Below are 922,746 nucleotides of genomic sequence, written 5' to 3' on the forward strand. Positions count from 1 at the left end.
TCTTCTTTACCGGCTTTGTTCGGTGAGCCAAAGCCAATCACCGTGCGGCAGATAATCAGGGACGGTTTGTCTTTAACGCTCTGAGCTTCTTTAATCGCCTTTTTCAACGCTTCCGGGTCATGGCCGTCTATCTCATGGATGACGTGCCAGTGGTAGGCCTCGAAGCGTTTGGCCGTGTCGTCGGTGAACCAGCCGTCCGTTTCCCCGTCGATGGAGATGCCGTTGTGGTCATAAAAGCCAATCAGCTTGCCAAGCCCCAGCGTTCCGGCGAGGGAAGAGACTTCGTGGGAAATCCCTTCCATCAGGCAGCCGTCGCCCATAAACACGTAGGTGTAGTGGTCAACGATGTCATGGCCGGGTTGGTTAAACTGCGCGGCCAGCGTGCGTTCGGCTATTGCCATGCCCACGGCGTTCGCCAGCCCCTGACCGAGCGGGCCGGTGGTGGTCTCAACGCCGGGCGTATAGCCCACTTCCGGGTGGCCCGGCGTTTTGGAGTGAAGCTGGCGGAAGTTTTTCAACTCATCCAGCGGCAGGTCATAACCGCTCAGGTGCAGCAGGCTGTAAAGCAGCATCGACGCATGGCCGTTCGACAGCACAAAGCGGTCGCGGTTGGCCCAGTGCGGGTTAGACGGGTTGTGGTGGAGAAAATCGTTCCACAAAACTTCGGCGATATCGGCCATGCCCATCGGCGCGCCCGGGTGGCCGGAGTTGGCTTTCTGAACCGCGTCCATACTGAGGGCGCGAATGGCGTTGGCAAGCTCTTTACGTGATGACATGTTTCACTCCAGGTCTTGTTAAAGTTTGGCGGCGATCAGGTCTTCCAGTTTTCGTTGGTCTACGGCGAACAGGCGGATCCCTTCGGCCAGTTTCTCAACCGCCATGGCATCCTGATTATGTTCCCAGCGGAATTCTGCTTCGCTTAGCGGGGCAGGGCGACGGAACCCCTGAGAATGAGGAATAAGCTTGCGCACCACTTCTTCCTCGCTGTCCTGCAACTGCTGGAGAAGATTAGGCGCGATGGTTAGCCTGTCGCATCCGGCCAGGGCGAGGATCTGTTCGGTGCGGCGGAAACTGGCGCCCATTACGATGGTTTCGTAATTGTGCTGTTTAAAATAATCGTAGATGTTGCGTACCGACTTCACGCCCGGATCTTCTTCTACCACATACGGGTCCATCGGCTTACGGGCCTGATACCAGTCATAAATACGGCCCACGAACGGGGAGATAAGGAAAACGCCGGCTTCGGCGCAGGCGCGGGCCTGAGCGAAGGAGAACAGCAGCGTAAGGTTGCAATTAATGCCCTCTTTTTGCAGCTCTTCAGCGGCGCGAATGCTCTCCCAGGTTGAGGCGAGCTTGATCAAAATGCGCGACTTATCGATCCCTTGCTCCGCGTACAGCTCTACCAGACGGCGCGCTTTCTCAATGCTTTTGTGCTTGTCGAACGACAGGCGGGCGTCAACTTCTGTAGATACGCGCCCCGGAATACTTTTCAGAATTTCCGCACCAAAGTTCACCGCCAGTTTGTCGCTGGCTTCGGCCACTATTTGCTCTCTACCGCCGCCGCGTCGTTTGCCATAGGCCAGAGCATCGTCAATAAGCGACTGATATTGCTCGAGCCCTGCGGCCTTTAAGAGCAATGAGGGGTTGGTTGTGGCGTCCTGGGGCTGGTAGTGGCGAATGGATTCGATGTCACCGCTGTCGGCGACCACGGTGGTGTACTGTTTAATACTGTCGAGCTGGTTCATTACTCTCTCCTTGAAAAAAACAATGCCTTACTGGAGCGCTCCGTGTCGCTCGCCGTGAAAAATTACGCTTTGCCTGACCAGAAAGCATAGCAGACGGGCGGCTATTGAGGCTGTGACCGCTAACATTGGTTCTATAGTTAGCTAACAATAATCACGCCTAATGTTAATAGTATGGCTACGTTCAAAGTTTGCGAAACGTGCCCGCGTGATACTACGTGGCTGATGTAACAATAAAGAAGACCGCTAAAGGAACGATGCAATGGATGAACAACTGAAGCAAAGTGCCCTCGATTTCCATGAATTTCCTGTTCCAGGGAAAATCCAGGTTTCTCCTACAAAACCGCTTGCTACTCAACGCGATCTGGCGCTGGCCTACTCGCCGGGCGTGGCTGCCCCCTGCCTTGAAATAGAAAAAGATCCGCTCGCCGCCTACAAATACACAGCGCGCGGCAACCTGGTGGGCGTGGTGTCTAACGGCACTGCGGTATTGGGGCTGGGCAATATCGGCGCTTTAGCCGGTAAACCCGTGATGGAAGGCAAGGGCGTGCTGTTTAAAAAATTCGCCGGGATCGACGTGTTCGATATCGAAATTGATGAGATGGATCCGGACAAGCTTATTGACGTTGTGGCGGCGCTGGAGCCAACTTTCGGCGGCATTAACTTAGAAGATATTAAAGCGCCGGAGTGCTTCTACATTGAGCAGAAGCTGCGCGAGCGTATGAATATTCCGGTGTTCCACGATGACCAGCACGGTACCGCCATTATCTGTACCGCCGCGGTGCTCAACGGCCTGCGCGTAGTAGAGAAAAATATCTCCGACGTGCGGCTGGTGGTTTCCGGGGCAGGCGCTTCGGCAATCGCCTGTATGAACCTGCTGGTGGCGCTTGGGATGCAGAAGCACAACATCGTGGTCTGCGACTCGAAGGGCGTTATCTATAAAGGTCGTGAAGAGAACATGGCGGAAACCAAAGCCGCCTACGCCGTGGAAGACACGGGTAAACGCACTCTCGACGACGTGATTGACGGGGCGGATATTTTCCTCGGCTGCTCCGGCCCGAAAGTGCTGACTCAGGATATGGTGAAAAAGATGGGCAAAGCGCCGCTGATTCTGGCGCTGGCTAACCCGGAACCGGAAATTCTGCCGCCGCTGGCGAAAGAAGTGCGCCCGGAAGCTATTATCTGTACCGGCCGTTCGGACTATCCGAACCAGGTTAACAACGTGCTGTGCTTCCCGTTCATCTTCCGTGGCGCGCTGGACGTTGGCGCAACGGCAATTAACGAAGAGATGAAGCTGGCGGCGGTTCACGCGATTGCCGAACTGGCCCACGCCGAGCAAAGCGACGTGGTGGCCTCTGCATATGGCGACCAGGAGCTGACGTTTGGCCCGGAATATATCATTCCAAAACCGTTCGACCCGCGCCTGATAGTTAAAATCGCCCCGGCCGTAGCGAAGGCGGCGATGGACTCCGGCGTGGCAACGCGGCCAATCAAAGACTTTGATGCTTATGTCGAAAAGCTGGCCGAGTTTGTCTACAAAACCAATCTGTTTATGAAGCCTATCTTCTCTCAGGCTCGCAAAGAGCCGAAGCGCGTGGTGCTGAGCGAAGGGGAGGAAGCCCGCGTTCTGCATGCGACTCAGGAATTGATTACGTTAGGGCTGGCGAAGCCTATCCTGATTGGCCGCCCGAGCGTTATCGAAATGCGTATCAAAAAACTTGGCCTGCAAATTCAGCCGGGCAAAGATTTTGAGATTGTTAACAACGAGTCAGATCCGCGCTTTAAGGAATACTGGAGCGAGTATTACAACATCATGAAGCGCCGCGGCATTACTCAGGAACAGGCGCAGCGTGCGGTGATCAGCAATACCACGGTTATCGGGGCGATAATGGTCCACCGTGGCGAGGCGGACGCGCTGATTTGCGGCACCATCGGTGAATATCACGAGCATTTTGACGTGGTGGAAAAACTGTTTGGCTACCGTGACGGCGTTAAAGCCGCCGGGGCAATGAACGCCCTGCTGCTGCCGAGCGGTAACACCTTTATCGCCGATACTTACGTGAATGATGACCCGACGCCGGAAGAGCTGACTGAAATCACGCTGCTGGCCGCGGAAACGGTACGTCGCTTTGGTATTGAGCCTAAGGTCGCGCTGCTGTCTCACTCCAACTACGGTTCTTCTGACTCGAAAGCCGCCTGCAAAATGCGTAAAACGCTGGAGCTGGTTCGCGAACGTGCGCCGGAGCTGGAAATTGACGGTGAGATGCACGGTGACGCGGCGCTGGTTGAAAGCATTCGCCATGAACGCATGCCGGACAGCCCGCTCAAAGGCTCAGCTAATATCCTGATTATGCCGAACGTAGAGGCCGCTCGCATTAGCTACAACCTGCTGCGCGTCTCCAGTTCTGAAGGGGTGACCGTTGGGCCGGTACTGATGGGCGTGGCGAAGCCGGTTCACGTATTAACGCCGATTGCTTCGGTGCGACGCATTGTGAATATGGTGGCGCTGGCAGTTGTGGAGGCGCAAACCGCCCCGCTTTGACTGGACTTCCCCTCACCCCACAGGGGCGAGGGAGAAAACTGAGTAAAGTGAGCACTAAAGATCCCCTCTCCCTTCAGGGTGTACATACCGGAGACATGGTGAACACTTGTTCGGGGACATGGTAGACACTTACAACTACGGCATAAGAACCCTCTTCCGGAGTCGCTTATGCCCTGGGATGCGAGAGATACCATGTCATTACGTCACGAGTTTGTTCACTTTGCCTCGCAGGACGGGGCTAACATCCGGGCGCTCTGTCGCCACTTCGGCATCGCGCCCGCCACCGGATATAAGTGGCTTTGCCGCTTTCTCGAGGCCGGACTTCCCGGCCTCGCTGACCGCTCACGGGCTCCCCATCATTCTCCCAACGCCACCGCCGCTCAGGTGGCTGACCTGTTACAGCAGGCACACCTGGCCCATCCCCGCTGGGGAGCCCGCAAGATTAAGGCCTGGCTGGAAGCGCAGGGGCACCACCTTCCTGCCGTCAGTACCGTGCACAACCTGATGCACCGTCACGGCCTGCTACCCGGTGTACCGCCGGGTATCCCCTCTGCCGGTCGCTTCGAACACGGCAGGCCGAACGCCCTCTGGCAGATGGATTTTAAGGGACACTTTCCCTTCGCCGGTGGGCGCAGCCATCCCCTCACGCTGCTGGACGACCACTCCCGGTTTTCACTCTGCCTGACGCACTGCGACAACGAGCGGCGTGAGACCGTGCAGTCACATCTGACAAAGGTGTTTGAGCGCTATGGCCTGCCGGAGAGGATGACCATGGATAACGGGGCGCCCTGGGGAGACACCACCGGGACCTGGACCGCGCTGGAGCTGTGGCTGATGCGTCAGGGTATCCGGGTGGGGCACTCGCGGCCTTATCATCCCCAGACGCAGGGCAAGCTCGAGCGTTTTCACCGCAGTCTGAAGGCGGAGGTTCTGCAGGGGAAATGGTTCACGGACAGCGACCAGCTCCAGCGGGTATTTGACCACTGGCGGGAGGTCTATAACTTTGAACGCCCGCATGAGGGACTGAATATGGCGGTCCCGGGTTCGCGCTATCAGCCTTCGGCCAGACAGTACAGAAGCGATGCTCCCGGGCCGGAGTACGATGACGGCGTGGCGGTAAGAAAAGTGGATATCAGTGGAAGCCTGAGCATCAGAGGTATCAGCCTGAAAGCGGGCAAAGCGTTCAGGGGAGAGCGAGTGGGGCTGAAGGAAAGCGGTGAGGACGGTTGTTATGAGGTGTGGTGGTACAGCACGAAAGTGGGAATGATCGACCTGAAGAACCGGTCGATCATCATGGGTAAAAGATGTTAAAAGGTGTTCACTATGTCCCCGAACATCTGTCTACTATGTCCCCGGAACGTACAAGGGAGAGGGTTAGGGTGAGGGTAAAAAAGCTACACCCACTCCTTCACAGGCAGGAAATCTCGATACAGGGCAGCCTCAGGGCTGCCTTCTTCCAGCTGGTAGTCATACTCCCAGCGCACCAGCGGCGGCATCGACATTAAAATCGACTCGGTTCGCCCTCCGGTTTGCAGACCAAACAGCGTGCCTCTGTCCCACACCAGGTTAAATTCCACATAGCGACCGCGGCGGTAAAGCTGGAAGTTGCGCTCGCGCTCGCCGAACGGCAGCTGCCTGCGGCGTTCAACAATCGGCAGGTAAGCGTCCAGATAGCCCTGGCCTACGGCCTGAATAAAGCGGAAACCGTAATCGAAGTCGGGCTGATTCAAATCATCGAAGAACAGGCCGCCAATGCCGCGCTGCTCGTTACGGTGCTTAATAAAGAAATAGTCGTCGCACCATTTTTTATAGCGAGGGTAAACGCCTTCGCCAAACGGCTGGCACAGGTCACGAGCGGTGCGGTGCCAGTGAACGGCATCTTCTTCAAACCCATAATACGGGGTTAAGTCGAACCCGCCGCCAAACCACCATACCGGATCGGCACCGGTTTTTTCCGCGATGAAAAAGCGCACATTCGCGTGACTGGTCGGTACATACGGACTGTTGGGGTGAACCACCAGCGAGACGCCCATGGCCTGAAAACTCCTGCCCGCAAGTTCCGGGCGATGCGCGGTTGCCGAGGCAGGCATGGCGTCGCCGTGGACGTGCGAAAAGTTTACCCCGGCCTGCTCAAACACCGAGCCGCCTCTGAGCACACGGCTACGCCCGCCGCCGCCGCCTTCGCGCTGCCAGTTATCTTCCTGAAAAGCCGTGCCGTCGATGGCGGAAAGCTGCTGGCAGATGGTGTCCTGTAATTTAAGCAGGAACTGTTTTACGGCGTGGATATCGGGCTCAGTCATAAAAATTAACGCTTCTTACCGTGGACTTTGTGGTTATCAAACCAGTTGAAATAGCTCATTACGCCGGAGGCGATAGCGGTGGCAATTTTCTGGCGAAACGCCGTGGTGCCCAGCAGCTTCTCTTCGCCTGGATTAGTAATAAAGGAGGTTTCGACCAGCACCGAAGGGATGGACGGCGACTTCAACACCACAAATGCGGCCTGCTCGGTGTTGCGGCTGTGCAGCTTATGCACCGGCTTTATCTGCTTGAGGATATGCGAGCCGAGGGTCAGGCTGTTTTTGATTGTGTCGGTCTGCACCAGGTCGAACAGCACCTGTTGCAGGTAGTGATCTTTATCTTTTACTTTGCTGCCCGCCACGTCATCCGCGGCGTTCTCACGGTCTGAAAGGTATTTTGCCATGGCGCTACTTGCGCCGCGGTTGGAGAGGGCAAACACCGAAGCACCCGCCGCCGTTGGGCTGGTAAAACCGTCCGCGTGAATAGACATAAACAGGTCTGCGCCGTGCTTGTGGGCTATTTCTACGCGGTCATAAAGCGGGATGAATTCGTCGCTGGTGCGGGTCAGCCTTGCGTCGATGCCGTTATTACGCAGAATGCTGCGCACGTTTTTGGCTATCGCCAGCACCACATGCTTCTCTTTCGAACCGTTATGGCCTATGGCCCCGGTATCGATGCCGCCGTGGCCCGGGTCGAGCATCACAATACGGCGAGAGCCGGACTTTTTGGCCGGTTTGCTGTGCGAATTGGTGGTTTTAAGCGTTTTCGCCTCTTCCTTTGCCAGCGCTTTGTTCATACCGGTTAGCGTTAACGCCGCTAAACCCGTGAGCAGGACCTGGCGGCGCGTCGTAAGTTGCGTTAGCGATTTAATTTTGCTCATGCGGATGAATTATTTATCTTATGGAGTCCGGATAGGGAGTTATAACGTATCGGCACCTGGCAAACGACACTCTGAGGTCAGAAATGTTTTTCCATTCATTTCATTTCATGACTGAGTGGGGATTATGCCATTTTTTTCACGCTTTTGCGGCAGTTATTGGCTTAACGGGCGGTTACCGCCATAATCAACCTTTTACGGCTAAGGTGGCTAAAACCATGGAAATTCGCGTTTTTCGCCAGGAAGATTTCGAAGAGGTCATCACCCTTTGGGAGCGCTGCGACTTACTGCGCCCGTGGAATGACCCGGAAATGGATATTGAACGTAAGCTGCATCACGATGCGGACCTGTTTCTGGTGGCCGAAGTCGGCGGCGAAATTGTCGGCTCGCTAATGGGCGGCTATGACGGCCACCGTGGCTCCGCCTATTACCTGGGCGTGCATCCTGAGTTTCGCGGGCGCGGCATTGCCAACGCGCTGCTGAACCGGCTGGAGAAAAAGCTTATCGCCCGGGGCTGCCCCAAAATCCATATTATGGTGCGCGAAGAGAATGACATGGTTATCGGCCTTTATGAAAAGCTCGATTACGAACATCAGGACACAATTTTGCTCGGCAAGCGGCTGATTGAAGACCAGGAATACTAATTTTCACATGTGTTTATCTTATGTACCCGCCCGCTGATTATGACTCGCAGGGCAACCTGAAGGCACCGCTGCTGTTCTGGGCGGTGTTGTTATTACAGGCCCGCACCTGGGTGCTGCTGGTATTGGCCGGAGCCTCCCGGCAGCAGGGCGATGCGCTGCTGGGGCTGTTTTATCCCGACCGGGATACCTTCTGGCTGGGGCTTATTCCCGGCGTACCGGCCGCTTTCGCATTTCTGTTAAGCGGGCGTCGCCATCTCTGGCCGCGCTTTTGGCGTGCATTTCGCTGGCTGCTGGTGGCGGCACAGGCGGCACTGCTGGTCTGGCAGCTTGCTTTGCTGGCCGGGGGCGAGGAGTTGACCGCTACCACGATTGTACTGCTGGTGGCCGACCTCTTTGCGCTCTGGTGGTTGGTTGTAAACCGCCGCCTGCGGGACTACTTTGCGGTGCAAAGCGAATAACACGGCACTTTTTAGCTTTGTTGCACTCCAAAGGCCGTTACTCTTTTCTGAAAAGGAATCACAAATGAAATCTCTGCGCCTGATGATGTTAGGGCTGCCGCTGGTCTTGAGCGGCTGCTCCACGCTTTCCTCCGTCAACTGGTCTTCGGCGTATCCGTGGAACTGGTTTGGCTCATCCATTGAGGTAAGCGAGCAGGGCGTGGGCAAGTTGACCTCCGCAACATTAATGGACGAGAAGGCCGTTAGCGAAGGCCTGAACGACAACTATCGCCTGCGCAGCGGAATGAAAACCGAGAACGGCGCAATTGTGCGTTATTTCGAAGCCCTGAAAGATAAAGACGTTAAGTTGGTGATTAACGGCGAAAGCGGCAGCGTGAGCAATATTGTCGTCATGGATGAGGATATTAAAACCGCCGGCGGCGTTAAAATCGGCACTCCGTTTAGCGACCTGTATGACAAGGCCTTTGGCGCCTGTGAAAAAGGCAGCGGCGACGATGCCGACGGCGTGATGTGCAAGGCTCCAGGTAGCCAGCATATTAGCTATCTGTTTAAAGGCGTGTGGCACGGTCCGGAAGGGTTAATGCCGTCCGACGACGCGCTGAAGAAATGGACGCTTAACAAAATTATCTGGCGTCGATAAAATCTGCGCCAGGTTTGCGCCGCCGCAAGTCGGCGTTAATGAATCAGGTTAAAATAGCCCGATAAATGCCACCGGTTGGTGGCATCATTATTTGTCACCTTCGGTGGCATTTTTTTTCAGGAGGATTCATGTCTCGGGTTCAAAGCGGCATTCTGCCGGAACATTGTCGTGCTGCTATTTGGCTGGAAGCTTCATTGCAGGGCGACTTCAGCGCGCTGAGCGCGGGGTGCAAAGCCTTTATTGACGCGCTGAGCACCTTCCAGGAAAAATTCCCGGATGCCATGCTGGGGGCAACTATTGGTTTCGGGCATGACCTGTGGCGTGACCTCAGCAAAGGCGAAGGTGCCGCCGAGCTGAAAAACTTTACCCCGCTGGGTAAAGGTCTCGCACCGGCGACGCAGCACGATGTGATGATCCACATTCTTTCCCTGCGCCACGACGTGAATTTCTCCGTTGCCCAGGCCGCCCTGGCGGCATTCGGCGATACGCTGAAGATTGAAGAAGAGATCCACGGCTTCCGCTGGGTGGAAGAGCGTGATTTGAGCGGCTTTGTTGACGGCACCGAGAACCCTAAGGGCGAAGAAAATCGCCGCCAGGTTGCGGTCATCAACGAAGGCGTTGATGCAGGCGGCAGTTACGTGCTGGTTCAGCGCTGGGAACATAATCTCAAGCAGCTTAACCGCCTGAGCGTGCACGACCAGGAGATGATCTTCGGGCGCACCAAACAGGAAAACGAAGAAATCGACGGAGACGCACGCCCTGCGACTTCTCACCTGAGCCGGGTTGATCTTAAAGAAGACGGCAAAGGGCTGAAGATTGTGCGCCAGAGCCTGCCTTATGGCACAGCCAGTGGCGTTCACGGCCTTTACTTTATCGCCTATTGCGCGCGCCTCCATAACATCGAGCAGCAGCTGCTGAGCATGTTCGGCGACACCGACGGCAAGCGCGACGGCATGCTGCGCTTCACTAAACCGGTCACCGGCGGCTACTATTTTGCCCCGTCACTGGATAAGTTACTGAGCCTGTAATCCCTTCCGGCGTAGCGTTTGCTACGCCACTTTCTTATATCCCTTTCTTATTGAAAATCGCCAAACGGTATATAAAAGCGTTACAGCTTTATCGCTCGTTATAAATACACTGACAGTCGGCTAATTATGACTTTCATGACATCTATAAGGGCGAAACATGGCAATCGGTTCAGTTAAAAAAGTATGGAACGCGCTCGCTGTCTCTTTGCTGCTGGCAGGCACTGCCCACGCAACAGAGCTGCTGAATAGCTCTTATGATGTGTCACGCGAGTTGTTTGCCGCGCTGAATCCACCGTTTGAAAAACAGTGGGCGCAGGAGAATAACGGCGACAAGCTGACGATTAAACAATCTCATGCCGGGTCATCAAAACAGGCGCTGGCTATTCTCCAGGGCTTAAAAGCTGACGTTGTAACTTATAACCAGGTGTCAGATGTGCAGATCCTGCACGATAAAGGCAACCTGATCCCGGCCGACTGGCAGAGCCGTCTCGGGAATAATAGCTCGCCGTTTTATTCCACCATGGCTTTCCTGGTGCGCAAGGGCAACCCGAAAAATATCCACGACTGGAGCGACCTGGTACGCCCGGACGTGAAGTTGATTTTCCCGAATCCAAAAACCTCCGGCAATGCACGTTACACTTATCTGGCAGCCTGGGGCGCGGCGGATAAAGCCGACGGCGGCGATAAAGCTAAAACCGAAAAGTTTATGACGCAGTTCCTGAAAAACGTCGAAGTGTTTGATACCGGCGGCCGCGGCGCAACCACCTCGTTCGTGGAGCGTGGGCTGGGCGACGTGCTTATCTCTTTTGAATCTGAAGTGAACAACATCAGCAATCAGTACGCAAAAGACGGCTACGAGGTTGTGGTGCCTAAGGTGAATATTCTTGCCGAATTCCCGGTCGCCTGGGTGGATAAAAACGTGAAGGCTAACGGCACCGAGAAGGCGGCTAAGGACTATCTTACCTATCTCTACAGCCCTCAGGCTCAGACCATCATTACCGACTACTACTACCGCGTGAATAACCCGCAGGTAATGGACAAGTTGAAGGATAAATTCCCGCAGACCGAGCTGTTCCGCGTTGAAGATGCATTTGGCGGCTGGCCGGAAGTGATGAAAACTCATTTCGCCACCGGCGGGGAGCTGGACAAACTGTTAGCTGCGGGGCGTAGTTGATGTTTGTCAGTCGCTCAAAACGCGTACTGCCGGGGTTTACCCTTAGCCTCGGCACCAGCCTGCTGTTTGTTTGCCTGATCCTGCTGCTGCCCCTGAGCGCGCTGGTGATGCAGCTCGCACAAATGTCTTTGTCTCAGTATTGGGAAGTTATCACCAACCCGCAGGTGGTGGCGGCGTATAAAGTCACGCTGCTTTCCGCCGGGCTGGCTTCGATATTTAACGGCGTGTTTGGCCTGCTGATGGCGTGGATTCTTACCCGCTATCAGTTTCCGGGCCGCAGCCTGCTTGACGCGTTGATGGATTTGCCTTTTGCATTGCCGACTGCCGTAGCGGGCTTAACGCTGGCCGGGTTGTTTTCGGTTAACGGCTGGTACGGCGAGTGGCTGGCGCAGTTTGGTATCAAAGTGACCTACACCTGGCTCGGTATAGCGGTGGCGATGGCGTTTACCAGCATTCCTTTCGTGGTGCGTACCGTACAGCCGGTGCTTGAGGAGCTTGGCCCCGAATACGAAGAAGCCGCGGAAACGCTGGGCGCAACGCGCTGGCAGAGCTTCCGCCGCGTGGTGCTGCCGGAGCTTTCCCCGGCGCTGATGGCGGGCGTTGCGCTGTCGTTCACCCGCAGCCTCGGTGAGTTTGGCGCGGTTATCTTCATCGCCGGTAATATCGCGTGGAAAACGGAAGTCACCTCGCTGATGATTTTTGTTCGCCTGCAGGAGTTTGACTACCCGGCGGCAAGCGCTATTGCCTCGGTAATCCTGGCGGCTTCTTTACTGCTGCTGTTCAGCATTAACACGTTGCAGAGCCGCTTTGGTCGGCGCGTGGTGGGCCACTGATGACGGATGTAACCGCTTTGAAAACCTATAATCGCCCCCGCATTAACTGGGGGAAATGGACGCTTATTGCCATCGGCGTGCTGGTCTCTTTTTTGATTCTGGTGGTGCCGGTTGCCTCAATTTTTGTTGAAGCCTTCTCCAAAGGGCTGATGCCTGCCCTGCAAAATATCGCCAACCCGGACATGCTGCATGCCATCTGGCTGACGGTGATGATTGCCCTGATAACCGTGCCGGTTAACCTGGTGTTCGGCACGCTGCTGGCCTGGCTGGTGACGCGCTTTAACTTCCCGGGGCGCCAGCTGCTGCTTACGCTGCTGGATATCCCGTTCGCCGTTTCGCCGGTGGTGGCGGGCCTGGTTTACCTGCTGTTTTACGGCTCCAACGGCCCGCTGGCCGGTTTCCTTGATGCCCATAACCTGCAAATAATGTTTGCCTGGCCGGGCATGGTGCTGGTGACCATCTTCGTGACCTGCCCGTTTGTGGTGCGCGAGCTGGTGCCGGTGATGCTCAGCCAGGGCAGCCAGGAAGACGAGGCCGCTATTTTGCTTGGTGCCTCCGGCTGGCAGATGTTCCGCCGCGTTACCTTGCCGAATATTCGCTGGGCGCTGCTCTATGGCGTGGTGCTGACCAACGCCCGCGCCATCGGCGAGTTTGGCGCGGTGTCGGTGGTTTCCGGCTCGATTCGCGGCGAGACGTTCTCGCTGCCGCTACAAATTGAATTGCTGCAACAGGACTACAACACCGTCGGCTCGTTTACCGCCGCGGCACTGTTAACCCTGATGGCGGTTTTAACCTTGTTCTTAAAGAGTGCAGTGCAGTGGCGCCTGAATAATCAGGAAAAACGCCTCAAGCAGGAGGAAAATCATGAGCATTGATATTGCCAATATTAAGAAGTCTTTTGGTCGCACCCAGGTGCTGAACGATATCTCGCTGGATATCCCTTCTGGTCAGATGGTGGCGCTGCTCGGGCCTTCAGGCTCCGGTAAAACCACGCTGCTGCGCATTATCGCCGGCCTGGAACATCAGAACAGCGGCCGCATTAGCTTCAACGGCACCGACGTCAGCCGTATGCACGCCCGCGACCGCAAAGTGGGTTTTGTGTTTCAACACTATGCCCTGTTCCGCCATATGTCGGTGTTCGACAATATCGCCTTCGGCCTGACCGTGCTGCCGCGCCGCGAACGTCCTTCCTCTGCGGAAATTAAGCGCAAGGTGACAAAGCTGCTGGAAATGGTGCAGCTGTCCCATCTGGCGGACCGCTACCCGGCCCAGCTTTCCGGTGGGCAAAAGCAGCGCGTGGCGCTGGCCCGCGCTCTGGCGGTAGAGCCTCAGATTTTGCTGCTGGATGAGCCTTTTGGCGCCCTGGATGCCCAGGTGCGTAAAGAGCTGCGCCGCTGGCTGCGTGAATTGCATGAAGAGCTGAAATTTACCAGCGTCTTTGTGACTCACGACCAGGAGGAAGCGATGGAAGTCGCCGACCGCGTGGTGGTTATGAGCCAGGGGAATATCGAGCAGGTGGATACGCCTGAGTCGGTATGGCGTGAACCGGCAACGCGCTTCGTGCTGGAGTTCCTCGGCGAAGTTAACCGCCTGAAAGGCGTCGTGCGCGGCAGCCAGTTCCACGTCGGTGCGCACCGCTGGCCACTCGGTTTTACCCCGGCTTATCAGGGGGAAGTCGACTTGTTCCTGCGTCCGTGGGAAGTGGACGTGAGCCGACGCACCAATCTTGACTCGCCGTTGCCGGTGCAGGTGCTGGAAGTCAGTCCGCGCGGCCATTATATGCAGCTGGTTGTGCAGCCGTTAGGTTGGTACGACGAGCCGTTAACCGTGGTGCTGAAAGAGCAGCAAATCCCACAGCGCGGCGAACGCCTGTTTGTTGGGCTGCAAAATGCGCGCCTGTACGACGGCGGCAACCGTATTCAGGGTGTAGACCTGGCGCAATCCGCCTGATAATTTACCCCAACAGGACACGCATAAGCGGCCCCATGTGGCCGCTTTTTTTATTCTATTCCGGGCAGGCAAGTGATCACTTTAGAAAGCACCATCGGCAATACTCCACTGGTTCGGCTGCAGCGCAGCGGGCTTGATAACGGCAGCGAAATTTGGGTCAAGCTGGAAGGCAACAACCCTGCGGGATCGGTTAAAGATCGCGCGGCGCTGTCGATGATTGTTCAGGCGGAAAAACGCGGCGACATTAAACCCGGCGACACGTTAATCGAGGCGACCAGCGGCAACACCGGAATCGCGCTAGCAATGATAGCCGCCCTGAAAGGCTATCGCATGAAGCTGCTGATGCCGGACAACATGAGTATGGAGCGCAAAGCGGCGATGCAGGCCTACGGCGCGGAGCTGATTCTGGTGAGCAAAGCGCAGGGAATGGAAGGCGCACGCGAGCTGGCGCAGCAAATGGCCGATGGCGGCGAGGGCAAAGTTCTCGACCAGTTTAATAACCCGGACAATCCGCTGGCGCACTATACCTCCACCGGGCCGGAGATCTGGCGTCAGACCGAAGGGCGCATCACCCACTTTGTTTCCAGCATGGGCACCACCGGAACCATTACCGGCGTGGGGCGTTTTATGCGTGAGCAAAATAAGCCCGTGAAGATTGTTGGGCTACAGCCGGAAGAGGGGAGCAGCATTCCGGGGATCCGCCGCTGGCCAGAAGAGTGGTTGCCGAAGATTTATACCCCGTCGCTGGTGGATGAAGTGATTGATATGTCTCAGGTCGAAGCCGAGCAAACCATGCGCCGCATGGCGATGGAAGAAGGGATCTTCTGCGGCGTAAGTTCCGGTGGCGCGGTGGCCGGAGCATTGCGGGTGGCGAAGGCAAATCCGGGAGCGGTTGTGGTGGCAATTATTTGCGACAGGGGCGACCGTTATCTTTCAACAGGCGTATTTGGCGAAGAGAGCTACGTTCAGGGCGCGGGTATCTAACCCGTAAAGGAGAGGGAAGATGGCTCAGGATAACGATATACAGTCGGTATTGTTTCATAACGCGGGCAGGTCGCTGCAGGCGGATATTGTCGCGGTGCAGTCTCAGGTGGTGTATGGCAGCGTGGGCAACAGCATAGCAATACCGGCTATCGCGCAGCACGGCTGGCGAGCAATGGCGGTGCCGACGGTGCTGTTTAGCAACACGCCGCATTACGACACCTTCTACGGCGGCGTTATCCCGGCTGAATGGTTTAGCGGCTACCTGCGGGCGCTTGAAGAGCGGGATGCCCTGCGTAATCTTAAGGCGGTTACGACAGGTTATATGGGCAGTGCGGAGCAAATCCATCTGCTTGCCGGGTGGCTGCGTGAACGACGTATGAGCCACCCTGAACTGCTTATTCTTGTCGATCCGGTGATGGGTGATACCGACAGCGGCATCTACGTGAAGGCGGGGATCCCCGAGGCTTACCGCAGCGAGCTTTTGCCGCTGGCTCAGGGCTTAACGCCGAATCTGTTTGAGCTGCAAATACTGACCGGTATGCCGTGCGGCACGCTTGAGCAGGCGGTGGAGGCGGCAAAAAGTCTGCTTTCAGAAACGCTTCGTTGGGTGGTGATTACCAGCGCTCCGGCGAAAGATCCGCGGGCAATTTCCGTAGTAACCGTAACGGCTGAGGCGGTAGAGGTTATGAGCCACGAGCGCGTGGTGACCGACCTTAAAGGCACTGGCGACCTGTTCTGCGCCGAGCTGGTGAGCCGGCTGCTTGAAGGGAAAAAGGTTGCAGAGGCGGCAGGAGAGGCGGCGCATCGGGTGTTTGAGGTCATGGCCTGGACTGAGCAAAATCAGCTTGATGAGTTGGTGCTACCGCGCTAAACGCAGCCCAATAAAAAAGGCACCCTGAAGGTGCCTTTTTCGATGCAATCAAATTTACTTTTTGATGCGGATAACCGGCGTTTCGCCTACGGTCACGCTACCAGTCAGTTTGATCAGCTCTTTGATTTCGTCCATGTTGGAGATAACAACCGGAGTCAGGGTAGACTTGGCTTTCTCTTCCAGCAGTGCCAGATCGAACTCAATGACTACGTCGCCTTTCTTGACGCGCTGGCCTTCTTCGGCGATGCGTTTGAAACCTTCACCTTTCAGTTCAACGGTGTCGATACCGAAGTGAACGAACAGCTCGATCCCGCTATCGGACTCGATAGAGAAAGCGTGGTTAGTTTCGAAGATTTTACCGATAGTACCGTCAACCGGAGCAACCATTTTGTTGCCGGTTGGTTTGATAGCAATACCGTCACCAACGATTTTTTCAGCAAACACTACATCCGGCACATCTTCAATATTAACAATTTCGCCAGACAGTGGAGCAACGATCTCAATGGTCCCGGTGTCGCTATTGCTTTTGTCACCGAACAGTTTACTAAATAACCCCATTAGCCTTCTCTCCTAAGCAGTAATTTGGGCCGCATCTCGTGAATTAGCAGATTGTTTTTTCTTCAATGAACTTGTTAACCAGCGTCATTAACTCGTCCGTTGTCGGTTGAGCAAGAGCCTGCTCTGCTAACACTTTCGCATCTTCGAAGTTCGTGTTACGGATGATCTTCTTGATACGAGGGATAGAAATGGCGCTCATACTGAATTCGTCCAGGCCCATCCCAAGCAACAGAAGTGTAGCACGTTCGTCGCCCGCAAGCTCACCACACATACCGGTCCATTTACCTTCTGCATGAGAAGCATCAATAACTTGCTTAATCAGAGTCAGTACGGACGGTGACATTGGCTGGTAAAGATGTGAAATCATATCATTACCGCGGTCAACTGCCAGGGTGTACTGAGTTAAATCGTTGGTGCCGATGCTGAAGAAGTCAACTTCTTTGGCCAGATGACGAGCAATCGTCGCTGCCGCAGGGGTTTCAACCATTACGCCGATTTCGATGGTTTCATCGAACGCTTTCCCTTCTTCGCGCAGCTGCGCTTTCAGAAGCTCAATCTCTGCTTTAAGCGCACGCACTTCTTCAACGGAGATGATCATCGGGAACATAATGCGCAGCTTGCCGAAGGCGGAAGCACGCAGAATGGCGCGAACCTGAGCGTGAAGGATCTCTTTGCGATCCATGGCGATACGAATTGCACGCCAGCCGAGGAACGGGTTCTCTTCTTTCGGGAAGTTCATGTACGGCAGCTCTTTGTCGCCGCCGATGTCCATGGTACGAACGATGACCGCCTGAGAGCCGCAGGCTTCAGCAACGGCTTTATACGCGGCAAACTGCTCTTCTTCAGTTGGCAGCGAGTCGCGGTCCATGAACAGGAATTCGGTACGATACAGACCCACACCTTCCGCACCGTTGCGCTCTGCACCGTCGATATCACGAACGGTACCGATGTTGGCGCAAACTTCTACCTGATGGCCGTCGAGGGTGATAGCAGGCAGGTCTTTCAGCTTAGCCAGTTCGGCTTTCTCAGAAGCAACCTGTTGCTGAACCGCACGCAGCTCTTCGATCTGCTCGTTGGTCGGGTTAACGTAAACTTTGTTGTTAACCGCATCGAGGATCAGATAGTCGTCGTTTTTCACATCAGAGGTAACGCTACCGGTGCCCACAATCGCAGGCAGTTCCAGAGAACGCGCCATGATGGAGGTATGGGAGGTACGGCCGCCGATATCGGTGATGAAACCCAGCACCTTTTTCAGGTTCAGCTGTGCGGTTTCTGACGGGGTCAAATCTTTAGCAACCAGGATAACTTCATCCTTGATTGCGCTTAAATCGATAATGTTCAGGCCGAGAATGTTCTGCAGCAGGCGCTTACCGATGTCGCGCACGTCAGCAGCACGCTCTTTCAGGTATTCGTCGTCCAGCTCTTCAAGAGCCGTCGCCTGGCCTTCAATCACTTCGTACGCCGCAGCGTCCGCGGTGACCAGCTTATCTTTGATGAGGGCTATGATTTCCTGCTCGAGCTCTTCGTCTTCCAGCAACATAATGTGGCCTTCGAAGATAGCTTCCTTTTCTTCACCGAAGGTCTCGCCAGCTTTAATTTTGATCGCTTCTAACTGCTCGGATGCTTTGGCGCGCCCGCTGAGAAAACGTTCAACTTCCTGCTCAACTTTGTCGGCAGAAATTTTCTTCCGGTCGATGACAATTTCATCTTCCTTCAGCAAAAGTGCTTTGCCGAAAGCGATACCCGGGGATGCTAAAATGCCTGAAATCATAACCCTACCTTACTTGTGACTGATATTTACGAAGAACCCAGAACTTACTCGAGTTCAGCCATCAGTTTTACTAAATGCTCAACGGCTTTCTGCTCATCTTCGCCTTCAGCGGAGAGAGTCACTACGGTACCCTGAGTCAGGCCCAGAGTTTGCAGTTTGAACAGGCTCTTAGCGCTGGCGCTTTTGCCGTTAGACGTCACGGTGATTTCTGAAGTGAAGCCTTTCGCTTCTTTAACAAACTGAGCAGCAGGGCGGGTATGCAGACCGTTCGGAGCGGTAATAGTTACTTCTTGCTGGAACATTGTATTTCCCCAACTTATAGGTTTAGTGTTGTGGAACTAAAGTCTAGCCTGGCGGCCAAACTTTAGCCTGTATCGTTAGCGCCAACGTTGATGGAACGAGGCACCGGATGCCTGGGAACCGCGAAAAAGACGCCAGAAGCGTTTCGCCGATCCGTATCCATTATGCCGTGAAAAGCGAATATCCACCAAATCGTTAAATCGATTCAGCAGGCCCATCTCACAGCTTGATTAATTTCGCGCATCAAAATAATTGCTGGTTAAATACCAGACCTGCGGGGGTGAAAGCAATGCCGATGAGGGTGAAACTTTGATGTGCGCCACAAAAAAGCACCCTCTCGGGTGCTTTTTTAAGCATATATCAAATACTGGCATTACTGTTGCAGTTCTTTCTCAGTGAACAGATCGGCAAACAGTGCAGTACTCAAATAGCGCTCCCCGGAGGACGGAAGGATAACCACAATATTCTTGTTGGTAAAGGCTTCGTCTTCCTGAAGCTTCAACGCAGCCGCAACGGCCGCGCCAGAGGAGATCCCGGCCAGAATACCTTCTTCGTCCATCAGGCGACGGGCGGTAGAAATCGCTTCTTCGTTGGTGATAGTCACCACTTTATCGATAAGCTTAAGATCCAGGTTGCCCGGAATAAAACCGGCACCGATGCCCTGAATTTTGTGCGGACCAGGCTTGAGCTCTTCGCCTGCCAGCGCCTGCTGAATAACCGGAGAGTCGGTTGGCTCAACCGCCACGCTAATCAGCGAGGTTTTGCCTTTGGTGTTCTTGATATAGCGGCTGACGCCGGTCAGCGTGCCGCCGGTACCCACGCCCGCAATAAAGACGTCTACTTCACCGTCGGTATCTTCCCAGATTTCCGAGCCGGTGGTTTTTTCGTGGATTTCCGGGTTAGCCGGGTTGCTGAACTGCTGCAACAGCAGGTATTTAGCCGGATCGCTGGCAACAATTTCTTCTGCCTTCTGAATCGCGCCCTTCATGCCTTTAGCGCCTTCGGTCAGCACCAGGTTCGCGCCCAGCGCTTTCAGCAGTTTGCGGCGCTCGATGCTCATGGTTTCCGGCATGGTCAGCGTCAGCTTGTAGCCGCGAGCCGCCGCCACGTAAGCCAGAGCAATCCCCGTATTACCGCTGGTCGGTTCAACCAGCTCAACGCCAGGCTTGAGCACGCCGCGTTTTTCGGCATCCCAAATCATGTTGGCACCAATACGGCATTTGACGCTAAAGCTTGGGTTGCGGGACTCCACCTTCGCCAGAATGCGTCCATTACCGATACGGTTCAGGCGAACCAGCGGCGTATGGCCGATTGTCAGGGAGTTGTCTTCATAAATTTTACTCATGGCTCGTCCTTAACTGTCTGAATTTTGGGATACCGGTTCAGCATACCCGCTCAGGAAATATGCGGAAGTAAGGAAATAGCATATCTATATGTGGAAGGGAAATAAGCCAATGCAACCTGGAATAAGCAATGGCATAAGCTTTCTCCCTTCCGGGGCGTTACTTCCACAGAGCATGTTTGCCGCGGTAACAGTCCACCCACATCGCGGTTGCGCCGCAAACGGCGACCGGCAGGATGAAAAGATTGAGCACGGGGATCAGAGTAAACAGGCTCACCAGCGCGCCAAACTGCATGTTGACGACCTTTTTCTCCCGCAGCGCAATACGCATTTGCTTAAACGGTACCTTGTGGTTATCGAACGGGTAGTCGCAATACTGGATGGCCAGCATCCACGCGCTGAACAGGAACCACAGTACCGGCGCGACCGTCTGGCCGATACCGGGGATGAAGTACAGCAGCAGCAGAACCACGGCGCGCGGCAGATACCAGGCGAGTTTCTGCCATTCACGTTTCATAATGCGCGGCAGGTCTTTCATGATACCGACAACGCCGGTATCCGGCGGGGTAGCGCCGGTTAACCTCGCTTCCAGATGCTCGGCCAGCAGCCCGCTAAACGGGGCGGCGATCAGGTTGGCTATGGTCGAGAAGAAATAGCCGAACACCAGCAGCACGGAAACGGTCACCAGCGGCCAGAGGAGATAGTTAAGCCACTGTAGCCAGTCCGGAACGTGGCTCATCATCGCCGGTATCCAGATATCAAGGCGGGTAAACAGCCACCAGAAGGCTCCACCAAGCAATAAAATATTCACCAGCAGCGGCAGCACGACAAAGCGCTTAATGCCCGGCTCGCGTACCAGTTTCCAGCCCTGAGAAAAATAGTAAACGCCACTACGCGGCGCGGCTCCGGAAGATGAAACCATATCTGAACAGACTCCTTTTAGGTCAATGCTGTAAGCTGCGGGGCTATCATAACCGACTGTATTGAGAAAAACCCGCCAGGATTTGGTCGAAAAAACAGCGAAAAGGTGCCCTTAAGCTATCTTTATGATGAGAAAACCGTGCTCGCACTTGCACTTGAGCAGATGGGCAAATACTCTTAGTGAGTAAATGTTTGCCTCGGTGGCAAGGTGTTAGAACAACAGAGAATATAATGATGCAGGATTTGCGTCTGATATTAATCATTGTTGGCGCGATCGCCATAATAGCCTTACTGGTACACGGCCTGTGGACCAGCCGTAAGGAACGTTCTTCCGTGTTCCGCGATCGCCCGCTGAAACGTATGAAGTCGAAACGTGACGAATACGAAGAAGAGGACGAGGAAGAAGAGGAAGGTGTCGGTGAAGTGCGCGTCCGTCGGGTGACTCCTGCGCAGGAGCCAGCCTCCCGCGATACAGGTGCGCCGCGTCAGCCGCAGGCACCTCAGCACAACTACGAGCCGCCGTATGCGTCCGCAGAGCCTCGCCCTGCCGCGCAGCCTCGTCAGCCGGAACCTGTTGCTCAGCCTCCTCGCCACGCCGAGCCTGTTCAGCAGCCCGCTGAACTCGTGCACCCTGCTGCGCCTCAGCCTCCGGTACATGTCGCTCCGGCTCAGCCAGCCGCGCCGGTACAGCCAGTGTCTCAGCCCTTCAGCGCAGAGCCTGCTCCGCAGCCTGAACCAGAACCTGTTGCCGCAGAGCCTGCACCGCAGCCTGTTGCGCAGAGAAAAGAGACGGTTATCGTGATGAACGTGGCCGCCCACGCGGGCAGCATGCTGAACGGCGAATTGCTGTTAAGCAGCATCGAGCAGGCCGGTTTCAAATTCGGTGAAATGAATATTTTCCATCGCCATCTTAGCCCGGACGGCAGCGGCCCTGTGCTGTTCAGCCTCGCTAATATGGTGAAGCCAGGCTCCTTTGACCCGGAAAGCATGGATGATTTTGCTACCCCTGGCATTACCATCTTTATGCAGGTGCCGTCTTACGGCGATCCGGCACAAAACTTTAAGTTGATGTTGCAGTCTGCCCAGCACATTGCCGACGAAGTTGGCGGCGTTGTGCTCGACGATCAGCGTCGCATGATGACTCCGCAGAAGCTGCGCGAGTACCAGGACAGAATTCGCGAGGTTGTTGAAGCTAACGCCTGAATCCTGGCCTGAACGTTTCCCCTGAACCCCCGCCTGTCGGGGGTTTTTTATCATTGATGGTGCGATATGGACTCAATCGAACAACAACTCACTCAGCTGCGAACCACGCTTCGCCATCATGAACACCTTTATCACGTGCTCGACAATCCTGAAATTCCCGACGCGGAATACGACCGCCTGATGCGTGAGCTGCGGGAGCTGGAAGAGGCTCATCCGGAGCTGATTACTCAGGATTCGCCGACCCAGCGCGTTGGCGCTGCACCGCTTAGCGAATTCACCCAGGTGCGCCATGAAGTGCCGATGCTGTCGCTCGACAACGTCTTCGATGAGGCGAGCTACCTGGCTTTTAATAAGCGCGTGCAGGACAGGCTAAAAAGCACCGATGCGCTGACTTTCTGCTGTGAGCTGAAACTGGATGGCCTGGCCGTAAGCCTGCTGTATGAAGACGGCGTTCTGGTTCGGGCGGCAACACGCGGCGACGGGACAACCGGCGAAAACATTACCGCTAACGTGCGTACGATCCGTGCGATCCCTCTGAAATTGACCGGCGAAAATATACCGCGCCGCGTTGAGGTTCGCGGGGAAGTCTTCCTCCCGCAGGCCGGCTTCGAGAAGATCAACGAAGACGCCCGGCGCACCGGTGGGAAAGTCTTTGCTAACCCGCGTAATGCGGCGGCAGGTTCGCTTCGTCAGCTCGATCCTCGCGTTACCGCTAAGCGCCCGCTGACCTTCTTCTGTTACGGCGTTGGCCTGCTGGAAGGCGGTGAACTGCCGGCCAGCCATATGGAACGCCTCCAGCAGTTCAAGGCCTGGGGACTGCCGGTCAGCGACCGCATCCGCCTGTGCAATACGCCTGAGGAAGTGCTGGCATTTTATCATCAGGTTGAGGCCGACCGCCCGACGCTGGGCTTCGACATAGACGGCGTGGTTATCAAGGTAGACTCTCTCGCGCTCCAGGAAACGCTGGGCTTTGTAGCCCGTGCGCCGCGCTGGGCCGTGGCTTTTAAATTCCCGGCGCAGGAGCAGATGACCACAGTTCGCGACGTGGAATTCCAGGTCGGGCGCACCGGCGCTATCACTCCCGTTGCTCGTCTGGAGCCTGTTCAGGTCGCCGGTGTGCTGGTGAGCAACGCTACGCTGCACAATGCCGATGAAATTGAACGTCTTGGTCTGCGTATCGGCGACCGGGTCGTGATCCGTCGTGCCGGGGACGTTATCCCTCAAGTTGTCGGCGTGGTTGAATCTGAGCGCCCGGAAGTGACTCAGGAAATTGTCTTCCCGAGCCATTGCCCGGTGTGCGGTTCGGACGTTGAGCGAGTAGAAGGTGAGGCGGTTGCCCGCTGCACCGGCGGTCTTATCTGCGGCGCGCAGCGCAAAGAGGCGCTGAAGCACTTTGTTTCCCGCCGCGCGCTGGATGTAGACGGCATGGGCGACAAGATAATCGATCAACTGGTAGAAAAAGAGTACGTCCACACCCCGGCAGATTTGTTTAAGCTGACCGCGGGTAAGCTCACCGGGCTGGATCGCATGGGGCCTAAGTCGGCGCAGAACGTTGTCGATGCTCTGGAAAAAGCGAAAGAAACTACCTTTGCACGCTTCCTGTACGCGCTGGGTATTCGTGAAGTAGGCGAAGCGACGGCGGCGGGCCTGGCGGCTCACTTTGGCTCGCTGGAGGCGCTGATTGCGGCCAGTATAGAAGATCTGCAAAAAGTGCCGGACGTTGGCATCGTCGTGGCGACGCATACCTTCAACTTTTTTGCCGAAGAGAGCAACCGGGAAGTGATTCGCCAGCTAACGGAAGAGGCGGGCGTTAACTGGCCTGCTCCGGTGGTTATTAAGGCCGAAGAAATCGACAGCCCGTTTGCCGGGAAAACCGTGGTGCTCACCGGCTCACTCAGCATTATGTCCCGGGACGATGCTAAGGCTCGCCTGGTGGAGCTGGGGGCAAAAGTGGCCGGAAGCGTGTCGAAGAAAACTGACCTGGTGATTGCCGGTGAGGCCGCCGGTTCCAAGCTTGCTAAAGCGCAGGAGCTGGGCATCGAGGTTATCGACGAGGCGGAAATGATCCGCTTGCTGGGTAACTAAATGGACAAAGAGCAGCTTATCGAGATAGCCAATACGGCGATGCCGTTTGGTAAATACAAAGGCCGGATGCTGATTGATTTACCGGAAGAGTATTTGCTGTGGTTCTCCAGAAAGGGAGAGTTTCCGCAGGGCCATCTCGGCGAGCTGATGGCCCTGACGCTGCTGATTAAGGTTGAGGGACTGGATAACCTGGTTCGCCCCTTAAAACGCCATTAAGCTTTGGCTGCTGCGGCTGGTTTTTCACCGGCCTCTGCGGCTTTTCTCTGGTAGCGCCGGGCCATTCCTGCACACACCATTAGCTGGATCTGGTGGAAAATCATCAGCGGCAGCACCATCATACCTACAGCCGCCACCGGGAACAGAATATTCGCCATCGGAATGCCGTTGGCGAGACTCTTTTTCGACCTGCAGAAAACAATCGTGATTTCGTCGGCTTTGCTGAAGCCAAAGCGCCGGGCGACCACAATATTTACCGTCATCACAATCGCCAGTAGTACGATGCTTGAGACGACGATAAACAGCAGCGAACCCGCGCCAACTTTATGCCAGATGCCGTGCGTAACCGCCTCGCTAAAGGCCGAGTAAACCACCAGCAAAATTGAGGTCTGGTCGGTTTTTCCTATCCACTTTTTATTCCTTGCTACCCAGGCGCCAATCCACGGCCGCATTAAATGCCCGGCCACAAACGGTACCAGCAGCTGCAACATGATGCTGCCGACCTGATGCAGGCTGCCGCTTGCGCCCTGGACGTGCATCACCAGGCCAACCAGCAAAGGCGAGAGGAAAATCCCCAGCAGGCTGGAAGCTGAGGCCGAGCAAATAGCCGCTGCCACATTGCCTCCGGCGATAGACGTGAAAGCGATGGCGGACTGCACGGTAGCCGGAAGAATGCAGAGGTAAAGAAAGCCGCTGTATAACTCGGGGCTGACGTCAACCGGCTTCCACCAGCTAAACAGCACCCCGAGCACCGGGAATAACACGAAAGTGCTGCACATCACCCACAAATGCAGCCGCCAGTGGCTGCTGCCGGAAATGACCGCCTCACGCGAAAGTTTTGCCCCGTGCATAAAAAACAGCAGCGCGATAGCGGCGGTCGTCAGCCCTTCAAAGAAGCCGACAAAACTGCCCTCGGCCGGGAAAAAGGAGGCCAGCAGCACGGTGCAAACCAGCGTCAGGGTGAAAGGGTCGAGAATTCGTAGCAATTTCATAGCCATTCCTTAAAGGTGAATAGCGCTATTGTGTTTGTGCTGATTTCAGAAATAAAATTGATTTATTACATGCATTGATGAAGAAAATAGATGAATTACTCGCTGCGCCAGCTTCGCGTTTTTGTCGCCGTCGCCCATGCCGGGAGCTTCAGTCGGGCAGGGGAGAGCATTGGCCTGAGCCAGTCGGCCGTCAGCCATAGTCTGAAGGAGCTTGAGGTTGAGCTGGGGGTGAAATTACTCGATCGCACCACTCGCGAAGTTGTGTTAACTCCGGCAGGAGAGCAGCTGGCTCCTCGCCTGGAATGCCTGCTGGAGGAGCTAACCACTACGCTGCTGGATGCGCGCGTTGTCGGCGACCGGCTTAGCGGCACGGTGCGCGTCGCCGCCAGCCAGACCCTTTCCGCACACTTAATGCCACAGTCGATTGCCGCCGCTACGCAAGCTTATCCGAATATTCGTTTTGTGCTGCATGACGCCTCGCAGCAGTGGGTTTTACAAAGCATTCGCCAGGGTGAAGTGGATTTCGGCGTAGTTATCGATCCGGTTCAGGCGGGTGACCTGGAGTGCGAAACGGTGCTGGCGGAACCTTTTCTACTGTTGTGCCGCAGCGACCATTTTTTTGCAGGTCAGGAACAGGTTGCCTGGCAGTCCTTGCAGGGGCAGAAGCTGGTTTTACAGGACTACGCTTCCGGCAGCCGCCCGCTGATTGATGAAGCGTTTCATACGCAGGGAATTGAGGTTGAGGTCGCACAGCAAATTGGTCACCCGACAACGCTCTACCCGATGGTTGAAGCGGGAATTGGTTTGAGCGTTATTCCGGCGCTGGCTTTACCGCTGCCGCAGGGCAGGCCGCTGGTAGTGAAGCGCTTAACGCCGGTGGTAAACCGACAGCTGATGCTGGTGAGGCGAAAGAATCGTTCGCTTTCCAGGGCGGCAGAGGCAATCTGGCAGGTAGTACGCGAGCAGGCCAGGCTGTTAACCCTGGCCCGTAAAGGCGATCCTCTATTTATTGACGACTAGATATAAATATCAATCTGGTGGTCGTCGGAAGGTTTATTCACTCCGGTCGCTTTTATTTGCTGCTGTTCTTGTTTCTGCTGGGCTTCTTCAGCCTGTTTGCGCTGGAGCTGGGCCAGCTGGGCCTGCAGCATTTTGATCTCGGCCTGAAGGATCTCGACTTGTTTTTTCTTCTCTGCGGCAGGGCGGTCTGGCGTGCTCGAAACTTCTTTTAGCTTCTGGGTTACCTCACTAATTTTTTTAGTGATCTGGGCAATCTGCGCTGCCGTACTGTTATCCGAACCGCCGGATGCAGAGGAAGATCCGGTTGCGGTGCTGGTCGTCAATTGACCGCCCTGCAAAGCACTGCTGGATATTGTAGTCATCATAACTCCTTTGATGGAATGGTAAGGGAGTTATCGGCCGGGCGGTGGGGAAGTTGATGCTTTTTTGTTGGGGGGAAGGTTGGCGAATCTCAGATAGCAAAAAGGCGCCTTTAGGGCGCCTTTCTACATTGGTGGGAGGATTGTGCAGGATGCACTCGTCTCATCCTGAGACTCGCCCTGCGGGTCACCGCAAGCGGTGATGCAAAATTGTTCCCGACAATTTTGTCGAACCTGCGGCAGGTTCGAACCCAACACGAATTGCAAATAGCAAAAAGGCGCCTTTAGGGCGCCTTTCTACATTGGTGAGAGGATTGTGCAGGATGCACTCGTCTCATCCTGAGACTCGCCCTGCGGGTCACCGCAAGCGGTGATGCAAAATTGTTCCCGACAATTTTGTCGAACCTGCGGCAGGTTCGAACCCAACACGAATTACAAATAGCAAAAAGGCGCCTTTAGGGCGCCTTTCTACATTGGTGGGTCGTGCAGGATTCGAACCTGCGACCAATTGATTAAAAGTCAACTGCTCTACCAACTGAGCTAACGACCCGAATGGTGGGTGATGACGGGCTCGAACCGCCGACCCCCTCCGTGTAAAGGAGGTGCTCTACCAACTGAGCTAATCACCCAAACTTCGGTACTGCTAATTCTTGCAAGAGGAGATGGTGGGTGATGACGGGCTCGAACCGCCGACCCCCTCCGTGTAAAGGAGATGCTCTACCAACTGAGCTAATCACCCATCTCTAAATCTCTTACTACATTCCGGGTCATCCTGAAGGATGGTGGGTGATGACGGGCTCGAACCGCCGACCCCCTCCGTGTAAAGGAGATGCTCTACCAACTGAGCTAATCACCCCCGGTTTGTGGAGTCGCATTATAGGGACAGTTGAAAATGAGTCAACGCCTTTTCTAAAGTTTTTATTCGTTCGTCTTAAAATTAAACGATGCGATCAAGAAACGTGTATTGGCGTTTGATTTATCATCAGATTATCAGCTTTCCTGCTATCTACAGGCATCATCATTGAGGAATTAGCGCACAGTGATAGAATGACGCCTGTTAATTTTTCCCTGGCAATTGCCGCAATGTCGGCATTTCTGCGTAATTAAGGCCGTTTAATGAAAATCAAAACTCGCTTTGCGCCAAGCCCAACAGGCTATCTGCACGTTGGCGGTGCTCGTACTGCTCTCTATTCCTGGCTTTTCGCTCACCATAACAAGGGCGAGTTCGTGCTGCGTATAGAAGACACCGACCTCGAACGTTCAACCCCGGAAGCTATCGAAGCGATTATGGACGGGATGAACTGGCTGAGCCTGCAGTGGGATGAGGGCCCGTACTATCAGACTAAGCGTTTTGATCGTTACAACCAGGCTATCGACGAGATGCTGGCTGCGGGTACGGCCTATAAGTGCTACTGCTCTAAAGAGCGCCTTGAAGCACTGCGCGAACAGCAGATGGCGAATAATGAGAAACCTCGTTATGACGGCCGCTGCCGCCATGGGCATGAACATCACGCGGATGACGAGCCTTGCGTAGTTCGCTTTGCTAACCCGCAGGAAGGTTCTGTTATCTTTGAAGACCAGATCCGTGGCCCGATCGAGTTCAGCAACCAGGAGCTGGATGACTTGATTATCCGTCGTACCGACGGTTCACCGACCTACAACTTCTGCGTAGTGGTAGATGACTGGGATATGGAAATCACGCACGTTATCCGCGGTGAAGACCATATCAACAACACTCCGCGCCAGATTAACATTCTGAAAGCGCTGAATGCTCCGGTTCCGCTGTATGCTCACGTTTCTATGATCAACGGTGACGACGGTAAAAAACTGTCCAAACGCCACGGTGCGGTAAGCGTGATGCAGTACCGCGATGACGGCTACCTGCCGGAAGCGCTGCTGAACTATCTGGTGCGTCTGGGCTGGTCCCACGGCGATCAGGAGATCTTTACTCGTGACGAAATGATCGAAATGTTCACCCTTAACGCGGTGAGCAAATCGGCCAGCGCCTTCAACACCGAGAAATTGCAGTGGCTGAACCATCACTACATCAATACCCTGGAGCCGGAGTACGTTGCGACCCACCTGCAATGGCACATCGAGCAGGAAAATATTGATACCCGCAACGGCCCGCAGCTCTCCGAGCTGGTCAAACTGCTGGGCGAGCGCTGCAAAACCCTGAAAGAGATGGCGCAAACCTGCCGCTACTTCTATGAAGACTTCAGCGAGTTTGACGCCGACGCGGCTAAAAAACACCTGCGCCCGGTTGCCCGCCAGCCGCTGGAAGTGGTTCGCGACAAGCTGGCCGCCCTGAGCGACTGGACGGCTGAAAACGTACATCATGCGATTCAGGCAACCGCCGATGAGCTGGAAGTGGGCATGGGTAAAGTCGGGATGCCGCTGCGCGTTGCGGTAACCGGTGCAGGCCAGTCCCCTGGCCTGGATGTGACCGTACACGCTATCGGCAAGCAGCGTTCCGTTGCGCGCATCAATAAAGCGCTGGACTTCATCAGCGAGCGCGAAGCGCAGCAATAAGCTTCGTAGAATATAAAAAGCCGGTGCTGAGTCACCGGCTTTTTTATGCTTAATTTCGGATACCGAGGCGTCTTAGTATGCCGTCGAGGCCTTCGCGCTCCAGCAAGGAGGACATTTGTCGCTGTTCTGTTTCTGACAAATCGCGCAGGGCATTTAGCATAAGCTGTTCCAGCGGAGACTGGTTGGCTTTATAGAGAGCCACTTTGTCGTTCATGCGGCGGGTGTTGTAGATAAACGTGAGTATCGGTTCGGACATATAAATAAATCGTGCCCTGCCGCCCTGGACGCCCTCTTTTTTGCAGGTTTCCCAGTTTTTTTCCCTGACCCATTTGTTGACGGTCTGACGGCTGTAGCCCGTCATCTCCGCCAGCTCATTGGGGGTCATTTTATCCTTAAACATTTGCAATCCTTTATTTTCCCTGACTCCAGCGGGAAACGGTTGGGAGATTACTCGTTATCCCGGATACCAAGACGCTTAAGCAGGCCAGCAATCCCGTCGCGCAGCAGCATGGCGGACATTTTGTGCTGCTCGCTTTCCGACATTTGCTGCACCGAGTTAAGCAGCAGATTTTCCAGAGAGGCATCGTTCACGCTGTAGCGAACATTGGTGTCCGTGACCCGGCGTGCGCTGTTGATAAACTCCCGAACCTGCTCGTTGATGTGGATAAGCCGGGCTTTACCGCCCTGAACGCCAGGTTTTGGCGAGGTGGTCCACTTTTCTTTGCGAACCCATTTATTGATGGTCTGGCGGCTGTAGCCGGTCATATCGGCTAATTCTTCGGGTGTCATTCTTTCCTTGAGCACAGTGATTCCTTTTCATTGTGGCCGTGCGGGTAGCAAGTCATTCGAGGTTCATTTTATTGAACTGACTTACCGGAAACTGTGACAGAATTAACTACAACGGGATGATATGCAACCGGGATTTGCCTGAGGCGCTGGCTTTTTAGGCGATTGATCGCAGAAGAACAATTTGGCGTTGACACCTTATGTTGGGTTTCATATTATGCCGCCCGTCAACACGACAAGGTCTTTACGGTTCGGGGCTATAGCTCAGCTGGGAGAGCGCTTGCATGGCATGCAAGAGGTCAGCGGTTCGATCCCGCTTAGCTCCACCAAATCTTCCTCCAGCAAGATTTGTACCGTAAAAACAAAGCCTGTCCGTGGGGCTATAGCTCAGCTGGGAGAGCGCTTGCATGGCATGCAAGAGGTCAGCGGTTCGATCCCGCTTAGCTCCACCAAAATTTAAAACCCTCGCTTCGGCGGGGGTTTTTGCATTTAAGCTTCGGCTCAATCTGTTTTTCGCCCCGCCAGACCCGCTCCGGGTAAAAACTCCTCCCTTTACACCCGATTGTTCTATTATTTATGCGGGACTATTAGATTTCGCTTATGGCATTTTGTGAACTTGATTCGCTTAATAAATAAACGTATTCTTTCCGCCCAAAATTAATAATTCAGCGATTACATAAACTTAACACTGCGGCCTATGGTTATTCACAAGATGATAAGAAAAATAGCGATTGCTCTGGCTCTGTGTTTCCTGTTTATTCCTTTCTCGCGCTATATTTCTCCCACTACCCTGGTGGACGGACATAAAACCTATCTGGCCTATCTCCCGTTAAGTTTCATCACCGCAATGATTATTATTTATGGCCGGGCGGTGATTTTCCCTTTAGCCGTCGGAACGTTGATAATTTATTCATTGCTGCTTGATTTACCCTTTGTCCCGCTGGCCGCCTTTGTTTTTTGTCTGTTATTCCCGCTGTTGTTAACCAGCCTGATTAGCTGGCGTTATATCGGCTCGCGCTGGCGCTTTGGTTTGCCCAATAAGAACACCGGTGCGCGCTTTTTTTGGCTGGGGTTTATCGCACCTTTTACCATTAAACTGCTGATGTACATGATGGGGAGGGTGATAGCGTACCCGCCTGAACTTGCGCCTTTCTTCGGCAGTGGTTCGGCAATCTATATGATTGTCGACGTGCTCAACCTGGTGGTGGCGTCGCTTATCTTCACTCCGCTGTTCTATTTCCCGCTGCGCATGCTGCTTAACCCGCGTTTTGCGGTGGGGTTCTGGCGGCGCTGCGTCCGGCACTATCGGCAGGATAAGCACCGCCTCTTTACGCCATGCTGGCTGGCGGCATGGGTGATTTACCTGTTGATGATGTGTTCTCCGTGGCACAGCGAACTGATTTCCGGTTACCTGGTGCCGCTGGTCTTTGTGTTATTCACGCTCGGCATCCGCCGCCTTGGCTCGCGGCTGGTTTCCCTGCTGTGGGGGATTTCTGCCTGGGTGTTGCTGACCTACAACACCAGTTTTTTACAGGGCGTAAATACGCAATATGCTCTGTCGTTTATCCTTTCGGTATTTATCTCCTTTACCGTTTGTCTGCTCTATATGGCTATTTCGTATCATAAAAACGAGCTGATGAAGCGTATTTATCACCAGCAGGCGCTGACTGACCCTTTAACACAATTGCCTAACCTGCGAGCACTCGAACAGCATATCAGGCGTTATCCTTTAGGGGCTTTATGCTGCCTGAGAATGGCCAATTTTGAATTTCTCAGCCGCCATTACGGCATGATGATGCGTATATATTGCAAGAAAACCATCGCCAGAGAATTACAGCCGTGGCTGCTGGAAGGTGAGGAAATATTTCAGCTGCCGGGAAGCGAACTGCTGATTTTTTTGCGAGGCGATGAATCTGAAGCGCGTTTAACCTATTTTGTTGAGCAGCTAAATAATAAGAAAATCCAGTGGCATAACGCCGCGCTGGAAATTGAATATGGTGCCGCCTGGGGCGTTGTCGATACGCCAGCAGAACTGCAACGCACGCTTGGGCAACTGAGTTATCTGGCAGAGAAGGCCAGCGGCGCACACCGCGTTTTGGGGCTGGACTCCAGGCAGGCGGCTGTTTCGGGGCAGACCACCGAGCGCGTGCTGCTGTTGCAGAAGGTAAAACGCGCGCTGGATGAAGAAGCATTTGAGCTTTACGCCCAGCCGATTGTTAACCATCAGGGGCAGGGCTACCACGAAATTCTCAGCCGCCTGATAGTGGACGGCCAGACCATCGGGCCGGATAAGTTTATCCCGATTATTGCCGAATTTAACCTCAGCACCCGCTTTGACCTGATGGTTCTTAAAAAGCTGCTGGCTTGGCTGGCAAAGCATCCCGGTGACGCCCGGCAGCCTCGTTTTTCGGTCAATCTAATGCCCCTGACGCTGATGCAGAAGGATATTGCCCGGCAGGTTATGGCGCTGTTTAGCTCATTCAAAGTACCGACCAGCGCGGTGGTGATTGAGGTTACGGAAGAGCAGGCATTTTCCCACTCCGAAACGTCAAACCATAATATTGCCCTGCTGCGCGAGAATGGCTTCAGGATTGCTATCGATGATTTCGGAACAGGCTACGCTAACTATGAGCGCCTTAAAAACCTGCAGGCCGATATCATCAAAATTGACGGTTGCTTTGTCCGCGATATCACCAGCGACGTTATGGATAAGCTGATTGTGAAATCCATCTGTGAGCTGGCGGCAGCCAAACCGCTGACCGTGGTGGCCGAGTATGTCGAAACGGAAGAGCAGCGCGAAATTCTGCTGCAGCTTGGTGTCCAGTTCCTGCAAGGTTATCTGGTGGGGCGGCCTGAACCGCTGCACCTGCTGGAAAGTCGATCGCTATCCTTTGCGCCGTAAAAAGGAATCACCGTGAGCACCTCGTTGATGAGCCACTTTCACCAGCCGATGGAAAAGACATTGCGCATTACCCATGTCTGCTTTCTGTCGCTTTTCTTGCTGATTACTTTCCTGTTCTGGCAGCAGGGCGAGCTGTTTAATCACGGCTATCGCACCAGCCAGCTTAGCCACCTTGAAAGCGTGATAGCCCGGCTGGAAACCAAATCTCAGTATCAAATCGACAACCTGCGCTACCTGCGGCGCATGTTTATTGAGACCCTGGACGAGCCTCTGTTCACGCCGCTGTCCCGGCTTTCTATGCTGGCTGGTGACAAAAAAGGGATGGCGCATCTTTGGATCCGCAACTTGCCTATTCCTGACAGCGTCGCTGAGCCGGAAAAAAATGATCAAAAAGAACTGCTGACGCGCAGAGAGTACCAGGCGCTGCGTGAGATTCAGGATCTCTTCCCCCTGGCGGGCGGTGGGAACCATCTCTCTTCCAATATCTACTATATGTCCCGCTCCGGGGCGTTTATCGCTTCGCTCTCGCAGGAGGTGAATCAGCTGCTTATCGAGAGCGCTAACCCTCTGCACCAGCAGGGATCTTTTGTGCTGGGTTCGCCGCTGCTAAATCCCTCGCGCGGCTCATTCTGGACGAGGCAGAACATCCCCGGCACCAATCAAACGCTGATTAACGGCTCGCTGCCGGTGGATTTTGACAACCAGTGGATCGGGTTATTCGGCATCGCGGTGACCACCGAAACGCTGCAAATGTTTCTCTCCAGCTCGCTGCCGGAAGGCACGCAAAGCGCCTATCTGTTATTTGACGAGCAGCTCAACCCGCTGACCCAGGCGGTTGGCTCGCAAAATGGCTACCGGCTCAGCGAACCTCAGCGCCAGGCCATTCTCGAAAGTCTGTCTCATGCCTCGCGGGGAACCCTGCGCTTTAGCCACGCCTATGTCACCTTCGGGAAAGTGATGGGCACCGGAGCCGTCCTCGTCAGCATTCAGACTATCGGCCAGGGCCTGCATGAAGACTTTGGCCGTTTTAGCGTGCTGCTGGTGGTGATGTGGCTGATTGTCATGTTCATCTTGCTGGGGTCGCACCGCATGATTTGCCGCCTGGTTCGCAATATGGGCTCTTTGCAACAAGAGATGCACCGGCATGCGCTCCACGACCATTTAACCGAGGTGCTTAACCGCCGCGGGTTCTTTGAAACGACCGCCAGGATTAGCCCCCACTACGTTGACTACTCGCTCATTCAGTTGGATCTCGATCACTTTAAGAGGGTTAATGACCGCTTTGGTCATCAGGTAGGTGACCAGGTGCTAAGCCACGCCTCGCGCTGTATTCAGCAGGCGATCCGCAGCCAGGATATTGTTGGGCGCATCGGCGGAGAGGAGTTCTGTATCTATCTGCCCAATACCGACCTGCACGCGGCGGTTGCCGTGGCGCAGCGGGTACGCAAAATGCTGGTCAATACGCCGCTGAAGCTTGCCGATGGCGAGAGTCTGCTGGTGAGCGCTTCGCTGGGTGTTGCTTCCCACGAAGAGGAGCCGGAGGGCACGCTGGAGCAGATACAGAGCCTGGCGGACATCCGGCTATATTACGCCAAGCAGCAGGGGAGAAACCGGGTATGCTGGCGTGAAGACGGCGAATTGCAGGCATAAAAAAAGCCGGGGAGATGCCCCGGCTTCTTCATCAGGCTAAATCAGATAACCAGCGCCGCGATGGAAGCGGAGAGGATACTGACCAGAGTGGAGCCGTAGACCAGCTTCAGGCCGAAGCGGGAAACCACGTTACCCTGTTCTTCGTTCAGGCCTTTAATCGCGCCGGCGATAATCCCGATAGAAGAGAAGTTAGCGAAGGAGACCAGGAACACGGACAGGATGCCTTCCGCACGCGGAGACAGGCTGCTGGCAATCTTCTGCAGGTCCATCATGGCAACGAATTCGTTGGAAACCAGTTTGGTCGCCATGATACTGCCCACCTGTAATGCTTCGCCGGACGGTACGCCCATCACCCATGCAACCGGGTAGAAGATGTAGCCCAGAATGCCCTGGAAGGAGATACCCAGCACGGCGGCGAACAGCGCGTTCAGGCCGGAGATCAGGGCGATGAAGCCAATCAGCATCGCGGCAACGATAATCGCAACTTTGAAACCTGCCAGAATGTACTCGCCGAGCATTTCGAAGAAGCTTTGGCCTTCGTGCAGGTTAGACATCTGCAGGTCTTCTTCTTTCTCGTCCACGCGGTACGGGTTGATAAGCGACAGCACGATAAAGGTACTGAACATGTTCAGCACCAGCGCGGCAACCACGTATTTTGGCTGCAACATGGTCATGTAGGCACCCACAATCGACATCGACACGGTAGACATAGCGGTTGCCGCCATGGTGTACATGCGGTTGCGCGACATCTTGCCGAGAATATCCTTATAGGCAATAAAGTTTTCTGACTGTCCCAGAATCAGCGAGCTTACGGCGTTAAAGGATTCCAGCTTACCCATACCGTTGACTTTAGAAAGCACGGTACCGATAGCGCGGATAACAATCGGCAGAATGCGAATGTGCTGCAAAATACCGATCAGCGCAGAAATAAACACGATAGGACACAGCACTTTCAGGAAGAAGAATGCCAGACCTTCGTCGTTCATTTTGCCGAACACAAAGTTTGTCCCTTCGTTGGCGAAGCCAAGCAACTTCTCGAACATCTCGGAGAAGCCTCTTACAAAGCCCAGGCCGACATCAGAGGTCAGGAAGAACCAGGCCAGTAAAACTTCGATAACCAACAGTTGAATGACAAAGCGAATACGAATTTGCTTGCGGTTAGGGCTAACCAGCAGAGCCAGCAGCGCGACCACAGCAAGCGCTAAAACAAAGTGCAAAACGCGGGACATATTTGCTCCAAATATGAGGCAGGTTTAATTTCGTTGCACATTCTATGTAACAAGCAATAAGAAAACGAGATCAATTCCACACTATAGTGATGAGCTGTGACGGAACGCAAAAATAGTGATCCACCATACATTTCTGCTATGTTAAGTAAAGAAGCTAAAAGTTACGTTAGGACTTGCGGTAAACAGTTTACATGTTGTTCAAATGTTAATCCGTTAACCGGCATCCAGAATCGCCATCTCACGCCTCCTGCTCATCGTTTTCAGCTATCAGAGAAATCAATTTCCCGGCACTAAATGAACTTGATAATCATTCTCACTTTGATAGCATAAAACATAGCAAAGGCTATATCTCAGAGGCAGAAGATGACAAACAGTCGCATTGACAGCAGCACCGGGCGAACCGCGCGCAAACTACGCCTGGCGTTAATGGGGCCTGCGTTTATCGCCGCTATCGGCTACATCGACCCCGGTAACTTCGCGACCAATATTCAGGCCGGGGCCAGCTATGGCTACCAGCTGCTGTGGGTGGTGGTTTGGGCTAACCTGATGGCCGCCATGATTCAGGTGCTTTCGGCCAAGCTAGGGATAGCCACCGGCAAAAACCTTGCCGAGCAAATTCGTGACCATTACCCGCGCCCGCTGGTTTGGATCTACTGGGTGCAGGCAGAGATTATTGCCATGGCGACGGATCTGGCTGAGTTTATCGGCGCGGCCATCGGCTTTAAGCTTATTCTCGGCGTCTCGCTGTTACAGGGCGCGGTGCTGACCGGGATTGCCACTTTCCTGATCCTGATGCTGCAAAGCCGGGGGCAAAAGCCGCTGGAAAAAGTCATCGGCGGGCTGCTGCTGTTCGTTGCGGCGGCATATATTGTCGAGCTTATCTTCTCTCAGCCAAAATTTGCCGAGTTAGGGAAGGGGATGCTAATCCCGAGTCTGCCAACCTCGGAGGCGGTATTCCTTGCCGCTGGCGTACTGGGCGCAACCATTATGCCGCACGTTATTTACCTGCACTCTTCGCTGACCCAGCATCTGCATGCCGGTAACCGGGCGGAGCGTTATTCCGCGACAAAATGGGACGTGGGCATCGCGATGACTATCGCGGGCTTTGTGAACCTGGCGATGATGGCGACCGCGGCGGCGGCATTCCACTTTACCGGGCATACCGGCATTGCCGAACTGGAAGATGCGTACAAAACGCTGGAACCGCTGCTGAGCCACGGCGCGGCGACCATTTTTGGTCTTAGCCTGGTGGCGGCCGGCCTCTCTTCAACGGTTGTCGGCACGCTGGCCGGGCAGGTGGTGATGCAGGGCTTCGTACGCTTCTACATTCCGCTTTGGGTGCGCCGGGCTATTACCATGGCGCCGTCTTTTGTCGTGATTCTGATGGGATTAGATCCCACCAGAATTCTGGTGATGAGCCAGGTGTTGCTGAGCTTTGGTATCGCGCTGGCGCTGGTGCCGCTGCTTATCTTTACCAGCGATAAAAAACTGATGGGCGACCTGGTTAACGTCCGCTGGGTGAAACTGGTGGGCTGGGCGATTGTGGCCCTGGTGGTGACGCTCAACCTGTGGCTTATTTTCGGTACGCTGTTTGGCAACTAAGTTTGCCGGGTAAAGTAAAAAGGGCCGGTTAAACCGGCCCTTTATCTATCTTAGTGATGATGCCCGTGACCCCGGCCACGCCCACGATGGTCATCGCGGTCATTCCAGCCTTCGCGGTAGCCGCGCTCGTAGCTGCTTGGGCCCCGTTTCCAGTTGCGATCCCAGCCACGGTGGTGGTGCCAGCCGCGATCGCGCCATTCATAGTTACGGTGCCAGTAGTCCCTGTCGCGCCATTTGCCGCCGTCCCAGTAATTACCGCGATAATCCCTATCGCCAATCTGCAATTTTACCGATGGCAGCAAGGTGATTTCCCCCGCATTGGCAACCAGCGGTGCCGCTACCAGTAAGGCAATGGCAAGCATCAGTGACCTGAACATACTTTCTCTCCTTGGTTCCCGTAGCCGCACCGGCGGCCTGTTAACACAATATTACAAACCGGCTAGCGGGACGATGAACTACACAACTCCTAAATCAGCGGCGGCAGCACTTTTTGTTAAAGATAATCGTCTTCTCTGGGCAGAAGGGTAAGCGGTTACACCAGAATGGCTTCGATGGCCTCACGCTCCTGCTGGCTAAACTGGCGTCGGGCGAGCATGCCGACGGCATCCTCAATCTGGCTGATTTTACTGGCGCCAATTAACACCGAAGTGACTTTATCATCTCGCAGCACCCAGGCCAGCGCCATCTGGGAAAGCTTCTGCCCGCGCCCGAGCGCAATGTCGTTAAGCCTGCGTACTTTATCGAGCTTTTCGGGAGTGATTTGCTCCGGGTTGAGGAAGCGGCTGCCGCTGGCGGCGCGCGAGTCCGCCGGAATGCCTGCCAGATAACGGTCGGTTAATTGGCCGCCCGCGAGGGGTGAAAACGCAATACTGCCGACGCCTTTAGCCTGGAGTAGATCCAGCAGCCCGCCTTCAACCCAGCGTTCAAACATTGAATAGCGCGGCTGATGGATTAGGCACGGTGTGCCAAGCTGGTTGAGGATCTCAATTGCCTTTTCCGCCAGCTCCGCCGGGTAATTCGAGAGCCCGACGTACAGCGCCTTGCCCTGGCGTACGACATGGTCGAGGGCGCGCATTGTCTCCTCGAGCGGCGTTTCCGGGTCCGGGCGGTGGTGATAGAAAATATCCACGTATTCCAGGTCCATCCGGCGCAGGCTTTGGTCCAGACTGGCGAGTAGATATTTACGCGAACCCCAGTCGCCGTAAGGCCCGTCCCACATGGTGTAGCCCGCTTTGGTAGAGATAATCAGCTCGTCGCGCAGGGCGGGGAAATCTTCCCGCAGGATGCGGCCAAAATTGGCCTCAGCCGACCCCGGCGGCGGCCCGTAATTATTGGCGAGATCGAAATGGGTGATGCCTGAATCAAAAGCCTTTCTCAGCAGCTGGCGGCTGGTTTCCAGCAGCGTTTCGTCGCCAAAATTGTGCCAGAGGCCAAGTGAGATAGCGGGCAATTTCAGGCCGCTGCGGCCGCAGCGACGGTACTCCATAGAAGCGTAGCGGTCGGGATTGGGCTGCCAGGTCATTATCGTTATCCTTATCGGGAACAGAGGATTTAGTGTATACGTTTTCACAAGGGCGGTGGCTATCAGAATCACGCTCATTCCTCTGTAAACGTCGGTTTCCACCTGCTAAATAGGATATATTCTCGACACCGATCCCGATTCTCCAATACTCACAGCAAGCACCCATAGAAGGAAAACCCTATGCGCTACTGTGTGGCAGACTATCTGGTCGACCGGCTAAATGAATGTGGGATCCGCCATCTTTTTGGCGTGCCGGGGGACTACAACCTGGTTTTTCTCGACCATGTTATTGCCCACCCTGAACTCGCCTGGGTGGGCTGTGCCAACGAGCTTAATGCGGCCTACGCCGCCGATGGTTACGCCCGCTGCAAAGGTGCGGCGGCGTTGTTAACTACTTTTGGCGTGGGTGAGTTAAGCGCGCTTAACGGCGTGGCCGGTAGCTACGCCGAACACCTCCCGGTTATTCACATCGTGGGCGCGCCAAATAGCCATGCCCAGCAGCGCGGCGAATTGCTGCACCACACGCTGGGCGACGGCGACTTCCGGCATTTTCTGCGTATTGCCGAAGAGGTTTCTGTCGCGCAGGCCACGCTTACCCCCGCCAACGCCTGTACTGAAATAGACCGCGTTATCCTGGAAGCGTTAAAACAGCAGCGCCCCGGCTACCTGCTGCTGCCGAGCGACGTGGCAGAAGCCCCTGCAACCAGGCCGACAAAACGGCTGGATGTTGCCGCCGCCGCTGCTGAGCCCGCCACGCTGGAAGCGTTCCGCCACTGCGCCCAGGCAAAAATTGCCGAAAGCCGCAGCGCTTCTCTGCTGGCGGACTTCCTTGCCTTGCGTTATGGGCTGCAGGAGGCGCTCCAGCAATGGATGGACGGCACGCCAATGCCTCACGCCTCATTGCTGATGGGCAAAGGCCTGTTTGATGAGAGTAAACCGGGCTTTCTCGGCACCTACAGCGGGGCCGCCAGCGAGCCGCAGGTACGGCAGGGCATTGAAAGCGCCGGGGTGGTCATTTGCGTGGGCGTAAGATTTACCGACACCATAACCGCAGGCTTCAGCCAGAAGCTAAGCCAGCAGCAGACGATAGACGTTCAGCCCAATGCGGTTCGCGTGGGTGAGCGCTGGTTTAGCGGCATCTCTATGGCGCAGGCGGTAGACGTTCTGCATCAGCTCTGCAAACGGCAGGCCTCCGCGTGGCCAGCGGCGACGCAAAGGCCATCGGAGCTACAGCCCGGCAATGGCGACAAGCTCGACCAGCATGCGCTCTGGCACACTCTGCAAAATGCGCTTCAGCCGGGAGATATCGTGCTGGCTGACCAGGGGACGGCTGCTTTCGGTGCCGCGGCGCTGACGCTTCCTGAGGGAGTCACTTTTATTGCTCAGCCGCTTTGGGGATCTATCGGCTATACGCTGCCCGCCGCATTTGGGGCGCAAACCGCCCACCCGAACAGGCGCGTATTGCTGCTAATTGGCGACGGCTCAGCGCAGCTCACTATTCAGGAACTGGGAAGCATGCTGCGGGACGGGCAGAAACCTGTCGTGCTGCTGTTGAACAACGACGGTTATACGGTTGAACGCGCCATTCACGGCCCTGAACAGCGCTACAACGATATAGCCGCCTGGGACTGGACGCGGCTGCCGCAGGCGCTGAGCGTGGACGGGCAAGCGGAGTGCTGGCGAGTGACAGAAACGGCGCAGCTTGCGGCGGTGATGGAAAAACTGGCCAGCCCGGAAAGGCTGGCGCTGATAGAGATTATGCTGCCGAAGCAGGACATTCCAGAGCTGCTGCGGGCGGTAACCAGCTCGCTCGGCAAGCGCAACTCGGAAATGGAACACTAGCGGTTCGGTCGCCCGGCCATCATCAGGGGTTTACCCGCCAGCAGCAGCCAGGCGGGTAACATCACGATGCATAACAGCGGCAGCAGTTTGACGTCGGGTACGACAGCCATCGCCATAAACAGGCTGAGCCAGCCGTCACGCGTGACAACCAGCACCAGGCCCAGCACCGCGCAGGAAAGCGTAATGGCCGCCGGAACGGCGTCCACGTGCTGATGCAGCATCATGCCCAGCGCCACGCCGACAAACACCGCCGGGGAAATACGCCCGCCCCTGAACCCGCTGGCGGCGGCAATAACCAGCGCCGCCAGCTTCACCACTGCAAACAGCAGCAGCGAAGAGACTGAAAAGTCGGAAATCGCCAGCTGGCGCATTTCATCCAGCCCTTTAAACATCGTAATCTCCCCGCCGATAACCCCCAGCAGACCAAGCATAAAGCCGCCAACGCCAAGGATAAGCACCGGGTGTTTTAGCTGATGCATCAGGCGGTGCAGGCGCGGCAGGCACCAGACGCCAACCATACCCATCGCAACGGCGATGGCCGTGACCACTGCGCCGCTAAAGATGTCTTCAATATGCATTTCCGGGTAGCTGGCAACCGGCAACGCGAAGTGAGGGTGGTAAAAGATGCTGGTGGTTAGCGCCCCGGCGGAGGCGGCCATCAGCGGGGCAAACAGCCTGTCCCAAAGCGGGACTTCGTTATTGCCACCGAGCGTTTGAGAAAAGATAAGCGCGGCGGCAACCGGGGTTCCAAATAGCGCGCCGATGGTGCCTGCCGCAGCAAGGATAGTCCAGTCCAGCGGGCTAACCTTCGGCAGCACACGAGCGCCAAGGGCTACCGCGAGCGCAATATTCACCGCCATAATCGGGTGCTCCGGACCAAGGCTAACGCCCCCGGCCAGCCCAATCACCAGCGCCAGAATCAGGCCGGGGACGGCCATCGCCGGAACCGGAGCCCCAATCAGCGGCTCGGTTGCCGGGTCGGGGCCGCCGTGCCCCGGCAAAAAACGCAGCACCAGCCCAACGGCTATGCCGGTTAACGTCAGGATCGTGATTATCCAGAACGGCGAATGCGGACTGTAACCCTGCCCGGCGGGCAGCGTGACCCACAAAAAGCCCTGGAGCGCAGCGGCAACCTTCATCACGACTATCAACACCAGGCTGGAAAAGACGCCGATAATCAGAGCCGGAATGGAAAGAACCAGCATGGTTCTGGCTCGCGGATGGAGCATAGTCAGTCCTTAAAATAGGGGGGCCGAACGGCTCCGCGCCCGAAAGCCAGAAGCCGCATTGCAAACAGGGCTGAAACGGTAAAGCCAGAATGTGACCTGGTTCAACAATCAAGCCGCAGCAGGATGATGGTCGTTGTTGTTTCGGCTGGCTACTTTTACAGTGTTGCCAGAACTTATTCTGACTTTAGCGGAGCTGTTTGAGAATGACAAAATATGCTTTGGTGGGAGATGTCGGCGGCACCAATGCACGTCTGGCTCTATGCGATTTGAGTAATGGTGATATTTCACAAGCGAAGACTTACTCCGGGCTGGACTTTCCGAGCCTCGAAGCAGTTATCCAGCATTATCTCAAAGAGCATGACATCAGCGTGCAGTCCGGCTGCGTGGCTATCGCCTGCCCGGTAACCGGTGACTGGGTGGCAATGACCAACCACACATGGGCGTTTTCCACGTCCGAAATGAAGAAAAATCTTGGCTTCAGCCATCTGGAAATTATTAACGACTTTACCGCTGTTTCAATGGCCATTCCGATGATGAAACCGGAACACCTGATCCAGTTTGGCGGAGACAAGCCGGTCGAGGGTAAACCGGTCGTGGTTTACGGGGCCGGAACCGGGCTGGGCGTGTCGCATCTGGTGCACGTCGATAAGCGCTGGATAAGCCTGCCGGGCGAGGGTGGCCACTCGGACTTTGCGCCGAACAGCGAAGAAGAGGGGATTATTCTTCACCAGCTGCGCCAGGAGATAGGCCACGTCTCTAACGAGCGTATACTCTCAGGCCCGGGCCTGGTGAATTTGTACCGCGCTATCGTTAAAGCCGACGGCCGCGAGCCGGAAAACTACCAGCCGAAGGATATTACCGAACGTGCGGTAGATGACAGCTGCACCGACTGCCGCCGCGCATTGTCTCTGTTCTGCGTTATTCTGGGGCGCTTTGGCGGTAACCTGGCGCTGAATATGAGCACCTTTGGCGGGGTTTATATTGCGGGCGGGATTGTGCCTCGTTTCCTCGAATTCTTTAAAGCTTCCGGCTTCCGCGGCGGTTTTGAAGATAAAGGCCGCTTTAAAGAGTACGTGAAAGACATCCCTGTTTACCTGATTGTTCACGACCAGCCGGGGCTGGTGGGCGCCGGGGCGCATCTTCGCCAGACGCTGGGGCAGGTTCTGTAATATTGCGCGGGCGTAGCTACTGCGCCCGCCATCTCTCCCTCTAAAGGCGCATCAGCTGCCTGAACTCTTTCACCTTGCTGCGGCTCACCGGCACCTGAAAATCCAGGTCGCGCAGGCGCAATATGTAGGTGTTATTGAACCACGGCTCTATCTCGCGAATTTTGCTCAGGTTAACCACGTAAGAACGGTGGCAGCGGAAGAAATGACTCTCCGGCAGGCGGCTGCAAAATTCAGTAATGTTCATCGGCATCACGTAAGACTCGCGGCGCGTATACACGAAGGTCATTTTTTCGTGGGCTTCGGCGTAGTAAATATCGTTGATGTCGGTAACGATAATCCGCTCGTCCTTCATCAGATTTATCGTGGTGGCTTCGCGGTTTTCATGGCTGGCCGCTGGCTGGGACACCTGCTGATAAGCGGCCTCCAGCTTTTGCAGCATGCCGATGATGCGCGACTCCTGGTAGGGCTTCAGAATGTAGTCAAAAGCCTCCAGCTCGAAAGCCTCAACCGCGTGCTCTTTCCAGGCGGTAATAAACACGATAAACGGCTTATGGGCGAACTTGCTGATGTTCTGAGCCAGCAGCACGCCGTCCAGCGACGGAATATTGATGTCGAGAAAGATGGCGTCCACTTCGTGATGCTGTAAATATTTGAGCACGTCCATCCCGTCGTCAAAAGAGGCGACAATCTCCATCTCGCTGTGATTTTTAATCAGCCAGCTAAGCTCCTGCTGGGCGAGAAATTCGTCTTCTACAATGATGACCTTCATGCTTCTTTCCCTTCCTGTGGGCGAACGGCGGCGGCTGGGACGGCGCGCGGTACATAAAACGCAATCTCGGTTCCCGGCTCCAGGCGACGAATGATCAGCCCTTCGCCGTACAGCAGCTGAACGCGGTGATGCACGTTCAGCAGGCCGATTTTATTGCCCGGCATTTCGTTATTCTCCACGCGCTCAATCACCTTCGGATCGATACCGTTGCCGGTATCCCGAACCGCAATGCGCACCCGGTTGCCGCTCTCTTCAATACTTATCGTCACCACGCCTTTACCTTTGCAGGGCTGAATGCCGTGCACGATGGCGTTTTCAACCAGCGGCTGGATAAGCAGGCTCGGAATGCGGCAGTTTACCTCTTCATCGATGTTATAAATCACCGTCAGCTTGTCGCCGAAGCGCGCCTGCTCAATGGCGATATAATCCTTTATCTGGTAAAGCTCTTTGCGGATGTCGATAAGCTCGTCGTCATTCAGCTCGATGTTATAGCGCAGATAGCGTGACAGATTGACGATAAGCTGCCGCGCGGTGTCCGGATTCAGGCGAATGGAGGAGGAGATAGCATTGAGCGCGTTAAACAGGAAGTGCGGGTTTATCTTACTTTGCAGCGCCCGCAGTTCGGCTTTGTTCGCCATCTCTCTTAATTGCTCTGCCCGCGAAACCTCCAGCTGAGTGGAGATAATCTGCGACAGGCCAACGGCCATTTCCTGTAGCGTCGAGGTTATCTGGTGGGCATGGCGATAATAAATTTTCAGCGTGCCGGTTACGACGCCCTTTTCCCAAAGCGGAATAATGATAAGCGAGTGAATCTCCGGCGTGCGCCAGGCTTCGTCATCGTTGCGGATGATAATACGGCCTTCTTTTAGCGCTTTACGGGTGCGCGGGCTGAACGCCTGGTCGTTCTCATGATAATTACTTTCCCCCAGCCCGACGTAGGCCAGCACCTTTTCGGTATCGGTTATCGCCACCGCGTCAGCATCAATATCTTCGCGGATAATCTTACAGACTTGGCGCAGCGACTCGCTGTTGACCTTGCGGAAAAGCGGCAGCGTTTTATTGGCAATATCCAGCGCCAGCTTGGCCTGGCGAGCGGCGCTGGCTTCTTTTTCGCCCTCCACGCTGCGCACCAGCAGAATAATAAAACCTATCGATACCGAGCCGAGAATCATCGGCACGCCGATTTTTGACACGATATCGAGGCCCAGTGCGGTCGAAGGTGCCCAGGCCACGACCAGAATCATGGTCATGGTCTCGCATAACATGCCGCCGATTATCCCCACGCGCCAGTGCCGGTCTTTGGGCACTTTGCGGTTGATCCAACCGGCGATAACCCCGGCCAGAATGCTGGTGATAAAACAGGGAATAGCGGTGATACCGCCGATGTCTATGAGATAGCGGTGGGTTCCGGCGATAAGCCCGGTAATAATCCCGACCCACGGCCCGAACAAAATCCCCCCCGACATCACGGCAATAATTCGCACATTCACCAGCGAGCCTTCTACCGGCACGCCGGACCAGGTGCTGAACAGCGCGAACATGGAAAAGATGGCGGTAACGGCCAGCAGCTCTTTTGGCGTGTGGGCATTTTTGTGCAGCAGCTCGCGGAACAACCTGATGCGGATCAGGAAGAACAGGCAAATAAGCATCAGCGCCGCGCGATCGAACACCGCCAGCAGCATATTAAGGATTTCGTGCACGGGATACTCGCGTGGCTCAGAGGGGAAGGGGTAATGATAAGGAAATTTGCAGGGGGTTTCCAGTTAAGGGCTGCCCCTCAGCCCGCCCGCACCCCGAAGGGGTGTACATACCGGAGACATGGTGAACACTTGTTCGGGGACATGGTAGACACTTACAACTACGGCATAAGAACCCTCTTCCGGAGTCGCTTATGCCCTGGGATGCGAGAGATACCATGTCATTACGTCACGAGTTTGTTCACTTTGCCTCGCAGGACGGGGCTAACATCCGGGCGCTCTGTCGCCACTTCGGCATCGCGCCCGCCACCGGATATAAGTGGCTTTGCCGCTTTCTCGAGGCCGGACTTCCCGGCCTCGCTGACCGCTCACGGGCTCCCCATCATTCTCCCAACGCCACCGCCGCTCAGGTGGCTGACCTGTTACAGCAGGCACACCTGGCCCATCCCCGCTGGGGAGCCCGCAAGATTAAGGCCTGGCTGGAAGCGCAGGGGCACCACCTTCCTGCCGTCAGTACCGTGCACAACCTGATGCACCGTCACGGCCTGCTACCCGGTGTACCGCCGGGTATCCCCTCTGCCGGTCGCTTCGAACACGGCAGGCCGAACGCCCTCTGGCAGATGGATTTTAAGGGACACTTTCCCTTCGCCGGTGGGCGCAGCCATCCCCTCACGCTGCTGGACGACCACTCCCGGTTTTCACTCTGCCTGACGCACTGCGACAACGAGCGGCGTGAGACCGTGCAGTCACATCTGACAAAGGTGTTTGAGCGCTATGGCCTGCCGGAGAGGATGACCATGGATAACGGGGCGCCCTGGGGAGACACCACCGGGACCTGGACCGCGCTGGAGCTGTGGCTGATGCGTCAGGGTATCCGGGTGGGGCACTCGCGGCCTTATCATCCCCAGACGCAGGGCAAGCTCGAGCGTTTTCACCGCAGTCTGAAGGCGGAGGTTCTGCAGGGGAAATGGTTCACGGACAGCGACCAGCTCCAGCGGGTATTTGACCACTGGCGGGAGGTCTATAACTTTGAACGCCCGCATGAGGGACTGAATATGGCGGTCCCGGGTTCGCGCTATCAGCCTTCGGCCAGACAGTACAGAAGCGATGCTCCCGGGCCGGAGTACGATGACGGCGTGGCGGTAAGAAAAGTGGATATCAGTGGAAGCCTGAGCATCAGAGGTATCAGCCTGAAAGCGGGCAAAGCGTTCAGGGGAGAGCGAGTGGGGCTGAAGGAAAGCGGTGAGGACGGTTGTTATGAGGTGTGGTGGTACAGCACGAAAGTGGGAATGATCGACCTGAAGAACCGGTCGATCATCATGGGTAAAAGATGTTAAAAGGTGTTCACTATGTCCCCGAACATCTGTCTACTATGTCCCCGGAACGTACAAGGGGCGAGGGGGAAGGACAAATGCGTGCCCTGGAAATAATATCTCGCCTCCCCGAAGGGGCAGAGGGAAAGATAAATGCGTGCTCAGGACAGAATATTCCCTCTCCCTTCCAGGGAGAGGGTGAGGGTCAGTTACTTCCCGCCCAGCTGTTCCCGCCCGGCAGCCGTTAAATCCTGCTCCGTCGCCCGGCCTTCAAAATCAACTTCGAAATCATCGGCGGCAAAGTCAGGGGGAGATTTCCCCTCCACAAACGCAGCCCACTGGCGCGGCAGGTATTCGGCGTTCTTCTCGCACCACGGCGCGGCGGCAATATACATCACGTTGCTGTCGAACTCGCCGAGGTGCTCGTTCTCCACCGAGTGGATAACGTCGCAGTGCCAGAATACGGTGTCGCCCGGCTCCATATCTGGAATTGAGGAAATCCCAGTCAATAAAAGGGGATGCCACTCTTTGTTAATGGATAACGCTCTGCCAGGCTTCGCCTCGCACAGAGAGTCTTCCGGTACGTCATCCTGCAAAGCTCGCAGTAAAATATAGGCCATTGCATTGGCCACCGGCAGCAGATTCAGCGTGCCGCCGTGCTTGCGCTGCGGCGTCAGGGCCGTCCAGCCCTGGAAGGTGCGGAACATTGAGCACACCGCGGGCGATGGGAATTCGCGCACTTCCGTCCTGCCTTCGGCGGCAAAAGGGCTGTACTCCCGCCACTGGCCGGAGAAGACGTGACGGTAAACGTGACGGAAGTTTTCGTCCAGCCAGCGCTCTACCGAACCGCCGTCCACATGCGGCGAAAGGCCAAGAGAGCTTGAGCGTGGCGGGCGGCGGCGGGTGCGGTCGGCATAAGAGACAACGCGATCGGGATCAAAATGCTGCCTGCCGTTGCTCTGCGTTTCCCAGAGATTATTCAGGAAAACCTGCACCGCTTTCATACGTTCGTGCTGGCGAGCCTCGACCTGCGGCCTGGACCAGTAGATGCCGTAAATTTGCGGCTTACTGTCGGCAAGTGTGCCGAAATAGTTATCCTCTGCGGCATTTTTCAGCTTTTCTACAAAATTATTACGCTCAAGATAATTTCCTATCTCCTGGTTCCAGCCATTAGCCGTGGCCTGAGGGAATACGCCTTTGATGGTGCAGCAGCCGCGCTGGCGAATGAGCGCTTTTTGCTGCTCGCTGACGCGATTATGAATAATGTCATCGGCATTGATTTGTGGAACAGGATTCTCACCGCGCGCCATCTCGCCGCGGATCTCTTCGATCTGCTGGCTAATGTTGGCTTCAAGTTCGGCGAATACCGCCTGATAGTTTGGCAAGTCCTGGCGAAGCTTTTGTTTTATCTCGCGGATAGCTTTTGGCAGATCGTTAATTTCCAGGTGCATAGGGGACTCCATCTCATCAGAGAGTAAGTTGCTGGGTTGTTGCTACCTGGTTAATCTAAGCTTAATTGATTAAATGAAATAGAGATGACTTTCGAATGAAGCTTCCCGTTTTAGGGGAAAAGAAATATTTTTTCGTTACCCCCTCGACAGGGGATTTTTATTCGGGCTATTTTCAAAAAAGGCCACATACGTGGCAGCGTCGCTCGGACGGTCCGGGCGCTAACGTGACTCTGAGGAATTTATGGCTGACTCCAGTCCAAAACGTCGTTTTTCGCGTATCGATCGCCTTCCCCCGTATGTTTTTAACATCACCGCTGAACTGAAGATGGCTGCGCGTCGGCGCGGCGAAGACATTATTGACTTCAGCATGGGCAACCCTGACGGGGCCACGCCGCCGCACATAGTCGAGAAACTTTGCACCGTTGCGCAGCGTGAAGATACACATGGCTACTCAACCTCACGCGGTATTCCCCGCCTGCGTCGTGCTATTTCGCGCTGGTACAAAGACCGCTACGACGTGGATATCGACCCGGAAAGCGAAGCCATCGTGACCATCGGCTCCAAAGAGGGGCTGGCGCACCTGATGCTGGCAACGTTGGATCACGGCGATACCGTGCTGGTGCCAAACCCGAGCTACCCCATTCATATTTACGGGGCGGTCATTGCCGGGGCGCAGGTTCGTTCCGTGCCGCTGGTGGAAGGCGTGGACTTCTTTGCCGAGCTGGAGCGTGCGATTCGTGAAAGCTATCCGAAACCGAAAATGATGATTCTCGGCTTCCCGTCTAACCCAACCGCGCAGTGCGTGGAGCTGGAGTTTTTCGAAAAAGTTGTTGCTCTGGCGAAGCAGTACGACGTGCTGGTTATCCACGATCTTGCCTACGCAGACATTGTTTATGATGGCTGGAAAGCACCGTCCATTATGGAAGTTCCCGGCGCGCGTGACGTGGCGGTAGAATTCTTTACGCTCTCCAAGAGCTATAACATGGCGGGCTGGCGCATTGGCTTTATGGTCGGCAACCAGGAGCTGGTTAGCGCTCTGGCACGAATTAAGAGCTACCACGACTATGGCACCTTTACGCCGCTACAGGTGGCGGCAATCGCTGCTCTGGAAGGGGACCAGCAGTGCGTTCGTGATATCGCCGAGCAGTACAAACGCCGCCGTGACGTGCTGGTGAAAGGGCTGCATGAAGCGGGCTGGATGGTTGAATGCCCGAAAGCATCAATGTACGTGTGGGCAAAAATTCCCGAACAATACGCGGCAATGGGCTCCCTGGAGTTTGCTAAAAAACTGCTTCAGGAAGCGAAAGTCTGCGTTTCGCCGGGGATTGGCTTCGGTGACTACGGCGATACTCACGTTCGCTTCGCGCTGATTGAAAACCGGGATCGCATTCGCCAGGCCGTGCGCGGCATTAAATCGATGTTCCGTGCCGACGGCCTGCTGCCGCCGGTGCCTAAAAACGCCGCTGAGAGTGCTGAATAATAAAACGAAAACAGGAGCCATCTGGCTCCTGTTCTTTTGACTTGTTGCCCGCTGCCGGTTACTCAACCATCAGGAAGAAGGTGCCAGCCCACAACACAACAATCACGGAAATACCCATCAGAAAATATTTCACTTCACATAGCTCCGCGCTGACGCGCATCTCAACAGGTACATAATAAGGTGAAGCCGCAGATTTTTATGGCCGCTCCGCCTGGCATTCGGGGGTAAAACCTTACCCGGACGGCGGTAATGTACTCTCAAATCTAAATTGAAAACAAGTGTCTCAAAATTGTGACAGTTGTCTATTTTTTGAACTTTGATGGTGTGGCTATGAAAGGGTTTAAAAGCGATAAAAATCATTGTGTTAATCTGAATAATTAATGATTATTTTTGACGTGAAATAAGTATTTTTACTGACAATATATTTTGTGAATTTTTCACGAAGATAAGAAAAATCGGGTATTTTTTCTGAATAAGAGGAACACAAATGCTGGCGGGCATTTGGGCAGGTCGCCAACGTTTAAAGTGGTGTTTCAGAGTTTTGATACAGTCCGGGCGCTAAGCCTGAGTGTATGCTCAGTTATTCCATAAAATATTCCGGGTGAATCCGCTTCCCCTTTTAGTGAGCAGGCAATGACAACCTCCGAAACCGCATCAACCGGCTCGCCGCAGACCACTTCCGTTCGCCTGCTTTTTGGCACGCTTATGCTGGTGATGCTTTTAGCCGCGCTTGACCAGACTATTGTTTCCACGGCGCTGCCGACCATCGTCAGCGAGTTGGGTGGGCTGGACCGCCTTTCCTGGGTCGTCACGTCCTACCTGCTGGCTTCAACAATTGTTGTGCCTTTGTACGGAAAATTTGGCGATCTGCTGGGGCGCAAGGTGGTGCTGCAAACGGCTATCGCACTGTTTCTTCTTGGCTCCGCGCTGTGTGGCCTCGCCCAGAATATGACGCAGCTTATTCTGATGCGTGCTCTGCAGGGACTGGGCGGCGGCGGGCTGCTGGTGGTCACAATGGCGGCGGTGGGCGATGTTATTCCGCCTTCGGAGCGCGGTAAATATCAGGGGCTGTTTGGTGGCGTATTTGGCCTGGCAACGGTAATTGGCCCGCTGATCGGCGGCTTTCTGGTGGAGCATTTCTCCTGGCGCTGGATTTTTTACATTAACCTGCCGCTGGGGATTTTTGCCCTGCTGGTCATCGGCACGGTGCTGAGGTCCCAGACCGCGCGCATTCGCCACCAGATAGACTTCCTTGGCGCGGGCTACCTCACGCTTTCTCTGACCAGCCTGATCCTCTTTACCAGCGAAGGCGGAACGGTACTGGCCTGGTCGGACCCGCAGCTTTGGTGTATTTTCGCCTTTTTTGCGGTCACGCTTGGCGGCTTTATCTATGAAGAACGGCTGGCGGTGGAGCCGATTATCCCGCTGCATCTGTTTCGCAATCGCACCTTTTTAATCAGCTGCCTGGTGGGCTTTATCATCGGCATGTCGTTGTTCGGCTCGATGACCTTTTTGCCGCTCTATTTGCAGGTGGTGAAATTTTCCACGCCTTCTCAGGCCGGGATGCAGATGCTGCCGCTGATGGGTGGCCTGCTCCTGACTTCGATTATCAGCGGGCGTATCATCAGCAAAATTGGCCGCTACCGTATTTTCCCGATACTCGGCACGCTATTGAGCTTTATCGCGATGGCGCTGCTGGGCACGCTGAAACTGGATACGCCGCTGCACACGCTTTATCTGTATGTTGCGCTGCTGGGGCTTGGCCTCGGCATGGTGATGCAGGTGTTGGTGCTGGCGGTGCAAAACAGCGTGGAGCTGAAGCTTATCGGCGTGGCGACCTCAAGCGCGACGCTGTTCCGCTCTATCGGCGGTTCTATCGGCGTCGCTGCATTCGGCGCGGTGTTTACCTCGGTTCTGCGCAGCAATCTTGAAACCCTGATCCCCGAAGGCACTCAGCTTCCTCGCCAGCTGGGAGCAGAAGCGGTGCACCACTTGCCGGAGGCCATCCGTAACGATTATCTTCAGGCCTTCGGGTCGGCTATTCACTCGGTGTTTATTATTGCGGCGAGTGTGATCGTGCTGGGGTTCGTGCTGGCGCTATTTATGAAAAATGAACCACTGCGTAAGGGATAACGATGAAAAAAAGAGTCGATTTAAACAGTGATTTAGGCGAAAGCTTCGGCCAGTGGGCGATGGGTGACGATGCCGCCATTTTACAAATTGTCAGCAGCGCGAACGTGGCCTGCGGGTTTCATGCCGGGTCGCCTGCGGGCATTCTGGAAACGCTCCGTGCGGCAAAAGAGCGGGGCGTAACCGTGGGTGCTCATGTGGCTTATCCGGATCTCGTTGGATTTGGGCGGCGCAATATGGACATCGCCAGTGATGAACTGACGGCAGATGTTATTTACCAAATTGGGGCGTTGCAGGGGCTGGCGCGTGCGGCGGGAACAAGCGTGCGTTATGTGAAGCCGCACGGCGCGCTGTATAACACTATTGCCGACAACAAACGCCAGGCCGATGCGGTGCTTGATGCCATGCTGGCTGTTGACCCGGCTCTTCCGCTGGTGGTGCTGGCAGGCTCGCCGCTGCTGGAATGGGCGCAGCAAAAAGGGGTGAAAACCATCGCCGAGGCCTTTGCCGACAGGGCTTATCACTCCAATGGTTCACTGGTTTCAAGGCGCGAGCCGGGAGCCGTTTTACACGATGCCGGGCAGGTTGCAGCGCGTATGCTCCGGCTGATTACCGAAGGCGGCATCGAGTCAATCGAAGGGCAATTTACGCCCATTGAAGCCGAGTCTATCTGCGTCCACGGAGACAGCGCCGGAGCCATCGCTATGGCGGGCGAAATCCGCAGAGTGTTTGAGTCCCGGGGCATAGCTATTCAGCCTTTCGCCTGATAACGACCGTGGAATGTCGGAGAAAATGTCGGAGTAAATGTCGGAGTAAATGTCGGAGTAAATGTCGGTATAAATGTCGGAGAAACATTCCCGGTGAGTAAATATTCGGGCTTACCGGGTTAACTACCCGCACCGTCGAACGTAATTTAAAAACGCTCCAGCACAAAGGCCGCCTTTCGCGGATTGGCGCGGCCCGCAGCGGATTCTGGCAGCTGAAATAGCCCCTTATTCTCCCTCCATACAATCCATTCCATTTTCTTTTGTCTTTTTCGGTTAACAATAAAATAACATTATATTTAACAACTTTGTGACAAGGCGCAATATACATATAACTTATTATGTTTTATAAAATGTAGCCATTGCCTGCAACTATGCCCCCTAAAGAGAAAGACATATGGAACAGACATCTGCTACAAAAAGTACCGTACCGCCGCCGGAGAAGGGCCAGCAGTTCAACCGCTCCATCGGGCTGGTCTCCAACTTTGCGCTAGGGTTTACCTATCTCTCGCCGCTGACCGCCGTTTATTCCCTGTTTGCGCTGGCGATCACCCTCGCCGGGCCACCCGCCATCTGGTGGATACTGATTGCCGCCTGCGGCCAGCTGCTGGTGGCGCTGGTGTTCGGCGAAGTCGCTTCGCAGTACCCGATAACCGGCGGATTATATCCGTGGGCCAGAAGGCTCTGGGGCAAGAAATACGCCTGGATTGCGGCGTGGATTTACCTTTGGGCGCTGGTGGTGACGATTACCTCAATCGTCGAATACACCTCCACCTTCGTGGCTTCGCTGTTCCACTACGGCGATACGCCCATTGCCATGTTGCTTACTTCGGTCGTGCTGCTGGCAATCATGATGGGCGTGAATATGTCCGGGACTAAAAACCTCGCAAGAGTGGCCCGCTTCGGCTTCTGGTGCGAAATCATCAGCGTGATTGCGCTGGGTATTTACCTGCTTATTTTCCACCGCAGCCAGCCGTTTTCGGTGGTGTTTGACGCAATGGGTGCGCTGGCGAAAGACGGCAGCTACGGCACCGCTTTTATGTCCGCTTCGCTGATGGGCCTGTTTATGTTTTTTGGCTTTGAGGCCTGCGGCAACGTGGCTGAAGAGGTGCAAAACCCAGGGCGTAAAATCCCGGTAGCGATGATCCTCAGCATCGTGTTCGGGGCTATTTCGGCGGTGATATCGATCCTCGGCTATCTGCTGTCTTCCCCGGACTTGATGAACATCGTAAACGGCAAAATAGCCGATCCGATCCCGGCGATTCTTAATGATGCCCTGGGCGAGAAGGGCGCAACTCTCTTCATCGTGATTGCCGTCGTGGCGATGCTGTCCTGTATTTTGTCGCTTCAGGCCGCGCTAAGCCGCCTGATCTTCTCCTTCTCTCGCGACAAAATGCTGCCGGGTAGCGAATGGCTGGCGAAGATCTCAAAGCACAGCGTGCCGGATAATGCGATGCTGGTGAGCTGCCTGCTGCCGATGGTGATTTGCGTCTGGGTCTACTTCCAGCCGGATAATCTTTCCCGCATTACCGCCTTCGCGGTTATCGGGATCTACATTTCCTTCCAGATGGTGATTCTGGCCGCGCTGCGCCAGCGCCTGAAGGGCTGGAAACCGGCCGGGGAATGGACGCTGGGCTCGTGGGGAATGCCGGTGAACGTGCTGGCGCTGGCCTACGGCATAGGCGGTATCTGGCTGCTGGCTCAGCCTGCGGACAGCACAAACTTTATCGACCGCTGGACGGTACTGGTCGGGCTGGCGCTGATTGTCGGCTCCGGGCTGGCGTATATGGCGCTGGCCAGGCCGTTCGGTCATTCAGATGCCCCGGAAAATGATGCGATTGAATATGCGGATAAGCTAAAACTTTCGCGGGAGTATTAGGAAAAGGGCCTGATGGCCCTTTTTTTACACCTCGTACAGCGTGCAATAATCGCTTTGATACACCGGTTGTACATCGCCGGTGTTGAACAGATCGCCCACCCGGTATTTCGGCCAGGAAGAGAAAATAATTCGCTTATCAATATTAGTCAGGACAACTTTATGGTTATTGAATAGCGGGAGTAACTCTTCTTCCACCTGGCTAACTAAAAGATCAATCGCAGCAACGCCAACAAAGCGCTGATTAAAATAAACCGGCATCGCTGAAGTTAGCGTGTACGAGGTATTACAGACGTAATCAACATACGGGCCGTGAATATAGGCTTTACCGTGCTCCGGCGCGCGTTTAAACCATTCAAAGGTTCTGAAATCCAGCCGCTGCTGGGTAGCCTGATCCAGGTCGAGATTGACCTTGTTAACCCCGTCTGCTTTTTTATACCACCACTCCAGAAGCCAGAATTCTTTATTATCCGGGCTGGCTTCAATATGGCTGGCAAACCCGGAGCCGGAACAGTAAACGGTATTATTCAGCGTCTCTTTGATGTGCTCCTGAATCATCTTTTTAACCGCCGGGTCAAGCAGCAGCTTCAGGTCGTGGCCGCGAAACTCGCCGAGGGCGGACTCTATGTCGTGCGCAAGGCTAACGGTGGCTTCGATGGTGGAGTTAATGATGTCGTCAATTTTACGGGTAAAGGGTAGCAGCGATGAGGGTAAGATCATATTTATGCCCGCGTTTGTTGTTGTCAGCTGAATTTATATTTTAATTTATTTTCAATAAGATAAAGGGTGAAGGTGTCGATTAGCTGCGTGGCTAATCTCACGGCTTCGTGCTCATCATGGTTTTCCAGAGCGTTAATCAGCTCGGTATAAAGATCGATAACTTCGCGATGAATAGCCTCAGAACGGTAAAGAATGGCGACCAGCGAAGCCCACTCGGCCTGTAGCAGCAACTCCTGGTTGGCGAGCCTGGCGGACTGGGAACTGGCGGCAAGCGCCAGCAGGCAGCGCATATCGGCCTGGGTCTTCATCTCCGGTGTGGTGGCCGTTTTTAGCTCCTCAATAAAGTCACGCAGCCGGTTAATATCGGCGGGCGTCATTCTGCGGGAAGCCAGTTTGGCGCTATGGCTTATTATGGCGCAATGCATTTCACCCAGGTCGGAAATATAGTCGGAGCTGATGGCCTTAAAAGGGTGCAGGGTGGTATTAAATTCACCGCTGTTTTCGCAAACAAAGCTGCCGCCGTTACGGCCACGAATAGTATGGATTAAATTATTTGCCCGCAGGGTATTTAAGGCTTCACGGATAGTAATGTGTGAAACGCCCATCATTTTGGCAAGATCGGCCTCATTCGGAAGCTGCTCATTGGCCTCAAGCAAACCAGTAATAATTGCATTTGAAAGTCGCTGCACAATCTGATCGGAGCGACTTGCCTGTCCTATAGGTGCGAATATTACTGCATGAGTAATCATATTAATCTCTGATTTAAAGTCCCTGAATCAACGGTTATTGATAGCACAGGACGACCTTTTAAGAAAGGCGCTGGCCGCCCTGCCAGAACCAGGAGCTTTACGCTTTCATACGCGGGTAAGCCGGGTTTGAACGGCGGAAGCTGCGGATGTTTGTGTGAAAATATTGTTAAATTGAGATGCCAATCATGTTGCTAAAACAAGCGGATTGAAAGATTGCTCATAAAAAGATATTACATAATATTGTTTATGTTTAATCTGAGGAGAAGGCGATGCAAATCCTGAAGCATTTCATCAACGGGCGCTACGTGGCGGGCGAGCAGAATGCGTTATTCGACCTGGTCAGCCCGGTTAACGGCGAGGTTTATGCTCAGTCGCCCGACGGCGGGGCGGCGGAAGTGGACCAGGCCTACGCGGCGGCGAAAGCAGCTTTCGCGGTGTGGAAACACTCTTTGCCGTCTGAAAGGCAGCGCGCTTTGCTGAAACTGGCAGACGAGATTGAGCGCAACGTTGAGCGCCTGGTGGACGTGCAAAGCCAGGAGACGGGGCAGCTAAAACACTTTATCGAAAGGGATGAAATCGCCGCCTCCTGCGATGCCATCCGCTTCTTTGCCGGAGCGGCACGCTGCCTTGAAGGCAAAGCTTCCGGGGAATATACCGCCGGGTTTACCTCCACCCTTCGCCGTGAACCGCTGGGTATTGTCGGCCAGGTTACGCCGTGGAACTACCCGTTTATGATGGCGGTATGGAAAATCGCCCCGGCGCTTGCGGCCGGTAATACCGTGGTGCTCAAGCCCAGCGACACCACGCCAATCAGTACCCTGATGCTGGCCGAAATCGCCGCACCGATTTTCCCGCAGGGCGCGTTCAACGTGGTGCTGGGCAAAGCCGGAACCGGGTCGCTGGTCGTTTCAAATCCCGAGGCCTCGCTGGTGTCGATAACCGGTTCGGTGCGCGCAGGGCTACAGGTTGCTGCCTCTGCGGCGGCTAACCTGACCAAAGCGCACTTAGAGCTGGGCGGCAAAGCGCCGGTGGTGGTTTTTGCCGATGCGGACATGAGCAAAGCCGTGGAGGTTATTACCGCCGCAGGATTCTCCAACTCGGGGCAGGACTGCACGGCGGCTACGCGCATAATCGTTGAAGAGTCAGCGTATGACGCCTTCCTTGAGAAGCTCATTGAGAAAACCAAAACGATAACATTTGGTCAGCCCGACGACCGCGATGCGCTGTACGGAGCGCTGAACAGCAGCAACCAGCTGAAGCAGGTCACGGGATTTATCGAGCGGCTGCCGGCGCACGCTAAAATAGAAACCGGCGGCAAAAAGGGCGCGGGGCCGGGCTTCTATTTTGAGCCAACAATCATCTCCGGGCTTAAGCAGCATGATGAGGCCATTCAGCATGAGGTCTTTGGCCCGGTGATGACCATCCAGTCGTTTTCCGGTGAGGAAGAAGCCCTTAGCCAGGCCAATGATGTGGAATATGGCCTGGCTGCCAGCGTCTGGACCAGCAGCCACAGCCGGGCGCAGCGGTTCAGCACCCGTCTCGACTTCGGTACGGTGTGGATCAACAACCATATTCCGCTGTGCGCCGAAATGCCTCACGGAGGATTTAAAAAATCCGGCTACGGCAAAGATCTCTCTTCCTACTCGCTCGACGAATACACCCGCATCAAACACATCATGTGCGACATCACCGAATAAGGTTTGGGGAAGTTAGCGCTGGGCTAAAGAGCTTAATAAAGCGCCAACCCCCGGTTCAGGCGGGGGATTGGCCGCGGGTGCTATCGCAGCGGCGGAAATCATTTGTTATCATTTCGTAAAGATATATCTATAAGACTGATAAAAAAGGCTCTCTATGTCTATTACCCGACGTGATTTTCTTAACGGGATGGCAATTGCAATTGTCTCTGGCTTAACGCCTCTGGAACTGGTGAGGGCTACCGGCAAAGTGCCGGGCAGCGCCGCCCTTAATGCAGATTACTATCCTCCGCTATTAACCGGGCTACGCGGCAACCACCCCGGCTCGTTCGAAATGGCGCACGCCCTTGGCCGCGAGCACGAAAAATTCGACTTCAGCAAACTGCCGCCAGAAGAAGAGTATGACCTGGTGATTGTCGGCGGCGGTATCAGTGGCCTGGCGGCTGCCTGCTTCTGGCGCGAGAAAATGGGCAAGGATGCAAAAATCCTGGTGCTCGATAACCACGACGACTTCGGTGGGCATGCCAAACGTAACGAATTCAACGTCGGCGGCAAAACCCTGCTCGGCTACGGCGGCAGCGAGTCTTTCCAGTCGCCGAACAGTAACTTCAGCCCGGTGGTTCACGGCCTGATGGATTCCCTCGGCGTCAGCATCACGCGCATGAAAAGCAGTTTTGATGCTAACTTTTACCCGGATAACAACCTGAGCCGTGGCGTGTTTTTTGATAAAAAGAACTTTGGCGAAACCAAAATCGTCAGCGGCGATCCTGGCCGCGCGGTTTCCGACGATATTCCGCCGGACAGGCTAAATGGCCGCAGCATCGAAGCCTTTATCAATGACTTCCCGCTTAGCGAGGCAGATCGCAAGGCGTTGCTGGACCTGCACGTTAACCCGTCTGATTACCTCGCAGGGATGAGCGTAGAGCAGAAAACCGAGTGGCTGGACGCCCACAGCTACCACGAATTCCTCGAGAAGAAAGTCGGCTTAAGCAAAATGGCGCTGATGTACTTCCAGCAGCGTACCAACGACTTCTTCGCCATCGGGATTGAAGGCGTGAGCTGTAGCGATGCCCGCGCCTGCGCGCTGCCGGGTATGGAGGCGATGGGCCTCCCGCCGCTGGACGGCGAAGCGTTGGCCGATCTCGAACAGCCGTACACATATCACTTCCCGGACGGTAATGCCGGGCTGACTCGCCTGATGGTGAGAAAGCTTATTCCGCAAGCATTGCCGGGTAGCACGATGGAAGACTCCGTCACCGCAAGGCTGCACTACGAGCTGCTGGATACCCCGGAAAACGGCACGCGGATCCGCCTGAACAGCAGCGTTATCAACGCGGCCAATACCGATAGCGGCGTGATGGTGAGCTACATCAATAACCAAAGCGGGAAGCTGCACCGGGTGAAGAGCCGCAACGCCGTTATGGCGGGCTACAACATGATGATCCCGTACCTCGTGCCGGAGATGCCGGAGCAGCAGAAAGAAGATCTGCGCCTTAACGTGAAAGCGCCGCTGGTTTATACCAACGTGGTGGTCAATAACTGGCGTGCGTTTAAAAATACCGGGGTGCATGAATTCTATTCCCCGGCCGCTCCGTACAGCCGCGTAAAACTCGATTACCCGGTGAGCATGGGCGACTACCATCATCCGAAAACGCCGGACGACCCGATGTGCATTCATATGGTGTATGTCCCGACCTATCCAGGCAGCAATATGTCGCCGCGCGAGCAGTTCCGCCGGGGCCGCGCCTTCCTGTTAGGATCTACTTTTGAAGCCCACGAAGAGATGATTCGTTCCCAGCTACAGGAAATGTTGGGCCATACCGGGTTTGATAGTCAGCGTGATATAGCGGCCATTACGGTGAACCGCTGGGCGCACGGTTACGCCTATTACGCTAACTCATTAAGCGATGATATGGAGAAAATGCCCGAGATTATCAGCCGCGCCCGCCAGCCGATTGGCCGAATCACGATAGCGAACTCCGACTCGGACTGGAGCGCTTACGCCCACGCGGCAATTGACCAGGCGTGGCGCGCGGTTAATGAACTTGTGGCGATGGGGTAACCAGACATGAAACAGATTTTAGCGGCTATCTCACTGATTTTTTCCGCCAGCGGTTTTGCCGCTGTCTCGCACGGTGAATACGTGGCGCGCGCTTCGGACTGCGTAGCCTGCCATACGGTAGACGGCGGGACGGCAATGGCCGGAGGCAAAAAGTTCTCCACGCCGGTGGGGGATATTTATTCCACTAACATCACGCCGGATAAAACCAACGGTATCGGCAACTACAGCTACAAAGATTTTGATAAAGCGGTTCGCCAGGGCATAGCCAAAGACGGCCACGCGCTCTACCCGGCGATGCCTTATCCTTCCTACGCCAAAATGACCGACGAGGATATAAAGGCGCTGTACGACTACTTTATGAAAGAAGTTACACCGGCGGCGACCGCCAATAAACAGAACGACATTCCGCTGCTGCTTTCGGCGCGCTGGCCACTGCGCGTGTGGAATGGCCTTTTTGTGGATGAAGTAAAGTCCGGCGGAGTAGTCGTTGAGGCAAGCGGCGATAACGCGGAGAAAATCAAACGTGGAGCCTATCTGGTGCAGGGGCCAGGCCACTGTGGCGCCTGCCACACGCCGCGCGGATTAGCCATGCAGGAAAAAGGTTACGATGATTCCAGCCCGGAGTTCCTGAGCGGGGCGATGATCGATGGCTGGTATGCTCCTTCTCTGCGCGGCATGAATATGTCCACTCAGGAGGTGAAAGACCTGCTGGGCAAGGGCAGAAGCCAGCACCATGCTATTGCCGGGCCGATGGGCGAAGTCGTTACCCAGAGTACACAATATCTGACCGATTCTGACCTGGAAGCTATTGCGCTCTATATCGCTAATTTTAAACCGCAAAAAGCAGAGGCTGCTCCGGTTAACGCCGCCGTGTTTTCTCAGCCGTCCGACGGTAAAACGTTGTATATGCGCTATTGCTCTACCTGCCACAGCCCGGACGGGAAGGGCACCGATTACAACGTCCCGTCGCTGGTGGGCAACTCTGCGGTAATGGCGAAAGATCCGTCCTCGCTGATCCGCGTAATCGCTGACGGGGCGCACACCCCGCAAACCCAGGGCACTATCCCGTTTATGATGCCGGGCTACAAAGGCCTGCTGTCGGACAAAGAGATGGCTGACGTAGTGAACTACGTGCGCGGCTCCTGGGGCAATGGCGCTCCGGCAGCTACCGAGGCTGAAGTGCAGAAGATTGTCGGCGAAGAGAAAGCTAAATAACTTCGCTAATTTATCTGTGACCGAATGGGGCCGTTATGGCCCCTTTGCTTTTGGCTGCCGGCAAATAACGTCGCCTTGCCTGTTAACGTGATTCATCAGGGCTTTCAGGCTGCATCGTATGGGCGACATGTTGCATCGCCGTGCCCCGCCAGCAGCCCCTCCACCGAAATATCTTCGTTGAGTGCGTCCCAGTGAATGCCGTGGGTGCTTAACTCGTATTCGCTACGCTGTTGATGGCTGGCATTAAGTAGCTTTGGAAACCAATCCAGCGGGATGCCGAGAGTGCGCCTATCGCTCAGTTCAACCCACATTTTTTGCTCATCAAATCTCAGGTGTTTAGCTGAAATAGCCATACCAGGCCTCTATAAATAATTTGCGATACTGTTTAACGTAATTTTCTAATTCATTTCGTTCCCTGGGGCTGAAACCAGCATTACGTGCGAGGGTAACAAAAGGAATTAACCAGAATTTGGCTTCAGCATCAGTATTCCGAACATGAATGTGTTTGGGTTCCCGTGGTGTTCCTTCATTGGAATAGAAGAAGAAAATATACCCTTTGATCCGTAGTATGACAGGCATAAAAAAGTGCTCCATGCTTTGAGTTCACATTTCATCATTTCTTTGCAGGCAATCAGATTTGTGAAATTAGAGGCTGACGGACATCCGGCTCGCTGCACAGATATGATTCTCTCTTTTAACCTCGAAAATCGGGTTGAAATAAAGTTTCCGAATGCCAGGTCGGAATATTAACTGCTGTGGATGTGAAGCAATTATCCTCCTGTAAATTACTGGATCAATCACCAGATGATGTGGGTTTGAGTAATTGCGCGATGCCTCGATAAATTATGTCGCAGTCATGGGGGTAAAATCTGGCTGCAGCTGTACCAACCGGATTCGCCTGTCGGCTGAAAATTCGTTATCATCCGCACCCACTCTCCAGCCGGGCAGCCTGATGTCTACCATTGTTGATACTTTTATTGCCCCACCGTGCCGCGAAGAGATAGAGATCCTTTATCAGGACGAGCACCTGCTACTTATCAACAAGCCCGCAGGGCTGCTGAGCCTCTCCGGGAAAAACCCACAAAATCTCGACTCAGTGCATTATCGACTGGTGAAGTTATTCCCCGGCTGCACTTTGGTTCACCGGCTTGATTTCGGGACTTCCGGGCTGATGGTGGTTGCGCTCAATAAGGCTATTAATGCCGCGCTGTGCCAGCAGTTCAGCCAGCGTTCGGTGAATAAAGTGTACAGCGCGCTGCTCTGCGGGCATCTGAATGATGACGAAGGGGTAATAGATGGGGCGATTGCCAAAGACCCGGCGCTGTTTCCGCTGATGTCGATTTGCGCTATCAATGGCAAGCCTGCGCGTTCCCGCTATCGGGTTGTTGAGCGGTTTTCTCGAGAGTCAGGGGAGGGAACCTTATTGCCGTTGACGCGGGTACAGCTCACGCCGGAGACCGGGCGAACTCATCAGCTCCGCATTCACTGCCAGCAACTGGGCCACCCGATATTAGGCTGCGACCTGTACGGCGGTCTTTTGCAGCCCGGCACGGAACACACGCCACGGCTAATGCTGCACGCCAGCGAACTTCATTTTGTGCATCCCGTTAGCGGGGAAGAGATCAAAGCTCGTCACGCCAGCCCGTTCTGAAGACGGCAGCATCAAGTGCCGTCGCCAGATAATAGGCGGCGCTACGGAAATAGCCTCAGGGGAGGCTACTCGTTGCCCCACTGGTTCAGGAATTCTGCAATCTCATCGATGCGCTGCTCGTCGATACCGGCTTCAGCCGCCATCTCTTTCTGCGCTTCTTCGCTGATTTCCTCGTTGTTCATCAGGCGGGTAATCAGCAACTGGAAATAGTGCGCCAGGCGATCGCGTTCTTCCTCGCTAACCGGTTTTGCGGTTTCGGTCGAATACTCATCCGCGATGTCATAGAATTTCAGCGGTACTTCATTATTCATAAGTCGTCTCTAAGTTAATGTCCGGGGCTGCTGCTAAGTCATTGAAGGCCGGTAAAACCCGCTTACCACATCAAATCGTCAGGCACGACAAAGTCAGCGTACGGGTCGTCTTCGTCTTTTGCATCCTGGGTGAGTTCGCTGCTTAATACGATAAAGCTGGCATCACGCTGTTTGATTTTATCCGCGACAATGGCGGGAATAATTGCGTATTCGCCTTCAGGATTCTTGTCCGAAACCAGGCGAGCAATGGCCAGGCGGCCGTTGGTTAGCTGAGCCTGAGTTGTCTTATCGACGTAAACTTTTTTAATTAAGTTATTGTCCGTGAAGTTATAGCCAATATCGCCCCTCGAAATAACAATTCTGTTCATTTCAATCAGCTGTTTAATCTGAGCTTTATACTCTTTTGCGATAGCGGCCTGCTTCTGCTGCTCGCTCAGCTCTTTATCACGCTCAACCTGAGCCTGTTTATTGGCTTCAACGGCCTCTCTCGCCTCACGAGCCTGAACGCGTGATTTTTTAGCTGTTCTCTGCACCTTAGCCATCTTTTTACTGCTGACTAATCCAGCTTTAAGCATCTGCTCTTGTAGTGTGAGTTTTGTCATGATTTTCTTCAGGGCTGATTAAATAATTCCCGGGATTATACCCTTAACAGCCTTAACTGTGCCAGGTTACCTCCGCCTGCGTTTGAGACAAAGAGAACCCGCACCGTCGCCCTGCTCAACCCACAGGTTCTGCTCATCACATCTCAGGTAAATAGCCATACAGTTCACTCCGTGAACCCCTTCAGGCAAAAGAGGCGGGCTGTTTGCCCGCCAATAAAGGGATTAGTGCTTTTTACCTTCATCAAGCGTCTGGTTCAGGTAGATCTCAAAAAGATACTGAGTCAGAACCTGAGTCACCTGGGCGGTACTCTCGACAAACTCTCCGACGTTGAAGGCCTCTCCCTGATCGAGCGCATACTCTTCCGTTTCGCTCAGGTCGTACACCCGGTTGCCGGTAAACTCTAAGCCACCGAGCAGCCCATCTATATATTTGCGCAGCCGCCAAATAGCCTGGCCAGCAGCTTGTTCATCGAGCATGGACGGCGGGACAAGCAGATCGCTAAGGGAATTGACTGCGGTGATGGTGGGTGGGGATATGTGATTTTCCATAATCTTTGTTACCTTTGGTGTAAGTAAGGACTAATCGCCACCAAAAGACGCCAAGCTAATGGTGGTGAGCTGATCACAGATTGGCGTACCGGTCAAAGGTTAAACCCGGCGTTCCCCGAAGAGAACTCCACAATCAGCCCACCATTATTTGGGGGGACCGATCTCGACAATACTTACATCAAGTCGTGTATTATCGTCTTTAGTTGACCGAACGCCAATCCGGAACATCCAGTTTTGTGGATGTGAAGCAATTATCCTCCCCAAAAACTACTGGATCAATAACCATGTTTTGCTAGTTTCTTGAATTGCGAGGTGCCTCGGATAATCGTGAAATAAAGATGTAATTGAATACTATAATAAATTGATATGCATAATGATTTTTTCTTAGTCGTGTTTTTCGTGAATAATAATGCGCTTGTCAACAATGATGTTTATAAATGCATCTTTTTATTTATATGTTTCATCTATTTTAGATAATAGCATTGATATTTCAACACTCTGTTTTTTGAGAAATTCATCGCATTCATTTTTTTTAGATGAAAGATAATATTGCTTTGATGCATATTCAATGATCTCATCCTTTAAATTATCTATTATAATAAAAACAATGTCCCTTAGTTTTTTTATTTCTCTTATATTAAGGATGAACTCATCCTCTTCCTTGTCCTGATATCTCCCACCATGACCAATTAAATTTCTATTGGCTAAAAGATGTTTGTTGATATGCCCTTCCTTCGACTCAAACTCCGGTTTATAGTTAAGGCCTATGATGGATATAATGTTTTTGAATATCCTGGGGGATAGGTTGTGCTTTGTATCTATTACACATTTTTGTAAATCATTATCAACATCTATATCAAGCTTAAAGCGCATGTTATCTAGATTGCCCATTTTATTCATTATGGTCAACTCATTATGAAGGCTTAGAGACTCCGAATTTTCAATACATTGGAATATAATTGATTTTAGAGCCACCGCTTTGAAGTTTTCAGTTAATTCACCCACAGAGGATTTAAGCTCTGCTATGTATTTAAGATAAGTTTTACTGCTTTTTTTAACATATCCTTCCCAGTGGGCGTATAAAAGAAGTATTACTGATTTTAGCAATACTGGGTTGTCATTATTTTCTGCAATAAGAATCAATGATGATATCTCTTTTTTTCGCCAAGCCAAATCATCTTCTAAATATGTTTCTAACTGTGGTGTTTTCATCTTGAAAAATACTCATTTGAAAATGATATAATTCCTTTTATTCTTGATAACGCTTTAGTCCCTCTTTTTGAGTAATCTAAAAAGGCAGGCTCTTTATAAATATTAGCGATTAACTCTTCAAATTCCTTAGAGTCCATTTTCTCTAACTTATCAATGTTTTTTGCAACGCCTGGTGTTATTGCTTCAAAACTTGTACTATTAAACGCCCCTTCAAATTGATTTTTTTCTGTATTTAATTTCTTAAATGCATTGTCACCCATATGAGCATATAATAAGTCAAAAGTTCTTTTGAATATTGATATTTCATTGTCAATATCGAAGTTTTTATCAGAAATTAATTCTAATGTTTCGTTATCAATGAAATCACTTAGGAGAGCGTTCTGGATTTTGTATTTATCAAATGAAATGGAATTGTGTTTTAAGATAAAGTAACGAAGGATTAACTCCATAGGATATTCAATGTTTACTTTGTTATCTTTGAGAGATAATGATTTATCAAAAGATGGATGACTTTTAAGGTTGTTTATTTTTTTATAGAAATCATTATCAGTCATAATAATTAAACAATTTCTAATTTCTTGAGGTTCAAGGTGTGAACCACCGGTGTTAAGTCTTTGGAATAATTCATATTGAGCTTGAATGCTATTTTCAGTTAGAATTATATTTATATTTAACTTCGATCTTTTAATTAATCTTTTAATATCGTCGGTTAAATCATCCCAAGTCAAACCTTCTAAAGAAGGAAGCTTTTTTGTTGTAGTTAATTTTAACTTTTTTACATTGTCATATTGACCAAATTCGTTCTTTTCTTTAAGTACACCGGTGAGCTGAAGTATAGTTGATAAGCGTTGTAAACCATCAACAACACTCCAAGTTCCATCCTCTTTTTGAGCCACAAAAATAGGTGGTAAGGGTATTCCTAAAATTATAGACTCTATGAAACGTGATTTTTGATCATCTTTCCAACGAAATAGTCGTTGGTAAGCTGGGGCTAATTCAATATCTTTTTCATAATATAAATTTATTATTTCACCTATTGACATGCTTAGGCTATCTGTTTTTATTTCATTACGGCCATTTGATATTTCAGTATTAAGTTGTTCTATGATGTTCATACAATTATCCCGAGATTAATTTAGTTTTGATATAATGAGTTCATCATTTAAAATATTGTCTAATTGTTCCTGAGTAATATCTAAGGTTTGCATTTTTGCTCCCATTCTTTTCAATGATTCAATTGAAGGGAAAGGTAAATGACGGATATCTGTTGCATTTACCTGAGTATTTCCACCAAATAGTCTATAGTAATCATCTAAGACACTGCTGTTAAGATATACATATAATCCTTTGGCTATTAATTCATCAATCCCAGTTTTGTCGTAATGAATAATATTTAATTTGTTATCAAAGCCAATTAACTCTCCAGGCAATGAGCCATCATAGTAAGTTGCAACCAATCTACGTTTTTCTTCTTTTGGAGAAAATCTGCGTAATATTATATAACTCCCATTATTTTTCCACAGACTATTGATTGACGATTTTGATATTTTTATTGCATTAGGTTTTTTGGCCTTTAAAGGCCAGTGTATTGTTTTCTTTAGATGTGTTGAATATATTAAAGCACATGAATCATCACAAGTCTCATTTGTTAAATCGTCTTTTACTCTAAAGTCGACAACTGCACCTGTACTAATTTTTAAACCTAAACTAAGCAAATTTTCTTTGAAGAAAGATATTTTTTTAATTGCATTTTGCTCTTTCTCATTTGCCGCTATTTTAATAAAGCTCTCTCTGTCACATGAGTCAACAATATTATGAAAATCAGTTTCATAAACTGTCATGTCTTTTGTCTTATACTGATTGTGATTAATATCAAAATAAAAATCAGAAGTTTGACTTGAACTGATTTTTATTTTGCTTTGAGTTTGTCCTTTGACTAAATGAATAATAATGTTTTCCTGAAGTATTTTCTCTCCAGAAAAAATATCTTTCCTGTCATTAAATATATGAATTTGTTTTATGCAGGTATTTTCGATGAGATATTTTCTAAATTCTCTATGGTATACACCATTGCAAAAGGAACGGGGGATAATAGCAACTAGCTCACCGTTAACTTTTAGTTTTTTAAGGGATAAAAGAATGAATGCTGAATATAAATTAGTTGATTTTATACCCATATCAACTAAAGCCTTCCAATGAAGACTCTTGGAATTTATCTTTTTATACGGAGGGTTTATTATTACATGTGAGTAATGGTTGTCATTTTCTAATGCATCGAGAATGAAATCACTGTTCTTGTGATAATGATTAAATTTAATATTTTTATCGTCGCAAATGCTGTGGCATATTTTTATACTTTCAGATAAGTATGGGGCGATTTTATTTTCAATGTCGATGGTAGTTGATTCTATTTTATTTATTGAACCTGATTCAACACACTTACTAATAAATGCTAGTGTGAGTGAACCTGAGCCTGAGCCTGGTTCAAGAATGGATACATTAGTATTAAAATTTTCAAATAATGAGGACATGAACAGGCATACGCTTGCAGGTGTATAATATTGGCCTAGAGTGCTTTTCAAATTAATATCCAATGCAGAGCTTGCTGCGATTCTGATTGTATCTATCTGTTCTTTAAGCACTTTTTTCTCTGGTTTCATGAGGGTAGGTTTTCAAATATTTGAATAGTAACACTTTTGATTCATAAATTCATCGATTTATGCACATGGAAAAATGAAAGTCACTTGGGGAATATCTTTTAAATCATAATGATAAAACAATCTCTTCCACCAGATATTGCTTGAGAAGTTGAATTGTGGAAACGGTTTGCGTCAGCTGGATTGAACTGGAATTATTTAGATAGATATCCATCCATCCATCCATCAATGAATGTAAATTAATACTGAAAGGCTTATAAATTCCTAACCTTTTGAATGTATAAAATTTATCTAAAAGTATAGTCAACTTCAAATGGCGTTCCCTGCAGGAATCGAACCTGCAACTAGCCCTTAGGAGGGGCTCGTTATATCCATTTAACTAAGGGAACGCAGCGGGCGTAGTATACCCGCTTTTGTCGCCAGGTTAAGGGGTTACAGTGCTGTTTGCCTGATTCCTGTACAATTTACCCGCCATACTTCGAGCCGCAACACTTTTATCTTTCCGATTCCTGCTTCCGCTTAGCCTCGGCTTTCTTCTTATTGCTCATATCGTTGCGGATCTGAGCGTGGCTAATGAGCGCGAAGATAAAGGTGCCGCCGCAGATATTGCCTGCCAGAGTCGGCAGGGCGAACGGCCAGAAGAACTCGCTCCAGTGCAGCGTGCCGTTGAACACCAGGTAGAGGATTTCTACCGAGCCAACCACGATGTGGGTTAAATCGCCCAGGGCTACCAGCCACGTCATCAACACGATGACGAAGATTTTTGCCGAGCCTGCGGCGGGGAACATCCACACCATAGTGGCGATAATCCAGCCCGAGATAATGGCGTTGGCGAACATCTCGCCCGGCGGGTTTTCCATCACTTTCATGCCGATATCATCGAACGCCTGGCGGGTGGCTTCGTCAAAGATTGGCATGTATTCAAAAGCCAGCGCCGCCAGCGCGGTGCCGACGATGTTGCCGAGCAGCACAATGCCCCACAGCCGCATCAGCAGCCAGAAATTACTGGCCGTTGGGTGCTGCATTACCGGCAGCACGGCGGTAACGGTGTTTTCGGTAAACAGCTGCTGGCGCGCCATAATCACGATAATAAAGCCGAACGTGTAGCCGAGGTTTTCCAGCAAAAAGCTGCCCGGCACGCCGACCAGGTTAACGTGAAAAATGCCCTTAGCCAGAAATGAAGCGCCGATGGAAAGCCCCGCCGCTACGGCGGACCAGAACAGCGCCATGCCGTCCCGCTCCAGCTCTTTCTGCCCGTCGTGGCGAATATGCTCGTGGATAGCCATCGCGCCGGAGGGCAGGCGGTCTTCATCCAGCTCAATTTGTTTCCCGCTGGTGTTCTCTTCGCTGTCCACTTCCAGCTCGTCGGTTTTACTTAGCTTGTCGTTTGCAATCTTGTCCATTGGGCGGTTCCGCGTCAGAAAACGGTCTTTTAAGCGTAGCGGTTTTTGCCTCCTGCTCGTGATTAATGGGAAAAATCGTCCCTGCTTTGATCTGAGTAACAGGAATAACTCTAATGGAGTAGGCCGTAGCGCGGGCGCGGACTGAAGAAAATGGGGCAATATGATATGCTTGGCGCCACCTGAGACAAGGAGCGCCTCCCGATGTTAGAAGCCCGACAACTGACCTGCCAGCGTGATGAACGCACGCTGTTCAATGCGCTGTCATTTCGCGTTGAGCCGGGCGAAATGGTGCAGGTGGCGGGCCAAAACGGCGCAGGAAAAACCACGCTTCTGCGTATTCTTGCCGGTCTGGCTCAGGCCGATGAGGGGGATGTATTCTGGCAGGCGCAGCCGCTGCGCCGCCAGCGGGATTTATTCCATAGTGACCTGCTGTGGATTGGCCACCAGCCTGGCATCAAAACCGTTCTCACGCCGTTTGAAAACCTTACCTTTTTCCATGCCGATGTTGCCGAAGCGCAGCGCTGGGACGCGCTGGAGCAAATTGGGCTGCTCGGGTTTGAAGATTTACCCGTTAACCAACTTTCCGCCGGGCAGCAGCGCCGCGCCGCGCTCGCTCGCCTGTGGCTCTCCACGGCAAAGCTGTGGCTTCTTGATGAACCCTTTACCGCGCTGGATGCGACCGGCATCGAAAAATTAACTCAGCGCCTGCGCCAGCATGCCGATGCGGGCGGAATGGTTGTTCTTACCAGCCATCAGCCGCTCGGCTGTGCGGTTCGCCAGATCCATTTGCAGGGCAGCGTCCAATGATGCGGCGTATTTTCTGGCGCGAGCTGCGGGTAGTGTTTCGTCGCGGGGCGGAAATCGCCAACCCGCTGTGGTTCTTCCTGATTGTCATTACTTTGTTCCCGCTGGGCATTGGCCCGGAACCTCAACTGCTGGCGCGTATTGCTCCGGGCATTATCTGGGTTGCGGCGCTGCTGGCCTCGCTGATGGCAATGGACAGGTTATTCCGGGACGACTTTCAGGACGGCTCGCTGGAACAGCTGATGCTGATGCCGGTGCCTTTACCGCTGGTGGTGCTGGCGAAAGTGACCGCTCACTGGGTAGTGACCGGGCTGCCGCTGTTATTGCTTTCGCCGCTGGCCGCGCTGCTGCTGGGGCTGGACTTTTACGGCTGGCAGGTGATGGCGGCCACTTTACTGCTGGGGACGCCAACCTTGAGCTTCCTTGGCGCGCCCGGAGTGGGGTTAACGGTCGGCCTGAAGCGGGGCGGCGTGCTGCTCAGCCTGCTGGTACTGCCGCTGACAATCCCGCTACTAATCTTTGCTACCGCCGCGATGGATGCCGCCTCGATGCATCTGCCGGTGGAGGGCTATATGGCTATTCTTGGCGCGTTACTGGCCGGGAGCGCCACGCTTAGCCCGTTTGCCACCGCAGCGGCACTGCGGGTAAGCGTGCAATAACTTTATTCTTTGTTTTGTGAGCAAAAACTATGTGGAAAACATTACATCAGCTTGCTAAACCTGAGCGGCTGTATCACTTCTGCGGCCGGCTTCTGCCGTGGCTGGCTGCCGCCAGCGCGATACTGCTGGTGGTGGGCTGCGTCTGGGGCTTCGGTATTGCTCCGGCGGACTATCAGCAGGGGCAGAGCTACCGGATTATGTACCTGCACGTGCCGGCGGCCATGTGGTCGATGGGCATTTACGCCAGCATGGCGATTGCCGCTTTTATCGGCCTGGTGTGGCAGATAAAAACCGCCGATCTCGCGGTTATGGCAATGGCACCGGTGGGTGCGGCATTTACTTTTATCGCGCTGGTAACCGGCTCTGCCTGGGGCAAGCCGATGTGGGGAACCTGGTGGATCTGGGATGCACGGCTCACCTCCGAGCTGGTGCTGCTGTTCCTGTATGTGGGCGCGATTGCGCTTTACAGCGTCTTCGATGACCGCCGTCAGGCGGGGCGTGCCGCAGGTATCCTGGTGCTGGTGGGCGTGGTGAACCTGCCGATTATTCATTTCTCCGTGGAGTGGTGGAACACGCTGCATCAAGGCTCCACCAATATGCAGCAATCCATCGACCCTTCAATGCGCACGCCGCTGCGCTGGACTATTTTTGGCTTCCTGGCGCTGTTTATTACCCTGACGCTAATGCGCATGCGCAACCTGCTGCTGTTGCAGGAGAGCCGTCGTCCGTGGGTGTTAGCGCTTGCTAACGGCAAAGGAGCAAAATCATGACGTGGGCGTTTACTCACTGGAGCGAATTCTTCGCGATGGGCGGCTACGCCTTTTACGTCTGGCTGGCGGTGGCCTTCACGCTGCTGCCTCTGCTGGGGCTGTTTTTCCACAGCCGCTATCAGCACCGCGCCATTCTGCGGGCGGTGGCTCGCCAGCAGGCAAGAGAGCAGCGGGTCAATGCCGCACGTCAGCGTCAGGAGAGTGCATAAGTGAATCCTCGTCGTAAAAACCGGCTCTATCTGGCCGTGGCGGTGCTGGCCGGGCTGGGGCTGACTATCACCCTTGTGCTGTACGCCCTGCGCAGCAATATCGATCTGTTTTATACCCCCGGCGAAATTATCTATGGCAAAGCCGAAAGCCAATTAATGCCGGAAACCGGGCAGCGTCTGCGAATCGGCGGCATGGTAATGCCGGGAAGCGTAAAGCGGGACAGCAAAAGCCTGAAGGTAAGCTTTAAGCTGTACGACGCGCGCGGCGTGGTGGATGTCACCTATGAAGGCATCCTGCCGGATCTGTTCCGCGAGGGGCAGGGCGTGGTAGCCCAGGGCGTAATGGAAGGCGCGACGCTAATCCATGCCAAAGAAGTGCTGGCGAAGCACGATGAAAACTACACCCCACCGGAGGTTAAAGCGGCAATGGAGCAGAATCATCAGCAGCCGCCGGAAGTGTATAAGGACAACGCCCCATGATGCCGGAAATCGGAAATGTTCTGCTTTGCCTGGCGCTTGGCTGGTCGCTGCTGCTGGGCGTTTACCCGCTGTGGGGCGTGGCTCGCGGCGATAAGCGGCTGATGGCCTCCGGCAGGCCGTTTAGCTGGGCGCTGTTTATCACTTTATGCGCTTCGTTCCTGATTCTGGTGAACGCTTTTGTGGTCAACGACTTCAGCGTGTTGTACGTCGCCAACAATTCCAATACCGAACTGCCGGTATGGTATCGAGTGGCGGCTACCTGGGGCGCGCACGAAGGTTCATTGATGTTGTGGGTGCTGATGATGAGCGGCTGGACGTTTGCCGTTTCGCTTACGGCCCGGCGCATGCCCCAGGAGGACCATGCCCGCGTGCTGGCGGTAATGGGCATGATCAATTTTGGCTTCCTGCTGTTTATTATTTTCACCTCCAACCCGTTTATCCGCACGCTGCCGGACTACCCGCTTGAAGGGCGGGATCTTAACCCGCTGCTCCAGGACATCGGGCTTATCCTGCACCCGCCGCTGCTGTATATGGGCTATGTCGGCTTCTCGGTGGCGTTTGCTTTTGCTATCGCCGCGCTGCTGGGCGGCAGGCTGGATAGCGCCTGGGCACGCTGGACCCGCCCGTGGACGCTGGCGGCCTGGGCTTTCCTGACCGTCGGTATTGTGCTCGGCTCGGCGTGGGCCTATTACGAACTGGGCTGGGGCGGCTGGTGGTTCTGGGACCCGGTAGAAAATGCCTCCTTTATGCCGTGGCTGGCGGGGACGGCGCTTATCCACTCGCTCTCCGTCACCGAAAAACGCGGCAGCTTTAAGGCCTGGACGGTGCTGCTGGCGATTAGCGCCTTCTCGCTGTGCCTGCTTGGCACGTTCCTGGTTCGTTCCGGCGTGCTGGTATCGGTGCACTCCTTTGCCTCCGATCCGGCGCGCGGCATGTTTATCCTCGCCTTCCTGGTGATAGTCATCGGCGGTTCGCTGCTGCTGTACGCGGTGAAGGGCAGCAAGGTTCGCTCCCGCGTCAGCAACGATCTCTGGTCGCGTGAATCCTTCCTGCTCGGCAACAACGTGCTGCTGATTGCCGCCATGCTGGTCGTGCTGTTAGGGACTCTGCTGCCGCTGGTACATAAGCAGCTCGGGCTGGGCAGTATTTCCATCGGCGAGCCGTTCTTCAATACCATGTTTACCGCGCTGATGGCGCCGTTTGCCCTGATGCTGGGGATTGGGCCGCTGGTTCGCTGGCGGCGCGACGAGCCGGGCAAGCTGCGTAAGCATCTGCTGCTGGCGGTGGTGATGACTCTTGCATTGTCGCTGCTGTTACCCTGGCTGATGCAGGACCGCATCGAAGCGATGACGGTTGTCGGCCTGCTGATGGCCGTCTGGGTGTTTGTGCTGGCGCTGGTGGAGGTTTATCAGCGGGCGACGCATCGCCACGGTTTGTGGGATGGGTTACGCAAAATTCCGGCCAGCCACTGGGGCATGGTCTCCGCACATCTTGGCCTGGCTGTGACCGTAGTCGGCATCGCTTTTAGCCAGAGCTACAGCGTAGAGCGTGATGTACGCATGAAGTCCGGGGACAGCATCAACATTCACCAGTATCACTTTGTGTTCCGCGAAGTGCGCGAGATAACCGGCCCTAATTATCGCGGCGGTGTTGGCGTTATCGACGTAACGCGTGAGGGTAAATCGGAAGCCACGCTGCACGCCGAGAAACGCTTCTATAACAGCAGCCGGGCGATGATGACCGAGGCCGCCATAGACGGCGGTTTTACCCGCGACCTGTACGCCGCGCTGGGGGAAGAGCTGGAGGACGGAAGCTGGGCGGTGCGCCTCTACTATAAGCCGTTCGTACGCTGGATCTGGGCCGGCGGGCTGCTGATGGCGCTTGGCGGTGTGTTCTGCCTGTTCGACCCTCGCTACCGTAGCCGTAAATTTAAGCCGGAGGCCGCAGCATGAAGCGCCGTTATCTTTATATTCCGCTGGCGCTTTTCCTGGTGCTGGCCGGGCTGCTGCTCTGGCAGCTAGCGCGTAACGCACAGGGCGAAGCGCCGACCGATCTAGAATCCGCGCTGATTGGCAAACCTGTGCCGGTGTTCCGCCTTGAATCTCTCGAGCAGCCCGGCAAAGTCTGGGGCAGTGAAGTGCTGGCGGACGGCAAGCCGCTGCTGCTTAACGTCTGGGCGACCTGGTGCCCAACCTGCCGTGCCGAGCATAAATTCCTCAACGGGCTTTCCGCCCGGGGCATCCGCGTGGTGGGCATGAATTATAAAGACGACCGTAACAAGGCCATTGGCTGGCTGCGCGATCTCGGCAATCCGTACATGCTGAGCCTGTTTGACGGCAACGGCATGCTGGGGCTGGATCTGGGCGTCTACGGCGCGCCGGAAACGTTCCTGATCGACGGTAAAGGGATCATTCGTTACCGCCACGCGGGCGATCTTAACGATCGTGTCTGGCGGGAGGAGTTGAAGCCGCTGTGGGATAAATACAGCCAGGAGGCAGGCTCATGATGCGCACATTGCTCTTTTTCATTGCCGTGTCATTTAGCTGCCATGCGGCTGCCGCCATCGACACTTATACCTTTAAAGATGAGGTGCAGGAGCAGCAGTTCCGCCAGCTTACCGAGCAGCTGCGCTGCCCGAAGTGCCAGAACAACAGCATCGCCGACTCCAACTCGATGATTGCCTCTGACATGAAGCTCAAGGTCTACGAGCTGATGCAGCAGGGCAAAAGCAGCCAGCAAATCATCGATTATATGGTTGAGCGCTACGGCCACTTTGTGACCTATGAGCCGCCTTTAACCCCGGCAACCCTCGTGCTGTGGGCGCTTCCCGCGCTGTTTGTTTTCGGCGGTATCGGGGTGATTGTGCTGCGAAGTCGCCGTCGGCAAAAGATTTCACTCGCGGGTGACGATGAAGCTCATCCGGGCCAACAGGCCGGCGGGAAAATCTCGCTGTGGGTGTTTTTACCCGGAGCGCTGGCGCTGGTGGCGGTAAGCGCTGGCAGTTATCTGAAAACCTCCGGGCTGGGCCAGGTCAGAGCCTGGCAGCAGGCGACCGCCGAGACGCCTGCGTTGTTAAAACGTGTTCTGGACCAGCAGGCAGCGCCCCTGACTATGGAAGAGATGGCGCGACTTGGGTTAGGATTACGCACGCGATTACAGCTCCAGCCTGATAATCTTGAGGGCTGGATGATGCTTGGGCGCATCGGCATGGTGTTAAATAACGCAACTACGGCCACACAAGCCTTTGCTCGTGCTTATAAACTTGCGCCCGCAAACGCCGAAGCAAAGCTGGGCTATGCTGAAGTATTGACCCGCTCCGCCGACGCGCATGACAACCAGCTGGGTGGTCTCCTGCTCCGCGAAATGCTAAAAGATGACCACACGAATATTCGCGTGCTCAGCCTGCTGGCGTTCAATGCTTTTGAGCGCCAGAGCTACCGTGAAGCGGTTGGGGCGTGGCAAACAATGCTGAAAATTTTACCGGCGGGCGATCGGCGTCGCGCCGTGATTGAGCGCAGCATCGAGCAGGCGGGGGCCCAAAGCGAAACGGGCACCACTGAAAGCGCAGACAAACAATAATAGGGAGACGCTAATGAATTTCCGCCTGACAGGGCTTGCCCTGGCGACCACGGTTTTAGTGGGGTGCGCCAGCTCCGGCAGCCAGCAGCCTCAGGGGCGTTCGGACCCGCTTGAAGGGTTCAACCGTTCAATGTTCAACTTTAACTACAACGTGTTGGACCCGTATGTGCTGCGCCCGGTGGCCGTTGCATGGCGAGATTACGTGCCGGTTCCGGCGCGTAACGGCCTGAGCAACTTCACCAGCAACCTTGAAGAACCTGCGACGATGGTGAACTACTTCGTACAGGGCGACCCGTACCAGGGGATGGTGCACTTTACGCGCTTCTTCCTTAATACCCTGCTGGGGATGGGCGGCTTTATTGACGTCGCCGGTATGGCGAACCCCAAATTGCAGCGTGTTGAACCGCACCGCTTCGGCAGTACGCTCGGCCACTACGGCGCGGGCTATGGCCCTTATGTGATGCTGCCGGGTTACGGAAGCTTTACCGTGCGTGAAGACGGCGGCGACTTCGCCGATACGCTTTACCCGGTGCTCTCCTGGCTGACCTGGCCGATGTCTATCGGTAAATGGACGGTGGAAGGTATCGAAACCCGCGCCCAGTTGCTGGACTCCGACGGCCTGCTGCGCCAGTCTTCCGACCCGTACATTACGGTGCGAGAAGCTTACTTCCAGCGCCACGATTTCCTGGCGAACGGCGGCCAGCTTAAGCCGGAAGCCAACCCGAACGCGGCGGCAATTCAGGACGACCTGAAAGACATCGACTCCCAGTAAGCGGGGTGATGGTTAAGAGAAAGCGAGCACCGGTTGCTCGCTTTTTTATTGTCATCAGAATGACATAAATTGACACATCTTTACCCATCAGCATTTTGTGTTGGTATGTTATAAGGTAACAACCTGAAAATGCTGCACAACTCTTGTGCACCTTATTCCTTTTAAGACCATGTCGCCTTCCCAGTTACCTGAAGCTGAATTGCTGCCGCCTGCGCTTCCCGCGCGCTATTCGCTGGCGTCCGGGCAAGCCCGACTCCTTGCGCGGGTCGTGTTCGTGCTGGCTATTCCGCTGTTTATGATGCTTATGCTGGCGCTGACCATCAGCCTGCTGGAACCCGCCTCGCGCTGGGTTCCTCTGCTGTGCAGCAACGCCGCCGCGCTATTGTTGCTGGTTATTTCGCTGCATGCGGCCCAGCGTATTTGCCTGTGGCGCAGCGCAAAATTTTCGCCGCCGCCCGTGCCACAACAAACCCCGGAAGCGGAGCCGCCGCCGGGAGCCTTAGCCCGCTGGTTTACCGCCTCCGTGCCGCTGAACTTCCGCCGCATCGAAAACTTTTTCAAGGCCGAGGGGATCTGGTCCGGCTCGCTTGCCGCGCTGACGATTTATATCGCGCTGTGCGGCTGGAGCAGCAGCTACGTTCCTCTTGCGGCCGATAATAACCGCTGGATAGCCGTTGGCTGCCTGGCTGCGGCTATCTTCACCGCGCTGGTTGCCGAGCGGCACCTCAGCGCTATAGCAAAAGAGGCTTCGCCGGAGGCCGGGCAGATTGCGCCGGTACTGCGCCTGGTCATGGCGGTACAACTCCTGACGTTGCCCGCGTTTATCTGGCCGCAGCTCAACAGCTCGCTGGTGATAAACCTGCCCGCGCTGCTGGTTGGCCTGGTGGCGCTCGAGTTTATGCTGCGGGGTCTGTTTTCCCTGTTTGCACCGCCGGGGGATGGTTCCGCCGAACCAAAGCTTATTCCCAAAAGCCAGCTTGCTGCACAGCTTAGCTGGCCGCCGCGCCCGCTGCGTTTTTTGCAGCAGGAACTTCACCAGCGCTTCGGCATCGACCTGCGTCAGGTGTGGGCGTTTACCGTTTTACGGCGCGCCTTTTTCCCGATGCTGGCGCTGATGCTGCTCTGTGGCTGGCTGCTGACCGGGCTACAGCAAATCTCCGCTACCCAGCGCGGGGTCTATGAACGCTTTGGCCGGTCGGTCGCAGTGCTGGAACCGGGCCTGCACGTCGGCATGCCGTGGCCGTTTGGCCGGGTGCTGCTGACCGAAAATGGTCAGGTGCACGAGCTGGCAGCCGGGGAAGACCCTGCGACTCAGAAAGCCTCTCCGCTGGTGGACGCCGAAGGGCCGGCTCCGGCCAGCGCAGACCGCCTGTGGGATGCGACCCACAATTTCGATAAGGCGCAGATAATCGCCAGCCAGAGCGGTGACCAGCAAAGCCTGCAAATCGTTAACAGCGACGTGCGCTTTATGTGGCGCATCGGCCTGACGGATAAAGCCGCTCTGGCGGCAACCTACCGCTCGGCCAATCTTGCCGAACTGGTGCGCAGCACCGCCAATCAGGTGCTGGTGCATCAGTTTTCTTCGCTCACGCTTGACGATGTGCTGAGCGAGCGTCGTGACGATTTAGCCGCGCAGATAAATCGCGCCGTCCAGCAGCAGCTTGATAGCCTGGGCAGCGGCGTCGAAATTCTTTCCACGGTTGTTGAAGCTATTCATCCACCGGCGGGCGCGGCGGACGCGTTCCACGGCGTACAGGCCGCGCAAATTGCCGCCCAGTCGCTGATCCTCCGGGAGCAGGGCAGTGCCGCAGAAAAAGCCGCGCTTGCCGCAACCAACGCCGCCGTGCGCCAGGATACGGCGAAAATTAACGCCACTGAGGCGCTCAGCCTTGCCAGGGCGACAGCGGTGCGCTTTGCCGCCGAGAAAAATGCTTATCAGCAGGCCGGGCAGGTCTTTATCGACGAGCTGTGGTTTAAACAACTCCAGCTCACGCTTAGCGGCCGCCCGCTGCTGGTTATCGACCAGCGGATCGGCGCAGGTTCGTCGCCAACGCTCGACCTTCGTGAATTTCCTTCCCTGAATGACGCAGCCCGGCGCGATGCGCCAGTAAAACCCGCACAGGAGCCTTCCCGGTGAGCCACTCACATTCTCATGGACATCATCATTCTCACGGTAGTGGCTGCGGCCATAACCACTCTTCCGCCCCGGAAGGCGGCAAAAAAGGGATGGGGAAACGCATTGCCGCCGCCGCGTTGCTGGTGCTTATTCTGCTCACCGCTGCCAGCCTGGTGCAGGTACGCTCCGGCGAGTCACTGGTGATTACCCGCTTCGGCAAGCCGGTGCGCGTGCTGCTTGAGCCGGGGCTTGCCTGGCGCTTGCCTGCACCTTTTGAAACCGCCACGGTGGTTGATTTGCGCCTGCGTACCACCTCGAGCGGCCTGCAGGACGTAGGCACGCGAGACGGGCTGCGGATAATCGTCCAGTCTTATGCGGTTTGGGAGGTGGATAATACCCCCGAGCACGTTCAGCGCTTTATGCGTGCGGTGCAAAACCAGCCTGATGAAGCCGCCCGCCAGATCCGTACCTACCTCGGTTCGGCGCTGGAAACCACGGCCAGCGGTTTTACCCTCTCGCAGCTGGTTAATACCGACGGCAAGCAGGTCCAGCTGGCGGCGTTTGAATCGCACTTGCAGCAGCAAATCAGCCAGCCGCTGCTGCAAAGCTACGGCATCCGGCTGGTGCAGATGGGTACAGAGCGCCTGACATTACCCGCGGTAACGCTGAATGCCACCGTCGACCGGATGCGCGCCGAGCGTGAAACTATTGCTATAGAAAGAACGGCGGAAGGGAAGCGTGCTGCGGCTGAGATCCGTTCTGCTGCCGATCGCGATGCACGTGTTACCGAAGCCGAGGCCTCGGTGAAGGCTGCGGATATTGAGGCTCAGGCTCAGGTACAAACGGCGGCTATTTACGGCAAGGCTTATGAAAGCGCGCCGCAGCTTTATAGCCTGCTGCGCCAGATTGACGCCCTCAGCGGCATGGTGAATGCACAAACCCGGCTGGTTCTGCGCACCGATGCGAAACCGTTCAGCCTGCTGGTAGAAGGCCCACAGCTGGATAAAGCGGCGGACAAGAAGCCATGACGGAACGGCAAAAACTCCCGCCGAACGGGCCATGGACGCAGTCGATCCGGCTGGCGTTTATCGCGATATTTGTTTTGACGTTGTTCGCCGCCGCGGCATGGCTGTTTTCCAACGTGCGTGAAATTCCCCCTGGAAGCAGGGCGGTGGTGCTGCGTTTCGGTGCCGAACAGCGGGTGGCCGAGCCGGGCCTGCTGCTGGCCTGGCCTTCGCCGATTAACGACGTGGTGATGGTTCCGGGGGCCGACCGGGTGATTGAGCATCGGGTTACCGCGCTGCTGCGCTCATCGGACGCGCAAAGCCTCGATATTAACGGCGGCCCGGCCAGCGATGCGATTGCCGGTTCCGGCTTCTTGCTGACCGGAGATGCGGGCGTGGTGCAGTTGGATATCAGCGTGTTTTACCGGGTCAGAACGCCGATGGCGTATGTGCTCCAGGGGAAACACGTTCTGCCGCTGCTCGACAGGCTGGTAGAGCGCGCGGCGGTTGCCGTTTGTGCCTCACGCGATCTGGACACCATTCTGGTCGCTCGCCCGGAAATGCCCGGTAATGATATGAACGTTGCCCAACAGCGCGAACAATTGCGCAGCGACGTGCAGCATAATATTGAGCAAAATCTGCTGCGCCTTCAGCAGTCCGGTAGTGATGCAGGTATCACGCTTGAACGGGTCACGGTTCAGTCGGCGCTGCCGGTTGCCACGGTTGCCGCCTTCAATGCGGTTTTGACCGCCAGCCAGCAGGCCTCTAAAGCTATCGCCACCGCTCAGAGCGACGCCTCGCTCACCCGGCAGAAAGCCGTGCAACAGGCGGATCAGCTCCGGCAGACCGCCCAGGCTAAGGCTCAGGAAAGCGTGGCAAAAGCGCAGTCGGATACCGCGACAATTACCCATCTGGCTAATAACCGTGACGATCCGGATTTAATGGGCAGGATTTATCGTCAGCGGATCGCTGAGATCCTGTCTAAAGCGGGATCGGTGGTCACCGTGTCGCCGCAGGATGATGCCCACCTGATCCTGCAGGGCGTTGAGCAAAAGGATAATTCCACACCATGAGCACCTCATCTGCACAGCCGGGCGGCGCGCTGACGCGCCAGGAGCAGCGGCATATTACCCGCCAGTTATTGCTGGCACTGATAGCCAGCGGGGCGCTGATCCTCGGGCTCCTCTGGCGCTGGCTGGCCCCGGAGCAGGTTGCGGTGGCCGATTTGCTGCTGGGAGCCGCATCGCTGGTGGTTGCCGTGCCGGTGCTGCGCCACGCCTGGCACAGCCTGCGTTACCCCAGCCTGCACGGCCTGACCGACCAGCTTATTGCCCTGGCTTTGCTCGGGGCGTGGGCAACCGGCGACCTGCTCACCGCCGCGCTGCTGCCGCTGATTATGATTGTTGGCCATATTCTTGAAGAGCGCAGCGTGATTGGTTCTCAGGAGGCTATAGAAGCGCTGAGCAAGCTGACCCGAAGCCGGGCGCGGCGCGTTGATGGCAAAGGCAATCTGCACGATATCGACAACCACGATTTACAGCCCGGCGACGTAGTAGAAGTCCGGGCCGGAGACCATATTCCCGCGGACGGGCTGGTGCTGGAGGGCAAAGCCAGCTTGGATACCGCTCCGATTACCGGCGAGTCGGTGCCGCAGGAGGTTGAACCGGGCAGCGAAGTGTACGGCGGGGCCATTAACCTTGACGGGCTGCTGCGCGTGCGGGTAACGCGTACCGGTGAAACCTCCACGCTCGGAAGAGTCATTGCCCTGATGCAAAGCGCCGAGCAGGCAAGCCCGCCGATTACCCGGCTGCTGGAGCGACATGCTGCCCGTTATTTACTGCTGGTTTTGATGATTGCCGCCAGCACCTGGTTTCTGACCCAGGATGCTCAGGCGATGCTGGCCGTGCTGGTCGCCGCCTGCCCGTGCGCTTTGGTGCTTTCCGCCCCGGCTTCTTCTATTGCAGGGTTAACGGTGGCCGCCCGCCACGGCATTCTAATCCGTGGCGCGGCATTCCTTGAGGAGCTGGCGGAAGTTAACGCCGTGGTGGTCGATAAGACCGGCACCCTGACCCATGGCAAACTACAGCTGGAGGCGCTGGCTCCGGCAGACGGCGTGACTCAGCAGCAGCTGAAGGCGCTTGCCGCCAGCCTGGGCGCAACCAGCAACCACCCGGTAAGCCGTGCCCTGAGCGACATCGCCCCGCGTGAAGAGTGGCTGCCGCTGGAAAACGTGCGTGAGCTTCAGGGGTTGGGCATCTCTGCCGCAACGCCGCAGGGCGAAGCCGTGCTCGGCAGGCCAGAACTGTTGACAACGAGCGTGGCAGACCTGCCGGAAGTGCCGGAACACGATGGGCCGGTAGTTGGCCTGGCGCTGGAAGGCCGTTTTCTTGGCTGGCTGCTGCTGGCCGATAGCCTGCGCGGTGAGGCCGCAACGGCAATGGCCGAGCTGCGGGAGCTTGGCCTGAACCGGCAACTGCTGCTGACCGGCGACCGTCAGTCCGTTGCAGGCCGCATCGCCCACAGCGTGGGGATAACGGATGTGATTGCCGGGGCGCTGCCTGCGGACAAGCTCAACCAGGTGAAACAGCAAATTGATAGCGGTTACCGGCCAATGGTTATCGGCGACGGCATCAACGATTCGCTGGCGCTCAAGGCAGGAGTGGTCGGCGTGGCGATGGGAGCGGGCGGGTCAGACATTGCTATGTCATCGGCGGATATCGTGCTCATCGGCAGTGATTTACGTCGGCTCGGCACCTGCGTTCGTTTAAGCCGCCGCTGCCGCCGCACTTTGCAGGTAAACGTGTTTATCGGGCTGGGCTGGACGCTGGCTATTGTGGCAATGGCCGCTTTCGGCTGGCTGGGGGCATCGGGCGCGGTGGTTGCCGCGCTTCTGCATAATCTCAGCACGCTGCTGGTACTGGGTAACGCGGGAAGGTTATTGCGGTTTGAAGAGAAGTTGAGCGAGCAGGTATAAAAAAACCGCCTTCATGATGAAGGCGGTTTTGTTTGCAGGGCGGTAACTTAGAACGCGTAGTTGAAGTTAGCGCCGTACAGCCAGGCTTTACCTTCAGATTTGAAGGTGTATGGGCCTTCTTCGATAGTCACTTTCTGGCCGTGCATGTAGGAAACGCCCACATCCACGGATGCGTCTTTGTTAAACGCATAAGTCGTACCGGCGCTCAGCCACAGACGGTCCTGGTCCGGGATGGAGATGGAACGTTTGTCGGCCGGAACCGGGCTGTCATCGAAGGCGATACCGGTGCGGAAGGTCCAGTTATCGTCCATATAGTAGGTGGTGCCCAGCGCGATGCGGTAAGCATCTTTGAAACCTTCGTCTTTCAAGAACAGCGTCTGACCGTTGCTGCCGGTTGCTTTCAACTGCTGGAACTGGCTCCAACTGGTGTAGGTCAGGCTGTAGTGAACGGCCCATTTCGGCGCCACTTTATTGTAACCAGACAGCTCCCACATTTCCGGCAGGTGCAGGCTCAAAGAACCCGGTACGGTTGCTCCGCCGGTGCCCGCAGGGATATGGTTGGCAGCAAGGGCGCCAGCAACCAGAGGTGGCAGCGCGCTTGAAGGCGGCAGGCTGCTCTTATAGTCGCCGTCGAAGTCCACTTTCACTTCTGAGCGATAGGTGAAGCCGTAGCGGTTGTCTTTATCAATTTCATAAAGGATACCGGCGTTCCAGCCGAAGCCCCATTCATCGCCCTTCAGATGAGCAATCTGAGTATCTGCCGGAATAGAGCCGACCAGTCCTTTATATTGAGCAGGAAGCTTGCTTGCCAGAAGTTGAGGCAAGTCACCTGCGTAACGCTCAATCTTCGCTTTAGCGTATACCGCGTCGAAACCGAGGCCGAAGCTCCAGTTACTGTTCAGGCGGTAAGCGCCGCTCAGGTTCAGGTTGAGGGTGGTCAGGTCGGTAGTACCGCCCATTGAACCAGCCGCGTAGTTGTCGTTGTATTCTGTTGCCAGGCCGTAGTTAGAGGTGACGGAAGCACCCCAGCCGAACTGGTCGTTAATCGGTGCAACAAAGTGCAGGTTCGGTACCCATGCGGTCGGCGCGATGTTTTTTGCATCAGTGCTTTTACCGGATGGTGAAGTGCCGGAGATATTCACGTCCGGGTCAACGAAGATGGCGCCAGCGGAGAAAGACGGGCGGTCAAACATCATAATTGTTGCAGGGTTGCGGCTTGCTGAACCCGCATTATCCGCCACTGCACCTTCCCCCGAATACGCTCGGCCAAGGCCAGAGGAAGAGAACTCGTTTAATTGAAAGCCGGCTGCGTAAGCCTGGGAAGAGACTATTGCCACTGCAACCGCGAGGGCTGACTTTGTAAACAGGTTTTTCTGGCTCATGACCAAAACCTCATTGATTTATTTTTATGCAAACATTGTTACGTACCGTAACAGGAGCGCGAATAGTAGGGACTGATCGGGTACAGAGAAATCAGACCAGTGGCGAGAGTATAGGTCTGACCAGAGAGGATGTTGCAAGTTTGTTTCTAAAGTTTTTCAAGTTTGATCTTAAAAACGAGATCTGGTTGGCAAAACCGCGGGGAACTTCCCCCCTGATGGGGGATGTAATTTGTTTTAGATCATTTTTAAGTGTGATTTCCGTCACTTGTAGACTTTGTGAGAATTATCAACTGGAGCAGAGACAACCGCGGGCGTAAAATAACGACAATTATTTTAACTATTCTCCATTTTAAGCTGCACTACAGAGGAAAGCGTGATGAGTAAAAATACCGCCGATGAAACCCCAGTTTGCTGCTGCATTGATGTCGGTTCCATTATCGACAACACCGATTGCATCGCTACCTACAGCCGCGTATTCGCTGACAAAAAGCAGGCTGACGAAGTGCTGGCGGCGTTAACCGCCAAAGCCCGCGAAGTGGAATCGGAACCTTGCCAGATCACCCCGCGTTATATCGAAGTGGCGGACGGCGTGCAGCTGGATATCGACTTCGTGTTCAGCTGCCAGGCTGAAACTATGATCTTCCAGCTCGGCCTGCGTTAATCCTTCCTTCTGCGCCCTCGATTTTCGAGGGCGTTCTCTTACGTTGTGTAATAATTCGTGTCGCCTCTCCCAATTTTTTAGCCAGCCAGTTGGCTGGATGTGAATTTTTAGTTAAGACTGTGATCAGGTCAGACCACTTTTTTGTCTGTATTCACTTTTTTTAGCAGGGGAGCGTTATGAGTCAGGCACTGCCGTTGATTACCCGCCAGGGCGATCGTATTGCCATTGTTAGCGGTTTACGTACGCCGTTTGCCCGCCAGGCCACGGCTTTTCACGGCATACCCGCCGTCGATCTCGGCAATATGGTGGTCAGCGAGTTGATGGCCCGCAGCGAAATCCCGCCGGAAGTCATTGAGCAACTGGTATTTGGCCAGGTTGTTCAGATGCCCGAAGCCCCGAACATTGCCCGTGAAATCGTCCTCGGAACGGGGATGAGCGTGCATACCGACGCCTACAGCGTTAGCCGCGCCTGCGCGACCAGCTTCCAGGCAGTGGCAAACGTGGCTGAAAGCCTGATGGCCGGAACCATTCGCGCCGGGATTGCCGGAGGCGCAGACTCCTCATCCGTGCTGCCTATCGGGGTGAGTAAAAAGCTGGGCCGTACTTTAGTGGATGCCAATAAAGCGCGTACCCTCGGCCAGCGCCTGAAACTATTTTCCAAATTACGCCCGCGTGACCTGCTCCCGGTTCCTCCGGCTGTTGCCGAGTATTCAACCGGCCTGCGAATGGGCGATACCGCCGAGCAGATGGCGAAAACCCACGGCATTACCCGCGAACAACAGGACGCGCTGGCTCACCGTTCCCACGAACGTGCCGCTCAGGCCTGGCAGGAAGGTAAGCTCTCCGAAGAGGTGATGACCGCGTTTATTCCGCCTTATCGTCAGCCGTTTGCCGAAGATAATAATGTGCGTAAAGGCTCGAGCCTCGCCGATTATGCGAAGTTGCGCCCGGCCTTTGACCGCAAGCACGGCACGGTAACCGCAGCAAACAGTACACCGCTTACCGACGGTGCGGCGGCAGTCATCCTGATGACTGAATCCCGCGCAAAAGAGCTCGGCCTTAAACCGCTGGGCTACCTGCGCAGCTACGCTTTTACCGCTATTGATGTCTGGCAGGACATGCTGCTTGGCCCTGCGTGGGCTACGCCGCTGGCGCTGGAGCGCGCCGGGATCACGCTAAACGATCTCACCTTGTTTGATATGCATGAAGCCTTTGCCGCTCAGACGCTGGCTAATTTGAAAATGCTTTCCAGCGAAAACTTTGCCCGCAACGTGCTTGGGCGCGCCCACGCCACGGGCGAGGTGGACGATGCCAAATTCAACGTGCTGGGCGGGTCTATTGCCTATGGTCATCCGTTTGCTGCCACCGGGGCGCGAATGATCACTCAAACTCTGCACGAGCTGCGCCGTCGCGGCGGCGGCTTTGGCCTGGTTACCGCCTGTGCGGCGGGCGGGCTGGGGGCAGCTATGGTTCTGGAGGCCGAATAATGGAGCACAAAGGCGCATTCGATTTACACATTCGGCTGGATAACGTTGCGGTTGTCACTATCGACGTTCCCGGCGAGAAAATGAATACCCTGAAGGCCGAGTTTGGCTCTCAGGTGCACGGTATAATCAAAAAACTGCGCGACAATCCGAGCGTGCAGGGCCTGGTGTTTATCTCCGGCAAGCCGGATAACTTTATCGCCGGGGCGGATATCAACATGATAGCCGGCTGCAAAACCGCTCAGGAAGCGCAGGAACTGGCGCGTCAGGGGCAGCAAATTATGGCGGAAATTGCCGCGCTGCCGATCCCGGTCATCGCCGCTATTCACGGAGCCTGCCTTGGCGGCGGGCTGGAGATGGCGCTGGCCTGCCATTCGCGTATCTGTACTGATTCACCGAAAACCCAGCTCGGGTTGCCGGAAGTGCAGCTCGGCCTGCTGCCGGGTTCCGGAGGAACCCAGCGTCTGCCGCGCCTGATTGGCGTCAGCAATGCGCTGGATATGATCCTGACCGGCAAACAGCTGCGCCCGCGCCAGGCGCTGAAGCTGGGGCTGGTGGATGATGTGGTGCCGGAATCTATTCTGCTGGAAACCGCGGTTGAGCTGGCGCTTAAAGGGCGTAAACCTTCCCGTGAGCTGCCGGTGAAAGAGCGTATTCTTGCCGGTCCTCTCGGCCGTTCGCTGCTGTTCAGCCTCGTCAGTAAAAAGACGGAGGAAAAGACTCAGGGCAACTATCCGGCGACCAGCCGCATTATTGATGTCATCCGCATCGGGCTGGAGCAGGGGAGTAAAAGCGGCTACGAGGCGGAGGCGAAAGCTTTCGGCATACTCGCTATGTCACCGGAATCTGCCGCGCTGCGGGGCTTGTTCTTCGCCAGTACCGAATTGAAAAAAGAGTACGGCGGCGAAGCTAAACCTCGGTCGCTGAACGCCGTGGGCGTGCTGGGCGGCGGGATGATGGGCGGCGGTATCGCCTATGTGACCGCCACTAAAGGCAAGCTGCCTGTGCGCATCAAAGACATTAACAATGAAGGCATCAACCACGCGCTGAAGTACAGCTGGGATCTGCTGGATAAAAAGATGCGCCGCCGCCATATGAAACCCGCGGAGCGGCAGCGTGAGCTGGCTCGTATCTCCGGCGGAACTGACTACCACGGCTTCCATCAGCGCGATATCGTCGTTGAGGCGGTGTTTGAAGACCTGGCTCTGAAGCAGAAAATGGTAGCCGAAGTGGAGCAAAATGCTGCCCCGCATACCATTTTTGCCTCGAATACCTCGTCGCTGCCGATAGCGGATATTGCGGCGCAGGCCGCCCGCCCGCAGCAGGTCATCGGCCTGCATTACTTCAGCCCGGTAGATAAAATGCCGCTGGTGGAAGTTATCCCGCACGCCGGAACCAGCGCGGAAACGATTTCCACAACCGTTCAACTGGCCAAAAAACAGGGCAAAACGCCGATTGTGGTCGGCGACAGCGCCGGGTTCTACGTTAACCGAATTCTTGCTCCCTACATCAATGAAGCAATGCGCTGCCTGGTGGAAGGCGAGCCGGTGGAACGCATCGACGAGGCGCTGGTTAAGTTTGGTTTCCCGGTCGGGCCGATTCAACTGCTGGACGAAGTGGGCATTGACGTTGGGACTAAAATTATTCCGATTTTGCACCAGGCCTTCGGCGAGCGCTTTGCCGCCCCGGGCAGCGTGGATGCGATTCTTAAGGACGACCGCAAAGGAAGAAAAAATGGTCGCGGTTTCTATCTTTATCCAGCGAAAGGGCGTAAAAGCAAGAAACAGGCCGACCCTGCGATTTATAAGCTCATCGGCGTGTCGCCACACGGACGCCAGGCACCGGAACAGATAGCCGAGCGCTGCGTGATGATGATGCTGAACGAAGCCGCCCGCTGCCTGGATGAAGGCGTAGTGCGAAGCGCAAGAGATGGCGACATCGGCGGCGTTTTCGGGATTGGTTTCCCGCCGTTCCTGGGCGGGCCGTTCAGGTATATGGACAGCCAGGGTGCGGCCGATATTGTGGCAAGATTACGGCGTCTGGCGGGGCAGTACGGGGAGCGTTTCGAACCCTGCGAAAGATTGATAATTATGGCGGAACAACACCTTAGTTTCTGGCCCGCGCTAAACCCGCAGGCGGCAACCGGGGTTGACGAAACGGCGCTCTGAAAACCGTCAAATGTACGCTGCAAGGTCATTTTGTAAACAGATATTGACTATACTTGCAGCATTGAGGTAAAAGACAGCGTTTCATTCGATGTACGGATAAGGCACAATGCCCGGCTGCCGGGAACCCCCACTTTTTTAGCGTGCGGGTTCTGGCGTTCCTGGTTAACAAAAGCGGTGCAATATGCAAGTTTTTATCATGCGTCACGGCGACGCAGCACTCGATGCTGCCAGCGACTCGGTTCGTCCCTTAACCCAATGTGGGTGCGATGAATCCCGTCTGATGGCGACCTGGTTAACGGGTCAGGTGGCGAGTATCGAACGTGTTCTGGTGAGCCCTTACCTGCGAGCTGAACAGACCCTGGACGTGGTGCGGGAAGCGCTGAACCTCCCGGAGAAAGAAGACATCCTGCCGGAGCTGCGGCCCTGCGGCGATGTGGGCCTGGTAGGTGACTACCTGCAAGCTCTGGCAAATGAAGGCGTAGAATCTGCGCTGGTGGTTTCCCACCTGCCGCTGGTTGGCTACCTTGTCTCCGAGCTTTGCCCGGAAGAGGCCCCGCCGATGTTTACCACTTCGGCAATTGCCAACGTCACGCTGGATCCGGAAACCGGAAAAGGGGTGTTTAACTGGCAGATGAGCCCCTGCAACTTTAAGGTGGCGAAGGCTATCTGATTGCTGTGAGCATGAAAAAAGAGTCGCGAAAGCGGCTCTTTTGCTTTTCAGGTGCTCGGGATTTTTCCCCTCATCCTAACCCTCTCCCCAAAGGGGCGAGGGAACAGCTCGTTGCGCTATTTCTGCCGAGGCGAGAGGCATCCCCGACGCAGATCCTACGGAAGCTCAGGCGGTTGCCATTCCTCAACCTCAATCAGCACCAGCAGCGCGGCGTCGCCGCCGTATTCCTTCGGTGCCTGATGAAAAGCCATAATGTGTGGATGCTGGGCAAGCCACAGCGGCGTTTGCTGCTTGAGAACGTGCTTGCCGTGGCCGTGCATCACGCAGGCGCAAAACACATGCTCGCGGCGGCAGGCGGCTATCAACGCGCCAAGCTCCTGTTTTGCCTGTAGCTGGGTCAGGCCGTGTAGGTCAAGAAACAGTTCCGGGGAGTAGTCGCCGCGGCGGATCTTCTTGAGTTCAAAATGGCTGACGTCTTCCCGCACGTAGCTCATCGGGCCTTCGGTGGCGAGGCGCGGCTGGAATTCATCGGAAAAATAGTGGCTGGCGTCCGCCTGCTCCTGCAGCAGCCGCTTTACCGGCACTTCCGCAACTTTTTTACGCACCGGGCGGTGAACAATAGTGTCCTGCGCCAGTTTCTTTGTGCCGCTCATCAGGCCGCGGAATAGCGCCTCATCTTCAGAACTGAGCGGTGATTTCTTTTTCATGTGCTTCCCATCTCGCATTCGCTTTCGCGCCAGTTTACCTGCTTTCTCCTCCGGCAATAAAGAAAACGCAATTTTCCCTGCCCCGGAGAGTGGATGGATGCTGATTTGTCGCGGCCTTCATGGCAAACTAGCCGACTATTATTGAACTAGCGTGAGTCGCCTGCGGAGGGCAACGTGGATAAAATTTTCGTCGATGAGGCAGTGAACGAGCTGCATACCATTCAGGACATGCTGCGCTGGGCAGTCAGCCGCTTTAGCGCCGCCAACATTTGGTATGGTCACGGCACCGATAATCCGTGGGATGAAGCCGTTCAGCTGGTTCTGCCGAGCCTTTATCTGCCGCTGGATATTCCTGAAGACATGCGCACCGCCCGCCTGACGCCAAGCGAGCGCCACCGCATCGTTGAGCGCGTGATTCGCCGCGTCAACGAGCGTGTTCCGGTTGCCTACCTGACCAACAAAGCGTGGTTCTGCGGGCATGAGTTTTACGTGGACGAGCGCGTGCTGGTGCCGCGTTCGCCGATTGGTGAGCTAATCAATAACCGCTTTGCCGGGCTGATTGAGCACGAACCGCAGCATATTCTCGATATGTGTACCGGCAGCGGCTGCATCGGCATCGCCTGCGCCTACGAATTCCCGAACGCGGAAGTAGACATTGTTGATATCTCGCTGGACGCGATTGCGGTTGCCGAGCAGAACATTTCCGAGCACGGCATGGACCATAACGTCACGCCGATTCGCTCTGACCTGTTCCGCGACCTGCCAAAAGTGCAGTACGACGTCATCGTCACCAACCCGCCGTATGTTGATGAAGAAGACATGGCCGACCTGCCGGGCGAGTATCATTTTGAGCCTGAGCTTGGCCTCGCCGCAGGCAGCGACGGCCTGAAGCTGGCACGCCGTATCCTTGGCTGTGCGCCGGATTATCTGGCCGACGGCGGGATTCTGATTTGTGAAGTCGGTAACAGCATGGTACATCTGATGGAGCAATACCCGGAGGTGCCGTTTACCTGGCTTGAGTTCGACAACGGCGGCGACGGCGTATTTATGCTGACCAAAGCGCAGCTGATTGCGGCGCACGAACATTTCAGCATCTACAAAGATTAATTGCCGAACGTAGACGAGCCCTGTGGCTCGTTTTACTTCCCGCGCACAACACAACAACGACAACGGTAATAAGGAGCCGTGATGGCAGGTAACAGTATTGGACAGGTTTTTCGCGTAACGACATTTGGTGAATCTCACGGCATCGCGCTGGGCTGTATTGTTGACGGCGTACCGCCGGGCATTCCGCTTACCGAAGCTGACCTGCAACACGATCTCGATCGCCGCCGCCCGGGGACTTCACGCTATACCACCCAGCGCCGCGAGCCGGACCAGGTCAAAATTCTTTCCGGCGTATTTGAAGGCGTGACTACCGGAACCAGCATCGGCCTGCTTATCGAAAACACCGACCAGCGCTCACAGGATTACAGCGCCATCAAAGACGTGTTCCGTCCCGGGCATGCAGATTACACCTACGAGCAGAAATACGGCCTGCGCGACTATCGCGGCGGCGGTCGTTCTTCCGCCCGTGAAACCGCAATGCGCGTAGCCGCAGGGGCGATTGCCAAGAAATATCTTGAGCAGAAATTCGGCATCATAATCCGTGGCTGCCTGACGCAAATGGGCGACGTGCCGCTGGAAATCAAAGACTGGGAACAGGTTGAACAGAACCCGTTCTTCTGCCCGGACCCGGATAAAATTGAAGCACTCGACGAGCTGATGCGCGGCCTCAAAAAAGAGGGTGATTCCATCGGCGCTAAAGTTACCGTCGTGGCTGATAACGTCCCGCCGGGCCTCGGCGAGCCGGTATTTGACCGCCTGGACGCAGATATTGCCCACGCGCTGATGAGCATCAACGCGGTGAAAGGGGTGGAGATTGGTGAAGGCTTTGGCGTTGTAAACCTGCGCGGCAGCCAGAACCGTGACGAAATCACTAAACAGGGCTTCCAGAGCAATCACGCCGGCGGCATCCTGGGCGGCATCAGCAGCGGCCAGCAGATTGTGGCCAATATGGCGCTGAAGCCGACTTCGAGCATTACGGTGCCGGGTAAAACCATTAATCGCGAAGGCGAAGAAGTGGAGATGATCACCCGCGGCCGTCACGATCCTTGCGTAGGCATTCGCGCGGTACCAATTGCCGAAGCGATGCTGGCTATCGTGCTGATGGATCACCTGCTGCGCCAGCGCGCTCAGAACGCTGACGTTTCTTCCCCGCTTCCTCGCTGGTAAGACGATGAAAAAACTCCTGGTAGGGTTGCTGGCGCTGGCCGCCAGCGCTCAGGCTTTAGCGGCAACGCCGTGGCAAAAAATCGACCATCCTATTGGCGGTAGCGCGCAGTCCATCGGCGCTTTCTCCAATGGCTGCATCGTCGGCGCTAACGCGCTGCCGCTCGAAGACGCTCGCTATCAGGTGATGCGCCCGGATCAGCGCCGCTATTTCGGGCACCCCGATTTAGTGATGTTTATTCAGCGCCTGAGTAACCAGGTCAATCAGCTGGACCTCGGCACGGTGCTGATTGGCGATATGGGCATGGCGGCAGGCGGGCGCTTCAGCTCCGGCCACGCCAGCCACCAGACCGGATTAGATGTCGATATTTTCCTGCAACTGCCCAAAACCCGCTGGAGTTCGGCGCAGCTGCTGCGTCCGCAGGCGCTGGATTTGGTCGCCGCCGACGGGAAGCGTGTTGTGCCTGCTCTGTGGAAGCCGGAAATCGACAGCCTGATTAAGCTCGCCGCCAAAGATAATGACGTGACGCGTATTTTCGTGAACCCGGCCATCAAGCAGAAGCTTTGCGAAGATGCCGGGGCAGATAGAGACTGGCTGCGTAAGGTGCGCCCGTGGTTTGCCCACCGCGCGCATATGCACGTTCGCCTGCGTTGCCCGGCCAACAGCCTTGAGTGTGAAGACCAGCCTCTGCCGCCTCCGGGCGACGGCTGCGGCGCCGAGCTGCAAAGCTGGTTTGCGCCGCCTGCGCCGGGCAGTACGCCACCGAAAAAAACAACGCCACCGCCGCTGCCTGCTTCCTGTCAGGCATTACTGGATGAGCACGTTCTCTAACATCAGGCATGAGGTTTTTCGTCGGATAATGGAATGGTTTATGGTTTCCCCGCTGATGCTGGCGGCGCTTTTCTTCGTCGCTATGCTGGCGGGGTTTATTGATGCCCTGGCGGGCGGCGGCGGGTTGCTAACCGTTCCCGCGCTGCTGGCGGTGGGCATGTCACCGGCTCAGGCGCTTGCGACCAACAAGCTACAGGCCTGCGGCGGTTCGGTCTCGGCCTCGCTCTATTTTATCCGCCGCAAGGTGGTTAACCTTGCGGACCAGAAGCTCAATATCCTGATGACTTTTATCGGCTCGACCTGCGGCGCCCTGCTGGTGCAGCACGTTAAGTCCGATATCCTGCACCAGATCTTGCCCTTGCTGATTATCGGCATCGGTCTTTACTTCCTGCTGATGCCAAAACTTGGGGAAGAAGACCGGCAGCGCCGCCTGTACGGCCTGCCGTTTGCCCTGATCGCAGGCGGCTGCGTCGGTTTCTATGACGGCTTTTTTGGCCCCGGCGCGGGGTCGTTTTACGCTCTGGCGTTCGTGACGCTCTGCGGCTTTAACCTCGCTAAATCCACCGCCCATGCCAAAGTGCTTAACGCCACCTCAAATCTCGGCGGATTACTGCTGTTTATCATCGGCGGCAAAGTGATTTGGGGAACCGGCTTCGTGATGATGGCCGGGCAGTTTATAGGCGCGAGAATGGGTTCTCGCCTGGTACTAAGCAAAGGGCAGCAGCTGATTCGGCCGATGATTGTCGCGGTCTCGGCGGTGATGAGCGCTAAACTTTTGTATGACAGCCACGGACCGGAAATCCTCCACTGGTTAGGGATAGCCTGAAAATGAATAACGTAACAATGAGCAAACAGCACCACTATCAGGAGCTGATCGATATTTTCGACGGCTGCTTTAAAGATGATTTTAATACTCGCCTGATCAAAGGCGACGACGAGCCTATTTACCTGCCCGCCGACGACGAAGCACCGTATAACCGCATCGTTTTCGCTCACGGCTATTACGCCAGCGGGATGCACGAAATTTCCCACTGGTGCGTGGCCGGTAAAGCGCGGCGCGAGCTGGTGGACTTTGGCTACTGGTACTGCCCGGACGGGCGCGATGCCGAAACCCAGGGCAAGTTTGAAGATGTGGAAGTGAAGCCGCAGGCGCTGGAGTGGATGCTCAGCACCGCCGCTAATTTCCCGTTCAACGTGAGCTGCGACAACCTGAGCGGCGATTTCGAGCCGGACCGCATTGCGTTCCAGCGCAGGGTGCATGCTCAGGTTATGACTTATCTGAAAGAGGGCATCCCGGCTCGTCCGGCACGCCTTATTGAAGCGCTGAGGGCGTATTATGAAACCCCTCCGCTGGCCGCTGAGCAGTTTCCGTGGCCGGAAGACCTAAACTAAAAATCACCTGTAGAAGAGGAAGTACGATGATCGCGGAATTTGAGTCACGCATTTTGGCGCTGATTGACGGGATGGTGGAACACGCCAGTGATGACGAGCTGTTCGCCAGCGGCTATCTGCGTGGCCATCTCACTCTGGCGGTAGCCGAAGTGGAAAATGGTGATGACCATTCATCCCAGGCGCTGCATGCCGTCGTGACCGACAGCCTGCATAAAGCCATTCAGGCTGGTGAGCTTTCGCCGCGGGATCAGGCTCTGGTGCTGGGTATGTGGGATAACCTGTACCAACAGGCTCAGGCCTAAGTTTTACCCTCGCCCTGTGCCTGACCCTCGCCCCAAAGGGGTGAGGGAATAAATAGTTTTCTCCCTCGACCCTTTGGGGAGAGGGGAAATTACTTCACTGCTTTCCCTTTCAATAGCTTCCTCACCCAAAGCCGATTCGGGTTCAGCGCCGCCAGCGTAGCGGAGTCCAGCGGTATTGGTTCATCGCTCATCTGAGCCGCCAGAATTTCCGACGCCAGCGGCGCGCTACACAGCCCGCGTGACCCCAGCGCGCCCAGCATATAAAGATTACGATACACCGGAGCCGGGGCGGCATTTTCTCGCTCGTCGGCAAGCGTGGCGTATTGCTCAAGCGTCGCTTCGTAATCCGGCACGCTGCCCACCATCGGCAGATGATCGCGTGAGGCGCAGCGCACCCCGCAGCGGGCCTCGTTGGCCGAAACATTCACTTCCTTTGCCCATTCGGCCTCCGGCAGGCAGTCAATCAGGCGCTGGCGATTATGCTGCTGGTCGGCTTCGTTGAACGCCATTTCTCTCTGACCACGGTGGTAGCTTGCGCCGATACAGTGCTGCTGATTCTGCGGGTTGACCGGCGTCAGGTAGCCGTCGTAGCACAACACCTGGCGCAGTTCGCCGAGGGCAGGAGTGGTTGGGATATGGCTAACCTGACCGCCAACGGCATAAACCGGCAGTTTTTCCGTTTGTGGGAAGTCGCTGATTTGATGGCCGTTTGCCAGAACCACGGCTTCATGGTGTCGTGTATCCTGCCCGGAGAAAGTCAATTCCCAACCGCCTTGCTGGCCGTTTAGCCCGGTTATGCGGTGGCCGTAAAACACCTTCAGCCCCTGGCGTTTAGCAAGCTCCAGCGCGCCTGCGGTCAGCTGAGCCGGGTAGAGCCAGCCACCGAGCGGATAACTGATGCCGCCGCAGCCCGTTTCCACGCCGCAGCTTTCTGCCACCGCTTCGGCATCAACCGCCGCTGCCAGCGCGGTAGGAAGATTAAGGCCGAGCATTTGCTCTATTTTCTGCGAGCTTTTCTCGTCCCAGGCCAGCTGGGTGACGCCGCACCATTGATGATCAAACTCTACCGGCAGCGAGTCGTACAGCCGCCGGGCGAAGGTGAAAGCCGCCGGGAAAAAGGTCGTTAACGCGGCGTCGTGCGCGGTTAGCAGCGGATAAAGCGCACCCTGACGGTTGCCGGAAGCGCCCTGTGCCGGAGCGTCATCTTCGCAATAGAGCGTCACCTGCCAGCCACGGCGCAGCAGTGCCAGAGAGAGCAGCGCGCTGGCGATACCGCCGCCGATAATCGCAGTTTCTTTCCCCATAGCCGCGGGGCGGGAGTACCATGGCGCGCGGGCAGGGGAGTCAATGGCCTGCTCCAGGAATCCGGTCAGCATTTCGCGCTTGCGGCCAAAGCCTTTGCTTTTGGTCATGGTGAAACCAGCTTCCTGCAGGCCGCGCCGCACAAAACCTGCCGAGGTAAAGGTGGCCAGCGTGCCGCCGGGGCGAGCCAGCTTAGCCATGGTCTGAAACAGCTGCGGCGTCCACATATCCGGATTTTTAGCCGGGGCAAAGCCGTCGAGGAACCAGGCGTCTACCTGCTGGTTAAGCGTGTCGTCCAGTTCAGGAATAAGCTCGTTGATATCGCCAAACCACAAATCCAGCGTGACGCGGCCATTACCGAGCAGCAGGCGATGGCAACCGGCAAACGGCTGCGGCCACTGCTGCTGAAGCTCGGCGGCAAACTGGCTTAGCTCCGGCCAGTGCTGGTGGGTCAGCGCCAGGTCCGCAGAGGTCAGAGGGAATTTTTCAAAACTGATAAAATGCAGCCGCTTTAGCGCCGCATCCTCATGTTTCACGCAAAATTCATCAAACGCCTGCCATAAAGTCAAAAAGTTAAGTCCGGTGCCGAACCCACTTTCCGCGACCACAAATAGCGGTCTTTCGTGGCTTGCGAAGCGTTCAGGAAGATGATTTCCCCCAAGGAACACGTAACGCGTCTCTTCCAGCCCATTATCGTTAGAGAAGTACACATCATCGAAGTCTCGGGCTACAGGTGTACCTTCTTCGTTGAAACCAAGGTTGGCGGATTGTATAGGAGAATGTTTCACGTAAGTGGCTCGTATGCGGGCAGTGCGTCGATCATAACGGCGTGAGCGGAGCGGCGCAAATTTCCGCATAATTTGTCTGATCGGACTTGTTCGGCGTACAAGTGTACGCTATTGTGCCACACGAAATCCTACATAGAGCAGTGAACGAGGTATTTGAATGAAACGTGCAGTGATTACTGGCCTGGGCATCGTTTCCAGTATTGGTAATAACCAGCAGGAAGTCCTGGCATCTCTGCGTGAAGGACGCTCCGGGATCACTTTCTCTGAAGAGTTTAAAGATTCGGGAATGCGTAGCCACGTATGGGGTAACGTCAAACTGGACACCACCGGTTTGATTGACCGTAAAGTAGTTCGTTTCATGAACGATGCCTCAATCTATGCCTATCTTTCCATGCGGGAAGCGATTGCTGATGCAGGCCTGAGCGAAGAGGTTTACCAGAATAACCCGCGCGTTGGCCTGATTGCAGGTTCCGGCGGTTCTTCAAAAGCGCAGGTATTCGGTGCTGACGCAATGCGCAGCCCGCGTGGTCTGAAAGCGGTTGGTCCTTATGTTGTGACCAAAGCAATGGGCTCCGCGGTTTCCGCCTGCCTTGCTACGCCGTTCAAAATCCACGGCGTGAACTACTCTATCAGCTCCGCGTGTGCGACTTCTGCACACTGTATCGGTAATGCGGTAGAGCAGATTCAGTTGGGTAAACAGGACATCGTGTTTGCCGGTGGCGGCGAAGAACTGGGCTGGGAAATGGCCTGTGAGTTCGATGCAATGGGCGCGCTGTCTACCAAATACAACGAAACGCCGGATAAAGCATCCCGCACTTATGATACGCACCGCGATGGCTTCGTTATCGCCGGCGGTGGCGGTATGGTTGTGGTTGAAGAACTGGAACACGCTCTGGCTCGTGGCGCGCACATCTACGCTGAAATCGTTGGCTACGGCGCAACTTCAGACGGCGCAGATATGGTTGCTCCATCTGGCGAAGGCGCGGTGCGCTGCATGAAGATGGCGATGCACGGCGTCGACACGCCAATCGACTACCTGAACTCCCACGGGACTTCTACTCCGGTAGGCGACATGAAAGAGCTGGGCGCTATCCGTGAAGTGTTCGCCAATAACAGCCCGGCTATTTCCGCGACCAAAGCGATGACCGGCCACTCTCTGGGTGCTGCAGGCGTTCAGGAAGCTATCTACAGCCTGTTGATGCTGGAACACGGCTTCATCGCCCCAAGCATCAATATCGAAGAGCTGGACGAGCAGGCGGCTGACCTGAATATCGTCACTAAGCCTACTGATGCGACGCTGAAAACCGTTATGTCCAACAGCTTCGGCTTCGGCGGGACTAACGCAACGCTTGTTATGCGCAAGCTTGACGTTTAATCATTACGGCTGATGCGAAATGGGGTGCCTGAGGGTGCCCTATTTTTTTGCCCGTTTCCCGGCATTGACAGTCGGTTGGCCTGAAGGCACTATTCATTTCCCTCCATTATCATTTTGATAATGCGTAAGCGTTCAACGTTAACCAACGCACCCTGTAATCTGAATCATCAGAGGAAAGGGCGCAGGTTGAGTTGCGCCTTGCTCTGAATTTATGGAGTAAGCAGTATGTCCGCAGTACCTGAATCTACGCTTAAATCGTCGAAATCAGCTAATACATCGCTATTCAGAATCACGTTTGCCGTTTTTCTCACTTATATGACCGTCGGCCTGCCGCTGCCTGTCATTCCGCTTTTCGTTCATCAGCAGCTTGGCTACGGCAATATGATGGTCGGTCTTGCCGTCGGCATTCAGTTCCTTGCCACGGTATTAACCCGCGGCTACGCCGGGCGTCTCGCCGACCAGATGGGCGCAAAGCGCTCGGTGTTGCAGGGGATGTTCGCCTGCGGACTTGCCGGGCTGGCCTATCTGCTTGCCGCGCTGCTGCCGGTTGATCCTGGGATAAAGTTCACTCTGCTGATTGTAGGCCGCCTGATCCTCGGCTTTGGTGAAAGCCAGCTGCTGACCGGCAACCTGACCTGGGGGCTGGGGCTGGTTGGCCCTGGGCGCTCGGGAAAAGTGATGTCCTGGAACGGAATGGCGATTTACGGCGCGCTGGCCGCCGGTGCGCCGCTTGGCCTGATGCTCAACAGCCAGTGGGGCTTTGTGGCGCTGGGCGTCACCACCATTGCTCTGCCGCTCATCGGCCTGCTGTTCAACGCCACCGTAGCCTCCGTTCCCGCCCATAAAGGCGAACGCCCTTCGCTGCTGGCGGTTGTGGGGCTCATCTGGCAGCCGGGCCTTGGGCTGGCGCTACAGGGGGTGGGTTTTGCGGTTATCGGCACTTTTGTATCGCTCTACTTTGCGGCTAACGGCTGGGCGCATGCGGGCTTTACCCTGACCGCTTTTGGCGGCGCGTTTGTGCTGGTGCGCGTGCTGTTTGGCTGGATGCCGGACCGCTACGGCGGCGTGCGCGTAGCGCTGTTCTCGTTAGCTGTTGAAACCGTTGGTTTACTGCTCCTGTGGCACGCGCCGGACGCGTGGACCGCACTGCTGGGCGCGGCGTTAACCGGCTGCGGGTGCTCGCTTATCTTCCCGGCCCTGGGTGTGGAAGTGGTGAAGCGCGTTCCGCCTCAGGTACGCGGTACCGCGCTTGGGGGCTATGCCGCTTTCCAGGATATCTCGTACGGCGTAACCGGGCCGTTAACCGGCATTCTGGCTACGTCGATGGGGTATTCGTCGGTGTTTATGGCGGGAGCCGTTTCGGCGGTGCTGGGGATTGTAGTGACGCTGGCGGCCTTCAGAAAGTAGTGCTGTCACCCTGGCTGAGGGTTTTGTCCCTCTCCTTTTGGGAGAGGGACAGGCGAGGGAACTAGATAACCAGCCAGAGCAAAACCATCACAACTACCAAAGCAACCAGAGCCAGCCCTGGCCTGGCGCTTAGCGCCTTAATCGGTTCGATTATCGAGCTGAAAAGCGGATTGTAGATCGGCTGAATATCCCGCACTTCGGTATTGCCCGGCAGCCGCTCGGCGCGTTTCAAAAATACCTGATTAAGAATATCCTGCACCTGGGCCGTGGTCAGCACGGTTTGCGGCGTGGCCTGAAAACGCTGCTGGCTATAATCAACAACCTCTTTCCACTCCGTTGCGTCAAGCGGCTGTTTCAGTGCGGCCTGAAGGCTGTGCAGATTAGGCGCGGGCTGCTGGCTCAGCGTTTGGCGAGCCTGAAGCCAGGTGCTTAGCAGCGTAAAATGCCGGGCCGGGATAAGCTCCCCGGTCTTCACGCCGGACAGCTCAAGCATCGACTGCCAAATTTGCTTACCCGACTCACCCGTAGCGGCCGCCAGTTTAGTGACCAGCTGGTTCAGGCTATTGTGCTCTGCGGGCAGCAGCGGCCTGTCCGTTGCCGGGCGCTGCTGCGGCTGCGGAATGGCCAACTGGTTATTTTGCAGCAGCGTCAGCACGGTTTTGAGCTGGTCCGGCGTCAGTTGGCTGAGCGCCGTCTGGCCGAACTGCTGGCGAATAAAGTCGCTCACCGCCTGGCGATTGTTCCCCTGCGGCAGCAAATCCGTTAGCTGCTGAATTATCTGGCGCGTGGCGAGCGTGGTTTGTGCGCTTACGAGGCGCTGGCTCAGGTTCTGTTCGGCGGCCGGAAAATGGCGAGAAAGCAGGGGGGCGTCATTCTTCATCCCCAGGTCGTGCTTTAATCCGGCCCATACCTCGGCGCTTTGCTGCTGGCTAAGCGCAATGATCCGGGTGATCAGGCGCTCCAGCACGGTGCGTTGCTGGGTAGAGAGCGGTTGTTCGCCGACGGCAGACGGCGTGGAGGGAGGTTCCCCCGGAGGACGCGGCGTGGCGCCCTGAATGGGTTGCATTATAGAGTAATCCTTAAGATCGCCTTAAAAACGACAAAACATTAACAAGTAGTTCGTTATGCCCGGACGCCAGATTATGGCACACTATCCGGCCTTATCTCGACGATTAACAGACAGGTACTCAGGTGAAAATCCTCGTTGATGAAAATATGCCCTATGCCCGCGAACTTTTCAGCCGCCTGGGCGAGGTTACCGCCGTGCCGGGGCGCCCTGTTCCGGTGGATGCGTTAACGGATGCGGACGCGCTGATGGTGCGTTCGGTCACGAAAGTGAATGCCGAACTGCTGGACGGTAAAGGGATCAAATTTGTCGGGACCGCGACGGCCGGAACCGACCACGTTGATGAAGCGTATCTGCAAAGCGCCGGAGTGGCATTTTCGGCGGCTCCGGGCTGCAACGCGATTGCGGTTGTTGAGTATGTATTCTCTTCTTTATTGATGCTGGCCGAGCGCGATGGCTTTGAGCTGAAAGACCGCACCGTCGGCATCGTTGGCGTCGGTAACGTGGGAGCGCGGTTACAGGCGCGACTGGAAGCCTGGGGCGTGCGCACCTTATTGTGCGATCCCCCGCGTGCCGTACGCGGCGACGAGGGTGATTTCCAGCCGCTGGAAACCCTGGTGCAGGAAGCCGATGTTATTACCTTCCACACTCCGCTGTTTAAGTCAGGCGAGTACAAAACGCTGCACCTGGCCGACGAGGCGCTGATTAGCCGCCTGAAGCCTGGCACTATTCTGATAAATGCCTGCCGCGGGCCGGTGGTGGATAACGTCGCGCTGTTGAAATGCCTTAATCAGGGGCAAAAACTCAGCGTGGTGCTGGACGTCTGGGAGCCGGAACCGGATCTCAACGTCGGGCTGCTGGAAAAAGTTGATATTGGCACTCCGCATATCGCCGGTTATACCCTGGAAGGCAAAGCGCGGGGCACCACGCAGGTATTTGAAGCTTTTAGCAAGTTTATCGGCCAGCCTCATCAGGTTGCGCTGGACACGCTGCTGCCTGCCCCGGAATTTGGCCGCATTACGCTTGCGGGTCCGCTCGACCAGCCAACGCTCAAAAGACTGGCGCATCTGGTGTATGATGTGCGCCGCGACGATGCCCCGCTGCGTAAAGTGGCCGGGCAGCCGGGTGAATTCGACAAGCTGCGTAAAAACTATCTGGAGCGTCGCGAGTGGTCATCGCTCTATGTGCAGTGCGATGACGCCGATGCGGCAACCATGCTGCAAAAACTGGGCTTTAGCGCGGTTCATCACCCGCTTCGCTAAGTTTAATCTTCTGGCTTCCCGAGGCCCGGCTTCGGGGAGCATCTGTTTTATTTTCTGGAGTAAACCAACATGTCCGAAGGCTGGAATATTGCCATCCTGGGCGCCACCGGTGCCGTAGGCTCAGCTTTGCTTGAACTGCTTGCTGAACGTCAGTTCCCGGTTGGTGAATTACATGCCCTGGCGCGTAGCGAGAGCGCCGGTGAGAATCTGCGTTATGAGGGGAAAACCGTCATGGTGCAGGACGCGGCCGAGTTCGACTGGACTCAGGTGCAGCTTGCGTTCTTCGTGGCCGGCGTTGAGGCGAGCGCCCGCTATGTAGAAGAAGCAACCAACGCGGGCTGCCTGGTTATTGATTCCAGCGGCCTGTTTGCCATGGAGCCGGACGTGCCGCTGGTGGTGCCGGATGTTAACCCTTATGTGCTGAGCGATTACCGCAACCGCAACCTGGTGGCCGTTGCCGACAGCCTGACCAGCCAACTGCTCAGCGCGTTAAAACCGCTGATTGAGCAGGGCGGTTTATCACGTATTCAGGTGACCAACCTGCTGTCCGCTTCCGCTCGCGGCAAGGTCGCCGTGGACGCGCTGGCCGGGCAGAGCGCTCGCCTGCTTAACGGGATCCCGATTGATGAAGAAGACCTGTTTGGCCGCCAGCTTGCGTTTAACATGCTGCCGCTGGTGCCGGATGCCGAAGGCAGCGTGCGCGAAGAACGCCGTCTGGTAAATGAAGCGCGTAAGATTTTGCAGGATGACGGCCTGATGATTTCCGCCAGCATCGTGCAGTCGCCGGTGTTTTACGGCCACGCGCAGATTGTGAGTTTTGAAGCCCTGCGCCCGCTGGCTGCCGAAGAAGCGCGCGATGCGTTTTCTCAGGCTGAAGACATCGAACTGTCTGAAGAGGGCGATTTCCCGACTCAGGTGGCGGATGCCTCCGGCAGCGGCCATCTTTCTATCGGCTGCGTGCATAACGATTACGGCATGCCGGAGCAAATTCAGTTCTGGTCGGTTGCCGACAACGTCCGCTTTGGCGGCGCGCTGATGGCGGTGAAAACCGCAGAGAAGCTGGTGCAGGAGTATATGTACTAATGTCCGAAGTGCTTGGCGAAAATCCGCTCCACAAAATCGCGCTCGGCATTGAGTACGACGGCAGTAAATATTACGGCTGGCAGCGCCAGAACGAAGTCCGCAGCGTGCAGGAAAAGCTGGAAAAAGCGCTTTCTCAGGTCGCAAACGAGCCGATCGGCGTTTTTTGCGCAGGCCGCACCGACGCAGGCGTTCACGCTACCGGGCAGGTGGTACATTTTGAGACCCGCGCCACGCGCAAAGATGCCGCCTGGACGCTGGGGGTAAATGCGAATTTGCCTGGTGACATTGCGGTGCGCTGGGTTAAAGATGTGCCGGAAGATTTTCACGCCCGTTTTAGCGCCACGGCTCGCCGTTATCGCTACGTGATTTATAATCACCGGCTGCGCCCGGCGGTATTGCAGCAGGGGGTGACCCATTTCCACCTGCCGCTGGATGCCGACCGCATGCACCGCGCTGCGCAGAGCCTGCTCGGGGAAAACGATTTCACCTCGTTCCGCGCGGTTCAGTGCCAGTCGCGTACTCCGTGGCGCAATATGATGCACATTACGGTGAGCCGCTTTGGCGCCTATATCGTGGTGGATATCAAGGCCAACGCTTTTGTGCATCATATGGTGCGCAATATCGTCGGCAGCCTGATGGAAGTGGGCTGCGGTAATCAGGATGAAACCTGGATGGCCGACCTGCTGGCAATGAAGGACCGTACTAAGGCCGCCGCCACCGCGAAAGCGGAAGGCCTCTATCTGGTGTCGGTGGATTATCCCGACCGTTTTGCTCTGCCGCGTCTCCCTATGGGGCCGCTGTTCTTAGCCGACTGATTGTTGCTTAAAAGGATACTTTGATGGATTTCATCCGCTTTATCATTGACTTCATTTTGCACATCGACGTGCATCTGGCCGAGCTGGTGCGGGATTATGGCGTCTGGGTTTATGCCATTTTATTCCTGATCTTGTTCTGCGAAACTGGCCTGGTGGTCACGCCGTTCCTGCCGGGTGATTCGCTGCTGTTTGTGGCCGGAGCGCTGGCCTCGCTGGAAACCAACGACCTGAACGTGCATTACATGGTCATTTTGATGGTGATTGCCGCCATCATCGGCGACGCGGTGAACTACACTATCGGGCGGCTATTTGGCGATAAGTTGTTCAGCAACCCGAATTCGAAGATCTTCCGCCGCAGTTATCTTGATAAAACTCACGCTTTTTACGAGCGTCACGGCGGAAAAACGATTATCCTCGCGCGCTTCGTGCCGATTGTGCGAACCTTCGCACCGTTTGTCGCAGGGATGGGGCGTATGTCCTATCGCCATTTTGCGATTTATAACGTTGTCGGCGCGCTGCTGTGGGTGTTGCTGTTTACCTATGCGGGCTACCTGTTTGGTAATCTGCCGGTAGTACAGGAAAACCTGAAACTGCTGATTGTGGCAATTATCCTGGTGTCGATTCTGCCCGGCGTGGTGGAAGTCATCCGCCACAAACGCGCTGCGGCGCGGCAGTCGAAATAATACGCGGCAGCGGTTCGACCACTTTTTTATCCAAAGTCGCGGGCCGTTGTGTTTTAATGAGCACCATTTATGGTCTGGGGCAGGAATATCTGCCGCAGAAAAACTGGCATCGACCAGGTTCAAGCAGAAAGGTCATCAATGAGCTGGATTGAACGAATTCTCAATAAGAGCAATATTACTCCCACCCGCAAGGCGAGCATCCCTGAAGGGGTGTGGACCAAGTGCGATAGCTGCGGCCAGGTCCTGTACCGCGCCGAGCTGGAACGCAACCTTGGCGTTTGCCCTAAGTGCGACCACCACATGCGTATGGCAGCGCGCGATCGCCTGCACAGCCTGTTAGACGAAGGCTCCATGGTGGAACTGGGTAGTGAGCTTGAGCCAAAAGATGTGCTGAAGTTCCGTGACTCCAAAAAATACAAAGATCGTCTGGCCTCCGCGCAGAAAGAGACCGGTGAGAAAGACGCTCTGGTGGTAATGAAAGGTACGCTGCACGGCCAGCCTGTTGTGGCCGCGGCCTTCGAGTTCGCCTTTATGGGCGGCTCTATGGGTTCCGTGGTTGGCGCTCGCTTCGTGCGTGCCGTTGAACAGGCGCTGGAAGACAACTGCCCGATGATTTGCTTCTCCGCCTCCGGCGGCGCGCGTATGCAGGAAGCGCTGATGTCGCTGATGCAGATGGCGAAAACCAGCGCAGCGCTGGCTAAGATGCAGGAGCGTGGTCTGCCGTACATTTCCGTGCTGACCGACCCAACTATGGGCGGCGTTTCCGCGAGCTTTGCGATGCTGGGTGACCTGAACATCGCCGAGCCGAAGGCGCTGATCGGCTTTGCCGGCCCGCGTGTTATCGAGCAGACCGTTCGTGAAAAACTGCCGCCGGGCTTCCAGCGCAGCGAGTTCCTGATCGAGAAAGGAGCGATCGACATGATCGTTCGTCGCCCGGAACTGCGCCTGAAGCTGGCAAGCGTGCTGGCTAAGTTTATGAATCAACCGGCACCAAATCCGGAAGCACCGGGCGAGCCAATTGTGGTTCCGCCAGCTCCGGAACAGGGTCAAGAGGCCTGATTCGCAATTAAGGGCAGGCCAGCAGGCTCTGCCCTTTTCTTTATGTGCATGTTAAGTGGGCATCATGGAAAAAGACCTTATTCCTCAAGCCACGTCGCCCCTGGCAACGTGGCTTTGCTATCTTGAAAACCTTCACTCCACCACTATCGATATGGGCCTCGAGCGCATCAGCAAAGTTGCTGCTACGCTGGACGTGCTCAAACCCGCGCCGACGGTCTTTACGGTAGCCGGGACCAACGGCAAGGGAACGACTTGCCGCACCCTTGAAACCGCGCTGATGGCCGATGGCTACCGGGTTGGCGTTTATAGTTCTCCTCACCTGGTGCGTTATACCGAACGCGTTCGCATTCAGGGCGAAGAGCTGCCGGAAGCGCTGCATACCGCCTCCTTTGCGGAAATTGAGGCCGCGCGCGGTGATATTTCATTAACCTATTTCGAATACGGAACGCTGTCCGCATTGCTATTGTTTAAGCAGCAGGCGGTGGACGTGGTTATTCTCGAAGTAGGCCTTGGCGGCCGCCTCGATGCGACTAATATTGTTGATTCTGACGTTGCCGTGGTGACCAGCATCGCGCTGGATCACACCGACTGGCTGGGCCCGGATCGCGAAAGCATTGGCCGTGAAAAAGCCGGCGTCTTCCGCACCGGAAACCCGGCGGTGGTTGGCGAGCCTGATATGCCGCACACTATTGCCGATGTGGCGCAAGAGAAAGGCGCGGTATTGCTGCGCCGTGGCGTAGACTGGGATTATGAAGTTAACGCAAACGGCTGGTCGTTCCGTGATGCTCAGGGCGAGTTAACTCATTTACCGCTGCCGCTGGTGCCGCAGCCTAATGCGGCGACCGCGCTGGCCGCGCTGCGGGCAAGCAAGCTAAACGTGAGCGAAAAAGCTATTCGCTACGGCATTGAGCACGCCACGCTGCCGGGCCGGTTCCAGATAGTCTCGCAGGCACCGCGTGTGATTCTTGATGTGGCACACAATCCGCATGCGGCGGCTTACCTTGCCGGGCGTCTGGCGGCCTTGCCGAAACAGGGGCGAGTGCTGGCGGTGATTGGCATGCTGCATGATAAAGATATCGCCGGAACGCTCGCCTGTTTGTCGCCTCAGGTAGATAGCTGGTATTGTGCTCCGCTGGAGGGGCCTCGCGGCGCAAGCGCCGGGCAGCTTATTGAGCACCTCGGCCACGGCAAAACCTTTGCAAGCGTTGCGGATGCCTGGCACGCGGCGATGGCGGAAGCTACGGCAGAAGATACCGTGCTGGTGTGTGGTTCGTTCCACACGGTGGCCCATGTAATGGAAGTACTGGACGCGGGGAGAGCAGGTGGCGAGTAAGTTTCAAAACCGATTAGTCGGAACCATTATTCTGGTGGCGCTGGGCGTGATTGTGCTGCCGGGGCTGCTGGACGGGCAGAAAAAACACTATCAGGACGAGTTTGCGGCCATTCCTCTGGTGCCAAAACCAGGGGACAGCGACGAGCCGGATATGCTGCCGGGTGCCAGCCAGGCGCTGCCTTCTCAGCCGCCTGAGGGGGCTGCTGAAGAGGTGAGGGCGGGAACCGCCGCGCCGCCGGGGCTGAATAACGGCACTATCCCCAATGACGGTTCTGCCGGTATAGATGAAGTGCCTGTTACCCGCGAGCAGCCTAAGCCGCAGCCGGTGCAGGAAAAACCAAAACCGAAGCCGGTTGAAAAACCTCAGACTAAGCCTGCGACCACAGACCAGACGGAACAACGCCTGGCGATGACCGCCGAGCAGCCGCCAAAAGCAGAAAAACCGGCCGAGAAAGCCCCGACCGGTCAGGCGTATGTTGTGCAGCTTGGCGCGCTGAAAAATGCCGACAAAGTTAATGAAATTGTTGGTAAGCTGCGCGGTGCCGGGTTCAAGGTTTACACATCGCCAGGGACGCCGGTGCAGGGGAAAATTACCCGCATTCTGGTGGGCCCGGATGCTTCTAAAGACAAGCTTAAATCGTCGCTTGGCGAGCTGAATTCGCTCTCTGGTTTGAACGGCGTGGTGATGAATTACTCGCCACGGTAGCGACGTGTGACCCTCACCCCGACCCTCTCCCTGGAAGGGAGAGGGGAAGGTCGCCACCATACTATCCCCTCTCCCCTATGGGGAGAGGGTTAGGGTGAGGGGAAAAACGACGCTATATCCCCCCTTAGCCCCTGCCGGGTGAGGGGAAAAAAGGGCAATTTTTAATGGCGTTGATGCTTTTTTCAGCGCCATTATTTATTTACGCGGGGGAAGGAAATCCCTACGCAAACGTTTTCTTTTTCTGTTAGAATGCGCCCCGAACTGGACGTCAGGGCGATTTATCACGAGATTTTTTCATGGTCTGGATAGATTACGCCATCATTGCGGTTATCGGTTTTTCTTGTCTGGTAAGCGTAATTCGTGGGTTTGTGAAGGAAGCTTTATCGCTTGTGACCTGGGGATGTGCATTCTTTGTCGCCAGTCATTACTACACTTATCTGTCAGTCTGGTTCACTGGCTTTGAAGACGAACTGGTACGCAATGGGATAGCTATCGCGGTGCTGTTTATCGCGACGCTTATCGTCGGTGCAATAGTCAATTATGTGATTAGCGCGCTGGTACAAAAAACCGGCCTGTCGGGTACAGACAGGGTGTTGGGGATCTGCTTTGGCGCACTTCGTGGCGTACTGATAGTCTCCGCCATTCTGTTCTTCCTGGATACCTTTACCGGTTTTTCAAAAAGCGATGACTGGCATAAGTCGCAGCTTATCCCGCAATTCAGTTTCATCATCAGATGGTTCTTTGACTATCTGCAAAGCTCGTCAAGTTTCTTGCCCCGTTAATCGTAGCGGGGTTGTGGCTTAATGAGGAAAAGACAACATGTGCGGTATTGTCGGAATCGCCGGTTTTATGCCGGTCAACCAGTCGATTTATGATGCGTTAACGGTGCTTCAGCACCGTGGCCAGGATGCCGCAGGCATCGTCACCATCGACGCTTTAAATTGCTTCCGTCTGCGTAAAGCGAATGGCCTGGTGAGCGATGTGTTTGAAGCCCGCCACATGCAGCGCCTGCAGGGCAATATGGGGATTGGGCACGTTCGTTACCCAACCGCCGGCAGTTCCAGCGCTTCTGAAGCTCAGCCTTTCTACGTTAACTCTCCTTACGGCATTACGCTGGCGCATAATGGTAACCTGACCAATGCCCACGAACTGCGTAAGAAGCTGTTCGAAGAAAAACGCCGCCACATCAACACCACCTCAGACTCTGAAATCCTGCTCAATATCTTTGCCAGCGAGCTGGATAACTTCCGCCACTACCCGCTGGAAGCAGACAACATTTTTGCCGCCATCGCCGCCACTAACCGCCAGATCCGCGGCGCTTACGCCTGCGTGGCGATGATTATTGGCCACGGCATGGTTGCCTTCCGTGACCCTAACGGCATCCGCCCGCTGGTTATCGGCAAGCGTGATTTGGGCGACGGACGCACCGAATACATGGTGGCTTCCGAAAGCGTGGCTCTGGATACCCTCGGCTTTGAGTTCCTGCGCGACATCGCGCCGGGCGAAGCGGTGTACATTACCGAAAAAGGCCAGCTGTTCACCCGCCAGTGCGCGGATAACCCGGTCAGCAACCCATGCCTGTTCGAATACGTTTACTTTGCGCGCCCGGACTCGTTTATCGACAAGATTTCCGTCTACAGCGCTCGCGTTGAGATGGGCAAAAAGCTTGGCGAAAAAATTGCCCGCGAGTGGGAAGACCTGGATATCGACGTGGTTATCCCGATCCCGGAAACTTCCTGCGACATCGCGCTGGAAATCGCCCGTATTCTTGATAAGCCGTACCGACAGGGATTTGTGAAAAACCGCTACGTTGGCCGTACCTTTATCATGCCGGGCCAGCAGTTGCGCCGTAAGTCCGTGCGCCGCAAGCTGAACGCCAACCGCGCTGAGTTCCGCGACAAGAACGTGCTGCTGGTGGATGACTCCATCGTGCGCGGCACCACTTCAGAGCAGATTATTGAGATGGCGCGCGAAGCCGGAGCCAAAAAGGTTTACCTCGCTTCCGCCGCACCGGAAATTCGCTTCCCGAACGTTTACGGCATCGATATGCCGAGCGCCAACGAGCTGATTGCTCACGGCCGCGAAGTGGATGAGATCCGCCAGATAATCGGCGCTGACGGCCTGATTTTCCAGGATCTCGACGATCTGATTGAAGCCGTTCGTGTTGAAAACCCGGACATCGCCCAGTTTGAATGCTCGGTGTTTAACGGTATTTACGTCACTAAAGACGTTGATCATAAATACCTCGAGTATCTCGAATCTCTGCGTAACGACGACTCCAAAGCGCTGGCTCGCCAAAACGAAGTGGAAAACTTAGAGATGCACAACGAAGGCTGATTTTCCTCCTGCCTTACGCCCTCGCCCTTACCGGGTGAGGGCCATCCCTTGCATCGCACCTCATCTTACGGCAAAGTCAGCCCAGATATTCTTGACGGGCAAATTCAATGAAACGACTAATTGTCGGTATTTCCGGGGCCAGCGGAGCCGTTTACGGCGTGCGTCTGCTGCAAATTCTGCAACAGCTGCCGGAAGTAGAAAGCCACCTGGTGATGAGCAATGCCGCACGCCAGACGCTGGCGCTGGAAACGGACTACTCCCTGCGTGACGTTCAGGCGCTGGCGGATGTGGTCCACGACGCCCGCGATATTGCCGCCAGCATCTCCTCCGGCTCGTTTAAGACCATGGGGATGGCGGTACTGCCTTGCTCAATCAAAACGCTTTCCGGCATTGTACACAGCTATACCGACGGGCTGCTGACCCGCGCGGCGGACGTAGTGTTAAAAGAGCGCCGCCCGCTGGTGCTTTGCATTCGCGAAACGCCGCTGCACCTTGGCCACCTGCGCCTGATGACCCAGGCCGCCGAGCTTGGCGCGGTGATTATGCCTCCGGTTCCGGCTTTTTATCACCGCCCGCAGACGATACAGGACATCGTCGATCAGACGGTCAACCGGGTGCTGGATCAGTTCGACCTTGAGCTGCCGGAAGACCTGTTTAGCCGCTGGAACGGTGCATAGCCTGCACTAACGCGGTGCATCACAAAATGATTGCCTCATATTGGGGCAATTCTGTAACGCCGATCGCTTTTAGAAGATTTAATCCGCTAAATTCCCTTTCCCCTCTATTCCGGCTCCTCAGACCTGCTATCTTTCAAGCTAGCAGCAGAGTTGCAACGTTTTATTAACATAACGCAGCCGCTTTTTTCCACGCAGGGAAAAGTGGCATGAGAACTGCAACTCTCAGTTTGCCAACGCATTACCACACAACAAGACATCACAAATAAGAAAGCCAAACTTGAGGGTATCGTATGAAGAAGTCGGTTCTTGCTCTTTCTTTACTGCTCGGTCTGTCCAGCGCAGCCAGCGTTTTTGCAGCGATTCCGCAAAACGTCCGTATCGGTACCGATGCGACCTACGCCCCGTTCTCTTCGAAGGACGCAAAAGGGGATTTCGTCGGGTTTGATATCGATCTCGGTAACGAGCTGTGCAAGCGCATTCAGACCAAATGCACCTGGGTAGGCAGCGACTTCGACTCGCTTATCCCGTCGCTGAAGGCCAAGAAAATCGACGCCATCATCTCTTCGCTGTCGATTACCGAAAAGCGCCAGCAGGAAATCCTGTTCTCCGACAAACTGTACGCCGCTGACTCTCGCCTGATTGCCAGCAAAGGCTCCCCGATTGTTCCGACTATCGATTCGCTCAAAGGCAAGCACGTTGGCGTGCTGCAGGGTTCAATCCAGGAAACCTATGGCAACGCCGAATGGCGTCCAAAAGGGGTGGATGTGGTGGCTTATGCCAACCAGGATCTGATCTACTCCGACCTGGCCGCAGGCCGTCTGGACGCTGCATTCCAGGATGAGGTCGCCGCCAGCGAAGGCTTCCTGAAACAGCCTGCCGGGAAGGCGTTCGCGTTTGCCGGCCCTTCGGTGAAAGATAAGAAATACTTTGGCGACGGAACGGGCATCGGCCTGCGTAAAGATGACACCGAGCTGAAGGCCGCGTTTGACAAAGCGCTGGGCGAAATGCGTAAAGACGGGACTTACGACAAACTGGCGAAAAAGTACTTCGACTTTAATGTTTACGGCGAATAAGTTTATCCCTTAGTCTGTAGCCCGGTTTTGAATATATTCTTAACCGGGCAGGATAACTATGCAGGGTGCGGTCCCGTTCCGACTGCACCTTTATGGTGCGAAAACGTTGTCTTCGCAGCGCTATGCGTGAGTTTTCCTTGTCAACGTAGTGGGTGTGAGCCTTAAGTAACGGACAGTCTATTGAGGATAATTATGAAAAAGCTGGTTTTGTCTCTTTCTCTGGTGCTGGCGTTTTCCAGCGCAACCGCAGCGTTCGCCGCTATTCCAAAAAATCTGAGGATTGGCACCGATCCTACCTATGCGCCGTTTGAGTCTAAAAATGCCCAGGGGCAGCTGATCGGTTTTGATATCGACCTGGCCAAAGAGCTTTGCAAGCGCCTTGAGACTCAATGTACCTTTGTTGAAAACCCATTAGATGCGCTGATCCCGTCGCTGAAAGCGAAGAAGATCGACGCCATCATGTCTTCCCTGTCGATTACCGAAAAGCGCCAGCAGGAAATCGCCTTCACCGACAAGCTGTACGCCGCCGACTCGCGCCTGGTTGTTGCCAAAGGCTCGCCGATTCAGCCAACCCTGGAGTCGCTTAAAGGTAAACGCGTTGGCGTGCTGCAGGGCACCACTCAGGAAACCTACGGCAACGAACACTGGGCGCCTAAAGGCATCGAGATTGTCTCTTACCAGGGGCAGGACTCTATTTATGCTGACCTGGCTGCCGGGCGTATCGACGCCGCATTCCAGGATGAAGTTGCCGCCAGCGAAGGCTTCCTGAAGCAGCCGGTTGGCAAAGACTACCAGTTTGGCGGCCCGTCGATTAAAGACGACAAGCTGTTTGGCGTTGGCACCGGCATGGGGCTGCGCAAAGAAGATAACGAACTGCGCGTGGCGCTGAATAAAGCCTTCGCCCAGATGCGTGAAGACGGCACGTACGACAAGTTAGCGAAGAAATACTTCGACTTTAATGTGTATGGTGATTAACCGTTACCGGTGATAAAGGCCCCGCGTCAGACGGGGCCAGTAAGCAGCAAACACTGACGACAGGATACGCACCATGTTGTATGGCTTTTCTGAAGTAATTTTTAAAGGGGCGTTGGTCACGCTTGAGCTGGCGCTCGCCTCGGTTGTGCTTTCGGTGCTTATCGGGCTTGCCGGAGCAGGGGCAAAACTCTCCAAAAAACGCCCGCTGGCGATGCTGTTCGAAGGCTATACCACGCTTATTCGCGGGGTGCCGGACCTGGTGCTGATGCTGCTGATTTTCTACGGGCTGCAAATGGTGCTCAACAGCATTACCGACGCTCTCGGGGTGGCCCAGTTCGACATCGATCCGATGATCGCCGGTATTATTACCCTCGGTTTTATCTACGGCGCATATTTTACCGAAACCTTCCGCGGCGCGTTTCTTGCCGTTCCTAAAGGGCATATTGAAGCCGCCACCGCATTTGGTTTTACCGGCTCTCAAACCTTCCGCCGCATTTTATTCCCGGCCATGATGCGTTATGCGCTGCCGGGGATCGGCAATAACTGGCAGGTTATCCTCAAGGCGACCGCGCTGGTTTCGCTGCTCGGCCTTGAAGACGTGGTGAAGGCTACCCAGCTGGCGGGGAAAAGTACCTGGCAGCCGTTCTACTTCGCCATCGTGGCCGGGATTATCTACCTGGTGTTTACTACGGTTTCAAACGGGGTACTGCTCTGGCTTGAACGCCGCTATTCCGTTGGCGTGAAGAGGGCGGAGCTATGATTGATATCATCCATGATTACTGGCAGTCGCTGCTGTGGACCGACGGCTACCGTTTTACCGGCGTGGCGATTACCCTGTGGCTGCTGATCACCTCTGTGGTGATGGGCGGTATTCTGGCGCTGTTCCTCGCCATCGGGCGCGTATCCAGCAACAAATTTGTCGCGTTTCCTATCTGGCTGTTTACCTATATTTTTCGCGGTACGCCGCTCTACGTGCAGCTGCTGGTGTTTTACTCCGGCATGTACACCCTGGAAGTCGTTAAAGGCACCGAACTGCTGAACGCGTTCTTCCGCAGCGGTCTCAACTGCACCGTGCTGGCGCTTACGCTTAATACCTGCGCCTACACTACGGAAATTTTTGCCGGGGCGATTCGTTCGGTTCCGCATGGTGATATTGAAGCGGCGCGCGCCTATGGCTTCTCGCGGGTGAAAATGTACCGCTGTATTATCCTGCCTTCCGCGCTGCGTATTGCGCTGCCCGCGTACAGCAACGAAGTTATTCTGATGCTGCACTCTACGGCTCTGGCGTTTACCGCCACGGTGCCGGACCTGCTGAAGATTGCCCGGGATATCAACTCCGCTACTTATCAGCCGTTCACCGCGTTTGGCATTGCCGCGGTGCTGTATCTGATTATTTCCTATGTGCTGATTAGCCTGTTCCGCAAGGCGGAAAAACGCTGGCTACAGCACGTTAAACCCGCTTCGCACTGAGTGACTTCTGATGGCTGAAATTAAATTAAACGTAACGGATCTGCACAAACGCTACGGCGAACATGAAGTGCTGAAAGGGGTGTCACTCAAGGCCAACGCCGGGGATGTTATCAGCATCATTGGCTCTTCCGGCTCGGGTAAAAGTACCTTCTTGCGCTGTATTAACTTTCTTGAAAAACCGAGCGAAGGCACGATTGTGGTCAGCAACCAGAATATCAATCTGGTGCGGGATAAAGACGGCCAGCTCAAGGTGGCCGATAAAAACCAGCTGCGCCTGCTGCGCACCCGGCTGACGATGGTGTTCCAGCACTTCAACCTGTGGAGCCACATGACGGTGCTGGAAAACGTGATGGAAGCGCCGATTCAGGTGCTGGGCCTCAGCAAGCAGGAGGCGAAAGAGCGGGCGATTAAATATCTGGCAAAAGTCGGCATCGACGAACGTCAGCATATTAAATACCCGGTGCATCTGTCCGGCGGCCAGCAGCAGCGTGTTTCTATTGCCCGAGCGCTGGCGATGGAACCGGAAGTGTTGCTGTTTGACGAGCCTACCTCTGCGCTGGACCCGGAGCTGGTGGGCGAAGTGTTACGCATCATGCAGAAGCTGGCCGAAGAGGGTAAAACCATGGTCGTTGTAACCCATGAGATGGACTTTGCCCGCCACGTTTCCAGCCACGTTATTTTCCTGCATCAAGGCCGCATTGAGGAAGAAGGGCCGCCGGGGGAGCTGTTCGGTAGCCCGAAAAGCGCTCGCCTTCAGCAGTTCCTTTCTGGTTCTTTGAAATAGCCCCTCACCCTAACCCTCTCCCAAAGGAGAGGGAACTCTTGGTTCCTCCTTCTCCCTCCGGGAGAGGGAGCTCATGATTTGCTCGTGTTTCCCCTTCTCCCTCCGGTAGAGGGCCGGGGTGAGGGTAAATAGAGACTTTACTCTTCTCCCAGAAGCCGTACCGCCGTACTCTCATCCGTCACCAGGCCAGAAACCCAGCGGCCGGTGAGCGCGGCTTTAATCGCGCCAAATTTCTTTTCCCCGCCGGAAAAGGCGATTATCTTGCGCGGGTTATCGCTTTGCAGCGGCACGCTGGTCAGCAGCCCGTCGAGTTCGCTGTAGACCCGCTCGCCCTTGTGGTCGAAGAAGTGGCCGAGCATTTCGCCCGCCACGCCCCGGGCATGCAGCATCCTGACCTGCTCGTCGGTAATAAAACCTTCGGCGTTTAGAGGGCAGCCAATATCGACTTCGCCAATACCCAGAAACGCCACGTTAGCCCCCAGCGCCCGGTCGGCTACGCGCTGGTAAACGCGGTGACGGCACCACATTTCGCGGTCTTCTTCATCGTCTGCATACAGAGGAGCGGGAATGAAGAAATATTTCCCCTGCATTTTCTCCGCCATTTTCAGCGGCATGTCGTAGCGCGTTCCCGAATCGTCGCGGGCTATCGCGCCAATCATCGATACGCAGTGGTGCTGAGGACGTTCAACCCAGGGCAGAACGTCGATAATCGAGCGTAGCGTTTTGCCGGAGCCAATGCCGAATACCTGCGGCTGCTCTTCGGCGATAAACTGCGACATTACCTCCGCACCCTCTACCGCCAGCATCTGCTGGATGGCTTCATTGTCCAGCCCCTCCGAGGGGACGATGCGGCAAATCTCAAGCCCAAAGCGCTCCCGCACCTGCTGCGCCAGCTTCAGGCAGCGGGCAACCGGGTGGGCAATCTTGACCGTCACCATTCCCTGCTCGCGCGCCGAAGACACCAGACGCTGTGCGACCTGGCGCGAAATCCCCAGTTCGCGGGCAATATCCTGCTGTGTCATCCCCGCCACGTAATACATCCAGGCGACGCGCGCGGCCTGCTCTTGTTTTTTCTCTTCTCTGCTCATTCCGGCACCTCGTTAATCTCTGGAACGCATTCTACCCTCAGGGTTCTGCATTGGTCATTGGGCAAAAGTCATTTTTATGGGCAAATGTTGCAGCTGTGAGTTTGATCTCAGAAAGCTCGGCCTCGACGCAACTAGACTATAACAAACGGGCAAATGCCCTTGATAATGACAAATGTTTAAATACGAGGTGGAAGATGACGACGAAATCGGTATGGATGCATATTGGCGCAGGTTCTTTCCATCGTGCGCATCAGGCGTGGTATCTCAACGAGCTGCTGAAGCAGGGCGACGAAAGCTGGAGTATTTCGCTCGGCAATATTCGCAACGATGCCAACGAGCTGCTGGCACAGCTTGCGGCGCAGGGCGGCGAATATGTACTGGAAACGGTGACTCCGGAAGGCGAGCGGGCTTACGAAAAAATTTCCTCTATCCGCAAAGTCTTGCCGTGGGATAAAGAGATCTCTGCCCTGGTTGAAGAGGGTGCCAGGGCATCAACCCGCGTGATTGCATTTACCGTTACCGAAGCCGGTTATTACCTGACCCCGCAGCATGAACTGGACGTTAATCAGCCGGATGTTAAGGGCGACCTTGCGGGCGGGATTTCCACGCTGTACGGCGCGCTAAGCCGTATCCTTCACCGGCGTATGAGCGAAGGCGGTGAGCCGGTTACCCTGCTGAATTGCGATAACCTTCGGCACAATGGTGAGCGCTTTCGCCACGGCTTCCTGTCGTTTCTGAAGGCGAAGGGCGACCATGCGCTCTTTGATTGGGTTAGCACCCATACCGTGTCGCCAAATACCATGGTGGACCGCATTACCCCGCGCCCGACCGCCGACATCGCGCCGCGCGTGAAGGCTGCTACCGGTTTTGACGATAAAGTGCCGGTGATGGGAGAGTCCTTTATCCAGTGGGTTATTGAGGATAATTTTATTCATGGCCGCCCGGCGCTGGAAAAGGTTGGCGTCGAAATGGTGGATTCGGTGCTGCCGTACGAAGAGGCAAAAATCCGCATTCTCAACGCCAGCCACAGCTGCATCGCCTGGGCTGGAACGCTTACCGGCCTGAGCTACATTGATGAAAGCACCGTCCAGCAGCCGATTAAGCAGATGGCCTGGGATTATGTCACCGAAGACGTGATCCCTTCGCTGTCGCCATGCCCGCTGGATCTCGAACAATATCGCGACGTGGTGCTGGCCCGCTTTAGCAATCCGTATATCAAGGATACCAACCAGCGCGTTGCCGCTGACGGGCTGTCTAAAATCCCCGGTTTTATCACCCCGACGCTGGTTGAGTGTTATCAGCGGGGCCAGCAGCCTGCGGCCACCGCCGTGCTGCCCGCGCTGTTCTTCTTGTTCCTGCAACGCTGGGCGCAGGGAAGCCTTCCTTATCCCTATCAGGACGGCGTAATGCGGGAAGAGGCCGTTCGCGCGCTGTTTGCTTCCTCCTCGCCGCTGGAAGCCTTCGTCAACGACGAGACGCTGTTTGCCGGGCTTTCCCGCTCAGACGATTTCCATCAGCTAATGCAGCGCACGGTTGCCCGGCTGGAAAGCTGGATTAAAGCACCGCAGCAGCCGCTGGCCGCGGTTTAAGGAGGCGCTATGTATCTCGGGATTGATATTGGAACCTCCGAGCTAAAAGCTCTGATTATTGATGAGCAGGGCGAGATTCTGGCCTCGGGCCATGCCGCATTGACCGTACAGCGTCCGCATCAGCACTGGGCCGAGCAGGAACCGGAAGCCTGGTGGCAGGCTACTCAGCAAGTGGTTTCTGATTTACGCCAGCAGGTGCCGGACGCCTGGGCAAAAATCCGTGCTATTGGGCTTTCAGGCCAGATGCACGGGGCGGTATTGCTCGACAACCAGGGCAATGTGTTGCGCCCCTGCATCCTCTGGAACGACACGCGAAGCGCGGAACAATGCGCCGCGCTGACGGAGCAGCATCCTGAATTTCTCACCATCGGCGGCAATCTGGTGATGCCCGGATTTACCGCGCCGAAGCTGCGCTGGGTAGCGGAGCACGAGCCGGAAATCTTTGCCCGCGTGGATAAGGTGCTGCTGCCCAAGGACTATCTGCGCTGGCGGCTCAGCGGCGAATTTGTCTCCGATCCTTCGGACGCGGCAGGCACGTTGTGGCTGGACGTGGCAAAGCGTGACTGGTCAGACAAACTTCTGGCCGCCACCGGCCTTAACCGCGGGCAGATGCCTCGCCTGGTAGAGGGCAGCGAAGTCAGCGCCACTCTGCGCCCGGCGCTGGCAACCGAATGGGGGCTGAGTTCTGGAGTGAAAATTGCCGGAGGAGGCGGGGACAATGCCACCTCGGCGGTTGGGGTTGGTGCGGTAAATAACGGCGATGCGTTTATCTCGCTCGGTACTTCCGGGGTCATTTTCGTGGTGAACGATGAGCTGCAAACCCGCCCTGAGTCCGGGGTGCATGCCTTCTGCCACGCGCTGCCGGGCCGCTGGCACCAGATGAGCGTCATGCTAAGCGCCGCCAGCTGCCTGCGCTGGGTATGTAATCTGCTGTCGGTGACCGAAAGCCAGCTGATGGAGGAGATGGCGACGCTCAGTGAAGCGCAGAAAAAGCGCGCGCCGATTTTCCTGCCGTATCTCTCCGGAGAGCGCACTCCGCACAACGACGCCCATGCGATGGGCAGCTTCTTCGCGCTAAATCATGAAACCAACCGGGCGCTGCTGGGCTATGCGGTCATTGAAGGCGTGACCTTTGGCCTGGCCGACGGCATGGCGGTGCTGGAAACCTCCCGCAGCCGAATCAGCCAGTGCAGTCTGACCGGAGGCGGCGCCCGCAGTGCTATCTGGGCGCAGCTAATTGCCGACGTGCTGGATGTGCCGATTGTCACCCATCCGGCAAGCTCTTCCGGTGCGCTTGGCGCGGCCCGCCTCGGCTGGCTGGCCGACGGCGGCGTGGAAGAGGTGGTGTGCCGTAAGCCGCCGGTTCAGCAGCGCTTTACTCCGCGCAAGGCGTCACAATGCGTTCTGCAACAGCGTTTGTGCGCGTTCCGCCTGCTTTACCAACAACAAAAAGCCGCTCGTAAGCTGCTGCCTTGATTTGCCCACCCGGCGGGCGGTTTCGCCGCCGGGAACTCCTGTACCCGTCAACGAGGAAGATTGTTATGCAATCTAAACATTACTGGTTTGGCTTACCCAAACACCTGCTCTGGGGCTTTATCGCGATTGCGATTTTTATGAGCGGCGATGGTTTCGAGATGGCATTTTTGTCGAAACACATTACCGATATGGGCTTTACGCCCGCGCAGTCGGCGATGGTGTTTACTATGTACGGCCTCGCGGCGGGGCTGGCAGCCTGGGCCTCTGGCGTAGTCGCGGAGCTAATCACTCCGCAAAAAGCGATGCTGATCGGTTTTGTCACCTGGGTGGTGATGCACGCCCTGTTTATGTCGCTTGGGCTTGGGCTGCGTAACTATCCGCTGATGCTGCTGTTTTACGGCATTCGTGGCCTGGCTTATCCGCTGTTTATTTACTCCTTTATGCTGATGCTGGTGCAGGTTGTTCCGCGCGAGCGGCTGGCGGCGGCAACCGGCTGGTTCTGGGCTATGTACTCTATTGGCATCGGCGTAATCGGCAGCTACCTGCCAAGCCTGACTATTCCGGCGATGGGGGAAACGGGCACGCTGTGGCTGGCGATTGCCTGGGTCATGTGCGGGGGGCTGATTGCCTTCTTCAGCCTGCGAAATGTGCCGGTTGACCGCTCACGCGTGAACCTGCCGATGCGCGATAAAATGACCGAAATGTCCCGCGCGGTAACTATTCTTTTCAGCAACCGCGATGTGTTCTACGCCTGCTTGATCCGCATCATCAATACGCTGTCGCTATTTGGCTTTGCTATCGTGATGCCGCTGCTGTTTGTCGATCGCCTCGGCTTTACTATTTCCGAGTGGCTACAGGTCTGGGCGGTGTTCTTCTTCGTTACCATTTTCACCAATATCTTCTGGGGAATTATGGGCGAATACATCGGCTGGATACGTCAGGTGCGCTGGTTTGGCTGTCTCGGCATGGCTATCTCCAGCCTGACGTTTTACTACTTGCCGGTGTGGGCGGGCCATAACTTCTGGGTGGCGCTCATTCCTGCTGTGATGCTGGGGACGTTTGTGGCGGCGTTTGTGCCGATGACGGCGGTATTCCCGACTCTGGAGCCGCATCATCGCGGGGCGGCTATTTCCATCTATAACCTGTCGGCGGGGATGAGCAATTTTGTCGCTCCGGCAATTGCCTCGTTAATTCTGCCGTTCTTCGACATTGTGGGCGTAGTCTGGGCCTATACCGGGCTGTATCTGTTTGCCGGGGTGCTGACGTTTATTATTAAGGTACCGCAGCCTAAGCGGGAGAAGGGCAATGCCAGCGCGGGGAAAATGAGTACCGTGGAGCAGTAGAAAAAAGCCGGGCGATAAACCCGGCTTGTTTTTAACGAATAACGTCCTGCAATGCCTCTTCTAAGTCGAACCAGCGGAAGCCAAAGCCCGCCTCCTCAAGCCGTTTGGGCAGAGCGCGCTGCCCGCCGAGCACCAGCACGGAAGACTCGCCCATCAGCAGGCGAATAGCCGTTGCCGGAGCGCGCAGTATGGCAGGGCGCTTTAGCGCGTGGCCCAGGGCGTGAGAAAATTGCTCGTTGCGGACGGGGTAAGGGGAAACCATATTAAACGGCCCGCGCAGATCGTTATCCAGCAGCCAGAGAATACCGTTCACCATGTCGTCGACGTGGATCCACGCCAGATACTGGCGGCCATTGCCGATGGGGCCGCCAAGCCCGAGGCGAAACAGCGGCAGCATTTTTGCCAGAATGCCGCCTTTGGGGGCCAGCACGACGCCGGTACGCAGCAGGCAAACTCGGGTTGCTTCGCTTTGCGCCCCGCAGGCAATTTGCTCCCAGCGGGCGCAAAGTTTGTGGGTGAATTCATTGTGCGGCGGCTCGTCCTCGGTCACCACCACTTCCCCGAGATCGCCGTAATAGCCGGTAGCAGAGCCGGAAATAAAGACTTCAGGAGGCCGAGCGCTGGCCTTAAACAGCTCGACCAGCCGCTCCGTTATTTGCCAGCGGCTCTGGCACAAGCGCTGTTTTTGCTGTTCGCTCCAGCGCTTATCGGCAATCGGCTCCCCGGCGAGATTGATTACCGCATCAAAAGCATCGAGATTTTGCAGCTCGCCCAGCCCGTTGAGCAGCGAGACTCTGGCATCAAGCTGCCGGCGAGTTTTTTCAGGCGAGCGGGTGACGACCGTAACCTTATGGCCGAGTTCAAGCAGGCGGGGTATCAGGTGGCGGCCAATTAATCCGCTGCCGCCGGTAACCAGAATCTCCATGCGTACCTCCCGGTGAGGAGCGCTTAACGCCGCCAACTCAGGGTCATGGAAACCGAGTCGGCGTAGCGAAGCGCGTGAAGTTTATCAATCTCTACTTCAGCATAAGACACCCACGGATGGGCACATGCGATATTCAGCACATCCTGAGTTAATTTTTCCAGCAGCGAGAAGCGGTTATTTTCTACCAGCTGGATGATGTCTTTGGTCACGGTGCGGTAGTTAAGCGCATCGTTGATGTCTTCGCTGCCGCGCGCTTTGTCCGCGGGGTAGTGAATAGCGACGTTGATTACGATGTCCTGACGGTTGGCGATTTCTTCTTCTTTTATGCCGATAAAAGTGCGCAGGCGCAGGTTTTTTATACGGATGACGGCGTCTGGCTGAACGGGTGACATTGCAGGCTCCTTATTCGTTTTTTCCCGCAACAGAATACACCAGCGCGGGAAAAAACTTGAACCGGAGGTTACGGCTTTTCCGACTACTTATAAGCTTTTACGGTCGCAGGGCGGGTGCGTATCCGTTCGAACCAGTTACGCACCGCCGGGAAATTGGCCAGTATGACACGCTGGCGCTCGTGGGAAACTACCCAGGGGTAAGTGGCAATATCCGCAATACTGTAATCATGCCCACCGAGCCACGGCGCTTTCTCGAGCTGTTTATTGAGCACGCCGTACAGCCGCTGGGTTTCGACCTGGTAACGCTCTATAGCGTAAGGCACCGGCTGAGGGGCAAAGTGGTTGAAATGGTGGTTCTGGCCCAGCATTGGCCCAAAGCCGCCAACCTGCCAGAAGAGCCACTGGAGCGTGGCGGTGCGGGCGCGCAGATCTTTGCTCAGCAGTTGGCCGGTTTTATCCGCCAGATAAAGCAGGATCTCGCCGGACTCAAACAGGCTCAGCGGTTCACCGCCGTCCGCCGGTTTGTTATCGACAATTGCCGGAATTTTATTATTCGGTGAAATAGCCAGGAACTCGGGGCGAAACTGTTCACCCTTACCGATATCCACCCGGTGGATTTTGTAGTCCAGGCCTGCTTCCTCAAGAAATAGCGTGATTTTATGGCCGTTTGGGGTAGGCGCATAATAAAGATCGATCATGGTCACTCCAGGGGTTAGCTTATTTTTTGGCAAACTTTTCGAGTATAGGAGCTTTTGTCAGCCTTGCACCGGGATGGTGCATTTTCAGCGGATGACAAAACGTTTTTTTCGCTCTATGTTCAATAACCTGACGCGCTAATAAGTGAGATTACGATGAGCCAGCCTGCCGTTACCCTGTGGTCTGACAGCCACTATTTTAGCCCTTATGCGCTTTCCGTTTATGTAGCGCTGAAAGAGAAGGGACTTGCCTTCTCGCTGCAAACCGTGGACCTCGCCAGCGGCCAAAATTTAAAGCCGGGCTGGAAGGGATATGACCTGACGCGGCGCGTGCCGGTGCTGGCGGTTGGGGATTTTGTATTGAGCGAATCTTCCGCTATTGATGAGTATCTTGAAGAGCGTTTTTCGCCACCAACCTGGGAGCGAATTTACCCGCACGACATAGAAAAACGCGCCCGCGCCCGCCAGATTCAGGCGTGGCTGCGCAGCGACCTGATGCCCATCAGAGAAGAGCGTTCTACGGCGGTTGTGTTTGCCGGAGCGAAAATGCCTCCGTTAAGCGCCGCCGGACAGCAGGCCGCGAACAAGCTGATTGAGACCGCCATGGGCCTGCTGCCGCAGGGGCAGCAAAACCTGTTTGGCGAGTGGTCGATTGCCGATACCGACCTGGCGCTGATGCTCAACCGTTTGATTCTTAATGGTGATGACGTACCAGAGCGCCTGAAGGAGTACGCGGCGTTCCAGTGGCAGCGCGCCTCCGTGCAGCTTTGGGTGGCGCTTTCGGCTAAAACCACGGGCTGATAGCGAGCCGGGAATTGGTTATCATTGGCCCATTATCACTACAGGAGCCAGGGATATATGAAACTGATGTTTGCTTCGGACCTGCACGGTTCGTTACCCGCAACGGAAAAAATGCTTGAGCGTTTCGCCCAAAGCGATGCGCAATGGCTGGTGATGCTTGGCGATATTCTGAATCACGGCCCGCGTAATGCTTTGCCGGACGGCTATAATCCTCCGGCGGTAGCAGAAGCGCTCAACCAGGTTGCTAATAAAATCATCGCGGTACGTGGAAACTGCGACAGCGAAGTTGACCAGATGCTGCTGCACTTCCCGATAACCGCGCCGTGGCAGCAGGTTTTGCTGGCGCAGCAGCGCCTTTTCCTCACTCACGGGCACCTTTATAATCCTGACCACAGGCCGCCTCTGGCCGCTAACGATGTGCTGGTATTCGGCCATACTCATCTTCCGGTTGCACAAAAGCACGAACAGATCTATTTGTTTAATCCAGGTTCTGTCAGCATTCCGAAGGGCGGTTTTGAGGCCAGCTTCGGCATGCTGGATGATGGCGTTCTGAGCGTTCGCACGCTGAAGAGCAATGGGGTTATTGCGCAGGTGAGCATTACCCCGTAACGTTGGCAGGTTAATCCAATAACGCGCCGTAAGAGCGCCCCTGAATAAGGTTTTCCCGATGGTGGATCAGAGTCATTTTGTCGGCACGGAATGGGTAGACATTGTCAATGAAGACAATGAGGTCATCGCACAGGCCAGCCGCGAGCAAATGCGCGCGCAGCGTCTACGTCACCGTGCAACCTATATTGTCGTCACCGACGGTATGGGCAAAATTCTGGTGCAGCGTCGTACCGAGACAAAAGATTTTATGCCGGGCATGCTGGACGCCACCGCAGGCGGCGTGGTTCAGGCCGACGAACAGATGCTGGAGTCCGCCCGCCGCGAAGCGGAAGAGGAATTGGGCATCGCCGGTGTTCCGTTCGCCGAGCACGGCCAGTTCTATTTTGAAGACGAAAACTGCCGCGTCTGGGGCGGGCTGTTCAGCTGCGTTTCCCACGGGCCGTTCGCCCTGCAGGAAGAAGAAGTCAGCGAAGTGAGCTGGATGTCTCCAGAAGAGATAACCGCCCGCTGCGATGAATTCACCCCTGACTCGCTGAAGGCGCTGGCGCTGTGGATGACCCGCAACGCCAAGAATGAGTCTCAGAGCGAAGATAGCGAGTAGTCAGACCTGGCCCTCTCCTTCTCAGGGAGAGGGTGAAAGAAGGTTGCCCTTTCCCTTAACGGAAAAGGGCAAAGCATCAAGCCGCCTTAAAGTTAAAACCGCTATAGGCGTTAAGCGCCGGGAAGCGGGTTCCACGCATGCGCAGCATCAGGTTGATAAGCGCGTGGTTAAACATATAAAGCCTGCCGTCCGTCCCGTCCCCAATCTGGGCAAGATTGCCTATCATCCAGCTGGTTGCCGACTGATTATCGTAGCGCGGTGAAGGCTCAAACAGCTTATCCACATGGCCCGCTTCGGCAAGCATTGTCAGGGCATAGGCGAAAGGATAAGGGCGGTTGATTTCATCCTCGAATCGCTTGTCCATGGTGGAGAAACTGTCGGCGAGCGTGTTGAGCAGGCGGTCGGTAATCAGGTGCTGTTTGCCGGTTATCATCGCGGTTTCGATAACATAAGAGCAGGCGATGCCGTGCAGGAAATAGTTCTCTGACGGGTCGATAACTTCGGCCGTCTGCCCCAGCTGTTCTACCAGCGCGTTGACGCGGTGTTTTTCCTGGTCGATCAGGCCGAGGTTGTACACCGCCGTAATGTAGTACAGCCCCATGTGGGTTCTTTCTACCGGCGTCAGCGCTTCCAGCAGTTCGCTCGCCTGGCGCACGCGGTCCTGACGATAGTTAAGCGCCTGATGATGCCCGGTTGCCGCGATAGAGTTTAGCAGCGTAAGCAGCGGGTAAACTTTCACAAACTCGGGCGACATGCTCTGCGGGAATGACGGATTGATGCCGAGGGTATCCGCGCTGTCGAGGTAGTCCAGCATTTCGATAATGTAGTCGCGGCCGTGTTTATACAGCACTTCGGAATAGCCGAGCAGGCTAATAGCGCTGAATAACATACTGCCGCCGCGCCCGCGGAAGAACGGTGAAGGAATGTTCTCTAAGGTTTTCAGCGCATCCGCAATGTGATTACGGCTGCGGGTGACAGCAAGATCTGCCTTATCGCAGGCCGCCAGCGCAAAGAATACTGAGGTATAGGCGGAGAGTTTTTCATAGTCGCCGTGCCTGCCGCTGTTCTCATCTTTGATGCCGTTCGACTGGATCTCGTTAATGCTGCGGAACAGCAGCCCGGGAAGGTCGATGGTGTTTTCCAGCAAATCAAACAGGTTGATATTCAATTTTGCCAGCGCATCAATGGTGATGCTGTATTGCATGATTCGGCGGTACGGGTCTAACTCATAATTGATTAAAAACAGGATGTTAAAGATATAGACCTGTTTGTCGTGCTCGCTCAGCGTCTGACCCGGCTTAACCAGGAGGCAGATAAAGTCGCAAAGCAGCGACGAAAAGTTAACATAGTTGTTTTTAGACTCGGTTTTATCCTTCAGCTCATCAAAGGCATTCTGGATCCACAGAGAAATAGTCTCGTTGTAGGACACCGGATACTGACCCAGGCCCAGTCCTCTGACTATTCTGCTCCACGGCGTGGCGATAAGTCGGCTTTCGTTATCCAGGTGTGCCATGGCATTGTTCAGGTTGTGTTCGAGTACCTGTTGGTTAAATCGCTGCATAGTTACATTGCCTCTTTGGCGAACTGTTCAACATAAGGCACGCTGACGCCAAGGAACTGGTCGCGCTTGCCCTGTAAAATTTCTAAGGCCCAATTGAGCCACTTAATCCCTTCGCAGTAGATTGCTACCGGCCTGCGCTGGGTACGGATGCTGTCTTTAATCGTGCCGTCCAGCTCGGAGCTGAAGTGGAACGGCGGCATGGCGGTAAAGTGCGTGCCCATCATGAACACGAAGCGCACCAGCCAGTGCGGATCTTCCCGCAGGAAAACCGAGTCCGGGTTAGCGGTGTCATAGACTGTGCTCATCACCTGGGCGAAATATCGCTCCATACCCACAACTTCATGCTGGCTAAGCGGGTTGATATTTTTTTCGGCGCAGTCGGTTATCCGGTAGGTCCGCTGGTAGTCATTGCTTTCGGCGAACTGGATGGTAACCACCGGGTTTTTGGCCGCGTTCAGGCTCATGGTGAGGTTAAACAGCTCGTTATGAATCTCGTCATAGTGGCCGAGGGAGTTGTGCCACGGCTTGTTGTCGTACATGTAGTCGTCGCGGCAGTCCGCACCTTCGCTTTGGTAGCCGATGGCCCGCGGATCGAGGAACCGGAGCTGAATATCTTCGGCGCTGATGGTCGCCAGAGCCCGGGCTATCTCATCTTCGCTTCTGTGCTGATTAATCAGCACCTGAGCGGCCAACAGCGGGGCGGTGTTGCCCATCTTGATGTTCTCGGTGTTGGTATCGCCCATCACCAGAGAGTGCCAAACCGGCTCAAGCATGCGCTGGTACTCAGGGCGCGAGCGGAAGGCGCTCAGCAGAGCCTTGCTGTTAAGGTATTCGCGGCCGTTGATAACGATCTTCTCGCTGTCCAGCAGTTCAGGGCTGAAGCAGCCCGGCGCGGTCTGGCGGCACAGTGCGAGGCGATCTTCAATTTTGCGGAAATAGGACGACTCCAGCGTGTTGCCGCTGGCCGCCACCCGGTTTTCGCGATGGATGTTGTCTCGCAGGAAGATGAAGATGATTTCGTACAGCCGGGCAATCAGGCGCGGAGAAAGGTCGTTGCGCTCGATAAACTGGCTGACTTCCTCGCCTTCCACCAGGCTCATTTCATAGATGACTTCTTTGCAGGTCGCTTTCCCCACGCGTGACTGGCTGGCGGGGGTCAGGATCTCGCGTTCCGTCACGGCATAAACCTGCGGGAACCACGGTTTAACGCTGTCCGGCAGGGCGCGCAAATAGTCTACCTGGCGTGCCGCTTTGGCGAACGGAGGCAGCATCACACCCGTGCCGCCCGCGTGCCATTTGGCGGCGGTTAGCGCCTCGCTTAATATTTTGCGAACCACCACCGGCTCATGCGGCGCACGCTGAATAAACATGGTCATCGATTCACTGCCGCCGTTGCAGAATTGCAGCGGGACTTCGTCCGCCTCAATGTAGGCATTAACGGTGCTGCAAAGCAGATTACGACGGCTGGCGTAGTCGGAAACCTGGCGATGTTCTTCGGTCAGCCAGGTCTGCGCTTCACGTTCGCGCTGCTCCAGCGCCAGCTCCGGCTTACGCAGCCAGATTTCCGGGGCGGAGGCGATAAGAATGATGTCTGATTGATAAGGCTCGGTTTCCAGCGAGTTATCGACCAGGCTGCCGTCGAGGGTTATCACCGACAGATGGCAGTCGAGAGCCGCCTGTACGCGCTCATTGGGGAAATCACCCAATAAGATTTTGAACGTGTTGACCTCAAGATCGCGGTGCCCCAGCAGCGGCAGTCCGTTGACGGAAAGCACGGGAACGCGGGCGTCGCCAAGCTCGGCGGCAAATTTTTTAACGCCGCCCCACGGGAGCATTTTACGGCTGTGTGAAGAGTAGTAATCGCGGCATAGCTGCACCGTGCTGTCGAACGATGCAGCCCCGACGGCGACGAGGCAGGCGAGCCAGCCGATAAAATCTCGGGTCGCCAGGCAGGTATTGGCCTGCTGAACCAGCGCCGGACGATGAACCTGCATTAACTCGAAAGCGAGCGTTTGCAGGATGATACGTCGGATAACCTGAGTTTCAGGCGGCGCCTCGGCGGTATGCAGCTGCAACAACCCGTCCAGCGGCTCTCCATGATTGCGCTCCGCCGCTATACGGCTGCAAACTTCAGCGTAATTTGGGGCGGAGGCTAAATCCTGCAGGTAGTTAAACACCGCAATATTGCTGAGTTCATCGAGGCTGGAGAAGTAGAACAGCGTTTTTTCCGCATGGATGATAAACGGCGTTTTCAGATAACGAATTGCGCCATCCTTGCGCTGAATTTTGAGGTCGGCGTAGGTCTGGTTTTTATCGAGTTCCGTGCCGTGAATATTGCGTCTCAGGCGGGACATCAATACCCGCTCGCCCGGCTGCAAATAGTCGAGATAGCGCCAGCTATTTTTGTAGATGCTGTCCACGCTAACCGGGGCGCAGCCGCTAACTTCCAGCCTGAGCGGCGCAACCTGCTGGATAGCTTCCACGATTTTGGTTGAAAAACGGCTGGTGAACTCGGCGTTTTGGCGGGCTACGTTCAACCAGCTGTCGATACCTGAACAGATATCGGCGGCTTCTTTGCCGTCACGAATGCGGCTTAAAGCACCCAGCGCCTGTACCATCAGCGCGGCTTCGCCGGGAGCGCCGGTGAAGGATAAAGCCGGAGTGTGAATATCGTTGTCGCGCAGCAGCTGGACGGATTTATTTCCCAGACCCAATTCAACAATCGCGTCAGCGCCCAGAGCATCTGCCATGCTGGCCGTGGTAGCCGAGAGCATAATGCAATCAATGATTGCCAGCACCGCCGCGCGTATCTCTTCTTTGCTGGTCAGCAACTGCTCGCTGTGGTTGGCAATCACCGGCGTATGCGGGTCGCAAAAGACAATCTGGCGCTCAATGAAGAACTGCTCCAGCCCCTGTTTAAGCGGAGTAAGCTGCGCCGAATGGGTGAGAAACGTGGTCGGCTCTTTGAGCTTGTTCACCTCAACCGCCGGGTAGTTCTTCATAAAAATATCGAAGCATGACTTGATGCTGGTCTTCACATAGAGATTGATTTGGCACGGACTATAGGCTTTATGTTGTTCAATCTCGGTGCTGAGAAATTCTTCCTGTAGCGCGGCGTATGCCTCTGCCAGCTGTTTTTCTTTGCCGCGCAGGGCGACGACATAATAGGGTTCGGGGATTAAGTTTTGCGCTTGCAGCGCCGCCGGATACCAGGCGGCAATAGACTGGCTGAATGCATCGTCCTGCTTATCGGAGGCCAGTAGAATATACGGGGTAAAGAAATTGGCGATTTTTACGCCGTCGCTGACGCTGAGCGCCCCGCTGGCTACCGCCGAGTTAATGATGCCGAAGCTTTCCCCGCTGTAAGCGAGAAAATGAAGATCCTGATTTTGCCGGTGAGCCTCTGCGCGCAAAAGGGCGGCCAGAGCTAAATTATGAATAAGGAAACTGGCGCCGATAAAACCTTGCTGTTCCATTTTCCCGGAAGGAAGCGTTGCCGGAGTAATCAGCATTTTTTCTGGTTGATTTCCGTACCCCATAGCAGCAGCCGCTTCACAATATATTTGTTCGACTTCTTTATTTCCTGAACGTAACAGGCAATCACCAATATCCTTATACATAACCCGGCTGCCTAAGCCCGGGAAAAATCCCACTATATTATTTCTGCCAGCCACACTCTCTTTTGCTATGTTGGAATTTTTCATCTGTTTATCTCATTAATATTGACATATTTATAAAGCAGCCGTGCCCGTTCCTGTTTTATAAAAAACAGAAAAGGCTCTTGTGGAGAAAGAGTTTTATAACCGGGTACGGCTGCTATCTTATTTATGTTAATCAGTAATTATGGTGAGAACGGATGTTTAGTTCTCACCGGCGTTTATTCTGATGGTATTAATAAGCACTGATATAACAGAATTATTGAGTTGTTGTGTTAAGGCTTATCCCTGCACGCGGCTGGTTTTCAGGCCACCGTTTACGCTGCCAAGGATAACCACAGCCAGCGCGGCCAGGCTCAGTGCAGCCCCGACCCACAGCGGAGAGACAAAGCCGAAGCCTTTATCCAGCGCCATGCCGCCAAGCCATGCCCCCAAAGCGTTACCGATGTTAAACGCGGCAATATTGGTACCGGAGGCCACGGTAGGCGCGTCGCTGGCGTATTTCATCATACGCAGCTGCAGGCCTGGCGCGGTAGCCAGCCCAACGGTGCCCATCAGCAGCATCAGAATGACCGTCATGATTTGGCTCTGGGCGAACATCGCGAAGGAGGCCATCACCAGGGTGAGCAGCAGCAGAATGGCACCGAGAGATTTATTCAGCGATTTATCCGCAGCTTTGCCGCCGTAGATATTGCCGATGAAAGTTCCCACACCGAACAGCACCAGCAGCCATGGTACGGTCTGCGTGGCAAAGCCGGAAACCTGAGTCAGGGTGAAGGCGATGTAAGTAAAGCCGCCGATCACGCCGCCGAAGGAGAGCACGCTAAGCAGAGCGGAAACCCAGACCTGTGGACGATTGAAAACGGCAAACTCGCGGCCAAGGTTCGTGTCTTTATGAGCGGGCATCGGCGGAACCAGGGTTTTGATCCCGACTATGGTAACCAGGCCGATAATAGACAGTGCCCAGAAGGTGGTGCGCCAGCCCAGTTCGAGGCCAACGAAGGTGCCAAGAGGAACGCCGACGATATTGGAGACGGTAAGACCGGCAAACATCAGAGAGATAGCGGCACCTTTTTTATCGCCCGCAACCATATCAGAGGCAACGACCGCGCCCACGCTGAAGAATGCGCCGTGGCACAGGGCCGCAACGATACGCCCAAACAGCAGGGTTTCGTAGCTAGTGGACATGGCGGAAATAAGGTTGCCAACAATAAATAATGCGGTCAGCAGTAATAGCGTTAAGCGACGTTCCATGCGGATCATAATTGAGGTTAAGGCAATTGCGCCTACCGCCACGCTGATTGCATAACCGGAAACCAGATAGCCAGCCACCTGTTCGCTAATATTAAATTCGGCAACGATTTGCGGAAGCAGGCCGACGATGCCAAATTCCGTCAGACCAATTCCGAACGCCCCAAGTGCTAAGGCAAAAAGACCCGTTGGCATTTTAATCTCCTGTTTTATTATTTTGCTATTCAGGTTTTGAATAACAATTAAAAAGGTGGGTAATTATTCATATTTTGGGTCATGAATAATTTTTTCTTCAGCACTGGAAATAATTGTACTGGCGCTTATAGTAATATTAAGAAATATCGCTGAGGGCTGAGCGTATCGCGCTCTCCGTCAGGACTTCATCAGGGATGAATGTTATTGTGTTGTTCGGTATAGTAGAAATGAATTTCCCTGATACCAGGTATTGCAATGGATAATCTCAGAAAGTTGGATCTCAACCTTCTTCTCACTCTGGAAGCGTTACTAAAGGATCCTAATGTGACGCGTGCCGCCCGCGCGCTGAACCTTTCGCAGCCTACCGTCAGCGTGCAGCTGGCGAAATTGCGCAAAAGCCTGAACGATCCGCTATTTTTGCCCGGCCCGCGTGGCATGCGGCCTACCGCCCGTGCGGAGCTGCTGCGAGCCTCGCTGAGCGAGGCGCTGGGAATGCTCGATAAAGCTATTTCTCCTCCCGGGCCGTTTATTCCCGGCGAGTCGTCCCACACCTGGCAGGTGGTTGCGGCGGATTACTGCGAGAATACGGTTTTGCTGCCGGTGCTACAAATGCTGCGGCGTGATGCGCCCGGAACCCGTCTGGCTATTCTCAGCGGCGCTAATTCTTATATGGCGAAATCGGCAGGTCAGGACAAGGTTGATCTGTTCTTTCATATTCCCGAGGAGTCGCCACAGGGGCTGCGTAGCCGCACGCTTTTCAGAGAAGAGTATGTCCTGGCAAGCCGCGTTGGCCACCCGTTGCTGAAAACCGCGCCAAAGCTCAGGCAGTTTCTTGAACTGGACTACGTAATGATATCGCCGGACGGCGGTGGGTTCTGGGGCAATACCGATAAGGTTTTGTCTGAAATGGGGCTAAGCCGGAAAGTGGTGCTTTCTGTACCGCATTTTATGTTTGCCGTCTTCACCATCGCCACGACAGATATGGTCGGCATGTTGCCGCTGCGCCTGGTTAAGAATAACCCGCAGTTGCAGTATTTCCCGCCGCCGATAGATATTCCCGGCTTCGATATGAATATGCTCTGGCATGAGCACCTGCACCGCGAACCGGCTCATAAATGGCTGAGGGATTTGATAGTACGCTCGGTGGAAGGCGAGGGAACGTCTCAGATCCCTTCGCCTCTTTGGGGGGAGAGGTAGAATGGCGGGAGAAATCAGCAACTGTCCCGCATACACAGCGATGAAGCAATTGTCGGGCTGCGGTTCCACTCTTCATCGTTGAGCCTCGCCAGCAGCGCCCGCCCGGCTTCAATTCCAATTTTGCGATGTGGGACCGAGATGGTGGTCAGCGCGGGCTGGCAAACCCGGCTTACGTCGCTATCGCCAAACCCCACTACGGCTAAATCGTCCGGCACCTTGATGCGCCGGCGCTGGCATTCGTACAGCGCACCGCAGGCCAGCTCGTCCGAAACGCATACCAGGGCATCCAGTTCCGGCCAGGCCAGCAAAAACTCCGGCAGTTGGGCAGCTCCGGTGGAGAAGTTCGGCGGGGCGGCGGCGTTAATGACCCTGTTGGGAGACATATGGTGGCGCAGCATGGCTTTGTACCAGCCGTGCAGGTGCTGCTGGAAAATCCACTGCTCCTGGTTAGCGCACAGCAGGCCGATATTCTGGTAGCCGCGCTGGATGAGCATTTCGGTCAGTTCAAACATTGCCGCGACGTTATCAATCCCGATATTCATATCCAGCGGATCTGAGCGGGTAGCGCCAATTTCGAGCACCGGAATGCTGGCGTGGTTTAGCCAGCCCCGCACGGTATCGCTATGTTCGACGCTGAGTAGGATCGCCGCCGCAATATTCGAGGCCAGCAGCGTCTCCAGCAGCTTCTCTTCCTGCTCCAGCCGATGCTGGGACTCGGCCAGCACAATCTGAAACCCCGCGGGCTGCAGGACTTGCTGCAATCCGGCAAACATTTCGCTGCAGCCGGATTCTGCCAGGCTCGGCACCACCATCGCAATGGTGTACGAAGACGCTGAAGCCAGCGCGCTGGCGGCCAGGTTTGGCATGTAGCCGAGTTCGGAAACTGCGGCCTCAATTTTCTCGCGTAATTTGTCGGAAACCTGCTCCGGAGTTCGTAGCGCTCGCGATACCGTCATCGTACCGACGCCCGCGAGCTGAGCCACATCTGCAAGCGTCACCTTACCGGTACTACGCCGCTTTCGGGTTATGGACATTGTGATTCCTGATTCTGATCCTGTAAAACGCCAGGCTGACGTTGGCCCCTGAAAAGGAAGGGGAAATATCGCTCAAGTATACGCCTGAAATCGTGGTGCTTAATGCGATTTAACGCAATGATTGCATTTTGATAGCGCTATCACAAAACCGAATGATAGTCATTGGTAGCGCTATCTTTGTGATATCAATCACAGTTAAACCCGAGGCCGTTGAATAAAGTTTGCCCATCATCAACGTCTAATTCGAGAGGTTTTCGTGCTTAACCAATGGCTGCATCAGCAGACTATTTTGCTTCAGGATGGCGTGGAAAACTGGCAGCAGGCGCTGGAGCTTAGCGCCAGGCCGCTGCTGGAGGCGGGCGTGATTGCTCCGTGCTATCTGACGGCCATCATGCAGCAGCATCAAAAGCTTGGGCCTTACTATGTACTGGCGCCGGGGTTGGCGATGCCGCATGCTCGCCCTGAAGAAGGGGCAAGCGGGCTGGGACTTTCGCTGCTTAAGCTGAGGCAGGGAGTGAGCTTCGGTTCGCAAGATAACGACCCGGTAGACGTTATTATTATGCTGGCCGCGCCCGATAGCCACAGCCATATTGAAATGATCTCAGCGCTCGCTGAATTATTTTCCAGCGAGCATGACATGGCATTACTTCATCAGGCAACGAACCTGGAGGAAATAACAGAAATCATTAATCGATTCTGATTTTTTAAACTTAACACCAAGGTATTTTACGTTGCATTGAAAAATGCGATGTGTTTGTACTCTACTTAAAACAATAAGGTAATAATCATGAAGATAATGGCAATCTGCGGTTCCGGTCTCGGCAGCAGCTTTATGGTCGAGATGAATATTAAAAAAGTACTCAAAAAACTCAATATTGAAGCCGAGGTGGAGCATTCAGATTTATCCTCCGCGACGCCGGGCGCGGCAGATGTGTTTGTGATGGCGAAGGACATTGCCGCCAGCGCCAGCCTGCCGGATAGCCAACTGGTTGTTATCAATAACATCATAGATATCAACGAACTGGAAAATAAGCTTAGTGCTTATTTTGCCAGCCGTTAATCATAAAAATAAGCGGAGGCGGATATGTTTATCCTTGGCACGCTGAATTTTATAGTCGATATACTCAAAGTCCCGGCGATTCTCGTAGGGCTTATCGCACTTATTGGCCTGGTGGCGCAAAAGAAGTCCTTTTCTGATGTCGTCAAAGGCTCCATTAAAACGGTTTTAGGTTTTATTGTTCTGGGCGGCGGCGCAACCGTATTAGTCGGTTCTTTAAATCCGCTGGGCGGGATGTTTGAACACGCTTTCAATATTCAGGGGATTATTCCAAATAACGAGGCGATTGTTTCTATTGCGCTGGAAAAATATGGCGCATCCACCGCATTAATTATGGCTTTTGGGATGGTGGCAAACATTATTGTCGCCCGCTTTACGCGCCTGAAATACATATTCCTGACCGGGCATCACACCTTCTATATGGCCTGTATGATTGGCGTGATCCTGACGGTGGCGGGCTTTGAGGGCGTGGGGCTGGTGTTTACCGGGTCTCTGATCCTCGGCCTGATCATGGCCTTCTTCCCGGCAATCGCTCAGCGCTATATGCGCCGCATTACCGGCACGGATGATATCGGCTTTGGTCACTTTGGTACGCTGGGTTACGTGCTCTCCGGCTGGATAGGCAGCAAGTGCGGGAAAGGCTCACGTTCAACGGAAGAGATGAACCTGCCGAAGAACCTTAGCTTCCTGCGCGACAGCTCCATCTCTATCTCGCTGACCATGATAATTATCTACATGATCCTCGCGATTTGCGCCGGCCAGTCGTATGTAGAAGAGAAGCTCAGCGGCGGTCAAAACTTCCTGGTTTACTCAATTATTCAGGCAATTACCTTCGCGGCCGGGGTGTTCATCATCCTGCAGGGCGTGCGCCTGATCCTGGCTGAGATAGTCCCGGCGTTTACCGGCTTCTCCGAAAAGCTGGTGCCAAACGCCCGCCCGGCGCTGGACTGCCCGGTGGTTTATCCTTACGCGCCAAATGCCGTACTGATTGGCTTCCTGTTCAGCTTCCTTGGCGGCCTGGTCGGCTTGTTCCTGCTCGGGCAGATGAAGCTGGTGCTTATCCTGCCCGGCGTGGTGCCGCACTTCTTCACCGGCGCTACTGCTGGCGTGTTTGGTAACGCTACCGGAGGCCGCCGTGGGGCAATGGTCGGCGCTTTCGCCAACGGCTTGCTGATCACCTTCCTGCCGGTCCTGCTGCTGCCTGTGCTCGGCGCGCTCGGCTTCGCTAACACCACCTTCTCGGATGCCGATTTCGGCGTGGTGGGCATCGTGCTGGGTAACCTGGCGCGCTTCCTGTCGCCAACGGCGATTACCGCGCTGGTGGTTGCCATCTTTGCGCTGCTGGTCGGCTTTAACTACCTGGGTAAGGGAAAAGGCGCGGCTGCCGCGCAAACTGAAGACAATACGGGGGCTAAATGATAAGTGAACTGGCTGACGTTACGCGGTTTGCGCGTGATATTCGGGTGGAGACGCTAAAGGCGCTCACCCAGTTGGGATTCGGCCACTACGGCGGCAGTATGTCGGTGGTCGAAACGCTGGCGGTGCTATACGGCGAGGTGATGAACGTTGACCCGGGCGACCCGGACTGGCCGGAGCGCGATTACTTCGTGCTCTCAAAAGGGCACGCTGGCCCGGCGCTGTACAGCACGCTGGCGCTGAAAGGCTACTTCCCCGTTGAGCAACTGGCGACGCTGAACCAGAACGGCACCACGCTGCCTAGCCATCCTGACAGGCTGAAGACGCGAGGGGTGGATGCGACGACCGGTTCGCTGGGGCAGGGGATTTCAATTGCCGCCGGTATCGCGCTGTCGCACAAACTTGCTCAGCGCCGCAACCGCGTGTTCTGCATCGTGGGAGACGGGGAGCTGAATGAGGGGCAGTGCTGGGAGGCTTTCCAGTTTATCGCTCATCACCGGCTTAATAACCTGACGGTGTTCGTGGACTGGAACAAGCAGCAGCTGGACGGCGAGCTGGATGAAATCATCTGCGCTTTCAGTCTGGAAGAGAAGTTCAGCGCCTTTGGCTTCGACGTCGTGAAGGTGAAAGGCGATGACGTCGCCGGGCTGCTGGCGGCGGTTAAACCCGCCCGCGGCGGCGAGCAGCGTCCTCTTCTGGTTGTCCTCGACAGCATTAAAGGACAGGGCGTTCCATACCTTGAGCAACTGGGCAATTCACACCACCTGCGCCTGACGGAGCAGTCAAAACAGGCGCTTGAGCAGGCCATTGAGCAACTGGAGGCGAGACATGATTAAGGTAAGCCAGTCGGGCGCTCAGGACGCCGTAGAGATGCGTAAGATTTACGCCGGTTTTGTGCAGCAGCAGATAAATGCCGACAGCGGCATTATCGCCCTGGAAGCCGACCTGATGAGTTCTATGGCAATGGATGGCGTACAGCGCGACAACCCGCAGCACGTTATCAACTGCGGCATTATGGAAGCCAATGTTATCGGCGTGTCGGCGGGCCTGTCTCTGACCGGACGTAAACCGTTCGTTCATACCTTTACCGCCTTCGCCAGCCGTCGCTGCTTCGATCAGCTCTTTATGTCGCTGGATTACCAGCGCAACAACGTTAAGGTTATCGCCTCGGATGCCGGGGTGACCGCCTGCCACAACGGCGGCACTCATATGTCTTTTGAAGATATGGGTATCGTGCGCGGGCTGGTCCACTCGGTGGTGCTGGAGGTGACCGATGCGGTGATGTTTAAAGACATTCTGCGTCAGCTTATCGAACTGGAAGGTTTCTACTGGGTGCGCACCATCCGCAAGCAGGCCGCGACGGTTTATGAGGAAGGTTCGACATTTACCATCGGCAAGGGCAACGTGCTGCGCGAGGGCACGGATATCACGCTGATTGCCAACGGCATTATGGTTACAGAGGCGCTTAAAGCGGCTCAGGAACTGGAGAAAGAGGGCGTAAGTGCGGCGGTTATTGATATGTTCACCCTCAAGCCCATCGACCGCATGCTGGTGAAGAACTATGCGGAAAAAACCGGGCGTATCGTGACCTGCGAAAACCACAGCATCCATAACGGGCTGGGTTCAGCAGTAGCGGAAGTGCTGGTCGAAACCTGCCCGGTGCCGATGCGCAGGGTGGGCGTGAAGGAACGTTATGGCCAGGTGGGAACTCAGGAGTTCTTGCAGCAGGAATATGGCCTGACGGCGCGGGAGATTGTGAAAGCGGCTAAAGAGCTGCTGTAGCGGGCAATAGCAATAAAAAGGGCAGCCAGGCGGCTGCCCTTTTTTATCTCAACGAGATTACTCTTGCTGAGCGGACTGAATCGCGGTCAGAGCGATGGTGTAGACGATATCGTCAACCAGCGCGCCACGGGACAGGTCGTTAACCGGCTTGCGCATCCCCTGCAGCATCGGCCCGATGGAGATCAGGTCGGCAGAACGCTGTACCGCTTTATAAGTGGTGTTACCGGTGTTCAGGTCAGGGAAGATGAACACGGTAGCACGCCCGGCAACAGGAGAGTTTGGCGCTTTAGACTTGGCAACGTCAGCCATAACTGCTGCGTCGTACTGCAGCGGGCCGTCGATAACCAGGTCAGGGCGTTTTTCCTGAGCGATACGGGTTGCTTCACGCACTTTCTCAACGTCGCTACCCGCGCCGGAGTTGCCGGTGGAGTAAGACAGCATTGCAACGCGTGGGTCAATACCGAATGCGGCAGCGGAGTCAGCGGACTGAATCGCGATTTCTGCCAGCTGCTCAGCGGTTGGGTCCGGGTTAATCGCACAGTCGCCGTAAACGTAAACCTGTTCAGGCAGCAGCATGAAGAACACGGAAGAAACCAGGGAGCTGCCCGGTGCAGTTTTGATCAGCTGCAGAGGCGGACGAATGGTGTTCGCGGTGGTGTGAACCGCACCGGAAACCAGGCCGTCAACTTCGTCCTGCTCCAGCATCAGCGTACCCAGAACCACGTTGTCTTCCAGCTGTTCGCGGGCAACGGCTTCGGTCATGCCTTTGCTCTTACGCAGCTCAACCAGGCGAGCAACGTAGCTTTCGCGAACCACTTCAGGATCAACGATTTCAATGCCGGCGCCCAGTTCTACGCCCTGAGCGGCAGCAACGCGGGTGATTTCATCCGGGTTACCCAGCAGCACGCAGGTCGCGATGCCGCGCTCTGCACAGATTGCAGCGGCTTTAACGGTACGCGGCTCGTCACCTTCCGGCAGCACAACGCGTTTACCGGCTTTACGGGCCAGTTCGGTCAGCTGGTAGCGGAACGCAGGAGGAGACAGGCGGCGGCTACGCTCGGAGGTCGCGGTCAGGGATTCGATCCAGTTGGCATCGATGTGGCTTGCCACATATTCCTGCACTTTTTCGATACGCTGATGGTCGTCGGTTGGGACTTCCAGGTTGAAGCTCTGCAGGCTCAGAGAAGTCTGCCAGGTGTTGGTGTCAACCATGAACAGCGGCAGGCCGGTCGCGAATGCACGCTCGCACAGCTTGCTGATGCGCGGGTCCATTTCGTACCCGCCGGTCAGCAGGATTGCGCCGATTTCAACGCCGTTCATTGCGGCCAGACAGGCGGCAACCAGCACGTCCGGGCGGTCTGCTGAGGTAACCAGCAGGGAGCCAGGGCGGAAGTGTTCCAGCATGTGTGGGATGCTGCGCGCGCAGAAGGTTACGGACTTCACGCGGCGAGTATTGATGTCACCTTCGTTGATCACGGTCGCATTCAGGTGGCGAGCCATGTCGATAGCGCGGGTGGCGATAAGCTCGAAGCTCCACGGCACGCAGCCCAGAACCGGCAGCGGGCTGTCGGCAAACAGCTGCTTAGGATCGATATTCGCGATGCTGGCTTTGCTGGAGTCGTCGAAGATTTCAGACAGGTCAGGACGGGTGCGGCCCTGCTCATCAACCGGGGCGTTCAGCTTGTTGATAATCACGCCGGTGATGTTGGTGTTTTTGCTGCCGCCGAAGCTGCTGCTGGTCAGTTCGATACGCTCTTTAAGCTGCTCCGGAGAGTCGTTGCCCAGAGACATAACGAAGACGATTTCGGCATTCAGGGTTTTGGCAATTTCGTAGTTCAGCGCCTGGGCAAACTGATGTTTGCGGGTCGGCACCAGGCCTTCAACCAGCACCACTTCAGCATCTTTGCTGCTGGCGTGGTAGTTGGCGATAATCTCTTCCATCAGCACGTCCTGCTGATTGCTGGACAGCAGGGACTCAACGTGGCCCATGTTCAGCGGCTCAGCGGCCGGGATGGTGGAGTTAGCGCGGATGATGCTGGTGGTCTGGTCCGGGCTATCGCCACCGGTACGCGGCTGGGCGATAGGTTTGAAGACGCTCAGGCGAACGCCTTTTTGTTCCATAGCACGGATAACGCCTAGGCTTACGCTGGTAAGGCCGACGCTGGTTCCGGTAGGGATCAGCATAATAGTACGGGACACGGTATAACCTCTTTCGTTTTCGCGAGCACTCAGGCTCACTCGACTCAGAAAACAACACCGCCAGCTAAGGCTGGCGGCGAGGGAATCAGGCGGTCAGGCGGGATGCGTCTTGCGCAATGACCAGCTCTTCGTTGGTGGTGATGACCACCGCCGGGCGAGTGCCTTCTTTGTTGATGAAGCCAGACTTGCCAAAACGTGCGGCCAGGTTGCGCTCGTGGTCAACGTCGAAGCCCAGTACGCCCAGTTTGCCCAGAGACAGCTCACGTACCATTGCGGCGTTTTCACCGATACCGCCGGTGAAGACTACTGCGTCCAGACGGCCTTCCATCAGCGCGGTGTAGGAGCCGATGTACTTCGCCAGACGGTGGCAGTAAACGTCCATTGCACGTTTAGCGTCTTCTTTAGTGGTGTAGTTGTCTTCAACATAGCGGCAGTCGCTGGTGACTTCGGTCAGACCCAGCAGGCCGGACTCTTTGGTCAGCATTTTGTTGATGTCTTCCACGCTCATGCCCAGAGTGTCGTGCAGGTGGAAGATGATTGCCGGGTCGATGTCGCCGGAACGGGTGCCCATGACCAGGCCTTCCAGCGGGGTCAGACCCATGGAGGTGTCAACGCATTTGCCGTTACGGATAGCGGAAACGGAACCGCCGTTGCCCAGGTGGCAGGTGATGATGTTCAGTTCATCAACCGGCTTGTTCAGCATTTTTGCTGCTTCCTGAGTCACGTAGAAGTGGCTGGTGCCGTGTGCGCCATAGCGACGAACGCCGTGCTCTTTGTACAGTTTGTACGGCAAGGCATAGAGGTAAGACTCTTCCGGCATGGTCTGATGGAACGCGGTGTCGAACACGGCAACGTTTTTATCAGCCAGATTAGGGAAGGATTTCAGCGCTTCAGCGATGCCAATCAGGTGTGCCGGGTTATGCAGCGGTGCAAAAGAGGCAGAATCTTTGATACCCTGAATAACAGAATCGTCAATCACTACTGAGCTGGTGTATTTTTCGCCGCCGTGTACGATACGGTGACCAATAGCGGTCAGCTGAGCAGACAATTCTGGTTTTTCTGCCAGAATCTTATTAACGATGAAGTTAAGAGCTTCGCTGTGAGCGGCACCTGCACCCAGAGCCGCTTCTTGTTTAGCGCCTTCCAGTTTCCATTTGATGCGGGCTTCAGGAAGGTGGAAACATTCTGCTAAACCAGAAAGGTACTCTTCACCGTTTACAGCATCGATAATTGCGAATTTCAGTGATGAGCTACCGCAGTTCAGAACCAGTACTAGCTTACTCGACATGGAAGTACCTATTTTTGATACGTGGCTAAAAAAACGTCAGTTAGTCTATCAGCGTAGCGCATGATGACGCGGACATTTATGATTAACGTCATGCCAGAAGCGTTTTTTGGCATGGCGAATAAAATTACTCAGAGTTTACGCCATATTACCGAACCTGCAGGTCACGGCGATGTAAAAGAATGTTTGACAGCGTGTTGTTTCCCAACTACGGCCATCAAAGGCCGGCACAGGGTAGCAGATAGAGGCTCGTAAAGACAAAATTTTTTGAACGATGTCATTTAGAGTTGCTGTGTTGCAAAATTATTTTATTTTTTATATGTAGAGTTGAGGTATGAGCCATGTCGACACCCCAGAATAGCCATGTAAGCTGGTTTAGCCTGTTCGGACGTGGGCAACATTACTCGAAGACCTGGCCGCTGGATAAGCGCCTGGCGCCGGTTTTTATCGAAAACCGTGTGATTCGTGCCACCCGCTACGCCATTCGCTTTATGCCGCCGCTGGCGGTATTCACCCTGAGCTGGCAGATTGCCCTTGGCGGCCAGCTTGGCCCGGCGGTGGCTACAGCTCTTTTTGCCTGTAGCCTGCCGATGCAGGGCTTATGGTGGCTGGGCAAGCGCTCGGTTACGCCGCTCCCGCCAACGACCTTACAATGGTTTTATGAAGTTCGTGTGAAACTTCAGGAAGCGGGCCAGGCGCTGGCACCGGTAGAAGGCAAGCCGGACTATCAGGCGCTGGCGGACGTGCTTAAGCGCGCTTTCAAGCAGCTGGATAAAACTTTCCTGGATGATTTGTAATTACCCCTCGGTTGCGCATATAAAGGAAGGCATACTTTCTTACAGGTTATACCCGCCATATTTCGGGCGCGCAGAGGCGCTGTCGCCTTTCTGCAACCCGAATTATTTAAGGTAATTCACCTGAATTTTCCATGCACTAAAGGAGTCAGGAAATGGAAATGACTAACGCGCAACGTCTGATTTTATCCAACCAGTACAAGATGATGACGATGATGGACCCGGATAACGCCGAGCGCTATCGTCGTCTGCAAACCATTATCGAACGCGGCTATGGCCTGCAAATGCGCGAGCTGGATCGTGAATTTGGCGAGCTGAAAGAAGAGACCTGCCGCATCGTCATCGACATCATGGAGATGTACCACGCGCTGCACGTTTCCTGGACCAACCTGAAAGATAGCCAGGACATCGACGAACGCCGCGTCACCTTTATGGGCTTTGATGTCGCGACCGAAGCCCGCTTCCTCGGTTATGTTCGCTTTATGGTGAATATCGAAGGGCGTTACACCCATTTCGACGCGGGAACGCACGGCTTCAACGCGCAAACCCCAATGTGGGACAAATACCAACGAATGCTGAAAGTGTGGCACGCCTGCCCGCGCCAGTATCATTTAAGCGCCAACGAGATTGCGCAGATTACCAATGCCTGAGGAGAGAGCGTAGTGAAGTGTAAAGGTTTCTTGTTTGATTTGGATGGTACGCTGGTCGATTCCCTGCCTGCCGTTGAGCGCGCGTGGGTTAACTGGGCGAAGCGTTTTGATATTTCCCCGGAAGAGGTATTAGGCTTCATCCACGGCAAGCAGGCGATTACTTCATTGCGCCACTTTATGGCCGGTGCCGCTGAAGAGGAGATCCAGCAGGAGTTTCTGCGCCTTGAGAAGCTGGAGTCTGAAGACACCGACGGCATCGTTGCGCTGCCGGGTGCCGCAGAGCTGCTGGCTCATCTGAACGAGGCCGGTATTCCGTGGGCTATCGTTACCTCCGGCTCCGTGCCGGTTGCATCCGCTCGCCGTAAAGCGGGTGGCCTGCCGGAGCCGGAAGTTTTTGTTACCGCAGAGCGCGTTGCGCGTGGCAAACCGGAGCCGGACGCTTACCTGCTGGGTGCTCAGCTGCTGGGCCTTGAGCCGGAAGAGTGCGTAGTTGTTGAAGATGCGCCCGCTGGCGTGCTGTCTGGTCTTGCGGCCGGTTGCCACGTTATCGCGGTTAATGCCCCGGCGGATACGCCGCGGCTGGAGCACGTGGATTATGTCCTTTCCTCGCTCACCGAATTGCTGATTCAAAAATCTCCCGACGGCAGCGTCGAAGTGTTAAGAAAACACTAATCCCATGATTTGACCCCGCATTTGCGGGGTTTTTTTATGGCATTCTCGTCTACATTCAATTCATCTACTTTCTGCCATACAGGGACTCGTTTTGAATTCGGAACTCATTTGGGTATTGTCATTATTGGGCATTGCCGTGCTGCTGTTCGCTACCGGGAAGATGCGAATGGATGCGGTGGCCCTGTTGGTGATCGTCGCTTTTGTTCTCAGCGGCACCTTGAGCCTCAGTGAAGCGTTTTCCGGGTTCAGCGATCCTAATGTCATCCTGATAGCCGCGCTGTTTATCATCGGCGACGGGCTGGTCCGCACCGGCGTGGCAACCAAAATGGGCAGCTGGCTGGTTGAGGTTGCAGGCAGCAGCGAAACCAAAATGCTGGTTTTGTTAATGGTCACCGTGGCCGGCCTTGGAGCGTTTATGAGCTCAACAGGCGTGGTGGCTATCTTTATCCCGGTGGTTCTTAGCGTTTCCATGCGAATGAAAATCCCGCCTTCCAGACTGATGATGCCGCTAAGCTTTGCCGGGCTAATTAGCGGCATGATGACGCTGGTCGCGACCCCGCCGAACCTGGTGATTAACAGCGAATTGCTGCGTGAAGGGCTGGAGGGCTTCCAGTTTTTCAGCGTGACGCCAATCGGCCTGGCGGTTCTGGTGCTGGGTGTTCTCTATATGCTGGTGGTGCGCTTTGCGCTTAAAGGGCAGGGCGAAGAGCCTGGGAAAGAGAGCTGGAAGCGCCGTTCCTTTCGAGATCTGATCAAAGATTATCGCCTTACCGGGCGGGCGCGTCGGCTGGCGATTCGCTCCGGCTCGCCCATGGTTGGCCGCAGGCTTGATGACCTGAAGCTGCGCGAGCGTTACGGGGCCAACGTTATCGGTATTGAACGCTGGCGCAGGTTCCGCCGGGTCATCGTCAACGTTACCGGCATTACCGAGTTCCGTTCCGGTGATGTTCTTCTGATAGACATGTCTGCTTCTGAAGTGGATTTGCGGGAGTTTTGCGGCGAGCAAATGCTGGAGCCGCTCATCCTGCGTGGCGAATATTTTTCTGACCAGGCCCTCGACGTCGGCATGGCCGAAGTGTCGCTGGTGCCGGAGTCAGAGCTGACCGGGCAAACGCTGAGAGAGATGGCGTTCCGAACCCGCTACGGGCTTAACGTTGTTGGGCTGCGGCGCAGCGGAGAGGCCATTGAAGGCGCGCTGGTTAATGAACCCATTGAGCTTGGCGATATCATGCTGGTGGTCGGCGACTGGAAGTTAATCAAGGAGCTTTCGCAGCAGAGCCGTGACTTCCTGGTGCTGAACTTGCCGGTGGAAGAGAGGGACGCGTCTCCCGCCCATAGCCAGGCTCCGCACGCTATTTTCTGCCTGGCGCTGATGGTTGCGCTGATGCTGACCGATGAAATTCCTAACCCGATTGCCGCTATTATCGCCTGTATGCTGATGGGCAAATTCCGCTGTATTGATATGGAGAGCGCCTACAAGGCGATTCACTGGCCGAGCATTATCCTTATCGTCGGCATGATGCCTTTTGCCCTGGCGCTGCAAAAAACCGGCGGGGTGGATTTAATTGTACGCGGGCTGATGGAGTTTGGCGGCGGCTACGGGCCTTACATTATGCTGGTTTGCCTGTTTGTGATGTGCGCGACAATCGGGCTGTTTATCTCTAATACCGCTACTGCGGTATTGATGGCGCCAATTGCGCTGGCCGCGGCGAAGTCGATGGGCGTTTCGCCTTATCCTTTCGCGATGATTGTAGCCCTGGCCGCGTCCGCGGCGTTTATGACGCCGGTCTCATCGCCGGTCAATACGCTGGTTATGGCTCCGGGGAACTACAAGTTTAGCGACTTTGTGAAGCTGGGCGTGCCGTTTACTATCATTGTGATGATCGTCAGCGTGGTCATGGTGCCGATGTTATTCCCGTTCTGATACTTCCCCTCATCCCTGTCTCCTCTTTGGGGAAAGGAGAAAACTGCTCTGAGTATATGGGGTGTGTTTTTAGTCCCCTCGCCCTTTTGGGGTGAGGGGCAGTGTTTAAAGCGGTGAGTCCTGGCTAATCTCATCCAGGGAAAGCTGGAAACTCGGGACGAAGACACGCATAAAATAGTCCATCTCTTCGCTATGGCGCTCGGCAAGCGTCTTTTCCAGCCGTCCTTTTGCCAGTAAAAACTCGTTATTACCCGCCGACAGCTCTTCCAGACACTTCAGATAGGCACAGAGCGCGTCAGCCTGCTTGACCAGCGCTTTCTCATCTTCGCTGTAGCTGTGCTCGTCGATCAGCGGTTCCCAGATGTCGCGCAGCTCTTCCGGCACCATCTCAATCAGCTTCTGCTGGGCAATTTTCTCAATCGCTTTGTACTCATGGGCAATCTGCGAATTGAAGTATTTCACCGGCGTGGGCAGATCCCCGGTCAGCACTTCGCTGGCATCGTGGTACATCGCCAGCAGCGCAATACGCTCGGCATTCACATTGCCGCTGAACTTTCGGTTTTTTATGACCGCCAGAGCGTGGGCAACCATCGCGACCTGCAGGCTGTGTTCCGACACGTTTTCGGTGCGAACATTGCGCATTAGCGGCCAGCGGTTGATTAATTTCAGGCGGGAGAGGTGGGCAAAGAAGTGGCTCTGACTCATGACGTTCTCGCGGTTACAACTCGGTGAAGTCATTGTGCGGCGAAAAAGGGGGACATTGCAAATCCCCCTTAGCCACGGGTTTACTGGTGATAATGGCCGAGGAAGCGGCCAAGCTTGGCGATAGACATTTCCAGGTCGTCAACGCGCGGCAGCGTAACGATACGCACATGGTCCGGCCACGGCCAGTTGAAGGCGGTGCCCTGAACCAGCAGCACTTTTTCCTGTAACAGGAAGTCCAGCACCATTTTTTGGTCGTCGTGGATATTAAAGCGCTTAGCGTCAATTTTCGGGAACATATACAGCGCACCGCGAGGCTTCACGCAGGAAACGCCCGGGATTTCGTTGATTAGCTCCCATGCCCGGTTGCGTTGCTCGTACAGGCGGCCGCCGGGAACGATGAATTCGCTAATGCTCTGGTAGCCGCCGAGCGCGGTCTGAATAGCATGCTGGGCCGGTACGTTGGCGCACAGGCGCATCGAGGCCAGCATTTCCAGACCTTCTATATAGCCTTTGGCGTGTTTTTTCGGCCCGTTCAGTACCATCCAGCCCTGGCGGAAGCCCGCAACACGGTAGGTTTTTGACAGACCGTTAAAGGTGATGGTCAGCAGGTCCGGCGCCAGCGCGGCGATGGAATGATGCACCGCTTCGTCATAAAGGATCTTGTCGTAAATCTCATCGGCAAAGATTATCAGGTTATGCTGGCGCGCGATTTCAACAATTTCTAACAGCAGCTCTTTTGAATATACAGCGCCGGTAGGGTTGTTCGGGTTGATAATCACGATGCCGCGAGTGCGTGGGGTAATTTTGGCGCGGATATCATCGAGGTCGGGGAACCAGTCTGAGCTTTCGTCGCACAGGTAATGTACCGCTTTGCCGCTGGACAAGGAAACGGCCGCCGTCCACAGCGGGTAGTCTGGTGCCGGAACCAGCATTTCATCGCCGCTATTCAGCAGCGCCTGCATTGACTGAACGATGAGTTCGGAAACGCCGTTACCAATATAGATATCTTCGGTGGTGACATCCCGCATCCCGCGCGCCTGATAATGCTGCATGATGGCCTTGCGGGCGGAGAACAGCCCTTTTGAGTCGCAGTATCCCTGAGCGGTTGGGAGATTGCGGATCACGTCAACAAGGATCTCGTCCGGCGCTTCAAAACCAAAAGGCGCAGGGTTGCCGATGTTGAGCTTAAGCACTTTATTGCCTTCTTCTTCAAGGCGTTTAGCCTCTTTCAGAACCGGGCCGCGGATGTCATAACAGACATTATCAAGTTTGCTGGATTTTTCGATGGGGGACATGAAGCTTCGACCTTTGTTGTTAATTTCGCGTCCTGCCGTGGAAGCGCACCGCAACAATGTACTCCTGCCGCGTCGAGATTTGAAGGCAGGGGCGGTTAGAAATGTAATTTATCTGTCCAGCACAATGTAAAGGCAGTGGCGGTTTAAATAAATTTTGCCAGTCAAATATTCTTTTAATATATCTTATGTTGGGTTTTAAATCTGGTCATTGGCTTTTTGTATGACGCGATGCTCTGCAAATGTGGCGCTGGCCAAGTGAGAGGTGCTGCTCCAGTCATAAAACAGGGGCTAAACATAAGGAAAAATTAATATTTACGCTAAAATCATTAAGAGATTAATGACAGAAGGGGGTAAAGAGATGTATATCAAAAGGCGGGGCTGGTGAAGCGTTAAATACCCCGGCAATAATTAAGAGCCTTTTATTATAGAGCGCTTTACGCTTCAAAAAACGTTGTGAATAATCAACTGTGATGAAATTGTGGCAAGAGAATGCGGGCAGATAATTCGCAATATGTGTTATAAAACATATAGTTTTGAGGTAAGATAAGCGGCGAAAAACGGCGTGTGCTCTGGTGTCGCCTCCAAAGCGTTGCCTGAACTTAGTTAGCGTTGCTTAATATTACTATTATTATTCAACTGGTTGTGGAGTTGGCACGGGATATGCTCTGGATAGTCATTCAACCCGTTAAATAATCATATAAGAGCTTATTAAAAGTCGTTTTGTCGCTGATTGACCGTTATTACCCGGTTTTAAAATAGCCGACTGGTCAGATGAGATAGGGGTTTGTATCTTATTCGACCTGAGTTATATCCCCGAAGGAGAGCGTTTCGGGTAATTGCTTCACGCCGGGGAATACAAAAAAATAACAAACAGAAGCGCCGCTAACGTATCACGGCTAACACTACCGGAGACATTCGGTAAAAAGGAATTGCTTTATCTCTTTGATAAATCATAGCAATACAACCAGGGCAGACTCGAAAGAGCAACCTATTAGTGAAAAAATTATGATTAACGCAAATCGTCCGATACTGAATCTCGACCTCGATCTGCTGAGGACATTCGTTGCGGTCGCCGATCTCAATACCTTTGCCGCAGCAGCAGCAGCGGTGTGCCGAACTCAATCCGCCGTCAGCCAGCAGATGCAGCGCCTTGAGCAATTAGTCGGGAAAGAGCTTTTTGCGCGACATGGTCGTAATAAACTCCTGACCGAGCACGGCATTCAACTCCTTGGCTACGCGCGTAAAATCCTTCGTTTCAATGACGAAGCCTGCTCCTCGTTAATGTTTAATAACCTGCAGGGTTCGTTGACGCTCGGCGCTTCTGATGAAACGGCAGACACTATTCTGCCTTTCCTGCTAAACCGCATTAGCTCGGTGTACCCGAAGCTGGCGCTGGATGTCAGGGTTAAGCGCAACCCGTTTATGATTGAAATGCTCAGCCAGCATGAAGTCGACCTGGTCGTAACCACGTCTAATCCATCGCATTTTGATGCCGTGGTGCTGCGTACCTCGCCGACGCTTTGGTACTGCGCGGCGGATTACGTTTTCCAGAACGGAGAGGCGCTACCGCTGGTGATGTTGGATGAACCCAGCCCGTACCGCGATATGATGATTGAGCACCTTGACGCCAATCAGATCCCATGGCGAATTTCTTACGTGGCCTCTACGCTCGCTGCCGTGCGTGCGGCGGTTAAAGCCGGGCTGGGCGTTACCGCCCGGCCGGTTGAGATGATGAGCCCGGAACTGCGGGTTCTGGGCGGTTCCGAAGGGCTACCGATTCTGCCTGAGACGGAATATCTGCTGTGCAAGAACCCGGAAACCAGCAATGAGCTGGCCCAGGCCATTTTCAGCGCCCTGGGAACGCCGTCTAATCCTTACCAGTATTCAGCCGCTGATAACGAAGGTGGCGATACTTTGCTGGTAGAAGGGGATTTTGAATAACCGGCGGGCAGTCTAGTTAGTAACAAAATATTAAATGTAAAAATGGGCCGTTGGAGATGCTTTTTGCACCAACGGCCCATTTTTTACGCTCAATTTAGGGTAAGTGCCGGTCTTCCTGATAATTTCCAATAAATTCAAATAATTGCGATATTTTTGTGATTTGGGCGTTTTGTGTACAAAAACCTGAGGTTGTTGCCGGTTAATGTCAAAAAAAGCATAACAATGTTGCTTCTTTTTGAAGTGGATTAACAAAAGCGTGTCTCAGATCAAGAAAATACTCCCAATTGGGGGGAGGAATAGTTGGGATTTCCTGCCAAAATATAGGGGCTGTTTCTTTTTTCACACGGAACGGACACGATTCACCCTCATTTAAATCTGGGCATTTTGCCGGCTTTGATGAGTTTTAACGCATTAAATGTTAATGAATTGCTGTCGGTGTAAATTAATGTGTGGATACTTTTGTTAAAGTTGACAAAAGGTTATAGAAAGGAGTAAAAAACCCCATCAATGGGCTGCCTAAGCATTATTTCCGGCAGTTATTGTACGGTTGATTGTTCCTCCCCATGAATCGATGTGGCGTTCATCTGCCAGTAAGAGCAGAGACTTTGGCGCCACTTTTGATGAGTAAGCAATGAGTATGTCAACATCCACTGAAGTTATCGCTCATCACTGGGCGTTCGCTGTCTTTCTTATTGTCGCCGTTGGCTTGTGCTGTCTGATGCTTGTCGGGGGCTGGTTCCTCGGCGGAAGAGCAAAGGCAAGACACAAAAACATCCCCTTCGAGTCGGGCATCGACTCCGTTGGCACGGCACGGTTACGTCTCTCCGCCAAGTTTTACCTGGTTGCCATGTTTTTCGTCATCTTTGACGTGGAAGCCCTGTATCTCTACGCGTGGTCAACTTCTATTCGCGAAAGCGGCTGGATTGGCTTCGTCGAGGCCGCAATTTTCATTTTAGTACTACTGGCTGGTCTGGTGTATCTGGTGCGCATTGGTGCGCTGGATTGGACTCCCGCGCGTTCACGCCGCGAGAAAATCAACCCGGAAACAGACAGTCGCACTAACCGTCATACGCAGTAACAGCGAGGCAATAAGATGGACTATACGCTCACCCGCATAGACCCCAACGGTGAGAATGACCGTTACCCCCTGCAAAAGCAGGAGATCGTAACCGATCCCCTCGAGCAAGAGATTAACCGCAGCGTGTACATGGGCAAGCTCGAGCATGCCATGCACGATATGGTGAACTGGGGTCGTAAAAACTCAATCTGGCCTTATAACTTTGGCCTTTCCTGCTGTTATGTAGAGATGGTGACGTCGTTTACCGCTGTACATGACGTGGCTCGTTTCGGTGCAGAAGTTCTACGTGCTTCCCCTCGTCAGGCTGACCTGATGGTGGTGGCAGGGACATGCTTCACCAAAATGGCTCCGGTTATACAGCGTCTTTACGATCAGATGCTGGAACCTAAATGGGTCATTTCCATGGGTGCCTGCGCTAACTCTGGCGGTATGTATGACATTTATTCCGTTGTGCAGGGCGTAGATAAATTCCTGCCGGTGGATGTGTACATCCCAGGCTGCCCACCGCGCCCGGAAGCCTACATGCAGGCGCTGATGCTGCTGCAGGAGTCGATTGGTAAAGAACGCCGCCCGCTGTCGTGGGTTGTTGGCGATCAGGGTGTTTACCGCGCCAACATGCAATCGGAACGCGAGCGTAAGCGCGGCGAACGTATTGCGGTAACCAATCTGCGGACACCGGACGAAATTTAATTTGCGCCTGCGGTCAGTGAAAGTCTTTGTATATCAATAATATTAAAGCAAGGACACTGAGCGCAGTCACCACAGAACCATTTGCAATGGTGAGAAATATGACCGATTTAACCGCGCAAGAAGCCGCCATGCCAGCCTGGCAGACAAGGGATCATCTGGATGATCCGGTCATTGGCGAATTGCGTAACCGTTTTGGGCCGGATGCCTTTACCGTTCAGCCAACCCGCACCGGGGTGCCCGTAGTCTGGGTTAAGCGTGAACAGTTACTGGAAATTGTCGATTTCCTGAAGAAATCACCGAAGCCTTACGTCATGTTGTTCGACCTGCACGGCATGGACGAGCGTCTACGCACACACCGCAACGGTTTACCGGCTGCGGATTTTTCCGTTTTCTACCACCTGATTTCCATTGAACGCAATCGCGATATCATGCTCAAGGTGGCATTGTCTGAAAACGATCTGAACCTGCCGACGCTGACCAAGCTCTTCCCCAACGCCAACTGGTATGAGCGTGAAACCTGGGAAATGTTTGGTATTACCTTCAATGGTCACCCGCACCTGACGCGCATCATGATGCCGCCAACGTGGGAAGGCCATCCGCTGCGTAAAGACTACCCGGCGCGCGCCACAGAATTCGATCCGTTTATCCTGACTAAACAGAAAGAAGATCTGGAAATGGAAGCGCTGACCTTCAAGCCTGAAGAGTGGGGCATGAAGCGCAGCAGCGAGCATGAAGACTTCATGTTCCTGAACCTTGGTCCGAACCACCCGTCCGCGCACGGTGCGTTCCGTATTGTCCTGCAGCTGGACGGCGAAGAAATCGTCGACTGCGTGCCGGACATCGGTTACCACCACCGTGGCGCAGAGAAAATGGGCGAGCGTCAGTCCTGGCACAGCTACATTCCGTACACCGACCGTATCGAGTACCTCGGCGGCTGCGTGAACGAAATGCCTTACGTGCTGGCGGTTGAAAAACTGGCCGGTATTGTGGTGCCGGAGCGCGTTGAAGTTATCCGCGTGATGCTGTCCGAGCTGTTCCGCATTAACAGCCACCTGCTTTACATCTCCACCTTTATTCAGGACGTGGGCGCGATGACCCCGGTGTTCTTCGCCTTTACCGATCGTCAGAAAATCTACGATCTGGTTGAAGCGATTACCGGTTTCCGTATGCACCCGGCCTGGTTCCGCATCGGCGGCGTAGCGCATGACCTGCCAAAAGGCTGGGAGCGCCTGCTGAAAGAGTTCCTCGAGTGGATGCCAAAACGCCTCGACTCGTATGAAAAAGCCGCGCTGCGTAACACCATTCTGAAAGGCCGCTCCCAGGGCGTTGCCGCTTATAACGCGAAAGAAGCGTTGGAGTGGGGCACCACTGGCGCTGGCCTGCGTGCTACCGGCATCGACTTCGACATCCGTAAAGCTCGCCCTTACTCTGGCTACCAGAACTTCGACTTCGAAGTGCCGGTTGGCGGCGGTATCAGCGACTGCTACACCCGCGTGATGCTGAAGGTTGAAGAGCTTCGCCAGAGCCTGCGCATTCTTGAGCAGTGCCTGAAAAATATGCCAGCCGGCCCGTTCAAAGCGGATCATCCGCTGACTACGCCGCCGCCGAAAGAGCGCACGCTGCAGCATATCGAAACCCTGATCACTCACTTCCTGCAGGTATCGTGGGGCCCGGTTATGCCGGCCAACGAATCCTTCCAGATGATTGAGGCTACGAAAGGGATTAACAGTTACTACCTGACCAGCGACGCTAGCACCATGAGCTACCGTACGCGTATTCGTACTCCGAGCTTTGCGCACCTGCAGCAAATTCCGGCGGCGATCCGCGGCAGCCTGGTCTCTGACCTGATTGTCTATCTGGGTAGTATCGATTTTGTAATGTCTGATGTGGATCGCTAACTATGCACGATAACCAACAAAACCAGGCTGAGGCTTTTGAGCTGAGTGCGGCAGAGCGTGAGGCGATTGAGCACGAGAAGCACCATTACGAAGACGCACGCGCGGCTTCTATCGAAGCGCTGAAAATCGTTCAGAAACAGCGCGGCTGGGTGCCGGACGGCGCCATCTACGCTATCGCTGACGTGCTGGGCATCCCGGCGAGCGACGTAGAAGGTGTGGCCACTTTCTATAGCCAAATCTTCCGCCAGCCGGTGGGCCGCCACGTCATTCGCTACTGCGACAGCGTGGTTTGCCATATCACCGGCTACCAGGGCATTCAGTCCGCTATTGAAGCAAAACTGAACATCAAACCGGGCCAGACCACGTTTGATGGTCGCTTTACCCTGCTGCCAACCTGCTGCCTGGGCAACTGCGACAAAGGGCCGACCATGATGATTGATGAGGATACTCACAGCCATCTGACGCCGGAAGCAATCCCTGATTTGCTGGAGCAGTATAAATGAAGACGATTATTCGTACTGCCGAAACTCATCCGCTGACCTGGCGTCTGCGCGATGATAAACAGCCGGTCTGGCTGGATGAATACCGCAGTAAAAACGGTTATGAAGGTGCGCGTAAAGCGCTGACCAGCATGGCGTCGGATGAAATCGTTAATGCGGTAAAAGACGCTGGCCTGAAAGGGCGCGGCGGCGCGGGCTTTTCCACCGGTTTGAAGTGGAGCCTGATGCCGAAAGACGAGTCCATGAACATCCGTTACCTGCTGTGTAACGCCGATGAGATGGAGCCGGGTACCTATAAAGACCGCCTGCTGATGGAGCAGCTGCCGCACCTGCTGGTGGAAGGCATGCTGATTTCCGCCTTCGCGCTGAAAGCCTACCGCGGTTACATCTTCCTGCGTGGCGAGTACATCGAGGCTGCGGTTCATCTGCGCCGTGCGATTGCCGAAGCGACCGAAGCCGGCCTGTTGGGCAAAAACATTCTTGGCTCCGGTTTTGATTTTGAGCTGATCGTGCATACCGGCGCGGGCCGTTATATCTGCGGGGAAGAAACCGCGCTGATTAACTCCCTCGAAGGTCGCCGCGCGAACCCTCGCTCTAAGCCACCTTTCCCGGCCTCAAGCGGCGTATGGGGTAAACCGACCTGTGTAAACAACGTCGAAACCCTGTGCAACGTGCCTGCCATCCTCGCAAACGGCGTTGAGTGGTATCAGGGGATTGGCGGCGGCATGAGTAAAGATGCCGGTACCAAGCTGATGGGCTTCTCCGGGCGCGTGAAAAATCCTGGCGTCTGGGAACTGCCGTTCGGCACGACCGCGCGTGAGATCCTTGAAGAATATGCCGGCGGCATGCGTGATGGCCTGAAGTTTAAAGCCTGGCAGCCGGGCGGGGCGGGGACGGACTTCCTGACGGAAGCGCACCTCGACCTGCCGATGGAATTTGAAAGTATTGGTAAAGCAGGCAGCCGTCTCGGTACGGCGCTGGCAATGGCGGTTGACCATGAAATTGGCATGGTGCCGCTGGTGCGTAACCTGGAAGAGTTCTTTGCCCGTGAATCCTGTGGCTGGTGTACGCCGTGCCGCGATGGTCTGCCGTGGAGCGTAAAAATCCTGCGCGCGCTTGAGCGTGGCGAAGGGCAGCCGGGGGATATCGAAACCCTGGAGCAGCTGTGCCGCCACCTCGGACCGGGTAAAACCTTCTGTGCCCACGCGCCGGGTGCGGTTGAGCCATTGCAGAGTGCGATTAAATATTTCCGCGACGAATTCGAAGCAGGCATTGCCAAACAGGACTTCGGTAATCTGCGTGCCATCAGTGGCATTCAGCCGAACCTGTTAAAAACGCGCTGGTGATATCGCCCCTCACCCCGGCCCTCTCCCCTAAGGGGCGAGGGAGAAAGCGAAAACGGGTGAGGGTGCATTGCACAAGAATTTTTGATTAACGCCTGAAGTTATTCAGGCCAACTGGAAGCATGCTGACTATGGCTACGATTCATGTAGACGGCAAAGAATACGAGGTTAACGGGGCGGACAACCTGCTTGAAGCTTGTCTCTCCCTCGGCCTTGATATTCCTTATTTTTGCTGGCATCCGGCGCTGGGCAGCGTCGGAGCTTGCCGCCAGTGCGCGGTGAAGCAATATCAGAACGCTGAAGACACCCGCGGTCGCCTGGTGATGTCCTGTATGACACCGGCCTCTGACGGCACCTTCATCTCTATTGATGACGGCGAAGCGAAACAGTTCCGCGAAAGCGTTGTGGAATGGTTAATGACTAACCACCCGCACGATTGTCCGGTCTGTGAAGAGGGCGGCAACTGCCACCTGCAGGATATGACCGTTATGACCGGTCATAGTTTCCGCCGCTATCGCTTTACCAAACGTACCCACCGCAATCAGGATCTCGGCCCGTTCATCTCTCACGAAATGAACCGCTGTATCGCCTGCTACCGCTGCGTGCGTTACTACAAAGACTATGCGGACGGCAAAGATCTGGGCGTTTATGGCGCACACGACAACGTCTACTTCGGTCGCCCGGAAGACGGCACGCTGGAAAGCGAGTTCTCCGGTAACCTGGTAGAAATTTGCCCGACCGGCGTATTCACGGACAAGACCCACTCCGAGCGCTACAACCGTAAGTGGGATATGCAGTTTGCGCCAAGCATCTGCCAGCAATGCTCTCTGGGCTGTAACACCAGCCCGGGCGAACGTTATGGCGAACTGCGTCGCATCGAAAACCGCTATAACGGCACCGTGAACCACTATTTCCTGTGCGACCGTGGTCGTTTCGGTTACGGCTACGTTAACCTGAAAGACCGTCCACGCCAGCCCATTCAGCGCCGCGGGGACGACTTCATCACCCTCAACGCCGAGCAGGCGATGCAGGGCGCGGCGGATATCCTGCGCCAGTCTAAGAAAGTTATCGGTATCGGTTCACCTCGTGCCAGCGTGGAAAGCAACTTTGCGCTGCGTGAGCTGGTCGGGGCAGATAACTTCTACACCGGCATTGCTGCTGGTGAGCAGGCTCGCCTGCAGCTGATGCTGAAAGTGCTGCGTGAAAGCGGGATCCATACTCCTGCTCTGCGTGAAATCGAATCCTACGATGCGGTACTGATTCTGGGCGAAGACGTTACCCAGACCGGCGCCCGTGCCGCGCTGGCGATTCGCCAGGCGGTGAAAGGGAAGGCTCGCGAAATGGCGGCGGCTCAGAAAGTAGCCGACTGGCAGATTGCTGCAATCCTGAACATCGGCCAGCACGCCAAACATCCGCTGTTCGTGACCAACGTAGACAGCACCCGTCTGGATGATATCGCCGCGTGGACCTACCGCGCTCCGGTAGAAGACCAGGCGCGTCTCGGCTTTGCGATTGCCAATGCGCTGGACAACAACTCTCCGGCGGTTGAACTCGATCGTGACCTGAAAAATAAAGTCGACGTCATCGTACAGGCGCTGGCCGGTGCGAAGAGGCCGCTGATTGTTTCCGGCACCAACGCCGGGAGCGAAGCCGTTATTCAGGCTGCCGCTAACGTGGCTAAAGCCCTGAAAGGCCGCGGCGCAGACGTTGGCGTGACGATGATTGCCCGCGCGGTTAACAGCGTTGGCCTGGGGATCATCGGCGGTGGCTCTCTGGAAGAGGCGTTAAGCGAGCTGGAAAGCGGTGCTGCCGATGCGGTAGTGGTGCTGGAAAACGACCTGCACCGCCACGCTTCCGCCGCCCGTGTCGATGCAGCCCTGAGCAAAGCGCCGCTGGTGATGGTTATCGACCATCAGCGCACGGACATCATGGATAAAGCCCATCTGGTGCTTTCCGCTGCAAGCTTCGCCGAAAGCGACGGTACGGTAATCAACAACGAAGGCCGCGCACAGCGCTTCTTCCAGGTATACGACCCGGCATACTACGACACCAGCGTAACCATGCTGGAAAGCTGGCGCTGGCTGCACTCGCTGCACAGCACCGTGCAGAGCCGCGAAGTTGACTGGACGCAGCTTGATGACGTTATCGACGCCTGCGTGAAGGCTCTGCCTCAACTGGCCGGTATCAAAGATGCCGCGCCGGATGCGTCGTTCCGCATTAAAGGCCAGAAGCTGTCCCGTTCTCCTATCCGCTCCAGCGGACGTACCGCAATGCGCGCCAATATCAGCGTGCACGAGCCGCGTCAGCCGCAGGATAAAGACACGATGTTTGCCTTCTCTATGGAAGGGAACAACAGCCCGCTGGCCGACCGTCAGCAGATCCCGTTTGCCTGGGCTCCGGGCTGGAACTCCCCGCAGGCATGGAACAAATTCCAGGCCGAAGTGGGCGGTCACCTGCGCCACGGCGACCCGGGCGTTCGCCTGATTGAAGCTTCTGAAAACGGTCTGGGCTATTTCACTTCCGTTCCGGAAACCTTCCATGCGGAAGAGGGCAAATGGCTCATCGCTCCTTACTACCATCTGTTCGGTAGCGACGAGCTGTCCCAGCGTTCTCCGGTGTTCCAGAAGCGTATGGTTGAGCCGTACATCAAGCTGAACCCGGCCGATGCCGCGAAGCTTGGCGTCAACGCCGGTAGCCTGGTCTCCTTCAGCTACGAAGGCCAGACGCTGAGCCTGCCGCTGCAACTGTCCGAAGGGCTGGTTGCCGGTCAGGTTGGTTTACCGATGGGGATGCCGGGAATCGCGCCTGTGCTTGCGGGTGCTCGTCTTGAAAATCTGCAGGAGGCTGCGCAATGAGCTGGCTGACACCGGAAGTTATCGACATTCTGCTGAGCATCCTCAAAGCGGTTGTCATTCTGCTGGTCGTGGTGACCTGTGGGGCATTCATGAGCTTCGGCGAACGCCGCCTGCTCGGTCTGTTCCAGAACCGCTACGGACCGAACCGCGTAGGCTGGGGTGGTTCACTCCAGCTGGTTGCGGACATGATCAAGATGTTCTTCAAAGAGGACTGGGTTCCGCGCTTCTCTGACCGCGTAATCTTTACTCTGGCACCGATGATTGCCTTTACCTCGCTGCTGCTGGCCTTCGCCATTGTGCCGGTCAGCCCGAGCTGGGTGGTCGCGGACCTGAACATCGGCATTCTGTTCTTCCTGATGCTGGCAGGCCTGGCGGTATACGCCGTGCTGTTTGCCGGCTGGTCCAGCAACAACAAATACTCCCTGCTTGGTGCGATGCGTGCTTCCGCGCAGACCCTGAGTTACGAAGTGTTCCTGGGGCTTTCCCTGATGGGCGTGGTGGCGCAGGCCGGTTCCTTTAATATGGCCGACATCGTCAACAACCAGGCAAATCTGTGGAACGTTATCCCGCAGTTCTTCGGCTTCGTGACCTTCGCGATTGCCGGGGTTGCGGTGTGCCACCGTCACCCGTTTGACCAACCGGAAGCCGAGCAGGAACTGGCCGATGGTTATCACATCGAATATTCCGGCATGAAGTTCGGCCTGTTCTTCGTCGGGGAATACATCGGCATCGTCACCGTCTCTGCGCTGATCGTGACGCTGTTCTTTGGTGGCTGGCATGGCCCGTGGTTACCGCCGTTCATCTGGTTCGCGCTGAAAACCGCGTTCTTCATGATGATGTTCATTTTGATTCGCGCCGCATTACCTCGTCCGCGTTATGACCAGGTGATGTCCTTCGGCTGGAAGGTTTGCCTTCCGCTGACGCTTGTCAACTTGCTGGTGACCGCTGCGGTCATTCTTTACCAGGCACCATAAGGGGTGAAAAAACCATGACATTGAAAGAGTTAGTGGTTGGTTTCGGCACCCAGGTACGCAGTATCTGGATGATTGGCATGCACGCTTTCGCCAAACGCGAAACCCGCATGTATCCGGAAGAACCAGTGTATCTGCCGCCGCGCTACCGTGGCCGTATCGTGCTGACGCGCGACCCGGACGGGGAAGAGCGCTGCGTTGCCTGTAACCTTTGTGCGGTAGCCTGCCCGGTAGGCTGTATCTCACTGCAAAAAGCCGAGATGCAGGACGGCCGTTGGTATCCGGAATTCTTCCGCATCAACTTCTCACGCTGCATTTTCTGCGGCCTGTGTGAAGAAGCCTGCCCGACCACCGCGATCCAGCTTACCCCGGACTTCGAGCTGGGCGAGTACAAGCGCCAGGATCTGGTGTACGAAAAAGAGGATCTGCTGATCTCCGGTCCGGGCAAATACCCGGAATATAACTTCTACCGGATGGCAGGTATGGCAATCGACGGCAAAGATAAGGGCGAAGCGGAAAACGAAGCCAAGCCTATCGACGTCAAAGGCCTGTTACCTTAAGGAGCAAGGCAATGGAATTCGCTTTTTATATCTGCGCCATTGTGGCCGTCCTGACTACCTTGCGGACGATCACGCACACCAATCCGGTGCACGCGCTGCTGTATTTGATTATCTCTCTGCTGGCTATCTCCGGGGTATTCTTCTCCCTGGGGGCCTATTTCGCCGGTGCGCTGGAGATTATCGTTTACGCCGGGGCCATCATGGTGCTGTTTGTCTTCGTGGTGATGATGCTTAACCTCGGCAACGCGGTGCAGCAGCAGGAACGTGAGTGGCTGAAGCCGCAGCTGTGGATTGGGCCTGGCGTCCTTTCTGCGGTGCTGCTGGTCGTGCTGATTTACGCTATCCGTACCGTGAACGACCAGGGCATTGATGGCACGTCCATCGATGCTAAACAGGTCGGTATCGCGCTGTTCGGGCCTTACGTGCTTGCGGTGGAGCTGGCCTCCATGCTGCTGCTGGCGGGCCTGGTGGTCGCGTTCCATCTGGGGCGTGAAGATCGTGCCGGTGAAGTGCTGAGCAACCGCCAGTCCGACATGGCCGTGAGAAGAAAAACGGAGGAGAACGTATGATCCCGCTGCAACATGGACTGATCCTCGCCGCCATTCTGTTCGTGCTGGGACTGACCGGTTTGGTTATCCGTCGCAACCTGCTGTTTATGCTGATAAGCCTGGAAGTGATGATCAACGCCGCCGCGCTGGCCTTCGTGGTCGCCGGTAGCTACTGGGGCCAGGCTGACGGTCAGGTGATGTATATACTCGCGATTAGCTTAGCTGCCGCCGAAGCCAGTATTGGCCTCGCGCTGTTACTGCAGCTCCATCGTCGTCGCCAGAATCTGAATATCGATTCAGTAAGTGAGATGCGTGGATGAACCTTCTCTGGTTAACCATTGTTCTGCCATTTATTGGCTTTGTACTGTTGGCATTTTCCCGCGGGCGCTGGTCAGAAAACCTGTCCGCTACCGTCGGGATGGGATCTGTTGGTCTGGCCGCGGTAGTGACCGCAATTGCCGGTGTTGATTTCTTCAGCAACGGCCAGCAGGCGTTTACCCAGCCGCTGTGGACCTGGATGTCGGTCGGTGATTTCAATATCGGCTTCAATCTGGTGCTGGACGGCCTCTCCCTGACCATGCTTTCCGTGGTCACCGGCGTTGGCTTCCTGATCCACATGTTCGCTTCCTGGTATATGCGCGGTGAAGAGGGTTACTCCCGCTTCTTCGCCTACACCAACCTGTTCATCGCCAGCATGGTGGTTCTGGTTCTTGCCGATAACCTGCTGCTGATGTACCTCGGCTGGGAAGGCGTGGGTCTCTGTTCTTACCTGCTGATCGGCTTCTATTACACCGATCCGAAGAACAACGCTGCGGCAATGAAAGCGTTCGTGGTGACTCGCGTAGGCGACGTGTTCCTGGCCTTCGGCCTGTTCATTCTCTACAACGAGCTGGGCACGCTGAACTTCCGCGAAATGGTTGAGCTGGCGCCGCAGCACTTTGCTGCCGGTAACCAGATGCTGACCTGGGCAACCCTGATGCTGTTAGGCGGTGCGGTGGGTAAATCCGCTCAGCTGCCGTTGCAGACCTGGCTTGCCGACGCGATGGCTGGCCCGACGCCGGTTTCTGCGCTTATCCACGCGGCTACCATGGTTACCGCAGGTGTCTATCTGATAGCCCGTACCCACGGTCTGTTCCTGATGACCCCGGAAATTCTGCATCTGGTCGGCATTATTGGTGCGGTCACTCTGGTGCTGGCAGGCTTTGCCGCGCTGGTTCAGACCGACATCAAACGCGTGCTGGCTTACTCCACCATGAGCCAGATTGGCTACATGTTCCTGGCGCTGGGCGTTCAGGCGTGGGATGCGGCAATTTTCCACCTGATGACCCATGCGTTCTTTAAAGCATTGCTGTTCCTCTCTTCCGGTTCAGTTATCCTGGCGTGTCACCACGAGCAAAACATCTTCAAGATGGGCGGGCTGCGCAAGTCTATCCCGCTGGTGTATGTCTGCTTCCTGGTGGGCGGTGCGGCGCTGTCTGCTCTGCCGCTGATCACCGCAGGCTTCTTCAGTAAGGACGAAATTCTTGCCGGTGCAATGGCGAACGGCCACCTCAACCTGATGGTTGCGGGCCTGGTCGGGGCATTCATGACCTCGCTGTATACCTTCCGCATGATTTTCATCGTCTTCCACGGCGAAGAGAAAATCCACGCTCACGCGGGCAAAGGCATTACTCACCACCTGCCGCTGATTGTGCTGCTGGTGCTGTCAACCTTCGTTGGCGCTATGATTGTTCCACCGCTGCGCGGCGTACTGCCGGAAACGACGGAGCTTGCCCACGGCAGCGTGCTGACCCTGGAAATCATCTCGGGCGTAGTGGCTATCGCCGGTATCCTGATTGCCGCCTTCCTGTGGCTGGGTAAACGCACGCTTGTTACCTCCATCGCTAATAGCGCGCCGGGCCGCTTCTTCGGCACCTGGTGGTTCCATGCATGGGGCTTCGACTGGCTGTACGACAAAGTATTCGTCAAGCCGTTCCTCGGCATTACCTGGCTGCTGCGTCGTGACCCGCTGAACGCGCTGATGAACATTCCGGCAATTCTTTCCCGCTTCGCAGGCCGCGGCCTGCTGGTAAGCGAGAACGGTTACCTGCGCTGGTATGTTGCGTCAATGAGCATCGGGGCCGTTGTGGTACTTGGCCTGCTGCTGGTTCTGCGTTAACAGGATTTCTTCGTCCCCCTCTCCCTTACGGGGGAGGGCCGGAGTGAGGGCTAAACCCGTCACCCGGCACCGGGAAGTGAGCGATGTTTAAGAATTATTTTGACTTAGGGACACAAACGCCATGCTATTACCCTGGCTAATACTAATCCCCTTTATCGGCGGCTTCTTCTGCTGGCAGACCGAACGCTTTGGCGTGAAAGTGCCTCGCTGGATAGCGCTAATAACCATGGGGCTGACACTGGCGCTCTCGCTGCAACTTTGGCTGCAGGGCGGCTACTCTCTGATTCAGTCGGCAGGTTTGCCGCAGTGGCAGTCTGAGTTTGTTCTGCCGTGGATCCCGCGTTTTGGCATTGAAATCCACCTCGCGCTCGACGGTCTGTCGCTGCTGATGGTGGTGCTGACCGGCCTGCTTGGCGTGCTGGCGGTGCTCTGTTCCTGGAATGAAATTGAAAAGTATCAGGGCTTCTTCCACCTCAACCTGATGTGGATCCTCGGCGGCGTCATCGGCGTGTTCCTTGCCATCGACATGTTCCTGTTCTTCTTCTTCTGGGAAATGATGCTGGTGCCGATGTACTTCCTGATTGCGCTGTGGGGCCACAAAGCCTCCGACGGGAAGACGCGTATTACCGCGGCAACGAAGTTCTTCATCTATACCCAGGCGAGTGGCCTGGTGATGCTGATTGCCATTCTCGGCCTGGTGTTTGTGCACTACAACGCTACCGGCGTGTGGACCTTCAACTATGAGCTGCTGCTGAAAACGCCGATGTCCCACGGCGTGCAATGGCTGCTGATGCTGGGCTTCTTTATCGCCTTCGCGGTAAAAATGCCGGTGGTTCCGCTGCACGGCTGGCTCCCGGACGCGCACTCTCAGGCACCAACCGCGGGTTCCGTTGACCTTGCCGGTATCTTGCTGAAAACCGCTGCTTACGGCCTGCTGCGCTTCTCGCTGCCGCTGTTCCCGGAAGCTTCTGCCGAGTTCGCGCCAATCGCCATGTGGCTGGGCGTCATCGGTATCTTCTACGGCGCATGGATGGCGTTTGCTCAGACCGATATCAAACGTTTGATTGCCTACACCTCCGTTTCCCATATGGGCTTTGTACTGATTGCTATCTACACCGGCAACCAGCTGGCCTACCAGGGCGCGGTGATTCAGATGATTGCGCACGGCCTGTCCGCTGCCGGTATGTTCATCATCTGCGGCCAGCTGTACGAGCGTCTGCATACCCGCGATATGCGTATGATGGGCGGCCTGTGGAACAAAATTAAATGGCTGCCTGCGCTGTCGATGTTCTTTGCGGTGGCAACCCTCGGGATGCCGGGCACCGGTAACTTTGTCGGCGAATTTATGATCCTGTTCGGCAGCTTCCACGTTGTGCCGGTCATTACCGTGATTTCTACCTTCGGCCTGGTGTTTGCTTCGGTTTACTCGCTGGCAATGCTGCACCGCGCGTACTTTGGTAAAGCGAAAAGTGAAATCAGCGATAAGCAACTGCCGGGCATGTCGATGCGCGAGTTCTTTATCATTCTGTTGCTGGTGGTGCTGTTAGTTCTGCTGGGCTTCTACCCGCAGCCGATTCTGGATACCTCTCATTCTGCGATGAGTAATATTCAGCAGTGGTTTACCAGTTCACTTTCTACTACAAGGCCGTAATTCGCTCATGACTTTAACTCCTCAACACTTGATCGCGCTGCTACCGCTGTTGATCGTCGGATTGACGGTGGTGGTTGTGATGCTCTCCATTGCGTGGCGCCGCGATCATTTCCTGAATGCTACGCTATCGGTTATCGGCCTTAACGCCGCGCTTATCTCACTCTGGTTTGTGGGGCAGGCCGGGGCGATGGACGTGACTCCGCTGATGCGCGTTGACGGCTACGCCATGCTCTATACCGGGCTGGTGCTGCTGGCTAGCCTGGCAACCTGTACTTTCGCTTACCCGTGGTTACAGGGCTATACTGACAACCGCGAAGAGTTCTACCTGCTGGTGCTGATTGCCTCCCTCGGCGGCATTCTGCTGGCTAACGCTAACCATCTGGCGGCGCTGTTCCTCGGCATTGAACTTATCTCTCTCCCGCTGTTCGGCCTGGTGGGCTATGCCTTCCGCCAGAAGCGTTCTCTGGAAGCGAGCATCAAGTACACCATCCTGTCGGCGGCGGCTTCGTCCTTCCTGCTGTTCGGTATGGCGCTGGTTTACGCCGAGTCCGGCAGCCTGTCCTTTGTCAGCCTCGGTAAGAGCCTGGCGGACAACATGCTGCACGAGCCTCTGCTGCTGGCGGGTCTGGGCCTGATGATCGTCGGCCTTGGCTTCAAGCTTTCTCTGGTGCCGTTCCACCTGTGGACGCCGGACGTATACCAGGGCGCACCTGCTCCGGTTTCCACCTTCCTGGCAACCGCCAGCAAGATTGCCATTTTTGGCGTGGTGATGCGTCTGTTCCTCTACGCGCCGGTGGGCAACAGCGAAGCGGTTCGTGTGGTGCTGGGCATTATCGCCTTCGCCTCCATCCTCTTCGGTAACCTGATGGCGCTGAACCAGTCCAACATCAAGCGTCTGCTGGGCTATTCCTCCATCGCTCACCTCGGCTACCTGCTGGTGGCGCTGATTGCGCTGCAAACCGGCAATATGTCGATGGAAGCGGTAGGCGTTTATCTGGCCGCTTACCTGTTCAGCAGCCTGGGTGCTTTCGGCGTGGTTAGCCTGATGTCCAGCCCGTACCGTGGCCCGGATGCCGATTCACTGTTCTCCTACCGCGGTCTGTTCTGGCACAAGCCGGTGCTGTCTGCGGTGATGACCGTGATGATGCTCTCCCTGGCCGGTATCCCGATGACCCTCGGCTTTATCGGTAAGTTCTACATCATTGCAGTAGGCGTTCAGGCGCATCTGTGGTGGCTGACCGGCGCCGTGGTGCTGGGTAGCGCCATCGGCCTCTACTACTACCTGCGTGTCACCGTGAGCCTGTACCTGAGCGCGCCTCAGCAGCTTAACCGCGATACCCCATCCAACTGGGCGCTGACCGCGGGCGGCGTAGTTGTGCTTATCTCTGCTCTGCTGGTTCTGCTGCTGGGTGTTTACCCGCAGCCGCTTATCAGCCTGGTGCAGTTAGCGCAGCCTCTGATGTAATCGGGTTTACGAAACCGTTCAAAACCGCCACTTGTTGGCGGTTTTTTTATGGGCTCAGGCTTTGGCCAGCCCGAGGATAAAATCGAGGAAACAGCGCGTTCTGGCCGCCGGATTGATACGGGAAGGGTAGTAAGCGTAGAGCGGAAAGCGTTCGTCGGGCCAGTCCGGGAATAAATCAACCAGTAAGCCTTTTTTCACCAGGTCCTCCGAGCCAAATGTCATCATCTGCGCGATGCCGTGGCCGCTGAGGCACGCTTCGTGCAGGGTGCGGGCATCGTTCAGGGTCAGCCTCCCGTTGACCGGCACTTTGACTACCTGACCTTTACGGTGAAACTCCCACTCAAACGGCCTGCCCGTTTCCGGATCGCGAAAATGGATACAGGTGTGTTCCATCAGCGCCTCGGGGGTTGTGGGGCGACCAAAACGCTCAAGATAGGCTGGCGTTGCCACGGTCATGATGCGCGTTTCCAGCAGCTTTCTGGCTACCAGGCTGCTGTTGCGAGGGACGCCGAACCTGACCGCCAGGTCAAAGCCGTCGGAAACCATATCGCCCAGCCTGTCGCGGGTGACCAGATCCAGCTCAAGCTCGGGGTAGCGTGACATAAAGCTTTCAATTTGCGGGCCAAACACCAGGCTGGAAAAGAAAGGATCGATATTGACCCTGAGCCTGCCCACGACCGCTTTACTGGATAATGACGCGCCGCTGGTGACGTCTTCCAGCGCCGCCAGAAGCGGCAGCACCTGGCGGTAAAACTCCTTGCCTTCGACGGTGAGCGAAACCGCCCGCGTGGTGCGGTCGAACAGGCGGATGCCGAGCCTTTTTTCAAGCCTTGCAATCGCGCGGCTGACGCCCGGCGGAGACATATTGATGACCTCGGCCGCGGCGGCAAAAGTGCCGCTTTCCACCACAGCGGTGAAGACCGCCAGGCCATCAAAAGTGCGATCGTTAAAAATCATATTGGTGCCCCGGAGTCATCAGTGAATTGTCTATGATGTTATCGATGCACCTTAGCCGTTTCAACATAATGCTCCCCACGCCGCAAGGTGAAATCTGACAATGGAGAAGCATGATGTTCGCAATTACTGGTATTACCGGGCAGGTTGGCGGCGCGCTGGCTAAAACGCTGATAGCCGCCGGGCATGACGTTCGCGCCGTGGTGCGCAATGAACCCAAAGGGCAGCCCTGGGTTGAGCAGGGGGCCGAGCTGGCGCTTGCGGCAATGAACGATGCCGAAGGGCTGACTAAGGCATTCCGCGGCGCTGAGGCGGTATTTATTTTGCTGCCGCCGGTCTTTGACCCTGCCGGAGATATGGCCGAGCCGCGCGCCAATATTGCCGCAATTAAGCAGGCGCTGCTGGCCAGCCGCCCGCAGCACGTTGTCTGCCTCTCGACGATAGGCGCTCAGGCTACCCGGCCAAACCTGCTCAATGCTTTGGGGCTGATGGAGAAGGAGCTTGCGGATATCTGCGATTCAACCGTGTTTCTGCGGGCGGGCTGGTTTATGGAAAACTATTTGTGGGATATTAATAGCGCGAAGGAGACCGGCGTTATTTACAGCCATCTCCAGCCGCTGGAACGCGCCATTCCTATGGTTGCAACCGCTGATATTGGCGCTCTTGCCGCGCAGCTGTTAACCCAGCCGCAAACCGGGACCCGGGTCATCGAACTGGAGGGCCCGCAGCGCTATAGTCCACAGCTGGCGGCGCAGGCGTTCTCTCAGGTACTTGGTCGCCCGGTCACGGTGAAGGCGGTTCCGCGTGAAAACTGGGAGGCGGATTTCCTCGCCCAGGGGATGAAAAATCCTCTGCCACGCATGCAAATGCTTGATGGTTTTAACGAGGGATGGATTGACTTCGAAGGCGAGACGCTCAGGGGTGCCACTCCGCTGGAAACCGTGCTAAAACACTTAATGCAGCGTCACCGCTAAACCCGGTCGGCGACGCTTGAATTATAAGGAATTTTCAATGCTGAAATGGCAGGATTTACACCATTCTGAACTGAGCGTCGCCGCTCTCTATTCTCTGCTGGCGCTGCGTTGCGCGGTATTTGTTGTTGAGCAAAATTGCCCGTATCTCGACATTGACGGTGAAGATCTGGTGGGCGAGAACCGCCATATCCTTGGCTGGAAGGAGGGTAAACTTGTCGCCTATGCCCGAATATTGAAGAGTGAGAATGACCTGGAACCGGTTGTTATTGGGCGCGTCATCGTGGACGCCTCCGTTCGCGGAGAAAGGCTTGGTAATCAGCTTATGGAACAGTCCCTTGCCGCCTGCGAGCGCCAGTGGCCAGGCAAACCCATCTACCTCGGCGCGCAGGCACATTTGCAGGCGTTTTATGCCCGCTTCGGTTTTAAGCCGGTAACGGATGTGTACGACGAAGACGGCATCCCGCATATCGGCATGGCCAACGGCTAACGCAGGCGAAATCAGCCCCGGTTGTCTATAGTTAGCGGACGAGAAATTTTTTTAACACGGAGAACAGGTATGCAACCGTATGAATCTCGTCTTGATGATGACCTGGCGCTGCTGAGCGAAACCCTGGAAGAAGTGCTGCGTTCATCCGGCGACCCGGCCGACCAAAAATATATTGAGCTGAAGGCCAAAGCGGAACAGGCGCTGCACGAAGTGAAAGAACGTATCAGCAATGCTTCCGATAACTATTACTATCGCGCCAAAAAAGCGGTTTACCGTGCCGATGATTATGTGCACGAAAATCCCTGGAGAGGCATTGGTGCCGGTGCGGCCATTGGGCTGGTCGTAGGGCTACTTCTGCGTCGTTAGCGTTAGCCTGGCGCCCGCCGTGAATGACGGGCGCAGCAAATAAAGATCTTACCCCCAGGGTAGGATTTTTTTTTGCGGCAACGACCACGTATAATCAGGGGTTTTTACGCAAGGGTGAGGTAGTCGTGAATTCAGTAGCCGTAGCACTGCAGCAGATGCAGCAGGAATTAGCAGGAGAATTTGCCGACGAGCCGGGCCTGCAGCGCCTGTGTGTTGCGGTCACCCTCAGCGATGCCTCCGACCCGCTGGCGTGGTTAACCGCCCAGCCGCTCTTTCCTCAGTTTTACTGGCAGCAGCGTAACGGTAACGAAGAAGTTGCGGCCCTGGGAGCCTTGCTCCAGTTTTCCGCCCTGGAGCAGGCGCAGAGTTTCCTGCAATCTCACCCCGGGCAGCCTTTCCTGCGCGTCTGGGGGCTTAACGCTTTCGATCCGGCTCAGGGGTTCCTGTTCCTCTCTCGTCTGGAATGGCGGCGCGTGGGCGGCGAGGCGCATCTCTGGCTCCATCTGTACAGCGAAACCTCGCTAAAGCAGGATGCTCAGGCCGCTGCGGCTTTTATTGAGCAACTGCTCCCCGCCAAACCGCTGCCTCAGTTAAACCTGAAGTGCCTCGGCGCAACCCATCTGCCAGAGCAGCCGGAGTGGCACCGGCTTATCGACCTTGCTACCGGCGCTATTAGCCAGGGCAAGCTGGATAAAGTGGTGCTGGCGCGGGCAACGGACCTGGCCTTTTCGTCCCCTGTTTCAGCCGCCGGATTTATGGCCGCCAGCCGCCGGGTTAACCTCAACTGCTATCATTTCTTAATGGCGTTCGACCCGCAAAATGCTTTCCTGGGTTCAAGCCCGGAGCGGCTGTGGCGGCGTATCGATGATGCGCTGCGTACCGAAGCGCTGGCGGGCACCGTTGCTAACCACCCGGACGACAGGCAGGCCGAAAAGCTCGGGCAGTGGCTATTGAAAGACGACAAAAATCAGCGTGAAAACATGCTGGTTGTGGAAGATATCTGCCAGCGGCTTCAGGGCGCCGTCGGCGCGCTCGACGTGCTGCCGCCTCAGGTGATGAGGCTGCGAAAAGTGCAGCATCTGCGGCGTTGCATCTGGACGCTGCTTAAGCGCCAGGATGACGCGCTTTGCCTGAAACAGCTACAGCCAACCGCCGCAGTGGCGGGGCTGCCGCGCGAACTGGCGCGGGCGTTTATCGCCGCCCATGAACCTTTTGAACGTGAATGGTATGCCGGGTCGGCGGGTTATTTGTCTCGCCACCAGACGGAGTTTTGCGTTGCTTTACGCTCCGCACGCGTCAGCGGGAGTGCGGTAAGGCTTTATGCCGGAGCGGGAATTGTTGCCGGCTCAGTCGCTTCAGAAGAGTGGCAAGAGATTGAAAATAAAGCGGCCGGGCTGAAAACATTGCTTATCGACGGCGGCAACTGAATAAGCTATTCACGACGCAAATCAATTTAACTTTTTCTACGGTATTTATAATCAATGGTCGAAATTGACTGCGGACAATATTATGTCGATAAGCTCATTTAACCGCCGCTGGGCGGGCGTTATCCTCGAAGCATTGACCCGGCACGGCGTGCGCCACGTCTGCATTGCACCCGGCTCTCGCTCCACGCCCCTGACCCTGAGCGCGGCGGAAAACCGTAGTTTTATTTGCCACACCCATTTCGACGAGCGCGGCCTTGGGCATCTGGCGCTCGGGCTTGCCAAAGCCAGCGGCGAACCGGTTGCTATTATCGTGACGTCCGGCACCGCCGTCGCCAATCTTTATCCCGCCGTCATTGAGGCCGGGCTAACCGGCGAAAAACTTATTTTGCTGACGGCCGACCGTCCGCCGGAGCTTATCGACTGCGGCGCAAATCAGGCTATCCGCCAGCCGGGCCTGTTTAGCTCTCATCCCTCCAACTCCCTGAACCTTCCGCGCCCAACGCACGACATCCCCGCCAGCTGGGTTGTCTCCGCCGTTGATAGCGCTGTTGGTCAGTTGAGAGGCGGCGCGTTGCATATTAACTGCCCGTTTGCCGAGCCGCTTTACGGCGCGCCCGACGATACCGGCCTGGACTGGCAGGGCGAGCTTGAAGGCTGGTGGGAAGGCGACAAGCCCTGGCTGCGGGAAGTGACCGGCAGTCATGACGTGCTTAAGCAGCGCGACTGGTTCTTCTGGCGACAAAAGCGCGGCGTAGTGGTTGCCGGACGGCTTTCCGCCAGCGAAGGTGAGCAGGTGGCGGCCTGGGCGCAAATGCTTGGCTGGCCGCTGATTGGCGATGTGTTGTCGCAAACCGGGCAGCCGCTGCCGTGCGCCGACCTCTGGCTCAGCAACAGCCAGGCCGTGACCTGCCTGCAACAGGCGCAAATCGTTATTCAGTTTGGCAGCAGCCTGACCGGAAAACGGGTGCTGCAATGGCAGTCTTCCTGCCGGCCGGAGGAGTACTGGCTGGTGGATAAATTACCCGGCCGCCTCGACCCGGCAAACCACCGTGGCCGCCGGCTGACTGCCGACATAACATCCTGGCTGGACAAACACCCGGCGGAAAAACGCGTCCCGTGGGCCGACGAGCTTACCTCGCTTGCCTGGCGGACGCTGGAGAAAGTGGAGGCCGGTACGGCGAACTTTGGCGAGGCCCAGGTCGCCCAGCGTTTACCTAAGCTGCTGCCGGAAGGCGGCCAACTGTTTGTGGGCAATAGCTTAATTGTCCGGCTGATTGACGCCTTCGCACAATTGCCGGAAGGCTACCCGGTTTACAGCAACCGTGGCGCGAGCGGTATTGACGGCCTGCTGTCTACCGCAGCGGGCGTGCAGCGGGCAACGGCGCGTTCCACGCTTGCTATCGTTGGGGATATTTCCGCGCTCTACGACCTCAACGCCCTGGCGCTGCTTCGCCACGCGTCCGCCCCGTTTGTGCTGCTGGTGGTAAATAACAACGGCGGCCAGATTTTCTCACTGCTGCCCACGCCTGCCGAAGAGCGCGAGCGCTTTTACTGCATGCCGCAGAACGTCAATTTCTCCCACGCCGCCGCCATGTTTGAACTCGGGTATCAAAACCCTGCGAGCTGGCAGGCGCTGGAAGAGGCGATTAAGCGAGCCTGGCTGCGCCCCGGCGCCACGATAGTTGAAATCACCGTGCCGGAAACCGAAGGGGCGCAAACGCTACAGCACCTTCTGGCCCAGGTCAGTCAGGCATGACCCTTCATGCCGTAACGTGTTCAGCAGATAAGCCGAATAAACCGTGGATTGTCTGGCTACACGGCTTTCTCGGCAGCCATCAGGAATGGCTGGAGATTAGCCCGCATTTTAGCGACTGGCCTCAATTGCTGGTGGATTTACCCGGCCACGGCGGCTCGGCGGGCATAAAGGCGAAGGACTTTGCGGACGTGGATAACCGGCTGCGGGCCACGTTAAATAGTTACAACATACTTAATTACTGGCTGGTGGGTTACTCCCTCGGCGGCCGCATGGCGATGTATCACGCCTGCCAGCCTGAGTCTCACGGACTGCGCGGGCTGGTGGTTGAAGGCAGCCATCCGGGCCTGCAAAGCGAAAATGAGCGGGAAGCCAGAGCGCTCGGCGACGCCCGCTGGGCGGCTCGGCTGCATGACGAGGATTTGCCCGCCGTGCTCAACGACTGGTATCGGCAGCTGGTGTTTCGCTCCCTTAATGCTCAACAGCGCAAACATCTGGTGGCGCTGCGTAGCCAGAACGATTCACGCTCTCTGGCGCAGATGCTTGAAGCCACATCGCTTGCCCGCCAGCCTGATTTACGCGAGCCGCTTAGCCAGCTCGCTGCGCCTTTCCATTATCTGTGCGGAGAACGGGACGAAAAATTTCGCGCCGTTTCCAAAGAGCTGGCATGCCCGGTCACGCTAATTCCTGGCGTCGGGCACAACGCTCACCGCGACGCGCCTGCCGCGTTTAGCTCCGCCCTGTTAACCCTCTTTCGTCACTATGACCTGTAAGGATCTCTCATGATTTATCCTGATGAACAAATGCTTTACGCCCCGATTGAATGGCAGGACTGCTCCGAAGGCTACACCGATATTCGCTACCATAAATCCGCCGACGGCATTGCCAAAATCACCATTAATCGCCCGGAAGTCCGCAATGCGTTTCGCCCGCTGACGGTTAAAGAGATGATTGATGCTCTGGCAGATGCCCGCTATGACGACAATATCGGCACCATCATCCTGACCGGCGAAGGGGAAAAAGCCTTCTGCGCGGGCGGCGACCAGAAAGTACGCGGCGACTACGGCGGCTATCAGGATGCAAGCGGCGTTCATCACCTCAACGTTCTGGACTTCCAGCGCCAGATCCGTACCTGCCCTAAACCTGTCGTGGCGATGGTTGCCGGGTTCTCCATCGGCGGCGGCCACGTTCTGCATATGATGTGTGACCTGACTATCGCCGCTGAGAACGCCGTGTTCGGGCAGACTGGCCCAAAAGTCGGCTCCTTTGACGGCGGCTGGGGCGCATCCTATATGGCGCGCATCGTAGGCCAGAAAAAGGCTCGTGAGATCTGGTTCCTGTGCCGCCAGTACGACGCGAAAGAAGCGCTGGATATGGGCCTGGTAAACACCGTGGTGCCGGTTGCCGAGCTGGAAAAAGAGACCGTGCGCTGGTGCCGCGAAATGCTGCAAAACAGCCCGATGGCGCTGCGCTGCCTGAAAGCGGCGCTCAACGCCGACTGCGACGGCCAGGCGGGGCTGCAGGAGCTGGCGGGCAACGCCACCATGCTGTTCTATATGACCGAGGAAGGGCAGGAAGGCCGCAACGCGTTTAACCAGAAGCGCCAGCCGGACTTCAGTAAATTCAAACGGAATCCGTAATGCGTAGCGCGGCGCTGTGGCGCTTTCAAATTCCGATGGAGGCTGGCGTAGTGCTGCGCGACCAGCGCCTGAAGCAGCGTGAGGGGCTGGTGGTGCGGCTGACGCAAGGCGATGCTATCGGCTGGGGAGAAATTTCTCCGCTGCCGGGCTTCAGTCGCGAAGCCCTGCCTGAAGCGCAGGAGCAGGCGCAGGGCTGGCTTGAGCACTGGCTTGCCGGGGGCGATGTTGCATTGCCTGGGCTGGCGTCCGTTGCGTTTGGCCTGAGCTGCGCCCTTGCGGAGCTGAAAGGCGAGCTGCCGCAGGCCGCCAATTATCGCGCGGCCCCGTTATGCACCGGCGATCCGGACGAACTGATTATCGCCCTGGCGGATATGCCCGGCGAAAAAGTAGCGAAGGTGAAGGTTGGGCTGTACGAAGCGGTACGAGACGGCATGGTGGTTAACCTGCTGCTGGAGGCCGTTCCTGACCTTCAGCTGCGCCTTGACGCCAACCGCAGCTGGACGCCGCTGAAAGCGCAGCAGTTTGCCAAATACGTTAACCCGGCTCATCGCTCGCGCATCGAATTTATCGAAGAGCCGTGCAAAACGCGCGATCAGTCACGGGAATTTAGCCGGGAAACGGGGATTGCTATCGCCTGGGACGAGAGCCTGCGCGAGGACGATTTTATTTTCGCCGCTGAACCTGGCGTGGTGGCCGTAGTCATCAAGCCGACGCTGACCGGCAGCCTGGAGAAGGTTCGCCGGCAGGTGGCCGCCGCGCATCGGCTTGGGCAGAAAGTGGTGATCAGTTCTTCCATTGAGTCGAGCCTGGGTCTGACCCAGCTTGCACGTATTGCCGCCTGGCTCACGCCGGACGCCATTCCGGGGCTTGATACGCTGTCGCTGATGCAGGCCCAGCTTGAGCGCCGCTGGCCGGGCAGCCCGCTTCCCTGCCTGAACGCAGAACATCTCGAGCGCATACGATGAAGTTTGGCATCTGGCCCTGGCAGCACTGGGCGCAGGAGAGGGGAGTGCAAATCGCTCTGCGCCTTGAAGACCAGGCGCTGAACTGGCAGGCGTTGTGCAGCCGCGTTGATGCCCTGGCCGGTGGATTCCATCAGCAGGGCTTAAAGGCCGGAGATGGCGTGGCGCTGAGGGCTAAAAATAGTTCGCAGGCGCTGCTAGCCTGGCTGGCTTTGCTGCAATGCGGAGCCAGAATTCTGCCGCTTAATCCCCAGCTTCCAGACGCTCTGCTCGGGCAATTACTGCCGAGTTTGACGCTGAGTTACGGCTTAGCTTTAAACAGTGGCCAGCCGCCGGTTCCGGGCCTGCCCGAGCTAAAGCTGGCCGAGTCCCAGCCATGGGGCGAAGAGTGGCAACCTTCCCGGCTTGCTTCGATGACGCTCACTTCAGGCTCGACCGGCTTACCCAAAGCGGCTGTTCATACTGCCTCTGCTCATCTTGCCAGCGCCGCAGGCGTGCTGGCGGTGATGGATTATCGCGCCGGGGACAGCTGGCTGCTTTCTCTTCCAATGTTTCACGTCTCCGGGCAGGGCATATTCTGGCGCTGGCTGTATGCCGGAGGAGAGCTGGTGGTGCGGCCTTCGCATCCTCTGGCGGAAGCCTTGCGAAGCTGTACCCATGCCTCACTGGTGCCGACCCAGCTATGGCGGCTACTGGAGCAGCCCGGCACGCTGGACTTGCGGGAGGTGTTGTTGGGCGGAGCCGCTATTCCTGTTGAGTTAACACAGCAGGCGGAGTCTCGCGGTATTCGCTGCTGGTGCGGCTACGGTTTAACCGAGCTGGCCTCCACGGTTTGCGCTAAACGTGCCGACGGCCAGCCGGATGTCGGCGAACCCTTGCCGGGGCGGGAAGTAAAGATTGTTGATGAGGAAGTGTGGCTGCGGGCAGAAAGTCTGGCGAGCGGCTATTGGCGCAGCGGCGAGCTTGTTCCGCTGGTCAACGATAAGGGCTGGTTCGCCACCCGCGATCGGGGCGTCTTGCTTGATGGGCGGCTCGCCATTGTGGGGCGTCTCGACAACCTGTTTTTCAGCGGCGGGGAAGGCATTCAGCCGGAAGAAGTTGAGCGAGTTATTGCCGGTCACGCAGCCGTTCAGCAGGTATTTGTGGTGCCGGTTGATGATGTCGAATTTGGCCAAAGGCCGGTAGCGGTGGTTGAGCTGGCCGGAGAAGGAACCTTCGATGATATTGCCGCATGGCTTGACGGTAAGCTGCCGCGTTTTCAACTGCCGGTGCGCTGGCTTGCGCTGCCGCTGGAGCTGAAACAGGGCGGGATAAAAATCTCCCGCCGCAAATTGACAGAATGGGTTGCAGGGGAGTAACCCCTGCGGCCGGTTATTTACTCGTTTTCAATGCCTTCAGCGCATTCGCTACGCCAGCGCCGTACTCAGGGTGAACCTGGTTGAACAGCGCAATCTGGCGTGTCTGAATACTCTCCGGCACGTCCTTCATCTCACCGGCAATACGCGCGAACATACGTTGATGCTCCTCCTCGCTCAGCAGGTTGTACAGCGCGCGCGGTTGGCTGAAGTAGTCGGTGTCTTCGCGATGATTCCAGTGGTCTGCCGCGCCTTCAAGGCTGAGCGGCGGCTCGCTGAAATCCGGTTGTTCCTGGAAAACGTTGAAGCTGTTTGGCTCGTAGGTCGCGCCGTTGCCACTGTTGCCGTCCACCCGCATCGCGCCGTCGCGATGATAGTTATGGAACGGGCATTTCGGCGCGTTAACCGGGATCTGGTGATGGTTAACGCCCAGGCGGTAGCGGTGAGCATCGCCGTAGGAGAACAGGCGGCCCTGCAACATGCGGTCAGGAGAGAAACCAATGCCCGGTACGATGTTGGCCGGCGACATGGCTGCCTGCTCGACGTCGGAGAAATAGTTTTCCGGATTGCGGTTAAGTTCCAGCACGCCAACCTCGATTAAAGGGTAATCGCCGTGCGGCCAAACTTTGGTCAGGTCAAACGGGTTGTAAGGCGTTTTTGACGCTTCGGCTTCCGGCATAATCTGAATGAATAGAGTCCAGCGTGGGAAGTCACCGGCCTCAATGGATTCATAGAGATCGCGCTGCGAGCTTTCCCTGTCTTCCGCGATGATTTTTCCCGCTTCATCGTCCATCAGGTTTTCAATACCCTGCTGGGATTTTAGATGGAATTTCACCCAGAAGCGCTGGTTGTCTTTGTTGATAAAGCTGAAGGTATGGCTGCCAAAGCCGTGGATATGGCGGTAGGAGCGCGGCAGGCCGCGGTCGCTGAAGTCGATGGTCAACTGATGCAGCGCTTCCGGCAGATGCGAGAAGAAGTCCCATTTATAAGTCGGGTTACGCAGGTTAGTGCGCGGGTCGCGCTTCACAATATGGTTCAGGTCAGGGAATTTCAGAGGATCGCGCAGGTAGAACACCGGCGTATTGTTGCCGACCAGATCCCAGTTGCCTTCTTCGGTATAAAACTTCATGGAAAAACCACGAATATCACGCTCGGCGTCTGCCGCACCGCGCTCACCGGCCACGGTCGAGAAACGCAGGAACAGCTCGGTCTTTTTACCAATTTCCGAGAACAGCTTTGCCCGGGTGTAGCGGGTGATGTCGTGGGTCACGGTGAAATGGCCGAAGGCGCCGGATCCTTTGGCGTGCATGCGGCGCTCTGGGATCACTTCGCGGTCAAAGTGGGCCAGTTTTTCAAGGAACCAAACATCCTGAAGCAGCATCGGGCCACGCGGGCCTGCGGTAGCAACGTTGTTGTTATCAGCAACGGGTGCGCCAGCGGCGGTAGTTAATCCTTTCTTGCTCATCAATGCCTCCTTGGGACCGGATACGGTCGTTACAAAAAGCTTTAAATATAGACCACTTTTAAAATGCGTCTTTTAAAATTGCTAAAACACTTTGTCACTACCGGGGCCAGGTGTTCATTGATCTTGTAACGGGATAGCCGTTCTTTTCATTTTCTTACAATCAAGGAATTATTGGCATTTTCCGGCGTGTTGAATAGATAATGCGTCGCGCTACAATTTGGCGTTTTTCAGGGGCTACCCTTTCTCTATTTTCAGGAACCAAGGAATGAACAAATTACTTTTAGCCGGCGGCGCGGGTCTGTTGCTGGTCTCTGCTGGTGCAAGCGCGATTGGCGTCAGCGCCGAAGTCGGCAAGGAATACACTAATATTGGCGTGGGTTTCGGCACCGAAAGCAGCGGCATTGCGGTAACCGGCAACTATGCGCACAACGACGATAACGGCGACGCCGTCGGGCTTGGCCTTGGTTTCAACATCCCGCTGGGGCCGATGATGGCGACCGTGGGCGGCAGAGGCGTTTACCTGAACCCGAAAAAACGTGAAGAAGGCTATGCCCTTGCGGCCGGCGGCGGCCTGAGATGGCCAATCACTCCCGATATCGCGGTATTTGGCGATTACTACTACTCCCCGGACTCGCTCTCCAGCGGCGTGAAGGATTATAAAGAAGCCAGCGCGGGCGCAAGCTGGAACTTTATGCGTCCGTTCTCGGTGCAGGCGGGTTACCGCTACATCAGCCTTGGCGGCAAAGACGGCGATCGCACCGATACGGTTGCCGACGGCCCGTATGTCGGCGTGAGCGCCAGCTTCTAATTCCCCCAACGCGGCTTTTAGCCGCGTTTTTTGTGCCTGTCGGCCCCCGCAGTCTGCGCTATAGTGGGGCGTTTCCCTGCCGCGGAGTAGAAGATGTTAAAAGTAGAAATGCTGTCAACCGGCGACGAAGTGCTGTACGGGCAAATTATTGACACCAACGCAGCCTGGCTTGCCGATTATTTCTTTAATCAGGGCTTACCGATGTCGCGCCGCAACACGGTGGGCGACAGTCTTGCTGACCTGGTTTCGGTGCTGAAAGAGCGCAGTTTTGAAGCCGATATTCTGATTGTTAACGGCGGCCTCGGGCCCACCAGCGATGATTTAAGCGCGCTGGCGGCGGCAACTGCCGCGGGCGTGGCGCTGGTTGAACATGAGGAATGGCTGGCCCATATGGAACAATTCTTCGCCGAGCGCGGGCGGGTGATGGCCCCCAGCAACCGCAAACAGGCGCAGATCCCGGCCGGAAGCGAGATGATCGATAATCCTGTCGGCACCGCCTGCGGTTTTGCCCTGAAACTGAACCGCTGCGTGATGTATTTCACCCCCGGCGTGCCGTCCGAATTTAAAGCTATGGTAGACCAGCAGATAATGCCGAGCCTGCGTGAGCGCTTTACGCTGCCGGAGCCGCCGGTTTGCCTGCGTCTGACTACTTTCGGGCGTTCTGAAAGCGAACTGGCGCAGAGCCTTGATCCGCTGGTTCTGCCCGAAGGCGTGGTGATGGGCTACCGCTCGTCAATGCCTATTATTGAACTCAAGCTCACCGGCCCCGCCGGCCAGCGTGCGGCAATGGAAGCGGTGTGGCCGGAGGTGAGGCGCGTTGCCGGTGAAAGCCTGATTTTTGAAGGCACTGAAGGGCTGGCGGCGCAAATTTCCCGTCGGCTTGCTGAAAAAAATCTGACGATTACCCTGAGCGAGCAGTTTACCGGCGGCTTACTGGCGCTGCAGCTTTCCCGCGAGCAGGCCGCTTTGCAGGCCAGCGAAGTTCTGCCCGCTCAGGCAGATACGCTAAATGCGGCGCTGGAGTACAGCATTGCGCAACGCCTGCATAAACAGGCTGATATCGCTCTGGTCGTCGCCGGAGCCGAGGCACAGCAGATTAATTTTGCCCTCGCAACGCCGCACGGCGCATACGGGCTTGGGGTGAAGTTTGGCGTCAGCCGCCATGCTTTATCCACCCGGCAGGAAGTTTGCGCCATGATGGCCCTCAACATACTGCGCCGCTGGCTTAACGGCCAGCCGCTTGAGAGCGATCATGGCTGGATTAACGTAGTGGAGTCCGTTAGCCGCTAAGCGTCAGGCGAGCGCCCGGGCCAGCAGGGTTATCGGGTGCTCGCAGCGTTTACTGGTGGACATCTCTATTTGCCATTTACAGGTTTCACAGTCGGTTACCACCAGGTCCACGCCGCTCTCTTCTATTTGCTGAAACAGCGGCGCGCCGATGAGCTGGGAGGCCGGGTAGTTCTCTTTTTTAAAACCATAAGTCCCGGCAATACCGCAGCATTGCGAGTCAAGAATCACCAGCTCCACGCCGGGAATACGGCGCAGCAGCTCCAGTGAATAAAGGGGCCAGCCCATTTTTTCCATATGGCAGGGCGTGTGATAAGCGATACGCAGCGGCGTGCTTTTTAGCATTAGCCTGCTGCTATTCTCCTCCAGTAATTTCCAGATATAACGCGTTGCCAGTTCGATTTGATTGCGGATTGGGCCGGTATCCACGCCCAGTAAGTGCGGATACTCATCGCGCAGCGTGAAAGTACAGGTTGATGACGTGGCAACGACCGGTAAACCACGCTGTTCCACCGCCTCGCGTAGCGAAGCCGCATTTACCGTCGCCTGTTTCTTCGCTTTATCAATAAAACCGTTGGCAATAAGCGGTACGCCGCAGCATTTTTCCTTTTTCAATAACTGTACGCCGATGCCCATCGCGTTGAAGACGCTTACCAAATCTTTACCAAGCTGCGGGTGGTTGTAGTTAACAAAGCAGCCGTGGAAGAAGGCAACCTGCTGCCCGAAGCTGGCCTGGTGGGCCGCCTGGCCGCGATACCACTGGCGGAAAGTGCCGAAAGAGTATTTAGGCAGCTCCCGATGCGAATCAATTTTTAGCGCCTTATCCAGCAGCTTGCGCACCGGCTTCAGGCCGGTTGTGGCGTTAACCAGCGGGGCGAAAGGCGTGGAGAGCGTGCCCATTAAATCGGTATGGCTGAGAATGGCGTCACGCAGGGAAGGTTTGTGTTCGCCATATTTGGCGCGCGCGCGCTGAATAATATCGCCGATTTTAACTTCAGAAGGGCAGGCGACTTCGCAGCGTTTGCAGTTGGTGCAGTATTTCAGCGCGTCGTCGTACAGAGAAGGATCTTTGAGACGCAACCGCTCGCCATCCGGCCCGGCCTGTTTTGGCCCCGGATATTCCGGGCGAACCCGGCTAACCGGGCAGGCGGTAGTGCAGACCGTACACTTAATACAGCTTTCAAAGCTGGTTTCATCAAGCAGATTCATGGCTTTCCTCCGCGGTAGCGAGAATTTGCCGGGCGGCACTCAGGGCGGTTAGCAGCGAAACGCCTGCGCCACATCCCTGTGCGATGGGGTCAAAGCCGCCGAGTACGGCACCAATTGCGTACAAATTTTCCATCCGTGTGGCCTGGTGGAAGGGGTGAAAGTGTTCATCGACTTTTAGCCCAAATTGCAGCCAGGGCTGCGGCGAAAAGAAGTCTTCGTTGCTCCATTCGGCTCGAGCCATCGGGGAGTCGATATCCAGGCCGAAAATTGACTCAAAGATACGCTCTCTGTCCGCCTGTAGCCCGCCGCTAAAGAAGCTGCCGCTGGCGAGAATAACGTTGTCGGTACGCAGCGGCACTTCGCTATGGTTTTTGGTGAACAGGGCACGAATATAGCCCTGCTCGAGCCGTGCGCCGGTGACGGCATCGCCCGGCATCAGCAGCCCGCCAAGCGACTGAAAGCGGCGGCGCAGGGCCTCATGAAGACGCATGCCGAGAACCGAAGGCGGCAGCGTTGGCAGCAGTTTAATCGGGATGCCGAGGGCTTTTTGCAGGGAAGAGACGGTATCGCCTTCCAGACCGATGCAGGCGGGCAGGATCATCGCTTCCCCGCTGCCCAGCAGCATTTTAAGCTCTTCCGTCAGCGCCTGGCGGTTCTGAGGCTGGTCGAGCAGGCGAGCGATGTTGACCGCCCGGAACTCGCTGGGGTTATTACGCAGGACGTCCAGCGCGGGCAGGGTGAGTTCGGCAACGTGCGCCGCGCAGCCCGAGTCCGACAGCGAACCGGCAATCAGCTCGGCCTGAAAATCCAGAAAGCCCGCGATATTAATTACCGTCACTTTTTGCCACGGCAGCGGAGCCTGCGGAACTTCAGGAGGGCTTAACCAGCTGGCTCTCTGCTTGCCGAGCGGCGTTATTCGCCGGTGGTTTTGCAGGTAGCTACCTTCAAGTTCGACCCCGGCTCTGGCCAGCAGCCGCTCGCTTTCTGCGGCAAGTTCCAGCACGGTTTTTTTGCCCATCAGGCTATAAGGATGATGCGGAGCCTGCTGCGCAAGGCTATCTAATGCCGTCTCCAGGCCAGCAACCTGGCCGCCGTCAGGCAGAGTGGAGAGCAGGTCCAGCGAGCCGGAGGAGAAATGCAGGGCGCTTTGCCCGCGGCTGATCATGGCGCAGCGCTGGCCGCTCTCTGCCAGCCGTATTCCGGCGGTCAGCCCCGCCAGCCCGCTGCCGATAATAATGGTGTCGAATTTCATCCTTGTTCTCCGTTATCCAGGCCGCAAAGCCCCTGGTAAACCCAGGCGGTAAATTCGCTTTCTCGCAGGGCGTTGCCCCAGGCTATGGGGCGCACGCCTTTCCAGCGCTCGTTAAGAAAATGGGAAAGCTGTTCCAGCGACTGGGCTGGCGTGGTCTGCTGAAAGCGCTGCAAAAGCCCGGCCGCACGGCAGGCGCACAGCTCACCTTGACAGGTGCCCATGCCCACGCGGGTTCTGCGCCGCAGGTCGCCCAGGCTTTTTACCCCCAGAGCGTCGATTGCGTAGCGCACCTCGCCAGTGGTGACGGCCTCGCATTCGCACACCAGGCTGTTGCTCAACCGGCTGTTATTCAGCATGCGGGTTGCGCGGTCGCCGTGGCGCCAGACCGCCGAGCCGCGAATGGTTGGGGGAAGAGAAATGACTTTGCCCAGCGTTTGCTCCGTGGTCTGCTCGGAGCCGGGAAGTGGAGTCGTGGCGGTAGTGCAGGGTGCGGTATTGCCGAGACGACGGCAAACCAGGTCGGTAGCCCACTCTGCCATCAGGCGATAGGTCATCAGTTTGCCGCCGGTAATGGTTATAAACCCGTCCATGCCGTCGCGTGCGGCATGGTCGAGCAGCACTATTCCGCGGCTGACGCTGCGCCCCGTTGGGTCGTCATCGCTGGCAACGAGAGGACGCACGCCGGCATAGGCGCGTAAAATGCGGGTTTGCCCAAGGATCGGCGCCAGTTTTTCTCCTTCGCGCAGCAGAATATCCACTTCGTCGGCGGTCACGCGCATATTGTCGATTTGGTCGTAATCAATATGGGTGGAGGTGGTGCCGATAAGCGAGATGGTGTCGCCCGGCACCAGAATGTCGGCATCCGCAGGCTTGCGGCAGCGGTTGATGACCATATTGTTAATGCGATGCCCGAGGATCAGCAGCGCACCCCTGGCCGGGAACATTTTCACCTTCAGATCGGCATACTCGGCGATATGCTGCCCCCAAATCCCGGCGGCGTTGACCACCATGGCGGCGCGCAATTCATCGGGCTGGCGGGTCAAATGGTTGAAGACTTTGACGCCGCAAACTCTGGCCCCTTCGCGAATCAGGCCGGTAACTTCGCAGCCGGTGAGCACTTCTGCGCCATGCTCTCTGGCATCCAGCATGTTGGCAGCGGTGAGCCTGAAGGGATCGACCGTTCCGTCCGGGACGCGTACCGCGCCGATAAGCGCTGGATTAGCCGACGGCTCGAGGCGCAGAGCCTCTTTTACCTCCAGCGCTTCGGCATTGATTCCCGCCCGGCGGCAGGCGGCGATAAACCCGCCCTGAAAAGCTAAATCATCTTCCGGAAGGGTGATAAACAGGCCGTCGGTGGGCTCAATGCAGTGGCGGGCGATACGGCGCAGGATGCGGTTTTCCTCAATGCACTCTTTAGCGGACTCGCCGTCGGTCACCGCATAGCGCGCGCCGCTGTGCAGCAGGCCGTGGTTGCGCCCGGTAGCGCCGGTGGCAATGTCGTGGCGTTCCAGCAGCAGCACGCTAAGCCCGCGGCGGGCGCAGTCGCGCGCTATTCCGGCTCCGGTAGCCCCTCCGCCAATGATAATTACGTCCGTTTCTCTGCTCACCTGGCGCTCCCTTTATCCCTGCTTTATTTACAGGTATTCAGCCATAAATAAAGAACGAAATGTTTGATTGCGAGCAAATTCGAGCAAAAAACGAAAATAAAGCGTCGTTCAATGCACGCTTTCGCCTCTTTGTAATAAAAATGTAACATTGTGTGCGATGTTTCACAGTAAATACGCGCATTGATAACTAAGATGCGCTCGCAAAAGAACATTTGGCAGGAGCCGTTTGCTCCCGCTGCAAATCCAGGCCACGGAGGCACGTATGTTAAGTATCTTCAAACCCGCAGCGCATAAAGCGCGTATGCCAGAGGAGCAGATAGACCCGCACTATCGCCGCCTGCGCTGGCAGATCTTCATGGGCATCTTTTTCGGTTACGCCGCTTACTATCTGGTAAGAAAAAACTTCACGCTGGCGATGCCTTATTTAATTGATCAGGGCTTCTCGCGCGGCGACCTCGGTTTTGCTCTATCCGGGATTTCCATCGCCTACGGGTTTTCGAAATTCATCATGGGGTCGGTCTCTGACCGCTCGAATCCGCGCGTTTTCCTGCCTGCCGGTTTAATACTCGCTGCGGCGGTGATGCTGTTTATGGGCTTTGTGCCGTGGGCAACGTCAAGCATCGCGGGCATGTTCGTGCTGCTGTTCCTGTGCGGATGGTTCCAGGGGATGGGTTGGCCGCCGTGCGGGCGTACCATGGTTCACTGGTGGTCGCAGAAGGAGCGCGGCGGGATTGTTTCGGTCTGGAACTGCGCCCATAACGTCGGCGGCGGTATTCCTCCGCTGTTGTTTATGCTGGGCATGGCGTGGTTTAACGACTGGCATGCGGCGCTTTATATGCCTGCTTTTGCCGCCATTTTTGTGGCCATTGTTGCGTTTGGCTTGATGCGTGATACTCCGCAATCCTGCGGCCTGCCGCCGATTGAAGAGTACAAAAACGACTACCCAACGGATTACAACGATAAAGCGGAAGAAGAGTTAACCGCGAAGCAGATCTTCATGCAGTACGTGTTCCCGAACCGCCTGCTGTGGTACATCGCCATTGCTAACGTGTTTGTCTATCTGCTGCGTTACGGCATTCTGGACTGGTCACCGACCTACCTGAAAGAAGTGAAGCATTTTGCGCTGGATAAATCCTCCTGGGCCTATTTCCTGTACGAATATGCGGGCATTCCGGGCACGCTGCTGTGCGGCTGGATGTCGGACAAAGTCTTTAAGGGCAACCGCGGCGCAACCGGCGTTTTCTTCATGATTCTGGTGACCATCGCCACCGTGGTTTACTGGCTTAATCCTGCGGGTAATCCGGGCGTGGATATGGCCTGTATGATAATCATCGGCTTCCTGATTTATGGCCCGGTGATGCTTATCGGCCTGCATGCGCTTGAGCTGGCACCTAAAAAGGCTGCCGGTACGGCGGCGGGCTTTACCGGCCTGTTCGGCTATCTTGGCGGGTCGGTAGCGGCCAGCGCCATTGTGGGTTATACCGTTGACTTCTTCGGCTGGGACGGCGGGTTCATCGTCATGATTGGCGGTAGCGTGCTGGCGGTGCTGTTGCTGATTGTGGTGATGATTGGCGAACGTAAACAGCATGATGAAAAACTGCTGAAGAACGGCTAAGGAGAGCGAAATGAAACTGATTGCAAAATCCCTGCTGGCGGGCGTAGTGCTGGTGGCAACCAGCGCCGCATTTGCCCAGACGGCGGACAAAATCGTTATTGCCCACCGGGGAGCCAGCGGCTACCTGCCGGAGCATACCTTACCGGCAAAAGCCATGGCCTACGCTCAGGGGGCGGACTACCTTGAGCAAGACCTGGTGATGACCAAAGACGACCGGCTGGTGGTGCTGCATGACCACTATCTGGACAGGGTCACCGACGTGGCCCGGCGCTTCCCCGACAGGGCGCGTAAAGACGGGCGTTACTACGCCATCGACTTTACGCTTGCCGAAATCAAGTCGCTGAAGTTTACCGAAGGCTTCGATATCGTTAACGGCAAGCAGGTGCAGACTTACCCTGGCCGCTTCCCGATGGGCAAGTCCGACTTCCGCGTGCATACCTTTGAGGAAGAGATTGAGTTTATCCAGGGGCTGAACCACTCCACCGGGCACAATATCGGGATTTACCCTGAAATTAAGGCCCCGTGGTTCCATCATCAGGAAGGCAAGGACATCGCGGCTAAAACGCTGGAGGTGCTCAAGCAGTACGGCTACACCGGCAAGCAGGACAAGGTTTACCTGCAATGCTTTGACGCCGCCGAGCTGAAGCGCATTAAGAACCAGCTTGAGCCGAAGATGGGCATGGACCTGAAGCTGGTACAGCTGATTGCCTATACCGACTGGAATGAAACCCAGGAGAAGCAGGCGGACGGGAAGTGGGCCAACTACAGCTATGACTGGATGTTCAAGCCGGGCGCCATGAAGCAGATTGCGCAGTATGCCGACGGTATCGGCCCCGACTATCACATGCTGGTGGAAAAGGACTCGAAGAAAGGCCACGTCAGGCTGACCGATATGGTTACCGAGGCGCACGCCAGCAAGCTGACGGTACATCCTTATACGGTAAGGGCGGACGCGCTGCCGGATTACGTGAGCGACGTAAATCAGCTGTATGACGTGCTTTATAACAAAGCGGGCGTGGACGGGTTATTTACCGACTTCCCCGACAAGGGCGTGCAGTTCCTTAAAAAACAGCAGTAGTAAATAAAAAGGCCGCTTAGCGGCCTTTTTCACATCTTCACATCTCGAGTTCGATATCTCCCCGCGCTTTGCAGCAGCAGGGGAGGATCTCGCCGGGCTGAATAAAGGCCAGCGGCTCGGTCAGCCATTGCACTTCACCTGCCAGCAGCTTAGTCCGGCATGAGCCGCAATAACCTTCCCGGCACTGATACTCAACGCAGACTTTGTGTGACTCCAGCGCGGCCAGTAGCGAAGGGTGTTCCTCTTCGCTAATGAGATGTGCGCCGGTAATGCTTAGCGTAATACGGCCCATAACTTACAGCTGGAAGTCGCTCAGATCGTCGGTATTGACCTCGGAATCTATCTGACCAACCAGATAGGAACTGACCTCAACTTCCTGCGGTGCAACCTGCACGTTGTCGGAAACCAGCCAGGCGTTGATCCAGGGAATTGGGTTTGAGCGGGTCTGGAACGGTAAATCAAGGCCAACGGCCTGCATGCGGATGTTGGTGATGTACTCAACATACTGGCAGAGAATGTCTTTGTTCAGGCCGATCATCGAGCCGTCGCGGAACAGGTAGTCCGCCCACTCTTTTTCCTGCTGGGCGGCCAGCACGAACAGGTCATAACACTGCTGGCGGCATTCTATGGCGATCTCGGCCATTTCCGGGTCGTCTTCGCCGCTGCGCATCAGGTTCAGCATGTGCTGAGTGCCGGTCAGGTGCAGGGCTTCGTCGCGGGCGATAAGCTTGATGATTTTGGCATTGCCTTCCATCAGCTCGCGCTCTGCAAAAGCGAAGGAGCAGGCAAAGCTGACATAGAAGCGAATGGCTTCCAGGGCGTTAACGCTCATCAGGCAGATATAGAGCTGTTTTTTCAGGGCGCGCAGGTTAACGGTGACGGTTTTACCGTTCACGGTATGGGTGCCTTCGCCCAGCAGATGCCAGTAGCTGGTCATCTCGATCAGATCGTCATAGTAGCCGGAGATATCTTTGGCACGCTTGAGGATCTCCTGATTGGTGACGATATCGTCAAACACAATCGCCGGATCGTTAACGATGTTACGGATGATGTGGGTGTAAGAGCGGGAGTGAATGGTCTCGCTAAACGCCCAGGTTTCCACCCAGGTTTCCAGTTCAGGAATAGAGATCAGCGGCAGCAGCGCCACGTTCGGGCTGCGGCCCTGGATGGAGTCCAGCAGCGTCTGATACTTCAGGTTGCTGATAAAGATGTGCTTCTCGTGCTCCGGCAGCGCCTGGAAGTCGATGCGGTCGCGGGAGACGTCGACTTCTTCCGGGCGCCAGAAGAAGGAGAGCTGCTTCTCAATCAGTTTTTCAAAGATGTCATATTTTTGCTGATCGTAGCGCGCGACGTTAACCGACTGGCCAAAGAACATCGGTTCGGCGAGCTGATCGTTTTTTGTCTGTGAAAAAGTGGTATAGGCCATGAGGTCAAATCCTATGATGCGTCGAAAAAATCCCCTCTTGCGAGGGGATTAAGCGTTAGATTTTGCAAGCGCCGCTTTCGCAGCCATCGTCCTGGATAGAAGGTGCCAGGTCATCCTGGGTATCTTCGGCCCCGTCGCGCGTGTTTTGATAGTAAAGGGTCTTCACGCCAAATTTATAGGCGGTGAGCAAGTCCTTCAGCAGCTGCTGCATCGGTACTTTACCAGACGGGAAGCGCGTCGGGTCATAGTTGGTGTTGGCGGAGATCGACTGGTCGATAAACTTCTGCATCAGGCCAACCAGCTGGAGGTAACCGTCGTTATTCGGCATTTCCCACAGCAGCTCGTAGTTATCTTTCAGACGCTCGTAATCAGGCACCACCTGGCGCAGGATACCGTCTTTCGAGGCTTTAATGCTGATATGGCCGCGCGGTGGCTCGATGCCGTTGGTGGCGTTAGAGATCTGCGAAGAGGTCTCAGACGGCATCAGGGCGGAGAGCGTGGAGTTACGCAGGCCGTGAGTTTTGATGGACTCACGCAGCGCTTCCCAGTCCAGGTGCAGCGGCTCGTTGCTGATCGCATCCAAATCTTTCTTGTAGGTGTCGATCGGCAGGATGCCTTTGGCGTAGGTGGTTTCGTTGAACCACGGGCAGGCACCTTGCTCTTTTGCCAGCTCGTTAGAGGCTTTCAGCAGATAATACTGAATGGCTTCGAAGGTCTTGTGCGTCAGGTTATTGGCGCTGCCGTCGGAATAACGTACGCCATGTTTTGCCAGGTAATAGGCGAAGTTGATCACGCCAATACCCAGCGTACGGCGGCCCATTGCGCCGCGTTTAGCCGCCAGAATTGGGTAATCCTGGTAGTCGAGCAGGGCGTCCAGAGCGCGAACTGCCAGCACGGCCATCTCTTCCAGATCGTCCAGGCTGTTGATAACGCCCAGGTTGAATGCGGAGAGGGTGCAGAGCGCAATTTCGCCGTTTTCGTCGTTCACATCGTCCAGCGGCTTGGTTGGCAGGGCGATTTCCAGGCACAGGTTGGACTGGCGAACCGGAGCAATTGCCGGGTCGAACGGGCTGTGGGTGTTACAGTGGTCAACGTTCTGGATGTAGATACGGCCGGTAGAGGCGCGTTCCTGCATCATCAGGGAGAACAGCTCGACCGCCTTCACGCGCTGTTTGCGGATGCTGTCGTCTTTCTCATATTTAGTGTACAGGCTCTCGAACTTCTCCTGGTCGGCGAAGAACGCGTCGTACAGCCCCGGGACGTCGGACGGGCTGAACAGAGTGATGTCCTCGCCCTTAAGCAGGCGGGTGTACATCAGTTTGTTAATCTGCACGCCATAGTCCATATGACGCACGCGGTTGCCTTCAACGCCGCGGTTGTTTTTCAGTACCAGCAGGCTTTCGACTTCCAGGTGCCACATTGGGTAGAACAGAGTCGCAGCCCCGCCGCGCACGCCGCCCTGAGAGCAGGACTTAACCGCGGTCTGGAAGTGCTTGTAGAACGGGATACAGCCGGTGTGGAACGCTTCACCGCCGCGGATAGGGCTACCCAGAGCACGGATGCGGCCGGCGTTAATACCGATGCCTGCACGCTGGGAAACGTATTTCACAATAGCGCTGGACGTCGCGTTAATGGAGTCCAGGCTGTCGCCGCACTCGATCAGTACGCAGGAGCTGAACTGGCGAGTCGGGGTGCGCACGCCGGACATGATCGGCGTAGGCAGGGAAATTTTGAAAGTGGAAACCGCGTCATAGAAACGCTTGACGTAGCTGAGGCGGGTTTCACGCGGGTAGCCGGAGAACAGGCAGGCGGCTACCAGGATGTAAAGGAACTGCGCGCTCTCGTAGATTTCGCCGGAGACGCGGTTCTGCACCAGATATTTGCCTTCCAGCTGCTTAACGGCCGCGTAGGAGAAGTTCATGTCACGCCAGTGATCGATGAAATCGTCCATCTGCTTGAACTCTTCTTCCGTGTAGTCTTCCAGCAGATGTTGATCGTATTTGCCCAGCTCAACCATTTTAACCACCTGATCGTAAAGCTTCGGCGGCTCGAACTGGCCGTAGGCTTTTTTACGCAGGTGGAAAATCGCCAGACGTGCGGCGAGGTACTGATAGTCCGGCGCGTCGCGGGAAATCAGGTCGGCAGCGGCCTTAATAATGGTTTCATGAATGTCAGAGGTTTTGATGCCGTCATAAAACTGGATGTGGGAACGCAGCTCTACCTGAGAAACGGAAACGTTGTTCAGCCCCTCAGCGGCCCAGTCGAGCACTCGATGGATTTTGTCCAGATTGATGCGCTCTTTGCTGCCATCGCGCTTGGTAACCAGCAGACTCTGATTCATGTGAGTTTTACCTGTCCGTGAGATGAGTTTTCCCCTGATTTATGCACACCCGTCAGCCTGTGACTAACTCTGTGGATAAATACTACATATAGGGGGTGGGTGACAAAATGGTCACTAGATGGTGAGTATTCTAGTAAGGAATCCGTTCAGTACAAGTATTGATTTCGGCAATAAAATGATGTTCAGCGGGGGGCTTTTTTCCTAAGTCCACGTCACGTAAGGCCTGAGGGAATTGTCAATGGGATGCAAAAAAAATGAAAATTTTGATCGGGTGCTGATTTCTTAAACTCTATCGATAATTGCGCAACCGGTCGCGCGCAATTATCGATAATCAATGCTTATACGATATGCCGATTTATGCTTCAGTATGCAGCATATAATTAACATCTACCCCTGGACCCAGCTTGAATTTGTTGGTCAGCGGATTGAAATGTAGCCCGGTAATATGGCGCTCGCGCAGCGGAGTCTGATCGACCCAGCCTAATAGCTCGGCCGGTTTGATGAACTTCTTCACGTCGTGGGTGCCTTTTGGCACCATGCGCATCACGTATTCCGCCCCGACAACCGCCATCAGCCAGGCTTTGCCGTTGCGGTTAATGGTTGAGAAGAAGACGTGGCCGCCGGGCTTTACCAGGCGAGCGCAGGCGCGAACCACCGACTGCGGGTCTGGCACATGTTCCAGCATTTCCATACAGGTCACGACGTCGTACTTTCCCGCGTGTTTGTCCGCATGCTGCTCAACCGTCTCCTGGACATAATCGACTTTGATTCCGCTTTCCAGCGCATGAAGGCGAGCGACCTGAAGCGGTTCAAAGCCCATATCCAGGCCCGTAACATTGGCCCCTTCGCGCGCCATGCTTTCTGCCAGAATACCGCCGCCGCAGCCGACATCCAGCACGGTTTTGCCGAACAGACCGCCGGAGCGCTGATTGATATAGCCCAAACGCAGCGGGTTGATGCGATGCAGCGGCTTAAATTCGCCTTCAAGATCCCACCAGCGCGAAGCAACGGCTTCAAATTTGGCGATTTCATCGTGGTCGACGTTCTGCATAACCGGTTGGTTTTCAGCATTCATTACAGCGGTGACTCCTTGCAGATGTTGAGGCGGGCAGTATATCAGGCTGGCGGTGCGAATAAAGCGTCGACAAATGCGTTCCGGTTTCCCCACAGAGTGCCGCATGTGTTATAATTTGCGACCTTTGAATCCGGGAAAACACTAGAGGGATAGCGGTTACATGAGCGACCTTGCCAGAGAAATTACGCCGGTCAACATTGAGGAAGAGCTGAAGAGCTCCTATCTGGATTATGCGATGTCGGTTATTGTCGGCCGCGCACTGCCAGATGTCCGAGATGGACTTAAGCCGGTACACCGTCGCGTACTTTACGCGATGAACGTATTGGGCAATGACTGGAACAAAGCATATAAAAAATCCGCCCGTGTTGTTGGTGACGTAATCGGTAAATATCACCCTCATGGTGACACCGCGGTTTATGACACCATCGTCCGTATGGCACAGCCATTTTCCCTGCGTTACATGCTGGTTGACGGCCAGGGCAACTTCGGTTCGGTAGACGGCGACTCCGCCGCAGCGATGCGTTATACGGAAATCCGTATGTCGAAAATCGCCCACGAACTGATGGCCGACCTGGAAAAAGATACGGTTGATTTCGTCGATAACTACGACGGCACCGAAAAAATTCCAGACGTTATGCCGACCAAAATTCCTAACCTGCTGGTAAACGGTTCATCCGGTATCGCAGTTGGGATGGCGACCAACATTCCGCCGCACAACATTACCGAAGTCATCAACGGCTGCCTCGCTTATATCGAAGACGAGAACATCAGCGTTGAAGGGCTGATGGAACACATCCCTGGGCCAGACTTCCCGACCGCCGCCATCATTAACGGCCGCCGTGGGATTGAAGAAGCCTACCGCACCGGCCGTGGCAAAATTTATATTCGCGCCCGCGCGGAAGTCGAAGCCGACGCCAAAACCGGCCGCGAAACCATCATCGTTCACGAAATTCCGTACCAGGTTAACAAAGCACGCCTGATCGAGAAAATCGCCGAGCTGGTGAAAGACAAACGCGTTGAAGGCATCAGCGCGCTGCGCGACGAGTCTGATAAAGACGGTATGCGCATCGTCATTGAGATTAAACGCGACGCCGTTGGCGAAGTGGTGCTCAATAACCTTTATTCGCAGACTCAGCTGCAGGTTTCCTTCGGTATCAACATGGTGGCACTGCACCATGGCCAGCCGAAGATAATGAACCTGAAAGATATTCTTTCTGCCTTCGTGCGTCACCGCCGCGAAGTGGTGACCCGTCGTACCATTTTCGAGCTGCGTAAAGCCCGCGATCGCGCCCACATCCTCGAAGGTCTGGCTATCGCGTTGGCGAACATCGACCCGATCATCGAGCTGATTCGCAACTCGCCAAACGCCGCAGAGGCGAAAGCTGGCCTGATTGCTCGTTCGTGGGATCTGGGTAACGTTGCCGCGATGCTGGAACGCGCCGGTGACGACGCTGCACGCCCTGAGTGGCTGGAGCCTGAATTTGGCATCCGCGACGGCAAATACTTCCTCACCGAGCAGCAGGCTCAGGCGATTCTGGATCTGCGTTTGCAGAAACTGACCGGCCTTGAGCACGAAAAACTGCTCGATGAGTATAAAGAGCTGCTGGAGCAAATTGCCGAGCTGCTGCATATTCTTGGCAGCGCCGAGCGCCTGATGGAAGTGATTCGCGAAGAGCTGGAAGCGATGCGCGATCAGTTCGGCGATAATCGTCGCACCGAAATCACCGCCAACACCGCCGATATTAACATTGAAGATCTGATCAACCAGGAAGACGTGGTGGTCACCCTGTCTCACCAGGGCTATGTGAAGTATCAGCCGCTGACCGACTATGAAGCTCAGCGCCGCGGGGGCAAAGGTAAGTCCGCCGCCCGTATTAAAGAAGAAGACTTTATCGACCGCCTGCTGGTGGCCAACACCCACGACACCATTCTGCTGTTCTCCAGCCGTGGTCGTCTGTACTGGATGAAGGTCTATCAGCTGCCGGAAGCGAGCCGTGGCGCGCGTGGCCGTCCAATCGTCAACCTGCTGCCGCTGGAAGCGAATGAACGTATTACGGCTATTCTGCCGGTGCGCGAGTACGCCGAAGGGGTTAACGTCTTTATGGCTACCGCAAGCGGCACCGTGAAGAAAACCGCGCTGACCGATTTCAGCCGTCCGCGTTCTGCCGGTATCATCGCCGTTAACCTTAACGATGGCGATGAACTGATTGGCGTTGACCTGACCAACGGTAGCGACGAAGCCATGCTGTTCTCAGCCGCAGGTAAAGTGGTGCGCTTCAAAGAAGATGCCGTTCGTACCATGGGCCGAACCGCAACAGGCGTTCGCGGCATCAAGCTGGCGGGCGAAGACAAAGTTGTTTCCCTGATTATTCCACGCGGCGAAGGGTCAATCCTGACCGTCACGCAGAATGGTTACGGTAAGCGTACCGCGGCTGCGGAATACCCAACCAAGTCTCGCGCAACTCAGGGCGTTATCTCCATTAAGGTCACCGAGCGTAACGGCAGCGTTGTCGGCGCGGTGCAGGTGGAAGATACCGACCAGATTATGATGATTACCGATGCCGGTACGCTGGTGCGTACTCGCGTTTCGGAAGTCAGCGTAGTTGGGCGTAACACCCAGGGCGTTATCCTCATCCGTACTGCGGAAGATGAGAACGTGGTCGGCCTGCAGCGCGTGGCCGAGCCGGTGGACGACGAAGAGCTGGACAGCATCGACGGTAGCGTAGCTGAAGGTGACGATGAAATCGCCCCGGAAGCGGAAGCCGATGATGATGTAGCGGACGACGCGGAAGAATAATCCGAAATTGTCTGTCAATAAAGGGTCGCTTCGGCGGCCCTTTTTGTTTGCCGTTGCGGGACAAAGGTTTTGCGGCTACCTTAAGCGCATCTCAATTTATTCGCTCTCGCACCGCCCAGGCCAAATTTGAAATATCTCGTCTCTTTTCGCAGCACCCTTAAAATCTCGCGCTACCTTTTCAGGGCGCTGGCGCTTTTGCTCTGGCTGCTGATTGCGCTGTTTTCCGTGTTTTACATCGTCAACGCGCTGCACGATAAAGAGTCGGAAATTCGTCAGGAATTTAATATCAGCTTTGACCAGGCCCAGCGCTATATTCAGCGCACCTCGGATGTGGTGAAAGAGCTGAAGTATATTGCTGAAAACCGTCTCACCGCCCCGAATGGCGTACTGCCGCCGCTAGAGCAAAGCGAAACGAAGCCGGATGCGCCAACGTTTATGCCGCTGTTTCCTGACTCGGACTGCTCGGCGGTCAGCGCGACATGGCGTAGCTCGCTGCAATCCCTGTCCTGGTTCCTGCGCTACTGGCGCGACAACTTCTCCGCCGCTTATGACCTGAACCGCGTATTTCTGATCGGGGGTGACAATCTTTGCATGGCTGATTTTGGCCTGCGCGATATGCCGCTGGAGCGCGAGAACGCGCTGAAAACGCTGCATGAGCGCATTATGAAGTACCGCACCGCACCGCAGGATGAGCGCGCCAACAGCATCTACTGGATTGGCCAGGGGCCGCGCCCCGGAATTGGCTATTTCTATACCCTGACGCCGGTTTACCTGGGCACGCGTCTTCAGGCGCTGCTGGGTATTGAGCAGACGGTGCGCATCGAGAACTTTATTACTCCCGGAACGCTGCCTATCGGCGTGACTATTCTTGATGAAAACGGCCATCCGCTGATTTCTCTGACCGGACCGGAATCTCGCGTGGAACCGGAAAATCGCTGGATCCAGGATCGTTCATGGTTTGGCTACACCTCAGGCTTTAAAGCGCTGGTATTGAAGAAGAACCTGCCGCCTTCATCCCTGAGCGTTATCTATTCGGTGCCGGTTGACCTGGTGCTGGAACGTATCCGTATGCTTATTCTGAATGCGCTGCTGCTTAACGTACTGGTCGGCATTGTGCTGTTCACCCTGGCGAGGATGTACGAGCGACGGATATTTATTCCCGCCGAGAGCGACGCACAGCGGCTGGAAGAGCACGAGCAGTTTAACCGCAAAATTGTTGCCTCCGCGCCGGTGGGCATTTGTATCCTGCGCACCCAGGACGGCACCAATATTCTGAGTAACGAGCTGGCGCATAATTACCTCAATATGCTCACCCACGAAGACAGGCAGCGGCTAACGCAAATTATCTGCGGGCAGCAGGTGAACTTCGTGGACGTGCTGACCAGCAACCATACCAATCTGCAAATTAGCTTTGTTCACTCCCGCTACCGCAATGAAAACGTGGCTATCTGCGTGCTGGTGGACGTAAGCGCGCGCGTGAAGATGGAAGAGTCGTTGCAGGAGATGGCGCAGGCTTCCGAGCAGGCGAGCCAGTCGAAATCGATGTTCCTTGCCACCGTCAGCCACGAGTTACGTACGCCGCTGTACGGCATCATCGGCAACCTTGATTTGCTGCAAACCAAAGAGCTACCGAAGGGCGTGGACAGGCTGGTCACGGCGATGAACAATTCATCGAGCCTGCTGCTGAAAATTATCAGCGATATTCTCGACTTCTCTAAAATTGAGTCCGAGCAGCTGAAAATCGAGCCGCGCGAGTTTTCACCGCGCGAGGTGATGAGCCATATCACCGCTAACTATTTACCGCTGGTGGTGCGTAAACAGCTCGGACTTTACTGCTTTATCGACTCAGATGTACCGCTGACATTGCAGGGCGACCCGATGCGCCTTCAGCAGGTTATTTCCAACCTGCTGAGCAACGCGATTAAGTTCACCGACATCGGCTGCATTATTCTGCACGTCTCGGTAAACGGCGACTATCTGAGCTTCCGCGTGCGTGATACCGGCGTCGGTATTCCGACCAAAGAGGTGACCCGGCTGTTCGATCCCTTCTTCCAGGTGGGAACCGGCGTGCAGCGTAACTTCCAGGGCACCGGGCTGGGTCTGGCGATTTGCGAAAAGCTTATCAGCATGATGGACGGCGATATTTCGGTGGATACCGAATCGGGCATGGGCAGCCAGTTTACGGTGCGTATACCGCTTTATCAGGCGCAGTTTGCGCCGAAAAATAATGTTGAAGGGCTGGCGGGCAAGCGCTGCTGGCTGGCGGTACGCAACGATTATCTGAATAGCTATCTTGAAGCGCTGTTGACCAGCAATGGTCTCATGGCCCAGCGTTGGGCGGGTGAGACGCCGGGCAGCGACGATATCCTGATAACCGATGATACCCTTGATGCGCCGTGGGCCGGGCGGGCGGCGATTGTTTTCTGCCGTCGTCACATTGGTATTCCCGCCGAGTTTGAGCCGGGTCGCTGGGTGCATAGCGTTGCCGCTCCGCACGAGCTGCTGCCGCTGTTAGGCCGGATTTACAGTATTGATGTTGAGGTGCCGGGCAGTTCGCCGGCGCTCGCGGCGGTAAATGAAAGCGACGAGCAAAACGACGACATGATGATTCTGGTCGTGGACGATCACCCGATCAACCGCCGTCTGCTGGCAGATCAGTTGGGTTCTCTGGGGTATCAGTGTAAAACGGCGAACGACGGCGTTGATGCGCTAAATGTCCTGAGCAAAAATCATATCGATATCGTACTTAGCGACGTCAACATGCCGAACATGGACGGCTACCGTTTGACCCAGCGTATACGCCAACTGGGGCTGACGCTGCCGGTGATTGGCGTCACGGCAAACGCCCTGGCGGAGGAGAAGCAGCGCTGCCTCGAGTCGGGCATGGACAGCTGCCTGTCGAAGCCGGTTACGCTGGATGTGATTAAACAAACGCTGGCGGTTTATGCCGCGCGGGTCCGCAGCTCGCGGGATGCGTGAAGTTTTCCTAAGTGATAAAAAAAGCCCCCGTGATTAAACGGGGGCTTTTTCTTTCCGGGCCGGGTAGGGGAGTGCTTACTCCTTGTCCGCCGGGGTCAGGCTCACGGAAGAGAGATAGTTGAGCAGGGCGATATCGTTTTCGACGCCCAGCTTCATCATCGCCGACTTCTTCTGGCTGCTGATGGTTTTAATGCTGCGGTTAAGCTTGCGGGCAATCTCGGTGACGAGGAAGCCTTCGGCGAACAGGCGCAGAACCTCGCTCTCCTTCGGTGACAGGCGTTTGTCCCCGTAGCCGCCAGCGCTGATTTTTTCCAGCAGGCGTGAAACGCTCTCAGGGGTGAATTTCTTGCCTTTCTGCAACGCGGCCAGCGCTTTTGGCAGGTCGGTTGGTGCGCCCTGTTTCAGCACGATACCTTCGATATCCAGGTCCAGCACCGCGCTAAGGATAGCCGGGTTGTTGTTCATGGTCAGAACGATAATCGACAGGCTCGGGAAGTGGCGCTTGATGTATTTAATCAGCGTGATGCCGTCGCCGTATTTATCTCCCGGCATCGAGAGGTCGGTAATAAGGACGTTGGCTTCAAGCTTCGGTAAGTTATTGATAAGTGCTGTGGAATCTTCAAATTCACCAACAACATTCACCCACTCGATCTGCTCGAGGGACTTACGAATGCCGAACAGAACAATCGGATGGTCGTCGGCAATAATTACGTTCATACTGTTCATGTAATAGGCTACCTTGCTACAGCAGACTTTTGACGTAAGCATCAATGTCGCTGATATATTTTTGTATGTTGGGAGCATCGCTCTCGCGAATATGATGCTCTAACGTTTCACATAATTGCTTGCCGGGTACCAAATTAAGCATCGCAAACACGCCCTTCAGGCGGTGAGCCGTCTGGGCCAGCGCGGCAAAGTCGCCCGCTGCAGATTCAGTATACAGTCTGCTTACATCTTCCGGTACCGTATCGACAAACAGCGCGTAATAACCGCTGGCGTGTAGCTGAGCGTTTTCATCGCCGCCCAGAGGCGAGTCAGGTGTTTCTTCCTCCGCCAGTTGGTTTTCAATCAGTTGCAGAACGGCATCCTGCATGGCGTTACTGATATTAAAGTTCACCCTGAACTGGCCGGGAGCGATTTTCCGCATCCCGTTTTCATCATCGCTTAAAAGCAAGCCCGAAGCAGTAAGATTAGGCGGATTATCAGTAAGGAAGATATCAAACTCTTGACTCGATAATCTTTCATCCGGGGAGATGCAGTTGGCCCCCCAGTTTTCCAGCATGCGGGTTACGATACTGCGCACCTCGTTGGAGGTGATGTCGAGCATCGCTACCACGTCATCGAGCAGCTTCTCTTCCTGAGCTTCAGGCTGCGGTTCAGCGGCCATTCTGATGTGTAAATTATAGCGCGTACCAATATCCGGGCGCGTTTTGATATTCAGGTGGCCGCCCAGCTTGCGCGCCAGACGATCGCAAAGATAGAACGCCAGCCCGTTGGCCTGGCCGTAGCGATCTTCGCTGGTCTCGTTGAGGAACGGGAAGTGCAGGTTATCCACTTCACCGCCGCCTATTCCGCTGCCGGTATCCAGCACGCGGAACAGCAGGCGATCCGGTCCCGCTTCTTCTTCGCAGATCTCAAGCGTGATTTTGCCTATCTGCGTGGTGGTGACCGAATAGTGCAGCAGCAGTTCAAGGATCTTCCTCAGAACGTCCCTGTCACCGTGGCGTTTTTCATCGGCAGGCAGGTTGTTGTTTATCAGAAGCTGCAGCCCTTTGCGCTTGATAATAGGCAGCATGGAAAGCGCCACCTCGTCGATAAGCGCCTGAATGGCAAACTCGCCAGGGCTGCTTTTCCAGCTGTCAGCTTCCAGCATATTCAGCAACTGGATTTCATCCACCAGCCTCACGATGGTTTGAGCATCGTTGGCAAGTTGCAGGTGGGGGCTGTCGGCAATGCTGGCAGCATGCTCGGCGAGCTGTTTTGCCGGCAACTGTAGCGCTTCACCAATGTGCTGCATAAAGGCCGCGCGTCCCTGCTGGTTTTTCTCATACAGGCGCTGGGCCTGCTTGAGCTTCTTATTCACCAGAATTTCACGATCCTGATCGCGGATAACAAAAATCTGGGTGCGGGGAGCTATTTGGCTGCGGAACTGGCGAATCTCATACAATTCATTGTTCACCGTCGCCTGGATCACGCCCTGATGTTGATCCGCCATCGAAATAATGTTCTGCAAATTCAGATGCGGCAGCAGGTGGTCGGCAATTTTATTGCTGATAACGGTGCGGTTGGCATCCAGGTCATGAACCAGCAAACCCAGCGGAAGAATGGCGACAATCTCCTCATTCAGCGCGCGCAGGATCTGTAGCTCACCGTTGCCCTGATTACTCTCTGGCTGGCGCTGAGGCTGTTGGCGGAAGGTGGCAAAGCCAAATACGGCCAGCCCAAGCAGGGCAAGATTCAGCAGCAGAGGCATCAGAATATTTTGCAGCGTATCCATCATCAGCGTACCAAAAGGTACCTGCCACACCAGCTGAAGCTGGGTGGTCGCTACCGGAGCGGTAATTTCGATACGAGCGCTGTTAAAGTTGATGCTTACGCTATCCGGATCGTCCTTATCCGCTGCATTTGTTGCCGCGAGCTGGTGGTCGTCCGGCTCAAGCTGGAAGCTGTCCAGCGACATGGCCGGTGGGATAAGGTCATTAATAGGCAAATCAAAAGCGACGACCGTTGCCAGGTGGCCCGGCTGGTTGAAGGTGGTGCGCAGGGTGAAATAGTGGCCGTTCTGCCAGTTAAGCTTGCGCAGCGGCGAGAAGCTTTCCCGCTCATCCAGGGCATTGGCCTGTTGCAGCATCTCCGCGCGGCGCGAGTCAACGATGGTGCCCACGCCGGAATCTTTAAAGCCTGAAGAGAGGTCTTTTAGCGGCAGCGTGGAGACCAGAATCATGCTGTTGTCCTGGCCGTTGAGGTAATACATCGACCACGGGCTATTTTCCGCACCCCAAAGCGTGTCCAGATAGCCGGAGATACGCTGGGTCATTTCCAGGGTGGAACTGTCGTGGGAGCCAAAAATCAGCGCCTCGGTCTTGCTGCGGGGCTTGTCGAGATAATAAACGTCCTGGCGCAGGCGCGTTTCCTGTAGCCCTTCACCGGAAGCGGCGGGTGCGGTGGCGATATTGTCGTAGATTTGCCAGGTAGCGTAGCGGTAGGTCTCTACTCGCTTATGTAACGCATGAGTGATATCGACAATCTGGTAGCTTTTATCTTTTAGCCAGGCGTTAACGGCGCTTTGCACCAGCACGCCCATCGCCACCAGCAGAACGACTATCAGCAGTAAAAAGAAGCGTGTGATGTTGCCGGGAAACAGCGAAAACTTATTTAGCGAAGTAGTCTCAGACTGGCTCATTATATGTATGCAACCCGGCGAAACCTCGCCAATCCAGGATTATAGAACGCCAACCGAAAGGGGAGGCGGTGTAGCCTTTGCGCCTTCACGCATGCCGACATTAAGAATACCTTTATCTGGCGGTGACGTCATCGTTACTGTTGGCAGCCTGACGCAGTATAGGGGGTTCCGGCGAGTTTTTCAGGTGACTGATTATTAGGAAAAATCCTTAAATAAGCTTTCTCGCAAAAATGACGCAGGATATTTGTACAGCTGCTCGGGAAGTGTACAGATAATTTTTCCGTACATCGGCATCACCCTAAAATTGCTACTTTAAGAAAAATCCGTATCCACAATGAAATAGGGAGAAAAAGAGCAGATTGATTGATTAACAGACGTTATAAATTGCGTGGATAGCACACGGATATTAAAGTTGTGTAAAGGAAGGTAAAAAAAAACCGGATGCGGGCATCCGGTACTAATAGGGGTAAACGGACATTCAGATTCGAATGACGGTAATAAATAAAGTTAATGATGATAGCGAGAGTGATTTTATATCCGAATGTGGGAAAAAAATTATCATTCAGTGCTACTTTTTTAATTTGCTCGTAACGTATTGTTTTTAATCGCCTGCTGTTATTTTTTGATTATTCGTGCTTATATTATTAGCTATTCGTGCTGAAAAAAGTTCCCTTGTATTTACATTTTGATACATCTATATGGCTAAATGAAACATCTATATAGTTTTCGTATCATATTCTTGTTGGATTAATCGGTGTTTGTTTTGGACAATGAATTTGCCGACTGATTAGAGGGTTAATCAGTAAGCAGTGGTAAATAAAATAAGGCATATAACAGAGGGTTAATAAGATGAAAGTTAAAGCACTATCCCTTCTGGTACCGGCTCTGCTGGTAGCAGGCGCTGCAAATGCAGCCGAAATTTATAACAAAGACGGCAATAAATTAGACCTCTACGGTAAAGTAGACGGTCTGCATTATTTCTCCAATGACAAAGGCTCTGACGGCGACAAAACCTACGTTCGTTTCGGCTTCAAGGGCGAAACCCAAATCAATGACCAACTGACCGGTTACGGCCAGTGGGAATACAACGTTCAGGCAAACAAAGAAGAAGGCGCAAGCGATCAGGCGTGGACTCGTCTGGCATTTGCTGGTCTGAAATTTGGCGATGCAGGTTCCTTCGACTACGGTCGTAACTACGGCGTTGTTTACGACGTAACTTCCTGGACCGACGTGCTGCCAGAATTCGGTGGCGATACCTACGGTGCGGACAACTTCCTGCAGTCTCGTGCTAACGGCGTTGCAACCTACCGTAACACCGACTTCTTCGGTCTGGTTGATGGCCTGAACTTTGCTCTGCAGTACCAGGGTAAAAACGGTAGCCAGTCTGGCGAAGCTAAACAAGATGGCGGCCGTAGCATTGTAAATCAGAACGGTGACGGCTTCGGCGGCTCCCTGACTTATGCTCTGGGCGAAGGCTTCAGCGTAGGTTCTGCTGTTTCCAGCTCTAAACGTACCAGCGATCAGAACGGCGTTGGCGTACTGGGTCACGGTGATGACGCAACTACCTACACCGGTGGCCTGAAATATGATGCCAACAACATCTATCTGGCTACTCAGTACACTCAGAGCTACAACGCAACCGCAATCAACAAGTCTGGCTTCGCTAACAAAGCTCAGAACTTCGAAGTTGTTGCTCAGTACCAGTTCGACTTCGGCCTGCGTCCATCCATCGCTTACCTGCAGTCTAAAGGTAAGAACATCGAAGGTTACGGCAGCCAGGATATCCTGAAATATGTTGATGTTGGCGCGACTTACTACTTCAACAAAAACATGTCCACCTACGTTGACTATAAAATCAACCTGCTGGACAAAAATGACTTCACTAAAGCAACCGGCATCACTACTGATGACGTTGTGGGTGTAGGCCTGGTTTACCAGTTCTAATCCAAGCGATTGTGAATCTAAGGCGCCGAAAGGCGCCTTTTTTATGTCTGAAACCTCAATGAATAGCCGCCCGGTTCACCTGATTTTTCCTTTTGTTGTACTCTTGCACTCCCGAAACAGGAGAGAAAACACCATGGATTTACGCATTATTCGTCGCGGTTGCTTTGCCGTGGCTCTTTTAGCCCTCGTCGGCTGTGATAACCAGCAAAACGACGCTGCGAACGGGCTGGTGCTGGAAGGTAAAACCATGGGGACTTACTGGCGGGTCAGCCTGGCCGGGGTGGATAAAGCTCAGCAAGCGCAGCTTAAAGACAAAATTCAGGCTCAGCTTGACGGTGATGACTGGCTGATGTCGACCTGGAAAAAAGAGTCGGCGTTGTCGCTTTTTAACCAGTCGGCCAGCACAGAGCCTTACCCGGTGAGCGAGGCGATGAGCGATATCATTACTATGGCGCTGCGTATTGGAGCAAAGACCGATGGCGCGATGGATATTACCGTTGGGCCGCTGGTCAACCTTTGGGGATTCGGGCCGGACAAACAGCCTCCGCATACGCCAAACCAGGCGCAAATAGACGCCGCGAAAGCGCTGACCGGCTTACAGCATCTGAAGGTGATTAACGCTTCCGGGAAGCAATGGTTACAAAAAGATCTTCCCGGCCTGTATGTCGATCTCTCGACCATCGGCGAAGGCTACGCGGCGGATCATCTTGCGCGCCTGATGGAGCAAAACGGCATTAGTCGCTACCTTGTTTCAGTTGGGGGCGCTGTCACCACGCGCGGCACCAACCCGCAGGGGAAAGCATGGCGAGTGGCTATCCAGAAGCCGACGGATCGCGAGAATGCGGTACAGGCGATGGTGGATGTCAACGGTCACGGCATCAGCACATCCGGCAGCTATCGCAACTATTATGAGCTGGACGGGAAACGTATTTCACACATCATCAATCCGCAAACCGGGCGGCCAATCGAACATAAACTGGTGTCGGCAACGGTTATCGCGCCGACAGCAATGGAAGCAGACGGCTGGGATACCGGGCTGATGGTGCTGGGTGAGGAAAAGGCGAAACAGGTTGCTGAGAAAGAAGGGCTTGCGGTCTACCTCATCAGTAAAGAAGGCGACGGGTTCCGCAGCTGGATGTCGCCTCAGTTTAAAACCTTCCTGCTTAGCGAGAAAAATTAAAAAGCAAGAACGCGGGTTTTTCACCCGGCAAGCCAGTCCATGATGGTATCGTTACGATAAGCATGAGGTTACAGCCATGAAACAGCATAACGATTACATCACTCAACAGCAGCGCTGGCAGGCTGTAGAGGCACGCGACGCCGGGGCAGACGGCGAATTTGTTTTCGCCGTCAAAACCACCGGTATATTTTGCCGACCTTCCTGTAGCGCCCGCCGCCCGCTGCGTGAAAATACGGAATTTTTTAGTACCCCGGAGGCCGCACAAAACGCGGGCTTCCGTGCCTGTAAACGCTGCCAGCCGGATAAACTGTCTCCTGAGCTTCAGCGCGTTGCGCGTATCGAGGAAGCCTGCCGTATTATTGAGGCCAGCGTCTCTCCGCTAACGCTGGATGAGCTGGCGGGGCGGGTCGCGATGAGCAGCTTCCATTTTCACCGGCTGTTTAAAAGCGTCACCGGCTTAACGCCAAACGCCTGGCAAAAAGCCCACCGGGCACGCCGCCTGCGCGAGGAGCTTGCCCAGGGCAAAGAGGTGACGCGCGCCATCTATGATGCAGGTTTTCAGTCCGGCAGCGCCTTTTATCACCAGGCCGATTCCGCGCTCGGCATGACCGCCAGCCAGTATCGCCGTGGTGGGGAGAGCGCCAGCATCCAGTTTGTGGTGGGCAGCTGTCGGCTGGGCGAGTTTCTGGTTGCAGAAAGCGAACGTGGAATTTGCGCTATCTTGCTGGGCGAAAGCCCCGAAGCGCTGATCCATGAACTTGAAGCCGAGTTTCCTCGCTCGCTGCTTACCGCTGGCGACGACAAATTTGCCGCCCGCGTGGCTCAGGTAGTGAGCTTTATTGAAGCACCAGAAACCGAATTTAACCTGCCGCTGGATATCCGCGGGACGGCGTTTCAACAGCAAGTCTGGCAGGCTCTGCGGGCTATCCCGCCGGGAGAGACAGTTAGCTATCGTGAATTAGCCGCCCGCATCGGCAGGCCCGGTGCAGTACGAGCGGTGGCCGGAGCCTGTGCGGCCAACACCCTGGCCATTGTCATTCCTTGCCATCGCGTTATTCGTAACGACGGCAGCCTCTCCGGCTACCGCTGGGGCGTGGAGCGTAAACGTCAGCTGCTGGAAAACGAAGCGCAACGACAGGAGGAGTAATGCTGGACTTGTTTGCCGGGGATGAACCGTGGGAAGAGCCGCTGGCCGAGGGGGCGACAATTTTACGCCGTTTTGCGAGGGATGAAGCCGCTGCCCTGATGATGGAAATCCACAGCCTGGCGCAACAGGCACCGTTCCGCCATATGGTCACCCCCGGAGGGCATATTATGTCGGTTGCGATGACCAACTGCGGCAGCGTTGGTTGGAGCACCAATCATCACGGCTACCTGTATTCTCCCCTGGACTCGCAGACCAGCCAGCCCTGGCCGCAGATCCCCGCAGCCTTTCGGGCGCTTTCAGACCGGGCTTCTCTTGCCGCGGGTTATCCCAACTTTGAGCCGGATGCGTGTCTTATTAACCGTTACGCGCCCGGCACTAAACTGTCGCTGCATCAGGACAAGGATGAACCCAATCTCGGCCAGCCGATTGTCTCTATCTCGCTCGGACTGCCTGCGGTATTTCAGTTTGGCGGCCTGCAGCGGAGCGACCCGCTCAAACGCGTCTTGCTGGAGCACGGTGATGTCGTGGTATGGGGCGGTGCTTCCCGGCTTTTTTACCACGGTATTTTGCCCCTCAAACCCGGTTTCCATCCCTTGACGGATGCCTTCCGCTACAACCTGACCTTCCGTAAAGCCTCATAAGACAAATAAAAATAAGAATTATTCTTGATGTGACCGGCGAGCTGTTTAAACTGCTCGCTGTTTTGTTTTGTAGGTGTGGAACGATGGAACTGCTACGTGTGGTCTACCGCCAGTATCGCTGGCCTTTTATGATGGTTATGGCGCTCAGCCTGGTAAGCGCGGCGCTTGGCATCGGTCTTATCGCCTTCATTAATCAGCGTCTGATTGAAACGCCCGATATTTCTTTGTCGGTACTGCCTGAATTTCTTGGCTTACTGCTGCTGTTAATGGCGGTAACGCTCGGCTCGCAGCTGGCTTTAACCACGCTCGGCCACCATTTTGTTTTCCGCCTGCGTAGCGAATTTATAAAACGCCTGATGGACACCGACGTTGAACGCGTTGAGCAACTCGGTAGCTCGGCGCTGCTGGCGGGCTTAACCAGCGACGTGCGCAATATTACTATTGCCTTTGTGCGCCTGCCGGAACTGGTTCAGGGCATTATCCTGGCTATTGGCTCGGCGGCCTATCTTGCCTGGCTGTCGCCTAAAATGCTGGGGGTGACGACCGTCTGGCTGGTGGTCACCATTGTTGGTGGCTACCTGCTGGTATCCCGCGTTTATAAGCACATGGCGCAGCTGCGTGAGATAGAAGACAAGCTATATAACGACTATCAAACCGTGATAGAAGGGCGCAAGGAGCTGGCGCTGAACCGCGAACGCGCCGAGCGGGTCTATGAAGATACCTACACGCCTCATGCGGCAGAATACCGCAGCCATATTATCCGCGCCGATACCTTCCACCTCAGCGCGGTCAACTGGTCAAATATCATGATGCTGGGCGCTATTGGCCTGGTGTTTTACATGGCAAACAGTCTTGGCTGGTCAGACACCAACGTGGCGGCGACTTTCTCTTTAACGCTGCTGTTCCTGCGCACGCCGCTGCTTTCTGCCGTCGGCGCTTTGCCTACGCTACTCAGCGCGCAGGTTGCTTTCAACAAGCTGAATAAATTCCAGCTGGCCCCATACGATGAAGCCTTCCCGCGCTCGAAAGAAGCAGAAAGCTGGCAACAGCTGGAAATGCGTGAAGTGGTTTTCCAGTACGGCGATAATAATTTCAGCGTTGGCCCGCTTAACCTCACGATCAAACGCGGCGAACTGCTGTTCCTTATTGGCGGTAACGGCAGCGGGAAATCTACCCTGGCAATGCTGCTAACCGGCCTCTATCAGCCGGTGAGCGGGGCGATTTATCTCGACGGTAAAAAAATTGATGCGGCGAACCAGAACGACTACCGCAAGCTGTTCTCGGCGGTGTTTACCGACGTATGGCTGTTTGACCGCCTACTGGGGCCGCAGGGCAGCGAGGCAAACCCGGGGCTGATTGCCACCTGGCTTGAACGCCTGAAGATGAATAATAAGCTGGAGCTGGAAAACGGCACCATCCTTAATCTGAAGCTGTCGAAAGGGCAGCGCAAGCGCGTGGCGCTGCTGCTTGCCCTGGCCGAAGAACGAGACATCATCCTGCTGGATGAGTGGGCTGCCGATCAGGACCCGCATTTCCGTCGCGAATTCTATCAGGTGCTGCTGCCGCTGATGCAGCAAATGGGCAAAACCGTGTTCGCCATCAGCCACGATGACCATTACTTTATTCACGCCGACCGCCTGCTGGAGATGCGTCAGGGGCAGCTTAGCGAGCTTACCGGCCATGAGCGTGAGCAAGCCTCGCGGGACGCGGTCGCAAGAACCGGCAATTGATTCAGCGCGGTTAAACAAAATAAAAAAACCAGTCATTCACGGCTGGTTTTTGTTTTCTTCATCTTCTCAGGCTATAAACTAACTCGTCGTTTCAAGGGAATAGTTTATTTATGACATCTACTCAGAAATACAGCACCAAAGAGCGTGACCTGGACCGCGCGCGCATTCTTCAACTCCTGCTAACTAATAAAGCCGTCGCCAGCGGCATTCTGGCTAAAGAACCCTTTGCCGAAACGCAAACCGCCGAACAGGATATCGCCGAGATAGTGACGCTGGTAGGGCGGCTGCCCGCGCCGGATCTCGCCGATGTCCTGGAAGCGCTGCCGACGGAAGAGCGTCAGGCGCTGTGGAGCCTGATAACCGAAGAGAGACGCGGCAGCGTACTGGTGGAGGCCTCGGAGACGCTCTGGGATGACCTGATTGAAGATATGAGCGATAAAGCCCTGCTTAACGCGCTGCGCCCGCTGGATATCGACGATCAGATCTACCTTGCTCAATACCTCCCGCGTGACCTGGTGGGCCGACTGCTGGCAACGTTGCCGCAAAATGAACGCACCCAGGTTCGCCGCATCCTGCACTATGACAAACATAGCGTCGGGGCGATCATGGACTTTGAAGTGATCACCGTGCGCCCCGACGTGACGCTGGAAGTAGTGCAGCGCTACCTGCGTATCCGCGGTAAAGTCCCTCAAAACACCGATAAACTCTTTGTCACCAGCCGGGATAAAACGCTATTAGGCGAGCTGGAATTGACGGCTATCCTGCTGCATCCTCCGCAGACGCCGGTGCTGAAGGTGATGGATGACAATCCGACCTGTTTTGCACCGGAAGACCATGATGAAAAGGCCGCTCGTACCTTTGAACGAGATGACTTGATCAGCGCCGCGGTAATCGACAGCACCGGCAAGCTGATGGGGCGCTTAACGGTCGATGAGATCGTTGACGTGGTTTACGAAGAGACCGACAGCGACCTGCGCCGCATGGGCGGTCTGAGCGCCGAAGAGGATGTTTTTGCCCCGGTGAGCAAGGCCGTCAAAACCCGCTGGGCGTGGCTGGCAATCAACCTGTGTACCGCTTTTGTCGCTTCCCGCGTGATTGGCCTGTTTGAGCATACGATTTCCCAACTGGTGGCGCTGGCCTCCCTGATGCCAATTGTTGCCGGTATCGGCGGAAACACCGGGAACCAAACTATTACGATGATCGTGCGGGCGCTGGCTTTGCAGCATATTCAGGCCGGGAACATCTCCTTCCTGATGCTGCGTGAGCTGGGCGTAGCGCTGATAAACGGCCTGGTTTGGGGCGGGGTAATGGGTTGCGTAACCTGGCTGCTGTATAACGATGCGGCGATGGGCGGCGTAATGACGCTGGCGATGATCCTCAACCTGCTGGTCGCCGCGCTAATGGGCGTGGTTATCCCGATGACGATGGCCAAACTCGGCAAAGATCCGGCGGTGGGTGCAAGCGTCATGATTACGGCAATTACCGACACCGGCGGGTTCTTTATCTTCCTCGGCCTGGCGACGCTGTTCCTGCTGTAATCCCGGTTTTCGGTTTTCAGACACAAAAAAACCAGCCGTAAGAGGCTGGTTTTAAATGTTTATTTGGTCGGCACGAGAGGATTTGAACCTCCGACCCCCGACACCCCATGACGGTGCGCTACCAGGCTGCGCTACGTGCCGACGCAGAAGACCAATACTACATTTTTCCGATTTGATTGCAAGGGAGCCATACGCTAACTGTCTTATAAGTAAACAATTAGTTAGCGATGAAGCGCTTCTCGTCGGTCAGCACCTGCAGCAGTAAATCAAGCTGCGGTTTGGTCTCTTCTATTCTCTGGCCTTTGAGATCGTACATCCGGTAGTTGCCGCTGTTGCTCAGCACCAGCGTCATTTCCGGGGTCGTCACGGCCAGAGTATTGTTGTCCGCACCAATCACCCAGTTATTGCGGCGGGTGGCGGCAAACAGATCTTCACCCTGAGAATACTCATAGGCTGGCGTTTTAACGTGCAGCAGGCGCTGCATCAGGGTGGTCATCACATCCTGGTGGTCGGTAAGCTTGCTGATGCTCTGAGCAGGCGTTCCCGGCCAGTGAATAACCAGCGGAACCTGAATACGCGAACGTGACCAGGCGAAAGAGTCGCGCTCATCGCCAAGCGGAATGCCGTGGCCAGCGGTAATAATGACCACGGTATTTTGCAGTTTTCCGGCTTCCTGTAGCGCATCCAGAACGCGTTTGATTTGGTCGTCAACGCTGCCAGCCGCACGCGAGTAGCGGCGCTCGAAGGCCTGCTGGTTGCCGCTGTTATCAACGTTGGTGCCGTTGAAGGCCACCCATGAGAACCAGCGGTTATCGTCAGAAGCGTACTGATTCAGCCAGTTAATCCACTGGGAGGCGGTCTGGCTGTCGGCCTGGCTTTTCGCCGGTCGCAGAGAAAAATCAGAGAGCAGGGCCTGGCGATACATGGATGAATCGAAACCATCCGAGGCAAACAGGCCGAGCTGGTAGCCCTGCTGATTCAGGCCGGTTATCAGTGCGGCAGGCGTGCGGGAGGAGAGCACGCCGTCCATATAAGCCGGGGAGATGCCGTAGAACAGGCCAAAGATACCGCTGTCGGTACTGTTCCCTGAACTCATATGTTGAGTGAAGCTGATATTGCTCCCGGCAAACTCGCTAAGCGCGGGCATATCTTTCGCTACGCTTTCGGCATTCAGCCCGTCGACGGTAATCAGCAGAACATTATTGCCGATGCCCATATCGCGGAACTGCAAATTACTGAGCGGATACTGCACCGAAAGGGCTTCCGGGCTACCTTGCTCCACCAGGCGACGCTCGTATTCTTTTGCATCGAGCAGGCCGTGTTTTTCAAGAAAACGCCGCGCCGTCATCGGATAGGAGAGCGGCAGGTTCGCCCGCTGCATGGTAATCGGGCGGTAGAAGTTAGCGTCAGCCCAGATATACATCAGGTGGCTGCTAAAGAAGGAGATAAAGAACAGCGTCACGACCGGGCGCACGTATTTACGTCTGCGGCCAAGGCTGCGCAGCTTCTGCCAGCTCCAGGTCGCGAACAGCATCTCAATCAGTAAAATCACCGGCACGCTGATAAACATCAGCTGCCAGTCACGCGCCATCTCGCCCTGGTCGGGGTTTATCACCAACTCCCAGACGGTGGGGTTAAGGTGGAGATGGAAGCGAGTGAAAACTTCGCTGTCTATCAGTAATAGCGTCATCCCCGCCGTGGCAAGGGCCGCGCTGATAAACCGCAGCAGGCGCTGCGACATCACGATAAACGTTAGCGGGAATACCACCAGTAAATAGGTGGCAAAAACCAGAAAGCTAAAGTGCCCAACAACGCTCAGGTACGAGTAAACGCGCCCGGTGAGCGTTGTTGGCCAGTCGGCAATAAACAGATAGCGGCTACCCAGCAGCATGGCCAGCAGGATATTAAACAGGGCGAACCAGTGCCCCCAGCTGACCATCTGGGAAACTTTTTCGCGGTAGCGCTGACGGTTAGTCACCATAACTTGTTACGATAGTTCCTTAGTGGGCTTTATCTTCGCTCACCGAGGCTTGAAGCGCCTCAGCAAAGGAGCGAGCCAGAGGACGACGCTGAGCGGACGCCACGCTGGTATTAATCAGGTTGGTGACCATATTTCCCAGCACCATCAGGGAAAGATCGGTAGGCGCGTGGTGTTTTTCCAGCACGCCGGCCAGTTCGGTCAGCATCGCTTCAACTTGTTCGTCACTATAGCGGGATGTTTGTGGCATAAATTAAAAATCATTCGTCTTCGGGAAAGGGCGTTATCTTACCGTAGCAAGGACTTTTTTTCCGCATTTTTATCACGCTTGCGTCCCGCCATCGGCAGTGGTTGAATACCGCCCGGTCTTAAAGGAGAGTTTAACATGAGTCTGGATATCAACCAGATTGCCCTGCATCAACTGATTAAGCGCGACGAGCAGACGCTGGACGTTGTGCTGCGCGATTCACTGCTGGCAACCGACGGCGCCGTCGAAGATATGATGGCGGAGCTGCACCGCGTATACAGCGCAAAAAACAAAGCTTACGGCCTGTTTAGCGAAGAAAGCGAGCTGGCTGATGCCCTGCGCCTGCAACGTAAAGGCGATGAAGATTTCCTGGCATTTACCCGGGCTGCAACCGGCCGCCTGCGCGACGAGCTGGCGAAGTATCCGTTTGCCGACGGCGGCATCGTACTGTTTTGCCATTACCGCTACCTGGCGGTTGAATACCTGCTGGTTGCGGTGCTGAACAACTTAAGCAGCATGCGCGTTAACGAAGAGCTGGATATCAGCGCTACTCATTATCTCGATATCAACCACGCGGATATCGTGGCGCGTATCGACTTAACCGAATGGGAAACCAATCCGGAATCGACCCGTTACCTGACCTTCCTCAAGGGAAGAGTGGGGCGCAAAGTGGCCGATTTCTTTATGGACTTCCTCGGCGCAAGCGAAGGGCTTAATGCCAAAGCGCAGAACAAAGGCCTGTTGCAGGCGCTGGACGATTTCACCAACGAAGCGCAGCTGGATAAAAGTGAGCGCCAGGCCGCGCGCCAGCAGGTTTACGCCTACTGCAACGAGCAGCTACAGGCGGGAGAGGAGATAGAACTGTCTTCCCTGGCCGACGAGCTGCCGTGGGCGGTGGACGATAAAAACTTCCAGCAGTTTACGGCCGACAAAGGCTATGAGCTGGAAGAGAGTTTCCCGGCCGACCGCAGCACCCTGCGCCAGCTGACAAAATATGCCGGTAGCGGCGGTGGGCTGACGATTAACTTCGACGCCATGCTGCTGGGTGAGCGTATTTTCTGGGATCCGGCGACCGATACCCTGACGATTAAAGGCACGCCGCCGAACCTGCGCGATCAGCTCCAGCGCCGCACTTCAAGTAAATAAACGCCAGAGCCTGTCGTTATGGAGCCACTGAAGGAGACGTATTGGGCGTCAGCGGTGGCTCCGGTTCTTCACGTTCGGGCAGGCGCTGCAAGTTGATGATATCGAGTTTTTGCCCCATCCACACTGCATGCTCGGTATGGTCAGCCCTCGGCTGGCCGCTATTGGGATGAAGCAGCACCGTCAGCCCGCGGCGGTTAAGCATCAACCACGGCACAAAGCGTTCAAACTCATCGGGCGTAAACGCCACCTGGTACATCGGCATGGCATGAGGGCCGACCAGAACGTCGTGCCAGCGGCCAAGCAGAACGGAAAAACGCAGAGCAATTTCTTCGCGCAGCGTTTCTGCCACAAGCCGTTGCTGAGGGCCATCAAAATAGATATGAGCGTGATAGCTTTGTATCGTCTGGAGCGTTTGGATCGCCGCTTTTTCGACGGAAGTGGGGGGAGTTGGTTTCAACATGTCGCTCATCTTTGGGTGCCAGACCTTAATCAAATAATCCGTCACTCAAGATACAAAAAAACCCGCCGAAGCGGGTTTTTTTTCGATCTCAACTCGCGATTAAGCGCGAACGAAGTCGATGTGAGTCAGTTTTGGCTTGAACGGGTGACGCTGAACAGCCTGAACTTTAACTTTAACTTCTTTACCGTCGATAGACAGGGTCAGAACTTCTTCGTAGAAACCAGGCTTAGCCTGTTGGTTCATTACGGAGTCGTGATCCAGTTCGATGGAAACAGGAGCTTCCGCGCCACCATAAACGATAGCCGGGAACTTGTTTGCTGCACGCAGGCGGCGGCTCGCACCCTTGCCCTGCTCTTTACGTTCTACTGCTGGAATAGTAAACATTAACTGTTTCTCTCTTAAATACTCCTGCTACAGGCGACCCAGCAACAGGAAAGTTATCTGCGTTTGCGGATGCAAAAGCGGGCGGCATTATAGCTATATCTCGCTATGTCGGCAATGAAAAGTACCGCTAACCTCGTAATTCATTGGCCCGGCGGAAGCGCCCCTGGTAATCAAAGACCTTTTCACGCACGTTCCAGAACTGCCCCTTCTTCCTGGCGACCACGAAGTCCGGGTGGCGCAGCAATGCCTGCTGGGCCACAACGTCCGCCGCGTTTATCCAGCGTAGCGGCACGCCCGGCGCGCGGGAGTGCGGGCGAATAAACAGCTGCTCAAAGGCCATACGCTGGGCGGGCGTTTGCAGACGGAAGCGCTCGCTAACGTCCGCTCCCTCTTCGTCGTAATAGGTGATTTTTAGCCAGTCGCCTTTGGCATCTCCGCCGTGCTCAAGCGTCATCCCGCCGCAGCGTAGCACCAGCGCGTCTTTTAGCTTCAACGCCGCCTTCAGCATATCATCCGGGTCGACCAACACCTGCTCGCACTGGTGGCAGCGGCGGGCGGCTATATCGTTTTCCGCGTTGCAGTTCGGGCAGTTTTTGAAGCGGAACCGATAATCGCACTGTTCCCTCAGGCCATCGTCGTCCTCAAACCAGCCCTGACAGCGGCGGCCAAAATGTTCGATGAGGGTGCCGTCGGCGGTGGTTTTCCCCCAGAAAGTGTTGGCGAAGCCGCAGGAGGGGCAAAATACCTGCACCGGCACGTTGTCACTTTTACCTTTAGCGTTGCCCACTTCCGGGGTAAACAGGTCGTGAGGGTTTCCGGCATAGTCCAGAATCAGGCAATCAGTCTTGCCCGGCGCAAGACGTAGCCCGCGCCCGACTATCTGTTGGTAAAGGCTAACTGACTCGGTAGGGCGAAGAATAGCTATCAGGTCGACATGCGGGGCGTCAAAGCCGGTGGTCAGCACCGCGACGTTGACCAGAAAGCGGAATTGCTGATTTTTAAACGCTTCAATCAGCGTGTCACGCGCCGGGCCGGGGGTATCTGCGGTAATCAGCGCCGCATCGCTGGAGGGCAGCAGGGCGGTAATCTCTTTAGCGTGCTCAACCGTCGCGGCGAAGATCATCGCTCCTTTACGCTCTGCGGCAAACTCGACAATCTGGCTGATGATATGCGGCGTAATGCGCTTTTGCTGTTTCAGCTCGCGGTTCAGGTCCGCCTCGCTAAACAGCCCGTTCGGCTGCGCCTGTAAGCGGCTGAAATCATACTGCACCACCGGCATGTCCAGCCTTTCCGGCGGCGTAAGGTAGCCGTGTTTGATCATATAGCGCAGCGGCAGCTCGTAGATACAGTCCCGAAACAGCGCTTTCTCGTCGCCGCGCACCATGCCGTGATAATGAAACTGGTAAATCCAGCCCTTACCGAGCCGGTAGGGCGTGGCGGTAAGCCCGAGCAGCCTCAGTTTCGGGTTGTTGGCGCGCAGATGAATGAGGATTTGCTGATACTGACTTTCATCGCTGTCGCCAATTCTGTGGCACTCGTCAACAATCAGCAGCGAAAATTCACCGTGAAACTGTTCGAGATTGCGGGCAACGGACTGAACGCTGCCGAACACCACTTTTCCCTGGCTCTCTTTACGTTGCAGGCCAGCGGCAAAAATATCGGCTTCCAGCCCCAGAGTACAATATTTTGCGTGGTTCTGAGCCACCAGTTCCTTAACGTGAGCAAGTACCAACACGCGCCCGCGAGCCAGCCGGGCCAGTTCGGCAATCACCAGGCTTTTGCCTGCGCCGGTCGGCAGCACGATAACGGCCGGTTCAGGATGTTTGCGGAAGTAGCTAAGGGTGGCGTCCACCGCTTCTTGCTGGTAAGGGCGTAAAGTAAAAGACATGCGGGTTCAGGTTTATCAATATCGTTATTAAATGACTGCAACGATTATGCCATAACGCACGCTTTTACCTTGAGAGAGTTTTTGATGTCGCTATACTGGCAAACTAATTATCAGGCAAACCAATTTTCACCTGAATTTGGGCGTCAGGCCCTGTCGTCAACTTGCTGGCGGCACCTTCTTGAACAGGCAATACATTAATGCGACTCGATAAATTTATCTCTCAGCAGCTCGGCGTCAGCCGCGCTATCGCCGGCCGTGAAATTCGCGCAAGCCGCATCACCATTGACGGTGAAGTAGTACGCGATGCCTCCTTTAAACTGAAGCCGGAGCATCAGGTTGAATTCGACGGCAACCCGCTTATCCAGCAAAATGGTCCGCGCTATTTCATGCTGAATAAGCCGCAGGGTTACGTCTGCTCCACCGATGACCCGGATCATCCGACGGTGCTTTACTTCCTCGACGTGCCGGTTGCCCACAAGCTGCATGCCGCAGGGCGTCTCGATATTGATACCACGGGCCTGGTGTTGATGACTGACGATGGTCAGTGGTCACACCGTATTACCTCCCCGCGCCACCACTGCGAAAAAACCTATCTGGTGATGCTGGAGTCGCCGGTGGAAGAGGGCACTGCGGAGCACTTTGCGAAGGGCGTTCAATTGCATAATGAAGAACACCTGACCAAACCTGCGGTGCTGGAAGTTATCTCCCCGCTGGAAGTGCGCTTGACCATCAGCGAAGGCCGCTATCACCAGGTGAAACGTATGTTCGCCGCGGTCGGTAACCGCGTTGTTGGCCTGCATCGCGAGCGCATCGGCGAGATAGTGCTGGATCCAGAACTGGAGCCAGGCGAATACCGCCCATTGACCGAGCAGGAAATTGCCAGCGTTGGCATGCCCTAAAAATCCCGGAGTCACTCTTGAGTCGTAAACAGAACTCTTCTGTCGGAATCGTGGTTATCCTTGGCCTGCTGGCGATGTTAATGCCGCTGTCCATCGACATGTATTTACCGGCGTTGCCGATGATTGCCCAGGGCTTTGGTGTTCAGGCGGGCAGCGCGCAAATGACCCTCAGCACGTATATTCTGGGCTTTGCTATCGGGCAGATTTTCTATGGGCCAATGGCCGACAGCCTCGGGCGTAAGCCGGTGGTGCTCGGCGGGACGCTGGTGTTTGCCGTGGCGGCAATCGCCTGCGCGCTATCGCAAACCATCGACCAGCTTATCGCCATGCGCTTCCTTCACGGGCTGGCTGCCGCGGCGGCCAGCGTGGTGATTAATGCCCTGATGCGCGATATCTACCCGAAGGAAGAGTTCTCGCGGATGATGTCATTCGTGATGCTGATAACCACCATTGCGCCACTGGTGGCGCCGATGGTCGGCGGCGCGGTGCTGGTGTGGTTCAGCTGGCATGCTATCTTCTGGATACTGGCGGCGGCAGCGCTGCTGGCATCGGCCATGATCTTCTTCTTTATTCACGAAACGCTGGCACCCGAGATGCGGCAGAAATTCCATCTGCGCACTACCATCGGCAACTTTGCTACGCTGTTTCGCCACAAGCGGGTGCTCAGCTATATGCTGGCCAGCGGCTTCAGCTTTGCCGGAATGTTTTCGTTCCTCAGCGCCGGGCCGTTTGTTTATATCGAGCTTAACCACGTTTCACCCCAGCACTTCGGCTACTACTTTGCGCTGAACGTGGTGTTCCTGTTCGTTATGACCATGATTAACAGCCGCTTTGTGCGCCGCATCGGGGCGATAAACATGTTCCGAATCGGGCTGTATATCCAGTTTACGATGGCGGTCTGGCTGGTGGTAAGCAGCCAGCTAAACTTTGGTTTTTGGGCGATGGTGCTGGGCGTGGCGATATTTATCAGCTGCGTTTCGCTGGTTTCCTCAAACGCGATGGCGGTCATTCTTGACGAGTTTCCGCATATGGCGGGCACGGCTTCTTCGCTGGCGGGAACCTTCCGTTTCGGTATCGGTGCCTTGACCGGCGCACTGCTGTCGGTGGCGACCTTTAATACCGCATGGCCGATGATCTGGTCTATTGCCGTCTGCGCCACCTGCTCGGTGCTGTTCTATTTCTACGCCAGCAGGGCGCGCCACTCTCAGGCATAAAACAGGCGAGCATTTCGGATGCGAAATGCTCGCTAACCCCGCAAAATCTCCCGCCAGCCGCCAGAAAAAATAGGATATATGTTTCGCGTATGTAAAAACCTCAACTGTAAAAAGTCACAACTTTGTAGTTAAAAAGGTTGAGTTAGATCTCAGAAAGCGATACATATAGCGCCGAAACGCGTGCCAGAGCACAAAAATAAAGCGTTAGTTATGAAATTACTACGGCGGATGTCGGCCGTTTCCATACTCGTTTAGACGCAATTTATCAACATTGTGTTAACCTTTATGTAAACTGTTTGAGATAAATTGCCGAGTGGAACCTCCGGGGAAATGAAATTGAATAGCATACAACTGTCCATAGTGCACCGTCTGCCGCAGAGCTATCGCTGGTTGGCGGGTTTTGCAGGCTCCAGAGTTGAACCGATTCCGCAAAACGGCCAGCGCGATGAAGACTGCCTGATCGGCCTGAAGCTGTTAAGCCCGGATGGGGAAAAAGCGTGGCCTATTATGGATACGCTCAGCCAGGCATTAAGCGATATCGAAGTGGATAGCTCGGTAGTCGAGTGCGAAGGCGAGCCGTGCCTGTTTGTTAACTTACAGGATGAGCTGGCCGCAACCTGCCGCCTGAAAAACTTTGGCGTAGCCATTGCCGAGTCCTTCTCCAGCAATAATCCTTTCTGAACTCAGGCTAACGCCAGCAGCTGGCGCGTGTAGTCGCTCTGTGGCGCCCGGAATATCTGGCCGCACTCTCCCTGTTCCACTACTTCTCCCTGCCGCAGCACCACCATTTGATGGCAAAGCGCCTTCACTACCTGTAGATCGTGGCTAATAAAAATGTACGCCAGCCGGTGTTTTTCCTGCAGCGACTTTATCAGCGCCAGGATTTGCGCCTGTACCGAGCGGTCAAGTGAAGAGGTTGGCTCGTCCAGCACAATCAGCTGTGGCTGAAGGATGAGCGCCCTGGCGATGGCGATGCGCTGACGCTGGCCGCCGGAAAACTCAACCGGGTAACGGTGCAGCATATCGGCTTCCAGACCCACTTCTTCCAGCACCTGAATCACACGCGCTCTGCGTTCGGCGGCGGTTAATGCACGCTGATGAACGCGCAAGCCTTCCTCAACAATTTGCAGCACATCCAGGCGCGGATTGAGCGAGGAGTTAGGATCCTGAAACACCACCTGAATGCGGTGGCGCAGCGGCAGCAGCTTTTTGCGGTTGAGCTGGTGCAGCGGCTGGCCGTCAAACCAGATATTGCCGCTGGAGTGAATCAGCCGCAGCAGCGCAAGCCCGGTAGTACTTTTGCCGGAGCCGGACTCACCTACCAGGCCGAGGCTTTCACCGGGGCGCAGCTCAAAGCTCAGCTCTTTCAGGCCATAATGCTGGCCAACGGTGCGTTTAAGCAGGCCGCGGCGGATGGGGAAGGCAACTTGCAGGTTTTCGACCTTCAGCAGCGGTTCCTGGCCGGTGTCTAAAGCGACCGGCTGGCCGGAAGGCTCCGCGTTTAACAACTGGCGGGTATAAGGATGCTGAGGGTTGCTGAAAAGCTCAGCCACGGGTTGCTGCTCGATGCATTTTCCGTGGCGCATTACCGCAACATTATCCGCCAGTTTCTTAACGATGCTGAGATTATGGGTGATGAACAGCAGCCCCATGTTCAGCTCCTGCTTCAGCTCTTTCAGCAGTTGTAGAATTTGCGCCTGAACCGAGACATCCAGGGCGGTTGTTGGCTCGTCGGCAATCAGTAATTCCGGGCGCGTCAGCAGCGCCATCGCAATCATTACCCTCTGGCGTTCGCCGCCGGAGAGCAGGTGAGGGAAGTCGTTCAGCCGGGTTAGAGGCTGGCGGATACCGACCCGGTCAAGGCAGCTAAGAATTTCCCCTCGCGCCGCTTCACGCCGCATTCCCCGGTGCAGGGAAAGCACCTCATAGAGCTGTTTCTCGATGGTATGCAGCGGGTTCAGCGACACCATCGGCTCCTGGAAAATCATCGCTATTTTGTTACCACGAACGCCACGCAGGGTTTTTTCCGGGGCATTTAGTAGCTCGATGCCGTTAAACCGGATCTCACCGGAGGGATAAACCGCAGGTGGAGCAGGCAGCAGGCGCAGCACCGACAACGCGGTCACGCTCTTGCCCGAGCCGGACTCGCCGACCAGAGCAAGCGTTTCACCGGCATTAACCTGAAGCGAAACCGAGTCCACCACCTGGCGCAGGGTTTCGCCCTGCTGAAAAGCGACGGAGAGATTGTTGATTGCGAGCAGCGGGGTGGTCATGGTTAGCGCACCTTGCCTGGGTCAAAGGCGTCGCGCACCGCTTCGCCAATGAAAATTAACAGTGAAAGCAGCGTTGCCAGCGACAGAAACGAGATAATGCCCAGCCACGGAGCCTGCATATTATTTTTGCCCTGCAGCAGCAGGTCGCCAAGCGAAGGAGAGCCCAGGGGCAGCCCAAAGCCGAGGAAATCGAGCGAGGTTAACGTAGTGATAGAGGCGCAAAGGATAAACGGCAGGAAGGTGAGGGTGGCCACCATGGCGTTGGGCAACATATGGCGGGTCATTATCGACCAGTCGCTGACGCCCATCGCCTGCGCCGCACGGATATAATCGAAATTGCGGGTACGCAGAAACTCGGCGCGCACCACGCCGACCAGCCCCATCCAGCCGAACAGCACCGTTATGCCCAGCAGCGACCAGAAGCCCGGCTGCACCACGCTTGAAAGCAAGATAATTAAAAACAGCGTCGGCATACCCGACCAGACTTCAATAAAGCGCTGCCCCCAAAGGTCGACCCGGCCACCATAATAGCCCTGAACCGCACCGGCCAGCACGCCAATCAGGCTTGAAAACAGCGTTAGCATCAGTCCAAAAAGCAATGAAATACGCGACCCGTAGAGAATACGTGCCAGCACGTCGCTGCCGTTTGCGTCGGTGCCAAGCCAGTTTTGCGCGTTTGGCGGCGAGGGGAACGGCTGGCTGCTGGCATAGTTAATCGTCTGGCTGCCAAACCGCACCGGCGCCCACAGCACCCAGCCTTTTTCGTCCAGACGTTTTGCCAGCCACGGATCCTGATAATCCGCCGGCGTTGCCAGCGGGCCGCCAAAATCGCTCTCGCTGTAGTTTTTCACAAAGGGAAACCAGAGTTTGCCTTCGTAGCTTACGACCAGCGGTTTGTCGTTAGCTACCAGCTCAGAGCAGAGGCAGAGAGCGAAGAAAACGGCAAAGATCCACAGCGACCAGTAGCCGCGACGGTTCTGGCGAAAGCGCGTCCAGCGCGCCTGGTTTACCGGGCTTAAGCGGCTCATCCTCGTCCCTCAAAATCAATACGCGGATCGACCAGCGTGTAGGTAACATCGCTCAGGATATTCAGCAGCAGGCCAATCAGGGTAAAGATGTAAAGCGTGCCGAACATTACCGGATAGTCGCGCGAAATAGTCGCTTCGTAGCCCAGCAGCCCGAGCCCGTTGAGCGAGAACATCACTTCAATAAGCAGCGAGCCGGTGAAGAACATGCTGATGAAGGTGGCCGGGAATCCGGCAATAACCAGCAGCATCGCATTGCGGAAGACGTGGCGGTAGAGAATTTTCTTCTCGTCCAGCCCTTTGGCCCGGGCGGTGACGACATATTGTTTGCGGATCTCGTCGAGAAATGAGTTTTTGGTCAACATCGTCAGGGTCGCGAAGCCGCCGATGACCGTAGCCAGAACCGGCAGGGTAATATGCCACAGGTAGTCGGTCACCTTGCCGTACCACGGCAGCGCGTCGAAATTGGCCGAAGTCAAACCACGCAGCGGGAACCAGTCCAGATAGCTGCCGCCGGCGAACAGCACAATCAGCATGATGGCGAACAGAAATGCAGGGATGGCGTAGCCGATGATAATAAACAGGCTGCTCCAGACGTCAAAGCGGCTGCCGCTGCTGACCGCTTTACGGATACCGAGCGGAATCGACACCAGGTAAATAATCAACGTGCTCCATAGCCCGAGGCTGATGGACACCGGCAGGCTTTCTTTAATCAGCTTAAGTACCGAAGAGCTGCGGAACAGGCTGTCGCCAAAATCGAAGCGTAAATAGTCGCCGAGCATTTTGAAGTAGCGCTCGTGTAACGGTTTATCGAAGCCGTAACGGTGGGTTATTTCCGCGATAACTTCAGGATCCAGGCCCTGTGCCCCCCGGTACTGGCTGCTGGTGGCGTCGCCCACGCCGGTTTTTGCATGGCCGCTGCCCATCATCTCGTTGCTGACGCCGGGCACGCCGCTGCCGTGGCCAAACTGAATGGCGGCAATCGCCTGATCTACCGGGCCGCCGGGAGCAATTTGCACGATAAAAAAGTTTATCGTGATAATTGCCCACAGCGTGGGAATGATTAGCAGCAAACGCCGCAGAATATAAGCGCCCACGTCTCCTCCCCTTATCGCCTGTCGGCAGGCAGCTTCGCCGCCTTGTTGACGTCGTACCACCAGTTATCAAAACCGTTGTTGTACAGCGGGCGAATCGACGGCCGGGAGAACTTATTCCACCAGGCCAGGCGATCGGCTGACATATACCACATCGGCAGCATGTAGTAGTTCCAGGTTAACACCCGGTCGAGCGCCCGCCCCAGCGGCAGCAGCTTCTTCTGATTGCCCTGGCTGGCAACTATCTGGCTCACCAGGTTGTCCACCTCGGGGCTTTTTACCCCAGGCGCGTTATAGGTCGAGTTAACGTATTCGGAAGCCCAGGAAATTTGCAGTTCGGTGCTGGGGTAGGGCATGGCGCTGTATAACGTCGGCATCATGTCGTAATCACGGCTGCGCAGGCGGTTGGTGAGCTGCGAGTTATCTGCCTGGCGGATGTTCAGGGTGATGCCCAGCCGCTGTAGATTATGCTGGAAGGGTAGCACCCACTGCGTATTGCCGGTGGTGCCAATCAGCAGCTCAAAGCTAAAGGGCTGGCCGGTCTGGACGTTAACCAGTTTTTGGTCTTTTAGCTCCCATCCGGCCTCTTTTAACAAAGCCAGCGCCTTGAGCAGGTTTTCCCTGTCATAGCCGCTGCCGTCTGATTTTGGCGGGTTGTAGATAGAGGTAAACACCTCCGGCGGTAAGTCCTTTTTCATCGGTGCCAGCAGCATCAGCTCGTCGGCATCCGGGTATCCGCGGGCGGCATATTCGGTATTCTGAAAGTAGCTATTAGCCCGGCTGTAGGCCCCGTAAAACAGCGCTTTATTCATCCACTCGAAATCAAACGCCAGGCTGATGGCTTCCCTGACCCGGCGGTCTGCGAAGATGGGGCGCTGAATGTTAAACGCCAGCCAGCGTGCGTCCTGCGCGGATTCATTTTTCAGCTCATCTTTGACGATGTAGTGATTATTAAAGTTTTTCCCGATATAGCGCGTGGCCCAGTTTTTAGCCGAGGGTTCGGCGCGGAAATCAAATGCGCCCGCTTTGAATGCCTCGAAGGCGACGTTGTCGTCGAGATAATAGTCATAGCGGATAGAGTCAAAGTTCCAGCGTCCGCGGTTCACCGGCAGATTAGCCGCCCAGTAATCGCGAACCCTGGAGTAGGTAATGTACTGGCCCATTTTCCAGGCGGTAATTTTATACGGCCCGCTGGCCAGCGGCGGCGAGGAGAGCGGGTCGCTGAGTTTATGGTCCTTCCAGAATTTTTCGGGGAAGACCGGCAGTGAGAACAGGCCCAGCATTCTCTCTTTGCTCGGTTTAGCCAGCTCAATGCGCACCGTCAGCGGCGCGATGGCCTTAACGGTCGCGCCTTTGTAGACCAGGCGAAATTGCGGTACGCCTTCGGTCATAAATTTATTGAAGGTAAAGGCGACGTCTTCGGCGGTAATCGGGCTGCCGTCGTGGAAGCGCGCGCGCGGGTTAATGGATACTTCGGCCCAGGCAAAATTGACCGGATAGCGAGCCATCTCCGCAATCAGCGGATAATAGCTGCCCGGCTCGTCGTCGGAGGTGGTGAATAGCGTGTCGTAAAGCGCATCGGTGCGGACGCCGGGATTACCGCGCAGGGCAAAGCGGTTGAAGTTGTCGAAGGTGCCAATAGAAGAGAGGGTAATATTTCCGCCTTTCGGGGCGGCGGGATTCACGTAGTCAAATTGAGTAAAGTTAACGGCATATTTGGGCTCGCCGAGCACCGAGAAGGAGTAGCTTTCATTGATTTGTGCGGCTCGTGCTGCCAGAGAGGCAGCGCAAAGGCAAAGCAGCATCAGCGCGCGTACAGCTTTCGTCATCTTCATTCCTTGCCGGGTGGTTGCTGCTCTGACAGGTTAGCGAGCAGCCGCTAAGCCCATGATGCTTAATCATAAGTTAGCCGACGAAGATTGCGCAATGATTGTCAGTCTTTTAGCTCATCATAAAGGCTGTGTGACGGGTTCCAGCTTAGCAACTGGCTGAGGGTTAACGGGCGGCTGAAGTAGTAACCTTGCAGGAAATTACAGCCTCTCTCAATCAGCCATTTTGCCTGTTCCGGCGTTTCCACGCCTTCCGCAACGGTGTTCATATTTAGCCGCTGGGCGAGCGTGAGAACCGCGTCAAGCACCGGCGCGGTAACCGTTTCCATGCCGATAGAGTTTACGAAGCCACGGTCTATTTTCAGGTAATCCAGAGTGAAACGCTCAAGGTAAATCAGGGCGCTGTGGCCGGTGCCGAAGTCATCGACCGCAATCTCGTAGCCCTGCTGATGCAGCCAGGCGAAGATGCTCATCGCCTCTTTTTCCTGGAGCATATCGCGCTCGGTAATTTCAAACACCAACTGGAAATAGTCGGGAGGCAAAGAAGCGGAGAAAGCCTGAATATCCTGCTTGAAGGTCGGGGAGTGCAGGTGGCTTGGTGCCAGGTTGACGCCCAGCTTCGCCCCGGCGGGCAGAACTTTTTGCAGCTCAGCCGCATCCCTTGCTATCAGCTCAAACAGGTGGCGCGTCAGCGGGACAATCAGCTGCTGCGCTTCGGCAAAGCCGATAAACGCATCCGGCGGTATCATGCCCGCCGTCGGGTGCTCCCAGCGCATCAGGACTTCTATCCCGCGCATTTGCAGTTCCTGCGAGTCGACGACCGGCTGGTAAACCACAAAGAACTGCTCGCGTTTAATGCCCGTGAGGATCTCTTTCCCGGCGCGTACTTTCACCGAAAGGAAATAGCCGCAAAGCGCGGCGCACAGCAGGCCGGAGAGCAAACCGGCAAGAATCGCTAACTGGATATCTTCTACCGGCCACGGCGTGCCGTAGATGTAGAGCTTAATCGGGTAGCCTTCGAGATTTGCTATGCGCGTGGGCGAGGGCGGGAGCTCGTCGGTATTGACTACGTCAGGGGAGTAGGAGGCCAGCGCCTTGTTGCCCACGACCAACGCCATCGAGCTGATGTCCTGCTGGCGTGAAGTGAACACCAGGTAAGGCGTGAGGTTCACATTTAGGGTAGTAAACACGCCGTGGTCGGCGGAGAGTGGGTTTTGAAACCATACGGCGATAACCGGTTTGCCGGGCATCATGGGCGTGCCGTTCATAATGGCGACATCAACGGGTTTGCTAATATCAAGCTCGGGTTCCAGCTCGCTCATTGAGAGCTTCATATCGCCGGTAGCGGAAGAGCAGTAGGCCACGCCGCTGTGGATAAGCAGGAAAGCACGCACGCTGGAATTAAAGGCCGCCCGGGAGGTTAGCTCCCCGCTTACCCGTTCGCATTCATCCATGCTGAGGGGCTGAATGCCGTCGGCGGTATTGTGCAGGTCTTTAAAGAAGGTATCGAGGTAGCCGCTAATATCGCGGGCTAAAAGATTATAAGCGGACTCGCGTTTTGAATGCAGCGCCAGGCTGGACAGTCCGCCGACTAACAAAGCGCCAAACAATCCCGCCAGAAGGCTGAAGACAGCAATCTGTTTTGGGGTGCTAAAGTAGCGCGAAAAGATGTTCTTATAAGACATTGATGTATGAGTCCCGCAGGGGCAAGCGAATCATCGTTTGTTTTATGATTTTTTCTGACTATAACCCATAACCACAAAATTGTTTAATTTGTTTCATCTGGCAACTATTCTGCGTTTTGCCAACGTTTAAGATAATAATGCTCTGAATTTAAGGCATAAAAAAACGCTGCATGGGCAGCGTCTTTATTGTCACGTTGATTGTTTCAGCGGGCGGCCAAGGGAATAACAGCCCACAAAACTTTTAGCTACGGCTCAGCACGCGACGCGCTTCGTTATACCGCTTCTTCCAGTAGGGTTCGTCCATACTGGAGATCACTACGCCGCTGCTGGTGGAGGCATGTACGAATTGGTTATTACCAATATAGATGCCTACGTGGCGCCCGGTAGAACCTGCGCGGAACAGAACTAAATCGCCGGTACGCAATTTATTGCGCGACACGGACTTACCAGAGTCCTGCTGCTCGGAGGTTGAGCGCGGCAGCGTTAAACCAAACTGCTCCTGGAATGTACGCTGTACAAATGCAGAGCAGTCGATACCGCTTCTGCTGCTGCCACCGAGACGGTAGCGAACGCCTTTCCAGCTTGCATATTGCTCCATAATGCGCGACTTAACGTCAACATTACGAACCATCTCTTCGAATTCATCCTGAGAGGCTTGCAGTAAAAAACCATCTTTTTCACCGACTGCATGCGTCTCAGAATGCATATTAGCTGTGTTAGTCGAACTACAGGCGGAAAGCATAACTGCTACCGCAATCGCGGGGATAGCCCGCAAGATATATCTCAAAATAGGCTGAGATTTGACCATTTTGTTTGTTTTCCCTTGAAGTCCTTAACGAATAATTCGTTATACAAAAATACCAACGTGACGAGACTAAATACGTCTGAGCGTCGAAACAATTATTCATGCACAAAAATGTGGAACAACGCACAATTTTATTCACTGCCTGAGTGCGTTGAGCCGTAGCGCAAACTTTTCCGAGAGTACCCGATCAAACCAGGTGATGCGAGCCTTTTTATTCTTATTTTTATAAGAAATTGTGATGTTCGGTAGTAAAAGGTTATTTTGAGCAAACTCTCGGCAGGAGCGCTGATTTTATCGCCAGGTCATTCAAATCTCAGGGAATTCGAAGTGGGTAAATATTCATCTCGCTGTCATAAAGGCGAAAAAATAAGCAGAGACCGTGGGGGAACTCTGCTTATTTGCAATCGTAATAGCTTATTAGCCATCAGCCCCGGGCTTTATTTTTGCCCGGTATTGTACGGTTCAGTACGGAAATTAACCGGTCGCTTAGCGGGGTTAAAAGCACCCACGGCAGGCCAACCAGGGCAATAGAAAGAGAGCCGACGTAGACATCGGTAAACCAGTGCGCGCCTATCATTATTCTCGGCGCAGAGAAGATAATGAAGATAGAGGCCGCTATCAGGAATGCGCGCAGGCCGAAATAGCGCAGCATAAAGCCGGTAAAGATAAGCAGCATCAATCCGTGGTCGCCGGGGAAGCTGTCGCTCGAGGCATCCTTGGTCGGGAAATGCAGCAGTTCGCTAACGCGGTTGATGTCGGTAAAGAACAGCGTCGGGCTGGAATGGACGACCGGGATCAGGTGGCCCAGCTGGTTTATTACTACCGCGGCAAGCAGCATTACCACACCCATCAGCACCAGCCGACGGCGGCCTGGAGCATCTTCATGCCACCAGAACCAGGAGAACAGCACGCCCATCGCCAGCAGTGAGATCCCGTCGAATGCGCGGTTGTTGGTAATCGCTATCAGGGTTAAAAAAGTATGGCTTTTGACCAGTTCATTATTAAAGAAGTGGAACAGCGTGGAATCAATATTGAACCAGAATCCATGGTTCTCAGGCAGATACCAGCTAAAGAACAGGGCGAGGCCCAGCGCGTTTAGCAGCAGTATCAGAGGGAGGCGATTAGTCATCATGCGGTTTCTAAATCTCATTACGGGGGCGCAAAGGTAGGCTTACTAACTTAAACATAAGCTCAACAGACTGGATTGCAGAGCGTTCCAGTCCGGCTCGTCGGAGTGAATTAATTCGATGCGGCTGTCCGGCGGCGGAGTGGATTGCGTTTCGATATGCAGGTCATTGCCCTGACGGTTGATTCGTACCAGACCTTCGGCAATGCGCAGCACGCCTTTAACCCGGTCAACCGGCGCAAGTCTGGCCCATTCCAGGATGCCTACGGTGTCGAATACGGTTTCTTCATCAAAGATCCAGCCGCAGGCAAAATAGCCCTGGCCGCTGTTTACGCTGCGCCGCCAGCGCTGGTGAGCCGGAAGGCTAAGCGCCGCGAGCCCGCGGGTTGCCGCATGGCCGTGGTTATGCTCCGCGCTGGACGGTAGCTCGCGTTGATTAAGGCGCGGCCTGTCGAGCAGTTCGGGGCTAATTTCCCCTTTTTCAGTGCTGACCAACTGCCGCCCATCGCCTCGGGCCTGCTGCCACAGTTGCAGCGCGGCAAGGCTCTCCGATGTTGCCCGATCCTGTTTATTTGCGACGATAATGTCCGCCGCGGCCAGCTGGTCGCGGAAGTTATCATTATTCAGGGCTTTTTCATCCAGCAGCTGCCGCGAGTCCAGCAGGCACAGGGTTGCCCGTAGATCAATCCACGGCTGATAGACTTCGGCGGTGAGCATATCGAGGATCTGTTTTGGATGGCCGAGGCCGGTTGGCTCGATAAGCAGGCGATCCGGCCTGCCCTGGCGGAGCAGGGTATTGAGGCCAACCTGCATCGGCAGACCGTTGACGCAGCACATACAGCCGCCGGGGATCTCTTTTAACAATGCGCCGCTGTCGGCGAGCAGCGCGCCGTCTATGCCGACTTCGCCAAATTCATTCACCAGCACCGCCCACTTTTCATCGACTGGCTTATTGGCCAGTAAATGAAGAATGGTGGTGGTTTTGCCGCTCCCGAGGAAGCCGGTAATTAAATTCGTTTTTGTCACGGGTACTCCGGGTGGTTACAGCCTGTAAGCCACGCTTATTAGCCAGTTATGTTAATTATTCACGCTGACTATCCTGACTAAAACCCGGACAAAAGAGAAGGCTCAACGCGGTTTGGCCCTGAGGAAACCGCGTTAAACGCATTGATTGCTAACCTGCGGCCAGGTTTTCGACCGCTTTACGTGCGCCAAACTGAGCAAGCTGCCGCCATGCCCGTTGGATCTCGGTGACAAAATGCGGGTTGGCTGGGAGGTCTTCACCGAAAATTTCATGCAGGCTCAGCAGGGCATCCACACGGCTGGTTTCATCGCTCCCGGCAACCAGAGTATGGATCTTTTCTGCCAGCGGATCGCGAATATCAATGGCGCTGCCTTTATCATCCACGCCGCTGACATAACGCATCCAGCCGGCGATACCCAGCGCGAGGCACGGCCAGCTATCTCCGTTTTGCAGGTGCCAGCGCACGCTTTCCAGCCAGCGCTGCGGTAATTTCTGGCTGCCGTCCATCGCGATTTGCCAGGTCCGATGCTTCAGCGCCGGGTTGGCAAAGCGGGCAAGCAGGTTTGTGGCATATTGATGAAGGTCTACGCCGCTGATGCGCAGCGTCGGTGCCTGCTCCTGCATCATCAGGCGGCGGGCGGCGAGGCGGAAGTGCTCATCCGCCATGCAGTCAGAAATATGCTGATATCCGGCAAGGTAGCCCAGATAAGCCAGCAGCGAATGGCTGCCGTTCAGCATGCGCAGCTTCATTTGTTCCCAGGGCATCACGTCGTCTACCATCTCAACGCCCGCAATTTCCCACTCCGGCCGCCCGGCAACAAAGTTATCCTCTATTACCCACTGAATAAATGGCTCGCTGGCTATGGCACAGGGGTCTTCCACCCCGAGGATTTCGGTTATTTCCGCCAGTGATTCAGGCGTTGCCGCCGGAACGATACGGTCTACCATGGTGCTCGGGAAAGTCACCTGCTCCGCAATCCACTCCGCCAGCTCGTCGCTGCGCCGCGCCGCCATACCCAGAACCGCGTTGCGCACCAGATGCCCGTTATCAGGGATGTTGTCGCAGGAGAGCACGGTAAACGGTCGCAGCCCGCGCTCGCGGCGGCGGCTTAGTGCCTCAACCAGAATGCCCGGCACCGAATGCGGCTCTGCCGGATGCTCCAGATCGTGAATAATTCTTTCGTTAGCAACGTCCAGCTTGCCGCTTGCCGGGTCGATGCAATAGCCCTTTTCCGTCACGGTGAGCGAAACGATTGCCACCTGCGGCTCGCAGAATTTCTCAATAATGGCTTCCATTCCGTCGAGCTTTGCGTTCAGGCATTCCTTTACCGCGCCGACGACGATGGCCTGGTTTGCGTCCGCGCCTTTCTCCAGCACGGTATAGAGATGATCCTGGCGACGAAGATCGCTCATTAACTTATCGCCATTAAACAGGCTTATCTCGCAGATCCCCCAGTCGCCGCCCTGAGCGTTTAGCACCCGATCGGTGAGCAGCGCCTGGTGCGCGCGATGAAATGCGCCAAAGCCAAAATGAACGATGCGCGTTTGCAGCGTGCTGCGGTCGTAACGAGGGAACTGGACAGCCGACGGAAGCGTTTCTGAGGCAATAGTGCGCATGGGTTAACGTCCTGCTTAGCGGTAAATGAACCCGGTCAGTCTAAAGCTGTATGACAACAATTGGAATTGGTGTGGGATGTTAATCGGTGAAGTGTGAATTACATCAAAATAATAGAGGGGAAAGCGATATTGGTATAACAACTTTGGCGGGGGAGATAAATAAAAAAACGCTCCCGAAAGAGCGTTTCTGCAAATCAGTCCGCGCGGCCCATAGAGCGCTTTTCAGCGATATGAATACGGATTTTCTCGCCTGCAACCATGTATTCCGGCACCTGAATGACCAGGCCAGTAGAGAGGGTTGCCGGTTTGGTACGGGAGCTGGCAGATGCGCCTTTGATGCCCGGAGCGGTTTCGATAATTTCCAGATCTACCGTCTGCGGCAGCTCCAGAGCTAACAGCTGGCCGTCCCAGGTGAGCACCTGCATATCAGGCATGCCGCCTTCAGGGATAAATTGCAGTTCTTCTTCAATCTGGTCTTTGGTGAAGATGTACGGGGTGTAATCTTCTTTATCCATAAACACATATTCGTTGCCGTCGATATAAGAGAAGTCAACGAAACGGCGGGTCAGGGTGATGGTATCGACGATATCGTCGCCCTTGAAGCGCTCTTCCACTTTCTGCCCGGTACGAACATCGGAGAAACGCATTTTGTACAGCGTTGCCGCGCCGCGCGCGCTCGGAGCCTGGATATCAATATCTTTAACAATCAGCAGCTTGCCGTTGTAATTGAGAACCATGCCTTTTTTGATTTCGTTAGCTCTTGCCATCGATGTGTCCTGTCGAAAATTGAGATGCAAAAATATTGCGTCAAAGTACCCGCGAGGCGCGATTCAGGCAAGTGGATTTAATCAACAAAGCCGCAAGAAAGCAGTTTGTGATGCCGCGCCAGCATATGCCGGCGCGGCGGGAGAGGCATTATCCCCGGCCATCCTTAGGCGCTAAGAAATAGAAGGCAAAAGGAGTCGAGCAAAGAATAGTGAACATAATGGTGTAAATAGCCACCCAGGCTCCCTGCATAATAAACATGTCCAGCGTCCACTGCTCCATCGGCCAGTTGTACTGCTCTTCAACGCCTTCAAATGTCACTTTTGAAATAAGTGAAACGACAATAGTGAAGACAATGGCTACCGCGATAAGGAATTTTTTACCGTCGCGGGTACGAAGTTTTGCAAACATATCAGCCTCCAGGCCGGTTAGTAGTAAAGCGTAAACGCCCCTTGCTCAGGGGCGAGATTAATCAGAACGTGACGTTCACTTTGCCCCAGAAGGTTCTTCCTGGTTCGTTCACCGGCGTATTGGACGAATAGCCAAAGCTGCTATTGCCCGCCAGATTCAGGTGCTCGCTGTAGGTTTTGTTAAACAGGTTATCGACTCCCGCGCTAAGCTTAATGGCCTTGTTGAGGCGGTAAGCGGCATTGGCGGAGAAGATAGCGAACCCGGCGCTTTTATCAAAGTCTTTGCCCACCACGTTACCTTCATTAAGCGCGACTCTTTGCTGGCTACTGACCAGCCGTAGCAGGCCTGTGCTGCTCCAGTCTCCCTGCTCCCAGGTGAGCCCAAAGCGGGTTTCCAGCGGGGCGATTTGCGGCAGAGGCTGATGGTCGCTGGTATTTTCACCTCTGGCATAGGCCAGGCTGGCATCGGTTTTCCAGCTCTCCGTCAGCCGGTAGCTGAAGCCCATCTCGCCGCCCATAATCGTGGCGTCGACGTTATCGGCCTGGCTAATACGGGCGTTATTGGGAGAGTAGCGGAACAGGATAAAGTCATTCACCCGCCCAAGATAAGCCGAGACCCAGCCGTTGAAGCGCTCACCGCCGTACTGCATGCCGATGTCGAGCTGGGTGGTTTTTTCCGTTTTCAGGTTATCGAATACATTTTTAGAGCCGCCAGGGCCATAAGTTGGCGAAAATAGCTCCCAGTAATCCGGGAAGCGCTCGGTATAACCTACTCCGGCGTACAGCATGACCGGCACGTCGGTCAGCGTTCGCTCATAACGCATGAAACCGGCGGGCAGCGTGGCGCTGCGTTCTGCTGAACCATTTCCGGTATCGTTATCCACCCGCGTTCGGTCAAGCCTTGCGCCACCGATGACTTTGCTCTGCTCGCTGGCATGCCAGGTCAGTTCGCTGAATGCCCCGAAGTCCTGGAAGCGGGCATCCTGCCGCCAGCCTTCATCCTGCTTGTTGCGATGGGTGCTTTGCTGAGCATCCACGCCGCTGCGCAGCTCGTAATCGGACCACAGCCAGGTGCCCATCATACGGCCGCCGACGGTACGGCGATCGAGCTGCATCGCCATCGGCATATTCATACTCATCGACCCACCCATATCCATGGGCTGATGCATTTCCATCGAGGAGTGCATGCTGCCGCCAGACCCCGGCATGCTGCCCGGAGAACGCAGCGAATAGTTATCCATAATATGGTTGGCGTAGTTGTAATAGACGCTGGCTTCCAATTTATTAAACACTTCGCCGATATTGGATTCTTCAAAACGCATCCCCAGGCTTTCGCGTTTGAACTGCGAGCCGTCCATGCTGCGCCCCGCATAGCGGGCTTCACCGTTGCCTCTGCCCGCCGTCAGCTCGAGGAGCGTGTCTTTATCCGGCGTCCAGCCCAGCGCGACGTCGGCGTTCCATTTATCCCATTTAGAGGCGACCCGGTCACCGTTGCCGTCCTGATAGTCGCCGGAATGAGATTTGTTGCCGATAAGCCTCAGGTAACCGTCTTCGCTGCCGAGGCTTAAGTCCGCATTGCTGTCCCAGCGTTGATTAGACGCGGTAAGCAGGCTCGCCGTGCCCTGAATGCCAGCTTTCTCAAAGCGCGGCGGTTCGCGCTCGAAGCGTACCGTCCCCGCCGAGTTCCCCGGCCCCCAGAGTACGGTTTCCGGGCCTTTAATCAGCGTCAGCAGGTCAAAGCTTTCCGGAGAAATATAGGAACCTGGCGAGTCCATCCTCGCCGGACATGCGCCCGGCATCTCCGTGTTATTGGTGAGGATGCGCAGGCGTGAGCCGAACATCCCGCGGAACACCGGGTCGCCGTTGGTGCCGCCGTTGCGGATCTGTGAGAAACCGGGAATGGTTTTCAGGTAGTCGGAGCCGTCGCTTGCCGGAACCGGCTGGCGTGGCGTTTTTGGCGAAGTGATGACCTCCAGCGGCGATGAAGCGGGAGAGGCGACGATCATGACCTGATCGTCCTGCATTGTTGTGTGTTCGTGCTGCTCCTGCGCAAGCGCGGCAGGGGAGGCGATGGCCAGCAGTACCAGAGGTACCAGCGGCTTCAGGTGAGTTTTCATAAATGCCTTACTGTTCTTCAGGCGTAACGCGGCGGCTCTTGATTAATAAGAGGCCGGGCGGCATCGCGCCTTAGCGCTGCCGTCTAACATTACGCAGTTAATTTTTAGAGTTTTAAAAGCGATGAAGAACGAAAGCAGGTGGAGCGCGGGCCGGGTGGGCAGACCTCGGGCGAATTATCACCGCGCAGCACAGGGCGGTAACCGGCGCTTTGCGCACCGCTATCAGCAATAACAGCAGCAGTACGATAAGGCAGAACTGGATAAAAGGCAGATGGATAAGCAGCTGGCAGTAGCCGCAGGCAATCTCTTCGCCCGGTGACATGCCCGGGCCGGACATCAGCATGTTATGGGGCAGGCTTGCGTGAGGGCAGGGTTCAGGCATGTCCATATGATGGCTCATGTCAGACATGTCCATTGTCATCATCGTGCTGCCGTGTTCACACGCCGTATGGTGCATCAGCGATTTTGAGATAACCGGTGCAATAAACAGCATCGCAACGGCAAGCAGCGCCAGCCATGAGGCCGTTCGGTGAAAGAGTTTGCGCCCAGACAAAACGTTACCGATCCGTAGTCGTTGTGGCGCGAGTGTATCCTGGAAGGGGGAATGATGTTAAATAAATTGTTCGTTGACGCAGGCACCGGGTCTGCTATTGTCACGCACCCTCTGACGCTGGTGGAAATATAAATGGACTGTCGTCCTGATTGCGGAGCCTGCTGTACCGCACCTTCAATATCCTCTCCGATCCCCGGCATGCCGGAGGGCAAGCCCGCCAACACGCCCTGCGTTCAGCTCGACGAGCGGCTGCGCTGCAAGCTGTTTGGCTCGCCTCTGCGGCCTAAAGTTTGCGGCGGCCTTCAGCCCGCGGCCGAAATGTGCGGCAGCACGCGCGAGCAGGCTATTACCTGGCTGATTGACCTCGAGGCCGCCACCGCGCCTTAAATATCCTTGATGCGCGCCATGCAATAAACGCTAATCGCAATCATCCCCAGCGCGATGAAAAAGACGCTGTGATAGTTCCAGATTTCTGCCACTACGCCTGCCATAGAACCGGCAATTATCCAGCCAACGCGCGTAGTATTGGTGTACAGCGTGGTTGCCGCACCGGCCTGGCCCGGCATCAAATCCTGGAAATAGATCATGCCGATCCCGGCGAGAATACCGATAAAGATAGCGTTCAGCAGCTGTAGCCCAAGCAGCATATATTGGTTATGCAGCGTCAGCATGCCGATGTAAAACAGCAGTCCCGCGCCGATAGCTACCCGCATCAGGAAGCGTTTTCCCAGCCGTTTTGCGTAGTACCCGGCAATCAGCATTGTCGGGATTTCCAGCCCGGCGGCTGTGCCCATCATCACGCCAGCCAGCTTCTCCGGCAGATGCAGTTCGTTAATAATATAGAGCGGCATATTGATGATATACAGGCTGTTACAGCCCCACATCATGGTGCATGCGGTGAACAGCAGCAGCGCATCGCGGCGGTTGCTGCGGGGCGCTTCCAGGGTGGCGGTTGTTTTTACCACCGGCTCTTTACGCATTGACGGCAGAAAAAGCCAGACCATCGCGCTGCAAATCACAAAGGCAAAAGCGGCGCTCAGGTACATCACTTCAAACCCGAACCCCATCGCCAGCGCATAGGCAATTGGCGGCCCGATAACCCAGGCGAGAGAGACCTGAGCGCGCAGGATAGAGCTGAACATGACCGCCTCGCGCCCGGTGTGGTCGGCGTGCTCGCGGGCGAGAGCAAACATCTGCGGGTTGGCCGTGGAGCCAAAGCTGCTCAAAAACACGCCAACGAACAGCAGAACAAAGTAGTTACGGTTCCAGGCAAACAGCACGCAGCCCAGGGCACCCAGCAGGCAGCAGGCAAAAATGAGCTTTTTGCGGTCGCCTTTGCGGTCAGAACGCCCGGCGAGAAATTGGCTGACCAGAATGCCTATCACCGCGCTGCCGGTGAAGAAAAAACCTACCAGCGCGGGGCGGACATGAACTTCATCGGTCAAAAACAGGCTTAAGGTCGGCGTTTGCAGCGCACCGGCGATGCCGGTCAAAAATGCGACTATCAGAAACGCGGATGAAGTGAAATCAAGAGGCTTACGGGCGGCGGTAACGGGAGCGTTTTGCATGCTATCGGGCGGCAGGAAAAAGAATGCGCGGAGTGTACGCCCGTTACCCTTAAATAAACAGATTTACCCTCGCAGGATGTCGGACGGCCAGCACAAATAATTCATCAAACCTCATTAACACCCGTCCGGGTGATCGCTCGTTTGTAAAAGCTGAAGTTTGCTGATGCCGAACCATTACCGTCGGTTCAGGCGCTGAACTTTGTCGTCTGCTAAAATGAAAATGTGCTGAAGCTCTAAATTTAGAAAGCTGAAATGCGAGAAATGTTGCGCAGAAAGCCGATTTAGCGCAACACTCCTTGAAACGTTTCAGCGTCATCTTAGGCATCCCGCCACCCGGAGATGACGTATTTTTTCTCAGAAAAGCTGAATCGTTTCAATTCAGCGAGAGAGGAGATTTATGTTCCAGTTATCTGTGCAGGATATTCATCCCGGTAAATCCGCCGGGAGTAAAGAAGAGGCCATCCGCCTGGTTGCCGCTGCCCTGGTGCAGGCCGGTAATGTCGGTGAAGGCTATGTAAACGGTATGCTGGCCCGCGAGCAGCAAACCTCTACCTACCTTGGCAGCGGGATTGCTATCCCGCACGGCACCACCGACACCCGCGACCTGGTGCTGAAGACCGGCGTTCAGGTGTTCCAGTTTCCTGACGGCGTAGAGTGGGGCGAAGGCCAGACGGCGTACGTCGCCATCGGTATTGCCGCCAGCTCCGACGAGCACCTCGGCCTGCTGCGCCAACTGACCCATGTGCTGAGCGACGATGAAGTTGCTGAACAGCTGAAGTCGGCCACCGGCGCGGAAGAGTTACGCGCGCTGCTAATGGGCGAAAAACAGTCCACGGCCCTGCTGCTGGACAACAGCCTGCTGGCGCTGAACGTTGACGCCAGCGACCTGATAACGCTGCAGGCGCTAAACGCTGGTCGCCTCAAGCAGGCTGGCGCGGCAGATGCAGCCTTTGTCAGCAATGTCATTTCCGGAAAGCCGCTCTACCTCGGGCAGGGCATCTGGCTGAACGACAGCGCAGAAGGCAACCTTGCCAGCGCGGTCGCCGTTAGCCGCCCGGCGGCGACTTTCGAAGCTCAAGGCCAGCCGGTCTCGCTGCTGATGACCGTCGCCGTTGCCGACGAGCAGCCGCTTCAGGTGCTGAACCGCCTGAGCGATATGCTGATTGGCAATCGCGCCGACAAACTGTTAAGCGCCGATGCGCCAACTTTGCTGACGCTGCTGACCAGCGATGAGACTCCGGCCGAAGAGGCGCTGAGCGCTGAATTCACCGTGCGCAATGAACACGGCCTGCACGCCCGCCCGGGTACGGCGCTGGTCAACACCATTAAACAATTTAATAGCGAAATAACCGTGACAAACCTTGATGGAACCGGAAAACCGGCAAATGGACGCAGCCTGATGAAAGTTGTTGCACTCGGCGTTAAGAAGGGCCACCGCCTGCGCTTCACCGCCCAGGGTGAAGATGCTGAACAGGCGCTGAAGGCGATTGGCGATGCCATCGCTGCCGGTCTCGGGGAGGGCGCGTAATGACCAGACGTGTAGCCACTATTACCCTGAACCCGGCCTACGATCTGGTGGGCTTTTGCCCGGAGATTGAGCGCGGCGAAGTTAACCTCGTTCGCACCACCGGCCTGCATGCCGCAGGTAAAGGGATTAACGTTGCCAAAGTCCTGAAAGATCTCGGTATCGACGTCACCGTTGGCGGTTTCCTCGGTAAAGATAACCAGGACGGTTTTCAGCAGCTGTTCAGCGAGCTGGGCATAGCTAACCGCTTCCAGGTGGTACAGGGCCGCACCCGTATTAACGTCAAGCTGACCGAAAAAGATGGCGAAGTGACCGACCTCAACTTCTCCGGGTTTGAAGTGACCGGCGCGGACTGGGAACGCTTTGTGGCGGACTCTCTGAGCTGGCTGGGCCAGTTCGATATGGTTTGTGTTAGCGGCAGCCTGCCGGCAGGCGTTTCCCCTGAGGCGTTCACCGACTGGATGACTCGCCTGCGCAGCCAGTGCCCGTGCATCATCTTCGACAGCAGCCGCGAGGCCTTAGTGGCCGGGCTGAAAGCTGCGCCGTGGCTGGTAAAACCAAACCGTCGCGAGCTGGAAATCTGGGCTGGCCGCAAGTTGCCAGAACTTAAAGATGTTATTGAAGCCGCTCACGCGCTGCGCGAGCAGGGCATTGCCCACGTTGTTATTTCGCTGGGTGCGGAAGGCGCGCTGTGGGTTAACGCCTCCGGGGAATGGATTGCGCGGCCGCCGTCTTGCGAAGTGGTTAGCACCGTGGGCGCGGGCGACTCAATGGTTGGTGGCCTGATTTACGGCCTGCTGATGCGCGAGTCCAGCGAACACACTCTACGTCTTGCCACCGCCGTTGCTGCCCTGGCCGTTAGCCAGAGCAATGTCGGCATTACCGATCGCACACAACTGGCCGCCATGATGGCTCGTGTCGACCTGAAACCTTTCCACTGACAGCAGGAGACAGGCAATGAAAACGCTGTTAATTATTGAGCCGGGGCTGGGCCAGGCGCGCGCATATCTCGCGAAGACGCTGCTCGGTGCCGCTGCGCAAAAAGCGCATCTCGACATTATCGACAACCCGAACGATGCCGAACTGGCTATCGTGGTGGGGAATGCTGTTCCTGCTGACAACGCGCTGAACGGTAAAAAAGTTTTCCTCGGCGACATCGATCGTGCGGTTCAGCATCCTGAGCTGTTCCTGAGCGAAGCCAAAGGTAAAGCCACCCCGTATAGCGCTCCGGCTGTTGCGGCTCCTGCCCAGGCGGTTTCCGCCAGCGGCCCGAAACGTATTGTAGCCGTTACGGCCTGCCCGACCGGCGTAGCGCATACTTTTATGGCTGCAGAAGCGATTGAAACCGAAGCCAAAAAACGCGGCTGGTGGGTGAAGGTTGAAACTCGCGGCTCGGTTGGCGCGGGTAACGCTATCACGCCAGAAGAAGTGGCTGCGGCAGATCTGGTTATCGTTGCGGCGGATATCGAAGTGGATCTGGCGAAGTTTGCCGGTAAGCCGATGTACCGCACCTCTACCGGCCTTGCGCTGAAGAAAACTTCTCAGGAACTGGATAAAGCGCTGGCTGAAGCCAAACCTTATGAAGCTGCGGGCAAGGCGAGCGCGGGCCAGGAGTCCGGCAAGAAAGAGAGCGCCGGGGCTTACCGTCACCTGTTGACCGGGGTTTCTTACATGCTGCCGATGGTGGTGGCGGGCGGCCTGTGTATCGCGCTCTCCTTTGCCTTTGGTATCCAGGCGTTTAAAGAGCCAGGCACCCTTGCCGCGGCGCTGATGCAAATCGGCGGCGGCTCTGCCTTCGCTCTGATGGTGCCGGTGCTTGCAGGCTACATAGCATTTTCCATCGCAGACCGCCCTGGCCTGACGCCGGGTCTTATCGGCGGCATGCTGGCGGTGAGCACCGGTTCCGGCTTTATCGGCGGGATCATCGCCGGTTTCCTGGCGGGCTATATTGCGAAGTTGATTAGCTCAAAGCTGAAGCTGCCGCCAAGCATGGAAGCGCTGAAGCCAATTCTGATCATTCCGCTGTTCTCAAGCCTGGTTGTTGGCCTGGCGATGATCTACCTGATCGGCACCCCGGTTGCCAAAATCCTTGCTGGCCTGACGCACTGGCTGCAAACCATGGGCACCGCTAACGCGGTACTGCTGGGCGCTATTCTTGGCGGGATGATGTGTACCGACATGGGTGGCCCGGTGAACAAAGCGGCTTATGCCTTTGGCGTTGGGCTGTTAAGTACGCAAACCTACGCGCCGATGGCGGCGATTATGGCTGCGGGCATGGTGCCACCTCTGGCGCTGGGCCTGGCGACTCTGGTTGCGCGCCGTAAGTTTGATAAAGCGCAGCAGGAAGGGGGCAAAGCGGCTCTGGTTCTCGGCCTGTGCTTTATTACCGAAGGGGCGATCCCGTTTGCCGCCCGTGACCCGATGCGCGTTCTGCCTTGCTGTATCATCGGCGGCGCGCTGACCGGGGCACTCTCCATGGCGGTAGGCGCGAAGCTGATGGCGCCGCACGGCGGTCTGTTCGTGCTGCTTATTCCTGGCGCAATCACGCCGGTGCTGGGTTATCTGCTGGCGATTATCGCCGGTACGCTGGTGGCGGGCCTGTCTTACGCCTTCCTGAAACGCCCTGAAACCGAGCTGGCTGCTAAAGCCGCATAACCGCTCTGTTTCCCCGCTCTCTCTATGCGTTTGTTAAGGACGCGGAGAGCGCGGGGAATGCCCTCCACCTTCTGTTGTTTTCGCATTTTCTCGAGACTCCTCCCTCCAGAGTGAAAATACTCCCCGCATTTGCATTCATTTGTTTATTCCTTCCAATGCTTTGAACGTTTCAAACTTGTTTGTTCGAAGGTAAAAGCGAAAATTTCGATCGGAAAACAAAATGTTGGTGTACTATGTCACCATTTCGGTGTACTTAGTACCCTCAAGGGAGCGTACACCGGTGACACATGGAATAGAGTTTATTGAAACTACGATGTTTACCCGGCAGATCAAGCTAATCGCTAAAGATAATTTGAGCGATGCCGAGAGATCCGAGCTAAAAAAGCTGACTAAGTTACTGAAGGATGAGGTGTGAAATGACTTTTTTTAATGACCTGAAAAGCGCTCTTGAAGAGGCTGTAGAGATTAAAAACGGGGTGAAGTCTCCGGCGAGGACAACCCGCTATACGGTAGCGGATGTGCGCGCCATAAGGGAACAGCTGAACGTTTCTCAAAGTGAAATGGCGAAGGCGTTGGGGACCAGCGTTGATACAATAAAAAGTTGGGAGTCAAAAAGGCGAAACCCGACCGGGCTGGCGGCAAAAGTGCTGGCGACCATACAGGCCAATCCAGCCTTTTTCTACGAACTGGCCGCCCACTAAGTTATTAAAAACGCTCTTTTTCGGCCTGATAAATAGCGTCAGGAGGCACGTTGGCACCTCCTGAGGAATGTTCTTTGTTACGCCGTTGCCTCTTCATGCTGCTGAGCCTTCAGCCATGCAATTTCTTCCGCCCAGATATCCGGGTTGGTCGTTTCCAGAATCAGCGGAATGCCGTCGAAGCGGGCATCTCGCATTATCCAGCTAAACGGCGTATGGCCGATGTTCCCCGCGCCCAGGCTATTGTGGCGGTCAACACGGCTGCCGAACTCGCTTTTGGCATCGTTGAGGTGCATGCCTCGCAGGTATTTAAAACCGACGATGCGCTCAAATTCGCTGAAGGTCTGCTCGCAGTCTGCCTCGGTACGCAGGTCGTAACCGGCGGCGAAGGCGTGACAGGTATCAATGCAGACGCCGACGCGGGACTTATCTTCCACGCCGTCAATAATGGCCGCCAGGTGTTCGAAGCGGAAGCCAAGGTTGCTGCCCTGGCCTGCGGTGTTTTCAATCACGGCGGTAACGCCCTCGGTCTGCGCGAGCGCGATGTTAATCGACTCGGCGATGCGCTTCAGGCACTCGTCTTCAGGAATTTGCTTCAGGTGGCTGCCGGGGTGGAAGTTGAGCAGCGTCAGCCCCAACTGCTGGCAGCGGGCCAGCTCGTCGATAAAAGCTTCGCGGGATTTTTCCAGCGCGTCTTCAACCGGGTGGCCCAGGTTAATCAGATAGCTGTCGTGGGGAAGGATTTGGCCCGGGCCATAATGGTATTTTTCGCAGGCGGCCTTAAAGCTATCGATAACTTCGCTGGTCAGCGGCGCGGCACGCCACTGGCGTTGATTCTTGGTGAACAGGGCAAAAGCGGTCGCTTCCAGTTCGTGGGCGCGGATGGCGGCATTTTCCAGACCGCCTGAGGCGCTAACGTGCGCTCCAATAAACTTCATCTTTCTTCTCCTGTCAAAACCCGCTATCGGGGAAAAAACAATGATAGCGGGTCAGGGGCATTTTTTCTGCTTCGAATTATGCCATCAGGTGGTGCACCGCGAGGTTAATCGCGCCGCCGCCGATAATCAGCCAGATAAACAGCACCAGCGCCATCAGCAGCGGGCGCGCCCCGGCTTTTTTCAGCGCGCTCATGTGGGTTGTTAACCCCAGTGCGGCCATTGCCATTGCCAGCAGGAAGGTGTCCAGCGTAATCAACGCATTAACCACCGCCTGCGGCAGAAGGTGGAAGGAGTTGAAAATCGCCACCACGATGAACAGCACCGCAAACCACGGAATGGTAATTTTGCTCTCTTGCGCAGCGCCCGCCGGAGCCAGCGCTTTAACGCGTGCAGCAAGGAAAATAAGGAACGGAGCCAGCATCATCACACGCAGCATTTTGGCAATCACCGCAGCATTTTCCGTTTCCGGGCTGATTGCGTGGCCGGCTGCGACGACTTGCGCCACTTCATGCATGGTGGAGCCGGTATAAATCCCGAAAGCTTCCGGCGTGAACCAGTGGCTAACCAGCGGATAAAGCATCGGGTAAATAAAGATAGCCAGTGTACCGAAGATAACCACAGTGGCGACGGCAACCGTTACTTTGCTGGCTTCTGCTTTAACCACCGGCTCGGTAGCCAGAATCGCCGCCGCTCCGCAGATGCTGCTGCCCGCGCCAATCAGCCAACTGGTGTGTTTGTCCAGCCCGAAGACCTTCTGGCCTAACCAGCAGGCGAGGGCGAAGGTGCTGCACAGCGTCAGCACGTCGATAGCCAGGCCGCTAAAGCCGACGTCGGCAATTTGCGAAAACGTCAGCCGGAAGCCATAAAGAATAATGCCGAGGCGCAGAAGATGTTGTTTCGCGAACAGGACGCCGCCGTCGCAGTGCTGCCAGATTCTCGGATACAGCGTATTGCCGATAATCATGCCGCACAGAATGGCCAGCGTCAGCGCACCAAGGCCCAGCCCTGCAACCGAAGGAATATTGCCCAGCCACAAAGCCAGCCCGGTAATGGCGGCAGAAAGCGCAAGTCCCGGCAGGAAGTGGCGCAATGTATGACGATGAGCTTGTACGGGTAGTGCAGTCATAACCTTCTCCTTTGTGATGACGAAAAGGCTACGCCTTGCTGGCATAAAAATAAAATTGATTATATATTTATAATTAATCTTTATAAGTGGTAAGCAATCCGCTGCCATTACCAGGAAAGCCACTATGCATATCACCCTGCGGCAACTTGAAGTGTTTGCTGAAGTCCTTAAAAGCGGCTCCACTACCCAGGCCTCCCAGATGCTGTCGCTCTCGCAGTCGGCGGTTAGTGCGGCGCTTGCCGACCTTGAAGGGCAGCTTGGCGTTCAGATGTTCGACCGGGTTGGAAAAAGGCTGGTGGTCAACGAGCACGGCAGGCTGCTTTACCCCCGCGTTGTGGGGCTGCTGGAGCAGGCTGGCGAAATAGAACAGCTGTTTCGTGAAGACAACGGCGCAATCCGCGTTTACGCCAGCAGCACCATCGGCAACTATATCCTGCCGGAGATGATAGCCCGCTACCGCCGGGACTTCCCGAAGCTGCCGCTGGAGCTTAGCGTCGGCAACAGCCAGGACGTGATTAACGCGGTGGCGGACTTTCGCGTTGATATCGGCCTGATTGAAGGGCCGTGCCATATGTCCGAGCTGGTGGCCGAACCGTGGCTGGAGGATGAGCTGGTGGTGTTTGCCTCGCCGGGCAACTCGCTGGTGCACCAGCCGGTGACCCTGGAAAGCCTCGCTAAGCAGCCGTGGATCTTGCGTGAACGCGGTTCCGGCACCCGTGAAATCGTTGACTACCTGCTGCTTTCGCACCTGCCGATGTTTCAGTTGGGTATGGAACTGGGCAACTCCGAAGCTATCAAACACGCGGTGCGCCACGGGCTGGGCATTAGCTGCCTGTCGCGCCGGGTGATTGCCGAGCAGCTGGAAAGCGGCACGCTGGTTGAAGTCCATGTTCCGCTCCCCCGCCTGGTGCGTACCTTGTACCGTATTCACCATCGGCAGAAGCATATTTCTAACGCGCTGCTGCGTTTCCTGCGCTATTGCGAAGCGTAATGCACCAAAACCTCGCAGTTGCACCCGTCTGGGGTGTAACCGTGAGGCATCGCTCTCCCCGTTAACCCTCATTTCACCGCGATGAAGCAGTAAAACTCACTTATCTTCCTCGTTGGCACATTAGTTGCAGATTTGAACTCAAAGAATCTTTTGTTTCAATCAGGCGACGAGGCTGCACATGACGATGAAAAAATGGTTGTTCTCTTTAGTTGGCGCGACGGTTCTGCTGGCTCAGGCCGGAGCGGTAATGGCCGATCAATTACAAGATATCGAAAAGCGCGGCGTGCTGCGCGTGGCGGTTCCGCAGGACTTCCCGCCGTTCGGCTCGGTGAATGCTGACCTGAAACCTCAGGGTTACGATATTGATATGGCGGCTTACCTGGCGAAAGGGCTGAAGGTGAAGCTCCAGCTAGTGCCGGTCACCAGCGCCAACCGCGTGCCGTATCTGCAAACCGACAAAGTTGACCTGGTTATTTCAAGCCTCGGCAAGAACGCCGAGCGCGAAAAGGTTATCGACTTTAGCCGCGCCTACGCGCCGTTCTTCCTCGGCGTTTTCGGTCCTAAAGATGGCACCGTAGCCGATGCGAAAGCGCTGAGCGGTAAAACCGTCGGCGTAACCCGCGGTGCGGTGGAAGACATGGTGCTTAGCGACCTTGCGCCAAAAGATGCTGAGGTGAAGCGTTACGAAGACAACAACACGACTATATCTGCTTACCTCTCAGGCCAGGTGCAGTACATCGCAACCGGTAACCTTGTGGTCGCGGCCATTGCTCGCCAGAACCCGACTAAAGCGCCGGTAAGCAAATTTATGCTCAAAGATTCGCCTTGTTACATCGGCCTGAAGAAAAACGAGCCAGCGCTGAAAGCGAAGGTGGACGAGTTGATTGGCGAAGCGCTGAAGGACAACACCCTCAACACCCTGTCGCAGAAATGGATGCAGGCGCCTCTGCCTGCGAATCTCGGCGCCTGAGGAGCCGGGAATGACCACGCAACTTGATTTTGCCGGTCTGCTTCCCTATTGGTCGGAGCTGGTCTCCGGCCTGTGGGTGACGCTGGCGCTCACCACCATGGCTACGGTCGGCGGCGTTGCCATCGGCATCGTCGGGGCGGCTATCCGCAGCGGCAGGCCAGGGCTGCTTAGCCTGATTTGGGGCGGCTACGTTGAGCTTATCCGCAACACGCCGTTTGTGGTTCAGCTGTTCTTTATTGTCTTCGGGCTGCCGGGGCTGGGCCTGAAGCTGACCGCCGGAGAAGCGGCGCTAATAGCCATGCTGGTAAACCTGGGAGCCTACAGCACGGAAATTATCCGCGCCGGGATTCAGGTTACGCCAAAAGGGCAGTGGGAAGCGGCTCGTGTCCTCGGTCTGACCCGCAGCCAGACTTTTCTGCGGGTTGTCCTGCCGCCGTCCCTGAAGCGTATTTATCCGTCTCTGGTTAGCCAGTGCATTATCGTAATGCTCGGCTCGTCGGTGGTTTCTCAGGTTTCCTGCGAGGATCTGACGTTTGCCGCGAGCCTTATTCAGTCACGGACTTTCCTCAGCTTTGAGGTCTACCTGGTCACCACGCTGATGTATCTGGTGCTGTCGCTTATCATGCGTCAGCTCCTGCTTGCCGCCGGGCGTAAATGGTTAGGGAGTGATGCCGGATGATGACTTTTACCGACTGGGATATCTTGCGCAATCTACTGCTGGCCGCGCGCTGGACCGTGCTTTTGTCTCTGATTGCCTTTGTCTGCGGCACGCTGGTTACTCTGCCGCTATTGCTGCTGCGCATGGGCCGGTGGACGTGGCCGAAGCGCCTGATAAGCGGCTATGTTGCGCTGTTTCAGGGCACGCCGCTGCTAATGCAACTGTTCCTGGCTTTCTTCGGCCTCGCGCTGTTTGGCATCGACGTCAGCGCCTGGACCGCCGCCACGCTTGCCCTGACCCTGTTTACCAGCGCTTTTCTGCTGGATATCTGGTACGGCAGCATTCGCGCTCTGCCGAAAGGCCAGTGGGAAGCCTGCCGCTGCCTGGGTCTGAGCTTCGGGCAGACGCTGTTCCGGGTGATTGCCCCGCAGGCGCTGCGTATTGCCGTTGCGCCCACCGTTGGTTTTTCCGTGCAGGTGATTAAAGGCACCGCGCTGGCCTCAATTATCGGCTTTGTCGAGCTGACCAAGGCGGGCACGATGCTGAATAACGTCACTTTTGAGCCGTTCAAAGTTTTTGCCCTGGTGGCGCTCGGCTACTTCCTGCTTTGCTATCCGCTGTCGCGCTACAGCCGTTATCTGGAGAAAAAATTCCATGCCGCTCATCACCATTAATGACGTACAGAAATATTACGGCGACAACCACGTGCTGAAGGGCGTCAGCCTTGATATCGATATGGGTGAAGTGGTGTCGATTATCGGGCGCAGCGGCTCCGGCAAAAGCACGTTGCTGCGCTGCATGAACGGGCTGGAAGGTTACCAGGACGGCAGCATCAAGCTTGGCGGCATGACGATAACCGACCGTGAATCCCAGGCGCGCGAAATCAGCCGTTCGGTTGGCATGGTGTTCCAGAACTTTAACCTGTTCCCGCATATGACGGCGCTGGAAAATGTAATGCTGGCACCGCGCCGGGTGCTGAATAAAAGCGCCGCCGAGTGCCGCGAGCTGGCGCTGGAAATGCTGAACAAGGTCGGGCTGGGCGAGCGCGTGGACTATCATCCGTCCAGCTTGTCCGGCGGCCAGCAGCAGCGCGTTGCTATCGCCCGCGCCCTGGCGATGAAGCCTAAAGTGCTGCTGTGCGATGAGATTACCTCGGCGCTGGACCCGGAGCTGGTGGGCGAAGTGCTAAAAGTGCTGGAGCAGCTGGCGGGGGAGGGAATGACCCTGATCCTGGTCACCCATGAAATGAACTTTGCCAGAGAAGTTGGCGACCGCGTGGTGTTTATGCATCAGGGCAAAGTGTGGGAGCAAGGCGAAAGTAAGTCGTTCTTCGCCAACCCTCGTACACCGGAATTGCAACAGTTTATCTCGTCCGTGCGCGGACTCGGTTAACCCCCTCACCGCCGGTTCCTGGTTTCGGATCGGCGGTTTTTTTAATTCCCTCCGGTTCACCTGCCTGATTAGCGCCTTGCTAATAATCGCCGGGCAATCATGAAGCTCTCTTATAACCCGGGATTTCTGCTATATGAATAAAGACGTTTTGTTACAATCTCGCCTCATTTTTTGGATAGGCAACAATTTCCTATGGTTTCACAAGATAAAACCACACAAGCGCCTGGCCTACGCCGCGAATTAAAGGCGCGCCACCTGACGATGATCGCCATTGGCGGATCGATCGGGACCGGGCTTTTTGTCGCCTCCGGGGCGACTATTTCTCAGGCTGGCCCAGGCGGAGCACTGCTCTCTTATATGCTGATTGGCCTGATGGTTTACTTCCTGATGACAAGCCTGGGCGAGCTGGCGGCATTTATGCCGGTTTCCGGCTCCTTTGCCACCTACGGGCAAAAATACGTTGAAGAAGGCTTCGGCTTCGCGCTGGGCTGGAACTACTGGTACAACTGGGCGGTAACCATCGCCGTTGACCTCGTGGCCGCGCAGCTGGTGATGAATTACTGGTTCCCGGACACGCCGGGCTGGATCTGGAGCGCGCTGTTCCTCGGCATTATGTTCCTGCTGAACTGGATCTCGGTGAAAGGCTTTGGTGAAGCGGAATACTGGTTCTCGCTGATTAAAGTCACCACCGTCATTATCTTTATTATCGTCGGCGTGATGATGATTGTCGGCATCTTCAAAGGCGCTCAGCCGGTAGGCTGGAGCAACTGGACGACCGGCGACGCGCCGTTTGCCGGCGGTTTTGCGGCGATGATTGGCGTGGCGATGATAGTCGGCTTCTCCTTCCAGGGCACCGAGCTTATCGGTATTGCCGCCGGTGAGTCCGCTGACCCGGAAAAAAACATTCCGCGTGCGGTGCGTCAGGTATTTTGGCGGATCCTGCTGTTCTATGTGTTCGCCATCCTGATTGTTAGCCTGATTATCCCTTATACCGACCCGAGCCTGCTGCGCAACGACGTTAAAGACATCAGCGTTAGCCCGTTCACCCTGGTCTTCCAGCACGCGGGGCTGCTCTCCGCTGCGGCCGTAATGAATGCGGTTATCCTGACGGCGGTTCTGTCGGCGGGCAACTCCGGTATGTATGCTTCAACGCGTATGCTTTACACCCTGGCCTGCGACGGTAAAGCGCCGCGTATATTTGCGAAGCTGTCTAAAGGCGGCGTGCCGCGTAACGCGCTGTATGCCACTACCGTGATTGCCGGGCTGTGCTTCCTGACCTCGATGTTTGGCAACCAGACCGTTTACCTGTGGCTGCTCAATACCTCCGGGATGACCGGTTTCATCGCCTGGCTGGGCATCGCCATCAGCCATTACCGCTTCCGTCGCGGCTATGTGCTCCAGGGCAATGATATTAAAGACCTGCCGTATCGTTCGGGCTTCTTCCCGATTGGGCCGATTTTTGCCTTCGTACTGTGTCTGATAATCACCCTTGGCCAGAACTACGAAGCGTTCCTCTCCGACACCATCGACTGGGGCGGCGTGGCGGCAACCTATATCGGTATCCCGCTGTTCCTGGCTATCTGGTTCGGCTACAAGATAACGAAAGGCAGCCGTTTCGTACGCTACAGCGAAATGACGTTCCCGAAATTCCGTCAGTAACAAGGCGTTACTCTTTAAAGGGCGTGTTTACCACGCCCTTTTTTCATTTCTCTCGCCAGCAATAATTCCTCCAGGTTATAGTAGAGAACAATTAAATTGATAACCATTATCATTTGCTTTATCGTTAACGCCATTCTTTAAGGAACGAAGGAGAGTTGGCGTGAAGCATATGATTAAATTCAAAAATATCTGTCTGGCACTGGCGTTAACCGCCGGCTGCCTGCAAACGGCGGTTGCGGCTACCGTGACCGATATCGTCGGGCGTGAGGTCACTATTCCTCAGAAGGTTGACCGTATTCTGCTGGGTGAAGGGCGTCTTTTCTATGCTCTGGCGCTGCTGGAAGGGCAAAAGCCTATCGACCGCATCGTTGGCTGGCAGGGCGACTTCCGTAAGCTGGATACCCAGACTTACGCGGAGTACAAAGCAAAATTCCCGAAGATTGACGATATTCCGCTGATTGGCAGCACCACGGCCGACAGCGTTAGCCCGGAGAAAGTGCTGACTCTGCACCCGGATGTGGCAATTTTTGGCCTGTCCGGACATGGTCCTGGCCGCCACAGCGAGCTGGTTTCCCAGCTTGAAAAAGCGGGCGTGCCGGTAGTGTTCGTTGATTTTCGTACTTCGCCGCTCAAAAATACCTTGCCGAGCATGCGTGTGCTGGGCAAAGTGTTGCATCGCGAAAAGCAGGCCGATGACTACATCGCCTTTTATGAAGCGAACCTGAAAAAAATTACCGATGTCACCGGCAAGATGGCGGAAAAAGATAAGCCGTCGGTGTTTATCGAACTGCGCGCTGCCGCGATGGAAGAGTGCTGCGGCTCCGCCGGTAACGGCAACATGGGCGACTTTATCGACCAGGCTGGCGGCATCAATATTGCTAAAAATCTGCTGCCCGGCGCGTTGGGCACGGTAAACCTGGAAAAAGTGATCGCGGCCGATCCTAAGGTTTATATTGCCAGCGGCGGTAAAGCACCTGGCTCCACCGCTCCGGGCGTTGTCCTGGGCGCTCAGGCAACAAAAGCTGAAGCGCAGTCCAGCCTGCAAAAAGTGCTGGAGCGTAAAGGCATTGACCAGTTAACGGCGGTCAAAGAAGGGCGCGCCTATGGCGTATGGCATAATTTCTATAATTCGCCGTACAACATCCTCGCTATTCAGGCGATGGCGACCTGGTTCCACCCGCAGGAGTTTGCCGGGATTAATCCGGAGCAAACTATGCAACAACTTTATAAACAGTTCCTTGCGGTAGAGCCAACGGGAACCTACTGGACCGATCTTAAGAAGTAACGAAGGTAAGACTTGATGAGTGCCACCACCGATCCGATGCCAAACGAGGCGCAACCCGAAACCATCATGGGGCGCTACCAGCAGGTACTGCGTCACCGTTATTTGCTGATGGGAGCGTTGGTCATTGCGATCCTCGCCTCGCTGTTGCTGGACTTTACCCTTGGCCCGTCCGGGCTGCCGCTGGATACGCTGTGGCAGACCCTGATCGATCCGGCCAATGCTAACCCCGGCACCAGGGTCATCGTGTGGGACATTCGTCTGCCTTATGCGCTGATGGCGCTGCTGGTCGGCATGGCGCTTGGCCTGGCGGGGGCGGAGATGCAAACCATCCTCAATAACCCGCTGGCCAGCCCTTTTACCCTCGGTGTTTCTTCCGCCGCGGCCTTTGGTGCGGCGCTTGCCATTATCCTCGGAATTGGTATTCCGGGGGTGCCCGATCAGTGGTTTATCTCGGCTAACGCCTTTGTCTTTGCCCTGTTTGCCGCGTTAATGCTCGACGCCATCACCCGCTGGACGCGCGTTGCCAGTTCCGGCGTGGTGCTGTTTGGTATTGCGCTGGTGTTCACCTTCAATGCCCTGGTGTCGATGCTGCAATTTATTGCCAGCGAAGACACGTTGCAGGGGTTGGTGTTCTGGACGATGGGCAGCCTGGCCCGCGCGTCGTGGGACAAACTGGGCGTGCTGCTGCTGGCCTTTGCCATCATTATGCCTATCTCAATGCTTAGCTCGTGGAAGTTGACCGCGCTACGCCTCGGCGAAGACCGTGCCGTGAGCTTCGGTATCGACGTGAAGCGCCTGCGTTTAGGCACGCTGCTGCGCATCAGCATACTCTCTGCGCTCTCGGTCGCGTTTGTTGGCCCAATTGGTTTTATCGGCCTGGTTGCGCCGCACATCGCCCGCATGCTGTTTGGCGAAGATCACCGTTTCTACCTGCCGGGCAGCGTGCTGGTTGGCGCCCTGGTACTGTCGCTGGCGTCGGTTGCCTCTAAAAACATCATCCCCGGCGTTATTATTCCGGTGGGGATCGTTACCTCGCTGGTGGGCGTGCCGTTCTTCCTGAGTATTATTCTGCGCCATAAGGGGAACGTGTGATGCAGGGTCTAAAGATTGATGCATTCAACGCCGGTTACCCGAAGCGTAAAATTATCGAAAACCTCAACGTGCCTGCGTTGCCGCGCGGCAAAATCACCGTGCTGCTGGGGCCGAACGGCTGCGGTAAGTCTACGCTGCTGCGTTCGCTCGCGGGCCTGAACCGCGCAGAAGGGCAGCTGTATCTGGACGGTGAAGACCTGATGGCGCTGCCATTTGCCAAACGCGCGGAGAAAGTTGTTTACCTGCCGCAGTCGCTGCCGCAGGGCGTGCATCTGCATGTGCTGGAGTCGATTATCGTTGCCCAGCGCGCTTCCGGCGGCCGCCACAGTGCCGAAAGCGAAGAGCAGGTGATGCAGCTGCTTAAACAGCTGGGGATTTCCCATCTCGCCCTCAGCTATCTCGACCAGCTTTCCGGCGGGCAAAAACAGCTGGTTGGCCTGGCGCAATCGCTTATCCGTCGGCCCTCTCTGTTGCTGCTGGATGAGCCGCTGAGCGCCCTGGATTTAAATTACCAGTTCCACGTAATGGACCTGGTTGCCCGTGAAACCCGCGAGCGTAATATCGTCACCGTTGTGGTGGTTCACGATATCAATATTGCCCTGCGCCATAGCGAGCATGTGCTAATGCTGCGCGACGGCAAGCTGGTGGCAAGCGGCGAGCCGGAAGCGGTTATTACTCCGCGCAGCCTGGCTCAGGTTTACGGCGTCAGGGGGCGGATAGAGCGCTGTTCCCATGGCGTCGCCCAGGTGCTTATCGACGGCTTAGTCGAGACGCCCACCGTATAACAAAGCTTTTCAGGAATACTAAGGAACACAATATGCAGCCGGTGGCCAATGTAGCCGCTGGCGCATAGTGCAATGTGAGCGCTAAACGGTTGTTTCGTTTGTAATTCACCTCATGGAGAGAAAAGGAATGTTAAGGTTGAATCCCATTGTCCGGGGAGGACTCTGCGCATCGGTACTCGGTCTGGCTTTTCCCGCTGCCGCCGACGATCGTGAAGAAACGATGGTTGTTACCGCATCCGCTATCGAGCAAAACCTCAAAGATGCTCCCGCCAGTATCAGCGTTATTACTCAGGCCGACCTGCAAAAGAAACCAGTCACTAATCTGAAAGATGTGCTTCAGGAGGTGCCCGGCGTTCAGTTAACCAATGAAGGCGATAACCGCCGCGGCGTCAGCTTGCGCGGCCTGGATAGCAGCTATACCCTGATTCTGGTTGACGGCAAGCGAGTGAACTCCCGCAATGCGGTCTTCCGCCACAACGATTTTGATCTTAACTGGATCCCGGCTGACGCTATCGAGCGCATCGAAGTGGTTCGCGGGCCAATGTCTTCCCTTTACGGGTCAGACGCCCTCGGCGGCGTGGTTAACATTATTACCCGCAAGGTCGGCAAAGCCTGGCACGGCACCTTCACCGTGGACTCAACCGTGCAGGAGCATCGCGATCGCGGCGACACCTATAACGGCAACTTCTTCACCAGCGGCCCAATTATCGACGACGTGCTGGGCGTTAAGGTTTACGGCAGCCTCGGCAAGCGCCAGAAAGATGGCCAGAAGCCGTCCACGGTTAACAACACGGGCCTGACTCCGCAAATTGAAGGGTTTACCGCGCGCAATGCCAGCACCGAATTTTCATGGACCCCGGCCGCGAACCAGGATGTTACATTCGGCTATGGTTTCGACCGCCAGGACAGGGAATCTGACTCGCTGGATAAGAACCGTATCGAACGCCAGGATTACTCCATCGGCCACAACGGGCGCTGGGACTTCGGTAATACCGAGCTGCGTTTCTATGGCGACAAAATCGATAACCTGAACCCGGGTAACAGCTCGCCAATTACCTCCCGCAATAACAGCATTGACGGCAAGCTGGTGCTGCCTCTGGCAGAGATTAACCAGTTCCTGACCTTCGGCGGTGAATGGCGTCACGACAAGCTGACCGATCCGGTCAATATTACCGGCGGCAACGGTTCTGCAACGTCCGCCAGCCAGTACGCGCTGTTTATTGAAGACGAATGGCGTATCTTCGAGCCGCTGGCGCTGACCACCGGTATTCGTATGGACGACCACGAAACCTACGGTGACCACTGGAGCCCGCGTGCTTACCTGGTGTATAGCGCCACCGATACCGTAACGGTAAAAGGCGGCTGGGCAACGGCCTTTAAAGCGCCATCTCTGCTGCAGCTTAGCCCTGACTGGACCAGTAAATCCTGCCGCGGCGCCTGCCAGATTGTCGGTAGCCCTGACCTTAAGCCTGAAACCAGCGAAAGCTTTGAGTTGGGGATTTACTACGCCGGGGATGAAGGCATTCTCGACGGCGTGAGCGGCAGCGTGACTGCTTTCCAGAACAACGTTGAAGATATGATTGATATCCAGCGTACCGCCAACAAAAGCATCGCGCCTTCTTACTCAAACTTCGTCGGTTTTGATAAGAGCGGCAACCCAATCTTCCGCTACTACAACGTCAATAAAGCGCGTATTCGCGGCGTAGAAACCGAGCTGAAAATACCGTTTAACGACCAGTGGAAGCTTTCGCTTAACTATACCTATAACGACGGGCGTGACCTGAGCAACGGCGGCAATAAACCACTGCAACAGCAGTCGTTCCACACTGCTAACGGCACGCTCGACTGGGCACCGTTGGATGACTGGTCGTTCTATGTGTCGGCAAACTACACCGGCAAGCAGCGCGCCGTATCGGCATCGGATAAAACGCCGGGTGGCTATGTAGTCTGGAACACGGGCGCAGCCTGGAAAGCGACCAAAAACGTGAAGGTACGAGCCGGGGTGCAAAACCTGGGCGATAAAGACCTGAATCGCGATGTTTATAGCTATAACGAGGACGGGCGTCGCTACTTTATGGCGCTGGATTACAGCTTCTAATCTATTGTTAATTATTTATAAGTCATTTCAACTACCCGCCATCTGGCGGGTATTTTTTATCCTTTTTTTATTTTCCTGCCAGCTCCGTTTCTTATTCTGAATTTATATAATTGTGACCGGTGTGGTTTGTTTTGTGTTTACAGAGATGTTACCTTGAAAAAATAAAAGGATATTTCAGAGCTTTATCTTCAGGAGTAAATAATTGATTAATGTGGTTCGTTTAATTATTAGATGATGTGAGATATGGCACAGGAAGTGTCTTTTTATCCGGGATTCATAACAAATTATTTTAATTGGTTTTAATCGAGTGCCTGATTCGATGATGTTTCATAGATGCTGATGTTTCTGTGAATATATTTTTATGCGTGTATTAAGGACATTTCATGCCTTGCGTTAACTTGACTATAAATAACCAAAGAAAACCAATGGAAAATGAAAGCTTATCTGTTGTTTCCGAAGATATCACACCGGATACGGAGATACAGCCTGAGATTTCAACTACCGGGCATGAGGATAAGGCTGAGGACGAGCTGGCCGAATTGAGGGCTCATTTACAGGCTATGATCGGCGGCTATCTGCCTGAGTTTTATGAATTCCGGCGAGCGGGCTGTAATATTCTGTATCCCAAACCAGTCGATATCGAGGCATTACAGGCGCGAGTCAACGCAATGCAGGTACCGGCATTTATGCAACCGCATCAGAAACATCTCGAGCAGGCCGCTGGCGCTTTTCTGGACCGGTTTAGATTATTTCGAAAAGAGAAGACGTGGCACAATAACGCGCTTGATTTCATCAAGTTTCGCCTGGCGATAAAAGACGCTGGCTGGGATTCACCGCAAGCTCGGGATGATAATGAAGCACTAAAATATGCTAACCGCATGAGCGGTCATCTCTCGGGTGCTATGCATCTTATTAGCCTGCTCAGCAGCACGGAACAGCAGATATCGTGGGAGTGCGCGCGGCAAACAAGTTACGATGAACTCCTCAGAGCGCTCCTCCCGATAGACACCGAAGATCATCACAATCAGTATTCCGCCCAAACCCGTGGCAACTTGACTAAAAATCATCCGGACAACATAAAATTTAATGCCATCGTGAACTCAGTCACGCTGGATGAAAGAATGGCCCGTGAGGTATTGAGTAGGGAACTGGAGGGGCTATCGGGAATATTACTGAGTGATATTGTTCTCACCAGATGTTATGCGGAAAAGGCAGAGGGGAAAACTGAGACTCAAAGGATCGCTCGTGACATCCTGACGCTCTGTCGAATCCTTCAGGGTATTATCGAAAGCATTCAGTACGAAGGGAAGTATATACGGCCCCCGCCTGGCGGGGCGCTCGTCGGGCATAAATCATCCCGACAGAGGGAAACTCTCACCCTCACTGAAACGATAAAAAAAGAGTTAGTTACGTCCTGGAAAACCGTGCGTATACACGTCCAGGAATATTCATCAACTCTTGGAATGGTGACCGGTAAGATAGATAAGAATGCACAGCGTATACTGCATAAACATATTAACGACTCAAACTCTCTTTATACACCTGCTGCCAGACGTAACATAAACGAAGCTATCTTTCGGGTTGGAATAATACTGCTGGATAAAATTCAGCAAACCACGGCCGATATACATAAAATCAGACAAACCTGTCACCCATTACAGCAGGCCATAACGCATTACGATGGGCTCAGGCGAATGTTATCTGATATGCCGCCCAACGCCATTCTGGATGCCAGGCTGTGTGCGGAGTCTGAGAGATGGCAGAACAAAATAGAAGAGTTAAAAAAATCGCTGCGGCGTAGGTGCCAGGAAATAACAACGCTGGCCGAAGAGAATATAAAACAAAAATTTCTGTCAGCTTTAAGAGATGAATTGAACCAGGCTCCCGGGGTGATGGCATCAGACAGCGTCATCAGTGATTTTGATACGCAGATAAAAGAGGTCGTTGAGATACTGGCCAGCATTGATAAGGAGATGAACCAGGCGCTGTTACCTCTCCTGGAGCGTGGAGAGGCCGGATATAAAGAGCTGCACGAGTACACCGTAAACGGGTTACAACGCCTTAAACTTATAAAAAACAATCTGAAAACCAGCCTCATAAAAGCCACTGGCCGGTCGATTAACAACTTTTCTCGCCAGGGAATGCTGGCCAGGAGGATGGGCGAATGGAGCGAAGCGGAAAAGCAACGTTATCTGAGTCGTTTTTCTGAAGAAGACCGGACTGCCTCTGAAAAAGCCTATGACAGTTTATTTCTTGAGCTCGTTCAGCACTACCTTCCCTTATTATCCGGAGAGTCCGATCCTGAAGGGAATCGGCTTCTTCAGAGGCTGCGGCTCGAAATGGGTAATGCAGCCAAAGGTATCACCTTTTACCCTGCAACGATGGACGAGATCATCGCCGGAATGAAGAGTCGCAATCAGGTAATAAGAGGCTGGGCGGGAAGAAAACTGGTCAGAATGGTCTTTCTGGCTGCCTGTCTGGAGGGGATTAATCTAATACCGAATCTGGCCGCACTACCGCTGCGCATGGGGATTAAATTTGCTATTACGGGGGCAAAAGTAGCGTGGGCTGTCCGCAAAGGGCGGCAGGGAATACGCGGTGGTGAGGGAGATATCAGCGATGGGGTAAGGGAATACGCCAGGCAGAGTTACAAAACGGCGGCCCTCAAAGTCATGCTTTCACTGCCTCCCGGACTGACCACTCTGCTGGGCGTGAGCCTGGTGTGTTTCGATATTTACGAGGGGGGACTGGAAGGGGCAGGGAAAAAAATTGCGAAAAATATTGTAGGAGAAGCGCCGTGGCGTGCCCTGGATGCGGGAAGCAGAACGGCTGTAGTCGCTTATGCCACAGAACTGGTGGACGCCGCTGTGAATGGCGCGGAACCTGTGAGGCGGCCAGCGGCTTTACCGCCACAAAAAGATACTGATTCGTGCTCTGAAAACCGTAACCATAATACTGCTTTAGGCAGGGCCAGAAATAAGAGAGCCCTTGCCGCCGGGGAGCAACATGAGGAGTATGCTGATTTTGAGAAGACCCTGAAGTTTAGCAACTTCTCTGATGATAAGAAAAAAACGACTTATTTGTATGGTATTAAATATGCGTTATTTAAAATAGAAAATGATGAGAGGTTACCGAGGGAAATCAGACGTAATGCCTATCTTGCCCGTATAGGTGCTACACTTTTAGTCCCTGTTGATATATATAAATACAAACTTAATAACACATTTTTACTGCCTGATTCTTCTGGCTCTAAATCCGGAATGCTTATTCGTCTGGATTCGGAAGTGCTTTACTATTATGTCAGGAAAGGAGAGGATCTTTTACCGGATATCAAATGGGCAATGCCATTCGATGCAAATGAGTGGAGAAACAAAGAGATTCCATCTATTGGTGGACATGCTTATAGTCCTTTTTTCAATGGTTTTAGTTTTGTTAATGATATAAGGAATGGGGTAATTAGTTATGATAGGTTTTTTAATTATAATAAATCAGAGGCGATAAGTATTAATGTTCTCGCTACATTACTTGAAAAGACCATAACTGAGGACTATAAAAATAAATCAGCGGTGATTGATAACAAAAAGCTAGTTAATAGGGCGATCCTTGGGGCTCAAATTCCTGATCAAGAAGTAAGTGTGACTGAGGTGAAATACCGCCTTGAATTTGACTGGGGTAATTTAAAACCAGAGGAATATTTAAGATCATTTTCACGCCCTTTTGCGACACTCGGCGGGCAGATGCAGCTAATACTCAGCAATATCGAAGGGGAGACTTTACAGCAGAAAGAACAAAACATAATTCGGGCCGAGTATATAGGCACATGGGTTGACGTCACTTCCGATGTAGTCGCTGCATTTACACCCCTTGGGCTTGCCATTGGTTTGGCTCAAACAGCTGCGGGTATTGGTGCTGATGTTTTGGAACATAACCCCCCTGATATATTAAATATTATGTCTTTAATTTTGGGGGCCATTCCTGATGCAAAAGTTGCAGCTAAATTAGGAAGATTCAGCCACGTTGCAGGCGATTCAGTGAAATATGGTTTGATGGTTGGAAAAAAAGTGGTGGATTTGCTTGTTGTGGGTAAAAGCATTAAGGCCGCGGAAGAGAGCGGAGAACCACTCGCTATTTACCAGGCATTTATAGCCAGTGGCTTAAGTATCAGGAGTTCTTATCATATGGCAAAGCATATATCTTCAGCGCTGAAGTTCTCCAAAAAAATGGAGGAAAGCGGCACGCTGAAAGAACTTGAAGCACTCCAAAGTAATCTGCCAGAATATGCAGTAAGATCGGACATGCCATTCCGTACCGTCATGATCGGAAAGACAGAGGTATTAACAAGAATAAACAAGGGGCAAGTAGAGATATGCAGAAACGGTAGATTTCTCATAGAAAAAGGAAATGAACTCCACCTGGCAGCTTACAGGCTGGAGAATGCCCGCAGGGTGCGCGAATCCGCTAAAAATAAGATGCCTGTGTTTCAGGCTTATTCACCATCAACAGAATATCCGCCGGCACAGGAAGACAATGCCCGGGAAATGCCATATTCAGGTTTCTCCGGTAGCCGAGAATTAACTTTTGAACAAACTACCCATCATCAAATAAGTCTGAATAAAATAACCAAGTTTGTGCTTACCAGAAAATTTAAAAATGCCAGAGCGAGCACTTTTGATAATGTTTCTTTAAAGTTCAAGAAAAATGATGAGTTCACTGTTGCCAGTAATATGTCTTTCGGGAGGAAATTGACTGAGAATATATCTATCGAGTCTATGAGTATATCGATCAATGATATGGAGAAAAAGGCCTTTGACTTAGTAGAAAACATTAATAAGTATACGGGGAAAGATAAGGAAGATGTGATCAATAATCTCGTTGTAATCCAGCGTGGGTTAGTGGATGCAAAACGTATAATCGATTCTCCTGATACTGATTATAATTCCGTGTATGTTTTAACTAAAACAGGGGAATCAAATGAATTGGTAGCAAATCATTACGGGTTGGCAGTTTTTCGATATGATATTAATAATTCCGATCTGCACCTGGATTTCTTAATGGCACATCCCTACGTTGTTATTAATAAATATCCTGCAGTCGCGGATTTTCTCACTAATAATGGATTGATTTCTAAAGAGCAACTGCATAAATATAACATAAAAAATGTAGCTCGGTTTCTTGGTACTAAAGCGATATGCAGTGAGCTTGAGAGTTATGATGCGATTCCAGGAGAGCACGTTAAGACATTTTCATTTAATGGTGTTAATCCAATAACTCAAAGTATCGGCTATCAACTTGACAGTTTTTCTAAATTATTCTCTAAGAAAAGTTCTCATAATATTCTTGATGAACCTGATTACAGCGACGAGTTGGAAAGCCCGGCGACTACCTCATCAGTTATTCACGATTATTATCAGAGCCTGGAAATACTAAAATCTCATGTAAGAGATTCATTCGCATCTGTCAAACCTGTGGAAACAATATCTCCCGAAGCCGCGGAGGCTACTATACAGAAAATCATGCGGGACTACGATGCAGAGATATTGTCTGAAAAAATTACTGATGGCCTGGAACACCCGGATGAAGAGGTAAAAGCGTTTTCTGGGGAAGTTATTACTTCTGTTAATCACGCCTATGAAAAAGTATCTAAAGTTAAAGCACTTTTTGATGAAGCTGAAATCAGTCCTGAAATTAAGGCTGACCTGAAGGGATTGCTTGATGAAGCCACTGGACTGAATGATGATGTACTGGTTAATATTGATAAAAAGGATGTTTCTGCCATATCTGACATGGTTTATGACAGATTTAAAAATAACATCGACAAAATACATTGCTTTCTTTCAGAACAAAAGACATCTAATTATGATGTTTTTGTTTTATATAGATATCGGCAGCCTGATTTATCTAAGGTTCAGGCCATTGCGTTGCCCTATGACAGCAAGAAAAGAATCATGGTAGCTATGTTGCCGCAGGATAAGCGTCGAGGCGGATTAGTTGACACAGTAGTCCATGAGGTTTTACATAATGCTGCTACTACATTGGATCATACTTATATTGGAGATCTGCGTGCTAAAAGAGGTTCATTTCCTTCCTCATTTGAGTTTTCAGCCCGTAAAACAGAGCATTTTATTGAAAATAACCAGTCAAAGATTGATAATATAAGATATGCTTTAGATTTACCCCGAAGTATTATGCCTACCGAAAGACAACAACAGATCGCACGCGCAGTTTTACACAACAGCAAGCTTATTAAAGCCGATACCCTTCTGAATGCTGCGGAATACAATGCATATATGATTCATGTTTTAAGTGGGGCCAGCCTGGAAGGCTTGAATATTAAGTTTGAAGATGAGTTGTTGAGAAGTAAACGCTCTGTTGATGAAAGTGATAGTTTGCTCGACAATATAGTTATGGTGGCTTTATTGAGCGTTAGCCTTCCCAGGCATCATATTGAATTCAATCAGACTATCTTCAATCTTGCATTAGAGTTTTTTTTAAAACAGGATACGGAAACACCACCTGATGTTAATTTTTTGCCTTATCTTTCAGTATTTGAGGCGATGACAAAAAAACATGAGATTACTTTGCAACAGGTGCGTGAGTTAGAAGAAGAAAAGGCAGGAAAACCAGGCGATCTGCTGGCGAAAGCTAAATATCAATATGCCGTTTTGGCATATATATCCAGGCCAGAAGAAATTAAATTGCCGATTGATGTAATGCGAAATAGGCTTGTTCGGTCAAAGGAGGAAATGCTTGATGCTTATCAAAAGGAGCTGCAAAGAAACAAAGATATTAGAAAACAGTTGGCAGAGGCCATTCTGGATAATTATCGAATGAATAGAGATAACTCTTCAACTGTAAGTTCAGAAATACAAACAGCTGCGGAAAGTAAAATCACTGATTTGCGAATTAAAAATAAGGCTAATGTTGATTTGATGTTTCAGCAATCACGCAAGCTGAATTTGCTTTCTGAAAAGCTTTCATTGTGGGATAAAGCTTTCATCTAAATGTTTTTGCTGTGGCCTGAATGAAGCTGGAAGAGATGCCAATCATTATCGCCTGCGCCCGTCGGGATGATTTGGGTGTTGCATATCTGGGGGCTAAACACCTTAACCATCCCGGCAGGAAGAGGAAATAAAGAACTAGCCCAGCAAATGCTCCGCGTGGAACCGCAGATGGTCCTCAACAAAAGTGGCAATAAAATAGTAGCTGTGGTCGCAGCCTGGCTGAATGCGAAGCGTTAGCGGCCAGCCTTTCTCCTGCGCGACCTTTTCAAACTCTTCCGGGCGTAACTGGTCGGCCAGGAACTGGTCGTCATCCCCTTGATCGATAAGTATCGGCAGTTTTGCCGACGCCTCCGCTTTACTCAACAGGCAGCAGCTATCCCATGCCTGCCAGCGCGATTCATCGTTACCGAGATAGGCCCTGAAAGCCTTCTGCCCCCAGGGTACGCGAGTTGGGTTAACAATAGGCGCAAACGCTGAAACCGAGCTGAAACGTCCAGGATTTTTCAGCGCCATTATCAGCGCGCCGTGGCCGCCCATCGAATGGCCGAAAATTGAAGACTTTTCACTGACGCTGAAGTTATCCGCAATCAGCTGCGGCAGCTCGTCGCGCAGGTAGTCGTACATGCGGAAGTTTGCCGCCCATGGCTGCTCGGTGGCGTTGAGGTAAAAACCTGCGCCCTGGCCTAAATCGTACCCGGCATCATTGGGCACGTCTTCGCCACGCGGGCTGGTATCCGGCATCACCAGCACTATACCCAGCTCTGCCGCGACCCGCTGCGCGCCCGCTTTGGTGGTGAAGTTTTCGTCGTTACAGGTCAGGCCGGAGAGCCAGTAAAGCACCGGTGGGGGAGTGTTGCTTGCAGGCGGCGGAAGAAAAATACTGAATGTCATCGGGCAGTTAAGTACGTTGGACGGGTGGCGCCAGCGCTGCTGCCAGCCCTCAAAACATCGGTGTTCTTCCAGTAATTCCATCCAGAGGCTCCTTAAAAGTATTCAATAGGTATGATTGCGGGCAAAAGTGAAAAGTGTGTTTTTCCCTCTCTGTAGCGATCGGCCGAAATTCAATAAACTGATTTCCCTCGTTTATTTTTTATGTTTCCGGACATTTATTCTTTCGCCTGATGTTTTTCAACAGTCTGTTATGAACAACTTTCACTTCACCTGAGTCTAGCCATCCCGCATTATGGCCGCAACGGTATTGTTCCCATCCGAACGGTCGAACAACGGTATTAACGATTTCAATAATTATGCCCGGCACTACTGGATTCTGAGTACGTGCTGCCGCACAATGTGCGGACACTTTGCCCCATGAAGGGCAGAGGTCAGCCACACCTGCAGGAGAAAACAGCATGTCATCACTCTCAAAAGAAGCCGCCCTGGTTCATGAGGCGCTGGTTGCGCGCGGTCTGGAAACGCCGCTGCGTCCACCGTTGCGTGAACTGGATAATGAAACCCGCAAAAGCCAGATTGCCTCACATATGACGGAAATCATGCAGCTGCTTAATCTCGATTTGAGCGATGACAGCCTGATGGAAACTCCACATCGCATCGCTAAAATGTATGTCGATGAGATTTTCTCCGGCCTGGATTACGCTAACTTCCCGAAAATCACCGTCATTGAAAACAAAATGAAGGTTGATGAAATGGTGACCGTGCGTGATATCACCCTGACCAGCACCTGCGAGCATCACTTTGTGACCATCGACGGCAAAGCGACCGTGGCGTATATCCCAAAAGAGACCGTTATCGGCCTCTCTAAAATTAACCGCATTGTGCAGTTCTTTGCCCAGCGTCCGCAGGTTCAGGAGCGTCTGACTCAGCAAATCCTGATTGCCCTGCAAACCCTGCTTGGCACCAATAACGTAGCGGTTTCAATTGATGCAGTGCATTACTGCGTGAAAGCGCGCGGCGTTAAAGACGCAACCAGCGCCACCACCACGACTTCGCTCGGCGGCCTGTTTAAGTCGAGCCAGAATACGCGTCAGGAATTCCTGCGCGCAGTGCGCCACAGCTAACATCTCAGGCAGGTATCCGTGGAGAGAAATGTCACCCTGGACTTCGTCCGCGGAACCGCCATTCTTGGTATCCTGCTGCTTAATATTGTCGCCTTTGGCCTGCCGAAGGCGGCCTATCTCAATCCTGCCTGGTATGGTTCAATCACCTCGCGCGACGCCTGGACCTGGGCGGCGATGGATCTCTTTGCCGAAGTAAAATTCCTGACCTTATTTGCGCTGCTGTTTGGGGCCGGGCTGCAAATGCTGCTGGCTCGCGGTTCGCGGTGGATCCAGTCGCGCCTGACGCTGCTGGTGCTGCTTGGATTTATCCACGCTCTGCTGCTGTGGGACGGCGATATTCTTCTGGCTTACGGCCTGGTGGGGCTGGTGTGCTGGCGTATGATCCGCGACGCGCCCGGGCAAAAACAGCTGTTTAATACCGGCGTCATGCTTTACCTCACCGGGATTGGCGTGCTACTGCTGTTAGGGTTTATCTCCGGCGACGCGGCCAACCGTACCTGGGTGCCGGATGCGGCCAACCTGCAATACGAGCAGTGGTGGAAGCTTGGCGGAGGCAAAGAAGCTATCAGTAACCGCGTTGATTTACTCTCTTCCAACCTGGTTGCGCTTGGCGCGCAGTACGGCTGGCAGCTGGCGGGCATGATGCTGATTGGCGCCGCCTTGATGCGCAGCGGCTGGCTCAAAGGTCAATTTAGCCTGCGTCACTACCGGCGCTGCGGTATTACTCTTATTGCCGTCGGCTTGGGGATTAATCTCCCCGCGGTGGCCGCTCAGTGGTGGCTTGCCTGGGATTACCGCTGGTGTGCGTTGCTGTTACAGGCACCGCGCGAGCTAAGTGCGCCGTTTCAGGCGATTGGCTATGCCGCGCTGGCGTGGGGGTTCTGGCCGCAGCTGTCCCGTTTCAGGCTGGTAGGCTGGATTGCCTGCGTCGGGCGCATGGCGCTGAGCAACTATTTGCTGCAAACCGTCATCTGCACCACGCTGTTTTACCGCTTTGGCCTGTTTATGAAGTTCGACCGCCTGTCGCTGCTGGCTTTTGTCCCCGCAGTCTGGGCGGTGAACCTGCTGCTGTCGGTATTCTGGCTGCGTTATTTCCGCCAGGGGCCGGTTGAATGGCTGTGGCGGCAGCTAACCGCTCGCGCATCAGGGCAGACGCAAAGCGGTACTCAGAGATAATGATATTCGTCACAAAGGTTAACGAATTGTATGTAACCGCTTTCATCCCTGTGATCGACTTCACGCCGCACTGACCCCCGCTCGCCGCAGAATAGCCACCTTGCCTAAAACAGGGTGTACCTATGAGACCGACTCCCCCAACGCCGATAACCATTCGTGACGTTGCCCGTATCGCCGGGGTTTCAGTAGCGACAGTATCCCGAGTATTGAATAACAGCGCGCTGGTCAGCCCGGAAACGCGCGAAAATGTCATGCAGGCGGTAACCGAGCTGGGCTACCGTCCTAACGCCAACGCACAGGCGCTGGCTACTCAGGTCAGCGACACCATCGGCGTGGTGGTGATGGACGTTTCCGATCCTTTCTTTGGCGCACTGGTCAAAGCGGTGGATATGGTTGCCCAGCAGCATAATAAATATTTGCTCATCGGCAACAGCTACCACCAGGAAGAGAAAGAGCGCCACGCCATTGAGGTGCTGATTCGCCAGCGTTGCAGCGCCCTGATCGTACACGCCAAGGCGCTGAGCGACGCAGAACTTGCCTCCTTCCTGGAGCAGGTGCCGGGCATGGTGCTGATTAATCGCCTCGTCCCCGGTTACGCCCACCGCTGTGTCTGCCTCGATAACGTCAGCGGGGCGGTAATGGCTACCCGCATGCTGCTCAATCAGGGGCATTCGCGCGTCGGCTACCTCGCCTCCAGCCACCAAATTGAAGACAACGACCAGCGGCATCAGGGCTGGCTTCAGGCGCTGGCGGAGCAGGGCATAACGCCCCCGGACAGCTGGGTCGGCACCGGCACGCCGGATATGCAGGGCGGAGAAGCGGCAATGGTTGAGCTGCTGGGCCGTAACCTGCAATTGAGCGCTATCTTCTCTTATAACGACAGCATGGCGGCCGGGGCGCTTACCGCCCTGAAAGATAACGGCATTATCGTCCCTCAGCATGTGTCGATCATCGGCTTCGATGATATTCCCATCGCCCGTTACACCGATCCGCAGTTAACGACCGTGCGTTATCCGGTCGTTTCTATGGCGCGGCTGGCGACGGAGCTGGCGTTACAAGGCGCGGCAGGTACGTTGAATCGTGATGTAACGCACTGTTTTATGCCGACTTTAGTTCGCCGCCACTCGGTGGCCGTGAAGCAAAATGTGGCGTCGATCACTCTGCTGCCAAAGAGTTAGATGTAACCGGTTTCAATCTGTGAGTAAATTCACAGTTAATTAACATTGCGCTGACTATTATGTCAGCGTTTTATCAGCTGAAACGCAATGTAACCGTGACTACTCACTTTTAGCAGCGCGATTAGCCAAAAACGACCATAAAAAACGCAGTATTGGATTGTTACCGAACACGGAAGCGCATTTTTTTAGGATAACTTCGGCATTCAGTAACTTTTTATTAACATTACTGTCCTGCCTGGTTTCGAACCCGAACTACCCTGCAAAATAAAAAACCGGAGATACCATGAATAAGAAGGTTTTGACCCTGTCCGCCGTGATGTCCTGCATGCTGTTTGGTGCCGCAGCCCACGCCGCTGATAGCCGTATTGGCGTGACTATTTACAAATACGACGACAACTTCATGTCAGTGGTGCGTAAGGCGATTGAGAAAGACGGTAAAGCCGCACCAGACGTTCAGCTGCTGATGAACGACTCCCAGAACGACCAGTCAAAACAGAACGACCAGATTGACGTTCTGCTGGCTAAAGGCGTTAAAGCGCTGGCTATCAACCTGGTTGACCCGGCCGCTGCCGGCACCGTGATTGAAAAAGCACGCGGGCAAAACGTACCTGTTGTGTTCTTCAACAAAGAACCATCCCGCAAAGCGCTGGACAGCTACGACAAAGCTTACTACGTCGGCACCGACTCTAAAGAGTCCGGCATCATTCAGGGCGACCTGATCGCTAAACACTGGGCGGCTAACCCGGCGTGGGATCTGAACAAAGACGGCCAGGTGCAATTCGTTCTGCTGAAAGGCGAGCCGGGCCACCCGGATGCGGAAGCGCGTACCACTTACGTTATCAAAGAGCTGAACGACAAGGGGCTGAAAACCCAGCAGCTGCAGCTGGATACCGCAATGTGGGATACCGCTCAGGCTAAAGACAAAATGGATGCCTGGCTCTCCGGCCCTAACGCTAACAAAATCGAAGTGGTTATCGCCAACAACGATGCGATGGCAATGGGTGCTGTAGAAGCGCTGAAAGCCCACAACAAAACCTCAATTCCTGTGTTCGGCGTAGATGCCCTGCCGGAAGCTCTGGCCCTGGTTAAGTCTGGCGCAATGGCCGGGACCGTGCTGAACGATGCTAACAACCAGGCTAAAGCCACCTTCGATCTGGCGAAAAACCTTGCCGAAGGTAAGCCAGCGGCAGAAGGCACCAACTGGAAAATTGAGAACAAGATTGTCCGCGTACCTTATGTAGGCGTGGATAAAGATAACTTGGCCCAGTTCGTCGGCAAGTAAGTCATACCGTTTTATCCGGGCGCGGGTCCCTGCGCCCGGTTTCAGACCGGCTACTCAGCGACACAGGTATAACTATGGTCGATAATAATTCAGCTACGTCGTCGGAATTTTTGTTGGAAATGACCAACATTAATAAATCCTTCCCCGGCGTTAAGGCACTGGATAATGTTAATTTAAAAGTTCGTCCACACTCTATTCATGCCCTGATGGGTGAGAACGGTGCGGGGAAATCGACATTATTAAAATGCCTTTTTGGGATCTATAGCAAAGATTCCGGCAGTATCCTTTTTCAGGGAAAAGAAGTTAATTTCAGCAGCACTAAAGAAGCGCTGGAAAACGGTATTTCTATGGTGCATCAGGAACTTAACCTGGTATTACAGCGTACCGTAATGGACAACATGTGGCTCGGGCGTTACCCGACCAAAGGCGTGTTTGTCGATCAGGATAAGATGTACCGCGATACCAAAGAGATTTTTGATGAGCTGGATATTGATATCGATCCGCGAGCCCGCGTCGGGACTTTATCCGTTTCTCAAATGCAGATGATTGAAATTGCCAAAGCTTTCTCCTATAACGCCAAAATCGTTATTATGGATGAGCCAACATCGTCCCTGACGGAAAAAGAAGTTAATCATCTCTTTAAAATTATTCGTAAATTAAAAGATCGCGGCTGCGGGATTGTTTATATCTCCCATAAAATGGAAGAAATATTCCAGCTGTGCGACGAAATTACGATATTGCGTGACGGGCAGTGGATTGCCACCCAGCCGCTGGAAGGGCTGGATATGGACAAAATCATCTCCATGATGGTTGGTCGTTCGCTGAACCAGCGTTTCCCGGACAAGTCCAACGTGCCGGGTGAGGTTATTCTTGAAGTTCGCAACCTGACCTCGCTGCGCCAGCCTTCCATTCGCGATATCTCCTTTGACCTGCACCAGGGCGAAATCCTCGGCATTGCCGGGCTGGTCGGCGCGAAGCGTACCGATATCGTGGAAACGCTGTTTGGTATCCGTGAGAAGTCAGGCGGCACCATTAAGCTGCACGGCAAAAAAATCAATAATCACAACGCGAACGAAGCGATAAACCACGGTTTTGCGCTGGTGACGGAAGAGCGTCGCTCGACCGGGATCTACGCCTATCTGGATATCGGCTTTAACTCACTCATTTCCAATATTCGGAATTACAAAAACAAGGTTGGGCTGCTGGATAACACCCGCATGAAGAGCGATACCCAGTGGGTTATCGACTCGATGCGCGTGAAAACGCCGGGGCACCGTACTTCTATCGGCTCGCTCTCGGGCGGTAACCAGCAGAAGGTCATTATTGGCCGCTGGCTGCTGACCCAGCCGGAGATACTGATGCTCGATGAGCCGACGCGCGGCATTGACGTTGGCGCTAAATTCGAAATTTATCAGCTGATTGCCGAGCTTGCCAAAAAAGGGAAAGGGATCATTATCATTTCGTCCGAGATGCCGGAATTGTTAGGGATTACAGACCGTATCCTGGTAATGAGCAACGGGCTCGTGGCCGGAATTGTAGACACCAAAACAACAACGCAGAACGAAATTTTACGTCTTGCGTCTGTGCACCTGTGATGATTTAGGGGCTATTAAAAATGAGTGTGTTAAATAAAAAGAGTTTTCTAACTTATCTAAAAGAGGGCGGCATCTATGTGGTGCTGCTGGTGCTGCTGGCAATTATTATTTTCCAGGACCCGACATTCTTAAGCCTGCTGAACCTGAGTAACATCCTTACCCAGTCCTCGGTGCGTATTATTATCGCGCTGGGCGTAGCGGGGCTGATTGTAACCCAGGGTACGGACCTTTCCGCCGGGCGCCAGGTTGGCCTTGCGGCGGTTGTTGCGGCGACGCTGTTGCAGTCTATGGATAACGTGAACAAAGTGTTCCCGGATATGCACACTATGCCTATCCCGCTGGTGCTGCTTATCGTCTGTGCGGTTGGCGCGGTCATCGGCCTGGTGAACGGGATTATCATCGCTTACCTGAACGTGACGCCGTTTATCACCACTTTGGGCACGATGATTATCGTCTACGGTATTAACTCCCTGTATTACGATTTCGTGGGCGCTTCACCGATTTCCGGCTTTGATTCTCACTTCTCTACCTTTACCCAGGGGTTTATAGCGCTGGGCAGTTTCCGCCTCTCCTACATAACGTTCTACGCCCTGTTTGCGGTGTTCTTCGTTTGGGTGCTGTGGAACAAAACCCGCTTTGGTAAAAATATTTTTGCCATCGGCGGTAACCCGGAAGCGGCGAAAGTGTCCGGCGTAAATGTCGCGCTGAACCTGATAATGATTTATGCCCTGTCCGGCGTGTTCTATGCCTTTGGCGGGATGCTGGAAGCGGGGCGTATCGGCTCGGCTACCAACAACCTGGGCTTTATGTATGAGCTGGATGCGATTGCGGCGTGCGTGGTGGGCGGCGTGTCGTTTAGCGGCGGCGTGGGTACGGTTGTGGGGGTGGTAACAGGCGTAATCATCTTTACGGTTATCAACTACGGCCTGACCTATATCGGCGTGAACCCGTACTGGCAGTACATCATCAAGGGCGGGATCATTATCTTCGCCGTTGCGCTGGACTCCCTGAAGTACGCGCGCAAGAAGTAATAGTTCCCCGCAGGCTAATCCTCTCCCGGAAAGGGAGAGGATTTTTTTATTTCTTCTTCTGTAATTCCAGCAACTGCTCCGGCGTCACCGCCGGGTAGCCCTGCGCATCTTCCGGCACTTCCTGCTGCGACGGAATCGGCACCAGCGGGCCCAGGAAACGAGGCTCCCGCTTGAACAGATACAAATCCGCCAGCGCGCCGAGGCGTGCGCCAAACTCGCGAACGCGCACCGTCAGCATGTTTTTCGGCGAAGGCACGGCATAACACTGCGCCTGAATCCCCATATGCTGGGCGATAAATAGCGCACGCTCGCAGTGAAAGCGCTGGGTAATGATGATGAAATCGTTGGTATCAAAAACTTTGCGGGTGCGAACGATAGAGTCCAGCGTGCGGAAGCCGGCATAATCAAGCACGATATCCGCCGGATCAACGCCGCCGGCAATCAGGTCTTTACGCATCGTCATCGGCTCGTTGTAACTTTGCTGGGCGTTATCCCCGCTCAGCAGCAGATAGTTAACTTTCCCGCTGTTGTACGCGTTCAGCGCGCCCTGAATGCGGAACAGGTAATACTGATTAATCACGCCGGTGCGGTAATACTTGGCTGTGCCCAGCACAACGCCGACCTGGCGGTAGGGCAGGTCCTGGAGTTCATCATAAACGTAGGGGGCGGTTTTCCAGCTAATCCAGCGATCCAGCCCGAGCGCAGCCACCAGCGTTAAGCCAATAAGCACCAGCAGGCCGTAAAACACTCGCTTCAACATTAACTTGCAGACTCTTTCGCGGGGGGAAATTTCATCCAAGGCTACTTTACCAGGCCCTCAAGAGCAAGAAACGCGGGTTCGGTTGGGGCAAATTTCAACAATGCGGGTGTGGGTACACCCGCAGAGGAGGATTATTGGCCGAGCAGGAAGCGCTCAATGTTGTTGCAGCCCAGCGCTTTCAGGGTTGCGGAAGTGGCGTCCCATTGCAGCAGAGGGGCATCGGCTTTCTCAGCCAGAACGGCGCGCTGAATGTCCGGGTAGTCGTAACCGTTAAGCGAAAGCAGGTTCAAAGCGGCCTGTAGCGGCGGTAAAGACGGGTTGAATGCGGCGTTTTCGGCATAGCTGCCGGTAAAGATTTTACCATCGCGCATTTGCAGCGCTACGCCAGCCGGAGCCTTGCTATAAGGCGCGTGGCTGCGGTTTGCTGCGGTAATTGCGGCCTGCTCAAGCGCGTCACCCTTAAGCGCAAAGCCGTGGTTTTCTTCGTCCAGCAGCAGGGTTTTAATCTCAAGGTCACGCGGGCCGAAGGCGTCCGGCAGATAGTCGCCAAGGGTTGAAGCCTGGCGGCCCGGGAGATGAATGCGTAGCGCAACGCCGCTGTTCAGCTCGTTCATAAACTGGCGGCAGTGGCCGCACGGCGTGTAGTTGACGGTGATATCAACCAGGCCTTTTTCACCGCGCATCCAGGCGTGGGTGATGGCGCTTTGCTCTGCGTGCACGGTTTGCTGCATGGTGGCACCAAGGAATTCCATGTTGCCGCCGAAATAGAGATTACCGCTAACGCCGCGCGCAACGGCACCAACGTTAAAATGCGAGAGGTCAGCGCGGGCACAGGCTGCGGCCAGCGGGAGTAAAGCAAACGCCAAATCGTCATCGCCAAGCCCGGATTGATGTTTCAGCGCTTCCACTTCTGCTGCCGTAAACATCGCCGGAAAGTGTTCATCGGCAAGCAGCGGTTGCAAAGCGGATTGCAGCGCAGCAGGGAGCTGCGCAAAAGCAGCATCAAAACGTGAACGCATGTTTAAGCCTCATAACAGGTAACGGGAACCTAGTTTACGGAACTGATAGGGCTTAATATGTGATCTGAATCTCATTAACAATGCAACATATGCAATGAAAAATACAATTTCGCGATCTGTTGCAGGTTTTAGCCAAAGAGTTTCAACAATACCGGGAATAAAAACGGTGCGATAAGGGAGGTTATTACCCCGCAAATCACCAGCGCCAGCGAGCTAAAAGCGCCTTCCTGGAAGTCGAGTTCGGCGCAGCGAGCCGTACCCAGCGCATGTGAAGCGGCCCCCATAGACAGCCCGCGAGAAGCTTTAGTCTTGATGTGCATCAGGTTCAGCAGCGTGTGGCCGAACACCGCACCCAGAATGCCGACGAAGATAACGCAGACTGCGCTAATCGCAGGAATACCGCCGATGCCGCCGCCAACGGCCATGGCAATTGGCGTGGTTACTGACTTAGGCAGCACCGAAGCGGCGATTTCCGGCGAAGCGCCCATCAGCAGCGCGATTGAAGTCCCTGTGGTCATCGCCACCATGCTGCCGATAAAGCAGATGGTAATAATTGATTTCCAGCGGGCGCGGATCTGGTGGATTTGCTCATAAAGCGGAAAGGCGAGCGCCACAACGGCGGGCTGTAGCAGGTCGTTAAGCACCTCGCTGCCTTTAAAATAATGGTCGTAGGGAATGCCGGTTACCAGCAGCAGCGGAATAATCACCACCATACAAACCAGCAGCGGGTTCAGCAGGGGAGACTGCACGCGGGCGGCAAGCTTGCGGGCGGCAAAGAAGACGATAAGCGTCAGCGGCAAGGACCACCATATATAATGCATCATTTGTTATCTGCCTCGCTTTCGCCAACCACTTTTCTTTCGCCGTGAACCAGGTGCGAACTCCAGCTCACAATCACCAGCACCACCAGAGTGCTGATTAAACAGGAAATGACCACCGGACCGAACTGCGCCTTCAGCACGTCGTAATACTGCATAACGCCCACGCCGATGGGCACAAACAGCAGCGCCATATAGCGAATCATCAGGTGGCAGCTGGGTTTTACCCATTTCGCCGGTAGGATTTGCAGCGACAGCAGCACAAACAGAATTAGCATGCCGATAATGCTGCCGGGAATGACGATGGGCAGCAGCGAGGCGACAAAAATGCCTGCATATAAGCATAAGTAAATTAAGACAAAAGAACGAAGATACTGCCAGATTACCGTGAACGAGTTACGCATAGAGGTTACCCTTTAAGAAACGCATTCATCATACAATTAAACCCAAATATGTGCTATCCATCACATCATGAATTATCAGCATAACAAATATTCCCTGCGTGAAGGTTTGCTGTTCTTTATTACGGCAATAAAAAAAGGCGACCCGGAGGCCGCCTTATCGAACAATCGTGAGGCAAATTAGTTCAGACGAACCGGCATCCCGGAACGGTTCTGAATCGCCTGATCTACCACGCTGGTATCCACGTCAGACTGAGCGGTGACTTTCTGTACGCTGCTGGTCAGAGTGATTGGCACGATTTCACCGGAGTTAAACTGCGCTTCTGTTGTAGACAGCGGGTTGTGAACTTCGATGTAGCGGCTGCCGTCAGGCTCGGTGGTGGCTTTAACCGGTTCGTCGATAAACTGAACGCGGGTGCCAACCGGCACGTTGTCGAACAGGAACTTGATGTCTTCGTTACGCAGACGCACGCAGCCGTGGCTTACGCGCAGGCCGATACCGAAGTTGGCATTGGTGCCGTGAATCGCGTACAGGTTACCGATGTACAGCGCGTACAGGCCCATTGGGTTGTCCGGGCCAGCCGGAACCACTGCCGGAAGTGGAGTGCCTGCTGCCGCGTATTCAGCGTGCATTTTGGCGGTTGGCGTCCAGGTTGGGCCGTTTTTCTTGCGCTCTACCTTAGTCGTCCAGTTAATCGGGGTATCTTTACCCAACTGGCCGATACCGATTGGCAGCACGATAACGGTGTTGGTGCCTTTCGGGTAATAGTAGAGGCGCATTTCGGCGCTGTTAATAACAATCCCTTCGTGCACGGTGTCCGGTAGGATCAATTGCTGAGGAATATTCAAAATCGTACCCGCTTTCGGCAGATACGGGTCAATACCCGGGTTAGCTTCCAGCATGTTGGAAAGCCCCATCTGGTACTGCGCGGCATACTCTTCCAGCGGCGCGGTGCTGCCTTCCGGAATAGTGATAACCTGATTTTGACCAACCACACGGCTGCCGTTAGTCGGCAATGGATAGGTCACTGCGGAGGCTGTTTTACAGAAAGACGCGACAGCCACAAAAGCCAGTAAAAGCGAGCGTAATTTCATATTCATGTTGTGCGAGTGTTATGCCAGACGGGCCAGCTAGTGAGTGTTCATGGACGATTTAGCCGCGCATTATATGTGCATTACCTTCATCTGGGAAATCAGATGTGGATGAAATCACATTTTTTTCACATTGCTTAACTATTGTACGGTTAAGATGCGGGGCGACCCTTTATCATAGTTATGGCATAATGTGGCCGAAATCACATTCCAAAATCTCGACAACTTATTTCTCCAGGACATACCAGTGCTTGTATCCAGCAACGTTACCATGCAGTTTGGCAGCAAACCGCTGTTCGAAAATATCTCCGTTAAATTTGGCGGCGGCAACCGTTATGGCCTGATCGGCGCTAACGGTAGCGGCAAATCCACTTTCATGAAAATCCTCGGCGGAGACCTTGAGCCGACTCTGGGCAACGTTTCTCTCGACCCGAACGAGCGCATCGGTAAGCTGCGTCAGGATCAGTTCGCCTTCGAAAAATTTACCGTGCTTGACACCGTTATCATGGGCCACGGCGAGCTGTGGGAAGTGAAGCAGGAGCGTGACCGCATTTATGCTCTGCCGGAAATGAGCGAAGAAGACGGTTACAAAGTTGCCGACCTCGAAGTGAAATACGGCGAGATGGACGGCTACACCGCAGAAGCGCGCGCCGGTGAACTGCTGCTCGGCGTGGGCATTCCGCTGGAACAGCATTACGGCCCGATGAGCGAAGTGGCCCCGGGCTGGAAGCTGCGCGTACTGCTGGCGCAGGCGCTGTTCTCTAACCCGGACATCCTGCTGCTCGACGAACCAACGAACAACCTGGACATCGATACCATTCGCTGGCTGGAAACCGTGCTTAACGAACGTAACAGCACGATGATTATTATTTCGCACGACCGTCACTTCCTGAATATGGTCTGCACCCACATGGCCGACTTGGACTACGGCGAGCTGCGCGTTTACCCGGGCAACTACGACGAATACATGACCGCGGCCACCCAGGCTCGCGAGCGCCTGCTGTCTGACAACGCCAAGAAAAAAGCGCAGATTGCCGACCTGCAATCTTTCGTCAGCCGCTTCAGCGCCAACGCTTCTAAATCTCGTCAGGCAACCTCTCGCGCCCGCCAGATTGATAAAATCAAGCTGGACGAAGTGAAAGCCTCAAGCCGCCAGAACCCGTTCATTCGCTTCGAGCAGGACAAGAAACTGTTCCGTAACGCGCTGGAAGTGGAAGCCCTGACCAAAGGCTTTGAAAGCGGCCCGCTGTTTAAAGGCGTTAACCTGCTGCTGGAAGTCGGCGAGAAGCTGGCAATCCTGGGCGCTAACGGCATCGGTAAAACCACGCTGCTGAAAACCCTGGTAGGCGAACTTACTCCGGAATCCGGCGGCGTTAAATGGTCTGAAAACGCTCAAATCGGCTACTACGCTCAGGATCACGAATACGAGTTCGAAAACGATCTCACCGTGTTCGACTGGATGAGCCAGTGGAAGCAGGAAGGCGATGACGAGCAGGCGGTGCGCAGCATCCTTGGTCGCCTGCTGTTCAGCCAGGACGACATCAAAAAGCCGGCCAAAGTGCTGTCCGGTGGTGAGAAGGGCCGTATGCTGTTCGGCAAGTTGATGATGGAAAAACCAAACATCCTGATCATGGACGAACCGACAAACCACCTGGATATGGAATCCATCGAGTCGCTGAACATGGCGCTGGAGATGTACCAGGGGACGCTTATCTTCGTATCCCACGACCGTGAATTCGTTAGCTCCCTGGCGACTCGCGTGCTGGAAATTACGCCAGAACGCGTGATTGACTTCACCGGCGGCTACGAAGATTACCTGCGCAGTAAAGGGATCGACGGGTAATTTTTCCCTCACCCGAACCCTCTCCCTGAAAAGGGAGAGGGGACAGATCGAATTATAGGTATTGCTCCCACCTGTTTTCCCCCTCGCCCCTTTGGGGAGAGGGCCGGGGTGAGGGGCAATTACAACGCCCACACCTCGCGTTCCACTCCGTTCACCAGCAGACGCCGTTTTTCCCCCGCAGGCAGAGATAAGTTAATCTCGCGCCAGGCCGGCTGGTAATCGCCTTTCCGGCTAAAGACCACGTTAATCTCTTGAGCAGAGCAGCTAATTTCCCAACTTAGCCACAGCGCATTGCCCGTTTTATATCCCCAGGATTCACCGTCGTCTTCAAACAACGAGCCATGAGAAACCCCGGTGCCGGGTAGCGGATAAATCTTCAGTTCGCGAAGGTCATCAGCCTTAATATCGACATAGCTAATGCGGCTGCTGTGCGGCAACGCTGCCCCGGCACGCACCAGCAGCGGCAGATGTTCCAGCGGAGCCTGAACGGTGATGTGCTGCCCGCCGCTATACCACTGTCCGGTGTAATAGTCATACCAGCCGTGTTCGTTTTGCGGCAGCCACAAAGTACGTTCGCGCTGGCCTGGCTCCACAACGCTTGCAACCAGCACATCGCGGCCCAGCATAAATTCATCGCACTCTTCGAAAGTTTTTTCATCGTGTTCGTGGTCGAGGAATGTCGGCCTCAGCATCGGCTCATCGTCGGCGTGAGCCTGCCACAGTAGCGTGTAGAACCAGGGCAGCAGGCGGTATCGCAGTTCGATGGCGGCGCGAATGGCGGGAGTGACGGCCGGGTACATCCACGGTTCGTTTACCGTGGCATCGTCATTCCATGAATGAATGGTGAAGCGGGGATGCATCACGCCGTTTTGCACCCAGCGAACAAACAGCTCTGCGTCCGGTTTGTCGCCCGAGAAGCCGCCGACGTCATGGCCGACGTTAAACAGCCCGGACAAACTCATGCCCACGCCCATGCGGATGTTGTAGCGCAGTGTTTCCCAACTGGTGCGGTTATCGCCGCTCCAGGTCTGAACATAGCGCTGCATCCCGGCGCAGCCCGAACGGGAAATAAGATACGGGCGTTTTTCCGGGGCAAAGGCCTGCTGGGCTTCCATTGAGGCGCGCATCATCAGCAGCGGCATAACAGGGCGAATATGTTTTATGGCAACAGGCTGCCCGAAGCCGTGGCAGCGCGCCTCACCGTCCCAGACTTCATATTCGTTGTTGTCGTTCCAGGTCGAGCCGATCCCCATTTCCAGCAATTGGGTGGTGACGCCGGTTTGCCACCATTTCACCGTGGCCGGATTGGTAAAGTCGAGATGCGAGCCTTCGTCGTCCCAGAAGCTTGAGCGCTCCGGCGAGTCGCTTTCCGAGTCCCGAATAAACAGGCCGCTCGCCGCCGCTTCCTGGTAGCGGGGATGATCTTGTAGCAGGCAGGGCTTGATATTCGCCGCCAGCCTGATGCCCGCATCGGCAAAGGCCTGGCTCATCAGCTTCGGCTGCGGCACCTTGTCGTAATTCCAGTTGAAGACATAGCGCTTGTTGTCGATCGAAGTATACCCGGACGACAGCTGGAATGAGTCGCACGGAATAGCGTGTTCCTCGCAAAGCCGGATAAAGTTCATCAGCTGATTCTGGGCATCCGGCGCGTCGGTGTAATGCATTGTCGAGCCGCTGTAGCCCAGGCTCCATTTCGGGCCGAAGAAGGTTTTACCGGTCAGGCGCACAAAGGCTTTGGTGACGTCCAGCACGCGCGGGCCGAGGAACATGTAGTAATCCACATCGCCCGCCTCTGCCTGCCAGCGGCGGTAGGCAACGTGGTAGTTGTCTATCTCATTCCCGAGATCCAGCCAGCAGCTGCTGAGGTTGTCGTAAAACAGGCCAAAGCTGACGTCGTCGCGGCGTGTGATGGTAAAAGGGATGTGCTTATAAAGCGGGTCGGTGGAGGCTGCGTTGTAACCCATTGCGTCCAGATTACGCATTTCATAACGCTTGCCGCTGCGGTTCAGCGGGCCAGCTTTTTCCCCCAGTCCGTAAAAGCGCTCGTCTTTGAAGCGGCGCTGGTAGTGTGCCACGCCGTCGCCGTGGGCATTGAGCTGGTAGGCGCTGGTGGGGCGGTCGCTGGCTAAAGGGTGCCATTCATCCTTCGCGTTTTTATATTCCCACTCCAGCCACAGAGGCTGGTGAACGGTGACGCGCATTTTTGAGGTACTGATTAACAGAACATCGTCGAGCTGTTCAAGGCGGAAGCCGGGGAGGGTGAAACCTTCCAGACTTTCACGCTCGCGCCCCTCCCAGGGCACATCCTGCTGCGGCGCAATGCTCCAGGTTCTGTTGAGCGCCAGTCCGGTCTGGCGTTTGATAAGCACGCGGAACATGCCTTCTTCCAGCACATAAAGGTGCAGTTCATGCTTGCCGTCCAGGGTTAACACCGCCCGGTTGGCATCGTGATTTTTCAGCGTCCAGTTTTTCAGCGTTTTCATCGTGTTCTGTCCATTCAGGTACGTTTTGCGCGGCGTTCGGCGATAAAGGCGACCAGGAATACCGCGCCTATCAGGTCAAAGAAGCCCATGGCGACAAACAGCGGGTTGAAGCCAATTTTGTCGGCGGTGACGCCGATAATCAGCGAGAAAATAAAGCTGGCTATCCAGGCGCAAGAGCCGCGCATTCCGTTGACGGTGGCCATCTGGCCCTTGTCAAACGAGTCCACCACCAGGGCGCTCAGCATGCAGGAGATAATCTGGTGTCCGAACCCGCCGACGGAGATAAGGGCGATGGCGACCCAGGGATCTTTTGTGAGCGCAACCAGCGCGAGGGAGAGCATCAGAAAAGCGCCGGTGACCGAACTGGCAACTACCGAGTTGGTTCGGCTACAGCCAAAGAATCGGGCGTAAATTTTGGTTAAGTAGCCGCTGGCGATGCTGCCGAGATCGGCGGCCAGGAACGGGAGCCAGGCGAACATGGCAATCTGTTTCAGATCCATTCCCCGCTCATTCGCGAGATACAGAGGCACCCAGAAACTCAGCACCGCCCAGGCCGGTTCGGCCATAAATGCCGGAATGGCGATGCCGTAAAAGCGCTTGTTTTTAGACACGGTTTTCAGGGCAGTGAAAAACGGCAGCTTCACCGCTGGCGGTTCGTTGTCCTGTTTAATAAACGCCAGCTCGCTTTTACCGAGATTGGGATGCTGTTCCGGGTTGTGATAGAACAGCCACCACAGCACGACCCAAACCAGACCCAGCGCGCCGCTAAACATAAAGGCACCCTGCCAGCCAAAAGAGGCGTGGGCGAAGTAAATAATCGGCGGAGCCAGCATCGCGCCGATTGAGAAGCCGACGCCCGCCCATCCTGCGGCGATCGGGCGTTCCTTTTTCGGGAACCATTCGCCCAGAGTTTTGGCGTTAGCCGGAGTAGCCGCCGCCTCCGCACCACCCATCATAAAGCGCAGGATTGCCAGCTGGAGCCAGCTACCGGCTCCGGCGTGCAGCATGCACATCACCGCCCAAATAGTGGCGCAAATCAGAAAGCCAATCTTCAGGCCGATTACGTCTATCAGCCAGCCACACAAGGGCTGGAACAGGGTGTAAGCCAGCTGAAATGCGCCCACTATCCAGGAATATTGCTCGGTCGTTATTCCCAGGGAGGTTTTCAGTTCAGGCGCGAGGATGCCCAGCGCGTTGCGGGTGATGTAGTTGACGGTTACGCCCAGTAAAAACAGCACCAGCACCCACCAGCGCAAATTGCGGAAAATACGCCTGGTTTTGACTGCGGTCACCGGTTGATTGATGCCATGACTCATAGTTGTGCTCCACCTTGTAGGGGTAATTAGTGGAATTGGTATGCCAACACACGGCATACTTTGTTTTTTTAACTAATTGATTTTTATTTGTTTAAATTTATTTTCATCAAAGCTAAGCGCTTTGTTTAGTCGACAATGGCAGCGTAGATGAGTTATAAGCCAACCAATAGCGTATTTTTTGCAAAAGTTTTCATATCCAGCATCTGGTGAGCGTTTAATGCTCTTTTTTCACGCAGAATCTGCAATTGCCGGGTATGAAAATTTTTTCATTTCATAAATGGGCATCGATCACAAAATGAGTAAAACGCTAAAAATCACCGAAATTGCTGCCCATACGGGGCTATCGATAAGCACGGTTTCGCGAGTCTTAGCCGGTAAAGCCAATACCAGCGAAACGGCGCGCCAGCGGGTGCTGGAGTGCGCCCGGCAGAAGGGCGTATTGCAGGGAATAGCGGCGGGACGGCTGCTGCTGAATAGCCTGGTGATTTTTGCTCCGCAGCGGGCGTTTGATGAACGGTTGGACGTATTTTACTACCGGGTTATTCAGGGCGTTGGCAGGGCGCTGGAACCCCATGACGTGCGGCTGCGGTTCTGCGCGCTGGAGGAAAACGACAGCGATGCCAACCTCTTTTTAAGCAAGATGAACCAGCCGGACAGCGAAGCGGCTATCTTGTTGGGAATAGATGACCCCCACATTCACGATCTGGCGGCAGATCTCGGTAAACCGTGCGTGCTGATCAACTGCCGAGACCGCAAAATGCGGCTGCCCGGCATCGCGCCGGATCATCAGCTTATCGGCCAGTATGCCGCCAGCTACCTGTTCGATATGGGGCATAAAGGCGTACTGACGCTGCTGTGCCTGCGCCGCTATACCATGGAGCTGCGCCTGGAGGGCATTCGCGATGCCTGGGACAGCCGAAACCTCTCGTTCGATGAAACCCGCCACCTGATTACCGCCCAAAGCTTTAGCGCTAAAGAAAGTGAGGCGTTGGTAAGCGACTATCTGGCAAATACACCACGCCCCGCCTGGCCCAGCGCGCTGCTGGTGGGCGGCGATTTTATGGCGGCGGGGGCGGTTAGCGCCCTGCAAAAGGCCGGGCTGCGCGTGCCGCAGGATATGTCGGTGATGAGTATCGACGGTTTCAATCTGGCGGAAATTCACGATGTGCCCCTGACGTCGGTCCATGTTCCACGGGACGAGCTGGGGGAAGAGGCGGTGCAGCTTTTACAGCAGCGCCTGATGCGGCCTGACGCTCCGGTGGTGAATATCCTGCTGGCAGGATCGCTTAAGGCCCGTGAGTCGGTGCGGCGTATACGCTACGGAAAGGGGCACTCGGCGGTAAATAGCGACGGGCTGTATGACTGAAGCGGCACAGGAAAGCATAAATAAACCCTAAACAAAGCAGGCTCTTTGACTTGCGCCCCGGGCTGAGATCCCTACTATAGGCCGCGGAAGACTTGCAGTATCTCGTTAGGCGAGGCTCCTGTACAAACACAGGTTACTGATCTGACGACGTCGAGAGACGCCCAAGATTAGGACAGGTTATATCGAGTCAAGGTATAACCCCAGGTAACTTCCCCCGCATTTGGGGATACGTTGTACAGTGCTAAAACCGAGACATGGAGATAGCGTCAGCACTCTCATATCTTGCTTCGCCCCAGGATGAGGACTGTTTATTTTTTAAAACAGTAACCGGGGAAAAATCATGACCTTTTCAACCAATACTTCTGCGCACTCTCGCGCATCTATACTCCTGCCTGCTAAACAGCCCTGCTCAGAAGCGCATAGCACCGTTCTGGGTTATCTGAGCCAGGATTTTATCGCTCTGCCGCCGGGAACAACGGTCGGCCAGGCGCGGGAATACTTCTGTTCGGAAATTAAAAACGAGCAAATTCCTTCTCAAATCTTTGTTGTGGATGATGAGGACCATCTGTACGGCCTGGTGCCGGTAAAAACCCTGCTTCAGGCAGATAAAGAGCTGTTGCTGAGCGAATTGATGAGAACGGTTCATTTCTCGCTGCCGCCTGAGAAAACGCGGCATGAAGCCTGCATGGAGATTAAAAAATCCGCCTCAAACTACATTCCGGTACTCAGCTATGGAAAACTGAAAGGGGTGCTTGGCCCGCAGGAAATCGCGCAGCTGCTGGAAGATGAAAACACCCTCGACAGCCAGCTACAGGGGGCTTCATCCCCGCTGGAAACACCCTATCTGCAAAGCAGCGTCTTCACGCTGTGGCGCAAACGGTCGGTGTGGCTTCTGCTGCTGTTCGTTGCCGAGGCTTACACCAGCTCGGTGATTAAATCCTTTGAGGATCAGCTGGAAGCGGCGATTGCGCTGGCCTTCTTTATCCCGCTCTTAATCGGCACCGGCGGCAATACCGGGACGCAAATTACCTCGACCCTGGTCAGGGCGATGGCGCTGGGAGAAGTCGGGCTGAAGGATCTTGGCGCGATATTAAGAAAAGAGATTTCCGCTTCGGTATTAATTGCCATCACCATCGGCACCGCCGGATTTATCCGGGCGTGGATGCTGGGCGTGGGGATGGAAGTGATGATGGTCGTGAGCCTGACGCTGATAGCGATTACCGTGTGGAGCGCTATCGTATCTTCGATTATTCCGATGCTGCTGCGTAAAGTAAATATCGACCCGGCGGTGGTTTCCGCCCCGTTTATTACCACTTTAATCGACGGCACAGGGCTGCTTATTTACTTTAAAATTGCCGAACTCATGCTGACCGATCTCGCCATCTAAGATAAGAAACGGGGATAATATTATCCCCGTTTATTTATTCGCAGCCGCAAATCTCACATTGAGGATTACGCGCCAGCTTCATCTCTCTGAACTGGCAGGTCATCGCATCGTAGAGCACGATTTTCCCGCTGGCTGGCGTGCCGTAATTTGCCAGCAGTTTGATGGCCTCCATCGCTTCCAGCGAGCCAATAATTCCCACCAGCGGCGACATCACGCCAGCCTCCACGCAGCTTAGCGTGCCTTCGCCAAACAGGCGGCTCAGGCAGCGGTAGCAGGGCTCATTGGCCTGATAAGTAAACACGCTTATCTGACCTTCCATGCGAATCGCCGCCCCCGATACCAGCGGTCGCTTATGCAGGAAGCAACTGCGGTTAAGCTGGTTGCGGATCTCCACGTTATCGGTGCAGTCCAGAATCACCTCATGCTGCGCCACCAGCCCGGCAAGCTGCTGCTCGTCCAGCAGGGCGTTCACCGTCTCCAGCCGGATATGCGGGTTAATGGCGGCCAGCATCTCCCGGGCCGAGTCAACTTTGGGCCGGCCGATAGCGGCGTCGCGGTGCAGCGTCTGGCGCTGGAGGTTAGAGAGCGAGACGGTGTCGAAGTCCAGCAGGGTGAGATGCCCGACGCCCGCGGCAGCAAGGTATTGAGCCGCCGCGCAGCCCAGCCCGCCAAGCCCGACAATAAGCACCCGCGAGGCCTTCAGCTTTTCCTGGCCGTCAAAGTCAAAGCCGCGCAGGACTATCTGGCGGTTGTAGCGCAGCATTTCTGCATCGCTAAGCTCGACCACGTTAGCCTCCGAACAGCGAGTTAAACGGCTCGACTTCTACCCATTCCCCGGCTTCGACATTGCCGCGCTCGCGCTCGAGCACCACAAAGCAGTTGGCCTGGCTGAAGGAGCTGAAAATATGTGAGCCCTGATGGCCGGTACTCAGCACTTCCAGGTCGCCCTGCTCGTTGCGGCGTAAAATACCGCGCTGGAAGTCGAGGCGGCCAGGCGATTTTTTCAACCTGCCGACGGTGCGCACCCGCATCCGCGGCGGAAGAGGGTTGCCCTGTTGGCCGCCCATCGTCGTCAACAGCGGCTGTACGAGTTGATAGAAGGTCAGCGCCGCGGAAACCGGGTTGCCCGGCAGGCCGCAGAACCAGCTGTTTTCCAGGCGGCCAAAGGCGAAGGGTTTGCCAGGTTTAATCGCCAGCTTCCAGAAGCCCACTTCGCCCAGTTCCTCGAGGATTTGTTTGGTGTAATCCGCCTCGCCAACCGACACGCCGCCGCTGCTGATAACCACGTCCGCACGGCTGTCTGCCTCTTTAAATGCGGCGCGCAGAGCGTCCTGGTCATCGCGAATAATCCCGAGGTCGATAACTTCCGAGCCCAGCTCTTTCAGCATGAGATGCACCGCCAGGCGGTTGGTATCGTAGATTTGGCCTTCGGCCAGCGGCTGGCCCGGCAGCTGTAATTCATCCCCGGTGGAGAACACGGCGACGCGAACCTTGCGGTAAACGGTGACTTCGGGAATGCCCAGCGAAGCAATCAGCGGCAGTTCGGCCGCGGTGAGTTTTGTTCCTGCGGCTAACACGCTTGCGCCCTGGCGGATGTCTTCCCCACGGCGGCGAATATTCTGGCCGTTTTGTACCGTGGCGTTAAAGCGTACGCCGGACTCGGTAGATTTGGTTTCTTCCTGCATCACGACGGCTTCGGCACCCTGCGGTATTGGCGCACCGGTCATGATGCGCACGCAGGTGCCTTCCGGCCATTCGCCGCTAAACGGCTGCCCGGCGAAGGCTTTACCCGCTATCGGCAATGCGCCCCCGGCTTTGATATCCGCCATGCGCACCGCATAACCGTCCATTGCCGAATTATCAAACCCCGGAACATCCAGCGGAGAAATCACCGGTTCGGCGGTAACCCTACCGGCTGCCTGTAGCAGCGGCAATGTTTCCGTTTCGGTAAGCGGTTTAATGCGGGAAAGCATTTGTCCAAGTGCGGTTTCAAGCGGGATCAGCCCGGCGGTAAATTCCATGCATAACTCCTGGGGCAGGGGCAAAATAAGGGCTTAGTATGGCAGAAAATGGCCGTGGGCTGCATGTCCCGGATCAGCAAAATCATTTCCCCCTCTACTCCCTATGCGTTACATCACGTTGTCACGTTTCTTGCTTACTCTCGGCCTGCACGCAAACGGCTATTGGCTATAGTCATTGTGGCTACTCAAAACCTCTGCAAGGAAGAACTGATGACAGACATAAAAAAAGCATTTCAATTCAGTACGCTAGCCGTGGCAATAGGACTCACTTCATCTGCATTCGCCTTTGACTCGCTGACCGTATTCGGCGACAGCCTCAGCGATACCGGTAATAACGGCCGCTGGACGTGGAACAGCAGCCAAAACAAACTTTATGACGAGCAGCTGGCCGACCGCTACGGGCTGACGTTAACCCCTTCACGCACCGGCGGGAGTAACTATGCGGCAGGCGGCGGGACCGCCGTGCCGGGGCTTAACCCGGCTGATAATACCCAAAGCCAGGTGCAGCAATATCTGAGCCAGACCGGAGGCAGGGCGGACGGCAACGGCTTATATATTCACTGGATTGGCGGGAATGATTTGGCCGCCGCCGCAACGCAACCGGCGCTGGCGCAGGGCATTGCCGCGAACAGCGCTGCAAATGCCGCAGCCCAGGTTGGTGCATTACTGGATGCTGGAGCCGGGCTGGTGGTCGTCCCGAATGTGCCGGACATCAGCGCGACGCCAACGCTGATGGAGATGGTGCTGAGCGTGGGGCTGGGCGCGGCGGCAACGCCCGCGATTCAGGCCGCTTACGCCTCGCTTGATGCCGCAAAAACGCCGGATCTCGCCAGCCGCCAGCAGGCTATTCACGATGCGCTTCGCGCCGCGGCCTCGGTGGTCAGCGTTAATCCGCTCGTCCAGCAAGCTGCTGCCGCTCAGCTTATTGCCGCCTATGACGCGGCGGCACAGCAGGCTTCTGCCTTAACCGATTTTTACAACGGTGCTGAGGATAAAGCCCTGTCGCAGCGCGGCGGAAATATTGCCCGCGCGGACATCAACGGCGTGTTCCAGGAAATCCTTGTTAATCCGCAGGCGTTTGGCCTCACCAATACCGCCGGCATGGCGTGCCCGGCTGGCGTGTCTGCCAGCGATTGCACCAGCTCAACGCCGGGCTTCAACCCGTCTCAGGATTACCTGTTTGCCGATCACTTCCACCCCAGCCCGCAGGTTCACAGCATCATCGCCCAGTATATTGAGTCAATTATTGCCGCTCCGGTGCAGGTCACTCGCCTTAATCAGGGCACGCTGGCGATGGTGCGTGGCAGCAGGGCAACGCTCGACGGCCGCTACCAGCAACTGCGCCATAACGATAACGCTGTAGGTTCGCTGGGCGTGTTCGGCGGCTACGGCGGGGGCTATCAGCGTTACAGCGGTGAAGGAAAAGGAAATACCAACAACCTCACCGTCGGGGTCGATTACCAGCTTAACGACAGCCTGCTGGTGGGCGGGCTGATTGCCGGTTCGCTGGATAACCAGCGCCCGGACGATAACTACCGCTACGACACCCGAGGCGTTCAGGCGGCGCTGTTCAGCCAGCTGCGCGTGGGCCAGGCGTGGCTTAACGGCGACGTTCACTACCTCTCTGCGGACTTCACTAACATCCAGCGCGATATCACTCTCGGGCAGCTAACGCGCACTGAAAAAGGTGATACCGACGGAAGGCTCTATGGTGCGAGGCTCACCGCGGGCTATGACTTTGCGCTGACCTCCTGGATGACCACGGGGCCGACGCTGCAATATGCGTGGGATTACAGTCACGTCAATGGCTACGGTGAAAACGGCAGCAGCAGCACGGCGATGCGTTTTGGCGACCAGAACGGGCATTCGCAGATTGGCAGCGCGGGCTGGCGGGTTGATGCCCACCCCGGCGTCATTAATCCGTGGGCGCAGGCAAGCTACCGCCACCAGTTTGGCGACCGCGAGTACAGCGTGAACGGCGGGCTGAAATCCACCGCGCTAACTTTCAGCCGTACCGGCGAAGAGCAGGATAAAAACTGGGCCGAGCTTTCTGTCGGCGCGGACATGCCGCTTTCCGCTACGGTTTCCGCTTTTGCCGCCGTATCACAAACGGCCGGCCTGAGCGACGGTAATCAGACCAGTTACAACCTTGGCATTAGCGCGAAGTTCTAACTTTTTCTTATCCCTTAGTAAGTTGGCCTCTTTGCTGCGGCGAAGGGGCCTGCACGCTGCCTGCCGCGTCCCGAAGACTAAAGTCAATTTTCTTTACAACACATTTACGTCTTTCTATATTCAAAAATCGTATCAATGTTTGGCAACTATTCTGATATTTATAGAAAAAACGCTGCCGGATACCACTCTTTGCAGGCAATGCCGAATGACTAAAGCCGTTATCGCTATTCACGGTGGGGCCGGGGCTATAACCCGCGCCCGACTGACGCAGGAAAAAGAGCTGCAGTTTATCGCTGCGCTATCAGACATTGTTGTTGCCGGGCAGCAGATCCTTGAACAAGGGGGAAGTGCTCTTGACGCCGTTACCGAAGCGGTGCGCCTGCTCGAAGAGTGCCCGCTGTTTAACGCCGGTATTGGCGCGGTTTATACCAGCGAGGGCAAGCACGAGCTGGATGCCTGCATAATGGACGGCAACACGCTTGAGGCCGGAGCGGTAGCGGGCGTCAGCCATATCCGCAACCCTATTCTGGCCGCCAGGAAGGTGCTGGAGAACAGTCCACACGTCCTGTTGATTGGCGTGGGGGCAGAGCATTTTGCCGCCGGGCAGGGGCTTGAGCCGGTAGCGGCGGATATCTTTTCAACCGAAGAGCGCTATCAGCAGCTGCTCCGCGCCCGTGAAAGTCAGCAAACCGTGCTGGATCACGACGGTGCCGAGCCGATAGACGCTGATAAAAAATTTGGCACCGTTGGCGCAGTAGCGCTGGATAAGTTCGGCAATCTTGCGGCGGCAACCTCAACCGGCGGGATGACTAACAAACTGCCGGGCCGCGTGGGCGACTCGCCGATAGTTGGCGCGGGCTGCTATGCCAATAACGCCAACGTCGCCGTTTCATGCACCGGCACGGGTGAAGTCTTTATGCGCACGCTGGCGGCTTACGATATCGCCGCCCTGGTGGAATACGCTGGCCTGAGCCTTCAGCAGGCTGTAGACCGCGTGGTGCTGGAAAAACTGCCCGCACTCGGCGGCAGCGGCGGCATGATAGCGATTGATAATCAGGGCAACGTGGCGCTGCCTTTTAACAGCGAAGGAATGTATCGCGGCTTTGGCTTCGTGAATGATGCCCCGAACGTAGGAATCTATCGTGACCAGGAGAGTTAATGTCGCAAGGCCATGAACTACCGGACGAGCAGGTACTGGCTGTCAGCGACCTGAATATTCGCTTTCGTCAGCAGCAGCAGGTCACCGACGCGGTGCGCCACCTCTCGCTTACCCTGAACCGCGGTGAAACGCTGGCCATTGTCGGCGAGTCCGGTTCCGGTAAGTCGGTCACCGCAATGGCGTTAATGCGCCTGCTGGAGCAGGGTGGCGGTGAGGTTAACTGCGAAAAGCTGCTGCTGCGCCGCCGAAATAAAGAAGTACTCAGCCTGCCGGAACTCAGCAATTCGCAGATGCGCCGCGTGCGCGGTGCGGATGTGGCGATGATTTTCCAGGAGCCGATGACCTCGTTAAACCCGGTGTTTACCGTGGGCGAGCAGATAGCAGAGTCTATTCGTCTGCATCAAAAACTTGATGGACGGGCCGCACTGGCGGAGGCGAAACGCATGCTTGAGCGCGTAAGGATCCCGGAGGCGCAGTCGATCCTCAGCCGCTATCCTCATCAGCTTTCCGGCGGTATGCGCCAGCGGGTCATGATTGCGATGGCGCTTTCATGTCGCCCAGCGGTATTGATTGCAGATGAGCCCACTACCGCGCTGGACGTCACCATTCAGGCGCAGATCCTGCAATTGATCCGCGTATTGCAAGACGAAATGCAAATGGGGGTGATTTTTATCACTCACGATATGGGCGTGGTTGCAGATATTGCCGACCGGGTGCTGGTGATGTACCGCGGCGAGGCGGTAGAAACCGGCCCCGTGGATCAAATATTCAATCACCCGCAGCACGCTTATACCCGGGCGCTGCTGGCCGCCGTTCCGCGTTTAGGCGCGATGAACGGCAGTGATTTACCGCGAAAATTCCCGCTGGTGGTAGCGGGCGAGCCGAACCAGCAGGAACCGGAAATCGAGCAGGACACCATCCCGCCCGGCGCGAAGCCGGTGCTTGAAGTGCGGGACCTGGTCACCCGCTTCCCGCTGCGCAGCGGTATTTTTAACCGCGTTACGCGCCAGGTTCATGCCGTAGAAAAAGTGAGTTTCGACCTGCTGCCCGGTGAAACGCTGGCGCTGGTGGGCGAGTCCGGCTGCGGGAAATCGACAACCGGGCGTTCGCTGCTGCGGCTGGTGGAAACTCAGGGCGGGACTATTACCTTTAACGGCCAGCGCATTGATAACCTGCCCAACGGCGAGTTACAGCACGTTCGCAAAGATATTCAGTTTATTTTCCAGGATCCTTATGCTTCGCTGGATCCGCGCCAGACCGTCGGCTATTCGATTATGGAGCCGCTGCTGGTGCATAACGCAATGCCGAAGGAAGAAGCCCAGCAGCGCGTAGCCTGGCTGCTTGAGCGCGTAGGATTGCAGCCCGAACACGCCTGGCGCTATCCGCATGAGTTTTCCGGCGGCCAGCGGCAGAGGGTCTGCATTGCCCGCGCGCTGGCGCTGAACCCGAAAGTAGTGATTGCCGATGAATCCGTTTCGGCGCTGGATGTCTCTATCCGCGCGCAAATAGTGAACCTGCTGCTCGACTTACAGCGCGAGTTCGGCATCGCTTTTCTATTTATCTCCCACGACATGGCCGTTGTGGAACGCATCAGCCACCGCGTGGCGGTCATGTACCTCGGCCAGATTGTCGAGATTGGCCCGCGCCGCGCGGTGTTTGAAAACCCCCAGCATCCGTATACCCGCAAGCTTATGGCGGCGGTGCCGGTTGCAGACCCATCCCGCAAGGGACGTAAGCCTGTTTTAGTCTCTGACGAGATCCCCAGCGCCACGCGCAGCCTGGGGGATGAACCGCATGTAGCACCGCTGGTTGCCGTGGGGCCGGGGCATTTTGTCGCCCGTCACGCCATCGGCAGCAGTGAAAATCGACTATAAGGAAAACAATAATGACAGCTAACACAACGCAAAAATGGCTGCTGGCGGCGGGGCTTGCCTCCACCGTTATAGCCGCGCCCGCCTTCGCTGCTAAAGATGTCGTCGTAGCGGTTGCTTCCAACTTCACCACGCTCGACCCGTATGACGCCAACGACACGCTGTCGCAGGCGGTGGCCAAGTCTTTCTATCAGGGGCTGTTCGGGCTTGATAAAGATATGAAGCTGCAAAACGTGCTGGCGGAAAGCTATAAAGTTTCTGATGACGGCCTGGTGTACACCATCAAGCTGCGCTCCGGGGTGAAGTTCCAGGACGGTACCGACTTTAACGCCGAAGCGGTAAAAGCCAACCTCGACCGCGCCAGCAACCCTGACAATCACCTCAAACGCTATAACCTGTATAAAGCCATCGCGAAGACCGAAGCGGTTGACCCGACCACGGTAAAAATCACCCTGAAGGAGCCGTTCTCGGCGTTTATCAACATTCTTGCCCACCCTGCAACGGCGATGATTTCCCCGACCGCATTGCAAAAATACGGCAAAGAGATTGGCTTCCACCCGGTTGGTACCGGCCCGTATCAGCTTGATACCTGGAACCAGACCGACTTCGTGAAGGTGAAGAAATTCGGCGGCTACTGGCAGCAGGGCCTGCCTAAGCTCGACAGCATTACCTGGCGCCCGGTGGTGGACAACAACACCCGTGCGGCGATGTTGCAAACCGGTGAGGCGCAGTTCGCCTTCCCAATTCCTTACGAGCAGGCAGGCGTGCTGGAGAAAAACAGCAAGCTGGAGCTGGTGGCTTCTCCCTCCATCATGCAGCGCTACATCAGCATGAACGTCACCCAGAAGCCGTTCGATAACCCGAAAGTGCGCGAAGCTATTAACTACGCCATTAACCGCCAGGCGCTGGTGAAAGTGGCCTTCTCCGGTTTTGCAACGCCGGCCGAAGGCGTGGTGCCACCGTCTATCGCCTACGCGGAAAAATTCAAACCCTGGCCTTACGATCCAGCCAAAGCAAAAGCGTTGCTGAAAGAAGCCGGTTTCCCGAACGGATTTGAAACAACGCTCTGGTCTTCCCATAATCACAGCACCGCGCAGAAAGTGCTGCAATTTACCCAGCAGCAGCTGGCGCAGGTGGGGATCAAAGTTAAAGTGACGGCGATGGACGCCGGGCAGCGCGCGGCTGAAGTGGAAGCTAAAGGGCAGAAAGAGAGCGGCGTAAGAATGTTCTACACCGGCTGGTCCGCCTCTACCGGTGAAGCTGACTGGGCATTGTCTCCGCTGTTTGCCTCCCAGAACTGGCCGCCAACGCTGTTCAACACCGCTTTCTACAGCAACCCTCAGGTAGACAAAGACCTGACCGGGGCGCTGCAAACCACCAATCCACAGGAGAAAGCGAAGCTGTATAAAGACGCCCAGGACACCATCTGGAAAGAGTCTCCGTGGGTGCCGCTGGTGGTAGAAAAATTGGTTTCCGCCCACAGCAAAAACCTCACCGGGTTCTATGTGATGCCGGATACCGGATTCAGCTTTGATAATGCGGACCTGAAGTAGAGTGGCTTTTACCCTCACCCCATCCCTCTCCCTTAAAGGGAGAGGGGGAAAACGAGGTCGGTCTCTGCTCCCTCTCCCTTTGTACATACCGGAGACATGGTGAACACTTGTTCGGGGACATGGTAGACACTTACAACTACGGCATAAGAACCCTCTTCCGGAGTCGCTTATGCCCTGGGATGCGAGAGATACCATGTCATTACGTCACGAGTTTGTTCACTTTGCCTCGCAGGACGGGGCTAACATCCGGGCGCTCTGTCGCCACTTCGGCATCGCGCCCGCCACCGGATATAAGTGGCTTTGCCGCTTTCTCGAGGCCGGACTTCCCGGCCTCGCTGACCGCTCACGGGCTCCCCATCATTCTCCCAACGCCACCGCCGCTCAGGTGGCTGACCTGTTACAGCAGGCACACCTGGCCCATCCCCGCTGGGGAGCCCGCAAGATTAAGGCCTGGCTGGAAGCGCAGGGGCACCACCTTCCTGCCGTCAGTACCGTGCACAACCTGATGCACCGTCACGGCCTGCTACCCGGTGTACCGCCGGGTATCCCCTCTGCCGGTCGCTTCGAACACGGCAGGCCGAACGCCCTCTGGCAGATGGATTTTAAGGGACACTTTCCCTTCGCCGGTGGGCGCAGCCATCCCCTCACGCTGCTGGACGACCACTCCCGGTTTTCACTCTGCCTGACGCACTGCGACAACGAGCGGCGTGAGACCGTGCAGTCACATCTGACAAAGGTGTTTGAGCGCTATGGCCTGCCGGAGAGGATGACCATGGATAACGGGGCGCCCTGGGGAGACACCACCGGGACCTGGACCGCGCTGGAGCTGTGGCTGATGCGTCAGGGTATCCGGGTGGGGCACTCGCGGCCTTATCATCCCCAGACGCAGGGCAAGCTCGAGCGTTTTCACCGCAGTCTGAAGGCGGAGGTTCTGCAGGGGAAATGGTTCACGGACAGCGACCAGCTCCAGCGGGTATTTGACCACTGGCGGGAGGTCTATAACTTTGAACGCCCGCATGAGGGACTGAATATGGCGGTCCCGGGTTCGCGCTATCAGCCTTCGGCCAGACAGTACAGAAGCGATGCTCCCGGGCCGGAGTACGATGACGGCGTGGCGGTAAGAAAAGTGGATATCAGTGGAAGCCTGAGCATCAGAGGTATCAGCCTGAAAGCGGGCAAAGCGTTCAGGGGAGAGCGAGTGGGGCTGAAGGAAAGCGGTGAGGACGGTTGTTATGAGGTGTGGTGGTACAGCACGAAAGTGGGAATGATCGACCTGAAGAACCGGTCGATCATCATGGGTAAAAGATGTTAAAAGGTGTTCACTATGTCCCCGAACATCTGTCTACTATGTCCCCGGAACGTACACCCTTTAAGGGAGAGGGGGGCCATGCTCTGCCTTTCGTCCCCTCGCCGTTTATGGGAGAAGGATTCCATACTCTGCCTTTCGTCCCCTCTCCCCTCTGGGGAGAGGGTTAGGGTGAGGGGTCTCGATGTTTAACTATTTCCTCAAACGCCTCTTCGGCCTGATCCCAACGCTGCTTATTGTGGCGGTGCTGGTATTCCTGTTTGTGCACCTCCTGCCGGGCGACCCGGCGAGGCTGATTGCCGGGCCGGAAGCCGACGCCACCGTCATCGAACTGGTGCGTAAACAGCTGGGGCTGGATCAGCCGCTGTGGCGGCAGTTCCTGCACTACATCACCCACGTTGTGCAGGGCGACTTTGGTACCTCGCTGGTTTCTCGCCGCCCGGTTTCTGAAGAGATTGCCAGCCGCTTTATGCCAACGCTATGGCTGACGATAACCAGCATGGCCTGGGCGACGCTGTTTGGCCTGGTGACCGGCATTGTGGCCGCCGTCTGGCGCAACCGCTGGCCGGACCGCCTGAGTATGACGCTTGCCGTTTCCGGGATCTCGTTCCCGGCTTTTGCGCTTGGCATGCTCTTGATGCAGGTTTTCTCGGTCGAACTGGGCTGGTTGCCGACGGTAGGCGCCGACAGCTGGCAACACTATATTCTGCCGTCGATAACCCTTGGTGCTGCCGTCGCGGCGGTGATGGCTCGTTTTACCCGCGCCTCGTTTGTCGATGTGCTGCATGAGGACTATATGCGCACCGCGCGCGCTAAAGGCGTGAGCGAGACGCTTATCGTGGTTAAGCACGGCCTGCGTAATGCGATGATCCCGGTTATCACCATGATGGGACTACAGTTTGGTTTCCTGCTTGGCGGCTCGATTGTGGTCGAGAAAGTGTTTAACTGGCCGGGGTTAGGGCGCCTGCTGGTGGATTCGGTAGAGATGCGCGACTACCCGGTGATTCAGGCGGAAGTGCTGCTGTTTTCGCTGGAGTTTATTGTTATCAACTTAGTGGTGGACCTGCTTTACGCCGCCATTAACCCGGCCATCAGGTACAAATAAGGATGCGACTTTTAAACTGGCGACGCCAGGCCATAGTAAACGCGATGCCCACCGTTCGCAGCGGCCAAATTCGCACTCCGTGGAGCGAGTTCTTACGCCGCTTCCGCCAGCAGCCGGTGGCCATGACCGCCGGATTGTTTGTGCTGCTGCTGATTGTGGTTGCTTTGATTGCCCCCTGGATTGCGCCTTTTGATGCTGAAAACTATTTCGACTATGACCGGCTGAACGAAGGGCCTTCGATGTTGCACTGGTTTGGCGTTGACTCTCTCGGGCGCGACATCTTTAGCCGCGTGCTGGTGGGGGCGCAAATTTCCCTGGCCGCCGGGGTCTTTTCGGTGCTGATTGGCGCGTTGATAGGCACCTTCTTCGGCCTGCTGGCGGGGTATTACGAAGGCTGGTGGGACCGCATTGTGATGCGCATTTGCGACGTTCTGTTTGCCTTCCCCGGTATTCTGTTGGCTATTGCCGTGGTGGCGATAATGGGCAGCGGCATGACCAATGTCATCATTGCCGTCGCCATTTTCAGTATTCCTGCGTTCGCTCGCCTGGTGCGCGGCAATACACTGGTGCTTAAACAGCAAACTTTTATCGAGTCTGCTCGTAGTATTGGCGCTCCGGATGCGATTATTATCTTCCGGCATATCCTGCCGGGGACCGTCTCATCTATCGTGGTTTACTTTACGATGCGCATCGGAACTTCTATTATCTCCGCCGCCAGCCTGTCGTTTCTCGGGCTTGGTGCTCAGCCGCCAACCCCTGAATGGGGCGCGATGCTGAACGAGGCGAGGGCGGATATGGTTATTGCCCCGCACGTTGCTATTTTCCCGAGTCTTGCCATTTTTCTTACCGTGCTGGCGTTCAACCTGCTGGGGGACGGACTGCGGGATGCGTTGGATCCGAAGATTAAAGGGTAGCGATACGCCGTAAAGCCGTCGCCCCGGAGTGAACAAATGCGAAAAATTACCGGGGCTCTGCTGTTAAGCCCGCTCCTTGTTGCCACCTCCAGCCCTGCCGCTAACTGGTCCGCCGGGGTGCAGGGCGGCCTGTATCAGTTACCCTACCAGACCCGCCATCAGGAACGCTGGGCGCTGCCCTATATCGGCTACGACGGAAAAACCTGGTATATCGACGGCACCGAGGCTGGCTACAACTTCATCAATACCGACACGCTCCTGCTGCGCGCCAAAGTCTATTACTACGACACACAATACCGCGCCTCAATGGGACAAACGCCTGCGCTGCGTGGGCTGAATAATCGTAACAGCACCATGATGGGTGGCATGCAGCTGCTATACACCACGCCGCTGGGTGCATTGAGCGCCACGCTGGCGGCGGATACCCTGGGGGTCAGTAATGGCGTGGTTGCTAACGCCGGCTGGATAGCGATGGCGCAGTGGGGCGGGTTTACCCTGGTGCCGGAAGTGGGCGTGGATTTCTCTAACGCGCAGAATACTCGCTACTACTACGGTATCTCTGATAAAGAATCGGCGAAGACCGGGTTAGCGACCTGGCGGCCGCAGGCAAGCTTCCTGCCTTATGCCCGGCTTGCCATGAACTATGCCTGGACGCCGCAGTGGAATACCTGGGCGCAGCTTACCCAGCGCTTTTACCCGGATACGATAAGCGACAGCCCGATGGTGAATAAGAATAATTTGCGTGAGCTTACAGTGGGGATGAGCTATACGTTCTGAGTAGAATTGTCCTCCTCCGGGTGGAGGAGGACAGAAAGGATTAAACGACTGAACCCCAGAGATCGTATTCGTCCGCGTTTTCAACTTTCACGCGTACTACGTCGCCCGGCTTCAGCTTAGTTTCACCGTTCAGGTAAACCGCGCCGTCGATTTCCGGGGCGTCTGCCATACTGCGGCCAATCGCACCTTCTTCATCAACTTCGTCGATCATCACCAGAATTTCACGACCCACTTTTTCCTGCAGGCGTTCGGCGGAGATCTTCTGCTGGAGCTGCATAAAGCGATTCCAGCGCTCTTCCTTCACTTCTTCCGGTACCTGGTCCGGCAGCTCATTGGCCGTTGCGCCGTCAACCGGGCTGTACTTGAAGCAGCCAACGCGATCCAGGCGAGCTTCTTTCAGGAACTCGAGCAGCATCTCGAAATCTTCTTCGGTCTCACCCGGGAAGCCGACGATAAAGGTCGAACGCAGGGTCAGATCCGGGCAGATTTCGCGCCACTGCTTAATGCGTTGCAACTGGCGGTCAGCAGAACCCGGGCGCTTCATCAGCTTCAGAATACGCGGGCTGGCGTGCTGTAACGGGATGTCCAGATACGGCAGGATTTTGCCTTCGGCCATCAGCGGAATTACGTCGTCAACGTGCGGGTAAGGGTAGACATAATGCAGGCGCGTCCACACGCCAAGCTTAGCCAGCTGTTCGCACAGGCTCACCATACTGGTTTTGACCGGCGCGCCGTTCCAGAAACCGGTGCGGTGCTTAACGTCCACGCCGTAGGCTGAGGTATCCTGGGAGATAACCAGCAGCTCTTTGACGCCGGCTTCTACCAGGCGCTTAGCTTCTGCCAGCACGTCGCCAATCGGACGGCTATCCAGATCGCCACGCATAGACGGGATAATACAGAAGGTGCAGCGATGGTTGCAGCCTTCGGAGATTTTCAGGTATGCGTAGTGGCGCGGAGTCAGCTTCACGCCCTGTTCCGGCACCAGGCTCAGGAACGGGTTGTGCTGAGGTTTTGGCACATAGTGGTGAACGTGCTCCAGAACCTGCTCATAGCTGTGTGGGCCGGTGATTTCCAGCACTTTAGGATGCACTTCACGGATCTGATCTACCTTTGCACCCAGGCAGCCGGTGACGATCACTTTTCCGTTTTCGTTCAGGGCTTCGCCAATCGCTTCCAGCGATTCCTGCACGGCGCTGTCGATAAAACCGCAGGTGTTGACGATAACCATATCGGCGTCGTCATAGCTTGGCACCACGTCGTAGCCTTCGGTACGCAGTTCGGTCAGGATACGTTCGGAGTCCACGAGGTTTTTCGGGCAGCCGAGGGAGACAAAGCCGATACGCGGCTGGTGGGTTACATTGCTCATAGCTTAAAAAGTGTTCAATTATTAGAAATATTAAGGCAGCGATTCTACAGAGGTTGGGCCGGAATTTGTACTGGATAATTGCAGTTCGTTTTTTGAGCGTGCACCCCTGCGTTCAACAGGTGTTGCTTTAACCCTCAGTCCTGGGCGCTGATTGAGCGGTGAAAAATGCTGGATATCGACTGCGATTAATCTCATTGTAGATTTTAATCTTTCCTTAAATCAACCAGATGGATATACCACTAAAATTGGTAGGTTTTGCGATAACGATCAATTTTATTTGATTGATTGGTAAAAGCGATCAATTATCAGTGGGTTACGATAATAAGGGAATATTAATGAACATGCAGCATTGGGCGCTGCCAATCTCCTCTCCGGATGGGCAATTATTAGGCGTTGAACTGGAAACCCGTGTTGAGGTTAACGGGTGTCGGGTGTTAACAAATTACGCTATGCAGGACGAAAGTATCGGCGGGCGTATTTTTGAGGAGGAGGCCGGGTGGCTGGATAGAAAAGCCGGCTGGTTTATCGATAACGGGTTGTTCTGCATTGTCAGCAGCGAGGCAAAATCCCTGGCGCAGGGGCTGCCGTTTATTAAATTTTTCAGTAATCACTCCCGCGAGCGGCCAGAGACTGGATTCTGGATTGATGAGATGGGAGCCTTCAATAGCAGCGCGATCCCCTTATTCACTCAGGGTTGTGAAGTTGTCCGCTTTAATAAGCATTACGCCACTTTGAACATCAGCAGGCCCATTTTCCCGGTCCTGATTAGTAACATCAGGCGCTACTGCAATAAGGTTATCGTGCCGGTTCACAACGGGCGTCACTTCGCTATGCTTGGCCAGGCAGGCGTCTGGGCGGTACAGCAGGAATCTAGCCTGGTTCACTTCAGCCACTGCGAGTCATTGCTGGACGGCAGTGAGTTTCCACATTGTTCCCGGTAACAATTTTTCTGCTCTCAGTCACAGATTCACAAACTGTTGATTGTTAGCCACGAGGGAGTTTTATATAACGAAACCTGATTAAGGACGTTATCGGGTAAAGCCCGAGCGAAACCTGACCAGCAGCATGTTGCCCTGTGCCGACATGCTGCTGGTCAGGTTTTTTTTTGGCCCATGGATAACAAAAGCGCGCTAAGCGAAAGGTAAATAATATGAATATCAAATGGTTGGCTGAAAATGTTTTGCGCCTTGTTGGCGGAGAAGATAACGTCGTGACGGTGGTGCACTGCGCTACACGACTGCGTTTTTCTCTGCGTGATATCAATAAAGTGGATGTGGCTGGCCTCGAACAGCTCGAAGGCGTGATTGCCACAATGAAGGCTTCTGGCCAGTTTCAGGTGGTTATTGGCAACCGGGTTTCGGAGGTATATCGCCAGATTGGAGAGATCTCATCCCTGCTGGATGACTCTCACGCTAGCCAGCAGGGCAGCCGGTCCAATAACACCAACGTGTTTAGCAAAATGATCGACATTATCTCATCGATCTTTACCCCGCTGCTGGGGGCGATGGCCGCATCCGGCGTGCTGAAAGGGCTTTTGAGCATTGCCCTGGCAGAAGGCTGGATGAGCAAAACCGAAAGCACCTATGTGATTTTGGCGGCGGCGGCGGACAGCCTGTTTTACTTCCTGCCGATCATGCTGGCAATTACCACGGCGCGGAAATTCCAGGGCAATATTTTTGTTGCGGTGTCGATAGCCGGGGCGCTGATTTACCCCTCCATTATCGAGCTTTTCAATACCAAAGCGGACGTTAGCTTTGCCGGTATTCCGGTAGTGCTGATGAAATACACCTCAACCGTCATTCCGATTATTTTATCCATTTGGGTGATGTGCCAGCTGGAACGACTGTTCAACAAATTCATCCATGAAACGGTGCGCAGCATTGTCACTCCGTTTTTGCTGTTAGTGATTATGGTGCCGTTGACGCTGATAACCATCGGGCCAATCGGTATTTATACCAGCGAACTGGCGGCCAGCTTCTTCGTCACCATCTTCGGTTTTAACTCGATTCTGGCCGGCGCGCTGATTGCCGCGGTTTGGCAGATTCTGGTTATCTTTGGGATGCACTGGGCGTTTACGCCGGTGATCATCAACGACATCACGACTATCGGGCGCAGCACCCTCAAGGCTGCCACCGTACCGGCGGTATTTGCCCAGGCCGGGGCGGTGCTGGCGGTTATGCTGAAAACCAAAAATAAGAAAATGAAGGCCCTGGCAGGAAGTACCTTTATTACGGCTCTGTTTGGCATCACCGAGCCCGCCGTGTATGGCGTGACCTTAAAGCTGAAAAAACCGTTCGTTTGCGCCGTTATTGCGGCGGCGGTCGGGGGCGGCATCGTTGGGTATTCTAACAGCGCGGCGATTTCTACCGGTATCCCCAGCCTGCTGACGCTGCCGATTTTCTATGGTGAAGGTTTCGGCGGGCTGATCCTTGGGATTTGTGTCTCCTTTGTGCTTGCTGCCGTTCTCACTTATATCGTCGGTTTCGAGGATATTCCCGAAGAAGGCAGCGCCGGGGCGACGGCAGATAATAAGCCTGCGGCGACCCAGACTGCTGCCGTGAGTGCCGAAAAAATTGTGGCACCGATGAGCGGCACTATCGTTCCGCTGGAGCAGGTTAACGACAAGGTCTTTTCCAGCGGCGTCGTCGGCGACGGCCTGGCCATCCGGCCTGACGGAAACAAAGTTTTTTCCCCGGTCGACGGCACGGTTTCGGCCACTTTTGACTCAGGCCACGCGCTGCAAATTCTCTCCCAACACGGGGCTGAAATCCTGATCCACGTTGGCCTCGATACCGTGCAGCTCAACGGCGAGCACTATCAAATCCACGTAGCAGAAAACCAGCAGGTTAAGCGCGGCGATCTGCTGCTCGAGTTTGACAGAGAAGCGATAGAGCAGGCGGGATACGACACCATTACGCCGGTCATCATTGCCAATGCCGACAGCTATCAACAGCTGCAAAAACAGACCCAGCCGCAGGCTCGCGTTGGCGACACGCTGCTCTCTTTATCATGATTCATTAAGGAGTTAACTATGAGATATCGGGAACTCAAACCCTTTCCAAAAAACTTTCTCTGGGGAGCCTCAACCTCGGCCTATCAGGTTGAGGGCGCATGGAACGAAGACGGTAAAGGGCCGTCGGTAATTGATGCCCGTGAAAGCTACCCCGAGGGAACAACCGACTTCAAAGTCGCCAGCGACCATTACCACCGCTACCGCGAAGATATCGCCCTGTTTGCCGAACTGGGGTTTAAAACCTACCGTTTCTCAATTGCCTGGACACGAATAATCCCGGACGGAGAAGGGGACGTTAACAAAGCCGGGGTAGATTTTTACCGCAACCTGATAGACGAACTGCTGGCGCATAATATTGTGCCGATTGTAACGATGTATCACTTCGATCTTCCTCAGGCGCTTCAGGAAAAAGGCGGCTGGCATAACCGCGCGAGCGTCGATGCTTTTGCCCGCTACGCCAACGTTCTGTTTGATGAATTTGGCGATAAGGTGAAGTACTGGCTGACGATCAACGAGCAGAACTTAATGATCCTTCAGGGCGAGGCGCTGGGAACGCTTGATCCTAAACTCTCGACCCAGGCCGATAAAAAGAAAAACCTGTACCAGCAAAACCACCATATGATGGTGGCGCAGGCGATGGCGATGCGGGATCTGCATACTAAATATCCTGATTCAAAAATTGGCCCCGCGCCCAATATTGCGGTGATTTACCCCGCCAGCAGCAAGCCGGAAGATATTCAGGCGGCCTTTAACTACAACGCTATCCGCAACTGGCTGTATCTGGATGTGGCGGCGAGAGGCGAGTACAACACTCTCGCCTGGCGCTATATGGAAGAGAAGGGCTACACCCCGGAGATGCTGCCTGGGGATGCCGAAGTACTAAAAAGCGGCCGCCCAGATTTTATCGCGTTTAACTACTACACCACGCAGGCGGTTGAGGCCAGCCGCGGCGACGGCAACGATGAAGTGGTGCGCGGCGGCAATAAGCTGCTGAAGTCGGGGGAAGATGGCGTACACCGTGGGGCGGCGAACCCGCATCTACCGCGTACGCAGTTTGGTACGGAAATCGATCCGGTGGGCTTCCGTAATACGCTGCGTGAAATCTGGGACCGCTACCATCTGCCGCTGTTGATAACCGAAAACGGGCTGGGCGCATTTGATAAACTCGATGAGAATGGCGAGATTAACGATGATTACCGTATCGACTTCCTGCGCCTGCACATTGAACAGATGCAGCTGGCTATCACCGATGGGGTTGAGGTCTTTGGTTATACGCCGTGGTCGGCGCTGGATCTGATTTCCACCCACCAGGGCTGCGCCAAACGCTACGGTCTTATCTATGTTAATCGCGACGAATTTGACCTGAAGGATCTGCGTCGAATCCCGAAAAAAAGCGCTGGCTGGTATGCTGACGTTATGAAAAATAACGCGTTATAACAACCAGCCAGCGACGAGCGGCAGCGCCGGAGTGCTGCCGCCGTCAATCAGTAACGGATAGGGGTTTCAGTGATTACAGTCCTGAAAGTTTTGAGCAATAACGCGGTAATTGCCGTTGATGACAAACACTGCGAGATTGTGGCGGTTGGCCGTGGGATCGGGTTTGGTAAACGCGAAGGCGACTCGCTTGCGGCACAGGAAATAGAGAGCCAGTTTATTAAAAAAAGCGGCGGCATCAGCGAGGTGCTCAGCGAGCTGGTGAACTCTATTCCGCTGGAACACTTGCTTATCACTCAGGCCATTTTGCAGCTGGCGCAGCAGCGTCTGGCTATTGAAGTACAGGAGTCGCTTATTTTTGCTCTTAGCGACCATATTAACTTTGCCGTGCAGCGCCATAAAAAAGGGCTGGCGATAAAGAATATGCTGCTTTGGGATATTAAAAAGTTTTACGCACCAGAGTTCGAGCTGGCGTGCGAGGCCGTCGCGTTAATCAACCGCAAGCTTGAGGTGGAACTGCCGGAAGACGAGGCCGGATTTATTGCATTGCACCTGGCTAATGCCAAAGTGAACGATATGCAAAGCACGATGCAGAGCGCCAATATCATCAAAGATGTTCTTTCGATTATTAAGTATGAATTAAAAATTAAATACGATGAGAGTTCTTTGAACTACCAGCGCATTATTACCCACCTGAAGTTTTTCACCCTGCGAATGATGAATAACCAGGCGGTCAGCCATGAGGATCAAAGCCTGTACGAAGGCATTAAAGAGGCGATGACGCAGGCCTGGCAATGCGCTCATAAAATTAACGCTTATCTCAGCAAAAACTATAACTACAGCCTGAGCCACGATGAAATCATGTTTTTAACCATTCATATCAACCGGCTGCGCGATTAAACCTTCTAAAAGGCGGCATCGGGCATCGCCGGGTGTTGTTATTGAAACATTAAGATTTCACTCATTCCTCAACGTGAAAATATCACGTCTAAAGATAATGGCTTAAACTCTGTGAAAAAATATCCCTTCAGGCTGAAAGGTTCTGGAAATTATTACTTTACTTTTTATTTCGAGGTTTTCGCATGAAAGTTAATGAATTATCATCTCAGCATATTGTTACTGATGGGCGCGCCTATAATGATTCAAAAGGTAGGCCTGTCGGCGTTGCGGGTATAGTTAACAGAGTTACAAATGCCGTTGATGTACCGAAAGTATATCCGTTACAGACGCCCGAAGATAAAAGGCAGATTGATATGCTTTTTAATAAGTGCTTCAGTAATACAGGGAAGTATCTATAATCGAAAAAATAGATTGCTTATTCAATCAATGGTTAATTCACCCTTTATGCAGTCAGGAGCATTTGAGACTGTGCTATTTTTTGAAGCTTGTTCTTAATTATTCGGGATTAGTCGCCGTGCGTTTGACGGCAAAGGCCATTTATTTATCGCGCAGGGAGAAAACAGCGCATTCGCGATGTAAGAGTCGGCCCGGACGGCTATCTGTATGTCCTGACCGACGAAACTCACGGCGAGCTGTTAAAGCTGAGCCCGTCAGCTTAGCGGGATCATAATGACTTTCTGGAATGCCGGGCGCTGGGTCAACTGCTGATACCAGCGCTGTAGATTTGGCACCGCGTCCCACGGAATGTCGAGGTTAAGCAGGCTGTAAATCTGCGGGCCGAAGGCGATATCGCCGGTGCCGAATGCATCGCCGCCGAGCCACGGTTGTCTGGCGAGTTCCGCATCCGCAATGGCGAACAGCTTATTGCAGGCGATGATGCCGCGCTCAATTTGCTCCTGGCTGCGCTGCTCGGGCGGCAGGCGCACCATATTGAAGAAGACGTCGCGGTAAGGGCCGGAAACGGCCGTTGCCGACCAGTCCATCCATTTTTCCCCTTTCGCTCTTCGGGCGGGTTCATTCACCCATAATTTATCGCGGCCATATTCAGCGGCGAGATAGCGCACGATGGTATTCGACTCCCAGAGCGTCAGCCCGTACGCGTCGTCATGCAGGCAAGGTACCAGCCCGTTCGGGTTCATCGCCAGGTATTCTGCATCGTGCGTCAGGCCAAACTTCCCTCCGGCGGGAATAGAACGGTACGGCAGGTTCAGCTCTTCCAGACACCACAACACTTTTTTAACATTAGTGGAATTATCTCTGCCCCAAACGGTAATCATGATGGTTCCTTTTTTTGCTGGTGGAGGTTGAGTATCGCGCAGCTTGATGACGAAAACACCACAACAACTCAACCAAAGCTAAAAAAATAAGCGCAACGGCGGCAAGTCGGCCAGATATCGAATAAACTTAACAAACTTTACCAACTCTATGTTTCTTTAAGTGGATTCGTGCGTTATTACTCACATCCTGACATATGGGTGGCGGCGCGCGCCGTGATTTTTAAGAATGGATACTCAGGTGGTTTTATGAAGAGCTTGCAAATGCCTGCAACGTTACGTGCTTTAGCGGCGGGAACGACCCTGCTGTTGGTGGCGGCTCCTGCGCTGAGCGCTGAGCAGACCGCAGATGCTCCCCAGGTAGACGCCAAAGCCTGGATTTTGATGGACTACGCCAGCGGGAAAGTGCTGGCCGAAGGGAATGCTGACTCGCAGCTGGATCCGGCAAGCCTGACCAAATTGATGACCAGCTACGTGGTGGGGCAGGCGCTCAAGGCCGGCAAAATTCACCTTACGGATATGGTGACCATCGGTAAAGATGCCTGGGCTACCGGCAACCCGGTGCTGCGCGGCTCGTCGCTGATGTTCCTGAAGCCGGGCGATAAAGTCTCGGTTGAGGATTTAAACAAAGGCGTGATTATTCAGTCCGGCAACGATGCCAGCATCGCCATTGCCGATTATGTGGCGGGTAGCCAGGACTCGTTCGTCAGCTTGATGAACAACTACGCGCAAAAGCTGAAGCTCACCAATACCACCTTCAAAACCGTGCACGGCCTCGATGCGCCTGGCCAGTTCAGCACCGCGCGCGACATGGCGCTGCTGGGGCAGGCGCTGATTCATGATGTGCCGGACGAATATGCGGTACATAAAGAGAAAGAGTTCACCTTCAACAACATCAAGCAGCCGAACCGTAACCGCCTGCTGTGGAGCTCTAACCTGAACGTGGACGGTATGAAAACCGGCACCACCGAAGGGGCGGGCTACAACCTGGTCGCTTCTGCAACTTCCGGGGATATGCGCCTTATCTCCGTGGTGCTCGGGGCTAAAACCGACCGCATCCGCTTTAACGAAAGCGAAAAGCTGCTGACGTGGGGCTTCCGCTTCTATGAAACCGTAACCCCGATTAAGCCGGATGCCACTTTTGTGACCCAGCGCGTGTGGTTCGGTGATAAGAGCGAAGTGAATCTTGGTGCGGGCGAGGGCGGCTCGGTCACTATTCCTCGCGGCCAGCTTAAAAACCTGAAAGCCAGCTTTACGCTGAATCAGCCGCAGCTTACCGCTCCGCTGAAGCAGGGGCAGGTTGTCGGCACTATCGACTTCCAGCTGAACGGCAAATCTATCGAGCAGCGCCCGCTGATGGTGATGCAGCCGGTAGAAGAGGGCGGCTTCTTCAGCCGCATGTGGGACTTTGTGCTGATGAAATTCCACAGCTGGTTCGGCAGCTGGTTCTCGTAAGGCTTACCACTCGAGAGTAATGCTTTCCGCCGCGGCGTAGTCCACAAACTCTGCGGCGGGAGGCTGATTGCTGATTATTGTATCAAACGCCGTCAGCGGTCCCATGCAGGCGGCGCGCACCTTGCCAAACTTGGTATCATCCACCACCAGAATGCTCTGCTGAGCCATGCTCAGCGCCCAGTGTTTAACCGGTAATTCATCGAGATTAAAACAGGTCGCGCCGTGGCGAAGGTGAACCCCTGCCGCGGAAAGAAACGCGATATCCGGGCAGATATTGCCGAGGCATTCCTGAAAGTTTATCGGCTTAAAAATCGCATTACTGGCGTGAAACTCGCCGCCGCTTAAAATCACCCGGCAGTTGGGTTTGTCCTGCAAGGCCAGAAAAGTGTTCAGCGAGTAACAAACGCCGGTGAAGACCAGCTCGTCGTCCAGCGCATCGATGATATAGGGCGTGGTGGTGCCGCAGTCGAAGAACACCGTCTGGTGAGCAACAACGTGGCGGGCAGCAAGCTGCGCGGCGTGGCGTTTCTCATCAATCTGGCGTGTTTTCTGGTCGCTTAACAGGTAATGGCTGGCACCCGCGCTTCTTGGCTCAAGCACCACATAGCCGCCAAGCAGCACGACCTGGCCCGGCTCGCTGTTCAGGTCGCGGCGGATGGTCATTTCCGACACGCCAAGCAGCTGCGCCGCTTCTTTAAGATGCATTTTATCGCTGCGCTTTAGCGCCTGTACCAGGCGGTTAATGCGCTCGTCACGGCGGGTTTCCATAGCGGCCTCTGAACATTAAAAAGCCCCGCTAAGGCAGGGCTTTAGTTAACGTATTTTACCTGCCGCAAGAGGCTTAGTCACGCACCCAACCTTTACGGATAGGCAGCGCAAAGCAAAAACGGTAGATCAGGTGCAGGCGTCGGTGGATTTGCGGCCCGCGCAGGTTCCAGACCAGCTGCGATAGCAGGCAGGCGCTCATGCCGACCAGCAGGCCGCCCAGCATATCCAGCGGCCAGTGGACGCCGAGATACACGCGGGACCATGCAATCGCGCAGCCGATAACAAACAGTAAAATACCGGACCAGACGCGGTGCCAGCACAGGAAGGCCAGCGCGAAGGTGAAAATCACCGTGCCGTGGTCGCTCGGGAAGGAGTCGTCCGGCGCATGATGCAGGAAGTTATAGCCCAGCCCGGTAACAAACGGGCGGTCGTGCGGGAACAGTTGCCCAATGACCCATGAGAGGATCACGCTGATAATCAGCGCCATCGCCGTCTTGATAACCACCTGGCGCTGGGCGTTCATTTGCTTACGTTGCCCCCAAAGCCAGAGAATGGCTATCAGCAGCGGGACGATGCTTATCAGGTCTTTGGCGAAGAAAATAGCCAGCTTGATTATCCATTCCGGGGAGGCCGGAGTGGCATTAATCAGCAAAAACAGATTCTGGTTGAGACTTTCCATCATAACGTTTCCTGTTCCTTTACAAGCCAGGTGGACAGCAGGCCATAAATCGCCACCTGGGTTAACCATACCCACCAACCCGCCCACAGGTTGTGGCTGAAAAAGTGCGCGCCGCGCATCACCTGGCCGTAGCCCATCATCTGGCCGAGAAAGACACCGGCAAACAGGCAAAACCACGCCAGGCGCGGGCGTTCGCGATAAAACAAGAAGAACAATGCCATCACCCCAAAGCCGCTGGACGCGTGGCCGCCGGGAAAACATCTCCCTGGCCCGCTGCCTGCCGGAACGGCGCCAAACAGCGGGTAAGAAACGGCATTACCGCCGTATTCGGCCAGGCTCCACGGGCAGGAGTGGTGGCTAAAATCCTTCAGGATGCCGACGGTTAAGGCCCCGAGGCCGATTAAGAGCGCCACGACCACCAGCCGTGGCTGGCGGCGCCAGAGGCCCCAAATCAGGGACAGCGCTCCCCCGACTATCACCAAATCCTTTAACAGGCGGTGGTTCAGCAAATCCAGCAGCCGGTTGTTCTGTAGCGGGAACTGCCGGGTGGCGGCATCAAACCAGTACCCGGTTATCCAGCGATCCAGCCCTTCATCTCTGGCAAGCCAGCTAAAAATGACAGCCAGCATTATCAGGATGAAAAGCTGGAAAAGATAGAAGCGTGGCGGCAGTCGGTAAAGCAGTTTTGTCTTATTTACCGTTGGTTTAGGAAAACTTTGCATTATGTAAACGGCGAGTGCTGCGCGGGTAGGAAAATGATGAGGAGAGAATATTCATCACAGATTAAGAAATCCTTAATACAATTGGGTTATCATATGCGCGCTTTTACAACCCGTGCTTTTCATCTGCAACAAACTGTTATCCGCGCGGGCAATTGAATACACTCTGCGCGTTTTTTTATCTTCTGAGTTCCTAATGCAAAATAATACGATAGCTAACAAATCGTTAGGCCGTCAGGCGTTGCTGTTTCCGCTCTGCCTGGTGCTCTACGAATTCTCAACTTATATCGCCAACGATATGATCCAGCCGGGAATGCTGGCCGTGGTGGATCAATACCAGGCCGGCATTGAATGGGTGCCGACCTCGATGACCGCCTACCTGGCGGGCGGCATGTTCCTGCAATGGTTGCTGGGGCCGCTGTCCGACCGTATCGGCCGCCGTCCGGTAATGCTGACCGGCGTGGTGTGGTTCATCGTCACCTGCCTGGCGACGCTGCTGGCACAAAATATTGAGCAATTTACTTTCCTGCGCTTCCTGCAGGGCATCAGCCTTTGCTTTATTGGCGCGGTGGGGTACGCCGCAATTCAGGAATCGTTTGAAGAGGCGGTGTGCATTAAAATCACCGCCCTGATGGCAAACGTAGCGCTGATAGCGCCGCTGCTCGGCCCGCTGGTAGGGGCTGCCTGGATCCACGTTGCGCCGTGGGAAACGATGTTTGTGCTGTTTGCCGTGCTGGCCGCTGTTTCCTTCTTTGGCCTGCACAAAGCGATGCCTGAAACTGCGACCCGCCTCGGCGAAAAGCTCTCTTTGCCCGAGCTTGGCCGTGATTACAAGCTGGTGCTGAAGAACATCCGCTTTGTGGCGGGCGCGCTGGCTACCGGCTTCGTAAGCCTGCCGCTGCTGGCGTGGATTGCCCAGTCACCGGTTATCATCATTAGCGGCGAAAACCTCAGCAGCTACGAATATGGCCTGTTGCAGGTGCCGATTTTTGGCGCACTGATCCTCGGTAACCTGGTGCTGGCAAAACTGACCGCACGCCGCAGCGTCCGCAGCCTGATTATTATGGGCGGCTGGTGGATTGTGCCTGGTCTGATTGTGGCCGCTGTCGCGACGGTGGTTTCGTCCCACGCTTATCTGTGGATGACCGCCGGTCTTAGCCTGTATGCATTCGGGATTGGCCTTGCAAACGCCGGCCTGGTCCGCCTGACGCTGTTCGCCAGCGACATGAGTAAAGGCACGGTGTCTGCGGCGATGGGAATGCTGCAAATGCTGATCTTTACCGTGGGTATTGAGCTGAGCAAGCACGCTTATCAACTTGGCGGTAACGGGCTGTTCAGCCTGTTTAACCTGCTGGGTGGCCTGGTGTGGTTGGGGCTGATGTTCTTGTTCCTGAAGGACAAAACGGTAGGGCAGGCCAGAGACGCCTGACAAAAGAAAAACCCCGGATATCCGGGGTTTTGTTTTTTATTTAACCGCCATACCAGGCTGAGCACCGCTGTCCGGGCTGAGCAGGAAGATGTCTTTCCCGCCAGGGCCTGCGGCCATCACCATGCCTTCGGAAATACCAAAGCGCATTTTACGCGGCGCAAGGTTCGCCACCATCACGGTTAAACGGCCTTCCAGCTTCGCCGGGTCCGGGTAAGCGGAGCGAATACCGGAGAACACGTTGCGCTTCTCGCCGCCTAAATCCAGCGTCAGGCGCAGCAGCTTGTCAGAGCCTTCCACAAATTCTGCTTTTTCGATCAGCGCAATACGCATATCGACTTTGGCGAAATCGTCGAAGGTGATGGTTTCCTGAATCGGATCGTCGGCCAGCGGGCCGGTGACCGGAGCAGACAGCGCCTTAACTTCTTCTTTAGACGCTTCTACCAGGGCTTCCACCTGCTTCATCTCAATACGGTTATACAGCGCCTTGAAGCTGTTCACTTTGTGATTCAGCAGCGGCTCCTGAATGCTGTCCCAACTCAGCTCGGCGTTGAGGAAAGCTTCAGCTCGCTCGGTCAGGGTTGGCAGCACCGGCTTCAGGTAAGTCATCAGCACGCGGAACAGGTTAATGCCCATGGAGCAGATGGCCTGCAGGTCGGCATCGCGGCCTTCCTGTTTTGCCACCACCCATGGAGCCTGCTCGTCCACATAGCGGTTAGCGATATCGGCCAGCGCCATGATTTCGCGGACCGCACGGCCAAACTCGCGGCTGTCCCACGCTTCACCGATGCTTGCTGCCGCGTCGGTAAAGGTTTTGTACAGGTCGGCATCGGCAATTTCCGCCGCCAGCTGGCCGTCAAAGCGCTTGGCGATAAAGCCAGCGTTACGGGAGGCCAGGTTAACCACTTTGTTCACGATGTCGCTGTTCACGCGCTGTACGAAGTCTTCCAGGTTAAGGTCGATATCGTCGATGCGTGAGGAGAGCTTGGCGGTGTAGTAGTAGCGCAGGCTGTCGGCATCAAAATGCTTAAGCCAGGTGCTGGCCTTGATAAAGGTGCCGCGAGATTTGGACATCTTCGCGCCGTTTACCGTCACATAGCCGTGCACAAACAGGTTGGTCGGCTTGCGGAAGTTGCTGCCTTCCAGCATGGCTGGCCAGAACAGGCTGTGGAAGTAAACGATGTCTTTGCCGATGAAGTGATACAGCTCGGTAGAGGAATCTTTCTTCCAGTATTCTTCAAAGCTGGTGGTGTCGCCGCGCTTGTCGCACAGGTTCTTGAAGGAGCCCATGTAGCCGATTGGCGCATCCAGCCAGACGTAGAAATATTTACCCGGCGCGTTTGGAATTTCAAAGCCGAAGTAAGGCGCATCGCGGGAGATGTCCCACTGTTGAAGGCCGGACTCGAACCACTCCTGCATTTTGTTCGCAACCTGCTCCTGCAGCGCGCCGCTGCGGGTCCACGCTTGCAGCATTTCGCTGAAGGAAGGCAAGTCAAAGAAGAAGTGCTCGGAATCACGCATCTCGGGCGTTGCCCCGGAGACCACGGATTTAGGGTCGATAAGCTCGGTTGGGCTGTAGGTTGAGCCACAGACTTCGCAGTTATCGCCGTACTGGTCCGGCGCTTTGCATTTCGGGCAGGTGCCTTTTACGAAACGATCCGGCAGGAACATGCCTTTTTCCGGATCGTAAAGCTGAGAGATGGTGCGGTTCTTGATAAAACCGTTTTCTTTCAGGCGGCCGTAAATCAGCTCCGACAGCTCGCGGTTTTCGTCGCTGTGGGTGGAGTGATAGTTGTCATAGCTGATGTTGAAGCCGGCAAAATCGGTCTGATGCTCCTGGCTCATTTCGGCAATCATCTGTTCCGGGGTAATGCCCAACTGCTGAGCTTTCAGCATGATAGGCGTGCCGTGAGCGTCATCGGCGCAGATGAAGTTGACCTCGTTGCCGCGCATTCGTTGGTAACGGACCCAGACATCAGCCTGAATATGCTCCAGCATGTGACCGAGGTGGATTGAGCCGTTTGCGTACGGCAGGGCGCACGTTACCAATATTTTCTTCGCGGTTTGAGCCATAGTGGGAATTGCATCTTCTGATTTAAAAAAGGGGTTTTGATATTACCGGATTGGCAATTGATTAGTAACCCCAAAGCCCGCAATAACCGGATATGAATAGCTGTTCGCCTTTCTGGTATGCTTAGCACACTGCAATGTCCGATAAAAACATAAGGAGCCGGGATGAACTCTCAATCCCCGTCCAGCAAGTCCCCGGAACAGCTACGCGCGATGGTCGCCGGGACCCTGGCAAATTTTCAGCACCCTACCCTGAAACACAATCTCACCGCCCTGAAAGCGCTGCACCATGTTGCGATGCTGGACGACACGCTGCACGTTGAACTGCAAATGCCGTTTGCCTGGTTAAGCGGGTTTGAAGCGCTAAAAGAGAGTTGCAGTTCGGATCTGCTGCGCATCACCGGCGCGAAGGCGGTGGACTGGAAGCTGACTCACCAGATTGCCACCCTTAAGCGGGTGAAAAACCAGCCCGGCGTGAACGGCGTGAAAAACATTATCGCCGTCAGCTCCGGCAAAGGCGGGGTAGGTAAGTCCACCACGGCGGTCAATATGGCGCTGGCGCTGGCTGCCGAAGGGGCGAAAGTGGGCATTCTGGATGCCGATATTTATGGCCCGTCTATTCCGAACATGCTGGGCGCGGAGCACGAGCGCCCAACCTCGCCGGACGGCAAACATATGGCACCGATTGTCGCTCATGGGCTGGCAACCAACTCCATTGGCTACCTGGTGACCGACGAAAATGCCATGGTCTGGCGCGGGCCGATGGCGAGCAAAGCGTTAATGCAGATGCTGCAGGAAACCCTGTGGCCGGATCTGGATTATCTGGTTATCGATATGCCGCCCGGCACCGGCGATATTCAGCTGACGCTGGCGCAAAATATCCCGGTAACCGGCGCGATGGTGGTCACCACGCCGCAGGACATCGCGCTTATCGATGCCCGCAAAGGCATTGTGATGTTCGAGAAAGTCGAAGTGCCCGTGGTCGGCATCGTCGAGAACATGAGCATCCACATTTGCAGCAACTGCGGCCACCACGAGCCTATTTTCGGCACCGGCGGCGCGGAGAAGCTGGCGCAGCAGTACCACACAATCCTGCTAGGCCAGCTGCCGCTGCATATTTCGCTGCGTGAAGACCTGGACGCCGGTAAACCAACGGTGGTTAACCGCCCGGAAAGCGATATCACCACGCTTTACCGCGAACTGGCGGGGAGCGTTGCGGCTCAGCTTTACTGGAATGGGGAAGTTATCCCGGCTGAAATCGCTTTCAGAGCGGTATAATACGGCGGACTTCGCTATAAACCTCTCCCGCTAAGGGGGAGGTTTAGCATCAGCGGCCCAACACAAAATGCATTAAATAATACTCGCCGTCCGGGCTGTCCCCGGTGGCTTCAATATGCCAGCCGTTACGCTGATAAAACTCGGCGGCATGCTGGTTTTTCACCAGGCATTTCAGCGAGCCGGTGCTGGTGAATTCACTTTGTACTTTCTGCAATAACGCCTTGCCCGCGCCCTTACCGTGGTAGTCCGGGCTAACAAACAGGTTATGTAAAAAGTTATCCGGCTCCCATACCGAAGCAAAGCCGATGCGATGCCCATCATCTTCGGCTACCCAGATTTTTTCATCCTGAGTCACGCTATCAAAATCTTCGAGGTGCCAGCTGCTGCTATCGAGCCAGGGCCAGGCTTCGCGGCGGGAATGGAGGTAAAGGGTGCGTAAGAAAGGGCGGTCGGATTCTTGCCAGAGTCTTAAGATCAAATGTCTACCTTTTAGCGTGAAAATGTTTATCAGCCTGAGCCTGACTTTACGCCATCAAGCTTCCAATAAATAGCCACTAATTTAGGCTCTGGCGGGTAAATACGCTCGGTTTTTATTACAATGGGCTCGCTTATCTATATACTGCCCGCTTTTAGACCCTGAGATTGCCCCATGTTGAATAATGACGTATTGCTAAGCGTTCGCTATATGCTGAACCTGAATAACGATGGAATCGTTAAGATCCTTGCCCTGACCGGCACCGACGTCCCCGCGGAACAAATCGTTCCGTGGCTGAAGAAAGAGGACGAAGAAGGCTTTAAGGCCTGCCCGGATCTTATCATGGCAAACTTTCTCAACGGGCTTATCTACTTCAAACGCGGCAAAGATGAGAGCAAGCCGGAGCCGAAGATCGAGCGCCGGATGACCAATAACATCATCCTGAAAAAACTGCGTATCGCTTTTGAGCTGAAGTCCGACGACGTGCTCGAGATCCTGACTGCCCAGGAGTTCCGCATTTCTATGCCGGAAATCACCGCGATGATGCGTAACCCGGATCATAAAAACTATCGCGAATGTGGCGATCAGTTCCTGCGCTACTTCCTGCGTGGCCTGACCCAGCGCGTTAAGCCGGCTAAAGCGGAATAAACGGTGCAGCGGGTGAGGCAAACTCACCCGCCTGAAAGCGTGGTTATTTTTGGACTGGCGCAATCATCCCGTTCGCCCGGCGTTTGCCGTTCCAGCTCACCGAGGCCGTCCCGTCCGGCATGATAGCGATAGACAGAACCACGCCCTGACCACGCGCTTCATAGAAGTTATCGTTCACCTTCTTCAAAACCATCTCTTTATCGTTAAGGTATACCGGCCCGCCGTTGTCGATATGCACATCGCCCGGCGCACCGTGCCCGTTAAACAGCGGCAGCGCGGCGTTTGCCATACCGCTGGCCAGACCCAGCGCCAGCACCAGTAATTTCAGCTTACTCATCATTCACTCATCGACCCTGTTAGATTATTTGTTTCGTTACGGGATAATAAGATATCTATTATTTCCGCCGCTGCATCTTGCGCTTACGGGGGCTTTTCGCGTTGACCGAAATCAAACGGGTCGTACCCGCCAGATGAAATATTCACATGTTTCAGGAGTCGCGCTCGGTGCAGAAGGATATACCTCTGATGTTATCCCGGTCAGTACAGCGTAACTTCGCGCATCATCTCAATTAACTTTCTCAAACCCGGATGCAGCTGCCTGCGGCTGGGGTAATACATCACCATCGGTTCGTCTTCGCACACCCATTCCGGGATAACCTGCACCAGCTTGCCGCTCTCCAGCAGCGGGCGCACGCGCACGTCCAGGCAGTAGGCAAGCCCGAAGCCGTTTAAGGCAGTATCAATAATCATCTCGCTCTCGTTGAGGATAAGCGAGCCGGGCACATCCAGCGCCAGCGCCTCTCCCGCATGATTCAGCTCCCATTTATAAAGCGTTCCGTTGCCGAGCCGCATGCGGATGCATTGGTGCGCCAGCAGATCGTTGGGATGTGATAAGGGCAGGTGAGCGCTATTCTTCAGATAGCCGGGCGAGGCGACGACAATCCATTTCAGCTTGCGCGTCACCGGCATGGCAATCATGTCCCGGGGAACGCTTTCGCCGTAGCGAATGCCCGCGTCATAACCGCTGCCGATAATGTCTACCAGCGTATTGTCGACGGTGATTTCCAGCTGGAGCCGCGGGTACATGGTCATGAATCGCGCCAGCACCGGAGTGAACAGTAGCTGAGCCGCGTCGCGCGGGATGTTAATGCGCAGCCGGCCGACGGGGGATTCGCGGTAATGATCCAGCTCGTCCAGCGCCATGCGGATATGGGAAAAGCCGGTTTCCAGGTGGCCCAGCAGCGCCTCTCCGGCGTCGGTGGGCACTACCGAGCGGCTGGTGCGGTTGAGGAGGCGGACGCCAAGGCGCTCCTCCAGCCCGCGCATGGTATGGCTCAGCGCCGAAGTGGAAACCCCCAGTTCAGAGGCCGCCAGGCGAAAGCTTTTGCGGCGGCAGATAGCAAGAAAAACGTTCAGATCGGCGAGCTCGCCGCGTACCGGAACCGGCATAAAAGTGGCCTCAATCATCAAGGGTTCGTTGAAATTAATTCAACCTGACATGAGTTATTATAGATTCACAGAACAGACGGGAGTCAATAATGGCAGTCGAAACGATTCACATCGCAGGCATTTCTAAACCGGTCAGCCGCGTCGGGCTGGGCACCTGGGCAATTGGCGGCAGCATGTGGGGCGGGAGCAACGACGACGAGTCGATTGCCACACTGCACGCCGCGCTTGAGCGAGGCATCAACCTGATTGATACCGCCCCGGTTTATGGTTTTGGCCATTCTGAAGAGGTGGTGGGCAAGGCTCTGCTTGGCCGTCGTGACGGGGCAATTATTGCCACCAAAGTGGCGCTGGACTGGGACGATGCCGGGCGCGTTACCCGTAATTCCACCCCGGAACGCATTCGTAAAGAGATAGAAGACTCGCTGCGCCGCCTGCAAACCGACTATATCGACCTGTACCAGGTTCACTGGCCGGATAAGCTGGTGGCGATAGAAGAAACCGCCCGTACGCTTGAAGACCTGCACCGCGAAGGCAAGTTCCTGGCGCTTGGCGTCAGCAACTATTCTCCGGCTCAGATGGATAAGTTCCGCAGCGTGGCCCCGCTGGCAACGCTTCAGCCGCCGCTTAACCTGTTCGAACGTGGCGCAACCGAAACCGAACTGCTGCCCTATGCGAAATATCATCAACTGGTGGTGTTGGCTTACGGCGCTATCTGCCGCGGCCTGCTGTCCGGGCGTATGGATCCGCAAACCACCTTTGGCGAAGGCGACCTGCGAAGCTTCGATCCTAAGTTCCAGCCGCCGCGCTTTGGGCAGTATCTGGCTGCGGTTGAAGAGCTGAAAGCCTTTGCTCACCAGCGCTACGGCAAAAGCGTCATGGCCCTGGCGCTGCGCTGGGTGCTGGACTCCGGCCCAACTATCGCACTGTGGGGCGCACGCCGCCCTCAGCAGCTTGAAGGTGTTGAGGAAGTGTATGGCTGGCAGCTTAGCGCTGACGACATGCGCGATATCGACGCTATCCTGAATAAGCATATCCCGGAGCCGCTTGGCGCCGAATTTATGGCACCACCGCACCGCGCATAACCTGGCGTAAAAGAGTCCCGCGCCTCATGCAGACCGCTGCCTGAGGCGCATTTTTTTGTTCACCTGCATAAGTAAAAAACGCTATGTCATCACTCAATGAACAGACCGCAAGCGCGGAAGCGGGGTCATCCTCTCTGTCGCGTGCCGGGCTGCTGAAAGCGCTGTTCGCCCTTGGTATGGGCGGCTTTGCTATCGGCACCGGCGAATTCGTCATCATGGGCTTATTGCCCGATGCGGCCAACGGGCTGCACGTTTCTATTCCGTCAGCCGGTCACCTGATTAGCATTTATGCGCTCGGCGTGGTTATTGGTGCACCTCTGCTGGCCGTGCTCGGCGCACGCATGGCGCGCCGTGATTTTCTGATTGTCCTGATGGCGATGTTTGCCGTCGGCAACCTGCTGAGCGCCTTTGCGCCGGGTTATTACTCGATGATGCTGGCGCGTTTTCTCGCCGGTTTCCCGCATGGCACCTTCTTCGGCGTTGCCGCGCTGCTGGCGGCAAGTCTGGTTGACCGGGCGAAACGCGCCCAGGCGGTGTCGATGGTGTTGCTCGGCCTGACGATTGCCAACCTGCTGGGCGTGCCCGCGGTTGCCGCTATCGGGCAGCTGTTTGGCTGGCGCAGCGCGTTCGCCATCGTCGGCGGGCTTGCAGTGCTGACGCTTATTCTGGTTCGCGCCTGGGTGCCGTGGAGTGAAGGCGACAAAGACGCCAGTCCGCTGCGGGAACTGACGGCGCTTACCCGCAAACAGGTGTTGTTGACGCTGGCTATCGGGGCCATCGGCAGCGGCGGTATGTTCTCGGTATTCAGCTACGTTAAGCCAACCATGCTGGAACTGGCTCATCAATCCGTGGGCATGATCCCGGTGATTCTGTCGATGTTTGGCCTCGGGATGATCGTCGGTAATATCGTGGGCGGCCGCCTGGCGGACAGAGGGCTGGAGAAAACCGTTCGCCTGCTGCTGATATGGGCCATTCTGGTGCTCAGCGCCTACGTCTATACCTCGCATTATCCGTGGCTTGGGGCGGTAACCGTGATGCTGGTCGGCACTATGGTTTCGCTCTCTTCGGTGCTGCAAATTCGCCTGATGGACGTGGCGGGAGATGCGCAAACCATGGCGGCGGCGATGAACCATTCTGCGTTCAATATTGCAAACGCGCTCGGCGCATGGCTTGGCGGGGTGACTATTTCTGCGGGCTTTGGCTGGCAGTCCACCGGCTGGGTTGGCGCGATTCTGGCGGCCTTCGGCCTGATTATCCACACCTGGGCGGTTATTGACGCCAAAAAACAGGCTCCTTTAACCCATTAAGGTTTCCCCGTGATGTTAACTCTTACTCTCGCAGAAGCGCTTCTCGACGGCGTTAAAACCGTGGTGAAATCCCATGATTTGCCGCCCGTGTCGGCGGTGGTGCTGGACGCTGGCGGCCACCTGACCGCGTTTGCCCGCATGGACGGGACTTTCCTGGCAACCATCGATATTGCGATGCAAAAAGCGCGAACAGCGGTGCTATTTCAGGCAAACAGCGGTGATGTCGGGGCGAATTTACATCCCAACGGACCGGCTTATTCGCTGGAAAACAGCAACGGGGGGCTGGTGGGTATCGACGGCGGCGTTCCGCTGCGCAATGCTCAAGGCGTAGTGATTGGCGCGCTCGGTATTTCCGGGGCAACTAAAGAGCAGGACGGGCAGATTGCCGCTCTTACGGTTGAAGCGGTGATGGGCGCTCCGGCATAAAAAAACCGGCAAAAGAGCGGGGTGAGTCTCCTTTGCCGGTTTTACTGAGTAAGGTTATTTCGCCATAAAATGCGGACCTTTCGCCACCGAATCCCGCACGATCAGGTCAGAAGCGTAAAGGTTATCTTTGGAGAAATAGCCCCCGTCCAGCATCGCCGTCAGGCGGTTTATCACTTCATGAATCATGTCGCTTACCGGCTCTTTCACGCTGGACAGCGCCGGGCTGAGAAATGCGCCGGTGGGTACGTTATCAAAGCCGATAATCGAAACATCGTCGGGAACCCTAAGCCCGGCGTTGCTCAACTGCTTGATGGCGCCAATGGCCATGTCGTCGTTGCTGGCAACCAGAGCGCTAAACTTTTCCCCGCGGGCAAGCAGGTTTTCAACACCCGCAGCGCCGCTTGCTGGCGTCCATTTTCCGGCAACAATCAGCTCGTCACGCGGGGTTAAACCCGCCTGCTCAAGCGCCTCTTTGTAACCCGCCAGACGCTCCCGCGCGGTAGGGGAGTCCAGCACCCCGCTGATAAAGGCGATTTCACGGTGCCCGTTATCAATTAAATGGCGCGTGGCGTTGTAGCTGGAGCCTTTGTGATCGCAGCAAATACAGTGGCTCTGGTGCTTACGAAGTTTGCGGTTCATCACCATTATCGGCTGCTTGTGCTGCCCGATAAGCAAGTCCATTTCATCCACGCTCAAAAAACGCGGATAGATAATCACCGCATCGCAGTGGAGGTCGAGCAGAAACTGCACCGCTTCCTGCTCCTCCCTGGCGCTGTGTTTTCCGTCTACCAGAATGAGCTGTCGCCCGCTGGCCTCAAGTTTAAGCGCCGCCTGCGACAGCAGCTCGCTGAAGTAATTGCCGCTATACAGGGTGTTGGTTACCACCAGGCCGATATAGCCTGATTTGCTGGTTGCCAGGTTACGGGCCATCAAATTTGGCCGGTAACCCGTTTCTTCAATGGCTTGATAAACCAGCGTTTTAGTGGCTTCACTGACGTAGCCTTTTCCGGTCAGCACGCGCGAAACGGTCGCCTTCGAGACGCCTGCTTTTTTCGCCACTTCCTGCATTGTTGACATAAAGGCTTCCCGTAGCTTGTTCATTTTCCGCCATTTTACACTTTTCGCCTCACGGACGCAGTGTGCGTTATCGGGCGATCTGAATCACAAATTTAGATCAATATAAAAATAATTATTGTGATCTAATTTTCAACTTAACATGATTGTGTGGAACCGGTTACCTACGAAATCATAACAAGAGAACCCTACTTCATGGCGAACAAATATGTGGATGTATCCCGGCAGATTGTTGAGGCTTTAGGCGGGCCAGGAAACGTAGTGGCGGTGACCCACTGTATGACCCGTTTGCGCTTCGTATTGCGGGATGACGCCGCAATTGACGGCGCAAGGCTGAAATCTATTAGCGGCGTGCTGGGCGTGGTGAAAAGCGACCAGCAGTGCCAGGTTATTATCGGCAATACCGTTTCTCAGGCTTATGCCGAAGTGCTGAAACATCTGCCCGAAGGCTCGCGGCCCGCGACAGTGCCTGCCGGAAAAAATAAGCTGACCTTAAAGCGAATTGGCGCGGGAATACTCGATGCGTTGATAGGCACCATGTCGCCGCTTATTCCGGCCATTATCGGCGGCTCGATGGTTAAGCTGCTGGCGATGATCCTTGATATGGCGGGCCTGTTCGAAAAAACCTCCTCCACGCTGATTATCCTGAATCTTATCGGCGACGGAGCATTCTTCTTCTTGCCGGTGATGGTGGCGGCCTCCGCTGCGGTGAAATTTAAAACCAATATGTCGCTGTCGATTGCTATTGCCGGGGTGCTGGTTCATCCGGCGTTTATAGACCTGATGGCAAAAGCGGCTCAGGGCCAGCATGTTGATTTTATGGGCGTACCGGTTACGGCGGTGAAATATACCTACACCGTTATTCCGGCGCTGGTGATGACCTGGCTGCTGTCTTATATCGAAAGAGCCATTGACCGTATCACGCCAGCGGTAACAAAAAACTTCCTTAAGCCGATGCTTATCGTGCTGGTGTCCGCTCCGATAGCAATTCTGCTGATTGGCCCGCTGGGTATCTGGATTGGCAGCGGTATTTCCTCGCTGGTTTATACCGTTCACGGCTATCTGGGCTGGCTGTCCGTTGCCATTATGGGGGCGATTTGGCCGCTGCTGGTGATGACCGGGATGCACCGCGTATTCACTCCAACCATTATTCAGACCATAGCCGAAACTGGAAAAGAGGGCATGGTTATGCCGTCGGAAATCGGTGCCAACTTATCTCTGGGCGGTTCTTCGCTGGCCGTTGCCTGGAAAACGAAAAACCCTGAACTGCGCCAGACGGCTCTGGCCGCTGCGGCTTCGGCGATTGTTGCAGGTATTTCAGAACCCGCGTTGTACGGCGTGGCGGTGCGGCTCAAACGCCCGTTGATTGCCTGTCTGATTAGCGGGTTTATTTGCGGTGCTGTTGCCGGTATCGGCGGGCTGGCAAGCCATTCGATGGCCTCGCCGGGTTTGTTCACCAGCGTGCAGTTTTTTGACCCGGCTAACCCAATGAGCATTGTCTGGGTCGCCGCTGTAATGATTCTGGCCGTGGTGCTCTCATTTATCACTACGCTTATTCTTGGCTTCGAAGATATCCCGGTTGAGGAAGCGAAAACGGTAGAGCAGGGCAGCGCCACGGCGTTTGCAGCACCAGATAATGCAGTAAAAACACTTTAAGCAGAGGTAAACATGGCAGAGACAGCATTTCCAAAAGGATTTTTGTGGGGCGGAGCAATAGCGGCTAACCAGGCGGAAGGCGCTTATCAGGAAGGCGGAAAGGGGCTGAGCACCGTGGATATGATCCCTCATGGTGAAAACCGCCTTGGGGTAAAGCTCGGCGTGGAGAAACGCTTTGAGCTGCGCGATGATGAATTTTATCCGAGCCACCAGGCGATTGATTTTTACCATCGCTATAAAGAAGACATCGCCCTGATGGCCGAAATGGGTTTCACCGTGTTCCGCACCTCTATCGCGTGGAGCCGTCTCTACCCGAATGGCGATGAAGCTACGCCAAATGAACAAGGGATCGCTTTCTACCGCGAGCTGTTTGCCGAGTGTAAAAAGTACAATATTGAGCCGCTGGTTACCCTGTGTCACTTCGACGTACCGATGCATCTGGTGCGTGAATACGGCTCATGGCGCAATCGTAAAATGGTGGATTTCTTCAGCCGCTACGCCCGCACCTGCTTTGAGGCTTTTAACGGCCAGGTGAAATACTGGCTGACCTTTAACGAAATCAACATCATGCTCCACAGCCCGTTTTCCGGGGCCGGGCTGGTGTTTGAGAAAGGCGATAACAAAGAGCAGGTGATGTACCAGGCCGCGCACCACGAACTGGTCGCCAGCGCCCTGGTGACCAAAATCGCCCACGAAGTTAATCCGGAAAACCAGGTCGGCTGCATGCTGGCGGGCGGCAACTTCTACCCTTACAGCTGCAAGCCGGAGGATGTTTGGGCTGCGCTGGAAAAAGATCGTGAAAACCTGTTCTTTATTGATGTTCAGGCTCGTGGGGCTTACCCGGCCTATGCCGGACGCATGTTCCGTGAGAAAGGTATTGAGATTGTGATCGAGCCGGGCGACGCGGAGATCCTGAAAAATACCGTAGACTTCGTCTCCTTCAGCTATTACGCCTCGCGCTGTGCTTCAGCAGACATGAACGAGGGGAATACTAATCCGGCTAATATCATTAAGTCGCTCAAGAACCCGCATATTACTTTCAGCGAATGGGGCTGGGGCATCGACCCGCTTGGCCTGCGCATTACCATGAATATGATGTATGACCGTTACCAGAAGCCGCTGTTCCTGGTGGAAAACGGGCTGGGCGCGAAGGACGAGCTAAATGCGAAGGGGGAAGTTGACGACGAATACCGCATTAGCTATCTGCGTGAGCATATTAAGGCGATGGGCGAGGCAATTGAGGATGGCATCCCGGTGATGGGCTATACCTCCTGGGGCTGTATTGACCTGGTTTCCGCTTCTACCGGCGAGATGAGCAAGCGCTACGGCTTCGTCTACGTTGACCGCGATGATGCAGGAAAAGGCACGCTTGCGCGTACGCCGAAGAAGTCATTCCACTGGTATAAGAAGGTGATTGCCAGCAACGGCGGAGATCTGGAGTAAATCTCCTTTGTTTCCCCCTCCAGGCGGATGGGGGAAAACCCTCTCCGTCAGGAGAGGGTGAGGATGTTTATCAGAACGCGATAGAACCCTGTACGAAGAAGGTTCGCGGCTCACCAACGTATTTGCCCGAGTTGTTGTCGCTTGAGCGGGTGTAATAACGCTGATCGAACAGGTTTTTAATCCCTGCGCCCAGTTTCAGGTGAGACAGAGACGGGCCGAAGTCATATTCGCCGCGCATATTCCACACCATATAACCCGCGATATTGCCGTACTGGCCGTCCGCGCTTTCGTCGGTGATGTAGGTATCGCCGGTACCCGGAGAGCGTTGCTTAGACTGGGCAAAGCTGTCCAGATTCCACACCCAGTCTCCGGTCGCATAGCGGGTGCCCACGGTGTAAACCTGGCGCGAGTAATACGGCAGGTCTTTATCCGCAAAGGCGCCGTTGTCGCTGGTGGCTTTGGTGTAGGTATAAGTCGTGTAAAGGCTCACGCCGTCCAGCGCGCGGTTCAGCTCGCTCAGATCGTAGTTAAGCGCCAGCTCAATCCCCTGGTGTTTGGTTGCGCCAAGGTTAGTCCAGCCCACGGTGTTGCTGATGTATTGCAGCTGATCGTCAAAGTCGATGTAGAACAGCGTTGCTTCGGCTTTGATTACCGTATCGTCGTAGCGGGTACCCACTTCGTAGGTATGCGCTTTCTCCGGCGTCAGGCCCGGTGCAGGCTGGCTGCCGTTGCCGCCTTTGGTCAGCTGGAAGTATTGCATGCTGCCAAACGAGGTGCTGGCGTTGGTGAAGACATTCCAGGAATCCGTCAGGTGGTACATCACGCTGATAGAAGGCAGCGGCTGGCTGTAGTTCTTCTCGCGGCTAATGTTGTTAAAGTCGTCGCTTATGTGGGTCTTGATGCTTTCATAGCGCATGCCCGGCGTAATGGTCCAGTTGCCGACGTTGATGGCATCATCAATATAAAATGCGTTTGCCGCCGTGCCGCCGTAAGTGTGCTGATAATAGGTCGATGCATCAGGCTGTTGCCAGGTTTTGTCCGGGTTGTAGCTGGTCGAGCGGAAGGCTTTTTCATCCGCAGTTTCGTTCAGGTAACGATAACCGACGGTGACTTCATGAGACATATCCCAGAAGCGGAACAGCTGTGAATAAGAAGGTTCGAAAGCCCAGGTGGTGTAATGGCGCGGGAAGGAGCCCATCTGGAACAGGCCTTTGTTACCCACCTTTTGCGCGATATCGCTGCCGCGATAGCTGTCGGTGAAGTAGGTCAGGACTTCGAGCTGCTTGTCATCTTCGCTGTGCTTATATTTGAAGGACATATCCTTGCGGCGGCCTTCAAACTGATCCCACGCGCGGGTGGACTGGAACGGATTAGCCGCATATTGCGCGCTGGTCAGGCCGCCCGGCATGCCTGCTTTAGCATCGTAATAGTGGAAGTTAGCCTGGAGTTCATCGCGTTCGGTGAAGGCGTACTTCGTCTTCAGCATAAAGTCGTCGATGTCGGTATTGTCGTTGCTGTCGCGGTAGCCCTGGCCGTGCAGGCCGGAGTACAGCAGCTCGGCACCCAGACCGTTATCGGACGTGCCGCCGACGGAGGCGCTGGTCAGCGTTTTCAGGCCGCCGTGGCTTGCGCCCTGGGTCTGAGCGCTAACGGTGCCGCCAAAATCTTTTGGAATGTCGCGGGTGACGAAGTTAATCACGCCGCCGACGTTTTGCGGCCCGTAACGCACCGCACCGCCGCCGCGAACCACGTCAACGGACTGAATATTGCCGATGCCCAGCGGAGCCATAGAAAGCTGAGGCTGGCCGTAAGGGGCGACTGCCAACGGCACGCCGTCCATCAAAATGGTGGAGCGTGGAGACAGGCGCGAAGTCAGGCCGCGCACGCCAACGTTGAGGGAAATATCGCTGCCGCCGGTGCCGTTGCTGTCGCGAACCTGAACGCCAGGAATGCCCTTCAGCGCATCGGCGACGGTTTCGGAACCCTGCTCGCGCAGCTGCTGCTCGGTTACGATCGAGCGGGCACCCGGGTGGTTAAGCAGTACGGTGCTGTTGTCCGGGTTATCCAGCCAGTTACCGACGACGGTAATGTCATCAGCCGGTTTCTCGGTTTTGGTTTTATCAGTTTGAGTTTGTTCTGCGGCAAGCGTCGGTAACGCAAAGGCTATCGCACTGGCCAAGAGAGAGACACGAAAGAGGGGGCGCATCATCATTCCTTTACAACGTGGGTTTGCTGTTATGTTATTTTTTTGGAAATGACAATCTTAATGATAATTATTTTCAAGTAAATAGTTTTGTTGCGGAATAATTCGGGATAAGGCGAAAAGTAAGCAAAGAAAGCCGAGTCTTTATTTCAGACCCGGCTCGGGTTGGATTAAGGCGTTACCCAGAACACGCCGCAGTAGTCCAGGGCGGTGAACTGTTTATGCACCTGTTCGATGTCGGCCTGCGGGTCGATATCTTTAAACAAATCCGGGTGCAGGAATTTGGCGATGGTTTCCACGGCGATATAGTTCAGCGGTGAGTCGTAGAACTGGTGGTAAATCGCCATAACACGCTTCTCTTTTACCGCCGTAAGCACGTTGATTCCGGTGCGGTTCATCAGCGCTTTGAGCTTCTGCTCTGCAACTGCTTTATCGGCAACGTAGCCCAGCGGCACGGCCTGAGGCGAACGGTTGCCGCGGTTCCAGTCGGCACCGGTCATCAGGTAGAAGTCCGGATTGCTGGTGATAACCTGCTCGGTGTTCACCTGGCCGCTCATTTCAGGGAACAACTTGCTGCCGATGTTATTCCCGCCGGCGGTATCAATAAACTGCCCATAGCTACCTTTGCCGAAGGTCTGGCAGCATTCGTCGCCGCGAATGCCTGCCGCACGTTCAATAAACACGCTCGGGCGCTGCTCCGGCTTCAGAGTGGCAACGCGCTCGCGCACCAGGTTCATGCGCTGCTGGTAATACTGAATAAAAGCATCGGCGTTTTTCTGCTCATCAAACACTTTACCCAGCAGTTCGATGCTTGGCAGGGTATTGGTCAGCGGCTGCTGGCGGAAATCGATAATCAGTACCGGAATACCTACCTTTTCCAGTTGGCCCAGCACGCCGCTGTTCTTAAGTTTTGGCAGGACGCCAATATCAAAAATGATTAAATCCGGCTGCAGGCTCACCGCTTTTTCTACGCTGAAGTCGGTGTAGTAGGGGTTTTCAAACATGGTGATTTTGCTGACCTGCGGGAATTTTCTCGCGTAGGCCTCCGCCAGATCCGGCGCTTTGGTTTTTAGCGAGTTATCCCAGGCGATAACGTCCTGGAGAGGATCTTTCGGGTGGATGATATTCAACGCCAGCAGGGCGCGGGCATCGGCCAGCATCACGCGTTTTGCCGGGCCTGGCAGGGTAACTTCGCGCCCGGCGACGTCGGTAACTACAATCGGTGCAGCCTGGGCCGCGCAGCTCAGTAATGCAACGGCGGCAAGCAGCCAGCGAGCTTTGGCGGTAAACACTGTGAACATGGATGACCTTCAGAACGGGGAACATTTCGAAAGGGAATGATAATCGATCTCATACCGTTTGGAACGGGGCTGCGGGAATTTTTCTGAGCGCCAGGATGCGGCCGCGTGTGGAACCTCAGGATTTAGTGCTGGTGATTAACGGACTCAGTGAGCAATAAAGCGCCGTCCTCCAGACCGGAGCTTTATCTATTCACACGCGCTTTGTTTACTGGCTATCAGTACAGCGTAGCCAGTTTGCGCCTCACGCTGGCGGGCGATATATCGCCATTGTTGTTGTACTGAAAGTCAATCTCGCCCAGGAGTTGATCATAGGTAATACCGTTGGTGCTGGAGAAACTCAAAATCGGCAAAGGGATTGTTGATTTTTTTAGCAGCAACGAACTGACCCGGCGAAATTCTAGTTTTTTTAATCGATAGGATCTTTTCCCATCAGCACTGTGTATCGCTCCTTCCGGGGATTTGACGTTGATTGAATCATGTAAGGCTGGGGGTGTGCCGGGAATAAGCTCGTAGTGAGACACAACATTGATCACGCAAGCCTTATTTTGGCTATCTCTCTCCTGGGAGAGTAAAGTTTTTCTCAAATGATCGATTGTTTCATTCACCAGACTTATTCTTTTATCCACCATCGCCATTTTTTTCAGAGAAAGAACTTTCTTGAGATTTTTCTTACCATCAAGAGTGATGAATATTGGGGTTTTTTCTACGCTGCTAATGTTTTTTGTGTTGTGAAAAACATTATCTAATGCCATTTTTTTATTATTGGTTTGTTGGGTGTCAACCAGAGTCAGACCATCCTTGCTGTAGACTTTACCTAATGCCTTATTTTCCTCCAGTAAGGGTAATGGCTGGCACAGATGCATTCCATTCTCTGTCTCGTACATGGCAACGGGCATGATTTTCCATTCAGCAAACAAATTGGCATTCTGAGAGAGTGTTGTGATCTTTACGTTGCTCTTCTTAGCCGAGAATTCATTCTCTTTACCCACTACTGATTTTGATGTTTTACTCTTTATATTTAATAACTCTAAAGCGAGTCGGGCACCAACGGCGGTACGCGGCATAACCATATACGTGCTGGCATTGGCCATTCCACCTGCCTGTAGTCTGAGTTCACTTTTCGCTTCTATTTTAATAACAAATTCTTTTTCCTTTATTTTTTCAGCCTCAGATTTATTAATAATTATATTCTTAATCTCTGATTTTTTTTGCGGGTTGGAAAATTGCGTGGCAAACTTATAGAAGTTATCTTCCGACAGATCAAATGAAAAATCATTTCCAGAAATACATTTCGCCGCCATTATAGCATTGGCCTCGAAAGGCATTATCGTCATGAAATCTAGACCGGTTGCACTAAGCATAGTTTTTTCTAAGCCCTGCCCACCCCCTGCCAGACCAGTGACAGCAGACTTACGCCTGTTGCTAAATGATAACTTAATATTACCCATGTCTGTTTTTGAAATCGTCAAGTTATGGCTGTTTGATAGCTCACCGACCACACCAGCAAACCACCCGGGAGCGAAAGGTATGCCGCCGGAGGATATACCGAAAAATGCAGCGATTCTGTCAGTTCTGGTCAGATGAATCGCCTCTTTGGGCTTTATTTGTTTTGCCAGATGAAGTAACGACTCTGACGTTTCCGTCCTGGATTCAATACCCAGAGCGTTATCAACCGCTCTGGATAAAGGGTGATTCGGTGACCCTAATATATTGATATTGCGGTCGTATAATTCACCTTTACGAGTGACTTTGCTTCCTTGCAGCCCGGAGGCCGCCCTGATTTTTGCCGAGACGGTAGCGCAAATGCCGCTTACGCCCGGATCAATAGCTTTTGCTGCATGGATCAGGGTTCGTTTCTTTAGACCTTCCGCAGAACAGGACCTGGAACGCTTTATATGAGTTCTAAAATTATCGACGATTGAAGAAAAGAGAGGGATCGTCGTGCTGCTGAAGTTGGCTTTGCGGTCTGAAGTAAACGGGAGACCGGCGTGGTACTTTTCATGTGGGTCATTGCCCAAACGTGATGAGAAATTCTGTGGCGGTTTATGGCTTATTCTACTTACTGAAAGCCTCCTGTTTGATATGTGTTTGGGGTTAATGAAAAATACTCTTCCCTTTTTCCCATTGCTGGTGTTTATTTGCAGGAAGCCCATGGATTTTTTTATACTTATTACGCTAAATCCGAACGGAAGAGGGATTTTTATTTCATATTGCATAAAAGAGTAGTCCTTTATGCTGTTTTCTTTCTTAATAGACTTCAGGTAAAGCTTTCCATTTTTGCAAAAATAAGAAGAGGAAGTGTTTTCGTCAGTTTTAAATGCCAGTTCATCAATTTTATTGTTTTTTCTATGTTCTGAAAAGTTGAGGTTAACAAATTGTTCGCTGGTGTTAATGTTGGTTTCAGGGGCGGATATTTCAATGGAATAGCTTTTTTCAGTTTTTTTGTCAACGCCGATTAATAGCCCATCATCATTTATATAAAGCTCTTTAAAACGTATGTCACACTTGTCATTTATAAGCTGTGCTGTTTTGTATTTATAACCAGAAGTGTTTTTTACGACTAAGCCTTTAAATAAATCATATTGCTTTCCCTTGATTAATACAAGGTGACCCTCATCGTCAATAGACATGCCTAAACTATTTATGGGTAGCATTTTTGCCATGCCACAATATACATAGTTTTTTGAGCTGATATTTTTAGCTAAGGTTTCGTTGTATTTTATTTTCGCCATATGCCGAGTGGATTTGTTATTGCTGGTAAGTGTTAGGCCCTCCTTTAATTTTTCGTGCATCGGTGTTGTCGATGAGTTTTGTATCTCTTTTATCTTGTCGGTGAATGTAACTGCATCGCCTACAGAAAAGGAATGGCGTCGGATTAAATAGTCATTTTTTGCAAGTGTGTTTGCGCTGTAAATATTAGGGGTTAGGTTTAGCATTTATCCTCCGGTTGGGGTTATTCCCTCAGTGATAATGAAGGAGAGGGTAATTGCAAATTACTTTGAAATAATGATTGAGTTATAAACGCGTGAACTTGATCATAGAGTTTTAAGAGCAAATAAGATCTCAATCAATATTGAGTGGCTAATATGTTGGCTATTTTTTATTGTCTTTAATGAAATTCTATTAAAATGAATGATAAATGTTGTGGGGATGTATATAGAGAATAAGCCGCTCCCCTCTGATATAAATAATACCGCTGACTACCGGCTAAATTATAGCTATCAGCGGCTAGCTCCTGCTCTGCCTGGCGGCCAGCTTCGCCGGGCATAAATTTTTCAGCCGCTCTATCAGCCAACGTCCTGCGGGGCCTGGAGGTGAAGCGATGGGGTAAACGCCAAACATTGGCAGCGCCAGCCCGCCCGGCGGAACATCCTCAATAGACAGCTCAACCAGCCGACCTTCCTGAATATCTCGCTGCACCACGTGCGACGGCATACTGCCCCAGCCCAGGCCGTCCAGCAAAAATGCATGCTTGGCTAAAAGGTCGCCCAGCCGCCAGGTGGAAGGCGACATCACGCCAAACTCTTTTCCTTTGGAAAGTTCGGAGCGGTCTGTCAGCACCAGTTGAACGTGTTTACTCAGTTCTGCTTTTGGCACCATGCCTTTGATCTGCGCCAGCGGGTGCTCGGGCGCGGCAACCATCACCAGTGAAACGCCGGTCAGACGTTCGCCGGTTAATGAGTCGGGCATATCCGGCAGCGAGCCGAGAATACCAATGCCCGCGCTGCCGTTAAGTACCGGCTTATAGCCGCCGCCCAGGGCTTCGACAAGCAGTCGCAGCGGCGTGCCCGGAAACTGTTCCCTGAAGGCTTTTGCCGCCGAGGTGATAGCTTCCAGCGGGAAGAAAACATCCACGACTACCGAAAGCTCGGACTCCAGCCCGGAAGACATGCCGCGCGCCCGGGCTTTCATAAAATCAACGCGTGAGACAATGCCCCGGGCATCGGCCAGCAGCACGGTCCCTTCTGCGGTTAACTTCGGATAACGGCCCGAACGGTCGAACAACTGCACGCCAATTTGCGCCTCAAGTCCTCTAATCAGATCGCTTATAACCGACTGCGCCCGATACATTTTGCGGGCTGCGGCAGAAAAGCTGCCCTCATCTACGGCGGCAATGAAAGTTCTGAGTTGATCGAGCGAAATACCGTCCAGCATGGTTGCGCCTTGTTAGCTGTGGCAGGGGGAGAAGCGGAATATAGCCCTAACGCCTGACTTTGTCATCGCGGACATTGGTAAATTCATCCATCGGCTGAGGCGATGGATTGCATCGAAATATAACGGCTATTCGGGTGAAAAAGGCGGTGGCATAGTGGCAGCCATGTTCAGCGAATGCCAAAGAATTGAGCGCGCCTATGTTCACTGCCCTGAAAAAGCTCTTTACCCGTTCATCCACTACTCAGAGTTCCAGCCCGGAGGCTAAAACCATGTCGACCATTCTGCATATTGATACCAGTATCCTTGGCGGTTACTCCGTCAGCCGCCAGCTGTCGGCCGAGATTGTTGCTCGCCAGAAAACCTTGCATCCCAACGCGACAGTTATCTATCGTGACCTGGTCGAAGCGCCAGCGCTGCATCTTTCCGATAAACACATCGCCGCCTTCCAGGGCGCAGAAGTAACCGATGCCGCACTGGGTGCCGACCTGGCCGTTGGCGGCGCTTACATCGACGACTTGTTTGCCGCTGACGTTATTGTTCTCGGCGTGCCGATGTACAACTTCTCCATTCCTTCACAGCTGAAAGCGTGGATCGACCGCGTTTGTGTGGCGGGCCGCACCTTCCAGTACGGCGCTAACGGCCCGGAAGGTCTGCTGCCAAAAGGCAAGAAGGTATTTATCGCTTCCTCGCGAGGCGGCCAGTACACAGGCGACAGCCCGGCGGCATTCCTCGAACACCAGGAAACCTATCTTAAAGCGGTGCTTGGTTTTATTGGCCTGACCGATGTGACCGTGATCCGTGCCGAGGGCGTAAGCCGCGGTGATGAAGTTAAAAACGCGGCGCTTGCCGAGGCAAAAGAGCAGATTGCCGCGCTGTCCTGATAACTGACCTCGCGCCTTAAATCAATTTAACGAGAAACCCGAATGGACAGATACGCTACTAACTTCGCGACCGTGGGTCGTATTGTGATTGCCGCGATTTTTATCGTCAGCGGTCTTGGGAAGATTGCCGCGCCTGAGGCGACGCAGGGCTATATTGCCTCGGTAGGGCTGCCGTTCCCGTTGCTCGGGTACATTATCGCCCTGGCGGCTGAAGTGGGAGGCGGCGTGTTGCTGCTGGTGGGCTATCGCACTCGTTTGATTGCTGCGTTACTGGCAATCTTCACCGTGGCGACGGCGGTATTCTTCCACCACAACTTTGCCGACCAGAACACCGTGCTGCACTTCCTGAAGAACCTGATGATCGCGTCAGGGCTGCTGCAAATCTCCGCGCTGGGGGCAACTTCACTGAGCTTTGATACGCGCCGCCTGCGCCGTCAGCTGCGGTAATTCGCTTTATCAGAGGCCTCTTCAACAGAGGCCTCAATCCGTATTAAAACGCCCGCCAGATAAGTACCGCGATACCGCCAAACAAAATCCATTTGACGATGTAATAAACCGTCTTATTCCAGCTTTTCAGCTTCTTGCCAACGATGCGAATCTGGTAGATATAGCGGAAAGCCCGGTTAATTCCCCCGATCCGATCGTTTTCATCATTAGGCGCAGAGGCGGCGCTCATCAGATTACGCCCCAGCCAGTGGTTGACCCACTGCGCCCAGCGGTAGCGCATCGGTCTTTCGACATCGCAAAACAGGATCAGGCGGTTCTCGCCGCTGGTATTTTCCGCGTAGTGAATATAGGTTTCATCAAACAGCACGCCTTCGCCGTCCCGCCAGCTGTAGCGTTTGCCGTCCACTTCGATAAAGCAGCGGTCATCATTTGGCGTTGCCAGACCCAGATGAAAACGCAGAGATCCTGCGTAAGGATCGCGGTGGCGAGGCAGTCGGCTGCCGTCCGGGAGGGTGGCAAACATCGCCGCCTTGACCGAAGGAATGGCGCGCAGCAGCTCGGTTGTTTTCGGGCAAAGCTGGCTTGCGGATGGGTGGGCGTTTTCATACCACTTCAGATAGAAGCGCTTCCAGCCGGTTTTAAAAAATGAGTTAAACCCGGCATCGCTGAATTTCTCTGCGGCTTTAATTTGCTCCAGCCTTTGCAGGTTTATCCCTTCCTCGCGAATAACATCCCAATTCTGCTGCAAAATTGCCAGCTCGGGGAAAGTCTGCACGTTTAAATAAGGCGTATTGGGCACCCTGGAAAACAGATACATAAAGCCGTTGAGCGGGGCGGTAAAAGTTGAATGATCGGAGAGCTGCCGCCAGAAGCGGAAGCGAACCCGGCCGCGATAATGCACGTAGACCACTGAAATAACGAGAATAAGCAAAATGATATATTTCATATTCTATTATCTGACCGCTGTGTGTTTTTTATCGTTCCCAGCCGAACCTTTATAAAGGTTCAGAGTACCCTGAACACTAAATTCGCATCTGTTGCAGGAATACAGCTTAGCAGTGGTTTTAGCGAAGTAAATAATCGCCGGACAGGTTTGGCGCTTGTCTAAATGCTTGCCCGCTGGCATTATTCTGAACGCGATTAACACAATGTATTAATCACAACATTTTGATTTTAAATGACTCGGGGTGCCCTTCTTTGTGAAGGCTGAGAAATACCCGTACCACCTGATCTGGATAATGCCAGCGTAGGGAAGTCAGATGCCTGTCCGGCGTCCCTTCTTTCACGCCGGACAGGAGCCTTAACCTTATGCAACCTGACCTGCTACCCGGCGCCAGCGCCGCGTCCGTTTTACTTCATCTTCGCCATCATTCCCCGCTGGTTCACTGTATGACCAACGATGTTGTGCAAACTTTTACCGCCAATGTACTGCTGGCGTTGGGGGCCGCGCCTGCGATGGTCATTGAGGCCGAAGAGGCCGCTCAGTTCAGCCCGCTGGCAAGCGCATTACTGATTAACATCGGTACGCTGACCTCTGAGCGGCAGGGCGCGATGCTGGCGGCTATCCAGGCCGCGAACCAGGCGGGTACGCCCTGGGTGCTCGATCCCGTTGCGGTAGGCGGATTAGCATTCCGCACCCGTTTTGCCCATGAAGTTATCGCCCTGAAACCCGCAGCAATACGCGGTAATGCCTCTGAAATCCTCGCGCTGGCGGGTGAGCAGGCCGGCGGGCGCGGCGTGGATAGCACGGACGATGCCCTTTCCGCGCTGCCTGCGGCGCAGAAACTAGCGCGGCAAACCGGGGCGGTGGTCGCCGTAACCGGGGAGACAGACTACGTCACCGACGGCGAAAGGATTATTGCGGTGAGCGGTGGCGGGGAGCTGATGACGCGCGTGGTAGGCACCGGCTGTGCGCTGTCGGCGGTAGTGGCAGCCTGCTGCGCTTTGCCCGGCTCAATGCTTGAAAACGTTGCCAGCGCATGTCGGTTTATGTCACTGGCGGGGGAGCAGGCTATCGCCGTCAGCCGTGGCCCGGGTAGTTTTACGCCCGCGTTTCTCGATGCGCTCTACCAACTGAATGCGGAGGTGCTGGCATGAAACGAATCAACGCCTTAACCATCGCAGGCACCGACCCAAGCGGCGGGGCGGGTATTCAGGCCGACCTTAAAACCTTCTCGGCGCTCGGCGCCTATGGCACCAGCGTGATTACGGCACTGGTGGCACAAAACACTCGCGGCGTGCAGTCGGTCTACCGTATCGAGCCAGAATTTGTTGCCGCCCAGCTGGATTCGGTTTTAAGCGACGTGCGCATAGATACAACCAAGATAGGCATGCTTGCAGAGGCCGACATCGTTGAGGCGGTGGCGGAGCGGCTGGCATTTTATCAGGCGCAAAATGTGGTGCTGGATACGGTTATGCTGGCGAAAAGCGGAGACGCGCTGCTGGCGCCTTCGGCGGTGGAAAGCCTGCGCCGTAGGCTGCTGCCCCGCGTAGCTTTAATTACGCCAAATCTTCCTGAGGCTGCCGCGCTGCTTGACGCTCCCCACGCCCGAACTGAAAAAGAGATGCGTGAGCAGGGCGAAGCGCTGCTGGGTATGGGCTGCGAGGCGGTACTGATGAAAGGCGGCCACCTTGACGATGAGGAAAGCCCGGACTGGTTGTTTACCCGGGGCGACGCTCAGCGTTTTACCGCGCCACGCGTTCAGACCAAAAATACCCACGGCACCGGCTGCACTTTATCTGCCGCGTTAGCCGCGCTGCGTCCGCGCCATGATGATTGGGGGCAGACCGTGGCTGCGGCAAAAATATGGCTATCGAAAGCGTTGGCGCAGGCGGATTCGCTGGAAGTCGGGCACGGCATTGGGCCGGTGCATCACTTCCATGAGTGGTGGTAACCGGTGTCATGCTGGCTTTACTCCTGGAAAGGGTGCAAAAGTGCGCTTTAACTGGCGAATCTGCGCTGCGGGTACCAGGATTAGGGCTGCCCACATTTTTTGACTGCGTGGGCCGGGATTTTTCTTGCGCGGAGGGCAGGGTGCCCGCCGCCGTTACGGGAGCGTATTATGACTGATATTGCGCAGTTGCTTGGCAAAGACGCCGACGGCTTGTTACAGCATCGTTGTATGACTATTCCGGCAGATCAGCTTTACCTGCCCGGTGCGGACTACGTTGACAGAGTCATGGTCGACAATAATCGCCCGCCAGCGGTGCTGCGAAACATGCAGACGCTGTACAACACCGGGCGTCTTGCCGGAACGGGTTACCTTTCTATTCTTCCTGTCGATCAGGGTGTTGAGCACTCCGCCGGTGCTTCTTTCGCCGCGAACCCACTCTATTTTGATCCGAAAAACATTGTTGAGCTGGCCATTGAGGCCGGGTGTAACTGCGTGGCTTCAACTTATGGCGTGCTGGCCTCGGTTTCACGCCGCTACGCGCACCGCATCCCCTTCCTTGTGAAGCTTAATCACAACGAAACCCTTAGCTACCCAACGACTTATGACCAAACGCTGTATGCCAGCGTTGAGCAGGCGTTCAATATGGGTGCCGTAGCGGTTGGGGCGACGATTTACTTTGGTTCACCCGAGTCTCGCCGGCAGATAGAAGAGATTTCTGCCGCCTTTGAGCGCGCGCATGAACTGGGGCTGGTTACCGTACTGTGGGCCTACCTGCGCAACCCGGACTTTAAAAAAGACGGAGTGGATTACCACGTAAGCGCCGACTTAACCGGGCAGGCTAACCACCTTGCGGCAACCATCGGGGCCGACATCGTGAAGCAGAAAATGGCCGAGAACAACGGCGGCTATAAAGCGGTGAACTTTGGTTATACTGACGAGAAAGTCTACAGCAAACTGACCACCGATAACCCAATCGACCTGGTTCGTTATCAACTGGCAAACTGCTATATGGGGCGCGCGGGGCTGATTAACTCCGGCGGTGCGGCGGGCGGTGAAACCGATCTCGCGGATGCGGTTCGCACGGCGGTTATCAATAAACGAGCGGGCGGCATGGGTCTGATTCTGGGGCGTAAAGCATTCAAGAAATCAATGGCCGACGGCGTGAAGCTGATCAATGCGGTGCAGGATGTCTATCTGAGCGGCAAAGTGACGATAGCGTAAGAATGAACAGCCGTACCTTCGCGGTACGGCTGAGTTTTCTTTATCCCAATAGCGCGCAGTTTGGCGGTAACCGGCAGGCCAGAGCGCCGGGATGTACTTCGATTCGGAAGCGCTTGCCGCTCAGCGGCTCTCCGTCCAGATTAAAAGTAATATCGTGCGGAGCAGAAATTTCAAACCACGCCGATTTTGCTTCTACCACATTGGGTTTTTCTTCCGGCCGCGTTAACGTCGTCAGCAGCGCCGGGAGTAAATCTTCCCCGGTAAAAATTCGCAGTTCAAGCAAACCGTCGTTGATCAGCGCCTCGGGGCAAAGCTGCTGGCCGCCGCCAGCCTGACGCCCGTTGCCGATGCCGATCACCAGCGCGTCGCCCTGCCAGCTAAAATTGTCTCCACGAATATCACAGCGATCGGGCTTTAGCATATCCATACGCATGAGTCCGTGAATGAAGTAGGAGACGCCGCCGAGTGCCGCTTTCAGCTTTTCAGGCGTTTCAGTGGTGATGCGGGTGCCAAATCCACCGGTCGCCATGTTGATGAAAAAGGCGTGGTCATTGACCTGTACCAGATCAATATCCGCCGCTTTGCCAGCTATTGCCAGGCGCAGCGCTTTTTCAAGATCTTCCGGGATACCCGCGCTGGTGGCGAAGTCGTTGGCCGTCCCGAGCGGTAAAATACCCAGAGCCGGGCGCCTGTCAGGGGCGAGTTTTGCGAGGCAGGTAGCGACTTCGTTGATGGTGCCGTCGCCGCCTCCGGCCACCACGGTATCCACGCCGAGCTCCAGCCCTTCTTCGATATAACGTTCCGCGTCGCCCTTCTCCCAGGTCACTCTGATATGCAGCGTGTAACCTTCCTCGCGCAGTGTTTTCACCGCTTCACGCAGCAGCGGGTCACCGGCACCCTTGCCGTTTAATACCAAAAGTGAAAGTGGAAATGTCTCCATGACTTACCTCAGAAAAATGAGCATTATCAAAGTGTAGAGCAAACCGGAGCCGGAGGAGTAAGAACTGGCTGAATCAGCAGAAAAAAGCGTGTGTTTAAGAGGAACGCGAAGGCTTTCAGTATCGTTGCGGTAGTGCGATATATGTACAATTAATTGCTATTGAAGTCGGTTGGAGATAAAATAACAGCAGTTAGTGGAAGCAGTACGCGTTCTTACTGAGGCGACCAACCAAAGTGGAGCGATAAAAACCCAACCTTACCCGTTGGGTTTTTTTATGTCTGCAAGCGGGCTTAATTGTTTGAATTTTAATCTCCCACCCCTATAATCCATTTTGTTAGTGTGGTTAATCTCTGGTGTAGCTTGTTCGCGTTTATGGCCATTGAAATGGATTTCTGCGCTTATGCAAGGTTTGCGGAAATGTGTTCAAGTCCTGGCTGGGTTACGAGTGGTGTCGGTTCAGAGCCTCAACCAGAGTGCGTACTGTTTCCACTAACAATGAAGCGACGCCGTTAATCAGGCGATTCAAAGGCTTTAACAGCGATATCGCGCTCCTGTTACTGGAGCAGACGGATGAAAGCATTCCTTGAAGTAGCTGTCATCGTTCTGAAAGCACTTGTTGCTTTTATCGAGCTGATTCTGGCTTGCTTGCCATAAGCAGCCTGGAAACGTAACTAAGGCCACCGGTTTACCGCCGGTGGCCTTTAATATTTATGCTCACAAAAAAGAAAGCCTGCGCAAGGGAGATTGCGCAGGCCAAGGAGGTGGTTCCTGGTACAGCTAGCATTTATCGGTTATGTTTTTCAGCTCGCGGATAATAACGTCATCTTGTGTAACGGTATGTGATCGGTTTCTAAGAATGATCTTAGCGCGAAAAAATAACCTTAATTAACTAGTTAGCGTGCGGTTTACGGGTTGTCTGACCAGCCAGATTGCGCATCAGCAGCGCATAATCCAGCGCGATGTCCTGGGGTACAGGTATCCATACGGTATGACCGTCGCCCGGGGCCACTTCAATCGGTTCCGCCTTGCCGTTTTCCATTTTATCCAGCTGGAAGGTGATGTTGCCCTGCGGGGTCATCATTTCCAGGCTGTCGCCAAACAGGAATTTGTTTTTTACCGCCACCGCAGCAAGCTCGCCGCGGCGCTCGCCGGTGAATTCTCCGACGAACTGCTGGCGCTCAGAAATAGAATGGCCGTATTCGTAGTTCTGGTGGCTGTCGTGGGTGTGGCGACGCAGGAAGCCTTCGGTATAACCGCGGTGGGCCAGGCCTTCCAGCGTTTGCAGCAGCGTCGGGTCGAACGGCTTGCCCGCGGCGGCATCGTCAATGGCGCGGCGATAAACCTGAGCGGTACGTGCGCAGTAGTAGTAAGACTTGGTGCGCCCTTCGATTTTCAGCGAGTGTACGCCCATTTTGGTCAGGCGCTCTACGTGCTCGATGGCGCGCAGGTCCTTCGAGTTCATGATGTAAGTGCCGTGCTCGTCCTCAAAGGCGGTCATGTATTCGCCAGGGCGCTGGGCTTCTTCCACCATAAACACTTTATCCGTCGGCGCGCCGACGCCGAGCGTAGGCTCTACGGTTTGTACCGGAATCGGCTCGTGAACGTGAACGATATTGCCGATATCGTCCTCTTTGCCTTCCTGAACTTTATATTCCCAGCGGCAGGCGTTGGTGCAGGTGCCCTGATTAGGGTCGCGCTTGTTGATATAGCCGGAGAGCAGGCAGCGGCCAGAGTAGGCCATACACAGCGCGCCGTGAACAAAAATTTCCAGCTCCATCTCAGGAACCTGCTCGCGGATTTCGGCAATTTCGTCGAGCGACAGCTCGCGGGAGAGGATGACGCGCGTCAGGCCCATCTGTTTCCAGAATTTCACTGTGGCCCAGTTGACGGCGTTGGCCTGCACCGAGAGGTGAACGTCCATCTCCGGGAACGCTTCACGCACCATCATTATCAGCCCAGGATCGGACATAATCAGGGCGTCTGGCCCCATGTCGATGACCGGCTTGAGATCGCGAATAAAGGTTTTCAGTTTGGCGTTATGCGGGGCGATGTTAACCACCACGTAGAATTTTTTACCCAGCGCGTGGGCTTCATTAATGCCCAGCTGCAGGTTCTCGTGGTTGAATTCGTTGTTGCGCACGCGCAGCGAGTAGCGAGGCTGGCCAGCGTACACGGCATCTGCGCCATAGGCGAAAGCGTAACGCATATTTTTCAGCGTTCCCGCCGGGGATAGGAGTTCCGGTTTAAACATGAATTTCTCGTTCTGATATCAGGTCAGAACCGCCCCACCAGGTGGAACGGCTAAAGTCGAGTGGATTACCACAATTTAAGGGCGGGAATTGTAGCGCCGTGGGGCGGGGGAGTAAACCTTCTTGCTAAGTCAGGCTATCAGCGGGATGCCGACAAAAAGCAGCGACGCGAAGGCAATGTTCTCCGTGTATTCTTTTAACGCCTCGGTATTTTCTTTGAAGTGAGCGATGAAGTTTTCCAGCGCCTCGGCTTCATCCGCCGCCCGAGTTTCGAAACCGATTTTTTGAAACCCGTCGGCGGCCAGCTGCTTTTTCTCTTCTGCACCGAGAGATGTTTTCGGGTAGATATTGAAGGCAATATCTTTGCTATAGAAAACATACTTTTCCACGATGAACTCCTTGAAGGGAAGTGCCGGTCAACAAGGCCGGCTAATAACCCATCGTAGAGTGTTTTTGACGTGCAGGGCAGTTACTAAAAGTAGTAGTCGCCCATAACGTTAGATAACCCGCCCCGCGTCGGCTTCCCAACGGTAGCCAACCCCGTAAACTGCACGAATAAACGATTGATCGGCATCCAGCGCCTCAAGCTTGCGCCTCAGGTTTTTGATGTGGCTGTCGATGGTGCGGTCGGTGACCACGCGGTAATCGTCGTAAAGGTGATTCAGCAGCATTTCGCGTGAGAACACTTTTCCCGGTTCGTGGGAGAGCGTTTTTAGCAGTCGAAATTCGGCTGGCGTGAGGTCTAACAGCTTGTCGCGCCATATGGCCTGGAAACGGCCTTCGTCGATGATCAGCGGGCTTTCTTCGGAGCCGGGAATATTGGCGGCCTGGCGCTTGCAGCGGCGCAGAATGGTTTTTACCCTGGCGACGACTTCGCGTGGGCTGTAGGGTTTGCAAATATAGTCATCCGCGCCAATTTCCAGCCCCAGCAGGCGGTCGATCTCTTCGATTTTAGCCGTCACCATTACGATGGGCACCTCGGAGAAGCGGCGGATTTCCCGGCACAGCGTCAGGCCGTCTACGCCGGGGAGCATCAGATCCAGCAGGATCAGATCCGGCGGGGTCTGGCGCACATAAGGCAGCACCTGGTCGCCGTGGGTCAGTAGAGTGGGCGCATAGCTGGCCGCGCGCAGGTAATCAATCAGCAGCTGCCCGAGCTTTGGCTCATCTTCTACTATCAAAATGCGCGGCGTGTTTTCATCAATCGGTAGCTCGGTCATAGTGTTCTCGACGTTTCGGCTTCCAGAGGAAGTTCTACTGTAATGCTAACCCCGCCCAAACGCGAATGGTCGGCGCTTAGCGTACCGCCGTGGGCGGTAACGATGTTCTGGCAGATAGACAGGCCAAGGCCGGAGCCTCCGCTGGCCCGGTTTCGCGACCCTTCGGCGCGGTAAAAACGGTCAAAAAGTTGCTTCAGCTGCTCGTCGGAAACGCCCGGCGCGCTGTCGTCGAAGTTCATCACAAACTGCTGGTTCACCACTTTGCCGCTAATCACAAGTTGGCCGCCTGCGTCCGTGTAGCGCAGGCTGTTTTCCAGCAGATTATTAAACAGCTGCATCAGGCGGTCGCCGTCGCCAAAGATCATCGCGCTGTCCGGCAGCGCCAGGCGTATGGTCAGGCCTCGTGAATCAAAGCGGGAGCGGAACGCCCCGGCAACCACTTCGATAAGCGTAATGATATCGAGGGATTTCTTCTGGTACGCCAGTGCGCCTTCGTCGGACATCGAGAGCTGGTGCAGGTCATCCACCAGCTTGGTTAGCGTGGCAACTTCCATTTGCAGCGAGGTCACCGACTCAGGGGTAAATTTGCGCACGCCGTCCTGAATAGCCTCCAGCTCTCCGCGCAATACCGCCAGAGGCGTTCGCAGTTCGTGGGAAATATCCGCCATGTAGGCGCGGCGCATGGTGTGGTTTTTCTCCAGCGTGCTGGCTAACTGGTTAAAGTCCTGGGCCAGACGCCCCAGTTCGTCGCCGCTGCTGACGTCTACGCGAGCGGTAAAGTCCCCGGCGGCGAGTTTATGGGTTCCCTCAACCAGCCGTTTTACCGGGGCAAGCAGCCCGCGGGCGAGCAGGAAGGTAGCCGCCGCCGCAAGCAGACTCGAGAGCGCGACGATTATCCAGCTGGTTCGCCGCTGCTGGCGATCAAAATTGATATCCGTGCTGCGCGTCAGGCGCTCAACCGGGGAGGCGATAACCCAGCCCACGTCTTTGGCATCGACGTTGATTGCTTTACGCATGCCGTCCATCGGCGGCTTTTCTCGCGGGCCGACCAGCACGCGATAATTCTGGTCAACGACCCAAAACTGGGTGCGCCAGCCGTGAGGCGGCAGGCCACGTCCTTCGTCGCCGTCACGCTCAAAAGAACGCAAAATCTGAAACACAAAGCGGTCATTGTGGCGTAAAAATTTCCAGTCTCCGTGAAGCGCGTACTGCTCGCCGAGAGCGTCGCTTAACATCTCAAGCCGCTGGGCGTTGCCGCGTTTGATGTAGTCGATAAAACCGTGTTCAAAGCTGAGCCGGACCCCCCAATGCATGATGGCCAGCAGCAGCAGGCAGGTGGAGAAAATCGCCAGGAATAACTTGCTGGTAATACCAGAGCGCCAGAGTTTCATGTTTCGCTCCTTTTACGGCGGGCGATAACGGCATTTTGAGAGCCGTCTTTCGGCACGCGGGTAAACAGCAGGGCGGGCAGGGCAATGACCAGCGCCATGCAGAAGTAGGTGTACATAAAGATGCTGTGGGCCTGAGCGCCGTCGGCGGGCAGTTGCTGGTGGCCGAACATGCCGAGCAGCAGCCCGGCCACGGTCACGCCGATACTCATTGAAAGCTGCATCACCATCGACAGCATGCTGTTGCCGCCGCTGGCCAGGTCGTCCGGTAAATCTTTAAGCGTCAGGGTATTCATCGAGGAGAAGCGCATCGAGTTGACCATGCCCTGCACGAACAGCACCACCGGCAGCAGGTAGTACCAGCCCATCAGCGCGACGGCCATAAACATCAGGGTTATCAGCGCCAGCCCGAGCGTGGCCGCCACCAGCACATTGCGGTAGCCAAAGCGGTTTACCACCTGCACCACAATACGCTTCATTCCCATACTGCCGAGCACCATTGGCACCATCATCAGTCCGGCGTGGAAAGGCGAAAACCCGAGGCCAATTTGCAGGAATACCGGCGTCATAAACGGCAGCATCCCGCTGCCGATGCGCCCGCACAGGCTGCCAAACAGGCCGATTGAGAAAGTTTTGGTTTTAAACAGATTCAGATCGAATAGCGCGTTGGGGTTGCCGCGCGCATGCCACAGGTAAAGCACAATCGCTATTATTCCGCCTGCCACCAGCAGGGACAGGGTCTGGCTGGAGATACCAAGGCCTTTTTGCCCGTCGAGGGCGATGGTCAGCGCCGCCATGCCGAACGCCAGCAGCAGGAAACCAGAAATATCAAAGCGGCGGGTCTGCATGGTGTAGTTCGGCATCAGCCAAAGGGTAGCGATGGCCCCGACGATGCCAACCGGAATATTAATCAGGAAGATCCAGTGCCAGGAGGCATATTCTACCAGCACGCCGCCGAGTGCAGGCCCCAGCAGCGGGCCAACCTGGCCGGGAATGGTGACGAAGGTCATCGCCGCCATATACTGAGTGCGCGGTACGATTTTCATCACCGTTAAGCGCCCGACGGGCACCATCATCGCGCCGCCGATGCCCTGAACCACGCGCGCCAGCACCAGCTCATTGAGGGTGCTGGCGTTGGCGCAAAACAGGGAGCCAAGGGTGAACAGGATAATGGCGGTGAAAAAAATATTACGCACGCCCACTCTGTCCGCCAGCCAGCCGCTGGCGGGTAACATCACCGCAACCGTCAGTACATAGGCCACCACCACCGAGTGCATATGCAGCGGGCTGACGCCCAGACTGTGTGCCATAGAGGGCAGGGCGGTGTTAACAATCGTGGTATCCAGCGCCTGCATAAAGAAGCCAAAGGCGACAATCCATAGCTGCCAGCGAACGGCGGGGGGCAAATCAATCATATGGACAGAGCCTTACTTTCACGGGGCTTGCGGCTAAAGCGCAATCTCAGTCGATCAAAGAACAGGTAAACCACCGGCGTGGTGTAAAGCGTAAGCAACTGGCTGACAACAAGGCCACCCACGATGGTTATCCCCAGCGGCTGACGCAGCTCCGCGCCGTCTCCGCTGGTCAACACCAGCGGCAATGCGCCAAATAGCGCGGCGAGGGTGGTCATCATAATCGGGCGGAAGCGCAGCAGGCAGGCCTGGAAAATAGCCTCTTCCGGGGTCAGGTCGCCCTTGCGCTGAGCTTCAATCGCGAAGTCCACCATCATAATGGCGTTTTTCTTCACGATACCGATCAGCAACATGATACCGATTAGCGCTATCAGGCTGAAGGGGGCGCCGAAAAGTTCCAGCGCCAGCAGCGCGCCGACGCCCGCGGAAGGCAGCGTGGAGAGAATAGTCAGGGGATGCACATAGCTCTCGTAGAGCATACCCAGCACGATATACACCGTGGCGATCGCCGCCAGAATCAGGATCACCTGCGAATTCATCGTCTGCTGGAAGACCTGTGCCGTACCGGCGTAGCTGCCGCGCACGGTGGGGGGCACGCCAAGCGAGGTCATGGTGCGGTCGATGGCGTCGCTTGCTTCTGACAGCGAAACGCCATCCGGCAGGTTAAACGAAATGGTCGACGCGGCGGACAGGCCCTGGTGGTTTACCGCCAGCGGGGCGTTCGCAGGCTGCCATTTTGCGAAGTACGAAAGCGGAATCGACTTGCCCTCGCTATTAATCACAAACATCTGGTTCAGCGAGCTGATGTCCTGGGTGTAGCGCGGGTCAACCTCCATCACGACTTTGTACTGGTTCAGCGGCTGGTAGATGGTCGAAACCTGGCGCTGGCCGAAGGCGTTGTTAAGCAGGTTGTTGGCGTCAGAAACGCTGATCCCCAGCCGTGACATGGTCTCGCGGTCGTAAATAAGATCCATCTCCGAGCCGTTATCCTGCTGGTCTGAGTTAACATCGGCCAACTCCGGCAGCGCCGCCAGCGCTTTACGGATTTTTGGCTCCCACTCTCGCAGCGCGCTTAGATCGTCGGACAGCAGCGTGTACTGATAGCTGGCGTTGGCCTGCCTGCCGCCAACGCGGATGTCCTGCACCGCCATTAAATACAGATTGGCTCCCGGCTCTTTGGCCAGCTTCCCGCGCAGCCGATCGATGACCTGCTGGGCGGTTTCGGTACGCTCGCTCAGCGGCTTGAGGGAGATAAACATCATGCCGCTGTTAACTCTTGAACCGCCGGTAAAGCCGGTCACGTTGTCTACCGCAGGATCTTCACGAATGATTTTCATAAAGTCCTGTAGCTTACCGCGCATCGCCTGGAAGGAGATACTCTGGTCGGCCTGAATATTGCCCATCAGCCTGCCGGTATCCTGCTCCGGGAAGAACGTCTTCGGAATGGCGATATACAGCCAGACGTTAAGCGCGATGGTAGCAAGCAGCACCACGCCTACCAGGCGCGTATGGTTCAAGACCCATTTCAGCGAGCGGGCATAGCCGCCCTGCATGGCAATCAGCAGGCGGCCAAAGCCGCGATTTTTGTTTCGTTTTTCCGGCGGGCGGCTCTTCAGCAGCCAGCCGCACATCATTGGGGTTAGCGTCAGGGAAACCACCAGCGAGATGCCTATCGCCACCGAAAGCGTCACCGCAAACTCCCGGAACAGCCGCCCCGGCAGGCCACCCATCAGCAGCAGCGGCAGAAAGACCGCAACCAGCGACAGGCTCATGGAAAGTACGGTAAAGCCGACTTCACGCACCCCTTGCAGCGCCGCCTGCATCGGCTTCACGCCCGCTTCCAGATGGCGCGAAATGTTCTCCAGCACCACGATGGCGTCATCCACCACAAAGCCGGTGGCGATGGTTAATGCCATCAGCGAAAGGTTGTTCAGGCTAAAGCCGCATAAATACATGGCGGCAAAGGTGCCAATCAGCGAAACGGGCACCGCGATCGCCGGGATAAAAGTCGCGCGCCCCGAACGCAAGAACAGGAACACCACCAGAATGACCAGCGAAACGGAAATTACCAGCGACTGCTCGACTTCCTCCAGCGAGGCGCGAATGGTGGGGGAGCGATCCTGTGCCACCTGTAAATCAATCGAGGCCGGAATCGTTTCCCTTAGCTCAGGGATTTTGGCGCGAATGCGGTCCACGGTTTCGATGATGTTGGCTTCCTGCGACTTGCGGATCATCAGCAAAATCGCCGGTTTGGCGTTGGTCATGCCCGCGTTGCGCACGTCCTGTACGCTGTCGGTAACGTTAGCGACGTCTTTAAGCCGCACCGCGGAACCGTTGTTGTAGTGGACTATCAGCGGCATATATTCTGCCGCTTTCTTCAGTTCGTCATTGGTCTGGATCTGCCAGCGATTTGTGCCGTCTTCAACCGCACCCTGCGGGCGGCGAACGTTGGCATTGGTAATGGCGGTGCGTACCGCATCCAGCGAAACGCCCTGGTTGAACAGCGCCTGCGGGTTGAGATCCACGCGTACGGCCGGAAGCGAGCTACCGCCCACGTCAACATCGCCCACGCCGTCGATTTGCGACACGGTTTGCGCCAGCTGCGTGGAGGCAAAATCATACAGCTCGCCCTGCGACAGCGTGTCGGAGGTGAGCGTCAGGATCATTATCGGCGCGTCCGACGGGTTGGCTTTGCGATAAGTCGGGCGGCCCGGCATGCCGCTCGGCAACAGGCTTTGGGCGGCGTTAATTGCCGCCTGCACGTCTCGCGCCGCGCCGTTGATGTCGCGGTCGAAATTAAACTCCAGAATAATGCGGGTGCTGCCGAGCGAGCTGGAGGAGGTCATCTCGGTCACGCCTGCGATGCGGCTCAGCGACCGTTCAAGCGGCGTTGCCACCGAAGAGGCCATGGTTTCCGGAGAAGCGCCGGGCAGCGAGGCGCTGACCATAATCACCGGATAATCTACCTGCGGCAGCGGGGCGACGGGCAGCAGCCTGAAGCCAAGCACGCCACAAAGCGTAATGGCGACGGTCAGCAGTATCGTCGCCACCGGGCGGTAAATGAAGAGGGCAAAAAACTTCACTTACGCCTCCTCATGCTGTCGGCCGAAGCGCCGACGAGTGTAGTGCGACAGACGGTCAAACAGCAGGTAAATCACCGGCGTGGTGAACAGCGTCAGCACCTGACTCACCAGCAGGCCGCCCACCATGCCAATACCCAGAGGGCGGCGCAGTTCAGCCCCAACCCCGGTTGATAACATCAGCGGCAGAGCGCCAAGCAGAGCGGCGAGGGTGGTCATCAGGATCGGACGGAAGCGCAGCAGGCAGGCCTGGTAAATGGCCTCATAAGGCGCCATACCCTGTTCACGCTCGGCCGCCAGGGCGAAGTCGATCATCATGATGGCGTTTTTCTTCACGATACCAATCAGCAAAATGATGCCGATGATGGCGATAACGTCCAGTTCCGCACCCGCCAGCATCAGCGCCAGCAGCGCACCCACGCCCGCCGTTGGCAGAGTGGAAAGGATAGTGACCGGGTGAATAAAGCTCTCATACAGCACGCCCAGCACGATATACATCGCCACTACTGAGGCGACAATCAGCCAGATAGTGCTGCCCAGAGCGGCCTGGAAGGCAAGAGTGCTGCCCTGGAACTGGGTGGTAATGTCCGACGGCATGGAGAGATCTTTTTCCGCAGCGGTAATCGCGTTAACCGCATCGCCCAGGGACTGGCCCTCAGGCACGTTGAACGAGAACGTGGTCGACGGGAACTGGTCAAGGTGGTTGATGGAAAGCGGGGCAAACCGCTGTTCCACTTTGGCGATTGCGCTGAGCGGGATATTGCCGCCGTCGCTGCTGGTCAGGCGAATATTGTCCAGCGCGCTCAGGCCCGGCGTAGTGCTGGTATCGTGCTCCAGAACCACGCGGTACTGGTTGGCCTGGGTATAAATCGTCGAGATAAGCCGCTGGCCGAAGGCGTTATACAGAGCGCTGTCCACGGCGGACATGGTAATGCCGAGGCGGCTGGCGCTGTCGCGGTCAACATTCACGTACGCCATCAGCCCTTTGTCCTGCCAGTCGCTGCTGACGTCGGAGAGCTGAGGCAGCTCTTTGAGCTTATCTTCTAATTGCGGAACCCAGGTGCTCAACTCATCCAGAGAGGTGGCCTGCAAGGTGAACTGGTACTGCGTGCGGCTCACCGTGGTGTCGATGGTCAGGTCCTGAATTGGCTGCAAGAACAGCTGCACGCCCGGTACGCTGGCAACATTCTGCTGGAGCCTGTCGATAACCACAGGAATGCGGTCATCTCGCTCGCTCAGCGGCTTAAGGTTTATTTGCAGGCGAGCGCTGTTCAGCGCCGGGTTGGTGCCGTCAACGCCGATAAAGGACGTCAGGCTTTCAACCGCCGGATCTTTCAGAATGACGTCTGCAACCTGCTGCTGGCGCTGCGCCATACTGGCAAAGGAGACGGACTGCGGTGCCTGAAGCGTGCCCTGGATAATGCCGTTGTCCTGGATGGGGAAGAAGCCTTTAGGAATGAACACCCACAGCACGACGGTAAGCGCCAGGGTGCCAAATGCCACGCCAAGCGTCAGCCACGGGTGGTTTAACACCTTGCTTAGCAGACGGCCATAGGCGGCAATAATATTGTCGAACATTTTCTCGCTGGCGCGGGAGAAGCGGTTCTGTTTGCGCAGCGATTCGTGGCTCAGCATTCTGGCGCACATCATCGGCGTCAGCGTCAGCGAGACCACGGCGGAGATTAATATTGAAATCGCCAGCGTGACCGCAAACTCGCGGAACAGGCGGCCAACGATATCGCCCATAAACAGCAGCGGAATAAGCACCGCAATCAGCGAGAAGGTGAGAGAGATAATGGTAAAGCCAATCTCGCCCGCGCCTTTGAGGGCCGCGGCCATCGGCTTCTCGCCTTTCTCTATATAGCGCGAGATGTTCTCGATAACGACGATGGCATCGTCCACCACAAAGCCGGTGGCAATAGTCAGCGCCATCAGCGTCAGGTTGTTGATAGAGAAGTCGAGGAACACCATCACCGCGAAGGTGCCAACCAGCGACAGCGGCACGGCGACGGCGGGAATGATGGTGGCCGGAACGTTGCGCAGGAACAGGTAAATAATCATCACCACCAGAGCAATAGCCAGCATCAGCTCGTGCTGAGTGTCGGTTACCGAAGCACGAATGTTGGTGGTGCGGTCGCTAAGCAGTTTTACTTCAACCGACTTCGGCAGGCTTTGGGTCAGCGTCGGCAGCATCTGACGGATGCTGTCTGCGGTATCAATAATATTGGCGCCCGGCTGGCGCTGCACGTTCATTACGATGGCGGGTTGCTTATTTGCCCACGCGCCGAGCCAGCTATTTTCCGCCCCTTGTTCAACGGTTGCGACATCGCCAAGGCGAATAGGCGCGCCATTTTGATAAGCAATGATGAGGTTTCGGTATTCCTGCGCGGACTTCATCTGGTCATTGGCGGAGAGCGTGACCGCGCGCTCCGGGCCGTCGAGGCTACCTTTAGCCGAATTGACGTTTGCGCTGGTAATAGCCGTGCGAATGGTTTCGCTGGTCAGGCCCAGGGCGGCAATCGCCGGAGCATTAAGCTTAACCCGCACCGCAGGGCGCTGGCCGCCCGAGAGCGTAACCAGCCCGACGCCGGAAACCTGCGAAATTTTCTGCGCAACGCGGGTCTCAACCATGTCTTCAACCTGAGTCATCGGCAGAGCGCTTGAGGTAACGGCGAGGCTCATAATCGGCGGGTCAGCCGGGTTAACCTTGCTGTAAACCGGCGGATTTGGCAGGTCGGTCGGCAGCAGGTTAGTCGCCGCATTGATAGCCGCCTGTACTTCCTGCTCGGCGACATCCAGCGGCAGGGTTAGCTGGAACTGGAGCGTGACGACCGATGCGCCCCCCGCGCTTTGGGAAGACATTTGCTTGAGGCCGGACATCTGGCCGAACTGCCGCTCCAGCGGCGCGGTTATCGCCGAGGTCACGACGTCCGGGCTGGCGCCAGGGTAAAGCGTTACTACCTGAATGGTCGGGTAGTCAACTTCCGGCAGCGCCGAAACGGGCAGGAAGCGGTAACCGATAATCCCCGCCAGCAGAATGGCCACCATCAACAGCGTGGTGGCTACCGGGCGCAGGATAAACAGGCGGGAAGGGCCGCCCGTAGCCCCTGGAGGTAACACCTGCATCAGGAACCCGCTCCGTTATGTTTACGGCCGGTTTTTGTTTCAGCGGCCGGTTTGGCGGCGGTATCCGCATCCGCGCTGTGCGGCGCAACAACTTCAACCTGAGCGCCTTCCGTCAGGCGGTCTATGCCGTCCGTCACGACCCGGTCACCGGCAGAAAGCCCGGCGCTGACCACCACTTTTTGGCTGTCCTGAATCCCCGGCGTGACCAGATGCTTGCTGACTTTATTGTCGCTGTTCAGCACCCAGACAAAGTGGCCTTCATTGCCCATTTGCAGCGCCCCGGCAGGAATAACCACCGCATTTTCCTGAGTGTCTACCAGCATGCGGGCGTTGACGAACTGGTTCGGGAACAGGGCATCGTCCTGGTTATCAAAACGTGCTTTGAGCTTGATGGTGCCGGTGGTGGCATCTATCTGGTTATCCAGGCTTAACAGCTTGCCGCTGCTGAGCTTGATAGAATTAGTACGGTCCCACGCTTCTACGCTGAGCGTCTGGCCTGCTTTCTGCGCTTTAATGACAGTAGCGATGTCGCTTTCGGGCAAGGTAAACACCAGGTCAATCGGGTGTGTCTGGGTCAGAACCACGATGCCGTTGGTGTCGCTGGTGGAAATCTGGTTGCCGATATCGACCTGTTTCAGGCCAACCCGGCCGTCTATCGGAGCGGTTACGCGGCTCCAGGTGAGCTGTAATTGAGCGCTGGCTACGGCGGCTTCATCCGCTTTGACCGTTCCGGCGCTGGAGTCAACCAGCGACTGCTGCGTGTCCAGTTCCTGGCGGGAAACTAGATTGGTTTTCACCAACTGCTGGTAGCGGGCTAAATCGCGGCGGGCGTTTGCCAGTGTAGCCCGATCTTTTGCCAGCTGGCCCTGGGCCTGAGCGAGGGCGACTTTAAACTGGCTTGGGTCAATCTCTGCCAGCAAATCTCCGGCTTTAACCTGCTGACCTTCCCGGAAGTGGATAGCCAGAAGTTGCCCGTCAACGCGGCTGCGAACCGTAACGGTATTGGCGGCGGTGATGGTGCCGAGGCCCGTCAGGTAATGAGGCACGGCTTCACTGGTTGCCGCTGCCGCCTGAACGGGTGCCAGCGCACCGCGCATGCCGCGACGCCCGCCCTGGGAATGTGATTGCCCGGCCTTAGCCTGGGGTTGAGCATCGGACGAAGCCGTATGGCTGTGCCAGAACCAGGCCGCAGCAATAGCAACGAGAATGAGTCCTGCAATCCATAACCAGCGAGGTGTGTGCGTGCCTTTCATAATGTGGCGAGTTCTCTTCCTGAAACGATTATTCGTTGATGATACTAGTTTAGTAATCGATAGCCCCTCAATGATGGAGGAAATATGAAATACTGTCAGATTAGTAAGATATCGCCGAAGCACGGCGTTTTGATGAGCGTATTCGTGCTCTAAAACAACCTTCTTCCGAGCCCGTTCCCAATCATGTGATTAACCGATAGCCATGTCACGACTTGAAAAATAAACTGTAGTTTATCTTTTATTTATAAACTATAGTTTATGGAGTTGGTTATGATATGGACTGTTATTTTTACCGATTACTTTTATTTCTGGTATCAGGCCCAGCCGCTGGCCTTGCGTAAAAGACTGGCGGCAGCCTTCGGCAACATAGGTTTCTGGGGGCCGGAATTAAGCAGGCCGCTGGCGGATACGCAGTTCGCGCTCCATCTTGCGGAGCAGGAGAAAATAAAATGAAAACGTTAACGGAAGTGATTGCCGAATTTTCGCCAGAAGATCAGGCCGAAATTCATAAACTGACCGAGGCGCTGATTCTGGAAACGGGTTTACAGCTGGTACGCGAAGATCTGGGGCTTTCCCAGAAGCAGGTGGCGCAAAAAATGGGCGTGTCCCAACCGGCAATAGCGGCGATAGAGCAGCGCGGCAATGATTTAAAAGTATTGACCCTGAAGCGCTATGTTGAGGCGCTGGGCGGCAGGCTTTCGCTACAACTTGAGTTCCCGGAAGGGATGAAGCAGTTTCGGATATAAAAAACCGCAGGAAGCCTACGGTTGATGTTTTAGAACATAGATTAGCGGAAGACAACGTCCGACCAGCGGGCCAGCCCCTGGGTTACGGAGCCGAAGTCATCGCCGCCCGCAATTGGGATGCCGGGAAGCTGCTGCGCAAGCGCATGTTTAAGCAGCGGTGAGCGAGCGCTGCCGCCGGTGAGGTAAATCACCTCTGGCTTCGCGCTGCTGTTTTCCATCGCCAGCGTAACCTGCTCCAGAATGCGCTGCAGCGGCTGGCTGATGGCGGTTTCCAGCGCCTGCTGGCTGATATCACAGCCCACCTCTTTGGCGATAAACGGCAGCAGAGTGGCAACCTGCTGGCTGTCGGAAAGGGCTATTTTGCTCTCTTCCGCCGCACGTACCAGCCGGTAGCTCAGGCGCTGACGCCAGACTTTTTGCAGGTAGGCCACTTTCTCCGGCTCACGCGAGTCGCGCACCATCTCATTGAGCGAGCGGCCATTAGCTGCGCTGTAAAAGTCGTTTTGCGCCGGAACGTCGTTTATTGCTACCGCGTTCCACCACGGCAGAACCGGGAGCGCGATGCCTTTTTCCGTCTGGCCGCCCATGCCGAGCAGGGGAGCCAGCTGCTTGAAGGCCAGCATAATATCGAGGTCGTTACCGCCAACGCGGCAGCCGCTGTGGCCCAGCAGACTTTGCTCGCGGTCGCGACGACGGTGCCACTCAGGCCCCATCAGCAATACCGAGCAGTCGGTGGTGCCGCCGCCGATATCGACTACCAGCACCTGTTTTTCCTGCTGCAAAGTGGCTTCATAATCCAGCCCGGCCGCTACCGGCTCGAACTGAAACACCACATCGCGGAAGCCTGCCCGGTGCGCTGCGCGTTCCAGAATCCCCTGGGCCTGCCGGTTAGCGTCTTCGCCGCCCAGCCCCTGGAAGTTAATCGGCCTGCCGATAACCGCCTGGTTGATGCTTTCGGTCAGCTGGCTTTCGGCCTGCTTGCGGATATGCAGCATCATGGCGCAAACCAGGTCTTCAAACAGCGCAACCTGCTGCGGTTTCAGGCCGGTAGCGCCGAGGAATGACTTCGGTGATTTAACGAAGTAAACCTCTTCCGGGTCTTCCATATACTGGCGCAGCGAGTCCAGGCCAAACTTCACGCTGCCCGGCAGCACTTCTATGTCTTCTTCGCGGTTGTAGCTTACCGCCCGGCGCAATAGCGCCTGGGTTTCATCCCCGTTAGCCGGGACTTCGTGATGGCGATAAAGCCATTCGCTCACCGCTTCACGAGTCGGGGCGCAAAGCATGGAGGGAAGCAGCGACGAGCCGTTTTCCATCTCCAGTAATTGTGGCTTGCCGTCGCGCATAATTGCGACCGAGCAGTTCGCCGTTCCGTAGTCAAAACCAATATTCATTTTTGTTTATTTATCCCCATGCCGGTGAGAAGGGGGGCGACTTTAGCCGAATGGCGGGCCGCGGGCAACTGAATATCAAAGCAAGGCAGAAATCGCCGTTTAGCAGTATGATAAATAGTCGATGTATTCTGGCTAATGCCATCATTCTATTCAGGATTATTTATGTACACCCTTAGCTATCAACCTCCATACGACTGGTCCTGGATCCTCGGTTTTCTGCAAGGGCGTGCCGTAGAGGGCATTGAAGTTGTGACCGCGAGCCGCTACCAGCGGAGTTTTGCCCTGCACGGACATGCCGGGCTGGTCACGCTCGAACCCGACGAGGCTAACCATTGCCTCAGGGTGACGCTGAGCGAGGGTCTGATTGCGGTAGCCGATGAGGTATCAGGACACGTAAAACGGCTGCTGGATCTCGACCGAGATCCGCATCAGGTGCTTCACAGCCTCGGTGAGCTTGCGGCGGCTCGCCCTGGCCTGCGCCTGCCCGGCTGCATGGACCCTTTTGAGCAGGCCATACGGGCTATTCTTGGGCAGTTAGTCAGCGTGGCGATGGCATCGAAGCTTACCGGGAAAGTCGCCCGGGCTTACGGTAAACGGCTTGCAGGGCATGAGGACTGGTATCTTTTCCCGGAGGCATCAACGCTGGCGCGTTGCGATGTGCAACAGCTCAAATCTCTGGGAATGTCGCTGAAGCGGGCGGAGGCCATCGTGCATCTTGCCGGTCTGGTCGAGCAGGGGCTGTTCCCGCTGCTGCTGCCCGATGATGTGGAGCGGGGCGTAAAATCGCTGATGGCTCTGCCGGGCATTGGCCGCTGGACCGCAAGCTACTTTGCCCTGCGCGGCTGGCAGGCCAGCGATGTTTTTCTGCCGGATGATTATTTGATTAAGCAGCGCTTTCCATACATGACGCCAGCGCAAATCCGGCGCTATGCCGAGCGCTGGCAGCCGTGGCGCTCGTACGCTTTGCTGCATATCTGGTATAGCGACGGCTGGTCGCCGGTCAGTTAATCCCGAAGTAGCTATTGCTCAGCAGAAGCTCAAGCGGCTGCGGCTGAACAATCGTTTCCCCGTAGATTAAATCGACTCCGATCCCGGATAACGTATCCATTACCAGCGGCATATCCGCCGGCCCGGCAATAGTTTGCAGCGCCAGGCGCTGGGCGTGGCCGTGCACGATGGTTATCATCATTTCGTCCATTAAATTGCAGTGAACGTTGAGGATAAGTTCCGGATCAATCATCACATAATCAAACAGCTGGTGGCTGAGGGTATTAAACAGTTCCAGGTCGCGCCCGACGTGGCTCAGTATTGTACGGCAGCCCGCCGCACGTAGCTTTTTCAGGTTGGCGTGAACGGGCTCAGGGTTTTCGAGCAGGTCGGCGCTGTTTATCGTTAAATGCAGCAGGCGCGCGGGCGTGCGGGTTTCCCTGAGCCGATCCAGCAGCTCATCAACAAAGCTATTGCTGGCGAGGCCGGCGCCGGATAGCGGCAGCGCGATGCCAAATCCTTTCATCGTTACCTGCGCGGCAAATTTAACAAAGAACTCGTTAAATACCCGGCGATCCAGGGCGAGATGAAGCGCCGGATCGGCAAGCCCCGCCCGGAAAGCGGGTTCATCGATGACATCACCTTCGCTGCCCCAGAAGCGCAGGGAAAGCAGATAGAAGCAAGTAGACTCCGGGATGCGCGGCGGAGCGACGGCCAGGGCGACCATCAGCAACGGGTTGTCATCAATCACCCGCCACTGCTCATCCAGCGGCATAGTGTCGCGGCCTTGCTCCATATAATGGCGATTCGGTTCATAGACGGTAACCTGCCCGCGGCCGCTGTTTTTCGAGGCGTAGCAGGCGATATCAGCCTGGGAGATCACTTCAGAAGCTATCGCGTTATCGCCGTCGATATGCGTTATCCCGGCGCTGGCGCCGATGCGGTGCAGACGCCCGTCCCACATGAAATGATAGTCGTTGATGCTGCGAATAATACGTTCGGAAATATAGCGGGCGTTTTCCGTTGAGCAGTCCGGCAGCAGCAGGCCGAATTCGTCCCCGCCGAGGCGCGCAAGGAAATCTCCGGTGCGCAGCATACCCAGCATCATCGCCGCCAGCTCCCGCAGCAGAGCATCTCCGGCGGCGTGGCCCGCCGAGTCGTTAACGGCCTTAAAGCGATCGAGATCGATAAAGACCAGCGCATGGCGCTGGCGGTGATCGAGAGCGCCCTGTAGCAACTGCTTGAGATGGTTTTCAAAACTCACCCGGTTGGCCAGGTGAGTCAGGCTATCGTGCGAGGCGCTGTAGCTCAGCTGTTTCAGCATTTTACGGGATTCGGTCACGTCCTGAATAACCAGCACGGAACCAATACTCTGTCCGTCAAGCGTGGTCAGCGGCGTAATGGTGTAATGAATATCGTAGCTGCCGCCGCTGCGGCAATGCAGCACCACATCCTGCTCAATGGCGGTACGAGAGAAATCGCCGCTGTGGATGTTTTCCATCACCGGGCCGTTGTCGCCGAAGGTGATGCGCAGTATCGCCAGAATATGCTGGCCGACGGCGTCTTCCTGCGCCCAGCCGCTGAGCTTCTCGGCAATCGGGTTCATAAAGCTGACGTTCATATCGACATCGGTACAAATCACCGCCTCGCCGATAGAGTCGAGCGTGATGTGCAGGCGCTCTTTTTCCTGGTAAAGCGCTTCATTAAGCTGCTTAACCTCGGTCATATCCATATTGATGCCAAGCAGTCTTTCCACGTCGCCGTTTTTATTCAGCACGCGGTTGGCGAGAGAGCGAATATGGCGAATGCCGCCTTTCACGTTGATGCGGAACTCAAGCTTAAACGGGAGGCGATTTTTCAGTGAGTCGCGGATCACCTGCTCTGAATGGGCAAGATCCTCTTTCACCAGGCGCTCAAGCCAAAGCTGGTAGGTCGGCTTAACGTGCTGCGGAACGTCATAAAGTTCGAACATCCGCTTATCCCAGCTGATCACGTCGCTGGTCAGGTCCCACTCCCAAATACCGATCCCGCCCGCCTCGTTGGCAAGCGTAATGCGTTCCATCAGGCGTTTGTTGATCCACTCGGTATGCTTCAGGTCGTTAATGTCTTCAATCTGTGCAATGTAGTAGAGCGGGGAGCCGTCGGTATTGCGCACCACGGAAACCGTCAGCATCGCCCACACCACGTTGCCCGCGCTGGTGTAATAGCGCTTCTCCATTGAGTAGCTATTGATCTGGCCGGCGGCAAGCTTGCTAAGGTGCTGAAGGTCGAGATTTAAATCTTCGGGCCAGGTAATTTCCTGAAAGGTGAGGTTGCCCAGCTCTTCGCCGGAATAGCCGAGGAACTTGCACAGCGATTTATTCACCTGGATCCATTTACCTTCGGTAGAGACCAGCGCCATGCCGATAGCGGAATATTCCATCGCATTGCGAAAACGAGTTTCGCTCTCGGTGATGTGCTTACGCTCTATGCGCGAAGAGTACATCACCATGGTGATGACGTTTGCCGGTAACAGAATCAGCAAGAACGGCAGCCACGGAGCATACTCCAGCACTTTTGGATGCGGCGTGGAAAGCGGCATTTTTCCGATCGCGATTATCGCGGAAACCATCATCAGTGTGGCAAGGAAGATAATAAAGGCTTCCAGGCGAGGCAGGCGGATAGCGCTCCACATCAGAATGACGATAATAAAAGTGAACGGCCACGGCAGGTAAATAAGCGATAAATAGCTCAGGCCCAGGGTAATGGCGAACGTAGCCAGCGTTTCAAACAGCAGTGAGGTTTTACGGTGGCGCAGCAGGTAGTAAGGCTTGAAAAGCAGGCCCGCAGGCATCAGAGCCAGCGCACCTATTGATTCCGAGAGTACCCAGATAAGGAAGGTTTTCAGGGTTGTGGAGTCAACCGGGGTCGGCAGCAGAACGACCAGCAGCCCGCCAACCAGCGGCGGGATCGCCGCGCTGCAAATTGCCAGCTTGCTCCAGTTATTAAGCGTTTGCAGCGGATTTTTGCGCGGTAAAAAGCGGCGCAGCAGTATGGCCCCGAGCAGCGCCTCAAGCACATTAATAGAGGTGAGGATCAGGTTCAGCCAGCTCGGCGGGTAGAGCAAAAGACTTGCCGCCAGGCTCCCTGCGGCGCAGGCCAGAGCAATAACCGGCCAGCGATGCAGCGGGTTACGGAAGAAGGCGGCCATCATCACCGATGTCGTGAACCAAATAGGAACCAAATCAGTTCCCTTGAGGGTCAGCTCCATCGAGTAAAGGGTAAAAATAAAACTTAAAATCGCCAGGCCGACCAGCAGTATCAGCAAATGGAGGGCGGTATCAGTTTGTCTGTTTTTTATAATCATAACCGCAAATCCGCTTAGACACTGCCGCCAGGAGCAACGCCCGGATGCATATAAATAAAGAATCGGTTTATGCTAGTACAAACGTTTTACAATTCCTATGCTCGGCTGTCAGAATTTACCTACAGAGCGTCAGAAATTGCGTAGTCAAATCACGTAATTAAATAATTCCACTCTAACTGACCGCTTTACGCCTCCATGAGGCGATTACACCGCAACTTTCTGTTGAGCAAGGCGGGTAAATTAGCGAATGCGGCGGGTAAGAGGCTGGTATCAAACGGCGGTTGTCCCTATAATTGCCGCGTTTGACGCCCTCCGCGTCGTCCTTCCATCACTTTTAGTATTCAGGCCGTAAATAATATGACCGATCAGTCTCATCAATGCGTCATCATCGGGATAGCCGGCGCATCGGCTTCAGGGAAAAGCCTCATTGCCAGCACGCTGTATCGTGAACTGCGCGAGCAAGTCGGCGATGAACACATTGGTGTCATTCCGGAAGACAGTTATTACAAAGATCAAAGCCATCTGTCGATGGAAGAACGTGTAAAAACCAACTACGACCACCCCAGCGCAATGGACCATAACCTGCTGTTTCAGCATCTGCAAACGCTGAAGTCAGGCAAGGCTATTGAACTGCCGGTGTACAGCTATGTCGAGCACACCCGTACCGACCAGACGATTCACCTGGTGCCAAAGAAAGTTATTATTCTTGAAGGCATTTTGCTGCTGACAGATGCCCGTCTGCGCCAGGAAATGAACTTCTCTATTTTCGTTGATACTCCGCTGGACATCTGCCTGATGCGCCGCATGAAGCGAGATGTTAACGAGCGCGGTCGTTCAATGGACTCGGTGATGGCGCAGTACCAGAAGACGGTTCGTCCAATGTTCCTGCAGTTTATCGAACCTTCTAAACAGTACGCCGATATCATCGTGCCTCGCGGGGGTAAAAACCGCATTGCTATTGATATTCTGAAAGCCAAAATCAGTCAGTTCTTTGAATGATGACCGTCCGCGAGCGAGCGTAAGCCGCTCGCCTTTATGTTGAACCCCATGCTGAACGCCCGGTGGCTATCGAAGCCGCTCTGTGGCAGTGTGGGTAAAACTGAGATTGATAAGGAGAATTTGCGATGCGTCTTTGCGATCGTGATATCGAAGCCTGGCTGGATGACGGCCGTTTAGCAATTACGCCACGCCCGCCGATTGAACGCATTAATGGCGCAACGGTGGATGTCCGCCTGGGCAATAAATTCCGCACCTTCAGCGGCCACACGGCTGCCTTTATCGATCTCAGTGGCCCAAAAGATGAAGTTAGCGCTGCGCTCGAGCGCGTAATGAGCGACGAGATTGTGCTAAAAGAAGGGGATGCGTTCTTTCTGCATCCCGGCGAACTGGCGCTGGCGGTCACGCTTGAGTCGGTCACCCTGCCGGACGACTTAGTGGGCTGGCTCGATGGACGCTCGTCGTTAGCTCGCCTCGGCCTGATGGTTCACGTAACCGCGCACCGTATCGATCCCGGCTGGCATGGCTGCATCGTGCTCGAATTCTACAATTCAGGCAAACTGCCGCTGGCCTTGCGCCCGGGCATGATGATTGGCGCTCTCAGTTTTGAGCCGCTCTCCGGCCCGGCCGCTCGCCCTTATAACCGCCGCCAGGACGCCAAATATCGCGACCAGCAGGGCGCGGTAGCAAGCCGTATCGATAAAGACTAAATCGCCGTCCTTTACCCGCAAACTGGCGGGTAAAATGGAGAATGTTATGAGACGACTTTTAACCACGTTGATGATTCTGCTGGTCGTGCTGGTGGCAGGCCTGACCTCACTGGTGTTGATGGTTAACCCCAACGACTTTCGTGGTTATATGGTGCGTCAGGTTGAAGCCCGCAGCGGCTACAACCTTCAGCTCGACGGGCCGCTGCGCTGGCACGTCTGGCCGCAGCTCAGTATTTTATCCGGCCGCATGTCGTTAACCGCACCGGGCGCCAGCCAGCCAGTGGTCAGCGCCGACAATATGCGCCTTGACGTGGCGTTAATTCCGCTGCTTTCCCACCAGCTACAGGTGCGCCAGGTGATGCTTAAGGGCGCGGTGATTCAACTGACCCCTGAAGCAGAGGCCCAGCGCGCAAAAAATGCGCCGGTAGTGCCGAAGGGAACCATCAGCGAGCCGGATGCCACGCGCGGCTGGTCGTTTGATGTTTCCAGACTGAAAGTCGTCGACAGCGTTCTGGTATTCCAGCGCGGCAGCGACGAGCAGGTGACCGTTCGCAATATTAACCTGCAAATGGAGCAGGACGATAAGCGGCAGGCGCATGTTGATTTCAGCAGCCGAATCACCCGCGACCAGCGTGATTTGACGCTGTCGCTGACCGCCGATGTTAACGTCAGCGATTACCCGCAACAGATTACCGCCAACCTTAGCCAACTTAACTACCAGTTACAGGGGGCTGCTCTTCCGCCTTCGGGCATTAGCGGCGCGGGTTCGTTGCAGCTGGGATGGCGCAGCGAAAATAACCAGCTTTCCCTGAGTCAGCTCCAGATAACCGCCAACGACAGCGATTTGCAGGGAGATGCCAGCGTTCTGATGCAGGATAAGCCGGAGTGGAAGGTGAATCTGCACTCTCTCCTGCTAAACCTCGACAAGCTGGTAGTAAATTCCTCCTCTGCTGCGGGCAATGGTGCAAATCAACAGGCTCAGCAGGCGGCGGCGCAAAACCGGCCCAGCCCGGTGATTGCCCAGGAAGCGGGGGAATCCGATTACCGCGACCTGCGTGATTTTAATGCCGGGGTGAATATCACGGCTGACGCGGTGCGCTGGCGCGGGCTGGCGTTTAGCGATGTTCATTCGGCGCTGGCTAACCAGGACGGCATACTGACCATTAGCCAGCTCAACGGTAAACTGGGGCAGGGCACGCTCTCGCTGCCCGGCGTGCTTGATGCCAGCGGCGCGCAGCCGAAACTCAGCTTCCAGCCGCAGGTTAAGAACATTGAAATTGCCAGTATTCTGACCGCCTTCGACTATCCGATAGCGTTAAGCGGCCAGTTCTCCATGAGCGGTGAATTCTCCGGCGATCATCTTAACGCCGAAGCTTTCCGCAGCAGCTGGCAGGGCGATGCTCAGCTTGAGCTGGCGCATTCCCGGCTTCAGGGCATGAACTTCCAGCAGCTGATTCAGCAGGCGGTGAGCCGCAGTAATTCAGGTGTGGATGCTCAGCAGAGCAGTGAAAACGTCACCGAGCTTAACCATTTCACCACGCAGGCCTCGCTGGATAACGGTGCACTGGCGCTGAATAACATGGTCGGCGAGTCCAATGTGCTGTCACTAACCGGGCAGGGAACGATGGATCTGGTGAAAGAAACTTGCGACACCAATTTTGCCATCAAAGTAAATGGCGGCTGGCAGGGAAGCGACAGCAAGCTGATTGAAGTCCTGAAAACGACCCCGATTCCTCTACGTGTATACGGCCCGTGGCAGGAGCTGAATTACACCCTGCAGGTCGATCAGGTGCTGCGTAAACAGCTTCAGGATGAAGCCAAACGCCGCCTCAATGACTGGCTGGATAAGCATAAAGATAGCGATAATGCGAAGGATGCGAAGCAGCTGCTTAAAAAGCTTTAGCGTTCTGGCAGATGCAAACAAAACCCGGCAAATCGCCGGGTTTTTTTATACTTCATAATCCAGCGCATCATCCGCTAGCAGCGTTTCTATCTGCACTTTATTGACGCGGTGATTTTTCACCTCCAGCGTTTTTAGCCGATAATTACCGACCTCAACGCTCTCACCCTGAGCAGGAATATGCTGCAGGTGCTCCATCAGCAGCCCAGCGATGGTGTGATATTCACGTTTTTCGTCGAGGGGCAGCGCAATATACTGCACCAGATCTTCGAGCGGCATGTGGCCGTTGGCGGTCCAGCTGCCGTCCGGGTTTTTCTGAATATCGTGGCGGGCATCAATCTCTTCGATTTCGTTTGGCAGGTTCCCGGCAATGGTTTCCATCACGTCGCTAAGCGTCACCACGCCTTCGACCGAACCAAATTCATCCACCACAAAAGCGAAGTGGGTACGTGCGGTGCGGAACTGCTCCAGCGCCTGAAGTAAAGGCAGCGCTTCCGGGAACACCAGCGGCTGGCGAATCAGTGGGGCAATGTCCAGCGTTTCGCCGTGAAGCGACTGGTGCAGCAGGTCAATAACGTGCACAACGCCAAGAATTTCGTCCCCCTCATCGGTGACGACGATGCGCGTATGCTGGTTTTTGTCCAGCAGCTCAAGAAGCTGTTCCTGAGGGGCGGCAATATTCAGATATTCCACGTCATGGCGGGAAGTCATAATGCTGCTGACGCTGCGCTGGTTAAGGTGCAGCACGCGTTCAATCATCCGCGTTTCCTGAGGATTAAACACTTCGTCAAACGGACTGCCGTCGGCTATCAGCGAGGCGGTTTGCGCATCAAGCTCGGCTTCTTCCTTCTTACCGTTTAGCAGCCGCAATACCGCTTCGGCGGTGCGCTCGCGCAATGACTGGTTGGCGGAAAGAAAGCGCCGACGGTTGAATATAGCCAGCTGGTTCAGGGATTCAATCATCACCGAGAAGCCTATCGCTGCGTAGAGATAGCCTTTGGGGATTTGGTAGCCAAAGCCGTCCGCCACGAGGCTAAAACCAATCATCAGCAGGAAGCTGAGGCAGAGGATAACAATAGTCGGGTGGCTGTTAACGAAGCGTGTCAGGGATTTGCTTGCCAGCACCATCAGGCAGATAGCGATAACCACGGCGGCCATCATCACCGCCAGATGATCGACCATGCCCACGGCGGTGACTACGGAATCAAGAGAGAAAACCGCATCAAGAATCACTATCTGGGCGACTACCGGCCAGAATTTAGCCCCGCGCTTTTGCGCGTGGTGCTCTGAGTCCTTACCCTCGAGGCGTTCATTAAGCTCCATCGTCGCTTTAAACAGCAGGAACAGACCGCCCAGCAGCATGATTAAATCCCGGGCGCTAAAGCTGAACGACTGAATGCTGAACAGCGGGCGGGTAAGGGTGACCAGCCACGAAATAGAGGCCAGCAGCAGCAGGCGCATCACCATCGCCAGCAGCAGGCCGGTGACGCGGGCGCGGTCGCGCAGCTTGGCAGGGAGTTTTTCGGCAAGGATGGCAATGAACACTAAATTATCAATGCCAAGAACCAGTTCGAGAACGACCAGGGTAACTAACCCGGCCCAAATTGAAGGGTCGGCAATCCATTCCATACGGGGTTTACAACCTTTTGACCTGTGGCAAATGCCACAGTGAAATGATGGATAATCGTGTGACAAAAAGCAACGCCCGACTGAGATTAATCCGTAATGGCTTATATTTTTTCTCAGACTAATACCAACAACTTCCCGTTAATTAATGTGGGTAATTAATTGGGCTTTGTATTCATTTATTTTAATTGGCGTTGATAGGCTATGAGATATATCTGTATAGGTTAGGGTTGTTTGTCTGATTATTTTATTGTCAATATAAAGAAATTCCTAAAAGGTTATTATTGGGCGGTTCATATTATTCTTAAAAGTCCGGTTGCGGCCTTTTGTCTCCTTGCCTGCACGGATTTAAGCTGCAACAATCTTTATCGATGATTAGCAATAGATGTATTTTTTATACATTGGTTAATGGTTCGCCTCAGCGTTTCTATAAGCTCTGATTGTTAGAATTGAATATCTTTATGGATATTTCAACGCGTCAATCAATTAATATTGTTTAACTTTTCAGTAGGTTGGTGACTGTGAGCCAGGGGCGGTAGCGTGCCCGGATGCGGCCAAATAAAAGCAGGTCATGGAGTCATCGGAGTGCCGGAAAATATACTGACTTTAGGAATAATGCCAGTTATCTCGCTCCTCGAATATGTTCAATTCTGTACTTCATTCTCTCGGCTAATTGCTTGCTTTATTCGCTCAGGATAATTACTCAGCCATAGTGATAAATACTCAATGATAAAATACAAACTTAAGTTGATGCCTTTATTGGTGTCGGTAACCCTGATGAGCGGCTGTACGGTATTTCCGGGCAGCAATATGTCCAGCTCGGGAAAAGACGTCATCAAACAACAGGATGCGGACTTCGATCTTGACCGAATGGTGAATGTTTATCCGCTGACTCCACGCTTGGTTGAACAGCTGAGGACGCGCCCGGCCGTTGCCCAGCCAAATGTAGAGCTGGATAAAGAGATTGCCAATTATCAGTATCGGGTCGGCCCGGGAGACGTGTTAAGCGTCACGGTCTGGGATCACCCGGAATTAACCACCCCCGCCGGTCAGTACCGCAGTTCCAGCGATACCGGCAACTGGGTACAGTCCGACGGCACGATGTTCTATCCGTACGTGGGCAAAATCAGCGTCACCGGAAAAACATTGGCAGAAATTCGCAGCGATATTACCCGCCGCCTTGCGCAGTACATCGCCGAACCTCAGGTAGACGTTAATATTGCCGCCTTCCGCTCCCAAAAAGCCTACGTTTCCGGGCAGGTCAATAAATCAGGGCAGCAACCGATCACCAACGTTCCGCTGACTATTCTTGATGCGATAAATGCCGCCGGTGGCCTGACGGATGCTGCGGACTGGCGCAATGTCGTTCTGACCCATAACGGACAGGAAAAACGTATTTCGCTCCAGGCGCTGATGCAAAACGGCGACCTTAGCCAGAACCATCTGCTCTACCCGAGCGATATTCTGTTTGTGCCGCGCAATGACGACCTGAAAGTGTTCGTGATGGGTGAAGTGAAAAAACAAACCACCTTGAGAATGGACTTCAGCGGCATGACGCTGACCGAGGCGCTGGGCCAGGCCGAAGGTATCGACCTTACCTCCTCAAATGCCAGCGGCGTCTTCGTTATTCGCCCGCTCAAAGGCAAAAACCAGCAAAACGGCAAGATTGCCAGTATCTACCAGCTTGATATGTCCGACGCGACTTCGCTGGTGATGGGTACCGAATTCCAGCTACAGCCTTATGACGTTGTTTATGTCACCACCGCGCCGGTAACCCGCTGGAATCGCCTGATCAACCAGCTTCTGCCAACCATCAGCGGCGTTCGCTACATGACGGATACCGCCAAAGATATTCACACCTGGTAACCCGCTATGTTCAACAAAATACTTGTAGTTTGCGTGGGGAACATTTGCCGTTCCCCTACGGCTGAACGGCTGCTGAAACAGTATCAGCCGGGGCTTAGCGTCAGCTCTGCGGGGCTGGGGGCATTAGTAGGCAAAGGGGCCGATATCGGCGCGGTTGAGGTGGCGGGGCGGCATAACTTGTCGCTGGAAGGGCACCTTGCCCGCCAGGTTAGCGGGCGGCTGTGCCGGGAGCAGGACCTGATTCTGGCGATGGAAAAACGCCATATCACCGCGCTATGTGAAATAGCGCCGGAGATGCGCGGCAAAGTGATGCTCTTTGGTCACTGGGATGCAGAGCGGGAAATTCCCGATCCGTACCGCAAGAGCCGCGATGCTTTCGAAGCGGTCTATAGCATGCTCGACCTTTCTGCCCAGAAGTGGGCTAACGCACTTAAAGCTCATCAGGGATAACAATGACAGACAAAGCACGCCGTTCGAGCGCCCCGACCGAGGGCAATGATGAAATTGATATCGGCCGTTTACTGGGCACCGTGCTGGAGGCTCGCTGGTGGGTTATCGGCATTACCGGCCTTTTTGCCGCGCTGGCGATAGTTTACGCCCTGTTCGCCACCCCGGTTTATAAAGCCGATGCGCTGGTGCAAATTGAACAAAACGCGGGTAATACACTGGTCAACGACATCAGTTCCGCACTCAGCAATAAACCACCTGCCTCGGCTGCGGAAATACAGTTGATTCAGTCCCGCCTGGTCCTTGGCAAGACGGTTGATGACCTGAACCTGGATATTTCGGTGACTAAAAACACCTTCTGGTTGTTTGGGGCCGGCTGGGATCGGCTTCACGGGCATCAGAACGATACGGTCAACGTGACGACCTTCAACCTGCCGTCGGGAATGAATAAAGATACCTTCACCGTCGAAGTTCTTAACGGGAAGCAATATCAGCTCACCAGCGATAATGGTTTTAGCGCCAAAGGTGAAGTGGGGCAGACGCTGAGTAAAAACGGCGTCACCATGAAAGTGGATGGCATCCAGGCTCGCCCGGGCGACAGCTTTACGGTGGTGAAATATTCCACGCTCGGGATGGTAAACCAGCTGCTGGGGAACCTGACGGTAACTGAAAACGGCAAAGATACCGGCGTACTTAGCCTTTCTTACACCGGGGAAGATAAAGACCAGATCCGCGCTATCCTCGACAGCATCACCCGTAATTACCTTGCGCAGAACGTCCAGCGCAAATCGGAAGAAGCGGCGAAAAGCCTGAAGTTCCTCGCTGAACAGCTGCCCGAGGTTCGCCACAATCTGGATGCCGCAGAAAACAAGCTTAATGCTTATCGCCAGCAGCAGGACTCGGTAGATCTTTCTCTGGAAGCGAAGTCGGTACTCGATACCATGGTTAACATCGACTCCCAGTTGAACGAGTTGACCTTCCGGGAAGCAGAAATCTCCAAGCTGTATACCAAAGCGCACCCGGCTTACCGCACCTTGTTGGAAAAACGCAAGACGCTGGAAGACGAGAAAGCCCGCCTGAACAATCGCGTTACCGCGATGCCAAAAACCCAGCAGGAAATTGTGCGCCTGACCCGCGACGTGGAGTCCGGCCAGCAGGTTTACATGCAGCTGCTGAATAAGCAGCAGGAGCTGAAAATTACCGAGGCCAGCACCGTAGGCGATGTACGTATCGTTGACCCGGCGATTACCCAGCCGGGCATTGTTAAGCCACAGAGAGCACTGGTGGTGCTGGGCAGCATTATTCTTGGCCTGATTGTTTCGATTATCGGCGTGCTGCTGCGTTCGCTGTTCAACGGCGGCATCGAAAGCCCGACGACGCTGGAAGAGGCTGGCCTCAGCGTTTACGCCAGCATCCCGCTTTCCGAATGGCAGAAAACTCGTGACCACGCCAATGTGCGCAACGTCAAAGGGGCTAAGCGCCATAAACAGAGTCAACTGCTGGCGGTGGGTAATCCAACCGACCTTGCCATCGAGGCTATCCGTAGCCTGCGAACCAGCCTTCACTTTGCCATGATGCAGGCGCCTAACAACGTCCTGATGCTCACCGGCGTCAGCCCGTCAATCGGTAAAACGTTCGTCTGTGCCAACCTTGCGGCGGTCATCAGCCAGACCAACAAGCGTGTGCTGCTGATGGACTGCGATATGCGTAAAGGCTACACCCATGAACTGCTGGGAACGACAAACGCCAACGGTCTGTCAGACGTGCTTTCCGGGCAGGGCGATATTAGCCGTTGCGCGCAGAAAACCTCGGTGCCGAACTTCGACCTGATCCCGCGTGGGCAGGTGCCCGCTAACCCTTCAGAGCTGCTGATGAACGAACGGTTTGCTCAGCTGGTGAAATGGGCAAGCGAGAACTACGACCTGGTACTGATAGATACCCCGCCAATCCTTGCCGTAACGGACGCAGCAATTATCGGTCGCCACGCGGGCACCACGCTGATGGTGGCTCGTTACGCCGTGAACACGCTCAAAGAGGTTGAGACCAGCGTTGGGCGCTTCGAGCAAAACGGTATTACGGTTCGCGGCGTGATCCTTAACTCGATCTTCCGCAGAGCAACCGGTTACCAGGATTACGGTTACTACGAATATGAATATAAGTCGGACGCTAAATAAGGTGATGACCATGAACAGCAGCGCAGACTGCCCGCTTATCTCTATTTATATGCCTACGTGGAACCGGCAGCAGTTGGCCATTCGCGCCATTAAGTCGGTATTGCGTCAGGATTATACTCACTGGGAAATGATTATCGTCGACGACTGCTCGGCTAATTTTCAACAGCTTCAGCAGTTTGTTGAGGAGCTTGGCGACCCGCGCGTGCGTTACATCCATAACGACGTTAATAGCGGTGCCTGTTCGGTGCGCAACCAGGCTATCGGGCTGGCGCAGGGGCGGTTTGTCACCGGTATTGACGACGACGACGAGTGGACGCCCAACCGGCTGTCTACTTTCCTCTCTCATCAGCATCAGCTGGTCACGCATGCCTTCCTGTATGCCAACGATTATCTGTGTCAGGGGCAGGTTTATTCCCAGCCGGGTAGTTTGCCGCTGTATCCGAAGTCGCCTTACTCTCTGAAGCTGTTTTATAAGCGTAATATTATTGGTAATCAGGTGTTTACCTACGCTGAACGCTTTAAAAACTGCCTGTTCGATACGACGTTAAAGGCGGCTCAGGATTACGATATTTTCCTGCGTATGGTGGTCGAGTACGGCCAGCCGTGGAAGCTGGAAGAGGCCACGCAAATCCTGCATGTGAACCACGGGGAAATGCAGATAACCCAATCGCCGAAGAAGTTTTCCGGTTATTTCCACTTCTACCGCAAGCACAAGGACAAGTTCGACCGCGCCAGTAAGAAATACCAGCTCTACACCCTTTACCAGATTCGTAATAAGCGCATGTCGATGCGTACTTTGCTGGCGCTGCTGACCGTGCGTAATACCAAGCGTCTGGCCGACAGCCTGCGGGGGAAATAAGCGTGCTGGAAGACTTACGAGCTAATAGCTGGAGCCTGCGGCCCTGCTGCATGGTGCTGGCCTATCGCGTCGCCCATTTCTGCTCGGTGTGGCGCAAAAAACACGTCATCAACAACCTGTGGGCTGCGCCAGCGATACTTTTTTATCGCTTCGTTACCGAATGCCTGTTTGGCTACGAGATCCAGGCCGGAGCCACGATTGGCCGCCGTTTTACTATTCATCATGGCTACGCGGTGGTTATCAATAAATTCGTGGTTGCCGGGGATGATTTAACCATCCGTCACGGCGTAACGATTGGCAACCGCGGCAAAAGCCTGGCCTGCCCGGTCATCGGTAACGGCGTTGAGCTGGGTGCCAATGTCGTTATCGTTGGCGATATCACCATTGGTAATAACGTGGCGATAGGGGCGGGCAGCGTGGTGCTGGACAGCGTGCCGGACAATGCGCTGGTAGTCGGTGAAAAAGCACGGGTGAAGGTCATCAAATGAACATTATGCAATTTAACGTGCGGCTGGCCGAAGGCGGAGCTGCTGGCGTAGCGCTGGACTTGCATCAGCGCGCGCGCCTTGCGGGATTATCTTCGCGTTTTATTTATGGCTACGGCAAGGGCGGTAAAAAAAGCGCCAGCCACGATATCTACCCGGATGTGGTGAAGCACACGCCCCGCCTGGTTTCTATCGCCAATATCGCGCTGTTTCGCTTTTTAAATCGCGACCCGTTCGGCAACCTCAATAAGCTTTACCGAAGCGTTATCCGCAGCCAGCAGCCGGTGGTTCTACACTTCCACGTCGTACACAGCTACTGGCTGAATCTCGATGAGATGGTTTCTTTCTGCCAGCGGGTAAAGGCAAACAAGCCGGACGTGACCTTCGTCTGGACGCTGCACGACCACTGGAGTATTACCGGCCGCTGTGCGTTTCTTGACGGCTGCGAAGGTTGGAAAACCGGCTGCACAAAATGCCCGACGCTGAACAACTACCCGCCGGTGAAGGTCGATAAGGCTCACCAGATGGTAGACGGCAAGCGCCAGCTGTTTCGTGAAATGCTGGCGCTTGGCTGCCAGTTTATTTCCCCGAGCCAGCATGTTGCCGAAGCTTTTAACCAGCTGTACGGGGCAGGGTGCTGCAAAATCATCAATAACGGCATCGACGTAGCGACCGAAGCTATTCTGGCGGAATTGCCTGAAAATTCGGCCAGTACCGCGAAACCGCGGGTAGCGATTGTTGCCCATGACCTTCGCTACGACGGCAAAACAGACCAAAAGCTGGTGCAGGAACTGATGGCACTCGGCGATAAAATTGAGCTGCATACCTTCGGCAAGTTCTCTCCGTTTAGCGGCAATAACGTGATTAATCACGGCTATATGACCGACAAACGGGCATTGATGAGCGAGCTGAATACCATGGACAGTCTGGTGTTCAGCTCCAGGGTGGACAACTACCCGCTGATCCTCTGTGAAGCGCTGTCCATCGGCGTGCCGGTAGTGGCAACCCGCAGTGAAGCCGCGGACGAAGTGCTGCGAAAAGTAGGCGGAAAAACCTTTACTTCCGATCGGGTTTCTGCCCTGGTTCAGCTCAAAAAAGCTCAGCTTGCCCGGCAGATATTTGCCACCGATTTAGCCACCTTCCGCGAAGCGAGTCGCCAGGCCTACAGTGGAAAACAGATGCTGGAGGAATATGTCTCGTTCTATCAGGGTCTGTAGCTATCTGCTGCTGCCGTTCATCTATCTGGTGGTGAACATCAAGCTGGCCTCTCTCGGGGAGAGCTTTCCCATCACCATCGTGACGTTTCTGCCCGCTATCCTGTTTTTATACATCGAGCGCATTAATCTGAAGAAGTTAATGATTGCGTTGGGAGTAGGGGCAGGGTTGACGGCGTTTAACTACATCTTTGGTCAGTCGCTTGATGCCGCTAAATACGTGACTTCGATGATGCTGTTTGTCTACATCGTGCTTATCCTCGGCATGACGTGGAGTTGCCGTTTTAAAACCATTTCGCAGCGTAACCACCGAAAAATCCTGCGTTTCTTTTACTGTGTGGTGGGGATTATCGTCACCCTCGCCGCTGCCGAAATGGCGCAGATTATTCTTACCGGCGGCAGCACCCTGATTGAGAAAATCTCGAAGTTTCTTATCTACAGCAACAGCTATGTACTCAACTTTATTAGCTTTGGCGGGCGGCGAACTACCGCTCTCTATTTTGAGCCGGCATTCTTCGCCCTGGCATTAATCTCAATTTGGCTCAGCATCAAACAGTTTGGTATCAAAACGCCGAAAACTGATGTTATGATTCTTTTAGGGATAATCCTTTCAGGATCTTTCTCCGGCGTAATGACTTTTATTCTGTTTTATTTGCTGGAGTGGGCGTTCCAATACCTTAATAAAAGCGCCATTAAAAAGAAGTTGCCGTTAGCAATTATTTCTTTGGCGGTTTTTTTAATCGGGCTGGTGTTTGCATTTCCTTATATCGCGACGCGAGTCGGCGATTTGGGGACCGAAGGATCATCTTCCTATTATCGTATAATAGGTCCGCTGGCGATGGTAGGTTATTCCCTGGCCAACGTTGATGGCGTGGTACGTTTTGGCTCACTTTATGAATATGTCGCATCATTCGGAATATTTAACGGTGCGGACGTGGGTAAAACCGTGGACAATGGTCTTTATCTGCTGATTATTTATTTCTCATGGTTTGCAGTATTGATGACCGCCGGTTATATGTGGCGCGTTTTGAAAATGATGCGTAATGCTTTCGGTAATAATGAGAATTATCGGGTTCAGCTTTGGCTGTTTATGCCTGTATCCTTGTTTTTTACCGGCTCAATTTTTAGTCCGGAATATGCTTTCTTAATTGTTTGCCCATTTATTTTGCGCAAGGCAATTAATTCGACGCTGCCAGGAGGTGCGCAATAATGTTATTAAGTGTTATTACAGTCGCATGGCGTAATTATGACGGCGTGGTGAAAACCTGGCAGTCTCTGGCTCATTTAGCTCAGGCAAAAGGCGTTGAATTTGAGTGGATTGTCGTCGATGGCAATTCGCCGGACGGCACCGCAGAATTTCTTGGCAGCCTGAACGGCCAGTACAACCTGCGCTTTGTTAGCGAAAAAGATAACGGTATTTATGATGCCATGAATAAAGGCATCGCGATGGCGCGCGGGCGTTATGCTTTATTCCTTAATTCCGGAGATGCCTTCCACCCAGAAATCACCGAAGTTATTCAACAGGTTGTGGTGCTTGGTGAGCGAGATAACGCGATGGTCATCGGCGATGCGCTGCTGGACTTCGGCGACGGCAACAAAACTCGCCGCAGCGCCAAGCGCGGCTGGTATATCTACCACAGCCTGCCTGCCAGCCATCAGGCGATATTTTTTCCGCTCTCCGGGCTGCGTAAACATCCTTACGATCTGCAATATAAAGTCTCTTCCGATTACGCTCTGGCAGCAAAAATGTATAAAAGTGGTTATGCATTTAAACGCATTAAAGGGCTGGTGTCTGAGTTTTCAATGGGCGGCGTATCTACCTCCAATAATATTGAGCTGTGTCGTGATGCAAAAAAAGTACAGCGCAAAATATTACGAGTGCCGGGGTTTATTGCGGAGCTTTCTTTTCAACTGCGGTTGAGAACCACCGGTAAAGCCAAGGCGCTTTATAACAAAGCCTGAGCGCACGGGGATCATTATGCAGGAATTAAGCGGCTTCAGCGTGCCGAGGGGGTTTCGCGGCGCTGGTGGCATTAAAGTGCAATTGTGGTGGGCCGTTCAGGCAACATTATTTGCCTGGTCGCCGCAGGTTTTATATCCCTGGCGTGCATTTTTATTACGTCTGTTTGGCGCGAAGGTGGGCAAGAAAGTTGTTATTCGTCCATCGGTTAAAATTACCTATCCGTGGAAATTAACACTTGGCGATCATGCCTGGGTAGGCGATGACGCAGTGCTTTATACCCTCGGCGAAATTGTTGTCGGGGCTAATTCGGTCGTATCGCAGAAGTGTTATTTGTGCACCGGCAGCCACGATTATATGAGTAAGCATTTTGATATTACTCAGGCGCCAATTGTGATTGGGGAAAAATGCTGGCTGGCGACAGATGTATTTGTTTCTCCTGGCGTAACCATCGGTGATGGTTGTGTAGTTGGGGCACGTAGCAGCGTTTATAAATCATTACCGGCGAATGCCATTTGCCGGGGTAACCCGGCAGTAAAAATACGCGAACGCGCGTAATTATTTTCACCCTCGCTCTACTCATTAGCGGTTCTCGCCCTCTCTCCATCGGGGAGGGGGATGGGGTGAGGGGTAAGGGCCAATAAAAATGTTCATAGAGGATAAATTATCATGACTAAAGTAGCTCTCATCACGGGTGTCACCGGACAAGACGGCTCTTACCTGGCGGAATTCCTGCTGGAAAAAGGCTATGAAGTTCACGGTATCAAGCGTCGCGCCTCTTCTTTCAATACCGAGCGTGTTGACCACATTTATCAGGACCCGCATGCGGGCAACCCTAAGTTCCACCTGCACTACGGTGACCTGACCGACACGTCCAACCTGACCCGCATTCTGTCTGAAGTGAAGCCGGATGAAGTGTATAACCTCGGCGCCATGAGTCACGTAGCGGTTTCGTTTGAATCGCCGGAGTATACCGCTGACGTTGATGCGATGGGCACTCTGCGCCTGCTGGAGGCTATCCGCTTCCTTGGCCTGGAAAAGAAAACTCGCTTCTATCAGGCTTCTACCTCCGAGCTGTACGGCCTGGTGCAAGAGATCCCGCAGAAAGAGACCACGCCTTTCTACCCTCGCTCTCCTTACGCGGTTGCCAAACTTTACGCTTACTGGATAACCGTAAACTACCGCGAATCCTACGGTATGTACGCCTGCAACGGCATTCTCTTTAACCACGAGTCCCCGCGCCGCGGCGAAACCTTCGTGACCCGTAAAATCACCCGCGCTATCGCCAACATTGCTCAGGGTCTGGAGAAGTGCCTGTACCTCGGCAACATGGACTCGCTGCGCGACTGGGGCCACGCCAAAGACTACGTGAAAATGCAGTGGATGATGCTGCAACAGGACAAGCCGGAAGATTTCGTTATTGCCACCGGCGTACAGTATTCCGTTCGCCAGTTTGTGGAAATGGCCGCCGCTCAGCTCGGCATTAAGCTGCGCTTTGAAGGCCAGGGCGTGGAAGAGAAAGGCATTGTGGTTTCCGTTACCGGCCACGACGCACCGGGCGTAAAACCTGGCGACGTTATCATCTCCGTTGACCCGCGTTACTTCCGTCCTGCCGAAGTAGAAACCCTGCTGGGCGACCCGACCAAAGCGCACGAAACCCTGGGCTGGAAACCGGAAATTACGCTTCAGGAAATGGTCGGCGAAATGGTAGCCAAAGATCTGGAAGCGGCGAAGAAACACTCTCTGCTGAAGTCCCACGGGTACGAGGTAGCCATCGCGCTGGAGTCCTGAGCATGAATAAAAAACGTATCTTTGTTGCCGGCCACCGGGGAATGGTGGGCTCGGCCATCGAACGCCAGCTTGGGCAGCGTGATGACGTGGAGCTGGTACTGCGCGGGCGTGACGAACTGAACCTGCTGGACAGCGCAGCGGTGAACGCCTTTTTTGCCGGTGAGAAAATCGACCAGGTGTATCTTGCGGCGGCAAAAGTGGGGGGTATTGTTGCCAACAACACTTATCCGGCGGAGTTCATCTACGAGAACATGATGATTGAGAGCAACATTATTCATGCCGCACATACGCACGGCGTGAACAAGCTGTTGTTCCTCGGTTCGTCCTGTATTTATCCGAAGATGGCGCAGCAGCCTATGGCTGAAAGCGAGTTGCTGCAGGGCACGCTTGAGGCGACTAACGAGCCATACGCGATAGCCAAAATTGCCGGGATCAAGCTCTGCGAGTCCTATAACCGTCAGTATGGCCGCGACTATCGCTCGGTGATGCCGACCAATCTGTACGGGCCGAACGACAACTTCCACCCGAGCAACTCGCACGTTATTCCGGCGCTGATGCGCCGCTTCCACGAAGCCACGCAGGATAACGCGCCGGATGTGGTTGTCTGGGGCAGCGGCACGCCGATGCGCGAATTCCTGCACGTTGACGATATGGCGGCGGCAAGTATTCACGTAATGGAGCTGGACCAGGAAGTGTGGCAGGAGAATACCGAACCGATGCTGTCGCACATCAACGTCGGCACCGGCATCGACTGCACCATTCGGGAACTGGCACAGACCATTGCAAAAGTGACCGGCTACCGTGGTCGCGTGGTGTTCGACGCCAGCAAGCCCGACGGCACGCCGCGCAAATTGCTGGATGTTTCCCGCCTGCATCGCCTCGGCTGGTATCACGAGATTTCACTGGAGGCCGGCCTCGCCAGCACTTATCAGTGGTTCCTCGAAAACCAGCAGCGGTTCCGGGGGTAAGCATGTTTCTGAGCGCTGAAGATTTTGCCACCGTAGTCAGCTCTACGCCGCTTATCTCCATCGATCTTATCGTCGAAAACCAGGCCGGAGAATTCCTGCTTGGCCTGCGCACCAATCGCCCTGCAAAGGGCTTTTGGTTCGTGCCCGGCGGACGTGTACAGAAGGATGAAACCCTGGCTAATGCCTTTATTCGCCTGACTGAGGCGGAGCTGGGCACATCCTTCCCGCTTGCGGACGGGGAGTTTTACGGCGTCTGGCAGCACTTCTACGGCGATAACTTTTCCAGCAAGGATTTTTCAACCCACTACATCGTGCTGGGCTTCCGCCTGCGGGTGGATGACAAGCAGCTAAGCCTGCCGGGTGAGCAGCATAAAGCTTACTGCTGGCTGACGCCGGAAGCGTTGCTCAAGCGCGAAGATGTGCACGATAACAGCCGCGCTTACTTCATTAAGCAGGGCAAAGGGAAGGTACCGGGCTTATGAAAATTCTGGTCTACGGCATTAACTATTCACCCGAACTGACCGGCATCGGCAAGTACACCGGTGAAATGGTGGAGTGGATGACCAGCCAGGGCCACGAGGTGCGGGTGATAACCGCGCCTCCCTATTATCCGGAATGGAAAGTTCACCCGGACTACTCGGCATGGAAATACAAAAAAGAGCAGGGCAGAGCGACCGTCTGGCGCTGCCCGCTCTATGTGCCGAAGCAGCCTTCTACGCTGAAGCGCCTTATCCATCTCGGTAGCTTCGCGTTTAGCTCTTTGTTCCCGCTCCTGGCGCAGCGCCGCTGGAAGCCGGACCGCATTATCGGCGTGGTGCCTACGCTGTTTTGCGTACCGGGTATGCGCCTGCTGGCAAAACTCAGCGGCGCACGCACGCTGTTGCATATTCAGGATTATGAAGTGGACGCGATGCTTGGGCTGGGAATGGCGGGCAAAACGCCCGGCAAAATCGCTCGCCTCGCGCAGCGTTTCGAACAGAGCGGCCTGCATAACGTGGATAACGTCTCCACTATCTCCCGCTCGATGATGAACAAAGCCGTCGAAAAGGGTGTCGATCCGCAGCGGGTTATTTTCTTCCCGAACTGGTCGGAAGTTGCGCGTTTTCGCGGCGTGGAGCCAGAACAGCTGCGAGCTTTACGCGCCAGCCTGAATCTGCCGGAAGATAAAAAAATCATTCTCTACTCCGGCAATATCGGCGAGAAGCAGGGGCTGGAAACGCTGATTGAAGTTGCGGGCAAGTTCGCCGAAATGCCGTACCTTTTCGTGATTGTCGGGCAGGGCGGCGGCAAAGAGCGTCTCGAAAAGCTGGTTTATGTGCACGGGCTGAATAACGTGGTGTTCCACCCGCTTCAATCTTATGAGGCGCTACCGGCGCTGCTTGGCCTGGCCGATTGCCATCTGGTTATCCAGCGGCGCGGCGCGGCGGACGCCGTGCTGCCTTCAAAACTGACAAATATTCTGGCGGTTGGCGGCAATGCGGTGATTACCGCTGAACCGGAAACCGAACTGGGGCAGCTCTGCGAAGCCTATCCGGGAATTGCGGTCTGCGTTGAGCCTGAGTCCGCGGACGCGCTGGCAGACGGGATTGAACGCTGCCTGCAGCTTCCTGCAAACAACACGGTGGCGCGTGAATATGCCGAACGCACGATCGAAAAAGAGAACGTGCTGAGTCAATTTGTTGCCGCCATCTCTTCAAAAACAGTCGGGGATAATTTATGAGTACCTCACAACTCTATCCGGTAATTATGGCAGGCGGTAACGGCAGCCGCCTCTGGCCTCTCTCCCGCGTGCTGTACCCGAAACAGTTCCTCTGCCTGAAAGGGGAACTGACCATGCTGCAAACGACCATTAATCGCCTGAACGGGGTGGAATGCGAAAGCCCGGTGGTGATTTGCAATGAGCAGCATCGCTTTATCGTGGCCGAGCAGCTGCGCCAGCTGAACAAGTTAACCGAAAATATCGTGCTGGAGCCTGCCGGGCGCAATACCGCTCCGGCCATCGCGCTGGCGGCTCTTGCCGCTTTGCGTAATCAGCCGCAGCAGGATCCGCTGATGCTGATCCTTGCCGCAGACCACGTTATTCAGAATGAAGATGCGTTTCGCGATGCGGTGCGCAGTGCGATGCCTTACGCCGAAGCGGGGAAGTTGGTGACCTTTGGCATCGTGCCCGATCTGCCGGAAACGGGCTATGGCTACATTCGCCGGGGCGGCGTTGCCAGCCCGGAAAACGGGGCTGATTCGCTGGCCTTTGGCGTGGCCCAGTTTGTTGAAAAACCGGACCTGTGCACCGCACAGGCCTATGTCGCCAGCGGTGAATATTACTGGAACAGCGGCATGTTCCTGTTCCGCGCCGGGCGCTATCTTGAAGAGCTGGCGAAATTCCGCCCGGATATCCTGGCCGCCTGCGAGAAGGCTATGGCAGGCGTTGACCCGGATCTTGATTTTGTGCGCGTTGACGAGCAGGCCTTCCTGGACTGCCCGGATGAGTCCATCGACTATGCGGTTATGGAAAAAACCGCCGATGCGGTCGTGGTTCCGATGGATGCGGGCTGGAGCGACGTCGGCTCCTGGTCATCGCTGTGGGAAATCAGCACCAAAAATTCTGAAGGCAATGTGCATCACGGCGACGTTATCAGCCACGAGACTGAAAACAGCTATATCTATGCCGAGTCCGGCCTGGTGACCACCGTAGGCGTGAAAGATCTGGTGGTGGTGCAGACCAAAGACGCGGTGCTGATAGCCGACCGCGACCACGTTCAAAGCGTGAAGAAAGTGGTCGAGCGAATCAAAGGTGACGGCCGCCATGAACATCACAACCACCGGGAAGTGTATCGCCCGTGGGGCAAATATGACTCTATTGATTCCGGCGAGCGTTATCAGGTGAAACGCATCACCGTTAAGCCGGGAGAAGGGCTGTCGCTCCAGATGCATCACCACCGCGCCGAGCACTGGATTGTGGTGGCGGGCACCGCGAAGGTGACCCTCGGTGATGAAGTGAAATTGTTGGGCGAGAACGAGTCAATCTACATTCCGCTCGGCATGACGCATTGCCTGGAAAACCCCGGGAAAATTCCCCTCGACCTGATTGAGGTCCGCTCCGGCACCTATCTGGAAGAAGACGATATCGTCCGTTTCCAGGACCGCTACGGGCGCATTTAACCCTTAAATCCCCATAATTCTCCGCGGGCCTCAGGCCCGTGGGTTGGGTAACTGTTGCCCGAAGGAGCGAAATGATGCAGCAACTGACCTGTTTTAAAGCCTACGACATCCGTGGCCGCCTGGGCGACGAGCTGAATGAAGATATCGCGTGGCGCATTGGCCGGGCCTATGGCGAATACCTGAAGCCAAAAACCATCGTGCTGGGCGGCGACGTGCGCCTGACGAGTGAATCCCTGAAGCAGGCGCTGGCTCGCGGCCTGCAGGATGCGGGCGTGGACGTGCTGGATATCGGCCTGTCCGGTACCGAAGAAATTTACTTTGCCACCTGGCACCTGAACGTGGACGGCGGGATTGAAGTGACCGCCAGCCACAACCCGATGGACTACAACGGCATGAAGCTGGTACGCCAGGGCGCCCGCCCAATCAGCGGTGATACCGGCCTGCGCGACGTGCAGCGCCTGGCGGAAGCCAACGACTTCCCGCCGGTTAACGAAGCCGTACGCGGCAGCTACCGGAAGGTGTCGGTGGTGGAAGCCTACCTCGACCATCTGTTCTCCTATATCAACGTCGACAACATTAAGCCGCTGAAGCTGGTGGTGAACGCCGGTAACGGCGCGGCAGGCCCGATTGTGGACGCTATCGAAGCGCGTTTTAAGGCACAAAACGTCCCGCTGACCTTCGTGAAGATACACAACACGCCGGACGGCAATTTCCCGAACGGTATTCCTAACCCGCTGCTGCCGGAATGCCGGGCAGACACCCGCAATGCGGTGATTGAGCACGGGGCGGATATGGGCATCGCCTTTGACGGCGACTTTGACCGCTGCTTCCTGTTCGACGAGAAAGGGCAGTTTATCGAGGGGTATTACATCGTTGGCCTGCTGGCGGCGGCCTTCCTTGAGAAACAGCCCGGGGCAAAAATCATTCACGACCCGCGCCTGTCATGGAACACGGTGGACATCGTCGAACGCGCGGGGGGCAGGCCGGTGATGTCGAAAACCGGGCATGCGTTTATCAAAGAGCGCATGCGTGAAGAAGATGCGATTTACGGCGGGGAGATGAGCGCCCATCACTATTTCCGCGACTTTGCCTACTGCGACAGCGGGATGATCCCGTGGCTGCTGGTGACCGAGCTGCTGTGTCTGAAGGGTAAAACGCTGGGCGAGCTGGTCCGTGACCGCATGGCCGCCTGGCCCGCAAGCGGGGAAATCAACAGCAAACTGGATGACCCGAGCGCGGCGATTGAGCGGGTGCGTGCCCATTTTGGGCCACATGCAGAAGAAATCGACCACACGGACGGGATCAGCATGGCGTTTGGCGACTGGCGATTCAACCTGCGCAGCTCCAACACCGAGCCGGTGGTGCGCCTTAACGTGGAGTCGCGAAGCGATGAGCCGCTGATGCATGCGCGAACGCAGGAAATTATGGCTTTGCTGAACCAGTAACTCGTCGCCTCCGGGTGTTTTAACCCTCACCCTGGCCCTCTCCCTGGAAGGGAGAGGGGATAAGGTTCCAGTTATTCCCCTCTCTCCCATGTGGGGAGAAGGAATGGCTAAGTCCTGGTTATTCCTCCCTCTCCCCCGAGGGGAGAGGGCTGGGGTGAGGGGGAAACACCGATGCGACTTCTTTCAAAGGTAAAACGATGACAAATCTAAAAAAGGGCGAGCTGCCAAAAACCAACGCATCGTTGATCTCTATGGTGCAACGTTTTTCCGACATCAGCATTATGTTTGTCGGGTTGTGGACTATCTGCAAAGTCAACGGGTTGCCGTTCCTCTACATGCATTTGCTGATGGCCTTGTTGACCCTCGTTGTGTTCCAGATGATTGGCGGCATTACGGATTTTTACCGCTCATGGCGCGGGGTGAAAATCTCCAGCGAATTGCGCCTGTTGCTGCAAAACTGGACATTAAGCCTGATTTTCAGCGTCGGCCTGCTTTCATTTAATAGCGATTTTGACGGTTCTTTCTGGATTTATCTGGCCTGGTATTTGTTAACCAGTACCGGGCTGGTGGTTTGCCGATCGCTGATTCGCTATGCCGCAGGCTGGGCGCGCAACAAAGGTTACAACACCCGGCGCGTGGCCATCGCCGGTTCGCTGCCGGTGGGGCAGCTTCTCGCGCAGAGCTTCAATAATGAGCCATGGCTCGGTTTCAAAGTGCTTGGCGTTTATGACGATGAACCGCCAGCGGGCGGCCTGATTAACTATGCAGGTAACTTCGATAATCTGGTTATCGATGCCCGCAACGGCGAGATCGATAAAGTCTATATCGCAATGGCGATGAGCCATGAGTCCCGAATTAAACAGCTGGTTCGCGAGCTGGCGGATACCACCTGCTCGGTGTTGCTGATCCCCGACGTTTTCACCTTCAACATCCTTAACGCCAGAACCGAAGAGGTTAACGGCGTGCCGGTTGTGCCGCTGTTTGAAACACCGCTTAGCGGCATCAACAGCGTCATTAAGCGCCTCGAAGATATCGTGTTGTCCTCCTTTATTCTGCTGCTGATTTCGCCGGTGCTTATCTGCATTAGCCTGGCGGTGAAGCTGACTTCGCCGGGGCCGGTTATTTTCCGCCAGACTCGCTACGGCATGGACGGAAAGCCGATTAAGGTCTGGAAGTTCCGCTCCATGAAGGTAATGGAAAACGACGCAGTGGTGGTGCAGGCCACTAAAGGGGACAAGCGCATTACGCCTATCGGCAGTTTCCTGCGCCGCACTTCGCTCGATGAGCTGCCTCAGTTTATCAACGTGCTGTTTGGCGGCATGTCTATCGTCGGTCCGCGCCCGCACGCGGTGGCGCACAACGAACAATATCGCGCGCTAATTGAAGGCTACATGCTGCGCCATAAGGTGAAGCCCGGCATTACCGGCTGGGCGCAAATCAACGGCTGGCGCGGTGAAACCGATACCCTCGACAAGATGGAAAAACGCGTTGAGTACGACCTGGAATACATTCGCGAATGGAGCCTGTGGTTCGATATCAAAATTGTCTTCCTCACCGTGTTCAAAGGTTTTGTGCACAAAGCGGCCTACTGACGGAAATCACCATGAGCCTGAGAGAGAAAACCATCAGCGGAGCCAAATGGTCCGCCATTGCGACGGTGATTATTATTGGTCTGGGTCTGGCGCAGATGACGATTCTTGCCAGAACTATCGATAACCATGAGTTTGGTTTATTGACGGTATCGCTGGTCATTATCGCCCTTGCCGATACGCTGTCCGATTTCGGCATTGCCAACTCGATTATTCAGCGCAAAGAGATTAGCCACCTTGAACTGACCACGCTGTACTGGCTGAACGTGGGGCTGGGCGTGGCGGTGTGCGTGGTGGTCTTTTTGCTGAGCGACGTGATAGCCGGGGTGCTTCACACTCCCGCGCTGTCGCCGCTGATTAAAACGCTGTCGTTTGCCTTTATTATTATTCCTCACGGGCAGCAGTTCCGCGCCCTGATGCAAAAGGAGCTGGAGTTCTCCAAAATCGGCTCGATTGAAACCGTGTCAGTGCTGGCCGGGTTCACCGTTACCGTGACGGCGGCGATGTACTACCCGTTTGCGATGACGGCGATTATTGGTTACCTGGTCAATACTCTGGTACGCACCTCGCTGTTTGGATTCTTCGGGCGCAAAATTTATCGGCCGGGCTTCCATTTTTCCCTGAAGTCGGTGAATTCCAACCTGAAGTTTGGTGCCTGGCTGACGGCGGACAGCGTGATTAACTACGTTAACACTAACCTGTCTACGCTGGTGCTGGCGCGTATTCTCGGGGCGAGCGTGGCGGGCGGCTACAACCTGGCCTATAACGTGGCGGTTGTTCCGCCGATGAAGCTCAACCCGATTATCACCCGCGTGCTGTTCCCGGCCTTCGCAAAAATTCAGGATGACACCGCGAAACTGAGGGTGAACTTCTACAAGCTGCTGTCCATTGTCGGCATTATCAATTTCCCGGCGCTGCTGGGGCTGATGGTGGTGTCGAATAACTTCGTCCTGCTGGCGTTCGGTGAAAAATGGCAATTTATTACGCCTATTCTGCAACTGCTGTGCGTTGTTGGCCTGCTGCGCTCCATCGGAAATCCGATTGGTTCGCTGCTGATGGCGAAGGCGCGAGTGGACATCAGTTTCAAATTCAATGTGTTTAAAACCTGCCTGTTTATTCCGGCGATTATCGTCGGCGGCCAGCTGGGCGGCGCGCTGGGCGTGACGCTTGGTTTTCTGCTAATTCAAGTGGTTAATACCGTTCTCAGCTACTTCATCATGATAAAGCCGGTGCTCGGCTCCAGCTATCGGGAGTACATCCTTAGCATCTGGCTGCCGTTTTATCTCTCGCTACCGACCCTGATTGTAAGCGCGGCCCTGGGCGTTGCCCTCAAAGGGCACCTGCCGCCTGGCGTCCTGCTTTGCACCCAGATTGCCGCGGGAGCCGCCGCCTTTATCGCCATGATTATTTTGTCCCGCAATGCGCTGATCGTCGAAATGAAGCGACAGTTTTGCCGAAATGAACGCCTGAAAGCGCTGCTTCGCGCTGGCTAAGAAACCTAATAAGAGGTCAACATGAAATTACTTATTCTTGGCAACCACACCTGCGGAAACCGGGGTGATAGCGCCATTTTGCGTGGGTTGACCGACGCGATTACTTCGCTTGATGCCGGCGTGCATGTGGATGTAATGAGCCGTTATCCGGTCAGCTCCGCCTGGCTACTGGGGCGCCCGGTGCTGGGGGACGGCCTGTATAAGCAGATGAAGCAGTACAACAACGCCGTTGGCCTGATGGGCAGGGTGAAGAAGGTTTTACGTCGTAAATATCAGCATCAGGTGCTGCTGGCGAAGGCGACCAATTCCGGGCGTCTGCGCAATATTGCTATTCCGCAGGGGTTTATCGACTTTGTGAAGTCGCTACATCAGTACGACGCCATTATCCAGGTTGGCGGCTCGTTTTTTGTCGACCTGTACGGCGTGAGCCAGTTCGAGCATGCGCTTTGTAGTTTTATGGCCCGCAAGCCCGTGTACATGATTGGCCACAGCGTTGGCCCGTTCCAGGATCCGCAGTTTAACCAACTGGCAAACTATGTTTTTGGCCAGGCTCAGTCGCTGATTTTACGTGAAAGCGTGAGCCTGGATCTGATGAAGCAGAGTCAGATAGACACCAGTAAAGTCGAGCAGGGCGTTGATACCGCGTGGCTGGTGGCCCAGCACGAGGATGATTTTGTGCCGAGCTACGCTGTTAAGCACTGGCTTGGCATGGTAGCGGGCAAGAAAACCGTGGCAATTACGCTGCGCGAGCTTGCCCCGTTTGATAAGCGCCTTGGCACCACGCAGCAAGCCTATGAGCAGGCATTTGCCGAAGTGGTTAACCGCACTATAGAGCAGGGCTACCAGGTGCTGGCGCTTTCCACCTGTACCGGTATCGACAGCTATAACAAAGATGACCGTATGGTGGCGCTCAATATCCGCCAGTACATTAAGCAGCCCGATGATTATCACGTCGTCATGGATGAGCTCAACGATCTGGAAATGGGAAAAATCTTTGCCGCCTGCGATCTGACGGTAGGCACGCGCCTGCACTCGGCGATTATTTCCATGAACTTTGGTACGCCCGCTATCGCCATTAACTACGAACACAAATCAGCGGGCATCATGCAGCAGCTTGGTCTGCCGGAAATGGCGATAGATATTCGCCAACTGCTGGACGGCTCGTTGCAGGGCGTAGTAGCGGATGTGTTAGGGCAGTTGCCCGAGGTTAACCAGCGGCTGAGCGCTGCGGTTCGAGCCGAACGTGAAAACGGCATGCGGATGGTTGAGTCGGTTCTGGCGCGAGTTAAGGAGGGAAAATGAAGGTTGGCTTCTTCCTGTTAAAATTTCCGCTGGCTTCGGAAACTTTTGTTCTGAACCAGATAACCGCCTTTATCGACATGGGTTATGAAGTTGAGATTGTCGCTCTGCAAAAAGGCGATTTAACCCATACCCATGCGGCGTTTAAAAGCTACAAACTTTCGGAAAAAACCGTCTGGCTGCTCGACGAGCCTGAAGGTAAATTCGGCAAGCTGAAAAGCCGGGCCCTGAATACTTTGCGGGGAGCATGGCATACAAGAACCTGGAGGGCGCTGAGCCGCGCCCGCTATGGCGATGAGGCAAGGAATTTAATCCTCTCATCGATTTGTGGGCGACAAAAGAAAACGCTGGAGGCCGATGTGTTTATTGCCCACTTCGGCCCGGCAGGCGTAACGGCGGCGAAGCTCAAGGAGCTTGGGCTGCTGAAAGGCAAGATTGCTACCGTTTTCCACGGCATAGACATTTCGCACCGTGATGCTCTGGCCCACTACACGCCGGAGTACCGGCAGCTGTTTGAGCGTGGGGACCTGATGCTGCCGATTAGCGATCTCTGGGCGAGCCGCCTGAAGCAAATGGGCTGCCCGGACGGCAAAATCGCCGTCTCACGGATGGGCGTAGATATGGATAAATTCTCGCTGCGGCCGATGAAAACGCCCGGAACGCCGCTGGAGATAATATCCGTGGCGCGCCTTACCGAGAAGAAAGGGCTGCATATCGCGATTGAGGCCTGCCGCCTGCTGAAAGCCCGCGGCGTGGCGTTCCGCTACAACATTCTCGGCATTGGGCCGTGGGAGCTTCGTCTGAAGACGTTGATTGAGCAGTTACAGCTGGACGACGTGGTATTTATGCCCGGCTTCAAACCCAGTCACGAAGTTAAAGAGATGCTCGACAGCGCCGATTTATTCCTGCTGCCGTCTATCACCGGCGAGGACGGAGATATGGAAGGCATACCCGTTGCGCTAATGGAGGCGATGGCGGTCGGCATTCCCGTTGTCTCTACTATTCACAGCGGTATTCCCGAACTTATCGACGCCGGAGAGTCCGGCTGGCTGGTGCCTGAGAAGGACGCCTTTGCCCTTGCCGACAGGCTACAGGCCTCTGCTGCCGTTTCTGAAAGCGAGCTACAGCTGATGCTTGCCCGGGCAAGAGAGAAGGTTGCGAGCCAGTTCAATCAGCAGGTCATTTATCGGCAGCTCGCCCGTCAGCTTCAGACGCTGTAAATCACGAATCTTATGATGAGGACTTATGTCGAAAAGCATTGAACCGAAGCGCCTTCCGTATTCTCTTTCCCGCCGTAAGTTGCTATTAGCAGGCTCGGCCATCGCCGCCTCCTCTCTGACACCCCGCGCGGTAATGGCGGCGGGACGCGCGAGCGAAGTAAACGTCAAAGACTTCTATCAAAATGACTGGATCGCCGCTTTTAAACAGGCATTTGACGCTTCAGACCGCGTGCTGGTTCCGGCAGAACTGGTTTGCGACAGCATCAATACCGCGATATTTATGCCGCAGGGTAAAACATTACACGTTGCTGGTGGATTGAAGGGCAACGGTAAAGGGCGGTTTGTTTTGCAGGATGGCTGCCAGATTATCGGCGAGCGGGGAGGGCGGTTTAACAATATCACGCTGGATGTGCGCGGCTCCGACTGCGTTATCAAAGGCATTGATATGAGCGGGTTCGTTAACGTCGCGCAGATTTACATCGGCGGTAAAGATAAGCGCACCATGCGCAACCTGACTATCGACGGCATCACGGTACATGATGCCAACTACGCGATTCTGCGGCAGGGTTTCCATAACCGTATGGAAAACGTCCGAATTACTAACGGACATTTTAGCAACCTGCAGGGCGATGCCATCGAGTGGAATGTGGCGATTAACGACCACGATCTGCTGATTTCAGACCACGTTATCGACAACATTAACTGCACCAACGGCAAGATTAACTGGGGGATCGGCATAGGCCTGGCGGGGAGTACATATAATAATAACTATCCTGAAGATCAGGCGGTAAAAAACTTTGTAGTAGCCAATATCACCGGCAGCAATTGTCGCCAGCTGGTCCATGTTGAGAATGGGAAGCATTTTCTTATTCGCAACGTAAAGGCGCGCAATATCAACCCAACTTTCAGCCGCAATGCCGGTATTGATAACGCCAGCGTGGCGATATACGGCTGCGATAATTTTGTGATTGATGATGTTGATATGGTCAATAGCGCTGGGATGCTGATTGGCTATGGCGTGATAAAAGGCAATTACCTGTCAATTCCGCAAAACTTTAAGCTTAGCGATATTAAGCTCGATAATAGCGAACTGAATAATACGTTGCGGGGTATCCAGATCTCCTCCGGCAATGCTACCTCCTTCGTTGCTATGACCAACGTCACCTTAAAGCGGGCAACGCTTGAGTTTCATAACAAACCGCAACATCTTTTTATGCGTAATATCAACGTGATGCAGCTTTCAACCGTCGGCCCTGCGCTGAAGCTGAACTTCGATCTGCGTAAGGATGTGCGCGGTAAGTTTATGGCCAAAGACGATACGCTGCTTTCGCTGGCGAATATTCACGCGGTAAATGAGAAGGGGCAAAGCTCGGTCGATATTGACCGCGTCGATCAGCTTCACGTTAACAGCGAAAATCTCAATTTTGCGTTGCCCCTCGCACGTAAATAATAATGCAAACCCTTTTGCGAGCAATCCGAGCCCGTGGCAGCAGAAATGCGGCCTGTAGCGTATTTCGTTTCGCGAAGGGGAGCGATAACATGAATCATTGGCCTGACGAATTCATGCTGGCATCAGAGCACGAAAAGACTATAATCGGCGGATCCGCTAGTTAAAGTTAGGACTGGGGCGTTGGCAGTTGCGATCCAGGGAAGAATCCAGCTTTATCTCAAGTTTTGTTCAATGCAAACAGACTAAGTGATTTATGAACGAAAAAGTTTTGTTAATCGGCGCATCTGGCTTCGTAGGCACCAGACTTCTGGAGACAACCCTTTCCGACTTTGCTATTCATAACCTGGATAAGCAGCAAAGTCATTTCTACCCGGAAATAACTACTCTGGGTGACGTGCGTGACCAGGAGACCCTCGACAAGGCTCTTAGCGGTTATGACACAGTCGTTCTTTTAGCTGCTGAACACCGTGATGATGTTAGTCCAACATCGCTTTATTACGACGTAAATGTTCAGGGTACGCGCAACGTGCTTGCCGCTATGGAAAAAAACTGCGTCAAAAACATCATTTTTACAAGTTCAGTGGCCGTTTATGGATTGAATAAAACCAACCCTGATGAAACCCATCCCCATGATCCTTTCAACCACTACGGCAAGAGCAAGTGGCAGGCTGAGGAAGTATTGCGTGAATGGCATCAGAACTCTCCAGGCGATCGTTCACTGACTATCATTCGCCCTACCGTTATCTTCGGTGAGCGTAACCGCGGCAATGTATACAACTTGCTCAAACAGATTGCGAGTGGGAAATTTGCGATGGTTGGGGCGGGTAATAATTACAAGTCGATGGCTTATGTTGGTAATATTGTTGAGTTTATTAAGTATAAATTAGCTAACGTGCAGGTTGGCTATGAAGTTTACAACTATGTCGACAAACCCGATCTCAATATGAATCAGTTGGTTTCTGAAGTAGAAAAAAGCCTCAATAAAAAGATCCCTTCTGTACATCTTCCATACAGCCTTGGCATGCTGGGTGGCTTCTGCTTCGATATGTTAAGTAAAGTCACCGGTAAGAAATATCCTATTAGCGCTGTTCGGGTGAAGAAATTCTGTGCAACGACTCAGTTTGATGCTTCGAAAGTGCACAGCTGTGGTTTTGTTGCTCCCTATTCGCTCTCTCAGGGACTGGATCGTACGCTGCAGTACGAATTTGTGCATGATAAGAAAGACGACATTACGTTTGTGACTGAGTAACGCACATTACTGAAGATGGCCTGCAATCTACGAAAATTCGGAATTAGATCAATCAACTAGCACTTATGATTGCTTTCCGATTTTTCTGAGTAAAGCTTCTGGCTGTGGGAGAGTATCTTAGCTAAACAGTGGTCTCAGATTGTTCAACTGCGTTTAAACCATCAAAGACTGTTCAAGTTAAGCGTGAGTATGCATTTTCTCAGTTGTTATGAGGTAGGAGCGAAATGACTAATTTAAAAGCAGTAATCCCGGTAGCTGGTTTAGGCATGCATATGCTGCCCGCTACGAAAGCTATCCCAAAAGAGATGCTGCCTATCGTTGATAAGCCGATGATCCAGTACATCGTCGACGAAATTGTTGCTGCTGGTATCAAAGAAATCGTGCTGGTGACCCATTCTTCCAAGAATGCCGTTGAAAACCACTTCGACACCTCTTATGAGCTGGAAGCGCTGCTTGAGCAGCGCGTGAAGCGTCAGCTGCTGGCTGAAGTTCAGTCTATCTGTCCGCCGGGCGTGACTATCATGAACGTGCGTCAGGCCCAGCCTCTGGGTCTCGGCCACTCTATCCTTTGCGCTCATCCAATTATTGGTAACAATCCGTTTGTGGTGGTTCTGCCAGATGTAGTGCTTGATGATGCCAGTGCTGACCCGCTACGCTACAATCTGGCGGCGATGGTTGCCCGCTTCAATGAAACCGGGCGTACCCAGGTGCTGGCTAAACATATGCCAAACGAAGACCTGGCTGCTTACTCCGTTATCACCACCAAAGAGCCATTGGCTAATGAAGGGCAGGTGAGCCGGGTTGTAGAATTCGTTGAAAAACCGGATCAGCCACAAACTCTGGACTCAGATCTGGCAGCGGTGGGTCGCTATGTATTGTCTGCGGATATCTGGCCGTTGCTGGAGAAAACCGAGCCGGGTGCCTGGGGCCGTATCCAGTTAACCGACGCGATCGCGGTGCTCAACGAGACTCAGCCGGTTGAAGTCATGCAGATGACCGGTGAAAGCTACGACTGCGGCAAAAAAATGGGTTATATGCAGGCCTTTGTGAACTACGGGCTGCGTAACCACAAGGAAGGTCAGAAGTTTCGCGAAAGCATTCAGAAGCTTCTCAGATAGCCTGGTGAGTCTGGAGTGAGAGGTCATCGTCAGGGATGATAACGTGATAAGCGGTGGCATAGCGTTCAGTCTGCGATAAATACTGAACGATTAGCCGCCGTTTTGCTTTATAAACTATCGCTGAAATAGTGTTCTTTCATGGGGTTAACATTTTTTTTGGGCGCTGTATAGACCAAATTTTTCCCTTGAGAATCACGCCATGCCAGATCAGAATTACTGGGATTTATCCTAAATCCTTTTTGAGAGGCCTATCGCCGAGTTGTGCAGTGTACTGGTAGCTGTTGAGCCAGGGGCGGTAGCGTGATTAACATTCAGATATTTATGAAATATATTTTATTTGGGACATTACTTCCTAAATAATAATCACAAGATTATAGAGAGACTGCTCAGTGAAAATTCTTGTTACAGGCGGTGCTGGCTTTATTGGCTCAGCCGTTGCTCGTCATATCATAAACAATACCCAGGACAGCGTAGTTAACGTTGATAAATTGACCTATGCCGGTAATCTGGAATCTCTGGCAGAGGTCGCTGGCGACGAGCGTTATCACTTTGTGCAGGCCGATATTTGCGATGCCGTAGCAGTTGAACAAATTTTCAATGAACAGCAGCCGGATGCCGTTATGCACCTCGCCGCAGAAAGCCACGTCGATCGCTCTATCACTGGCCCTGCGGCCTTTGTTGAAACAAACATCGTCGGCACTTATGTTCTGCTAGAAGCTGCGCGTAACTACTGGTCTGGACTGAACGCAGAGAAGAAAACTGGTTTCCGCTTCCACCACATCTCTACCGATGAAGTCTATGGTGATTTACCTCACCCGGATGAAGTGGAGAGTGGTAGCGTGTTGCCCCTGTTTACTGAAACCACAGCCTATGCGCCAAGCAGCCCATACTCTGCCTCAAAAGCGTCCAGCGACCACCTGGTTCGCGCCTGGTTGCGTACCTACGGTTTGCCAACTCTGGTGACTAATTGCTCCAACAACTATGGTCCATACCATTTCCCGGAAAAACTTATTCCGCTGGTCATTCTGAACGCGCTGGAAGGTAAGCCGCTGCCAATTTATGGTAAAGGCGATCAGATTCGTGATTGGCTGTATGTAGAAGATCATGCACGCGCACTCTACAAGGTCGTGACGGAAGGGAAAGTTGGCGAGACCTATAACATCGGCGGCCATAACGAAAAGAAAAATCTCGAAGTGGTGCAGACTATTTGCGATTTGCTGGATGAGATGGTGCCTAAAGCAACTTCTTATCGCGAGCAGATTACCTATGTGACAGACCGTCCAGGGCACGATCGCCGCTACGCTATTGATGCAGAAAAAATCTCACGTGAACTTGGATGGAAACCTCTGGAAACATTCGAGTCCGGGATTCGTAAAACAATAGATTGGTATTTAAAAAATCAAAAGTGGTGTCAGAGAGTGCAGGACGGCAGCTACCAACGTGAACGCTTAGGACTAGAATAATGAAAGGTATCATTCTGGCTGGAGGATCCGGCACTCGTTTGTATCCAATAACTATGGGTGTCTCTAAGCAGTTACTCCCGATCTATGATAAGCCAATGATTTATTATCCGCTGTCAGTACTTATGCTGGCGGGAATTCGTGACATTCTGATTATCACGACACCGGAAGATCAGGACAGCTTTATTCGGTTATTGGGCGATGGCAGTGCGTTGGGCATTAACCTGACGTATGAAGTCCAGCCAGCCCCGGATGGCTTAGCGCAAGCATTTATTATTGGTGAGAAATTTATCGGCAATGATTCAGTTTGCCTTGTACTCGGCGATAATATTTTCTTTGGGCAGGGTTTTAGCCCTAAATTGAGAGCGGTGGCACAGCGTGAGGCAGGCGCCACTGTTTTCGGTTATCAGGTTATGGATCCTGAGCGTTTTGGCGTGGTCGAATTTGATGAAAATAACAAAGCTATTTCGATAGAAGAAAAGCCGGCTGAGCCGAAATCTCACTGGGCTGTCACCGGACTGTACTTCTACGATAACTCGGTTATCGATATTGCAAAAAATGTAAAACCATCTGAGCGGGGTGAGCTAGAAATAACCTCGATTAACGATGAGTATCTAAAGCGCGGGCAATTGAATGTTGAGCAGCTTGGGCGCGGATTTGCATGGTTAGATACCGGCACGCATGACAGCTTGATTGAAGCTGGCAGTTTTGTTGAAACCGTACAGAAAAGGCAGGGAATGATGGTTGCCTGTCCTGAAGAGATTGCCTGGCGTAATGGTTGGTTAAGCGATGCAGAAATTGAAAGTCGCGGAACGCTGCTTAAGAAAAACCATTACGGCCAGTATTTACTAAAGCTAATTAAATAAGAAAATATGAAAATAGAATTTATTCCGCTTCAAATGCATGGTGATGAGCGTGGTTCATTGGTGGCTTTAGAGGAAACCAAAAATGTACCATTCGAAATTAAACGGGTTTATTACATGTTTAATACGCAAGATGGAATAAGAAGAGGGTTTCATGCACATAAAAACCTAATCCAATTGGCGATACCAGTCAGAGGATCTTGTAAGTTTTTGATGGATAATGGGTATGAGAAACTTGACGTTATTCTTGATAACCCTGCTTCTGGTTTGTTAATTGAGCCAATGATGTGGCATGAAATGTATGATTACTCTGAAGATTGTGTGCTATTAGTCCTTGCCAACGATCATTATGACGAATCTGATTATATTCGTAATTATGATGAATTCATAAAACAGGTAAATCATGGATAATAAATTTTTCAAAAGTAAAACGATACATATTCGCTTAGCAGAGATTTCAGATGCTGCGTTTATTTATTCATTACGAATGAATGAGAAGTTGAATAAACACATATCAAAAGTTGACGGCTCTGTTGAAGACCAGACTGTATGGCTTGAAAAATATAAAGAAAAAGAACTGGCCGGACTAGAATATTATTTTATCATTGCTCGAAATGACAATGGTAGAGCCATAGGCACCGTACGTCTATATGGTATTACTGAAGACAATCGTTTCTGTTGGGGCAGTTGGATCTTAAACAGTGAAAAAACTGTTACTGCTGCGATCGAAAGTGCTTACCTTCTCTATAAGTTTGCTTTTGAATACAAAAAATATAATTCGGCATATTTCCAGGTTGATAATAATAATGCCCAAGTTATTTCATTTCACAAAAAAACAGGCGCAATTTTTGTTGAAAAAGATGAAGTGAATGAGAATTTCATCTATACCAATGATTGTTATGATAAATTCAAAAGCCGTTATATAAAAATCGTGGAAAACAACTAAAATGATAAACTTTTTAAACCTTAAAAAAATAAATGAGCAATATCGTGATGATATCATTGAGGCAATGACCAGGGTCCTTGACTCAGGATGGTATATTGCGGGGAATGAACTTTCTGATTTTGAACTAGCATTTGCAAATTATTGTGGTGTAAAGCATTGTATCGGTGTAGCAAATGGTCTGGATGCGCTTAATTTGGTACTTCGCGCCTGGAAGGAGCTTGGCAAACTTCAAGCTGGCGATGAGGTCATTGTGCAGGCGAATACCTATATTGCTTCAATATTAGCTATTACTGAAAATGATCTTGTGCCAGTATTAGTCGAACCTGACCCTCATACCTATAATCTTTCACCTGAAATCGTACGTCAGGCAATTACAGATAAAACTCGTGCTATTTTGCCAGTGCATCTTTATGGCTGCATTTCACCCATGAAAGAGCTTTGTAATATTGCTGAGCAGTATGGTTTGTTAATGTTGGAGGATTGTGCACAATCGCATGGAGCTAAGTTAGACGGAAAATCAGCGGGTAGCTGGGGAGACGCAGCTGGGTTTAGCTTCTACCCTGGTAAAAACATAGGTGCCCTGGGTGATGCTGGTGCAATTACAACTAATGACGATGAACTTTCTGATGTATTGAAAGCACTCCGTAATTACGGCTCACATAAAAAATATCAGAATATATATCAAGGTGTAAATAGCCGTCTGGATGAACTCCAGGCCGCAGTATTATCCGTGAAATTAAAACATGTTGAGCAGGAAACAGCTCGTCGTAGAGAAATTGCCAATAACTATTTGAAAAATATAACTAATAAATTTGTTCAGCTACCTGTATGTGAAAATGAAGACATGCATGTGTGGCATCTCTTTGTTATTGCTACACCTGAAAGAGAGGCGCTACAAACCTGGCTCTCTGAACGCAGTGTTCAAACCCTCATCCATTATCCAATTCCGCCGCATAAACAACAAGCTTATAAAGAATGGAATCAACGCCAGTATCCATTGACGGAAAAAATTCATCAGCAGGTTATCTCCTTACCCCTGGACCCAACTATGACGGATGACGACGTCAAATATGTCATTGATGTTCTTAATGGGTGGGAAAGGTGAATTTTGCGAAGATAACAATAATGAGTGGCATCTTAACTTTGTTAAGGCTGCTCTGTGGTTTCTTTATTTCTAAAGTGGTCGCTGTTTACACTGGTCCAGTGGGGATGGCGAGCTTAGGTCAACTACAGAACCTTGTAACGTTTGTTAATGGATTTGTTTCTTCGCAAGTATCACAAGGAATCAACCGTTATTCATCAGAATATAAGGGTGAGTACCAACAAGCAAAATACTATTGGCGTGCAGCGATAAAGCTTTCCGCTGTTGCATGCTTTTTTATTATCTCTGTTGGTGTTATTTTTTCTTCTTTTATATCAAATTATTTATTTCACAACAACGCTTTTTTTTGGATAGTTATTGTAGCACTGTCCGTTGTGCCCTTGAATGTAATAAATAATATATTTTTAGGGGTGTTAAACGGTGTAGGTGAACACAATAAATTTTTTCTGGCTAATGCATTAACTATTGTAGCATCGGTCATATCCATGGGGCTGCTTGTATATTTCTTTGGATTGGTTGGTGCATTGGTAGCAACAGCATTAAACAATGCAATATCAGGCATAATATTAATTTTCATCATACGGAAATGTGAATGGTTTAAGTTCACTTATTGGTTTGGCGAGGTCTCACCGAAACATATCAAGGAAATGCGAAACTATTTCTTTATGGGGGTAATAGGAGCGCTTACTGGGCCTATATCACTTATTCTGGTTAGGGGGATTATTAGCAATAGCTTGGGGCAAGATTACGCTGGTTACTGGCAAGCCGTTTTCAAAATATCTGAAGCCTATCTGGCCGTATTAACAACTGCACTAACTGTATACTATTTCCCAAAAACAGCAGCAGCAAAAACCATCGAAGATTATTTATCCACTTTAAAAGTTGGTGCCGCAGTCGTTGTGCCTTGTGCATTAATTCTTTCTGGGATTATATTTTTTAGCAAGGATATAATAATTCATTTGTTATTCACCGCTGAATTTTATAAATCGCGAGAATTGTTTTTATATCAGAATCTAGGTGATTTCTTCCGCATTACAAGCTGGCTATTTGCAACAATCCTTCTTGCTAAAGGATATTTTAAAATAAATGCAATTCTAGAAATTTCATTCTCTTTGTTGTTTCCTGCATTGACCAAGCTGTTGATTATGGAATTAGGTTTCTCAGGCATAAGTCTATCGTATTTTATTACATATTCTCTATATTTTATTACGACAATGTTTATCTATTTGGTACATTTAAAAAGACTGAGAAACGTTAATGAATAAAGAATGCAATTTATTAAAGTATCAGTGTGCGGTTGTTATGCCAGTTTATAATGAAGAAAATAATATATTAGATTCTTTGTTGCGACTCAAATCACAGCTGACAGCTGACATGCAGTTGATTATAGTAGATGATGGTTCAACCGATCGGACTTCTGGCATAATAGAAACATTCATTGCACAAGAAAAAATAAATAATTTTTCTTACATAAAGAAAGGCAATGAAGGTGCAGCACGTGCTCGATTAATGGGGATAAATAATTCCTCAAGTAAATTCATAGCATTCATTGATTGTGATGATCAAATTGATTCGTCTACGCTAACGTGTGCGATGGCTGAGTTTGATAACAATGATGATATTGACTTTGTTTTATTTGATTATTATTCGGTTGATTCCCGAGGAAAACAAAAACGATTTAATTATACTATAAATGAATGGCCAACAACCGGTGCGAATGCTTTTAAGCATACCATCGATGGTTGGGGAATTCATGGCTTTGGTATTTATAGAAAAAATGTGATTTTAGATGGTTATAAAAAAGCTTTCTCTTTCATAGGGAATGAAAATAATGTTAATGATGATGAGTTAATAGCCCGTTGTGCAATTCTCGAATCAAGACGAGTGATTCTCTCTGAGGGGCGATATTATTATAGCAACAATGAATTTTCAACAACGCGGCGAGTAAACAATAATCTCTACCGAATGCTATTTACAGGGCAATCCTTAAAAGAAATAATTCAAAAGAATAATAACATTTCCTATTTATTACCAGCAATCAACCTGTATTTACTGAGAGTATGTACAAATCTTGCAATTAAACAATTTAAATGGAGGGAATCGATTGATAACAATAAACTATGGTCCATGGCGATAAAGCAAGTTTTGGCTGATATATCATTTATATCGATTGGTAGATATACTAATAAAAATTACAAACTGTTTTTGTGGTCAATGTTTAAACTGTGTGCTTTAAAATTACGCTACAGGTTTATGTGAATGAAAAAAGAATTAGAACTTGTATCAATCATCATTGTTACATACAATTCAGCTGAATATGTTATTGAAACGTTGAATAGCTGTATTGAGCAAACTTACGCTAACATTGAAATAATTATTAGTGATGACGGATCCGTTGATGAAACACTCTCACTTTGCAATGCCTGGCTTGTAAATTTATCAGTAGATGTAAATGTCAAAATAATTACACATACAGAACGGCGAGGAATTCCGGCTAACTGCAATCGTGGTGCAAATGTTGCGTCAGGACAATGGCTTAAATTTATCGGCGCCGATGACATTCTCGAGCCTGATGCGATATCTAATTTGATGCGCTGTACCACAAAAGATACCGGAGTTGTCTTTTCCAGGTTTAAAACGTTTGGAAAAAGTATTTTTAAAGAGGATATTTATCCGTATCCACTTACATGGGACCTGGTTAAAAAAAGAGCTTCAGGCTGGAATGAAAGAATGGAGTGGCTATTTTTACTGGGTTTTTCAAATGTGGCACCTGGTGCATTCATTAATAAAGAAGCCTTTTATGAATTGGGTAAATATGATGAATCATACTATTTGTTGGAAGATTTACCTCTATGGTACAAGCTCTTCGAAAGCAAATATAGTGTACGACACTGCGAAAGTATAACTGTTAATTATAGGATTCACCCTAAACAGGCTACAAGTAATGGCATCAGTGATTTACTTAAAAAAGATTTGCTAAAATTCACCAATGAAAAAAGGAATAAGTATATTATTCCTTATTATCATAATATTGCACAAATAAAATTCTTATCCAATAAAAAAGCTGCCAGATTTAGATATTTAAATATTGTTCAAGTAATGATACATATTTACAACAGGCTTGGTAGATAATGTTTAATTTATTGGTGTGCACTCCATTATTTATAATGTTTCCATTTTGGAAACAGTTTACTGCGAGAAGCAAGGCACTGATCTGCTCATTAATTGTCATGTTTTTGACACTTATGTTTTCGTCATTTTACTTGAATGGCCAGGACTGGGTGAATTATTATATGACTTTTTTTGAAGACGTCCATTCATCATGGTTTGAACCGGGTTTTTATCTTTATTTTAAATTACTTTCCTTTGTGACCTTTTATAATTTTGGGCTCACAATAATAGTATTTTATGTAATCGCATTTATTTTGTTAATTAATATACTTCGACGATTAACAAGAGTAAATGTCCCTCTGTTTTTAATTCTTTTGGTACTCTACTTTGGTAATACATTAGTACTTGAACAGTTACGGCAGTTCTATGCTGCAATTTTTTCGCTTTATAGCTTCTATTATTACGTCAATGGCGAAAAAAATAAATTCCTACTATTTGTTTTATTATCAATTTCATTTCATATTTCTGCTATCGTTTTATGCTTGTCTTTTTTGGTCATTTATCATAAAAACACTTTATCTTTTACTGTTACGTCATTAGTTTCTGTAGGACTCATTTTATTGCTTTTTGTTTTTCCGAATATTGTGTTACCGGCTTTGTCTTTCTTCCCTCAGCTTGCTATTAAACTAACACAGTATCTTGAGATTACTGCTTTAGGTTTTCATTTGGGGCCATCTTTTATTTTTGCATTTTTGGCTTTATTCTATTACCTAAGCAACACGAAAAAGATGTCACCATCTTTAAATGCTAACTGGTTTATTCATCGTCAAATATTTATTGGTATATTGGTTTTTATTCTTGGACTATATGTACCATTTGCTACAAGGTTTAGTGTTTACTACATATTATTAATCTTTTTATATACAAGTACGATTCGGTACACAGGTGAAAGAAAACTTAGTTTTATCAAATCAAGACTTCTTTATGTGATGTTGATCTTTGTTTTTGTCTCCTCAAACATTATGTCTTATTACAAAAATGAAATAGCACCAATTAAATTTCGCCAACTTGACATGCACTTACTGTCCTTCATTAGCAATGAGATTGATTACGGACAGCTGGCAAAAGACATATACAGAAGAAGTTATGAGGATTTAAAAGACTATAAAGACTCACAAGGTAAGTGAAATGAAAATTGCTATAATTTTACCCAGTTTGCATAGAAGCGGCCCCGGTATTCAGATAACTAGTTTAATCCGTCCGTTAATGGCTTTAGGGGCTGAAATAGATATTTTTTATATTAAAGACATTAGTGATGATGATGAAAAGCTTACCTTGGGTAATATTCACTATGAAAAGATAAATTTAAAAAAAATAAAAAAACAATTGTCAAATTATAATGTTATTCATTCAAATGGTTTTTATCCTGATCTTATTACTGCATGCGCAAGTTTTTTGTTTAGAAAAACATCAGTAGTGAGCTCAATGCATAACTTTATATTCGAGGATTTCAATAATAGATACGGCTTAATCAAAGGTGCTTGCTTTTCATTACTTTGGGCAACCATTCTGTTACTAATACCAAACAAAATAGTCTTCACAAAAGTTGCTGAGTCCTATTATAAGAGAATTACAAATGGTCATTTTTATATAACCGGTAGCGGTGTTTCTGTTTCAACTATATCTGAGTTAGCAACTCACAAAATGGATTCAATAAACGATTCTCTGCTAATTGAAAATTTCAGGTCTAGAGGCTTTAAAGTAATTGGTTCAACCTCGATTATTTCAAAAGTAAAAAATTTAGATCTTATTGTTAAGGCATTGACCACTCTGGATAATCACATTGCCGTGTTTATTGGTGGTGGACCGACTGAATCTGAATTGCGAAGACTTAGCCAGGAGCTTGGTGTTGCCGACCGCGTATTATTTCTTGGCTTTAAAAAAAATCTATTTTGTTACATGAAATATTTTGATGTTGTTGCGATGCCAAGTGTAAGTGAGTCATTTGGTTTGAGTCTTTTTGAAGCAATAGCATGCAAAGTACCTGTTATCTGTAGACCTCTCCCTATATTTAAAGAACTGCTTAATGAAAATGATGTTCTTTTTTTTGATGGGTCGGTTGAAAGTTTTGTAGAGAAAGTAAACATTGATAATAAAAATGAGTATGCGAATAACGCATACAATACACTTTTAGAAAAGTATGAAATTAATGTTATCAGTAAATGTTATTATAACGTATATGCTCAGTTGATTAAAAAATGAATAAATTTAGTGTATTAATGTCATTATATGCAAAAGAGAATCCTCATTATTTAGACTTGTGTTTGGAAAGTATTTCATTACAGACGCTAATGCCCGATCAAGTCGTCATTGTTTTAGATGGTCCTGTTGGCGTAGAACTTGAAGATGTAATAAAAAAATGGTCAGGCTTTTTTAATATATTACCCGTAAAGCTTGACGAGAACGTGGGTTTAGGAAGGGCATTAAATTATGGATTGAATTTTTGTGATAATGAATTGGTCGCAAGAATGGATACCGACGATATTTGTATGCCAGATAGATTTGAAAAACAACTTGCAGAGTTCAATAGTAATATCACTCTTTCTCTTCTTGGGACAGCAATACAAGAATTTGATGGGGATGTCGAAAATGTGACGAGTGTTAGAAAAGTTCCTGTATCTTCTGAAGAAATATGTAGTTTTTCAAAATATAAAAACCCTTTTAATCACATGACAGTAATGTTTAAGAAGAAGAATATTCTGGATGCGGGGGGCTATCAGCATCATCACTATATGGAAGATTATAATTTATGGTTAAGATTGATCGCGTCTGGTATTGAGGCTCGAAATTTATCTGAAGCCTTAGTTTTAGCGCGAACCGGCGATGCTATGTTGAAAAGACGGAAAGGATTTTCGTATATTTACAGCGAGTATATTTTGGCGAAGCTTAAATATGATTTGAAGTTACAAGGGGCGATCGCTGCTTGCTGCATTTTTTTACTTCGTTCTCTGCCAAGACTTTTACCGACAAAATTGCTGTCACATATTTATAAAATCTCCCGTAAATAGCTTTCATGGTTCATGGTTCATGGACATGATCAGAAAATACACCCGCATTGACAGTCTTACCTCATTGAGATTTTTCGCAGCACTTGGCGTCTTTTTACACCACATGGGCATTTTCAATAGTGTAGAAAACGAAAGCATAAAAAACATGGCAAAATATTTTTTTAATGATTATGTTGGTGTTACTTTCTTTTATATACTGTCTGGGTTTATCATTAATTATAACTACAATAATCACCTTGCGGGGAAGCGCTTTGATATAAAGGATTTCCTTGTTTTCCGTTTTGGTAAAATTGTACCAGTTCATTTGCTTACGCTAATTGTCTTTGTTTTTTTATTTAACAAATTCAGTGAATTACCAGGTTAATTATCAGTGCTTGCGGTAAACGGAATGTTAATTCACTCTCTAATACCATCCTCAACATACTATTTTTCGTTCAATGCCGTAAGTTGGAGTATCTCTTGTGAGCTATTTTTCTATGTTTCATTTTGTTGGCTGACATTGCTTTCAAGTCGGACACTGATAGTATTACTTTCACTCATCATTGCCATTCAAATTATTTTCATTGTATATCCTTTGCCTCTTAAATCAACACGCTGGCTTTTTTATATTAATCCTTTCTTTAGAGTGTCTGATTTTATCATAGGAATGCTTTTCTGCCGTTGGTACTGCTCTAATCAATATACACCAGATAGTAAATCTATCTTCTCTTCTGGAACTCCTGTCTATTGCGCTGTTGGGTGTGACAATATTTATTGCTACTAATGAAATTCAGAAAAAGAATGTCAGATATGATTTATTGTTTATAATTCCATGTTAATAATATTAATTGTATTTTCCTTTAATAATGGTGTTATTTCCAGACTGCTGTCCTGCCGACCATTTGTTTTTCATGGGCAGGCCTCATTTGCTTTCTACATGACACATCTTATGGTTATTAATAAATTGCCCGAGTTTCTTGCAATAACATCTACAAATGTAAATTCTGTGCTAGTGTATGCTTTCGCGGCCTTTATAATTTCTTTAACTCTTGCTCCTTTTGTTTTTATATTTATCGAGAAGCCCATCAATAATTATGCTCGTTCCGTATAGGGTTCTTACCGCAATGGCAAGCTTTCTTGAAACATGGTTAACCAGCCAGAAGTTAATTGTTGCAAAATGCTTACAGCAATTATCCTATAAAAAGAGATTTATCTGAGTTAACATCACAGCCACATTTCAAGCCGCGTGTAGGGCGCGGTGAGCACACCTGACAGGAGTATGTAATGTCCAAACAGCAGATCGGCGTTGTTGGTATGGCCGTGATGGGGCGCAACCTGGCGCTGAACATCGAAAGCCGTGGCTATACCGTTTCCGTATTCAACCGCTCCCGTGAGAAGACTGAAGAAGTCGTCGCAGAGAACCCTGGCAAGAAGCTGGTTCCTTATTACACCGTAAAAGAGTTTGTTGAGTCCCTTGAAACGCCGCGTCGTATCCTGTTGATGGTGCAAGCGGGCGCTGGCACTGATGCTGCCATCGACTCCCTGAAACCGTTCCTTGATAAAGGCGATATCATTATTGATGGCGGGAACACCTTCTACCACGACACCATCCGTCGTAATCGTGATTTGTCTGCGGAAGGCTTCAACTTTATCGGTACCGGTGTTTCCGGCGGTGAAGAAGGCGCGCTGAAAGGGCCATCCATCATGCCTGGCGGCCAGAAAGACGCTTACGAGCTGGTTGCCCCTATCCTGACTAAAATTGCTGCTGTTGCAGAAGACGGTGAGCCATGTGTGACCTATATCGGTCCTGATGGCGCAGGTCACTACGTGAAGATGGTGCATAACGGCATCGAATACGGTGACATGCAGCTGATTGCTGAGGCGTATTCTCTGCTGAAGCACGGCCTGAACCTGTCTAACGAAGAGCTGGCCGAAACCTTTACTGAATGGAACAAAGGCGAGCTGAGCAGCTATCTGATCGACATCACCAAAGACATCTTCACCAAGAAAGATGAAGAAGGGAAATATCTGGTTGATGTGATTCTGGACGAAGCTGCCAACAAAGGTACCGGTAAGTGGACCAGCCAGAGCTCTCTGGATCTCGGTGAGCCGCTGTCTCTGATTACCGAATCCGTATTTGCTCGTTATATCTCTTCCCTGAAAGAGCAGCGTGTTGCGGCATCTAAAGTGTTGAGTGGCCCACAGGCTAAGCCATTCTCTGGTGATAAAGCCGAGTTTAGCGAGAAAGTTCGCCGTGCTCTGTACCTGGGTAAAATCGTTTCTTACGCTCAGGGCTTCTCTCAGTTGCGTGCCGCGTCTGAAGAGAATAACTGGGATCTGAACTACGGTGAGATCGCTAAGATTTTCCGTGCGGGCTGCATTATTCGTGCGCAGTTCCTGCAGAAAATTACTGATGCCTATGAAGAGAACCCGGCTATTGCTAACCTGCTGCTGGCGCCTTACTTCAAGAAGATTGCCGACGATTACCAGCAGGCGCTGCGTGACGTGATTTCCTATGCTGTACAGAATGGTATCCCAACGCCAACCTTCTCGGCTGCTATCGCATACTACGACAGCTACCGCGCAGCGGTTCTGCCAGCTAACTTGATTCAGGCACAGCGTGACTACTTCGGGGCGCACACTTATAAGCGTACCGATAAAGAAGGTGTGTTCCACACCGAATGGTTAGATTAATCTTAAAATCTGGCTACTAACTCTAAAGGGTCCTTCATCAGGGACCCTTTTTATATGATTTCGATGATAATATAGAATTGATGCATAGACTAAAAAATAGTCGTTTTAACGAATTTATTGTCTTTCTGTCTCTTAGCAATAAGCACATGTCTACTGGTCCGCGGTTAGCGCAGATCAACTTATAAATATTAGGGTTATTATGAGCATAAATGATACTAACGTGATGAGGGATCGCGCCGGCAGCCAGGCTGAAGAGTCAATTGATTTAATCGATCTTGTTATACAACTGTGGCGTGGTAAAAAAATAATCATCGCTTTTGCTGTCATTTTTCTTATTGGTGCCGTTGCATATCTTTTTGTTGTCAAAGAAAAATGGACATCAGCAGCGATTGTGACCTATGCAGATGCCGGACAGGTTTCAAACTACAGCAATGCTATGAATATTCTTAGCCTCCAGCATTCAGAAGCAGCACCATCACTTCTTGAAATCCAGCAACGCTATTTTGGCCGATTTAACTCTGCTCTTGCAGCGCTTTCCGATCAGTTAGATAACCAGCAGAAGCCTGAGAAATTAATCATTGAAGCGGCAAGCAAAGATCAGCCGTTACCGCTGAAAATTAGCTACGTTGCTAACTCTGCTCAGCAGGCGCAGCAAACCCTTAACGCATACATTCAGCAAATTAATAAGCGTATTGTTACTGAATTGGATAGCGACCTTAAAACCTCTGTTGATGCAAAAATCAGTGATTTAAAGGACCAGCTATCTACTCAAGAAAAAGTCGCCAAAGAGAAGCAGCAAAAACGCCTTGATGAGTTAAACCAGGCGCTGGTTGTCGCTCAGCAGTCAAACATTACCAAACCTGTGGTTTCGCAGGCGGAAACGTTATCTGAAGACACCCTGTTTGTACTGGGTAGCGAAGCACTCTCTTCGATGATTAAAAATGAAGCTTCTCGCCCGTTACCTTTAGATAACTCTTACTTTAACGCGCGTCAGGCGTTGTTAGCGGTTAGTGAGCTGAAATCCACACCTGAAACGACTTACGCATTTCGCTACATTATGAAACCGACCCTGCCTGTTCACAGGGACAGTCCTAAGAAAGGGTTAACGCTTGTATTAGCTGCTCTGTTAGGCGTCATTGTGGGTTCTGGCTATGTGCTTGGCCGTAACGCATTGCGGAATTATAAACCCGCGGCATAAATGCCCGAAGCAAACAAAAGGCCGCATCAGCGGCCTTTTTTACGTCTACAGCGAGCCGTTATTTATGCCGGGCGCGTAAATTCTCAATCACAGTGCTCAAGTCCAAATCCTGATCCTGGAGCAGTACCAGCAGGTGATACATCAGGTCGGAGGCTTCATTGGTCAGTTCGTGGCGGTCGTTCACGGTGGCTGCCAGTGCGGTTTCCACGCCTTCTTCTCCCACTTTTTGAGCAATACGCTTGGTGCCGCTGGCGTACAGCTTCGCGGTGTAAGAACTTGCCGGGTCCGCGGTTTTACGTGAGGCCAGCAGTTGCTCGAGCTCAAACAGGAAGTGCCAGTCGTGATGAGCTTCGCCAAAGCAGCTTGAGGTGCCAAGGTGGCAGGTTGGGCCGATTGGGTTCACCAGCACCAGCAGCGTATCGTTATCGCAGTCCGGGGCAATACGCACCACGTTCAGGAAGTGGCCAGAGGTTTCTCCCTTGGTCCACAGGCGCTGTTTCGTGCGCGAGAAGAAAGTCACTTTGCCGGTATCGAGCGTTTTCGCCAGCGCATCCTGATTCATATAGCCCAGCATCAGCACTTCGCCGGACACCGCATGCTGAACGATAACCGGCATCAGGCCATCGGTTTTTTCCCAGTCCAACTGGGCAAGCTGTTGTTCTGTTAACACACTCGAATCTCCACGCCTTGCTGAACCAGGAACGCCTTCAGTTCACCAATATTGATAATTTGCTTATGGAACACGGAAGCCGCCAGGGCGCCGTCAACATCCGCATCGCGGAACGCTTCATGGAAGTGCTCCATCGTTCCCGCGCCGCCGGAGGCTATCAGCGGGACGTGGCACACTTCACGCACTTTCCTTAATTGCTCCAGGTCGTAGCCATTACGCACGCCGTCCTGGTTCATCATATTCAACACAATTTCCCCCGCGCCGCGCTTTTGCACTTCCTGCACCCAGTCCAGCGTTTCCCACTGAGTGACGCGAGTGCGGCTTTCGTCGCCGGTATACTGGTTAACGTGGTATTTGCCGGTTTCGGCATCAAACCAGGTATCAATTCCCACCACAATGCACTGCACGCCAAAGCGTTCTGCCAGACGAGTTATCAGCGTCGGGTCGGCCAGGGCAGGGGAGTTGATGGAGATCTTATCTGCGCCGAAGGAGAGGATCTGCGCCGCATCTTCAACGGACTTGATCCCGCCCGCCACGCAGAACGGAATATCAATCACTTCGGCCACGCGAGTGACCCAGCTTTTATCTACTACGCGGCCATCGCTGGAAGCGGTGATATCGTAGAACACAAGCTCATCGGCACCTTCCTGCGCGTAGCGCTGAGCCAGCGGAACGATATCACCGATGATTTCGTGGTTGCGGAACTGCACGCCTTTTACGACCTGGCCGTCTCGCACGTCCAGGCAGGGAATTATCCGTTTTGCCAGCATGAAATGGCCTCCGTTACGTTGAATTTACCTTCCAGCAGCGCGCGCCCGACAATCACGCCCTTCACGCCGCTACCCCGCAAGGCTGCTATATCGTCAATGCCGCCGATACCGCCGGAAGCCTGGAAAGCCACCTGCGGAAAACGAGCGCATACTTCCTGATAAAGCTCCACGTTGGAGCCAGCAAGCGTCCCGTCGCGAGAAATATCCGTACACAGGACATGCTTCAGGCCGAAGGGTAAAAACTGTTCGACGAGCTGCTCAAGCGTGGTGCCGGAGGTTTCCTGCCAGCCGCTGACCGCCACCTGTTTGTTGCCTGCGGCGTCAATGCGCACGTCCAGGGCCAGCACCAGCGCATCGGCGCCAAAGCGTTTAAACCAGCCCTGCACCAGCTCCGGGGATTTAACCGCCGTTGAGCCAACCACTACGCGGGCCGCACCGGCTTCCAGCAGGGCTTCCACATCTTGCTCGGTACGCACACCGCCGCCAACCTGCACCGGCACGGTTACGCCAGCCAGCAGTTTTTGCAGCAGTGGGATCTGGCGGGCGGCCGGATCTTTTGCACCTGTCAGGTCAACCAGGTGCAGCACTTGCGCGCCCTGGGCCTGGTAATCCTGCAAGCGTGGCAGAGGATCGCTGCCGTAGTCACGCTGCTGACCGTAATCGCCCTGGTGGAGACGCACCACTTTGCCGTCGATTAAATCAAGAGCCGGGATAATCATGGCTTACATCTCCAGAAAGTTTTTCAGCAACTGAGCGCCAGCCGCGCCGGAACGCTCCGGGTGGAACTGCACGCCCCAGAAGTTATCTTTTTGTACCGCAGCGGTGAACGGCTCGCCGTAGCTTGCCTGAGCGATGGTGTTTGCGCAGACCGGCATCGCGTAGCTGTGAACAAAGTAAAAATAAGCCCCGTCTTCAATGCCGCGGAACAGGCGATCGCCCGCTTTCGGGTAAACGCGATTCCAGCCCATATGCGGAAGCGGCAGGCCGAAGTCTTTCATCTGCAATACCGGCTGGTCGATGATGCTGAGCATCTCAACGCCGTTGCTTTCGTCGCTGCGGCTGCCCAGCAGCTGCATGCCGAGGCAAATCCCCAGCACCGGCTGGGTACAGGCTTTAATCAGCTCGACCAAATCACGTTCGATAATTTGATCCATTGCCGCCTGTGCGGTGCCCACGCCGGGTAAAAAAAGTTTGTCGGCGCGCAGCACAACGTCAGGGTCGCGGCTCACCTGCGGCTCATAGCCGTGGCGCTGAATCGCCGATTTTACCGAATGAAGGTTGGCGCAGCCGGTATCGAGGATAACCACATTCATCACAGCACTCCTTTAGAGGAGGGGAGCGTATCGCCTTCAACGCGGATCGCCTGGCGCAGGGTACGGCCAAAGACCTTGAACAGGCTTTCTACGCGGTGGTGATCGTTCTTGCCTTTGGTTTTCAGGTGCAGCGTTACGCCCATAGTGTAAGAAAGCGAGCGGAAGAAGTGTTCGACCATTTCGGTGCTCAGGTCGCCAACGCGCTGATAGTTGAACTCGGCTTTATATTCGAGGTGCGGGCGGCCAGAGATGTCCAGCGCGCAGCGTGCCAGGCATTCGTCCATCGGCAGCACAAAGCCAAAGCGGGTGATACCGCGCTTGTCGCCGAGCGCCAGTTTCAGCGCTTCACCGAGCGCCAGGCCGGTGTCTTCCACGGTGTGGTGATCGTCAATGTACAAGTCGCCTTTCACCGCGATCTCCATGCGGAAGCCGCCGTGGGTACAGATCTGATCGAGCATGTGGTCGAAGAAGCCCACGCCGGTGGCAATCTTGCTGCCGCCTTCGCGATCCAGCCAGACCTTCACGTCAATCTGTGTTTCTTTCGTATTGCGCTCAACGTGCGCATAACGGTCGCGTTTTGTCAGCTTCTCGGCTATCTGCTGCCAGTTCAGGGTATCACCGCTATAGCGCAGCCCCTGAATGCCCATATTTTCCGCCAGTTCGATGTCGGTAGCGCGGTCGCCAATCACGTAGCTGTTGGCTTTATCCAGCACGCCTTCCTGCAAATAACCGGTGACCAGCGCCAGCTTAGGCTTGCGGCAGTCGCAGTTGTCGGCCGGAAGGTGCGGGCAAATCAGCACTTCATCAAAGGTGATGCCCTGAGAAGTCAGTACCTGCATCATCAGGTTGTGCGGGCCGTCGAAGTCAACCTGCGGGAAGCTGGCGGTGCCGAGCCCATCCTGATTGGTAATCATCACCAGCCTGAAGCCTGCTTTTTGCAGTTGCAGCAGAGCCGGGATAACCGCCGGTTCAAAAGCGAGCTTATCCATGCGATCGACCTGATAGTCGCTTGGTGGTTCGGAAATCAGAGTTCCGTCGCGGTCGATAAAAAGAACTTTCTGGCTCATTTGCTCTCCGTGGCCTGCAGGCCGGGTTGCTGGCGCAGCGCGTCGATAGCGCGCTGGCACTCTTCGCGTGTGCCGATGCTGATGCGCAGGCAGCCGCTCAAAGTCGGTTGTTTATTTTGATCACGTAAGATAATGCCCTGATCCCACAGCGATTTAAAGACCGCGCTGGAAGCCGTAATTCGCGCCAGAACATAGTTGGTTTCGCTGTCGAAAACTTGCTCGACGCAAGGCGTATTTTTAAGCTCGCTAATCAGGAACTGGCGGTTAAGCAGCACCTGGGCAACACGCTCACGCATGGCGTTTATACCCTGAGGGCTAAGCGCCTGTGCGGCAATGTCGGCCACCGGAGTAGAGAGCGGGTAAGGGGCGATGACTTTCAGCAGCAGGTTAATGACCTCTTCACTCGCCAGGGTAAAGCCGCAGCGCAGGCCAGCCAGCGCGAAGGCTTTTGACAAGGTGCGCAAAATCACCAGATTCGGGTACTCTTCAAGCCAGCCCGCCAGCGTCGCCTGCGGGCAGAATTCGATATAGGCTTCGTCGGCCACAACCAGCGCTTTGCCACGCGTCATTTCCAGCAGCACGCGTAAATCCTGCGGGTTAATCAGCTGGCCGGTTGGGTTGTTTGGGCTGCATACATAAACCACTTTTACGCCGTCGAGCTTTTCGGCAATCGCGGGCAGGTCCAGCTGCCAGTTATCCAGTGTGGCTACCGTGCGGCACTCCACGCCGATAGTTTCGGCGCTGACGGTGTACATTCCGTAGGTCGGCGGGCAGTAAAGAATCGCGTCTTTGCCCGGCTCGCAAAATGCGCGGATCAAGAGTTCTATGCCTTCGTCCGCGCCGCGGCTGACCAGTACCTGCTCAGGCTTGAGGCCTGCGTAGCTGGCGTAATTGGCAATGACCTGCTTAGGCTGGCATTCCGGGTAGCGGTTCAGCGTGTTGGCGCAGAGTTCATACTCAACCGGCGTCGGGTATTCGTTGGCGTTCAGCCACACATCGCCGCTGCCGCCGAGGCGACGGGCAGACTGATAAGGGGTCAGGGCGCGAACGTTGGCGCGGGCTAACTCTTCGATGCTCATGCTTGCTCCTTCAGGGCGGTGACGCGTAAGGTAACGGCGTTTTTGTGGGCGGTAAGCTGCTCGGCAGCGGCCAGAATCTCAATCGTTTTTGCCAGCGAGGCGAAGCCCTGCGGGGAAAGCTCCTGCACGGTCATGCGCTTCTGGAAGTCCGCCAGCCCGAGGCTAGAGCAGGTGGAGGTATAACCGTAAGTCGGCAGCACGTGGTTAGTGCCGGAGGCGTAGTCGCCAGCGGACTCCGGCGACCAGTCGCCCAGGAACACCGACCCGGCGCTGGTAATGCTGTCTACCAGTTCACGGGCGTTACGCGTCTGGATAATCAGGTGCTCCGGACCGTACTGGTTAGAGATTTCGATGCATTGGGCAAGATCGCGGGCAACAATCAGGCGGCTGCTTTCCAGCGCCTTACGGGCCGTTTCGGCACGCGGCAGGGCGGCAAGCTGGCGCTCAACGGCCTGGGCTACGGCTTCGGCCATCGCGGCGTCCGGCGTCAGCAGAATAACCTGCGAGTCCGGGCCGTGCTCCGCCTGAGAAAGCAGGTCGGAGGCCACGAAGTCCGGCGTTGCGCCGCTGTCTGCGATGACCAGCACTTCTGAGGGGCCTGCGGGCATGTCGATTGCCGCGCCGTCAAGACGCTGGCTGACCTGGCGTTTCGCCTCGGTAACAAAGGCGTTGCCCGGACCAAAGATTTTATCCACTTTCGGGATGCTTTCTGTACCCAGCGCCAGAGCGGCAATCGCCTGTGCGCCGCCAACCTGAAACACTTCCTGCACGCCGCACAGCTGAGCGGCATAGAGGATCTCGTCGGCAATCGGCGGAGGTGAGCAAAGCACCACTTTTTTGCAACCGGCAATGCGGGCAGGCGTTGCCAGCATCAGTACCGTGGAGAACAACGGCGCAGAACCGCCGGGAATATACAGGCCCACGGAAGCCACCGGGCGGGTAACCTGCTGGCAGCGCACGCCGGGCATGGTTTCCACATCAACCGGAGCCAGCTGCTGGGCGAGGTGGAACTTTTCGATATTGGCAACTGCAACGGCCATCGCTTCTTTAATATCGACGCCCAGGCGGGCTACCGCCTCGTCGATTTGCTGCGAAGTCACTTTGAGCTGCCGGACTTCGGTTTTATCAAACTTTGCGCTGTATTCACGCAGCGCGACGTCACCGTTGCTTTTTACGTTATCGATAATTTCGGCGACGGTGCGGGTAATGCTGTCAGAGGCGGAAATTGCCGGGCGCATCAGCAGGGCGCTGCGGGCGTTTTCATCGCACTCGTTCCAGTTAATCAGCGTGTTGAAGTTGCTCATCGGGTCACTCCATCATCTTCTCAATCGGCAGCACCAGAATAGAACTGGCGCCCAGCGCTTTCAGCTTCTCCATGGTTTCCCAGAACAGCGTCTCGCTGCTCACCATATGCATGGCTACGCGCTGCTGGTCACCGGCCAGGGGTAGAATTGTCGGACGCTCGGCACCCGGCAGCAGGGCGATAACTTCGTCCAGGCGGGAGCTTGGCGCGTGCAGCATGATGTATTTGGACTCGCGTGCCTGAATCACACCCTGAATACGGGTCAGCAGTTTGTCGATAAGTTGCTGTTTGGCTTCCGGCATTTCGCCGTCGCGCTGAATAAGGCAGGCTTTGGAGCGGTAGATAACTTCAACTTCACGCAGGCCGTTGGCTTCGAGCGTTGCACCGGTGGAAACCAGGTCGCAAATTGCGTCGGCCAGGCCCGCACGCGGAGCCACTTCCACCGAACCGTTAAGCAGGCAGGATTTAAACTGCACGCCTTTCTGGTCGAGGTAGCGCTTGAGCAGGTGCGGGTAAGAGGTGGCGATACGTTTGTTATTCAGGCTTGCCGGGCCGTCCCACGGTTCGTCCACGGCGGTTGCCAGAGACAGGCGGCAGCCGCCGAAGTCGAGCCGACGTAGAGTGAAATAGCGCGGGTCGTCACCCTGGGCGCGGCGGGTCAGCAGCTCTTCTTCAAGTACGTTTTCACCGATAATACCGAGGTCGACAACGCCGTCCATCACCAGGCCCGGGATGTCGTCATCGCGTACGCGCAGAATGTCGATAGGCATATTTTCTGCCAGCGCAATCAGGCGCTGAGTGTGCAGGTTGATTTTTATGCCGCAGCGGGCGAGTAATTCGCGTGAATCATCGCTAAGGCGGCCAGATTTCTGCATAGCTATGCGTAAACGGTTGTTGTCGGTCATCGGTTGTTACCCCTTATTAATTCCTGTCTGACGCCCAAAAAAAAGCCCCCGGAAGAAATCTTCCGGGGGCTTTATCTCGCGTTCTCGCACCACTGGAAGATCTTTTCGTCTCCCAGCACCAATCGCCTGAAAGACTAGTCAGGGTGATGGTGATGATGGTGGTTTTTAAATGGAACGCGTGTCATAAAATTCTCGTATGAATGACTATTCATTATGTGCCAATTAACGTAAACCAGATTACGCGTTGAGCGCAAGGGGTTTTTTCCCCTCTGGTTAATATTCTGTTGGGGAGAGTTAATTGTCAGTTACGCGCCGGTGGCGTAGCCTTAATAGAGAGTCAAATTCACTCGTCAGAAGATAATGCTGTCAGGTCAGGAGACAAGGCATGAAAAGGGTCGCAATAGTCGGATTAGGGTGGTTGGGAATGCCGCTGGGGCTGTCATTAGCAGCGCGCGGTTTTCAGGTCAGCGGAAGCAAAACCACGCTGGATGGCGTAGAAGCGGCGCGTATGTGCGGCATCGAAAGCTATCAGCTGCAATTACAGCCTGAGCTGGTTTGCGAAAGCGAAGATCTGGACGCTTTGCTGAACGTTGATGCTCTGGTGATAACGCTGCCGGCTCGCCGCAGCGGCGAGGGCGATGACTTCTATTTGCAGGCGGTGCAGGAAATCGTTGATAGCGCGCTGGCCCATTCGGTGCCCCGCATCATCTTTACCAGCTCGACTTCCGTATACGGCGAGGGCGAAGGTAACGTTAAAGAAACCGCGCCACTTCGGCCGGTTACCGCCAGCGGGCGAGTGTTAAAAGAGCTGGAGGACTGGCTGCATCGCCTGCCCGGTACTTCGGTTGATATTCTGCGCCTGGCCGGATTGGTCGGGCCGGAGCGCCATCCCGGCCGGTTCCTGGCAGGGAAAAAGGATGTGGCGAACGGGCATCACGGCGTGAACCTGGTGCACCTGGAAGACGTTATCGCCGCCATTACGCTGCTGTTGCAGGCGCCTAAGGGCGGGCACGTTTATAACCTCTGCGCGCCTTCGCACCCAACGCGGGCCGAGTTTTATTCGCACATGGCGCGGCAAATTGGGCTGGAGGCTCCGCAGTTCCGCAGCGAGACGCAAACCGGCCACGGCAAGTTGATTGACGGCAGCCGCATCTGTAATGAGCTAGGCTTCGAGTATCAATACCCCAATCCGCTGATTATGCCGATGCAATAACAGCCGCGCGGCAGGCTCCGCGCACCCGGGAGCGAGTATGAAACCTTTGCTTGAGGTCCTGATCATTCTGGATGCGCTGGATAAAGAAGGGAGTTTTGCTGCTGCGGCGGCAAAACTCTTTAAAACACCGTCTGCGCTGAGCTATAGCGTGCAAAAGCTGGAAAGCGATCTCAATATCCAGATCCTTGACCGCAGCGGTCATCGGTCGCGTTTTACCCGCACCGGCGAGCTGCTGCTGGAAAAAGGGCGGGAGATCCTGCATTCGGTGCGCGAGCTGGAGCAGCAGGCCATCAAGCTACAACAAGGCTGGGAAAACGAGCTGACCATCGGCGTCGATAATGCTTTCCCGTTCTCTCTGCTTACCCCGTTAATCGAAGCCTTCTATCAAAGTTACAGCGTGACGCGCCTTAAATTTATTAACGACGTGTTGGGCGGTTCGTGGGAGGCGCTAACCGAAGGCCGGGCGGATATTATCGTCGGCGCGATGAGCGACCCGCCGTCCCTGAGCGGCTTTGGCTTTACGTTGCTGGGAAGGCTGGAAATAGTCTTTGTGGTGGCCCCCCACCATGCGCTGGCGAAAGCAGAGGAGCCGCTGACAAGGCGCTTAATCAAGCGTTCGCGCGCCGTGGTCGTGGGGGACACTTCCAGAATAGAGTCTGCCCGCGCCATGCATCTGCTGGAAGAACAGGAAGCCATCACGGTGTTTGATTTCAAAACCAAGCTGGAACTGCAAATCAGCGGCATTGGCTGCGGCTACATGCCGCGCTATATGGCCCAGCGTTTTATCGACAGCGGGGCGCTGGTGGAAAAGCAGGTGGTCGGGCAGGTGCCTTTTGTGCCGGTCTGGATAGGCTGGAACGAGCAAACTGCCGGGCTTGCCAGCGAATGGTGGCGGGAGAAAGTTGTCAGCGACGCGCAAATTGCGCAGGTTTATGCCCGCCCGGAAAAATAGCACTTTCTTACCTGGCAACAATCCAATACAAGGACTAAGGTCTATGACGGCGAGCCGGTGAAAAAGAAATTGCCAAAGATGATTCTAACATCTTGTCATTGTGCCCGTTAATGGTGCAAAATACGCGCCAGCAAAAATAGAAGACTAACCGACGTTTAAGAGACGTCGGTTATTTTTTTGCAATCAACTAAGTCAGACAAACGGCATTTGCCAAAAAAACCAAGAGGCCGGGCTTCGTACCGGATAGATACTAGCTTTTAAAAAACGACAGTCGTGTCGCCGAGGAAATTGAGATGGGGCAGATTTTTGCTTTTGCGCAGGCTTTCTCTATTGAGGGAAACAACCATGTCGCTTAACGTCACCGCAGGTGCAAACACCCGCCCAGGTCTGCATAAGACCCTGACGCTGGTTCCGGTAGTTATGATGGGCCTTGCCTACATGCAGCCGATGACCTTGTTTGATACTTTCGGTATTGTTTCCGGGATGACCGATGGCCATGTGCCGACGGCTTATGCCTTTGCTCTGGTGGCGATTCTGTTCACCGCGCTGAGCTATGGCAAGCTGGTGCGTCGTTTCCCGTCTGCGGGTTCCGCTTATACCTACGCTCAGAAATCCATTAACCCTCTGGTCGGTTTTATGGTGGGCTGGTCGTCGCTGCTGGACTATCTGTTCGCGCCGATGATCAACATTCTGCTGGCGAAAATCTATTTTGAAGCTCTGGTACCCGGTGTCCCTTCGTGGATCTTCGTGGTGGTGCTGGTCGGCTTTATGACGGTCTCGAACCTGCGCAGCGTCAAAACCGTTGCCAACTTCAACAGCGTCATCGTGCTGCTGCAAATCGTGCTGATTGCGGTCATTATGGGCATGGTGGTTTACGGTGTTGCCGGTGGTGAAGGCGCGGGTACGCTGACAAGCAGCAAACCGTTCTGGTCTGAAAACGCACACATTGCACCGATGATTACCGGAGCGACTATTCTCTGCTTCTCATTCACCGGCTTTGACGGCATCAGCAACCTGTCTGAAGAGACCAAGGACGCCGAGCGTGTTATTCCGCGGGCTATCTTCCTGACCGCGCTGATTGGCGGCATGATTTTCATCGTCTCGACCTATTTCCTGCAGTTGTACTTCCCGGATATCTCTCGCTTTAAAGATCCGGATGCATCTCAGCCTGAAATCATGCTGTTCGTTGCGGGTAAAGCCTTCCAGGTTGGCGCGCTTATCTTCTCCACCATTACCGTGCTGGCTTCCGGTATGGCGGCGCACACCGGCGTTTCTCGCCTGATGTACGTGATGGGCCGTGACGGCGTGTTCCCGAACCGCTTCTTCGGCTATATTCACCCGAAATGGCGTACCCCGGCGTTTAACGTACTGCTGGTTGGCGCGGTAGCGCTGATGGCTATCGACTTTGACCTGGTAACCGCAACCGCGCTGATTAACTTCGGTGCGCTGGTGGCCTTTACCTTCGTTAACCTGTCGGTTATCTCTCAGTTCTGGATCCGCGAAAAGCGCAACAAGTCCCTTAAGGACCACCTGAACTACCTGGTTCTGCCAACTATTGGCGCGCTGACCGTTGGTGCACTGTGGATTAACCTGGAAGAAAGCTCGATGATCCTCGGCCTGATTTGGGGCGCAATCGGCCTGATTTACGTTGCCTGCGTCACCCGCAGCTTCCGTAACCCGGTGCCTCAGTACAACGAAGACATCGCGTAATAGCATTCAAATATAAAAAAGGCTCCCGTCGATGGGAGCCTTTTTTTTACCTGCCGGAAAAATTAACCCACCAGATATTGAGCGTATTCGAACAGCGCTTTGAGTAACGCCAGCTTCTCTTTGTCGCCTTCATGTTGGTTGTAAAGTGCCTCAAGCTCCTGGGCGTAGGCCTGCAGAGCCTCCTGAGAAAGCACTTCCTGGCGATGCTGTAGCCAGCGGTTCTGCTCGTCTTCGCTCAACGTGCCCGGCCAGTTACGCGCCCGGTAGTTGAAGAGCAGCTTCTCAATACGTTTGTCGGCGAAGGTGATATCTAGCGCCGGAAGGTTTTGTGGGTCGGTTTGCAGCACAATGCGCATTGCAGCGCGGTCTGCATCGCTGAAGAAGCCGTTATACAGCTGGGCGTCTACGTTATCAGAAGGAACAAAAGGCTCTGCCTCGGCAAACAGGGCGACTACCTTCTCGCGTACTTCAGGGTGCTCGCGCAGCACTTTCAAATTATCGAGACACTGCTGGCGGTTGATCCCCAGGCGTTCGGCGTCTTCCGGGCGCAGGGTATTAGCGACCGCAAGCACCGGGCATTTATTCAGATGTACCAGCTTAATGGGCACCGCTGCCGTATCGCCCAGCGCCGCTTTTGGCGTATACAGGCGCTCGCGCAGCGTATCGGCGTCCAGCTCCAGCAGCGGAGAAATATCCCCGGCCAAATCCACCATAATCACCGCATTGCGGTTATCCGGATGCCAGGCCAGCGGCGCAATCCAGCTGGTATTCCCGCGTGCGGCGCCAAACATGCCCGAAACGTGAACCAGGGGCTTCATTTGCGGAATATCAATCAGCGTTTGCAGTTTTTGCTTCGAGCGGTGGCTGTAGAGATAGTCGAACAGACGCGGCTGGCGGGTTTTCACCAGTTGAGCCATAGCAATAGTTGCGTACACATCGGACATCGCGTCGTGGGCGTTGGCGTGTTCAATTCCGTTAGCTTTGGTCAAATGCTCAAGACGGAAGCTCGGTAGCCCGTCTTCGTTTTCCGGCCAGACAATGCCTTCCGGGCGCAGGGCATAACAGGCGCGCATCACGTCCAGCAGGTCCCAGCGCGAGTTATCGTTTTGCCAGCTCCAGGCGTACGGATCGTAGAAGTTACGGTAAAAGATATTGCGGGTAACTTCATCGTCGAAGCGCACATTGTTGTAACCCACCACGCAGGTCTTCGGCACGGTAAAAATAGCGTGAATGCGTTTTGCAAAAGCCGCTTCGTTATCGCCCCGGGCCAGCGCCTGCTGAGGCGTTATCCCGGTTATCATCACGGCTTCCGGCTGGGGCAGGTAGTCATCCGCAGGCTTGCAGTAAAACACTTCGGGCTCGCCAATAACGTTGAATTCGCCATCGGTTCGAATGGCAGCAAACTGCGCCGGCCTGTCCAGGGAGGGGCTTTTGCCGAAGGTCTCGTAATCGTGAAACAGAAATGTAGCAAGCGATGCGGAGTCAGACACTGAGGTTACCATTGAGCTAGTTGTAATCTGACCCAATGGTAAACCATCTGTCTGCTCATCAGAAGGAAAAGCGCGTTTAAGGTGCCGTGCGCCCGGCGGGAAGCCCGGTGCTGACAATCAATCGCTTACCTAACGCAATCCCTCGTTTTTCGACCTTATGGTAGAGCACCAGGGCTATCAACCACACCAGCGGCAGCGTGATGGCGGCAACAATCAGGGCGCGTATCAGCGAGGGTTGATGAGCAAACGCCGTGTAGCGCACCAGCAGGCCGATTAACGGGATGACTATCATCAAGTGCAGTAGATAAACCGAGTAAGAAACATCGCCCAAAAACAGGCTAAACCGGCAGGTTAATAGCCGACGCGGCAGGGCGGTGATGGGGCTCAGCCGCGTTTCTTGCCCGTGCGGCCAAAGCAGCACCGTCATACCGATTATCATCACGCACTCCGCCACCAGCCGCAGATGATTTTCGGCAATATGCATCTGCCATGCAATGACAGGGGCGAGCAGCGCCAGCGCACAATAGCGCAGGTTATTGTGCATTACGGCTCTGGAAATCAGCATTCCGGCAATAAACAGCGGCAGCTTAATCAGGATCATTGACGGCATCGGGAAAGCCTCGAAATAACCCGGCAGCAGCCAGCGGGCGGCGAGGCAAACGATCATCAGCAACACCGAGCTCAGTGCGAACCCGTAGCGCATCACCAGCAGCATAATAAACGGGAACAGCAGGTAATATTGCATCTCCAGGCCGATGCTCCAGTCCGGCAGAACGGTGCGGAAAGAGTAGGCCGGGATAAAACCAAAAATAAACGACAGATGACTGACAATATTGATAAATGAATGGTCGGCATAGCGGCTGCTTGCGGTGGCGGTTGAAGGCCAGGCGCTGGAGATAATATCGCGCATTTCGCCAAACCAGCCGCCAAATAGCAGCGCCACCAGCAGCAATAAATAATAGAGCGGGGCGATGCGGAAGAAGCGTCTCAGCCAGAAGACACGAAATGTTGATAATTTATTCCACGGCTCTCGCTCACGCCGTTCCTGATAATTCTTCGCCATCAAATAACCTGACAGCAAAATAAACAAATCGACGCCCATCCCCGGATCGTAAAGCAGCGGTATTTTGCACTGCACCAGCAGGCAAATGTGGCCTAACAGCACCCAAAGCGACGCCAGGCCGCGCAGCCCTTCAAGCTCTGGAGACCAGGGTTTACTCTCCACCATAAGGTTACCTTCAAAGTGTATTTTCTTTGCTTAGAGTAAAAATGAATCGCCGGGGCGACAATCCCAAACTTGCACAAATTGAGAATCCAGGAATAAACGCAGCACGATAAATGAAGGAATATATTCCGTACAATTATCAGTCATTATTATTACCAAATATGAAATGTCATATTTTCTTGCAATTTAAAGAGGCAAAGTAACAAGAACTCCCGTAAAACGAGCCGCTGTAAATTAAGTCTTTGAGGATATTCCGTTGAAAACCCGCCTGCTTGCCGCTCTGAGCTTTGTCTCCCTTTCCGTCAATACCGCATTTGCTGATGATATTTTTGCCCATCAGCCACAGCCGCCGCAGGTTCAGGCCGGGGCATGGGTATTGATGGATTACACCACCGGGCAGGTTTTAACCGCGGGAAATGAACACGTACAGCGCAACCCGGCGAGCCTCACCAAGCTGATGACCGGCTACGTGGTAGACCGCGCTATCGACAGCAAACGCATCACGCCGGACGATATCGTCACCGTGGGTAAAGACGCCTGGGCGAAAGGTAATCCGGTATTTGACGGTTCATCGCTGATGTTTATCAAACCCGGCGACAGAGTGACCGTGCGCGACCTCAGTCGCGGGCTGATTATCGACTCCGGCAACGACGCCTGCGTGGCGCTGGCGGATTATGTGGCCGGCGGTCAGAAGCAGTTTGTTGCCATGATGAACCACTATGTTGAGCAGCTTGGCCTGCATGACACCCATTTTGAAACCGTTCACGGCCTTGATGCGCCCGGCCAGCATAGTTCGGCTTACGACCTGGCGGTGCTCTCCCGCGCCATCATCCACGGCGAGCCTCAGTTCTACCATATGTACAGCGAGCGCAGCCTCACCTGGAACGGCATTACCCAGCAAAACCGCAACGGCCTGCTGTGGGACAAATCCCTTAACGTCGACGGGCTGAAAACCGGCCATACCGAAAGCGCCGGATTTAACATCATCGCCTCCAGCGTGCTGGGCCAGCGCCGCCTGATAGCAGTGATCATGGGCGGCGAAAGCTCAAAAGGGCGTGAGGAGCAGGCGCGTAAGTTGCTGCACTGGGGGCAGGATAACTTCGACACCGTGCAGGTGCTGCAAAAAGGCAAAGCTATCGGCAGCGAGCACATCTGGTATGGCGATAAAGCAAACTTCAGCGTAGGCCCGGATCAGGATGTTTTCCTGGCGTTGCCAAAATCAGAGCTGCCGAACATTAAGGCGAAATATGTGCTGAATAAACAGGACATGGAAGCCCCGCTCGCCGCCAATGCGCCGGTGGGTGAAATTGAACTCTATGATGGCGACAAGCTTATTTCTCACTGGCCGCTGGTTAACCTGACCCCTATAGATAAAGGCGGCGTTTTCTCTCGCCTGGGCGATTTCATCAGCCGCAAGTTCTAACCGGAACCGGACTTCCTGCTAACGGGCTGCGCTAATCACGCGGCCCGTTTTTTTGGCCTAAGCTGATTGCGAAGCTGCTCCCAAAACTGGCAGCTTGTTTGCTCGCTCCAAAAAATATAGTGTATAAATGTACAGTGTATTTATTCATCAGCGTGGAGGCAGTATGACGTTCAAAGTTCAGCAAGTTCCGGCGCGCAAAGTAGCCGGGTTTCATCTGGTGGGGCCGTGGGAAACAACGGTTCCACAGGGCTTCGGTCAACTGGCTCTGTGGGCGAAATCCCACAGCCTGAACGGCGACTGGCTGGCCGTTTATTATGACGACCCGGACGTTGTCCCGGCAGAAAAACTCCGCGTAGACACGGTAATGGGCGTGGCGGATGACTTCGTCCTCCCGCAAAACAGTGAAGGCGTAATTATCACCTCAATTGCCGCGGATACTTATGCCATCGGCCGTGCCGTCGTTGAAAACGACGCATTCCAGCAGGCCTGGGAAAGCTTCTTCGACCAGATCGAAGCCGACGGCGGTTATCGGTTAACCGGCAAGCCATGCTACGAAATCTATCTTAGCGACGGCTCTGCTTCCGGCGTATGGGAAATAGAGATGTATATCCCGGTGGCTAAAGCCTGAGTGAGGTACTGACCATGGTGGATGCGATTGCCGGGCTGAAGGTTTTATTTGTCGCCGGATATGGCCCAATAACGCGAGACGTGGCGGCAAGCTCTGCTTTTTATCAGCAGGCGCTTGGGTTGCCGCTAAAGGCGATGGACGGCAATGAAGATTATCTGGCTACGGAACACGGCGAGCTGGACGGGGTGAAGCACTTTGCCCTCTGGCCGCTCGCCCAGGCCTCTCAGTCATGCTTTGGCCTGGCGTCGTGGCCTGCTGACCAGGCCACGCCGCAAAGCTGGGTGGAATTTGAAGTTGAAGATGTCGGGCATGCAACGGCGGTGCTTAAGCAGGCGGGGTATCAGCTGTTGATTGAAAACCGCCTGGAGCCGTGGGGGCAAACGGTATCTCGCCTGCTCAGCCCGGAAGGGTTGCTGGTGGGCGTCACGGTAACGCCCTGGCTGCGCTAAAGTTCTATAAGGCGGCGTTATGCCGCCTGATTTCTGATATTCAGCAAGGAAATGTGAAATATCGCTCGTAAAAGGCCTGCGGGCGGCGGCTTTATGATCTCGTTTTTGGAAAAACGAGTACAATCGCGTTTTTGTTTCCGGAGAGCCGGGTGTGCGTCCCGACAAATCACTGACCCCGTTTGAGATCCGCATCTACCGTAACTATCGCATCGTGCACGGTGTGCGTATCGCGCTTGCCTTTGTTCTGACTTTCGTTCTGGTTCGCATGCTGCAAATCCCCGAAGGGACCTGGCCGCTTATCACGCTGGTGGTGGTGATGGGGCCTATCTCGTTCTGGGGCAACGTGGTGCCGCGCGCTTTCCAGCGCATTGGCGGAACCATTTTCGGCGCTGCCGTGGGGCTGATAGCCCTGAAGCTGGAACTTTATTCCCTGCCGCTGATGATTATCTGGTGCGGGCTGGCGATGTTCCTGTGCGGCTATCTGGCATTGGGCAAACGCCCGTATCAGGCGCTGCTGATAGGCATCACGCTGTCGGTTGTGGTCGGTGCGCCAGCCGGGGATATGGAAGTGGCGCTCTGGCGCAGCGGCGACGTCATTTTTGGCTCATTGCTGGCGATGCTGTTCACCAGCGTTTACCCGCAGCGCGCCTTCATCCACTGGCGTATCCAGATGGCGAGCTTCGTGCAGGCGCTCGGTAAAATCTACACCGCCGGGTTCTCGCCCAACCTGGTTGAGCGGCCAAGGCTCGAGAAGCCGCTGCAAAAAGTGCTCAACGACGTGGTAAAAATGCGGGCTTTGATTGGTCCGAGCAGCAAAGAAACGCGCATTCAGAAGTCGGTTTTTGAGGCTATTCAGACCATCAACCGCAATTTGGTTTGCACGCTTGAGCTGCAAATCAACGCTTACTGGGCAACCCGCGCCAGCCATTTCCTGATGATTAATGCCCATACGCTGCGCGATACTCAGCAAATGACCCAGCGCACCTTGGGGGCAATTGCGAAGGTGCTGCATGAGGGGAACCCTTCGCCTATCTCGGCCAATAGCGAAAAGCTTAATGAGATTGTCTCCGAACTGCGCCAGCTGATGGAAGACGGGCAGAACGGCCAGCTACAGGAAACGCCGATCCACGGTTATGTCTGGCTTAGCCTGGAACTGGCTCGCCAGCTTGAGCTGCTGTCGAGTCTGATTTGCCGGGCGCTGCGCAAATAGCGCGCGTAAAGCACAGAAATCATAATGCTTGTTTCGATTCAGCAGAATTTGAGGTTAAGATAGGGCAAGCCCGTTAGTGAGACTGACAAAAAATTGTAATCGTCAACCGCTACTACTAAGGTTATGGCGGTTGTCTTAACGAATCCGAGTACCAATTTAGCAGGGGTGTAAAAATGGAAAATATCAAACCTACCTTCCAGGACGTTCTGGAGTTTGTTCGTCTGTTCCGTCGTAAAAACAAACTGCAGCGTGAAATCCAGGACGTAGAGAAAAAAGTCCGTGACAACCAGAAACGTGTTCTGCTGCTCGACAACCTGAGCGATTACATCAAACCTGGCATGAGCATCGAAGCGGTGCAGGGCATCATCGCCAGCATGAAAACCGACTACGAAGACCGCGTGGATGACTACATCATCAAAAACGCAGAGCTGTCTAAAGAGCGTCGTGAAATCTCTAAAAAGCTCAAAGTGATGGGCGAGCAGAAAGTTACCGACACCAAGTCTGAGTAACCGTTGCTGATTTGAAGAAGCCGCCTGAAGGGCGGCTTTTTTATGCCTCGTCCACCATCACCCGCAGCAGCGTTTCCAGCAGGCCGGGAAAACGCGCATCCAAATCTTCACGCCTTAACGAAATCAAATTCTCTCGCCCCTGAGGGCGCTGCCAGATAACGCCGCTATCGCGCAGTACGCGCCAGTGGTGGGTCATCGTCGATTTAGCCACGTCTTTACGCAATGCCCCGCATGACAGCTCCACGCCGTCTGCCAGCGATTTTACAATCTCCAGCCTGAGGGGATTCCCGAGGGCAAAAAGCACATTTTCAAGGCGGATTTGTTCACGTTCCGGATGGTTGGCGATCATACTGTTCCTGTGTCGGCGGTGGCGGCTCGGCGGCCGGCTACTATAGCAAAACCCGAAGGCTAAGCGAGCATCGGGATAAACTATAACTAAAATAGTTCGAATATACTCGTACAGTTGTACTATGATGATGGCGAACAAACGAACCGGCCATTCCGGCCGCAACTAAACAGTCGATAAGACTAAGGACGCATCATGCCCCGACCCATCCCTCTCGAACGCTATCGCAACATTGGTATTTCAGCCCATATCGATGCCGGTAAAACGACGACTACGGAACGTATTCTGTTTTACACCGGCATGAGCCATAAACTGGGTGAAGTTCACGATGGCGCAGCAACGACAGACTGGATGGCTCAGGAGCAAGAGCGCGGCATAACCATTACTTCCGCCGCGGTGAGCTGCTTCTGGCCGGGTATGGATCGCGGTTTTGAACCGCACCGTATCAACATCATAGACACTCCGGGACACGTAGACTTCACCATCGAGGTAGAACGCTCTATGCGCGTGCTGGACGGTGCCGTGATGGTTTATGACTCCGTTGGCGGCGTACAGCCACAGTCGGAAACCGTCTGGCGGCAGGCCAATAAATATGGCGTGCCGCGCCTGGCTTTCGTCAACAAAATGGACCGACCGGGAGCCGACTTCTTCCGCGTGGTACAAATGATGGTTGACCGACTGAAGGCTAATCCGGTGCCGATCGTTATCCCGATTGGCGCAGAGGATCACTTCACCGGCGTAGTCGATCTCATCAAAATGCGGGCCATTTTATGGGACGATGCGACCCAGGGCATGACCTTTGATTATGCTCCGGTGCCGGACGAGCTGCTGGAAACGGCGCAGCTGTGGCGCGAAAAAATGGTTTCAGCTGCGGCCGAGGCCAACGACGAGCTGATGGACAAATATCTGGAAACTGGCGATCTGGACGAAGCAGATATTATTGCCGGGCTGCGCGCCCGCACGATTGCCGGTGAAATCCAGCCGATGCTGTGCGGCAGTGCTTTTAAAAACAAAGGCGTGCAGCGCATGCTGGATGCGGTGGTTGAACTTATGCCGTCTCCGCTCGATATCCCTTCTATTCAGGGTGTTGATGAAAAAGGCGGCGTGATTGAACGCCACGCTAACGACGACGAACCGTTCTCGGCGCTCGCGTTCAAACTGATGACCGACCCGTATGTCGGCCAGTTGACCTTTATCCGCGTGTATTCCGGGGTGCTGAAAAAAGGCGACTCGGTTTATAACCCGGTGAAAGGGAAGAAGGAGCGCATTGGCCGCATCGTACAGATGCATGCTAACGACAGGCATGAAGTTGACGAGCTGCGTGCCGGTGATATCGCCGCCTGCGTGGGGCTGAAAGATGTGACAACGGGCGACACGCTGAGCGACCCGGATGCCATTATTACTCTGGAACGCATGGAATTCCCGGAGCCGGTTATTTCGCTGGCTATCGAACCGAAGACCAAAGCCGACCAGGAGAGAATGGGCATCGCGCTACAGCGGCTGGCGGCTGAAGATCCGTCTTTCAGGCTACATACGGACGAAGAGTCAGGCCAGACGATTATCTCCGGGATGGGCGAACTGCATCTGGAAATCATCGTTGACCGCATGAAGCGCGAATTTGGCGTGGAGGCTAACATAGGTCGTCCTCAGGTGACTTACCGCGAAACCATCCGCAAAACCGCGAAGGACGTTGAAGGCAAATTTGTTCGCCAGTCCGGCGGTAAAGGCCAGTATGGTCACGTTGTATTGACGCTCGAACCGCTTGAGCCGGGCAAAGGTTTTGTGTTTGAAGATGCCACCAAAGGCGGCGTGGTGCCGCGCGAGTTTATTCCCTCCGTGGAAAAAGGCCTGCGTGAAGCCATGAACACCGGCGTGCTGGCCGGTTACCCGGTGGTGGACATCAAAGCGACGCTGACCTTTGGCTCCTATCATGACGTCGACTCTTCGGAAATGGCGTTCAGGATGGCGGCTATATTTGGCTTCAAGGATGCGGCACGCAAGGCGGACCCGGTTATTCTGGAGCCGGTGATGCACGTCGAGGTGGAAACGCCGGAAGAGTATGCCGGTAACATTATGGGCGATCTCTCTTCCCGCCGCGGCATGGTACAAGGCATGGAAGAGCGGTTTGGCAGCCAGATCATTCGCGCCGATGTTCCCCTGGCAGAAATGTTTGGCTACTCCACCACGCTGCGCTCCATGTCTCAGGGCAGGGCGACTTACAGCATGGAGTTCCATCACTACTCGGAAGCACCGCGTAACGTGGCAGACGCTATTATTGCCAGCCGGAAATCATAATCAGTAACCCGGGGTGGATGAGGTTCTCTCATCCACCCTTCACCCCTGCAAATTTGCGAGCCTCTTCCCTGGAACGCTGCAACCCGCTGAACTTTAATCTTTATTTCTGAATCCCACTCGGCCATTCACTGAATGTCAGATGATTAACCTGGCTGCTGCTCACATAATAGCCGCATAGGCTTGTGCCTATATAGGAATTAACCTATATTGCGGAGGGTGATGTGTGGTCGATTAAAATGACGGATACGTTTGATGCCTGGATTAAAGCATCGGATGACATAACCAAAGCCTGTGTCATGGCGGGGGTGGTGTTGTTGAAAGATAGAGGGCCTTTGTTAGGCAGGCCCTATGCTGACACGGTGAAAGGGTCCCAATACGCAAATATGAAAGAGCTGCGCGTTCAGTGCAGAGGAGAGCCGTTAAGGATTTTTTTCGCTTTTGATATAAGACGTTGCGCCATCCTGCTGTGTGCCGGGAATAAAGTGGGGAACGACAAGCGATTTTATGACGTTATGGTGCCCTTAGCAGACAACGAGTTTCGTGCTCATCTGAACCAGTTAACGGAAAAGGAACAAATAGAATGGGTAGAACACTAGAGGAATGGATTGCTGAAGAAAAACCGGAAGTCGTGGCTGCGGCGCAGGCTATGGCCGATGAAATGCTGCTTAATATCCACCTCGCCGAGCTGCGCGAGCGGGTGAGAAAAACGCAAAACGAAATGGCAAAACAGCTTGGCGTTAAGCAGCCAACCGTGGCCGAAATGGAGAAAAAGGGGCGCGATATTAAGCTTTCCTCGCTCAAACGCTATGTCGAGGCGGCGGGCGGTAAAGTTAAGCTTGATATTGAGCTGCCGGACGGCAGTCACTTCAACATCGCGCTGTAATTCAACGGGGCGGCTTTCACCGCCCGGCCTGCCTTAAATTTGCCCGGTTTCGTGCAGATGGCGCCATAACACGTTGTCGCCCTCGCGGCGGAAAATAACCGTAGACCAGCGCACAGTGCTTGACCCGTTCAGGGTCTGCATTTCACGGTAAAGCACCGCCGCACCCTGCGGCCATTCATCCAGCAAGGTAAGCTCATCCACCTGAATTTGCAGGCCGGAACGGCTGCCACCCTGAGCCTTAAAAAAGCCACACAGGCCAGGATAATCCAGCTTTGCACCGCTTAACGCCACCATTGAGTAATCTGCACTAAAGCGTGCCAGCAGGGCCTCAACGTCGCCTTCTTTGGCGCCAAGCCACTGTTCTATCGCGACGTGGGCGTCGATAACTTCTTTAAACCAGATATTCATTGCTCAGGGCTCCTTTTTGACAAGTTGATTCTTAATTTGCTGGTTATTAAGCCGTAAATGATAAGCCAGCGGAATAATCGTCCCGGCGGCGGCAAAGCTAAACGTGAGCAGATAAGCCTGCTGTGCCGGAAGCTGGCTTTGCAGCACCGTCAACAGCAGGCTCAGCAGCGCAACGCCGAAGCAAAAACTCAGCTGGCGGTTGATGTTCCACAGCGCGCTGGCCTCCGGCATCGCCCGCGCAGGCGTCGAGATAAATGCGGTGCTTTGCGCCGTGCTGCTGGAAAGGCTGCCGCCGAGGCCCATCAGAATATAAGCGGCAATCAGCAGCGCGATTTGCTCCCCGGATGTGACCTGAGTCAGCAGCAGAATGCCAGCCGCCTGGAGTAAGCCGCCCAGCGTAATCAGCGGACGCGGGCCAAGGCGGTTAAACATCCTGCCGGTAAAAGAGATGGCGACGAAGGAAGCCAGCGCCCAGGGAACCATCAGCGCTCCGGTTTGCGTGGCAGTCATCCCCAGCTGTGTTTGCAGATAAATAATGCTCACCAGGCTGGTGCCCATAAACAGCCCCGGTATGCACTGGTAAACCAGCATCGCATAGCGTAATAGCGGGTCTGCCAGCAGCGGGAGGCTGAACAGCGGATGAGGATGTTTACTGTTGTGGCGAACAAATAGCCACAGCATTAGCGCTCCGGCGGCCAACAACAGCAGCGCCGATAAATGAGCGCCAGGACTGCTTGCCTGAGTCAGGCCGAGCAGGATGGCAAAAAGCCCGACTGAGCCAAGTGCCAGCCCTTTTGCGTCCAGCGGCGTGTTGGATTTCTGCACCGGGGAGGGCTTTAGCCACAGGCTCGCCAGCAATAAAGTCAGCAGCGCCAGCGGCAGGCTCGCCAGGAAAATCCACCGCCAGCCCAGCGACTCAACCAGCAGCCCGCCAACGGTGGGTGAAAGCGCCGGAGCCAGCAGGGCCACAATCATAATGACCGAGGAAAGTTTCGCCCGCTCATGCACGGCAAAAAGCTGCCAGGTCAGCGCCTGGCCGACGGGGATCAGCAACCCGCCGCCGATGCCCTGCAAAATACGCGAGGCAACAAGCGCCTCCAGCCCGGGAGACATGCCCGAAGCCAGCGTGCCGAGAGAAAATAGCCCGAGCGAGAGCATAAACAGCCGCTTAGCGCCCAGGCGCTGATTCAGCCAGGCGCTAATCGGGATAACCAGCGTCAACCCGCAAAGATAGCCGTGGCCAATCCACGCCAGCTCGGCGACCGTAGCGTGCAGCTCGCGCCCAATTTGCGGATAGGCGACGTTGGAAATAAACATATTAATTAAGTCGAGAAAGAAGCCGAGCAGATAGACGGCGGCGACCTTATGACGGTAGGGCATGATGGCTCTCGTACAAAGTAAAACGCGATTTCAGCAGGTTCCGCCCGGCGGATAAATCCCGCATCTGCTGATACACTGTCAAAAATATTTTGATAATGCGATGGATTAACATGCTTAACCTACAGCGGGTAGCGATGTTTGTTGCGGTGGTTGAAGCCGGGGGCTTTACGGCGGCGGCGCAGTCTATGCGCCAGACCAAGGCGGTTATCAGCTTTAATGTGCGCCAGCTGGAAACTGAGCTGGGTGTCTCTCTGCTGGTGCGCTCCACGCGGCGCGTGGCCTTAACCCAGGCCGGAGAAGTCTTCTACCAGCGGGCTTTATTGCTGCTGAAAGAAAGTGACGCTCTGGTCGAAGAGGTGCAGACCCACCACGGCGGCTATTCCGGGGAGCTGCGTATTTCGACTACGCCGGAATACGGCCAGGCAAAGGTCATCCCGGCGTTAAGCGCCTTCGGCAAGCTGCACCCCAAATTAACCATTCGGCATGATTCATCCTCCGCGCCGATAAACCTGATCTCCGAACAGTTCGACCTGGCTATCCGCCTCGGTAAGCTGGCGGACTCCTCCTACCGTGCGGCGCTGATCGAGCGCTTTGAAATCGTGCCGGTTGCCGCTCCTGAATGGCTTGCCCGCAATCCAATTAGCAGCCTTGAAGCACTAGCCGAAGCAGAATGGGTTATCCATCGTCGTCTACCAACCCCGCGCGAATGGCAAGTCATTGGCAGCGACAGAGAAACGCGTGATCTGACAATTACCGGGCCGTCCCGCTTTATGACCGATACCGCTGCGGCGTTAATGGCCTTTGTGGTTCAGGGATGCGGCGTGGGGCTACTGCCCGAGTGGCTGGTGAGAGAGGCTATCGAGCGCGGTGAATTACGGCATATTTTGCCGGAGTACCGTTTCCCTTCTCAGGGTATTTACGCGGTTTACCCAAATACGCGGCACGTTCCGGCTAAGGTGCGGGCGCTGATTGATTTCTTGCAGGAGTGGGAAAGCAACAAGCCCGCTTAGGCGCGGCGGGCTTGTTTTTAGTGGTTAAACCGCTTTTTGTGCTTTAGCGGGGCGAGCAGATGCTGCCTGCGCGGAAGAGATCCCCGGCAGTTCAATCTTCAGGCCGAAGGTCAGCAGAGAGTAAATCACGCCGCCCGTCAGCATCGACACAATTACGCCAAGGTTAGCCGTGGCAAAGACGCTGTGGCGGGTTTCGTCCGTCAACAGGAACCCTACGATATGCGCGATGTACGGGTCGCCGGAGGTAATCGAGCCCAGGCCAACCACGGTGGCAATGCCCAGCGCCAGCAGCGCCGTCCAGCGGCCATCTCTGCCGCCGAAACCGGCTTTATTAGCCATTGTCACATCCCAGCCCAGGCGTTTCTGGCGTATGAAGTCGATAAGCTGAATAGCGCCTGCGGAGCCGATAACCACCGAAATAGAGGCCAGGAACGACTGGAACGTTGCCAGGAACGAGTCGGAAATAAACATCAGGTAAAATGCGCCGAAGCCGATGATTGCCGCGTTAAGCGTGGTGGTTGTGGCGCGGCTGGCGGGAATGCCGAGCGCCAGCAAAGCCAGCCCGGAACTGTAAACCCCGGTAATGGCGGCGGCCAGCAGGGAAACGATAATCACGATGGAAAACGGCACGTAGAACCAGAACGGCAGCAGGTTTGTCAGCGAGGCAATAGGCGACTGCGCCGCCGCCGCGCCCAGCTCCGGGTTACTGTCGACCAGGAATGCACCCAGCACCAGCAGCACGCTAACCGGGAGTGAAATCCCCGTCGTGGTCCAGAAAATCACCTTCGAAGCCTGAGTTTTCTTTGGCAGATAGCGGGCGAAGTCGCCGCCGTAGTTAAGGAAGCCCAGGCCGACCATCGTCATCGCCATAACCATGCCGCCAATCCAGGTCAGCAGGTTGCCGTGTACCGCGCTCTGGCCCAGCTTGTCCCAGTGAATATGCGGCAGCATCAGGAAGATAAAAATGATGCTCATAAACCCGGTCAGCCAGGCGATGTATTTTTCCACCTTCATGATCAGCTGGTGGCCATAAATCGCGACCGACATGGTGAGCGCCAGGCTGACGATAAACCAGCCCAGAACACATACCAGCGTCGGTTTACCGTCCGCCAGCGCAAAGGCCGCAGGCCAGAGTTTGGCAAACAGCGCCGCGCCGGTGGAAGAGGCGAGGGTAATAATGGTTATCTTCCAGCCCATATTCGAGATGTAGGCGAACAGAGTCGGGAATTTATTGCCGTGGTAGCCAAAGCTAAAGCGGGTCTGGGTCAGCGTTGGCAGGCCGGTTCTTGGACCGCCGACCGCCAGCACGCCAACCAGCATGCAGGAGAGCAGGTAGCCAACGATCCCGGCGCTAATAGACTGCCAGACGCTAAGGCCGAGGGAGTAAACGTAAATACCGTAAGTCATGCCCAGAATAGAAACGTTCCAGGAAAACCAAATCGGGAACAGGCCCGAAGGTTTGCCGTAACGTTCCGCTTCGGGCACGGCATTAACGCCGTTTGATTCAACTTTCATACCGCCAGAGGCAGGCTGTTGTGTAGAGTTTGTCATCGGAGAACCCTTATGGGAGAAATCAATCGCAGAAAACTGCGGTTTCTAAAGCGAGCTCAATCATGTTGTCTAACGTGCTTTGTAGTTCTTCTGCCGTTGGCTCTTCGCCGCTAACGCTGTTTACACAGGCTGTCAGCAGGCTCAGGGCCTGGGCGCGGTACTGCGCGGCGATAGTAAAAAGCGCCGAGGTCTCCATCTCCACCGCAAGGATGTTCATTTTTTTGAGGGCGGGAAGCATGCCTTCGGGTTTGTCGTACAGCAGGTCGTTGGTAAAGGTGTTGCCGAACTGGGTCGGGATATTGTGTTTTTCGGCTACTGTCCAGCAGCGGCGGAGCAGGTCAAAGTCCGGCACTGCCGCATAGTCGTAGCCGCCGAAACGATCGCGGTTAACGGAAGAGGAGGTGCCTGCCCCGGTGGCGACAATCACGTTGCGCATATCCACGCTTTCGTTGATGGCTCCGCAGGTGCCGATGCGGATAAGGCGTTTAACGCTAAACTCATTGATCAGTTCGTGAGCGTAAATAGAGACCGACGGAATGCCCATGCCGTGCGCCATCACGGAAATACGCTTGCCTTTGTAGTTGCCGGTAAAGCCGAACATATTGCGGGTGTCACACACGCGTATGGCGTCAGTTAAGTAGGTTTGCGCGATGTACTGCGCGCGCAGCGGATCGCCCGGCATGATCACGGTTTCGGCGAAGTCGCCCGGGTTGGCGTTAATATGTGGTGTCATCTGGCGATCTCCTGGTCTGGTTCAGGCCACTACGATAGAAAGACGTTTGCTTGCAGAAAAAGGCAAATGTCCGGCCAGGCTGACGGCGATCACAGTTTTGATTTTTCCCCGCTAAACGGGTGAGCGATAAATCCGGGTGAATAGCGGCAGTGCTGGCCTGGGCGGAGTGAAGAAAAATGCGGAGTATTGACAATACCGCAGAGTGATAGTTAATCTCGTGCGCCTTTTCGCCCCGGATGGCTGGAGAACCAGGCAAGAAAAATCGACTATTTACCCTGGCTGAAAGCCTACATACGGCGCAGCGGAGAGCGACAACACTATGAATATTATTCAGCAATTCGCTCAGCGCGGGCATCAGCTCCTGCGTGATGCCGTGCTCGCCGCGCCGCTAAAGAATAAAGAGATCGGCCCCGGTGAGTTTATTCTGCGCCAGGGCGAAGAGATCAAAGCGCTGTACTGGATAACGCTCGGCGAATACACCATGCACTACAGCGCGGAGAACGGTAAAACCTTCAGCCTGGGGCAGCGCTTCGTTAGCGACACCATCATCGGCGAAATTGAATACCTGACCCACACCCCAAGCCAGTTCTCGGTGGTTGCCCACGACACCATGACGGTAAAAGTCATCCCGCTGGCGATGATGGACACGCTACTCACCGGGCATGCCGAAGTGGGTGTCTGGCTGAGCCAGCTACTTTCTACCAGCTATCAGCGTGGGATGGCAAAAACCATGGAGCGCTTCCTCCAGCCGCTGGTATTGAACATTCTTGCTGACCTTTATGAACGCTATCAGCAGCAAAAACCGTTAGTGGATTTCTCCCAGGTATCCCGCGAAGCGGAGCGCTTTGGCTGCTCGGAAAGAACTTACCGCCGGGTGATTAATCAGCTGATAGAAGAAAAATACATTCAGAAAGTCGCACATGAATATGTGATTTGTGATGTAGAGAAATTCCGCATAGTGCTCGCTAATCCAGGGCGGATTGCTTAGCGGTATTAACATAATTAATCGCTGAATATATCGAATGATTGTTCGATATATGACCGGTTTATTATAGTAAGGTAGTCAGCCATTCTGTATTCAATTCCTTTTCCAGCGAAAACGAGTTAAACCACCATGGATAACAGAATCAACAATATGGCCACGCCCGGTTGTTCTCACTGGGCGCCTTTACCCGTCGCCGAGGCACACCCCGCCTTACCCTCATTGCAGACTTTAAGCGGCGTAAGAAATACCGACCAGGCCATACGGCGCTTGCCGAATCGTATACCTGCCCCAACTGGTGCTCTGGCTCGGACAGGCGGTATTAGTAATAAAGTCCGACAGAAGTTAAGGGACGTGCTTTTGTCTAGTCCGCACGTATTTTCTCAACCGCCCGGTACGCTAAACTCCTGCTTAGTTGATCCGACTCCATCTCTCTCCAGAGATTTGTATCTTCTCTGCTGTAGGGATCTGGCTATAGAAAATAGCCGAGCGATGTTGCAGAACGACAAAGTCCGGGCAGATATACTGCGCAGTAGTTACCCTCGGCTGGAGAGTGAAAATAATACTCGCTACCTCCGCCGTCTTGTATTGCTGAGCAATGACGTCCCGGCTATTGCGATTGTTTGCAGGCGCTCACGGAAGTATGTAGCTGAATTAAGGTATTTGGTTGAGAAAATAAACTATGCTCAAATGGAAAATCTTTGGCAGACTTTTCCCCGCAGCAACCATGAAGGCGATAGCGAATACGCCCGCCGTCTGCTTATGGTAAGCAAAGACCTGGAGTCTATTGCGTTTCTATCCGGAGTGACGATGGGGACGGTTTATCGGCTAAGGCGTACGATAATAGCTGAGCTGGAGGGGCGGGCCGCAAATATCAGCAATACCGTGCCTAAGTTGAGTCATGAAAATGCACAGGAGTATGCGTGCCGCCTTATTCCATTGAGCGAGGATACAGAGGCTATATCAGCCGCGTCCGGCATGTCTCTGGGGCATGTTCAGTTATTAAAACGCAGAGCAACTGAGAACATGTAAGATACACTCCGGCATATTAACCGGTAACCAGGGCATTGAAATGAGCGAGTCTGTAGAAAATCAGAACGAAAACGCGTTTAAGCATGCATTTAATCCTGCTCTTTTGCAGGAGATGGCAAGCGCCGTTGCGCGGCATTATCCGTCATTCAATACGCGCGCCTTTCTGTATAAAAATGCCCAGCTGGATAAGTTAGAAATGAAGGCCAGAGTCCGGGTTATTCGGGATGCGCTGGCTGCGGAACTGCCCCTGGAATACCCGAAGGCGCTGGCCGTGGTTATCTCCGTGCTTAAAGAGAACAATTTGCGTGGGTTTGCCGTCTGGCCCTTTGCCGAATTTATTCAGGTTTACGGCCTTGAGCACCGGGATATTTCTCTGAATGCCCTGAAAGTCGTCACCACCTGTTTTACCTCTGAATGGGCGGTGCGCCCCTTTATCAAAAATAACCCCGCCGAAACAATGCGTTTTCTGCTGCAATGCGCCCAGGATGACAACGTGGATATTCGCCGCTGGGCATCTGAAGGCACACGCCCGCGCGTGCCGTGGGGCGAAAAGCTGCACATGTTTATTACCGACCCCTCAGGGACAAGAGAGATATTAGAGGCGCTGAAATTCGACCCTGAGCTGTTTGTCAGAAAAAGCGTGGCAAACCACCTGAACGACATCACCAAAGACCACCCGGACTACGTTATTGAGCTATTACAAAGCTGGCAGCGGCAGGCCAAAAATGACGATGTGAAAAAGGTGGCCTGGATAACCCGCCACGCGCTGCGTACCTTAATTAAAAACGGCCACCCGGACGCGCTGGCGCTTATTGGCGTGCAGCACGGTGCGGACGTAGCGCTTGATGCGTTTGCCCTGAAACAAAAGCAGATCCTGTTAGGTGAAAGCCTGGAATTTAAAGTCAGCCTCCGCTCGACCAGCTCCGCCCCGCAAAACATTGTGGTGGACTACATCATTCACTTTATGAAAGCCAACAACAAAACCGCGCCAAAAATCTTCAAGCTCCGCGCGTTTGAACTCCCGGCTAGCGGCACGGTAACCATCGAGAAAAAACACGCGGTAAAGAAAATCACCACCCGCCAGTATTACGCGGGCGCGCAGTTTATCGAGATCCAGGTTAACGGCAAGGTGCTTGGGGGAGTGGAGTGGGAGCTGGGGATGTAGGTTTTAGAACCCGCCCCCTGTACAGTATTAAGTTAAAACGCCCTGTTTTTATCTGAGAAGTGCCCGAGTTCGGCCATAAAGGCGTTAACGTCTTTTATGGCCTGTTCGTTTTCCTGTGTCCATTCTTCTGTTGTTCTTGTCGAAGGGTGTGCAAGGACTTCAGAGCAGCCAGTTTCCAGTGGCAGGTTTATACGTTCTTCTTTGGCAGGAATAGACATAGCAATTTCCCTCAGTGAATACTTCCTGTGCAATATACCTTATCCTGGCATCAGCCACCGATAGTGTGATCAAATACCGGTGGCGATGATTTTACAGATCCTTAACCTTACGCTGGCGTGACGGCCAGATTTGCTCAGGCGCAACGCCTATCTCTTCAGCAATCAGTCTTTCCCCTTTTATCTTGTGACGAAGCCGTCAGCCTTATTTTCCACAATAATGATGTGTTCAAAATTTTCAGAGGGCTTTTAGAACACATGTTATGATGTAAATTTATAGGCTTATAATGTATAGCGTTTCCGTATTTGCATCGTGAGCCATGTTGTATGATGGTATTCGTAGGGTTTTAATATGACGCCGCTTACATTTTAACGAAAACTCTATAAAATTTAGATGAATTTTATAGAATAGTATATTAATTAGTTGAATGTATTCAACCTGCTCATAGCTCATAGCTCATAGCTCATAGCTCATAGCTCATAGCTCATAGCTCATAGCTCATAGCTCATAGCTCATAGCTCATAGCTCATAGCTCATAGCTCATAGCTCATAGCTCATAGCTCATAGCTCATAGCTCATAGCTCATAGCAGAAATTAGGGCTGCTCTAGGTTTACAGCATGCATAAAACAGGGAAGGGGGATTCAGAGATAGCTACTTAAAATGCATGAGTGGTATCCCAATGGTTGGGACACTTTGTAATTCCTTCAAAAGAGGCGGTTATAAATGGTTTTTATTCGGTTTCATAATTCGTAATGTATGTCAACTACGTGAAATGGTATTGTGTTTTGCATGTTTAATGCGAAAATGAAACTCTTGTCTGGTTCATATTATGGTTTAGATGGAAACATTCCTATCAACATCATGATAATATATAATATTGAGATTCTAAATGTTTACGAAAATAAATGTTAAAGACTTTAAATCCATTACGATGCTTACTCCAATTGATTTGCATGGGTTATCCATATTATGTGGTTCAAACAGTAGTGGGAAAAGCTCCTTAATTCAAGTTCTTTTAATGCTCAGCCAAAGTTTCTCAGGTAGATACCAGGATGAACCAATTACATTGAATGGCCATCTAACTCAATTAGGATCTTTTAGAGATATTAAAAGCTATGCTACTAAAAATGATGGTATTTCTATATCGTTCACCTTAGAGATGAAAGATGATTATTTTGGAAATGCTAAAAGTACAATGGTAAATTATGATATTACATTTGGTGCGATCAGCAGAGGGAAGCAAGGTCGAGATGATGAATACCATCCATCCATACTGAAAAATAAAATTGTTGTTTATAATTTAAGCGAGGATGGAGAGAAAATAGAAACTGATAGAATTGTTATTGAACTGGATAGTAGCTCCGAAGAAATCATGTATACAGTGACGGAGTTTGAAAGTCCGGAAAATAATAGAATAAAAGTGGAGTATCCTGATTTCAAAATCCTAGGAAGTAAAAGATGTGAACTGGTACCTACAGCCTTTATTCTTGAATATAACTATATAAAAAAAATCAGTTCTCATGTTATTAATTTTGCGACAAATTTTATGGATTCATCTCGTTTCCAAGGTACAGATATTTATCATTTGGATGAGCAATATTTAGTCCTGACAAATAAATTTATGCGTACTATATTATCAATAATAGTTAAAGAGCGCCAAGAGATATATGACTCTATAGTACTTCCTGATAGTTTGATTTCGAGTCAATTTTATAAAGATGATGAAAGTTCGCATAAGAGTGTAGAGTTATTAAATCTAAAAGAAAATATAGTTAATTCTACATATAATCTAAGAACACAGGATATACCCCCTTCTTTTTTACATGCCGAAACAATCTCATTACTCGATTGGCATGGGTTTTTAGGTAAACTTGAAGACAAAACAAAGAAAACACTGCTGGAACTAATTGATAAAAATAGGGCTTTGTTACAAGAGTTATGGTGTGAATCTATGCAACAAGAAACACGGCAGACCTTTTTCAATGTTAGAAGTCTATTTGATGTTGAAAATTTGTTAAATGTCTATTTTTCCCGATCAGTGAAGTACCTAGGGCCATTGAGGATGGAACCCCAGGCTATATATTCTTCACGAGGTCAATATGACCCGAATAGTGTTGGCCTCAAAGGAGAGTTTACAGCCGCAGTATTACATAAAAATAAAGATAGAGTCATTAGTTACTTATCTCCTATTATTACAAATGGGGACTTGGAATTTCATACTAAAGCCAAGCCTCTTAGATTTGCATGTCAAGAATGGTTGTCCTATCTTGGTGTGATCGAAGAGTTTAGTACAAAGGATAGAGGTAAGCTTGGTTATGAATTGTTAGTAAAAACTAATAAAAATGATAAATGGCAGGATCTCACGCATGTAGGCGTCGGTGTCAGTCAGGTTCTACCAATTGTTTTGATGTTTTTGATTTCTGAACAAGATGATGTGTTGATATTTGAGCAACCTGAATTACATCTTCATCCACAAGTACAGTCAAGATTATGTGATTTATTTATTGCTATGGTTCAGTCTAAAAGACAATGTATAATAGAAACGCATAGTGAGTATTTAATTAATAGACTTCGGTTGCGTATAGCTCAAGAAAGAGATGGCAGTTTAAATAAAAATACTGCGATGTTTTTTATAACTAAAAATAATGGTTATTCTGAATTCTCTCAAATAGAAATAAACCGTTTCGGAAGTGTTATTGACTGGCCAACAGACTTCTTTGATCAAACGGATAGGGAAATAGAAAAAATTCTCTACGAAGCAGGTCGCAAAAGAAAGTTAGAAATTGGTGATAAGGGACGATTTTCATTTGAGGTGAAAAAATGAATGGAGTAATTAACTTCGAGTTTATTGTTTCACCCATTCTATTTGAATCTTCAAAAATCGAGAGTTTTGTTGAAGATTTGATTATGTTGAAAAATTTCATAAATACTGGCGTTGTTAATATTAAAAAGGAGAAAGATATAATAGGGGCTATGATCGATTATGATCTTTTCCCAAGTGACAAGATATTCATGGGAAAGATCCCAAAAGATAATTTCCCATACTGCTCAAATGATATTGTACGAATGATTAATAATATTCTCTCAGGCTCAACTTCATATGAGAGTGATTATTTAGTTGAGTGGGAAAAACCAATTGAAGTATCGCCTGATTTTGATGCTATAAATCAGGATCGTAAAAATGAGCTCGTCGATCAATTTAGTCATATGGCAATAAATAATCATTTCAGTGTAAACAAATACTTTCCATTTTTCAGTCATTCTAAAGAATGTTTACAAGAGAATACTATTGAGTTTGAGGGGGAAATTAAGTTAATAATTCCAGATCAAACGCACGTGGTTCCTTTTGATTTTAAGAAACAACTCGACTACTTTACTAATGTAAGTAAGTTTATACTTAATCTAGATGGGATGAATATATACGCAGAAGCGGATACTCCATTAAAAATGAAAATGGCACTGTATATCGGTGCAGTAAAGTTAATAAACATTCATAAGCTAACTACTAGGCTAGAATGGGAGGATTTTAATGTAAGTGATAAATTTATTAGCTCATTGAAAGACAATGAGAGTTTCGGGCGCCAAAAATATGCATCTGCAACTTACAACTCTATAATTAATGTGCTTGCTAATACTGGAAAGTCAGAAATAAATTATTTTTATAAGAGTGACTGTCCCACAGAGGCGAGAACTTATGGCAATTACACTGCATATAGGGTACACATTAATAAACAAGGGCGAGGCTTGCGTTTTTTATTCTGGTCAGATGGTAATGAAATTGTCATATCGAATGTTGGAAATAAAAATGAATTGTTAATATATAACCCATAAAATATAAATGACTGCCAGCGAGTAGACTGTGGTAGTACTTTAAACTCGCTGGTTATTGATTGTTAAGCAGGGAAGCAGAGGGAAAATAATTTAGCATTTTGATAGGTGTAAATATATGAAAGGTGACGCTCAAGAATTGAATAATAGTTGATTTTATTTTTGTAATGCCTTATATGTTGTTTGTTGATGCTTTAATGTTTAGCTAATTTATCTGGATTGTTCGGCTATTTATAAATTGCTCGATATACTTTCATTTTTTTTCCTCTCTGGCATTCAACATCAATAACTAAGAAGAATAAAAGTTGCGATTCGTATAAACTTCAATCTCTTATTAATTTCTGTGTGGTTCTAAACAAAATACTTATTATCCTTAGATAATTCACTTATTATCGAAATAAGATCAAGCGACAATAAATTAGCTATGTGGACAAATTCAACAATGTCTAGCCTTCGCTCACCGTTTTCAAATTTAGCAACAAAGGATTGTGGGCGTTCCAACATACGCGCTAGGCTCTCCTGCGTCAGTCCTTGCGCAAGACGCGCTTCGCGGAGTGTTTTGATCACTAACTGATATTCATCCGAGTATATAGAAGCCATTTCCCTGCCTCATGAAAAAATATTACCGGATGATCAGCTAGTTAATTTTTTATCCCAAAACAGGATTTTTACGATAATGATGAGTTTCAGAGTGGTTTCAGCTTATGAACGACTCGCTCCAGGAGTGGGGCAGGGTTAACTCCCAGCAGCTGTGCCACATGGGCGAACTCGATGACGTCCAGTCTTCTTTCTCCGCTTTCAATCTTCGCAATGAATGACTGATGACGCCCCATCGCCTGTGCCAGCTGTTGCTGTGTGATGCTTCTTTTTACTCTGGCATCACGTAGTTCTTTGATAAATGATTGATATTCTTCTGAATAAATTGATGACATGGCTAAACTCCGATCAATATCCCAAAATCGAATATCAACCACTTGTAAAAATATCCCAAAACGGGATAATTAACAGTGTCAGTTATGCAAAGGAGTAGCAGAATGAAACGAGAAGATTGGCATCCCGCAGATATCGTTGCCGGAATGAGGAAAAAAGGGACATCTTTGGCGGCGGTATCTCGCAAGGCAGGGTTAGCGTCATCCACATTGGCAAATGCGTTAACGCGCCACTGGCCTAAAGGTGAGAGGCTTATTGCAACAGAGTTGGGCATATCACCAGAGCAGATTTGGCCTTCGCGCTATAGTAAAAATGGATGCGAAAACTTGGATCAAATTGAGTTGTAGAGAGAAGAACTAAACGATGATATGGCGGTATAAAGTAAAAAGCCCGCTCAGGTTTCCCTGAGCGGGCTCTCGAATATGGCTCCTCTGACTGGACTCGAACCAGTGACATACGGATTAACAGTCCGCCGTTCTACCGACTGAACTACAGAGGAATCGGTTAGGAGGCATATCTTAGCGATTACGCCCGGCTTGTCAAAGGCAAAATCGCCCGGCGCGGTGCGTTTGCGGAAACTATCAACATCTTGTTGCCTTTTCAGGCAATCCGCGACAAAAAATCCTTTGCAGGATAACGAATTGTCGCCCATTATTTGAAATGCCGTTTTATCTTTCCTTGCAGGTCCTTTCTTGAACTTACATGCAGTCCTTCGCCAGGCCGTGGCGAAAACGCCGTGGTACGCCAAACGTAAGAGTTACCGGGTGCTGTTCTGGCGAGAAATAACGCCCCTGGCCGTGCCAATCTTCCTCGAAAACACCTGCGTATTGTTGATGGGCGTGCTCAGCACCTTCCTCGTCAGCTGGCTCGGCAAAGAAGCCATGGCGGGCGTGGGCCTGGCAGACAGCTTCAATATGGTGATTATGGCGTTCTTCGCCGCCATCGATCTCGGCACCACGGTGGTGGTGGCGTTCAGCTTCGGCAGGCTCGATCCGGAGCGGGCGAGGGCGGCGGCCAGGCAGTCGCTAATTTTAATGACCATCGTCTCGTTCATTATGGCGGCAGGCATTCACCTGGCGGGCACGCACATCATCGATGTTATCGCCGGGAATGCCACGCCAGAAGTAAAAGGCCTCGCGCTTTCTTACCTGCAAACCACGGTCTGGAGCTACCCGGCGGCGGCCATCGCGCTTATCGGCAGCGGCGCGCTGCGCGGGGCAGGGAACACCAAAATCCCGCTGCTGATTAACGGCGGCATGAACATCCTCAATATCATCATCAGTAGTATTTTGATTTACGGCATTTTTGGCTGGGGCGGGCTGGGCTTCGTTGGCGCGGGTCTGGGGCTGACCATCTCGCGCTATATCGGCGCGGCGGGCATTATCTTCGTGCTGATGATTGGCTTTAATCCGGCGCTGCGCATCTCGCTGAAAAGCTACTTTACGCCGCTTAACTGGGGCATTCTCTGGGAAGTGCTCGGTATAGGCATTCCGGCAAGCGTGGAGTCGGTGCTGTTTAACGGCGGTAAGCTGCTCACGCAGATGTTCGTCGCCGGGATGGGCACCAACGTGATTGCCGGTAACTTTATTGCCTTCTCCGTTGCCTCGCTTATCAACCTGCCGGGCAACGCCCTCGGGTCGGCCTCGACCATCATCGTCGGCAGGCGGTTAGGGAAGGGACAAATAGGTCAGGCGGAGCGCCAGCTGCGCCACACCTTCTGGCTGGCAACCTTTGGCTTAACCGTTATCGCGTGGGGAACCGCGCCGTTCGCCGGGCTTTTTGCTTCGTTCTACACCAGCGAAGATGACGTAAAAGAGGTGGTTAAAGTCCTGCTGTGGATGAACGCCGCGTTTATGCCTATCTGGGCCGCTTCCTGGGTGCTGCCCGCCGGGCTGAAGGGCGCGCGAGACGCACGTTTTGCTATGTGGGTGTCAATGGCCGGGATGTGGGGCTGCCGCGTAATCGCCGGTTATACGCTCGGTATTGTGTTGGGAATGGGCGTGGTGGGCGTCTGGCTTGGCATGTTCGGAGACTGGGCGGTGCGCGGGGCGTGCTTCTACTGGCGAATGGTCAGCGGCCGCTGGCTGAAAAAATACCCGCGACCGCCAAAAGAACCGCTTATTGCAGCAGGCGAAAAGCCCGTTTAGCGGCTAAAGGCTCCGGCCAGAGAGCGAATATCGTTCCCGGTCGGCGCCTGGTGAATACGCAGCCCAAACTCTTCTACCACGGCAAAAATATGGTCGAAGATATCGGCCTGAATACTCTCGTACTCCGCCCACGCAACAGTATTGGTGAAGGCGTAAATCTCAATCGGCAGGCCGTCGTTTTCCGGTGCCAGCTGGCGCACCATCAGCGTCATATCTTTGCGAATACGCGGGTGGTTGCGCAGGTATTCATTCAGGTAAGCGCGGAAGGTGCCAACGTTGGTCATCTTGCGCTGGTTCAGCACCAGATCGTCGGCGTGTTGCCGGTTGTACTCTTCAATCTCTTTGCTGCGCTCCGCCATATAAGGCTGCAACAGCTTCGCCTTCAGCAGCTTGTCCTGCTCTTCGTGAGCCAGAAAACGAATGCTGGTGGTGTCGATGTTAACGCTGCGTTTGATCCTGCGCCCGCCGGAAGCAGACATCCCGCTCCAGTTTTTAAACGCGTCAGAAACCAGGGCGTAGGTCGGGATCGTAGTGATGGTGTTATCCCAGTTGCGCACTTTCACCGTGGTCAGGCCGATGTCGATAACTGCCCCGTCAGCGCCGTATTTCGGCATTTCCAGCCAGTCGCCCAGCTTCAGCATGCTGTTAGCCGAAAGTTGAATACCCGCCACCAGGCCGAGGATCGGATCTTTAAACACCAACATCAGTACCGCGGCCATCGCGCCAAGGCCGCTGATGAGAATGGCGGGAGATTTACCAATCAGGAGCGAAACCATCATGATGCCGACAACAATCGCGGCAATCAGCTTCACGCCCTGGAAAATGCCTTTCAGCGGCAGCTGGGAGGCGAAAGTGAATCTCCCGGACAGGCCAAACACCACGTCGAGCAGCGAGAAGAACGACATCAGGGCGTAAAGCATGACCCACAGCTGGGCGCAGGTGGTGAGTATAGTCGCCGCGTCGCTGCCTTTTTGCAGCCACAGCACCGCCTGTACGTTGACGATAATCCCCTGCAATAAAAACGCCAGCCGGTGGAACAGCTTATTCTGGGTAATTATCTGCAAAGACAGGCTGGTACTTGCCTGGGCGCGTTTTTCAAAGGTGCGCAGCACAATGCGATGCAGAATAACGTGAACAATTAGCGCAGTGAGAAAAATGATGCCGAAAATGACGATCAGGGAAGTGGTGTGGTCTGGCTGAAAGCCGTATTGCTTCAGTGCGGATATCAATTCCTGCATAACGTCTCCTTAACAAACAAGAGGACATGATGCCTTGCCGGGGCGGCGGTCGCAACCCGGCCGCCTGGTTAATGAACATATTTCCCCGCAAGGCTTACAGAAAACGCCCACGGCGGTTATGCTTAGCCTAATCACATCATGTTTAATAACAGGGAAATTATGATTCGTTTCTCCAGCCTCGCTTTTGCGCTGGCAGCGGTAACCCAAAGCGCTCTGGCCGTGACTTATCCGCTCCCACCGGAAGGCAGCCGCCTGGTGGGCCAGCCAATTACCATCACCGTGCCGGAGGGTAATACCCAGCCGCTTGAGCACTTTGCCGCCCAGTACGGCCAGGGCTTCAGCAATATGCTGGAGGCTAACCCCGGCGTCGATCCGTTCCTGCCAAAAGTGGGCACGCAGCTGGTTATTCCGCAGCAGGTGATCCTGCCGGATACGGTGCGCGAAGGCCTGGTGGTGAACGTGGCCGAGATGCGTATTTATTACTACCCAAAGGGCAGCAACACGGTTGAGATTTTGCCTATCGGCATCGGCCAGGCCGGGCGTGAAACCCCGCGCAACTGGGTCACCCGCGTGGAGCGTAAACAGGATGCACCGGCCTGGACGCCAACGCCGAACACCCGCCGCGAATACGCCAAAGAGGGCAAAACGCTGCCTGCTTTTGTGCCGCCGGGGCCGGATAACCCAATGGGCCTTTACGCCATTTACATCGGCAAGCTGTACGCCATTCACGGCACCAACGCCAACTTCGGCATTGGCCTGCGCGTTAGCCAGGGCTGCATCCGCCTGCGCAACGACGATATTAAATACCTGTTCGACAACGTGCCGGTCGGCACCCGCGTACAGCTGATAGACCAGCCGGTAAAAGTCACCGTCGAGCCGGACGGCAAACGCTGGTTAGAAGTCCACGAACCGCTGTCCCGCAACCGCGCGGAGTTTGAGTCAGACAAGAAAGTCCCGCTCCCGATGACCACCGTACTGCGTAACGAAACCCAGGCCGCAGGCGTAAATGCCGTAGTAGTCAGCGAGGCGCTAAACCGTCGCTCCGGTATGCCGGTGCAAATTGGTTCTGCTGGTGGGACGCTTTAAGCGGCAAGCCGTAGATAATAGCTAATCGCGAAAAGGCTGAGAGCAGACAATAAAATCCCCGTATAAATATTGTGCGACGGGGGTTTTATTATGTCTTTATCGCAATATTCAGGATGTAACTAGTAATGCTTTTGTAAATTATTCCAGAACGCTAAAAGCGCTGGAGTCTTTCTCCTTTTTATCTCCGCTGCGGCATCCAGCTATTATTCTGACTCTCTTTTTTGGTAGCTTACATTTAATAAATAAAACGTAAAACATACCTAATACATTCCCCCCGGCGGTAGCCGGGCAATGTGTGCTTTAAGGCCATAAAAGAGCTATGGTTGGTGAAAATATAAACATATTTAAGGTGTTCTTTTTATGTGCCGATAAGAATAAATCGAAGGGCTACACAAGGAAGGGCTCCAGCAGCACATATATTGCGTCTTGCCAGCCCAACAGGTTTAACGATTGAGTCCATGATATGCACATAGAGAAATTTTTGACCGAATACGACGACTCGCTGACCGGTGAGTTGAATATAGATCCGCTTGGGCAACTGGTTATTTGGTCATCCTGGGGGCAGAGCATCTTTCACAGCCGCATCACTTCGATCGCCAACGACGTGCGACAGTACACGCTGAACCTGCTGCATCACAGCGTAATGCGGCAGCTCATGGCGGATGAAAAGCTGCAAACTGCGGGCGCGATGAAAAAAGCCTACCCGAAAAAACAGGCACGGGAGTTTACCGCAGCCTGCCTTATTCACTTCGAGAATATCTACATCTATTCGATGATTGGGGCAGAAAAAAAAGGCGTTATGTTGACCGGAGTCCAGGGCATAAACAAAGCCCGGCTAAGGTGGAACACTGCAAATAATAACCCAGTGTTGCCCTTTGGCCATGACGGAGACAGTGAGATACTGACAAATCAGCTGGCTCTCGGGACTAACGGGCGTTACAAGTCGCCGATGATAAACATGCAGTTTTTCAGCACCGAATACCACTACGATCTCCCGGATAATAAACATGTCTGGCAAGCCGCCGAAGCATTTATAAACAACGTGCCTGCACTAAAAAAATTACGTGCGCAGGCGTTAGCGTATTTAACATCGCTGATGCAGGTCTCTTACAAACGCGATCTCGAGCCGGCCTGGGATAAGGTTCCGCCCGCGCTTAAAAACGCTTATGTGAAGGCTTTCCGAGATCCTGAAACAGTAGGAGACTACTCGCAGGAATTCTGGTTGCAAAGAACAGAGCTGAATAAAAACGCCGCGGGGGCGATTTATCAGGTTCTGAAGCAGGAACGGAAGGTCGAGTCGAAACTTTCCGACGCAGAAGTCTTTAGCCGTGCTATCCGGATTGCAGAGAAAATGCCGGAAATAGATGAACATGAGCGAATGGCGCTGCAGCATATTAGCCGGGCTGAGCCGTTCCTGGCGCTTATCGACCTGATGTTCTCTGGCCTGCGCCGTCAAAGCAGCCAGACGCTGGCAGAGTTCAGCCAATTCTGGCATCAGCATAAACTTACTGCGCAGGATCTCCCGCAACTAGCGGCAAAATTGCAGCAGGACAAAGGGCTGTTAGCCTCGCTTACTGGTACGCCTGCCCGGCGTTTTCAGCAACTATTAACCCTTGCCAGCGCGCCAGAGCTTGAAGAACAGGTGCGTGGCCTGCTGGCTTACCACCAGGCGTTGATGGCAACACGCGGCCAGTTCCCGTGGTTGATACTGGAGGGGGATAACATCTCTTTGCAGGTTCCACCGTTGCAGCTGAATGCTGAGCGCACGAAGAGCGATTGGGTTAACCATTACTACCTGCCGCAGTTCCGGCACCTGTTGAGGGGATTGTGGGGGAACGCGGCATGAAGCTATTAGAAGCCTTCAAAAAACAGATTTCACAGATGGGTAAGTTGAAGCGCGTCTGGCTGACGACCTTCAACCTGGATATCGCTTTTGTCGAAACCTGGGTTCTGCCCGCCGTATTGGGGATAGACCCGCCGGTTAGCCGCATGGATTACGAGGCGCTACAGCAGGCGATAAATGAAAGCGGTATCGACTTCCGCATTTACTGCGACCCGCGCATGATGGCAAAAGATAAGCCCAAGCGCACATCCGTAGCCGTGTATCCGGTTTCAGTTCGCGAACTTGCAGGGAGTGGTGCGCCATCTGCTAAGTATCTGGATGAAAATCGCAGCCTGTTCCATCCCAAAGTTTTTTACCTTGAAGACGAGGATAAAAAAATCGTCGTGGGTGCCGGGAGCGCTAACCTGACCCTCAGCGGCTGGGGGCGTAATCAGGAAGCGGTGGATTTCCGCTGTATTGCCAACAACCAGCAATATCAGCAGGTAAAACAATTTTTCATCCATACCGACAGCGACCTGGATCATAAAGAGTTTTTCCCTGTCCGCCGTACATTTATCGGCAAGGATGATGATTGGTCATTTATACATAGTCTGGGGGGGCGCACTCTGCTGGACGAGCTTAAGAAAGGTGGCAAGTTGATGACGCTCAGCGTTTGGTCGCCCTATCTTGCCGAAGACATGGCCAGCTTTATCGATAAGCTTGACGAGCCTGATTTGAGGATTGAGCTGGTGCCCGATCTTGTCCACGGGCGCTATATTCGCACCCGATGGGACGCCCGACTACAGGCGCTTATAGCCGATAACAGACTTGCGCTCTTCCACTCCCCGGTAGCCAAAGATAGCCGCGCCCTTATGACTCACGCCAAGCTTTGGCTGGCGGAAAGCAGCAAGAGTAAAAGGCTGGCCATCGGCTCCTGGAATTTCACCTGGCAGGGCTGTAGTAGCCTGGAGGAGAAGGGCCGGAATATAGAAGCCGGTATTGTGCACAAAGTGCCTCGCAGTACCGAAATCAGTGGCAACGAGTGGGATGTTGATGCCGATGATTTTGCCAGTGAAGAATTGCTGGAAGAAGAGAAACTGGAACCGGAAGTCTTACCTCCATTTGACCTTACCGTGATTTTTAACTGGGCTCGTTGTGAATATGAGATTACCGGAAAATGGTTCGGCGCCAGGAAAGATGAGGTCTATCAGCTGCTGTTGCCGGGTATTAATGGCCCGGTGGAACTGGTATGGAAAGCCAGAGGCAACGAACTTAAGCTCCCGCAAAAGTTGGGTGTACTCAAGAGTGATGCCGTGCTGAACAGTCCGTTTTATTCCTTGCGAACGGCCGGTAAAACGGACTGGCAGGGCATAATAGTTGAAACGGGCACTGAGTACCGACGTGCGTTGAGCTTCGCCTCTCTGGACGATCTTCTGAATAGCTATTTGAGTTCCGCAGATCCTGCGGCAAGTGAACGACTCATGCTGAGAGCCGCTGGCGCACAGGATGAGCTGCAGGGTGAAGGTGAGGCGGAAATTGTCTCTTCGGACGCGATCAGCTACTTCCGGCTTTTCCAGGCGACGCAGCAACGGCGTAACTGGCTTGCGCAGACCCAGGAGGGTGCTCAGCTTTATCGCCGTTTATTCACCGAACCTGGCTGCCTGCAGGAGCTGGCAGAAATGGCCAGGGAGCGTGTTGAACTGGCGAAAAATACGGTCTTCGACTGGTTTCTGGCTCAGGAGGTTAACAGCCTTGCAGCGCTGGCAAAAAAACGAGTCGGTAGCATTCGCCGTCAGTGCGGGGCAGACGCTATCACGGTGACACCGCTCCAGTGGGAGTCTTTGCAAGTTACCGCTCCCCGCCTGGAGGGAGATGCGGAAAGCCTGAGTTACATCACTGCCATCACAAAGGATTGCGGCTATGTCGAATAAGTTAAAAAAAATCATCACGCCGATTGAAGTCTCTGCCGTAATGAACTTCGATGCTTCAAACCCGCATTGGGAATACCAAAGCGAGGCGTCCAGCATGGCGGCTAAGCAGGCCGAAGGCGTGGCCGGGCTCTGGAACCTGCTGAATAAGCGCCGCCTGGCGTTACTTGCCGATGAAGTCGGCATGGGGAAAACCTACCAGGCTATGGGCGTGATGCTGCTGTTATGGCAGGTAAAACCCGATGCGCGTATTTTAGTGATGGCTCCTAACTCGACGCTTTGTAATAACTGGAAAACGGAATTTGCTACCTTTACCCGGCAGCACTATCGGGCAGTAAACAATGCGTTTACTTCTCCACAAGGAGAGGCGAAATATGCTCCGCAAATTCACCCGAGATTAGCGTGTCTGGTAGAGGCTGTAGAGCAAAAAAAACATCACTTTTATCTGACTACCATTCATTCATTAAGCGGGCTTGTGCCCCCGGATGAAAAAGAGAATGCCTCCGACGCTGCCAGGGATTATGCAGAGAATTATCGGCAGCGAATAAAACAGGCTCTGGGGAAAGGCGGGTTTGATCTGCTTATTATCGACGAGGCCCACTACTTCCGTAACCGGGGCGATTCTCAGCGTGCCGCGGCGGGGGAGGCCTTCTTTGGCAACGAGCAGGACAGGCTGGCCAGTAATGTTCTGCTGCTAACTGCAACGCCAAATCACTCTCAACCGCGCAATATCTTCGACATCCTGAGCTATTTCAGCGAGCTCTCTAAAAGCTTTGATAAGGATGATGTTCGGGCACTAATGAAGCATTTTTCCATCCGCCGCCTGCGGAAGATGCAGGGCAAAGAGGGCAATCACTGTAAGTATGAATACCGCCATGAGCACGCAAGCGCAGCGAATTTTAAGGGGCGAATGGATGCCGAGTTGTTCTTCGCCCTTTACCAGAAGCAATTGGTGCTGGAGCTGGACAAGGAGAAAAAGTCTGGGGGTGATAAGCGCATGCTCTACGGTTATCTCGAAGGGTTTGAGTCCACGGGCAGTACCGCCAGCGCAGAGCAAAGTCAGAATGGAAATAGCGATGAAAGTATCCATGAGGATTTTAACCACGCTCGCGACTCGACGCTGTTAAGCAAACTGACCCGGCAGTTTCACGATATCTATCATCGCTTCCCCGATCACCCCAAATACGATGCGTTGGTTAAAGCCTGTATGGCGCACGATTTGTTCGACCACAAAGTCCCGCTGGACAGCAGTAAACATCTGGTGTTTGTTCGCCGGATCCCCTCTGTACGTGAAATTACTCAACGTATAAATGCCCGTTACGACGAAACAATGGCAGAGCGGTTAATGATTGCCTGGCGTCTGTCCGATGAAGAAAAGGCGGAGTGGCGCAGATCATCCTGGTCCCGGGAGGTGCTGGCTAAACTCCAGCCCGGCAAACATGGGGAAAACCAGGATCCGGACGACCCTTTGCCGGAAGAGAGTGCGGATGATGAATCCGACCCCAATAACGATATAAAGCTCTTCAGTAAAATTGCTGACCTGTTTGTCACCAAAAATACCGGCCTGCGCCGCACCGACTGTACTAATGTCAGCCTGCGTTTCCGCCGCCCGGAAAGTCTGTTTTCTCTGTTCCTGGAGCCGGCCCTGGACGGTACAAACGGTGCTTATCACTATTATTATCGTAAAACGTCCGGGGATCGGCATCGTGATAACTACGGAGATGCCGCTCGCGATGCCCGCGCTCAACAATCTGGGCCTCTGCCGGGAGTGAAATATACCCGGCCGTTGCCCACCGCCTGGGGATTGATGTTTGACCTCCTGCCTGAATCGGCAACGCGGCAGCTGGAGCAGTGGCGTGACCGCCCGGACGGGATGGCCATCATTGAAAACTTTGCCAACTATTTGCGTACCGGCTACCTGTTTGCCAGCCCGGTGATGATCGAACTTTATTGTTGGTTTACTGAATTTAACCGCGAGCCACAGCGGGCCGATGTTCAGCAGCGCTACCTGCATTTTATTAAGTGGGTTAAGCCAAAGCTAAAAAATTCGCTGATGCTGCGCTACTTTGTGGATGCCGTTGGAACGTTTGAAACCCTGTGCGTGAAAATTGTTGGGCAGAGGCTGGAAAACAACGGGTACAGCTGGCGTGAATTAACCAGCCTTAATAGCCCGGCCTGGTATGCCAGCGGGCAGTCTGGCAACCGCGAACGCTTGATTCGTGGCTTTAATTCTCCCTTCTTCCCGAATGTTCTGGTGGCGACCTCGGTGATGCAGGAGGGGGTGAATCTTCATCTGCATTGTCATCAGGTGCACCATTATGGTATTGCCTGGACGCCGGGTGACAACGAGCAGCGAAACGGGCGAGTTGACCGCCTCTTTGGCCGCATCAATTCGCTGTTGCAGGAGAGGGGGGAGGCAAGGATGAGCATCAATTATCCTTACCTCGAAGGCAGCTTCGATCAGGATCAGCTGGCCTCATTTATTCGCCATAAACACGGTGTTGAAGAGAAGCTGGATAGTTGCGAATCCCACGATTTTGACCGCGAGATAGACCTACAGTCGGATACGCAGGGCTGGCGGCGCTGGCTACGGCAGCCATCAGATGACCGGCTTATTGAAGATCCCTATCCCGCAAAATTTGATGTGGAGTAGTGCGCAACGCAGAAGGCTGCTGAAAACCGCCTGAAGTCCTGAAGATGTACAGCGGTGATACGGCTCAGGGAAGGTAGAAAAAAACGCACGGAGGAGACCGCTCCGTGCGTCGGGTTTATTTAAACCCCAAGGCGATCGCGGAGGCTGTAATAGGCCGCACCCATAGCGGTAAACGGAATACGGAAAGTACGGCCACCGGGGAACGGGTAGTGCGGCAGATTCGCAAAGGCATCAAACCGTTCAGCATCACCGCGCAGCAGTTCCGAAATCAGGCGGCCCGCCAGGTGGGTGAAAGTGACGCCGTGGCCGCTGCAACCCTGCATGTAATAAATGTTGTTATCCAGACGGCCAAGCTGCGGCAGGCGTGACAGCGTCAGCAGGAAGTTACCGGTCCAGCTGTAGTCAATTTTTACGCCCTTCAACTGCGGGAAGGTTTTCAACAGGTTTGGCATTACCAGGCGCTCAATATCCGCCGGATCACGAGCGCCATACACCACGCCGCCGCCGTACAGCAGACGGTTGTCGCCGGTCAGGCGGTAGTAATCCAGCAGATAGTTACAATCCTCCACGCAGTAATTTTTCGGGATCAGCGAGCGGGCCAGGTCTTCACCCAGCGGCTCGGTGGTCAGCACCTGGGTGCCACACGGCATGCTGCGTTTCGCCAGTTCTGGCTCCAGCTTGTTGCCCAGGTAAGCATTACCGGCAACGATAACGAAGCGTGCGGTAACCTGGCCTTTTGCGGTACTCACCACGGCCGGGCTGGTGTGCTGAATATGGGTGACCGGCGACTGTTCGAACACGCGTCCACCGTTGAGGCGAATCGCGTTAGCCTCCCCAATCGCCAGATTGAGCGGGTGAATATGGCCGCCGCTATGATCGAGCAGGGCGCCCACGTAGCGGTCGCTGTTCACTTCGCGCTTAAGCTCTGCCTCGTCCAGCAGTTCGAGTTGCGTGTTGCCGTAGCGCTCCCAGTTAGCCTTCTGCTCTTCCAGGGTTTCCATCTGCTTGTGGTTCATGGCAACGAACAGGCCGCCAGGGCGATAGTCGCAGTCGATCTGGTAGCGCTTGATGCGCTCGCGAATAATTTGCCCGCCTTCAAACATCATGCCGCCGAGCAATTTGGCCGCTTCAGGACCATAGCGGCGCTCTATTACGTCAATGTCACGGCTGTAGGAATTTACCAGTTGCCCTCCGTTGCGCCCGCTGGCGCCAAAGCCGATGCGCGCGGACTCAAGCAGCACCACGTCATAACCCATTTCAGACAAATGCAGCGCGGAGGATAGGCCGGTATAGCCCCCCCCGACCACGCAGACATCGCAGGTTAAGGATTCGGTTAGCTGCGGAAAGGGTTCATATTTATTGGCGCTAGCTGCGTAATAGCTGGTGGTATGTTCAGTCATGATTAAGGCTCCAGGGCAATCCAGATAGTTTTCAATTCGCTAAATTTTTCGAGGGCATGCAGGGACTTATCGCGTCCGTTGCCGCTCTGTTTGTAGCCGCCGAAGGGCACGGTCATATCGCCGTCGTTGTAGTTGTTGACGAAAACAGAACCCGCTTTAAGGTTGCGGCTCATGCGGTGAGCGCGGGAAAGATCGTTAGTCCAGACGGCAGCGCCAAGCCCGTAATCGCTGTCATTAGCTAATGCCAGCGCTTCGGCTTCGGTTTTAAAGCGGGTGATGACCAGCACCGGCCCAAAAATTTCGTCGCGGCTTACGCGGGCGTCCGGCGCGGTGTCTATAAAGATAGTTGGCCCGATAGCGGCGGGGTGCGTACCGTTGCGGCCATCCAGCGCCAGCCTGCCCTGACTTTCGCCGTCGCGAATAAAGCCGTGTACGTTGTCGGCGTGTGCGCTGTCGATAAGCGTGCCCATGGTGGTTTCAGGGTCGAGAGGGTTACCCGGCAGCCAGTTTTTGGCCTGCGCTTTCAGTTGGGCAATAAAATCATCGGCAATGCTTTCTTCAAGCAGCAGGCGAGTTCCCGCGATGCAGACCTGGCCCTGGTTATAGAAGATCCCCGCTGCGGTGGCTGCGGCTGCTTTTTGCAGGCTCGGGCAGTCGGCAAAAACGACATTCGCACTTTTCCCGCCCGCTTCAAGCCACACGCGCTTCATGTTGCTGTCCCCGGCGTCTTTCAGGAGCTGTTTGCCGGTGCGGGTGGAGCCGGTAAAGGTCATGACATCCACATCGGGATGCTGAGAGAGCGCCTGGCCCGCCTCGTGGCCGAACCCGCTGACGACGTTTAACACACCGTCCGGCAGGCCCGCCTCTTTTGCCAGCGCCGCCATGCGGATCGCTGATAGCGGGGATTTTTCGGAAGGCTTGAGGATAACGCTGTTGCCCGCCGCCAGTGCCGGGCCAAGTTTCCAGCAGGCCAGCAGCAGCGGGAAGTTCCACGGCACGACGGCGGCAATTACGCCAATTGGCTCGCGCACAATCAGTGCTAGTTCGTTGACGCCGGTTGTCGCCACTTCACCATACACTTTATCAATGGCTTCCGCGTACCAGCGAATAGCGCGAGCCGCGCCGGGAATATCGTCGCGCAGGCTGTGGCGAATGGGCTTGCCGGTATCGAGCGTTTCCAGCAGCGCCAGCTCTTCGCGATGTTGCAAGATTAAATCAGCCAGTTTATTGAGAACGGATTTGCGCGTGCCGGGAGATGCCTGCGACCAGTCTCCTCGTTCAAATACGTCTCTGGCGGCGCGTACGGCACGATCAACGTCTGCCTTTTTCCCACGGGCGACCTCTGCCAGCGCGTGCTGTGCAAAAGGATCGGCAGTGGTAAAAGTTCCTCCGTCCTGTGCAGAACAATATTCACCATTAATAAAGAGGCGGGTTTCCGGCGAGGTGTGTTTTGCTTTCTCCTGCCAGTAATTCAGATGCTGAAAGTCCATGTTTACTCCTTTTATTCAATCGGATAAATGGCCTTACTGGGTCTCTTCAGGCAAATTTGGGCTGCAAAAAGCCCCAGGAAATCATTCCTGTTAAAAACGTTGTTTAAATAAGGCCTGAATAATTCAGGCCGTCGGAATATTAGAACGTGGTGGGGGTGTGGGCGCTGATAATGCGGCAGATGCCTGCCGAGGTGTTGCTGAAGCTATGAGGTATGCCGGTGTTGATGGCATAACTTTGCCCTGCAACGAGGTGCCAGGTCTGGCCGTTGACGGTCAGTACCACTTCACCCTCCAGTATCGTGCCCGTTTCCTCACCCTGGTGTTTGATCCTCTCGCCGGTCGTTGTACCTGGCTGATAAGTCTCGATGATCATCGCCAGCGTTCGGTTAGGGTTCCCATTGTGAATCAGTTTCATTGAAACCCCCTGACTGCCTATCTCAATCAAATCTTCTTGATCGATGACTACCTGCGGCTCATCAGGTTTTTCTGGTTCTGCGAAGAACTCGGAGAGCGACAGCCCGTAGACTTTCAGCAGCTTTTGCAGCGTACTGATGGCAGGACTGACTTTGTCCTGTTCTATGGTGCTGATGGCGCTATGCGTTAATCCAGACAGTTCGGCGGCACGACGTTGAGAAAGACCCAGTTGCTGGCGGATCTCTGACAAACGTTTACCCGGCGCCAGGCCGTCATCGCTCATATTGGCATTTCCTTAACAGTAGTGGTCAGAGCCGCTGCTTTTCAGCGAGATAGCTCTGACAGGCGGTGATAAAACCTTCTAGCAACAAACGCGACAGGGCGTATTCGCTACTGTTCCATTCAGGATGCCACTGCACGCCGAGGGCGAACGGGTGGTCGTGAACGCTTGCGGCTTCCACCAGACCATCCTGCGATCGCGCTTCTACGCGCAGCTGCGGCCCCATTGTTTTCGCTCCCTGGCCGTGTAGTGAGTTAACCCAAAACGTGTTGCAACCCGGTATCAAATGCGAAAGCAATCCTCCTTCCTCTACCTGAACTTCGTGGGATGGCGCGTACTGCTGCTCCACCGGTAGCTCAGGATCTTCACGGTGTTCCAGAAGCTGAGGCTGATCGCACAGGCGACGATACAGAGTCCCGCCGGTGGCGACAACCAGTTCCTGTAAACCCCGGCAGATGGCGAAAATGGGAATGCGCCTTTTGAGCCCGGCGGCAATAAGCGCCATGCTCAGCTCATCACGCCCGGGATCGGCGTCAGGCTCATCGCCATTTTCACCATAGAGGCCTGGCTGGACGTTGCTGGGGCTGCCTGGCAGGAAAATGCCGTCAAGTTTGGGCAACAGGGCATTGAGCAGTTCTGGCTCCGCGAGAGCGTGAGGCAGAGCAATCGGTAATCCACCCGCATTCAATACGGCATTCAGGTACTTTTCCTGCAGAGTTTGGGTCTCATGACCCTTAAGTCTGTTCCTGCACATCACAACACCAATAACTGGCTTGTCAAATATATCGACCATGATCACCCTCACATAATGGACTAAATTATTGCCAAACGATTCCTTGTTGCCCGTTTCCGTTCAATATTTTTTCAATCTAGCAGCGGTGTAACGTGTTTGCAAACTTCAATTAACATTTGACAAACATTTTGTTTGGATCAAAATTCAAAGTGGACATTATATTTAACGGTCGAAATCGACGGTCGGCATCCAAAGCAACGGCGGTGAATAATGGAAACCAATATTGTAGAAGTAGAGAATTTTGTTCAGCACAGTGAAGAGAGGCGAAGTAGCGCGTTTGCACGCGAAGTAAAAAACTACCTCGAGCGTTACCCTAATACGCAATATGTTGATGTTCTGCTCACTGACCTTAACGGCAGCTTCCGTGGCAAACGCATTCCGGTTGCCGGGCTGCGTAAAGTAGAGAAAGGCTGCTACTTCCCGGCATCCGTATTTGCGATGGATATTCTGGGTAACGTAGTAGAAGAAGCGGGGTTAGGGCAGGAACTGGGCGAGCCGGACCGCAATTGTGTGCCGGTGCCGGGAACATTGACGCCGTCGGCGGCGGACCCGGAATTTATTGGTCAGATGATGCTGACCATGCTGGATGAAGATGGCGCTCCCTTTGACGTTGAGCCGCGGAACGTGCTTAACCGCCTCTGGCAGCAACTGCGCCAGCGCGGTCTTTTCCCCGTGGTAGCGGTAGAGCTGGAGTTCTATTTAATTGACCGTCAGCGCGATGCTGAAGGCTACCTGCAGCCGCCGTGTGCGCCGGGTACGGATGACCGTAATACCCAAAGCCAGGTCTACTCCGTTGATAACCTCAACCACTTTGCCGACGTCCTGACCGACATTGATAATCTGGCTCATTTGCAGCTGATCCCGGCAGATGGCGCGGTGGCGGAGGCTTCGCCGGGGCAGTTTGAAATCAACCTGCATCACACCGACAACGTGCTGGACGCCTGCGACGATGCGCTGGCGCTGAAGCGTCTGGTCCGCACCGTGGCAGAAAAGCATAAGATGCACGCCACCTTTATGGCTAAGCCGTACGAAGAGCACGCGGGCAGCGGGATGCACATCCACATCAGCATGCTCAATAATAAAGGTGAAAACGTACTCGCAGACGCGGACGGCGAAGATTCAGCCCTCCTCAAGCGTTCGCTGGCGGGGATGATCGACCTTATGCCTTCTTCTATGGCGCTACTGGCGCCGAACGTTAACTCCTGGCGCCGTTTCCAGCCTGGAATGTATGTCCCGACCCAGGCTTCCTGGGGGCACAACAACCGCACCGTTGCGCTGCGTATTCCCTGCGGCGACCGGGATAATCACCGGGTCGAATACCGCGTTGCCGGAGCCGATGCGAATCCGTATCTGGTCATGGCCGCTATTCTCGCGGGGATTTTGCACGGCCTGGATAACGATCTTCCGCTGCAAGAAGAGGTTGAGGGTAATGGCCTGGAGCAGGAAGGGCTGCCGTTCCCGATTCGCCAGAGCGATGCATTGTGGGAGTTCACGGAGAACGACTCGCTGCGCAAGCTGATGGGCGAGCGTTTCAGCCATGTATTCCACGCCTGTAAGAACGATGAGCTGGTTCAGTTTGAGCGTCTTATCACAGAAACAGAAATTGAGTGGATGCTGAAAAACGCCTGATTTTCTCTCCTGCCCGGCGGATAGAAGTAGCCGGGCGAGCCGAAAAGACAAGCAGCATCATTCGGGCTGAGCGGAGCCAGGCCGGACATTTACAGGGCAACCTGTCATTTCCCGAAGTCGCGTAACGGAGCGCAGGCGGCAACGGGTCTCCAGTTAACGACAAAGCGTACGACGAGGAAATGAGATGATGCAGACGCAAATGTTTAAATACCCGCACGGCGAAGGTGAGCGCTGTTGCCACATTGATAACGACGGGCCAGCGGAGCACGCCAGCCAGACCCTCACTCCCCGACAATTACGATTAACCCCCAGGCTAAGCAGACTTGTGCGAACGAAGATATCTTCGCGAACCTGCATCCGCGTGGGGGGAAATCGTCATGGCGATTAATTCTCCGGTCGAACTCTCTTCGCAGGCGGGCAAACCGCAGTTGCGTAAATCGCTAAAACTCTGGCAGGTTGTGGTGATGGGGCTTGCCTATCTCACGCCGATGTCGGTGTTTGACACTTTTGGCATCGTCTCCGGCATCAGTGATGGCCACGTTCCAGCTTCTTATTTGCTGGCGCTGGCGGGCGTACTGTTTACGGCCATCAGCTACGGCAAACTGGTACGGCAGTTCCCGCAGGCCGGGTCCGCTTATACCTACGCCCAAAAAGCTATGAGCCCGCACGTCGGGTTTATGGTGGGCTGGTCATCGCTTCTGGACTACCTGTTCTTGCCGATGATTAACGTTCTGCTGGCGAAGATTTACCTGTCGGCGCTGTTCCCGGAAGTGCCTCCGTGGATTTGGGTGGTTGGCTTTGTCTGCATCCTCACTGCGGCAAATTTAAAAAGCGTGAATCTGGTGGCGAACTTTAACACTCTGTTTGTGCTGGTGCAGGTCGCTATTATGGTGGTGTTTATCTTCCTGGTGGTACAGGGTCTGCATAAAGGGGAGGGGGTGGGCACGGTCTGGTCGCTTCAGCCGTTTATCAGCGAAAATGCGCACCTGATCCCGGTTATTACCGGGGCGACGATAGTCTGCTTCTCTTTCCTGGGTTTTGACGCTGTGACCACACTTTCCGAAGAGACGCCGGACGCCGCCCGCACTATTCCTAAAGCCATTTTCCTGACGGCGGTTTATGGCGGCATTATTTTCATCGCCGCGTCGTTCTTTATGCAGCTGTTCTTCCCGGATATCAGCCGCTTTAAAAATCCGGATGCGGCGCTGCCGGAAATAGCACTCTACGTGGGTGGGAAGCTGTTCCAGTCGATATTCCTTTGCACCACATTTGTGAATACGCTGGCTTCTGGCCTCGCGTCTCATGCCAGCGTGTCGCGCCTTTTATACGTGATGGGGCGTGATAACGTGTTCCCGGAAAAATACTTCGGCTATGTACACCCGAAATGGCGCACTCCGGCGCTGAACGTCATTATGGTGGGCGTGGTTGCGCTGTCGGCACTTTTCTTTGACCTGGTGACGGCAACGGCGCTGATCAACTTTGGCGCGCTGGTGGCCTTTACCTTCGTCAATCTGTCGGTGTTTAACCACTTCTGGCGGCGTGAAGGGCGCAATAAAACCTGGCGGGAAAAACTGCATTATATGATTTTGCCGCTGATTGGCGCGGCTACCGTCGCGGTGCTGTGGGTAAATCTCGAAGCCACCTCACTGACGCTTGGGCTGGTGTGGGCTGCGGTTGGTGTGCTGTATCTCACCTGGCTGACCCGCCGTTTCCGCAGGCCTCCGCCGGTGTTTGACGCCAGCAAGGCCGAACGCGCCTGGGAGTAATACAGGCCGTTTGCCATAGACAAAAGCAAAAAGCCCGCTCGGGTTTCCCTGAGCGGGCTTCTCAAATATGGCTCCTCTGACTGGGATCGAACTCGCCATTAAATGGCTAATAAATAAGCTAAGCTTGAATTTCCCTTCAGTCAAGACCACCAGAATGACCACCAAATAAAACGCTGTTCATACAGCAGATGTGCGACAAGTAAATGAGCATGAGATGAGGTACTTATCAAGCGCTAGTCGATCAACACGCCATGCGACTTAAACGGAAAATCTCTCTAATCGTACCCTCGTCATCAAGTTGTCAGGCTGATACAATTCACTACATCTTTTTGTGCAGCCAAACCATCCGTCTGTAAGTGTCGCATCCCCGGAAACGCCATAAACACAGTGTTTCATATCCTTCCCTGAGGCAGGGCAACGGTCGAACCGAACGTTAAAAACAGCGACCATGATTTTGCTGGCTGCTATGAACAATGGGATCAAAACCTGTCTCATTGCGCTTGTGATCAACTTTCTGATGGGGTTGGGTTAATCCCAGCGACAATCAAATCCGAGGTACAGATTCAACCATGTCGTCTCCAAAACTTACACTCTCCCGCCTTGAAAGCCTGCTGTTGACTGCATGTGATGACCTGCGCGGCAATATGGACGCCAGTGAATACAAGGAATATATCTTTGGTATGCTGTTCCTGAAGCGTGCCAGTGACCTGTTCGATCAGCGTCGTGAAGAAATCAGGAAAGAAGGCAAAGCAGCTGGCCTGTCTGACGCGGACATCGCCCTCAACCTGGAAGATCCGGACCAGTATTTCGGCAAATATTTTTACGTTCCGCCGCGTGCGCGCTGGAACGACCCCTGGGTAAATGCTGCGGGCAAGCCTCAGCCTGCGCTAAAACATGTTAAAGACAACGTTGGATCTGCGCTTACCAAGGCTCTGGAAGAACTGGAAGACTGTAACACTGATGCTCTGCAGGATGTGCTTAAGGGCACCATCAACTTCAACCGCAAGATCGGCCAAAACACACTTGATGACGATACGCTGGTTGATTTCATTCAGAACTTCGAAAAGATTCCGCTGCGCGATGACGATTTTGAATTCCCAGACTTGCTCGGTGCTGCCTATGAATGGCTGATTAAGCACTTCGCCGATTCCGCGGGCAAGAAGGCGGGTGAGTTCTACACCCCTGCAGAGGTGGTGCGCATCTGCGTTGAGATTTGTGACCCGCAAGCTGGCATGAGTGTCTATGATCCAACGGTAGGCTCAGGCGGTATGCTGATTCAGGCGCGTGACTATCTGCGTGAGTGCGGCGCGGATGCCAGCGAACTGTCGCTTAACGGACAGGAAAAAATGGGCACCACATGGTCTATCTGCAAGATGAACATGCTGCTGCACGGGATCTCGCACGCCGATATTCGTAATGCCGATACGCTGGTTGACCCGCGGCATAAAGCTGAAGATAACGAACTCAGGCGCTTCGACCGCGTGCTGGCCAATCCCCCGTTCAGCCAGAACTACGCCCGTAGTCAGTCCAAAGACGACGGCACAGGTACTAAGAAAAAAGTCCCCATCGCTTACCCTGGCCGTTTCCACGTGTGGATGCCGGAAAAAGGGAAAAAAGCCGATCTGATGTTTGTACAGCACATGTTAGCAGTGCTCAAAAGCGATGGCCGCATGGCTACCGTGATGCCGCACGGCGTGCTGTTCCGGGGCGGGGAAGAGCGCGAGGCGCGCCAGTATTTTATTGAGCGTGGCTATCTTGAAGCTGTGATCGGCCTGCCCGGCAATCTGTTCTATGGTACCGGTATCCCGGCCTGCATTCTGGTGCTCAACAAGGCGGGTGCAGCAGAGCGTAAGCATGTGCTGTTTATTAATGCCGATCGCGAATATCGCGAAGGCAAGGCACAGAATCACCTGCGTCCGGAAGATATCGACAAAATCGTGCAGGCTTATCGTGCCGGGCAAGATATCCCGGCCTACGCTAAGCGCGTGTCGGTGGCAGATATCAAGGCCGAGGACTACAACTGTAACATCCGCCGCTATGTCGATAACGCCCCGCCGCCGGAACCGCATGATGTTCGTGCTCATCTGCACGGCGGCGTACCGGTGAGCGAGGTGGATGCTCTCGGCCATTTCTGGCACAACTATGCCGGTCTGCGTGAGAGCTGCTTTGTTCCGCGTGACGCCTGCGCGTCTTTAGACGATGGTGCCGTGGCCTATGCCGATTTCTCTGCAGCGCTGCAAGACAAGCGTGCTATTGCCGAACATATTAATAGCCATCCTGGCGTTTCCGAGCGGCAAGCTCAATTTATGGCCGGGCTGCAAAGCTGGTGGCAGCAATACCTGCCCGTGGTTGAAGCGCTGGCACCCGATGCCGACAACCAACAGGCCAGGACCACCAATGTCTATCAGATGCGTGCCACTCTGCTCGATAGTATTGAACGCACTTTTTCCAGCCAGCATCTGCTCAACAACTATCAGGTGCGCGGTGCCTTCGCCAACTACTTCAAACTGCTTGCCTCTGATTTTAAATCCATCGCCGCCAGCGGCTGGGGACCTGAGCTGATCCCCGATCAGGATATCCTGCAAAGCCAGTTCCCGCAGGTGCTGGTCGAACTGGAGCAACAGCATGCTCGTCTGGCTGAACTGCAGGCCCTGTTTGCTGCCGCTGGCGAAGAAGACTTTGAAGACACTGACGATACCGGCGTTCTGCCTGCCGACGAAGTTAAGGCCCTGAAAGCAAGCCTGAAAGAAGCTAAGAGCACAATGAAACTGGCCAAGCGCGACAGCGCCTTTGGTAACTGGCAAAGCCATCAGCGGGAAGTGGTTCGTATTGAAGCACAACTGGCTCGCCATAAAGCGCTGGAAGATGAAGCAAAAATACTGAAGACAGCAATTAAATCCACCGAGTCGAAAAAATATGAACTGGTTGAGCAGGCGCGTCTGAAGATCGGTAAAGATGACGCGAGGAAGGTGATTGTCGAGCGCTTAGGTAAAGTACTGTTCGACAGCTATCGCCAGTATCTGCGCGCCGATCAACGATCCTGCATTGCGGCGATTGAAAATCTGTGGAGTAAGTACGCGGTCACGGCTAAGCAGATTGAGGCAGAGCGTGATGATGCAGCCAAAGCCTTGCAGGCGTTTTTGATGGAGTTGGGCTATGAGTGAACTGCGTTATTCAGCTTGGAAAAAAGTCAGACTTGGTCAGTTAGTTAAGGGATTTAGAGGGGTTTCATATCACCCTGAGGATCTTCTGGCTCATGAATCAGAAACTTCAATTACTTTGTTAAGGTCAACAAACATCCAGAACGGTAGTTTAGTGTTCGATGATGTGCAGTTTGTACCATCTTGGTTAGTGTCTCCAACACAGATATTGAAAAATGGAGACATTGCCGTTTGTATGTCAAACGGGAGCAAAGCCCTCGTTGGAAAGTCAGCCCAGTATCACGATGAAAACGTCACTGTGTTTACGGTTGGAGCTTTTTGCTCAATTTTTAAACCGATTGAAATAGCTGAGGCTGATTTCATTTTCCATTTGTTTCGTAGTCAAACTTATCAGCATAATGTTGACTTGGTATTAGCCGGAAGTGCAATAAACAATCTCAAAAATTCAAGTATTGAAAACATTATTTTTTCTGTGCCAACATGCGGAACGTTACGCCAAAAAATTGCGACAATTCTCACATCAATCGATAGAACCATAGAAAAAACCGAAGCTTTGATCGCCAAATATCAGCAAATCAAGGCTGGTATGATGCACGACCTGTTCACCCGAGGAGTGTTGCCTGATGGCCAACTTCGTCCTTCTCTCAGTATGGCTCCCGAACTATATCAGGAAACGGCGATTGGTTGGATTCCGAGAGAGTGGAAGGTCCCCACTCTCGAAGAATTGCTTGCACCACTACCGAACAATATCCGCAGCGGACCATTTGGTAGTGCCTTACTTAAACATGAACTGGTTGAGAATGGCATTCCATTATTAGGTATCGATAATGTTCATGTAGAGCGCTTTGAACCTGAGTTTCGTCGGTTTGTAAATGAACGGAAATTTAAAGAGTTAGCCAAGTACAGAGTTCGTCCCCGTGATGTGGTCATCACCATTATGGGAACTGTCGGTAGATGTTGCGTCATACCTGATAATCTTGAACTAGGGCTCTCTTCCAAGCACCTTTGGACGATGACATTTGATCTTGAGAAAGTTATCCCTGAATTGATCTGCTGGCAGCTTAATCATTCAGCTTGGGCTAAAGCGTGGTTTCGCCGTGCTATGCAAGGGGGGATAATGGATGCAATTCAGTCCAGTACATTAAAGACTCTGCATTTGCCTGTTCCCGGTATTAACGAGCAAACATTAATTTATGCTCGATATATCAAGATTTCGGAGCAAATTCAGCATGAAAGTTCGCTACTGAAAAAACTCAGAAAACAAAAACAAGGCCTTATGCAAGATCTGCTCACCGGCAAAGTGCCGGTGCAGATTGAGGAACCTAACATAGAGGTAACGGCATGACGCCAGAGCGCCCGGTTTCGATGACACCAATGCCCAGTGACTACGCCGATTGGCTGGTCGACCTCAAGGGCCGTATCCATAGCGCCCAGCAGCGTGCTGTACTGGCGGTCAACCGGGAACTGGTGGGACTGTATTGGCTGATAGGCCGGGATATCCTGGTTCGTCAGGCTGAACAGGGCTGGGGGGCCAAAGTCATTGAACGGCTGGCGCATGATTTACGCGCAGCCTTTCCTGACATGAAGGGATTTTCACCGCGTAACCTCAAATACATGCGTGCTTTTGCCGAAGCCTGGCCGGATGAGGAATTTGTGCAAGCGGTGCTTGCACAATTGCCCTGGTATCACCAGCTAGCCCTGCTGGACAAACTTAAGCGCCCGGAAGATCGTCGATGGTATGCCACCAAAGCTATCGAACACAGCTGGTCGCGCAACATACTGGTGATGCAAATCGAAACCGGTTTGCTGCAGCGTAGCGGTACAGCAGTAACCAACTTCGATATCAGCCTGCCTCAGGCGCAGTCTGACCTGGCTCGGGAGTCACTGAAAGACCCATACCGTTTCGATTTCCTCGGGCTGACTGAGGAAGCACAGGAACGTGAGGTGGAAAACGCGCTGGTAAAACATGTGACCGAGTTTCTGCTGGAGCTGGGCGCGGGCTTTGCCTTTGTCGGGCGACAGGTGCTGCTGGACGTAGGCGGTGACGAGTTCTTTATCGACCTGCTGTTCTACCATCTCAAGTTACGTTGCTATGTGGTAATTGAACTCAAAGGCGGTAAGTTCAAACCCGAGCATCTTGGGCAATTGGGGTTCTATCTAACGGCGGTGGATCGGCAGGTGAAAGACGAGCAGGACAACCCGACCATTGGTCTCCTGCTCTGTAAGAGCAAAAATAAAGTCGTTGCCGAATATGCCTTAGGGGATAAGTCCCAGCCGATGGGTATTGCTGAATACAAGTTAGTTGAATCGCTGCCGGTGGAGTTGCAAACCAGTTTACCCAGCATAGAACAACTGGAGCGGGAATTGGCTGGGAATGTAGAAGGGGATTCTGTATGAGCGAATACAGCGAAGTCGAAAAGCCGTTTCTGCACCAACTGGCTGAACAGGGCTGGACGGTGATCGACCAGGGCAGCGGCATCCCACAGCAGGCGGGTCTCAGCCTGCGCAGCAACTTCCGTAGTTGGCTTTTGCCGCAGGTGTTCGACAACGCTGTGCGCGCCATCAACCGCACTGATGATGGTCGCGAATGGTTAACGGAAAGACAACTGGAAGACATACGTGGCCAACTTCTTCGCCAGCCTAACCGTACCCTATTGGAGGCCAATGAGGCGGTGCAGGCGCTGCTGTTCAAGGCACAGACCGAAAGCAACGAACTGACCGGTGAAACCGATCCGGTTGTGCGCCTGATAGACTTCCACACCCCAGAGAACAATCAATTCCACGCCATCAACCAGTTCCGCATTGACACGCCGGGCTGTGTGAAGGCATTTATCATTCCCGATATTGTGTTATTCGTGAATGGTATTCCTTTGGCGGTGGTGGAATGTAAGAAAGGGTCGGAAACCTGTGCGAACCCGATGCAGGAAGCCTTTGTGCAGTTACAGCGCTATATGGGTCGACGGAAGGAAACGATAAATGCGGGCCTGAAAGAAGGTGAACCACGGCTTTTCCACAGTAACCTGTTGCTGATTCGCAGTTGTGGCCTGGAAGCGGACTACGGCAGCATTACCTCCGGCGAAGAACATTACTACGCCTGGAAGACGCTCTACCCGCAAGATGATGCCGCCCGCGAGGGAATGAATGCCCAGCAGCAACTGATTGCCGGGATGCTGAATAAAACCAATCTGCTACAGATTTTGCGTACCAGTGCGGTGTTTATGGATACCGACGGTGGTCCGCGCGTCAAAGTGGTGTGCCGCTACCAGCAATTTCGTGCTGCAGGCAAGATTATCGAACGTCTGCGTCAGGGCGATACAGCGCTGGAGCGAAGCGGTGTTGTATGGCATACCCAGGGCTCAGGCAAGTCGTTGACCATGGTGTTTTTAGCCCGAACGATCCGTGCCAGTCTCGACCTGAGCGATTACAAGCTGGTTCTGGTGAATGACCGACAGGACCTGGAAGAACAGTTGTGCAGCACCGCGACCCTGATCGGCGGGCGGGTGAATGTGATTGAAAGCCGGCAGGGCTTGCGTGCACATCTTGCTACTGATAGCTCGGACGTAAGCATGGTGATGGTGCACAAGTTCCAGGAGCAAAAGCAGACGTTGACTAATGCGGTCGCCGAGGCGCTGGGCACCTATCTGGCCATCCCCGCAGGTAAGACCTTTGGCGTGGTGAACAGCTCTGAACGCATCATTTTGATGATTGATGAGGCACACCGTACTCAAAGTTCAGACCTTGGTGATAACCTGTTTGAGGCCTTTCCCAACGCGGCAAGGATTGCATTCACTGGCACACCCTTGATTACCGATCGTCATGGCGAAAAGAAAACCCGCAAGCGTTTTGGTGAGTACATCGATACCTACCGGCTGATGGATGCGGTGAACGATGGCGCTACGCTACAAATCCTCTATGAGGGTAAAACCGCTGACAGTGCGCTGAACGAGAAGCATGCTTTTGATACGGCGTTTGAAGATCTATTCAAAGACCGCAGTGATGAGGAGTTGCTGGCGATCAAGAAAAAATACGGCGCTACCGGTGACATTCTGGAGGCAGAAAACCGTATCAACGCCATTGCTCGTGATTTGGTTGCGCACTATGTGGACAACATCCTGCCAAATGGCTTTAAGGCACAGGTGGTGTGCCATTCTAAGCTGGCCTGTGTGCGTTACCGCAACGGTATCGAAGCGGCATTAGCTGAACGAATAGCCAGGGAAGAAGGGCTGACTTTGCCAGATACAGCGTTGATTGAGCGTCTGCGTTTTCTTAAAACTGCGGTGGTTATTTCCAGCGATGGCACTAACGAAGCAGCCTTTATCACTTCTGCGCGCAAACAGGCACAGCGCATGAATGCAGTGGAGAACTTCTGCCGTAGCTTCGATTTGAATGATCCCGACAAAACAAATACCGGCATTGCCTTTCTGATTGTATGCGACATGCTGCTAACGGGCTTTGATGCGCCAATTGAGCAGGTGATGTATATCGATAAAAAATTACGCGAGCACAGCTTGTTACAGGCTATCGCGCGTACCAACCGTGTGAAAAAGGGCAAACAGCGGGGTTACATCGTTGATTATATCGGCCTGGCCAATCACTTGACAGAGGCGCTGACGTTGTACGCCGCCAGTGATGAGTTGCAGGAACTGCACGACGGAATGCAGAATATCACGTCAGAGTTGCCGGTACTGGAGGAGCGCTATCAGCGGTTACTGCAACATTTCAGCGCCCTGGGGATCAGGAAGATTAGGGCCTTCGTTAATGGTGAGTTGCCTAATCTGGATGCTGAGGCAGGCGTCGTACATGAGGCGGTTAAGGCGCTCAAAGATGAGAAAAAACGTGCGGACTTCGAGGTCTATCTCAAAAAGTTTCTGATGAGCCTGGATATCATCCTGCCGCATCACTCTGCCCAAACCTATCGTGTACCTGCAAAAAGGTTCGGTTACATTTTGCAGGTCGCCAGAGAGCGTTATAAGGACACCAGCCTTGACCTTGGGAGTGCGGGTGAAAAGGTGAAGGCCCTGATTAATGAGCATCTAATCAGTCTTGGAATCAACCCGAAGGTACCACCGGTAGAGCTGTTATCAGAAGACTTTCTTGAGAAGCTGGCCAGTCATGCCGGGCAGAACAGTGAAGCCAAAGCGAGCGAGATGGAACATGCTATTCGCAAGCACTGTACTGTCCACCACGATGAGGATCCTGCCTTCTATAGGAGCCTGTCTGAAAAGGTAAATGCACTGATAGAGAAGCATCACGACGAATGGGAATTTCTGGCTGAAAAACTGACTGAGCTACGCAAGGAGGCTATCGCAGGTCGACAGCAAGGTGAAGGGGGGATGAGTAAGGAAGTGACCACTTTTTACCAGCACATTGCTCAGCTTGGCTTTGTCAGCGGTGCTGTTAATGATGCGGATAAGCCCGCGTTCAAGGCATTGATGGGTACCTCGGTGACAATACTGCAAGAAAGCATCGCCAGCATCGACTTCTGGCTGAATCCTGACAAACAAAAACGCGTGCGTGGTTTGATTAAAACCGAGATCGCCAGGACTGGAATCGAGGAGTTGAAGCTGAATCGTGAGCGAGTGGCCGTGGAAATCATGAAACTGGCTAAAAATCGCCATAATGAACTGATTAACATGGTACGGACGGAGGATGCATGATGCAACGCCGGCAGGTTCGCGATATTGAATATCAATTATTGGCAGGAAGCGATCGTCAGACTACCGACATTGTGATTGAACGCAACGGTGCTATTACCGTGCGGCCTCCCCAGCGAATGACACCTGAGCAGGTAGATGAAACCGTGTTCAGCAAGCGCATGTGGATTTACCGTAATCTGGCTGAGTGGCGCGATCTTAATGCTACACGAGTAGTGCGTGAATGGGTTAACGGTGAGACTTTTCTCTATCTGGGAAGCGGCTACCGACTTCAGTTAATCACCGGACAAATTGACGATCTCAAACTTAAGGATGGCCGCTTCTGCATGCGGCGTGAGATTATCGAAGAGGAGGGCTATTCCGCGGCTCACCAGGCGTTCGTACTTTTTTATCAGATGAAAGGTTTGCCTCGTATCCGCAGTCGAGTGGCGTGGTTTGCAGCCAAAGTAGGTGTGAATCCCGGTACAATACAAATTAAGGATCTGGGTTACCGCTGGGCTTCATGCGGCACGAGCGGCGATCTCTATTTCCACTGGAAATGCCTGATGGCGCCGCTAAGCGTCATTGACTATATCATCGTCCATGAGCTTTGCCATCTGCGTTATCGGGATCACTCAGAAGCGTTCTGGAACGAGGTGGACAAGGTATTGCCGGATTATCGCGAAAGAAAAGAGTGGCTCAAAGGCCGTGGGGCTGGATTAGATTTGTGAGAAATTATTCACCTGTCGTTTTATTTGACAATAAATATCTCTCGTTAAATTAAAGCAAAAAGCCCGCTTAAGTTTCCTTAAGCGGGCTTCTCAAATATGGCTCCTCTGACTGGACTCGAACCAGTGACATACGGATTAACAGTCCGCCGTTCTACCGACTGAACTACAGAGGAATCGTGTGAACGGGGCGCATATTAACGGCGGGGGGGCGGGTTGTCAAAGCCTGTTTTGGCGAAATGCGCTCAACTGCCGATTAATCCAGCAAATCAATGAAAAAGGCCGCATTTCTGCGGCCTTTGAGCGGTTACCGGCTGCGCTGAACGCTGACCGGCTCCGTAGCTGAAGCAAGCCAGTGGCGGGTTTCTTCTCCAACGCGAGGGGAGAGCGTCTCGCGCACCTGCCGATGGTAATCGTCAAGCCAGGCTATCTCCTGGGTACTCAGTAAATCAAAATCTACCGCCGCCAGGTCAATAGGGATGAGCGTCAGCGAGGCAAACTTGCAGAAGCCGGGCTGCGAAGCGACGACTTCCACCTGGTTTTCAATACGAATACCGTAATGGTCCGCCAGATAATAGCCCGGCTCGATGGTAATGATGTTGCCCGGCAGCATCGGCCACGGGTTCACCTTTTTCGCCATGCGGTGCGGGTTTTCATGGATCATCAGGCGGTGGCCCACGCCGTGCCCGGTGCCGTGGTCGTAATCCAGCCCCAGCGCCCAAAGCGGGGCGCGGGCAAACGCATCCAGTTGGTGGCCCTGAGTACCCTGCGGGAATTGCAGGGAGATAAGCGCCAGGAAGCCTTTGAGTACCGCGGTGTAATGCAGGCGGCGGTTCGCGTCCAGCTCGCCAAAGCTCAGGGTGCGCGTGGCGTCGGTGGTGCCGTTGAAATACTGGCCGCCGGAATCATTCAGGTAGAACCGATCGCCGGTAAGCGCGAAGTTGGTTTCCGGGGATGAGTGGTAATGGCACATCGCGGCGTTACTGCCCGCGGCGGAAATAGTGCTAAAACTCTGCTCGGTAAAGTTAGCGCTCTGCTGGCGGAAGCCAAGCTGTTTTTCCTGGGCTTCCAGCTCCGTTACAGGGTTGCCTGCGGCCTCGCGCAGCGGAACTTCCCGGGTCAGCCAGGCCAGGAAATTCACCCAGGCTACGCCGTCATCAACGTGGCTGCTGCGGTAGCCCGCCAGCTCGGTTTCATTTTTATTGGATTTGATAAACGTTAGCGGGTCTGCGGCCCATATCACCTCGCCGCCTCCTTGTTCAACGGCGAAGCGAACCGCCACGGGCGCGTAATCGGCGTCAATAAGGATGCGTTTTCCCGCCGCTACCTGCTGGCAGCGCCCGATAAAAGCCTCCATCGGCTGGTGCGTTATCCCTGCCAGCGCGGCGTTATCCAGCCCGTGCAGTTTGGCCGGATCAACAAACCACTCGATGTCGCCGCTGGCGCTCACCAGGGCGAAGGAGTGCGGGACGGGGTTCATCGCAATATCGGACCCGCGCACGTTCAGCAGCCAGGCGATGTTGTCCGGCAGCGTCAGCGCCAGGTAATCGGCACCGGTTTTATTCAGCGCCTGAGCCACGCGAGAGCGTTTTGAGGCAGAACTTTCACCGCTCAATTCCTCCGGCATGGCGCTAATGGCTCCGCAGGGTGCCGCCGGGCGATCGGGCCAGATAGCATCGAGCGGATCGTCATCCACGGCCACCAGGTCGCAGCCGCTGGTACGCAGATTTTCGTACTGGCTGTTTACCATTAGCAGCGGTTCGAAGGCGATACGTTTTCCTGCGGGGAGATTGTCGCGCAGCCAAAGGTGAAGCGGCTCGTCATGCAGATGGTGAATGTCGAACTCCTGCAAATTCACCTGGTGGCGAGCCTGTACCTGGTAGCGGCCATCAACGAATAACAGGGCGCGGTCGGCGAGGATCAGCGCCAGCCCGGCCGAGCCGGTAAAGCCGCTGATAAAGGCCAGTTTATTGTCGTGTGGGGCGCAGTCTTCGCTCTGGTGAGCATCGGCACGCGGGACGATAATCCCGTCCAGTTCGCGCTCCGTGAGCCGCGCACGCAGTGCGGCGAGTGTGGAGGTGTGTTGCATCCAGTTTCCTTATTATTGTTGTTAGCGGAACGGCGGTTCGTTGAAGGTGCGTAGCTTGCGCGAATGCAGCTTTTCACCTTCGGCGCGCAGGAGATCAATGGCCCGAATGCCGATTTGCAGGTGCTCGGAAATCGCCCCTTCATAGAAGCGGTTTGCCTGGCCCGGCAGTTTTATCTCGCCGTGCAGCGGCTTATCGGATACGCAAAGCAGAGTGCCGTAAGGCACGCGGAAGCGGTAACCCTGGGCGGCAATCGTGGCGCTCTCCATATCGATTGCGACCGCGCGGCTAAGGTTGAAACGCAGCGCCGAGGCGGAATAACGCAGCTCCCAGTTACGGTCATCGGTGGTGACCACCGTCCCGGTACGCAGGCGCTGTTTGACCTCTTCGCCCGGCATGCCGCTGACCTGTTTGGTGGCGTCGTAAAGCGCACGCTGTACTTCGGCGATGCTCGGGATAGGAATATCCGGCGGCAGCACGGCGTCGAGCACGTGGTCGTCACGCAGGTAGGCATGCGCCAGCACGTAATCGCCAATCTGCTGGCTCTCGCGCAGGCCGCCGCAGTGGCCAATCATCAGCCAGGCATCCGGGCGCAGTACCGCAAGGTGGTCGCAGATGGTTTTGGCATTGGACGGGCCAACCCCGATGTTGATAAGCGTGATGCCGCTGCCGTTTTTGTCGATCAGGTGCCAGGCCGGCATCTGGTGTTTCTTCCAGGCGAGGTCGGAAATCGCTTCTTCCGGGGCTTCCGTCTCGGCGGTCAGCCAGGTGCCGCCCGCGCAGGAGAGCGCGATATACGGGCTGTCCGGGTCAAGAATTTGCTGGCAGCCCCAGCGCACAAACTCATCCACGTAGCGGGTGTAGTTGGTGAACAGCACAAAGGGCTGGAAGTGCTCAACCGGCGTGCCGGTGTAGTGGCGCAGGCGAGCCAGCGAGAAGTCAACGCGGCGTGCATCAAAGTGCGAAAGCGGCCAGGCCTCGGTCGGGTGGAACAGCCCGTCCGCCGTTTCGTCGCCAATTTGCGCCAGCTCGGTGGTCGGGAAATGGCGCGTCAGCCCCGCGCTCATGGTGCGGTCGAGGTTCAGGCCGTCCAGCACGTACGGGTAAGGGATTTCGTGCTGCGACGGGCCAACTTCAATGTGGACGCCGTAATCTTCGCACAGCAGGCTTAATTGCTCATTGAGGTAGCTGCGGAACAGCGCCGGGCGCGTTACCGTGGTGGTATAGCTGCCGGAATGGGTAAAACGAGCGTAGGAGCGGGTGTTCTTCGGGCCTCTGGGAACGCCGTCCCAGCTTACGCGTAGCTCCGGGTAAACGAACAGGCCGTCGGAGCGGGCGTCAACGTCCGGCAGCGTGCCCTGTTGGGTATAGAGGGCTATTGCATCGCGCAGCGCGGCGACCGAGTTTTCGTACAATTCTTCCAGCTTTTCCAGAGCCTGCGCAGGCGTCAGCCCCTGATTTGCAACGTTATTATCCATTGATTCTCCTTTACCGGTTCAAACCGGGTTAGACCCTCAGTATGTCATGCCGTGGCGAGAACGGAAGGGGAAGACAGCCCGAGTTGTGTGCCTCATAAAAAAATCATCACAAATAGATGAATACCCGGGCAGGCATTGCCGATAACCAAAGTGATACCCGAGGTAAATGGGATAACGACAATAACGAATTGGGGATACACATGGGAATGTTAAAGAACTTTACCGTACGCCGGGTGATGCTTACCGTTTTGGGGCTGTTTTGCCTGCTGTGGTCTGCCGTGGGCGTGTTTACCGTCTATTCGCTGGCTAAGCTCGGTGACGGCAACGCCGTTGACCGTCAGCTGGTGTCCCAGATGACGATTCTAAGCAAGGGTAACGACCAGTATTTCCGTTTTATTACCCGCCTTTCACGCGTTATGGAGGCGAAAGCCGCCGGAGAAGCCACAGATTTTAAGCCGGTGCAGGAAGCGCTGGATAATATGAAAAAAGAACTTGAGCGGCTGAAAAGCGTTTCGCCAGGGCCAATGGACCCGGCAGTTTCTGCCGACGTTATCGACAAGTGGCAGAAGCTACTGGATAACGGCGTGGCCGTTCAGATGCAGCTCGCGCAGCAGGGTTCGGCTGCGGACTATCGCCAGCAGGCAACGCAGGTGACCCCGCCGTTAAGCCGGGCATTTGGTGCCAGCAGCAGTAAATTCACCTCGGTAGCCGAAGAGCGGCTGGACCGCACCAGGGTCGCGGTAGACGGGCTGACGCGCCTGATGAAGGTGACCGTGGTGGTGGCTATCGTGATTGGGCTGCTGATCCTGCTGTTTACCGACCGCTACCTCGTTAACCTGCTGGTCAAGCCTCTGGATCGCATTCGCGAGCATTTTTCGACAATCGCCAAAGGCGACCTGAGCCACCCGATAGAGGATTTTGGCCGCAACTGCGTGGGTAAACTGTTCCCGCTGCTTGCCGAGATGCAAAGCAGCCTGCGCGAGGCGGTTAGCGCTATCCGCAGCGGCACGGAAAACATCTATCGTGGCTCGGCGGAGATTTCCTCCGGCAATAACGATCTCTCGTCGCGCACCGAGGAGCAGGCGGCGGCGCTGGAAGAGACTGCCGCCAGCATGGAACAGCTGACCGCAACGGTGAAATTCAACGCCGAGAACGCCCGCCAGGCCAGCAGCATTGCCGAGAAGGCTTCTCAAACCGCGAGCCGCAGCGGCAAGCTGGTGGGAGACGTGGTGGTCACAATGGAAGGGATTTCCAACAGCTCCAGAAAAATCAGCGAAATCACCAGCGTCATTAACAGCATTGCCTTCCAGACCAACATTCTGGCGCTGAACGCCGCCGTTGAGGCCGCACGCGCGGGCGAACAGGGACGTGGTTTTGCCGTGGTAGCGGGTGAAGTGCGCAATCTGGCTAGCCGTAGCGCAGGTGCGGCAAAAGAAATCGAAACGCTGATTGCCGATTCGGTCAGCCGCGTCAACAGCGGTTCGGCGCTGGTCAACGAGGCGGGCAACACAATGAAAGAGGTGCTTAAGGCGGTGTCCGACACCACGCAAATCATGAAGCAAATTGCCTCCGCGACCGACGAGCAGAGCAAGGGGATTTCGCAGGTCAGCGTGGCCGTCAGCGAGATGGACAGCGTGACCCAACAAAACGCCGCCCTGGTCGAGCAGATTTCGGCGGCGGCGGCGGCGCTGGAAGGCCAGACGGAAACATTGCAGAAAGCGGTTGCCCGCTTCCGCCTCTCCGGGCGTGATGAAAACTTTGTTCCTGAAGCAAAGGTTAAGCCGTTAGCTAAACCCGCCGCAGCGGGCGCGGCGGCGGATGACTGGGTGGCGTTCTAATCTTTAACGGCGGGAAGGGTGCGCATCTCAATTTCGCAGCGCGCTTTTACCGCCTCATGCAGCAGCCGCACCGTGGCAGAGAGCTGTTTGCGGTGCGGGCAAATCAGGTTCAGCGGAATGCTGTCCCCCTCGTACTGGGGCAGCAGCAGCTTTAAGCGCCCGGCCCGCACATCTTCCGCCACATCCAGCCACGATTTATAAGTAATGCCTTCGCCGTGGAGCGCCAGCCGGTGAATAACCTCCGCGTCGTCGCTCATCATCGTCCCTTTTACCGCTACGTGGTGCTTGTTGCCGTGGCGGGTAAACGTCCAGTTGTCATAAACCCGCCCGCGCAAAACGTAGGTCAGCGCGTTGTGCTGGGCTAAATCACTGATGGTTTTTGGCTCGCCGTGGCGTTCAATATAGTCCGGAGAAGCAACGACCACGCGGCGGTTTTCTGGCGCAACCGGGAGCGAAATAAATGAGGCATCGTCGTTGTTGCCGTAGCGGAATGCCACATCCACCGGATCTTTAAAGACATCGGTTATTTGATCGGAAAAGAGGATTTTCAGGCTCAGGGCAGGGTGGCTGCGGCGAAACGCCTGGAACACCGCCAGCAGCATATTGCGCCCGAGGTCGGACGGCACGGCGATTTGCAAAATGCCCCGAACTTCGTCGCTGGGCGGCTGGATCTGTTCATAGCCCGCCTCAAGCGTTTGCAGCACCTGTACCGCATACGGTAGCCAGGCCTCGCCTTCCGGCGTCAGCCTCAGGCTGCGGGTGGAGCGGGCAAACAGGCGAATATTGAGGCTTTGCTCAAGCCGCTTAATGGCGGTGCTGACCTGGGCGGGCTGTAGCCCGGCCTCTCTGGCGGTATCGCTAAAACTGTTTAACGCCGCGGCCCTGACGAACAGAGTAAGGTCTTCCAGCCTGAGCATTTTCACTCTCCGAGTATAAGTGTTGTTTCCTGGCGCCTGTTTTTCGCGTTTAGCGCTCCTTGTACCATGATTTTACTAAATTGATGAACCCATTACCTCGCTGGAGTCGCTATGAAAGCTATCGCTATTACCCGTGCCGCCGAAAACGGCAGCAATCTCGAAGCGCTACAGGATATTACTTTACCCAGGCCTCAGGCTGGCGGCCACGATATTCTGGTAGAAGTTAACGCTATTTCCGTTAACCCGGTGGACACCAAAGTTCGCGCTGGTTATGCGGGCGGCGAGCCTCGTATACTGGGCTGGGACGCCGTAGGCAAAGTGGTTGAAGTCGGCGAGGCCGTAACCCTGTTCCAGCCGGGAGACGAAGTCTGGTATGCCGGGTCTTTGACTCGCCCAGGCAGCAACAGCGAATATCAGCTGGTGGACGAGCGTATTGCGGCGCTGAAGCCTAAGTCCGTTGATAACGCCGCCGCTGCTGCATTGCCTCTGACGGCCATCACCGCCTGGGAGATGCTGTTCGACCGTCTTGGGATTAAGGAGAACGGCAGCGAAAATGACGTGCTGCTGATTGTTGGCGCGGCTGGCGGCGTGGGGTCAATTCTGACTCAACTGGCGCGTAAGCTGACAAAAGCGATCGTTATCGGTACGGCCTCTCGCCCTGAAAGCCAGAAATGGGCCACCGAACTGGGCGCGCATTACGTTATTGACCACGGCAAGCCGCTGACCGAAGAGCTAAAACGCATCGGCATCAAGCAGGTGACTCACGTTGCCAGCCTGACCAATACCGAGCAGCATTACGGCCAACTGATCGAAGCCCTTATTCCGCAGGGGAAATTCGCCCTGATTGACGACCCAGACGCGCTGGACGTTCGTGCCCTGAAAGCGAAAAGCATTTCGCTGCACTGGGAATTTATGTTTACCCGCTCCATGTTTACCACCAGCAATATCATCGAGCAGCATAACCTCCTGACTCGCGTGGCAAATCTTATCGACCAGGGCGTGCTGCGAACCACTCTCGGCGAACATTACGGTACAATCAGCTCCGCCAACCTCAGGCGTGCCCACGAGCTGCTGGAAACCGGCCGTGCCGTTGGCAAAATCGTGCTGGAGGGGTTTTAACATGGCGAGCACGGAAACGCTGACGATCATCGCCATGTTGAAGGCGAAAGCAGGGCAGAGGGAGAACCTCAAAGCGGCATTAAAAGCGCTGGTGGCGCCGAGTCGGCAAGAGCCGGGCTGCCTGGATTACGCTTTGTTCCAGCTAAAAGACGAACCGGACGCCTTTTACGTTCGCGAGTCCTGGCGCGGGCAACAGGCGCTTGAGCTGCATAACTCGCTGCCGCACTTCCAGGCTTTTGTTAAGCAGATGGACGACCTGCTGGCGGAGCCTCTGAAGCTGGTGCCGCTGGAAGCGATAGACATTTAATTGGCCTGCGGTGGCCCGCCCGCCGCCGCGGAATTAAGAAATCCACAGGGAAAAATGATGAATATTATTGATGCAGCGTCTAAACGCTATGCGACCAAAGCCTTCGATGCTTCTAAAAAAATAGCCGCCGAAGAGATCGAAAAAGTTAAAAATCTGCTGCGCCTCAGCCCGTCGAGCACCAACTCGCAGCCGTGGCATTTCATTCTGGCGAGCAGCGAAGAAGGCAAGGCGCGTATTGCAAAATCCACATCAGGTTTTTACGTGTTTAACGAGCGCAAAGTGCTGGATGCCTCTCACGTTGTGGTGTTCTGCACCAGAACCACCATCGATGAAACGTACCTGAAAGCCCTGCTAGAAAAAGAACAGGCAGACGGGCGTTTTGCCAGCCAGCAGGCGATGGAAGGCCAGCATAAAGGCCGCTCTTATTTTGCCAATATGCACCGCTTTGACCTGAAAGACGCCCAGCACTGGATGGAGAAGCAGGTTTACCTCAATGTGGGCAACTTCTTGCTGGGTGTTTCCACGCTGAACATTGATGCCGTGCCGATTGAAGGCTTTGACGCCCGTATTCTGGATGAAGAATTTAGCCTGCGTGATAAGGGGTTCACCAGTTCGGTTATCGTGCCGATTGGCTACCGCAGCGTGGAAGATTTCAACGCCGGGCTGCCGAAGTCCCGCCTTGAATTCAGCCAAATCCTGACCGAAGTGTAATTATCGTGTTGCAGGCGAACCGTTGCTGGCTCGCCTGCATCATCCACTATTTCAGATAGCGGTAAATAGTTTGCTCGGAGGTTTCAAGCCGCCTTGCAACTTCCGCTACCGCTCCTTTAAGCGAAAACACGCCTTTGTCGTTCAGCTTGCGGACTATCTCTTTCTTTTCCTCCATCACCAGCAGCGCGGGGGAGCGGGGAGACGTTTTCAGCACATCAGAAATCAGCTCGTGCAGCATGTCGGTCATCGAAAGGCTGCTCAACGTTTCCTCATCAACTTTGTTTTCCTGCTCAGTGAACAGTAATCCCTCAATCACCTTCTTCGCCATTGAAAGCGGGGTGAGATCGACATTCATGCACAGCATGGCGATGATCTCGTTTTCTTCATCGCGGATGAAAAACGTTGAGGATCGCAGATTTTCAGACTTCCCGGGGATCCGGCCCTTGTAGTTCGTGATGAAGTCCTTGTCTTCCCACAACCTGTCCTGAATGATTTTCAGCGCAAAATCGGTAATCGTGCCGCCAGGCTGCCGCCCGGAAATAGGGTTCTGGCTGATGGCGACGATGGATTTATCGATATTCCGCAGGTCATGCAAAATCACTTCGCAATGTTCGCCGTAGGTGAGGGCGATAAAATCAACCATCGGAGTCCATGACTTAATAATTTCATCCTGAGTCATATTGGCTACTCTTTCTCCGGCTGGGTAACGGCTTCGCCCCGGCTATTTTCATAGCGGCGGCCCCAACCCACGACGATGGCAAACGACATCACCACAAACAGCGCCAGCGGGTAGAACGAGGTCAGCGACAGAGAGATCGGGTTGACGTCGTTAATAAACGGATAGTCTTTGTGCAGCGAACTGATAATTGCGGTGACGATAAAAATAAACGCGCTCAGGAACGGAAGGATTGCGGCCAGCGTCATTGCGAAGCAGTCCAGCAGCACCGCGCGGCGGTAAGGATGCAGCGACCGGCGAGCGCCAATTTCGCTCGCTACCGGGCCAAAGGCCAGAATAGAGGCGCTGGTCACGCCGCCCACTAAAGCGGTGGCAACAATAGATCCGGCAGCAATGCACCATTCCGCTCCGCGTGAAGACTGAGCCAGACGGCTGCGGCATATCGCGGAAGAAATACGCTCCATGGTGTTGCTGGCTCGCAGAATACCGATAATGCCGAACAGGGAAAGCACGAACAGAATAGTGCTTACCATGCCGCTGAACCCTTTATACAGAAAGCCTCCGGCGTTGCCGTTATCCAGCGTGAAGATGTCCTGGAGGTGAAAAATACCGGCCAGCAGGCCAATCACAATCCCGGCACAGATCCCGGAAGGAATGGCTTTGAAGATGTTTCGCGTCTTCATGGCAACCAGCAGCAGAACCGCCATAGGCACCAGCATCCACAGGCTACGCCAGGAAGCTTGGTCATGATGGGTGACCGGCAGAGAAGGAACCGGGCCGCTGTGAGTACCGAACAGATAGAAAAATACGCAGGCAATCAGAGCGCTGACTATCGCGAACGGGAAACGCGCGGCCACTACGCCTGCTATTTCTGCGCTGCCGCGGCGATGGGTATAGCTTTGGGTTGAGGCAGAGGCTACCGTGGTGTCCGAGATTGGCGCAATGTTATCGCCAAAAATTGCGCCGCACAGGATCGCGCTGGCCAGCACCACCGGGTCAGCGCCCAGCAGAATGCCGGAAGGGTAGAAAACCGGGAAGGCGGTAAAAAGGGTGCCGATGGAGGTGCCGGTCGCCGTTGAGACCACGCACACGGCCACAAAGGTAAACAGGGTAAAGGCTCCGTCATGCAGGCCAAGGTGGCTTGCCAGCAAAGCAAAGCTGTCCGCCACGCCGGACTGGGCAATCATTTTTGCATACATGCCGATGACTAAAAGAATGGTGGCGATAGTCACCGCCATTTCGCTCCCGATACCCTGAGAAACGACTGCCCTCCAGTATTCATTGACGTTGCGGGAAAAAACAGCCCCGATCATAATGGCAATAAAAGCGCACATCGCCAGCGCGGTTAAATCAAAAACGTGGTAAACCGAAAAAAACAGCGAGCATGAAATAATAAAGAGTGCTATCGGCAAGAGTGCAATATTCTTCCCGCCGTGAAAGGTGAGTTCATTTTCAATCATTGCTTATCCCCTGGTGCTGCGCTAATAAAGTGAGTGTATCTTTTATTTTATTGAGGACGGCATACAGCTTGTCGTCATCTTTATAACAGCCGTGAACCAGACGAATAAAACCTTCTCCACCTTCGCCGTACGGCGTGCCGGCATTAACAATAACCCCGGCGTGTTCTAATAAATAATCACAGATAAACGCGGAGCTTCCCAGGCTGGAAATATCTATCCAGGATAAAAATCCGCTTTCCGGCAACGCCATGGAAACACCGGGGATTGAATTAATTATCTCAAATGCCTTTTTTCTGCGTGCATCGAATATCTGAATGTATTCATCCATAAATTGTGGCTTATCCAGCGCGGCCAGCATGCCCGCCTGCGACGACGTGTTGGTGGCGCCAAGCACGTTAACGGTACAGCCAAACAGCACATCCATAATCCGGTCGTCCGCCACCAGGTAGCCCACGCGGAACCCGCTCAGCCCCATGCCTTTGGAAAACGAAAATACGCTAACCGTGCGCTCCCACATACCGGGCAGCGAAGCCACAGAGCAAAAATCAATATCGTCGAAAATGGCGTCTTCAAACGCCTGGTCAACCACCAGCACCAGGTCATGGCGGATAACAAAGTCCGCAATCTGTTCCAGACTTTCGCGGCGGAATACCGTCCCGGTAGGGTTATTGGGGTTGGTGAGCACCACCATTTTGGTTTTTACGCTCAGCTTTTCTTCGAAGGCGGCAATATCTATCTGATAGTTATTTACCGCCTTCAGCTCCACGGAAACCGGCTTGCCGCCGAGCAGCTCCACGTTTAGAAAATTGCTCGGATAAGAGGGCGCATGGATCAGAACCTCATCGCCTTCATTAATAAACGGCATCATCGCGAAGAGCAGCCCGGAGTCAGAACCAGGGGTGATAAGAATATTGCGCTGCGGATCGACATTTAAATGATTATAACGCTTCAGTTTCTCGGCTATTTTCTCTTTTAAATAAGGGTTGCCAATCGGCATTGTATAATGGCTGGCGCTTCCGTTAACCATCGACTGGCTTACGGCATCGGCAATATGCTGGGGTAATACGTGGTCGGGAAAAAAGGGATCCGCCCAGCAAAGCATGTCCACGCCGTTATTCATTAAGTCGAGTATGGCGGTGCCGACATCCGCTTTTTTTACGCTGCTAAAGAGCCCACCCTGCAATACGCTAAAATTCGGGTTCATCTTTTCACGAATATCCTGCATGGCACTTAGCCCTCAATTAATTAAATTGGCGTTAATTGATTTGGACTAAAACACGGTGATAAAAAATTATCAACACGATAAATGTTTATTATAAGAAAACGGAATGCGTGATTTTCAGGGGTATATTTTTAGCTTTCATTAATTAAAACGTAGGTGGGTGGCGTTTGTTTTTCATGCAATGAGCAAGGTGGCGCTCTGGCGGGGAATTGGGTCGGTGGATACGTTGAGCGAGCGGCCAGATTGCACCATATCTAATGCTTATCCGGCGAGCGGCTTTATGCCCTGTAAATCGCTTTGGCTGATGTAGACATTGAACCTGGGGAGCAAACGAAGAAAACATCATATATTCTTATCAAAGGATCGGGCGCACAATGCGCCAGGCATCCCTGCCCGTAAACATCCATCCGTGGCTAATCATTTGGTTTTCTAATCATTATGAAAAGAAACCTGACCCGCCACGCCAACACGTCTGCGGATCAGGTGGTCAACGACCTGAGCAACACCAGGGAAAATGTTTAGATATTATTATACCTTGCTCTGCTTTCAGGATGCAAAAGATTGTGTGCGGTTTAAACGGTGGAGGGCAGTGGGGGAGGGGTGGCGAAGCCAAAAGCAAAAAGCCCGCTTAAGTTTCCTTAAGCGGGCTTCTCAAATATGGCTCCTCTGACTGGACTCGAACCAGTGACATACGGATTAACAGTCCGCCGTTCTACCGACTGAACTACAGAGGAATCGTGTGAACGGGGCGAATATTAGCGAGGCAGGTCAGGCTTGTCAAAGCCTGCAATGCGCCTTTTGAATCGTTTGCCGATAAAACAAGCAAACCGGGCGATAAATCGCGCTCAGACATAACTTTACAGGGCAAAGATTGCCAATATTTCGCCAGCGGTTAAGATAAGCCGGGTTAAACAGTGAGGGCGTAATGGTCAAACAGCAGCGTATAGGGATTTGGTTTCTCTGCCTGGCATGTGTAGTGGTACTGGTGTGTACCGCGCAGCGCATGGCGGGTATGCACGCGCTGCAAATGGAAGCCGCCGCTACTACCCTGGTTGCCCAGCAGGATAACCCGCAGGCTGAAGATGCCGCCCCGGTGACCCCTTGTGAACTCAGCGCCAAGTCGTTGCTGAGCGTGCCGCCGGTACTGTTTGAAGGCGCGCTGCTTGCGCTTTGCCTGCTGCTTTCTCTGCTGGCACCTGTGCGCTCCACGCGCATGCCGTTCTTGACCCCCAGAGCCACTTCATCTCCCACCCTCAGGGTGCATCTACGCTTCTGCGTATTCCGTGAATGACAAACCGGCTGTTACCGACAGTTAGTTAATCATTTACGGAGAAAAAACATGTTTACTCGCTTCAGGCTGGCGCTGCTCAGCTTGCTATTGCTTTGGCTGCCCGTATCCTGGGCGGCGGAAACCGGCTGGCTGACTTCGCCGGACAACGATCACGCCAGCGTCAGGCTGCGCGCGGATACCGCACCTAATAACGAAACTCGCCTGCTGCTGGACGTGAAGCTGGAGAAAGGCTGGAAAACCTACTGGCGCTCGCCGGGCGAGGGCGGCGTTGCGCCGTCTATTGCCTGGCAGGGAGAAATGCCAAAGGTGGAGTGGTTCTGGCCAACGCCGGCGCGCTTTGATGTTGCCGGGATAACGACCCAGGGCTATCACAACCAGGTCACCCTCCCGATGGTTATCAAAGGCACCGCGCCGGAGGCTATAAGCGGCGTGCTGACGCTATCCACCTGTAGCAACGTCTGCCTGCTGACCGATTATCACTTCAGCGTAACGCCTACGCATCAGGACGCTCAGTTTGACCATGACTTCGCCCAGGCAATGGGGCAGGTGCCGGTTGCCAGCGGGCTGACGGACTCTCTGAAAGTGGGCTATCGCCAGGGCGAGCTGGTAGTGGATGCCGTGCGTGCGGGGGGCTGGAATAAGCCCGGTCTTTATCTCGACCCACCGGAAGACGCGGACCTCGGCAAACCGCAGTTCCGTATCGAAGGCGATAGCCTTCAGGCGACGGTGCCGGTCAGCGACAGTTGGGGCGAAGGTGCGCCGGATCTGCGGGGTAAAGCGCTTACTCTGGTGCTGGAAGACGGCGGTATTGCCCAGCAAAGTACGCTGACTATCGGCTCCGCTTCTGCTGGCGCAGGAGGCAACAGCGGCATTCCGCTTTGGCAGGTCGTGTTGATGGCGCTGGTTGGCGGGCTTATCCTCAATCTGATGCCCTGCGTGCTGCCGGTGCTGGGCATGAAGCTCGGCTCGATCCTGCTGGTGCAGGAAAAAGACCGCGGTCTGGTTCGCCGCCAGTTTCTTGCCTCCGTGGCGGGTATTCTCGCCTCCTTTATGGTGCTTGCGCTGCTGATGACGGTTCTGCGCCTGACGAATCAGGCATTGGGCTGGGGTATTCAGTTCCAGAACCCGTGGTTTATCGGGTTTATGGCGGTAGTGATGCTGGTGTTCAGCGCCAGTCTGTTTGGCCTGTTTGAGTTCCGTCTTTCTTCGAATATGAACACCCGCCTGGCAACGCAGGGCGGCAGCGGCATGGCGGGGCATTTCTGGCAGGGCGCATTTGCCACGCTGCTCGCTACGCCTTGCAGCGCTCCGTTCCTGGGGACGGCAGTTGCCGTGGCGCTGACCGCTTCTTATCCGGTGCTGTGGGGGCTGTTCCTGGCCTTAGGGCTGGGTATGAGCCTGCCGTGGCTACTGATAGCTCTGCGCCCCGGGCTTGCCATGCGCTTGCCTCGTCCGGGCAAATGGATGAACTGGCTGCGCCGGATCCTCGGCCTGCTGATGCTCGGCTCCGCTATCTGGCTGGCGAGCCTGCTGCTGGTGCATTTTGGCATTTCCTCCGGCAAGCCTGCGCAGGAGAACATCGCCTGGCAGCCGCTCAGCGAGCAGGCTATTCAGGACGCGCTTGCCCAACACAAGCGGGTATTTATCGACGTCACGGCCGACTGGTGTATCACCTGCAAGGCCAATAAATACAACGTGCTGAATAAAGAAGATGTGCAGGACGCATTGCAGGCCCCGGACGTGGTTGCCCTGCGCGGCGACTGGACGCTGCCTTCCCCGCAAATTACCGATTTCTTAAGAAGCCGCGGCCAGGTTGCCGTGCCTTTCAACCAAATTTATGGCCCGGGGCTGCCGGAAGGCAAAGTGCTGCCGACGCTGCTGTCTCGCGATTCGGTGCTGAGCACCCTGGACGATGCCAAAGGATCTAAACCATGAAATATATCTTCATTCTGTTTTTCGCGCTGTTCTCCGGGCTGACTATGGCCGCTAAAGAACAGGCCGCGCCGTTTTCCGCCGAGCAGCAAAAACAGCTGGAGGTGCTGATTGAGCAGGCGCTGTTTAACGATCCGGCCAGCCCGAGCTTTGGGGCGAAAAAGCCGGTTTTAACCCTGGTCAACTTCACCGATTACAACTGTCCTTACTGCAAGCAGCTGGACCCGATGCTGGAAAAAATCGTCCAGAAGTATCCGCAGGTTGCGGTGATTGTGAAACCGCTGCCGTTTAAAGGAGAAAGTTCGGTGCTCTCCGCGCGTACCGTGTTGACCACCTGGCGGCAGCATCCTGACCAGTTCCTGGCTCTGCATGAAAAACTGATGCAGAAAAAAGGCTACCACGATGCCGCAAGCATCGCCGCTGCGGTTGAGAAGAGCGGCGCAACGCCGGTTACGCCGGATGAAAAAAGCATGGAAACGCTGAGTACTAACCTCCAGCTGGCCCGGATTGTTGGGGTTCAGGGAACGCCTGCCACCATTATTGGCGATGAGATGATCCCCGGCGCGGTGCCGTGGGAAACGCTTGAAGCAGTAGTAAAAGAAAAACTGGCGGCGGCCAATGGTCAGTAAGCTGAGGCGCTGGCTGCGCGAAGGATTGATTTTGCTGATGCTGCTGGCCGCCGTGATGCTGGCGATGGACTGGTGGCGAGCGCCGCACTCGCCGCCGGCTTTTGACAGCACGCCGCTGCACACTCTCGACGGGCAGACCGTCACGCTGGGGGCGCTTAGTGCCGAACGCCCGCTGCTGGTCTATTTTTGGGCCAGCTGGTGCGCGGTTTGCCGCTTTACTACGCCGGATGTGGCAAAGCTGCAAGCTGAAGGGAACAACGTCATGACGATTGCGCTTCGTTCCGGGAATGAAAGCGAAGTTGCCCGCTGGCTGGCGCGTAAAGGCGCGAGCTTCCCGGTGGTTAACGACGCGGACGGCGCTATTTCCCGAAGCTGGCAGATTGGCGTAACGCCAACGCTGGTGGTGGTAGATAAGGGTAAAGTGGTCTCCAGCACCAGCGGCTGGACCAGTTACTGGGGCATGAAACTGCGCCTGTGGTGGGCCGGAGTGTGACCGGGCGTGTCGGAACCTATCCGGCACGCTGTTTTCAGTCTCAGAATGCACCTTCGTGGTGCATTCATACCTCTTATGGGGCATAAGCAAAACCCCAGTTTCATTAATCATCCCCGAAGTCTTTATTAGTTTCTCTTATTATCCAGCCTGTTAACGCGTTTGTGCCATAAACGAGAAATGTGGCAAGCATATTGCAAAACCCATTACGACATCACTGCCATGACTGGCGCTGGCATTCCGTAATAGGGGGCAAAATGAATTTAAGACGACTGAAGTACTTCGTGAAAATTGTTGATATTGGCAGCCTGACCCAGGCCGCAGAAGTACTGCACATCGCACAGCCGGCTTTGAGCCAGCAGGTTGCCACGCTCGAAGGGGAGCTGGACCAACAACTGTTGATCCGCACCAAGCGCGGCGTCACGCCGACCGAAGCAGGCAAAATTCTTTATGCCCACGCGCGCACTATTCTGCGCCAGTGCGAACAGGCCCAATTGGCGGTGAATAACGTCGGCCAGACGATTAACGGGCAGGTTGCTATCGGCCTCGCGCCTGGGATGGCGGCTTCCTCAATTACTATGCCGCTGTTACAGGCGGTTCGCGCCGAGCTGCCGGACGTGCAGGTTTATCTCCACGAGAATAGCGGCTCGCAGCTGAATGATAAATTACTGAGCGGCCAGCTCGATATGGCTGTTCTCTACGATCGCACGCCAACGGCGGGGCTGATTAGCCAGCCGCTGTTGAAAGAAGATTTGTTCCTGGTCGGCACTCGCGATTGCCCCGGAACCACGGTTGATTTATCCGACGTAGCGGCGATGAACCTGTTCCTGCCGCGTGACTATAGCGCGGTGCGCAAGCGCGTGGACGAAGCTTTCTCCCTGCGCCGCCTGACGGCAAAAATCATCGGCGAAATTGAGTCTATTTCGACCTTAACGGCGGCTATCGCCAGCGGAATGGGCGTCACCGTGCTTCCAGAGTCTGCTGCTCGCTCTCTGGCTGATTCCTCAGGCGGCTGGATGGCGCGTATTACCAGTCCGTCGCTTAATTTGCCGCTCTCCCTCAACCTTTCTGCTCGTCTGCCGCTGTCGCCGCAGGCCCAGGCGGTAAAAGATATTCTTATGTCTCTGGTGACCCGTCCGGCGCTGGAAAATCGCGAGCTGATGTTGGTGGGCTAAGCCTGCTTATTACTAAATGGAATAGGTTGCTGGTTTTTATTATTTGTCCCGCCGGGGCTGTGACTTTAACAATGGTGTAAAGAACAGTTACGATCCCGGGGGCGATGTGAATTTCCAGCAACTTAAAATAATCCGCGAGGCGGCGCGACGGGACTACAATCTCACCGAAGTCGCCAATATGCTTTTCACTTCTCAGTCGGGCGTCAGCCGCCATATACGCGAGCTGGAAGAAGAGCTTGGGATTGAAATTTTCATCCGTCGTGGCAAACGGTTATTAGGTATGACCGAACCGGGTAAGGCGCTGCTGGTGATTGCCGAGCGCATATTAAATGAAGCCAGCAACGTGCGACGGCTGGCCGATTTATTTACTAACGACACCAGTGGCGTACTGACCATTGCCACCACCCATACCCAGGCGCGCTATAGCCTGCCGGTTGTTATCAAAGCCTTCCGCGCATTATTCCCCGAAGTTCGCCTTGAACTGATTCAGGGAACGCCCCAGGAAATTGAATCTCTGCTGCACAGCGGCGCGGCGGACATTGGCATTGCCAGCGAACGCCTGAGTACAGATCCGCTGGTGGTCGCCTACCCGTGGTTCCGCTGGTATCACAGCCTGCTGGTTCCGCAGGGCCACCCGCTGATTCATGCCAGCCCGCTGACGCTGGACGACATCAGCCGCTGGCCGCTAATTACCTACAGGCAGGGAATTACCGGGCGTTCACGTATTGATGAGGCTTTTATCCGACGCGGGTTGACGGCGGACGTGGTGCTGAGCGCGCAGGACTCCGACGTGGTGAAAACCTATGTTGAGCTTGGCTTAGGCATCGGGCTTGTTGCCGACCAGGCCAGCGGCGAAGAGGGAAGCAGCCTGGTGCGGCTTGATACCCGCCACCTGTTTGACGCCAACACCGTCTGGCTGGGTATCCGGCGCGGCCAGCTTCAGCGCAATTATGTCTGGCGCTTTATCGAGCTGTGTAATCCCGAGCTGTCGGTGGATGAGATCAAACGCCTGGCGCTGGAGCCGGAAGAACCTGCGATTGATTATCAAATTTAGTAATTCCCTTTCCCCGCTGTGGTATTTCCAGCCATTGTTAATGAAATATTAAGTAATTAAATAAAGCAGCAGCGCAGTGCGTTTATATACACTGTGCTCTTGCTGTATTTGAAAATTTAGTGTGCGAAAAATTCTTCCCTCTGCGAAATATGATTTAAAAATAATCCCTATCGCAAATTATCGATCAATCATTAAGCCATTAATAGTCCAGGGCTATCCATGTGGCCAGGCCATGCGAAAAAACCGATCAAATTCATAAAGTTAATCTGAATGTATCCGATAAGCCTGTACGAGGTGATTCCATCCCTTTGTGTTTATTTCATCTCTGTGGTTTCGGCCACAGGGGATTTTGCACATTCATAAAAATATGCTTCCCAGGGAGAAAAAATGTCACTACATGATGTGAAAATTCGCAGCAAATTAACGCTGGCGATTGCCTTTTTTATTTTATTGATGGTCTTCAGTTCGGTACTTTCTTTGTTAAGCCTGAACCGGGCAAATACCGGTATTCAGACGATTGTTAATAGCGATTACCCCACCACGGTTAAAGCGAATGACCTGGTTGATAGCTTTCAGGAATTCGTTAACACCCAGCAATTGATGCTGCTGGACGATGCCGGTACGTTCCGTGAGAAGTCAGAAAAGCATCTGGGTGAGCTAAGTGCGCACATTACCGCTCTGCTTGCTGACCTGAGCAAATCAAGTACCGACGCGGCTTCGCAGAAAGCGTTGCAGGAATTGGCCGCCATTCGTAAAGAATATCTGGACTCCCGCTTCCGTATTTTGCAGGCCGTGCAGCAAAACAATCGCCCGGCTGCATTACAGGAGATGATGGGAACCACGATTCAGGTACAGGAGAAATACAAGGCTAAAGTTCAGGAACTGATCGCTATTCAGAACCAGAAAATGGACGCCGCCGGGCAGCGTGTGGATAAAGATTACCGTTCCAACCGCCTGATTATGATCCTGCTGACGCTGCTCAGCATCGCGCTGGGTACGGTGATTGGCATCTTTATTGTCCGCTCTATTACCCGCCCTCTGGTGCAGGCGGTCGAGTTTGCCGAGGCGATTGCCGAAGGCGACCTGACGCGCAGCATTACCGTAACCCATAAAGATGAAACCGGAGAACTGCTGCAGGCGCTGATGAGCATGAAAGTGCGCCTGCAAGAGATTGTCCATCAGGTTCAGCAGGGGTCAGAAACCATCTCCTCGGCGGCGGCGCAAATTGTTGCCGGTAACCAGGATCTGGCGGCGCGAACCGAAGAGCAGGCCAGCTCGGTTGAGCAAACGGCGGCTTCAATGGAGCAGATTACCGCGACGGTTAAAAACACCTACGATCACACCAACGAAGCGACCAAACTTTCTTCCGAAGCGGCATCTGTGGTGAAAAACAACGGCCAGATGATGTCCCAGGTCACCAGCAAAATGCGCGTGATTAACGAAACATCTAACCGTATGTCGGACATTATCAATCTTATCGACTCCATCGCCTTCCAGACCAATATTCTGGCCCTGAATGCGGCGGTTGAAGCGGCTCGCGCCGGGGAACATGGGCGTGGTTTTGCGGTGGTTGCCGGTGAAGTTCGTCAGCTGGCGCAGAAAAGTGCCTCTTCTGCGAGCGAGATCAGAAGCCTGATTGAAAACTCCACCACTCAAACCCGCGACGGCATGGGGCTGGTTGAGAAGGCAAACGCCCAGATTGCCGGGATGATCAGCAACGTGCAGGAAATGGACAGTATCCTCGGCGAAATCAAGCAAGCGAGCCAGGAGCAAACCGACGGTATTTCGCAAATCAATAGCGCCATCGGCATGATTGACTCCACTACACAGCAGAACTCAGCGCTGGTGGAAGAGTCCGTTGCCGCCGCCGCGTCGCTCAACGATCAGGCTCAGCAGCTGCGCGACCTGGTTCGCGTCTTCCGCCTGCGGTAATCTCCTCGTCACTTCCGTTAAGCCAGCATCCGCTGGCTTTTTTCATTTCTCCTGCCCGCTTTTTTTAACCTTCGGCATGACAATACAACTCATTGTTGTTATGTTATAACATATCAACAATGACTATGAAGTCAGTAAGGAGTTGCAATGTCATCGTTAACACAGGCGAATAAAGGGGCGAAAAAGCTGCCCGTTACCGTGCTGTCCGGGTTTCTGGGCGCCGGGAAAACCACGCTACTGAACCATATTTTAAATAACCGGGAAGGGCGACGCGTCGCGGTGATTGTCAACGATATGTCCGAAGTGAATATCGACGCTGCGCTGGTGCGCGAAGGTGGCTCAAGCCTGACGCGCACCGATGAGAAACTGGTTGAGATGAGCAACGGCTGCATTTGCTGCACGCTGCGCGAAGACCTGCTGGTGGAAATTAGCCAGCTTGCAAGGGAAGGGCGCTTTGATAACCTGGTGATTGAGTCAACCGGGATTTCCGAACCTCTGCCGGTCGCAGAGACGTTTACCTTTGTGGATGACAAAGGCGAAAGCCTGTCTGATATCGCGCTGCTCGATACCATGGTGACGGTGGTGGACGGTTTTAACTTCCTTCGTGACTATGAGTCTTATGAGAGCATTCAGTCGCGCGGGGAATCGATGGGGGAAGACGACGAACGCACGGTGGTTGACCTGCTTATCGACCAAATTGAATTTTGTGACGTGCTGATCCTCAATAAAACGGATCTTATTGGCGAAGAAGAGAAAAAGCGGCTGATGTCCGTGCTGCATTCCCTCAACCCGAGGGCCAAAATCATCACTTCGGCGTTTAGTCAGGTGAGCCTTGACCAGGTTCTGAATACCGGGCTGTTTGACTTTGACGCCGCCGCACAGGCTCCGGGCTGGCTAAAAGAGCTACGTGGCGAACATACTCCTGAAACGGAAGAGTACGGTATCCGCAATTTTGTTTTTCGCGCTCGTCGCCCCTTCCATCCGGCGCGTTTCCAGATGGTTGCCGATGCTGGGTTAAAAGGCGTTCTTCGCTCTAAAGGTTTCTTCTGGCTGGCGAGCCGCCCGCAGTATGCCGGGTCGTGGTCCCACGCTGGGGGCGTGATGCGCCAGGGGCTGGCGGGGATGTGGTGGGCAAGTATTCCCCGCGAACAGTGGCCGCAGGATCCTGAAAGCCTCCGGCACATCATGAACAACTGGAAGGACGGCATCGGCGATGCGCGCCAGGAAATTGTCTTTATTGGCATTGATATGGATGAAGCTGGCCTGCGCGAGAAGCTGGAATATGCTTTGCTGACCGATACCGAAATGGCGGAAGGTCCGCAAGCCTGGGCGAAATACTACGATCCAGTTGATGCGTGGTTTGAATAGCAGAAGCCTTACCCGGCCCGGCTGCCAAACCTGAAGGCAGCCGGGTTTGTCAGGTTTAATGCAGTTCCAGAGCGTAATCGTCCACCGGCGTGATTTTCTTAATCAGCTTATTATCAAACAGGAACTGCTCGTAGGCCTGATAACGTGCGCGATCGAGCTTTGCCGGGTCTGCGGCAAACAGCGGAAGGCTGGCCTGCCAGGCCAGTTTATTCAGCGGGGTGTTTAGCTCAGGATGTTTTTTGGCGAATGCCAGCCAGGTTTCCTGCGGGTGTGCCTGAAGATACTCATTGCCTTTCTTCAGCGCGGCGAGGAATTTCTTTATCTTCGGCTCTGCCGCCGTTTTACGGTTGGCAACGATAATCAGCTCGTCGTAGGCCGGTACGCCGTAGTCTTCAACGTTGAACACGACCGGATCCTTGCCCTGAAGTTTTAGCTCCTGCGCCTCAATATTACGATAGCCGCCAATTACCGCATCCACCTGGCCCGCCAGCAGGGCGCCGGTCAGCTGGAAGTTCACGTTAATTAGCTTCATATCGTCAGGCGAAATATGCTCATGGGCGGCCATAGTCGCAAGCGTGGCCTGCTCGATGCCGCTAACCGAATAGCCTATTTTTTTGCCTTTCAGGCCCGCCGGGGAAGTGATGCTTTTATCCAGGGTCATCACCGTGTTCAGGGGGGTGTTGATAAGCGTGCCAACGCGAACCAGAGGCAGGCCCTGGTCGGCAAAGAAATGCAGCTGCGGCTGGTAGGTAATAGCTAAATCCGCCTGCCCGGCGGCGACAAGGCGAGGCGGCAGAGCCGGGTCGGAAGGCGGGACAATTTTGACGTCCAACCCTTGTTCTTTAAAAGCTCCAATCTGCTCGGCGACCAGGATTGGCGCGTGATCCGGATTAATGTACCAGTCGAGCACCAGAGTCAGTTTTTCAGTAGCGCCAGCCTGAGCGGCCATCGTCGCGCCGAGCAGCAGCCCGAAGGCGGTTTTCTTCAGCATTTTGTTCCCTTAATAAATAGAGACATCATTCGTTTTCCGGCACCCAGGTAATCAGGTGCCTCAGCAGCGCATCCACCGCCAGCCAAAGCAGGACGGTCATCAGCACCAGAATAAACAGCGCGGCAAAGCAAACGTCGGCCTGCATGCGCGCGTTGGCGTTCAGCATCACGTAACCCAGCCCCTCGGCCGAGCCGACCCATTCCCCGATAATCGCGCCGATTGGCGCAACGGCGGCTGCCATGCGCAGGCCGGAACCGAATGCGGGCAGCGCCGCCATCAGCCGGACATGCCTTAACTGCGCCCGGCGTGAAGCGCCCATGGTTTGGGCGAGATCGAGATAGTCGCCGTTGACCCGGCGCATTCCGTCAAAAAAGGCCGAAACCACCGGGAAAAAGATAACCAACACCGCCATCGCCACCTTGGCGCTCATCCCGAACCCAAACCACAGCACCAGGAGCGGCGCGAGGGCAAACACCGGGATCGCCTGGCTGGTGAGCACCAGCGGCATCAGCCAGCGTTGCAGGCGGGGCGAGAAAATCATCCCCAGCGCCAGCAACGCCCCCAGCAGTATGCCGAGCAGCAGGCCGCTGATAATTTCAGATGCGGTAACCAGCGTGTGCCAGGCAAGATAATCCCGGCCATTCCACAACGCCTGCGCTACGGCAGTGGGAGAGGGCAGCAGAAAAGCAGGAATATCGCCCAGAGTGGCCAGCCACCAAAGCACCACCAGGCCGACAAATACCGCCAGGCCGCGGCGCAGGCGAACCAGGACGTGTTCTTTCTCCCCGGTCATTGCGCGGCCCTCATCAGCTGTTGCAGCAACCCGGCCTGGCTTTTCAGCAGATCGGGATCGTCCGGCGCACGCGGAGGCTGCCCGGCAACAACGTGCGTATCGTCGATACCCGCAGGCCAGCGCGACAGCACCAGGATACGGTGGCTGAGGCGGCAGGCTTCCATCGGGTCGTGGGTTATCAACAGCACGGTATTCTCCGCCAGCAGCTCGGCGGCCAGATCCTGAATTGCGGTGCGGGTGATGGCGTCCAGTGCAGAAAACGGCTCGTCCATCAGCACGATGGGCCTACGTTCATATAGCGTCCGTGCGATGGCGGCGCGCTGGCGCATACCGCCAGAAAGCTCTGCCGGTAAGGCGCGAGCGTGACCGCTCAAACCTACCCGCTCAAGCAGATGAGCCGCCCATTGCTGGTCAACCGTTTCACCCCGCAGGCGTGAGCCAAGCGCCACGTTTTCTTCGATAGTCAGCCACGGATAAAGCAGGTCTTTTTGCCCCATCCAGGCCATTCGCCCGGCAATGGGCTGCCCATCGCTGCCGGTAACGCTCCCGGCGTCAGCCTGCGCAAGCCCGGCGATTATCTTCAGCAGGCTGGTTTTTCCCGCGCCGCTGGCCCCGAGCAGGGCAACAAAACTGCCGCCTGCAATATCGAAGTTCAGCTTCTCGAAAATGACCTGCTTACCAAAGTGCAGGCTGAGATCCCGTACCTGAATGCCGGGTGGGGTTAGCTTGCCGGTCATGAGGCGTTTAGCCCCATCTGCCAAAAGGCCGACTCCAGCCGGGTGGCGGTGGTGAAAATCTCCGCCAGTTCAGGTAAGCGGCTTTCGGCACCGCGCTGGTGGCCGACGGTTTCAAGCAGGTTGATAGAGGCCTGCACTCCGGCCAGATAACCCTCATCACCGTAATTGCGTATCCACGAAGCATAAGGATTGCCTTCCATCACCGTGGCAGGGCTGTGCAGCAGGTTCAGGCCAATTTCAGCGTAACCTGCCACGCAGGGCATCAGGGCTGCCAGCAGATCGAGCGCGTCGCCGGAGTGGCCGATGTCCAGTACGTAGCGGGTGTAGTTTATGGTTTCCGGCGCTTCCTGCTGGGCCACAATTTGCTCTTCGCTTAAGCCCCAGCGGGTGCAATAGGCGACGTGCAGCGGTAGTTCGGCAACGATGGCATTGAGCGACGCGGTGGCGGTGCGCATTTCCGGCAGGGTGCGGAGTTTGCTGACCAGCAGGGCATAGGCTCGGGCAAAGTGGATCAGGAATAGATAATCCTGGGTCAAATAACGGCGAAACGCGGCTTCGGGCAGGGTGCCGACGGCTAATTGCTGGATAAACGGGTGAGCAACGTAGTCCTGCCAGTGGCTACCAGCCTGCTGGCGTAACCGTCCGTAAAGACCCTTTTCGAAAAGTGGGGTGAACATTGGACCTCCTGAATAAGTGGAGATCCGGGCACGCTGGGGGTGAGAACAGGCCATAGGCTAAGCGCTATGGCCGACCGTCCCTTCGCTGGCATGACCCAGATCAGGTTCAAAGGGTTCGGCTTACGCCATCTCAGCCCATAACAGGACACCCCTCGGAGGTGCCTGTTATACGATATTTACTTTTTGATTACAATCGCCGTCGGGGAGCCTGGCGGCTGGCGTAACTGTTTCGTTTAGTGCGGTTTACGGAGATTTCGCTGGCGCAGGAGGCGCAATTTTTGTCACTGTAAGCCTGTGATTTCGAGTCTGAGGATAGTCCCCGATGAAAAAAATTGGTTTTCTGTCGTTCGGCCACTGGTCGCCTTCTCCCCAGTCCGGCACCCGTTCAGCGGCCGACGCGCTGTTGCAGTCCATCGATCTTGCCGTTGCCGCCGAAGAGCTGGGCGCGGACGGCGCTTATTTCCGCGTTCACCACTTCGCCCGGCAGCTTAGCTCCCCGTTTCCCCTGCTGGCGGCCATTGGTGCAAAAACTAAACGTATAGAGATTGGCACCGGCGTTATCGACATGCGCTACGAAAACCCGCTCTATATGGCTGAAGATGCCGGAGCGGCAGACTTGATTTCCGGCAGCCGTTTACAGCTCGGCATCAGCCGCGGCTCGCCCGAGCAGGTGATCGACGGCTGGCGCTACTTCGGCTATGTTCCTGTCGAAGGCGAAACCGAAGCCGATATGGCTCGCCGCCATACCGAAGTCTTTCTTGAAGCGCTGAAGGGGGAAGGCTTCGCGGAGCCTAACCCTCAGCCGATGTTCCCAAACCCGCCGGGCCTGCTGCGCCCGGAACCCTATTCCGCGGGATTGCGGGAGCGTATCTGGTGGGGCGCAAGCTCTAACGCCACCGCCGTGTGGGCCGCGCAGCTGGGCATGCATCTGCAAAGTTCGACGCTGAAAAACGATGAAACCGGCGAGCCGTTCCACATCCAGCAGGCTAAGCAGATCCGCGCCTACCGCGAAGCATGGAAAGCGGCGGGGCATACCCGCGAGCCGAGAGTTTCCGTCAGTCGCAGCATCTTCGCCCTGATGGACCAGCGGGACCGCAGTTACTTTGGCGGCAGCGGCAAAGAGGGTGACCAGGTCGGCTATATCGACCAGCAAACCAGAGCTATCTTCGGGCGCAGCTACGCCGCCGAGCCGGAGCTGCTGATCAAACAGCTGGCGCAGGACGAAGCCATCGCCGAAGCCGATACGCTGCTGTTAACCGTCCCGAACCAGCTGGGCGTGGATTATAACGCGCACGTTATTGAATCTATTCTCAAATACGTCGCGCCTGAATTGGGCTGGCGTTAAGCGAAGGCAGGAACCAGAAGGGCGTCGTGATGCATACGGATTTTTACTGGATTAATGAACCTCAGGTGTGGAAACAGGAAAACGGCTCTCTTGCGGTGATAACCGATGAAAAGACCGATTTTTGGCGAAAAACCTGGTACGATTTTGAAAGATTCTCCGGCCATTTTTATGGACGCGAAGTCGCCGGTGATTTTACTTTCCAGGTGAAAGCAAAAGCAGATTTCAGCGCGCTCTATGACCAGGCTGGCATCATGTTTGTGGCGAATAAAGAGCGTTGGCTAAAGGCCGGGATTGAGTTTAATGATGGCGCACCGGCTATCGGCAGCGTGTTAACGCTTGACCAGTCTGACTGGGCAACCGGGCTTTTCCCCGGTGATGCCCGTCAGTTCTGGATGCGCCTGACCCGTAAAGGTGACAGCCTTCGCCTGCAATATTCGGTAGACGGTAAAACCTGGCCTTTGTTGCGGCTGGCGCATTTCCCGGTGACGGAGAAATGCAGCGTAGGAGTTATGTGCTGTACCCCGGAGCGGGGAGGGCTGGCGGTAACGTTCGAAGATATTGTGCTAAGTGATGCGCTGGATAAAGACCTGCACGATTTAAGCTAATGTCTGGACATTCTAAAGCCTGCCCTGGGAGACATGGCGGGCTGTTTTAGCGCGGCTTTAGCTGGTAAATCCAGGCGGTAACCTTCTGGCCCTCAAGGGTTGTGACCTCGACCTTAACGCGGTCGTAGCCATCTTCAAATTCGTCCAGCATCAGCCAGTGCGCATGGAGATTGCTGGATAAGAACAGGTAGCCCTGAACCTGAGGGCCATCTTTATCCAGCACAATGCCGGGGAAGTCAGCGGCAGCTCCCCAGCCTCTCTCATAAAAGGTACCGGTCACATAGCCCGGCAGCCACTCACCGCCGATGTTTTCCATAATATGAGCATTGGAATGACCGGGGCGCAGCGTACCGTAGACAAATAACGAATCCATATTTCCTCATCATTTAAAGCAATAAGAAGCCAGCAGGGAGCATCGCTCTCAAAATACGGTTTAATGATTTGGCCCGCAACTGAAATGCAAAACAGCAAAAAGCCCGCTTAAGTTTCCTTAAGCGGGCTTCTCAAATATGGCTCCTCTGACTGGGATCGCCTTTGCCATTAAATGGCTGATTGACAAGCTAAACCTAAAAATTGGGGTTGTCAAGACCACAAAAATGACCACTAATTTGGTTCATGAGAGCATTCAATGAGTTAGCTTAATAGTTTCAAAGTTTCTATGTATTCTTAGCATGACGAGACTTGTTCTGGTATCCAGACTGATACTCATCGTAATGACTGTATAAGAAACTACATTTGAGCTTTTTCTGTTTTGTCAGAATGATGTACGATACATAAAGAACACATTTTTAATATGATAAAACACTCTCTGAAGAATAAACTGATTTTTTTAAAAACATACGATTAAAAAAAATAATAGTTCCTTATGAATATTACTGTTGCTATGGGGTATTTATAGCAACAGCGTCGTTATACGAAATAGTAATATCACTATTGAGTTAAATCACGAATATTCCAACCTGCAAGTTCATGTTTTGAAATATGCTCGACCGGAAACCCTGATTTATTCATTGCAATACACAATAAATATTTAGGTCTTGTGAGTGCAACATATATTTGCTTCATGAATTTCTTTTTTCTGGCTTCTGACGGTTGTGTTAGATTTTCTAAAAGAATGTAGTCAATTAAGGTTGTTATATCATTAGTATGATATTTTGTTTCTAGAAGTAAAGTTGCAGCATGCGTCTCTCCTTTTACAGAATGAATTGTTGCAATTTGATTCTCTATAACCCTTCCCTCAATTTCAAAAGGGATAATATTTCTAGTTGGACTATCAAGGGTTTCATTTATTAGATTATGCTCAAAAGATAAAAAATGTGATTTCGATAAGAAACATTAATACCTAAGTAAGCCAATAACAAGGCAACAGAATCCCCCCAGGTTTCTTCGGATATTTCATTTGTTATTAAGGACATCGCTAACAAGTTAAAATCAACAAAAAGTGAAGATAACTTAAGGTGTTTTTTTATGTTTGCAACTGATATATCAGATTTTGAACCATCTTGCATTGTGATCTGAGAATTAGATACTCTCCCAAAATGAATAATTCCATCAAGGATTGTACGGTAAGATTCACTGTTACGATTTTGTTGTCGAGCAACATATATATATTGAATTAATTTAGTGTTTTTGAATCCTACCGTAGAATCAGTTTTTTCAAAATTCTCATAATAACTGTAAATCGTTAAAGAGTTTTCATTTTTTTTACCAACTGCACCAACAGATTTTATTGGATATTCACATTTAATAGGAACTGTTTGCGAGCATAAATTAGCGAAATGCTCAAATACACTAGTGCGAGAACTATCATCAACAAGAAATATTGTATGTAGTGGTTGATTGGGATGAGAGATTTCTGATGTTAAATTTATGCGATTATAACTTAGATTTCTAGCAATTGATGCGATAGAACTATTAAAGCGATGACTATTTTTTATTTTTTCTAACTCTGCTTGATTATAGGTTTGGTTCTCTTCCTCATTAGTCCCATAAATAGCTTGGTCAGGATCGCCAAACCGTTGCATCTTAACTTGATCATTATCATTTCGAAAGATTGTGTTTAAAAATTCATCTTGAAATTTTTGGGTGTCTTGCATTTCGTCGATAAAAACGATAGGAAAACGAGATTGAATTGCTTTTATAATATCAGGGTTATTGTGGATATAGTCTTTTGAAATTTCATACATTTCATGATAAAAGAAATAACCTTCTGCCATAAGTGTATTTTTTACATTTATCAAATCTTGATAACTGTTCGACTGTGATTCTCTACGGAAACCAGGGATGTTAAGGTTAAGGTATCCATCTATAAATTTATATTGCATAGCTTGGATGGATATTATTCTGTTTCTTTCAAGGTAGTTTTTCGTTCCTCTATGAAGCAAACTCCAGCCTCTTGCACAACATATTTCATCATCGATGTGAGTTATTTTAAATCCTTGAGAACGAAGATAAGGTATTGCAAGAAATTTATTAACGAACTCTTGAATAGTGCCGATGAAATGTGGTGAAGTTAACAATTTTCCACCATGTATACTCGTTTGGAGACGGTCTGTAATTTCTTTTTTAGCTACATTAGTATGCGTTAGGACACACACACCTTGATGTAAACTCATCCATTTTTTCGCGATAATTAACAACTTGGCCGCTACCATTGTTGTTTTTCCACTACCAGGACAAGCCTGGACATCATTATATGATTGTATTATCTCGCGTCTGGCATCATCAAATAACAAGTTTAACTCTTGCTCAACATCGTTGATGTCTCTTTCAGTAATTTCAATGTTCATTCGGCATCTCCTCGTCATTAGAGAATTCTTCTGTTACATATTCGATAGCTTCTATAATATAAGGAGGTAGCTTAGACCTTAACTCTGAAGGTCGCTCACTATATTTTGATAAAATCTTTGCAAGAAGATAACTTACTTCGCTCTTTCCATCACCTTTATTTTCGATTTCTCCATATAATTGCACAGACCTTATTTGTGCATCAGTGCTAAGATCTTCATAGCCTATAAGGTTACCATGGAGGGCCTCATATAATTCTTCACTTAGCCCATATTTAGCAAGGCAAAATTCAAATGTCCAGTCATTTGATATAAATGTTTTAACAAGTTCTCCGTCAAACTCGGCTTTACTATTTTTTTTCTGATTTATTTGTTCTGATGTCAACTCATTCAGCCAATGTTGAAGGTTTCCCCCTCGGCCGGTGGTTTCATTAGGCTGTATTTTTTGTTTAAACCCATAACTGTTTGAGGTTGTTGCCTCCGCTTCATCTGGCCATAGGTCTAAATCAGTAACACACCCAACTTTAATTGGGAGATGAGAAGGGGACGTTGAAGCGGTGTTAGAACGATAAACTTTAGCGTACCTCTTTCTGGATAAACCATTGACATTAACCAGTGATACGGCATAATCCTCTAGAGGTCGCCCTAGTAATTCAGCTATTTTAGGTATTAACACCATCTCTGCAATACCCTCAACAATTAATATACCTCTTGCAAAAAACATATTTGCCTTAGTTGAGTCTAAGAATTTCTCAAGAAATATATAGTCATCACCACTTAGAGCGGTGCATTCCTTTCTTAAAGGAAAGGCTTTTCCATCTTGCATTAAAATTAAGCTTTCCAAGGGGGCTTTTGATGAAAGCACAGGACTGTGAGTAGATAGAATACATTGCAGTTTACTATTTTCAGTCCTGAGGTAATTAATGAATTTCAACTGTAGTTGGGGATGAAGATGGGCCTCTGGTTCCTCAACTAGCAAAAGTGAATACTGATCCTCCTCCTGACGAATTAACATTAGTTCCGTAGCCATAAACAATAGACTGTTATAACCTAATCCATGTTTAATTCCTGAGGTGTTGAGTTCAAGTGATAATTTCTCTAAAATAGATTTTAGAGCAAACGTTTTCTCCGGGGCACTCATTTCAGTATATTCTTTACTCCCAAATAAACTTAAGAAAGGTGTAAAGATATTGGATTTGAATGTTAAAGAGTTCAAAAGAGTTGAAATTTTCTCTTGAGTCATTTGAATCGAAGAATCATTTTGAATTGCCTGTGTGGCGCGAATTAGTAATTCAATAATCCGCTGTGTCGCCCTTTCATCTCCAGCTAAACTGACATTACTTCCTAAAATCTGTGAGAGCCTTGAAGTTCGCCCTGCCGATAGTTCAACCTCAGCATCGCGTAGCGGTTTTAAATATGTTGTAGCAAGATATTCTCTGATGTCTCTTTCTATGATGGGACCATCGTTACTCAAACCAGATCGAATTTCCGTCTTGATAAATTGAGTCTTTTTGAATGGATTGATTGTTATGTTTGCTGAGAGATTTATATATAAACAGCTCTTGCTAACATCCGTTGTCACTTCTTCGTTGGTTAAGTATTCTAGAAATAATCCTAGTTCACGGGCTGACAGATCTTCAAATTTTAATTGGATATATAGTTCATTCTTGCCGCTGAGGAAATCGGTACTTTTTATACTCACCCATTCCACAGATGTAGTATCAAGAACAATCCGGACTGCATCAATGACGGAACTCTTCCCTGCATTATTTTCACCAACAAGTAGATTAAGCCCTTTATTTAACGCTAAGGAAAAATCTTCAAATTGTCTGAAATTGTTTATTTTTAGATTTGATAAATACATATTTTCACCAATGTGTTTTAACTGTGTGTAATTTAACTTGCTTTCGGAGTAATCCGTTTTTATATATTGATATATACGAAAAGATAGCACTGAGAACTGAATCATTGCAATGTCGAAGATTCAGTTGAGACCAGTTTATCAGCTTTAGTTCTTCGCCAGTTATTCCAGCCGCAACCTCTCTCTAAGCTCTTTCACCAGTGACACATCATCAAGCTCCGCGCTGATCTCATGACGAATAGCATTACCGAACTGCTCGCTACGCTCACAGCTATCATGATAACCATGTTGCAGCCAGTTCCAGCTCCCGAGAACGATGTAACGGCCATTGATATAAGCACCTTTTTCATGGGAAGCTTCAGTCAGGCTGATAACATTGTCTTTTCCAAGCTGTTCTTTGTACTCAGTAACCAACATCTCATCGTTATCATCCGCACGATCCAAGCGCTGATGATAGTAGCCGTAATAGACTTTAACCCTGATTCTGCGCCGCTGTGTTGCTACCAGTTGCGCCAGTTCTGGTCTTTGATATTGTTTACCCCCCGACGGCTCCAGGGAGTGATAATAACCAGCTCCTGTTCACACTGGCTACCCAGCGCACTGAATGCGGCTATATGTTCACAGTCAAGGTAATAACGTTGTAGGCGCGGTGTCTGGCTCAGACTGTCGAAATTTGGATGCTGGCTACCCTGCCCATAAGGAAATCTTCAGCTACAGTGTCCGCAAGAACTTTCAGGTATCCACCTGCTTGCTGCAACCGGTGGTGGTTACCTACCATGATAAACTGCTGTTTTGCGCGTGAAACCAGGCTGGCCGGTATTTTTCTCTTTTCCGCACCACTAAGTTTCAGATAATCTTGCCATGCGAAAAGAATGTCGTTAGATGAATTTTTCATTATTCTGATAGTGCTATTATTAGCCGATCTCCTTGAAATCAATGATCTCAGGATAACACAGGCATGTACACTTTAACCTAGGCCATATGTCCTTCTCTGTATGAAAATATGTAATTAGTTACAACATACTGAAGAGAGAATTAGTTTGAATGGGTCAGTGCTTTGCCTTGTGTTGTGTCTTTGCAGATAAGAATATCCAAGTCTGAGTAAACCTGTAACTATGTAGAAAGAGAACGGCAGGTTGAGTATGTAGATGTTGTGATCGACATCACTCTGCCCAGTTGGCGATTGATCTAATCGCACTGTCGGGGCTGCATTCCTTCAAAGTGATTTACTATTTGGTGCGGCTATTTAGATAAGAATACTGAGTTTACTGGCTAACAATTGTCTATGGACAGTTATAGGACAGAACAAAACCAACATGAAAGCCATTGCTGTAAAAATGATATTTTTATTATCAATATCAAGAGAAAAGATAGTCAAGAAACATAGCTGTTCTTAATTGATATCGATTTTTTTCAGAAAAATCGTTAGGATAGTCGTTTTGCATACAGGAGCAACGATGCGCGAGAATAAACTTATCTGGGTTGTTGATGGTGATGATTTAAAAACAAAGCACCGACAAGGTGGAATGATTGCATTAAAAGGATTTGGATATCAGGAGGCACATGCATTAAATTATGTTATAAAATTATTAACATGCGATGATGGCTTAGTACAGCTAAGATATGAGGGGGCTCAAGATGTAGATATTATGTTTGGGGATGGAAAACAGCTCTATATACAATATAAAGAAACTGCTGGGACAGAGTACACATTCACTGAAATGCGTGATATTTTGCATGGATTCATGCGTGATACTATAGATGCATGTGGACATCCAGCTAATACTAAGCATCTTGATACTCTACAACTGAGTTTTTTGTTTGTCTCTACGGGAGTCTTTGTCGGTCCCGAGATGATGAAATTAATTAGAAACACATCAACCAATACACTTGCAAACACACTCTCAAAAGGATTTACATACGAGAAAAACCCGCTTTCTACAAAAAATGAGTACAAAGCAGTTGCTGAATATGTTCTTAATCATGTGCAAGTTAGCCTTGATCAAAAACAGGAAATTAAGAAAGATTTAGAGTTGTTAGCAATAGCTAGATTGGCTTTATTTGGCGTCCCAATTGAACGAATCAATGATTCTATTTCAAGAATTAAGGAATTATTTATAAAACCTTGTTCGTTATTTGCATATGATATATCGCAATGCCTAACAGGTCTTGCTCCTTACCACCCATTACATAATGATTCTCCATTTAATCTTCTTCCCGGCGATAATCAATTCACAGCAAAAGAACATGCTGCTGAAGAGTTTAGAGAGAGTGGCAGGGGGTCATGGGAAGTTGTTCATTATGGCATGGATATTATTCGTGACCAATCTGATAAAGTTTATCAAGACTTTAAAAATATGGGTAAATCTTTATCGTTGATCCTAATTTCGGGTGCATCAGGAACCGGTAAATCAACTCTTATCCGTCGTGTTGCTTGGGATATACATCGTTCAGGTCAAGCTCTTGTTTTCGAGATGACAAATCCATCAAAATTAATTGAGCAGGCATGGGATGAAATTGCACGTCTTGCTAAATTAGCTGGCAAACCCGCTCTAATTGTAATTGATGATATCTCAAATCACTCGCAAATTTTTGAAGATCTAAAGCGTCATACCTATAGTAATATAGTCATCATCGCAACTGACAGGTCGGCGAACTGTATCCCCAAAAATTACCCGGCATCCCTATGCATCCATACTCTTGCTGCGGTATCTGAAAATGAAATAGATGAACTAGCTAATGTTCTTGATAGAAAAGTAAGTCCAGGTAATAAAATAAAATTACTATCTTTAATGCAATCAGGGGAGATTTTTCCCCTTTCCTTGCTATTAATGGGATCAAGTCTAACAATAATAGCTAAGCGAACTATACAGAAAGCTAAACAACATGGTAATAAAGCATACGAACTTTTTCTCAGTCTTTGTGTGTGTGGTACTTATGATCAATCAGTACCCAAAAGTCTGCTAATGCGTATGGAACCATCTGTTAGTTTTTGGGCAGAAGCTAAAAAAGAACACTTAGTTTTTGATGAAGTAAATCGTCGGTTTAGATCTGGACATGCGAAACTTGCAACCAGTATTTTAGAATGTGTTGAACCTGACATCATGGCTTTGAAAATATCTTTGTTGAAGAATATTGATGCCAGAGATATTGATGAGCGACGTTTTGGATTGGGATTGTTGCAGAATGGACTGGAAAAACAAGCTCCTGAACTGAAATATTTTACACGTCCTCTTATGGAATTTTCCGAGACTATAGTTGAGGTCGGTGATTATCTGGATATTGTCCGTTGTCAAAAAATTATAGATGCCGCGATAAAAATGGAGGCATATGATCTAAATGTAATTTGTTTACGTTTGCAAAGCGTCCGTACGTCAGAACGCGTACGAACAGGCCATGATGCTGTAGTTTACTTAACTGATACTCAAGAAGATGTAGAAATAACATTTGCCGTAGTTTCAAGAGTTTTTGCTAAAAACGAGATTTTTTTTGGTCGAAGCAAGTTTATGCGCTGGATTAGTGAACATACCCGAGGACGAGAAGTGCTTCAGCAGCAAGCAGTTGTCCTTCATTTTGAATGGCTAAAACTTAATAGATATCCTTTCTCTGAAACCTTAGCACTAATCAACTGTATAACACATGGTAATGCTCAGCTGTCAAATACTACAAATACAGAATTTACCGAAATAATACTAACCATTTTAAATAATCTCGATTTTTCAACAAAGGCTCAGATTGAATTATTAGATAAAATATGTGAATCTAATATAAGTCGATTGCGTGATGAGCGAGCGGTAGGTTGTATTCTGGATAGGGTAAATGAATTTTTAGATAACCTGAAATTGGATGAGAATACTGAGGTTTTACGTAAGTTAGCATCATTGTCGATAAATATTGGAGGAGAAGGTGACAAAAATAAAATGTCAAAATTACTGATTGAATTGTTACCATCCCTTCCTCCAAAATTTATGAGAATAGCTTTTTTTTGGTTGGTAAAATTATCGCCAGGTAATCAAAATTCCATAATGACAGCTTGGACAGCTATTTTCCAAAATGCGGATGAATCTGACTTGCCTGACTTGATAAATAATTTTATCAAAGCGCTATCACCCGGTTTTGATGTTAGTTGATTAAAACAGTTAGCTTGATTTAGTAAAAATGGCACTCATTCCTTCTGGTGAAAATCGGAGTAAGATTGCGTGGGGTAATTACATCCCGGAATCGGGCTAGCATTACAGCCCCCTAAAGGCGTTGTTTGCAAAGGTTCATGTTTGTCTGAGTAACTATATTCCTGAATGTGTTGCTCCGAATTTACGGATTGCCTTGAAGAAAAGGGCTGTTCTGGCGGTGTGCTTTGAAAGGCGTACACCTGAGCAGCACAGAGCCACAGTAAGGACAGTAGGGTGCAGCGGGTGAGTGCATTCATATATTCTCCAGACGGAAGTTACGCTAATTGTATAATATGCGAGATTGACTTAATAAAACATCAACGAAGTACTGAAAATATAAAACCAGGTATAGAACTCTACATGCCGATAGTCGCCGGGAAATATCGTGGCCAGATTTTTCGTTAATGCTCATAGTCAGGCAACAAGGGTCGCTGCAGTAATGACTTCTGAACCTTATAACAAACTTCGGCACGACACTTTTATCGTCTTTTTCATAATAAAACCTCCGTTTTTTGTTTTAATTGTCCTCCGGATGTTTCGGACATTGGATGCCCGTAACATCCGGAGGCTGCGGGGACGGGCGGCAAAGAGCCCGTGAAGATGCCCGTAATGAATGGCAACCCCCCTCAGGAATGAAGAAAATACGTAATCAATGCGGGGTATGCTTTGTTGACCACTTTTACCGAAGTACTTTTCTATCTCAGAAGTAGGTTGTCCAGAAAGAGGAAACTGGCATCGCCAGTACCAATGCAGGAAGCATACTGGCTACCGGGAAGACCTTGATACCGGAAATACGCAGGCCAGTCGCCACCATTAGAACGCCACCCACAGCTGAAAAGTCGGCCTGCATGGCAGGCGTGGTCAGAGGCAATATATATATCGCACTGTAGGCGAGTGCTAACTGAATGACAAGCTGGGGGAAAGCGACTAATGCCACGGCGTAACCCAGGGTTGTGGCAAAAATGAGGGCGGTCAACAAATCTAGGAACGCTTTCGCGATAAGGATGCTCGAGTCCCCGGTCATGCCTTCGTGCATCGCACCAAAAATACCGGTGCCACTGGCACAAAAAAGGACGATGATCGCCACATAGTTTTGTAAAAACTGCGCCTGTGAGTCTTTGTCTCCGGGATCGCTTTTCGCGACGAGCTCCACCAACCCACGGGCTTTTCCGCCCAGGTGGCTTATCCCTTTTTCCAGATAGCAGAGCTCGCCCACCAGTGTACCGAGAAGGACCGAGAGAATCATGACGGGCATATGGCTGACACTTGTCACCAGGACGATCCCCATACACAGGGAGGCTGCACCAAAAATGAGCGGCATTGAAGTACGTAACCTTTCAGGTAGACGTGAGCTAATGATGGCTCCTGCCATCCCGCCGATCACGACGGCAGAGCCGTTGAACCATGGGCCTGTAATCATAGCGATTTACTCCTGTTATTCAGGTTGGGAGTTTCACCCCAGCGCGGCAATGTGTCGCAATCAAGGTCGAGTAAACTCAGCGCCCGCGCAACACTATGAGCGATGATGTTCTCAGTACTCGCAGGGCGTGCATACCAGGCAGGTACGGGCGGAAAAATGATGCCGCCGGTTTCGGTAACCTGAAGCATGTTACGAAGGTGCCCGGTATGCAGCGGCGTTTCCCGGACCATCAGAACCAGCCTCCGGCGCTCTTTCAGGGTCACATCGGCTGCTCGCGCCAGCAAACTGTTGGTAAAGCCCGCCGCAACAGCGGCGAGGGTGTTCATCGAGCAGGGGGCAATCAGCATCCCGGATGCCCTGAACGAACCGCTGGCGATGTCGGCGGCAATATCATCAAAGGGATAAATTACATCAGCCAGCTTATGAACGTCGTCTTCTGACAGAGTGGTTTCCAGACTGCGGGTCAGATGAGCGGCAGGAGAAATCACAACGTGACTTTCCACGTGAAGTTGTCGCAGATAACGCAGGGCCTGCACTCCATATAAAAAACCGGATGCACCACTGATCCCAATGATGACGCGCTTGCGAGGAGAACATTCAGATGTCGACATTATGGCGTCCTCAGTACTTGAAGTTATCCGGGAGGAAACGACTGATCTCGACCTCCATGAATTCGCAGCGGCGAAACTGGCTTTTCATCGTGAACGGAACGGTACAGTCGAAAATAGTTTTACAGGCGATCCCGTGGTCGCGGACGGAGTAGCTAAAAGCCGGGTCAGAGGACGGATCGAGGGGGTGGCACCTTACGCCGGGTATGAACACCGTGCTGATATCGCCCTGATAGCGTGTCGTCATTGCCCATATCACGTCATTGAGATCGAAACTATCCACATCGTCATCAACCAGAATCACATGCTTGAGTTCCGAGAATGCGGAGAAGGCCAGAAGAGCCGCCTGACGCTGACGACCTTCATCGTTTGGCAGACGTTTTTTAACCTGCAATACGGCAAGATATTTTCCGGTCCCGGGTGATGGGCAGTGAACATTTTGCACAAAGCCGGGAAGGGCGCGCTCCACCAGTTGCAGAATACTGGCCTCGGTGGGGATCCCCGCCATATTGGTATGCTCGTCACTTGGACCAATACAGGTCTGCAGAATTGGGTGACGGCGGTGGGTGATGGCTTTCACTTTAATCACTGGCACCATTTGCTGCGCCTGTCCGGTATAGCCGGGGAATTCCGGCATGGCTTTACCACTGTTGGTATTTTGATCTTCCCTGACCCGATAGTTAGGAATGAGTTCCCCCTCGATAACGATTTCTGCGTTCGCAATGGCCCGGGCATTCACGGTCAGACACTGGCATAGCTCGACAGGCTGTTTACGCAAGCTCCCTGCCACTGACAGTTCGTCAAAACCAAGTGGAGTTGTGGGCGGTTCGAAGCAGGCACCGATTTCAATGGCTGGATCGACACCAATGCTGATCGAGATAGGAAGTGGAGCTCCGTCTTCCTCGGCCTTCTGGCGGAACACATCCAGATGCCTGCCGGGAACGAAGTACATGGATATTTCATCCCTGTTTTGCACGCACAGGCGGTGAATAGTGATGTCGTGATCGTCGGTATGTGGATCGGCGGCGTAGCACATCCCGAGAGTGAAGTAAGGACCGGCATCCTCCGGCGTATTCGTGGGGGCAGGCAGGATATTGAGGATACTGAAATCCGGATCGGATGCCAGATGGACTACTTCCTGACAGACGGCATTTTCCTGCGGAATAACGACAGGGCTTATCGGGGTGCTTACCGCGTCTTTCAGTAAAAAGGCCAGCTTATCGGGTGTGGTATCCAGTAGCCGGGCCACGCGTTTTCGCGAGGCGAGAAGGCCTATCAGCACTCGCATATCGGTATAGCCTTTAATCCGGTTAAAGAGCATGGCTGGACCGATACGGGTCGGACGCATGACCGTACCGTGTGCCCCAATGTAGCGGTACACCCCTGACAGTTCTGCACTTGGATCAACGGGTTCATCGGTTTCGATAAGCTCATCATCAAACTTGCGCAGTACGGCCAGCGCACTGCGCAGGTCAGTCACTTTTTGTGTTTGAGACATTACGTTTTCCTCAGTAAGTCGCCGGGAGACAGCATGCCCGGTGTGCTTTCATCTTCATCCTGCAGGCAATCACAGGACGAGCCGTTACATCACTGACAGTATGTGAGGCAACATAAATCCCCGTCTAATCACATTAACGACGTTTTTAATGTGGGATTGTTATCGAAAAATAGTGATTGGAGGAACGTGTGGACTATCGGTATTTGCATGCATTTGTGGTGCTTGCCAGAGAACTGCATTTTGGAAAAGCCGCACTGCGGCTCAACATCACGCAGCCAGCTTTAAGCCGTCAGATTAGAGTGCTGGAAGATCAGCTTGGCATGGTGCTATTTACGCGTGATCGTCGTCATGTGGCGCTGACTGTGGAAGGAACTCAGCTTGCAGCGGAGGCGCGGAGCGCTGTCAGTCATTACGAAAAAATGCTGAGCCGTGCGAGTAGCCTTCGAAAAGGCTATAAAGGACAACTCATACTGGGTTATGTCGGATCTTCCATTCTTGATCCCGCCCTGACACGGTTAATCACCTGTTTTCGCGAGACTAAACCGGATGTTGAGATTGTTATTGAGGAGCACAACGTTGACGAACAGCTCACCCTCCTGCTCGACCATCAACTGGATATGGGGCTGCTCCGATCGCCTGTTCCGCATTTTGCCAACCTGGACTACGTGGATATCGCCACCAGGTCACTCATCGCCGCAGTACCGCACACGCATCCGCAGGCAGGTGCCGGTAAAATAGAGCTGGGGACGTTGTCCGGGGATACATTTATGATCCAGAAAGATCCGCCCGGGGTCGGGCTAGGCTGGTCTGCATTACATGCCTGTGAGATGGCCAGTTTTGTCCCGCCAAAAATCTATTTTACTCGCGATGTTGCGGTGGCTATTGGCATGGTGTCGATGGGAATAGGAGTTACGCTGGTGCCAGAAACCCAGCGTTCTGTAACGTTGCCTAATGTCTGCTATTGCCTGCTGCACGGTCCCGAGGCCACAACGACCCTAACGCTTTGCTGGCCGAAATTCAGGAAAAGCAGGGAGCTGATCGAGTTTGTCCGCTCTTTAACGCTTGGTTGAATCTTAAGAAACACCCTGCCTCATATCTAAATAGCTGCAGTTGAGTCATAGCCAGCGATCAAAATTGAGAAGACAAATCCGGGGAGAGGTGCCCCAGCTTCCATCTTCAGGAAGATGTGTTTCAGGAATGCATTCGTGATGCTGGGGATACCGGCAAGACGATTTTCTCATCGGGTAGCTCTGCGGTATCGGAACAGTTGACGACGGCAGGGTGGTGAATGGGAACCTCGGGATGAAGCGCTCGGGCAAGAGGGATGGACTGTGCTGAAGAGAACACTGACAGAGCGAGCATGATGCTGGCAAAAAGGGGACTCTGGATATTCATTGTTTATCTCCTGATGATATTCATCGCTCCAGAGAATACGCTTGTCACTCTTTTAATTTGTTTTCCTGAATTAAAAATGCCCGGTTTTATGTGGTTCTTCCGTAAACGTTATTACATTAATTAACATCAAGTTTCTATCTCCGAAATGAGGTAAAAAAATAATTGTCGTGGTTTTTATCAAACAAATTTACCGGCAGCTCAGATCCGAACTAATACCTGTAAATTCAAACCCCAAACCCCAAACCCCAAACCCCAAACCCCAAACCCCAAACCCCAAACCCTTTCTCACCGCTGGCGAGTAAGGGGCTCTATATCTGTCTATTCAGGGATAGTTTTTTCTCCCGCGTGATTTCCGTTCATGTATCTGCTTCCGGTTAATCGTTTCCCAGCACAACCCGTCCCGCAAGGGTAAATGGCACGCATGCTGCGCCCTTGCGGGATGGAACGATGCCGGGAAAGCGAACCGTCAGGCGATACGAAGACGAAAATCACACCACTGACGGAGAAAAAACATGACTATTTCCCTTCATACCCAGATAAGTGCCCCTAACACGACAGCGGCGACCAGCGTATCCTCGCTGGATCTGTCAGGCTCCTCAAAAACGAAATGTTCAACGACCAGAACCGACATTTATCAGACTGTTACCGACAGCATAATTGCTGCGCTGGAAACCGGGGTTAAACCTTGGGTATGTCCTTGGCAGCAAACTCCCGGTATGTCCGGCTTACCGTCCAATTACGCCACCGGTACGGCTTACAGCGGAATGAATATCATGTTGCTTTGGTGCAGCGCGTCAAAACAGGGATTCTGTGATTCACGCTGGATGACCTACAAACAGGCAAAAGCGGTCGGTGGGCAGGTGCGCCAGGGAGAACACGGCACTACCGCCATTTTCTATACCACGCTGGAAAAGGAAAATGATAACGGAGAAACTGACTATATTCCGATGCTGAAAACATTCACTGTGTTTAATGTTGAACAAATTGACGGTTTGCCTCTGAGTGCTGAAGCCGTTTTTCCGGCAGAGACCTTTGAGCCATTACCACGTGCAGAAGCACTTTTTCATAGTAGCGGTGCAACCATTATTGAAAAAGGACAGAATGCCTTTTTTACACCTTCAACCGACGAAATCCGCTTACCGGAACGGTATCTTTTTGCCGATGCTGCCAATTTCTACGCAACTGGCCTGCATGAGCTCGTTCACTGGAGTGGGGCAAAAAGTCGGCTGAACCGTGAAATGAAAGGGAAATTTGGCAGCGAGGGATATGCGTTTGAAGAGTTGATCGCTGAGCTGGGGAGCGCATTCCTGATGGCGGATCTGGGGATAGTTGGAGAAGTTCAGCATGAAAGTTATATCGCTTCCTGGCTTAAAGCACTGAGGAACGACAAACGCTATATTTTCAAGGCCGCCAGCGCGGCATCGAAAGCACATTGCTATTTGATGGATAAAAGCTGAGTAGCAAAAAGCCGCAAAGGAATGCGGCTTTGCGAGCTGGGGTGCTAAACCAGTAAAGGTTTAGTTAGTAATATTGGTGAAGCAGAGCGAGCACCGAACAGTCATGTTCCTGTAGTGGAATTAAGACAATCCTAAGAAGGAACTTATGTACGGTTACTGTAACATATCAACGGATATGTTGTATTATTGTTTCCATAGGAAAAATCTGCTTAAAAGCGGTTGCTGATAGTGATTATTCGTATTGGAAGGTAATGGAAATGTGCGAAAGGATGTTTGAAAAAGAACTTTATTCTGAATGGGTTATACGCAACAGCCTATACTGGATGACTCCACTTACTCAATGGAAACTCCGTGAGGATCCATCCTACTGGACAATCTCTTTTGAAAGCGATAGCCCCGAATGCCTCTATGAATTCCAGAGGCTGCTGAATGATTACACTTTGCGAGAAAAACTAGAGCATAAAACAGGGGCGTTGAGAGATTCTATTGTCCATAAAGTGCTTCGCAGTGTCGATGAAAGGCTTTCTTAATGGAATTGATGCCTTTCAATTTTGACAGATTGCCCAATGGACAGGTGTTTTTAAGCAATCTCGCTGGGTTTCATCACTTCATTGATGAGAAAGGCCTGCTTGATCTGGCTGATGAGCAAATAAGTGCGGAACAATCAAACGCCCTAGAAAGTAAGCTTTTCATAACCAATGAAAGCTCATCTGCCACAACCCCCTATGCTTTAAGTGCTGCTTTTGCAAAACGATTGATGAATGAACTGGCAGTCAGGCCAATTTTCATGATTGTGCCCACATTACGTTGCGACCATACTTGCAAGTATTGTCAGGTCAGTAGAGCTTCCGTAAACGCCTCTGGTTATGATCTAAATCCCAATCTCATCCCTGACATCATTTCTACTATCAAAAAACTCTCGACGCCACCTTACAAGATAGAGATACAGGGTGGAGAGCCACTCTTGCGGTTCGATTTAATCCAGTCTATCTATGAGCAATGCGCTGAAACTCTGGGAAGCAACGATTTTGAGATGGTGATAGCATCAAGCCTGTCTGTCTTGAATGAGGATATGCTTGAATGGTCGAGAGACAGGAACATAACGTTCTCTGTTTCGCTTGATGGTGAGGAAGTTGTTCACAACAGTAATCGAATTCTTGGTCATGGGCTTGCTTACAGTAGAACAGTATCAGGAGTAGAGGCTATCAAACGGTCTTTAGGCTCTGGTCGCGTTGCAACGGTTACTACAGTTACTAAAGATCTTATCAGGCATCCTGAATCGATTGTCCAGGCTCACTTGTCTCTTGGCCTCAAGGACATGTTTATCCGACCTGTTAGTCCCTATGGGTTTGCACAAAAAGCATCGTTCACCTTTTCTATGGACGAATACTTAAGTTTCTATGCCTCGTTGATAGATGAAATCCTTAAGATCAACATTGAAGGGATAAGGGTTGTGGAACATTCGGCCTCCATTCATCTGAAAAGGATCTTCAATCCCGGTTTTAGTGGTTATGCGGATTTGAAGTCGCCAAGTGGGGTCGTGCTTAACAGTATTCTTTTCAATTATGACGGTCGAGTATATGGTAGCGATGAGAGCCGTATGTTGCAGAAGGTGAATCCTGAAACGGAGTTCAGTGCGGGTGAGGTTAAGACGCTATCATTTTCCAAGAGTCCTTACTATAACGCAGTATTGAGTTCATCGTTCAATTTTGCTCTGCCAGGTTGTGATACATGCGCGTATCAACCATTTTGCGGTGCAGACCCATGCCAGAACATAAGTGTACAAGGTGAGCCTGTCGGTGATAGGAGTCGGTCAACGTTTTGTCAGTATCACAAGGGGATGTTCAGGTATCTGCTGAACTCCATCTCAGAAGGTGGTCCGAAGGCTGAGATGCTAAAAGGATGGGCATATGTCTGAGGTTATCAGGAACGATATCTTTCATTTTGCTTCAAAAAAGAATGTGCCCACGGGGTTCTATCGGTTATGCAAACAAAAACCAGTGAACCCTTTATTCTTTTTGCCCAATTTACTGGTTGTTGCTGAAGGCAATAATGATGCCATTCAACCATGCTTTGATTACTCTGTTATTAGCACTGAATTATTTGAGTCAATTGAAGATGGAGATATTGGGATAATCAACAATGGCAATATGATACGCGTTATTCTGTCCCGCAGAGCCAATCATAATACTGTCTTAGTTACAGAACGCTGCAATAACCTGTGCCTGTTTTGTTCCCAGCCACCAAAGAAAGCAAATGATGACTGGCTGCTTACCCAATCAGCCCTTGCTATAGCTTCATTTGGTTTGAATGGAGTTGTTGGGGTCAGCGGTGGTGAACCCCTTCTGTATGGAGATGATTTCCTACATTTCATTGATTTTATCATCGAGAACTCACCAGATACTGCTTTGCATGTTTTAACAAACGGACGCAAATTTTCTGATACAAACTTTACTCAGGAAATGGCAAAGCGAAGCAAAAAGATAAAAATCACCTTTGGTATCCCGCTCTACTCATCAAGACCACTTGTGCATGACCATCTTGTAGGGAGTGATGGCGCATTTAATGAAACGGTTAAGGGGGTAATTAATGCAGGAAACTCAGGGATTAATATCGAACTTAGAGTTATTCCGACACTGGCTAACTATACAGAATTGGATGATATTGTAGAGTTCGTTGGCCGTGTGTTCTCCAACATCAATCAGATTTCCCTGATGGGGTTGGAATCTATCGGTTGGGCACGAAAGAACTGGTCAACAATCTTCATTGAGCACAGCAGTTATAGTGAGAAAATAACCTCCGCCATAGACGCTGCACACAGGTCAGGCATACCTCTAACAATTTTTAATTATCCTTTTTGTCATCTTCCTGAAAGAGCTTGGGAGCTTGCTGCTCAGTCGATCTCTGATTGGAAAAATTACTATCCGAAAGAATGTGATGAATGCACTCAGAAGTCTTCCTGTGCTGGTTATTTCAGTTCCTCAAAAGGCCGTTTTCATCAACCACCGAGACCAATTTTATGAAAAAATTTAATTTCGCTGCTTTACTTCCGGGATTTTTGGCACTCAATAATTCTGTATGGGCAAGTGATTCATCTACCGGAGCGAGTGATTTGCCAGGTATGACTCTTAATGAACATGATTTAGTGATAGCCCCACTTAACACCGAAGTTCCATTCTATATTGCAGGGCATCGCAGTCATAGCTCCCATCGGAGCCATAGTTCTCACAGATCATCATCAGGTGGCGGGTACTATGGTGGAAGTACACCCTATTATCCTAAAACATACAGCTCACCAAGCTCATCTGGCTCTTCAAGTTCAGGTACAAGTTCCTCATCGTCCTCTTCCTCTGTGCGTGCACTTCGCTCTAACGACAATAACATAACCACGACCACCAATTCTGTTGGAACTTCAGAAGTTAACCGTGCAAGTAATGGGCTGACTTCTGGTGCAGAGAAACGTAAGCGTTTGATCATGCGTGTTCAATTCGCATTGCTGGACAAGGGATTTTACAACGGGAATATTGACGGCATAATGGGGCCATCTACAAGGCTGTCTGTGAAAAATTACCGCATTGCGAACGGATTACCAATTCCTGCAACTGAAACACTCGACACTCAATTATTGAATTCTTTAAATATTTTGGCTCGTTAAATCTCAGTGGAGCATAAAATGAAAAGTAATAGCTCGGCTTTACCGTTTTTGGCTCGATTCGCTACCGAGAGAATCGAGGGGGAAAACATTCCTGGTTGGTACTCGTATGAGCAAGACCTTTGGGTAGTTGAAGAGGATAGGATAGAAACCCCAATAATATCTAAATATACTCTTACACAGACAGTAACTAAAACTAAAGTAAGGCAAGAAAGTGATGATGATTCATCAATTTCTATGCTTGAGTTAACCACTAAAACAGAGGCGCAGCTTGAAAGGGATGATGCTGATTCAAGTATGAATCACCTATTAGAGTTAATGACGAAAACAGATACAATCCAAGAACGAGACGATGATAACTGGAATAAAGGAAATTTTCTGGAGTTATCTATTAAAACATTTGTTGCAGTAGAAAGAGATGAGGATTTCTCTATGCATACTTATGATCACCAAGGGGAAGGTGTAATTTAATGATATTATTAGTGACTAATAAGCGCGATATAACTATGGATTATATCGTAGTTGAGTTAAAGAAACGAGGTGTCAAGTACTTCCGTCTTAATACAGAAGACTTGCCAAGATCATACAGTTCTATGTCAGATTCATCATTTATGGATTGGAGTATATCTATTAATGGAAACACGATAAAAGGTATCGATGTTAAAGCTGCCTACTTTCGTAGACCTGGGAATCCCGAAGTTCCTGCCTCTATAACTGATCCTAGTATTGCTGATTACATTCAGGGAGAATGGAATAGTTTCCTTAAGAGTCTTTATTCGCGACTTGATTCTTTTTGGTTTTGCTCGCCTGCTAATATAATTTTAGCTGAAGATAAACCAAAGCAACTGGTTGTCGCTAAACGTTTGGGTTTTAATGTTCCTGAGTCGATTGTCACTAATTCATTTGAAGAAATAAAAAGATCTAGCACTAGTTCTCAAATGATCGGCAAACCTTTACGACAAGCTCTATTTATAAGTGATGATACTGAAAGTATAATATTTACCAACAGGTTAGGTCAGCTAGATGAGGCCGATTCGAGTTCACTTTCTTTGGTGCCTATTATAGTTCAGCATGAGATAATAAAAAAGTTTGATGTCAGAGTAACGGTAGTTGGAAAAAGAGTTTTTTCTGTGGCAATTTACTCCCAAAGTCATAAAGAAACTAAGGTAGACTGGCGCAAGGGTTCTCGAATTGACTTAAAACATAAATCTTTAGAGCTACCTCCGTCAGTGAGTTCTAAGTGCATAGATTTAGTCGAATCACTTAATCTTCGATTTGGGGCAATAGATTTGATTTGCGACGAAAATGATGTTTTTTGGTTTTTAGAAATTAATCCTAACGGTCAATGGGCATGGATAGAAAATCAGACGGGTCTTCCTATTGCTAGTTCTATAGTCGATGAACTGATGAGGATCGGTAGATATGAATTTTGAATACATCAGAGAATTCTTTTGGCCAGTTTTAGTTGAACTTAATCTTGAAGAAATAAGACAAGACCAAGAGAAGCTGGATAACGATATCTTAAATATTAAAAATACTGACTGGAATAATGAAAGTGAACTAGCCCTAGATGAGGCAAAAAAACTCAATGAATTAGAAAATCAAAGAAGATTAGGTGCAGAGAGTAAAGCTGCCATATATTTAACAGCAATCACTGCTCTTGCTCCTGTATTGGTCTCGTTAGTTCCCGGTATTATTAGCAGTGATAAAAATAATGCTTTTGTTAATTTTTTGTCATTCGCAATTTTTGTCTATGCACTTGCTAATTTGCTTAGAGCTGCATTATGGGCTTTTAATACCTTAAAAGTTTCTGCTTCCAATAGAATCGACACGGTAGATTTAGTCAAAATTTGGGGGGGGGATGGAGATGAATACAAAAAAGATTTAATTGTTGAAAATCTTTGTGCTGTTAGAAAAAATAGAGACGGGGTTAATCGTAAGGTAACATGTATTAAAATGACGCATGAACTTCTACTTAGAACATTTCTTGCGTTTGTTTTGCTCCTATTTTTACAAACTTCCATGGCTTTTATTCCTAATATTGACATTGCTAATCAGATATCTTCAACTACATGTAATGATAAACATGATATTATTCAATCTCCAGTTAATGTTTATAAAATAGAGTCAATTTGACCGATGCGAATCTAAATGCTGAATTGTATTAGTCGCGTGTCCACTATTGGAGGGTATGATCAAGCAATGTCTGCTTCTGGCACGGAGCGAACAGAAAGCAGGGCCACCAAATCCGCCACGTGCCAAAAAACTAAATTATGATCTGACAGATACATGTATCAATGAAACTGTCGCTGCCAGATCAATTACGCCATTTTCTGTATTTTGCATTCAAATTAACAATATTCAGGAGGCATAAACTGAAAGGAGCTCTTTAGCTGCCAATTGACCAAGCGCATTGGCCGCAAAAGGACTGTCACCTGTCAGTACCTTACGATCCTTGTACACGCTTCCTTTAATATCATCATTAACAATATTCATCCCCATTTGCTTAAGCACCTCCCCAAAATACCATGTGAGATGGCCCGGCATATAACCTATATCGGGCGTCTGCTTATCAGCTGAATCAGGGAAAGCACAAATAGAATATCCTTTTAGAGGGTTTTCACCATTGCGCAGCGAAAGGAATGCTGCTGGGCCATGGCAAATGGATATGACGAAGCGGTCATTGTTCATGAACCAGCGAAGAGTATCGGCTACTGCGCTGCTTTCTGGCAGCCCAATCAGTGCGCCGTGGCCACCAGGAATAAACACGGCAGCATATTCACTTTGCTTGTTCAGGCTATTCAATACATCAGACAATTTTTCAGGATTTTGGAACTTGTCTCTATACCGGCTGAAAAATGGCATAACTTTCTCATCCTTATGCGGCATCGCCCAGTATTCGAACTTGGTCATGTAACCTGAGATTGTCGCAATGTCAAAATCAAAACCAGCGGCATGCAGGTGATACATTGGAATAAGCGTTTCAACAGGATGGTTTCCCGTTGAGAACAGAGCCCCGCTATCAGTCATCAGGTAACGCTCATCCGCAGCAATGACCAGCACCTTCTTCCCTCCCATGCACTTTTGGGGATAGTCATAGTCACTAAGGTCAGATACGGGACTGGTAAACTGACTAAGAGAATAGTCAGAGGGGAAAAATGCGTTTTCTTCAGCATGATCCACTTTCGGATGTTTACTTTTATCATTTGTCATTACGTATTCCTCGTTGATTGGTGTTAACTCTCTTTCTCGGGCCTGAATTCGCGGCTTATAATGGCGACCAGGATAGCCTGAGTAGTGGTAGTCTCTTCCATACGGTTGCGTACGTATCTCAGGTGGTTTGCTACAGCATGCGGAGATATTTCCAGTAAACCAAGAACCACTTTAGCTTTTGATGACTTATACCCCCAAACTTAACGCTCCATTAATACCCATATTTCTGAATACAGGAATCATTTGTCGCGCAAAATGCCACTAACAAAATTATAACAATTTAATGACTTTGAAAGTGGCTTTGTGTTCCAGTTTTATGCCAGGAGAAATCACTCGATATCTTTATTAAATATCAATTTAACTGTAAGTAATTCATGTGTTTTTTTTATAAAAACAACTTAAAATCAGTTCGCTTCAGCCCGGAGTAAGCGTCCAGTGAACGACCTCTTCATGAACGAAACCGAGAAAAATAGGCTACAGTCACAACCACACCGTAGAGCAATTTCTCTCACATGCTGTTTCAGAGAATAGATCTTCTTGCATCTGAAGAATGGTATCCAAAGCTATCCTGATCACCCCTGAATGCAATAGTTCCTTATACTAGGCGCATGACAGAATCATAAAATGAGAGCTGTCGCTTATTATCATGAGTTCAGTAAAATTTAAATTTGTATTGAGGTAGCGATATCGAGACGTTGCAGTTCGTCAATCGTGTAGATGCGGAACACATTCCGGTGGCGGGTTTCCAGTGGGATGTGCTGATGGTTAACGATGACGTACTGGATGCTGTCAAACAGCCGTTCAAGACCGCGTTTTTTTTGCGGGTCTGGCACAATATAAAAAACGTAGATCCAGTCTTTACGCGTTCGGGCCAGTAAATGACTGGCGATGATCGACTGGTAGCGGGCTTTGGTTTTCAGATGGCGCTCGGTCTCGATGGCGATCACCGTGCCGCTGGGGAGGACAATTAGCCCGTCCGGGCGGTGACTGACCTGATAACGGCTCAGGAAAGTTGTGCGATCGCCATGTATCCAGCCGGATGCGCCTTTTTTTTCGAGAATGATCCGCGCCATCTGATTATCAAGGTGATGCTCCAGCGTCCAGCCTGTGAGTTTTGAAGGCTCAAACCGGGCCGGGAAAATTTCATAGTCAGGCTGGATTACAACCGCTAGCCCGTCGTTGGTAATTCCCCACAATGAAATTTTCTTCGTACGTGATACCAGGACGTGTTTTTGTATTAACCCCATTTCATCAACTTTTGAAAGCAGGGAATACAGTGATTTATGATCCCTGAAGCCGAACAGCAGCATCAATGTTTTAAAATCACTATACGTTTCTTCTTTCAGGAAATTCAGCAGTCGTTTTATCTTCTCGCGATGTCGGGTCTGGCGCTCGCGGTATGCGGTGATAAGCATCATCCCCCCTTTTAAAAGTTCAGTGACGAGGGATTATCCTCTTTACCTGCACTCGTTGTTGTTGTGTGTTTCTCGTCCGCCTTATCAAAAGAAAGGTCGGATTGCGCTGTCGTGATAACTGATGTTGATGACGGCCCGGATGACATTTCCTCCTCGTCAAAATTCAGGGAAATGTTGATTCTTGCGGCGGTGGCGGCAACAGCGGGCGATACGGCACAGATCGCCAGTTCCCTTTTTTTTACCCTGATGGGAGAAATCAGTGAAGCAGAGGGGAGGGCTTTGGTGGTAAAGATAAAGCTGACAAAATCAGGCAGGTTCAGCACCATATTACTGTCGATAAAGAAACGCTCGGCCTGCCTGATGGTGCGTTCGCTGTCGATAGTCTCTGTCAGCACCGCATCTGTTTTCGCTTTGCGGACTTCATCATCGACTAATATGGTACCCGACATCCTTGCCACCCACTCAGCGGTATCAGGGTCCATGACACGATAAACCAGCTTGAATTTTGCATTCTCCACGACAGCACCCACTACGGCATCGCTTTTCAAATCCGCCGGGCAATCTTTTAAATCGGCAATGGATTGGTGGTCCATAATAATGTGTACCCCTTTATCCCGTGCCGCACCTAAGCCTTCCAGCGCAGGCTTGGATAAATGGTATTTCAGTTCGGAAAGGTAAATAGCAATAGGGCGGGGTGTGTGGTTTACTCGGTCGCGCCTTTCTGCCAGCTGGTACAGGCGAACCAGCAGCATGCGCTGAGCGGTAATAATTTTGCTGTTGCGCATCGAGCCAATCACATAGCAGCAACCACCGTTATCAAATATTGTATTGAGGGAAAATCCTGTCGGTGCATTGATGGCATTGAGTAAGGCCAGCTCCTCAATTTTCCCGAAAAAGGCTTTTATCTTATCAGCGATACTTTGAACGTATTCCCCGTTATACACATCCCGAATGGTTGAGGTCGTATTACGGGCGACAAATTGTGCAGCTATTCGGGCTGCTTTGCGATCGTCAATGCGATAAAAGTCGGACTCTTGTCCTTTCTCTGCCAGACTGAAACCCGCGACAAAAAGTTCTTCCAGTTCATCAGCGGTGATATCGTTAATCAGGTTTAGCTGGTATGCCTGTTTCCTCAGGTCAATGAGGGCAAAGGATTTCCCTGCATCCTCGCAGGCTTTCCGGTAAAGGTGTGGGGCCCACTCATCATCTTTGGGGTCCATAACAAATACGCCTTCACCGGCCAAAATACTCTGATAAAGTAATATCCCGGTAGCCACCCCTTTACCGGCCCCCGTGGTCCCGATGATATCGGCATGTTGTTTTTGCCAGTCTTTTAACGGCAGGTACATCGGCTGTTTCATTCTGTTCATGCCGATAAAAATACCTTTACTCAGGTTAATATAATCCTCCGGGTTATAGTGCAATGTTTCCGGTAGCAGCGATTTCACCGTTCGGACATCAGTACGTAATTCCCTTTCCAGAGTGGTTTTTCTGACGAACCGATTTTTTACTTTATCGAGTTCAGGTGTTAACACCCTGCGCAGAAGAATATGGAAAACAAAACCGGCTGCGGTAGAGGTAATCAGTATCAGCCAGGAGAGGACGGTATTGCTGGTGGCTATCTTTATTCGGTATATCCATTGAAATAATTCGTTCACCACGGGCGCTATTGTGCCAAACAAAAAGCACAGTATGGAAAAAACTATCACCAGCTTTTTCCATAAAGGGGCTTTGAGTCGTTCATCGCTTTTTATCGACGCGAAGAATGGCATGGTCAGCCCTGAGAATAGCGCCAAAATAGGTTGATGCTGGTGCATAAAAACGAGCAGTCCCAGCATGCCGTCCACTATCGGCGATAGTGAAACGATCAGCTTATTTAACACCATAATGCCTCCTTTATCGGCCATTCGCCCCATGACATCACCCTAGCTCTTCGCCCCACGGTGTTGGGCGAAGAGCTAGGGTGAAAGCAGGGGCAAACAGAGGTGGCTGCGGTGCAGCCATGTGCCGGTAGATAGACATTCCGGCCCGAAACGACGTGCGCCAGTTTATGCGGGCTGGACGCCCTTATTGCCTGGTGCATGGGGGTAATGTCGTGGCTGAACGCCGCGCCAAAACCCCCAGGGTCAACGGCGGCACACCGTCGCCCGCTACGCGCGACCAACCCCTTTAAGACGCACGTTTCGCCTGTTTTTTTCTCGCAAGCTCCAAAAAACGGGAACGCTGCTTTAAAGGGGTTGGTCGCGCCTGATCGGTAATATCCCCGCTGGGGCGGGAAATATTACCTGGCTTGACGGTGTGCGGGGCAAGCCCCCCACAAAAAACGGCACGTGGGCGTGCCTTTTTGCTCGCTGGGGCGGCAAAATTTTTGCGGCTCCCCCGGCCTGCTTAATTCGCTGTGGGCGAATGTTCGCAGGTGGATGCGGTGCCTGAAAATTAACAATTTCTGTCCGCGTTCCACTGGCTTATTTCACGGCTTAACAATTTCTCCAAAATTGAAGCCAGAAATTAGCCAGCCTGAACCCTCGTCTGTCAGTCTGTGGCGCTGTGAAGCATATTGTAATTACTGGTGGTTCACACCTGTTCGCGATATATTTCAGCCCGGCATTCCTGTTCAGCCTTTAATACCTCCCGGTAGGTTTCATCATCGACTTTCGTTCCCTGATTTTCGGCGTATCGTCTGAGTTTGTCAGCATCCTGTTCATTAAGACGCGAAAGATGATGTCGCAATAAACTGATCAGTCTACTTTCATAGATCTCATAGTAAAGGCCGCATCCCTGATTCGCTTCCTCAGAGAACTTTCTGTATATGGCTCCGACCGATATTCTGTCATGATGCATTGAGTGGATGTTGGAAATAAAAAGGTTTTCTTTATCCATATTTATTTCTCCCCAAAAAATGTACTAACATAATGGTCGGGTGGTTATTATCCTCTGAGCCTGCCAAATCTGGAGAGGATTTTATTCACCGCCTTCGGGTCGGCACTGACACATTCTCCGAGGAAAGCTTTTCTGGCATTCAGTGTATGACCGGGTAAAAATCCGTGTTTATTCTTTTTGACGATATTAAAGAAAGTTTTTTCAGCTGAATGGCACTCACTCCCTCCACTGTTTCCGGTCGCTTTCCCGTACATACAAAGCACGACTTCGCATGGGGCCGCGGCGAAGCAATAAACAGGGGGCACAATGGCAATGCACAGTATTACCATCGCAATGGTGGCGTATTTCATGATGAAGTCCTTACCGTAATGTCTGTACAAGGATATCGGTATATTTAATGTGAAAAATAAATATAGGTATCGCTACACGTCAGGCACTGAGTTGCAGGTTGATATTCAATAACACCTTTTGCGCCATGCTGGCGAAGCCAGCTTGTTGCAGTAAAGAATGCTGTACCTGATGGTGCAGCAACAACAATACGCGTCGAATGCGCAACTGCGTAAAATACATCGGGGGTCCAGAGTGTCTCGTTAAACTGCGTTGAGTGAACGGACAATAACCACTTCCCATTAACGACTGGGGAAGGATTAATAACGGGGGTGTCATTCCATTGCGATAAATTGATATTCACTGACTCGCCCGATTTATCCCATTCAACAGATACTGGGGCGGGCGGTGACGAACAGCCGGTAAGCATCATTAAAAATAACAGTATATTGATGGTTTTCATTATGCTTTCATCTCCTCGAAGAAGGCATTACGGTGCAATGGCCGGAAATAGATATCATTCATCCGGCGCACGTTGCCGTCTAAATCAATACTGACAATAACATCCAGACTGTCCAGCACTTTGCGTAACATAAACGTGTAGGGCAGCCGGGCGCATTGTGGGTTTTCATAACAGCGAGTAATAAAACCGTCTACCGCTTCTATTGCTGAACCCGCATGAAGGGAAGTCATACAGCCTTCATGGCCGGAGCCGGTTATTTTGAGAAAATCCCAGGCTTCACCACCGCGCACTTCGGTCAACAATATACGGTCGGGATTCATGCGATAATTCCAGCGCAGAAGACTGGCTGGCGTCACAATCGAGCCTTTTTCATCTGCTGATTCGGACGGATAGAAGAGGTGGACATAGTTTTTATGAACAAAAAAGGTGATTTCCGGATTATCTTCAATGGTCGTAATACGCAAATGGCGAGGAATAAAACCAATCAGCATCTTCATGTAGGTTGTTTTCCCGGTACTGGTTTCCCCGGCCACTGCGATAGTTTTACCGTACTCCACGCACTTCTCCATGAAACGCGGGATATCTTTGGCGGTATACAGGCCCAATAATTCCTGGTCGTGTGTCTGAGTGGTTTCTGCGCCTGTTACCCTGTTATAAAAACCGGCGTCGATGTAGCTCTGGTGGGGAATTTGTACCCGTGACGGCTTTCGGATAGTAATGGAGACGGTGTTGCGCTCACAGGCCGGAGGGACAATAACCTGACAACGTTCACCGGATTCCAGCGTGGCTGACAGCCCCGGTTTGATATCTTCAATATTGTCGCCGTGATGCTTTGCCAGGCATCTGGCGAAGTTGTAGCACCCCTCATAATCCAGCGAAACACTGTGCAGCTCCCAGGCACCATCAATTTTGGTAAATAGCTCGCCCGGGCGGTTGACGGCGATTTCTGTTAGTCCAGGATGAGCAATAAAATCGCCAAAAAATCGCTGTGTATAGCGGTCGAGAGAGATGTTTTTCATGTGATATCCTTGTATCGGATACATTTGTGGAGGGAGTATGTCGAAGACGAAAGTACTGTTCGCTTATTGCCATGAACTCGGGCGCTGTTTGTCCATTGATGAAGCGCGAACGGAATTTTTTTCCAGAAAGCCGGAAGAAAGGAAGCGGTTCACTTTTTCATGTAGCGATCGCAACTGTGATGTCACCATTAGCGGTGTTAACTATCACGTCAAAGCTGAAGATGGTGAGAAATTCAAGGCTGCGCACTTCCGTTCACCTCATCCTCACAAGTTCGGATGTGAATGGCTCGAATTCACCGAGGATGCGGATCAGGAACGGCGTCCAGACGAGTCAGAGGCTGATTTCACAGAACGAAAAGCAAAGCAAAAGCTGACGGACTATATCAACTGCTTTGACCCTTCAATAGATGATCCTGATGGCGAACCATCCGATCCCGTGAAGCTTGTTACGCCTGTTCACACAAGAAAAACGGTCGGGGATGATGATAAAACGGGCACAAATGAAGAGCCCCGCTGGAGTCGCTACACGCGAACCAACCAGCTTCAGCGACTTATCGATACATGGCAGGAAGCGAAAGAAACGCTGCCTCAGGATGAGTTCAGAGCGTTGAGACTCAGGATCATGCACCACGATCAGGTCTATCTACATGAATATATAACGCATATACAGCGTGGATTGGCTAATCCGTATTCGGGCGTCATCTATGGTGGTGGGACCCTCATGCATCGGTATGGTCGGGGTTTTCTGATTAATTTCTTTGATAAACATGAGGGGAAGCCTGTTCGTCTGTATGTCAGTAAAGATCTGATGGCGAAAGGGCGGTTTGGTCATTATATCGATGAGATTCTGGACACTAAAAACGTCAGATATTTCCGTATATTTCTACTCAATCCGGTTGTTTCCGAGCGGGAAAACAGCACAGGAAAAAGCGTTATCAACCTTGAAATATCAAAGCTGCGTCAACTGGCGATTTACTACGAGCTGAACTCCAGCAGGGAAGATGAATCTTCATCGCCGGAGACGGAGGGGGAAAGCCCGGCGTAGCGGGCTAATGTTGTCACAAGAATGAGTATATCGGTGACGTCAGGCAGCGATATCTGCTTATGTGCCAGCCGGATATCTTCCGAGGAAAAAGGCGGTGCATCCAAAGGGCCTTCACTGATGGTGATACAGAAGGGTTGCTCTTCTCCTGAGTCAATACTGAGTTCTATCAATGCGCCCCCGGCACGATAGCATGTCATGACTATTCTTCTGATTCCGGTAAGGTGTGACAGTAAGTCGTTGACGACAGCATTGCTGAAATCGTCCCTTACGATGACGTCTGTCGCCGTAACACCAAACAAAAACTTTCGATTACTCACTCTTCATCCTCAGCGTGTAGATGCCTGAAAAATCAATATCCTGCCCCGTGACCAGGTTGATGATTTCACCCTGATTTTTGTAGAGAGTCGGTGGGATATTAATGCTGTTTTCCAGCGTGGTACGTGCCATATCCGCCATAGCCTGACGGCTGTTTTCTGTATAGTCGGTATTCCGATCTTTCTGACCGGCGCTGTTGGATGCCCATGCGCCAATATCGGGGATCATACCGACCAGCAATGCGCCTCCAAATCGCTCCCTGAAATGCGAGTCGATCCAGCCATCAACGCCAGCCTCGCCAAGCTCTCCGGCAGCACTCGTATCGACCAGCGGAATATCAAGGAAAGGGGGCTGGCGGGTACGAAGTTTAGTGATGATGATGAAGGCGCGTCCCTGTCCATGCGTCATTCCTGTTTCTGCGCCAGTCTGGTACATCCCCGTGGCAGTGGTCCCTTTTTCAATCATCTTTGTATTACCGCTGGCGCTCCAGATGTCTTCGGCTATCGTGCAGCGGATTTTCCCAGCCCGATCTGAGACAAAACGGTAATCCAGTGAGCAGGGAATAGCGGTATTTTCCGGCACGTACAGATCGGGATTATAAGGAATTCGCCGGACCGCTGTCGGGGACGATTCCGGCTGTGGCGACGAGGTGTTTAGCGGCTGACCGGTATCAGAAGATTGTGTCCCTGACGGCTGCCCGGTAGAGGATACCTGCGCCATTTCCTGATGCCGGGTCCGTACCGGATTTCGTACCGCCGAACCTGAACCCTCCCGGCGCACCAGAAAACGGGCTTTATCTAAGTCGGGCAGAGCCTCCGATCCGTTGGGTGTCGTACTACCAGGGTTGTTGTCCACCGGTTCTGGTGTTTTCGCGTCGATATAGTGCGTACCCAGATCGGTACGCTGTCGGGAATCGGTCCGATCTGTCGGGGCCACAGTTTCCTGAGGCTTTTCTTCACCGGGCTGCCAAAGAAGATTGCGGTATATCCAGTTCCCCCCCCACGTCAGTGCAATCAGGACAACGGCAGCGAATGCCAGAAAAGCGGTGGCTTTCCCCCGCCGGCGCTTTTTCAGTTTATTGACAGTCGGCTGTATGGGATCGTTATTGTCATCATCCTGCCAGGTGTGAAGCACAGCTTCACGCTTTGCGCGGGCCTCGCGCTCAAGCGCAGCAATATCATCATCCTTCTGTGTCGGACAGGACCTGGATTCATCTGGCACAGGATGCAGATGCTCGTCGTTCATGTGTACAGTTCCTCAGCTGTTAATGGGTTGGGGTTTTTTCCACTCGCTCAACCTGCGGGGAGACTGTGGCACCATCTGCGACCTGAATCCTGCCGAAACCACGATTTTCCAGGCCGACCACAGCGGCATCGGAACGCAGGACCAGATGGGGCGTGACCTCCTGAATAACCAGTACGGTGAAGTTGCCTTTCCTGCGGACACTGCTGTTAACCACATGCTCCTGGCCGTTTAGCTCTTTCGTCAAAGAGGGAATGGATTTAGCTGGGGAAAAGCCCACGAACGTAAAGCGACCATCGTCATAGGCGAAGTCCGGAACGATACGTGCGCTATTGCTCCCCGGATATTTGAGATAGTCCCAGTTTCGTGGCGTCTGCGCGGCGTTAAGAGCCTGCTGGATATCGGCCTGCTGTTGTTTCTGCTCTCGCTCCCGCGCTTTGGTTGTGACTTCACGGCCCGCTTTTTCGTGTGCTTCATCGGGATAGCGATAACTCACCTGAAAAGCAGGCTGCTGCGATGATTTTTCATCGATGACGTTTAGCTCGACGTTATACAGCCGCCGAGTGGTAACGATTAGCATGTTGGTATGCCAGTCGTGACTGTTGGGAGGAATGACCTCCTGCGCTGTATTACCGTCCACTCCGGGGGCACCCTGAATCAGGGCTACCGGGCGAATACTGACCCGGTTTGCGTCTGTTGTGGCTTCCCATGCGTCCTCAAAACCTGGTTTAGCACTGATAACCGCTTCGTCATTGTCAAAGATGAGCGTGGTTACGAAACCGGGTCGGGTATTGACGACAGTGACGTTAAACGGGTTATAGACAACCTGCTGGAGACGGGCGTCGTAGCGGCTTGCTTGTGGTATTGCAGCACCCCAGGCTATACCGCACATCGCCAGTGCGAAAAGGATGATAATTTTCATTATTCAACTCCTCTGATTTCACGATCTGCCTGCCAACTGGTCACCGTAAAACCGAACGGGTTAACTTCCCGCTCTGTATCGCTCATTTCCTTACTTGGGTCGGAGTGGAATGTCAGGTGGGCATCCCAGTATTCTGTACGCGTACTGCTATCAGCGAGGCGGCGGATAGTTTTTTTGTAACGGAGGGTGGCGACGTTATCGGGGGCAGTGCCTTCGGTGATCTGATTAGACAGGATGTCGATATGTACGGTGTGGGCCTCATTCTGGTACACCTTATCCGGGGCGTCTTTTCCTGCATAAAGTGCCAGATAATCATCATTAACCTGAGGGCTGTTATAAACCTGTACCGTGGAATAATCGTCCTGTAGGGCAGGGTAAATGTAACGTTCACGCACTCTGACGTAACTTGAGGTCATCGCCTTCTGATAAGCTTCTTCCGCTGTCAGACTCGTTTTTGACGCTCGGGTGACGTGCTCCACCCGTCCGGTATGATTATCTACAGCGTACAGCTCAATAACTGTCTGTTTCAGCGGTAATAGCAGCACCATAATTGTGAGTGCCAGTATGGCAATGAGTAAGCCCGCGCCGCCAACCATAAACCCGGCCTTCGTGACGCGTTTGTCCCGCTCAATCATTTTCTGCTCAAAGGTACGGGACTCCGCAATGATTGACTGTTCACTCATGATTGTTTAACTCCGCCATCATCTGAGGCGTGTTTACCGGGATGCCATGCCCACTAAAGGCCAGGGGATGGGGAGACTGCGCACAGCCGTAAAGCGCGCACAGTAAAATCAGCGCAATCAAGCGTTTCATGGGATGTTTCCTCAGTGGGTTGGAGAGAGGGTTGTGTTAGCGTTGTGGGGATTGACGGAAATAGTATGCAAGGGATGACAAGTTTAACGATGGAATTTCTGAACGGTTGTTTCTCTTGATTTTGCCAGACGCCGGGCCTCGTTCCTGGCGATCATTTGCTCAATGGCATACTTACGTGCCTGAGCAGCTCTGTATCCCGGGCCGCTGCCGGGTTTATCTGTACTGGCATCTCTCCATCCCTGAAGATTGTGCTGAATTGCGCGGGTTGTCTGCTTCCCGGCTCCTGCGGCCAATTTCCCTGCACCAAACGCCGCTGCGCCTATACCCACGGCGGCCAGTCCCTGCATGGAGACAGTGGCTCCCGCCCCGGCTAGCGCTCCGGCCAGTTTTGCGGAAAGGTATACCATTATTGCCGCGCAGACCCCGGCGAGACAGACCTGAGCACCTAGCTCCACAATATTAGATTGTGCAGATATTTGTGTGGCAATATCTAAGCGTGAGTTTAAATAATTGACAACCACTCGTAGCGACAATGCAGAAAATAGAACCGTTAATATGGCGGCGAAAATATTTTGCAGCCAGTTGTTAAACATGGGACGTAAAAAGCCATACATGAGACAAAAGATAAATACGGGGGCTGTGATGCTGAGCAGCAAAACCATGACCTCTGCGATCATTGCAACAAAGGCTGTAATAGTCATTAATACGAATATCCCAAGCCATACATAAAATTGAGCTGTGATGCCCTCGTCTTTTATGTACGTTGAATTATCCATGTCATGTAACGTTTTGCCTAATACCTTCGCTTTATCCCATAGGCTATCCAGTAGTTGCCATATATTATCGTTGCCGGAAAAGCCCTCTTTTAAGCCATTGATCGCGTCAATGACCCCGTCGAGATAACCGCTGACATTGGCCACAAAGGACAGGATGATGGCAATCCTTATGATGTCCCACATGATGTCCTCCATGGGTGTGGACAACTTACCTGCCAGGCTCTGGTATCCACGCCACATGATATAAAGTGTCGCTGACGTTGCCGCCAGTCCCAGCATCATGGCGGAGTATGACATCATCAGTCCCTTTGTTGCGTCGGTGACTCCCCCTATCAGGTGTTTTTCAACACCGATAAATACACCACCAGGCATATTAACCTCACTATGAATTCAGGTTGGGAGTGGGGGAATTTAACTGTTGAATCTGAAAATGAGCTTCATTGGCATTTTTACAATTTTCAGAGGCATCGCCGGTTTTCAGGCATTTTTTATACACTGTTTTCAGCTCATCGGGATGATCTTTGTACCACTGGGTCGTTTTGGTTTCGTCTCTGCAGCCGCAAATGATGAGGAATAAAATGGACAGGAACGAAAGGGTTAATAAACGCATGTGAAACTCCTTTAGCGGTTTAAATCGGGGGTTGGTGCAGTTAACTGCTGCTGGTTCCACTGTTTGAGACGCTCATCCTCCAGCACTTTTCCGCGTTTTTCTGCCGCCTTCACACTCATTTCCCACTGATCAGTGAGCGTGTTCAGCATCACTGATTTCAACTGAATACTGTTGGCAAGGTCCTGCGACTCCTTTGAGTCTTTAGAGAGTGCAATACGGTTCGAAAGGTTGTTGATCTCGCCCAGTGCCTGGCTGACCTGATCCTGGATCTCGTCAGTCTGCTCAAATTGAATTGCCTTATTGATGACCTGTTGTTTGCAGATATCGGCATAGCTTCCGGACTGCGCCGCGTTGCACGTATCAAAAACCCGGTACTTTGCGTATAGCGCATCGAACTGCCCGGCGGTGCCGCCAGAAAGTAGCAGGTCGTTGAGTGTCTGGCCCGGCTTACGCAGTTTTTCCAGATCTGATTTAAGACTCTTCGCCTGATCAACGAAATCAACAATATTCCGGACACCGGTGGCCGTTGCTAACTGGTCTTTATATGCCTGAATTTGGCTCTCATAATGCTGCGCTGTTTGTATCCAGCGTTGTGCCTCTTTCAGCCATTCGAGCTCACGTAGTGGGTCAGCATCCACCAGAACAGGGATACCTGCGTGTGCCAGCGGGTTGATGATCACAAACGCAATAATTAATGCATGAAAACGCCGTTTCATCATGAATCTCCTGTGGGTTTTCAGAGTGCCTGAGCCAGGTAGGTATCCAGCCATTCATCGGGCTGCATCCCTTCACGGTAGAGAGAGTCGAAGATTTCCAGGTTGTCGGCGCTGCCGCTCATGACTTTTGTGTACTTGCCGATACCGGAAAGATCGAGCGTCACACGTGCAGCAAAACGCTTTATGTCGCCGCGTCTAAATTGATTTTTTACCACTACATACTGACGGGCCTGCGGATCCAGGGCTTTCACGACGTCGAACACCTCCGGTTCAAACTTCATTCCGTCGACATAGTGTGCCCGGTCGGCACTGGGGTTAGCTGCCAGAATCTGCGTCCCACACTGCTCAATCACGGCGGGCGCAATTTCATCCCTGATGATCTCCGCCGGGGACTGGGTTCCTACAACCAGCATCCCGTTTAGCTTACGGATAGTTTTCAGCCGGTTATAGGCAAAATCCTTAAATACCGGATCACGTAGCCATTTCCAGAACTCATCCATGAAGATAACCAGTCGACGTCCGTCGAGTAGGCTGGTAATGCGGTACAGCAGATAAAAGGAGATCGGTGCGCAGATATTCGCATCGTCAAGGAACTCTGTGCCGTCAATGCCAAAGTTATCGCAGCGATTGATATCGAAGGTGTCTGATGCGTTATCAAACACCCAGCCAAACTCGCCACCCTGCGCCCACTGCGACAGGCGAATACTCAGGCCATTCTCCTGGGCTTCTCGGGTCGCAGGCTCCGGAAGATTCTCCAGTAAACGGGTGATCCCATGAATACGGTACTGTGGTTCATTACCAATCACCGCCAGTATGGCGTCATTTAGACGTCGCTCATTGCGGGGTGTGATAGTCGCACCGTTACGCGTACACAGCAGTTTCATCAACTGACTGATAAAACTGATATTGCGTTTCGTGGGCGACAGCGAAAATGGGTTCCACCCGGTGGGCTCGCCATGTGTAATACGGTAATAACGGCCTTGCAATGCCCGGATATTTATTTCAGCGCCACGATCCTTATCCAGATAAACGGTTGTCAGTCGTTTGGTTTTTGCGTCAGGAGAAAAACTCTCCATACGGCTATATTTCTGCTGCATGTTTTCCAGAAACGTCATGAGCATGGTTTTACCCGAACCGTTGGTACCGAGAATGCAGGTACTGGCTGGATTCTTCTCGTTGAATTCATCCTTGTCAGCCAGCGTATTGTGAAGGTTCAGATAGTAGCCATCCCCTGAGGGGGCACGCAGTATGGCCATCGCATTCCCCCAGGGCGCATTATCGCGCTTGCCGGGATAGAAATTGTGTAGCGAAGCCAGCTCGACAAAATTCTGACTGCTCAGCTCACCCTTGCGGGGCCGCAAATGATAATTGCCGGGCAGTTGTGCCATATACCCGGCTGAAAGCGAAAGCGCGGCGGGAACCGATATAATGCCGAGGTTGTTCAGGGCATTGCTGATTTCGCTGGTATCGGCTACCAGACTATCCAGCGTGTGGGAAAACACCATGATGGAAAAATGGTGTTTTCCATACGCAATTTTTCCCGATGTCAGCAGGTCAAGTGCCACATCCAGATCCAGCCGCTGTGACACCGCATCATCATCTGAACTCATTAACAGACGTCGGGTGCGTTTGATGGCCTTCCGGGCTTCTTCCCGTGACATGCAGGTGTAGGACTGTGTGATGACATAATCGCAGGGGGCATAAAGCAGCGAATCCATCATCCCAGTCGCTGTTTCTTCAGGGAACTCTTTAACTTCCAGACCCCGGAAATACTGGGTGCCGCCGGCATGGTTTATCTGTCCAGACTCCCCGGAGAAAAACAGCGCTGCCGATCCCATGACCGAATATGCAGGAGCACGGGTGACGCGGATTCTACGCCATTGGTGCGTCAAGAGGTACTCGTAAAAAGATAACTGGGAGGAGAATACCGCCTGTTCTTCGCTGAACGTACCAAGAGAGTGTGCGGCGTAGCGTGACAGAGCGGTATCGAGGGTACCTTTAATTTCCAGCATCTCCTGCAACGCACCGTCAAGCTCTTTCAGTTTCTGGCCGTCTTTCATACGCCGGTGTCCGGCTTTTTCCAGACTGGCAAAAGGGCGGTAGCAGGCAGTCAGGAACAAGCGGTTACGGCGAAACGGGTTAGCCTCCAGCGAGGCATAATACAGACGGCTGACTTCATCAGCGTAAGAGTTGCCGGATACCTTATGTAGCGAATCGGTAAATGGCTCCCTTACGTTATGGATATAGAAGGTGATCGGCATCCCCTCGAAAGAGCGGATAAGTCCGTGCAACTGGTTACGGTCAATATTGAGCGTTTCTTCTGATTCACAATCGAACGGAGTGCCCGTCAGTTCCCAGGTACAGTAGAGGTCACTATTGGGTGAGCGGACGACATGTTGATGAATATGCGATGAATACGGAATGTATTTCCTGAGCGTGGCACTCTGATTCAGTTTCATGACGTTGAGAAACTCCGTAATATCAACAGCATCATGCTCAATGGGCATAAATGCTGTTGCGCTAAATAGACGGTTTGCCGCAGGTTTTCCTCTTGCCCTGAGCCAGACGGCTATCAGGCTGAACCGCATGGGTTCATTCCTGGTGAGCGATTTCATCAGCAGAAATTCAATCGGGAGTAGGGCAAGGAAAGCGACGGAGGTCCAGACAGCAATGATGATGGTGATACCCGTGACAGCCAGTAGAGGCACCATCGGCACCCCCCATAGTGCCGCCGGACGTTTCATTGCCTTAAGCAGCTTTGCCATAGATAACCTCTCAGCTCATCAGCAGTGCGCCGATTTCACTGCCTCCACCAATCAGGATGCCGCCAATGATGATGTAGGCGCACTGGGACAGGCTTTCGCCTTTCCAGAGTGTCTTGTAACCTACCCAGATCACGGCCACGGTAATGGTGATGGCTGCCAGACCATTAAGGCCGGTGGCGACTTTTTCCATCACGGTATTTGCGCGTTGAAAGCCGTCGGCAAAAACCGGGGGTACAGAACAGACGATGAGTGCAAATGCGGAAACAGGACTGAAAGCGGCCTTAAGTATGCGGCAAAGTGTCATTATTCTTTCTCCTCACGGGGTGACAGGGAGAGGCTCCGGCGCAATGACGGCGTAGAGATCTTTTCGAGGGCAATTTTCTTCTGGCGGAATTTTGGGGGGACGCCACGAACCACGCCCTTCGGCCAGATCACGCAGGGACGTAACTGGTCACCTACAGGCGTAGGCTTCAGGAACGGCGGGGATGTCAATTTATCCTCGTGGGTTGCGGGTACGGCATAGTGGGGAGCTGCAGCGTAACCAATCCGTTGCACATAGCTGGTTCCGGAAAAAGCCGCTTCCGGCTGTTCTCCGGTACGAAAATTGCCGGAGTAGTAGCAGCTCAGTGCTCTTTTCAGCGAGCCGCCGCGTCGGTAACAGTCGTTGAGGATGTATTCGAAAACAGACAAATTGGTACAGGGATCAAGCAGGTCAGAGGCTGTCACACCGTAATGATGGAAATTGGTGCTGGTAATTTGCATCAGCCCCACAGAGTAACGGCGGCTCTGCGCCACAAGGCGACGTATGATTCGCTCTGCTCTTTCCCGGCTGGTGGGCTGATGAGAAATGATTTTATTGTGACTGAAGGTGCCTGAGCCCCTTGGGATAATTTCTGCGATCGCATAAGGGTTAAAATTGGACTCCACCCTTACGACGTCGAGTGCTGTGGATGGATGAATGCTGGCGGCACACTGCATGGCCACCGCCAGAAAGGCAGATGTGGAAAGCATAGTAGCCTCGGGAATGCGGGCAGCGTACATAGCTAATGTACCATGCATGCTGAGGGAAACTTGAAGGGTTAAATGTGTGGTTTCGAGATTGTGAGCGCTTTGCGCCGGACTGCCGAAACCATAATAAAGAGTGTCATGGAATATTCTTTACAGGAATTTTGATTCGGATAAATGCTGCACTAATGTTTTTGCGGTAGATGTTGTATTTCAGCGTATCAGTTGAAAATTCCAGATCGACAAAAATATGTCACTTGGTTTTATCTGGTTAGTTCTCCAATCAAAATAATAATAAACGGGTCACATCCCAATTCTGCATTCCGATTTCAACGGGTCAGCGAGAACATTCAGCGGCACACTGAATTAAGGTTGTGTGATAGCCTGATATAAATTATTAAAGAACGGTGCTCTACCAAGGCTGAATAAATTCCTTACTGTCAGGTCGATGAGCAGAAACACTATCAGGATGGATTTAATTACTATAAAGCGGAATGATAAAGTGAAAATGAAATGCTAAGAGTTTTTTTTGGGATGAAATTTAGTAGTGTAGGGGGGAGGGAAGATATAATCGGTGATTGTTTTTTTACTAATAGTGAAATATAAAGACGTGCGAGGTGTTAATTCCCTGCACGTCTTGCTGTTAATATTAGCGTTTACGTCGTTCAAGCATTTCCTGGCATTCTCTACACGTTGTTACTCCTGGGAGAGTGCGCCTCCGCTTTTCAGGAATTGGTCTGCCGCAGAACTGACAGTGATACAGGGAAGGCGTTGCTGCTGGTTTGAAACGGCTTTGTTCAATCATTTCCTCCAGACGTTGCTCATTGAATTCCTGGTCGCGATCAACTTCGTCAGGCATATCATGTCCTCCTGTCTGTCCTTCCCTGCTCGCAAAATGTGATTCGGTTACAGACAACAGTGAGTGAGGGGGGATTGGGCTCCGAGGCTAATTCTTCGGTGATCTGCATCATGATATTAAGTGCTTCATTAGCATCAGGGCTTTTTCCTTTTAACGCCTTCCATCGGCACCATATTGTGGCATCCATGGTTTCATCAGGTAGAGGTGTGCGCCCATACGGTACAGATATGCCTTGTAATCTGCGGTTGAGACAGACATCGTTAGAAGTAAGACCGAAATAATGCTTTAGTAATGCTATAGATCCACCTAATCGGATCGCCCGATTAATTTGCTGATGATACTGGGTTTCAGTACGTACTCTTTCCAACCGTTTGCGTAAAATGTCATGGTGAATTTTTACCGCAATAAATGATACGGGAGAGTGGCAGATAGAAAATAATGAATCAAAGGGTAACTGACTGATTTCGTTGATTTCTTCAAGGGTAAATCCAAGTGTTTCAGCGTAAGATAAGTCACCTTCCTTCAATGCATATATTACATCCGTGAGTACGTAATAATTCAGCGAGGGAAACATAAGTTATCTCTCTTGTCTTAGCGGTTAACTAATTTACGATTAATCCATTCGTCAATCTCCGACTCGAGCCAGGCTACGCTGGCTGGGCCGATTTTTATTGAGAGTGGGAAACTCTTGTCTTTCATATACAGATAGATTTGTGAACGTTTAAGACCTGTTTTTTGCTCGACTTGTCTGAGGCGTAATAATTGATGAGATGGCATTTGTTCCTCCAGGGGCTTATGGCATTGCTATCATAAAGGAACACAGAATGATGTTTAGATAAAGACCGTGAACCCGTATCACGAAAATATTGACTCGTAATACGGATCTGAGCGATATATACACTGAGGATGTACTACTTCACTGTAGTTTTATACGATAAAGGGGAGCCACGCTCCAGCGCCGTTTTTAGCGTATCACCGCTGAGATGATCGGTGATGCCATCAGCAATTGCCCATTCCTCAAATATAGACAAGAGTTTGTAAGGTTGTTTCACCAGAGGGCGTATAACCTCATTATGATGACAGGCTAACCAGAAAAGCCGGGATAAGGGCGTAGATATTCTCGTCGGAGATAACGTGGAGTTTTTGTCAATGGTTAGCTTTTCTATTAATCTCTCAATTTCAACACATTTGATAACGAAACAAGCATCTTGTGGCAAGTCATGCATTGGGAAGTAGCATGGAGCCGTATATTCCCGCTTTTCATTCCGCCAGGAAGACTCTTTGATTATAGAGGTGGCCTCATCCGATAAGTATTTTATCTTGCTCTGAATTTGTTCTTCCCATGATATTTTATTGAAAAGCAAAAATAGATGATTTGCATTCGTAACAGTAATGCCAAAATTAATGGCGTCAGGATTGTTAATAGGTGGTGATATTCTGAGTGAGTCTGCTAGATACCTTTGAATGATAATGTATTCAAATCCAAATAGGTTAGTATCAAAAATATTTCTGCGAGATGAAAAGTAATCACCTTCAGTAGATATGATAAGATTCCTATTATTTATGAAACACTGCTTATCAAGAAAGCAGAGTCTCTTTAGTTCTGAATTGTCCAAAATAGATATTTTTACCTTTTCTCCATTTTTAGCTATTTTTCGTAATATTACCGGAGACTGGAAGTAAATGGATAGATTGATTTGCCCATAAAGTGCACATCGATATATGGTACTTTCTGTAATTGAAGTGTCGAATGTCTCATTAATCACTTGCACAGCTTCATGTATTGTTAACCAGTTTTTTGCCATAAGCTTGAGATTGCTATTCCAGGACATGAATAATTTTCCTTTATTTGTTTTTTTTGGGTATTATCTGATGCTATATGTTAATTGATTGCTATCAATGTGAGACATACTCCAGTGTTTATAGGCATGCGAGGTTCAGAAAAATAAATTATCTTATTGATGTTTCTTCTTTATAGCTTGTAAGTGGCTGTCACCAATGGTGCAAGGGAAAGGGTCTTTATCGGTATATATCATATCCGTTAATTTCAGCCATGCTCTGTTGTCCAGAGTCAGAATCCATCTAACTCTGGATACGTTTTCACCAGTGATAACTTATCCCTGTATCAAGTTTATCTGCATAGTCAATCCCGGCAGGGCTATTTCTGATGTTATTAAATTTATAATCTAAAAATATCTGCATATTTTTGTTGAAATAGTAGCTAAAGCCTATTTCTTCATAATCCAGTACTCGGGTTCGTTGGCCAGCGATTGTTTGCGTCAGGTGAGTGTAACCAATGCTGGGCTGAAATTTGTCGGTCAGCATAAATTTACCCAGGGCTTCATAGCTGAAGGCGTTGGTATTATTATTGTGAGGTTGGGGGTTGATGGCATCATTACTCTGCGTGAAAACAGTGGCCAGATAAAGTTTTTTGCTCTGGTACTTAAGCCCCTCTGCGAAAGTCCGAATATTTTTTTTGTAACCGGCATTTTGTTGCTGTGAAAATGTGGTCTCGGAAGATGACGCAGCAAAAAGTGCACTGAGCTTTGGCGTAAAGAACCAGGACAGGGAAGTACCGATACCATTGCCGTTCTGTTGTCTTAAGGCTCGATTTCCGTTGTTACTTTTGAACTGATATTGCATCGCTAATTTCACAGTCTGTTGAAAGACCGATAATTTTTTGCGCCACGTCATAAGATTAAGGGCTCGGCCGCGCATGAAATTGTCAATGTAGTTATAGGACATTTCCCTGAATAAGGGAGAGCGGTCGGTTATTGAGGTTACGTCGTACAGTACCCCCCAGTTCCGGCCGATATCCAGGCTTCCCCAGTACGGGTTGTCTACACCCAGAAACGCTAGCCGGGTTGCATTTCTGCTGGCATCTGATGCACTAACCGTATATTCCCAGTGAGCATAGGTTTGCCAGTTGTGGGTAAGGTCATGCTTCCCAATCAACCCAAAATAGAGATAGCTACGATCGCCATCATCTTTGATGTTATTACTGGTAAAACGTCTCGCAATAATAGTGCCATAAAAATCGAGATTTTTACCGTCCTGGTTAAGAACGTTGACTGCTAAAGAGTAGGGTGAAAAGAGTAGTGTGATTGATATAAAATAATAGCGTAGGTAATGCAATGTCATGATAAACATCCCTAAAGATGGCTCAGCATCTGAATGGTGGCAGGGTGGACAATTTACCGCGACATATGCTCATTGCTTAAATCCAATAGAATGAGATTATTATCGTTATGCTGAAGCGTTTTGTTTGTTGCTAAAATAACTGATGATGCCATTAGAAATGGCGGATGCAATTTTGTTGCGGAATGCCGTTGTGCCTAATAATTTTTCCTCCTGTGGGTTGGTAATAAAAGAGGTTTCAACCAGGACAGATGGGATATAGGGTGATTTAAGTACAGCAAAAGCTGCCTGTTCTGTATGGTTTGAATGCATATGGTGGACAGGAGAAATGTGGTGAACTAAATGTGATCCCAGTAAAAGACTTTCCCTGATGGTTTCAGTCTGTTCCAGATCGAAGATGATTTTGTCGAGATACTTGTCTCTGTGAATGATTTGTTTTCCAGCAATATTATCAGCAGCATTCTCACTTTTGGATAGATACCTTGCCATAGCACTGCTGGCTCCCCGTGTTGAAAGTGCAAAAACGGAAGCTCCATGGGCTGCAGGACTTGCGAAACCATCGGCGTGAATGGACATAAATAGATCGGCTTTGTGTGCATGGGCAATCTGTACGCGATCGTATAGTGGAATAAATGTGTCATCCGATCGCGTCTGTAGTGCATTAATACCGTGGCTATTGAGAATGGCTTTTATCTTAAAGGTTATATCCAGTACTACATGTTTTTCCAGAGATCCTTCACAACCCACTGCGCCGGAATCAATCCCCCCGTGTCCAGGATCTAGCATTATCGTAAATTTCCTGCGCCCATTTGTTGGGAGGGAGGAATGCTTATGACGTAGCTGAGGTCGCATATGTGCGTATGTAAGCGGTATAGCCAGTGTATTGGTTGCGAGGGCCGCTAAACCAGTAAGAATAAGTTTTCGTCGGGTAATGTTGGTGTTCAATGTTGCCGCCTCATACGGATTGATTTGTTATGTTATAACGTTATGAATTATTTGAGGTCGAGGACTTGAATGTTATTTTTTGTTGCTTCGGGTTACTTAATATTAATCACTGGAAAATCACGTGGCTCCCAATGTATTGATAAATTGGATTTTTAGTATCCATCACTACCTCTCATCGCTTGAATCATGATGACATCAGGCCTCCAAGTATGATCGTAATCTGCAAGACCACTGCTGATTAGCCCTTGTCCCATCTGTTTACTTTAAATCCTGAATTATCAAAAAGGACAATGGACTCCTGCTGGAAACATATTGATATAGTTCCTTTCAAAAGATAATTATTCTCATTATCATAAGTTATGTTATAACGTAACAATTAAAGGTGTGCCGACATATAGAATGAGTCTGTCCATTATTTGATGACTTATTCTGGGGAGGAATTATGTCAACTGAACATATCAAAGAAGAGAAACTCAACATTGGTGCCGTGCTGGCTGTATCACTTAGTACAGTGATTGCGATGCTGGACAGCACTATCGCAAATGTTGCCTTACCTGTTATTGGCAAAGATTTTGCCGTCTCAGAAGCTGCATCCATCCTGATAATCAATGCTTACCAGTTTGCTGTGGTCGCTTCATTGCTGGTATTCGCTGCATTAGGAGGCAAAATAGGTAACAAACGTATTTTTATTCTTGGAGTGATTTTTTTTGCGCTTTCCTCGTTAGGATGTGCACTTTCTGAAACACTGATGATGCTGACGGCTTTTCGCGTCATTCAGGGCTTTGGGGCTGCGGCCATTCTAAGTGTGAATGCGGTGTTGATTAAAGAGATCTATCCTGCCCGGTTGTTAGGTCGTGGATTGGGGATTAATGTAATGGTGGTCTCTGTTTCCGCAGCGGCGGGCCCGTCAATTGCTTCAGCTATTATGTCAGTTGCGAACTGGAACTGGTTGTTTTCTATTAATGTACCGATCGCTTGTATTTCATTGCTGCTCTGTATTGTATCGTTCAAATCGACGCAACGTACCGAAAACCGGTTTGATAAAGCGGGTGCGTTGCTGGTTTTCCTGACGTTCGCTTCGTTTTCAATGATGATGCTGGGTCTGGCGAGGAACAACGTGTTAGACATTATCCCAAGCTCGATTATTCTTGTCGTGCTGGCAATCACTTTGTATCTGAATCAAAAAAGAAAGGTTACTGATGCTTTGATCCCGGTTGCGATATTTCGCAACAGGACATTTTCTCTGTCGTTATTAATGTCTTTGTTATCATATAGTACGCAGTTACTGGCATATGTCTCCTTACCATTTTATTTTCATAATGTATTAAACCGCAATGTCGTTGAAATTGGCATGCTGTTAACGGCATGGCCGCTGGCGACAATGTTGACGTCATTGGTCGCGGGTGAACTAATCAAAAAGTTCGAGCCCAACCTGGTAGCATTTACCGGACTATTACTACTTTTGATAGGCACTCTTTTAATGACATGGCTGCCCGTACAACCCTCGAATCTGCAGATCCTCTGGCGGATCGCTATTTGTGGTTTTGGTTTTGGACTATTCCAGTCCCCTAATAATTTTCTCATTATGACTTCGGTCCCACATGAAAATAGCGGTATTGCCAGCGGATTATTAGGCAGTTCACGTCTGATTGGGCAGATTATTGGTTCTGTGCTGGTGGCGTTTTTCTTTAATAACTTTGGGCGTAATGTAACAAATATTAGTCTTTTCGCCGGAGCATTGTTCTCATTTATGTCTCTGGCGGTGAGTTATCTCCGCTATAAATCTGCTTCTCATGACGTTGGTTTTGTTAAGAAAGTAATGTAAATCTTTCAATAAAATAATCATGTGATGCTATTAAATTACAATTCATTTAACTCATTGAGGTGCTAAGTATGCTTAATGGAAAAGTATTATTCTCATTATTCATATCATCGATAATATTATTATCAACGGCAAGCTATGCCAATAGTAGTGAGGTGAGTAAGACGATAAATGACCAAAATATGAAAAATACTGAAGAAATACCCATAAAATTCAACCGTATTATTATCACCGGTAATTGCCCCTTTGGTGTAATTATGGCAAATGATTTGGCATATAAACATGTTGTGGGCGTAGGACCTTGGGCTTTTCTGCATTCAAACATGAAACTTCTCAAGGATATGAAGCCAGATATCGACCGTATCACTACTGACTTTATTAATAAAGACTATGTTGTAAATATGGAATCCTTACTAAATTTACAACCAGATATTATTTACTATTATGGTAAAAGTCAGAATGATAATCTGGAGCGGGCAGGGATCCCAACTATTAATCTTGATGCTGGTGGTGACACGAAATTTGAGCCAGTAGTAACGCAAACGTATTGGGAAAACGAATTTAACCAGACGCTTGGTTTACCTCACAGTCACAAATTTTCGGAAGCATGGAAGAGAAGTCTTAATGAGGCAAAACCCTATGCCGAGAAGATCAAATCACAACATATTCGTGCATTGTATCTTGAGCAGAGTGATGGGAAAGAACTCAAGGTGAGTGGGCCGAAAACATATGGTGATACCTATCTTAAGATGGCGGGGATGGAAAACGTAGCAAGTGATCTAGTCGTAAAAGGGGATGCTGGCAGGTACATTAATGTTTCAATGGAGCAAATAATTCAGTGGGATCCCGATATTGTATTTGTGGTCTTTGGTAGTGCGAAGGATATTCTTAACAATAAAAATCCTGGGCAAGACTGGCATAATGTAAAAGCATTCAAAGATGGGAAAATATTTTCCACGCCCGTGGGGCTACATAATTGGGGAGGATTGTCTGCTGAGACTGCGCTATTACCATTGTTTATGATTAATAAATTTAACCCTGACTATATAACAGATGCAGAATTGAAAGTTGCAACGCGGTTACACTATAAAAAAGTATTTGATTATGAAATTCCGGACGCGCTATTAACCGATGAGTTAAGACAGCGGTAATAAAATAATTCGGCGCATAGGTTTTTATTTTGAAAGGTTAGTTATGCAGGAAAGACAAAAATACCGCATGCTAATGTGGATTACAATCGTATTGTTACTGATTGTGGCTATGATTTCTTTGTTCATAGGTCGCTATACATTATCTTTCCCCGAAATAATGACGGAGGTATTACATGATAATGGTCGCCGTTGTTTGAGCGCAGGATTCTCGGTTATATGCAATCTACGGTTGCCAAGGATTATTGCTGTAATGATGGTAGGGGCAGGGCTATCAGTAGCAGGCGTGACGTATCAAGCAGTGTTGCGAAATGCGCTGGCGAGCCCGGATGTGCTCGGTACATCTTCCGCCGCAGCGTTCGGCGCAGCACTTGGCATACTGCTAGGTTTTCCACTACAGCTCAGCGCTTTTTCCTCTTTCTTCTTTGGCATTGTCAGCCTTTTATGCGTGATGGGACTTTGCCATTTCAAGAAAAACAATGGGGAGCTCACGACTATCCTGTCGGGCATCATAGTGGCTTCGGTGTTTATGTCTTTTGTATCAATCATTAAATATGTTGCCGATCCACAGGACGAACTTCCGGCTATCGTCTTCTGGCTTATGGGGAGTTTCGCTTCTTTGGTCAAAGAGCAGGTTTATGGACTCATCCCGCTATACATCGTTTGTTATCTGGTTATCTACAAACTTCGATGGAAAATCAATGTGTTGTCTCTGGGAAATGATGAGGCCAAAATTGCTGGAATGAACCCACAATTGTTGAATGCAGTTTTGCTAATCACAGCCTCAATTTTGGTGGCAGCATCAGTCACCATCGCTGGCGTGGTGGGTTGGGTTGGTCTGGTTATCCCGCATCTGGTTAGAACGCTGGTCGGGTACAACCATAGCAAGCTGATCCCGGCTTCGGCTGTATGTGGTGCGTTGTTTTTATTGGTCATCGACAACATTGCCAGGACCCTGACTTACGCAGAGATCCCCATTGGAATACTTACTGCTCTGGTTGGTGCGCCTTTATTTGCTGTACTGTTCATCATGAGTAACCGATATGATCGAAGTGAATAATCTGACGTTCGCGTTCAAAAAGAGTAAAACTGCCTTTAACAATATCAGCTTCTCCATTGATGAAGGTGAGGTACTGTGCGTATTAGGACCGAATGGTGTTGGCAAAACAACATTGCTTAAAACGGTTACCGGTCTGTATCAACCGGTTAGTGGCTCATGTCATATTGGCCGAGTGGGAAACCGGAAAGCTCGTATGGCGTATGTCCCGCAGGCCAAACATGTTCACTTTTCTTACAATGTACTCGATTTCATCTCCTTTGGGTGCCCATTACGGGGCGGAATGCTGGCATCTCCTGGGGCGAGGGATATCGAAAAAGCGGGGCAAATATTGTCGGAACTTGGTGCTTCATATCTTGCAACCAAAGATGTTAACCAGATCAGTGGTGGTGAGCTACAGATGTGTTATATCGCGAAGGCGCTGGTCTCAGAGCCGGACATCCTTGTGCTTGATGAACCTGAATCAAATCTTGATTTTAATAATCAGTCTCTCATTATCAATTGGTTGCACACGTTGTCGCGGGAGAAAAATGTTACTATTATCCTGAATACGCACTTCATCAATCATGCAAATAACATTGCAGATAAATGTCTGCTAATGGGCAAAGATAGTTACTGTTTTGGAACTACACAGAGAGTCTTACAAGAATCTCTCCTCGCCGATTATTTCCACGTCCCCGTCAAACGTTGTCATTTTGAACACAACGGAATACAGAAAGAATCATTTATTGTTGCATTGTGAAAGGTAGCCAATGTCGCGGTGAGAACGAGAAATGGGCGATTATGATTTAAGCCCAGTCGGGCTTTACGAAGCTACTGGTATTAAAAATTATAATATGTCGTTCTGATTGAATAACCCGCATGCGTCAAGTGAATCTACGACGCAGCGTTTTTGCTTTTTGCTGGAGAAAGCAAAAAAGCCGCATCAGTCTGCACTGATACGGCTTTGATTTATCAAGACTATTAAATCACTAGCCAGCTAGAAGCGTCGTTTTTCCTCTCCCCAGTATGTAGGGCGGTACATAGCATTTGCGGCAAGTATCCAGATAATCCGACCACCACTGCATCATCGCCTTTCTTGCTTCCAGATGCTCTGCTCTGTGAATATATGCCTGACGTACGGAGTTACGTTCCTGGTGGCTCATTTGCCGTTCAACAGCATCCTGTGACCATATACTGGATTCCATAAGGGCACTGCATGCCATTGTCCTGAAACCGTGACCGCAGATTTCCATTTTCGTGTCCCAGCCCATCAGGCGTAGTGCCTTGTTCACTGTATTTTCACACATCGGTTTATACGGGTTATGGTCCCCGGGGAACACGAGTGCATTATCTCCTGAGATATTCTTAATCTTTTTCAGAATCGCGATCGACTGATGTGAGAGGGGGACGATATGAGGCCTGCGCATTTTGGCACCACGACCAGAGTAACGCACTCCTTCAATAGCTTCGCGCGTGGCGGGTATTGTCCAGACCTGGTTTCCGAAATCAATTTCATGCCAGCGGGCAAAACGCAATTCACTCGAGCGAATGAACAGATGCAGTGTTAGCAGGATGGCAAGGCGGGTGAGTTCACGGCACTGCTGAAAACTCTCAATGCTCTCAAGCAGTTCAGGAAGACGCTCCAGTGGTAGAGCGGGGTAGTGACGTTTTACTGGTGGAGCCGTCACGCCGTCAAGGTTTGCTGCCGGATTAAAATCGATTAATCCATGATGTACGGCGTAGCGCATGATATTCCGGAGATACTGCCGTGTACGGGATGCAACCTCCAGTAGCCCCTTTTCCTCAATTCCTTTTAATAAAGTGATGAAGTGTCGGGGTTTCAGTTCTGAAACTGACATGGTGCCAATGACTGGGAAGATATGATTACTCATGCTAGCCAGCAGACGGTCGGCTGTATTTTGTGACCATTTTTTATTGCTCTTGTGCCATTCAAGTGCAACGTTTCTAAACACTTTCTTTGGCATGCGAGAACTGCGTTCGGCTGCTCGCTGCTCTGCTGGATTGATGTTCAGTACCAGCATTTTGCGAATACCTTCACGTTGACTACGGGCGTCTGAGAGGGAGATGACTGGGTAGGCACCGAGTGCAATGCGGGATTCTTTACCTTTAATACGGTACTTGAGATACCAGTGACGTGAACCGCTTGGTTTGACCAAGAGATACAGACCGTGGGAATCGGAAATTTTAAAGGGTTTATCAGATGGTTTGAGACTGCGGATTTTGGTGTCGGTAAGAGACATATGGGGTCACTCCATAATAGAACGAACCGGACCCCAGATTTGACCACCAATTTTTCCCGATGCGGAGGATAAAATCAAAATGCATCAGGAGAAGTTTTCACGCTAAGCTGTTGTATTAAAACAATACAGGCATTAATGAAGCTGCACGAAAACAAGAATTTGGCTCCTCTGACTGGACTCGAACCAGTGACATACGGATTAACAGTCCGCCGTTCTACCGACTGAACTACAGAGGAATTGTTTCAACGGGGCGCATGTTATCGTTAGCCATAAAAACTGTCAATAGTAAAAGTAACGTATTAATTCGTATGATTAATTTTGCGCCGTGTTGTTGATTTAATGCACCGTGTTTCCGGCCACTCCTGGGGTGTTTTCCCGATCAACCAGCCGTTGCAGCGGGTCTTGTCCGTAGAACTGGCAAAAACGCTGGTAAAGCGAGGCGAAGCGAGGCGTGAAAAGCTGTGGGGCGCTGAAGAAATATTCGGAGAGCACCGCAAAACATTCCGCCGGATCGGTGGCCGCATAGGCATCAATGCTGGCGGCGTTTTCGCCCACCATATCGATCTCATCCTGGATGCTGTCCATCGCCGCATGGAGGTCGTGCTCCCAGCCTGCAACGTCGCGCAGGGCAATCAGCGGTACGCCGCTGGCGCGGTCGCCGTTGCGGGCGTCCAGCTTGTGGGCGACTTCGTGGACTATCAGGTTAAAACCGGAGGCGTCGAAAGAGTCCTGCACGTCCAGCCAGTTAAGCACCACCGGACCCTGCTGCCAGCTCTGCCCGGACTGCACCACGCGCTGGCTGTGCACCAGGCCAAAATCGTCCTGCCATTCGTCATCGACGATAAACGGCGCGGGGTAGAGCAGCACTTCATGAAAGCCGTCCAGCCACTCGATACCCAGCTCTAAAACCGGCAGGCAAAATAGCAGCGCAATACGGGCGGACTTTAGCTCATCCAGTTCAAAACCCTGTACCGGCACCAGCCGTTTTTGCTGTAAAAAACGCTCGCCAAGGGTAATAAGTTTTTGCTGCTCGGTTTCACTGAGTGGCGCCAGCACGGGAATGGCTAACGCCTGCTCCCACGGCAAAGCCGGGGCAGCGGTTGAATCACTTGCTTTCCAGGGCCACTTAATCATGTTACTTGCTCGCAAAGTCATCGTTTGAACAGAAACGAAAGAACGCAGGCTGTTAAAATGCCGCATAACCTGGCATTATGGCAACCACCAGAACGGAGAGATGCCGGAGCGGCTGAACGGACTAGTCTCGAAAACTAGAGTAGGGGCAACTCTACCGGGGGTTCAAATCCCCCTCTCTCCGCCATTCTTCGCCGCACAACTTATCACCTGGCTTGTGCAGCAGGGTAGTTGTTTACCCACCCTTAGTTCATTCTGTGAACCAGATCTTGTAACCTCTTCATTCGCGGAGCATTGCTGCCGTGAACATCGCATTTATTTTAATCTGCCTTTCATTTTCTTCTTGTTGATATTTTGGCCTGGGTTAAGTTCTATAATTCAACCAGGATTTTCAACTCAAGGAAAAACAATGCCTAATACCTGGATTATTCTCGCTATTTCTATCTGCGCAGAAACGCTGGCTACCACCATGATGAAAGCCTCTGACGGTTTCAGTCGATTAGTACCCAGCATCGTGGTGGTGGTGGGCTATGCCGTCTCATTTTACGGCCTGTCGCAGGTTGTCAAAACCATGAATATCGGCATCGCTTACGCCATATGGGCGGGCATGGGGATCTTCCTGGTTTCCGTGATGTCATTCCTGTTTTATAAGCAGAAACTCGATCTCCCGGCCCTGGCAGGCATGCTGTTCATTGCCGTGGGGATTATGATTATTCAGCTGTTTTCGAAGTCCGTTACCCATTAACAGGCACTTTCAGGGCGGCTACTTCTCCGCCTTTTTGTCTTCGCGCCATTTGTAGGACACACGCTGATACCATGGTTCCGGCACGGGATGAACGATGCTGCGCAGCGCTCTGGCGTAATCCATCACCAGCCCCGGCGTCCAGGCCATAGACACGGCGCGTTTACGAACCTGAGCGGCTATCCAAAGTTCGGGCATTGCGAGTGTTCTGAGTATGGATAGCCAGCTTTTACTGCGCCTGGACAGCACGCCATCCAGCGAGGCCTCCAGCGCATAGGCAACGCTGCTTGAGCAATTGCGATAGGTCAGATTATAGGTTTTGGTGAGCTTGTAGGCGCTCCAGAAGCGCTGTAAGGCTTTGCCGTTGTACTGGTGGAAGTAGATTTTGCGATCTGAATGGCACCACTCAGCTGCCTCCGTGGCATAGTCCGGCTGGAACGTGCCCGGAACGTCGTTATCGCGTGTTGCCTTGAGGGTATTTAAAAACTCAGACGGTGAGCGGTCGATGTCCTCTGCCGGATAAAGACTGATGTAGATACCCGGCGGGACCTCCAGCGCGGCATGGCCGGTTGAAATCACACCTTCGGTATCCACGGCGGCGATATAGCGATTGATCACCGGCCGGGGGATGGTCGAAGCGCTGGCCGTGCCTTCCGGGGTCCAGATATGCACCGTTAATGGTTCGCTAAAATCAGCGCCAGACGAGTCTACCGGCTTAGCTTTTGTTTCAGCACCTTTCTTCACTTCAAAGTTCATTCCCGCGGGCACCAGAAGCTCAAATACAGAGGTGCCTTCTTTCAGACGTGCTACACGAAGCGCAAGCCGCACGGTATGGATGCCGCTGAAGATCATTAACGTTCCCAGGAAGAAGGAGACGGTGGCTTTGTAGTGAGTCGGCCAGGGGCTGAACATGAAAATGGCGAACACGATCTGCGCCATGCCGGTGACCAGCGTGCTCTTCCAGTGCGGGAAACGAACAATCCACGCGGAGAAAATCACAAACAGGCCAATCACGAAGTAGGCAAAGCCGAATACGATTGCCAGCAGCAAGTTGCTATAAGATTGATTCGATAAGATAAGCAGCGAGACGAAACAAAAGACCCCGCCTTTAAAGTAAAGCACGGCCTTTTGCGCCCCAACGCCGCCGGAGGCAATGCTCAATGTGACCAGGCTTTCCATCAGTAATAGCAGGCCAAAAAAACGCAGAGGAAAATAGGTCACGCCGTCCAGGCCATCAAGAAATATAGCCAGCCCGAGCAGGCCCCAGAGCCCACCCAGCAGGATCAGGTATTTAACCCGGGAGCGCATAAAATCAACGCCGAATAATAACAGGGCAATCTGAATCACAAGCTTTCCGCTCCTTAAAAGTCATCACATCCGTGTTTAGATAGCCAGATCGTAATGACTGGTCTGCCAGTTTCCGACAATAATCCGCGAGCCACCGTTGGACATGGCAACGCCGCCGCTGTCAACCAGCGTCAGCCACTCGTCGTTATTCGTTTTTATACGGAATATCAGCGCTCTGTGCCTGGCCTTAGCCGGGGTAAACCAGTGTTGCCGAAGTTTTTCCCGATCTGAAGGGTGCACATGCCGGAGCACTCGCTCCACGGTGTTGAACTCATCCGGGGAGGCTGAACCCAGCAGGGAAGAGAGATCGTTCTCCCAGTTAAATACGCCCGTGGCGGGCTCCAGTCGATAAAGCACGCCGTTCCCGGCTAGCCTGCCGGTGTCCGGGTTGAAACGGTTAGTTGAACGTCTTACTACACGCACAAACACGATAAGCAAAGCCGCGGCTGAGAGATAGCTCAGCGCCAGCAGCAGTGACTCCGTGAAGCTGAGGCCATGGAGAAAGAAAGGCCCCTGATGCTGGTCGGTAAAGTGGATAACGATTGCCCCCAACGCCACCAGTCCGATGGACCCGCCGCGGTTACCCCATACCAGAGAAAGCATCATGGTCAGCACAATCGGCAAGCAGGAGAGAGCGAAATAGAGCGCGGCGGCTTCGGTTCTGAGCCAGGTCCCCTTGTAGTCGAAAATAAATGCCGTTGCCACGCAGAGCAACAGCAGCAGCGCAAGACCGGCCAGGCGGGTGGGCCAGGAGGCGGAAGCCGCGGGCCCCCGTTTATTCACGAAACCCATCACTACGGTCGTGGCAAAGAAGATCCCCGTGACATCGGCAACGAACCCGTTCCAGATGGTTTTTGTCATCGGCTGGTCGGTGATAAAGGCGTAACCTCCGCCGACCAGCAGCGCATCTAACAGGCTGACAATAAAGGTGGAGCATATCCACAGAAGGATGACATGCAGGTCGTCATTAGCGCGCGAGAAGCGTCGAACAATCCAGGCGATGAGCACGTTAGCAGGCATCGCCAGCAGCGAATACCCCAGCGTGGTGACAAATATGGGAACGCTCTGCCATGCCTCATCAAGCAACACGCTCATTAATGCGAAAATAAGAATAAGTACGGGATAGTCGCGCCAGCGGGCGGACAAAAAAGCCGCTACGGCAACGCCGGAAGGAAACCAGACGATAGCAATGGCAGAATTTGGATCGTCAAATTTAAGCGATATCAGTCCCGAGAGATAATATACCCCGCCCCACAAGAGCAGGATAAAGGTTCGCTGTAGCCAGGAGGGGAAATACGTTTTCATTTCTCGTCCATTTTTGATTCAGAGAAAGCGCGCTGCATTCCGCTGTGGATCTATGTTTAGCTTTAATGCTAACAACCCTTTGCCGAAAAACAAAGGGGGGCCGTATGTCGGCCCTCAGACCGCATGCCGGGTGTCAATTTTGTTCGGCGAGGAAAGATGCCCGGCGCTGGCTCCGGTAGGCTGAATCTGCGCCTCATCCTGATTGCTCTCTATGACGGAATGCTCATGTATTTGCCCATAGGGTCTGCTATCTGCGGCGATACTTTGTTTATTGAAGCCTGACCGTGATTCTGCGTCAGGGCGCAAGCAGCGGGCAGCAGGAGAGGGAAGTAAAGCTACGCGCAAGGTTTCCCTCAGCCCTCTTTGTACCCATTTCATCGCCTGATTGGGCATGGCCGAGACGGATATTTTACCGGCCAGCAGGCAGGGCTTAACGTTCCAGACCATCAGCAAAATGTCCTTTCGGGTTCCGGCGTCGGTGGTATGGCGAATCTTTGCCGCAGATAAATGCGAGCTGGCCTGTGCTTCCCAAGTGTAAACAAGCAGGGAAGCCGGAGGATTCAGGTCATTTGTCGCCTTCACCGGGAGCTTCAACATGCCGGTAACTATCAGTATAGCCAGTAAACCCGGCAGTATTATGCTGCACAGAAATAGCAGGCGCTCGCTGATTCTTTTCAGAAAAAATAAACGTGTTTTGAACCCGGACATCCGATGCTACCCCAGGGCTGGATCCGCCGTTTTCGGTGAGGAAACGGCCATCAAGCAACCCAAACTTAATTAACGAATCAGCAAACCCGGTTATGAAAAAATTAATTTGCTGTAGATAAAATGATCTAAAAACGAGGGTTTATTATTCTTTATCCCAACGATCATCCTCTTACTGAGTAAATACCGGCTCAACGAAAAGGGATAAACCTCATTTCATAGCGATTTTACACTTATCCGGCTTTCATTTCTGGAGTTTTATTATGGATGTGGTGTTTTTTGTGGTTTTATATTTTTCTTGTTTTCGATTGGGCGGGTGGATCGATTGTATCCTGAGCAACGGTGGAAAACGGTGCCGATCGATAAGCAGCGCCGTTTTCCTGTAGGGGCTAAATCTCAATCACTCTGATTCCGGCTTTTTGCGCCATTCTTATGCATTCCGCGGTATCTTCCCCTCCGGGGAAAGCCAGCAGTACGTCGGGGCGGCTGTCCTGGAGCATAAACAGGTTACGGCGCACTTCGGCATATTTCCCGTGTAGCGCCCAGTTTGCCGGGTAGCGGATGACGTGGATATCGGTTCCGCGCGCCCAGGTCTCGATTATTCCCCCCAGCGCCTGATGGCCGCCGTGGATTAAAACGTTGATGCCCTGCGTGCTGGCGTAAAGCTCCAGTACGCGGGTCACGGTATTGGTGTCGGCATAAAACCGACCCGAGCAGATTAATACTCTCACTGGTCTGTACCTTAAAGTTGCTTTCCCTGAAAAAACGTTCTTCCGCACACGGCGGTTATTGTTTTTTTACACTTCCGCCGGAGGGTCAATAAACAGCGGTTCTTTGTCGCCCAGGCGGTCAATTACCGGATAGGCCACGGCGGCGATGTGGTGATGTACCCGGCGGTAATCACGCAGCACGCGCTGGAAAATATCGCCGGACTCAGCCCAGGTATTTTTGTCGTCGCGCAGATTTTTAAAATGCTCGCGGCTGGCAGAGGCTTCGAGCTGGCGAATAGTCTCTTTGCGCTGTACCAGCTGGTGCGCGGCGGACAAATCTTCCCCCATGAAGGCGGCAATCCCCAGCCGCAGGCTGGTAAGGATCTCGGCGTGCAGCAGGCGGATATTGTTCAGCTCAAAATCATTAAACACCTCGCCGCGTCGCGCCCGTCGTGTAGCCAGCTGGGTCAGGTTGCTGGAAAGAATGTCTCCGGCATGCTCAAAGTTGATGATAAACATCAGGATCTCCTGCGAGCGGTCGGCGTCTGCATCGTTTAGCCCGTCCTGGCCGATGTCCGCGAGATAGGCGCGCACCGCCGCGCTCAGCAGATCAACCGACTGGTCAAGGTGGCGAATTTCATCGGCGGCCTGTTTCTCCTGGGTGACAAACAGCACCAGCAGGCGGTCAAGCATGATGGTCAGCATGTCCGCCGCCCGCAGCGATTCACGTACCGAATTAGAGAGTCCGATATAGGCCACCTCCAGCCCGGCCTCGTCCAGATACATCGGCATACCGGGGTCGCCAACGCGCTCTTCCTCGGGAAAAATACGCTCCAGCATGCGCGCCATTGGCGCGGTCAGGCCGATAAACAGCAGCGCCAGCACCGCGCTAAAAGCGGTATGGAACCAAACAACTAACTGCGGCGTGCTCAGGGCCATTTTCGCAGCTATATCCGTCAGCAGCGGCAGCAGAATCAAAGCCAGCGCGCAGCCGGACAGGCGTACCATCAGGTTACCCATCGGCAGGCGGCGAGCCACGGCGGAACCGACATTCAGTACCGGCGGCAGCGCGCCGCCTATATTTGCCCCCAGCACCAGGACCATGGCGGTCGCAGGCGATATTGCACCGGTTCCGGCAAGGGAGGCGATCAGCAGAATAATCGCCACGCTGGAGTGGCAAATCAGGGTCAGCATTAAGGCAACCAGCAGCGCGATAAGCACGTCGCCCTCCAGCCCCTGCATTACGGCGTGGAACACCGGCGTGGTTTCAATTTCTCCCAGCGTGCTGCCGAGCATATGCAGGGCGAGCAGCATCAGCCCGAGGCCAATCAGCGCGCAGCCCACGCTCTCGAAATTCGAGTGATCGCGCAGTTTAAACACCACAAAACCGGCCAGTATCAGCAGCGGAATGGCGATTTCGGTATTAAAGCTCATCAGCTGTACCACCAGCGTGGAGCCGATGTTCGCGCCGAGCATGACCGCCAGCGCCGGGGCGAGGCTAAGGGTTCCTGCGGCGGTAAACGAGGTTGCCATCATGCTGACCGCGGTGCTGCTTTGCAGGATGCCGGTAATGCCGATCCCCGAGAGCAGGGCGGTCCAGCGGTTGGTCAGGTGGCGGCCCATCCAGTTTCGCAGCGGCGTGCCGAAGCCGCGCTGTAACGCGGTGGAAATCATATGGCTGCCCCAGAGCAGCAGGGCAATGGCGCCAGCCAGGTTAATTAACAGAGTAGTTCCGGACATCATTTATTCCCCCTCTTAAGGGCGGGTGTAGTAACAAAACGCAATAACCTGATCGAAAGACGATTTATGGCGCTGGCGAGATTGAGTAGTGATTTAGAGTGCTGATAGTTAATTTTTCCCCCGGCGTACCATGCCAAAGCACGAACGCGCAGGGTGCGGGTTATTTTCATTAAAAATAAAATCATCAAGGCGATGATTCTATTTTTAATCAGGAAAATAATGGAATGGTGCTTTTCCATAATGCATTCCAGCTTTTATTGCTTACCTGAAAGGTGCCGCCGCAGCGGCACCGTATGGCATTGTTTTAAAAAGAGCTTAGTGCCACTGTTTGAAACGACGCATGTAGAAGGTTTTCATTCCCTGAGCCACACAGCAGTAGGCGAGCAGGGTGCCGACCAGCCACGGGAAGTACTGCCACGGCAGCGCCTGCAGCCCGACCAACGGCCCGAGCGGAGAGAACGGCACGTAAATACCCACAGCCATAACCAGCCCGGTCATCATCATTACCGGCCAGGCGGCAGTGCTTTGAATAAACGGTATTTTCTGGGTACGCAGCATATGCACGACCAGGGTCTGCGACAGCAGGCCTTCCACGAACCAGCCGGACTGGAACAGGGTCTGCATATGCTCGCTGTTGGCGCTAAAGACGAACCACATCAGGGCGAAGGTCGTCATGTCGAAGATGGATGAAGTCGGGCCAATCCACACCATAAAGCGGCCGATGTTTTTTGCATCCCATTTGCGCGGCTTGCTGAGGAACTCTTTATCCGTTTTGTCCCACGGCAGCGCGAGCTGGGAGATGTCGTACATCAGGTTTTGCAGCAGCAGCTGAATGGCCAGCATCGGCAGGAACGGAATAAAGGCGCTCGCCACCAGCACCGAGAACACGTTGCCGAAGTTGGAGCTGGCGGTCATGTTCAGGTACTTCATGATATTGCCGAAGGTTTCGCGCCCTTTGATAACGCCTTCTTCCAGCACCATCAGGCTCTTTTCCAGCAGGATGATATCGGCGGACTCTTTGGCGATGTCCGTGCCGCTGTCTACGGAGATACCGACGTCGGCATCGCGCAGGGCAGGGGCATCGTTAATGCCGTCGCCGAGGAAGCCGACCGTGTGCCCGTTGGCCTGTAGCGCTTTCAGTACGCGGGACTTTTGCAGCGGCGTCAGCTTGGCAAATACCGTGCGTTCTTCCACCAGCTGTTGCAGAGAAGCATCGCTCAGTTGCTCAATCTGCGGCCCTAGCACCGGCTCGCCCGGCTCCAGGCCGACCTGGCGGCAGATGCGCGTGGTGACAATCGCGTTATCGCCGGTCAGCACTTTTACCGCCACGCCAATATCCATCAGAGCGGCAATCGCCGGGCCAGCGCTCTCCTTCGGTGGATCGAGGAAGGTGAGGAAGCCGCGGATAATCAGGTCATGCTCATCATCTGCGCCGTACTGTTTTTTAGCTTCGGCTTTAGGAATATCGCGTGTGGCAACCACAAGGACGCGGAACCCGTCCTTGTTATAGTCGTTTGTCATCGCCAGCATGGCGTCCCGGCGTGGCTGATCGAGGGCGATAACCTTGCCATTCTCTTCCATGTGGGTGGCAATGCTCAGCATCTCCTCCACCGCGCCTTTGCACACCAGCAGATGGTTGCTCTGGGCATCTTTCACCACAATCGACAGGCGGCGGCGCACAAAGTCGAACGGCATTTCGTCCACTTTGCTAAAGCCCTGCGGTTTCACAAAGCCCGGCTCATTTTCGGAGAAGTAGATCACCGCCTGGTCCATCAGGTTTTTGATGCCGCTCTGGTGATGGCTGTTGAGCCACGCCAGCGCCAGCACGGACTCATTTTTCTGGCCGTGGGTATCAACGTGATGCTCGAGAATAATTTTATCCTGCGTGAGGGTACCGGTTTTGTCGGTACACAGGACGTCCATCGCGCCGAGGTTCTGGATAGCGTTGAGACGCTTAACCACCACTTTGCGCTTCGCCATGGCGACCGCGCCTTTTGCCAGATTGGCGCTGACTATCATCGGCAGCATTTCAGGCGTCAGGCCGACGGCAACTGCCAGAGCAAACAGCAGCGCATCCCACCATTCGCCTTTCATCAGGCCGTTAATCAGGAACACCACCGGCACCATCACCAGCATAAAGCGGATCAGCAGCCAGCTAACGCTGTTTACGCCGCGGTCAAAGGCGGTTTGCGCCCGGGTGCCGACAATCGCTTTAGCCAGCGAGCCGAAGTAGGTCCGTGGCCCGGTTGCCACCACAACGGCCAGCGCCGTGCCGCTAACCACGTTGGTACCCATAAAGCAGATATTCGGGAGATCCAACAGGTTTTCGCTCTCGTCGGCTTTGTCGTGAGCGGACTTCTGCGCCACGTCCCCGAGGGTGTCGTACTTCTCGATAGGCAGCGCCTCACCGGTCAATACCGCCTGGCTGATGAACAGGTCACGGGATTCGATCAGGCGAACGTCTGCCGGGATCATATCCCCGGCGTACAGCTGCACGATGTCGCCAACCACCAGCTCGCGCATCGGGATTTCACGCGGGGTTCCTTTTTGCCCTGCGTGTTCACGGCGCACGACCGTTGCGGTGGTACGCACCATCGCTTTCAGCGCTTCGGCAGATTTTGCCGAGCGGTGCTCCTGCCAGAAACGGACCAGGCCGCTAAGGGCAACCATGGTGCCGATGATGATAACCGTGGTCAGGTCGCCTTCTTCGCCGTGGCTGGTCGGCAGCCAGTAGTCGGTAAAGAAGCTGATACCGGCCAGAATGGCCAGCACGTAGATAAACGGGTTGTTAAATGCCATTAGCAGCTGGAGCAGCGCGTGAGGCGGCTTGTCGTGGGCGACTTCATTCAGGCCATCTCGTTCCAGACGAGCGCTGGCGTGGGCTTCCTGTAATCCTTCTCTGGTGGTGTTGAGGTTAACCAATGTTTCAGCGATGCCGTTTTTGGCTTCCTGGGCCGCACGCATAGAGAGCGTGCTTTTTTTATTACGGTTCTTGGTTTGTACGGTCATGGTGGTGCTCCTGTCGCCGGGCAGCAGCCGACCATTTTGCGGTTAGCGCCTTATTAAGGGCGGCCGAAAATAGTCTGCGGTAGCACAAACGATCGGTTTCAAATTAATTTCGGACACGGCTTCCCGCTATTTATTATTTGAAATAAATTGAACGGAAAATTATTTATTTTTATTTGGGCATTACTAATCCGCCTGATGTTTATGTGAAAACATCAGTGAATATTCAGGCACCAATAATGGCTTAACTCAGCGTAACGTGCAGGCGCAGGCGGCTCGGTAGAGCGCGCACGGCATCACAACGCAACGGCTGAATCAGGCGGCGGAGGGTCGACTTTGTGGGTCTTCGCTATCGGAGAAGCTGCAACGGCGCTCCAGCTGGCCGGTCACAGGACTGACGCGCCAGTTAGTGATGCGTTGCTTCAACTCACTGATTTTCGAAGAGAAAATTGAGTTTGGCTGTTTTTTGCGTGCGGACAAAACCCGATCGCGGGGCGGCCGGACACGCAAAGTTGATGTCACTGTTTTGACACCAGGAAAAAGGGTAGATTTGAAGTTCATAACACACCTCGGGACCGTGAAAACCCTGGTCGAGGTGGGACAACACAAGAGCATCAGGCTCCGGCGAGACACACCAAAACGAAGAAGTGATCACAATCGATTTCATGTTTACTTTCCCGAACAGCCTTTAAGGCAATATTCGGGCAGCTACTAAATTCAGTATCCATTAGTCTCTTATGTCAGGTTAGGAAAGGCCGCAACTTCGGCCCGTGAAATCTACCCATGCCTAATAGTATTGTCAACCCGTCAGGGAAGATTAAATTTATTCGTTTATATTTCAGTTAGGAAATATTGAGGGTTAAGGAATTAAATATTAGGGATTTGAGAATATGTCTGGCTTACCCGGACATGTGGCCGAAAGGAGAGAGGACGATCGGTCGTGCTGTTTTTGCCTTCCTCCCGGAAAAACGAACAAGGATGAGGAGGCAACCGCAAAAGCAGCATTAAGAATTTTCCTTAAGCTAAATCAATTCCGGGCTGCAATGCTGATTTTTGGCCCACAAGCCTTGATTTGAAACAAAATTTAACGCTTATGGCGGTTGATATACGCCGTTAGTGTGATAAAAATCACATTCAGGCGGCAGGGGAACTGCTGCCGGCAACCCGTCTTGTTTAGTTGATTAAGTTAGGTCGAACGTTATGGATGCGAAACCAACTCGCAGTCCCGGCGGTAAAATCGCGCTGTGGCTGTTTTATGCTTTTTGTTTGTACATTGTCTGGGCGATGATTCGCTACTTTTGGGTGGTCAGCAACGTAACCGGCGGCGATCTCGGGACTTTCGGCGGAAAACTGCTTGGCGCGTTAATGGGGCTGCTGGTGCTTGGCTCCGTGGCGGCTGTGCTGGGATGGCTTGCGTGGTACACCCGGCCGCGGGCTTATCCGGCCCGCATCAGGGATAACCGCCTGCGCTGAATTCGAAAACTTGCGCTCTGAATGGCATTCTTATGCATGTGATTCAGAGCGCAAACCCTCCCTCTGGTTTACCTCTTCCGGTCTTTGATTTAATTCCCCGCGCGCACGCTCTTTTTATTAATTAACATTTGTTAAGCTCGTTATAAATAATCCCTTGTAAAAAACAGGCATATAACTCTGTGTTTATATCTGTGCGTAAAGTCACGTTTGTTATTTTTCGAACTGTCTACACTGCACTCATATTTTCAGGAGAAGCCATGCACGCTTATATTGTTCGGACCTTTATAGTTTGCCGCCTGATGTTGCTGTCCGCCAGCAACAAGGTGCGCATCTGTCTGAATAATAGCTGCTGGTTCAACGTGGTTAACGAGCTGGAAAAAGATACCTCAGTTTATTCCGAATGTATCGATAACGAGTTCGCCGCAAATTGGTCACGGCTGTGGTGCAGCGCCGGGAAATTGTATAACGAGTTATGCCATGGTCATGCTCAGTTATTAAAAACGCAGCGCGCTGTCAGTCGGCCATGCCGCCTGGCTATCCGTAAGCGCTACGAGCTTGCCTTCCTGTTCCGTATTTCCAGTCTGCATCAGCTGATGATGTGCCTCCACGCCAGCGGCGACTCGGGAGATACAGCTATGCAGCAAGTCGTTCTCCCCCGAAGCACAATGCGCTTTTCAGCCATTGTGCTTTTTTTATTGCTTAAATTCAGCCCGATAAGGAGTTGTTATGTATATCGTTTGTGTTGCAGCCTGTCCGACGGGCGTCGCCCATACCTACATGGCTGCGGAAGCGCTTGAAATGACCGGCAAACAGCGCGGCCATGAAATTAAAGTTGAAACCCAGGGCAGCATGGGCGTTGAAAATGAAATCAGCGCCGAAGATCTCGCCAGAGCCGATGCGGCGATAATCGCCGCGGACGTGGCGATTACCGGCCGGGAACGTTTTGACGGCATGATGAAGCTGGAGTGCAGCGTAGCGGACCCTATCAAGTTCGGCGACGCCGTTTTTGAGGCGATAGAGGCGGAGTGTGCAAATGGCTAAATTCAGGGCAGAGGGGAAATCCCAAACCGGAACCGAGATTAAGAATGCCATTATGACCGGGGTGTCATGGATGCTGCCGTTTGTTATCGCCGGGGCGGTGATTATGGGCATCGCGCGCATTGGGGCATCCCTGTACGGCATCGACAATATCTGGGACGCCAGCCATGCCCAGGCGGCCAGCATTGCGGTGCAAACGCTGCATAAATTCGACGGTTTTGGCGGCCTCGCGCTTTCCCTGATGCTGCCGGTTGTGGCCGGGTATATCAGCTTTGCCATTGCCAACAAACCCGGTCTGGCTCCGGGGATGATTGGCGGCCTGCTTGCCAGCAGCCTCGGCACCGGGTTCCTCGGCGCACTGGCTGCGGGGTTTGTGGCGGGCTACATCGTGCGTGGGCTGGCGACTTATATCAAACTGCCGAAGGTGCTGGCCTCCGCCGGGCCTATCTTTATTTTGCCGGTAGGCGGGACGCTGCTGACCTGCATTGTTATGGCCTTTATCATCGGTAACCCGCTGGCGGCGCTTAACCACGGCATGGAAAACTGGCTGCTTGCTATGTCCGGTACCAACAAAATTATTCTTGCAGCAGTAGTCGGCGGCATGGTGGGCTTCGACCTCGGCGGCCCGGTGAACAAAGCGGCTGTAACAACCGCTATGGCGCTGCTGGCCTCCGGTATTTATGACCCGAACACGGCGGCGCAGGTGGCAATTGTCGTCCCGCCAATCGGCCTGGGCGTCGCTACTTTGCTGTGGTCAAAGCGCTTTCCTGTATCGCTGCGTGAGGCGGGGAAAGCCTCTACGCTGATGGGGCTAATCGGCGTATCTGAAGGGGCAATTCCCTTCGCACTTGCCAACCCAAAAATCATCCTCATCAACGTTATTGGCGCCGCCACCGGGGCGGCCATGGCTGTCGGGCTGGGGGCGGTGAATCATGCGCCCATCTCCGGTTTTTACGGCTGGCTGGCGGTAGATAAATGGCCGATATACGTGCTTTCCATTGCTACCGGATCGGCGATTATTGCCGTTGGCTCATTATTAGTCTTCCGCGGCGAGAGCGTTATTGAAAATAAAGCGGCGGCACCTGCGCCTAAATTCAAGGTGGGGCGTTAGATGCGTGCCTGATTAATTCAGGACGGCAATTTTCATATTCACGGCAGTATTTACTGCCGAGGTTTTTTACACCCTGAATTTCGCTATTAAGGTGACAAAATGAAGACCGTACATTTGGTTCAACACACGCACTGGGATCGTGAGTGGTATTTCACCGAGAATGATTCAAAAGTTGTGCTCTATTATTTTATGCTGGATTTACTTACCCGTATGGAGCAGGACGAAACGCTGGGGCCTTTTATTCTCGACGGGCAAACGGTGATGCTGGAAGATTTTTTGGCGGTGGCACCGGAGCAGCGTGAGCGCCTGCAAAAATTAGTTACCGATGGCCGGGTGTTGATTGGCCCGTGGTACACCCAAAGCGACTTTTTAGTCGTTGGCGCGGAGTCTATCGCCCGTAACCTGCTGTTTGGCCTGGCGGACTGTAAAGCCTGGGGCAGCTATATGCCGGTTGGTTATGTGCCGGACTCCTTCGGGCAAAGCGCTCAACTGCCGATGTTCCTTAGCGAATTCGCTATCGACAGCGCGGTTATCTGGCGCGGATGGTGTGAACGCGACGTCGCCAGGAGTGAATTTTACTGGCATGCGCAGGGAGGACAGAGCGTGTTAACCGCGGTGCTGCCGTGGGGCTACGGCTGCGCGAAGTGGCTCCCGACCGAGCCGGGAAAGGTGGACGAAGCGCTGCCGCCCATTCTTGAAAAACAGGCCCGTTTCTCGGCCACGGATCACCTGCTGTTGCCGAACGGTAACGATCAGTCGCCTTTCGAATACGGCGTGCCTGAGGCGCTGGAGCGGCTGAACACCCGCCAGCAGGACTATTGCTTCAAGCGCAGCAGCTTCAGCGATTTCTTCAGCGCCTTACGCGCCAGCGGCGAAAGCCTGCCCGAGTGGCGCGGCGAGCTGCTTAGCCCGAAATATATGCGCATCCACCGCGGTATTTTCTCCACCCGCGCCGACATTAAACAGCTCAACGCCTCGCTGGAGCAGTTCCTCAGCCAGACGCTGGAACCTTTGCTCGCCGTGGGCTGGCGGCTTGGCCTGCCTTACCCTCAGCATGCGGTTGAAACCCTCTGGCGCGAGGCGATGAAGTCCCACGCCCACGACAGCATCGGCGGCTGTAATTCAGACCGCGTAAATCAAATGGTGAAAGGGCGTTTGCAGTCCGGGAAAGAGAGTGCGCAGCAGTTGTTTGACCTGAATATGAAAATGCTGGCGGAGGGAATAGAAGCCCGGCAGCAGGGTAAAAAAATTCTGGTCTTCAACCCGCTTCCGCATACCAGAGATGCTGAGGTCAGCCTGACGTTGTTCACGCCGGAGCAGGCGTTCCGCATCGTCGATGAGAACGGCAACGCCTGCGTCTGGCAACTGCTGCATGAAGCGCCGCAGGACATGTCGCTGGTGGTGCAGGAACTGTCCAACAGCACCAGTCCAACCTGGTACCGCAAGTGCCAGATCCTGCTGGCGGCACGGGATCTTCCGGCCTGCGGCTATCAAACTTTTTACCTTCAGGAAGGGGAGTCCGCCGGGTTCGCGCTGCCGGAGCCGCAGATTGACGCCCTGGAAAACGCCTGGCTGCGCCTCGAGATTAATGGCGGCGTGCTGACGCTTATCGATAAGCGTTCCGGCGAGGTTTACCCGCACATTCTGCGGTTGGTGGACGGTGAAGATGCCGGGGACAACTACAACTACTCGCCGCCGGAAGAGGACTGGAAAATTACCGGCGACGGCTGCCTGCATCACAGCAAGCTCGAACGTGGCCCGCTTAAAGACACGCTGCTGCTGGACTGGCGTATTCCCGCGCCCGTGGACTCGGCTTCTCGTCGCGCACGCCGCCTGGATGCTCTGCTTGAAGTGACGATGACCCTTTCTCTGCCGCACGACAGGGCGTGGCTGGACGTGGAAATTGAGATCAACAATACGCTGCGCGATCACCGTTTACAGGTGGAACTGCCGACGGATATTCACCAGGCGTTTCACTTTGCCGACCAGCCTTTTGGCCTGATCCAGCGGGAAAATATTCCGGGGGCATTAGCGGTCTGGCGGCAGGAAAACTGGACCGAAGCGCCCGCGTCGCTTTGGCCGATGCAAAGCCTTGCTTTGCTCCATGACGGGCAGCGTGGCCTCGGCGTGGTGACTGCCGGGTTGAGGGAGTATGAAATCCCCGTCGGGCAGCCGGACACCCTGGCAATCACCCTGTTCCGCTGCGTGGGCTGGCTGGGGCAGGCGGCGCTGCCGTGGCGGCCGGGGCGAGCCTCAGGGATGGTGCTCCCTTCGCCAGACTCGCAAATGCCGGGTATTCACCGCTTCCATCTTGCGGTATTGCCGATGAATAACGGGCAGGATGGCGCATTCTGGCATGCAGTTGAGCAATGGCGCACGCCGGCCTCCGGCTATCTGGACACCGGCTGGTCGCGCTTTCGCACAAACCCTCATGGTCGAAATTTCCCCTCTCGCTTCAGCGTCCTCAACTGGGAGAGTCAGCTGCATTTCAGCACCCTGAAAAAAGCGCAGAACGAAGAGGCGCTGCTGCTCAGAGGCTGGAATCCTGGCCTGGAGCCGCTGGAAAACATTGCCCCGGAAGCTGACGGGCTGCTGGAGCAGGTCACGCTGGCGGAACTTCCGGTCGGCAATTCTGCGGGCCCTGTGGCCGCCGGAACGCCGATCTCCTGGCTGATTCGATAATCTGAACAAGGTGGAACACTTATGCAGACTCTTTTATTTCGCTGCCGGTTAGCCAACGGGCTTCACGCCAGGCCCGCCAGCGCGCTGGAGCAGCAGGCGGCGCGGTTCGCCGCAACGGTGACCCTGATAAACCTGACTAAATCACGGCGGGCCAGCGCCAAAAGCGTGCTTGCTATGGTGGGAGCCGACGTGGCTCCGGGGGATGAATGCCAGTTGCAGATAGAGGGCGAGGACGAGCAACAGGCGCTGCTGGCGCTGCGGCATTTTATCGAAAATGAATTTGAGCATAGCGATGGGCCGCTGGCCGGGGGAATCGCAGGCGGCGAGCAGCTTTTGCCGGTCTTTCTCTCCCGCAGCCGGTCGAAAATCTGGCAGGGAACCGGCGTCAGGAAAGGTATTGCCATAGCAAAAGCCGTTTACTTGCAGCATACAGACCTCGATGAACTTGCCCGCCAGCAGGAGGAAACGCCGCCAGACGTTCAGCAACGGCAGCTGGGCAAGGCGCTCGAAGATGCCCGCCGGAAATTGCGGGCCGATATTGCCCGCCACGAAGGAGAGGCGGCGCAGATCCTCGATGCCCAAAGCCAGCTGCTGGAGGATGAAACCGTTGAGGAATGCCTGCTCGGGCAGTCGGGAACGCCTAATGCGATTGCCGCTCTGGCGCGAGCCGTTGACGCGCTGCGGGAACCGTTCCGGCAGAGCGGAAGCGACTACCTGCGCCAGCGCGAGCTGGATGTTTACGATCTCGGGCTACGGCTTGCCTGCCAGCTTACCGGGGAGGCGAGGATGTGGCTGCCAGAGCTGAACGAAGGTTCGATTTTGGTATGCCGTAGCCTGCTGACGCCCGGCCAGCTTCTGCTGCTGCGCGGTGCAAATCTGCGGGGCATTGTGATGCCCAAAGGGGGCGAAACGTCCCACACCGCTATTCTGGCCGGGGTCTTTGCTATTCCGCTGCTATGTCCTGACTCAACGGGCGAGTTATTCGCTCAACCCGCCGGGGAGCTTTTGCTGGCTGCCGATTGTGGCCTGCTGCTGTCGGACCCGGATGAGGTCGCCCGGCGCTGGTTCCAGCTTGAAGGCGAGAAACAGCGGCGTTTGCCCACCGCGAGCGGTGACGAGCCGGAGGGGGATATGCTCTCTGAGTCGCTGGTGCTGCTTAATGAAAACCTGCGTGACAAACACGAGGTGATAAAGCGGCTGACGGATAATCTTGAAGTTCAGCAGAGGGTTGCTTCGGCGACGCTGGCCGAGCATTCCATCTGGCAGCGGGAGGAAGTTTTCACCACCGCGCTGGGGTTTTCCATCGCTATCCCCCACTGTAAATCGGCGGCAATAACCCGCAGCAGCATCTCCGTTTTACGGCTGATCGAGCCGCTGGAGTGGGGGAATGGAGTGGCGGTAAAACTGGTGATTATGCTGACCCTCAGCGAGGGCGAAGGGCAGCAGCATATGCGTATTTTCTCAGTTTTAGCCCGGCGGCTGATGCATGAATCTTTCCGCGAACGCCTTATGGCCGCCGGTTCGCCGCGAGAGATGCTCAACCTGCTGCGGGATGAGGTCATGATATCGTCATAAATCTGGGTATACTCGGACATGCGCTTTTCACGAAAACGGGAGTACGAGTATGCCGATTGCCCACTGGCAGCAGCAGTTTGAGCAGTATTTGATTGAAAATTGGGCGCAGGACGACAAAGCCCATGACGTGGCGCACTTTCGGCGCGTGTGGAAAACCGCTCAACACATTATCGAAGGCACCGAGGCGGACAGGCTGGTAGTGTTGACGGCCTGCTATTTTCACGACATCGTAAATTTGCCAAAAAATCACCCGGAGCGCCATCTGGCGTCGACCCAGGCGGCGCAGGAAACGCTGCGCATTCTTGACGCTCATTTCCCGGAGTTTCCGCGCGAGCTGTACGACGACGTCGCCCACGCGGTGCGCGCCCACAGCTTCAGTGCGGCCATTGAGCCGCAGACGCTGGAAGCCAAAGCTGTGCAGGATGCCGACCGGCTTGAATCTCTTGGCGCTATCGGCCTGGCGCGCGTGTTTTACGTTTCCGGCGCGCTCGGGCGCTCGCTGTTTGACAGTGAGGATCCGCTTGCTGAAAGCCGCGAGCTGGACGACACGCTTTATTCCCTCGACCATTTCCAGAGAAAGCTGCTGCGCCTTCCGGGGTCAATGCAAACCGAGGCTGGCCGCGCGCTGGCTCACCACAACGCCGATTTCCTCGTCGGTTATATGGCTAAGCTGTGCGCTGAACTGAAAGGGGATTATCTGACGCTGGACGACCAGGTTATACGCCGTTTTAAATCACAGCCTTAGCGCCCGCAGGCTTAATCTATAAGGCTCGCCGCTAGCGCGGGCCGTTTCCGTTCTCTCTGGGTCAAATCAGTGATACAGTCTCACTACCTTTTCCCATTTTTGGTTGATAATGAACGACCTCGACGCGATTGCAGAACAACTCTCCCTCCAGGCCCTGCGCCATAAACAGACTCAGCAAGAAGAAGACCACGCTCTGGTGAGCCGCCTGCTGGAAATCTACGATCAGAAAACCGTAGCCCTGCGCCTGAAGCAGGTAGGAGGAGACTGGACGCGTGAGTCTCTGAACCGCTGGTATAACGGTAAATCGAGCCCGCGAGGGCTGACCGAAGTGGAAGTCCGGATGCTGCAAAGTATGCTGCCGTCGCCACCCGCTCATCACGGAAATTATGCGTTTCGCTTTATCGATTTATTTGCCGGTATCGGCGGCATTCGCAGCGGTTTTGAAGCTATTGGCGGCAAGTGCGTGTTTACCAGCGAATGGAACAAACACGCGGTTCGCACCTATAAAGCGAACTGGTATTGCGACCCGGCCGAGCACCAGTTTAATGAAGATATTCGCGACGTTACGTTGAGTAATCGCCCCGAAGTTACGGACGAGCAGGCAACGGCGCATATTCAGGCCACGCTGCCGGATCACGACGTATTGCTCGCCGGGTTCCCCTGCCAGCCGTTCTCGCTGGCAGGCGTCTCGAAGAAAAATGCGCTTGGCCGCGCCCACGGCTTTGCCTGCGAAACTCAGGGAACGCTGTTTTTCGACGTGGCGAGGATTATCGCCGCCAAACGTCCGCCGGTGTTTGTGCTGGAAAACGTTAAAAACCTCAAGAGCCACGATAAGGGCAACACCTTCCGTATTATCATGCAGACCCTCGATGAACTGGGTTACGAAGTAGCGGACGCGGCGGTCACAGGGCGCGATGACCCGAAAATTGTCGACGGTAAAAACTTCCTGCCGCAGCACCGCGAGCGCATCGTGCTGGTGGGGACGCGGCGCGACCTCAATCTGCACCCGGACGTCACGCTGACCCGGCTTAGCGAATTCTATCCTGCCCGCCGTCCCGCCTTTGGCGAGTTACTTGACCCTGAAGTTGACCCCAAATACATCCTGACGCCGACGCTGTGGAAATACCTCTACAACTACGCGAAGAAGCACCAGGCCAAGGGCAACGGGTTCGGGTATGGGCTGGTGGACCCCACTAATCCTGCCAGCGTCGCCCGCACGCTTTCGGCCCGATATTATAAAGACGGGGCGGAAATCCTTATCGATCGCGGCTGGGACAAAGCGCTGGGAGAAGTCGACTTTAACGACTCGACAAATCAGCTGCACCGGCCTCGCCGCCTGACGCCGCGCGAATGCGCAAGGCTGATGGGATTCGAAGCGCCTCAGGGGAAAGCGTTCCGTATTCCGGTTTCCGATACTCAGGCTTATCGCCAGTTTGGCAACTCGGTGGTGGTTCCGGCTTTTGCCGCCGTGGCGAAGCTGCTTGACCCAACCATCAAACGCGCGGTGAAAAAGCGCTAGCGGAGGCACAATGGCGGATGTACACAGCAAGGCGATACGCAGTAAAAACATGCGGGCGATTGCAACGCACGACACCGCCATTGAAAAACGCCTTGCGGTTTTACTCGCCGAGTGCGGCTTTAGCTTCCGCATGCAGGACGCCTCGCTGCCGGGTAAGCCCGATTTTGTTGTCGATGATTACCGCTGCATTATCTTTACCCATGGCTGCTTCTGGCACCACCACGACTGCTACCTGTTTAAGGTTCCGGCTACCCGCACCGAGTTCTGGCTGAGTAAAATCGACAGTAATGTCAAAAGAGATAAACGTGATATCGGGCTGCTGCTGGAGCAGGGCTGGCGGGTGCTGGTGGTCTGGGAGTGCGCGCTGCGCGGCCGCGAAAAAATGAGCGATACCGGGTTGGTCGAGCGGCTGGAAGAGTGGATTTGCGGCGGCGGGCAGGGAGCAGAAATAGACACTAAAGGCATTCATCAGCTTGATGACGGCGGCCGGGGGCAACCGGCCGCAGAGTAGCTACTTTTCAGGCTCGCAGGAAGCAACAACGGGTGGAGCCGGGAACAGATATTTACCCAGCGTCACCAGCACCACCGCGAAGATGATAATAGCCAGAGCCAGCCATTCAACGCCGGAGAGGCTCTCCCCGGCAAAGCTGGTGCCGAGCAGGACGGCGACCACCGGGTTAACGTAGGCGTAGCTGGTGGCAACCGCCGGGGAAACATTGCGAATCAAATACATATAGGCGCTGATGGCGATCATCGAGCCAAACACGGCCAGATAGCCAACCGCGAGGAAACCCGCAGCGTCCGGCATAGCGGTTAAGCGCTCGCCGCTAAGCGCCGAAACGCAAAGGGCGACAATGCCCGCCGCCAGCATCTCGATAGCCCCGGCCATCATCCCTTCGGGTAGCTCGATGCGCGAACCGTAAACCGAGCCAAACGCCCAGCTCAGTGAGCCAATCAAAATCAACAGCGCGCCCGTCGGGTTACCGCTGAGGTTGCCGCCGCTGTTCAGCAGCACAATTCCCGCCAGCCCGATCGCAATCCCCAGCCATTCCAGCTTGCGGGTTTTAATCCCGAACAGGCGGCTGAAGCAGAGGGTAAACAGCGGCACGGTGGCAACCATTACGGCGGCAATGCCGGAAGGAACGTGCTGATGCTCGGCAAGCGTCACAAAGCCGTTGCCAACCGCCAGCAGCAGAACGCCTATCAGTGCGGCATTCAACATCGGCCGCAGGCGAGGGAGCTTATGGCCTCTGAGCAGCAGGATGGCCGTTAATATGGCCCCGGCACAGAGGAAGCGCACGCCCGCCATCATAAACGGCGGCCAGCTTTTCACCCCGATGGCGATAGCGAAGTAGGTGGAACCCCAGATGATATACAGTGCGAAAAGCGCCGCAATCAGCGGCAATAATTGACCAGAACGAAGACGCATAATCCCTCACCAGGCTTCAATAGCAGGCCGATAGTTAACGCCAAAATCGGGGTGATAGCGAGCATTATACTTGTTGATATATTGTTAATTTTCATTGACAAGACGGCCCGATTTTCGCGGCGGCGATTTTGCTTCATACTGAGAGGTAAATCATTCAAGAAGGACTTTATTTTGGCTGGAAGTAGTTTACTGACTCTGCTCGATGATATTGCCACGCTGCTGGACGATATTTCGATGATGGGCAAGCTGGCGGCGAAGAAGACCGCGGGCGTGCTGGGCGACGACCTCTCCCTGAACGCGCAGCAGGTTTCTGGCCTGCGGGCCAACCGCGAGTTGCCTGTGGTGTGGAGTGTGGCAAAAGGCTCGTTTCTCAATAAGCTCATTCTGGTCCCGCTGGCGCTTATCATCAGCGCCTTTGCGCCGTGGGCGATTACGCCTTTGCTGATGGTGGGCGGGGCATTTCTCTGCTTTGAAGGCGTGGAAAAAGTTATCCATAGCCTGCAGGCGCGTAAGCATAAGGAGAGCGCGGAAGAGAAGCAGGAACGGCTGGAGTCCATCGCCTCTCAGGATCCTATGGAATTTGAAAAAGAGAAAGTGAAAGGGGCGGTGCGCACCGACTTTATACTTTCTGCGGAAATCGTCGCCATTACGCTCGGCATTGTGGCGGAAGCACCGCTGCTTAACCAGGTGCTGATCCTCGCTGGAATAGCGATTCTGGTCACCATCGGCGTCTATGGCCTGGTGGGGATGATAGTCAAAATCGATGACCTGGGTTACTGGCTGGCGGATAAACGCGCCGCGCTTGCCCGGGCGGTGGGCAAAGGGCTGCTGGTGCTGGCTCCGTGGCTAATGAAGGCGCTGACGATTGTCGGCACGCTGGCTATGTTCCTCGTCGGCGGCGGCATTCTGGTGCACGGTATTCCGGCGCTTCACCATGCTATCGAGCAGGGGGCTGGCCAGTTCGGCGGCGTTGTGGCGTTGTTGGGGCCGACGCTTGTGAACCTGGTGCTGGGCTTTATCGTCGGCGGCATAGTGTTGCTGGCGGTTAACGGCATAAACCGCCTGCGGGGACGCGCTTCGGATTAATTTTTCGCAGAAAAATATCCCTTTAAGCAGGCAAAAACGCTGACCCCTGGCTATAACTTTAGAGGTTTTCACCCCTGATGCCGGAGGCGGCGATGGTCTATATGGTCAGTGATGAGGTCCGGCGTAAAAACGGTGGCCCACGCATGGTTGTCACAGGTTATTCCAGTGGCATGGTTGAGTGCCGTTGGTACGACGGATTTGGCGTTAAACGGGAGGCGTTCCGCGAGGAAGACCTGGCTCCGGTTAATGCCTTAGCGCAGCAGCAAAGCTAGTTGACACCCGCAGGACGAAGCCTTACTTTCGTTTTATGTTGGTGACCTGAAACCCGGTATATACCGGGTTTTTTGTTGGGTAATCACCGCATAAAGGCGCCGGCTCAATGGCAGAATCTGTGTATTAAAAGCCCCGTTAGGATTTTTCCTGGAGGGCTGTAAGCGTTATTTATGCATAATACGCGGCTGTTGCGCCCCGAGAGGCGCAAAAAACGTAACGGGTGGTTTGAAAAAATAGCGGCTCGATTCGTCCGCCAGGGAGCACCCACATTGATTGGTAACGCATTTGAACGTTTTTTAAGCCGCTACAAAAGACCTCAGCGTGTGGTAAATATTTGTTTTATCGCCGTATTGTTGTTTTCTACCGTGTTGACCTGGCGCGAAGTCTCTGTCCTCGAGTCGGCATACGTCTCCAACCAGCGCAACAGCCTGGACAACATCGCCACCGCTTTAGACAGGCAGCTTCAGCACAGCATCGATAATTTGCTGTTTTATCGCAATACCATGCATTACGCGATGCAATCGCCGATTTCTACCGACATTTCGCGTAAATTGCTGGCGAATTTTGATATTGAGCGCACCCAGCCTTACTGGCAGCTCCGGCTCGATATCAACCGCAGCATGCCGATTAACGGCATTTCCGATGAGTCAGTTTCCCGTAGCCCTTTGCTGAAACGCGATGAGGCACTGCTGCACCCGGAGCTTGCTGCCGCGCTGGAGTTTAGCTATATCATCCAGCTTGCCGACGGCAAAAGGGATTTGCAGCGCAGAGTGTTCTACGCTTCGCGCGCGGGGTTCTTCCTTTCAAGCACGCCGCCGGAAAACGATCCGGGCATCGTCGCGCTGTATCACCGGCTAATTGACCAGCCCTATTTCGCCGCCCAGTCGCCGCAAAACAATCCCCGCCGCTGCGTGCAGTGGACGCATACCTTCAATCCTTCCAGCCAGAGCGGGCAGATAATTACCGCCGCACTACCGCTGGATTTTGAGCAGCGCTGGTACGGCGTATTGGCTATGGATTTTCCTATCGAAGCCATGCATCAATTTTTGCAGAACTCATCGCGCGACCGCTATGAAGGCACGGTGATGCTGTTTGATAAGCAGTTTAATTTGATTGCCACCGGCGCAGACAAGGTGCCTGCGGGACCGCTGTTCGATGACAAACAGCAGGCGGAAATTGCCCGGTCGATGGCGGACGGGGAAGAAGGGGAACTGAGAATGGATACCCGCTTCGTAACCTGGGCCAGGTTGACGAATTTTGACGGCGTATTGATCAAGGTGCATACCCTGGACGAAGGCGTGCGCGGCGAGTTTGGCCGCATCAGTATCGTGCTCACCGTGCTCTGGATGCTGTTTACCCTGATGCTGTATATCTCCTGGCGGGTCATCCGCCGTCTGGTCAACAGCATGTTGGCCTTACAGGAGACGCTGAGCTGGCGGGCTAACTACGATACCCTGACCCGAATTTATAACCGCGGGGCCTTTTTCGAGACGGCCCGCGCTCTTGCGAGCGATTGCCAGCGTCGGCAGGAGCCGTTTTCGGTTATCCAGATGGATCTCGACTTTTTTAAAGGAATAAACGACCGCTACGGGCATATTGCCGGGGATAAGGTTCTGGCTCATGCCGCGGCTCTGCTAAGTTCCGCGCTGCGCGAGGAGGATGTTGCCGGGCGCGTGGGCGGCGAGGAGTTTTGCGTAGTGCTGCCGGGGGCGAACCTCGCGGCGGCGGCGGGCGTGGCTGAGCGGATCCGAGTACGAATCAATAATAAAGAGCTGCTGCTGATGGCCGGGCAAAGCATAAAAATCAGCGCATCGTTTGGGGTGAGCTGCGCCCACGAGCGGCATGATTATGATTTTGAGCATCTGCAATCGATAGCGGACGGGCGGCTGTATAAGGCCAAGCAAAATGGTCGGAATCAGGTTTGCGCCGCTGATAGTTCAGCCGGGCCGGATAGTTCCGGCGTGTAATATAAACAATCTTGATGCTTTTACTTCGTCTACTGCCGTTCTGGACGGAGCAAGCGTAAAGCATTTACGTTTGGTAAGACGAAGTGGCGAGCCGTTGGTCGCCGGGGTTCCCGATCCGCAATAAGAGGGCGTGACATAATGTTTAGGATAAATCCCATTTTAAGAAATCATTTTTTTGAGCTACAGCGCGATTAGTAACTAAAAAAACTGATTTTCCCAACAATTACAATGAATTCCCTCGATCAATGACAATCGAGGTAAATATTCACCAAAAGAATATATTCTTGTGTTCAATAAAATTTAGGGTAATGTGGTCAACACATCAGATTTCCTGATGTAACGAATTTAAAATGCTTCTTGCATATGCAAGTTTTCATCCCGGCTCCCCGGCCGGGATTCTTTTATCAGCGATTTATCTCATTCACGCTGAAATCTCGAATATCCAGTTCAAACGCATCTGCCAGCTCCCGGTAACTATGCCATTCCCGACCATCAACGCTGACGCGCTGCGGGTGCTCCTCATTTCCGGCATGCTGGACGTTGCTTTCGCTTATCTCATTAATTGCCGCCAGCAGCGCATCAACATCGATCTCTGCCTGCGGGCGCGCGCCATCGGCGCTCATCTTCACGGTTTTCATTGCATTCACCTCCCGCCCATGTGCATCTGTAAGTATAGACGCTTTAGATAATGCGCCTGTCCCACGGGGGAGCAGGGCGTTTAGCCCTTTTTTGATCTACAATGGCAGGCAAAGAATCTGGAGGAAATTGCGATGCAAATCAATGACCGAGTCACCGTTAAAACCGATGGCGGGCCGCGACGTTCCGGGGTTGTGCTGGCGGTTGAGCCGTTTAACGAGGGGACCATGTACCTGGTGTCGTTGGAGGACTACCCGCTGGGGATCTGGTTCTTTAATGAGTCCGGGCATGAGGACGGTATTTTTGTTGAGAAAGAAGAGTAGGGTATTCACTCACGCCGGGATTGTTTCCCCTCGCCTCCGCTGGGAAGGAAGAGGGGAAGATTTTCCTACATTACGCTTGGTGCGATAATTGCCGCAAAGATGAGCGTTATGACGGAATATTTCATCGTGTAGTAAAGTTTGCGGTTACGCTTTTTGAGATCCTGCCCGCCATTGCGCAGCGCATAAACGTATTTAAAAATTTTGTTCACCCCGCCGGTGCGATCGGTTGCGCTATTTGGCGAACTGGCGGCGGACATCAGCGTTGTTCCCACCCAGTGATTTACCGCCTGCGCCCAGCGCCACTTCATCGGGCGTTCTATATCGCAAAACAGAATAATTCGCGTTTGTTCGCTTTGGTTTTGCGCCCAGTGAACGTAGGTTTCATCAAAAATGACGGCTTCACCGTCGCGCCAGCTGTGGCGCTGCCGATCAACTTCAATAAAGCAGCGGTCATCGTTTGGCGTGGCCAGCCCGAGGTGATAGCGAACTGAACCGGCGTAAGGGTCGCGGTGTTTACCCAAATGAGAGCCCGCGGGTAATTCGGCGAACATTGCCGCTTTAACCGACGGGATCTCGCTGACCAGGCGGGTAGTCACCGGGCAGAGTTCCTTAGCCGAAGGGTGTGCTTCGCTGTACCATTTTAAATAGAAACGTTTCCAGCCGCGCTTGAAGAAGGTATTAAACCCTGCATCATTGTGAGTTTCCGCGGCCTTTATATGACCCTGCAGGCGTAACGCCTCCTCGCGGATAATTTCCCAGTTGTCTGTGAGTTTTTGTAACTCAGGGAAGTCGCCGGTCGGGAAATAGGGCTGTTTTGGCGGCAGGCGCGAAAAGCGGGTCATAAACATATTAATCGGCGCCATAAACGTTGAATGGTCAAAAAGCTGGCGCGAAAGTTTTTGTTTTTCTACGCCGCGGGAGTGAGCGTAGATGACGCTGATGACAAAAATGCCAATGATAATGACGGCAACCATAACTGCAAATCTCTCCTTGTATAAACATGCGCTACAAGCGTAGTAAGACTCATCCGCTTTTGTTTAGCGATGGTTGCTATTTTGTTACAATGGTGGATCTTGTTTAGCTTGTATTTAATCTCTGACAGGCGTCAGAGATTAAATACTACGGCCACAGGGGCGTAGGGGGGAGGCGCAAGTAAAAAAACTACCGAAGATTAACAAATATACCGTTGGTGACGTTATCGGTAAGACGCACTACATGATATATAACTTGTTTATTGTGGGTCTTGATTTTGCGTTTGATATTCCCTTTATGCGACGAAACGGTTTTTGCCTTGATGTTCATCTGGTCGGAAATTTGAATTGTTCCCTGCCCGGACATCCACATTTTCAGCATGCTGGATTCAGTGCGACTTAGAGAAAGCGTTGGCAAATTAATATGTCCAATACATTGTGCATTTTTTGCTAAATACTCCGCTAAAATATCGTCTAATGATTCCGGCTTGATGGATTTCGAACTGATCAGCAGATTTTCCCTGACCAACAGATATTCATCAAAATGAATATTGGCAATAGCCATAAAGACTAAAAAGAGCGTGCCCGGATGCTGATTAATGATCTGCTTTATTTGCTGGCTGCTTTCTGGGTCGTGAATAAAGCAGTCTTCATTAATAAACACCACGCTGGGCGCCTGCAACCGGCATGCCTGTGCCAGCTGCTCTACCGTTTCTACATCTGTAATATGCCGTTTTCTAACCCCGCGGCTGGCTAAATAGCCGACAAGCCCCAGCCGGGTATAGCTGCATAAGTCCATAATAATCGTTGACATAGCAAACCCTCACTAAGCGCGTTATACCCGCAATAGCCCGGAGAGCAGATTGTTAGCTGTACTGGTATTACCAGATGAATGACCGTGTCAATCCCAGGGCAAACCAGTGCGCCGCATTTCCGCAGTTCGAATTATTTGGGGTAACCCATTATTAATAATCTAAAAGGCGAAATCACTATCCCGTAAAGTTGCCTATAATTTGCCAGGAATGTTCTTAAAGTAAAGTGAATGTTACGTATTGTGAGCCAGGTAAAATCATATATTCCGCGCCAGATATATCGTGGCGGATGTTATTAGGGATTATTTTTAGGAATATCCTCAGAGAGACATTATGAAATCCAGGGGGATTAATTTTTGGGAATTTCGCTAACTATATCCGCCAGTAGATCAAAAATCTCGCCGAATAAATGCTCGGTGAATGGAGCGATAAGCGGCATCAGTGCCATAAGAATTAGCATGCCGATAGACAGGGTTACGGGAAAACCAATAACAAATACCGATAGCTGAGGTGCCATACGGTTTAGCAGACCCAGGGCTATGTTAAGCGTAAGTAACAAAGTGATGAGCGGAAGGGCCAGCATCATGCCGTTGAGGAAGATAAGTCCCCCGGCGCGGGTCAGGGCCATAAAGGCGTTGCTGTTGATAGGCTCTCCGCCGATGGGCAGGGTATGAAACGTATCCACCAGCATGGAAATCAGCCATAAGTGGCCGTTAAACGTGAGGAACAGCAACATCGCCAGGATATCAAGAAATCTCGCCAGCACCGGCATGTTCAGGCGGCTGCCGGGGTCGAAGAAGGTGGCGAATGACAGCCCCATTTGCAGGCCAACAATTTCCCCGGCGGTGCGCACCGCAGCAAAGGCAAACTGCATGGTGAAACCCAGCGCCACGCCGATAAGAATTTGCTGGACGGCGAGCCAGAAACCGGCGGCAGAGAAAATGGTCACGCCGGTTAGCGGCAGAGTCGGCGCGACGGTAAAAGTTATCATCAATCCCAGAGCCAGCTTCACGCGTTTTGGGATTGAGCGCTCGCTGAGTATAGGCGCGGTCATGACCAGCGCCAGCACCCGCAGCAGCGGCCAGAAATAGAGGCTTAACCAGTCAAGCCACTGATTACTGTCAACGTGGATCATCCAATGATATTCGGCAGATTGGTCAGCAGCGAACGCATATAGTCGAGCAGCAGGTTGAGCATCCACGGCCCGGCGATAACCATCGTGATGAACACAGCCAGAATTTTTGGAATGAACGACAACGTCATTTCGTTAATCTGCGTCGCCGCCTGCAGCAGGCTGATTATCAGGCCGCTGATAAGCGCGACCAGCAGTAAAGGCGCGGCGAGGGCAAGGGCAACCTTCATCGCTTCGGTGCCCATCATCATGACCGATTCTGGCGTCATTCTCTCTCTCCGCTAACTGTAGAAACTTTGGGCCAGCGAGCCGACCAGCAGCTGCCAGCCGTCCACCAGCACAAACAGCATCAGCTTGAAGGGCAGGGCAATGGTTGCCGGGGGCACCATCATCATCCCCAGCGCCATCAGTACGCTGGCGATCACCAGGTCGATAATCAGGAACGGAATAAACACCGTAAAACCAATCTGGAAGGCCGTTTTCAGCTCACTGGTAACATAGGCAGGCAGCAGGATGCGCATCGGCACCGCTTCCGGCCCCTGGAGCGGCTGGGTGTTGGCCAGGCGAGCAAACAGCGCGAGGTCGGCTTCGCGGGTCTGACGCAGCATAAATTCGCGCAGCGGCTGGGCACCTTTATCGATGGCAACTTCCATCGAAATTTTGTCCTGGCTAAACGGCAGATAGGCGTCGGAATAAATCTTGTCAAAAACCGGCGACATAATGAAAAAAGTCAGAAACAGCGCCAGGCCAACCAGCACCTGGTTTGGCGGTGCCGACGGGGTTCCCAGGGCGTTACGCAGCAGGCCAAACACGATGATGATGCGGGTGAAGCTGGTCATCATCAGCAAAATAGCCGGCAGGAAAGTGAGCGAGGTAATAAAGACCAGGGTCTGGACCGGCAGCGACCAGCTTTGACCGCCGTTGGCGAGAGGCTGGCTTATCAGCCCCGGCAGCTGGGCGAAGGTCGAAACCGGGATAAGCAATAATGCGCTAAGTAACGAGAGCGGCAGCAAACGTTTCATCAATCTTTCCCGTTACGTTTAAGCAAATTCTTCATCAATTTCTGGAAGTCGGCAGGGGCGGGTTTCGCCTCTGCTTCTTCGGTTACCGGTGCGGGCGGTAGAGTGTGCAGATGGGTGATTTGAGTGGCGGTTACGCCGAGCACCAGGCGCGCATCCTCGACGTCAATTACCACCACTCGCTCCCGCGGGCCAACGCTGACGCTGGCGCTGATGTTCAGCGACTTTTTCACGCCAACGCCCGCGCCGGTGAAACCAAAGCGTTTCGCCAGCCATGCGGCCACCAGAATAAAAATAACAATGCCCGCTAAGGCTCCGCTCACCTGAACAAGCGGCGAGCTGGCGTTAACGGACGGTTGGCTGACGGTGGCTCCGGTTTTCATTTAGCGGCTCAGGCGACGCATACGTTCCGACGGCGTGATGATGTCGGTGATACGCACGCCATATTTGTCGGCGACGACCACAACTTCACCCTGGGCAATCAGATAGCCGTTGATCAGAATATCCAGCGGCTCGCCTGCCAGGCCGTCCAGCGCCACGACGGAACCCTGCGTCAGGCGCAGCAGTTCTTTAATGGTCATGCGGGTGCGGCCCAGTTCCACGGTCAGCTTGACCGGGATGTCCATAATCAGGTCAATATCCTGGATGTTGCCTGCAACATCGCTGCCTTCCAGCGCGCGGAATACGTTATCAGCGGCGCTTTTACCGGAACTTTTCTGCTCGTTTAACGCATCAGCCCACAGATCGTCCACTGAGCCTGCATTGTCATCGGACGGTTGATTAATATCACTCATTTGGGCTGTTCCTCATTCAGCGAATTCAATATCGGGTTGATCAAATGTTCTACGCGCAGGGCATACTGGCCGTTGACCGTGCCGTATTGGCTGGTCAGCACCGGCACGCCGTCGACATGCGCGATAATGCGATCTGGCTTTTCGATGGGCAGCACATCGCCAGGTTTCAGTTTTAGGATTTGGGATAACCGCAGCGGGATATCGGCAAAATTCGCCACCAGTTCCAGCTCGGAATGCTGCACCTGGCGCACCAGGGTGTCGCGCCAGCTTTGGTCTTCCTGACGAGAGTTCTCCAGCGGCGGGTTCACCAGCAGCTCGCGCAGCGGCTCGATCATGCTGAACGGCAGGCAGATGTTGAACTCACCGGTCAGGTTGCCAATCTCGACGTGGAACGGGGTATTGACCACGATGTCGTTTGGCGAAGTGGTGATATTGGTAAACTTAACCTGCATCTCCGAACGAACGTATTCCACGTCCAGCGGGTAGATGGCTTTCCACGCGTCGCTGTAGGACTCGAGCGCCAGCTTCAGCATGCGGTTGATAACGCGCTGCTCGGTGTGGGTGAATTCGCGGCCTTCCACTTTCGTCGGGAAGCGGCCATCACCGCCAAACAGGTTATCGACCGCGATAAACACCAAGCTTGGGGAAAACACCAGCAGCCCGGTGCCGCGCAGCGGCTTCAGATGGATCAGGTTAAGGTTGGTCGGCACCGGCAGGTTGCGGGCAAACTCGTGATACGGCTGAATACGGATAGCCCCGACGGTAATGTCCGGGCTACGACGCAGCAGGTTAAACAGCCCCATACGGAACTGACGAGAGAAACGCTCGTTGATGATTTCCAGCGCCTGAAGGCGCTCGCGCACTACGCGGCGCTGGGTGTTCGGGTCATAAGGGCGAATATCTGTTTCGCCCACAACACCGGCCTTTGGCTCGTCGTTATTCTCACTGTCGCCATTTAACAGCGCATCGATTTCGGCCTGAGAAAGAATACTGTCGCCCATGGAGTTACCGCAAAATGAAGGCGGTATACAGCACGTCGCTGACTACCTGTTGGGGTTGACCGGCTACCAGCGGAGGAGCCAGCGTGGTTTTAATTGCTTCGACCAGCTTCTGCTTACCGGCGTCGGTGGCAAGCTGGTTGGCGTCCTGACGAGAAAACAGCAACAGCAGGCGGCTGCGGACTTCCGGCAGGAATTCGCTCAGGCGCTGACGAGTCCCTTCATCTTTCAGGCGCAGCGTTACGCCGATGTACAGCACGCGGTCCGCATCACCCAGATTGACGGTGAAGGTATCCAGTGCGAAAAACACCGGCGCAGGAGGTGGCTCAGGAGCTTTAACCTGTGCGGCTGCCGGCGCTTGTTGCATCCGCCAGTAGCTGTAGCCTGCGGTAGCGCATGCGGCAAGTGTGATAAGAACCAGTATCGGCACCCAGATGGCGCGTTTACGGCCTTTCGTGATAGCGGTATCAGTCATTGAACGCTTTATTCCTGTATCGGTACTGCTGAATGGCGATTATCCCGTGTATCCGGGCGGTCAAAGCCCGGAAAACACACGTTTATTGTCGCTAGCTCTGGCGTTTACCCGTGGGTAAGCCTCAGGCAAAAATATCCACCGCGCCGTTGTTGCTTGCCAGGCGCTGCAAACTTTCGGCCACCGGGAGCGCCTGCGCGTCGTCGCCGTTAAGAGAGAAACGCTCGGCGCTGCGGGCAGTTTGCTGCTGTTGCTGCTGGCCGGATTGCTGCTGCGCAAAGCTCTCGCTGCTGATGTTGCTCTGGCCCAGTTGAATACCGCTCTCCGCAAGCGCGGTACGCAGCGTTGGCAGGGCTGCTTCCAGCGCGGCCCGGACGTGGCTGTGCGGCGACATCATCTGAAGCTGAGCCTGGTTATCTTCTAGTTTTAGACTAATTTGCACCTGTCCGAGATCTTCCGGATGCAATCTTAGTTCGGCGCTGTGCTGGCCCTGCTTGGTGAACAGCGTAACGTGCTGAGAAATCTGCTGTTGCCATTCATGGCTGCCAAGCTGGGAACTTATCATCGGCGCGGTCGGGGTGGCGATGTGCGTTGTGGTCGGTGCGGCAACGGTCGCGCTGCTGATAGCCGGTGTGATTTGCGCGGTTACCGGAGCGGTGTTATTGGCGTGCGGCGATGCGTTATCGCGGCTGTCGCTATTGGCTGCCAGCTGAATTTTATCGTCACCGTGTTGCTGGCCTGGCGCAGAAGCCGGAGCGGTTGAGGCTTTGCTCTCGGCAAGCGTTGCCGCCGTTGCTGGCGCTTTTTTCGCGCTGCCGCTGGTGGATAGAAGGCTTTCCGTCGAGCTCTTAGCGCCGGCTCCCTGAGGGGAGATCAGGCCGGAGAGCGGGGAGGTTTCAGCGTCGGTCTTGCTTAGTGCAGCCGCAGAAGCCGCCGTAACGGGCTGCGGCAGCATGGCAAACAGCGCGCTCAGAGCCTGTAGATCGGCATTGCTCAGCGGCTTGTCTGTGCCGTCATCTTTGGCGGTCAGGTCGAGCTTATCTTTGGCATCGGTTTTGCTGACAGAAGCCAGCAGGGACGAAAGCGCTTCCGGCTGGCCGGGGTTGCTGAGCAGTTCGCTGAGTGCGGCCTGGCTCTCTTTCCCGTCACCCTGAACGCTATCTTTGCCCAGCACTTTGCTTAACGCGGCGCTCAGCGGCAGGGTTTTGCCGTCTTCAAGCGTCACTTTGCCCGGCAGAGCTTTACTGAACAGCTCCAGAAAATCCGCGCCAACGCTTTTGCCGTCGGTGCCTTTTGCGTCGCCGCCCGCAGCGCCATCGGCCGCGTTGCTTAACAAAATTTGTGGCAATGTGATCATTCGCCTTTCCTCAGTGTGGCCCGCTGGGCGTATTCATCCATCTGTTTTTGATCAAGCCTGTTCTCTGCAAGCAACAGCTCCGCTGCCTTCCTGTCCTGCAGGGTTTGCCAGGCCTGCAGGCGCTTTTGTTTTTCCTGCCAGAAGCTTAGCGCCTGGTCTACTTTGTTGCTCCACTGCATCAGCTGCTGGCGGTGCTGATCGATAGCTTTCTCCAGCGTGCGGATAAACTGCTGGTAGTTATGCCAGCGTGTGCTGGCGATACCCTGACTCATGTTGTCATTAAGGCTGTTGCTGTACTCAAACTGATAGTTAATCAACATATTGAGCTGCTCTTCCGCTTGCTGGCAGCCCCGGCGCATCTCACCTAAACGAATCGCTGCTTTTTCAACTTCCTGGGCGGCGAGATCGCGCAATGTATCCAGTGCGCTGTTTTGGTTCATGGTCACCTCTTATCAAAGAGTCGGGAAGAGCGCCTCCAGTGCGAGGCAGGCTTCTTCCCAGCTTGCGCGTTCAAAAATGCCTTGTTGCAGGAATGCTTCCAGCTGTGGCCACAGATCAATGGCCATATCGAGCATCGGATCGCTGCCTTTGGCGTAAGCCCCCACGCTGACCAAATCGCGGTTGCGCTGGAAGCTGGATAACAGCTGTTTGAAACGACGAACCCGGGAGTAATGCCGCTCGGTGATTAACGATGTCATTGCACGACTGATGGAAGCTTCGATGTCGATGGCCGGGTAGTGGCCTGCTTCCGCCAGGCGGCGCGACAGCACAATGTGGCCGTCAAGGATGGCTCGCGCGGAGTCGGCGATCGGGTCTTGCTGATCGTCGCCTTCCGTGAGCACGGTATAAAATGCGGTGATAGACCCGCCGCCGTGAATGCCGTTCCCGGCGCGCTCAACCAGCGCGGGGAGCTTGGCGAATACCGAAGGCGGGTAGCCTTTGGTTGCCGGAGGCTCGCCGATAGCCAGGGCAATCTCACGCTGCGCCATGGCATAGCGGGTTAAGGAGTCCATGATCAGCAGGACGTGCTGGCCCCGATCGCGGAAGTCTTCCGCAATACGTGTGGCGTAGGCGGCTCCCTGCATACGCAGCAGAGGTGAAACGTCGGCAGGAGCGGCAATCACGACCGAACGCGCACGGCCTTCGGCTCCGAGAATATTCTCGATAAAGTCTTTTACTTCGCGGCCACGTTCGCCGATAAGCCCGACCACGATGACGTCGGCCTGGGTATAGCGCGCCATCATGCCGAGCAGGACGCTTTTACCGACGCCGGAGCCTGCAAACAGGCCCATACGCTGGCCGCGGCCAACGGTGAGCAGGGCGTTGATCGGGCGCACGCCTACGTCGAGAACGTGTTCGATTGCGGTTCGCTGGAGCGGGTTAAACGGTGCCGCGCCCAGGGCACCCATCAGGCCGGTATCCGGGGAAGGCAGGCCATCCAGCGGACGGCCGCTGCCGTCGAGTACGCGCCCGAGCAGAGCCGGGCCGAGCGGCAGTTTTTTCCCGCTGTGCAGGCCTTCAGCCGTGGTGACGCGGGCATAAACGCGCGCTCCCGGCAGAATGCCTTCCACTTCTTCCAGCGGCATCAGGAACAGCTTGTGGCCGTTAAAACCGACCACTTCGCATTCAACTTCACGGTCGTGTTGCTCGATGATACAAGTTGCGCCGAGCGGCAGCTGAAGCCCGGTGGCTTCCAGTACCAGCCCGGTTGCGCGTGTCAGGCGGCCATAGCGGCGTACCGACGGCAGCTCTGTCATCCGCGCTTCAAAATTGTCCAGCGTGTTCAGCCAACGCGTGAGGCGGGCGGTCATCAGAGCACTCCCGGAGCGGCCAGACGGCACAGCTCCTGCCAGCGGGTGGCAACGCTTGCGTCAAGGTCGCCTTCGTCGGCGGAGACTTTGCAGCCGCCCTGATGCAGGCCTGGGTCGCCGCGCAGACGCCAGCCGTGCAGGCTCAACGTCGCGCCCAGCATCTCTTCCACGCGCTGCAAATCGTCCGGATGTACGCGCAGCTGTGGTTTACCGCTAAACAGAGGCTCCTGCATCAGCAGGCCCTGAATTTGTTTAATCAGGGCGTTGTTATCGACCGCAGGCGTCTGGCCAATAACCTGGCGCGCGGCTTCCAGCGCCATCTGCATCAGGCGGGAAGCAATAACGCTGTCCAGCGCGTCCAGCGTGTACTGGAATTCACTCACCAGTTGCTGCATGCGCGCGTGTACCGGCGCCTGCTGCTGTCTGGCTTCGTTAAGACCCTGCTCGACGCCCTGCTGGTGCCCAACCTTGCGGCCTTCTTCCACGCCCTGGTCGTGCCCGGCGGCAAAACCCGCGCTGTAGCCCTGTTCGCGGGCCTGAGCCTGCATCAGCGCCAGGGACTGCTGTAAATCAGGTTCGCTCTCCTGCTCTTCGGCGGCAGGGGAGGCTTCCGGCATAGAAATTTCTTCGAATACCGGCGTAGGGAAAGCTAAATCGTCCGGCTTCCAGCGTTGCCATGGCAGCGAATTAGACATACGTATCCTCGCTGGTGCCGATTACCATTTCGCCGGTCTCCGCCAGGCGACGTACGATAAGCAGGATGGCTTTCTGCTCGTTTTCCACCTGAGACAGACGTACCGGGCCACGGTTGGCAAGGTCGTCGCGCAGGATATCCGCAGCACGCTGGGACATATTGCGCAGGAACTTCTCGCGCAGCGCCTGTTCCGCGCCTTTGAGGGCGACAAGCAGGGATTCGGACTCCACTTCCTGAAGCAGGCGCTGGATGCTGCGGTCGTCCACGGCCACCAGGTTTTCGAACAGGAACATTTCGTCGATGATTTTCTGCGCCAGTTCTCCGTCGAAGTCGCGCACCGCGGTGATAACGGCTTCTTCCTGCTGACTTTTCATCAGGTTGATAATCTCGGCTGCGGTTCTCACGCCGCCCATTTTGCTGCGTTTGAGATTCTGGCCGTCGAGCAGGTTGTTCAGCACTTCGGTCAGCTCCGCCAGCGCGGCAGGCTGTACGCCGCCGAAGGTGGCAATACGCAGCATCACATCGTTGCGCAGGCGTTCGTCGAACAGCGCCAGAATGTCCGCCGCCTGGCCACGTTTGAGGTGGACCAGGATGGTGGCGATGATCTGCGGGTGCTCGTCGCGAATCAGGTCCGCGGCGCTCTGCGGCTCCATAAAGTTCAGCGTCTCGATACCGCTGGTGGTATCGCGAGTTTCGAGGATGTCTTCCAGCAGGCTGGAGGCACGCTCTTCACCCAGCGCTTTAATTAGCACAGAGCGCAGGTAGTCGTTGGCGTTGATGCTCAGGGCCGCGAACTGCTCGGCTTCCTGCTCAAACTCCGCCAGCACTTCGGTCAGCACTTTATTAGAAATCTGGTGAGTGTTAGCCATTGCCGCACTCAGGTGCTGCACTTCACGCGGGCTGAGGTGTTTGAACACCTCGGCGGCGCGGTCTTCGCCAATGGTCATCAGCAGGATGGCGCTCTTTTCTGTTCCGGTAATACTCATATTTCGGTACTCATCCATTGGCGGATCACCAGCGCAACTACGCGAGGATCGTTATCAGACATGTCGCGAATACGCTGACTCATCACTTCTGCGCTCAGGCGCTGGTTTGCCTTACGCTGTTGCTGCTGCTCGTCGCGGCTCAGGCTGACGGCAACGGCTTCCTCTTCGGCTTTCTGGTTTTTCTGGCTCTCGGTAACGGCTTTCATTGCTTCTGCGCGACGAACCAGCTGCGGGCGAATGCCTTTACGCCACAGCAGCCAGGCAACAATCAGCACAATCAGCCAGCGGCCGGCGGAGAGCAGCATGTCGAAGAAGGCCGCAGACTTCCAGAATGGCAGGCTGCTGCCGCTGTCGTCTTCGGTAGCGGTGAACGGTGAGTTAACCACGTTCAGGGTATCGCCGCGGGTTTCGGAGTAGCCCATAGCCTCGCGGGTCAGGTTCTCGATTTGCTTCAGCTGGTCTGCGGTCAGCGGCAGAGGTTTGCCGTCTGCCAGCGTGCGGTAGTTCACAACCACGGCGACGGACAGCCGCTGGATGTCGCCGACATTCAGCTTGGTATGACGAATGGTGCGGTCCACTTCATAGTTAGTGGTTTCGTCACGGGAAGTATTGCTGCTGCCGTTCTGGCTGGAGGTTGAAGTCGTGCTCTGATTCTGCTGGCCGTTGTTGGCCTGGTTGTTCTGATTATTCTGCTGCGGCGTAGTGATAGGTGCCGTGTTGGCCGGAGCAGGCTGGTTAGACAGTGCGCCCGGCACGCCGCCAGGGAACTGGCCGTTAACCTGAGACGTCTGGTTCAGCTGACGCGAACGTACCGCGGTTTGAGCCGGGTCGCCGTTCGGATGATATTGCTCTTCGGTCTGCTCTTTATTCGCAAAGTCAATCTGAGCGGTAACCTGAGCGTGTACGTTGCCGTTGCCGACGATTGGTCCAAGGATCGATTCGATGCGGCGCTGGTAGCGGCTTTCCACATCGTTAGCATATTTAAGCTGCGCGTCGTTAAGATCGCGGCCCGCGGTGTTGGACTGGGTCAACAGATGGCCGCCCTGGTCCACTAAGGTCACGTTACCCGGCGGCAGGCCAGCTACGGCGCTGGAAACCATATGCACAACGGCGTTGATTTGGCCTTCATCCAGCGCACGGCCGGGTTCAAGACTCAGGGTAACGGAAGCGGAAGGTGATTTTTGCTCACGGACAAATAGCGAAGGTTTTGGCATGGCGAGGTGAACGCGGGCGCTTTTTACCGGGCCAAGCGTTTCAATGGTGCGGGCCAGTTCGCCTTCCAGCGCGCGCTGGTAGTTAACCTGCTCGCTAAACTGACTGATGCCGAATTTTTCCTGATCCAGCAGCTCAAAACCAACCGCACCGCCTTTTGGCAGACCCTGCTGGGCAAGACGCAGACGCAGGTCGTAGACGTTGTCTGCCGGAACCATAATCGCGCTGCCGTTATCGGAGAAGCGATAAGGAATGTTCATCTGCGTGAGCTGGGTAACAATCGCGCCGCCGTCCTGGTCGGCAAGATTGCTGTAAAGCACGCGGTAATCCGGGGCTTTTGCCCACAGCACCAGAGCGACCACGATGGCAACGGCGGCGGCACCGCCCATCATCAGCGGTATTCTGGGGTTAGCACGAATGCGGTTCAACCACTCAAGAGTCTTGTTCTGCGGCGTTTGCGCCTGAGCAGCAGTGGTCATTGGGCACCTCGCGGCTTAGCGTTGACATAAAATTCTGAGTAAAGAGTGAACAAGACAGACTCCCGGGTCGACAAACACGACAAAAGTTCCATATGGATGGCAGTGTCATTATTTTCTTTTCGGAAGATTTCGATGGCTGAATTAGCTCTATTTTTTACGTCTATTTACCGCCTTTATCCTATTGACAAGGTGTTAATCTTCACCCGCTTAATAAAAATGGGGCTAAGAAATGGCTATTCAGGGTATCGAAGGCGTACTGCAACAACTCCAGACCACCGCACTGGCGGCGACGAATCCCGCGGCGTCTACCGCTGCCGCGCCGGGAGTGAGTTTTGCCGGTGAGCTGCAGGCTGCTTTGGGCCGCGTCAGCGAGACGTCTAACACCGCTCGCGCTCAGGCAGAGAAATTTGCTCTCGGCACGCCGGGCATTGCGCTTAATGATGTAATGGTTGATTTGCAGAAATCATCCGTTTCTCTGGCGATGGGCGTGCAGGTGCGTAACAAACTGGTTTCTGCCTACCAGGAAATCATGAACATGCAGGTGTAGTTGATTAAGCTATTTGATTTTACTGAATAATTTAATCAAACAACTTTTGCGTGGGGCATGGATGGGGCAAATGACGATAATTTCTGGTTCAGGATGGCAAGCTGCTCACGGTCATTATCAGTCATCCATCTATCATAAACCTGATAAACCATCTGGGCATTGGCGTGCCCCATTTGAGATGCGATGAAGTTCGGGTTTGCCCCTGCTGTAAGTGACCAGCATGCATATGTGTGCCTGGATTGATATGCCTTTCGGTATCTCAATCCAGCCCTTCGCATTGCCGCTTCCCAGCTTTGGTTTACTGACTCTACAGCATAATGATGACCTGCTCGCCCATTCTTTGCGTGAATGGATGGGTTAAACACAAATGTACATTTGTGGAGCTCCTTCTTTTTGTACTCCCTCAAAACCACATCGACCTCATGCTGTTTTCCTAATCTGGTTAGTTCCGCCTGATCGCGAAGAACTTCCAGAGCAGCATCAATCAGTATGATCACCCTGTCTGTGCCAGCATCAGTTTTTGGCGGGGTAGCTGCGACATTCATAATCGCGCTGCGGGTCGAGACGGTGTTGTTTGCTGCGACCCCGGCCAGATAATCGTTGTTAGCGAAAATCAGCATTGCGAACTCAGACTCGCGCTTAAAGTTGATCGACGGTTCGCTGCATACCTGCTCGAATTCCGCTTTAAGCGGGTTAACGATATCGAAAACCCGCTGAACGATGTTGCTAGCCATTACGCCGCCTCCCTATGTTCATGTCTTGCCTTAAAGATACCGAAGGCATACTCAGCAGTTACCCGCGCGGTTAATGCATCCCAGAACCACTCAGAGGACTTTTCCTGATAATCCACATCATCACCTTCGAGATATTCAACGGCGTCTGCTGTGTGCTCGTCAGGCCTGAAATTGCGTAGAATGGTGGTTATCGGGTCAGCACCTTTCGCCAGTCGCTCAACTTCTTCGGAAATGCGCTCATTGTCGCGCTCGCTCAGGCCGGAAATGATGGCCTTAATTTCCTGCTTATCTGCAAAAGTCAGTCTCATGATTCCTCCTTCACTGGCTCAGGAATTTTCACGAGTACGCCGAGGTCTTTCATCAGCCTGGCGAATTGCGTATCTGACCATTTCTTCTCAGGTGACTGACCGCTCATGGCTGCCCCTCCTGACGAAGAAAATCGACCAACTTATCCAGTCAGCTCTTTTTCGGTGGTGGAGTGAAGTTGGCAGAGTTGAGAATGTTTGACGGGTGACGTTCGATATAGCTGAAAGCGTTGAATTCAGGGCATACCGATGCCGCCCCTGCAATAGAGAATTGCATGGTTGATGCTCCTGTTTAGTTGTGTTCATTCCTCAGCCTTTAGCTTAGGAATGGACACGAAATATCTGAAATTAAGATTTCTGGCGGGGGCGAAATTAATTCAATGGATGAGGCGTGCTAGTATTACTAAAAATTAATTGGGAATTAACAATGAAACGGATTTTGCTCCTTATTTGTATGTCATCTCTTCTTTCTGGTTGTGGAATGATGTTTGGCAGACATGATGGCGAATACTCAGGAGGAATTTATCCTGCAACACAATTCGACTTTAGGGCTATGGGGGCGACTCCTTTTCCTGTGCCACTTCTATTAATCCTTGATCTTCCGTTTTCAATTGTCTCCGATACCATCATGATCCCTGCTGATATGTAGACCAAAAAAGCCCACAGGAGTGGGCAACAGGAACGATTTACTTTAATTAGACGGTGTGAAGAATTCAGCCCATGTGGAGGAATTTTTGAATTATCGGAAGTGCGGCGGGAGCCGCCGAAACCGCCTTCGAGATTAGTTCATTCGTCAAATGTGTTATGGCGCTTGCCGGAAGCCCTCGAAGTTTTGAAGCGACACTCGCCTGTTCTTGTTCAGTAAGGTTGGATAACTTAACAAGGTCTTCAATAGCAGTAATTGTGTCATTGTGGAGATTGATGGTCTGTACTTTCAGTATTGCACTAAGACCGCCATCATTGAGTAAAAAATCAACCCCTGTGACTGTGGCTCTCATGTGGTCAAAGTATGTGTACGGGTCGTCGCTTGAGCGATTGCGTATTGTTATCAGTCTATGTTCTTCAAGATAATTTATATTGGCAGAGATGACATTTTCATCATACTTGTCATGAACCTGAATGAACTGTGTGAAATATGTATAATCAGGATATGCAGAAATACATTCCTCAAGGATTTTCTCTTGTAAGCCTCGGTCGAATTTATTCACGTTTAACGCTCCTTGTGTGTGATACCAGATTACCATAGTGACTATTGATTCTAACTCTGACAAAAGATCAGGCTACCAAAAGTGGTGGGTAATGTTATTTACAATTTGTTACTCATGCCTGATAGAGTTGTTTTTCCAAACAACAAAGGGCGTTAGAAATGAAGTTAAAAATCAGAACCATTCATGCGCACGGTAAGGCATCAGAAGAATATGTTGTATTAGATGTTTTGGAAAATTGTAACCTCAATCGCTATATTGTTGCTGATACAACGTACACAAAAGATGGGTACATATCCAATAAGGTCAGGCACACTCATTGGTTCACTGCGTCAGAAGCAAAGAAAGATGACATTGTCATTTTGTATACTCGTGAAGGCCTAAATAATGAAACTAAGCAATCCAATGGCTCTACGATTTTTCATTGCTATTGGGAGTTAAGGTCAGCTGTATGGAATGATGATGGCGATGGTGCCGTACTGTTTGAGGTCAATGACTGGAGCACGACTAGAGTTGCATATACAAAATAAGTTTATGCCATAGCACCATCAACCATTCTAAAAAAGCCCACTCAGGTGGGCTTTTTGTTAAAAGGCATCAGCTTCGCGTGAAATAGCAAATAACACATTAACCGCTAGAAGGTAGGCGTTGTCGACTACGCCATAAGTACCCTCTGTAATAACATTGACATGACGAGAAAGCGCGTTCTCCATGTATGCAATTAGTTCCTTATTACTGTGTTCACTTCGATGATCTAGCAAATGCAGCCCTAGGATGAAATGTCCGTATTTATCAAACATTGTGCTGATGAATTTTTCATCCTCAGAAAGATCAAAGAATTCATCGATAGAAAGGGGGCGGTTTAACTGCTCAAGCCGGCTAAGTTCTCTTGATAACCATTGGCATCCGTCACGAAGGGTTTCTGCTTTTATGCTCATTTGTCTTCCTTATCATTTTTGATGTTTTTCTCGTAATAAAACTCAAGCATCTTTCTTGCAAATTCATGCGGGTAGATGCCAAGTTCTGATGATTTTGCATCTATGTAATCAGCAACTTCGACCGGAACAGTCAATGAGTATTCAATCTCCCCATCAGTCAAAGGAGTCTGAATGAATTCAGAAGTGTCACCATATGCAAGCCATGAGAAAGGAACCATCAAACCCTTTGCCAATTTAGCAATAACATTAGCTCTTGGCTTGTTAACCCTTGCCTCATAACGTGATATTTGCGCAGCTGCAACATCGCTCTCTTTCGAAAGCTGCTCCTGAGACCACCCTAGCTCAGCCCTTCTGGCTATTATACGTGCAGCCACATCATCATATTTAGTCATAATTAGTATTGAAGTGTATTGACATGGTTAAGTTTGCGCCATAAGATTCACTATACATGATATTTCATGACACTTAAATACTAATGATGACGAAATGCGAACCAGAAAATCAATTGCAAATATCAAGGACGTACGTTTGCTTAAGATGAAATTTGGGCGAATGGTTGGATCTAAAGATAGTTCTGGTTGCATGGAGTGGAATGGCGCTCTGAATTATTGCGGCTATGGTCAGTTCTCTTTCGAGGGGCGCACTTGGTCACACATCGCCTGGCTTTTGAGATTGCAAACGGGAAAATAGCTCAGGATGAGCCAAAGTGGTGGGTTCTCCATAAATGCGACAATCCAGCTTGCTGCAACCCAGACCATCTTTATCTTGGAGATGCGAAAGACAATGCGGACGACATGATAGACAGAAAGCGGCAGCGTATGGGTTTCAAGAGATATGGTAGTGGAGAAGACATTCGGTTTGGTAGAGTCTTCTATGAAATTGGTGGAGAAATTAAAACCTTATATGAATGGGCTGAGCAGTTAGACGTTAACCCGAGCACTTTAGAACAACGCATTTCGGCGGGTTGGCCAGAAAAAGATCTGGGCTTGTCCTCAACGGTATTTAAACGTCATTTGAAGTCTGATGGGCAAACACAATACAGAAGATTTTCTGGTTTAGAAGAAGTAGAGAAATATAAGAGCGAAGCCCCGGTAGCTGTAACTACCAAGGCTTCTGAATCAACAAACCTTGATGGGAATATTGACATGACAAGTATAGCAATACTTGAAGCGGTTAACACCTCTTACGTGCCGTTCAATGGACAGCAAATTATCACTGCAATGGCAGCAGGTGTGGCCTATGTGGCCATGAAACCAATCGTCGAAAACCTCGGAATGAGTTGGTCAACTCAGGTTCGTAAGCTGGAGTCATCAAAGGACAAATTCAACTGTGTTCATATGAACATGGTTGCCACGGATAGCAAATTTCGCGACGTTATTTGCCTACCACTGAAAAAACTTAATGGCTGGCTGTTCAGCATCAACCCTGAAAAGGTTCGCGCCGATATTCGTGACAAGCTGATCCAGTACCAGGAAGAATGCTTTACCGTTTTGCATGACTACTGGACGAAAGGTGAGGTTAAAAATCCGCGAAAGGTTAAAAAAACACTTCGCGGTAAAATTACTCATGAACAGCAAGAGGCGATCAAGCAATTGGTGATGACTCGCGGTAAAGCACTGCCAAAAGAGAATCAGGCCAAAGCGATGATTACCATGTGGTCATCGCTGAAAACACATTTTGGATGCAGCTACAAAGAAATCAGCGATGACCAGTTTGCCGAGGCGCTTTCTATCGCTGCTCGTGTTCCACTGGAAGGTGAATTCTTAGGCAGACAGGAAGCGTTACCCGCCCCAACGCTGGACGTTAACTTGCCGATTCAGTGGTGGATTGATAACAACCCTGTGGTGCGTAGTGGAAATCTGTCATTCGGTAAGTCCTTTGGTGCCCCTGCACTGGATGTCACAATGCCTATGCTGTGCGGTGACAACTCAACATCTTCCGCAATACGCCTGATTAACATTCTGGAAGAGGCTGGATGTGATGTGTCTGCCCCGAAAGCTGAGATTGTGGCCATGCGCAAACACCTGACGAATGTCGAATATGGCATGAAGGCTATTGCGGATGCCTGCCAAAGGGCGGGTAACAAAACCATATCTTTCCGTGGAAAGAAAGCCGACTACGTCATTAATTGATACTCACCTACATAAAAAGTGTAGGTGACCTACGCTAAAGGGCCTGTTGAAGGCCTTTTACTTGATCGTGGCAAGACAATTAAATTTAATAATCATTCGTATTTTAATTTCATTAACATCCCGCAGCAGAACTTTTCAACAATATTCAATTAACAATTGCCTATTTCATATGAAAGGCATTAAGAATATTCCCACCTAAAGCTAAATAAATGCTCAATAGCATGACGTAGATCAAACTTCATTCCCCTCACGCAATGCATATTCAGCGCATCAATTATCACGCAATATTATTATTTTATTTTGTTGTTGCCATATCTCCTGGTGGCAAAGTGTGCAGATTAATTTAATAACTAAATAAAGTAAAAGAGCATAATTAACAGGTGGTTGTGCGGGTTTGTGCTGCGCGGCTTGGGTGTTTTATGTCGCTATTCGGCGTAATGGAAGTGATTCAGATAATTAATTTCGGGCGAAATTATTAACCCGCTTTTATTAACTGGTGTGTTTTTGATAATTGAATAAATAAATTACTGAAGGGTGATAGTTAACCGGTTGCAGCCGGTTAACTATCAATTTGATCGGATATTATTAAATCTTCACAAGCAAATATATAGTAGGTTTTTAGAATGAAAAAGGCAACTTTGGCTTTAATTATTGGTTCAACTCTGAGTTCTGTAATCAGTTTCGCTAACGCAGCGACGGTGATCGATGCTCCAAATAATTATGATCCGGTGTTTACCTCAGGTGAGTCCTCTCTGTTGGAGAATACGGCGCTTACCGTTTTCCAGCACGATAGCGCAATTAATAACCTGACGGCTCAGGCCAGCGACCAGGGTCAGCAACTTACAGCTCAGAGCCTGCGAATCGATCAAAATAATTACGATATTAACCAGCAGCACAGCCAGCTAACAGAACTCAACAACCGCGCCGGTAAAACTGAAAAGGACGTCACCCTGCTTGAATTGCAGCGTCAGGGTTTGCAGGCTGCCATTATCGATCATGGCGACCGTATGAACAGCCTTCAGGAGCAGACCGATGCGGAGGTTTCGGCGAGGACAACTCTGGGAAACCAGGTCGATGGTAATAAGCAGGCGATCGTAAATCTTAGCTCAACCACCAAAACCGCGTTGATCAACAATGCGACAGAAAACGAAGAGCAAAACAAAGCGCTGAATGTGCTGAATGGGCAAATTCAGATGACCGGTACTTATGCAAAATCCAGAACCGATGCCGCAATTGCCAATATAGAAAGCAATAAAGCGGCGCTGGCTAAAACCAATCAGGCTGTAGCGGCACATTCTGCGGAACTGGCTAACCATGAATCCCGTATTGATGCTTTAGAAGCCAATACCGGCGCAGGCAATAGCTTTGCCAGACTCAAAAACCAGGTAGACGATAACCGCCAGCGTGCCTCTGCGGGTATTGCGGGCGTCGCGGCGATGGCAAACATCCCGCAGGTTACTCAGGGCGCTACCTTCTCTGTTGGCGCAGGTGCTGGTACAACGGATGGTGAAAGCGCTCTGGCCGTTGGCTTTTCCGCCCGTGCGACAGAAAACACCGTCATTAAAGCCTCGGTCTCGAATGACTCGCAGCAGAACTTTGTCGTGGGTGCAGGCGCGGCATATCAGTGGTGATGTAAGCTTATAAAGCCTCTTCGGAGGCTTTTTTGCGTAGAGAGTGGCGATGCGGTCTTATTGGATTTTTATCTTTATTGCGTGCGGCGTTATGGGGATATGTGCTGCAGCGATGTTCTTTTTATCACGGATAATTGAGACATATATCTCAGTTTGTTGAGCCAGGTATCGTTTTAGCCAGCAAAGCCGGGGCGTTGCGCGCATTTGTTTGACGCAGTAAGCAATTCCACTGCAAAATCAGGGTGATATCTTTTGGCACCGGTTTGTAATTCCGGTCGCAACCGGAGCACCTTATCTGCCTATGACCCCGCAACAGACGATAGAAAGTAACTACTCCACTTTAACGCCGGAGCTGCAGCGTGCGGCGGATTTGACCCTGCATAATATCAACGACCTGGTTACGCTTTCTATGCGGGCTTTTGCCTCGCGTATTGGCGTTAAACCTGCCACTTTGCTGCGCCTGGCCCAGCGCCTGGGGTATGTTGGCTGGGGTGAACTGAAAGAGGCGTTTGTTCAGGGGCTGGGGTTAAGCCTTGAAAGCCATCAGGCGAGGGCGGAAAAACTGGTAGATAAAGGCAGCACGGCTTCGCTTTATCAGGAAGTTTTTGATGCTCACGCCGCCAATTTGTCCCATACCGAGGCGGAAAACCAGCAGGCAATGACGGTGGCTGTAGAAGTGCTGGATGCGGCGGATCATGTGTATGTTTGCGGTTTCCGCGCCAGTTATTCGGTTGCCTACACGCTGTTTTATATCTACCGCCTGTTTAATAAGAACGTATCCCTGATTGACGGCCAGGCCAGTAACTACGAGATATTCACTCGCGAGCTGACGCCAAAGGATGTGGTGCTGATGATTGGCTTTGCGCCTTATTCGCGGGAGTCGCTCGACGTTCTGGGTGCGGCCAGGCGTGCCGGAAGTAAAATTGTGGCGCTGACCGACTCGCCGCTTTCGCCTCTGGCTCAGGATGCGGCCAGCACGCTCTATTTTTCCGCACACAGCCCGTCATTTTTCCCTTCGGTGGTGTCGGCTATGGGAATTGCGGAATGCCTGCTGGCAATGATGGTTGCAAAGCACGGTGACAGAGCGGTAGAGAAGATTGCCAGCGCCGAGCGCTTTCTGCTGGACTCGGGCGCGTGGGTGAAGCCGGTTCGTTAATTGAAGGGGCAAAGTGTTGCCCCTTTTTACTGATTAACGCTGAATAAGGTAGCGAATGGTCGGCCCGTCCTGCTGGATATCGAGCACCGTGTAGCCGTGGTTTTTTGCATCCAGCGGAATGTTGTTGATGGACTGCGGGCAGTCGCTTACCACTTCAAGGATTTCACCTTTCTTCAACTGTGGCATGGCTTCAAGCGTGGCAACCGCAGGGTAAGGGCAGGGTTCGCCCACCATATCGAGACGATAATCAGGAACAATATTCTGGCTCATGCTGCCTCCCCGGTAGCGTTAGCGATAGCCTGATTTTTACGCCGGAAAAAGCGTTTTTCCCAGCCGACAATCAGTAAATAAGCTGCCAGCAGCATCAGGTAGGTGACCAGCAGCCCGCCCAGCGGCCCAAAGGTGTTGAGCAGGTTCACTTTATCCCAACTGGTGGCAAGCGCGGGTGAAATATCATCCCAGAACCAGGCCAGCAGCGTGGAGCCGATAACGTTCCCCAGGCCAACCCACCAGTAATGCACCTGGCCCTCAACGGCGCGATACATCCAGCCGGTTTCGCAGCCACCGGCCAGCACGATACCGAAGCCAAACAGCAGGCCACCGATAACCGCATTTGGCCCGGCCCACATGATTTTGGCTTCTACGCCAAGCTGCACGTAGCTGAAAATACCTATCGCGCTTACCGCCATGCCGAGAATAATAGCCTTGGCCATATGGGTACGGCCGGTTATCCACATATCGCGGAAAGCGGAGGTAAAGCAGATTTGCGCCCGCTCGATAAGCAGCCCGAAGCCAACGCCGAACAGCATCGCCAGCCCCAGCTTAGGCTGGTTGATGGCGGTAAAGCCTCCCCAGCCGAGCATACCGATAAACACCAGCATGCCGATGCGGAAGCGGCGTTTAGCCCGGTCAGGCTTTTGCGTCAAAGGAGAGGCGGCAGAGACTTTTTGCAGTTTCACCGGAATGCGGAACATCGGCAGCAGGGTGAAGCGTGCGCCAAACCAGCAGCCGATTGCCGTTGCCAGAGCAAAGAACCAGGCGTGCAGAGAAAACTGAGGAATACCGGTAAAGAAGGCGGCGAGGTTGCAGCCCATGGCAAGCCTTGCCCCGAAGCCTGCAATAATGCCGCCCGCCACTGCCTGAATGATGCGGATCCGGTGCTGCGGCAGCCTGAGCTTGACGTTATTGGCCCATAGTGCTGCGGCGAAACAGCCGCCGAACATGCCGATGATCATCATGCCGTCGATGCGGGTCAGCGGGCTGCCGTCGAGATGGATAAGCTTATAGTAGCCCCACTCTTCGGCGTGAACGCCCATCAGCTGTAGCAGCTGGCCGCCCCAGCGGGTGAATTCTCCGGTGACCGCCCAGAAGGTGCCGGTGATGCCGAAATAGTAGGTGGAGAGAATGCCGGCGGCGATTACCGCGGGCATCGGTTTCCAGAAGGTTACCAGGTATTGGTGTTTGAAGTGTTGCCAGGTCATTTTTTCGCCTCTGAACTCAGAAGAACGCGCCACATGGGACGAAGAGGGCGCGATCATACGCCGATATCCGGGGGTTAACAGGCTGAAAACATGAAAAATCAATCTGGATCAATTTTTCGGCCAATGGAGGAATTGCTGGCGAGGGCGTGGCTTTAATGCCAAAATTATTTTTTCTCCGCAGTCAGGATAGACGATGAAGAAGGTTTTACTTTTGGCGGCGCTGGTAGCCCTGAGCGGCTGCGCCGAGGTCAGAGATTATAAGCAAGTCGTTCGTGAGCCGGCTCCGGCAGGCCTGGCGGGCTACTGGCAGTCGAACGGACCGCAGAGCAAGCTGGTCAGCCCGGAGGCGATTGCTTCGCTGGTGGTCACCGCCGACGGCGATACTCTCGATTGCCGCCAGTGGCAGCGTGTGCTTGCCCTGCCGGGCAAGCTGACAAAGCTTTCCGGCGAGCTTAGCAACGTGACCGTAAAACGTGAGATTTACGCTATAGAGCGCGACGGCGACACGCTGGAGTACGCCGGAATGACTTTGAAGCGCGTTGATCGTTTGACGACGGAGTGCGCTGATTTCCTCGCTAAAAACCCTTTGGACAGCAAGCTGCCCAAAGAGTAAGCCCTCATCCGACCCCTCTTCCTGATGTGGCGATGGGAGGGGGTCGGTGAGATAACGCTACAGAACATCCTCCAGTACCCAAACGCTGACGCTCCCGCCGTTGCAGGTGAAGGTTGCGCTGCCGCTCTGGTCGGTGGAGATTGTTTCCTCGCGGTTGCCGAGGTAATCACGCCAGTTTTTCCCGCCGAAGTTTTCGCCCAGCGTCAGGTTTTTCTCGCCGTTATCCCCGTTAGACATGACCACCACGCAGCCCGGATCTTCATCGGTTCCGCTGCGGCTGAAAGCGATGCAGTTGGGGTGATCGAACCACAGCGTTTGTACGCCGTGGGCGAAGCGTTCCCGGGCGTGAATCAAGTCGTCCAGCTGTTCAATAACCGGCATCTCAATCGGGTAATTTTGGCCGTCTCCGCCCTCATCCTCGTAGTGGGCACCAAAAAGGTCCGGGTAAAACACCGAGGGCACGCCGTTTTCACGCAGCAGGATCAACGCATAGGCCAGTGGTTTAAACCACGGCTCCACCGGAGCTTCGAGGGATTGCAGCGGCTGGGTATCGTGGTTGGCAACCAGGGTGACGGCATGGAACGGGTCGGCTTCCACCAGGGTGCCGGTGAAAATTTGGCTCATGTCGTAATCGCGGCCCTGGCGGGAGGCCTCATGAAATTTCATTTGCAGGGGCGCGTCGAACAGCATGGTTTTGCCCTCGACCTGGGCGATGTATTCCTGGAGTTTATCGACCTCGTGCGACCAGTATTCGGCAACGATAAATAGCGGCTGAGCGGCAACCTGCTGTACGTGTTCAATCCACTCTTTATAGAACCAGGCCGGAATGTGTTTTACCGCATCCAGCCGGAAGCCATTACAGCCTGTTTGCTCCATGACCCAGCGCGCCCAGTATTTCAGCTCCTCGGTGACCGCGTGGTTGCGAAAATCAATGTTTTCGCCCATCAGATAGTCGAAGTTGCCCAGCTCGTCGTCCACCTGGTCGTTCCAGCCTTCGCCCGTGTAGTCGTTGACGATTTTAAAGATGCCGTCTTCGTTCGGGTTTTCAATGTGGTCAACGCCGCTAAAGCATTTGTAGTCCCAGATAAACTGCGAGTATTGCCCGGCGCGGGCGGGGAAGGTGTAGCGAGTCCAGGCCTCGCATTCTATGACTTCTTCTGAAATTTCGTTGCGGTTTTCTTCGTTGACCCGGTTAACCCGCACCTGTTCTTTTTCATCGGCGCCCATTTTGTGGTTCACCACCACGTCCAGCAGCACCGCAATGTTGTTATCACGTAGGGCCTGAATCGCCGTCAGCAGTTGGGCCTTATCGCCGTACTTGGTCGGCACGCTGCCTTTCTGGTCGAATTCACCGAGGTCGAAAAGATCGTAGCTGTCATAGCCTACGGAATAGCCGCCAGAGCTGCCTTTATAGGCGGGCGGGAGCCAAACCATATTGATGCCGATGTCGCTGAGGCTGCCTGCACGGTCCGCAACTTCGCGCCACAGACTGCCGTCGCCGGGGGAATACCAGTGGAAAAACTGTAACAGGGTGGGGTTCTTCATATCATCCGTGCTCCAGAAGTCATTTAGCTGACCTCTGGAGTATGGAGTAAGAAGCGAAAACAGGCAGGTTTACTGATTTAAATCGCTGGGCATTAAAACATTACCGGAAAGAAATCCGTAGGTGTTGTTGAGCGATTTCTGGCGGCCGCTTTGGTCGATAAGGTCGCGCAGTTCGCTAAGCCGACCGTGCAGCAGCGCTTTGATCTGGTTTTCATTCGCGAGGATCATATCCAGCAGTCCCTTCGCTTCTTCCTGGCTTCTGTTGCTGGCCTGGGCAATAGGATTATTGGCAATCGCCTCCACCAGCTGAACGTATTTCACTTCCTGTTCTATCAACTCATCCCACTTTCCAGAATGAGCAAGGTCAAGCATGGTTTGACTGAGGGCATGAAGGGCATACCATTCATTTAGGGATGAGATGAAATCATTCATCAGATAGCATCCTGAAGTGTAGAGGGAGAAGGGCCTATTTGTTTCCATGCATCCGCAATATTGGCGAGCAACCTTTCTACTTCGCTGATTGCGTCGACATCGTTGCGCAAATTAGCGTGCAGGAGACGCCGCACCATATAGTCATAAAGATTCGCAAGGTTAACGGGCAATTCCCCTCCGATCTCCATATCCAGACCTGCTTTCAGTCCGTTATCAATAATATTAATGGCTTTGGAGAGCGCCTCGCCTTTGGGGGCCATTTGGCCCTGCTCCAGAAACAGGCGCGCCCGCACAAGGGCACTGAGTGCCCCGTCGAACAACAACACCACGAGCTGGTGTGGACTGGCACTCATAACGGCGCTTTCCAGACCGACCTGTTGATAGGCTTGTACACCAGAACTCTTGTACATATTAAATCCTTAACTTTTGGTGAACTGCTGCGTCAGGTAGTTCCCCGTATTGGTCATCTTGCTGACAAGGTTTGCCAGAGAGGTAAACTGTGCCTTGTAACGTGCCATGGTGGCGTCAATACTGTCGCTCATATCCTGCTTACGGTCAGCCACGGTCTTCAGGGTTGAAGTGAGGCCGTCCTGCGCATTTTTAATCACGCCGGCATTGATTGAGCTGGTGCTCAGCATGTTGTTCAGCTTGGTATCCAACTGGGTAGCAAAACCGGTGGTTTTACCGTCGCCAACAAAGTAGTTGATCACGCCCTGCGGGTTATCCGTCAACGCTTTGGTCAGCTTGGCATCATCCACTTTCAGCACGCTGGAGCCGTCTGGAGCCAGAACCGGATCCTGGCTAACGCCAAGCTGAGCCATGATGCTGTAATCGCCAGCCTGAACGTTGGTTAGCATGCTGCGAATATCGGCCTGAATGCCGCGAACCGTACTGTCTCCGACCAGTGCGCCGTTATTCGGGTCCTGGGCGTTACCTGCGGTAACTTTCACATACTTGGTGACGCTGGCAATGGTTGACTGTAGGGAGTTATAAGCTTTAACCCAGTCATTAATAACCTTTTTGCTGGCATCGCTGGTACGCGTAACGCTGAGCGTCTCGTCAGCCGTGCTTTTTGCTTTCAGGTTCAGCGTCACACCCGGCATGGCGTCGGAAATGGTGTTGCTCTGGCGTTCAATGACGACGCCGTTGACCTGTACTTTGGCATTCTGCGACGGCGTTTGCTCATTTAACGCGCCGGATTTGCTGGCCGAGTTGTAGCCAATAACGCCCTGAAGTTTGTCATCGCCGGTCACGGTGACGGTCATGTCAGACTGCACGCCGGTGCTCTTGGAGGAGAGCATCAGGCGGTAATCACCGTCGCTTGCTTTAACCACGGAAGCGGAAACATTCCCGTTGGCCGCATTAATGGCTTTGGCGATACCGTTCAGCGAGGTATCCGAGTCGGACAGCGTCACGTTCAGCGGGGTCGTTGTCCCTGGCTGAGTAATGGTGATTGTCCGTGTTCCACCGGTCGTCGCTCCTTGCTGCGCGGTGTTACTGGCAATGCTACCGCTCATCAGCACCTGGGATTTCGCCATCTGCTGTACGTTAACCGTATAGTCAGACAGAATCGCATCGCTGGTGGTTGTGGCGCTAAATGCGGTGTTGGTGCTGCTGACGGATGTTGCCAGCAGTGCGCCGCTTTTTGTTAACGCAGCGGTCGCCGTTTCCAGACCCGATATCGCCGTTTTTAATTGACCGAAGGCGCTAAACTGAGCCTGATACGTTTTGGTCTGGGTATCAAAAATCGTTAATTTAGTCTGTTCTGCCGCGTAAAGCTTATCGTATGTGTCCTGGAGGTTCAGGGTCGTGCCTGCTCCAAGGCTAGAGATCGATGCCATTGATGTCTTCCTTTAAGTCGCTGGTAGTTACACTACTTATCGGCGGACTGGACGAAAAGTTTACTGCCAGTTGAAAAAAATAATCAGTCGAATAGCCGGGTGGGAATTAGTCTTATAAGCCGATTGTCGAAGCGTATGTCTTCATTAATAGAGTAGTCGGTTCGCATCAGAAGGCCGGGGAGTATTTATTTTCATTTCCGCCTGTTGATATAAACCGGCGGAGGGAAATGCAGGTATAAACGAAAGAAAAAAGAATATATTGATATTAATTTTTCTTTTAATTCAATGGTTTGATATTTTTTCTGTGATTATTTCTAAAGTTGGAACTGAGGGCGTCGATAACCTTGTTGACGGTGAGAGACGCCGTGAGTGTTAGGCACCGAACCTAAACCCAATTTTTAAGGAATTAAAACTATGTCAGTTATCAATACTAACCTGCTGTCCCTGACTACTCAGAACAACCTGAGCAAATCTCAGAACTCACTGGGTACCGCTATCGAGCGTCTGTCTTCCGGTATGCGTATCAACAGCGCAAAAGATGATGCTGCTGGTCAGGCGATTGCCAACCGTATGACTTCCCAGGTTAAGGGTATGACTCAGGCCGCTCGTAACGCTAACGACGGTATCTCTCTGGTTCAGACCGCTGAAGGTAACCTGAACGAGATCAACACCAACTTACAGCGTATCCGTGAGCTGTCTCTGCAGGCTGCTACCGACACCAACGGTTCCACCGACCTGAAATCCATCCAGACTGAAATCACCCAGCGTCTGTCCGAAATCGACCGTATCGCTGGCGGTGCTTCTTTCAACGGCAAAAAACTGCTGGACGGTTCCGTAGGCAGCACCGGTCTGAACATTCAGGTTGGCGCTAACACCACCTCTAACGACACCATCGTTATTGGCAGCAACGCGCTGATCGCCGCTTCTTCCGCTAGCCTGGACGGCGGCCTGAGCACTACAGTCTCCGACCACTCTACTGCACAGGCTGTTGTTTCTGCTGCTGATGCTGCAATTGCAAAAATCGATGAAGCTCGTTCTAACATGGGTGCGATTCAGAACCGTTTCGAATCCACTATCAACAACCTGAACAACTCCATCACCAACCTGTCTGCTGCACAGTCCCGTATTCAGGATGCTGACTACGCGACCGAAGTTTCCAACATGAGCCGCGCGCAGATCCTGCAGCAGGCTGGTACTTCCGTACTGTCCCAGGCAAACCAGGTTCCACAGGCAATGCTGTCCCTGCTGCGTTAATTTCGCAGACTGCTACAAGAAAGGTTGCTGGAAACAGCAGCCTTTTTTTTGTTTTTGTCGAAAATAGCCGCCGACTGCCGTTTTTTAATATGAAGGATAAGGCGCTAATTTCAGTTTTGTTCTGCGCATTATGCCTGCCGTGCGAATGCTAGCATCAGACAATCACCGGTCTGGCAAAAAAATGCACATCAAAGGACAGTTATGAACAGTTTCTCTCGCACCCGGGCGCTGCAACAATATTACCGCGATCTGTTTACCCGCACTATTTTCCTGCCGGAAGCGGATGTTTTGCCCGCGTGGTTGGTGACTGAAGTCCTTAATTTCGCCAACCCTGATTTTGCCTCCCTGAACGACAAATTAACCCTTGCTCAGACCGGGCTGAATCCGGAACAGGATAGGGCGCTGAAGCTAATGATGGGGGCTATTATCCTCTCGAATTCAGCGCTGGATATGCATCAGCATGCTAATCCGGAGCCTGTCGATGCCGATAAAATTGAGAAAATAACTCATTATATTGTTGAAGCCCTGAAGCTCGACGGCAATAAAAACTATCTGGTTGCTGGCGTTCAGGTCTTGTTCCGCATTAATGAAATTAGCTCTGCGATTTTCCTGATCTCCAATAACCTTTCCGAGCTTAGCGAATCTCCGGTGGCGTTGAAAATCCTGCTGCTGGTTTGCCTGATGGAAGAAGATTTTAATCAGGCCTATGTCATTATTGAGCAGCTCACCGGAAATATGGCGCTTATTGGCGAAGATCCTATGACGTTATTGATGGTGGTTTCGGCTCTCTACCGGCTCGGTGGCTGCCCGGATTCATTTATCGATTTTCGCCCGTTGGCAGACACGCTCTACCGGCCGGATAGCGAACGCTACCAATGGCTGATTGAACCTGCTAACAATAGCAAAACAACCATTCTGGTCGGCTGCGACAAAGCCTATTTCTCGGCGCACGGCCTGCCTTTGCTGCTCTCAATCTTTAATACCAACCGCAGCGAGCTTAACGTTCACTTCCACATTTATAACTGTGATGCCGGACTGGAACAGCAGATTTCCGGGCTGCGTGAGGCAATGCCCGAGCTGGGTATTTCGCTGAGTAGCGAAGCGTTCAGGACGGGTAAGGCGGACAAAGTGCATTACGCCAGCCGTCGCCTGGTCTTCTTACCGCATGCCCTGAAAAAAATAGCTTCTCCTGTTCTGCTGCTGGATGCCGATAGCCTGGTAAGAAAACCGTGGTCAGCTTTGAAAGAGACCCTTGAAGCGAAAGATCTGCTGCTGACCTGGGATGAAAATGCCCCGTTCTGGGAGTCCATTCTGGCGGCGTTTATCTATAGCGAAGGCGGCGAGCCGTCGGCGAAATATCTTGCGACCGTCGCGCGGTTTATCGATATCAATCTGCAAAACAATAACGCCGAATGGTTCCTCGATCAGGTAGCTCTTGCCGCGGCAGAAAATGAACTTAGCGCCATGGAAAAAATGGCAATCGGCCGTGAAGCAGTCAGCAAACTGGCGGATGCCGGGCACGGTGAAGATGCATTTTGCTGGGTGCTGGGTAAGTCCCGGCAGGAAAGCGAGGCCTACAGAGAATACAAATCTTCGCTGTTGGAAAACTACAGCGCATTAATCGGCTGACCCCAGGTCATTTCTCCTGAAAATAATGGATAGCGTAACGTGAGTCAGTATTACCCGGATCGCAATATTTCTCCCGCGGCCATTCAGTGCGCGGCCCACCTCTACCATCTGCCTGTGGCGGCGCCCGAGCGTGCGCGTATTCTTGAGCTTGGCTGTGGTGAGGGGCAGGGCATTGTGGCCCATGCGCATGCGTGCCCGGAAAGCATTGTTATTGGCATAGATATTGATGAGGCCAGTATTGCCGTGGGGCAGCGGCGTGCGCTGGCGCATGGGCTTGCAAATGTTGAGCTGTTTAATGCGGGGCTGGGAGATATTCTGGCTATTGAAGGCGGTGAATTTGATTACATCATCGTACGCGGCGCTTTCTCATTGCTCGGGGCTCCTGAGCAAGAAGCGCTGCTGGCGTGGTGTCGCCAAAACCTCTCCAATTCAGGCGTTGTCTGCCTGCACTGGTACCCTTCGACGGGAACTGGTGAAACCGAGGCTATCCGTGATGCTCTCAGCTACCATGCCATGCGTGGGGGCAATAGCGATGCTGAGGTACAGGTCAACGCCGCGCGCGGCATGCTGAGTTATCTGGCGATGACGTTGCCGCAGGGCCCCCTTAAAACGCGGGTGGAAGAGGCCGAGCGAGAGAGCGATTTAATGCTGACTCTGCGTTACCTTGCGCCTGCCGTTGAACCGCTTACCTTTAGTGAGTTTTATAGCAAAGTCGATGAGCTGGGCTTCGGTTATGCGGGAGATGCCGTACCGCAGTATGAATTACCGGGCTATTACGGTGACAAAGTTGCCACGCTCCATGGTCTGGTTGCCGGGCAGGATCGGGTAGCGGCTCAGCAATATCTGGATTTTAGCGTATTACGTAGCGAACGTTTCAGCCTGCTGGCTGCCGCACGAGAAGAGGCGCATTTTCCGCCGCTTCCCGATCTGGCGAGCCTTGAAACGCTTCACTGGTCGGGGAGCTTTACGCGCAGAATCAATGACAATGCTCAGATTGTTAAAGGGCATACCAGCGGCAGCGGGGAAACGTTAAGTAGCGACAATCCCGTTACGCTCCGGGTGCTGGATCTGCTGGGCGCGGCATGGCCACTCAGCCTGAGCGTCGATCAGCTAGTCTTTAACTGCCGTATGCCCGAAGAGCATGCCGACGTTCGTGAGCAAGTGCTGGCGACGCTAAAGGAGCTCTACCTTAAGCAGCCTTCCGGCCTTTACTGGAGCGCATCACCAGGTGCCTACAATCGGGCAGAAAACGATACGCTAAGCGCCATCGTGCCGCCGGAGTCCTCCGATGCGGAAGAGGGTGAAGCGCTGACGCTGCAAAATTATTGGGGCGAAGACTTTACTCTGACGGTGGAAGAGCTGTGCTACTTGCGCGGCGGGATGGCCGGTGTCGGCGATGATGCGTGGCAATGTTTTCTCTCACTGCGCAATAAAGGCGCGCTGACGGGATCTCCCCTTGCCTGGAAAAAACATTATCAATCTTTTCTGCGTACAGGAAACACTCAATATTTACGGCAGTTGCTGAATACCTTACTCCTGCTTAGCGTTTCCACCAATCGGGGCGGACTCCTGAGTGAGGATGTTAATGACGTGCCGCGTACGGAACAAAGCGGCGACGATATTTATGATGAGATAAATCAGCTCATTCAGGCTAAAGATATTCAGCAGGCCAAAGCGCGCTCTGAGCAATTACTGAGCGATAATCCCGAGGATATCTCAGCGTTACGCTGCTATTCCCGTACCTGCATTTTGTCCAATCAGTGGGATGACGCGATAAATGCGCTGTGTCGCCTGATGGGCTATTACTTCTCCAGCCTGGATATTTATTACGACCTGGCGACTGCATTCCAGAAAACCAGCGATCACTATCATGCACGGGTGGTTTTACAGGGGTTATTAAGGCTTGAGGACAAAAATGTCAATTTCTGGCATAGCCTGGCCTACTCCTATTATCAGCACGGAGAGATGGCGCTGGCGGAGCAATGTTCCCGAGCCTCCCTGCGCAGTGAGGGCGTTAAGGCCATTCATCTTGCGACCATGGGGGTGATTTTAAGCGACAGTCAAAAGCTCGACGAGGCGGCCTGGTTCCTTAACAAGGCAATAGAGCTTGAGCCGGGCAATTTTGAGTACTTCACCAGCCTGCTGTTTGTGCTGACTCACGACCACAACGTGACGGCTGAACAGCTGTTTGAAAAACACCTGCAATACGGGCAGGCGGTGGATAAATGGGCCAAAGCCTGCGATCTGCATTTTTCTTACGCCGGGGAAAAAGATCCGGCTAAAAAACTGCGTGTGGGCTTTGTCTCCGGGGATCTGCGTAAACATCCCGTCAGCCATTTCCTGGAGCCATTCTGGGATGGGCTGAATCGCGAGCATTTTGAACTGGTGGGCTACAGCGTATCGCCAATTCGCGACGAGGTAACCGAGCACTTAGAGGCCGGTTCCGTATTGTGGCGCCATGTTGACAAGTTGAGCCAGCGCCGGCTTGCCGAACAGATTAATGAGGATCGCATAGATATTCTGTTCGACCTTTCCGGCCATACCTCAGATAACCGCCTGCCCGCGTTTGCGCTACGCCCGGCACCGGTGCAAATTTCTTGGATTGGTTACCCCGGGACAACCGGCCTGAGCACCATGGATTATCGCATTCTGACCGCGACGCTTGCCCAGCCTGCCGACCTCGAACAGCAACTGACTGAAAGCATTATGTTTATTGAGATGCGTAAGTTCTTCGAACCCCATCCGCAAAGCCCGGATATTCAGCCGCTGCCGGCGCTTAAAAATGGCTGGCTTACGTTTGGCAGCTTTAATCGCCCGAAAAAAATCAACGATGAAGTCCTCAGGGTCTGGGCCAAAATTCTGACCCTGTATCCCGAGTCGCGGTTTGTCATTGGCTTTATGAACGATGACAAGATGGTAGCGGCTATGACGAAAAAGTTGCAGCAGCTGGGTATTGATGAGTCGAGGCTGATTTTCAAGAGAAGAGCCTCGCTGGTGGATTACCTGGCCTATCACCATGAAATCGACATTTTGCTTGATGCCTTCCCTTACTCCGGCGGCACCACCAGCAACCATGCTTGCTGGATGGGCGTGCCAACTCTGACGCTGTGCGGCGCGACCATGGCCGCCCGCCAGGGTGTGGACATTATGCGCTCATACGGGCTGGAGCAGTTTGTTGCCTACAGCGTAGAAGATTACATCAACAAAGCAATCGGCTGGCGCGATAACGTTGACGAACTGAATGAAATACGTATGACGATGCGAGGCAATCTCCCGAGGGAAAATGAAAACGGTTTCAACGCGACGGCTACCTTTGAACGGGCGCTACAGGAGGCCTGGCGCATTTATTGCGCGGGCGAGGCGCCCCGTACTTTTACCGTAATGGAGTGATGTGGCCGCGGCGGGTAACGATGCACTCGCCGTCCCCGCCGTCTCTACGCTGAGGTGTATGCACTATGAAAGATATCTTTGTAACCAGCCCGCTGCTGCCGCCGCTTGAAGAGTTTATTCCGTATCTCGAGCAAATTTGGGGCAATAAGTACCTCACCAATAACGGTCCGTTTCATCAGCAGCTTGAGCAGGCGTTGGCCGATTATCTGGGGGTTAAATACTTATCGCTATTCTCTAACGGCACGCTGGCGCTGTTGACGGCATTCCAGACCCTGCGGCTGAGTGGCGAAGTCATTACCACGCCTTACTCCTTTGTGGCCACCTCGCACAGCCTGCTGTGGAATGGCCTGACGCCGGTATTTGCCGATATTGACCCGCAGACATTTAATATTGATGCGGACTCTATCGAGGCTCTGATCACCCCGCAAACTACCGCGATTATGCCGGTACACTGCTACGGCATCCCGTGCGATGTGGATAAAATTCAGCGCATCGCAGACACGTACGGTCTGAAGGTTATCTATGATGCCGCCCATGCGTTCGGCGTGAAGCAAAACGGCTCCAGCATTCTTAACTGCGGAGATCTGTCTATTCTGAGCTTCCACGCCACCAAGGTGTTTAATACCATCGAGGGCGGGGCGATTATCTGCCCGGATGCCAGAACTAAAAAACGCATCGACTACCTGAAAAACTTTGGCTTTGCCGATGAAACCACGGTGATTGCACCGGGCATTAACGCCAAAATGAATGAAGTACAGGCGGCTTTTGGCTTGCTACAGCTCCAGCATATTGACGGGGCATTAAACGCTCGCGCCGCTATTTATAAGCGCTATTGCGAAGGGCTGGCCGGTATTCCCGGGCTGGAGTTTTATACCCAGAAAAGCGACTATGAGTGGAACCACTCCTATTATCCGGTTCTGGTGGATGAGCGTTTCCCGATTAGCCGCGATGCGCTTTATGACGCCCTGAAAGAAGAGGGCATCTATTCACGCCGTTACTTCTACCCGCTCATCAGCTCGTTTGCCATGTACCGGCATCTGCCTTCTTCCGCCCCGGAGCATTTGCCGGTAGCCAATGAGCTTTCTCAGAAGGTGCTGTGCCTGCCTATTTTCCCTGACCTGGGCGAAGAGGAGCAGCAGCGTATTATCGCCGCGGTAAGACGTATTAGCCTTGGGCAAAACGCCGCGGCATAGCGTGCTGGCGGAGTGAATAACAAAAAAGGGCTTTGTCGTAAGACAGAGCCCCTTTTACAGGCGACAGTTTAGGACTACATTTCGGCAATGCACATCAAACGTTCGCTGCGCTCGAGAAAGCGGTCGCCGGACCATTTAAACATGCCGTTTATCAACAGCGGGTTGTGCAGGCCGTGGCGGATGAGCCAGTCTTCATGCGTTTTTTTGCCTTTGCCAACAGGAATGATAATAACTCTACTGGAGATACGCCCCAGGATTTCCTGCATTTGCTCAATGGTAAAGAATTTGATGTCGAAAACAGCATCACTTGCTTTTTTAGAATTGAAGTAATTCACGAAGGATTTATTGTGTGCATTATGAACGGTAACGATCATTCTTCCTTTCGTGATTCTTGCTTGTTCAGTTGCCATTTGATGAATCTCTTCTTCAGCAAAATATCCCCAGAACCCGTTGTGGTAGGTCAGGTCAAAATGCTTATCCGGGTATTGCAGATTGAAGGCGTTCATTACGGAAAAACGATCCTGCAAAGAAGGATAGAGTTTTTTCGCCAGGCTCACCGATTCGGGTGAAAAGTCGATGCCGTGGCCTTCAACGCCGCGTTTTGTCAGCTGCACGATATCGCGGAAACTACCGGCGGCAATCTCAAGCACGCGTTTTTCATGGCTCTTTCTGACGGCATCAATATAGTAGGCGTGCCGAATATCATTCTGATAATGGTCGAAAATTCCCTGCCATTTTTGGTCCCAGTCCTCGGCCGTAATCAGCTTAGCTGGCTCGGTGGTTTGGCTCATTTTCTCTATCCTGTAATTGATTTTTCAGCGACGTAGTGGCGCGTAAATACGGCATTTTGTACCGCAACAGAGGGTTGGATCGGCTGACGAGTAAAGCAATGAATATGGTTAATTATCATGTCGTAGCCTGCCATCACCGAGAACTCGACTCCCGCCGAGAAGCGAGGGTTAATGTCCATCAGGTAATCGCCGGTCTCATGGCGCATAAATTCAATATTGATACAGCCGTTCAGGTCCAGCAGCCGGGCGACTGCGGCGGCTTTTGCAACCAATGCGTCGTCTGGCAATATTTCAACGGTTAAGCCAGCCCCGTTGGCGGTACGCAGCAGCTCTTTACGGGCGATACCTGCCCATGATCCGGTTTCACGCTGACGTACGATATCAATGACGTGGACCTCTCCTGCCAGAAATGGCTGCACAATCCAGTCGTCACCGTTAAGCCTGCCACAGAGTTCGAGCAGTTCGACTTCAGTCTCAATACGGCGCAGCCCTTCGCTGCTGCGGCCATCCCTGCGCTTGAGAATAACCGGGAAGCCGAGCGCCTGCGGCCGGTAGTCGGCCAGCAGTATCGAGGGCAGCGGCAGAAAGGTATCGTTGCCGGCAAAACGCTGGCTCCAGGCGAATTTGTCCCTGGCAATAGCGATAGACTCCGCGTCCATCAGCGTTAGAGCCGAAGGCGAGCGCAGCCGAGTGCGGTGCAGGGAAAGTACGTCAACTTCAACATCGGTAAGCGGAATAATCAGGTCGATGTCATGGTCGCCACAAATAGCATTGATGCTTTCAATATAGGCTTTGGTATCGGTAGCGCGGGGGACCTGAATGAAAGCGTCAACCCGTTGGGAACAATAAAGCCAGTGGGCAGGATAGATATCACATCCTATGACGGTATGAGATTCGCGTCTCAACGCATCTATCACGGCGTTGGTGGACATTGAACCTAAAGCCGTAATTAAAATCTTCATGCGGGTAACCTGCCTTGTAATCGAACCGGCTCGGGAGGCATGGGAACCAGTTTTTGGCGCGTAGAGACAACACGTATATTTACCACTTTAAGATAAAAGGGCGCGCGCTCAGGCCCGGAATAAAAGGTTTTTTTCCATCTTTTTTGGACGATAGATTGTCCGGCTTAATTAGCGAGGAATAGCTATAGTATGTGGCGTTAATAATTAACAACCAATTGATACTTTTAAGTAAGCCTGAACACGATTTGCCATAGCTTATGGCTAAAATCCGAGAGGTTTATTTCTTCATAACCCCCAAATAACCCCCCATTTCACCCACTATTCTGACGATTAAAACCCCTCCAGAAACGGATAATCATGCCGATAACTCAATTAACGCAGGGCTGTTTATCGTGAATTCACTGTATACCGCTGAAGGTGTAATGGATAAACACTCGCTGTGGCAGCGTTATGTACCGCTTGTGCGTCACGAAGCATTGCGCCTGCAGGTACGTCTGCCGGCGAGTGTAGAGCTTGACGATCTGCTACAGGCAGGCGGCATCGGGTTGTTGAATGCAGTCGAACGTTACGATGCCCTGCAGGGAACGGCATTTACTACCTACGCGGTGCAACGCATCCGTGGGGCGATGCTTGATGAATTGCGCAGCCGTGACTGGGTGCCGCGAAGCGTCAGGCGTAACGCCCGCGGCGTGGCACAGGCGATTGGTCAACTGGAGCAGGAGCTGGGGCGCAACGCTACCGAGACGGAAGTCGCGGAGCGGCTGGAGATCCCACTCGACGAGTATCGCCAGATGTTGCTCGACACAAACAATAGCCAACTCTTCTCTTATGACGAGTGGCGTGAAGAGCACGGCGATAGTATCGAACTGGTCACCGAGGAACATCAGCAGGCAAACCCGCTGCAGCAATTACTGGACAGTAATTTGCGCCAGCGCGTGATGGAAGCCATTGAAGCTTTACCGGAACGCGAACAACTGGTGCTGACGCTGTATTACCAGGAAGAGCTGAATCTTAAAGAGATTGGCGCGGTGCTTGACGTTGGTGAGTCGAGGGTGAGCCAGCTGCATAGCCAGGCGATTAAGCGCTTGCGCACCAAATTGGGTAAGTTGTAAGGAGTGCCGCACAATTATCTGACGACCTGGGAATTATCATGACGGTGCAGCAGTCAAAAAGACGGCCATTAAGCCGCTATCTCAAAGATTTCAAACACACCCAGACACATTGTGCACATTGCAGCAAGCTTCTTGACCGTATCACGCTGACGCGTAGCGGGGTCATTATTAATAAAGCCACCATTGCTCAACTGGATACCTTAATTGACGAGGCCACCTGGCTTATCGAGCAGAAGGAATGGGTTGCGCTGTGTCGTTTTTGTGGCGATTTGCACTGCAAAGAACAAAATAATTACTTCGATATTATCGGTTTCAAGCAATATCTCTTTGAGCAAACCGAAATGAGCCACGGGACGATACGTGAGTATGTGGTGCGCCTGCGTCGCCTTGGCAACCATTTAAGCGAGAATAAAGTCCCGCTTCCCGGCTCGCCGCAAGGGCTGCTGGATGAAACTCTGGATGCCTGGTTGCCGAGAACCAGCACCAATAACTACCGCATTGCATTGCGAAAGTATTGGCAATTTCAGGTGCAGGGGTATGCGATCCCGCGTCAGGAAATTAGCGCAACTTCCGATATATACTAAATTTGCATAAGTTGTAGCGGACTGGTTTTGATATATCCTAGGCCGGGCCGCTACACTACAAAAAATGTAAATTATCGGGGTAAACATGAAACTAGCAATGGCAGGGCGTCAGGCGCTGATGGGCGTACTGGCAGTGGCGCTGGTGGCTGGCGCCAGCGTAAAAACCTTCGCGGCAGAAAACCTTCTTAATAAAGTCAAAGAGCGCGGCACGCTGCTGGTTGGCCTGGAAGGCACCTATCCTCCGTTCAGCTTCCAGGGCGATGACGGCAAGCTCACCGGTTTTGAAGTCGAATTTGCCGAGCAGCTGGCTCAGCATCTTGGCGTTAAAGCGGCGCTGAAACCCACTAAATGGGACGGCATGCTGGCATCTTTAGACTCCAAACGTATCGACGTGGTCATTAACCAGGTCACTATCTCCGAAGAACGTAAGAAAAAATACGACTTCTCCACGCCTTATACCGTTTCCGGTATTCAGGCGCTGGTTAAAAAAGGCAATGAAGGCGGCATTAAAACCGCAGCTGACCTGAAAGGTAAAAAAGTGGGCGTCGGCCTCGGGACTAACTACGAGCAGTGGCTGCGTGAAAACGTGCCGGGCGTAGATATTCGTACCTACGACGATGACCCAACCAAATATCAGGATCTGCGCGTAGGCCGTATTGACGCTATTCTGGTTGACCGCCTTGCCGCGCTGGATCTTGTCAAGAAAACTAAAGATACGCTGGCGGTAGCGGGCGATGCATTCTCCCGTCAGGAATCAGGCGTTGCCGTGCGTAAAGGCAATGAAGATCTGCTGAAGGCCATCGATGCGGCTATCGCTGAGATGCAGAAAGACGGCTCTCTGGCGAAGCTTTCCGATAAGTGGTTTGGCGCTGACGTGACTAAATAGCGTTCGCTCACCGTAAAAAGGTGCTGATTTCAGCACCTTTTTTATTTACCGGGGCGGGGCAACGTGCTTGTCTGGTGCATAATGAAACTGGATATCGATATCGGCTCAGGAGGCCCTATGTCACTGCATCATTTAACGCGTTTTCCGCGTCTGGAATTTATCGGCGCGCCTACTCCGCTGGAATACCTGCCGCGCTTTTCTGATTATCTTGGCCGCGAAATCTATATTAAACGTGATGATGTTACGCCGATGGCTATGGGCGGCAATAAGCTGCGTAAGCTTGAGTTCCTTGCGGCTGACGCACTGCGCGAAGGTGCCGACACGCTGGTCACCGCGGGTGCTATTCAGTCGAACCATGTGCGCCAGACTGCGGCGGTAGCGGCTAAGCTGGGCTTAAACTGCGTGGCGCTGCTGGAAAACCCTATCGGCACCAGCGCGCCAAACTACCTGACTAACGGTAACCGTCTGCTGCTCGACTTGTTTAATGTTGAAGTTGAAATGTGTGAGGCGTTAAGCGCCCCGGACAAGCAGCTTGAAGAGATTGCCGTTCGCCTGGAAGCTCAGGGGTTCCGCCCTTATGTTATTCCGGTTGGCGGTTCTAACGCATTGGGTGCGCTGGGTTATGTTGAAAGCGCGCTGGAAATTGCTCAGCAGTGTGAGGACGCGGTTAATCTGTCCTCCGTAGTCGTGGCTTCCGGCAGCGCCGGTACTCATGCGGGCCTCGCGGTTGGCCTTGAGCAACTGATGCCGGACGTAGAGCTTATTGGCGTAACGGTTTCAAGAACCGTCGCGCAGCAGAAACCAAAGGTTATTGCCCTGCAGCAGGCGGTTGCCCAGTCTCTTGAGGTCAGCGCTACCAGCGACATCATCCTGTGGGACGACTATTTCGCGCCGGGTTACGGTACGCCGAACGATGAGGGTATGGAGGCGGTAAAACTGCTTGCCAGGCTGGAAGGGATCCTGCTCGATCCGGTTTATACCGGTAAGGCAATGGCCGGGCTTATCGACGGCGTGGCGCAAAAAAGATTTAAAGACCAGGGCCCGATAGTCTTTATTCATACCGGCGGCGCGCCCGCGTTGTTTGCCTATCATCCGCACCTGTAGAGGGCGGAGCAGGGCAAGACTTGATAATCAGGAACCATAATGCAAGAAAGTCTGCAACTGGTGCTGGACTCGGCACCTTATCTGCTCAAAGGGGCAGTTTTTACCCTGGAGCTGAGTATCGGCGGGATGTTCTTCGGCCTGATCCTCGGTTTTATGCTGGCGCTGATGCGCCTGTCTTCGTTTTTACCGTTCTCGCTGCTGTCGCGCTTTTATGTGTCGATTTTTCGCGGCACGCCGCTCATCGCCCAGCTGTTTATGATTTATTACGGGTTGCCGCAGTTTGGCATCGAGCTGGATCCTATTCCATCGGCGATGATTGGCCTGTCGTTAAATACCGCAGCTTATGCGTCAGAAACGCTGCGCGCGGCTATTTCGTCCATTGATAAAGGGCAGTGGGAAGCGGCTGCAAGTATCGGTATGACGCGCGGGCAGGCGTTGCGCAGGGCTATTTTACCCCAGTCCTTGCGCGTGGCGCTGCCGCCTCTCGGGAATAGCTTTATCAGCCTGGTGAAAGATACTTCGCTGGCGGCGACGATTCAGGTGCCGGAGCTGTTCCGCCAGGCGCAGCTGATTACCTCCCGCACCCTGGAAGTGTTTACTATGTATCTTGCCGCCTCGCTGGTTTATTGGGTGATGGCGACGGTGCTCTCCTCGCTGCAAAATTATTTCGAAAACCAGCTTAATCGCCAGGACAGGGAGCCGAAATGAGCGCCATCGATATCAAAAAACTGGTGAAAAAGTTCCACGGTGTGACCGTGCTGCACGGCATAGATCTCGAGGTGAAGCCGGGTGAAGTGGTGGCGATCATCGGCCCAAGCGGCTCCGGTAAGACCACGCTATTGCGCAGCATCAACCTGCTTGAGGAGCCGGAAAGCGGCACGATTCAGGTAGGCGATATTGTTATTGACGCCGCCCGGCCGTTGGCAAAACAGAAAGAGAAAATCCGCGAACTGCGCCAGCAGGTGGGTTTTGTATTCCAGAACTTCAATCTTTTCCCGCATCGCACGGTGCTGGAAAACATAATTGAAGGTCCGGTCATCGTTAAGGGTGAGCCGAAAGAGCAGGCGATTGCTATGGCCCGCGAGCTGCTGGTAAAAGTCGGCCTGAGCGGGAAAGAAACCAGCTATCCGCGCCGTTTATCCGGCGGGCAGCAGCAGCGTGTCGCCATTGCCCGCGCCCTGGCGATGCGCCCGGAAGTTATCCTGTTTGATGAACCAACCTCGGCGCTTGACCCTGAGCTGGTGGGAGAGGTGCTGAGCACTATTCGCCAGCTGGCGGAAGAGAAGCGCACCATGGTTATCGTCACCCATGAGATGAGCTTTGCCCGGGACGTTGCCGACCGGGCAATATTTATGGATCAGGGGAAGATTGTAGAGCAGGGGCCGGCAAAAGAACTTTTTGCCAACCCTCAGCAGCCCCGCACGCGGCAATTTCTGGATAAGTTTCTCGCTCGCTAAAAGGCCCGTGGCCCGGCGCGGGCCATTGCTTTACCAGCCGGGAGAACCAGATCCCAAAGCCACCGGCGCAGTAGCCCAGGCGAGAGGTGTACCGGCCAGCATCAGCGGGAATTTAAGGCGGCTTCCGCAGCCAAAGGCCGACCACTCCATCAGCGGCTGTAGATCCCGTTTATTTATTGCGGCAAGCGGCCGCTGTTCTCCGGCATCGTGGGCGAGCAGCAGGGCGGCGGTGCGGGCAAGGGAGAGCCGGGCGCTATAGCCCCGGTGCTGCTCTTGCCTTATTTTTAGCCCCCGAAGTACGGCGGCGGCCATCAGATAGCCGGTGGCGTGATCCAGCGCCTGAACCGGCAGCGGGTGAGGCCTGAGGGCATTTTGCCAGCGCTGGCCCGCTTCGGCGATTCCGCAGGCCATTTGCACCAGGCTGTCGAACCCTCGCCTGTTACGCCAGGGGCCGGTCCAGCCCCAGGCATTGAGCGAAACGTCAATCAGGCCCGGAGATATCGCCTGGCGGTTTTGTTCGTCAAAGCCCAGCGCTTCAAGGGCGTCCGAGCGGTATCCGTGCACCAGCACGTCGGCTTCACAAAGCAGGGCTTTAAATTGTTCGCGTCCCGCTGCGGATTTGAGATCAAGGCGGGCGCATTTTTTACCGAGAGTGACTTCCTCGGCAAGGGTGGGCTCTTCCCAGCCCGGTGGGTCGAGGCGTAAAACCGTTGCGCCAAGACCGGCAAGAAAACGAGTGGCCACCGGCCCGGCAATAATCCGGGTCAGATCGAGTACCTTTATGCCCGCCAGCGGGCGAGCAACGGGAAGAGGCATTTTTATACGTGGCGCTTCGTCGTGCAGGTTCTGCCAGAATAAGGGTTCTGTGGCCACGGTTTTACCGTGTGGGTGGCTAAGCCATTCATCGCGGCTGAGCATCGCGGCGGCGCAGCCACCGGCGTTAACCACAGCCTGTTCAAGCTCGTCTTTTTTCCAGCCAGCTACCTGCCGGGCGAGCGCGCTTTTGTTCTCGCTGATGCCGAGGATCTGTTCCATCGCTATGCGGTGGTGGGGCGCATTGGTGTGCAGCCTGATCCAGCCGTCTCGCGTTGCGTAATCTCCGGCGAATTCGTCCCACAGGGCAGCCGGCGCGCGGTTAATCGGCATATGGCTCGAGGAAAACCAAAATGAGGCTAGCCTCTGGTCCAGATACATCGGGGCATCGGGGCGTGATAACAAATCTCTCAGGGCTATCCCTGCGGCGGCGATGCTTGCCGTCGCCAGCCCGGTGACCGGGAAGCAGGAAGGTAATTCACCTTCTCCGCCAACGATAACGGGAAGCACAGGCGTCCTCAGCCCGAGGGCGTTTATCATTGCGGTAAGAAGAGGGGAAAACGCAGAGGTAACCATACTCAGCTCCAGTAAATTTTTCCTGACATTCGTTATAACCGAAGAATTGTGCGATCCAGACAATAAATATCATCAATAACTTTAATAAATGTGTTAGCGTATTACATTCTATTAATGAATTCATTTTTAGCGCCAGGAGACACGCCAGATATAATGCTGGATCGCGACTTTTTTAGCTGGCGACGGGATATGCTCGAGCAATTCCTGTCAATTACTCAAGCCAGCGAATTACAAACTTTAGTTCAACGACAAACTCAGCAGCTTGAGTTTGATTATTTTTCACTGTGTGTCCGGCACCCGGTGCCTTTTACCCGGCCTAAATTATCGCTGCAAAGTTCTTATCCGCAAAAATGGCTGGATTGTTATGTCAGCGAAAATTATTTCGCCGTCGATCCGGTGCTTAAACAGGCTAGCTTTATACGCGGGGAAATAATCTGGAGTGACACATTATTTGCCGATGCCAGAGACCTTTGGGACGCCGCACGCGACCACGGGCTGGCTTCTGGCCGATCGCTTTGCGTGATGGCGCCTAACCGCGCAGCAGGCTTCTTCTCCGTGTCACGGACGTCGATTCGCTCAGAGCTGATGCCGGATGATGAACTTGGATTGCGTCTTAATTACCTGGCGGAACTGAGTTTATCCACCATGGCTCGCCTGGAAGATCCGGCGCTGGAAATGCTGGAAATGAAGCTTAGCAAGCGCGAACGTGAGATTTTGCAATGGACGGGGGAAGGGAAAACCTCGGCGGAAATCGCTATTATTTTGTCTATTTCTGAGAATACGGTGAATTTCCACCAGAAGAATATGCAGAAGAAATTTAATGCCCCTAACAAAACGCAGATTGCGTGTTATGCGGCGGCGATGGGGATTATCTAAGCACAATACAGCAGTGTGCGTCAGGCGCTGACGGCTGGCGAAACGCTACTTGCCAGCCGCCCCCGGCTTATTGACGGTAAGCCTGTTTAATTTGCTTAACGGTATTAGTGAATACCTCAGCCTGAGTTTGGTCTTCCAGTTGAGCGATTTGCTTTTCCATTTTCAGGATAACTCGGCCCGCATCAGCCTGGCCCATAGCCTGAAGCATCAGGGTTAACAGCGTTTTCATACAGGCAACTTCTTGCGCCAGTTCGCTGGTGTTTTCGGCTGTGGAAAAATCAGGAGTGCTCATTTACTTTCCTCAATGCTTAGTTAGTTCGCTGCCATTATGCACAGTGATATTCATACGGCGGCGGAGTATAGCATAAGCTTTGGCAAAGTTATTCATGTTAAGGCAGGGGAAAGCGTTCAATGTTTATGGTAATAAACAATGAAGCGCTGTTGCTTATTAGCCGCACTCATTTTTATGGAAAAAACAAATTGTTTTACTGTCGTTTAACCAGTGTTAAATAAGGCAGGAGAATAAGAAGATTATTCTCCCTCGTGCCCAATTGGGATAATAAGCTGTGTTTTATTGTCGGGTAATAGGGTGTCGTCAGGGTGTGAAGAAAGTTGACGCATGCCACAGAAGTGCCATCGAAAGTAAAGATATATTCTCCGTGTGGTTAGCAAAATGTTGCTGGCTGCAATTTGGATTTTAATGTGGCCTGAAAAAAGCTAATATATGCCTCAATTAGCTATCAGCAGCGTTATCCCCTTCTGGAGAATAGTCCTTTGATCAACGTTCTTCTTGTTGATGACCACGAACTGGTGCGCGCAGGGATACGACGCATTCTTGAAGAGATTAAGGGCATCAAAGTCTCGGGTGAAGTGAACTGCGGCGAGGATGCCATCAAATGGTGCCGCAGCAATCCGGTCGATGTTGTCTTAATGGATATGAATATGCCGGGCATCGGCGGCCTGGAAGCCACCCGCAAAATTGCGCGTTACTCTTCAGATATCAAAGTTATCATGTTGACTATCCATACCGAAAACCCATTACCTGCCAAAGTGATGCAGGCGGGCGCGGCCGGTTATTTGAGTAAAGGAGCGGCGCCGCAGGACGTGGTGAACGCTATTCGCTCGGTTAATGCTGGGCAGCGCTACATCGCCTCCGACATCGCGCAGCAGATGGCCCTGAGCCAGATTGAGCCAGAGGCCGAATCCCCGTTTGCCAGTTTGTCTGAGCGTGAATTACAGATTATGCTGATGATAACCAAAGGCCAGAAGGTCAATGAGATCTCTGAGCAGCTTAATCTCAGCCCGAAAACGGTGAACAGCTACCGCTACAGGATGTTTAGTAAATTGAATATCAGCGGCGATGTGGAACTGACTCACCTTGCGATTCGCCACGGGCTATTCAACGCGGAGACGTTAATCAGTAGTGAGTGAAACCTTTGATTCCCGGGCTTTTCTTAAGACGGTAACCAGCAAGCCCGGCGTCTACCGTATGTACGATGCCGGCGGCACCGTTATCTACGTCGGCAAAGCCAAAGACCTGAAAAAACGTCTGTCGAGCTACTTCCGCACTAATCTGGCAAGCCGCAAAACCGAGGCGCTGGTGGCGCTGATCCAGCATATCGATGTGACCGTTACCCACACCGAAACCGAAGCGCTGCTGCTGGAGCACAACTACATCAAGCTCTACCAGCCGCGCTATAACGTGCTGCTGCGTGACGATAAGTCTTATCCCTTTATCTTCCTGAGCGGCGATAGCCACCCGCGACTTGCTATGCACCGTGGGGCAAAACACGCAAAGGGTGAGTATTTTGGCCCTTTCCCTAACGGCTACGCGGTGCGCGAGACGCTTGCGCTGCTGCAAAAAGTCTTCCCGATTCGTCAGTGTGAAAACAGCGTTTACCGCAACCGTTCGCGCCCGTGCCTTCAGTACCAAATTGGCCGCTGCCTCGGCCCTTGTGTGGCGGGCCTGGTCAGCGAAGAAGAGTACGCCCAGCAGGTTGATTACGTGCGCCTGTTCCTGGCCGGTAAAGACGACCAGGTGTTGACGCAGTTGATAGGCCGAATGGAGCAGGCAAGCCAGAATCTGGCTTTCGAAGAGGCCGCAAGGATCCGCGATCAGATCCAGGCCGTGCGGCGCATTACCGAGAAACAGTTTGTTTCGAATACCGGTGACGATCTCGATGTTATCGGCGTATCGTTCGATGCGGGGATGGCCTGTGTTCATGTCCTGTTTATCCGCCAGGGAAAAGTGCTGGGGAGCCGCAGCTACTTCCCGAAGGTTCCGGCCGGAACCGAACTCAACGAAGTGGTGGAAACCTTTGTCGGGCAGTTCTATTTGCAGGGCAGCCAGATGCGAACCTTGCCGGGCGAGATCCTGCTCGACTTCGCCCTGGCTGATAAATCGCTGCTGGCGGATTCTCTGAGTGAATTAGCCGGGCGCAAAGTGAACGTGCAGACGAAACCGCGCGGCGACCGCGCCCGTTACCTGAAGCTGGCTCGTACCAACGCAGCAACGGCATTGGTGACGAAACTGTCCCAGCAGTCCACCATTCATCAGCGCCTGAAAGCGCTGGCGGAAGTGCTGAAGCTGCCGGAAGTGAAGCGGATGGAGTGTTTCGATATCAGCCATACGATGGGCGAGCAAACCGTTGCCTCCTGCGTGGTGTTCGATACCAACGGACCGCTGCGTTCGGAATACCGGCGCTACAATATCACCGGCATTACGCCGGGAGATGACTATGCGGCGATGAATCAGGTACTGCGCCGTCGCTACGGTAAAGCCATCGAGGAAAGTAAAATCCCGGATGTGATTTTGATCGACGGCGGGAAAGGGCAGCTGGGGCAGGCGAAGGCGGTATTTGCCGAGCTGGACGTGCCATGGGACAAGCATCATCCTTTATTGCTCGGTGTAGCAAAAGGCAGCGACCGCAAGGCCGGGCTGGAGACGCTGTTCCTTGAGCCGGAAGGTGAGGGCTTCGCTCTGCCGCCGGATTCACCGGCGCTGCACGTTATTCAACATATCCGCGATGACTCGCACGACCATGCTATCTCCGGGCACCGTAAAAAACGCGCCAAAGTGAAAAGTACCAGTTCGCTGGAGACTATCGAGGGCATTGGGCCTAAGCGCCGCCAGACCCTGCTAAAGTATATGGGCGGATTGCAACCGTTAATCAATGCATCGATAGAGGAAATAGCAAAAGTGCCGGGGATCTCGCAGGCATTGGCAGAAAAGATCTACTACTCGTTGAAACATTAGGGCCTCTGTAGCAACATAGAGACAATTTCCACTTATGACAGATAGTTAACCGGCACTATGCGATTCAATATCCCAACACTGCTCACGCTGTTTCGTGTCATCCTTATCCCATTCTTTGTGCTGGCATTTTATCTGCCGTTCACCTGGGCCCCTTTCCTCTGCGCCTTTATCTTCTGGCTGGCGGCGATTACCGACTGGTTTGACGGTTTCCTGGCGCGGCGCTGGAACCAGAGCACCCGCTTTGGCGCGTTCCTCGACCCGGTGGCGGATAAAGTCATGGTTGTGGTGGCCCTGGTGCTGGTGGCTGAGCACTATCATGCCTGGTGGGTGACCCTGCCTGCGGCAACGATGATCGCCCGCGAGATTATTATCTCCGCGCTGCGTGAATGGATGGCTGAAATCGGCAAACGTAGCCGGGTTGCCGTCTCATGGATAGGTAAAACGAAAACCATGGCGCAGATGCTGGCGCTGATCGGTATGCTGTGGCATCCGAACATGTGGATCGAGTACACCGGGATCGCGCTTTTCTTCATCGCGGCGGTGCTAACTTTCTGGTCAATGTTCCAATATCTTGCTGCCGCACGCGGCGATTTGCTCGAACCGTGATCTATCCGGCGCAAAATTCAGCAAACGATTCGCGGTGTTAGAAAATTTCATTGACTCATTGCGTCAGGTAAGTAGAATGCATCGCATCGAACGGCAGCACGGCTTGCCGGATGATAACAAAATCAAGTGATTAGCTTAACGGCCACCAACAGTCACTTGTACAAATTGCGGGAATAGCTCAGTTGGTAGAGCACGACCTTGCCAAGGTCGGGGTCGCGAGTTCGAGTCTCGTTTCCCGCTCCAGATTTAAGTAATAGATATTTGTCTGTTACAGCCTGCAAAGGCAAGAGATTTTGGCGCGTTAGCAAAGCGGTTATGTAGCGGATTGCAAATCCGTCTAGTCCGGTTCGACTCCGGAACGCGCCTCCAATTTTCCCCGAGCCCGGATGGTGAAATCGGTAGACACAAGGGATTTAAAATCCCTCGGCTTATGGCTGTGCGGGTTCAAGTCCCGCTCCGGGTACCATGGGAATATAAAGAATAAAATCAATGATAAGCAGTGTCGTGTAAACCACCTTCGGGTGGTTTTTTATTGCCTGCAGAATGATGAAAATCCATTTTCCTAACATCCTTCCTAACATCTTTTTCAATAATTCGAATAGGTAATCACTTATTCTGCCCGCCTACAACAGGGACAATCTGCACTTTACGATCATATCTTGCTGTCTGCGTGAGTGTCTTGTGACCAGACAGTAGAGCGCTGGGGCTGGGCTGCTAAGGAAGGAACGCAGGTGGATTGGTCGCCGATAACGGGCGGATTAAGGGGCATGCTGCCGTCGGAGAGTAAATCCTGCCAGCATTTTTAGGATTATACTGTTTCTATATGCTGAGGAATCCGAAAGCCGCCCGCTTCAATTGAAGGGGAAAAATGGTTTGTGTATTATCCTCGCCTCGGTTCTTTATATAAGTTAATTAGATCGTTCGACTTAAAATTGTCCAGTTACTGGCTCTGGGCCAGTAAGTGTTACCAACCGCCACTAGCTCATCAGAAAGAGCGACAACCACGGTGTTGTAGTACGAGGTTCGAGGCCCCGGTGGCGGACCAAACTAAGACGATTTAGCTCATCAGGTATAGCAACTGATTTGTAATCAGTCGGTCACCAATTCGACTCCGGTAGTCGGTACCAGAAATGCGGCCATCGTATAATGGCAATTACCTTAGCCTTCCAAGCTGATGATGTGGGTTCGATTCCCACTGGCCGCTCCAAAATAGCTTTTCAGTCTGCGAAGAAGGGGGGCCCCGGAGTGACTGGAAAGCACAAAAGAAAGAAGCACCTGGATTTGATAAGCACCGTTCATCCCTTGGTGAGGACTTAATGCGCCCCTCTGATGTGAACAATTGTTGGTGGGAGCAGTTTAGGGTTTCAGTAAGGGCACCAACTATTTAAAAGGAGTTTGATATGTTCTCGTTTTCCAGGACAACCCCAGGAGCTCGCAATTATGCTGTTGCACTCTGGGCTGGTTTTTTGGGTGGTAATCTCTCTAGCTTTGTTAAGTGGGGAACTGAGAATCCTCTACCACCACGCACAGCAGACCGAGCCATACCTCCAGCCGAAATGCTTCAAGACATTGGTTTAAACGTTAATGAGATGGTCTATACCTACTCCGGGCATATTGTTAACTGGGGTGTTGCGGGTGTTCATCACTTGTTTTCAATTGTTTTCGCGATGTTCTATTGTGCGGTTGCTGAGGTGTTTCCTGCAATCAAGCTTTGGCAAGGGGCTGCTTTCGCGATACTGGTAACTATAGGATTCCATGGTGTGCTGCTACCTGTTTTCCACTGGGCCCCTCCTTTATGGCAACTACCTTTCAATGAGATTTTTTCAGAGACGATAGGGCATATTCTTTGGATGTGGGCGATTGAGATAGTACGAAGAGATATAAGAAATCGCATCACGAAAAAGCCAGATCCAGAATTCCAATAAAGTAATAAACGATCGCTTTCATAGCAGGAATGCTACTCATGGGAAAATCCGAATCTGTTATCCCTATAACCGATCAGGATTTAACCATGAGTAGGTTAGAAAAAGCATCGCATGTGCTATTGAACAGCTCGGGATAGTAGCGGTAGATCTGAGTGTCCAGATTGATCATGTCCATTTATTGCCTGCGATTTAGCTAACGCTTTTCCTCGATCCATTCCGCCGCTGGCCTCCCGCAAATAAAAAAGGGAGCGCCGAAAATCACGCTCCCCTTTATTAGTTGGATCTCTCAATAACTGCTGACGATAAACAGCCCGGCAGCGGCCAGCACGTTAATGGATAGCAGCAGCTTGACCGGCGCTCTGCGCTCAACCAGCAGGTAGCTGAGAGTGCCCAGCACGACAGAGGTGACGAGTGCGGCGACCATCAAGATGCCGGTTATCTGCTTTTCAAAGAAATAGGTAGCGCCGACAATGACCGGCCAGTGCCACAAATAGAGTGAATAAGAGATAAGCCCCAGCGGGGAGAGCGTGGCCAGCAACCTGTTTGCCGGAGCGTTCGGCAGCGCCAGGATCAGAGCCGCAGCCAGGCCGGGCAGTAAAGACCAGGCCGAAGGGCTGGCAAAGGCGTTGTTATACAGCAGGGCGCAGGCGACGATAGCCGCAGTCGCCATACAGTAAAACAGCGAGTTTAGTTTCGAAGACAAGCGAGAGAGCGGTAGCCAGGCAACAATGCCGCCGAGGGCAAACTGCCAGAGTCGGTCTACCAGACCGTAATATCCCATGCTCCAGCTGGACTGCGAGACGGCAAAAGAGATGACCGCGATAGCGATTAGCGTGCCCCAGCGCCTTCCTGCCATACCCAGCAGCAGGATAAGCAGGTAGAACTGCATTTCCAGCGACAGAGACCAGGTGTGCAGGAACGGATAGGCGAGCGACTGCCCGGCAAAATAGCCGACGTTCTGATGAGCCCAAAAATTAGATAAATAAAAGAGGGCGGACATGCCGTTGGAGGCAACATCAGCTCTGTCTCTCGGCAATAGCCACCACAGCATTAGGGCTGAGACCGTTATCACCATGCATAACAGTGCTGGTAATAGGCGTTGTATACGCCTGACCATGAATTTAATCGGGGCGAAAGGCTGCTGCATAAGCGCCATCTTGCTCATGTAATAGCCCGAGATGACGCAAAAAACATCTACCCCAACAAAACCGCCTGAAATCCATCCGGCATGGAAAAACATCACCAGCAGCACGGCCAGCCCGCGCAGCCCGTCAATATCGTTTCGACGTTGAGTAATCAGCTTTTACTCCCGTTCCCGCTTAGTAGCGGCAAAGTCGCGTCCACAATCCCTGCGCCCCAGGCTTTGTAGCTTTTAGGCGTCAGGTGAAGGCCATCTACGGTTTCAACCGCTTTATTTTGCATAAACGACGTGCTGTCGATGTAGGTGCAGGGCTGAACGTGGGATGACAGGAAACCGGTGATGCGTTTGGTGGTTTCTTCGGTTTTACCGTAGCGTGGGTTAAACGTGCCCCATGTCGGCCCCACCCACAGGCATTTTGTTTTGGCTCCGGCCAGCGTGGCTACGGATTTCACCTGGTTTTCAATCCACTCGGCAGGGAAAGGGTCTGCGGTGTAGCTGCCAATGGTGTCGCCGTAGATAAACATCACCGCCGTCGGCTGCCATTTATCAATCAGGCTGGCGACGTCCGGGAAGGGAAATGTGGCGGCAGAAGGGTCGGCTATCGGGCCGGTGCCGTTTCTGACTACGCCGCCGCAGCCGGTGTCTTTCGGGCCTTTTACCCAACCCGCCGGGCTTGAAGAACAAACGCCATAGGTAACAACTTTTGCCCCCATGCTTTCATAGGCTTCGGGTAAAACAGAAAGCAGAGAATCCTTAAATGCGACATGACTGTCGCCCAAAATAAGCAACGTGACGCCGGCAAGTAATGTATTCACGTTTTAAAACTCCCAGAGATGAATCAATAAATTACTAACATTACGTGACAGTAACGTTATTAATTACCAGATAGCGCAAGGTTTTTATGGAGTGACTTTGTACTTAAGGTTGGCATTATCTCACCGCAATTATGCTGTGGCAAAAGCAAATTCCCCAGGCGCGCCTTTCCCATTATATTTTTGTGCCTACTGCCTGTTTTTTATTCTCTAATTGCAAGTGTTTCTGCTTACAGGAATAAATGTCATTCTACAATTAACACTAAACTTCATTCTGGTTACGGCGGTAAGCTTTTGGTGATTGCTGCTGGCGATGACCAGGTTATTCCTGCCGGAATCTCGCAAAAGCTGTATGCTTCGGCCCCGGTGCAGATAAATAAAGCCCTGCTAATGGACTGTTTATCGCCGGAGTGAAAGCACGGCAATCATTTAGGCCCCGGAGCGGGTAGAATACATCTCATTTTATTAAAAAGAGCTACGCAGAGGAGCCAGCATTATGACCCAGGGACCGTTAAACGAAGACGAAATTGTATGGCTTGACGATGTGCTGATGAAGTACGGGACCACCCATTCCGTCATCGATGTGGCCGAACTGGACGGGCTGCTGACGGCCATCCTGTCCGGCCCGAAAGTGACCGAGCCAGCAACCGTGCTGAGAGCAGTATGGGGAGGCGATGCCGAGCCAGAGTGGGAAAATGCCGACGAGTTAACCCGTTTTAACGTGCTGGTATTCCAGCATATGAACGATATTGCCGAGCGTCTTGCCGGGTATCCCGAGCAGTTTGAGCCGCTGTTTGGCACCGACGAAGTGGATGGGCGTGAAATTACCATCGTTGAGGAGTGGTGCTACGGCTATATGCGCGGCGTTGCTCTGGAACAGTGGCCTGCGCTCCCGGCAGCGCTGCAACCTGCGCTTGAAGCCATCGCTTTACATGGTCTTGAAGAGAATCTGGAGAAGTTTGACACGCTGTCGCCGGAGGCATTCTGGGCGAGTATCGAAGCGATTAAACCGGCTGCATTGGAACTGTACGGCTACTGGCACAGCCAGCGCGACGGCGGGGCGTTACACTAAGATAAAACATCAGCAGGCCGCAGTGGCCTGCTGAGTAACAGCGACAATTAAGCCTGGGTGTCCAGGGTTGCCAGCTCTTTGTCGATGAAGTACAGGCCTTCACCGCTTTTGCCCACCAGGCTGAGTTTATCCAGTACGGATTTAAACAGCTTCTCTTCTTCATGCTGCTCGGCAACATACCACTGCAGGAAATTAAAGGTTGGGTAATCCTGGGAGATCATCGCTGAGTGGGTCAGCTCATTAATCTGACGAGTAATTAACTGCTCGTGTTCGTAAGTCGCTTTAAATAACTCATCAAGAGAGGCGTACTCTAAATATGGAGACGCAATGGCGTTAATGCGCGGCATATTTCCGGTGTCGCTTAAATATGCGAACAGGCGCTGCATATGTTCCATCTCTTCCTGTGCATGGCGACGCAGGAACGCGGCCGCTCCCTCAAAGCTGTGATAACTGCACCAGGCGCTCATCTGCTGGTAGAGCAGCGAGGAGTAGAGTTCGAGGTTCATCTGCTCGTTCAGTTTTTCGATCATTTCCGTCTTCAGCATCACAGGCTCCATAAATTGTGGGGGGCGTTAATGGCGCTACTTTAATTATTTATTTTTACGAATGCAAAGGAATTGTTAATTATATTAGTGTAATGAGAATGGTTGTTACTATTATTTTATTTGTGAAGAAATGAATTAATAATGAGAATTAATCGTGTTTCGTTTTTACTGTTTATTTGCTCTGAAATTTTATTTTCTCTGCAATATTTAACGTTAAAAAAAGTAACCATGCTAAGTGTAAGTCTATGCTGTCATTGGGAAAACTTATGGTTAAATATTCTTATGGCCACCATTTACCTCGCGCGGAGGCTGTGGCTAAATACCTTTCTTTCAAAATTAGACTGCACATGAATATCCTTCATTTTCTACTCGCACTTTTTGTCATTATGGGACTGGCGTGGCTGGTGAGCTTCGATCGTAAGACCATTCGCATCCGCTATTTGTTACAACTTGTCGTTATTGAAGGCCTGCTGGCTTTCTTCTTCCTGCACTCCGACAGCGGCCTGTGGGTGATTAACGGCGTATCCGGCTTCTTTGGGCACCTTCTGACCTTTGCCGGGCAGGGGAGTGACTTTGTGTTCGGCGGTATGAGCAAGGCCGGGCTGGCGTTTATCTTCCTCGGCGTGCTGTGCCCGATTATCTTCATCTCCGCCCTTATCGGGATTTTGCAGCACTTCCGCATTCTGCCGATTATTATCCGCATTGTGGGCACGCTGCTTTCTAAAGTTAACGGTCTCGGCAAGCTGGAGTCGTTTAACGCCGTCAGCTCGCTTATCCTGGGCCAGTCGGAAAACTTCATTGCGTATAAAGGCGTGCTTGGGGATCTCAGCTCCCGCCGTCTGTTCACCATGGCGGCTACGGCGATGTCCACCGTTTCGCTGTCTATTGTCGGCGCGTACATGACGATGCTGGAGCCGAAGTATGTTGTGGCGGCGCTGATCCTCAATATGTTCAGCACCTTCATTATTGTGTCGATAATTAACCCGACAAGCCCGGGCGATGAACCCGAAATCAAGCTTGAGAAACTGCACGAATCGCAGAGTTTCTTTGAGATGCTGGGGGAGTACATCCTCGCCGGTTTCAAAGTAGCGATGATAATTCTGGCGATGCTGATTGGTTTTATTGCCCTGATTAGCGCCATCAACGCGCTGTTCGCGACGGTGTTCGGTCTGAGCTTCCAGCAGATCCTCGGCTACGTGTTTTACCCGTTTGCCTGGCTGGTAGGCATTCCAGCGCCGGATGCTTTGAAAGCCGCCGGTATTATGGCAACCAAGCTGGTGGCGAATGAATTTGTGGCGATGATTGAGCTGCAAAAAATCATGGCGACGCTGACGCCGCGCGGTCTGGGGATCTTATCTGTATTCCTGGTGTCGTTTGCCAACTTTGCGTCAATCGGCATCGTAGCCGGGGCAATTAAAGGCCTGAATGAAAAGCAGGGCAACGTTGTTTCTCGCTTTGGCCTGCGCCTTGTTTATGGCGCGACGCTTGTCAGCCTGCTGTCTGCGGCATTTGCCGGGCTGGTGCTGTAAATAAAAAACGGCGGGGAAACCCGCCGTTTGTTTAACGCTATCTCGTTATCAGAATGCGGCGCAGACCGGCTGGTCAACGCGCATTACGGATTCCTGCGCAAAGCGGGTTTTATAGATATTACGCAGTTCGTCTACTTTCTTGCTGCTTTCCACATCGCTGCCGCGAATTAACATCAGCGCTTTACTTGGCTCGTGGGTCACTTCGCCTTTCGCATTAAGCCACTGGCCCTTCGCATCATACTCTGTCAGCCCGTCGCGGAAGCGTGGGGTCACGTCCTTATCAACAAAGCTGCGCCATTCTTTGGCGGTGATGATTACACCTGAAGGGCGGCTAATACCGAAGTAGAGCGTGGTTTGCGTCATTGCGTCACCGACCTGGCACTGTTTAGCCGGGGCGGCGGCAGGTGCTGGTGCTACCGGTGCGGTTGTTTTAGCCGGTGCCACGCAGCCAGCCAGTGTCAGAGCCAGCGCTGCTGCCAGTGTTGCTTTATAAAATGCCATTATCCACCTGTCTTACTGTCATCATCATTATTAAAATTAAGTGCGGAAATATTCCGCCGCGTTATCAAATTACAATTCCGTAACTTTGGCAAGCTACCGAGCATAAACAGGGCAATAATAATCCCGAAGATGCCGCTTCCCAGCAGTACCCACTGCGGCGGGAAGTGGTTAGCCAGCGCGCCGGTAAGCGTCGGTAGCAGTAGAGTGATGCCAAGCTGAAGCCGCCAGCTTGAGGCCATCGCCGCGCCAACATGGGCCGGAGCAAAGCTGTCCATAACGTTGAGCGTTGCCACCAAATAAAACCAGTTGCTGAACAGGTGGGCGAGGATGATAAGCGGCACGGCAATCCACAAGCTACCGGACTGCGCAACGCCGAAATAGCAAAGAGTGAAAAAGAGCAGGGCCAGCAGCAGTGGGGCGGTTTTACCGGCACGATGACGAACCTTGTTTTCGCTCAGCACCAGCGGCGCCAGCAGCTGACCCGTGCTGCGGGCGAAGAGTAAAATCAGCCCGTTGTCGGTGTTATCCCCGGGTAAAGAGGGAGCTAAAGCGGGCAGCAGCGCCATTGCAGGGGCGCCAATCATCGCCAGACACGGCAGCAGAAGCAGGCTGCGTCTTTGCTGCGGCTTAAGCGTGCGCCAGCGGAAGCGTGCTAATGAAGATGAGTGCGGGTCATTCTCGTTGGGCATAAAGCAGGCAGCAGCCCGCCAAAGCAGCATCACCGCAAGCAAGAAGCTTAGCGCATCCAGCATCAGCAGTAGCCAGAGGCTCACTTTCCCGTAGAGCAAAGTACCTATACCCACGCCGAAAATGACATTTGCGGCGAACACCAGGGTTTCAACACCCGCGGCGGCAGGCATCAGCTTTTCCGGTAATCCCTTTTTGAATAGCTGGCTGAGTACCGGCACCGTAAGCCCGGTGCTGAAAGCCGCTGCGGCCTGGCTTAACAGCAGCCACACCGGGTGATGGTCGATTAGCGCCCAAAGTGGCAGCGCAAGGCCGCAAAGCCCCGCCATTTCCGCAACGATCAATATCTTAAACGGCGGCCATCGGCGCAGTAGCCGGACGCCGATAAAGCTGGCCGGCAGGCCAGGAGCAAGCGCGAGAACGTAAGCGAGGGAGAGCCAGGCGGGCGTTGCCTGGCTTTGGAGCAGCTGGCTAAAGACCAGCACATAGGTCAGTCCGTTGCCAACGGAAGAGAACAGCAGGGCAAGCCCGATCAGCGCAAACCAGCGGTGCTGGCGCAGGGCGCGTAGCACTAAAAGAGTCATCATCAATTCCTGATAAACAAATAGGTGCAGGCTGCCGTTCCGGGAGCGGCAGCGTGAGATATTTATCGTCAGGCGTGGGTTACATTGGCGAGATGACTCTTTTGCTGAGAATGTGTCAAAAGTAGATGAATTTGCCGGTATTTACCAGTTGCTGGTGACGCCTGCAAATTGCGGCCCGCTAACTCCCCGACACTGGTACTCCAGCACAACCTGGGTATTCAGACACAAGCTGCCGCTAAACGTGGTGCAGGTTTTAATATCGCTGCCGTAAGGCAAGGCGCTGGCATAGCCCCACTGCTGGCACTGGCGGGATGCGGTAGATTGCGCGAGGAATTTGTCTACTTTCGCATTCTGTAACGGCGGCAGATTGTAGGCCAGGCGAACCACGCCGGAAGGCTCGTTGGCATTGAGCGGAACGGGCGTTTTATTCACGGTGCAACCGCCGAGTAACAGGGCGGCCGCGGCCAGATAAATGAGCTTCATCTTTATTTATTCCTCATGCTTAACCCTCGTCATGGTAGCACGCGGTGAGAAAGGAAAAGCCCATTCCGGCAGGCGGGAGCTGAATTTGGCAAAATTCGAGCTTTAAATAATCCCTAATTCAAATTGCAATATAAATGCGTTTTACATAACGGAAATTCCCCACAAAACACTCGGTTATTTTTTGATCAAATAGACGTCAAGTTTTGCTGAAACGTGCCGACAATAGCGCTACGGCGCGATTTAATTTCACTTATGAAGCTATACAAGCGGATAAATCAGGACGGGCGGCGTTTAAAACAGCACAGGATATGCCTTTTAATTTTTGACCGGGGAAACACACAGATGAACGTTATTCGCAATATCAAGATCCGCGCTATGGTGGTATTGATACAAATCCTCTCGACCGTCGCATGGATTAGCGTGGCCGGTATAATGCTATGGCTGCTGTACAGTCTTGAGCAGACCGCGGCGCTGACTGCGGAGCAAAAAAGCTGGATTACCGACGCGCAGTTTATGCTGATGCTTTCGGTGGTGGTAAGCATTGCTATTACTATTTTCACCGAACGCTATCTGTGGTTTTGCCTGGTGAAGCCGGTAAATACCATTCGTAACCATATGCACGTCCTGGCGCGCGGCGAGCTTACCGTGGCTTTGCCCGATCTTGGCCGCAACTGCATTGGCCTGATGGTTCCGCCGATTCAGAAAATGCAGGCCAACTGGGAAAAAGCCGTCAACAGCATTCGGGATAGCGCGGACGCAATACGCGCCAACGCCACGGAAGTCTCAGGGGTCAATACCGATCTCTCTTCCCGTTCGGAGCAGCAGGCTGCCGCGCTGGAGCAGACTAGCGCCAGCATGGAGCAGCTTAACAGCACGGTAAAGCTCAACGCCGATAACGCCAACCACGCCAGCCACCTGGCGCAGAATGCCACTAACACGGCGGTGAACGGCGGCGCTTCGGTAAAACAGGTGGTGAAGACCATGGACGTTATCGCCAGCAGCGCTAACAAAATTGTCGATATTACTACCGTGATCAACAGCATCGCTTTCCAGACCAATATTCTGGCGCTGAATGCGGCAGTTGAGGCCGCAAGAGCAGGCGAGCAGGGAAAAGGCTTCGCCGTGGTCGCCAGCGAAGTCCGCAATCTGGCAAGCCGCAGCGCCGGGGCGGCGAAAGAGATTGAAACCCTGCTTAACGAATCCGTCAGCAACATTCATACCGGCTCGCAGCAGGTTAAAAAGGCCGGTGAAGCGATGGATGAGATCCTGAAAGCCGTTAAGCAGGTTAACGATATTATGGGCGAGATAGCCAGCGCTTCGCTTGAGCAAAGCCAGGGGATTGGGCAGGTCGGCGTGGCGGTAAGGGAAATGGACAGCGTGACCCAGCAAAACGTCAATCTGGTGCAGAAATCCGTACTCTCATCGGGTGAGCTTGAGAAGCAGGCACATTATCTTCACGATGTAGTTGCGATGTTCCGTTCGGGGGAAAGCGCCACGCAGAGATAACCCGCTCGTTTGACTCTACTAAGGCAGCCATATGGCTGCCTTTTTTACGTCTTTTAGCCCTGGCTGAATACCTAAAGGGTGACTGTGTAGCAACTATTTTGTGACGCAGGTTGGTTAAATAATATTCCCTGCTTGCGGGCAGCACAGGCGGCGTGCGGTTAGTCAAAATTCGACTAAGGTTATGCTTTTTAGGTGCATTTACAAGTAGTTACCTGTACCTCACTATGCGGGCTGCAACTTAATAAGGAGTTCCTGAAGCAATGCGTAAACCTTTGATTTTGTCGGCGCTGATAGCCGCCCTGGCGTTAAGCGGCTGCGATAACCCTAAGAATGACACAGCGGCAGCACCTGCCCCGGCGAAAGAAGCCAAACAGGGCGGTAGCCTGATTATCGGCATCACCTCGGGCGACCCGCTGGCGCTGAACCCGCTGTACGCCAGCGACCGCACGACGTTGACTATTATGCAGGCGCTTTATTCGCCTCTTTATAGCTACAACGGCGACAAAATCGAATGGGGGCTGGCCGAAAGCCTGACGCCCGCCGCGGATAACCTCTCCTGGACGCTGAAGCTAAAACCAGGCCTGAAATGGCAGGACGGCCAGCCGATTACCGCTGACGACGTCGTCTTTACCTTCAATAAACTGCTTGATGAGAAGCAGCACAGCTTCTTCCGCAGCATGTTTGTTTACGGCAATAAGCCGCTGGGCGTGAGCAAGATAGATGACCTGACGGTTAAATTTACCCTGCCGCAGGTGAGCGCCGCCTTTGCCGGTACGCTGGTGCAGGTATTCCCTATCCCGCAGCATATTTTTGCCTCCGAGAACGGCGACCTGGAAAAGAGCAGCAAAAACGATGCGCCCGTCGGATCCGGGCCGTTCAAATTTAAAGAATATCGTGCCGGTCAATTCTATGCTCTGACGCGTTTTGACGATTACTGGAACGGGAAACCGAAGCTGGAGTCGGTGACTTATCGCTTCGCCAAAGACTCAAACTCGGCGAACCTTGCGCTGCAAAACGGCGAGATCAACCTCAAAATGGTGGATCCGCAGGACGTTTCCCGGCTGAAGTCGACCGGTAAATTTGACTTTGTGATTTATCCGGAAGGTCGTCTGGCTTATATGACGTTTAACCAGAACGTCGCAAGTATGAAGAGCAAAGCGTTACGCCAGGCCATTGCCTATGCGCTGAACAAGGACGATCTTGTGCAGACGGCGTTCACCTCGCTGGATTATGCCACCCCAGCTGCCTCGATTTTAACGCCGGACACGCTCTACCAGACCAACGACGTCGAGCCGTATAAGTTTGACCTCGAAAAAGCCAAAGCGCTGTTTAAAGCGTCCGGGCAGCAGGAAGGGTTGAAGCTGCGCCTGGCGTATATCAATAGCAACAAGACTCAGGAAAGCATGGGGCTGTATATCCAGCAGCAGCTGAAGGCTATTGGTATTAACGTGGAGTTGTTGCCACTGGACGCTAATGCCATGTCTCAGCGCAGCCAGGATATGAACAATACCGCCTATGAGCTGAGCCTGGGAGGCTACATTATGGGCGCGGAGCCGGACGGCTATAAGTCTTTGTATATGAGCAACGAAGCCTATAACTATGCACACTACAAAAATCCGGCATTTGACGCATTGTGGGAGCAGGGAGCAACTGAAACGGATGCGGCCAAACGCGGTGCTATTTATAAGCAAATTCAGCAAACGGTAGCGAACGATATGGCATGGTATCCCATAGCGTATACCAATGCGGTTGTCGCGGTGGATAAACGTTTTGGCGGCACCAAAGAAGCCGAACCTAAGCCGGTCTATATGTTCCAGGATCTGTCGAAGATTTATCAACAATAACCAGCATTGACCCTCATCCGGCCTTCTCTTTGGGAGAGGGCGGGGTGAGGGGAGTAGAAAATATGAATAACCTGTTCCTCCGGCGGCTGCTGCAACTGCTGCCAATGTTGCTATTTATCTCGCTGGTCTCTTTCCTGCTGGTGAAGCTCGCGCCGGGCGATCCCTTACAGGCGTATATTACGCCGCGCATGAGCCCGGAAGACATTGAGCGTATTCGCCAAAGCATGGGGCTGGATAAGCCCTTGCCGGTGCAGTATTTACTCTGGCTGAAAAACCTGCTGCACGGTGACCTTGGCTACTCGCTGATTTACCATCGCCCGGTGCTCACGATGATTGCCGAACGCATTCCCGCTACGCTTGGGCTAATGGGGGCTTCGCTGCTGCTGGCTATCGTACTTGCCATACCGCTTGGTCTGCTAGCCGGGGCGTATAAGCATCGCTGGCTGGATAACGTGCTGAATCTTTTTGCCTATGTTGGCATTTCTGTGCCGATTTTCTGGTTTGGCATTTTGCTGATTACGGTATTTTCGGTGCAGCTGAACTGGCTGCCGAGCATGGGAATGCGCACCATCGGCATGGAGGACTCCTGGCTTGACGTTGTGCGCCACGGTATTTTGCCCTGCATCGCGCTGACCTTTTACAACCTCTCCAGCTATGTGCGCTACATCCGCTCCAACACCATTAGCCAGCTGTCGGCGGATTACGTGCAAACTCAGCTGGCCTACGGGGCAACCCGTCGCTCGATTCTCTTCCGCCATGTGCTGAAAAACGTTTTGCTGCCGGTGATTACGCTGTTTGGGCTTTCCTTCGGTGAACTGGTGGTCGGCGCTTACGTGACCGAAAGCGTCTTTTCGTGGCCCGGCATGGGGCTGCTCGGCATTCAGTCCATCACCTCGCTGGACTACCCGCTGATCATGGCGATTATCCTGCTTTCCTCCATTATGCTGGTCACCGGTAATCTGCTGGCGGACCTTTTGTATCGCGTGGCTGACCCGCGCATTAAGGCGCTGAGGTAGCTAATGAGCAGAAGATGGCAACAGTTTAAACATGGGATGAAGCGAAACCGTCCGGCGCAGTTTTCTCTGGCGGTATTGGTTATTTTTACGCTAGCCGCGTTATCCGCATTTTTCAGCCCCTGGGACCCAAATCAGATGTCGCTCCAGGCCCGTATGCTTCCGCCCCAGGGCAGCCACTGGTTTGGCACCGACGAGTACGGGCGCGACTATTTTACCCGGGCGCTGTACGGCGGGCAGATATCGCTGATGGTGGGTTTTCTGGCGATGGTGTTCTCAACGCTTATCGGCACGCTGGTGGGGACGGTGAGCGGCTATTTTGGCGGCAGAATTGATAACCTGCTGATGAGGCTGGTGGATATTCTGATGTCGATTCCGGCGTTTTTCCTGCTGCTGGTGCTTAACGCCTACCTGAAGCCCGGCATCGCCAATATTATTTTGATTATCAGCGCGCTAACGTGGATGAACATGTCGCGCATGATCCGGGCCGAAACGCTGTCGGTTAAAGAGCGTGAATACGTCATCTATGCCCGGGCTTCGGGAGAGCATCCTTTGCTGATTATTGCGCGCCATATTATTCCAAATATTTTACCGACGATTATCGTGGCGGCGACGCTGAATATCGCTTCAGCCATTTTGATGGAGTCAACGTTGAGCTTTCTTGGCCTTGGCGTTCAGCAGCCGCATGCTTCCTGGGGCAGTATGCTGAATAACGCCCAATCTTATATCGGGGAAGCATCCTGGCTGGCGATGTTCCCCGGCGTTTTGATCCTGCTGACGGTGCTTAGTTTTAATGTCCTCGGGGATGTGTTCCGTACCGCTTTTGAACCGGGGGCGAACCGCAATGAGTAACCTGCTGGAAATAGACAACCTCAAAACCTCATTCTTCACCCGAGAAGGCGAAGTTCACGCGGTGCGCGGCGTCAGTTTTAATCTGCGGCGCGGGGAAGTCGTCGGGATTGTCGGCGAGTCCGGCTGCGGTAAAAGCGTGACCTGTAAATCGGTCATCAACTTGCTGGGAGCAAACGGCAAGATAGTTGGCGGGCATATTCGCTTTCAGGCAGAGGACCTGGCCCGCAAAACCGCCGGGCAAATGCGGCAGCTGCGCGGAAATGAAATAGCCATGATTTTTCAGGATCCGATGACCGCCCTGAATCCGGTGTTGACCATCGGCAAACAGATGAGCGAGATCCTGATTCGCCACCAGCGGCTAAGCAGAAAAGCGGCTAAAGAAAAAGCCATCGCCATGCTCGGGCAGGTCGGGATTGCCCAGCCAGAAAAACGCTATGAGCAGTATCCGCACGAGTTTAGCGGCGGCATGCGCCAGAGGGTGATGATAGCTATCGCGCTCTCCTGCCGTCCGTCGTTGCTGATTGCCGATGAGCCAACAACGGCTCTGGACGTTACCATCCAGGCGCAAATTCTGCGGCTGCTCAAGCAGCTCCAGCAGCAGACCGATACCGCTATTTTGCTGATTACTCACGATTTGGGGGTAGTGGCGCAGGTTTGTTCGCGCGTGGTGGTGATGTATGGCGGGCTGGTGATGGAGCAGGGCAGCGTTGAAGATATCTTTTATCGCCCGGCGCATCCTTATACTCGAGGGCTTCTGGCATCGCTCCCGCGCCCTGACGGAGAAGGGGAGCGCCTTTCGCCGATCGAGGGCAGCCCGCCGGGGCTGCTTAATCCGCCGGCCGGTTGTCCGTTTGCCGCGCGCTGCCCGCAGCGTATGGCAAAGTGTGCTGAGCCTGTAGATAAATACGCCGTGGCTCCGGGGCACGAAGCCAGCTGCTGGCTGTGGGAGCAGGAGGCCGCCCATGTCTGAAACTAAACCGCTGATCCGCGTTCGCGGATTGAGTAAACATTTTACTTCCAGCCGGGGATGGTTCGGCAAAAACACAGCCTTAAAAGCGGTGGATAATGTCAGTCTTGATATTCTTCCGGGAGAAACATACGGCCTGGTGGGCGAGTCCGGCTGCGGTAAGTCCACGCTCGGGCGCAGCATATTACGGCTGTTCGACGTCACTTCAGGCGAAATCGAGTTCGCGGGGCAAAATATCGCGGAGCTAAGTGAGCGGCAGCTTAAGCCGCTGCGTCGCCGCATGCAGTCAATTTTCCAGGATCCGTGGTCGTCGCTGAACCCGGGCATGACGGTCGCGCAGCTGATTGCCGAGCCGATGCGGATCCACGGTTATGACGCGCAGCTGCGAGCATCGCGCACGCTTGAATTACTAAAACGAGTTGGGCTGAACGAGGAACATCTTGACCGCTTTCCTCACGAGTTCAGCGGCGGCCAGCGCCAGCGGATAAGCATTGCCAGGGCGCTGTCGGTTAACCCCGAGTTTGTGCTGTGTGACGAGCCGCTGTCAGCGCTGGATGTCTCGGTGCAGGCTCAGGTGGTCAATTTGCTTCAGGATTTGCAGCAGGCATTCGGGCTGACTTATCTCTTTATTGCCCATGATTTGTCGATGGTGCGCCATATCTCTGACCGCATCGGCGTAATGTATCTCGGTTCGCTGGTGGAAGAGGCGCCGGCGGAGCGGCTTTATCATCAGCCTGCCCACCCTTATACCCGGGCGCTGCTGGCCTCTATTCCGGTTGCCGACCCTCATGTTCAGATGCTGGAGCAGGGGAGCTTAAAAGGCGAAAATACCGGGGAGTTTGCTTCGCAATCAGGATGTAAATTTGCGGGCCGCTGCCCACGGGCTATGGAGCAATGCCGTGAGCAGGCACCGCAGATGAAAGAGATAGCCCCCGGGCATCGTGTTGCCTGCTGGCAGTTTGAAAAATAGAGACTGCCGGGGTATTCAGGCCCCGGCGTCCGGTGGGGCAAGTGCCGGGATGACATGAAGCGGATCGTTCTGAATTGCCCGCAGCAGCGCACGGGCAGGGCCGGTAGGTTCACGGCGGCCCTGCTCCCAGTTTTTTAACGTATCGACACTAACGGCGATAAGCGCGGCAAATTTTGCCTGTGAAAGCCCGGTTGCCTGGCGAATAGTCTTCACCTGTATGGCGGTAACCAGCGTGGTGCGGCCTGCTTCACGCGTCCCCTCTATTATTTCGTTCATTTCCGCCATGCTGGCGGTCAGACGTTCAAAAAGCTGCTTATCCATTTACCACCTCTCATTTAGTTTGCGCAACAGCTGCTTCTCGGCCTCGCTCAGGTCGGTTTTTATCCCTTTTTGATAAATCAGCAGCAATCTGATGACATAAAAGGCTGACTTATGAAAATAGATAACCCGCACACCGCCGCGTTTTCCTTTGCCTTTGGAGGGCCAGCGAATTTTACGCAACCCACCGCTATCAGGGATTACGTCTCCGCTGTTGGGGTTGAAGGCCAGGTACGCCTGAAACTGGGCAAACTCCTGGTCCGTGAGTAAAGTCGCGACATCATGGGTAAAGATGGGGCTTTCTATAAAGAGCATATTATCCGCCATTGGCGTATGGCCAGGTCAGGTTATCAAACTGAGGGTGTAAGTCAATGGCTTAGTTAAATATCATACAGTTTTATTTTTTTCTTACTTTGATGCGGGTTTTCCGAGGCGCTTTCCAGCAATGTTCTGTTGCCTCGTCAGGAGGGGCGCGGGTAGACTGTCGCGCAATTAAAACAGGAGATTAAAATGGCCGAACAACTTTCCGCTGACCAGGAACTGGTTTCCGATGTCGTGGCTTGCCAGCTGGTAATTAAACAAATTCTTGATGTGATTGACGTGATTGCTCCGGTTGAAGTGCGCGAAAAAATGGCGGAGCAGCTGAAAACTATCGACTTTACCACCCACCCGGCGGCGGTAGATCCGGTAACTCGCCGTGCGATTCAAAAAGCGATTGCCCTGATCGAACTGAAGTTTACTCAGCAAAAAGACGCTCATTAAACACTGCACCCTCCCTTCCGGGAGGGCGTATTTCCTGCTTATAAAAATGTCTGCACCAGCAGATAGCTGGCAACGCACGAACTAATCACGCCGATAAGCCCCGGCAGAATAAAGCTGTGGTTAAGAATAAATTTCCCAATTCGCGTAGTGCCGGAGCGGTCAAATCCGATGCAGGCCAGGTCGCTTGGGTAGGTCGGCAAGATAAAGTAGCCGTAGGAGGCGGGGAAAAAAGCAATCAGCATTTTAGGCTCGACGCCGAGCATTAATCCCATCGGCGCCACCGCTGTTAAGGCTGCGGCCTGGCTGTTTACCAGCTTCGAAACCAGAAACAGCACGATAGCGTAAGTCCACGGATGGCTCTGCACGACGCCTTCCAGCGCCTGCTTGAGTTCGCCCAGATGGGCCTGGAAAAAAGTGTCGCTCATCCACGCCACGCCGAACACCGAGAAGATGGCAACCATCCCCGCCTTGAATACCGCGCCGTTAGATATTGCGCTGAAGTTCACCTTGCAGGTGACGAGCATCACCGCCCCGGCGATCAACATCATCATCTGGATCACGAGATTCATCGACAGCGCCTTCATCACGCCTTTTACCGCAAACGAAGGGCGCAGCTCTGGAAAGGCACCGAGTAACACGACGGCGAGAATCGCGAGAAAGAAGATCCACGTTGACCACCATGCCTGCTTCGGGAAGGTCTGGTTCATTAATGTGTCGGTACTGCCGAAGATGAATTCGCGCTGCTTAGGATCCCGAAGTTTTGCCTGAAATTCCTCGTCGTCTTCCAGTGCTTTGCCGCGACGAAGGCTCCAGAGCGCGGCAATCAGTACGCCAAACAGCGAGGCAGGTACGGAGATGGATAGGATCTCAAGAATTCCCCAGGCGTGTGGAATAACGCCGTGTCCTGCCGCCAGTATAGAAACCAGAGAAACGACCGCTACCGAGACCGGTGAGGCGGTAATAGCCATCTGAGAGGCAACGGAAGCGACCGCCATTGGCCGCTCCGGACGGATGCCTTTTTTCAGCGCAATATCGGCAATAATCGGGAACATGGTATAAACCACATGCCCCGTGCCGCATAAAAAGGTCAGCATCCACGTGGTAAAAGGGGCCAGCAGCGTGATGTGCTGCGGATGCCGCCGCAGCAGGCGTTCGGCAAACTGCATCATGACGTTCAGCCCGCCTGCGGTTTGTAGCGTGGCGGCACAGCCGATGACCGCAAGGATCGTAAGCATCACGTCTACCGGGGGTTTGCCCGGTTCCAGCCCGAAAATAAAGGTCAGAATAAACAGGCCGATACCGCTAATCAGGCCCAGCCCCATCCCGCCAAAACGGGTACCGGCCAGCAAACATAAAATAATGACAATAAATTCGATGGTTATCATAAGTGCCTCTGAAAGTGATGATTAACAGAAGCATTACAAAATGTAAGGTTATATTTTGTGGAATAGATCTTATTTGTTAAATGATAATAAAAACATCTGCTTGGTAACTATTTATTAACATTCTGGCGTGGGGGGGAGGAAATCAACACCCCGGGCTGAGCCGGGGCCAACAACAAAGGCTAAGCTTCAGTGGCAGCGGTCTATTAGTTCGAGCAGCTTTCGGTCCGCCTGATTCATGCACAATCCGGCGCTTTTGGCCTCCTTCACCTGTTCAAGAATGGCCAACAATATCTTCCCATCCCGATCCTGCTCTTTGCTTAGCGACACCAAAAAACTCTCCACCTTTCCGGCATTGGCGGCCCGGGCTTCTTCTTTCAGCCCGGACAGCGTGTCATGCCGAAGGTAGTAATCATCCAGCGTTTGCTGGAACAACTCTTCCAGGTTCAGGCATTCGCACTTTGGCGGCGGCATAGTCCCTACGCTCGGCATTCCGCCTGACTGCTTCATAAAGTTGAAAACCCGCATCATGTGGGTCACGTTGTTTTGAGCCTGGCTACGCAAAAAATTGGCGCTGCCGGTCAGGCTGTGTTGAGTGCACCAGGCGCTCAGGTGCAGGCAGAGGTGTGAGGAGTAAAATTCCCGGTTTATTTGGGCATTAAGTCTCTGGATCAGGCTGGCAGCAGGCATATTAACATCCTTATTCATGGAACATGTTACGGGCAATTAAGTAAACATACTCTGCAATTAATAGCGGTAAAAGTCTTAAAAAGAATTATTTGTTTTTTATTTTAAAGCAAATGAATTCATTCCTGCGCAGGCATGAGGTGCTAATGTAACTCATTGTTATTGATGTATAATATATTCTATATATCATTGTTTTATTTATTTTTTTTTGAAAGTTGAGGAGGTGTGTGGATGAGGATTTTAAATTTATTGTGTTAATACAGTTTTATTGCATGAGTAACTTTAGCCACACTTAAATAGATCGGGTTGCACGTCATTTTTTGCACAGAACCCCCCGCTGTCGATATTTTAAAAAATTGCGTTCGGCCAATAAATAGCAAAAGATTGATCTGGTCATTTCCTGTTCGGTGTGCTTTCAGGGGACCAACATCCGCTGGCCCGGCTAATGAATAGGTTCCGACCGACTATCGTAAATCCTTATGACCGGGCGAGTGTCGTTGGGGTCTCTGTTGGGGACCGGAGTGGATGATTTTATGGGCAAAAATATATCGGTTATTTTAAAGCCGTGCGGGCGGAAGAAAATAAAGATGGAATCAGGGTAAAAAGTTGCTCTTTCATAAACTGACGAAATTAGTCTCTATGGAATAACCTGGAATATAGAGAACAACATTGCCGGGAAGCGGAAGCTTCTCCGCTTCCTGTTGTGGCCGGAGTTAAAGCGGGACCAGCAGAACGTCTACCGCGCTGGCGGCGACTACGGCTTTGGCCGAGCACATGATTTTAGAGAAAAAACTCTGGTTATGATTGCCGCAAATGACCAAATCAACATCCTGCCTTTCGCAGATGTTGAGGATATGTTCGCTTAGTTCCCCACTGGAAATAATTATATTTTCAATAGGATATTGCGCTTTTTCTCTTATCTCATCGAGAAAAAGATGAGTCTCCTCCAGCATCAACTCGCGCAGGTTTTCCATCATCGGAGCGGCAAGCTGGTTATACAGTTCCGGATCTGAGGCGAGGGTGACCAGAGTAATTCGCCCGTTGACGGGTTTAACGATGGAGACGGCCTTCTGCACCAGGAGGTGGCTTTCAGGCGTGACGGCAACAGCAACCAGTACGTGGCTATAGCTCATAATCTCACCCCACATTTAGCGTGAATTGTTAACATTTTCTTACACCAGATGTTGCTCAGGCGCAACGGCAATCACCATACGAATTGTGAAGCTAATCATAGAAATTGTTCAGTTATTCTTATGAAACGAATTTGCAACATTACTGAGTAGTAGATCTGTGAAAATTTACCATCAGTCTCGCGGATTAATTTGCGAACCTGGATCGGGCGATAAGTTTCGATAACTGCCTCTTTTGAAATCCCTGCACTCGGATAAACTTCAGTTATAATTTAGGTTAAGTCCATGAATATAAGCAGATTACTCCTGACTGCATTCGCAAAATGTGATCGCTTATGCATTCCTAAGCAACGGTATCGTATAAAAAGCTACGGTAACTCATGCAGTTGTGAGTTTTTGGTATAACTATTCACTCCTGGCCGTGAGGAAAATTCTTGATCTGGCTAATAATTATGCAAATGAAAAGCGATTCTGATGCTTCTCACCTCTTTGGGTGATGTATTTATGTGATCTGCGTCACATAAATTCCAAAATCGCAGGTGGCTGCATTGTATGTGCCAGGGGCTACGAGTAGAGTTTGCCCGAATTAGGAAAAATCTTAGTTTTTTGTAATAAAATGATGAACGACAACATACGTTCGGGCTTTGTCAGGGAAAGGGCTTCTACCGCAGAGTGCGGGGAGTTTAGTCAGAGCGTAAGATTTATCCGTGCATTTTGGCCGTAACGATTGTTTTAATTCTACCGGGGCAACCCGGCGACATCGCGGGGTGCGGTAACAACCCCCTAATAGTTCAGAAAACAGGTATGAGTGCGACAGGTTCGCTCCGGTTTCTTGCAGCCGTAAGTTTCTGGAGAATTTTCTGTGTTTGACACTGTACTGTCATCCGAAATATTTAGGCTAGGCCGCATACAATAATAGTTGGTTATTCGGGATGGAAAAAATGCATACTTCCGAGTTGCTAAAACATATTTACGACATTAATTTGTCGTACTTATTGCTTGCACAGCGTCTTATTAGTCAGGACAAAGCTTCAGCAATGTTTCGATTAGGAATCGCTGAAGATATGGCAAATACTCTGGGCGAATTAACGCTGCCACAGATGGTTAAATTGGCGGAAACTAACCAATTAGTGTGTCAGTTTCGTTTTAACGATCACCAAACGATTACTCGCTTAACGCAAGACTCCCGTGTGGATGATTTACAGCAAATTCATACCGGTATTTTGTTATCTACCCGTTTACTGAATGAGGTGTCGACGCCTGCCGAGGCACCTAAGAAAAAAAGGGCATAACAAATGAGCGAGAAAAGTATTGTCCAGGAAGCTCGCGACATTCAGCTTGCAATGGAGCTGATAACACTCGGTGCACGACTGCAAATGCTGGAAAGCGAAACGCAGTTGAGCCGGGGTCGCCTGATCAAACTCTACAAAGAACTCCGTGGAAGTCCTCCTCCAAAAGGGATGCTGCCTTTCTCTACCGATTGGTTTATGACCTGGGAGCAAAATATTCATGCTTCCATGTTCTGTAATGCCTGGCAGTTTTTACTTCGAAGTGGGCTATGTACCGGCGTTGATGCGGTTATCAAAGCCTATCGCCTGTATCTTGAACAATGTCCTTCCCAGCCGGAAGGTCCTCTGCTGGCGCTAACCCGCGCCTGGACGCTGGTGCGTTTTGTTGAGAGCGGCATGCTCCAGCTCAGCCAGTGCAACTGCTGTAATGGCAATTTTATCACTCACGCGCATCAGCCGGTGGGCAGCTTTGCCTGCAGTCTGTGCCAACCGCCATCACGAGCGGTAAAAAGACGTAAACTTTCCCAGAACACTGCCGATATTATTCCACAACTGCTGGATGACCAGGTGGAACAGGCTGTTTAACAGATTCTGTGTTTGAGCATTCCAGCAGCGGTGAGTGATTGCCGCTGCTTTTTTTATGCCCGCACATAACGCTGCTTCTGCCTTCCTGGGCATCCTCGCTACACTCAACGGCGTAAGGATGATCTCGTGCTGATTTTAATAGGTTACCTGGTTGTTATAGGGACAGTGTTCGGCGGTTATATGTTAACCGGCGGCCACCTTGGCGCACTTTATCAACCAGCTGAGTTTATCATCATTGGTGGGGCGGGTATTGGGGCGTTCATTGTAGGGAATAACGGTAAAGCGATTAAGGGCACCTTAAAAGCGCTTCCGCTGCTCTTCAGACGTTCAAAATATACCAAAAGCATGTATATGGATTTGATGGCATTGCTTTATCGGCTGATGGCTAAGTCTCGTCAGCAGGGTATGTTTTCACTTGAAAGAGACATCGAAAATCCCAAAGAAAGTGAAATCTTTGCCAGCTACCCGCGTATTTTAGCGGACACTATGATGCTTGATTTCATTGTTGATTATCTGCGTCTTATCATCAGCGGAAATATGAATACCTTCGAAATTGAAGCGTTGATGGATGAAGAAATCGAGACTCATGAAAGCGAGTCGGAAATACCTGCCAATAGCCTTGCGCTAATGGGGGATTCATTACCGGCATTCGGTATCGTTGCCGCAGTAATGGGCGTAGTACACGCTTTGGCTTCTGCCGACAGACCCGCTGCGGAGCTGGGCGCGTTAATTGCGCACGCAATGGTAGGGACCTTCCTGGGTATTTTACTGGCCTACGGTTTTATTTCCCCGCTGGCGAGCGTGCTGCGCCAAAAAAGCGCTGAAACCACTAAGATGATGCAGTGTGTAAAAGTTACATTATTGTCCAGTCTCAACGGGTACGCGCCGCCTATCGCCGTCGAATTTGGCCGTAAAACGCTCTACTCAAGCGAGCGTCCGTCGTTCATTGAGCTTGAAGAGCACGTCCGGGCCGTACGCTCTCCGAACGGACAGCGCGCGACGGAAGAAGAAGTATGAAAAACCAGGCTCACCCCATCGTTGTTGTAAAACGCCGCAAGCACAAGGGCCACGGTGGGGCGGCCCATGGCTCATGGAAAATTGCCTATGCGGACTTTATGACCGCGATGATGGCCTTCTTCCTGGTGATGTGGCTGATTTCTATCTCCAGCCCGAAAGAGCTGGCGCAAATTGCCGACTATTTCCGTACTCCGCTGGCGCAGGCGATTACCGGCGGCCAGCGTATCGCCGACAGCGACAGCCCGATCCCCGGCGGCGGTGATGATGTCACCCAGCAGCAGGGCGAAGTTAAAAAACAGCCCAATATCGAAGAATTGCGCAAGCGTATGGAAGCCAACCGCCTGAAGCGGATTAAAGGCGACCTGGATCAGCTAATTGAGTCCGATCCGAAACTGCGTGCGCTGCGCCCGCATTTGCAGATAGATCTGGTGCAGGAAGGTCTGCGCATCCAGATTATCGACAGCCAGAACCGCCCGATGTTTAAAAACGGGAGCGCGGAAGTTGAGCCGTATATGCGCGATATTCTGCGCAAAATTGCTCCGGTGCTGAACGGTATTCCTAACAAAATCAGCCTGTCCGGCCATACAGATGACCTGCCTTACGCCAACGGCGAGCGCGGGTACAGCAACTGGGAGCTTTCCGCCGACCGCGCTAACGCCTCCCGCCGCGAGCTGGTTGCCGGTGGGCTGGACGATGGAAAAGTTCTGCGTGTGATCGGTATGTCCTCGCAGATGAGCCTCTCCAAACGTGGGGGCGGTGACGCCATTAACCGTCGCATCAGTCTGCTGGTGCTTAATAAACAGACCGAAGACGCCATCATGCACGAGAACTCGGAGAGTGATAACCAGCCGGTTAGCGTTCTGCAACAGGTTCCTGTGGCGGCTCCGGTGAATAATACAATTGCGCCACAACCGGCTACGAGGTGATAGCGTGAGCATGGATATCAGTGATTTTTACCAGACATTTTTTGACGAAGCCGACGAGCTATTGGCCGACATGGAGCAGCATCTTCTGGATCTGGTGCCCGAAGCGCCGGACTCCGAACAGCTAAACGCCATTTTCCGTGCGGCCCACTCGATTAAGGGCGGGGCAGGGACTTTTGGCTTCTCCGTGTTGCAGGAGACCACTCACCTGATGGAAAACCTGCTGGACGAGGCGCGGCGCGGTGAGATGCAGCTTAACACCGATATCATCAACCTGTTTTTGGAAACCAAGGATATTATGCAGGAACAGTTGGACGCTTATAAAAACTCTGAAGAGCCGGACGCAGCAAGCTTCGACTACATCTGTAAGGCGCTGCGCCAGCTGGCTCTTGAGGCCAAAGGTGAAGCCCCAACGGCACCGGCGAAACTGTCAGTGGTTGAAACCGAGCAGGCCGCTCCGGCTTCGACGGATAATGGCGGCAGACTGCGCGTAGTTATCGACGGGCTGAAAGAGGCCGAACTCGATCTGATGCTCGAAGAGTTGGGCAATCTTGGCACCGTGAGCGACGTAGTGAAAGATGCCGCATCCGTAACCGCCACGCTTGAAACCAGCGTTAGCGAAGACGACATCACCGCTGTGCTCTGCTTTGTGATTGAACCAGAGCAGATTAGCTTTGTTCCGGTAACCGCCGCTGCCAGCGCTCCTGCCGTGGCCGAAACAACCGCCGTGGTGGCTCCCGAAGCTCCGGCTCAAACAGCCGTTGCCGTGCAAAAAGCCGGATTACCCGAGCCGCTGACTCCGGCAACCGGCCGCGTAGAACGTGATAAGCCTGCGGCCCGCGCCTCTGAATCAACCAGCATTCGCGTAGCGGTAGAAAAAGTTGACCAGTTGATTAACCTGGTCGGCGAACTGGTCATTACCCAGTCGATGCTGGCCCAGCGCTCCAACGAGCTTGACCCGGTGAATCACGGCGACCTGATTACCAGCATGGGGCAGCTACAGCGCAATGCCCGCGACCTGCAAGAGTCCGTAATGTCCATCCGCATGATGCCGATGGAATACGTGTTCAGCCGCTTCCCGCGCCTGGTGCGGGACCTTGCCGGTAAACTGAATAAGCAGGTAGAGCTGACGCTGATGGGCAGCTCCACCGAACTGGATAAAAGCCTGATCGAACGCATTATCGATCCGCTAACGCACCTGGTGCGTAACAGCCTGGACCACGGCATCGAGTCGCCGGAAAAACGTCTTGCTGCCGGGAAATCTGAGGTCGGCAACCTGATCCTCTCTGCGGAGCATCAGGGCGGCAATATCTGCATCGAAGTGACCGATGACGGAGCAGGGCTGAACCGCGAGCGTATTCTGGCTAAAGCTCTGTCTCAGGGGATGCCGGTTAGCGAGAGCATGAGCGATGATGAAGTCGGCATGCTTATCTTCGCGCCTGGCTTCTCTACCGCCGAGCAGGTCACGGACGTTTCCGGGCGCGGCGTGGGCATGGACGTAGTGAAGCGTAATATCCAGGAAATGGGCGGCCATGTTGAAATCCAGTCTAAGGCTGGGGCAGGCACCACCATTCGCATTCTGCTGCCGTTGACGCTCGCTATCCTCGACGGGATGTCGGTCAAAGTCAGCAACGAAGTCTTTATTCTGCCGCTGAACGCGGTAATGGAATCTCTGCAACCGCAGGAAGAAGACCTGCATCCGCTGGCGGGCGGCGAACGCGTGCTGGAAGTGCGCGGTGAATACCTGCCGCTGGTAGAGTTGTGGAAAGTCTTCGACGTTCAGGGAGCCAAAACCGAGGCGACTCAGGGCATTGTGGTTATTTTGCAAAGTGCCGGTCGTCGCTATGCGCTGCTGGTCGATCAGCTGATTGGTCAGCATCAGGTTGTGGTTAAAAACCTTGAAAGCAATTACCGCAAAGTGCCGGGCATTTCTGCTGCCACCATTTTGGGTGACGGCAGCGTGGCGCTGATCGTCGATGTCTCTGCGCTGCAGGGGCTGAACCGTGAACAACGTCTGGCGCTAACCGTCGCCTGATTAACTGCTTAAGAAAATAGGTACGCAAATGACTGCACTAACAAATGTGACAAAACTGACCGGGGAAAACGTGGGACAGGAATTTCTGGTGTTCACCCTCGGCGACGAAGAGTACGGTATTGATATCCTGAAAGTGCAGGAAATTCGCGGTTACGATCAGGTAACGCGTATCGCGAACACTCCGGCCTTTATCAAGGGTGTGACCAACCTGCGCGGCGTTATCGTGCCGATTATTGACCTGCGCCTGAAGTTCGAACAAGACGGCGTGGAATATAACGACAATACCGTGGTTATCGTTCTCAACCTTGAGAAACGCGTTGTGGGTATCGTGGTTGACGGCGTGTCAGACGTATTGTCTCTGACCGCCGACCAGATTCGCCCTGCGCCGGAGTTTGCGGTGACGCTGTCAACAGAATACCTCACGGGCCTGGGTGCTCTGGGCGAGCGTATGCTGATTCTGGTGAATATCGAGAAGCTGCTGAACAGCGAAGAGATGGAACTGCTTGATTCTGCTGTGGCTTAATCGGGTGGGAGAGTAAAAAGGGGCTACCGTGAGGTAGCCCCTTTTTTTAGGCCTGGATTTCTTTGCCGGGAGCGGTACTTACCGTTCCTTCCTCCAGCATGCCTTCGTTTTTCGACAGCATCGCCGTCGCCACGCCGTTACCCAATACGTTAATAGCCGAGCGGCCCATGTCCAGGAAGTGGTCGATGCCCATCAGCAGCAGAATACCCGCGACCGGGATATTGAAGCTTGGGATGGTTGCGGCCAGTACCACCAGCGCGGAGCGAGGCACCCCGGCAATCCCTTTAGAGGCCAGCATCAGCGTCAGCATCAGCACGGCAATTTCAGAGAATGACAGGTGAACGTTATAAGCCTGGGCAATAAACATCGAAGCGAACGAGCAGTACACCATCGAACCCACGAGGTTGAAGGAGTAGCCGATAGGCAGCACGAACGAAGCGATGTTGCGCGAGCAGCCGAAGCGGGTGAGCTGGTCGAGCGTTTTCGGATAAGCGGCTTCGGAGCTGCTGGTGGTGAAGGCAACCAGCACCGGATCTTTCAGCATCGCCAGCAGGCGGAACACATCGCGCTTCAGCACCATGTAGCCCACGCTAATCAGCACAATGCAGGTCAGCACAATCGCCACGTAGTAACCGCCGATAAATGACGCGTAGTTCAGCAGAATACCGAGACCCTGAGTTGCAATCACCGAAGAGATGGCCGCGAAGATAGCCAGCGGCGCGACGTACATCACGTAGCCGGTCACTTTGAGCATGATGTGAGAGACCACATCCAGGGCGCTGACCAGCGGCGCGTTGAACTTCTCGCCCAGAGATGCCCCTGCAATACCGAAGAACATAGAAAACACGACGATTTGCAGGATCTCGTTATCGGACATTGCGCCGGCGATGCTGGTCGGAATAGTGTGCGAGATAAACGCTTTCAGCGTCATGCCGCTCACCGCCAGGCCGGTTTGTACCGCTTCTGCCGGAACCTGCAAATTCATACCTGCGCCAGGATGTGCAAGGGTGACGATAAACAGGCCGACCAGAATCGACAAGATTGAAGAGGAGACAAACCACACCATCGCCTTCCCGCCGACGCGGCCAATGGTGGAGGTTTCGCCAAGCTTCATGATACCGACCGTCAGGGTGCTGAAGACCAATGGCGCAATCACCATCTTGATCAATCGCAGGAAGATGTCGGTAAACAGCGTGATGTTATCGGCGTAGCTTTTGATGATGTCGGCACCGGCGTATTCGTGGATAGCCGCTCCGCAGAAGATCCCAGCTATCATGAACAGAATAATGAATAGCGTGAGTTTGTTTGAACTTGCCACTGACTTAGTAACCCCGTAGTTGACTGTAGTTGAATTGTGTTTTTTTGTAACTTACTGACCCTTATATAATTATTGTGAATGGGTCATAAGTGCGCGGAGCATAACTTGAATCAAAGCGCGCCGATATACAACTCTTTTTTATAAATTCTGTAAATTGTTAATTAAGCAGCACTTAATCATTCCATGTGAATAAGATCACAAAATTGCGGATATATTCTTTTCAGTTTGCATTAAAGTGAATGGGTGTGTGTCTAATTCTTTGTTTTTAATGAAGATAACTCGTCAATACACTGTTTTACTGAATTTGACTGCGCGGTCTGGTTATTTCGCGATCTCTAAACTAAATTTCAACTAAGTGATGGCGTAACGTACTGATTTTTTTCTTACCAGTTCGTCTATGAATGTCGCGAACATAAGCCGTTGTGCCTGGTTGTAAAATGTACAATCAGGTGAAGAGAGTCCCAATATTATTGGGGCAGGGAGAGATAACGGTATTTGATGGAAAATGTATGCGACTTCAGGACGAATTATATTAACCATAAGTTAATGGAGTCAGCTGCCGGTATTAAAGTGCAATACCGGCTGGCGTTAAATCGTCCCGTGCCGCTTCGCTGCGTATCCACGAAGCATGATTGAGTCATTTTGAATAAGGGTAAGGATATGAATTCAGCCACAGCTGCACGCTTAATTCTTTCTTGTACTGCGTTTGCGATTATTCCATCGGCTAATGCGGCGGTGGCAAACGGCACGTTCCAGGTACTGATTACTATTCAGAAGTCCTGCGCGGTTACCGCCGGTAGTGGCTCGAATATTAACTTAGGGACGGTAAATGCCAGTGCAGTAAACACCTCGCAAAGCAATACTTTTACCGTTAACTGTTCAAAGACAACCCCTTATTTTATCGGTCTGGCCCCTTCGGCGGCAAACGGAGGAACGACCACCGGTTCAGGTGCAATGTCATCCGTGGCTAACTCGGCCACCAACACCGATAAAGTCCCTTATCAACTGAACCAGACATCCGCTACCGGGCCCGTTTGGGGGAATACCGCCACCACTACCGTCGTCGGTAACGGCGTAGCGGGTACGGGGTCGGGAGCCGCGCAAACTTATACCGTCTATGCGACGGCGGCGAGCGCTAACTTTACGCCAGACAGCTATGCGGACACGGTCACCGTCAACGTTAACTACTGATTTCAGGACAGCGGATGAAATTGAAATTTGGTGGACGACGTTGCGCCTGCGTATGCCTGATGCTGGGGCTGGCCGCTGGAGGGAATGCGTTAGCCGGAGGGCTGCAAATCTCCCCGGTTAATCTGATGCTGCATGCCACGCAAAACGCAGATGGCATTTGGCTCAGCAATGAAGGTGACGCGCCGCTTAACGCGCAGGTACGCGTATTTAGCTGGCAGCAGAGCAGCTATGCCGACAAACTTTCGGCTTCTCAGGGGCTGGTCATCAGCCCGCCTATCGTGACGCTGCCTGCCGGGCAGCGTCAGCTTATTCGGGTGATTCGCACGGGTCCTGCAACTAATCAGGTTGAGCAGGCTTATCGCTTGTTTATCGATGAACTTCCACCGCCAAAGCTTCAGCGAAATAAAATTCAGTTTGTGATGCGCTATTCCGTTCCGGTGTTTTTGCAGCCCGCCGGGCAGGCGGAAGCCTCGGCAAAGTTAAACTGGAAATTAATCAATATTGATGGCAAAGCGTTTGTTGAAGTGAGTAATCAGGGAAACAGCCACGCTCAGCTGTCGGCAATGACGTTTATTCAACCTAATGGCGTACGAAAAGTTATTACTTCTGGTCTGCTGGGTTATGTCCTTCCAGATTCGAGTATGCGGTGGATAATATCATCGTCTGCTAATGATGCTTACCATAGCGGGAAAGTTGAAGTCACTATCAATGGTCAACAAACAGAACAAAATTTATGACTGGCCATATTCTCTGGTAAAAATTTTATTGCTTAATGGTTTGGTTATTTCCGGCATGGCAGCAGCACAAAATACCCATAATGACCTACCTCAGAATGCGGCCACTAATAATACAACACAGCCTGTAGGCATTGATTTATATCTCGACACGACGGTGAATGGAAATCCCGTGGGTCTGGTTCATCTTGGCTACGCTGATGGAAAATTATACGGTACCGCTTTGGCTCTGCGGCAGCTGGGTTTTCGCCCGCCGGAAAAAGCTCAACCGCCGTATTATCTGAATGACATCGCTCAAATAACGATCGACTATAACGTGGGGCAGCAAACGCTGGCGTTGACCGCGCCGCTTAGCCTGTTAGACCTGAAAACCACTCAGCTTAACTCGTCGGATGTCCCTGCCCCCAGGGTGTCAAACGCCTACGGCGCGTTGTTGAATTATGATATTTACGCCGATACGGGAAAAGAAAGTAACGTTAACACCTTCAGCGAGTTCCGCGCGTTCAATGCGGCGGGCGTGCTGAGTTCCACCCAGTTGACACGTTATTCTACGGAGCAAAATGATAACCAGTCATTTAGCCGCCTGGATACCAGCTGGCGCACTTCCTTTGCCGATAAAATGCTGGCGGTTACCCTGGGGGACACGCTAACCAGTTCGCTCTCATGGTCGCGCCAGACCCGTATCGCCGGGATAAAAATTGGTACCGATTTTGGTCTCAACCCCTATATGCCCACCACGCCGCTGCCTTCGTTTCTGGGTTCAGCAACCCTGCCGTCGGACGTTGAGCTATACGTTAACGGGGTCAAGTATTACAACGGCAACGTGCCTGCGGGCAGTTTCCAGATTAATACGCTGCCGAATATTACCGGGGCGGGTAACGCCCAGGTAATGATGACGGATGCGCTCGGCAGAACCAGCGTGCAGAGCTTCTCCTTTTATAACGATCAGCTTCTGCTCCGGGAAGGGCTGACGGACTGGTCTCTGGAGCTGGGCGTGGTGCGGAAAAATTACGGTTACTCCTCATTTGATTATGCCAGCGAACCCGCAATCAGCGGGACCTGGCGGCGAGGTTTCAGCAACACTCTGACCGCCGGGGGGCATTTTGAAACCAGCGATAGCCTGATTAACGGCGGGCTGAGCAGCGACTGGATCCCGGCAAGCCAGTCGGGAACAATTTCAACCGCCCTGGCCGCCAGCTCGGACTCCGGGGCGAACGGCTATTTATATGGGCTGGGTTACCGCTGGTCCGACGGCCGCTTCAGCTTTAGCTCCAGCGCCACGGCAACCTCCGGAGATTACCGCGATGTTGCCACGCGTTATGGCTCAGCCCCCTCAGCGTTTAGCGGCAGCGCGGTGGTAGGGTATAACTTCGGCGTTGGGGGCAATCTCAGCATGAGCTACCTGCAATTCCGTTACCCGGAGCAAAGCGCCATACGCTACGCCAACGCCACCTGGTTCAAATCCATTACCGATAACGTCTCCCTCAGCGCCAGCTTTAACCAGAACATTGACGACGGCCGCGACCGCAGCGTTTACCTGATGGTGACCGTCAGTACCCGTAATAACCTGACCGCCGGGGCCACCGTTCAGCGCACCGGCGACAAGATGGGGTATCAGCTCAACGCCAGTCAGACTCCGCCATCTGAAGGCGGCGTAGGCTGGAATCTGGCCGCCAGCCAGCAGAGCTCGCAGCAAAGCGGGCAGGGCGAGGTTGGCTACCTGGGGCGCAATGGTCGGGTTTATACCGGCTACCGCAGCATTCCTGATAATAACTACGGCTACGCCGGGGCGACGGGATCTGTTGTGATGATGGGCGGCGGCATCTTCGCCGCGCGGGAGATCAATAACGGGTTTGCCGTTGTCTCTACCGATGGGATCCCGAATGTACCGGTCAAATTGCAGAATAACCTTGTGGGAAACAGCGACGGTAACGGACTGTTGCTGGTGACGCCGCTGAACAGTTATCAAAACAACCTGATCAGCATCGACCCCATGAACCTGCCCGCCAGCATGCGTATTCGTAATGTTAATCTCAACGCCACGCCTGCCGACCGCTCCGGCACGCTGGTTAGTTTTGATATTAAGCCGGTGCGTGCCGCGCTTGTGATCATTGTCGATGCGAAAGGCAACGCCATCGGAGAAGGTAGCCCCGTCAGATCGATGGCGGGAGCCGGGCAGGACACGGTGGTGGGCTTTGATGGTCAGGCCTACTTTGATGCCCTTGAACTGCGCAATCAGCTCAGAGTGACCACCGACAGCGGCATTTGTATCGCCGAATTTGATTACCCCGAAAACCAGAAAAGCGTACCGAATATCGGGCCGATAGTGTGCCGCTAGCGAATCCGTGGCCTTTTGATACAGGAGTTTCCCGCATGAGATTAAAACAACTTTTGCTGCTGGCGGTGCTCTTGCTGTCCCCGGGAATTAGCCACGCGGTGGTGTGTTCGGTGAGCAATGTGCAGACGGTAAACTTTGGCACCGTCAATCCGCTGGCGACGGCTACGCCCAATACCTCGATGACGTTTGATTACAGCTGTTCCAAGCAATTGGGCGACCTGCTGGCCGGGGTGACGCTTTGTTTTAACATTGATGGTGCCGGGGTGGGGAACCATAAAATGTCTTTTGCCGGGCCGCCTGCCAGTACGCTGAGCTATGAGCTTTACCAGGGAACCGTCAGTGGAGGGGCGTGGGGCAGCCAGTTTCAGACGGGGACGACCTTCCCGATGGTGCAGCTAAATTTGCTTAACCTGACGCCCGTCACCGGAAGCCTGACGGTCTATGGGCAAATGACGCTTCCGCAAACTTCCGCTGCACCGGGGAGCTATCAGGACATTTACACCAGCGGAATGGCGACGGTCACGCTTAATACCGGCCTGCTGGCTCCCCCCGCTGGCTGTGGGACATCTGTCGCAACAAACTTTCCCTTTAATGTGATAGCGGCCGTCAGCAAGCAGTGCAATATCAGCTATGCCAATAACGTGAGCTTCGGGGCAGTCGCCGCAATGCAAAGCAATCTGGCTTCGAGCAACACCATCGGCGTTGCCTGTACCAATGGCACGACCTATACGATTGGGCTTTCCCCTTCGAATAACAACACGGGGGGCACCGGGGTACTAAAAGGGACAGGGGCTAACACCGACCAGGTGCCTTACCAGCTAAGGCAGGCTTCGGGGACATCGGGCGCCGTCTGGGGGAATACGGCCTTGAACAATCGGTCCAGCACGGGTACGGGCGTCGCGCAGCAGTACCCGGTTTATGTCACTATCCCAAGCACTAACTACATCCCCGATGATTACGCCGATACGGTGACCATCACCGTGACCTACTAGCGCGCCCAATCGGCCAATTTCCCTGTGACTTAACGTAAAGTTCCCGCGGTACGTGCCGATAACCTCGGGAACAAGTCGTTAAAAGGGCGTCGTATGTTAAACCGTATTCGCGTGGTCACCATGCTGATGATGGTGCTTGTGGTGTTCGCGCTGCTGCAAATCATTTCCGGTGGTATGTTCTTTAATTCCTTAAAAAACAATAATGACAACTTTAAAGTTTCCCGCGAATTACGGGTTCAGCAGGCCGAGTTAAATCAGGCGTGGGTCCTGATGCTGCATACGCGCATCAACCTTAGCCGCTCCGCCGCACGTATGATGATGGACCCGACGAATAGCCAAAGCGCGGCGAAAACGGATCTGCTGAACAACGCCAAAAAATCTTTGCTGAACGCCGAGCAGCACTACAACAACTTTAAACAAGTTGCGCCGATTTCCGACGAAATGAACGCCGTCGTCAAAGATATTGACGGCGATTACCTGGCCTATCACCAGGCGCTGGCGGAATTAATTGGCTATCTCGAAAGCGGCAATATGGACGCCTATTTCGGCCAGTCCACCCAGGGGATGCAGAATGCGCTGGAGAAAGCGTATGACGGCTATCTGGCGCTGAACGACCGGATGTATGAAGCCTCTTATGTGGACAGCCGCGCCGGGTACACCTTTGCCATCTGGCAGCTTGGTGTTCTGGCCTTAGCCCTGGCTGCGGTTATCCTGCTGGTTTGGTTCGGGATGCGCCATGTGTTACTCAGGCCGCTGAACGTGGTGATTAACCATATCCGCGAGATTGCTTCCGGCAACCTGACGGAAAACATTGCCGTGGTCGGTAAAAACGAGCTGAGCCAGCTCGCGTCCAGCGTCCAGCATATGCAGCGGGAATTAATTAACACCGTGAGCCGGGTGCGCGAAGGGTCGGACGCTATTTATAGCGGCACCAGCGAAATCGCAGCTGGCAACAACGATCTCTCTTCCCGTACCGAACAGCAGGCTGCCTCTCTTGAAGAAACTGCCGCCAGCATGGAGCAGTTGACCGCCACGGTTAAACAGAACGCCGAAAACGCTCGTCAGGCTTCTCAACTGGCGCTTAACGCTTCCGAAACCGCCCAGCGCGGCGGAAAAGTGGTAGATGGCGTGGTCAAGACCATGCACGACATCGCCGGTTCTTCAAAGAAAATCGCCGACATTATTAGCGTGATCGACGGTATTGCCTTCCAGACAAACATCCTCGCGCTGAACGCCGCCGTTGAGGCCGCACGCGCCGGAGAGCAGGGGCGCGGCTTTGCCGTGGTAGCAGGCGAAGTGCGTAACCTGGCAAGCCGCAGCGCCCAGGCGGCAAAAGAGATTAAGTCCCTGATTGAAGATTCCGTCTCGCGCGTGGATACCGGCTCGGTGCTGGTTGAAAGCGCGGGGGAAACCATGAGTGACATCGTGAACGCGGTCACGCGGGTCACCGACATCATGGGTGAAATAGCCTCCGCATCCGATGAGCAAAGCCGTGGTATAGACCAGGTCGCGCTGGCGGTGTCGGAGATGGACAAAGTGACGCAGCAGAACGCCTCGCTGGTGGAAGAGTCTGCTGCTGCGGCCGCCGCGCTGGAGGAGCAGGCCAGCCGCCTGACTCAGTCGGTTGCGACGTTCCGTTTGCAAGGGAATGCGGGTAGTAAAAAGCCTGCGGCGGCGGCGGTAACGCCTGGCCCCGTGGTTCACACCCCGCGTACTCCGGCCAGGGCCGGTGATGACGATAACTGGGAAACTTTCTGATTAGATGAATACCGGCCTGCTGGCCGGTAGAGGGAAGCTTTGATGTTAAACCGTATCCGAGTCTCGACCACTCTTTTCCTGATTGTGATTATCTGCGGCGTGCTGCAGATTGGCAGTAATGGTTTGTCTTTCTGGGCTTTTCGTGATGATTTTCAGAACCTTAAAATGGTCGAGGTCAGTAATCAGCAGCGCGATACGTTAACCCAAAGCCGTGCGGCGCTGCTGGCCGCCAGCAATGCTTTAAACCGCGCCGGAACGCTGACGGCTCTGAGCTATCCGGCGGAAGATATCAAGCGCCTGATGGCTAATGCCCGCGGCAGCCTGACCCAGGCGGATTTGCTGTTTAATCAGTTCCTCGAGACCCCGCATAAAAGCGGCGAGGGCGAGCAGATGATGGCCTCCACGAAGCAGAGCTATAGCGCTTTCCGTGACGATTTACAGCATCAGGCGACCTGGCTCGAAAACAACCAGCTCTCCGACTTTATGAGCGCCCCGGTGCAGAAATCGCAGGACGTTTTTGACGCTAACTTCAACGCCTGGCAGCAGAGTATTAATCAGATTGTGGCTACCGCCAGCGGCGACAGCCAGAAAAATTACCATATCTCGGCGGTCATTTTCTTTACGGTCACGATTATTGCCGTGGTGCTGATGCTTGGCTCCCTGGCCTGGTCCCGCAAGATGATTGTTCAGCCGCTGGCGATTGTACGCAGCCACTTTGAGAGCATTGCCGCGGGGGATCTGGCGAAGCCGATTGCGGTCTATGGCCGCAACGAGATCTCTGAAATCTTTGCCAGCCTGAAAAATATGCAGTCCTCATTAAAAGAGACGGTAAGCCAGGTTCGCGGCGGTACCAGCGCCATGCACTCCGGTATTGAGGAGATTGCCGCAGGGAATAACGACCTCTCCGCCCGTACCGAGCAGCAGGCGGCCTCGCTGGCCGAAACCGCTGCCAGCATGGAGCAGTTGACCGCAACCGTGGGCCAGAACGCGGATAACGCGCGCCAGGCGGCACAGCTCTCACGCAGCGCGGCAGATACCGCTAAGCAGGGCGGGCAGCAGGCTGCAAATGTTGCCAATACCATGCGTGATATCGCCGGTAGCTCGCAAAAAATTAGCGATATCACCAGCGTTATCGACGGCATTGCCTTCCAGACCAATATCCTGGCGCTTAACGCGGCGGTGGAAGCTGCCCGTGCCGGTGAGCAGGGGCGAGGTTTTGCGGTGGTAGCGGGCGAGGTTCGCAATCTTGCCAGCCGCAGCGCGCAGGCGGCAAAAGAGATAAAAGTATTAATCGAAGAGTCCGTTGACCGGGTACAGCAGGGTTCCAGGCTGGTAGATACCGCCGCCACGACCATGGCCGAGATTGTTCGCTCGGTAACCCAGGTTAACGACATTATGGGTGAGATTGCCTCCGCTTCTGACGAGCAGCGTCGCGGAATCGAGCAGGTCGCCCAGGCCGTCAGCCAGATGGATCAGGTGACTCAGCAAAACGCCGCGCTGGTGGAAGAAGCCGCCGGTGCCACCGATGCGCTGGCAAGTCAGGCCGAATATCTCTCCGGAGTGGTCGCCGTGTTTAAGTTAAACGGCAGCGAACCGCCGCATTCCAGCGGTGAATTTGTTCCTTCCGGAGTGCTGGTTACATCGTGATCGTAATTAAGAAGGCGCTATGACATCACCAACGCCCCTTGGGCAACAGTCATTAATGTTACAGATGACACAGCGTCTGCCGCTATCCGACGCGCATTTTCGTCGGATATGCCAGTTAATCTATCAGCGCGCGGGAATTGTGCTGGCCGACCATAAACGGGACATGGTTTATAACCGTCTGGTACGCCGCCTGCGTCTGCTGGGGCTGGATGATTTTGGACGTTATTTAGGCATGCTGGAGGCTAACTCCAGCAGCGCCGAGTGGCAGGCGTTTATCAACTCGCTGACCACTAACCTGACCGCTTTTTTCCGGGAAGGGCACCATTTCCCGATTCTGGCGGAGCACGCACGCAAGCACTCCGGCGAATACAAAGTCTGGAGCGCGGCGGCATCCACCGGGGAGGAACCTTACTCCATCGCCATTACCCTGGCGGATGTTTTAGGCTCGGGCGCCGGACGCTGGAAGGTGTTTGCCAGCGACATCGACACTCAGGTGCTGGAAAAAGCCCGGAGCGGAGTCTACCGCCAGGAGGAGCTTAAAACGCTTTCCCCGGTACAGATGCAGCGCTATTTCATGCGCGGAACCGGGCCGCACGACGGGCTGGTGCGGGTGCGCAGCGAACTGGCAAACCACATTGATTTTGCGCCGATCAACCTGCTGGATAAGCAGGCGCCGGTGCCGGGGCCGTTTGACGCGATCTTTTGTCGAAATGTGATGATCTATTTTGACAAACCCACGCAGCAGGCCATTTTGCAGCGCTTCGTCCCGCTGCTGAAACCCGGAGGATTACTGTTTGCCGGGCATTCGGAGAACTTCAGTAACCTCAGCCGCGACTTCTGGCTGCGTGGCCAGACGGTTTACGGGCTGAGTAAGGAAAGAACATGACGAAAATACGTGTCTTATCGGTCGATGACTCTGCGCTAATGCGGCAGATAATGACGGAAATTATCAACAGTCATAGCGATATGGAAATGGTGGCGACCGCGCCGGATCCTCTGGTGGCCCGCGACCTGATTAAGAAGTTCAATCCGGACGTATTAACGCTGGATGTCGAAATGCCGCGTATGGACGGCCTCGACTTCCTCGAAAAACTGATGCGCCTGCGGCCGATGCCGGTAGTGATGGTTTCCTCGCTAACCGGAAAAGGGTCGGAGGTGACGCTGCGCGCGCTGGAACTGGGCGCCATTGATTTCGTCACCAAGCCGCAGCTGGGCATCCGCGAAGGCATGCTGGCCTACAGCGAAATGATAGCCGAGAAGGTGCGTACGGCGGCAAGAGCAAAACTGGCCGCACGTGCGCCAGTGGCTGCTCCGGCTACCCTGAAAGCGGGGCCGCTGCTGAGCTCGGAGAAGCTGATTGCCATTGGGGCCTCCACCGGCGGCACCGAGGCGATTCGCCATGTGCTACAGCCGCTGCCGCTTTCCAGCCCGGCGCTGCTGATAACCCAGCATATGCCGCCCGGCTTTACTCGCTCATTCGCCGAGCGCCTGAATAAGCTGTGCCAGATTAGCGTGAAAGAGGCAGAAGACGGCGAACGTGTGCTGCCGGGGCATGCCTATATTGCGCCGGGTGATAAGCACATGGAGCTGTCGCGAAGCGGTGCGAACTATCAAATCAAATTACATGACGGCCCACCAGTGAACCGGCACCGCCCGGCAGTGGATGTGCTGTTCCATTCGGTGGCGAAGTACGCGGGGCGAAATGCCGTCGGCGTTATCCTCACCGGGATGGGTAATGACGGTGCCGCCGGGATGCTGGCGATGCACCAGGCAGGGGCGTGGACCATCGCCCAAAACGAAGCAAGTTGTGTGGTGTTCGGCATGCCGCGTGAGGCCATCAATTCCGGTGGCGTCAGCGAAGTGGTCGATTTAAGCCAGGTTAGCCAGCAAATGCTGGCGAAAATTAGTGCCGGACAGGCAATACGTATTTAACTGAAGGAGCCCGGATTTTATGGCGGACAAAGAACTTAAGTTTCTGGTCGTAGACGACTTTTCAACTATGCGCCGCATCGTGCGTAACCTGCTTAAAGAGCTGGGTTTTAACAACGTTGAAGAAGCCGAAGACGGCGTAGATGCGCTGAACAAACTCCAGGCTGGCGGCTTCGGGTTTGTTATTTCTGACTGGAACATGCCGAACATGGACGGCCTGGAACTGCTGAAAACCATTCGCGCCGACGGGGCGATGTCAGCTCTGCCGGTTCTGATGGTCACGGCGGAAGCCAAGAAAGAGAACATCATTGCGGCAGCACAGGCCGGGGCGAGTGGTTACGTAGTTAAGCCATTTACCGCGGCAACCCTGGAAGAGAAACTGGGCAAAATTTTCGAAAAGCTCGGCATGTAAGGAGGCGCAAATGCACTCATCAACAAACCCGGCAACAGAGATACACGAGCATTCACCGACCGATATTATCGCTCGTATCGGCAGTCTGACTCGTATGCTGCGCGACAGCCTGCGTGAATTGGGCCTGGATCAGGCGATTGCCGAAGCAGCAGAAGCTATCCCTGATGCCCGTGACCGTCTGGACTATGTGGTGCAAATGACCGCCCAGGCCGCAGAGCGCGCCCTGAACTGCGTGGAGCTGTCTCAGCCTCACCAGAACCAGATGGAGAGTGAAGCAAAGGCGCTGAGCGGCCGCTGGGATGCATGGTTTGAAAACCCAATCGAGCTGAAAGATGCCCGTGAGCTGGTAACCGATACCCGCAGCTATCTGTCGGAAGTGCCGGGACACACCAGCTTCACCAACGCCCAGCTGCTGGAAATCATGATGGCGCAGGATTTCCAGGACCTTACCGGTCAGGTTATTAAGCGCATGATGGATGTTATCCAGGAGATTGAGCGCCAGCTATTGATGGTGCTGCTGGAGAACATGCCGGAGCCGGACGCGCGCGCCAAACGCGTGAACGAAGGCCTGCTTAACGGTCCTCAGCTTGACGCCAGCGCCGCAGGCGTGGTGGCAAGCCAGGACCAGGTCGATGATTTGCTGGACAGCTTAGGCTTCTAATCGACACCACCGCCTTTCCCGCGTGCGCGGGGGAGGCGGTTTCTTAACGTCAAAATAAACGTACAAAAACGTTTGTAATTCCTCTATTAGCCCAACCGTGCTCTGGCATGCTGTCCTTGAAATTGCGGCCACGGGATTGTTGCGGTGTCTGAAGATAGCGATCAGGAAAAAACAGAAGCCCCCACGGCCCACCGACTAGAAAAGGCGCGTGAAGAGGGGCAGATCCCGCGTTCCCGAGAATTGACCTCACTGCTGATGTTGCTGGTGGGATTGTGCATTATCTGGATGGGCGGCGCGTCGCTGGGGCGCATGCTGGGCGCGATGCTGTCCGACGGCCTGCACTTTGATCATAAAATCATTAACGATCCCAGCCTGATAGTGAACCAGATTAGCCACCTGATAAAACTGGCGGTGATGGCGTTGCTGCCGCTGATTTCCGGGCTGGTGATTGTGGCGATTGCCGCGCCGATGCTGCTCGGCGGCGTGAATTTCAGCGGTAAATCAATCAAATTCAATCTCGGCAAGCTGAACCCGATTGCCGGGCTAAAGCGCATGTTCTCGATGCAGACCGCAGCCGAGCTGCTCAAGGCGCTGCTGAAAGCCATTTTGGTGGGCTGCGTGGCCGCCTGGTATTTGTGGCATAACTGGCCGGCGATGATGCGTTTGATGAGCGAGTCCCCGGTGACGGCGCTTGCTAATGCGCTGAACATGGTCGCGCTGTGCGCCCTGCTGGTGATTCTGGGGCTGATCCCGATGGTCGGGTTTGACGTCTTCTTCCAGATCTACAGCCATATTAAAAAGCTGCGTATGACCCGTCAGGATATACGTGACGAATATAAGCAGAACGAAGGCGACCCGCATATTAAAGGGCGTATTCGTCAGCAGCAGCGAGCGATTGCGCGTCGCCGCATGATGGCGGACGTGCCGAAGGCCGACGTTATCGTCACCAACCCGACCCACTATGCGGTGGCCTTGCAGTACGACGAAAACAAAATGAGCGCGCCGAAGGTGCTGGCCAAAGGAGCCGGACTGATAGCGCTGCGCATTAGAGAAATTGGTAATGAAAACCGCATTCCGACTCTGGAAGCGCCTCCGCTGGCCCGTGCGCTGTACCGCCACGCCGAAATTGGCCAGCAGATCCCCGGCCAGCTTTACTCTGCCGTGGCGGAAGTGCTGGCCTGGGTCTGGCAGCTCAGGCGCTGGCGCGTGGCGGGCGGTTTAATTCCGAAGAAACCTGAAAATCTGCCGGTGCCTGAGGCGCTGGACTTTGCAAACGAGAAGGACTCCGATGGCTAATCTGGCTGCGATGTTGCGCCTGCCGGGCAACATGAAATCTGGGCAATGGCAGATCCTTGCCGGGCCGGTACTGATCCTGCTGATTCTGTCGATGATGGTGCTGCCGCTGCCGCCGTTTGTCCTCGATCTGCTGTTCACCTTTAACATTGCGCTGTCGATAATGGTGCTGCTGGTGGCGATGTTCACCCAGCGCACGCTGGACTTCGCCGCGTTCCCTACCATTTTGCTGTTCACCACCTTGCTGCGCCTGGCGCTGAACGTCGCCTCCACCCGTATTATCCTGCTTGACGGCCACACCGGCGCGGCGGCGGCGGGGAAGGTGGTTGAAGCGTTTGGCCACTTCCTGGTTGGCGGTAACTTTGCCATCGGGATCGTGGTGTTTATCATCCTGGTTATCATCAACTTTATGGTTATTACCAAGGGTGCCGGACGTATCGCCGAAGTGGGCGCGCGTTTTGTGCTGGACGGGATGCCGGGCAAGCAGATGGCCATCGATGCCGACCTGAATGCCGGGATTATTGGCGAAGAGGAAGCTAAAAAACGCCGTTCGGAAGTGACTCAGGAAGCCGACTTCTACGGCTCGATGGATGGTGCGAGTAAATTCGTGCGCGGCGATGCCGTTGCCGGTCTCATTATTATGGTTATCAACGTGGTGGGCGGCCTGATGGTCGGCGTTATCCAGCACGATATGGCGATGGGCGCGGCGGCGCAGAGCTATACGCTACTGACCATCGGCGATGGTCTGGTTGCCCAGATCCCCGCGCTGGTTATCTCTACTGCCGCAGGCGTTATCGTTACTCGCGTAGCCACCGACCAGGACGTTGGCGAGCAGATGGTCACCCAGCTGTTCAACAACCCGCGCGTTATGCTGCTTTCGGCTGGCGTACTCGGCCTGCTCGGCATGGTGCCGGGAATGCCAAACTTTGTCTTCCTGCTGTTTACCGCAGCGCTGCTGGGACTTGCCTGGTGGATGCGTGGCCGCCAGATGGAAGCGCCAGCCGCGCCTCAGCCGGTGAAATTACCCGAAAATACTCAGGCGGTTGAGGCAACATGGAATGACGTTCAGCTCGAAGATCCGCTGGGTATGGAAGTGGGCTACCGCCTGATCCCGATGGTGGATTTCCAGCAGGACGGTGAATTGCTGGGCCGCATCCGCAGTATTCGTAAAAAATTCGCTCAGGAGATGGGCTTCCTGCCGCCTGTGGTGCACATCCGCGACAATATGGACTTGCCTCCGGCGCGTTACCGCATCCTGATGAAGGGCGTTGAAATTGGCAGCGGCGACGCTTACCCTGGCCGCTGGCTGGCGATTAACCCCGGCACCGCAGCGGGCACATTGCCGGGTGAGGCAACCATCGATCCGGCCTTTGGCCTCGCGGCTATCTGGATTGAAAGCGCGCTGAAAGAGCAGGCGCAGATTCAGGGCTTCACCGTGGTGGAAGCCAGTACCGTGGTGGCAACGCACCTTAATCACCTGATTGGGCAATTTGCTCCCGAGCTGTTTGGCCGCCAGGAAGCGCAGCAGCTGCTGGACCGCGTGACGCAGGAAATGCCGAAGCTTACCGAAGATCTTATTCCTGCGGTGGTGACCTTAACCACGCTGCATAAGGTGCTGCAAAATCTGCTGGAAGAGAAGGTACCGATCCGCGATATGCGCACCATTCTTGAAACGCTGGCCGAGCATGCGCCGATCCAGAGCGACCCGCATGAATTGACCGCCGTGGTGCGCGTGGCGTTGGGCCGAGCTATTACCCAGCAGTGGTTCCCGGGCACCGGCGAAGTGCAGGTTATTGGCCTCGATGCTTCCCTTGAGCGCCTCCTGTTGCAGGCCTTGCAGGGCGGCGGCGGGCTGGAGCCGGGCCTTGCTGACCGCCTGCTCGAGCAGTCGCAGGAAGCTTTACAGCGCCAGGAGATGATGGGCGCGCCGCCTGTACTGCTGGTGAACCACGCGCTGCGTCCGCTGCTTGCCCGCTTCCTGCGCCGCACGTTGCCGCAGCTTGTTGTGCTGTCGAGCCTTGAGCTGTCCGACAACCGCAATATCCGCATGACTTCAACGATTGGAGCGAAATAATGCGCGCTTTATTTTTAATGATGTTCATTCCCTTCGGCGCGCTGGCGCTGGGCGACGGTGCCTGGCAGGGTAGCGGAGTAGGGGTAACGCTGGATCATCGCGGCGTGGCCGCCTCTTCCCAGCCCCTGGCTCCACCGCAGCCGGTCAGCGGCAGAATGTCGCTGATTGCCTGGACCTACGTGCTGGATGGCCCGACGCCCGCCGGGCTGACGGTAAAACTGTGCTCGCAAACGAACTGTACTTCTATTGACGGGCAGAGCGGCACGACCCGCGGGCTGACCAATACCGATGCCAATGAGCCTCTGCGCTTTGTCTGGGAGGTGCCGGGAGGCGGTTCTATGTATCCGCCGCTGCGGGTTCGCAGTAATCAGGTCATCGTTAACTACACGCGTTAAAACAAAAAAGCCCGGTCCAAAATGACCGGGCTTTTTTGATCCAGGCCCGCAGAGTGCAGGCCGGTCGATTACATACGTTCTACGGTTTCGATACCCAGGGTATCCAGACCCAGTTTCAGTGTTTTCGCCGTCAGCAGCGCCAGCTTCAGGCGGCTATTGCGGGTTGCTTCGTCGGCAGCGCTGAGGATCGGGCAGTGCTCGTAGAAGCCGGAGAACAGGCCAGCTACGTCGTAAAGATAGGCGCACATAACATGCGGCGTACCGTCGCGCGCGACCACGTTCAGCGTCTCTTCGAACTGCAACAGGCGTGCAGCCAGCTGCGCTTCGCGCGCTTCGGCAAGCACCACTTTGGCTTTCAGCAACTCGGCCTCTTCGATATCCGCTTTACGGAAAACGGAGAGCACGCGGGTATAGGCGTACTGCATATATGGCGCGGTGTTGCCTTCAAACGCCAGCATGTTGTCCCAGTCAAAGATGTAGTCGGTGGTGCGGCTCTTGGAGAGGTCGGCGTATTTGACCGCGCCGATGCCAACCGCTTTCGCCAGGTTTTCCAGCTCGTCGGCAGGCATGTCCGGGTTTTTCTCCGCGACCAGGCTGCGGGCGCGTTCCATCGCTTCATCAAGCAGGTCGGTCAGTTTTACCGTACCGCCTGAGCGGGTTTTGAACGGCTTGCCGTCTTTGCCCAGCATCATGCCGAACATTTGGTGTTCCAGCGTGACCGACTCAGGAACATAACCTGCTTTACGCACGATGGTCCAGGCCTGCATCAGGTGCTGGTGCTGGCGGGAGTCGATGAAATACAGCACGCGGTCGGCGTGCAGGGTTTCGTAGCGGTATTTTGCACAGGCGATATCGGTGGTGGTGTAAAGGTAGCCGCCATCTTTCTTCTGGATGATAACGCCCATCGGGTCGCCGTCTTTGTTCTTGAACTCGTCAAGGAACACCACGGTTGCGCCTTCGCTTTCTACCGCCAGCCCTTTGGCTTTGAGGTCGGCAACAATGCCCGGCAGCATCGGGTTGTACAGGCTTTCACCCATCACGTCGTCGCGGGTCAGGGTAACGTTAAGGTGGTTATAGGTTTGCTGGTTCTGGGTCATGGTGATATCGACCAGCTTGCGCCACATCTCGCGGCAGTATTCGTCGCCGCCCTGGAGTTTTACCACGTAGGCGCGGGCGCGTTCGGCAAAAGCTTCGTCTTCGTCGTAGTGCTTCTTGGCGGCACGGTAAAACTCTTCGAGGTCCGCCAGGGCCATTTCGCCTGCATTTTCCTGCTGCTGTTTCTCGAGGAACGCAATCAGCATGCCGAACTGGGTGCCCCAGTCGCCGACGTGGTTAGCGCGAATAACTTTATGGCCGAGGAATTCCAGGGTACGCACCGCTGCGTCACCGATAATGGTGGAGCGGATGTGGCCGACGTGCATCTCTTTGGCGACGTTCGGTGCGGAATAGTCCACGACGATGGTCTGTGGCTTAGCCGCAGCAACGCCAACGCGCTCGGAAGCAACCGCTTCGTCAACGCTTTTCGCCAGGAATTCCGGCTCAAGGAAGATGTTGATAAAGCCCGGGCCTGCAATCTCAACTTTGCTGGCAATGCCGGTCAGGTCGAGGTTAGCGATGACCTTCTCTGCAACTTGTCGTGGCGGCATGCCCAGGGTTTTAGCGACGGACATCACACCGTTGGCCTGATAGTCGCCGAACTGAACTTTTGCCGACTGACGAACCTGCGGCTCGCAGTCCGCTGGCGCGCCTGCAGCAATCAGTGCCTGACTGACTTTTTCTGAGAGAAGAGACTGAATATTCACCGGGATACCTTACAATTTGTACTGGGCCGCCGCGCACTGGGCCGCCTCTAAATGGGGAAAGAAACAGGGCGAGAGTATAACGTTATTTGCCGCCCGACGTCAGCAAAAGCCTTGCCTGCCGCCTTTGCAATTATTATCGACGGTACAGTGAATAACCATTCACGCATTCCCGGCGCTTTTGGGGTGTTGGTTAGCGGCCGGGAACGCGGTAGATTACGCGCTTTCTAAAGATGAGGAATGCAGCATGGCAAACTGGCAGGCGGTTGATGAACTGCATGATATTTCGGCAGATCTGCCGCGCTTTACGAAAGCGTTAACAGAACTTGCCACCCGACTCGGGCTGGAGATCGCACCCCTTGAGGCCGATCACATTTCTTTGCGCTGCCACCAGAACGCGACCGCCGAACGCTGGCGCGCTGGCCTGGAAAAATGCGGCACGCTGCTGAGTGAGAATACCATTAACGGCAGGCCAATCTGCCTGTTCAAATTAGACCAGCCGGTGTGCGTGGAGCACTGGTGCTTTACGGTGGTTGAGCTGCCGTGGCCGGGTGAAAAACGCTACCCGCATGAAGGCTGGGAGCATATTGAGATTGTGCTGCCGGGCGAGCCTGCAACGCTTAACGCGCGGGCGCTGGATTTGCTGTCCGACGCCGGGCTGCGTGAAACGGGGATCTCGGTCAAAACCAGTTCGCCAAAAGGCGAGCGCGAGCGGCTGCCGAACCCAACACTTGCGGTCACCGACGGCAAAGTGACCATCAAATTCCATCCGTGGAGCATCGAGCAGATCGTGGCCAGCGAGCAGGTCGACTAGCGGGTTGCTGTCGCCTTTTGAATGCGCTCGATAGCCTCATCAAGCAGGGCGGACGTACAGCCGAAGTTGATGCGCACAAACTGCGGCTCGCCAAAGTCAGCGCCGGGAGAAAAGCCCAGCCCGGCGTCCAGGAAGAATTGCGCCGGGTTATCTACGGCAAGCCCGCTGGCATCTACCCAGCCCAGGTAGGTCGCTTCGGGCGCGTGCATTATCAAGCCCGGCATGGCGCTGATGGCGGCGGCCAGCTTGTCGCGGTTCGCTCTCAGATAAGCCCGCAACTCCCGCAACCACGCTTCGCCGTCTTGCCACGCGGCTGCGGCTGCCGTCAGCGCCAGAACATCAACTTCCGGCACCATTCCTGCTCTCTCTGCCCTGAATCTGCGGCGCAGTTCGGCGTTGGGAATCACCGCAACCGATGCGCCAAGCCCGGCAATATTGAACGTCTTAGATGGCGAAATCAGCGTGATGGAGCGCTGCGCCGCATCCTCGCTTAAGGTAGCAAACGGAATATGCTGTACGCCGGGCTCCAGCAATAAATCGCAGTGGATTTCATCTGAGCAAACGACCAGATCGTGCCGCTGGGCAAAAGCCAGATGCTGTTTCAGCTCTTCGCGCCGGTAAACCGTGCCGCCGGGATTTTGCGGGTTGCAAAGCATCAGTAATTTCTCGCCGCCCGTCATGCTGGCTTCTGATGCATCAAAGTCGACAATCCAGCGTTTTTCTTTCAGCCTGAGCGGGGCATTAAGCTGCCGGCGTTGAGCGTAAGCGGAAGAGTGACGAAACGGCGGGTAGATCGGCGTGGGGGCAATTGTTGATTCGGCTGCTGAGGTGAAAGCGCGAACGCATAAATTGAGGCCGGTTACCACGCCCGGCAGGAAAACCAGCCATTCCGGTTTGACCTGCCATTGGTAGAGATTTGCAACTCTTTGGGTCACAACTTCGGCAAGTTCATGCGGGCGACCGCCGTAGCCAAACACGCCGTGCTCAACCCGCGTGCGGAGCGCTTCAAGGATACAAGGGGGCGAGCGAAAATCCATATCTGCGACCCACATAGGCAGCACATTCTCAGAAAATTTATTCCATTTCGAACTGTCGCTGTGACGCCTGTCGATCCATTCATCAAAATTGAATGCCATAGTACGCTACCTTTTTGTGAACCTGTTTTCAGATTATCATTCCTGGTCAGGTACACAACCGGCAGGCTGCAGGATTTTAAGGAGTAATCAATGGCTTTGCTTGAAATATGTTGTTATGGAATAGATTGTGCGGTGACTGCAGAACAGGCCGGAGCGGACAGAATTGAACTCTGCTCGGCGCCCAAAGAGGGAGGCCTTACGCCTTCTGCTGGTCTACTGCGCGAGGTGAGGCGAAAAGTTTCGATTCCCGTGCACCCAATTATTCGCCCGCGCGGCGGGGACTTTTGTTATACCGACGGCGAATTTGCCACCATGCTGGAAGACATCGCCTTTGTGCGCGACCTGGGCTTTCCGGGGCTGGTGATTGGTATGCTGGATGAAGACGGCAATATAGATTTACCGCGCATGGAGCAGGTTATGCAGGCCGCGGCGGGAATGGCGGTCACTTTCCATCGTGCTTTCGATATGTGTCATCACCCGCTGCTGGCGCTGGAGCAGCTGGCCGATTTGGGCGTGGCAAGAATACTGACTTCCGGGCAGCAGCAAACCGCCGAAACGGGAATCTCGCTTCTTCGGGAACTAAAACAGCATTCCCGTGCTCCAATTATCATGGCCGGTGCTGGCGTGCGTCTCAGCAACCTGAACAAGTTCGTTGAAAACGGAGTTGAAGAGCTTCACAGCTCGGCAGGGCGCTCGGTTCCATCCCCGATGCGTTACCGTAAAGCGGGCGTTTCTATGAGCGCTGACGCCGAGGCCGATGAGTTTAATCGCTACTGCGTGGATGCAGATGTAGTAGCGGCAATGAAAAACGCTCTGGCGGCAAACGCGCCGTGCTGAGCAGAAGGTTTCTACCGCGCATCATGTCGCCCAATATGATGCTTGCTCGTACCAGGCCCCGGCGGATTGCGCGGGGCTTTTTTTATTTTGTAACGGGTGAAGCGTTATGTAACCTTTCCATCACTTTCTCCACACATTGTTTAACTTCGTTTTCCAGCAACTTACGTTCCAAAACGCTCAATTGTGAATAATCCTCTCCGACAACTATCAACGTTAGAGGGATTTAAAAATGAAAAAATTAACAGCAACTGTGATTCTGGCTCTGTCTTCCGTTTTCGCCTCCGCCGCTTTTGCCGCGCCGTTGCCTGAACTCATCAATAGCGGTTCCGTAAACCAGGATCGCATCGGCGTGGTTTCAGTCAGCGGCGTGCCGGGAAGCACTGACGACGCCATCAACCAGTTGAGAGAAAAAGCTCAGAAAATTGGCGGAAGTAAAATTCAAATCGTAGGGTTGGGTACGCCGGGTGACTCCAGCCTGTGGAGCGGAACGGCTCAGGTTTACCGCTAAACTTTAGAGAAGATAAAAAAACCGGCGTTAAGCGCCGGTTTTTTTATTAGCTTGTTATGGCTTACGAGCCACCAGCACGGCGCGCAGTGGGGCAGGGTAGCCTTCGATAGTTTTACCGCTGTCGTTCGGGTCGAGGAAGTCGCCCAATGACTCGGTTATCATCCACGAGGTACGGCGCTGCTCTTCCTGGGTAGTCAGGCTGTGGTCAACAATTTTCACGTCAACAAAACCGCATTTCTCAAGCCAGTTTTTCAGCGCCAGAGCGGACGGAATATAATAAACGTTACGCATCTGGGCATAACGCTCGCCCGGCACCAGCACGGTATTCTCATCGCCTTCAACCACTAAGGTTTCCAGCACCAGTTCCCCCTCTTTGACCAGTTGGTTTTTCAACTGCCAGAGGTGATCCAGCGGGGAACGGCGGTGATAAAGCACGCCCATGGAAAACACGGTATCAAAAGCGTTCAGCTCGGGAAGCTGCTCAATGCCGAGCGGCAGAACGTGGGCGCGCTGATCGTTACCCAACAGCTTACGCACCGCTTCAAACTGGCAGATAAACAACTGCATAGGATCGATACCGACCGCCAGGTGTGCGCCCGCGCCTATCATGCGCCACAGGTGATAGCCGCTGCCGCAGCCTACGTCGAGAATGGTTCTGCCCGCCAGCGGGGAGATGTGCGGCAGCACGCGATCCCATTTCAGGTCAGAGCGCCATTCCGTGTCGATATCCACGCCGTACAGGGAATACGGGCCTTTACGCCACGGCATCAGGTTACGCAGCAGTTTTTCAATGCCTAGTTTTTGCCCTTCGCTCAGGGGCGCTGCCGCTTCGGCGGTCACGCTATGCAGCAGGTCAAGGCGGTGCGGGGTCATTTCCGGCAGGTAGTTAACCGTGTTGTACCAGTGCTTGAACTGGCCGTGCAGGGACTCGCGCTGCCAGCTGGCTATCTGAGCTGGCAGCGTTTCCAGCCACGGTGCCAGATGGTTTTTGGCGATAAGCTGATAAAAATTACCAAAATCAATCATGCTGCTTCTCCGGATTTGACGGCGACCAGAGAGCCAAAGTTAAAGCACTGGAACCAAAGTTCGGCGTGTTCAAAGCCCGCTTGTTTAAGTCGTTTTTTATGGGTTTCCACCGAGTCGGTGAGCATAACGTTTTCCAGCATGCTGCGCTTCTGGCTGATTTCCAGCTCGCTGTAGCCGTTGGCACGTTTAAAGTCGTGGTGCATGTTAAACAACAGCTCGCCTACTTCCGCGTCTTCAAAACTGAATTTTTCCGACAGCACCAGCGCGCCGCCCGGCTTCAGGCCCTGCCAGATTTTATTCAGCAGCAGCTGGCGGTCGTCAGGCTCGAGGAATTGCAGCGTAAAGTTAAGCACCACCATCGAGGCGTTTTCGATAGCAATATTGCGAATATCGCCTTCAATGACGTCGACCGGAGTCTGGGCTTTAAAAGCGTCCAGATGGCGACGGCAACGCTCAACCATCGCCGGGGAGTTATCTACGGCGATAATTTTACAGCTATCGTGATGGATATTGCGACGCACGGATAATGTTGCCGCCCCCAGCGAGCAGCCGAGGTCATAAACCTGGCTATGCGGCTGCACAAAGCGCTCTGCCAGCATGCCTATCATAGAAATGATATTGGAGTAACCTGGCACCGAGCGCTGGATCATATCGGGGAACACTTCGGCTACCCGCTCATCAAAGGTCCAGTCGCCCAGTTTGGCAATCGGGGCGGAAAACAGCGTATCGCGGTCAGACATAACGTTAAATCCGGAAATTCGAAAGGGGCGTATTTTGCGTTAATGGAGCGAGAAAACCAACTCCCACGGCATATACCATAAGTTGGCCAGCACCATCAGCAGCAGCGAACACCAGGTCGCGCCCATGCCGGAGCGACGCCAGCGAATCAGGCGGTGGTGATATCCATAAGCGTGCAGCAGGCGTCCCGCCAGCAGCATGATGCCGCAAAGGTGCACCATCCATGTTTCTGCGCCGTCCATTTCCATGAGCAACAGCAGCAGCAGGGCGATGGGAATATACTCTACGGCGTTGCCGTGAATACGAATCACGCTCTGGAGTTCGCTGAAACCTCCGTCACCGTAAGAGACGCGGTATAGCGTGCGCAGGCGAACGACGTCGAACGAAAACTTTATTAAAAGCAAAGCAGCCAGCACCGCGTAAAGCGCGCTTACCATATTAACTCCATGTCGAAACAGTTACGGCTCCCGCTATGATAGCTCGCAACCGTGGTGCTGTCGCTAGTGCTCAGAAAAGTGTGTTTTGTTGAGGAATGGCCGGAGGTGGCCCAAGATCGGGGAAAGCCTGCCGCAGCGCGGGCCAGAGCGTATGAACCAGTTCGGGTGCCTGTGCGATGTCCGGGGTATGCAAAAACAGATATGGCGTGGTGTTTGCTGCCCATTCAGGCAGTTTTTTTAGCCAGACGTCAAACAGCGCGGCGTTTTGCTCCATATTGTCGCTGCCGATAAAGCGCACCAGCGGGTTAGCGGCGGTAACCACGGCATGAACCGGTACTTTGGGCTTTTTTCTCTGCGCTTCGCGTACGGCTTCGCTGTGTGGAGTCGCGCTATGTACCGGGCGGCTGTCGAGAATTGCGCGGTTAACTTTACGTTCATGCAGCCCGCGGTTTAGCGCCTGCTCGTCGGCCCCTTTGCTGAAAAACAGCGGGTGGCGCACTTCAACGCCGTAGGTAAAGCTGGACGGTAAAGCGTCGAGAAAATTCCATAGCGCGGGCAAATCGCCTGGGCCAAAGGTTGCCGGGAGCTGAAGCCAGTATTGCCCGATGCGATTTTCCAGCGGCGACATGCGCTCTAAAAACTCGGCGGTTAAATCGCCGCAGTTGCGCAGGGCTGCATTATGGGAAATGGTGGCGGGAAATTTAAAACAGAAACGAAAATTATCGTCCGTCATTTCCCGCCAGCGCTGCACGCTTTCTGCTTTTGGCAGCGCGTACAGCGTGGTATTGCCCTCCACGCAGTTGAAATGACGGGCGTAATCCTCAAGCGAGGATATGCCGAGGCGATTCCATTTGGCGTGCTGCCACTGCGGGAGGCCGATATAAATCATAACGCGGCGATGATTTCGTCGGTGCTGCGAACACGAGAGATGCGCGGGAAGATAAACTTCAGGCTGTGGTTGTGCTGCTCGGCGCTGGACGCGCTGCAGGCATCTTCCGCCAGTACCAGCGAAAAGCCCATTTCCCACGCGTTGCGCGCGGTGGACTCAACGCCGATGTTGGTTGAAATCCCGCACAGTACAATGGTGTCGATGCCGCGGCGGCGAAGCTGTAGCTCAAGATCGGTACCGTAGAATGCGCCCCACTGGCGTTTAGTCACTTCCAGGTCGCTCTCTTTTTTGCCCAGCGCGGTTGGGTAATCCCACCAGTTCGCGGGTAAGCTATGGCCCGGAGGTGCCGCATCAACCGGCTGTTTCAGGGCTTCGCCATAATCAGCAGACCAGCCAACGCGGACCATAACCACCGGCGAGCCGTTAGCGCGGAATTTGTCAGCAAGGCGCGCAGCGCGAGCCACAACGTCGTCGGCGCTGTGCGGCCCACCGGCAAACGGCAGAATGCCGTCCTGCAAATCAATCACTACCAGGGCAGTGCGGGATGCGTTGAGTTCTGTCATTGTGACTCCGGTTCAGATAGAGGGTTGGGGCAATACCTTACGCTGGAAGCCAGGTTGCTGAGTTTACAAATTTTGTTAATTTTTGTGAGAATCTGCAATACCGGCGCTTCGATTCGCGCCAGTCGGCGGTTTCGGGGTTATCGCCAGCCATTATTTCCAGTATAATAGCCCCCTTTTTTCATCCAGTTGTGACAGTCGAAATAGCTGCCACCAAAGCGCCTGCCGTCGCAGGTGGCGGGTCGCGTGCAGCTAATTAAGGGATATCTCATGCGTACAGTATATTGCGGGCAGCTCAATCAATCCCATGTGGGACAGCAAGTAACGCTTAGTGGGTGGGTCAATCGTCGCCGTGACCTCGGCAGCCTTATCTTTATCGATATGCGCGATCGTGAAGGCATCGTGCAGGTGTTCTTCGACCCGGACCGTCAGGAAGCGTTCCAGCTCGCCTCTGAACTGCGTAATGAGTTCTGTATTCAGGTCGTCGGCACCGTCCGCGCTCGCGATGAGCGTAACGTAAATAAAGATATGGCTACCGGTGAAGTTGAAGTTTTCGCCACCGAATTGATCATCATCAACCGTTCAGACGTGCTGCCGCTGGACTCCAACCACGTTAACACCGAAGAAGCGCGTCTCAAGTACCGCTATCTGGACCTGCGTCGTCCGGAAATGGCACAGCGCCTGAAAACCCGCGCGAAAGTGACCAGCTTCGTGCGTCGCTTTATGGACGATCACGGCTTCCTCGACATCGAAACCCCGATGCTGACCAAAGCGACCCCGGAAGGCGCGCGTGACTATCTGGTGCCTTCTCGCGTACATAAAGGCAAATTCTACGCGCTGCCGCAGTCTCCTCAGCTGTTCAAACAGCTGCTGATGATGTCCGGCTTTGACCGCTATTATCAGATTGTGAAGTGCTTCCGCGATGAAGACCTGCGCGCCGACCGCCAGCCTGAATTTACCCAGATCGACGTAGAAACTTCCTTTATGACCGCGCCGCAGGTTCGCGAAGTAATGGAAAAACTGGTTCGTGAGCTGTGGGTGAATATCAAAGGCGTTGAGCTGGGCGACTTCCCGGTAATGACCTTTGCCGAAGCCGAGCGTCGTTACGGTTCCGACAAGCCTGATTTGCGCAACCCGCTGGAACTGGTGGACGTTGCTGACCTGGTGAAAGACGTTGAGTTTAAAGTGTTCTCCGGCCCGGCTAATGACGCAAAAGGCCGCGTTGCCGCGCTGCGCGTGCCGGGTGGCGCACAAATCAGCCGTAAACAGATTGACGACTACGGCAAGTTCATCGAAATTTACGGCGCTCGCGGTCTGGCCTACATCAAGGTTAATGAGCGTGCTAAAGGTATCGAAGGTATCACCAGCCCGGTGGCTAAATTCCTGAATGCGGAAATCGTGGAAGCGATTCTGGCGCGTACCGGCGCAGCCGACGGCGATATGATTTTCTTCGGCGCGGACAGCAAGAAAGTGGTTGCCGATGCGCTGGGCGCTCTGCGTCTGAAAATCGGTAAAGATTTGCAGTTAACCGAAGAAGCCAAATGGGCGCCGCTTTGGGTCGTGGACTTCCCGATGTTCGAAGACAACGGCGAAGGCGGCCTCACCGCAATGCACCACCCGTTCACCGCGCCGAAAGACATGACGCCGGAAGAACTGGCGGCGCAGCCGGAAACCGCGATTGCTAACGCCTACGACATGGTGATCAACGGTTACGAAGTGGGCGGCGGTTCCGTACGTATCCACAGCGGCCAGATGCAGCAAACCGTGTTTGGCATTCTGGGGATTAACGAGCAGGAACAGCGCGAGAAGTTCGGCTTCCTGCTGGATGCCCTGAAGTACGGCACGCCGCCGCACGCGGGCCTGGCGTTCGGTCTGGACCGTCTGACCATGCTGTTGACCGGCACCGACAACATCCGTGATGTTATCGCCTTCCCGAAAACCACGGCTGCGGCCTGCCTGATGACCGAAGCACCAAGCTTCGCGAACCCGGCATCTCTTGCCGAGCTGGGCATTGAAGTGGTTAAAAAGGCAGAGAAAAACTGATGACTTATAAGCGTCCCGTTTCGGTTCTGGTAGTGATATTCGCGCAGGACACCAAACGGGTGCTGATGTTACAGCGGCGCGACGATCCTGAATTCTGGCAGTCGGTTACCGGCAGCCTGGAGGAGGGGGAAAGCGCGCTGCATGCCGCCCAGCGCGAAGTAATGGAAGAAGTCGCTATCGACGTGGTCGAAGAGCCGCTCCCTTTAGTTGACTGCCAGCGCTGCGTGGAGTTTGAGATATTTACTCATTTGCGTCATCGCTATGCGCCGGGGATAACGCGCAATACCGAATCCTGGTTCTGTCTTGCGCTGCCTCATGAACGCCAGATTACCATTACGGAACATCTGGCCTGGAAATGGGTGCCCGCCGAAGAGGCGGCCCTGATGACCAAGTCATGGAGCAACCGGCAGGCGATTGAAGAGTTTGTAATTGATGCCGCCTGATACAGGCGCTTTTGGAGATTGTTATGGCAGGTCATAGTAAGTGGGCCAACACGAAACACCGTAAAGCGGCACAGGATGCCAAACGCGGTAAGATTTTCACCAAAATTATTCGCGAGCTGGTAACCGCTGCCCGTCTGGGCGGGGGCGATGCCGGGTCTAACCCGCGTCTGCGCGCCGCTATCGATAAAGCGCTGTCTAATAACATGACGCGTGACACCCTGAACCGTGCGATTGCTCGCGGCGTGGGTGGCGATGATGATGCCAACATGGAAACCATCATTTATGAAGGCTACGGCCCTGGCGGCTCCGCCGTGATGGTTGAGTGCCTGAGCGATAACCGTAACCGTACCGTTGCCGAAGTGCGTCACGCCTTCAACAAATGCGGCGGCAACCTCGGGACCGACGGCTCCGTAGCCTACCTGTTCAGCAAAAAAGGCATTATCTCCTTCGAAGCTGGCGATGAAGATCAGATTATGGAAGCGGCGCTGGAAGCCGGTGCTGAAGACGTTGTGACCTTTGACGACGGCGCTATCGACGTTTACACCGCCTGGGAAGAAATGGGCGCGGTGCGAGATGCACTGGAAGCCGTAGGCCTGAAGGCGGATAACGCCGAAGTGTCCATGATCCCTTCTACTAAAGCGGATATGGATGCGGAGACCGCGCCTAAACTGATGCGCCTTATCGATATGCTGGAAGATTGTGATGATGTGCAGGAGGTTTACCACAACGGTGAGATCTCTGACGAGGTGGCGGCTACCCTTTAATGGTGCAGCCCAGCCTAATTGACCTGTATTCAGGAGACGCGTGATGGCGATTATTCTCGGTATCGATCCGGGGTCACGCGTTACCGGCTATGGCGTTATTCGCCAGACCGGACGGCAGCTGACCTATCTCGGCAGCGGCTGTATCCGAACGCAGGTCGCCGACTTACCCTCGCGTTTGAAGCTTATCTACGCGGGGGTGAGCGAAATCATTACCCAGTTCCAGCCTGAATACTTCGCTATTGAGCAGGTATTTATGGCGAAGAATGCGGACTCAGCGCTCAAGCTGGGGCAGGCTCGCGGCGCGGCGATTGTCGCCGCCGTGAATGCCGACCTCCCGGTGTTTGAGTATGCCGCTCGTCAGGTAAAGCAGACGGTGGTTGGCATTGGCAGCGCGGAGAAAAGCCAGGTGCAGCATATGGTGCGAACCTTGCTAAAACTTCCGGCTAACCCGCAGGCGGACGCGGCGGACGCGCTGGCTATCGCCATTACCCATTGTCACGTCACCCAGAATGCGGCCCAGATGAGCGAGTCGCGGCTCAATCTCGCCAGGGGCAGATTAAAATAATTAAGGCTGGATATTTATCCAGCCTTTTTCGTATTATAGAACTCATTTTCGCGCATCAACGTAAATCCCCAGGAGCACAATGTGATAGGTCGACTCAGAGGCATCGTTCTAGAAAAACAGCCCCCGCTGGTTTTGCTGGAAACTAATGGCGTAGGCTACGAGGTTTATATGCCGATGACCTGCTTCTACGAGCTGCCGGACATCGGCAAAGAAGCGGTGGTGTTTACCCAATTTGTGGTGCGTGAAGACGCTCAACTGCTCTACGGTTTTAATAATAAGCAGGAACGCACTCTGTTCCGCGAGCTTATCAAAGTTAACGGCGTCGGGCCTAAGCTGGCGCTGGCTATTCTTTCCGGCATGTCGGCCCAGCAGTTTGTTCACGCCGTCGAACGTGAAGAAATTGGCTCTCTGATCAAGCTGCCGGGCGTGGGCAAGAAAACCGCCGAGCGCTTAATTGTTGAGATGAAAGACCGCTTTAAAGGCATGCATGGCGACCTGTTTACCCCGGCAGCCGACCTGGTGCTGACTTCCCCGGATAATGGCCAGACGGACGATGCTGAGCAAGAAGCCGTTGCCGCATTGGTATCCCTGGGCTATAAACCTCAGGAAGCCAGCCGAATGGTAAGCAAAGTGGGCCGCGCCGGTGCCGATAGCGAAACCCTGATCCGCGAAGCGCTGCGCGCTGCGCTATGAGGTAGAGGATGATTGAAGCAGACCGCCTGGTATCGCCAGGAAACGTTACCCAGGACGAGTTGATTGACCGCGCGATCCGCCCCAAATTGCTTGAGGAGTACGTCGGGCAGCCGCACGTCCGCTCGCAGATGGAAATCTTTATCCAGGCGGCGAAGCTGCGCGGTGACGCGCTCGATCATCTGCTGATTTTTGGCCCTCCGGGGTTGGGTAAAACCACGCTCGCCAACATTGTGGCCAATGAAATGGGCGTAAATCTGCGTACGACCTCCGGCCCGGTGCTGGAGAAAGCCGGTGACCTGGCCGCGATGCTGACCAATCTCGAACCTCACGACGTATTGTTTATCGATGAGATCCACCGTCTTTCGCCGGTTGTAGAAGAAGTGCTTTACCCGGCAATGGAAGATTATCAGCTCGATATTATGATTGGCGAAGGTCCTGCGGCGCGTTCCATCAAAATAGACCTGCCGCCGTTTACCCTGATAGGCGCGACTACGCGTGCAGGGTCGCTGACGTCGCCGCTGCGTGACCGTTTTGGTATTGTGCAGCGCCTCGAATTTTACCAGGTTGCTGATTTGCAACATATCGTCGGGCGTAGCGCCAGCGTGCTTGGGCTGGAGATGAGCGAGGAAGGTGCGCTGGAAGTGGCCCGCCGCGCCCGCGGTACGCCGCGTATTGCAAACCGCCTGCTGCGCCGGGTTCGCGATTTTGCGGAAGTGAAACACGACGGGGCAATCACCGCCGAGATAGCATCCCAGGCGCTGGATATGCTCAACGTTGACAGCGAAGGCTTTGACTACATGGACCGTAAGCTGCTGCTGGCGGTCATCGACAAGTTTCTCGGTGGCCCGGTAGGGTTGGACAACCTGGCGGCGGCAATTGGCGAAGAGCGCGAAACGATAGAGGACGTGCTTGAGCCATTCCTGATCCAGCAAGGGTTCTTACAGCGCACGCCGCGCGGGCGAATAGCCACGCCGCGAGCCTGGACCCACTTCGGCATTGTGCCTCCGGCTCAGCCTTAAAATCCCGATAAGAAAAAAGGCGCTCAGGGCGCCTTTTTCAATTCAATAGCACAGCGGTATTAAGCCGGCTGTTTCTTCGCCATGCTGAGAATAAACAGCGCGGCGGCGGCCAGCACCACAGAAGGGCCCGCTGGCGTATCGTAAACCGCCGAGAAGGCCAGCCCGCCCGTAACGGCCAGCATACCAATCAGCACGGCAAACCCGGCCATCTGCTCCGGCGTGCGTGCAAAGCGGCGGGCCGTGGCGGCAGGGATAATCAGCAGCGACGTGATTATCAGAGCGCCAACAAACTTCATCGCAACGCCAATCGTCAGAGCCGTTATCAGCATCAGCAGCATCTTCACGCGCTGTAAATTTACGCCGTCTACGTGCGCAAGATCCGGGCTGATGGTCATCGCCAGCAGGCTGCGCCACTGCCACGCGAGCACGCTTAACACTACCGCAGTACCGATGGCGATAGAAATAATGTCCGGCAGGGTGACCGAGAGTAAATCGCCAAACAGATACGCCATCAGGTCTACGCGCACGTTCGACATCAGGCTCACGACCACAAGGCCGAGCGACAGGGCGCTGTGGGCCATAATGCCGAGCAGAGTATCTATGGCGAGGTGAGGGCGTTTTTCAAGCCAGACCAGACCAAGCGCCAGCAGCAGCGTCACCGCAATGACCGCATAAAAGGGATTGACGTTGAGCAGCAGGCCGAAGGCTACGCCAAGCAAAGAGGCATGCGCCAGCGTGTCGCCGAAGTAGGACATACGGCGCCAGACCACAAACGAACCCAATGGACCAGCCGCACAGGCGAGCAGTATCCCGGCCAGCCAGCCGGGCAATAACAATTCAAGCATTACTGACCATTCCCTCTGCGCAAAACGATGCGACCCTGCAGATCGTGACGATGATTATGATTGTGACGATAAATCCCCAACTGCTCGGCGCCTATCGGGCCAAACATGGCGATAAACTCCGGGTGCATGGACACCACTTCCGGCGTGCCTGAGCAGCAGATGTGGTGGTTAAGGCAAAGCACTTCGTCGGTCTTTGCCATCACAAGGTGAAGGTCGTGCGAAACCATCAGCACCGCACAGTTGAGTTCCTGGCGCAGCCGATCGATCAAATTGTAAAGCGCCAGCTGGCCGTTAACGTCGACACCCTGGGTTGGCTCATCCAGAACCAGCAGATGTGGTTTGTTGAGAAGCGCCCGCGCCAGCAGCACGCGCTGATTTTCGCCACCCGAGAGCTTTTGCATCGGGGCATCAATAAGGTGAGCGGCCTGGACTCGCTTTAACGCGGGCAGGATATCTGCTTTTTTCACGCCCGGGCGCAGCCTTAAAAAACGGCTGACCGTCAGCGGTAAAGTGGCATCAAGATGCAGCTTTTGTGGCACATAGCCAATACGCAGATGCTGGTCACGCTTAATCACGCCCTTATCCGGCTTGACCAGGCCAAGCACAACGCGCACCAGGGTAGATTTACCTGCGCCGTTTGGCCCAAGCAGCGTAAGGATGCGGCCCGGCTTTAGCGCCAGAGAGATATCGGCCAGCACGCGGCGCTGGCCGAAGGAGACCGAAATATTTTCTAGTTCAACCAAATTAGTCATGACAATTTCAGGGGTTGCATAAGTTAGCGAATGTTATAATATCACAATTCTTAAGGCATTCACGATGATAAGTTGCATTATGTTACATAAAAAGACACTTCTTTTCGCTGCATTTTCCACCGCTCTCTGGGGCTTCGGCGCAACCGCGGCCAGCGCCGCCGTTGTCGCCTCGATTAAGCCGCTCGGTTTTATCGCATCCGCCATTGCCGACGGCGTCACCAGCACAGAAGTATTACTGCCAGATGGCGCTTCCGAACATGATTATGCGCTACGTCCGTCAGATGTAAAACGCTTACAGGGCGCGGACTTAGTGGTTTGGGTCGGGCCTGAGATGGAAGCTTTCATGCAAAAGTCCGTTCGCCAGCTTCCCGAGCAAAAACAGCTGCAGCTTGCGGCGCTGGGCGGCGTGAAACCTTTACTGATGAAAGGCGGTGACGACGACGAGCACGACCATGGCGAGGAACAGGCTCATGGAGCAAAGAGTGACGAAGATCACCATCACGGTGAATACAACTTGCACATTTGGCTCTCCCCAGAGGTGGCGCGGCTGTCAGCGGTTGCAATCCACGATAAATTAGTGGAACTTATGCCCGAAAATCGAGCCAAACTTGACGCCAACCTGAAACAATTCGAGTCAGGCTTAGCCGACGCCGATAAGCAGGTGGGTTCCGTGCTGGCACCGCTGAAAGGAAAAGGGTATTTCGTTTTTCATGACGCCTATGGCTACTTTGAAAAACACTACGGTTTGACCCCGCTTGGTCACTTTACCGTAAACCCTGAAATACAGCCTGGTGCGCAGCGTTTACATGAAATCAGAACACAGTTGGTTGAGCACAAAGCGGTTTGCGTTTTTGCTGAACCACAATTCAGGCCAGCGGTCATTAACGCCGTAGCCCGAGGCACTAATGTTCGCTCCGGCACGTTAGATCCTCTGGGAATGAGTGTCGCATTGGGTAAAAACAGCTATATGCAGTTTATGACCGGACTTGCGAACCAGTACGCGAGCTGCCTGAAAGGAGATTAACGAGGAAGTGAATACGTGCAACAGATAGCCCGCTCTGTCGCCATGGCATTTGACAATTTGTCACGACCCCACCGCGTTATGCTGGGGTCCCTTACGGTTCTTACTCTCGCGGTCGCCGTGTGGCGACCGTCCATCTACCATCCGCAGTCTAGCCCGATAATTAAAACTATCGAGCTTGAGAAAAGCGAAATCCATTCGCTGCTGCCGGAGGCCAGTGAACCTCTTGATCAGTCTCCCGACGCCGAAGATGACACCATCCCGCAGGACGAGCTTGACGATAAAACGTCCGGCGAAGCGGGCGTTCATGAATATGTTGTTTCTACCGGCGATACGCTGAGCAGCATTCTTAATCAGTACGGCATCGAGTTGGGCGATATCAGCCAGATTGCCTCGGTTGATAAAGACCTGCGTAACCTGAAAATCGGCCAACAGATCTCATGGACACTTACTCCGGATGGCGATCTCCAGCGCCTGACGTGGGAAATGTCTCGCCGCGAAACGCGCACCTACGATCGTACTGAAAACGGTTTTAAAATGAGCAGCGAAACCCAGCAGGGCGACTGGGTGAACAGCGTTCTGAAGGGCACTGTGGGCGCAAGCTTTGTTGCCAGCGCCAGAGACGCCGGTTTAACCAGCGCTGAAATTAGCTCTGTTATCAAAGCGATGCAGTGGCAGATGGACTTCCGCAAGCTGAAAAAAGGCGACGAGTTCTCGGTGCTGATGTCCCGTGAAATGCTGGCCGGAAAACGTGAGCAAAGCCAACTGGTTGGCGTGCGCCTGCGCAGCGACGGCAAAGATTATTACGCTATTCGCGCCGAAGACGGTAAGTTCTACGACCGCAGCGGTGCGGGCCTGGCAAAAGGCTTTATGCGCTTCCCGACCGTGAAACAGTTCCGTGTTTCTTCTAACTTTAACCCTCGCCGTCTTAACCCGGTTACGGGCCGCATAGCGCCGCATAAAGGCGTGGACTTTGCGATGCCGCAGGGCACGCCGGTTCTGGCTGTGGGTGACGGTGAAGTCGTGATGGCTAAGCGCAGCGGCGCGGCCGGTTTCTTCGTGGCCGTTCGCCACGGGCGGACCTACACCACGCGCTATATGCATCTTAAAAAGCTGCTGGTGAAACCGGGCCAGAAAGTGAAACGCGGTGACCGCATTGCGCTTTCCGGCAACACGGGGCGCTCAACCGGCCCGCACCTGCATTATGAAGTGTGGATCAACCAGCAGGCCGTAAACCCGCTGACGGCGAAGCTGCCGCGCTCTGAAGGGTTGACCGGTTCCGATCGCAGCGATTACCTGGCTCAGGTAAAAGAGGTTGTCCCGCAGCTGCGTTTTGACTGATTCTGCTTAAAGAGTATAAAGCCGGTACCTGTTACCGGCTTTTTCTTTTGTCTGCCAGCCTTTGCCCCGCTAAAATAGCCATAAATTCGTATCGTCAACGCGTTGGCGAAATACTGAGAGCCGCATGGAAAAAGCAAAAAAAAACCACAGTGAGTTCATCCCAGAATTCCAGAAAGCCTTTCTACACCCGCGCTACTGGGGCGCATGGCTTGGCGTGGGCGCGTTTGCCGGGCTGGCGCTGCTGCCGCCGGGGCAACGCGACCCGCTGCTGGGGAAAATTGGGCGCTTAGCCGGGCGGCTGGCCAAAAGCGCTCGTCGCCGCGCCCAGATAAACCTGCTTTACTGTTTCCCGGAGATGCCGGAAGAGCGCCGCGAAGCCATTATCGACCGGATGTTTGCTACCGCCCCTCAGGCCATGGTGCTGATGGCCGAGCTTGGCCTGCGCGATCCGAAGAAAGTCATGCAGCGCGTGGACTGGCATGGAAAAGAAATCATCGATGAAATCCGCGAGCGCGGCGAGAACGTGATTTTCCTCGTGCCGCACGGCTGGGCGGTAGATATCCCCGCTATGCTGCTGGCTTCTGAAGGCCAAAAAATGGCGGCAATGTTCCACAACCAGGGCAATCAGCTATTCGATTACGTCTGGAATACCGTTCGCCGCCGCTTTGGTGGGCGTATGCATGCCCGCAACGACGGTATCAAGCCGTTTATCAGCTCGGTTCGCCAGGGTTACTGGGGTTATTACCTTCCGGATCAGGATCACGGCCCGGAGCATAGTGAATTTGTTGATTTCTTCGCGACTTACAAAGCGACTCTGCCGGCCGTTGGCCGCCTGATGAAGGTTTGCCGGGCGCGAGTGATCCCGCTGTTCCCGGTTTATAACAGTGAAACCCATCGCCTGGACATATTTATTCGCCCGCCGATGGACGACCTGCTGGAAGCCGACGACCACACCCTCGCGCGGCGCATGAACGAAGAAGTGGAGCTGCTTGTTGGCCCGCACCCTGAGCAGTACACCTGGATCCTGAAGCTGCTGAAAACCCGCAAAGAGGGCGAAACAGAGCCGTATTGCCGGGATGAGCTATACCCGAAAAAGAAGAAGTAGTGCAGAGAAGAACCGCGCCGTGTATGGCGCGGTGACAATCGTCAGGATTTAACTAACACCGGTTTGTCACTCCACAAAACCGGGAAGAACTGCTTTAGCTGCTCAACTTTTGGAATATCGTTGATAGCAATGTAGGGGTAATTCGGGTTGTCGTTGAGGAAATTCTGGTGGTATTTCTCCGCAGGGTAAAAGTGAGCGTCTTGCTCAACGGTCGTTACCAGCGGTGCGCTAAAGCTATGACTTTGGTTCAACTGGGTGATATAGGCCTGTGCTATCTTCGTCTGAGATTCATTCATCGGGAAAATGGCGGAACGGTACTGCGTTCCGTAGTCCGGCCCCTGACGGTTTAACTCCGTCGGATTGTGGGCCACGGAAAAGAAAATTTGCAGTAGCTGGCCGTAGGTCACCTGAGTGGGATCGAAGATAACCTGCACCGACTCCGCGTGGCCGGTCATCCCCATACTCACAGTTTCGTAATTTGCGGTTCGGGCCTTGCCGCCGGTGTAGCCGGATATTGCGCTGGTTACGCCCTTAACGTGCTGAAAGACGCCCTGAACGCCCCAAAAACACCCTCCGGCAAAGACCGCTGTCTCCAGATGTGCGCCCGCAGGTGCTTCATCCTGTTGTGGTGCCGGGATGCTCACCGCCGATTCGGCCTGAGACCACGCCGTGTTTTGAAAAACCAGCGTCGCAATCATCAGCGCTGGAGCGGCTAAAATCCATTTTGAACGAATAAATGATTTCATTTGATTCCCGCCTGATTTAACCAAAGGTGAAGGCATAAGCGTTGACGTCCGCATCTTCAAACTCAATGCTGAAGGTATGCTCGCCGTCGCCGCTTGATTGACGAATAAGCTGATACAGACGCTGTTCGGTTACCGTTCCGCTGCCGTCGGGCGCGACATCGCTCCCGTGAACGCTGCCGGGTGCCTGGCCATCAATAGTGACTTTAAAGCGGGCAGGCTTGCCGATGTTAACCAGCGGGCGCATTACCCGCTCGGCAATATGCGGAAACAGCAGCGTAATACCAAACAGCGCCATCAGGACCAACGCCACGCCCCGGCCGCCAGGGTTGCAAACAGGGTAAAGGTTATCGCCATTCCGGCCAGCAGCGGCAACCCGGTTCGGGCAAAGGGCTGGTCGGAGCGAGCGAACACAAAAGGCAGCACAGGCAGGATACAGGGGCTGGCGATGGTCAACAGGCCGCCCAGATAAGCAAGAATAATTACCAGCATCGTCAAAGCCCCCGTGGGGTGAAAGAACGGAAAGTCGGGTGAAATTGACCGGACTCTTCATGAACCTGCGCCTGTACTTTATTAAGAGAATACTCACTAAATCCTCCTCGAGAGTTAACAATTTCGTGACAACTCCAGGGGCGGCGTAAGCGGAGGGCTCTCAGGCCTGCGTTTTTCTACACAGGGAGTTAAGGATTTGGGCGACGGTGGAGGGCGAGCAGAAATACCGGTACGCCAATAAGCGCCGTGATGATGCCCGGAGGAAGCTCTCTTGGGGAAAATAGCGTACGCGCCAGCGTATCGGACACTAGCGTCAGCATAGCGCCGCAGAGAATGCTGGCAGGCAAAACCCATTGATGGCGATTGCCGATTATCAGTTTTGCCAGATGGGGGACTGTCAGGCCGACAAAGCCAATTGCCCCGCAGAACGAAACCAGCGTGGCGGTAAGCAGCGTGATGGCCAGGTAGAGCGATATCTGCAGGGCGATAACGTTAACCCCCAGGCCCTTAGCAGCTACATTTCCCAGCGCCATCACGTTCAAGGTTGGGGACATTGCCAGGCAAAGCGCCCCCACAAAAAATAGCGCGGTGGCACAGATAGCCACCTGCGCCCATGTTGCCTGCCCAAACGCACCAAGCAGCCAGAAGGTAAACCCACGCGAGGTTGTCGCATCCGTTTGCCAGAAGACGATCAGTGAGGTTAATGCGCTCAGCAATTGCCCAACGGCCACGCCGGAAAGAATAAACCGGGCGGGCTGCGTCACGGCCAGTCCGGCTAAAAGTAGTACCAATCCAAATGCGCACAGCGCGCCCGCAAATGCCCCGGACGGGATGGCCGTTAACAGCGGCTGGATACCCAGCGCAATGATAACGACCGCCCCCAGGCCAGCACCGGAAGATATGCCAAGCAGCCACGGATCGGCCAGTGGGTTGCGGGTTAACGTCTGAAGCACGGCTCCCGCCAGTGCCAGCCCGCCGCCGCAGGTCATCGCCAGGAGGGCTCGGGGTAAGCGTAACGACCAGACGATTTTATGGTAAAGCGCCATGTCCGGCTCTTCGGGAAGGGCCGGGTTAAGGAGCTGAATCACATCGTTAAGCGACAATGTAACGGCCCCAAAACGCAGGCTATACACCAGCGCTGCCAGAGCCGCTATGCCACATAGCAACAGGCGAAGTAGCTTCACGCGCCTATTTCCATCCGGCAATCAGATAATCGTCCATCAACTGCCATAGGGTTCCTGTCTCCTGGAAACCGGCCTGGCTGAGGCTCGCCAGCTGGAAGGTTAGCGAAGTGGGCGGGGGAACCGGGCGACCAGAGAACACGGCTTCCCGCGCCGGGATCAACTGGGCAATTTCTGGTATCTCTTTGGCAAGAGTAAACCACGCATCCCAGTCAACTACGCCGTTATCCCAGGCCTGCTGCTGGGTGAGTGCGTCATGGCGCTCACTGAGGGCTTTCTTGTTAACTTCAGCCGGGTTAAAACGCTGGTGATCGGCATTGAGAAATACCCCGTTATCGGCCAGCAAGCTTTGAATCTCACAGTGTAGAGCGTGCTGCCTGTCAGGCATCAGCCAATGCAGCGCGGTGCTGGACACGATAGCTTGCGGGCGCAGCCCGACAATTTTTTCCTGCCAGCTTGGGAGGGCCAAATCGGCGGACAAAATACGAACGCGGTCGCCGAACGGAAGGAGTGTTTCACGGGCGATGGCCAGCATGACCGGATCGAAATCCACCGCGGTGACGTGTACGGACGGGAAACGCTGAAGAAGGCGTCTGGTGAGAGAGGCTGGCCCGCATCCCAGTTCAAGCAGTGAGAAATCCCCCTCAAATTGCAGTGCAAGTATGTCCATCAGGGCGTCGAAGCGTGCTTCCCTGCTGGCAATGTAGGCGCTTTGTTGCCTATCCCAAAGTGTGACAAGGGTGTCCAGGGTGATGTCAGTCATGATTTTCCTTAACAGAAAGTGAGGCGATGAGCCTGTCCAGAGCGTCCAGCGAGCGGATCGAGGGATCCATGTCATAGCCGGACAAAATGATGAATTTTTTTTCTTTTACGGCGCGCAGGCCGGCGGTAAGAGGGAATTGATTGAGGAAAGCTATTTTATCTCCCGCACTGTCTCCGGCACCGCCCCTCGGCAGATCTGCCAGTACCAGGATATCCGGGTCCCTGCGGGCTATCTCTTCCCAGGAGATATTTGGCCAAAGCGCTGGCACATCAGAGAAAATATTGCGGCTGCCGCTTTCCTCACTCAGCATTTCTGGAACGCCACAGCACCCCGCAACGTAGGGTGAGTCCGTGCCGGAATACCACCAGAGTAGCCGCGCCGGGGGCAGGAGGCGCGCACGCTGGCGCAGAGTGGCAAGGTGCACTTTCGCCATACTAACGAGCGCCTTGCCCTGTTTCTCGAGACGTAAAATTTTCGCCAGATCCTCAATTTCCCGAAACAGGTCGGCAAAGCTGATTTTTTGCTGAGGTGCACTCTGCTGTCCTGTGCAGGCGCCGGGCGAGAGCCAGCTTGATATTCCCCAGGCCGTCATTTGATCGCGTGTTGCCCCTTCAGGTGACCAAAGCCAGTACCAGCTTGAGGAGTAGACCATTTCAGGGCGTAGCAGCAGCAGCGCCTCGGCGGAAATCAGGCCATTCCCGGCTACGACGGGAAGCGAAAGGGCGGTTCGGGCCGCTCTGCCTTGAGGATCTTTGTGCGGCGCGTAGCCTACCACGCCAACAATTTCTGTCCGTGCGCCCAGCGCCAGGAGGTTTTCCAGAGCCGGATTGCCGTAAACCACAATACGCTTAGGTGGCGCGGTAAACGTCTGCGGCTCGCCACAATTGCTCAGGCTTATGGCCGGGGCCGCTGGGGAAAATAACAGGCCGGTCGCCGTAAGCATTAAGGTTGCTAACTTCAACCTCAGAACCATACCGTCACCCAGCCTTCCCAGGTGCGAGACGGAGCAATCAGAACCTGGCTGTCGTAAGTCCGCTGGTAAGAATAGAAAGTATTGGTCACGTTGCGTACGCGCGAACCCACCGTAACTTTAGGCGTTAGCTGGTACTCGGCAGTCAGATCCAGCGTGATGTAATCGTCCATTTTTCGGCTATTGGAGGAGTCATTGTAGCTGCTGCCAACATAGCGGAGAGCGCTCATCAGGCTGAGGGGGTGGATAGGGTGCCAGGTTATTGCGAGATTACTGCTCCATGTCGGGACGTAGGCAGGCTGATTCCCGTTCAGGTTTTCAGGCGGAGAACCCGCGCTAAAGCGGTTAAACCTTGCATGTGTCCATGCGACATTACCCGCCACTTCCCAGCGCTCGGTGGGTTGTATCGTAGAAGAAAGCTCAATGCCACGGGACGTTTGTTGCCCCACGGCGAGAAGCTCGCCCGGCGTGGAGGCTGAAGGGGTAAACAGGTTGTTTTTGCGTAACTGATAGAGAGCAAGATTAACCGATGCTCTGCGATCCCAGAACTGACTCTTGATCCCAGTTTCCCACTGTTGCGAGTTTGTCAGAGGCAGGTGCGTCTGGTCGGCGCTAAGAAAGAAGATGTCGCCGCCCGCTTCCTTGCCGTTAGCATAGCTGGCATAAAGCGTGGTGTTGCTGCTGATGTCCCAGTTCAGGCCGAGGCCGGTATTCAGGAAACTGCGATTCTGGCTTTCACTGGCCGCTGGCGTGTAGTAGCGCCAATCCATATTCAGTCTCGTAAGGCGCAGCTGGCTCAGCAAGCTAAGACGGTCCGTCAGTTGAAGACTGTCCTCCAGAAAGGCCGCATACTGGCGCTGGGTAACTTTGCTCCATGGGGCACGCGTAATGTTGGTTTCAGCGCTAAAGGGCTCGCGCGCAGGGCTGAACATGGGGATATCCTGCGAGCCGGGAAAGCCGTTTTTTTGGTAATCAAATTGGCCGGTCTGTAGCTCTATCCCGGCAACCATTCGGTTATCAAGGCCCAGCAAAGTATGGTCGATTGAAACGCTTGAACGGTTGGCTAACAGCGTATTTTTGTGGCTTAAATCGCCCCATGAGTCACGGTTGATCGTGTCCGGTGAGGCGGTGTCGTAGCGATAGCGTTCAACGTTGTGCCAGTAGCGGTAGCCAGAGTAAAACCAGGTATGGTTATTAAACGTGAGCCCGGGGGCCAGAGCACTGTCCAGCACGGCCTGCAATACCGTGGCATGGCTGGCTATCTTTGCGTCGGTCAGGTTGTTGTAGTTGATGCCGCGTAGATTCTTTTGCACTTTACCCTCTACCAACGGTGTGCCGAAGTAGGGGTTGTCGCTGCTGTTGTTCATCCTGTCGCCGTACAGCGTCAGAGTGGTTTCGTCAGTGAGGCGGAAAAGCAGCGAGCCGCTGATTCTGGACTGGCGGTTGCGCTCGTGCTGAACCTGGCTATTGCCGCCGCTCCCGGAAGCGTCAAGACGCCAGGCAATCTTATCCCCCGGCAGCGTACCTCCGCCCCCGCCCAGCAAGGACTGGGTGCTGTGGCTACCCAACTGATAGCTAAGCATTGCAGGGGATGGCACGAAACCCGGCTGGCGCGAAACCAGGTTGACGCTTCCGGCGGTTGCACCGATGCCGTTGAGTGCGGAGCCGGGGCCGTGCAAAACATCCACCTGCTGATAGTGCGCGGGGTTACCCAACTGAAGCGTGCTGCCCGGCATTTCCATTCCGTCCAACAGCCAACTCACCGGCATAAAGCCGCGCAGTGAAAAGCTGTTTGAAAGTGTAGGGGAGGCTACGCCGGACATCCCGGTAGCATGGGCGACCGTCTCGGCAAGCGTGCGGTCGCCGCGGGCGAGGATCTCTTTTTGTGAAAAGGTTTCTACATAGCGTGGCGTTTCTTGGTCGGTCAGCCCCAGACGTGATGCCGTGCCGCTGGCAGGGGCAAGCCCGGCAGGCGCGTTGCTTTCTACGGTAATATTTTCTTCACATGAAGCTGTGTTGCACTCTGAGGCAAAAAGTTGGGGAGACAAAAGCGTAAACAAAATGCCGGGAAATAAGACGGTGCGTTGGATTTTCATAGCGGTATGTGTGTACTCAAATGAACGTGCCTGTTCAAAAAATGGCGGAGCTAAGAATCACTCAGTCACAATGTGTAATGTTATAACATATCATTACACATTGATTATAATTTTAAAATAATGGGTTTTGTGTGGATTTGGCGGCGGCCCGTGACGCAGGAAATAAAAAAGGCCGCGATGATATCTCGCGGCCCTTGCAGAGCTTGCCCGGTTATAGCGTGTGCGGATTACTCAACGCAAAGAATACGGGTGGTATTGGTGGTGCCGATGGTGCTCATCACGTCACCCTGGGTCACGATAACCAGGTCACCGGAAATCAGGTAGCCTTTATCGCGCAGCAGGTTTACCGCGTCGCTTGCGGCCACAACGCCTTCGTTAACGCTGTCAAAATAGACCGGCGTGACGCCGCGGTACAGCGAAGTCAGGTTAAGAGTGCGTTCGTGGCGGGAGAGGGCGAAAATCGGCAGACCGGAGCTGATGCGCGAGGTCATCAGAGCGGTACGCCCGGACTCGGTCATGGAAATAATGGCGGTAACGCCCTTCAGGTGGTTCGCCGCGTACATGGCCGACATGGCAATCGCTTCTTCCACGTTGTCGAACTGCACGTCCAGGCGGTGTTTGGAAACGTTAATGCTTGGGATCTTCTCTGCACCAAGGCAGACGCGAGCCATTGCGGCAACGGTTTCCGCAGGATACTGGCCCGCAGCGGTTTCGGCAGACAGCATTACCGCATCGGTCCCGTCCAGCACGGCGTTTGCCACGTCCATGACTTCGGCGCGGGTTGGCATTGGGTTGGTAATCATCGACTCCATCATCTGGGTCGCGGTGATCACGGCGCGGTTAAGCTTACGGGCGCGGCGAATCAGGGTTTTCTGAATACCGACCAGCTCCGGGTCACCAATCTCTACGCCGAGGTCGCCGCGGGCAACCATTACCACGTCAGAGGCGAGGATGATGTCGTCCATCGCCGCTTCATCGCAGACGGCTTCGGCGCGTTCAACTTTCGCCACGATCTTCGCGTCACAGCCTGCGTCGCGCGCCAGACGGCGGGCGTAGTTCAGGTCTTCGCCGCAGCGAGGGAAGGAAACGGCCAGGTAATCAACGCCAATTTTCGCCGCGGTCAGAATGTCCGCTTTATCTTTATCGGTCAGCGCCTCGGCGGAAAGCCCGCCGCCCAGCTTGTTGATGCCTTTATTATTGGAAAGCGGGCCGCCAACGGTCACTTCGGTGAACACTTTCAAGCCCTGAACGTCCAGCACTTTCAGCTGTACGCGGCCATCGTCGAGCAGCAGGATATCTCCTGGCACCACGTCGGCAGGCAGGCCTTTGTAGTCGATACCGACTTTTTCTTTGTCGCCTTCGCCTTTACCGAGGTTGGCGTCCAGCAGGAATTTGTCGCCGATATTGAGGAATACTTTACCTTCTTTGAAGGTTGAAACACGGATTTTTGGACCTTGCAAATCGCCGAGGATCGCGACATGCCGCCCCAGTTTTGCGGCGATTTCACGAACTTTATCCGCACGCAGCTGATGATCCTCAGCCGAGCCGTGGGAGAAGTTCATACGCACCACGTTAGCGCCGGCGGCAATAATCTTTTCCAGATTATTATCGCGGTCGGTTGCCGGGCCTAAGGTGGTAACGATTTTGGTTCTGCGTAGCCGTCTGGACATGTATTACTCCGTTGACTGAAACAACTTGGTGTTGCGTGAACAAAACTCGGTGGGTCAGGGTGCGCTGTGAGCACCCATGACAACGTAACCGAACAGCCTAATAAGTTACAACTTTGTTATCAAAATTTAACGTTCATCGCCTGAGATAAGACGTTCTTTATCAAAGCGCGATTCTTTGAGCGCTTCCTTGACTCGCTTCAAGTTATCCCTGAATTTTGCGCCCCTGCGCAAAGTAAAGCCGGTTGCCAGCACGTCAATTACGGTTAACTGGGCAAGCCGCGAAACCATCGGCATATAAATGTCGGTATCTTCCGGGACGTCAAGCAGCAGTGAAAGCGAGGCTTCCCGGGCAAGCGGGCTGCCCTCGGACGTGATAGCGAGCACGATGGCATCGTTTTCACGCGCCAGCTGCGCCAGCTCGACCAGATTTTTGGTCCGCCCGGTGTGGGAGATAAGCACCACGACGTCCTGTTCGGTACAATTCATGCAGCTCATGCGCTGCATGACGACATCGTCCGAGTAGATAACCGGCACGTTAAAACGGAAAAATTTGTTCATTGCGTCATGGGCGACGGCGGCGGAAGAGCCGAGGCCAAAGAAGGCAATTTTCTTTGCCTGTGTCAGCAAGTCTACCGCGCGGTTAACGGCGGACATATCCAGCGACTGGCGCACGCGGTCGAGGCTCGCCATTGCGGACTCGAAAATCTTGCCGGTGTAAGACTCGACGCTATCATCTTCATCAACATTGCGGTTTACATAAGGCGTGCCATTCGCCAGACTCTGGGCGAGATGTAGTTTAAAATCAGGGAAGCCTTTGGTTTCCAGGCGGCGGCAGAAGCGGTTAACGGTCGGTTCACTGACATCAGCGCTGCGGGCGAGGGTGGCGATGCTGGAGTGGATGGCATCCTGGGGAGCGGCGAGAATCACTTCTGCGACTTTGCGCTCTGATTTGCTAAGGTGTTCCAGCTGAGACTGGATTTTTTCCAGCATATTCATAAAGACGGGCACTCATGGGTTTTAGCGATTTCATTAACTGGAGAAATCGTGGGCCGATTTAGCAAGAATATACTCTCGCTAAAATGTTAAAGGGCGTGTCACTGACATAATGTTGTTGTTTTTTTTCATTACATGATCGGCGTCTAACTTTGGCACCGGTTACATTGTACGAAAAAACGGCATCAAATAACGATTTAGTGCGGCATTCTGGGAAAAGTTAGCAAATGTGGCGATCAAACCGGGCTTAACGGTTGTCGTCAATTCAGCAAAAGCAGTACATTGCAGCGTAATAAAATTACAAGAGTTGCCCGGCTTAATGCTATCCGCGCCCTTCAGGGGCGGTAACGGCCGGGATATCCGAAACGAGGAGACAAACATGGCGGTAACGCAAACAGCCCAGGCGTGCGATCTGGTCATTTTCGGTGCAAAAGGCGACCTGGCGCGCCGGAAACTGTTGCCATCCCTGTATCAGCTGGAAAAAGCAGGTCAAATCCACCCGGACACCCGTATTCTCGGTGTTGGCCGCGCGGAGTGGGATAAAGAGACATACACCAAAGTGGTACGCGAAGCCCTCGAAACCTTCATGAAAGAGAAGATTGACGAGAGCCTGTGGGAAAAACTGAGCGGTCGCCTTGATTTCTGCAACCTGGACGTCAACGACACCGGCGCTTTCTCCAAACTGGGGAAAATGCTCGACCAGCAGAACCGCGTCACAATCAACTATTTCGCGATGCCGCCAAGCACCTTCGGCGCCATCTGCAAAGGTTTGGGTAAAGCGAAGCTCAATGCCAAACCTGCTCGCGTCGTGATGGAAAAACCGCTGGGAACTTCGCTGGAAACCTCCCAGGAGATCAACGACCAGGTTGGTGAATACTTCGAAGAGTGCCAGGTTTACCGTATCGACCACTATCTGGGCAAAGAGACGGTACTCAACCTGCTGGCTCTGCGCTTTGCTAACTCCCTGTTCGCCAACAACTGGGACAACCGCACCATCGATCACGTGGAAATCACCGTGGCCGAGGAAGTGGGCATTGAAGGCCGCTGGGGTTACTTCGATCAGGCCGGGCAGATGCGCGACATGATCCAGAACCACCTGCTGCAAATTCTCTGCATGATTGCTATGTCTCCGCCGTCCGATCTGACTGCTGACCATATCCGCGATGAGAAAGTGAAGGTTCTGCAATCCCTGCGCCGCATCGACCGCACTAACGTGCGGGATAAAACCGTACGCGGTCAGTACACCGCAGGCTTTGCTCAGGGTAAAAAAGTGCCGGGCTACCTCGAAGAAGAGGGCGCTAACAAATCCAGCGCCACCGAAACCTTCGTGGCAATCCGCGTGGACATCGACAACTGGCGCTGGGCCGGCGTGCCGTTCTACCTGCGTACAGGTAAACGTCTGCCAACCAAATGCTCTGAAGTCGTGGTTTACTTCAAGAACCCGGCGCTTAACCTGTTCAAAGACTCCTGGCAGGAGCTGCCGCAGAACAAGCTGACCATTCGCCTGCAGCCGGATGAAGGCGTGGATATCCAGATCCTGAACAAAGTGCCGGGTCTGGAGCACAAGCATAACCTGCAAACCACCAAGCTTGATCTGAGCTACTCCGAGACCTTTAACGAATCGCACCTGGCGGATGCCTACGAGCGTCTGCTGCTGGAAACCATGCGCGGTATTCAGGCGCTGTTCGTTCGTCGCGATGAAGTCGAAGAAGCGTGGAAATGGGTCGACTCCATCACCGAAGCCTGGGCTGCGGACAACGATGCGCCGAAACCTTACCAGGCTGGTACCTGGGGGCCGGTAGCATCGGTTGCTATGATCACCCGCGACGGACACTCATGGAACGAATTTGAGTAACAGTCGCGAAGGTTAACGGCAAACAGGCGATAACAAATCGCTTTCATTTTACCGGTAACATGATCTAACACAGAAGTGGCATAGTTTTTTATGAATTAAAGCCCCGCGTGGATTCACCTGCGGGGCTTTTTTATTTACACTAGCTGAAGCGATTTTGCTCCCGATAGCAGGGTTGATGGGCGGTAAGTCAGTTTTTTGCACCCAAAACGAACCTTCTGTAATACGGGAGAACAGCCACTTTCTGAGGAATTTTTATGAATCCAAATTTGTTACGGGTAACATCGCGCATCATTGAGCGCTCCCGCCCAACGAGAGAAGCCTATCTGGCACGTATCGAGAAGGCTAAGAGCCAAACCGTTCACCGCTCCGAACTGGCCTGCGGTAACCTGGCGCACGGCTTTGCCGCCTGCCAGCCGGATGACAAGGCCGCGCTGAAAAGCATGTTGCGTAACAATATTGCGATCATTACCTCTTACAACGACATGCTCTCCGCCCACCAGCCGTATGAGCATTACCCCGAGCAGATCCGCAAAGCGCTGCATTCCGTTGGTGCAGTCGGGCAGGTTGCTGGCGGCGTTCCGGCCATGTGTGACGGCGTAACCCAGGGGCAGGACGGGATGGAGCTTTCGCTGCTCAGCCGCGAAATCATCGCTATGTCTACCGCCGTGGGTCTGTCTCATAATATGTTTGATGGCGCGCTGTACCTCGGCGTGTGCGATAAAATTGTCCCCGGCCTGACGATGGCCGCGCTCTCCTTTGGCCACCTGCCGGCGGTCTTTGTGCCATCGGGCCCGATGGCCAGCGGCCTGCCAAACAAAGAAAAAGTACGCATTCGCCAGCTGTATGCCGAAGGTAAAGTCGATCGCCTTGCGCTGCTGGAAGCCGAAGCGGCCTCTTATCACGCCCCTGGCACCTGTACCTTCTATGGCACCGCTAACACCAACCAGATGGTGGTTGAGTTTATGGGGATGCAACTGCCGGGCTCTTCATTTGTACAGCCGGATGCCGAACTGCGTCACGCGCTGACCGACGCGGCCGCTCGGCAGGTCACCCGCCTGACCGGCAACGGCAACGAGTGGATGCCGCTGGGCAAAATGATCGATGAAAAAGTGGTGGTGAACGGTATTGTGGCGCTGCTGGCAACCGGCGGCTCTACCAACCACACCATGCATCTGGTGGCGATGGCTCGCGCGGCGGGCATCATTATTAACTGGGATGACTTCTCCGACATTTCTGAGATAGTGCCGCTGCTGGCGCGCCTCTACCCGAACGGCCCGGCGGATATTAACCACTTCCAGGCGGCTGGCGGCGTGCCTGTTCTTATGCGCGAACTGCTGAAAGGCGGCCTGCTGCATGAAGATGTGAATACCGTTGCCGGTTTTGGTTTGCAGCATTACACCATGGAGCCGTGGCTGGACAACGGCGAGCTGGCGTGGCGCGAAGGTGCCAGCAAACCGCTGGACAGCGACGTTATCGCGACCATGGAAAAACCGTTCTCGCGCCACGGCGGCACCAAAGTGCTGAGCGGCAACCTGGGACGCGCGGTGATGAAAACCTCTGCCGTTCCGGTTGAGAATCAGGTAATTGAAGCCCCGGCCGTTATCTTTGAAAGCCAGCATGACGTATTACCGGCCTTTGAGGCAGGTAAACTCGACCGCGACTGCGTAGTAGTGGTGCGCCATCAGGGGCCAAAAGCCAACGGCATGCCAGAATTGCATAAACTTATGCCGCCGCTTGGAGTATTATTGGACCGCTGTTTCAAAATTGCTCTGGTGACCGACGGAAGACTGTCCGGCGCCTCTGGCAAGGTTCCTTCTGCTATCCACGTTACCCCGGAAGCCTACGATGGCGGGCTGCTGGCGAAGGTGCAGGATGGCGATATTATCCGCGTTAACGGCCAGACCGGCGAACTGACGCTGCTGGTGGACGAGGCTGAACTTGCCGCCCGTACCGCTTATCACCCGGATCTCAGCGCAGAGCGCGTGGGAACGGGGCGCGAAATGTTTGGTGCGCTGCGTGAACAGCTTTCCGGCGCTGAACAAGGCGCAACCTGCATTAAATTTTAATCCCGTGGCGGCTTGGCCGCGGCGGTTCACAAATTACAAGTTGGCTGAAGAGGCGCTCAGATGAAAAACTGGAAAACAACAGCGGAACAGATCCTGAAAACAGGACCGGTCGTTCCGGTTATCGTGGTAAACAAGCTGGAACACGCTGTGCCGATGGCAAAAGCGCTGGTAGCCGGTGGCGTGCGTGTGCTGGAAGTTACGCTGCGTACCGCGTGTGCGATGGACGCCATTCGCGCCATCGCCAAAGAAGTGCCGGAAGCCATTATCGGTGCCGGTACCGTGCTGAACCCGCAGCAGCTGGCGGAAGTGACGGAGGCAGGCGCACAGTTCGCTATTAGCCCTGGCCTGACCGAGCCGCTGCTGAAAGCGGCAACCGAAGGCACCATCCCGCTTATCCCGGGTATCAGCACCGTTTCTGAACTGATGCTGGGCATGGACTACGGCCTGAAAGAGTTCAAATTCTTCCCGGCTGAAGCCAATGGCGGCACCAAAGCCCTGCAGGCTATTGCTGGTCCGTTCTCCCAGGTCCGTTTCTGCCCAACCGGCGGTATCTCCCCGGCTAACTACCGTGATTACCTGGCGCTGAAAAGCGTGCTGTGTATCGGCGGCTCCTGGCTGGTTCCGGCGGACGCGCTGGAAGCGGGCGACTACGACCGTATCACCAAACTGGCTCGCGAAGCGGTAGAAGGCGCGAAACAGTAAGCAATAAAAAAGCCCCGCCGCGATGGCAGGGCTTAATCAACAAATCGTCCTTAGTTAAGGGCGATTTTTTTAGCCTTCAACTTTTACCTGAGCCGCAGAAGCAATCGCTCTGGCAACGGCTTCGTCAACGCTATTCCCGGTCGCCAGCGCTACGCCCATGCGGCGTTTACCGCCGATTTCCGGTTTCCCGAACAGGCGCAACTGTAATCCGCCGCCTAATGCCGCCCCGACATTCGAGTATTTAACATTGTCGCTCTGCAACTCGGGCAGGATAACCGCCGAAGCGGCAGGACCGTATTGGCGAATATCACCGACAGGCAGGCCGAGGAAGGCGCGAACATGCAGGGCGAACTCGGACAAGTCCTGCGAGATAAGCGTTACCATGCCTGTGTCGTGTGGGCGAGGGGAGACTTCGCTGAAGATAACCTCGTCGCCGCAAACAAACAGCTCTACGCCGAACAGGCCGTGCCCGCCGAGTGCGGTAACCACTTTCCCGGCAATCTCTTTAGAGCGCTCAAGGGCAAGGTCGCTCATCTGCTGCGGCTGCCAGGACTCGCGGTAGTCGCCATCTTCCTGACGATGGCCAATAGGCGCACAGAAGTGGATCCCGTCCACGGCGCTGATGGTCAGCAGCGTGATTTCAAAATCAAAATTAACCACGCCTTCAACAATCACGCGGCCTTTACCGGCGCGCCCGCCAAGCTGGGCATATTCCCACGCCTGCGGCAGCTGGTCGGCGGTGCGGATGAAACTTTGCCCCTTGCCTGAAGAGCTCATCACCGGTTTAACAATGCACGGCAGGCCGATTTCCTGCACGGCCTGGCGGAACGCCTCTTCGCTGTCCGCAAAACGGTAACTTGAGGTTGGTAACTGTAATTCTTCCGCCGCCAGACGGCGAATACCTTCGCGGTTCATGGTCAGCTTAGCGGCGCGAGCGCACGGCACAACGCGCTGGCCCTGTTGCTCAAGTTCCAGCAGGGCGTCGGTAGCGATAGCTTCAATTTCAGGAACGATAAAGTCAGGCATTTCGGCGGCAACCAGCGCTTTTAGCGCGGCGGCATCCAGCATATTGATGACGTGGCTGCGGTGCGCGACATGCATCGCAGGCGCATTGGCGTAGCGATCTACGGCGATCACTTCCACGCCGAGGCGCTGGCATTCAATGGCCACTTCTTTACCCAATTCACCGGAGCCAAGCAGCATTACTCGAGTAGCTGCCGGGCGCAGAGCTGTTCCCAACGTTGACATGTGATTTAGCCTTAACAGAGAAAAAAGACCGCGGCAGTATAAACGAAAACGTTTGCGTTGGCAGCGCCTTTCCGGCTTGTGTGTTAAAATGAATGACGTTATACTGGATAAATAAACAGGTAAATGGAGCTGCAAAATGGCGGTCGAAATTAAATATGTGGTGGTGAGAGAGGGACAAGAGAAAATGGCCTTTGCCAGTAAAAAGGACGCTGACGCTTACGACAAAATGCTGGATCTAGCCGAAGTGCTGGGTGAATGGCTACAGCAAAGCCCACTCGAGCTTGAAGAAGGGCAGAGCGACACTCTGGCGATGTGGATGGCGGAAAACAAAGACCTGCTGGCAGGCGTGCTGAAAAACGGCAAGCTGCCGGAGCCAGAAACGGCAAGCGTCGGGGCAGAAGCTGCCGCTGCTGAACCAAAAGCGGATGCACAGGAACCGGCTGCGGTATCTGAAGATAACGTTAGCGAACACACCGGGCGCAAACGCACCAAAGCGGCATAACACGGCATGCTGGCGCCGGGCTACCGGCGCGATTCTTTTCCCATCTTTAGCCCTCTGATACGTTTCTTGACGTGCCGTGGCCTACTCTCGACGAGTTAAGCCAATAAGGGGTGCCTGTCATGAATAACTGGTTACAGCAGCTTCAGTCGTTACTGGGGCAATCAACGTCCTCTCAGCAATCTTCCCAGCCAGGCGCTGGCCCGGAGGGGCTTAGCAAGCTGCTGGTGCCCGGCGCACTCGGCGGGCTGGCGGGGCTACTGCTGGCAAGCAAGTCTTCACGCAAATTGCTAACAAAATACGGCACCAGCGCTCTGTTGGTCGGCGGCGGTGCGGTAGCCGGTAGCGTGTTGTGGAACAAGTACAAAGAGCGGGTTCGCCAGAGCCAGCCGCAGGCCAGTGGCTACGGGCATCAGCACTCTTCCGTCGATGTGCGCACGGAGCGCCTGATAACCGCCCTGGTGTTTGCCGCCAAAAGCGATGGTCATATCGACGCCAAAGAACGTCAGTTCATCGAGCAACAGCTGCGCGAAACGGGCATCGACGGCGAAGGCAAAGCCCTGATTGAGCGAGCCATCGACCGGCCGCTGGATCCGCAGCTGCTGGCGCGTGATGTGAAAAACGAAGAGGAAGCGCTGGAGCTTTATTATCTCAGCTGCACCGCTATCGACGTCGATCACTTTATGGAGCGCAGTTACCTCAGCGCGCTGGGCGATGCTCTGAATATCCCGCAGGATGTCAGGGCGAGCATTGAGCAGGACATTCAGCAGCAGAAGCTGGCTCTTCCTGCCTGACGCCTGATTTTCTCCGCTTTTACAGTGCCGGGCTTCCCGGCATTTTCGTGTTATCCCTCACGTTTCGCTTGCAAGCTCGCCTGAATTTGCCACCCTTACAGGGTGTTAAATGACAAATGAAGAAACTGATGCCGCCAAAAGCTAAAAAAATTCCCCACGCTATGACCACTCATGGCGATACCCGCACGGACAACTATTACTGGCTGCGCGACGATGAGCGTGCCGACCCGGCGGTGCTTGAATATCTGAACCAGGAAAATGACTACGGCAAAACGATAATGGAGAGCCAGCGGGCGTTGCAGGACAGGCTGCTGGAAGAGATGATCGCGCGTATTCCGCCGCATGATGTCTCGGCTCCTTATGTCAAAAACGGCTATCGCTACCGGCAGGTGTATGAAAAGGGAAATGAGTACCCGATTTATCAGCGCCAGTCCGCTATGCGTGATGAGTGGGAGGCCTGGGAGCTGCTGCTGGATGCCAACAAACGTGCCGCCCACAGCGAGTTTTACACCATGGGCGGGTTAGCGATTACGCCGGACAATGAAGTCATGGCCCTGGCCGAGGACTATTTATCACGACGCCAGTTTGGCATTCGCCTGCGTAACCTGAAAACCGGCAACTGGTACCCGGAACTGCTGGATAATGTCTCCAGCAGCTTTGTCTGGGCTAATGACTCGGTAACGCTTTACTACGTGCGCAAACACCCGAAAACACTGCTGCCTTACCAGGTCTGGCGGCATACGCTTGGCCATCCGGTTGCGGATGACCAACTGGTGTATGAGGAAAAAGACGATACTTTCTACGTCAGCGTGCATAAGACAACGTCTAAGCACTTTATTGTGATTCATCTTGCCAGCGCGACCACCAGCGAGGCACTGCTGCTGGATGCCGAACTGGCGGATGCTCAGCCGCAGGTATTTGCCCCCCGCCGCAAAGATCACGAATACACGCTTGACCACTACCAGCATAATTTTTACCTGCGCTCCAATAAAGACGGGAAAAACTTCGGTCTTTACCGCAGCGCGGTCAGGGATGAAAAACAGTGGGAGACGCTGATTGCTCCACGCGAGCAGGTGATGCTCGAAGATTTCACCCTGTTCAAAGACTGGCTGGTTGTCGAGGAGCGCCAGCAGGGGCTGACCAGCCTGCGCCAGATTAACCGCCACACCAGAGAATCCACCGGGATTGCTTTTGATGACCCGGCCTATGTGACTTGGCTTGGCTACAACCCGGAGCCGGAGACCGCGTGCCTGCGCTATGGTTACTCTTCCATGACCACGCCGGACACGCTGTTTGAGCTAAATATGGACAGCGGCGAACGCAGGGTCATCAAACAGACCGAAGTTGCGGGCTTTGAGGCCAGCAACTACCGCAGCGAGCATCTCTGGATAACGGCGCGGGATGGCGTTCAGGTACCGGTTTCGCTGGTTTACCACCGCAAGCACTTCCGGCCCGGCAAAAATCCGCTGTTGGTTTACGGCTATGGCTCCTACGGCAGCAGCATGGATGCCGATTTTAGCGGTAGCCGTCTGAGCCTTCTGGATCGCGGCTTTGTCTACGCCATCGCTCACGTACGCGGCGGCGGTGAGCTGGGGCAGCAGTGGTACGAAGACGGTAAATATTTGAAGAAGATGAACACCTTCAACGACTACCTCGACGTCTGCGATGAGCTATTAAAACTAGGGTATGGCGATCCTGACCTGCTCTATGGCATGGGCGGTAGCGCGGGCGGAATGTTGATGGGCACGGCGATTAATTTACGCCCGGAGCTTTTCCACGGCGTGGTGGCCCAGGTGCCGTTTGTCGATGTTGTTACCACGATGCTGGACGAGTCTATCCCGCTGACGACCGGCGAATTTGAAGAGTGGGGCAATCCGCAGGATGAAGAATATTACCGCTATATGAAGCAATACAGCCCTTATGACCAGGTTAGCGAGCAGGCTTACCCGCATTTGCTGGTGACGACCGGCCTGCACGACTCGCAGGTTCAATACTGGGAGCCGGCTAAGTGGGTAGCAAAACTTCGCGATCACAAGCGGGACGATACATTGCTCCTGTTGTGTACCGATATGGACTCAGGGCACGGCGGGAAATCGGGGCGTTTCAAAGCCTATGAGGGCGTGGCGCTGGAGTTTGCCTTCCTGATAGCCCTGGCGCAGGGAACTCTGCCAGGGCGAATGCATTAATCGGCAAGATAATGTTTTAGCGTCATCCGCAGATCCGGGGCCAGCTCTTTGATGTTATTCAGCATCCAGCGAAGATAACCCGGATCGTCCTCGGCGATTTCCGCGATAGGCTTGCCGCGGTATTTGCCAAACATCATGGTGGTCACCAGCGCCGGGCGGCCGGTAACGGTGACCATTTGCTCGGCGCTCCAGCCGGAAACTTCCATTATTTTCAGCAGTAGCGCCGCGGTGATGTAGCAGTCAAACAGCGCCCGGTGCTGATGCAGCCCGGCAGGCGTTTCTACCTCAAGCTTCAGCGATTTATACAGCCCCATATTGCTGTACTTAATCCCCGGCCAAAGGCGACGAGCCAGCTTGACGGTACATATCCAGTCACCCGGCATTTCCGGCAGCATTCGCCTGTCGAAGCTGGCATTGTGGGCGACGTAATAAGGGCTGCCGTGGTAGCGAGGGATAACATCTTCAATCCACGGCTTATCGGCGACCATCTGTTCGGTGATTTTATGAATAGCCATCGCCTGATGGCTGATGGGGCGGTCGGGGCGTACCAAATCGCTCATCGGGTTAACTATCTGGCCGTCGATAATGTCTACCGAGGCCACTTCCACCACGCCGCCCTGCAATCCGCAGGTTTCGGTATCGATAATGCGCAGCATTCGAGGCTCCATTAACAGGTTTTAGCATCCTGCCATACAGGCGTAACGTTTCCGTACCCTAACAAGAAACAGAGTAATATCCATTTCGTCACTTGTTGAGCAGCGGTAATGATTTATTTTTGCTTGGGTTCATACGGCAGGCGAGAGAGTTTTACCGAAGCCAGCCGGTGGGCAATTAACCGCTCGCGGAACCAGGTTCTGAGATGTTCAGGCTGTTCGCGCTCAACCACTTCGGCAACGATCGGCATATTATAACGTTCTTTAAAGGCCACGCCCGCGGCGGCGAGATCGACGTTGACTTTGTCCATCTCTTCCTGGGGCAAATCGGCGAGATTGTAGCTCATCATATCCTCCTGCAATGTCAGCGCAGAAGTTACTGTTTTGCGCCACGGATGACAAGTAACAATAGCTTATCCCGTCTCGACTTGATATCGGGGTGGAGTTATCCTTTCCGCCTTATCACATAACAAAAAGGAATAGTTAATATGGCGTTCATCTCTTCCCGCATCGCAACCGTGGCCGCGTTTGTTGCCGCAATGGCCGTTTCCCCTGCCGTCCTTGCTCACGCACATTTAAAGCAGCAGTCCCCGGCAGCCGATGCCGCTGTTACCGCTTCGCCGCAGGCGCTGACGCTGAGTTTCTCTGAAGGCGTGGAGCCAGGCTTTAGCGGCGTGACCGTTACCGGCCCGCAGCAGGCGAATGTAAAAACCGGCAAAGTGAAGCTCAATGCAACGGATAACAAACAGCTTATTGTGCCGGTAGAAGAGGCGTTAAAGCCGGGTGATTATTCGGTGGACTGGCATGTCGTGTCGGTTGACGGGCACAAAACTAAAGGCAACTACCACTTCTCCGTGAAGTAACCGCCATGCTGTCGGCGTTTTACATCGCGCTGCGCTTTGTCCATTTCACCGCGTTGATGGTGCTGCTTGGCAGCGCCATTTGCTGCTCGCTGTTGGCTCCGCAACGTTTTAAACCGGTACTGGTGCGCCGCCTGCAAATGCAGTGGCGGCCGGCGGTCTGGCTCTCTCTGCTCAGCGCCTGCCTGCTGTTTATGGCTCAGGCCGGGCTGATGGGCGACGGCTGGGCGGATGTGTTCTCCCCGGATGTCTGGCTCGCGGTTGCGGGCACCCGCTTTGGCTCGGTGTGGATCTGGCAACTGCTGCTGGCGGTGGCTACTTTTGGCGTGGTGCTGCTCAGGCCTCGTGCGCTACAGGGATTATTATTGCTGTTGGCCGCCGCCCAGCTCATCTTACTGGCCGGAGCAGGGCATGCCGCAATGCACGACGGCGCTCTCGGCGCTTTTCAACGCATCAATCACGCTATCCATCTTCTGAGCGCGGCCTGGTGGGCGGGCGGTCTTCTGCCGCTGCTGGTCTGTATGCACATGGCGCGCAAACCACGCTGGCGAGGCCCGGCAATTACGGCGATGATGCGTTTTTCCCGTTATGGGCACCTTGCCGTGGCGGCCGTTCTGGTCACCGGCATTGTCAACGGCCTGCTCATTTTGGGCTGGTCTCTGCCTGTGGAAAGCGGGTACTTTCGGCTGCTGGCGCTGAAAGTAGCGCTGGTGGCGGTGATGGTCATTCTGGCGCTGGTTAACCGTTATTTGCTGGTGCCGCGTTTTGATTCCGCACGGGCCGGGGCGCAAAAACGTTTCATCCAGCTGACCTGGCTGGAAGTTATTTTATCGGTGGCGGTAATTCTGCTAGTCAGTATATTCGCGACCTGGGAGCCGTTCTGACGGCAACGAACTGGTTAGATGAGAGATTCATGAAAAAGAGCATTTTGACTTTACTGCTGATGGCCTGCGCCAGTTCCGCGCTTGCCGCCCCGCAAATTATCACCGTGAGCCGCTTTGAGGTGGGTAAAGACAAATGGGCGTTCAACCGCGAAGAGGTGATGCTCAGCTGCCGCGCGGGTAACGCCCTGTTTGCTATTAACCCGAGCACCCTGATGCAGTATCCGCTGAACGATGTTGCGGAACAGCAGGTGAAAAGCGGTAAAACTACCGGGCAGCCGATCGGCGTGATTCAGGTTGATGACCCGCAGCATCCGGGGCAGAAAATGAGCCTTGAGCCATTTGTAGAACGCGCTCAGAAGCTGTGTAAAAGCTAAAAACCGCATAAAATCTCGCCATAAAAAAACAGCAATAACCTCAAGGGGATATTGCTGTTTTTGCATAAACAGTCACCTTAAATGCGGCTTTTTTCTGACCACTTTTGCTGCGGACTGGAAAACCTGCGTCGGTAATCTATTCTTAAGAGGCAAGGCGACTTAGCCTGCATTAATGCCAACTTTTAGCGCACGGCTCTCTCCCAAGAGCCATTTCCCTGGACCGAATACAGGAATCGTGTTCGGTCTTTTTTTATTTGCAAGTCATTACAAGCACTTACAGAGGCCGTTCCGAAATTACTCGAAATTTACTCGAATTTCTATATTCCGGCCTTTTTCCGTTATACCACACTATTTTTCGGTTTAACATTTTTCTAACCGAGAAAAATTAAAGCAAAACGTAACTTTTTTCTCGCGGGTCCAGATACATTTTTGTCGTTTTTTCGGAGGTGTGGCCCAGCAGCTTTTGAGCAAATCAACGAGCGTCTGGGTGATGTGCTGCACGATAATCACGTTGGCGAGAACCCACAGCAGAGAATGACGCGCAGCCGGTGCAGCTTTACGCAGGCGGCCGACTTATCAGAGAGTAGCAGCAATGAGTGACCTGGTGCTGGTCAACGACCGCCTGAATGCGCTGATTGGCAACCTGTCCACACCTGCACGTAAAGAGATGGTGCATAACATCGCGAAGTAGCTGTGTGCCAAGCAGCAGCAGAACACCAAACGTCAGCAGTTACCGGAGATACTCCATATCAGCCGCTCAAAGAGCAGCCGGTACACGGCAGTAAAGACCGGGTAAATGCGAGATGTTTGCGAAGCTGAGCACGGCAAAACAATTGAAGGTGCGGGCAACCTCCGGCCAGACCGTGGTCGAATTTGCCGGGAAAGTACAGCGGTTAGCGCGGGGGAATCATTATGGCCTACGCGAAAGGCAGTAGCGGAAAAGCAAAGATGTGCGATACGAAGCCACCCACTTTTAGGCATTAGTTGTGAACGCTTAGAAATTATTAAGACGATAATAGTCAACGTTCCTAACGTGAAAGCATTCCATGCAGATATCACGTAAATAAACATCACTGCGCACTATTAAAAAAATGAAAAATTAGTTATAAATACTTATTTGAAGTTGAAAATAATCCATTTAATCTTCATCACACTGTAGGGGGTAATTCTGTATATGTCTTTTAGACTTGAACATGTATCTTTTTATGGTAGGTCAGAGTTTGAAGCTAAGAGTGTTTCATTCACTAGTAGGGAGCTTTTTTCGTCTGTCAACGAGAACTATTATACTGTGGTTATAGGTAATAATGGCATTGGAAAAAGTCGGTTATTAGGTAATATAGTCAGGCTTTTTTATTACATTAAGAGAGGTAGAGTACCTAGGGATTTTCCTTATTTTAGCTGCCGGTATGATTTCAATGGCTCCGGATTTGAAATAAACCGAATTGAAGGTATGCGCTGGGATTCTGATTTTTATTCTTCTCTTCCAGGTCCTGAGAGAATTTTCGCAATAACGAACAGCATCTCAGATACATTCCCTAATGATGTGTCTATGTTTTCGCCACTATTTAGGCAAGATGGTGATGTTATCAATTATCACAAAGAAGATTATTTGTATTTCGGCGCTCGTGGGCGAGCAAATAACACATCTTCATATGCTTTGGTTAATAAGTGTTTTGATGTTTTTTTTGATTCTAAAATAACAAAGATCCATCAATCTAAATTCATTCATCTTTTTTCTTTTTTGGAATATTCCCCCTCATTTGAAGTTATTTTCCCATTGAGAAATCCTTATTATGAAAAAGGACGAAGCGGTGATGTCCTTGAAGCCATTAAATCAGAATTGGAAAGGGTTGAGAGGCGGTTGGCATCGGGACGGTCGAACTATTCAAATGAGTCATCATTAAAGCGAATAAAAGAGACCTTGGCAAACTTAGATAAAGAAGATATAGGTGAGCTTAATTCATTGTATATTGATGCCATTAATAATGAAGGTGGTGAGGTTAAAATTAAAATAGACTTCCGTGGAACATTGAAAGAGATCTCTTCACAACAAAGAAAATACAAAATGATAGGGATTCTTATTGATGCGGGCCTTTTGCATAAAAGAATTATCTCTTTTACAAAAAATAATGGTTCAACTTTCTCATTTCAAAAGGCTAGCTCGGGAGAAGCAGGGCTAATTGCCATGTTTATGGGGCTAATTCCAGTGTTAAAAAATAATAGCCTTATTGTTATTGATGAGCCTGAGCTTAGTCTACACCCCTCATGGCAGTTTAAATATATTGAGTTGCTCGACTCTATTCTTAGCGAACTTAAAAGTTGCCATGTCATTATAGCTTCGCATTCGCACTTTATTCTTTCTGATATTCCTGCTGAACGCTCGTGTGTGATCACTCTTAAGGAAGGCGAAGAAGGATGTATATACTCTGAGGAGATTGATGAAAACACTTACGGTGCTTCCGCAGAAAATATTCTATTGAATGTGTTTAAATTGCCCACCACAAGGAATTATTATCTTTCGTCAATGGTTACTAAAGCATTGGAGCTTGTTGCAACGGGACAAAAAAAATCCGATGAATTTAATATCGTCTTGAATAAAATTTCGGAGATAAGAGTAAATTTAAGAGATGAAGACCCATTAAGTAAAGTCATAGAAAATCTGCTTTCTATTAGGTGACATATGACAAGTAAAATAAATAGTCATTATGTTTTGACTGCTCAAGATGCATTTTTAATCAAGACTCATTTTGTGTCTCACAAAGATTGGAATAAGGCTGTTTTCTCATCTTTTAAGGAGTCATTGATTGAGCACTTGCGAAAAGAACAGGGGAATAAATGTTGCTATTGTAAAAGGACGCTAGGATTTGATCTTAAAGAAGTGGAGATAGAACATATAATTCCTAAAAGCGAATATGAAATATTCACCTTTCACACAAAAAATTTGGCGCTCTCATGTCCCGGTTGTAATGTCTCTAAGAATGCCGAGGATGTCCTTAAAGTTAAAATAAAAAGATACCCGACTACAGGAAAGAACTTTAAAATAGTTCATGCTTATTTTGATGATTACTATGATCATATAGAAATTCATAGCAATTCCATATATGAAGGGTTGGATGAAAAGGGGCTAAATACTCTTTCAGCCTGCAAAATATATCGATTAAAAGATGTGTTGAGGCGGCAGCGAGAGAATGATCGTCAACAAGGTTCTGTGCTAGCTCTGCTTATTCAAGCTTTGACACATGCAACACCTGAGCAGCAACAGGATCTGAATCAAGCAATTGAAAGTATCATTATGTCGAAGTAAATGGGAAAAGGAGTACTTTGCTCATCTCTTCCTTCACTGATTGATGAGCAAACACCAACACTTAGATGTTGATGATCTGATGTTTCATTATTTACTTATGAATAATGAAACTATCTCCGAAATCCTGCGCCTGCTCCGTAAACGGATGTCAGCGCTTACCGTTGTCATCTAAAATCCAGCCATGTCCGTAGGACATTAACGGGCTTTGTCTTTTGAGCTGTGCAGCAAATGAAATTATGACGGCACCTAAAACCACGAAAAACGATGAGCCAGGACTGAGGATTGCATCGATTGTTGAAACACAAACCGGGTTAGCCAGTATGCGTACTTGGACGGTCAGTGTGGCGAGGGTTAAACAACGCATACCGCTGTTAATGTTTTGCTGCAGGCTACGTTTGCAGCTAGCACTCAATTGCTCAGTGGAGATCGTGCCGGCAACTAACTGACCAACCTCAGCGGTGTCTTTCATCACATATCTTGGCAGTTTGTTGTTGGCAACCTCGATGACTGGCGTGCCAGGCAGCTACATGGATTAGTAGATTGCCATGTTTGGTCATGGTGGTTTCTACCACTTGACCAGTCTTACGGTTTGTGCAGTTCTGTGTGTAGGTGAAGGGTGGAAGTAGGAGCGAGCAGCACAACTCAGTTAGCTATCGATTTCTACCGTGTAGACAGGCTGATGCGGTTAGCGCTTGCGAAGTCTTGCTTGGAGATAGTTGGGGACGTAGCCATATTCACGGCTTTGTTAACGGCATCATTCGCCGCTTCGCTGATAGCAGGCATTAAAATGGCGGCGACATTGGCAATAAAGTCTTGTTATTAAACTAAGTCAAATGCGTTCTGGGTGTTTGCATTTTCAGTATGCATAACGCAAGTTCCGTATTAATGGTTGTGTTCTATGGTGTTACATGTGGTGTGTAGTCACTTTAGGTCCGTTTTATTATCTTTAAAAATAAAAAACAAATATTAGGTGGTTTTTCTATGCGAATTGAGAACGCGAGAGCATCAGAGGTGCTGGAGCGAATCTTGTCTGCTTATGGGTTTACCATGCAGAAAGAACTGGCAGATCGCTTAGAAATTGCTAAAAGTAATGTTGCGGGTTGGCTCCAGAGAGGGCTGATTCGAGGAAACGTCATTGTTCAATGTGCTTTGGATACTGGTGCGGATGTACAATGGTTGGTTACAGGTGAGTGCGCAAATGCAAGTTATGGTATTGTCGCATCGAAAGTAAAAGGCAAATATTTATACGATGCCGTAATGTCTACCGGAGGCCGTCCTGTATTACGACGTATCTTTGATGCCTATGGATTTACAAATCAGAAACAGCTTTGTGATTTGTTAGGGATATCTTCGGGAACGGTTAGTACTTGGATCCGACGCGAGTTTTTCCTAGGAGATGTGGTCATTACATGCGCGTTGGATACAGGCATATAGATTGAATGATTAGTGATAGGTAAAAACTCCTCAACAAAACAATACCAAACTGACATCATTTCGCTTACAAAAATTAGAATTGATTCAGGTCCATGGGAGCCTGCGGGAGAATGGATAACCGACCTCGGCTTGCTTTCTTCAAATCATTCCAGCAAGTACAGTATACAAAAAATAATAATTTTTGGCTTGTTGATTTCGATGGCAAAAACTTTATAAATGGATGTTGGCTAATGTTAATTGATGACTTGCATGACATTTATAATGTGCTAAAATTACCAGAAAATAGATTGAGAATAATTTCCAATGATCATCACTTTAAATGTGATGAATCAGATGTACAATGTATTGGTAAAGTTAAATATTCAATTTTAAATGATGTGTGATTGAAATTTCAGCGAGGGAGCAAAGAATGCGAAGCATTGAAGTCTTAGGTCTATTTGGTCGGCTTGATTATAAAATAAAGTGCAATGAGAATGAAATAATAATAATTACTGGCCCCAATGGCTATGGTAAAACAACTCTCCTTAAAATAATAAAATCCGTATATAGCAATAACTACGATATGTTTGCAGGGTTGAATTTTAAAAAGATAACAATTAAATTCCAAAATGGAAATTCTGTAGAGATTGTAAAAGATAACGAAAACGTTAAAGTTAAAATTGAAGATATAATTAAAGAGCAGTCTTTTGATTTTCTTGGTTATTATTATAACCAGGCGAAAAGTAAAGATTCTGAAGAAGTAGAGTTTTTCAAAAACGGTAAGACAATAAAGTTCAATATTGGTGCTGAAAGTAAAAAAAATTAGCTATTTTTGTGCTCCCCGAAGATGTGCATAACGAGTTTTTAGAAAACACTCAATGTCGTTTCATAAAAGCACAACGTCTATATGATGAAACCTCCAAAGAAGTAAAAATAACAGACTTCTCAAATGATTTAGTTAATAAGATTAAAAACGTTTCTCTTGAAGCAGCAAAAATAAGTCAGGTATTAGACTCATCATTTCCAACCAGATTATTCAGCAATCTCACAGATGATACTATCCAAACCTCTTCCGAGGCAATTGCTGATAGATTGTATGGCTTGGAATTACGAAAAAGGAATTATATAAAATATAATTTAATCGAAAGTGATGATATGTTTGGATCTTTGGGGTATCTAAATGAAAAAATATCAATTAATTCAAGAGATATTTTAGATTTGTACATCAATGACGCACTAGATAAACTAGCACCTTATGAGCCACTTTATGAAAAAATAGATTTATTTTTTAACCTAATTAATGCTAAAGATTTCGCATTCAAAAAATTAGGCGTTAGTAAGGTCAAAGGTTTCTTCTTTATGGATGAAAATAAAGTGGAAATTCCTTTATCAGAACTTTCATCAGGTGAGCAAAATCAGGTGAATTTATACTATAATATGATTTTTGGTATAAATAAATCATCAATAATATTAATAGATGAGCCTGAGATTTCACTCCATGTGGGTTGGCAAAAAGAATTTATTGAATCTATAGAGAAAATACAAAAAATCAACAAGGTGGCTAACGTCATTATCGCTACTCACTCACCACAGATAATAAATAATAGATGGGATGATGCATATTTCGATCTGTTTGAGATGAGTGTAAAAGGTATATAACGCATGAGCTCAATGAGAGATACTCTAGATGTTTTAGATTGGGTTGATGCGATAATGCTAATGTTCAAGCAACCTAAATTCATTGGCAAAAAATTAGTTGTGGTCGAAGGTCGCTCGGATATTGCATTGCTTAGAAAAACATTTTCTGAGGAAGGCATTTATTATGATTCTCCATGTGAAGGAAAAGAGTCGGTCATAAGAAGTGTACGTAAGTTTCGTGAGCATGGATTATCTCATGCCATCGGTGTTTGTGACGCTGATTTTGACCACATTCTAGGTAATAATTATGACCATATTTATTTAACTGATTATCATGATATTGAAATGATGATGATAACGGATGATTTCATATCTGCATTTTTTCATGAACATACTGACCACAGAAAGTATCCGTCTGAAAATGCGCAATTAATCTGTGAGCGTATCAAAAATTCAATTTTTGAAGTGTGTTATAAAATTGGAGTGTTAAAATTCATTAATCTTGAGCGTTGCTTACGATTAAAATTTGCAGGAATGACATATTCTGCCTTTATCACGATAGACGGCTTTGATATTACATTTGACCTGCATAAATACATTGGTCATATTTTGGCTAGAAATAACATTGAGGTTCAGGATTATAATTTCTATGCCGATCTCTATGAGAATTATATACGTGAAGATCGTGACAAGATGCATATGTGCAATGGGCATGATTTCACATATATATTAGGGATGATATATAAAGAGCCACACACGTTGGATAAAAATATTAGTCAAGAAAAAATTGAAAGAGTACTTAGAATGTCCTATCAAAAAGATGTGTTTGAGAGAACAAATTTGGCTCGGAGTATTATCACTTCGTTACATAGTAATGCCGGGGCTGATGCGTAGACAAAAAATAGTCATACAGTCTATTGCCAAATAATAAACGCATGAATTTTAAAGTAAAAAGGCTGGATTATTAGTATTCGGTCTTTTTTTTGCCCGGAAACCGGCGAGGCTGCCTGCGCAAGAAAGATTTCCCATCACCTTCCTGACCCCACCTGTGCGCTAAAACCATACCATAACTTGCGGGCTTTTCGTCCAGCGTTTTTTTCTGATTTTGTTAATTATTTGTTGCGCAAGAGATTCTGTCGTATGAGGGGGAACCTACCTAAAAGAGTAGGGCTTTTATTCAACTTTTTTCATCGCTAAGTTTTATCATATCGGACTTGGTGGTTTTTTTAGTTTGTCTGTCTCAGGGAGGAGAGCGTAAGGATGAGTAATGAAAATAATAATGTTTACCGTGGGGCTTTTGGCGGCTTCGCTTTCAGGCGCCCACGGCGCAGAGCAGCAAAGAGAATATAATACCTGGCATAAAAAGAATGGCGTGCTGTATGGCATGACGCAGACCGCCGAGCACGAGCCGGTGCTGGTCAGTATCGGTAACGCCGGGTTTGAGTCGGCAAATATGGTTGTTTCGTATACCCGAAGCGGTAACTGTGACGAAGCCGGGCGCAGCGCAAAACTGGAAATTGACGGCAAAATTGTTCCTGCGGAATATCGCTGTTTTCCACTCAAAGATAAAATTCTCGAGCATTTTGTTATAGCCGAAGCCGCGCAGGCCAATTATGTGGTCGAACGGCTGACTTCAGATTTCACGGTGTTAATTCAGAAGGACATCAAGCTGTGGGCGGCAAACGTTAAGTCTCCTAAATTTGGCGTCGGCCCGCGTCTTTAAATTCGTGCTTTGCTTTCCGGCATCGGAGTATGATGCCGGTCACAAAAATTCGCATCACGCCCGGGACGAAGCTACAATCCCCAGCCTTGCTGACCGTGTTCCCGTAGAGGCGCGGCGTTCATAACAAATAAGCCTGCATTTCACTATGACAAACCAAACCGAGCTTGCCGCTCAACATGCGCGTGAAAATAATCTTCGCGCCGTGCTTCGTTCGCCGCGCCTGATCCAGCGCGAAATTTTAGCCGGGGTGGTCACTGCCCTGGCGCTAATCCCCGAAGTTATCTCTTTCTCGCTGATTGCCGGAGTTGACCCCAAAGTCAGCCTAATCGCTTCCATTGTCTTGTGCCTGGCGATGTCGATACTTGGCGGACGTCCGGCGATGGTCACCGCCGCTGCCGGGTCTGTTGCTTTGGTTATTGGGCCGATGGTGCACGAGTATGGCGTGGGCTACATCCTGCCCGCGGTTGTGCTGGCCGGAGGTATTCAGATCCTGTTCGGCGTGACCGGCCTGGCGCGCATGATGCGCTACATTCCGCTGTCGGTGATGACCGGTTTTGTAAACGCTCTGGGGATACTGATTTTCTTTGCTCAGGTGCCGCACGTCTGGGGGCAAAGCCAGCTGGTCTGGGTGCTATTCGCTATTACGCTTGCCGTGGTTTTACTTCTACCCAGAGTGCTCAAATCCGTGCCTTCGCCGCTGGTGGCGATTGTGCTGGTGACCGCCGCCAGCGTTGCAATGGGCTGGACGCTGCCTACCGTTGGCGACAGCGGGCCAATGAAGGCAGGGCTGCCGGGGTTAACTGAACTGCTGGTTCCGCTCAATATGGAGACGCTGCACATTATCTGGCCTTGCGCGCTGAGCATCGCATTCGTCGGGCTTATGGAGTCACTGCTCACGGCCAAACTGGTGGATGAGCTGACCGATACGCCTTCCAGTAAACGCCGCGAGTGCTGGGGGCTTGGCCTGTCCAATATCTTTGCCGGTTTTTATGGGGGGATTGCGGGCTGCGCGATGATTGGTCAAACCATTGTTAACGTGGAGCTGGGGAGAGGGCGCACGCGGCTTTCTACTCTGTCTGCGGCGCTGGTACTGCTGCTCCTGGTCACGGCGTTAAGCTCCGTCATGGCAAAAATTCCTATGGTGGTGCTGGCCGGAATCATGATGATTGTTGCGGTGAAAACGCTGAACTGGCACAGCGTCTCGCCCGCGACTCTGCGCAGGATGCCGGTCCCTGAAACGCTGGTGATGCTGACCACCGTCGCTGTCACCGTTTATACGGACAACCTGGCCCTGGGCGTGCTGGGCGGAGTGATTTTCGCTATGATGCTGTTCGCTCGCCGCATTGCGCATGTGGTAAAAGCGGAGCGTCAGCTTTCTGATGATGGAAACGCGGTGACCTACCGGGTCCGTGGCCCGCTATTTTTTGCCAGCAGCAATGATTTGGTGGAACATTTTCACTATGCCGACGATCCGCAGCGGGTGATTATCGACTTGACCCATGCTCAGATTTGGGATGCCTCAACGGTTGCCGTCCTGGATGCGGTTGAAACCCGCTACCGGCGTTACAATGCCGACGTCGAGATTATTGGCCTGGATGTACGCAGCGCCGATTTCCATCAGCGTTTAAGCGGCAAGCTTTAGTCTTTTAATCGGCAGCTTTTGGCTGCCGATTTCACTTTTTATTGATGCAGGATTAAACACCACTTTTTGAGCAGTACGTCACAATTTTTCACTACATTTCGCTGCCTTCCAGACCCTTTGAATCATAAGCTCGGGAATTAAACAATCCTGCAACATTTCCGTTGCGGCACCTTTCGGAATATCTTATTACTATTTAACCGCTTATTTATCTGCAAGCGGCCCCGCCTCCACTATAACGATAATTAACAGGAAAAATTATGACGACAAAATATGCCGTCCGGGAGGACGTTACGCCGGGTTTTATTCAAACGCTAAAAACCTTCCCGTCTACGGTGATTGCGCTGCTGTTTTTTACTTTGGTTATTCGCTTCAGTTATTTTATGGCATGGCCGTTTATGACGGTGATAATGACCCGTAATTACCATCTGTCGCCCGTTTCGGTCGGAATAGCGATGACCAGCAGCGCGCTGCTGGCAGTAGGGCTGGGCATGTACGGCGGCCAGCTGTCGGACAAGCTGGGGCGGCGCGGCATATTGTCGCTTGGGTGCGCTTTATCTTTTGTCGGTTATGCCCTGTTGGGGCTGGCGGGCGGGATGACTCTATTTATCATGGGATTAATGATTGTCGGGGTCTGCTTCGCCTGGGTTGAGCCGCCGATCAGAGCCCTGATGAGTGATTTATTAGGCGACCGCCGCCGCCGCGCGCTGGCGCTGCAAATACGTTATTACCTCGTCAACGTTGCCGCAGTAACCGGCCCGCTGGTGGGAATAGCATTTGGGCTTACGTCGCAAAAAGGCACTTTTGTTATTACCGCAATAAGCTATTTGCCGCTGCTGGTTTATACCTTGCTTTATATTCCAGCGGGAAAGTTAATCAGTGATAATACGCAGTCAGCGCCGACTATAAGGCTGAGGGATATTATGCTTATCATTGCCCGCGATAAACTTTTTGTCGCCGCGCTGATGTGCAGTATTTTATGCGCCGTGGTGTTTGTTCACTATGAGTCCGTGGTGCCGCTTTACCTGCTGACGCTCGACGCGGAGGCCGCGGTGAAGCTCATCACGCTGATCCTGGTTTCTAACGCCTGTACCGTGCTAATAGCCCAGCTTTTCCTGGTGCGCTTCCTGGCCCGGGTCAGCTTGCCTAACCGTATTCTGCTGGGCGGGGCTATTTTCGCGCTTTCCCAACTGCTGTTTTGGTCGGTGCGCGCCCCGGATGCCCTGTTATGGGTGGGCGTGACTATCGTTTTCAGTATTGGAGAGGCGATTTTGATGCCGAACCTGAACATCCTGCTGGATCAGTTGGCCCCGGATGAACACCGGGGGGCTTATCTGGGCGCTTCCACTTTGTCCACGCTTGGTATTGCGCTGGGGCCGTTAATCGGCGGAGTGATGTTAACCCTGACCGGGGCGGGCGTTTTTCTCAGCACCGCGCTGTTTAGCCTGCTGCTGTGCGCTATTATCTACGCCAGCAAAGCGGGCATACGGCAGCGATTACAAGAATAAATTTTGCGGGAGTTATTATGTTTACCGAAGCACCACGAATTGAAACAGAGCGTCTGATCCTGCGTCATTTTACGCTGGACGATTACCCGGCCCTGGTTGCCTGCTGGTCTGACCCGGAAATGGTGAAGTTTATCGGCGGCGGCAAACCACAGGATAAAGAAATGAGCTGGGGAAGGCTGCTGCGTTACATCGGCCACTGGCAGGCTCTGGGCTATGGCTACTGGGCGTTGTTTGAGAAGCAAAGCGGTCATTTTGTCGGGGCATTTGGCTTTCAGAATGCTCAGCGCGACCTGACTCCTGCGCTGGAATACCCTGAGGCGGGCTGGACGTTAATACCAGCGGCTCACGGCAAAGGTTATGCGGTGGAAGCTCTGGAAGCGGTGCTGAGCTGGGCGGATGAGTGCTTCGATGTGCCGGTATGCTGCATTATTGATGACGACAATCAGCGCTCGATTCGGCTGGCGGAGCGTTTTGGCTTCCGTTTTCAGCACTATGTGGACTATCACAATAAGCAGGTAAGAATGCTGGTTCGCCCGCTTAACCGCTAATCCCTTAACAGGCGGCCTGAATCCACTCAGAAATCAGCGTATTCCTGAGCAGGCCGCCAGAACCCATCGATAAACTCTTCAACCGGATAACAGCCGCCGTGGCGCATGCGCTGCTCGCTCATCGCGCTCAGGCACTGGCGTTCGGTATTAAACACCTCAAGAACCAGATCGTCGCAGCCGCCATCCAGGTAACAAACGAATAAAACCAAAGCAAACATTAGCGCCTCTTAACCGCTTCGTTTGGTTTAAGTGTAGGGGAGCTGGCAGGATAGGGGGAATAAACCTTTAAAATAACCCGTCATGAGGACGGGGAGACTGCCGACAAAGTTCATTGATTTAAAAATCCTGAACTTCGGTCTGACAAAAACAATGAATAATGTCCTCTGACTTGCCCCAAACGGTCGAAAACCACGTTTTTCGGCTGTTTGTCATGGAAATAACCCGTCCGGGAGACGGGTTCATCTTGAGTCAGGCAAGGCGCATGACCCAGGCATCACGCTGCTGGTCGTAATGTTGAAGGTAAAGAACGGAATGTTCACCGTCCAGTACGGCGGGAATGGAGGTTTTATCGTCCCACGCATCCAGCTGCATGCACAGGTCAGGGTCGGATTTGCAGGGGATGCTTAACGTTCGATCCCCCTGCTGTTCACCGTGTAATTCGGCATCGTCGATTTCGAATATACCGATTCGGACATTGGTTTTTGTCATCTCGCGCTCCTTGTTATCTGCGGCAGGTGGTATGACCAGTAGGTCGCCCCATTTTCAGCGTAGTCAAGGCAGCACAAATTGCCAAATAAAAAAGTGCTTATTTCTTTATTCGGCTCGGGGAGCGGCAAATAACTTACCGTCGCGCACCAGATCCCGCGGGTAGCTGTTTTTCAGGCGTGAACCCACTTTGCGCGCAAGGCCGAGTGGTTGCCTCTGAAAAGTGACAATCACCTCATCGCGTGACGGTGTCACTTCAGGGTAAATGTCCCGCCCACGATACCACTCTTCGGCCTCCGGTTCGCTCAGCTCGAAGCAAAGCGGATTGTCACTTTTTACCAGGGCAATCACAGCTTCGTGCTGCCAGCGGAAGCCTTTATTGTGCTGTTCAGCCAGGCGCAGGCCAATTCGGGAGAAGCGCACTTTGCCGATAAGCGGCTCTATTTCAGTCGGGAACAGCCAGATCTCTTTATCCCGCTGCCACAGGCGAAGCTGGTCTCCCCAGATTAAGCCCGATTTTTCAGCCGCCGCCGTAACATCGGCTGCCGCTTTGCCTTTCATTGGCGCAAAGGGGAATTTCCCTACTTTATAACCCGGCTCGGGAAGCTGTTCGATAGATGCGGTTTTGCGCAGGCGCGCAACGAAAAAACCTTCACAGTCGTAGATCTGCGGGAAGACGTGCAGGAAACCTTCCGGCGTAAGGGCGCGCTTCGCTTCGGGGAAAAGCTCGCCAAGAGGCGCAATTTCAACCGCCTGCGGGTAAGTGTCCAGTAGCCACTGGCAGATTTGCTGGTTTTCTTCGCGGTTTAGCGTGCAGGTAGAGTAAACCAGCGTGCCTCCTGGGCGAAGAGCATGGAACGCGCTTTCAATCAGCTCACGCTGCGTATTGGCAATCTCCGCCGTGCTTTCCGGTGACCAGTTGCGAAGCGCATCGGGGTCTTTACGCACCACGCCTTCGCCGGAACAGGGGGCGTCCAGCAAAATAGCGTCAAAAGCTTCCGGCAGGGCTGCACCAAAAACGCGGCCGTCAAAATGGGTCAGGGCAACGTTGCTGATGCCGCAGCGGCTGATGTTGGCGTGCAGCACCTTTACCCGGCTGGCCGAATACTCGTTGGCGAGGATCGCTCCATTGTTGCCCAATCGGGCGGCTATTTGGGTGGTTTTGGATCCCGGGGCAGCGGCCACATCCATGATGCGTTCCGGCTGGTTACCATCGGCAAACAGGGCGGCAACCGGCAGCATCGAGCTGGCTTCCTGGATGTAAAAAAGGCCGCTTAAATGTTCGGCGGTGCTGCCCAGGGGAAGCGTATTTTCATCATCGCGCTCAATCCAGAAGCCCTCTTCGCACCACGGAACCGGCGTCAGCCGCCAGCCGTAAGGCGCAACAAGCGCTAAAAAGTCGCTCACGGTTATCTTCAGCGTGTTCACCCGAAGGCTGCGGCGCAGCGGTAGCTGGCAGTATTCGATAAAGCTTTCCAGCGTCTGGTCGGCGGGAAGCGCCTCACTAATAGCGTCGAGGAAAGCTTGCGGAAGATAAACGGCAGTAGGTTGAGCCATGAAAAACGCCCCTGGAAAAAATAAGGGGCGCAGTTTAGCACGGAATCGCCCCGGTTGAGCACCGGGGCCTGAGGGTTAACGCGGCAGAGCGGTTCCCCACTGACGCCACTCTTTTGGCTCGCTTTCCAGCAGCAGGAAGTGTTTGCCTGGCTCGGCTTTCGGCGCCAGCGGCGTACCCGGCGGTGTTGCAAAGGCGATACCGCCGCGAATGAACTGGTTGAAGGTGCCGGTTTTCACCACGCCGCCGGTCAGGCCAAAGTCCAGACTGTAGCCAGAGGCCAGCCAGAATACCGAGCTGTCGCGGACCAGATGCTGGAAGCGCTTACTGATGCGCAGGCCAACCATCACGCGGTCGGAGAGGTTGCCCAACGTCATTCCGGTTACCGTCCCGACTTCAATGCCGCGGAACAGAACCGGCGTGCCGATGCTCAGCGCCCCAGCTTCCGGAACTTCGACCACAATGCTCAGGCCGTCTGAATAACGGGAATCGGTAATCGAAGCTTCCTGGAGCTCGAAGTCGCGGCGCGGGCCGCCATTGCCCGGCTCTACGTTGATGTAAGGCTGGAAAATGGTATCCAGATGGTCGACGCCTGCCGCAGAGATTTGCGGTGTCACTACCGAGAAGCGCGTACCTGCCCGGGCAAAGGTGGAAACATATTCCGGGTACAGCACTGCCTTGGCTTCAACCTCACTACGCGACTGGGTAAGATTCAGGGACTCAAGCTGGCCGATATTAATCCCCAGGTAGCGAATTGGCATGCCGGCGGAGAGTTTCCCTGCGTCAAAGGTGTGAAGCGTTATCTGGCTACCTACCGCCCGCGCGGCGGTTTCTGATGCATAAAGCACGCGTTTCTCGCCTTTCACCTGCCCGACGCTTGCGCCTGAGAGGTTATCAAAGCTGATGGCTCCCTTCAGCGCACGGGAAAGCGGCGAGGCCTGAACCGTCAACCCGCTGCCGTTGAGCTGAACGCGAGCGCCGCCTTCAGCCCAGAACACGGTATTCGGCGTTAGCAGGCTGCGGTACTCGGGCTTGATGTGTACGTCGATATCGAAATTATTGGCGCGTGGGCGAATGGTAATGATTTCCCCAACCTGGAACTTACGATACAGCACCACGGAGCCGGTCTGGATATCAGGCAGGCTGCTGGCCGTGAGGGTCAGCGTGGTGGTCGGGAGATCGCTCAGGCTGTTTTCAACCGCTTTATCAATGTTGGCAAACAGCGGATAGCTGCTTTTCATTTCACCTTTGCTGCCGGGCAGTACGCGAATACCGCCGTTGACCCACTCGCTGGCGCTGGCGCCCAGGAATTCAACGCCGTCCATACCGAGTTTGACGTCGATGCGGCTGTTAACCACGAACTTGCTGTCGCCCTGTAACAGATGGCGATACTGCGGGTCGATGGCAACGGAGAAAGTGACCCCCTTCGCCGTCAGGCTGCGTTCAAGCACCTGACCAATCTGAATGCCGTGCAGAATAACCGGCTGCCCGGCGTCGATGCCGTAGCTCTCCGGCGCTGTGAGCGAGAGGGTTAACACATTCGGCTGCTGGAGCGGCGTTTTATCGCTCGGCAATACCGTGAAGTGGTCCTGCGGTTCACCTTCCCCCGGCACCAGCTCAAAGGTGCTGCCGGTAAGCAGGCTGCTGATGTTTGGATTATCGAGGGAGATTTTCGGGCTGCGTAGCTCGATACGCGTTCCGCTGCGCATCAAGCTAACCACGCCCGGATCAACGGTCATCTCGCCGGTTACCGTGCCTTCAGGATTGAGGTTCAGTTTGGTCAGCGAGCCGACTTCCAGGCCCTGGTACATCAGCCGGGTCGAACCCGCTTTGAGGCCGCTGCCGCCCGGCAGGCCGAGTTTGATTATCACCCCGCGCTGGCTGTGGGCCAGGTCTTCATACAGGCCGAACTCGTCATCGGCTTTAGCCGGGGCGGATTGCTCCGGCGAGTCGAAGGCGATAGCCCCGTTGACCAGCGCCGCCAGGCTTTCAAGCTGCACTTTAGCTCCGCCCAGGCCCACGTCTGCCTTCACGCCAGAAACGTTCCAGAAGCGGCTGCCTTTTTTCACCAGATTGGTGAAGCGGCGGTCGATAAGCACGTCGATGGTGACGCCCTGTTTGTTCTTATTGAGGGCGTAGTCATACACCCGGCCAACCGGAATTTTGCGGAAATAAACCAGCGAGCCGCTATTGAGCGAACCGAGATCCGGGGCGTGGAGATGAATCATCAGCTCGCCGTTATCCAGCCGATATTTAGGCTGGGTATCGAGCGCGGTAAAGTGATCCTGCGGTTCTCCCTTACCCGGCATCATGCCGATGTAGTTCCCGCCGACAAGCGCATCGAGGCCGGAAACGCCGGCGAGCGAAGCTTTTGGCGTCACCAACCAGAACTGAGTATCTTCACGCAGCGCGTCTTTCATGTCGCTTTTGATGCTGACCTTAACTTCAATTTTACGCAGGTCATCGCTCAGGCTAATGCTTTGCACCGTGCCGACTTCCACGCCCTGGTAGCGCACCGGCGTTCGGCCAGCGACGATGCCGTCGGCGGAAATAAAGTCGATAGTAACGGTGTTGCCACGTTCCTGGTAAGTCGTCCAGATAAGCCAGCTGGCTATCAGTAACGCAATAATAGGTAACAGCCAGAAGGGTGAGATCCGGCGTTTTGTTTTAATTCGCGCCTCAGTCGGTGAAGCGTGCGTTTCCTGACTCATGTGCGTCCCAAAGTAGTCGGCTATCCAGCCATTCAACGGCAAGAATAGTTAATATAACCGCCGCGCCGAAAAACACCGCGGCGGGGCCCATCGTAAAAGCTAATAGCTGGTCACGATTAACCAGCGACATCATTAAGGCGATAACAAACAGATCGAGCATTGACCAACGGCCAATCCAGGTGACAAAGCGTAGCAGCAGCATGCGGGTTCTTAACCCCTGCTGGCATTTAAAGTGAATACTGATAAGAAGCGTAATCAATACGATAACTTTAGTAAACGGCACAAGGATACTGGCGATAAATACCACCGCAGCCACGCCGATATTACTGTGAGCTAATGACAGTATGCCCGACATAATCGTGTCTTCCTGGCGCGCCCCGTTGACGTAGATAATCGAAATAGGCAGCAGGTTGGCAGGAAGCAAGAAGACCAGAGAGGCTATCAGCGCCGCCCAGGATTTTTGTAAGCTCTGCTTGCGGCGGTGACGCATTGGAATATGGCAGCGCGGACAGCGGCCGCGGGCGTCCGGGATGCCGGTAAAATGGCAGCCGAGGCAGACGCGCAGCTGGGCGTTGAAGGCGCGGGGAGCGCGCTGGGGATAGAAGCGTTCCCAGAGCTGCTCAATATTCAGGTGGATCATGGTCAACAGGCTGAGAATAACCAGCGCGATAAAAGCGACAAGCCCCGGCCCCGGCTGGATAAACGCATATTCTTTGACTTTAATGCACGCGACGCCGATGCCCACCAGATAGATATCGAGCATCACCCACTCTTTGAGCTTATCCAGCATCAGCAGCACCGGACGCAGATTCATGCCGAGGATATTGCCAAAGCAGAGATAAGCAATCGCCGCCACCAGCGTTGCCGGAGCGCCTATTACGCAGAACAAAACGACGGCAGCGGTCAGCACATCGCCCTGGTTGGCCATTTGCCAGATCCCCTGGAACACGTTGGCATCAATGCGGGTGCCAAGCAGATAAATGCGTAAAAGCGGGTCGGAAAAGGCAACGGGCATCAGTACCAGCATGGCAATCGCCATCGCCCCGAGGCGAGTTAATGACCAGTCGCGGCCGTGGTGGACGCGAGCGTTGCAGCAGGGGCAATAGGCACTTTGTGTTGATTTGACCGGCGGCAGTGAGAAAAGGGTATCGCATTGAGGACAACGCTGATAACGTGCCTGCGGCAGAACCTGACTGATGGCGTATATTTTCATGTTGCGTCGTAAGCCGGGAGCGTTGTTATCTGAATTATTCATTTAGCCTATAGTAATTCATAAAATGATACACCTTGTGGCACAGCGCATTTAATGCTTATTTTAGTATGCTATGAAGTTGAGTAAGACAACATAACGGTTATTAAATGAACAAAGAGCAATTTTACGCGGATTTGAACCGCGATTTTAGTGCGTTAATGGCAGGAGAAACCAGTTTTCTCGCAACCCTCTCCAATACCAGTGCCTTGCTGTTTGAGCGCCTGGAAGGGGTGAACTGGGCAGGATTCTATCTTCTTGAAGCAGACACGCTGGTACTTGGCCCGTTCCAGGGCAAAATCGCCTGCGTGCGCATCCCGGTAGGTAAAGGCGTATGCGGCACCGCGGTAGCGACAGCCACCATCCAGCGTGTTGAAGACGTACATGCCTTTGACGGCCACATCGCTTGTGACGCTGCCAGTAATTCCGAAATCGTGCTGCCGCTGGCGGTAGACGGCCAGGTTATCGGCGTGCTTGATATCGACAGCACCGAGTTTGGGCGTTTTTCAGAAGAAGACGAAATCGGCTTAAAAACCCTGGTTTCTCTGCTTTCAGATGTGCTTAGCGGCACCGATTTTAAAAAATTCTTCTCCCGATAGCATGATAAGCAACGGATAACGTGGCATTTAGCGATGGCGTCATTATAATGTCGCCTGTTCATGCCTGCGGCTTATTGGCAATTCCGTTGTAATCAGGAAATTTCATGGAAAATCAACCTAAGTTGAATAGCAGTAAAGAAGTTATCGCATTTTTGGCAGAGCGTTTTCCGCACTGTTTTAGTGCTGAAGGTGAAGCACGTCCTCTGAAGATTGGTATCTTCCAGGACTTAGTTTCTCGTGTTGAAGGCGAAATGAGCCTCAGCAAAACTCAGCTTCGCTCGGCATTACGTCTTTATACCTCAAGCTGGCGTTACCTGTACGGCATCAAGGCTGGCGCGACTCGCGTAGATCTTGATGGCAACCCGTGCGGTGAGCTGGACGAGCAGCACGTAGAGCACGCTCGCCAGCAGCTTGAAGAAGCAAAAGCTCGCGTGCAGGCACAGCGCGCCGAACAGCAGGCGAAGAAGCGTGAAGCTGCCGCCGCCGCTGGCGTAACGGAAGAAGCGCCACGCCGCGAACGCAAACCGCGCCCGGCCGCTGCACCGCGTCGTAAAGAAGGTGCAGAGCGCAAACCTCGCGCAGAAAAACCGGCTCCTAAGGCAGTGCGCGAAGAGCGCCGTACGCCGGTGACCGATATTTCAGCTCTGCAGGTTGGACAGGCCATTAAAGTCAAAGCAGGCAACAACGCAATGGATGCAACCGTCCTGGAAATTACCAAAGATGGCGTCCGTGTACAGCTGACTTCTGGTATGGCAATGATCGTACGCGCAGAACACTTGCAGTTCTGAAACGGAGGCCTGACTCAGGCATGAACAAACTCTTTAAGCTTACGGCTATCGCCAGCCTGCTGTTCGTGGCAGGCAGTGCCCTGGCCCTGGACAACATCACTCGTGCTGACCAAATTCCGCAGTTAAAGGAAGAGCCTCAGCACGCGACGGTGAGCGAGCGTGTCACCTCTCGCTTCACCCGCTCGCATTATCGTCAGTTCGATCTGGACGCTAACTTCTCGGCAAAAATCTTTGACCGCTACCTGAACCTGCTCGACTACAGCCACAATGTGCTGCTGGCAAGTGACGTAGCGCAGTTTGCCGCCAGAAAGGGGCAGATTGGCGATGAGTTACGTTCCGGCAAGCTCGATGTGTTTTACGATTTATACAATCTGGGTCAGAAGCGCCGTTTTGAACGTTATCAGTACGCGCTGAAGGTGCTGGCTAAGCCGATGGACTTCACCGGCAACGACACTATAAACCTGGACCGCAGTAAGCTGCCGTGGCCAACCAGCGTTGATGAGCTGGATAAGCTCTGGGACGCAAAGGTTAAATACGACGAGTTAAGCCTGAAGCTGACGGGTAAAACCGAGCAGGAAATTCGCGAAACGCTGACCAAGCGTTATCAGTTTGCGATTCGCCGCCTGGCGCAAAGCAACAGCGAAGACGTGTTCTCGCTGGCAATGACCGCCTTTGCGCACGAAATCGACCCGCATACCAACTATCTTTCTCCGCGCAGCACCGAGCAGTTCAACACTGAAATGAGCCTTTCTCTGGAAGGGATCGGTGCCGTTCTGCAAATGGATGATGACTATACGCTGATCAACTCTATGGTTGCCGGTGGTCCGGCGGCGAAGAGCAAATCGATTACCGTGGGTGACCGCATTGTTGGCGTTGGCCAGACCGGTAAGCCGATGGTTGACGTTATTGGCTGGCGTCTGGATGACGTGGTTGCGCTTATTAAAGGCCCGAAAGGCAGCAAGGTTCGCCTTGAGATCCTGCCCGCAGGCAAAGGCACTAAGACGCGTATCGTCACGCTGACCCGCGAGCGCATTCGTCTTGAAGATCGCGCCGTGAAAATGTCTGTAAAAACCGTCGGCAAGGACAAAGTTGGGGTGCTGGATATTCCAGGCTTCTACGTTGGCCTGACGGATGACGTCAAAGTTCAGCTGCAGAAGCTGGAAAAACAGAACGTTAAGAGCGTGATAATCGATCTCCGCTCCAACGGCGGCGGGGCGCTGACTGAAGCGGTTTCGCTCTCCGGCTTGTTTATTCCTAGTGGCCCGGTGGTTCAGGTTCGCGACAACAACGGTAAAGTCCGTGAAGATAGCGATACCGACGGCGTGGTTTACTACAAAGGGCCGCTGGTGGTTCTGGTTGACCGCTTCAGTGCCTCGGCTTCGGAAATCTTTGCCGCCGCGATGCAGGATTATGGCCGCGCGCTGATTGTCGGCGAGCCGACCTTTGGCAAGGGCACCGTCCAGCAGTACCGTTCCCTGAACCGCATCTACGATCAGATGCTGCGCCCGGAATGGCCTGCGCTTGGCTCGGTTCAGTACACCATTCAGAAGTTCTACCGCATCAACGGCGGCAGTACCCAACGTAAAGGTGTCACTCCGGACATCATGATGCCTACCGGCACCGAGCAGACGGAAACCGGCGAGAAGTTTGAAGATAACGCTTTGCCGTGGGATAGCATCAATGCCGCAACCTACGTCAAGACCGGTGACTTAACGCCATTTGAGCCGGAGCTTCTGAAGCAGCATGAGGATCGCATCGCTAAAGATCCTGAGTTCCAGTACATCGTGAAGGACATTGCCCGTTTCAATGCCCTAAAAGAGAAGCGCAACATCGTTTCCCTTAATTACGCCCAGCGTGAAAAAGAGAACCTGGAAGACGATGCTACGCGGCTGGCTCGTATCAATGACCGCTATAAACGCGAAGGCAAGGCACCGCTCAAGAAACTGGACGATCTGCCAAAGGATTACCAGGAGCCCGATCCGTATCTTGATGAAACGGTTCATATCGCCATCGATCTTGCCGGTATGGAGCAGGACAGGCCGGCAGAGCAGCCGGCACCCGCAAAATAACTCCCCGATGGGCACCCGAAACGGTGCCCATTTTTTTACCTGTCTCCAGCGATGTAAGACAAATGCATACAAAATGTAAAGTTATGTATTATTAATCACTTGGCGGCTCGAGATGCTTGAAAATAGGCGGCGCGCCCCTACGATGTTGTGGAGCGCAAAGAGCGTGTTTTTAACCGAGGTAAAAAGAAAATTATGATGCGTATCGGGCTTTTCCTGCTGACCAACCTTGCGGTGATGGTCGTTTTCGGGCTGGTGCTAAGCCTGACGGGGATCCAGTCGAGCAGCGTTCAGGGTCTGATGATCATGGCGGTGCTGTTTGGCTTTGGCGGCTCATTTATTTCCCTGCTGATGTCAAAATGGATGGCATTGCGTTCCGTAGGGGGGGAGGTGATTGAGCAGCCTCGTAACGAAACTGAGCGCTGGTTAGTTGAAACCGTGCGCCGGCAGTCGCAGCAGGCGGGCATCGCGATGCCGCAGGTTGCGGTTTATCACGCGCCGGATATCAATGCGTTTGCTACCGGGGCGCGCCGTAACGCCTCCCTGGTGGCGGTCAGCACGGGTCTGTTGCAGAACATGAGTCGTGACGAAGCCGAAGCGGTTATCGCCCACGAAATTAGCCACATCGCCAACGGCGACATGGTGACCATGACCCTGATTCAGGGCGTAGTGAACACCTTCGTTATCTTCATCTCTCGTATCATCGCTCAGGTGGCTTCCGGCTTCCTGTCCGGGAACAGAGACGATAACGAAAGCAGCAACGGTAACCCGATGGTCTATTTCGCTATCGCTACGGTGCTGGAGCTGGTGTTTGGTATTCTGGCCAGCATCATTACCATGTGGTTCTCACGTCACCGTGAATTCCATGCGGATGCAGGCTCCGCGAAGCTGGTAGGTCGTGAGAAGATGATTGCCGCGCTGCAGCGTCTGAAAACCAGCTATGAGCCGCAGGAAGCCAGCAGCATGATGGCGTTTTGCATCAACGGTAAGGCGAAGTCGATGAGCGAGCTGTTTATGACTCACCCGCCGCTAGACAAACGTATCGAAGCGCTGCGCAGCGGCGAATACCTGAAATAAACGAAGTCTTGAAGTAAAAAGCGTGCCCTGAGCGGCACGCTTTTTTTATGCCTGCGCGCGGGGCTGGGACATTCGTAATCCGCTGACGATGGCGGCAACGGTGGCAAAAATACCCGCCAGCACCAGCGAAGCGTGAGTGCCGCCGGTGGTAAACAGGTTGAACATAAGCGCCACCAGCGCAGCGCCGCAGCTTTGGCCAAGCAGACGCGCCGTGCCCAGCATTCCGCTGGCTCCGCCGCTGCGGTGAGGAGGAGCCGAAGAGATAATAGTGTGGTTGTTAGGCGACTGGAACAGGCCAAAACCCGCCCCGCAAAGCACCATGCGCCAGATGATATCGATATCGGACGGATTATGCGGCAGCAGCGCCAGGGCGAATAATCCGCAGGCCATAACGGCCAGCCCCACGGCCCCCATCAGCCCGGCATGGAGGCGCTCGATCAGGTAGCCCGCGAGCGGAGCCATCACCATTGTTGCCAGCGGCCACGGAGTCAGCAGCAGCCCCGTCTCCACTTCACTGCGCCCGAGGGTGGTTTGCAGGAAAAAGGGCAGAGCAACCAGGGCCAGCATTTGCGCGGCGAACGAGCATATGGATGTGCCTATCGACAGCGAAAAAATTGGGATGCGCAGCAGATCAACCGGCAGCAGCGGGAAAGGAAGTTTGAGCTGGCGGCGAATAAAGAAATAACCCACGACCGCAAGCGCGACCAGTTCGCCAATGATCAACGGGGCGGGCTGACCCTGAGAAAATCCGCTGATAGCCGAAATCAGCAGACCAAAGGTCAGGGCGTTCATTATCGCACTCGGCATATCGAAACGCTGGCCCTGAGATTTTTGCTGATTAGGCGGCAAATAGCGCAGCGCCAGAACCAGAGCCACAATACCAATCGGTACGTTAATCAAGAACAGCCACTGCCAGGAGGCAACGGAGAGGATGGCGGCGGCCACGGTCGGCCCGGCTGCGGAGGATACGGCAACAATAAACGAATTCAGGCCCATGCCACGGCCAAGCTGGCGCTGGGGATAGATCAGGCGGATAAGCGCGGTATTGACGCTCATTAATGCCGCACCGCCAAAGCCCTGCAATACGCGCGCAAAGGTTAACATCGGCAGAGAGTCAGAAACCGCGCAAAATAACGACGTCAGGCAGAACAGCATCAGCCCGCATTGATAAATACGCCGGTAACCAAAGATATCGCCAAGGAAAGAGAGCGAAAGCAGGGAGACAATAATCGCAATTTGATAGGCGTTTACCACCCAGATTGATTCAGCCGGGCTGGCATTAAGATCGTGTGCAATCGTGGGCAGGGCAACGTTGGCGATAGCGCCATCCAGAACGGCCATCATGATACCCAGCGCTATGGTGAGTATTGCGCCATAGCGCTGAGGCGCAGGGATGCCGTCGGACAAGAGTTTATCCATACTATAAATTGTGCTGTCTAAATTCGTCAGGAGAGTAGCTAATTTATCATTAATCCCTTCGCGTTATGCCGCAGATTTGTAACGAATCAGCAGGCTTTGATTGCGGTGCTCGCGGGGCGACGCATATACTAAAAAGCAGTTCCGATTTTTATAAAATAAACAAGATCGAGGTGATGAATGGCGCTTGTAGACCCCGATAAGCAACCAGATTCAGTTTCTTCCGTGTTGAAAGTGTTCGGCATTTTGCAGGCCCTCGGCGAAGAGAAAGAAATGGGGATCACCGAGCTGGCTCAGCGCGTGATGATGTCCAAAAGCACCGTCTATCGCTTCCTGCAAACCATGAAATCCCTTGGCTATGTTGCCCAGGAAGATGAGTCGGAAAAATACTCTATTACCCTCAAGCTGTTCGAACTGGGCAGCAGCGCATTGCAGAATGTCGATCTTATTCGCAGCGCCGACGTGCAAATGCGAGAACTCTCCCGCCAGACCAGAGAGGCCATTCACCTTGGGGCGCTGGATGACAGCAGTATCGTCTATATTCACAAAATCGATTCGCTCTATAACCTGCGTATGTACTCCAGGGTAGGGCGACGCAACCCGCTTTATAGTACCGCGATTGGCAAAGTCCTTCTGGCCTGGCGCGAGCGGCCTGAGGTGCTTGATATTCTCAGCCCGGTGGAATATTTCCGCAGCACCGATCGCACGATTTGCAGCACTGAAACGCTATTACCGGTGCTGGATATCGTTCGCAAACAGGGCTACGGCGAAGATAATGAAGAGCAGGAGGAGGGCATTCGCTGCGTGGCGGTGCCGGTATTTGACCGTTTTGGCGTAGTGACGGCGGGTATGAGCATCTCTTTCCCAACGTTGCGCTACAGTGAAGAGCGGCTGGAGGAGTACGTTAAAATTCTTCATCAGGCCGCCGGCAGCGTCTCCCGGGAGCTGGGCTACAATCACTATCCTTTCTGAGCGGCTGGCTAAGCCGCGCGGCGGCTTCATTATTAGCCGTTATCAATGGGTGTATCAGTTTTGCGTAGTATCGGGCAGTCGGTTAAACCGATGATACCGCTGTCTGTGTGAATAAACTGCGCGGTAACGGTATTACGTGCGGTCAGATATTTGCACTGCAATCCAAGCCCTGCGGCATTTTCTTTGCTGCCAATGAGAACGCCATAGCCGGATAGCAATAATCCAATCCAGATCAATGCGATAACGACAACAGTACGGATAATAAAGCGCATAGATACCTCATGTATCAATCAGGAACAGTAAACATCTTACTTTGATCTATAGGCGTCACAATCTGATGATTCTGAAATAAAAAAGCAGGAATCGTTACTTATAGTTTATGTGGATGGTGTTAAATTGGCGAAATTATACGGTCAAAAGGTGGCGTAGCAGTGAGAAAGTACAGATGGGTGATTGTTTTAGTTATTGTCGTTGCCTGCCTGCTGTTATGGACTCAAATGATAAATGTGATGTGCGACCAGGATGTGCAGTTTTTCAGCGGCATTTGTACCATTAACAAATTTATCCCCTGGTAGTGATTTTTCTCTCCCTGCCTCAGGTGTAGAATGCTTTTTTTATTGAGGTGGTAAGATGAACGAATTGAGTTTTGGTGCTTTGAGTTTCATGCCGCTGGCTATCTCGCTGGTGACGCTGATTATTGGCCTTGTACTGTGGTTTTTTGTGAATCGAGCCAGCGGTCGTGCAAACGAGCAAATCGCGCTGCTCGAAGAGCTGGTTGACTTGCAAAAACGTCAAAACGCACTGCTGCGCCGTCTGTGTGAAGCAAACGAGCCGGAGCAGGAGCAAAAGCCTGTTGCGAAAGCGCAGGAAGAAGATGTTGACGACGATTTTGTTCGTCTGGTAGCAGAGCGCTAAGCGAGCTGGAGGTGGGATGAGCTGGAAAAACCCCTGGTATAATCCGCAGTTATCCCACCATCTTCCCGATGGGTTCCGCAATCCGGAGCCCTCTGTTCGCCAGCCGGGTGCCGTAAAGCGCTGGCGCCAGGAACGTAAAGCGCAGCAGCTTCCTCACCCTCCGGCTTCAGGCTACTCCGCTTTTATACAAAACTGGTGGCAGCAGGTAAGCCTTAGCGGCAGCGATGACCGCGCCTGGTGGCTGGGACATGCCAGCCTGTTATTGAGACTCAATGGCAACTATTTACTGACCGATCCCGTCTTTTCACGTCGGGCATCTCCGCTTTCCTTCGTTGGCCCCGTCCGGCGAACCGACGTTCCGTTGGATATTAAACAGCTACCGCGGCTGGATGTGGTGCTTATCTCCCATAATCACTACGATCATCTGGACACTAAAACCATTCGCCAACTGGTGCGTCGTTTCCCGAACGTGCATTTCTTCGTGCCGCTCGGCCTGAAGTCCTGGTTCAGCAAACGCGGAATTGAGCAGGTAACGGAGCTGGACTGGTGGCAAAGTTTTAACTGGCAAGGGATGGCTTTCACCGCCGCGCCTGCAAAGCACTGGAGTATGCGGAGTTTCTGGGACAGGAACCGCTCGCTGTGGTGCGGCTGGGTAGTGGAGCAGGGGGCGCTGCGGTTTTGGTTTAGCGGCGACTCGGGTTATACCGAATCGCTGGAGGAAATTTACCGTCGGCTTGGGCCGTTTGATATGGCGGCGTTGCCGATTGGAGCCTACGAGCCGCGCTGGTTCATGGGCGACCACCATATGGACCCGCAGCAGGCGGTGAAGCTGTGGAGATCGATGGGTAAACCGACTACGATTCCAATCCACTGGGGTGTGTTTGAATTAGCCGATGAGACGCTGGATAAACCGCCGCAGGAATTGCGCGAAGCGCTGGAACAGGCCGGGGAAAGCCCGGAAGGCTTTTCGCCGCTGCGCATTGGTCAAAGTTTGCCCTTATTGAAGAAATAAGGATTAAATATTATTCCCCGTCATCACTATTCTATTTTGTTAAATTAAATCACCTTCCGTAATCGCGGGATAATTCATCGAAACGTTTTTATTGCCTTATCATGGGGCAATATGTCATTAAACTTTCATTATTTTGGTGCAGTATTATTAGCCGACTGCGCATGTTTTATTCCTTTGTTCAGAAAAAACACAGCGGTGAAATTGGCCCGCGTTTCGCTGTGACTTGCGTTAGGTCATTTTGTGCATAGATATGCATAAAAAATCATAAAGATATATTCTCAAAATATGATTTTATTGGCCTGACATCTGGACGAAAAGTAAGGTTTAGGCTAAGGTTCAAAAGTTGCCAAAATTTTCTTGTAACACAGTCTGTTGCGGCAACTTTCCGTGGTTAAATTTATATTCAAAAAGCGCGAGTTGATTACTTAAAGCAACCGTGTAATTTTCTGAATCTGTGCGGCAGATCGACACATGCTTAAAAATGGCTTGCCATTGTTTACGTTGTGTGTGATAACACGTTGGGTTAAACGAGGTACAGTTCTGTTTATGTGTGGCATTTTCAGTAAAGAAGTCCTGAGTAAACACGTTGTCGTTGAATACCGCTTCTCTGCCGAGCCTTATATTAGTGCCTCATGCAGTAACGTCTCTGTTTTATCTATGTTATGCCTGCGGGCGAAGAATACAATCTAAGGAATTTTGCAAAATGGCAAAGATTAAAGGTCAAGTTAAGTGGTTCAACGAGTCTAAAGGTTTTGGCTTCATTACTCCTGCAGACGGCAGCAAAGATGTATTCGTACACTTCTCTGCTATCCAGGGTAACGGCTTCAAAACTCTGGCTGAAGGCCAGAACGTTGAATTCGAAATCCAGGACGGCCAGAAAGGCCCTGCTGCAGTTAACGTGACTGCCATCTAATTCTGCTGGATTAGAGCTCAGGCGCGAATAACGCCGAATTGAGATAAAAGCCCCGCTTCGGTGGGGCTTTTTCATGTCTGTCATTAAGCCACTGTTTTGCAAAATATTAACAAACTGACGCATTTGTTGCCTCTTGTTGCAAACCTGCGAAGGTTTTAGCACTGTTGCCCCGGTAAAATTTCCCCAATCTGGTTAAATCTTTCAATTGCTTAGGTCGTGCAAGGAGTGGTTGTGAAGAAGGGTATTCCGGCGTTAACCGGTAATTTTATCCAGTGGCGATTTGGGCTACTGTGCGTAGCCATCACCGTGAGCCTGGTGTTTTTGCTCGGGCGTATTGCCTGGCTGCAAATCATCTCTCCGGATAATCTGGTTAAGCAGGAGGACATGCGCTCCCTGCGCGAAGAGCCGATCGACGTCCCTCGCGGGATGATTGAAGACCGCAACGGTAAACCTCTGGCGGTGAGCGTGCCGGTAGAAGCCGTGTGGGCTGACCCAAAAACGGTGATGGAGAAGGGCGGCGTGCTGGTGAACAGCCGCTGGCAGGCTCTGGCATCGGCGCTGCACGTTCCCCTCAGCGAAATTTCCGCCCGCATTCATAGCAACGAGCGTGGCCGCTTTATTTATCTGGCCCGCCAGCTCGATCCCCAACAGGCTCACTATATTGATAAGCTCAATATTCCTGGTATCGCCCTGCGTGATGAGTCGCGGCGTTTTTACCCGGCCGGGCGCGTGGGCGCTAACCTGATTGGCTTCACCAATATCGACGACCAGGGCATTGAAGGGATTGAGAAAAGCTTTAACCAACAGCTGACCGGGAAAGAAGGCGAGCGCCTGGTGCGCAAAGATCGCTATGGTCATGTTGTGGAGAATATTACCGAAACGCCAGCCAGCCCGGCCCACAACATTATGCTCAGCATTGATGAGCGCCTGCAAACCGTCACCGAAGATGCATTGAGCAACGCCGTTTCATGGAACAAAGCGGAGTCCGGCGCGGCGGTGGTCATCGATGTGCAAACCGGTGAAGTGCTGGCGATGGCAAATTATCCAACCTTCAACCCTAACAACCGCGATAACGCGAAGCTGGACGACTTCCGTAATCGTGCCATCAGCGATACCTTCGAACCCGGTTCAACGGTGAAACCTATGGTGGTGATGACCGCGCTCCAGCAGGGCATTGTCAGGCCGGACAGCGTTATCGACACGCATCCTTTCACCCTTGATGGTCACCATATCCGCGACGTGGGCTACTATCCGCAGTTGACGCTCACCGGCGTGCTGCAAAAATCGAGCGATACCGGCGTGTCTCGCCTTTCACTGGCGATGCCGATTCAGGATATCTGGGATACCTACCACAAATTCGGTTTTGGTGTGCCAACCGCTATCGGGCTGACCGGAGAGAGCCGTGGCCTGCTGCCGGTGCGCCAGCGCTGGGGCCAGCTGGACAGGGCAACTTTCGCCTTTGGCTACGGCCTGATGGTGACGCCGCTTCAACTGGCGCACGTCTACGCCACCATCGGCAGTTTCGGCATTTCGCGCCCGCTGTCGATAACGCGCGTCGATCCCCCGGTTGAAGGCAAAAGGGTGATGTCGGAAGAGATAGTTCACCAGGTCGAGCATATGATGGAAAGCGTTGCTCTTCCTGGCGGCGGCGGCGTCAAGGCCGCAGTTCACGGCTATCGTGTGGCGGTAAAAACCGGTACAGCCAAGAAAATCGGCCCTGACGGTAAGTATGTCGATCAGTACATCGCCTACACGGCGGGCGTGGCGCCTGCCAGCAACCCGCGCTATGCCCTGGTGGTTGTCATTAACGACCCGTCAAACGGCAAATATTACGGCGGCGCGGTTTCTGCCCCGGTCTTTAGCCAGATCATGGGCGACGTATTGCGCCTGGAGAACATTGAGCCAGACGGCCTGCCGGCGGGCGACAACAGTATGATGGTGCTGAACAAAATAACCAACGATCGCGCGGCAATGTAGCGGTTTGGCAAACGGGGCGTTACACTTGCGCCCTTTATTGCCTCCGGAGTTTTTTATGTCCTGGCTTTGCCCGCTCTGTCATACCGTGCTTGCCAACAGCGCGAACAGCTATCGCTGCCCTCAGGGGCATCAATTTGATATCGCCAAAGAAGGCTATGTTAATTTGCTGCCCGTTCAGCATAAACGTTCGAAAGACCCCGGCGACAGCGGCGAAATGATGCAGGCGAGACGCGCCTTTCTGGATGCGGGGCATTACCAGCCATTACGTGACGCAATTTGTGGGATTTTAGCCGGGATTAAACCTGCCGCTTTGCTGGATATCGGCTGCGGTGAAGGTTATTACACCGCGGGCTTCGCTGATGTCGTCGCGGAGCAGGGCGGCGAAACCTGGGGGCTGGACGTATCAAAAGTCGCCATTCGCTATGCCGCTAAACGCTACCGGGACGTTCATTTCTGCGTGGCTTCAAGCCATCGTCTGCCTTTTGCCGACGAGAGTATGGACGCTATCGTGCGTATCTTTGCCCCCTGCAAACCGCAGGAGCTGGCGAGAGTGGTTAAAAGCGGAGGCGTGGTTATTACGGCAACGCCCGGCCCGCGCCATTTGATGCAGCTAAAAGGGCTTATCTACCAGGATATCGTGCTGCACAGCGAGGAAGTTGAAGAAATGCCGGGCTTTACGCTACAGCAGACGCTTCAACCCGCCTGGCCGATGACCCTGAACGGTGATGAAACGGCAGCGCTGCTGCAAATGACGCCGTTTGCCTGGCGCGCCCGCCCCGAAGTATGGGAGCAGCTCAAGGCCCAGGCGGCGTTTATCTGTGAAACGGATTTTGTTATTCGGGTCTGGCTGCGCGACTGATTAGCTAAACGCTGCGAAATGGCTGTACATAATCTGGCAGCCAATACCAATCAGCACGATACCGCCGAGGATCTCGGCACGTTTGCCGAGGATAGGCCCAATAAAGCGGCCAACCATCATGCCAAGGGTAGACATAATGGCGGTTGCGCAGCCGATGGCTAAAGCCGTTTGAATGATATTCACCTGAAGGAAGGCCAGGCCCACGCCGACGGCCATTGCATCAAGGCTGGTGGCAATGGCGGTAGTCACCAGTAGCCAGAATCCGTGACGGTGAATTTTGGGTGCTTCTTCCGGCCCCACGTTGCGGCAGCCTTCCAGCACCATACGCCCGCCGAGAAATACCAGCAGAATAAAGGCCACCCAATGGTTCCACTCAAGCACCACCTGGCTGGCCAGCAGGCCAAGCCCCCAGCCGATAAGCGGGGTAATGGCTTCAATGACGCCAAAGATAAGGCCGGTGCGAAGTGCTTCGGAAAATTTGGGTTTATGGAGCGTGGCGCCTTTACCAATAGAGGCCGCGAAAGCGTCCATGGACATGCCAAAAGCAAGAAGGATTGTTGCGGAGATATTCATCGGTGCGCCTCAGTTGGGATATCCATATACACGCAAACCATCCCCAACTTTACGATGGCGCGTGCCTATGGTCTCGCCTACTCAGAACTCTGAGGCGTACATGCCACGTTTATCTCTTAAGCGGATATAACGAGTATGTTGACATGTACATTTCCATCCAGCATGGAAATCGGCTACTCCCCAACGACGGGCGCAACCTTAACATATTTTTTTAAACTAAAACAATCTTTGAATTTTAATTTATCGACAATTAGTTGATAACGATTTTCATTTAAATGCAGATGCTAAAATAAAGTTAAAAATATAGACGCACAAAGCTTATGAAATAGCCAAGGCTATGTTTTTAATGGTGAAAAATAACCCACAAATATAGACATTGCTATAATTTTAACTTATTGAGTTTTAACCATTAACTTGTAAATCTTCTCAAGATCATCAATATTCTTTACCCGCACCAGTAAGCGCCGCTGCTCTAATTGCATCACCAGCACGCCATCTTCCGATAAATTCATCTCTTTAATACGGTTATATTCCACCCAAACATTGGCGAAGAAAAAACCATGGCTTTTGAACAATATCTTCGGCTGCCTTATCCACGACAGATAAATGGCCATCAGCGCCAGAGCAGATAATAACCATGTGGTCAGCGGGGTGCCCTGAGCGGTAACGTTGTTGTAGATAAGAATGCCAACCAGGAAAACGAAGATAGCGCTGTCGACGCGATTGCGGCGCAGAAGAGGGATTTTCAGCAGGGTTTTACCTTTGAGCTTGTCCATTACAAACTCGTCATAGATAGCGAAAGCCAGCAGCAGAGCGATAAAAACGACCAGTACGACATCCGTTAACGTCATGACACCTCCCGTTAGAGATAAAAAAACCGGGAGCGATATGCCCCCGGTTAGTAAAAACCGATTACAGACCCAGCAGGCCGATAGCGTAACCGACAATACCGATGACGAAGAAGCCCATAATGATCCACAGCGCGTTGACCTTTTTGCGCAGCAGCCACATACAGGCGAAGGTCAGCAGCAGCGGCACCAGACCCGGCATCAGCTGGTCAAGGATTGTCTGCACGGTGGTCACTTTTACCGCCCCGGTCTGGTCGGTGATTTTCGACACCACCAGCGGGATGTTAACGTGGGTCCACTTGTTAACCAACGCCCCCATGACAAACAGGCCGAGGATTGACGCCCCTTCCGTCAGTTTTTGCAGGAAGCCGCCGCCCATATCTTTAACGATATCGACACCTTTGCGGTAGCCGTAGGCCACGCCGTAGTAGCGGGTCAGCAGGCGTACCGCGTTGAACAGGATAAAGAACAGCAGCGGGCCGAGCAGGCTGCCGCTCATCGCGATACCCGCGCCGAGGGCGGCGAATACCGGACGCACGGTGCCCCAGAAGATAGGGTCACCGACACCGGCCAGCGGCCCCATTAAACCGACTTTGATACCGTTGATGGCACCATCGTCGATCTCCGCGCCGTTGGCACGCTGTTCTTCCATCGCCAGCGTAACGCCCAGTACAGGGGCCGCAACGTAAGGGTGGGTGTTGAAGAACTCAAGGTGACGTTTAATCGCCTGGCGGCGCTCTTCGTTGTTTTCCGGGTACAAACGCTTGATAACCGGAACCATACAGAAGCAGAAGCCCAGCGCCTGCATACGTTCGAAGTTCCATGAACCCTGGAACAGGTTGGAACGCAGGAATACGCCACGGATATCGCTTTGCGTGATTTTCTTCTCAGTCGCTAATTTAGTGGTATCAACCATTTCGCTCACCTGTTAGTCCAGTTCGTTATCAAGATCGTTAGCGGCAGCGGCCTGTGGAGCACCCGCGCTACGGTTATATTTCGGGCTCAGCTGGATGTAGAGAATGGCCATCACTGCGCCAATCACGCCCAGCGCCACCAGGTTGAAGTTGGTGAACGCCGCGGTAACGAAACCGAGGTAGAAGAACGGCATCAGGTAGCCTGCGCGCATCATGTTGATGACCATCGCATAACCGACAACCACAATCATACCGCCGGCGATGTTCAGACCGCTGGTCACCACTTCAGGAATGGCGTTCAGCATGTTCTGGACTTCGCTGGTGCCTACGGAAATCGCCACGATAACCGCCGGAATAGCGATACGCATAGCCTGCAGGAACAGAGAGGAAACGTGGATCCAGGAAAGCGCCGTCAGGTTGCCGTTATTGGCCGCCTTATCCGCTGCGTGCTGGAAACCTACGGTGATAGTACGAACAATAATGGTCAGTACCTGGCCTGCCGCGGCAAGCGGAATAGCCAGTGCGATACCCGCCCCAATGCTTTGGTGACCGGCAATAACCAGGATGGTTGAGATAATAGACGCGAGAGCGGCATCGGGCGCTACGGCGGCACCGATGTTCATCCAGCCCAGGGCGATCATTTCCAGCGTACCGCCGATGATGATGCCGGTTTTCATGTCGCCGAGTACGGCGCCAATTAAGGTACAGGCGATAAGCGGACGGTGGAACTGAAATTCATCGAGCACCGACTCCATACCGGCGATACAGGCTACGACAAACACCAGCACAATCTGAAGAGTGGTAATCTCCATTGTACTTCTCCTATTGACGATGACTTATGTGTGAAATCTGAGCAATATAGTAAGTAATTAAAATCATTTAACTTTAGCGATCAGATCCATCATTTTCAGTTTTTGATCGGAAGAGACTTTACGCGCTTCAAGTTCGATACCGCGTTGGTTCAGTTTTTTGAAAGCTTCGATATCTTTTTCATCCACGGAAATAGCGTTATTCACCTGGGTTTTACCCTGGCGGAATGCCATGCCGCCGATATTGACAGAGGTGATTTTTACGCCGCCTTCCACGACGCGCTCAACATCGGTAGGGTTGGTAAACAGCAGCATCACGCGATCGCCTGCATATTTCGGGTTGTTGTAAACGCGGATCATCTTCGCCACGTCGACAACGTGCGCGGTTACGCCAGGAGGCGCGACCTGGGTCAGCAGCGTTTTACGAACCGTATCGGCCGCGACCTCATCGCTTACCACGATGATGCGGGTGACGTTGGTTTCTTTGGTCCAGCGGGTGGCGACCTGGCCATGAATCAGGCGGTCATCGATACGCGCGAGGCCAATATTCATGTAGTCATTTGGCCCCATGGGTTTAACCGGTGCGGCAGCTTTTGGCGCGGGAGCAGCCGGCGGAGCGGCTTTTTCCTGTACTTTAGCTTTCAGCGCCTTCACGCCTTCACGGCCCGTTTCTACCGCGTGGGCGACCAGGTCGTCGAAGGTTGGGTTGTCGTCGCGCGACATCAGCGTTTCTACCAGCATCGGGATGTTAACCCCGGCGACCACTTCGTAATGCTCTTTATCCACAACGATTCGGCTTGCCGCGTTAAACGGGCTGCCACCCCAGGTATCCACGAGGAATAACACGCCTTTGCTGGTGTCGAGTTTCTCCAGCTGAGCGTTATATTTCTCAATTAGGGTTTCAGCATTTTCACCCGGGACGAAATCTATCCAGCCAACGTTTTCCTGTTCGCCCAATAGCATTTCGGCGGTTTTCAGCAATTGTTCCGCTGCCCAGCCATGTGTGCCTATGACAATAGCAATAGTCACTTGCTACCTCCTGTTTTTGTCATTACATCACCCCTTGAAGGGTGCGGTGGTGTTTCGGAGTCGCTCTTAGCGAATCGATTCAGATAACACGTTCAAAAAAGAACAAACCATTTGCCGGAATTATTTTAGACAGTGAAAAAATAATTTATGTGATGAAGATCCGTAATTTAACTTTGTTACGGATGCGAACAATTACGCTGTAAAATATGGTCAGCGTAAGTTGCAAAAAAATTGCAAAGAGAGGTAAATCTTTGCCAAAACCCGTTTTCCTTTGATAATGTTAGCGTCCGATTAATTTTCAGGAGTAGAGGGCAGTAGCCCACCGTATGGACCGTCACCGACGTCTTTTCACTGCCGGGATCGTTAAATCCCCCCATCTCAGCGGCGTTTCGCGCCCGAAAACACAGTTAATTAGCCACTTCGCGCCCTCATTTGACGGGATGCCGATTTGTCACATCACAACCAGGAGCCTGACATGGAATTGTTAATGGACCCGCAAATCTGGGTCGGTTTGCTTACGCTGGTGGTGCTGGAAATTGTGCTGGGTATCGACAACCTGGTCTTTATCGCCATTCTTGCGGATAAACTTCCGCCGAAGCAGCGCGATAAGGCGCGACTTATTGGCCTGTCGCTGGCGCTGTTTATGCGACTGGGGCTGCTGTCGCTGATCTCATGGATGGTGACCCTTACCCAGCCGCTGTTTAGCGTTGCGGACGTGACCTTCTCCGGGCGCGATTTAATTATGCTGGTGGGCGGTCTCTTCCTGTTGTTTAAGGCGACGACCGAGCTGCACGAGCGGCTTGAAAACCGCCAGCACGATGGTGGCCACGGTAAAGGCTACGCCAGCTTTTGGGTGGTGGTGCTGCAAATTGTGGTGCTGGATGCGGTCTTCTCCCTCGATGCGGTTATTACCGCCGTGGGTATGGTGAACCATCTGCCGGTGATGATGGCCGCGGTTGTCATTGCCATGGGCGTGATGCTGCTGGCGTCGAAGCCGCTGACCAACTTTGTGAACCAACATCCGACCGTGGTTGTGCTCTGTCTGAGCTTCCTGCTGATGATTGGTTTAAGCCTGGTCGCGGAAGGCTTTGGTTTCCATATTCCGAAAGGCTATCTGTACGCGGCAATTGGCTTCTCAATCATTATTGAGCTGTTTAACCAGATTGCGCGCCGCAACTTTATTCGCCATCAGTCCAACCTGCCGCTGCGTGCCCGTACGGCTGACGCGATTTTGCGCATGATGAGCGGCAAGCGTCAGGAACGTGTGCAGAATCGCGAAGACAGCAAAGCCATGACGCCAATCGAAGCGGAGTCCTTCGCTGAAGAAGAGCGCTACATGATAAACGGCGTGCTGACGCTGGCCTCACGCTCCCTGCGCAGCATCATGACGCCGCGCGGTGAGATATCCTGGGTTGACGCCTCGAAAAGTATTCCTGAAATCCGTGCCCAGCTTCTGGAGTCACCGCACAGCCTCTTCCCCGTGTGCCGGGGCGAACTGGACGAAATTATCGGCATTGTGCGTGCCAAAGAGCTGCTGGTTGCTCTGGATGAAGGCGCTGATGTGGCGGCGATTGCCGCCCAGTCACCGGCTATTGTCGTGCCGGAAACGCTGGACCCGATCAACCTGCTCGGCGTACTGCGTCGCGCTCGCGGCAGCTTTGTTATCGTCAACGACGAATTTGGCGTGGTGCAGGGGCTGGTTACGCCACTGGACGTACTGGAAGCCATTGCAGGGGAATTCCCGGATGCCGATGAGACGCCGGAAATCATTCGCGACGGAGACGGCTGGCTGGTAAAAGGTTCCACCGATCTGCACGCATTGCAGCAGCGCCTGGACATTCCCCGACTGATCCATAACGAGGAGGATATTGCCTCTATCGCCGGTCTGGTTATCGCGGTGAATGGCCACATCCCTAAACAGGGTGATGTGGTGGAAGTTCCGCCGCTGCGCATCCAAATCATTGAAGTGAATGATTATCGCGTTGATCTGGTGCGGGTGGAGAAAGAACGTTCTCCACACGAGGATGAAGAAGAGTAATTAGCCTTGAGGGAAGGCCGGAATAGTCCGGTCTTCATGGCGAGGGGGCGGCGGCGAGTTGCCCTCGAGCCAACGGGCAAAATCATGCAACGGCATTGGTTTCGCATATAAAAAACCCTGCAACACCGTCACGCCATTGCGGCGCAAATAGTCCGCCTGCTGCTGCGTCTCCACGCCTTCCGCTACTAAATCAATACCCAGCCTTTGCCCCAGAGCAATAATAATATCCGTTACCGTGGAGTTCACCGCGTCGGTGCCGATGGCGGCGGTAAACGACTTGTCTATCTTCAGCACGTTTGGAATGAGCGTTTCGAGATAGGCCAGCGAGCTATGCCCGGTGCCGAAGTCGTCAATCGCCAGATCGATTCCCAACTGGTGCAGCTCATTCACTACGCGATGATCCATCTCCGGCAAGGCGTTTCGCTCGGTAAGCTCAAGAGTTAATTTTTGTATCGGGCGGGCTGGGAACCAATACCGTTTTAAATCATCGATAATCGCTCCGTCGTGGAAATGGCTGGCGGCGACATTAAGCCCGATGTGGAACTGCGATGATTTTGGGAATAGATCGAGGTTTTTCACCGCTTCGTCCAGAACAAAGCGGGTAAGTGGGGCGATCAGTTCCTGCTGCTCGGCCAGCGGAATAAAGACCTCAGGAGAAATCCAGCCCTGGCGCGGGTTATTCCAGCGTAATAGCAGCTCTACGCCAACACATTGCAAATCGCGCGCGCTGACGAGCGGCTGGCAAAATACTTCAAACTCGCGTGCGGCCAGGCCCAGATTTATCTCCCATGAAAAACTCATACGGTTAGCCGTAGCAAGCCAGGCGATGTAGCCCACCAGCAGGCTGAGGAGCAGCGCCAGCGGGAGTTGCCCCGGCAGGTTTTCGAGCGTCAGGCGATTTGGCGAAGGGCCAATTGCGGTGATTGAGTATGGGTAAAGGTGTGATGCCGTTCGGTGCATCACTTCTCCGTCGGCGAGCTTAATTTCGCCGTCCAGACCCGCACCGTATTCCAGATGCGAGTCTTCAACATTCAGCATCGCCCGGGTAACCCACGGGTGCTCAGGCTTGAGCACTAAACTGGTTAGCATCTGGATATTGACGATAAGCATCACGCCATCGGCCGTTTGGCCTGCCAGCGGCCGCCAGTAAATAAGCACCGGCGTCCCCTTAAGCAATGAGCTGTCACGCGATAGAAAAAGCAGCGGGGTAGTGGACGGCAGCCTGGCGTGCAGCTGGTGGATGGCAACGTTTCGCGAACCGTAAATACTGGAGCAATAAAGTACCCCGTCTTTAATTAGGCCGATGGCGCGTACCGTTTGCATTTTTGCCGCATGCTCGCGGATTTTTAACTGTGCGTCTTCGCAGCGGGATCCCACCATCTGCATAACGTCATCGCTGACGGAATTTAGCGGCGAGAGAAGGGTATCAAGGGTAGTAATGATGCGCTGGTTAAACTGGGTGATTCGTTGCTCATTAAGATTGCGCTCGGTGACATACCTCACGCCAAGCGTGACCAGCAAAACCATAATGGCCAGCGTGGCACAGACAATAACTCGCCTGCGGCGATAGTCAGAAATAATCCTCTGTGCCGTTTGCATCCGTGTGTCCCTGGTTTTCGCCGCAATTTGTGATGCGTAACGTTATCATCAAAGTGTAGTGGGATATCAGGGTGGCAAAGAAATAAAGGGCGTGAAATGGGGGAAAAAGCGCCGCCTGGGCGGCTTGCCGCGAGTACAGGTGGTAAAAGGCCCTCCCGAAAGGGAGGGCCTGGGGGATTAGTCGCACTGCACCTTAATCGCCAGACCGCCGCGGGAGGTTTCGCGGTATTTGGCGTTCATGTCTTTACCTGTTTCGTACATCGTCTCGATAACCTTATCGAGGGAAACGCGTGGGGCGCTGGTGCGGCGCATTGCCATACGCGTGGCGTTGATAGCCTTAACCGACGCAATGGCATTACGTTCGATGCACGGCACCTGTACCTGCCCGGCAACAGGGTCACAGGTCAGGCCTAAGTTGTGCTCCATGCCAATTTCTGCCGCCACGCACACCTGCTCCGGGCTTGCGCCAAGCAGTTCCGCGAGGCCTGCGGCCGCCATTGAGCAGGCTACGCCGACTTCACCCTGGCAGCCCACTTCGGCACCGGAAATCGAAGCGTTCATTTTGTACAGCACGCCGATTGCGCCGGAGGCGAGGAAATAACGGGTCCAGGCGTCCGGGGTGACCGGTTCGATAAAGTGGTCGTAATAGGCCAGCACCGCAGGAACGATACCGCATGCACCGTTGGTCGGGGCTGTGACCACGCGCCCACCGGCGGCGTTTTCTTCGTTAACCGCCAGGGCAAACATGTTTACCCAGTCCACAACGTTCATCGGGTCGCTGGAGAGTTTATCGCTGGATACCAGCAGGCGACGCAGCGCAGAAGCACGACGCGGCACGCGCAGCGGGCCAGGCAGCACGCCTTCGGTGTTAACGCCGCGGTCGATACAGGCGCGCATGGTCTGCCAGATATTAGCGAAATAATCGTCAATCTCCTGGCGACTGTGTAGCGCCAGTTCGTTCTGCATTATCATGCCGGAGAGCGAAAGGCCGGTCTCTTTACAGTGATCGAGCATCTCCTGCGCGGAGTTGAACGGATAAGGCACGCTGACTTCGTTTACCGAGTCCTTACCAAAATGCTCTTCATCAACAATAAAACCGCCGCCGATGGAGTAATAAGTTTTGCTGTAGATCTCTTTATCGCCGCTATAGGCGTGGATCTGCATGCCGTTTTCGTGCAGCGGCAGGTTGTCGCTGCGAAAGCGCATGCCGTTATCCTGCGGGAAGTCGACTTCATGGCGGCCCTGAGCAATCAGCAGTCGGCCACGGGCTTCAACATCGCGGATAAACGCGGGAATGGAGTCGATATCAACGTTATCAGGCTGGTTACCGGCAAGGCCCATAATAATGGCGATATCGGTATGGTGGCCTTTACCCGTGAGGGAAAGGGAACCGTAGACGTCCACCGCAATGCGGGTGGTAGCGTCCAGCAATCCTTTTTCGACCAGGTCATCGACAAACTGTTTCCCGGCTTTCATCGGCCCGACGGTATGGGAGCTGGATGGCCCGATGCCGACTTTGAACATGTCGAATATACTAATCACTCTGGAACTCCTCTGATAGCACCCTGTTTCATGGAACATGATGCTTTGAAATGGCTATGCGCTAGTTTAAAAATTTATTGCTTCCACCAGGAAACTATTCACATGATTTAAACTAATGCTTAACGATAAACCACCTAATAGCAGGCAGTTTATGGCCTTTATGTCCTTTTAATATAGCCATTTTCAGCGATTTAAAGTGTCGCCTGGATCGCTCTCTACTTGTAAAGAAAGCTCGCGAATGATGCCCGCCGTCATACCCCAGACAAAATAGTGCTGATACCAGGAGAGCCAGACCCGGTGGGCATTGCCCCGGCGATGAATATCCAGCGGATGGTAGCGGCCCAGGCGCAGAGCTTCGGCCAGCGGCATCTCGAAAACCGCCGCAACTTCATCTTCGCTGGCGCGCCAGGGTAAATCGGGAGGGATAATGCCGACAATCGGCGTGACCTGGAAACCTGTTACGCTGTCTACCGGCGGGAGAATACCAATCACTTCAACCGCCTCCGGGGGAATAGCGACTTCTTCCTGTGCTTCCCGCAGCGCAGCGGCTATTAATGAACTATCGGTGGCGTCAACCGCGCCGCCCGGAAACGCAACCTGCCCGGCATGTTTACGCAGCATGATTGAACGCTGCGTAAGTAATAGCCCCGGCTGAGGACGACGCACAATCGGCACCAGCACCGCAGCCTGACGTTTATTGCTGACAGGCAGGGCAGCGGCCGGGCGCAGCAGTTGAAAACGAGCCAGGAAGTCATTCAGCGTCAGGGGCGAACCAGCCATGCATTATTTCTCCAGTAGGGGCAGGATGCGGTTAACTTTATCGAAGGTTTCCTGATATTCCGCCGCTTCGTTACTGTCGGCGACGATACCGCCTCCGGCAGAGCAGTATAATTTCCCGCCTTCTGCCGTGAGCGTACGGATGGTTATGCTGGTATCCATATTGCCGCAGAAGCTAATGTAGCCGATGCTGCCGCACCAGGCATTGCGGCGCTGCGGCTCAAGTTCCTCGATAATTTCCATCGCACGGACTTTTGGCGCCCCGGTAATGGACCCGCCGGGGAAAGTGGCCCTAAGCAAATCGCAGGCGCTAAGCGTAGCAGGAAGTTCGGCGATAATGGTGCTAACCAAATGGTGAACCGCAGGGAAGGGTTCAACCACGAACAGCTCCGGCACTTTCACGCTGCCCGGCACCGCCACGCGGCCAATATCGTTGCGCAGCAAATCGACAATCATCAGGTTTTCGGCGCGATCTTTTGGCGAGTTGGCCAGCCTGCGGGCCTGTTCTGCATCCGCGTCAGGACTGGGCAGGCGCGGCAACGTTCCTTTGATGGGACGAGTCTGAATTTGTTGACCTTCCAGCAGCACAAAGCGCTCCGGGGAGAGGCTAAGAATGCAGCTTTCCGGCAGGCGTAGAAATGCGCTGAATGGCGCTCCGTTTGCCAGGTTGAGCTTCTCAAAAGCCTGCCATTCGTCGCCCTCATAGCCAACGCTGAAGCGCTGGGCTAGGTTGACCTGGTAGCAGTCGCCGCTGCGTAAATATTCCTGAACCCGGCGGAATTTCACGCCGTATTCCTCGCGGGACATATTCGACTGCCATTCGCCGGTGAGGCGGAAAGGTTCGCCTGGCTCCGGCCCGGAGAGCGAGTTGAGCCACGCAAGCCTGCTGTCTATATCTCCCCAACTTACCAGCGTCAGTCGCTGTAGCTGGTGGTCGGCAATCAGCGCCCAGTCATAAATGCCCACCGCCATATCCGGCGTGCATAAGTCCTGCCCGGCGGTTGTCGGCAGCTTTTCAAAGCGGCGGCCAAGATCGTAACCCAATAACCCCAGCGCGCCGCCGCAAAACGGAATATCCGGACGGGGCTGAGCCTTAAGTCCGAAACCGTCCAGAGTTTTTTGCAGCAGGGCGAGGGGGCAATCTTCGTGCGTCGTCGTGCTGCCATGCTGTTCAATAACGGTTTGCTGCCCGCGGGTCACCAGGGTGGCAAGCGGCTCTGCCACCATAATGTCAAAACGGTTATGCGGGTGGTCGGCAAAACCAGAATGCAGCATCATCGCCCACGGTTGATGAGCGAGGGGGCGAAAATAGTGTTGTACGGCGTCGGGTTGCCAGCAAAGTTCATGAAAAGCAGGAAACATCATAACTTTCATCTTGGTGGTGTAGGTGGATGCGGCGTAAAATGGCGGATTGTGCAATGTAACAGGAGTTCAACATGATTTCAGGATTACCGGCACTTAGCCACGAACAGCAGCAGCAGGCTGTCGATCGTATTCACGAACTGATGGCCGATGGCATGAGCAGCGGCGAAGCTATCGCTCTTGTTGCCAGTGAAATCCGTGCCTCCCATACCGGCGGTAACGTCGTCGCACGTTTTGAAGACGAGGACGACGAAGAAGAAGACCCGCAGGACTAGCCGGGCCTCAACGGCTCTGCGTTACACCGCTGCGATGATTTTGATTTCCACTTTGTAACGCGGGTTCATCAATTTAGCCTGTACGGTGCAGCGTACCGGCGCCTGACCAGCCACCACCCACTCATCCCACGCTTTATTCATCGCAGCAAAATCCGCGCCGTCCGGCAGGAAAATGGTGGCATCGAGAATGCGCGTTTTGTCGCTCCCCAGTTCTGCCAGCAGGGTGTCTATCTGTTCCAGGGTATTGGCCGTCTGTTGGTAGGCGTCGGCATCGAGGTTTTCAGGTACGCCGGTGTAGTACAGGGTCTGGTTATGAATAACAGCATCAGACCAGCGGGCTTCAGGTTTTATACGCACAATACTCATGGCAACTCCTTAACAACAAACGATATGTGGTGCACAGCCTGCCACAATCCCGCTTTGGGTTCCACCGGCTTGCTGGATTAACCGGGCCGGGGCTGACATAATCACTGGCAATTTAACCAGGGGGTAACGTGACGGACGATTTTGCAGCAGACGGCCAACTGGCTACGGTGATCCCCGGCTTCAGGCCGCGAGAGGCCCAGCGCGAGATGGCGCAGGCGGTAAGCAAAGCAATTAAAGCCGGCAGCGAGCTGGTAGTCGAGGCGGGAACCGGGACGGGTAAAACCTACGCTTATCTTGCTCCCGCGCTGCGCTCTGGTAAAAAAGTCATTATCTCCACCGGGTCCAAGGCGTTACAGGATCAGCTGTTCTCCCGTGACTTGCCAACCATTTCGGGCGCGTTGAAATTCAACGGGCGCGTGGCGCTGCTGAAAGGCCGCTCCAACTATCTTTGCCTTGAAAGGCTTGAACAGCAGGCGCTGGCGGGGGGCGATCTCCCGGTACAGGCGCTAAGCGACGTTGTTCATCTGCGCAACTGGGCGATTGAAACCGTAGACGGCGATATCAGCACCTGCGGTTCGGTAGCCGAGGATTCCACCGTCTGGCCGATGGTCACCAGCACCAACGATAACTGCCTGGGGCAGGACTGCCCGCAGTATCAGGACTGCTTTGTGGTGAAGGCGCGCAAAAAAGCGATGGATGCCGACGTAGTGGTGGTAAACCATCACCTCTATCTGGCCGATATGGTGGTGAAAGAGAGCGGTTTTGCGGAGCTTATCCCGCAAGCAGAAGTCACTATCTTCGATGAAGCGCACCAAATTCCTGATATCGCCAGCCAGTATTTTGGCCAGTCGATCTCCAGCCGCCAGCTTCTGGACCTTGCCAAAGATATCTCCATTGCCTACCGCACCGAGGTGCGTGACGCTCAGCAACTGCAAAAAAGCGCCGACAGCCTGGCGCAGCGTACCCAGGACTTCCGGCTCCAGCTCGGCGACCCCGGCTACCGGGGCAACCTGCGCGAGCTGCTGGCCGAACCTACCATTCAGCGTGCGCTGCTGCTGTTAGATGACGCGCTGGAGCTTTGCTACGACGTGGCAAAGCTCTCCCTTGGTCGCTCGGCGTTGCTGGATGCCGCCTTCGAGCGAGCGGTGGTATACCGCGGGCGCATCAAGCGCCTGAAAGAGATTAACCAGCCGGGCTACAGCTACTGGTACGAATGCAACTCGCGCCATTTTACCCTCGCGTTAACGCCGCTTTCCGTCGCCGACAAGTTCAAAGAAGTGATTCGAGAGAAGTCCGGCTGCTGGATATTCACCTCGGCCACGCTGTCGGTGAATGACAAAATGAGCCATTTCACCGAGCGTCTGGGGATAGAAGAGGCGGAAACGCTGCTGCTGGCAAGCCCGTTTGATTATGCAAAGCAGGCGCTGCTGTGTGTCCCCCGGGGGCTGCCAACGCCAAACCAGCCGCACGGCGCTCGCCATCTGGCAAACCTGCTGCGCCCGCTTATCGAAGCCAACAACGGGCGCTGTTTTATGCTGTGTACCTCCCACGCGATGATGCGGGACCTTGCCGAGCAGTTCCGCGCGACCATGACGCTGCCGGTACTGTTGCAGGGCGAAACCAGTAAAGGGCAGCTGCTACAGCAGTTTGTTGAGGCCGGTAATGCTTTGCTGGTGGCGACCAGCAGCTTCTGGGAAGGTGTTGACGTAAGAGGCGACGCGCTCTCGCTGGTGATAATCGACAAACTGCCGTTTACCTCGCCGGAAGATCCGCTGCTTAAAGCGCGCATGGAAGACTGCCGCCTGCGCGGCGGCGAGCCGTTTGACGACGTCCAGCTACCGGATGCGGTTATTACGCTAAAACAGGGTGTTGGCCGCCTGATCCGCGACGTGGAAGACAGAGGCGTGCTGGTTATCTGCGACAACCGCCTTGTAATGCGTCCTTATGGCGCGGTTTTCCTCAATAGCCTGCCGCCGACACCCCGCACGCGGGACATAAATCGGGCAGTTGAGTTCCTCAATGCCACAGCCCGGCAGTAATTTGTGCCAGGCTATGGTATGATGCGCGCCGTTTTTTGACCTTATCTCCGCCAGAGGTTGGCAAGTCCATGCGAATTTTAGCCATCGATACCGCAACAGAAGCTTGTTCTGTTGCCCTGCAAAACGACGCGGCGTCGTACGCCCATTTCGAACTCTGCCCGCGCGAGCATACTCAAAGAATTTTGCCAATGGTGCGGGACATCCTGAACCAGGGCGAAATTACTTTGTCTGATGTGGACGCACTCGCCTACGGGCGCGGCCCGGGGAGTTTTACCGGCGTGCGAATTGGTATTGGTATTGCGCAGGGACTGGCGCTGGGTGCCGAACTGCCGATGATTGGCGTATCTACGCTTGCCACAATGGCACAGGGTGCGTTCCGCCGTACCGGGGCGACCCGCGTGCTGGCGGCTATCGACGCCCGCATGGGTGAAGTTTACTGGGCCGAATATCAGCGAGACGAGCAGGGCGTCTGGCACGGTGAAGAAAGTGAAGCCGTGCTTAAGCCGGACGCCGTTGCCGCCCGGTTGAAACAACTCAGCGGGAGCTGGTCTACAGTCGGTACAGGCTGGCAGGCCTGGCCTGATATGGCTCAGGATAGCGGACTTATATTGCAGGACGGTGAAACCACGCTGCCCGAAGCGGAAGATATGCTGCCGCTCGCGCTGCTGGCCTTCAACGCCGGGCAAACCGTCGCCGTTGAGCACGCCGAGCCGGTCTATCTGCGCAATGAAGTGACCTGGAAAAAGCTTCCCGGCAGAGAGTAATGCCCGCGCCCTGAACGGGGCAGAGGTAAGGAGATGAGGTATGGCTGTTCGTAATGTTAAAAAGTGCAGTTGGCTGCTTGCCGCCACGGCAGCGCTGGTTTTAAGCGGCTGTGTTAGCGTGCCGGATGCCATTAAAGGGACTTCCGCGACGCCTCAGCAAGATTTGACCGCGGTAATGAGCGCTCCAAATCTTTATGTAGGGCAGGAAGCTCGCTTCGGTGGTCGGGTGGTCAACGTGGATAACCTGAAGGGGAAAACCCGTCTGGAGATTGCCACCGTTAGCCTGGATGAAGGTGCCCGGCCGGCCCTGAACGAGCCTTCTCATGGCCGCATTTATGCGGACGTGAACGGTTTCCTCGATCCGGTAGACTTCCGAAACCAGCTGGTGACCGTAGTTGGGCCGATTACCGGCACCACCGAGGGGAAAATCGGCCAGACGCCTTATAAGTTTATGACCATGCAGGCCATCGGCTATAAACGCTGGAATGTTACCCAGCAGGTGGTGATGCCGCCGCAGCCAATTGACCCGTGGTTCTGGGGCGGGCCTTACCCGTACCGCGGCCACTACGGCATGTGGGGCGGATGGTATAACCCGGGGCCCGCACAGGTGCAAACCGTTGTAACCGAATAATCTGTTGTTTTAAAAATACTTTCAAACAGCGGCCTGGCCGCTGTTTGTTTTTATCCAGGACGGATGAAAAAATTTAGTGATGCGCTTCGCAACCTTTAATCAGGCTAATTAATAAACTGGTACGCTGAGTTAATATTATGTTAACGAAATGTGTGTTGCCTGGGGTTGTGATGACGACAAATAATAATTTCAGAGGTGGATCCTTGAATAAGGTTTGGCTTAACCGCTACCCGGCCGACGTTGCGGCTGAAATAAATCCCGATCGCTATCAATCCCTGGTTGATATGTTTGAGCAGGCCGTGACTCGCTATGCCGATAAGCCCGCCTTTATCAATATGGGTGAGGTGATGACCTTCCGTAAACTGGAGGAGCGTAGCCGGGCATTTGCCGCTTACTTGCAGCAGGGGCTGGGTCTTAAGAAAGGCGACCGCGTAGCGCTGATGATGCCAAATCTGCTGCAATATCCGGTGGCGCTATTTGGTATTTTACGTGCCGGAATGGTGGTGGTTAACGTTAACCCGCTTTATACCCCGCGCGAGCTGGAGCACCAACTGAACGACAGCGGCGCCAGCGCTATCGTGATAGTGTCGAACTTTGCCCACACGCTGGAAAAAGTTGTCGAAAAAACGCAGGTTAAGCATGTGATCCTGACCCGGCTTGGCGATCAAATCTCCGGGGCAAAAGGCACGCTGGTTAACTTTGTGGTGAAGTACATTAAGCGTCTGGTGCCAAAATACCATCTGCCACACGCTATTTCCTTCCGCCGGGCGCTGCAAAGCGGCTACCGCATGCAGTACATCAAGCCTGAGATCCTCAATGACGATCTTGCCTTCCTGCAATATACCGGCGGCACCACCGGCGTGGCGAAGGGCGCAATGCTTACCCACCGCAACATGCTGGCGAACCTCGAACAGGTGAGGGCGGCATACAGCCCGCTGCTGCACGAGGGCAAGGAGCTGGTGGTGACCCCGCTGCCGCTGTACCACATCTTTGCTCTGACCATTAACTGCCTGCTGTTTATCGACATCGGCGGGCAAAACCTGCTAATCACCAACCCGCGTGATATTCCGGGCCTGGTGAAGGAGCTGGCGAAATATCCGTTCACCGCCATGACCGGCGTAAACACGCTCTTTAACGCGCTGCTGAATAATAAAGATTTCCAGCAGCTCGACTTCTCCAGCCTGCATCTTTCGGCAGGCGGAGGGATGCCGGTTCAACATGCCGTTGCCGAGCGCTGGGAAAAGCTTACCGGCCGCTACCTGCTTGAAGGCTACGGGCTGACGGAGTGCGCGCCTCTGGTCAGCGCAAACCCGCACGACATTGATTACCACAGCGGCTCTATCGGCCTGCCCGTGCCGTCAACCGACGTGAAGCTCATTGATGATGAAGGCAACGAAGTGCCGCCGGGCGAGCCTGGCGAACTGTGCGTTAAAGGCCCGCAGGTGATGCTTGGCTACTGGCAGCGCCCTAAAGAGACCGATGAGATCCTCAAGGATGGCTGGCTGCGCACCGGTGATATTGCGGTAATGAACGACGAAGGTTTTATGAACATCGTTGACCGCAAAAAAGACATGATCCTCGTTTCCGGGTTTAACGTTTATCCAAACGAAATCGAAGATGTGGTGATGCAGAACGAAGGCGTGCTGGAAGTTGCGGCCGTGGGCGTCCCTGCTGGCGTTAGCGGCGAAAACGTAAAAATCTTCGTGGTGAAGAAAGATCCGGCCCTGACCGAAGAGGCGCTGATTGCCTTCTGCCGCCGCCAGTTGACCGGCTATAAGGTGCCGAAACTGGTAGAATTCCGCACGGAACTGCCTAAATCTAACGTCGGGAAGATTTTACGACGAGAACTACGTGACGAAGCGAGCAAGACAGGCAACAATAACGCCTGAGCTCCAAGTCACTCGTCCTGATGCCGGTTCGCCGGCATTTTTTATGGGCGCAACCTAAGAGAACTGAATTTGACCTACCAGATGATTACTACCGATGAAGGACTGGCCGCCGTCTGCCAGGCCGCTCGTCAGTTCCCCGCGCTGGCGCTGGACACCGAATTTGTCCGCACCCGTACTTATTACCCGCAGCTGGGCCTGATCCAACTCTATGACGGCCAGCAGGCCTCGTTGATAGACCCGCTAGCCATTAGCGACTGGTCGCCGTTTAAAGCGCTTCTGCAGGATCCCGATACGGTTAAATACCTGCACGCCGGTAGCGAAGATCTCGAAGTCTTCCTGAACGCTTTTGGCATGTTGCCGGATCCGTTTATCGATACCCAAATTCTTGCATCATTCACCGGGCGCCCGCTCTCCTGCGGCTTCGCTACCATCGTTGAGTCATATACCGGCATCGCGCTGGACAAAAGCGAATCCCGCACCGACTGGCTGGCACGCCCGCTGACCGAGCGCCAGTGTGAATATGCCGCAGCGGACGTGCTTTACCTGCTGCCTATCGCGCAAAAGCTGATGGCAGAAACCGAAGCGGCAGGCTGGATGAGCGCGGCTCTGGATGAATGCCGCCTGATGTGTACACGCCGTCGCGATCAGCTGGATCCGGAAGAGGCATGGCGCGAAATTAGCAACGCGTGGCAGCTGCGTACTCGCCAGCTTGCCTGCCTCAAAAAGCTGGCGGCCTGGCGTCTGCGTAAGGCGCGCGAGCGTGATATGGCGGTCAACTTCGTGGTACGCGAGGAAAATCTCTGGCAGGTTGCGCGTTATATGCCTGGCTCGCTCGGAGAGCTGGACGCTTTGGGCCTTAGCGGCAGCGAAATCCGCTTTCACGGTAAAGCGCTGGTGGCGATGGTAGCCGAAGCTCAGGCGTTGCCTGAGAGTGAATTGCCGGAGCCGTTACAAAATCTGGTAGATATGCCGGGTTACCGCCGGGTATTTAAAGCTATCAAGGCGCTGGTGCAGGAAGTTAGCGAAGCAAAAGGGCTTAGCGCCGAGCTGCTGGCTTCACGCCGCCAAATAAACCAGCTGCTGAACTGGCACTGGAAATTGAAGCCACAGGCCGTTGAGCCGGAATTAATTAGCGGCTGGCGCGCTGAATTAATGGCCGAAGCGTTAACAAAACTGCTGGCTGATTATTAAGAAAGTCTCGTCACCTGGAAATAATCACAGTATTATTTTCAGGTCGAAATATATGGGCAGGGTGTTGCTAAGAAAGATCTTAATAAGATTTTAGCGATCTCTGAAAAATAAAACCCCCTGACAAATGCAGGGGGTTTTTTAATTCAGGCAGACTTGCTTGCTTCTTCCGCTTCCGGCAGCGTAACGTTCAACTCCAGGATCGAAATATCACCGTCCCTTTGTTCCAGCTGTACGCTGACCATTTCCGGGTCGATCTGCACGTATTTACAAATCACCTCAAGAATATCTTTGCGTAGCTGAGGCAGGTAGTGCGGCTCTGCATCACTACGACGGCGCTCGGCCACGATAATCTGTAAACGCTCTTTGGCGATGTTGGCGGTGTTCTTTTTTCGTGACAGAAAAAAGTCGAGTAATGCCATAACTTATCCTCCGAACAGGCGTTTCAGGAAACCCTTCTTCTCTTCTTCAATGAAGCGGAAAGGGCGTTCTTCTCCGAGCAGGCGTTCAACGGTATCTGAGTAGGCTTTACCCGCATCAGACTCGGCGTCAAGAATAACCGGCTCGCCCTGGTTAGACGCGCGCAGCACCGACTGGTCTTCCGGGATAACCCCAACCAGCGGAATACGCAGAATTTCAAGCACATCTTCCATGCTCAACATGTCGCCTCTGCTGACGCGGCCCGGGTTGTAACGGGTTAACAGCAGGTGCTCTTTAATCGGATCTTCACCGTTTTCAGCGCGACGGGATTTGGAAGAAAGGATGCCGAGAATACGGTCCGAGTCACGCACCGAGGAGACTTCCGGGTTGGTGGTGATAACCGCTTCATCCGCAAAATAGAGCGCCATCAGCGCACCGGTTTCGATACCTGCCGGGGAGTCACAAACGATAAACTCGAAGTCCATGTTTTTCAGGTCTTCCAGCACTTTGGCCACGCCTTCGCGGGTCAGTGCGTCTTTATCGCGGGTTTGTGAAGCAGGCAGAATATAAAGCTGTTCGGTACGCTTATCGCGGATCAGCGCCTGGTTAAGCGTCGCATCACCCTGAATAACGTTAACGAAGTCGTACACCACGCGGCGCTCACAACCCATAATCAGGTCGAGGTTACGCAGACCGATGTCGAAATCGATAACCACGGTTTTTCTTCCCTTTTGGGCCAAACCCGTAGCGATGGCCGCGCTGGACGTGGTCTTACCGACGCCCCCTTTACCCGATGTAACAACAATAATGCGTGCCATAAAGGATTTCCTTGTTAAAAGGGCTTAATTCAAAGGTTGAACGGAAAGTGCGCCACCCGCCAGGCTAAGGCGGGCCGCTTTTCCATAATAATCGGCTGGGATCTGCTCACTCAGCCAGTATTCGCCCGCTATAGAGACCAGCTCTGCTACCAGGTTAGTACAAAATATTTGTGCATCACGTTCGCCGCTGGCACCGGCCAGCGCACGGCCACGCATCACGCCGTAGATATGAATATTACCATCTGCTATCAGTTCTGCACCGGCGCTAACATGATTGGTCACAATCAGGTCACAGTTTGGCGCATAAATGCGCTGCCCGGAACGCACGGGGGCATCAATTAAGCGTGTTTTTGTGACAGGGGTAACAGTTGGCGCAGCGACCACCACCGGCTCAGCGGGGGCGGCCTTTGGCGTTCTGACAACCTTTTCTTTCCCTTCACTTAACAATGGCAGGCCAGCCCGCTCGATTTCGGCTTTTAAGGCCTCATCTTTACAGCCGCTGATCCCCACCACGCGCAGGCCGGTGGAAGTCACGGCCTGCTGTACTTTTTTCCAGTTGACGGAACCATCGAGGCTGGCGACGTTAACCACTACCGGGGCATTTTTTAAAAACGCCGGCGCCTGGGCGATTTTGTCTTCCAGAGCCTGGCGAATAACCTCGGGTTGTGCATCATGCAAATGAACCACAGATAAGGTAAAACTGCTGCCCTTTAACTCGATTGGCGTGTTTGACATCCTGGCCTTACTCAATTCAGTTTCAATCCCCACAATTGTGGGACGATATTCCGAAGTACACCAGGCATGTTATAGTCCAGCTTATATTCAGGCAAGCCACAAGCTGGCGAAAATAGAGTAAAAAAAATGTTTTGTGTGATCTACAGAAGTACCAAACGTGACCAGACTTATCTTTATGTCGAAAAAAAGGACGATTTCTCCCGCGTGCCGGAAGAACTGATGAAAGGCTTTGGTAAACCCGTGCTGTCGATGCTGCTGCCGCTGGATGGCAGTAAGAAACTGGTTAACGCCGATCTTGAAAAAGTTAAACAGGCACTGGAAAGTGAAGGTTATTATTTGCAGCTGCCGCCGCCGATTGAAAGTTTGCTGACAATGCACCTGGAAAATAGTCCTAAAAAATAAAATTCGGACTGCCGGTAAATCTTTTCCGGGCATTAAGCATGAAGATGTGTAAAACAAATAATCGCGGGAAGGATGATGAAAACTTCAGCATTTTGTTTGACCCTCAGCGCCTTAATGCTTGCCAGTTGTTACGGCCAAACGTCTAAAGCGGAGGCGGCACCCGCCGCCTCCGCGACTCCTCAGGCAAAAGCATCTCCCGCACCGCCCGTTACCACACTGGCCGAACAGGGGCGCGACCCCGCTGAATTCCCGGCCTTTGTAGCAAAACTAAAAACCGAAGCCAAAGCTCAGGGGATCGGTAATGCCACCCTGAAGTCGGCCTTTGCCCATATTCATTTTGTTGACCGGGTAATTAAATCCGACCGTAATCAGCTGGAGAAGAAAATAACTCTCGATGATTACCTGAAGCGGGTTATTACTCCGGCAAAAATAAAGCAGGCGCGAAGCCTGGCGTTACAGCACCGTGAAGAGCTTGCCAGAGTCAGCGCCAGTAGCGGCGTACAGAGTAACTACATTGTCGCGTTATGGGCGATGGAAAGTCACTTTGGCAAGCTTCAGGGCAAAGAGGATGTTATCTCCGCCCTGGCAACGCTGGCTTTTGAAGGTCGGCGCGAGGCGTTTTTCACTAAAGAACTGATGGCCGCTCTAAAAATTATTCAGCGTGGCGATATTAGCGCGGAGCAGATGAAAGGTTCATGGGCCGGGGCGATGGGGCAAAACCAGTTTATGCCCAGCTCTCTGCTGCGCTATGGCAAAGACGGCGACGGAGACGGCAAGATTGATATCTGGAACAACACCAGCGACGTTTTTGCCTCCACGGCCAACTATCTGGCGACCGAAGGATGGCGCTCTGGAGGCAACTGGGGATTTGAAGTCAGGCTTCCCCCCGGTTTTAACAGCGCGCTGGCGGGCACCCGGCCGGGGCAGGGGAAAACCGTAGCCCGCTGGCAAAAACTGGGGGTAACGCTGCCGGGCGGTTTAATGCTGCCAGCCTCCATGCAAAAAGGCTGGCTGGTGACGCCGGATGATAGCCAGGGGCGAACGTTTCTGGTGTTCAACAACTTCCGCACTCTGATGCACTGGAATCGCTCTTATTACTTCGCCATCAGCATCGGCAAGATGGCGGACGCGATTGCTAAATAAGCTACGGTTAGAAACACTTCCCCGGTATTCACCGGGGATTTTTTTATCTAGTATCAAGCTGAGTTAACACAAACGACGCAGAGGAAAGGCATGTATCAACATCATAACTGGCAGGGTGCGCTGCTGGATTTTCCGGTTAATAAAGTAGTCTGTGTTGGCAGCAACTATGCCAAACATATTAAAGAAATGGGCAGTGCAACCCCGGACGAACCGGTGGTGTTTATCAAACCTGAAAGCGCGCTGTGCGACATCCGCCAGCCGCTGGCGCTGCCGCATGACTTTGGTTCGGTGCATCACGAGGTTGAGCTGGCAGTTTTGATTGGTTCGACCCTGAAACAGGCGAGTGAAGAGCATGTGCGCAAAGCGATTGCCGGTTATGGCGTCGCGCTGGATCTCACTTTGCGCGAGCTGCAGGCCAAAATGAAGAAGGCAGGCCAGCCGTGGGAAAAAGCGAAGGGCTTTGATAACTCATGCCCAATTTCCGGTTTTATTCCGGCCGCGCAATTCACTCACGATCCGCAAAATACGCCGCTTGAGCTGAAAATTAACGGTGAAGTACGCCAGCAGGGCAATACCGAAGACATGATCCATAAGATAGTGCCGCTTATTGCCTATATGAGCAAATTCTTCACCCTGCGCGCCGGAGACGTTATCCTGACCGGGACGCCTGAAGGCGTTGGCCCGCTAAACAGCGGCGACGAGCTGGAAGTCAGCTTTGCCGGACACGCTCTGACGACGCGCGTGCTGTAAACAATTTGCCGCTTCAGGGCGGCAAAACTTGCATCCGGGTGTCAGACTGTTTATAAGGTGCAGCTTAATTTTTAAATGCAGGAACCGCTATGACACCCACTCCCTTCTGGCAAAGTAAAACTCTCGACGAAATGAGCGACGCCGAGTGGGAATCACTGTGCGATGGCTGCGGCCAGTGCTGCCTGCATAAGCTTATGGACGAAGATACCGACGAAATTTATTTCACCAACGTCGCCTGTAAGCAGCTCAACATCAAAACCTGTCAGTGCAAAAATTACGTCCGCCGCTTTGAATATGAGCCGGACTGCATCAAGCTCACGCGTGACAATCTGCCGACCTTTGAGTGGCTGCCGCATACCTGCGCTTACCGCCTGCTGGCCGAAGGAAAACCGCTGCCTGAGTGGCACCCGCTGATTACCGGCTCAAAGGCTGCAATGCACGGCGAGCGTATTTCTGTACGCCATATCGCAGTGAAAGAGTCCGAAGTTCGCGACTGGCAGGACCATATCCTGAACAAGCCCGAGTGGGCTGATTGATAGCCCGCTTCTGCCGGCGCGAGTCGGCAGATAAATAAATCCTTCTTATAACTAATTTTGTGATAGGATGGATTTTCAATAACCAAAAACAAGAGAGTTTTATCCTGAATTTACTATTCCAGTGTCCGTCATGCGGCGGATCGCAGTATCGCACTTCCTCCTACGATGTCCGAGAATCAAATCCCCATGGCGCAGTCTGTATCTTTTGCAAATCCGCAATGCAGGTTTCCGCTCATCGTCCGTTAAATGCGACCTTCTCCGGTTTTAGCCCGCTGGCGCAACAGGCTTTGCCTTCTTCCCAGCCTCGCTGCTAATATTCCTTCTTCACAGGAGGGATAATGAAAAAACTGACGATAATAATGGGCATGCTGCTGTTAAGCGGCTGTGCAACCGCCGAGCGCGAAGCGCCAAAACCACCGGGCAGTATCGGAATGGCGAATCCGGCATCGGTTTACTGCCAGCAGAAAGGCGGTAAATCCATTGCGGTGAAAACGCCGCAGGGCGAGCGAGCCGATTGCCTGCTACCGGGCGGCGAAAGAATCGACGAGTGGGCGCTGTACCGACGCGATCATTCATAAAAAAAATAACCCACCGAGAGGTGGGTTATTGTTATCTGCGGGCGGCTAAATTAGCGGCCAAACAAATCGCGGCGTTTCGGTTTGAAAAACTGGCCAATCAGTACCAGAACCGCAATCACCAGGAACACGGCAAAGATCCCCAGCAGCCACTGCACCATATCCAGCGACAGGAACTCCCACTGACGAACGGAGCAGTCGCCGTTAGCAACAAATACCTGCGGCAGCCATTTATCCAACGGCAGCCAGCTCGGGAAACGAGCAAAGAAATCACAGGTCACAAACGGCGACGGATGAAGCTGAAGCATGGTGTGATCCCACGCGAGCTGAACGCCTTTCCCTGCGCTGTACAGCCAGATAGCCAGTGCGCCATAGCGCAGCGGCGTTTTTGGGGCGATTGCGCCAACCAGACCCGCGCCCATCACGCCGAACAGTGCGCAGCGTTCATAAATACACATCACACAAGGTTTCAGCCCCATAACGTGCTGGAACCACAATGCCACCATTTCAAGAACGAACGCCGTAAAGGCCAGAAGCAGCCAGGCGGTACGTCCTTGGGAGCATTGGTTTAAATATCGCAACATAATCAGTTTCCCTGCAGCATGCGTAGAATCGGCAGTGTAAACCAAATCCTTTTCTGCGCCAGTAGCGTAGATGAAAATAACGTACTAATCGGATGTTTATAAGGAAAAAAAATGTAACGGGAAGCGGACTTCCCGTTAAATTGCCTTAGTGCGGTGCAACCACGGTTTCCGGGGTGGTTAACCAGCCGCTGGCAAGCATCCAGTCCGTTGCGGGCGCAAGAGTATATTCAACGCAGAGCAGGCCGACCAGAGTCAGCACCAGCGTATACGGCAGCGCCATGACGACCATCCGCCCGTATGAGAGACGAATCAGCGGTGCAAGGGCGGAGGTTAGCAGGAACAGGAACGCAGCCTGGCCGTTCGGCGTAGCCACCGACGGCAGATTTGTACCGGTATTGATAGCCACCGCCAGCAGTTCAAACTGCTTGATATCGATAGCGCCATTTTGCAGCGCGGTTTTTGCCTCGTTGATATAAACGGTGCCGACAAAAACGTTATCCGATATCGAAGAAAGCAGGCCGTTAAAGATATAAAACAGCGAGAGCTGAGAGTGTGGGGAAGCGGCGAGCACATACTGAATTATCGGGCTAAACAGATGCTGGTCGATAATCACCGCCACAATGGTAAAGAACACGGTCAGCAGGGCGGTAAACGGAAGCGCCTCGGTAAAAGCTTTGCCGATGGCGTGCTCGTCGGTAACGCCGCACAGCGAAGTCGCCAGAATAATCACCGACAGGCCAATCAGGCCGACTTCCGCAAGGTGCAGGGCAAGGGCGATAATCAGCCAAACGCCGATCAGGGCCTGAATCAGCAGTTTCATTTTGTCCTGCCGGGTACGTTTCTGAGCGCTGCGGGTATCAAACTCCTGCAAAATGCTGCGCACTTTTTCCGGCAGCACTTGCCCGTAGCCCAGCACTTTTGAGTACTCCAGCAGCACGCAGGTCAGCAGGCCGCAAACCAGTACCGGAACCGTCACCGGCATCATCCGCAGGAAGAAATCGCCAAAGTGCCAGCCGGCATTTTTCGCGATGATAAGGTTCTGAGGTTCTCCTACCATCGTCATCACGCCGCCGAGCGCGGTTCCCACGCCCGCATGCATCATCAGGCTGCGCAGGAAGGCACGAAATTGCTCAAGCACCTCGCGGTTTTCGGTTTTAATCCGGCTGTCATCCTGCAAATTGCCGCTTTCAGTGCCTTCAGAGGCCACCTGGTGGTAAATGCTGTAGAAGCCGACCGCGACGCTGATGACCACGGCGACAACGGTTAAGGCATCGAGGAAAGCGGAGAGAAAAGCGGCAGCCACGCAAAAGGCCAGCGAAAGCGCTATTTTTGAACGAATACCCAGCAGCAGGCGGGTGAACAACAGCAACAGAAGCTGCTTCATAAAATAGATCCCGGCGACCATAAACATCAGCAGCAGCAGGACTTCAAGGTTAGATGCAACCTCGGCGCGAACGTGGTCGGGGCTGGTCATACCGACGATAACCGCTTCGATGGCCAGCAGGCCGCCCGGCAGCAGCGGGTAGCACTTGAGTGCCATCGCCAGCGTAAAAATAAACTCCACAACCAGCATCCAGCCCGCGATAAATGGACTGACAAACCAAAAGACCAGCGGATTAACCACTAAAAAGAGCATCAGCGTTAATTTGTACCAGTCAGGAGATTGACCCAGAAAATTGCGGTACAAAGCCCGCCCGGCAGACATTTCCATCGTTAAGTTACCGTTATCCATTGTATTATATTGATGTATAGGAAAATAACCTCTCAGGTTACTCCTATATGGGGTGGGCTATCAAGCCGCAGAAAATCCCGAGTTAAGGCATTTATCCTCAAAATTCAACACCGATCCCGCATTTGTCCCTTGCCCCCGCTATCTGGAGCGTATGGCATCTGGTATGATGAGTCCAATTTGCAAAACCTGAGTAATGGAAATCTTACTATGGTCATTAAGGCGCAGAGCCCAGCGGGTTTCGCGGAAGAGTATATTATAGAAAGCATCTGGAATAGTCGTTTTCCTCCGGGGTCAATTCTCCCGGCAGAACGTGAATTATCAGAGCTTATTGGCGTAACCCGAACGACATTGCGTGAAGTGTTACAGCGCCTTGCCCGTGACGGCTGGTTGACTATCCAGCACGGCAAGCCGACCAAGGTTAACAATTTCTGGGAAACTTCAGGTCTGAATATTCTGGAAACTCTGGCCCGTCTCGATCATGACAGCGTGCCGCAGCTTATTGATAACCTGCTGTCGGTGCGTACCAATATTTCAACCATCTTTATCCGCACGGCGATCCGCCAACACCCGGATAAAGCGCAGGAAGTGCTGGCGACGGCCAACCAGGTTGAAGACCATGCCGATGCGTTTGCCGATCTTGATTACAACATTTTCCGCGGCCTGGCATTTGCCTCCGGTAACCCAATTTACGGCCTGATCCTCAACGGGATGAAAGGGCTGTATACCCGTATCGGGCGGCACTACTTCTCTAACCCGGAAGCTCGCAGCCTGGCGCTTGGTTTCTATCATCGTCTGGCGGAAATCTGCCAGCAGAGCCTTCACGATCAGGTGTTTGATACCGTGCGTAACTACGGTCGCGAGAGCGGTGAGATCTGGCACAGGATGCAGAAGAATCTGCCGGGTGACTTAGCGATGCACGGTCGCTAATAGCCTGAAATAAAAAACGCTTCCAGACGGAAGCGTTTTTTTGTCTCTTAAAGCGACGTTCGCTGCGGGCAACGCTCAAGCAACTCCACGCTGCCATCCGCGTTTTGCTGCTCCATAATCACGTCAAACCCCCACAGGCGATGCACATGCTTGAGCACCTCTTTACGGCCTTTGTCCAGCGGCGCGCGGTTATGCGGAATATAGCGCAGCGTTAGCGAACGGTCGCCGCGCAGATCCACATCCCACACCTGAATATTCGGCTCAAGATTGCTGAGGTTGTACTGGGCCGAAAGCTGGGCGCGGATCTCGCGGTAGCCTTCTTCGTTATGGATAGCCGCAATCTCGAGATAGTTATTGCGGTCGTCGTCCAGCACGGTAAACAGGCGGAAATCGCGCATCAGCTTGGGCGACAGGAACTGGCTGATAAAGCTTTCATCCTTGAAGTCGCGCATCGCAAAATGCAGAGTTTCCAGCCAGTCTTTACCTGCGATATCCGGGAACCAGTAACGGTCTTCTTCGGTAGGCGTCTGGCAAATTCGTTTAATGTCCTGGAACATCGCGAAGCCAAGGGCATACGGGTTAATGCCGTTGTACCACGGGCTGTTGTAGGGCGGCTGGAACACCACGTTGGTATGGCTGTGGAGAAACTCCAGCATAAAACGCTCGCTGACTTTTCCTTCATCATAAAGATGGTTGAGGATGGTGTAATGCCAGAAGGTCGCCCAGCCTTCGTTCATCACCTGGGTCTGCTTCTGCGGATAGAAATACTGGCTCACCTTACGCACGATGCGCAGGATCTCGCGCTGCCACGGTTCGAGCAGCGGCGCATTCTTCTCCATAAAGTACAGCAGGTTCTCCTGCGGCTCTGAAGGGAACCGGTGGGCGGACTCGGCGGTTTTCTCTTCTTCCTTACGCGGCAGGGTACGCCACAGCGTGTTCACCTGGCTTTGCAGATACTCTTCCCGGCTCTTCTGGCGAGCTTTCTCTTCCTGCAGCGAAATCTTCTGCGGGCGCTTATAGCGGTCAACGCCGTAGTTCATCAGCGCGTGGCAGGAATCAAGCAGGCGCTCAACTTCATCCACCCCGTAACGTTCTTCGCATTGGGTAATGTAATTTTTGGCAAAAATAAGGTAGTCGATAATAGAGCTGGCATCGGTCCAGCTGCGGAACAGATAGTTATTTTTAAAGAATGAGTTATGGCCGTAGCAGGCGTGCGCGATAACCAGCGCCTGCATGGTGATGGTGTTCTCCTCCATGAGGTAAGCGATACAAGGGTTAGAGTTGATGACGATTTCATACGCCAGCCCCTGTTGCCCGTGCTTATACAGACGCTCGGTTTCGATGAATTTTTTGCCAAAAGACCAGTGCGGGTAGTTAATTGGCATCCCGACGCTGGAGTAGGCGTCCATCATTTGTTCCGAGGTAATCACTTCAATTTGATGGGGATAAGTGTCGAGTCTGTAGAGTTTTGCTACCCGGTCAATCTCGGCCAGGTAGATGTCCAGTAGCTCGAACGTCCAGTCGGGGCCGTCACTCAGACGGTTGGGATCCTTTGTGGCGAAATCAGTTACGGTAGCCATCAGCGCGCCCTCATTGTTTTCGGCTCTCTCTGGATGGAAAGCCTCACTTTCAAGAATAGACAACTCCTGAAAGATAGCGCCGACAAGTAAAATTTTTTCTGCACGATTTATCGATCCCGATGACGCGATTTTAGCCGCATGCCCAGCATTTTATTTTGGCGAAAATATTTTCCATCGCAGGAGATGCTAATTATCTCGTGCCAGTCCTGGCGGGCAAAGATGTGAGTTTAGTCACCATAATAAAGCCGTATGTTGAATAACATTTTCAACTGAGTTATCAATATGTAATCAGAAGATTATTCTTTTAGCTAAATGCGGAGCAGATATGCGTGTTGTGGTGCTGGGAAGTGGTGTTGTCGGCGTGGCAAGCGCCTGGTATTTACGTCAGGCCGGGCATGAAGTCACCGTCATCGATCGCGAATCAGGTCCGGCGCAGGAAACCAGCGCCGCCAATGCAGGGCAAATCTCACCGGGTTACGCAGCGCCGTGGGCGGCTCCTGGTGTGCCGCTAAAAGCCATCAAGTGGATGTTCCAGCGCCATGCTCCGCTGGCCATCAGCCTCGACGGCACGCAGTTTCAGCTCAAATGGATGTGGCAGATGCTGCGCAACTGCGACACCCGTCACTACATGGAAAATAAAGGCCGCATGGTGCGCCTCGCGGAATACAGCCGAGACTGCCTGAAAGAGCTGCGTCACAGCACCGGCATTCAGTATGAAGGCCGCCAGGGCGGCACGTTGCAGCTGTTCCGCACCGCGCAGCAGTATGAGAGCGCGGCAAAAGATATCGCCGTGCTGGAAGAGGCAGGCGTGCCGTACGAGCTGCTGGAGGCTAGCCAGCTGAATCGGGTTGAACCGGCGCTGGCGGATGTCGCCCACAAGCTCACCGGCGGGCTGCGCTTACCCAATGATGAAACCGGCGACTGCCAGTTGTTTACCCAAAATCTTGCGCGCATGGCGGCGGAGGCGGGCGTTGAGTTCCGTTTCAATACGCCTGTTGACCGCCTGTTGTGTGAAAATCAGCAGATTTCAGGCGTACAGTGCGGGCAGGAAGTAGTGAAGGGAGATGCCTATGTCGTGGCCTTCGGCTCTTATTCCACCGGGCTGCTCAAGGGGGTTGTCGATATTCCAGTTTACCCGCTAAAAGGCTACTCTCTTACTATTCCCATTGCCGACGAGCAGGGCGCGCCGGTCTCGACTATCCTCGATGAAACTTACAAAATCGCCATTACCCGCTTCGATAACCGAATCCGCGTCGGCGGCATGGCGGAAATCGTCGGCTTTAATACCAAACTGCTGCAACCTCGCCGTGAAACGCTGGAAATGGTGGTGCGCGACCTGTATCCGCGCGGCGGGCATGTAGAGCAGGCGACATTCTGGACCGGCCTGCGACCGATGACGCCGGACGGCACGCCGGTTGTAGGCCGTACGCCGTTTAAAAATCTGTGGCTCAACACCGGCCACGGCACGCTTGGCTGGACCATGGCCTGCGGCTCCGGCCAGATGCTGAGTGACCTGATCTCCGGGCGTACTCCGGCTATCCCGAGCGAAGATCTGGGTGTTGCACGCTATGCGCCGGGCTTTACGCCGTCAGGTGCTCAACATCTTCACGGCGCACATAATTAAAAGGAGCAGTCATGTCCCGTCCTGTAGTGGCGACGCTGAGTCTCAGCGCGCTGCGCAATAATCTCGATGTGGTGCGCAGAGCCGCGCCTCATTCCCGGGTCTGGTCGGTCGTGAAGGCCAATGCCTATGGGCACGGCCTGGACAGGGTTTGGTCCGCGCTTGGCGCTACCGATGGTTTTGCGATGCTTAACCTCGAAGAAGCCATCCTCCTGCGTGAGCGCGGCTGGAAGGGGCCAATTCTGATGCTGGAAGGCTTCTTCCACGCCGACGAACTCGAACTGTTTGATAAGTACCGGCTGACCACCAGCCTGCATAGCAACTGGCAGGTGAAGGCTCTGGCGAACGCGAAGTTAAGCGCGCCGCTGGATGTTTACCTTAAAATCAACAGCGGGATGAATCGCCTTGGCTTTACGCCGGACCGCGTTCACGGTATCTGGCAGAAACTGCGTTCCGTTGACAATGTTGGGCAGCTTACGCTGATGGCGCATTTTGCCGATGCGGAGCTGCCGGAAGGCATCATCGAGCCGATGACGCGCATAGAGCAGGCTGCGGAAGGCATCGACGCCCCGCGCTCGCTTTCTAACTCGGCGGCGACCCTGTGGCACCCCGAAGCGCATTTTGACTGGGTTCGTCCCGGCATTATCCTTTATGGCGCGTCCCCAAGCGGCCAGTGGCAGGATGTTGCCACCAGCGGCATTCAGCCTGTGATGACTTTGAGCAGCGAAATTATTGGCGTTCAGAATCTAAAATCCGGGGATACAGTAGGCTACGGCAGCCGTTATACCGCAGGCGGCGAACAGCGAATCGGCATCGTCGCCGGCGGCTACGCGGACGGTTATCCACGTATCGCACCGGATGGAACGCCGATCATGGTAGATGGCGTAATGACCCGCGTGGTGGGTAAAGTTTCGATGGATATGATAACCGTAGATCTCACGCCTTGCCCACAGGCGGGGATCGGCAGCCCGGTTGAACTGTGGGGTAAAAACGTCAAGATTGACGATGTTGCCAGCGCGGCGGGAACCGTTGGCTATGAGCTGATGTGTGCGTTAGCGCCGCGTGTACCGGTGGTGGTAAGTCAGTGACTCGAACCCTCTCCCGGGAGGGAGAGGGACTAAATGAAATCCTTATTGGAAGAGTAAGTGCCGTTTTCTCCTGAGCCCGAGCTGGCCGAGGGGATATTACTCCTCTTCCTCCTCCATCACGCGGACGCCAATTTTGCGCACCAGATTGTCTTCTTTTTCGGCAACCGTCCAAATCATTCCGGCAAACTCTACCTGGTCACCCACGACCGGCGCACCGCCCAGCATGCCAAGAACAAAGTCACCCAGCGACTGCTGAGTATCAACGGTCTCATCCAGCGTCAGGCCGTAAATCATCGCGACGTCAGAGAACTGCGCGCTGGCTTCCAGAATAAAGTCGCCGAAGAAGCGCTGGTCGAGATCGACGGGCGGTGACTGGCTAAATAGCTTGCCGAGTGCGGGCAGGTCACGTTCCCGGCCGATGACGCAGAGCACATCGCCTTCGCGCAGCCGGGTGCTGCCCGTCGGGTGCAGCAGGGCGTTATCCCGGAACAGCGCCGCGATTCGCGTCTCTTTGGGCATATGCAGGTCGCGTAACGCCGCGCCCACGCACCATTTTTCTTCACTAAGCTGGTAAACAAACTGCTCCCACGGGTTATCAGGATGAATATCCAGCCCTACGCGGGAAACTGGCCAGCCGACGGGCGGCACCACCACTTTCGCTTTTTTGGCCGCCCAGCCAAGGGATGTGCCCTGAAGCAGGAGGGAAACCAGTACCACGAAGAATGCCACGTTGAAGAACAGACGCGCGTTATCCAGCCCGGCCATCATCGGGAAAACCGCAAGAATGATAGGCACCGCGCCGCGCAGGCCAACCCAGCTGATAAACACGCGCTCGCGCAGGTTAAAGCCGCGGAACGGCAGCAGCCCGGCAAAAACGGAAAGCGGGCGGGCAAAGAAAATCATCCAGGCAGAAAGCAGCAGCGCCGGAACCGCAATCGGCAGCAGGTCGGAGGGGTTAACCAGCAGGCCGAGCACCAGGAACATACCGATTTGCGCCATCCACGCCAGGCCATCGAAGGTTTGCAGGATGCCAAAGCGGTTGCGGATTGGGCGGTTGCCCATAACAAAGCCGCAGAGATAAACCGCCAGAATGCCGCTGCCGTCCAGCGCCGTGGTCACGCCAAACACCATGATACCGCCGCTGAGCGCCAGCATCGGGTACAGCCCCTGGGGCAGGGTAATGCGGTTAATCATCTGCAACAGCAGGTAGCCGCCGCCGAGGCCGAGCGCAATACCCAGGCCGAACTGCTGAATAATATGGACCAGGAAAAGCCAGCTCAGGCCCGTCTGGTGCTGCTGGATCATCTCAATCAGCGTGATGGTAAGAAATACCGCCATCGGATCGTTACTGCCGGACTCAATCTCAAGCGTAGCGCCCACGCGCTCGTTCAGGCCTTTCCCGCCCAGCAGCGAAAACACCGCCGCAGCGTCGGTAGAGCCGACGATAGCGCCTATCAGCAAGCCGTCTATCAGGTTGAGATGAAACAGCCAGGCTGCGGCAAGGCCGGTCAGCCCCGAGGTAATGAGTACGCCAACGGTCGCCAGCGAAAGCGCAGGGCCCAGGGCAACGCGAAAGGAGCTTGCCTGAGTGCGCATCCCGCCATCAAGCAGGATAACCGCCAGCGCCAGGTTACTTATCAGATAAGCGAAGGGATAATTATCAAACGGGATACCGCCCAGACCATCAATACCGGCCAGCATGCCGATAGCGAGGAAGATAACCAGAATGGGGATGCCCAGACGAGAGGAGAAAGAACTTAATAAAATACTGCAAGTTACCAGAACGGAACCCAAAATAAACAGACTGACTATCGCCCCTGCGTCCAAAATCATCACTCTCCTTCATCTAATATTTCTGTTTAGCGTGTTGCAAAAGGTTAACACGTAAGTTGCGGATTAAACGCCCAAAAAGGGCGCTTAAAGCTCTTTTCTTTAGCGCAGTACCGGGTGGCCGCTAACGCTCAGGCGGGCGGTGTGGCCGTCGTGCTGTAGTTCGGCAAAAGCACCGAGAGGCAGCGTTACGGTTTGCGGTTCGTGACCAAACGGCAGCCCGGAGAGAATTGGCACCCTTAAGCGCTGCTGTAGGGTACGGCGCATCTCGTCAAAATCATATCCTGCGTCATAATCCGTTGCCGTTGTACCGTTAAAGCTTCCTAAAATAATCGCTTTCTGGCGCGCCAGTATTCCGGCGTGGTGCAGCTGCAAAAGCATGCGCTCGACGCGGAACGGATGCTCATTAATATCCTCGACCACCAGGATACCGCCGTGAATCGTCGGCAGCCAGGGAGAGCCGATCAAAGAGATTAGCATCGCCAGATTGCCGCCCCAGAGCGTGCCAGCGGTTTGCGTTGCCGGGGCATCGCTTTGCCAGGTGACGGTGAACTCCGGGTCGCGCATCGCCATCCAGAAGTGGCGCAAAGTGTATTCATCCACCTCATCAGCGCCGAAGTTTCCGGCCAGCATTGGCCCGCTGAAGGTGATAGCTCCGCACTGGGCCAGTAGTCCAAGCTGGATGGCGGTAAAGTCGCTATGGCCGCAAATAATTTGCGGGCGGGCGCGCAGCGCGGCGCCAATGCGCGCAAAATCAATATTTTCAAGCAGGCGGCTGGCTCCGTAACCGCCGCGCACCGCCAGCACAATATCAGTCTCCGGCGGCAGGCAGGCCAGCTGATTTATCTCTGCCAGGCGTTCGCTATCGGTTCCGGCAAAGCGTTGAAAACGTCTCGTTACGGCCTGCTGATTCGTTACCTGATGCCCGGCCTCTTCAAGCCTGCGGATGCCGCGCGCGGCGGCCTGCTGGTTGATGCAATAGCCCGACGGGGCGATTAAATGAATCAGAGACATGGCATTTCCTTGCTGAATATGAATTGGTTATCATGCCGCTATCGAGAGCGCTTGTCATCGCCGTTATGGCGAGCCATATCAATAAGGATAGATGCGTGAAATTAAGATGGTTTATCGTTCTGGTGCTATTTCTTGCCGGCTGTTCCAGCCATTCGCCGCAGCAGCAGGCGCCGTGGGACCCGACCATTCCTACCCAGCGAGCGCTGACGTGGATGCCGCTCACCGAGCAGTCCGGGCAGCAGTGGGGCGTAAGCCCGCGTCTGATCACCGCTATTATCGCCGTTGAGTCCGGCGGCAATCCTCAACTGGTTAGCGGATCGAACGCCATCGGCCTGATGCAGATCAAAGCCTCGACTGCCGGTAAAGATGTTTATCGCAATCAGGGGTTTAGCGGGCAGCCCTCCAACAGCGAACTGAGAGATCCGGCGCGCAATATTGATATCGGCACGGCGTATCTTAGCATTCTGGAGCACGGAATTCTGCGAGGGATTAACGATCCGCAGGTGATGCAGTATGCGCTGATCGTTTCATACGTTAACGGGGCGGGCGCGCTGCTCAGAACCTTCGACTCAGACCGGCAGGACGCTATCGACAAGATAAACCGCCTCAGCCCGGACGAGTTCTACCGCCACATCGAGACTAATCACCCTGCGCCACAGGCTCCGCGCTACCTGTATAAGGTGACGCGGGCCATGAACGCTATCTGATTATTTAACGCGGTTGGCCTTTTCCCGGGCCGACCGCTCCAGTGAAAAGATAATCTTTTGCAATTCCCGCTCAACCGCCGGGTTGACGTTCAAAAAGCGGAAACTCAGGCGCGGCGTAGAGATGGTTTCATTTTTGCTGTCCACCACTTTACGCTCCGACACCATCACCAGCTGCATGTCAAAATAGAACTTGCCCCATTCGACGAGATCCATCTCTACGCGGCCAAAGCGCAGGCCCGGTGAAAGCCCCGGCGGCAGAGCGCCCTCAACCAGCGCGCCCAGGCCTCCCAGCGAAAGGTCGCACATTCTGAAAGCGAACTGAGAACCGTCCGGCAGCTCGGTACGGCAGTAATATTGCGGCTGCATCGGGGCGCTGATGCGGAAGTATTCGCGGCGCTGAACGAACCACAGCGACGGCGGCAGCGGCGTGGTAAACGCCGGTAATTTTTGATATTCCATCGCCTTCAGGCCCGGCAGGGAAAACTCCACCTTTGCGCCCTGCGTTTCGGCGATAAATTCGATGTGGGTGGCCTTTTGCACGGAAAGGTTTTCCTGCGCCTGGCTACCGAAGTCCAGCACCAGACCCTGGGCCGAAACGTCGAGAATTTTGCTGATGAACTGGCCGTTCGACCATTCAAGCCGGACAGGAACCTGCTGTTTGTGTAAGTCTCGTAGCACACCTAATACAGCCAGAGGGGACTGCTTCAAAAACTGCTCGTTATAGTGACTCAAGGCTCAAGTCCTTGTTGTGTTTTCAGGTTGTGGTATCGAAGCTTATCGGCAAAATCGGGCAAAACTTAATACAAATTTATGATTTTTTTGTCTGAAAATGAGCATAACCAGGTGAGATGCATCACATTTTTTGCCAACAGGACTATAATCATTCTGACAGCAGGCGGCTTTCTCGACGCGTATGGCGTCAGGGCGAGCCTGCTAACGCTCACAATATAGAAGAGGACGTTCTAAAATGGGTATCCTGGCCTGGATTATTTTTGGTCTCATCGCGGGTGTGGTTGCTAAGCTGATTATGCCTGGTAAAGACGGCGGCGGCATTATCCTTACCTGTATTCTGGGGATAGTGGGTGCGGTAGTTGGCGGCTGGGTGGCAACCGCGCTGCACCTTGGCGGGCCGGTAACCGGCTTCAACTGGCCGAGCTTCTTTGTTGCGGTGATTGGCGCCATTATTGTGCTGGCAATTTTCAGGATGGTTCGACGGTAACAGCAGGTCATACATTATAAAAAAACGGCCCTTCGGGGCCGTTTTTACGTTTAGCGCCGGGCGTTAGAAATCGTAGCCAACGGTAGCCATTACAGAGCGCTCTGCGCCCCAGTAGCAATAGCCCGTGCCGTAGCAGCCTGCAACATAATCGCGGCCGGTCAGGTTGGTGGCGTTAAGCTGCACAAACGCGCCTTTCAGCGACGGCGTCCACGCGCCCATATCGGCGCGAACCATCGCATCCAATAAGGTCGTAGAAGGCACGCGCAGGGTATTCTCGTTGTCGGCCCACTGGCGGCCAATATAGCGAATACCAGCCCCGAAACTGATGCCGTAATCTGCTTTGAACGTGCTCCACAGGCTGGCCATCTGGTTTGGGGTCACGTAAGGCGTGTTGCCGTCGTTGCCGTCAATCGCATCTTTGTAGCGAACGCGGTTGAGGGTATAGCTGGCAATAGTGGACAGGCGAGAGGTCAACTGAGTTCGGGCCTCAAGCTCCAGCCCCTGGGAATGAACCTTCCCGGCAGGCTCAAAGTAGCCGCCCTGAACGTTACGGTTGCCGACGTCTTTCTGAGTCAGGTCGTAAACGGCCGCGCTGTAGAGGTCGCTGGTTCCCACCGGCTGGTATTTAATCCCCGCTTCATACTGCTCGGCGGTTGTCGGTTTCAGCAGCTTGCCCTGGGCATCGGAAAGCACCTGCGGCGTCACGGCCTGGCTGTAGCTTACATAAGGCGAAATGCCGTTATCGAAGGCATACAGCAGCGAGGCGCGTCCGCTGAAGTGGTTATCGCTGCGGTTATCCGTTACGTCGCTGTCGATTTCCGGGGCCACGAGGTGGCTTTTGGTGGTCAGATGGTCGTAGCGGCCTGACAGCGTCATATGCCAGCGATCCCACTTCATTTCGTCCTGCAGGTACGCCCCGGTTTGCTCATACTGGCGGCGGCCAGATTTCACCAGCAGCCCCTGATTAATCGTCGCGTAGCTAGTGTCGCGCGGATCGTAATAATAGTAGCCGCCAACCCCGCCGGAAACGCCGGTCCATGGATTCAGCTTAGTGGTGTAGCCCGTACCGTCGGTCAGGTCGTTGGTGAATCGATGATATTCGCCGCCCAGCACAACTTTATGCTGAAGGTCGCCGGTGGCGAAGTCTGCTTCCAGCTGGTTGTCGATGGCCCAGGCGTCGAGGGATGAGTTCTCGCTGCTGTAATAGCGGTTGAGTTCATTGTGTTGAGTATCCGCCCAGCCAATCTGGTAAGCCTGGCGCAGCGCTACGTTGGAGTGGGTGTAGCTGGCGTTAGAGCGGAACGACCATACGCTGTCGAAGGCGTGGGCGAACTCATAGCTGTAGATCTGCTGGTGGCGCTTGAAGGCGTCATCGCCGGGCTGCACGTCGGAGAAGCCGGTATCAAGCTTGCGCCCGGTGGTGGTGTACAGGCTGCCGTCCCCCGGCACCGAGCCGTGGTAACCGCCTGAAGGATCTTTTTCCAGATAAGCTCTCAGCACCAGCGAAGTTGCATCATCCGGCTGCCACAGCAAAGAAGGTGAAATAGCGTAGCGTTCGTCGCGGGTGTTTTCGTATTGGGTATCGCTATTTTTGGTCAGGCCGGTAATACGGAAGGCCCACTGGTCGTTGATGGCGTTGGTGTAATCGAAAGCGGTGCCGTTGGTATTGTGGTTGCCGTACATCGCCCGTACGTGGCCTTCTTCAACAAACTGTGGGCGCTTAGAGGTTTCCATCACCAGGCCGCCCGGCACGGTCTGGCCGTAGAGCGCGGAAGAAGGGCCTTTAATCACGTCAAGGCGCTCAAGGAACCACGGGTCGACCTGAACGACGTTAAAGCTGCCCGCATCGCTCATCAGGCGCAGGCCGTCGAGGAAGATATTGTTGACGTCGCCGCCGTGGAATCCGCGCAGCGCAACGGTATCGTAGCGGGTTGCGCCGCCGGAGAAGCCGGTGAACACGCCCGGCGTGTAGTTAAGGGCGCTGTTAATCGTCATCGCGCCCTGGTCTTCCATCTGCTGACGGGTGACCACGGAGATGCTTTGCCCGGTAGTTATCAGCGGCTCATCGGTTTTTGTTGCGCCGCGGGTGGTGGTAGCGGTGTAGCCGAGCGTTGGGGAGGTAGCGGTATCGGCGGGTTTCGCCGTGACAACCAGGGTCTCTTCAGCCAGCGCGGATGCAGGGGCGATGAGGGCGAGCGCGCAGAGTAAAGCGGAGCGCTTTACGGTAAAAGCCTTTATCATTTTATTTGTCCAGGGAAGTATTGGGGTCATCATCCTGATGGAATTCCACCGCCGTGCCGGAAGGCGGGAAAGCGCAAAGTATCTACATGCGATTTCGAATGCGAATTATTATCGTTATTATTATCTCATTCAAGCGAAGTTATGATCTTTTTTGCGCGTAAAGTCCATGAAATGATTGGTGATTTAGGCCACTGATTGTTGAAAATGAAATAGTTCAGGAAGGAAAAGGCGGCCGCAGCCGCCGTATTATTAACGGGTAGGAGCCGGTTCCGTAGTCGCAGCAGGCTTTCCGGCAGCCGCGTCTGTTACCGGCCCCGGAGTTGCGGAAGGTAATTTATCCGGGGCGTTGTCGCAGGGTTTTTGTGTGCCGCAGAGTAAATCCAGCATCTTCAGGGTGACGCCGTTGGTCCAGCCGAATCCGTCCTGGAGAGGGTATTCACCGCCGCCGCCGGTTCCTGCTGTGGACACATTATATTTCTCAACCAGCTTCTGCTCGCTGTTATAAACCTGCTGCACGTTGTTCAGGAAGCGGAAGCTGACTTCCAGCGCCAGGTCTTTATGCCCATAGTTCTGTAAGCCTTCGGTTGCGACCCATTGCAGCGGCGCCCAGCCGTTTGGCGCATCCCACTGCTGGCCGGTTTTGACGCTGGTGGTGGCCAGGCCGCCGGCTTTGAGCAGAGACTGGCGCGTTGCTTTAGCCACTTTGTCCGCCCGCTCCTGGGAAGCCGCATGAACATAAAGTGGGAATAATGCCGCGGCGGTTAGCTGATTACGCACGCTATGGCTTTTAAGATCATAGTCTGCGTACCAGCCTTCTTTTGCATTCCACAAGTTTGCTTCGATAGCTTTTTGACGAGCGGCGGCTGCTTGCTTATAGGTCTTCGCGGCGGCGTCATCTTTTGCTATCAGGCTTGCGTGAGCGAGAGTTTGTTCGAGCTGGTAGAGCAGGGCGTTCAAATCAACCGGCACAATGCTGGTGGTGCGAATGGTGCCGAGCTGGGCCGGGTTATCCATCCAGCGCGAACTAAAGTCCCACCCCGAGGCCGCGGCGGCCCGCAGGTCGCGATAAATATCGGTTGCCGGTCTGGCAGGGGTATTTTTCGCAGTGGCGACGTCATCGAGGTAAGCTTCCGGGCGCGGCGTGTCTTTGTCATCCCAGTAACGGTTCAGCAGAGAGCCATCTTTAAGCTTCACCACCCGTTCGTGGGCTTCCCCGGCTTTAAGGGCGTCTGCGCCTTCCATCCAGTAAGCATATTCCTGTTTCAACTGCGGCAGATAAGTGCTGTAGACCTCATCGCCTTTCTTCTGCGCCAGCAGTTCGACCATCATCGCGAAAAACGGCGGCTGGGAGCGGCTCAGGTAGTAGCTGCGGTTGCCGTTAGGAATATGTCCCCAGCTATCAATTTCGTGGGCGAAGTTGTCCACCATATCCTGCACTTTATCCCACTGGCCGCTTTCCGCCAGGCCAAGCAGGGTAAAGTAGCTGTCCCAATAATAAACCTCGCGAAAGCGCCCGCCGGGAACCACATACTGCTTCGGAAGCGGCTGCAAAGAGTCCCATTTAGTCACGTTGTCTGCCGGGTGCGTAAGTATCGGCCACAGCCCGTCAATATGCTCGCGCAGGCTTTGCCCGGCAGGAGGAACGTACTTCTCAGGCTCCTGAGGCAGAATAAAGTTAACCTCCACAAAATGACGTAAATCGAACCCGGAGAGCCGCCGCTGCATGCGGTAATCGGCAAGGATCATCAGCGGGTCGCCTTTGGGCACCGCATCGGCAAAGGTTTTTTGGTCAGGGAACAGTTTTGCCGTTTGAACATCAACAAACAGCGGGCCAAATAGCTCATCAGGCCCCTGGGGCTGGGTTTGAGGCTTGCTCTCTTCAGCGGCATTAACGGTAAGCGGCGTGAAGCTAAAAACGGCGCCGGTAAGCGCCACCTGAACGGCAAGAAATAGCGTGTGGGATCGGCGCAAAACGGGTTTTATCATCTTGAAATCTCCTTAACGGGACGCAACGCAAGTAAGTTGCGATCAACCCTCTGAAAACCTTAGCTGAATTTTCCGAATTTCGCGGGGGGTGGGTGGCAAAATAGCAAAATCCAGACTATTTACCGGCGTAAAAAAGCCCCGCATGCGGGGCTGAGTAAAAAGTCGGGTGGCGAATCATCACCCCTGCGGATTAACCAACCAGGTGCCGGGGTTGGCCACCACGATGGTTTGCTTTCTTGTTTGCTCGCCGCCGCTAAGCGTCAGCAGGTACTTCCCGGCGGGTAGCTGTAATGAGGCGAAACCGTTGGCCGCAGGCGTGACTTTTTGCTCTTTACCATTAATCAGCAACTGCTCACCGTCGTTCATGCGGATATAAATCCGCGCAACCGAGCCGTCAGGAGCGGCGGCGACAGGTGCCGGGCTGGCAGGCGCTGTGCTGGCGGCGACAACAGGCTCGGCTGAACTCACCTGCGGCGCGGCAGGCTCCGGGCTGCGGCCAAATAGCAGAGCGCCAACCACCAGGCCAGCGACGGCGGCAGCGGCAGTTTGCAGCGTTGACCGGTGGCGCTGCCAGAGCGGAAGGGCCGTTGCGGTTTCCGGCTCTTCAACGGCGACCAGCGCGGTGCCGGTTTTTTTATTGCTAACCAGTTCACGCACGTCGCCAACCGGGATATCCAGCAGCGCGGCGAACTCATCGATGGATTGGGGTCTGTCTTCCGGCTTAAGCGACAGCGCCTTATCTATGGCCTGCAATAGATTAAGCGAATAACCTTCAGGGTGATTTTCCGCGAGGATCAGGCAACTGTCCTGGATGCTGCGGGCGACGCTTGCCGGAGGCGCGCTGCCGACAATCAGCGTGTAAAGCACCGCGCCAACGGCGTAGATATCGGTCCACGGGCCAAGCTGGCTTGCCAAATCGCCGGTGTATTGCTCCAGCGGGGCGAAACCGGGATGGAGCAAGGTGTTGCCCTCATCGAGAGAAGCCCCCTGGCCGCGGCGCGTAGCCCCGGCATTGAGCAGAATAGGCAACCCGTTATCCTGAATCAGAATGCTCTTTAGCGACACATTACGGTGCAGGTGATCCGCCGAATGAAGCGTGGCCAGCGCGCCGCATAACATCGGCAGTATGCGGCGGATCCATGCCTCATTGATGACCGAAGGTTGCTGTTTTTGCAGTTCGTCGAGGCTCACTCCGCTGTAGAAAAGCGTAATCAGATAGGCGGTATTATTATCGCTCCAGACCCGTAATACCTGAGGCAGATTGGGGTGATTAAAATGCGCCAGCTGGCGCGCTTCCTGGATAAATTCGTTCAACCCGGTAGCAAACACCAGATGATCGCGCTCGCTGTGCAGCACCAGTTCCATTACGTCGTTGCGCGTGACGTAGGCTTTGGGCATGTATTCGCGAATCGCGACTATCCGCTCGAGCTGGCTATCCCACGCCCGATACAGAATGCTGGTCATGCTGGCGTCGATAGCTTCCTGAATTTCGAATTCATCAAAGCGATAGCCTGGCGGCAGGGCGTTGGGCACTTTGGGAATAAAATCGTTATCTGTCATGATGTTCTCTGCGCGAAATCGTGCAACATGCAAAATGATTATTTTTGGACGCGCCACGCACCGGCTGCCGGATCGCGCAGCTGCGGATGCAGAGACTCGATCAACACCAGCGTAATGGTGGTATTGGGCGTCAGCCAGCCAGCCCATAGCTTACGCACGTCGTTTAGCCTCGCCTGAAGGCGTTGTTCATCGAGAGCCATGTCGCGAGGCACTTCGACGGCGACGGTACCGCTGGTTTTCCAGCCGTTAATTTCCGGGCGGTAGGGCAGAATCAGCCAGCTCTGCGGAGCATGCTCATTGCTGACCACCATACGCTCATTATTCACGCTGGTGATAAGCAGGCTGTCGGCATCTGCCGCCGGATTAAGGCCGCTCACCGGGAAGCCGTGTACAAAGGACATCGTCATGCGCTTTTGTGCGCCGTTGCTGGCGTTTTGCACCACTTCGCTGCTGCCGTTTAGCCAGCCGCCCTTTTCACATTTGCCGTTTTCTTTACTCGGAATAAACAGCGCGCTGCTGCTGGCATCGCCCTGCCAGAAGGTGCGCAAATGGCAGCCATCCTGCAGGGTAAATTCCAGCCACGGCGTGCGGTCCAGCGGTGTTGAAAGATCTTCAGGGCGCTCGCTGGTAGCGGCAAGGGAAGAGAGCTGCGAGTCAACCGAGAGCTCCCAATCTTTAGCTTTGCTGGCCGTACCGTGGGCGACGGTGGTGCCGCCGGTATCTTCCAACTGCCAGTTTACACGCTCAATCTCGCTGCATTGGTTTTCCAGCAAAACCCCAAGGCGAGGCATAAAGCTTTTCAGAACCTGAGGGTTTTTATCGCCGTTGGCCACGATGCGCAGCGGAAGCTCACTGCCGCACCAGCTTTGCGGGGAGTTGCTTTTAACGTTGTCTATCCAGACGTCCAGCTTCTGTGACGGGGATTGAACGATGCGGTAGTTCCCTGCCCAAACGGTAGTGGAGGCAAACAGCAGCGCCATACCCGAAAGCCAGAGTTTCATAAAAATCCTTGTTAGCCTGTGTGTAGGGGGGAGGGCTACAATCAATGCCTGCTCAGACTGCCTGGCCGACCGTCGCCGTGCTCTCACGGAAACAACTTTTTATAAACTTCCCCTGCGGGAAGCTTAATTAATTATCCAGGTTCCGCTATCCGCGTTCTGGCACGCTTTGCTTTTGTCATCTACCGCAACGCAGGTTGATTTTTTTGATGCGCGACGCGGGCGTGGGCGATCTTTTTTCAGAGTCTGGGCGTACAGCTCGCTTTTTACCAGCGCTCTTAGCGGAACGTAGCCCAGCAGCTCCTGCTTATCCTGCTCGGCTATAGCGAACCAATGATTTTCAACTTCGCCAAGTACCGTATAACTCTGGCCGTTTTCAAGCTGGCCAATCACCTTACCGCTAAAGTCAGGTTTGCTCATAATGGAGCCGGGGTAAAGTGCGCGATAGCTGGCATCAACCGGCGTAAATTCGCCAGGAGCTTCGACAATATAGCGGTGTGTAAGGGTGACGCCGTTCACCGTGCTGGTCACAATGGTGTCGTCGGTCATCTTAGGCGGTGGCGCTTTGCAGCCGACAACCGTAGTGACAACAAGAAGGACTAACAGGCTTCGCAATTTCATTGAGACGTTCCCTGAGAAAAAGGTTAAAACCCAACCGCCGCGGGATGCCAGGAGCGCCGCACAGGAAAATGGTCCACGACGTGAGATACGGCCACGCAAAACCGTGCAACGGCTTTATCGGCTCGTCGCGTTAAAGGAATTTACGTGGTTTCAGCATAGTAGCGTGATTTTACATAGCCTGGTTAACAATTCAATGGCGAGATAACACCTGAGTAACCTATAAGCCGGATGCATGTTTCACGCCATGAGGGCGAAGGGGAATTTTTGCCTGTTGTAAAATTGAACGGCGGTTTGGCTAACGGCGGCGATAAACAGTGAAATAAGGCTAATTTTTTGAATTTATTTGATAAATTTAACTATTTCGCCGTGGCATAAATTTCATTCTTTGGTCAATCTCTGCGGGCGGGGCGGGTTTCCCTGAGGTTATTCTTAAATCAAAAAAAATGCCGGGATTTGTCGTCTAAAGGTCAGTGCAGAAACGATTTGGCCCCGGCGCGGATCGCTAAACGTCTTTCAATTCCGAAAATAGCCGCAAAGCGCGCTCTCCAACTTCATCTATCGGTAAATAAACCAGCAGGCGCGAGCCGTCGCGCGGGGCTGAATACCAGTTAACCTGCTGCATACCGAAAGTGCCAATCTGCGGGTGTGTATAGTGCTTAATGTGGTTTTCAATATTGCGAATTTCGTAGCGCTGCTCCCAGAGCGTCCGGAAAGCCGGCGAGACGCTGAAAAACTGCTCCAGCAGCGCCTCCCAGCGGGGATCGCCCCGATACTCGGTTATTCCCGCCCTGAACCAGCCCACGAACTTCGGGAGCACATCTTCATTGCAGTCTACCCGGCTGCGCCAGGTTTCATTGGTCAGATACTGATAAATGCAGTTGCGATGTTCCGGCTCAACGTCGTCAAGATTAACGCCCATCAGGCGGCAAAAGTGCGTGTTATAGCCAAGGATATCAAAGTTTGGCTTCTGAATACTGGCCGGGTTGGGCATCAGCGCGTCCAGCATACGGCGAGAGGCGTGGCTCAGGTTTTCACATTGGGCCGCCGCGGGCGCTTCAGAAGGCGGTAATCCGGCGAGAATGAACAGGTGGCGGGTTTCCGCCGGGGAGCACTGGAGCGCGCTGGCAATGGCCGCCATGGCGACGGAAGAAGGGTTTACCTCACGCCCCTGCTCAAGCCAGGTATACCAGGTCACGCCGATGTCGGCGAGTAGCGCAACTTCTTCACGCCTCAGGCCCGGCGTCCGCCGCCGCCCGCTGCGCGGCAGGCCGAGCCGCTGGGGATCGAGGCTTTCGCGCCGGGTGCGTAAAAACAGCGCCAGCATTTTTCGACTGTCGTCCAGCGGGCCGGTTCGCATCTCCGGTTGAGTGAGCAGCATCACAAATACTCCAGAATAGTAGTGCCAGTACCAGTATAAGCAGGAACTGGTACCCGGTTAAATTATCAGGAATGCTACGTCGGTATCCCGAACTATGCAATGGAGTCCCTGATGAATAATTCGCCTGTTTCACCCGGCCGCGCTGGCCTGGTGCTGTTGTTAACGGGCCAGATGCTGCCGCTAATCGACACCTCGATAACCAACGTTGCGCTGGACTCTATTACCCAGTCACTCGGCACCACGCCGACCCAGCTGGAGCTAATTGTGGCGCTGTACGGCGTGGCGTTTGCCGTTAGCCTGGCGGTAGGCAGCAAGCTGGGCGACAACCACGGCCGGCGGCGCATTTTGCTTTGGGGCGTGGCCTTGTTCGGCATTGCTTCTTTGCTATGCGGGATAGCCGGGTCGGTAAGCGAACTGCTGGCGGCGCGCACGCTTCAGGGTATGGGGGCAGCGCTTATCGTGCCACAGATCCTCGCCACGCTGCACGTTACATTGAAGGGGACGGCGCACGCCCGCGCCATTAGTCTCTACGGCGGAATAGGCGGTATCGCGTTTATTATCGGCCAGATGGGCGGCGGCTGGCTGGTCTCGGCGGATATTGCCGGGCTGGGGTGGCGTAACGCTTTCTTTATTAACGTGCCGATTTGCCTGCTGGTGCTGCTGCTTAGCCGTTTCTATATTCCCGAAACCCGGAGTGACGCTCATTCTCGTATCGACTGGCAGGGCACATTGACTCTGGCGCTGATGCTCTGCTGCCTGCTGTTCCCGATGGCGCTCGGACCGGAGCTACATTGGCCGTGGCAGCTGCAACTGATGCTGGCGGCGACGCTCCCGCTGGGCTATCTGATGCGAGTCGGCGCGCTTAGCCAGCAGCAGCGCGGCTTGCAGCCTCTACTGCCGCCGCGCCTGCTCAAACTGGGCAGCATTCGCTTCGGCTTGCTGATTGCGCTGCTGTTCTTCACCTGCTGGTCGGGCTTTATGTTCTGCATGGCGCTGACGTTGCAGTCTGGAATGGGCATGGCACCCTGGCAGTCGGGCAACAGTTTTATCGCTATGGGTATCTCTTATTTTGTCTCGGCCTGGTTTGCGCCAAGGCTGATTGCTCGCCATTCGTTAAGCACGATTTTGCTTAGCGGGGTAGCCATTCAGGTGGCTGGCCTGCTGGGGCTGATAGCGACGCTTTATCACTTTGGCGTTCATGCCGGGCCGCTGGCCATTGCGCCCGCCACGCTGGTGGTGGGCTACGGGCAGGCGCTGATAGTCAACAGTTTCTACCGCATCGGGATGCGTGACATCGAGCTAAATGATGCCGGAGCGGCGAGCGCCATTCTCAGCACTTTACAGCAGTCGGCTCTGGGCCTCGGGCCTGCCATACTCGGGGCGTTATTCCTGCATTTGCACCAGCAAAGCGGAGATTATTCGCTGGCGATGATTGGCTTCCTGTCCGTGGAAGTTGTGATGATGCTGGCGCTGGGCGCTGCGGCCGTTACCCGGCGTCAGCTCTTATCTGGCCCTAAGGTCGCTTTAAGATAACGTGCAGGCGGTGAGCCGATTATTCGGGTAAAAGCGGTAGTAAAGCTGCTGGCACTTTGATAGCCCATATCTCCGGCCACCCGGATGATGGGCTCACCATTAACCAATTTTTCTACGGCACCGATCATCCTCAGCCGCTCGCGCCAGCGGGTAAAGCTCATGCCGGTTTCATTCTCAAACAGCCTGCCGAGCGTCCGTGGGCTGGTAAATGCTTGAGCGGCCAGTTGAACAAGGGTCTTATTGCAGGCCGGATCTTCCCTGAGCAACTGAGTGATTATCCTCAATCGCTTATCCTTCCCTTCGGCCACAAACAGCTCCACTTTCAGCACATGTTTGCGGATCTGAAAGTGAATTAACTGCGAAATAGGCTCGAGCTGAGCGTCAGCTTCGCCCGCTTCGTAAATAGCCAGCGCCTCTTTCGCCAGTTCGGTTAATAGCGTAGACGCCACTACCAGCGTGCAAAGCTGGGGCAACTGGCTCTCAAACCCTCCGGCAAAGCGCAAATTAATGAGCCGCGATTGCTCGGCATACACAGCCCTGTGTGGAACCCCCGGCGGCACCCAGATGCCATTACCCGGCGTTGCCAGCCACCATCCGCTTTCTGTTTGCAGCCTGATGGTGCCTTGCAGAGCAATGCTCAATTGCCCCTGTGAATGGTGATGAAAGGTTACCTCATCTCCCCGGGGATGGGACATTCCCGAAGCGACGATGGTCGGCAGCGGCGATCCTGACATAGTGGCGCTCCAGCAAATAATCATGGCGGATTGGCGAAAGAAGTTTGTGTTTCTTTCGCAGATAATACGCCCATCGATAATATTTAAGGAGAGTAAATATGAAAACATTAAGATTGATTGGGCTGGCTGGCAGCCTGCGGGCGGCTTCTGTCTCCCACGCGATATTGACCAGCATTGGCGAGTGCCTGCCGCCGCAGGTAAGCCTCGATTCGCTCGATATCGGTGCTTTACCGCATTATTGTCAGGATCTGGAAAAAGGTGAACTTCCGGCGGCCGTCATCGCCGCGAGAGGGCGGGTTGAAGAGGCCGACGCCGTCATTATTACGCTCCCGGAATACAATCACGGCATGCCGGGAGTATTAAAGAACGCGCTTGATTGGCTCTCACGGCCCGTGCGCGCCAGCTGCATGATGGGCAAATATGTCTTCTTTGTGTCGCAGTCCACGGGGGCATTAGGCGGGGTTCGCGCGCAGTATCAACTGCGTGAAACGCTGGCATCCATGCTGTGCAATATGGTGCCGCTGCCGGAAATCGCGATAAGTTTTGCCGAACAAAAAATTGAGAATGGCCGTCTGACCGATCCGGCGACGAGGGCGCATATTCGCGCTCAGCTGGAGGTGTTTTTAAACGTGGTAGAGAAAAATAGCACAAACGGCTAACCCTGAAAGCAAATCATTAATGTCCTGCATACGGGATTCAGAATCCATGCTGCGGCGTGGATTTTTTTGCTAATAACATCCCGATAAATAAGCGGATTAGCCGATAATAACGCAACGTTACAGGATATATTTTACCGGAATATTAAATCAAATTACTGAAAGATATTTGGTTTTTTTAATTAAAAAAATCATCGGCATTAATTGTATGGACTATTAAAATTGTGAATGAGATTTTAAAATATCGTGAAACTGGGTTAACATAGAATGACTTCATTCACCTGCGATGCAATATTAATATTATGCCTGCAATGAAAAAGACAATTATTTCCCTGACTACACTTGCGTTATTGGCAAGCTCAGCTAGCTACGCTAAAGACGACGCCGCGCAAAAAACCGACTTCCTGCTAATTGGCGGTGGGATCATGAGCGCCTCCCTTGGCACCTGGCTTCAGGAGCTGCAACCGGACTGGAAACAGGTCATGGTTGAGAAGCTGGACGGCGTTGCGCTTGAGTCCTCTAACGGCTGGAATAACGCCGGTACGGGCCATTCGGCGAATATGGAACTGAACTATACGCCGGAGCGTCCGGACGGTTCTATCGACGTGAGCAAAGCGCTGGAAATTAACGAACAGTTTATGATTTCCCGACAATTCTGGTCGGCGCAAATTCAGCGCGGTATTTTGAATGACCCGCATTCGTTTATTAATTCCACTCCGCATATGAGTTTTGTCTGGGGCGATAAAAACGTCGAGTATCTGACCAAACGTTATGATGCGCTGCAAAAAACAACCTTGTTCCAGGGGATGAAATTCTCCACCGATCACCAGCAAATTAAGCAATGGGCTCCGCTGGTAATGGAAGGCCGCGACGCAAACCAGAAAGTCGCCGCCACCTGGACGCCGGTAGGCACCGACGTTAACTACGGCGAAATTACCCGCCAGCTGATCGGCAGCCTGAAAAAAAGCCCGAACTTTGCGCTGCAAACCTCTTCTGAAGTTACCGACTTCAAACGCAACGGCGACAATTCCTGGCACGTCACTATTAAAGACGTAAATAGCGGCAAAGAGCACGCTATCGACGCTAAATATGTGTTCATCGGTGCCGGCGGCGGCGCGCTGAAATTATTGCAGGAAACCGGCATTCCGGAATCTAAAAATTACGCTGGCTTCCCGGTAGGCGGTTCGTTCCTGATGACCGAAAACCCGGCGGTGACAAGCAAGCATCTGGAAAAAGTATACGGCCAGGCTTCCGTTGGCGCACCGCCAATGTCCGTCCCGCATATCGATGCCCGCTTTATCGACGGCAAGCGCGTTGTGCTGTTCGGGCCATTCGCAACCTTCTCAACCAAGTTCCTGAAAAACGGCTCGTTCTTTGACCTGCTGAGCACCACGACCACCAGCAACTTTATGCCGATGACCGACGTGGGCCTGGATAATTTCGATCTGGTTAAATACCTGATTGGCCAGGTTATGCTGAGCGATGAAGACCGTTTTGAAGCGCTGAAAGAGTACTACCCGGACGCGCGTAAAGAAGACTGGAAACTTATTCAGGCGGGCCAGCGCGTACAGATCATCAAAAAAGATGAAGATAAAGGCGGCGTGCTGAAGTTGGGTACCGAAGTGGTTGTTGACCAGCAGAAAACCATCTCTGCACTGCTGGGCGCATCTCCCGGTGCTTCTACCGCAGCGCCAATTACGCTGAACGTGCTTAAGAAAATGTTCCCTGAGCAGTTCAACTCGCCGGAATGGCAGAGCAAAATCCGCTCCGTGGTGCCAAGCTACGGCCAGGAGATGAACGGCAATGTTGAACTGACCCAGAAGGTCTGGAACGACACTGCGGCGACGCTGCAACTGACCAAACCTCCGGTTATTCAGATGAACGACCAGAGCGCGATCCCGCAGGCCAAACCGGCGGAGCCAAAAGCTGAAGCATCCCCGCAGCACGATATGGCGCTCTAAACCTCCGCGCTATAGCGAACTGAATCAAGCCTCCGCCAGCGCGGGGGCTTTTTTTTGCCTCTCAGACTCGACAACGCTATCTGGCGGGGGATATTCCCCCGCTAACCGATATCAATTATTGAGATCTCTGCCCTAAAGTTCCTCGGGTTAACAGGCCATTACGCCAATCTGAAGGAAAACACTATGACTAAAATGAAAACCGGAATTTGCCTGCTTGCCCTCTGCCTGGGTGCCGCCATGCAGGCAAATGCGGCTCCCGCAACGAGCGACTGCCAGACTCTGCAATTGACCCACTGCCCGGCACCGGCTGACTCTCAGCTGCCCGCGGTAAAAGATATGCTGACGTGGAACCAACAGCAGCGGGTGATTGGTTTTCGCAATGACTATCGCTCTTATGAAGGCGATGTCTTTAAAGCCGGAAAGGCGGTGCCAATCCCGCGTGCCGGGCAGGATTTATCCGGCGTAAGTTATCAATACCAGGGGCACGATTTTAAACTGGCGGATTACCTCAAGCGCAACAGCGTGACCGGCATGATGGTGATTAAAGACGGTAAAGTTGTCTCGGATTATTACGCTGAGGGGAATACGCCAACCACGCTTTGGACCTCGCGATCGGTTGGTAAGTCTGTGGTTTCCACGCTGGTGGGCGTGGCGCTCAAAGAGGGCAAGATCGCCTCGCTGGACGACGAAATTGTTAAATATAATCCTGACGTCAAAGGGACAGCCTGGGAGCACGTCACCGTGCGGCAGCTGTTGCAGCACACTTCGGGCGTGACCTGGGGTGAAGATTACACTAATCCAGAGTCCGACTTTGCCAAACTCACCCAGTGCGAAGCCAGCAGCAATACTTACGACTGCGTGAATAAGCTGGTAAAAGATCCTCAGCGTAAAGCTTACGCTAAACCCGGCGAGGCCTGGTCTTACTCTTCCGGCGGCGCGTGGCTGCTGGGCGATACCCTGGAAAAAGCCACCGGCAAGTCGCTGGCGCAGAACCTGCAGGACGCTATCTGGCAGCCGTACGGCATGACGAATGACGGCGTCTGGCACAGCTACCTGAAAGGCAAACACGACGTGGGCGCGCACGGCTTCAACGCCACTCTTGAAGACTGGGGCAAATTTGGCCTGTTCATTATGAATAACGGCGTCTTGCCGAACGGCAAGAAAATGCTCCCGGATAATTGGGTTGAGCAGGCTCGAAGCTGGAATAAAGCCGAGAAATCCGTCACCGCCGCGCATCCGGACGGCAGCTACGGTTATGAGTGGTGGAACAATAGCGTCCCGGCTAATGCGGGCGATGTGGGGCCGAAGCACGGCCTGGAAAGTAAAGACTCCATGTGGGCGCTTGGCATCTACGGGCAGATAATTATGGTCAACCAGAAAGAGAAGCTGGTCATCGTGCAGTGGTCAACCTGGCCGAAGGCGGAACCTTCCTTCAGCGCTCAGCCGCTTGAGGCTTCGCTGATGTTTAACGCCATTGCCAACCATCTGAAATAAAAAATAAAGCCAGTCAAATGACTGGCTTTTCTCACCGTGCGGGTGAATTACAGCCCGCGTTTTTCCATCAGCACCGCGAGGTCAACCAGGCGGTTCGAGAAGCCCCATTCATTGTCATACCAGGCCAGGATTTTGACCAGGTTACCGCCAATCACCAGGGTGGAAAGCCCGTCGATAATTGACGAGCGCGGGTCGCCCTGATAGTCGCTGGATACCAGCGGTTCGTCGCTGTAGCCAAGAATGTCTTTCAGCGGGCCGGATTGAGCCGCTGTTTTGAATGCCGCATTCACTTCTTCAGCCGTGACGTCGCGTTTCAGCGTTACGGTCAAATCCACGATAGAGACCACCGGTACCGGCACGCGCAGGGAATAACCCGTCAGGCGGCCGTCCAGCTCCGGTATCACCTTGCCGAGCGCCTTCGCCGCGCCGCTGGAGTAGGGCACGATGGAGAGTGCCGCCGCGCGAGCGCCGCGCAAATCCTTTTCAGGCTGGTCATGCAGTGCCTGGCTGTTGGTATAGGCGTGGGTGGTGTTCATCAGTCCGTGCTCAATGCCGAATACCTGATGCAGCACCTGAGCCGCCGGCGCCAGGCCGTTTGTAGTACAGCTGCCGTTGCTGACGACAAAGTGCTTTTCAGGGTTGTAGCTATCGTGGTTCACGCCAAGGACGATAGTGAGGTCATCATCTTTACCGGGAGCGGAAATAATGACGCGTTTTGCTCCGCCGCTGGTGATATGCACCGTCGCCTGTTCGCGGGAGGTAAAGAAGCCGGTTGCTTCGATAACGATTTCAGCGCCGGTCTCGTGCCACGGAATACGCGCAGGATCTCTCTCGCTAAATACGCGGACAGGTTTACCGTCAACCAGCAACTGGCCAACACCTGCCTCAACCGGAGCAGGGAATTTCCCCATCAGGGAATCGTGCTTCAGCAGGTGAGCGAGCGTTTTACTGTCCGTCAGGTCATTAATCGCCACGATTTGAATATTCGGGTTACCCTGCGCGGCACGCAGTACGTTGCGTCCGATCCTGCCAAAACCATTAATGCCGACCTTAACCATGATTGACTCCTTCTCTTTAATGTCTGGAGTCACTGTATGCCCGGGGCCTCCTGGCGTAAACGACGAAAAAGGATCAATTCAGGCCATTCTGCGGCAGTGAAAACGCTCGCGATACTCACCCGGCGTCAGGTGGAGATGGCGCTCGAAAACGCGGCGCAGATTAATCGCGCTGCCAAAACCGGCCGCAGTGGCAACCCGCTCCAGGGTTTCGTTGGTTTGCTCGAGACGATGGCGAGCGGCGGCGAGCCTGGCCTCTTCAACATAGCGGGCGGGCGATACGCCGGTCTCACGGGTAAACACGCGGGTAAAATTGCGCGGACTCATGGCGAGGCGCTCCGCCAGTTTCTCCACCGACAGGTCTTCGGTCAGATTATCCAGCAGCCAGTCTTGTAACTGAGATACCGGCCCTGAGTTTGCCGCCTGCCGCAGATGGTAGCGGCTAAATTGTAGCTGCCCGCCGGGGCGATGCAGAAACATCACCAGGTCCTGCGCTACGTCGCGGGCGAGGGTAAAGCCGTAATCGGCTTCAACCAGGGCAAGGGTGAGATCAAACCCGGAGCTGACGCCGCCGGATGTCCAGACGGGGCCGTCCTGAATATACAGCGGCCCGGCTTCCACTTTTACCTTCGGCCAGCTGGCCTGCATGCTCTCGAGTAGCCGCCAGTGGGTGGTTGCCCTGCGGCCGTCCAGCAGCCCCGCCTGGGCCAGTAAAATCGCGCCACCGCAAATAGAGGCGATGCGCTCCGCGTTTGGCGCTGCTCGTTTCAGCCAGCTAACCACCTCGCTGCCCTCAGGCTCGCTCAGACCTTTGCCGGTTATCATGATGGTGTCGCGCGGCTCATTCGGGTCGAGATCCGCCAGCCGGTGGTCGGCCAGCAGGTTAAGTCCCGAACGGCCATGAACTACGTGGTGGGGTTGAGTGGTGGCGATGCTTACCCGGTAGCGCGGCGGGGCGGATTCATCCACATGCAGGCAGTTAGCCTGCATCAGAATATCGGCGATACCGGCGGCCTCGAACAGCATGCCGCCGTCAGGAACAATGATCAGAATCGTTTTCATGTCCTGAAACGTACTCTTTTGACAAATTAAGTCAATAGCGGTTAGCCGTAGTGCCGTTTTCCCCAGTCGAGCGCGGTGCCAATCAAACGGGTCAGCAACTGCTGGAACGGAACGCTTTTCTCGTCGGAGTAAACGAAGGTTTCTTCATCCATGTAACAACACTGGGCAACTTCAAGCTGTACCGCATGAATATTGTTCTGCGGCGAACCGTAATGCCGGGTGATATAGCCGCCTTTGAAGCGCCCGTCCAGCACCTTGCTGTAATCCGTAAAGTCAGCGCTGGCGTGCAGCAGGGCATCGCTGAGTTCCGGGGAGCAACTGGTGCCGTCGGCGGTACCGAAGTTAAGGTCCGGCAGGCGGCCTTCAAACAGGCGTGGCACCACGGATTTTATCGAATGTGCATCCCAGAGCAGGGCATAGCCAAAGGTTTCCCGCAGCCGCGCCAGTTCCTGCGCCAGAGCCTGATGGTAGGGCTGCCAGATGTTTTCTAAGATTGCCGCTTTGGCCTGTTCATCTGGCGCTTTACCGGCCTCAAACAGCGGTTCACCGTCAAAGAAAATATCCGTAAATAAGCCGGTGGTTGCGCTGTTATAAAGCGGTTTATCGTCGGCAGGGCGGTTTAGATCAACCACATAGCGTGAATAACCGGCACTAAGAATACTGGCGCCCATTTCGCGAATGGGTTGATAAAGCTGCGGAATATGCCAGTCGGTGTCTTCGAGCTTTTTGGCTCGTTCGGTTAGCCCGTTTGCTACTTCCGTCGTCAGGCGAGTGCCGGGGTGCGGCATGCTGATAAGCAGCGGCAGGTTGCCTTTGTGTAGTTCAAATGCGTTAGTCATTCCACACCTCTTTACCCTGATAAATAACCTGTTTTGACAATGTGCCGCCCAGCCAGTAGCTAAGCTCTGCGGGATGGTCGATTTCCCACGCCACGAAGTTCGCTTCTTTCCCCGGCTCCAGCGAGCCTGCGGTATCGCTGACGCCAAGCGCGCGTGCAGCATGCAGCGTAACGCCAGCCAGGGCTTCTTCCGGCGTTAGCCCGAACAGCGTGCAGGCCATGTTCATCATCAGCCGCAGGGACAGCACCGGAGAAGTGCCGGGATTAAGGTCGCTGGAAATCGCCATCGGCACCTGATATTGGCGCAGCAGCTCAATCGGCGGCTTTTTGGTTTCGCGCAGGAAATAAAATGCACCCGGCAGCACCACGGCGGTAGTGCCGTGTTCGGCCATCAGGGCAATATCTTCTTCGCAAAGGTATTCAAGATGGTCGGCAGAAAGCGCATTGTAACGGGCGGCAAGCCCGGCTCCGTGCAGCAACGAGAGCTGTTCGGCGTGCAGTTTTACCGGCAGGCCAAGTTCGCGGGCCTTAATAAACACACGTTCAACCTGGGCAACCGAGAACGCAAGGTGTTCGCAGAAGGCATCTACCGCATCAACCAGGCCTTCGGCGTGCAGCGCCGGTAGCCAGCTGTCGCAAATCTCGGCGATGAACTCGTCGCTGCGGCCTTTAAATTCAGGGGGCAGGGCATGGGCGGCAAGGCAGGTGCTGTGTAGCGTTAACGGCAGGCTTTGCCCCAGTTGGCGAATAACGCGCAGCATTTTGCGCTCATCTTCGAGGCTCAGGCCGTAGCCCGATTTCACTTCAAGGGTGGTAATGCCGTCTTTGCGCAGGGCGTTAATGCGGCGGCGGGCGCTTTCCAGCAATTGCTGCTCGCTGGCCTCGCGGGTGGCTTTCACCGTGCTGGCGATGCCGCCGCCGGCTGCGGCAATGTCGGCATAGGTTGCACCGTTAAGGCGCATTTCGAATTCCTGGCTGCGGTCGCCGCCAAACACGCTGTGGGTATGGCAGTCGATAAGCCCCGGTGTCACCAGTCTGCCCTGCAAATCTTTGTATTCATCAACGGCAATGTCAGGCCGGTCGGCATCTTCGCCGACCCACAGTAGTTTGCCGTCTCCGGTAATCAGTGATGCCTCTTTTATCAGGTTGTAACGGCCTTCGGCCATGGTGACGATTTGGCAGTTGTGCCATAAAATCCGCATAGCATTCTCTCTTGAGGATGTGGCGCGACATCTGCCGCGCCACGGGGACATTACTTAAGCATAGGCAGATTCAGGCCATGCTCTTTTGCGCACTCGATAGCAATTTCATAGCCAGCGTCCGCGTGGCGCATTACGCCGGTCGCAGGATCGTTATTCAGCACGCGGGCAATACGTTCGGCTGCTTCATCCGTGCCGTCACAAACGATGACCATCCCGGAGTGCTGGGAGAAGCCCATGCCTACGCCGCCGCCGTGGTGCAGAGAAACCCAGGTTGCGCCGCTGGCGGTATTCAGCAGGGCGTTCAGCAGCGGCCAGTCGGAAACCGCATCGGAGCCGTCCTGCATGGCTTCGGTTTCGCGGTTCGGGCTGGCAACGGAGCCGGAGTCAAGGTGGTCGCGGCCGATAACAATCGGAGCAGAAAGCTCGCCGCTTCTGACCATTTCGTTAAACGCCAGACCCAGGCGTGCGCGCTGGCCCAGGCCTACCCAGCAGATGCGGGCCGGTAAACCCTGGAAGCTGATGCGCTCTCTCGCCATATCCAGCCAGCGGTGCAGGTGCTTGTCGTCCGCTATCAGCTCTTTCACTTTAGCGTCCGTGCGGTAGATATCCTCCGGGTCCCCGGACAGCGCGGCCCAGCGGAACGGACCGATGCCGCGGCAGAACAGCGGGCGAATATAGGCCGGCACAAAGCCGGGGAAGTCAAAGGCGTTGCTGACGCCCATCTCTTTTGCCATCTGGCGGATATTATTCCCGTAATCGAAGGTCGGAATGCCCTGCTGCTGGAAGGCAAGCATCGCTTTGACGTGCTCCGCCATAGAGGCTTTAGCCGCCTGAATCACTGCCGCAGGTTCAGCGGCAGCTCGCTCGCGGTACTCTTCCCAGCTCCAGCCTACCGGCAGATAACCGTTGAGCGGATCGTGGGCGCTGGTCTGGTCGGTGACGATATCCGGGCGTACGCCGCGCTTGACCAGCTCGGGTAAAACTTCTGCCGCATTGCCGTGCAGGGCGATAGAAACCGCTTTGCCTTCGGCCGTGTAGCGTTTGAGGAGGGCCAGCGCATGGTCGAGATCTTTGGCCTGCTCGTCCACGTAGCCGGTACGCAGGCGGAAGTCGATGCGCGACTGCTGGCACTCAATATTCAAGGAGCAGGCTCCGGCCAGAGTTGCGGCCAGCGGCTGAGCGCCGCCCATGCCGCCGAGGCCCGCCGTCAGTACCCAACGCCCGGTCAGGCTGCCGCCAAAATGCTGGCGACCAGCTTCAACGAAGGTTTCGTAAGTGCCCTGCACAATTCCCTGGCTGCCGATGTAAATCCAGGAGCCTGCCGTCATCTGCCCGTACATCGCCAGCCCTTTGGCGTCCAGCTCGTTAAAGTGCTCCCAGTTTGCCCAATGGGGAACCAGGTTGGAGTTGGCAATCAGCACGCGCGGCGCGTTGGTATGGGTTTTAAATACCCCGACCGGCTTGCCCGACTGCACCAGCAGGGTTTCGTCATCATTAAGCTCTTTAAGGGCTTCAACCATTTTATCGAAGCATTCCCAGTTTCTCGCCGCCCGGCCAATACCGCCGTACACCACCAGTTCTTTTGGATTTTCGGCGACGTCGGGATCGAGGTTATTCATCAACATGCGCAGCGGGGCTTCGGTCAGCCAGCTCTTTGCGTTCAGCTTTGTGCCACGCGGCGCCCTGATTTCAACATCGCGGTAACGAGAAAACTCACTCTTCATGGGGTTCACCTTGTTTAGGAATAGCGGGAGAAATGCTCACGAAAAATAACATGTCATTTTTTCGTCTGCTTGTATATACATGATTAGCATATTTCGTGCCGGGTGCAATATTGAAATTATTTATCAATAAAAACATGCGGTTATTTCTTGTAGTAGCTGTGTGTACATCATATATGCTTTCGTTAAGCCCCCTTTACGCACCAATTTGGCGCGCTTTACAAAGAGATTGATCCTTTTTAGGGCAAAAATAGCAGTTCAGATAGCTGGTAAATCACTCTTCATACCCCGTTTAATCCTGATAAAAATCACGTATTGATCACAATTAAAATTACATAAAATAATTATATGTATGTTTTAAAACAATATTATTTGTTTTTGTTGATGTTGCCATTTTGTTATGGCACAGGCTTTGCAGATTGTACATACAATGCTATACATAGCTTTTTTACGCAGCCGTTCATTTATTCGGCAGCCAGATGACCATGAGGCGTAGCGATGATTACTTTCAACAATGTGACCAAGTTTTACGACGACGGAACGGTAGTGGTGGATGGCCTGAACCTGGTCGCTCCCGGGGGCAAAATCACCGTGCTGGTTGGCCCTTCCGGCTGCGGCAAAACGACGTCATTACGCATGATCAATCGGCTGATTGAGCCTTCATCGGGTGAAATCCTGCTTAACGGCGAGTCCACTTCAGGAATGGATGTGGTGCAGCTGCGGCGGCGTATCGGCTATGTCATCCAGAACGCGGGACTGTTTCCGCATAAAAACATCATCGACAACATTGCCACCACGGCAATCCTCAATGGTGCGAGCAAAAACAAGGCCAGGACCAGAGCGGCCGAGCTGCTGGAAGTGGTGGGCCTTGCGCCGCAGTTGGCAAAGCGTTACCCGTGGCAGCTTTCGGGCGGGCAGCAGCAGCGCGTTGGCGTTGCCAGAGCCCTGGCCGCCGACCCGGAATTTATGCTGATGGATGAACCTTTCAGCGCCGTAGACCCGGTCGTGCGTGAGCAGCTCCAGGAAGAGTTTCTGCGTATTCAAAAAGAGGTGAGTAAAACCATCATTATGGTCACCCACGATATCGATGAAGCGATGAAGTTGGGTGACCTGGTGGCGGTGCTGAAACCCGGCGGCAAACTCGGGCAGCTGGCTTCGCCGGGGGAGCTGCTTAATGCCCCGCAGAGCGATTTTGTGGCGGACTTTATCGGCCGCGACCGCGGCTACCGCAAGCTGAGCTTCTACAACTCCGGGCCGCTGGCCTCAATGCTGATGGAACCCACCGCCGAACTGGGAACGCCAATTGAGATGGCGCGTAATATTGCCGACCAGCGCTGGCTGCTGGTCACCCGCGAGGGGAAAGCCTGCGGCTGGTTCGACACCCATCAGCAGGTTGAGGCCGTTGTGCCGGAACACGTTAACCTCGGGGCGACCTTCTACCCGCAAAGCGGCACGTTGCGCCAGATGCTGGACTCCGCGCTTAGCTCCCCCTGCCACCGGGCGGTAGTGATTGGCGAGCGCAGCGAAGTGCTGGGCACCCTGGCGCTCGACCATGTGCTGGACGCCTGCAAGAGCATGGCCCGGGAGGCGGTATGAGGTTTGACTGGCTGTGGTCGCAAAGCGACAAGATCTTCAATCTGCTGCTGTGGCATCTCTATCTGTCGGTAACGCCGATTCTGATTGGCCTGCTGCTGGCTATTCCCGTGGGCTGGCTGGTCAACAGCATGCCGCGAGTGAAGGGCGTGGTGCTCAACCTGTTTGGGCTGCTGTACACCATTCCGTCCCTGGCGCTGTTTGTGCTGCTCCCTCCGCTGCTGAATACGCAAATCCTCGACCCGATAAATGTGGTGGTGGCGCTGACCATTTATAGCTTTGCGCTGCTGGTGAGAACGGTGTGCGACGGGCTGGACTCGGTGCCAACCGACACCCGGCAGTCGGCGTTTGCCCTGGGATACAAGCCGATTCATCAGTTCTTCCAGGTTGACCTTCCTCTGGCGGTGCCGGTCATCGGTTCCGGGCTGCGCGTGGCGGTGGTGTCTAACGTCAGCATTGTTTCCGTTGCCGCACTCATCGGCGCGCCGCAGCTGGGTTCGCTGTTTACTCAGGGTTTCCAGCTGCAATTTCTTACGCCAATCATCGCCGGCATCGTGCTGTGTATCGTGCTGGCGTTTGTCCTGGACTGCCTGGTGGTCGCCGGCACCCGCTCATTAAGCCGCTGGCAGCCGGTAAGGGGATAACGTATGTCTGACTGGTTCTTCACGCTCAGCCACTGGTATGGCGACGACGGCATCTTTCCTCTGCTGGCGCAGCACATCGGCTACAGCGCCGCCGCGCTGGCGATTGCTATCGCTATTGCTTTCCCGGTTGGCTGCTATACCGGCCACACCGGGAAGGGGGAAGCCTTGCTGATCGGCTCCACTAACGCGCTGCGCTCGCTGCCATCCTTTGGCCTGATAATCCTGCTGGTCATCGTGATGGCGGGCTATTTCGAGTCGGATATGGCGTTTATCCTGCCGTGCATCATCGTGCTGGTGGTGCTGGCGCTGCCGCCGATTGCGCTCGGCGTTCACGCCGGAATTCGCTCCGTAGACCCCAGCGTTCATGATGCGGCAAAGGGCATCGGCCTGACGCCTTTCCAGATACTGACTCAGGTTGAGCTGCCGTGCGCCACGCCGCTGATCCTTTCCGGCATTCGAAGCGCCACGCTGCAAATTATTTCTACCGCCACTATCGCGGCCTATGTCTCTCTGGGCGGTCTTGGCCGCCTGATTATCGACGGCAGGGCGGCGAACGATTTTGCCCAAATGACAGCCGGTGCGTTGCTGGTTGCCCTGCTGGCGCTGTTTGTTGACGTGTTCTTTTCAGTAGCGGTGAAATTCGTTGTGTCGCGCGGCATTTCCCGACGTATCAAAACCCAGTGATCTCCAGCCCGTTAATTACACAAGGTGAATGCGATGAATATGAAGAAACGTTGTTTGACGCTGTTAAGTGCCGCGATGCTGTCCGTTGTCTCCTCCGCCTGGGCGGCAGACTCTGCTCAGAAAGTGATTATCGGCTCGGCTGACTTCCCTGAAAACCAACTGCTGGCGACCATCTACGCCGGAGCGCTGGAGGCGCAAAACATTCCGGTGGAGAAAAAACTCAACATCGGCAGCCGCGAAGTTTATATCCCGGCGCTGCTGGACGGCTCCATCAACGTGATCCCGGAGTACAGCGGCGCGCTGCTTAGTTACCTGGATGCTAATAACAAAGCCCATAGCTCAGAAGAAGTGGCGAGCGCGCTGGCGGCCAAACTGCCTGCTAACGTGAAGATGCTTAACACCTCGGTGGCGCAAAACAGCGACGTTATCGCGGTAACCAAAAAAACGGCGGATAAATACAAGCTCAAAACCATTGAAGACCTGAAGCCTTATGCCAGCGAGCTGGTACTGGGCGGCCCCGCGGAGTGGAAGACTCGCCATGAAGGCGTGCCGGGGCTGAAAGAAGTCTATGGTCTGAATTTCAAAAACTTCAAAGTGCTGGACGTGGCGGGGCCGTTGACGCTGACCGCGCTGAAAAACAATCAGATTCAGGCCGCGGACTTAACGTCCACCACGCCGGAAATCCAGAAAGATCATCTGGTGGCGCTGGGTGACCCTAAAAACCTGTTTGCCGCTCAGAATATTGTGCCGATCGTAGCCAGCGGCACGCTCAATCCGACGATTGAAAACACCCTGAACAAAGTCTCCGCCCAGCTGACCACCGCCGATTTAATCGCCATGAACGGGCAGCTTGCCGAGTTTGTGAATATTGATGACGTGGCTCATCAGTGGCTGGTTAAACACGGCCTGAGCAAGTAAGGACAGCAAGATGACAACACAAACTGGCTCCTCCGGGCAGCAGCATAATGCCGTAACCCTGGGCATCACACCGACCACCATCGAACAGCTGGTGCGCATTGCCGACGGCGCGCAGGTTGCACTCGCGCCTGACGCGCTGGCGAACATGGAGAATGTGAGCGGCTATATTCGCCGGGCAATTGATGAAGGGAAGGTTATTTATGGGCTGACCACCGGGGTGGGCGACCTGGTCACGGAAAGGCTTTCTGCGGACCAAATTGCCAGCGTGCAGCTCAATATGCTGCGCAGCCACGCCTGCGGGATGGGGCCAGATTTGCCGGTGCGCGAGGTGCGCGCCATGATGGCGGTGATGCTTAAGTCGCTGTTGCAGGGGTACAGCGGGGTTAGCCCTGAGCTGGTGCAGCGTATGGCCGAAATGCTTAACCGCAGGGTGACGCCCTGGTCACCGGCCAGCGGCTCTGTGGGTTACCTGATTGCTACCGCGCATATTGGCCTCTCGCTGTTTGGCGAAGGAAAATGTTGGTATCAGGGCGAGCTGCTGCCCTCTGCCGAAGCGCTGGGAAAAGCGGGGATTGCGCCACGTATTCCCGGCCCGCGTGAAGGGCATGCGCTTATCAGCGGCACCTATGAAATAACCGGTCTTGCCTGCCTGGCGATACATGATTTTGAACGCCTGCTGCCGGTGGCCGATATGGCCGGAGGCATGTGCCTGGAGGCGCTGAAGGGCAATACTCGCGGTTACGACGCGCGGCTGCACGCTCTGCGCCCCCATGACGGGCAGCGGCAAACGGCCGCTATTTTGCGCCGCCTGCTGGACGGCAGTGAAATTTTTGCTCGTTACCGCGACCACCGCGTGCAGGACGCTCTCAGCCTGCGCTGTATTCCGCAAATTCACGGTGCGGTGCGCGACCAGCTGGCTCATTGCCGCCGTATTGTTGAAATCGAACTGAACTCGGTCACCGATAACCCGGTGTTTTTAATTGAGCACGACGAGCTGGTTATTCTGCCGGGCGGCAACGGGCACGGCGCACCGCTGGCTCTGGCGCTGGACTCGCTGGCGGTTGCTATCGCGCAGGTCAGTACCGCTTCGCAGGCTCGTTCCGACCGCATTACCAACGTGCATCTCAGCGGGCTGCCCGCCTTCCTTGTCGGCAGGAGCGGTGCCAACTCGGGCATGATGATCCCGCCTTATGTTGCCGCCGCGCTTGCCGGGGATAACCGTAGCCTGGCCGCGCCCGCCAGCGTGCATACCGTTACCACATGCGCCGGGCAGGAAGACCACATCAGCATGGGCGTTTCCTCCGCGCGTAAGGCTTTACTGGGCGTTTCGAATGCGGTCGATATTGTCGCCATTGAACTGCTGTGCGCCTGCCAGGCGCTGGAGTTTCATCGGCCGCTGCGGGCTTCCGTCGGCAGCGAGCTGACGCTGGGTATGGTTCGTGAGCGCGTCCCGTTCCGCGAAACGGACACCGCGCTTTATCCCGACATGCACGCCGTCCGCGACCTGATTGCGGCCGGTGAACTCAGCCGCAGGCTGTGCTCCCTGATTGAGGAGAACGAAAATGAGTGAAGCTTTGCAGCCGCTGAAGGGCATTCGGGTGCTTGATTTGTCCCGCGTGCTGGCCGGGCCGTGGTGCGCCTCGCTGCTTAATGACCTCGGTGCCGAGGTTATTAAGATTGAAATGCCGGGCAGCGGCGACGACTCGCGCAGCTTTACCCCGCATATCGCCGGGGAGAGCAGCTATTTTATGCAGCTCAACCACGGCAAAAAAAGCGTCACGCTGGATTTAAAAACGCCGGAAGGGCTGGAAATTCTTAAACAGCTGGTGGCACAAGCCGACGTGCTGGTGGAGAACTTTCGCCCCGGCGTGACTAAGCGTCTCGGCATTGATTACCAGACCCTTCAGGATATTAACCCGCGGCTGGTTTACGCCAGTATTTCCGGCTTTGGCCAGCAGGGGGCGATGGCGCATAAGGCCGCCTACGACCACATTGTGCAGGCTTACGGCGGCATTATGCAGGTGACCGGCTGGGCGCAAGGCGAGCCGACCCGAGTGGGCGACGCCATCGGGGATGTGGTCGCCGGGCTATACGGCAGCTGGGCGGTACTTGCCGCGTTGTTGCAGCGTGGAATTAGCGGTAAAGGCCAGCATCTGGATGTCTCAATGCTCGACACCATGGTGACGCTGCAAATGGTTTCCCTGACCCAGTGGATTGGCGGCCAGCCTTCCGCCGGGCGGCTGGGCAACGCGCACCCCATCAGCGCCCCGATGGACAGCTACCCGGCTCAGGACGGACATATCGTGATTGCCGTGGCTAACGACAAGCTGTTCCGCCAGCTGTGTACGGCGATGGAAAGGCCGGAGCTGGCAGCCGATCCGCTCTACCTTACCGATCCGCTGCGGCTGGCTAACCAGCAGCCATTGCGTAAAGAAATTGAACGCTGGCTGGCAGATAAAACCGTTAGCGACGCTCAGGCCCTGCTGGATAACGCGGGGGTTCCTGCCTCTGCGGTTCTGCGTCTTGAGGAGATCCTTACCAGCGATTATGCACGCGAGCGCGAACTGGTTAAGCGGGTTCAACACCCAACCGCGGGTGATATCGCTATCGTGCCGCAGCCGGTAAAAATGAGCGCGGTAACGGTCGAGCCGTCCCTGGTTCCGCCGTCTCTTGGGGAGCACACCGACAGCGTGCTGAGTGAAATTTTGGCTATCGACCAGGCCACTCTTACTCAGCTAAGAGCGCAGGGCGTGATTTAAGCGGCGGAGAAAGCAAATGGCTCAAATGAAAAAGGTGGCGGTTGTGGGTGCCGGAACGATGGGTGCCAGGATTGCCGTAGTAATGGCCCGCGCCGGGTTTAGCGTAAGCCTGTGGTCACGCTCGGAGCAGACGCTGGATAAAGCTCGTTCGATTGTGGAATCGCTCGGCGCGCAGAACGGCGTTGAGTTTACCACCGGGCTTGAAATCTGCCTCGCCGGGGCCGACCTGGTCTCTGAAAACGTGGCGGAAGACGTGGCGCTCAAAAAAAGCGTGCTGAAAACCGTCGAACAGCTGGTCGGCCCTGAGTGCCTGATAACGACCAACACCTCCAGCGTTTCTATCACGCTGTTGGCTTCGGGCCTTAGCCAGCCGCAGCGGCTTATCGGTATGCACTGGTTTAACCCGGCGGATACCATGCCGATGATTGAAATTGTTCGCGGCGAGAAAACCGCCGATGAGGTCTGCGAGCGGATACGTGATATCTGCCGCCAGTTGGGTAAAGAGACGATTACCGTTAACCAGGATATTCCCGGCTTTATCATCAATCGGCTGCAATACGCGATGCTGCGGGAGGCGCTGTATCTGGTGGATGCGGGGATCGGCTCGGTCGAGGACGTTGACCGTGCGGTACAGCGCACGCTGGCTCCGCGCTGGGCGGCGATGGGGCCGATGAAGCTGATGGATTTTGCCGGTCTGGACACGGTTGAGAAGGTTGCGGGGATTCTGCTTCCGGCGCTGGACAATAGCGACAGCCTGCCCGCGTGGCTGAAGCAAAAGGTTGCGGATAATCAGCTTGGGGTCAAAAGCGGGGAGGGCTTTTACGCCTGGACGCCGGAAACGGCCGCCGCCGCAATGCGCAAGCGTGATGAAACTGTGAAGGGACTCACCGGCGGGAGCGCGGCAGATGAGTGACATTTTATGCCGCCTCGAAGGCGCGGTTGCCGTCGTCACGCTTAATCGCCCGCAGAAATACAACGCGCTTACTGCTGAGATGCTGGACGAGCTGGTAAGTACTTTAAAGCAGCTGGATGGGCAGCCGGAAGTCCGGGCAATTGTGCTGCTTGGCTCTCCGAAGGCTTTTAGCGCCGGAGCGGACACCGGCACCCTGGCCTCTGCTTCCGCCACTGAGTTATGGCGCAGCGGCTTTAGTGAAAAATGGGACCGGGTTGGGGAAATTGAAAAACCGCTGATTGCCGCCGTTTCCGGATATGCGCTGGGAGGCGGGCTGGAGCTGGCGCTGCTGTGCGATATCATCATCGCCGACGAGACGGCGCAGTTCGGGCTGCCGGAAAGCCATATCGGCATTATCCCCGGCGCGGGCGGCACGCAAAGGCTGGTGCGGGCGGTGGGCAAGTCGCTGGCGATGGAGATGCTGCTCGGCGGCAGAAGGATCAACGCCGGGGAGGCTATTCAGGCCGGGCTGGTGAGCCGCATTGTTGCCGCCGATGAACTTGAACAGCAGGCGCTGGCGCTGGCCGGGCAGGTTGCAAAAGCAGCTCCGCTGGCTGCGGTAATGATTAAAAAAGCGGTGGCCGCCAGCTACGAAATGCCGCTTAGCGCGGGCGTAGCTTATGAAAGGGTGCTTTCGGCGTTAATTGCCGACAGCGAGGACCGCACGGCGGGGCTTGAAGCGTTTAAAAACAAACAGCGGCCCGAGTTCAAAGGCCGCTGAAGATTGCGCCCGGCAGCCTGGCTGCCGGTATTTACTGCCCGATGACTACGCGGGCGAACCGGGCATTCTGGCCTGATGCGACCGCCACGCTTGCCGGAGCGCCAATCAGCAGGCTGTCATAATGCCCCAGAGCATAATGCTGGCCGTTCACCTCAAGCTCCAGAGTTTCTCCGGCATTGAACAGCAACTGGGTATTTTGTTGCTCCGTCCATTCTCCGTCTCGCAGCCAGCTTACGGCAGCCGTAGTTGTTTCTGCTTTATAGATAACGTTGAAGTCCAGCAGCGGGCCGCCGTGAATTTTGCAGGAAACCTCGCTCTCGCCGTTAAAGTCGGTGGCCTGAAACGGCGCAATTAACCCGCTTTCTTCGCCGTCGATAGTCAGGAACATGCCTTCGCCTTCCAGCACGCTGATATTGCGCAGATAGCCGCTGAAGCGAGAGAAGGGGCCATCGTCGCGAATAGTGGCGACCGAAATACGCCAGTCATAGGCTTCCACAGCCGGATGGCGAGAGATCTCGCGCGTTACGCCCAGGCCGTTTTTCCACGGCATCTCCGGGCAGTCGGCATAGGGCAGCAGGCGAATCATTTGTGCATGCTCCCTTCAAGGCGGTAGCGCGAGCCGGGATATACGAGGCGCACGCTGGTGACGATTTTTTTATTTTGCCGCCCGGTCCAGGTGCGGCGGTTAACCTGGAGGCACGGTGTCTGCTCGTCTATCTCCAGATAAACGCACTCTTCGCGCGTAACGTTTACCGCCTCGATGATGTGCTCACCTTCGACAATAGGCGCGATAGAAGAAAGATAGGCGTTTGGCGTAATGCGGGTGAAATCCTGCTGGAAATAGTCGGGCACGATGAGCGAGTTAACCAGCCTGTCTTCCAGCATCACCGGCACGCCGTTTTCGTAGTGGCAAATCAGCGAGTGGAACAGGCGGCTGCCTTTTGGCAGGTTGAACGCCAGCGCCTGCTGCGCGTCGGCATAGACCTGAGTCAGCTCCAGAACGCGTGCGTGGTGGCGGTGGCCGCGGCTGGCAATCTCGTCGGCAATATTATTGATTTCCAGCAGCGCAGACTGCCCGCGGACTTCGGCTACAAAAGTGCCGATGCCCTGCATGCGCACCAGAAGGCCTTCGGAGGTCAGCTCGCGCAGGGCGCGGTTGATGGTCATCCTGCTGTAACCGAACTGATTTACCAGCTCGCTTTCGGACGGCACGCGGTAATTTACCGGCCAAAGTCCGCTATGAATATTGGTCTTAATGATGCTTTTGACCCGCTCATAATAGGGGGCCGGCTGTTCCAGACTTTCCGTCTCTGCCGCTGCTTTAAAAACGTCGCTTTGTGCCATTCATCATTCCTCGCCCGGGTATGCTTTAAAGTTTACTCTACCGTTATTTGGATGTATATATACATGCATGTATATACAATTGATTAACATCGAACCGGGGTGCTGATATGGCGGTATATTTCGCGGCGAAGGCGCTTCTGCCGCAGGGCTGGGCAGAGAATGTCAAACTAAGCGTTTCAGGGCAGGGCACTATTACCGCCGTTGAAGTTAACGCCAAAGCGGATGACGAAAGCATCCGGCTGGAAGGCTTTGTGGTTCCCGGTATGCCTAACCTCCACTCCCACGCTTTTCAGCGTGCAATGGCGGGGTTGACGGAAGTGGTCGGCGACCCGGCGGACAGCTTCTGGACCTGGCGAGAATTGATGTATCGGCTGGTGGGTAAAATCACCCCGGAACAGCTGGAAACCATCGCCAGCTATTTGTATATCGAAATGCTCAAAGCCGGGTATACCTCGGTGGCCGAGTTTCATTACCTGCACCACGACAGCGGCGGCAAAGCTTACGCCCAGCCTGCCGAACTGGCGCTGCGTATTTCTCAGGCCGCAAAGACTAGCGGAATTGGCCTGACCCTGCTGCCGGTGCTTTATACCCATTCCGGCTTCGGCGGGCAGCCTGCCTCTGCCGGGCAAAGCCGCTTTATCAACCAGACTGACGGTTACCTGAAGCTGTACGACAGCATTGTCTCTAAGCTTGCCGCCGAGCCCATGCAGCGCGCCGGGCTGTGCTTCCATTCGCTGCGCGCCGTTACGCCCGAGCAAATGCGGGCCGTACTGGAAAGCCAGCCTCATCCTCAGCCTGTTCACATCCATATTTCCGAGCAGCAAAAAGAGGTGGACGACTGCCTGGCCTGGTCCGGTCTGCGCCCGGTGGAGTGGCTTTATGAGAATATGCCTGTCGATGAAAACTGGTGCCTGATACACGCTACGCACATTACCGGGAGCGAAACTAAGCTCATCGCTGACTCCGGTGCGGTGGCCGGGCTTTGCCTGACGACCGAAGCAAACCTGGGTGACGGCATTTTCCCGGGGCAGGCTTATCTGCACCAGGGCGGGAACTGGGGCATCGGCTCCGACAGCCACATTAGCGTCAGCGTCAGCGAAGACTTGCGCTGGTTCGAATACGGGCAGCGGCTGAATAACCGCCGCCGCAACCTGCTCCACCTGGCAAAGGAGCCTTATGTTGGCAATGTGTTGTACCAAGGGGCATTACGAGGCGGGAAAATGGCGCTGGGCCAGAATATTGGCGAGCTGGCCGTGGGCGGGCGCGCTGATCTGCTGGTGCTGGACGGTGGTGACCCGTTCCTTGCTACCGCGCAGGATAGCGAGCTGCTTAATCGCTGGATTTTTGCCTGCGCGGCTAACCCGATTAAGGATGTGATGACCGGCGGAAGCTGGGTTATCCGCGATGGGCGTCATGCAAAAGATGAAGAGATAAAAGCTGACTTTACCCGGGTTCTGAAACAGCTGACCCGTTAGTCTGCGGGTAAAAATGCTTATCCGTTATTGAGATATCCCGCCTCCCGGTTTCAGGTTCTAATGCTGCCTTGCGACTCAACAAGGCAGCAAACATGGCAGACTCTCTTTACGCTATCGTCGGCGGCAGCTCGGGCATTGGGCTGGCGCTGGCGCATAAACTCACCGCCCGCGGTAACAAAGTGCTGCTTGGCGGCCGCTCTGAAGGCAAGTTGAACGCCGCGATAGAGCAGCTTGGCCCGCTGGCGGAAGGGAAAACGGTTGATATCACCGACCGGGATTCTCTGAAAGCTTTCTTTTCCGGGAGCGCAACGCTGACCGGCCTGTTTACCCCCGCCGCTTCCTACTCCACCGGTAACTTCCGCGACGGCGATATCGCTACTTCTGAAGCTCTATTCCAGGCAAAATTTTGGGCTCAATACTGGGCGGTCTATGAAGCTTTGCCCTATTTGCAGGAGTCTGCTGCGGTGGTGCTTATGTCCGGTGCGGCGTCCGCTCGCCCGATTGGCGCACCCGCCTATGCGGCCTGTAATGCGGCGTTAGAGGGGCTGGCTCGCGGGCTGGCGGTTGAACTTAATCCTATCCGGGTAAACTGCCTGTCTCCCGGCACCACCGACAGCGAACTCTGGCGTAACCGTGATGCGGCGCAGCGCGAGTCCGCTTATCAATACTGGAACAGCCTGGCGCTGGTTGGCCGCCCGGCCAGCGTGCAGGAGCAGGCCGCCTCGGCATTGTTTTTACTCGATAACGGCAACATGACGGGCAGCACGCTGTACTGCGACGGCGGTTACACCCTACGTTAGATGCCCACGCTTCGGCGTGGCTTTTTAGTTTCTCCCGCCGGGAACCTGCCCCGGCAAGACTCCACTCAGCCTGACAAGTACAACGAGTGGAATCCACCTTATGAGAAACTTCATTAACACTTTTCGCCCATCGCAACCTGACCCACGCCTGCAAACCCAGAGCGGCCAGCATAGCCGTGTTGCCCGTACCAACGCTCCGGCATCCGCTTCGCGGAGCGCCAATAACCCCTCAACCCTGCATTTGCAGGACTTTGCAAAGCTGAGCGCTACCAGCCTCAGGGCCAACGTATTGCTAAATAGCGACGACGGCGATACGCCGATTCATCGCAAAAGCCCTTCAGCGTTGCTGAAAGCCATTGATGACAATATTGAACAGACCGCCCGCGACTGGGGATGCTCCAAACCGGAGGTTGAGGCGATGCTGGGCAGCAGTAAGCGCTTTAACGCGCCGGTCTGTGGGGTGACCGCCAACAACGTGATGAAACTGTTTCTTGATGACGATCGGCACAGCTACAGTTTTGAAAAAGGGCATTCTATTTCGCTTTCTCAACTGCAACACCAGCTGGCGAAGCTGCCGGCCGATAAGCATTTTATTCTGCGGGTAAACGACGGCGGGATGGGACACGCCTACGTTATCGATCTCCCGGCCAGCGCAAAACCTCATCGTGACGCTTTTCTTTATCAGTCCGATCTCGGTGACGGCGCTACCAGGCCGCTTCGTCTGGAGGACTGGATGAGCCGCAAAGCCGCCCATCCAATCGCTCTTAACGATATCAATAAGCATTTCAATAACATGGCGAGCGGCAAGGTGGATCCCGAGCATATCGCAAAGCTGTTTGATATTGACGGCAACGTGAAGATGCTGCGCCCGGAACGCCTCAACGTGCATAAGAACAACAGTTTCAACTTTCAGCTGGCCGAATATTCTCCTAAAAATCTTGAAAAGAATATGACATTAATTAAAGCCCGCTGCGCCTGATTTTTAATCACCTCTGAAAAAATCCACGTTTTGGCGTGGATTTTTTTATGGCGGAAGTGGCGGGTTAAATTTATTTGTGGAAACGTTGAGGTTATTTTTATTGGAGTTTTTAATCCTGTTATTTCCTGAAGCTATATAAAAACGCTTATCCATTGCACATTTTTGTTCGGATGTTTCATGGTTTTTATTCTTTCGGCGGTAATTATCCTGGAAATATTAAGATAATTCCTAACTCTGATGTCTGAAAGGATATATCTTTGATTTAGATCAAGTAAAAGTGAAGTTAAGCTTTGTTCTCCGGTATTGTGATTTTTTATAGCTTAGTCTGCTGCTATTTATTTTCATTATGGTGATAAGTGCCATGAAAAGCGTCTCATCTGGTGATCATTTGCTCACTTGTTGGTGGAAAATTCTTAATAAAGTGAAATGCCAGATCTTAGATCTTTGTATTTGATCATTGGCAGAGCAATGTTCTATCATCGGCGCGTAAAGAAATGTAGTCAGACGGCTACCACATGGCGATGAAAAGAGGGAACTATGAGCGACAGCTTCCAGAGAGAGATACCCAAGGCGCGTATTAATTTAAAACTTGATTTACATACCGGCGGCGCACAGAAAAAAACTGAACTGCCGCTGAAATTACTGGTTACCGGTGATTTCAGTAACGGAAGAGAAACGGCTCCGTTATCCGAACGCAGCAAGATGAACATTAATAAAAATAACTTTAACAGCGTTCTGGCAGATTATTCTCCTGCGCTGAACCTGACGGTTGAAAATACGTTGGCAGGTGACGGTAGCGAAGAAAATGTAAATCTGAACTTCCGTGACATGAATGATTTCACACCCGAGCAAGTTGCCCGCCAGATCCCGCAATTAAAAGCCATGCTTGCCATGCGCAATCTCCTTCGTGATTTAAAAGCCAACCTGTTGGACAACCAGGCTTTCCGTAAAGAGCTGGAAAAAATCCTGCTCGACTCTTCCCTGAGCGCAGAACTGCGCAGCGAGCTTTCTGCCCTGGCGCCAAAACAGGCATAGCGGCGGCGATGTTTAACGGATTAACGAGAGAAAATGCTGATGTCTGTAAAAAATGAAAATGCAACCTCCGGCGAAAGCGTGGTTCTGGAACGCCCGGAAGCGGGCGGCGTTTATGCTTCCCTGTTTGAAAAAATTAACCTTAGCCCCGTTTCCGAGCTGAGCGAGCTGGATATCTGGCAGGACAGCCAGGCGATGTCTGACGCTACCGCCGACGAGCGCCTTACCGCCGGGATGCAGGTATTCCTGGAGTGCCTGAGCAAAGCGGGTACCAAAGTGGATAAGCTTGATAAGACGCTGATTGACCATCATATCGCCGAGCTCGACCAGCAAATTGGTCGCCAGCTGGACGCGGTGATGCATCATGACGATTTCCAGGCCGTTGAGTCCCTGTGGCGCGGCGTGAAGTCGCTGGTGGATAAAACCGACTTCCGCCAGAACGTGAAAATTGAGCTGCTCGATCTGTCTAAAGACGCGCTGCGCCAGGACTTTGAAGACAGCCCGGAAATTATCCAGAGCGGTCTCTACCTGCAAACCTACGTGGCAGAATACGACACCCCGGGCGGGGAGCCGATTGGCGCGCTGATCTCAGCCTATGAGTTCGACGCCTCCGCCCAGGACGTGGCGCTGCTGCGTAATATTTCTAAAGTTTCTGCCGCTGCCCATATGCCGTTTATCGGCTCCGCCGGGCCGCAGTTCTTCCTTAAAGACAATATGGAAGACGTCGCGGCCATTAAAGACATCGGCAACTATTTCGACCGTGCGGAATACATTAAATGGAAGTCCTTCCGCGACACCGATGACAGCCGTTACATCGGCCTGGTGATGCCGCGCGTGCTGGGCCGCCTGCCGTATGGCCCGGATACCGTTCCGGTGCGCAGCTTTAACTATGTGGAAGAGGTCAAAGGCCCGGATCACGATAAATACCTGTGGACCAACGCCTCGTTTGCCTTTGCTGCCAATATGGTGCGCAGCTTTATCAATAACGGCTGGTGCGTGCAAATTCGTGGCCCACAGGCCGGCGGTGCGGTGCAGGACTTGCCGATTCACCTCTACGATCTCGGCACCGGCAACCAGGTGAAAATTCCGTCTGAAGTGATGATCCCGGAAACCCGCGAATTCGAGTTTGCTAACCTGGGCTTTATCCCGCTGTCGTACTACAAAAACCGCGACTATGCGTGCTTCTTCTCCGCTAACTCCACGCAGAAACCGGCGCTGTACGACACGGCGGATGCTACGGCTAACAGCCGGATCAACGCGCGCCTGCCGTACATCTTCCTGCTCTCACGCATTGCGCATTACCTGAAGCTTATCCAGCGTGAAAATATCGGCACCACCAAAGACCGCCGCCTGCTTGAGCTGGAGCTGAACACCTGGGTTCGCAGCCTGGTGACCGAAATGACCGACCCGGGCGACGACCTGCAGGCTTCCCACCCGCTGCGCGATGCCAAAGTAACCGTAGAAGATATCGAAGATAACCCGGGCTTCTTCCGCGTGAAACTCTACGCCGTGCCGCACTTCCAGGTGGAAGGGATGGACGTCAACCTGTCGCTGGTTTCTCAAATGCCGAAAGCGAAAGCGTAAGGCGGCTACTTGTGAAGACAGAACAGCCGCTATGGGGGAGAGGGATCATGGTCTCGCCCCAGCATTTTCAACAACAGGCCGCCCACACGGCCTGGTTCACCGAATGCATTGCGCAGATGGGCCTCAATCACCCCTGGGGGGTGATTGATGTTTCATTTGAACCGGATGCGTTGAAGCTGGGGCGCCTGCATGCCCGCAGGCTGCATCTGCGTTTTCAGGACGGAACGCTGGTTGATACCGACAATGCCGACGCGCTCCCTGAGGCGTTGCAGCTTAACGCTGAACAGCAGGACGTTCTGGTTGTGCTGGCGCTCCCTTTGTTGCGCGCCAACGGCGGCAACTGCCTGAGAACCGATGAGGTTGCCGAACGCCCAATCCGTTATCGCCAGCGCTGGCGTGATGTTCGCAATCAATTTGGCGAAGATACGCGGCAAATTGCCGTTCTCCAGCCTGAGCTGACGCTGCGCTACGCTCATCAAAATAACAGTGATTACCTGACCTGCCCCGTTGCCCGTTTGAGGCAGAACTCGCAGGGAAGCTGGGAGCTGGATAGCCATTTCCTGCCCCCTGTGCTGATGGTACAAAGCAGCCACTGGTTGATGATGCAGCTAGAACAGCTGATGACTCAGTTACGCGCGCGCCTTAAGCGGCTGATGGCTATGCGTAGAGAAAGCAATGAGCGCATGGCCGATTTTGCCGTCGCTGATGTGTCTCTTTTTTGGCTGCTGAATGCGCTTAACAGCGCCGAGCCGGTACTGGGGCAGTTCCAGCGTGCCCCTCAAAGTTCCAGTGAGCGTTTATTCACTGAACTTGCCCGGCTGGCGGGGAGCTTGCTGACTTTTTCACTGGAGCATCAGGTCAGCGCCATTCCTGTCTACCAGCATGAACAGCTGAATGCGACATTTCCTCCGCTCTTCGATTTGCTCGGTACTCTGCTGGAAGCGAGCCTGCCTTCGCGCGTGGTTTCTATTGAACTCACTCACGATAAACGTCTTCGCCAGTGGTTGGCTCGCCTTCAGGAGCCGCGCCTGCGTGAAGGGGCTGATTACTATGTCTCGGTTCGTTCTTCTTTGCCGGTGGCGCAACTGCAAGAGCAGTTCCCGCGTCAATGTAAAGTTGGGAGCCCGGACGAGGTGACAAGCCTGGTCAATTCCTCCCGACAGGGCATTTTGCTCAAACCTATGCAGCACGTGCCTGCGGCCATTCCGCTGCGCCTGGAAAATCAGTATTTCTCGCTGGATCTCTCTCATCCGTCGGCACAGGCAATGCTTGAGGAGGGCAACTGTATGTTCTACACCCCCGGTACGCTTGGCGAGGTTGGCCTTGAACTCTTTGCGGTACTCAGATCATGAAAGAGAACAAACGAGCGACAACCGCCGATGGCGATATCGATATGCTGCTACAGGATACCTGGCTACAGGTCATCAGCCTGCGGAAAGGGGCGGTATTTCAGGATGGCGAAGGGCGAGTGCTTTGGGATCGCTGCGTGGCAAATGTTGAGCACATTCAGCAGTCGCTAAAAGAACAAGGCGTGGATGAAGTCAGCCGCAAGGATATTCTGCTGGCGCAATGTGCTTTGTTGGATGAGGCAGTCAAAACCCGTGGGACCCAGGATGATGCCTGCGTTCAGTGGTATGACATTCCTTTGCAGGGCCACTTTCTGGGCACCATTGAATCCGGAGACACGCTGTCTACCCGAATGCGCGAAGTTCTGCGTGAGCCGCAGCCAAACGACAGGGTGTTGACCTGTTTTCATCGCGTGATGATGTTGGGCCTGGTGGGCGATTTTAGCTCTCTGAACGACCCGGAACGCAGCAAGCTGGTGAAAGCCCTGGAAGCTAAAGTGACGCCATTTTCATTACCGCAAAGCCACCCGGTTATGGTGGAAAGCCCGTTGAGTTTAGGGCGAAGCGGCTGGCTCACTTCATGGCCCGCGGTGATTTTCCTGAGCGTGCTGGTGCTCGCTGGAGTGTGGTGGGGCCTGGATAGCTGGCTGGACAGGACTCTGGCCGCATTGCTACCGGGAATAGTGGAATGAGCCAAAATCAACTCCGTTTCCTGGCTTTGTGGGCCGCGCTGCTGGCTGGCTGCGTTTGCGTTGGATACCTGACGGTCTCCGTGCTGGCAAAAGTTTTAATTTTGCTTGCTGCCTGGGCCTGCGTGGCGCTGGTCTGGTTCGCGCTAAGCCGCAAAACGAAGCCCGCCCAAACGGAGCAACTGGACAACCTGCCGGACGCTACCTACAGGCAGCCCGTCGTTCTGGTCTGCGGTGATTTACCGCACGACTGGCCGGAAGGGGGCAGCGTCCTGACGGTGACTCAGGGGTGTTGGGTTCGGGTCGAAGAGGCTCAGGCCCTGGCAGAGACTGCACGGCAGGTTCTCTACCGGCGGCCCGGCTGGGGTGGCCAGCTTTCGATAATGGTTAACGTTTGCCCGCAGAGGCATAACGATACGGAGGCTCTTACCAGCCAACTGCTGGCGGTGCGCTGGCAGATAGCCAAACTCCGCCGCGACACGGGGCATGCGTTTCCGCTGGTGCTTAGCTGCTACGCCGGAACCCCCCTTGTTAAGGATGTTCTCTGGCAGGCAGTGGTGCCGGGCGAAGGAGCTAGCGTATGGAGAGCGTCTTCATTACCGGGTGCTTCCGCTGCTTTGATAACGACTGGCAACGTGATGGAGATTTCATCTCAGGTGCTGATAAACAGCCTGGTAGCCTGGTGTCATCGTTATGTCGAAAGCATCTTTACGGATAAAAACCTGGACGCTGACGTGCTCCCGCCTGCGGCAAAATTATGGGGGTTATTCCCCGTGCTTGCCCGCGGCCTGAGCGTTTCGTCATGGTCCGATTGGTTAACAATGCAGACGGCCATGCCAAACGTGGCGGGCTGGCATCCCGTGGAGTCCGGGGCGGCAGATGCAGCAATTTTGCCAGATTTTATCCTGCCCCTGCTGCCCGTACGCAGAAGCATTACGCCCGGAGAGAGGGCTTTTTGCTGGGCCGGGGCGATCTTCACCCTGGCCGCCATTGCGGCGCTTTGCGGTAGTGCCTGGAATAATCGGCAATTGCTGCTGCGGGTGGGCTTCGACATTCAGCACTACAGCCAGATCCCCATGAATGATTATGACCCGAAGGCCTTGGCGGTCGGTCGGTTGCGCGAGCATGCGTCTCGGCTTGATAACTATGCGCGCAACGGGCTTCCCGTCCATTTGGGGTTAGGGCTGTACAGGGGCGAACAGCTGCGCCTGCCGTTGATTAACGCTCTACGCGGCTACGTTCCGCCGCCTCCGCCACCTAAGGCGCCGAAGCCAAAACCGGCTCCGGCAATCATCCGGCTGGACAGTATGTCGCTTTTCGACTCGGGTAAAGCATTGCTCAAACCCGGCTCCACGAAGCTGCTGGTTAACTCGCTGGTGGGCATTAAAGCCAAGCCCGGCTGGCTGATTGTGGTCAGCGGCCACACCGACAATACCGGTAATGCAAAGCTGAACCAGACGCTTTCCCTGAAGCGTGCCGAAGCGGTACGTGACTGGATGCGTGACACCGGAGACGTACCGGAAAGCTGTTTTGCGGTTCAGGGCTATGGCGCAGGCCGCCCTGCCGCAAGCAACGACACGCCGGAAGGCCGCGCGCTTAACCGCCGTGTCGAAATCAGTCTGGTTCCGCAGGCGGATGCCTGCCGGTTACCGGGCGAAACCCTCGCGCTATCGCAGGATGATGGCGTATTAAAAAACGAAATGGAGTAAATCTCATGGCAATTCCTGTTTATCTTTGGCTGAAGGACGACGGTGGTGCGGACATTAAGGGGTCCGTTGATGTGCAGGACCGCGAGGGCAGCATCGAGGTAGTCGCTCAGGAGCATAAGCTGTATATCCCAACCGACAACAATACCGGCAAGCTGACCGGCACCCGTATCCACACGCCTTTCCTGTTCACCAAGGAAATCGACTCTTCCAGCCCGTATCTCTACAAAGCGGTAACCACCGGCCAGACCCTCAAGTCTGCTGAATTCAAGTGGTACAAAATTAACGATGCTGGCCAGGAAGTGGAGTATTTCAACACCAAACTGGAAAACGTGAAGGTGGTGAAAGTGAATCCTGAAATGTACGACGTGAAAGACCCGTCGAAAGAGAAACACAACCACCTCGAGCGCATTGAACTGCGTTACGAAAAAATCACCTGGACCTACAAAGACGGCAACATCATTCATTCCGACTCCTGGAACGAACGCGCTACCGCGTAAGCCGATGCGGACGGGGCAGCCCGTCCGCAGTTTTTTTCCCCAGCGTCTGCCGTGCGGATGTTGAGCAAAAAATCACATCATTCCACCTGCCTGACCTGATGCGCTTGGGTTCCTGATTACCGGGAAAGCGATGGGCGGTAGCGTGCCCGGAACCGAGAAAGAGAGAGAATTATGGAAAATTCAGCCATCCTGCTACGCCGCCTTAACCCTTACTGCGCCCGCGCGCTGGAAGGTGCCGCCTCCCTGTGCCAGACCCGCGCTCATGCGGAGATCCAGCCCGAACACTGGCTGCTGAAATTGCTGGAACAGGGCGAAGGCGACCTGACGGTACTGGCCCGGCGTTACGAATGGAATATGGATACGCTCTGGCAGGAGCTGCTGGGCTGGCTGAACAATTTGCCTCGCTCGGTGCGCGGCCGCCCGAAACTCTCGGACGGCATTCAGGCTCTGATGCAGGAAGCCTGGCTGCGGGCTTCCCTGGCGGGGGAAGAGCAAATTCGCAGCGTGCATCTGCTGATGGCGCTGGTCGATAAACCCAAACTGCTGCGCTGCGACGGCCTGTGGCCGATGCTGAGCCTCGGGCAGAGCCAGCTGGAGCGGCTGCGCCCGCTGCTGGATATGCAGTCGGACGAACGCCCTGAAGTACAGCAGGAAGCGGAACTGGCGCAAAACTACGGCGGTGAAGTTGAGTTTGTTGGCCGCCCGGCGGGGGCGGAAATCAAAGAGGGTGAACTGAACCCGGCGCTGCAAAACGCGCTGGACAAGTTCACTCTGGATGTTACGGCTAAAGCGAAAGAAGGCAAAATTGACCCGGTGTTTGGCCGCGATACGGAAATCCGCCAGATGGTGGATATTCTTTCCCGTCGCCGTAAAAACAACCCCATTCTGGTGGGCGAACCCGGCGTGGGCAAGACGGCTTTGGTGGAAGGGCTGGCGCTGCGTATCGCCGAAGGTAATGTGCCGGAAAGCCTGAAAAGCGTTAGCCTACGTACTCTCGATCTCGGTCTTTTGCAGGCCGGGGCCGGAGTTAAGGGCGAGTTTGAGCAGCGGCTGAAAAACGTGATTGATGCCGTGCAGCAGTCCCCCACGCCCGTCCTGCTGTTTATCGACGAAGCGCACACTATCATCGGTGCAGGCAACCAGGCGGGCGGCGCGGATGCGGCTAACCTGCTGAAACCAGCTCTGGCTCGCGGTGAGCTGCGGACCATCGCCGCCACGACGTGGAGCGAATACAAACAATATTTTGAGCGCGATGCTGCCCTGGAACGTCGCTTCCAGATGGTGAAAGTGGATGAGCCGGACGACGACACCGCCTGCCTGATGCTCCGGGGCCTGAAATCCCGCTATGCGGAGCACCACGGCGTGCACATAACCGACGACGCGGTAAAAGCGGCCGTTACGTTATCACGCCGCTATTTAACAGGCCGCCAGCTGCCGGACAAAGCCGTTGATCTCCTCGATACCGCCAGCGCTCGCGTGCGCATGAGCCTTGATACCGTGCCGGAACCGCTAACCCGAATCCGCGTGCAGATCACCGCCCTGGATGTAGAAAAACAGGCGCTGCTGGAAGACATTGCCGTGGGCAACGATGCCTGCGGCGAACGGCTGGCGGAAATCGAGCAGGAAGAAGTGAGCCTGATTGTTGAGCTGGATGAGCTGGAGACGCAGTACGGCCGGGCGCTGGAGCTGACCGAACAGCTGCTGGAAAGCAGACAGGATATCTCCCGCCAGAGCGAAACTCACCGCCTGCAACAGCAGCTGAACGAGATGCAGTCCGGTAACCCGCTGCTTTCCGTGGATGTGGACACCCGCACGGTGGCCAACGTGATTGCCGACTGGACGGGCGTACCGCTGTCTTCGCTGATGAAGGACCAGCAGACGGAATTGCTGACGCTGGAAAATGAAATCTCCAAGCGCGTAGTGGGTCAGGACGTTGCCCTCAACGCTATTGCTCAACGGCTGCGTGCCGCAAAAACCGGTCTGACCTCGGAAAACGGGCCGCAGGGCGTGTTCCTGCTGGTTGGCCCTAGCGGCGTGGGTAAAACGGAAACGGCGCTGGCGCTGGCGGATGCCCTGTACGGCGGCGAAAAATCGCTTATCACGATCAACCTTTCTGAATACCAGGAGCCACACACCGTTTCCCAGCTTAAAGGTTCGCCTCCTGGTTATGTGGGTTACGGCCAGGGCGGCATTCTTACCGAGGCCGTGCGCAAGCGGCCTTACAGCGTAGTGCTGCTGGATGAAGTGGAAAAAGCGCACCGCGACGTGATGAACCTCTTTTATCAGGTATTCGACCGCGGCTTTATGCGCGACGGCGAAGGGCGTGAGATCGACTTCCGTAACACCGTTATTCTGATGACTTCCAATCTCGGCGGTGACCACCTGATGCAGCTTCTGGATGAGCAGCCCGAAGCGGGCGAGTCAGATCTCCAGGAGCTGCTGCGCCCCCTCCTCAGGGATCACTTCCAGCCCGCGTTGCTTGCCCGCTTCCAGACGGTAATTTACCGCCCGCTGGATCGGGCGGCGATGCGCACCATAGTCGAAATGAAGCTGGCGCAGGTTAGCAAACGCCTGAATCGCCATTACGGTCTGGCAACCCATATTGAAGAGAGCCTGTATGGCGCCCTGACCGACGCCTGCCTGCTGCCGGATACCGGAGCGCGCAACGTAGACAGCCTGCTTAATCAGCAAATCCTGCCGGTACTTAGCCAGCAGCTGCTCACCTGGATGGCGGCAAAACAAAAACCAAAATCACTGGCGCTCGGCTGGGATGAAGAACAGGGCATTGTGCTGGAGTTCGATCCTTCGGAGGATGAAAGCGTATGAGTACCCATCCCTTAGTGATGTTCAGCCATAGCCACCACCTGCTTGCGGTGCGTGATTACGACGGTTCTCTTGACGTGCTGGCGTTTGAAGGCCGGGAAGCCCTGAGCCTGCCGTTCGGCTACCGTATAGAGTTTACCAGCCCGGATCACGCCATCAGCCGGGAAGCGATGCTGATGAAAACCGCTTCTCTGACGCTGCAGGCCCCGGTTGATCAGGGGGCGGGCATTAAAATCCAGCAGCCCGTAAGAGTGGTTCAGGGTGTGGTAACCGCTTTCGAGCGTTTTGCCACCTCAGAAGATCAAACGCACTATGCGCTCACGCTCCAGCCACGCCTGGCGCTGCTCAGCCGCTCGCACCAGAACGCCATCTACCAGGATGCTTCCGTGCCGCAGATAGTGGAGAAAATCCTCCGCGAGCGGCACGGCATGCAGGGGCAGGACTTTCTGTTTTCTCTCAGCAAAGAGTACCCGCGGCGGGAGCAGGTGATGCAGTACGGCGAGGATGACCTGCACTTCATCACCCGCCTTCTGGGAGAGGTGGGTATCTGGTTCCGCTTTACCGCGGATACCCGCCTTAATATTGATGTGGTTGAGTTTTACGACAGCCAGCAGGGTTACGAGAAGAGCCTGGCGCTGCCGTCCGTTCCGCCTTCGGGGCAACATGCTAAAGGCGTGGACTCGGTGTGGGGGATGGAGAGCCATTACCATGTGGTCGAGAAGCAGGTCAGCACCCGGGACTATAACTACCGTCTGGCGACCGAAGATATGAATGTGCAGGTGGATGCTACCCGGGATGACAGCACAACCTACGGAGACGCCTACCATTATGCCGACAACTATCTGACGCCGGGCAGCCCGCAGGAACGTAACCCCGCTCCGGAGTCGGGGGCGTTTTACGCCCGGCTGCGGCATGAGCGCTACCTTAACGGACAGACGAAGCTGGCAGGGATAACCAGCTGCCCGACGCTCTCTCCGGGCGCGGTACTGGCAGTCAGCGGTGGGGATGAAGTGACGGAGGTATTTGCTAAAGGTGTGGTTATCACCGGAATGAGCAGCCACGCCCGGCGCGACAGCGATTTTGACGTTCATTTCAGCGCTATTCCGGCCGGCGGTGACTACGGCTTTCGCCCTCAGCCGGGCAGGCGACCGGTGATGGCGGGCACGCTGCCCGCTCGCGTCACCAGCACCACCGAAAATGATACCTATGGCCATATCGACAAAGAGGGCCGCTACCGCGTCAACATGTTGTTTGACCGCGACAACTGGGATACCGGGTTTGAAAGCCTGTGGGTACGCCAGTCCCGCCCGTATGCCGGAGACACTTACGGCCTGCATCTGCCGCTGCTGGCGGGCACAGAGGTGGCGATTGGGTTTGAAGACGGCAACCCGGACAGGCCATACATCACCGGCGTGCTGCACGACTCGGCGCACGGCGACCATGTCACCATCCGTAACTATAAGCGCAACGTGCTGCGCACCCCGTCCAATAACAAAATCCGCCTCGATGATAACCGCGGCCAGGAGCACATTAAGGTTTCGACCGAGTACGGGGGTAAAAGCCAGCTAAACCTCGGCCACCTTGTCGACAGCGAGAAACAAAAGCGCGGCGAGGGCTTCGAGCTAAGAACCGACAGCTGGGGGGCCATCCGCGCCCGCAACGGCATGTTCATCAGCGCGGACGGGCAGGAAAAAGCGCATGGGGAAGCGCTGGAGATGGGGGCGGCAATTAGCCAACTACAGCTGGCCTTGAACCAGGCCGAAGCCCTGAGCAGTGCGGTTGAAACTGCCAGGGCCGAATTGGCCGATATCCAGGCTCAGAAGACGCTGCTACAGCAAACGCTTACCGATTTGAAGCAGTCTGCGTTGTTACTCTCCGCCCCTGAGGGGATTGCTCAGAGCACGCCAAAAAGTGTGCAGCTGGCAGCGGGGGAGAATATCATCAGCACCAGCGGAAAACATACTGATTTCAGTGCATTGAAAAGATTTACCGTGGCGGCCGGGGAGAGGGTCAGTTTGTTTGCCCACAAGTTGGGTATCAAAATTTTTGCCAGCAAAGGGAAGGTGGAGATACAGGCGCAGGGCGATGAGATGACGCTGGATGCATTAAAGGACATCCGCATCAGCAGCAGCGAGGGCAAGCTGGTCATCAGCGCGAAGCAGGAAATCATTATCACCAGCGGAGGCGGCTATATCCGTATTGCCGATGGTACCGTGGAGTGCGCGGCACCGGACAAAATTATCCAGCGAGCGGCGGTGTGGCAGAAGTTTGGTGGGCAGAGTATGAGCCAGGCGGCACAGAGCTGGAAAAGTGCTGATTTTTCTTATACGCCCAAAGCGATTCACGCTTACGATGGTTCGGCTCTGTCGGCGCAGAAATTGGCCATTCAGGCTGAGGATGCGGCAAGCCAAACCGTCTCAACATCTGAAGATGGGAAGAGTGTGTTAATGAAGCAGGTTGATGTGGTGACGGATAAACTGCGGTTCGAGGAAGGAAAATAACCATGACGCAAGCAGCAGAAAAAGAGATCGTTAGCCGGCCTGAATATGATGCAAATGGAAGGGCTTACTACAGCCTGCCTAATGCCAGAGCTGAAGACAATCTGGTGGTTGCCTGCCCTAAAATGGCGGAAAAGGTGATCCCGGTTATTTTTCTGCCGGGGGTCATGGGATCGAATCTTAAAAAGATAGATTCTGATAAAAAAGTCTGGCGTGCAGATCTGTTTCAAGGCGCAGATGCTCTGGCATGGACAGCTAAATCAAAAGAACAAAGAAAAGCGCTGCTGGATCCCCTCTCCACAGAAGTAGATTTAACAGGGAAGGTACTTTACGACGATCTCGATGGCAGGGTGTTTCCCTCCAGGACGGCTCGTGGCTGGGGCAGTGCACTTTATAAAAGCTACGGTGAACCTCTCCATGTTCTGCAATGCATGCTGAATGATGGTCATATTTTGATTGATAATCTGATCAATGGTACCACTAGGCTAACGCCCCGACAGTTACTTATTGGTGAAGACTTAGGAGCAGAGAAAGGCGAAGATGTACTGACTGAGATGGAGGTCAGGCGGAGTTACGATTTTCTTTTTCCTGTACATGTTTTTGGCTATAACTGGTTACAGTCAAACGTCGATTCGGCGAGGCTTCTCGAATGCTATATCAAAGAAGTTTTAGGTACTTACCACGACAGGCTTGCCGCCAATAAAGTCATTCTGGTTACTCACTCCATGGGAGGTTTGGTGGCCCGGCATTATTCAGAAAACATGAACGGTAGGGAAAATATTCTGGGCATCGTTCACGGCGTTATGCCGGATCTGGGATCTCCGGCGGCATATCGCCGAATGAAAACCGGGGAGCGGGGTATTGTCGGGGCGGTAATTGGTGCCGACGCGGCCAACCTGATGCCCGTGCTGGCCCAGTCACCCGGACCGCTACAGCTGCTGCCGGGTAAGGCCTACGGGCCGGGCTGGCTGAAAATTAACAGCGGCATGGAAAGTGTGAATAAGCCTGAGTCTGACCCTTATACGGAAATCTATCTTAATGAAAGCGACTGGTGGCGACTGTGTGAGAAAGAGTTATTACTGGATGATATAGATAATGAATGGAAAGCTTATCAAAATAGAATCAATAAAATTGTCCTGGATTTTATTGAAGGATTAGATGGGAAATATCATTCCAGTACCTACGCATTTTACGGTGCAAGTGGAAAACATCCTTCGGACGATTATCTAATATGGCAGCAGATCCCAGCACCGAGGCCGGTTATGGGCGTGCCGCTGGAGCTCCCCGTTTACCGTCACATAGCGGGTAAAACCTTTGAGCTGATCTCCTCTGGCAGCGCTGGGGACGGCACCGTACCTGTACGCGCCGGGCGTATCACATTTTCAGGGATCCGCTCGCTGCTTGCTACCGACGTGGATCATGAAGGCGCTTATGCTGTGGGGGATATCGGTACGGAAAATGGCCTTTCCGCCGCGATGAAGTTCACGTTACGTTCGATTATAAAAATGGCCGGGGAGGTCACCACATGCGGGTAAGGCATTTATGGTTTGGACTGATTGTTATCGTCCTCATTCTCGGTACGGTTTTCTGGTTGCTCACCCGCTCGTGGCAGGTAGCCCCTTTAACGGCAAAGGAGAAACAAATGATGGATGAACTTTTTGAGCAGACTAAACCCCAGTGTATTGGTCGCTATCTTTTTGATGTGCCCGTTTCATTCAACAATGCAGCGGTGGGTCAGGTAAAGATTAATGAGATGAGAATTGCCAGCAAACGGTTGTACCCACCGGCGTTTGCGCAACGTGTCAATCTGCGCGAACAGGAGTTGGGAGAAAGTCAAACGGTTAATCCGAGAGATCAGCCTTTTCTGAAGCACGTATACCGGATCGATAGGAACACCGTCATTTTTGATCGCAACGAAAACGGGAGTGTTCCCGGTTTCGGACGGATTCTTGAAGGACACCTTTATAACAATGGTATTGCATTTGTTGTTACAACTGAAATTACTGACCTGTCCGATCCAACATATTATAAATACAGAGATAATTACTTAAATAGTGGGTCGAAGGAAAGCGATCTAAACGATAAACCTCAGAAGCTGGCAGAAATGCAAAGCCTGCTTTCCAGGCTAAAGGGAAGAAAGGATGATCAGGTGCCAGCACAGCCAGGCATCTGTATCCCGGAAGGTTTTATTCATGATGAAGGTGTGATATCAAAGGATGATATTACTTTGATATATAAGCAGGGTGATTTTGAAATTATTGTTAATAGTAATAACGTCTTGGCTAAAGGCGACACATTATTGGAGCGAGGGAGTGAAATAAATTCCACCATCATCAGGGTTGGGGCTCATACTCTGAAAAAAGGGACTGTAAGGTTGCCAGATATAAATGCAGAAGAGTGGCTGATGAAAGGACGGCAGGATATCTATCATCCGGAAGAGAAAGTCGTTCCCTACTATACGTTCCATTTTTACGGTAATGAAAAAATTGGCAATTTGAAACATCCGGTATTTTCTCTTGAGTTGCATAATTCTGGTAAGGAAACGAAAAATTATACTGACTCACAGTTGGTTGATATCTGGGACAGAATCACCAGAACATTCAGATATCGCCCCGGAGCGTTCTGAGTCGGGTATGAACAGGAGTTATACTCGCTGCATGGAGTTAACGCATTTGCACAGTTTTACGATTAGCTCTATTCTCATCAAAATGCTGAATTATGGTACGATGTCGGCGGATTATCTGAGTGCAATATACCGTGGTTTTGTATTGAATTCACCAGTGAATATAAACAAACGCGCTACAGCGAAGCGCAGATGATTGAAATCTGGGACAGGCTGGTGAATTCCCTGCGCTATAAATAACGGATAAAGATTTTTGCCTGGCCTGGCTTTGCTTTTCACCTTCTTCGGGGAGTGAGCCAGGCATACCGGGAAAGGAGTCCTCATCATGCAGTATATTCTTGCGCGTACGGTCTTATCGGTGGCTGCCGGGTTACTTTTTATTGCCCAGGCTATGGCATCTACGCCAGTGCAGAAGGACAGTCCAGTGATAAATACTTTGTTTGCGCAGACCAAACCGCAGTGTATCGGGCGCTACGTGATTGACGCTCCTGAATCGGATGATCTTTATAGAAGACTCGAAGACCATGTATATTTAAATGGTATCTCTTTTGTTATAACTACAGATATTCGAGATTTTTCCGCACCTAAATATAAAGAAAGGCTGAATATCTTAAAACCACAACAGAAGAACAAACAAATATCAAACCAGCCAAGCTGGCGACTCTGTAATCCCTGATTTCACGGCTGAGCGCCAGAAAAGATGAGGGAGCGTACAAATCTGACAACACCATGGATGCACGCTGGTTTACTCTTCGGTCAATTATCAGAATTGCACAGCAGGTGAAAAATACAGGGCTTGCTTACCATGAATAATATAAAGAAAAAAGTAGTTATCGTCGCCGCTTTAATTGCAGCGGGATATGGGCTTTATCAATATTTTCGCCCTTATGACCCATCGCCACAAACACTGACGTCATCACAGCAGGAAGCCATGAACAAGATAAACGCTGAAATGAAACCATATTGCGTCGGGCGCTATATGCTCGATCTGCCATCATCCTTCGTGGCCTACAGTGAAACAGCACCGCTGGATAACAATATCTGGGCAGCAGTAATATCAAGACCAGAGGATATGTATAAAACCTATCTGGCGACAAAGAAAATGTATCGCCCTGGTTTTGTACAGTTGCTGGCGAGACGGGAGGGGGAGTTACGTGAAGGTCATACTATCAGAAGTGAGAATATGCCATTTTTGAAAAAAATCTGGCAATTGCAAAATGGATTGGATGGTGTGATTTTTGAAAGAAATACGAATGAAAGCGCTGCGGATGCAATGCGCATTCTTGAAGGATATCTGTATACCAACGGCGTGATTATCAAGTTACAGAAGCAGACTTTCAATGATTCAGCTTCACGTTATGAAAGGCAACGCAATGGTGATCCAATTCAGAACTATGTCGCAAAAGATGTCAGCCAGATGCAGTCGCTGATGGCGAGGATTAGCGGCAGGGATAATGACGTTATTCCGACGAAGCCTGGCTCTTGTATCACCCATGCGTTTATTGCCACAGACCCGACAGAAAGGGATCGCGAGGATATTAACATAGGACTGATCAGTAATACTTTCGACAATATACGCGTTGTGGTTTCCAATGATAACTTTACGCGTGAAGAAAACACGGTGCTGGAGAGAGCTGGTGAGATAGAGAGTAACTTGTACCGTGGCCGGGTGGAAAGAAAAGGGGCCTTTAGTGTGAACGGGTTGCAGGCGCAGGAGTTTCTGGCAACGGGTTTACAGGCATCTCAGGACGAGCCGCGTTACGGTTTTGATATGTTCATCAATGAAATGACGGCCAGTTACAAGACCCCCAATTTTATTCTGACTTTGGAGAATGATTCCATGCCGCAGACCTCCTATAGCGAGGAAGAAATCATCGCCTTCTGGGACACGATCAGCCGTAGCGTACGCGTGCGCCCTGGCGCGTTTTAACGGGTCGGAAAGGATAGCGGATAGATAACAATCAGGTGTGTATAATAATATTAGACTCACCAGTGAGTATAAACAAACACGCTACAGCGAAGCGCAGATGATTGAAATCTGGGACAGACTGATGAATTCCCTGCGCTATAAATAGCCGCTGGTGAAATTGTTAATTCTTTCCATAATTTTTGAAAATAAAGGATGCACAATGAGCGTAGGTTATTTTTTAAGAGTTGGTGATAGCACCACCTGCGGTGGGAGGATCCTTACCGGCGATCCCACTTTTCAATGGTATGGTGTTTCTGCTGCCAGAGAAGGTGATATGGTCAACTGCGGTAAACACTCGGGAACTTATAACATCTTAGGCGGAGTCAAAGATACATTCGACGGAGGTCAGGTTCTCGCGGGGTCACTTGATAGTTTTAGTTCATGCCCGTGCCATGCAAAGTTTATCCCTGGCATTCATGATAGTTATTCTAAGACCTAAGAAAGAGGATAAATAATTCGAAAAATACATATCCGCAGAAAAAATATCAAAATACAGCATGCCTCTGATGCAGAACACAAAAAGGAATGATTAATGAAATATAAACCTCAATACGGATTATTGCTTGCCAGCCTGATGTCTCTGATTTTCATCACCGCTTGCCAAACGAAACCGATCACAGTCGAACGTAATAAAAACATTCAAATAGTCAACCCATTCTCAGGTTCAAGCCCTGATGGACAATGCTATAAAATAACTGCTGAAAACAAAGATTATTACGGTCGTCTGGATAAAGATGGTCACCCCCTGCAAATTCCTGAAATTGAAAATAAAGATATAAAGATCAGCCTAAGACTATTAAGCGATAGCGATTGTAAGGAAAAAGGCATCTGATTTTTCTGCCACATTAATCACAGATATTCGAATGGGTTGATCCGTTCGTTACGCTAATCTTCTTGCGCAACTCCCATGGTATGGAGCAGATTTGATAAAAAATCGCTATGGATTGATATTTGTGACTAAAAAAAAGAATAATTTTCTAAAATATGCGAGCGTAAATTACTTATGTCTATTCTCAAAATAATCTACGAAAAGAATGGATAACCCTGAAGTATGAAATGCAATGATGATATCAATATAATATCACATGGCTTATTGTGTTATTCAATTTATTAGCAGGAATTGTAATGTTCAGGTAATAATGAATGTTACTCAGAGTTATCTATTACCTTCCTCTTTGGATTTTAAATATAAGACAAAACATCGAGTTCTATTATGGCATGGCCTATACCTGATATTCCTGAAAAAAAATCACTTCCAGCACCCAAATATTGGCTCTGGATAATGTTACTGCTTTTGATGTTAATTACAGGGGCTATTTTCAGCTTAGAGATCTGGAATGTGTCAACCTACGATAAAGTTTTCTTCTACGGTATCCTGCCAGCATTGCTGGTTTGGCTATGTTTCTTTGGGGTAATGTTAAACCGTTATGAGCAGTCTGTCGTAGCCAGTCGGGCCTGGAACCTTGAAACAGAACAAACCAAAGCTGAATGGCGCAGTTGGAGTCAGCGGCAGCTTGCCGTGATTGGCAATGTTTTGTTTTGCCCGGAAGAGAAAGGAATGGAAGCCCTGTTGGGTGAGTTGGATAAGGTGCCTGCATATCCAAAGAAAGCCCGTCCATTATTTAATTCCCCGCATAGTTTTTCGACATTAATGAGAGAAACCGACCAGAGGCTGGAACTGCAATGTCCAGGATACCGTCATTTTCTACACTCTATTTATGTTTTTCAGTCGCCAGGCAGATTTGATGAATATCACAATGAGTCTATTTATCAACAATGGGATCTTATACCCGCTTCAGTCTATTCAACGGAATTATTAGAGTCTTTCTATGATGCTAAGATATCTGATGGGTTGATATTAATTCTCTGTCTTCAGGACTGGCGTGCCGGAGTCATTGGGCAGTCAAGTGAATTTATTTCTGCCCAGCTTATCGCGTCACCCACCTTTGCTCGCCAGCATTCACTGCCTGTTATTGCTGGCATAACTCGTATGATGCCGCTAGAAGTAGGGCAGCTTATAAATGAGTTAGATATGTTATTTGAATTTATACGGCCTGACAGGGAGAGCCTGGAGTATGTTTGGCTGTCTGGAGCGGCTGAAAAGACTGCCGCTGAAATTATGCAGTACGCAACCCGGCATCAATGGCAACTGCCGGAAAAAAGGCCTCTACATTCTATCGATCTCTCCTTTGGGCCGCCTGGGGAGATGGCTTTACCACTTTCCTTAGCCATGCTGGCCGAGGCCGCCAACAAAACGGGTAAGGATCAGCTGCTTGTTAATCAGACGCCGCAGCAAACAGGGACACTTTGCTTGATTAACAGGGAGCTTTACACATGAGCGAACAAAAAATATTGCCAAAATCACGCTATGGCTCATGGGGATACTTCCTGCTGGTTATTGGTCTGGCGGGGATAAGTGCTTTTTTACTTTTTATCAACCAGGACAGTTTGAACAGTTTCGGGATTTCAACGCCCAAAATCTGGACCATTTGGGGGGGCGTATTTGCCGTCTTGCTCCTGGGCCTGATTGGCTCGCCTGTTTGGTGGCGATGGAAGCAGAGACGAAATCAGGCCCGCTACAAACCACAGGTACATGGTGAGAAGGTTGAGCCGCTCTCCGTTGAAGGTATTGATATTGCTCCCTCTTTTCCCGGCCTCAAAAAACACCTTCGAACCCGCTACAGTTTTTTCTGGCGCAGCAAAGTCCGCCTGCTGTTGGTCACCGGTGACCAGGCGGCCATTAATCTACTGCTTCCGGGGCTGGAGGAAAACCAGTGGCTGGAAGGTAACCGTACCGTTCTGATCTACGGCGGCAGCCTGTCTGCGGAAATTAATGCCGAAAAATACGCTTCACTACGCAAGCTACGCCATGGCCGCCCGCTGGACGGGATTGTCCGGGTTATTGGTCAGGGGCTTAGCCTCGATCCGGGGCAGAGTGATGATGACCTGCGCGGGCTGGAGAAGATTGGCGAGCTGCTGCGCTACCAGCCGCCGGTTTGGCTGTGGCAGCTGTGTGCCAGCGGCTGGTCTCAAAGTGGCCGAACCGAACAGGCGGTTGGCGTTGCCTTCCCGCTGCGCGCCGCGCCGGATGATATTGCTCACCAACTGGAAAATTTACTGCCGGAGCTTAGCAGCAGAGGTATGAGTCAGGTTGTGGAGAATAACGGCCATGACTTTTTGCTGCGCCTAGCTCAACATCTTAAGAACGGAGGCATCTCCCTCTGGGGGCAGCAACTGGCACCCTGGCTGTATGCCAGCCAGCAGCGCATTCCGCTACGAGGTTTGGCCTTTAGCCTGGAGAATCGCGAGGGAGCAGGGGAAAGCGCGGCGGCGCCGCTGGCCGCTGGTCGTAAAAATACGCTGCCACTTCCCGCTACCTGGCAGGCCATTATTGACGATTGTGGCCGCGTGCGCGGGCGCCGTGTTGGTTTTGCGTGGGAGCGAATGCTTGCCTGGGGGTTGATGGGCGTTATCGGGATATGGGGCGCGGGGCTGCTTATCTCCTTCGCCCTGAACTGGCAGCAAATATCTACCGTGGCAAGCAAAGCCCGGGATTTGGTGGAACATCCTGCTGTTTCTGACGCTCAGTTGACTTCCCTCCACAGTCTGCGCAACGACGCGGGCAGCCTGCAGAACCATCTACTGCATGGTTCCCCGTGGTATCAGCGTTTTGGGCTGGATCACAGCCAGCAGCTGCTTGGCGCGATGTTGCCCTGGTATGGCGTGGTTAACAATCGGCTGATTCGCGACCCGGCCAATGCCGCCCTGGCCGGTAAGCTTGGCGCATTGGTCAATTCTGCCCCGAATAGCGACCAGCGCGCCCAGCTTGCGAAACCGGGTTACGACCAGCTAAAAGCCTGGCTGATGATGGCGCGGCCGGACAAAGCGGACGGCACGTTTTATGCTCAAACCATGAAGGCCGTACAGCCTGAGCTGAACGGCGTCTCCAAAGGTTTATGGCAGAGTTTGTCGCCCGATCTCTGGGCATTTTATATCTCTGAGCTGCCGCACCAGCCGCAGTGGAAAATCACCCCGAACGCCGCCCTGGTTAACCAAAGTCGCCAGGTGCTATTGCAGCAAATTGGCCGCCGTAATGCCGAAAGCACGCTGTATGAAAACATGCTCAAATCGGTGCGCCGTAATTTTGCCGATGTTTCGCTTGAGGATATGACCCCGGGCACGGACGCGCGCCGTCTGTTCTCGACCGAAGAGAGCGTGCCGGGCATGTTCACCCGTGAGGCATGGGAAGGCGGCGTTAAGCAGGCCATTGATAAGGCTGCTAATACCCGCCGGGATGAAATTGACTGGGTGCTGAGCGACAGCCGTAAGGCGGTCTCCGCTGACCTGGCTCCGGAAGCGCTTCGGGAGCGGCTAACCCAGCGTTATTTCACCGACTTCGCCGGCAGCTGGCTCAACTTCCTCAATAGCCTGCGGCTTAACCCGGCAAATAATATCGCGGATGTCACCGATCAACTGACGTTGATGAGCGATGTTCGCCAGTCGCCGCTGATTGCGCTGATGAATACCCTGGTGCGGCAGGGGCAGGCGGGGCAGAAAAGTGAAGGTTTGTCCGACTCGATAATCAAATCGGCTAAGGACTTAATCAACAGCAAAGATAAACCGGCCATCGACCAGAGCGCTTTGGGGCCACAAGGCCCGCTGGACGAAAGCTTTGGGCCGCTGCTTCAGCTTATGGGAAAAAATAAAAACAACGATGCGATATCGGCGGACAGTTCGCTGAGCCTGCAAACATACCTGACCCGCATTACGCGCGTGCGGCTGCGCCTGCAACAGATCGCCAGCGCGTCGGACCCGCAGGAAATGATGCAGACTCTGGCGCAAACCGTATTTCAGGGAAAAAGTGTCGATTTGACCGACACCCAGCAGTACGGCAGCCTGGTGGCCGCAAGCCTTGGGGAAGAGTGGAGTGGTTTTGGCAACACGTTGTTTGTCCAGCCTCTGAATCAGGCCTGGGAAACCGTGTTGCAGCCCTCGGCGGCCAGCCTCAACGAGCGCTGGAACCGGGCCGTAGTGGCAAACTGGCATACGGCATTTGACGGGCGTTTTCCGTTCGCGGCAAGCAAAAGCGATGCATCTTTGCCGATGCTGGCCGAGTTTATCCGCAAAGACACGGGCCGCATCGATCGTTTTCTCTCCACCGAACTCAACGGCGTGCTGCATAAAGAAGGCAGCCGGTGGGTTCCGGATAATGCTCATAGCCAGGGGTTGACCTTTAATCCTGCGTTCCTCAAGGCGGTCAATCAGCTCAGCCAGTTGTCGGACGTTCTCTTCACCGACGGCGGGCAGGGGATCGGTTTTGAGCTACAGGCGCGCCCCGTGCCGCAGGTGGTGGAAACGCAGCTCACCATTGATGGGCAAAAACTGCATTATTTTAACCAGATGGCTGACTGGCAAAGCTTCCGCTGGCCGGGTGAAACCTATAAACCCGGCACGCTATTGACCTGGACTACAACCGGGAGCGGCGCCCGCCTGTTTGGCGACTATGTGGGGGCATGGGGCTTTATCCGCTGGCTTGAGCAAAGCAAGCGGCAGCGGCTGGACAGCAGCCACTGGATGATGAACTTCACCGCGCCAGATGGCCGAACGTTACAGTGGGTGCTGCGCACACAGTTGGGGAATGGCCCGCTGGAACTGCTGTCATTGCGTAATTTTACCCTGCCAGCGCAAATATTTAGCGTGGAGCCTGGCGTGTTGGGGCAATTTGCCGATGAAGGCGATGCTATACCCATGGATGGAGTGAATTAATGGCCTCTCTACACAATTTAGTTTTAGCCTGCGGGGCTGATGAAAATAAGCTGATCCAACAATCTCTTACGCGTCTTCAGCTGTGGGATAACTGGCTTCAGCCGCTGAGCGACGACAATCCAGTGGGGGAAGATCCCGGTTATGACGACGATTTTCAGCGCATTCGTGAAGAAGTTAACCAGCTTTCGGGGATTGATACCGGCCTGATTTGCTCTCTGACTGAAAAGCTGCTGACCGGCGTCAGCAAGGATTTACGTGTCGTCACTTTTTACGTGTGGGCTCGCCTGCATCAGGACGGCGAAACCGGTCTGGCTGAGGGGCTGGAGCTGCTGGCCGGAATGCTTAAGCATTTTGGCTCCAGGCTGCATCCGCTCCGCGACCGCAGTAGAAGAGCTGCTCTCCAGTGGCTGGGCAGCAGCAGAATGCTGGACAGCCTGTCGCTGTACCCGGAAGTGGACGTTGCCGTGATGCAGCGCGTGGTGGGAGCATTACTGCTCTCGGAGCAGATTTTGCAGCAAGGGAGTGAAGAGGCTCTGCCCGAACTCAATCCCTTGTATCAGGCGCTCGAAAACCGGCTGGCGCAAAGCGGTGGCGCGCAGAGCATGGTGCCGCAAACCAGCCGGGACGAAGATGCTCTTCCGGCGTCAACTTCCGGCGGCGCGGCAGTCCCGGGCATGACCGATGTGGCGTCCGGGCGCGATCTTCTTGACCAGGCAAAAGTGCTGGCTCAATACCTCCGTAACCAGCCCGGCGGCTGGCTTGCCGGGCATCACCTTATCAAAAGCGTGCGCTGGGATACGCTGACACAGCTTCCTCCGCTTGATGCTAACAGCCGTACCCGGTTGCTGGCACCTAAGCCCGATCATCGCGCCCGGCTTAAGCGTTTATACCTGCAGCAAAGCTGGCTGGAGCTGCTTGAACAAACCGACAGCCTGTTTGTGCGCGGGGTAAATCACCTGTGGCTGGACGTGCAATGGTATGCGTGGCAGGCGCTGCTGAAAATGGACTCCGATAGTTGCCGGGCAGATATCCTGTGCCATGACCTTAAAGGGCTGCTTGCCCGGCTGCCGGGCCTGGAGTCGCTTGCTTTTGACGATGGCACGCCGTTTGCCGATGAAGTGACGCTTAGCTGGATAGGTGAAAAGATCATCGCCGAACCCGACAGCTGGCAGAGCGAATCGCTTAGTACGGCTCCTGCAGCACAGGATGACATCCTCGCTCTTGAGCCGGAAGTGCTGGCAAAAGCCGATGGGGAAGGTATCGAATCTGCTCTCAACTGGCTGCAAAACCGGCCGGGCATGGCAACCCCCCGTGACCGCTGGCTGATGCGTTTGCTTATGGCGCGGGTCGCCGAACAATACGGTAAAAACGAGATGGCGCTGCATCTGCTCGGGGAGCTGGATGCCGCCGCCCGGCAGATAACCCTGCAACAATGGACGCCAGATTTGCTGTTTGAAGTGAGGGCGCGCCGCCTGAAGCTGCTGCGTATGAAGGCGGCACGTAGCGAGACGGATAAAATCCGCCTCCAGCCAGAGATGGATACTTTACTTGCCGGGCTGCTGTCTCTCGATCCCGCACGCGCCGCAGTATTGTGCGGCTAACCTACCGAACAAACAGAATATAAATTTATGGACGATTTAACTCTGCGTTATTACGACGCTGAAATGCGCTATCTGCTGGAAGCCGGGGAGGAGTTCGCCCGTGCTCACCCTGAACGTGCCGCAATGCTAAACCTCGATAAAGCCGGTGCGCGGGACCCGTATGTGGAGCGGCTATTTGAGGGATTTGCCTTTCTTATGGGGCGGCTGCGCGAGAAGCTTGACGACGATATTCCCGAGCTGACGGAGGGGCTGGTCAGCCTGCTGTGGCCACACTATCTACGCACCATTCCTTCTATGTCGATTGTGGAGTTCACGCCTGACTGGCGGGAAATGAAAGAGAAGATGCGCATCGAAAAGGGCTTTGAGGTTCTTTCCCGGCCCATCGGCGAGAAGAATACCCGCTGCCGCTATAGCACCACGCAGGAGATAAACCTCCAGCCGCTGTCGCTGGAAAACGCCAATCTGGCGACCGACTCAGAGGGGCGGTCGGTGATTAACATGCGCTTTCAGTGCAGCAGCCTTGCGGACTGGGGCCGCATCGATCTTAGCTGCCTGCCGTTGTATTTCAACGCCGATGCGCCGCTGGCATGCGCGATGCACGAAACTTTTACTTTGAATGTTGAACGCATGTGGATACGTCTGGCCGGAGAAGCAGAACGTCGGCCTCTTGCGGGATATTTCACGGCTTCGGGTTTTGACGAGGAGAGCGGCTTATGGCCAAAAGGAAGTGCCAGCTTTAGCGGCTACCAGCTGCTGCTGGAGTATTTTACCTTTCGTGAAAAATTCATGTTCGCCGGTCTTCATGGACTGGATAGCATTGATTTTCCTCCTCAATTACCCTGGTTTGAAATTGAGGTCGTGCTTTCTGAGCGCTGGGAGCATGATTTTAGTTTCACCGAGAAGCATTTACGGCTGAACTGCGTGCCGGTGGTTAACTTATTTTTGCTGGAATCGGACCCACTGACCATTAACGCTTTGCAAACGGAATATCTGCTGCGCCCAATGCGTGTTCAGGACGGGCACACCGAGATCTATTCGGTTGACTCGGTCCTGTCTTCGGGGAAAAACACCTATGTGCCGTTTTCCAGCTTCCGCCATAAGGGCGGGATGATGCGGCACGAAGCGCCCGAATATTATTACCATACTCGCGTGCGGCGCGGCCCTTCGGGGCTGCACAACACCTGGATAATCCTCGGCGGCGAGGCATTTGATAACCATACCGTGCCGGCAGATGAAAGCCTGTCTTTAACGCTGACCGGCACTAACGGGCAACTCCCGCGCAGGGCGCTGCAAAGTACGGTGCTTGATAGCGTGATGAAAACCACCTCGGCAAGTATTGCCGTGCGTAATCTTTGCGCGCCAACACTGCCCTGTTACCCGCCGGACAGAGATCGCTTTCACTGGCGTATTTTAAGCCACCTCGGCAGTAATTTTCTTTCCATGATGGATAACGCAGAGGTGCTGCGCGGCACGCTGGCTCTTTATGAATGGACGGACAGTGAAATGAATCGTCGCCGCCTCGAAGCGATTATCGATGTCAGCCACGGTGAAACGGAGCGCTTCGAACAGGGCCATTTGTTACGCGGCGTGCAAATAGAAGTGACCCTCGACAGCGGCGGTTTTGCCGGGCACGGCGATATCTGTTTGTTTGGTGAAATGCTGAGTCGATTTTTTGCCCTCTATACCGATATCTACTTGTTTAATCGCCTGATTATCATTCTGCAACCAACCGGAGAGCGCCTGGAATGGGAAGAGAAACACAACCGCCGCATTCCGGGTTAAGCCGCGACCTGGCAAAAGATATTTCGCGGATTAACTTTTATCGTTTTTGCCAGCTCATTGAGAAGCAGAACCCGGAGAATGCGCCTTTGGGGGGCGGTAGTCCGGCAAACGATCCGGTGCGATTCAGCCCCTGGCCGGGCATGGGCTTCCCGGCCGGTGAGCTAAGAGCGGTTGAATACGATGAGGATAATGCCGACAAGCCCCCGGTTATTCGTACCACGTTCATGGGGTTGTACGGCGTGGACTCCCCGCTGCCTACCGCTTACCTGGATGATATTACCCAACGCAGGGAAGGGCACGAGGCGCTCCAGGGTTTTCTTGATATTTTCAGCCACCGCATCCTTACGCAATTTTATCGCATCTGGCGGAAATACTCCTATCCGGCCACTTTTGAAAATGGCGGGACGGATGCTATTTCACAGTCGTTGTTGGGGCTGGTGGGGCTGGGGATCCCCGGGACGGCAAACCACATTGCCACGCCGGTATCCCGTTTTCTCGCGCTGCTTGGTGTACTGCGCCAGCCCGGTAAAACGCAGGAAGGGGTGCGGGCTCTGGTTCAGCTTCTGGCCCCGGAAACAACGGCTTGTGTTAGCCCTTATTCGCTGAGGCCGGTTGCCGTTGCACACCCTCTGGCATTCAGCGACGAAGAGGACATTCTGTTGGACGGCAACTCCCCCCTCGGCGATGAGGTGATGGACGCCAGTAGCCAGCTTCTTATTGAGCTGAAGACCGGATCTGCGGACGAAGCTCAAGGCTGGATGCCAGACGGGCAGCTATATCAGGACTTTATGGTGATGCTGCGCGTCTATCTGGGCTGGCGTTTTAAGGCGCGTATCACGCTGACGGCCGCGACGCATTTGTTAACCATACCGCCCCTGGGCGAAGCGCCTTTTTGGCCTGGAATGAACGGCGTTCTGGGGGGCGATGAGGGCTGCCCGGAAGAGGAAGTGCCGGGAACGTTTACCACGGAGCTTGGCTACTACGGCGGCCTTAAACCGGCAACACTGCAAAAAGGAAATCGACGTGTTACCTACAAATTTGACTAAATCAATGCTGATGGCGCTGCTTGCCTGCGGTTTGTCCGGCTGTGGTCTTGGCCAGAGCGTTGCGGACGGGACTAAATCGGCATTTAGTTCAGTATTTTATAAGCAAATCAAAGTGCTGCATCTCGACTTTACCGCCCGTGAGGCGCTTAACACCGATCCAACTGAAATTCGCTCATTTTCCGAACCTATGGTGGTGCGTATTTACCAGCTAAAAGATCGCCAGGTATTTGATAAAGCGCTGTATCAGCAGTTATTAGCCGAGGGTGATAGCCTGCTGAATGGCGACCAGCTTGCGAGCCGCAGCCTGGTGATAAAACCGGGTGAGGATGCCTCGCTGGATATGCCGATGGAGGCTGAGGCTAAATTTGTTGCGGTGGTTGGGTTCTTCCGCCATCCCGACATGGAAAAAAATAACTGGAAACTGGTGATGAGCCGCGAAGCGCTCGATCCGGATAAGGCCAGAGTTATTGAGGCAGGAAGCCATGGCCTGAAACTCCTCCCGCTTAAGGATGAATGATGCCCGATAATCATAATGGCCCTTCGCTGTATGAAATGCTGACCGGCAGCTACAGCGGCGGCCTTGAACTGCACAACGTGAGCGAAGAAAACCAGGTGGTGCTGTCGGTGCTGGATAATATGCAGCGCATCCTCAACGCGCGGGCTGGCACTCTGGCACACCTGCCGGATTACGGCTTGCCGGATATGACCAAAATCCTTCAGGGCATGCCGGGTACGGCGCATCAGCTGATGGCGACGCTGTCCGAAGTGCTGCTGAAATACGAGCCAAGGCTTAAGGCCATCAAGGTGGTGATGCTCGGGCAAAATATCCCCGGCGAACTCCGCTACGCCATAGACGCGGAGCTAAAAGGCATTGGGCTGGTGCGCTACGGCACCGAGTTTATGCCGGAGGGCAAGGTGATGCTCAGGCACCTTAAACAGCAAAACTATCTCGAGACCAGCCAGTTTATTTAATCCTCACTTTGTCATTTACAGTCGAAATGGATATCACTATGTCCCAGGCATACGAACGCCAACTCAAAACCGGGGGCGACCCCCGAACAATGCCGGATTACGCAGCGCTGCGCGATGAACTCGGCAAGCTTTCCCACCCGGCGCGGCCCGATGTTAACTGGGCCTATGTTGAACGCCTGGCGCTTAATTTATTTGACTCTAACGGCGTCGATCTTCAGACGGCGGCCTGGTTCACTCTGGCAAGAACCCAGCTTGCGGGGGTTTACGGTTTTAACGAAGGGCTGGCGATAGTGGATGCCCTGGTTCGCTACCAGTGGTCGGCCATGTGGCCCGCTTCGGTACACGCCAGAATTGAGATTATCAGCGGCCTGAGTAAAAGGCTTCAGCAGGTGTTCCGCACGCTGAGCCTCCAGCGCGTGGATCTTGCGGCGCTCTACAGAAGTGAAAGGTTACTGGCGGCTATAGGCGAGGTATTACAGCGCCTCGAATTGCGTAATGCGGCAGGGATTGAGGCGCTGCGCCAGATGCTGCAAAACGACATTACCCGGCTTGAAAACAGCGATGCGGCAGCGCCCGAGGAACATCAGCCTCAGGCCGTGGTTTTGCCGATCCATACGGTAAATTCAGAAGCGAGTGAAGGCGCTCCGCGCTGGGTTTATGTGGTACACGACAGGCCAGAAGTAGAAGTTGAGATTAAAACCGAAGCCCCACGCCGTATCACGCCGCTTAAAGCCTTCGTTTGTGGCCTCGCGGTTTCGGCTGCCCTTGCGGGACTGGGTGGCGTAGCCATTCCTGCTCTGCTTAATCATCCGGCGGAAAATGCGTTGATGGCCTCGGTTGCAGAATTACCGGCAACTCTGCCGGCGGCAGAGGTCGAAACACTGCACCGTGAATCCCCGGGCTGGCTGCATCAGAACGTGGCCTATGGCAGCCAATTGCAGTCGCGCCTTGAAGAGCTTGGCAGGCTCCCTCCGTACTGGCCGCTGCTGCACGGGGAGCGGCTGGTGGAGCAAACCTGGCAGCTTTACCCTGGTTCAGAAATGGCGAAAAATGCCGCAGGAAAATGGCGGGCGATGATGGTCGCCAATGCGCTACCGGCATCCGGCGCGGCAGGCTGGCGTCACGGCGTGGCCGAACTGCAAATGCTCCAGCAGCGCCTGAACCAGCTGGATGAGAAGAAGGGAAAATACCTGACCGTTAGCGAGCTAAAAACCGTGGTGTTTTCTGTTTCAAAATCGCTGAATGACGAAGTGCCTGCCGAAGAGCTGGTTCGCCGGTTACAGGATTTGCCCGCCGATGAGCCCGTACCGCAGGCGTTACAAGGCCAGCTGGAGAGCAGGCTACGCCAGCTGCTTAACAGCTATATGCTTATTAAAATGCGGCATGAGGATGAGCAAAGTGGCGGTTAAGGGCGACCAGAAATCTCTCTTTTTGGCCGCAGGGACTGGACTAACTGAATGTGATCTTTATCATGTCGTGGTCAATACAGAATAAGAGAATGTGCTATGCAACATATCATTGAAGGTTTTCTGAGCTTCCAGAAAGAAGTTTTTCCGCAACGCAAAGAACTCTTCCGCAGCCTGGCTTCCAGCCAAAATCCTAAAGCGCTTTTTATTTCCTGTTCCGACAGCCGCCTGGTGCCAGAGCTGGTGACTCAGCAGGATCCGGGGCAGCTCTTCGTTATCCGTAACGCAGGCAATATCGTTCCTTCCTTCGGCCCTGAGCCGGGCGGCGTGTCGGCGACGATTGAGTACGCGGTGGTTGCGCTTGGCGTGACTGATATCGTTATCTGCGGCCACTCTAACTGCGGAGCCATGAAGGCCATCGCCTCCTGCCAGTGTCTTGACCCGATGCCGGCCGTGGCGCACTGGCTGCACTATTCAGACGCGGCGAAAGCGGTAGTTGAAAAGAAAACCTGGAATAACGAAACCGACAAAGTTAACGCCATGGTGGAAGAGAACGTTATTGCCCAGTTGAATAACATTAAAACCCACCCATCGGTTGCGGTTGGCCTGCGTAACGGCGGCCTGCGTCTTCACGGCTGGGTTTATGACATCGAAAGCGGTGAAATTCGCACGCTGGACAGAAACAGCAAGACCTATATTTCCCTGGCCGATAACCCGGAAGTGTACTTCGAATAAATCAACGCCGGTCACATCGCATCGACTGATAAATCCACGCCCCGGCGTGGATTTTTTACATTTGGGGATAAATAAAAATACCTGAAGGGGGATTGTGGAGATTTTGGGGATTTACCATTCCTCTACGGTAAAGCGCGGCAGGGCAGGCTTATAATCGACAGATGACGGGCTAAAAGTTACGCCCGGCCACGGGAGTGGAGGGTTAAGATGAAAAAACAACTTTATGTTATAGCGATGTCTGCGCTGATGGTTGTGCCGCAACTGGCATTGGCCCGCCCGGGACCGTGGTGGGGGCACGGGCCAGGGTTCTATCGCGGGCCTCACTACTTTTACCCGTGGCCACGCCTGACCGTTCTGCCCGGTCTTGCAACCGCGATTATCGTTGGCGGGCTGACTTACTACGTCGTCAACGGTATTTATTATCAGCGGCAGGGGGCGGAGTACGTTCGGGTTGAAACCCCATCCAGCCCGGGGGCCGGCATCAGCGTGCTGGATTATAACGGCAAGCGATACTACGTGCGTAACGGGAGCTACTTCCAGAAAGATATCAACGGTAATTACTTCGAAGTGCCTCGCCCCGCAGGGCTTTAGCCGGTAGCCGTTCACCTGGTATGAGTGTTCACCGCGGCAGTTGTACAGATTTCCGCGGTGAACCTCTCCACGCCTTTCCATACATCTTGCTTATCCTTCGGCTTGCAGCCATCACCGTTTTGTATTGGCACATGTAAGCATCAATTTGGTTACATAAAATCTACAATCAGCTTCTCACTTTCACCTTTTCATAGGTGTTTACTCGCGAGAGTGGTTGTATATACATGATTGGTCATGTGATGTTTACCCGATATGGCGCCGTTTAAACAGGTTTTAGCGAGGTAGTTATGTCTTCCCTTTCATCTACAGAAGAGCAGTCTAAGAGCGCAGCCCGGCTTACGGAATCCCGTTCCATCGATTATATCCCCGACGGCGAGCGTCACGGGCATCCCTTTAGCCAGTTTACGCTGTGGTTCGGCGGCAACCTGCAAATCACCGCCATTGTGACCGGCGCGCTTGCGGTGGTGCTGGGCGGAGACGTGGTCTGGTCATTAACAGGATTATTGGTCGGGCAAATCATTGGCGCGGTAGTGATGTCGTTCCATGCGTTGCAGGGGCCGCGGCTGGGATTACCGCAGATGATAATTACCCGCGCACAGTTTGGCGTATACGGAGCGGTCATTCCGTTGGTGCTGGTTTGCATAATGTATATCGGCTTTTCGGCTAGCGGCACCGTGCTGGCGGGGCAGGCCATGGCGCGGCTGCTGTCGGTAAGCGACGTTAGCGGGATGATCTTATTCAGCGCCATTATTGTTGTTATTGCCGTGCTGGGATATCGCGTTATTCACAAGCTGGGCAAGGTGGCGAGCATCGTCGGCGTGCTGGCATTCGCCTGGCTGTTTGCCTCGCTGCTATTGAATACCGACCTCAGCGTGATTATGCAAAACAACCATTTCTCTCTACCGATGTTTTTACTGGCGGTGTCGCTTTCATCGTCCTGGCAAATAGCTTTTTGCCCGTACGTGTCCGACTATTCGCGCTACCTGCCGCGCGGCGTTTCAGGCCCGAAGGTGTTCTTTTCTGTCTTTAGCGGGACGGTGTTAGGCACCCAGGCCTCAATGTCTCTTGGGGTGATTACCGCCGCTATCGCGGGTAGCGCTTTCTCGGGCCACGAGGTGAGCTACATTGTCGGGTTGGGGAAAACCGAAACCATGGCGATGGTCATCTATTTTGCCATCTGCTTCGGCAAAATTACCTTTACCACGCTCAATGCCTACGGCAGCTTTATGTCGCTGACGACAATCGTTTCCGGGTTCCGCAAGCAGGTTACGCTGAGCCAAAAAAATCGTGTTCTATTTGTGGTGCTGATGGTGGCGGCCTCCTGCGTTATTGCATTGCTTAGCGAACCGGCTTTCCTCAAACACTTTACGCATTTTCTGCTGTTTCTACTGGCATTCTTTGTACCCTGGAGCGCGATTGGCCTTACCGATTACTACCTGATCTCAGCCCGCGCCGTAGATATTCCTGCGCTTTTCGATGCCGATAAACGCTACGGGCGCTGGAATCTATTTGGCATTGGCGTGTACGTTTTCGGCGTCCTTATTCAGCTGCCTTTTATTGAAAACCCTTTATTCCATGGATCGTTAACGTGGATTTTCGACGGTAACGACGTTTCCTGGCTTATCGGCTGGTTTGGGACGGCTATTCTGTATTACGGCCTTCATCGACTGGATAAACGTGTGTTGCCAAAAACAACCCTCTATCCTGAACATTCTGACCAATAATCTGGTTATAGAATTAAACCGAATCCACGCCTTTGCGTGGATTTTTTTCATTTGAAGGTTGTGACACCTTCGGGCCATTTAATGTTTACCGATCGGCAACAGAGCGTTTAGCAGATAAGGATTTATAGAGCTGGAATTTTAACCTATCGTCTGTCCACCCAGTTAAACCAGAGTATTGATATACTGATGGAAAAAACACTCACAACGCCTCTGGTGGTGTTGATCGTTTGCCTGTCCGTTGGCGGGTTAATATCTACCGATATTTTCTTGCCTGCGCTCGGAAGCATGAGCCATTACTATAAGGTTACCGAGGCACAAATACAGAATGCTATCGCAATATTTTTATTTGCCGTCTCTTTTTCTCAACTGATATATGGCCCATTAAGCGACAGTCTCGGAAGGAAGAAGGTACTCATCGTCGGGGGCATTATTTGGCTGATTTCAACGATAGCCGTAATCTACACCACCAGTATTAACCAGCTATTGGTTTTACGCCTCTTTCAGGGGATAGGCTCCTGCGCCGGGATAACTATTAGCCGGGCATTGATAAATGACATGATGGATAAAAAGTCTGCCGCGCAATTGTATCTGGTGATTTTTCCTTTTGTCGGCATGTCGCCGGCGATTGCACCTATGATAGGTGGCGTACTGACGCAGTATTTTGGCTGGCATGCATGTTTTATTTTCTTAACCTTATTTATCTTGCTGACGCTGGGGCTTTGTTTTACGTCATTAAAAGAGACTTTGCCGCCAGAAAAAAGACACAGGCTGAGTTTGTCCGCATCACTTATTAATACCTGCAATGTTTTACTGAATAAAAAATTTCTCTATTACGCGGCCATTCCCTGTTTTGCCTATGCGGCTTACTTTGCCTACATCGTAGAGTCACCGTTTATGCTGGGTAAACTGGGACTCTCACCCGTGTACGTGGGTTATACCTACGTGCTGCTTTCGGTGAGCTATGTGGCGGGTAACCTGACGGCCAAAAAAATATCCCGCAAGGAAGGCGTTGAGGCAACTCTGCGTAAGGGATATATCGTTTTTGTTTTCGGGGGGATTATATTTGCATTACAGATGTTTATCAGTCCGCAGCCTTTGGTTTCCAGCGTTATTGCTATTTCTGTTCTTACTTTTGGCAACGGTTTCTTACTGCCGTTGGGCACGGCGTCCGCTATTGCTGCCCACTCACGGGCGTCCGGCACGGCGTCCGGCGTGATGGGGGCGCTACAGCTTGGTAGCGCCGCATTGTCAGCCTTTCTTATCGGCAAAGTCTCAGCGCATAACCCTGAAGTGACGGCGCTTATTATCGCCGCCGTAGCGGTAATTGGGTTTGTGATTTATTTGCTCGGCCAGGCACGGCTGGTTAATTTTATGGAAAATAAAGAGAGTGAAATAAAGTGATAAATAATATTGATGTAACTTTGCGCGACGGCGGCTATCAGAACGGTTTTTGTTTTCCCTCTGACTATGCAGCAAAACATGCTCAGATGCTGACCGAAAGCGGCGTTGAATGGATTGAGGTTGGCTATCGCAATGGATCTTTTAAACCAATCCCGAATATTGGCATGACCGGCCTGTCTCCGGACAGCTATATACATTTTATTCACGCCGCTGCCCCCAATGTTAAAATAGTGGTGATTGCTCACCCGCATAATATTACGACCGAAGATATTAAAGAAATGAAAGCGAGTGGCTTAAGTATGCTTCGCCTTTGTATTAAAGCAGATAAACCACAACGTGCTATTGAATTATGTAAGTTTGCCAAATCAGTTGGCCTGAAGGTCAGCATTAATTTAGTGCGCGTAAGCCAGGTAAGTACCGATACGATGATTGAGATTGCGCATCTTTACCAGGATGCCGGGGCGGATATTTTTTACCTTGCCGATTCAAACGGTAGTTTACTGCCGGAGCAGGTGTCGCACATGGTGTGTCTTATCAGGCTCAAGACTCATCTGGACGTTGGCTTTCATGCCCATGATAATCTTGGCCTGGCCGTGGCTAATTCAATCGAGGCGGTTAGGTCAGGCGCCACGTTCATTGATAGCTCGCTGACCGGGATGGGTAAAGGCGCAGGGAATTTAGCCCTGGAAAGCTGGCTCGCATTGCTTAATTTTTACGAGCAGCAAGAGAAATACAACATCGGCGTAGTTTTAAACCAAATTAATATATTACAGTCCGGCGACTTCTTTAATGCTTCTAAGCGCACCGTGCTGGATATGATTATGGGGCTGTCAAACCTCAACGCTGATTACAGGGCAATAGTAGAAGCTACCCTTGGGCAGGATGTCCCTTCGGTTTTTAAAGAAATTAAAAAGCTTATGGCGGAGAAAGTGGCATGAGTAAAATGGACGTCGTTATTATGGCGCCGGTAATGCCGCTTTGGGACGATGGCATGTTTTGTAAACCGTTGCTTTCGCTGCTGTCGAATAAAGGCTTTAAGGTATCGCTTGTGGATACGTTATCACTGATCCACTCCGCTGACCCAAAAGAAACTATTGAATCGGTCCATCATGAGCTTATTGCCAGAGCGGGTTCACCTTTCCTGCTGGTGGGTTTTGCAATGGCAGGGACACTGGTACAGATATTATCGCCAAGAATGGATTGCCTGACCGGAGTTATTTCTATCAGCGCGCCGGGCTTTGCTGACTATCTATTAAATGAACGCGTCGGTTATTTGGTGTCGTTGCTGAGCAAAGGGTATCTGGATGAGGCCGTCGAGGCGCTGAATCAGTTTGTGGTACCCAAGGGGCAAACGTCTTTGCACGCTGTAAATACTATCCCCGAGTCGCAGCGGAAAGTGGCGATAGAAAGAATGCTGCGCGGGTTTTCTTTATTGCGCAGGTTAGATGCCAGGCCCGCAATGGCAAAGTTCAGCGGAAAATATCTCGGCATTGTTGGGGAAAAATCACAGCTGGCGACCTGGGGTAACCAGACCCACAGCGGTAACCCAAATCACCGCTATGAGCGTATACCGGGGGCGGGCATGCGGCCATGGAATGATAACGCCTCCGCCATCAATCTGCTGGTTAACGAATGGATTGAAGAACTATGAAAAAGGTACTGGTTCTACCTGGCGATGGTATCGGTCAGGAAGTTTGCGAGGCGGCGCTGCCGGTGATTAGCTCGTTAAATTTGCCAATAATGCTCTCGTGGGGAGAGATAGGCTGGGAGTGCTGGAAAGCTGAAGGAGACCCTGTCCCGGCCAGAACGTGGGACGAGATACAGCAGGTGGACGCCATACTGCTGGGTGCGGTTACCAGCAAAGGTAAAGCCGAAGCCGAGCGCGCTCTGCCTTCACACCTTCAGGGCGAGAATATTGCTTATTTGTCGCCCGTTATCCAGCTACGGCAAAGGCTGGGCCTGTTCGCCAATATCCGGCCGGTTAAATATATTGAAGGCGACCGGCGTCCTTTCCGCTGCTGCGTTATTCGTGAAAACACCGAGGGGCTTTATGCCGGGTTGGATTTTAAAGGTGTTGGCGAGGAGGTTTCCGACTGGCTAAAACATCCAAACATCGATCAATATGGCCCGGAAGAGGCAGCGTGGACGGTGCGCCTGCAAACCCGTTTTGGGCTTGAGCGCCTGTTTTATACGGCTTTTGATTATGCCCGTCAGCACCATTTTAGCCGCGTAACCTTTGCCGATAAACCCAACGTTATGCGCGAAAGCGGCCAGTTCGCCGCAGAGGTCTTCTACGAGGTTGCGGCGCAGTTTTCAGATATCGCGGCGGATATCCAGAACGTTGATGCCGTAGCGCTGCGGCTGGTACTCAAGCCTGATGAATACGGCGTTATTGTTGCCGAGAATATGTTTGGCGATATTTTATCCGACCTCGCGGCGGGTATTATGGGCGGTCTGGGACTGGCTCCAAGCGCCAACGTCGGGAGCCATATTCCCTATTTTGAACCTGTACACGGCAGCGCGCCGGGCATGGCCGGGAAGGGCAAAGCGAACCCTTCCGCGATGTTTTACAGCATCGCCCTGATGCTGGAGTATCTGGGATTTAACCGTCAGGCAGAGGCGATTAATCGTGCCGTTGACCGGGTTATTCGGGAAGGCAAAATAACCACCTATGATCTGGGGGGCGCGGCGACCACGCAGCAAATGGCCAACGCTATAATCCGCGCCATTATTGCACCTGCGGTAATGCGCACGGCCAGCGTGATAACCATCGGCGACGAGCTGCTGTCGGGGCAGTATCAGAACAGCAATCAGCAGCATCTGAGCCAGCAACTGGCGAAGGCCAATTATCAGGTCAGGTTGCAGGCGGTCTGCGCGGACAATATCCGGCAAATCAGCAGTGAGATTAACGCCTGCTGCGGGCAGGATGAGCTAATTGTGGTGTGCGGAGGGCTGGGGCCAACTTCGGACGATAAAACCCGCGAGGCGGTAGCGCACGCCGCTAATCAGCCGCTTATTCACCACGAGAATGTCTGGGTAACCATCCAGCAACAGCTGCGTCAGCTTGGAGTGCAGGATGATAAATCGAACCGCCAGCAGGCTTTATTCCCTTCGGGCGCCCGCATTCTCGCTAATCCTTCCGGTACTGCTCCTGGATTCTATATTGCCTGTGAAGGTAGCCAGGTTGTTGTGTTGCCGGGGCCGCCGTCTCAGGCGCTCCCGATGATGGACGGTTTTTTATCGCTCACGGAGAAGCGTGAGGCGGGCAAGAACAAGTACGACTGGATGTTGATTGGTATCTCAGAGGGCGAAGTGGGGTCGAAGGTCAGGGAGTTGCTGCCTTTTACCGAATGGGATATCCATTTTTTGTGGAAAAGCCCGTATGTGCTGGTGCAAATAGAAACGCCGCCGTCGCAGCCCATGCCGCAGGCGATGCTCAATACCCTGGATGAAATCTTCGATGCGCAACTGGTCAGTAAAAATAATAAAACAGCCGTTAACCTGCTGAATGATATTTGCGATATCCGCTGGACTACGCCGGACGCCGCCCTTTCAGTTTTGCTCCTGAATGAGAGAGATACGGCCGGAGGCAAGCCGCTGCTTGCTGCCGAGATCAACGTTAACCCGACGCTGGCAAGCGTTGTCACCGGCGATAACCTGTTGGGGAAAATGAAGATGTCGGTGCGCCTTGAAAGCGGAATGATACAAACGGCTACCTTCCCGTATAACAAAACCTTACTGCCGCAAAGTATCCCGGAATATGCCGCATGGTGCGTTCTGAATGCCCTGGCCGCAGATAATGGATAAGTGCATGATGAACAAAACTCTGACGAATATTCGCCGGCGCCTGTTGGCGCTGGATACGGCGGCGGTATCGGATGCGCTGGACAGCATTTATATCGCCGGGGGAATTCCGGGCATTAAACCGCAGGTTGCGGGGCGTAAAATTGCGGGTCCGGCTTTCACTGTTCAGTATGAAGCTTATGAGCCGGAAAAAAACACCTTTATGAACGCCGGAACCTACATTGACGATGTGCCGGAGGGGGCGATTATTGTCGTTGATAATCAGGGGCGGGAGGATTGCACCAGCTGGGGCAACATCCTGACGACCAAAGCGTTGCAGAAAAAAATAGCAGGCACGGTAATTCACGGTTCGGCAAGGGACATCGCCGATATCCGCAATATGAATTATCCGCTGTTTGCGGCCAATATTTTTATGGTTTCCGGGAAAAATCGGGCGCGCGTCAGGGCAGTACAGTGCGGCCTGGAGATTAGCGGCGTGAAAATAGAGCCGGGCGACTGGATTATGGGCGACGATAACGGGGTGGTAGCGATACCGCGCGACAGGTTAATGGAAGTCGTCTTACTTGCCGAAAATGTTGAAAAAACCGAGCATCAAATCCTCAGCAGTATTAACGAAGGCACAAGGCTTGAAGATGCCCGCCGCACGCTGGGATACGCGGCACCATGGGGGCTAAAAGGATGACCCACCCTTTTTTTGCCCGCTGGTCACAACGGCTGCGCTTTCTGGACGTACATTATCATGCCAGCCCGGACAGCTACCTGCGGCGCTACACCGCGCTTGAGGCCGGGCAGCGCTATGCCGAACTAAAGGGCGGCGTGGTGCTGAAAAGCCATCTGGGCAGCGTATCGGCTCTGGCCGCCGGGCTACAACAGCAGGGATTGCCGGTCTTTGGCTCAATCGTTCTCAATGCTCTGGCAGGCGGGTTCAGCCTTGAGGCTATAAAACAGGCGCTAAGCCAGTATCAGTTCGACGCGGCGCCCCGGCTGCTGGTTCACCTGCCGACCATTGTTAGCAGCGAACACCGGAGCGCGTTAACCCGGACATTCGCTAATAAATATGCTCGTGAAAATGCGCAACAGCCGTTATCTATTACTGACGACGATGGCCGGATCCGCCCCGAGGTGGAAGCGATTATAGCGTTCGCCCGGCATCACAATATCGTGCTTTCTTCGGGGCATGCGGGCAAAGGGCAGACTTTGCGGCTTATTGAGGCCGTGGAAAAAGCGGGCGGCTGCCGGTTAATGCTGAATCAGCCGGCTAATCCTATGACCGGATTTTCCGCCCCCGAGCTTAAGGCGCTGGGGCGCTACAGCTGGCTTTATATCGAGCAATGCGCGCTCACGGTTTACCTTAAATATCAAACCGAAGAAGATATGTATGACGTGCTGTCGGGTGTGAATAATGTGGTTTACAGCTCCGATCTCGGCCAGCCGCACCAGCCGGGTATCAGCCACTGGCTGGCCGACAGCGAAACCTGGTTTCGTCGGGCCGGGCTGGGAGTGGATAAAGTTGACGCGGTCAGGCGGCTTAATCCTCTCAGGATGCTGGATCCGCAACCGTCGCCAGATTAAGAGTGCGGATGAAATCGATAAATGCCTGCTCTTTTGGCGAAGGTTTGGGATTGACGTGCACCACATACATCGGGAGCGGGGGCGGCATAAACTCGCCAAGTATGGAAATTATCTCGCCTGAATTAATTCCGTCCCTCACGGTAAAGTCGGGCAGGTACGAAATGCCGAGGCCATTTTTCACCATTTGGTAGAGATCCAGGCTGTTGCTCACTCTCGAGGTGCTGGCGGGGCGAACCTCCGTTAACTCGCCGTCAATCATAAACTTCCACGAGCGGCGGTGATTATCGAAGTGGAACAGGCAGGTGTGGCTTAGCAGCTCATCAGGGTGGCCGGGCAGGCCGCAGCGCCGTACATAATCGGGCGTGACGCAGGCGTGCTTTCGCCAGTAGCCGAGCAGAGAATAGTAAAGGTTGCTGTCCGGCAGAGGGCCACATTGTAAGGCCAGGTCGAAACCGTGGCTGAACAGTTCCATGCAGTGATTGCCGGTTACCGTCTCCAGCCGGAGTCTGGGGTACAGTTCGAAAAACTGGCGGAGGTTAGGGATAACGTGCAGGTGATTGATGGAGTGGGGAATACCCACCTTCAGGCAGCCGCTGACTTCGGCATTAAAGCTTTTCACGTCCCGCAGGCAGGATTCGTAGTCATCAATAATGGATACGCAGCGCTGATATAACTGTTCTCCGGCAGTTGTCAGCAGCACTTTGCGCGAATTACGCTTAAAAAGCTGCGTTTTTAACTCATGCTCCAGCTTCTCAATACGGCGGCTGACCATAGCAGGGGAGATTTTCATGGCCAGAGCCGCAGCCCTGAACCCCTTGCACTCCACCACCATTCTGAACGCTTTCATGTTTTCCATCACGGCCCGACCCTCCAGTTAATCCATAACTTTAGTGGCGTTAATGTATCGCATTTACCGGGGGAGATCCTGACGGCGCTCGGGAATTGATGGACAGGATTCAGAAAACAAAAAAATCCACGCATTTGCGTGGATTTTTGTTGAAGCGGGGAAGGGGATTAGACGTTGAACAGGAAGTTCATCACGTCGCCATCTTTAACGATGTAATCCTTACCTTCGGCACGCATTTTTCCGGCTTCTTTCGCGCCTTGCTCGCCTTTATAAGTAATAAAGTCTTCATAGGCGATGGTTTGTGCGCGGATAAAGCCTTTTTCGAAGTCGGTGTGGATTTTACCGGCGGCCTGCGGAGCGGTTGCGCCAACAGGGATGGTCCACGCGCGCACTTCTTTCACGCCAGCGGTGAAGTAGGTTTGCAGGTTCAGCAGCTCGTAGCCCGCACGAATTACGCGGTTCAGGCCCGGCTCTTCCAGACCCAGCTCGGCCATAAACTCATCGCGGTCGGCATCGTCCAGCTCGGCGATGTCGGACTCTACGGCAGCGCAAACGGCAACCACAACGGAGCCTTCCCCGGCGGCGATTTCGCGAACTTTATCGAGGTACGGGTTGTTTTCGAAACCGTCTTCGTTAACGTTGGCAATGTACATGGTTGGCTTCAGGGTCAGGAAGCTCAGGTATTTGATCGCCGCTTTGTCTTCTTCGGTCAGATTTTTCAGGGCGCGAAGCATACCGGCGTTTTCCAGCTGCGGCAGGCATTTTTCCAGCGCGGCCAGTTCGGCTTTCGCGTCTTTATCGCCGCCCTTGGCTTTCTTCTGTACGCGGTGAATCGCGCGTTCGCAGGTGTCGAGGTCAGACAGCGCCAGCTCGGTGTTGATAACGTCGATATCGTCAGCCGGGTCCACTTTGTTGTTTACGTGGATGATGTTATCGTTTTCGAAACAGCGTACAACGTGGCCGATAGCTTCGGTTTCACGAATGTTGGTCAGGAACTGGTTGCCCAGGCCTTCACCTTTGGAAGCGCCTTTTACCAGGCCTGCGATGTCCACGAACTCCATGGTAGTCGGCAGAATACGCTGCGGTTTAACGATCTCGGCCAGCTTGTCCAGGCGCGGGTCCGGCATCGGCACAACGCCGGTGTTCGGCTCGATAGTACAGAACGGGAAGTTAGCCGCTTCAATACCTGCTTTGGTGAGCGCGTTGAACAGAGTGGATTTACCAACGTTCGGCAAGCCGACGATACCGCATTTGAATCCCATGGTTTAAATCACCTTAATTGCTTGATAATCAATGAGTTTGTTTGTTCTCATTGAAAAAATGTAGATAACTTTGCCCATTATACACTTAAACCACCGTCAGCGGGGGCGGAAATCGCTGCCCGGTGCCCGCTGACGGGATTATTGTGCTTTAAAGGCGTGCAGACGATTGGTCGCTTTAGTCAGGCCTTCTTTCAGCCAGACTTCGGTGCAGCGCGCCGCTTCGTCAACCGCGTCGTCAATCAGCTTCTGCTCGCTAACCGGTGGTTTGCCAAGTACAAAGCCAACAACTTTGTTTTTATCGCCCGGATGGCCGATCCCGATGCGTAAGCGATGAAAGTTGGGGTTATTGCCCAGCTTGCTGATGATGTCTTTCAGGCCGTTATGGCCGCCGTGGCCGCCGCCAAGTTTGAACTTAGCCACGCCTGGCGGCAGATCCAGTTCGTCATGCGCGACCAGGATTTCGTCCGGCGCAATGCGGAAGAAAGTGGCCATCGCGGCAACTGACTTACCGCTGAGGTTCATAAACGTGGTCGGGACCAACAGGCGCACGTCTTCTCCGCCGAGATTAATGCGGGCGGTATAGCCAAAGAACTTCGCTTCTTCTTTCAGCGACTGATTATGGCGCTCGGCCAGCAAATCCACGTACCAGGCTCCGGCGTTATGGCGGGTAGCCGCGTACTCAGCGCCCGGGTTCGCCAGGCCGACAATTAATTTAATGCTCACGTTTAGCTTCCTGAAAACCGTTCACAGCCGCGTAGTTTACTGTGCTGCCGCCGCGTTGACAAAGCGCAATGGGCGCCGCGCTGAAATATTGAATAGTTGAGGGGTTGAACCATTAGAATTTCATGTAACTCAGCAGCTTATTTGTAAACTTTTGTAGAGCTTTCGTTCGTAATTGTGATCGCCCGCGCATATGGTTTGCAGGGGCATTGTCTATACTTTAGCCACAAGGAAGGGGATGTTCCCCACCGACCCGTAATCTTGCGGAGGTGACATATGAAACGCAAAAACGCTTCGTTACTCGGTAATGTCCTCATGGGATTGGGGCTGGTTGTGATGGTAGTTGGCGTAGGCTATTCGATTCTGAACCAGCTTCCGCAGCTGAATTTACCGCAGTTTTTCGCCCACGGTGCCGTGCTTAGCATCTTCGTTGGGGCGGTACTGTGGCTCGCCGGGGCCCGTATAGGAGGCCGCGAGCAGGTGTGCGACCGCTACTGGTGGGTTCGCCACTACGATAAACGCTGCCGCAGGGATGAACACCACCGCCACGGTTAATAATTATCGGATTTAAAAAAACGGTTCCTGAAAAGGAGCCGTTTTTTTTATGCTTAGCGTGTTGACCCTAACGTAACGTCAGGCTGCACACTTCCCGGCAGCAGAAGCACAAGGAGCAGGTATATGTTGTTTAAAGTAGGCGAACTGGCAAAGCGCGCCGGTATTACGGTACGCACCTTGCACCACTACGAAGCGATGGGCCTGCTGCTCCCTTCTGCCCGCACCCCTGCCGGATACCGGCTTTATAACCGGCAGGATATTACCAGGCTCCATCACATTCAGGCGTTAAGCCGCATGGGAATGAGCCTGAGCGAGGTGCGCGACTGTCTCGAGAGTCAGGCCGTGTCGCTTAACGAGATCATTGATTCACAAATCTCGATGCTGGACGGCCAGCTGGCGGAAATCACCACTTTGCGCCAGCGCCTTGTTTCGCTACGTGAGACGTTAAGCCGCGGCGCGGAGCCTGATCTCGGGGAATGGCTAACTACCCTGGAGTTAATGACGATGTACGATCGCTATTTTTCAAAAGAAGAGTTAGGGCGTCTGCCCTTTGCGCAGCCCGACAGCGGCCGCGATGAAGAGTGGAAACAGGTTGTTGCTGAAGTGGCCGCCCTGCGCCAGCAAAACGTGCCCCCGGAGGATAAACGGGCGCAGCAGCTGGCTGCCCGCTGGATGGAGATGCTGGTACGCGATACCGCGGGCGAGCCAGATTTTCTGGTGCGCCTGAATGCAATGCATCAGGTTGAGCCGGAAATGAGCAAACAAACGGGCATCACTGCCGAAATGACCGGCTATGTCACCCGCGCTTTCGGGCAAAGCAAGCTGGATATTTATCGTCGCTATCTGGACGATGAGGAATTTGCGTTCACCAGCCGTCACTATTTTGACCGGATGCAGGAGTGGCCGCCGCTGGTGGCTGCCGTATGCCAGGCCAAAGAGCAGGGCGTGGCCCCTTCGTCGGACGAGGCCCAGCGGCTGGCCCGCCGCTGGCTGGAACTCTTCCAGTCTTTTGCCGGTACAAGTCCGCAAACCCAGATGAAGTTCCGCGCGGCTATGACTCAGGAGCCTGAGCTAGCCCGTGGAACGTGGATGACGCCCGAGCTGCTGGTCTGGCTACAGCAGGCGGTGGGGATTATGTTCCAAGCCGCTGGGCTAAGAAGTCAACAAGGCAGCGAACCCGCAGCGACAGGTGGCGGGCGTGAGGGTAAAGCAAAATAAAAGGCCGCGAGCTGCCGCCGTATTCGGGTAGCAGCTCCACCAGGCTTCCGTCGGCCAGGTCTTGTTCAACAATAAATCGATAGGTCTGAACAAGGCCTGCGCCGCTGCGGGCCAGGGTGACTATTCCTAAGAAGTCTTCACAGCAGGTAAACCCTCCGCTGGTAAAAACGTCGGTGCTCTGGCCATCGAGGCTGAACGTCCAGGGGACTTTGCGCCCGGTGCTGGGCAAATCAAATTGAATGCATTCGTGCTGGCTTAACTCATCCAGCGTTTTTGGCGTTCCCGCACGCCGCAAATAATCGGGCGAGGCGACCAGCACCAGTTCCGCGTCTTCGAGCTTGCGGGCTATCAACGACGAGTCCGCCGGAGAGCGCCCGCGGATGGCTATGTCATAGCTCTCGTCGGCGAAGTCGATATTACGGTTGCTGATGTGAATTTGTACCGATACGCGGGGATAAAGCCGCCTGAACTCGGGCAGCAGCGGCAGAACGCGGTAATGAGAATAGGGCGTGGGAACGCTAATGCGAAGCATGCCCGCAGGCTCCATCTGCGCGCCGGTGACTTCCCGCTCGGCCTCTCTCAGCTGCTGAAATGCCTGTCGGCACTGCTGATAATAGCGCTCGCCGCTGTCCGTCAGGCGGATTTGGCGAGTGGTTCGCACAAACAGGCGCACGCCCAGCCGTTCTTCCAGCCGGGCAATGGAGCGGCTTACCGCCGCGGGCGTGATGCCGATAAAATTCGCCGCCGCGCTGAAGCTCAGGCGTTCAGCTGCCTGGCAAAACAGTTCGATGGTGCCGAGCTGCATCTCTTCGAAGTGGCGTTTCATGCCGGTTTTCTCTCCGTATTTATTACATGATGTATCTATTCATGTTACAGGTAGCTGATTTATCGTCCATTATGTCACAAGTATAGTCGGCTCCACATCCACAAACAGGAGCACTATCATGCAGGCAACACCAACCGTTATTGTCACCGGCGCTTCAAGCGGCATCGGCCTCGCCATCGCCGGAGCGTATCTGGCTCGAGGTTATAACGTGGTCGGCAACGGCCGTACCCTTCAGCGCTTGCAGACCGCAGCGGCAAGCCTGGGCAATCCGCCAAATTTCCTGCCGATTGCCGGTGATATTTCGCTGCCGGCTACGGCAGAAAAGCTGTTTAAAGAGGCGATTGCCGCTTTTGGTAAGGTCGATATTCTGATCAACAACGCGGGCATTTTTATTCCCAAACCGGCGACCGAATATAGCGAGCAGGATATCGACGCGCTGATCAATACCAATCTGAAAGGCTTCCTGTTCCCGTCGCAGCAGGCCGCCAGCCATATGAGCAAAAACAAAGCGGGGCATATCGTTAACATTACGGCCAGCATTGCGCTCCAGCCGAATGTTAAAGTCCCCGCGCTGCTGCCGGTGATGATTAAAGGCGGGTTGAACGAAGCCACCCGTGGCCTGGCGCTGGAACTGGCGGCTGACAATGTAAGAGTGAACGCCGTTGCGCCTGGGATTATCGAAACGCCTCTGCATTCAGATTACTCGGGATCTATCGGCTTTCTTAGCACGCTTTCACCGAGCGGGCGTACCGGTAAAACGCAGGATGTGGTTGATGCGGTGCTCTACCTGACTGATTCCACGTTCGTCAGCGGGACGGTGATGGCGGTGGACGGCGGCAGCACCGCCGGAACCTGGTGATGTTTGGCCGTTAATGAAAGGGTAAATTTATGCCGTATGTGAATATTCGGGTGACGAAAGAAGGGGTCAGCGCGGAGCAAAAGCAGGCGCTGATTGAAGGCACCACCGACCTGCTAATGAGGGTGTTGAATAAAGATCCCGCCACCACCTTTGTCATCATCGACGAGGTCGAAACCGATAACTGGGGCGTTAACCGCGAAAGCGTCACCAGCAGACGGCGGCGGGAAGCCAGAGGGTAGCCGGGCTAGCCGTTATTCAGCGGCCAGAGCCGCCTGAACGTCAGGGAAGAATGCAAGACGGCCAGGGATTGGCTGTACGCCAGCCCGGGCCAGCGTGCGCAGCGGCTGGAACTCCAGGTTGGTTACTCTCAATTCGCAGCCTTCCGGCAGTTTTTCAACAAAGCGCTGGAAGGCATCGAGCCCGCCCGCGTCCAGCACCGGCACCGCATCCCACTGCAAAATAATCAGGCGATGCCCGGCAACCTGCCGCGAAAGCTCGGTGAACAATCCTTCGGCGGCGGCAAAAAACAGCGGACCCGTCACGCGCAGCGCCAGCACACCTTCCGGTACCGAAACGTTGCTCAGCAGAGCCAGGCGGGTCATTCGCGCCACTCGGCGCATAAACAGCAGTGAAGCCAGCACAATCCCAACGCTTATCGCGATAACCATGTCGAACAATACGGTCAGCGACATGCAGATGAGCATCACGATAATGTCGTCTTTCGGCGCTTTACGCAGCAGGCTGACGACTTTGTGCGCCTCGCTCATGTTCCACGCCACCATCAACAGCAGGGCCGCCATGGCAGAAAGCGGCAGCCAGGAGAGCAGCGGTGCCAGCACCAGTAATGCCAGAATAACCAGCAGAGAGTGAATAATTGCCGCCACGGGAGAAGTGGCCCCGGCGCGCACGTTTGCCGCCGAACGGGCAATGGCCGCGGTGGCGGTAATTCCGCCGAAGAATGGCGCAATAATATTGCCCAGCCCCTGGCCGATAAGCTCGCCGTTGGCATTGTGTTTGGTGCCGGTCATTCCATCCAGCACCACGGCGCAAAGCAGCGACTCAATCGCGCCCAGCATCGCCATAGAGAATGCGGCAGGCAGCAGGGCACTGAGTGAATCCCAGCTCAGGGTAAAGTTTGAATTTGGCATGTCCCACGGCAGCATTAGCTGCGGCAGCAGCTGAGGAATGCCGTTGCCCTGGCTACCGTCGGCCAGAATATAGTGGAAGCGCGATCCGATAGTTGCCACTTCGCCGCCGAGCGCGGTAACAATAGCCATTACGGCGCAGCCCGCGAGCAGCGCAGGCAGGTGGCCGGGCAGGCGAATGCCAAGGCGCGGCCAGAAGATAAGCACCGCCAGGGTAACAATTCCGATAGCCGCATCGCCGACGTTCACGGTCGGCATCGCCATCGCAAGGGCGGCGACTTTATTCAGATAATGCTCGGGCACATGTTCGAGCGTCAGGCCGAAGAAGTCTTTCACCTGCATAGTCGCGATGGTGATACCAATCCCGGAGGTGAAGCCGAGGGTGACCGAAAGCGGAATGTACTCAATCAGGCGGCCAAACCGCGCCAGGCCGAACAGGATCAGGAACAGGCCGGACATCAGCGTGGCAACCAGCAGCCCGGCCAGGCCAAATTGCTGCGCTACCGGATAGAGGATAACCACAAAGGCTGCGGTAGGCCCGGAGACGCTAAAGCGCGAACCGCCGCTCAGGGCGATAACAATCCCGGCAACTGCCGCGGTGTAAAGGCCGTATTGCGGCGCTACGCCGCTGCCGATAGCCAGCGCCATCGCCAGGGGAATAGCGATTATGCCTACGGTTATGCCGGCGATAGCATCACGGGTAAAGCGGGAAAGGGTGTATTTCTCGCGCCAGCAGGCGTCAATAAGGGCGCGAAAAGGCATTACGTGAGAAGAAGATACGGTTTTCACTATGATTCCATCCGTGAGCGCATCATCTGTCATTCAGGCAGGTGAAGGAGGCATTTAAAAAGAGTAGTACAAAAACGAAAAAACCCGCCGCAGCGGGTTTTAAAAGCAATGTCGATTAATGTTCGAACATCGCAGAGATAGATTCTTCGTTGCTGATGCGGCGAATAGCTTCGGCCAGCATACCGGACAGAGTCAGGGTGCGGACGTTTGGCAGCGCTTTGATTTCGTCAGACAGCGGGATGGTATCGCATACGATAACTTCGTCGATAACCGAGTTTCGCAGGTTGTGAACCGCATTGCCGGAGAAGATCGGGTGAGTTGCGTAAGCGAATACACGTTTCGCGCCACGTTCTTTCAGCGCTTCCGCCGCTTTGCACAGCGTACCGCCGGTATCGATCATGTCGTCAACCAGAACGCAATCACGGCCGGACACGTCACCGATGATATGCATAACCTGGGAAACGTTAGCGCGTGGGCGACGCTTGTCGATGATAGCCATATCGGTGTCGTTCAGCAGCTTAGCGATAGCACGGGCACGTACCACGCCGCCGATGTCCGGGGAAACCACGATTGGGTTTTCCAGGCCGATTTGCAGCATATCTTCCAGCAGAATTGGGCTACCGAAGACGTTGTCTACCGGCACATCAAAGAAGCCCTGGATTTGTTCAGCGTGCAGGTCCACGGTGAGAACACGGTCAACCCCTACGCTTGAGAGGAAGTCAGCGACGACTTTCGCGGTGATTGGCACACGAGCGGAGCGCACGCGGCGGTCCTGACGGGCGTAGCCAAAGTAAGGGATAACAGCGGTGATACGGCCTGCAGAAGCGCGGCGCAGGGCATCGACCATGACAACCAGTTCCATCAGGTTGTCGTTCGTTGGTGCACAGGTGGACTGGATGATGAAAATATCACCACCGCGTACATTTTCGTTGATTTGTACGCTTACTTCACCGTCGCTAAAGCGACCGACGGCGGCGTCACCAAGGGAGGTGTACAGGCGGTTGGCAATACGTTGTGCTAGTTCCGGGGTGGCGTTACCAGCAAAAAGCTTCATATCAGGCACGAGAAGAACCTCAGGCATGCGTCCAGTGGCGGATGGTTGCTACCGCAAATGTGCGGGCGGGGTAGCCCCCATCCAGGCGGTGTATTAAAGAGCACGATGCAACGTCTGAAACGAGGTGACGTTGTCACCAATGCCCAGCTTGCCCGGATATGGCCTGATGCAGCGGAGATCTATTAACGCCTCGCGCAACAAACCCATGCAGCCATTCCGGGGCTTGCTCAAGCACCTGCCGGGCGGCCTGCTCGGTGTCGAATTCTGCAAACACACAAGCGCCGGTGCCGGTCAGGCGCGACGGCGCGTATTCTAACAGCCAGGAAAGCGCCGCATCAACCTCGCGAAAACGTTTTCTTGCGATAACCTCACAATCGTTGCCAAATTCACATTTTAGCAACGTGTCAATTGACCTTATCGGGGTTTCGCGCGGCAGTTCCGGATCGCCAAAAATGATCGGTGTCGGAATACTCACGCCGGGGTGGGCAACCAGATACCATTTTTCCTCCGGCTCGACCGGCGTCAAAATTTCGCCAACCCCTTCGGCAAAGGCCGCGTAACCGCGAACAAAGACCGGCACGTCCGCGCCCAGGCGAATGCCCAGTCCGGCCAGCTCGTCTTCGCTACAGCGGGTATTCCAGAGCTGATTCAGGGCAACCAGTACCGTCGCGGCGTTGGATGAGCCTCCGCCCAGTCCACCGCCCATCGGCAGTTTCTTCTCCACGCCTAGATCGGCTCCTGCGCCCGCGGGCAAAGTGCCTTTCTCAGCGGCAAAGGCTTGCAGCAGGCGGGCGGCACGCACGATAAGGTTTTCTTCGTCCGGTACGCCAGCGATGGGCGTCACCAGACGGATAACGCCGTCCTGGCGCGGTTCAATTGTCAGCGTGTCGCCGTAGTCAAGAAACTGAAACAGCGTCTGCAAATTATGGTAACCGTCCGCGCGGCGGCCGGTGATATAGAGAAAAAGGTTCAGTTTTGCGGGAGCAGGCCAACGGGAAATCATTATTTCACCGTCCAGCTATCCATTTTCAGCTTGATGCGCTGGTCGCCCTCACGCAGCTCCATATTGGACGGCAGGGAAGGCTGGATTTTACTGTCGTAGTCGCTGTACACCACTTTCCAGGTTTTACCGCCCTGGGTGTAATTGACTTCACGCAGGCGATACTGGTCGTCAAGTTTGTAGTCGGTGGACTCGCCCGGCAGGCCCAGCATCCACTGGCGCAGGCTGTTAAGCGGGATCGGCATCCCGGTCAGCTTGCCAATCATCTCTTCGGCATCCGTCGCAATGTAGCGCTTGCCGTCGCGGTCGGTTAGCTGAACCTGGTTCGGCTGGGCATTAAGCTCAAGTTCGGTGCTGCCAAGCGGGTTGGTAAGCAGCAGGCGGTAGCGGTCCGGGGCGGTTTGCTGCCAGTTAAAACGGGCATATACCTTTTGGCTATCGGAAAGATAAGCAAAAGCGCCGCGCGTTTGATACTGGGTGATTTTTTGCACTTGTTGCTGATGTTCTAACCACTGCGGCGAGTCAGGGCTTTTACCCGGCCCGCTCGGCTGGTGAACTGAACAGGCGGCCAGAACCAGGCTGGCAAGGGGCAGAAGGCGCATCAGACGGGCTTTGGGCATAAACATAGCGGCAGCAAATCCTTAAAGTCATTTTGGTGGTCAACCGTTCATGCTAGCGGCCAGGCGGGAAGGCGTCTACGGTCAAGTTGTCTTAAATCATAAATCATCCGCATACTCCGCAAGGGGAAGCTCTCTTTTATTGACCGTGCTCATCCTGTATGATGCGACCAGAAATCCTTATCAACATCGGTATTACTCAGACCGCTCCATGACCCTGTTAGCGCTAGGAATTAACCACAAAACGGCCCCAATATCGCTGCGAGAACGTGTTACGTTTTCGCCGGACACGCTCGACCAGGCGCTGGGAAGCCTGCTGGAGCAGCCGATGGTGCAGGGCGGCGTGGTACTTTCTACCTGCAACAGAACCGAGTTATACCTGAGCGTTGAGCAACAGGAAAATCTTCACGAACAGCTGGTGCGCTGGCTGTGCGACTACCACAACCTCAATGAAGAGGAAGTGCGCAAGAGCCTCTACTGGCACCACGATAACGACGCCGTCAGCCATTTAATGCGCGTGGCGAGCGGTCTGGACTCGCTGGTGCTCGGTGAACCGCAGATTCTCGGCCAGGTCAAAAAAGCCTTTGCCGACTCGCAAAAAGGCCATTCGCTTTCCAGCGAGCTGGAACGCATGTTCCAGAAGTCCTTCTCTGTCGCCAAGCGCGTTCGCACCGAAACAGATATCGGCGCCAGCGCGGTGTCGGTCGCCTTCGCCGCCTGTACTCTGGCGCGGCAAATTTTTGAATCCCTCTCTTCGGTCACCGTGCTGCTGGTCGGCGCCGGGGAGACTATCGAACTGGTTGCCCGCCACCTGCGCGAGCACAAAGTTGAGAAGATGATTATCGCCAACCGCACCCGCGAACGCGCTCAGGTGCTGGCGGACGAAGTCGGCGCGGAAGTGATTAGCCTGAGTGAGATAGACGAACGCCTGGCGGACGCCGACATCATTATCAGCTCCACCGCCAGCCCGCTGCCGATTATCGGCAAAGGGATGATGGAACGCGCCCTGAAAGCCCGCCGTAACCAGCCGATGCTGCTGGTGGATATCGCCGTGCCGCGCGACGTGGAGCCGGAAGTCGGCAAGCTTGCAAACGCCTATCTCTACAGCGTGGACGACCTGCAGGCCATTATTCAGAACAACCTCGCCCAGCGTAAAGCGGCGGCGGTTGAAGCTGAAACCATCGTGGCCCAGGAGTGCAGCGAATTTATGGCGTGGCTGCGCGCGCAAAGCGCCTCCGAAACCATTCGTGAATACCGTAGTCAGGCAGAGCAGGTGAGAGACGACCTCGCTGCCAAAGCGCTGGCCGCCCTTCAGCAGGGTGGCGACGCGGAATCCGTCTTGCAGGATCTGGCCTGGAAACTGACCAATCGCCTGATCCATGCTCCAACCAAATCGCTCACGCAGGCCGCCCGTGACGGGGACGACGAACGCCTGCAAATCCTGCGTAACAGCCTCGGGCTGGATTAGCACACACAACTCTTATTACAAGGTGAACCACCGCCCATGAAGCCTTCTATTGTTGCCAAACTGGAAGCCTTGCAGGAGCGCCATGAAGAAGTTCAGGCCCTGCTCGGCGATGCCGCGACGATTGCCGATCAAGACCGTTTTCGCGCGTTGTCTCGTGAATATGCCCAGTTAAGCGATGTATCACGCTGTTTCCTGCAATGGCGCCAGGTACAGGAAGACATTGAAACCGCAGAAAGCATGCTCAGCGACCCGGAAATGCGCGAAATGGCGCAGGAAGAGCTGGCAGAAGCCAAAGCCAACAGCGAAGAGCTGGAGCAGCACCTTCAGGTTCTGCTGCTGCCGAAAGATCCCGATGATGAGCGTAACGCGTTCGTTGAAGTCCGGGCCGGAACCGGCGGTGACGAAGCCGCGCTGTTTGCCGGTGACCTGTTCCGCATGTACAGCCGCTATGCGGAAGCCCGCCGCTGGCGCGTTGAGCTTATCAGCGCTAACGAAGGCGAGCACGGCGGCTTCAAAGAAGTTATCGCAAAAATCAGCGGTGACGGCGTCTATGGCCGACTGAAGTTTGAGTCCGGCGGCCACCGCGTGCAGCGCGTTCCCGCTACGGAATCTCAGGGGCGTATCCACACCTCGGCCTGTACCGTTGCCGTGATGCCGGAGATCCCGGAAGCAGAACTGCCGGACATTAACCCGGCGGATTTGCGCATCGACACCTTCCGCTCCTCGGGCGCGGGCGGCCAGCACGTTAACACCACCGACTCCGCCATCCGTATTACCCACTTGCCAACCGGCATCGTGGTTGAATGCCAGGACGAACGTTCCCAGCATAAGAACAAAGCCAAAGCGCTTTCGGTGCTCGGGTCGCGTATTCGCGCCGCTGAAGTGGCTAAGCGTCAGCAGGAAGAGGCTTCTACCCGCCGCAACCTGCTTGGCTCCGGCGACCGTTCAGACCGTAACCGCACCTATAACTTCCCGCAGGGGCGCGTAACAGACCACCGCATCAACCTGACGCTTTACCGCCTGGATGAAGTGATGGAAGGCAAGATTGACGCCCTGATTGAGCCGATAGTCCAGGAATTCCAGGCTGACCAGCTCGCGGCGTTGTCCGAGCAGGATTAATGGAGTTTCAGTCATGGCTCCGCCAGGCCGTACAGCGCCTGGCGCAGAGCGAAAGCCCAAAGCGCGATGCGGAGATTTTGCTCGGGTTTGTTACCGGCAAGGCGAGAACCTATATTCTCGCCTTTGGCGAAACCCGGCTGACGCAGGAGCAGCAAACCGAGCTTGAAGCTTTACTGGTTCGCCGCGAGCGCGGTGAGCCGATTGCGCACCTGGTTGGCGAGCGAGAATTCTGGTCGCTGCCGCTGCGCGTTTCTCCGGCCACGCTTATTCCCCGGCCCGATACCGAATGCCTGGTCGAACAGGCGCTCACAAAGCTGCCTTCTACGCCGTGCTCGATTCTCGACCTGGGCACCGGCACCGGCGCTATAGCGCTGGCCCTTGCCAGCGAACGCCCGGACTGCAACGTGACGGCGCTGGACCTGGTGCCGGAGGCAGTAGAGCTTGCGCGCGCGAATGCACAAAATCTGGGCATTACCAATGTTAAGGTATTGCAAAGCTGCTGGTTTAGCGCGCTCAATAATCAGCGTTTCACGCTGATCGTCAGCAACCCGCCTTATATCGATGAGCAAGATCCGCATCTGGCAGAGGGCGATGTTCGCTTTGAGCCAAAGAGCGCTCTGGTGGCCGACAATCACGGTCTGGCGGACATTGAAATCCTGGTGAGCGATTCACGGCGCTTCCTTGAACCCGGCGGCTGGCTGATGCTGGAACACGGCTGGAAGCAGGGAGAGCAGGTGAGGCAGCTATTGTGCGAAGCCGGTTTTCAGGATGTTGAAACCACCAAAGATTATGGCGGCAATGAACGCCTGACGTCAGGACGCTATCTTTGAATTAAGGAACAGATGCTGTGGCGACTTATTTTTCACTTAAATATCTGCATATTTTCACCGTCGTAATTTCAATTAGCCTGTTTGTATTACGCTATTGGTGGCAATATCGCGGCTCGGCAATATCCGCTAAGCGCTGGGTGCGCATTGTGCCGCACGTAAATGATACCGTGCTGCTGTTGAGCGGCTTCGGGCTGGTTCTGATTACGCACTTCTATCCGTTTACGCCTCAAGGAAGCTGGCTGACGGAGAAACTGTTTGGCGTTATCATCTATATCGCTTTGGGTTTTATCGCGCTGGGCAAACGCCCGCGCAGCCAGCAGATCCGTTGGTTTGCTTTTCTGCTGGGGCTGGTGGTGCTCTACATCATCATTAAACTCGCCACCACTAAAATACCGATACTGGGGTAAGCATGAGGTCGTTAGCCGATTTCGAATTTAATCAGGCACCGCTTTGCGAGGGCATGATTTTAATTTCGCAGCTGATTCGTGACGATTTTCCGACTGAAGAAGTACAGGCGCAGCTCGGGCAATTAGTCAGCCTGGCAAAAGAAGAAATTTGCCAGGGGGCACACCCTGATTTGCAGCTGGAAAAACTGCTGGAACTTTTTTACGGCGAATGGGGTTTTAAGGATTCAGGCGGCGTTTACCGCCTGTCCGACGCCCTGTGGCTGGATAATGTCTTAGAAAGCCGCCAGGGGAGCGCCGTCTCTCTTGGGGCCATTTTATTGTGGGTTGCCGGGCAGCTCGACATCCCGCTGATGCCGGTGATTTTCCCTACGCAGCTGATCCTGCGCGCCGACTGGATGGATGGCGAAATGTGGCTCATCAATCCGTTTAACGGCGATACGCTGGACGAGCACACGCTGGAAGTGTGGATCAAGGGCAACATTAACCCGACCGCCGAGCTGTTCGACGAAGATCTCGACGAGTCGGACAATGCCGAAGTTATCCGCAAGCTGCTGGACACCCTGAAGTCCGCGCTGATGGAAGAGCGCCAGATGGAGCTTGCTCTGCGCGCCAGCGAAGTGCTGTTGCAGTTCAATCCGGAAGATCCGTACGAAATTCGCGACCGCGGTTTGATCTACGCCCAGCTGGACTGCGAACATGTGGCGCTCAGCGATTTGAGCTACTTTGTTGAGCAATGCCCGGAAGATCCGATTAGCGAAATGATTAAAGCGCAAATCAACTCGATTGCGCACAAGCAGATTACCCTGCATTAAGTTCACACCTGATAAGGCGAACATATGAAACAAAAAGTGGTTAGCATTGGTGATATCAACGTCGCAAACGACCTGCCGTTTGTGCTGTTCGGCGGCATGAACGTGCTGGAGTCTCGCGACCTGGCGATGCGTATCTGCGAACATTACGTGACCGTTACCCAGAAACTGGGCATTCCGTACGTGTTTAAAGCCTCTTTTGATAAAGCCAACCGTTCATCCATCAACTCCTACCGCGGTCCGGGTCTGGAAGAGGGGATGAAGATTTTCCAGGAGCTGAAGCAGACCTTCGGCGTGAAAATCATCACTGACGTGCACGAATCTCACCAGGCTCAGCCGGTGGCCGACGTGGTTGACGTTATCCAGCTGCCAGCTTTCCTCGCTCGCCAGACTGACCTGGTTGAAGCGATGGCAAAAACCGGCGCGGTCATTAACGTGAAGAAGCCGCAGTTTGTTAGCCCGGGCCAGATGGGCAACATCGTTGATAAATTCGCCGAAGGCGGCAACGAAAAAATTATTCTGTGCGACCGCGGGACGCAGTTCGGCTACGACAACCTGGTTGTGGACATGCTGGGCTTCAGCGTGATGAAGCAGGTTTCTGGCGGTGCGCCGGTGATTTTCGATGTGACTCATGCTCTACAGTGCCGCGACCCGTTTGGCGCTGCATCCAGCGGCCGCCGCGCTCAGGTTACCGAACTGGCTCGCGCCGGGATGGCTACGGGGCTGGCGGGTCTGTTTATTGAAGCGCACCCGGACCCGGACAACGCTCGCTGCGACGGCCCGTCCGCGCTGCCTCTGGCCAAGCTTGAAGCTTTCCTGACCCAGATTAAAGCCATTGACGAGCTGGTGAAAAACTTTGAGCCGCTGGATACCAGCCACTAATTGCTGCAAAAAACAAAACCCGCCGCGGCGGGTTTTTTTATATCTGTCCCTCTTCCTTGAGAGAGGGAGCAAACACTAAAGACTGCTCTTACAAGCAGTCTTGCTGTTTATTTAGGCAAATATCGTCATCAAATAAGCGGCAAACAGCGCCAGGTGAGCGGTACCGTTAAGCACGTTGGTACGCCCGGTGGAGAAGGATATCTGGCACAGCACCAGCGCCGCCAGCATCACTACCATCTGCGGCATGCCAAGCGCGAAGACCAGGTCATTACCGGTGAACCAGGCAATCAACGTGACCGCCGGAACCGTTAATGAGATTGTTGCCAGTACCGAACCGAAGAACAGGTTCATGGCACGCTGTACCTGGTTGCTGAGCACCGCCTTCAACGCTCCCAGGCCTTCAGGGGAGAGAATGAGCAGGGCGACCAGGAAGCCGGTGAACTGTGCGGGAGCACTAACGGCTTCGAGCAGGTGCTCCAGCGGGTTCGCATTCATTTTGGTCACAGCAATAACCGCAACCAAATGCACAATCAGCCATACGGTATGCCAGGCCGAGCTGTGCGCCGACGGTTTGCCGTGGTGCGGGTCATCGTCATCGCCTTCATCTTCATGCTCGTAAACAAACAGGCTCTGGTGCGTTTTGGTCTGAATCAGCAGGAACACGCCGTACATAGCGGCGGAAATCAGCGCCACCAGCAGCGATTGGGCCAGCGAGAAGTTACCGCCCGGCAGCGCCATCGGAAACACCAGCACGATAACCGCCAGCGGGAACAGGGCAATTAAATACTGTTTGATGCCGAACAGGTTCATATACTGAGTGGCAAATTTACGCCCGCCCATCAGCAGCGAGAAGCCCACCAGGCCGCCGGTAACAATCATAATGATGGAGTAAAGCGTATCGCGCATCAGGGTCGGCGCGGCGTCGCCCGTGGCCATCAGGGCGGAAATCAGGCTGACTTCAAGAATAACGACAGATAAGCTCAGGATCAGCGAACCGTACGGTTCACCGAGACGGTGAGCCAGCACGTCCGCATGACGAACAACGCTAAAAGCGCTGCTTAAAATTGCCACCAGCGCCAGAATATTGATTCCGACCACCACCGGCAGGGACTGGCTTGACCCCCACATCGCCAGTACCGCCAGTGCCAGTACCGGGAAAATGAGAGAACTCTCCTTGTGGCGGGTTTTTACCGCCTCGTGTTGTGTTTTTGTCATTCAACTTCTCCATCTCTGCAGGCGATAACCTGTTTTGATCATTATAGTCAGGTTTTTGAACCCGCATAAGTTAGCAAAAAAACCTCTCTTTTAGTTAAAATTTACTTACTTTTACCGCATTTCTATTAAAAATGCTCTAATCAATTAAAATAGTTAGTGTTCGTTATTTAATGCTTATAAAACATATTGATATGTTTTTGTTAAATACAAATAAGCTATGCTAAAGGGCGAGATTCTGGCCTTAACGCTGTGTGAGAAAGCGATTCGGGAGTATAAGAGACTGATAACGGAGCTAATGCGGAAATAAACCCTTAATTCCGTGTGCCTTTTGGCGATGTAACGCTGTTCTGCGCGCCAGTATGGCAAGTTAAAATGACAATTTTGCTGTTATGTGATCATCATCATACTTGCCAGTACGCGACGAATTGCTTATGGTCTTGATATGTTGCTCTATTAGTAAGCAAAAGTTGTCAATAAAAGCCGGGAAGGCGCAGCTTGTGCAGTCGCACGGAAGCATGCAGTGGCGGAGGTATATGGTGTTAACGCGTGATTTCTTAATGAAAGCGGATTGTAAGACGGCTTTTGGAGCCATTGAGGAATCGTTATTGTGGACCCCTGAGCAGCGCTCGGCATCTCTTGCCGCGACGCTTGCTTGTCGCCCCGACCAAAGCCCGGTGTGGCTTTTTGGTTACGGTTCGTTGATGTGGAACCCGGCTTTTGAATTTGAAGAGTCTGCGCCCGGCACGCTGGTGGGGTGGCATCGCGCCTTCTGCCTGCGCCTCACGGCGGGGCGAGGTACGGCTTGCCGTCCCGGACGCATGCTGGCGCTGAAGGAAGGAGGGCGCACGACGGGCCTTGCTTACCGCCTGCCGGAAGCGATCCTCGAAGAGGAGCTTACGCTGGTCTGGAAGCGCGAGATGATAACCGGCTGCTATCTGCCTACCTGGTGCAAGCTGGAGCTGGACGATGGTCGGACGGTAAATGTCCTGGTGTTTATTATGGACCCGCGTCATCCGCTCTATGAGGCAGATACCCGTGCGGAAACCATCGCGCCGCTTATCGGCTCGGCCAGCGGCCCGCTCGGCACCAACGCTCAGTATCTTTTCTCCCTGGAACAGGAGATGAAGAACCGCGGTATGCAGGATGACCGAATGTCGGAGCTGGCAAACCAGGTGCGCGCGTGGCTGAACGGCCGTGGCGAAGAAGGTGACAGCGGGCTACAGCCCGGTTTTGTGTAAGTATTAAAAAGGCCACCCTGCGGTGGCCTTACTATTTATCAGGCCGGAACAAAGCTGATGGAGTGCTCAAGCGACTGGCTGTGGCTGTCGATCAGCACTTTCCATGTGCCGCTATAGGGCACGGGGATGTAGGCAGACTGGCGGTTTTGTACGCTCAGAATATCTTCCTGCGGCCTGCCGCGGTTTTCCGAGGCGCACATCAAATGGATATGACAGCTATCCGAACAGCGAACCACCACGGTATCGCCGCCAAAAAGTTTCAGACTGGCTTTTACTACAGGCATTTTTCACTCCGCTCCCGCATCAATCATGGCCTCAGGCCCCCAAAAGTACCGCTTCAGTAAGTGATGTTGTTCACAAATCACTCTTTGCATCACACCAGAGCGAAGGGGGAGCAATGCTGATTTTGATCAAAAAACGTCGCAACGATTCAACAATAATGACATTGTGCCTGAAACCATTCAGCCGACGAGCGTTTCGTTGGCAAACGCCCGCTGGCACATCATTAAATACGGAAATGCCCGGCGGTTTCCGCTAATTCCCCGGCCTGGGTTTGCAGCGCTTGTGCGGCGGCGGCGGACTGTACAACCAGCTCGGCGTTTTGCTGCACCATGCGGTCAAGATGGCTCACCGCGTGGTTAATTTCCTGGATGCCTTTCATTTGCTCCCCGGTGGCGATATTTATCTCCCGCATAATACCCAGCACGCTTCCCACGCTGTGCTCGATTTTGCCCATCGCTTCACCCGCCTGACGAACGTAAAGAGAGCCGTCGGCGACGCTGCCGGTGGTGGAGTCAATCAGGCCTTTAATCTCTTTTGCCGCCTGGGCGCTGCGGCTCGCCAGGTTACGCACTTCACCCGCTACTACGGCAAAACCACGCCCCTGTTCTCCGGCGCGGGCGGCTTCGACTGCGGCATTCAGCGCAAGAATATTGGTCTGGAAGGCAATGCTGTCGATGACGCTGGTGATATCGCCAATTTTGCCGGAGGCCTGCTCGATAGCCTGCATGGTGGTAATCACTTTGGACACGACTTCGCCGCCGCGTTCTGCCGCTTCGCTTGCGCTGTGGGCCTGAGTATTCGCCTGGGCGGCGGATTCGTTGGAGTTGGCAACCGAGGCGGTGATTTGCTCAACGGCGCTGGCGGTTTCACGCAGGCTGGAAGCGGCCTGCTCGGTACGGGCAGAAAGATCCTGGTTACCGGCGGCAATTTCGTTTGCCGCAACTTTTACCGAGGCGCTGGAATCCCTGAGCTGCATCATTACCAGCCCCAGCTTGTCGCTAAAGGCGTTAAAGGCGTGCGCAATTTCGGTCACCTCGTCGTGGCCGGTTTCCGGCAGGCGCTGCGAAAGGTCATTGGTGCCGCTGCTGATGGCGCGCATGCCGTCCCGGATAGTGCCCAGGCGAGCCATAACTTTGCCCACCAGCAGGTGTACGACGCCGCCGGAAATCAGCACCAGCACCAGGAGTGCTATCGCCGAAGCCTTCAGCAGGGAGCGCATCCCGGAGGTGGCATCTTGCTCATCCAAAGCGACCACCAGATACCAGTGCGTACCGGCGATGGGGCTTGCCATCAGCTGTTTCTCCCGGTCGGCAATAGTGCCGCTGGTACGGTGGTCGCCGCCGAGCAGCTGATTCAAATCTGCCTGTTTTACCGCATCGGTAAAGGGTTTGAGCGTCAGCGCTGGATCCTGGGCTGCAATCAGGGTGCCGTCGTTATTAAGCAATAATCCGCTGCTGTTGGGGGTAGGATGAATGCTGCGTACGTTGGCGATAACGCTGTCCAGGGCGACATCGCCTGCCACAACGGCTTTTAACGCGCCGTCCTGTTTGATTGGCACAGCAAAAGTCACGACAAGCTTGCCGGTTCCCGCATCGACGTAGGGAGCGGTAACCACGGGCGCATCGTCTTTAACGACCTGCTGATACCAGGGGCGTCCCGTAGGGTCGAAGTCAGCCGGAACCCCGGTTGGGTCGGAGAACTTCGCGGTTTTGCTGGCATAGCCAACGTAGATATTGGTAAACCCTCCCGCAGCGGCAAGCTGGCGGAAAACCGGGATAGGATCATCGCTTAACGCTACGCCTTCGAGGGAATGGATGATGGTCATTTTACCGTTCACCCAGTCGCTAATCGCTACCGAATGGCTGAGACTGGTGCTGGTTAATGTCGCGCTGAGGGACTGCTGATTATCGCGGCTGGTGACGTAGTAGTTGATAAAGGTGTTGAGACATAAAGCTGAGACCAGGCAAATCGCCGTAACTAAAAGAATGCGTGTACGAATAGATCTAATCATATTTATTATCCTGCTGTGTTGTCCTAACTGAAATATCGGCAACTTAAGCAGGTAACTTGATGGCGCGGCAGGGAGTATAAGCAAAAAATATTGCCGCGCCGGAACTATTAGAATGTTAAGACTTTATCTGCCTCCAGCGTCCACTCTGCCAGCTCAACCAGGGTACCTATAAGCACGCCGTCAACCAGCGGCAGCCCGCTGATACCGCGCCCGTCGGTGCAGGTTTTGCATAATTTTACCGGCACGTTTTGAGCGGTGAGGATCTCCAGCATTTGCTGAATATTGTAGCCCTCGGCCGGTTTTTGCCCGCGCAGGCCGGCGGTTACCGCGTCGGACATTAAAAATAGCTTCACTTCAGGCTGCGGTTCACGCTCACGCAGGGCGATAGCCAGGCGCAGGCTGTTAAACAGCGACTCGCTGCCGTAGGCCGCTCCGTTGGCAATAATCACGATTTTTTGCACTTGATTCTCCTTTGACTTGTGGCAAGTTAGGGTGCCGTCAGTGTAGCGCTGAGGGGCGCAGGCGGGTACTGCTTACTTAACAAATCATTATGTTATAATTAAGAAATGCGTAGATTAGTCGTTCCGCTTATCATTTTGCCTGGCCTGCTCCCTGACGTGGGAGGGGCGATGGATACCTCAAACCGATTCATTCAGGCCGCCGAAAATCCCTTCTCACAATCTTCAGAGGAATTGCCCAGTCTGGGGCTGGCTCCTGAGTCCGATGCCGCCGCGCGCAAAATTGCGGCGATGGCAAAAAAGTTCGGGGAAGACAGCATGACCGACAACGGGCTGGACGCCGGTGACCAGGCGCGCCTGTTTGCCTTTACCAGCCTGCGCGATGTGCTGGCCGATAAAGTCACCGACGAAGCCCAGTCGCTGCTCTCGCCCTGGGGCAAAGCCAGCTTTAATTTGCTCGTGGACGAGCACGGCAGCTGGGCGGGAAGCAGCGGGGCGCTGTTTACCCCCTGGCAGGACAACAACCGCTATCTTACCTGGAGCCAGCTTGGCCTCAGTCAGCAAAAGAGCGGCGCCGTGGGCAATTTTGGCGTCGGGCAGCGCTGGGTTGCCGGGAAGTGGCTGCTTGGCTACAACACCTTTTATGATAATCAGCTGGTCACCCGGCTACAGCGGGCAGGCTTTGGCGCCGAGGCCTGGGGAGAATACCTGCGGCTTTCCGCCAACTATTATCAGCCGCTAAACGGCTGGCGCGGCGAAACGGAAACGCTCGAACAGCGGCTTGCCCGCGGCTATGACGTTACGGCGCAGGCCTGGCTCCCGTTTTACCGGCACATCAATACCAGCCTGAGCTTCGAACAGTATTTCGGTGACAGTGTAACGTTATTTAATAACGATACCGGTTATCGTAATCCGGTGGCCGTAACAATGGGGATAAACTACACCCCGGTGCCGCTGGTGACGCTGACCGCGCAGCACAAGCAGGGGGAAAGCGGGACGGCGCAGGAAAACCTTGGCCTGAAGCTTAACTACCGCTTTGGCGTGCCGCTGCAAAAACAGCTCTCGGCGGATGAGGTGGCGACCACCAGTTCCCTACGCGGTAGCCGCTATGACAGCGTAGAGCGAGAATCGGTGCCGGTGATGCAGTATCGCCAGCGTAAAACCTTGTCGGTGTTTCTGGCTACGCCGCCGTGGCAGCCTCAGCCGGGTGAAACAGTGGCGCTTAAGCTACAGGTTCGCGCGCCTCACGGCATCCGTAATGTTTCGTGGCAGGGGGACACCCGGGCGTTAAGCCTGACTCCGCCAGCCCAGGCGCGTAGCGCTGAGGGCTGGAGTATCATTCTGCCAGCGTGGCAGGAAGGGGCGGATAACGAATACCGCCTGTCGGTCACTATCGAAGATGAGAAAGGGCAGCGGACGACCTCGAACTGGGTAACGCTCAAACCTGCCGCGCCGCTGTTGATCAACCCTGAAAACGACTCGCGCTATTCGCTGATGCCGGGAGAGTAACCGGCATTCAGAAAATGCGCTCCTGGTGTACCCAGACCGCTGCTTCAACGCGTGATTTGAGCTTCATCTTCTTCAGCAGGTGCTTAACGTGGACTTTCACCGTGCTTTCGGTGATATCCAGGCGGCGGGCGATCATTTTGTTCGGCAGTCCCTGGGCAATCAGCTTCAGAATGTCGCGCTCGCGCGGCGTAAGCTGGTTAACGTCCCGGTCGGAAGTCGAGCGGTTGGCCCTCAGGCTTGCCGCCAGCACCGGCGTCAGCGCTTCGCTCAATACCATTTCACCGGCAGCGGCCTGCTGGAGCGCCTTGAGCAAATCTTCTGGCTCCATATCTTTCAGGAGATAACCATCCGCACCGCGTTTCAGGGCTGTCACCACATCTTCTTCGTGGTTGGAGACGCTGAACACCACAATTCGCCCGGAAAGCGCTTTCTCGCGCAGGCAGTCGAGGGTTTCCAGGCCGTTCATCCCCGGCATGTTAAGATCGAGCAGGATCAGGTCCGGATCGAGCGACTCGGCAAGCTGAACGCCCTGTTCGCCGTTGCCGGCTTCCCCCACGACGGCAAGCTCCGGTGCCATGCTGATAAGCTGTTTAACGCCGGTACGCATCATTGGATGATCGTCAATCAGCAAAATGGTTGCTGCTTCCTGGTGGCTCATTCTTCACTCCTTGTCGTGGAAGAAAGCGGTGATTCGGGCATAAAGTTGACTATCACTTCCGTGCCGCCGCAGGGGCGGGCGCGGACCTGGCAGTCACCCTGTAAGGTTTGCGCGCGGTCACGCATGATTATAAGGCCGTAATGGTTGCTGCGCTCCGCGCTATCGGGAATGCCGCGGCCGTTATCCCATGCCGTCAGGCGAACCTGATTCCCCTGGCGGGTCACGCTGATGCCGCAGGCGCTGGCATCGGCGTGTTTTAAACTGTTATTCATTGCCTCGCGGGCGATTTGCACCAGGTGAATTGCCTGGTGGGAAGGCACCAGACGGGGAGGAAGCTGATAGTCCAGCGTCACCGGGAAGCCGAATTTTTCGCTGAACTCCTGGCAGCTGGCCTCGAGCGCCGGGCGCAGGCCGGGTTCGGTAAGCTGTAGACGGAAGGTGGTCAGCAGTTCGCGCAGCTGTCGCCACGAGGTATTCAGCTCGCCGCGAATCTGCTCCAGCAGTGTTTTGCTCTGCTCGGGTAACGCTTCGCCCTGCATTTGCAGGCAGCTAACCTGCATCTTCATACAGGAAAGAGACTGGGCGATAGAGTCGTGCAGCTCCCTTGCAATAGCCGAACGCTCTTCCATCACGACCAGCTGCTGCTGGTGCTCATACTGGCGCTCCATGGCGAGCGTGGCCGTAAGCAGCTCCATCAGCGTGGCGATAAGCTGCTGCTGGTCGTCGGTCAGGCTGCTGCCCTGAGGCAGTTGGGCCAGCACCAGGCCGTACTGAATCTGGTTATCCGTCAGCCGCCATTTTAGCGTGCTGGAGCCCTGCGGCACGCTGTAGCCGCTGGCCGGGCAAAGCTGGCAGCCCTGGGCATTACAGCGTGCGTCCGGCTGGAAGGTAAATTCCTGGTAGTTTTCTTCGTCTTCGTATTCATAAACCCGCAGCTCGATGCCGTGTAGCGGGGTTAATTCCTGCAGCTCGCTCAGCACCGGCGAAATGCGCTGGCACAGCGGGTTTCGGGAGTGCAGGCGACGGTTTGCCTGGTAGAGGAACGACAGCATCTGGTTTTTTTGTTCCAGACCGGCGGTCTTTTCCCGCACCCGGCGCTCAAGCACGGCATAGCTCTGCGCCAGCTCGCCGGACATGCTGTTCAGCGCAATCCCCAGGGTAGCCATCTCGTCACGGCCACGCACGTTCACGCGCTGGGTGAAATCTCGTTTGCCAATAGCAACGGCCATGGCCAGCAGCTGGCGCCAGGGTTTCAGCAGCCGTTTTCTCAGCCAGATAAGGGTGAAGATAATCAGCAGGCCAAGCAGCAGGGCCATTCCCTGCTGGAGCAAAATAACGTGATGCAGACGCATTTCCGTGGTGCGGTCGAAGGAGCTAACCAGTTCATCAATACTGGCGACGAAATGTTTGACCTCGGGTTCGACCTGATGGGGCGTCTGGGCCTGCGTGAGCGCCGGTTCAAGCGTGGTACGCCAGTAGTCTTGTAGCTGTTTGAGCTTCGCCTGCTGGCCGTCGCGCTGGGCGGCGAGGCGCAATTCGTCGCTCCAGGTGGTCTGTTCCATTTCGCGAAGTAATACCGAGTCCTGCTCCGAAAGAGGAATTGCCGACAGCAGGCGGTAACTCTGCATACGCATTGAGCCGGTTTTGTTAATAGCGTGGGCGTTACCGGATATGCCCTGCGCCAGCCATCCTGCCGCTCCCATTCCCGCCACGCTCAGCAACGCAAGCAGCATCACGACCAGCGCCAGCTGGTTTACCAGCGAAAGGGGGGAGAACAGGCGTTTTAGCATTGTTGTACGGGCTCCGGGCGGTTGATTCGGAAGGTGGCGCTATTTTCAGGCATCCCCTGGAGTATACCCATACCCCCTAAGGATTACCCCTAAATTGCCAAAGGTGGCAGGTTGTTCTATTCGTTTAACCATAACGTTAGTCAGGGATGTGAAAAACCACATATTTTTTACCGAAAAGGCTTACTCACAAAGAATGAGGGGGCATTTTTGCCCCGCGCAGAGATGGATTATCCATTGATTTGCATCAACTAATCTCCACTCCATAACCCTAAGGTTGCAGCAGTTACTCACACAAATTGAGGTGTTTATGTCACAGTCCCCCGCAACCGAGAAGTCCTCGGACGCACTGATTACCGACTGGCGGCCGGAGGACCCGCAGTTCTGGCAGCAAAAAGGTCACCGTATTGCCAGCCGTAACCTGTGGATTTCAGTTCCCAGCCTGCTGTTGGCGTTCTGCGTCTGGATGTTGTTTAGCGCCGTAGCGGTCAACCTTAACAAAGTTGGATTTAATTTCTCTACCGACCAGCTGTTTATGCTTACCGCGCTGCCTTCGGTTTCCGGCGCACTGCTGCGCGTGCCGTATTCATTTATGGTGCCGGTATTTGGCGGCCGCCGCTGGACGGCGTTCAGCACCGGGATTTTAATTATTCCGTGCGTGTGGCTGGGCTTTGCGGTGCAGGATACCAGCACCTCTTTCAATACCTTCATCATCATCTCGCTGCTGTGCGGTTTTGCCGGTGCGAACTTTGCTTCCAGCATGGCTAACATCAGCTTCTTCTTCCCGAAGGCGAAGCAGGGTGGCGCTTTAGGGATTAACGGCGGCCTGGGCAATATGGGCGTCAGCGTGATGCAGCTGGTGGCTCCGCTGGTTATCTCTGCGTCAATGTTTGCGGTATTTGGCGGTAAGGGCGTTGAACAGGGCGACGGCACGATGCTGTTCCTGGAAAATGCCGCGTGGATCTGGGTGCCGTTCCTGGCCATTTTCACTATTGCCGCCTGGTTTGGCATGAACGATCTCTCCGCCTCGAAAGCGTCGCTGCGTGAACAGCTCCCGGTGCTTAAACGCGGGCATCTTTGGGTGCTGGGCGTGCTCTATCTGGCGACCTTTGGCTCGTTCATCGGCTTCTCCGCAGGGTTTGCGATGCTGTCCAAAACCCAGTTCCCGGACGTGAATATTCTCCACTTTGCCTTCTTCGGCCCGCTCTTTGGCGCGCTGGCTCGTTCGGCCGGCGGTGCTATTTCCGACCGCTGGGGCGGGATCCGCGTCTCGCTGTATAACTTTATCCTGATGGCGGTATTCAGCGCGCTGCTGTTCACCACGCTGCCGACCAACGGCGAGGGCGGCAACTTTATCGCCTTCTTCGGCGTGTTCCTGATGCTGTTCCTCACTGCGGGTCTGGGCAGCGGCTCAACCTTCCAGATGATTTCCGTTATCTTCCGTAAGCTGACTATGGACAGAGTCAAAGCGGCGGGCGGCAGCGATGAGCACGCGATGCGTGAGGCGGCAACCGACACCGCGGCCGCGCTGGGCTTTATTTCGGCCATTGGCGCGATTGGTGGCTTCTTCATTCCTAAAGCCTTCGGGACCTCTCTGGCATTAACCGGCTCTCCCGCAGGGGCGATGAAAGTCTTCCTGGTGTTCTACATTGTCTGCGTGGTGATTACCTGGGCGGTTTACGGCCGTAAATCTTCACGCTAAACGATTTAACCTTTGGTTATCCCTTTGCGCGGCTTCGGTCGCGCTTTTTTTTGCCTTATGCAGCGGAAAGCGACGCATTTGTGAGTCTCTACCCCTTAATACCTGTAGGGATGAATCCTTTACCCCCATGATAACGAGGTGTTATTTTTAATCCTTAAAATACATTAAGTTAGAGGATTTTCCGTGATTATACTTTGGTGGTAGATCTTCGTTTCTGGTGAAAGACCACACCCGGAGCAGTTGATCATCATCAAATATCCTATGCTTTCTAAGCGTTAACTTTCCTGTCATTCAGCAATGTCGATTTCACCAGAAGAGCCTGCAGGCTCCACATCAGGAGAACCCCGATGAGCAAATTCCTCGACCGGTTTCGTTACTTCAAACAGAAGGGCGAAACTTTTGCCAATGGACATGGCCAACTGCTCGACACCAACCGCGACTGGGAGGAAGGTTACCGCCAGCGCTGGCAGCACGACAAAGTGGTTCGTTCTACTCACGGCGTGAACTGCACCGGCTCCTGTAGCTGGAAGATTTATGTTAAAAGCGGCCTGGTCACCTGGGAAACCCAGCAAACCGATTACCCGCGCACCCGCCCCGATATGCCTAACCACGAGCCACGCGGCTGCCCTCGCGGCGCAAGCTACTCCTGGTATCTTTACAGCGCCAACCGCCTGAAATACCCGCTGATGCGTAAACGCCTGATCAAACTCTGGCGTGAAGCAAAAGTGCAGCACAGCGACCCGGTAAACGCCTGGGCTTCAATTATCAACGATCCTGAAAAAGCCAAAAGCTATAAGCAGGCGCGTGGACGCGGGGGCTTTGTGCGCTCAAGCTGGCAGGAAGTGAACGAACTGATTGCCGCCGCCAACGTTTTTACCGCAAAAACCTTCGGCCCGGACCGCATCGCGGGCTTCTCGCCTATCCCGGCGATGTCGATGGTTTCTTATGCTTCCGGCGCGCGCTATCTGTCGCTTATCGGCGGTACCTGCCTGAGCTTCTACGACTGGTATTGCGACCTGCCGCCGGCTTCGCCGATGACCTGGGGCGAGCAAACCGACGTACCTGAGTCCGCCGACTGGTACAACTCCAGCTACATCATCGCCTGGGGCTCTAACGTGCCGCAGACCCGTACGCCGGATGCTCACTTCTTCACTGAAGTTCGCTACAAGGGCACCAAAACCGTTGCCGTCACCCCGGATTACGCCGAAATCGCCAAGCTTTGCGACCAGTGGTTGTCGCCTAAGCAGGGGACCGATGCCGCGATGGCGCTGGCGATGGGCCACGTTATGCTGCGCGAGTTCCATCTCGATAATCCCAGCCAGTATTTCACCGACTATGTTCGCCGCTACACCGACATGCCGATGCTGGTGATGCTCGAAGAGCGCGACGGCTTCTACGCCGCAGGCCGTATGCTGCGCGCTGCCGATCTGGTGGATAACCTCGGTCAGGAAAACAATCCGCAGTGGAAAACCGTAGCCCTGAACGACACCACCGGCGACCTGAGCGCGCCGAACGGCTCCATCGGCTTCCGCTGGGGCGAGAAGGGTAAATGGAACCTTGAGCAGCGCGATGGCACCAGCGGCGAAGAAGCCGAACTGCGCCTGAGCCTGCTGGGCAGCCATGACGAGGTAGCCGAAGTCGGGTTCCCGTATTTTGGCGGCGAAAGCTCCGAACACTTCAATAACGTTAAGCTGGAAAACGTTCTGCTGCACAAACTGCCGGTCAAACGTATCCAACTGGCGGACGGCAGCAGCGCGCTGGTCACCACCGTTTACGATCTCACCCTGGCTAACTATGGCCTTGACCGTGGCCTGGGCGACGAAAACTGCGCCAGCAGCTACGACGATGTAAAAGCCTATACTCCGGCCTGGGCTGAGCAGATTACCGGCGTGCCGCGTCAGCATATTATCCGCATCGCACGCGAATTTGCCGATAACGCCAACAAGACCCATGGCCGTTCGATGATTATCGTCGGCGCCGGTCTGAACCACTGGTTCCACATGGACAGCAATTACCGTGGCCTGATCAATATGCTGATCTTCTGCGGATGTGTTGGCCAGAGCGGCGGCGGCTGGGCGCACTATGTCGGCCAGGAAAAACTGCGTCCGCAGACCGGCTGGCAGCCTCTGGCGTTTGCGCTCGACTGGCAGCGTCCGCCGCGCCATATGAACAGCACCTCGTTCTTCTACAACCATTCCAGCCAGTGGCGCTATGAGTCGCTGACGGCGGAAGAGCTGCTGTCACCGCTGGCGGATAAATCCCGCTACAGCGGCCACCTGATTGACTTCAACGTGCGCGCCGAGCGTATGGGCTGGTTGCCTTCCGCTCCGCAGTTGAACACCAACCCGCTGCACATTGCACAGCAGGCGAAAGCCGCCGGTATGTCCCCGGCTGATTACACCGCCGAACAGCTGAAATCAGGCGGGATCCGTTTCGCCTCCGAACAGCCTGACGCGGGCAATAACCATCCACGCAACCTGTTTGTCTGGCGTTCCAACCTGCTTGGCTCCTCCGGTAAAGGGCATGAGTACATGCTCAAATACCTGCTGGGAACCGAAAACGGTATCCAGGGTAAAGACCTGGGCCAGGAAGGCGGCGTGATGCCGGAAGAAGTTGAGTGGGTCGATAACGGCCTCGACGGCAAGCTGGACCTGGTGGTGACTCTGGACTTCCGCCTGTCCAGCACCTGCCTGTATTCCGATATCGTGCTGCCGACGGCAACCTGGTATGAGAAAGACGATATGAATACCTCGGATATGCATCCGTTTATTCACCCGCTTTCTGCCGCAGTTGACCCGGCCTGGGAGTCAAAAAGCGACTGGGAAATTTATAAAGCCATCGCGAAGAAATTCTCAGAAGTCTGTGTTGGCCATCTCGGTAAAGAAACCGACGTGGTTACGCTGCCTATTCAGCATGACTCCGCCGCCGAACTGGCTCAGCCTTACGGCGTGCAGGACTGGAAGAAAGGTGAATGCGACCTGATCCCGGGGAAAACTGCGCCGCACCTTATGGTGGTTGAGCGTGATTATCCGGCAACCTACGAGCGCTTCACCTCGGTTGGCCCGCTGATGGAAAAAATCGGCAACGGCGGGAAAGGCATTTCCTGGAACACCCAAAGCGAGATGGATCTGCTGCGCAAGCTCAACTACGAGAAAGCAGACGGCCCGGCAAAAGGCCAGCCGATGATCAACTCCGCGATTGATGCTGCTGAAGTGATCCTCACCCTGGCACCGGAAACCAACGGCCAGGTTGCGGTGAAGGCCTGGGCCGCGCTCGGTGAGTTTACCGGCCGCGACCATACGCATCTGGCGACCAATAAAGAAGACGAAAAAATTCGCTTCCGCGATATTCAGGCGCAGCCGCGCAAAATCATCTCCAGCCCGACCTGGTCAGGCCTTGAGGATGAGCATGTTTCCTACAGCGCGGGTTACACCAACGTTCACGAGATGATCCCATGGCGTACGCTTTCCGGCCGTCAGCAGCTTTATCAGGATCATCAGTGGATGCGCGACTTCGGCGAAAGCCTGCTGGTTTACCGTCCGCCAATTGATACCCGTTCGGTAAAAGGCGTGATGGGCACCAAGTCCAACGGTAACCCGGAGAAGGCGCTGAACTTCCTGACGCCGCACCAGAAATGGGGCATTCACTCTACCTACAGCGACAACCTGCTGATGCTGACGCTGTCGCGCGGCGGGCCGATTGTCTGGATGAGCGAGTCGGATGCTAAAGATCTTGGCATTGCGGATAACGACTGGATTGAAGTATTCAACAAAAACGGCGCCCTGACCGCGCGTGCGGTAGTTAGCCAGCGTATTCCTGACGGGATGACCATGATGTACCACGCCCAGGAGCGCATTGTGAACCTGCCGGGTTCTGAGATAACCGGCCAGCGCGGCGGTATTCATAACTCGGTGACCCGTATTAGCCCTAAACCAACGCATATGATTGGCGGTTACGCCCAACTGGCATACGGCTTCAACTATTACGGCACGGTGGGCTCCAACCGCGATGAGTTCGTGGTGGTGCGCAAGATGAAAGAGATTAACTGGTTAGATGGCGAAGGTAACGACCAGAAACAGGAGAGCGTAAAATGAAAATTCGTTCACAAGTCGGCATGGTGCTGAACCTTGATAAATGCATCGGCTGCCACACCTGTTCGGTGACCTGTAAAAACGTCTGGACCAGCCGCGAAGGGATGGAGTACGCGTGGTTTAACAACGTCGAAACCAAACCCGGCATTGGCTACCCGAACGACTGGGAAAACCAGGAAAAATGGAAAGGTGGCTGGATCCGTAAAATCAACGGTAAGCTCCAGCCGCGCATGGGCAACCGCGCCATGCTGCTGGGCAAAATCTTCGCTAACCCGCACCTGCCGGGCATCGATGATTACTACGAGCCGTTTGATTACGACTACCAGCATCTGCATAACGCGCCTGAAGGCAAGCATCAGCCGATCGCCCGTCCGCGCTCGCTGATAACCGGCCAGCGGATGAACAAAATCGAAGCAGGCCCGAACTGGGAAGAGATCCTCGGCGGCGAGTTTGAGAAGCGCGCTAAAGATCAGAACTTCCAGAACATGCAGAAGGCGATGTACGGCCAGTTTGAAAATACCTTCATGATGTATCTTCCGCGCCTGTGCGAACACTGCCTTAACCCGGCGTGTGCGGCGACCTGCCCGAGCGGCGCTATTTACAAGCGTGAAGAAGACGGCATCGTGCTTATCGATCAGGATAAGTGCCGCGGCTGGCGCATGTGCGTAACCGGCTGCCCGTACAAAAAGATCTACTTCAACTGGAAGACCGGCAAGTCTGAGAAGTGCATCTTCTGCTATCCGCGTATCGAAGCGGGTATGCCGACGGTCTGCTCCGAAACTTGCGTAGGGCGCATCCGCTACCTCGGCGTGCTGCTTTACGATGCGGACGCGATTGAAGAAGCGGCAAGCACCGAAAACGAACAGGATCTCTATGAGCGCCAGCTCGGCGTGTTCCTGAACCCGAACGATCCTGCGGTTATCGAGCAGGCGCTGAAAGACGGCGTGCCGCAGAGCGTTATCGACGCGGCCCAGCAGTCGCCGGTTTACAAAATGGCGATGGACTGGAAGCTGGCGCTGCCGCTCCACCCGGAATACCGCACGCTGCCGATGGTCTGGTACGTGCCGCCTCTGTCGCCGATCCAGTCCGCTGCCGATGCGGGCCAGCTGCCGCATACCGGCATTCTGCCTGACGTAGAAAGCCTGCGTATTCCTGTGGAATATCTGGCGAATCTGCTGACAGCAGGTGACACCGCACCGGTGCTGCGCGCCCTGAAACGTATGATGGCTATGCGCCACTACAAGCGTGCTGAAACCGTGGACGGGGTGAATGATACCCGTGCGCTGGAAGAGGTGGGCTTGACCGAAGCTCAGGCTCAGGAAATGTATCGCTATCTGGCTATCGCCAACTACGAAGACCGCTTTGTGGTGCCGACCAGCCATCGCGAGCTGGCGGCAGATGCGTTCCCGGAACGTAACGGCTGCGGCTTTAGCTTCGGCGACGGCTGCCACGGCAGCGATACCAAGTTCAACCTGTTCAACAGCCGCCGCATCGACGCCATCGATGTGTCCGGTAAAACGGAGCCGCACCCATGATTGAACTGTTGATAATCTCCCGCCTGATGGAGTACCCGGATGCTGCTTTGTGGCAGCACCATGATGAACTGGCGGCCGCGCTGGAGGAGGGCACCGCCCTCAATTCGGCCCAGCGTGCAGAGCTGGGGAGCTTCATTTCCTCGCTTTGCGGCCGCGAGCTGCTTGATGCTCAGGCCAGTTACGGCGAGTTATTCGACCGTGGCCGCGCCACTTCGCTGCTGCTGTTTGAACACGTTCACGGCGAGTCACGCGACCGGGGCCAGGCGATGGTGAATTTGATGAATCAGTATCAGCGCGCCGGGCTGGAAATCGACAGCCGCGAACTGCCGGACCATCTGCCGCTGTATCTGGAATATCTTTCCCAGCAGCCGGAAGGCGAGGCGCGCGGCGGCTTGCAGGATATCGCCCCGATTCTGGCGCTGCTTAGCGCACGCCTCAAACAACGGGAAAGCGACTATGCGCTGCTGTTCGATATGCTGCTGGCTCTGTCGGCAAGTGATGTCAGCGCGGAAAGCGTAGGCAAGCAGATTGCCGATGAAGCACGCGACGATACCCCGCAGGCGCTGGACGCGGTGTGGGAAGAGGAGCAGGTCAAATTTATCGCCGAGGCGGGCTGCGGAGAGTCTGAGATCTCCAGCCATCAACGCCGCTTTGCCGGGGCGGTTGCTCCGCAGTATCTCGAAATCGGAGGGCAGCAATAATGCATTTCCTGAGCGTATTCTTCTTTGATATCTATCCGTACCTGTGCGGGACGGTATTTCTGGTGGGCAGCTGGCTGCGCTATGACTACGGGCAGTATACCTGGCGCGCCGCCTCCAGCCAGATGCTGGATCCGAAGGGTATGAACATGGCTTCCAACCTGTTCCACTTCGGTATTCTGGGGATTTTTGCCGGCCATTTCCTCGGCATGCTGACGCCGCACTGGATGTATGAATCCTTCCTGCCCGTGGACGTGAAGCAAAAAATGGCGATGATCGCGGGCGGTGCCTGCGGTGTGATGACGCTGGTGGGCGGCCTGCTGCTGTTGAAACGCCGCCTGTTTAACCCGCGTATTCGTGCAACCTCGACGCCAGCGGATATTCTTATCCTCAGCATTTTGATGGTGCAGTGTGCGTTAGGCCTCGGCACTATTCCGTTCTCCGCCCAGCATATGGACGGCAGCGAAATGATGAAGCTGGTGGGCTGGGCGCAGAGCGTGGTGACCTTCCGCGGCGGCGCGTCTGAGCACCTGGAAGGCGTGGCGTTTATCTTCCGCGTTCATCTGGTGCTGGGCATGACTATCTTCCTGCTGTTCCCGTTCACCCGTCTGGTGCACGTCTGGAGCGCGCCGGTAGAATATCTGACGCGTAAATATCAGATAGTACGCGCCCGCCGCTAACCGCGAGTAGCGCATCGAATACCCGGCTCAGGTCGGGTATTTTTTTGCCATAACAAATATGTTTTTTCGAATGTGTTTATTGACATTCCTTGCCTCAGGTTTACCATGGCGGGGTTAATTCATGAGGTCAGGTTTATGTCCACGTTGACGCCGTTACAGCTTTTTAAAAACTTATCCGACGAAACGCGGCTGGCGATCGTTTTGATGCTCAAGGCTAAGAATGAGCTTTGTGTCTGCGAATTAACCGCCGTGCTTCAGGAATCACAACCCAAGGTTTCCCGCCATCTTGCGATGCTGCGTGAAGGCGGACTGCTGCTGGACAGGCGCGAAGGAAAGTGGATTTACTATCGCCTCTCGCCCCATATGCCGGCCTGGGCCGCGGCGGTGATTGAGCAGGCCTGGCACGGCCAGGGGCAGGACGTATTGGCGCGGCTGAAGCGCATCGAAGCCGACGGTTCGACGGCGCTTTGCCGGTAAAAAAATTTATCTAATCATATTCATTTTTTCATATATGTTTGCGTCGGATCTTCACGGCGCTAACGGGAGGCAGGATGTTTTTGGCAGCGGCAATTTTTATTCTGACCATTGTGCTGGTTATCTGGCAGCCGAAAGGGCTGGGGATCGGCTGGAGCGCGCTGCTAGGCGCGGGGCTGGCGCTGGCTAGCGGCGTGGTGCATGTCACCGATATTCCTGTGGTATGGAACATCGTCTGGAACGCGACCGCCACCTTTATCGCGGTGATTATTATCAGCCTGCTGCTGGATGAGTCGGGCTTTTTTGAGTGGGCGGCGCTGCATGTTTCCCGCTGGGGAAACGGGCGAGGGCGGCTGCTATTTACCTGGATTGTGCTCCTCGGAGCGGCGGTCGCGGCGCTGTTTGCCAACGATGGCGCGGCGCTGATCCTGACGCCAATTGTGATAGCGATGCTGCTGGCGCTGGGGTTCAGCAAAGGGACGACGCTTGCGTTTGTAATGGCCGCGGGTTTTATCGCCGACGCGGCGAGCCTGCCGCTGATCGTTTCCAACCTGGTGAATATCGTCTCGGCGGATTTCTTCCATCTCGGGTTTACCGAATATGCTTCTGTCATGGTGCCGGTCAACATCGCCGCGATTGTTGCGACGCTTATCATGCTGCATCTGTTTTTCCGCAAGGATATTCCGCCGGTTTATGACCTCACGCTGCTGAAGACGCCCGCTAAGGCAATTAAAGATCCGGCGACTTTTATCACCGGCTGGGTAGTGCTGGTACTGCTGCTGGTGGGCTTTTTTGTTCTGGAGCCGCTTGGCGTGCCGGTTAGCGCGATTGCGGCGGCCGGAGCGTTGGTTCTGTTTGTGGTGGCGAAAAGAGGGCAGGCAATCAATACCGGGAAAGTGCTGCGCGGCGCGCCCTGGCAAATCGTTATCTTCTCGCTGGGCATGTATCTGGTGGTCTACGGCCTGCGCAATGCCGGTTTGACCGAACAGCTCTCCGGCGTGCTGAACTGGCTGGCGGAAAAAGGCCTGTGGACGGCAACGCTGGGCACCGGTTTCCTGACGGCTTTCATGTCGTCGGTGATGAATAATATGCCTACAGTTCTGATTGGAGCGCTTTCAATCGACGGAAGCAGCGCCAGCGGCGTGATTAAAGAGGCGATGATTTATGCCAACGTTATTGGCTGCGATCTCGGCCCTAAAATTACCCCTATCGGCAGCCTTGCCACGCTGCTCTGGCTGCATGTGCTTTCCCAAAAGCAGCTGACCATAAGCTGGGGCTACTACTTCCGCACCGGAATAGTGATGACGCTACCGGTGCTGCTGGTGACGCTTGCCGCGCTGGCGCTGCGTCTCTCCTTTACTCATTAACGGGCAGGGCTATGAGCAACGTAACGATTTATCACAACCCGGAGTGCGGGACGTCCCGCAATACGCTGGCGATGATCCGCAATAGCGGCGAAGAGCCAAAGATTATCTATTATCTGGAACAGCCGCCCTCAGGCGAGGAACTCAGAAAGTTGATTGCCGATATGGGCATTACGGTACGCGAACTGCTGCGTAAAAACGTGGAGCCTTACGAAACCCTGGGGCTGGAGGAGGATAAATTTACCGACCGGCAGCTTCTTGATTTTATGCTGCAATATCCGATTCTGATTAATCGCCCGATTGTCGTCACGCCGCTGGGAACCCGGCTTTGCCGGCCGTCCGAGAAAGTGCTGGATATTTTGCCTGCGGGGCAAACCGGGGCGTTTAACAAAGAGGACGGCGAGCGGGTAGTAGATGAAAAAGGCCAGCGACTTCGGTCCTGATCCATGCCTCGCTATCATTCTTAAGCAACGGACTCAGACTTCTGAGTCCGTATTTCGATTAGGCTATTCGGCCATTTTCTGTAATAACGCTATGCCGATGGGTTCTTCACTTTGTAGCGATGCCAGCGCTACACGCCCGGCATGAGTCTCTTTGACCTCCCGGATAAGCGGCAGCTCATTACCCGCCCTGGCTTTTAACAGCGGGGAGGAAGGCCTGGCTGCGGCGATACTATTATTAATAACCCATGCCCATGGTTCAATTCTGGCCCGGCGGAGGTCGTTTTGCAGGTTCACTGCCTCAAGCACCGGAGTGGTTTCGGCAAGCGTGACGATAATAACTTTTGTCCGTGCGGGATCCTGGAGCTGCATCATCGGGGTGATCATTCGCTCTTCCGACTGGCCCATCTGCCTCACCATTTCTTTATGGTAGGCACCGGTGGCATCGAGCAGCAGCAGCGTGTGCCCGGTGGGGGCGGTATCCATAATCACAAAACTGTCTTCCGCCTGTTTGATAATGCGGGAGAAGGCCTGAAATACCGCAATCTCTTCGGTACAGGGAGAGCGAAGATCTTCTTCCAGCACAGCCCGGCCTGCGGCATCGAGCATTTTCCCCTGGTTATCAAGAACGAAACGGCGATAGCGTTCCGTCTCGACTTTAGGATCGATACGGCTCACGACCAGGCCGGGTATTGAGTCGGCCAGAGTATAAGAAAGATGTGCTGCGGGATCAGCGGTTGTCAGGTGTACTTTATGGCCGCGTTTTGCCAGAGAAACGGCAATCGAGGCGGCTACGGTGGTTTTCCCTACTCCGCCTTTGCCCATGGTCATCACCAGACCTTTGCCGGACTGGCTAAGTTCATCCACCAGAGTTGATAGCGCCGGGAGCGCTATTTGGCCGTCGGCGTCAGGCGCAGTATGTGGCTTGATTTCACCGCTATCTTCCGTAAGTAATGTCCTGAGCGCTTCCACACCAACCAGATTAAACGCTTTTAGCGGGAGTTCTGTTCGCGGCAGGCTTGCCAAATTAGTCGGCATCTCGTGCAGCGCTTTTTCTTCCCGGGTCAGGATGCTTCGCACCAAAGGATCGGCCTGTTCTGCCAGAGGAGAAAGCACGCCATTTATCGCAAGATGTTGGTGTTTCAGGCCAAGCTGATAGAGTTCATCATGGGTGTGCGCCACCTCTTTTAGCGTCGATGTTTGCGCTCTGGCGACCAGCACCAGCCTGGTAAGAGCGGCGTCCGACAGGGCTTTCACCGCGTTGGCATATTGATGCTGCTGTTTTTCCAGCCCGACAAGCGGTCCGAGATTTGCGGCGGCATCCGGGTTGGCGTCGAGATAGCCGCTCCAGGCTCCCGGCAGCTCAAGCATGCGGATGGTGTGTCCTGTAGGCGCGGTGTCGAACACGATATGCTGGTATTTCTCACGCAGTTCAGCGCTTGTTAGCAGGGCGGTGAATTCATCGAAAGCGGCTATTTCGGTGGTGCAGGAGCCGGAAAGCTGCTCTTCAATACTGCTGACAACATCGGCCGGCATTTGGTCTCGTACCGGGTCAAGCACCCGGTCGCGGTAGGCCTGGGCGGCGGCCATCGGATCAACTTCCATTGCATCCAACGGCGGGACCTGGCTGATTCCGGTAATTCGGTGACCGATCGGCTGGTTGAACACCTGCGCTATGTTGGAAGCGGGGTCGGTGCTGACCAGTAAGGTTTTTTTGCCCTGGTCAGCCAGCCAGACCGCCGTTGAGCAGGCCAGCGACGTTTTGCCAACGCCGCCTTTGCCGGTGAAAAAAATAAACTGGGGAATGTCTTTTAGAAAAGAAATGTTCATCATTATCTCCGGGCAAGTTAAGGCAGGCGGGGAATGTTACAGCAGGCTGGTATGGCGCGGTCATCGTCCCAGTCCTGACTGAAAGGGACGTCCGCCCAGCGGGCGAGATCCGCACGGCTCGGGAGTTGACCGGCCATAACCTGAGCACCATCAAGCAAGATGAGGGGCAGAGCGCCTGGCCCAGCGCTGTTAAGAAACGCCTGAGCTAGCGGATTGGTAATAAAACTCTGTGGGTTTTTCGCCAGGCTATAGCGCTGAATGCTAATACCGTTCTGCCTGGCCCATTGGAGGTCCGCGTTCCACTGCAGGGCGGAGTCCTGGACCGTCACGCCACTGGTAGCGCAGCAGCCCGCGGCTTCAAAGATTTCAATACGGGACATAGTGTTTGCCTCAATGTTTAGCCACGAAGTGTGGCAATGAGGTAAACGAATGAATGGCGGAAAGGATGCGCGATTAATTCATATTTTTATGACAGCAAACGGCAGAGCCGCCGTCCGGTTCGATTTCGCATAGCTCAATCAGCTTTTCTCTTAACCGGGTTCTGGCTCGTAAAAGGCGGGATTTCAGTGCCGCAAGCGTTATATTCAGCTCGTCCGCCAGGTGCTGTTGAGGGCGGCCAAAGATATCGCATTGCTCAATCAACCAGGCTTCGTCCTCGGGCATCGCCTGGAGCGTTTCAGGCAGGCAACGTTCAAGCTGAGCGACGGGATCGGTGTCTGACAGGGACTGCGGCATGTCGTCCGTTAGTCCGGTGAACTCTTTTTTCAGGCGATGTTGGTCAATCAGCATATTTCTGGCAGCCCGGTATAACCAGGCGAGCGGATGCGCCATATCGCAAAATGTGTCCGGGGTGGCTCGTGCCTTAAGGAAAAGCTCCTGCATCATATCGGCTGCCTGGTCCGGGCTGGCGGTTCTGGCGAGCAAGAAATGATAGAGCTCCGCCTGATGCTGGTGCCAGAAAGTGGTCATGCAGGCGTTGAATTCTTTTATAACGGACATCTTAATTTCTCCGAACAATAGCCGGAATAGCATAACGCAGTTTGGATTATGTCAGGAATGGTTTGCAGGTCTGATTTGGTTTTTTCTGAGAGAGGGTGGCGGGGGAAGGATGATCGCGCAGTACGCGTTCTCACTGGCGTGAGTCGAACCTTAGTCGCAGCTTCTCGTCCTTCCCCAATGGGAATTTGGAAGATTGCGCAAGTTTGAAGATTTGGAATTTTTCTTGGGAATGGTGGCGGGGGAAGGATTCGAACCTTCGAAGTCGATGACGGCAGATTTACAGTCTGCTCCCTTTGGCCGCTCGGGAACCCCGCCAGGGGTATGATACTTTGAGCGTGGTACTGATTATTGCTGCTTTACTGCGTATTGAATGGTGGCGGGGGAAGGATTCGAACCTTCGAAGTCGATGACGGCAGATTTACAGTCTGCTCCCTTTGGCCGCTCGGGAACCCCGCCTGGGGCAATGCTTTTACTGGCCTGCTTCCTTGCGGGAAGCGGGGCGCATCATATCAAATGAAGCGCCGCTGTAAAGCTTTCACTTTAAGAAAATGAATCGTTTGCCGTTTTTTTACTCGTAACGCCGTAAAGCTAAACAATTCATTTTCCGGGTGATTACAGAATAATGGTGCGGTTGCCGTAAACGAAGACCCGCTGCGCCAGCACTTCGTACAGCGCGCGGCTGAGCACGTTTTTCTCTACGTCACGGCCTGCGCGCATCATATCGTCTGCGGTATAGGTGTGGTCGACGTGGATAACGTCCTGCATGATGATTGGGCCTTCATCGAGATTATCGTTAACGTAATGCGCGGTGGCGCCGATAATCTTCACTCCGCGTTCATATGCCTGATGGTACGGGCGCGCGCCGATAAAGGCAGGCAGGAACGAGTGGTGAATATTGATAATCTGGTTCGGGAAGCGGGAGACAAATTCAGGCGTCAGCACACGCATGTATTTCGCCAGCACCACGTAATCCGGATTGTGGGCGGCAATGGCGTCGGCCATCAACGTGTCGTGCTCTTCACGCGTCATGCCTTCGTGGCTGACCAGTTGGAACGGAATATCAAAACGTTCCACTAAGGTGCGCAGCGTTTCGTGGTTGCCGATGACCGCGGCGATTTCTACATCCAGCCCGCCATAGTTGGCCTTCATCAGCAAGTCGCCCAGGCAATGAGCTTCTTTGGTGACCAGAATGACGATGCGGCGGCGGCCCGCAGGCGTTAATTCGCGAATGGAGCCTTCCGGTAATGCGCTGTCGAGGTCGGCCAGCAGCGTGGTGTCGTTGAAAATGCCTTCCAGCTCGGTACGCATGAAAAAGCGCCCGGTGCGATGATCGACGAATTCGTTATTCTGAACGATATTGAGTTCGTGCTTGTAGCAAATATTAGTGATTCGTGCGATCAATCCCTTCTGATCGGGGCAGATAGTGCGGAGAACTTTACGTTGTAATGCCTGCATGAAGTGGTAAATCCTGTTGAACGGTGTTTGCAAACAATAATGCTGTTAGGCGGCGAAGGCTATCATCCGCAGCATTTTTTATATTTTTTACCTGAGCCGCAAGGGCAGGGGTCATTACGACCAAACTGAGGCCGCTGGCCGTCTATATAGTACCACCGGCCATTTTCTCTGACGAAGCGTGAACGTTCGATTATCGCGCTTTGCTTGCCGTTTTCATTAAAACGGGCAACAAAGCTGACATATCCTTCGTTTTCGTTACTGCCTTCGGCTTCTTCATAGACGGTAAGGCCAAGCCATTCGGTGGCGCCAAAACCGCCGGATATTTCTGATTTAAACGTGGGGTGGCGGCAGCTCTCGTGCCAGCTGGAAACCAGATAGTCCGCATCTTGTAGGACGAAAGCGGTATAACGAGAGCGCATAAGCTGTGACGGACGTTGCGGATGCTGGCCGGCGCTTAGGTAAGGCTGGCAACATAAGCTATACTCCAGACCGCTGCCACATGGACAAAGTTGCAACATTGCATCTCCAGGAAAAAATATAAACGGCGTCAATAACACTACGGCAGCGGTTATGTTAACTGAGCAGTGGCGTTGGCGTCACGGAGTGATTACCGGGGAAGATTGACCGAGGCGTGATGAGACAGGTAAAGATCGGCCTGGCATTAGGGTCGGGTGCTGCAAAAGGATGGGCGCACATTGGCGTTATCAATGCGTTAAAAAAAGCAGGGATCCAGATTGATGTCGTGGCAGGTTGCTCCGTAGGTGCGCTGGTGGGCGCTGCCTATGCGAGCCAGCGCCTGCCGGTAATGGAGCGTTGGGTTCGCTCATTTAGCTACTGGGACGTGTTGCGGCTGATGGATCTTTCCTGGCGTCGCGGCGGCCTGCTGCGAGGCGAGCGGGTGTTCAATAATATCCGCCATATTATCCCCGAAACGATGATTGAAGGCTGCGGCCTGCGTTTCGGCGCGGTGGCTACCAATCTTAGCACCGGGCGAGAGCTCTGGTTTACCGAAGGCGATTTGCACCAGGCCGTTCGCGCCTCTTGCAGCATGCCGGGTTTACTGTCGCCCGTTGCCCACAACGGCTACTGGCTGGTGGATGGCGCTATTGTGAACCCTGTGCCCGTTTCATTAACCCGCGCGCTGGGAGCTGATATTGTGATAGCCGTTGATCTACAGCACGATGCGCACTTGATGCAGCAGGATTTACTCTCGGTGAATATGACGCCGTCCAGCGAGGATAATCACCCGCAGGCCACTAACTGGCGTGGCCGTTTGCGCGAACGGTTAGGGAAAATGACCTCCCGCCGGGCTAACGTGACGCCAACGGCAATGGAAATAATGACGACCTCTATTCAGGTGCTGGAAAATCGCCTCAAGCGTAACCGTATGGCGGGAGACCCGCCCGATATTCTTTTACAGCCGTTTTGCCCGCAAATTTCCACGCTCGACTTTCACCGCGCATCTGAAGCGATTGCAGCGGGCAGTCTCGCGGTTGAGAAAAAGATGGATGAGCTTCTACCGCTGGTTCGTACTCATGTATAAGTTACGGCTTCAGGCGATTCTTACAGGCGCTTGTTGCAATACCGTGCCACTATTTAATTATTGTCGGGCAGGGGAGTGCGCATGAGCCAGCCGCTGGAAGGAAAACAGATCCTCATTGTTGAAGACGAGCCGGTTTTCCGCTCCCTGCTGGACAGCTATCTGACTTCACTTGGTGGAATGACCCATCTGGCATGGGACGGCGTGGATGCTCTGGAGAAACTCGCCGGCCATTCAGTGGATTTGCTGATTTGCGATTTAGCCATGCCGAGAATGAACGGCCTTGAGCTGGTGGAGCACATTCGTAATGAAGGCGACCAGACGCCTATCTTAGTGATTTCTGCTACCGAAAATATGTCCGATATCGCGCAGGCGCTGCGTCTTGGAGTGCAGGATGTCTTGCTGAAACCGATTAAAGATCTTAATCGGTTAAAAGACACCGTTTTATCCTGCCTCTACCCGACCATGTTTAATTCCCGTGTGGAAGAAGAAGAGCGGCTGTTTCAGGACTGGGACGCCCTGGTGCAGGACCCCCAGGCGGCTTCTAAACTATTACAGGAGCTGCAGCCGCCTGTTCAGCAAGTGATATCGCATTGCAGGATAAATTATCGCCAGCTTATCTCGGTCGATCAGCCGGGGCTGGTGCTCGATATTGCACCACTTTCGGATAATGACTTAGCTTTTTATTGCCTCGATGTTACCCGCGCCGGAGATAACGGTGTATTAGCCGCGCTGTTGTTACGCGCGTTATTCAACGGGCTATTGCAGGAACAACTTTCTCATCATGGTCAACGCCTTCCGGAATTAGGAAATTTACTTAAACAGGTCAATCAGCTATTGCGCCAGGCAAACCTCAGCGGGCAATTTCCTTTAATGGTTGGTTATTATCACAGCGGATTAAAAAACCTTATCCTTGTTTCCGCCGGGCTTAATGCCACGTTAAATACCGGAGAACACCAAATTCAGGTCAGCAATGGGGTGCCGCTTGGTACGCTGGGTAACACCTACCTAAACCAAATCAGCCAGCGCAGCGCCGCCTGGCAGTGCCAGGTGTGGGGTTCCGGAGGCCGCTTACGGCTGATGTTGTCCGCAGAATAAACAGCGGAACAACTGATTACATTTAGCTTTTCTTCTGTAAGCAGCGTGGTGGTAATATCGCGCTCAACCTAATCGTATTTGTCTTAAATTAACCGCTGCCGGGGTAAACAGGGGCGGTTTTTGTTTTTAAGCTGATATACTCAACCGCGTTTTTAAATTGACGACAAGTGTGAAACTTGAACAGTCCTGGAGGTTTTTCAATGGCTGCCATTAATTCTAAAGTAACGAAAGCTGTTATCCCGGTTGCGGGATTGGGAACGCGCATGTTGCCGGCAACAAAGGCAATTCCAAAAGAGATGCTGCCGCTGGTTGATAAACCGCTGATTCAGTATGTCGTTAATGAATGTATCGCCGCCGGTATTACCGAAATCGTGCTGGTTACCCACTCTTCTAAAAACTCCATCGAAAACCATTTCGATACCAGTTTTGAGCTGGAAGCGATGCTTGAGAAGCGCGTTAAACGCCAGCTTCTGGAAGAAGTTCAGTCCATCTGCCCGCCGCACGTTACCATCATGCAGGTGCGTCAGGGTCTGGCTAAAGGCCTCGGCCATGCGGTGCTGTGCGCACACCCGGTTGTGGGCGACGAGCCGGTAGCGGTTATTCTGCCGGACGTTATCCTCGATGAATTCGAATCCGATCTTTCCCAGGATAACCTGGCCGAAATGATCCGCCGTTTTGATATAACGGGCCACAGCCAGATTATGGTTGAGCCGGTTGCCGACGTTACCGCCTATGGCGTAGTTGACTGTAAAGGCGCCGCGCTTTCTGCAGGCGATAGCGTGCCGATGGTTGGCATCGTCGAAAAACCAAAAGCAGACGTTGCGCCATCTAACCTGGCGGTTGTGGGCCGCTACGTGCTGAGCGCCGATATTTGGCCGCTGCTGGCGAAAACGCCTCCGGGCGCAGGGGACGAGATTCAGCTGACTGACTCTATCGCCATGCTGATGGATAAAGAGACCGTTGAAGCCTATCACATGAAAGGCGTAAGCCACGATTGCGGCAACAAACTGGGCTATATGCAGGCGTTTGTTGAGTACGGTATTCGTCATAAGACGCTGGGCGAAGACTTTAAAACCTGGCTGGAAGCCACCGTTGGCTCGAAGAAATAATTCAATTCAACGCAGGATGGTAAGATGAAAGTTACCGTATTTGGTATTGGCTACGTTGGCCTGGTGCAGGCTGCCGTACTTGCCGACGTCGGGCACGATGTTATGTGCATCGACGTGGACGCAAAGAAAGTGGAAAACCTTAAAAAAGGTGAAATCCCTATCTTTGAACCCGGCCTGACTCCGCTGGTAAAAAAGAATTTTGAAGAAGGGCGCCTGCAGTTCAGCACCGACGCTGAGCAGGGCGTTCATCACGGCGAAATGCAGTATATCGCCGTAGGCACGCCGCCGGACGAAGATGGCTCTGCCGATTTAAAATATGTGACCGCCGTAGCCCGTACTATTGCTCAGCATATGGACTCGCATAAAGTTGTTATCGACAAATCTACGGTGCCGGTTGGCACGGCAGATAAAGTTCGTGCGGTAATGGCTGAAACCCTCAAGGCGCGTGGCGTTGAGATCGGGTTCGACGTGGTCTCTAACCCCGAGTTCCTTAAAGAAGGTGCCGCGGTTTCTGACTGTATGCGTCCTGAACGCATCGTTATCGGGACGGATAATGAAGAAGTCATCGATCTGCTACGCGAGCTGTACGAGCCGTTTAACCGCAATCATGACCGAATGATCCTGATGGACATCCGCAGCGCGGAGTTGACCAAGTATGCGGCTAACTGCATGCTGGCGACTAAAATCAGCTTTATGAACGAGATTGCCAACCTGGCGGAACGTCTGGGCGCGGATATCGAGAAAGTGCGTATGGGTATCGGTTCTGATTCCCGTATCGGCTACAGCTTTATCTATCCCGGCTGCGGTTATGGCGGTTCCTGTTTCCCTAAAGACGTACAGGCGCTGATTCGCACCGCAGAGCAGATTGGCTACACGCCGCGCATTCTGCAGGCGGTGGAAGAAGTGAACTACGCGCAGAAGCAAAAGCTTCCTGAATTTGTGACCCGCTATTTTGGCGATGATCTCAAAGGGAAAACTTTTGCGCTATGGGGGCTTTCCTTTAAGCCAAATACCGATGATATGCGCGAGGCTTCAAGCCGGGTGCTCATCGAGTATTTGTGGGCGCGCGGTGCTGAAGTGCAGGCATTTGACCCTGAGGCGATGGATGAGGCCCAGCGTATTTATGGTCACCGCAGCGATTTCAGGCTGATGGGAACTAAAGAGGCCGCTTTACAGGGGGCCGATGCGCTGGTGGTCTGTACCGAATGGCAAAGCTTTAAAGCGCCGGACTTCGAGTTGATTAAGAAGTCTCTGAAACAGCCGGTTATCTTTGATGGTCGTAACCTGTATGACCCTGAGAGATTGAATAAGCGTGGCTTCGTCTATTATGCGATTGGCCGCGGCGCTTCCATCAGTATTGCTTAAATAACCCGTTCTGACGTTATTTATAGTTACCGGCGCTACAGAAACGCTTAAGTATCTGTACGCTGCCGGTAACGTGTTAACCACTTCTGTTATTCCTGCTCCGTTTAAACCTCTCCTGAGCGCTTCTACGCTTAATTTCGGCCTTTGGTTTACTATCTCGTCAAACATAGCCCGGACGTGGCCGTTTCAAATGAAATACTGCTCTGGGATAGATGTGTTCATTATTTAATCTGCCGGGGTTTCCTGCCAGGGTTGGGGAGCGTGTTAAACAAAAGGGGGGGGACGGCATTCCACGCCGTGAGTTAATAGGGGCGTATTGAGGGAGAGAGAAATAAAAGTAAAGAAACTTACGTTAAACCTAAGGCTATGGTCGTGGCGGTGGCCTGGCTACGTTATCCCGTCCATCCAACTTTATGCAGTAATATCCTGCCTGGCTCGGATAATTCTTATGGGTTATATCGGAGCTAAGAAAAGGATTAGTCTTTAGAACGATAAATCGATTTTATCCATAAGTTTATGATTAACGCAGGAAAGCAACAGCAGTTGCCGACGGGTATTGAATCAAAAAATATTGGCATCTTCGAGTTAATAACAAATGCAGGCCGCGTCATGCCTGGCCTTCGGGGGAGGGGCAGTTTGTGTTGTCCGGGGACTGAAAATAAAAATCCCGCCGAAGCGGGATCTTAATAAGCAGCACTGAAGGTAATTAGATCAGGAAATCTTCCAGCTTTTTACCTTGCTCTTCCATTGCTTTTTTGATTACTGCTGGAGTACGGCCCTGGCCAGTCCAGGTTTTGGTTTCGCCGTTTTCATCGATGTACTGATATTTAGCCGGACGTGCAGCGCGTTTAGCTTTGCCTGCAGATTTAACAGCAGCGATGCTGTTCAGCAGTTCGTTCGGGTCAATACCGTCAGCAATCAGCATTTCGCGGTATTGCTGCAGTTTACGGGTACGCTCTTCAATTTCAGCGGCTGCCGCGTTTTCTTCTTCGCGACGTTCGTTAACTACAACTTCTAATTTTTCCAGCATCTCTTCCAGAGTTTCCAGGGTGCATTCTCTTGCCTGGGCACGAAGAGTACGGATGTTGTTCAGAATTTTAAGTGCTTCGCTCATTTTAGTAATCTCAAACTTATTATTGGGGGGTGACGTTTGAGCTAATAATAGAGCGTTAAATTAAGTTCTGCAATAGCCGTGAATGTAAGGAATTCAAAATTTGCTGATATATATGCGATGGTTTAAATTTGGTTAACTTAATTTTCGCCTGCCAGGTCACAGAAAATGGCGCTTTGAGACTCAAATTTTAGACAACAACCCTTGTGCTTGCAGGGGTTGTTAGCGAGTAGAAAAGATAAAAATTTCGCATTAATCATCAAATATTCCTGCTGCTTATTAATGGTTATGGGTCTTAGCGACTGTTTACAATTTATAATAATTGAGTGGCTGAACAATTACTCCGGTTGGCGATAAAAAAGCCGTAACCTCCTCTGTTAAGGGCTTTTTGCTCAGATAAACGCTTACTAATAGGCAGGGCGGCGGCGGCTATTATTAATATATCTGATGTTATTAATCCTGATGTTTAGCAAGGAAATCGGGAATCCCCAGCCTCCTGGAGCTGTGGTACAATCGCCAGCAACAATATTTACATTTTGATTCAGGCTAAAGACGCAATGGCTCAACTCTATTTTTACTACTCTGCAATGAACGCGGGGAAATCAACGGCACTGCTTCAGTCTTCCTACAATTACCAGGAAAGAGGGATGCGTACTCTGGTGTATACCGCAGAGATCGATAATCGTTTTGGGGTTGGCAAAGTCAGCTCGCGTATAGGCCTGTCATCCCCTGCAAAACTTTATAACCAGGCGACAGACTTATTTGCCGATATTCGTGCCGAGCAGGAGTCCGCTCCGGTCCACTGCGTGCTGGTAGATGAGAGTCAGTTTTTAACCAAAGAGCAGGTATACGCTTTATCTGACGTGGTTGATGATTTAGATATTCCGGTTTTATGCTACGGGCTGCGCACGGATTTTCGCGGCGAGCTGTTCAGCGGCAGCCAGTATCTTCTGGCGCTGTCAGATAAGCTTGTTGAGCTGAAAACTATTTGCTTCTGCGGGCGTAAGGCCAGCATGGTATTACGCCTTGACCAATCCGGGCGGCCATATAATGAAGGTGAGCAGGTCGTGATTGGCGGCAATGAGCGCTATGTATCCGTCTGCCGCAAGCATTATAAAGAGGCGCTGGCTAAAGGCTCTCTACAGGAGCTTCAGGGGCGTTAAAAGAGGGATTGAGGCCATAGCCCCAGTTTCTGTATTTAATGCCTTACCGGCGTCCGTAATGATTATTCGGCAATAAAAAAACCCGCCTTTCGGCGGGTTTGTTATTTAAGGCAGAGGCAATTAAGCGGTTTTCTTCGCTTTCTTGTCTGCTTTAGCTGCCGGAGCGGCTTCTTTTGCTGCCGCGCCTTCTACGTATTCACGTCCGTAGAAAGTATCCAGCAGGATCTGTTTCAGCTCGGAAATCAGCGGATAGCGCGGGTTAGCGCCGGTACACTGGTCATCGAATGCGTCTTCAGACAGCTTATCAACGTGGGCCAGGAAGTCAGCTTCCTGCACGCCAGCTTCACGGATAGATTTAGGAATACCCAGTTCAGCTTTGATGGTGTCCAGCCAGGCCAGCAGTTTCTCAATCTTAGCCGCAGTACGGTCGCCCGCAGCGGTCAGACCCAGATGGTCGGCGATTTCAGCGTAGCGACGACGTGCCTGAGGGCGGTCGTACTGGCTGAAAGCAGTCTGCTTGGTTGGGTTGTCATTCGCGTTATAGCGGATAACGTTGGAGATCAGCAGGGCGTTCGCCAGACCGTGAGGAATGTGGAACTGAGAACCCAGTTTGTGAGCCATTGAGTGGCACACACCCAGGAAGGCGTTAGCAAACGCGATACCGGCGATGGTTGCCGCGTTGTGAACACGTTCGCGAGCGACCGGGTTTTTGGAACCTTCATTATAAGAAGCCGGCAGGTTTTCTTTCAGCAGTTTCAGCGCCTGCAGAGCCTGGCCGTCAGAGAATTCGCTTGCCAGAACAGAAACGTAAGCTTCCAGGGCGTGAGTCACGGCATCGAGACCGCCGAATGCGCACAGGGACTTAGGCATGTCCATAACCAGGTTGGCATCAACAATCGCCATATCCGGGGTCAGCGCGTAGTCTGCCAGCGGATATTTCTGGCCAGTTGCGTCGTCGGTTACAACCGCAAACGGCGTAACTTCAGAACCGGTGCCGGAGGTGGTGGTGACCGCGATCATTTTCGCTTTCACGCCCATTTTCGGGAACTTGTAGATACGTTTACGGATGTCCATAAAGCGCAGCGCCAGTTCTTCGAAGTGGGTTTCAGGATGTTCGTACATCACCCACATGATTTTAGCAGCATCCATCGGGGAGCCGCCGCCCAGGGCGATAATCACGTCTGGTTTAAAGGAGTTAGCCAGCTCTGCGCCTTTGCGAACAACGGTCAGCGTTGGGTCAGCTTCAACTTCAAAGAACACTTCGGTTTCAACGCCAGCGGCTTTCAGAACAGAAGTAATCTGGTCCGCGTAGCCGTTGTTGAACAGGAAGCGGTCGGTGACGATCAGCGCACGTTTGTGGCCATCAGTAATCACTTCGTCCAGCGCGATTGGCAGGGAGCCACGGCGGAAGTAAATAGATTTCGGAAGTTTATGCCACAACATGTTCTCAGCTCGCTTAGCAACGGTTTTCTTGTTGATCAGGTGCTTCGGACCCACGTTTTCAGAGATGGAGTTACCACCCCATGAACCACAGCCCAGCGTCAGGGAAGGGGCCAGTTTGAAGTTATACAGGTCACCGATACCACCCTGAGAAGCCGGGGTGTTAATCAGGATACGTGCAGTCTTCATTTTGTCGCCGAAGAACTTCACGCGCTCAGGCTGGTTGTCCTGGTCGGTATACAGGCAAGAGGTATGGCCGATACCGCCCATCTCTACCAGTTTTTCCGCTTTAACCACGGCGTCTTCGAAGTTTTTGGCGCGGTACATTGCCAGCGTCGGAGACAGTTTTTCGTGAGCGAACGGTTCGGACTCGTCAACAACTGAAACTTCACCAATCAGAATTTTGGTATCAGCCGGGACGGTGAAACCTGCAAGCTCAGCAATTTTGGCAGCTGGCTGGCCTACGATAGCGGCATTCAGTGCGCCATTTTTCAGGATGATGTCCTGAACGGCTTTCAGCTCTTTACCCTGCAGCAGGTAGCCGCCGTGGGTAGCGAAGCGCTCGCGCACTGCGTTATAAGCAGAGTCAACCACGATAACGGACTGTTCAGAAGCACAGATAACGCCGTTATCGAAGGTTTTGGACATCAGAATAGATGCTACAGCACGTTTAATGTCGGCAGTTTCGTCAACCACAACCGGGGTGTTACCCGCGCCAACGCCGATAGCAGGTTTACCGGAGCTATAAGCCGCTTTAACCATGCCCGGGCCACCGGTAGCCAGAATCATATTGATATCCGGGTGGTGCATCAGAGCGTTGGACAGCTCAACGGAAGGTTGATCGATCCAGCCGATCAGGTCTTTTGGTGCACCGGCAGCGATTGCAGCCTGCAGCACGATATCCGCTGCTTTGTTGGTTGCATCTTTAGCACGCGGGTGTGGCGAGAAGATAATGGCGTTACGAGTCTTCAGGCTGATTAAAGATTTGAAGATAGCGGTAGAAGTTGGGTTGGTGGTTGGTACGATACCGCAGATGATACCGATAGGTTCAGCGATAGTGATGGTACCGAAAGTGTGATCTTCAGACAGCACACCGCAGGTTTTTTCATCTTTATAGGCGTTGTAGATATATTCGGAAGCGAAGTGGTTTTTAATCACTTTATCTTCGACAATACCCATGCCGGATTCGGCAACGGCTAATTTCGCAAGTGGGATTCGAGCGTCGGCAGCGGCCAGGGCGGCAGCTCGGAAAATCTTGTCGACTTGTTCTTGAGTAAAGTTGGCATATTCACGCTGGGCTTTCTTTACGCGCTCTACGAGGGCGTTCAGTTCCGCGACATTAGTTACAGCCATAATGCTCTCCTGATAATGTTAAACTCTTTTAGTAAATAAGCTGCGCGAGTCGACAGTATAGTCAGCAGGCAACAGGTTGCGTGTTAAGACAAAAAGTGACCGTGTAAATACTCAAATCGTCCGCTGATTTACTAAAAGAGCCTGACCCTGAATAAGCCGCTGGAGATATTATTTCTGCTCTTCAGGTGACCCCAAGAGTACCCACTTCTGAGTGGGTTTTTCGTGATCTGCATCACAAGTATCTCATGCTGACACCTTTCAGCTAACAGTATCCAGGTGTTTGAAAAATCATTAAAATTTTAGTCACAACGGCGACAACTCACGTTACCATATTTTCAACATTCGGGTAACAGTTTGCCATGCTGCTAAAATTAGTTGTCAGGACAGTCGATTATGCAGGGAAATAGCGTGGCGGCGGGGGTGTTTTTCCATTACATTACGCCTGCTTTTGCTTTGTTCATATGCGGAGTCTTGCGTGGCCCAATCCTTTTTCGACTTGCCAACCTATATTAAGTTTTTTATCGGGATGTTCGCCCTGGTCAACCCGGTAGGAATTATTCCTGTCTTTATTAGCATGACCAGCTATCAGAGCGCGGCTGCAAGAAATAAAACCAACCTCACCGCCAACCTTTCCGTCGCCATTATTCTCTGGACCTCGCTGTTTCTTGGCGATGGCATTTTGCAGGTGTTTGGTATTTCAATCGACTCATTCCGTATTGCCGGCGGCATTCTGGTGGTGACCATCGCCATGTCGATGATCAGCGGTAAACTGGGCGAGGATAAGCAGAACAAGCAGGAGAAATCGGAAAGCGCAATTCGCGAGAGCGTTGGTGTGGTACCGCTGGCGCTGCCTTTAATGGCGGGGCCGGGGGCAATCAGCTCCACCATCGTATGGGGAAGTCGCTACCATAACTGGGGTCACCTGCTCGGTTTCTCTATTGCTATCGCGCTGTTTGCCTTCTGCTGTTGGTTGCTGTTCCGCATTGCTCCGTGGCTGGTGCGCATGCTCGGCCAAACCGGCATCAACGTTATCACCCGTATCATGGGCCTGCTTTTAATGGCGCTCGGCATCGAATTTATTGTGACCGGCGTGAAAGCCATTTTCCCTGGCTTAGTAAGTTAATTCGACTGCCCCTTTCAAATGAAAAAGCAGAATCTCTATTCTGCTTTTTTTCTCTCCACAGATTAAAAATTCAAATAAACATTGCTTCATTTTCGCAAAAGCATATGCGAATCATTCATAAGAAAATGCTTTGGAAAACCGCTAATTAGCCGTTGACCTTGTAACAAGCTGTACATAAAAGTGGCGATCGAAATTATATTTAGCCGCCGTTATGCAATCAGGCTTGCTGCGGGTTTATTGAGATGATATTAGTAATTCATGCCTTCCCGCAGAGGAATGTGCTAAAAAATAACCAATTGTTAATTTTTTGTGAGTGGTGTAGCGGGTGAGTCATGTTCTTCCCTCCTGATGAGGCGATGTCATAGTAACTCCATGATTATAAAGATTATGCGTGGGTTACTGTTGCAGCTTATTAAGCATCGCTTCCCCCACAATCTCTCCATAAAAGAGAAATGGTTAACAAATTTGCAAATTGTATTGGCGGGTATCTGAAGCTTTTGATACTTTCCGGGCAAAACAATTCGCTGAAAAAAGTTTCTTTTGCAGATGAGAATGATTACGCAGCGTAATCATGCCGATCGCGATAACGAACAACCGGCCGTCGACCACGCAATCGGCGGCATAACAGAATCGACGTAATGAGGCTGTCGTATCGAACGGCCCGAAAATAAAGTCGGTGATAGCGAGAAGTAAAAGCAGCATCCCGTACGGACGCTTAACGCTCCTGCGCTGTAAGGGACCCCAAGGGGAAGAGGCCGGCTTTCGGGCCGGTAATTATAATGAGTGGAGTACCAACACAATGACAAATATCACTAAAAAAAGCCTGATTGCAGCAGGCATTTTAACTGCGCTAATTGCCGGCAATGTCGCGATGGCGGCTGACGTCCCGGCGGGTGTTCAACTGGCAGAAAAACAAGACCTGGTTCGTAACAACGGCTCAGAGCCACAGTCTCTGGATCCGCACAAAATTGAAGGCGTGCCGGAGTCCAACATCAGCCGCGACCTGTTTGAAGGTCTGCTGGTTACCGACCTGCAGGGTCACCCAACCGCCGGCGTTGCCGAGTCATGGGATAACAAAGACTTTAAAGTCTGGACCTTCCACCTGCGTAAAGACGCTAAATGGTCTAACGGCGAACCTGTTACCGCTCAGGACTTCGTTTACAGCTGGCAGCGCCTGGCTGACCCGAAAACCGCTTCCCCGTACGCAAGCTACCTGCAATACGGCCACCTCGCTAATATCGACGATATCATCGCCGGTAAAAAACCAACCAGCGATCTGGGCGTAAAAGCCATCGACGCAAATACTTTGGAAGTGACTCTTAGCGAGCCGGTTCCTTATTTCTACAAGCTGCTGACTCACCCGTCCGTTTCTCCGGTTCCTAAAGCAACCATTGAAAAATTCGGCGACAAATGGACTCAGCCAGCAAACATCGTGACCAACGGTGCTTATAAAGTAAAAGACTGGGTTGTTAACGAACGTATTGTTCTGGTGCGTAACACCGACTACTGGAATAACAAAAAAACCGTTATTAACCAGGTGACCTACCTGCCAATCTCTTCTGAAGTTACCGACGTAAACCGCTACCGCAGCGGCGAAATCGACATGACTTATAACAACCTGCCGATTGAGTTGTTCCAGAAGCTGAAGAAAGAGATCCCAACTGAAGTACACGCCGACCCGTATCTGTGCACCTATTACTACGAGATCAACAACCAGAAAGCACCGTTTACCGACGCTCGTGTACGTACCGCGCTGAAACTGGGCCTGGATCGTGACATCATCGTAAATAAAGTGAAAAACCAGGGTGACCTGCCTGCTTACGGCTACACCCCACCGTATACCGATGGCGCGAAACTGACCAAACCAGAGTGGTTCACCTGGTCTCAAGAAAAACGTAACGAAGAAGCTAAGAAACTGCTGGCCGAAGCGGGTTACACCAAAGACAAACCGCTGACCTTCAACCTGCTGTACAACACCTCTGACTTGCACAAGAAGCTGGCTATCGCCGTGGCTTCCATCTGGCAGAAAAACCTGGGTGTGAACGTCAAGCTGGAAAACCAGGAATGGAAAACCTTCCTGGATACCCGTCATCAGGGGACCTTCGACGTGGCGCGTGCTGGCTGGTGTGCGGACTACAACGAACCGACCTCCTTCCTGAACACCATGCTGTCCGACAGCTCGAACAACACCGCTCACTATAAGAGCCCGGCGTTCGACAAGATCATTGCCGATACTCTGCAGGTGACTGACGAAGCTCAGCGTACTGCGCTGTACGACAAAGCAGAGCAGCAGCTTGATAAAGACTCAGCAATCGTTCCGGTTTACTACTACGTTAACGCCCGCCTGGTTAAGCCGTGGGTAGGTGGTTATACCGGTAAAGACCCGCTGGATAATGTCTACGTCAGAGACTTGTACATTATCAAACATTAATGGCAATTCGTGGGGCAGGGCTCACCGGCTGCGGCTGGTGGCTCAGTCTTGCCCCATCGTGTCTTATTTACATCGCACTGCAAAGGCACAGGCCAGAAGGTACGGGCAATGTTGAAATTTATTCTACGTCGTTGTCTGGAAGCAATTCCGACACTCTTTATTCTTATAACGATCTCCTTCTTTATGATGCGTCTCGCACCGGGTAGCCCTTTTACCGGCGAACGTACGCTGCCGCCGGAAGTGATGGCGAACATTGAAGCGAAGTATCACCTGAACGATCCTATTACGACCCAGTATTTCAGCTATTTAAAACAGCTGGCGCACGGGGACTTTGGGCCGTCGTTTAAATACAAAGATTATTCTGTGAACGACCTGGTGGCTTCCAGCTTCCCGGTTTCCGCGAAATTAGGCGCAGCCGCCTTCATCTTTGCCATCGTGCTGGGCGTAACGGCGGGCGTAGTCGCGGCACTTAATCAAAACACCAAATGGGATTACACGGTAATGGGCTTTGCCATGACGGGGGTGGTTATCCCCAGCTTCGTGGTGGCCCCGTTGCTGGTATTGATATTCGCCATCACCCTGAAGTGGCTTCCCGGAGGGGGCTGGAACGGTGGGGCGCCGAAGTACATGATACTGCCGATGATTGCCTTATCCCTGGCCTACATCGCCAGCATCGCGCGTATTACCCGCGGCTCGATGATTGAAGTTCTGCACTCGAACTTTATCCGTACCGCCCGCGCTAAAGGCCTGCCGATGCGCCGCATCGTACTGCGCCATGCGCTGAAACCCGCTCTGCTGCCGGTACTTTCCTACCTGGGGCCAGCATTTGTGGGGATAATCACCGGTTCAATGGTTATTGAAACGATTTATGGTTTGCCGGGTATCGGCCAGCTGTTTGTAAACGGAGCGCTGAACCGTGACTACTCACTGGTTCTCAGCCTGACCATTCTGGTCGGTGCGCTGACGATTCTGTTCAACGCGATTGTTGACGTGCTGTACGCCGTTATCGATCCGAAAATCCGTTACTAAGCTGGAGTGGCCATAATGTTGACTAAGAAAAACAGCGAGGCGCTGGAAAACTTCAGTGAAAAACTGGAAGTTGAAGGCCGCAGCCTGTGGCAGGATGCGCGTCGCCGTTTTATCCATAACCGCGCGGCAATCACCAGTTTGGTTGTGCTGGTGCTGATTGCGTTGTTCGTGGCGCTGGCTCCGGTTCTGTCGCAATTTACCTACTTTGATACCGACTGGGGCATGATGTCCGCGGCGCCTGATATGGCATCCGGGCACTACTTCGGCACCGACTCATCGGGCCGTGACCTGCTGGTTCGCGTAGCCATCGGGGGGCGTATCTCACTGATGGTGGGTGTTGCAGCGGCGCTGGTGGCCGTCGTCGTCGGGACGCTTTACGGCTGCCTGGCGGGTTACCTCGGCGGCAAAACCGACTCGGTAATGATGCGCCTGCTGGAGATCCTGAACTCCTTCCCGTTCATGTTCTTCGTTATTCTGCTGGTGACCTTCTTCGGGCAAAACATCCTGCTTATCTTCGTGGCTATCGGCATGGTTTCATGGCTGGATATGGCGCGTATCGTGCGCGGCCAGACCCTGAGCCTGAAACGCAAAGAGTTTATCGAAGCGGCCCACGTTGGCGGGGTATCTACCATCAATATCGTGCTGCGCCACATCGTGCCGAACGTGCTGGGCGTGGTGGTGGTTTACGCTTCGCTGCTGGTGCCGAGCATGATCCTGTTCGAATCTTTCCTGAGCTTCCTCGGTCTGGGTACCCAGGAGCCGCTGAGCAGCTGGGGCGCGTTGTTAAGCGATGGCGCCAATTCCATGGAGGTTTCACCGTGGCTGCTGCTGTTCCCGGCAGGCTTCCTGGTGATTACGCTGTTCTGTTTTAACTTTATCGGCGATGGCCTGCGTGATGCCCTCGACCCGAAAGATCGTTAAGGAGTCCTCCATGAGTACAATTGAAACCTCTGCGGTGGCCACTCCACTGAACACATCCGGGGCGCTGCTCGACGTTAAAGACTTGCGAGTAACCTTTGGAACGCCTGACGGTGACGTAACGGCGGTCAATGACCTCAACTTCAGCCTGCGTGCCGGTGAAACTCTGGGCATCGTGGGTGAGTCCGGTTCAGGTAAATCCCAGACCGCGTTTGCGCTGATGGGCCTGCTGGCGGCTAACGGCCGCATCGGCGGCTCGGCTAAATTCAACGGCAAAGAGATCCTCAACCTGCCGGAGTCGCAGCTCAACCGCCTGCGCGCCGAGCAAATCTCGATGATTTTCCAGGATCCGATGACCTCCCTGAACCCGTATATGCGGGTGGGCGATCAGCTGATGGAAGTCCTGATGCTGCACAAAAAACTCGGTAAAGCGGAAGCGTTTGAAGAGTCCGTGCGCATGCTGGATGCGGTAAAAATGCCGGAAGCGCGTAAGCGTATGCGCATGTTCCCGCACGAATTTTCCGGCGGTATGCGCCAGCGCGTGATGATTGCTATGGCGCTGCTGTGTCGTCCAAAACTGCTGATTGCCGATGAGCCAACTACCGCGCTGGACGTTACCGTTCAGGCGCAGATAATGACGCTGCTCAACGAGCTGAAGCGCGAGTTTAATACCGCGATCATCATGATCACCCACGACCTGGGCGTGGTAGCCGGTATCTGCGATAAAGTGCTGGTGATGTATGCCGGGCGCACCATGGAATACGGCAAAGCCCGGGATGTGTTCTACCAGCCGGTGCACCCTTACTCTATTGGCCTGCTGAACGCGGTGCCGCGTCTGGATGCCGAAGGGGAAGCGCTGTTGACTATTCCCGGCAACCCGCCGAACCTGCTGCGCCTGCCGCAAGGCTGCCCGTTCCAGCCTCGCTGCCAGTTCGCAATGGAAGCTTGTAATAGCGCTCCGCCACTGGAGCAATTTGGTGAAGGCCGCCTGCGCGCCTGCTTTAGACCGGTGGAGGAATTAGTATGAGCACCGTTGCAGATGAGAGAAAAGTTCTGTTAGAAATTGCCGATCTCAAGGTTCACTTTGATATTAAAGACGGCAAACAGTGGTTCTGGCAGCCTTCAAAAACCCTGAAAGCCGTGGACGGCGTAACGCTGCGCCTGTACGAAGGGGAAACCCTCGGCGTGGTGGGCGAGTCCGGCTGCGGTAAATCGACTTTTGCTCGCGCCATCATCGGCCTGGTAAAAGCGACCGAAGGCCGGGTGGCCTGGCTGGGTAAAGATCTGCTGGGAATGAAGCCGGAAGAGTGGCGCGACGTGCGCAGCGACATCCAGATGATTTTCCAGGATCCGCTGGCGTCCCTGAACCCGCGTATGAACATCGGGGATATTATCGCCGAGCCGCTGCTGACTTATCATCCTAAAATGCCGCGTCAGGAAGTCCGTGACCGCGTAAAGGCGATGATGATGAAAGTCGGCCTGCTGCCGAACCTGGTGAACCGCTATCCGCACGAATTCTCCGGCGGCCAGTGTCAGCGTATCGGGATTGCCCGCGCGCTTATCCTCGAGCCTAAGCTTATCATCTGTGATGAGCCGGTTTCCGCTCTGGACGTGTCGATTCAGGCGCAGGTGGTTAACCTGCTGCAAAAACTGCAGCGCGAAATGGGCCTGTCGCTTATCTTCATCGCCCACGACCTGGCGGTAGTTAAGCATATTTCTGACCGCGTGCTGGTAATGTACCTCGGCCATGCGGTAGAGCTCGGCACCTACGACGAGGTTTACCACAACCCGCTGCACCCTTACACCAAAGCGCTGATGTCGGCTGTGCCTATTCCCGACCCGGACCTGGAGAAGAACAAAACTATCCAGCTGCTGGAAGGTGAATTGCCGTCGCCTATCAACCCGCCTTCAGGCTGCGTGTTCCGTACGCGCTGCCCGATTGCCGGGCCGGAATGCGCTAAAACGCGTCCGGTACTGGAAGGCAGTTTCCGCCACGCGGTTTCCTGTCTGAAGGTTGACCCGCTATAATCCCGCTAAGGGCCGGCACCGAGCCGGCCCTTTTTTTATGCGAGGATCATCGTGTCAGGGACTAGTTCATCATTTCGGGCGCTGCTTTACCGCTTTCTGTTCGACCAAAACACCCGCTCCGGCCGCCGCTTTGAGGCGTTCTGTGGCCTGCTGGCGCTGCTTAGCGTTGCCGTTGTCTTTACCGAATCCAGCGTGGGAAACGACCCGAGCCTGACCTATGGCGAATGGCGCCTGTTTATCTGGCTGGAAATTATCTTCACGCTGCTTTTCACCTGCGAATATTTTCTGCGCGTGCTCACCTGGCCGAAACCCATCCGCTATGTCTTTAGCTTCTGGGGGATTATCGACCTCGCCACCATGCTGCCGCTTTATGTGCTGTGGCTGTGGCCAGAATTCGCTATTCACTACTACTTTGCCTGGCGGGCGATGCGGGCGATACGCGTGCTGCGTATTCTCAAGCTGCTACGTTATATGCCCGCCCTCAAGAGCCTCTGGCGCAGCCTGATTAACGCCAGCAATCAGCTGATTCTGTTCTATTCGTTTATCGCTATCGTGATGGTGGCGGCGGGCGCGCTGATGTACGGCATAGAAGGGAAGGCCAATGGCTTCACAAGCCTGGGTGTCTCGGTCTACTGGGCGGTTGTTACGGTGACGACGGTGGGCTACGGCGATATTGTGCCGCATACGGCCATCGGGCGTTTCGTGGCATCGCTGCTGATTTTGATTGGCTATTCGGTGATTGCTATTCCGACAGGTATTTTAACCTCTCAGATGTCTCAGGATATGCAAAGAAGGCGTTCAGTGCGGGAATGTACGCGCTGCCATCAGCAGGATCATGCGGCCAATGCGCATTACTGTAAAACCTGCGGAGAGCATTTACCGAAGCTTGATGAAAAATAACGCGGCCAGGCGGCCGCGCTACGGTTACTCACGCCACAGAATATGGCAAAGCTTGTGGTCTTTATCGCGGCACAGCAGCACGCGGGCAAAGACATCGTTCAGCTCTCCGCCGTCGGTTTCGGCCAGCCCGATAACCACTTCTGCAAAGAAGTCCGGGTTCAGGTCGAAATCGACGTGCTCCTGCCAGTCTTCGGAAGGATCGAACAGCTCCGCGCCGCCGCGCTCTTCAAATTGTAGGTTGAATAAAATAATGTCGGCAGGGTCGAGGTTATCGCCCGCCAGCTCGAGAAAAATATCGTACGCCTGCTCTAAAGTCTCGTCTTCGGTCAGGCGGTTGTTCAGATCCATTTCCATGTCTACATCCACTTATCGAGTGCTGATGCGCCACGTTTTACAGCAACGGACTAAAGAAGTAAAACAGTCGCTCTGTCACCCGCTGCCACAGCGGGCGTTTTAGCCACAAATGCTCATCTAACAGCCGTGAGCGGGAGATATAGTCGTCCTGTACTGCGGCCAAATCACCGGCAAAACCTTCGTCGTCAATCACCAGCGTTATCTCAAAGTTGAGCCACAGGCTGCGCATATCCAGGTTCACGGTGCCGACCAGACTTAACTGGCCGTCAACCAGCACGCTCTTGGTATGCAACAGGCCGCCTTCGAACTGGTAGATCTTCACTCCGGCGGCGAGCAACTCGGTAAAGAAGGCGCGACTTGCCCAGCCGACCAGCAGAGAATCGTTCTTGCGTGGAACAATAATGCTGACATCCACGCCGCGCTGCGCTGCGGTGCAAATCGCGTGCAGCAAATCATCGCTCGGCACGAAGTAGGGGGTGGTCATTATCAGATATTCACGCGCCGCATAAACCGAGGTCAGCAGTGCCTGGTGGATCAGGTCTTCCGGGAAGCCCGGCCCGGAGGCGATGGTGTGAATAGTGTGGCCGCTGGCCTCTTCGAACGGCATGATATTTTCGTCCGGCGGCGGCGGAAGAATGCGTTTGCCGGTCTCTATCTCCCAGTCGCAGGAGTAAACAATCCCCATCGCCGTGGCGACCGGGCCTTCCATACGTGCCATCAGGTCAACCCACTGGCCCACGTTAGAGTCCTGCTTGAAGAACCTCGGGTCGACCATGTTCATACTGCCGGTGTAGGCAATATAGTTATCGATCATCACCATTTTGCGGTGCTGGCGTAAATCCATACGGCGCAGGAAGACACGCATCAGGTTAACTTTAAGCGCCTCAACCACCTCAATACCGGCATTGCGCATCATATTAGCCCACGGGCTGCGGAAGAAGGCGACGCTGCCCGCGGAGTCGAGCATCAAACGGCAATGAATACCGCGCCGTGCCGCCGCCATGAGCGACTCGGCAACTTGATCTGCCATACCGCCGGGCTGCCAGATGTAGAACACCATCTCGATGTTGTGCCGGGCCAGCTGGATGTCACGGATCAAAGCCTGCATGGTGTCATCCGAACTGGTGAGTAACTGAAGCTGGTTGCCTTTTACTCCGGCAATGCCCTGGCGCCTTTCGCAAAGCTGGAACAGGGACTCGGCGACCTTACTGGTCTCACTGGCGAAGATATGCTTGCAGTTTTTCAGGTCTTTCAGCCATTTTGCCGTCGAAGGCCACATCGCTCTGGCGCGTTCCGCACGCCGTTTGCCAAGGTGGAGTTCCCCAACCGAGAGGTAAGCAATAATGCCGACCAGCGGCAGAATATAGATGATCAAAAGCCAGGCCATAGCTGAGGGTACGGCGCGGCGTTTCATCAAAATTCGCAGCGTAACGCCGGCAATCAGCAGCCAGTAGCCGAGAATGACCAGCCAGCTCACCACGGTATAGAAGGTTGTCATGCCTTAAAAATCCTTTTGAAACCGAATAGTTGAGAGTGTACGCAGAACTTTCAGCGCTTAACACTAAAAGTATACGCAAAACGGATGGTTTGCCCGGCAGAAGGTTCTATAATGGCGGGTCTTTTTTAGAAAGTTGAGTGGTAAAAATGAGGCGTAGCAGAACGGAAGTCGGGCGTTGGCGGATGCAGCGCCAGACGCAAAAACGCAGGGCGCGTTGGCTGGAAAGCCAGTCCCGACGCAATATGCGCATCCATGCCATTCGAAAGTGCCTGGTGAACCAGCAGCGTAATACCTTGCTGTTTGCCATCCACGATCGTTGGGCATAAGGCCAGGGCACCGCATGCGGTGCCCATCAAATATATATTCCTGTAAATGAGGAAATAACGCTTCCTCTAAGCTGGAAATTATCTTTCCAGACGGCGGAAGTTTGTTTTTTTCATGATCGCGATCATCCCATAAGCCGGTTGTAGTGGCTATTTTGTGCTTTTTAATTTACAGCACACGGAAGCGAAATAATTTGATTGCCGATTTAGTTAAAAAGGATTTCTCTTACGCTAAAAGAGTGAATTTTTTATTTGTGATTATTGTTGTCGTGCTAATTGTTTTTAGTATGGCAATTTCCGGTGTAAGTTATAGTCATCAAAAAAGAACGCTACACAAAGAAAACGAAGGCTTCGTTCATAATGTTGCGACATTCTATCTTGAACAGCAATTGAAGGTTTTAGAAAATACTCTATGGCAAAACACTATTTTACTGGACAGTAAAAATGTTGAAGCCCTGGTAAATAATCAAAACCAGGAAATGGAGAAAAAGTTGACGACTTCAATAGCGGTGATGCCGTCCGTTTCCGGCTATATCGTGGCGAAGCGTGATGGCCGCTATAACAGCATACCCAAATCCTATATCGACAGCAGTTTTGAGCTGGTCGGGCGGGCGTGGTACGAGAATATCAGCGCTAAAAATGCCTTTATTAACTACTCTGCAATCTATGCAAATGCGAGGGATAACGCAGCGGTCATAACCATGTCAAAGCTGCTCCACAGCGATACAGGTATGCGCTACGGCGTGTTTGCAATGGATTTGAACCTTATTAACATGAGCTATCCGCTGCGCCAGCTCAAAAGCCCGAGCGTCGGCCATTTCTCCATCGTGGACAGGCAGGGAAAAGCCATACTCGATGCGGATAGCGACGCTATAGGCACCGGCGTTATTTCACCCGCAATTATGCAGAAAATGAGCAATGGACTGGGCTCGTTTTTTGATAAAAATGAGCGTAAGTATTATTACTATTATTCCTACTCTAACCCCGACTGGTTTGTGGTGTATGGGGTAAGTGAAAATGAAATTGAAGGCTTTGCACTTTTCGAAACCCAAATTATCATCCCGGTATTTATATTTTGCCTTACGATTTATTTGATGCTGTGGTTCTTTATGCGTCAGTCAATCAAGTCAATGATCGTTGATATTGTTTCGATGATGCGTTTTGGCAGGCTGGCGCTGGATGAGGGCGCGGATAATAAACTCATCAGCGAGATAGCCGAAAGCAGCCAGCAAATAAAAAATGCCAAACATATTTCCCTCACCGATGGGCTCACCGGGCTGCTAAACCGCCGCAGTTTCGATAACGATCTCGACTACTTAATCACCCGTGAAGCCCCTTTCAGTATCGGTATCGTCGATATTGATAATTTCAAAAAAATAAATGACGGCTTCGGCCATCTGGTTGGCGACACGGTGCTGAAAGTTGTGGCCGATATGGGAATGGGCCTGCTCGACGACCGCGCCAAACTCTATCGCTACGGCGGGGAAGAAATTGCCTTTATCTATTTTTCGGACAACCAGGTCAAGGCGATGGAAATCATGGAGAGCTGGCGTAAACAGCTGGAGGCCAAAGTCTGGCGTGAGCCAGGGCTTACGGTAACGTTTAGCGGCGGCCTTTGCCCGTGGCGGGGGGAAGACTACGCGCGCCTTATCGAGAAGGCGGACAAGCTGCTCTATAAAGCCAAATCCAGCGGTAAAAATAAAGTTGTCATCGCGACCAGCTAAGGCGCACCTGCACGAGGAGTTTTAATATGGAAAAAAGCACTGAATTTATCGTTAATCGGGTGATGAAGAATAATTTTAGCCTGGCTTTTGAGTCGCTATTGCAGCCGATTTTTGACACATCCAGCTTTAAATGCGTCGGGACCGAAATGCTAATCAGGGGCGTTCATCGCCGTAATCTGATTGCCCCGAACCTGTTTATTAACCGTCTGGAAGAAAATGGCGGCATCGTTTCCCTGGGAGAGCATGTGATTGAAATGGCCTTCAGCTATATGGCGGAGGTCATTACGCCGCACAATGCGGCTTATCCGCTGCATCTGAACCTTTCCCCGGTGCAGCTGAACGACGAGGGATTTGCCGGGCGAGTTTGTGCCCTGGCGGCCAGGCTTGCGGTTCCCGTTGGGCGCATTGTTTTTGAAATTACGGATAACGATATCGCGCTGGATGATACCGGGCGCGAAAATGCCCTGCGCCTGCGTGAAGCCGGCTTTTTGATGGCCTGGGATAATATTCATGGGGTGAATCAGATCCAGGACAGGCTGGCGCTATTAAGCGTTGACTTTATTAAGCTCGACCGCTCCTGTTTTAAAGCTTCCTGCACCGATGAAACGCTGAACATCGTGCGCTGTGCTCAGGATCATGAGGTAGATGTGATTGCCGAAGGGGTGGAAACCTTTTCCCAGATGCAAATGCTGTTTAATAACAATGTCCGTATGGCGCAGGGCTTTCTCTTCTCGCGCCCGCTGGACAGAGACAGCTTTCGCCGCAAGTATCTGCTGATGGTTGAGGCATAAGCGAACAGCGAGCCTGCGAATGTCACAGGCTCGTTTTACTTCCTGTCAGAATACTTTTTTGAAAAGTTAATCCTGCCGTTTCGATAAATTTCTCTCTGAAACCTACCGTTACCTTCCGCTCCATGCCTGCGGAGGCTTCGTCCATCTAACCGAGTCAAAGCGATTCCAATTGTTACCTTTCGGGTATCTTTGAGGACTAGCTTTTGTGTACACTTTTGTGCACCAAAACAAAAAATGTGTACTCAACTCATGCTCACTGATACGAAACTTAAAAAGGCTCTCGGTAAACGTCGCGATGAAATCGAGGTGGTAGCCGACACGCACGGCCTGAATGCAAGAATAAGCCAGGCCGGTAAGGTCACGTTCTTCTACCGGTATCGCTGGGATAACAAAGCGGTAAAGCTAAATATCGGCGAGTACCCGGCAATGAGTATCGCCCAGGCCAGGGAAAGAAGGCAACAATTTCGCGGCTGGCTGGTGGACGGCTTCGATCCTCGCGAGCGCGTTAAGCTTGAAAGAATAGAGTTGGTCGAATCGCTGACAACCACAGAAGCATTCTCTTACTGGATAGAAAAGTATTGCCGCCCTTCAGGCCTGGCGAAAACGGATTACTACCTTCAGGTCTTTAATAAGCATGTTGCTCCAGCGCTTGGTGATGTGAAAATAGACGGCACAAACCGGAAGCACTGGGTGAGTGTTTTTGACTCCATTGATAGCCGAGTCATGGCCCACTACATGGTTTCACTATGCAAGCGGGCATTCAGGTTCTGCATGAATAGAGAGGCCATAAAATCAAATCCGCTGGAAGGAATACTGCCGTCTGACGTGGGAAGTAAGCCAAAGCGCAAGGATCGCGTACTGAGCAGTGATGAGCTTAAAACTATATATTACTGGCTTAAATTCAGGCAAACGCCTGAGGCTAAACTTCTCATAAAATTTGTCATGCTTACCGGCTGCCGGACAGCGGAAATACGTCAGGCAAAATGGAACTGGTTTAACTTTGAGGAAATGACCTGGACCATACCGGAAAAATATTACAAAACTCGGAAGGCAATCAGAAGGGCGCTTCCCGCAGCTGCGGTGCGTCTGCTCCAGGCTCACCAGTCCCGGGTGAATACTCAGCACGTTTTGACCTCCCCGAGAAAAATTGATGGTAAAAATAGTGACACTCCAATATTGCCTCAGGTGGCCGCAAACTTTGCGCGGAGCGCGAGAGATGGTGCGAAGATGGACGACTGGTCACTGCATGATTTCCGCCGGACATTAGCGACGACACTATCAGAACTTGGCTGCCCGCCACATGTGGTAGAAAAAATCCTCGGTCACCAGATGGTCGGGGTTATGGCTCACTATAACCTTCACGACTATCTGGAAGACCAGAGGCACTGGATTGAAGTGTGGGACAAACACCTTGAGTCGGTGCTTGGTGAGCCAATGGCCTAATGCTCCCGGCTGCGGTCCTCCCACTCCTTCACTGAAGATAGCTTCCAGCGGTTGGGATTTCCCGGGAAGTCAGGGGAGGGAAACGGCCTGGCAAATCCCTTTGGCATTGTTTCGTGGTTCTGCCACTTCCACAGAGTTTTACGCGAAATGTGATAGTGCTCAGTCAGATCGCGCGTAACAAGAATTTTTTTGTCCATAGAAATTACCTCACGCAGCCCCATGGAGTGGGTAAACTTTCATGTCGATTGCCTTTCCCGGCTGCAACTGCACTGCCGGGCTTTCACACTGGTTGCCCCATACGTCGAAACCGTGCGACGACTGGCGGGCGAATAACTCAATGCGTGGCACATCGCCCAGCAGTTGAACCAGCTTCTCGCGCACATAGTCTGGTTTACGTGAGTGCTCCAGGCGCGGAGCCGTGAAGGACTGCACGATCCCGGCATTCATCCTGTCAGGCAGATTTCCCCGGTAAGCGAAAAGGCAATCTTCACTGTTCGCCCGCGTCATGTGGCCCATGCCTAATACCAGTTTGTCAGCCTGCCGTTTTCCGCACTTGTTCCAGGTGAAACCCTTCATCGTCATAAATTTGAAGCCCCAGGCATCAACAACCTTCAGGGCTTCTGCTGGCTGGGTTGGAACCCACCACATTGCCAGCAGGCAGTTTTCTGCGGCCAGTTCCCACACCGGCAAGCGGCAGATATCTTGCACGCTCATAACCGGATACTTGAAACCGGCGCCGCGGTCGCCGTCGGCAGCCTTGTCGCGGTATGACCACGGCGGGTCAGCGTACACAAGAGAGTATTTTCCGATGCTCATCCGATAAACCTCCCGGCCATCTCGTAAGCCGCTTCACTGAACCGGCGGGTGTTGCTCAGTGTGATGCACTGATCCCGGCGCATTGCTATGCGCGCACGCTCTACGTCACCGGATGCTGCGTCGAATACGGCTAGCCACTGACGTGCCGCAAGGCGGAATTTACCGCCGTGTTCCAGTTCTCGCGCCCGGGCCTCAAGTCGTATTGCCTCAGGTGACGTAGCCACAATCGCAGACTGCCGGCGGGAAACGTAATTTGCGTGATACTTCTCAAGTTTTGTTTTCAGGCTTATTGTCATTTCAGCCAACCTTCTGTTGTCAGTACCGCTGCCAGCAGAGCCAGCCAGGCGGCCACTGCGCCGAGGAATATCATCCACCCGGCGCACTTAGTAATCCTGTTCCTGATGGCGGCAATCATGCCGCCATACCTGCTGGAGTCGGTCGGAATCGGCGTTTATCCACTGGCGGCTTTTTTCCTGTGAACACCTCAGGGCTGTTTGCCTGGCGCTCATCAAGCCAGCGCTCTACCTCGTCCGCATTCCACGTTGCGCGCCGGGCAGTAATGTAAAAGCGCTTTGGAAATTCACCTGCCTTTTCCAGTGCATCAATAGTCGACATTGACAGCGAGGTTTTCTCTACCAGCTGGTCTTTGTTCAGAGCCCCTTTCATGATTACCTCTCTCGTTCTTATTTCACTGCGGCGCCGAAGCGCCGCGCAGGTGATTACATAGGGACTTCGTTTAATTCGTCGCGACGGATGCCGTAAACGTCGGTTGCTGATTCCAGCAACTCAGGATGGTCTGCAAGTACGCGAGAGGCATATTTGTAAGCCCGCTCCAGCTCGTCCAATGATCGAGCTTGCATTGCAGCCTCGGAGAACCCTGACAGGATTTCCTCAGGTGCTCGAGCATCTCCCGTCTGCTGACGGACTTCCTGATTACCAGACTGCTCAGGCTTGGCGTTAATCAGTGAGTTCATACCGGCGGCAGTGTTTGCTGGTGGTGTGATGTCGCGCTCTACACGCGGCTGTGTTTCCTGAAGTTCATCGGGGGTGTAAACACCAAGGATTACGTCAGGGCAATAAAGGCGGGCCCATCGCTTAACACCAAGGTAAGCAAGTTGTTGCTTTGGATCGCTGCCCCATAACGTTGAATTTCTGACCTGCGCCTGAGTTAAAAGAAGCTCAAGAACTCGAGGCTCGCTTTCTCCTTTCATTGTGGCCCAAACTTTTACTCCGCATCCTTTTTCGTCACTGAGTGTCCAGTCAGGAGAAAGATATTTTTTCCCCTTGTCGGAGGTTTTTTCTTTGAACTTGCCGATCACGTTTTCCCATGGTCCAAACCATTCGAAATGGACGCGGTCTTTGGTCGGCGCCAGAGCAGTAATTGCGGCATTCACCAACTGAGCTTCATAGCCAAGTGCGCCGTTGATAACGTGTGTTTTCTGAGCCACAGCGAAAGGGTTCATTCCCCACTGTGCCGCCTGCATAGCAACGGCGAGGCAATCAGCTGGCTTTCCTGCAAGATGTGCAGGAACGGTAACCCTGCTGTCAGCCATCAGAGTTGCGAAGCGAACCAGTTGGTTCATACCTTCCGGACTGAAAATTGCGGCAGCAGTGCCGACGGTAGCGCCAGGCTGCGATGTGATTGCGATGTCATTGCTCATAGGTACTGATCCTGTTTACGTGCCCATTCCGGGCGTTTAATAGTTTCCACGCCGCCCCAGTCATCGCTGATACGGCACTGATGGTATGTGTTCAGGTCACGACGGAAGAGGGTGTGCCCTGTGTTTACGTCGTCTGCATCAAGCTCAAATACACGAACCGGATAGCGGCCGCAGTCGATGGTTTCGCTCACGGCCAGGAAGAAGAATCCCGGCTGCTCACCAGTGGATTGCTTAAATCCTTCGCGGTACATGGCGTCCTGAACGTGATAGCGAAACTCCTCAACGTGTCGCGCAAAACGATCCATATCTGCGACCTTTTTCACGTCCAGGATTACCGGGTGCTTTGTCAGGTAGCGGTCTGGGCGAACGCGGCAAAGCTCTCCGGTTTCTTCGTCATTCCAGTAGAAAGAGGATTCGACATGGCCTTCCGCCTCCAGTAGCCAGCGCGCCGCCGGGTGTGCCATTGCGCTGTCGCGCATAAGCTGAAGTTTCCGGCCCTGTTCAGCATCCATAACAGTCATTCCCATGCCTTCCACATCGCGCAGGAATGCTGCTTCGTCTTCTTTCCCCTGGTTTGTGCGGCGATTAAACTGCGGCGCCACGATGAAGCGCTTATCGAATTCATCAGGCTCCAGAAGGATGCAGTGCAGGGCGCTACCCATATCGAGGTCTTTCAATTTTTCGGTATCTACCGGTGCTGATTTCTGCCAATTCAGCAGCGCCGGGCTCATGGCCACCATATCCAACTGCGACTTACTCACGCCGTTCCCGGCGTGGTAATCTTCGTTGCTGATGTCGTGATAAATTCCTGTTTTCATGCTGCATGCCTCGCGCTATCGATCTGGTCTGCGATGTCGTAGCGGGCAACGATGCCGGTTAACTCGCGGATCATTGCCGCTGCCGTTTCCTGAAACTCCATGTCATCCATTGCTGCTTCAATCACTCCCTGGCGAATGCCGAGGGATTCAAGCGCTGCGAAAATAGGTAATACTTTTCGCAGCGGGATTGCGGCATCCAGCTCGTCGTGACGGGAAAGAACCTGTTCAGACAGTCGATCGTCATCACCAAATTGCCTCATGATTTTTTTAAGATTCGCTACATGTTTGATATTCATGACAACCTCAGTAGTTAATCGCGGTGTGTGGAACCTTGCCCAGCGCGATGGCCTTGATGCATTCTCTGGCATATTCCTCAGGGATCCCGGCATCAAACAGGGCCTGGAAGGCTGCACGGTTTACGTCTCGCTGATGTTCAACATCAGCCGCACGTTGCGCCGCTTCTTTGGCTTCGGCTTCCCGGCGAATGCGATCAGCTTCTTCCTGCGCCTTGCGTTGCTCGGCCGCAATAGCTTCCTGCTTTTCGCGCTCAGCGCGTTCAGCGGCTTCTTTCTTCTCACGCTCCGCTTTCTCTGATGCCTCTTTGGCTTCACGTTCAGCGCGCTCTTTAGCTAATGTCGCCTCGCGCTCCCTGGCTGCTGCCGCGTCGATTTCACGCTGAGCTGCCTCTGCTGCTTCACGCTTTGCCTGTTCCGCTGCCTTGCGCTTCAGTTCTTCTTCGTGAGCAATGCGCTGACGCTCGACTTCAGCCTTTTTCTCTGCTGCGTCGCGGTCGAATATTTCGTTCATGAGAAGCGCTTTTTCGTGATCTTCTTCGAACTGTATTCTTGCCGCTTCGGCTGCTTGTTTTGCTTCCTCTTCAGCTTTAATGCGCGCCTGGGCTTCCTCCCACTCAGTGGTAGGTCTGCGAATCTCTATTGCCAGTTCATCAAGTGCATCGCGGACCTTCTTGCGGCTTGCATCTACCATGGCCGGGCGCTTTTTCATTTCTGCTACCAGCGCCTTACCGGCATCATCAATCGCAGTTTTTGTTTTGCGTACGTTCGAGGCCATGCTGATGTAGACGCCGCGTCCCTTAACCGTTTTAACGTCGCCAACAACTGAAGATGCCTTTTCGCGGATCTCGCTAATCAGGTTGCTGATGTATTCGTCATTGATAAAAGCTGCTTCCAGTTCTGTCGGTGCTGAAGGAAGACTAAAAAGCACCAGTTCTTTTGATTCACTCATCGGATGATCCCGTCCATCTCATCGGCCACGTCGCGGGCCTCTTTTGTTATGAATGCCCACGCGATACCGTCGTGCAGGCTATGAAATTTCCAGCTCATCAGGCCGGAAATGGTGACTCGATACATGCCGTCTACCAGCTGCCATTTCATGGCTTTACCCCACAATAAATACCAAAATGGTACTTGTTGATTCGATTAAAAAGCCGCAATGCGGCTGGGTTTGGTGTTGGCCAGTGGCTGCTGTGTGCGGCATGACGTTTACCAATGTGGTAATAATTATCCCTATTTGATTTTTAGTCAATAGTTATTGAGATATTAAATTACCAAAATGGTACTTTGTGTGGGGTGGGTGAGGGGAGGGAACTGGCGTGTTATTGTTTATTTGTTTAATTAAAACAGTTAGTTATTGGTTCTGCTGTAGAATAAATTCGATGAATGAACGCACTTTCTCTTTTTCTGAGTCGGGTAGGGCGGCGAATCGAGCATGGTCATAGTTGATGATTCCAGGATGCTCTTTTGGCACAAGAAGCTCAAACGCCTGCCGCCCGAATGCATCCGCAATGGCCGCCAGAGTGCCGATTGTCGTGCTGGCCTCTTTGCTTAAAAGTCGCTGCACTGTCGCCTGTGCGATACCAGCTTTCTCACCAACCCGCTGTTGAGAGTTCAGCACAGAATCACCGAGCATCCACCGGCGCAGGTTCTCTGCCGCGACTTCACCGATAAAACTACGAGCTTCATATTCCTGAGGCTCACGGCTATCTTTAAGCGAAAGAACGTGGTCGGTGTCCAGCCAATACTTTGGCCGCCCGGAAACTTCCTCTATCTTGCGAGCAGAAGAATTTCCGACATTGCGATGACCTTTAACCCAGCGACTTATAACGCTCTGCTGGACGCCCATACTTTCCGCCATACGCGTCTGATTGTCGTCAAAATAACGCCGAATAACTTCGGTAAGGTTCTCTCGCCTGATGTCTGAAATGCTCTTCATTGTAACGTAAAACCCTTAAAGGAATGGATAATTACCTAAATTTAAAGCGTTATTACCGAAAAGGTAAAGACACCAAATTGGTAATAGTTGTTGCTTTTATCTACCTTTGCGGTAATTATTTGTGGATAGAAATAGCTATCGGGAACCAAAAAATATGCCATTTAATTTTAAAAAATTTTGGCTGGACATGAACAAAGACGAGCGCGAGGCGTTTGCCGACGACGCCGGGACGACCAGCCACTACATTCAGACGCACCTCACCGGGCGGCGCCGCGTTCCAGCTAAGAAGCTGATGGAAGGGCTTTTTAAGGCGTGTAAATCCCGCCAGGCTGTTTCATCCAAAGCTGAGCTGGTGGATTTTTTCTACTCCTGATCCCCCCGTTATACCTCCGCAAGCGGGCCGCCAATGAGCGGCCTTTTTTATGCTCGCTAGAAAATGGTAATTAAAATCCGTTTGTGGTTGATCTTTGCGTGCTGTAGTGCAAAATAAGCTGTAACAAAAACACAAAACCAAGGGGTGAGGCTTGAAAATTATTACTCGCGTAGAGGCGGCAAAGCTCGGCCTCAACAAGTTCTATACCGGAAAGGTGTGCAAGTACGGCCATGACAGCGAGCGCTGGGTAGCGAACGGCGGCTGTGTTGAATGCACCGTTGCGCGTGTATACCGACACCGTAATGAACTCATCCAGACGATGAAGGCAGCTCAGGGGGCGGCATGAAAGAGCGCGGGATGATTTTCAATGCTGAGATGGTGCGCGCCATCCTCGATGGTTTGAAGACGCAGACGCGGCGGATTATGAAGCCGCAGCCGGAAAAAATAGAGCCTGAAGATGAATGCGGTGAGCCTGGATACTGGATTCCATTCCATGCCGGCCGAACGATGGTCCGCAACGGTGATATGCCCATAGCATGCCCATACGGTTATGTGGGGGAGCGCATCTGGGTGCGAGAGACGTTCAGCACCGTGCCCGACCACGACGAACCGGCAGGATGCTCTGCAATTCTGTATGCCGCCGATGGCAATTGGCCGTACGGGAAATGGACGCCATCAATCCACATGCCGCGCTGGGCAAGTCGCATAACGCTGGAGATTACCGGCGTTCGCGCTGAGCGGCTTAATGATATCAGCCAGGAAGACGCTCAGGCTGAGGGGATGGAGCTCACCGGCTGGCGACCAACTTACTCAGATCCAGATAGCGGCGGAGACTACGAAACCCCATACGATAACTTTGCTGCGCTTTGGGAGTCCATCTACGGCGAAGAGAGTTGGCAGGCTAACCCCTGGGTCTGGGTTATCGAATTCCGGGTGGTAACCCCTGGAGGTGATTGATGGCTGGTGACTGGATCAAGATGCGCGCTGACCTCCACACGCATCCTAAAGTTGTCCGCATGGCGTCCGCATTGAAAGCGGACAGATTGCGGATAGTTGGCGGACTACATTCCGCATGGTGTCTTTTCGATGTCCACTCTGTTGATGGTTTTCTGGATGGTTACAGTCCTGAAACGTTGGACGACCTGATCGGCTTCCCCGGTTTTGCTCGGGCAATGATTGCCGTCGGCTGGTTATGTGAAGAGGAAGAAAACCTAGTCATGCCAAGGTTTGAAGCCCATAACGGGCAGTCGGCAAAGCGTCGCGCACAGGATGCAGACAGGAAGAGAAACGTCCGCAAAGTGTCCGCATCAGAAGCGGACAAAATGAAGACCAGAGAAGAGAAGAGAAGAGAAGATCTAAAAGATAAACCCCTCTCTAGCGCGGGTGCGCGCGAAAGCGTTTCGCCTGGACCTGCTGCGGCTAACTCGATAATCGACAACCGCCCCCCTTCACCAGGCGGATCCGGCATCACCGGAAAGTTCACCCTGCACCAGGGCTGGCGCCCGGACGATGACTTTTTGCTGAAGGCGGCACAGTGGGGCTGCGTGATGACAGAGCCACCACCAGAAACGGCGCTGCGGGAATTTGTCACGTACTGGCAGGCAGAGGGTAAGGCATTCCACCACGTTCAGTGGGAACAGAAATTCGCCCAGGCGCTGAAGCGCAATCAGGGCCGTAACAAACCAACCGGAGACAAACGCGATGAAACCAATATCCGAGCTGATGGGTACCGTGGGCCGTGGCGGGGTGATGCCGTCGAGGACTCAATCGCAGCCATGGCAGAACAGCTTCGAGCCAACGGCAGAAGCGAACCAGAGATCCGCAGTATTTTGGGCAGAAATGACCGGGATTTACTCGGACAAGTGGAAAGCCAGGAACGGCAGAGCGCCGTCATTACGCTGGAACCAGGTGATTTCAGCGCTCACTGACCAGCAGTTACAGGCTGCGGTTGATGCATGTGTGCAGCGCTGCTGCGCTGGCAACCAGTTCGCACCAGACCTGGCTGAGTTCATGGGCATCGTCAGCAGTGACGTGACAAACCCGTTTGGCCTGAAGGTCGAAGAAGTCATTACAGAGTGGCGACGGTACTGCCGGACCCGGCATCAGTACAGCTGCCCGGAAACGTTCAACTGGAAACAGCCTGTGCTGTATCACATCTGCTGCACACTTCGCTCAGAGATGATTGATCGCAACCTGAACGACATAGAGATTGAGAAGCGAGCTGTGGTCCATCTAAAAGCCTGGTCTGACAAAGTGCGTGCAGGTGGGAAAGTGCCAGAGCCTCGCCCGTTGCTCTCTGAAAAACCAACAGGGCGCAGGACTCACGACGGCGGAACGGGGCGTGCTGAAGTGCTGGCGATTCTCGAAAAGTTGAGACATACAAACCGCAAATGAATTACGAATGGTCAAAATCCTGCACCAGCGGCATCAGTTTCAACGATTAGGCGTCAGGCCGTCGTTTTAGTGTGGTGACATGTAAAACAGCTCTGTGAGCTTCTGAGAGCGTTTAAGCAGTGGTTGCGATTATCGCTGTTTACGCATTTTTTATATTGCCAACTATTACCAAATAGGTAATTATTACCAGTGAGGTAAATCATGAAGAAGTCAGTGCAAGCCCTTGGCCGGTTGAAAGCCGGGGCCATGAACAAAACCGAAGCGGCGTATTGCCAGTTGCTGGAAATGCGCAAGCGGGCAGGCGAGATAGCCTGGTACCGGTTCGAAGGTATCAAGCTAAGACTGGCGGATAACACGTTCTACACGCCTGATTTCGCAGTGATGCTGGCGAATGGACAGATGGAATTGCACGAAGTGAAAGGTTTCTGGACTGACGATGCCCGGGTGAAAACCAAAGTAGCCGCAGACCAGTACCCGTTTCGAATCATCGCTATTACCCCAAAACCGAAAAAGCTCGGTGGCGGGTGGAAGATTGAAGAATTTTAAAACGGTTTAGTAATCAATTAAATCAATAGGTTATCAAGGTAAAGAGAGGTAACTATGCACAGCGGAAACAATGAGTTAGTCAAGGCGGGGTATGACTTCGCCAAAGCCATATCGAACGACACGCCAATCATCGAGATAGCGAAGATTGTTTCACGTTTGGCGGCACAGCTTGATGTAACAACCCTGGCTCTGCGTGAAAAGGGTCATGAGGTAACTGCCTACGAAGCCACGGTGACGAACCTGGAGGCTCAGGTGCAGGGGCTGGCGGCGGAAATGGAAAAGTATCGTAATGCCCATCCTCAGCCATTCGGCAGAGAAATGATGAAGGCTCTTGATGCGTACGAGGCGCATCAGGACGATGTTCCAGAAACTGGAATGCTCAACGCTTTCTTCATTCTTCGTGACAGCATCCGCGTAGACACTGAAACCACCGACGCCGCGCTGGCACAGATACGCAACGATGCGCGGGCTGAGGGTATCTACTTCACCGCTAATCGTCTGCTTGCTGCCTGGGATGCCGGGTTTATCGACTCGCCAGCAAAAGAGGTTGTCGACGTTGCCCGCATGATTCTTAGCGCTGCTGACATGCTGAAAGATGCAACCAAGGGTGATTTTAGCCGCAAATTCGCTGATGAAATCATGGCAGAGATGGCGACAGAACTGCGCAAGGAGCAAGGAAAATGAGCATGAAAATTCAAGCATTGCCGGTTGAACGCGATCAGTACGGCTACTGGACGCACCCGGAATACGACAAGTTCTGTGATGGGCGCGAGCGCATCCCAATGTCAGAGTTTAATTCCTGGATGGTCGAAAACGGCCTCGAATGGATCATTGAATACCGTAGCGAGAACGAAATTGATCCGAGCGCAGACGGCTACGACATTTCGTCCTGGCAGCCGGAGCTATCAGCGCCTGGCGATGGCTGGTTTGTTGGCTCTATTCACGATACCGAAGATGGTGCGGTGTGCATCTGGCTTCGTCACAAGGAGGCCAGCGATGAGCAATAACACCGAAGCGCTGCCGTCGATTCTCGACATGTGCTGCGGCAGCCGCATGTTCTGGTTCGATAAGCAGGACGAACGCGCTGTATTCAGCGATATCCGCACCGAGCAGCACACCCTTTGCGATGGTCGCAAGCTGGTTATCAGTCCTGATGTGATTGCAGACTTCCGCTCGCTGCCGTTCGCCGATAACGCCTTTCCGGTTGTCGTGTTCGACCCGCCTCATCTTGAGCGTGTCGGCGAGAATGCATGGATGGGTAAAAAATATGGCCGGCTCAATAAAGACACCTGGCGCGATGACCTGCGCGCCGGTTTCCGTGAAGCATTCCGAGTGCTGCGGCCACAGGGCGTACTCATCTTCAAGTGGAACGAAACGCAGGTTCCGGTTAGCCAGGTTATTGCCCTCACTGACGAGAAGCCTGCTATCTGGCAGCGCACCGGCAAAGCCGACAAAACCCACTGGATTATTTTTGTTAAAGCCGAGGCCAGCAATGACTAAACAACTCGAATACTACAACCTCGAAAACGTTTACGACGAGAAAATCAGTCCGCTGATGAAGCAGATTATCGACATTTGCAACGAGCACAACCTGCCGATGGTTGCTTCATTTGCTTATGAGAACAGCGAAGAAAAAGGAATCGGCTGCTGCACTACCACACTACCTTTTGACGGTCGCCACATAAAAGCATTTGCAGAGGCTACGTCAATTATTCGCGGCAATCCTCAGCTTTCAGCATTCACGATTATGTCCGGAGTAAAGAGTGATGAATAAACAACTCGAAGCGCTGCGGATGCCTGAGCGCATCCGCCGGGATTGGTCATCGTCTGTTATGCGCACATGTGATCATTGCGACGCATGGCGCATGACGGTTATCCATACCGATGACAGCGCCATGTGCGCTAGTTGCTGCGACGATTTCTACTCAGACCAGCTGAAAGACACTTTAACCGCGGCGTTGGCTCGCATCGCAGAGCTGGAGGTGAAATAGTGAGTAACGATGAAATGATAGCGCTGGCTTACTCTGACAGCGATTTCCTCAACTGGTTTGAGCGTTATTTTGGTTACGGCCCTAAGGATGAGGTTCCCTGTAATCACCCGGTTTTAGTTGCTACCGCTGTGGCCTGGGTTACTTCAAGGCACATGGATAAGGTCAATTCCGATGGCTAAATCCGCAGCAGAACGCAAAGCCGCGCAGCGAGCGCGGCAGTTAGCTGGTGGCGAGCGACGTATCGATCTGCCGCTGGATGCCCAGGAACTGGAGATGCTGACGCAGAACTGCGCCGCCCGGCGCCCGGGTAAGGCGCCGTACGATGCAGCGGAGTACATCGCGCTGCTTATCCGGCAGGACAATGCCCGCATGAATGGCCTGATTAAATCCATTGCAGCCGGGCGCTGCGGGAAATGCGGTGATCGGGTTCCGGTTAATTCGTGCCCGTGCGCCGGTGATAGTCAGTGCTGGGTAACCGCAGGGTGGCGCGACATGAAGCTAAAGTTGTGACTGGTCACGGTGGTAAAAATGTTTGATGAATATGATGGATTCTGAACAATGGCCGCCGACTATGGCGGCTTTGTTTTGCGTGTTAATATTACCAAAAAGGTACTTATAACCAGGTGGTAACGATGGTCGCTAACCCGAAACGGAAATCAACGCAGTACAAGCCGCTGACGGCGAAGGTCGAAGCGTACTGCCAGGAATACATTAAATGCCCGGAGAACCAGACCCAGGCCGCGATTAATGCCGGGTATTCGCACAAGACGGCGGCCAAGTTCGCCAGCCAGAACATGCGTGATGAGCGCGTGCAGAAGCGTATCGCTGAACTAATGGCAGAGCGCAATAAGCGCCTGTGCGTCAGCGCTGATTACGTCCTGCTGCGGCTGGTGGAAATCGACAAGATGGACGTGCTGGATATACTCAACGACGACGGCGGGTTAAGGCCGGTTAGCGAATGGCCAAAAGTATGGCGGACATCAATCAGCGCGATGGATATAAACCGCATAACGATGGCTATGAAAGAAGGTGAGGACGATATCGAGTCAACGCTACAGAAGGTTAAATGGCCAGACAAGGTGAAGAACCTCGAGTTAATCGGTAAGCACGTCGATGTAATGGCGTTCAAAGAGCGTCTGGACGTTAACGTCAATGTCACCATTGCAGACCGCATGGCCGCCGCCCGCCGCCGCCTGGCAAAATCGAAAGGCGGTGATGAATGACCGATGCCGCCAACCTTTCCCCGGAAGAGCAACTGATCGAGGACATAGCCGGGTTTACGCATGATCCGCTCGGCTATTCGCTCTACGCATTCCCATGGGGTGAGGATGGCACCGAGCTTGCTCACGCATCTGGTCCCCGCCAGTGGCAGGCCGACGCATTCCAGGAGATAGGCGAGCACTTGCAGAACCCGACCACCCGGCATCAGCCGCTGATGATTGCCCGGGCATCCGGGCATGGTATCGGCAAATCCGCTTTTATCTCGATGCTGATTAACTGGGGCATGTCTACCTGCGAGGATTGTAAGGTGGTGGTTACCGCAAACACCGATAACCAGCTGCGCACCAAGACCTGGCCGGAAATCATCAAATGGTCGAACCTGGCCATAACCTCCGAGTGGTTCACTACCACAGCCACGGCGATGTACAGCAACGATCCCGGCCACGATAAGCGCTGGCGCGCCGACGCCATTCCATGGAGCGAACACAACACCGAGGCGTTCGCCGGGCTTCACAACGAGCGTAAGCGCATCATCGTGGTTTTCGATGAGGCATCGAACATCGCGGATCTGGTGTGGGAAGTAGCAGAAGGAGCGCTGACCGACGAAGACACGGAAATCATCTGGGTGGCGTTCGGTAACCCGACTCGTAACACCGGGCGTTTCCGCGAGTGCTTCCGAAAATACCGGCACCGTTGGAAGGCAAAGCAGATAGATAGCCGTACGGTGGAAGGCACCAACAAACAGCAGTTGCAGAAGTGGGTGGATGACTACGGCGAGGACAGCGACTTTGTGAAAGTTCGTGTCCGCGGCATATTCCCTGACGCGTCTGAGAACCAATTCATTCCCTCTGGCCTTACTCAGCCAGCGGTGGGAAGGGTTATCACCGAGGCGCAGGTAATGCATGCAGCAACGGTTATTGGCGTTGACCCATCACACCAGGGTAAAGACCCGGCAGTTATATACCTCCGCAAAGGTTTACACTGCAAGAAATTGGGCGAGTATCCACGCACAACAGATGATGTATGGTTCGCCAAGGTAATTGCCGACTTTGAAGACCAATACCAGGCTGACGCGGTGTTTATCGACTATGGATACGGAACCGGCCTGAAATCCGTGGGTGATAACTGGGGGCGTAACTGGACGCTGATAGGGTTCGGTAGCGGCACATCAGATCCTGAGATGGGAAATAAGCGCGGTGAAATGTACAAATCAGCCCGCGACGCGCTGAAACTCGGAGCTCAGCTTGATACTCAAGACCTTGCCGACGAGCTAAGTGCACCTGAATACAAAGTTCGCCTTAAGGACAGCCGGAAGATTTTACAGGACAAGGATGAAATCAAAGAGGTGCTTGGACGGTCGCCGAACAATGCTGATGCTTATGTGCTTACCTACGCTTTCCCTGTCGTGAAAAAACAGTTTGGAATGCCAGGCCAGCAGCAGGGTAGAGCCATCACGGATTATGATCCGTATGCATGAAAAAGCCCGCGCATCGGCGGGCTAATTGTGACTGGTCACGGTGTTAGTCTCTTAAATATCTGTCGGTATTATGAACCATCTCCCCGGTTACTAATTCAGACGTGATGCTGTTTACTATCACTGATGTGTGCGGATGGTGATTTTCGCTAAGATATTTCATGAGCGGCTCAACTGCGGCGATAAATAAATCCTTTTCGATAACCTTCACCGGTTCACTAGGCATGATGAATGGCTTGGATATTTTGTCAAATCCAGCATTGATGGCCTCAGCCAGGCCTTCGGCAGCTGGTTTGCTGAATGCGCTGGTTTGCAAAATCGCTTTATCCAGGCATTGCAACTTAGCGTTGAAGCGCTGCTCTTCTTCAGTGGTGGTATTGGAGATGTTGCAGGTTGTATCAGTGGCGCTTTCGGCTTTTGCTGCTAACCAATCGGATTCAGTAACTGAAATTCCGGCATCATCAGCAACGGCTACACCCACGAGATGGGCAGGGGAGAAGATAGATGTCGAGTATTCCTCTCCATATGGAGTGCCATGGAACACGCCATCGCGTGACTGTGTCAGGCGAATCATACTGAATGGCCACTGGTGAAGATGTTTCGCCAAAATATTAACTGTTTTCATAATCTCACCTTAAAAAAATGCCCGGCGAACCGGGCGAACTGGAAGCAATAGGAGTTTGGTTTTCACAGCAGGAAGTCATCGCAATGGCGTCCTGGTGTAAAAAGGGCGGTGGTCAGTAAGGGAATAACTGCCACCGCCAAGACTACACACAGCATTTCTTACTTCTGGTACCACGCTGGCTACGTGATTGGGTTGTGGTGGTGGTGCCTCCACCTGCCAGGCTGGCAACACCCGGCGACGTCAGACTATCTAAAGCGTTTCATTTTCAGTGTTTGAAAACATGCCTCGCCGCGAGCGCTTAGCCGCAATTGCCACAACGGTAGGCATCTTCCAGTTGCGTTTAACTGCCAACCACATTAGTGAAAGGGAGTTCTGAACGATGCCTGCCGTTGTGCCCTCGTCTCTTCCGAGGTGCCACACCGTATCGCCGCGATGGTGAGTCGCCATGTCAGGTAGTTACAAGACCCGGCTTGCACATTCCGGTTTATCCCGTCGGTATGAGTACGCAAAGGAGCCTTCGGGACCGCTAGCGATGCATGTGCCATACACCGTGTTATTACCAATAAGGTAATAATTACATTGTAACCTGTCAATATACTACGTCAAATAATTCTTATGTGGTTTAATTGGTAATAATTAAATCGCATTGGAGTTAACGCTATGTGCATGGGAAGTACACCATCAGCACCGGCAGCGCCGGAGATTCAGGCAGCACCTCAAGAGCAGGATGCTGCTGTTACTGGCGCGCGTGATGATGAAGAGCGCCGCCGCCGCGCTGCGGCTGGCCGCAACTCTACGCTGCTGACTGGTGCCCAGGGCGATACGTCCACAGCAACAACCAGCGGCAAAACGCTGCTCGGCCAGTAAGGGTTAACGATGCCGGATACTCTGAAGGAGCAGTTGCAGAAAGAGCTGAGCCAGCTTAAGCAGGACAGAAGCTCTTTTGAGCCGCACTGGCAAGACCTGAGCGAGTGGATTAGCCCGCGCAGCAGTCGCTTCCTGAAGAGTGACGTTAACCGCGGCGACCGCCGCAACACTAAGATTGTTGACCCGACAGCCACCATGGCTAACCGTACTTTGGCCTCCGGCATGATGTCCGGGATCACAAGCCCGACGCGACCATGGTTCAAGCTGGCAACACCTGATCCCGAGATGATGGACTACGGCCCGGTGAAGATGTGGCTGGAGACTGTACAGAACCGTATGAACGACATGTTCAATAAGTCGAATCTGTACCAGTCACTGCCAATCATGTACGGCAGCCTTGGCACCTATGGCACCTCTGCTATGGCGGTACTCGAGGATAACGAGGACATAATCCGCACGTATCCGTTCCCGCTTGGCAGCTTTTACATTGCGAACAGTCCGCGTCTTAGTGTTGATACTACATACCGTGAATTTTCCATGACCGTGCGCCAGATGGTGCAGATGTTTGGCATCGATAAGGTCAGCACCTCCGTTAAGGGTTTATGGGAAACCGGCGCTTATGAAACGTGGATTGAAGTTGTCCAGGCCGTTTACCCGAACCTGAACCGTGATACAGGAAAGCTGGACGCGAAGAACAAGCTCTACAAGTCAGTGTATTACGAGGCTGGCGGCGACAATGACCGCGTGCTGCGTGAATCTGGTTTTGATGAGTTCCCGATTCTGGCGCCACGCTGGGAAGTAAACGGCGAGGACGTTTACGGCTCTTCATGCCCTGGCATGCTGGCGCTGGGTCAGGTTAAAGCGTTGCAGCTTGAGCAGAAGCGCAAAAGCCAGCTTATCGACAAGGCAACCAACCCGCCAATGGTGGGACCTTCTTCGCTGAAGAACCAGCGCGTTTCTCTGCTGCCAGGCGCTATTACTTATATCGACCAGATGGGTTCTCAGGACGGCTTTAAGCCTGCATACCTGGTTAACCCTAATACCGCCGACCTTCTGGCCGATATCCAGGACACGCGCAGCATTATCAACAGCGCCTACTTTACTGACCTCTTCATGATGCTTCAGAACGTGAATACCCGCTCTATGCCGGTTGAAGCGGTGATCGAGATGAAAGAAGAGAAGCTGCTGATGCTCGGGCCGGTACTTGAACGCCTGAACGACGAGTTTCTTGATCCGCTGATCGACCGCTCGTTCTCCATCATGGTGAAAAAGAACCTGCTCCCGCAACCGCCGGACGTGATGCAGGGCATGCCGCTTCGCATCGAATACATCTCAGTTATGGCTCAGGCACAGAAAGCTATCGGGCTGGGCAGCCTTGAGCGCTTTGTTGGCTTCGTAGCGAACATGGCGCAGGCCAAGCCTGAGGCACTCGACAAGCTCAACGTTGACCAGGCGATTGACAGTTATGCGATTATGTCAGGCGTTTCTCCGACGGTTGTTGTCCCTGAAGAGGACGTGCAGGCCACACGGCAGCAGCGCGCCCAACAACAGCAGCAACAGCAGGCTATGCAAATGGGCATGGCAGCAGCGCAGGGCGCTAAAACGCTTAGCGAGGCGCAGACAGCTGATCCGAGTGTTCTTTCCGCAATGGCCGGAGTTCCCCAGCAATGACCGATTTTGATGAAGATAAGCTGAGGGCTGAAAGAGAGATAAATGCGCGTGACCTGTCACGTCAAGAGGCTGAAGACATCAACCTGGTGATGAGCACTGAAGCTGGCCGCCGCGTGATTTGGTCAGTGCTGGAACAGGGGCGCGTGTTCTCTGCAATTCCCCCAATGGACGCTCTGGCAATGGCATTCAACGAGGGGCAGCGCAATCTGGCGTTGGCGCTGTTTCAGCGCGTTATGCAGCACTGCCCGGATCAGTACCTGAAGATGGCCACAGAGGCTAGCGAGGAAAAATCATGACACAGGTTCAGACACAAAGGGTTGTCCGTTTCGATGGCTCAAACCAAATCGTGGAAATACCAGATCCGGCACCAGCTGTGATTGGTGCTCCAACTGCTTCTGATTACGGCGGTGTGAAGTTGGGTGCGGCAATTGCAGCTCCAGCAGCTATGACGGCAACAGCAGATACCGCATCTACCGCAAGCGATGTAGCCGGTTTACTGACTGACCACAACGACCTGGTTTCCAAGTACAACGCGCTACTTGCTGACACTACTGCTTTGCGTACCGTGCTCGCCTCTGTGCTGGCGCAGCTTAAAGCAAAAACAATCCCGGTTTAACGGAGAGAAATGATGAATTTGTTTGAACGTCTCATGTTCCGCCGACTGTGTAATGAGCAGGCAGGTGAAGGCGGTGAGTCTGCCGCAGCATCTACCGGATCAGAATATTCTCAGGGATCCGGTGAAGGCCAGCAGCAACAGCAGAATCAGGAGCAAACCCAGGGGCAGAAAGATGAGGAAGGCACTGAAACTCAGAAGACTGAAACTGAGCTAGCTGCTGAAAAAGAAGCAACAGAGAAAGCTGCTAAGGAGCAGAAGTCTGACGGCGCACCGGAGAAATACGAGTTCAAAGCCGCTGAAGGCCAGGCACTTGATGAAGTCGCGATCAAAGAGTTTGAGCCAATTGCTCGCGAGTTGAACCTGACTAACGAACAAGCTCAGAAATTCGTTGACGTCTATTCCTCTAAAATTCTGCCGCAACTGCAACAGCAACAGGTAGAGAAATGGACTAAGCAAACCGAGCAGTGGGCAGCCGATGTCAAGTCTGACAAAGAGATCGGCGGCGACAAGATGACGGCTAACGTCGGTCTGGCTCAGAAAGCCTTCGACCAGTTCGGCAGCCCAGAACTCAAAGAATACCTGAACACCACCGGGCTGGGTAACCACCCTGAAATCATTCGGGCGTTCATGAAGGTCGGTAAAGCCATGTCAGAAGACGACATGGTTATGACCGGTAACACTGGCCAGCGTAGTGCGGCCGAAGTTTTGTACGGCAAATAAGAGGATATGAACTATGGCTGTTAAAGGCGTAATTGCGCTGACGCTGGCCGACTGGGGCAAGCGCATCGATTCCGGTGGCAAGGTAGATAAAATCATCGAGCTACTGGGCCAGACCAACCCGATTCTCCAGGACATGCTGATTGTTGAAGGCAACCTGCCTACCGGGCACAAAACAACCATTCGCTCCGGGCTGCCGTCGGCAACCTGGCGTTTGCTGAACTATGGTGTGCAGCCGAGCAAGTCAACCACTGTCCAGGTTACTGACGGTGTCGGCATGCTGGAAACCTATGCCGAGATTGATAAGTCTCTGGCTGACCTGAATGGTAATACCGCTGAATTCCGTCTGTCCGAGGATCGCGCCTTCATTGAAGCAATGAACCAGCAGATGGCGCAGACGTTGTTCTACGGCGACTCCAGTATCAACCCTCAGCAGTTTATGGGCTTGTCATCTCGTTATTCAAGCAAGACGGCTGGTAACGCTCAGAACATCATCGACGCAGGTGGCACCGGTACCGATAACTCATCCATCTGGCTGGTGGTTTGGGGTGAAAACACAGTCCATGGCATTTTCCCTAAAGGACAGAAAGCTGGATTGCACATGGAAGACAAAGGGCAGCAGACGCTGAAAGACGCCAACGGCGGCCAGTACGAAGGTTATCGCACGCATTATAAGTGGGATAACGGCCTGGTGCTGCGCGACTGGCGTTACGTTGTTCGCATCGCCAACATCGATATTAGCGACCTGTCAACACCAGGGTCAGCGGCAAACATCGTTACCCTGATGATTAAAGCGCTGCACCGCATCCCTAACCGTGGCATGGGCAAGCCAGTGTTCTACATGAACCGTACCATTGCCCAGGCTCTCGACCTGCAATCTCTGGATAAAGCCTCTCTGGCAATTTCCGTTAAAGAGACGGAAGGCGAATGGTGGACTGCATTCCGTGGCGTGCCAATCCGCGAAACCGATGCGCTTCTGGAAACCGAAGCACGCGTAGTTTAACCCCTGACTTTAACCGGCGGCCCGGTGACGGGCTGCCAAACGGAGAGAAAAAAATGATCACCGACAAACTGTTGATGTTCTCCGAAGCGCAGGCGGTAACCGCTACCGCAGCTTCAACTGATGTGATTGACCTCGGGCCAATCGACGGCACGCGCCGCGATATCGGCGTGGGCTATCCGCTGGAGTTCTGGACTCTGGTCAACACCAATGCAACCGCAGCCGGTGCGGCAACTGTTAACGTTCAGTTGCAAACCAGCCCTGATAATTCCACTTGGACCACCATTTCCAGTAGTGGCGATCTGGCGCTGTCTGCTCTGGTTGCAGGTAAGCGAATTGTTTCCCAGAAGGTTCCTGCGGGCGTTCAGAAATATCTTCGCATTAACTATGTTGTCGGCACCGGCCCGCTGACTGCTGGCGCGTTCACAGCCGGTATTAACCTGGATGTGGACAACAACACTGCATATCCAACCCGCTCGAAAATTACTGGTTAAGGGGATTTAGATGTCAGGTGAAAAAGCAAAATACCGCGTGCTTCGCCTCTCTCACATCCACAACCAGTTATGGGAAGAGGGTGCAGAGGTTGAGTACGACGGCGTGCCAGGCAGCGCCCTTGAGCCGCTGAACGATGCGGCCAAAAAGGCGAAGGCAGCAGGTAAGAAATTGCCTGTAGAAATCACCGCCGGGGGCCAGGGTGGCAATGAGCCGCTGAATGATGGCGATGATGAGCTGGAAAAGCTTCGTGAAGAGTATGAAGCACTTTTCGGAGATAAACCCCATTTCAACACCAAAGCCGAAACTCTCCGCGAGAAAATTGCGGAAGAGCGCCAGCGGCTGGGCGTGTAACCGGCACTCACAAGGGGCCGGTTGGCCCCTTTCTTTTCTGGAGCAGAACTATGGAACTCGTAAATTTAAAGACCGGCACCGATAGCTACCAGGATGAAAACGGGAAAACGCAGACCCGTGATGATTATCCATGGGGCCTTTGCATCACTCTCAACAACGACACGCTGAACAAACTGAAGGCGCAGCCACAGGCGGTTGGCACTGAGGTGATGATTACTGCAAAAGCGATAATCAAAGGTATTTCTGCTCGAGAAACTGACGATGGCACCAACCGCAGCGCTGACCTACAGATCACCGATATGGCGATTGCACCTGTCGGTGAAGCTAACCAGAAAACCGCCGCAGAAACACTGTACGGGAGTGATGAGTAATGGCTTCGGTTATCGAAATCTGCAATATCGCGCTGAGCCGCATAGGCAATAGCCGCTCTATCAATAGCCTTACCGAGCAAAGCAAAGAGGCCGGCGCGTGCAGTCTGCACTATGAAGCCTGCCGTGATGCAACCCTGAGTGATTTTCCGTGGCCGTTTGCCACCAAGCGCATTGCTCTTGCAGATACAGGTAACCCTCCTCCTGACTGGCAGTATGCCTACACATACCCGCCGGATTGCAAACGTATCATTGAAATCATGGTGCCCGGAGTGCGCAACCCAACTGAGGCTATGCGCATTCAGTATGTCGTTGGAGCTGATGATTCTGTCACTGGAAAGCTTATTTATACCGATCAGCCTCAGGCATGGTTGAAATATGTCGCCCAGGTTACTGACGTGAACATGTTTGATGACATTTTTCGTGACGCATTGGCCTGGCGACTGGCCGGAGAAATTGCGATGCAGCTAACTGGTGCACGCGATCAGGGCAGCATGCAAATGTACGGTAGCACCATTCTTAGCGCCGGTTCGCGCAGCCTGGAAGAGTCTCAGGAGCCGCCGCAGCCAGAGAGCGAATTTACTATTGCGAGGTTGTCATAATGGCTTTTAGTTTGATTCAGCCGAGCTTCGCCGGTGGCGAAATTGGCCCGTCGCTTTATGGCCGCATCGATATGGCTAAATACGCCGTGGCGCTGCGCAAATGCCGTAACTTTGTTGTGCGCCAGTATGGCGGGGTGGAGAACAGGCCTGGTACGAAGTTTATCGCCGCGGCTAAATATGCAGATAAGAAGTGCCGCCTGATCCCGTTCCAGTTCTCAACTGTGCAGACGTATGCGCTGGAGTTTGGCGACAAGTACATGCGCGTTTACAAGGACGGTGGCCAGGTTCTGGTTACCGATACCACAACTATTTACGAACTGGTCACGCCATACGCTGAAGCCGACTTGTTCCGCCTGAAGTTCACCCAGTCAGCTGACGTTTTGACTATCGTTCACCCAGCATACCCGCCAATGGAGCTTCGCCGCTACGCGCATGACAACTGGCAACTGGTGGAGGTGGAAACAAAGAACGGGCCATTCGAAGAAATCAACGTTGATAACACGGTGAAGGTTTACGCCAGCGCCAGCACCGGCACTGTTACGCTAACTGCCAGAACCGCGATATTCGGTGCCGAGCAGGTGGGCAAGCTTTTCTATCTCGAACAGCCGGCGGTTGATTCCGTGCCGGTATGGGAAACGAGCAAGACCACCGTCGTGAATGATATTCGTCGTGCGGACAGCAATTACTACCGTGCAAACACTGCGGGAAAAACTGGCACGCTGAGGCCTTCTCATACAGAGGGAATGTCGTGGGATGGATGGAGTGGAGATTCCGGCGTGCAGTGGGAGTACCTGCACTCTGGATTTGGCATTGCCCGGATCACGGCTGTGGCTGCCGATGGACTGACGGCCACGGCAACCGTTATTTCTTACCTTCCTTCGCAGGTCGTTGGCTCAGCTAATGCCAGCTATAAGTGGGCGCGTTTCGCATGGAACAGCGTCAATGGCTATCCGGGAACGGTAGTTTACTATCAGCAGCGCCTCTACTTTGCTGCGTCTACAGCATATCCACAAACCATCTGGGC

At 53.7% G+C, this 922,746-nt stretch carries 848 protein-coding genes, 19 tRNA genes, 5 pseudogenes, 3 riboswitches and 1 other annotated feature (2 of these 876 cut by a window edge); of the genes and pseudogenes, 524 read left to right on the forward strand and 348 right to left on the reverse strand.

All coding sequences use genetic code 11. The features are described 5' to 3' along the window. Nucleotides 1-776, reverse strand: partial view of a transketolase gene (gene tkt, locus ACG1VR_RS06145; protein ID WP_395490472.1) — the 5' portion only. Its footprint begins 1,225 nt before the window's first position; 776 of the gene's 2,001 nt are visible here — the first part of the coding sequence; it begins with the start codon at nt 774-776; the stop codon falls past the left edge of the window. Between the two features lie 18 nt (nt 777-794). Then, on the reverse strand, nt 795-1,745 hold the full coding sequence (gene tal, locus ACG1VR_RS06150; protein ID WP_016537580.1) for a transaldolase: 951 nt from the start codon (nt 1,743-1,745) through the stop codon (nt 795-797). A gap of 259 nt (nt 1,746-2,004) precedes the next feature. On the opposite strand from tal, the gene maeB reads away from it, so the two are divergent. Beyond that, nucleotides 2,005-4,284 carry an NADP-dependent oxaloacetate-decarboxylating malate dehydrogenase gene (gene maeB / locus ACG1VR_RS06155; protein ID WP_016537579.1) on the forward strand — a complete coding sequence of 760 codons (2,280 nt, stop codon included), beginning with the start codon at nt 2,005-2,007 and terminating at the stop codon, nt 4,282-4,284. A 168-nt stretch (nt 4,285-4,452) separates the two neighbouring features. Further along, nucleotides 4,453-5,595 (forward strand): IS481 family transposase, encoded by a 1,143-nt coding sequence (locus tag ACG1VR_RS06160; protein ID WP_395488908.1) that lies wholly within the window; start codon nt 4,453-4,455, stop codon nt 5,593-5,595. 83 nt (nt 5,596-5,678) lie between these two features. Here ACG1VR_RS06160 and hemF read toward each other — a convergent pair whose 3' ends face one another. After that, on the reverse strand, nt 5,679-6,584 hold the full coding sequence (gene hemF, locus ACG1VR_RS06165) for an oxygen-dependent coproporphyrinogen oxidase (protein ID WP_395490473.1): 906 nt from the start codon (nt 6,582-6,584) through the stop codon (nt 5,679-5,681). A gap of 5 nt (nt 6,585-6,589) precedes the next feature. After that, nucleotides 6,590-7,462, reverse strand: a complete 873-nt coding sequence (amiA, locus tag ACG1VR_RS06170; protein ID WP_016537577.1) for an N-acetylmuramoyl-L-alanine amidase AmiA — start codon at nt 7,460-7,462, stop codon at nt 6,590-6,592. Nucleotides 7,463-7,677: 215 nt separating this feature from the next. Between amiA (ACG1VR_RS06170) and ACG1VR_RS06175 the strand changes: the two genes are divergently transcribed. The 10 genes from ACG1VR_RS06175 to pdxK all read left to right on the forward strand — a co-directional run bounded on the left by ACG1VR_RS06175 (nt 7,678) and on the right by pdxK (nt 16,041). After that, the gene (locus ACG1VR_RS06175) at nt 7,678-8,103 is read left to right on the forward strand and encodes a GNAT family acetyltransferase (RefSeq protein WP_016537576.1); all 426 of its coding nucleotides are present in this window, start codon (nt 7,678-7,680) and stop codon (nt 8,101-8,103) included. A gap of 20 nt (nt 8,104-8,123) precedes the next feature. Continuing rightward, a complete protein-coding gene (locus ACG1VR_RS06180; protein WP_016537575.1) occupies nt 8,124-8,561 on the forward strand; it encodes a DUF2919 domain-containing protein in 438 nt (145 codons plus the stop codon). Between the two features lie 64 nt (nt 8,562-8,625). Beyond that, the gene (locus ACG1VR_RS06185) at nt 8,626-9,201 is read left to right on the forward strand and encodes an RpoE-regulated lipoprotein (RefSeq protein ID WP_395490474.1); all 576 of its coding nucleotides are present in this window, start codon (nt 8,626-8,628) and stop codon (nt 9,199-9,201) included. Nucleotides 9,202-9,329: 128 nt separating this feature from the next. Then, nucleotides 9,330-10,229 (forward strand): Dyp-type peroxidase, encoded by a 900-nt coding sequence (locus ACG1VR_RS06190; protein ID WP_016537573.1) that lies wholly within the window; start codon nt 9,330-9,332, stop codon nt 10,227-10,229. A gap of 157 nt (nt 10,230-10,386) precedes the next feature. After that, complete coding sequence (locus ACG1VR_RS06195) at nt 10,387-11,403, forward strand: sulfate ABC transporter substrate-binding protein (RefSeq protein WP_016537572.1); 1,017 nt, start codon at nt 10,387-10,389, stop codon at nt 11,401-11,403. Continuing rightward, nucleotides 11,403-12,236, forward strand: coding sequence for a sulfate/thiosulfate ABC transporter permease CysT (gene cysT, locus ACG1VR_RS06200; RefSeq protein ID WP_016537571.1), 834 nt, complete (start codon nt 11,403-11,405; stop codon nt 12,234-12,236). Before ACG1VR_RS06195 ends, cysT begins: the two co-directional genes overlap by 1 nt. Beyond that, entirely contained in the window at nt 12,236-13,111 is an 876-nt protein-coding gene (cysW, locus tag ACG1VR_RS06205; protein ID WP_016537570.1) for a sulfate/thiosulfate ABC transporter permease CysW, read from the forward strand. Before cysT ends, cysW begins: the two co-directional genes overlap by 1 nt. After that, entirely contained in the window at nt 13,101-14,186 is a 1,086-nt protein-coding gene (gene cysA / locus ACG1VR_RS06210; RefSeq protein ID WP_016537569.1) for a sulfate/thiosulfate ABC transporter ATP-binding protein CysA, read from the forward strand. Before cysW ends, cysA begins: the two co-directional genes overlap by 11 nt. Nucleotides 14,187-14,258: 72 nt before the next feature. Then, nucleotides 14,259-15,170, forward strand: a complete 912-nt coding sequence (cysM, locus tag ACG1VR_RS06215) for a cysteine synthase CysM (protein ID WP_395490475.1) — start codon at nt 14,259-14,261, stop codon at nt 15,168-15,170. 19 nt (nt 15,171-15,189) lie between these two features. Continuing rightward, nucleotides 15,190-16,041 carry a pyridoxine/pyridoxal/pyridoxamine kinase gene (pdxK, locus tag ACG1VR_RS06220; protein WP_395490476.1) on the forward strand — a complete coding sequence of 284 codons (852 nt, stop codon included), beginning with the start codon at nt 15,190-15,192 and terminating at the stop codon, nt 16,039-16,041. A 54-nt stretch (nt 16,042-16,095) separates the two neighbouring features. Here pdxK and crr read toward each other — a convergent pair whose 3' ends face one another. From crr to cysZ, 5 genes are all read right to left on the reverse strand, one after another. Continuing rightward, complete coding sequence (crr, locus tag ACG1VR_RS06225) at nt 16,096-16,599, reverse strand: PTS glucose transporter subunit IIA (RefSeq protein WP_172569313.1); 504 nt, start codon at nt 16,597-16,599, stop codon at nt 16,096-16,098. Between the two features lie 43 nt (nt 16,600-16,642). After that, nucleotides 16,643-18,370, reverse strand: coding sequence for a phosphoenolpyruvate-protein phosphotransferase PtsI (gene ptsI / locus ACG1VR_RS06230; protein ID WP_016537565.1), 1,728 nt, complete (start codon nt 18,368-18,370; stop codon nt 16,643-16,645). 44 nt (nt 18,371-18,414) lie between these two features. Further along, complete coding sequence (gene ptsH, locus ACG1VR_RS06235; protein WP_002913505.1) at nt 18,415-18,672, reverse strand: phosphocarrier protein Hpr; 258 nt, start codon at nt 18,670-18,672, stop codon at nt 18,415-18,417. A 371-nt stretch (nt 18,673-19,043) separates the two neighbouring features. Further along, on the reverse strand, nt 19,044-20,015 hold the full coding sequence (gene cysK / locus ACG1VR_RS06240) for a cysteine synthase A (RefSeq protein ID WP_395490477.1): 972 nt from the start codon (nt 20,013-20,015) through the stop codon (nt 19,044-19,046). A gap of 157 nt (nt 20,016-20,172) precedes the next feature. Then, nucleotides 20,173-20,934 (reverse strand): sulfate transporter CysZ, encoded by a 762-nt coding sequence (cysZ, locus tag ACG1VR_RS06245; RefSeq protein ID WP_395490478.1) that lies wholly within the window; start codon nt 20,932-20,934, stop codon nt 20,173-20,175. Nucleotides 20,935-21,164: 230 nt separating this feature from the next. On the opposite strand from cysZ, the gene zipA reads away from it, so the two are divergent. The 3 genes from zipA (at nt 21,165) to ACG1VR_RS06260 (ending at nt 24,437) form a co-directional block, all read left to right on the forward strand. Then, on the forward strand, nt 21,165-22,136 hold the full coding sequence (zipA, locus tag ACG1VR_RS06250; RefSeq protein WP_395490479.1) for a cell division protein ZipA: 972 nt from the start codon (nt 21,165-21,167) through the stop codon (nt 22,134-22,136). Between the two features lie 66 nt (nt 22,137-22,202). Continuing rightward, nucleotides 22,203-24,221, forward strand: coding sequence for an NAD-dependent DNA ligase LigA (gene ligA, locus ACG1VR_RS06255; protein WP_395490480.1), 2,019 nt, complete (start codon nt 22,203-22,205; stop codon nt 24,219-24,221). Further along, entirely contained in the window at nt 24,222-24,437 is a 216-nt protein-coding gene (locus tag ACG1VR_RS06260; RefSeq protein ID WP_016537559.1) for a DUF3820 family protein, read from the forward strand. Here the strand turns inward: ACG1VR_RS06260 and ACG1VR_RS06265 are convergent. Further along, a complete protein-coding gene (locus ACG1VR_RS06265) occupies nt 24,434-25,429 on the reverse strand; it encodes a bile acid:sodium symporter family protein (RefSeq protein WP_395490481.1) in 996 nt (331 codons plus the stop codon). The genes ACG1VR_RS06260 and ACG1VR_RS06265 overlap by 4 nt on opposite strands. A gap of 90 nt (nt 25,430-25,519) precedes the next feature. Here ACG1VR_RS06265 and ACG1VR_RS06270 point away from each other — a divergent pair, with 90 nt between their 5' ends. After that, the gene (locus ACG1VR_RS06270; RefSeq protein ID WP_395490482.1) at nt 25,520-26,449 is read left to right on the forward strand and encodes a LysR family transcriptional regulator; all 930 of its coding nucleotides are present in this window, start codon (nt 25,520-25,522) and stop codon (nt 26,447-26,449) included. Here ACG1VR_RS06270 and ACG1VR_RS06275 read toward each other — a convergent pair. From ACG1VR_RS06275 to ACG1VR_RS06295, 5 genes are all read right to left on the reverse strand, one after another. After that, nucleotides 26,446-26,811: a FlxA-like family protein gene (locus ACG1VR_RS06275; RefSeq protein WP_039898535.1), complete on the reverse strand. Its 366-nt coding sequence runs from the start codon at nt 26,809-26,811 to the stop codon at nt 26,446-26,448. The genes ACG1VR_RS06270 and ACG1VR_RS06275 overlap by 4 nt on opposite strands. A 471-nt stretch (nt 26,812-27,282) precedes the next feature. Continuing rightward, nucleotides 27,283-27,358, reverse strand: a tRNA-Lys gene (locus tag ACG1VR_RS06280). 3 nt (nt 27,359-27,361) lie between these two features. Next, nucleotides 27,362-27,437: transfer RNA gene (locus tag ACG1VR_RS06285), tRNA-Val, on the reverse strand. A gap of 34 nt (nt 27,438-27,471) precedes the next feature. After that, nucleotides 27,472-27,547 (reverse strand) — tRNA-Val (locus ACG1VR_RS06290). 41 nt (nt 27,548-27,588) lie between these two features. Then, a tRNA-Val gene (locus tag ACG1VR_RS06295) sits at nt 27,589-27,664 on the reverse strand. A gap of 260 nt (nt 27,665-27,924) precedes the next feature. Here ACG1VR_RS06295 and gltX point away from each other — a divergent pair. Then, nucleotides 27,925-29,340, forward strand: coding sequence for a glutamate--tRNA ligase (gltX, locus tag ACG1VR_RS06300; protein WP_395490483.1), 1,416 nt, complete (start codon nt 27,925-27,927; stop codon nt 29,338-29,340). Between the two features lie 49 nt (nt 29,341-29,389). Here the strand turns inward: gltX and ACG1VR_RS06305 are convergent, their stop codons facing one another. Next, on the reverse strand, nt 29,390-29,740 hold the full coding sequence (locus ACG1VR_RS06305) for a YfeC-like transcriptional regulator (RefSeq protein ID WP_016537554.1): 351 nt from the start codon (nt 29,738-29,740) through the stop codon (nt 29,390-29,392). Between the two features lie 47 nt (nt 29,741-29,787). Further along, nucleotides 29,788-30,144, reverse strand: a complete 357-nt coding sequence (locus ACG1VR_RS06310; RefSeq protein WP_071704105.1) for a YfeC-like transcriptional regulator — start codon at nt 30,142-30,144, stop codon at nt 29,788-29,790. Between the two features lie 235 nt (nt 30,145-30,379). Here ACG1VR_RS06310 and ACG1VR_RS06315 point away from each other — a divergent pair. The 4 genes from ACG1VR_RS06315 to ACG1VR_RS06330 all read left to right on the forward strand — a co-directional run bounded on the left by ACG1VR_RS06315 (nt 30,380) and on the right by ACG1VR_RS06330 (nt 34,678). Beyond that, nucleotides 30,380-30,455 (forward strand) — tRNA-Ala (locus tag ACG1VR_RS06315). A 47-nt stretch (nt 30,456-30,502) separates the two neighbouring features. Beyond that, nucleotides 30,503-30,578 (forward strand) — tRNA-Ala (locus ACG1VR_RS06320). A gap of 245 nt (nt 30,579-30,823) precedes the next feature. After that, complete coding sequence (locus ACG1VR_RS06325; RefSeq protein WP_016537552.1) at nt 30,824-33,028, forward strand: EAL domain-containing protein; 2,205 nt, start codon at nt 30,824-30,826, stop codon at nt 33,026-33,028. A 12-nt stretch (nt 33,029-33,040) separates the two neighbouring features. Continuing rightward, nucleotides 33,041-34,678 carry a diguanylate cyclase gene (locus ACG1VR_RS06330; RefSeq protein ID WP_395490484.1) on the forward strand — a complete coding sequence of 546 codons (1,638 nt, stop codon included), beginning with the start codon at nt 33,041-33,043 and terminating at the stop codon, nt 34,676-34,678. A 41-nt stretch (nt 34,679-34,719) separates the two neighbouring features. Here the strand turns inward: ACG1VR_RS06330 and ACG1VR_RS06335 are convergent, their stop codons facing one another. Continuing rightward, the gene (locus ACG1VR_RS06335; protein WP_016537550.1) at nt 34,720-35,907 is read right to left on the reverse strand and encodes a NupC/NupG family nucleoside CNT transporter; all 1,188 of its coding nucleotides are present in this window, start codon (nt 35,905-35,907) and stop codon (nt 34,720-34,722) included. Between the two features lie 363 nt (nt 35,908-36,270). On the opposite strand from ACG1VR_RS06335, the gene ACG1VR_RS06340 reads away from it, so the two are divergent. After that, nucleotides 36,271-37,509, forward strand: coding sequence for an Nramp family divalent metal transporter (locus ACG1VR_RS06340; RefSeq protein WP_016537548.1), 1,239 nt, complete (start codon nt 36,271-36,273; stop codon nt 37,507-37,509). Nucleotides 37,510-37,559: 50 nt separating this feature from the next. Here ACG1VR_RS06340 and ACG1VR_RS06345 read toward each other — a convergent pair whose 3' ends face one another. After that, nucleotides 37,560-37,886, reverse strand: a complete 327-nt coding sequence (locus ACG1VR_RS06345) for a DUF2502 domain-containing protein (RefSeq protein WP_016537547.1) — start codon at nt 37,884-37,886, stop codon at nt 37,560-37,562. A gap of 155 nt (nt 37,887-38,041) precedes the next feature. Next, nucleotides 38,042-39,031: an L-glyceraldehyde 3-phosphate reductase gene (gene mgrA / locus ACG1VR_RS06350; protein WP_039898531.1), complete on the reverse strand. Its 990-nt coding sequence runs from the start codon at nt 39,029-39,031 to the stop codon at nt 38,042-38,044. 180 nt (nt 39,032-39,211) lie between these two features. Between mgrA and ACG1VR_RS06355 the strand changes: the two genes are divergently transcribed. Then, the gene (locus tag ACG1VR_RS06355; protein WP_016537545.1) at nt 39,212-40,873 is read left to right on the forward strand and encodes an alpha-keto acid decarboxylase family protein; all 1,662 of its coding nucleotides are present in this window, start codon (nt 39,212-39,214) and stop codon (nt 40,871-40,873) included. Here the strand turns inward: ACG1VR_RS06355 and ACG1VR_RS06360 are convergent. Continuing rightward, nucleotides 40,870-42,102, reverse strand: coding sequence for an ion channel protein (locus ACG1VR_RS06360; RefSeq protein ID WP_395490485.1), 1,233 nt, complete (start codon nt 42,100-42,102; stop codon nt 40,870-40,872). The genes ACG1VR_RS06355 and ACG1VR_RS06360 overlap by 4 nt on opposite strands. Before the next feature lie 203 nt (nt 42,103-42,305). On the opposite strand from ACG1VR_RS06360, the gene glk reads away from it, so the two are divergent. After that, nucleotides 42,306-43,271 carry a glucokinase gene (gene glk / locus ACG1VR_RS06365; RefSeq protein WP_016537543.1) on the forward strand — a complete coding sequence of 322 codons (966 nt, stop codon included), beginning with the start codon at nt 42,306-42,308 and terminating at the stop codon, nt 43,269-43,271. 40 nt (nt 43,272-43,311) lie between these two features. On the opposite strand, the gene ACG1VR_RS06370 is transcribed toward glk, so the two are convergent. Both ACG1VR_RS06370 and ACG1VR_RS06375 read right to left on the reverse strand, forming a co-directional pair. After that, nucleotides 43,312-44,040, reverse strand: coding sequence for a LytTR family DNA-binding domain-containing protein (locus tag ACG1VR_RS06370; RefSeq protein ID WP_016537542.1), 729 nt, complete (start codon nt 44,038-44,040; stop codon nt 43,312-43,314). Then, nucleotides 44,037-45,740 carry a LytS/YhcK type 5TM receptor domain-containing protein gene (locus tag ACG1VR_RS06375; RefSeq protein ID WP_395490486.1) on the reverse strand — a complete coding sequence of 568 codons (1,704 nt, stop codon included), beginning with the start codon at nt 45,738-45,740 and terminating at the stop codon, nt 44,037-44,039. The genes ACG1VR_RS06370 and ACG1VR_RS06375 overlap by 4 nt, the downstream gene beginning before the upstream one ends. A gap of 191 nt (nt 45,741-45,931) precedes the next feature. Here ACG1VR_RS06375 and ACG1VR_RS06380 point away from each other — a divergent pair, with 191 nt between their 5' ends. Further along, nucleotides 45,932-47,074 (forward strand): IS481 family transposase, encoded by a 1,143-nt coding sequence (locus tag ACG1VR_RS06380; protein WP_395488908.1) that lies wholly within the window; start codon nt 45,932-45,934, stop codon nt 47,072-47,074. Nucleotides 47,075-47,259: 185 nt separating this feature from the next. On the opposite strand, the gene ACG1VR_RS06385 is transcribed toward ACG1VR_RS06380, so the two are convergent. Beyond that, nucleotides 47,260-48,501 (reverse strand): DUF1479 domain-containing protein, encoded by a 1,242-nt coding sequence (locus ACG1VR_RS06385; RefSeq protein ID WP_395490487.1) that lies wholly within the window; start codon nt 48,499-48,501, stop codon nt 47,260-47,262. A gap of 241 nt (nt 48,502-48,742) precedes the next feature. Here ACG1VR_RS06385 and alaC point away from each other — a divergent pair, with 241 nt between their 5' ends. Next, complete coding sequence (gene alaC / locus ACG1VR_RS06390) at nt 48,743-49,981, forward strand: alanine transaminase (RefSeq protein WP_016537538.1); 1,239 nt, start codon at nt 48,743-48,745, stop codon at nt 49,979-49,981. A 58-nt stretch (nt 49,982-50,039) separates the two neighbouring features. Here alaC and ypdK read toward each other — a convergent pair whose 3' ends face one another. Then, nucleotides 50,040-50,141, reverse strand: coding sequence for a membrane protein YpdK (ypdK, locus tag ACG1VR_RS06395; protein WP_209420414.1), 102 nt, complete (start codon nt 50,139-50,141; stop codon nt 50,040-50,042). Between the two features lie 473 nt (nt 50,142-50,614). On the opposite strand from ypdK, the gene ACG1VR_RS06400 reads away from it, so the two are divergent. The 3 genes from ACG1VR_RS06400 to ACG1VR_RS06410 all read left to right on the forward strand — a co-directional run bounded on the left by ACG1VR_RS06400 (nt 50,615) and on the right by ACG1VR_RS06410 (nt 54,754). Further along, on the forward strand, nt 50,615-52,114 hold the full coding sequence (locus tag ACG1VR_RS06400) for an MDR family MFS transporter (protein ID WP_395490488.1): 1,500 nt from the start codon (nt 50,615-50,617) through the stop codon (nt 52,112-52,114). Nucleotides 52,115-52,116: 2 nt separating this feature from the next. Beyond that, nucleotides 52,117-52,878, forward strand: a complete 762-nt coding sequence (locus tag ACG1VR_RS06405; protein WP_016537533.1) for a LamB/YcsF family protein — start codon at nt 52,117-52,119, stop codon at nt 52,876-52,878. A 394-nt stretch (nt 52,879-53,272) separates the two neighbouring features. After that, nucleotides 53,273-54,754, forward strand: coding sequence for an APC family permease (locus ACG1VR_RS06410; protein WP_016537531.1), 1,482 nt, complete (start codon nt 53,273-53,275; stop codon nt 54,752-54,754). A 24-nt stretch (nt 54,755-54,778) separates the two neighbouring features. Here the strand turns inward: ACG1VR_RS06410 and ACG1VR_RS06415 are convergent, their stop codons facing one another. Both ACG1VR_RS06415 and ACG1VR_RS06420 read right to left on the reverse strand, forming a co-directional pair. After that, complete coding sequence (locus tag ACG1VR_RS06415) at nt 54,779-55,471, reverse strand: cache domain-containing protein (RefSeq protein ID WP_395490489.1); 693 nt, start codon at nt 55,469-55,471, stop codon at nt 54,779-54,781. Between the two features lie 23 nt (nt 55,472-55,494). Continuing rightward, nucleotides 55,495-56,220 carry a FadR/GntR family transcriptional regulator gene (locus ACG1VR_RS06420; RefSeq protein WP_395490490.1) on the reverse strand — a complete coding sequence of 242 codons (726 nt, stop codon included), beginning with the start codon at nt 56,218-56,220 and terminating at the stop codon, nt 55,495-55,497. Nucleotides 56,221-56,489: 269 nt separating this feature from the next. Between ACG1VR_RS06420 and ACG1VR_RS06425 the strand changes: the two genes are divergently transcribed. The 3 genes from ACG1VR_RS06425 (at nt 56,490) to ACG1VR_RS06435 (ending at nt 61,191) form a co-directional block, all read left to right on the forward strand. Beyond that, entirely contained in the window at nt 56,490-57,917 is a 1,428-nt protein-coding gene (locus ACG1VR_RS06425) for a gamma-aminobutyraldehyde dehydrogenase (protein ID WP_016537528.1), read from the forward strand. A 154-nt stretch (nt 57,918-58,071) separates the two neighbouring features. Next, complete coding sequence (locus ACG1VR_RS06430; protein ID WP_395490491.1) at nt 58,072-59,976, forward strand: NAD(P)-binding protein; 1,905 nt, start codon at nt 58,072-58,074, stop codon at nt 59,974-59,976. A gap of 6 nt (nt 59,977-59,982) precedes the next feature. Next, the gene (locus tag ACG1VR_RS06435) at nt 59,983-61,191 is read left to right on the forward strand and encodes a cytochrome c (RefSeq protein WP_395490492.1); all 1,209 of its coding nucleotides are present in this window, start codon (nt 59,983-59,985) and stop codon (nt 61,189-61,191) included. Between the two features lie 104 nt (nt 61,192-61,295). Here the strand turns inward: ACG1VR_RS06435 and ACG1VR_RS06440 are convergent, their stop codons facing one another. Together ACG1VR_RS06440 and ACG1VR_RS06445 are read right to left on the reverse strand one after the other, a co-directional pair. After that, nucleotides 61,296-61,544 (reverse strand): DUF2442 domain-containing protein, encoded by a 249-nt coding sequence (locus ACG1VR_RS06440; RefSeq protein WP_395490493.1) that lies wholly within the window; start codon nt 61,542-61,544, stop codon nt 61,296-61,298. Continuing rightward, on the reverse strand, nt 61,528-61,785 hold the full coding sequence (locus tag ACG1VR_RS06445; protein WP_016537524.1) for a DUF4160 domain-containing protein: 258 nt from the start codon (nt 61,783-61,785) through the stop codon (nt 61,528-61,530). The genes ACG1VR_RS06440 and ACG1VR_RS06445 overlap by 17 nt, the downstream gene beginning before the upstream one ends. A 358-nt stretch (nt 61,786-62,143) precedes the next feature. On the opposite strand from ACG1VR_RS06445, the gene ACG1VR_RS06450 reads away from it, so the two are divergent. Further along, on the forward strand, nt 62,144-62,842 hold the full coding sequence (locus ACG1VR_RS06450) for an RluA family pseudouridine synthase (protein WP_395490494.1): 699 nt from the start codon (nt 62,144-62,146) through the stop codon (nt 62,840-62,842). Between the two features lie 65 nt (nt 62,843-62,907). Here ACG1VR_RS06450 and ACG1VR_RS06455 read toward each other — a convergent pair whose 3' ends face one another. The 8 genes from ACG1VR_RS06455 to ACG1VR_RS06490 form a co-directional block, all read right to left on the reverse strand. After that, nucleotides 62,908-63,153 (reverse strand): YmjA family protein, encoded by a 246-nt coding sequence (locus tag ACG1VR_RS06455; protein ID WP_395490495.1) that lies wholly within the window; start codon nt 63,151-63,153, stop codon nt 62,908-62,910. Nucleotides 63,154-63,215: 62 nt separating this feature from the next. After that, nucleotides 63,216-63,755: a DUF2058 domain-containing protein gene (locus ACG1VR_RS06460; protein WP_016537521.1), complete on the reverse strand. Its 540-nt coding sequence runs from the start codon at nt 63,753-63,755 to the stop codon at nt 63,216-63,218. Nucleotides 63,756-63,977: 222 nt separating this feature from the next. Continuing rightward, nucleotides 63,978-64,304 carry a hypothetical protein gene (locus ACG1VR_RS06465; protein WP_395490496.1) on the reverse strand — a complete coding sequence of 109 codons (327 nt, stop codon included), beginning with the start codon at nt 64,302-64,304 and terminating at the stop codon, nt 63,978-63,980. Nucleotides 64,305-64,751: 447 nt separating this feature from the next. Further along, nucleotides 64,752-65,516, reverse strand: a complete 765-nt coding sequence (locus ACG1VR_RS06470; protein ID WP_395490497.1) for an MAE_28990/MAE_18760 family HEPN-like nuclease — start codon at nt 65,514-65,516, stop codon at nt 64,752-64,754. Next, nucleotides 65,513-66,631: a DUF262 domain-containing protein gene (locus ACG1VR_RS06475; protein WP_395490498.1), complete on the reverse strand. Its 1,119-nt coding sequence runs from the start codon at nt 66,629-66,631 to the stop codon at nt 65,513-65,515. The genes ACG1VR_RS06470 and ACG1VR_RS06475 overlap by 4 nt, the downstream gene beginning before the upstream one ends. A 15-nt stretch (nt 66,632-66,646) precedes the next feature. Beyond that, complete coding sequence (locus ACG1VR_RS06480) at nt 66,647-68,176, reverse strand: Eco57I restriction-modification methylase domain-containing protein (protein ID WP_395490499.1); 1,530 nt, start codon at nt 68,174-68,176, stop codon at nt 66,647-66,649. Between the two features lie 311 nt (nt 68,177-68,487). Beyond that, nucleotides 68,488-68,562, reverse strand: a tRNA-Arg gene (locus ACG1VR_RS06485). 105 nt (nt 68,563-68,667) lie between these two features. Beyond that, a complete protein-coding gene (locus ACG1VR_RS06490; RefSeq protein ID WP_016537520.1) occupies nt 68,668-69,576 on the reverse strand; it encodes a formate/nitrite transporter family protein in 909 nt (302 codons plus the stop codon). Nucleotides 69,577-69,777: 201 nt separating this feature from the next. On the opposite strand from ACG1VR_RS06490, the gene ccmA reads away from it, so the two are divergent. From ccmA to ACG1VR_RS06555, 13 genes are all read left to right on the forward strand, one after another. Continuing rightward, nucleotides 69,778-70,383, forward strand: coding sequence for a cytochrome c biogenesis heme-transporting ATPase CcmA (ccmA, locus tag ACG1VR_RS06495; RefSeq protein WP_395490500.1), 606 nt, complete (start codon nt 69,778-69,780; stop codon nt 70,381-70,383). Next, a complete protein-coding gene (gene ccmB, locus ACG1VR_RS06500; protein ID WP_172569341.1) occupies nt 70,380-71,039 on the forward strand; it encodes a heme exporter protein CcmB in 660 nt (219 codons plus the stop codon). The genes ccmA and ccmB overlap by 4 nt, the downstream gene beginning before the upstream one ends. A 29-nt stretch (nt 71,040-71,068) precedes the next feature. Beyond that, nucleotides 71,069-71,809 carry a heme ABC transporter permease gene (locus ACG1VR_RS06505; RefSeq protein WP_395490501.1) on the forward strand — a complete coding sequence of 247 codons (741 nt, stop codon included), beginning with the start codon at nt 71,069-71,071 and terminating at the stop codon, nt 71,807-71,809. Beyond that, a complete protein-coding gene (gene ccmD, locus ACG1VR_RS06510; protein WP_172569343.1) occupies nt 71,806-72,018 on the forward strand; it encodes a heme exporter protein CcmD in 213 nt (70 codons plus the stop codon). The genes ACG1VR_RS06505 and ccmD overlap by 4 nt, the downstream gene beginning before the upstream one ends. After that, nucleotides 72,019-72,498: a cytochrome c maturation protein CcmE gene (gene ccmE / locus ACG1VR_RS06515; protein ID WP_395490502.1), complete on the forward strand. Its 480-nt coding sequence runs from the start codon at nt 72,019-72,021 to the stop codon at nt 72,496-72,498. It abuts the gene before it with no gap. Further along, nucleotides 72,495-74,450, forward strand: a complete 1,956-nt coding sequence (locus tag ACG1VR_RS06520) for a heme lyase CcmF/NrfE family subunit (protein WP_395490503.1) — start codon at nt 72,495-72,497, stop codon at nt 74,448-74,450. The genes ccmE and ACG1VR_RS06520 overlap by 4 nt, the downstream gene beginning before the upstream one ends. Further along, nucleotides 74,447-75,004 (forward strand): DsbE family thiol:disulfide interchange protein, encoded by a 558-nt coding sequence (locus ACG1VR_RS06525; protein WP_016537513.1) that lies wholly within the window; start codon nt 74,447-74,449, stop codon nt 75,002-75,004. Before ACG1VR_RS06520 ends, ACG1VR_RS06525 begins: the two co-directional genes overlap by 4 nt. After that, the gene (locus ACG1VR_RS06530) at nt 75,004-76,077 is read left to right on the forward strand and encodes a cytochrome c-type biogenesis protein CcmH (protein ID WP_395491064.1); all 1,074 of its coding nucleotides are present in this window, start codon (nt 75,004-75,006) and stop codon (nt 76,075-76,077) included. Before ACG1VR_RS06525 ends, ACG1VR_RS06530 begins: the two co-directional genes overlap by 1 nt. Before the next feature lie 13 nt (nt 76,078-76,090). After that, on the forward strand, nt 76,091-76,849 hold the full coding sequence (mlaA, locus tag ACG1VR_RS06535; RefSeq protein ID WP_016537511.1) for a phospholipid-binding lipoprotein MlaA: 759 nt from the start codon (nt 76,091-76,093) through the stop codon (nt 76,847-76,849). 169 nt (nt 76,850-77,018) lie between these two features. After that, on the forward strand, nt 77,019-78,986 hold the full coding sequence (hflK, locus tag ACG1VR_RS06540; protein ID WP_395490504.1) for a protease modulator HflK: 1,968 nt from the start codon (nt 77,019-77,021) through the stop codon (nt 78,984-78,986). Then, nucleotides 78,983-79,993, forward strand: coding sequence for a protease modulator HflC (hflC, locus tag ACG1VR_RS06545; RefSeq protein WP_395490505.1), 1,011 nt, complete (start codon nt 78,983-78,985; stop codon nt 79,991-79,993). The genes hflK (ACG1VR_RS06540) and hflC overlap by 4 nt, the downstream gene beginning before the upstream one ends. Then, nucleotides 79,990-81,042: a protease modulator HflK gene (gene hflK, locus ACG1VR_RS06550; protein WP_395490506.1), complete on the forward strand. Its 1,053-nt coding sequence runs from the start codon at nt 79,990-79,992 to the stop codon at nt 81,040-81,042. The genes hflC and hflK (ACG1VR_RS06550) overlap by 4 nt, the downstream gene beginning before the upstream one ends. Then, nucleotides 81,039-82,943, forward strand: a complete 1,905-nt coding sequence (locus ACG1VR_RS06555) for a heavy metal translocating P-type ATPase (protein WP_395490507.1) — start codon at nt 81,039-81,041, stop codon at nt 82,941-82,943. The genes hflK (ACG1VR_RS06550) and ACG1VR_RS06555 overlap by 4 nt, the downstream gene beginning before the upstream one ends. 47 nt (nt 82,944-82,990) lie before the next feature. On the opposite strand, the gene fadL is transcribed toward ACG1VR_RS06555, so the two are convergent. Continuing rightward, nucleotides 82,991-84,325, reverse strand: coding sequence for a long-chain fatty acid transporter FadL (fadL, locus tag ACG1VR_RS06560; RefSeq protein WP_172569349.1), 1,335 nt, complete (start codon nt 84,323-84,325; stop codon nt 82,991-82,993). Nucleotides 84,326-84,701: 376 nt separating this feature from the next. Between fadL and ACG1VR_RS06565 the strand changes: the two genes are divergently transcribed. The 4 genes from ACG1VR_RS06565 to sixA all read left to right on the forward strand — a co-directional run bounded on the left by ACG1VR_RS06565 (nt 84,702) and on the right by sixA (nt 89,308). Beyond that, the gene (locus tag ACG1VR_RS06565; RefSeq protein ID WP_172569350.1) at nt 84,702-84,986 is read left to right on the forward strand and encodes a YfcZ/YiiS family protein; all 285 of its coding nucleotides are present in this window, start codon (nt 84,702-84,704) and stop codon (nt 84,984-84,986) included. A gap of 176 nt (nt 84,987-85,162) precedes the next feature. Beyond that, nucleotides 85,163-86,473 carry an acetyl-CoA C-acyltransferase FadI gene (gene fadI, locus ACG1VR_RS06570; RefSeq protein ID WP_016537504.1) on the forward strand — a complete coding sequence of 437 codons (1,311 nt, stop codon included), beginning with the start codon at nt 85,163-85,165 and terminating at the stop codon, nt 86,471-86,473. After that, nucleotides 86,473-88,638, forward strand: a complete 2,166-nt coding sequence (gene fadJ / locus ACG1VR_RS06575) for a fatty acid oxidation complex subunit alpha FadJ (RefSeq protein WP_395490508.1) — start codon at nt 86,473-86,475, stop codon at nt 88,636-88,638. The genes fadI and fadJ overlap by 1 nt, the downstream gene beginning before the upstream one ends. Before the next feature lie 181 nt (nt 88,639-88,819). Continuing rightward, nucleotides 88,820-89,308, forward strand: coding sequence for a phosphohistidine phosphatase SixA (sixA, locus tag ACG1VR_RS06580; protein ID WP_016537501.1), 489 nt, complete (start codon nt 88,820-88,822; stop codon nt 89,306-89,308). A gap of 155 nt (nt 89,309-89,463) precedes the next feature. Here sixA and smrB read toward each other — a convergent pair whose 3' ends face one another. After that, nucleotides 89,464-90,015, reverse strand: coding sequence for an endonuclease SmrB (gene smrB, locus ACG1VR_RS06585; protein WP_395490509.1), 552 nt, complete (start codon nt 90,013-90,015; stop codon nt 89,464-89,466). A gap of 174 nt (nt 90,016-90,189) precedes the next feature. On the opposite strand from smrB, the gene prmB reads away from it, so the two are divergent. The 6 genes from prmB (at nt 90,190) to ACG1VR_RS06615 (ending at nt 94,812) form a co-directional block, all read left to right on the forward strand. Further along, nucleotides 90,190-91,122: a 50S ribosomal protein L3 N(5)-glutamine methyltransferase gene (gene prmB, locus ACG1VR_RS06590; protein WP_016537498.1), complete on the forward strand. Its 933-nt coding sequence runs from the start codon at nt 90,190-90,192 to the stop codon at nt 91,120-91,122. 81 nt (nt 91,123-91,203) lie between these two features. Then, a complete protein-coding gene (gene aroC / locus ACG1VR_RS06595; protein ID WP_395490510.1) occupies nt 91,204-92,289 on the forward strand; it encodes a chorismate synthase in 1,086 nt (361 codons plus the stop codon). 4 nt (nt 92,290-92,293) lie between these two features. Continuing rightward, complete coding sequence (gene mepA / locus ACG1VR_RS06600) at nt 92,294-93,118, forward strand: penicillin-insensitive murein endopeptidase (protein WP_395490511.1); 825 nt, start codon at nt 92,294-92,296, stop codon at nt 93,116-93,118. Between the two features lie 28 nt (nt 93,119-93,146). After that, the gene (locus ACG1VR_RS06605; RefSeq protein ID WP_395491065.1) at nt 93,147-93,944 is read left to right on the forward strand and encodes a sulfite exporter TauE/SafE family protein; all 798 of its coding nucleotides are present in this window, start codon (nt 93,147-93,149) and stop codon (nt 93,942-93,944) included. A gap of 17 nt (nt 93,945-93,961) precedes the next feature. Next, nucleotides 93,962-94,510, forward strand: coding sequence for an elongation factor P hydroxylase (locus tag ACG1VR_RS06610; protein WP_039899378.1), 549 nt, complete (start codon nt 93,962-93,964; stop codon nt 94,508-94,510). 26 nt (nt 94,511-94,536) lie between these two features. Further along, nucleotides 94,537-94,812, forward strand: coding sequence for a YfcL family protein (locus tag ACG1VR_RS06615; protein ID WP_016537493.1), 276 nt, complete (start codon nt 94,537-94,539; stop codon nt 94,810-94,812). An 89-nt stretch (nt 94,813-94,901) separates the two neighbouring features. On the opposite strand, the gene mnmC is transcribed toward ACG1VR_RS06615, so the two are convergent. After that, the gene (gene mnmC, locus ACG1VR_RS06620) at nt 94,902-96,902 is read right to left on the reverse strand and encodes a bifunctional tRNA (5-methylaminomethyl-2-thiouridine)(34)-methyltransferase MnmD/FAD-dependent 5-carboxymethylaminomethyl-2-thiouridine(34) oxidoreductase MnmC (protein WP_395490512.1); all 2,001 of its coding nucleotides are present in this window, start codon (nt 96,900-96,902) and stop codon (nt 94,902-94,904) included. 157 nt (nt 96,903-97,059) lie between these two features. Here mnmC and fabB point away from each other — a divergent pair, with 157 nt between their 5' ends. After that, nucleotides 97,060-98,277: a beta-ketoacyl-ACP synthase I gene (gene fabB / locus ACG1VR_RS06625; protein WP_395490513.1), complete on the forward strand. Its 1,218-nt coding sequence runs from the start codon at nt 97,060-97,062 to the stop codon at nt 98,275-98,277. Nucleotides 98,278-98,502: 225 nt separating this feature from the next. Then, nucleotides 98,503-99,684 (forward strand): MFS transporter, encoded by a 1,182-nt coding sequence (locus tag ACG1VR_RS06630; protein WP_172569354.1) that lies wholly within the window; start codon nt 98,503-98,505, stop codon nt 99,682-99,684. Nucleotides 99,685-99,745: 61 nt separating this feature from the next. Here the strand turns inward: ACG1VR_RS06630 and flk are convergent, their stop codons facing one another. Next, nucleotides 99,746-100,750: a flagella biosynthesis regulator Flk gene (flk, locus tag ACG1VR_RS06635; RefSeq protein ID WP_395490514.1), complete on the reverse strand. Its 1,005-nt coding sequence runs from the start codon at nt 100,748-100,750 to the stop codon at nt 99,746-99,748. Nucleotides 100,751-100,875: 125 nt separating this feature from the next. On the opposite strand from flk, the gene pdxB reads away from it, so the two are divergent. From pdxB to hisP, 15 genes are all read left to right on the forward strand, one after another. After that, a complete protein-coding gene (gene pdxB, locus ACG1VR_RS06640; RefSeq protein WP_395490515.1) occupies nt 100,876-102,012 on the forward strand; it encodes a 4-phosphoerythronate dehydrogenase PdxB in 1,137 nt (378 codons plus the stop codon). 69 nt (nt 102,013-102,081) lie between these two features. Beyond that, nucleotides 102,082-103,095, forward strand: a complete 1,014-nt coding sequence (locus ACG1VR_RS06645) for an aspartate-semialdehyde dehydrogenase (RefSeq protein WP_395490516.1) — start codon at nt 102,082-102,084, stop codon at nt 103,093-103,095. Then, nucleotides 103,095-103,910, forward strand: coding sequence for a tRNA pseudouridine(38-40) synthase TruA (gene truA, locus ACG1VR_RS06650; RefSeq protein ID WP_016537486.1), 816 nt, complete (start codon nt 103,095-103,097; stop codon nt 103,908-103,910). Before ACG1VR_RS06645 ends, truA begins: the two co-directional genes overlap by 1 nt. Before the next feature lie 23 nt (nt 103,911-103,933). Next, complete coding sequence (locus ACG1VR_RS06655; RefSeq protein ID WP_016537485.1) at nt 103,934-104,593, forward strand: DedA family protein; 660 nt, start codon at nt 103,934-103,936, stop codon at nt 104,591-104,593. 138 nt (nt 104,594-104,731) lie between these two features. Beyond that, nucleotides 104,732-105,652, forward strand: coding sequence for an acetyl-CoA carboxylase, carboxyltransferase subunit beta (gene accD, locus ACG1VR_RS06660; RefSeq protein ID WP_039898511.1), 921 nt, complete (start codon nt 104,732-104,734; stop codon nt 105,650-105,652). Between the two features lie 64 nt (nt 105,653-105,716). Further along, nucleotides 105,717-106,985: a bifunctional tetrahydrofolate synthase/dihydrofolate synthase gene (gene folC, locus ACG1VR_RS06665; protein ID WP_016537483.1), complete on the forward strand. Its 1,269-nt coding sequence runs from the start codon at nt 105,717-105,719 to the stop codon at nt 106,983-106,985. After that, entirely contained in the window at nt 106,975-107,691 is a 717-nt protein-coding gene (gene dedD, locus ACG1VR_RS06670; protein ID WP_395490517.1) for a cell division protein DedD, read from the forward strand. The genes folC and dedD overlap by 11 nt, the downstream gene beginning before the upstream one ends. 296 nt (nt 107,692-107,987) lie before the next feature. Then, a complete protein-coding gene (gene cvpA, locus ACG1VR_RS06675; protein ID WP_016537481.1) occupies nt 107,988-108,473 on the forward strand; it encodes a colicin V production protein in 486 nt (161 codons plus the stop codon). A 37-nt stretch (nt 108,474-108,510) separates the two neighbouring features. Next, complete coding sequence (purF, locus tag ACG1VR_RS06680) at nt 108,511-110,028, forward strand: amidophosphoribosyltransferase (protein WP_016537480.1); 1,518 nt, start codon at nt 108,511-108,513, stop codon at nt 110,026-110,028. Between the two features lie 107 nt (nt 110,029-110,135). Then, nucleotides 110,136-110,705, forward strand: coding sequence for a UbiX family flavin prenyltransferase (locus ACG1VR_RS06685; protein WP_016537479.1), 570 nt, complete (start codon nt 110,136-110,138; stop codon nt 110,703-110,705). A gap of 290 nt (nt 110,706-110,995) precedes the next feature. After that, entirely contained in the window at nt 110,996-111,778 is a 783-nt protein-coding gene (gene argT / locus ACG1VR_RS06690; RefSeq protein WP_395490518.1) for a lysine/arginine/ornithine ABC transporter substrate-binding protein ArgT, read from the forward strand. Between the two features lie 192 nt (nt 111,779-111,970). Beyond that, a complete protein-coding gene (hisJ, locus tag ACG1VR_RS06695) occupies nt 111,971-112,753 on the forward strand; it encodes a histidine ABC transporter substrate-binding protein HisJ (RefSeq protein WP_016537477.1) in 783 nt (260 codons plus the stop codon). A gap of 73 nt (nt 112,754-112,826) precedes the next feature. Beyond that, nucleotides 112,827-113,513 carry a histidine ABC transporter permease HisQ gene (locus ACG1VR_RS06700; protein WP_395490519.1) on the forward strand — a complete coding sequence of 229 codons (687 nt, stop codon included), beginning with the start codon at nt 112,827-112,829 and terminating at the stop codon, nt 113,511-113,513. Beyond that, on the forward strand, nt 113,510-114,223 hold the full coding sequence (locus tag ACG1VR_RS06705) for an ABC transporter permease (RefSeq protein WP_216376262.1): 714 nt from the start codon (nt 113,510-113,512) through the stop codon (nt 114,221-114,223). The genes ACG1VR_RS06700 and ACG1VR_RS06705 overlap by 4 nt, the downstream gene beginning before the upstream one ends. A 10-nt stretch (nt 114,224-114,233) precedes the next feature. Beyond that, nucleotides 114,234-115,007 (forward strand): histidine ABC transporter ATP-binding protein HisP, encoded by a 774-nt coding sequence (hisP, locus tag ACG1VR_RS06710; protein ID WP_016537474.1) that lies wholly within the window; start codon nt 114,234-114,236, stop codon nt 115,005-115,007. A 137-nt stretch (nt 115,008-115,144) separates the two neighbouring features. Here the strand turns inward: hisP and ACG1VR_RS06715 are convergent, their stop codons facing one another. Continuing rightward, entirely contained in the window at nt 115,145-116,095 is a 951-nt protein-coding gene (locus ACG1VR_RS06715) for a sugar-binding transcriptional regulator (RefSeq protein ID WP_172569363.1), read from the reverse strand. Nucleotides 116,096-116,289: 194 nt separating this feature from the next. Here ACG1VR_RS06715 and dalD point away from each other — a divergent pair, with 194 nt between their 5' ends. From dalD to ACG1VR_RS06730, 3 genes are all read left to right on the forward strand, one after another. Further along, entirely contained in the window at nt 116,290-117,684 is a 1,395-nt protein-coding gene (gene dalD, locus ACG1VR_RS06720; protein WP_395490520.1) for a D-arabinitol 4-dehydrogenase, read from the forward strand. Nucleotides 117,685-117,693: 9 nt separating this feature from the next. After that, nucleotides 117,694-119,160 carry a xylulokinase gene (gene xylB / locus ACG1VR_RS06725; protein WP_395490521.1) on the forward strand — a complete coding sequence of 489 codons (1,467 nt, stop codon included), beginning with the start codon at nt 117,694-117,696 and terminating at the stop codon, nt 119,158-119,160. Nucleotides 119,161-119,225: 65 nt separating this feature from the next. Further along, nucleotides 119,226-120,503 carry an MFS transporter gene (locus ACG1VR_RS06730; protein ID WP_016537468.1) on the forward strand — a complete coding sequence of 426 codons (1,278 nt, stop codon included), beginning with the start codon at nt 119,226-119,228 and terminating at the stop codon, nt 120,501-120,503. A gap of 31 nt (nt 120,504-120,534) precedes the next feature. On the opposite strand, the gene ACG1VR_RS06735 is transcribed toward ACG1VR_RS06730, so the two are convergent. The 3 genes from ACG1VR_RS06735 to yfcG all read right to left on the reverse strand — a co-directional run bounded on the left by ACG1VR_RS06735 (nt 120,535) and on the right by yfcG (nt 122,518). Continuing rightward, the gene (locus ACG1VR_RS06735) at nt 120,535-121,428 is read right to left on the reverse strand and encodes a TIGR01777 family oxidoreductase (protein WP_395490522.1); all 894 of its coding nucleotides are present in this window, start codon (nt 121,426-121,428) and stop codon (nt 120,535-120,537) included. Nucleotides 121,429-121,451: 23 nt separating this feature from the next. Beyond that, complete coding sequence (gene folX, locus ACG1VR_RS06740) at nt 121,452-121,820, reverse strand: dihydroneopterin triphosphate 2'-epimerase (protein ID WP_395490523.1); 369 nt, start codon at nt 121,818-121,820, stop codon at nt 121,452-121,454. A gap of 83 nt (nt 121,821-121,903) precedes the next feature. Then, complete coding sequence (yfcG, locus tag ACG1VR_RS06745) at nt 121,904-122,518, reverse strand: GSH-dependent disulfide bond oxidoreductase (protein WP_395490524.1); 615 nt, start codon at nt 122,516-122,518, stop codon at nt 121,904-121,906. A 153-nt stretch (nt 122,519-122,671) separates the two neighbouring features. Between yfcG and yfcF the strand changes: the two genes are divergently transcribed. The 3 genes from yfcF to yfcD are packed head-to-tail and all read left to right on the forward strand — an operon-like array spanning nt 122,672 to nt 124,526. After that, nucleotides 122,672-123,316, forward strand: a complete 645-nt coding sequence (gene yfcF / locus ACG1VR_RS06750) for a glutathione transferase (RefSeq protein ID WP_016537464.1) — start codon at nt 122,672-122,674, stop codon at nt 123,314-123,316. 57 nt (nt 123,317-123,373) lie between these two features. After that, the gene (yfcE, locus tag ACG1VR_RS06755; RefSeq protein WP_395490525.1) at nt 123,374-123,925 is read left to right on the forward strand and encodes a phosphodiesterase; all 552 of its coding nucleotides are present in this window, start codon (nt 123,374-123,376) and stop codon (nt 123,923-123,925) included. Between the two features lie 58 nt (nt 123,926-123,983). Next, nucleotides 123,984-124,526, forward strand: coding sequence for an NUDIX hydrolase YfcD (yfcD, locus tag ACG1VR_RS06760; protein ID WP_016537462.1), 543 nt, complete (start codon nt 123,984-123,986; stop codon nt 124,524-124,526). 76 nt (nt 124,527-124,602) lie between these two features. On the opposite strand, the gene ACG1VR_RS06765 is transcribed toward yfcD, so the two are convergent. The 3 genes from ACG1VR_RS06765 to ACG1VR_RS06775 form a co-directional block, all read right to left on the reverse strand. Then, nucleotides 124,603-126,087 (reverse strand): hypothetical protein, encoded by a 1,485-nt coding sequence (locus tag ACG1VR_RS06765; protein WP_172569380.1) that lies wholly within the window; start codon nt 126,085-126,087, stop codon nt 124,603-124,605. 2 nt (nt 126,088-126,089) lie between these two features. Next, nucleotides 126,090-129,626 carry a hypothetical protein gene (locus ACG1VR_RS06770; RefSeq protein ID WP_395490526.1) on the reverse strand — a complete coding sequence of 1,179 codons (3,537 nt, stop codon included), beginning with the start codon at nt 129,624-129,626 and terminating at the stop codon, nt 126,090-126,092. 399 nt (nt 129,627-130,025) lie between these two features. Next, nucleotides 130,026-131,189, reverse strand: a complete 1,164-nt coding sequence (locus tag ACG1VR_RS06775) for an MFS transporter (protein ID WP_172569382.1) — start codon at nt 131,187-131,189, stop codon at nt 130,026-130,028. Nucleotides 131,190-131,444: 255 nt separating this feature from the next. Between ACG1VR_RS06775 and ACG1VR_RS06780 the strand changes: the two genes are divergently transcribed. After that, nucleotides 131,445-132,386, forward strand: a complete 942-nt coding sequence (locus tag ACG1VR_RS06780) for a LysR family transcriptional regulator (protein ID WP_016537456.1) — start codon at nt 131,445-131,447, stop codon at nt 132,384-132,386. Between the two features lie 14 nt (nt 132,387-132,400). Here ACG1VR_RS06780 and ACG1VR_RS06785 read toward each other — a convergent pair whose 3' ends face one another. Further along, nucleotides 132,401-133,420, reverse strand: a complete 1,020-nt coding sequence (locus ACG1VR_RS06785) for a LacI family DNA-binding transcriptional regulator (protein WP_016537455.1) — start codon at nt 133,418-133,420, stop codon at nt 132,401-132,403. Between the two features lie 256 nt (nt 133,421-133,676). On the opposite strand from ACG1VR_RS06785, the gene ACG1VR_RS06790 reads away from it, so the two are divergent. The 5 genes from ACG1VR_RS06790 (at nt 133,677) to ACG1VR_RS06810 (ending at nt 137,675) form a co-directional block, all read left to right on the forward strand. Further along, nucleotides 133,677-134,120: a PTS sugar transporter subunit IIA gene (locus ACG1VR_RS06790; protein ID WP_395490527.1), complete on the forward strand. Its 444-nt coding sequence runs from the start codon at nt 133,677-133,679 to the stop codon at nt 134,118-134,120. Nucleotides 134,121-134,207: 87 nt separating this feature from the next. Beyond that, on the forward strand, nt 134,208-134,480 hold the full coding sequence (locus ACG1VR_RS06795; RefSeq protein ID WP_016537453.1) for a PTS sugar transporter subunit IIB: 273 nt from the start codon (nt 134,208-134,210) through the stop codon (nt 134,478-134,480). 24 nt (nt 134,481-134,504) lie between these two features. Beyond that, nucleotides 134,505-135,896: a PTS ascorbate transporter subunit IIC gene (locus ACG1VR_RS06800; RefSeq protein WP_016537452.1), complete on the forward strand. Its 1,392-nt coding sequence runs from the start codon at nt 134,505-134,507 to the stop codon at nt 135,894-135,896. Further along, complete coding sequence (locus ACG1VR_RS06805) at nt 135,893-136,729, forward strand: transketolase (protein WP_395490528.1); 837 nt, start codon at nt 135,893-135,895, stop codon at nt 136,727-136,729. Before ACG1VR_RS06800 ends, ACG1VR_RS06805 begins: the two co-directional genes overlap by 4 nt. Next, a complete protein-coding gene (locus ACG1VR_RS06810) occupies nt 136,722-137,675 on the forward strand; it encodes a transketolase family protein (RefSeq protein ID WP_395490529.1) in 954 nt (317 codons plus the stop codon). The genes ACG1VR_RS06805 and ACG1VR_RS06810 overlap by 8 nt, the downstream gene beginning before the upstream one ends. A 57-nt stretch (nt 137,676-137,732) precedes the next feature. Here the strand turns inward: ACG1VR_RS06810 and pta are convergent, their stop codons facing one another. Beyond that, a complete protein-coding gene (pta, locus tag ACG1VR_RS06815; protein ID WP_038483321.1) occupies nt 137,733-139,874 on the reverse strand; it encodes a phosphate acetyltransferase in 2,142 nt (713 codons plus the stop codon). Between the two features lie 85 nt (nt 139,875-139,959). Further along, entirely contained in the window at nt 139,960-141,162 is a 1,203-nt protein-coding gene (ackA, locus tag ACG1VR_RS06820) for an acetate kinase (protein WP_172569386.1), read from the reverse strand. Between the two features lie 338 nt (nt 141,163-141,500). Between ackA and yfbV the strand changes: the two genes are divergently transcribed. The 4 genes from yfbV to ACG1VR_RS06840 all read left to right on the forward strand — a co-directional run bounded on the left by yfbV (nt 141,501) and on the right by ACG1VR_RS06840 (nt 145,199). Continuing rightward, nucleotides 141,501-141,956, forward strand: coding sequence for a terminus macrodomain insulation protein YfbV (gene yfbV / locus ACG1VR_RS06825; RefSeq protein ID WP_016537446.1), 456 nt, complete (start codon nt 141,501-141,503; stop codon nt 141,954-141,956). 152 nt (nt 141,957-142,108) lie between these two features. Beyond that, nucleotides 142,109-142,603 (forward strand): YfbU family protein, encoded by a 495-nt coding sequence (locus tag ACG1VR_RS06830; RefSeq protein WP_395490530.1) that lies wholly within the window; start codon nt 142,109-142,111, stop codon nt 142,601-142,603. 12 nt (nt 142,604-142,615) lie between these two features. Further along, a complete protein-coding gene (locus ACG1VR_RS06835; protein ID WP_172569387.1) occupies nt 142,616-143,275 on the forward strand; it encodes a sugar phosphatase in 660 nt (219 codons plus the stop codon). Nucleotides 143,276-143,366: 91 nt separating this feature from the next. After that, entirely contained in the window at nt 143,367-145,199 is a 1,833-nt protein-coding gene (locus ACG1VR_RS06840) for an SLC13 family permease (RefSeq protein WP_039898505.1), read from the forward strand. 105 nt (nt 145,200-145,304) lie between these two features. Here the strand turns inward: ACG1VR_RS06840 and yfbR are convergent, their stop codons facing one another. Both yfbR and alaA read right to left on the reverse strand, forming a co-directional pair. Then, nucleotides 145,305-145,904: a 5'-deoxynucleotidase gene (gene yfbR / locus ACG1VR_RS06845; RefSeq protein WP_016537442.1), complete on the reverse strand. Its 600-nt coding sequence runs from the start codon at nt 145,902-145,904 to the stop codon at nt 145,305-145,307. Nucleotides 145,905-145,984: 80 nt separating this feature from the next. Then, on the reverse strand, nt 145,985-147,199 hold the full coding sequence (alaA, locus tag ACG1VR_RS06850; protein ID WP_016537441.1) for an alanine transaminase AlaA: 1,215 nt from the start codon (nt 147,197-147,199) through the stop codon (nt 145,985-145,987). Nucleotides 147,200-148,204: 1,005 nt separating this feature from the next. On the opposite strand from alaA, the gene lrhA reads away from it, so the two are divergent. The 14 genes from lrhA to nuoN all read left to right on the forward strand — a co-directional run bounded on the left by lrhA (nt 148,205) and on the right by nuoN (nt 164,857). Next, entirely contained in the window at nt 148,205-149,140 is a 936-nt protein-coding gene (gene lrhA / locus ACG1VR_RS06855) for a transcriptional regulator LrhA (protein WP_016537439.1), read from the forward strand. A 631-nt stretch (nt 149,141-149,771) separates the two neighbouring features. Further along, a complete protein-coding gene (gene nuoA / locus ACG1VR_RS06860; protein WP_016537437.1) occupies nt 149,772-150,218 on the forward strand; it encodes an NADH-quinone oxidoreductase subunit NuoA in 447 nt (148 codons plus the stop codon). A 15-nt stretch (nt 150,219-150,233) separates the two neighbouring features. Then, a complete protein-coding gene (gene nuoB, locus ACG1VR_RS06865) occupies nt 150,234-150,908 on the forward strand; it encodes an NADH-quinone oxidoreductase subunit NuoB (protein ID WP_016537436.1) in 675 nt (224 codons plus the stop codon). Nucleotides 150,909-150,994: 86 nt separating this feature from the next. Then, a complete protein-coding gene (gene nuoC / locus ACG1VR_RS06870; RefSeq protein WP_172569389.1) occupies nt 150,995-152,806 on the forward strand; it encodes an NADH-quinone oxidoreductase subunit C/D in 1,812 nt (603 codons plus the stop codon). Between the two features lie 2 nt (nt 152,807-152,808). Further along, a complete protein-coding gene (gene nuoE, locus ACG1VR_RS06875) occupies nt 152,809-153,309 on the forward strand; it encodes an NADH-quinone oxidoreductase subunit NuoE (protein WP_008459776.1) in 501 nt (166 codons plus the stop codon). Then, the gene (gene nuoF / locus ACG1VR_RS06880) at nt 153,306-154,652 is read left to right on the forward strand and encodes an NADH-quinone oxidoreductase subunit NuoF (protein WP_016537434.1); all 1,347 of its coding nucleotides are present in this window, start codon (nt 153,306-153,308) and stop codon (nt 154,650-154,652) included. Before nuoE ends, nuoF begins: the two co-directional genes overlap by 4 nt. Before the next feature lie 128 nt (nt 154,653-154,780). Next, on the forward strand, nt 154,781-157,504 hold the full coding sequence (nuoG, locus tag ACG1VR_RS06885) for an NADH-quinone oxidoreductase subunit NuoG (RefSeq protein ID WP_395490531.1): 2,724 nt from the start codon (nt 154,781-154,783) through the stop codon (nt 157,502-157,504). Next, complete coding sequence (gene nuoH / locus ACG1VR_RS06890; RefSeq protein ID WP_016537432.1) at nt 157,501-158,478, forward strand: NADH-quinone oxidoreductase subunit NuoH; 978 nt, start codon at nt 157,501-157,503, stop codon at nt 158,476-158,478. The genes nuoG and nuoH overlap by 4 nt, the downstream gene beginning before the upstream one ends. 14 nt (nt 158,479-158,492) lie before the next feature. Further along, complete coding sequence (gene nuoI / locus ACG1VR_RS06895; RefSeq protein WP_016537431.1) at nt 158,493-159,035, forward strand: NADH-quinone oxidoreductase subunit NuoI; 543 nt, start codon at nt 158,493-158,495, stop codon at nt 159,033-159,035. Between the two features lie 11 nt (nt 159,036-159,046). Continuing rightward, nucleotides 159,047-159,604, forward strand: coding sequence for an NADH-quinone oxidoreductase subunit J (gene nuoJ, locus ACG1VR_RS06900; RefSeq protein WP_016537430.1), 558 nt, complete (start codon nt 159,047-159,049; stop codon nt 159,602-159,604). Then, entirely contained in the window at nt 159,601-159,903 is a 303-nt protein-coding gene (gene nuoK, locus ACG1VR_RS06905) for an NADH-quinone oxidoreductase subunit NuoK (protein WP_008459783.1), read from the forward strand. The genes nuoJ and nuoK overlap by 4 nt, the downstream gene beginning before the upstream one ends. Then, the gene (gene nuoL / locus ACG1VR_RS06910; RefSeq protein ID WP_395490532.1) at nt 159,900-161,741 is read left to right on the forward strand and encodes an NADH-quinone oxidoreductase subunit L; all 1,842 of its coding nucleotides are present in this window, start codon (nt 159,900-159,902) and stop codon (nt 161,739-161,741) included. The genes nuoK and nuoL overlap by 4 nt, the downstream gene beginning before the upstream one ends. Nucleotides 161,742-161,862: 121 nt before the next feature. Then, nucleotides 161,863-163,392 (forward strand): NADH-quinone oxidoreductase subunit M, encoded by a 1,530-nt coding sequence (gene nuoM, locus ACG1VR_RS06915; RefSeq protein WP_016537428.1) that lies wholly within the window; start codon nt 161,863-161,865, stop codon nt 163,390-163,392. 7 nt (nt 163,393-163,399) lie between these two features. Beyond that, nucleotides 163,400-164,857 carry an NADH-quinone oxidoreductase subunit NuoN gene (gene nuoN, locus ACG1VR_RS06920; RefSeq protein WP_016537427.1) on the forward strand — a complete coding sequence of 486 codons (1,458 nt, stop codon included), beginning with the start codon at nt 163,400-163,402 and terminating at the stop codon, nt 164,855-164,857. Between the two features lie 54 nt (nt 164,858-164,911). On the opposite strand, the gene ACG1VR_RS06925 is transcribed toward nuoN, so the two are convergent. Next, nucleotides 164,912-165,814 (reverse strand): LysR family transcriptional regulator, encoded by a 903-nt coding sequence (locus tag ACG1VR_RS06925; protein WP_395490533.1) that lies wholly within the window; start codon nt 165,812-165,814, stop codon nt 164,912-164,914. 110 nt (nt 165,815-165,924) lie between these two features. Here ACG1VR_RS06925 and ACG1VR_RS06930 point away from each other — a divergent pair, with 110 nt between their 5' ends. The 9 genes from ACG1VR_RS06930 to menE all read left to right on the forward strand — a co-directional run bounded on the left by ACG1VR_RS06930 (nt 165,925) and on the right by menE (nt 174,778). Next, entirely contained in the window at nt 165,925-166,785 is an 861-nt protein-coding gene (locus ACG1VR_RS06930; RefSeq protein WP_395490534.1) for an NmrA family NAD(P)-binding protein, read from the forward strand. Nucleotides 166,786-166,822: 37 nt separating this feature from the next. Beyond that, complete coding sequence (locus tag ACG1VR_RS06935) at nt 166,823-167,272, forward strand: GNAT family N-acetyltransferase (protein WP_395490535.1); 450 nt, start codon at nt 166,823-166,825, stop codon at nt 167,270-167,272. Between the two features lie 69 nt (nt 167,273-167,341). Next, entirely contained in the window at nt 167,342-167,638 is a 297-nt protein-coding gene (gene elaB, locus ACG1VR_RS06940) for a stress response protein ElaB (protein WP_016537423.1), read from the forward strand. 125 nt (nt 167,639-167,763) lie between these two features. Next, complete coding sequence (gene menF, locus ACG1VR_RS06945) at nt 167,764-169,065, forward strand: isochorismate synthase MenF (protein WP_395490536.1); 1,302 nt, start codon at nt 167,764-167,766, stop codon at nt 169,063-169,065. An 82-nt stretch (nt 169,066-169,147) separates the two neighbouring features. After that, entirely contained in the window at nt 169,148-170,821 is a 1,674-nt protein-coding gene (menD, locus tag ACG1VR_RS06950; protein ID WP_395490537.1) for a 2-succinyl-5-enolpyruvyl-6-hydroxy-3-cyclohexene-1-carboxylic-acid synthase, read from the forward strand. Further along, the gene (gene menH, locus ACG1VR_RS06955) at nt 170,818-171,591 is read left to right on the forward strand and encodes a 2-succinyl-6-hydroxy-2,4-cyclohexadiene-1-carboxylate synthase (RefSeq protein WP_395490538.1); all 774 of its coding nucleotides are present in this window, start codon (nt 170,818-170,820) and stop codon (nt 171,589-171,591) included. The genes menD and menH overlap by 4 nt, the downstream gene beginning before the upstream one ends. 9 nt (nt 171,592-171,600) lie before the next feature. Continuing rightward, nucleotides 171,601-172,458: a 1,4-dihydroxy-2-naphthoyl-CoA synthase gene (gene menB / locus ACG1VR_RS06960; protein WP_016537419.1), complete on the forward strand. Its 858-nt coding sequence runs from the start codon at nt 171,601-171,603 to the stop codon at nt 172,456-172,458. Next, nucleotides 172,458-173,423, forward strand: coding sequence for an o-succinylbenzoate synthase (gene menC / locus ACG1VR_RS06965; protein ID WP_395490539.1), 966 nt, complete (start codon nt 172,458-172,460; stop codon nt 173,421-173,423). The genes menB and menC overlap by 1 nt, the downstream gene beginning before the upstream one ends. Continuing rightward, nucleotides 173,420-174,778 (forward strand): o-succinylbenzoate--CoA ligase, encoded by a 1,359-nt coding sequence (gene menE, locus ACG1VR_RS06970; RefSeq protein WP_395490540.1) that lies wholly within the window; start codon nt 173,420-173,422, stop codon nt 174,776-174,778. The genes menC and menE overlap by 4 nt, the downstream gene beginning before the upstream one ends. A gap of 13 nt (nt 174,779-174,791) precedes the next feature. On the opposite strand, the gene katA is transcribed toward menE, so the two are convergent. Further along, nucleotides 174,792-176,240 (reverse strand): catalase KatA, encoded by a 1,449-nt coding sequence (gene katA / locus ACG1VR_RS06975; protein ID WP_395490541.1) that lies wholly within the window; start codon nt 176,238-176,240, stop codon nt 174,792-174,794. Between the two features lie 265 nt (nt 176,241-176,505). Between katA and ACG1VR_RS06980 the strand changes: the two genes are divergently transcribed. Beyond that, nucleotides 176,506-177,048 (forward strand): YfaZ family outer membrane protein, encoded by a 543-nt coding sequence (locus ACG1VR_RS06980; protein ID WP_016537415.1) that lies wholly within the window; start codon nt 176,506-176,508, stop codon nt 177,046-177,048. 93 nt (nt 177,049-177,141) lie between these two features. Then, entirely contained in the window at nt 177,142-178,338 is a 1,197-nt protein-coding gene (locus ACG1VR_RS06985) for a nicotinamide mononucleotide deamidase-related protein YfaY (RefSeq protein ID WP_016537414.1), read from the forward strand. Nucleotides 178,339-178,341: 3 nt separating this feature from the next. Here ACG1VR_RS06985 and glpC read toward each other — a convergent pair whose 3' ends face one another. From glpC to glpA, 3 genes are read right to left on the reverse strand one after another with little or no spacing between them, the layout of a single operon-like run. Then, nucleotides 178,342-179,544 carry an anaerobic glycerol-3-phosphate dehydrogenase subunit GlpC gene (gene glpC / locus ACG1VR_RS06990; protein ID WP_395490542.1) on the reverse strand — a complete coding sequence of 401 codons (1,203 nt, stop codon included), beginning with the start codon at nt 179,542-179,544 and terminating at the stop codon, nt 178,342-178,344. After that, entirely contained in the window at nt 179,531-180,796 is a 1,266-nt protein-coding gene (gene glpB, locus ACG1VR_RS06995; protein WP_395490543.1) for a glycerol-3-phosphate dehydrogenase subunit GlpB, read from the reverse strand. The genes glpC and glpB overlap by 14 nt, the downstream gene beginning before the upstream one ends. Next, nucleotides 180,793-182,403 (reverse strand): anaerobic glycerol-3-phosphate dehydrogenase subunit A, encoded by a 1,611-nt coding sequence (gene glpA / locus ACG1VR_RS07000; protein ID WP_395490544.1) that lies wholly within the window; start codon nt 182,401-182,403, stop codon nt 180,793-180,795. Before glpA ends, glpB begins: the two co-directional genes overlap by 4 nt. Before the next feature lie 262 nt (nt 182,404-182,665). Here glpA and glpT point away from each other — a divergent pair, with 262 nt between their 5' ends. Both glpT and glpQ read left to right on the forward strand, forming a co-directional pair. Beyond that, entirely contained in the window at nt 182,666-184,018 is a 1,353-nt protein-coding gene (gene glpT / locus ACG1VR_RS07005) for a glycerol-3-phosphate transporter (RefSeq protein ID WP_039899370.1), read from the forward strand. A 10-nt stretch (nt 184,019-184,028) separates the two neighbouring features. Further along, nucleotides 184,029-185,096: a glycerophosphodiester phosphodiesterase gene (glpQ, locus tag ACG1VR_RS07010; RefSeq protein WP_395490545.1), complete on the forward strand. Its 1,068-nt coding sequence runs from the start codon at nt 184,029-184,031 to the stop codon at nt 185,094-185,096. A 37-nt stretch (nt 185,097-185,133) separates the two neighbouring features. Here glpQ and yfaE read toward each other — a convergent pair whose 3' ends face one another. From yfaE to ubiG, 4 genes are all read right to left on the reverse strand, one after another. Beyond that, on the reverse strand, nt 185,134-185,388 hold the full coding sequence (gene yfaE / locus ACG1VR_RS07015; protein WP_016537406.1) for a class I ribonucleotide reductase maintenance protein YfaE: 255 nt from the start codon (nt 185,386-185,388) through the stop codon (nt 185,134-185,136). Nucleotides 185,389-185,391: 3 nt separating this feature from the next. After that, nucleotides 185,392-186,522 (reverse strand): class Ia ribonucleoside-diphosphate reductase subunit beta, encoded by a 1,131-nt coding sequence (gene nrdB, locus ACG1VR_RS07020; protein WP_172569404.1) that lies wholly within the window; start codon nt 186,520-186,522, stop codon nt 185,392-185,394. Nucleotides 186,523-186,577: 55 nt separating this feature from the next. Further along, on the reverse strand, nt 186,578-188,863 hold the full coding sequence (gene nrdA / locus ACG1VR_RS07025; RefSeq protein WP_016537404.1) for a class 1a ribonucleoside-diphosphate reductase subunit alpha: 2,286 nt from the start codon (nt 188,861-188,863) through the stop codon (nt 186,578-186,580). A 355-nt stretch (nt 188,864-189,218) separates the two neighbouring features. Next, on the reverse strand, nt 189,219-189,938 hold the full coding sequence (gene ubiG, locus ACG1VR_RS07030) for a bifunctional 2-polyprenyl-6-hydroxyphenol methylase/3-demethylubiquinol 3-O-methyltransferase UbiG (protein WP_016537403.1): 720 nt from the start codon (nt 189,936-189,938) through the stop codon (nt 189,219-189,221). Nucleotides 189,939-190,098: 160 nt separating this feature from the next. Between ubiG and gyrA the strand changes: the two genes are divergently transcribed. Continuing rightward, a complete protein-coding gene (gene gyrA / locus ACG1VR_RS07035) occupies nt 190,099-192,735 on the forward strand; it encodes a DNA topoisomerase (ATP-hydrolyzing) subunit A (protein WP_395490546.1) in 2,637 nt (878 codons plus the stop codon). Nucleotides 192,736-192,861: 126 nt separating this feature from the next. Then, on the forward strand, nt 192,862-195,714 hold the full coding sequence (gene rcsC, locus ACG1VR_RS07040; protein WP_395490547.1) for a two-component system sensor histidine kinase RcsC: 2,853 nt from the start codon (nt 192,862-192,864) through the stop codon (nt 195,712-195,714). 75 nt (nt 195,715-195,789) lie between these two features. Here the strand turns inward: rcsC and rcsB are convergent, their stop codons facing one another. Then, on the reverse strand, nt 195,790-196,440 hold the full coding sequence (gene rcsB, locus ACG1VR_RS07045) for a response regulator transcription factor RcsB (protein ID WP_016537399.1): 651 nt from the start codon (nt 196,438-196,440) through the stop codon (nt 195,790-195,792). 16 nt (nt 196,441-196,456) lie between these two features. After that, a complete protein-coding gene (gene rcsD, locus ACG1VR_RS07050) occupies nt 196,457-199,117 on the reverse strand; it encodes a phosphotransferase RcsD (RefSeq protein WP_395490548.1) in 2,661 nt (886 codons plus the stop codon). An 849-nt stretch (nt 199,118-199,966) separates the two neighbouring features. Here rcsD and ACG1VR_RS07055 point away from each other — a divergent pair. The 6 genes from ACG1VR_RS07055 (at nt 199,967) to mgtE (ending at nt 207,297) form a co-directional block, all read left to right on the forward strand. Beyond that, a complete protein-coding gene (locus ACG1VR_RS07055; protein WP_016537396.1) occupies nt 199,967-201,061 on the forward strand; it encodes a porin OmpC in 1,095 nt (364 codons plus the stop codon). Nucleotides 201,062-201,194: 133 nt separating this feature from the next. Next, complete coding sequence (gene apbE, locus ACG1VR_RS07060; protein WP_395490549.1) at nt 201,195-202,241, forward strand: FAD:protein FMN transferase ApbE; 1,047 nt, start codon at nt 201,195-201,197, stop codon at nt 202,239-202,241. 76 nt (nt 202,242-202,317) lie between these two features. After that, nucleotides 202,318-203,388 (forward strand): bifunctional DNA-binding transcriptional regulator/O6-methylguanine-DNA methyltransferase Ada, encoded by a 1,071-nt coding sequence (ada, locus tag ACG1VR_RS07065; protein WP_395490550.1) that lies wholly within the window; start codon nt 202,318-202,320, stop codon nt 203,386-203,388. After that, nucleotides 203,388-204,029: a DNA oxidative demethylase AlkB gene (alkB, locus tag ACG1VR_RS07070; protein ID WP_395490551.1), complete on the forward strand. Its 642-nt coding sequence runs from the start codon at nt 203,388-203,390 to the stop codon at nt 204,027-204,029. Before ada ends, alkB begins: the two co-directional genes overlap by 1 nt. Nucleotides 204,030-204,112: 83 nt before the next feature. Then, nucleotides 204,113-205,759, forward strand: a complete 1,647-nt coding sequence (locus tag ACG1VR_RS07075; RefSeq protein WP_395490552.1) for a multidrug ABC transporter permease/ATP-binding protein — start codon at nt 204,113-204,115, stop codon at nt 205,757-205,759. A 110-nt stretch (nt 205,760-205,869) separates the two neighbouring features. After that, nucleotides 205,870-207,297 carry a magnesium transporter gene (mgtE, locus tag ACG1VR_RS07080; RefSeq protein WP_016537391.1) on the forward strand — a complete coding sequence of 476 codons (1,428 nt, stop codon included), beginning with the start codon at nt 205,870-205,872 and terminating at the stop codon, nt 207,295-207,297. Nucleotides 207,298-207,361: 64 nt separating this feature from the next. On the opposite strand, the gene ACG1VR_RS07085 is transcribed toward mgtE, so the two are convergent. From ACG1VR_RS07085 to ACG1VR_RS07095, 3 genes are all read right to left on the reverse strand, one after another. Further along, a tRNA-Pro gene (locus tag ACG1VR_RS07085) sits at nt 207,362-207,438 on the reverse strand. A 76-nt stretch (nt 207,439-207,514) separates the two neighbouring features. Beyond that, a complete protein-coding gene (yejM, locus tag ACG1VR_RS07090; protein WP_395490553.1) occupies nt 207,515-209,278 on the reverse strand; it encodes an LPS biosynthesis-modulating metalloenzyme YejM in 1,764 nt (587 codons plus the stop codon). 19 nt (nt 209,279-209,297) lie between these two features. Beyond that, entirely contained in the window at nt 209,298-209,525 is a 228-nt protein-coding gene (locus ACG1VR_RS07095) for a YejL family protein (RefSeq protein ID WP_016537389.1), read from the reverse strand. Nucleotides 209,526-209,660: 135 nt separating this feature from the next. Between ACG1VR_RS07095 and yejK the strand changes: the two genes are divergently transcribed. Further along, entirely contained in the window at nt 209,661-210,668 is a 1,008-nt protein-coding gene (gene yejK / locus ACG1VR_RS07100; protein WP_016537388.1) for a nucleoid-associated protein YejK, read from the forward strand. 16 nt (nt 210,669-210,684) lie between these two features. Here the strand turns inward: yejK and ACG1VR_RS07105 are convergent, their stop codons facing one another. The 3 genes from ACG1VR_RS07105 to ACG1VR_RS07115 form a co-directional block, all read right to left on the reverse strand. Next, nucleotides 210,685-211,128 (reverse strand): DOPA 4,5-dioxygenase family protein, encoded by a 444-nt coding sequence (locus ACG1VR_RS07105; protein ID WP_395490554.1) that lies wholly within the window; start codon nt 211,126-211,128, stop codon nt 210,685-210,687. Nucleotides 211,129-211,227: 99 nt separating this feature from the next. Continuing rightward, a complete protein-coding gene (gene rplY, locus ACG1VR_RS07110; protein ID WP_016537386.1) occupies nt 211,228-211,512 on the reverse strand; it encodes a 50S ribosomal protein L25 in 285 nt (94 codons plus the stop codon). 127 nt (nt 211,513-211,639) lie between these two features. After that, the gene (locus tag ACG1VR_RS07115) at nt 211,640-213,400 is read right to left on the reverse strand and encodes a DEAD/DEAH box helicase (RefSeq protein ID WP_395490555.1); all 1,761 of its coding nucleotides are present in this window, start codon (nt 213,398-213,400) and stop codon (nt 211,640-211,642) included. Between the two features lie 197 nt (nt 213,401-213,597). Here ACG1VR_RS07115 and rsuA point away from each other — a divergent pair, with 197 nt between their 5' ends. From rsuA to ACG1VR_RS07130, 3 genes are all read left to right on the forward strand, one after another. Then, complete coding sequence (gene rsuA / locus ACG1VR_RS07120; protein WP_016537384.1) at nt 213,598-214,299, forward strand: 16S rRNA pseudouridine(516) synthase RsuA; 702 nt, start codon at nt 213,598-213,600, stop codon at nt 214,297-214,299. A gap of 17 nt (nt 214,300-214,316) precedes the next feature. Further along, nucleotides 214,317-215,513 (forward strand): Bcr/CflA family multidrug efflux MFS transporter, encoded by a 1,197-nt coding sequence (locus ACG1VR_RS07125; RefSeq protein ID WP_039898491.1) that lies wholly within the window; start codon nt 214,317-214,319, stop codon nt 215,511-215,513. 336 nt (nt 215,514-215,849) lie between these two features. Beyond that, nucleotides 215,850-216,194, forward strand: a complete 345-nt coding sequence (locus ACG1VR_RS07130; RefSeq protein ID WP_039899368.1) for a YejG family protein — start codon at nt 215,850-215,852, stop codon at nt 216,192-216,194. Nucleotides 216,195-216,196: 2 nt separating this feature from the next. Here the strand turns inward: ACG1VR_RS07130 and yejF are convergent, their stop codons facing one another. The 13 genes from yejF to ACG1VR_RS07195 all read right to left on the reverse strand — a co-directional run bounded on the left by yejF (nt 216,197) and on the right by ACG1VR_RS07195 (nt 231,836). Then, nucleotides 216,197-217,786 (reverse strand): microcin C ABC transporter ATP-binding protein YejF, encoded by a 1,590-nt coding sequence (gene yejF, locus ACG1VR_RS07135; protein ID WP_395490556.1) that lies wholly within the window; start codon nt 217,784-217,786, stop codon nt 216,197-216,199. A gap of 2 nt (nt 217,787-217,788) precedes the next feature. Then, on the reverse strand, nt 217,789-218,814 hold the full coding sequence (locus tag ACG1VR_RS07140; RefSeq protein WP_395490557.1) for a microcin C ABC transporter permease: 1,026 nt from the start codon (nt 218,812-218,814) through the stop codon (nt 217,789-217,791). Further along, complete coding sequence (locus ACG1VR_RS07145) at nt 218,811-219,908, reverse strand: microcin C ABC transporter permease YejB (protein WP_172569417.1); 1,098 nt, start codon at nt 219,906-219,908, stop codon at nt 218,811-218,813. The genes ACG1VR_RS07140 and ACG1VR_RS07145 overlap by 4 nt, the downstream gene beginning before the upstream one ends. 11 nt (nt 219,909-219,919) lie before the next feature. Continuing rightward, complete coding sequence (locus ACG1VR_RS07150) at nt 219,920-221,710, reverse strand: extracellular solute-binding protein (RefSeq protein ID WP_395491066.1); 1,791 nt, start codon at nt 221,708-221,710, stop codon at nt 219,920-219,922. 128 nt (nt 221,711-221,838) lie between these two features. Further along, entirely contained in the window at nt 221,839-223,419 is a 1,581-nt protein-coding gene (locus tag ACG1VR_RS07155; protein WP_395490558.1) for a cyclic di-GMP phosphodiesterase, read from the reverse strand. Nucleotides 223,420-223,660: 241 nt separating this feature from the next. Continuing rightward, nucleotides 223,661-224,227: a bifunctional murein DD-endopeptidase/murein LD-carboxypeptidase gene (gene mepS / locus ACG1VR_RS07160; RefSeq protein WP_016537375.1), complete on the reverse strand. Its 567-nt coding sequence runs from the start codon at nt 224,225-224,227 to the stop codon at nt 223,661-223,663. Nucleotides 224,228-224,648: 421 nt separating this feature from the next. Continuing rightward, entirely contained in the window at nt 224,649-225,353 is a 705-nt protein-coding gene (locus ACG1VR_RS07165; protein ID WP_039898485.1) for a phosphatase PAP2 family protein, read from the reverse strand. A 45-nt stretch (nt 225,354-225,398) separates the two neighbouring features. Further along, complete coding sequence (locus ACG1VR_RS07170; RefSeq protein WP_395490559.1) at nt 225,399-226,376, reverse strand: CobW family GTP-binding protein; 978 nt, start codon at nt 226,374-226,376, stop codon at nt 225,399-225,401. Between the two features lie 148 nt (nt 226,377-226,524). Further along, complete coding sequence (locus ACG1VR_RS07175; protein WP_395490560.1) at nt 226,525-227,991, reverse strand: mannitol dehydrogenase family protein; 1,467 nt, start codon at nt 227,989-227,991, stop codon at nt 226,525-226,527. A 194-nt stretch (nt 227,992-228,185) separates the two neighbouring features. After that, nucleotides 228,186-228,758 carry an elongation factor P-like protein YeiP gene (gene yeiP, locus ACG1VR_RS07180; protein WP_008459912.1) on the reverse strand — a complete coding sequence of 191 codons (573 nt, stop codon included), beginning with the start codon at nt 228,756-228,758 and terminating at the stop codon, nt 228,186-228,188. A 148-nt stretch (nt 228,759-228,906) separates the two neighbouring features. After that, complete coding sequence (locus ACG1VR_RS07185) at nt 228,907-229,167, reverse strand: DUF2534 family protein (RefSeq protein WP_016537371.1); 261 nt, start codon at nt 229,165-229,167, stop codon at nt 228,907-228,909. Nucleotides 229,168-229,228: 61 nt separating this feature from the next. Then, nucleotides 229,229-231,283 (reverse strand): TonB-dependent copper receptor, encoded by a 2,055-nt coding sequence (locus tag ACG1VR_RS07190; RefSeq protein ID WP_395490561.1) that lies wholly within the window; start codon nt 231,281-231,283, stop codon nt 229,229-229,231. A gap of 112 nt (nt 231,284-231,395) precedes the next feature. Next, nucleotides 231,396-231,836: a DUF2946 domain-containing protein gene (locus ACG1VR_RS07195; RefSeq protein ID WP_395490562.1), complete on the reverse strand. Its 441-nt coding sequence runs from the start codon at nt 231,834-231,836 to the stop codon at nt 231,396-231,398. A 132-nt stretch (nt 231,837-231,968) separates the two neighbouring features. Here ACG1VR_RS07195 and ACG1VR_RS07200 point away from each other — a divergent pair, with 132 nt between their 5' ends. Then, nucleotides 231,969-232,223, forward strand: a complete 255-nt coding sequence (locus ACG1VR_RS07200) for a YkgJ family cysteine cluster protein (protein ID WP_395490563.1) — start codon at nt 231,969-231,971, stop codon at nt 232,221-232,223. Here the strand turns inward: ACG1VR_RS07200 and setB are convergent. Then, nucleotides 232,220-233,404 carry a sugar efflux transporter SetB gene (setB, locus tag ACG1VR_RS07205; RefSeq protein WP_016537356.1) on the reverse strand — a complete coding sequence of 395 codons (1,185 nt, stop codon included), beginning with the start codon at nt 233,402-233,404 and terminating at the stop codon, nt 232,220-232,222. The genes ACG1VR_RS07200 and setB overlap by 4 nt on opposite strands. Before the next feature lie 397 nt (nt 233,405-233,801). Between setB and fruB the strand changes: the two genes are divergently transcribed. From fruB to nadS (ACG1VR_RS07225), 4 genes are all read left to right on the forward strand, one after another. Further along, nucleotides 233,802-234,932 (forward strand): fused PTS fructose transporter subunit IIA/HPr protein, encoded by a 1,131-nt coding sequence (fruB, locus tag ACG1VR_RS07210; protein ID WP_395490564.1) that lies wholly within the window; start codon nt 233,802-233,804, stop codon nt 234,930-234,932. Next, entirely contained in the window at nt 234,932-235,870 is a 939-nt protein-coding gene (gene fruK, locus ACG1VR_RS07215; protein WP_016537353.1) for a 1-phosphofructokinase, read from the forward strand. The genes fruB and fruK overlap by 1 nt, the downstream gene beginning before the upstream one ends. A 16-nt stretch (nt 235,871-235,886) precedes the next feature. Beyond that, a complete protein-coding gene (fruA, locus tag ACG1VR_RS07220) occupies nt 235,887-237,584 on the forward strand; it encodes a PTS fructose transporter subunit IIBC (RefSeq protein ID WP_395490565.1) in 1,698 nt (565 codons plus the stop codon). Between the two features lie 416 nt (nt 237,585-238,000). Beyond that, the gene (gene nadS / locus ACG1VR_RS07225; protein ID WP_039898470.1) at nt 238,001-238,285 is read left to right on the forward strand and encodes a NadS family protein; all 285 of its coding nucleotides are present in this window, start codon (nt 238,001-238,003) and stop codon (nt 238,283-238,285) included. Nucleotides 238,286-238,362: 77 nt separating this feature from the next. Here nadS (ACG1VR_RS07225) and nfo read toward each other — a convergent pair whose 3' ends face one another. Then, on the reverse strand, nt 238,363-239,220 hold the full coding sequence (gene nfo / locus ACG1VR_RS07230; protein WP_172569429.1) for a deoxyribonuclease IV: 858 nt from the start codon (nt 239,218-239,220) through the stop codon (nt 238,363-238,365). A gap of 76 nt (nt 239,221-239,296) precedes the next feature. Continuing rightward, nucleotides 239,297-240,346, reverse strand: coding sequence for a YeiH family protein (locus tag ACG1VR_RS07235; RefSeq protein WP_395490566.1), 1,050 nt, complete (start codon nt 240,344-240,346; stop codon nt 239,297-239,299). 124 nt (nt 240,347-240,470) lie between these two features. On the opposite strand from ACG1VR_RS07235, the gene yieE reads away from it, so the two are divergent. The 11 genes from yieE to ACG1VR_RS07290 all read left to right on the forward strand — a co-directional run bounded on the left by yieE (nt 240,471) and on the right by ACG1VR_RS07290 (nt 258,277). Beyond that, complete coding sequence (gene yieE, locus ACG1VR_RS07240) at nt 240,471-241,337, forward strand: DNA-binding transcriptional regulator YeiE (RefSeq protein ID WP_216376187.1); 867 nt, start codon at nt 240,471-240,473, stop codon at nt 241,335-241,337. A gap of 184 nt (nt 241,338-241,521) precedes the next feature. Beyond that, nucleotides 241,522-242,307 (forward strand): transporter substrate-binding domain-containing protein, encoded by a 786-nt coding sequence (locus tag ACG1VR_RS07245; RefSeq protein ID WP_039899366.1) that lies wholly within the window; start codon nt 241,522-241,524, stop codon nt 242,305-242,307. 10 nt (nt 242,308-242,317) lie between these two features. Then, entirely contained in the window at nt 242,318-242,986 is a 669-nt protein-coding gene (locus ACG1VR_RS07250) for an amino acid ABC transporter permease (RefSeq protein WP_016537345.1), read from the forward strand. After that, nucleotides 242,983-243,639 carry an amino acid ABC transporter permease gene (locus ACG1VR_RS07255; RefSeq protein WP_016537344.1) on the forward strand — a complete coding sequence of 219 codons (657 nt, stop codon included), beginning with the start codon at nt 242,983-242,985 and terminating at the stop codon, nt 243,637-243,639. The genes ACG1VR_RS07250 and ACG1VR_RS07255 overlap by 4 nt, the downstream gene beginning before the upstream one ends. Then, the gene (locus tag ACG1VR_RS07260; protein WP_016537343.1) at nt 243,620-244,357 is read left to right on the forward strand and encodes an amino acid ABC transporter ATP-binding protein; all 738 of its coding nucleotides are present in this window, start codon (nt 243,620-243,622) and stop codon (nt 244,355-244,357) included. The genes ACG1VR_RS07255 and ACG1VR_RS07260 overlap by 20 nt, the downstream gene beginning before the upstream one ends. Before the next feature lie 192 nt (nt 244,358-244,549). Next, nucleotides 244,550-246,016: an amino acid permease gene (locus ACG1VR_RS07265; RefSeq protein WP_016537342.1), complete on the forward strand. Its 1,467-nt coding sequence runs from the start codon at nt 244,550-244,552 to the stop codon at nt 246,014-246,016. A gap of 169 nt (nt 246,017-246,185) precedes the next feature. After that, on the forward strand, nt 246,186-247,301 hold the full coding sequence (locus tag ACG1VR_RS07270; protein WP_395491067.1) for an ABC transporter substrate-binding protein: 1,116 nt from the start codon (nt 246,186-246,188) through the stop codon (nt 247,299-247,301). A gap of 15 nt (nt 247,302-247,316) precedes the next feature. Then, nucleotides 247,317-248,393, forward strand: a complete 1,077-nt coding sequence (locus ACG1VR_RS07275; RefSeq protein WP_016537339.1) for an iron ABC transporter permease — start codon at nt 247,317-247,319, stop codon at nt 248,391-248,393. Beyond that, nucleotides 248,390-249,178, forward strand: a complete 789-nt coding sequence (locus ACG1VR_RS07280) for an ABC transporter ATP-binding protein (RefSeq protein ID WP_395490567.1) — start codon at nt 248,390-248,392, stop codon at nt 249,176-249,178. Before ACG1VR_RS07275 ends, ACG1VR_RS07280 begins: the two co-directional genes overlap by 4 nt. Nucleotides 249,179-249,305: 127 nt before the next feature. Beyond that, nucleotides 249,306-251,276 carry a catecholate siderophore receptor CirA gene (cirA, locus tag ACG1VR_RS07285; RefSeq protein ID WP_395490568.1) on the forward strand — a complete coding sequence of 657 codons (1,971 nt, stop codon included), beginning with the start codon at nt 249,306-249,308 and terminating at the stop codon, nt 251,274-251,276. A gap of 425 nt (nt 251,277-251,701) precedes the next feature. Beyond that, nucleotides 251,702-258,277, forward strand: a complete 6,576-nt coding sequence (locus tag ACG1VR_RS07290; RefSeq protein WP_395490569.1) for a hypothetical protein — start codon at nt 251,702-251,704, stop codon at nt 258,275-258,277. Nucleotides 258,278-258,412: 135 nt separating this feature from the next. On the opposite strand, the gene fghA is transcribed toward ACG1VR_RS07290, so the two are convergent. Next, on the reverse strand, nt 258,413-259,249 hold the full coding sequence (gene fghA / locus ACG1VR_RS07295) for an S-formylglutathione hydrolase (protein ID WP_016537333.1): 837 nt from the start codon (nt 259,247-259,249) through the stop codon (nt 258,413-258,415). Between the two features lie 377 nt (nt 259,250-259,626). Between fghA and folE the strand changes: the two genes are divergently transcribed. The 6 genes from folE (at nt 259,627) to mglC (ending at nt 266,554) form a co-directional block, all read left to right on the forward strand. Next, on the forward strand, nt 259,627-260,292 hold the full coding sequence (folE, locus tag ACG1VR_RS07300) for a GTP cyclohydrolase I FolE (RefSeq protein WP_172569439.1): 666 nt from the start codon (nt 259,627-259,629) through the stop codon (nt 260,290-260,292). 18 nt (nt 260,293-260,310) lie between these two features. Beyond that, nucleotides 260,311-261,468: a DUF418 domain-containing protein YeiB gene (gene yeiB, locus ACG1VR_RS07305; RefSeq protein ID WP_395490570.1), complete on the forward strand. Its 1,158-nt coding sequence runs from the start codon at nt 260,311-260,313 to the stop codon at nt 261,466-261,468. 122 nt (nt 261,469-261,590) lie between these two features. After that, a complete protein-coding gene (gene galS / locus ACG1VR_RS07310) occupies nt 261,591-262,646 on the forward strand; it encodes an HTH-type transcriptional regulator GalS (protein WP_395490571.1) in 1,056 nt (351 codons plus the stop codon). A gap of 283 nt (nt 262,647-262,929) precedes the next feature. Then, a complete protein-coding gene (mglB, locus tag ACG1VR_RS07315; protein WP_016537328.1) occupies nt 262,930-263,928 on the forward strand; it encodes a galactose/glucose ABC transporter substrate-binding protein MglB in 999 nt (332 codons plus the stop codon). A gap of 74 nt (nt 263,929-264,002) precedes the next feature. Continuing rightward, the gene (gene mglA, locus ACG1VR_RS07320; protein WP_016537327.1) at nt 264,003-265,523 is read left to right on the forward strand and encodes a galactose/methyl galactoside ABC transporter ATP-binding protein MglA; all 1,521 of its coding nucleotides are present in this window, start codon (nt 264,003-264,005) and stop codon (nt 265,521-265,523) included. 20 nt (nt 265,524-265,543) lie between these two features. Next, a complete protein-coding gene (mglC, locus tag ACG1VR_RS07325; protein WP_016537326.1) occupies nt 265,544-266,554 on the forward strand; it encodes a galactose/methyl galactoside ABC transporter permease MglC in 1,011 nt (336 codons plus the stop codon). A 46-nt stretch (nt 266,555-266,600) separates the two neighbouring features. Here the strand turns inward: mglC and sanA are convergent, their stop codons facing one another. The 5 genes from sanA to ldtB form a co-directional block, all read right to left on the reverse strand. After that, entirely contained in the window at nt 266,601-267,314 is a 714-nt protein-coding gene (gene sanA, locus ACG1VR_RS07330; RefSeq protein WP_016537325.1) for an outer membrane permeability protein SanA, read from the reverse strand. Between the two features lie 131 nt (nt 267,315-267,445). Next, a complete protein-coding gene (cdd, locus tag ACG1VR_RS07335) occupies nt 267,446-268,333 on the reverse strand; it encodes a cytidine deaminase (RefSeq protein WP_016537324.1) in 888 nt (295 codons plus the stop codon). A 128-nt stretch (nt 268,334-268,461) separates the two neighbouring features. Then, entirely contained in the window at nt 268,462-269,157 is a 696-nt protein-coding gene (locus tag ACG1VR_RS07340; protein ID WP_395490572.1) for a CidB/LrgB family autolysis modulator, read from the reverse strand. After that, nucleotides 269,154-269,555, reverse strand: a complete 402-nt coding sequence (locus ACG1VR_RS07345; protein WP_016537322.1) for a CidA/LrgA family protein — start codon at nt 269,553-269,555, stop codon at nt 269,154-269,156. The genes ACG1VR_RS07340 and ACG1VR_RS07345 overlap by 4 nt, the downstream gene beginning before the upstream one ends. Before the next feature lie 177 nt (nt 269,556-269,732). Beyond that, nucleotides 269,733-270,653, reverse strand: coding sequence for a L,D-transpeptidase (ldtB, locus tag ACG1VR_RS07350; RefSeq protein ID WP_016537321.1), 921 nt, complete (start codon nt 270,651-270,653; stop codon nt 269,733-269,735). Between the two features lie 238 nt (nt 270,654-270,891). On the opposite strand from ldtB, the gene ACG1VR_RS07355 reads away from it, so the two are divergent. Next, entirely contained in the window at nt 270,892-272,487 is a 1,596-nt protein-coding gene (locus tag ACG1VR_RS07355) for an ABC-F family ATPase (protein WP_279050610.1), read from the forward strand. A gap of 119 nt (nt 272,488-272,606) precedes the next feature. On the opposite strand, the gene ACG1VR_RS07360 is transcribed toward ACG1VR_RS07355, so the two are convergent. Together ACG1VR_RS07360 and ACG1VR_RS07365 are read right to left on the reverse strand one after the other, a co-directional pair. Beyond that, on the reverse strand, nt 272,607-274,970 hold the full coding sequence (locus tag ACG1VR_RS07360) for a TIM-barrel domain-containing protein (RefSeq protein WP_395490573.1): 2,364 nt from the start codon (nt 274,968-274,970) through the stop codon (nt 272,607-272,609). Nucleotides 274,971-274,984: 14 nt separating this feature from the next. Then, the gene (locus ACG1VR_RS07365) at nt 274,985-276,286 is read right to left on the reverse strand and encodes an MFS transporter (protein ID WP_016537318.1); all 1,302 of its coding nucleotides are present in this window, start codon (nt 276,284-276,286) and stop codon (nt 274,985-274,987) included. Between the two features lie 295 nt (nt 276,287-276,581). Here ACG1VR_RS07365 and ACG1VR_RS07370 point away from each other — a divergent pair, with 295 nt between their 5' ends. Beyond that, nucleotides 276,582-277,652: a LacI family DNA-binding transcriptional regulator gene (locus ACG1VR_RS07370; protein ID WP_395490574.1), complete on the forward strand. Its 1,071-nt coding sequence runs from the start codon at nt 276,582-276,584 to the stop codon at nt 277,650-277,652. 94 nt (nt 277,653-277,746) lie between these two features. Continuing rightward, nucleotides 277,747-277,919: riboswitch (M-box (ykoK) riboswitch) on the forward strand. 73 nt (nt 277,920-277,992) lie between these two features. Beyond that, on the forward strand, nt 277,993-279,039 hold the full coding sequence (locus ACG1VR_RS07375; RefSeq protein WP_395490575.1) for a magnesium transporter: 1,047 nt from the start codon (nt 277,993-277,995) through the stop codon (nt 279,037-279,039). A 34-nt stretch (nt 279,040-279,073) separates the two neighbouring features. Here ACG1VR_RS07375 and moeB read toward each other — a convergent pair whose 3' ends face one another. Continuing rightward, the gene (gene moeB, locus ACG1VR_RS07380; protein WP_395490576.1) at nt 279,074-279,826 is read right to left on the reverse strand and encodes a molybdopterin-synthase adenylyltransferase MoeB; all 753 of its coding nucleotides are present in this window, start codon (nt 279,824-279,826) and stop codon (nt 279,074-279,076) included. Nucleotide 279,827: 1 nt separating this feature from the next. Continuing rightward, entirely contained in the window at nt 279,828-281,060 is a 1,233-nt protein-coding gene (gene moeA / locus ACG1VR_RS07385) for a molybdopterin molybdotransferase MoeA (protein ID WP_016537314.1), read from the reverse strand. A gap of 210 nt (nt 281,061-281,270) precedes the next feature. Between moeA and ACG1VR_RS07390 the strand changes: the two genes are divergently transcribed. The 8 genes from ACG1VR_RS07390 to ACG1VR_RS07425 all read left to right on the forward strand — a co-directional run bounded on the left by ACG1VR_RS07390 (nt 281,271) and on the right by ACG1VR_RS07425 (nt 291,917). After that, nucleotides 281,271-283,232: an autotransporter outer membrane beta-barrel domain-containing protein gene (locus ACG1VR_RS07390; RefSeq protein WP_395490577.1), complete on the forward strand. Its 1,962-nt coding sequence runs from the start codon at nt 281,271-281,273 to the stop codon at nt 283,230-283,232. Between the two features lie 205 nt (nt 283,233-283,437). Next, complete coding sequence (locus ACG1VR_RS07395) at nt 283,438-284,391, forward strand: isoaspartyl peptidase/L-asparaginase (RefSeq protein ID WP_395490578.1); 954 nt, start codon at nt 283,438-283,440, stop codon at nt 284,389-284,391. Next, entirely contained in the window at nt 284,391-286,265 is a 1,875-nt protein-coding gene (gene gsiA / locus ACG1VR_RS07400; protein ID WP_016537311.1) for a glutathione ABC transporter ATP-binding protein GsiA, read from the forward strand. Before ACG1VR_RS07395 ends, gsiA begins: the two co-directional genes overlap by 1 nt. Nucleotides 286,266-286,276: 11 nt before the next feature. Then, the gene (gsiB, locus tag ACG1VR_RS07405) at nt 286,277-287,815 is read left to right on the forward strand and encodes a glutathione ABC transporter substrate-binding protein GsiB (RefSeq protein ID WP_172569454.1); all 1,539 of its coding nucleotides are present in this window, start codon (nt 286,277-286,279) and stop codon (nt 287,813-287,815) included. 169 nt (nt 287,816-287,984) lie between these two features. Continuing rightward, on the forward strand, nt 287,985-289,127 hold the full coding sequence (locus ACG1VR_RS07410; RefSeq protein WP_395488908.1) for an IS481 family transposase: 1,143 nt from the start codon (nt 287,985-287,987) through the stop codon (nt 289,125-289,127). 178 nt (nt 289,128-289,305) lie between these two features. After that, nucleotides 289,306-290,226, forward strand: a complete 921-nt coding sequence (gene gsiC / locus ACG1VR_RS07415; protein WP_172569455.1) for a glutathione ABC transporter permease GsiC — start codon at nt 289,306-289,308, stop codon at nt 290,224-290,226. A gap of 2 nt (nt 290,227-290,228) precedes the next feature. Further along, nucleotides 290,229-291,140, forward strand: a complete 912-nt coding sequence (gsiD, locus tag ACG1VR_RS07420; protein WP_172569456.1) for a glutathione ABC transporter permease GsiD — start codon at nt 290,229-290,231, stop codon at nt 291,138-291,140. 36 nt (nt 291,141-291,176) lie between these two features. Further along, the gene (locus ACG1VR_RS07425; RefSeq protein ID WP_016537307.1) at nt 291,177-291,917 is read left to right on the forward strand and encodes a MipA/OmpV family protein; all 741 of its coding nucleotides are present in this window, start codon (nt 291,177-291,179) and stop codon (nt 291,915-291,917) included. A gap of 40 nt (nt 291,918-291,957) precedes the next feature. Here the strand turns inward: ACG1VR_RS07425 and rimO are convergent, their stop codons facing one another. Further along, nucleotides 291,958-293,283 (reverse strand): 30S ribosomal protein S12 methylthiotransferase RimO, encoded by a 1,326-nt coding sequence (rimO, locus tag ACG1VR_RS07430; RefSeq protein WP_039898454.1) that lies wholly within the window; start codon nt 293,281-293,283, stop codon nt 291,958-291,960. A 335-nt stretch (nt 293,284-293,618) separates the two neighbouring features. On the opposite strand from rimO, the gene ACG1VR_RS07435 reads away from it, so the two are divergent. The 6 genes and pseudogenes from ACG1VR_RS07435 to ACG1VR_RS07460 form a co-directional block, all read left to right on the forward strand. Then, nucleotides 293,619-294,224 carry a hypothetical protein gene (locus ACG1VR_RS07435; RefSeq protein WP_395490579.1) on the forward strand — a complete coding sequence of 202 codons (606 nt, stop codon included), beginning with the start codon at nt 293,619-293,621 and terminating at the stop codon, nt 294,222-294,224. 209 nt (nt 294,225-294,433) lie between these two features. Next, the gene (locus tag ACG1VR_RS07440) at nt 294,434-296,296 is read left to right on the forward strand and encodes a beta-glucoside-specific PTS transporter subunit IIABC (protein ID WP_395490580.1); all 1,863 of its coding nucleotides are present in this window, start codon (nt 294,434-294,436) and stop codon (nt 296,294-296,296) included. Nucleotides 296,297-296,314: 18 nt separating this feature from the next. After that, nucleotides 296,315-297,733: a glycoside hydrolase family 1 protein gene (locus ACG1VR_RS07445; protein WP_216376161.1), complete on the forward strand. Its 1,419-nt coding sequence runs from the start codon at nt 296,315-296,317 to the stop codon at nt 297,731-297,733. Nucleotides 297,734-297,805: 72 nt separating this feature from the next. Next, nucleotides 297,806-298,630 carry a BglG family transcription antiterminator LicT gene (licT, locus tag ACG1VR_RS07450; RefSeq protein ID WP_395491068.1) on the forward strand — a complete coding sequence of 275 codons (825 nt, stop codon included), beginning with the start codon at nt 297,806-297,808 and terminating at the stop codon, nt 298,628-298,630. A gap of 182 nt (nt 298,631-298,812) precedes the next feature. After that, a complete protein-coding gene (locus ACG1VR_RS07455) occupies nt 298,813-299,028 on the forward strand; it encodes a hypothetical protein (protein WP_395490581.1) in 216 nt (71 codons plus the stop codon). Nucleotides 299,029-299,184: 156 nt separating this feature from the next. After that, nucleotides 299,185-299,289: pseudogene (locus ACG1VR_RS07460) on the forward strand (PQQ-dependent sugar dehydrogenase); the annotation flags it as partial. Here the strand turns inward: ACG1VR_RS07460 and ACG1VR_RS07465 are convergent. Next, nucleotides 299,281-299,907, reverse strand: a complete 627-nt coding sequence (locus ACG1VR_RS07465; RefSeq protein ID WP_395490582.1) for a glutathione S-transferase family protein — start codon at nt 299,905-299,907, stop codon at nt 299,281-299,283. The pseudogene ACG1VR_RS07460 and the gene ACG1VR_RS07465 sit on opposite strands and share 9 nt — an antisense overlap. Before the next feature lie 261 nt (nt 299,908-300,168). Here ACG1VR_RS07465 and dacC point away from each other — a divergent pair, with 261 nt between their 5' ends. Beyond that, nucleotides 300,169-301,359: a serine-type D-Ala-D-Ala carboxypeptidase gene (dacC, locus tag ACG1VR_RS07470; RefSeq protein WP_115586386.1), complete on the forward strand. Its 1,191-nt coding sequence runs from the start codon at nt 300,169-300,171 to the stop codon at nt 301,357-301,359. A gap of 3 nt (nt 301,360-301,362) precedes the next feature. On the opposite strand, the gene deoR is transcribed toward dacC, so the two are convergent. The 3 genes from deoR to ACG1VR_RS07485 all read right to left on the reverse strand — a co-directional run bounded on the left by deoR (nt 301,363) and on the right by ACG1VR_RS07485 (nt 303,528). Further along, nucleotides 301,363-302,127: a DNA-binding transcriptional repressor DeoR gene (gene deoR / locus ACG1VR_RS07475; protein ID WP_016537296.1), complete on the reverse strand. Its 765-nt coding sequence runs from the start codon at nt 302,125-302,127 to the stop codon at nt 301,363-301,365. A gap of 73 nt (nt 302,128-302,200) precedes the next feature. Beyond that, a complete protein-coding gene (gene ybjG / locus ACG1VR_RS07480; RefSeq protein WP_227318898.1) occupies nt 302,201-302,809 on the reverse strand; it encodes an undecaprenyl-diphosphate phosphatase in 609 nt (202 codons plus the stop codon). Further along, nucleotides 302,806-303,528 (reverse strand): phosphatase PAP2 family protein, encoded by a 723-nt coding sequence (locus ACG1VR_RS07485; protein WP_395490583.1) that lies wholly within the window; start codon nt 303,526-303,528, stop codon nt 302,806-302,808. Before ACG1VR_RS07485 ends, ybjG begins: the two co-directional genes overlap by 4 nt. Before the next feature lie 193 nt (nt 303,529-303,721). Here ACG1VR_RS07485 and ACG1VR_RS07490 point away from each other — a divergent pair, with 193 nt between their 5' ends. Continuing rightward, nucleotides 303,722-304,954, forward strand: coding sequence for an MFS transporter (locus ACG1VR_RS07490; protein ID WP_395490584.1), 1,233 nt, complete (start codon nt 303,722-303,724; stop codon nt 304,952-304,954). 36 nt (nt 304,955-304,990) lie between these two features. On the opposite strand, the gene metG is transcribed toward ACG1VR_RS07490, so the two are convergent. Further along, complete coding sequence (metG, locus tag ACG1VR_RS07495; RefSeq protein WP_016537292.1) at nt 304,991-307,024, reverse strand: methionine--tRNA ligase; 2,034 nt, start codon at nt 307,022-307,024, stop codon at nt 304,991-304,993. Nucleotides 307,025-307,186: 162 nt separating this feature from the next. On the opposite strand from metG, the gene apbC reads away from it, so the two are divergent. Further along, entirely contained in the window at nt 307,187-308,299 is a 1,113-nt protein-coding gene (gene apbC / locus ACG1VR_RS07500) for an iron-sulfur cluster carrier protein ApbC (protein ID WP_395490585.1), read from the forward strand. A 49-nt stretch (nt 308,300-308,348) separates the two neighbouring features. Here the strand turns inward: apbC and ACG1VR_RS07505 are convergent, their stop codons facing one another. Further along, nucleotides 308,349-308,777, reverse strand: a complete 429-nt coding sequence (locus ACG1VR_RS07505; protein WP_016537290.1) for a GNAT family N-acetyltransferase — start codon at nt 308,775-308,777, stop codon at nt 308,349-308,351. 171 nt (nt 308,778-308,948) lie between these two features. Between ACG1VR_RS07505 and ACG1VR_RS07510 the strand changes: the two genes are divergently transcribed. Next, the gene (locus tag ACG1VR_RS07510; RefSeq protein ID WP_016537289.1) at nt 308,949-309,422 is read left to right on the forward strand and encodes a DUF1456 family protein; all 474 of its coding nucleotides are present in this window, start codon (nt 308,949-308,951) and stop codon (nt 309,420-309,422) included. A 43-nt stretch (nt 309,423-309,465) separates the two neighbouring features. On the opposite strand, the gene ACG1VR_RS07515 is transcribed toward ACG1VR_RS07510, so the two are convergent. Beyond that, nucleotides 309,466-309,762 carry a hypothetical protein gene (locus ACG1VR_RS07515; RefSeq protein WP_395490586.1) on the reverse strand — a complete coding sequence of 99 codons (297 nt, stop codon included), beginning with the start codon at nt 309,760-309,762 and terminating at the stop codon, nt 309,466-309,468. A gap of 197 nt (nt 309,763-309,959) precedes the next feature. Beyond that, entirely contained in the window at nt 309,960-310,889 is a 930-nt protein-coding gene (locus ACG1VR_RS07520) for a LysR substrate-binding domain-containing protein (RefSeq protein WP_395490587.1), read from the reverse strand. A 71-nt stretch (nt 310,890-310,960) separates the two neighbouring features. Between ACG1VR_RS07520 and ACG1VR_RS07525 the strand changes: the two genes are divergently transcribed. The 3 genes from ACG1VR_RS07525 to ACG1VR_RS07535 all read left to right on the forward strand — a co-directional run bounded on the left by ACG1VR_RS07525 (nt 310,961) and on the right by ACG1VR_RS07535 (nt 313,686). Continuing rightward, nucleotides 310,961-311,953 (forward strand): aldo/keto reductase, encoded by a 993-nt coding sequence (locus ACG1VR_RS07525; protein WP_016537285.1) that lies wholly within the window; start codon nt 310,961-310,963, stop codon nt 311,951-311,953. 83 nt (nt 311,954-312,036) lie between these two features. Further along, on the forward strand, nt 312,037-313,260 hold the full coding sequence (locus ACG1VR_RS07530) for an MFS transporter (RefSeq protein WP_395490588.1): 1,224 nt from the start codon (nt 312,037-312,039) through the stop codon (nt 313,258-313,260). A 12-nt stretch (nt 313,261-313,272) separates the two neighbouring features. Then, the gene (locus ACG1VR_RS07535) at nt 313,273-313,686 is read left to right on the forward strand and encodes a heme-binding protein (protein WP_016537282.1); all 414 of its coding nucleotides are present in this window, start codon (nt 313,273-313,275) and stop codon (nt 313,684-313,686) included. A gap of 54 nt (nt 313,687-313,740) precedes the next feature. On the opposite strand, the gene ACG1VR_RS07540 is transcribed toward ACG1VR_RS07535, so the two are convergent. Next, nucleotides 313,741-314,763: a LacI family DNA-binding transcriptional regulator gene (locus tag ACG1VR_RS07540; RefSeq protein WP_395490589.1), complete on the reverse strand. Its 1,023-nt coding sequence runs from the start codon at nt 314,761-314,763 to the stop codon at nt 313,741-313,743. Between the two features lie 192 nt (nt 314,764-314,955). Between ACG1VR_RS07540 and ascF the strand changes: the two genes are divergently transcribed. Both ascF and ACG1VR_RS07550 read left to right on the forward strand, forming a co-directional pair. Further along, a complete protein-coding gene (gene ascF / locus ACG1VR_RS07545) occupies nt 314,956-316,416 on the forward strand; it encodes a PTS cellobiose/arbutin/salicin transporter subunit IIBC (protein ID WP_395490590.1) in 1,461 nt (486 codons plus the stop codon). Between the two features lie 12 nt (nt 316,417-316,428). Next, nucleotides 316,429-317,859 (forward strand): 6-phospho-beta-glucosidase, encoded by a 1,431-nt coding sequence (locus tag ACG1VR_RS07550; protein ID WP_395490591.1) that lies wholly within the window; start codon nt 316,429-316,431, stop codon nt 317,857-317,859. A gap of 70 nt (nt 317,860-317,929) precedes the next feature. On the opposite strand, the gene ACG1VR_RS07555 is transcribed toward ACG1VR_RS07550, so the two are convergent. From ACG1VR_RS07555 to ACG1VR_RS07570, 4 genes are all read right to left on the reverse strand, one after another. Then, complete coding sequence (locus ACG1VR_RS07555) at nt 317,930-320,065, reverse strand: TonB-dependent siderophore receptor (protein ID WP_172569472.1); 2,136 nt, start codon at nt 320,063-320,065, stop codon at nt 317,930-317,932. Nucleotides 320,066-320,232: 167 nt separating this feature from the next. Then, on the reverse strand, nt 320,233-321,363 hold the full coding sequence (locus ACG1VR_RS07560) for an ABC transporter substrate-binding protein (protein WP_395490592.1): 1,131 nt from the start codon (nt 321,361-321,363) through the stop codon (nt 320,233-320,235). A 215-nt stretch (nt 321,364-321,578) separates the two neighbouring features. Beyond that, complete coding sequence (locus ACG1VR_RS07565; RefSeq protein ID WP_395490593.1) at nt 321,579-324,299, reverse strand: hypothetical protein; 2,721 nt, start codon at nt 324,297-324,299, stop codon at nt 321,579-321,581. Nucleotides 324,300-324,591: 292 nt separating this feature from the next. Beyond that, on the reverse strand, nt 324,592-325,518 hold the full coding sequence (locus ACG1VR_RS07570; RefSeq protein WP_172569475.1) for a LysR family transcriptional regulator: 927 nt from the start codon (nt 325,516-325,518) through the stop codon (nt 324,592-324,594). A 197-nt stretch (nt 325,519-325,715) separates the two neighbouring features. Between ACG1VR_RS07570 and ACG1VR_RS07575 the strand changes: the two genes are divergently transcribed. Together ACG1VR_RS07575 and ACG1VR_RS07580 are read left to right on the forward strand one after the other, a co-directional pair. Next, nucleotides 325,716-326,399 (forward strand): FMN-dependent NADH-azoreductase, encoded by a 684-nt coding sequence (locus tag ACG1VR_RS07575; RefSeq protein ID WP_016537273.1) that lies wholly within the window; start codon nt 325,716-325,718, stop codon nt 326,397-326,399. A gap of 42 nt (nt 326,400-326,441) precedes the next feature. Further along, complete coding sequence (locus ACG1VR_RS07580; protein WP_016537272.1) at nt 326,442-326,846, forward strand: DoxX family protein; 405 nt, start codon at nt 326,442-326,444, stop codon at nt 326,844-326,846. Nucleotides 326,847-326,889: 43 nt separating this feature from the next. Here ACG1VR_RS07580 and lpxO (ACG1VR_RS07585) read toward each other — a convergent pair whose 3' ends face one another. Beyond that, on the reverse strand, nt 326,890-327,792 hold the full coding sequence (lpxO, locus tag ACG1VR_RS07585) for a lipid A hydroxylase LpxO (RefSeq protein ID WP_279050539.1): 903 nt from the start codon (nt 327,790-327,792) through the stop codon (nt 326,890-326,892). A 227-nt stretch (nt 327,793-328,019) separates the two neighbouring features. Then, a riboswitch (TPP riboswitch) is annotated at nt 328,020-328,116 on the forward strand. Between the two features lie 38 nt (nt 328,117-328,154). Between lpxO (ACG1VR_RS07585) and thiM the strand changes: the two genes are divergently transcribed. The 3 genes from thiM (at nt 328,155) to fbaB (ending at nt 330,961) form a co-directional block, all read left to right on the forward strand. Then, nucleotides 328,155-328,943 (forward strand): hydroxyethylthiazole kinase, encoded by a 789-nt coding sequence (gene thiM, locus ACG1VR_RS07590; protein ID WP_395490594.1) that lies wholly within the window; start codon nt 328,155-328,157, stop codon nt 328,941-328,943. Then, complete coding sequence (gene thiD, locus ACG1VR_RS07595) at nt 328,940-329,740, forward strand: bifunctional hydroxymethylpyrimidine kinase/phosphomethylpyrimidine kinase (protein ID WP_016537269.1); 801 nt, start codon at nt 328,940-328,942, stop codon at nt 329,738-329,740. The genes thiM and thiD overlap by 4 nt, the downstream gene beginning before the upstream one ends. Nucleotides 329,741-329,908: 168 nt before the next feature. Then, on the forward strand, nt 329,909-330,961 hold the full coding sequence (fbaB, locus tag ACG1VR_RS07600) for a class I fructose-bisphosphate aldolase (protein WP_216376141.1): 1,053 nt from the start codon (nt 329,909-329,911) through the stop codon (nt 330,959-330,961). 40 nt (nt 330,962-331,001) lie between these two features. Here the strand turns inward: fbaB and yegS are convergent, their stop codons facing one another. The 9 genes from yegS to ACG1VR_RS07645 all read right to left on the reverse strand — a co-directional run bounded on the left by yegS (nt 331,002) and on the right by ACG1VR_RS07645 (nt 345,629). Continuing rightward, a complete protein-coding gene (gene yegS / locus ACG1VR_RS07605; RefSeq protein WP_395490595.1) occupies nt 331,002-331,901 on the reverse strand; it encodes a lipid kinase YegS in 900 nt (299 codons plus the stop codon). An 889-nt stretch (nt 331,902-332,790) separates the two neighbouring features. Continuing rightward, on the reverse strand, nt 332,791-334,152 hold the full coding sequence (gene yegQ, locus ACG1VR_RS07610; RefSeq protein WP_016537265.1) for a tRNA 5-hydroxyuridine modification protein YegQ: 1,362 nt from the start codon (nt 334,150-334,152) through the stop codon (nt 332,791-332,793). Nucleotides 334,153-334,281: 129 nt separating this feature from the next. Further along, complete coding sequence (locus tag ACG1VR_RS07615) at nt 334,282-334,539, reverse strand: hypothetical protein (RefSeq protein WP_395490596.1); 258 nt, start codon at nt 334,537-334,539, stop codon at nt 334,282-334,284. Nucleotides 334,540-334,647: 108 nt separating this feature from the next. Beyond that, nucleotides 334,648-335,370 (reverse strand): two-component system response regulator BaeR, encoded by a 723-nt coding sequence (baeR, locus tag ACG1VR_RS07620; protein ID WP_016537263.1) that lies wholly within the window; start codon nt 335,368-335,370, stop codon nt 334,648-334,650. After that, entirely contained in the window at nt 335,367-336,761 is a 1,395-nt protein-coding gene (gene baeS / locus ACG1VR_RS07625; protein WP_016537262.1) for a two-component system sensor histidine kinase BaeS, read from the reverse strand. Before baeS ends, baeR begins: the two co-directional genes overlap by 4 nt. Beyond that, on the reverse strand, nt 336,758-338,173 hold the full coding sequence (locus ACG1VR_RS07630; protein ID WP_395490597.1) for an MFS transporter: 1,416 nt from the start codon (nt 338,171-338,173) through the stop codon (nt 336,758-336,760). Before ACG1VR_RS07630 ends, baeS begins: the two co-directional genes overlap by 4 nt. Then, nucleotides 338,170-341,253, reverse strand: coding sequence for a multidrug efflux RND transporter permease subunit MdtC (gene mdtC / locus ACG1VR_RS07635; protein ID WP_395490598.1), 3,084 nt, complete (start codon nt 341,251-341,253; stop codon nt 338,170-338,172). The genes ACG1VR_RS07630 and mdtC overlap by 4 nt, the downstream gene beginning before the upstream one ends. Continuing rightward, nucleotides 341,254-344,376, reverse strand: coding sequence for an MdtB/MuxB family multidrug efflux RND transporter permease subunit (locus ACG1VR_RS07640; RefSeq protein WP_395490599.1), 3,123 nt, complete (start codon nt 344,374-344,376; stop codon nt 341,254-341,256). Further along, the gene (locus ACG1VR_RS07645) at nt 344,376-345,629 is read right to left on the reverse strand and encodes an MdtA/MuxA family multidrug efflux RND transporter periplasmic adaptor subunit (RefSeq protein ID WP_395490600.1); all 1,254 of its coding nucleotides are present in this window, start codon (nt 345,627-345,629) and stop codon (nt 344,376-344,378) included. Before ACG1VR_RS07645 ends, ACG1VR_RS07640 begins: the two co-directional genes overlap by 1 nt. A 270-nt stretch (nt 345,630-345,899) precedes the next feature. Here ACG1VR_RS07645 and ACG1VR_RS07650 point away from each other — a divergent pair, with 270 nt between their 5' ends. Both ACG1VR_RS07650 and ACG1VR_RS07655 read left to right on the forward strand, forming a co-directional pair. Next, complete coding sequence (locus tag ACG1VR_RS07650) at nt 345,900-346,082, forward strand: hypothetical protein (RefSeq protein ID WP_176580264.1); 183 nt, start codon at nt 345,900-345,902, stop codon at nt 346,080-346,082. Then, nucleotides 346,079-346,375 carry a helix-turn-helix domain-containing protein gene (locus ACG1VR_RS07655; protein WP_016537256.1) on the forward strand — a complete coding sequence of 99 codons (297 nt, stop codon included), beginning with the start codon at nt 346,079-346,081 and terminating at the stop codon, nt 346,373-346,375. The genes ACG1VR_RS07650 and ACG1VR_RS07655 overlap by 4 nt, the downstream gene beginning before the upstream one ends. A 41-nt stretch (nt 346,376-346,416) precedes the next feature. Here ACG1VR_RS07655 and yegD read toward each other — a convergent pair whose 3' ends face one another. Next, nucleotides 346,417-347,769, reverse strand: a complete 1,353-nt coding sequence (gene yegD, locus ACG1VR_RS07660; protein WP_395490601.1) for a molecular chaperone — start codon at nt 347,767-347,769, stop codon at nt 346,417-346,419. Nucleotides 347,770-347,931: 162 nt separating this feature from the next. On the opposite strand from yegD, the gene alkA reads away from it, so the two are divergent. Next, on the forward strand, nt 347,932-348,777 hold the full coding sequence (gene alkA, locus ACG1VR_RS07665; RefSeq protein WP_395490602.1) for a DNA-3-methyladenine glycosylase 2: 846 nt from the start codon (nt 347,932-347,934) through the stop codon (nt 348,775-348,777). On the opposite strand, the gene ACG1VR_RS07670 is transcribed toward alkA, so the two are convergent. Next, complete coding sequence (locus tag ACG1VR_RS07670; RefSeq protein ID WP_395490603.1) at nt 348,770-352,102, reverse strand: diguanylate cyclase; 3,333 nt, start codon at nt 352,100-352,102, stop codon at nt 348,770-348,772. The genes alkA and ACG1VR_RS07670 overlap by 8 nt on opposite strands. Before the next feature lie 357 nt (nt 352,103-352,459). On the opposite strand from ACG1VR_RS07670, the gene udk reads away from it, so the two are divergent. The 3 genes from udk (at nt 352,460) to asmA (ending at nt 355,711) form a co-directional block, all read left to right on the forward strand. Continuing rightward, entirely contained in the window at nt 352,460-353,101 is a 642-nt protein-coding gene (udk, locus tag ACG1VR_RS07675; RefSeq protein WP_016537251.1) for a uridine kinase, read from the forward strand. Between the two features lie 125 nt (nt 353,102-353,226). After that, nucleotides 353,227-353,808: a dCTP deaminase gene (gene dcd / locus ACG1VR_RS07680; protein WP_016537250.1), complete on the forward strand. Its 582-nt coding sequence runs from the start codon at nt 353,227-353,229 to the stop codon at nt 353,806-353,808. Nucleotides 353,809-353,854: 46 nt separating this feature from the next. Then, on the forward strand, nt 353,855-355,711 hold the full coding sequence (gene asmA / locus ACG1VR_RS07685; protein ID WP_395490604.1) for an outer membrane assembly protein AsmA: 1,857 nt from the start codon (nt 353,855-353,857) through the stop codon (nt 355,709-355,711). A 45-nt stretch (nt 355,712-355,756) separates the two neighbouring features. Here the strand turns inward: asmA and ACG1VR_RS07690 are convergent, their stop codons facing one another. Next, a complete protein-coding gene (locus ACG1VR_RS07690; RefSeq protein ID WP_172569493.1) occupies nt 355,757-357,337 on the reverse strand; it encodes a TerC family protein in 1,581 nt (526 codons plus the stop codon). A 723-nt stretch (nt 357,338-358,060) separates the two neighbouring features. Between ACG1VR_RS07690 and ACG1VR_RS07695 the strand changes: the two genes are divergently transcribed. The 36 genes from ACG1VR_RS07695 (at nt 358,061) to wzzB (ending at nt 397,541) form a co-directional block, all read left to right on the forward strand. Beyond that, the gene (locus ACG1VR_RS07695; RefSeq protein WP_016537247.1) at nt 358,061-359,200 is read left to right on the forward strand and encodes a polysaccharide export protein; all 1,140 of its coding nucleotides are present in this window, start codon (nt 358,061-358,063) and stop codon (nt 359,198-359,200) included. Between the two features lie 6 nt (nt 359,201-359,206). Beyond that, nucleotides 359,207-359,650, forward strand: coding sequence for a low molecular weight protein-tyrosine-phosphatase Wzb (wzb, locus tag ACG1VR_RS07700; RefSeq protein ID WP_016537246.1), 444 nt, complete (start codon nt 359,207-359,209; stop codon nt 359,648-359,650). 2 nt (nt 359,651-359,652) lie between these two features. Further along, nucleotides 359,653-361,821, forward strand: a complete 2,169-nt coding sequence (gene wzc / locus ACG1VR_RS07705) for a tyrosine-protein kinase Wzc (RefSeq protein ID WP_395490605.1) — start codon at nt 359,653-359,655, stop codon at nt 361,819-361,821. Between the two features lie 10 nt (nt 361,822-361,831). Next, nucleotides 361,832-362,680, forward strand: coding sequence for a colanic acid biosynthesis glycosyltransferase WcaA (wcaA, locus tag ACG1VR_RS07710; protein ID WP_172569495.1), 849 nt, complete (start codon nt 361,832-361,834; stop codon nt 362,678-362,680). A gap of 2 nt (nt 362,681-362,682) precedes the next feature. Then, entirely contained in the window at nt 362,683-363,168 is a 486-nt protein-coding gene (gene wcaB, locus ACG1VR_RS07715) for a colanic acid biosynthesis acetyltransferase WcaB (RefSeq protein ID WP_172569496.1), read from the forward strand. Next, nucleotides 363,165-364,382 (forward strand): glycosyltransferase, encoded by a 1,218-nt coding sequence (locus tag ACG1VR_RS07720; protein ID WP_395490606.1) that lies wholly within the window; start codon nt 363,165-363,167, stop codon nt 364,380-364,382. Before wcaB ends, ACG1VR_RS07720 begins: the two co-directional genes overlap by 4 nt. Continuing rightward, nucleotides 364,357-365,589, forward strand: a complete 1,233-nt coding sequence (gene wcaD, locus ACG1VR_RS07725; RefSeq protein ID WP_216376118.1) for a colanic acid polymerase WcaD — start codon at nt 364,357-364,359, stop codon at nt 365,587-365,589. Before ACG1VR_RS07720 ends, wcaD begins: the two co-directional genes overlap by 26 nt. Beyond that, the gene (wcaE, locus tag ACG1VR_RS07730) at nt 365,589-366,341 is read left to right on the forward strand and encodes a colanic acid biosynthesis glycosyltransferase WcaE (RefSeq protein ID WP_395490607.1); all 753 of its coding nucleotides are present in this window, start codon (nt 365,589-365,591) and stop codon (nt 366,339-366,341) included. The genes wcaD and wcaE overlap by 1 nt, the downstream gene beginning before the upstream one ends. A gap of 16 nt (nt 366,342-366,357) precedes the next feature. Then, nucleotides 366,358-366,897, forward strand: coding sequence for a colanic acid biosynthesis acetyltransferase WcaF (gene wcaF, locus ACG1VR_RS07735; protein WP_016537239.1), 540 nt, complete (start codon nt 366,358-366,360; stop codon nt 366,895-366,897). A gap of 111 nt (nt 366,898-367,008) precedes the next feature. After that, the gene (gene gmd, locus ACG1VR_RS07740) at nt 367,009-368,130 is read left to right on the forward strand and encodes a GDP-mannose 4,6-dehydratase (protein WP_172569500.1); all 1,122 of its coding nucleotides are present in this window, start codon (nt 367,009-367,011) and stop codon (nt 368,128-368,130) included. 2 nt (nt 368,131-368,132) lie between these two features. Beyond that, on the forward strand, nt 368,133-369,098 hold the full coding sequence (locus tag ACG1VR_RS07745; RefSeq protein ID WP_395490608.1) for a GDP-L-fucose synthase family protein: 966 nt from the start codon (nt 368,133-368,135) through the stop codon (nt 369,096-369,098). Between the two features lie 2 nt (nt 369,099-369,100). Beyond that, nucleotides 369,101-369,580, forward strand: a complete 480-nt coding sequence (locus ACG1VR_RS07750; protein WP_395490609.1) for a GDP-mannose mannosyl hydrolase — start codon at nt 369,101-369,103, stop codon at nt 369,578-369,580. After that, the gene (wcaI, locus tag ACG1VR_RS07755; protein ID WP_395490610.1) at nt 369,577-370,818 is read left to right on the forward strand and encodes a colanic acid biosynthesis fucosyltransferase WcaI; all 1,242 of its coding nucleotides are present in this window, start codon (nt 369,577-369,579) and stop codon (nt 370,816-370,818) included. Before ACG1VR_RS07750 ends, wcaI begins: the two co-directional genes overlap by 4 nt. Next, nucleotides 370,815-372,257 carry a mannose-1-phosphate guanyltransferase gene (gene cpsB / locus ACG1VR_RS07760; protein ID WP_115586349.1) on the forward strand — a complete coding sequence of 481 codons (1,443 nt, stop codon included), beginning with the start codon at nt 370,815-370,817 and terminating at the stop codon, nt 372,255-372,257. Before wcaI ends, cpsB begins: the two co-directional genes overlap by 4 nt. Before the next feature lie 74 nt (nt 372,258-372,331). Further along, nucleotides 372,332-373,702 carry a phosphomannomutase CpsG gene (gene cpsG, locus ACG1VR_RS07765; protein ID WP_172570385.1) on the forward strand — a complete coding sequence of 457 codons (1,371 nt, stop codon included), beginning with the start codon at nt 372,332-372,334 and terminating at the stop codon, nt 373,700-373,702. Nucleotides 373,703-373,899: 197 nt separating this feature from the next. Then, nucleotides 373,900-375,294, forward strand: a complete 1,395-nt coding sequence (gene wcaJ / locus ACG1VR_RS07770) for an undecaprenyl-phosphate glucose phosphotransferase (RefSeq protein ID WP_395490611.1) — start codon at nt 373,900-373,902, stop codon at nt 375,292-375,294. Between the two features lie 11 nt (nt 375,295-375,305). Further along, nucleotides 375,306-376,784 (forward strand): MOP flippase family protein, encoded by a 1,479-nt coding sequence (locus tag ACG1VR_RS07775; RefSeq protein WP_395490612.1) that lies wholly within the window; start codon nt 375,306-375,308, stop codon nt 376,782-376,784. A 21-nt stretch (nt 376,785-376,805) separates the two neighbouring features. Then, complete coding sequence (wcaK, locus tag ACG1VR_RS07780) at nt 376,806-378,086, forward strand: colanic acid biosynthesis pyruvyl transferase WcaK (RefSeq protein ID WP_395490613.1); 1,281 nt, start codon at nt 376,806-376,808, stop codon at nt 378,084-378,086. Then, on the forward strand, nt 378,083-379,303 hold the full coding sequence (gene wcaL, locus ACG1VR_RS07785; protein ID WP_395490614.1) for a colanic acid biosynthesis glycosyltransferase WcaL: 1,221 nt from the start codon (nt 378,083-378,085) through the stop codon (nt 379,301-379,303). Before wcaK ends, wcaL begins: the two co-directional genes overlap by 4 nt. 25 nt (nt 379,304-379,328) lie before the next feature. Then, complete coding sequence (gene wcaM, locus ACG1VR_RS07790; protein WP_395490615.1) at nt 379,329-380,753, forward strand: colanic acid biosynthesis protein WcaM; 1,425 nt, start codon at nt 379,329-379,331, stop codon at nt 380,751-380,753. A gap of 253 nt (nt 380,754-381,006) precedes the next feature. After that, entirely contained in the window at nt 381,007-382,002 is a 996-nt protein-coding gene (locus ACG1VR_RS07795; protein WP_395490616.1) for an NAD-dependent epimerase/dehydratase family protein, read from the forward strand. Nucleotides 382,003-382,226: 224 nt separating this feature from the next. Then, entirely contained in the window at nt 382,227-383,120 is an 894-nt protein-coding gene (gene galF / locus ACG1VR_RS07800) for a UTP--glucose-1-phosphate uridylyltransferase GalF (protein WP_016537224.1), read from the forward strand. 389 nt (nt 383,121-383,509) lie between these two features. Beyond that, entirely contained in the window at nt 383,510-384,583 is a 1,074-nt protein-coding gene (gene rfbB / locus ACG1VR_RS07805; RefSeq protein WP_395490617.1) for a dTDP-glucose 4,6-dehydratase, read from the forward strand. Further along, complete coding sequence (gene rfbA / locus ACG1VR_RS07810; protein WP_395490618.1) at nt 384,583-385,446, forward strand: glucose-1-phosphate thymidylyltransferase RfbA; 864 nt, start codon at nt 384,583-384,585, stop codon at nt 385,444-385,446. The genes rfbB and rfbA overlap by 1 nt, the downstream gene beginning before the upstream one ends. Nucleotides 385,447-385,452: 6 nt before the next feature. Further along, the gene (locus tag ACG1VR_RS07815; RefSeq protein WP_395490619.1) at nt 385,453-385,854 is read left to right on the forward strand and encodes a sugar 3,4-ketoisomerase; all 402 of its coding nucleotides are present in this window, start codon (nt 385,453-385,455) and stop codon (nt 385,852-385,854) included. Further along, nucleotides 385,847-386,389 (forward strand): GNAT family N-acetyltransferase, encoded by a 543-nt coding sequence (locus ACG1VR_RS07820; protein ID WP_395490620.1) that lies wholly within the window; start codon nt 385,847-385,849, stop codon nt 386,387-386,389. The genes ACG1VR_RS07815 and ACG1VR_RS07820 overlap by 8 nt, the downstream gene beginning before the upstream one ends. A 1-nt stretch (nt 386,390) precedes the next feature. Then, on the forward strand, nt 386,391-387,494 hold the full coding sequence (locus tag ACG1VR_RS07825; RefSeq protein WP_395490621.1) for a DegT/DnrJ/EryC1/StrS family aminotransferase: 1,104 nt from the start codon (nt 386,391-386,393) through the stop codon (nt 387,492-387,494). 20 nt (nt 387,495-387,514) lie between these two features. Continuing rightward, nucleotides 387,515-388,756, forward strand: coding sequence for an O-antigen translocase (locus ACG1VR_RS07830; RefSeq protein WP_395490622.1), 1,242 nt, complete (start codon nt 387,515-387,517; stop codon nt 388,754-388,756). Continuing rightward, on the forward strand, nt 388,749-389,750 hold the full coding sequence (locus tag ACG1VR_RS07835; protein ID WP_395490623.1) for a glycosyltransferase family 2 protein: 1,002 nt from the start codon (nt 388,749-388,751) through the stop codon (nt 389,748-389,750). Before ACG1VR_RS07830 ends, ACG1VR_RS07835 begins: the two co-directional genes overlap by 8 nt. Continuing rightward, complete coding sequence (locus ACG1VR_RS07840) at nt 389,751-390,623, forward strand: glycosyltransferase family 2 protein (RefSeq protein ID WP_395490624.1); 873 nt, start codon at nt 389,751-389,753, stop codon at nt 390,621-390,623. Nucleotides 390,624-390,736: 113 nt separating this feature from the next. Continuing rightward, entirely contained in the window at nt 390,737-391,789 is a 1,053-nt protein-coding gene (locus ACG1VR_RS07845; RefSeq protein ID WP_395491069.1) for an EpsG family protein, read from the forward strand. A 1-nt stretch (nt 391,790) separates the two neighbouring features. Then, entirely contained in the window at nt 391,791-392,864 is a 1,074-nt protein-coding gene (locus tag ACG1VR_RS07850) for a glycosyltransferase family 4 protein (protein ID WP_395490625.1), read from the forward strand. Continuing rightward, nucleotides 392,861-393,670 (forward strand): glycosyltransferase, encoded by an 810-nt coding sequence (locus ACG1VR_RS07855; RefSeq protein ID WP_395490626.1) that lies wholly within the window; start codon nt 392,861-392,863, stop codon nt 393,668-393,670. Before ACG1VR_RS07850 ends, ACG1VR_RS07855 begins: the two co-directional genes overlap by 4 nt. Before the next feature lie 19 nt (nt 393,671-393,689). Further along, the gene (locus tag ACG1VR_RS07860; protein WP_395490627.1) at nt 393,690-394,034 is read left to right on the forward strand and encodes an acyltransferase family protein; all 345 of its coding nucleotides are present in this window, start codon (nt 393,690-393,692) and stop codon (nt 394,032-394,034) included. 899 nt (nt 394,035-394,933) lie between these two features. Next, nucleotides 394,934-396,343, forward strand: coding sequence for an NADP-dependent phosphogluconate dehydrogenase (gene gndA / locus ACG1VR_RS07865; RefSeq protein WP_016537208.1), 1,410 nt, complete (start codon nt 394,934-394,936; stop codon nt 396,341-396,343). A 199-nt stretch (nt 396,344-396,542) separates the two neighbouring features. Beyond that, entirely contained in the window at nt 396,543-397,541 is a 999-nt protein-coding gene (gene wzzB, locus ACG1VR_RS07870; protein ID WP_395490628.1) for an LPS O-antigen chain length determinant protein WzzB, read from the forward strand. Nucleotides 397,542-397,599: 58 nt separating this feature from the next. On the opposite strand, the gene hisIE is transcribed toward wzzB, so the two are convergent. From hisIE to hisL, 9 genes are all read right to left on the reverse strand, one after another. Further along, nucleotides 397,600-398,211 (reverse strand): bifunctional phosphoribosyl-AMP cyclohydrolase/phosphoribosyl-ATP diphosphatase HisIE, encoded by a 612-nt coding sequence (hisIE, locus tag ACG1VR_RS07875; RefSeq protein ID WP_016537206.1) that lies wholly within the window; start codon nt 398,209-398,211, stop codon nt 397,600-397,602. Beyond that, on the reverse strand, nt 398,205-398,981 hold the full coding sequence (gene hisF, locus ACG1VR_RS07880) for an imidazole glycerol phosphate synthase subunit HisF (protein WP_172569528.1): 777 nt from the start codon (nt 398,979-398,981) through the stop codon (nt 398,205-398,207). The genes hisIE and hisF overlap by 7 nt, the downstream gene beginning before the upstream one ends. Continuing rightward, nucleotides 398,963-399,700: a 1-(5-phosphoribosyl)-5-[(5-phosphoribosylamino)methylideneamino]imidazole-4-carboxamide isomerase gene (gene hisA / locus ACG1VR_RS07885; RefSeq protein WP_395490629.1), complete on the reverse strand. Its 738-nt coding sequence runs from the start codon at nt 399,698-399,700 to the stop codon at nt 398,963-398,965. Before hisA ends, hisF begins: the two co-directional genes overlap by 19 nt. Before the next feature lie 3 nt (nt 399,701-399,703). After that, nucleotides 399,704-400,294, reverse strand: a complete 591-nt coding sequence (gene hisH, locus ACG1VR_RS07890; protein WP_395490630.1) for an imidazole glycerol phosphate synthase subunit HisH — start codon at nt 400,292-400,294, stop codon at nt 399,704-399,706. Beyond that, nucleotides 400,294-401,361 (reverse strand): bifunctional histidinol-phosphatase/imidazoleglycerol-phosphate dehydratase HisB, encoded by a 1,068-nt coding sequence (gene hisB, locus ACG1VR_RS07895; RefSeq protein ID WP_395490631.1) that lies wholly within the window; start codon nt 401,359-401,361, stop codon nt 400,294-400,296. Before hisB ends, hisH begins: the two co-directional genes overlap by 1 nt. Then, on the reverse strand, nt 401,358-402,440 hold the full coding sequence (gene hisC / locus ACG1VR_RS07900; RefSeq protein ID WP_395490632.1) for a histidinol-phosphate transaminase: 1,083 nt from the start codon (nt 402,438-402,440) through the stop codon (nt 401,358-401,360). Before hisC ends, hisB begins: the two co-directional genes overlap by 4 nt. After that, nucleotides 402,437-403,744 carry a histidinol dehydrogenase gene (gene hisD, locus ACG1VR_RS07905; RefSeq protein WP_395490633.1) on the reverse strand — a complete coding sequence of 436 codons (1,308 nt, stop codon included), beginning with the start codon at nt 403,742-403,744 and terminating at the stop codon, nt 402,437-402,439. The genes hisC and hisD overlap by 4 nt, the downstream gene beginning before the upstream one ends. 4 nt (nt 403,745-403,748) lie before the next feature. Further along, a complete protein-coding gene (gene hisG / locus ACG1VR_RS07910; protein ID WP_016537199.1) occupies nt 403,749-404,648 on the reverse strand; it encodes an ATP phosphoribosyltransferase in 900 nt (299 codons plus the stop codon). Between the two features lie 36 nt (nt 404,649-404,684). Continuing rightward, nucleotides 404,685-404,807, reverse strand: a sequence feature (His leader region). Beyond that, a complete protein-coding gene (gene hisL, locus ACG1VR_RS07915) occupies nt 404,783-404,833 on the reverse strand; it encodes a his operon leader peptide (protein WP_099516347.1) in 51 nt (16 codons plus the stop codon). Its footprint overlaps the feature before it by 25 nt. A gap of 200 nt (nt 404,834-405,033) precedes the next feature. Between hisL and ACG1VR_RS07920 the strand changes: the two genes are divergently transcribed. From ACG1VR_RS07920 to ACG1VR_RS07930, 3 genes are all read left to right on the forward strand, one after another. Then, complete coding sequence (locus ACG1VR_RS07920; RefSeq protein WP_395490634.1) at nt 405,034-405,861, forward strand: SDR family oxidoreductase; 828 nt, start codon at nt 405,034-405,036, stop codon at nt 405,859-405,861. A gap of 37 nt (nt 405,862-405,898) precedes the next feature. Continuing rightward, complete coding sequence (locus tag ACG1VR_RS07925; protein ID WP_395490635.1) at nt 405,899-406,813, forward strand: LysR substrate-binding domain-containing protein; 915 nt, start codon at nt 405,899-405,901, stop codon at nt 406,811-406,813. 345 nt (nt 406,814-407,158) lie between these two features. After that, entirely contained in the window at nt 407,159-408,523 is a 1,365-nt protein-coding gene (locus tag ACG1VR_RS07930; RefSeq protein WP_016537196.1) for an APC family permease, read from the forward strand. A gap of 62 nt (nt 408,524-408,585) precedes the next feature. Here ACG1VR_RS07930 and sbcB read toward each other — a convergent pair whose 3' ends face one another. Continuing rightward, the gene (gene sbcB, locus ACG1VR_RS07935) at nt 408,586-410,013 is read right to left on the reverse strand and encodes an exodeoxyribonuclease I (RefSeq protein WP_395490636.1); all 1,428 of its coding nucleotides are present in this window, start codon (nt 410,011-410,013) and stop codon (nt 408,586-408,588) included. A 76-nt stretch (nt 410,014-410,089) separates the two neighbouring features. Beyond that, nucleotides 410,090-411,241, reverse strand: a complete 1,152-nt coding sequence (locus ACG1VR_RS07940) for an acyltransferase family protein (protein WP_395490637.1) — start codon at nt 411,239-411,241, stop codon at nt 410,090-410,092. 253 nt (nt 411,242-411,494) lie between these two features. On the opposite strand from ACG1VR_RS07940, the gene dacD reads away from it, so the two are divergent. The 5 genes from dacD (at nt 411,495) to ACG1VR_RS07965 (ending at nt 415,457) form a co-directional block, all read left to right on the forward strand. Beyond that, a complete protein-coding gene (gene dacD, locus ACG1VR_RS07945; RefSeq protein ID WP_016537193.1) occupies nt 411,495-412,661 on the forward strand; it encodes a serine-type D-Ala-D-Ala carboxypeptidase DacD in 1,167 nt (388 codons plus the stop codon). 163 nt (nt 412,662-412,824) lie between these two features. Further along, nucleotides 412,825-413,289, forward strand: a complete 465-nt coding sequence (sbmC, locus tag ACG1VR_RS07950; RefSeq protein WP_279045225.1) for a DNA gyrase inhibitor SbmC — start codon at nt 412,825-412,827, stop codon at nt 413,287-413,289. A gap of 14 nt (nt 413,290-413,303) precedes the next feature. Beyond that, nucleotides 413,304-413,738: a VOC family protein gene (locus ACG1VR_RS07955; RefSeq protein WP_395490638.1), complete on the forward strand. Its 435-nt coding sequence runs from the start codon at nt 413,304-413,306 to the stop codon at nt 413,736-413,738. 151 nt (nt 413,739-413,889) lie between these two features. Then, a complete protein-coding gene (locus ACG1VR_RS07960; RefSeq protein ID WP_395490639.1) occupies nt 413,890-414,948 on the forward strand; it encodes an FUSC family protein in 1,059 nt (352 codons plus the stop codon). A 173-nt stretch (nt 414,949-415,121) separates the two neighbouring features. Continuing rightward, nucleotides 415,122-415,457, forward strand: coding sequence for a DUF496 family protein (locus ACG1VR_RS07965; RefSeq protein WP_016537189.1), 336 nt, complete (start codon nt 415,122-415,124; stop codon nt 415,455-415,457). A gap of 40 nt (nt 415,458-415,497) precedes the next feature. Here the strand turns inward: ACG1VR_RS07965 and ACG1VR_RS07970 are convergent, their stop codons facing one another. Further along, nucleotides 415,498-415,806 carry an ArsR/SmtB family transcription factor gene (locus ACG1VR_RS07970; RefSeq protein ID WP_395490640.1) on the reverse strand — a complete coding sequence of 103 codons (309 nt, stop codon included), beginning with the start codon at nt 415,804-415,806 and terminating at the stop codon, nt 415,498-415,500. 192 nt (nt 415,807-415,998) lie between these two features. Here ACG1VR_RS07970 and fusA point away from each other — a divergent pair, with 192 nt between their 5' ends. The 3 genes from fusA (at nt 415,999) to ACG1VR_RS07985 (ending at nt 418,981) form a co-directional block, all read left to right on the forward strand. Beyond that, nucleotides 415,999-418,098: an elongation factor G gene (gene fusA / locus ACG1VR_RS07975; RefSeq protein ID WP_395490641.1), complete on the forward strand. Its 2,100-nt coding sequence runs from the start codon at nt 415,999-416,001 to the stop codon at nt 418,096-418,098. Nucleotides 418,099-418,319: 221 nt separating this feature from the next. Next, entirely contained in the window at nt 418,320-418,694 is a 375-nt protein-coding gene (locus ACG1VR_RS07980; RefSeq protein ID WP_395490642.1) for a type II toxin-antitoxin system RelE/ParE family toxin, read from the forward strand. Beyond that, complete coding sequence (locus tag ACG1VR_RS07985; RefSeq protein WP_216376078.1) at nt 418,679-418,981, forward strand: helix-turn-helix domain-containing protein; 303 nt, start codon at nt 418,679-418,681, stop codon at nt 418,979-418,981. The genes ACG1VR_RS07980 and ACG1VR_RS07985 overlap by 16 nt, the downstream gene beginning before the upstream one ends. Nucleotides 418,982-419,014: 33 nt before the next feature. On the opposite strand, the gene ACG1VR_RS07990 is transcribed toward ACG1VR_RS07985, so the two are convergent. Beyond that, entirely contained in the window at nt 419,015-419,389 is a 375-nt protein-coding gene (locus tag ACG1VR_RS07990) for a DUF4440 domain-containing protein (protein ID WP_395490643.1), read from the reverse strand. 3 nt (nt 419,390-419,392) lie between these two features. Then, entirely contained in the window at nt 419,393-420,769 is a 1,377-nt protein-coding gene (locus ACG1VR_RS07995) for an MFS transporter (protein ID WP_395490644.1), read from the reverse strand. Nucleotides 420,770-420,879: 110 nt separating this feature from the next. Between ACG1VR_RS07995 and ACG1VR_RS08000 the strand changes: the two genes are divergently transcribed. Continuing rightward, nucleotides 420,880-421,779: a LysR family transcriptional regulator gene (locus tag ACG1VR_RS08000; protein ID WP_395490645.1), complete on the forward strand. Its 900-nt coding sequence runs from the start codon at nt 420,880-420,882 to the stop codon at nt 421,777-421,779. 24 nt (nt 421,780-421,803) lie between these two features. On the opposite strand, the gene ACG1VR_RS08005 is transcribed toward ACG1VR_RS08000, so the two are convergent. Then, nucleotides 421,804-423,330, reverse strand: a complete 1,527-nt coding sequence (locus ACG1VR_RS08005; protein ID WP_395490646.1) for a purine-cytosine permease family protein — start codon at nt 423,328-423,330, stop codon at nt 421,804-421,806. A gap of 22 nt (nt 423,331-423,352) precedes the next feature. Then, entirely contained in the window at nt 423,353-424,063 is a 711-nt protein-coding gene (gene deoD / locus ACG1VR_RS08010; protein ID WP_395490647.1) for a purine-nucleoside phosphorylase, read from the reverse strand. Between the two features lie 319 nt (nt 424,064-424,382). On the opposite strand from deoD, the gene ACG1VR_RS08015 reads away from it, so the two are divergent. The 3 genes from ACG1VR_RS08015 (at nt 424,383) to ACG1VR_RS08025 (ending at nt 427,242) form a co-directional block, all read left to right on the forward strand. Continuing rightward, on the forward strand, nt 424,383-425,051 hold the full coding sequence (locus ACG1VR_RS08015) for a Crp/Fnr family transcriptional regulator (protein WP_016537177.1): 669 nt from the start codon (nt 424,383-424,385) through the stop codon (nt 425,049-425,051). A gap of 486 nt (nt 425,052-425,537) precedes the next feature. Further along, entirely contained in the window at nt 425,538-426,077 is a 540-nt protein-coding gene (locus ACG1VR_RS08020; protein ID WP_172569547.1) for a hypothetical protein, read from the forward strand. 40 nt (nt 426,078-426,117) lie between these two features. Further along, nucleotides 426,118-427,242 carry a DNA alkylation repair protein gene (locus ACG1VR_RS08025; RefSeq protein ID WP_395490648.1) on the forward strand — a complete coding sequence of 375 codons (1,125 nt, stop codon included), beginning with the start codon at nt 426,118-426,120 and terminating at the stop codon, nt 427,240-427,242. 32 nt (nt 427,243-427,274) lie between these two features. On the opposite strand, the gene ACG1VR_RS08030 is transcribed toward ACG1VR_RS08025, so the two are convergent. Beyond that, nucleotides 427,275-427,460 carry a type II toxin-antitoxin system CcdA family antitoxin gene (locus ACG1VR_RS08030; RefSeq protein ID WP_395490649.1) on the reverse strand — a complete coding sequence of 62 codons (186 nt, stop codon included), beginning with the start codon at nt 427,458-427,460 and terminating at the stop codon, nt 427,275-427,277. A gap of 91 nt (nt 427,461-427,551) precedes the next feature. Then, nucleotides 427,552-427,650: pseudogene (locus ACG1VR_RS08035) on the reverse strand (helix-turn-helix domain-containing protein); the annotation flags it as partial. Between the two features lie 698 nt (nt 427,651-428,348). Here ACG1VR_RS08035 and ACG1VR_RS08040 point away from each other — a divergent pair. Together ACG1VR_RS08040 and ACG1VR_RS08045 are read left to right on the forward strand one after the other, a co-directional pair. Then, a complete protein-coding gene (locus ACG1VR_RS08040; protein ID WP_395490650.1) occupies nt 428,349-430,283 on the forward strand; it encodes a DUF3696 domain-containing protein in 1,935 nt (644 codons plus the stop codon). Beyond that, nucleotides 430,280-431,290, forward strand: a complete 1,011-nt coding sequence (locus tag ACG1VR_RS08045) for a hypothetical protein (protein ID WP_395490651.1) — start codon at nt 430,280-430,282, stop codon at nt 431,288-431,290. The genes ACG1VR_RS08040 and ACG1VR_RS08045 overlap by 4 nt, the downstream gene beginning before the upstream one ends. A 348-nt stretch (nt 431,291-431,638) precedes the next feature. Here ACG1VR_RS08045 and ACG1VR_RS08050 read toward each other — a convergent pair whose 3' ends face one another. Both ACG1VR_RS08050 and ACG1VR_RS08055 read right to left on the reverse strand, forming a co-directional pair. Next, complete coding sequence (locus tag ACG1VR_RS08050) at nt 431,639-431,887, reverse strand: helix-turn-helix domain-containing protein (RefSeq protein WP_395490652.1); 249 nt, start codon at nt 431,885-431,887, stop codon at nt 431,639-431,641. Between the two features lie 86 nt (nt 431,888-431,973). Further along, nucleotides 431,974-432,219 carry a helix-turn-helix domain-containing protein gene (locus ACG1VR_RS08055; RefSeq protein WP_395490653.1) on the reverse strand — a complete coding sequence of 82 codons (246 nt, stop codon included), beginning with the start codon at nt 432,217-432,219 and terminating at the stop codon, nt 431,974-431,976. Nucleotides 432,220-432,321: 102 nt separating this feature from the next. Between ACG1VR_RS08055 and ACG1VR_RS08060 the strand changes: the two genes are divergently transcribed. After that, a complete protein-coding gene (locus ACG1VR_RS08060; protein WP_395490654.1) occupies nt 432,322-432,564 on the forward strand; it encodes a helix-turn-helix domain-containing protein in 243 nt (80 codons plus the stop codon). 76 nt (nt 432,565-432,640) lie between these two features. Here the strand turns inward: ACG1VR_RS08060 and ACG1VR_RS08065 are convergent. Further along, nucleotides 432,641-432,716 (reverse strand) — tRNA-Asn (locus ACG1VR_RS08065). 193 nt (nt 432,717-432,909) lie between these two features. Here ACG1VR_RS08065 and ACG1VR_RS08070 point away from each other — a divergent pair. After that, the gene (locus ACG1VR_RS08070) at nt 432,910-434,364 is read left to right on the forward strand and encodes an EmmdR/YeeO family multidrug/toxin efflux MATE transporter (RefSeq protein ID WP_265438277.1); all 1,455 of its coding nucleotides are present in this window, start codon (nt 432,910-432,912) and stop codon (nt 434,362-434,364) included. Here the strand turns inward: ACG1VR_RS08070 and ACG1VR_RS08075 are convergent. Beyond that, nucleotides 434,361-435,602: a mechanosensitive ion channel family protein gene (locus tag ACG1VR_RS08075; protein ID WP_395490655.1), complete on the reverse strand. Its 1,242-nt coding sequence runs from the start codon at nt 435,600-435,602 to the stop codon at nt 434,361-434,363. The two genes, ACG1VR_RS08070 and ACG1VR_RS08075, sit on opposite strands and share 4 nt — an antisense overlap. Before the next feature lie 159 nt (nt 435,603-435,761). Here ACG1VR_RS08075 and ldtA point away from each other — a divergent pair, with 159 nt between their 5' ends. From ldtA to ACG1VR_RS08095, 4 genes are all read left to right on the forward strand, one after another. Beyond that, nucleotides 435,762-436,688 (forward strand): L,D-transpeptidase, encoded by a 927-nt coding sequence (gene ldtA, locus ACG1VR_RS08080; protein ID WP_395490656.1) that lies wholly within the window; start codon nt 435,762-435,764, stop codon nt 436,686-436,688. Nucleotides 436,689-437,151: 463 nt separating this feature from the next. Further along, a complete protein-coding gene (locus tag ACG1VR_RS08085; protein ID WP_395490657.1) occupies nt 437,152-438,534 on the forward strand; it encodes a hypothetical protein in 1,383 nt (460 codons plus the stop codon). Next, a complete protein-coding gene (locus tag ACG1VR_RS08090; protein ID WP_395490658.1) occupies nt 438,531-440,441 on the forward strand; it encodes a hypothetical protein in 1,911 nt (636 codons plus the stop codon). Before ACG1VR_RS08085 ends, ACG1VR_RS08090 begins: the two co-directional genes overlap by 4 nt. Next, nucleotides 440,431-443,091 carry a DEAD/DEAH box helicase family protein gene (locus ACG1VR_RS08095; RefSeq protein WP_395490659.1) on the forward strand — a complete coding sequence of 887 codons (2,661 nt, stop codon included), beginning with the start codon at nt 440,431-440,433 and terminating at the stop codon, nt 443,089-443,091. The genes ACG1VR_RS08090 and ACG1VR_RS08095 overlap by 11 nt, the downstream gene beginning before the upstream one ends. 119 nt (nt 443,092-443,210) lie before the next feature. Here the strand turns inward: ACG1VR_RS08095 and ACG1VR_RS08100 are convergent, their stop codons facing one another. The 4 genes from ACG1VR_RS08100 to puuD all read right to left on the reverse strand — a co-directional run bounded on the left by ACG1VR_RS08100 (nt 443,211) and on the right by puuD (nt 447,468). Next, entirely contained in the window at nt 443,211-444,491 is a 1,281-nt protein-coding gene (locus ACG1VR_RS08100; protein ID WP_395490660.1) for an NAD(P)/FAD-dependent oxidoreductase, read from the reverse strand. A gap of 2 nt (nt 444,492-444,493) precedes the next feature. Beyond that, nucleotides 444,494-445,981: an aldehyde dehydrogenase PuuC gene (gene puuC / locus ACG1VR_RS08105; protein ID WP_395490661.1), complete on the reverse strand. Its 1,488-nt coding sequence runs from the start codon at nt 445,979-445,981 to the stop codon at nt 444,494-444,496. 139 nt (nt 445,982-446,120) lie between these two features. After that, nucleotides 446,121-446,678 (reverse strand): HTH-type transcriptional regulator PuuR, encoded by a 558-nt coding sequence (gene puuR / locus ACG1VR_RS08110; RefSeq protein WP_172569560.1) that lies wholly within the window; start codon nt 446,676-446,678, stop codon nt 446,121-446,123. A gap of 25 nt (nt 446,679-446,703) precedes the next feature. After that, nucleotides 446,704-447,468 (reverse strand): gamma-glutamyl-gamma-aminobutyrate hydrolase, encoded by a 765-nt coding sequence (puuD, locus tag ACG1VR_RS08115; RefSeq protein WP_395490662.1) that lies wholly within the window; start codon nt 447,466-447,468, stop codon nt 446,704-446,706. Between the two features lie 210 nt (nt 447,469-447,678). On the opposite strand from puuD, the gene ACG1VR_RS08120 reads away from it, so the two are divergent. The 7 genes from ACG1VR_RS08120 to ACG1VR_RS08150 all read left to right on the forward strand — a co-directional run bounded on the left by ACG1VR_RS08120 (nt 447,679) and on the right by ACG1VR_RS08150 (nt 460,388). Continuing rightward, nucleotides 447,679-449,097, forward strand: coding sequence for a glutamine synthetase family protein (locus ACG1VR_RS08120; protein WP_172569562.1), 1,419 nt, complete (start codon nt 447,679-447,681; stop codon nt 449,095-449,097). 377 nt (nt 449,098-449,474) lie between these two features. After that, on the forward strand, nt 449,475-450,863 hold the full coding sequence (locus ACG1VR_RS08125; protein WP_395490663.1) for an APC family permease: 1,389 nt from the start codon (nt 449,475-449,477) through the stop codon (nt 450,861-450,863). 569 nt (nt 450,864-451,432) lie between these two features. Continuing rightward, entirely contained in the window at nt 451,433-454,027 is a 2,595-nt protein-coding gene (locus ACG1VR_RS08130; protein WP_395490664.1) for an N-6 DNA methylase, read from the forward strand. Beyond that, nucleotides 454,020-455,369, forward strand: coding sequence for a restriction endonuclease subunit S (locus ACG1VR_RS08135; protein WP_395490665.1), 1,350 nt, complete (start codon nt 454,020-454,022; stop codon nt 455,367-455,369). Before ACG1VR_RS08130 ends, ACG1VR_RS08135 begins: the two co-directional genes overlap by 8 nt. Further along, nucleotides 455,366-456,421, forward strand: a complete 1,056-nt coding sequence (locus ACG1VR_RS08140; protein ID WP_395490666.1) for a YhcG family protein — start codon at nt 455,366-455,368, stop codon at nt 456,419-456,421. Before ACG1VR_RS08135 ends, ACG1VR_RS08140 begins: the two co-directional genes overlap by 4 nt. Further along, nucleotides 456,418-459,681 (forward strand): type I restriction endonuclease subunit R, encoded by a 3,264-nt coding sequence (locus ACG1VR_RS08145; protein ID WP_395490667.1) that lies wholly within the window; start codon nt 456,418-456,420, stop codon nt 459,679-459,681. The genes ACG1VR_RS08140 and ACG1VR_RS08145 overlap by 4 nt, the downstream gene beginning before the upstream one ends. Continuing rightward, nucleotides 459,678-460,388, forward strand: a complete 711-nt coding sequence (locus ACG1VR_RS08150) for a M48 family metallopeptidase (RefSeq protein WP_395490668.1) — start codon at nt 459,678-459,680, stop codon at nt 460,386-460,388. The genes ACG1VR_RS08145 and ACG1VR_RS08150 overlap by 4 nt, the downstream gene beginning before the upstream one ends. A 97-nt stretch (nt 460,389-460,485) precedes the next feature. Here ACG1VR_RS08150 and ACG1VR_RS08155 read toward each other — a convergent pair. From ACG1VR_RS08155 to ACG1VR_RS08165, 3 genes are all read right to left on the reverse strand, one after another. Then, nucleotides 460,486-460,561, reverse strand: a tRNA-Asn gene (locus ACG1VR_RS08155). Nucleotides 460,562-460,692: 131 nt separating this feature from the next. Continuing rightward, nucleotides 460,693-462,474 (reverse strand): aminopeptidase P family protein, encoded by a 1,782-nt coding sequence (locus ACG1VR_RS08160; RefSeq protein ID WP_395490669.1) that lies wholly within the window; start codon nt 462,472-462,474, stop codon nt 460,693-460,695. Between the two features lie 21 nt (nt 462,475-462,495). After that, nucleotides 462,496-463,950, reverse strand: a complete 1,455-nt coding sequence (locus ACG1VR_RS08165) for an AMP nucleosidase (protein ID WP_016537163.1) — start codon at nt 463,948-463,950, stop codon at nt 462,496-462,498. A gap of 200 nt (nt 463,951-464,150) precedes the next feature. Here ACG1VR_RS08165 and ACG1VR_RS08170 point away from each other — a divergent pair, with 200 nt between their 5' ends. After that, nucleotides 464,151-465,788 (forward strand): methyl-accepting chemotaxis protein, encoded by a 1,638-nt coding sequence (locus ACG1VR_RS08170; protein WP_039898403.1) that lies wholly within the window; start codon nt 464,151-464,153, stop codon nt 465,786-465,788. Here ACG1VR_RS08170 and ACG1VR_RS08175 read toward each other — a convergent pair. Beyond that, on the reverse strand, nt 465,785-466,705 hold the full coding sequence (locus tag ACG1VR_RS08175; protein WP_016537161.1) for a LysR family transcriptional regulator: 921 nt from the start codon (nt 466,703-466,705) through the stop codon (nt 465,785-465,787). The genes ACG1VR_RS08170 and ACG1VR_RS08175 overlap by 4 nt on opposite strands. Before the next feature lie 111 nt (nt 466,706-466,816). On the opposite strand from ACG1VR_RS08175, the gene ACG1VR_RS08180 reads away from it, so the two are divergent. The 3 genes from ACG1VR_RS08180 to nfsB are packed head-to-tail and all read left to right on the forward strand — an operon-like array spanning nt 466,817 to nt 468,842. Then, a complete protein-coding gene (locus ACG1VR_RS08180) occupies nt 466,817-467,824 on the forward strand; it encodes a zinc-binding alcohol dehydrogenase family protein (RefSeq protein WP_395490670.1) in 1,008 nt (335 codons plus the stop codon). Nucleotide 467,825: 1 nt separating this feature from the next. Beyond that, complete coding sequence (locus ACG1VR_RS08185) at nt 467,826-468,131, forward strand: putative quinol monooxygenase (RefSeq protein ID WP_395490671.1); 306 nt, start codon at nt 467,826-467,828, stop codon at nt 468,129-468,131. Between the two features lie 57 nt (nt 468,132-468,188). Further along, nucleotides 468,189-468,842 (forward strand): oxygen-insensitive NAD(P)H nitroreductase, encoded by a 654-nt coding sequence (gene nfsB, locus ACG1VR_RS08190; RefSeq protein ID WP_395491070.1) that lies wholly within the window; start codon nt 468,189-468,191, stop codon nt 468,840-468,842. 46 nt (nt 468,843-468,888) lie between these two features. On the opposite strand, the gene ACG1VR_RS08195 is transcribed toward nfsB, so the two are convergent. From ACG1VR_RS08195 to ACG1VR_RS08210, 4 genes are all read right to left on the reverse strand, one after another. Further along, a complete protein-coding gene (locus tag ACG1VR_RS08195) occupies nt 468,889-469,521 on the reverse strand; it encodes a transcriptional regulator (RefSeq protein ID WP_395490672.1) in 633 nt (210 codons plus the stop codon). Between the two features lie 5 nt (nt 469,522-469,526). Next, complete coding sequence (locus tag ACG1VR_RS08200) at nt 469,527-470,975, reverse strand: Na+/H+ antiporter NhaC family protein (RefSeq protein ID WP_395491071.1); 1,449 nt, start codon at nt 470,973-470,975, stop codon at nt 469,527-469,529. After that, complete coding sequence (locus ACG1VR_RS08205; protein ID WP_395490673.1) at nt 470,971-472,203, reverse strand: pyridoxal phosphate-dependent aminotransferase; 1,233 nt, start codon at nt 472,201-472,203, stop codon at nt 470,971-470,973. Before ACG1VR_RS08205 ends, ACG1VR_RS08200 begins: the two co-directional genes overlap by 5 nt. 655 nt (nt 472,204-472,858) lie before the next feature. Next, nucleotides 472,859-472,934, reverse strand: a tRNA-Asn gene (locus ACG1VR_RS08210). 191 nt (nt 472,935-473,125) lie between these two features. Here ACG1VR_RS08210 and ACG1VR_RS08215 point away from each other — a divergent pair. From ACG1VR_RS08215 to zigA, 8 genes are all read left to right on the forward strand, one after another. After that, nucleotides 473,126-473,491 carry a hypothetical protein gene (locus tag ACG1VR_RS08215; protein ID WP_016537110.1) on the forward strand — a complete coding sequence of 122 codons (366 nt, stop codon included), beginning with the start codon at nt 473,126-473,128 and terminating at the stop codon, nt 473,489-473,491. Nucleotides 473,492-473,539: 48 nt separating this feature from the next. Further along, complete coding sequence (locus ACG1VR_RS08220; protein ID WP_395490674.1) at nt 473,540-475,426, forward strand: protein-disulfide reductase DsbD family protein; 1,887 nt, start codon at nt 473,540-473,542, stop codon at nt 475,424-475,426. Beyond that, entirely contained in the window at nt 475,423-476,052 is a 630-nt protein-coding gene (locus ACG1VR_RS08225; protein ID WP_395490675.1) for a DsbA family protein, read from the forward strand. The genes ACG1VR_RS08220 and ACG1VR_RS08225 overlap by 4 nt, the downstream gene beginning before the upstream one ends. Further along, nucleotides 476,042-476,545 (forward strand): protein disulfide oxidoreductase, encoded by a 504-nt coding sequence (locus ACG1VR_RS08230; protein WP_016537107.1) that lies wholly within the window; start codon nt 476,042-476,044, stop codon nt 476,543-476,545. The genes ACG1VR_RS08225 and ACG1VR_RS08230 overlap by 11 nt, the downstream gene beginning before the upstream one ends. 254 nt (nt 476,546-476,799) lie before the next feature. Beyond that, nucleotides 476,800-477,717, forward strand: a complete 918-nt coding sequence (gene nac / locus ACG1VR_RS08235) for a nitrogen assimilation transcriptional regulator NAC (protein WP_016537106.1) — start codon at nt 476,800-476,802, stop codon at nt 477,715-477,717. Nucleotides 477,718-477,823: 106 nt separating this feature from the next. After that, complete coding sequence (cbl, locus tag ACG1VR_RS08240) at nt 477,824-478,771, forward strand: HTH-type transcriptional regulator Cbl (protein WP_395490676.1); 948 nt, start codon at nt 477,824-477,826, stop codon at nt 478,769-478,771. A 387-nt stretch (nt 478,772-479,158) separates the two neighbouring features. Continuing rightward, on the forward strand, nt 479,159-480,703 hold the full coding sequence (locus ACG1VR_RS08245; protein ID WP_395490677.1) for a methyl-accepting chemotaxis protein: 1,545 nt from the start codon (nt 479,159-479,161) through the stop codon (nt 480,701-480,703). Nucleotides 480,704-480,850: 147 nt separating this feature from the next. Beyond that, on the forward strand, nt 480,851-482,071 hold the full coding sequence (gene zigA / locus ACG1VR_RS08250) for a zinc metallochaperone GTPase ZigA (RefSeq protein ID WP_395490678.1): 1,221 nt from the start codon (nt 480,851-480,853) through the stop codon (nt 482,069-482,071). Between the two features lie 55 nt (nt 482,072-482,126). On the opposite strand, the gene ACG1VR_RS08255 is transcribed toward zigA, so the two are convergent. Genes ACG1VR_RS08255 through tenA form a run of 4 tightly spaced genes read right to left on the reverse strand, consistent with a single transcriptional unit; the run spans nt 482,127 to nt 485,269 of the window. Beyond that, on the reverse strand, nt 482,127-483,062 hold the full coding sequence (locus ACG1VR_RS08255; RefSeq protein WP_395490679.1) for an ABC transporter substrate-binding protein: 936 nt from the start codon (nt 483,060-483,062) through the stop codon (nt 482,127-482,129). A 25-nt stretch (nt 483,063-483,087) separates the two neighbouring features. After that, nucleotides 483,088-483,855: an ABC transporter permease gene (locus ACG1VR_RS08260; RefSeq protein ID WP_395490680.1), complete on the reverse strand. Its 768-nt coding sequence runs from the start codon at nt 483,853-483,855 to the stop codon at nt 483,088-483,090. Next, nucleotides 483,852-484,592, reverse strand: a complete 741-nt coding sequence (locus tag ACG1VR_RS08265) for an ABC transporter ATP-binding protein (protein WP_395490681.1) — start codon at nt 484,590-484,592, stop codon at nt 483,852-483,854. The genes ACG1VR_RS08260 and ACG1VR_RS08265 overlap by 4 nt, the downstream gene beginning before the upstream one ends. Then, nucleotides 484,589-485,269 carry a thiaminase II gene (tenA, locus tag ACG1VR_RS08270; protein WP_395490682.1) on the reverse strand — a complete coding sequence of 227 codons (681 nt, stop codon included), beginning with the start codon at nt 485,267-485,269 and terminating at the stop codon, nt 484,589-484,591. The genes ACG1VR_RS08265 and tenA overlap by 4 nt, the downstream gene beginning before the upstream one ends. Nucleotides 485,270-485,329: 60 nt before the next feature. Further along, a riboswitch (TPP riboswitch) is annotated at nt 485,330-485,432 on the reverse strand. Between the two features lie 159 nt (nt 485,433-485,591). Here tenA and ACG1VR_RS08275 point away from each other — a divergent pair. Together ACG1VR_RS08275 and ACG1VR_RS08280 are read left to right on the forward strand one after the other, a co-directional pair. Further along, nucleotides 485,592-486,614: an LLM class flavin-dependent oxidoreductase gene (locus tag ACG1VR_RS08275; protein WP_395490683.1), complete on the forward strand. Its 1,023-nt coding sequence runs from the start codon at nt 485,592-485,594 to the stop codon at nt 486,612-486,614. Nucleotides 486,615-486,643: 29 nt separating this feature from the next. Beyond that, nucleotides 486,644-487,219 carry a DUF1349 domain-containing protein gene (locus ACG1VR_RS08280; RefSeq protein WP_395490684.1) on the forward strand — a complete coding sequence of 192 codons (576 nt, stop codon included), beginning with the start codon at nt 486,644-486,646 and terminating at the stop codon, nt 487,217-487,219. 46 nt (nt 487,220-487,265) lie between these two features. Here the strand turns inward: ACG1VR_RS08280 and ACG1VR_RS08285 are convergent, their stop codons facing one another. The 5 genes from ACG1VR_RS08285 to ACG1VR_RS08305 all read right to left on the reverse strand — a co-directional run bounded on the left by ACG1VR_RS08285 (nt 487,266) and on the right by ACG1VR_RS08305 (nt 492,761). Next, the gene (locus ACG1VR_RS08285) at nt 487,266-487,592 is read right to left on the reverse strand and encodes a gamma-glutamylcyclotransferase family protein (protein ID WP_395490685.1); all 327 of its coding nucleotides are present in this window, start codon (nt 487,590-487,592) and stop codon (nt 487,266-487,268) included. A 916-nt stretch (nt 487,593-488,508) separates the two neighbouring features. After that, nucleotides 488,509-490,008: a UvrD-helicase domain-containing protein gene (locus tag ACG1VR_RS08290; RefSeq protein WP_395490686.1), complete on the reverse strand. Its 1,500-nt coding sequence runs from the start codon at nt 490,006-490,008 to the stop codon at nt 488,509-488,511. Continuing rightward, the gene (locus ACG1VR_RS08295; protein WP_395490687.1) at nt 489,998-491,869 is read right to left on the reverse strand and encodes an ATP-dependent nuclease; all 1,872 of its coding nucleotides are present in this window, start codon (nt 491,867-491,869) and stop codon (nt 489,998-490,000) included. The genes ACG1VR_RS08290 and ACG1VR_RS08295 overlap by 11 nt, the downstream gene beginning before the upstream one ends. Nucleotides 491,870-492,028: 159 nt before the next feature. Further along, nucleotides 492,029-492,283, reverse strand: a complete 255-nt coding sequence (locus ACG1VR_RS08300) for a hypothetical protein (protein ID WP_233608859.1) — start codon at nt 492,281-492,283, stop codon at nt 492,029-492,031. A 241-nt stretch (nt 492,284-492,524) separates the two neighbouring features. Beyond that, nucleotides 492,525-492,761: a hypothetical protein gene (locus tag ACG1VR_RS08305; protein ID WP_395490688.1), complete on the reverse strand. Its 237-nt coding sequence runs from the start codon at nt 492,759-492,761 to the stop codon at nt 492,525-492,527. 562 nt (nt 492,762-493,323) lie between these two features. On the opposite strand from ACG1VR_RS08305, the gene ACG1VR_RS08310 reads away from it, so the two are divergent. After that, nucleotides 493,324-495,996 (forward strand): AAA family ATPase, encoded by a 2,673-nt coding sequence (locus tag ACG1VR_RS08310; protein WP_395490689.1) that lies wholly within the window; start codon nt 493,324-493,326, stop codon nt 495,994-495,996. 739 nt (nt 495,997-496,735) lie between these two features. On the opposite strand, the gene ACG1VR_RS08315 is transcribed toward ACG1VR_RS08310, so the two are convergent. From ACG1VR_RS08315 to ACG1VR_RS08325, 3 genes are read right to left on the reverse strand one after another with little or no spacing between them, the layout of a single operon-like run. Beyond that, entirely contained in the window at nt 496,736-497,455 is a 720-nt protein-coding gene (locus ACG1VR_RS08315) for a DUF554 domain-containing protein (RefSeq protein ID WP_395490690.1), read from the reverse strand. Beyond that, entirely contained in the window at nt 497,452-498,066 is a 615-nt protein-coding gene (locus tag ACG1VR_RS08320) for a UbiX family flavin prenyltransferase (RefSeq protein ID WP_199962839.1), read from the reverse strand. The genes ACG1VR_RS08315 and ACG1VR_RS08320 overlap by 4 nt, the downstream gene beginning before the upstream one ends. 10 nt (nt 498,067-498,076) lie before the next feature. Continuing rightward, nucleotides 498,077-499,561 (reverse strand): UbiD family decarboxylase, encoded by a 1,485-nt coding sequence (locus ACG1VR_RS08325; protein ID WP_199962838.1) that lies wholly within the window; start codon nt 499,559-499,561, stop codon nt 498,077-498,079. A gap of 188 nt (nt 499,562-499,749) precedes the next feature. Here ACG1VR_RS08325 and ACG1VR_RS08330 point away from each other — a divergent pair, with 188 nt between their 5' ends. The 9 genes from ACG1VR_RS08330 (at nt 499,750) to ACG1VR_RS08370 (ending at nt 508,201) form a co-directional block, all read left to right on the forward strand. After that, nucleotides 499,750-500,631: a LysR substrate-binding domain-containing protein gene (locus tag ACG1VR_RS08330; protein ID WP_199962837.1), complete on the forward strand. Its 882-nt coding sequence runs from the start codon at nt 499,750-499,752 to the stop codon at nt 500,629-500,631. 837 nt (nt 500,632-501,468) lie between these two features. Further along, on the forward strand, nt 501,469-502,413 hold the full coding sequence (locus ACG1VR_RS08335; protein ID WP_395490691.1) for an ArdC family protein: 945 nt from the start codon (nt 501,469-501,471) through the stop codon (nt 502,411-502,413). Nucleotides 502,414-502,664: 251 nt separating this feature from the next. Then, a complete protein-coding gene (gene hxsD, locus ACG1VR_RS08340; protein ID WP_370552109.1) occupies nt 502,665-502,943 on the forward strand; it encodes a His-Xaa-Ser system protein HxsD in 279 nt (92 codons plus the stop codon). Continuing rightward, a complete protein-coding gene (hxsB, locus tag ACG1VR_RS08345) occupies nt 502,943-504,331 on the forward strand; it encodes a His-Xaa-Ser system radical SAM maturase HxsB (protein ID WP_199962835.1) in 1,389 nt (462 codons plus the stop codon). Before hxsD ends, hxsB begins: the two co-directional genes overlap by 1 nt. Next, complete coding sequence (gene hxsC, locus ACG1VR_RS08350; protein WP_395490692.1) at nt 504,324-505,436, forward strand: His-Xaa-Ser system radical SAM maturase HxsC; 1,113 nt, start codon at nt 504,324-504,326, stop codon at nt 505,434-505,436. Before hxsB ends, hxsC begins: the two co-directional genes overlap by 8 nt. After that, nucleotides 505,433-506,068, forward strand: a complete 636-nt coding sequence (gene hxsA, locus ACG1VR_RS08355) for a His-Xaa-Ser repeat protein HxsA (RefSeq protein WP_199962833.1) — start codon at nt 505,433-505,435, stop codon at nt 506,066-506,068. The genes hxsC and hxsA overlap by 4 nt, the downstream gene beginning before the upstream one ends. Nucleotides 506,069-506,086: 18 nt before the next feature. Then, on the forward strand, nt 506,087-506,536 hold the full coding sequence (locus ACG1VR_RS08360) for a hypothetical protein (protein WP_199962832.1): 450 nt from the start codon (nt 506,087-506,089) through the stop codon (nt 506,534-506,536). Continuing rightward, nucleotides 506,536-507,498 carry an MvdC/MvdD family ATP grasp protein gene (locus tag ACG1VR_RS08365; protein ID WP_395490693.1) on the forward strand — a complete coding sequence of 321 codons (963 nt, stop codon included), beginning with the start codon at nt 506,536-506,538 and terminating at the stop codon, nt 507,496-507,498. Before ACG1VR_RS08360 ends, ACG1VR_RS08365 begins: the two co-directional genes overlap by 1 nt. Further along, on the forward strand, nt 507,488-508,201 hold the full coding sequence (locus ACG1VR_RS08370) for a hypothetical protein (protein WP_199962830.1): 714 nt from the start codon (nt 507,488-507,490) through the stop codon (nt 508,199-508,201). The genes ACG1VR_RS08365 and ACG1VR_RS08370 overlap by 11 nt, the downstream gene beginning before the upstream one ends. 225 nt (nt 508,202-508,426) lie before the next feature. Here ACG1VR_RS08370 and hchA read toward each other — a convergent pair whose 3' ends face one another. The 7 genes from hchA to virB11 form a co-directional block, all read right to left on the reverse strand. Next, the gene (gene hchA, locus ACG1VR_RS08375; protein WP_395490694.1) at nt 508,427-509,278 is read right to left on the reverse strand and encodes a glyoxalase III HchA; all 852 of its coding nucleotides are present in this window, start codon (nt 509,276-509,278) and stop codon (nt 508,427-508,429) included. Nucleotides 509,279-509,940: 662 nt separating this feature from the next. Next, a complete protein-coding gene (gene mobC / locus ACG1VR_RS08380; RefSeq protein ID WP_199962828.1) occupies nt 509,941-510,693 on the reverse strand; it encodes a MobC family replication-relaxation protein in 753 nt (250 codons plus the stop codon). Between the two features lie 11 nt (nt 510,694-510,704). After that, the gene (locus ACG1VR_RS08385; protein WP_199962827.1) at nt 510,705-512,579 is read right to left on the reverse strand and encodes a type IV secretory system conjugative DNA transfer family protein; all 1,875 of its coding nucleotides are present in this window, start codon (nt 512,577-512,579) and stop codon (nt 510,705-510,707) included. 688 nt (nt 512,580-513,267) lie between these two features. Beyond that, the gene (locus ACG1VR_RS08390; RefSeq protein WP_199962826.1) at nt 513,268-513,573 is read right to left on the reverse strand and encodes a dpoa decarboxylase; all 306 of its coding nucleotides are present in this window, start codon (nt 513,571-513,573) and stop codon (nt 513,268-513,270) included. A gap of 47 nt (nt 513,574-513,620) precedes the next feature. Continuing rightward, nucleotides 513,621-513,923, reverse strand: a complete 303-nt coding sequence (locus ACG1VR_RS08395; protein ID WP_199962825.1) for a TrbM/KikA/MpfK family conjugal transfer protein — start codon at nt 513,921-513,923, stop codon at nt 513,621-513,623. Between the two features lie 44 nt (nt 513,924-513,967). After that, nucleotides 513,968-514,366 (reverse strand): cag pathogenicity island Cag12 family protein, encoded by a 399-nt coding sequence (locus ACG1VR_RS08400; RefSeq protein WP_269933812.1) that lies wholly within the window; start codon nt 514,364-514,366, stop codon nt 513,968-513,970. Beyond that, the gene (gene virB11 / locus ACG1VR_RS08405) at nt 514,363-515,382 is read right to left on the reverse strand and encodes a P-type DNA transfer ATPase VirB11 (RefSeq protein ID WP_395490695.1); all 1,020 of its coding nucleotides are present in this window, start codon (nt 515,380-515,382) and stop codon (nt 514,363-514,365) included. Before virB11 ends, ACG1VR_RS08400 begins: the two co-directional genes overlap by 4 nt. A 37-nt stretch (nt 515,383-515,419) precedes the next feature. Between virB11 and ACG1VR_RS08410 the strand changes: the two genes are divergently transcribed. Next, nucleotides 515,420-516,427 carry a hypothetical protein gene (locus ACG1VR_RS08410; RefSeq protein WP_395490696.1) on the forward strand — a complete coding sequence of 336 codons (1,008 nt, stop codon included), beginning with the start codon at nt 515,420-515,422 and terminating at the stop codon, nt 516,425-516,427. Here the strand turns inward: ACG1VR_RS08410 and ACG1VR_RS08415 are convergent. The 17 genes from ACG1VR_RS08415 to amiA (ACG1VR_RS08495) all read right to left on the reverse strand — a co-directional run bounded on the left by ACG1VR_RS08415 (nt 516,358) and on the right by amiA (ACG1VR_RS08495) (nt 530,533). Beyond that, nucleotides 516,358-516,744, reverse strand: coding sequence for a hypothetical protein (locus ACG1VR_RS08415; protein WP_395490697.1), 387 nt, complete (start codon nt 516,742-516,744; stop codon nt 516,358-516,360). The two genes, ACG1VR_RS08410 and ACG1VR_RS08415, sit on opposite strands and share 70 nt — an antisense overlap. Further along, nucleotides 516,737-517,987: a VirB10/TraB/TrbI family type IV secretion system protein gene (virB10, locus tag ACG1VR_RS08420; protein ID WP_395490698.1), complete on the reverse strand. Its 1,251-nt coding sequence runs from the start codon at nt 517,985-517,987 to the stop codon at nt 516,737-516,739. The genes ACG1VR_RS08415 and virB10 overlap by 8 nt, the downstream gene beginning before the upstream one ends. A 19-nt stretch (nt 517,988-518,006) precedes the next feature. After that, nucleotides 518,007-518,906: a P-type conjugative transfer protein VirB9 gene (gene virB9 / locus ACG1VR_RS08425; RefSeq protein ID WP_395490699.1), complete on the reverse strand. Its 900-nt coding sequence runs from the start codon at nt 518,904-518,906 to the stop codon at nt 518,007-518,009. Next, on the reverse strand, nt 518,906-519,589 hold the full coding sequence (locus ACG1VR_RS08430; protein ID WP_395490700.1) for a type IV secretion system protein: 684 nt from the start codon (nt 519,587-519,589) through the stop codon (nt 518,906-518,908). Before ACG1VR_RS08430 ends, virB9 begins: the two co-directional genes overlap by 1 nt. Further along, nucleotides 519,582-519,719, reverse strand: coding sequence for a hypothetical protein (locus tag ACG1VR_RS08435; RefSeq protein ID WP_181919763.1), 138 nt, complete (start codon nt 519,717-519,719; stop codon nt 519,582-519,584). Before ACG1VR_RS08435 ends, ACG1VR_RS08430 begins: the two co-directional genes overlap by 8 nt. An 83-nt stretch (nt 519,720-519,802) precedes the next feature. Further along, nucleotides 519,803-520,867 (reverse strand): type IV secretion system protein, encoded by a 1,065-nt coding sequence (locus ACG1VR_RS08440; RefSeq protein ID WP_395490701.1) that lies wholly within the window; start codon nt 520,865-520,867, stop codon nt 519,803-519,805. A 10-nt stretch (nt 520,868-520,877) separates the two neighbouring features. Continuing rightward, complete coding sequence (locus tag ACG1VR_RS08445; protein ID WP_395490702.1) at nt 520,878-521,105, reverse strand: EexN family lipoprotein; 228 nt, start codon at nt 521,103-521,105, stop codon at nt 520,878-520,880. 11 nt (nt 521,106-521,116) lie between these two features. Further along, nucleotides 521,117-521,821, reverse strand: coding sequence for a type IV secretion system protein (locus ACG1VR_RS08450; RefSeq protein ID WP_395491072.1), 705 nt, complete (start codon nt 521,819-521,821; stop codon nt 521,117-521,119). A gap of 20 nt (nt 521,822-521,841) precedes the next feature. Next, the gene (locus ACG1VR_RS08455; protein ID WP_395490703.1) at nt 521,842-524,586 is read right to left on the reverse strand and encodes a VirB3 family type IV secretion system protein; all 2,745 of its coding nucleotides are present in this window, start codon (nt 524,584-524,586) and stop codon (nt 521,842-521,844) included. Nucleotides 524,587-524,596: 10 nt separating this feature from the next. After that, nucleotides 524,597-524,890, reverse strand: coding sequence for a TrbC/VirB2 family protein (locus ACG1VR_RS08460; protein ID WP_048216043.1), 294 nt, complete (start codon nt 524,888-524,890; stop codon nt 524,597-524,599). Continuing rightward, nucleotides 524,890-525,597, reverse strand: coding sequence for a lytic transglycosylase domain-containing protein (locus tag ACG1VR_RS08465; RefSeq protein ID WP_395491073.1), 708 nt, complete (start codon nt 525,595-525,597; stop codon nt 524,890-524,892). The genes ACG1VR_RS08460 and ACG1VR_RS08465 overlap by 1 nt, the downstream gene beginning before the upstream one ends. Before the next feature lie 643 nt (nt 525,598-526,240). Further along, the gene (locus ACG1VR_RS08470; RefSeq protein ID WP_044711713.1) at nt 526,241-526,450 is read right to left on the reverse strand and encodes a TraR/DksA family transcriptional regulator; all 210 of its coding nucleotides are present in this window, start codon (nt 526,448-526,450) and stop codon (nt 526,241-526,243) included. 1 nt (nt 526,451) lies between these two features. Beyond that, a complete protein-coding gene (locus tag ACG1VR_RS08475) occupies nt 526,452-527,024 on the reverse strand; it encodes a DUF2857 domain-containing protein (protein ID WP_057067592.1) in 573 nt (190 codons plus the stop codon). Nucleotides 527,025-527,041: 17 nt separating this feature from the next. Further along, nucleotides 527,042-527,227, reverse strand: a complete 186-nt coding sequence (locus ACG1VR_RS08480) for an AlpA family transcriptional regulator (RefSeq protein WP_199963245.1) — start codon at nt 527,225-527,227, stop codon at nt 527,042-527,044. A 134-nt stretch (nt 527,228-527,361) separates the two neighbouring features. Then, on the reverse strand, nt 527,362-528,282 hold the full coding sequence (locus ACG1VR_RS08485; RefSeq protein ID WP_199963246.1) for a hypothetical protein: 921 nt from the start codon (nt 528,280-528,282) through the stop codon (nt 527,362-527,364). Nucleotides 528,283-528,550: 268 nt separating this feature from the next. Further along, nucleotides 528,551-529,591, reverse strand: a complete 1,041-nt coding sequence (locus ACG1VR_RS08490) for a porin (RefSeq protein ID WP_395490704.1) — start codon at nt 529,589-529,591, stop codon at nt 528,551-528,553. Between the two features lie 105 nt (nt 529,592-529,696). Beyond that, on the reverse strand, nt 529,697-530,533 hold the full coding sequence (gene amiA / locus ACG1VR_RS08495) for an N-acetylmuramoyl-L-alanine amidase AmiA (protein WP_199963248.1): 837 nt from the start codon (nt 530,531-530,533) through the stop codon (nt 529,697-529,699). Nucleotides 530,534-530,975: 442 nt separating this feature from the next. Here amiA (ACG1VR_RS08495) and ACG1VR_RS08500 point away from each other — a divergent pair, with 442 nt between their 5' ends. The 4 genes from ACG1VR_RS08500 (at nt 530,976) to ACG1VR_RS08515 (ending at nt 535,302) form a co-directional block, all read left to right on the forward strand. Continuing rightward, entirely contained in the window at nt 530,976-532,358 is a 1,383-nt protein-coding gene (locus ACG1VR_RS08500; protein WP_199963249.1) for an MFS transporter, read from the forward strand. A 68-nt stretch (nt 532,359-532,426) separates the two neighbouring features. Beyond that, complete coding sequence (locus ACG1VR_RS08505; RefSeq protein WP_269933738.1) at nt 532,427-533,506, forward strand: ABC transporter substrate-binding protein; 1,080 nt, start codon at nt 532,427-532,429, stop codon at nt 533,504-533,506. Nucleotides 533,507-533,549: 43 nt separating this feature from the next. Then, complete coding sequence (locus tag ACG1VR_RS08510; RefSeq protein WP_199963251.1) at nt 533,550-534,563, forward strand: iron ABC transporter permease; 1,014 nt, start codon at nt 533,550-533,552, stop codon at nt 534,561-534,563. Further along, the gene (locus ACG1VR_RS08515; RefSeq protein ID WP_395490705.1) at nt 534,547-535,302 is read left to right on the forward strand and encodes an ABC transporter ATP-binding protein; all 756 of its coding nucleotides are present in this window, start codon (nt 534,547-534,549) and stop codon (nt 535,300-535,302) included. The genes ACG1VR_RS08510 and ACG1VR_RS08515 overlap by 17 nt, the downstream gene beginning before the upstream one ends. Before the next feature lie 229 nt (nt 535,303-535,531). On the opposite strand, the gene ACG1VR_RS08520 is transcribed toward ACG1VR_RS08515, so the two are convergent. The 3 genes from ACG1VR_RS08520 to mtfA form a co-directional block, all read right to left on the reverse strand. After that, on the reverse strand, nt 535,532-536,803 hold the full coding sequence (locus ACG1VR_RS08520; protein ID WP_199963254.1) for an integrase arm-type DNA-binding domain-containing protein: 1,272 nt from the start codon (nt 536,801-536,803) through the stop codon (nt 535,532-535,534). A 160-nt stretch (nt 536,804-536,963) separates the two neighbouring features. Next, nucleotides 536,964-537,039: transfer RNA gene (locus ACG1VR_RS08525), tRNA-Asn, on the reverse strand. A 100-nt stretch (nt 537,040-537,139) separates the two neighbouring features. Next, a complete protein-coding gene (mtfA, locus tag ACG1VR_RS08530) occupies nt 537,140-537,937 on the reverse strand; it encodes a DgsA anti-repressor MtfA (RefSeq protein ID WP_395490706.1) in 798 nt (265 codons plus the stop codon). Nucleotides 537,938-538,031: 94 nt separating this feature from the next. Between mtfA and ACG1VR_RS08535 the strand changes: the two genes are divergently transcribed. Together ACG1VR_RS08535 and ACG1VR_RS08540 are read left to right on the forward strand one after the other, a co-directional pair. Then, a tRNA-Ser gene (locus ACG1VR_RS08535) sits at nt 538,032-538,121 on the forward strand. Nucleotides 538,122-538,343: 222 nt separating this feature from the next. Next, nucleotides 538,344-538,679, forward strand: coding sequence for a multidrug efflux SMR transporter (locus ACG1VR_RS08540; protein WP_016537095.1), 336 nt, complete (start codon nt 538,344-538,346; stop codon nt 538,677-538,679). A gap of 18 nt (nt 538,680-538,697) precedes the next feature. Here ACG1VR_RS08540 and ACG1VR_RS08545 read toward each other — a convergent pair whose 3' ends face one another. From ACG1VR_RS08545 to mgtA, 7 genes are all read right to left on the reverse strand, one after another. Next, the gene (locus ACG1VR_RS08545; RefSeq protein WP_395490707.1) at nt 538,698-540,023 is read right to left on the reverse strand and encodes an HdeD family acid-resistance protein; all 1,326 of its coding nucleotides are present in this window, start codon (nt 540,021-540,023) and stop codon (nt 538,698-538,700) included. Nucleotides 540,024-540,059: 36 nt separating this feature from the next. After that, entirely contained in the window at nt 540,060-541,328 is a 1,269-nt protein-coding gene (locus ACG1VR_RS08550) for an MASE1 domain-containing protein (protein WP_395490708.1), read from the reverse strand. Nucleotides 541,329-541,442: 114 nt separating this feature from the next. Beyond that, a complete protein-coding gene (locus ACG1VR_RS08555) occupies nt 541,443-541,925 on the reverse strand; it encodes a hypothetical protein (RefSeq protein WP_244878513.1) in 483 nt (160 codons plus the stop codon). A gap of 497 nt (nt 541,926-542,422) precedes the next feature. Then, a complete protein-coding gene (locus ACG1VR_RS08560) occupies nt 542,423-542,764 on the reverse strand; it encodes a DUF2493 domain-containing protein (RefSeq protein WP_039898378.1) in 342 nt (113 codons plus the stop codon). A gap of 66 nt (nt 542,765-542,830) precedes the next feature. Continuing rightward, the gene (locus ACG1VR_RS08565) at nt 542,831-544,483 is read right to left on the reverse strand and encodes a Na/Pi cotransporter family protein (RefSeq protein ID WP_395491074.1); all 1,653 of its coding nucleotides are present in this window, start codon (nt 544,481-544,483) and stop codon (nt 542,831-542,833) included. Beyond that, on the reverse strand, nt 544,483-544,722 hold the full coding sequence (locus ACG1VR_RS08570; RefSeq protein WP_395490709.1) for a hypothetical protein: 240 nt from the start codon (nt 544,720-544,722) through the stop codon (nt 544,483-544,485). Before ACG1VR_RS08570 ends, ACG1VR_RS08565 begins: the two co-directional genes overlap by 1 nt. A gap of 76 nt (nt 544,723-544,798) precedes the next feature. After that, the gene (gene mgtA / locus ACG1VR_RS08575) at nt 544,799-547,492 is read right to left on the reverse strand and encodes a magnesium-translocating P-type ATPase (RefSeq protein ID WP_016537087.1); all 2,694 of its coding nucleotides are present in this window, start codon (nt 547,490-547,492) and stop codon (nt 544,799-544,801) included. Between the two features lie 1,197 nt (nt 547,493-548,689). On the opposite strand from mgtA, the gene drpB reads away from it, so the two are divergent. Continuing rightward, nucleotides 548,690-548,962, forward strand: coding sequence for a cell division protein DrpB (gene drpB / locus ACG1VR_RS08580; protein WP_395490710.1), 273 nt, complete (start codon nt 548,690-548,692; stop codon nt 548,960-548,962). 494 nt (nt 548,963-549,456) lie between these two features. Here the strand turns inward: drpB and ACG1VR_RS08585 are convergent, their stop codons facing one another. After that, nucleotides 549,457-549,606 (reverse strand): hypothetical protein, encoded by a 150-nt coding sequence (locus tag ACG1VR_RS08585; RefSeq protein ID WP_395490711.1) that lies wholly within the window; start codon nt 549,604-549,606, stop codon nt 549,457-549,459. A gap of 82 nt (nt 549,607-549,688) precedes the next feature. On the opposite strand from ACG1VR_RS08585, the gene ACG1VR_RS08590 reads away from it, so the two are divergent. The 7 genes from ACG1VR_RS08590 to ACG1VR_RS08620 all read left to right on the forward strand — a co-directional run bounded on the left by ACG1VR_RS08590 (nt 549,689) and on the right by ACG1VR_RS08620 (nt 558,143). Further along, complete coding sequence (locus ACG1VR_RS08590) at nt 549,689-550,003, forward strand: PTS fructose transporter subunit IIB (RefSeq protein WP_395490712.1); 315 nt, start codon at nt 549,689-549,691, stop codon at nt 550,001-550,003. Next, nucleotides 549,996-551,111, forward strand: coding sequence for a PTS fructose transporter subunit IIC (locus ACG1VR_RS08595; RefSeq protein ID WP_395490713.1), 1,116 nt, complete (start codon nt 549,996-549,998; stop codon nt 551,109-551,111). The genes ACG1VR_RS08590 and ACG1VR_RS08595 overlap by 8 nt, the downstream gene beginning before the upstream one ends. A 99-nt stretch (nt 551,112-551,210) precedes the next feature. After that, nucleotides 551,211-553,793 carry a glycoside hydrolase family 38 C-terminal domain-containing protein gene (locus ACG1VR_RS08600; RefSeq protein ID WP_395490714.1) on the forward strand — a complete coding sequence of 861 codons (2,583 nt, stop codon included), beginning with the start codon at nt 551,211-551,213 and terminating at the stop codon, nt 553,791-553,793. Between the two features lie 21 nt (nt 553,794-553,814). Then, nucleotides 553,815-555,368 (forward strand): HPr family phosphocarrier protein, encoded by a 1,554-nt coding sequence (locus ACG1VR_RS08605; RefSeq protein WP_395490715.1) that lies wholly within the window; start codon nt 553,815-553,817, stop codon nt 555,366-555,368. A gap of 49 nt (nt 555,369-555,417) precedes the next feature. Continuing rightward, on the forward strand, nt 555,418-556,113 hold the full coding sequence (locus ACG1VR_RS08610) for a phosphohydrolase (RefSeq protein WP_016537079.1): 696 nt from the start codon (nt 555,418-555,420) through the stop codon (nt 556,111-556,113). 109 nt (nt 556,114-556,222) lie between these two features. Next, nucleotides 556,223-557,632: a DNA cytosine methyltransferase gene (locus ACG1VR_RS08615; RefSeq protein ID WP_395490716.1), complete on the forward strand. Its 1,410-nt coding sequence runs from the start codon at nt 556,223-556,225 to the stop codon at nt 557,630-557,632. Between the two features lie 10 nt (nt 557,633-557,642). Further along, nucleotides 557,643-558,143, forward strand: a complete 501-nt coding sequence (locus ACG1VR_RS08620; protein ID WP_172569595.1) for a very short patch repair endonuclease — start codon at nt 557,643-557,645, stop codon at nt 558,141-558,143. Here the strand turns inward: ACG1VR_RS08620 and yedA are convergent, their stop codons facing one another. After that, nucleotides 558,144-559,061: a drug/metabolite exporter YedA gene (gene yedA, locus ACG1VR_RS08625; RefSeq protein ID WP_016537076.1), complete on the reverse strand. Its 918-nt coding sequence runs from the start codon at nt 559,059-559,061 to the stop codon at nt 558,144-558,146. Nucleotides 559,062-559,229: 168 nt separating this feature from the next. Here yedA and ACG1VR_RS08630 point away from each other — a divergent pair, with 168 nt between their 5' ends. From ACG1VR_RS08630 to dgcQ, 3 genes are all read left to right on the forward strand, one after another. After that, nucleotides 559,230-560,147 (forward strand): DUF808 domain-containing protein, encoded by a 918-nt coding sequence (locus tag ACG1VR_RS08630; protein ID WP_395491075.1) that lies wholly within the window; start codon nt 559,230-559,232, stop codon nt 560,145-560,147. Between the two features lie 92 nt (nt 560,148-560,239). Next, nucleotides 560,240-560,419, forward strand: coding sequence for a YodC family protein (locus tag ACG1VR_RS08635; protein ID WP_039898372.1), 180 nt, complete (start codon nt 560,240-560,242; stop codon nt 560,417-560,419). A 171-nt stretch (nt 560,420-560,590) separates the two neighbouring features. Then, nucleotides 560,591-562,387: a cellulose biosynthesis regulator diguanylate cyclase DgcQ gene (dgcQ, locus tag ACG1VR_RS08640; protein ID WP_395490717.1), complete on the forward strand. Its 1,797-nt coding sequence runs from the start codon at nt 560,591-560,593 to the stop codon at nt 562,385-562,387. A 404-nt stretch (nt 562,388-562,791) separates the two neighbouring features. On the opposite strand, the gene yodD is transcribed toward dgcQ, so the two are convergent. Further along, a complete protein-coding gene (gene yodD, locus ACG1VR_RS08645) occupies nt 562,792-563,025 on the reverse strand; it encodes a YodD family peroxide/acid resistance protein (RefSeq protein WP_016537072.1) in 234 nt (77 codons plus the stop codon). 132 nt (nt 563,026-563,157) lie between these two features. On the opposite strand from yodD, the gene dsrB reads away from it, so the two are divergent. Then, a complete protein-coding gene (gene dsrB, locus ACG1VR_RS08650; protein WP_016537071.1) occupies nt 563,158-563,346 on the forward strand; it encodes a protein DsrB in 189 nt (62 codons plus the stop codon). A 65-nt stretch (nt 563,347-563,411) separates the two neighbouring features. On the opposite strand, the gene lpxO (ACG1VR_RS08655) is transcribed toward dsrB, so the two are convergent. The 15 genes from lpxO (ACG1VR_RS08655) to fliF form a co-directional block, all read right to left on the reverse strand. Next, entirely contained in the window at nt 563,412-564,320 is a 909-nt protein-coding gene (gene lpxO / locus ACG1VR_RS08655; RefSeq protein WP_016537070.1) for a lipid A hydroxylase LpxO, read from the reverse strand. A gap of 187 nt (nt 564,321-564,507) precedes the next feature. After that, entirely contained in the window at nt 564,508-565,131 is a 624-nt protein-coding gene (rcsA, locus tag ACG1VR_RS08660; protein WP_016537069.1) for a transcriptional regulator RcsA, read from the reverse strand. A gap of 347 nt (nt 565,132-565,478) precedes the next feature. Then, entirely contained in the window at nt 565,479-566,264 is a 786-nt protein-coding gene (gene fliR, locus ACG1VR_RS08665; protein ID WP_395490718.1) for a flagellar biosynthetic protein FliR, read from the reverse strand. Continuing rightward, nucleotides 566,261-566,530: a flagellar biosynthesis protein FliQ gene (gene fliQ / locus ACG1VR_RS08670; RefSeq protein WP_172569599.1), complete on the reverse strand. Its 270-nt coding sequence runs from the start codon at nt 566,528-566,530 to the stop codon at nt 566,261-566,263. Before fliQ ends, fliR begins: the two co-directional genes overlap by 4 nt. 12 nt (nt 566,531-566,542) lie before the next feature. Then, nucleotides 566,543-567,283, reverse strand: coding sequence for a flagellar type III secretion system pore protein FliP (gene fliP / locus ACG1VR_RS08675; RefSeq protein WP_016537066.1), 741 nt, complete (start codon nt 567,281-567,283; stop codon nt 566,543-566,545). After that, nucleotides 567,283-567,663, reverse strand: a complete 381-nt coding sequence (fliO, locus tag ACG1VR_RS08680; RefSeq protein WP_172569600.1) for a flagellar biosynthetic protein FliO — start codon at nt 567,661-567,663, stop codon at nt 567,283-567,285. The genes fliP and fliO overlap by 1 nt, the downstream gene beginning before the upstream one ends. Beyond that, nucleotides 567,664-568,074 carry a flagellar motor switch protein FliN gene (gene fliN / locus ACG1VR_RS08685; protein WP_016537064.1) on the reverse strand — a complete coding sequence of 137 codons (411 nt, stop codon included), beginning with the start codon at nt 568,072-568,074 and terminating at the stop codon, nt 567,664-567,666. After that, nucleotides 568,071-569,075, reverse strand: a complete 1,005-nt coding sequence (gene fliM / locus ACG1VR_RS08690) for a flagellar motor switch protein FliM (protein WP_016537063.1) — start codon at nt 569,073-569,075, stop codon at nt 568,071-568,073. The genes fliN and fliM overlap by 4 nt, the downstream gene beginning before the upstream one ends. Nucleotides 569,076-569,079: 4 nt before the next feature. Further along, nucleotides 569,080-569,547, reverse strand: coding sequence for a flagellar basal body-associated protein FliL (fliL, locus tag ACG1VR_RS08695; protein WP_016537062.1), 468 nt, complete (start codon nt 569,545-569,547; stop codon nt 569,080-569,082). A gap of 121 nt (nt 569,548-569,668) precedes the next feature. After that, nucleotides 569,669-570,901, reverse strand: coding sequence for a flagellar hook-length control protein FliK (locus ACG1VR_RS08700; protein ID WP_395490719.1), 1,233 nt, complete (start codon nt 570,899-570,901; stop codon nt 569,669-569,671). Next, nucleotides 570,898-571,341 carry a flagellar export protein FliJ gene (fliJ, locus tag ACG1VR_RS08705; RefSeq protein WP_016537059.1) on the reverse strand — a complete coding sequence of 148 codons (444 nt, stop codon included), beginning with the start codon at nt 571,339-571,341 and terminating at the stop codon, nt 570,898-570,900. Before fliJ ends, ACG1VR_RS08700 begins: the two co-directional genes overlap by 4 nt. A gap of 12 nt (nt 571,342-571,353) precedes the next feature. Beyond that, the gene (gene fliI / locus ACG1VR_RS08710; protein WP_395490720.1) at nt 571,354-572,712 is read right to left on the reverse strand and encodes a flagellar protein export ATPase FliI; all 1,359 of its coding nucleotides are present in this window, start codon (nt 572,710-572,712) and stop codon (nt 571,354-571,356) included. After that, complete coding sequence (gene fliH / locus ACG1VR_RS08715; protein ID WP_016537057.1) at nt 572,712-573,407, reverse strand: flagellar assembly protein FliH; 696 nt, start codon at nt 573,405-573,407, stop codon at nt 572,712-572,714. The genes fliI and fliH overlap by 1 nt, the downstream gene beginning before the upstream one ends. Beyond that, nucleotides 573,400-574,392 carry a flagellar motor switch protein FliG gene (gene fliG, locus ACG1VR_RS08720; RefSeq protein WP_016537056.1) on the reverse strand — a complete coding sequence of 331 codons (993 nt, stop codon included), beginning with the start codon at nt 574,390-574,392 and terminating at the stop codon, nt 573,400-573,402. The genes fliH and fliG overlap by 8 nt, the downstream gene beginning before the upstream one ends. Continuing rightward, nucleotides 574,389-576,083 carry a flagellar basal-body MS-ring/collar protein FliF gene (fliF, locus tag ACG1VR_RS08725; RefSeq protein ID WP_172569603.1) on the reverse strand — a complete coding sequence of 565 codons (1,695 nt, stop codon included), beginning with the start codon at nt 576,081-576,083 and terminating at the stop codon, nt 574,389-574,391. The genes fliG and fliF overlap by 4 nt, the downstream gene beginning before the upstream one ends. Nucleotides 576,084-576,312: 229 nt before the next feature. Between fliF and fliE the strand changes: the two genes are divergently transcribed. Next, nucleotides 576,313-576,630, forward strand: coding sequence for a flagellar hook-basal body complex protein FliE (gene fliE / locus ACG1VR_RS08730; protein ID WP_016537054.1), 318 nt, complete (start codon nt 576,313-576,315; stop codon nt 576,628-576,630). 35 nt (nt 576,631-576,665) lie between these two features. On the opposite strand, the pseudogene ACG1VR_RS08735 reads toward fliE, so the two are convergent. The 3 genes and pseudogenes from ACG1VR_RS08735 to ACG1VR_RS08745 all read right to left on the reverse strand — a co-directional run. Further along, nucleotides 576,666-577,160 (reverse strand): annotated as a pseudogene (locus ACG1VR_RS08735) (tyrosine-type recombinase/integrase); the annotation flags it as partial. 203 nt (nt 577,161-577,363) lie between these two features. Beyond that, nucleotides 577,364-577,672, reverse strand: a complete 309-nt coding sequence (locus tag ACG1VR_RS08740; protein ID WP_016537052.1) for a hypothetical protein — start codon at nt 577,670-577,672, stop codon at nt 577,364-577,366. Nucleotides 577,673-577,820: 148 nt separating this feature from the next. Then, on the reverse strand, nt 577,821-577,946 hold the full coding sequence (locus ACG1VR_RS08745; protein WP_395490721.1) for a hypothetical protein: 126 nt from the start codon (nt 577,944-577,946) through the stop codon (nt 577,821-577,823). A 114-nt stretch (nt 577,947-578,060) separates the two neighbouring features. Between ACG1VR_RS08745 and ACG1VR_RS08750 the strand changes: the two genes are divergently transcribed. Then, the gene (locus tag ACG1VR_RS08750) at nt 578,061-578,318 is read left to right on the forward strand and encodes a YceK/YidQ family lipoprotein (RefSeq protein ID WP_395490722.1); all 258 of its coding nucleotides are present in this window, start codon (nt 578,061-578,063) and stop codon (nt 578,316-578,318) included. Nucleotides 578,319-578,382: 64 nt separating this feature from the next. Here the strand turns inward: ACG1VR_RS08750 and ACG1VR_RS08755 are convergent, their stop codons facing one another. Beyond that, nucleotides 578,383-578,877, reverse strand: a complete 495-nt coding sequence (locus ACG1VR_RS08755) for a hypothetical protein (protein WP_395490723.1) — start codon at nt 578,875-578,877, stop codon at nt 578,383-578,385. A gap of 158 nt (nt 578,878-579,035) precedes the next feature. Between ACG1VR_RS08755 and ACG1VR_RS08760 the strand changes: the two genes are divergently transcribed. Further along, a complete protein-coding gene (locus tag ACG1VR_RS08760; protein WP_395490724.1) occupies nt 579,036-579,404 on the forward strand; it encodes a hypothetical protein in 369 nt (122 codons plus the stop codon). A 57-nt stretch (nt 579,405-579,461) separates the two neighbouring features. On the opposite strand, the gene ACG1VR_RS08765 is transcribed toward ACG1VR_RS08760, so the two are convergent. Next, nucleotides 579,462-579,812, reverse strand: a complete 351-nt coding sequence (locus ACG1VR_RS08765) for a hypothetical protein (RefSeq protein WP_395490725.1) — start codon at nt 579,810-579,812, stop codon at nt 579,462-579,464. Beyond that, on the reverse strand, nt 579,809-580,204 hold the full coding sequence (locus tag ACG1VR_RS08770; protein WP_395490726.1) for a helix-turn-helix domain-containing protein: 396 nt from the start codon (nt 580,202-580,204) through the stop codon (nt 579,809-579,811). Before ACG1VR_RS08770 ends, ACG1VR_RS08765 begins: the two co-directional genes overlap by 4 nt. A 195-nt stretch (nt 580,205-580,399) precedes the next feature. On the opposite strand from ACG1VR_RS08770, the pseudogene ACG1VR_RS08775 reads away from it, so the two are divergent. From ACG1VR_RS08775 to ACG1VR_RS08790, 4 genes and pseudogenes are all read left to right on the forward strand, one after another. Next, nucleotides 580,400-580,540 (forward strand): annotated as a pseudogene (locus tag ACG1VR_RS08775) (hypothetical protein); the annotation flags it as partial. A gap of 417 nt (nt 580,541-580,957) precedes the next feature. Then, nucleotides 580,958-581,944 (forward strand): phage antirepressor N-terminal domain-containing protein, encoded by a 987-nt coding sequence (locus ACG1VR_RS08780; RefSeq protein ID WP_395491076.1) that lies wholly within the window; start codon nt 580,958-580,960, stop codon nt 581,942-581,944. Between the two features lie 623 nt (nt 581,945-582,567). Beyond that, on the forward strand, nt 582,568-583,575 hold the full coding sequence (locus ACG1VR_RS08785) for a YadA-like family protein (RefSeq protein ID WP_395490727.1): 1,008 nt from the start codon (nt 582,568-582,570) through the stop codon (nt 583,573-583,575). A gap of 301 nt (nt 583,576-583,876) precedes the next feature. Next, complete coding sequence (locus ACG1VR_RS08790; RefSeq protein ID WP_016537041.1) at nt 583,877-584,731, forward strand: MurR/RpiR family transcriptional regulator; 855 nt, start codon at nt 583,877-583,879, stop codon at nt 584,729-584,731. A 33-nt stretch (nt 584,732-584,764) separates the two neighbouring features. Here ACG1VR_RS08790 and yedF read toward each other — a convergent pair whose 3' ends face one another. Both yedF and yedE read right to left on the reverse strand, forming a co-directional pair. Next, entirely contained in the window at nt 584,765-585,001 is a 237-nt protein-coding gene (gene yedF, locus ACG1VR_RS08795; protein ID WP_016537040.1) for a sulfurtransferase-like selenium metabolism protein YedF, read from the reverse strand. After that, the gene (yedE, locus tag ACG1VR_RS08800; RefSeq protein ID WP_016537039.1) at nt 584,998-586,212 is read right to left on the reverse strand and encodes a selenium metabolism membrane protein YedE/FdhT; all 1,215 of its coding nucleotides are present in this window, start codon (nt 586,210-586,212) and stop codon (nt 584,998-585,000) included. Before yedE ends, yedF begins: the two co-directional genes overlap by 4 nt. A gap of 193 nt (nt 586,213-586,405) precedes the next feature. Here yedE and yedD point away from each other — a divergent pair, with 193 nt between their 5' ends. Next, nucleotides 586,406-586,825: a lipoprotein YedD gene (gene yedD, locus ACG1VR_RS08805; RefSeq protein WP_395490728.1), complete on the forward strand. Its 420-nt coding sequence runs from the start codon at nt 586,406-586,408 to the stop codon at nt 586,823-586,825. A 57-nt stretch (nt 586,826-586,882) separates the two neighbouring features. Here yedD and amyA read toward each other — a convergent pair whose 3' ends face one another. From amyA to fliD, 4 genes are all read right to left on the reverse strand, one after another. Then, nucleotides 586,883-588,370: an alpha-amylase gene (gene amyA, locus ACG1VR_RS08810; RefSeq protein WP_395490729.1), complete on the reverse strand. Its 1,488-nt coding sequence runs from the start codon at nt 588,368-588,370 to the stop codon at nt 586,883-586,885. Nucleotides 588,371-588,439: 69 nt separating this feature from the next. Beyond that, nucleotides 588,440-588,802, reverse strand: coding sequence for a flagella biosynthesis regulatory protein FliT (gene fliT, locus ACG1VR_RS08815; RefSeq protein ID WP_016537036.1), 363 nt, complete (start codon nt 588,800-588,802; stop codon nt 588,440-588,442). Beyond that, nucleotides 588,802-589,212: a flagellar export chaperone FliS gene (fliS, locus tag ACG1VR_RS08820; protein WP_016537035.1), complete on the reverse strand. Its 411-nt coding sequence runs from the start codon at nt 589,210-589,212 to the stop codon at nt 588,802-588,804. Before fliS ends, fliT begins: the two co-directional genes overlap by 1 nt. 9 nt (nt 589,213-589,221) lie before the next feature. Further along, a complete protein-coding gene (gene fliD, locus ACG1VR_RS08825; protein WP_016537034.1) occupies nt 589,222-590,643 on the reverse strand; it encodes a flagellar filament capping protein FliD in 1,422 nt (473 codons plus the stop codon). A 414-nt stretch (nt 590,644-591,057) separates the two neighbouring features. Here fliD and ACG1VR_RS08830 point away from each other — a divergent pair, with 414 nt between their 5' ends. From ACG1VR_RS08830 to ACG1VR_RS08845, 4 genes are all read left to right on the forward strand, one after another. Then, nucleotides 591,058-591,897, forward strand: coding sequence for a flagellin (locus ACG1VR_RS08830; RefSeq protein ID WP_395490730.1), 840 nt, complete (start codon nt 591,058-591,060; stop codon nt 591,895-591,897). A gap of 201 nt (nt 591,898-592,098) precedes the next feature. Then, complete coding sequence (locus ACG1VR_RS08835) at nt 592,099-593,526, forward strand: hypothetical protein (protein WP_395490731.1); 1,428 nt, start codon at nt 592,099-592,101, stop codon at nt 593,524-593,526. A 39-nt stretch (nt 593,527-593,565) separates the two neighbouring features. After that, a complete protein-coding gene (locus tag ACG1VR_RS08840; RefSeq protein WP_395490732.1) occupies nt 593,566-596,916 on the forward strand; it encodes a methyltransferase domain-containing protein in 3,351 nt (1,116 codons plus the stop codon). Between the two features lie 65 nt (nt 596,917-596,981). Beyond that, nucleotides 596,982-598,109, forward strand: a complete 1,128-nt coding sequence (locus ACG1VR_RS08845; protein ID WP_395490733.1) for a DegT/DnrJ/EryC1/StrS family aminotransferase — start codon at nt 596,982-596,984, stop codon at nt 598,107-598,109. A 74-nt stretch (nt 598,110-598,183) separates the two neighbouring features. Here ACG1VR_RS08845 and ACG1VR_RS08850 read toward each other — a convergent pair whose 3' ends face one another. Continuing rightward, the gene (locus tag ACG1VR_RS08850; protein ID WP_395490734.1) at nt 598,184-598,900 is read right to left on the reverse strand and encodes a class I SAM-dependent methyltransferase; all 717 of its coding nucleotides are present in this window, start codon (nt 598,898-598,900) and stop codon (nt 598,184-598,186) included. A 5-nt stretch (nt 598,901-598,905) separates the two neighbouring features. Next, complete coding sequence (locus tag ACG1VR_RS08855; protein ID WP_395490735.1) at nt 598,906-599,862, reverse strand: ATP-grasp domain-containing protein; 957 nt, start codon at nt 599,860-599,862, stop codon at nt 598,906-598,908. A 392-nt stretch (nt 599,863-600,254) separates the two neighbouring features. On the opposite strand from ACG1VR_RS08855, the gene fliA reads away from it, so the two are divergent. The 6 genes from fliA to tcyN all read left to right on the forward strand — a co-directional run bounded on the left by fliA (nt 600,255) and on the right by tcyN (nt 605,005). Further along, complete coding sequence (fliA, locus tag ACG1VR_RS08860) at nt 600,255-600,974, forward strand: RNA polymerase sigma factor FliA (protein ID WP_039898361.1); 720 nt, start codon at nt 600,255-600,257, stop codon at nt 600,972-600,974. Between the two features lie 38 nt (nt 600,975-601,012). Next, nucleotides 601,013-601,558 (forward strand): flagella biosynthesis regulatory protein FliZ, encoded by a 546-nt coding sequence (gene fliZ / locus ACG1VR_RS08865; RefSeq protein WP_016537024.1) that lies wholly within the window; start codon nt 601,013-601,015, stop codon nt 601,556-601,558. An 85-nt stretch (nt 601,559-601,643) separates the two neighbouring features. Continuing rightward, a complete protein-coding gene (tcyJ, locus tag ACG1VR_RS08870; protein ID WP_172569612.1) occupies nt 601,644-602,444 on the forward strand; it encodes a cystine ABC transporter substrate-binding protein in 801 nt (266 codons plus the stop codon). Between the two features lie 117 nt (nt 602,445-602,561). Next, nucleotides 602,562-603,548, forward strand: a complete 987-nt coding sequence (gene dcyD / locus ACG1VR_RS08875; RefSeq protein WP_172569613.1) for a D-cysteine desulfhydrase — start codon at nt 602,562-602,564, stop codon at nt 603,546-603,548. 39 nt (nt 603,549-603,587) lie between these two features. Further along, a complete protein-coding gene (gene tcyL, locus ACG1VR_RS08880; RefSeq protein ID WP_016537021.1) occupies nt 603,588-604,256 on the forward strand; it encodes a cystine ABC transporter permease in 669 nt (222 codons plus the stop codon). Beyond that, nucleotides 604,253-605,005, forward strand: a complete 753-nt coding sequence (gene tcyN / locus ACG1VR_RS08885) for an L-cystine ABC transporter ATP-binding protein TcyN (protein WP_395490736.1) — start codon at nt 604,253-604,255, stop codon at nt 605,003-605,005. Before tcyL ends, tcyN begins: the two co-directional genes overlap by 4 nt. Nucleotides 605,006-605,035: 30 nt before the next feature. Here tcyN and ACG1VR_RS08890 read toward each other — a convergent pair whose 3' ends face one another. After that, on the reverse strand, nt 605,036-606,394 hold the full coding sequence (locus ACG1VR_RS08890; RefSeq protein WP_395490737.1) for a CoA transferase: 1,359 nt from the start codon (nt 606,392-606,394) through the stop codon (nt 605,036-605,038). A gap of 153 nt (nt 606,395-606,547) precedes the next feature. Between ACG1VR_RS08890 and sdiA the strand changes: the two genes are divergently transcribed. Further along, complete coding sequence (gene sdiA / locus ACG1VR_RS08895; RefSeq protein ID WP_016537018.1) at nt 606,548-607,270, forward strand: transcriptional regulator SdiA; 723 nt, start codon at nt 606,548-606,550, stop codon at nt 607,268-607,270. A 67-nt stretch (nt 607,271-607,337) separates the two neighbouring features. On the opposite strand, the gene ACG1VR_RS08900 is transcribed toward sdiA, so the two are convergent. Continuing rightward, on the reverse strand, nt 607,338-607,562 hold the full coding sequence (locus tag ACG1VR_RS08900) for a DUF2594 family protein (protein ID WP_016537017.1): 225 nt from the start codon (nt 607,560-607,562) through the stop codon (nt 607,338-607,340). A 482-nt stretch (nt 607,563-608,044) separates the two neighbouring features. On the opposite strand from ACG1VR_RS08900, the gene uvrY reads away from it, so the two are divergent. From uvrY to ACG1VR_RS08930, 6 genes are all read left to right on the forward strand, one after another. Beyond that, nucleotides 608,045-608,701, forward strand: a complete 657-nt coding sequence (gene uvrY / locus ACG1VR_RS08905; RefSeq protein WP_016537015.1) for a UvrY/SirA/GacA family response regulator transcription factor — start codon at nt 608,045-608,047, stop codon at nt 608,699-608,701. Further along, on the forward strand, nt 608,694-610,526 hold the full coding sequence (gene uvrC / locus ACG1VR_RS08910) for an excinuclease ABC subunit UvrC (protein WP_016537014.1): 1,833 nt from the start codon (nt 608,694-608,696) through the stop codon (nt 610,524-610,526). The genes uvrY and uvrC overlap by 8 nt, the downstream gene beginning before the upstream one ends. A gap of 57 nt (nt 610,527-610,583) precedes the next feature. Beyond that, nucleotides 610,584-611,132, forward strand: coding sequence for a CDP-diacylglycerol--glycerol-3-phosphate 3-phosphatidyltransferase (gene pgsA, locus ACG1VR_RS08915; protein WP_172569616.1), 549 nt, complete (start codon nt 610,584-610,586; stop codon nt 611,130-611,132). Between the two features lie 167 nt (nt 611,133-611,299). Next, nucleotides 611,300-611,375: transfer RNA gene (locus ACG1VR_RS08920), tRNA-Gly, on the forward strand. Nucleotides 611,376-611,427: 52 nt separating this feature from the next. Next, nucleotides 611,428-611,501, forward strand: a tRNA-Cys gene (locus ACG1VR_RS08925). 11 nt (nt 611,502-611,512) lie between these two features. After that, nucleotides 611,513-611,598, forward strand: a tRNA-Leu gene (locus ACG1VR_RS08930). Nucleotides 611,599-611,738: 140 nt separating this feature from the next. On the opposite strand, the pseudogene ACG1VR_RS08935 reads toward ACG1VR_RS08930, so the two are convergent. Then, nucleotides 611,739-611,825: pseudogene (locus ACG1VR_RS08935) on the reverse strand (integrase); the annotation flags it as partial. 38 nt (nt 611,826-611,863) lie between these two features. Between ACG1VR_RS08935 and ACG1VR_RS08940 the strand changes: the two are divergent. From ACG1VR_RS08940 to ACG1VR_RS08950, 3 genes are all read left to right on the forward strand, one after another. Then, nucleotides 611,864-611,938 carry a hypothetical protein gene (locus ACG1VR_RS08940; RefSeq protein ID WP_395491077.1) on the forward strand — a complete coding sequence of 25 codons (75 nt, stop codon included), beginning with the start codon at nt 611,864-611,866 and terminating at the stop codon, nt 611,936-611,938. Nucleotides 611,939-612,264: 326 nt separating this feature from the next. After that, nucleotides 612,265-612,339 (forward strand) — tRNA-Gly (locus tag ACG1VR_RS08945). A gap of 193 nt (nt 612,340-612,532) precedes the next feature. Next, entirely contained in the window at nt 612,533-613,057 is a 525-nt protein-coding gene (locus tag ACG1VR_RS08950; protein ID WP_395490738.1) for a YagU family protein, read from the forward strand. 286 nt (nt 613,058-613,343) lie between these two features. Here the strand turns inward: ACG1VR_RS08950 and ACG1VR_RS08955 are convergent, their stop codons facing one another. Together ACG1VR_RS08955 and ACG1VR_RS08960 are read right to left on the reverse strand one after the other, a co-directional pair. Beyond that, nucleotides 613,344-614,297: an acyltransferase family protein gene (locus ACG1VR_RS08955; RefSeq protein ID WP_395491078.1), complete on the reverse strand. Its 954-nt coding sequence runs from the start codon at nt 614,295-614,297 to the stop codon at nt 613,344-613,346. A gap of 56 nt (nt 614,298-614,353) precedes the next feature. After that, nucleotides 614,354-615,013: an SGNH/GDSL hydrolase family protein gene (locus tag ACG1VR_RS08960; RefSeq protein ID WP_395490739.1), complete on the reverse strand. Its 660-nt coding sequence runs from the start codon at nt 615,011-615,013 to the stop codon at nt 614,354-614,356. Nucleotides 615,014-615,506: 493 nt separating this feature from the next. On the opposite strand from ACG1VR_RS08960, the gene ACG1VR_RS08965 reads away from it, so the two are divergent. Continuing rightward, on the forward strand, nt 615,507-616,082 hold the full coding sequence (locus ACG1VR_RS08965) for a YecA family protein (protein WP_016537010.1): 576 nt from the start codon (nt 615,507-615,509) through the stop codon (nt 616,080-616,082). Between the two features lie 47 nt (nt 616,083-616,129). Here ACG1VR_RS08965 and ftnA read toward each other — a convergent pair whose 3' ends face one another. Further along, complete coding sequence (gene ftnA, locus ACG1VR_RS08970; RefSeq protein WP_039898356.1) at nt 616,130-616,627, reverse strand: non-heme ferritin; 498 nt, start codon at nt 616,625-616,627, stop codon at nt 616,130-616,132. A gap of 347 nt (nt 616,628-616,974) precedes the next feature. Between ftnA and ACG1VR_RS08975 the strand changes: the two genes are divergently transcribed. Continuing rightward, nucleotides 616,975-618,156, forward strand: coding sequence for a NupC/NupG family nucleoside CNT transporter (locus ACG1VR_RS08975; protein WP_039899342.1), 1,182 nt, complete (start codon nt 616,975-616,977; stop codon nt 618,154-618,156). A 48-nt stretch (nt 618,157-618,204) separates the two neighbouring features. Here the strand turns inward: ACG1VR_RS08975 and ACG1VR_RS08980 are convergent, their stop codons facing one another. From ACG1VR_RS08980 to yecR, 3 genes are all read right to left on the reverse strand, one after another. Next, complete coding sequence (locus ACG1VR_RS08980) at nt 618,205-618,657, reverse strand: DUF3574 domain-containing protein (protein ID WP_395490740.1); 453 nt, start codon at nt 618,655-618,657, stop codon at nt 618,205-618,207. Continuing rightward, nucleotides 618,657-619,931 (reverse strand): hypothetical protein, encoded by a 1,275-nt coding sequence (locus tag ACG1VR_RS08985; protein WP_395490741.1) that lies wholly within the window; start codon nt 619,929-619,931, stop codon nt 618,657-618,659. The genes ACG1VR_RS08980 and ACG1VR_RS08985 overlap by 1 nt, the downstream gene beginning before the upstream one ends. Nucleotides 619,932-620,069: 138 nt before the next feature. Further along, nucleotides 620,070-620,411, reverse strand: a complete 342-nt coding sequence (gene yecR / locus ACG1VR_RS08990) for a YecR family lipoprotein (protein WP_016537005.1) — start codon at nt 620,409-620,411, stop codon at nt 620,070-620,072. Nucleotides 620,412-620,753: 342 nt separating this feature from the next. Between yecR and ACG1VR_RS08995 the strand changes: the two genes are divergently transcribed. The 6 genes from ACG1VR_RS08995 (at nt 620,754) to ACG1VR_RS09020 (ending at nt 627,563) form a co-directional block, all read left to right on the forward strand. Beyond that, nucleotides 620,754-621,917, forward strand: coding sequence for a methyl-accepting chemotaxis protein (locus ACG1VR_RS08995; protein ID WP_395490742.1), 1,164 nt, complete (start codon nt 620,754-620,756; stop codon nt 621,915-621,917). Nucleotides 621,918-622,177: 260 nt separating this feature from the next. Then, on the forward strand, nt 622,178-623,761 hold the full coding sequence (locus ACG1VR_RS09000) for an ABC transporter substrate-binding protein (protein WP_395490743.1): 1,584 nt from the start codon (nt 622,178-622,180) through the stop codon (nt 623,759-623,761). 62 nt (nt 623,762-623,823) lie between these two features. Beyond that, nucleotides 623,824-624,777, forward strand: a complete 954-nt coding sequence (locus ACG1VR_RS09005; protein ID WP_016537002.1) for an ABC transporter permease — start codon at nt 623,824-623,826, stop codon at nt 624,775-624,777. A gap of 3 nt (nt 624,778-624,780) precedes the next feature. Then, nucleotides 624,781-625,626 (forward strand): ABC transporter permease, encoded by an 846-nt coding sequence (locus ACG1VR_RS09010; RefSeq protein WP_395490744.1) that lies wholly within the window; start codon nt 624,781-624,783, stop codon nt 625,624-625,626. Continuing rightward, nucleotides 625,619-626,596, forward strand: coding sequence for an ABC transporter ATP-binding protein (locus tag ACG1VR_RS09015; RefSeq protein ID WP_395490745.1), 978 nt, complete (start codon nt 625,619-625,621; stop codon nt 626,594-626,596). Before ACG1VR_RS09010 ends, ACG1VR_RS09015 begins: the two co-directional genes overlap by 8 nt. Then, the gene (locus tag ACG1VR_RS09020) at nt 626,589-627,563 is read left to right on the forward strand and encodes an ABC transporter ATP-binding protein (RefSeq protein ID WP_395490746.1); all 975 of its coding nucleotides are present in this window, start codon (nt 626,589-626,591) and stop codon (nt 627,561-627,563) included. The genes ACG1VR_RS09015 and ACG1VR_RS09020 overlap by 8 nt, the downstream gene beginning before the upstream one ends. 15 nt (nt 627,564-627,578) lie before the next feature. Here the strand turns inward: ACG1VR_RS09020 and nadS (ACG1VR_RS09025) are convergent, their stop codons facing one another. Together nadS (ACG1VR_RS09025) and ACG1VR_RS09030 are read right to left on the reverse strand one after the other, a co-directional pair. After that, complete coding sequence (gene nadS / locus ACG1VR_RS09025; protein WP_016536998.1) at nt 627,579-627,884, reverse strand: NadS family protein; 306 nt, start codon at nt 627,882-627,884, stop codon at nt 627,579-627,581. Continuing rightward, entirely contained in the window at nt 627,885-628,196 is a 312-nt protein-coding gene (locus ACG1VR_RS09030; RefSeq protein ID WP_172569626.1) for a type II toxin-antitoxin system RelE/ParE family toxin, read from the reverse strand. A gap of 195 nt (nt 628,197-628,391) precedes the next feature. Between ACG1VR_RS09030 and ACG1VR_RS09035 the strand changes: the two genes are divergently transcribed. Further along, nucleotides 628,392-628,643 carry a DUF2766 family protein gene (locus ACG1VR_RS09035; RefSeq protein WP_016536996.1) on the forward strand — a complete coding sequence of 84 codons (252 nt, stop codon included), beginning with the start codon at nt 628,392-628,394 and terminating at the stop codon, nt 628,641-628,643. Between the two features lie 38 nt (nt 628,644-628,681). On the opposite strand, the gene ACG1VR_RS09040 is transcribed toward ACG1VR_RS09035, so the two are convergent. The 3 genes from ACG1VR_RS09040 to uspC form a co-directional block, all read right to left on the reverse strand. Continuing rightward, the gene (locus tag ACG1VR_RS09040; RefSeq protein WP_016536995.1) at nt 628,682-630,028 is read right to left on the reverse strand and encodes an anaerobic C4-dicarboxylate transporter; all 1,347 of its coding nucleotides are present in this window, start codon (nt 630,026-630,028) and stop codon (nt 628,682-628,684) included. 186 nt (nt 630,029-630,214) lie between these two features. Then, complete coding sequence (locus tag ACG1VR_RS09045; protein ID WP_172569628.1) at nt 630,215-630,715, reverse strand: non-heme ferritin-like protein; 501 nt, start codon at nt 630,713-630,715, stop codon at nt 630,215-630,217. Between the two features lie 710 nt (nt 630,716-631,425). Next, the gene (gene uspC / locus ACG1VR_RS09050) at nt 631,426-631,845 is read right to left on the reverse strand and encodes a universal stress protein UspC (protein WP_395490747.1); all 420 of its coding nucleotides are present in this window, start codon (nt 631,843-631,845) and stop codon (nt 631,426-631,428) included. A 938-nt stretch (nt 631,846-632,783) separates the two neighbouring features. Between uspC and flhD the strand changes: the two genes are divergently transcribed. The 6 genes from flhD to cheW all read left to right on the forward strand — a co-directional run bounded on the left by flhD (nt 632,784) and on the right by cheW (nt 638,214). Continuing rightward, on the forward strand, nt 632,784-633,134 hold the full coding sequence (gene flhD / locus ACG1VR_RS09055; RefSeq protein WP_209420411.1) for a flagellar transcriptional regulator FlhD: 351 nt from the start codon (nt 632,784-632,786) through the stop codon (nt 633,132-633,134). 3 nt (nt 633,135-633,137) lie between these two features. After that, nucleotides 633,138-633,716 (forward strand): flagellar transcriptional regulator FlhC, encoded by a 579-nt coding sequence (gene flhC / locus ACG1VR_RS09060; protein ID WP_016536989.1) that lies wholly within the window; start codon nt 633,138-633,140, stop codon nt 633,714-633,716. A gap of 126 nt (nt 633,717-633,842) precedes the next feature. Further along, entirely contained in the window at nt 633,843-634,733 is an 891-nt protein-coding gene (gene motA / locus ACG1VR_RS09065; protein WP_016536988.1) for a flagellar motor stator protein MotA, read from the forward strand. Beyond that, entirely contained in the window at nt 634,730-635,659 is a 930-nt protein-coding gene (motB, locus tag ACG1VR_RS09070; protein WP_172569630.1) for a flagellar motor protein MotB, read from the forward strand. Before motA ends, motB begins: the two co-directional genes overlap by 4 nt. Before the next feature lie 10 nt (nt 635,660-635,669). Next, entirely contained in the window at nt 635,670-637,691 is a 2,022-nt protein-coding gene (cheA, locus tag ACG1VR_RS09075) for a chemotaxis protein CheA (protein ID WP_227317973.1), read from the forward strand. A gap of 28 nt (nt 637,692-637,719) precedes the next feature. Then, on the forward strand, nt 637,720-638,214 hold the full coding sequence (gene cheW / locus ACG1VR_RS09080) for a chemotaxis protein CheW (RefSeq protein WP_016536985.1): 495 nt from the start codon (nt 637,720-637,722) through the stop codon (nt 638,212-638,214). Nucleotides 638,215-638,260: 46 nt separating this feature from the next. Here cheW and ACG1VR_RS09085 read toward each other — a convergent pair whose 3' ends face one another. Next, nucleotides 638,261-639,532, reverse strand: a complete 1,272-nt coding sequence (locus ACG1VR_RS09085; RefSeq protein ID WP_016536984.1) for a dicarboxylate/amino acid:cation symporter — start codon at nt 639,530-639,532, stop codon at nt 638,261-638,263. Nucleotides 639,533-640,192: 660 nt separating this feature from the next. Between ACG1VR_RS09085 and ACG1VR_RS09090 the strand changes: the two genes are divergently transcribed. The 13 genes from ACG1VR_RS09090 to ACG1VR_RS09150 all read left to right on the forward strand — a co-directional run bounded on the left by ACG1VR_RS09090 (nt 640,193) and on the right by ACG1VR_RS09150 (nt 654,956). Next, nucleotides 640,193-640,723: a spore coat protein U domain-containing protein gene (locus tag ACG1VR_RS09090; RefSeq protein ID WP_016536982.1), complete on the forward strand. Its 531-nt coding sequence runs from the start codon at nt 640,193-640,195 to the stop codon at nt 640,721-640,723. A 14-nt stretch (nt 640,724-640,737) separates the two neighbouring features. Continuing rightward, nucleotides 640,738-641,460: a molecular chaperone gene (locus ACG1VR_RS09095; protein ID WP_039898350.1), complete on the forward strand. Its 723-nt coding sequence runs from the start codon at nt 640,738-640,740 to the stop codon at nt 641,458-641,460. A 55-nt stretch (nt 641,461-641,515) separates the two neighbouring features. Continuing rightward, nucleotides 641,516-643,795 carry a fimbria/pilus outer membrane usher protein gene (locus ACG1VR_RS09100; protein ID WP_395491079.1) on the forward strand — a complete coding sequence of 760 codons (2,280 nt, stop codon included), beginning with the start codon at nt 641,516-641,518 and terminating at the stop codon, nt 643,793-643,795. A 35-nt stretch (nt 643,796-643,830) separates the two neighbouring features. Next, nucleotides 643,831-644,787, forward strand: coding sequence for a spore coat U domain-containing protein (locus ACG1VR_RS09105; RefSeq protein WP_016536979.1), 957 nt, complete (start codon nt 643,831-643,833; stop codon nt 644,785-644,787). A 93-nt stretch (nt 644,788-644,880) separates the two neighbouring features. Further along, the gene (gene tar / locus ACG1VR_RS09110) at nt 644,881-646,545 is read left to right on the forward strand and encodes a methyl-accepting chemotaxis protein II (RefSeq protein WP_016536978.1); all 1,665 of its coding nucleotides are present in this window, start codon (nt 644,881-644,883) and stop codon (nt 646,543-646,545) included. Nucleotides 646,546-646,587: 42 nt separating this feature from the next. Next, nucleotides 646,588-648,192: a methyl-accepting chemotaxis protein gene (locus ACG1VR_RS09115; protein ID WP_016536977.1), complete on the forward strand. Its 1,605-nt coding sequence runs from the start codon at nt 646,588-646,590 to the stop codon at nt 648,190-648,192. A 19-nt stretch (nt 648,193-648,211) separates the two neighbouring features. After that, nucleotides 648,212-649,078 (forward strand): protein-glutamate O-methyltransferase CheR, encoded by an 867-nt coding sequence (gene cheR / locus ACG1VR_RS09120; RefSeq protein WP_279045040.1) that lies wholly within the window; start codon nt 648,212-648,214, stop codon nt 649,076-649,078. Then, nucleotides 649,075-650,124, forward strand: coding sequence for a protein-glutamate methylesterase/protein glutamine deamidase (gene cheB / locus ACG1VR_RS09125; RefSeq protein WP_395490748.1), 1,050 nt, complete (start codon nt 649,075-649,077; stop codon nt 650,122-650,124). Before cheR ends, cheB begins: the two co-directional genes overlap by 4 nt. 19 nt (nt 650,125-650,143) lie before the next feature. Next, the gene (cheY, locus tag ACG1VR_RS09130; RefSeq protein ID WP_016536974.1) at nt 650,144-650,533 is read left to right on the forward strand and encodes a chemotaxis response regulator CheY; all 390 of its coding nucleotides are present in this window, start codon (nt 650,144-650,146) and stop codon (nt 650,531-650,533) included. A 10-nt stretch (nt 650,534-650,543) separates the two neighbouring features. Continuing rightward, nucleotides 650,544-651,194, forward strand: a complete 651-nt coding sequence (gene cheZ / locus ACG1VR_RS09135) for a protein phosphatase CheZ (protein WP_055696364.1) — start codon at nt 650,544-650,546, stop codon at nt 651,192-651,194. Nucleotides 651,195-651,338: 144 nt separating this feature from the next. Then, nucleotides 651,339-652,490 carry a flagellar biosynthesis protein FlhB gene (flhB, locus tag ACG1VR_RS09140; protein WP_016536972.1) on the forward strand — a complete coding sequence of 384 codons (1,152 nt, stop codon included), beginning with the start codon at nt 651,339-651,341 and terminating at the stop codon, nt 652,488-652,490. Next, nucleotides 652,483-654,561, forward strand: a complete 2,079-nt coding sequence (gene flhA, locus ACG1VR_RS09145) for a flagellar biosynthesis protein FlhA (RefSeq protein WP_227317097.1) — start codon at nt 652,483-652,485, stop codon at nt 654,559-654,561. The genes flhB and flhA overlap by 8 nt, the downstream gene beginning before the upstream one ends. Next, complete coding sequence (locus ACG1VR_RS09150; protein ID WP_016536970.1) at nt 654,561-654,956, forward strand: flagellar protein FlhE; 396 nt, start codon at nt 654,561-654,563, stop codon at nt 654,954-654,956. The genes flhA and ACG1VR_RS09150 overlap by 1 nt, the downstream gene beginning before the upstream one ends. 68 nt (nt 654,957-655,024) lie before the next feature. On the opposite strand, the gene argS is transcribed toward ACG1VR_RS09150, so the two are convergent. Beyond that, nucleotides 655,025-656,758, reverse strand: a complete 1,734-nt coding sequence (gene argS / locus ACG1VR_RS09155) for an arginine--tRNA ligase (RefSeq protein ID WP_395490749.1) — start codon at nt 656,756-656,758, stop codon at nt 655,025-655,027. 244 nt (nt 656,759-657,002) lie between these two features. On the opposite strand from argS, the gene ACG1VR_RS09160 reads away from it, so the two are divergent. After that, nucleotides 657,003-657,569 (forward strand): VOC family protein, encoded by a 567-nt coding sequence (locus ACG1VR_RS09160; RefSeq protein WP_395490750.1) that lies wholly within the window; start codon nt 657,003-657,005, stop codon nt 657,567-657,569. Here ACG1VR_RS09160 and ACG1VR_RS09165 read toward each other — a convergent pair. Then, nucleotides 657,566-658,705, reverse strand: a complete 1,140-nt coding sequence (locus ACG1VR_RS09165; protein ID WP_395490751.1) for a MalY/PatB family protein — start codon at nt 658,703-658,705, stop codon at nt 657,566-657,568. The two genes, ACG1VR_RS09160 and ACG1VR_RS09165, sit on opposite strands and share 4 nt — an antisense overlap. Nucleotides 658,706-658,795: 90 nt before the next feature. On the opposite strand from ACG1VR_RS09165, the gene cutC reads away from it, so the two are divergent. Both cutC and ACG1VR_RS09175 read left to right on the forward strand, forming a co-directional pair. Continuing rightward, nucleotides 658,796-659,542, forward strand: coding sequence for a copper homeostasis protein CutC (gene cutC, locus ACG1VR_RS09170; RefSeq protein WP_395490752.1), 747 nt, complete (start codon nt 658,796-658,798; stop codon nt 659,540-659,542). Between the two features lie 229 nt (nt 659,543-659,771). Continuing rightward, nucleotides 659,772-660,050 (forward strand): DUF1471 domain-containing protein, encoded by a 279-nt coding sequence (locus tag ACG1VR_RS09175; protein WP_016536963.1) that lies wholly within the window; start codon nt 659,772-659,774, stop codon nt 660,048-660,050. Nucleotides 660,051-660,104: 54 nt separating this feature from the next. Here ACG1VR_RS09175 and cmoB read toward each other — a convergent pair whose 3' ends face one another. The 5 genes from cmoB to ACG1VR_RS09200 form a co-directional block, all read right to left on the reverse strand. Next, nucleotides 660,105-661,076: a tRNA 5-methoxyuridine(34)/uridine 5-oxyacetic acid(34) synthase CmoB gene (gene cmoB / locus ACG1VR_RS09180; RefSeq protein ID WP_016536962.1), complete on the reverse strand. Its 972-nt coding sequence runs from the start codon at nt 661,074-661,076 to the stop codon at nt 660,105-660,107. Next, on the reverse strand, nt 661,073-661,816 hold the full coding sequence (cmoA, locus tag ACG1VR_RS09185) for a carboxy-S-adenosyl-L-methionine synthase CmoA (RefSeq protein WP_016536961.1): 744 nt from the start codon (nt 661,814-661,816) through the stop codon (nt 661,073-661,075). Before cmoA ends, cmoB begins: the two co-directional genes overlap by 4 nt. Nucleotides 661,817-661,855: 39 nt before the next feature. Beyond that, nucleotides 661,856-662,251 carry an MAPEG family protein gene (locus tag ACG1VR_RS09190; protein WP_016536960.1) on the reverse strand — a complete coding sequence of 132 codons (396 nt, stop codon included), beginning with the start codon at nt 662,249-662,251 and terminating at the stop codon, nt 661,856-661,858. Between the two features lie 70 nt (nt 662,252-662,321). Continuing rightward, the gene (locus ACG1VR_RS09195; RefSeq protein WP_395490753.1) at nt 662,322-663,140 is read right to left on the reverse strand and encodes a DUF72 domain-containing protein; all 819 of its coding nucleotides are present in this window, start codon (nt 663,138-663,140) and stop codon (nt 662,322-662,324) included. Beyond that, entirely contained in the window at nt 663,137-663,703 is a 567-nt protein-coding gene (locus ACG1VR_RS09200; RefSeq protein WP_172569644.1) for a hydrolase, read from the reverse strand. The genes ACG1VR_RS09195 and ACG1VR_RS09200 overlap by 4 nt, the downstream gene beginning before the upstream one ends. A gap of 267 nt (nt 663,704-663,970) precedes the next feature. Between ACG1VR_RS09200 and aspS the strand changes: the two genes are divergently transcribed. From aspS to ruvB, 6 genes are all read left to right on the forward strand, one after another. Further along, entirely contained in the window at nt 663,971-665,743 is a 1,773-nt protein-coding gene (gene aspS, locus ACG1VR_RS09205; RefSeq protein ID WP_395490754.1) for an aspartate--tRNA ligase, read from the forward strand. Further along, nucleotides 665,743-666,186, forward strand: coding sequence for a dihydroneopterin triphosphate diphosphatase (gene nudB, locus ACG1VR_RS09210; protein ID WP_016536956.1), 444 nt, complete (start codon nt 665,743-665,745; stop codon nt 666,184-666,186). The genes aspS and nudB overlap by 1 nt, the downstream gene beginning before the upstream one ends. 23 nt (nt 666,187-666,209) lie before the next feature. Next, nucleotides 666,210-666,950 carry a YebC/PmpR family DNA-binding transcriptional regulator gene (locus ACG1VR_RS09215; RefSeq protein WP_395490755.1) on the forward strand — a complete coding sequence of 247 codons (741 nt, stop codon included), beginning with the start codon at nt 666,210-666,212 and terminating at the stop codon, nt 666,948-666,950. Nucleotides 666,951-666,993: 43 nt separating this feature from the next. Next, nucleotides 666,994-667,515 carry a crossover junction endodeoxyribonuclease RuvC gene (gene ruvC, locus ACG1VR_RS09220; RefSeq protein ID WP_016536954.1) on the forward strand — a complete coding sequence of 174 codons (522 nt, stop codon included), beginning with the start codon at nt 666,994-666,996 and terminating at the stop codon, nt 667,513-667,515. Nucleotides 667,516-667,596: 81 nt separating this feature from the next. Beyond that, nucleotides 667,597-668,208, forward strand: coding sequence for a Holliday junction branch migration protein RuvA (gene ruvA, locus ACG1VR_RS09225; RefSeq protein WP_016536953.1), 612 nt, complete (start codon nt 667,597-667,599; stop codon nt 668,206-668,208). A gap of 8 nt (nt 668,209-668,216) precedes the next feature. Beyond that, nucleotides 668,217-669,227, forward strand: coding sequence for a Holliday junction branch migration DNA helicase RuvB (ruvB, locus tag ACG1VR_RS09230; protein WP_016536952.1), 1,011 nt, complete (start codon nt 668,217-668,219; stop codon nt 669,225-669,227). 59 nt (nt 669,228-669,286) lie between these two features. On the opposite strand, the gene znuB is transcribed toward ruvB, so the two are convergent. After that, nucleotides 669,287-670,072: a zinc ABC transporter permease subunit ZnuB gene (gene znuB, locus ACG1VR_RS09235; RefSeq protein ID WP_395490756.1), complete on the reverse strand. Its 786-nt coding sequence runs from the start codon at nt 670,070-670,072 to the stop codon at nt 669,287-669,289. Then, nucleotides 670,072-670,824: a zinc ABC transporter ATP-binding protein ZnuC gene (znuC, locus tag ACG1VR_RS09240; protein ID WP_016536950.1), complete on the reverse strand. Its 753-nt coding sequence runs from the start codon at nt 670,822-670,824 to the stop codon at nt 670,072-670,074. The genes znuB and znuC overlap by 1 nt, the downstream gene beginning before the upstream one ends. A 79-nt stretch (nt 670,825-670,903) precedes the next feature. Between znuC and znuA the strand changes: the two genes are divergently transcribed. From znuA to lpxM, 3 genes are all read left to right on the forward strand, one after another. After that, nucleotides 670,904-671,848, forward strand: coding sequence for a zinc ABC transporter substrate-binding protein ZnuA (gene znuA / locus ACG1VR_RS09245; protein ID WP_395491080.1), 945 nt, complete (start codon nt 670,904-670,906; stop codon nt 671,846-671,848). A gap of 15 nt (nt 671,849-671,863) precedes the next feature. Further along, a complete protein-coding gene (gene mepM, locus ACG1VR_RS09250; RefSeq protein ID WP_395490757.1) occupies nt 671,864-673,186 on the forward strand; it encodes a murein DD-endopeptidase MepM in 1,323 nt (440 codons plus the stop codon). A 124-nt stretch (nt 673,187-673,310) separates the two neighbouring features. Next, nucleotides 673,311-674,291: a lauroyl-Kdo(2)-lipid IV(A) myristoyltransferase gene (lpxM, locus tag ACG1VR_RS09255; RefSeq protein ID WP_395490758.1), complete on the forward strand. Its 981-nt coding sequence runs from the start codon at nt 673,311-673,313 to the stop codon at nt 674,289-674,291. A 41-nt stretch (nt 674,292-674,332) separates the two neighbouring features. On the opposite strand, the gene msrA is transcribed toward lpxM, so the two are convergent. From msrA to ACG1VR_RS09300, 9 genes are all read right to left on the reverse strand, one after another. After that, the gene (msrA, locus tag ACG1VR_RS09260) at nt 674,333-675,037 is read right to left on the reverse strand and encodes a peptide-methionine (S)-S-oxide reductase MsrA (protein ID WP_395490759.1); all 705 of its coding nucleotides are present in this window, start codon (nt 675,035-675,037) and stop codon (nt 674,333-674,335) included. A gap of 16 nt (nt 675,038-675,053) precedes the next feature. Then, complete coding sequence (locus ACG1VR_RS09265; protein WP_395490760.1) at nt 675,054-675,347, reverse strand: hypothetical protein; 294 nt, start codon at nt 675,345-675,347, stop codon at nt 675,054-675,056. Next, nucleotides 675,332-675,526, reverse strand: coding sequence for a hypothetical protein (locus tag ACG1VR_RS09270; protein ID WP_395490761.1), 195 nt, complete (start codon nt 675,524-675,526; stop codon nt 675,332-675,334). Before ACG1VR_RS09270 ends, ACG1VR_RS09265 begins: the two co-directional genes overlap by 16 nt. A 188-nt stretch (nt 675,527-675,714) precedes the next feature. Then, a complete protein-coding gene (locus ACG1VR_RS09275; RefSeq protein WP_216374474.1) occupies nt 675,715-676,710 on the reverse strand; it encodes an iron ABC transporter permease in 996 nt (331 codons plus the stop codon). 4 nt (nt 676,711-676,714) lie between these two features. Continuing rightward, nucleotides 676,715-677,470: a class I SAM-dependent methyltransferase gene (locus ACG1VR_RS09280; RefSeq protein WP_395490762.1), complete on the reverse strand. Its 756-nt coding sequence runs from the start codon at nt 677,468-677,470 to the stop codon at nt 676,715-676,717. After that, on the reverse strand, nt 677,463-678,431 hold the full coding sequence (locus ACG1VR_RS09285; protein WP_395490763.1) for an ABC transporter substrate-binding protein: 969 nt from the start codon (nt 678,429-678,431) through the stop codon (nt 677,463-677,465). The genes ACG1VR_RS09280 and ACG1VR_RS09285 overlap by 8 nt, the downstream gene beginning before the upstream one ends. 2 nt (nt 678,432-678,433) lie before the next feature. Then, nucleotides 678,434-680,536 (reverse strand): TonB-dependent siderophore receptor, encoded by a 2,103-nt coding sequence (locus tag ACG1VR_RS09290; protein WP_395490764.1) that lies wholly within the window; start codon nt 680,534-680,536, stop codon nt 678,434-678,436. A gap of 227 nt (nt 680,537-680,763) precedes the next feature. Next, entirely contained in the window at nt 680,764-682,206 is a 1,443-nt protein-coding gene (pyk, locus tag ACG1VR_RS09295) for a pyruvate kinase (RefSeq protein ID WP_016536940.1), read from the reverse strand. A gap of 126 nt (nt 682,207-682,332) precedes the next feature. After that, on the reverse strand, nt 682,333-683,202 hold the full coding sequence (locus ACG1VR_RS09300) for a MurR/RpiR family transcriptional regulator (protein WP_395490765.1): 870 nt from the start codon (nt 683,200-683,202) through the stop codon (nt 682,333-682,335). Nucleotides 683,203-683,578: 376 nt separating this feature from the next. Here ACG1VR_RS09300 and zwf point away from each other — a divergent pair, with 376 nt between their 5' ends. The 3 genes from zwf to kdgA all read left to right on the forward strand — a co-directional run bounded on the left by zwf (nt 683,579) and on the right by kdgA (nt 687,822). Beyond that, nucleotides 683,579-685,054 (forward strand): glucose-6-phosphate dehydrogenase, encoded by a 1,476-nt coding sequence (zwf, locus tag ACG1VR_RS09305; RefSeq protein WP_039898342.1) that lies wholly within the window; start codon nt 683,579-683,581, stop codon nt 685,052-685,054. Between the two features lie 254 nt (nt 685,055-685,308). Next, a complete protein-coding gene (gene edd / locus ACG1VR_RS09310; protein ID WP_395490766.1) occupies nt 685,309-687,120 on the forward strand; it encodes a phosphogluconate dehydratase in 1,812 nt (603 codons plus the stop codon). 60 nt (nt 687,121-687,180) lie between these two features. Then, nucleotides 687,181-687,822, forward strand: a complete 642-nt coding sequence (gene kdgA, locus ACG1VR_RS09315) for a bifunctional 4-hydroxy-2-oxoglutarate aldolase/2-dehydro-3-deoxy-phosphogluconate aldolase (RefSeq protein ID WP_016536935.1) — start codon at nt 687,181-687,183, stop codon at nt 687,820-687,822. 69 nt (nt 687,823-687,891) lie between these two features. Here the strand turns inward: kdgA and purT are convergent, their stop codons facing one another. Further along, nucleotides 687,892-689,070, reverse strand: a complete 1,179-nt coding sequence (gene purT / locus ACG1VR_RS09320; protein WP_039898340.1) for a formate-dependent phosphoribosylglycinamide formyltransferase — start codon at nt 689,068-689,070, stop codon at nt 687,892-687,894. A gap of 136 nt (nt 689,071-689,206) precedes the next feature. Here purT and ACG1VR_RS09325 point away from each other — a divergent pair, with 136 nt between their 5' ends. The 3 genes from ACG1VR_RS09325 (at nt 689,207) to ptrB (ending at nt 692,549) form a co-directional block, all read left to right on the forward strand. Next, nucleotides 689,207-689,572: a YebG family protein gene (locus tag ACG1VR_RS09325; protein ID WP_395490767.1), complete on the forward strand. Its 366-nt coding sequence runs from the start codon at nt 689,207-689,209 to the stop codon at nt 689,570-689,572. 119 nt (nt 689,573-689,691) lie between these two features. Beyond that, complete coding sequence (locus tag ACG1VR_RS09330) at nt 689,692-690,363, forward strand: tellurite resistance TerB family protein (RefSeq protein WP_016536932.1); 672 nt, start codon at nt 689,692-689,694, stop codon at nt 690,361-690,363. A gap of 128 nt (nt 690,364-690,491) precedes the next feature. Further along, nucleotides 690,492-692,549, forward strand: coding sequence for an oligopeptidase B (ptrB, locus tag ACG1VR_RS09335; RefSeq protein ID WP_395491081.1), 2,058 nt, complete (start codon nt 690,492-690,494; stop codon nt 692,547-692,549). Here ptrB and exoX read toward each other — a convergent pair. After that, nucleotides 692,546-693,205 (reverse strand): exodeoxyribonuclease X, encoded by a 660-nt coding sequence (exoX, locus tag ACG1VR_RS09340; protein WP_016536930.1) that lies wholly within the window; start codon nt 693,203-693,205, stop codon nt 692,546-692,548. The two genes, ptrB and exoX, sit on opposite strands and share 4 nt — an antisense overlap. Before the next feature lie 113 nt (nt 693,206-693,318). Beyond that, a complete protein-coding gene (locus tag ACG1VR_RS09345) occupies nt 693,319-693,549 on the reverse strand; it encodes a DNA polymerase III subunit theta (RefSeq protein ID WP_039898338.1) in 231 nt (76 codons plus the stop codon). A 141-nt stretch (nt 693,550-693,690) separates the two neighbouring features. Between ACG1VR_RS09345 and yobA the strand changes: the two genes are divergently transcribed. The 5 genes from yobA (at nt 693,691) to ACG1VR_RS09370 (ending at nt 698,624) form a co-directional block, all read left to right on the forward strand. Next, complete coding sequence (yobA, locus tag ACG1VR_RS09350) at nt 693,691-694,065, forward strand: CopC domain-containing protein YobA (protein ID WP_016536928.1); 375 nt, start codon at nt 693,691-693,693, stop codon at nt 694,063-694,065. Between the two features lie 5 nt (nt 694,066-694,070). After that, nucleotides 694,071-694,946, forward strand: coding sequence for a copper homeostasis membrane protein CopD (gene copD / locus ACG1VR_RS09355; RefSeq protein WP_395490768.1), 876 nt, complete (start codon nt 694,071-694,073; stop codon nt 694,944-694,946). A gap of 29 nt (nt 694,947-694,975) precedes the next feature. Beyond that, the gene (locus ACG1VR_RS09360; protein WP_016536926.1) at nt 694,976-695,320 is read left to right on the forward strand and encodes a YebY family protein; all 345 of its coding nucleotides are present in this window, start codon (nt 694,976-694,978) and stop codon (nt 695,318-695,320) included. A gap of 1,174 nt (nt 695,321-696,494) precedes the next feature. Then, entirely contained in the window at nt 696,495-697,997 is a 1,503-nt protein-coding gene (locus ACG1VR_RS09365) for an AAA family ATPase (protein WP_395490769.1), read from the forward strand. Between the two features lie 3 nt (nt 697,998-698,000). Continuing rightward, a complete protein-coding gene (locus tag ACG1VR_RS09370; RefSeq protein ID WP_395490770.1) occupies nt 698,001-698,624 on the forward strand; it encodes an HNH endonuclease in 624 nt (207 codons plus the stop codon). Nucleotides 698,625-698,772: 148 nt separating this feature from the next. Here the strand turns inward: ACG1VR_RS09370 and ACG1VR_RS09375 are convergent, their stop codons facing one another. After that, nucleotides 698,773-699,093, reverse strand: coding sequence for a phage filamentation protein Fil family protein (locus tag ACG1VR_RS09375; RefSeq protein WP_395490771.1), 321 nt, complete (start codon nt 699,091-699,093; stop codon nt 698,773-698,775). Between the two features lie 578 nt (nt 699,094-699,671). Here ACG1VR_RS09375 and ACG1VR_RS09380 point away from each other — a divergent pair. The 9 genes from ACG1VR_RS09380 to ACG1VR_RS09420 all read left to right on the forward strand — a co-directional run bounded on the left by ACG1VR_RS09380 (nt 699,672) and on the right by ACG1VR_RS09420 (nt 707,093). Continuing rightward, entirely contained in the window at nt 699,672-700,058 is a 387-nt protein-coding gene (locus ACG1VR_RS09380; RefSeq protein WP_395490772.1) for a helix-turn-helix domain-containing protein, read from the forward strand. Nucleotides 700,059-700,168: 110 nt separating this feature from the next. Then, entirely contained in the window at nt 700,169-700,441 is a 273-nt protein-coding gene (locus ACG1VR_RS09385; protein WP_395490773.1) for a hypothetical protein, read from the forward strand. 26 nt (nt 700,442-700,467) lie between these two features. Next, nucleotides 700,468-700,863 (forward strand): ATP-binding cassette domain-containing protein, encoded by a 396-nt coding sequence (locus ACG1VR_RS09390; RefSeq protein ID WP_395490774.1) that lies wholly within the window; start codon nt 700,468-700,470, stop codon nt 700,861-700,863. Nucleotides 700,864-700,871: 8 nt separating this feature from the next. Beyond that, entirely contained in the window at nt 700,872-701,696 is an 825-nt protein-coding gene (locus ACG1VR_RS09395) for an AAA family ATPase (protein WP_395490775.1), read from the forward strand. 3 nt (nt 701,697-701,699) lie between these two features. After that, entirely contained in the window at nt 701,700-702,569 is an 870-nt protein-coding gene (locus ACG1VR_RS09400) for a DUF4435 domain-containing protein (protein WP_395490776.1), read from the forward strand. 373 nt (nt 702,570-702,942) lie between these two features. Beyond that, nucleotides 702,943-703,398 (forward strand): hypothetical protein, encoded by a 456-nt coding sequence (locus tag ACG1VR_RS09405; RefSeq protein WP_016536925.1) that lies wholly within the window; start codon nt 702,943-702,945, stop codon nt 703,396-703,398. Nucleotides 703,399-703,543: 145 nt separating this feature from the next. Further along, the gene (locus ACG1VR_RS09410) at nt 703,544-705,040 is read left to right on the forward strand and encodes a SulP family inorganic anion transporter (RefSeq protein ID WP_395490777.1); all 1,497 of its coding nucleotides are present in this window, start codon (nt 703,544-703,546) and stop codon (nt 705,038-705,040) included. Between the two features lie 257 nt (nt 705,041-705,297). Further along, nucleotides 705,298-706,545 carry an MFS transporter gene (locus ACG1VR_RS09415; RefSeq protein ID WP_395490778.1) on the forward strand — a complete coding sequence of 416 codons (1,248 nt, stop codon included), beginning with the start codon at nt 705,298-705,300 and terminating at the stop codon, nt 706,543-706,545. 17 nt (nt 706,546-706,562) lie between these two features. Further along, nucleotides 706,563-707,093: a GNAT family N-acetyltransferase gene (locus tag ACG1VR_RS09420; RefSeq protein WP_395490779.1), complete on the forward strand. Its 531-nt coding sequence runs from the start codon at nt 706,563-706,565 to the stop codon at nt 707,091-707,093. Nucleotides 707,094-707,119: 26 nt separating this feature from the next. Here the strand turns inward: ACG1VR_RS09420 and ACG1VR_RS09425 are convergent, their stop codons facing one another. The 5 genes from ACG1VR_RS09425 to yebS form a co-directional block, all read right to left on the reverse strand. Beyond that, on the reverse strand, nt 707,120-707,311 hold the full coding sequence (locus ACG1VR_RS09425; RefSeq protein WP_016536921.1) for a YebW family protein: 192 nt from the start codon (nt 707,309-707,311) through the stop codon (nt 707,120-707,122). A gap of 250 nt (nt 707,312-707,561) precedes the next feature. Next, nucleotides 707,562-707,801: a YebV family protein gene (locus ACG1VR_RS09430; protein ID WP_016536919.1), complete on the reverse strand. Its 240-nt coding sequence runs from the start codon at nt 707,799-707,801 to the stop codon at nt 707,562-707,564. 105 nt (nt 707,802-707,906) lie between these two features. Next, complete coding sequence (gene rsmF / locus ACG1VR_RS09435) at nt 707,907-709,355, reverse strand: 16S rRNA (cytosine(1407)-C(5))-methyltransferase RsmF (RefSeq protein ID WP_395490780.1); 1,449 nt, start codon at nt 709,353-709,355, stop codon at nt 707,907-707,909. 75 nt (nt 709,356-709,430) lie between these two features. Further along, a complete protein-coding gene (locus ACG1VR_RS09440; RefSeq protein ID WP_016536917.1) occupies nt 709,431-712,064 on the reverse strand; it encodes a PqiB family protein in 2,634 nt (877 codons plus the stop codon). Beyond that, nucleotides 712,033-713,277, reverse strand: coding sequence for a membrane integrity lipid transport subunit YebS (gene yebS / locus ACG1VR_RS09445; protein WP_371810706.1), 1,245 nt, complete (start codon nt 713,275-713,277; stop codon nt 712,033-712,035). The genes ACG1VR_RS09440 and yebS overlap by 32 nt, the downstream gene beginning before the upstream one ends. A 146-nt stretch (nt 713,278-713,423) precedes the next feature. Here yebS and ACG1VR_RS09450 point away from each other — a divergent pair, with 146 nt between their 5' ends. From ACG1VR_RS09450 to htpX, 4 genes are all read left to right on the forward strand, one after another. After that, nucleotides 713,424-713,912 (forward strand): GAF domain-containing protein, encoded by a 489-nt coding sequence (locus ACG1VR_RS09450; RefSeq protein WP_016536915.1) that lies wholly within the window; start codon nt 713,424-713,426, stop codon nt 713,910-713,912. Nucleotides 713,913-714,016: 104 nt separating this feature from the next. After that, nucleotides 714,017-714,700: an RNA chaperone ProQ gene (gene proQ, locus ACG1VR_RS09455; protein WP_016536914.1), complete on the forward strand. Its 684-nt coding sequence runs from the start codon at nt 714,017-714,019 to the stop codon at nt 714,698-714,700. 20 nt (nt 714,701-714,720) lie between these two features. Then, nucleotides 714,721-716,769, forward strand: coding sequence for a carboxy terminal-processing peptidase (gene prc, locus ACG1VR_RS09460; RefSeq protein ID WP_216374449.1), 2,049 nt, complete (start codon nt 714,721-714,723; stop codon nt 716,767-716,769). A 192-nt stretch (nt 716,770-716,961) separates the two neighbouring features. Next, nucleotides 716,962-717,843 carry a protease HtpX gene (gene htpX / locus ACG1VR_RS09465; protein WP_172569713.1) on the forward strand — a complete coding sequence of 294 codons (882 nt, stop codon included), beginning with the start codon at nt 716,962-716,964 and terminating at the stop codon, nt 717,841-717,843. Nucleotides 717,844-717,888: 45 nt separating this feature from the next. Here htpX and ACG1VR_RS09470 read toward each other — a convergent pair whose 3' ends face one another. Further along, nucleotides 717,889-719,262 carry an MFS transporter gene (locus ACG1VR_RS09470; RefSeq protein ID WP_395490781.1) on the reverse strand — a complete coding sequence of 458 codons (1,374 nt, stop codon included), beginning with the start codon at nt 719,260-719,262 and terminating at the stop codon, nt 717,889-717,891. 177 nt (nt 719,263-719,439) lie between these two features. On the opposite strand from ACG1VR_RS09470, the gene kdgR reads away from it, so the two are divergent. Then, a complete protein-coding gene (kdgR, locus tag ACG1VR_RS09475; RefSeq protein WP_395490782.1) occupies nt 719,440-720,231 on the forward strand; it encodes a DNA-binding transcriptional regulator KdgR in 792 nt (263 codons plus the stop codon). Nucleotides 720,232-720,263: 32 nt separating this feature from the next. Here the strand turns inward: kdgR and ACG1VR_RS09480 are convergent, their stop codons facing one another. Next, on the reverse strand, nt 720,264-720,503 hold the full coding sequence (locus tag ACG1VR_RS09480; RefSeq protein WP_016536909.1) for a YobH family protein: 240 nt from the start codon (nt 720,501-720,503) through the stop codon (nt 720,264-720,266). 159 nt (nt 720,504-720,662) lie between these two features. Between ACG1VR_RS09480 and mgrB the strand changes: the two genes are divergently transcribed. The 7 genes from mgrB (at nt 720,663) to rlmA (ending at nt 725,907) form a co-directional block, all read left to right on the forward strand. After that, a complete protein-coding gene (mgrB, locus tag ACG1VR_RS09485; RefSeq protein WP_016536908.1) occupies nt 720,663-720,806 on the forward strand; it encodes a PhoP/PhoQ regulator MgrB in 144 nt (47 codons plus the stop codon). 55 nt (nt 720,807-720,861) lie between these two features. Next, nucleotides 720,862-721,146 carry a YebO family protein gene (locus ACG1VR_RS09490; RefSeq protein WP_016536907.1) on the forward strand — a complete coding sequence of 95 codons (285 nt, stop codon included), beginning with the start codon at nt 720,862-720,864 and terminating at the stop codon, nt 721,144-721,146. Nucleotides 721,147-721,162: 16 nt separating this feature from the next. Continuing rightward, complete coding sequence (locus ACG1VR_RS09495; RefSeq protein ID WP_395490783.1) at nt 721,163-722,158, forward strand: MBL fold metallo-hydrolase; 996 nt, start codon at nt 721,163-721,165, stop codon at nt 722,156-722,158. A 546-nt stretch (nt 722,159-722,704) separates the two neighbouring features. Continuing rightward, complete coding sequence (locus ACG1VR_RS09500; protein WP_016536904.1) at nt 722,705-722,848, forward strand: DUF2627 domain-containing protein; 144 nt, start codon at nt 722,705-722,707, stop codon at nt 722,846-722,848. A 13-nt stretch (nt 722,849-722,861) separates the two neighbouring features. Next, entirely contained in the window at nt 722,862-723,071 is a 210-nt protein-coding gene (gene cspE / locus ACG1VR_RS09505) for a transcription antiterminator/RNA stability regulator CspE (protein WP_001062678.1), read from the forward strand. A 231-nt stretch (nt 723,072-723,302) separates the two neighbouring features. Continuing rightward, complete coding sequence (ftsI, locus tag ACG1VR_RS09510; protein WP_039898333.1) at nt 723,303-725,048, forward strand: peptidoglycan glycosyltransferase FtsI; 1,746 nt, start codon at nt 723,303-723,305, stop codon at nt 725,046-725,048. Between the two features lie 55 nt (nt 725,049-725,103). Then, complete coding sequence (gene rlmA, locus ACG1VR_RS09515; RefSeq protein WP_395490784.1) at nt 725,104-725,907, forward strand: 23S rRNA (guanine(745)-N(1))-methyltransferase; 804 nt, start codon at nt 725,104-725,106, stop codon at nt 725,905-725,907. On the opposite strand, the gene mntP is transcribed toward rlmA, so the two are convergent. From mntP to manX, 5 genes are all read right to left on the reverse strand, one after another. Next, nucleotides 725,908-726,480 (reverse strand): manganese efflux pump MntP, encoded by a 573-nt coding sequence (gene mntP / locus ACG1VR_RS09520; protein ID WP_279044951.1) that lies wholly within the window; start codon nt 726,478-726,480, stop codon nt 725,908-725,910. 392 nt (nt 726,481-726,872) lie between these two features. Then, the gene (locus ACG1VR_RS09525; protein WP_016536898.1) at nt 726,873-727,331 is read right to left on the reverse strand and encodes a DUF986 family protein; all 459 of its coding nucleotides are present in this window, start codon (nt 727,329-727,331) and stop codon (nt 726,873-726,875) included. Between the two features lie 61 nt (nt 727,332-727,392). Beyond that, a complete protein-coding gene (locus ACG1VR_RS09530; RefSeq protein ID WP_016536897.1) occupies nt 727,393-728,244 on the reverse strand; it encodes a PTS mannose transporter subunit IID in 852 nt (283 codons plus the stop codon). A 12-nt stretch (nt 728,245-728,256) separates the two neighbouring features. Next, on the reverse strand, nt 728,257-729,054 hold the full coding sequence (locus ACG1VR_RS09535; RefSeq protein ID WP_016536896.1) for a PTS mannose/fructose/sorbose transporter subunit IIC: 798 nt from the start codon (nt 729,052-729,054) through the stop codon (nt 728,257-728,259). Nucleotides 729,055-729,117: 63 nt separating this feature from the next. Continuing rightward, nucleotides 729,118-730,080 (reverse strand): PTS mannose transporter subunit IIAB, encoded by a 963-nt coding sequence (gene manX, locus ACG1VR_RS09540; protein WP_016536895.1) that lies wholly within the window; start codon nt 730,078-730,080, stop codon nt 729,118-729,120. Nucleotides 730,081-730,555: 475 nt separating this feature from the next. Here manX and yoaE point away from each other — a divergent pair, with 475 nt between their 5' ends. Next, nucleotides 730,556-732,118: a CNNM family cation transport protein YoaE gene (gene yoaE, locus ACG1VR_RS09545; RefSeq protein WP_016536893.1), complete on the forward strand. Its 1,563-nt coding sequence runs from the start codon at nt 730,556-730,558 to the stop codon at nt 732,116-732,118. On the opposite strand, the gene ACG1VR_RS09550 is transcribed toward yoaE, so the two are convergent. The 4 genes from ACG1VR_RS09550 to pabB form a co-directional block, all read right to left on the reverse strand. Next, a complete protein-coding gene (locus tag ACG1VR_RS09550) occupies nt 732,119-733,717 on the reverse strand; it encodes an EAL domain-containing protein (protein WP_395490785.1) in 1,599 nt (532 codons plus the stop codon). A 177-nt stretch (nt 733,718-733,894) separates the two neighbouring features. After that, a complete protein-coding gene (gene sdaA / locus ACG1VR_RS09555; protein ID WP_039898330.1) occupies nt 733,895-735,259 on the reverse strand; it encodes an L-serine ammonia-lyase in 1,365 nt (454 codons plus the stop codon). 183 nt (nt 735,260-735,442) lie between these two features. Continuing rightward, nucleotides 735,443-736,039 carry a CoA pyrophosphatase gene (locus ACG1VR_RS09560; RefSeq protein WP_172569723.1) on the reverse strand — a complete coding sequence of 199 codons (597 nt, stop codon included), beginning with the start codon at nt 736,037-736,039 and terminating at the stop codon, nt 735,443-735,445. A 3-nt stretch (nt 736,040-736,042) separates the two neighbouring features. Then, nucleotides 736,043-737,401, reverse strand: a complete 1,359-nt coding sequence (pabB, locus tag ACG1VR_RS09565) for an aminodeoxychorismate synthase component 1 (protein ID WP_395490786.1) — start codon at nt 737,399-737,401, stop codon at nt 736,043-736,045. 71 nt (nt 737,402-737,472) lie between these two features. Between pabB and ACG1VR_RS09570 the strand changes: the two genes are divergently transcribed. Continuing rightward, a complete protein-coding gene (locus tag ACG1VR_RS09570) occupies nt 737,473-737,673 on the forward strand; it encodes a YoaH family protein (RefSeq protein ID WP_016536888.1) in 201 nt (66 codons plus the stop codon). 21 nt (nt 737,674-737,694) lie between these two features. Here the strand turns inward: ACG1VR_RS09570 and ACG1VR_RS09575 are convergent, their stop codons facing one another. Continuing rightward, on the reverse strand, nt 737,695-738,039 hold the full coding sequence (locus tag ACG1VR_RS09575) for a RidA family protein (RefSeq protein WP_016536887.1): 345 nt from the start codon (nt 738,037-738,039) through the stop codon (nt 737,695-737,697). A 128-nt stretch (nt 738,040-738,167) separates the two neighbouring features. Here ACG1VR_RS09575 and ACG1VR_RS09580 point away from each other — a divergent pair, with 128 nt between their 5' ends. The 5 genes from ACG1VR_RS09580 (at nt 738,168) to rnd (ending at nt 744,553) form a co-directional block, all read left to right on the forward strand. Continuing rightward, nucleotides 738,168-740,078, forward strand: coding sequence for an ATP-dependent DNA helicase (locus ACG1VR_RS09580; RefSeq protein ID WP_227317138.1), 1,911 nt, complete (start codon nt 738,168-738,170; stop codon nt 740,076-740,078). Between the two features lie 68 nt (nt 740,079-740,146). Further along, a complete protein-coding gene (gene tsaB / locus ACG1VR_RS09585; RefSeq protein WP_395490787.1) occupies nt 740,147-740,842 on the forward strand; it encodes a tRNA (adenosine(37)-N6)-threonylcarbamoyltransferase complex dimerization subunit type 1 TsaB in 696 nt (231 codons plus the stop codon). A gap of 40 nt (nt 740,843-740,882) precedes the next feature. Further along, complete coding sequence (locus ACG1VR_RS09590) at nt 740,883-741,473, forward strand: Slp family lipoprotein (protein WP_016536884.1); 591 nt, start codon at nt 740,883-740,885, stop codon at nt 741,471-741,473. 203 nt (nt 741,474-741,676) lie between these two features. Then, the gene (gene fadD / locus ACG1VR_RS09595) at nt 741,677-743,362 is read left to right on the forward strand and encodes a long-chain-fatty-acid--CoA ligase FadD (protein ID WP_172569729.1); all 1,686 of its coding nucleotides are present in this window, start codon (nt 741,677-741,679) and stop codon (nt 743,360-743,362) included. A gap of 69 nt (nt 743,363-743,431) precedes the next feature. Continuing rightward, the gene (rnd, locus tag ACG1VR_RS09600; RefSeq protein WP_115586359.1) at nt 743,432-744,553 is read left to right on the forward strand and encodes a ribonuclease D; all 1,122 of its coding nucleotides are present in this window, start codon (nt 743,432-743,434) and stop codon (nt 744,551-744,553) included. A 143-nt stretch (nt 744,554-744,696) separates the two neighbouring features. Here the strand turns inward: rnd and minE are convergent, their stop codons facing one another. From minE to minC, 3 genes are read right to left on the reverse strand one after another with little or no spacing between them, the layout of a single operon-like run. Continuing rightward, nucleotides 744,697-744,972, reverse strand: a complete 276-nt coding sequence (minE, locus tag ACG1VR_RS09605) for a cell division topological specificity factor MinE (protein ID WP_016536881.1) — start codon at nt 744,970-744,972, stop codon at nt 744,697-744,699. A 3-nt stretch (nt 744,973-744,975) separates the two neighbouring features. Further along, nucleotides 744,976-745,788, reverse strand: coding sequence for a septum site-determining protein MinD (gene minD, locus ACG1VR_RS09610; protein WP_016536880.1), 813 nt, complete (start codon nt 745,786-745,788; stop codon nt 744,976-744,978). A gap of 24 nt (nt 745,789-745,812) precedes the next feature. Further along, on the reverse strand, nt 745,813-746,523 hold the full coding sequence (gene minC, locus ACG1VR_RS09615; RefSeq protein ID WP_039898325.1) for a septum site-determining protein MinC: 711 nt from the start codon (nt 746,521-746,523) through the stop codon (nt 745,813-745,815). A gap of 126 nt (nt 746,524-746,649) precedes the next feature. Here minC and ACG1VR_RS09620 point away from each other — a divergent pair, with 126 nt between their 5' ends. The 6 genes from ACG1VR_RS09620 (at nt 746,650) to ACG1VR_RS09645 (ending at nt 749,932) form a co-directional block, all read left to right on the forward strand. Beyond that, on the forward strand, nt 746,650-746,925 hold the full coding sequence (locus ACG1VR_RS09620; RefSeq protein ID WP_016536878.1) for a YcgL domain-containing protein: 276 nt from the start codon (nt 746,650-746,652) through the stop codon (nt 746,923-746,925). Nucleotides 746,926-747,000: 75 nt separating this feature from the next. Next, entirely contained in the window at nt 747,001-748,068 is a 1,068-nt protein-coding gene (locus ACG1VR_RS09625) for a lytic transglycosylase domain-containing protein (protein WP_395491082.1), read from the forward strand. Between the two features lie 90 nt (nt 748,069-748,158). After that, nucleotides 748,159-748,818 carry a fumarylacetoacetate hydrolase family protein gene (locus tag ACG1VR_RS09630; protein ID WP_216374434.1) on the forward strand — a complete coding sequence of 220 codons (660 nt, stop codon included), beginning with the start codon at nt 748,159-748,161 and terminating at the stop codon, nt 748,816-748,818. A gap of 89 nt (nt 748,819-748,907) precedes the next feature. Continuing rightward, nucleotides 748,908-749,354, forward strand: a complete 447-nt coding sequence (locus ACG1VR_RS09635) for a YcgN family cysteine cluster protein (RefSeq protein ID WP_016536875.1) — start codon at nt 748,908-748,910, stop codon at nt 749,352-749,354. A gap of 71 nt (nt 749,355-749,425) precedes the next feature. Beyond that, complete coding sequence (locus ACG1VR_RS09640) at nt 749,426-749,668, forward strand: hypothetical protein (protein WP_371810769.1); 243 nt, start codon at nt 749,426-749,428, stop codon at nt 749,666-749,668. 24 nt (nt 749,669-749,692) lie between these two features. Then, on the forward strand, nt 749,693-749,932 hold the full coding sequence (locus ACG1VR_RS09645) for a DUF333 domain-containing protein (RefSeq protein WP_016536873.1): 240 nt from the start codon (nt 749,693-749,695) through the stop codon (nt 749,930-749,932). A 50-nt stretch (nt 749,933-749,982) separates the two neighbouring features. Here ACG1VR_RS09645 and dsbB read toward each other — a convergent pair whose 3' ends face one another. Both dsbB and nhaB read right to left on the reverse strand, forming a co-directional pair. After that, nucleotides 749,983-750,513 (reverse strand): disulfide bond formation protein DsbB, encoded by a 531-nt coding sequence (gene dsbB, locus ACG1VR_RS09650; RefSeq protein WP_016536872.1) that lies wholly within the window; start codon nt 750,511-750,513, stop codon nt 749,983-749,985. A 145-nt stretch (nt 750,514-750,658) separates the two neighbouring features. Continuing rightward, nucleotides 750,659-752,224, reverse strand: a complete 1,566-nt coding sequence (gene nhaB, locus ACG1VR_RS09655; protein WP_395490788.1) for a sodium/proton antiporter NhaB — start codon at nt 752,222-752,224, stop codon at nt 750,659-750,661. Between the two features lie 228 nt (nt 752,225-752,452). Between nhaB and fadR the strand changes: the two genes are divergently transcribed. Next, nucleotides 752,453-753,172: a fatty acid metabolism transcriptional regulator FadR gene (gene fadR / locus ACG1VR_RS09660; RefSeq protein ID WP_016536869.1), complete on the forward strand. Its 720-nt coding sequence runs from the start codon at nt 752,453-752,455 to the stop codon at nt 753,170-753,172. A 47-nt stretch (nt 753,173-753,219) separates the two neighbouring features. Here the strand turns inward: fadR and ACG1VR_RS09665 are convergent, their stop codons facing one another. Beyond that, on the reverse strand, nt 753,220-754,752 hold the full coding sequence (locus ACG1VR_RS09665) for a SpoVR family protein (protein WP_039898323.1): 1,533 nt from the start codon (nt 754,750-754,752) through the stop codon (nt 753,220-753,222). Between the two features lie 325 nt (nt 754,753-755,077). Here ACG1VR_RS09665 and ACG1VR_RS09670 point away from each other — a divergent pair, with 325 nt between their 5' ends. Both ACG1VR_RS09670 and dadX read left to right on the forward strand, forming a co-directional pair. Then, nucleotides 755,078-756,376 (forward strand): D-amino acid dehydrogenase, encoded by a 1,299-nt coding sequence (locus tag ACG1VR_RS09670; protein WP_395490789.1) that lies wholly within the window; start codon nt 755,078-755,080, stop codon nt 756,374-756,376. 11 nt (nt 756,377-756,387) lie between these two features. Next, nucleotides 756,388-757,461, forward strand: a complete 1,074-nt coding sequence (gene dadX / locus ACG1VR_RS09675) for a catabolic alanine racemase DadX (RefSeq protein ID WP_395490790.1) — start codon at nt 756,388-756,390, stop codon at nt 757,459-757,461. Nucleotides 757,462-757,557: 96 nt separating this feature from the next. Here the strand turns inward: dadX and ACG1VR_RS09680 are convergent, their stop codons facing one another. Continuing rightward, nucleotides 757,558-759,288, reverse strand: coding sequence for a potassium/proton antiporter (locus ACG1VR_RS09680; protein WP_172570397.1), 1,731 nt, complete (start codon nt 759,286-759,288; stop codon nt 757,558-757,560). Between the two features lie 105 nt (nt 759,289-759,393). Next, nucleotides 759,394-760,305 carry a muramoyltetrapeptide carboxypeptidase gene (gene ldcA, locus ACG1VR_RS09685; protein ID WP_395490791.1) on the reverse strand — a complete coding sequence of 304 codons (912 nt, stop codon included), beginning with the start codon at nt 760,303-760,305 and terminating at the stop codon, nt 759,394-759,396. A gap of 95 nt (nt 760,306-760,400) precedes the next feature. Between ldcA and emtA the strand changes: the two genes are divergently transcribed. Further along, on the forward strand, nt 760,401-761,012 hold the full coding sequence (gene emtA, locus ACG1VR_RS09690) for a membrane-bound lytic murein transglycosylase EmtA (RefSeq protein WP_039898321.1): 612 nt from the start codon (nt 760,401-760,403) through the stop codon (nt 761,010-761,012). On the opposite strand, the gene ACG1VR_RS09695 is transcribed toward emtA, so the two are convergent. Beyond that, nucleotides 761,013-761,744, reverse strand: coding sequence for a flagellar brake protein (locus ACG1VR_RS09695; RefSeq protein WP_016536860.1), 732 nt, complete (start codon nt 761,742-761,744; stop codon nt 761,013-761,015). A 235-nt stretch (nt 761,745-761,979) separates the two neighbouring features. Here ACG1VR_RS09695 and ACG1VR_RS09700 point away from each other — a divergent pair, with 235 nt between their 5' ends. Beyond that, entirely contained in the window at nt 761,980-762,231 is a 252-nt protein-coding gene (locus ACG1VR_RS09700) for a GlsB/YeaQ/YmgE family stress response membrane protein (protein WP_016536859.1), read from the forward strand. A 63-nt stretch (nt 762,232-762,294) separates the two neighbouring features. On the opposite strand, the gene ACG1VR_RS09705 is transcribed toward ACG1VR_RS09700, so the two are convergent. The 6 genes from ACG1VR_RS09705 to ACG1VR_RS09730 form a co-directional block, all read right to left on the reverse strand. Next, a complete protein-coding gene (locus ACG1VR_RS09705) occupies nt 762,295-764,472 on the reverse strand; it encodes a TonB-dependent siderophore receptor (protein ID WP_039898319.1) in 2,178 nt (725 codons plus the stop codon). 249 nt (nt 764,473-764,721) lie between these two features. After that, nucleotides 764,722-766,458 (reverse strand): alpha,alpha-trehalase TreA, encoded by a 1,737-nt coding sequence (gene treA / locus ACG1VR_RS09710; RefSeq protein WP_395490792.1) that lies wholly within the window; start codon nt 766,456-766,458, stop codon nt 764,722-764,724. 177 nt (nt 766,459-766,635) lie between these two features. After that, the gene (locus ACG1VR_RS09715; protein ID WP_395490793.1) at nt 766,636-768,018 is read right to left on the reverse strand and encodes a serine/threonine protein kinase; all 1,383 of its coding nucleotides are present in this window, start codon (nt 768,016-768,018) and stop codon (nt 766,636-766,638) included. 38 nt (nt 768,019-768,056) lie between these two features. Then, nucleotides 768,057-769,019: a hypothetical protein gene (locus tag ACG1VR_RS09720; protein ID WP_395490794.1), complete on the reverse strand. Its 963-nt coding sequence runs from the start codon at nt 769,017-769,019 to the stop codon at nt 768,057-768,059. Between the two features lie 123 nt (nt 769,020-769,142). Beyond that, nucleotides 769,143-769,637 carry an SH3 domain-containing protein gene (locus ACG1VR_RS09725; protein ID WP_172569740.1) on the reverse strand — a complete coding sequence of 165 codons (495 nt, stop codon included), beginning with the start codon at nt 769,635-769,637 and terminating at the stop codon, nt 769,143-769,145. A 502-nt stretch (nt 769,638-770,139) separates the two neighbouring features. Beyond that, nucleotides 770,140-771,015 carry a helix-turn-helix transcriptional regulator gene (locus tag ACG1VR_RS09730; RefSeq protein ID WP_395490795.1) on the reverse strand — a complete coding sequence of 292 codons (876 nt, stop codon included), beginning with the start codon at nt 771,013-771,015 and terminating at the stop codon, nt 770,140-770,142. Nucleotides 771,016-771,126: 111 nt separating this feature from the next. Between ACG1VR_RS09730 and ACG1VR_RS09735 the strand changes: the two genes are divergently transcribed. Further along, nucleotides 771,127-772,548 carry an MFS transporter gene (locus ACG1VR_RS09735; RefSeq protein WP_395490796.1) on the forward strand — a complete coding sequence of 474 codons (1,422 nt, stop codon included), beginning with the start codon at nt 771,127-771,129 and terminating at the stop codon, nt 772,546-772,548. On the opposite strand, the gene ACG1VR_RS09740 is transcribed toward ACG1VR_RS09735, so the two are convergent. Further along, complete coding sequence (locus tag ACG1VR_RS09740) at nt 772,512-773,282, reverse strand: helix-turn-helix domain-containing protein (RefSeq protein WP_395490797.1); 771 nt, start codon at nt 773,280-773,282, stop codon at nt 772,512-772,514. The genes ACG1VR_RS09735 and ACG1VR_RS09740 overlap by 37 nt on opposite strands. Nucleotides 773,283-773,380: 98 nt before the next feature. Between ACG1VR_RS09740 and ACG1VR_RS09745 the strand changes: the two genes are divergently transcribed. From ACG1VR_RS09745 to ACG1VR_RS09755, 3 genes are all read left to right on the forward strand, one after another. Next, a complete protein-coding gene (locus tag ACG1VR_RS09745; protein ID WP_395490798.1) occupies nt 773,381-773,941 on the forward strand; it encodes an NADPH-dependent FMN reductase in 561 nt (186 codons plus the stop codon). Nucleotides 773,942-774,240: 299 nt separating this feature from the next. After that, entirely contained in the window at nt 774,241-775,899 is a 1,659-nt protein-coding gene (mqo, locus tag ACG1VR_RS09750; RefSeq protein ID WP_172569744.1) for a malate dehydrogenase (quinone), read from the forward strand. Between the two features lie 183 nt (nt 775,900-776,082). Beyond that, the gene (locus ACG1VR_RS09755; RefSeq protein ID WP_395490799.1) at nt 776,083-777,393 is read left to right on the forward strand and encodes a serine hydrolase domain-containing protein; all 1,311 of its coding nucleotides are present in this window, start codon (nt 776,083-776,085) and stop codon (nt 777,391-777,393) included. 47 nt (nt 777,394-777,440) lie between these two features. Here the strand turns inward: ACG1VR_RS09755 and gap are convergent, their stop codons facing one another. From gap to hutU, 5 genes are all read right to left on the reverse strand, one after another. Continuing rightward, nucleotides 777,441-778,451: a type I glyceraldehyde-3-phosphate dehydrogenase gene (gene gap / locus ACG1VR_RS09760; RefSeq protein ID WP_395490800.1), complete on the reverse strand. Its 1,011-nt coding sequence runs from the start codon at nt 778,449-778,451 to the stop codon at nt 777,441-777,443. Nucleotides 778,452-778,529: 78 nt separating this feature from the next. Next, the gene (locus ACG1VR_RS09765; protein ID WP_395490801.1) at nt 778,530-779,510 is read right to left on the reverse strand and encodes a GlxA family transcriptional regulator; all 981 of its coding nucleotides are present in this window, start codon (nt 779,508-779,510) and stop codon (nt 778,530-778,532) included. Nucleotides 779,511-779,551: 41 nt separating this feature from the next. Further along, a complete protein-coding gene (gene hutG, locus ACG1VR_RS09770) occupies nt 779,552-780,349 on the reverse strand; it encodes an N-formylglutamate deformylase (protein WP_395490802.1) in 798 nt (265 codons plus the stop codon). Then, a complete protein-coding gene (gene hutI, locus ACG1VR_RS09775; RefSeq protein ID WP_395490803.1) occupies nt 780,342-781,550 on the reverse strand; it encodes an imidazolonepropionase in 1,209 nt (402 codons plus the stop codon). Before hutI ends, hutG begins: the two co-directional genes overlap by 8 nt. A 50-nt stretch (nt 781,551-781,600) precedes the next feature. Further along, nucleotides 781,601-783,274, reverse strand: a complete 1,674-nt coding sequence (hutU, locus tag ACG1VR_RS09780) for a urocanate hydratase (protein WP_227317155.1) — start codon at nt 783,272-783,274, stop codon at nt 781,601-781,603. Nucleotides 783,275-783,769: 495 nt separating this feature from the next. Between hutU and ACG1VR_RS09785 the strand changes: the two genes are divergently transcribed. The 8 genes from ACG1VR_RS09785 to ACG1VR_RS09820 are packed head-to-tail and all read left to right on the forward strand — an operon-like array spanning nt 783,770 to nt 791,542. Further along, entirely contained in the window at nt 783,770-784,867 is a 1,098-nt protein-coding gene (locus ACG1VR_RS09785; RefSeq protein WP_016536839.1) for an ABC transporter ATP-binding protein, read from the forward strand. Beyond that, on the forward strand, nt 784,864-785,508 hold the full coding sequence (locus ACG1VR_RS09790; RefSeq protein WP_016536838.1) for an ABC transporter permease: 645 nt from the start codon (nt 784,864-784,866) through the stop codon (nt 785,506-785,508). Before ACG1VR_RS09785 ends, ACG1VR_RS09790 begins: the two co-directional genes overlap by 4 nt. 3 nt (nt 785,509-785,511) lie before the next feature. Next, nucleotides 785,512-786,192 carry an ABC transporter permease gene (locus tag ACG1VR_RS09795; RefSeq protein WP_016536837.1) on the forward strand — a complete coding sequence of 227 codons (681 nt, stop codon included), beginning with the start codon at nt 785,512-785,514 and terminating at the stop codon, nt 786,190-786,192. A gap of 33 nt (nt 786,193-786,225) precedes the next feature. Then, the gene (locus ACG1VR_RS09800; RefSeq protein ID WP_395490804.1) at nt 786,226-787,110 is read left to right on the forward strand and encodes an ABC transporter substrate-binding protein; all 885 of its coding nucleotides are present in this window, start codon (nt 786,226-786,228) and stop codon (nt 787,108-787,110) included. 10 nt (nt 787,111-787,120) lie between these two features. Further along, a complete protein-coding gene (hutH, locus tag ACG1VR_RS09805) occupies nt 787,121-788,680 on the forward strand; it encodes a histidine ammonia-lyase (protein WP_395490805.1) in 1,560 nt (519 codons plus the stop codon). Next, entirely contained in the window at nt 788,673-789,869 is a 1,197-nt protein-coding gene (locus ACG1VR_RS09810) for a CaiB/BaiF CoA transferase family protein (RefSeq protein ID WP_395490806.1), read from the forward strand. The genes hutH and ACG1VR_RS09810 overlap by 8 nt, the downstream gene beginning before the upstream one ends. 16 nt (nt 789,870-789,885) lie before the next feature. Next, a complete protein-coding gene (locus ACG1VR_RS09815; protein ID WP_395490807.1) occupies nt 789,886-790,782 on the forward strand; it encodes a 3-hydroxyacyl-CoA dehydrogenase family protein in 897 nt (298 codons plus the stop codon). Then, a complete protein-coding gene (locus ACG1VR_RS09820) occupies nt 790,775-791,542 on the forward strand; it encodes an enoyl-CoA hydratase-related protein (protein WP_395490808.1) in 768 nt (255 codons plus the stop codon). Before ACG1VR_RS09815 ends, ACG1VR_RS09820 begins: the two co-directional genes overlap by 8 nt. A gap of 31 nt (nt 791,543-791,573) precedes the next feature. Here ACG1VR_RS09820 and ACG1VR_RS09825 read toward each other — a convergent pair whose 3' ends face one another. Both ACG1VR_RS09825 and hutC read right to left on the reverse strand, forming a co-directional pair. Continuing rightward, nucleotides 791,574-792,128, reverse strand: coding sequence for a HutD family protein (locus ACG1VR_RS09825; RefSeq protein WP_395490809.1), 555 nt, complete (start codon nt 792,126-792,128; stop codon nt 791,574-791,576). Then, complete coding sequence (gene hutC / locus ACG1VR_RS09830; RefSeq protein WP_016536830.1) at nt 792,125-792,886, reverse strand: histidine utilization repressor; 762 nt, start codon at nt 792,884-792,886, stop codon at nt 792,125-792,127. Before hutC ends, ACG1VR_RS09825 begins: the two co-directional genes overlap by 4 nt. 107 nt (nt 792,887-792,993) lie before the next feature. Here hutC and ACG1VR_RS09835 point away from each other — a divergent pair, with 107 nt between their 5' ends. The 36 genes from ACG1VR_RS09835 (at nt 792,994) to ACG1VR_RS10010 (ending at nt 835,310) form a co-directional block, all read left to right on the forward strand. After that, the gene (locus tag ACG1VR_RS09835) at nt 792,994-794,361 is read left to right on the forward strand and encodes a formimidoylglutamate deiminase (protein WP_395490810.1); all 1,368 of its coding nucleotides are present in this window, start codon (nt 792,994-792,996) and stop codon (nt 794,359-794,361) included. A 92-nt stretch (nt 794,362-794,453) separates the two neighbouring features. Beyond that, entirely contained in the window at nt 794,454-795,161 is a 708-nt protein-coding gene (locus ACG1VR_RS09840; protein WP_395490811.1) for an SDR family oxidoreductase, read from the forward strand. Nucleotides 795,162-795,261: 100 nt separating this feature from the next. After that, nucleotides 795,262-796,140 carry a cycle-inhibiting factor gene (locus tag ACG1VR_RS09845; protein ID WP_395490812.1) on the forward strand — a complete coding sequence of 293 codons (879 nt, stop codon included), beginning with the start codon at nt 795,262-795,264 and terminating at the stop codon, nt 796,138-796,140. 537 nt (nt 796,141-796,677) lie between these two features. After that, nucleotides 796,678-797,175 (forward strand): type VI secretion system contractile sheath small subunit, encoded by a 498-nt coding sequence (tssB, locus tag ACG1VR_RS09850; protein WP_016536825.1) that lies wholly within the window; start codon nt 796,678-796,680, stop codon nt 797,173-797,175. A 33-nt stretch (nt 797,176-797,208) separates the two neighbouring features. Beyond that, nucleotides 797,209-798,756, forward strand: coding sequence for a type VI secretion system contractile sheath large subunit (gene tssC, locus ACG1VR_RS09855; protein WP_395490813.1), 1,548 nt, complete (start codon nt 797,209-797,211; stop codon nt 798,754-798,756). A gap of 11 nt (nt 798,757-798,767) precedes the next feature. Further along, a complete protein-coding gene (gene tssK, locus ACG1VR_RS09860; RefSeq protein ID WP_039898311.1) occupies nt 798,768-800,108 on the forward strand; it encodes a type VI secretion system baseplate subunit TssK in 1,341 nt (446 codons plus the stop codon). After that, a complete protein-coding gene (gene tssL / locus ACG1VR_RS09865; RefSeq protein WP_172569760.1) occupies nt 800,105-800,794 on the forward strand; it encodes a type VI secretion system protein TssL, short form in 690 nt (229 codons plus the stop codon). Before tssK ends, tssL begins: the two co-directional genes overlap by 4 nt. Next, nucleotides 800,791-802,500: an OmpA family protein gene (locus tag ACG1VR_RS09870; protein ID WP_395490814.1), complete on the forward strand. Its 1,710-nt coding sequence runs from the start codon at nt 800,791-800,793 to the stop codon at nt 802,498-802,500. The genes tssL and ACG1VR_RS09870 overlap by 4 nt, the downstream gene beginning before the upstream one ends. Before the next feature lie 5 nt (nt 802,501-802,505). Continuing rightward, nucleotides 802,506-802,997: a type VI secretion system effector Hcp gene (hcp, locus tag ACG1VR_RS09875; protein WP_016536820.1), complete on the forward strand. Its 492-nt coding sequence runs from the start codon at nt 802,506-802,508 to the stop codon at nt 802,995-802,997. A 171-nt stretch (nt 802,998-803,168) separates the two neighbouring features. Beyond that, entirely contained in the window at nt 803,169-805,823 is a 2,655-nt protein-coding gene (tssH, locus tag ACG1VR_RS09880) for a type VI secretion system ATPase TssH (RefSeq protein WP_395490815.1), read from the forward strand. After that, the gene (locus ACG1VR_RS09885; RefSeq protein ID WP_395490816.1) at nt 805,820-808,321 is read left to right on the forward strand and encodes a type VI secretion system Vgr family protein; all 2,502 of its coding nucleotides are present in this window, start codon (nt 805,820-805,822) and stop codon (nt 808,319-808,321) included. Before tssH ends, ACG1VR_RS09885 begins: the two co-directional genes overlap by 4 nt. Before the next feature lie 2 nt (nt 808,322-808,323). Next, on the forward strand, nt 808,324-809,853 hold the full coding sequence (locus ACG1VR_RS09890) for an esterase/lipase family protein (RefSeq protein WP_395490817.1): 1,530 nt from the start codon (nt 808,324-808,326) through the stop codon (nt 809,851-809,853). A 107-nt stretch (nt 809,854-809,960) separates the two neighbouring features. Then, complete coding sequence (locus ACG1VR_RS09895; protein WP_395490818.1) at nt 809,961-810,944, forward strand: T6SS immunity protein Tli4 family protein; 984 nt, start codon at nt 809,961-809,963, stop codon at nt 810,942-810,944. Between the two features lie 141 nt (nt 810,945-811,085). Further along, a complete protein-coding gene (locus ACG1VR_RS09900; RefSeq protein ID WP_395491083.1) occupies nt 811,086-811,181 on the forward strand; it encodes a T6SS immunity protein Tli4 family protein in 96 nt (31 codons plus the stop codon). A gap of 85 nt (nt 811,182-811,266) precedes the next feature. Further along, nucleotides 811,267-811,617: a hypothetical protein gene (locus ACG1VR_RS09905; RefSeq protein ID WP_395490819.1), complete on the forward strand. Its 351-nt coding sequence runs from the start codon at nt 811,267-811,269 to the stop codon at nt 811,615-811,617. A gap of 129 nt (nt 811,618-811,746) precedes the next feature. Further along, complete coding sequence (locus ACG1VR_RS09910; protein WP_395490820.1) at nt 811,747-812,871, forward strand: T6SS immunity protein Tli4 family protein; 1,125 nt, start codon at nt 811,747-811,749, stop codon at nt 812,869-812,871. Between the two features lie 97 nt (nt 812,872-812,968). Next, nucleotides 812,969-813,016, forward strand: coding sequence for a hypothetical protein (locus ACG1VR_RS09915; protein ID WP_395491084.1), 48 nt, complete (start codon nt 812,969-812,971; stop codon nt 813,014-813,016). 54 nt (nt 813,017-813,070) lie between these two features. Then, complete coding sequence (locus ACG1VR_RS09920) at nt 813,071-813,349, forward strand: PAAR domain-containing protein (protein WP_395490821.1); 279 nt, start codon at nt 813,071-813,073, stop codon at nt 813,347-813,349. Nucleotides 813,350-813,442: 93 nt separating this feature from the next. Beyond that, nucleotides 813,443-813,742, forward strand: a complete 300-nt coding sequence (locus ACG1VR_RS09925; RefSeq protein ID WP_216375828.1) for a hypothetical protein — start codon at nt 813,443-813,445, stop codon at nt 813,740-813,742. A gap of 381 nt (nt 813,743-814,123) precedes the next feature. Beyond that, on the forward strand, nt 814,124-815,248 hold the full coding sequence (locus tag ACG1VR_RS09930; protein WP_395490822.1) for a hypothetical protein: 1,125 nt from the start codon (nt 814,124-814,126) through the stop codon (nt 815,246-815,248). Continuing rightward, a complete protein-coding gene (locus tag ACG1VR_RS09935; protein WP_395490823.1) occupies nt 815,245-818,676 on the forward strand; it encodes an ImcF-related family protein in 3,432 nt (1,143 codons plus the stop codon). The genes ACG1VR_RS09930 and ACG1VR_RS09935 overlap by 4 nt, the downstream gene beginning before the upstream one ends. Continuing rightward, the gene (tssA, locus tag ACG1VR_RS09940) at nt 818,676-820,277 is read left to right on the forward strand and encodes a type VI secretion system protein TssA (RefSeq protein ID WP_395490824.1); all 1,602 of its coding nucleotides are present in this window, start codon (nt 818,676-818,678) and stop codon (nt 820,275-820,277) included. Before ACG1VR_RS09935 ends, tssA begins: the two co-directional genes overlap by 1 nt. Before the next feature lie 27 nt (nt 820,278-820,304). Continuing rightward, nucleotides 820,305-822,059 carry a type VI secretion system baseplate subunit TssF gene (tssF, locus tag ACG1VR_RS09945; protein WP_395490825.1) on the forward strand — a complete coding sequence of 585 codons (1,755 nt, stop codon included), beginning with the start codon at nt 820,305-820,307 and terminating at the stop codon, nt 822,057-822,059. Beyond that, on the forward strand, nt 822,023-823,105 hold the full coding sequence (gene tssG / locus ACG1VR_RS09950) for a type VI secretion system baseplate subunit TssG (protein ID WP_395490826.1): 1,083 nt from the start codon (nt 822,023-822,025) through the stop codon (nt 823,103-823,105). The genes tssF and tssG overlap by 37 nt, the downstream gene beginning before the upstream one ends. After that, a complete protein-coding gene (tssJ, locus tag ACG1VR_RS09955) occupies nt 823,083-823,622 on the forward strand; it encodes a type VI secretion system lipoprotein TssJ (RefSeq protein ID WP_395490827.1) in 540 nt (179 codons plus the stop codon). The genes tssG and tssJ overlap by 23 nt, the downstream gene beginning before the upstream one ends. After that, nucleotides 823,622-824,077 (forward strand): type VI secretion system baseplate subunit TssE, encoded by a 456-nt coding sequence (tssE, locus tag ACG1VR_RS09960; RefSeq protein ID WP_039898304.1) that lies wholly within the window; start codon nt 823,622-823,624, stop codon nt 824,075-824,077. The genes tssJ and tssE overlap by 1 nt, the downstream gene beginning before the upstream one ends. 38 nt (nt 824,078-824,115) lie before the next feature. Continuing rightward, on the forward strand, nt 824,116-825,486 hold the full coding sequence (locus ACG1VR_RS09965; RefSeq protein WP_395490828.1) for a VasL domain-containing protein: 1,371 nt from the start codon (nt 824,116-824,118) through the stop codon (nt 825,484-825,486). 96 nt (nt 825,487-825,582) lie between these two features. After that, on the forward strand, nt 825,583-826,218 hold the full coding sequence (locus ACG1VR_RS09970; RefSeq protein WP_016536798.1) for a carbonic anhydrase: 636 nt from the start codon (nt 825,583-825,585) through the stop codon (nt 826,216-826,218). 207 nt (nt 826,219-826,425) lie between these two features. Continuing rightward, a complete protein-coding gene (locus tag ACG1VR_RS09975) occupies nt 826,426-826,809 on the forward strand; it encodes a DUF6515 family protein (protein ID WP_395490829.1) in 384 nt (127 codons plus the stop codon). Between the two features lie 287 nt (nt 826,810-827,096). Further along, nucleotides 827,097-828,533 carry a purine-cytosine permease family protein gene (locus ACG1VR_RS09980; protein ID WP_395490830.1) on the forward strand — a complete coding sequence of 479 codons (1,437 nt, stop codon included), beginning with the start codon at nt 827,097-827,099 and terminating at the stop codon, nt 828,531-828,533. Nucleotides 828,534-828,719: 186 nt separating this feature from the next. After that, entirely contained in the window at nt 828,720-829,934 is a 1,215-nt protein-coding gene (locus ACG1VR_RS09985) for a multidrug effflux MFS transporter (RefSeq protein ID WP_395490831.1), read from the forward strand. Then, nucleotides 829,931-830,872, forward strand: a complete 942-nt coding sequence (locus tag ACG1VR_RS09990) for a 3-hydroxy-3-methylglutaryl-CoA lyase (RefSeq protein ID WP_395490832.1) — start codon at nt 829,931-829,933, stop codon at nt 830,870-830,872. The genes ACG1VR_RS09985 and ACG1VR_RS09990 overlap by 4 nt, the downstream gene beginning before the upstream one ends. Beyond that, on the forward strand, nt 830,869-831,585 hold the full coding sequence (locus tag ACG1VR_RS09995) for an alpha/beta fold hydrolase (RefSeq protein WP_395490833.1): 717 nt from the start codon (nt 830,869-830,871) through the stop codon (nt 831,583-831,585). Before ACG1VR_RS09990 ends, ACG1VR_RS09995 begins: the two co-directional genes overlap by 4 nt. Continuing rightward, the gene (locus tag ACG1VR_RS10000; RefSeq protein ID WP_395490834.1) at nt 831,582-833,741 is read left to right on the forward strand and encodes an isocitrate/isopropylmalate family dehydrogenase; all 2,160 of its coding nucleotides are present in this window, start codon (nt 831,582-831,584) and stop codon (nt 833,739-833,741) included. Before ACG1VR_RS09995 ends, ACG1VR_RS10000 begins: the two co-directional genes overlap by 4 nt. A gap of 4 nt (nt 833,742-833,745) precedes the next feature. Further along, nucleotides 833,746-834,420, forward strand: coding sequence for an RraA family protein (locus ACG1VR_RS10005; protein ID WP_395490835.1), 675 nt, complete (start codon nt 833,746-833,748; stop codon nt 834,418-834,420). Then, entirely contained in the window at nt 834,417-835,310 is an 894-nt protein-coding gene (locus ACG1VR_RS10010; protein WP_055696363.1) for a DUF6282 family protein, read from the forward strand. The genes ACG1VR_RS10005 and ACG1VR_RS10010 overlap by 4 nt, the downstream gene beginning before the upstream one ends. On the opposite strand, the gene ACG1VR_RS10015 is transcribed toward ACG1VR_RS10010, so the two are convergent. The 3 genes from ACG1VR_RS10015 to pth all read right to left on the reverse strand — a co-directional run bounded on the left by ACG1VR_RS10015 (nt 835,276) and on the right by pth (nt 838,142). Then, nucleotides 835,276-836,166: a LysR family transcriptional regulator gene (locus ACG1VR_RS10015; RefSeq protein ID WP_395491085.1), complete on the reverse strand. Its 891-nt coding sequence runs from the start codon at nt 836,164-836,166 to the stop codon at nt 835,276-835,278. The two genes, ACG1VR_RS10010 and ACG1VR_RS10015, sit on opposite strands and share 35 nt — an antisense overlap. 158 nt (nt 836,167-836,324) lie before the next feature. Continuing rightward, nucleotides 836,325-837,419, reverse strand: a complete 1,095-nt coding sequence (ychF, locus tag ACG1VR_RS10020) for a redox-regulated ATPase YchF (RefSeq protein ID WP_016536784.1) — start codon at nt 837,417-837,419, stop codon at nt 836,325-836,327. Between the two features lie 138 nt (nt 837,420-837,557). Further along, nucleotides 837,558-838,142 carry an aminoacyl-tRNA hydrolase gene (pth, locus tag ACG1VR_RS10025; protein WP_016536783.1) on the reverse strand — a complete coding sequence of 195 codons (585 nt, stop codon included), beginning with the start codon at nt 838,140-838,142 and terminating at the stop codon, nt 837,558-837,560. Nucleotides 838,143-838,415: 273 nt separating this feature from the next. Here pth and ychH point away from each other — a divergent pair, with 273 nt between their 5' ends. Continuing rightward, complete coding sequence (ychH, locus tag ACG1VR_RS10030; protein ID WP_016536782.1) at nt 838,416-838,694, forward strand: stress-induced protein YchH; 279 nt, start codon at nt 838,416-838,418, stop codon at nt 838,692-838,694. A gap of 123 nt (nt 838,695-838,817) precedes the next feature. Further along, entirely contained in the window at nt 838,818-839,912 is a 1,095-nt protein-coding gene (locus ACG1VR_RS10035) for a MerR family transcriptional regulator (RefSeq protein WP_395490836.1), read from the forward strand. On the opposite strand, the gene ACG1VR_RS10040 is transcribed toward ACG1VR_RS10035, so the two are convergent. Then, nucleotides 839,827-840,738 (reverse strand): LysR substrate-binding domain-containing protein, encoded by a 912-nt coding sequence (locus ACG1VR_RS10040; RefSeq protein WP_395490837.1) that lies wholly within the window; start codon nt 840,736-840,738, stop codon nt 839,827-839,829. The two genes, ACG1VR_RS10035 and ACG1VR_RS10040, sit on opposite strands and share 86 nt — an antisense overlap. A 118-nt stretch (nt 840,739-840,856) precedes the next feature. Here ACG1VR_RS10040 and ACG1VR_RS10045 point away from each other — a divergent pair, with 118 nt between their 5' ends. Both ACG1VR_RS10045 and ACG1VR_RS10050 read left to right on the forward strand, forming a co-directional pair. Then, nucleotides 840,857-841,597, forward strand: a complete 741-nt coding sequence (locus ACG1VR_RS10045; RefSeq protein WP_395490838.1) for an SDR family NAD(P)-dependent oxidoreductase — start codon at nt 840,857-840,859, stop codon at nt 841,595-841,597. 29 nt (nt 841,598-841,626) lie between these two features. Further along, entirely contained in the window at nt 841,627-841,836 is a 210-nt protein-coding gene (locus ACG1VR_RS10050; RefSeq protein ID WP_016536778.1) for a 2-hydroxymuconate tautomerase family protein, read from the forward strand. 12 nt (nt 841,837-841,848) lie between these two features. Here the strand turns inward: ACG1VR_RS10050 and dauA are convergent, their stop codons facing one another. From dauA to lolB, 4 genes are all read right to left on the reverse strand, one after another. Continuing rightward, a complete protein-coding gene (dauA, locus tag ACG1VR_RS10055) occupies nt 841,849-843,504 on the reverse strand; it encodes a C4-dicarboxylic acid transporter DauA (protein ID WP_395491086.1) in 1,656 nt (551 codons plus the stop codon). 142 nt (nt 843,505-843,646) lie between these two features. Next, on the reverse strand, nt 843,647-844,594 hold the full coding sequence (gene prs / locus ACG1VR_RS10060; protein ID WP_008454180.1) for a ribose-phosphate diphosphokinase: 948 nt from the start codon (nt 844,592-844,594) through the stop codon (nt 843,647-843,649). Between the two features lie 124 nt (nt 844,595-844,718). Then, entirely contained in the window at nt 844,719-845,588 is an 870-nt protein-coding gene (gene ispE, locus ACG1VR_RS10065) for a 4-(cytidine 5'-diphospho)-2-C-methyl-D-erythritol kinase (RefSeq protein WP_395490839.1), read from the reverse strand. Beyond that, nucleotides 845,588-846,211 (reverse strand): lipoprotein insertase outer membrane protein LolB, encoded by a 624-nt coding sequence (lolB, locus tag ACG1VR_RS10070; RefSeq protein ID WP_172569793.1) that lies wholly within the window; start codon nt 846,209-846,211, stop codon nt 845,588-845,590. The genes ispE and lolB overlap by 1 nt, the downstream gene beginning before the upstream one ends. A 202-nt stretch (nt 846,212-846,413) precedes the next feature. Between lolB and hemA the strand changes: the two genes are divergently transcribed. From hemA to kdsA, 6 genes are read left to right on the forward strand one after another with little or no spacing between them, the layout of a single operon-like run. Then, nucleotides 846,414-847,670 carry a glutamyl-tRNA reductase gene (gene hemA / locus ACG1VR_RS10075; RefSeq protein ID WP_172569794.1) on the forward strand — a complete coding sequence of 419 codons (1,257 nt, stop codon included), beginning with the start codon at nt 846,414-846,416 and terminating at the stop codon, nt 847,668-847,670. A 36-nt stretch (nt 847,671-847,706) separates the two neighbouring features. Further along, nucleotides 847,707-848,789, forward strand: a complete 1,083-nt coding sequence (gene prfA, locus ACG1VR_RS10080; RefSeq protein ID WP_395490840.1) for a peptide chain release factor 1 — start codon at nt 847,707-847,709, stop codon at nt 848,787-848,789. After that, a complete protein-coding gene (gene prmC, locus ACG1VR_RS10085; protein WP_395490841.1) occupies nt 848,789-849,619 on the forward strand; it encodes a peptide chain release factor N(5)-glutamine methyltransferase in 831 nt (276 codons plus the stop codon). The genes prfA and prmC overlap by 1 nt, the downstream gene beginning before the upstream one ends. A 17-nt stretch (nt 849,620-849,636) precedes the next feature. Further along, the gene (locus tag ACG1VR_RS10090; RefSeq protein ID WP_172569796.1) at nt 849,637-850,026 is read left to right on the forward strand and encodes a SirB2 family protein; all 390 of its coding nucleotides are present in this window, start codon (nt 849,637-849,639) and stop codon (nt 850,024-850,026) included. Between the two features lie 2 nt (nt 850,027-850,028). Continuing rightward, complete coding sequence (gene sirB1, locus ACG1VR_RS10095; protein WP_016536769.1) at nt 850,029-850,838, forward strand: invasion regulator SirB1; 810 nt, start codon at nt 850,029-850,031, stop codon at nt 850,836-850,838. Nucleotides 850,839-850,862: 24 nt separating this feature from the next. Continuing rightward, entirely contained in the window at nt 850,863-851,717 is an 855-nt protein-coding gene (gene kdsA / locus ACG1VR_RS10100) for a 3-deoxy-8-phosphooctulonate synthase (protein WP_395490842.1), read from the forward strand. A gap of 111 nt (nt 851,718-851,828) precedes the next feature. On the opposite strand, the gene chaA is transcribed toward kdsA, so the two are convergent. After that, nucleotides 851,829-852,932: a sodium-potassium/proton antiporter ChaA gene (gene chaA, locus ACG1VR_RS10105; RefSeq protein WP_016536767.1), complete on the reverse strand. Its 1,104-nt coding sequence runs from the start codon at nt 852,930-852,932 to the stop codon at nt 851,829-851,831. A 536-nt stretch (nt 852,933-853,468) separates the two neighbouring features. On the opposite strand from chaA, the gene ACG1VR_RS10110 reads away from it, so the two are divergent. After that, complete coding sequence (locus ACG1VR_RS10110; RefSeq protein ID WP_039899329.1) at nt 853,469-854,170, forward strand: gamma-glutamylcyclotransferase; 702 nt, start codon at nt 853,469-853,471, stop codon at nt 854,168-854,170. Nucleotides 854,171-854,208: 38 nt separating this feature from the next. On the opposite strand, the gene ACG1VR_RS10115 is transcribed toward ACG1VR_RS10110, so the two are convergent. The 3 genes from ACG1VR_RS10115 to ACG1VR_RS10125 form a co-directional block, all read right to left on the reverse strand. Then, a complete protein-coding gene (locus ACG1VR_RS10115; RefSeq protein WP_016536765.1) occupies nt 854,209-854,454 on the reverse strand; it encodes a DUF1883 domain-containing protein in 246 nt (81 codons plus the stop codon). 221 nt (nt 854,455-854,675) lie between these two features. Continuing rightward, on the reverse strand, nt 854,676-856,463 hold the full coding sequence (locus ACG1VR_RS10120; RefSeq protein ID WP_395490843.1) for a methyl-accepting chemotaxis protein: 1,788 nt from the start codon (nt 856,461-856,463) through the stop codon (nt 854,676-854,678). A 107-nt stretch (nt 856,464-856,570) separates the two neighbouring features. Further along, complete coding sequence (locus ACG1VR_RS10125) at nt 856,571-856,924, reverse strand: DsrE/DsrF/TusD sulfur relay family protein (RefSeq protein WP_172569798.1); 354 nt, start codon at nt 856,922-856,924, stop codon at nt 856,571-856,573. A 105-nt stretch (nt 856,925-857,029) separates the two neighbouring features. Here ACG1VR_RS10125 and ACG1VR_RS10130 point away from each other — a divergent pair, with 105 nt between their 5' ends. Beyond that, nucleotides 857,030-858,430: a YchO/YchP family invasin gene (locus ACG1VR_RS10130; protein ID WP_016536761.1), complete on the forward strand. Its 1,401-nt coding sequence runs from the start codon at nt 857,030-857,032 to the stop codon at nt 858,428-858,430. 7 nt (nt 858,431-858,437) lie between these two features. On the opposite strand, the gene narL is transcribed toward ACG1VR_RS10130, so the two are convergent. Next, nucleotides 858,438-859,088 (reverse strand): two-component system response regulator NarL, encoded by a 651-nt coding sequence (narL, locus tag ACG1VR_RS10135; RefSeq protein ID WP_016536760.1) that lies wholly within the window; start codon nt 859,086-859,088, stop codon nt 858,438-858,440. Beyond that, nucleotides 859,085-860,878 carry a nitrate/nitrite two-component system sensor histidine kinase NarX gene (gene narX, locus ACG1VR_RS10140; RefSeq protein ID WP_395490844.1) on the reverse strand — a complete coding sequence of 598 codons (1,794 nt, stop codon included), beginning with the start codon at nt 860,876-860,878 and terminating at the stop codon, nt 859,085-859,087. The genes narL and narX overlap by 4 nt, the downstream gene beginning before the upstream one ends. Before the next feature lie 307 nt (nt 860,879-861,185). Here narX and ACG1VR_RS10145 point away from each other — a divergent pair, with 307 nt between their 5' ends. The 8 genes from ACG1VR_RS10145 to arsC all read left to right on the forward strand — a co-directional run bounded on the left by ACG1VR_RS10145 (nt 861,186) and on the right by arsC (nt 871,862). Continuing rightward, a complete protein-coding gene (locus ACG1VR_RS10145) occupies nt 861,186-862,577 on the forward strand; it encodes a NarK family nitrate/nitrite MFS transporter (protein WP_172569801.1) in 1,392 nt (463 codons plus the stop codon). Between the two features lie 347 nt (nt 862,578-862,924). Further along, on the forward strand, nt 862,925-866,671 hold the full coding sequence (locus ACG1VR_RS10150; RefSeq protein WP_172569802.1) for a nitrate reductase subunit alpha: 3,747 nt from the start codon (nt 862,925-862,927) through the stop codon (nt 866,669-866,671). After that, entirely contained in the window at nt 866,668-868,203 is a 1,536-nt protein-coding gene (narH, locus tag ACG1VR_RS10155; protein ID WP_016536755.1) for a nitrate reductase subunit beta, read from the forward strand. Before ACG1VR_RS10150 ends, narH begins: the two co-directional genes overlap by 4 nt. Next, the gene (gene narJ / locus ACG1VR_RS10160; RefSeq protein ID WP_016536754.1) at nt 868,200-868,904 is read left to right on the forward strand and encodes a nitrate reductase molybdenum cofactor assembly chaperone; all 705 of its coding nucleotides are present in this window, start codon (nt 868,200-868,202) and stop codon (nt 868,902-868,904) included. Before narH ends, narJ begins: the two co-directional genes overlap by 4 nt. Further along, entirely contained in the window at nt 868,904-869,581 is a 678-nt protein-coding gene (gene narI, locus ACG1VR_RS10165) for a respiratory nitrate reductase subunit gamma (protein ID WP_016536753.1), read from the forward strand. Before narJ ends, narI begins: the two co-directional genes overlap by 1 nt. A 135-nt stretch (nt 869,582-869,716) precedes the next feature. After that, entirely contained in the window at nt 869,717-870,058 is a 342-nt protein-coding gene (locus ACG1VR_RS10170) for a metalloregulator ArsR/SmtB family transcription factor (RefSeq protein WP_039899327.1), read from the forward strand. Nucleotides 870,059-870,132: 74 nt separating this feature from the next. Then, nucleotides 870,133-871,422 (forward strand): arsenic transporter, encoded by a 1,290-nt coding sequence (locus ACG1VR_RS10175; RefSeq protein ID WP_395490845.1) that lies wholly within the window; start codon nt 870,133-870,135, stop codon nt 871,420-871,422. Nucleotides 871,423-871,433: 11 nt separating this feature from the next. Beyond that, the gene (arsC, locus tag ACG1VR_RS10180) at nt 871,434-871,862 is read left to right on the forward strand and encodes a glutaredoxin-dependent arsenate reductase (RefSeq protein WP_395490846.1); all 429 of its coding nucleotides are present in this window, start codon (nt 871,434-871,436) and stop codon (nt 871,860-871,862) included. Between the two features lie 63 nt (nt 871,863-871,925). On the opposite strand, the gene arsA is transcribed toward arsC, so the two are convergent. The 7 genes from arsA to ACG1VR_RS10215 form a co-directional block, all read right to left on the reverse strand. Next, entirely contained in the window at nt 871,926-873,689 is a 1,764-nt protein-coding gene (arsA, locus tag ACG1VR_RS10185; protein WP_395491087.1) for an arsenical pump-driving ATPase, read from the reverse strand. A 17-nt stretch (nt 873,690-873,706) separates the two neighbouring features. Beyond that, the gene (locus ACG1VR_RS10190) at nt 873,707-874,069 is read right to left on the reverse strand and encodes an arsenic metallochaperone ArsD family protein (protein WP_016536748.1); all 363 of its coding nucleotides are present in this window, start codon (nt 874,067-874,069) and stop codon (nt 873,707-873,709) included. A gap of 73 nt (nt 874,070-874,142) precedes the next feature. Further along, a complete protein-coding gene (locus ACG1VR_RS10195; RefSeq protein ID WP_395490847.1) occupies nt 874,143-874,688 on the reverse strand; it encodes a sigma-70 family RNA polymerase sigma factor in 546 nt (181 codons plus the stop codon). 230 nt (nt 874,689-874,918) lie between these two features. Then, nucleotides 874,919-875,003 (reverse strand) — tRNA-Tyr (locus tag ACG1VR_RS10200). 56 nt (nt 875,004-875,059) lie between these two features. Then, nucleotides 875,060-875,144: transfer RNA gene (locus ACG1VR_RS10205), tRNA-Tyr, on the reverse strand. A gap of 156 nt (nt 875,145-875,300) precedes the next feature. After that, nucleotides 875,301-876,143 (reverse strand): formyltetrahydrofolate deformylase, encoded by an 843-nt coding sequence (gene purU, locus ACG1VR_RS10210; RefSeq protein ID WP_016536746.1) that lies wholly within the window; start codon nt 876,141-876,143, stop codon nt 875,301-875,303. A gap of 62 nt (nt 876,144-876,205) precedes the next feature. Continuing rightward, a complete protein-coding gene (locus tag ACG1VR_RS10215) occupies nt 876,206-876,661 on the reverse strand; it encodes a YchJ family protein (protein WP_071704093.1) in 456 nt (151 codons plus the stop codon). A gap of 116 nt (nt 876,662-876,777) precedes the next feature. On the opposite strand from ACG1VR_RS10215, the gene rssA reads away from it, so the two are divergent. From rssA to ACG1VR_RS10235, 4 genes are all read left to right on the forward strand, one after another. After that, entirely contained in the window at nt 876,778-877,686 is a 909-nt protein-coding gene (gene rssA, locus ACG1VR_RS10220) for a patatin-like phospholipase RssA (protein WP_016536744.1), read from the forward strand. 81 nt (nt 877,687-877,767) lie between these two features. After that, nucleotides 877,768-878,781 carry a two-component system response regulator RssB gene (gene rssB, locus ACG1VR_RS10225; protein WP_016536743.1) on the forward strand — a complete coding sequence of 338 codons (1,014 nt, stop codon included), beginning with the start codon at nt 877,768-877,770 and terminating at the stop codon, nt 878,779-878,781. 200 nt (nt 878,782-878,981) lie between these two features. Next, on the forward strand, nt 878,982-879,890 hold the full coding sequence (gene galU, locus ACG1VR_RS10230; RefSeq protein WP_395490848.1) for a UTP--glucose-1-phosphate uridylyltransferase GalU: 909 nt from the start codon (nt 878,982-878,984) through the stop codon (nt 879,888-879,890). 24 nt (nt 879,891-879,914) lie between these two features. Further along, nucleotides 879,915-881,255, forward strand: coding sequence for a UDP-glucose/GDP-mannose dehydrogenase family protein (locus tag ACG1VR_RS10235; protein WP_016536740.1), 1,341 nt, complete (start codon nt 879,915-879,917; stop codon nt 881,253-881,255). Between the two features lie 706 nt (nt 881,256-881,961). Here the strand turns inward: ACG1VR_RS10235 and hns are convergent. Beyond that, nucleotides 881,962-882,369 carry a histone-like nucleoid-structuring protein H-NS gene (hns, locus tag ACG1VR_RS10240; protein ID WP_016536737.1) on the reverse strand — a complete coding sequence of 136 codons (408 nt, stop codon included), beginning with the start codon at nt 882,367-882,369 and terminating at the stop codon, nt 881,962-881,964. Nucleotides 882,370-882,923: 554 nt separating this feature from the next. Here hns and tdk point away from each other — a divergent pair. Next, nucleotides 882,924-883,529, forward strand: a complete 606-nt coding sequence (gene tdk, locus ACG1VR_RS10245) for a thymidine kinase (RefSeq protein WP_172569812.1) — start codon at nt 882,924-882,926, stop codon at nt 883,527-883,529. A gap of 120 nt (nt 883,530-883,649) precedes the next feature. Here tdk and adhE read toward each other — a convergent pair whose 3' ends face one another. Next, a complete protein-coding gene (gene adhE, locus ACG1VR_RS10250; RefSeq protein ID WP_016536734.1) occupies nt 883,650-886,322 on the reverse strand; it encodes a bifunctional acetaldehyde-CoA/alcohol dehydrogenase in 2,673 nt (890 codons plus the stop codon). 475 nt (nt 886,323-886,797) lie between these two features. On the opposite strand from adhE, the gene ACG1VR_RS10255 reads away from it, so the two are divergent. The 7 genes from ACG1VR_RS10255 (at nt 886,798) to ACG1VR_RS10285 (ending at nt 894,751) form a co-directional block, all read left to right on the forward strand. Next, nucleotides 886,798-887,445, forward strand: coding sequence for a YchE family NAAT transporter (locus ACG1VR_RS10255; protein WP_395490849.1), 648 nt, complete (start codon nt 886,798-886,800; stop codon nt 887,443-887,445). Nucleotides 887,446-888,244: 799 nt separating this feature from the next. Next, nucleotides 888,245-889,876 (forward strand): oligopeptide ABC transporter substrate-binding protein OppA, encoded by a 1,632-nt coding sequence (gene oppA / locus ACG1VR_RS10260; RefSeq protein WP_016536728.1) that lies wholly within the window; start codon nt 888,245-888,247, stop codon nt 889,874-889,876. A gap of 108 nt (nt 889,877-889,984) precedes the next feature. Then, on the forward strand, nt 889,985-890,905 hold the full coding sequence (gene oppB, locus ACG1VR_RS10265) for an oligopeptide ABC transporter permease OppB (protein ID WP_016536727.1): 921 nt from the start codon (nt 889,985-889,987) through the stop codon (nt 890,903-890,905). Nucleotides 890,906-890,917: 12 nt separating this feature from the next. Next, the gene (oppC, locus tag ACG1VR_RS10270) at nt 890,918-891,826 is read left to right on the forward strand and encodes an oligopeptide ABC transporter permease OppC (protein WP_039899326.1); all 909 of its coding nucleotides are present in this window, start codon (nt 890,918-890,920) and stop codon (nt 891,824-891,826) included. A gap of 10 nt (nt 891,827-891,836) precedes the next feature. Continuing rightward, the gene (locus ACG1VR_RS10275) at nt 891,837-892,850 is read left to right on the forward strand and encodes an ABC transporter ATP-binding protein (RefSeq protein ID WP_039898291.1); all 1,014 of its coding nucleotides are present in this window, start codon (nt 891,837-891,839) and stop codon (nt 892,848-892,850) included. Then, entirely contained in the window at nt 892,847-893,851 is a 1,005-nt protein-coding gene (gene oppF, locus ACG1VR_RS10280; protein WP_016536724.1) for a murein tripeptide/oligopeptide ABC transporter ATP binding protein OppF, read from the forward strand. The genes ACG1VR_RS10275 and oppF overlap by 4 nt, the downstream gene beginning before the upstream one ends. Before the next feature lie 51 nt (nt 893,852-893,902). Beyond that, nucleotides 893,903-894,751: an ion transporter gene (locus tag ACG1VR_RS10285; protein ID WP_016536723.1), complete on the forward strand. Its 849-nt coding sequence runs from the start codon at nt 893,903-893,905 to the stop codon at nt 894,749-894,751. 24 nt (nt 894,752-894,775) lie between these two features. Here ACG1VR_RS10285 and ACG1VR_RS10290 read toward each other — a convergent pair whose 3' ends face one another. Continuing rightward, complete coding sequence (locus tag ACG1VR_RS10290) at nt 894,776-895,105, reverse strand: HI1450 family dsDNA-mimic protein (protein WP_016536722.1); 330 nt, start codon at nt 895,103-895,105, stop codon at nt 894,776-894,778. Nucleotides 895,106-895,142: 37 nt separating this feature from the next. Then, on the reverse strand, nt 895,143-896,603 hold the full coding sequence (gene cls, locus ACG1VR_RS10295; RefSeq protein ID WP_016536721.1) for a cardiolipin synthase: 1,461 nt from the start codon (nt 896,601-896,603) through the stop codon (nt 895,143-895,145). Nucleotides 896,604-896,749: 146 nt separating this feature from the next. On the opposite strand from cls, the gene ACG1VR_RS10300 reads away from it, so the two are divergent. From ACG1VR_RS10300 to ACG1VR_RS10315, 4 genes are all read left to right on the forward strand, one after another. Next, on the forward strand, nt 896,750-896,929 hold the full coding sequence (locus ACG1VR_RS10300; protein WP_071704092.1) for a YciY family protein: 180 nt from the start codon (nt 896,750-896,752) through the stop codon (nt 896,927-896,929). A 251-nt stretch (nt 896,930-897,180) separates the two neighbouring features. Then, a complete protein-coding gene (locus ACG1VR_RS10305; protein ID WP_395491088.1) occupies nt 897,181-898,650 on the forward strand; it encodes a diguanylate cyclase in 1,470 nt (489 codons plus the stop codon). 26 nt (nt 898,651-898,676) lie between these two features. Continuing rightward, on the forward strand, nt 898,677-899,441 hold the full coding sequence (locus ACG1VR_RS10310) for an EAL domain-containing protein (RefSeq protein WP_395490850.1): 765 nt from the start codon (nt 898,677-898,679) through the stop codon (nt 899,439-899,441). Nucleotides 899,442-899,690: 249 nt separating this feature from the next. Next, a complete protein-coding gene (locus tag ACG1VR_RS10315; RefSeq protein WP_395490851.1) occupies nt 899,691-900,884 on the forward strand; it encodes a tyrosine-type recombinase/integrase in 1,194 nt (397 codons plus the stop codon). Here the strand turns inward: ACG1VR_RS10315 and ACG1VR_RS10320 are convergent. The 10 genes from ACG1VR_RS10320 to ACG1VR_RS10365 form a co-directional block, all read right to left on the reverse strand. Then, the gene (locus tag ACG1VR_RS10320) at nt 900,881-901,081 is read right to left on the reverse strand and encodes an excisionase (protein WP_216375773.1); all 201 of its coding nucleotides are present in this window, start codon (nt 901,079-901,081) and stop codon (nt 900,881-900,883) included. The two genes, ACG1VR_RS10315 and ACG1VR_RS10320, sit on opposite strands and share 4 nt — an antisense overlap. A gap of 10 nt (nt 901,082-901,091) precedes the next feature. After that, nucleotides 901,092-901,700, reverse strand: a complete 609-nt coding sequence (locus ACG1VR_RS10325) for an MT-A70 family methyltransferase (RefSeq protein ID WP_395490852.1) — start codon at nt 901,698-901,700, stop codon at nt 901,092-901,094. Then, nucleotides 901,697-901,996 carry a PerC family transcriptional regulator gene (locus tag ACG1VR_RS10330; RefSeq protein WP_395490853.1) on the reverse strand — a complete coding sequence of 100 codons (300 nt, stop codon included), beginning with the start codon at nt 901,994-901,996 and terminating at the stop codon, nt 901,697-901,699. Before ACG1VR_RS10330 ends, ACG1VR_RS10325 begins: the two co-directional genes overlap by 4 nt. Before the next feature lie 115 nt (nt 901,997-902,111). Beyond that, nucleotides 902,112-902,366 (reverse strand): helix-turn-helix transcriptional regulator, encoded by a 255-nt coding sequence (locus tag ACG1VR_RS10335; RefSeq protein WP_395490854.1) that lies wholly within the window; start codon nt 902,364-902,366, stop codon nt 902,112-902,114. 53 nt (nt 902,367-902,419) lie between these two features. Further along, complete coding sequence (locus ACG1VR_RS10340; RefSeq protein ID WP_395490855.1) at nt 902,420-903,361, reverse strand: RecT family recombinase; 942 nt, start codon at nt 903,359-903,361, stop codon at nt 902,420-902,422. Further along, on the reverse strand, nt 903,358-904,179 hold the full coding sequence (locus tag ACG1VR_RS10345) for a PD-(D/E)XK nuclease-like domain-containing protein (RefSeq protein WP_395490856.1): 822 nt from the start codon (nt 904,177-904,179) through the stop codon (nt 903,358-903,360). Before ACG1VR_RS10345 ends, ACG1VR_RS10340 begins: the two co-directional genes overlap by 4 nt. After that, complete coding sequence (locus ACG1VR_RS10350; RefSeq protein WP_395490857.1) at nt 904,176-904,475, reverse strand: hypothetical protein; 300 nt, start codon at nt 904,473-904,475, stop codon at nt 904,176-904,178. The genes ACG1VR_RS10345 and ACG1VR_RS10350 overlap by 4 nt, the downstream gene beginning before the upstream one ends. A gap of 7 nt (nt 904,476-904,482) precedes the next feature. Then, entirely contained in the window at nt 904,483-905,424 is a 942-nt protein-coding gene (locus ACG1VR_RS10355) for a hypothetical protein (protein ID WP_395490858.1), read from the reverse strand. Next, nucleotides 905,421-905,573 carry a hypothetical protein gene (locus ACG1VR_RS10360; protein ID WP_216375765.1) on the reverse strand — a complete coding sequence of 51 codons (153 nt, stop codon included), beginning with the start codon at nt 905,571-905,573 and terminating at the stop codon, nt 905,421-905,423. The genes ACG1VR_RS10355 and ACG1VR_RS10360 overlap by 4 nt, the downstream gene beginning before the upstream one ends. A gap of 253 nt (nt 905,574-905,826) precedes the next feature. Beyond that, on the reverse strand, nt 905,827-906,411 hold the full coding sequence (locus tag ACG1VR_RS10365; protein ID WP_395490859.1) for a helix-turn-helix domain-containing protein: 585 nt from the start codon (nt 906,409-906,411) through the stop codon (nt 905,827-905,829). Nucleotides 906,412-906,565: 154 nt separating this feature from the next. Between ACG1VR_RS10365 and ACG1VR_RS10370 the strand changes: the two genes are divergently transcribed. From ACG1VR_RS10370 to ACG1VR_RS10440, 15 genes are all read left to right on the forward strand, one after another. Further along, the gene (locus tag ACG1VR_RS10370) at nt 906,566-906,784 is read left to right on the forward strand and encodes a hypothetical protein (RefSeq protein WP_395490860.1); all 219 of its coding nucleotides are present in this window, start codon (nt 906,566-906,568) and stop codon (nt 906,782-906,784) included. 151 nt (nt 906,785-906,935) lie between these two features. Then, the gene (locus ACG1VR_RS10375; protein WP_336709722.1) at nt 906,936-907,130 is read left to right on the forward strand and encodes a hypothetical protein; all 195 of its coding nucleotides are present in this window, start codon (nt 906,936-906,938) and stop codon (nt 907,128-907,130) included. Next, entirely contained in the window at nt 907,127-907,741 is a 615-nt protein-coding gene (locus ACG1VR_RS10380; protein ID WP_395490861.1) for a morphogenetic protein, read from the forward strand. The genes ACG1VR_RS10375 and ACG1VR_RS10380 overlap by 4 nt, the downstream gene beginning before the upstream one ends. Then, entirely contained in the window at nt 907,741-908,712 is a 972-nt protein-coding gene (locus ACG1VR_RS10385; protein ID WP_395490862.1) for a DnaT-like ssDNA-binding domain-containing protein, read from the forward strand. Before ACG1VR_RS10380 ends, ACG1VR_RS10385 begins: the two co-directional genes overlap by 1 nt. Beyond that, nucleotides 908,693-909,178: a replication protein P gene (locus ACG1VR_RS10390; protein WP_395490863.1), complete on the forward strand. Its 486-nt coding sequence runs from the start codon at nt 908,693-908,695 to the stop codon at nt 909,176-909,178. The genes ACG1VR_RS10385 and ACG1VR_RS10390 overlap by 20 nt, the downstream gene beginning before the upstream one ends. 201 nt (nt 909,179-909,379) lie before the next feature. Then, nucleotides 909,380-909,724 carry a DUF1064 domain-containing protein gene (locus tag ACG1VR_RS10395; RefSeq protein ID WP_395490864.1) on the forward strand — a complete coding sequence of 115 codons (345 nt, stop codon included), beginning with the start codon at nt 909,380-909,382 and terminating at the stop codon, nt 909,722-909,724. Between the two features lie 54 nt (nt 909,725-909,778). Then, complete coding sequence (locus ACG1VR_RS10400; protein ID WP_395490865.1) at nt 909,779-910,408, forward strand: hypothetical protein; 630 nt, start codon at nt 909,779-909,781, stop codon at nt 910,406-910,408. Then, entirely contained in the window at nt 910,405-910,731 is a 327-nt protein-coding gene (locus ACG1VR_RS10405; RefSeq protein WP_395490866.1) for a hypothetical protein, read from the forward strand. The genes ACG1VR_RS10400 and ACG1VR_RS10405 overlap by 4 nt, the downstream gene beginning before the upstream one ends. Beyond that, nucleotides 910,721-911,224 carry a class I SAM-dependent methyltransferase gene (locus ACG1VR_RS10410; protein ID WP_395490867.1) on the forward strand — a complete coding sequence of 168 codons (504 nt, stop codon included), beginning with the start codon at nt 910,721-910,723 and terminating at the stop codon, nt 911,222-911,224. Before ACG1VR_RS10405 ends, ACG1VR_RS10410 begins: the two co-directional genes overlap by 11 nt. Then, entirely contained in the window at nt 911,217-911,498 is a 282-nt protein-coding gene (locus ACG1VR_RS10415) for a hypothetical protein (RefSeq protein ID WP_395490868.1), read from the forward strand. The genes ACG1VR_RS10410 and ACG1VR_RS10415 overlap by 8 nt, the downstream gene beginning before the upstream one ends. After that, nucleotides 911,491-911,715 (forward strand): hypothetical protein, encoded by a 225-nt coding sequence (locus ACG1VR_RS10420; RefSeq protein WP_395490869.1) that lies wholly within the window; start codon nt 911,491-911,493, stop codon nt 911,713-911,715. The genes ACG1VR_RS10415 and ACG1VR_RS10420 overlap by 8 nt, the downstream gene beginning before the upstream one ends. Continuing rightward, nucleotides 911,715-911,894 (forward strand): hypothetical protein, encoded by a 180-nt coding sequence (locus ACG1VR_RS10425; protein WP_395490870.1) that lies wholly within the window; start codon nt 911,715-911,717, stop codon nt 911,892-911,894. The genes ACG1VR_RS10420 and ACG1VR_RS10425 overlap by 1 nt, the downstream gene beginning before the upstream one ends. Continuing rightward, nucleotides 911,887-912,225: a hypothetical protein gene (locus ACG1VR_RS10430; protein ID WP_395490871.1), complete on the forward strand. Its 339-nt coding sequence runs from the start codon at nt 911,887-911,889 to the stop codon at nt 912,223-912,225. Before ACG1VR_RS10425 ends, ACG1VR_RS10430 begins: the two co-directional genes overlap by 8 nt. 122 nt (nt 912,226-912,347) lie before the next feature. After that, nucleotides 912,348-912,938: a terminase small subunit gene (locus ACG1VR_RS10435; protein ID WP_395490872.1), complete on the forward strand. Its 591-nt coding sequence runs from the start codon at nt 912,348-912,350 to the stop codon at nt 912,936-912,938. Beyond that, nucleotides 912,935-914,413 carry a terminase gene (locus ACG1VR_RS10440; protein WP_395490873.1) on the forward strand — a complete coding sequence of 493 codons (1,479 nt, stop codon included), beginning with the start codon at nt 912,935-912,937 and terminating at the stop codon, nt 914,411-914,413. The genes ACG1VR_RS10435 and ACG1VR_RS10440 overlap by 4 nt, the downstream gene beginning before the upstream one ends. Before the next feature lie 43 nt (nt 914,414-914,456). On the opposite strand, the gene ACG1VR_RS10445 is transcribed toward ACG1VR_RS10440, so the two are convergent. Further along, a complete protein-coding gene (locus ACG1VR_RS10445) occupies nt 914,457-915,035 on the reverse strand; it encodes a hypothetical protein (protein WP_395490874.1) in 579 nt (192 codons plus the stop codon). Nucleotides 915,036-915,695: 660 nt separating this feature from the next. On the opposite strand from ACG1VR_RS10445, the gene ACG1VR_RS10450 reads away from it, so the two are divergent. The 11 genes in view from ACG1VR_RS10450 to ACG1VR_RS10500 are tightly spaced (at most 53 nt apart) and all read left to right on the forward strand, a layout consistent with a single transcriptional unit that may run on beyond the window. After that, the gene (locus ACG1VR_RS10450) at nt 915,696-915,902 is read left to right on the forward strand and encodes a hypothetical protein (protein WP_395490875.1); all 207 of its coding nucleotides are present in this window, start codon (nt 915,696-915,698) and stop codon (nt 915,900-915,902) included. A gap of 9 nt (nt 915,903-915,911) precedes the next feature. After that, nucleotides 915,912-917,573: a portal protein gene (locus tag ACG1VR_RS10455; RefSeq protein ID WP_395490876.1), complete on the forward strand. Its 1,662-nt coding sequence runs from the start codon at nt 915,912-915,914 to the stop codon at nt 917,571-917,573. After that, nucleotides 917,570-917,869: a hypothetical protein gene (locus ACG1VR_RS10460; RefSeq protein WP_395490877.1), complete on the forward strand. Its 300-nt coding sequence runs from the start codon at nt 917,570-917,572 to the stop codon at nt 917,867-917,869. The genes ACG1VR_RS10455 and ACG1VR_RS10460 overlap by 4 nt, the downstream gene beginning before the upstream one ends. Then, on the forward strand, nt 917,866-918,189 hold the full coding sequence (locus ACG1VR_RS10465; protein WP_395490878.1) for a phenylalanyl-tRNA synthetase subunit beta: 324 nt from the start codon (nt 917,866-917,868) through the stop codon (nt 918,187-918,189). Before ACG1VR_RS10460 ends, ACG1VR_RS10465 begins: the two co-directional genes overlap by 4 nt. Before the next feature lie 12 nt (nt 918,190-918,201). After that, complete coding sequence (locus ACG1VR_RS10470; protein WP_395491089.1) at nt 918,202-918,909, forward strand: peptidase; 708 nt, start codon at nt 918,202-918,204, stop codon at nt 918,907-918,909. 13 nt (nt 918,910-918,922) lie between these two features. After that, on the forward strand, nt 918,923-919,909 hold the full coding sequence (locus ACG1VR_RS10475) for a major capsid protein (RefSeq protein WP_395490879.1): 987 nt from the start codon (nt 918,923-918,925) through the stop codon (nt 919,907-919,909). A gap of 53 nt (nt 919,910-919,962) precedes the next feature. Then, complete coding sequence (locus ACG1VR_RS10480; protein ID WP_395490880.1) at nt 919,963-920,400, forward strand: Bbp16 family capsid cement protein; 438 nt, start codon at nt 919,963-919,965, stop codon at nt 920,398-920,400. 10 nt (nt 920,401-920,410) lie between these two features. After that, nucleotides 920,411-920,752 carry a hypothetical protein gene (locus ACG1VR_RS10485; protein WP_395490881.1) on the forward strand — a complete coding sequence of 114 codons (342 nt, stop codon included), beginning with the start codon at nt 920,411-920,413 and terminating at the stop codon, nt 920,750-920,752. 50 nt (nt 920,753-920,802) lie between these two features. After that, nucleotides 920,803-921,123 (forward strand): capsid staple protein, encoded by a 321-nt coding sequence (gene gp10, locus ACG1VR_RS10490; protein WP_395490882.1) that lies wholly within the window; start codon nt 920,803-920,805, stop codon nt 921,121-921,123. Then, on the forward strand, nt 921,123-921,722 hold the full coding sequence (locus ACG1VR_RS10495; RefSeq protein ID WP_395490883.1) for a hypothetical protein: 600 nt from the start codon (nt 921,123-921,125) through the stop codon (nt 921,720-921,722). Before gp10 ends, ACG1VR_RS10495 begins: the two co-directional genes overlap by 1 nt. Beyond that, nucleotides 921,722-922,746, forward strand: the beginning of a protein-coding gene (locus ACG1VR_RS10500; RefSeq protein WP_395490884.1) for a hypothetical protein. 1,444 nt of this gene lie beyond the right edge of the window; only the first 1,025 of its 2,469 coding nucleotides appear in the window; its start codon is at nt 921,722-921,724; the stop codon falls past the right edge of the window. Before ACG1VR_RS10495 ends, ACG1VR_RS10500 begins: the two co-directional genes overlap by 1 nt.

The organism is Cedecea davisae, assembly GCF_044095835.1.
Lineage (GTDB): Bacteria > Pseudomonadota > Gammaproteobacteria > Enterobacterales > Enterobacteriaceae > Cedecea > Cedecea davisae.

Excerpts from the sequence above, each read along its gene's own strand:
- tal (WP_016537580.1), bottom strand. The coding sequence starts at position 1,745 with ATGAACCAGCTCGACAGTATTAAACAGTACACCACCGTGGTCGCCGAC.
- maeB (WP_016537579.1), top strand. The coding sequence starts at position 2,005 with ATGGATGAACAACTGAAGCAAAGTGCCCTCGATTTCCATGAATTTCCT.
- ACG1VR_RS06160 (WP_395488908.1), top strand. The coding sequence starts at position 4,453 with ATGCCCTGGGATGCGAGAGATACCATGTCATTACGTCACGAGTTTGTT.
- hemF (WP_395490473.1), bottom strand. The coding sequence starts at position 6,584 with ATGACTGAGCCCGATATCCACGCCGTAAAACAGTTCCTGCTTAAATTA.
- amiA (WP_016537577.1), bottom strand. The coding sequence starts at position 7,462 with ATGAGCAAAATTAAATCGCTAACGCAACTTACGACGCGCCGCCAGGTC.
- ACG1VR_RS06175 (WP_016537576.1), top strand. The coding sequence starts at position 7,678 with ATGGAAATTCGCGTTTTTCGCCAGGAAGATTTCGAAGAGGTCATCACC.
- ACG1VR_RS06180 (WP_016537575.1), top strand. The coding sequence starts at position 8,124 with ATGTACCCGCCCGCTGATTATGACTCGCAGGGCAACCTGAAGGCACCG.
- ACG1VR_RS06185 (WP_395490474.1), top strand. The coding sequence starts at position 8,626 with ATGAAATCTCTGCGCCTGATGATGTTAGGGCTGCCGCTGGTCTTGAGC.
- ACG1VR_RS06190 (WP_016537573.1), top strand. The coding sequence starts at position 9,330 with ATGTCTCGGGTTCAAAGCGGCATTCTGCCGGAACATTGTCGTGCTGCT.
- ACG1VR_RS06195 (WP_016537572.1), top strand. The coding sequence starts at position 10,387 with ATGGCAATCGGTTCAGTTAAAAAAGTATGGAACGCGCTCGCTGTCTCT.
- cysT (WP_016537571.1), top strand. The coding sequence starts at position 11,403 with ATGTTTGTCAGTCGCTCAAAACGCGTACTGCCGGGGTTTACCCTTAGC.
- cysW (WP_016537570.1), top strand. The coding sequence starts at position 12,236 with ATGACGGATGTAACCGCTTTGAAAACCTATAATCGCCCCCGCATTAAC.
- cysA (WP_016537569.1), top strand. The coding sequence starts at position 13,101 with ATGAGCATTGATATTGCCAATATTAAGAAGTCTTTTGGTCGCACCCAG.
- pdxK (WP_395490476.1), top strand. The coding sequence starts at position 15,190 with ATGGCTCAGGATAACGATATACAGTCGGTATTGTTTCATAACGCGGGC.
- crr (WP_172569313.1), bottom strand. The coding sequence starts at position 16,599 with ATGGGGTTATTTAGTAAACTGTTCGGTGACAAAAGCAATAGCGACACC.
- ptsI (WP_016537565.1), bottom strand. The coding sequence starts at position 18,370 with ATGATTTCAGGCATTTTAGCATCCCCGGGTATCGCTTTCGGCAAAGCA.
- ptsH (WP_002913505.1), bottom strand. The coding sequence starts at position 18,672 with ATGTTCCAGCAAGAAGTAACTATTACCGCTCCGAACGGTCTGCATACC.
- cysK (WP_395490477.1), bottom strand. The coding sequence starts at position 20,015 with ATGAGTAAAATTTATGAAGACAACTCCCTGACAATCGGCCATACGCCG.
- cysZ (WP_395490478.1), bottom strand. The coding sequence starts at position 20,934 with ATGGTTTCATCTTCCGGAGCCGCGCCGCGTAGTGGCGTTTACTATTTT.
- zipA (WP_395490479.1), top strand. The coding sequence starts at position 21,165 with ATGATGCAGGATTTGCGTCTGATATTAATCATTGTTGGCGCGATCGCC.
- ligA (WP_395490480.1), top strand. The coding sequence starts at position 22,203 with ATGGACTCAATCGAACAACAACTCACTCAGCTGCGAACCACGCTTCGC.
- ACG1VR_RS06260 (WP_016537559.1), top strand. The coding sequence starts at position 24,222 with ATGGACAAAGAGCAGCTTATCGAGATAGCCAATACGGCGATGCCGTTT.
- ACG1VR_RS06265 (WP_395490481.1), bottom strand. The coding sequence starts at position 25,429 with ATGAAATTGCTACGAATTCTCGACCCTTTCACCCTGACGCTGGTTTGC.
- ACG1VR_RS06270 (WP_395490482.1), top strand. The coding sequence starts at position 25,520 with ATGAATTACTCGCTGCGCCAGCTTCGCGTTTTTGTCGCCGTCGCCCAT.
- ACG1VR_RS06275 (WP_039898535.1), bottom strand. The coding sequence starts at position 26,811 with ATGACTACAATATCCAGCAGTGCTTTGCAGGGCGGTCAATTGACGACC.
- gltX (WP_395490483.1), top strand. The coding sequence starts at position 27,925 with ATGAAAATCAAAACTCGCTTTGCGCCAAGCCCAACAGGCTATCTGCAC.
- ACG1VR_RS06305 (WP_016537554.1), bottom strand. The coding sequence starts at position 29,740 with ATGTTTAAGGATAAAATGACCCCCAATGAGCTGGCGGAGATGACGGGC.
- ACG1VR_RS06325 (WP_016537552.1), top strand. The coding sequence starts at position 30,824 with ATGGTTATTCACAAGATGATAAGAAAAATAGCGATTGCTCTGGCTCTG.
- ACG1VR_RS06335 (WP_016537550.1), bottom strand. The coding sequence starts at position 35,907 with ATGTCCCGCGTTTTGCACTTTGTTTTAGCGCTTGCTGTGGTCGCGCTG.
- ACG1VR_RS06340 (WP_016537548.1), top strand. The coding sequence starts at position 36,271 with ATGACAAACAGTCGCATTGACAGCAGCACCGGGCGAACCGCGCGCAAA.
- ACG1VR_RS06345 (WP_016537547.1), bottom strand. The coding sequence starts at position 37,886 with ATGTTCAGGTCACTGATGCTTGCCATTGCCTTACTGGTAGCGGCACCG.
- mgrA (WP_039898531.1), bottom strand. The coding sequence starts at position 39,031 with ATGACCTGGCAGCCCAATCCCGACCGCTACGCTTCTATGGAGTACCGT.
- ACG1VR_RS06355 (WP_016537545.1), top strand. The coding sequence starts at position 39,212 with ATGCGCTACTGTGTGGCAGACTATCTGGTCGACCGGCTAAATGAATGT.
- ACG1VR_RS06360 (WP_395490485.1), bottom strand. The coding sequence starts at position 42,102 with ATGCTCCATCCGCGAGCCAGAACCATGCTGGTTCTTTCCATTCCGGCT.
- glk (WP_016537543.1), top strand. The coding sequence starts at position 42,306 with ATGACAAAATATGCTTTGGTGGGAGATGTCGGCGGCACCAATGCACGT.
- ACG1VR_RS06370 (WP_016537542.1), bottom strand. The coding sequence starts at position 44,040 with ATGAAGGTCATCATTGTAGAAGACGAATTTCTCGCCCAGCAGGAGCTT.
- ACG1VR_RS06380 (WP_395488908.1), top strand. The coding sequence starts at position 45,932 with ATGCCCTGGGATGCGAGAGATACCATGTCATTACGTCACGAGTTTGTT.
- ACG1VR_RS06385 (WP_395490487.1), bottom strand. The coding sequence starts at position 48,501 with ATGCACCTGGAAATTAACGATCTGCCAAAAGCTATCCGCGAGATAAAA.
- alaC (WP_016537538.1), top strand. The coding sequence starts at position 48,743 with ATGGCTGACTCCAGTCCAAAACGTCGTTTTTCGCGTATCGATCGCCTT.
- ypdK (WP_209420414.1), bottom strand. The coding sequence starts at position 50,141 with ATGCGCGTCAGCGCGGAGCTATGTGAAGTGAAATATTTTCTGATGGGT.
- ACG1VR_RS06400 (WP_395490488.1), top strand. The coding sequence starts at position 50,615 with ATGACAACCTCCGAAACCGCATCAACCGGCTCGCCGCAGACCACTTCC.
- ACG1VR_RS06405 (WP_016537533.1), top strand. The coding sequence starts at position 52,117 with ATGAAAAAAAGAGTCGATTTAAACAGTGATTTAGGCGAAAGCTTCGGC.
- ACG1VR_RS06410 (WP_016537531.1), top strand. The coding sequence starts at position 53,273 with ATGGAACAGACATCTGCTACAAAAAGTACCGTACCGCCGCCGGAGAAG.
- ACG1VR_RS06415 (WP_395490489.1), bottom strand. The coding sequence starts at position 55,471 with ATGATCTTACCCTCATCGCTGCTACCCTTTACCCGTAAAATTGACGAC.
- ACG1VR_RS06420 (WP_395490490.1), bottom strand. The coding sequence starts at position 56,220 with ATGATTACTCATGCAGTAATATTCGCACCTATAGGACAGGCAAGTCGC.
- ACG1VR_RS06425 (WP_016537528.1), top strand. The coding sequence starts at position 56,490 with ATGCAAATCCTGAAGCATTTCATCAACGGGCGCTACGTGGCGGGCGAG.
- ACG1VR_RS06430 (WP_395490491.1), top strand. The coding sequence starts at position 58,072 with ATGTCTATTACCCGACGTGATTTTCTTAACGGGATGGCAATTGCAATT.
- ACG1VR_RS06435 (WP_395490492.1), top strand. The coding sequence starts at position 59,983 with ATGAAACAGATTTTAGCGGCTATCTCACTGATTTTTTCCGCCAGCGGT.
- ACG1VR_RS06440 (WP_395490493.1), bottom strand. The coding sequence starts at position 61,544 with ATGGCTATTTCAGCTAAACACCTGAGATTTGATGAGCAAAAAATGTGG.
- ACG1VR_RS06445 (WP_016537524.1), bottom strand. The coding sequence starts at position 61,785 with ATGGAGCACTTTTTTATGCCTGTCATACTACGGATCAAAGGGTATATT.
- ACG1VR_RS06450 (WP_395490494.1), top strand. The coding sequence starts at position 62,144 with ATGTCTACCATTGTTGATACTTTTATTGCCCCACCGTGCCGCGAAGAG.
- ACG1VR_RS06455 (WP_395490495.1), bottom strand. The coding sequence starts at position 63,153 with ATGAATAATGAAGTACCGCTGAAATTCTATGACATCGCGGATGAGTAT.
- ACG1VR_RS06460 (WP_016537521.1), bottom strand. The coding sequence starts at position 63,755 with ATGACAAAACTCACACTACAAGAGCAGATGCTTAAAGCTGGATTAGTC.
- ACG1VR_RS06465 (WP_395490496.1), bottom strand. The coding sequence starts at position 64,304 with ATGGAAAATCACATATCCCCACCCACCATCACCGCAGTCAATTCCCTT.
- ACG1VR_RS06470 (WP_395490497.1), bottom strand. The coding sequence starts at position 65,516 with ATGAAAACACCACAGTTAGAAACATATTTAGAAGATGATTTGGCTTGG.
- ACG1VR_RS06475 (WP_395490498.1), bottom strand. The coding sequence starts at position 66,631 with ATGAACATCATAGAACAACTTAATACTGAAATATCAAATGGCCGTAAT.
- ACG1VR_RS06480 (WP_395490499.1), bottom strand. The coding sequence starts at position 68,176 with ATGAAACCAGAGAAAAAAGTGCTTAAAGAACAGATAGATACAATCAGA.
- ACG1VR_RS06490 (WP_016537520.1), bottom strand. The coding sequence starts at position 69,576 with ATGGACAAGATTGCAAACGACAAGCTAAGTAAAACCGACGAGCTGGAA.
- ccmA (WP_395490500.1), top strand. The coding sequence starts at position 69,778 with ATGTTAGAAGCCCGACAACTGACCTGCCAGCGTGATGAACGCACGCTG.
- ccmB (WP_172569341.1), top strand. The coding sequence starts at position 70,380 with ATGATGCGGCGTATTTTCTGGCGCGAGCTGCGGGTAGTGTTTCGTCGC.
- ACG1VR_RS06505 (WP_395490501.1), top strand. The coding sequence starts at position 71,069 with ATGTGGAAAACATTACATCAGCTTGCTAAACCTGAGCGGCTGTATCAC.
- ccmD (WP_172569343.1), top strand. The coding sequence starts at position 71,806 with ATGACGTGGGCGTTTACTCACTGGAGCGAATTCTTCGCGATGGGCGGC.
- ACG1VR_RS06520 (WP_395490503.1), top strand. The coding sequence starts at position 72,495 with ATGATGCCGGAAATCGGAAATGTTCTGCTTTGCCTGGCGCTTGGCTGG.
- ACG1VR_RS06525 (WP_016537513.1), top strand. The coding sequence starts at position 74,447 with ATGAAGCGCCGTTATCTTTATATTCCGCTGGCGCTTTTCCTGGTGCTG.
- ACG1VR_RS06530 (WP_395491064.1), top strand. The coding sequence starts at position 75,004 with ATGCGCACATTGCTCTTTTTCATTGCCGTGTCATTTAGCTGCCATGCG.
- mlaA (WP_016537511.1), top strand. The coding sequence starts at position 76,091 with ATGAATTTCCGCCTGACAGGGCTTGCCCTGGCGACCACGGTTTTAGTG.
- hflK (WP_395490504.1), top strand. The coding sequence starts at position 77,019 with ATGTCGCCTTCCCAGTTACCTGAAGCTGAATTGCTGCCGCCTGCGCTT.
- hflK (WP_395490506.1), top strand. The coding sequence starts at position 79,990 with ATGACGGAACGGCAAAAACTCCCGCCGAACGGGCCATGGACGCAGTCG.
- ACG1VR_RS06555 (WP_395490507.1), top strand. The coding sequence starts at position 81,039 with ATGAGCACCTCATCTGCACAGCCGGGCGGCGCGCTGACGCGCCAGGAG.
- fadL (WP_172569349.1), bottom strand. The coding sequence starts at position 84,325 with ATGAGCCAGAAAAACCTGTTTACAAAGTCAGCCCTCGCGGTTGCAGTG.
- ACG1VR_RS06565 (WP_172569350.1), top strand. The coding sequence starts at position 84,702 with ATGAGTAAAAATACCGCCGATGAAACCCCAGTTTGCTGCTGCATTGAT.
- fadI (WP_016537504.1), top strand. The coding sequence starts at position 85,163 with ATGAGTCAGGCACTGCCGTTGATTACCCGCCAGGGCGATCGTATTGCC.
- fadJ (WP_395490508.1), top strand. The coding sequence starts at position 86,473 with ATGGAGCACAAAGGCGCATTCGATTTACACATTCGGCTGGATAACGTT.
- sixA (WP_016537501.1), top strand. The coding sequence starts at position 88,820 with ATGCAAGTTTTTATCATGCGTCACGGCGACGCAGCACTCGATGCTGCC.
- smrB (WP_395490509.1), bottom strand. The coding sequence starts at position 90,015 with ATGAAAAAGAAATCACCGCTCAGTTCTGAAGATGAGGCGCTATTCCGC.
- aroC (WP_395490510.1), top strand. The coding sequence starts at position 91,204 with ATGGCAGGTAACAGTATTGGACAGGTTTTTCGCGTAACGACATTTGGT.
- mepA (WP_395490511.1), top strand. The coding sequence starts at position 92,294 with ATGAAAAAACTCCTGGTAGGGTTGCTGGCGCTGGCCGCCAGCGCTCAG.
- ACG1VR_RS06605 (WP_395491065.1), top strand. The coding sequence starts at position 93,147 with ATGGAATGGTTTATGGTTTCCCCGCTGATGCTGGCGGCGCTTTTCTTC.
- ACG1VR_RS06610 (WP_039899378.1), top strand. The coding sequence starts at position 93,962 with ATGAGCAAACAGCACCACTATCAGGAGCTGATCGATATTTTCGACGGC.
- ACG1VR_RS06615 (WP_016537493.1), top strand. The coding sequence starts at position 94,537 with ATGATCGCGGAATTTGAGTCACGCATTTTGGCGCTGATTGACGGGATG.
- fabB (WP_395490513.1), top strand. The coding sequence starts at position 97,060 with ATGAAACGTGCAGTGATTACTGGCCTGGGCATCGTTTCCAGTATTGGT.
- ACG1VR_RS06630 (WP_172569354.1), top strand. The coding sequence starts at position 98,503 with ATGTCCGCAGTACCTGAATCTACGCTTAAATCGTCGAAATCAGCTAAT.
- flk (WP_395490514.1), bottom strand. The coding sequence starts at position 100,750 with ATGCAACCCATTCAGGGCGCCACGCCGCGTCCTCCGGGGGAACCTCCC.
- ACG1VR_RS06645 (WP_395490516.1), top strand. The coding sequence starts at position 102,082 with ATGTCCGAAGGCTGGAATATTGCCATCCTGGGCGCCACCGGTGCCGTA.
- truA (WP_016537486.1), top strand. The coding sequence starts at position 103,095 with ATGTCCGAAGTGCTTGGCGAAAATCCGCTCCACAAAATCGCGCTCGGC.
- ACG1VR_RS06655 (WP_016537485.1), top strand. The coding sequence starts at position 103,934 with ATGGATTTCATCCGCTTTATCATTGACTTCATTTTGCACATCGACGTG.
- accD (WP_039898511.1), top strand. The coding sequence starts at position 104,732 with ATGAGCTGGATTGAACGAATTCTCAATAAGAGCAATATTACTCCCACC.
- folC (WP_016537483.1), top strand. The coding sequence starts at position 105,717 with ATGGAAAAAGACCTTATTCCTCAAGCCACGTCGCCCCTGGCAACGTGG.
- cvpA (WP_016537481.1), top strand. The coding sequence starts at position 107,988 with ATGGTCTGGATAGATTACGCCATCATTGCGGTTATCGGTTTTTCTTGT.
- purF (WP_016537480.1), top strand. The coding sequence starts at position 108,511 with ATGTGCGGTATTGTCGGAATCGCCGGTTTTATGCCGGTCAACCAGTCG.
- ACG1VR_RS06685 (WP_016537479.1), top strand. The coding sequence starts at position 110,136 with ATGAAACGACTAATTGTCGGTATTTCCGGGGCCAGCGGAGCCGTTTAC.
- argT (WP_395490518.1), top strand. The coding sequence starts at position 110,996 with ATGAAGAAGTCGGTTCTTGCTCTTTCTTTACTGCTCGGTCTGTCCAGC.
- hisJ (WP_016537477.1), top strand. The coding sequence starts at position 111,971 with ATGAAAAAGCTGGTTTTGTCTCTTTCTCTGGTGCTGGCGTTTTCCAGC.
- ACG1VR_RS06700 (WP_395490519.1), top strand. The coding sequence starts at position 112,827 with ATGTTGTATGGCTTTTCTGAAGTAATTTTTAAAGGGGCGTTGGTCACG.
- ACG1VR_RS06705 (WP_216376262.1), top strand. The coding sequence starts at position 113,510 with ATGATTGATATCATCCATGATTACTGGCAGTCGCTGCTGTGGACCGAC.
- hisP (WP_016537474.1), top strand. The coding sequence starts at position 114,234 with ATGGCTGAAATTAAATTAAACGTAACGGATCTGCACAAACGCTACGGC.
- ACG1VR_RS06715 (WP_172569363.1), bottom strand. The coding sequence starts at position 116,095 with ATGAGCAGAGAAGAGAAAAAACAAGAGCAGGCCGCGCGCGTCGCCTGG.
- dalD (WP_395490520.1), top strand. The coding sequence starts at position 116,290 with ATGACGACGAAATCGGTATGGATGCATATTGGCGCAGGTTCTTTCCAT.
- xylB (WP_395490521.1), top strand. The coding sequence starts at position 117,694 with ATGTATCTCGGGATTGATATTGGAACCTCCGAGCTAAAAGCTCTGATT.
- ACG1VR_RS06730 (WP_016537468.1), top strand. The coding sequence starts at position 119,226 with ATGCAATCTAAACATTACTGGTTTGGCTTACCCAAACACCTGCTCTGG.
- ACG1VR_RS06735 (WP_395490522.1), bottom strand. The coding sequence starts at position 121,428 with ATGGAGATTCTGGTTACCGGCGGCAGCGGATTAATTGGCCGCCACCTG.
- folX (WP_395490523.1), bottom strand. The coding sequence starts at position 121,820 with ATGTCACCCGTTCAGCCAGACGCCGTCATCCGTATAAAAAACCTGCGC.
- yfcG (WP_395490524.1), bottom strand. The coding sequence starts at position 122,518 with ATGATCGATCTTTATTATGCGCCTACCCCAAACGGCCATAAAATCACG.
- yfcF (WP_016537464.1), top strand. The coding sequence starts at position 122,672 with ATGAGCCAGCCTGCCGTTACCCTGTGGTCTGACAGCCACTATTTTAGC.
- yfcE (WP_395490525.1), top strand. The coding sequence starts at position 123,374 with ATGAAACTGATGTTTGCTTCGGACCTGCACGGTTCGTTACCCGCAACG.
- yfcD (WP_016537462.1), top strand. The coding sequence starts at position 123,984 with ATGGTGGATCAGAGTCATTTTGTCGGCACGGAATGGGTAGACATTGTC.
- ACG1VR_RS06765 (WP_172569380.1), bottom strand. The coding sequence starts at position 126,087 with ATGCAGCGATTTAACCAACAGGTACTCGAACACAACCTGAACAATGCC.
- ACG1VR_RS06770 (WP_395490526.1), bottom strand. The coding sequence starts at position 129,626 with ATGGGGTACGGAAATCAACCAGAAAAAATGCTGATTACTCCGGCAACG.
- ACG1VR_RS06775 (WP_172569382.1), bottom strand. The coding sequence starts at position 131,189 with ATGCCAACGGGTCTTTTTGCCTTAGCACTTGGGGCGTTCGGAATTGGT.
- ACG1VR_RS06780 (WP_016537456.1), top strand. The coding sequence starts at position 131,445 with ATGGATAATCTCAGAAAGTTGGATCTCAACCTTCTTCTCACTCTGGAA.
- ACG1VR_RS06785 (WP_016537455.1), bottom strand. The coding sequence starts at position 133,420 with ATGTCCATAACCCGAAAGCGGCGTAGTACCGGTAAGGTGACGCTTGCA.
- ACG1VR_RS06795 (WP_016537453.1), top strand. The coding sequence starts at position 134,208 with ATGAAGATAATGGCAATCTGCGGTTCCGGTCTCGGCAGCAGCTTTATG.
- ACG1VR_RS06800 (WP_016537452.1), top strand. The coding sequence starts at position 134,505 with ATGTTTATCCTTGGCACGCTGAATTTTATAGTCGATATACTCAAAGTC.
- ACG1VR_RS06805 (WP_395490528.1), top strand. The coding sequence starts at position 135,893 with ATGATAAGTGAACTGGCTGACGTTACGCGGTTTGCGCGTGATATTCGG.
- ACG1VR_RS06810 (WP_395490529.1), top strand. The coding sequence starts at position 136,722 with ATGATTAAGGTAAGCCAGTCGGGCGCTCAGGACGCCGTAGAGATGCGT.
- ackA (WP_172569386.1), bottom strand. The coding sequence starts at position 141,162 with ATGTCGAGTAAGCTAGTACTGGTTCTGAACTGCGGTAGCTCATCACTG.
- yfbV (WP_016537446.1), top strand. The coding sequence starts at position 141,501 with ATGTCGACACCCCAGAATAGCCATGTAAGCTGGTTTAGCCTGTTCGGA.
- ACG1VR_RS06830 (WP_395490530.1), top strand. The coding sequence starts at position 142,109 with ATGGAAATGACTAACGCGCAACGTCTGATTTTATCCAACCAGTACAAG.
- yfbR (WP_016537442.1), bottom strand. The coding sequence starts at position 145,904 with ATGAGTCAGAGCCACTTCTTTGCCCACCTCTCCCGCCTGAAATTAATC.
- alaA (WP_016537441.1), bottom strand. The coding sequence starts at position 147,199 with ATGTCCCCCATCGAAAAATCCAGCAAACTTGATAATGTCTGTTATGAC.
- lrhA (WP_016537439.1), top strand. The coding sequence starts at position 148,205 with ATGATTAACGCAAATCGTCCGATACTGAATCTCGACCTCGATCTGCTG.
- nuoA (WP_016537437.1), top strand. The coding sequence starts at position 149,772 with ATGAGTATGTCAACATCCACTGAAGTTATCGCTCATCACTGGGCGTTC.
- nuoB (WP_016537436.1), top strand. The coding sequence starts at position 150,234 with ATGGACTATACGCTCACCCGCATAGACCCCAACGGTGAGAATGACCGT.
- nuoC (WP_172569389.1), top strand. The coding sequence starts at position 150,995 with ATGGTGAGAAATATGACCGATTTAACCGCGCAAGAAGCCGCCATGCCA.
- nuoE (WP_008459776.1), top strand. The coding sequence starts at position 152,809 with ATGCACGATAACCAACAAAACCAGGCTGAGGCTTTTGAGCTGAGTGCG.
- nuoF (WP_016537434.1), top strand. The coding sequence starts at position 153,306 with ATGAAGACGATTATTCGTACTGCCGAAACTCATCCGCTGACCTGGCGT.
- nuoG (WP_395490531.1), top strand. The coding sequence starts at position 154,781 with ATGGCTACGATTCATGTAGACGGCAAAGAATACGAGGTTAACGGGGCG.
- nuoH (WP_016537432.1), top strand. The coding sequence starts at position 157,501 with ATGAGCTGGCTGACACCGGAAGTTATCGACATTCTGCTGAGCATCCTC.
- nuoI (WP_016537431.1), top strand. The coding sequence starts at position 158,493 with ATGACATTGAAAGAGTTAGTGGTTGGTTTCGGCACCCAGGTACGCAGT.
- nuoJ (WP_016537430.1), top strand. The coding sequence starts at position 159,047 with ATGGAATTCGCTTTTTATATCTGCGCCATTGTGGCCGTCCTGACTACC.
- nuoK (WP_008459783.1), top strand. The coding sequence starts at position 159,601 with ATGATCCCGCTGCAACATGGACTGATCCTCGCCGCCATTCTGTTCGTG.
- nuoL (WP_395490532.1), top strand. The coding sequence starts at position 159,900 with ATGAACCTTCTCTGGTTAACCATTGTTCTGCCATTTATTGGCTTTGTA.
- nuoM (WP_016537428.1), top strand. The coding sequence starts at position 161,863 with ATGCTATTACCCTGGCTAATACTAATCCCCTTTATCGGCGGCTTCTTC.
- nuoN (WP_016537427.1), top strand. The coding sequence starts at position 163,400 with ATGACTTTAACTCCTCAACACTTGATCGCGCTGCTACCGCTGTTGATC.
- ACG1VR_RS06925 (WP_395490533.1), bottom strand. The coding sequence starts at position 165,814 with ATGATTTTTAACGATCGCACTTTTGATGGCCTGGCGGTCTTCACCGCT.
- ACG1VR_RS06930 (WP_395490534.1), top strand. The coding sequence starts at position 165,925 with ATGATGTTCGCAATTACTGGTATTACCGGGCAGGTTGGCGGCGCGCTG.
- ACG1VR_RS06935 (WP_395490535.1), top strand. The coding sequence starts at position 166,823 with ATGCTGAAATGGCAGGATTTACACCATTCTGAACTGAGCGTCGCCGCT.
- elaB (WP_016537423.1), top strand. The coding sequence starts at position 167,342 with ATGCAACCGTATGAATCTCGTCTTGATGATGACCTGGCGCTGCTGAGC.
- menD (WP_395490537.1), top strand. The coding sequence starts at position 169,148 with ATGTCGATAAGCTCATTTAACCGCCGCTGGGCGGGCGTTATCCTCGAA.
- menH (WP_395490538.1), top strand. The coding sequence starts at position 170,818 with ATGACCCTTCATGCCGTAACGTGTTCAGCAGATAAGCCGAATAAACCG.
- menB (WP_016537419.1), top strand. The coding sequence starts at position 171,601 with ATGATTTATCCTGATGAACAAATGCTTTACGCCCCGATTGAATGGCAG.
- menC (WP_395490539.1), top strand. The coding sequence starts at position 172,458 with ATGCGTAGCGCGGCGCTGTGGCGCTTTCAAATTCCGATGGAGGCTGGC.
- menE (WP_395490540.1), top strand. The coding sequence starts at position 173,420 with ATGAAGTTTGGCATCTGGCCCTGGCAGCACTGGGCGCAGGAGAGGGGA.
- katA (WP_395490541.1), bottom strand. The coding sequence starts at position 176,240 with ATGAGCAAGAAAGGATTAACTACCGCCGCTGGCGCACCCGTTGCTGAT.
- ACG1VR_RS06980 (WP_016537415.1), top strand. The coding sequence starts at position 176,506 with ATGAACAAATTACTTTTAGCCGGCGGCGCGGGTCTGTTGCTGGTCTCT.
- ACG1VR_RS06985 (WP_016537414.1), top strand. The coding sequence starts at position 177,142 with ATGTTAAAAGTAGAAATGCTGTCAACCGGCGACGAAGTGCTGTACGGG.
- glpC (WP_395490542.1), bottom strand. The coding sequence starts at position 179,544 with ATGAATCTGCTTGATGAAACCAGCTTTGAAAGCTGTATTAAGTGTACG.
- glpB (WP_395490543.1), bottom strand. The coding sequence starts at position 180,796 with ATGAAATTCGACACCATTATTATCGGCAGCGGGCTGGCGGGGCTGACC.
- glpT (WP_039899370.1), top strand. The coding sequence starts at position 182,666 with ATGTTAAGTATCTTCAAACCCGCAGCGCATAAAGCGCGTATGCCAGAG.
- glpQ (WP_395490545.1), top strand. The coding sequence starts at position 184,029 with ATGAAACTGATTGCAAAATCCCTGCTGGCGGGCGTAGTGCTGGTGGCA.
- yfaE (WP_016537406.1), bottom strand. The coding sequence starts at position 185,388 with ATGGGCCGTATTACGCTAAGCATTACCGGCGCACATCTCATTAGCGAA.
- nrdB (WP_172569404.1), bottom strand. The coding sequence starts at position 186,522 with ATGGCCTATACCACTTTTTCACAGACAAAAAACGATCAGCTCGCCGAA.
- nrdA (WP_016537404.1), bottom strand. The coding sequence starts at position 188,863 with ATGAATCAGAGTCTGCTGGTTACCAAGCGCGATGGCAGCAAAGAGCGC.
- ubiG (WP_016537403.1), bottom strand. The coding sequence starts at position 189,938 with ATGAATGCTGAAAACCAACCGGTTATGCAGAACGTCGACCACGATGAA.
- gyrA (WP_395490546.1), top strand. The coding sequence starts at position 190,099 with ATGAGCGACCTTGCCAGAGAAATTACGCCGGTCAACATTGAGGAAGAG.
- rcsB (WP_016537399.1), bottom strand. The coding sequence starts at position 196,440 with ATGAACAGTATGAACGTAATTATTGCCGACGACCATCCGATTGTTCTG.
- rcsD (WP_395490548.1), bottom strand. The coding sequence starts at position 199,117 with ATGAGCCAGTCTGAGACTACTTCGCTAAATAAGTTTTCGCTGTTTCCC.
- ACG1VR_RS07055 (WP_016537396.1), top strand. The coding sequence starts at position 199,967 with ATGAAAGTTAAAGCACTATCCCTTCTGGTACCGGCTCTGCTGGTAGCA.
- apbE (WP_395490549.1), top strand. The coding sequence starts at position 201,195 with ATGGATTTACGCATTATTCGTCGCGGTTGCTTTGCCGTGGCTCTTTTA.
- ada (WP_395490550.1), top strand. The coding sequence starts at position 202,318 with ATGAAACAGCATAACGATTACATCACTCAACAGCAGCGCTGGCAGGCT.
- alkB (WP_395490551.1), top strand. The coding sequence starts at position 203,388 with ATGCTGGACTTGTTTGCCGGGGATGAACCGTGGGAAGAGCCGCTGGCC.
- ACG1VR_RS07075 (WP_395490552.1), top strand. The coding sequence starts at position 204,113 with ATGGAACTGCTACGTGTGGTCTACCGCCAGTATCGCTGGCCTTTTATG.
- mgtE (WP_016537391.1), top strand. The coding sequence starts at position 205,870 with ATGACATCTACTCAGAAATACAGCACCAAAGAGCGTGACCTGGACCGC.
- yejM (WP_395490553.1), bottom strand. The coding sequence starts at position 209,278 with ATGGTGACTAACCGTCAGCGCTACCGCGAAAAAGTTTCCCAGATGGTC.
- ACG1VR_RS07095 (WP_016537389.1), bottom strand. The coding sequence starts at position 209,525 with ATGCCACAAACATCCCGCTATAGTGACGAACAAGTTGAAGCGATGCTG.
- yejK (WP_016537388.1), top strand. The coding sequence starts at position 209,661 with ATGAGTCTGGATATCAACCAGATTGCCCTGCATCAACTGATTAAGCGC.
- ACG1VR_RS07105 (WP_395490554.1), bottom strand. The coding sequence starts at position 211,128 with ATGTTGAAACCAACTCCCCCCACTTCCGTCGAAAAAGCGGCGATCCAA.
- rplY (WP_016537386.1), bottom strand. The coding sequence starts at position 211,512 with ATGTTTACTATTCCAGCAGTAGAACGTAAAGAGCAGGGCAAGGGTGCG.
- ACG1VR_RS07115 (WP_395490555.1), bottom strand. The coding sequence starts at position 213,400 with ATGTCTTTTACTTTACGCCCTTACCAGCAAGAAGCGGTGGACGCCACC.
- rsuA (WP_016537384.1), top strand. The coding sequence starts at position 213,598 with ATGCGACTCGATAAATTTATCTCTCAGCAGCTCGGCGTCAGCCGCGCT.
- yejF (WP_395490556.1), bottom strand. The coding sequence starts at position 217,786 with ATGACCACCCCGCTGCTCGCAATCAACAATCTCTCCGTCGCTTTTCAG.
- ACG1VR_RS07140 (WP_395490557.1), bottom strand. The coding sequence starts at position 218,814 with ATGAGCCGCTTAAGCCCGGTAAACCAGGCGCGCTGGACGCGCTTTCGC.
- ACG1VR_RS07150 (WP_395491066.1), bottom strand. The coding sequence starts at position 221,710 with ATGCTGCTTTGCCTTTGCGCTGCCTCTCTGGCAGCACGAGCCGCACAA.
- ACG1VR_RS07155 (WP_395490558.1), bottom strand. The coding sequence starts at position 223,419 with ATGTCTTATAAGAACATCTTTTCGCGCTACTTTAGCACCCCAAAACAG.
- mepS (WP_016537375.1), bottom strand. The coding sequence starts at position 224,227 with ATGGTCAAATCTCAGCCTATTTTGAGATATATCTTGCGGGCTATCCCC.
- ACG1VR_RS07165 (WP_039898485.1), bottom strand. The coding sequence starts at position 225,353 with ATGACTAATCGCCTCCCTCTGATACTGCTGCTAAACGCGCTGGGCCTC.
- ACG1VR_RS07175 (WP_395490560.1), bottom strand. The coding sequence starts at position 227,991 with ATGCGCACTATTGCCTCAGAAACGCTTCCGTCGGCTGTCCAGTTCCCT.
- yeiP (WP_008459912.1), bottom strand. The coding sequence starts at position 228,758 with ATGGCAAGAGCTAACGAAATCAAAAAAGGCATGGTTCTCAATTACAAC.
- ACG1VR_RS07185 (WP_016537371.1), bottom strand. The coding sequence starts at position 229,167 with ATGTTTGCAAAACTTCGTACCCGCGACGGTAAAAAATTCCTTATCGCG.
- ACG1VR_RS07190 (WP_395490561.1), bottom strand. The coding sequence starts at position 231,283 with ATGAAAACTCACCTGAAGCCGCTGGTACCTCTGGTACTGCTGGCCATC.
- ACG1VR_RS07200 (WP_395490563.1), top strand. The coding sequence starts at position 231,969 with ATGGACTGTCGTCCTGATTGCGGAGCCTGCTGTACCGCACCTTCAATA.
- setB (WP_016537356.1), bottom strand. The coding sequence starts at position 233,404 with ATGCAAAACGCTCCCGTTACCGCCGCCCGTAAGCCTCTTGATTTCACT.
- fruB (WP_395490564.1), top strand. The coding sequence starts at position 233,802 with ATGTTCCAGTTATCTGTGCAGGATATTCATCCCGGTAAATCCGCCGGG.
- fruK (WP_016537353.1), top strand. The coding sequence starts at position 234,932 with ATGACCAGACGTGTAGCCACTATTACCCTGAACCCGGCCTACGATCTG.
- fruA (WP_395490565.1), top strand. The coding sequence starts at position 235,887 with ATGAAAACGCTGTTAATTATTGAGCCGGGGCTGGGCCAGGCGCGCGCA.
- nadS (WP_039898470.1), top strand. The coding sequence starts at position 238,001 with ATGACTTTTTTTAATGACCTGAAAAGCGCTCTTGAAGAGGCTGTAGAG.
- nfo (WP_172569429.1), bottom strand. The coding sequence starts at position 239,220 with ATGAAGTTTATTGGAGCGCACGTTAGCGCCTCAGGCGGTCTGGAAAAT.
- ACG1VR_RS07235 (WP_395490566.1), bottom strand. The coding sequence starts at position 240,346 with ATGACTGCACTACCCGTACAAGCTCATCGTCATACATTGCGCCACTTC.
- yieE (WP_216376187.1), top strand. The coding sequence starts at position 240,471 with ATGCATATCACCCTGCGGCAACTTGAAGTGTTTGCTGAAGTCCTTAAA.
- ACG1VR_RS07245 (WP_039899366.1), top strand. The coding sequence starts at position 241,522 with ATGAAAAAATGGTTGTTCTCTTTAGTTGGCGCGACGGTTCTGCTGGCT.
- ACG1VR_RS07250 (WP_016537345.1), top strand. The coding sequence starts at position 242,318 with ATGACCACGCAACTTGATTTTGCCGGTCTGCTTCCCTATTGGTCGGAG.
- ACG1VR_RS07255 (WP_016537344.1), top strand. The coding sequence starts at position 242,983 with ATGATGACTTTTACCGACTGGGATATCTTGCGCAATCTACTGCTGGCC.
- ACG1VR_RS07260 (WP_016537343.1), top strand. The coding sequence starts at position 243,620 with ATGCCGCTCATCACCATTAATGACGTACAGAAATATTACGGCGACAAC.
- ACG1VR_RS07265 (WP_016537342.1), top strand. The coding sequence starts at position 244,550 with ATGGTTTCACAAGATAAAACCACACAAGCGCCTGGCCTACGCCGCGAA.
- ACG1VR_RS07270 (WP_395491067.1), top strand. The coding sequence starts at position 246,186 with ATGATTAAATTCAAAAATATCTGTCTGGCACTGGCGTTAACCGCCGGC.
- ACG1VR_RS07275 (WP_016537339.1), top strand. The coding sequence starts at position 247,317 with ATGAGTGCCACCACCGATCCGATGCCAAACGAGGCGCAACCCGAAACC.
- cirA (WP_395490568.1), top strand. The coding sequence starts at position 249,306 with ATGTTAAGGTTGAATCCCATTGTCCGGGGAGGACTCTGCGCATCGGTA.
- ACG1VR_RS07290 (WP_395490569.1), top strand. The coding sequence starts at position 251,702 with ATGGAAAATGAAAGCTTATCTGTTGTTTCCGAAGATATCACACCGGAT.
- fghA (WP_016537333.1), bottom strand. The coding sequence starts at position 259,249 with ATGGAATTACTGGAAGAACACCGATGTTTTGAGGGCTGGCAGCAGCGC.
- folE (WP_172569439.1), top strand. The coding sequence starts at position 259,627 with ATGTCATCACTCTCAAAAGAAGCCGCCCTGGTTCATGAGGCGCTGGTT.
- galS (WP_395490571.1), top strand. The coding sequence starts at position 261,591 with ATGAGACCGACTCCCCCAACGCCGATAACCATTCGTGACGTTGCCCGT.
- mglB (WP_016537328.1), top strand. The coding sequence starts at position 262,930 with ATGAATAAGAAGGTTTTGACCCTGTCCGCCGTGATGTCCTGCATGCTG.
- mglA (WP_016537327.1), top strand. The coding sequence starts at position 264,003 with ATGGTCGATAATAATTCAGCTACGTCGTCGGAATTTTTGTTGGAAATG.
- mglC (WP_016537326.1), top strand. The coding sequence starts at position 265,544 with ATGAGTGTGTTAAATAAAAAGAGTTTTCTAACTTATCTAAAAGAGGGC.
- sanA (WP_016537325.1), bottom strand. The coding sequence starts at position 267,314 with ATGTTGAAGCGAGTGTTTTACGGCCTGCTGGTGCTTATTGGCTTAACG.
- cdd (WP_016537324.1), bottom strand. The coding sequence starts at position 268,333 with ATGCGTTCACGTTTTGATGCTGCTTTTGCGCAGCTCCCTGCTGCGCTG.
- ACG1VR_RS07340 (WP_395490572.1), bottom strand. The coding sequence starts at position 269,157 with ATGATGCATTATATATGGTGGTCCTTGCCGCTGACGCTTATCGTCTTC.
- ACG1VR_RS07345 (WP_016537322.1), bottom strand. The coding sequence starts at position 269,555 with ATGCGTAACTCGTTCACGGTAATCTGGCAGTATCTTCGTTCTTTTGTC.
- ldtB (WP_016537321.1), bottom strand. The coding sequence starts at position 270,653 with ATGAATATGAAATTACGCTCGCTTTTACTGGCTTTTGTGGCTGTCGCG.
- ACG1VR_RS07360 (WP_395490573.1), bottom strand. The coding sequence starts at position 274,970 with ATGAAAACGCTGAAAAACTGGACGCTGAAAAATCACGATGCCAACCGG.
- ACG1VR_RS07365 (WP_016537318.1), bottom strand. The coding sequence starts at position 276,286 with ATGAGTCATGGCATCAATCAACCGGTGACCGCAGTCAAAACCAGGCGT.
- ACG1VR_RS07370 (WP_395490574.1), top strand. The coding sequence starts at position 276,582 with ATGAGTAAAACGCTAAAAATCACCGAAATTGCTGCCCATACGGGGCTA.
- ACG1VR_RS07375 (WP_395490575.1), top strand. The coding sequence starts at position 277,993 with ATGACCTTTTCAACCAATACTTCTGCGCACTCTCGCGCATCTATACTC.
- moeA (WP_016537314.1), bottom strand. The coding sequence starts at position 281,060 with ATGGAATTTACCGCCGGGCTGATCCCGCTTGAAACCGCACTTGGACAA.
- ACG1VR_RS07390 (WP_395490577.1), top strand. The coding sequence starts at position 281,271 with ATGACAGACATAAAAAAAGCATTTCAATTCAGTACGCTAGCCGTGGCA.
- ACG1VR_RS07395 (WP_395490578.1), top strand. The coding sequence starts at position 283,438 with ATGACTAAAGCCGTTATCGCTATTCACGGTGGGGCCGGGGCTATAACC.
- gsiA (WP_016537311.1), top strand. The coding sequence starts at position 284,391 with ATGTCGCAAGGCCATGAACTACCGGACGAGCAGGTACTGGCTGTCAGC.
- gsiB (WP_172569454.1), top strand. The coding sequence starts at position 286,277 with ATGACAGCTAACACAACGCAAAAATGGCTGCTGGCGGCGGGGCTTGCC.
- ACG1VR_RS07410 (WP_395488908.1), top strand. The coding sequence starts at position 287,985 with ATGCCCTGGGATGCGAGAGATACCATGTCATTACGTCACGAGTTTGTT.
- gsiC (WP_172569455.1), top strand. The coding sequence starts at position 289,306 with ATGTTTAACTATTTCCTCAAACGCCTCTTCGGCCTGATCCCAACGCTG.
- gsiD (WP_172569456.1), top strand. The coding sequence starts at position 290,229 with ATGCGACTTTTAAACTGGCGACGCCAGGCCATAGTAAACGCGATGCCC.
- ACG1VR_RS07425 (WP_016537307.1), top strand. The coding sequence starts at position 291,177 with ATGCGAAAAATTACCGGGGCTCTGCTGTTAAGCCCGCTCCTTGTTGCC.
- rimO (WP_039898454.1), bottom strand. The coding sequence starts at position 293,283 with ATGAGCAATGTAACCCACCAGCCGCGTATCGGCTTTGTCTCCCTCGGC.
- ACG1VR_RS07435 (WP_395490579.1), top strand. The coding sequence starts at position 293,619 with ATGAACATGCAGCATTGGGCGCTGCCAATCTCCTCTCCGGATGGGCAA.
- ACG1VR_RS07440 (WP_395490580.1), top strand. The coding sequence starts at position 294,434 with ATGAATATCAAATGGTTGGCTGAAAATGTTTTGCGCCTTGTTGGCGGA.
- ACG1VR_RS07445 (WP_216376161.1), top strand. The coding sequence starts at position 296,315 with ATGAGATATCGGGAACTCAAACCCTTTCCAAAAAACTTTCTCTGGGGA.
- ACG1VR_RS07455 (WP_395490581.1), top strand. The coding sequence starts at position 298,813 with ATGAAAGTTAATGAATTATCATCTCAGCATATTGTTACTGATGGGCGC.
- ACG1VR_RS07465 (WP_395490582.1), bottom strand. The coding sequence starts at position 299,907 with ATGATTACCGTTTGGGGCAGAGATAATTCCACTAATGTTAAAAAAGTG.
- dacC (WP_115586386.1), top strand. The coding sequence starts at position 300,169 with ATGCCTGCAACGTTACGTGCTTTAGCGGCGGGAACGACCCTGCTGTTG.
- deoR (WP_016537296.1), bottom strand. The coding sequence starts at position 302,127 with ATGGAAACCCGCCGTGACGAGCGCATTAACCGCCTGGTACAGGCGCTA.
- ybjG (WP_227318898.1), bottom strand. The coding sequence starts at position 302,809 with ATGATGGAAAGTCTCAACCAGAATCTGTTTTTGCTGATTAATGCCACT.
- ACG1VR_RS07485 (WP_395490583.1), bottom strand. The coding sequence starts at position 303,528 with ATGCAAAGTTTTCCTAAACCAACGGTAAATAAGACAAAACTGCTTTAC.
- ACG1VR_RS07490 (WP_395490584.1), top strand. The coding sequence starts at position 303,722 with ATGCAAAATAATACGATAGCTAACAAATCGTTAGGCCGTCAGGCGTTG.
- metG (WP_016537292.1), bottom strand. The coding sequence starts at position 307,024 with ATGGCTCAAACCGCGAAGAAAATATTGGTAACGTGCGCCCTGCCGTAC.
- apbC (WP_395490585.1), top strand. The coding sequence starts at position 307,187 with ATGAACTCTCAATCCCCGTCCAGCAAGTCCCCGGAACAGCTACGCGCG.
- ACG1VR_RS07510 (WP_016537289.1), top strand. The coding sequence starts at position 308,949 with ATGTTGAATAATGACGTATTGCTAAGCGTTCGCTATATGCTGAACCTG.
- ACG1VR_RS07515 (WP_395490586.1), bottom strand. The coding sequence starts at position 309,762 with ATGATGAGTAAGCTGAAATTACTGGTGCTGGCGCTGGGTCTGGCCAGC.
- ACG1VR_RS07520 (WP_395490587.1), bottom strand. The coding sequence starts at position 310,889 with ATGATTGAGGCCACTTTTATGCCGGTTCCGGTACGCGGCGAGCTCGCC.
- ACG1VR_RS07525 (WP_016537285.1), top strand. The coding sequence starts at position 310,961 with ATGGCAGTCGAAACGATTCACATCGCAGGCATTTCTAAACCGGTCAGC.
- ACG1VR_RS07530 (WP_395490588.1), top strand. The coding sequence starts at position 312,037 with ATGTCATCACTCAATGAACAGACCGCAAGCGCGGAAGCGGGGTCATCC.
- ACG1VR_RS07535 (WP_016537282.1), top strand. The coding sequence starts at position 313,273 with ATGTTAACTCTTACTCTCGCAGAAGCGCTTCTCGACGGCGTTAAAACC.
- ACG1VR_RS07540 (WP_395490589.1), bottom strand. The coding sequence starts at position 314,763 with ATGTCAACAATGCAGGAAGTGGCGAAAAAAGCAGGCGTCTCGAAGGCG.
- ascF (WP_395490590.1), top strand. The coding sequence starts at position 314,956 with ATGGCGAACAAATATGTGGATGTATCCCGGCAGATTGTTGAGGCTTTA.
- ACG1VR_RS07550 (WP_395490591.1), top strand. The coding sequence starts at position 316,429 with ATGGCAGAGACAGCATTTCCAAAAGGATTTTTGTGGGGCGGAGCAATA.
- ACG1VR_RS07555 (WP_172569472.1), bottom strand. The coding sequence starts at position 320,065 with ATGCGCCCCCTCTTTCGTGTCTCTCTCTTGGCCAGTGCGATAGCCTTT.
- ACG1VR_RS07560 (WP_395490592.1), bottom strand. The coding sequence starts at position 321,363 with ATGTTCACAGTGTTTACCGCCAAAGCTCGCTGGCTGCTTGCCGCCGTT.
- ACG1VR_RS07565 (WP_395490593.1), bottom strand. The coding sequence starts at position 324,299 with ATGCTAAACCTAACCCCTAATATTTACAGCGCAAACACACTTGCAAAA.
- ACG1VR_RS07570 (WP_172569475.1), bottom strand. The coding sequence starts at position 325,518 with ATGCTGGACGGTATTTCGCTCGATCAACTCAGAACTTTCATTGCCGCC.
- ACG1VR_RS07575 (WP_016537273.1), top strand. The coding sequence starts at position 325,716 with ATGTTCACTGCCCTGAAAAAGCTCTTTACCCGTTCATCCACTACTCAG.
- ACG1VR_RS07580 (WP_016537272.1), top strand. The coding sequence starts at position 326,442 with ATGGACAGATACGCTACTAACTTCGCGACCGTGGGTCGTATTGTGATT.
- lpxO (WP_279050539.1), bottom strand. The coding sequence starts at position 327,792 with ATGAAATATATCATTTTGCTTATTCTCGTTATTTCAGTGGTCTACGTG.
- thiM (WP_395490594.1), top strand. The coding sequence starts at position 328,155 with ATGCAACCTGACCTGCTACCCGGCGCCAGCGCCGCGTCCGTTTTACTT.
- thiD (WP_016537269.1), top strand. The coding sequence starts at position 328,940 with ATGAAACGAATCAACGCCTTAACCATCGCAGGCACCGACCCAAGCGGC.
- fbaB (WP_216376141.1), top strand. The coding sequence starts at position 329,909 with ATGACTGATATTGCGCAGTTGCTTGGCAAAGACGCCGACGGCTTGTTA.
- yegS (WP_395490595.1), bottom strand. The coding sequence starts at position 331,901 with ATGGAGACATTTCCACTTTCACTTTTGGTATTAAACGGCAAGGGTGCC.
- yegQ (WP_016537265.1), bottom strand. The coding sequence starts at position 334,152 with ATGTTTAAACCGGAACTCCTATCCCCGGCGGGAACGCTGAAAAATATG.
- baeR (WP_016537263.1), bottom strand. The coding sequence starts at position 335,370 with ATGACCGAGCTACCGATTGATGAAAACACGCCGCGCATTTTGATAGTA.
- baeS (WP_016537262.1), bottom strand. The coding sequence starts at position 336,761 with ATGAAACTCTGGCGCTCTGGTATTACCAGCAAGTTATTCCTGGCGATT.
- ACG1VR_RS07630 (WP_395490597.1), bottom strand. The coding sequence starts at position 338,173 with ATGATTGATTTGCCCCCCGCCGTTCGCTGGCAGCTATGGATTGTCGCC.
- ACG1VR_RS07640 (WP_395490599.1), bottom strand. The coding sequence starts at position 344,376 with ATGCAGGTGTTACCTCCAGGGGCTACGGGCGGCCCTTCCCGCCTGTTT.
- ACG1VR_RS07645 (WP_395490600.1), bottom strand. The coding sequence starts at position 345,629 with ATGAAAGGCACGCACACACCTCGCTGGTTATGGATTGCAGGACTCATT.
- ACG1VR_RS07650 (WP_176580264.1), top strand. The coding sequence starts at position 345,900 with ATGATATGGACTGTTATTTTTACCGATTACTTTTATTTCTGGTATCAG.
- ACG1VR_RS07655 (WP_016537256.1), top strand. The coding sequence starts at position 346,079 with ATGAAAACGTTAACGGAAGTGATTGCCGAATTTTCGCCAGAAGATCAG.
- yegD (WP_395490601.1), bottom strand. The coding sequence starts at position 347,769 with ATGAATATTGGTTTTGACTACGGAACGGCGAACTGCTCGGTCGCAATT.
- alkA (WP_395490602.1), top strand. The coding sequence starts at position 347,932 with ATGTACACCCTTAGCTATCAACCTCCATACGACTGGTCCTGGATCCTC.
- ACG1VR_RS07670 (WP_395490603.1), bottom strand. The coding sequence starts at position 352,102 with ATGATTATAAAAAACAGACAAACTGATACCGCCCTCCATTTGCTGATA.
- udk (WP_016537251.1), top strand. The coding sequence starts at position 352,460 with ATGACCGATCAGTCTCATCAATGCGTCATCATCGGGATAGCCGGCGCA.
- dcd (WP_016537250.1), top strand. The coding sequence starts at position 353,227 with ATGCGTCTTTGCGATCGTGATATCGAAGCCTGGCTGGATGACGGCCGT.
- asmA (WP_395490604.1), top strand. The coding sequence starts at position 353,855 with ATGAGACGACTTTTAACCACGTTGATGATTCTGCTGGTCGTGCTGGTG.
- ACG1VR_RS07690 (WP_172569493.1), bottom strand. The coding sequence starts at position 357,337 with ATGGAATGGATTGCCGACCCTTCAATTTGGGCCGGGTTAGTTACCCTG.
- ACG1VR_RS07695 (WP_016537247.1), top strand. The coding sequence starts at position 358,061 with ATGATAAAATACAAACTTAAGTTGATGCCTTTATTGGTGTCGGTAACC.
- wzb (WP_016537246.1), top strand. The coding sequence starts at position 359,207 with ATGTTCAACAAAATACTTGTAGTTTGCGTGGGGAACATTTGCCGTTCC.
- wzc (WP_395490605.1), top strand. The coding sequence starts at position 359,653 with ATGACAGACAAAGCACGCCGTTCGAGCGCCCCGACCGAGGGCAATGAT.
- wcaA (WP_172569495.1), top strand. The coding sequence starts at position 361,832 with ATGAACAGCAGCGCAGACTGCCCGCTTATCTCTATTTATATGCCTACG.
- ACG1VR_RS07720 (WP_395490606.1), top strand. The coding sequence starts at position 363,165 with ATGAACATTATGCAATTTAACGTGCGGCTGGCCGAAGGCGGAGCTGCT.
- wcaD (WP_216376118.1), top strand. The coding sequence starts at position 364,357 with ATGTCTCGTTCTATCAGGGTCTGTAGCTATCTGCTGCTGCCGTTCATC.
- wcaE (WP_395490607.1), top strand. The coding sequence starts at position 365,589 with ATGTTATTAAGTGTTATTACAGTCGCATGGCGTAATTATGACGGCGTG.
- wcaF (WP_016537239.1), top strand. The coding sequence starts at position 366,358 with ATGCAGGAATTAAGCGGCTTCAGCGTGCCGAGGGGGTTTCGCGGCGCT.
- gmd (WP_172569500.1), top strand. The coding sequence starts at position 367,009 with ATGACTAAAGTAGCTCTCATCACGGGTGTCACCGGACAAGACGGCTCT.
- ACG1VR_RS07745 (WP_395490608.1), top strand. The coding sequence starts at position 368,133 with ATGAATAAAAAACGTATCTTTGTTGCCGGCCACCGGGGAATGGTGGGC.
- ACG1VR_RS07750 (WP_395490609.1), top strand. The coding sequence starts at position 369,101 with ATGTTTCTGAGCGCTGAAGATTTTGCCACCGTAGTCAGCTCTACGCCG.
- wcaI (WP_395490610.1), top strand. The coding sequence starts at position 369,577 with ATGAAAATTCTGGTCTACGGCATTAACTATTCACCCGAACTGACCGGC.
- cpsB (WP_115586349.1), top strand. The coding sequence starts at position 370,815 with ATGAGTACCTCACAACTCTATCCGGTAATTATGGCAGGCGGTAACGGC.
- cpsG (WP_172570385.1), top strand. The coding sequence starts at position 372,332 with ATGCAGCAACTGACCTGTTTTAAAGCCTACGACATCCGTGGCCGCCTG.
- wcaJ (WP_395490611.1), top strand. The coding sequence starts at position 373,900 with ATGACAAATCTAAAAAAGGGCGAGCTGCCAAAAACCAACGCATCGTTG.
- ACG1VR_RS07775 (WP_395490612.1), top strand. The coding sequence starts at position 375,306 with ATGAGCCTGAGAGAGAAAACCATCAGCGGAGCCAAATGGTCCGCCATT.
- wcaK (WP_395490613.1), top strand. The coding sequence starts at position 376,806 with ATGAAATTACTTATTCTTGGCAACCACACCTGCGGAAACCGGGGTGAT.
- wcaL (WP_395490614.1), top strand. The coding sequence starts at position 378,083 with ATGAAGGTTGGCTTCTTCCTGTTAAAATTTCCGCTGGCTTCGGAAACT.
- wcaM (WP_395490615.1), top strand. The coding sequence starts at position 379,329 with ATGTCGAAAAGCATTGAACCGAAGCGCCTTCCGTATTCTCTTTCCCGC.
- ACG1VR_RS07795 (WP_395490616.1), top strand. The coding sequence starts at position 381,007 with ATGAACGAAAAAGTTTTGTTAATCGGCGCATCTGGCTTCGTAGGCACC.
- galF (WP_016537224.1), top strand. The coding sequence starts at position 382,227 with ATGACTAATTTAAAAGCAGTAATCCCGGTAGCTGGTTTAGGCATGCAT.
- rfbA (WP_395490618.1), top strand. The coding sequence starts at position 384,583 with ATGAAAGGTATCATTCTGGCTGGAGGATCCGGCACTCGTTTGTATCCA.
- ACG1VR_RS07815 (WP_395490619.1), top strand. The coding sequence starts at position 385,453 with ATGAAAATAGAATTTATTCCGCTTCAAATGCATGGTGATGAGCGTGGT.
- ACG1VR_RS07820 (WP_395490620.1), top strand. The coding sequence starts at position 385,847 with ATGGATAATAAATTTTTCAAAAGTAAAACGATACATATTCGCTTAGCA.
- ACG1VR_RS07825 (WP_395490621.1), top strand. The coding sequence starts at position 386,391 with ATGATAAACTTTTTAAACCTTAAAAAAATAAATGAGCAATATCGTGAT.
- ACG1VR_RS07830 (WP_395490622.1), top strand. The coding sequence starts at position 387,515 with ATGAGTGGCATCTTAACTTTGTTAAGGCTGCTCTGTGGTTTCTTTATT.
- ACG1VR_RS07835 (WP_395490623.1), top strand. The coding sequence starts at position 388,749 with ATGAATAAAGAATGCAATTTATTAAAGTATCAGTGTGCGGTTGTTATG.
- ACG1VR_RS07840 (WP_395490624.1), top strand. The coding sequence starts at position 389,751 with ATGAAAAAAGAATTAGAACTTGTATCAATCATCATTGTTACATACAAT.
- ACG1VR_RS07845 (WP_395491069.1), top strand. The coding sequence starts at position 390,737 with ATGTTTTCGTCATTTTACTTGAATGGCCAGGACTGGGTGAATTATTAT.
- ACG1VR_RS07850 (WP_395490625.1), top strand. The coding sequence starts at position 391,791 with ATGAAAATTGCTATAATTTTACCCAGTTTGCATAGAAGCGGCCCCGGT.
- ACG1VR_RS07855 (WP_395490626.1), top strand. The coding sequence starts at position 392,861 with ATGAATAAATTTAGTGTATTAATGTCATTATATGCAAAAGAGAATCCT.
- ACG1VR_RS07860 (WP_395490627.1), top strand. The coding sequence starts at position 393,690 with ATGGACATGATCAGAAAATACACCCGCATTGACAGTCTTACCTCATTG.
- gndA (WP_016537208.1), top strand. The coding sequence starts at position 394,934 with ATGTCCAAACAGCAGATCGGCGTTGTTGGTATGGCCGTGATGGGGCGC.
- wzzB (WP_395490628.1), top strand. The coding sequence starts at position 396,543 with ATGAGCATAAATGATACTAACGTGATGAGGGATCGCGCCGGCAGCCAG.
- hisF (WP_172569528.1), bottom strand. The coding sequence starts at position 398,981 with ATGCTGGCAAAACGGATAATTCCCTGCCTGGACGTGCGAGACGGCCAG.
- hisA (WP_395490629.1), bottom strand. The coding sequence starts at position 399,700 with ATGATTATCCCGGCTCTTGATTTAATCGACGGCAAAGTGGTGCGTCTC.
- hisH (WP_395490630.1), bottom strand. The coding sequence starts at position 400,294 with ATGAATGTGGTTATCCTCGATACCGGCTGCGCCAACCTTCATTCGGTA.
- hisB (WP_395490631.1), bottom strand. The coding sequence starts at position 401,361 with ATGAGCCAGAAAGTTCTTTTTATCGACCGCGACGGAACTCTGATTTCC.
- hisC (WP_395490632.1), bottom strand. The coding sequence starts at position 402,440 with ATGAGCATCGAAGAGTTAGCCCGCGCCAACGTTCGCGCCCTGACCCCT.
- hisD (WP_395490633.1), bottom strand. The coding sequence starts at position 403,744 with ATGAGCAACTTCAACACGCTGATTAACTGGAACGAGTGCGATGAAAAC.
- hisG (WP_016537199.1), bottom strand. The coding sequence starts at position 404,648 with ATGACCGACAACAACCGTTTACGCATAGCTATGCAGAAATCTGGCCGC.
- ACG1VR_RS07920 (WP_395490634.1), top strand. The coding sequence starts at position 405,034 with ATGAAAAGGGTCGCAATAGTCGGATTAGGGTGGTTGGGAATGCCGCTG.
- ACG1VR_RS07925 (WP_395490635.1), top strand. The coding sequence starts at position 405,899 with ATGAAACCTTTGCTTGAGGTCCTGATCATTCTGGATGCGCTGGATAAA.
- ACG1VR_RS07930 (WP_016537196.1), top strand. The coding sequence starts at position 407,159 with ATGTCGCTTAACGTCACCGCAGGTGCAAACACCCGCCCAGGTCTGCAT.
- ACG1VR_RS07940 (WP_395490637.1), bottom strand. The coding sequence starts at position 411,241 with ATGGTGGAGAGTAAACCCTGGTCTCCAGAGCTTGAAGGGCTGCGCGGC.
- sbmC (WP_279045225.1), top strand. The coding sequence starts at position 412,825 with ATGACGTTCAAAGTTCAGCAAGTTCCGGCGCGCAAAGTAGCCGGGTTT.
- ACG1VR_RS07955 (WP_395490638.1), top strand. The coding sequence starts at position 413,304 with ATGGTGGATGCGATTGCCGGGCTGAAGGTTTTATTTGTCGCCGGATAT.
- ACG1VR_RS07965 (WP_016537189.1), top strand. The coding sequence starts at position 415,122 with ATGGAAAATATCAAACCTACCTTCCAGGACGTTCTGGAGTTTGTTCGT.
- ACG1VR_RS07970 (WP_395490640.1), bottom strand. The coding sequence starts at position 415,806 with ATGATCGCCAACCATCCGGAACGTGAACAAATCCGCCTTGAAAATGTG.
- fusA (WP_395490641.1), top strand. The coding sequence starts at position 415,999 with ATGCCCCGACCCATCCCTCTCGAACGCTATCGCAACATTGGTATTTCA.
- ACG1VR_RS07985 (WP_216376078.1), top strand. The coding sequence starts at position 418,679 with ATGGGTAGAACACTAGAGGAATGGATTGCTGAAGAAAAACCGGAAGTC.
- ACG1VR_RS07990 (WP_395490643.1), bottom strand. The coding sequence starts at position 419,389 with ATGAATATCTGGTTTAAAGAAGTTATCGACGCCCACGTCGCGATAGAA.
- ACG1VR_RS07995 (WP_395490644.1), bottom strand. The coding sequence starts at position 420,769 with ATGCCCTACCGTCATAAGGTCGCCGCCGTCTATCTGCTCGGCTTCTTT.
- ACG1VR_RS08000 (WP_395490645.1), top strand. The coding sequence starts at position 420,880 with ATGCTTAACCTACAGCGGGTAGCGATGTTTGTTGCGGTGGTTGAAGCC.
- ACG1VR_RS08005 (WP_395490646.1), bottom strand. The coding sequence starts at position 423,330 with ATGACAAACTCTACACAACAGCCTGCCTCTGGCGGTATGAAAGTTGAA.
- deoD (WP_395490647.1), bottom strand. The coding sequence starts at position 424,063 with ATGACACCACATATTAACGCCAACCCGGGCGACTTCGCCGAAACCGTG.
- ACG1VR_RS08015 (WP_016537177.1), top strand. The coding sequence starts at position 424,383 with ATGAATATTATTCAGCAATTCGCTCAGCGCGGGCATCAGCTCCTGCGT.
- ACG1VR_RS08020 (WP_172569547.1), top strand. The coding sequence starts at position 425,538 with ATGTTGCAGAACGACAAAGTCCGGGCAGATATACTGCGCAGTAGTTAC.
- ACG1VR_RS08025 (WP_395490648.1), top strand. The coding sequence starts at position 426,118 with ATGAGCGAGTCTGTAGAAAATCAGAACGAAAACGCGTTTAAGCATGCA.
- ACG1VR_RS08030 (WP_395490649.1), bottom strand. The coding sequence starts at position 427,460 with ATGTCTATTCCTGCCAAAGAAGAACGTATAAACCTGCCACTGGAAACT.
- ACG1VR_RS08040 (WP_395490650.1), top strand. The coding sequence starts at position 428,349 with ATGTTTACGAAAATAAATGTTAAAGACTTTAAATCCATTACGATGCTT.
- ACG1VR_RS08045 (WP_395490651.1), top strand. The coding sequence starts at position 430,280 with ATGAATGGAGTAATTAACTTCGAGTTTATTGTTTCACCCATTCTATTT.
- ACG1VR_RS08050 (WP_395490652.1), bottom strand. The coding sequence starts at position 431,887 with ATGGCTTCTATATACTCGGATGAATATCAGTTAGTGATCAAAACACTC.
- ACG1VR_RS08055 (WP_395490653.1), bottom strand. The coding sequence starts at position 432,219 with ATGTCATCAATTTATTCAGAAGAATATCAATCATTTATCAAAGAACTA.
- ACG1VR_RS08060 (WP_395490654.1), top strand. The coding sequence starts at position 432,322 with ATGAAACGAGAAGATTGGCATCCCGCAGATATCGTTGCCGGAATGAGG.
- ACG1VR_RS08075 (WP_395490655.1), bottom strand. The coding sequence starts at position 435,602 with ATGCAGGAATTGATATCCGCACTGAAGCAATACGGCTTTCAGCCAGAC.
- ldtA (WP_395490656.1), top strand. The coding sequence starts at position 435,762 with ATGATTCGTTTCTCCAGCCTCGCTTTTGCGCTGGCAGCGGTAACCCAA.
- ACG1VR_RS08085 (WP_395490657.1), top strand. The coding sequence starts at position 437,152 with ATGCACATAGAGAAATTTTTGACCGAATACGACGACTCGCTGACCGGT.
- ACG1VR_RS08090 (WP_395490658.1), top strand. The coding sequence starts at position 438,531 with ATGAAGCTATTAGAAGCCTTCAAAAAACAGATTTCACAGATGGGTAAG.
- ACG1VR_RS08095 (WP_395490659.1), top strand. The coding sequence starts at position 440,431 with ATGTCGAATAAGTTAAAAAAAATCATCACGCCGATTGAAGTCTCTGCC.
- ACG1VR_RS08100 (WP_395490660.1), bottom strand. The coding sequence starts at position 444,491 with ATGACTGAACATACCACCAGCTATTACGCAGCTAGCGCCAATAAATAT.
- puuC (WP_395490661.1), bottom strand. The coding sequence starts at position 445,981 with ATGGACTTTCAGCATCTGAATTACTGGCAGGAGAAAGCAAAACACACC.
- puuR (WP_172569560.1), bottom strand. The coding sequence starts at position 446,678 with ATGAGCGATGACGGCCTGGCGCCGGGTAAACGTTTGTCAGAGATCCGC.
- puuD (WP_395490662.1), bottom strand. The coding sequence starts at position 447,468 with ATGGTCGATATATTTGACAAGCCAGTTATTGGTGTTGTGATGTGCAGG.
- ACG1VR_RS08120 (WP_172569562.1), top strand. The coding sequence starts at position 447,679 with ATGGAAACCAATATTGTAGAAGTAGAGAATTTTGTTCAGCACAGTGAA.
- ACG1VR_RS08125 (WP_395490663.1), top strand. The coding sequence starts at position 449,475 with ATGGCGATTAATTCTCCGGTCGAACTCTCTTCGCAGGCGGGCAAACCG.
- ACG1VR_RS08130 (WP_395490664.1), top strand. The coding sequence starts at position 451,433 with ATGTCGTCTCCAAAACTTACACTCTCCCGCCTTGAAAGCCTGCTGTTG.
- ACG1VR_RS08135 (WP_395490665.1), top strand. The coding sequence starts at position 454,020 with ATGAGTGAACTGCGTTATTCAGCTTGGAAAAAAGTCAGACTTGGTCAG.
- ACG1VR_RS08140 (WP_395490666.1), top strand. The coding sequence starts at position 455,366 with ATGACGCCAGAGCGCCCGGTTTCGATGACACCAATGCCCAGTGACTAC.
- ACG1VR_RS08145 (WP_395490667.1), top strand. The coding sequence starts at position 456,418 with ATGAGCGAATACAGCGAAGTCGAAAAGCCGTTTCTGCACCAACTGGCT.
- ACG1VR_RS08150 (WP_395490668.1), top strand. The coding sequence starts at position 459,678 with ATGATGCAACGCCGGCAGGTTCGCGATATTGAATATCAATTATTGGCA.
- ACG1VR_RS08160 (WP_395490669.1), bottom strand. The coding sequence starts at position 462,474 with ATGCAACACACCTCCACACTCGCCGCACTGCGTGCGCGGCTCACGGAG.
- ACG1VR_RS08165 (WP_016537163.1), bottom strand. The coding sequence starts at position 463,950 with ATGGATAATAACGTTGCAAATCAGGGGCTGACGCCTGCGCAGGCTCTG.
- ACG1VR_RS08170 (WP_039898403.1), top strand. The coding sequence starts at position 464,151 with ATGGGAATGTTAAAGAACTTTACCGTACGCCGGGTGATGCTTACCGTT.
- ACG1VR_RS08175 (WP_016537161.1), bottom strand. The coding sequence starts at position 466,705 with ATGCTCAGGCTGGAAGACCTTACTCTGTTCGTCAGGGCCGCGGCGTTA.
- ACG1VR_RS08180 (WP_395490670.1), top strand. The coding sequence starts at position 466,817 with ATGAAAGCTATCGCTATTACCCGTGCCGCCGAAAACGGCAGCAATCTC.
- ACG1VR_RS08185 (WP_395490671.1), top strand. The coding sequence starts at position 467,826 with ATGGCGAGCACGGAAACGCTGACGATCATCGCCATGTTGAAGGCGAAA.
- nfsB (WP_395491070.1), top strand. The coding sequence starts at position 468,189 with ATGAATATTATTGATGCAGCGTCTAAACGCTATGCGACCAAAGCCTTC.
- ACG1VR_RS08195 (WP_395490672.1), bottom strand. The coding sequence starts at position 469,521 with ATGACTCAGGATGAAATTATTAAGTCATGGACTCCGATGGTTGATTTT.
- ACG1VR_RS08205 (WP_395490673.1), bottom strand. The coding sequence starts at position 472,203 with ATGCAGGATATTCGTGAAAAGATGAACCCGAATTTTAGCGTATTGCAG.
- ACG1VR_RS08215 (WP_016537110.1), top strand. The coding sequence starts at position 473,126 with ATGGTCAAACAGCAGCGTATAGGGATTTGGTTTCTCTGCCTGGCATGT.
- ACG1VR_RS08220 (WP_395490674.1), top strand. The coding sequence starts at position 473,540 with ATGTTTACTCGCTTCAGGCTGGCGCTGCTCAGCTTGCTATTGCTTTGG.
- ACG1VR_RS08225 (WP_395490675.1), top strand. The coding sequence starts at position 475,423 with ATGAAATATATCTTCATTCTGTTTTTCGCGCTGTTCTCCGGGCTGACT.
- ACG1VR_RS08230 (WP_016537107.1), top strand. The coding sequence starts at position 476,042 with ATGGTCAGTAAGCTGAGGCGCTGGCTGCGCGAAGGATTGATTTTGCTG.
- nac (WP_016537106.1), top strand. The coding sequence starts at position 476,800 with ATGAATTTAAGACGACTGAAGTACTTCGTGAAAATTGTTGATATTGGC.
- ACG1VR_RS08245 (WP_395490677.1), top strand. The coding sequence starts at position 479,159 with ATGTCACTACATGATGTGAAAATTCGCAGCAAATTAACGCTGGCGATT.
- zigA (WP_395490678.1), top strand. The coding sequence starts at position 480,851 with ATGTCATCGTTAACACAGGCGAATAAAGGGGCGAAAAAGCTGCCCGTT.
- ACG1VR_RS08255 (WP_395490679.1), bottom strand. The coding sequence starts at position 483,062 with ATGCTGAAGAAAACCGCCTTCGGGCTGCTGCTCGGCGCGACGATGGCC.
- ACG1VR_RS08260 (WP_395490680.1), bottom strand. The coding sequence starts at position 483,855 with ATGACCGGGGAGAAAGAACACGTCCTGGTTCGCCTGCGCCGCGGCCTG.
- ACG1VR_RS08265 (WP_395490681.1), bottom strand. The coding sequence starts at position 484,592 with ATGACCGGCAAGCTAACCCCACCCGGCATTCAGGTACGGGATCTCAGC.
- tenA (WP_395490682.1), bottom strand. The coding sequence starts at position 485,269 with ATGTTCACCCCACTTTTCGAAAAGGGTCTTTACGGACGGTTACGCCAG.
- ACG1VR_RS08275 (WP_395490683.1), top strand. The coding sequence starts at position 485,592 with ATGAAAAAAATTGGTTTTCTGTCGTTCGGCCACTGGTCGCCTTCTCCC.
- ACG1VR_RS08280 (WP_395490684.1), top strand. The coding sequence starts at position 486,644 with ATGCATACGGATTTTTACTGGATTAATGAACCTCAGGTGTGGAAACAG.
- ACG1VR_RS08285 (WP_395490685.1), bottom strand. The coding sequence starts at position 487,592 with ATGGATTCGTTATTTGTCTACGGTACGCTGCGCCCCGGTCATTCCAAT.
- ACG1VR_RS08290 (WP_395490686.1), bottom strand. The coding sequence starts at position 490,008 with ATGAACATTGAAATTACTGAAAGAGACATCAACGATGTTGAGCAAGAG.
- ACG1VR_RS08295 (WP_395490687.1), bottom strand. The coding sequence starts at position 491,869 with ATGTATTTATCAAATCTAAAAATAAACAATTTCAGACAATTTGAAGAT.
- ACG1VR_RS08300 (WP_233608859.1), bottom strand. The coding sequence starts at position 492,283 with ATGTTGGTTACTGAGTACAAAGAACAGCTTGGAAAAGACAATGTTATC.
- ACG1VR_RS08305 (WP_395490688.1), bottom strand. The coding sequence starts at position 492,761 with ATGAAAAATTCATCTAACGACATTCTTTTCGCATGGCAAGATTATCTG.
- ACG1VR_RS08310 (WP_395490689.1), top strand. The coding sequence starts at position 493,324 with ATGCGCGAGAATAAACTTATCTGGGTTGTTGATGGTGATGATTTAAAA.
- ACG1VR_RS08315 (WP_395490690.1), bottom strand. The coding sequence starts at position 497,455 with ATGATTACAGGCCCATGGTTCAACGGCTCTGCCGTCGTGATCGGCGGG.
- ACG1VR_RS08320 (WP_199962839.1), bottom strand. The coding sequence starts at position 498,066 with ATGTCGACATCTGAATGTTCTCCTCGCAAGCGCGTCATCATTGGGATC.
- ACG1VR_RS08325 (WP_199962838.1), bottom strand. The coding sequence starts at position 499,561 with ATGTCTCAAACACAAAAAGTGACTGACCTGCGCAGTGCGCTGGCCGTA.
- ACG1VR_RS08335 (WP_395490691.1), top strand. The coding sequence starts at position 501,469 with ATGACTATTTCCCTTCATACCCAGATAAGTGCCCCTAACACGACAGCG.
- hxsD (WP_370552109.1), top strand. The coding sequence starts at position 502,665 with ATGGAAATGTGCGAAAGGATGTTTGAAAAAGAACTTTATTCTGAATGG.
- hxsB (WP_199962835.1), top strand. The coding sequence starts at position 502,943 with ATGGAATTGATGCCTTTCAATTTTGACAGATTGCCCAATGGACAGGTG.
- hxsC (WP_395490692.1), top strand. The coding sequence starts at position 504,324 with ATGTCTGAGGTTATCAGGAACGATATCTTTCATTTTGCTTCAAAAAAG.
- hxsA (WP_199962833.1), top strand. The coding sequence starts at position 505,433 with ATGAAAAAATTTAATTTCGCTGCTTTACTTCCGGGATTTTTGGCACTC.
- ACG1VR_RS08360 (WP_199962832.1), top strand. The coding sequence starts at position 506,087 with ATGAAAAGTAATAGCTCGGCTTTACCGTTTTTGGCTCGATTCGCTACC.
- ACG1VR_RS08365 (WP_395490693.1), top strand. The coding sequence starts at position 506,536 with ATGATATTATTAGTGACTAATAAGCGCGATATAACTATGGATTATATC.
- ACG1VR_RS08370 (WP_199962830.1), top strand. The coding sequence starts at position 507,488 with ATGAATTTTGAATACATCAGAGAATTCTTTTGGCCAGTTTTAGTTGAA.
- hchA (WP_395490694.1), bottom strand. The coding sequence starts at position 509,278 with ATGACAAATGATAAAAGTAAACATCCGAAAGTGGATCATGCTGAAGAA.
- mobC (WP_199962828.1), bottom strand. The coding sequence starts at position 510,693 with ATGCTTATCACCGCATACCGCGAGCGCCAGACCCGACATCGCGAGAAG.
- ACG1VR_RS08385 (WP_199962827.1), bottom strand. The coding sequence starts at position 512,579 with ATGGTGTTAAATAAGCTGATCGTTTCACTATCGCCGATAGTGGACGGC.
- ACG1VR_RS08390 (WP_199962826.1), bottom strand. The coding sequence starts at position 513,573 with ATGGATAAAGAAAACCTTTTTATTTCCAACATCCACTCAATGCATCAT.
- ACG1VR_RS08395 (WP_199962825.1), bottom strand. The coding sequence starts at position 513,923 with ATGAAATACGCCACCATTGCGATGGTAATACTGTGCATTGCCATTGTG.
- virB11 (WP_395490695.1), bottom strand. The coding sequence starts at position 515,382 with ATGAAAAACATCTCTCTCGACCGCTATACACAGCGATTTTTTGGCGAT.
- ACG1VR_RS08410 (WP_395490696.1), top strand. The coding sequence starts at position 515,420 with ATGTCGAAGACGAAAGTACTGTTCGCTTATTGCCATGAACTCGGGCGC.
- virB10 (WP_395490698.1), bottom strand. The coding sequence starts at position 517,987 with ATGAACGACGAGCATCTGCATCCTGTGCCAGATGAATCCAGGTCCTGT.
- virB9 (WP_395490699.1), bottom strand. The coding sequence starts at position 518,906 with ATGAAAATTATCATCCTTTTCGCACTGGCGATGTGCGGTATAGCCTGG.
- ACG1VR_RS08430 (WP_395490700.1), bottom strand. The coding sequence starts at position 519,589 with ATGAGTGAACAGTCAATCATTGCGGAGTCCCGTACCTTTGAGCAGAAA.
- ACG1VR_RS08435 (WP_181919763.1), bottom strand. The coding sequence starts at position 519,719 with ATGAAACGCTTGATTGCGCTGATTTTACTGTGCGCGCTTTACGGCTGT.
- ACG1VR_RS08440 (WP_395490701.1), bottom strand. The coding sequence starts at position 520,867 with ATGCCTGGTGGTGTATTTATCGGTGTTGAAAAACACCTGATAGGGGGA.
- ACG1VR_RS08445 (WP_395490702.1), bottom strand. The coding sequence starts at position 521,105 with ATGCGTTTATTAACCCTTTCGTTCCTGTCCATTTTATTCCTCATCATT.
- ACG1VR_RS08450 (WP_395491072.1), bottom strand. The coding sequence starts at position 521,821 with ATGAAACGGCGTTTTCATGCATTAATTATTGCGTTTGTGATCATCAAC.
- ACG1VR_RS08455 (WP_395490703.1), bottom strand. The coding sequence starts at position 524,586 with ATGGCAAAGCTGCTTAAGGCAATGAAACGTCCGGCGGCACTATGGGGG.
- ACG1VR_RS08460 (WP_048216043.1), bottom strand. The coding sequence starts at position 524,890 with ATGACACTTTGCCGCATACTTAAGGCCGCTTTCAGTCCTGTTTCCGCA.
- ACG1VR_RS08465 (WP_395491073.1), bottom strand. The coding sequence starts at position 525,597 with ATGCTTTCCACATCTGCCTTTCTGGCGGTGGCCATGCAGTGTGCCGCC.
- ACG1VR_RS08470 (WP_044711713.1), bottom strand. The coding sequence starts at position 526,450 with ATGCCTGACGAAGTTGATCGCGACCAGGAATTCAATGAGCAACGTCTG.
- ACG1VR_RS08475 (WP_057067592.1), bottom strand. The coding sequence starts at position 527,024 with ATGTTTCCCTCGCTGAATTATTACGTACTCACGGATGTAATATATGCA.
- ACG1VR_RS08480 (WP_199963245.1), bottom strand. The coding sequence starts at position 527,227 with ATGCCATCTCATCAATTATTACGCCTCAGACAAGTCGAGCAAAAAACA.
- ACG1VR_RS08485 (WP_199963246.1), bottom strand. The coding sequence starts at position 528,282 with ATGTCCTGGAATAGCAATCTCAAGCTTATGGCAAAAAACTGGTTAACA.
- ACG1VR_RS08490 (WP_395490704.1), bottom strand. The coding sequence starts at position 529,591 with ATGACATTGCATTACCTACGCTATTATTTTATATCAATCACACTACTC.
- ACG1VR_RS08500 (WP_199963249.1), top strand. The coding sequence starts at position 530,976 with ATGTCAACTGAACATATCAAAGAAGAGAAACTCAACATTGGTGCCGTG.
- ACG1VR_RS08505 (WP_269933738.1), top strand. The coding sequence starts at position 532,427 with ATGCTTAATGGAAAAGTATTATTCTCATTATTCATATCATCGATAATA.
- ACG1VR_RS08510 (WP_199963251.1), top strand. The coding sequence starts at position 533,550 with ATGCAGGAAAGACAAAAATACCGCATGCTAATGTGGATTACAATCGTA.
- ACG1VR_RS08515 (WP_395490705.1), top strand. The coding sequence starts at position 534,547 with ATGATCGAAGTGAATAATCTGACGTTCGCGTTCAAAAAGAGTAAAACT.
- ACG1VR_RS08520 (WP_199963254.1), bottom strand. The coding sequence starts at position 536,803 with ATGTCTCTTACCGACACCAAAATCCGCAGTCTCAAACCATCTGATAAA.
- mtfA (WP_395490706.1), bottom strand. The coding sequence starts at position 537,937 with ATGATTAAGTGGCCCTGGAAAGCAAGTGATTCAACCGCTGCCCCGGCT.
- ACG1VR_RS08540 (WP_016537095.1), top strand. The coding sequence starts at position 538,344 with ATGCCTAATACCTGGATTATTCTCGCTATTTCTATCTGCGCAGAAACG.
- ACG1VR_RS08550 (WP_395490708.1), bottom strand. The coding sequence starts at position 541,328 with ATGAAAACGTATTTCCCCTCCTGGCTACAGCGAACCTTTATCCTGCTC.
- ACG1VR_RS08555 (WP_244878513.1), bottom strand. The coding sequence starts at position 541,925 with ATGTTGAAGCTCCCGGTGAAGGCGACAAATGACCTGAATCCTCCGGCT.
- ACG1VR_RS08565 (WP_395491074.1), bottom strand. The coding sequence starts at position 544,483 with ATGTCCGGAACTACTCTGTTAATTAACCTGGCTGGCGCCATTGCCCTG.
- ACG1VR_RS08570 (WP_395490709.1), bottom strand. The coding sequence starts at position 544,722 with ATGGAAAAGCACCATTCCATTATTTTCCTGATTAAAAATAGAATCATC.
- mgtA (WP_016537087.1), bottom strand. The coding sequence starts at position 547,492 with ATGACCGTACAAACCAAGAACCGTAATAAAAAAAGCACGCTCTCTATG.
- drpB (WP_395490710.1), top strand. The coding sequence starts at position 548,690 with ATGGATGCGAAACCAACTCGCAGTCCCGGCGGTAAAATCGCGCTGTGG.
- ACG1VR_RS08590 (WP_395490712.1), top strand. The coding sequence starts at position 549,689 with ATGTATATCGTTTGTGTTGCAGCCTGTCCGACGGGCGTCGCCCATACC.
- ACG1VR_RS08595 (WP_395490713.1), top strand. The coding sequence starts at position 549,996 with ATGGCTAAATTCAGGGCAGAGGGGAAATCCCAAACCGGAACCGAGATT.
- ACG1VR_RS08600 (WP_395490714.1), top strand. The coding sequence starts at position 551,211 with ATGAAGACCGTACATTTGGTTCAACACACGCACTGGGATCGTGAGTGG.
- ACG1VR_RS08605 (WP_395490715.1), top strand. The coding sequence starts at position 553,815 with ATGCAGACTCTTTTATTTCGCTGCCGGTTAGCCAACGGGCTTCACGCC.
- ACG1VR_RS08610 (WP_016537079.1), top strand. The coding sequence starts at position 555,418 with ATGCCGATTGCCCACTGGCAGCAGCAGTTTGAGCAGTATTTGATTGAA.
- ACG1VR_RS08615 (WP_395490716.1), top strand. The coding sequence starts at position 556,223 with ATGAACGACCTCGACGCGATTGCAGAACAACTCTCCCTCCAGGCCCTG.
- ACG1VR_RS08620 (WP_172569595.1), top strand. The coding sequence starts at position 557,643 with ATGGCGGATGTACACAGCAAGGCGATACGCAGTAAAAACATGCGGGCG.
- yedA (WP_016537076.1), bottom strand. The coding sequence starts at position 559,061 with ATGCGTCTTCGTTCTGGTCAATTATTGCCGCTGATTGCGGCGCTTTTC.
- ACG1VR_RS08635 (WP_039898372.1), top strand. The coding sequence starts at position 560,240 with ATGGTCTATATGGTCAGTGATGAGGTCCGGCGTAAAAACGGTGGCCCA.
- dgcQ (WP_395490717.1), top strand. The coding sequence starts at position 560,591 with ATGCATAATACGCGGCTGTTGCGCCCCGAGAGGCGCAAAAAACGTAAC.
- yodD (WP_016537072.1), bottom strand. The coding sequence starts at position 563,025 with ATGAAAACCGTGAAGATGAGCGCCGATGGCGCGCGCCCGCAGGCAGAG.
- dsrB (WP_016537071.1), top strand. The coding sequence starts at position 563,158 with ATGCAAATCAATGACCGAGTCACCGTTAAAACCGATGGCGGGCCGCGA.
- lpxO (WP_016537070.1), bottom strand. The coding sequence starts at position 564,320 with ATGGTTGCCGTCATTATCATTGGCATTTTTGTCATCAGCGTCATCTAC.
- rcsA (WP_016537069.1), bottom strand. The coding sequence starts at position 565,131 with ATGTCAACGATTATTATGGACTTATGCAGCTATACCCGGCTGGGGCTT.
- fliR (WP_395490718.1), bottom strand. The coding sequence starts at position 566,264 with ATGATCCACGTTGACAGTAATCAGTGGCTTGACTGGTTAAGCCTCTAT.
- fliQ (WP_172569599.1), bottom strand. The coding sequence starts at position 566,530 with ATGACGCCAGAATCGGTCATGATGATGGGCACCGAAGCGATGAAGGTT.
- fliP (WP_016537066.1), bottom strand. The coding sequence starts at position 567,283 with ATGAAACGTTTGCTGCCGCTCTCGTTACTTAGCGCATTATTGCTTATC.
- fliO (WP_172569600.1), bottom strand. The coding sequence starts at position 567,663 with ATGAAAACCGGAGCCACCGTCAGCCAACCGTCCGTTAACGCCAGCTCG.
- fliN (WP_016537064.1), bottom strand. The coding sequence starts at position 568,074 with ATGAGTGATATTAATCAACCGTCCGATGACAATGCAGGCTCAGTGGAC.
- fliM (WP_016537063.1), bottom strand. The coding sequence starts at position 569,075 with ATGGGCGACAGTATTCTTTCTCAGGCCGAAATCGATGCGCTGTTAAAT.
- fliL (WP_016537062.1), bottom strand. The coding sequence starts at position 569,547 with ATGACTGATACCGCTATCACGAAAGGCCGTAAACGCGCCATCTGGGTG.
- ACG1VR_RS08700 (WP_395490719.1), bottom strand. The coding sequence starts at position 570,901 with ATGATCACATTGCCACAAATTTTGTTAAGCAACGCGGCCGATGGCGCT.
- fliJ (WP_016537059.1), bottom strand. The coding sequence starts at position 571,341 with ATGAACCAAAACAGCGCACTGGATACATTGCGCGATCTCGCCGCCCAG.
- fliI (WP_395490720.1), bottom strand. The coding sequence starts at position 572,712 with ATGACCGCCCGCCTCACGCGTTGGCTGAACACGCTGGACAATTTTGAA.
- fliH (WP_016537057.1), bottom strand. The coding sequence starts at position 573,407 with ATGTCTAATTCGCTGCCATGGCAACGCTGGAAGCCGGACGATTTAGCT.
- fliG (WP_016537056.1), bottom strand. The coding sequence starts at position 574,392 with ATGAGTATTACCGGAACAGAAAAGAGCGCCATCCTGCTGATGACCATT.
- fliF (WP_172569603.1), bottom strand. The coding sequence starts at position 576,083 with ATGACCACTGCTGCTCAGGCGCAAACGCCGCAGAACAAGACTCTTGAG.
- fliE (WP_016537054.1), top strand. The coding sequence starts at position 576,313 with ATGGCTATTCAGGGTATCGAAGGCGTACTGCAACAACTCCAGACCACC.
- ACG1VR_RS08740 (WP_016537052.1), bottom strand. The coding sequence starts at position 577,672 with ATGAGACTGACTTTTGCAGATAAGCAGGAAATTAAGGCCATCATTTCC.
- ACG1VR_RS08745 (WP_395490721.1), bottom strand. The coding sequence starts at position 577,946 with ATGCAATTCTCTATTGCAGGGGCGGCATCGGTATGCCCTGAATTCAAC.
- ACG1VR_RS08760 (WP_395490724.1), top strand. The coding sequence starts at position 579,036 with ATGAAGTTAAAAATCAGAACCATTCATGCGCACGGTAAGGCATCAGAA.
- ACG1VR_RS08765 (WP_395490725.1), bottom strand. The coding sequence starts at position 579,812 with ATGAGCATAAAAGCAGAAACCCTTCGTGACGGATGCCAATGGTTATCA.
- ACG1VR_RS08770 (WP_395490726.1), bottom strand. The coding sequence starts at position 580,204 with ATGACTAAATATGATGATGTGGCTGCACGTATAATAGCCAGAAGGGCT.
- ACG1VR_RS08780 (WP_395491076.1), top strand. The coding sequence starts at position 580,958 with ATGACAAGTATAGCAATACTTGAAGCGGTTAACACCTCTTACGTGCCG.
- ACG1VR_RS08785 (WP_395490727.1), top strand. The coding sequence starts at position 582,568 with ATGAAAAAGGCAACTTTGGCTTTAATTATTGGTTCAACTCTGAGTTCT.
- ACG1VR_RS08790 (WP_016537041.1), top strand. The coding sequence starts at position 583,877 with ATGACCCCGCAACAGACGATAGAAAGTAACTACTCCACTTTAACGCCG.
- yedF (WP_016537040.1), bottom strand. The coding sequence starts at position 585,001 with ATGAGCCAGAATATTGTTCCTGATTATCGTCTCGATATGGTGGGCGAA.
- yedE (WP_016537039.1), bottom strand. The coding sequence starts at position 586,212 with ATGACCTGGCAACACTTCAAACACCAATACCTGGTAACCTTCTGGAAA.
- yedD (WP_395490728.1), top strand. The coding sequence starts at position 586,406 with ATGAAGAAGGTTTTACTTTTGGCGGCGCTGGTAGCCCTGAGCGGCTGC.
- amyA (WP_395490729.1), bottom strand. The coding sequence starts at position 588,370 with ATGAAGAACCCCACCCTGTTACAGTTTTTCCACTGGTATTCCCCCGGC.
- fliT (WP_016537036.1), bottom strand. The coding sequence starts at position 588,802 with ATGAATGATTTCATCTCATCCCTAAATGAATGGTATGCCCTTCATGCC.
- fliS (WP_016537035.1), bottom strand. The coding sequence starts at position 589,212 with ATGTACAAGAGTTCTGGTGTACAAGCCTATCAACAGGTCGGTCTGGAA.
- fliD (WP_016537034.1), bottom strand. The coding sequence starts at position 590,643 with ATGGCATCGATCTCTAGCCTTGGAGCAGGCACGACCCTGAACCTCCAG.
- ACG1VR_RS08830 (WP_395490730.1), top strand. The coding sequence starts at position 591,058 with ATGTCAGTTATCAATACTAACCTGCTGTCCCTGACTACTCAGAACAAC.
- ACG1VR_RS08835 (WP_395490731.1), top strand. The coding sequence starts at position 592,099 with ATGAACAGTTTCTCTCGCACCCGGGCGCTGCAACAATATTACCGCGAT.
- ACG1VR_RS08845 (WP_395490733.1), top strand. The coding sequence starts at position 596,982 with ATGAAAGATATCTTTGTAACCAGCCCGCTGCTGCCGCCGCTTGAAGAG.
- ACG1VR_RS08850 (WP_395490734.1), bottom strand. The coding sequence starts at position 598,900 with ATGAGCCAAACCACCGAGCCAGCTAAGCTGATTACGGCCGAGGACTGG.
- ACG1VR_RS08855 (WP_395490735.1), bottom strand. The coding sequence starts at position 599,862 with ATGAAGATTTTAATTACGGCTTTAGGTTCAATGTCCACCAACGCCGTG.
- fliZ (WP_016537024.1), top strand. The coding sequence starts at position 601,013 with ATGACGGTGCAGCAGTCAAAAAGACGGCCATTAAGCCGCTATCTCAAA.
- tcyJ (WP_172569612.1), top strand. The coding sequence starts at position 601,644 with ATGAAACTAGCAATGGCAGGGCGTCAGGCGCTGATGGGCGTACTGGCA.
- dcyD (WP_172569613.1), top strand. The coding sequence starts at position 602,562 with ATGTCACTGCATCATTTAACGCGTTTTCCGCGTCTGGAATTTATCGGC.
- tcyL (WP_016537021.1), top strand. The coding sequence starts at position 603,588 with ATGCAAGAAAGTCTGCAACTGGTGCTGGACTCGGCACCTTATCTGCTC.
- tcyN (WP_395490736.1), top strand. The coding sequence starts at position 604,253 with ATGAGCGCCATCGATATCAAAAAACTGGTGAAAAAGTTCCACGGTGTG.
- ACG1VR_RS08890 (WP_395490737.1), bottom strand. The coding sequence starts at position 606,394 with ATGGTTACCTCTGCGTTTTCCCCTCTTCTTACCGCAATGATAAACGCC.
- sdiA (WP_016537018.1), top strand. The coding sequence starts at position 606,548 with ATGCTGGATCGCGACTTTTTTAGCTGGCGACGGGATATGCTCGAGCAA.
- ACG1VR_RS08900 (WP_016537017.1), bottom strand. The coding sequence starts at position 607,562 with ATGAGCACTCCTGATTTTTCCACAGCCGAAAACACCAGCGAACTGGCG.
- pgsA (WP_172569616.1), top strand. The coding sequence starts at position 610,584 with ATGCGATTCAATATCCCAACACTGCTCACGCTGTTTCGTGTCATCCTT.
- ACG1VR_RS08950 (WP_395490738.1), top strand. The coding sequence starts at position 612,533 with ATGTTCTCGTTTTCCAGGACAACCCCAGGAGCTCGCAATTATGCTGTT.
- ACG1VR_RS08955 (WP_395491078.1), bottom strand. The coding sequence starts at position 614,297 with ATGTTTTTCCATGCCGGATGGATTTCAGGCGGTTTTGTTGGGGTAGAT.
- ACG1VR_RS08965 (WP_016537010.1), top strand. The coding sequence starts at position 615,507 with ATGACCCAGGGACCGTTAAACGAAGACGAAATTGTATGGCTTGACGAT.
- ftnA (WP_039898356.1), bottom strand. The coding sequence starts at position 616,627 with ATGCTGAAGACGGAAATGATCGAAAAACTGAACGAGCAGATGAACCTC.
- ACG1VR_RS08975 (WP_039899342.1), top strand. The coding sequence starts at position 616,975 with ATGAATATCCTTCATTTTCTACTCGCACTTTTTGTCATTATGGGACTG.
- ACG1VR_RS08980 (WP_395490740.1), bottom strand. The coding sequence starts at position 618,657 with ATGGCATTTTATAAAGCAACACTGGCAGCAGCGCTGGCTCTGACACTG.
- ACG1VR_RS08985 (WP_395490741.1), bottom strand. The coding sequence starts at position 619,931 with ATGATGACTCTTTTAGTGCTACGCGCCCTGCGCCAGCACCGCTGGTTT.
- yecR (WP_016537005.1), bottom strand. The coding sequence starts at position 620,411 with ATGAAGCTCATTTATCTGGCCGCGGCCGCCCTGTTACTCGGCGGTTGC.
- ACG1VR_RS08995 (WP_395490742.1), top strand. The coding sequence starts at position 620,754 with ATGAACGTTATTCGCAATATCAAGATCCGCGCTATGGTGGTATTGATA.
- ACG1VR_RS09000 (WP_395490743.1), top strand. The coding sequence starts at position 622,178 with ATGCGTAAACCTTTGATTTTGTCGGCGCTGATAGCCGCCCTGGCGTTA.
- ACG1VR_RS09005 (WP_016537002.1), top strand. The coding sequence starts at position 623,824 with ATGAATAACCTGTTCCTCCGGCGGCTGCTGCAACTGCTGCCAATGTTG.
- ACG1VR_RS09010 (WP_395490744.1), top strand. The coding sequence starts at position 624,781 with ATGAGCAGAAGATGGCAACAGTTTAAACATGGGATGAAGCGAAACCGT.
- ACG1VR_RS09015 (WP_395490745.1), top strand. The coding sequence starts at position 625,619 with ATGAGTAACCTGCTGGAAATAGACAACCTCAAAACCTCATTCTTCACC.
- ACG1VR_RS09020 (WP_395490746.1), top strand. The coding sequence starts at position 626,589 with ATGTCTGAAACTAAACCGCTGATCCGCGTTCGCGGATTGAGTAAACAT.
- nadS (WP_016536998.1), bottom strand. The coding sequence starts at position 627,884 with ATGGATAAGCAGCTTTTTGAACGTCTGACCGCCAGCATGGCGGAAATG.
- ACG1VR_RS09030 (WP_172569626.1), bottom strand. The coding sequence starts at position 628,196 with ATGCTCTTTATAGAAAGCCCCATCTTTACCCATGATGTCGCGACTTTA.
- ACG1VR_RS09035 (WP_016536996.1), top strand. The coding sequence starts at position 628,392 with ATGGCCGAACAACTTTCCGCTGACCAGGAACTGGTTTCCGATGTCGTG.
- ACG1VR_RS09040 (WP_016536995.1), bottom strand. The coding sequence starts at position 630,028 with ATGATAACCATCGAATTTATTGTCATTATTTTATGTTTGCTGGCCGGT.
- ACG1VR_RS09045 (WP_172569628.1), bottom strand. The coding sequence starts at position 630,715 with ATGCCTGCTGCCAGCCTGATCCAGAGACTTAATGCCCAAATAAACCGG.
- uspC (WP_395490747.1), bottom strand. The coding sequence starts at position 631,845 with ATGAGCTATAGCCACGTACTGGTTGCTGTTGCCGTCACGCCTGAAAGC.
- flhD (WP_209420411.1), top strand. The coding sequence starts at position 632,784 with ATGCATACTTCCGAGTTGCTAAAACATATTTACGACATTAATTTGTCG.
- flhC (WP_016536989.1), top strand. The coding sequence starts at position 633,138 with ATGAGCGAGAAAAGTATTGTCCAGGAAGCTCGCGACATTCAGCTTGCA.
- motB (WP_172569630.1), top strand. The coding sequence starts at position 634,730 with ATGAAAAACCAGGCTCACCCCATCGTTGTTGTAAAACGCCGCAAGCAC.
- cheA (WP_227317973.1), top strand. The coding sequence starts at position 635,670 with ATGGATATCAGTGATTTTTACCAGACATTTTTTGACGAAGCCGACGAG.
- cheW (WP_016536985.1), top strand. The coding sequence starts at position 637,720 with ATGACTGCACTAACAAATGTGACAAAACTGACCGGGGAAAACGTGGGA.
- ACG1VR_RS09090 (WP_016536982.1), top strand. The coding sequence starts at position 640,193 with ATGAATTCAGCCACAGCTGCACGCTTAATTCTTTCTTGTACTGCGTTT.
- ACG1VR_RS09095 (WP_039898350.1), top strand. The coding sequence starts at position 640,738 with ATGAAATTGAAATTTGGTGGACGACGTTGCGCCTGCGTATGCCTGATG.
- ACG1VR_RS09100 (WP_395491079.1), top strand. The coding sequence starts at position 641,516 with ATGGCAGCAGCACAAAATACCCATAATGACCTACCTCAGAATGCGGCC.
- ACG1VR_RS09105 (WP_016536979.1), top strand. The coding sequence starts at position 643,831 with ATGAGATTAAAACAACTTTTGCTGCTGGCGGTGCTCTTGCTGTCCCCG.
- tar (WP_016536978.1), top strand. The coding sequence starts at position 644,881 with ATGTTAAACCGTATTCGCGTGGTCACCATGCTGATGATGGTGCTTGTG.
- ACG1VR_RS09115 (WP_016536977.1), top strand. The coding sequence starts at position 646,588 with ATGTTAAACCGTATCCGAGTCTCGACCACTCTTTTCCTGATTGTGATT.
- cheR (WP_279045040.1), top strand. The coding sequence starts at position 648,212 with ATGACATCACCAACGCCCCTTGGGCAACAGTCATTAATGTTACAGATG.
- cheB (WP_395490748.1), top strand. The coding sequence starts at position 649,075 with ATGACGAAAATACGTGTCTTATCGGTCGATGACTCTGCGCTAATGCGG.
- cheY (WP_016536974.1), top strand. The coding sequence starts at position 650,144 with ATGGCGGACAAAGAACTTAAGTTTCTGGTCGTAGACGACTTTTCAACT.
- cheZ (WP_055696364.1), top strand. The coding sequence starts at position 650,544 with ATGCACTCATCAACAAACCCGGCAACAGAGATACACGAGCATTCACCG.
- flhA (WP_227317097.1), top strand. The coding sequence starts at position 652,483 with ATGGCTAATCTGGCTGCGATGTTGCGCCTGCCGGGCAACATGAAATCT.
- ACG1VR_RS09150 (WP_016536970.1), top strand. The coding sequence starts at position 654,561 with ATGCGCGCTTTATTTTTAATGATGTTCATTCCCTTCGGCGCGCTGGCG.
- ACG1VR_RS09160 (WP_395490750.1), top strand. The coding sequence starts at position 657,003 with ATGGCAAACTGGCAGGCGGTTGATGAACTGCATGATATTTCGGCAGAT.
- ACG1VR_RS09165 (WP_395490751.1), bottom strand. The coding sequence starts at position 658,705 with ATGGCATTCAATTTTGATGAATGGATCGACAGGCGTCACAGCGACAGT.
- cutC (WP_395490752.1), top strand. The coding sequence starts at position 658,796 with ATGGCTTTGCTTGAAATATGTTGTTATGGAATAGATTGTGCGGTGACT.
- ACG1VR_RS09175 (WP_016536963.1), top strand. The coding sequence starts at position 659,772 with ATGAAAAAATTAACAGCAACTGTGATTCTGGCTCTGTCTTCCGTTTTC.
- cmoB (WP_016536962.1), bottom strand. The coding sequence starts at position 661,076 with ATGATTGATTTTGGTAATTTTTATCAGCTTATCGCCAAAAACCATCTG.
- cmoA (WP_016536961.1), bottom strand. The coding sequence starts at position 661,816 with ATGTCTGACCGCGATACGCTGTTTTCCGCCCCGATTGCCAAACTGGGC.
- ACG1VR_RS09190 (WP_016536960.1), bottom strand. The coding sequence starts at position 662,251 with ATGGTAAGCGCGCTTTACGCGGTGCTGGCTGCTTTGCTTTTAATAAAG.
- ACG1VR_RS09195 (WP_395490753.1), bottom strand. The coding sequence starts at position 663,140 with ATGATTTATATCGGCCTCCCGCAGTGGCAGCACGCCAAATGGAATCGC.
- ACG1VR_RS09200 (WP_172569644.1), bottom strand. The coding sequence starts at position 663,703 with ATGACAGAACTCAACGCATCCCGCACTGCCCTGGTAGTGATTGATTTG.
- aspS (WP_395490754.1), top strand. The coding sequence starts at position 663,971 with ATGCGTACAGTATATTGCGGGCAGCTCAATCAATCCCATGTGGGACAG.
- nudB (WP_016536956.1), top strand. The coding sequence starts at position 665,743 with ATGACTTATAAGCGTCCCGTTTCGGTTCTGGTAGTGATATTCGCGCAG.
- ACG1VR_RS09215 (WP_395490755.1), top strand. The coding sequence starts at position 666,210 with ATGGCAGGTCATAGTAAGTGGGCCAACACGAAACACCGTAAAGCGGCA.
- ruvC (WP_016536954.1), top strand. The coding sequence starts at position 666,994 with ATGGCGATTATTCTCGGTATCGATCCGGGGTCACGCGTTACCGGCTAT.
- ruvB (WP_016536952.1), top strand. The coding sequence starts at position 668,217 with ATGATTGAAGCAGACCGCCTGGTATCGCCAGGAAACGTTACCCAGGAC.
- znuB (WP_395490756.1), bottom strand. The coding sequence starts at position 670,072 with ATGCTTGAATTGTTATTGCCCGGCTGGCTGGCCGGGATACTGCTCGCC.
- znuC (WP_016536950.1), bottom strand. The coding sequence starts at position 670,824 with ATGACTAATTTGGTTGAACTAGAAAATATTTCGGTCTCCTTCGGCCAG.
- znuA (WP_395491080.1), top strand. The coding sequence starts at position 670,904 with ATGTTACATAAAAAGACACTTCTTTTCGCTGCATTTTCCACCGCTCTC.
- lpxM (WP_395490758.1), top strand. The coding sequence starts at position 673,311 with ATGGAAAAAGCAAAAAAAAACCACAGTGAGTTCATCCCAGAATTCCAG.
- msrA (WP_395490759.1), bottom strand. The coding sequence starts at position 675,037 with ATGAAATCATTTATTCGTTCAAAATGGATTTTAGCCGCTCCAGCGCTG.
- ACG1VR_RS09270 (WP_395490761.1), bottom strand. The coding sequence starts at position 675,526 with ATGCTGGTAATTATTCTTGCTTATCTGGGCGGCCTGTTGACCATCGCC.
- ACG1VR_RS09280 (WP_395490762.1), bottom strand. The coding sequence starts at position 677,470 with ATGACTGACATCACCCTGGACACCCTTGTCACACTTTGGGATAGGCAA.
- ACG1VR_RS09290 (WP_395490764.1), bottom strand. The coding sequence starts at position 680,536 with ATGAAAATCCAACGCACCGTCTTATTTCCCGGCATTTTGTTTACGCTT.
- pyk (WP_016536940.1), bottom strand. The coding sequence starts at position 682,206 with ATGTCCAGACGGCTACGCAGAACCAAAATCGTTACCACCTTAGGCCCG.
- ACG1VR_RS09300 (WP_395490765.1), bottom strand. The coding sequence starts at position 683,202 with ATGAATATGCTGGAAAAAATCCAGTCTCAGCTGGAACACCTTAGCAAA.
- zwf (WP_039898342.1), top strand. The coding sequence starts at position 683,579 with ATGGCGGTAACGCAAACAGCCCAGGCGTGCGATCTGGTCATTTTCGGT.
- edd (WP_395490766.1), top strand. The coding sequence starts at position 685,309 with ATGAATCCAAATTTGTTACGGGTAACATCGCGCATCATTGAGCGCTCC.
- kdgA (WP_016536935.1), top strand. The coding sequence starts at position 687,181 with ATGAAAAACTGGAAAACAACAGCGGAACAGATCCTGAAAACAGGACCG.
- purT (WP_039898340.1), bottom strand. The coding sequence starts at position 689,070 with ATGTCAACGTTGGGAACAGCTCTGCGCCCGGCAGCTACTCGAGTAATG.
- ACG1VR_RS09325 (WP_395490767.1), top strand. The coding sequence starts at position 689,207 with ATGGCGGTCGAAATTAAATATGTGGTGGTGAGAGAGGGACAAGAGAAA.
- ACG1VR_RS09330 (WP_016536932.1), top strand. The coding sequence starts at position 689,692 with ATGAATAACTGGTTACAGCAGCTTCAGTCGTTACTGGGGCAATCAACG.
- ptrB (WP_395491081.1), top strand. The coding sequence starts at position 690,492 with ATGCCGCCAAAAGCTAAAAAAATTCCCCACGCTATGACCACTCATGGC.
- exoX (WP_016536930.1), bottom strand. The coding sequence starts at position 693,205 with ATGCTGCGCATTATCGATACCGAAACCTGCGGATTGCAGGGCGGCGTG.
- ACG1VR_RS09345 (WP_039898338.1), bottom strand. The coding sequence starts at position 693,549 with ATGAGCTACAATCTCGCCGATTTGCCCCAGGAAGAGATGGACAAAGTC.
- yobA (WP_016536928.1), top strand. The coding sequence starts at position 693,691 with ATGGCGTTCATCTCTTCCCGCATCGCAACCGTGGCCGCGTTTGTTGCC.
- copD (WP_395490768.1), top strand. The coding sequence starts at position 694,071 with ATGCTGTCGGCGTTTTACATCGCGCTGCGCTTTGTCCATTTCACCGCG.
- ACG1VR_RS09360 (WP_016536926.1), top strand. The coding sequence starts at position 694,976 with ATGAAAAAGAGCATTTTGACTTTACTGCTGATGGCCTGCGCCAGTTCC.
- ACG1VR_RS09365 (WP_395490769.1), top strand. The coding sequence starts at position 696,495 with ATGTCTTTTAGACTTGAACATGTATCTTTTTATGGTAGGTCAGAGTTT.
- ACG1VR_RS09370 (WP_395490770.1), top strand. The coding sequence starts at position 698,001 with ATGACAAGTAAAATAAATAGTCATTATGTTTTGACTGCTCAAGATGCA.
- ACG1VR_RS09375 (WP_395490771.1), bottom strand. The coding sequence starts at position 699,093 with ATGAAAGACACCGCTGAGGTTGGTCAGTTAGTTGCCGGCACGATCTCC.
- ACG1VR_RS09380 (WP_395490772.1), top strand. The coding sequence starts at position 699,672 with ATGCAGAAAGAACTGGCAGATCGCTTAGAAATTGCTAAAAGTAATGTT.
- ACG1VR_RS09385 (WP_395490773.1), top strand. The coding sequence starts at position 700,169 with ATGGATAACCGACCTCGGCTTGCTTTCTTCAAATCATTCCAGCAAGTA.
- ACG1VR_RS09390 (WP_395490774.1), top strand. The coding sequence starts at position 700,468 with ATGCGAAGCATTGAAGTCTTAGGTCTATTTGGTCGGCTTGATTATAAA.
- ACG1VR_RS09400 (WP_395490776.1), top strand. The coding sequence starts at position 701,700 with ATGAGCTCAATGAGAGATACTCTAGATGTTTTAGATTGGGTTGATGCG.
- ACG1VR_RS09405 (WP_016536925.1), top strand. The coding sequence starts at position 702,943 with ATGAAAATAATAATGTTTACCGTGGGGCTTTTGGCGGCTTCGCTTTCA.
- ACG1VR_RS09410 (WP_395490777.1), top strand. The coding sequence starts at position 703,544 with ATGACAAACCAAACCGAGCTTGCCGCTCAACATGCGCGTGAAAATAAT.
- ACG1VR_RS09415 (WP_395490778.1), top strand. The coding sequence starts at position 705,298 with ATGACGACAAAATATGCCGTCCGGGAGGACGTTACGCCGGGTTTTATT.
- ACG1VR_RS09420 (WP_395490779.1), top strand. The coding sequence starts at position 706,563 with ATGTTTACCGAAGCACCACGAATTGAAACAGAGCGTCTGATCCTGCGT.
- ACG1VR_RS09425 (WP_016536921.1), bottom strand. The coding sequence starts at position 707,311 with ATGTTTGCTTTGGTTTTATTCGTTTGTTACCTGGATGGCGGCTGCGAC.
- ACG1VR_RS09430 (WP_016536919.1), bottom strand. The coding sequence starts at position 707,801 with ATGACAAAAACCAATGTCCGAATCGGTATATTCGAAATCGACGATGCC.
- rsmF (WP_395490780.1), bottom strand. The coding sequence starts at position 709,355 with ATGGCTCAACCTACTGCCGTTTATCTTCCGCAAGCTTTCCTCGACGCT.
- ACG1VR_RS09440 (WP_016536917.1), bottom strand. The coding sequence starts at position 712,064 with ATGAGTCAGGAAACGCACGCTTCACCGACTGAGGCGCGAATTAAAACA.
- yebS (WP_371810706.1), bottom strand. The coding sequence starts at position 713,277 with ATGAAAATATACGCCATCAGTCAGGTTCTGCCGCAGGCACGTTATCAG.
- ACG1VR_RS09450 (WP_016536915.1), top strand. The coding sequence starts at position 713,424 with ATGAACAAAGAGCAATTTTACGCGGATTTGAACCGCGATTTTAGTGCG.
- proQ (WP_016536914.1), top strand. The coding sequence starts at position 714,017 with ATGGAAAATCAACCTAAGTTGAATAGCAGTAAAGAAGTTATCGCATTT.
- prc (WP_216374449.1), top strand. The coding sequence starts at position 714,721 with ATGAACAAACTCTTTAAGCTTACGGCTATCGCCAGCCTGCTGTTCGTG.
- htpX (WP_172569713.1), top strand. The coding sequence starts at position 716,962 with ATGATGCGTATCGGGCTTTTCCTGCTGACCAACCTTGCGGTGATGGTC.
- ACG1VR_RS09470 (WP_395490781.1), bottom strand. The coding sequence starts at position 719,262 with ATGGATAAACTCTTGTCCGACGGCATCCCTGCGCCTCAGCGCTATGGC.
- kdgR (WP_395490782.1), top strand. The coding sequence starts at position 719,440 with ATGGCGCTTGTAGACCCCGATAAGCAACCAGATTCAGTTTCTTCCGTG.
- ACG1VR_RS09480 (WP_016536909.1), bottom strand. The coding sequence starts at position 720,503 with ATGCGCTTTATTATCCGTACTGTTGTCGTTATCGCATTGATCTGGATT.
- ACG1VR_RS09490 (WP_016536907.1), top strand. The coding sequence starts at position 720,862 with ATGAACGAATTGAGTTTTGGTGCTTTGAGTTTCATGCCGCTGGCTATC.
- ACG1VR_RS09495 (WP_395490783.1), top strand. The coding sequence starts at position 721,163 with ATGAGCTGGAAAAACCCCTGGTATAATCCGCAGTTATCCCACCATCTT.
- ACG1VR_RS09500 (WP_016536904.1), top strand. The coding sequence starts at position 722,705 with ATGTGTGGCATTTTCAGTAAAGAAGTCCTGAGTAAACACGTTGTCGTT.
- cspE (WP_001062678.1), top strand. The coding sequence starts at position 722,862 with ATGGCAAAGATTAAAGGTCAAGTTAAGTGGTTCAACGAGTCTAAAGGT.
- rlmA (WP_395490784.1), top strand. The coding sequence starts at position 725,104 with ATGTCCTGGCTTTGCCCGCTCTGTCATACCGTGCTTGCCAACAGCGCG.
- mntP (WP_279044951.1), bottom strand. The coding sequence starts at position 726,480 with ATGAATATCTCCGCAACAATCCTTCTTGCTTTTGGCATGTCCATGGAC.
- ACG1VR_RS09525 (WP_016536898.1), bottom strand. The coding sequence starts at position 727,331 with ATGACGTTAACGGATGTCGTACTGGTCGTTTTTATCGCTCTGCTGCTG.
- ACG1VR_RS09530 (WP_016536897.1), bottom strand. The coding sequence starts at position 728,244 with ATGGTTGATACCACTAAATTAGCGACTGAGAAGAAAATCACGCAAAGC.
- ACG1VR_RS09535 (WP_016536896.1), bottom strand. The coding sequence starts at position 729,054 with ATGGAGATTACCACTCTTCAGATTGTGCTGGTGTTTGTCGTAGCCTGT.
- yoaE (WP_016536893.1), top strand. The coding sequence starts at position 730,556 with ATGGAATTGTTAATGGACCCGCAAATCTGGGTCGGTTTGCTTACGCTG.
- ACG1VR_RS09550 (WP_395490785.1), bottom strand. The coding sequence starts at position 733,717 with ATGCAAACGGCACAGAGGATTATTTCTGACTATCGCCGCAGGCGAGTT.
- ACG1VR_RS09560 (WP_172569723.1), bottom strand. The coding sequence starts at position 736,039 with ATGGCTGGTTCGCCCCTGACGCTGAATGACTTCCTGGCTCGTTTTCAA.
- pabB (WP_395490786.1), bottom strand. The coding sequence starts at position 737,401 with ATGATGTTTCCTGCTTTTCATGAACTTTGCTGGCAACCCGACGCCGTA.
- ACG1VR_RS09570 (WP_016536888.1), top strand. The coding sequence starts at position 737,473 with ATGATTTCAGGATTACCGGCACTTAGCCACGAACAGCAGCAGCAGGCT.
- ACG1VR_RS09575 (WP_016536887.1), bottom strand. The coding sequence starts at position 738,039 with ATGAGTATTGTGCGTATAAAACCTGAAGCCCGCTGGTCTGATGCTGTT.
- tsaB (WP_395490787.1), top strand. The coding sequence starts at position 740,147 with ATGCGAATTTTAGCCATCGATACCGCAACAGAAGCTTGTTCTGTTGCC.
- ACG1VR_RS09590 (WP_016536884.1), top strand. The coding sequence starts at position 740,883 with ATGGCTGTTCGTAATGTTAAAAAGTGCAGTTGGCTGCTTGCCGCCACG.
- minE (WP_016536881.1), bottom strand. The coding sequence starts at position 744,972 with ATGGCATTACTCGACTTTTTTCTGTCACGAAAAAAGAACACCGCCAAC.
- minD (WP_016536880.1), bottom strand. The coding sequence starts at position 745,788 with ATGGCACGCATTATTGTTGTTACATCGGGTAAAGGGGGCGTCGGTAAG.
- minC (WP_039898325.1), bottom strand. The coding sequence starts at position 746,523 with ATGTCAAACACGCCAATCGAGTTAAAGGGCAGCAGTTTTACCTTATCT.
- ACG1VR_RS09620 (WP_016536878.1), top strand. The coding sequence starts at position 746,650 with ATGTTTTGTGTGATCTACAGAAGTACCAAACGTGACCAGACTTATCTT.
- ACG1VR_RS09625 (WP_395491082.1), top strand. The coding sequence starts at position 747,001 with ATGAAAACTTCAGCATTTTGTTTGACCCTCAGCGCCTTAATGCTTGCC.
- ACG1VR_RS09630 (WP_216374434.1), top strand. The coding sequence starts at position 748,159 with ATGTATCAACATCATAACTGGCAGGGTGCGCTGCTGGATTTTCCGGTT.
- ACG1VR_RS09635 (WP_016536875.1), top strand. The coding sequence starts at position 748,908 with ATGACACCCACTCCCTTCTGGCAAAGTAAAACTCTCGACGAAATGAGC.
- ACG1VR_RS09645 (WP_016536873.1), top strand. The coding sequence starts at position 749,693 with ATGAAAAAACTGACGATAATAATGGGCATGCTGCTGTTAAGCGGCTGT.
- dsbB (WP_016536872.1), bottom strand. The coding sequence starts at position 750,513 with ATGTTGCGATATTTAAACCAATGCTCCCAAGGACGTACCGCCTGGCTG.
- nhaB (WP_395490788.1), bottom strand. The coding sequence starts at position 752,224 with ATGGAAATGTCTGCCGGGCGGGCTTTGTACCGCAATTTTCTGGGTCAA.
- fadR (WP_016536869.1), top strand. The coding sequence starts at position 752,453 with ATGGTCATTAAGGCGCAGAGCCCAGCGGGTTTCGCGGAAGAGTATATT.
- ACG1VR_RS09665 (WP_039898323.1), bottom strand. The coding sequence starts at position 754,752 with ATGGCTACCGTAACTGATTTCGCCACAAAGGATCCCAACCGTCTGAGT.
- ACG1VR_RS09670 (WP_395490789.1), top strand. The coding sequence starts at position 755,078 with ATGCGTGTTGTGGTGCTGGGAAGTGGTGTTGTCGGCGTGGCAAGCGCC.
- dadX (WP_395490790.1), top strand. The coding sequence starts at position 756,388 with ATGTCCCGTCCTGTAGTGGCGACGCTGAGTCTCAGCGCGCTGCGCAAT.
- ldcA (WP_395490791.1), bottom strand. The coding sequence starts at position 760,305 with ATGTCTCTGATTCATTTAATCGCCCCGTCGGGCTATTGCATCAACCAG.
- ACG1VR_RS09700 (WP_016536859.1), top strand. The coding sequence starts at position 761,980 with ATGGGTATCCTGGCCTGGATTATTTTTGGTCTCATCGCGGGTGTGGTT.
- ACG1VR_RS09705 (WP_039898319.1), bottom strand. The coding sequence starts at position 764,472 with ATGATAAAGGCTTTTACCGTAAAGCGCTCCGCTTTACTCTGCGCGCTC.
- treA (WP_395490792.1), bottom strand. The coding sequence starts at position 766,458 with ATGATAAAACCCGTTTTGCGCCGATCCCACACGCTATTTCTTGCCGTT.
- ACG1VR_RS09715 (WP_395490793.1), bottom strand. The coding sequence starts at position 768,018 with ATGACAGATAACGATTTTATTCCCAAAGTGCCCAACGCCCTGCCGCCA.
- ACG1VR_RS09720 (WP_395490794.1), bottom strand. The coding sequence starts at position 769,019 with ATGAAACTCTGGCTTTCGGGTATGGCGCTGCTGTTTGCCTCCACTACC.
- ACG1VR_RS09725 (WP_172569740.1), bottom strand. The coding sequence starts at position 769,637 with ATGAAATTGCGAAGCCTGTTAGTCCTTCTTGTTGTCACTACGGTTGTC.
- ACG1VR_RS09730 (WP_395490795.1), bottom strand. The coding sequence starts at position 771,015 with ATGCTGCTCACTCAACCGGAGATGCGAACCGGCCCGCTGGACGACAGT.
- ACG1VR_RS09735 (WP_395490796.1), top strand. The coding sequence starts at position 771,127 with ATGAATAATTCGCCTGTTTCACCCGGCCGCGCTGGCCTGGTGCTGTTG.
- ACG1VR_RS09740 (WP_395490797.1), bottom strand. The coding sequence starts at position 773,282 with ATGTCAGGATCGCCGCTGCCGACCATCGTCGCTTCGGGAATGTCCCAT.
- ACG1VR_RS09745 (WP_395490798.1), top strand. The coding sequence starts at position 773,381 with ATGAAAACATTAAGATTGATTGGGCTGGCTGGCAGCCTGCGGGCGGCT.
- mqo (WP_172569744.1), top strand. The coding sequence starts at position 774,241 with ATGCCTGCAATGAAAAAGACAATTATTTCCCTGACTACACTTGCGTTA.
- ACG1VR_RS09755 (WP_395490799.1), top strand. The coding sequence starts at position 776,083 with ATGACTAAAATGAAAACCGGAATTTGCCTGCTTGCCCTCTGCCTGGGT.
- gap (WP_395490800.1), bottom strand. The coding sequence starts at position 778,451 with ATGGTTAAGGTCGGCATTAATGGTTTTGGCAGGATCGGACGCAACGTA.
- ACG1VR_RS09765 (WP_395490801.1), bottom strand. The coding sequence starts at position 779,510 with ATGAAAACGATTCTGATCATTGTTCCTGACGGCGGCATGCTGTTCGAG.
- hutG (WP_395490802.1), bottom strand. The coding sequence starts at position 780,349 with ATGACTAACGCATTTGAACTACACAAAGGCAACCTGCCGCTGCTTATC.
- hutI (WP_395490803.1), bottom strand. The coding sequence starts at position 781,550 with ATGCGGATTTTATGGCACAACTGCCAAATCGTCACCATGGCCGAAGGC.
- hutU (WP_227317155.1), bottom strand. The coding sequence starts at position 783,274 with ATGAAGAGTGAGTTTTCTCGTTACCGCGATGTTGAAATCAGGGCGCCG.
- ACG1VR_RS09785 (WP_016536839.1), top strand. The coding sequence starts at position 783,770 with ATGATTACTTTCAACAATGTGACCAAGTTTTACGACGACGGAACGGTA.
- ACG1VR_RS09790 (WP_016536838.1), top strand. The coding sequence starts at position 784,864 with ATGAGGTTTGACTGGCTGTGGTCGCAAAGCGACAAGATCTTCAATCTG.
- ACG1VR_RS09795 (WP_016536837.1), top strand. The coding sequence starts at position 785,512 with ATGTCTGACTGGTTCTTCACGCTCAGCCACTGGTATGGCGACGACGGC.
- ACG1VR_RS09800 (WP_395490804.1), top strand. The coding sequence starts at position 786,226 with ATGAATATGAAGAAACGTTGTTTGACGCTGTTAAGTGCCGCGATGCTG.
- hutH (WP_395490805.1), top strand. The coding sequence starts at position 787,121 with ATGACAACACAAACTGGCTCCTCCGGGCAGCAGCATAATGCCGTAACC.
- ACG1VR_RS09810 (WP_395490806.1), top strand. The coding sequence starts at position 788,673 with ATGAGTGAAGCTTTGCAGCCGCTGAAGGGCATTCGGGTGCTTGATTTG.
- ACG1VR_RS09815 (WP_395490807.1), top strand. The coding sequence starts at position 789,886 with ATGGCTCAAATGAAAAAGGTGGCGGTTGTGGGTGCCGGAACGATGGGT.
- ACG1VR_RS09820 (WP_395490808.1), top strand. The coding sequence starts at position 790,775 with ATGAGTGACATTTTATGCCGCCTCGAAGGCGCGGTTGCCGTCGTCACG.
- ACG1VR_RS09825 (WP_395490809.1), bottom strand. The coding sequence starts at position 792,128 with ATGATTCGCCTGCTGCCCTATGCCGACTGCCCGGAGATGCCGTGGAAA.
- hutC (WP_016536830.1), bottom strand. The coding sequence starts at position 792,886 with ATGGCACAAAGCGACGTTTTTAAAGCAGCGGCAGAGACGGAAAGTCTG.
- ACG1VR_RS09835 (WP_395490810.1), top strand. The coding sequence starts at position 792,994 with ATGGCGGTATATTTCGCGGCGAAGGCGCTTCTGCCGCAGGGCTGGGCA.
- ACG1VR_RS09840 (WP_395490811.1), top strand. The coding sequence starts at position 794,454 with ATGGCAGACTCTCTTTACGCTATCGTCGGCGGCAGCTCGGGCATTGGG.
- ACG1VR_RS09845 (WP_395490812.1), top strand. The coding sequence starts at position 795,262 with ATGAGAAACTTCATTAACACTTTTCGCCCATCGCAACCTGACCCACGC.
- tssB (WP_016536825.1), top strand. The coding sequence starts at position 796,678 with ATGAGCGACAGCTTCCAGAGAGAGATACCCAAGGCGCGTATTAATTTA.
- tssC (WP_395490813.1), top strand. The coding sequence starts at position 797,209 with ATGCTGATGTCTGTAAAAAATGAAAATGCAACCTCCGGCGAAAGCGTG.
- tssL (WP_172569760.1), top strand. The coding sequence starts at position 800,105 with ATGAAAGAGAACAAACGAGCGACAACCGCCGATGGCGATATCGATATG.
- ACG1VR_RS09870 (WP_395490814.1), top strand. The coding sequence starts at position 800,791 with ATGAGCCAAAATCAACTCCGTTTCCTGGCTTTGTGGGCCGCGCTGCTG.
- hcp (WP_016536820.1), top strand. The coding sequence starts at position 802,506 with ATGGCAATTCCTGTTTATCTTTGGCTGAAGGACGACGGTGGTGCGGAC.
- tssH (WP_395490815.1), top strand. The coding sequence starts at position 803,169 with ATGGAAAATTCAGCCATCCTGCTACGCCGCCTTAACCCTTACTGCGCC.
- ACG1VR_RS09885 (WP_395490816.1), top strand. The coding sequence starts at position 805,820 with ATGAGTACCCATCCCTTAGTGATGTTCAGCCATAGCCACCACCTGCTT.
- ACG1VR_RS09890 (WP_395490817.1), top strand. The coding sequence starts at position 808,324 with ATGACGCAAGCAGCAGAAAAAGAGATCGTTAGCCGGCCTGAATATGAT.
- ACG1VR_RS09895 (WP_395490818.1), top strand. The coding sequence starts at position 809,961 with ATGATGGATGAACTTTTTGAGCAGACTAAACCCCAGTGTATTGGTCGC.
- ACG1VR_RS09905 (WP_395490819.1), top strand. The coding sequence starts at position 811,267 with ATGCAGTATATTCTTGCGCGTACGGTCTTATCGGTGGCTGCCGGGTTA.
- ACG1VR_RS09910 (WP_395490820.1), top strand. The coding sequence starts at position 811,747 with ATGAATAATATAAAGAAAAAAGTAGTTATCGTCGCCGCTTTAATTGCA.
- ACG1VR_RS09920 (WP_395490821.1), top strand. The coding sequence starts at position 813,071 with ATGAGCGTAGGTTATTTTTTAAGAGTTGGTGATAGCACCACCTGCGGT.
- ACG1VR_RS09925 (WP_216375828.1), top strand. The coding sequence starts at position 813,443 with ATGAAATATAAACCTCAATACGGATTATTGCTTGCCAGCCTGATGTCT.
- ACG1VR_RS09930 (WP_395490822.1), top strand. The coding sequence starts at position 814,124 with ATGGCATGGCCTATACCTGATATTCCTGAAAAAAAATCACTTCCAGCA.
- ACG1VR_RS09935 (WP_395490823.1), top strand. The coding sequence starts at position 815,245 with ATGAGCGAACAAAAAATATTGCCAAAATCACGCTATGGCTCATGGGGA.
- tssA (WP_395490824.1), top strand. The coding sequence starts at position 818,676 with ATGGCCTCTCTACACAATTTAGTTTTAGCCTGCGGGGCTGATGAAAAT.
- tssF (WP_395490825.1), top strand. The coding sequence starts at position 820,305 with ATGGACGATTTAACTCTGCGTTATTACGACGCTGAAATGCGCTATCTG.
- tssG (WP_395490826.1), top strand. The coding sequence starts at position 822,023 with ATGGGAAGAGAAACACAACCGCCGCATTCCGGGTTAAGCCGCGACCTG.
- tssE (WP_039898304.1), top strand. The coding sequence starts at position 823,622 with ATGCCCGATAATCATAATGGCCCTTCGCTGTATGAAATGCTGACCGGC.
- ACG1VR_RS09965 (WP_395490828.1), top strand. The coding sequence starts at position 824,116 with ATGTCCCAGGCATACGAACGCCAACTCAAAACCGGGGGCGACCCCCGA.
- ACG1VR_RS09970 (WP_016536798.1), top strand. The coding sequence starts at position 825,583 with ATGCAACATATCATTGAAGGTTTTCTGAGCTTCCAGAAAGAAGTTTTT.
- ACG1VR_RS09975 (WP_395490829.1), top strand. The coding sequence starts at position 826,426 with ATGAAAAAACAACTTTATGTTATAGCGATGTCTGCGCTGATGGTTGTG.
- ACG1VR_RS09980 (WP_395490830.1), top strand. The coding sequence starts at position 827,097 with ATGTCTTCCCTTTCATCTACAGAAGAGCAGTCTAAGAGCGCAGCCCGG.
- ACG1VR_RS09985 (WP_395490831.1), top strand. The coding sequence starts at position 828,720 with ATGGAAAAAACACTCACAACGCCTCTGGTGGTGTTGATCGTTTGCCTG.
- ACG1VR_RS09995 (WP_395490833.1), top strand. The coding sequence starts at position 830,869 with ATGAGTAAAATGGACGTCGTTATTATGGCGCCGGTAATGCCGCTTTGG.
- ACG1VR_RS10000 (WP_395490834.1), top strand. The coding sequence starts at position 831,582 with ATGAAAAAGGTACTGGTTCTACCTGGCGATGGTATCGGTCAGGAAGTT.
- ACG1VR_RS10005 (WP_395490835.1), top strand. The coding sequence starts at position 833,746 with ATGATGAACAAAACTCTGACGAATATTCGCCGGCGCCTGTTGGCGCTG.
- ACG1VR_RS10010 (WP_055696363.1), top strand. The coding sequence starts at position 834,417 with ATGACCCACCCTTTTTTTGCCCGCTGGTCACAACGGCTGCGCTTTCTG.
- ACG1VR_RS10015 (WP_395491085.1), bottom strand. The coding sequence starts at position 836,166 with ATGGAAAACATGAAAGCGTTCAGAATGGTGGTGGAGTGCAAGGGGTTC.
- ychF (WP_016536784.1), bottom strand. The coding sequence starts at position 837,419 with ATGGGATTCAAATGCGGTATCGTCGGCTTGCCGAACGTTGGTAAATCC.
- ychH (WP_016536782.1), top strand. The coding sequence starts at position 838,416 with ATGAAACGCAAAAACGCTTCGTTACTCGGTAATGTCCTCATGGGATTG.
- ACG1VR_RS10035 (WP_395490836.1), top strand. The coding sequence starts at position 838,818 with ATGTTGTTTAAAGTAGGCGAACTGGCAAAGCGCGCCGGTATTACGGTA.
- ACG1VR_RS10040 (WP_395490837.1), bottom strand. The coding sequence starts at position 840,738 with ATGAAACGCCACTTCGAAGAGATGCAGCTCGGCACCATCGAACTGTTT.
- ACG1VR_RS10045 (WP_395490838.1), top strand. The coding sequence starts at position 840,857 with ATGCAGGCAACACCAACCGTTATTGTCACCGGCGCTTCAAGCGGCATC.
- ACG1VR_RS10050 (WP_016536778.1), top strand. The coding sequence starts at position 841,627 with ATGCCGTATGTGAATATTCGGGTGACGAAAGAAGGGGTCAGCGCGGAG.
- dauA (WP_395491086.1), bottom strand. The coding sequence starts at position 843,504 with ATGCCTTTTCGCGCCCTTATTGACGCCTGCTGGCGCGAGAAATACACC.
- ispE (WP_395490839.1), bottom strand. The coding sequence starts at position 845,588 with ATGATTTCCCGTTGGCCTGCTCCCGCAAAACTGAACCTTTTTCTCTAT.
- lolB (WP_172569793.1), bottom strand. The coding sequence starts at position 846,211 with ATGTTTATGCCCAAAGCCCGTCTGATGCGCCTTCTGCCCCTTGCCAGC.
- hemA (WP_172569794.1), top strand. The coding sequence starts at position 846,414 with ATGACCCTGTTAGCGCTAGGAATTAACCACAAAACGGCCCCAATATCG.
- prfA (WP_395490840.1), top strand. The coding sequence starts at position 847,707 with ATGAAGCCTTCTATTGTTGCCAAACTGGAAGCCTTGCAGGAGCGCCAT.
- prmC (WP_395490841.1), top strand. The coding sequence starts at position 848,789 with ATGGAGTTTCAGTCATGGCTCCGCCAGGCCGTACAGCGCCTGGCGCAG.
- sirB1 (WP_016536769.1), top strand. The coding sequence starts at position 850,029 with ATGAGGTCGTTAGCCGATTTCGAATTTAATCAGGCACCGCTTTGCGAG.
- kdsA (WP_395490842.1), top strand. The coding sequence starts at position 850,863 with ATGAAACAAAAAGTGGTTAGCATTGGTGATATCAACGTCGCAAACGAC.
- chaA (WP_016536767.1), bottom strand. The coding sequence starts at position 852,932 with ATGACAAAAACACAACACGAGGCGGTAAAAACCCGCCACAAGGAGAGT.
- ACG1VR_RS10115 (WP_016536765.1), bottom strand. The coding sequence starts at position 854,454 with ATGCCTGTAGTAAAAGCCAGTCTGAAACTTTTTGGCGGCGATACCGTG.
- ACG1VR_RS10120 (WP_395490843.1), bottom strand. The coding sequence starts at position 856,463 with ATGATTAGATCTATTCGTACACGCATTCTTTTAGTTACGGCGATTTGC.
- ACG1VR_RS10130 (WP_016536761.1), top strand. The coding sequence starts at position 857,030 with ATGCGTAGATTAGTCGTTCCGCTTATCATTTTGCCTGGCCTGCTCCCT.
- narL (WP_016536760.1), bottom strand. The coding sequence starts at position 859,088 with ATGAGCCACCAGGAAGCAGCAACCATTTTGCTGATTGACGATCATCCA.
- narX (WP_395490844.1), bottom strand. The coding sequence starts at position 860,878 with ATGCTAAAACGCCTGTTCTCCCCCCTTTCGCTGGTAAACCAGCTGGCG.
- ACG1VR_RS10145 (WP_172569801.1), top strand. The coding sequence starts at position 861,186 with ATGTCACAGTCCCCCGCAACCGAGAAGTCCTCGGACGCACTGATTACC.
- ACG1VR_RS10150 (WP_172569802.1), top strand. The coding sequence starts at position 862,925 with ATGAGCAAATTCCTCGACCGGTTTCGTTACTTCAAACAGAAGGGCGAA.
- narH (WP_016536755.1), top strand. The coding sequence starts at position 866,668 with ATGAAAATTCGTTCACAAGTCGGCATGGTGCTGAACCTTGATAAATGC.
- narJ (WP_016536754.1), top strand. The coding sequence starts at position 868,200 with ATGATTGAACTGTTGATAATCTCCCGCCTGATGGAGTACCCGGATGCT.
- narI (WP_016536753.1), top strand. The coding sequence starts at position 868,904 with ATGCATTTCCTGAGCGTATTCTTCTTTGATATCTATCCGTACCTGTGC.
- ACG1VR_RS10170 (WP_039899327.1), top strand. The coding sequence starts at position 869,717 with ATGTCCACGTTGACGCCGTTACAGCTTTTTAAAAACTTATCCGACGAA.
- ACG1VR_RS10175 (WP_395490845.1), top strand. The coding sequence starts at position 870,133 with ATGTTTTTGGCAGCGGCAATTTTTATTCTGACCATTGTGCTGGTTATC.
- arsC (WP_395490846.1), top strand. The coding sequence starts at position 871,434 with ATGAGCAACGTAACGATTTATCACAACCCGGAGTGCGGGACGTCCCGC.
- arsA (WP_395491087.1), bottom strand. The coding sequence starts at position 873,689 with ATGAACATTTCTTTTCTAAAAGACATTCCCCAGTTTATTTTTTTCACC.
- ACG1VR_RS10190 (WP_016536748.1), bottom strand. The coding sequence starts at position 874,069 with ATGTCCCGTATTGAAATCTTTGAAGCCGCGGGCTGCTGCGCTACCAGT.
- ACG1VR_RS10195 (WP_395490847.1), bottom strand. The coding sequence starts at position 874,688 with ATGTCCGTTATAAAAGAATTCAACGCCTGCATGACCACTTTCTGGCAC.
- purU (WP_016536746.1), bottom strand. The coding sequence starts at position 876,143 with ATGCAGGCATTACAACGTAAAGTTCTCCGCACTATCTGCCCCGATCAG.
- ACG1VR_RS10215 (WP_071704093.1), bottom strand. The coding sequence starts at position 876,661 with ATGTTGCAACTTTGTCCATGTGGCAGCGGTCTGGAGTATAGCTTATGT.
- rssA (WP_016536744.1), top strand. The coding sequence starts at position 876,778 with ATGAGACAGGTAAAGATCGGCCTGGCATTAGGGTCGGGTGCTGCAAAA.
- rssB (WP_016536743.1), top strand. The coding sequence starts at position 877,768 with ATGAGCCAGCCGCTGGAAGGAAAACAGATCCTCATTGTTGAAGACGAG.
- galU (WP_395490848.1), top strand. The coding sequence starts at position 878,982 with ATGGCTGCCATTAATTCTAAAGTAACGAAAGCTGTTATCCCGGTTGCG.
- ACG1VR_RS10235 (WP_016536740.1), top strand. The coding sequence starts at position 879,915 with ATGAAAGTTACCGTATTTGGTATTGGCTACGTTGGCCTGGTGCAGGCT.
- hns (WP_016536737.1), bottom strand. The coding sequence starts at position 882,369 with ATGAGCGAAGCACTTAAAATTCTGAACAACATCCGTACTCTTCGTGCC.
- tdk (WP_172569812.1), top strand. The coding sequence starts at position 882,924 with ATGGCTCAACTCTATTTTTACTACTCTGCAATGAACGCGGGGAAATCA.
- adhE (WP_016536734.1), bottom strand. The coding sequence starts at position 886,322 with ATGGCTGTAACTAATGTCGCGGAACTGAACGCCCTCGTAGAGCGCGTA.
- oppA (WP_016536728.1), top strand. The coding sequence starts at position 888,245 with ATGACAAATATCACTAAAAAAAGCCTGATTGCAGCAGGCATTTTAACT.
- oppB (WP_016536727.1), top strand. The coding sequence starts at position 889,985 with ATGTTGAAATTTATTCTACGTCGTTGTCTGGAAGCAATTCCGACACTC.
- ACG1VR_RS10275 (WP_039898291.1), top strand. The coding sequence starts at position 891,837 with ATGAGTACAATTGAAACCTCTGCGGTGGCCACTCCACTGAACACATCC.
- oppF (WP_016536724.1), top strand. The coding sequence starts at position 892,847 with ATGAGCACCGTTGCAGATGAGAGAAAAGTTCTGTTAGAAATTGCCGAT.
- ACG1VR_RS10290 (WP_016536722.1), bottom strand. The coding sequence starts at position 895,105 with ATGGAAATGGATCTGAACAACCGCCTGACCGAAGACGAGACTTTAGAG.
- cls (WP_016536721.1), bottom strand. The coding sequence starts at position 896,603 with ATGACAACCTTCTATACCGTGGTGAGCTGGCTGGTCATTCTCGGCTAC.
- ACG1VR_RS10300 (WP_071704092.1), top strand. The coding sequence starts at position 896,750 with ATGAGGCGTAGCAGAACGGAAGTCGGGCGTTGGCGGATGCAGCGCCAG.
- ACG1VR_RS10310 (WP_395490850.1), top strand. The coding sequence starts at position 898,677 with ATGGAAAAAAGCACTGAATTTATCGTTAATCGGGTGATGAAGAATAAT.
- ACG1VR_RS10315 (WP_395490851.1), top strand. The coding sequence starts at position 899,691 with ATGCTCACTGATACGAAACTTAAAAAGGCTCTCGGTAAACGTCGCGAT.
- ACG1VR_RS10320 (WP_216375773.1), bottom strand. The coding sequence starts at position 901,081 with ATGGACAAAAAAATTCTTGTTACGCGCGATCTGACTGAGCACTATCAC.
- ACG1VR_RS10325 (WP_395490852.1), bottom strand. The coding sequence starts at position 901,700 with ATGAGCATCGGAAAATACTCTCTTGTGTACGCTGACCCGCCGTGGTCA.
- ACG1VR_RS10330 (WP_395490853.1), bottom strand. The coding sequence starts at position 901,996 with ATGACAATAAGCCTGAAAACAAAACTTGAGAAGTATCACGCAAATTAC.
- ACG1VR_RS10335 (WP_395490854.1), bottom strand. The coding sequence starts at position 902,366 with ATGAAAGGGGCTCTGAACAAAGACCAGCTGGTAGAGAAAACCTCGCTG.
- ACG1VR_RS10340 (WP_395490855.1), bottom strand. The coding sequence starts at position 903,361 with ATGAGCAATGACATCGCAATCACATCGCAGCCTGGCGCTACCGTCGGC.
- ACG1VR_RS10345 (WP_395490856.1), bottom strand. The coding sequence starts at position 904,179 with ATGAAAACAGGAATTTATCACGACATCAGCAACGAAGATTACCACGCC.
- ACG1VR_RS10350 (WP_395490857.1), bottom strand. The coding sequence starts at position 904,475 with ATGAATATCAAACATGTAGCGAATCTTAAAAAAATCATGAGGCAATTT.
- ACG1VR_RS10355 (WP_395490858.1), bottom strand. The coding sequence starts at position 905,424 with ATGAGTGAATCAAAAGAACTGGTGCTTTTTAGTCTTCCTTCAGCACCG.
- ACG1VR_RS10360 (WP_216375765.1), bottom strand. The coding sequence starts at position 905,573 with ATGAAATGGCAGCTGGTAGACGGCATGTATCGAGTCACCATTTCCGGC.
- ACG1VR_RS10365 (WP_395490859.1), bottom strand. The coding sequence starts at position 906,411 with ATGAAGAGCATTTCAGACATCAGGCGAGAGAACCTTACCGAAGTTATT.
- ACG1VR_RS10370 (WP_395490860.1), top strand. The coding sequence starts at position 906,566 with ATGCCATTTAATTTTAAAAAATTTTGGCTGGACATGAACAAAGACGAG.
- ACG1VR_RS10380 (WP_395490861.1), top strand. The coding sequence starts at position 907,127 with ATGAAAGAGCGCGGGATGATTTTCAATGCTGAGATGGTGCGCGCCATC.
- ACG1VR_RS10385 (WP_395490862.1), top strand. The coding sequence starts at position 907,741 with ATGGCTGGTGACTGGATCAAGATGCGCGCTGACCTCCACACGCATCCT.
- ACG1VR_RS10395 (WP_395490864.1), top strand. The coding sequence starts at position 909,380 with ATGAAGAAGTCAGTGCAAGCCCTTGGCCGGTTGAAAGCCGGGGCCATG.
- ACG1VR_RS10400 (WP_395490865.1), top strand. The coding sequence starts at position 909,779 with ATGCACAGCGGAAACAATGAGTTAGTCAAGGCGGGGTATGACTTCGCC.
- ACG1VR_RS10405 (WP_395490866.1), top strand. The coding sequence starts at position 910,405 with ATGAGCATGAAAATTCAAGCATTGCCGGTTGAACGCGATCAGTACGGC.
- ACG1VR_RS10410 (WP_395490867.1), top strand. The coding sequence starts at position 910,721 with ATGAGCAATAACACCGAAGCGCTGCCGTCGATTCTCGACATGTGCTGC.
- ACG1VR_RS10415 (WP_395490868.1), top strand. The coding sequence starts at position 911,217 with ATGACTAAACAACTCGAATACTACAACCTCGAAAACGTTTACGACGAG.
- ACG1VR_RS10420 (WP_395490869.1), top strand. The coding sequence starts at position 911,491 with ATGAATAAACAACTCGAAGCGCTGCGGATGCCTGAGCGCATCCGCCGG.
- ACG1VR_RS10430 (WP_395490871.1), top strand. The coding sequence starts at position 911,887 with ATGGCTAAATCCGCAGCAGAACGCAAAGCCGCGCAGCGAGCGCGGCAG.
- ACG1VR_RS10435 (WP_395490872.1), top strand. The coding sequence starts at position 912,348 with ATGGTCGCTAACCCGAAACGGAAATCAACGCAGTACAAGCCGCTGACG.
- ACG1VR_RS10440 (WP_395490873.1), top strand. The coding sequence starts at position 912,935 with ATGACCGATGCCGCCAACCTTTCCCCGGAAGAGCAACTGATCGAGGAC.
- ACG1VR_RS10445 (WP_395490874.1), bottom strand. The coding sequence starts at position 915,035 with ATGAAAACAGTTAATATTTTGGCGAAACATCTTCACCAGTGGCCATTC.
- ACG1VR_RS10450 (WP_395490875.1), top strand. The coding sequence starts at position 915,696 with ATGTGCATGGGAAGTACACCATCAGCACCGGCAGCGCCGGAGATTCAG.
- ACG1VR_RS10455 (WP_395490876.1), top strand. The coding sequence starts at position 915,912 with ATGCCGGATACTCTGAAGGAGCAGTTGCAGAAAGAGCTGAGCCAGCTT.
- ACG1VR_RS10460 (WP_395490877.1), top strand. The coding sequence starts at position 917,570 with ATGACCGATTTTGATGAAGATAAGCTGAGGGCTGAAAGAGAGATAAAT.
- ACG1VR_RS10465 (WP_395490878.1), top strand. The coding sequence starts at position 917,866 with ATGACACAGGTTCAGACACAAAGGGTTGTCCGTTTCGATGGCTCAAAC.
- ACG1VR_RS10470 (WP_395491089.1), top strand. The coding sequence starts at position 918,202 with ATGAATTTGTTTGAACGTCTCATGTTCCGCCGACTGTGTAATGAGCAG.
- ACG1VR_RS10475 (WP_395490879.1), top strand. The coding sequence starts at position 918,923 with ATGGCTGTTAAAGGCGTAATTGCGCTGACGCTGGCCGACTGGGGCAAG.
- ACG1VR_RS10480 (WP_395490880.1), top strand. The coding sequence starts at position 919,963 with ATGATCACCGACAAACTGTTGATGTTCTCCGAAGCGCAGGCGGTAACC.
- ACG1VR_RS10485 (WP_395490881.1), top strand. The coding sequence starts at position 920,411 with ATGTCAGGTGAAAAAGCAAAATACCGCGTGCTTCGCCTCTCTCACATC.
- gp10 (WP_395490882.1), top strand. The coding sequence starts at position 920,803 with ATGGAACTCGTAAATTTAAAGACCGGCACCGATAGCTACCAGGATGAA.
- ACG1VR_RS10495 (WP_395490883.1), top strand. The coding sequence starts at position 921,123 with ATGGCTTCGGTTATCGAAATCTGCAATATCGCGCTGAGCCGCATAGGC.